The organism is Streptomyces sp. NBC_00328, from assembly GCF_036139655.1.
Taxonomy (GTDB): Bacteria; Actinomycetota; Actinomycetes; order Streptomycetales; family Streptomycetaceae; genus Streptomyces.
This window is the reverse complement of record NZ_CP108013.1, coordinates 7,001,355-7,924,100: the sequence shown is the minus strand read 5'-3', so window position 1 is coordinate 7,924,100 and position 922,746 is coordinate 7,001,355. Positions and strand designations below refer to the sequence as shown.

Annotated in this window: 721 protein-coding genes, 1 tRNA gene, 3 rRNA genes, 23 pseudogenes and 1 riboswitch (2 of these 749 running past the window's edge); of the genes and pseudogenes, 328 read left to right on the top strand and 420 right to left on the bottom strand. The window is 71.0% G+C overall.

Going from position 1 to position 922,746, the window contains the following annotated elements; genetic code table 11:
* On the top strand, nt 1-508 hold the 3' portion of the coding sequence (fdhD, locus tag OG485_RS34560) for a formate dehydrogenase accessory sulfurtransferase FdhD (RefSeq protein WP_328672493.1). Its footprint begins 356 nt before the window's first position; 508 of the gene's 864 nt are visible here — the last part of the coding sequence; its start codon lies off the left edge, out of view; its stop codon occupies nt 506-508.
* A 146-nt stretch (nt 509-654) separates the two neighbouring features.
* Here the strand turns inward: fdhD and OG485_RS34555 are convergent, their stop codons facing one another.
* Nucleotides 655-1,197, bottom strand: a complete 543-nt coding sequence (locus OG485_RS34555; protein ID WP_328446307.1) for an isochorismatase family protein — start codon at nt 1,195-1,197, stop codon at nt 655-657.
* 234 nt (nt 1,198-1,431) lie between these two features.
* Here OG485_RS34555 and OG485_RS34550 point away from each other — a divergent pair, with 234 nt between their 5' ends.
* The gene (locus OG485_RS34550) at nt 1,432-3,459 is read left to right on the top strand and encodes a sialidase family protein (RefSeq protein ID WP_328672492.1); all 2,028 of its coding nucleotides are present in this window, start codon (nt 1,432-1,434) and stop codon (nt 3,457-3,459) included.
* Between the two features lie 43 nt (nt 3,460-3,502).
* Here the strand turns inward: OG485_RS34550 and OG485_RS34545 are convergent, their stop codons facing one another.
* Entirely contained in the window at nt 3,503-4,591 is a 1,089-nt protein-coding gene (locus OG485_RS34545) for a bile acid:sodium symporter family protein (RefSeq protein ID WP_328674766.1), read from the bottom strand.
* 171 nt (nt 4,592-4,762) lie between these two features.
* Between OG485_RS34545 and OG485_RS34540 the strand changes: the two genes are divergently transcribed.
* The 4 genes from OG485_RS34540 to OG485_RS34525 all read left to right on the top strand — a co-directional run bounded on the left by OG485_RS34540 (nt 4,763) and on the right by OG485_RS34525 (nt 9,883).
* Nucleotides 4,763-5,635, top strand: coding sequence for a LysR substrate-binding domain-containing protein (locus OG485_RS34540; RefSeq protein WP_328672491.1), 873 nt, complete (start codon nt 4,763-4,765; stop codon nt 5,633-5,635).
* Nucleotides 5,636-6,134: 499 nt separating this feature from the next.
* Entirely contained in the window at nt 6,135-7,961 is a 1,827-nt protein-coding gene (locus OG485_RS34535; protein WP_328672490.1) for an AMP-dependent synthetase/ligase, read from the top strand.
* 230 nt (nt 7,962-8,191) lie between these two features.
* A complete protein-coding gene (locus OG485_RS34530) occupies nt 8,192-8,983 on the top strand; it encodes an aldo/keto reductase (protein ID WP_328674765.1) in 792 nt (263 codons plus the stop codon).
* 204 nt (nt 8,984-9,187) lie between these two features.
* Nucleotides 9,188-9,883, top strand: a complete 696-nt coding sequence (locus OG485_RS34525) for a glycoside hydrolase family 75 protein (RefSeq protein WP_328672489.1) — start codon at nt 9,188-9,190, stop codon at nt 9,881-9,883.
* Nucleotides 9,884-9,925: 42 nt separating this feature from the next.
* Here OG485_RS34525 and OG485_RS34520 read toward each other — a convergent pair whose 3' ends face one another.
* The 4 genes from OG485_RS34520 to OG485_RS34505 form a co-directional block, all read right to left on the bottom strand.
* The gene (locus OG485_RS34520) at nt 9,926-10,627 is read right to left on the bottom strand and encodes an SDR family oxidoreductase (protein WP_328672488.1); all 702 of its coding nucleotides are present in this window, start codon (nt 10,625-10,627) and stop codon (nt 9,926-9,928) included.
* Between the two features lie 163 nt (nt 10,628-10,790).
* Nucleotides 10,791-11,756, bottom strand: coding sequence for a methyltransferase (locus OG485_RS34515; RefSeq protein ID WP_328672487.1), 966 nt, complete (start codon nt 11,754-11,756; stop codon nt 10,791-10,793).
* Nucleotides 11,757-12,005: 249 nt separating this feature from the next.
* Nucleotides 12,006-13,724, bottom strand: coding sequence for a glycoside hydrolase family 6 protein (locus OG485_RS34510; RefSeq protein ID WP_328672486.1), 1,719 nt, complete (start codon nt 13,722-13,724; stop codon nt 12,006-12,008).
* A gap of 11 nt (nt 13,725-13,735) precedes the next feature.
* Entirely contained in the window at nt 13,736-15,220 is a 1,485-nt protein-coding gene (locus OG485_RS34505) for a cellulase family glycosylhydrolase (RefSeq protein WP_328672485.1), read from the bottom strand.
* A gap of 255 nt (nt 15,221-15,475) precedes the next feature.
* On the opposite strand from OG485_RS34505, the gene OG485_RS34500 reads away from it, so the two are divergent.
* The 4 genes from OG485_RS34500 (at nt 15,476) to OG485_RS34485 (ending at nt 22,525) form a co-directional block, all read left to right on the top strand.
* The gene (locus OG485_RS34500; RefSeq protein ID WP_328672484.1) at nt 15,476-18,400 is read left to right on the top strand and encodes a glycoside hydrolase family 48 protein; all 2,925 of its coding nucleotides are present in this window, start codon (nt 15,476-15,478) and stop codon (nt 18,398-18,400) included.
* Nucleotides 18,401-18,541: 141 nt separating this feature from the next.
* Nucleotides 18,542-21,202, top strand: a complete 2,661-nt coding sequence (locus OG485_RS34495) for a cellulose binding domain-containing protein (protein ID WP_328672483.1) — start codon at nt 18,542-18,544, stop codon at nt 21,200-21,202.
* Nucleotides 21,203-21,383: 181 nt separating this feature from the next.
* Nucleotides 21,384-21,920, top strand: coding sequence for a hypothetical protein (locus OG485_RS34490; RefSeq protein ID WP_328672482.1), 537 nt, complete (start codon nt 21,384-21,386; stop codon nt 21,918-21,920).
* A 386-nt stretch (nt 21,921-22,306) separates the two neighbouring features.
* Nucleotides 22,307-22,525 carry a hypothetical protein gene (locus OG485_RS34485; protein WP_328672481.1) on the top strand — a complete coding sequence of 73 codons (219 nt, stop codon included), beginning with the start codon at nt 22,307-22,309 and terminating at the stop codon, nt 22,523-22,525.
* A 620-nt stretch (nt 22,526-23,145) separates the two neighbouring features.
* On the opposite strand, the pseudogene OG485_RS34480 reads toward OG485_RS34485, so the two are convergent.
* A pseudogene (locus OG485_RS34480) lies at nt 23,146-23,286 on the bottom strand (rhamnogalacturonan lyase family protein); the annotation flags it as partial.
* A gap of 154 nt (nt 23,287-23,440) precedes the next feature.
* Between OG485_RS34480 and OG485_RS34475 the strand changes: the two are divergent.
* From OG485_RS34475 to OG485_RS34465, 3 genes are read left to right on the top strand one after another with little or no spacing between them, the layout of a single operon-like run.
* Nucleotides 23,441-23,602, top strand: coding sequence for a hypothetical protein (locus OG485_RS34475; protein ID WP_328672479.1), 162 nt, complete (start codon nt 23,441-23,443; stop codon nt 23,600-23,602).
* A gap of 33 nt (nt 23,603-23,635) precedes the next feature.
* Nucleotides 23,636-23,830, top strand: a complete 195-nt coding sequence (locus tag OG485_RS34470; RefSeq protein ID WP_328672478.1) for a hypothetical protein — start codon at nt 23,636-23,638, stop codon at nt 23,828-23,830.
* A 9-nt stretch (nt 23,831-23,839) separates the two neighbouring features.
* Nucleotides 23,840-24,037 carry a hypothetical protein gene (locus tag OG485_RS34465; protein ID WP_328672477.1) on the top strand — a complete coding sequence of 66 codons (198 nt, stop codon included), beginning with the start codon at nt 23,840-23,842 and terminating at the stop codon, nt 24,035-24,037.
* Here OG485_RS34465 and OG485_RS34460 read toward each other — a convergent pair.
* From OG485_RS34460 to OG485_RS34420, 9 genes and pseudogenes are all read right to left on the bottom strand, one after another.
* Nucleotides 24,006-24,371, bottom strand: a complete 366-nt coding sequence (locus tag OG485_RS34460; protein WP_328672476.1) for a hypothetical protein — start codon at nt 24,369-24,371, stop codon at nt 24,006-24,008. The genes OG485_RS34465 and OG485_RS34460 overlap by 32 nt on opposite strands.
* 163 nt (nt 24,372-24,534) lie before the next feature.
* Nucleotides 24,535-24,906: a hypothetical protein gene (locus tag OG485_RS34455; RefSeq protein ID WP_328672475.1), complete on the bottom strand. Its 372-nt coding sequence runs from the start codon at nt 24,904-24,906 to the stop codon at nt 24,535-24,537.
* Between the two features lie 258 nt (nt 24,907-25,164).
* A pseudogene (locus tag OG485_RS34450) lies at nt 25,165-26,263 on the bottom strand (IS110 family transposase).
* Nucleotides 26,264-26,449: 186 nt separating this feature from the next.
* Nucleotides 26,450-27,354, bottom strand: a pseudogene (locus OG485_RS34445) (IS5 family transposase).
* A gap of 54 nt (nt 27,355-27,408) precedes the next feature.
* A complete protein-coding gene (locus OG485_RS34440) occupies nt 27,409-27,906 on the bottom strand; it encodes a hypothetical protein (protein ID WP_328672473.1) in 498 nt (165 codons plus the stop codon).
* A 255-nt stretch (nt 27,907-28,161) separates the two neighbouring features.
* Nucleotides 28,162-28,758, bottom strand: coding sequence for an Imm1 family immunity protein (locus OG485_RS34435; RefSeq protein WP_328672472.1), 597 nt, complete (start codon nt 28,756-28,758; stop codon nt 28,162-28,164).
* A gap of 317 nt (nt 28,759-29,075) precedes the next feature.
* Nucleotides 29,076-36,008, bottom strand: a complete 6,933-nt coding sequence (locus OG485_RS34430; RefSeq protein WP_443048808.1) for a polymorphic toxin-type HINT domain-containing protein — start codon at nt 36,006-36,008, stop codon at nt 29,076-29,078.
* 105 nt (nt 36,009-36,113) lie between these two features.
* Complete coding sequence (locus tag OG485_RS34425) at nt 36,114-39,698, bottom strand: LamG domain-containing protein (RefSeq protein ID WP_328672470.1); 3,585 nt, start codon at nt 39,696-39,698, stop codon at nt 36,114-36,116.
* A 958-nt stretch (nt 39,699-40,656) separates the two neighbouring features.
* Nucleotides 40,657-41,526 carry an IS5 family transposase gene (locus OG485_RS34420; RefSeq protein WP_328669629.1) on the bottom strand — a complete coding sequence of 290 codons (870 nt, stop codon included), beginning with the start codon at nt 41,524-41,526 and terminating at the stop codon, nt 40,657-40,659.
* Between the two features lie 460 nt (nt 41,527-41,986).
* Between OG485_RS34420 and OG485_RS34415 the strand changes: the two genes are divergently transcribed.
* Entirely contained in the window at nt 41,987-42,826 is an 840-nt protein-coding gene (locus OG485_RS34415; RefSeq protein ID WP_328668405.1) for an IS5 family transposase, read from the top strand.
* 89 nt (nt 42,827-42,915) lie between these two features.
* Here OG485_RS34415 and OG485_RS34410 read toward each other — a convergent pair.
* Nucleotides 42,916-43,746, bottom strand: a pseudogene (locus OG485_RS34410) (IS5 family transposase); the annotation flags it as partial.
* 436 nt (nt 43,747-44,182) lie between these two features.
* On the opposite strand from OG485_RS34410, the gene OG485_RS34405 reads away from it, so the two are divergent.
* Nucleotides 44,183-44,401, top strand: coding sequence for a hypothetical protein (locus OG485_RS34405; RefSeq protein WP_328672469.1), 219 nt, complete (start codon nt 44,183-44,185; stop codon nt 44,399-44,401).
* A 401-nt stretch (nt 44,402-44,802) separates the two neighbouring features.
* Entirely contained in the window at nt 44,803-46,338 is a 1,536-nt protein-coding gene (locus OG485_RS34400; protein ID WP_443048807.1) for an ISL3 family transposase, read from the top strand.
* A gap of 258 nt (nt 46,339-46,596) precedes the next feature.
* On the opposite strand, the gene OG485_RS34395 is transcribed toward OG485_RS34400, so the two are convergent.
* Both OG485_RS34395 and OG485_RS34390 read right to left on the bottom strand, forming a co-directional pair.
* Complete coding sequence (locus OG485_RS34395) at nt 46,597-48,474, bottom strand: rhamnogalacturonan lyase (RefSeq protein ID WP_443048963.1); 1,878 nt, start codon at nt 48,472-48,474, stop codon at nt 46,597-46,599.
* A gap of 82 nt (nt 48,475-48,556) precedes the next feature.
* Entirely contained in the window at nt 48,557-49,501 is a 945-nt protein-coding gene (locus OG485_RS34390; protein ID WP_328672466.1) for a helix-turn-helix transcriptional regulator, read from the bottom strand.
* A gap of 220 nt (nt 49,502-49,721) precedes the next feature.
* Here OG485_RS34390 and OG485_RS34385 point away from each other — a divergent pair, with 220 nt between their 5' ends.
* Together OG485_RS34385 and OG485_RS34380 are read left to right on the top strand one after the other, a co-directional pair.
* Nucleotides 49,722-50,174, top strand: a complete 453-nt coding sequence (locus OG485_RS34385; protein ID WP_328672465.1) for a hypothetical protein — start codon at nt 49,722-49,724, stop codon at nt 50,172-50,174.
* The gene (locus tag OG485_RS34380; RefSeq protein ID WP_443048806.1) at nt 50,171-50,662 is read left to right on the top strand and encodes a hypothetical protein; all 492 of its coding nucleotides are present in this window, start codon (nt 50,171-50,173) and stop codon (nt 50,660-50,662) included. The genes OG485_RS34385 and OG485_RS34380 overlap by 4 nt, the downstream gene beginning before the upstream one ends.
* Nucleotides 50,663-50,696: 34 nt before the next feature.
* Here the strand turns inward: OG485_RS34380 and OG485_RS34375 are convergent, their stop codons facing one another.
* Nucleotides 50,697-51,413 (bottom strand): class I SAM-dependent methyltransferase, encoded by a 717-nt coding sequence (locus OG485_RS34375; RefSeq protein WP_328672464.1) that lies wholly within the window; start codon nt 51,411-51,413, stop codon nt 50,697-50,699.
* A gap of 5 nt (nt 51,414-51,418) precedes the next feature.
* Nucleotides 51,419-51,724 (bottom strand): 4a-hydroxytetrahydrobiopterin dehydratase, encoded by a 306-nt coding sequence (locus OG485_RS34370; RefSeq protein WP_328672463.1) that lies wholly within the window; start codon nt 51,722-51,724, stop codon nt 51,419-51,421.
* A gap of 237 nt (nt 51,725-51,961) precedes the next feature.
* Here OG485_RS34370 and OG485_RS34365 point away from each other — a divergent pair, with 237 nt between their 5' ends.
* Nucleotides 51,962-52,801: a helix-turn-helix domain-containing protein gene (locus OG485_RS34365; RefSeq protein WP_328672462.1), complete on the top strand. Its 840-nt coding sequence runs from the start codon at nt 51,962-51,964 to the stop codon at nt 52,799-52,801.
* A gap of 173 nt (nt 52,802-52,974) precedes the next feature.
* Nucleotides 52,975-53,838 carry a helix-turn-helix domain-containing protein gene (locus OG485_RS34360; RefSeq protein ID WP_328446345.1) on the top strand — a complete coding sequence of 288 codons (864 nt, stop codon included), beginning with the start codon at nt 52,975-52,977 and terminating at the stop codon, nt 53,836-53,838.
* Here the strand turns inward: OG485_RS34360 and dnaK are convergent.
* From dnaK to OG485_RS34330, 6 genes are all read right to left on the bottom strand, one after another.
* Entirely contained in the window at nt 53,832-55,766 is a 1,935-nt protein-coding gene (dnaK, locus tag OG485_RS34355) for a molecular chaperone DnaK (RefSeq protein WP_328672461.1), read from the bottom strand. The genes OG485_RS34360 and dnaK overlap by 7 nt on opposite strands.
* Before the next feature lie 142 nt (nt 55,767-55,908).
* Nucleotides 55,909-56,334, bottom strand: a complete 426-nt coding sequence (locus OG485_RS34350) for an OsmC family protein (RefSeq protein ID WP_261705012.1) — start codon at nt 56,332-56,334, stop codon at nt 55,909-55,911.
* Nucleotides 56,335-56,497: 163 nt separating this feature from the next.
* Entirely contained in the window at nt 56,498-58,309 is a 1,812-nt protein-coding gene (locus OG485_RS34345; RefSeq protein WP_328672460.1) for a vWA domain-containing protein, read from the bottom strand.
* The gene (locus OG485_RS34340) at nt 58,306-59,367 is read right to left on the bottom strand and encodes an ATP-binding protein (protein WP_328446361.1); all 1,062 of its coding nucleotides are present in this window, start codon (nt 59,365-59,367) and stop codon (nt 58,306-58,308) included. The genes OG485_RS34345 and OG485_RS34340 overlap by 4 nt, the downstream gene beginning before the upstream one ends.
* A gap of 195 nt (nt 59,368-59,562) precedes the next feature.
* Nucleotides 59,563-61,623: an alkaline phosphatase family protein gene (locus OG485_RS34335; RefSeq protein ID WP_443048962.1), complete on the bottom strand. Its 2,061-nt coding sequence runs from the start codon at nt 61,621-61,623 to the stop codon at nt 59,563-59,565.
* A 236-nt stretch (nt 61,624-61,859) separates the two neighbouring features.
* Nucleotides 61,860-62,339: a hypothetical protein gene (locus tag OG485_RS34330; protein WP_328672458.1), complete on the bottom strand. Its 480-nt coding sequence runs from the start codon at nt 62,337-62,339 to the stop codon at nt 61,860-61,862.
* 84 nt (nt 62,340-62,423) lie between these two features.
* Between OG485_RS34330 and OG485_RS34325 the strand changes: the two genes are divergently transcribed.
* A complete protein-coding gene (locus OG485_RS34325) occupies nt 62,424-63,197 on the top strand; it encodes an MBL fold metallo-hydrolase (protein ID WP_328672457.1) in 774 nt (257 codons plus the stop codon).
* A 110-nt stretch (nt 63,198-63,307) separates the two neighbouring features.
* A complete protein-coding gene (locus OG485_RS34320; protein ID WP_328674763.1) occupies nt 63,308-63,934 on the top strand; it encodes a DedA family protein in 627 nt (208 codons plus the stop codon).
* Between the two features lie 15 nt (nt 63,935-63,949).
* Here OG485_RS34320 and OG485_RS34315 read toward each other — a convergent pair whose 3' ends face one another.
* The 7 genes from OG485_RS34315 to OG485_RS34285 all read right to left on the bottom strand — a co-directional run bounded on the left by OG485_RS34315 (nt 63,950) and on the right by OG485_RS34285 (nt 71,743).
* Nucleotides 63,950-65,023 (bottom strand): MBL fold metallo-hydrolase, encoded by a 1,074-nt coding sequence (locus OG485_RS34315; protein WP_328672456.1) that lies wholly within the window; start codon nt 65,021-65,023, stop codon nt 63,950-63,952.
* On the bottom strand, nt 65,020-66,267 hold the full coding sequence (locus OG485_RS34310; protein WP_328672455.1) for an aminotransferase class I/II-fold pyridoxal phosphate-dependent enzyme: 1,248 nt from the start codon (nt 66,265-66,267) through the stop codon (nt 65,020-65,022). Before OG485_RS34310 ends, OG485_RS34315 begins: the two co-directional genes overlap by 4 nt.
* 222 nt (nt 66,268-66,489) lie before the next feature.
* Nucleotides 66,490-67,593: a hypothetical protein gene (locus OG485_RS34305; RefSeq protein ID WP_328672454.1), complete on the bottom strand. Its 1,104-nt coding sequence runs from the start codon at nt 67,591-67,593 to the stop codon at nt 66,490-66,492.
* 375 nt (nt 67,594-67,968) lie between these two features.
* Nucleotides 67,969-68,763 carry an RNA polymerase sigma factor SigF gene (locus OG485_RS34300; protein ID WP_328672453.1) on the bottom strand — a complete coding sequence of 265 codons (795 nt, stop codon included), beginning with the start codon at nt 68,761-68,763 and terminating at the stop codon, nt 67,969-67,971.
* A gap of 253 nt (nt 68,764-69,016) precedes the next feature.
* On the bottom strand, nt 69,017-69,595 hold the full coding sequence (locus tag OG485_RS34295; RefSeq protein WP_328672452.1) for a TIGR03086 family metal-binding protein: 579 nt from the start codon (nt 69,593-69,595) through the stop codon (nt 69,017-69,019).
* Nucleotides 69,592-69,834: a DUF6158 family protein gene (locus tag OG485_RS34290; protein WP_326784617.1), complete on the bottom strand. Its 243-nt coding sequence runs from the start codon at nt 69,832-69,834 to the stop codon at nt 69,592-69,594. Before OG485_RS34290 ends, OG485_RS34295 begins: the two co-directional genes overlap by 4 nt.
* Nucleotides 69,835-70,123: 289 nt before the next feature.
* The gene (locus tag OG485_RS34285; protein ID WP_328672451.1) at nt 70,124-71,743 is read right to left on the bottom strand and encodes an ABC-F family ATP-binding cassette domain-containing protein; all 1,620 of its coding nucleotides are present in this window, start codon (nt 71,741-71,743) and stop codon (nt 70,124-70,126) included.
* A gap of 102 nt (nt 71,744-71,845) precedes the next feature.
* On the opposite strand from OG485_RS34285, the gene OG485_RS34280 reads away from it, so the two are divergent.
* The 3 genes from OG485_RS34280 (at nt 71,846) to OG485_RS34270 (ending at nt 74,605) form a co-directional block, all read left to right on the top strand.
* Nucleotides 71,846-73,351 carry a bifunctional phosphatase PAP2/diacylglycerol kinase family protein gene (locus OG485_RS34280; protein ID WP_328672450.1) on the top strand — a complete coding sequence of 502 codons (1,506 nt, stop codon included), beginning with the start codon at nt 71,846-71,848 and terminating at the stop codon, nt 73,349-73,351.
* Between the two features lie 206 nt (nt 73,352-73,557).
* Entirely contained in the window at nt 73,558-74,391 is an 834-nt protein-coding gene (locus OG485_RS34275; protein WP_328672449.1) for a class I SAM-dependent methyltransferase, read from the top strand.
* 43 nt (nt 74,392-74,434) lie between these two features.
* Nucleotides 74,435-74,605, top strand: a complete 171-nt coding sequence (locus OG485_RS34270; protein WP_326784621.1) for a hydrophobic protein — start codon at nt 74,435-74,437, stop codon at nt 74,603-74,605.
* 93 nt (nt 74,606-74,698) lie between these two features.
* On the opposite strand, the gene OG485_RS34265 is transcribed toward OG485_RS34270, so the two are convergent.
* From OG485_RS34265 to OG485_RS34210, 12 genes are all read right to left on the bottom strand, one after another.
* Complete coding sequence (locus OG485_RS34265; protein ID WP_328672448.1) at nt 74,699-75,391, bottom strand: GvpL/GvpF family gas vesicle protein; 693 nt, start codon at nt 75,389-75,391, stop codon at nt 74,699-74,701.
* A gap of 110 nt (nt 75,392-75,501) precedes the next feature.
* Nucleotides 75,502-77,349, bottom strand: a complete 1,848-nt coding sequence (locus OG485_RS34260; protein WP_328672447.1) for a transketolase — start codon at nt 77,347-77,349, stop codon at nt 75,502-75,504.
* 460 nt (nt 77,350-77,809) lie between these two features.
* Complete coding sequence (locus OG485_RS34255; protein ID WP_328672446.1) at nt 77,810-79,786, bottom strand: DUF5107 domain-containing protein; 1,977 nt, start codon at nt 79,784-79,786, stop codon at nt 77,810-77,812.
* 70 nt (nt 79,787-79,856) lie between these two features.
* A complete protein-coding gene (locus OG485_RS34250) occupies nt 79,857-80,405 on the bottom strand; it encodes a GNAT family N-acetyltransferase (protein ID WP_328672445.1) in 549 nt (182 codons plus the stop codon).
* Between the two features lie 48 nt (nt 80,406-80,453).
* Nucleotides 80,454-81,401, bottom strand: a complete 948-nt coding sequence (locus tag OG485_RS34245) for a S66 peptidase family protein (RefSeq protein WP_328672444.1) — start codon at nt 81,399-81,401, stop codon at nt 80,454-80,456.
* Between the two features lie 163 nt (nt 81,402-81,564).
* On the bottom strand, nt 81,565-83,538 hold the full coding sequence (locus OG485_RS34240) for an LpqB family beta-propeller domain-containing protein (protein WP_328672443.1): 1,974 nt from the start codon (nt 83,536-83,538) through the stop codon (nt 81,565-81,567).
* Between the two features lie 9 nt (nt 83,539-83,547).
* On the bottom strand, nt 83,548-84,852 hold the full coding sequence (locus OG485_RS34235; protein ID WP_328672442.1) for a M20/M25/M40 family metallo-hydrolase: 1,305 nt from the start codon (nt 84,850-84,852) through the stop codon (nt 83,548-83,550).
* The gene (locus tag OG485_RS34230) at nt 84,845-85,678 is read right to left on the bottom strand and encodes a M55 family metallopeptidase (protein WP_328672441.1); all 834 of its coding nucleotides are present in this window, start codon (nt 85,676-85,678) and stop codon (nt 84,845-84,847) included. Before OG485_RS34230 ends, OG485_RS34235 begins: the two co-directional genes overlap by 8 nt.
* Nucleotides 85,679-85,752: 74 nt before the next feature.
* Entirely contained in the window at nt 85,753-86,478 is a 726-nt protein-coding gene (locus tag OG485_RS34225; protein ID WP_328672440.1) for a class I SAM-dependent methyltransferase, read from the bottom strand.
* A 171-nt stretch (nt 86,479-86,649) separates the two neighbouring features.
* Nucleotides 86,650-89,106, bottom strand: coding sequence for a SpoIIE family protein phosphatase (locus OG485_RS34220; protein WP_328672439.1), 2,457 nt, complete (start codon nt 89,104-89,106; stop codon nt 86,650-86,652).
* A 178-nt stretch (nt 89,107-89,284) separates the two neighbouring features.
* On the bottom strand, nt 89,285-91,675 hold the full coding sequence (locus OG485_RS34215; RefSeq protein WP_328672438.1) for an MFS transporter: 2,391 nt from the start codon (nt 91,673-91,675) through the stop codon (nt 89,285-89,287).
* 228 nt (nt 91,676-91,903) lie between these two features.
* Nucleotides 91,904-92,347, bottom strand: coding sequence for an SRPBCC family protein (locus tag OG485_RS34210; RefSeq protein ID WP_326784634.1), 444 nt, complete (start codon nt 92,345-92,347; stop codon nt 91,904-91,906).
* A gap of 182 nt (nt 92,348-92,529) precedes the next feature.
* Between OG485_RS34210 and OG485_RS34205 the strand changes: the two genes are divergently transcribed.
* The 4 genes from OG485_RS34205 to OG485_RS34190 all read left to right on the top strand — a co-directional run bounded on the left by OG485_RS34205 (nt 92,530) and on the right by OG485_RS34190 (nt 96,386).
* On the top strand, nt 92,530-93,594 hold the full coding sequence (locus OG485_RS34205) for an Rv2578c family radical SAM protein (protein ID WP_328672437.1): 1,065 nt from the start codon (nt 92,530-92,532) through the stop codon (nt 93,592-93,594).
* Between the two features lie 216 nt (nt 93,595-93,810).
* A complete protein-coding gene (locus tag OG485_RS34200) occupies nt 93,811-95,394 on the top strand; it encodes an alpha/beta hydrolase (RefSeq protein ID WP_328672436.1) in 1,584 nt (527 codons plus the stop codon).
* A 60-nt stretch (nt 95,395-95,454) separates the two neighbouring features.
* Nucleotides 95,455-95,853, top strand: coding sequence for a RidA family protein (locus OG485_RS34195; protein WP_328672435.1), 399 nt, complete (start codon nt 95,455-95,457; stop codon nt 95,851-95,853).
* Nucleotides 95,850-96,386, top strand: coding sequence for a GNAT family N-acetyltransferase (locus OG485_RS34190; RefSeq protein ID WP_328672434.1), 537 nt, complete (start codon nt 95,850-95,852; stop codon nt 96,384-96,386). The genes OG485_RS34195 and OG485_RS34190 overlap by 4 nt, the downstream gene beginning before the upstream one ends.
* Before the next feature lie 139 nt (nt 96,387-96,525).
* Here the strand turns inward: OG485_RS34190 and OG485_RS34185 are convergent, their stop codons facing one another.
* A complete protein-coding gene (locus OG485_RS34185) occupies nt 96,526-97,110 on the bottom strand; it encodes an adenylosuccinate lyase (protein WP_328672433.1) in 585 nt (194 codons plus the stop codon).
* A 369-nt stretch (nt 97,111-97,479) separates the two neighbouring features.
* Between OG485_RS34185 and OG485_RS34180 the strand changes: the two genes are divergently transcribed.
* From OG485_RS34180 to pssA, 9 genes are all read left to right on the top strand, one after another.
* Nucleotides 97,480-99,285: a 3-hydroxyacyl-CoA dehydrogenase family protein gene (locus OG485_RS34180; RefSeq protein ID WP_328672432.1), complete on the top strand. Its 1,806-nt coding sequence runs from the start codon at nt 97,480-97,482 to the stop codon at nt 99,283-99,285.
* Between the two features lie 136 nt (nt 99,286-99,421).
* A complete protein-coding gene (locus OG485_RS34175; RefSeq protein WP_328672431.1) occupies nt 99,422-100,234 on the top strand; it encodes a TetR family transcriptional regulator in 813 nt (270 codons plus the stop codon).
* 428 nt (nt 100,235-100,662) lie between these two features.
* Nucleotides 100,663-102,000, top strand: a complete 1,338-nt coding sequence (gene ccrA, locus OG485_RS34170) for a crotonyl-CoA carboxylase/reductase (protein ID WP_328672430.1) — start codon at nt 100,663-100,665, stop codon at nt 101,998-102,000.
* 9 nt (nt 102,001-102,009) lie between these two features.
* Nucleotides 102,010-104,058 (top strand): protein meaA, encoded by a 2,049-nt coding sequence (locus OG485_RS34165; protein WP_328672429.1) that lies wholly within the window; start codon nt 102,010-102,012, stop codon nt 104,056-104,058.
* Nucleotides 104,055-105,020, top strand: coding sequence for an HpcH/HpaI aldolase/citrate lyase family protein (locus OG485_RS34160; protein ID WP_326784643.1), 966 nt, complete (start codon nt 104,055-104,057; stop codon nt 105,018-105,020). The genes OG485_RS34165 and OG485_RS34160 overlap by 4 nt, the downstream gene beginning before the upstream one ends.
* Before the next feature lie 5 nt (nt 105,021-105,025).
* On the top strand, nt 105,026-105,553 hold the full coding sequence (locus OG485_RS34155; RefSeq protein WP_261705053.1) for a MaoC family dehydratase: 528 nt from the start codon (nt 105,026-105,028) through the stop codon (nt 105,551-105,553).
* 2 nt (nt 105,554-105,555) lie between these two features.
* Nucleotides 105,556-106,761: an acyl-CoA dehydrogenase family protein gene (locus tag OG485_RS34150; protein ID WP_328672428.1), complete on the top strand. Its 1,206-nt coding sequence runs from the start codon at nt 105,556-105,558 to the stop codon at nt 106,759-106,761.
* A gap of 170 nt (nt 106,762-106,931) precedes the next feature.
* A complete protein-coding gene (locus OG485_RS34145) occupies nt 106,932-107,579 on the top strand; it encodes a phosphatidylserine decarboxylase (protein ID WP_078943298.1) in 648 nt (215 codons plus the stop codon).
* Nucleotides 107,580-107,601: 22 nt separating this feature from the next.
* The gene (gene pssA / locus OG485_RS34140) at nt 107,602-108,420 is read left to right on the top strand and encodes a CDP-diacylglycerol--serine O-phosphatidyltransferase (protein ID WP_328674762.1); all 819 of its coding nucleotides are present in this window, start codon (nt 107,602-107,604) and stop codon (nt 108,418-108,420) included.
* Between the two features lie 128 nt (nt 108,421-108,548).
* On the opposite strand, the gene OG485_RS34135 is transcribed toward pssA, so the two are convergent.
* The 5 genes from OG485_RS34135 to OG485_RS34115 form a co-directional block, all read right to left on the bottom strand.
* Nucleotides 108,549-109,811, bottom strand: coding sequence for an ABC transporter substrate-binding protein (locus tag OG485_RS34135; protein ID WP_328672427.1), 1,263 nt, complete (start codon nt 109,809-109,811; stop codon nt 108,549-108,551).
* A complete protein-coding gene (locus tag OG485_RS34130; protein ID WP_328674761.1) occupies nt 109,808-110,878 on the bottom strand; it encodes a branched-chain amino acid ABC transporter permease in 1,071 nt (356 codons plus the stop codon). Before OG485_RS34130 ends, OG485_RS34135 begins: the two co-directional genes overlap by 4 nt.
* A gap of 55 nt (nt 110,879-110,933) precedes the next feature.
* Nucleotides 110,934-111,824 carry a branched-chain amino acid ABC transporter permease gene (locus tag OG485_RS34125; protein ID WP_266763814.1) on the bottom strand — a complete coding sequence of 297 codons (891 nt, stop codon included), beginning with the start codon at nt 111,822-111,824 and terminating at the stop codon, nt 110,934-110,936.
* Nucleotides 111,821-112,606, bottom strand: a complete 786-nt coding sequence (locus OG485_RS34120; protein WP_328674760.1) for an ABC transporter ATP-binding protein — start codon at nt 112,604-112,606, stop codon at nt 111,821-111,823. Before OG485_RS34120 ends, OG485_RS34125 begins: the two co-directional genes overlap by 4 nt.
* A gap of 127 nt (nt 112,607-112,733) precedes the next feature.
* Nucleotides 112,734-113,540 (bottom strand): ABC transporter ATP-binding protein, encoded by an 807-nt coding sequence (locus OG485_RS34115; RefSeq protein ID WP_326784646.1) that lies wholly within the window; start codon nt 113,538-113,540, stop codon nt 112,734-112,736.
* 180 nt (nt 113,541-113,720) lie between these two features.
* Here OG485_RS34115 and OG485_RS34110 point away from each other — a divergent pair, with 180 nt between their 5' ends.
* Nucleotides 113,721-114,950 (top strand): PucR family transcriptional regulator, encoded by a 1,230-nt coding sequence (locus OG485_RS34110; protein WP_328672426.1) that lies wholly within the window; start codon nt 113,721-113,723, stop codon nt 114,948-114,950.
* A 19-nt stretch (nt 114,951-114,969) separates the two neighbouring features.
* Here the strand turns inward: OG485_RS34110 and OG485_RS34105 are convergent, their stop codons facing one another.
* Nucleotides 114,970-116,088 (bottom strand): glycerate kinase, encoded by a 1,119-nt coding sequence (locus OG485_RS34105; protein WP_328674759.1) that lies wholly within the window; start codon nt 116,086-116,088, stop codon nt 114,970-114,972.
* A gap of 277 nt (nt 116,089-116,365) precedes the next feature.
* Between OG485_RS34105 and OG485_RS34100 the strand changes: the two genes are divergently transcribed.
* Both OG485_RS34100 and OG485_RS34095 read left to right on the top strand, forming a co-directional pair.
* Complete coding sequence (locus OG485_RS34100) at nt 116,366-117,430, top strand: ADP-ribosylglycohydrolase family protein (protein ID WP_328672425.1); 1,065 nt, start codon at nt 116,366-116,368, stop codon at nt 117,428-117,430.
* A gap of 66 nt (nt 117,431-117,496) precedes the next feature.
* A complete protein-coding gene (locus OG485_RS34095; protein WP_328672424.1) occupies nt 117,497-117,988 on the top strand; it encodes an NUDIX hydrolase in 492 nt (163 codons plus the stop codon).
* Nucleotides 117,989-118,024: 36 nt separating this feature from the next.
* Here the strand turns inward: OG485_RS34095 and OG485_RS34090 are convergent, their stop codons facing one another.
* Nucleotides 118,025-118,300: an SHOCT domain-containing protein gene (locus tag OG485_RS34090; RefSeq protein WP_328672423.1), complete on the bottom strand. Its 276-nt coding sequence runs from the start codon at nt 118,298-118,300 to the stop codon at nt 118,025-118,027.
* Nucleotides 118,301-118,553: 253 nt separating this feature from the next.
* Here OG485_RS34090 and OG485_RS34085 point away from each other — a divergent pair, with 253 nt between their 5' ends.
* Nucleotides 118,554-118,982, top strand: a complete 429-nt coding sequence (locus OG485_RS34085; RefSeq protein WP_328672422.1) for a DUF7144 family membrane protein — start codon at nt 118,554-118,556, stop codon at nt 118,980-118,982.
* Between the two features lie 93 nt (nt 118,983-119,075).
* Here OG485_RS34085 and OG485_RS34080 read toward each other — a convergent pair whose 3' ends face one another.
* Together OG485_RS34080 and OG485_RS34075 are read right to left on the bottom strand one after the other, a co-directional pair.
* The gene (locus tag OG485_RS34080; protein WP_328674758.1) at nt 119,076-119,495 is read right to left on the bottom strand and encodes a DUF6325 family protein; all 420 of its coding nucleotides are present in this window, start codon (nt 119,493-119,495) and stop codon (nt 119,076-119,078) included.
* A gap of 161 nt (nt 119,496-119,656) precedes the next feature.
* Complete coding sequence (locus tag OG485_RS34075) at nt 119,657-120,301, bottom strand: GAP family protein (protein ID WP_328674757.1); 645 nt, start codon at nt 120,299-120,301, stop codon at nt 119,657-119,659.
* A 486-nt stretch (nt 120,302-120,787) separates the two neighbouring features.
* Here OG485_RS34075 and OG485_RS34070 point away from each other — a divergent pair, with 486 nt between their 5' ends.
* Both OG485_RS34070 and OG485_RS34065 read left to right on the top strand, forming a co-directional pair.
* Entirely contained in the window at nt 120,788-122,206 is a 1,419-nt protein-coding gene (locus OG485_RS34070; protein WP_328672421.1) for a DUF2252 domain-containing protein, read from the top strand.
* A gap of 22 nt (nt 122,207-122,228) precedes the next feature.
* Nucleotides 122,229-124,046, top strand: a complete 1,818-nt coding sequence (locus tag OG485_RS34065) for a glycoside hydrolase family 15 protein (RefSeq protein ID WP_328672420.1) — start codon at nt 122,229-122,231, stop codon at nt 124,044-124,046.
* On the opposite strand, the gene OG485_RS34060 is transcribed toward OG485_RS34065, so the two are convergent.
* Complete coding sequence (locus OG485_RS34060) at nt 123,997-125,301, bottom strand: chloride channel protein (protein WP_328672419.1); 1,305 nt, start codon at nt 125,299-125,301, stop codon at nt 123,997-123,999. The genes OG485_RS34065 and OG485_RS34060 overlap by 50 nt on opposite strands.
* A gap of 286 nt (nt 125,302-125,587) precedes the next feature.
* Nucleotides 125,588-126,007, bottom strand: a complete 420-nt coding sequence (locus OG485_RS34055; protein ID WP_328672418.1) for an arsenate reductase ArsC — start codon at nt 126,005-126,007, stop codon at nt 125,588-125,590.
* Nucleotides 126,008-126,114: 107 nt separating this feature from the next.
* Between OG485_RS34055 and OG485_RS34050 the strand changes: the two genes are divergently transcribed.
* Together OG485_RS34050 and OG485_RS34045 are read left to right on the top strand one after the other, a co-directional pair.
* On the top strand, nt 126,115-126,429 hold the full coding sequence (locus tag OG485_RS34050; RefSeq protein ID WP_328672417.1) for an ArsR/SmtB family transcription factor: 315 nt from the start codon (nt 126,115-126,117) through the stop codon (nt 126,427-126,429).
* A 41-nt stretch (nt 126,430-126,470) separates the two neighbouring features.
* On the top strand, nt 126,471-127,292 hold the full coding sequence (locus OG485_RS34045) for an MIP/aquaporin family protein (protein ID WP_328672416.1): 822 nt from the start codon (nt 126,471-126,473) through the stop codon (nt 127,290-127,292).
* 63 nt (nt 127,293-127,355) lie between these two features.
* On the opposite strand, the gene OG485_RS34040 is transcribed toward OG485_RS34045, so the two are convergent.
* On the bottom strand, nt 127,356-127,730 hold the full coding sequence (locus OG485_RS34040; protein WP_328672415.1) for an ArsR/SmtB family transcription factor: 375 nt from the start codon (nt 127,728-127,730) through the stop codon (nt 127,356-127,358).
* 170 nt (nt 127,731-127,900) lie between these two features.
* On the opposite strand from OG485_RS34040, the gene OG485_RS34035 reads away from it, so the two are divergent.
* A complete protein-coding gene (locus tag OG485_RS34035; protein ID WP_328672414.1) occupies nt 127,901-129,274 on the top strand; it encodes an NAD(P)-binding domain-containing protein in 1,374 nt (457 codons plus the stop codon).
* A 36-nt stretch (nt 129,275-129,310) separates the two neighbouring features.
* Nucleotides 129,311-129,772 carry an ArsI/CadI family heavy metal resistance metalloenzyme gene (locus OG485_RS34030; RefSeq protein WP_328672413.1) on the top strand — a complete coding sequence of 154 codons (462 nt, stop codon included), beginning with the start codon at nt 129,311-129,313 and terminating at the stop codon, nt 129,770-129,772.
* Nucleotides 129,773-129,827: 55 nt separating this feature from the next.
* Here OG485_RS34030 and OG485_RS34025 read toward each other — a convergent pair whose 3' ends face one another.
* Entirely contained in the window at nt 129,828-130,112 is a 285-nt protein-coding gene (locus OG485_RS34025) for a hypothetical protein (RefSeq protein WP_328672412.1), read from the bottom strand.
* A 518-nt stretch (nt 130,113-130,630) separates the two neighbouring features.
* On the opposite strand from OG485_RS34025, the gene OG485_RS34020 reads away from it, so the two are divergent.
* Together OG485_RS34020 and OG485_RS34015 are read left to right on the top strand one after the other, a co-directional pair.
* A complete protein-coding gene (locus tag OG485_RS34020; protein ID WP_328672411.1) occupies nt 130,631-130,900 on the top strand; it encodes a hypothetical protein in 270 nt (89 codons plus the stop codon).
* A gap of 224 nt (nt 130,901-131,124) precedes the next feature.
* A complete protein-coding gene (locus tag OG485_RS34015) occupies nt 131,125-131,859 on the top strand; it encodes an SIR2 family NAD-dependent protein deacylase (protein ID WP_328672410.1) in 735 nt (244 codons plus the stop codon).
* Between the two features lie 52 nt (nt 131,860-131,911).
* On the opposite strand, the gene OG485_RS34010 is transcribed toward OG485_RS34015, so the two are convergent.
* A complete protein-coding gene (locus OG485_RS34010) occupies nt 131,912-132,547 on the bottom strand; it encodes a TMEM175 family protein (protein WP_328672409.1) in 636 nt (211 codons plus the stop codon).
* Between the two features lie 159 nt (nt 132,548-132,706).
* On the opposite strand from OG485_RS34010, the gene OG485_RS34005 reads away from it, so the two are divergent.
* Entirely contained in the window at nt 132,707-134,149 is a 1,443-nt protein-coding gene (locus tag OG485_RS34005) for an alpha/beta hydrolase family protein (RefSeq protein ID WP_328672408.1), read from the top strand.
* A 52-nt stretch (nt 134,150-134,201) separates the two neighbouring features.
* On the opposite strand, the pseudogene OG485_RS34000 reads toward OG485_RS34005, so the two are convergent.
* The 8 genes and pseudogenes from OG485_RS34000 to OG485_RS33965 all read right to left on the bottom strand — a co-directional run.
* Nucleotides 134,202-134,360, bottom strand: a pseudogene (locus OG485_RS34000) (cytochrome P450); the annotation flags it as partial.
* A gap of 7 nt (nt 134,361-134,367) precedes the next feature.
* The gene (locus tag OG485_RS33995; RefSeq protein ID WP_328672407.1) at nt 134,368-135,000 is read right to left on the bottom strand and encodes a hypothetical protein; all 633 of its coding nucleotides are present in this window, start codon (nt 134,998-135,000) and stop codon (nt 134,368-134,370) included.
* Nucleotides 135,001-135,104: 104 nt separating this feature from the next.
* Nucleotides 135,105-135,926 carry a transferase gene (locus OG485_RS33990; RefSeq protein ID WP_328672406.1) on the bottom strand — a complete coding sequence of 274 codons (822 nt, stop codon included), beginning with the start codon at nt 135,924-135,926 and terminating at the stop codon, nt 135,105-135,107.
* The gene (locus OG485_RS33985; RefSeq protein ID WP_328672405.1) at nt 135,923-137,185 is read right to left on the bottom strand and encodes a glycosyltransferase family 4 protein; all 1,263 of its coding nucleotides are present in this window, start codon (nt 137,183-137,185) and stop codon (nt 135,923-135,925) included. Before OG485_RS33985 ends, OG485_RS33990 begins: the two co-directional genes overlap by 4 nt.
* Before the next feature lie 103 nt (nt 137,186-137,288).
* On the bottom strand, nt 137,289-137,774 hold the full coding sequence (locus OG485_RS33980) for a methylated-DNA--[protein]-cysteine S-methyltransferase (RefSeq protein WP_328672404.1): 486 nt from the start codon (nt 137,772-137,774) through the stop codon (nt 137,289-137,291).
* Nucleotides 137,771-139,303: an AlkA N-terminal domain-containing protein gene (locus tag OG485_RS33975; protein WP_328672403.1), complete on the bottom strand. Its 1,533-nt coding sequence runs from the start codon at nt 139,301-139,303 to the stop codon at nt 137,771-137,773. The genes OG485_RS33980 and OG485_RS33975 overlap by 4 nt, the downstream gene beginning before the upstream one ends.
* A gap of 110 nt (nt 139,304-139,413) precedes the next feature.
* Nucleotides 139,414-140,343 (bottom strand): M48 family metalloprotease, encoded by a 930-nt coding sequence (locus OG485_RS33970; RefSeq protein WP_328672402.1) that lies wholly within the window; start codon nt 140,341-140,343, stop codon nt 139,414-139,416.
* A complete protein-coding gene (locus tag OG485_RS33965; RefSeq protein ID WP_326784669.1) occupies nt 140,340-140,735 on the bottom strand; it encodes a BlaI/MecI/CopY family transcriptional regulator in 396 nt (131 codons plus the stop codon). Before OG485_RS33965 ends, OG485_RS33970 begins: the two co-directional genes overlap by 4 nt.
* Nucleotides 140,736-140,853: 118 nt before the next feature.
* Here OG485_RS33965 and OG485_RS33960 point away from each other — a divergent pair, with 118 nt between their 5' ends.
* The 4 genes from OG485_RS33960 (at nt 140,854) to OG485_RS33945 (ending at nt 144,250) form a co-directional block, all read left to right on the top strand.
* Entirely contained in the window at nt 140,854-141,525 is a 672-nt protein-coding gene (locus tag OG485_RS33960; protein WP_443048961.1) for a DedA family protein, read from the top strand.
* Nucleotides 141,522-142,145, top strand: coding sequence for a phosphatase PAP2 family protein (locus tag OG485_RS33955; RefSeq protein ID WP_328672400.1), 624 nt, complete (start codon nt 141,522-141,524; stop codon nt 142,143-142,145). Before OG485_RS33960 ends, OG485_RS33955 begins: the two co-directional genes overlap by 4 nt.
* Nucleotides 142,146-142,154: 9 nt before the next feature.
* Nucleotides 142,155-142,817: a response regulator transcription factor gene (locus OG485_RS33950; RefSeq protein ID WP_328672399.1), complete on the top strand. Its 663-nt coding sequence runs from the start codon at nt 142,155-142,157 to the stop codon at nt 142,815-142,817.
* Nucleotides 142,818-142,879: 62 nt separating this feature from the next.
* On the top strand, nt 142,880-144,250 hold the full coding sequence (locus tag OG485_RS33945; protein WP_328672398.1) for a sensor histidine kinase: 1,371 nt from the start codon (nt 142,880-142,882) through the stop codon (nt 144,248-144,250).
* Between the two features lie 76 nt (nt 144,251-144,326).
* Here the strand turns inward: OG485_RS33945 and OG485_RS33940 are convergent, their stop codons facing one another.
* The 3 genes from OG485_RS33940 to OG485_RS33930 all read right to left on the bottom strand — a co-directional run bounded on the left by OG485_RS33940 (nt 144,327) and on the right by OG485_RS33930 (nt 147,953).
* Nucleotides 144,327-145,175, bottom strand: coding sequence for a COG4705 family protein (locus OG485_RS33940; RefSeq protein ID WP_328672397.1), 849 nt, complete (start codon nt 145,173-145,175; stop codon nt 144,327-144,329).
* A gap of 70 nt (nt 145,176-145,245) precedes the next feature.
* Complete coding sequence (locus OG485_RS33935) at nt 145,246-146,136, bottom strand: lysylphosphatidylglycerol synthase transmembrane domain-containing protein (RefSeq protein WP_328672396.1); 891 nt, start codon at nt 146,134-146,136, stop codon at nt 145,246-145,248.
* Nucleotides 146,137-146,450: 314 nt separating this feature from the next.
* Complete coding sequence (locus tag OG485_RS33930) at nt 146,451-147,953, bottom strand: hypothetical protein (RefSeq protein WP_328672395.1); 1,503 nt, start codon at nt 147,951-147,953, stop codon at nt 146,451-146,453.
* Nucleotides 147,954-148,182: 229 nt separating this feature from the next.
* Here OG485_RS33930 and OG485_RS33925 point away from each other — a divergent pair, with 229 nt between their 5' ends.
* Entirely contained in the window at nt 148,183-148,566 is a 384-nt protein-coding gene (locus OG485_RS33925) for a BlaI/MecI/CopY family transcriptional regulator (protein ID WP_328672394.1), read from the top strand.
* Nucleotides 148,567-148,805: 239 nt separating this feature from the next.
* Entirely contained in the window at nt 148,806-149,750 is a 945-nt protein-coding gene (locus tag OG485_RS33920; RefSeq protein ID WP_328672393.1) for an endonuclease/exonuclease/phosphatase family protein, read from the top strand.
* Nucleotides 149,751-149,950: 200 nt separating this feature from the next.
* Here the strand turns inward: OG485_RS33920 and OG485_RS33915 are convergent, their stop codons facing one another.
* The 4 genes from OG485_RS33915 to OG485_RS33900 all read right to left on the bottom strand — a co-directional run bounded on the left by OG485_RS33915 (nt 149,951) and on the right by OG485_RS33900 (nt 154,954).
* Entirely contained in the window at nt 149,951-150,460 is a 510-nt protein-coding gene (locus tag OG485_RS33915; protein WP_328672392.1) for an O-acetyl-ADP-ribose deacetylase, read from the bottom strand.
* Nucleotides 150,457-151,866 (bottom strand): phytoene desaturase family protein, encoded by a 1,410-nt coding sequence (locus OG485_RS33910; protein ID WP_328672391.1) that lies wholly within the window; start codon nt 151,864-151,866, stop codon nt 150,457-150,459. Before OG485_RS33910 ends, OG485_RS33915 begins: the two co-directional genes overlap by 4 nt.
* A 165-nt stretch (nt 151,867-152,031) precedes the next feature.
* A complete protein-coding gene (locus OG485_RS33905; RefSeq protein ID WP_328672390.1) occupies nt 152,032-152,898 on the bottom strand; it encodes an inositol monophosphatase family protein in 867 nt (288 codons plus the stop codon).
* A gap of 232 nt (nt 152,899-153,130) precedes the next feature.
* Nucleotides 153,131-154,954, bottom strand: coding sequence for a gamma-glutamyltransferase family protein (locus OG485_RS33900; RefSeq protein WP_328672389.1), 1,824 nt, complete (start codon nt 154,952-154,954; stop codon nt 153,131-153,133).
* A 219-nt stretch (nt 154,955-155,173) separates the two neighbouring features.
* Here OG485_RS33900 and OG485_RS33895 point away from each other — a divergent pair, with 219 nt between their 5' ends.
* From OG485_RS33895 to OG485_RS33885, 3 genes are all read left to right on the top strand, one after another.
* Nucleotides 155,174-156,919, top strand: coding sequence for a hypothetical protein (locus OG485_RS33895; RefSeq protein WP_328672388.1), 1,746 nt, complete (start codon nt 155,174-155,176; stop codon nt 156,917-156,919).
* Nucleotides 156,920-157,411: 492 nt separating this feature from the next.
* Entirely contained in the window at nt 157,412-157,834 is a 423-nt protein-coding gene (locus OG485_RS33890; protein WP_328672387.1) for a hypothetical protein, read from the top strand.
* 333 nt (nt 157,835-158,167) lie between these two features.
* Complete coding sequence (locus tag OG485_RS33885; protein ID WP_328672386.1) at nt 158,168-159,001, top strand: serine hydrolase domain-containing protein; 834 nt, start codon at nt 158,168-158,170, stop codon at nt 158,999-159,001.
* Nucleotides 159,002-159,347: 346 nt separating this feature from the next.
* Here OG485_RS33885 and OG485_RS33880 read toward each other — a convergent pair whose 3' ends face one another.
* Nucleotides 159,348-160,127: a hypothetical protein gene (locus OG485_RS33880; RefSeq protein WP_328672385.1), complete on the bottom strand. Its 780-nt coding sequence runs from the start codon at nt 160,125-160,127 to the stop codon at nt 159,348-159,350.
* Nucleotides 160,128-160,570: 443 nt separating this feature from the next.
* On the bottom strand, nt 160,571-161,215 hold the full coding sequence (locus tag OG485_RS33875) for a GAP family protein (protein ID WP_328672384.1): 645 nt from the start codon (nt 161,213-161,215) through the stop codon (nt 160,571-160,573).
* Nucleotides 161,216-161,327: 112 nt separating this feature from the next.
* Here OG485_RS33875 and OG485_RS33870 point away from each other — a divergent pair, with 112 nt between their 5' ends.
* Both OG485_RS33870 and OG485_RS33865 read left to right on the top strand, forming a co-directional pair.
* Nucleotides 161,328-161,729, top strand: coding sequence for a hypothetical protein (locus OG485_RS33870; protein ID WP_328672383.1), 402 nt, complete (start codon nt 161,328-161,330; stop codon nt 161,727-161,729).
* 10 nt (nt 161,730-161,739) lie between these two features.
* Entirely contained in the window at nt 161,740-162,135 is a 396-nt protein-coding gene (locus OG485_RS33865) for an SCO4402 family protein (RefSeq protein WP_328672382.1), read from the top strand.
* A 655-nt stretch (nt 162,136-162,790) separates the two neighbouring features.
* Here OG485_RS33865 and OG485_RS33860 read toward each other — a convergent pair.
* Nucleotides 162,791-164,227 (bottom strand): MFS transporter, encoded by a 1,437-nt coding sequence (locus OG485_RS33860; RefSeq protein WP_328672381.1) that lies wholly within the window; start codon nt 164,225-164,227, stop codon nt 162,791-162,793.
* Nucleotides 164,228-164,475: 248 nt separating this feature from the next.
* On the opposite strand from OG485_RS33860, the gene OG485_RS33855 reads away from it, so the two are divergent.
* The gene (locus OG485_RS33855; protein ID WP_328672380.1) at nt 164,476-165,354 is read left to right on the top strand and encodes a helix-turn-helix transcriptional regulator; all 879 of its coding nucleotides are present in this window, start codon (nt 164,476-164,478) and stop codon (nt 165,352-165,354) included.
* Nucleotides 165,355-165,521: 167 nt separating this feature from the next.
* Here the strand turns inward: OG485_RS33855 and OG485_RS33850 are convergent, their stop codons facing one another.
* From OG485_RS33850 to OG485_RS33840, 3 genes are read right to left on the bottom strand one after another with little or no spacing between them, the layout of a single operon-like run.
* Complete coding sequence (locus OG485_RS33850) at nt 165,522-166,253, bottom strand: DUF4232 domain-containing protein (RefSeq protein WP_328672379.1); 732 nt, start codon at nt 166,251-166,253, stop codon at nt 165,522-165,524.
* Nucleotides 166,254-166,288: 35 nt separating this feature from the next.
* Nucleotides 166,289-166,993 carry a response regulator transcription factor gene (locus OG485_RS33845; protein WP_328672378.1) on the bottom strand — a complete coding sequence of 235 codons (705 nt, stop codon included), beginning with the start codon at nt 166,991-166,993 and terminating at the stop codon, nt 166,289-166,291.
* On the bottom strand, nt 166,990-168,102 hold the full coding sequence (locus OG485_RS33840; RefSeq protein ID WP_328672377.1) for a sensor histidine kinase: 1,113 nt from the start codon (nt 168,100-168,102) through the stop codon (nt 166,990-166,992). Before OG485_RS33840 ends, OG485_RS33845 begins: the two co-directional genes overlap by 4 nt.
* A gap of 214 nt (nt 168,103-168,316) precedes the next feature.
* Between OG485_RS33840 and OG485_RS33835 the strand changes: the two genes are divergently transcribed.
* Nucleotides 168,317-169,324, top strand: a complete 1,008-nt coding sequence (locus OG485_RS33835) for a carboxymuconolactone decarboxylase family protein (protein WP_328672376.1) — start codon at nt 168,317-168,319, stop codon at nt 169,322-169,324.
* Nucleotides 169,325-169,545: 221 nt separating this feature from the next.
* On the top strand, nt 169,546-170,214 hold the full coding sequence (locus OG485_RS33830; protein ID WP_328672375.1) for a hypothetical protein: 669 nt from the start codon (nt 169,546-169,548) through the stop codon (nt 170,212-170,214).
* Nucleotides 170,215-170,254: 40 nt separating this feature from the next.
* Here the strand turns inward: OG485_RS33830 and OG485_RS33825 are convergent, their stop codons facing one another.
* The 8 genes from OG485_RS33825 to OG485_RS33790 all read right to left on the bottom strand — a co-directional run bounded on the left by OG485_RS33825 (nt 170,255) and on the right by OG485_RS33790 (nt 181,668).
* Nucleotides 170,255-171,781: an NCS1 family nucleobase:cation symporter-1 gene (locus OG485_RS33825; protein ID WP_328672374.1), complete on the bottom strand. Its 1,527-nt coding sequence runs from the start codon at nt 171,779-171,781 to the stop codon at nt 170,255-170,257.
* Between the two features lie 129 nt (nt 171,782-171,910).
* Nucleotides 171,911-172,933, bottom strand: coding sequence for a TIGR03842 family LLM class F420-dependent oxidoreductase (locus OG485_RS33820; protein ID WP_328672373.1), 1,023 nt, complete (start codon nt 172,931-172,933; stop codon nt 171,911-171,913).
* A 19-nt stretch (nt 172,934-172,952) separates the two neighbouring features.
* Nucleotides 172,953-174,353, bottom strand: a complete 1,401-nt coding sequence (gene hydA / locus OG485_RS33815; RefSeq protein ID WP_328672372.1) for a dihydropyrimidinase — start codon at nt 174,351-174,353, stop codon at nt 172,953-172,955.
* A gap of 175 nt (nt 174,354-174,528) precedes the next feature.
* A complete protein-coding gene (locus tag OG485_RS33810; protein ID WP_328672371.1) occupies nt 174,529-175,371 on the bottom strand; it encodes a nitrilase-related carbon-nitrogen hydrolase in 843 nt (280 codons plus the stop codon).
* Between the two features lie 225 nt (nt 175,372-175,596).
* Nucleotides 175,597-177,153: a PucR family transcriptional regulator gene (locus tag OG485_RS33805; RefSeq protein WP_328672370.1), complete on the bottom strand. Its 1,557-nt coding sequence runs from the start codon at nt 177,151-177,153 to the stop codon at nt 175,597-175,599.
* Nucleotides 177,154-177,302: 149 nt separating this feature from the next.
* Nucleotides 177,303-178,586 (bottom strand): aspartate aminotransferase family protein, encoded by a 1,284-nt coding sequence (locus OG485_RS33800; RefSeq protein WP_328672369.1) that lies wholly within the window; start codon nt 178,584-178,586, stop codon nt 177,303-177,305.
* Nucleotides 178,583-179,425 carry a nitrilase-related carbon-nitrogen hydrolase gene (locus OG485_RS33795; protein ID WP_328672368.1) on the bottom strand — a complete coding sequence of 281 codons (843 nt, stop codon included), beginning with the start codon at nt 179,423-179,425 and terminating at the stop codon, nt 178,583-178,585. Before OG485_RS33795 ends, OG485_RS33800 begins: the two co-directional genes overlap by 4 nt.
* A 359-nt stretch (nt 179,426-179,784) precedes the next feature.
* Nucleotides 179,785-181,668 (bottom strand): hypothetical protein, encoded by a 1,884-nt coding sequence (locus OG485_RS33790; protein WP_328672367.1) that lies wholly within the window; start codon nt 181,666-181,668, stop codon nt 179,785-179,787.
* A gap of 751 nt (nt 181,669-182,419) precedes the next feature.
* On the opposite strand from OG485_RS33790, the gene OG485_RS33785 reads away from it, so the two are divergent.
* Both OG485_RS33785 and OG485_RS33780 read left to right on the top strand, forming a co-directional pair.
* Nucleotides 182,420-183,202: an SMI1/KNR4 family protein gene (locus OG485_RS33785; protein WP_328672366.1), complete on the top strand. Its 783-nt coding sequence runs from the start codon at nt 182,420-182,422 to the stop codon at nt 183,200-183,202.
* 44 nt (nt 183,203-183,246) lie between these two features.
* Nucleotides 183,247-183,407 (top strand): annotated as a pseudogene (locus OG485_RS33780) (IS630 family transposase); the annotation flags it as partial.
* A 2-nt stretch (nt 183,408-183,409) separates the two neighbouring features.
* Here OG485_RS33780 and OG485_RS33775 read toward each other — a convergent pair.
* Nucleotides 183,410-184,981, bottom strand: a complete 1,572-nt coding sequence (locus OG485_RS33775; protein WP_328672365.1) for a hypothetical protein — start codon at nt 184,979-184,981, stop codon at nt 183,410-183,412.
* Between the two features lie 181 nt (nt 184,982-185,162).
* Nucleotides 185,163-185,417: a helix-turn-helix domain-containing protein gene (locus OG485_RS33770; RefSeq protein WP_328672364.1), complete on the bottom strand. Its 255-nt coding sequence runs from the start codon at nt 185,415-185,417 to the stop codon at nt 185,163-185,165.
* Nucleotides 185,418-185,449: 32 nt separating this feature from the next.
* Between OG485_RS33770 and map the strand changes: the two genes are divergently transcribed.
* Entirely contained in the window at nt 185,450-186,217 is a 768-nt protein-coding gene (gene map, locus OG485_RS33765) for a type I methionyl aminopeptidase (RefSeq protein ID WP_328672363.1), read from the top strand.
* Nucleotides 186,218-186,369: 152 nt separating this feature from the next.
* Here map and ggt read toward each other — a convergent pair whose 3' ends face one another.
* Nucleotides 186,370-188,187 (bottom strand): gamma-glutamyltransferase, encoded by a 1,818-nt coding sequence (gene ggt / locus OG485_RS33760; protein WP_328672362.1) that lies wholly within the window; start codon nt 188,185-188,187, stop codon nt 186,370-186,372.
* Nucleotides 188,188-188,290: 103 nt separating this feature from the next.
* On the opposite strand from ggt, the gene OG485_RS33755 reads away from it, so the two are divergent.
* A complete protein-coding gene (locus tag OG485_RS33755) occupies nt 188,291-189,115 on the top strand; it encodes a hypothetical protein (protein WP_328672361.1) in 825 nt (274 codons plus the stop codon).
* 197 nt (nt 189,116-189,312) lie between these two features.
* Nucleotides 189,313-190,887, top strand: coding sequence for an alpha/beta fold hydrolase (locus OG485_RS33750; RefSeq protein WP_328672360.1), 1,575 nt, complete (start codon nt 189,313-189,315; stop codon nt 190,885-190,887).
* Nucleotides 190,888-190,934: 47 nt separating this feature from the next.
* On the opposite strand, the pseudogene OG485_RS33745 reads toward OG485_RS33750, so the two are convergent.
* The 11 genes and pseudogenes from OG485_RS33745 to OG485_RS33695 all read right to left on the bottom strand — a co-directional run.
* Nucleotides 190,935-191,177: pseudogene (locus tag OG485_RS33745) on the bottom strand (amino acid ABC transporter permease); the annotation flags it as partial.
* Nucleotides 191,178-191,498: 321 nt separating this feature from the next.
* Nucleotides 191,499-191,939 carry a DUF6278 family protein gene (locus OG485_RS33740; protein WP_328446587.1) on the bottom strand — a complete coding sequence of 147 codons (441 nt, stop codon included), beginning with the start codon at nt 191,937-191,939 and terminating at the stop codon, nt 191,499-191,501.
* A gap of 227 nt (nt 191,940-192,166) precedes the next feature.
* A complete protein-coding gene (locus OG485_RS33735) occupies nt 192,167-192,946 on the bottom strand; it encodes an exodeoxyribonuclease III (protein WP_328672359.1) in 780 nt (259 codons plus the stop codon).
* Between the two features lie 135 nt (nt 192,947-193,081).
* On the bottom strand, nt 193,082-193,717 hold the full coding sequence (locus OG485_RS33730; RefSeq protein WP_328672358.1) for an MBL fold metallo-hydrolase: 636 nt from the start codon (nt 193,715-193,717) through the stop codon (nt 193,082-193,084).
* 59 nt (nt 193,718-193,776) lie between these two features.
* Entirely contained in the window at nt 193,777-195,072 is a 1,296-nt protein-coding gene (gene pcaDC, locus OG485_RS33725) for a bifunctional 3-oxoadipate enol-lactonase/4-carboxymuconolactone decarboxylase PcaDC (protein WP_328672357.1), read from the bottom strand.
* A gap of 382 nt (nt 195,073-195,454) precedes the next feature.
* A complete protein-coding gene (locus OG485_RS33720) occupies nt 195,455-197,905 on the bottom strand; it encodes an SWIM zinc finger family protein (protein WP_328672356.1) in 2,451 nt (816 codons plus the stop codon).
* Nucleotides 197,902-200,886 carry a DEAD/DEAH box helicase gene (locus OG485_RS33715; protein ID WP_328672355.1) on the bottom strand — a complete coding sequence of 995 codons (2,985 nt, stop codon included), beginning with the start codon at nt 200,884-200,886 and terminating at the stop codon, nt 197,902-197,904. Before OG485_RS33715 ends, OG485_RS33720 begins: the two co-directional genes overlap by 4 nt.
* 154 nt (nt 200,887-201,040) lie before the next feature.
* Complete coding sequence (locus OG485_RS33710) at nt 201,041-201,622, bottom strand: sugar kinase (RefSeq protein ID WP_328672354.1); 582 nt, start codon at nt 201,620-201,622, stop codon at nt 201,041-201,043.
* Nucleotides 201,619-202,806: an ROK family glucokinase gene (locus OG485_RS33705; RefSeq protein WP_328446601.1), complete on the bottom strand. Its 1,188-nt coding sequence runs from the start codon at nt 202,804-202,806 to the stop codon at nt 201,619-201,621. The genes OG485_RS33710 and OG485_RS33705 overlap by 4 nt, the downstream gene beginning before the upstream one ends.
* 129 nt (nt 202,807-202,935) lie before the next feature.
* A pseudogene (locus tag OG485_RS33700) lies at nt 202,936-203,271 on the bottom strand (ATP-binding cassette domain-containing protein); the annotation flags it as partial.
* A gap of 74 nt (nt 203,272-203,345) precedes the next feature.
* A complete protein-coding gene (locus tag OG485_RS33695) occupies nt 203,346-204,083 on the bottom strand; it encodes a GntR family transcriptional regulator (protein WP_328674756.1) in 738 nt (245 codons plus the stop codon).
* Between the two features lie 128 nt (nt 204,084-204,211).
* On the opposite strand from OG485_RS33695, the gene OG485_RS33690 reads away from it, so the two are divergent.
* The gene (locus OG485_RS33690) at nt 204,212-205,225 is read left to right on the top strand and encodes a Gfo/Idh/MocA family protein (RefSeq protein ID WP_328672353.1); all 1,014 of its coding nucleotides are present in this window, start codon (nt 204,212-204,214) and stop codon (nt 205,223-205,225) included.
* Nucleotides 205,226-205,316: 91 nt separating this feature from the next.
* Here the strand turns inward: OG485_RS33690 and OG485_RS33685 are convergent, their stop codons facing one another.
* From OG485_RS33685 to OG485_RS33660, 6 genes are all read right to left on the bottom strand, one after another.
* Nucleotides 205,317-205,820 (bottom strand): hypothetical protein, encoded by a 504-nt coding sequence (locus OG485_RS33685; protein ID WP_328672352.1) that lies wholly within the window; start codon nt 205,818-205,820, stop codon nt 205,317-205,319.
* 30 nt (nt 205,821-205,850) lie between these two features.
* Nucleotides 205,851-207,026: a cytochrome P450 family protein gene (locus OG485_RS33680; RefSeq protein WP_328672351.1), complete on the bottom strand. Its 1,176-nt coding sequence runs from the start codon at nt 207,024-207,026 to the stop codon at nt 205,851-205,853.
* A 508-nt stretch (nt 207,027-207,534) separates the two neighbouring features.
* A complete protein-coding gene (locus tag OG485_RS33675) occupies nt 207,535-208,809 on the bottom strand; it encodes a sensor histidine kinase (RefSeq protein WP_328672350.1) in 1,275 nt (424 codons plus the stop codon).
* Nucleotides 208,810-209,123: 314 nt separating this feature from the next.
* Nucleotides 209,124-209,516 carry a ribonuclease domain-containing protein gene (locus tag OG485_RS33670; RefSeq protein ID WP_328672349.1) on the bottom strand — a complete coding sequence of 131 codons (393 nt, stop codon included), beginning with the start codon at nt 209,514-209,516 and terminating at the stop codon, nt 209,124-209,126.
* A 244-nt stretch (nt 209,517-209,760) separates the two neighbouring features.
* Complete coding sequence (locus OG485_RS33665) at nt 209,761-210,369, bottom strand: dihydrofolate reductase family protein (protein WP_328672348.1); 609 nt, start codon at nt 210,367-210,369, stop codon at nt 209,761-209,763.
* 172 nt (nt 210,370-210,541) lie between these two features.
* Nucleotides 210,542-211,357 carry an AIM24 family protein gene (locus tag OG485_RS33660; protein WP_328672347.1) on the bottom strand — a complete coding sequence of 272 codons (816 nt, stop codon included), beginning with the start codon at nt 211,355-211,357 and terminating at the stop codon, nt 210,542-210,544.
* A gap of 270 nt (nt 211,358-211,627) precedes the next feature.
* On the opposite strand from OG485_RS33660, the gene OG485_RS33655 reads away from it, so the two are divergent.
* On the top strand, nt 211,628-212,518 hold the full coding sequence (locus OG485_RS33655) for a prohibitin family protein (protein WP_328672346.1): 891 nt from the start codon (nt 211,628-211,630) through the stop codon (nt 212,516-212,518).
* A 580-nt stretch (nt 212,519-213,098) separates the two neighbouring features.
* Nucleotides 213,099-213,321 (top strand): annotated as a pseudogene (locus tag OG485_RS44085) (GyrI-like domain-containing protein); the annotation flags it as partial.
* A gap of 52 nt (nt 213,322-213,373) precedes the next feature.
* On the opposite strand, the gene OG485_RS33645 reads toward OG485_RS44085, so the two are convergent.
* The 3 genes from OG485_RS33645 to OG485_RS33635 form a co-directional block, all read right to left on the bottom strand.
* Nucleotides 213,374-213,727, bottom strand: a complete 354-nt coding sequence (locus OG485_RS33645; RefSeq protein ID WP_328672345.1) for a LuxR C-terminal-related transcriptional regulator — start codon at nt 213,725-213,727, stop codon at nt 213,374-213,376.
* 453 nt (nt 213,728-214,180) lie between these two features.
* Entirely contained in the window at nt 214,181-214,504 is a 324-nt protein-coding gene (locus OG485_RS33640) for an AzlD domain-containing protein (RefSeq protein ID WP_328672344.1), read from the bottom strand.
* Nucleotides 214,501-215,208, bottom strand: a complete 708-nt coding sequence (locus OG485_RS33635; protein WP_328672343.1) for an AzlC family ABC transporter permease — start codon at nt 215,206-215,208, stop codon at nt 214,501-214,503. The genes OG485_RS33640 and OG485_RS33635 overlap by 4 nt, the downstream gene beginning before the upstream one ends.
* A gap of 68 nt (nt 215,209-215,276) precedes the next feature.
* Here OG485_RS33635 and OG485_RS33630 point away from each other — a divergent pair, with 68 nt between their 5' ends.
* Nucleotides 215,277-215,846 (top strand): helix-turn-helix domain-containing protein, encoded by a 570-nt coding sequence (locus OG485_RS33630; RefSeq protein ID WP_328672342.1) that lies wholly within the window; start codon nt 215,277-215,279, stop codon nt 215,844-215,846.
* 33 nt (nt 215,847-215,879) lie between these two features.
* On the opposite strand, the gene fabG is transcribed toward OG485_RS33630, so the two are convergent.
* Genes fabG through OG485_RS33580 form a run of 10 tightly spaced genes read right to left on the bottom strand, consistent with a single transcriptional unit; the run spans nt 215,880 to nt 225,751 of the window.
* Entirely contained in the window at nt 215,880-216,599 is a 720-nt protein-coding gene (gene fabG, locus OG485_RS33625; RefSeq protein WP_328672341.1) for a 3-oxoacyl-[acyl-carrier-protein] reductase, read from the bottom strand.
* Nucleotides 216,600-216,653: 54 nt separating this feature from the next.
* Nucleotides 216,654-217,736, bottom strand: coding sequence for a branched-chain amino acid aminotransferase (locus OG485_RS33620; protein ID WP_328672340.1), 1,083 nt, complete (start codon nt 217,734-217,736; stop codon nt 216,654-216,656).
* Nucleotides 217,737-217,767: 31 nt separating this feature from the next.
* On the bottom strand, nt 217,768-219,360 hold the full coding sequence (locus tag OG485_RS33615; RefSeq protein WP_328672339.1) for an acyl-CoA carboxylase subunit beta: 1,593 nt from the start codon (nt 219,358-219,360) through the stop codon (nt 217,768-217,770).
* Between the two features lie 3 nt (nt 219,361-219,363).
* Entirely contained in the window at nt 219,364-220,032 is a 669-nt protein-coding gene (locus OG485_RS33610) for a 4'-phosphopantetheinyl transferase family protein (protein WP_328672338.1), read from the bottom strand.
* On the bottom strand, nt 220,029-220,928 hold the full coding sequence (locus OG485_RS33605; protein WP_328672337.1) for a fumarylacetoacetate hydrolase family protein: 900 nt from the start codon (nt 220,926-220,928) through the stop codon (nt 220,029-220,031). Before OG485_RS33605 ends, OG485_RS33610 begins: the two co-directional genes overlap by 4 nt.
* 1 nt (nt 220,929) lies before the next feature.
* Nucleotides 220,930-221,352, bottom strand: a complete 423-nt coding sequence (locus tag OG485_RS33600) for an acyl-CoA thioesterase (protein WP_328672336.1) — start codon at nt 221,350-221,352, stop codon at nt 220,930-220,932.
* Nucleotides 221,353-221,357: 5 nt separating this feature from the next.
* Nucleotides 221,358-223,199, bottom strand: a complete 1,842-nt coding sequence (locus OG485_RS33595; RefSeq protein ID WP_328672335.1) for an acyl-CoA dehydrogenase family protein — start codon at nt 223,197-223,199, stop codon at nt 221,358-221,360.
* 34 nt (nt 223,200-223,233) lie between these two features.
* A complete protein-coding gene (locus OG485_RS33590; protein WP_328672334.1) occupies nt 223,234-224,454 on the bottom strand; it encodes a beta-ketoacyl-[acyl-carrier-protein] synthase family protein in 1,221 nt (406 codons plus the stop codon).
* Nucleotides 224,454-224,693, bottom strand: a complete 240-nt coding sequence (locus OG485_RS33585; protein WP_328672333.1) for an acyl carrier protein — start codon at nt 224,691-224,693, stop codon at nt 224,454-224,456. The genes OG485_RS33590 and OG485_RS33585 overlap by 1 nt, the downstream gene beginning before the upstream one ends.
* Before the next feature lie 38 nt (nt 224,694-224,731).
* On the bottom strand, nt 224,732-225,751 hold the full coding sequence (locus OG485_RS33580; protein ID WP_443048804.1) for a beta-ketoacyl-ACP synthase III: 1,020 nt from the start codon (nt 225,749-225,751) through the stop codon (nt 224,732-224,734).
* Nucleotides 225,752-225,913: 162 nt separating this feature from the next.
* On the opposite strand from OG485_RS33580, the gene OG485_RS33575 reads away from it, so the two are divergent.
* The gene (locus OG485_RS33575) at nt 225,914-227,314 is read left to right on the top strand and encodes an FAD-binding oxidoreductase (RefSeq protein ID WP_328672331.1); all 1,401 of its coding nucleotides are present in this window, start codon (nt 225,914-225,916) and stop codon (nt 227,312-227,314) included.
* Here the strand turns inward: OG485_RS33575 and OG485_RS33570 are convergent.
* Nucleotides 227,308-228,093 carry an IS3 family transposase gene (locus tag OG485_RS33570; RefSeq protein WP_328674755.1) on the bottom strand — a complete coding sequence of 262 codons (786 nt, stop codon included), beginning with the start codon at nt 228,091-228,093 and terminating at the stop codon, nt 227,308-227,310. The two genes, OG485_RS33575 and OG485_RS33570, sit on opposite strands and share 7 nt — an antisense overlap.
* A gap of 7 nt (nt 228,094-228,100) precedes the next feature.
* Nucleotides 228,101-228,400, bottom strand: coding sequence for a transposase (locus OG485_RS33565; RefSeq protein WP_328672330.1), 300 nt, complete (start codon nt 228,398-228,400; stop codon nt 228,101-228,103).
* Between the two features lie 119 nt (nt 228,401-228,519).
* Between OG485_RS33565 and OG485_RS33560 the strand changes: the two genes are divergently transcribed.
* Nucleotides 228,520-229,269 carry a 3-oxoacyl-ACP reductase family protein gene (locus OG485_RS33560; RefSeq protein ID WP_328672329.1) on the top strand — a complete coding sequence of 250 codons (750 nt, stop codon included), beginning with the start codon at nt 228,520-228,522 and terminating at the stop codon, nt 229,267-229,269.
* A 183-nt stretch (nt 229,270-229,452) separates the two neighbouring features.
* Here OG485_RS33560 and alc read toward each other — a convergent pair whose 3' ends face one another.
* Both alc and allB read right to left on the bottom strand, forming a co-directional pair.
* Nucleotides 229,453-230,592, bottom strand: a complete 1,140-nt coding sequence (gene alc, locus OG485_RS33555; protein WP_328672328.1) for an allantoicase — start codon at nt 230,590-230,592, stop codon at nt 229,453-229,455.
* A 37-nt stretch (nt 230,593-230,629) separates the two neighbouring features.
* Nucleotides 230,630-231,970 (bottom strand): allantoinase AllB, encoded by a 1,341-nt coding sequence (gene allB / locus OG485_RS33550; protein ID WP_328672327.1) that lies wholly within the window; start codon nt 231,968-231,970, stop codon nt 230,630-230,632.
* Nucleotides 231,971-232,322: 352 nt separating this feature from the next.
* On the opposite strand from allB, the gene OG485_RS33545 reads away from it, so the two are divergent.
* Nucleotides 232,323-233,126 (top strand): IclR family transcriptional regulator, encoded by an 804-nt coding sequence (locus OG485_RS33545; RefSeq protein WP_328672326.1) that lies wholly within the window; start codon nt 232,323-232,325, stop codon nt 233,124-233,126.
* Between the two features lie 246 nt (nt 233,127-233,372).
* Here OG485_RS33545 and OG485_RS33540 read toward each other — a convergent pair whose 3' ends face one another.
* The gene (locus tag OG485_RS33540; RefSeq protein ID WP_328672325.1) at nt 233,373-234,047 is read right to left on the bottom strand and encodes an ABC transporter ATP-binding protein; all 675 of its coding nucleotides are present in this window, start codon (nt 234,045-234,047) and stop codon (nt 233,373-233,375) included.
* 19 nt (nt 234,048-234,066) lie between these two features.
* Nucleotides 234,067-235,104, bottom strand: a complete 1,038-nt coding sequence (locus OG485_RS33535) for an ABC transporter permease (protein ID WP_328672324.1) — start codon at nt 235,102-235,104, stop codon at nt 234,067-234,069.
* A gap of 223 nt (nt 235,105-235,327) precedes the next feature.
* Here OG485_RS33535 and OG485_RS33530 point away from each other — a divergent pair, with 223 nt between their 5' ends.
* Both OG485_RS33530 and OG485_RS33525 read left to right on the top strand, forming a co-directional pair.
* Nucleotides 235,328-236,698 carry a sensor histidine kinase gene (locus tag OG485_RS33530; protein WP_328672323.1) on the top strand — a complete coding sequence of 457 codons (1,371 nt, stop codon included), beginning with the start codon at nt 235,328-235,330 and terminating at the stop codon, nt 236,696-236,698.
* Entirely contained in the window at nt 236,695-237,327 is a 633-nt protein-coding gene (locus OG485_RS33525) for a response regulator transcription factor (RefSeq protein WP_328672322.1), read from the top strand. The genes OG485_RS33530 and OG485_RS33525 overlap by 4 nt, the downstream gene beginning before the upstream one ends.
* 76 nt (nt 237,328-237,403) lie before the next feature.
* Here OG485_RS33525 and OG485_RS33520 read toward each other — a convergent pair whose 3' ends face one another.
* Nucleotides 237,404-237,727 carry a DUF5955 family protein gene (locus OG485_RS33520; RefSeq protein WP_328672321.1) on the bottom strand — a complete coding sequence of 108 codons (324 nt, stop codon included), beginning with the start codon at nt 237,725-237,727 and terminating at the stop codon, nt 237,404-237,406.
* Between the two features lie 210 nt (nt 237,728-237,937).
* Between OG485_RS33520 and OG485_RS33515 the strand changes: the two genes are divergently transcribed.
* Nucleotides 237,938-238,537, top strand: coding sequence for a nucleotidyltransferase family protein (locus OG485_RS33515; RefSeq protein WP_328672320.1), 600 nt, complete (start codon nt 237,938-237,940; stop codon nt 238,535-238,537).
* A 96-nt stretch (nt 238,538-238,633) separates the two neighbouring features.
* Here the strand turns inward: OG485_RS33515 and OG485_RS33510 are convergent, their stop codons facing one another.
* Entirely contained in the window at nt 238,634-238,822 is a 189-nt protein-coding gene (locus tag OG485_RS33510) for a hypothetical protein (RefSeq protein ID WP_328672319.1), read from the bottom strand.
* Between OG485_RS33510 and aceB the strand changes: the two genes are divergently transcribed.
* Complete coding sequence (aceB, locus tag OG485_RS33505) at nt 238,821-240,455, top strand: malate synthase A (RefSeq protein ID WP_328672318.1); 1,635 nt, start codon at nt 238,821-238,823, stop codon at nt 240,453-240,455. The genes OG485_RS33510 and aceB overlap by 2 nt on opposite strands.
* 6 nt (nt 240,456-240,461) lie before the next feature.
* On the opposite strand, the gene OG485_RS33500 is transcribed toward aceB, so the two are convergent.
* Both OG485_RS33500 and OG485_RS33495 read right to left on the bottom strand, forming a co-directional pair.
* A complete protein-coding gene (locus tag OG485_RS33500; protein WP_326784733.1) occupies nt 240,462-240,764 on the bottom strand; it encodes a SelT/SelW/SelH family protein in 303 nt (100 codons plus the stop codon).
* Complete coding sequence (locus tag OG485_RS33495) at nt 240,761-241,675, bottom strand: HipA family kinase (protein ID WP_328672317.1); 915 nt, start codon at nt 241,673-241,675, stop codon at nt 240,761-240,763. Before OG485_RS33495 ends, OG485_RS33500 begins: the two co-directional genes overlap by 4 nt.
* 447 nt (nt 241,676-242,122) lie before the next feature.
* Between OG485_RS33495 and OG485_RS33490 the strand changes: the two genes are divergently transcribed.
* Nucleotides 242,123-243,793 (top strand): coagulation factor 5/8 type domain-containing protein, encoded by a 1,671-nt coding sequence (locus OG485_RS33490; RefSeq protein WP_328672316.1) that lies wholly within the window; start codon nt 242,123-242,125, stop codon nt 243,791-243,793.
* 111 nt (nt 243,794-243,904) lie between these two features.
* On the opposite strand, the gene OG485_RS33485 is transcribed toward OG485_RS33490, so the two are convergent.
* Complete coding sequence (locus OG485_RS33485; protein WP_328672315.1) at nt 243,905-244,747, bottom strand: type VII secretion system-associated protein; 843 nt, start codon at nt 244,745-244,747, stop codon at nt 243,905-243,907.
* Between the two features lie 576 nt (nt 244,748-245,323).
* Here OG485_RS33485 and OG485_RS33480 point away from each other — a divergent pair.
* The 3 genes from OG485_RS33480 (at nt 245,324) to OG485_RS33470 (ending at nt 263,206) form a co-directional block, all read left to right on the top strand.
* Complete coding sequence (locus tag OG485_RS33480) at nt 245,324-258,133, top strand: lonely Cys domain-containing protein (RefSeq protein ID WP_443048803.1); 12,810 nt, start codon at nt 245,324-245,326, stop codon at nt 258,131-258,133.
* A gap of 638 nt (nt 258,134-258,771) precedes the next feature.
* On the top strand, nt 258,772-261,714 hold the full coding sequence (locus OG485_RS33475) for a hypothetical protein (RefSeq protein WP_328672313.1): 2,943 nt from the start codon (nt 258,772-258,774) through the stop codon (nt 261,712-261,714).
* Nucleotides 261,715-261,871: 157 nt separating this feature from the next.
* Nucleotides 261,872-263,206 carry a ricin-type beta-trefoil lectin domain protein gene (locus OG485_RS33470; RefSeq protein WP_328672312.1) on the top strand — a complete coding sequence of 445 codons (1,335 nt, stop codon included), beginning with the start codon at nt 261,872-261,874 and terminating at the stop codon, nt 263,204-263,206.
* Between the two features lie 1,069 nt (nt 263,207-264,275).
* Here the strand turns inward: OG485_RS33470 and OG485_RS33465 are convergent.
* Nucleotides 264,276-264,857, bottom strand: coding sequence for a sigma-70 family RNA polymerase sigma factor (locus OG485_RS33465; RefSeq protein WP_328672311.1), 582 nt, complete (start codon nt 264,855-264,857; stop codon nt 264,276-264,278).
* A 564-nt stretch (nt 264,858-265,421) separates the two neighbouring features.
* Between OG485_RS33465 and OG485_RS33460 the strand changes: the two genes are divergently transcribed.
* The 4 genes from OG485_RS33460 (at nt 265,422) to OG485_RS33445 (ending at nt 269,679) form a co-directional block, all read left to right on the top strand.
* Nucleotides 265,422-265,754 carry a hypothetical protein gene (locus OG485_RS33460; RefSeq protein ID WP_328672310.1) on the top strand — a complete coding sequence of 111 codons (333 nt, stop codon included), beginning with the start codon at nt 265,422-265,424 and terminating at the stop codon, nt 265,752-265,754.
* 57 nt (nt 265,755-265,811) lie between these two features.
* A complete protein-coding gene (locus OG485_RS33455; RefSeq protein ID WP_328672309.1) occupies nt 265,812-266,135 on the top strand; it encodes a WXG100 family type VII secretion target in 324 nt (107 codons plus the stop codon).
* Between the two features lie 143 nt (nt 266,136-266,278).
* Complete coding sequence (locus tag OG485_RS33450; RefSeq protein WP_328672308.1) at nt 266,279-266,719, top strand: type VII secretion system-associated protein; 441 nt, start codon at nt 266,279-266,281, stop codon at nt 266,717-266,719.
* A gap of 35 nt (nt 266,720-266,754) precedes the next feature.
* Nucleotides 266,755-269,679, top strand: a complete 2,925-nt coding sequence (locus OG485_RS33445) for an AAWKG family protein (protein WP_328672307.1) — start codon at nt 266,755-266,757, stop codon at nt 269,677-269,679.
* A 129-nt stretch (nt 269,680-269,808) separates the two neighbouring features.
* On the opposite strand, the gene OG485_RS33440 is transcribed toward OG485_RS33445, so the two are convergent.
* Nucleotides 269,809-272,865, bottom strand: a complete 3,057-nt coding sequence (locus tag OG485_RS33440) for an AfsR/SARP family transcriptional regulator (RefSeq protein WP_328672306.1) — start codon at nt 272,863-272,865, stop codon at nt 269,809-269,811.
* Between the two features lie 421 nt (nt 272,866-273,286).
* Here OG485_RS33440 and OG485_RS33435 point away from each other — a divergent pair, with 421 nt between their 5' ends.
* The 5 genes from OG485_RS33435 to OG485_RS33415 all read left to right on the top strand — a co-directional run bounded on the left by OG485_RS33435 (nt 273,287) and on the right by OG485_RS33415 (nt 276,507).
* The gene (locus OG485_RS33435) at nt 273,287-273,616 is read left to right on the top strand and encodes a beta/gamma crystallin domain-containing protein (protein WP_328672305.1); all 330 of its coding nucleotides are present in this window, start codon (nt 273,287-273,289) and stop codon (nt 273,614-273,616) included.
* Between the two features lie 331 nt (nt 273,617-273,947).
* On the top strand, nt 273,948-274,310 hold the full coding sequence (locus OG485_RS33430; RefSeq protein WP_328672304.1) for a DUF1304 domain-containing protein: 363 nt from the start codon (nt 273,948-273,950) through the stop codon (nt 274,308-274,310).
* Nucleotides 274,307-274,513 (top strand): hypothetical protein, encoded by a 207-nt coding sequence (locus OG485_RS44080; protein ID WP_443048802.1) that lies wholly within the window; start codon nt 274,307-274,309, stop codon nt 274,511-274,513. The genes OG485_RS33430 and OG485_RS44080 overlap by 4 nt, the downstream gene beginning before the upstream one ends.
* 264 nt (nt 274,514-274,777) lie before the next feature.
* Complete coding sequence (locus tag OG485_RS33420) at nt 274,778-275,617, top strand: alpha/beta fold hydrolase (protein WP_328672303.1); 840 nt, start codon at nt 274,778-274,780, stop codon at nt 275,615-275,617.
* A gap of 56 nt (nt 275,618-275,673) precedes the next feature.
* On the top strand, nt 275,674-276,507 hold the full coding sequence (locus OG485_RS33415; protein WP_328672302.1) for an alpha/beta fold hydrolase: 834 nt from the start codon (nt 275,674-275,676) through the stop codon (nt 276,505-276,507).
* A gap of 123 nt (nt 276,508-276,630) precedes the next feature.
* On the opposite strand, the gene OG485_RS33410 is transcribed toward OG485_RS33415, so the two are convergent.
* The 3 genes from OG485_RS33410 to OG485_RS33400 all read right to left on the bottom strand — a co-directional run bounded on the left by OG485_RS33410 (nt 276,631) and on the right by OG485_RS33400 (nt 282,615).
* Nucleotides 276,631-279,855 carry an AfsR/SARP family transcriptional regulator gene (locus OG485_RS33410; protein WP_328672301.1) on the bottom strand — a complete coding sequence of 1,075 codons (3,225 nt, stop codon included), beginning with the start codon at nt 279,853-279,855 and terminating at the stop codon, nt 276,631-276,633.
* Nucleotides 279,856-280,642: 787 nt separating this feature from the next.
* Nucleotides 280,643-281,092 (bottom strand): DUF5707 domain-containing protein, encoded by a 450-nt coding sequence (locus OG485_RS33405; RefSeq protein ID WP_328672300.1) that lies wholly within the window; start codon nt 281,090-281,092, stop codon nt 280,643-280,645.
* A gap of 665 nt (nt 281,093-281,757) precedes the next feature.
* Nucleotides 281,758-282,615, bottom strand: coding sequence for an SGNH/GDSL hydrolase family protein (locus tag OG485_RS33400; RefSeq protein WP_328672299.1), 858 nt, complete (start codon nt 282,613-282,615; stop codon nt 281,758-281,760).
* A gap of 170 nt (nt 282,616-282,785) precedes the next feature.
* On the opposite strand from OG485_RS33400, the gene OG485_RS33395 reads away from it, so the two are divergent.
* A complete protein-coding gene (locus OG485_RS33395; RefSeq protein ID WP_328672298.1) occupies nt 282,786-282,992 on the top strand; it encodes a hypothetical protein in 207 nt (68 codons plus the stop codon).
* Here OG485_RS33395 and OG485_RS33390 read toward each other — a convergent pair.
* Nucleotides 282,965-283,675 (bottom strand): AAA family ATPase, encoded by a 711-nt coding sequence (locus tag OG485_RS33390; protein WP_328672297.1) that lies wholly within the window; start codon nt 283,673-283,675, stop codon nt 282,965-282,967. The genes OG485_RS33395 and OG485_RS33390 overlap by 28 nt on opposite strands.
* Before the next feature lie 712 nt (nt 283,676-284,387).
* Here OG485_RS33390 and OG485_RS33385 point away from each other — a divergent pair.
* Entirely contained in the window at nt 284,388-285,809 is a 1,422-nt protein-coding gene (locus OG485_RS33385; RefSeq protein WP_328672296.1) for a DMT family transporter, read from the top strand.
* Between the two features lie 238 nt (nt 285,810-286,047).
* Here OG485_RS33385 and OG485_RS33380 read toward each other — a convergent pair whose 3' ends face one another.
* The 6 genes from OG485_RS33380 to eccD (OG485_RS33355) form a co-directional block, all read right to left on the bottom strand.
* Nucleotides 286,048-287,664 (bottom strand): hypothetical protein, encoded by a 1,617-nt coding sequence (locus OG485_RS33380; RefSeq protein WP_328672295.1) that lies wholly within the window; start codon nt 287,662-287,664, stop codon nt 286,048-286,050.
* 419 nt (nt 287,665-288,083) lie between these two features.
* A complete protein-coding gene (locus OG485_RS33375; RefSeq protein ID WP_328672294.1) occupies nt 288,084-289,049 on the bottom strand; it encodes a type VII secretion system-associated protein in 966 nt (321 codons plus the stop codon).
* On the bottom strand, nt 289,046-289,381 hold the full coding sequence (locus OG485_RS33370; protein ID WP_328672293.1) for a hypothetical protein: 336 nt from the start codon (nt 289,379-289,381) through the stop codon (nt 289,046-289,048). The genes OG485_RS33375 and OG485_RS33370 overlap by 4 nt, the downstream gene beginning before the upstream one ends.
* Before the next feature lie 146 nt (nt 289,382-289,527).
* Nucleotides 289,528-289,971, bottom strand: a complete 444-nt coding sequence (locus tag OG485_RS33365) for a YbaB/EbfC family nucleoid-associated protein (RefSeq protein WP_328672292.1) — start codon at nt 289,969-289,971, stop codon at nt 289,528-289,530.
* A 347-nt stretch (nt 289,972-290,318) separates the two neighbouring features.
* Nucleotides 290,319-291,803, bottom strand: a complete 1,485-nt coding sequence (gene eccB / locus OG485_RS33360; protein WP_328672291.1) for a type VII secretion protein EccB — start codon at nt 291,801-291,803, stop codon at nt 290,319-290,321.
* Between the two features lie 16 nt (nt 291,804-291,819).
* Nucleotides 291,820-293,199, bottom strand: a complete 1,380-nt coding sequence (eccD, locus tag OG485_RS33355; protein ID WP_328672290.1) for a type VII secretion integral membrane protein EccD — start codon at nt 293,197-293,199, stop codon at nt 291,820-291,822.
* 503 nt (nt 293,200-293,702) lie between these two features.
* Between eccD (OG485_RS33355) and eccCa (OG485_RS33350) the strand changes: the two genes are divergently transcribed.
* On the top strand, nt 293,703-297,698 hold the full coding sequence (gene eccCa / locus OG485_RS33350) for a type VII secretion protein EccCa (RefSeq protein WP_328672289.1): 3,996 nt from the start codon (nt 293,703-293,705) through the stop codon (nt 297,696-297,698).
* Between the two features lie 287 nt (nt 297,699-297,985).
* Here eccCa (OG485_RS33350) and OG485_RS33345 read toward each other — a convergent pair whose 3' ends face one another.
* Nucleotides 297,986-299,200 carry a S8 family serine peptidase gene (locus OG485_RS33345; protein ID WP_328672288.1) on the bottom strand — a complete coding sequence of 405 codons (1,215 nt, stop codon included), beginning with the start codon at nt 299,198-299,200 and terminating at the stop codon, nt 297,986-297,988.
* A 288-nt stretch (nt 299,201-299,488) separates the two neighbouring features.
* Between OG485_RS33345 and OG485_RS33340 the strand changes: the two genes are divergently transcribed.
* Entirely contained in the window at nt 299,489-302,836 is a 3,348-nt protein-coding gene (locus OG485_RS33340) for a right-handed parallel beta-helix repeat-containing protein (RefSeq protein ID WP_328672287.1), read from the top strand.
* 340 nt (nt 302,837-303,176) lie between these two features.
* Here the strand turns inward: OG485_RS33340 and OG485_RS33335 are convergent, their stop codons facing one another.
* On the bottom strand, nt 303,177-304,409 hold the full coding sequence (locus tag OG485_RS33335) for an amidohydrolase family protein (protein ID WP_328672286.1): 1,233 nt from the start codon (nt 304,407-304,409) through the stop codon (nt 303,177-303,179).
* Nucleotides 304,410-304,856: 447 nt separating this feature from the next.
* On the opposite strand from OG485_RS33335, the gene OG485_RS33330 reads away from it, so the two are divergent.
* Nucleotides 304,857-305,498, top strand: coding sequence for a helix-turn-helix transcriptional regulator (locus OG485_RS33330; protein ID WP_328672285.1), 642 nt, complete (start codon nt 304,857-304,859; stop codon nt 305,496-305,498).
* 107 nt (nt 305,499-305,605) lie between these two features.
* Here OG485_RS33330 and OG485_RS33325 read toward each other — a convergent pair whose 3' ends face one another.
* The 4 genes from OG485_RS33325 to OG485_RS33310 all read right to left on the bottom strand — a co-directional run bounded on the left by OG485_RS33325 (nt 305,606) and on the right by OG485_RS33310 (nt 310,210).
* Nucleotides 305,606-306,553, bottom strand: a complete 948-nt coding sequence (locus tag OG485_RS33325) for a CPBP family intramembrane glutamic endopeptidase (RefSeq protein WP_328672284.1) — start codon at nt 306,551-306,553, stop codon at nt 305,606-305,608.
* An 88-nt stretch (nt 306,554-306,641) separates the two neighbouring features.
* Nucleotides 306,642-309,191, bottom strand: coding sequence for an ABC transporter permease (locus OG485_RS33320; RefSeq protein ID WP_328672283.1), 2,550 nt, complete (start codon nt 309,189-309,191; stop codon nt 306,642-306,644).
* A gap of 3 nt (nt 309,192-309,194) precedes the next feature.
* The gene (locus tag OG485_RS33315; RefSeq protein ID WP_328672282.1) at nt 309,195-309,968 is read right to left on the bottom strand and encodes an ABC transporter ATP-binding protein; all 774 of its coding nucleotides are present in this window, start codon (nt 309,966-309,968) and stop codon (nt 309,195-309,197) included.
* Nucleotides 309,965-310,210 (bottom strand): hypothetical protein, encoded by a 246-nt coding sequence (locus OG485_RS33310; RefSeq protein WP_328672281.1) that lies wholly within the window; start codon nt 310,208-310,210, stop codon nt 309,965-309,967. Before OG485_RS33310 ends, OG485_RS33315 begins: the two co-directional genes overlap by 4 nt.
* A gap of 237 nt (nt 310,211-310,447) precedes the next feature.
* Between OG485_RS33310 and OG485_RS33305 the strand changes: the two genes are divergently transcribed.
* Both OG485_RS33305 and OG485_RS33300 read left to right on the top strand, forming a co-directional pair.
* On the top strand, nt 310,448-311,722 hold the full coding sequence (locus OG485_RS33305) for a sensor histidine kinase (RefSeq protein ID WP_328672280.1): 1,275 nt from the start codon (nt 310,448-310,450) through the stop codon (nt 311,720-311,722).
* 1 nt (nt 311,723) lies between these two features.
* On the top strand, nt 311,724-312,383 hold the full coding sequence (locus OG485_RS33300; protein WP_328674754.1) for a response regulator transcription factor: 660 nt from the start codon (nt 311,724-311,726) through the stop codon (nt 312,381-312,383).
* A gap of 57 nt (nt 312,384-312,440) precedes the next feature.
* Here OG485_RS33300 and OG485_RS33295 read toward each other — a convergent pair whose 3' ends face one another.
* The 3 genes from OG485_RS33295 to OG485_RS33285 are packed head-to-tail and all read right to left on the bottom strand — an operon-like array spanning nt 312,441 to nt 315,806.
* Nucleotides 312,441-312,749 carry an SCO4225 family membrane protein gene (locus tag OG485_RS33295; protein WP_328672279.1) on the bottom strand — a complete coding sequence of 103 codons (309 nt, stop codon included), beginning with the start codon at nt 312,747-312,749 and terminating at the stop codon, nt 312,441-312,443.
* Between the two features lie 37 nt (nt 312,750-312,786).
* Nucleotides 312,787-313,470 carry a response regulator transcription factor gene (locus OG485_RS33290; RefSeq protein ID WP_328672278.1) on the bottom strand — a complete coding sequence of 228 codons (684 nt, stop codon included), beginning with the start codon at nt 313,468-313,470 and terminating at the stop codon, nt 312,787-312,789.
* Nucleotides 313,467-315,806: a sensor histidine kinase gene (locus OG485_RS33285; protein ID WP_328672277.1), complete on the bottom strand. Its 2,340-nt coding sequence runs from the start codon at nt 315,804-315,806 to the stop codon at nt 313,467-313,469. The genes OG485_RS33290 and OG485_RS33285 overlap by 4 nt, the downstream gene beginning before the upstream one ends.
* Before the next feature lie 242 nt (nt 315,807-316,048).
* Here OG485_RS33285 and OG485_RS33280 point away from each other — a divergent pair, with 242 nt between their 5' ends.
* Nucleotides 316,049-316,498, top strand: coding sequence for a DUF5707 domain-containing protein (locus OG485_RS33280; RefSeq protein WP_328672276.1), 450 nt, complete (start codon nt 316,049-316,051; stop codon nt 316,496-316,498).
* A 75-nt stretch (nt 316,499-316,573) separates the two neighbouring features.
* Here OG485_RS33280 and OG485_RS33275 read toward each other — a convergent pair whose 3' ends face one another.
* On the bottom strand, nt 316,574-317,032 hold the full coding sequence (locus OG485_RS33275) for a MarR family winged helix-turn-helix transcriptional regulator (RefSeq protein WP_328672275.1): 459 nt from the start codon (nt 317,030-317,032) through the stop codon (nt 316,574-316,576).
* A gap of 210 nt (nt 317,033-317,242) precedes the next feature.
* Here OG485_RS33275 and OG485_RS33270 point away from each other — a divergent pair, with 210 nt between their 5' ends.
* Nucleotides 317,243-318,496: an FAD-dependent oxidoreductase gene (locus OG485_RS33270; protein WP_328672274.1), complete on the top strand. Its 1,254-nt coding sequence runs from the start codon at nt 317,243-317,245 to the stop codon at nt 318,494-318,496.
* Between the two features lie 6 nt (nt 318,497-318,502).
* Here the strand turns inward: OG485_RS33270 and OG485_RS33265 are convergent, their stop codons facing one another.
* From OG485_RS33265 to OG485_RS33245, 5 genes are read right to left on the bottom strand one after another with little or no spacing between them, the layout of a single operon-like run.
* Complete coding sequence (locus OG485_RS33265; RefSeq protein WP_328672273.1) at nt 318,503-319,078, bottom strand: hypothetical protein; 576 nt, start codon at nt 319,076-319,078, stop codon at nt 318,503-318,505.
* Nucleotides 319,075-320,457 carry a hypothetical protein gene (locus tag OG485_RS33260; protein WP_328674753.1) on the bottom strand — a complete coding sequence of 461 codons (1,383 nt, stop codon included), beginning with the start codon at nt 320,455-320,457 and terminating at the stop codon, nt 319,075-319,077. Before OG485_RS33260 ends, OG485_RS33265 begins: the two co-directional genes overlap by 4 nt.
* On the bottom strand, nt 320,454-321,287 hold the full coding sequence (locus OG485_RS33255) for an ABC transporter ATP-binding protein (RefSeq protein ID WP_328672272.1): 834 nt from the start codon (nt 321,285-321,287) through the stop codon (nt 320,454-320,456). The genes OG485_RS33260 and OG485_RS33255 overlap by 4 nt, the downstream gene beginning before the upstream one ends.
* Nucleotides 321,284-322,102 (bottom strand): zf-HC2 domain-containing protein, encoded by an 819-nt coding sequence (locus OG485_RS33250; protein ID WP_328672271.1) that lies wholly within the window; start codon nt 322,100-322,102, stop codon nt 321,284-321,286. The genes OG485_RS33255 and OG485_RS33250 overlap by 4 nt, the downstream gene beginning before the upstream one ends.
* Nucleotides 322,099-322,647, bottom strand: coding sequence for an RNA polymerase sigma factor (locus tag OG485_RS33245; RefSeq protein WP_328672270.1), 549 nt, complete (start codon nt 322,645-322,647; stop codon nt 322,099-322,101). The genes OG485_RS33250 and OG485_RS33245 overlap by 4 nt, the downstream gene beginning before the upstream one ends.
* Before the next feature lie 232 nt (nt 322,648-322,879).
* Here OG485_RS33245 and OG485_RS33240 point away from each other — a divergent pair, with 232 nt between their 5' ends.
* The 3 genes and pseudogenes from OG485_RS33240 (at nt 322,880) to OG485_RS33230 (ending at nt 325,103) form a co-directional block, all read left to right on the top strand.
* Nucleotides 322,880-324,025 carry a serine hydrolase domain-containing protein gene (locus OG485_RS33240; RefSeq protein WP_328672269.1) on the top strand — a complete coding sequence of 382 codons (1,146 nt, stop codon included), beginning with the start codon at nt 322,880-322,882 and terminating at the stop codon, nt 324,023-324,025.
* A 75-nt stretch (nt 324,026-324,100) separates the two neighbouring features.
* Nucleotides 324,101-324,235: pseudogene (locus OG485_RS33235) on the top strand (IS110 family transposase); the annotation flags it as partial.
* A 94-nt stretch (nt 324,236-324,329) separates the two neighbouring features.
* Nucleotides 324,330-325,103 carry a YqjF family protein gene (locus OG485_RS33230; protein WP_328672268.1) on the top strand — a complete coding sequence of 258 codons (774 nt, stop codon included), beginning with the start codon at nt 324,330-324,332 and terminating at the stop codon, nt 325,101-325,103.
* A gap of 72 nt (nt 325,104-325,175) precedes the next feature.
* Here the strand turns inward: OG485_RS33230 and OG485_RS33225 are convergent, their stop codons facing one another.
* Nucleotides 325,176-325,907 carry an alpha/beta hydrolase gene (locus OG485_RS33225; RefSeq protein ID WP_328672267.1) on the bottom strand — a complete coding sequence of 244 codons (732 nt, stop codon included), beginning with the start codon at nt 325,905-325,907 and terminating at the stop codon, nt 325,176-325,178.
* 157 nt (nt 325,908-326,064) lie between these two features.
* On the opposite strand from OG485_RS33225, the gene OG485_RS33220 reads away from it, so the two are divergent.
* On the top strand, nt 326,065-326,469 hold the full coding sequence (locus OG485_RS33220; protein ID WP_328672266.1) for a winged helix-turn-helix transcriptional regulator: 405 nt from the start codon (nt 326,065-326,067) through the stop codon (nt 326,467-326,469).
* A 12-nt stretch (nt 326,470-326,481) separates the two neighbouring features.
* Here OG485_RS33220 and OG485_RS33215 read toward each other — a convergent pair whose 3' ends face one another.
* Nucleotides 326,482-327,126, bottom strand: coding sequence for a TetR/AcrR family transcriptional regulator (locus OG485_RS33215; protein WP_328672265.1), 645 nt, complete (start codon nt 327,124-327,126; stop codon nt 326,482-326,484).
* Nucleotides 327,127-327,292: 166 nt separating this feature from the next.
* Between OG485_RS33215 and OG485_RS33210 the strand changes: the two genes are divergently transcribed.
* Both OG485_RS33210 and OG485_RS33205 read left to right on the top strand, forming a co-directional pair.
* A complete protein-coding gene (locus OG485_RS33210) occupies nt 327,293-328,255 on the top strand; it encodes a zinc-dependent alcohol dehydrogenase family protein (RefSeq protein WP_328672264.1) in 963 nt (320 codons plus the stop codon).
* A 1,250-nt stretch (nt 328,256-329,505) separates the two neighbouring features.
* A complete protein-coding gene (locus tag OG485_RS33205) occupies nt 329,506-333,717 on the top strand; it encodes a Tat pathway signal protein (protein WP_328672263.1) in 4,212 nt (1,403 codons plus the stop codon).
* Nucleotides 333,718-333,792: 75 nt separating this feature from the next.
* Here the strand turns inward: OG485_RS33205 and OG485_RS33200 are convergent, their stop codons facing one another.
* Nucleotides 333,793-334,488: an SMI1/KNR4 family protein gene (locus tag OG485_RS33200; protein ID WP_328672262.1), complete on the bottom strand. Its 696-nt coding sequence runs from the start codon at nt 334,486-334,488 to the stop codon at nt 333,793-333,795.
* Between the two features lie 163 nt (nt 334,489-334,651).
* Nucleotides 334,652-336,181, bottom strand: coding sequence for an IucA/IucC family protein (locus OG485_RS33195; protein WP_443048960.1), 1,530 nt, complete (start codon nt 336,179-336,181; stop codon nt 334,652-334,654).
* Between the two features lie 93 nt (nt 336,182-336,274).
* Between OG485_RS33195 and OG485_RS33190 the strand changes: the two genes are divergently transcribed.
* The 3 genes from OG485_RS33190 to OG485_RS33180 are packed head-to-tail and all read left to right on the top strand — an operon-like array spanning nt 336,275 to nt 339,945.
* Nucleotides 336,275-337,786: an IucA/IucC family protein gene (locus tag OG485_RS33190; protein WP_328672261.1), complete on the top strand. Its 1,512-nt coding sequence runs from the start codon at nt 336,275-336,277 to the stop codon at nt 337,784-337,786.
* Nucleotides 337,787-337,843: 57 nt separating this feature from the next.
* Nucleotides 337,844-339,106: a VWA domain-containing protein gene (locus OG485_RS33185; protein ID WP_328672260.1), complete on the top strand. Its 1,263-nt coding sequence runs from the start codon at nt 337,844-337,846 to the stop codon at nt 339,104-339,106.
* Nucleotides 339,106-339,945: a hypothetical protein gene (locus OG485_RS33180; RefSeq protein WP_328672259.1), complete on the top strand. Its 840-nt coding sequence runs from the start codon at nt 339,106-339,108 to the stop codon at nt 339,943-339,945. Before OG485_RS33185 ends, OG485_RS33180 begins: the two co-directional genes overlap by 1 nt.
* A 121-nt stretch (nt 339,946-340,066) precedes the next feature.
* Here the strand turns inward: OG485_RS33180 and OG485_RS33175 are convergent, their stop codons facing one another.
* Nucleotides 340,067-340,705, bottom strand: a complete 639-nt coding sequence (locus tag OG485_RS33175; RefSeq protein ID WP_328672258.1) for a winged helix-turn-helix transcriptional regulator — start codon at nt 340,703-340,705, stop codon at nt 340,067-340,069.
* Nucleotides 340,706-340,789: 84 nt separating this feature from the next.
* On the opposite strand from OG485_RS33175, the gene OG485_RS33170 reads away from it, so the two are divergent.
* From OG485_RS33170 to OG485_RS33155, 4 genes are all read left to right on the top strand, one after another.
* On the top strand, nt 340,790-342,007 hold the full coding sequence (locus OG485_RS33170; RefSeq protein WP_328672257.1) for a pyridoxal phosphate-dependent aminotransferase: 1,218 nt from the start codon (nt 340,790-340,792) through the stop codon (nt 342,005-342,007).
* 101 nt (nt 342,008-342,108) lie between these two features.
* Nucleotides 342,109-342,759, top strand: coding sequence for a histidine phosphatase family protein (locus OG485_RS33165; RefSeq protein WP_328672256.1), 651 nt, complete (start codon nt 342,109-342,111; stop codon nt 342,757-342,759).
* Nucleotides 342,760-342,814: 55 nt separating this feature from the next.
* On the top strand, nt 342,815-343,450 hold the full coding sequence (locus tag OG485_RS33160) for a hypothetical protein (RefSeq protein ID WP_328672255.1): 636 nt from the start codon (nt 342,815-342,817) through the stop codon (nt 343,448-343,450).
* Nucleotides 343,451-343,545: 95 nt separating this feature from the next.
* On the top strand, nt 343,546-343,968 hold the full coding sequence (locus tag OG485_RS33155; protein ID WP_328672254.1) for an acyl-CoA thioesterase: 423 nt from the start codon (nt 343,546-343,548) through the stop codon (nt 343,966-343,968).
* A 96-nt stretch (nt 343,969-344,064) separates the two neighbouring features.
* Here the strand turns inward: OG485_RS33155 and OG485_RS33150 are convergent, their stop codons facing one another.
* Nucleotides 344,065-344,466, bottom strand: a complete 402-nt coding sequence (locus tag OG485_RS33150) for a winged helix-turn-helix transcriptional regulator (protein ID WP_328672253.1) — start codon at nt 344,464-344,466, stop codon at nt 344,065-344,067.
* A gap of 211 nt (nt 344,467-344,677) precedes the next feature.
* On the opposite strand from OG485_RS33150, the gene OG485_RS33145 reads away from it, so the two are divergent.
* Nucleotides 344,678-346,177, top strand: coding sequence for an MFS transporter (locus tag OG485_RS33145; protein WP_443048959.1), 1,500 nt, complete (start codon nt 344,678-344,680; stop codon nt 346,175-346,177).
* Nucleotides 346,178-346,466: 289 nt separating this feature from the next.
* Entirely contained in the window at nt 346,467-347,282 is an 816-nt protein-coding gene (locus tag OG485_RS33140; protein WP_328672252.1) for a chitosanase, read from the top strand.
* 212 nt (nt 347,283-347,494) lie between these two features.
* Here OG485_RS33140 and OG485_RS33135 read toward each other — a convergent pair whose 3' ends face one another.
* The 6 genes from OG485_RS33135 to OG485_RS33110 all read right to left on the bottom strand — a co-directional run bounded on the left by OG485_RS33135 (nt 347,495) and on the right by OG485_RS33110 (nt 351,759).
* Complete coding sequence (locus OG485_RS33135; protein WP_328672251.1) at nt 347,495-348,871, bottom strand: 8-oxoguanine deaminase; 1,377 nt, start codon at nt 348,869-348,871, stop codon at nt 347,495-347,497.
* Between the two features lie 184 nt (nt 348,872-349,055).
* Nucleotides 349,056-350,012 (bottom strand): factor-independent urate hydroxylase, encoded by a 957-nt coding sequence (pucL, locus tag OG485_RS33130; protein ID WP_328672250.1) that lies wholly within the window; start codon nt 350,010-350,012, stop codon nt 349,056-349,058.
* Nucleotides 350,013-350,017: 5 nt separating this feature from the next.
* Entirely contained in the window at nt 350,018-350,425 is a 408-nt protein-coding gene (gene uraH / locus OG485_RS33125; RefSeq protein ID WP_328672249.1) for a hydroxyisourate hydrolase, read from the bottom strand.
* Nucleotides 350,422-350,949, bottom strand: coding sequence for a 2-oxo-4-hydroxy-4-carboxy-5-ureidoimidazoline decarboxylase (gene uraD / locus OG485_RS33120; protein WP_328672248.1), 528 nt, complete (start codon nt 350,947-350,949; stop codon nt 350,422-350,424). The genes uraH and uraD overlap by 4 nt, the downstream gene beginning before the upstream one ends.
* A 184-nt stretch (nt 350,950-351,133) precedes the next feature.
* On the bottom strand, nt 351,134-351,502 hold the full coding sequence (locus OG485_RS33115; RefSeq protein ID WP_328672247.1) for a helix-turn-helix domain-containing protein: 369 nt from the start codon (nt 351,500-351,502) through the stop codon (nt 351,134-351,136).
* Nucleotides 351,499-351,759, bottom strand: coding sequence for a hypothetical protein (locus OG485_RS33110; RefSeq protein WP_328672246.1), 261 nt, complete (start codon nt 351,757-351,759; stop codon nt 351,499-351,501). Before OG485_RS33110 ends, OG485_RS33115 begins: the two co-directional genes overlap by 4 nt.
* Before the next feature lie 250 nt (nt 351,760-352,009).
* On the opposite strand from OG485_RS33110, the gene OG485_RS33105 reads away from it, so the two are divergent.
* The 3 genes from OG485_RS33105 to OG485_RS33095 all read left to right on the top strand — a co-directional run bounded on the left by OG485_RS33105 (nt 352,010) and on the right by OG485_RS33095 (nt 354,497).
* Nucleotides 352,010-352,849 carry a TIM barrel protein gene (locus tag OG485_RS33105; RefSeq protein WP_328672245.1) on the top strand — a complete coding sequence of 280 codons (840 nt, stop codon included), beginning with the start codon at nt 352,010-352,012 and terminating at the stop codon, nt 352,847-352,849.
* Between the two features lie 44 nt (nt 352,850-352,893).
* On the top strand, nt 352,894-353,787 hold the full coding sequence (locus tag OG485_RS33100; protein WP_328672244.1) for a 2-hydroxy-3-oxopropionate reductase: 894 nt from the start codon (nt 352,894-352,896) through the stop codon (nt 353,785-353,787).
* A gap of 485 nt (nt 353,788-354,272) precedes the next feature.
* Nucleotides 354,273-354,497, top strand: coding sequence for a hypothetical protein (locus OG485_RS33095; protein WP_328672243.1), 225 nt, complete (start codon nt 354,273-354,275; stop codon nt 354,495-354,497).
* A 402-nt stretch (nt 354,498-354,899) separates the two neighbouring features.
* On the opposite strand, the gene OG485_RS33090 is transcribed toward OG485_RS33095, so the two are convergent.
* Nucleotides 354,900-355,808: an alpha/beta fold hydrolase gene (locus tag OG485_RS33090; RefSeq protein WP_328672242.1), complete on the bottom strand. Its 909-nt coding sequence runs from the start codon at nt 355,806-355,808 to the stop codon at nt 354,900-354,902.
* Nucleotides 355,809-356,084: 276 nt separating this feature from the next.
* Complete coding sequence (gene gcl / locus OG485_RS33085) at nt 356,085-357,869, bottom strand: glyoxylate carboligase (RefSeq protein ID WP_328672241.1); 1,785 nt, start codon at nt 357,867-357,869, stop codon at nt 356,085-356,087.
* Between the two features lie 244 nt (nt 357,870-358,113).
* Between gcl and OG485_RS33080 the strand changes: the two genes are divergently transcribed.
* A complete protein-coding gene (locus OG485_RS33080) occupies nt 358,114-359,061 on the top strand; it encodes a hypothetical protein (protein WP_328672240.1) in 948 nt (315 codons plus the stop codon).
* Nucleotides 359,062-359,125: 64 nt separating this feature from the next.
* Here OG485_RS33080 and OG485_RS33075 read toward each other — a convergent pair whose 3' ends face one another.
* Entirely contained in the window at nt 359,126-360,733 is a 1,608-nt protein-coding gene (locus OG485_RS33075; RefSeq protein WP_328672239.1) for an AMP-binding protein, read from the bottom strand.
* Complete coding sequence (locus OG485_RS33070) at nt 360,730-362,409, bottom strand: AMP-binding protein (protein WP_328672238.1); 1,680 nt, start codon at nt 362,407-362,409, stop codon at nt 360,730-360,732. Before OG485_RS33070 ends, OG485_RS33075 begins: the two co-directional genes overlap by 4 nt.
* A gap of 101 nt (nt 362,410-362,510) precedes the next feature.
* Here OG485_RS33070 and OG485_RS33065 point away from each other — a divergent pair, with 101 nt between their 5' ends.
* The 3 genes from OG485_RS33065 (at nt 362,511) to OG485_RS33055 (ending at nt 367,612) form a co-directional block, all read left to right on the top strand.
* The gene (locus OG485_RS33065; RefSeq protein ID WP_328672237.1) at nt 362,511-363,362 is read left to right on the top strand and encodes a helix-turn-helix transcriptional regulator; all 852 of its coding nucleotides are present in this window, start codon (nt 362,511-362,513) and stop codon (nt 363,360-363,362) included.
* Between the two features lie 151 nt (nt 363,363-363,513).
* The gene (locus OG485_RS33060) at nt 363,514-366,363 is read left to right on the top strand and encodes an ATP-binding protein (RefSeq protein ID WP_328672236.1); all 2,850 of its coding nucleotides are present in this window, start codon (nt 363,514-363,516) and stop codon (nt 366,361-366,363) included.
* Between the two features lie 457 nt (nt 366,364-366,820).
* On the top strand, nt 366,821-367,612 hold the full coding sequence (locus OG485_RS33055) for a S1 family peptidase (RefSeq protein WP_328672235.1): 792 nt from the start codon (nt 366,821-366,823) through the stop codon (nt 367,610-367,612).
* Nucleotides 367,613-367,762: 150 nt separating this feature from the next.
* Here the strand turns inward: OG485_RS33055 and OG485_RS33050 are convergent, their stop codons facing one another.
* Nucleotides 367,763-368,869 (bottom strand): winged helix DNA-binding domain-containing protein, encoded by a 1,107-nt coding sequence (locus OG485_RS33050; protein WP_328672234.1) that lies wholly within the window; start codon nt 368,867-368,869, stop codon nt 367,763-367,765.
* Between the two features lie 239 nt (nt 368,870-369,108).
* Here OG485_RS33050 and OG485_RS33045 point away from each other — a divergent pair, with 239 nt between their 5' ends.
* Nucleotides 369,109-370,359, top strand: a complete 1,251-nt coding sequence (locus OG485_RS33045) for a magnesium and cobalt transport protein CorA (protein ID WP_328672233.1) — start codon at nt 369,109-369,111, stop codon at nt 370,357-370,359.
* A 422-nt stretch (nt 370,360-370,781) separates the two neighbouring features.
* On the opposite strand, the gene OG485_RS33040 is transcribed toward OG485_RS33045, so the two are convergent.
* The 3 genes from OG485_RS33040 to OG485_RS33030 form a co-directional block, all read right to left on the bottom strand.
* Nucleotides 370,782-371,351: a DUF305 domain-containing protein gene (locus tag OG485_RS33040; RefSeq protein WP_328674750.1), complete on the bottom strand. Its 570-nt coding sequence runs from the start codon at nt 371,349-371,351 to the stop codon at nt 370,782-370,784.
* A 26-nt stretch (nt 371,352-371,377) separates the two neighbouring features.
* Complete coding sequence (locus tag OG485_RS33035; protein ID WP_328672232.1) at nt 371,378-372,748, bottom strand: DUF1996 domain-containing protein; 1,371 nt, start codon at nt 372,746-372,748, stop codon at nt 371,378-371,380.
* Between the two features lie 180 nt (nt 372,749-372,928).
* Complete coding sequence (locus OG485_RS33030) at nt 372,929-374,182, bottom strand: family 16 glycosylhydrolase (RefSeq protein WP_328672231.1); 1,254 nt, start codon at nt 374,180-374,182, stop codon at nt 372,929-372,931.
* A gap of 363 nt (nt 374,183-374,545) precedes the next feature.
* Here OG485_RS33030 and OG485_RS33025 point away from each other — a divergent pair, with 363 nt between their 5' ends.
* Both OG485_RS33025 and OG485_RS33020 read left to right on the top strand, forming a co-directional pair.
* The gene (locus tag OG485_RS33025; protein WP_328672230.1) at nt 374,546-375,538 is read left to right on the top strand and encodes a LacI family DNA-binding transcriptional regulator; all 993 of its coding nucleotides are present in this window, start codon (nt 374,546-374,548) and stop codon (nt 375,536-375,538) included.
* 484 nt (nt 375,539-376,022) lie between these two features.
* A pseudogene (locus OG485_RS33020) lies at nt 376,023-376,220 on the top strand (CorA family divalent cation transporter); the annotation flags it as partial.
* Nucleotides 376,221-376,269: 49 nt separating this feature from the next.
* On the opposite strand, the gene OG485_RS33015 reads toward OG485_RS33020, so the two are convergent.
* The gene (locus OG485_RS33015; protein ID WP_328672229.1) at nt 376,270-376,461 is read right to left on the bottom strand and encodes a hypothetical protein; all 192 of its coding nucleotides are present in this window, start codon (nt 376,459-376,461) and stop codon (nt 376,270-376,272) included.
* A 478-nt stretch (nt 376,462-376,939) separates the two neighbouring features.
* Nucleotides 376,940-377,278: a MerR family transcriptional regulator gene (locus tag OG485_RS33010; RefSeq protein WP_328672228.1), complete on the bottom strand. Its 339-nt coding sequence runs from the start codon at nt 377,276-377,278 to the stop codon at nt 376,940-376,942.
* An 815-nt stretch (nt 377,279-378,093) separates the two neighbouring features.
* Between OG485_RS33010 and OG485_RS33005 the strand changes: the two are divergent.
* A pseudogene (locus tag OG485_RS33005) lies at nt 378,094-378,195 on the top strand (hydrophobic protein); the annotation flags it as partial.
* A 612-nt stretch (nt 378,196-378,807) separates the two neighbouring features.
* Nucleotides 378,808-379,647: an RNA polymerase sigma factor SigF gene (locus OG485_RS33000; protein ID WP_328672227.1), complete on the top strand. Its 840-nt coding sequence runs from the start codon at nt 378,808-378,810 to the stop codon at nt 379,645-379,647.
* A 157-nt stretch (nt 379,648-379,804) separates the two neighbouring features.
* On the opposite strand, the gene OG485_RS32995 is transcribed toward OG485_RS33000, so the two are convergent.
* The 5 genes from OG485_RS32995 to OG485_RS32975 all read right to left on the bottom strand — a co-directional run bounded on the left by OG485_RS32995 (nt 379,805) and on the right by OG485_RS32975 (nt 385,164).
* Entirely contained in the window at nt 379,805-380,329 is a 525-nt protein-coding gene (locus OG485_RS32995; RefSeq protein ID WP_328672226.1) for a MarR family winged helix-turn-helix transcriptional regulator, read from the bottom strand.
* Between the two features lie 59 nt (nt 380,330-380,388).
* Nucleotides 380,389-380,862 carry an STAS domain-containing protein gene (locus OG485_RS32990; protein WP_328672225.1) on the bottom strand — a complete coding sequence of 158 codons (474 nt, stop codon included), beginning with the start codon at nt 380,860-380,862 and terminating at the stop codon, nt 380,389-380,391.
* A complete protein-coding gene (locus OG485_RS32985; protein ID WP_328672224.1) occupies nt 380,859-381,944 on the bottom strand; it encodes a cobalamin B12-binding domain-containing protein in 1,086 nt (361 codons plus the stop codon). Before OG485_RS32985 ends, OG485_RS32990 begins: the two co-directional genes overlap by 4 nt.
* On the bottom strand, nt 381,941-383,524 hold the full coding sequence (locus OG485_RS32980) for a PP2C family protein-serine/threonine phosphatase (protein WP_328672223.1): 1,584 nt from the start codon (nt 383,522-383,524) through the stop codon (nt 381,941-381,943). The genes OG485_RS32985 and OG485_RS32980 overlap by 4 nt, the downstream gene beginning before the upstream one ends.
* A gap of 896 nt (nt 383,525-384,420) precedes the next feature.
* Nucleotides 384,421-385,164, bottom strand: coding sequence for an SDR family oxidoreductase (locus OG485_RS32975; protein ID WP_328672222.1), 744 nt, complete (start codon nt 385,162-385,164; stop codon nt 384,421-384,423).
* 104 nt (nt 385,165-385,268) lie between these two features.
* Here OG485_RS32975 and OG485_RS32970 point away from each other — a divergent pair, with 104 nt between their 5' ends.
* Complete coding sequence (locus tag OG485_RS32970; protein WP_328672221.1) at nt 385,269-386,117, top strand: LysR family transcriptional regulator; 849 nt, start codon at nt 385,269-385,271, stop codon at nt 386,115-386,117.
* A 60-nt stretch (nt 386,118-386,177) separates the two neighbouring features.
* Here the strand turns inward: OG485_RS32970 and OG485_RS32965 are convergent, their stop codons facing one another.
* Nucleotides 386,178-386,381 (bottom strand): hypothetical protein, encoded by a 204-nt coding sequence (locus OG485_RS32965; RefSeq protein WP_328672220.1) that lies wholly within the window; start codon nt 386,379-386,381, stop codon nt 386,178-386,180.
* Between the two features lie 614 nt (nt 386,382-386,995).
* On the opposite strand from OG485_RS32965, the gene OG485_RS32960 reads away from it, so the two are divergent.
* From OG485_RS32960 to OG485_RS32860, 21 genes and pseudogenes are all read left to right on the top strand, one after another.
* Nucleotides 386,996-388,474 (top strand): sugar transferase, encoded by a 1,479-nt coding sequence (locus OG485_RS32960; protein WP_443048801.1) that lies wholly within the window; start codon nt 386,996-386,998, stop codon nt 388,472-388,474.
* A 73-nt stretch (nt 388,475-388,547) separates the two neighbouring features.
* Nucleotides 388,548-389,864: a nucleotide sugar dehydrogenase gene (locus tag OG485_RS32955; protein WP_328672219.1), complete on the top strand. Its 1,317-nt coding sequence runs from the start codon at nt 388,548-388,550 to the stop codon at nt 389,862-389,864.
* Nucleotides 389,854-391,115 (top strand): annotated as a pseudogene (locus tag OG485_RS32950) (glycosyltransferase family 4 protein). Before OG485_RS32955 ends, OG485_RS32950 begins: the two are co-directional and overlap by 11 nt.
* Complete coding sequence (locus tag OG485_RS32945; protein ID WP_328672217.1) at nt 391,112-392,479, top strand: Wzz/FepE/Etk N-terminal domain-containing protein; 1,368 nt, start codon at nt 391,112-391,114, stop codon at nt 392,477-392,479. The pseudogene OG485_RS32950 and the gene OG485_RS32945 overlap by 4 nt, the downstream one beginning before the upstream one ends.
* Nucleotides 392,476-393,993, top strand: a complete 1,518-nt coding sequence (locus OG485_RS32940; RefSeq protein ID WP_328672216.1) for a Wzz/FepE/Etk N-terminal domain-containing protein — start codon at nt 392,476-392,478, stop codon at nt 393,991-393,993. The genes OG485_RS32945 and OG485_RS32940 overlap by 4 nt, the downstream gene beginning before the upstream one ends.
* Nucleotides 393,994-393,996: 3 nt before the next feature.
* On the top strand, nt 393,997-395,931 hold the full coding sequence (gene asnB / locus OG485_RS32935; RefSeq protein WP_328672215.1) for an asparagine synthase (glutamine-hydrolyzing): 1,935 nt from the start codon (nt 393,997-393,999) through the stop codon (nt 395,929-395,931).
* A gap of 29 nt (nt 395,932-395,960) precedes the next feature.
* Nucleotides 395,961-398,168: a bi-domain-containing oxidoreductase gene (locus tag OG485_RS32930; protein ID WP_328672214.1), complete on the top strand. Its 2,208-nt coding sequence runs from the start codon at nt 395,961-395,963 to the stop codon at nt 398,166-398,168.
* Nucleotides 398,165-400,132, top strand: coding sequence for a heparinase II/III family protein (locus OG485_RS32925; protein WP_328672213.1), 1,968 nt, complete (start codon nt 398,165-398,167; stop codon nt 400,130-400,132). Before OG485_RS32930 ends, OG485_RS32925 begins: the two co-directional genes overlap by 4 nt.
* 13 nt (nt 400,133-400,145) lie before the next feature.
* Nucleotides 400,146-401,666 (top strand): right-handed parallel beta-helix repeat-containing protein, encoded by a 1,521-nt coding sequence (locus OG485_RS32920; protein ID WP_328672212.1) that lies wholly within the window; start codon nt 400,146-400,148, stop codon nt 401,664-401,666.
* 37 nt (nt 401,667-401,703) lie between these two features.
* Nucleotides 401,704-402,936 carry an O-antigen ligase family protein gene (locus tag OG485_RS32915; RefSeq protein ID WP_328672211.1) on the top strand — a complete coding sequence of 411 codons (1,233 nt, stop codon included), beginning with the start codon at nt 401,704-401,706 and terminating at the stop codon, nt 402,934-402,936.
* A gap of 2 nt (nt 402,937-402,938) precedes the next feature.
* A complete protein-coding gene (locus OG485_RS32910; protein ID WP_328672210.1) occupies nt 402,939-404,180 on the top strand; it encodes a glycosyltransferase in 1,242 nt (413 codons plus the stop codon).
* Nucleotides 404,177-405,412, top strand: a complete 1,236-nt coding sequence (locus tag OG485_RS32905) for a class I SAM-dependent methyltransferase (protein ID WP_328672209.1) — start codon at nt 404,177-404,179, stop codon at nt 405,410-405,412. The genes OG485_RS32910 and OG485_RS32905 overlap by 4 nt, the downstream gene beginning before the upstream one ends.
* Nucleotides 405,409-406,239, top strand: a complete 831-nt coding sequence (locus OG485_RS32900) for a glucose-1-phosphate cytidylyltransferase (protein ID WP_328672208.1) — start codon at nt 405,409-405,411, stop codon at nt 406,237-406,239. The genes OG485_RS32905 and OG485_RS32900 overlap by 4 nt, the downstream gene beginning before the upstream one ends.
* Nucleotides 406,236-406,883: a PIG-L deacetylase family protein gene (locus OG485_RS32895; RefSeq protein ID WP_328672207.1), complete on the top strand. Its 648-nt coding sequence runs from the start codon at nt 406,236-406,238 to the stop codon at nt 406,881-406,883. The genes OG485_RS32900 and OG485_RS32895 overlap by 4 nt, the downstream gene beginning before the upstream one ends.
* Nucleotides 406,884-406,886: 3 nt before the next feature.
* Nucleotides 406,887-407,912: an NAD-dependent epimerase/dehydratase family protein gene (locus tag OG485_RS32890; protein WP_328672206.1), complete on the top strand. Its 1,026-nt coding sequence runs from the start codon at nt 406,887-406,889 to the stop codon at nt 407,910-407,912.
* Entirely contained in the window at nt 407,900-409,183 is a 1,284-nt protein-coding gene (locus OG485_RS32885) for a DUF4910 domain-containing protein (RefSeq protein WP_328672205.1), read from the top strand. Before OG485_RS32890 ends, OG485_RS32885 begins: the two co-directional genes overlap by 13 nt.
* Nucleotides 409,184-409,188: 5 nt before the next feature.
* Nucleotides 409,189-410,487: a hypothetical protein gene (locus OG485_RS32880; protein ID WP_328672204.1), complete on the top strand. Its 1,299-nt coding sequence runs from the start codon at nt 409,189-409,191 to the stop codon at nt 410,485-410,487.
* Entirely contained in the window at nt 410,484-411,431 is a 948-nt protein-coding gene (locus OG485_RS32875) for a glycosyltransferase family 2 protein (protein ID WP_328672203.1), read from the top strand. Before OG485_RS32880 ends, OG485_RS32875 begins: the two co-directional genes overlap by 4 nt.
* Nucleotides 411,428-412,660, top strand: coding sequence for a polysaccharide pyruvyl transferase family protein (locus tag OG485_RS32870; RefSeq protein ID WP_328672202.1), 1,233 nt, complete (start codon nt 411,428-411,430; stop codon nt 412,658-412,660). The genes OG485_RS32875 and OG485_RS32870 overlap by 4 nt, the downstream gene beginning before the upstream one ends.
* Nucleotides 412,657-413,208 carry a dTDP-4-dehydrorhamnose 3,5-epimerase gene (gene rfbC, locus OG485_RS32865; protein WP_328672201.1) on the top strand — a complete coding sequence of 184 codons (552 nt, stop codon included), beginning with the start codon at nt 412,657-412,659 and terminating at the stop codon, nt 413,206-413,208. The genes OG485_RS32870 and rfbC overlap by 4 nt, the downstream gene beginning before the upstream one ends.
* A gap of 7 nt (nt 413,209-413,215) precedes the next feature.
* On the top strand, nt 413,216-414,541 hold the full coding sequence (locus OG485_RS32860) for a glutamate-1-semialdehyde 2,1-aminomutase (RefSeq protein ID WP_328672200.1): 1,326 nt from the start codon (nt 413,216-413,218) through the stop codon (nt 414,539-414,541).
* A 181-nt stretch (nt 414,542-414,722) separates the two neighbouring features.
* Here the strand turns inward: OG485_RS32860 and OG485_RS32855 are convergent.
* Nucleotides 414,723-415,385, bottom strand: a pseudogene (locus OG485_RS32855) (phosphatase PAP2 family protein); the annotation flags it as partial.
* Between the two features lie 117 nt (nt 415,386-415,502).
* Nucleotides 415,503-417,824, bottom strand: coding sequence for an FdhF/YdeP family oxidoreductase (locus OG485_RS32850; RefSeq protein WP_328672199.1), 2,322 nt, complete (start codon nt 417,822-417,824; stop codon nt 415,503-415,505).
* 241 nt (nt 417,825-418,065) lie between these two features.
* Here OG485_RS32850 and OG485_RS32845 point away from each other — a divergent pair, with 241 nt between their 5' ends.
* Both OG485_RS32845 and OG485_RS32840 read left to right on the top strand, forming a co-directional pair.
* Nucleotides 418,066-418,239 (top strand): GreA/GreB family elongation factor, encoded by a 174-nt coding sequence (locus tag OG485_RS32845; protein ID WP_328674748.1) that lies wholly within the window; start codon nt 418,066-418,068, stop codon nt 418,237-418,239.
* Nucleotides 418,205-418,600, top strand: a pseudogene (locus OG485_RS32840) (RNA-guided endonuclease TnpB family protein); the annotation flags it as partial. The gene OG485_RS32845 and the pseudogene OG485_RS32840, both read left to right, overlap by 35 nt.
* A gap of 74 nt (nt 418,601-418,674) precedes the next feature.
* Here the strand turns inward: OG485_RS32840 and OG485_RS32835 are convergent.
* From OG485_RS32835 to OG485_RS32810, 6 genes are all read right to left on the bottom strand, one after another.
* Nucleotides 418,675-418,959, bottom strand: coding sequence for a hypothetical protein (locus tag OG485_RS32835; protein ID WP_328672198.1), 285 nt, complete (start codon nt 418,957-418,959; stop codon nt 418,675-418,677).
* 95 nt (nt 418,960-419,054) lie between these two features.
* Complete coding sequence (locus OG485_RS32830) at nt 419,055-419,876, bottom strand: Clp protease N-terminal domain-containing protein (protein WP_443048958.1); 822 nt, start codon at nt 419,874-419,876, stop codon at nt 419,055-419,057.
* A 236-nt stretch (nt 419,877-420,112) separates the two neighbouring features.
* Nucleotides 420,113-421,060, bottom strand: a complete 948-nt coding sequence (locus OG485_RS32825) for a family 1 encapsulin nanocompartment shell protein (protein ID WP_328672197.1) — start codon at nt 421,058-421,060, stop codon at nt 420,113-420,115.
* Nucleotides 421,057-422,091 (bottom strand): Dyp-type peroxidase, encoded by a 1,035-nt coding sequence (locus tag OG485_RS32820; RefSeq protein ID WP_328672196.1) that lies wholly within the window; start codon nt 422,089-422,091, stop codon nt 421,057-421,059. The genes OG485_RS32825 and OG485_RS32820 overlap by 4 nt, the downstream gene beginning before the upstream one ends.
* Before the next feature lie 142 nt (nt 422,092-422,233).
* Nucleotides 422,234-422,878, bottom strand: coding sequence for a DUF1345 domain-containing protein (locus tag OG485_RS32815; protein WP_328672195.1), 645 nt, complete (start codon nt 422,876-422,878; stop codon nt 422,234-422,236).
* Between the two features lie 82 nt (nt 422,879-422,960).
* On the bottom strand, nt 422,961-423,446 hold the full coding sequence (locus tag OG485_RS32810) for a PaaI family thioesterase (protein ID WP_328672194.1): 486 nt from the start codon (nt 423,444-423,446) through the stop codon (nt 422,961-422,963).
* A 120-nt stretch (nt 423,447-423,566) separates the two neighbouring features.
* On the opposite strand from OG485_RS32810, the pseudogene OG485_RS32805 reads away from it, so the two are divergent.
* Nucleotides 423,567-424,022: pseudogene (locus OG485_RS32805) on the top strand (winged helix-turn-helix transcriptional regulator); the annotation flags it as partial.
* Nucleotides 424,023-424,272: 250 nt separating this feature from the next.
* Nucleotides 424,273-425,649 carry a diacylglycerol/lipid kinase family protein gene (locus tag OG485_RS32800; RefSeq protein ID WP_328672193.1) on the top strand — a complete coding sequence of 459 codons (1,377 nt, stop codon included), beginning with the start codon at nt 424,273-424,275 and terminating at the stop codon, nt 425,647-425,649.
* 667 nt (nt 425,650-426,316) lie between these two features.
* Here OG485_RS32800 and OG485_RS32795 read toward each other — a convergent pair.
* The gene (locus OG485_RS32795; RefSeq protein WP_328672192.1) at nt 426,317-427,192 is read right to left on the bottom strand and encodes a LysR family transcriptional regulator; all 876 of its coding nucleotides are present in this window, start codon (nt 427,190-427,192) and stop codon (nt 426,317-426,319) included.
* 122 nt (nt 427,193-427,314) lie between these two features.
* Between OG485_RS32795 and OG485_RS32790 the strand changes: the two genes are divergently transcribed.
* The 3 genes from OG485_RS32790 to OG485_RS32780 all read left to right on the top strand — a co-directional run bounded on the left by OG485_RS32790 (nt 427,315) and on the right by OG485_RS32780 (nt 429,648).
* Nucleotides 427,315-428,313, top strand: a complete 999-nt coding sequence (locus OG485_RS32790; RefSeq protein WP_328672191.1) for an NADP-dependent oxidoreductase — start codon at nt 427,315-427,317, stop codon at nt 428,311-428,313.
* A 54-nt stretch (nt 428,314-428,367) separates the two neighbouring features.
* A complete protein-coding gene (locus OG485_RS32785; protein ID WP_328672190.1) occupies nt 428,368-428,658 on the top strand; it encodes a nuclear transport factor 2 family protein in 291 nt (96 codons plus the stop codon).
* 549 nt (nt 428,659-429,207) lie between these two features.
* The gene (locus OG485_RS32780; protein ID WP_328672189.1) at nt 429,208-429,648 is read left to right on the top strand and encodes an SRPBCC family protein; all 441 of its coding nucleotides are present in this window, start codon (nt 429,208-429,210) and stop codon (nt 429,646-429,648) included.
* A gap of 1 nt (nt 429,649) precedes the next feature.
* Here OG485_RS32780 and OG485_RS32775 read toward each other — a convergent pair whose 3' ends face one another.
* The 6 genes from OG485_RS32775 to OG485_RS32750 form a co-directional block, all read right to left on the bottom strand.
* On the bottom strand, nt 429,650-430,825 hold the full coding sequence (locus tag OG485_RS32775; RefSeq protein ID WP_328672188.1) for a glycoside hydrolase family 6 protein: 1,176 nt from the start codon (nt 430,823-430,825) through the stop codon (nt 429,650-429,652).
* A gap of 144 nt (nt 430,826-430,969) precedes the next feature.
* The gene (locus OG485_RS32770; RefSeq protein WP_328672187.1) at nt 430,970-432,124 is read right to left on the bottom strand and encodes an XdhC/CoxI family protein; all 1,155 of its coding nucleotides are present in this window, start codon (nt 432,122-432,124) and stop codon (nt 430,970-430,972) included.
* Between the two features lie 43 nt (nt 432,125-432,167).
* Complete coding sequence (locus OG485_RS32765; RefSeq protein ID WP_328672186.1) at nt 432,168-433,625, bottom strand: NCS2 family permease; 1,458 nt, start codon at nt 433,623-433,625, stop codon at nt 432,168-432,170.
* Between the two features lie 283 nt (nt 433,626-433,908).
* Nucleotides 433,909-436,296, bottom strand: coding sequence for a xanthine dehydrogenase family protein molybdopterin-binding subunit (locus tag OG485_RS32760; RefSeq protein WP_328672185.1), 2,388 nt, complete (start codon nt 436,294-436,296; stop codon nt 433,909-433,911).
* Nucleotides 436,297-436,298: 2 nt separating this feature from the next.
* Nucleotides 436,299-436,901 carry a (2Fe-2S)-binding protein gene (locus tag OG485_RS32755; RefSeq protein ID WP_328672184.1) on the bottom strand — a complete coding sequence of 201 codons (603 nt, stop codon included), beginning with the start codon at nt 436,899-436,901 and terminating at the stop codon, nt 436,299-436,301.
* Entirely contained in the window at nt 436,901-437,791 is an 891-nt protein-coding gene (locus tag OG485_RS32750; protein ID WP_328672183.1) for an FAD binding domain-containing protein, read from the bottom strand. Before OG485_RS32750 ends, OG485_RS32755 begins: the two co-directional genes overlap by 1 nt.
* A 461-nt stretch (nt 437,792-438,252) precedes the next feature.
* On the opposite strand from OG485_RS32750, the gene OG485_RS32745 reads away from it, so the two are divergent.
* Nucleotides 438,253-439,926: a PucR family transcriptional regulator gene (locus OG485_RS32745; RefSeq protein WP_328672182.1), complete on the top strand. Its 1,674-nt coding sequence runs from the start codon at nt 438,253-438,255 to the stop codon at nt 439,924-439,926.
* 136 nt (nt 439,927-440,062) lie between these two features.
* Nucleotides 440,063-440,842: a hypothetical protein gene (locus tag OG485_RS32740; RefSeq protein ID WP_328672181.1), complete on the top strand. Its 780-nt coding sequence runs from the start codon at nt 440,063-440,065 to the stop codon at nt 440,840-440,842.
* Between the two features lie 399 nt (nt 440,843-441,241).
* Here OG485_RS32740 and OG485_RS32735 read toward each other — a convergent pair whose 3' ends face one another.
* A complete protein-coding gene (locus tag OG485_RS32735) occupies nt 441,242-442,156 on the bottom strand; it encodes an FCD domain-containing protein (protein WP_443048956.1) in 915 nt (304 codons plus the stop codon).
* A gap of 380 nt (nt 442,157-442,536) precedes the next feature.
* Here OG485_RS32735 and OG485_RS32730 point away from each other — a divergent pair, with 380 nt between their 5' ends.
* Complete coding sequence (locus OG485_RS32730; RefSeq protein ID WP_328672180.1) at nt 442,537-443,448, top strand: (2Fe-2S)-binding protein; 912 nt, start codon at nt 442,537-442,539, stop codon at nt 443,446-443,448.
* 400 nt (nt 443,449-443,848) lie between these two features.
* Nucleotides 443,849-444,877, top strand: coding sequence for a DUF2637 domain-containing protein (locus OG485_RS32725; protein ID WP_328672179.1), 1,029 nt, complete (start codon nt 443,849-443,851; stop codon nt 444,875-444,877).
* Nucleotides 444,878-444,949: 72 nt separating this feature from the next.
* Here the strand turns inward: OG485_RS32725 and OG485_RS32720 are convergent, their stop codons facing one another.
* Nucleotides 444,950-445,348, bottom strand: a complete 399-nt coding sequence (locus OG485_RS32720) for an ATP-binding protein (RefSeq protein WP_328674747.1) — start codon at nt 445,346-445,348, stop codon at nt 444,950-444,952.
* 269 nt (nt 445,349-445,617) lie between these two features.
* Between OG485_RS32720 and OG485_RS32715 the strand changes: the two genes are divergently transcribed.
* On the top strand, nt 445,618-448,683 hold the full coding sequence (locus tag OG485_RS32715) for an alpha-mannosidase (protein WP_328672178.1): 3,066 nt from the start codon (nt 445,618-445,620) through the stop codon (nt 448,681-448,683).
* A gap of 82 nt (nt 448,684-448,765) precedes the next feature.
* A complete protein-coding gene (locus OG485_RS32710) occupies nt 448,766-450,169 on the top strand; it encodes a helix-turn-helix domain-containing protein (protein WP_328672177.1) in 1,404 nt (467 codons plus the stop codon).
* 56 nt (nt 450,170-450,225) lie between these two features.
* On the opposite strand, the gene OG485_RS32705 is transcribed toward OG485_RS32710, so the two are convergent.
* On the bottom strand, nt 450,226-451,968 hold the full coding sequence (locus tag OG485_RS32705; RefSeq protein WP_328672176.1) for a pyruvate dehydrogenase: 1,743 nt from the start codon (nt 451,966-451,968) through the stop codon (nt 450,226-450,228).
* Between the two features lie 100 nt (nt 451,969-452,068).
* Entirely contained in the window at nt 452,069-453,685 is a 1,617-nt protein-coding gene (locus OG485_RS32700; RefSeq protein ID WP_328672175.1) for a protein phosphatase 2C domain-containing protein, read from the bottom strand.
* Nucleotides 453,686-453,800: 115 nt separating this feature from the next.
* On the opposite strand from OG485_RS32700, the gene OG485_RS32695 reads away from it, so the two are divergent.
* The 3 genes from OG485_RS32695 (at nt 453,801) to OG485_RS32685 (ending at nt 456,356) form a co-directional block, all read left to right on the top strand.
* Nucleotides 453,801-454,196 carry a hypothetical protein gene (locus OG485_RS32695; protein ID WP_328672174.1) on the top strand — a complete coding sequence of 132 codons (396 nt, stop codon included), beginning with the start codon at nt 453,801-453,803 and terminating at the stop codon, nt 454,194-454,196.
* A 660-nt stretch (nt 454,197-454,856) separates the two neighbouring features.
* Nucleotides 454,857-455,837 carry a winged helix-turn-helix transcriptional regulator gene (locus OG485_RS32690; RefSeq protein WP_328672173.1) on the top strand — a complete coding sequence of 327 codons (981 nt, stop codon included), beginning with the start codon at nt 454,857-454,859 and terminating at the stop codon, nt 455,835-455,837.
* Between the two features lie 36 nt (nt 455,838-455,873).
* Nucleotides 455,874-456,356, top strand: a complete 483-nt coding sequence (locus OG485_RS32685) for a DUF456 domain-containing protein (RefSeq protein WP_328672172.1) — start codon at nt 455,874-455,876, stop codon at nt 456,354-456,356.
* 286 nt (nt 456,357-456,642) lie between these two features.
* Here the strand turns inward: OG485_RS32685 and OG485_RS32680 are convergent, their stop codons facing one another.
* Complete coding sequence (locus tag OG485_RS32680; protein ID WP_328672171.1) at nt 456,643-457,635, bottom strand: hypothetical protein; 993 nt, start codon at nt 457,633-457,635, stop codon at nt 456,643-456,645.
* A gap of 944 nt (nt 457,636-458,579) precedes the next feature.
* Between OG485_RS32680 and istA the strand changes: the two genes are divergently transcribed.
* Together istA and istB are read left to right on the top strand one after the other, a co-directional pair.
* Nucleotides 458,580-460,214 (top strand): IS21 family transposase, encoded by a 1,635-nt coding sequence (gene istA / locus OG485_RS32675; protein WP_443048800.1) that lies wholly within the window; start codon nt 458,580-458,582, stop codon nt 460,212-460,214.
* Nucleotides 460,211-461,029 (top strand): IS21-like element helper ATPase IstB, encoded by an 819-nt coding sequence (gene istB / locus OG485_RS32670; protein ID WP_328672170.1) that lies wholly within the window; start codon nt 460,211-460,213, stop codon nt 461,027-461,029. Before istA ends, istB begins: the two co-directional genes overlap by 4 nt.
* On the opposite strand, the gene OG485_RS32665 is transcribed toward istB, so the two are convergent.
* The 5 genes from OG485_RS32665 to OG485_RS32645 are packed head-to-tail and all read right to left on the bottom strand — an operon-like array spanning nt 460,945 to nt 464,896.
* A complete protein-coding gene (locus OG485_RS32665; protein ID WP_328672169.1) occupies nt 460,945-461,385 on the bottom strand; it encodes a hypothetical protein in 441 nt (146 codons plus the stop codon). The genes istB and OG485_RS32665 overlap by 85 nt on opposite strands.
* The gene (locus OG485_RS32660; RefSeq protein ID WP_328672168.1) at nt 461,378-461,842 is read right to left on the bottom strand and encodes a DUF6228 family protein; all 465 of its coding nucleotides are present in this window, start codon (nt 461,840-461,842) and stop codon (nt 461,378-461,380) included. The genes OG485_RS32665 and OG485_RS32660 overlap by 8 nt, the downstream gene beginning before the upstream one ends.
* A 33-nt stretch (nt 461,843-461,875) precedes the next feature.
* Entirely contained in the window at nt 461,876-463,507 is a 1,632-nt protein-coding gene (locus tag OG485_RS32655; RefSeq protein WP_328672167.1) for a tyrosine-type recombinase/integrase, read from the bottom strand.
* A 13-nt stretch (nt 463,508-463,520) separates the two neighbouring features.
* Entirely contained in the window at nt 463,521-463,835 is a 315-nt protein-coding gene (locus tag OG485_RS32650) for a helix-turn-helix domain-containing protein (protein WP_328672166.1), read from the bottom strand.
* Nucleotides 463,832-464,896, bottom strand: a complete 1,065-nt coding sequence (locus OG485_RS32645) for a tyrosine-type recombinase/integrase (protein ID WP_328672165.1) — start codon at nt 464,894-464,896, stop codon at nt 463,832-463,834. The genes OG485_RS32650 and OG485_RS32645 overlap by 4 nt, the downstream gene beginning before the upstream one ends.
* A 142-nt stretch (nt 464,897-465,038) precedes the next feature.
* On the opposite strand from OG485_RS32645, the pseudogene OG485_RS32640 reads away from it, so the two are divergent.
* A pseudogene (locus OG485_RS32640) lies at nt 465,039-465,191 on the top strand (ATP-binding protein); the annotation flags it as partial.
* A gap of 26 nt (nt 465,192-465,217) precedes the next feature.
* Entirely contained in the window at nt 465,218-466,012 is a 795-nt protein-coding gene (locus OG485_RS32635) for a class I SAM-dependent methyltransferase (protein ID WP_328672164.1), read from the top strand.
* Between the two features lie 176 nt (nt 466,013-466,188).
* Here OG485_RS32635 and OG485_RS32630 read toward each other — a convergent pair whose 3' ends face one another.
* From OG485_RS32630 to OG485_RS32615, 4 genes and pseudogenes are all read right to left on the bottom strand, one after another.
* On the bottom strand, nt 466,189-466,773 hold the full coding sequence (locus OG485_RS32630; protein WP_328665195.1) for a hypothetical protein: 585 nt from the start codon (nt 466,771-466,773) through the stop codon (nt 466,189-466,191).
* 82 nt (nt 466,774-466,855) lie between these two features.
* Nucleotides 466,856-467,859 (bottom strand): annotated as a pseudogene (locus tag OG485_RS32625) (IS5 family transposase).
* Between the two features lie 456 nt (nt 467,860-468,315).
* Complete coding sequence (locus OG485_RS32620; protein WP_328672163.1) at nt 468,316-468,930, bottom strand: hypothetical protein; 615 nt, start codon at nt 468,928-468,930, stop codon at nt 468,316-468,318.
* Nucleotides 468,931-469,242: 312 nt separating this feature from the next.
* The gene (locus OG485_RS32615) at nt 469,243-470,541 is read right to left on the bottom strand and encodes an SGNH/GDSL hydrolase family protein (protein ID WP_328672162.1); all 1,299 of its coding nucleotides are present in this window, start codon (nt 470,539-470,541) and stop codon (nt 469,243-469,245) included.
* Nucleotides 470,542-470,738: 197 nt separating this feature from the next.
* On the opposite strand from OG485_RS32615, the gene OG485_RS32610 reads away from it, so the two are divergent.
* Complete coding sequence (locus OG485_RS32610) at nt 470,739-471,107, top strand: PPOX class F420-dependent oxidoreductase (RefSeq protein WP_328446820.1); 369 nt, start codon at nt 470,739-470,741, stop codon at nt 471,105-471,107.
* Between the two features lie 49 nt (nt 471,108-471,156).
* Here the strand turns inward: OG485_RS32610 and OG485_RS32605 are convergent, their stop codons facing one another.
* The 4 genes from OG485_RS32605 to OG485_RS32590 form a co-directional block, all read right to left on the bottom strand.
* A complete protein-coding gene (locus OG485_RS32605) occupies nt 471,157-472,626 on the bottom strand; it encodes a DNA-3-methyladenine glycosylase 2 family protein (protein WP_328672161.1) in 1,470 nt (489 codons plus the stop codon).
* A 185-nt stretch (nt 472,627-472,811) separates the two neighbouring features.
* Nucleotides 472,812-473,927, bottom strand: a complete 1,116-nt coding sequence (gene rsgA, locus OG485_RS32600) for a ribosome small subunit-dependent GTPase A (protein WP_328672160.1) — start codon at nt 473,925-473,927, stop codon at nt 472,812-472,814.
* A 355-nt stretch (nt 473,928-474,282) separates the two neighbouring features.
* On the bottom strand, nt 474,283-475,791 hold the full coding sequence (locus OG485_RS32595) for a cellulose-binding domain-containing protein (RefSeq protein ID WP_328672159.1): 1,509 nt from the start codon (nt 475,789-475,791) through the stop codon (nt 474,283-474,285).
* 403 nt (nt 475,792-476,194) lie between these two features.
* Nucleotides 476,195-477,517, bottom strand: a complete 1,323-nt coding sequence (locus OG485_RS32590) for a radical SAM protein (protein WP_328672158.1) — start codon at nt 477,515-477,517, stop codon at nt 476,195-476,197.
* A gap of 139 nt (nt 477,518-477,656) precedes the next feature.
* Between OG485_RS32590 and OG485_RS32585 the strand changes: the two genes are divergently transcribed.
* Nucleotides 477,657-478,505 carry an alpha/beta fold hydrolase gene (locus tag OG485_RS32585; RefSeq protein ID WP_328672157.1) on the top strand — a complete coding sequence of 283 codons (849 nt, stop codon included), beginning with the start codon at nt 477,657-477,659 and terminating at the stop codon, nt 478,503-478,505.
* 72 nt (nt 478,506-478,577) lie between these two features.
* Here the strand turns inward: OG485_RS32585 and OG485_RS32580 are convergent, their stop codons facing one another.
* Nucleotides 478,578-479,555, bottom strand: a complete 978-nt coding sequence (locus tag OG485_RS32580) for a hydroxyacid dehydrogenase (RefSeq protein WP_328672156.1) — start codon at nt 479,553-479,555, stop codon at nt 478,578-478,580.
* Here OG485_RS32580 and OG485_RS32575 point away from each other — a divergent pair.
* The 7 genes from OG485_RS32575 (at nt 479,554) to OG485_RS32545 (ending at nt 488,825) form a co-directional block, all read left to right on the top strand.
* Nucleotides 479,554-479,712 carry a hypothetical protein gene (locus OG485_RS32575; RefSeq protein WP_328672155.1) on the top strand — a complete coding sequence of 53 codons (159 nt, stop codon included), beginning with the start codon at nt 479,554-479,556 and terminating at the stop codon, nt 479,710-479,712. The genes OG485_RS32580 and OG485_RS32575 overlap by 2 nt on opposite strands.
* Nucleotides 479,713-479,833: 121 nt before the next feature.
* On the top strand, nt 479,834-481,078 hold the full coding sequence (locus OG485_RS32570; RefSeq protein WP_328672154.1) for an FAD-binding protein: 1,245 nt from the start codon (nt 479,834-479,836) through the stop codon (nt 481,076-481,078).
* 136 nt (nt 481,079-481,214) lie between these two features.
* Nucleotides 481,215-482,462: an ROK family transcriptional regulator gene (locus OG485_RS32565; RefSeq protein WP_328672153.1), complete on the top strand. Its 1,248-nt coding sequence runs from the start codon at nt 481,215-481,217 to the stop codon at nt 482,460-482,462.
* 281 nt (nt 482,463-482,743) lie between these two features.
* Nucleotides 482,744-484,003 (top strand): ABC transporter substrate-binding protein, encoded by a 1,260-nt coding sequence (locus OG485_RS32560; protein ID WP_328672152.1) that lies wholly within the window; start codon nt 482,744-482,746, stop codon nt 484,001-484,003.
* Between the two features lie 20 nt (nt 484,004-484,023).
* Nucleotides 484,024-484,989 (top strand): carbohydrate ABC transporter permease, encoded by a 966-nt coding sequence (locus OG485_RS32555; RefSeq protein WP_328672151.1) that lies wholly within the window; start codon nt 484,024-484,026, stop codon nt 484,987-484,989.
* Complete coding sequence (locus OG485_RS32550; protein ID WP_328672150.1) at nt 484,986-485,879, top strand: carbohydrate ABC transporter permease; 894 nt, start codon at nt 484,986-484,988, stop codon at nt 485,877-485,879. Before OG485_RS32555 ends, OG485_RS32550 begins: the two co-directional genes overlap by 4 nt.
* 12 nt (nt 485,880-485,891) lie before the next feature.
* Complete coding sequence (locus tag OG485_RS32545; RefSeq protein ID WP_328672149.1) at nt 485,892-488,825, top strand: glycoside hydrolase family 2 TIM barrel-domain containing protein; 2,934 nt, start codon at nt 485,892-485,894, stop codon at nt 488,823-488,825.
* Nucleotides 488,826-488,880: 55 nt separating this feature from the next.
* Here the strand turns inward: OG485_RS32545 and OG485_RS44075 are convergent, their stop codons facing one another.
* Nucleotides 488,881-489,609: a hypothetical protein gene (locus OG485_RS44075; protein WP_443048798.1), complete on the bottom strand. Its 729-nt coding sequence runs from the start codon at nt 489,607-489,609 to the stop codon at nt 488,881-488,883.
* The gene (locus OG485_RS32535; RefSeq protein WP_328672148.1) at nt 489,606-491,315 is read right to left on the bottom strand and encodes a PHP domain-containing protein; all 1,710 of its coding nucleotides are present in this window, start codon (nt 491,313-491,315) and stop codon (nt 489,606-489,608) included. Before OG485_RS32535 ends, OG485_RS44075 begins: the two co-directional genes overlap by 4 nt.
* A 247-nt stretch (nt 491,316-491,562) precedes the next feature.
* On the opposite strand from OG485_RS32535, the gene OG485_RS32530 reads away from it, so the two are divergent.
* The gene (locus tag OG485_RS32530; RefSeq protein ID WP_328672147.1) at nt 491,563-492,156 is read left to right on the top strand and encodes a TetR/AcrR family transcriptional regulator; all 594 of its coding nucleotides are present in this window, start codon (nt 491,563-491,565) and stop codon (nt 492,154-492,156) included.
* A 575-nt stretch (nt 492,157-492,731) separates the two neighbouring features.
* Here the strand turns inward: OG485_RS32530 and OG485_RS32525 are convergent.
* Nucleotides 492,732-493,484, bottom strand: coding sequence for a TetR/AcrR family transcriptional regulator (locus tag OG485_RS32525; RefSeq protein ID WP_328672146.1), 753 nt, complete (start codon nt 493,482-493,484; stop codon nt 492,732-492,734).
* A gap of 104 nt (nt 493,485-493,588) precedes the next feature.
* Here OG485_RS32525 and OG485_RS32520 point away from each other — a divergent pair, with 104 nt between their 5' ends.
* Nucleotides 493,589-495,814, top strand: coding sequence for an MMPL family transporter (locus OG485_RS32520; RefSeq protein ID WP_328672145.1), 2,226 nt, complete (start codon nt 493,589-493,591; stop codon nt 495,812-495,814).
* A gap of 98 nt (nt 495,815-495,912) precedes the next feature.
* Here the strand turns inward: OG485_RS32520 and OG485_RS32515 are convergent, their stop codons facing one another.
* From OG485_RS32515 to OG485_RS32505, 3 genes are all read right to left on the bottom strand, one after another.
* On the bottom strand, nt 495,913-496,650 hold the full coding sequence (locus tag OG485_RS32515; RefSeq protein ID WP_328672144.1) for a rhomboid family intramembrane serine protease: 738 nt from the start codon (nt 496,648-496,650) through the stop codon (nt 495,913-495,915).
* 48 nt (nt 496,651-496,698) lie between these two features.
* Nucleotides 496,699-498,435 carry a DUF2264 domain-containing protein gene (locus OG485_RS32510; RefSeq protein WP_328672143.1) on the bottom strand — a complete coding sequence of 579 codons (1,737 nt, stop codon included), beginning with the start codon at nt 498,433-498,435 and terminating at the stop codon, nt 496,699-496,701.
* Nucleotides 498,436-498,547: 112 nt separating this feature from the next.
* Nucleotides 498,548-499,636, bottom strand: coding sequence for a rhamnogalacturonan acetylesterase (locus OG485_RS32505; protein ID WP_328672142.1), 1,089 nt, complete (start codon nt 499,634-499,636; stop codon nt 498,548-498,550).
* Between the two features lie 267 nt (nt 499,637-499,903).
* On the opposite strand from OG485_RS32505, the gene OG485_RS32500 reads away from it, so the two are divergent.
* From OG485_RS32500 to OG485_RS32490, 3 genes are all read left to right on the top strand, one after another.
* Nucleotides 499,904-501,589: a rhamnogalacturonan lyase B N-terminal domain-containing protein gene (locus OG485_RS32500; protein ID WP_328672141.1), complete on the top strand. Its 1,686-nt coding sequence runs from the start codon at nt 499,904-499,906 to the stop codon at nt 501,587-501,589.
* Nucleotides 501,590-501,749: 160 nt separating this feature from the next.
* Nucleotides 501,750-502,148 (top strand): hypothetical protein, encoded by a 399-nt coding sequence (locus OG485_RS32495; RefSeq protein WP_328672140.1) that lies wholly within the window; start codon nt 501,750-501,752, stop codon nt 502,146-502,148.
* Complete coding sequence (locus OG485_RS32490; RefSeq protein ID WP_328672139.1) at nt 502,141-504,429, top strand: caspase, EACC1-associated type; 2,289 nt, start codon at nt 502,141-502,143, stop codon at nt 504,427-504,429. Before OG485_RS32495 ends, OG485_RS32490 begins: the two co-directional genes overlap by 8 nt.
* 19 nt (nt 504,430-504,448) lie before the next feature.
* On the opposite strand, the gene OG485_RS32485 is transcribed toward OG485_RS32490, so the two are convergent.
* Both OG485_RS32485 and OG485_RS32480 read right to left on the bottom strand, forming a co-directional pair.
* Nucleotides 504,449-505,858, bottom strand: coding sequence for an RICIN domain-containing protein (locus OG485_RS32485; RefSeq protein ID WP_328674745.1), 1,410 nt, complete (start codon nt 505,856-505,858; stop codon nt 504,449-504,451).
* A 136-nt stretch (nt 505,859-505,994) separates the two neighbouring features.
* Complete coding sequence (locus tag OG485_RS32480; RefSeq protein WP_328672138.1) at nt 505,995-506,948, bottom strand: LysR family transcriptional regulator; 954 nt, start codon at nt 506,946-506,948, stop codon at nt 505,995-505,997.
* 106 nt (nt 506,949-507,054) lie between these two features.
* On the opposite strand from OG485_RS32480, the gene OG485_RS32475 reads away from it, so the two are divergent.
* Entirely contained in the window at nt 507,055-507,882 is an 828-nt protein-coding gene (locus tag OG485_RS32475; RefSeq protein WP_328672137.1) for an oxidoreductase, read from the top strand.
* A gap of 162 nt (nt 507,883-508,044) precedes the next feature.
* Nucleotides 508,045-508,971 carry a homocysteine S-methyltransferase gene (gene mmuM / locus OG485_RS32470; RefSeq protein ID WP_328672136.1) on the top strand — a complete coding sequence of 309 codons (927 nt, stop codon included), beginning with the start codon at nt 508,045-508,047 and terminating at the stop codon, nt 508,969-508,971.
* 119 nt (nt 508,972-509,090) lie between these two features.
* Here the strand turns inward: mmuM and OG485_RS32465 are convergent, their stop codons facing one another.
* Together OG485_RS32465 and OG485_RS32460 are read right to left on the bottom strand one after the other, a co-directional pair.
* Nucleotides 509,091-511,001 carry a carboxylesterase/lipase family protein gene (locus OG485_RS32465; protein ID WP_328672135.1) on the bottom strand — a complete coding sequence of 637 codons (1,911 nt, stop codon included), beginning with the start codon at nt 510,999-511,001 and terminating at the stop codon, nt 509,091-509,093.
* Nucleotides 511,002-511,170: 169 nt separating this feature from the next.
* Complete coding sequence (locus OG485_RS32460) at nt 511,171-511,860, bottom strand: ThuA domain-containing protein (protein WP_328672134.1); 690 nt, start codon at nt 511,858-511,860, stop codon at nt 511,171-511,173.
* A gap of 84 nt (nt 511,861-511,944) precedes the next feature.
* Between OG485_RS32460 and OG485_RS32455 the strand changes: the two genes are divergently transcribed.
* Nucleotides 511,945-512,358, top strand: coding sequence for a VOC family protein (locus tag OG485_RS32455; protein ID WP_328672133.1), 414 nt, complete (start codon nt 511,945-511,947; stop codon nt 512,356-512,358).
* Nucleotides 512,359-512,367: 9 nt separating this feature from the next.
* Here the strand turns inward: OG485_RS32455 and OG485_RS32450 are convergent.
* Nucleotides 512,368-513,020: pseudogene (locus OG485_RS32450) on the bottom strand (helix-turn-helix domain-containing protein).
* Between the two features lie 275 nt (nt 513,021-513,295).
* Nucleotides 513,296-514,237 carry an AraC family transcriptional regulator gene (locus OG485_RS32445; RefSeq protein WP_443048954.1) on the bottom strand — a complete coding sequence of 314 codons (942 nt, stop codon included), beginning with the start codon at nt 514,235-514,237 and terminating at the stop codon, nt 513,296-513,298.
* 153 nt (nt 514,238-514,390) lie between these two features.
* Between OG485_RS32445 and OG485_RS32440 the strand changes: the two genes are divergently transcribed.
* On the top strand, nt 514,391-515,224 hold the full coding sequence (locus OG485_RS32440) for an NAD(P)H-binding protein (RefSeq protein ID WP_328672131.1): 834 nt from the start codon (nt 514,391-514,393) through the stop codon (nt 515,222-515,224).
* 16 nt (nt 515,225-515,240) lie between these two features.
* Here OG485_RS32440 and OG485_RS32435 read toward each other — a convergent pair whose 3' ends face one another.
* Nucleotides 515,241-516,419: a YihY/virulence factor BrkB family protein gene (locus tag OG485_RS32435; RefSeq protein ID WP_328672130.1), complete on the bottom strand. Its 1,179-nt coding sequence runs from the start codon at nt 516,417-516,419 to the stop codon at nt 515,241-515,243.
* Nucleotides 516,420-516,436: 17 nt separating this feature from the next.
* Between OG485_RS32435 and OG485_RS32430 the strand changes: the two genes are divergently transcribed.
* The 16 genes from OG485_RS32430 (at nt 516,437) to OG485_RS32355 (ending at nt 531,982) form a co-directional block, all read left to right on the top strand.
* The gene (locus OG485_RS32430; protein WP_328672129.1) at nt 516,437-518,071 is read left to right on the top strand and encodes an acyl-CoA dehydrogenase family protein; all 1,635 of its coding nucleotides are present in this window, start codon (nt 516,437-516,439) and stop codon (nt 518,069-518,071) included.
* 258 nt (nt 518,072-518,329) lie between these two features.
* Nucleotides 518,330-519,625, top strand: coding sequence for a GAF domain-containing protein (locus OG485_RS32425; protein ID WP_328672128.1), 1,296 nt, complete (start codon nt 518,330-518,332; stop codon nt 519,623-519,625).
* Between the two features lie 160 nt (nt 519,626-519,785).
* Entirely contained in the window at nt 519,786-521,132 is a 1,347-nt protein-coding gene (locus OG485_RS32420) for a hypothetical protein (protein WP_328672127.1), read from the top strand.
* A gap of 76 nt (nt 521,133-521,208) precedes the next feature.
* Nucleotides 521,209-521,781, top strand: a complete 573-nt coding sequence (locus tag OG485_RS32415; RefSeq protein WP_328672126.1) for a GNAT family N-acetyltransferase — start codon at nt 521,209-521,211, stop codon at nt 521,779-521,781.
* 163 nt (nt 521,782-521,944) lie between these two features.
* The gene (locus OG485_RS32410; protein ID WP_309486338.1) at nt 521,945-522,028 is read left to right on the top strand and encodes a putative leader peptide; all 84 of its coding nucleotides are present in this window, start codon (nt 521,945-521,947) and stop codon (nt 522,026-522,028) included.
* A gap of 136 nt (nt 522,029-522,164) precedes the next feature.
* On the top strand, nt 522,165-523,859 hold the full coding sequence (locus OG485_RS32405; protein WP_328672125.1) for a nitrite/sulfite reductase: 1,695 nt from the start codon (nt 522,165-522,167) through the stop codon (nt 523,857-523,859).
* Entirely contained in the window at nt 523,856-524,035 is a 180-nt protein-coding gene (locus OG485_RS32400) for a hypothetical protein (RefSeq protein WP_261704338.1), read from the top strand. The genes OG485_RS32405 and OG485_RS32400 overlap by 4 nt, the downstream gene beginning before the upstream one ends.
* Nucleotides 524,032-524,742: a phosphoadenylyl-sulfate reductase gene (locus OG485_RS32395; protein WP_328672124.1), complete on the top strand. Its 711-nt coding sequence runs from the start codon at nt 524,032-524,034 to the stop codon at nt 524,740-524,742. Before OG485_RS32400 ends, OG485_RS32395 begins: the two co-directional genes overlap by 4 nt.
* Nucleotides 524,739-525,338, top strand: coding sequence for an adenylyl-sulfate kinase (gene cysC / locus OG485_RS32390; RefSeq protein WP_328672123.1), 600 nt, complete (start codon nt 524,739-524,741; stop codon nt 525,336-525,338). Before OG485_RS32395 ends, cysC begins: the two co-directional genes overlap by 4 nt.
* The gene (gene cysD, locus OG485_RS32385) at nt 525,335-526,273 is read left to right on the top strand and encodes a sulfate adenylyltransferase subunit CysD (protein ID WP_328446894.1); all 939 of its coding nucleotides are present in this window, start codon (nt 525,335-525,337) and stop codon (nt 526,271-526,273) included. Before cysC ends, cysD begins: the two co-directional genes overlap by 4 nt.
* A gap of 2 nt (nt 526,274-526,275) precedes the next feature.
* Nucleotides 526,276-527,631, top strand: a complete 1,356-nt coding sequence (locus tag OG485_RS32380) for a sulfate adenylyltransferase subunit 1 (RefSeq protein ID WP_328672122.1) — start codon at nt 526,276-526,278, stop codon at nt 527,629-527,631.
* 226 nt (nt 527,632-527,857) lie between these two features.
* Complete coding sequence (locus OG485_RS32375; RefSeq protein WP_328672121.1) at nt 527,858-528,979, top strand: aliphatic sulfonate ABC transporter substrate-binding protein; 1,122 nt, start codon at nt 527,858-527,860, stop codon at nt 528,977-528,979.
* Nucleotides 528,980-529,015: 36 nt separating this feature from the next.
* On the top strand, nt 529,016-529,804 hold the full coding sequence (locus tag OG485_RS32370) for an ABC transporter ATP-binding protein (protein ID WP_328672120.1): 789 nt from the start codon (nt 529,016-529,018) through the stop codon (nt 529,802-529,804).
* Entirely contained in the window at nt 529,791-530,693 is a 903-nt protein-coding gene (locus tag OG485_RS32365; RefSeq protein ID WP_328672119.1) for an ABC transporter permease, read from the top strand. Before OG485_RS32370 ends, OG485_RS32365 begins: the two co-directional genes overlap by 14 nt.
* A gap of 7 nt (nt 530,694-530,700) precedes the next feature.
* The gene (locus OG485_RS32360) at nt 530,701-531,447 is read left to right on the top strand and encodes a sirohydrochlorin chelatase (protein ID WP_328672118.1); all 747 of its coding nucleotides are present in this window, start codon (nt 530,701-530,703) and stop codon (nt 531,445-531,447) included.
* A 169-nt stretch (nt 531,448-531,616) separates the two neighbouring features.
* Nucleotides 531,617-531,982, top strand: a complete 366-nt coding sequence (locus tag OG485_RS32355) for a hypothetical protein (RefSeq protein WP_328672117.1) — start codon at nt 531,617-531,619, stop codon at nt 531,980-531,982.
* 125 nt (nt 531,983-532,107) lie between these two features.
* Here OG485_RS32355 and OG485_RS32350 read toward each other — a convergent pair whose 3' ends face one another.
* Entirely contained in the window at nt 532,108-532,479 is a 372-nt protein-coding gene (locus OG485_RS32350) for a nuclear transport factor 2 family protein (RefSeq protein ID WP_328672116.1), read from the bottom strand.
* Nucleotides 532,472-533,020 carry a DUF1697 domain-containing protein gene (locus OG485_RS32345; protein ID WP_328672115.1) on the bottom strand — a complete coding sequence of 183 codons (549 nt, stop codon included), beginning with the start codon at nt 533,018-533,020 and terminating at the stop codon, nt 532,472-532,474. Before OG485_RS32345 ends, OG485_RS32350 begins: the two co-directional genes overlap by 8 nt.
* 297 nt (nt 533,021-533,317) lie before the next feature.
* On the opposite strand from OG485_RS32345, the gene OG485_RS32340 reads away from it, so the two are divergent.
* Together OG485_RS32340 and OG485_RS32335 are read left to right on the top strand one after the other, a co-directional pair.
* Complete coding sequence (locus OG485_RS32340; protein ID WP_328672114.1) at nt 533,318-535,591, top strand: MMPL family transporter; 2,274 nt, start codon at nt 533,318-533,320, stop codon at nt 535,589-535,591.
* Nucleotides 535,592-535,784: 193 nt separating this feature from the next.
* A complete protein-coding gene (locus OG485_RS32335) occupies nt 535,785-536,648 on the top strand; it encodes a phosphotransferase enzyme family protein (RefSeq protein ID WP_328672113.1) in 864 nt (287 codons plus the stop codon).
* Between the two features lie 142 nt (nt 536,649-536,790).
* On the opposite strand, the gene OG485_RS32330 is transcribed toward OG485_RS32335, so the two are convergent.
* The 4 genes from OG485_RS32330 to OG485_RS32315 all read right to left on the bottom strand — a co-directional run bounded on the left by OG485_RS32330 (nt 536,791) and on the right by OG485_RS32315 (nt 541,169).
* On the bottom strand, nt 536,791-537,513 hold the full coding sequence (locus OG485_RS32330) for a 3'-5' exonuclease (protein WP_328672112.1): 723 nt from the start codon (nt 537,511-537,513) through the stop codon (nt 536,791-536,793).
* A 106-nt stretch (nt 537,514-537,619) separates the two neighbouring features.
* Nucleotides 537,620-538,858, bottom strand: coding sequence for an SAV2148 family HEPN domain-containing protein (locus tag OG485_RS32325; protein WP_328672111.1), 1,239 nt, complete (start codon nt 538,856-538,858; stop codon nt 537,620-537,622).
* A 119-nt stretch (nt 538,859-538,977) separates the two neighbouring features.
* Nucleotides 538,978-540,294 (bottom strand): copper amine oxidase, encoded by a 1,317-nt coding sequence (locus OG485_RS32320; protein ID WP_328672110.1) that lies wholly within the window; start codon nt 540,292-540,294, stop codon nt 538,978-538,980.
* Between the two features lie 56 nt (nt 540,295-540,350).
* Nucleotides 540,351-541,169, bottom strand: coding sequence for a Tat pathway signal sequence domain protein (locus OG485_RS32315; protein ID WP_328672109.1), 819 nt, complete (start codon nt 541,167-541,169; stop codon nt 540,351-540,353).
* Between the two features lie 179 nt (nt 541,170-541,348).
* Here OG485_RS32315 and glgX point away from each other — a divergent pair, with 179 nt between their 5' ends.
* Both glgX and treY read left to right on the top strand, forming a co-directional pair.
* On the top strand, nt 541,349-543,457 hold the full coding sequence (glgX, locus tag OG485_RS32310) for a glycogen debranching protein GlgX (protein WP_328672108.1): 2,109 nt from the start codon (nt 541,349-541,351) through the stop codon (nt 543,455-543,457).
* A 127-nt stretch (nt 543,458-543,584) separates the two neighbouring features.
* Nucleotides 543,585-546,035, top strand: coding sequence for a malto-oligosyltrehalose synthase (gene treY, locus OG485_RS32305; protein WP_443048952.1), 2,451 nt, complete (start codon nt 543,585-543,587; stop codon nt 546,033-546,035).
* Here treY and OG485_RS32300 read toward each other — a convergent pair.
* Nucleotides 545,995-547,086 (bottom strand): cytochrome P450, encoded by a 1,092-nt coding sequence (locus OG485_RS32300; protein WP_328672107.1) that lies wholly within the window; start codon nt 547,084-547,086, stop codon nt 545,995-545,997. The two genes, treY and OG485_RS32300, sit on opposite strands and share 41 nt — an antisense overlap.
* A 645-nt stretch (nt 547,087-547,731) precedes the next feature.
* On the opposite strand from OG485_RS32300, the gene OG485_RS32295 reads away from it, so the two are divergent.
* Nucleotides 547,732-548,982: a M14 family zinc carboxypeptidase gene (locus OG485_RS32295; protein WP_328672106.1), complete on the top strand. Its 1,251-nt coding sequence runs from the start codon at nt 547,732-547,734 to the stop codon at nt 548,980-548,982.
* A gap of 1 nt (nt 548,983) precedes the next feature.
* Here OG485_RS32295 and OG485_RS32290 read toward each other — a convergent pair whose 3' ends face one another.
* The 3 genes from OG485_RS32290 to OG485_RS32280 form a co-directional block, all read right to left on the bottom strand.
* Nucleotides 548,984-549,403, bottom strand: a complete 420-nt coding sequence (locus tag OG485_RS32290; RefSeq protein ID WP_328672105.1) for an SSI family serine proteinase inhibitor — start codon at nt 549,401-549,403, stop codon at nt 548,984-548,986.
* A complete protein-coding gene (locus tag OG485_RS32285) occupies nt 549,400-550,725 on the bottom strand; it encodes a M14 family zinc carboxypeptidase (protein ID WP_328672104.1) in 1,326 nt (441 codons plus the stop codon). The genes OG485_RS32290 and OG485_RS32285 overlap by 4 nt, the downstream gene beginning before the upstream one ends.
* Before the next feature lie 220 nt (nt 550,726-550,945).
* Nucleotides 550,946-551,512 (bottom strand): DUF1707 and FHA domain-containing protein, encoded by a 567-nt coding sequence (locus OG485_RS32280; protein ID WP_328672103.1) that lies wholly within the window; start codon nt 551,510-551,512, stop codon nt 550,946-550,948.
* Between the two features lie 193 nt (nt 551,513-551,705).
* On the opposite strand from OG485_RS32280, the gene treZ reads away from it, so the two are divergent.
* The gene (gene treZ / locus OG485_RS32275) at nt 551,706-553,451 is read left to right on the top strand and encodes a malto-oligosyltrehalose trehalohydrolase (RefSeq protein WP_328672102.1); all 1,746 of its coding nucleotides are present in this window, start codon (nt 551,706-551,708) and stop codon (nt 553,449-553,451) included.
* 94 nt (nt 553,452-553,545) lie between these two features.
* Here the strand turns inward: treZ and OG485_RS32270 are convergent, their stop codons facing one another.
* The 3 genes from OG485_RS32270 to OG485_RS32260 all read right to left on the bottom strand — a co-directional run bounded on the left by OG485_RS32270 (nt 553,546) and on the right by OG485_RS32260 (nt 556,596).
* A complete protein-coding gene (locus tag OG485_RS32270; RefSeq protein ID WP_328672101.1) occupies nt 553,546-554,493 on the bottom strand; it encodes an aminoglycoside phosphotransferase family protein in 948 nt (315 codons plus the stop codon).
* A 63-nt stretch (nt 554,494-554,556) separates the two neighbouring features.
* Entirely contained in the window at nt 554,557-555,681 is a 1,125-nt protein-coding gene (locus OG485_RS32265; RefSeq protein ID WP_328672100.1) for an aminopeptidase P family protein, read from the bottom strand.
* Between the two features lie 225 nt (nt 555,682-555,906).
* Nucleotides 555,907-556,596, bottom strand: coding sequence for a PDZ domain-containing protein (locus OG485_RS32260; protein ID WP_328672099.1), 690 nt, complete (start codon nt 556,594-556,596; stop codon nt 555,907-555,909).
* Between OG485_RS32260 and OG485_RS32255 the strand changes: the two genes are divergently transcribed.
* Nucleotides 556,595-557,050: a hypothetical protein gene (locus OG485_RS32255; RefSeq protein ID WP_328672098.1), complete on the top strand. Its 456-nt coding sequence runs from the start codon at nt 556,595-556,597 to the stop codon at nt 557,048-557,050. The genes OG485_RS32260 and OG485_RS32255 overlap by 2 nt on opposite strands.
* A gap of 20 nt (nt 557,051-557,070) precedes the next feature.
* On the opposite strand, the gene cyc2 is transcribed toward OG485_RS32255, so the two are convergent.
* Together cyc2 and OG485_RS32245 are read right to left on the bottom strand one after the other, a co-directional pair.
* Nucleotides 557,071-559,248 (bottom strand): germacradienol/geosmin synthase Cyc2, encoded by a 2,178-nt coding sequence (gene cyc2, locus OG485_RS32250; protein ID WP_328672097.1) that lies wholly within the window; start codon nt 559,246-559,248, stop codon nt 557,071-557,073.
* A 201-nt stretch (nt 559,249-559,449) separates the two neighbouring features.
* Nucleotides 559,450-560,649 (bottom strand): damage-control phosphatase ARMT1 family protein, encoded by a 1,200-nt coding sequence (locus OG485_RS32245; RefSeq protein ID WP_328672096.1) that lies wholly within the window; start codon nt 560,647-560,649, stop codon nt 559,450-559,452.
* Nucleotides 560,650-561,046: 397 nt separating this feature from the next.
* Between OG485_RS32245 and OG485_RS32240 the strand changes: the two genes are divergently transcribed.
* The gene (locus OG485_RS32240; protein ID WP_328672095.1) at nt 561,047-562,006 is read left to right on the top strand and encodes a lytic polysaccharide monooxygenase auxiliary activity family 9 protein; all 960 of its coding nucleotides are present in this window, start codon (nt 561,047-561,049) and stop codon (nt 562,004-562,006) included.
* A gap of 18 nt (nt 562,007-562,024) precedes the next feature.
* On the opposite strand, the gene OG485_RS32235 is transcribed toward OG485_RS32240, so the two are convergent.
* Nucleotides 562,025-562,690, bottom strand: a complete 666-nt coding sequence (locus tag OG485_RS32235; RefSeq protein WP_326784921.1) for a Tat pathway signal sequence domain protein — start codon at nt 562,688-562,690, stop codon at nt 562,025-562,027.
* A 719-nt stretch (nt 562,691-563,409) separates the two neighbouring features.
* Between OG485_RS32235 and OG485_RS32230 the strand changes: the two genes are divergently transcribed.
* From OG485_RS32230 to OG485_RS32220, 3 genes are all read left to right on the top strand, one after another.
* A complete protein-coding gene (locus OG485_RS32230) occupies nt 563,410-564,081 on the top strand; it encodes a DUF6230 family protein (RefSeq protein WP_326784922.1) in 672 nt (223 codons plus the stop codon).
* Nucleotides 564,081-564,494 carry a DUF6114 domain-containing protein gene (locus OG485_RS32225; RefSeq protein WP_328672094.1) on the top strand — a complete coding sequence of 138 codons (414 nt, stop codon included), beginning with the start codon at nt 564,081-564,083 and terminating at the stop codon, nt 564,492-564,494. The genes OG485_RS32230 and OG485_RS32225 overlap by 1 nt, the downstream gene beginning before the upstream one ends.
* A 189-nt stretch (nt 564,495-564,683) precedes the next feature.
* Nucleotides 564,684-565,928, top strand: a complete 1,245-nt coding sequence (locus tag OG485_RS32220) for a cytochrome P450 family protein (protein WP_328672093.1) — start codon at nt 564,684-564,686, stop codon at nt 565,926-565,928.
* A 123-nt stretch (nt 565,929-566,051) separates the two neighbouring features.
* On the opposite strand, the gene OG485_RS32215 is transcribed toward OG485_RS32220, so the two are convergent.
* Genes OG485_RS32215 through OG485_RS32195 form a run of 5 tightly spaced genes read right to left on the bottom strand, consistent with a single transcriptional unit; the run spans nt 566,052 to nt 570,240 of the window.
* Nucleotides 566,052-567,467, bottom strand: coding sequence for a cytochrome P450 (locus OG485_RS32215; protein WP_328672092.1), 1,416 nt, complete (start codon nt 567,465-567,467; stop codon nt 566,052-566,054).
* Nucleotides 567,464-568,066 (bottom strand): GTP-binding protein, encoded by a 603-nt coding sequence (locus OG485_RS32210; RefSeq protein ID WP_328672091.1) that lies wholly within the window; start codon nt 568,064-568,066, stop codon nt 567,464-567,466. Before OG485_RS32210 ends, OG485_RS32215 begins: the two co-directional genes overlap by 4 nt.
* Entirely contained in the window at nt 568,044-568,409 is a 366-nt protein-coding gene (locus OG485_RS32205; protein ID WP_328672090.1) for a DUF742 domain-containing protein, read from the bottom strand. The genes OG485_RS32210 and OG485_RS32205 overlap by 23 nt, the downstream gene beginning before the upstream one ends.
* Entirely contained in the window at nt 568,406-568,819 is a 414-nt protein-coding gene (locus OG485_RS32200) for a roadblock/LC7 domain-containing protein (RefSeq protein WP_328672089.1), read from the bottom strand. The genes OG485_RS32205 and OG485_RS32200 overlap by 4 nt, the downstream gene beginning before the upstream one ends.
* A complete protein-coding gene (locus tag OG485_RS32195; protein WP_328672088.1) occupies nt 568,816-570,240 on the bottom strand; it encodes an ATP-binding protein in 1,425 nt (474 codons plus the stop codon). The genes OG485_RS32200 and OG485_RS32195 overlap by 4 nt, the downstream gene beginning before the upstream one ends.
* A 206-nt stretch (nt 570,241-570,446) precedes the next feature.
* Here OG485_RS32195 and OG485_RS32190 point away from each other — a divergent pair, with 206 nt between their 5' ends.
* Both OG485_RS32190 and OG485_RS32185 read left to right on the top strand, forming a co-directional pair.
* Nucleotides 570,447-571,418 carry an AraC family transcriptional regulator gene (locus OG485_RS32190; RefSeq protein ID WP_328672087.1) on the top strand — a complete coding sequence of 324 codons (972 nt, stop codon included), beginning with the start codon at nt 570,447-570,449 and terminating at the stop codon, nt 571,416-571,418.
* A gap of 220 nt (nt 571,419-571,638) precedes the next feature.
* Nucleotides 571,639-572,508, top strand: a complete 870-nt coding sequence (locus OG485_RS32185) for a LysR family transcriptional regulator (protein WP_328672086.1) — start codon at nt 571,639-571,641, stop codon at nt 572,506-572,508.
* A 35-nt stretch (nt 572,509-572,543) separates the two neighbouring features.
* Here the strand turns inward: OG485_RS32185 and OG485_RS32180 are convergent, their stop codons facing one another.
* Both OG485_RS32180 and OG485_RS32175 read right to left on the bottom strand, forming a co-directional pair.
* Nucleotides 572,544-573,959 carry a YhgE/Pip domain-containing protein gene (locus OG485_RS32180; RefSeq protein WP_328672085.1) on the bottom strand — a complete coding sequence of 472 codons (1,416 nt, stop codon included), beginning with the start codon at nt 573,957-573,959 and terminating at the stop codon, nt 572,544-572,546.
* Between the two features lie 168 nt (nt 573,960-574,127).
* Nucleotides 574,128-574,547 carry a hypothetical protein gene (locus tag OG485_RS32175; RefSeq protein WP_328672084.1) on the bottom strand — a complete coding sequence of 140 codons (420 nt, stop codon included), beginning with the start codon at nt 574,545-574,547 and terminating at the stop codon, nt 574,128-574,130.
* Nucleotides 574,548-574,793: 246 nt separating this feature from the next.
* Here OG485_RS32175 and OG485_RS32170 point away from each other — a divergent pair, with 246 nt between their 5' ends.
* From OG485_RS32170 to OG485_RS32120, 11 genes are all read left to right on the top strand, one after another.
* Nucleotides 574,794-575,930, top strand: a complete 1,137-nt coding sequence (locus OG485_RS32170) for a lysylphosphatidylglycerol synthase transmembrane domain-containing protein (protein ID WP_328672083.1) — start codon at nt 574,794-574,796, stop codon at nt 575,928-575,930.
* Between the two features lie 258 nt (nt 575,931-576,188).
* On the top strand, nt 576,189-576,521 hold the full coding sequence (locus OG485_RS32165) for a hypothetical protein (protein WP_328672082.1): 333 nt from the start codon (nt 576,189-576,191) through the stop codon (nt 576,519-576,521).
* Nucleotides 576,522-576,544: 23 nt separating this feature from the next.
* Nucleotides 576,545-576,856: a pore-forming ESAT-6 family protein gene (locus tag OG485_RS32160; protein ID WP_326784935.1), complete on the top strand. Its 312-nt coding sequence runs from the start codon at nt 576,545-576,547 to the stop codon at nt 576,854-576,856.
* Between the two features lie 42 nt (nt 576,857-576,898).
* A complete protein-coding gene (locus tag OG485_RS32155; protein WP_328446977.1) occupies nt 576,899-577,294 on the top strand; it encodes a DUF6507 family protein in 396 nt (131 codons plus the stop codon).
* Entirely contained in the window at nt 577,291-579,804 is a 2,514-nt protein-coding gene (locus tag OG485_RS32150) for a hypothetical protein (RefSeq protein WP_328672081.1), read from the top strand. The genes OG485_RS32155 and OG485_RS32150 overlap by 4 nt, the downstream gene beginning before the upstream one ends.
* The gene (locus tag OG485_RS32145) at nt 579,801-580,664 is read left to right on the top strand and encodes an immunity 49 family protein (RefSeq protein ID WP_328672080.1); all 864 of its coding nucleotides are present in this window, start codon (nt 579,801-579,803) and stop codon (nt 580,662-580,664) included. Before OG485_RS32150 ends, OG485_RS32145 begins: the two co-directional genes overlap by 4 nt.
* A 40-nt stretch (nt 580,665-580,704) precedes the next feature.
* Entirely contained in the window at nt 580,705-580,983 is a 279-nt protein-coding gene (locus tag OG485_RS32140; protein WP_326784939.1) for a hypothetical protein, read from the top strand.
* Nucleotides 580,984-581,004: 21 nt separating this feature from the next.
* The gene (gene eccD / locus OG485_RS32135) at nt 581,005-582,384 is read left to right on the top strand and encodes a type VII secretion integral membrane protein EccD (protein WP_328672079.1); all 1,380 of its coding nucleotides are present in this window, start codon (nt 581,005-581,007) and stop codon (nt 582,382-582,384) included.
* Nucleotides 582,385-582,394: 10 nt separating this feature from the next.
* A complete protein-coding gene (locus OG485_RS32130; protein ID WP_328672078.1) occupies nt 582,395-583,558 on the top strand; it encodes a hypothetical protein in 1,164 nt (387 codons plus the stop codon).
* 43 nt (nt 583,559-583,601) lie between these two features.
* Nucleotides 583,602-587,597 carry a type VII secretion protein EccCa gene (gene eccCa / locus OG485_RS32125; RefSeq protein ID WP_328672077.1) on the top strand — a complete coding sequence of 1,332 codons (3,996 nt, stop codon included), beginning with the start codon at nt 583,602-583,604 and terminating at the stop codon, nt 587,595-587,597.
* Nucleotides 587,594-589,015 carry a DUF6177 family protein gene (locus OG485_RS32120; RefSeq protein WP_328672076.1) on the top strand — a complete coding sequence of 474 codons (1,422 nt, stop codon included), beginning with the start codon at nt 587,594-587,596 and terminating at the stop codon, nt 589,013-589,015. Before eccCa (OG485_RS32125) ends, OG485_RS32120 begins: the two co-directional genes overlap by 4 nt.
* A 46-nt stretch (nt 589,016-589,061) precedes the next feature.
* Here the strand turns inward: OG485_RS32120 and msrB are convergent, their stop codons facing one another.
* The 4 genes from msrB to OG485_RS32100 form a co-directional block, all read right to left on the bottom strand.
* The gene (gene msrB, locus OG485_RS32115; RefSeq protein ID WP_328672075.1) at nt 589,062-589,469 is read right to left on the bottom strand and encodes a peptide-methionine (R)-S-oxide reductase MsrB; all 408 of its coding nucleotides are present in this window, start codon (nt 589,467-589,469) and stop codon (nt 589,062-589,064) included.
* A gap of 47 nt (nt 589,470-589,516) precedes the next feature.
* Nucleotides 589,517-590,905, bottom strand: a complete 1,389-nt coding sequence (murC, locus tag OG485_RS32110; protein ID WP_328672074.1) for a UDP-N-acetylmuramate--L-alanine ligase — start codon at nt 590,903-590,905, stop codon at nt 589,517-589,519.
* A gap of 174 nt (nt 590,906-591,079) precedes the next feature.
* Entirely contained in the window at nt 591,080-591,553 is a 474-nt protein-coding gene (locus tag OG485_RS32105) for an indole-3-glycerol phosphate synthase (RefSeq protein WP_328672073.1), read from the bottom strand.
* 116 nt (nt 591,554-591,669) lie between these two features.
* A complete protein-coding gene (locus OG485_RS32100) occupies nt 591,670-592,479 on the bottom strand; it encodes a pyrimidine reductase family protein (RefSeq protein ID WP_328672072.1) in 810 nt (269 codons plus the stop codon).
* Between OG485_RS32100 and zapE the strand changes: the two genes are divergently transcribed.
* From zapE to OG485_RS32080, 4 genes are all read left to right on the top strand, one after another.
* A complete protein-coding gene (zapE, locus tag OG485_RS32095) occupies nt 592,478-593,623 on the top strand; it encodes a cell division protein ZapE (protein WP_443048797.1) in 1,146 nt (381 codons plus the stop codon). The genes OG485_RS32100 and zapE overlap by 2 nt on opposite strands.
* Nucleotides 593,624-593,993: 370 nt before the next feature.
* A complete protein-coding gene (locus tag OG485_RS32090; protein WP_328672070.1) occupies nt 593,994-595,100 on the top strand; it encodes a slipin family protein in 1,107 nt (368 codons plus the stop codon).
* A 74-nt stretch (nt 595,101-595,174) separates the two neighbouring features.
* A complete protein-coding gene (locus OG485_RS32085; protein ID WP_328672069.1) occupies nt 595,175-595,384 on the top strand; it encodes a hypothetical protein in 210 nt (69 codons plus the stop codon).
* An 83-nt stretch (nt 595,385-595,467) separates the two neighbouring features.
* Nucleotides 595,468-596,220: a peptidyl-tRNA hydrolase gene (locus OG485_RS32080; RefSeq protein ID WP_328672068.1), complete on the top strand. Its 753-nt coding sequence runs from the start codon at nt 595,468-595,470 to the stop codon at nt 596,218-596,220.
* Nucleotides 596,221-596,229: 9 nt separating this feature from the next.
* Here OG485_RS32080 and OG485_RS32075 read toward each other — a convergent pair whose 3' ends face one another.
* Nucleotides 596,230-596,703 carry a hypothetical protein gene (locus OG485_RS32075; protein WP_328672067.1) on the bottom strand — a complete coding sequence of 158 codons (474 nt, stop codon included), beginning with the start codon at nt 596,701-596,703 and terminating at the stop codon, nt 596,230-596,232.
* A gap of 291 nt (nt 596,704-596,994) precedes the next feature.
* On the opposite strand from OG485_RS32075, the gene OG485_RS32070 reads away from it, so the two are divergent.
* On the top strand, nt 596,995-597,225 hold the full coding sequence (locus OG485_RS32070) for a DUF397 domain-containing protein (RefSeq protein ID WP_328672066.1): 231 nt from the start codon (nt 596,995-596,997) through the stop codon (nt 597,223-597,225).
* 129 nt (nt 597,226-597,354) lie between these two features.
* On the top strand, nt 597,355-598,278 hold the full coding sequence (locus OG485_RS32065) for a helix-turn-helix domain-containing protein (RefSeq protein ID WP_328672065.1): 924 nt from the start codon (nt 597,355-597,357) through the stop codon (nt 598,276-598,278).
* 129 nt (nt 598,279-598,407) lie between these two features.
* On the opposite strand, the gene OG485_RS32060 is transcribed toward OG485_RS32065, so the two are convergent.
* The gene (locus OG485_RS32060; RefSeq protein WP_328672064.1) at nt 598,408-599,226 is read right to left on the bottom strand and encodes an SAM-dependent methyltransferase; all 819 of its coding nucleotides are present in this window, start codon (nt 599,224-599,226) and stop codon (nt 598,408-598,410) included.
* A gap of 386 nt (nt 599,227-599,612) precedes the next feature.
* Between OG485_RS32060 and OG485_RS32055 the strand changes: the two genes are divergently transcribed.
* The 4 genes from OG485_RS32055 (at nt 599,613) to OG485_RS32040 (ending at nt 604,860) form a co-directional block, all read left to right on the top strand.
* A complete protein-coding gene (locus tag OG485_RS32055) occupies nt 599,613-601,100 on the top strand; it encodes a DUF692 domain-containing protein (RefSeq protein WP_328672063.1) in 1,488 nt (495 codons plus the stop codon).
* 315 nt (nt 601,101-601,415) lie between these two features.
* A complete protein-coding gene (locus tag OG485_RS32050; RefSeq protein WP_328672062.1) occupies nt 601,416-602,183 on the top strand; it encodes a DUF4142 domain-containing protein in 768 nt (255 codons plus the stop codon).
* Between the two features lie 185 nt (nt 602,184-602,368).
* The gene (locus OG485_RS32045) at nt 602,369-603,142 is read left to right on the top strand and encodes a TIGR04222 domain-containing membrane protein (RefSeq protein ID WP_328672061.1); all 774 of its coding nucleotides are present in this window, start codon (nt 602,369-602,371) and stop codon (nt 603,140-603,142) included.
* Nucleotides 603,143-603,270: 128 nt separating this feature from the next.
* Nucleotides 603,271-604,860 (top strand): alpha/beta hydrolase, encoded by a 1,590-nt coding sequence (locus tag OG485_RS32040; protein WP_328672060.1) that lies wholly within the window; start codon nt 603,271-603,273, stop codon nt 604,858-604,860.
* 87 nt (nt 604,861-604,947) lie between these two features.
* On the opposite strand, the gene hemQ is transcribed toward OG485_RS32040, so the two are convergent.
* Both hemQ and hemG read right to left on the bottom strand, forming a co-directional pair.
* Entirely contained in the window at nt 604,948-605,679 is a 732-nt protein-coding gene (hemQ, locus tag OG485_RS32035) for a hydrogen peroxide-dependent heme synthase (protein WP_328672059.1), read from the bottom strand.
* A 4-nt stretch (nt 605,680-605,683) separates the two neighbouring features.
* Nucleotides 605,684-607,168, bottom strand: a complete 1,485-nt coding sequence (gene hemG / locus OG485_RS32030) for a protoporphyrinogen oxidase (RefSeq protein WP_328672058.1) — start codon at nt 607,166-607,168, stop codon at nt 605,684-605,686.
* A gap of 263 nt (nt 607,169-607,431) precedes the next feature.
* On the opposite strand from hemG, the gene OG485_RS32025 reads away from it, so the two are divergent.
* Nucleotides 607,432-608,457 (top strand): DUF4349 domain-containing protein, encoded by a 1,026-nt coding sequence (locus OG485_RS32025; RefSeq protein ID WP_328674742.1) that lies wholly within the window; start codon nt 607,432-607,434, stop codon nt 608,455-608,457.
* Nucleotides 608,458-608,484: 27 nt separating this feature from the next.
* Complete coding sequence (locus OG485_RS32020) at nt 608,485-609,903, top strand: FAD-dependent oxidoreductase (protein ID WP_328672057.1); 1,419 nt, start codon at nt 608,485-608,487, stop codon at nt 609,901-609,903.
* A gap of 90 nt (nt 609,904-609,993) precedes the next feature.
* On the opposite strand, the gene OG485_RS32015 is transcribed toward OG485_RS32020, so the two are convergent.
* On the bottom strand, nt 609,994-610,326 hold the full coding sequence (locus tag OG485_RS32015; protein WP_328672056.1) for a hypothetical protein: 333 nt from the start codon (nt 610,324-610,326) through the stop codon (nt 609,994-609,996).
* Between the two features lie 211 nt (nt 610,327-610,537).
* On the opposite strand from OG485_RS32015, the gene OG485_RS32010 reads away from it, so the two are divergent.
* On the top strand, nt 610,538-611,356 hold the full coding sequence (locus OG485_RS32010) for a rhomboid family intramembrane serine protease (protein ID WP_328672055.1): 819 nt from the start codon (nt 610,538-610,540) through the stop codon (nt 611,354-611,356).
* Nucleotides 611,357-611,431: 75 nt separating this feature from the next.
* Here the strand turns inward: OG485_RS32010 and hemE are convergent, their stop codons facing one another.
* The gene (hemE, locus tag OG485_RS32005; protein WP_328672054.1) at nt 611,432-612,499 is read right to left on the bottom strand and encodes a uroporphyrinogen decarboxylase; all 1,068 of its coding nucleotides are present in this window, start codon (nt 612,497-612,499) and stop codon (nt 611,432-611,434) included.
* Nucleotides 612,500-612,685: 186 nt separating this feature from the next.
* Between hemE and OG485_RS32000 the strand changes: the two genes are divergently transcribed.
* The 5 genes from OG485_RS32000 (at nt 612,686) to OG485_RS31980 (ending at nt 619,869) form a co-directional block, all read left to right on the top strand.
* Nucleotides 612,686-613,363, top strand: a complete 678-nt coding sequence (locus tag OG485_RS32000) for a DUF3000 domain-containing protein (protein ID WP_328672053.1) — start codon at nt 612,686-612,688, stop codon at nt 613,361-613,363.
* Nucleotides 613,364-613,651: 288 nt separating this feature from the next.
* Nucleotides 613,652-614,314, top strand: a complete 663-nt coding sequence (locus OG485_RS31995) for a response regulator transcription factor (protein ID WP_019073943.1) — start codon at nt 613,652-613,654, stop codon at nt 614,312-614,314.
* A gap of 180 nt (nt 614,315-614,494) precedes the next feature.
* Entirely contained in the window at nt 614,495-615,772 is a 1,278-nt protein-coding gene (locus tag OG485_RS31990; RefSeq protein WP_328672052.1) for a ribonuclease D, read from the top strand.
* Between the two features lie 738 nt (nt 615,773-616,510).
* Complete coding sequence (locus OG485_RS31985) at nt 616,511-617,737, top strand: thiolase family protein (RefSeq protein WP_326784967.1); 1,227 nt, start codon at nt 616,511-616,513, stop codon at nt 617,735-617,737.
* The gene (locus OG485_RS31980; RefSeq protein WP_328672051.1) at nt 617,734-619,869 is read left to right on the top strand and encodes a 3-hydroxyacyl-CoA dehydrogenase NAD-binding domain-containing protein; all 2,136 of its coding nucleotides are present in this window, start codon (nt 617,734-617,736) and stop codon (nt 619,867-619,869) included. The genes OG485_RS31985 and OG485_RS31980 overlap by 4 nt, the downstream gene beginning before the upstream one ends.
* A gap of 105 nt (nt 619,870-619,974) precedes the next feature.
* Here OG485_RS31980 and OG485_RS31975 read toward each other — a convergent pair whose 3' ends face one another.
* The 6 genes from OG485_RS31975 to OG485_RS31950 all read right to left on the bottom strand — a co-directional run bounded on the left by OG485_RS31975 (nt 619,975) and on the right by OG485_RS31950 (nt 631,641).
* Complete coding sequence (locus tag OG485_RS31975) at nt 619,975-621,363, bottom strand: GDSL-type esterase/lipase family protein (RefSeq protein WP_328672050.1); 1,389 nt, start codon at nt 621,361-621,363, stop codon at nt 619,975-619,977.
* Between the two features lie 49 nt (nt 621,364-621,412).
* Nucleotides 621,413-623,419: a PIG-L family deacetylase gene (locus tag OG485_RS31970; protein ID WP_328672049.1), complete on the bottom strand. Its 2,007-nt coding sequence runs from the start codon at nt 623,417-623,419 to the stop codon at nt 621,413-621,415.
* Nucleotides 623,420-623,993: 574 nt separating this feature from the next.
* Nucleotides 623,994-626,009 (bottom strand): PIG-L family deacetylase, encoded by a 2,016-nt coding sequence (locus tag OG485_RS31965; protein ID WP_328672048.1) that lies wholly within the window; start codon nt 626,007-626,009, stop codon nt 623,994-623,996.
* Nucleotides 625,997-628,867, bottom strand: coding sequence for a stealth conserved region 3 domain-containing protein (locus OG485_RS31960; protein WP_328672047.1), 2,871 nt, complete (start codon nt 628,865-628,867; stop codon nt 625,997-625,999). The genes OG485_RS31965 and OG485_RS31960 overlap by 13 nt, the downstream gene beginning before the upstream one ends.
* Nucleotides 628,868-628,876: 9 nt before the next feature.
* Nucleotides 628,877-629,743: a hypothetical protein gene (locus OG485_RS31955; protein ID WP_328672046.1), complete on the bottom strand. Its 867-nt coding sequence runs from the start codon at nt 629,741-629,743 to the stop codon at nt 628,877-628,879.
* A 95-nt stretch (nt 629,744-629,838) separates the two neighbouring features.
* Nucleotides 629,839-631,641, bottom strand: a complete 1,803-nt coding sequence (locus OG485_RS31950) for a stealth family protein (RefSeq protein WP_328672045.1) — start codon at nt 631,639-631,641, stop codon at nt 629,839-629,841.
* A gap of 459 nt (nt 631,642-632,100) precedes the next feature.
* On the opposite strand from OG485_RS31950, the gene OG485_RS31945 reads away from it, so the two are divergent.
* Nucleotides 632,101-633,210 carry an LCP family protein gene (locus OG485_RS31945; protein ID WP_328672044.1) on the top strand — a complete coding sequence of 370 codons (1,110 nt, stop codon included), beginning with the start codon at nt 632,101-632,103 and terminating at the stop codon, nt 633,208-633,210.
* A gap of 57 nt (nt 633,211-633,267) precedes the next feature.
* Here the strand turns inward: OG485_RS31945 and OG485_RS31940 are convergent, their stop codons facing one another.
* The 6 genes from OG485_RS31940 to OG485_RS31915 form a co-directional block, all read right to left on the bottom strand.
* Nucleotides 633,268-634,284, bottom strand: coding sequence for a hypothetical protein (locus tag OG485_RS31940; RefSeq protein ID WP_328672043.1), 1,017 nt, complete (start codon nt 634,282-634,284; stop codon nt 633,268-633,270).
* 81 nt (nt 634,285-634,365) lie between these two features.
* Nucleotides 634,366-635,424 carry an NlpC/P60 family protein gene (locus OG485_RS31935; protein WP_328672042.1) on the bottom strand — a complete coding sequence of 353 codons (1,059 nt, stop codon included), beginning with the start codon at nt 635,422-635,424 and terminating at the stop codon, nt 634,366-634,368.
* A gap of 37 nt (nt 635,425-635,461) precedes the next feature.
* Nucleotides 635,462-635,944 carry a poly-gamma-glutamate biosynthesis protein PgsC/CapC gene (locus OG485_RS31930; RefSeq protein WP_037621835.1) on the bottom strand — a complete coding sequence of 161 codons (483 nt, stop codon included), beginning with the start codon at nt 635,942-635,944 and terminating at the stop codon, nt 635,462-635,464.
* Complete coding sequence (gene pgsB / locus OG485_RS31925; RefSeq protein WP_328672041.1) at nt 635,941-637,761, bottom strand: poly-gamma-glutamate synthase PgsB; 1,821 nt, start codon at nt 637,759-637,761, stop codon at nt 635,941-635,943. Before pgsB ends, OG485_RS31930 begins: the two co-directional genes overlap by 4 nt.
* Nucleotides 637,762-637,767: 6 nt before the next feature.
* Complete coding sequence (locus tag OG485_RS31920) at nt 637,768-640,029, bottom strand: HAMP domain-containing protein (RefSeq protein ID WP_328672040.1); 2,262 nt, start codon at nt 640,027-640,029, stop codon at nt 637,768-637,770.
* 376 nt (nt 640,030-640,405) lie between these two features.
* Nucleotides 640,406-641,629 (bottom strand): CapA family protein, encoded by a 1,224-nt coding sequence (locus OG485_RS31915; protein WP_328672039.1) that lies wholly within the window; start codon nt 641,627-641,629, stop codon nt 640,406-640,408.
* A 65-nt stretch (nt 641,630-641,694) separates the two neighbouring features.
* Between OG485_RS31915 and OG485_RS31910 the strand changes: the two genes are divergently transcribed.
* Nucleotides 641,695-642,624 carry a hypothetical protein gene (locus OG485_RS31910; RefSeq protein ID WP_328672038.1) on the top strand — a complete coding sequence of 310 codons (930 nt, stop codon included), beginning with the start codon at nt 641,695-641,697 and terminating at the stop codon, nt 642,622-642,624.
* 22 nt (nt 642,625-642,646) lie between these two features.
* Nucleotides 642,647-643,021 (top strand): NTP pyrophosphohydrolase, encoded by a 375-nt coding sequence (locus OG485_RS31905; RefSeq protein ID WP_328674741.1) that lies wholly within the window; start codon nt 642,647-642,649, stop codon nt 643,019-643,021.
* Between the two features lie 162 nt (nt 643,022-643,183).
* On the opposite strand, the gene OG485_RS31900 is transcribed toward OG485_RS31905, so the two are convergent.
* From OG485_RS31900 to ngcE, 9 genes are all read right to left on the bottom strand, one after another.
* A complete protein-coding gene (locus OG485_RS31900) occupies nt 643,184-644,707 on the bottom strand; it encodes an amino acid permease (protein ID WP_328672037.1) in 1,524 nt (507 codons plus the stop codon).
* Between the two features lie 147 nt (nt 644,708-644,854).
* On the bottom strand, nt 644,855-646,786 hold the full coding sequence (dxs, locus tag OG485_RS31895; RefSeq protein ID WP_328672036.1) for a 1-deoxy-D-xylulose-5-phosphate synthase: 1,932 nt from the start codon (nt 646,784-646,786) through the stop codon (nt 644,855-644,857).
* 230 nt (nt 646,787-647,016) lie between these two features.
* The gene (locus tag OG485_RS31890) at nt 647,017-648,339 is read right to left on the bottom strand and encodes a sugar ABC transporter permease (RefSeq protein ID WP_328672035.1); all 1,323 of its coding nucleotides are present in this window, start codon (nt 648,337-648,339) and stop codon (nt 647,017-647,019) included.
* Nucleotides 648,336-649,127 (bottom strand): ATP-binding cassette domain-containing protein, encoded by a 792-nt coding sequence (locus OG485_RS31885; RefSeq protein ID WP_328552899.1) that lies wholly within the window; start codon nt 649,125-649,127, stop codon nt 648,336-648,338. The genes OG485_RS31890 and OG485_RS31885 overlap by 4 nt, the downstream gene beginning before the upstream one ends.
* A 248-nt stretch (nt 649,128-649,375) precedes the next feature.
* Nucleotides 649,376-650,482 carry a sugar ABC transporter substrate-binding protein gene (locus tag OG485_RS31880; protein WP_328672034.1) on the bottom strand — a complete coding sequence of 369 codons (1,107 nt, stop codon included), beginning with the start codon at nt 650,480-650,482 and terminating at the stop codon, nt 649,376-649,378.
* 121 nt (nt 650,483-650,603) lie between these two features.
* Nucleotides 650,604-651,803 (bottom strand): ROK family transcriptional regulator, encoded by a 1,200-nt coding sequence (locus OG485_RS31875; RefSeq protein WP_328672033.1) that lies wholly within the window; start codon nt 651,801-651,803, stop codon nt 650,604-650,606.
* Nucleotides 651,804-652,045: 242 nt separating this feature from the next.
* Entirely contained in the window at nt 652,046-652,984 is a 939-nt protein-coding gene (locus OG485_RS31870) for a carbohydrate ABC transporter permease (RefSeq protein WP_328672032.1), read from the bottom strand.
* A 15-nt stretch (nt 652,985-652,999) separates the two neighbouring features.
* Nucleotides 653,000-653,932, bottom strand: coding sequence for a carbohydrate ABC transporter permease (locus tag OG485_RS31865; RefSeq protein ID WP_328672031.1), 933 nt, complete (start codon nt 653,930-653,932; stop codon nt 653,000-653,002).
* An 80-nt stretch (nt 653,933-654,012) separates the two neighbouring features.
* A complete protein-coding gene (gene ngcE / locus OG485_RS31860) occupies nt 654,013-655,464 on the bottom strand; it encodes an N-acetylglucosamine/diacetylchitobiose ABC transporter substrate-binding protein (protein WP_328672030.1) in 1,452 nt (483 codons plus the stop codon).
* A 487-nt stretch (nt 655,465-655,951) separates the two neighbouring features.
* Between ngcE and OG485_RS31855 the strand changes: the two genes are divergently transcribed.
* Nucleotides 655,952-659,776, top strand: coding sequence for a GH92 family glycosyl hydrolase (locus OG485_RS31855; protein ID WP_443048795.1), 3,825 nt, complete (start codon nt 655,952-655,954; stop codon nt 659,774-659,776).
* Between the two features lie 96 nt (nt 659,777-659,872).
* Here the strand turns inward: OG485_RS31855 and OG485_RS31850 are convergent, their stop codons facing one another.
* The 3 genes from OG485_RS31850 to acnA all read right to left on the bottom strand — a co-directional run bounded on the left by OG485_RS31850 (nt 659,873) and on the right by acnA (nt 668,015).
* Nucleotides 659,873-663,151 (bottom strand): GH92 family glycosyl hydrolase, encoded by a 3,279-nt coding sequence (locus tag OG485_RS31850; RefSeq protein ID WP_328672029.1) that lies wholly within the window; start codon nt 663,149-663,151, stop codon nt 659,873-659,875.
* Nucleotides 663,152-663,667: 516 nt separating this feature from the next.
* A complete protein-coding gene (locus OG485_RS31845) occupies nt 663,668-664,828 on the bottom strand; it encodes a lytic polysaccharide monooxygenase auxiliary activity family 9 protein (RefSeq protein ID WP_328672028.1) in 1,161 nt (386 codons plus the stop codon).
* Between the two features lie 472 nt (nt 664,829-665,300).
* Nucleotides 665,301-668,015: an aconitate hydratase AcnA gene (gene acnA / locus OG485_RS31840; RefSeq protein WP_326784987.1), complete on the bottom strand. Its 2,715-nt coding sequence runs from the start codon at nt 668,013-668,015 to the stop codon at nt 665,301-665,303.
* 523 nt (nt 668,016-668,538) lie between these two features.
* Here acnA and OG485_RS31835 point away from each other — a divergent pair.
* The 5 genes and pseudogenes from OG485_RS31835 to OG485_RS44070 form a co-directional block, all read left to right on the top strand.
* Nucleotides 668,539-668,733 carry a DUF4236 domain-containing protein gene (locus tag OG485_RS31835; RefSeq protein ID WP_328672027.1) on the top strand — a complete coding sequence of 65 codons (195 nt, stop codon included), beginning with the start codon at nt 668,539-668,541 and terminating at the stop codon, nt 668,731-668,733.
* Between the two features lie 230 nt (nt 668,734-668,963).
* Nucleotides 668,964-670,493 carry a helix-turn-helix domain-containing protein gene (locus tag OG485_RS31830; RefSeq protein WP_328447059.1) on the top strand — a complete coding sequence of 510 codons (1,530 nt, stop codon included), beginning with the start codon at nt 668,964-668,966 and terminating at the stop codon, nt 670,491-670,493.
* Nucleotides 670,494-670,613: 120 nt separating this feature from the next.
* A complete protein-coding gene (locus OG485_RS31825; RefSeq protein WP_328672026.1) occupies nt 670,614-671,006 on the top strand; it encodes a hypothetical protein in 393 nt (130 codons plus the stop codon).
* A gap of 86 nt (nt 671,007-671,092) precedes the next feature.
* Nucleotides 671,093-671,377, top strand: coding sequence for a DUF7336 domain-containing protein (locus OG485_RS31820; protein ID WP_328672025.1), 285 nt, complete (start codon nt 671,093-671,095; stop codon nt 671,375-671,377).
* Nucleotides 671,378-671,549: 172 nt separating this feature from the next.
* Nucleotides 671,550-672,617: pseudogene (locus OG485_RS44070) on the top strand (hypothetical protein); the annotation flags it as partial.
* Nucleotides 672,618-673,329: 712 nt separating this feature from the next.
* Here the strand turns inward: OG485_RS44070 and OG485_RS31810 are convergent.
* Nucleotides 673,330-673,752, bottom strand: a complete 423-nt coding sequence (locus OG485_RS31810) for a DUF6299 family protein (RefSeq protein ID WP_328672023.1) — start codon at nt 673,750-673,752, stop codon at nt 673,330-673,332.
* Between the two features lie 252 nt (nt 673,753-674,004).
* Here OG485_RS31810 and OG485_RS31805 point away from each other — a divergent pair, with 252 nt between their 5' ends.
* Complete coding sequence (locus OG485_RS31805) at nt 674,005-674,199, top strand: DUF5999 family protein (protein ID WP_328672022.1); 195 nt, start codon at nt 674,005-674,007, stop codon at nt 674,197-674,199.
* A gap of 28 nt (nt 674,200-674,227) precedes the next feature.
* Here OG485_RS31805 and OG485_RS31800 read toward each other — a convergent pair whose 3' ends face one another.
* Both OG485_RS31800 and OG485_RS31795 read right to left on the bottom strand, forming a co-directional pair.
* The gene (locus tag OG485_RS31800; protein WP_328672021.1) at nt 674,228-674,626 is read right to left on the bottom strand and encodes a RidA family protein; all 399 of its coding nucleotides are present in this window, start codon (nt 674,624-674,626) and stop codon (nt 674,228-674,230) included.
* 91 nt (nt 674,627-674,717) lie between these two features.
* Entirely contained in the window at nt 674,718-675,863 is a 1,146-nt protein-coding gene (locus OG485_RS31795; protein ID WP_328672020.1) for an acyl-CoA dehydrogenase family protein, read from the bottom strand.
* A gap of 139 nt (nt 675,864-676,002) precedes the next feature.
* On the opposite strand from OG485_RS31795, the gene OG485_RS31790 reads away from it, so the two are divergent.
* Both OG485_RS31790 and OG485_RS31785 read left to right on the top strand, forming a co-directional pair.
* Nucleotides 676,003-677,766 carry an AMP-binding protein gene (locus OG485_RS31790; RefSeq protein WP_328672019.1) on the top strand — a complete coding sequence of 588 codons (1,764 nt, stop codon included), beginning with the start codon at nt 676,003-676,005 and terminating at the stop codon, nt 677,764-677,766.
* A gap of 15 nt (nt 677,767-677,781) precedes the next feature.
* Nucleotides 677,782-678,636, top strand: a complete 855-nt coding sequence (locus tag OG485_RS31785) for a PaaX family transcriptional regulator (protein ID WP_328672018.1) — start codon at nt 677,782-677,784, stop codon at nt 678,634-678,636.
* Here OG485_RS31785 and OG485_RS31780 read toward each other — a convergent pair.
* Together OG485_RS31780 and OG485_RS31775 are read right to left on the bottom strand one after the other, a co-directional pair.
* Nucleotides 678,620-680,908 carry a bifunctional salicylyl-CoA 5-hydroxylase/oxidoreductase gene (locus OG485_RS31780; protein ID WP_328672017.1) on the bottom strand — a complete coding sequence of 763 codons (2,289 nt, stop codon included), beginning with the start codon at nt 680,906-680,908 and terminating at the stop codon, nt 678,620-678,622. The two genes, OG485_RS31785 and OG485_RS31780, sit on opposite strands and share 17 nt — an antisense overlap.
* A gap of 7 nt (nt 680,909-680,915) precedes the next feature.
* Nucleotides 680,916-681,743: an enoyl-CoA hydratase family protein gene (locus OG485_RS31775; RefSeq protein ID WP_328672016.1), complete on the bottom strand. Its 828-nt coding sequence runs from the start codon at nt 681,741-681,743 to the stop codon at nt 680,916-680,918.
* Between the two features lie 417 nt (nt 681,744-682,160).
* On the opposite strand from OG485_RS31775, the gene OG485_RS31770 reads away from it, so the two are divergent.
* Complete coding sequence (locus OG485_RS31770) at nt 682,161-682,601, top strand: ATP-binding protein (protein ID WP_328672015.1); 441 nt, start codon at nt 682,161-682,163, stop codon at nt 682,599-682,601.
* Between the two features lie 111 nt (nt 682,602-682,712).
* Here OG485_RS31770 and argF read toward each other — a convergent pair whose 3' ends face one another.
* Nucleotides 682,713-683,720 (bottom strand): ornithine carbamoyltransferase, encoded by a 1,008-nt coding sequence (gene argF / locus OG485_RS31765; RefSeq protein WP_328672014.1) that lies wholly within the window; start codon nt 683,718-683,720, stop codon nt 682,713-682,715.
* Nucleotides 683,721-683,849: 129 nt separating this feature from the next.
* Nucleotides 683,850-685,073 (bottom strand): arginine deiminase, encoded by a 1,224-nt coding sequence (locus OG485_RS31760; protein ID WP_328672013.1) that lies wholly within the window; start codon nt 685,071-685,073, stop codon nt 683,850-683,852.
* 164 nt (nt 685,074-685,237) lie between these two features.
* Between OG485_RS31760 and OG485_RS31755 the strand changes: the two genes are divergently transcribed.
* Both OG485_RS31755 and OG485_RS31750 read left to right on the top strand, forming a co-directional pair.
* The gene (locus tag OG485_RS31755) at nt 685,238-686,317 is read left to right on the top strand and encodes an SPFH domain-containing protein (RefSeq protein ID WP_328674739.1); all 1,080 of its coding nucleotides are present in this window, start codon (nt 685,238-685,240) and stop codon (nt 686,315-686,317) included.
* Nucleotides 686,314-687,207, top strand: a complete 894-nt coding sequence (locus OG485_RS31750; protein ID WP_328672012.1) for a hypothetical protein — start codon at nt 686,314-686,316, stop codon at nt 687,205-687,207. The genes OG485_RS31755 and OG485_RS31750 overlap by 4 nt, the downstream gene beginning before the upstream one ends.
* A 293-nt stretch (nt 687,208-687,500) precedes the next feature.
* Here the strand turns inward: OG485_RS31750 and OG485_RS31745 are convergent, their stop codons facing one another.
* The 3 genes from OG485_RS31745 to OG485_RS31735 form a co-directional block, all read right to left on the bottom strand.
* Nucleotides 687,501-690,044 (bottom strand): polynucleotide kinase-phosphatase, encoded by a 2,544-nt coding sequence (locus OG485_RS31745; RefSeq protein WP_328672011.1) that lies wholly within the window; start codon nt 690,042-690,044, stop codon nt 687,501-687,503.
* On the bottom strand, nt 690,041-691,534 hold the full coding sequence (locus tag OG485_RS31740) for a 3' terminal RNA ribose 2'-O-methyltransferase Hen1 (RefSeq protein WP_328672010.1): 1,494 nt from the start codon (nt 691,532-691,534) through the stop codon (nt 690,041-690,043). The genes OG485_RS31745 and OG485_RS31740 overlap by 4 nt, the downstream gene beginning before the upstream one ends.
* 279 nt (nt 691,535-691,813) lie before the next feature.
* Entirely contained in the window at nt 691,814-692,437 is a 624-nt protein-coding gene (locus OG485_RS31735) for a TetR/AcrR family transcriptional regulator (protein ID WP_328672009.1), read from the bottom strand.
* A 173-nt stretch (nt 692,438-692,610) separates the two neighbouring features.
* Here OG485_RS31735 and OG485_RS31730 point away from each other — a divergent pair, with 173 nt between their 5' ends.
* Together OG485_RS31730 and OG485_RS31725 are read left to right on the top strand one after the other, a co-directional pair.
* Entirely contained in the window at nt 692,611-693,327 is a 717-nt protein-coding gene (locus OG485_RS31730; RefSeq protein WP_328672008.1) for an SDR family oxidoreductase, read from the top strand.
* Nucleotides 693,328-693,494: 167 nt separating this feature from the next.
* Nucleotides 693,495-694,418 (top strand): LLM class F420-dependent oxidoreductase, encoded by a 924-nt coding sequence (locus tag OG485_RS31725; RefSeq protein WP_328672007.1) that lies wholly within the window; start codon nt 693,495-693,497, stop codon nt 694,416-694,418.
* A gap of 123 nt (nt 694,419-694,541) precedes the next feature.
* Here the strand turns inward: OG485_RS31725 and OG485_RS31720 are convergent, their stop codons facing one another.
* The 4 genes from OG485_RS31720 to OG485_RS31705 all read right to left on the bottom strand — a co-directional run bounded on the left by OG485_RS31720 (nt 694,542) and on the right by OG485_RS31705 (nt 697,326).
* Complete coding sequence (locus OG485_RS31720) at nt 694,542-695,021, bottom strand: DUF6099 family protein (RefSeq protein ID WP_328672006.1); 480 nt, start codon at nt 695,019-695,021, stop codon at nt 694,542-694,544.
* Between the two features lie 193 nt (nt 695,022-695,214).
* Nucleotides 695,215-695,547, bottom strand: coding sequence for a nucleotide pyrophosphohydrolase (locus tag OG485_RS31715; RefSeq protein WP_328672005.1), 333 nt, complete (start codon nt 695,545-695,547; stop codon nt 695,215-695,217).
* 68 nt (nt 695,548-695,615) lie between these two features.
* Complete coding sequence (locus OG485_RS31710; protein WP_328672004.1) at nt 695,616-696,773, bottom strand: AAA family ATPase; 1,158 nt, start codon at nt 696,771-696,773, stop codon at nt 695,616-695,618.
* Between the two features lie 163 nt (nt 696,774-696,936).
* Nucleotides 696,937-697,326: a cell division protein SepF gene (locus tag OG485_RS31705; RefSeq protein ID WP_326785018.1), complete on the bottom strand. Its 390-nt coding sequence runs from the start codon at nt 697,324-697,326 to the stop codon at nt 696,937-696,939.
* A 175-nt stretch (nt 697,327-697,501) separates the two neighbouring features.
* On the opposite strand from OG485_RS31705, the gene OG485_RS31700 reads away from it, so the two are divergent.
* The 3 genes from OG485_RS31700 to OG485_RS31690 all read left to right on the top strand — a co-directional run bounded on the left by OG485_RS31700 (nt 697,502) and on the right by OG485_RS31690 (nt 700,708).
* Nucleotides 697,502-697,921 (top strand): TOBE domain-containing protein, encoded by a 420-nt coding sequence (locus tag OG485_RS31700; protein WP_328672003.1) that lies wholly within the window; start codon nt 697,502-697,504, stop codon nt 697,919-697,921.
* Nucleotides 697,922-698,009: 88 nt separating this feature from the next.
* Nucleotides 698,010-699,752: a hypothetical protein gene (locus OG485_RS31695; protein ID WP_443048793.1), complete on the top strand. Its 1,743-nt coding sequence runs from the start codon at nt 698,010-698,012 to the stop codon at nt 699,750-699,752.
* A 146-nt stretch (nt 699,753-699,898) separates the two neighbouring features.
* Nucleotides 699,899-700,708: an SDR family NAD(P)-dependent oxidoreductase gene (locus OG485_RS31690; protein WP_328672002.1), complete on the top strand. Its 810-nt coding sequence runs from the start codon at nt 699,899-699,901 to the stop codon at nt 700,706-700,708.
* Nucleotides 700,709-700,938: 230 nt separating this feature from the next.
* On the opposite strand, the gene OG485_RS31685 is transcribed toward OG485_RS31690, so the two are convergent.
* The 10 genes and pseudogenes from OG485_RS31685 to OG485_RS31640 all read right to left on the bottom strand — a co-directional run.
* Nucleotides 700,939-702,174, bottom strand: coding sequence for a vWA domain-containing protein (locus OG485_RS31685; RefSeq protein WP_328672001.1), 1,236 nt, complete (start codon nt 702,172-702,174; stop codon nt 700,939-700,941).
* Nucleotides 702,171-703,523: an AAA family ATPase gene (locus OG485_RS31680; RefSeq protein ID WP_328672000.1), complete on the bottom strand. Its 1,353-nt coding sequence runs from the start codon at nt 703,521-703,523 to the stop codon at nt 702,171-702,173. Before OG485_RS31680 ends, OG485_RS31685 begins: the two co-directional genes overlap by 4 nt.
* 119 nt (nt 703,524-703,642) lie before the next feature.
* Nucleotides 703,643-705,082 carry a hypothetical protein gene (locus OG485_RS31675; RefSeq protein WP_328671999.1) on the bottom strand — a complete coding sequence of 480 codons (1,440 nt, stop codon included), beginning with the start codon at nt 705,080-705,082 and terminating at the stop codon, nt 703,643-703,645.
* A 213-nt stretch (nt 705,083-705,295) separates the two neighbouring features.
* Entirely contained in the window at nt 705,296-706,645 is a 1,350-nt protein-coding gene (locus OG485_RS31670; RefSeq protein ID WP_328671998.1) for a hypothetical protein, read from the bottom strand.
* A gap of 181 nt (nt 706,646-706,826) precedes the next feature.
* Nucleotides 706,827-707,279: a DUF7144 family membrane protein gene (locus OG485_RS31665; RefSeq protein ID WP_328671997.1), complete on the bottom strand. Its 453-nt coding sequence runs from the start codon at nt 707,277-707,279 to the stop codon at nt 706,827-706,829.
* A 381-nt stretch (nt 707,280-707,660) separates the two neighbouring features.
* On the bottom strand, nt 707,661-708,722 hold the full coding sequence (locus OG485_RS31660) for an LLM class flavin-dependent oxidoreductase (RefSeq protein WP_328671996.1): 1,062 nt from the start codon (nt 708,720-708,722) through the stop codon (nt 707,661-707,663).
* A complete protein-coding gene (locus tag OG485_RS31655) occupies nt 708,722-709,246 on the bottom strand; it encodes an SRPBCC family protein (protein ID WP_328671995.1) in 525 nt (174 codons plus the stop codon). The genes OG485_RS31660 and OG485_RS31655 overlap by 1 nt, the downstream gene beginning before the upstream one ends.
* A 182-nt stretch (nt 709,247-709,428) precedes the next feature.
* Entirely contained in the window at nt 709,429-709,878 is a 450-nt protein-coding gene (locus OG485_RS31650) for a winged helix-turn-helix transcriptional regulator (protein ID WP_328671994.1), read from the bottom strand.
* A 182-nt stretch (nt 709,879-710,060) separates the two neighbouring features.
* Complete coding sequence (locus OG485_RS31645; RefSeq protein ID WP_328671993.1) at nt 710,061-710,570, bottom strand: DUF2867 domain-containing protein; 510 nt, start codon at nt 710,568-710,570, stop codon at nt 710,061-710,063.
* A gap of 111 nt (nt 710,571-710,681) precedes the next feature.
* A pseudogene (locus OG485_RS31640) lies at nt 710,682-710,957 on the bottom strand (acetyl-CoA carboxylase biotin carboxyl carrier protein subunit); the annotation flags it as partial.
* Nucleotides 710,958-710,975: 18 nt separating this feature from the next.
* Between OG485_RS31640 and OG485_RS31635 the strand changes: the two are divergent.
* The 3 genes from OG485_RS31635 (at nt 710,976) to OG485_RS31625 (ending at nt 713,393) form a co-directional block, all read left to right on the top strand.
* Nucleotides 710,976-711,302 carry a hypothetical protein gene (locus OG485_RS31635; protein WP_328671992.1) on the top strand — a complete coding sequence of 109 codons (327 nt, stop codon included), beginning with the start codon at nt 710,976-710,978 and terminating at the stop codon, nt 711,300-711,302.
* 364 nt (nt 711,303-711,666) lie between these two features.
* Entirely contained in the window at nt 711,667-712,317 is a 651-nt protein-coding gene (locus tag OG485_RS31630; protein ID WP_328671991.1) for a hypothetical protein, read from the top strand.
* Nucleotides 712,317-713,393, top strand: coding sequence for a hypothetical protein (locus OG485_RS31625; protein WP_328671990.1), 1,077 nt, complete (start codon nt 712,317-712,319; stop codon nt 713,391-713,393). The genes OG485_RS31630 and OG485_RS31625 overlap by 1 nt, the downstream gene beginning before the upstream one ends.
* Nucleotides 713,394-714,046: 653 nt before the next feature.
* Here the strand turns inward: OG485_RS31625 and OG485_RS31620 are convergent.
* Both OG485_RS31620 and OG485_RS31615 read right to left on the bottom strand, forming a co-directional pair.
* Nucleotides 714,047-715,270, bottom strand: a complete 1,224-nt coding sequence (locus OG485_RS31620) for a helix-turn-helix domain-containing protein (protein ID WP_328671989.1) — start codon at nt 715,268-715,270, stop codon at nt 714,047-714,049.
* Entirely contained in the window at nt 715,263-715,481 is a 219-nt protein-coding gene (locus OG485_RS31615) for a hypothetical protein (RefSeq protein ID WP_328671988.1), read from the bottom strand. Before OG485_RS31615 ends, OG485_RS31620 begins: the two co-directional genes overlap by 8 nt.
* Nucleotides 715,482-715,984: 503 nt before the next feature.
* Between OG485_RS31615 and OG485_RS31610 the strand changes: the two genes are divergently transcribed.
* The 3 genes and pseudogenes from OG485_RS31610 to OG485_RS44065 all read left to right on the top strand — a co-directional run.
* The gene (locus OG485_RS31610; RefSeq protein ID WP_328671987.1) at nt 715,985-718,234 is read left to right on the top strand and encodes an ATP-binding protein; all 2,250 of its coding nucleotides are present in this window, start codon (nt 715,985-715,987) and stop codon (nt 718,232-718,234) included.
* The gene (locus OG485_RS31605) at nt 718,231-719,364 is read left to right on the top strand and encodes a PD-(D/E)XK nuclease family protein (RefSeq protein ID WP_328671986.1); all 1,134 of its coding nucleotides are present in this window, start codon (nt 718,231-718,233) and stop codon (nt 719,362-719,364) included. The genes OG485_RS31610 and OG485_RS31605 overlap by 4 nt, the downstream gene beginning before the upstream one ends.
* A 71-nt stretch (nt 719,365-719,435) precedes the next feature.
* Nucleotides 719,436-719,639: pseudogene (locus OG485_RS44065) on the top strand (IS630 family transposase); the annotation flags it as partial.
* A 39-nt stretch (nt 719,640-719,678) separates the two neighbouring features.
* On the opposite strand, the gene OG485_RS31595 reads toward OG485_RS44065, so the two are convergent.
* A complete protein-coding gene (locus tag OG485_RS31595; protein WP_328671984.1) occupies nt 719,679-720,650 on the bottom strand; it encodes a serine/threonine-protein kinase in 972 nt (323 codons plus the stop codon).
* Nucleotides 720,651-720,890: 240 nt separating this feature from the next.
* Here OG485_RS31595 and OG485_RS31590 point away from each other — a divergent pair, with 240 nt between their 5' ends.
* The 3 genes from OG485_RS31590 (at nt 720,891) to OG485_RS31580 (ending at nt 733,350) form a co-directional block, all read left to right on the top strand.
* The gene (locus tag OG485_RS31590) at nt 720,891-726,173 is read left to right on the top strand and encodes a DEAD/DEAH box helicase (RefSeq protein WP_328671983.1); all 5,283 of its coding nucleotides are present in this window, start codon (nt 720,891-720,893) and stop codon (nt 726,171-726,173) included.
* Nucleotides 726,174-726,259: 86 nt separating this feature from the next.
* Nucleotides 726,260-729,205 carry a helicase-related protein gene (locus tag OG485_RS31585; protein ID WP_328671982.1) on the top strand — a complete coding sequence of 982 codons (2,946 nt, stop codon included), beginning with the start codon at nt 726,260-726,262 and terminating at the stop codon, nt 729,203-729,205.
* A complete protein-coding gene (locus tag OG485_RS31580; RefSeq protein ID WP_328671981.1) occupies nt 729,202-733,350 on the top strand; it encodes an Eco57I restriction-modification methylase domain-containing protein in 4,149 nt (1,382 codons plus the stop codon). Before OG485_RS31585 ends, OG485_RS31580 begins: the two co-directional genes overlap by 4 nt.
* Nucleotides 733,351-733,374: 24 nt before the next feature.
* On the opposite strand, the gene OG485_RS31575 is transcribed toward OG485_RS31580, so the two are convergent.
* Both OG485_RS31575 and OG485_RS31570 read right to left on the bottom strand, forming a co-directional pair.
* Entirely contained in the window at nt 733,375-733,578 is a 204-nt protein-coding gene (locus OG485_RS31575; protein ID WP_328671980.1) for a DUF397 domain-containing protein, read from the bottom strand.
* Nucleotides 733,575-734,438, bottom strand: a complete 864-nt coding sequence (locus OG485_RS31570) for a helix-turn-helix domain-containing protein (protein WP_328671979.1) — start codon at nt 734,436-734,438, stop codon at nt 733,575-733,577. The genes OG485_RS31575 and OG485_RS31570 overlap by 4 nt, the downstream gene beginning before the upstream one ends.
* 187 nt (nt 734,439-734,625) lie before the next feature.
* Here OG485_RS31570 and OG485_RS31565 point away from each other — a divergent pair, with 187 nt between their 5' ends.
* The gene (locus OG485_RS31565) at nt 734,626-735,066 is read left to right on the top strand and encodes an ATP-binding protein (protein ID WP_328671978.1); all 441 of its coding nucleotides are present in this window, start codon (nt 734,626-734,628) and stop codon (nt 735,064-735,066) included.
* A gap of 19 nt (nt 735,067-735,085) precedes the next feature.
* On the opposite strand, the gene OG485_RS31560 is transcribed toward OG485_RS31565, so the two are convergent.
* Nucleotides 735,086-735,541: a DUF2326 domain-containing protein gene (locus OG485_RS31560; RefSeq protein ID WP_328671977.1), complete on the bottom strand. Its 456-nt coding sequence runs from the start codon at nt 735,539-735,541 to the stop codon at nt 735,086-735,088.
* A gap of 127 nt (nt 735,542-735,668) precedes the next feature.
* Nucleotides 735,669-735,863, bottom strand: a complete 195-nt coding sequence (locus OG485_RS31555; RefSeq protein ID WP_328671976.1) for a hypothetical protein — start codon at nt 735,861-735,863, stop codon at nt 735,669-735,671.
* 160 nt (nt 735,864-736,023) lie between these two features.
* Between OG485_RS31555 and OG485_RS31550 the strand changes: the two genes are divergently transcribed.
* Entirely contained in the window at nt 736,024-738,174 is a 2,151-nt protein-coding gene (locus OG485_RS31550; protein ID WP_328674737.1) for a UvrD-helicase domain-containing protein, read from the top strand.
* Nucleotides 738,175-738,319: 145 nt separating this feature from the next.
* On the top strand, nt 738,320-740,332 hold the full coding sequence (locus OG485_RS31545) for an N-6 DNA methylase (RefSeq protein WP_328671975.1): 2,013 nt from the start codon (nt 738,320-738,322) through the stop codon (nt 740,330-740,332).
* A 364-nt stretch (nt 740,333-740,696) separates the two neighbouring features.
* Here the strand turns inward: OG485_RS31545 and OG485_RS31540 are convergent, their stop codons facing one another.
* Nucleotides 740,697-742,220 (bottom strand): serine/threonine-protein kinase, encoded by a 1,524-nt coding sequence (locus OG485_RS31540; RefSeq protein WP_328671974.1) that lies wholly within the window; start codon nt 742,218-742,220, stop codon nt 740,697-740,699.
* Nucleotides 742,221-742,409: 189 nt separating this feature from the next.
* On the opposite strand from OG485_RS31540, the gene OG485_RS31535 reads away from it, so the two are divergent.
* The 4 genes from OG485_RS31535 to OG485_RS31520 are packed head-to-tail and all read left to right on the top strand — an operon-like array spanning nt 742,410 to nt 752,240.
* Entirely contained in the window at nt 742,410-744,155 is a 1,746-nt protein-coding gene (locus tag OG485_RS31535) for a PD-(D/E)XK nuclease family protein (protein WP_328671973.1), read from the top strand.
* Nucleotides 744,148-745,389: a restriction endonuclease-related protein gene (locus OG485_RS31530; RefSeq protein WP_328671972.1), complete on the top strand. Its 1,242-nt coding sequence runs from the start codon at nt 744,148-744,150 to the stop codon at nt 745,387-745,389. Before OG485_RS31535 ends, OG485_RS31530 begins: the two co-directional genes overlap by 8 nt.
* Nucleotides 745,382-749,113: a hypothetical protein gene (locus OG485_RS31525; RefSeq protein ID WP_328671971.1), complete on the top strand. Its 3,732-nt coding sequence runs from the start codon at nt 745,382-745,384 to the stop codon at nt 749,111-749,113. Before OG485_RS31530 ends, OG485_RS31525 begins: the two co-directional genes overlap by 8 nt.
* A 43-nt stretch (nt 749,114-749,156) precedes the next feature.
* Nucleotides 749,157-752,240 (top strand): pPIWI_RE module domain-containing protein, encoded by a 3,084-nt coding sequence (locus OG485_RS31520; RefSeq protein ID WP_328671970.1) that lies wholly within the window; start codon nt 749,157-749,159, stop codon nt 752,238-752,240.
* 287 nt (nt 752,241-752,527) lie between these two features.
* Here OG485_RS31520 and OG485_RS31515 read toward each other — a convergent pair whose 3' ends face one another.
* Nucleotides 752,528-753,856: a class I SAM-dependent RNA methyltransferase gene (locus OG485_RS31515; RefSeq protein WP_328671969.1), complete on the bottom strand. Its 1,329-nt coding sequence runs from the start codon at nt 753,854-753,856 to the stop codon at nt 752,528-752,530.
* A gap of 115 nt (nt 753,857-753,971) precedes the next feature.
* On the bottom strand, nt 753,972-756,020 hold the full coding sequence (locus tag OG485_RS31510; protein WP_328671968.1) for an APC family permease: 2,049 nt from the start codon (nt 756,018-756,020) through the stop codon (nt 753,972-753,974).
* Nucleotides 756,021-756,471: 451 nt separating this feature from the next.
* Between OG485_RS31510 and OG485_RS31505 the strand changes: the two genes are divergently transcribed.
* Both OG485_RS31505 and OG485_RS31500 read left to right on the top strand, forming a co-directional pair.
* Nucleotides 756,472-757,143, top strand: coding sequence for a potassium channel family protein (locus OG485_RS31505; RefSeq protein ID WP_328671967.1), 672 nt, complete (start codon nt 756,472-756,474; stop codon nt 757,141-757,143).
* Complete coding sequence (locus OG485_RS31500; protein WP_326785033.1) at nt 757,143-757,823, top strand: potassium channel family protein; 681 nt, start codon at nt 757,143-757,145, stop codon at nt 757,821-757,823. The genes OG485_RS31505 and OG485_RS31500 overlap by 1 nt, the downstream gene beginning before the upstream one ends.
* 158 nt (nt 757,824-757,981) lie before the next feature.
* Here OG485_RS31500 and OG485_RS31495 read toward each other — a convergent pair whose 3' ends face one another.
* The 8 genes from OG485_RS31495 to OG485_RS31460 form a co-directional block, all read right to left on the bottom strand.
* Nucleotides 757,982-758,749: a DUF3159 domain-containing protein gene (locus OG485_RS31495; RefSeq protein WP_328671966.1), complete on the bottom strand. Its 768-nt coding sequence runs from the start codon at nt 758,747-758,749 to the stop codon at nt 757,982-757,984.
* A gap of 3 nt (nt 758,750-758,752) precedes the next feature.
* The gene (locus OG485_RS31490; protein ID WP_326785035.1) at nt 758,753-759,151 is read right to left on the bottom strand and encodes an OB-fold nucleic acid binding domain-containing protein; all 399 of its coding nucleotides are present in this window, start codon (nt 759,149-759,151) and stop codon (nt 758,753-758,755) included.
* Nucleotides 759,152-759,278: 127 nt separating this feature from the next.
* Nucleotides 759,279-759,962, bottom strand: coding sequence for a response regulator (locus tag OG485_RS31485; protein WP_328671965.1), 684 nt, complete (start codon nt 759,960-759,962; stop codon nt 759,279-759,281).
* Nucleotides 759,959-762,502, bottom strand: coding sequence for a sensor histidine kinase (locus OG485_RS31480; protein WP_328671964.1), 2,544 nt, complete (start codon nt 762,500-762,502; stop codon nt 759,959-759,961). Before OG485_RS31480 ends, OG485_RS31485 begins: the two co-directional genes overlap by 4 nt.
* A gap of 391 nt (nt 762,503-762,893) precedes the next feature.
* Nucleotides 762,894-764,114: an alginate lyase family protein gene (locus OG485_RS31475; protein WP_328671963.1), complete on the bottom strand. Its 1,221-nt coding sequence runs from the start codon at nt 764,112-764,114 to the stop codon at nt 762,894-762,896.
* A 242-nt stretch (nt 764,115-764,356) separates the two neighbouring features.
* On the bottom strand, nt 764,357-765,121 hold the full coding sequence (locus OG485_RS31470; RefSeq protein ID WP_328671962.1) for a DUF3710 domain-containing protein: 765 nt from the start codon (nt 765,119-765,121) through the stop codon (nt 764,357-764,359).
* Between the two features lies 1 nt (nt 765,122).
* The gene (dut, locus tag OG485_RS31465; RefSeq protein WP_328458050.1) at nt 765,123-765,614 is read right to left on the bottom strand and encodes a dUTP diphosphatase; all 492 of its coding nucleotides are present in this window, start codon (nt 765,612-765,614) and stop codon (nt 765,123-765,125) included.
* 44 nt (nt 765,615-765,658) lie between these two features.
* Nucleotides 765,659-766,243: a PaaI family thioesterase gene (locus OG485_RS31460; RefSeq protein WP_328671961.1), complete on the bottom strand. Its 585-nt coding sequence runs from the start codon at nt 766,241-766,243 to the stop codon at nt 765,659-765,661.
* A gap of 58 nt (nt 766,244-766,301) precedes the next feature.
* On the opposite strand from OG485_RS31460, the gene OG485_RS31455 reads away from it, so the two are divergent.
* Complete coding sequence (locus OG485_RS31455; protein ID WP_328671960.1) at nt 766,302-766,778, top strand: DUF3093 domain-containing protein; 477 nt, start codon at nt 766,302-766,304, stop codon at nt 766,776-766,778.
* Between the two features lie 93 nt (nt 766,779-766,871).
* Here OG485_RS31455 and OG485_RS31450 read toward each other — a convergent pair whose 3' ends face one another.
* The 4 genes from OG485_RS31450 to OG485_RS31435 all read right to left on the bottom strand — a co-directional run bounded on the left by OG485_RS31450 (nt 766,872) and on the right by OG485_RS31435 (nt 770,380).
* Complete coding sequence (locus OG485_RS31450; RefSeq protein ID WP_328671959.1) at nt 766,872-767,783, bottom strand: hypothetical protein; 912 nt, start codon at nt 767,781-767,783, stop codon at nt 766,872-766,874.
* 13 nt (nt 767,784-767,796) lie between these two features.
* A complete protein-coding gene (locus tag OG485_RS31445; protein WP_003997302.1) occupies nt 767,797-768,093 on the bottom strand; it encodes a DUF4193 domain-containing protein in 297 nt (98 codons plus the stop codon).
* 394 nt (nt 768,094-768,487) lie between these two features.
* The gene (locus OG485_RS31440) at nt 768,488-769,720 is read right to left on the bottom strand and encodes a sensor histidine kinase (RefSeq protein ID WP_328447155.1); all 1,233 of its coding nucleotides are present in this window, start codon (nt 769,718-769,720) and stop codon (nt 768,488-768,490) included.
* A 6-nt stretch (nt 769,721-769,726) separates the two neighbouring features.
* Complete coding sequence (locus OG485_RS31435) at nt 769,727-770,380, bottom strand: response regulator transcription factor (RefSeq protein WP_037745430.1); 654 nt, start codon at nt 770,378-770,380, stop codon at nt 769,727-769,729.
* Nucleotides 770,381-770,793: 413 nt separating this feature from the next.
* Here OG485_RS31435 and OG485_RS31430 point away from each other — a divergent pair, with 413 nt between their 5' ends.
* Nucleotides 770,794-770,967: a hypothetical protein gene (locus OG485_RS31430; RefSeq protein ID WP_167455614.1), complete on the top strand. Its 174-nt coding sequence runs from the start codon at nt 770,794-770,796 to the stop codon at nt 770,965-770,967.
* A 129-nt stretch (nt 770,968-771,096) separates the two neighbouring features.
* Here the strand turns inward: OG485_RS31430 and OG485_RS31425 are convergent, their stop codons facing one another.
* Nucleotides 771,097-771,912: an inositol monophosphatase family protein gene (locus OG485_RS31425; protein ID WP_328671958.1), complete on the bottom strand. Its 816-nt coding sequence runs from the start codon at nt 771,910-771,912 to the stop codon at nt 771,097-771,099.
* A gap of 8 nt (nt 771,913-771,920) precedes the next feature.
* Nucleotides 771,921-773,048, bottom strand: coding sequence for a ferrochelatase (locus tag OG485_RS31420; protein ID WP_328671957.1), 1,128 nt, complete (start codon nt 773,046-773,048; stop codon nt 771,921-771,923).
* A 273-nt stretch (nt 773,049-773,321) separates the two neighbouring features.
* On the opposite strand from OG485_RS31420, the gene OG485_RS31415 reads away from it, so the two are divergent.
* Nucleotides 773,322-774,560 carry an MFS transporter gene (locus OG485_RS31415; RefSeq protein WP_328671956.1) on the top strand — a complete coding sequence of 413 codons (1,239 nt, stop codon included), beginning with the start codon at nt 773,322-773,324 and terminating at the stop codon, nt 774,558-774,560.
* A complete protein-coding gene (locus OG485_RS31410) occupies nt 774,520-775,839 on the top strand; it encodes a D-arabinono-1,4-lactone oxidase (protein ID WP_328671955.1) in 1,320 nt (439 codons plus the stop codon). The genes OG485_RS31415 and OG485_RS31410 overlap by 41 nt, the downstream gene beginning before the upstream one ends.
* On the opposite strand, the gene OG485_RS31405 is transcribed toward OG485_RS31410, so the two are convergent.
* Nucleotides 775,763-776,542 (bottom strand): hypothetical protein, encoded by a 780-nt coding sequence (locus tag OG485_RS31405; RefSeq protein WP_328671954.1) that lies wholly within the window; start codon nt 776,540-776,542, stop codon nt 775,763-775,765. The genes OG485_RS31410 and OG485_RS31405 overlap by 77 nt on opposite strands.
* Before the next feature lie 439 nt (nt 776,543-776,981).
* Here OG485_RS31405 and sepH point away from each other — a divergent pair, with 439 nt between their 5' ends.
* Nucleotides 776,982-778,067: a septation protein SepH gene (gene sepH / locus OG485_RS31400; RefSeq protein ID WP_328671953.1), complete on the top strand. Its 1,086-nt coding sequence runs from the start codon at nt 776,982-776,984 to the stop codon at nt 778,065-778,067.
* A 163-nt stretch (nt 778,068-778,230) separates the two neighbouring features.
* On the opposite strand, the gene OG485_RS31395 is transcribed toward sepH, so the two are convergent.
* Nucleotides 778,231-779,058, bottom strand: a complete 828-nt coding sequence (locus OG485_RS31395) for a sulfurtransferase (protein WP_328671952.1) — start codon at nt 779,056-779,058, stop codon at nt 778,231-778,233.
* A gap of 321 nt (nt 779,059-779,379) precedes the next feature.
* Between OG485_RS31395 and OG485_RS31390 the strand changes: the two genes are divergently transcribed.
* On the top strand, nt 779,380-780,183 hold the full coding sequence (locus tag OG485_RS31390; RefSeq protein WP_328671951.1) for a VOC family protein: 804 nt from the start codon (nt 779,380-779,382) through the stop codon (nt 780,181-780,183).
* An 89-nt stretch (nt 780,184-780,272) separates the two neighbouring features.
* On the opposite strand, the gene OG485_RS31385 is transcribed toward OG485_RS31390, so the two are convergent.
* The 4 genes from OG485_RS31385 to OG485_RS31370 all read right to left on the bottom strand — a co-directional run bounded on the left by OG485_RS31385 (nt 780,273) and on the right by OG485_RS31370 (nt 785,780).
* Nucleotides 780,273-780,920 (bottom strand): thymidine kinase, encoded by a 648-nt coding sequence (locus OG485_RS31385; RefSeq protein WP_326785053.1) that lies wholly within the window; start codon nt 780,918-780,920, stop codon nt 780,273-780,275.
* Nucleotides 780,921-780,962: 42 nt separating this feature from the next.
* Nucleotides 780,963-782,150 (bottom strand): alkaline phosphatase family protein, encoded by a 1,188-nt coding sequence (locus OG485_RS31380; protein ID WP_328671950.1) that lies wholly within the window; start codon nt 782,148-782,150, stop codon nt 780,963-780,965.
* The gene (locus tag OG485_RS31375; protein ID WP_261707673.1) at nt 782,150-782,737 is read right to left on the bottom strand and encodes a DUF5998 family protein; all 588 of its coding nucleotides are present in this window, start codon (nt 782,735-782,737) and stop codon (nt 782,150-782,152) included. The genes OG485_RS31380 and OG485_RS31375 overlap by 1 nt, the downstream gene beginning before the upstream one ends.
* Before the next feature lie 214 nt (nt 782,738-782,951).
* Nucleotides 782,952-785,780 (bottom strand): bifunctional acetate--CoA ligase family protein/GNAT family N-acetyltransferase, encoded by a 2,829-nt coding sequence (locus OG485_RS31370; protein ID WP_328671949.1) that lies wholly within the window; start codon nt 785,778-785,780, stop codon nt 782,952-782,954.
* Between the two features lie 175 nt (nt 785,781-785,955).
* Here OG485_RS31370 and OG485_RS31365 point away from each other — a divergent pair, with 175 nt between their 5' ends.
* Complete coding sequence (locus OG485_RS31365; RefSeq protein WP_328671948.1) at nt 785,956-786,237, top strand: HPr family phosphocarrier protein; 282 nt, start codon at nt 785,956-785,958, stop codon at nt 786,235-786,237.
* Between the two features lie 226 nt (nt 786,238-786,463).
* Here the strand turns inward: OG485_RS31365 and OG485_RS31360 are convergent, their stop codons facing one another.
* The 4 genes from OG485_RS31360 to OG485_RS31345 all read right to left on the bottom strand — a co-directional run bounded on the left by OG485_RS31360 (nt 786,464) and on the right by OG485_RS31345 (nt 791,254).
* Complete coding sequence (locus tag OG485_RS31360; RefSeq protein ID WP_326785057.1) at nt 786,464-787,156, bottom strand: GntR family transcriptional regulator; 693 nt, start codon at nt 787,154-787,156, stop codon at nt 786,464-786,466.
* A gap of 196 nt (nt 787,157-787,352) precedes the next feature.
* Nucleotides 787,353-788,120 carry a M23 family metallopeptidase gene (locus OG485_RS31355; protein ID WP_328671947.1) on the bottom strand — a complete coding sequence of 256 codons (768 nt, stop codon included), beginning with the start codon at nt 788,118-788,120 and terminating at the stop codon, nt 787,353-787,355.
* A 12-nt stretch (nt 788,121-788,132) separates the two neighbouring features.
* A riboswitch (cyclic di-AMP (ydaO/yuaA leader) is annotated at nt 788,133-788,292 on the bottom strand.
* A 215-nt stretch (nt 788,293-788,507) separates the two neighbouring features.
* Complete coding sequence (locus OG485_RS31350; RefSeq protein ID WP_328671946.1) at nt 788,508-789,896, bottom strand: M16 family metallopeptidase; 1,389 nt, start codon at nt 789,894-789,896, stop codon at nt 788,508-788,510.
* Nucleotides 789,893-791,254 (bottom strand): M16 family metallopeptidase, encoded by a 1,362-nt coding sequence (locus OG485_RS31345; RefSeq protein ID WP_328671945.1) that lies wholly within the window; start codon nt 791,252-791,254, stop codon nt 789,893-789,895. The genes OG485_RS31350 and OG485_RS31345 overlap by 4 nt, the downstream gene beginning before the upstream one ends.
* Nucleotides 791,255-791,600: 346 nt before the next feature.
* Here OG485_RS31345 and OG485_RS31340 point away from each other — a divergent pair, with 346 nt between their 5' ends.
* Complete coding sequence (locus tag OG485_RS31340) at nt 791,601-794,060, top strand: DNA gyrase/topoisomerase IV subunit A (protein ID WP_328671944.1); 2,460 nt, start codon at nt 791,601-791,603, stop codon at nt 794,058-794,060.
* Nucleotides 794,061-794,067: 7 nt separating this feature from the next.
* Here OG485_RS31340 and OG485_RS31335 read toward each other — a convergent pair whose 3' ends face one another.
* A complete protein-coding gene (locus OG485_RS31335; RefSeq protein WP_328671943.1) occupies nt 794,068-795,153 on the bottom strand; it encodes a CobW family GTP-binding protein in 1,086 nt (361 codons plus the stop codon).
* 323 nt (nt 795,154-795,476) lie between these two features.
* Between OG485_RS31335 and OG485_RS31330 the strand changes: the two genes are divergently transcribed.
* From OG485_RS31330 to OG485_RS31320, 3 genes are all read left to right on the top strand, one after another.
* Nucleotides 795,477-796,034 carry a DUF6082 family protein gene (locus OG485_RS31330; RefSeq protein WP_328671942.1) on the top strand — a complete coding sequence of 186 codons (558 nt, stop codon included), beginning with the start codon at nt 795,477-795,479 and terminating at the stop codon, nt 796,032-796,034.
* A gap of 311 nt (nt 796,035-796,345) precedes the next feature.
* Nucleotides 796,346-796,546 (top strand): hypothetical protein, encoded by a 201-nt coding sequence (locus tag OG485_RS31325; RefSeq protein ID WP_328674736.1) that lies wholly within the window; start codon nt 796,346-796,348, stop codon nt 796,544-796,546.
* Nucleotides 796,547-796,710: 164 nt separating this feature from the next.
* A complete protein-coding gene (locus OG485_RS31320) occupies nt 796,711-796,950 on the top strand; it encodes a hypothetical protein (RefSeq protein ID WP_328671941.1) in 240 nt (79 codons plus the stop codon).
* Between the two features lie 155 nt (nt 796,951-797,105).
* On the opposite strand, the gene OG485_RS31315 is transcribed toward OG485_RS31320, so the two are convergent.
* The gene (locus OG485_RS31315) at nt 797,106-798,284 is read right to left on the bottom strand and encodes a citrate synthase/methylcitrate synthase (protein ID WP_328671940.1); all 1,179 of its coding nucleotides are present in this window, start codon (nt 798,282-798,284) and stop codon (nt 797,106-797,108) included.
* 97 nt (nt 798,285-798,381) lie between these two features.
* On the opposite strand from OG485_RS31315, the gene OG485_RS31310 reads away from it, so the two are divergent.
* From OG485_RS31310 to OG485_RS31295, 4 genes are all read left to right on the top strand, one after another.
* Nucleotides 798,382-799,647: a citrate synthase gene (locus tag OG485_RS31310; RefSeq protein WP_328671939.1), complete on the top strand. Its 1,266-nt coding sequence runs from the start codon at nt 798,382-798,384 to the stop codon at nt 799,645-799,647.
* 163 nt (nt 799,648-799,810) lie between these two features.
* Entirely contained in the window at nt 799,811-800,755 is a 945-nt protein-coding gene (locus OG485_RS31305; RefSeq protein ID WP_328671938.1) for a sucrase ferredoxin, read from the top strand.
* A gap of 184 nt (nt 800,756-800,939) precedes the next feature.
* Nucleotides 800,940-802,652 carry a sensor histidine kinase gene (locus tag OG485_RS31300; RefSeq protein WP_328671937.1) on the top strand — a complete coding sequence of 571 codons (1,713 nt, stop codon included), beginning with the start codon at nt 800,940-800,942 and terminating at the stop codon, nt 802,650-802,652.
* On the top strand, nt 802,652-803,332 hold the full coding sequence (locus OG485_RS31295; protein WP_328671936.1) for a response regulator: 681 nt from the start codon (nt 802,652-802,654) through the stop codon (nt 803,330-803,332). Before OG485_RS31300 ends, OG485_RS31295 begins: the two co-directional genes overlap by 1 nt.
* Nucleotides 803,333-803,444: 112 nt before the next feature.
* Here OG485_RS31295 and OG485_RS31290 read toward each other — a convergent pair whose 3' ends face one another.
* The 3 genes from OG485_RS31290 to OG485_RS31280 all read right to left on the bottom strand — a co-directional run bounded on the left by OG485_RS31290 (nt 803,445) and on the right by OG485_RS31280 (nt 806,311).
* The gene (locus OG485_RS31290; protein WP_328671935.1) at nt 803,445-804,506 is read right to left on the bottom strand and encodes an ABC transporter substrate-binding protein; all 1,062 of its coding nucleotides are present in this window, start codon (nt 804,504-804,506) and stop codon (nt 803,445-803,447) included.
* Between the two features lie 136 nt (nt 804,507-804,642).
* On the bottom strand, nt 804,643-805,506 hold the full coding sequence (locus OG485_RS31285; protein WP_328671934.1) for an ABC transporter permease: 864 nt from the start codon (nt 805,504-805,506) through the stop codon (nt 804,643-804,645).
* Nucleotides 805,496-806,311 carry an ABC transporter ATP-binding protein gene (locus OG485_RS31280; protein WP_328671933.1) on the bottom strand — a complete coding sequence of 272 codons (816 nt, stop codon included), beginning with the start codon at nt 806,309-806,311 and terminating at the stop codon, nt 805,496-805,498. The genes OG485_RS31285 and OG485_RS31280 overlap by 11 nt, the downstream gene beginning before the upstream one ends.
* A gap of 162 nt (nt 806,312-806,473) precedes the next feature.
* On the opposite strand from OG485_RS31280, the gene OG485_RS31275 reads away from it, so the two are divergent.
* Nucleotides 806,474-807,166, top strand: coding sequence for a response regulator (locus OG485_RS31275; RefSeq protein WP_328671932.1), 693 nt, complete (start codon nt 806,474-806,476; stop codon nt 807,164-807,166).
* A 66-nt stretch (nt 807,167-807,232) separates the two neighbouring features.
* Here the strand turns inward: OG485_RS31275 and OG485_RS31270 are convergent, their stop codons facing one another.
* The 6 genes from OG485_RS31270 to OG485_RS31245 all read right to left on the bottom strand — a co-directional run bounded on the left by OG485_RS31270 (nt 807,233) and on the right by OG485_RS31245 (nt 814,540).
* Nucleotides 807,233-808,825, bottom strand: coding sequence for a solute symporter family protein (locus OG485_RS31270; RefSeq protein ID WP_328671931.1), 1,593 nt, complete (start codon nt 808,823-808,825; stop codon nt 807,233-807,235).
* The gene (locus tag OG485_RS31265; RefSeq protein ID WP_328671930.1) at nt 808,822-809,310 is read right to left on the bottom strand and encodes a DUF485 domain-containing protein; all 489 of its coding nucleotides are present in this window, start codon (nt 809,308-809,310) and stop codon (nt 808,822-808,824) included. Before OG485_RS31265 ends, OG485_RS31270 begins: the two co-directional genes overlap by 4 nt.
* 105 nt (nt 809,311-809,415) lie before the next feature.
* On the bottom strand, nt 809,416-810,102 hold the full coding sequence (locus OG485_RS31260) for a response regulator transcription factor (protein ID WP_328671929.1): 687 nt from the start codon (nt 810,100-810,102) through the stop codon (nt 809,416-809,418).
* Nucleotides 810,099-811,250 carry a sensor histidine kinase gene (locus OG485_RS31255; RefSeq protein ID WP_328671928.1) on the bottom strand — a complete coding sequence of 384 codons (1,152 nt, stop codon included), beginning with the start codon at nt 811,248-811,250 and terminating at the stop codon, nt 810,099-810,101. Before OG485_RS31255 ends, OG485_RS31260 begins: the two co-directional genes overlap by 4 nt.
* Nucleotides 811,247-811,774: a DUF1453 domain-containing protein gene (locus OG485_RS31250; RefSeq protein WP_328671927.1), complete on the bottom strand. Its 528-nt coding sequence runs from the start codon at nt 811,772-811,774 to the stop codon at nt 811,247-811,249. Before OG485_RS31250 ends, OG485_RS31255 begins: the two co-directional genes overlap by 4 nt.
* Before the next feature lie 642 nt (nt 811,775-812,416).
* Complete coding sequence (locus tag OG485_RS31245; protein WP_328671926.1) at nt 812,417-814,540, bottom strand: DNA gyrase/topoisomerase IV subunit B; 2,124 nt, start codon at nt 814,538-814,540, stop codon at nt 812,417-812,419.
* Nucleotides 814,541-814,982: 442 nt separating this feature from the next.
* On the opposite strand from OG485_RS31245, the gene OG485_RS31240 reads away from it, so the two are divergent.
* Nucleotides 814,983-815,213, top strand: coding sequence for a DUF7455 domain-containing protein (locus OG485_RS31240; RefSeq protein WP_103549626.1), 231 nt, complete (start codon nt 814,983-814,985; stop codon nt 815,211-815,213).
* A 109-nt stretch (nt 815,214-815,322) separates the two neighbouring features.
* On the opposite strand, the gene OG485_RS31235 is transcribed toward OG485_RS31240, so the two are convergent.
* The 7 genes from OG485_RS31235 to OG485_RS31205 all read right to left on the bottom strand — a co-directional run bounded on the left by OG485_RS31235 (nt 815,323) and on the right by OG485_RS31205 (nt 826,172).
* Nucleotides 815,323-816,141: a S1 family serine peptidase gene (locus OG485_RS31235; RefSeq protein ID WP_328671925.1), complete on the bottom strand. Its 819-nt coding sequence runs from the start codon at nt 816,139-816,141 to the stop codon at nt 815,323-815,325.
* Between the two features lie 132 nt (nt 816,142-816,273).
* Complete coding sequence (locus tag OG485_RS31230) at nt 816,274-817,809, bottom strand: RNA polymerase sigma factor (protein ID WP_328671924.1); 1,536 nt, start codon at nt 817,807-817,809, stop codon at nt 816,274-816,276.
* 408 nt (nt 817,810-818,217) lie between these two features.
* Complete coding sequence (locus OG485_RS31225) at nt 818,218-819,105, bottom strand: FadR/GntR family transcriptional regulator (RefSeq protein ID WP_328671923.1); 888 nt, start codon at nt 819,103-819,105, stop codon at nt 818,218-818,220.
* 162 nt (nt 819,106-819,267) lie between these two features.
* Nucleotides 819,268-821,049: an ABC transporter ATP-binding protein gene (locus OG485_RS31220; RefSeq protein ID WP_328671922.1), complete on the bottom strand. Its 1,782-nt coding sequence runs from the start codon at nt 821,047-821,049 to the stop codon at nt 819,268-819,270.
* Nucleotides 821,050-821,172: 123 nt separating this feature from the next.
* On the bottom strand, nt 821,173-821,931 hold the full coding sequence (locus OG485_RS31215; protein WP_261707644.1) for an NUDIX hydrolase: 759 nt from the start codon (nt 821,929-821,931) through the stop codon (nt 821,173-821,175).
* Between the two features lie 117 nt (nt 821,932-822,048).
* Complete coding sequence (locus OG485_RS31210) at nt 822,049-824,010, bottom strand: glycogen debranching N-terminal domain-containing protein (protein WP_443048790.1); 1,962 nt, start codon at nt 824,008-824,010, stop codon at nt 822,049-822,051.
* A gap of 551 nt (nt 824,011-824,561) precedes the next feature.
* Nucleotides 824,562-826,172, bottom strand: coding sequence for a DUF4192 domain-containing protein (locus OG485_RS31205; protein ID WP_328671921.1), 1,611 nt, complete (start codon nt 826,170-826,172; stop codon nt 824,562-824,564).
* Nucleotides 826,173-826,304: 132 nt separating this feature from the next.
* On the opposite strand from OG485_RS31205, the gene OG485_RS31200 reads away from it, so the two are divergent.
* Together OG485_RS31200 and OG485_RS31195 are read left to right on the top strand one after the other, a co-directional pair.
* On the top strand, nt 826,305-828,512 hold the full coding sequence (locus tag OG485_RS31200; protein WP_328671920.1) for a RecQ family ATP-dependent DNA helicase: 2,208 nt from the start codon (nt 826,305-826,307) through the stop codon (nt 828,510-828,512).
* Between the two features lie 223 nt (nt 828,513-828,735).
* A complete protein-coding gene (locus tag OG485_RS31195; RefSeq protein ID WP_326785087.1) occupies nt 828,736-829,368 on the top strand; it encodes a hypothetical protein in 633 nt (210 codons plus the stop codon).
* Between the two features lie 558 nt (nt 829,369-829,926).
* Here OG485_RS31195 and OG485_RS31190 read toward each other — a convergent pair.
* The 3 genes from OG485_RS31190 to OG485_RS31180 form a co-directional block, all read right to left on the bottom strand.
* A complete protein-coding gene (locus tag OG485_RS31190) occupies nt 829,927-830,553 on the bottom strand; it encodes a hypothetical protein (RefSeq protein WP_328671919.1) in 627 nt (208 codons plus the stop codon).
* A 68-nt stretch (nt 830,554-830,621) separates the two neighbouring features.
* Nucleotides 830,622-831,323, bottom strand: coding sequence for a ribonuclease HII (locus OG485_RS31185; RefSeq protein WP_328671918.1), 702 nt, complete (start codon nt 831,321-831,323; stop codon nt 830,622-830,624).
* A 170-nt stretch (nt 831,324-831,493) separates the two neighbouring features.
* The gene (locus tag OG485_RS31180) at nt 831,494-832,117 is read right to left on the bottom strand and encodes a TetR/AcrR family transcriptional regulator (RefSeq protein WP_328671917.1); all 624 of its coding nucleotides are present in this window, start codon (nt 832,115-832,117) and stop codon (nt 831,494-831,496) included.
* A gap of 185 nt (nt 832,118-832,302) precedes the next feature.
* Between OG485_RS31180 and OG485_RS31175 the strand changes: the two genes are divergently transcribed.
* Complete coding sequence (locus OG485_RS31175) at nt 832,303-833,850, top strand: MFS transporter (protein WP_328671916.1); 1,548 nt, start codon at nt 832,303-832,305, stop codon at nt 833,848-833,850.
* 193 nt (nt 833,851-834,043) lie between these two features.
* On the opposite strand, the gene OG485_RS31170 is transcribed toward OG485_RS31175, so the two are convergent.
* The 4 genes and pseudogenes from OG485_RS31170 to OG485_RS31155 all read right to left on the bottom strand — a co-directional run bounded on the left by OG485_RS31170 (nt 834,044) and on the right by OG485_RS31155 (nt 838,665).
* Nucleotides 834,044-835,891, bottom strand: a complete 1,848-nt coding sequence (locus OG485_RS31170) for a DUF4153 domain-containing protein (protein ID WP_443048951.1) — start codon at nt 835,889-835,891, stop codon at nt 834,044-834,046.
* A gap of 460 nt (nt 835,892-836,351) precedes the next feature.
* Complete coding sequence (locus OG485_RS31165) at nt 836,352-837,281, bottom strand: ADP-ribosylglycohydrolase family protein (protein WP_328671915.1); 930 nt, start codon at nt 837,279-837,281, stop codon at nt 836,352-836,354.
* A gap of 12 nt (nt 837,282-837,293) precedes the next feature.
* Nucleotides 837,294-837,954: pseudogene (locus tag OG485_RS31160) on the bottom strand (histidine phosphatase family protein).
* Between the two features lie 105 nt (nt 837,955-838,059).
* On the bottom strand, nt 838,060-838,665 hold the full coding sequence (locus tag OG485_RS31155; protein WP_326785093.1) for a YdbC family protein: 606 nt from the start codon (nt 838,663-838,665) through the stop codon (nt 838,060-838,062).
* Nucleotides 838,666-838,819: 154 nt separating this feature from the next.
* On the opposite strand from OG485_RS31155, the gene OG485_RS31150 reads away from it, so the two are divergent.
* On the top strand, nt 838,820-839,353 hold the full coding sequence (locus OG485_RS31150; protein ID WP_326785094.1) for a TerD family protein: 534 nt from the start codon (nt 838,820-838,822) through the stop codon (nt 839,351-839,353).
* 81 nt (nt 839,354-839,434) lie between these two features.
* Here the strand turns inward: OG485_RS31150 and OG485_RS31145 are convergent, their stop codons facing one another.
* The 3 genes from OG485_RS31145 to nrdR all read right to left on the bottom strand — a co-directional run bounded on the left by OG485_RS31145 (nt 839,435) and on the right by nrdR (nt 844,055).
* A complete protein-coding gene (locus tag OG485_RS31145; protein WP_328671914.1) occupies nt 839,435-840,115 on the bottom strand; it encodes a DUF6215 domain-containing protein in 681 nt (226 codons plus the stop codon).
* A 318-nt stretch (nt 840,116-840,433) separates the two neighbouring features.
* Nucleotides 840,434-843,340 (bottom strand): vitamin B12-dependent ribonucleotide reductase, encoded by a 2,907-nt coding sequence (locus OG485_RS31140; protein ID WP_328671913.1) that lies wholly within the window; start codon nt 843,338-843,340, stop codon nt 840,434-840,436.
* Nucleotides 843,341-843,503: 163 nt separating this feature from the next.
* Nucleotides 843,504-844,055 carry a transcriptional regulator NrdR gene (nrdR, locus tag OG485_RS31135; protein WP_328671912.1) on the bottom strand — a complete coding sequence of 184 codons (552 nt, stop codon included), beginning with the start codon at nt 844,053-844,055 and terminating at the stop codon, nt 843,504-843,506.
* Between the two features lie 519 nt (nt 844,056-844,574).
* Here nrdR and lexA point away from each other — a divergent pair.
* Nucleotides 844,575-845,351 (top strand): transcriptional repressor LexA, encoded by a 777-nt coding sequence (gene lexA, locus OG485_RS31130; protein ID WP_103549644.1) that lies wholly within the window; start codon nt 844,575-844,577, stop codon nt 845,349-845,351.
* 135 nt (nt 845,352-845,486) lie between these two features.
* On the opposite strand, the gene OG485_RS31125 is transcribed toward lexA, so the two are convergent.
* The 4 genes from OG485_RS31125 to OG485_RS31110 all read right to left on the bottom strand — a co-directional run bounded on the left by OG485_RS31125 (nt 845,487) and on the right by OG485_RS31110 (nt 852,403).
* Nucleotides 845,487-847,529: an ATP-dependent DNA helicase gene (locus tag OG485_RS31125; RefSeq protein ID WP_328671911.1), complete on the bottom strand. Its 2,043-nt coding sequence runs from the start codon at nt 847,527-847,529 to the stop codon at nt 845,487-845,489.
* A 266-nt stretch (nt 847,530-847,795) separates the two neighbouring features.
* Nucleotides 847,796-848,635 (bottom strand): GNAT family N-acetyltransferase, encoded by an 840-nt coding sequence (locus tag OG485_RS31120; RefSeq protein ID WP_328671910.1) that lies wholly within the window; start codon nt 848,633-848,635, stop codon nt 847,796-847,798.
* A 39-nt stretch (nt 848,636-848,674) separates the two neighbouring features.
* Entirely contained in the window at nt 848,675-850,726 is a 2,052-nt protein-coding gene (locus OG485_RS31115) for an IucA/IucC family protein (RefSeq protein WP_443048789.1), read from the bottom strand.
* A gap of 225 nt (nt 850,727-850,951) precedes the next feature.
* Nucleotides 850,952-852,403, bottom strand: coding sequence for a diaminobutyrate--2-oxoglutarate transaminase family protein (locus OG485_RS31110; protein ID WP_443048950.1), 1,452 nt, complete (start codon nt 852,401-852,403; stop codon nt 850,952-850,954).
* Between the two features lie 387 nt (nt 852,404-852,790).
* On the opposite strand from OG485_RS31110, the gene OG485_RS31105 reads away from it, so the two are divergent.
* Nucleotides 852,791-854,020: a trypsin-like serine peptidase gene (locus OG485_RS31105; protein WP_328671909.1), complete on the top strand. Its 1,230-nt coding sequence runs from the start codon at nt 852,791-852,793 to the stop codon at nt 854,018-854,020.
* A 105-nt stretch (nt 854,021-854,125) separates the two neighbouring features.
* Here OG485_RS31105 and hflX read toward each other — a convergent pair whose 3' ends face one another.
* The 6 genes from hflX to miaA all read right to left on the bottom strand — a co-directional run bounded on the left by hflX (nt 854,126) and on the right by miaA (nt 862,579).
* The gene (hflX, locus tag OG485_RS31100; RefSeq protein ID WP_328671908.1) at nt 854,126-855,622 is read right to left on the bottom strand and encodes a GTPase HflX; all 1,497 of its coding nucleotides are present in this window, start codon (nt 855,620-855,622) and stop codon (nt 854,126-854,128) included.
* Nucleotides 855,623-855,906: 284 nt separating this feature from the next.
* The gene (locus OG485_RS31095; protein WP_328671907.1) at nt 855,907-857,403 is read right to left on the bottom strand and encodes a M1 family metallopeptidase; all 1,497 of its coding nucleotides are present in this window, start codon (nt 857,401-857,403) and stop codon (nt 855,907-855,909) included.
* 179 nt (nt 857,404-857,582) lie between these two features.
* Entirely contained in the window at nt 857,583-859,778 is a 2,196-nt protein-coding gene (locus OG485_RS31090; protein ID WP_328671906.1) for a RelA/SpoT family protein, read from the bottom strand.
* 234 nt (nt 859,779-860,012) lie between these two features.
* Complete coding sequence (gene dapF / locus OG485_RS31085) at nt 860,013-860,882, bottom strand: diaminopimelate epimerase (protein WP_328671905.1); 870 nt, start codon at nt 860,880-860,882, stop codon at nt 860,013-860,015.
* A gap of 111 nt (nt 860,883-860,993) precedes the next feature.
* Nucleotides 860,994-861,533: a hypothetical protein gene (locus OG485_RS31080; protein WP_328674731.1), complete on the bottom strand. Its 540-nt coding sequence runs from the start codon at nt 861,531-861,533 to the stop codon at nt 860,994-860,996.
* A gap of 107 nt (nt 861,534-861,640) precedes the next feature.
* A complete protein-coding gene (gene miaA / locus OG485_RS31075) occupies nt 861,641-862,579 on the bottom strand; it encodes a tRNA (adenosine(37)-N6)-dimethylallyltransferase MiaA (protein WP_328671904.1) in 939 nt (312 codons plus the stop codon).
* Nucleotides 862,580-862,761: 182 nt separating this feature from the next.
* On the opposite strand from miaA, the gene OG485_RS31070 reads away from it, so the two are divergent.
* Nucleotides 862,762-862,983, top strand: a complete 222-nt coding sequence (locus OG485_RS31070) for a hypothetical protein (protein ID WP_328671903.1) — start codon at nt 862,762-862,764, stop codon at nt 862,981-862,983.
* Nucleotides 862,984-863,007: 24 nt separating this feature from the next.
* On the top strand, nt 863,008-863,271 hold the full coding sequence (locus OG485_RS31065) for an antitoxin (RefSeq protein WP_328671902.1): 264 nt from the start codon (nt 863,008-863,010) through the stop codon (nt 863,269-863,271).
* 163 nt (nt 863,272-863,434) lie between these two features.
* Here OG485_RS31065 and OG485_RS31060 read toward each other — a convergent pair whose 3' ends face one another.
* From OG485_RS31060 to OG485_RS31045, 4 genes are all read right to left on the bottom strand, one after another.
* Nucleotides 863,435-864,184 (bottom strand): class III extradiol dioxygenase subunit B-like domain-containing protein, encoded by a 750-nt coding sequence (locus tag OG485_RS31060; RefSeq protein WP_328671901.1) that lies wholly within the window; start codon nt 864,182-864,184, stop codon nt 863,435-863,437.
* 97 nt (nt 864,185-864,281) lie between these two features.
* Nucleotides 864,282-865,808, bottom strand: a complete 1,527-nt coding sequence (gene miaB, locus OG485_RS31055) for a tRNA (N6-isopentenyl adenosine(37)-C2)-methylthiotransferase MiaB (protein WP_328671900.1) — start codon at nt 865,806-865,808, stop codon at nt 864,282-864,284.
* A gap of 150 nt (nt 865,809-865,958) precedes the next feature.
* On the bottom strand, nt 865,959-866,837 hold the full coding sequence (locus OG485_RS31050; protein WP_328671899.1) for an alpha/beta hydrolase: 879 nt from the start codon (nt 866,835-866,837) through the stop codon (nt 865,959-865,961).
* Nucleotides 866,838-866,939: 102 nt separating this feature from the next.
* The gene (locus OG485_RS31045) at nt 866,940-867,434 is read right to left on the bottom strand and encodes a MazG nucleotide pyrophosphohydrolase domain-containing protein (protein WP_443048788.1); all 495 of its coding nucleotides are present in this window, start codon (nt 867,432-867,434) and stop codon (nt 866,940-866,942) included.
* An 81-nt stretch (nt 867,435-867,515) separates the two neighbouring features.
* Between OG485_RS31045 and OG485_RS31040 the strand changes: the two genes are divergently transcribed.
* Nucleotides 867,516-868,514 (top strand): TAXI family TRAP transporter solute-binding subunit, encoded by a 999-nt coding sequence (locus OG485_RS31040; protein ID WP_328671897.1) that lies wholly within the window; start codon nt 867,516-867,518, stop codon nt 868,512-868,514.
* Nucleotides 868,515-868,551: 37 nt separating this feature from the next.
* Here OG485_RS31040 and OG485_RS31035 read toward each other — a convergent pair whose 3' ends face one another.
* A complete protein-coding gene (locus OG485_RS31035; RefSeq protein WP_328671896.1) occupies nt 868,552-869,958 on the bottom strand; it encodes a HAMP domain-containing sensor histidine kinase in 1,407 nt (468 codons plus the stop codon).
* An 8-nt stretch (nt 869,959-869,966) separates the two neighbouring features.
* Nucleotides 869,967-870,653 carry a response regulator transcription factor gene (locus OG485_RS31030; RefSeq protein WP_326785114.1) on the bottom strand — a complete coding sequence of 229 codons (687 nt, stop codon included), beginning with the start codon at nt 870,651-870,653 and terminating at the stop codon, nt 869,967-869,969.
* A 324-nt stretch (nt 870,654-870,977) separates the two neighbouring features.
* On the opposite strand from OG485_RS31030, the gene OG485_RS31025 reads away from it, so the two are divergent.
* The 8 genes from OG485_RS31025 to OG485_RS30995 all read left to right on the top strand — a co-directional run bounded on the left by OG485_RS31025 (nt 870,978) and on the right by OG485_RS30995 (nt 877,639).
* Nucleotides 870,978-871,754: an amino acid ABC transporter ATP-binding protein gene (locus OG485_RS31025; protein ID WP_328671895.1), complete on the top strand. Its 777-nt coding sequence runs from the start codon at nt 870,978-870,980 to the stop codon at nt 871,752-871,754.
* A gap of 121 nt (nt 871,755-871,875) precedes the next feature.
* The gene (locus tag OG485_RS31020; RefSeq protein WP_328671894.1) at nt 871,876-872,718 is read left to right on the top strand and encodes a glutamate ABC transporter substrate-binding protein; all 843 of its coding nucleotides are present in this window, start codon (nt 871,876-871,878) and stop codon (nt 872,716-872,718) included.
* Nucleotides 872,719-872,896: 178 nt separating this feature from the next.
* Nucleotides 872,897-873,562 (top strand): amino acid ABC transporter permease, encoded by a 666-nt coding sequence (locus OG485_RS31015; protein WP_328671893.1) that lies wholly within the window; start codon nt 872,897-872,899, stop codon nt 873,560-873,562.
* Nucleotides 873,559-874,452 (top strand): amino acid ABC transporter permease, encoded by an 894-nt coding sequence (locus OG485_RS31010; RefSeq protein WP_328671892.1) that lies wholly within the window; start codon nt 873,559-873,561, stop codon nt 874,450-874,452. Before OG485_RS31015 ends, OG485_RS31010 begins: the two co-directional genes overlap by 4 nt.
* Nucleotides 874,453-874,637: 185 nt before the next feature.
* Nucleotides 874,638-876,389: an FAD-dependent monooxygenase gene (locus tag OG485_RS31005; protein WP_328671891.1), complete on the top strand. Its 1,752-nt coding sequence runs from the start codon at nt 874,638-874,640 to the stop codon at nt 876,387-876,389.
* Between the two features lie 107 nt (nt 876,390-876,496).
* Nucleotides 876,497-876,583: a putative leader peptide gene (locus tag OG485_RS44060; protein ID WP_318722129.1), complete on the top strand. Its 87-nt coding sequence runs from the start codon at nt 876,497-876,499 to the stop codon at nt 876,581-876,583.
* 124 nt (nt 876,584-876,707) lie between these two features.
* Nucleotides 876,708-877,229, top strand: a complete 522-nt coding sequence (locus OG485_RS31000) for a cysteine dioxygenase (protein ID WP_328674730.1) — start codon at nt 876,708-876,710, stop codon at nt 877,227-877,229.
* Nucleotides 877,226-877,639: a rhodanese-like domain-containing protein gene (locus OG485_RS30995; RefSeq protein WP_328671890.1), complete on the top strand. Its 414-nt coding sequence runs from the start codon at nt 877,226-877,228 to the stop codon at nt 877,637-877,639. The genes OG485_RS31000 and OG485_RS30995 overlap by 4 nt, the downstream gene beginning before the upstream one ends.
* Nucleotides 877,640-877,682: 43 nt before the next feature.
* Here the strand turns inward: OG485_RS30995 and recX are convergent, their stop codons facing one another.
* Complete coding sequence (gene recX, locus OG485_RS30990; RefSeq protein ID WP_328671889.1) at nt 877,683-878,615, bottom strand: recombination regulator RecX; 933 nt, start codon at nt 878,613-878,615, stop codon at nt 877,683-877,685.
* Between the two features lie 3 nt (nt 878,616-878,618).
* Nucleotides 878,619-879,743, bottom strand: coding sequence for a recombinase RecA (gene recA, locus OG485_RS30985; protein WP_261708561.1), 1,125 nt, complete (start codon nt 879,741-879,743; stop codon nt 878,619-878,621).
* Between the two features lie 391 nt (nt 879,744-880,134).
* On the opposite strand from recA, the gene OG485_RS30980 reads away from it, so the two are divergent.
* Nucleotides 880,135-880,911, top strand: a complete 777-nt coding sequence (locus OG485_RS30980) for a hypothetical protein (RefSeq protein WP_328671888.1) — start codon at nt 880,135-880,137, stop codon at nt 880,909-880,911.
* Nucleotides 880,912-880,941: 30 nt separating this feature from the next.
* Here the strand turns inward: OG485_RS30980 and OG485_RS30975 are convergent, their stop codons facing one another.
* Nucleotides 880,942-882,153, bottom strand: coding sequence for an AI-2E family transporter (locus OG485_RS30975; RefSeq protein ID WP_328671887.1), 1,212 nt, complete (start codon nt 882,151-882,153; stop codon nt 880,942-880,944).
* Between the two features lie 71 nt (nt 882,154-882,224).
* Nucleotides 882,225-882,419, bottom strand: coding sequence for a DUF3046 domain-containing protein (locus tag OG485_RS30970; protein WP_326785125.1), 195 nt, complete (start codon nt 882,417-882,419; stop codon nt 882,225-882,227).
* A gap of 80 nt (nt 882,420-882,499) precedes the next feature.
* Here OG485_RS30970 and OG485_RS30965 point away from each other — a divergent pair, with 80 nt between their 5' ends.
* A complete protein-coding gene (locus OG485_RS30965) occupies nt 882,500-883,444 on the top strand; it encodes a hypothetical protein (protein WP_328671886.1) in 945 nt (314 codons plus the stop codon).
* 159 nt (nt 883,445-883,603) lie between these two features.
* Here the strand turns inward: OG485_RS30965 and OG485_RS30960 are convergent, their stop codons facing one another.
* The 3 genes from OG485_RS30960 to OG485_RS30950 are packed head-to-tail and all read right to left on the bottom strand — an operon-like array spanning nt 883,604 to nt 885,605.
* Nucleotides 883,604-883,912, bottom strand: coding sequence for an AzlD domain-containing protein (locus OG485_RS30960; protein WP_328671885.1), 309 nt, complete (start codon nt 883,910-883,912; stop codon nt 883,604-883,606).
* A complete protein-coding gene (locus tag OG485_RS30955; protein WP_328674729.1) occupies nt 883,909-884,712 on the bottom strand; it encodes an AzlC family ABC transporter permease in 804 nt (267 codons plus the stop codon). Before OG485_RS30955 ends, OG485_RS30960 begins: the two co-directional genes overlap by 4 nt.
* Entirely contained in the window at nt 884,613-885,605 is a 993-nt protein-coding gene (locus tag OG485_RS30950) for an AraC family transcriptional regulator (RefSeq protein ID WP_328671884.1), read from the bottom strand. Before OG485_RS30950 ends, OG485_RS30955 begins: the two co-directional genes overlap by 100 nt.
* Nucleotides 885,606-885,763: 158 nt before the next feature.
* Here OG485_RS30950 and OG485_RS30945 point away from each other — a divergent pair, with 158 nt between their 5' ends.
* From OG485_RS30945 to OG485_RS30935, 3 genes are read left to right on the top strand one after another with little or no spacing between them, the layout of a single operon-like run.
* Nucleotides 885,764-890,824 carry an ATP-dependent helicase gene (locus OG485_RS30945; RefSeq protein WP_328671883.1) on the top strand — a complete coding sequence of 1,687 codons (5,061 nt, stop codon included), beginning with the start codon at nt 885,764-885,766 and terminating at the stop codon, nt 890,822-890,824.
* 32 nt (nt 890,825-890,856) lie between these two features.
* Nucleotides 890,857-891,690, top strand: a complete 834-nt coding sequence (locus tag OG485_RS30940) for an Fpg/Nei family DNA glycosylase (protein WP_328671882.1) — start codon at nt 890,857-890,859, stop codon at nt 891,688-891,690.
* Nucleotides 891,691-891,722: 32 nt separating this feature from the next.
* Nucleotides 891,723-892,484, top strand: coding sequence for an SDR family NAD(P)-dependent oxidoreductase (locus tag OG485_RS30935; RefSeq protein ID WP_328671881.1), 762 nt, complete (start codon nt 891,723-891,725; stop codon nt 892,482-892,484).
* Nucleotides 892,485-892,837: 353 nt separating this feature from the next.
* Here the strand turns inward: OG485_RS30935 and OG485_RS30925 are convergent, their stop codons facing one another.
* From OG485_RS30925 to OG485_RS30885, 9 genes are all read right to left on the bottom strand, one after another.
* Nucleotides 892,838-893,308, bottom strand: coding sequence for a Dps family protein (locus OG485_RS30925; protein WP_328671879.1), 471 nt, complete (start codon nt 893,306-893,308; stop codon nt 892,838-892,840).
* Nucleotides 893,309-893,554: 246 nt separating this feature from the next.
* A complete protein-coding gene (locus OG485_RS30920) occupies nt 893,555-893,932 on the bottom strand; it encodes a helix-turn-helix domain-containing protein (RefSeq protein ID WP_326785134.1) in 378 nt (125 codons plus the stop codon).
* Between the two features lie 109 nt (nt 893,933-894,041).
* Nucleotides 894,042-894,587 carry a CinA family protein gene (locus tag OG485_RS30915; RefSeq protein ID WP_328671878.1) on the bottom strand — a complete coding sequence of 182 codons (546 nt, stop codon included), beginning with the start codon at nt 894,585-894,587 and terminating at the stop codon, nt 894,042-894,044.
* Complete coding sequence (gene pgsA / locus OG485_RS30910) at nt 894,584-895,396, bottom strand: CDP-diacylglycerol--glycerol-3-phosphate 3-phosphatidyltransferase (RefSeq protein WP_328671877.1); 813 nt, start codon at nt 895,394-895,396, stop codon at nt 894,584-894,586. Before pgsA ends, OG485_RS30915 begins: the two co-directional genes overlap by 4 nt.
* Nucleotides 895,393-896,871, bottom strand: a complete 1,479-nt coding sequence (gene rimO, locus OG485_RS30905) for a 30S ribosomal protein S12 methylthiotransferase RimO (RefSeq protein ID WP_328671876.1) — start codon at nt 896,869-896,871, stop codon at nt 895,393-895,395. The genes pgsA and rimO overlap by 4 nt, the downstream gene beginning before the upstream one ends.
* Nucleotides 896,872-896,963: 92 nt before the next feature.
* Complete coding sequence (locus OG485_RS30900) at nt 896,964-897,821, bottom strand: helix-turn-helix domain-containing protein (RefSeq protein ID WP_328671875.1); 858 nt, start codon at nt 897,819-897,821, stop codon at nt 896,964-896,966.
* Nucleotides 897,822-898,155: 334 nt separating this feature from the next.
* A complete protein-coding gene (locus OG485_RS30895) occupies nt 898,156-900,909 on the bottom strand; it encodes a DNA translocase FtsK (protein WP_328671874.1) in 2,754 nt (917 codons plus the stop codon).
* Between the two features lie 173 nt (nt 900,910-901,082).
* On the bottom strand, nt 901,083-901,766 hold the full coding sequence (locus OG485_RS30890; RefSeq protein ID WP_151468805.1) for a response regulator: 684 nt from the start codon (nt 901,764-901,766) through the stop codon (nt 901,083-901,085).
* A 332-nt stretch (nt 901,767-902,098) separates the two neighbouring features.
* Nucleotides 902,099-907,594 carry a HAMP domain-containing protein gene (locus tag OG485_RS30885; protein WP_328671873.1) on the bottom strand — a complete coding sequence of 1,832 codons (5,496 nt, stop codon included), beginning with the start codon at nt 907,592-907,594 and terminating at the stop codon, nt 902,099-902,101.
* 401 nt (nt 907,595-907,995) lie between these two features.
* Between OG485_RS30885 and OG485_RS30880 the strand changes: the two genes are divergently transcribed.
* Nucleotides 907,996-910,743 (top strand): SpoIIE family protein phosphatase, encoded by a 2,748-nt coding sequence (locus tag OG485_RS30880; RefSeq protein ID WP_328671872.1) that lies wholly within the window; start codon nt 907,996-907,998, stop codon nt 910,741-910,743.
* A gap of 115 nt (nt 910,744-910,858) precedes the next feature.
* Here the strand turns inward: OG485_RS30880 and OG485_RS30875 are convergent.
* From OG485_RS30875 to thyX, 8 genes are all read right to left on the bottom strand, one after another.
* Nucleotides 910,859-910,931 (bottom strand) — tRNA-Thr (locus tag OG485_RS30875).
* 83 nt (nt 910,932-911,014) lie between these two features.
* Nucleotides 911,015-911,677: a DegT/DnrJ/EryC1/StrS family aminotransferase gene (locus OG485_RS30870; RefSeq protein ID WP_328674728.1), complete on the bottom strand. Its 663-nt coding sequence runs from the start codon at nt 911,675-911,677 to the stop codon at nt 911,015-911,017.
* 113 nt (nt 911,678-911,790) lie between these two features.
* Nucleotides 911,791-911,907: ribosomal RNA gene (gene rrf, locus OG485_RS30865) — 5S ribosomal RNA — on the bottom strand.
* Between the two features lie 89 nt (nt 911,908-911,996).
* Nucleotides 911,997-915,117, bottom strand: a 23S ribosomal RNA gene (locus tag OG485_RS30860).
* A 308-nt stretch (nt 915,118-915,425) separates the two neighbouring features.
* Nucleotides 915,426-916,935: ribosomal RNA gene (locus tag OG485_RS30855) — 16S ribosomal RNA — on the bottom strand.
* Together the 16S, 23S and 5S rRNA genes form the textbook arrangement of a ribosomal RNA operon.
* A gap of 602 nt (nt 916,936-917,537) precedes the next feature.
* On the bottom strand, nt 917,538-919,223 hold the full coding sequence (locus OG485_RS30850) for a ribonuclease J (RefSeq protein WP_328671871.1): 1,686 nt from the start codon (nt 919,221-919,223) through the stop codon (nt 917,538-917,540).
* Between the two features lie 131 nt (nt 919,224-919,354).
* Nucleotides 919,355-920,254: a 4-hydroxy-tetrahydrodipicolinate synthase gene (gene dapA, locus OG485_RS30845; RefSeq protein ID WP_326785143.1), complete on the bottom strand. Its 900-nt coding sequence runs from the start codon at nt 920,252-920,254 to the stop codon at nt 919,355-919,357.
* Between the two features lie 211 nt (nt 920,255-920,465).
* Nucleotides 920,466-921,206, bottom strand: coding sequence for an FAD-dependent thymidylate synthase (gene thyX, locus OG485_RS30840; protein WP_328671870.1), 741 nt, complete (start codon nt 921,204-921,206; stop codon nt 920,466-920,468).
* Nucleotides 921,207-921,501: 295 nt separating this feature from the next.
* Here thyX and OG485_RS30835 point away from each other — a divergent pair, with 295 nt between their 5' ends.
* Both OG485_RS30835 and OG485_RS30830 read left to right on the top strand, forming a co-directional pair.
* Nucleotides 921,502-921,714 (top strand): hypothetical protein, encoded by a 213-nt coding sequence (locus tag OG485_RS30835; RefSeq protein ID WP_328671869.1) that lies wholly within the window; start codon nt 921,502-921,504, stop codon nt 921,712-921,714.
* Between the two features lie 89 nt (nt 921,715-921,803).
* The gene (locus tag OG485_RS30830; RefSeq protein WP_328671868.1) at nt 921,804-922,361 is read left to right on the top strand and encodes a hypothetical protein; all 558 of its coding nucleotides are present in this window, start codon (nt 921,804-921,806) and stop codon (nt 922,359-922,361) included.
* Between the two features lie 64 nt (nt 922,362-922,425).
* On the opposite strand, the gene OG485_RS30825 is transcribed toward OG485_RS30830, so the two are convergent.
* On the bottom strand, nt 922,426-922,746 hold the 3' portion of the coding sequence (locus OG485_RS30825) for a hypothetical protein (protein WP_328447417.1). Its footprint extends 132 nt past the window's final position; only the last 321 of its 453 coding nucleotides appear in the window; its start codon lies off the right edge, out of view; the stop codon is at nt 922,426-922,428.

Below are 922,746 nucleotides of genomic sequence, written 5' to 3'. Positions count from 1 at the left end.
CAAGGCGAGCCTGGACGCGGTCCGTACGACAGCCCGCTGGACCATCGACGACACGGCGGGCGGCACGACTCCCCCGGTGCGGCTGGAGCCCGACCTGCTCGCGAGCCTCCCCGACCGGCTGCGCGCGGCCCAGCGGGTCTTCGACCGGACCGGGGGCCTGCACGCGGCGGCGCTGTTCACCGAGGACGGCGAGCTGGTCGACATCCGCGAGGACGTGGGCCGGCACAACGCGGTCGACAAGCTGGTCGGCCGCGCCCTGCAGAACGGCACGCTCCCGCTTACCCGGACGGTCCTGCTGGTCTCCGGCCGGGCGTCCTTCGAGCTGGCGCAGAAGGCGGTGATGGCGGGTATCCCGATGCTGGCGGCCGTCTCCGCTCCGTCGTCCCTGGCCGTCGACCTGGCGGCGGAGACCGGCCTGACGCTGATCGGCTTCCTGCGCGGCGCCAACATGAACGTGTACGCGGGCGAGCACCGCGTCGCCCTGCGGGCCACGGCCGGCCAGGGCTGACCCCGGCTCCCCGCGGCACGGCGGCGGGGTCCCGAACGGCGGGGAGCGCCCCCTGCGCCGGAGGGGCCCCGCCTCGGCCCGGACCACCGCCACCGCCACCGCCACCGCCACCGCCGTACGCGACGGGTTTCACCCGCGCCCGGGGTTCACCGGACCGAGAAGCGCACCTCACCGGCGGTCACGACCGTGCCGAGGCGCGGGAAGTCCAGACGGACGGAGGCGTCGTGTTCGGAGGCGGTGAACGCGGCCATCGCGTCCTCGACGAAGACCAGGTCGTAGCCGAGGTCTCCGGCGGCACGAGCGGTCGACTCGACCCCGAGGTTGGTGGCGATTCCGCCGAACACCAGGGTGGAGACGCCGTGTTCACGCAGACGCTCGTCGAGGCCGGTGCCCTGGAACCCGCCGATGGTCCGCTTCACGATCTCCAGGTCACCCTCCGCGACGAGTCCGGCGACCAGTCCGCTCCCGGGCGGCTGCTCCGCGACTCCGGACCGCTCGACCCGGATGAGCACGACGAGCGCGCCCGCCTTCCGGAAGGTTTCCGCCAACTCCTCGGCGGTGGCGAGAACTTCGGTCCCCTTGTGCGGCTCCAGGGGCAACGCCACGATGCGCTCCATCAGATCGACGAGCACGAGTGCGGTGCGCGCCGGGTCGAGGGCGAGGCGGGGTTCGGTTTCGGGTGCGGTCATGACGGAACGTTAGCCCGCATCAGCCGTCCGTACCGGAAATCCGGGTCGACAAGCCCGTGAACTACTCCTCGCCGAGCGGACGCGCAGGCACGCAAATTCTGGCGCGAACACGACCGGTACCCGCTCCTTGTGGGGTGCGTGAGGGCCCAAGTAGCCTCTGCGGCGCGAACGTTGGACGTGGGATGTCCGGAGAATCCAGATTGCCCAGCCGTCGTACGAAGGGCAGGTCGCACCATGCCGTCACGCCTCGCCACCCGTCTGAGATCCGTCCTCGCAGCCCTCCCCGGACGCCGCTCCCGTACGCGTCCCCGCCCCGCCCCCTCCGCCCGGCCGGGCCCCGGCCCGCGTAGCCGCACCCGCACCCGCACCGGCCCCTCCTTGGGCGCCGGGTCCGGACCCCGTTCCCGGGCCCGCCTCACAGCCGCCCTGACCTCCGCCTTCAGCATCGCCGCACTGGTCGTGCTCCCGGGCACGGCGCGGGCCGAACCAGCCGCCGCCGGAGGCGAGTTCGAGCAGCAGGTGCTGTTCAAGGCCTCCCAGGACCCGGGCTACGCCTGCTTCCGTATCCCCGCGGTCGTCCGGACGACCGCGGGAACGCTGCTGGCGTTCGCCGAGGGACGCATCCTGAACTGCGGGGACGCGGCCGACATCGACATCGTCGTGAAGCGCTCCACCGACGGCGGCCGTACCTGGAGCCCGCTCCAGGTCGTCAACGAAGGGAACGGGGACACCCACGGCAACCCCACACCGATCGTGGACCGCGAGACCGGCCGGATCGTGCTGGCGGAGACCTACAACACGGGCCGTACGGACAGCGCGAGCTGCTCGGTGCCCTGCGACCGCACCCCGCATCTCCAGTACAGCGACGACGACGGTCTGAGCTGGTCGCAGCCGCGCGATCTCAGCTCCGAGATCCTGCCCGCGAACTGGAACTCCTGGTACGCCACCGGTCCGGTGCACGGCGTCCAGCTCACCCGCGGCCGGCACGCGGGACGGCTCGTGTTCGCCGTCAACACGGAGACCTGGGACGGCGGACGGGTCACCGCCAACAACGCCGCCCTCATCACCAGCGACGACGGCGGCGACCACTGGGACATCGGGGCGAGCGACACCTGGCCGATCGCCGCCGACGGCACCTTCCGGCAGAAGCCGTCCGAGATGACCCTCACCGAGCGCACCGACGGTTCGCTCCTGATCAGCGGCCGCGAGCAGGACGGGACCGACCTCGGCCACCGTACCCAGGCGGTCAGCCGGGACGGCGGCGACAGCTTCGTGTCCCCCTTCCGTGACGTCCCCGACCTGTACGCGCCCCAGGTGCAGGGCTCGACGCTGCGCTTCGGGGACCGGATCCTGCTCTCCTGCCCCGCCGACCCGGACCGCCGCCGCACCATGGCGATCCGCTCCTCCTACGACGGCGGACGCACCTGGGACAGCGTGGACCGCGGGACGGTCGTCACCACCGACTGGTCCGGCTACTCCGACCTGGTGGGTATCGACGGCGACACCGTGGGCCTGATGTACGAGGGCGGCGCGGTCGACGCGCGCGACGAGATCCGCTTCGCCCGCTTCACCGAGGACTGGCTCCGGCCGCGCCGGGGCCCCGACCCGACGACGGCCGACCTCGCTCCGCTCACCCGGCGGGCGGCGGTGCTCGGCGGCGCGAGCGAGACCGCCGGCGTGCTCGGGGGCGGGCTGGAGTTCGACGGCACCGACGACGCCGTACGACTGCCGTATCAGGACCGGCTGCCGCTGGGGACGAAGGACTTCACCGCGTCCCTGTGGTTCCGCTACACGGCCACCAGCGGTGAACAGCCCCTGCTGTGGATGGGCGGGATCGGTACGAGCCAGCCCCAGGTGTGGCTGCGCGGGGAGCCCGCGTCCGGCCGGATCACCGGACTCGTCACGACCAGGAACGGCGCGTCGCCCCCGGCCACGGCTTTCGTCCGCACCGCGGGCGCCTTCAACGACGGCGGGTGGCACCATCTGGCGCTGCGCCGCGGCGGGGGACGGCTCAGCCTGTTCATCGACGGGACGACCGTCAGTACGGCGGACGTGCCCGGATCGGTGAGCCGGAACTCGCCGTTCGGCGTGCACATCGGCCAACGGATGGACAGCCGGGCCTACTTCACCGGGGCGATCGACGAGGTGCGGGTCTACGAACGCGTGTTGAGCGATGAGGAACTGTCGGCGCCGCCCTCGCGGAAGGTGACCCTGGACACCGTCCTGTGGCTCCCCCTGGACCGGGTGAGCGGGGACCACTAGGGCCCCTGCCACTCAGCTCCTGCCCACCCGCCGTCGGACGGGCTTAGCGTCCCGTCGTCGCGACCGGGGAGCGCAGGGACCCTGAGGAGCGGGCCGAGCCGGTGGCGCGGCCCGCTCCTCCTGCCGTGCCTCCGGTGCCCGTCGCTCCCCCGGTACCGGACGGCTCGTCCGGGCCGGGCCGGGCGCTCACCTCGGGATCCCGGGCCCGGCGTTTGGCGATCACCGCGCACACCATGAGCTGCATCTGGTGGAAGAGCATCAGCGGGAGCACGGCGAGAGAGGCGTGGGCGCCGAACAGGACGCCGGCCATGGGCAGCCCCGAGGCCAGCGACTTCTTGGACCCGGCGAACTGGATGGCGATCCGGTCCTCCCGGTTGAAACGCAGGGCCTTCGCGCCGTACCAGGTCAGGAGGAGCATGACGCCGAGCATCAGCGCCTCGACGACGAGGAGCCCCGCCAGCCGGGCGGCGCTGACCTGGCTCCAGATGCCCTGCACCATGCCCTCGCTGAACGCGGTGTAGACGACGAGCAGGATCGAGCCGCGGTCGACGTAGCCGAGGACCTTCTTGTGGCGGGTGATGAAGGCGCCGGTCCAGGGGCGCAGCAGTTGTCCGGCCAGGAACGGCACCAGCAGTTGCAGCACGATCCTGACGACCGAGTCCGTGGAGAAGCCGCCGCCGCTGTTGCCGAGGAGGAGGGCGGCGAGCAGCGGGGTGATGACGATGCCCGCGAGCGACGAGAAGGAGCCCGCGCAGATGGCGGCGGGCACGTTGCCGCGGGCGATCGAGGTGAAGGCGATGGAGGACTGGATGGTCGAGGGGACGAGCGTGAGGAAGAGGAGACCGGTGTAGAGGTCGTGCGTCAGGAACACCGGTTCCAGGCCGCGGGCGGCGAGGCCGAGCAGCGGGAACGCCACGAAGGTGCAGATCAGGACCGTACCGTGCAGCCGCCAGTGTTTGAGTCCGTCCAGCGCCTCACGGGTGGACAGGCGTGCGCCGTACAGGAAGAAGAGGAAGGCGATGGCCGCCGTGGACGCGCCCGAGGCGACATCCGCCGCCCGGCCGCTCGCCGGGAACAGGGCGGCGAGACCGACGGTCCCGAGCAGCAGCAGGATGTAGGGGTCGACCGGCATCCAGCTCGGCCACTTCAGGCGTTTCACGGTGCTCCACTGCTCGGTTGCTCGGTTCGGTGCGGGTGATCGTCATCGGCGGATCGTGCCCTCTCCATCGTCCCCTTCCGGGGCGCGATCGGGAATCCGTCATGCCGCTCTGACTGTCATCACGTATCGCGATAACGTGGAACCGTGTACGACCCTTCCCAGCTGCGTACGTTCCTGGCGGTGGCCCAGACGCTGAGCTTCACCCAGGCCGCCAGGCGGCTGGGGGTGCGCCAGTCCACGGTCAGCCAGCACGTGCGCCGCTTGGAGGACGCCGCCGGACGGCAGTTCTTCTCCCGCGACACCCACTCCGTCGAGCTCACCGAGGACGGTGAGGCGATGCTCGGGTTCGCGCGGCGGATCCTGGAGGTGCAGGAACAGGCGACGGCGTTCTTCGCCGGGACCCGGCTGCGGGGCCGGCTGCGCTTCGGCGCGTCCGAGGACTTCGTACTCACCCGGCTTCCGGAGATCCTGGAGGGGTTCAGGACCGACCACCCCGAGGTGGACCTGGAGCTGACGGTCGAGCTGTCCGGCACGCTCCACGAACAGCTCGCCGCCGGGCATCTCGATCTGGTGCTGGCGAAGCGGCGGCCCGAGGACCCGCGCGGCGAGCTCGTCTGGCACGACCGTCTCGTGTGGATCGGCGCCCAGCGGCTCCGGCTCGACCCGGACCGCCCGGTCCCGCTGATCGTCTACCCGCCCCCGGGCATCACCCGGGCGCTCGCCCTCGAAGCGCTGGAGCGCCAGGGCCGGCCGTGGCGCGTCGCCTGCACCAGCGGCAGCCTCAACGGCCTCATCGCGGCGGCCCGCGCGGGCCTCGGCGTGATGGCCCACTCGCGGGGGCTGGTGCCGCCCGGCCTGGTCCGGGTGCCGGAGCGGGCGGGACTCCCGGAGCTCGGCGAGGTCGACTTCGTCCTGGTGCACGGCCGGCGGCGGCCGTCCGCGCAGGACGCCGCGGACGCGCTCGCCACGGCGATCCTCGCGGGCGGGGACCGGCTGCATCGGGGGCGGCGCCACTAGAAGCACGGGTTGCCCGGTCCCGCGCGGCCGGGCGGGCTCCGCCGCCGAGCGGGCACTGGCGCCGGCGTGCGGCGGACGGCGGAACCGCTCGTGCGGCGGGCGGCGGGGCCGAGCGTGCGGCGGGGCCTGTACGTGCCCCGCCCCCGGGAGCCGGATCGCCCGGTCCCGGAGGTCGGATCACCCCGTTCCGACGGCCCGGATCACCCGGTCCCGGCGGCCCCGATCACTCGATCCCGGCGCCCGACAGCCCGGAATCGAACATTCCGAATCGACGCTCCGTGACGTCGGATCCCCGTTCCCGGACGTAGCGATTCCGTGGAGATTACGGACTCGAAACCTACGGAACCGTAAGGGATTCTGTCCGACCCTTCCCCTTGTGCGGCATTTCCGTGGCTGACCTGTGCGGACGCCGTACCCGTCGGCGGTTCGAGCCCCCTCCCGTCCGCTCGCGTGGTGGGGTAGCTTTCACGGCGCTGTGCGGAGGCCACGAGGAGCGGTATTGCGCGAGTTCACCAACCCCCCGTTGGCGTCGGCGCCGCCGGTGGGCGGCCTGGCCGACGCCGTGTTCGAGTATGCCCAGGTGGACCCGCTCCACGTCGCCCTCGGCCGCAAGGACGAGCAGGGACAGTGGCGCGACGTCACCTCGGCCGAGTTCCGGGACGAGGTCCTGGCGCTGGCCAAGGGCATGCTGTCCCAGGGCATCCGCTTCGGCGACCGGGTCGCCATCATGTGCCGCACCCGCTACGAGTGGACCCTCTTCGACTTCGCCCTGTGGACGATCGGCGCCCAGGTCGTGCCCATCTACCCCACCTCCTCGGCCGAGCAGGTCTTCTGGATGCTGCACGACGCGCAGGTGTCGGCGGTCATGGTGGAGCACGAGGACCACGCGATGACCATCGCCACGGTCGTCGACCGGCTGCCCCAGCTGCACAAGCTGTGGCAGCTCGACGTGGGCGCGGTGCACGAGCTGTACGAGGCGGGCGCGCACATCGACGACGAGGTGGTCCACCGGCACCGCCGCGCGGTCACCCCCGAATCCATCGCGACGATCATCTACACCTCCGGCACGACGGGCCGCCCCAAGGGCTGTGTCATCTCGCACGCGAACTTCATGTTCGAGGCGGACACCGTCATCGAGCGCTGGGAACCCGTGTTCCACTCCAAGCGCGGCGACGAGGCGACCACCCTGCTGTTCCTGCCGCTCGCGCACGTCTTCGGGCGGATGGTGCAGATCGCCGCGTTCCGCGGGCGGGTCAAGTTCGGGCACCAGCCCCAGCTCAACGCGTCCGCGCTGCTGCCGGACCTCGCCGCCTTCCGGCCCACCTTCTTCCTGGCCGTGCCGTACATCTTCGAGAAGGTCTTCAACGCCGCGCGCCGCAAGGCCGAGAAGGAGGGCAGGTCCGCTCCCTTCGAGAAGGCCGTGGACATCGCCGTGCGCTACGCCGACGCCGTCGAGTCCAAGGCGTGGGGCACCGGTCCGGGCCCCTCGGCGAGCCTGCGCATGCAGCACCAGGTCTTCGACAAGCTCGTCTACTCCAAGGTGCGGGCCGCGATGGGCGGCCGGGTCAGGCACGCCATGTCGGGCGGTTCGGCGATGGACCGGCGGCTCGGGCTGTTCTTCGCGGGCGCCGGTGTCACCATCTACGAGGGGTACGGGCTCACCGAGTCCACGGCCGCCGCCACCGCCAACCCGCCCGAGCTCACCCGGTTCGGCACCGTCGGGCAGGCGATCCCCGGCACGACCGTGCACATCGCGGACGACGGCGAGATCTGGCTGAACGGCGGCAACGTGTTCCAGGGCTACCTGAACAACGACAAGGCCACCGACGCCACCCTGCACGACGGCTGGCTGGCCACCGGCGATCTCGGGTCCCTGGACGAGGACGGCTACCTCACGATCACCGGCCGCAAGAAGGAGATCCTGGTGACCTCCGGCGGCAAGAGCGTCTCGCCGGGCGTGCTGGAGGAGCGGGTGCGGGACCATCCGCTGGTCGCGCAGTGCATAGTGGTCGGAAACGACCGGCCCTACATCGCCGCGCTCGTCACCCTCGACTCCGAGGCCGTCGAGCACTGGCTCCACATGCGCGGCAAGCCTCCGCTGTCCGCCGGCGATCTGGTGCGCGACCCGGATCTGGAGACCGAGGTGCGGCGCGCCGTGGTCGCCGCCAACACGCTGGTCTCGCAGGCCGAGTCGATCCGCACGTTCCGGATACTGGCCAACCAGTTCACCGAGGAACACGGCCTGCTGACGCCGTCCCTGAAGCTGAAGCGCAAAGCGATCGAGAAGGCGTACACGGCCGAGGTCGAGGCGCTCTACCGGACGTGACCCCGGGTGGACCGCGGGGCGGGCGCGCGGAGACCCGCATCGGTCTCCGGCGCAAGCGTCGGCATGATTGATCGGACTATTTCAGCCAATCTTCGATTCTCCGTGCCCGGAGCCCGGTCAGGAATGCATCACGGCCCGTGATCGTTGACGATACGAACACCACCCGACGACTGAAGGATCGAGAGCTCGTGAGCAAGGTCCCCCCGATCATCCTGAACAACGGCGTCGAGATGCCGCAGCTGGGCTTCGGTGTCTGGCAGGTGCCGGACGACGAGGCGGAGCGGGCGGTCGCCACCGCACTGGAGTCCGGGTACCGCAGCATCGACACTGCGGCGATCTACGGCAACGAAGAGGGCACCGGCAAGGCCGTCAACGCCTCCGGCATCGCCCGCGAGGAGCTCTTCGTCACCACCAAGCTCTGGAACAGCGACCAGGGTTACGACTCCGCCCTGCGCGCCTTCGACACCTCGCTGGACAAGCTCGGCCTGGACTACGTCGACCTGTATCTGATCCACTGGCCGACGCCGTCCAAGGGCAGTTACGTCGACACGTTCAAGGCCTTCGAGAAGATCTACGCCGACGGCCGCGCCAAGGCCATCGGCACCTCGAACTTCCTGCCGGAGCACCTGGCCAAGCTGATCGAGGAGACGTCCGTCATCCCGGCCGTCAACCAGATCGAGCTGCACCCGCACCTCCAGCAGCGCGCGGCCCGCGAGTTCCACGCCGAGCAGGGCATCGCGACCGAGGCCTGGTCGCCGCTCGGCCAGGGCAAGGGCCTCCTGGAGGTCCCGGCGATCGTCGCCATCGCCCAGAAGCACGGCCGCACCCCGGCCCAGATCGTCCTGCGCTGGCACCTCCAGCTCGGCAACGTCGTGATTCCGAAGTCCGTGACGCCGTCCCGGATCAAGGAGAACATCGACGTCTTCGGCTTCTCCCTGGACACCGAGGACATCGCGGCGATCTCGGCCTTGAACGAGGACCGCCGGCTGGGTCCCGACCCGGCCACGTTCGACATCGGCTGACCGGCCCGCCCGCTTCGGAGCCGGCCGGCCGGCCCGACCGGCAGCACGCCGTCGGCCCGGATGCTCACCGCATCCGGGCCGGCGGCTTTTTCGTGCCCTTGGACCGGACCAATCCGGGGACAGGCCTTGACGCGGTCATGCAAGCGGGGCCACTTTGTACGGCAACCCGGTAAGGAAAGTTTCCTAACAGAAGGGTCCCCCACAGTGCGCACTCGAACACTGACCCTGTCCGCGGCCGTCGGAGCGGCGCTGCTCGCCGTCGCCGCGCTCCCGACGAGCGCCTCCGGAACCGCCAACCCCCGCTCGGCGCAGGAGGGTTCGGTCAGCGCGGCCGCTCTCCTCGCCAAGGTGACGTCCTGCTCGCAGATATCGAGCGGCAAGTACAGGACCGACGAGGAGACTTCGGCCACCGTCCCCGTCTGCGGCAAGAACGGCGCCGTGTTCTGGAAGGCCGACATGGACATCGACTGCGACGGCCAGGTCACCGCCAAGTGCAACGGCTCCACCGACCCCTGGTTCCAGGACGACACCGCGTTCCACCAGTCCAACGGCCAGGCGCTGCGCGCCGACTCGCTGCCCTACGTCGTCGTGCCCAGCACCAGCAGCATCTGGAAGTACACGAGTTCGGGCATCAAGGGTGGCGGCGTGGTCGCCGTGATCTACAACGGCAAGGTGGAGTACGCGGTGGTCGGCGACACCGGACCGACGCAGATCATCGGTGAGGCGTCGTACGCCACCGCGAGCGCGCTCGGTATCGACCCCGACCCGGAGACGGGCGGGACCGACTCGGGCGTGACGTACATCCTGTTCAAGAACTCGCAGGTGTCCCCCATCGAGAGCCACAGCGCGGCCGTGTCGCTCGGGGACTCGCTGGCCAGGCAGTTCCTGCAGAACAACTGAGGACCTGCCCGGTGGGGTGCGCGGCACCCCACCGGGCACGGCTCAGACGGGCTGGCCGATCGGGCGGACGACGACCGTGTTCACGTCGACGCCCGCCGGCTGCCCGACCGCCCACACGATCGAGTCGGCGAGCTGCTCCGCCGTCAGCAGCTGCCCCGGCGGCAGGCTGCCGTAGCTGTCCCAGAACGGGGTCTCCACGCGGCCGGGCGAGACCAGCGTCACGCCCACGCCGTACTCGGTGACCTGGCGCCTGGTGTTCTCGGCGAGCCCGGTCACCGCCCACTTGGTCGCGCCGTAGATGTTGCCGGGCGTGTTCACGTGCCCGGCGACACTGCCGATCAGGACGATGCGGCCGCGGGACTCCTTCAGCGCGTCGATGGACGCCCTGATGAGCAGCGCGGGCCCCAGCACATTGGTCAGCACCATCTCGGACCAGCCGGCGGGGTCGCCCTCGGCGACCGTGTCATGGGTGGCGAAACCGGCGTTGGCGACGACCGTGTCGATCCGCCCGAACTCCTTGAGCGTCGTCTCGACCGCGGCCCTCACCTGGTCGTACTCCGCCGCGTGCCCGACGATCGTCAACAGCCCTTCGGGGCGGTCGAGTTCCTCGGCGAAGGCGTTCAGCCGCTCCTCTCCGCGACCGGTGACGGCCACCCGGTGCCCGGCGTCGAGCAGCCGGCGGGCGACCGCGGCTCCGATGCCGCTTCCGCCACCGGTGATGAGCGCGACAGGAGAATCGGTCATGGTGTACCCCCAGGAGTGTCCGGCCCGGCGCGGGCCGACTGTGCGTCGGACTCCGGGAGTTCATCACTTGGAGCGCGCTCGATGTCAAGGTCCGCCGCCGCCCTCACGGCGGACGACGGTCACCGGGACCGCGCCGGCCCGCCCCGACGGACACCGCCGTGGACTACTCCGGCTTGACCCCCACGTACACCGTCATCGCCGTCAGGATGAACACGTCCGAGCGGTGGTGCACGCCCGCCTTGTCGTCCGGGTCGAGGAGCCGGTCGAGCGCCGCGAGGTCCTCGGCGTCGAGCCCCTCGGCGAGACCCTCCCGCCTGCGGGTGAGAGCGGTGACGACGAAGGCGCGGGCCTCGTCCGAGACCGGGGCGGGCAGATCGAGCAGGAAGGTGCGGGTCGCCGTGTGGCGCAGCCCGACGGCGTTGAGCAGGGCGGGCCAGTCCTCCGTCTCCGCCACCGATCCGGGCAGCTCGGCCCGCATACGGGTGAACCACTCGTCGTGCACCGCGTCGATGCGGGCCTCCAGGCCGGGCCGGCCGATGCCGGTGTCGCGCGGGAGGAAACGCGTCGGCAGACCGCCCTCCAGCAGGGCGAGGGTGCCGCCGGGGGCCAGGCTCCGGACGAAGCCGGTGAGGGCGGCCCGCTGGTCGCCGACATGGTGCAGCGACCTGCTGGCCCACAACAGGTCCGCGGGGTACTCCAGGTCACCGACGCCCTCGGAGAGTTCGGCCTCGATCGTGCTGAACCGGTCGGCGAAGCCGAGCCGCCCGGCACGGGCGCGGGCCTCCGCCAGCAGGGTCTCGGCGCCGTCCACGGCGACGACCCGCGCACCGGGGAACTTCTCGGCGAGCAGGCCGGAGATGACCCCGGGGCCGCTGCCCGCGTCCACGATCAGCCGGGGATCGGGCCGCTGCCCACGCAGCCACTCGGCCGCCTGGAGGTACGCCGGGCTGAACAGCTCCGCCTCCTGCACCAGCATGGGCAGCATCTGGGAGAAGTCCATGTGGGTGTGGTCGTGGGAGCCGCCGTGCCCGTGGCTCTGCCCGGAGCCGTGGGACGGGCCGTGATCGTGCGCCCCGCTCTGGTGGTGCGCGGGGCCGTGCCCGCTGTCGTGGTCGTGGTCCTGCGCCATGGGACAAGCCTCTCTCTCGGGATGAGGACAGCCTGCTCCACCACTCCCGGAAACGGCCAGTCGTGTTGCTCTAACGGCAAAAAAAAGGGGGGCGCGCCGACGTCGGACCGGGGCGCGGCCGCCGCCGCTCCCGGCGGTGCCCCATGAGCCGGAGCGGGCCGACGGGGACCGCTCGGCGCCGGGGTTCGCGGTCCGCCAGGGGCTGGGGAAGGGGAACCGGCCCCTGGCGGACCGCACGCGCTCAGCCGCTCACAGTGCCGGGTACGCGTTCTTCATGAGCTCCTGGAACTGCGCGGAGAACCAGTGCCCGGAGAGCGGGGCGTTCGGCAGCGCGCCGGAGAGGCTGTTCCCGTTGCGGGCGTTGCCGGTGTACGTCGGGTCGCACATCCGGTCGAAGCCCTTGCCCTCGTCGTTCGCGATCGCCGAGCTGGAGCCGTCGGACTCGCCCGGAGGCTTCATCCACACGTAGGCGTCGATGCCGGTCGCCGGTGCCGCCTTCGGCCGCTCACCGAGGCCCGCGCCCGACTGGTTGCACCAGTTGCCGATGTGGATACGACGGTCGTAACGCCCTCCGTCGACGTACGTGTCGACGCTGGTCGTCGCGCCGGGGCCGCTGGGGCGCCCGGTTCCGCCCCAGCCGTTCCTGGAGGTGTCGATCAGCATGCCGATGCCGGAGTTGAAGCCGACCGAGACGAGCTGGGTGCGGAAGGCCTGCGCGAAGGACAGCTCGTCGACATAGCGGTTCCAGTCCACCCACTTGGACTGGCGCACCGAGGTGCCGTTCACCGTGTCGTTGATGGTGAAGTTGTTCTCCTTGAGGGCGCTGTAGTTCGCCGTGTTGGTGATGAAGCCCGCCACGTCGTCGACCGTCGCGCCCTCGGCCGTCGCCGCCTGCTTGAAGACGGTGGCGGCGGGGGCGAAGTTGTCGTCCCAGCCGAGCCATCCGTGGTGGCCGGCGTCGAGGTAGTTGTAGACGTTCGGGATCGCGCCGAGCTTGGCGAGCGCGTAACCGACGCCCTTCACGTAGTTGCCGTTGGCGAGCATCGTGTCGCACGCGGGCGTGGCGGTGGCGCGGCTGCCGGTGTTGGTGACGAGGTTCGGCAGCGAGTCGATCTCGATGGTCGTGACGATGCGCAGCGAGGCGTACTTGCTGTCTGCGAGGATCGCCGCGATCGGGTCGATGAACTGTGTCTTGTACTTGTCGATCTCCGTGGCGCCGATTTCGCCGTTGGAGGCGAGGGCGGCGCAGTCACGTCCGGGAAGGTCGTAGACGACGAGCTGGACGACCTCTTCACCGGTGCCCTTCTGGGCGAGTGCCGCGTCGAGGTGGGCGCGCAGGCCCATGCTGGTGGACGAGCCGTTGATCGCGGCGATGCGGTCGAGCCAGACGCCGGTGGGCTGGTTGGAGATCCGGCTGCCGCCGGTCTCGGCGGCGGCCTTCGCCGACCATTCCGGGTTCACGTACACCTTGGCACCGGAGTACGGGTTGTCGACGCGGGTTCCGGTGCCGCCGCCTCCCCCGCCGCCTCCGCCGCCTCCGTCATCGACGTTGCAGGTGACGCCGTCGAGCGTGAAGGCGGTGGGCAGGGCGTTGGTGCCGCTGTAGGAGCCGTTGAAGCCGAAGCTCACCGAACTCCCGGTCGCCAGTGTCCCGTTGTACGTCTCATTGGCCGCGGTGACGGCCGTCCCGCTCTGGGTGATCTTCGCGTTCCAGCCGGAAGTGACCTTCTGGTTCCCGGCGTACGACCACTTGACGGCCCAGGAGGACTTGGCGGCGCCGTTGTTGGTGACGGTGACGGCGGCGGTGAAGCCGGTGTCCCACTGGTTCTGCACCTTGTAGTCGACGGTGCAGGGGACGGCGGCGACGGCGTTGGCGCCGACGTCGGCGGGGACGGCCGCGGCGGCTCCGCCTGCCCCCGCGGCGATCAGGGCGAGCGCCCCGAGAATGGCTGTTCGTGCACGGCTCATGTGCGGGTTCCTTATCCGTTGAGGGCGCGCAGGTGGTCGCGCAGCCCGATGCCGTAGGAGGTCGGAGTTCCGTCGTAGTTCGAGATCAGCGACGGACCCGAGGAACAGTCCCAGGTGTTCCAGGTCCAGCCGAGGTAGGAGAGCCCCCGGTCGTCGAACCACTTCATGACGGTGTCGACGAACGAGTGGGAGCAGGTGTTCTCCCCGATCTCGCCCGCCACCAGGGGTACTTGGGCGGCGACCGGGGCGAGGGTCGAGTTCCAGCAGGTCTCACTCGCGCAGGTGTTGAAGTTGTAGACGTGGTACGCGGCGACGAGATTGCCTGCCGGATCGCTGGGCCTGTACGTCAGCCACTGGCTCAGGTCGTTGGAGTACGCGAGACCGCCGGCCAGGATCAGGTTCTTGGCTCCGGTGCCGCGAACGGCGTCGACCAGGTCCTGCATTCCGGCGACCTCGTAGGAGATGCCGGGGCAGGTTCCGCCGTCGCGCCAGCAGGTCCACGCCTGAGCGGTCGTGGAGGTCGCACGGTCCGGGTAGGGCTCGTTGAACAGGTCGAACGCGACAGCCGGGTCGTCCTTGAAGGTGCTCGCGACCGAGGACCAGAAGGACGGGGTGTACTGCGCGTCGGGCATCGGCTTCTGGCAGGTGGCGTGCACGTCGGAGCAGCCCGCCGAGTTGCCGGTGTACTGGCCGTAGGTCCAGTGCAGTTCGACGAGCGGGGTCATGCCGTGCGCCTCGACCTTGGCCACCAGGTCCTTGACCGCGGCGATGTAGTTGGCGCCGGCGTACTCCGGCTTGATGTTGGAAAGCCCCAGCCAGCACTCCTCGTTCAGCGGGATGCGGACCGTGTTGACCTTCCAGTCGGCGATCGCCTTGACCGAGGCGTCGTCGACGGGACCGTCGAAGAAGCCGTAGCCCTGCACGCACATGAACTCGCCGCCGGAGCGGTTGACGCCGAGCATCCTGCGGGTGGCTCCCGCGGAGTCGACCAGTTTGTTGCCCGAGACGTGCAGCTTCGGCGCCTCACCGCCGGCCGGCGGCGGGTCGGTCGGGGTCGGTGTGGGCGTGGGGGTCGGCTGGGCGTCCACGTTGCAGGTGGTGCCGTTGAGCTTGAAGGCCGTCGGCACCGCGTTGTTTCCCGACCAGGAGGCGAGGAACCCGGCGCTGACGCTCGCGCCGGTGGCCAGCGAGCCGTTCCAGCTCTCGTTGGACGCGGTCACCGTCGCGGCGGACTGGGACCACTTGGCGTTCCAGCCCTGGGTGACCTTCTGACCGGCGGGGAAGTCGAAGCCGAGGCTCCAACTGCTCAGCGCGGCCATGTTGTTGGTGATTTTCACGGCGCCCTGGAAGCCGGTGTCCCACTGGCCGGTGACCGAGTACTCCACCGTGCACGCGGGAGTTGCTCCCGAGGCCGTGACGACCGGAGCGACAGCCGTGCCCACGAGGGCGAAGGCGGCGCCGATCACTAAGAGAGACAAACGCGGGGGGTGACGCATGAAGCGACTCCTTGCAGCTCTGGCGCGCCGTGATCGACGCGTCGACTGGTGGAACCGCTCCCACTGGTGCGGAAGAAGCTAGCGCCAAGTGCCGGAGTTGGACAGAGGAGTCGCACTGTTGATCAATCGAATCATTTCGACTCTTCAAGCACCTTGACCCCTCACACCCCCATCTCCAATATGGGAGCGCTCCCACTGGTTCAAGGCTTGTTGCTCCTCCCCCCATTCTCCGAGCCGCAAGGAGGAACCAGCACCATGGATCCGAGCCCTCGATGGAGACGTCGTCGCAGGTCACGACGGCTTTGGACCGCCGTAGTGGCGGCACTCGCCCTCCCGCTCACGACGCTGGCGACCGGTACGACTCCCGCACACGCGGCCACGGTTCAGTGCAGCGTCGACTACAAGACCAACGACTGGGGCTCCGGCTTCACCGCTGATCTGACGATCACCAACCGGGGCACCGACGCCATCAACGGCTGGACCCTGACCTACGCCTACACGGGCAACCAGACGCTCACCAACGGCTGGAACGGCACCTGGTCCCAGTCCGGCAAGTCGGTCACCGTGAAGAACGCCTCCTGGAACGGGACGATCGGCGCCGGGACCGCCGTGACCACCGGAGCGCAGTTCACCTACGGCGGCACCAACACCGCCCCCGCGTCCTACGCCGTCAACGGCACCACCTGCACCGGCGCGCACCAGCCGCCGATCACCGTGCTGACCAGCCCCGCGGCGGGCGCCGTCTACACCCAGGGCGACGCCGTCCCGATGGCCGCGACCGCGGCGGCGGCCGACGGAGCGACCATCTCCAAGGTCGAGTTCTACGACGACACGACCCTGCTCGGCACCGACACCAGCTCGCCGTACACACTGTCGGCGTCCGGACTGGCCGTCGGCAGTCACTCCGTCCTCGCGAAGGCGTACGACAGCCTCGGCGCCTCGGCGGAGTCCGTACCGGCCGGCATCACGGTCGCCTCGGGACCGGCGATCGTCGCCTCGCCGACGCAACTCGGCGTCCAGCAGGGCAAGTCGGGAACGTTCGCGGTCAAGCTCTCGACCCAGCCGAGCGCCAACGTGACGGTGGCGGTGGCCCGCACGGACGGGAACACCGGGCTGTCCGTCACCGGCGGTTCGAGCCTGACGTTCACTCCGTCCAACTGGAACACCGCCCAGACGGTGACGATCACCGCCGACGCCTCGGGCACCGGGTCCGCGACCTTCACGGCCTCGGCGACCGGTCAGGCCAAGGCCACGGTCACCGTGACGGAACTGGCCGCGTCGAAGGCGTACGACGCGCGCTTCCTGGACCTCTACGGCAAGATCACCAACCCGGCGAACGGCTACTTCTCCCCCGAGGGCATCCCGTACCACTCGGTGGAGACGCTGATCGTCGAGGCCCCGGACCAGGGACACGAGACGACGTCGGAGGCGTACAGCTATCTGATCTGGCTCCAGGCGATGTACGGGAAGGTCACCGGCGACTGGTCGAAGTTCAACGCCGCGTGGACGACCATGGAGACGTACATGATCCCCACGCACGCCGACCAGCCGACGAACTCCTTCTACAACGCCTCCAAGCCGGCCACCTACGCGCCCGAGCTGGACACTCCGAACGAGTACCCGGCCAAGCTCGACACCGGCGTCTCGGTCGGTCCGGACCCGATCGCCTCCGAGCTGAAGAGCGCGTACGGCACGGACGACGTGTACGGCATGCACTGGCTCCAGGACGTGGACAACACCTACGGCTACGGCAACGAGCCCGGCAAGTGCGAGGCCGGTCCGACCGCCACGGGTCCGTCGTACATCAACACCTTCCAGCGCGGCGCGCAGGAGTCGGTGTGGGAGACGGTGCCGCAGCCGACCTGTGACGCCTTCAAGTACGGCGGAACGAACGGCTACCTGGACCTCTTCACCGGGGACTCCTCGTACGCGAAGCAGTGGAAGTACACGGACGCTCCGGACGCCGACGCGCGTGCGGTGCAGGCCGCGTACTGGGCCGACGTGTGGGCCAAGGCCCAGGGCAGGAGCGCCGATGTGTCGGCGACCGTCGGCAAGGCCGCGAAGATGGGCGACTATCTGCGCTACGCCATGTACGACAAGTACTTCAAGAAAATAGGCAACTGCGTCGGCCCGACGGCCTGCGCCGCGGGTACCGGAAAGGACGCCTCGCACTACCTGCTCTCCTGGTACTACGCCTGGGGCGGCGCGAACGACACCTCGGCGGGCTGGGCCTGGCGCATCGGCTCCAGCCACACCCACGGCGGCTACCAGAACCCGCTGGCCGCCTACGCGCTCAGCAGCAACGCCGACCTGAAGCCCAAGTCGGCGACCGGCGCCTCGGACTGGGCCACCTCGCTGACCCGGCAACTGGAGTTCTACCGCTGGCTCCAGTCGAGCGAGGGCGCCATCGCGGGCGGCGCGACCAACAGCTGGGCGGGCCGTTACGCGACGCCTCCCACCGGGACGCCGACCTTCTACGGCATGTACTACGACCAGCAGCCGGTGTACCACGACCCGCCGTCCAACCAGTGGTTCGGCTTCCAGGCGTGGTCCATGGAGCGGGTCGCCGAGTACTACCAGCAGACGGGGAACGCGAGCGCCAAGGCGGTCCTCGACAAGTGGGTCACCTGGGCGCTGTCCAAGACCACGATCAACCCGGACGGCACCTACCAGATCCCCTCCACCCTCCAGTGGTCCGGCGCACCGGACACCTGGAACGCCTCAAGTCCCGGCGCCAACACTGGACTTCACGTCACCGTCGCCGACTACACGAACGACGTGGGGGTGGCCGCCGCGTACGCCAAGACCCTGTCGTACTACGCCGCCAAGTCCGGCAGCACCCAGGCGAAGACGACGGCCAAGGCGCTCCTGGACGGCATGTGGAACAACTACCAGGACGGCCTGGGCATCGCCGTCCCGGAGACCCGCGCCGACTACAACCGTTTCGACGACAGCGTGTACGTGCCGAGCACCTTCACCGGCACGATGCCGAACGGCGACGCGGTCAACTCCTCCTCGACCTTCGCCTCGCTGCGGTCCTTCTACAAGAACGACCCGGCCTGGTCGAAGATCCAGAGCTATCTGGCGGGCGGCGCCGCGCCCTCCTTCACGTACCACCGGTTCTGGGCGCAGGCGGACATCGCCCTCGCCATGGGTTCGTACGCGGAGCTTCTCGAATAGTCCCCGCTGTGGCTCCGGGTACGCGGTCCTGTCCCTGACGGCAGGGCCACCGGCCGGGCGGTCCCTCACCGCACTGAGGGCCGCCCGGCCATCCATCTGCCCCTTCCCGACTCCTCCTGCGCACCGGAGAGGACTCCCCCCGTGCGAAGAACACGCATCCTCACGGCCGTACTCGCCCTCGCCGCCGGGCTCTTGGCCGGCACCCCGCCCGCACTGGCCGCGAGCACCCCCACGACTACGGTCGCGGCCGACACGTACACCTGGAAGAACGCCCGTATCGACGGCGGCGGCTTCGTCCCCGGCATCGTCTTCAACCGCTCCGAGAAGAACCTCGCCTACGCCCGTACGGACATCGGCGGCGCCTACCGGTGGGTGCAGGCGACGAAGAGCTGGACGCCGCTGCTCGACTCGGTCGGCTGGAACGAGTGGGGCCACTCGGGAGTCGTCAGCCTCGCCTCCGACTCCGTCGCCCCGGACAAGGTGTACGCGGCGGTCGGCACGTACACCAACAGCTGGGATCCGACCAACGGGGCCGTACTGCGTTCCGCGGACCGGGGCGCGAGCTGGCAGAAGACCGACCTGCCCTTCAAGCTGGGCGGCAACATGCCCGGCCGTGGCATGGGCGAGCGGCTGGCCGTCGACCCCCGCAGGAACAGCGTGCTGTATCTCGGCGCGCCCAGCGGCAAGGGGCTGTGGCGGTCCACGGACTCCGGGGTGACCTGGTCGCAGGTCACCAGCTTCCCCAACCCCGGCAACTACGTCCAGGACGCGACGGACACCAGCGGCTACGCCTCCGACAACCAGGGCGTCGTCTGGGTCACCTTCGACGAGTCGACCGGCACCGCGGGCAGCGCCACGCAGACGATCTACGTGGGGGTCGCCGACAAGGACAACGCGGTCTACCGCTCGACGGACGGCGGTGCGACCTGGTCCAGGCTCGCCGGCCAGCCGACCGGCTACCTCGCCCACAAGGGTGTCCTCGACGCGGCGAACGGCTATCTCTATCTCGCCTACAGCGACAAGGGCGGCCCGTACGACGGCGGCAAGGGCCAGCTGTGGCGGTACGCGACCAAGACCGGAACGTGGACGGACATCAGCCCGGTGGCGGAGGCCGACACCTATTACGGCTTCGGCGGGCTGAGCGTCGACCGGCAGCACCCGGGCACCGTGATGGCGACGGCGTACAGCTCGTGGTGGCCCGACACCCAGATCTTCCGGTCCACGGACAGCGGCGGCACCTGGACCAAGGCGTGGGACTACACGTCGTACCCGAACCGCTCGAACCGCTACACGATGGACGTCTCGTCCGTGCCCTGGCTCACCTTCGGCGCGAACCCCTCGCCGCCCGAACAGACGCCCAAACTCGGCTGGATGACCGAGGGGCTGGAGATCGACCCGTTCGACTCCGCCCGGATGATGTACGGGACCGGCGCCACGATCTACGGCACCGAGAACCTCACCAACTGGGACACCGGAAGCCAGTTCACCGTCAAGCCCATGGTCCAGGGGCTGGAGGAGACGGCCGTCAACGACCTCGCCTCTCCCCCGTCGGGCGCTCCGCTGCTCAGCGCGCTCGGTGACATCGGCGGTTTCCGGCACACGGATCTCACCAAGGTCCCCTCGATGATGTACACCTCGCCGAACCTCACCAGCACGACCGGCCTCGACTACGCCGAGACGAACCCGAACACGGTGGTCCGCGTCGGCAACCTCGACTCCGGGCCGCACATCGGGTTCTCGACGGACAACGGCGCCAACTGGTTCGCGGGCAGCGACCCTTCGGGCGTCACCGGCGGCGGAACGGTCGCCGCGGCCTCGGACGGCAGCCGCTTCGTGTGGAGCCCGGCGGGCACCGGGGTGCAGTACACCACCGGGTTCGGTACGTCGTGGTCCGCGTCGAGCGGTATCCCCGCGGGCGCGGTCGTCGAGTCGGACCGGGTCGACCCGAAGACCTTCTACGGCTTCAAGTCCGGCAAGTTCTACGTCAGTTCGGACGGCGGCGCGACCTTCACGGCGTCCTCGGCCGCCAATCTGCCCAGCGGGGACAGTGTGCGCTTCAAGGCGCTGCCCGGCGCCAAGGGCGATGTGTGGCTGGCGGGCGGCGCGAGCGACGGGGCGTACGGGCTGTGGCACTCGACGGACGGCGGCGCGACCTTCACCAAACTGTCAGGCGTCGACCAGGCCGACACGATCGGCTTCGGCAAGGCGGCGACCGGGGCCTCGTACCAGACGCTCTACACCAGCGCGAAGATCGGGGGCGTACGCGGGATCTTCCGCTCCACGGACAAGGGCGCGAGCTGGACGCGCATCAACGACGACGCCCACCAGTGGGGTTGGACCGGCGCGGCCATCACCGGGGACCCGCGCGTCTACGGACGCGTGTACGTCGCGACGAACGGGCGCGGGATCGTCTACGGCGACACCTCGGACGCCGGGGGTGGTGACGGGGGCGGCGGTACGGATCCGACACCCCCGTCGACGGGGGCCTGCACGGTGACGTACAGGATCACCAACCAGTGGCAGGGCGGCTTCCAGGCCGACGTGTCCCTCACCAACACCGGCTCCACCGCCTGGAGCGGCTGGAACCTGGGCTGGTCCTTCTCCGACGGCCAGAAGATCACGCAGCTGTGGAACGCCGACTACACCCAGTCGGGCGGGGCGGTGACGGCCAAGAACGTCGGCTGGAACGCGAACGTGGCACCGGGTTCGACGGTCGCCTTCGGCTTCACGGGGAGCTGGACGGGGGCGAACACGAAACCGGCGGCGTTCAGGCTGGGGGATCAGGCCTGCGCGGTGAGTTGAGCCCTTGGCCTGCCTCCGTCGGGGGTGCCTGTCCGCCGGCCCCACCCGGTCGGACGGGTGCCCCCGAGCTGCCCGGACTCCCGCGATGATCACAACTACGTCACCTCCTTCACGTATACATCACACGTTCTTCACATCCCCCGATATCGTCACCCCATCACGAACCGTTCCTGGGGGGACCATGTCGCACAACAAGCCGCCGCACGAGTACGAGCGGCCGCCCGTAGCACCCGGATCCGCGCCGGAGCCGACGAGGGCCCGTAAGGCACGAAGGCGCCACCTGCTGCCGGTGATCGCCGTCGCGCTCCTCCTCGGCGTCGGCGCCTGCGGCAACGACAGCGGCGAGGACAAGAGCGGCACCACGAAGGTCGCGGCCGCCAAGGCGCGGCCCACCGTCACTGTCACCGCGACGGTGACGGCAACGGCGACGGTGACCGCGGAGCCGGAACCTGCTCCGACCGTGACCGCGACGAAGACGGTCAAGGTGAAGGTCACCGTCACCGCGCGCGCCGCCTCGGGCAGCGGCTCCGGCGGCAGCGGAAGCAGCGGCGGCGGAACCAGCGTCAGCACCTGCTCGATCACCTCCAACGCCGGCAACTGCTATTCGGCGGGCCAGTACTGCCGCAACAGCGACCACGGCGCCAGCACGACCACCGCGGGCGGCACCAGGATCACCTGCGCGTACCGCTCCGGCGGATGGCGCTGGACCTACAGCTGACAGCCGCTCGGCCGGACCCCGCGAAGCACCGGAGCCCGGACAGCAGCCGGCCCCGCACCGGGCATCACTCCGGGCGGGGCCTCAGCAGCATCCCCGACTTGCTCGGAACGGATGCCTGTGCGACCAGCGTAACCGGCGGCACCGACAACGGCCCGGCACGCCCGCCGGGCCGCCCGAGCGACGGGGCCCGCCAGGAACCTTCGGCCAACCGGCGTTAGCCGACGGGGTGTTGACCGCTGCCTCGACCGGCAGGTTTGGCATTCGAGAAGGCCGAGTGGGAGGAGTGCGGTGAGTGCTCCACGAAGCCGGGATACCGGGGCGCGCCCGCCGGCATCGCCAACCACGAGCGCAAGTACCACTCCGAGCAGTAGAGGACACGGAGCCCCATGACGCATCAGCAGGTTCTCGCGCAGTCCGTTCGCACACTCGGCGGCACCTGGGACACCCAGCGGGCGGTCACCGCGCTCCGGGACGCCGGGGTCGGCGACGGGGACCGGATCCAGCAGGAGAAGCGGGTCCGGCAGGCACTCCGCGACCTCGCGACGGCCGGCCTCCTCGTGAAGACCGACCCGGACAGCGCCACGTACCGCCTCACCGATCAGTAGACACCCGGCACCAGGGCCCCGCCCTGACGGCCGCCGGGCCGGCTCCGCCGTGCGCGAGACGGCGCGACGGACGGCCCGGGCGGGTCGAGGGCAGCCGCGAAACCTCCCGTGGGGAGCCGGGAGGAGCGGCGGGCCGGTCGGAACCGCGGTTCAGGCAGGACCCGTGCGGAGGCCGACGCCCGGGAGCTGTGGAACCCGCACGCCCAACGATGCACCACAATCGGCCACCCGGATAGACCATGGCCGGAAGTTGCTGCCGACCCGCCGCGAGCAAGAGGGCCATCGGAGGCGACCGGACACGCGGCCCGGCTCAGGGCGGACCGAAGGCAGGGCTCAGGGCGGGTCGAAAGCAGGGCTCAAGCCTGGTCGCGAAGCCGGACACCGGGCCGAGTGCGCCAGCGTACGGGGGTGCGGCGCGCGATACCGGAGACCGGCCCGCGTCACAGTCGGGCCGGGCTCCGGCACATACGAGCCTACAAGGCGCCGCCGCCGAGGACGGGCCCGCACCGGCCGCCGTGGACCCGGCAGGCACGGACCCCCGGCGGATACAGGTCGCGGCGGCTCTCCGACGGGTTCGAAGAGCCGCCGCGACCTGTGTTCGGCCACAGGGACTCAGCGGCTCACGGCGTGTACACCGACGGTCGCGGGGCCGTCGCCATGCCGTTGCCGAGGAAGAAGCTCGGGTGCGGGGGCTGGTTGTACGCGGTGTTCTGCCAGGCCAGGGCTGTGCGGTACTGGGTGTCGTGGAGCAGGGTGGTGATCAGGGCTCCTGAGCAGCACAATTACAGTGCCCGCGATTTCCCGTCAGTTCCCGCGACTTCCCAACCTGACCCTCCCCAGACGCTCCCCGGCAACGTATCGCTCCCCAATTCCTCCCCAGGGAGAGACTCCTCCGGGCGCCAGTAAGCAGGCAGGATGCCCTATCCCGGCGATTCCCCCGACGCGTCCCGGCTCGCCGAGTTCGGGATCGCTCAGGCGACCGCGCAGAAGGTCCACCGCAGGCTGCGGGATGAAGTGCTCATCTACACGGAGCCCGGCCCCGGATCGTTCGTGAGCCGGCGGGCGGCCGAGGGCTGACCGCTGTCAGACCGGAGGGCTAGGCTTTGATCCATGCCCTTCTCTCCCTCGCCTTCGGGTTCCGCGCGGCCTGCTGCCGTGGTGAATGAGGAGATCCGCGCCTTGGTTGTGCGGGCCGGCGGCTGGCTGTACGGGCCCTCGCGGGACCGGTACGAGGTCCTCGTCGCCGAGTGGACGGTAGCGGTCGCGGCGGAGCAGCTGCGCGAGGACATCGTGAAGGCGGCTTAGGATCCTGCGGTGGCAACCGTCGAATTCTCCCCGAGCCTGATCGAGCTGGAACGTTCCGCCTGGGAGGGAATCCAGGCCGGCACACTGACCGTGGAGGCGGCGCGGGCCGTGCAGGAGGCGGTCGTCGCGTTCGCCGAACAGGCCGGGGTCCCGCGGTACGACGTCGGGATGGGGCTCAAAAGGGCCGTGCGGCATACCGCACAGTGATCTGCTCCTCGTCCCACACCAGGGTGTCCCCACGGGTCGCGGCGACTGGCGGTTCGCTGCCGCGTTGCGCCATGACGCTGAAGCTTCCCCAGCTGGAGATGCAGCGGTAACCGTGCCGCTCGCACCACAAGCCCGGCTCGTCGGCCTCCAGTGCCCCGGCAAGAGTGAGTCGACTGGGGTCTGCGATGGCCCGGTTGCCGATCATTCTGCGCAGGAAGTACGCGGACTCCTGGTGCTCCCCGAGTTCAGCCGCGCGACGTTGAGGGTGCGTGAGCGGATTGGCCTGCTGCATGTGCCAGGCCGCGAGCTCTTCGAGCGTCCTGAAATTCACCACGGCACCCTCCTGGCAGCAGTCCGCCCCGGTGCATCACGCCGGGGCGGCCTCAGCTCACGCAGCCAGCATGCGCTGATGGATGAGTCCAAGTTTAGGAGTCGCCGCCGACAACGGGGTCGGGCTAGCAGACGGACACCATCCGGGCCGCCCGCGCGCGACAGCATCAATTCCGTGCCGCGAGCTGATCCTTTGCCGTCTGTGCCTGGGCCCGAACGTCTGCGTCGAAGCAGTCCGGGTTCTGCAGTATCACGTTCGCCATCGTGTTCAGCCGCTTGTCCTTCTCCTCCTGCGTATCGGCCGTGGGCTCCACAGCATCACCCTCCGCCACCAGTCGATCCACGGCGAGTTCGGCGGACGAGCATGTCGCGGCTTCCGTGTCGGAAGTCGGCGCCGTAGCCCTCCCTACAACGAATCCGCACGCAAGCGAGCCTGTGACAAGGACCGCGGCGACAGCGACGAGCACCCCAGTCCGTTCCCTGATCTTCCGCGACGCGGGCGTTGGCGATGCGAGTATCTCGGGTTCTGCTTCTGCCATGGTGTCCCCCTCGGAACAGTCGAGGGCTGGATCATAGATGCGTATGTCGCGGGTGCCGAACCGCGGGCAGTACCCCGGGCAACGAGACGCCCCTCGCCAACGGGGACGGCAACAAGAGGCGGGGCCAGTCTCGCAGGTCTGGTGAGTCGGGGATCGACTAGGACCTGTCCGGTCGATCATGTTCTGAGCCAGATGACGAGGGCTGCTGCGGTGGCGGTGCCGAGGAAGACGTAGCCGCGCTTGATGCCCCTATGGATGTCAAGCTGCGAGGGCCTGGTCGCGGGGCCGAGCGTGGGCTCGGATGATGGTCGTGTAGAGCTCTCGGGCGACATAGCGTTTCAGGCATCGGATGGCTTCGCGTCGGGTTTTGCCTTCGGCGACGCGTCGCTCGACGTAGCTGCGGCTGCGTGTCTCCCAGCGGAGTCGAGCAAGGACGATCGTGTAGAGAGCCGAGTTGGCCTGACGGTCACCGCCTCGGTTGAGCCTTCTGCGCTGTGTCTTGCCGGAGGAGGCTTCGACCGGGTTCACCCCGCAGAGCGAGGCGAACGAAGCCTCGCTGTGGAGTCGTTCGGGATTGTCGCCTGTGGCGATGAGCAATGCTGCGGCGGTATCCGGGCCTACGCCGTAGCAGTCAAGCAGCGGCGGGACGTGCTGCCGAATCATGTCGGTGATCTGCTGCTTGAGAGCGGCGATCTCATCGTCGAGTTCCTCGACTCGACGGGCGAGCAACCGCAGGGTGAAGACCGCGGCAGCCGTGGCCGTGCCGGCCGTAGACCTGTGCAGTGACTTGCAGGCTCGGACCAGTTTGGGAATGGTCAGCCCGTCGAGGGGCTCTCGCAGCTCTGGACTGGCCGTCACGAGTACGGCCCTGAGCTGATTGACAGCCTGGGTACGAGCTTTGACCGCGGAAACCTTGGCCATCTTGAACAGCCGGAGAGCTTCAACGGGACCGTCGGCGAGCTTGGCCGTCGCAGTGGCTCGGCCGGACAGCACGGCGTGGGCTGCAGCTTCGGCATCGATGGTGTCGGTCTTGCCGCGACGGCGGCGTGTTGCCTTGTCCGGCTGGTTCACCTCGATGACGGTCAGCTCGTTGGTGCGCAGAAATCGGCTCAGCGCGGCTCCGTAGGAGCCGGTGCACTCGACGCCGGCGCGGCTGACCAGACCTGATGAACGGGCCCAGTCCAGCAGTTGCTGGTAGCCATCGGCCGTGGCAGGAAAGCTCCGGGAGCCGATCAGCTTGCCCGTTGTCGAGATCACGGCTGCCACGTGGGTTGTCCTTGTGGGTGTCGACACCCAGGACGACCTCACGCTGGCAGTCCTGAAAACGGATCGGCTGGGTCGTGTTGGTACTGGTCATCGGTCTCCTGCCATCGAACCGGAGTTGGTGGCTGTTGCCGGGCCGGCAGGGTGGTCAGGACTGTGACGGTGCCTGTCGCGAAGGCCCCTATCGGGACACACCCGCCGGTCCGACGACAGCGAGTGCCGTCTCGGACAGTGGCCGACAGATCAAGACTCAGGACATGACAGTCAGTCGTATCGCGGGTCAAGCCCCCACCGAGACGGCACCGTTATCCTCACAGTCGTATCTGGTGGCCACGGCCCGATGCTGCTTGAGCCGGTTGATCGCTCGTTCGATTGTGTTGCGCTTCTTGTACCGCTCCTCGTCGAAGCCGGTAGGCCGTCCCCCGCGTGAGCCTTTGCGCCGGCGGGCGGCCCGGCTGTCGGTTTTCTCGGGGATGGTGTGCCGGATGCCCCGGCGCCGCAGGTATTCGCGGATGGGTCCGTTGTTGCTGTAGGCCTTGTCCGCTGCGAGACTGTCGGGTTTCTTGCGAGGTCTGCCCGGTCCGAGCTTGGGGCCCCGGATCTTCTCCAGCACCTGGTTGAACTGGGTGCAGTCCGCCCGCTGCCCCGGTGTGACGATCAGGGACAGCGGGCGGCAGCGGCCGTCCGCACTCAGGTGGATCTTGCTGGTGAACCCGCCCCGCGAGCGGCCCAGGCCCTCACTTCCCGCACCACCTCCGCCAGGCGGACGTGCAGGCTCTGCCATGCGGTTTCGTCCTGGTGTTCTGCGAGTACCGCCCCTTTTGACGCCGGGACCGGCGGTGGGTCAGTGCGAGCGCCAGCCGCATGCTGATGCGCACGGACGATGGTGGAGTCCACCGAGATGTCCCAGTCGATCTCACCCGCGGCATCGGCCGCGGCCTGGACCTGCTGCAGCAGACGCTCCCACGTTCCGTCCGCCGACCACAGCCGGTGCCGTTCATAGACCGTCTTCCACGGCCCGAACCGTTCCGGCAGACCACGCCACTGCACCCCGGTCCGCACCCGGTACAGAATGCCGTCGATCACCTGCCGGTGATTCCGCCATCGGCCACAACGCCTATTGCTGACCGGCAGGAACGGGCGCAGCCGTTCCCACTCTGCGTCGCTTAGATCGCCCCGCCCCATGTCCACATCAACGACCCGAACACGATGCTGTCACGTGATCCGACCCGGCGAGCTCTAGTCGCCCGAGAAGCCGAAGATGCCCAGGTGGGTGGGCCTGTCATCGGAGTAGAGGACGACGTAATAGCCGGTCCACCGCATCCGGCACTCGCCGAGCAGGCTCCGCAGGTGCTCCTCGTGGCTCGCAGCCTCATTGGCAGCGGCGACGAGTTCCTCGTACTGCTCGACCGTGGGGCGGTCGGTAGCGAAGTGGTGAACCACCCGGCTGAGTGCCAGAGGGCGCAGGGTGCCGTAGTCAGAGGCACGAGACCGAACCGGCGGGTCATCTGTGGCAACGATCCTGTCGATGTCGAGGATCGTATGGGTGCCCTCTGTCCCCATGAACTCCTCATCCTCGTACAGGTCCTCGAGGCTGCGGTAGCTCGCACCGTCGCCGTACTCCTCCTGAAACACACTGGCCTGCAAAGTCGCCAAAGCCGCCTCGACGTCCCCGTCGAACCTGGTGACGTAGTCCCACCCACTGGCGCCCATCGAGCCGCCCTCCCTGGAGATCATGAACGGCCAAACGGTAGCGGCGGACGCTGACATCGGGGGCTTCCACGAGGCTCAGCCGACTTCCCGGTTTGCGGTGTCCAAGGGATGGCCGACGGCAACAGAAAGATCGCCAGGACAGGTCCTAAGCGGAGACGGAATTTACCGCACCATGCGGAGCGTGGCACGACTACACAACTGACCCTCGCCAGGTAATCGACATCTCGACCATGGACCAGGCCAGCCGTTCTCAACCCCCTCCTTCAAGACATCACCTAGCTAATGGCGCGGGTGGCTAGTTTCTGAAATTTCACACCATGGGTCGTCGCAGCAGTCTACGACGGAATCCTTTTGATAGTAAACGTCAAGACGCCTACCGCTGAAATCACCCGGCGTCCAATCGATACACGAGGGCCGCATTCCGTTGCCAGCCCGACAGAACTCTTCCGTCGCGGCTCGAACCACAGCAATGGGCAATGTGCTTTGCGGATCGTAATAGCGTGATAGATCCGGTTCCGAGACTACATGCGGATCTACGTCAGGCGGCGTGGAATTGTTGGAAATCCACACATGTTCGGCAATAGCGGCATCAATCGAAACTGTGGAACCTGGAGGGAGAAGCCACTTGAGGGCACCATATCCGGTCTGATTATTTACTGCGACATGCAAGTAGCTGTCAAACCGCCGCAATGCCTCGATCCCGTTCAATCGATAGCTGGAGAGCGTGAAAGAGGCGGTTACTTCCTCATGCGCAACATTAGCGGCCAGATCGTTATTCGCATTCACCGTTCCAAAAATTTCATTGATGATTCGCAGAGCAGTCGGCCATTCCACAGAATAATACGTTTGGCCACTGATGAATATATTGAGGATCAAATCTAACTCCTTGAAGTGGTGTACTCGCAGACAAGAAGGGCACGACCGGCGATTCATAATGGGACTCTCGTGGCGCTATCACAATATCACCTCGCCTGCAGGTCTGCCGGTCGTGGGCACCCAAGGTACTAGCGAGGCCGCCATCCGAACAGAATCTCACACCTGACGACCGATACGACCGGGCTCCCTTCCACGTGGAAGGGAGCCCGGAGTCATGCAAATTCGCTGCTATCCGCATTCTACTGCTTGCGAATTCAGCGAGGGTTGAGCAGAGCGAAAAGAATCTCTATGGATGCACTGGGAGCCCGGCAGTTCACTCATTTGAGTGGGGGTTCGGCGCCCCCCAGTAGCGTAACTCCCTCCATACTCCCTGACTCACCTCGATGCCAAACGGTTAGACTTGAGCCTCGCGGAAGAATCGCTGGCACACCTACATAGCACGTATAGGTGCCATCGCAAACCCCCTTGGGTCTGTTGATCACAACTGTCGCCCTCTCGATTCCTCTATATTGCATGGCCCAAGCAATCTTGGATTCGACGTGAGAGGCGGTCGGGTAGGGAGCCAGATCATGCGGATGTTCCAGCCCTGCCGACTTGAGGTACGCGGCGATATCCGACCAGGAGCCGTCCTCTCCGCTTGATACCGTCGGACCGATCTTCGCGCCTGTAGTGCCATCAATTACCTGGCCCGTAGTGATCTTCTCTGCAGTGAGGCCATCTGCGACTTCCTCAATCGCCCCCGTCGGGACACCGCACGTATTGTGCACCAGGACCGGCGTGTCCCCCGCGAGCACGTAATACGTGTGGAGGTCAGCGACAGTCATGTTGTACATGGCAGCCGAGCCAGGTCGCTCGCGGACGGCAACGAGAACCGTATTGCCGTTTCCGGCTGTTCTCAGTGCATGCCCTGGCTTGAGCTTTCCTGCCGGAACCCAGGTTTTCCTAGTGTCGTCCCAAAAGGGATGCTTTGACGTTGTGTGCAGGGTGACGTTTTTGCCGTTGCGACCTCGAATATTCAGGTCGATCAGGTCGTTGTCACGATTTTTGAAGGTAGCTGTGACGGTGCGGGGGCCGACGTGCTTCCCCGTGCCGGCGTCGCCTGCCTCTACCTTGTCACCCGGTCTGATTCTTTTGATCGGCTTGGTCTTGCCGTGTGCAAGCAAGACAAGGGTCGAGGCAGAAAAGCTGCATCCGCCTCGGAAACCGGCGAATCCGTAGGAGCCTCCGAGCATTCCCGAAATGACGGCCGTTTTGAACAACGAGTTCCGTACACCGCAGAGCCCATCGTCTTTCGCGCACCCAAGATCGGGTATTTGAGAGGTACTCGGGCCATCCTGCTGGGTGGTACCGCAGTTCCCGGCCATTGCGTATACGCAAACCCCATTGATGTAGGGTATGCCGCCCTTGTGCTCGACCGTCGGAGGCTTGGGTCCCTTCTTGAAGGACAATTTGATGGTGACGTGCGAACTGTCTCCGGTGATGGTGGTGGAGAGGGTGCCGTGAATGCCCTGGTAATTCACCTTGGTCGTGTAGTGCCCGGTGTAGTGGTACGTCCAACCTCCCTTACCGTTGGGCGAGAGGTAGTCGCGGTAGGTGCCGCCGTTGCCGTCGCTGCAGCCGTTCTCGCAACCGGTGTAGGGGCGTAGGCCGGTGGGGTCGCTCTTGGTGACGGGGGTGTTGTTGGCGTACGCGTATCCGTTGAGGGATTCGTGGTCGTCCGCAGAGAAGTCAGGGTCGCCCGACAGGAACCGTCCGATGACCGGGTCGTACTCGCGTGCACCGATGTGTGTCAGGCCTGTCTGGGCGTCAGCCGGCTTTCCGAGGAATCCCTTGTCGTCAGGCCATGGGGCGAGTGTGCTGCCGCGGGTCTCGCCGAAGGGCTTGGTGTAGCGGCGTGTGATGGCCTGGGTCGCTGCGTCGACGACCATGGTGGCGGTGCCGTGGTGGTCGTTCACCATCCAGTACAGGCCGGTATTGGTGCGCAGAGCGGTGCCGTCGCCGGCCCCGTAGGTGCGCTGCGCTGTGAATTTCTTGGCTACCGGGTCGTAGTGGAGTTCCTGGCCCTCAAGGTAGAGCACGGTCTCGGTGGACCCTCGGCGCAGCAGGAGTTGGCCGTTGGCGTCGTAGAGGTAGCTGGTGGTTTTGCCGTTCTCGGTGAGGGTGTCGAGTTGGCCCTCGATGTTCCAGGTCAGGTTCTGGTCGCCGGAGGCACCGGGGCGGTGTGTGGTGTTGCCCTGTTCGTCGTACTTGTAGTTTCCGGTGGTGGTTCCGCTGGTGGTCGAGGTCAGAGTGTGTGGCTGGCCGGCGCCCTGGGTGTTGACGGGCGGGTAGGCGTAGGTGGTTTTGGTGTCGCCGGTGGCGGTGTGGGCGGTCTGGGTGTCCCGCATGCCTCCGGTGGTGTAGGTCCAGCTGGTCCAGTACGGGGCGGGCCCTCCCAGGGTGGAGGCCGACGGGCTGGCGGAGCAGTCGCCGGACTGCGGTGTCCAGGCTCCGGTCAGGCGCTGGTGACCGTCATAGGTGAAGCACTGGTTGTCGGTGGCGCCGGCTTTCTGTTTGATCGACAAGACGTTGCCGGCGTCGTCGTAGTTGTAGTCGACGTCACTGGTATAGCCAGTGTTGGTCTGGTCGAGGGTGTGATTGTTCAGCAGTCGACGGGTGCCGTCCTCGTAGCGGTCCGAGACTTGCAGCTGCTTGGCGGTCGAGGAGGTGCCGAGCGTGGTCTGCTGCGGTTCGCCGTACTGGGTGTAGCCGATGCTACGGATGTAGTTGGTGTTTCCGGATACGGTGTCGACGAGCCCGAGGTCGTTGTACGTGTAGGAGACCGTCTCCACTGGCAGTCCGCCTGCGGCGGGCAGGATGGTGTTGTTGACCGTGCCGTCGAGGTTGTAGGCCGCGGTCGTGGTGAAGGTCTGAGGTGCGCCAGCCTGCACCAGCGGGTCAGTGGCGGCGAGGACGGTCTTGGTGGTGGTGGGCTGGTAAAGGTTGTTGTAGGCGGTGACCTGGGTTGCGTAGATACGGCCGGTGGTACCGCCGACATAGCGGATGGCTGCGGACAGCTGGCCCTTGGCGTTGGCGACCGAGTCGTAGGTGAACTTGGTCAGCTGGTGGGCGTCGTCCTTGGTGCCGTCCCACGTGCCGATCTTGCGGCCCAGCACGTCGTAGTCGCTGATGAGCGTGCGGGACGTGCCGTCCTTGGTGACCGTGGCGGTCAGGGGCTGGTCGGCGTCGTCGTAGGTGAGGGTGGTGGAGCCTTTGTCCGGGTCAGTGGTTTGGGTCTCGCGGCCGCGGATGTCGTACGTGTGCCGCCAAACGGCGTTGTCGGGTCCGGTGACAGTGTCGAGCTTGCCGGTCGGGGTGTAGGTGTACTTGGTGCGGGTGTAATCGCTGCCGGTCGGGGCCGGGCCTGCGTATTCGCGCCGCTCGATGACGCGATCGCGGGCGTCCTTGATAGTGAGGGTGCCGGAGCCGCCCTTGGCTGCGGTAACCGCAACCCGGTCGCCTTGATCGTCGGTCTTGGTGCGCCAACGTTCCTGGCCATTGACCCGGAAGATGAGGTCAGTGGGTCGTCCGGCGCCGTCGTAGATGGTCTCCGTGGAAGCTGGCACCGAGCCGGGCAGAGTGTTGGCCAGCGCGCTGGTGGGGCTGATGTTGTCGTAGACCTGATCGTTCGCCAGGTAAGCCAGACCGCGATCGTCGTAAAGGGTCTCAGTGATGACCCGGCCACCGCCATATGCTGGTATCTGCGTCTGGCGTTTCCTCAGCAGGGCGTCGTAGATCTCATACGAGGTGTTATACGTCTTGCCGTCAGCCTTGAGGGTGTCGGTGCGGACCCAGGACGCGTTGTCCTTGGCTGCGGGCATGCCGTACGCGTAGACGATGCTCGCCGCGTCTTCCAGCACGCGGGAGCGGTTCGGCTTCCAGATCGAGGTGACGCGGCCGAGTGCGTCGAGCTGCCATTCGGTGATCTTGCTGTTGCGGTCGGTCTGCTTGATCACCTGCCCCCAGGCCGGGTCGATGTCTGCGATGACCGTGTACAGCTTGGGGTCGGTGACCGTGGTCTGAGTCAGGGGGCCGTAGCTGGTGTCGTCGGGAACATAGCTGGTGCGGGTTGTGCGGTTGTCGGCGTCGGTTTTGGTCTCCGGCCGACCCCAGTCGTCGTAGGTGGAGGTGGAGACCTTCTGGTAGGTGGGCTGGTTCTGCGCGTCGTAGCCGGAGATGCGGTACGACGAAGTCACCTCGCCCTTGGTGGGCGCCACGCCGACTGCCTGGTTGTCGTAACCGGTGGTGTTGTCGGAGATGGTGTTGTCGGGCAGCTTGGGTGTCTTGTCACAGCCGACCGCGTAGCTCTCGATGCGGGAGGGAAATTGCACCAGCCAGTCTGTGGTGTTGCGGACGTAGCTGGTTCGGGTGCAGATCTCGTCGTCGGTCCTGGCTATGTCGCCCTGGTCGTCCACCGTCTGGGGCATGCCGTAGGTGGAGTCGTAGGTAGTGGTGGTTCTGGTGCTGCGGGTGCCAGTGGAGGTCTTGGTTCGGTTGGTGATGGTGGCCGGCTGCATGAAGTACGACTCGGTGGTGCCCCAGTCGTACTTGTGGCTGCCAGTCCGCTGTGACCAGGGGGTGTTGATGGTGCCGTTGACCTCGGTGGCGCCGTCGTAGGCGATGGTCTCTCGGACGAATCCAGCGTACTGGCGGTCGTCGTCGATGCTGGTGCCGGTGGAGTCAGTGACCTTGGCAACGCGAGGGGTGCCGTCCTTCTCCTTCTCGCCATTCAGGCCCCGCATGAACAGGTTGACGACCTTGCCGGTGGGGCCGGTGCCGTCGCCGCTGGTCGTGGTGACCTTGGCGTAGCCGCGCCATTGGTTCCAGGTGCGGTATTTGGCCTTGGTCAGGCCGTCGTCGTCGGAGTAGCCCCAGCCAGCGCCGTCGTCATAGCTGTAGCGCGTCTCCTGGGAGTCGCTGCCATAGAGGTCGTCCTGGAAGACAGAGGTGACGACGTACTTGTGGAACCAGTCGAGTTCGGGGGTTGCGCCGGACTGGGACCAGTACACGGGGAAGCAGCGCAGGGTGTTGTTGTCCTCAGAGGACGGCATCGTGGTGCCGCGGATGCACTGCGGGTCGGAGTAGTTGACCGTGAGAACCCCGCCGGTCTCATTGATGATCTTCCGTACACGCCATTTGATGTAGCGGAGCGTGTCGCCGCCGCCTTCGACGTGGTTGGACAGCTGGATGCCGTCGAAGGTGATCGGAGGCAAAGCGGCGTCGGTGGTGCCAGCTTTGCCGGTGTTCTGAATGGACTTCAGCCACAGGCTGGGCGAGGAGGCGTCCCCGGAGTCGGGGAAGTCCTGCTCCAGGTGCCAGCCGTCGACGCTGCGACGGGTAGTGCCCGAACCGGTCCACACCGACGTGGTGATGTCCTTCAGCCGGTAGCGGGTGAAAAAGGACGGACCGATCTGGCCTGTGCACGTCGCGCCGTCGGCGCAGATCAGGTCGAAGGGGACGTCGGGCCAGTTTTCCTTGGTGTCTTTGGTCAGGCTGGAGCAGTCGCTGGCGATGCAACGCTGCGTGTAGGTGAAGGTGACCTGCTGGGCCGGCGGCTGGGTGAAGATGCTGCTGCTGCGCAGGCCGTAGTCGATGTTCTTCAAGTAGCCGGATCGGACGTAGCTCGTGCCGGGATTGTCGACGCCGTTCTTGGCGTAATTGTTCCGCTCTCGGCCGTACCAGTAGGCCATGGCGTTGTTGTGGGTGTCGACGACGTAGTCGAGGTTCCACTTCCATGCCTGATCGCAGCCGGAGTCGGCGAAGGTACTGCCGTGGCAGGGTTCTCCGGCGTCGTCGCCGAAGACCGGGGCGGCCCAGGTGGAATTGGTGACGGGGTCGTCGTCGGCGGTGCCATGGTCGCTCCACCCGGGGAGGCGGTGCTTGCCGAAGTAGTACTGGGTACCGTCGGTGCTGGTCACCTTCCAGTACTCACCGTTGTCGTCACCATTGCTGGTGTTGCCAGTCAGGTGCTCGACCTTGGTGGCGTCGTCGTTCTTCAGCCGCCAGGTGCCTCCGGAAGCCTGCGATTTCTCAGCACTGTCGCAGGAGGCCGTGTCCGTACAGGCGTTGACGAGTTCGGCGGCCTTGCCGTTCAGAACGAGGGTGGCGTTGGCGTACTTCCAGCAGAGGTCGCCCTTGCCGTCATTGCCATCATCCTTGCAGGACCCGTACTTGCGTTCGATGTAGGACTCGGTGATCCCGAACCCTTCACCGATCACAGAAGTCTGGTTGTTCTCCGAGGAGGTGCGTCCGTCGACCGAGCCGGAGCTGTAGGAGATGGCCAGGTTCGGGGACGGTCCTGCGGTCGCCGGTGGGACACGCAGGGGGTAGTTCCAGTTGAAGTCGCCTGTGCTGCCGCCGGCTTCCCAGGTGGCCGAGGGGCCGAGAGGGCTGGCACCGAAGTCGCCGCTCGGTCCCGAGGACGCCGCGGTGGCTGCCAGCACCATCGGAGCTCCGAGGCTCACAGCTGAGGCGGGCAGGGTTGCGCTGACTTTCTGCGTGGCCGGGTCGTTATGCGGCGAGGACAGGGGGCTCTGCTTGCGGCACTTGGCCAGCTGGGGTGTGGTCAGGGCGCATGCGGGCAGCTGCACGAGGTGCAGGCGTGAGCCGTAGGAGCCGCCGAAGGCGTCGCTGAACGCCGCGTAGTCGAGGCTGAAGCGCCACTTTCCGTGGGTGGTCTTCTCCGGCGTGAGGGCGATGAGCGTTCCGCTCACGCCGGCCTTGTCGGCCGTCGTATGCCCGTATACGCGCACTCCCAGGGAACCGTCGGCCGTCGGCGCTCCGGGTGCCGTCTTGGTCTTCTTGCCGCGCCCAAGGGGGGTGAGAGTGACGGGCAGGGTGCCCGCCTTGGCGGCTGTGGTCTTGGCGGCGGCAAGGTTGATGCGCGTGGTTGCCGCTGCTGGCCAGTTCACGTGTGCCAGTCGCTGCTTGGTCTTCTTGCCCGTGGTGGCGGCCCGGTTCGCCGTGCTCTGCTTCTTGGCCTTGAAGGCCGTGACTTTGTTGATCTTGGGTTTCGGTGGTGCCGGGAAGGCATTGGCTTTTGCGCTCGCCGCCGCTGGCAGGGCTGAGCCTGAGGGAACGGCGAGTTGCGGTATGAGGGCGAGACTCACGGCGAGAGCGCCGCGGGCGACCCAGCGGCGCACTGGCCGTGGGGGTCTGCCGCGTGTTGCAGGATTCACGTGGGTGGCTTCCTTGCCTGATGGCGGGTTCATCCCCTGCGGTCTACCAGGGGTGGCTTGGATGAAGGGAATGGCTGCTATTGCCAGGGCGGCCGGAACGCGACGCGTTCCGGCCGCCCTGGCAATAGGGATCGGCGTCTACTGCTCAGTGGCGTAGAGGTTGCCGATCTGTGTGGCGCTCATCGCTCCGGCCCACACGCGCACGCTGGCGATGTGGCCGGGGAAGTAGCGGGCTGCTGCGCCGTCGATCTTGGCGCGGCCTACTTCGAACTGGCCGCTGCCCTGCCACGGTGCCGTGTAGGGCACTCCCTGGTCGCCGTCAATCTGCTGGGTGTTGACGTACAGGAACAGGGCGCCCCGCTTGGTGTCGTCGGATTCGTCGCCGCTGGACTGCTGGGCGTTGTAGACGACGGTGAGGCGTACCCACGTGTCCGTTGCCGCGACCTCCGACTGGGCGCGGGTCCATGCGGCGCCCGTGGCCTCCTTGTCGGGCCGGCCGAAGTACCACTTGCCGACAGAGGAGCCGGCGGGCTGTTCGTACCACACGCCCCAGGAGGACTGGCTGGTGCCGGGCTGTCCGAGGACCTGAACCTTGTAGGTCTTGGTGTTGTCGGCGAGCTTCGTGCCGTCCAGGCGGACCCAAGCGGTGGTGGTGAACGAACCGGTGTCGTCAACCATGGGTCCCATGGCTGTCGCGTAGTTGGTGCTTCCGTTCAGTGCCATGACCTGACGGGTCGGCAGACCGATGATTTCATTGCCGATCATGTCGGGGTCGGTGTCGAGGGTGGCGCCATTCAACGTCATCGTCCGGCCGTATCCGGACTGGTCGGTGATGGTGGTGCCGGTTGCTGTGGTGGCGTCCCAGTTACCCAGGACCGTCACCATCGGGTCGCCGGCCGTGCCGTCTGAGGCATCCTCGTCCTCGAGGACCGAGTCCTGGATGACCTCGGTGTCGGCCAGGGCCCGCGACCAGACGTGGACCTCATCGATGCGTCCGTCGAAGTACTCGCTGTAGGCGGCGCTGCTGCGCAGTCGGCCCACTTGCAGGGCACCGGTAGCGTTCCACGGGGTCTTGAAGGAAACCGGCTCGCCCTGCGGCTGCCCGTTGACGTACAGCTGGATGGTTTCGCCGGCCGCGTCGTACACCCCCGCCAGGTGTGTCCACACGTTCAGGGTGGGGGGCTTGGCGGAGATCGATCGGGTGATGACCGGGCTGGTCACGTCGCTGCCCTGCCGGTTGAAAATCCAGGCCTTGTAGGTGGAGGAGTAGTACAGCTGGAGGCCGGAAGCGTTGGCGCCGGCTTGGGAGAGCACGGTGTAGTTGCGGGTGTCGTCCTGCAGGCGCACCCAGGCCGAGACCGCGAAGCTCTTGCTGGTGTCCAGTACGGCGCCGGAGGTGGCGGCGTATCCGCTGGTGCCGTCCAGCTTCAGAGAATGCGTGCCGCCCCGCTCGAGAATGGAATACGCGGCGGTGGCGGCGGGAGTGAGTGCGTGGGGCGTGGCTGTGGTGCTGTCGTTGCCGTTGTTGTCGAGGTGCCAGGTGCCCGTGGGGAGTTCGGCACCCTTGACAGCGAAGCTGTAGTACCCGGTCAGCGAGGTGTGGCCAGCGTCGTCGAAGCCCCACACCTGGATCGTGTTTTCACCCGCTTGGTTCGGGGTGATGGTCCGGGCCAGCGAGGCGCCCTTGGTGACCTTGATCGGGTCCGAGACCTTGCCGCTGTTCAGCTTCCATTTGTACGAGGTGACGTCTGACTGCAGGCCGGGCGTGGTCGCGTCCGTGTCGCCGGGGGTGAACTTGAATGCACCGCTCTCCCCCACTCCCCCGGAGGCCGGGTTCTCGTCGGCGGGCAGATACTTGTTGTCCGTGCTCGTCACCACCGGGGGTGGTGGGCTGTCGGTGTCCACGCGGAAGTAGCACCACGAGGACCAGGACGAGGTAATCGTGCCCGTGGTGCCGCGGTCCGTCTTGTAGTACGCCTGCGTACGGGCGTGCATGCGGTAGTCGGTCTGAGCAGCCAGGCTGCTGGTGGTGGCGTCCCGCTTCGCGTTGTCGGCGACCCACTCACTGGTCGGCGAGTCCGCGGACCAGACCTTGGTGGAACCGTCCGCTTTCCAGACCTCGAACTGCGCGCGAAGCTGCGCGTTTCCGCCGTCGGCAGACTGAACGGTGGCATACATCTTCGGCTTGGTGGCGCTGGTCGCGAAGGGTTGTGTGGACGCGTTGCACACTGATCCCGTGGTGCCCTGCTGCACTCCGACGGGTGTCGGGACGCTGGGATTGGAAATGTAGGTGACGGACAGTTTCGCGTCGTCCCGGAAGCGGGCCCAGGAGCCCGTGGAGTCCTCGTCGTGGGCTGTCAGCGAGAACGTGATCTGTGACTTCTGGTCTTCGACGAAGTCCCGCACGGTCGGGGTGAGGTTCTCGTTGGTCTCATCACCGACGTTGTCGCTGAAGCGAACCCAGTCGGCCGGCTGCGAGGGGGTACACAGGCCGCCACGTCCGTAGGCAACATTCCTGTCGCCCATGAGGTCAGTGGCCGCAGGCCGGTGTGCCCAGTCGGTCGATGAGGAAATTCCCTTGTCCACCAGGCTCAGGTCGTACCAGTGCGCATCGCACGTGAACGTCCACGTCTGGTAGGCCTCAAGAGTGACGTCCAGGACCTTCTTCCCGTACAGCGAGGTCAGCGGGTACTCGTAGTACAGGCGCTGGGTGTACGGCGTGTACGAGCACAGGTAACCCGCGTAGTTCGAGCAGTAGCCAGTGCCTTTGTCACCGTCCCATTCCCAGAAACGGTCGCCGTCCGAGGACAGTGCGGTCCAGTCGGTGCGGACAACGCCCTTGACCGGCGGGTCGATATAGACGGGAAAGACTGTGTCCTTGCCACGGAGCAGGTCAAGGTCAGGCGTCAGGGTCAGGGCGTTGGGGGAGACAGAGACACTCACATCGCCGGTTTTGTCATCCGCGTCCGGGCCCCGCCCTGGGTCGTCTTCTTCGCCATCACCGTCCTGCAGCGACGGCTCACTGACGAACGCTGCCGTCCTGGCTTCCACTGGAGAGTCGCCACTTGAGTCCCACATGCGGCCCACGGGGCTTTCGAAAACCAGCTGGCCGTTCTCGTCGACAGCGCTCAGTCCTCCGTCACGACCAGGCTCCACCTGAACACCGCTGCCCTGAACGGACATCTCAAGGCGGTTCAGGTCTGGGTTGGCGGCAGCCTCAGGGGTTTTGACCACGAGGACCTGGCTGAATCCTGTGGCAACGGCTGTCAGCTTGAGGTCGACGCCGGGTAGCACGTCTGCGTAGACGGCGCTGCTGCCGTCCAGTTGCGGCTTGGGCAGTTCACTGGCCCACCCAAGCGACAACGTCCGTCCCTGCTGGGAAAGCGTGACCAGGTTCTTGTTTCCGCCGCCCGACAGCGTTAGCGCCGCTGTCGTCGACTTTGCACGGACGCTGCCGTCGGCACTGCGTTCCAGGTCCGTATCGATGGGAGCCCACAATCCGTCAGGTTGCTGAGCCCGCACCGGAGCGGCGTTCATGTCCTGCGTGAACGTGCCGTCAGGGTTGGCGAACACCTGCGACGTCTCCGTGCGCCGTCCCGCAACTTCCACACGCTGCCCTGACTCGGCGGCCACGGTGGCCGCCTTGGCTTCCGGTGTTGTCGCCTGAGCGGCGGGTGTTGCCGCAACCTGCTCATCGGCAGCTGTGGCGTTGCCCGCGCTCACCAATCCAGCCGCCAACGCCGCCAGAGCGACGAGCGCACCGCATCTGTGCCGCACTCGGCGCCGTCCCGCTCTTTTCACAGCCCCACCCCCGAATTTTCCTAGATCACGCATAGGTTGATCGAATATTCACCCTCTGGATCTTCGCCGTCAACAGTGGGACGCAAATCGCTCAGGCGCGCATTACCGCAGGTCAGATGGGCTGCAGCGTCAAACCGGGAACGCGATCCCCTCTTCCGCTTTGCATTAGAGTTAGAGCAACGCAGATCGCCTGCACTAACAGGACGGGAGCTGCTAGCGAGGTCACGGAGGGGGCCGAGCAGCAATGGCAGGAGCATGCCAAATCGTCTCTAAAGGGCCTCAACTGAGGCCCTCTCCCGTCGCGACACGGGCAGCGGGGAGCTTGCTTCCGGCGCGAGGCCGAAGCGCTCGCGACCCACCCCAGGGACGTCCAGGCGTCGCAGATGCACACCTCATCTCACGGGCAGCAGGACTCCATAGACACCGGACGCGTTCGACTCAGGTTTGCTTCACTGCCAGGCAGTCGCCGCTTGGCCTGATGACTGCGCAGGACGCAATGCAGCAGGCGGAGTTGAGCTTCAGCAACTGGAACCGGTTGCATCAGACTCCCCCGTGACAGCACATCAGCACTACTGAAGACATCTGCCACATTCACGGACGAAACCGATCCATCGTCTGGCATCAGCGACTTCATCCGGCTCACTTCGCATCAGAGATCCCAAGCCAGACAGACACAAGGGGACACGCTCTACCTCTCGTTGCCCTCGCACCGGTCTAGTACCGGTGCGCCTTCAGCGCCACCGACGAATGGGCGGCTGCAGGAAATGTTCTGGCCGCCGTTGACAGAGACACTCTTGCTACACCCTCGGCCTACACATCCCCAGGGAACTGGGCACCACGTGCACGATGCGGTCGTTAGAGGTCGTTTTCTCCCGTTGTTTCATCCCGGAATCTGGTGTTTGGTCTGTGGTGTTGGGTCGCGCCAGGAGATGACGCTCTCACCGGTGAGGCGGCGGGCCATGAGGTCGGTCATGGCGATGTGGATCATGGCTTCGGAGCGGACGGGCAGGGTCTCATAGTCGCGGGCCAGGCGGCGGTGGAGCATGAGCCAGCCGTAGGTCCGCTCGACCGCCCAGCGTTTCGGGATGGGGGTGAATCCCCTTTTCCCGGGCCTGCGTTGAGTGATTTCCATGTCGATGCCGAGGGTGGCGGCGTGCTCGACGAGGTGCTGGCGGTAGCCGCCGTCGACCCATGCTTTGCGGACGCGGGGGTGTTCGGCGGCGACATGGTCCAGGAGTCTGGTGCCGGCGACGGAGTCCTGCACGCTCGCCGCGGTAACCAGCACGGCGAGGAGAAGGCCGATGGTGTCGGTGACGATGCTCCGCTTCCTGCCCACGATCTTCTTGCCGGCATCGATGCCCTGGCTGGAGAGGGGTACGCTGGTGGAGGTCTTGACGCTCTGCGCGTCGATCACGCAGGCCGACGGTTCGGCCTCCCGTCCTTCCTTCTGTCGTAAGAGTTGCCTGAGCAGGCCGTTGAGCTGGGCGAACACGCCTTCCTGCTGCCACCTGGCGAAGTAGCCGTAGACCGTGTTCCAGTGCGGGAAGTCATGCGGGAGGTAGCGCCACTGGACCCCGGTCCGGTCCACATACAAGATCGCATCCATGATGTCGCGCAGGTCATGCTCGGGCGGCCGGCCGAAGTCCAGGGCCCTGCCGCGGCGCTCGAAGCGCCAAGCCGAGAGCACGGGCTCGATCAACTCCCAGCGGGCATCGGACAGATCACTCGGATACGGACGTCGCGTTGTCACACTCGGGGCGTATCGCTGCGAAGCGAGTGCGCCCAGGCGCACCGCAATGCCGACGGAAGCACACGGGCAGCGAAGCGGGCCTTCTGGAATGAGACAGGCACAAGTCGTATCCCGCCCCACCCGTCACCCCATCCGACCTGCATGCCCCAACCACACCGAGGCTCTCTCCCGCACCACATTCCTGCACTTCAAGAAACTATCTATTTACGGGCAAGGCAGATGAAAACGACCTCTTAGAGGGCGTTTAGCGCCTATTTAGGTTGTTATACGGCGGTTTGGATCTCGGCTTGTCTGGGAGTGCTGAGGCTGGCGTGAGTGATGGTGCACGAGTTGCCGTTCCGGCGTCGCGTTGGCCCGGCTTCTCCTGTTTCATCCCAGGACGCCGGGTTGTGCGCCGTGTGCTTCGGGCGCCGATGTGTGCGCCCGGGCCTGCCGGGTCGTGGGTGGGTAGCCCGGAATCGTGCCTGAACGTCGCCGTTATCCCAGTGATCTGTCCGATGCCCGCTGGAAGTTGGTCGAGCCGGTCCTGACCGCCTGGCGGTCCGAGCGTCGCGGCCGCGGCCTGGACATCGGCCGGCCGCCCGATCACGACCTGCGGAGCCTGCTGGACGCGGTCCTCTATGTGAACCGGACCGGGATCCCCTGGCGCTATCTGCCGCACGACTACCCGCACTGGAACACCGTCTACGCCTACTTCGCCCGATGGCAGGAGGAAGGCGTCTTCGACCAGCTCAACAGCCTCCTGCGCCGACAAGTCCGCAGGCAGGAAGGCCGGAGCGAAGAACCGAGCGCGTGCGTCATCGACTCCCAGAGCGTCAAGACCTCTGCCAACGTCCCCGCCTCCGGGCAGGGTATCGACGCCGGGAAGAAGATCGTCGGGCGGAAGCGGAGCATCGTCATCGACACCGTCGGGCTTCTCCTCGGAGCGCTGGTCACCGCTGCGAGCGTGCAGGACTCGGTGGCCGGCCAGATCCTCATCGAACGGGTGGCCGCAGAGCATCCGACCGTCCGCAAGACCTGGGTCGACGGCGGCTACCGCCAGCACCTCGTCGAGCACGCCGCCACCCTCGGCATCGACATGCACATCGTCCGCCGCGACCCGTCCACCAGGGGATTTACCGTCCTGCCCCGCCGCTGGACCGTTGAGCGCACCCTGGGCTGGCTGATGAACCACCGCCGCCTCGCCCGCGACTACGAAGCCCACCCGCACCGCTCCGAAGCCATGATCCACCTCGCGATGATCAACCTCATGACCCGCAGACTCACCGCCGAATCCACCCCCACATGGCGCGGCACATAAAACACACTCAACACGGCAATCCGGGATAAAACAACGGGACGAAACGCCCTCTTAGAGGGCGTCTGAAAAGCCTGCCAGCGGGCTGGACTTGCGAGGCGGCGCACGAGGAGCATGGCCATGGAGAGGTAGATGGCGTTCTCCGAGCAGACACGCAGGTACTCGTAGTCCTTCGACAGGCGGCGGCACCGTCCCAACCAGGCGAATGTCCGCTCTACCACCCAACGCCGCGGCACCACCGCGAAGGGGGGCACTGCCGGAGGCGGCTCTCCCACCCGAGCCCAGGTTGAGCGGAACCCGCCATCGCGGCGCTGCACCACCTCCACGGTGATGCCGGTGGCTTCCCGGGCCCAGGCGCGGAACTCGGCGCCGCGGTAGCCCTGGTCCGCCCACACGTGCCGCAGACGCGGAAAGGCATCGGCAGCCCGCGAGAACAGGACCGCAGCGCCATCACGGTCGCCGACGCTGGCCGGACTCACGCAGGTGACCAGGACAGTACCGCGGGTGTCGACGAGCAGGTGCCGCTTGATGCCGCTGACCTTCTTACCGCCGTCGTAACCGTGCAGACCACCGCGCTCACTGGCCCGCACACTCTGGCTGTCCACGATGGCCGCGCTGGGAGTGGGATCACGGCCGAGCTGCGCCCGCTCGCGTTCACGCAGCGCCGTCAACATCCGCTCCCACACGCCTTCTTGCTGCCACCGTCGCCAGTAGTGGTAGACCGTCTGCCACGGCGGCAGGTCATGCGGCAGCAGTCTCCAGGCGCAACCGGCCCGCAGCCAGTACGCCAGCGCGTTGAGGATCTCCCGCCGCGTGTGTTTCGCCGGCCGGCCACCGGGCCTGACCGCCGGAACCAGTGAACGCAGGATCTCCCACTCCGGATCAGAAAGATCCGTCGAATAACGGGTACGCAGCCCGCACACTCCAGCCCCCGAAAGTGCGACGCCACCCCGCTACCAGGCAACTTGCCCCGCTGACAGGCTTTTCAGACGCCCTCTAGTCTCCTGACTCCCGCGCATCACTACACGCGCCTGAAAACCGCCCAGCAACCATGCGAACCGTGAACCACAGACCAGGCAAACTGGCAGCGGGAAGCGGGAAGCGGGAAGCGGGACAAAAGAGCACGGAAAACGCAAACGGCCATCACGGCTCCCCGCGCCTGGATCCCTCATGTACTGTCGCGTTCCGGTCGTCCGGACAGGCTTGGTTCGACTTGGTTCAACCCTGCCTGATTCGAGAGCGGGTGAGCGGCACAGACTCCAGACAGCAAGTAGCAACCGCGCCTATCGACACCGCGCTGCAAACCCAGCGTCCCGATCACTTCTACATAATTTCATCTACCACGGAAGGAAAGAACGTATGGCCATGGGCCTTGCAGGGTTGCCCGGCAGTGAATGGATGATCAAAGATGCTAAAGGACGGAAATTCAGCTACGACTCACAAGACGAGGCGTTCGAGGAGCTCCACGAATACGGAGAAGGTGCCACCGTCTGGACGCGCGAGGTCTATCGCGTCCTGTTCATGACCAAGTCGATCGACGGTTGGAAGCAGGTAGCAGCCCCACAGACAGACCGATAGGCCAGAGGTTGCGAAGACCCCTGTCCGACCCGCGTGTGGCAATGCCGACCCTTGCACGTCGGCCTTTTGCAGTACTCCCGCAATGAAAGAGCATGCGGCCTTCGCCGTCCCTGAGGACCGTGGACTTCACGGCGTTCTACTTGGTCTTTCCTGAGACGCATTTGTCCCGGTCCTTGCGGCCTGCGGCCGGACGTCGCACTCGAATCTCTGTGCCGTCGATGATCCCGATCCGGCCAGAGGCACCGAGGTACTCGACGACCTCGGCGAGAGTGCGCAGGCAGACGTTCGGTGCGACTGTGCGGCCTCGCCGCACGAGCAGGGGCCGTACCTGGGACTGTCAAACGAGTGGCTCTGTTCCGTAGTCGGTGGTGACGGCAGGTGACGGGCGTCGTTGACGTTGTATGCGAGATGTCAACTGCCTTGTGGCAACGGTGTTTTCAGGGCTTTCGGCGCTGGTCATCAAGGATGTGGCGGACGATGGCGAGGTGATCCGGGTCTTGGCCCGGACCCGGGATGTTCCCTTTCCCTGCCCGATGTGCGGGGTCCCGACGGGGAAGGTGCACGGATATCACGTCCGGACAGTTGCGGATGTGCCGGTCGATGGCCGCCGGGTCGTGGTCAACGTCCGGGTACGACGTCTGGTCTGCCCGGTCCTGGGCTGCCGGAGGCAGACCTTCCGCGAGCAAGTCCCAGGGCTGATCGAGCGCCTTCAGCGCCGCACCACGCGTCTGACCGGCCAGGTCTCGGGGGTGGTCAAGGAGTTATGCGGCCGGGCGGCCGCCCGGCTCACCCGGTTACTGGCCGTGCCCGTATCGTTCGCCACCGCCCTGCGGGTGCTGCGGGGAATCCCCCCGCCAGCGGTCCGGATCCCGAGAGTGATCGGGGTCGACGACTTCGCCCTGCGCCGCCGCCACCGCTACGCCACGATCATCATCGACGCCGAGACCGGGGAACGCATCGACGTCCTGCCCGACCGCGAAGCCGCCACATTGGAGGCATGGCTGCGAGCGAAGAAGGGGATCGAAGTCGTGTGCCGGGACGGCTCCGCGACGTATGCCGAGGCGATCCGCCGGGCCCTGCCCGACGCGGTGCAGGTCAGCGACCGCTGGCATTTGTGGCGGAACCTGTGCGACAAGGTCCTGGCCGAGGTCCGCGCCCACGCCCCCTGCTGGGCCACCGTCAACCCGCCCCGGTCCGGCGGGGTGCGCGAGCAGACCACCCGCGAGCGCTGGCACAAAGTCCACGCCCTCCTCGGCTCCGGCGTCGGCCTGCTCGACTGCTCCCGCAGACTGAACCTCGCCCTGAACACCGTCAAACGTTATGCCCGCATCCCCGAACCGCCCGCAGATCGCATCGCCCCTCGCTACCGGCCCACCCTGGTCGACCCCTACCGCGACCACCTGCGCCGGCGCCGGGCCGACAATCCGGCCGTCCCCGTCACGCACCTCCTGCACGAGATCAGGGAACTGGGCTACACCGGCAGCGCCAACCTGCTGGTCCGCTACCTCAACCAGGGCCGCGCCGAAGGCGACCGCCCCGTGACAACCCCCCGCCGCGTCACCCGGCTCCTGCTCACCCACCCCGAGCACCTGTGGACCAAGGACACCGACCTGCTCGGCCTCCTCACCGCGGCCTGCCCGGAGATGACCGCACTCGCCCGACTCACCAGCGAGTTCGCCGCGCTCTTGACCCCGGCCCCGGCCAACAACGACAAGCTCACCCAATGGATCACCACAGTCCGCACCGCCGACCTGCCCCACCTGCACAGCTTCTGCAACGGCCTCGAACTCGACCGCGCCGCCGTGAACGCCGGCCTCACCCTGCCCCACCACAACGGCCGGACTGAAGGCGTCAACACCCGGACCAAAAAGATCATGCGGCAGATGCACGGCCGAGCAGGATTCGACCTCCTCCGTCACCGCATCCTCCTGCAATAAGGAGAACGCACCGTCACCACCGACTACGGAACAGAGCCGAACGTCTTACAGTCCCGCGGGCCGCGCTCGGGCGGTTCGTCTCAGGTACTGCGGCTGCAGCCGTCGGGTCCCCCGGCGCGGGCGGGGATGCCTCTTGAAAAGGATCTCCCCAGATCCTCCCCAGAGTGCTTGGATCATGGATTTAGCGGCCGTCCAGCCCTCTTTGGATCATCCGGACGGCCGCCTTTTGATCTCGCCTCAAATAGCCGTTTCAGCAGTTCACGGCGTGTACACCGACGGTCGCGGGGCCGTCGCCATGCCGTTGCCGAGGAAGAAGCTCGGGTGCGGGGGCTGGTTGTACGCGGTGTTCTGCCAGGCCAGGGCTGTGCGGTACTGGGTGTCGTGGAGCAGGGTGGTGATCTTCGTGGTGGTCTCGTAGGGGGTGGAGTAGATCCTCAGGGCCGTGTTGTCCGTCGTGGGCCAGACGGCTTCCTCGCGCCAGTCGCCGAGAATGTCGCCGGACAGGGACGGTGTCGCCTTGGTGCCGTTGTCGGAATGGACACCCGAGCCGGTCAGCAGGCGGGTGTCGGCGGACGTGCCGTACTTGTCGATGTGGGTGTCGTCGAGGAGTTCGCGGACGGTGTCCCCGTCCCACCAGGACAGGAAGTTGATGCTGCCCGGCTTGCGGGTGGCCACCACCGTGCCCTGCGGGCTCCGGACCCCGTCGGCGCGGGAGGACCAGGACTCGGCTCCAGCGCTGCCCGCCCAGACATCCCCGGACACGCCCCGGCCGTTGTCGCCGTTGGCGGCCGTCGACCAGAGGATCGCGCCGGTCCTCGCGTCCGCCATCCACGAGGACGGCTTGGTGGAGTCCTCGTCGACCTTGAACTCCTCCAGACCGGCCCGGGACGGGTCGAGATCACCGACGTGCAGGGCGTCGCCGTGGCCATTCCCGGTGGTCCACAGTCCGGCGCCGTTGTCGTCGACGGTCATCGAGCCGTACACGATCTCGTCCTTGCCGTCGCCGTCGACATCGGCCACGGACAGCTGGTGGTTGCCCTGCCCGTCGTACCCCTTGCCGCTGTTGGTCGAGGAGTTGGTGTCGAAGGTCCACCGCCGGGTGAACGCGCCGCCCCGCCAGTCCCAGGCCGCGACGACCGTACGCGTGTAGTAGCCGCGCGCCATGATCAGGGAGGGCCGGGAACCGTCCAAGTAGGCGGTACCCGCGAGGAATCGGTCGACGCGGTTGCCGTAGGAGTCGCCCCAGGAGGAGACCGTGCCGCGCGCCGGGACATAGTCGACGGTGCCCATGGCCGCCCCGGTCAGGCCGTTGAACATGGTCAGGTACTCGGGCCCGGAGAGGACGTATCCGCTGGAGTTGCGGTAGTCGGCGGAGGAACTGCCGATCGCCGTGCCCCGGCCGTCCGTCGTGCCGTCCGCGGTCTTCATGGCGACCTCGGCCTTGCCGTCACCGTCGTAGTCGTACACCTGGAACTGTGTGTAGTGGGCGCCGGAGCGGATGTTCCGGCCCAGGTCGACGCGCCACAGGCGGGTGCCGTCGAGCTTGACGCCGTCGACGATCGTGTTGCCGGTGTAGCCGGACTGGGAGTTGTCCTTGGCGTTCGTCGGCTGCCACTTGAGGACGAGGTCGAGCGCGCCGTCGCCGTCGAGGTCGCCGACGGAGACGTCGTTGGCCTCGTAGGTGTACGCGACACCGTCGGGGGTGGTGCCGCCCGCGGGCGGGGTGATGGGAACGTCCTTGTAGCCCGCCCGGAACTGGACGGCGTGGACGGAGTCCGCCTGCTCCACACCGTTCACGATCGCACGGACCGTGTAGTCGGCCTGCGCGGGCGCTCCCGAGTGGAAGTAGTTCGTGGAGCCGCTGACCGGGGTGGAGTTGACCAGGGTCCCGGCGCGGTAGACGTTGAACGACACGTCGTTCGGATCGGTGCCGAGCCAGCGCCAGGTGACCAGGTTGCCGCTGTCGGTGTGGACGCTGACGACGCCCCGGTCGAGGGCCTCGACCTGTCGCGCCGTGGCCGCCCGGGCCGGAGCGGCGCCGAGGCCGGTGAGTCCGGCGGTGATGAGGGCCGCGGCCGCCAGGGCCGAGCCGATCGCGCGTCTGCGGTGCTGCCGTTGCGGGTGCTGCACGGTGATTACCTCCTGGGAGGACAGACTGCTTCTGCCTTCCCAGTCGCCGCTGCGCGCAGGGGAGTTGCCGCCTCGCAGCAAGCGCTCTCTACGCGTATCTGCGGGCCAGCTCGGCGACCGTCCCGGCGATGCGGGCGCGCAGCTCGGGCGGCTCCAGGACCTCGACGGACGTGCCGAGCCGCAGGAAGTCGTCGTGGGCCTGCTCCAGGGACTCGACGGGTACGGTGGCACACGTCCAACCCTGCTTGTCCGTAAGCCCGTTGACCGCCACCGCCCGGCCAGCGAGACCGCTCAGGCCGGTTCCGGGCGCGATCCGGACGACCACCTCCGCCTGGTGCAGCCGCTCGTGGAAGTCCCGCTGGTAGGCGGTCCAGTACTCCGCCAGACCGAATCCCTCGGGCCGGGTGAACTCCGCTTCCGAGGTGTGCAGTTCGAGAATCTGGTCCACCCGGTAGGTGCGGGGTCCCGGGCCCGCGACGACGTACCAGCGACCCGCCTTCAGGACGAGACCGTACGGTTCCAGGCGGCGGTCCACGTCGGTGGGTTCGCGCCAGCGGCGGTAGCGGATGTCGAGGGCCCGGCCGTTCCAGACGGCGTCGGCGACCGCGGTGAGGTACGGGGTCTCGTCGGCGTCCGCGTACCAGCCCGGCGCGTCCAGGTGGAAGCGGCCGCTCACCCGGTCCGCGTGCTCGCGCAGTTCGTGCGGGAGGGCGGCACGCACCTTGAGCTGGGCCGCGGCGAGCACCGCGCCGAGTCCGAGTTCGGCGGCGGGCCCGGGTATCCCGGCCAGGAACAGGGCCTCGGCCTCCTCGGTGGTGAGACCGGTGAGGCGGGTGCGGTAGCCGTCGAGGAGGCGGTAGCCGCCTTCGTGCCCCGCGTCGCCGTAGAGCGGGACGCCCGCCGCGCTCAGTGCCTCGACGTCCCGGTACACCGTCCGGACCGACACCTCCAGTTCCGCGGCGAGCTGGGCGGCGGTGAGTCTGCCCCGGGTCTGGAGCAGCAGCAGGATCGAGATGAGACGGCTGGACTTCACTGACACATGGTGTCAGTGAAGCGGGCCTAGCGTCCCTGCCATGGCTTCAGCTACCTCCACGCCGTCCACCGCTCCAGCGGTGGTGCCGGCCTCAGTGCCCTCCGGGGCATCCGATATTTCCGTGCCTTCCGTACCTTCCGGGGCTTCCGGCGGCCCCGGGGTTTCCGCGGCCTCGGACGCGCCCCCCGCCCGTGCGGCCTTCAGGGAAAAGTTCCTGACCGTGCCGCCGCCCATCGAGGTGGCGGGACGGCGGATCAAGCGGTACCACGTGACCGCGGACCCCGCCGGTATCGAGCCGGAGGTCGAAAGGGCGGCCTACGCGATCCTGCCGCGGCTGCTTCCCGAGCCGGACGGCACCCCGCCGGCCACGTTCGTCGTCCTGCACCGGGGCGCCGACGACGGTGCCTATCTCAACGCGTACAGCTGGGTGTGGGACAACGTCCTGCACTTCCGGGGCGCCGCCGCGGGCCAGCAGGTGCTGGGCTGCCCCGACCGCGACCCGGCGCACTTCGTCACCACGGACCTCCCGTGGATCGGCTGCGTCTGGGAGCTGCCGCCGGTCCTGCACGAGCGGGACGCCTGGGTGCGGCATCTGCTCGCCTCCGAAGTACCCGACCTGGCCGCCTACTTGACCGACTCCCTGCCTGCAGGAACCACAGGAGACCGCACATGAACGATGTCCGGGACAACGTGTCGGCCCTGAACGGCTTCGACTTCCTCCAGGGCGAATGGGACGTCGTCAACCGCCGTCGTACGGACTTCCTCGACCCGGAGAGCGACTGGGAGGAGTTCTCCGCGGTCAGCCGCTGCTGGAACCTGTTCCGCGGCGCCGCGAACATCGACGAGATCGACGTGCCGAGCCAGGGATGGACGGGCCTGACGCTGCGGCTCTTCGACGCGGAGACCGAGCGGTGGTCGCTGAACTGGTCGTCCAGCCGCAGCGGCCGGCTGTTCCCGCCGGTGCTCGGGCGGTTCGGACCGGACGGACGCGGCGAGTTCCACGGCGACGACACCCATGACGGGAAGGACGTGCGGGTGCGGTTCGTGTGGTCGGGGATCTCGGAGACGACGGCTCGCTGGGAACAGGCCTTCTCCGTGGACGGGGGGAACACCTGGCTGACGAACTGGACCATGGACTTCACCCGGAGGAAGACCCTCTGACCCCGGGCCCGGGCCCGGGCCGGTTCGCACGAGTTCAGTTCCTGCGGAAGGCCCGCAGGGTGAAGTCGGGTTCGCGGCGCGGGACATCGGGCCCCGGCAGGGTCTCGACCCGCTCGGCCAGCCGAGGTCCGCCGGCCGCGTAGAGCCGGCCGCTGCGAATGTACCGGGCCACATCCCGCGGGGTCCGGCCCTGGCCGTGGCCGCGGAAGAGGGCCGTACCGCTCGGGACCAATCCGTGCTCGGCGGCGTACGCCGTGACGCGTCCGGTCCCGTCCTCGGCGTGCCCGGGAGGACAGAGCGCGGTCAACGCGTCGATGTCGCTGCCGACATGGTGGGCCGCCGCCTTGTCGACGGTGGTGACGAACACACCACCGGGGCGCAGGAGGCGCGCGGCCTCCGCGACGACGGGGCCCGCGTCGTCCAGCAGATGGAGCAGCCAGACGGCGCACACCGCGTCGAACGAGCCTTCCGGGAAGGGGAGTCGACGGCCGTCGGCGCGGACGACGGCTCCGGGGAGGCGCTCCGCCGCCCGGCGCGCCATGCCGTGGGCCGCGTCCGCCCCCGTCACCCGGAGCCCCGGCCGCCCGGCGGCGAGCCCGCTCGTCACGATGCCGGTGCCGCAGGCCACGTCGAGCAGGCTGCGGGCATCGTCGGGGACCAGGGCGAGCACGGCGGCCGCGGCGGCGGCGGCCCGAGGTTCGCCGCCGCGCGTCGCGTCGTAGCGGTCCGCTTCCTTGTCGTAGTCCAGCACGGAGGTCAGCTCGCCCCGTGTCCCGGCGCGAGTTCCTCCACCCTGCGGGCGAGATCGAAGTCGAGCACGGTGACGGCGCCGCCGACGCTGTGCGTGTTCACGGTGAGGGCGATCGTGTTGTAGCCGAGGGTGAGGTCGGAGTGGTGGCCGAGCTCCTCCTGCACCTGGGCGATGTGCACGACCATCGCGGTCGCCGCGAAGTGTGTGCCGAGCCGGTAGGTACGGGCGAGCCGGTCGCCGTCCAGCGACCAGCCGGGCAACGCCGACAGCCGCTCCTCGATCTCCTTGGGCTCCAGCGGTTCGACGGCCATGGACGTGATCCCTTCGTACGGCGGGGGAGGCGTGCGGGGCGGTGGGTCCGGGGTGGCGCAGGGGGTCGGACCGGCCCCGAAGGACAGCGGAGCGGGCCCTTCGCCCAGCGTGCCACAGCCGTCACCCCTCGGCAGGGCACACGGGGCGCGGCGGCTCTCCGCGACGGCCGGACGGGTGCCGGCCGGTCACCGCCCCGGGCGATCGTTCACATGCCGCTCCTCGGCTACCGTCCTCACATGAGCCCTGTCCCGTCCGGTCCCCCCGCCGCCCCCCGTACCTCGGCCGACGGCGGTGTCGGGCCGCTGCTGCGCGGCTGGCGGGAGCAGCGCCGGGTGAGCCAACTGGAGCTGGCCCTGCGGGCGGGGTCCTCGGCCCGGCACATCAGTTTCATCGAGACGGGCCGTTCCCGCCCCAGCGAGGACATGGTGCTGCGGCTCGCCGAGCACCTCGATGTGCCGGTCCGCGAGCGCAACGCGCTGCTGCTCGCGGCGGGTTACGCGCCGCGCTACGCGGAGACCCCGATCGACGACCCGTCGATGGACGCGCTGCGCGGGGGCATGGAACGGCTGATCCAGGGCTACGAGCCGTATCCGGCGCTGATCGTCGACGCCAGGTACGACGTTCTGGCCGCGAACCGCGGGGTCGCCCTGCTGCTGGACGGCGTCACGGACCGGCTCCTCGTGCCGCCGCTGAACGCGATGCGGCTGACCCTTCATCCGGAGGGCCTGGCGCCGCGCATCCGCAATCTGCGCACGTGGCGGGATCATCTGCTCGCCCAGATGGACCGGCAGATCGCGCTGCGCCGTTCGGAGCCGCTGCGCGCGCTGTACGAGGAGGTGGCGGCGTATCCGGTGCCGGACCGGGACGCGGAGGTGGACGACGACGAGCCGCTCGGTCCCGCGCCCCACTTCGCGCTCCCGATGCGGATCGAGCACGAGGGGCGGGTGCTGTCGTTCATCTCGTCCATCTCGACGTTCAACACCCCGATGGACGTGACGGTCGCCGAGCTGGCCATCGAGACGTTCCTCCCGGCGGACCCCGCGACGGGGAAGTACCTTCACGCGCTGCATGCGTGATGATCTGTCACCGAAGAGAGAAGAGGCGCCGGTGACGGTGGTGCGGGACGAGCGGCGTGATGCCTACGGTGCGTCAGATCGCGCTGGCTGTGCGCATGTTGAGGCCAATCGATGATGGTTCCGCACGGACATGGCACACTGCACGCATACTTCGGCGCGTGGGGAGGCGTGGCGTGAGTGAGCGGCGGCCGGCACCCACGGTGGGGCAGGTGGTTCTGGGGCGACGGCTCCAGGAGCTGCGCGAGGCCGCGGGCCTGAAACGGGAGGAAGCGGCGCGTGTCCTGCGGGTCGCGCCGGCGACCGTGCGGCGGATGGAGATGGCCGAGGTCGCCCTCAAGATCCCTTATGTGCAGGTTCTGCTGACGACGTACGGTGTCTCCGAGGACGAGACGGACACCTTCGTGGCACTGGCAGAGGAGGCGAACGAACCGGGCTGGTGGCAGCGGTACCACGACGTGCTGCCGGACTGGTTCAGCATGCACGTCAGCCTGGAGGGCGCGGCCCGGCTGATCCGCAGTTACGAACCGCATTTCGTGCCGGGGCTGTTGCAGACCGAGGAGTACGCGCGGGCCGTGCTGGAGGCCGGGACCGTCGGGCAGACGGGCACCGAGGCCATCGACCGGCATGTGGCGCTGCGCATGAAACGGCAGGCGCTGCTCACCCGCGAGAACCCTCCCCACCTCTGGGTGATCATGGACGAGACGGCGTTGCTGCGTCCGGTGAGCATCCGGGGTGAGGTCATGCGCGACCAGATGGACCGGCTCCTCGAATGGGTCGAGCTCGATCACGTCACGCTTCAGGTCGCGGAGTTCGCGGCCGGCCCGCACCCGGGGACGTACACGTCCTTCGCGCTGTTCCGCTTCGCCGAGCGAGAGCTGCCGGACATCGTCTACAGCGAGTACGTGACCGGCGCTCTCTACCTCGACGCGCGCGAGGAGGTGGCCCTGCATCTGGAGGTGCTGGACCACATGTCGGCCCACTCCGCCTCCGCCGAACGCACCAAGGAGATCCTCCGGGAGTTCCGCGAGCGCTACTGAGCGGGCCCCGGCCCCGGGAACCTGTCCCGGCCGCCGCCTGAGTCCTCTCCGTCCCCTGCGTCCCTTGCCCGGTCCTCGTCCACGATCTCCGCGTCCACCACGTCCTCGTCGTCCTGCGCCTGCTCGGTGGGCGCCTGCCCGGTGGGCGGCTGGTCCTGCGGGGCCGGCCTCTGCTGGGCCTGGGCGTACATGGCCTGGCCCATCTGCTGGCTGACGGTGGCCAGCTTCTCGATGGCGCCGCGCAGAGCGGCGGTGTCGGTGGAGGAGTCCTCCAGAAGCTCTTTCAGTTCGGTGGCCGCCGAGGCGACCGCGTCCTTCGTGCCGGCGGGGATGCGTTCGTCGTTCTCGCGGACGAACTTCTCGGTCTGGTAGACGAGTTGCTCGCCGTGGTTGCGGGTCTCGGCCGCCTCCCGGTTGCGCCGGTCCTCCTCGGCGTACTGCTCGGCCTCGCGCACCAGGCGGTCGATGTCGTCCTTGGGCAGCGCGGAACCGCCGGTCACGGTCATCTTCTGCTCGCGCCCGGTGGCCAGGTCCTTCGCGGAGACGTGGGTGATCCCGTTGGCGTCGATGTCGAAGGCGACCTCGATCTGCGGGACACCGCGCGGCGCGGGCGGCAGGCCGGTGAGGTCGAAGACCCCGAGCTTCTTGTTGTAGGCGGCGATCTCGCGCTCGCCCTGGTAGACCTGGATGCCGACCGAGGGCTGGTTGTCGGCGGCCGTCGTGAAGATCTCCGAACGCCGCGTGGGAATCGTGGTGTTGCGCTCGATGAGCGTGGTCATGATGCCGCCCTTGGTCTCGATGCCGAGGGACAGCGGGGTGACGTCGAGGAGCAGGACGTCCTTCACGTCTCCGCGGATCACACCGGCCTGGAGTCCGGCGCCGAGAGCCACGACCTCGTCCGGGTTGACGCCCTTGTGCGGGTCCTTGCCGGTGAGTTCCTTCACCAGGTCGGTGACGGCGGGCATCCGGGTGGAGCCGCCGACCAGGATGACGTGGTCCACGGCGGACAGTTTCACACCGGCGTCCTTGACGGCCTGGTGGAAGGGGGTCTTGCAGCGGTCGAGCAAGTCGGCCGTCAGCTCCTGGAACTGAGCACGCGTCAGTTTCTCGTCGAGGTGTAGAGGGCCTTGGGCGGTGGCGGTGATGTAGGGCAGGTTGACGGTGGTCTCGGTGGACGAGGACAGCTCGATCTTGGCCTTCTCGGCGCCCTCGCGCAGCCGTTGCAGAGCCATCTTGTCGTGTCCGAGATCGATGCCGTGCGCGGCCTTGAAGCGCTGGGCGAGGTGCTCGACGATCCGCTGGTCCCAGTCGTCACCGCCCAGCCGGGTGTCACCGTTGGTCGCCTTGACCTCGATGACCCCGTCACCGATCTCCAGGAGCGAGACGTCGAAGGTGCCGCCGCCCAGGTCGAAGACGAGGACGGTCTGCTCCTCCCCGCGGTCGAGCCCGTACGCCAGGGCCGCGGCGGTCGGCTCGTTGATGATCCGTAAGACCTTCAGCCCCGCGATCTCGCCCGCCTCCTTGGTGGCCTGGCGCTGCGCGTCGTCGAAGTAGGCGGGCACGGTGATCACGGCGTCCGTGACGTCCTGGCCCAGATAGGCCTCGGCGTCCCGCTTCAGTTTCTGCAGCACCCGCGCGGACAGCTCCTGGGCGCGGTAGCGGGTGCCGTCGATGCTGCCCTTCCCGGGAAACCGCCAGTTCACATCGCCCATGTACCGCTTCACGGACCGCGCGGTGCGCTCCACGTTCGTCACCGCCTGCCGTTTGGCGACCTCGCCGACCAGCACCTCGCCGTTCTTGGCGAAGGCCACCACCGAGGGTGTGGTGCGTGCCCCCTCGGCATTGGCGACGACCGTCGCCTCACCGCCCTCCAGGACCGCCACCACCGAGTTCGTCGTCCCCAGATCGATCCCGACCGCACGTGCCATGTCCGTCCCCTTCCGCCACGGCTCTGCCCGCCCCCAAGCACAAAACCTGTGTTCTCGCTTGTCAATGGCGCGGACGGCGTACGCGGGCGGACACGCCGATGCCGCGCCCCCGCGGGGAGGACGCGGCATCGGCGTACGAGCGTCAGGCGAGCTTCGCCGACAGCGTGATCGTCGTACCGGTCAGGGCCTGGCTGACCGGGCAGTTCTTCTTGGCGTCCTCGGCCGCCGCGACGAAGCCGTCGTTGTCGAGGCCCGGCACCGTGCCCTCGACCGTGAGGTGGATGCCGGTGATGCCCTCGCCGGGCTGGAAGGTGACGTCGGCGTTGGTCAGGAGCTTGGTGGGCGGCGTCCCGGCACCCGCGAGGGCGTGCGACAGCGCCATGGAGAAGCAGCTGGAGTGGGCGGCCGCGATCAGTTCCTCGGGGCTGGTCTTGCCGTTGGCGTCCTGGGCCCGCGACGCCCACGTCACCGGCTGCTGGCCGATGCCGGAGGAGTCGAAGGTGACGACGCCGTTGCCCTCGAGCAGGTTGCCTTCCCACACGGTGTGTGCGGTGCGCGTGGTTGCCACGATGATTCCTTTCGGGTGTGGTCCCGTTGCCGGGGTCCGTGTCTCCCATCCGATCACACCTGAGCCCGGCGCACCCCGCGGTTCGGACGGCGACCTGCCGGTGCGTGTCCGGGATTTCGCCGGACGGGGGCCGCGGAGCCCGCCGGAACACCGCGGCGGGGGCTCAGGTCACCCGGAAGACCGGCCCGCGCGCGGTGAAGGGGAGCCGTGCGGCGTGCGGCACCAGATAGGCGTGCTCGCGCCGCACCCGCAGCACGTCGCAGTATCCGTCCGTGATCACCAGGACGGGAGCGCCCGGCGGGAAGTCGTCGGCGCGGTGCAGCAGATCGACGCCCGGTTGCAGCACGGTGCCGCCGCGCCCGTGCACCCGTACGCGTCCGGCGATCTCCGTGACGGGCAGATAGCCCGCGTCGTACGGGGCGGCGTCGCAGAACACGACGCGGGCGGCCGGCACGTCGCGGGACCCGGCGTACGAGGCGATGGCGCCCAGCGCCTTGCCGAGCAGGGTGCGGTCCATGGAGCCGGAGGTGTCGAGCACGACGCCGAAGGTGCAGCGGGCGATCTCCTCGGGCGGGAACCAGCGGCCCGCGCGGGGGATGCCCGGGGTGGCCGCCTGCCGGCGGGAGGGACGCGCGTACGACCGCAGCGGCTCGGGCCGGGGCACGAACTCGTCGAACCAGCGGGCGAGTCGGGCGTCCCAGGGCAGCGGCGGATGGCTGAGCGCGCGGATCTCCTCGACCAGACCACCGGGCAGGAAACCGCGCTCCTGCTGCTGGTGCAGATCGAGGCCCCGGGCCAGGCCACGGCGGTAGAACTCGTCGAGGTCGACGTAGTCGCGCGCCGAGCCGAGCGGTCCGCCCAGGATGTCGCCCGTTCCCCTGCCGCGCAGCGTGGCGAGGCGGCGCATCCGGCGCAGATCGCCGGCGATCCGGTCGTACACCTCCTCGGCCGACAGGTCCTTCAGCTCCGGGTCGTGCAGCAGCCCCTCGGGCATCGTGCCGACCTGCATCTCGCACAGCCAGCCGTTGATCACATAGTCGGCGGCGACGTTGAAGAGGTACGGGTCCCGGGTGCCGCAGCGGTCACCGTGGCGCAGGGCGGCGTGCAGCATCTCGTGGGCGAGGACGAACCGCCATTCCTCGTCGCTGAACGAGCACAGCGGGTTGATGTAGATCTCGGCCGCCTCGGTGTCCACGGCGGCGACGGAGATGTCGTGGGCGCGGGCGAGTTCGGCGTCGGCGACGAGCGTGATGCCCGCCGCGAGGCCGCCGAGCAACGGGTAGGAGGAGACGAACCAGCTCAGCGCCCGCTCCCAGGGCCGGAGCGGGGTGGGGCCTTCGCTCATGGAGGCGCGTCTCCCGCCCGCCACGTCCATCGCGGCGGACATGGTGCCGATCAGCGCGTGCGCGAAGGTCACCTGCCAGTCGGCCGGAGCGCTGCCGAGCCAGGCGTTCCAGGACACGAGGGCCTGGTCCGGGTCGCCGCCCGCCGTGCCGCAGTGTTCGTACCGGGGCGGGATGCCGTCGCGGCGCCAGGCCGCGGCGAGCCGTTCCTCGTCACCGCCGGGGTAGGAGTCCGGGAGGTCCTCGGGCGTCAGGCCCACCGAGAAGCCGAGCAGGAAGCGGTTCACCACCACGCAGCGGGCGGCGAGGTCGAAACGGTCCGGCTGCTCGCGCGTCCCGGCCGCGGCCGGGACATGGCCGAAGCCCAGATGGATGACGGCGTGCGCCATGGCCCAGGCCCAGGTGACGGGTTCGGCGCGACGGGTCGGGTTGACGTGCACGGTCCCGTTGGAGTCGACGACCACCAGCCCGTCCCGGGGAGCCCGCGCGCACGTGTCCTCCCGGCAGACGCGGAAGCCGACGGCGCCCAGCGCCGGATTGGCCCGGACCAGCCGCAGCCCCTCGGCGAACGCCTCGGCGGCGGGATCGGGCTTGGCCTTGGCCTTCGCCCCGGCCTTGCGGGAACGGCTCACCGGCGCGCCTCCACCAGGCGCGGCATGTCCCGGGCCGCCTCCACCAGGAACCACGCGGGCAGGACCGGATTGCCGTCGGCGTCCGAGGCGATGACGCTCTGGGCGACCTCGACGGATATCTCGGCGAGCTGGATGAGCAGGGACTTGGCCCGGTACGCGGTCTGCCGGGCGTTCGCCGAGATGTGGTCCCGGCCAGCCGGGAGTTCCTTGACGAGGCGGCCGCGGAAGGACTCCGCGAGGTAGTAGAGGAGGTCGCGGTCCTCCGTACGGGAGGGCCAGCGGGCGTCACCCTTGAGGATGGCCTCGATGCCGAAGCGACTGCGCACGATCTTGACGTAGCCGCAGAACGCGACGGCGTGCGCGGGCGTCAGCGTGCCGTGGGCGATCACCTTCAGGGTCTCCTCGTCGAGCGCGTCGCCGAAGGAGCCCAGCGCGTCGGAGAGCATGTGCCAGGAGCGCGGGGTGGAGAAGGGCTCCTCGGTCTTCGGCGGCTTGGACCACAGGTGGTCGGGGCGGTCGGTGAGGTGGTCGAGCACCCAGGGGTGGATGTCGTTCTTGGCGGCCCAGACGAGCCAGTCCTTCGGAGAGGCCTCCAGATGGACGTGGGTGAGCCGGTTGATCAGCGCCGAGGCGATCGGGCGGGCCAGCGCGTTGTCCGTCGCCCGGTTGCCCGCGCCGATCACGATGGAGCCCTTCGGCAGCTCGTAGTCACCGATGCGGCGGTCCAGGATGAGCGAGTAGAAGGCCTTCTGCACATCGGGCGTCGCCGCGTTCAGCTCGTCAAGGAACAGGCAGTACGGCTCGTCGCGGGCGATGGCCTGCGGCGGGCAGAAGACGGAACGCCCGTCACGGATCTGCGGCACGCCGATCAGGTCCTCGGGCGCGAGCTGCGTACCCAGCAGGCTCACGCACTCCAGCCCGAGCGATTCGGCGAACTCCCTGACCAGGGAGGACTTTCCGATGCCGGGGGCGCCCCAGAGGAAGACCGGCCGCACGGTGGCGAGACCGAGAAGCAGCTCCGGGACACGGGAGGGCGTGACGGTGACGGCTGCCTGCACAGGCGAGCTCCTTGAAGGTATGAGAAAGGGGGTGAGAGACGAGCGATGTGTGAGGGACGCGCGCGAAAGCGCGGCGTGTGATGCCCACAGTGTGGGCGCGGCGCGATGTCCGCCGCCTCCCATTTTTCCGGTGCCGGCGACCGGGCCGGCCGGTGAACGGGCCGGCTGTTCGCCGCCCCGCGGCCGAGCCGCCGCTCAGGCGGCCTGCTCGTCCGGGTGGGACGGCAGCGGTACTTGGGCGCCGTCGCACTCACGCAGCCAGCGCCGCAGCACGTCGTGCACCCGCTCCGCGCCTACGAGTCCGGCGTCCGGGCCGGCGGGTTCCGTGGCCGTGCCGACGAGTCCGGCGTCCGGGCCTGCGGGGTCCCTGTCCGCGCCGGCCGGTGCGGACAGGGTGAGCGGAGAGAGCAGGAACGGGTGCCCCTGGGCACCGCCGAGCCCGCCGTGCGAGCCGATCTGCTCCTCGAAGGCGAGGACTTCGCCCTCGACGGGGTCGTACCAGGAGTTGACCATGATGTCGGCGGTGTGCGGGAACGTGTGCGTGCGCCGCACCGCGTCGGCGGCGCCGGGACCGAAGTCGGCCAGTGGGCCCGGGTGTTCGTCGTCGAGCCGGCCCACCGGCACCTCGGCGCCGTGCGCCCCGAGCACGAGGCCGCCGTGCTCCTCGCTGCGTACCAGGAGGAAGCCGATGCCCGGGTGGTTGGCGAGCGTGGACAGCAGCGCGGGATGGCGCCGGTCGATCTCCTCCCGGCTCATCCGGTGCGTGACGTCGGGGAAGGAGACCAGGCCGAGGTTGCCCGAGGCCAGGACCAGGGGCTCGGAGCGGCGCCCCGCCGGTCCGCGCCGCTCCTCGCGCTCCTCGACCGGTCTGCGCAGCGCGGCCCGGACGGCGGTCCGGGCCTCGGCACCGCTGTGGGTACTGCGGGCCCTGCGGGGCACGGGCAGCCCGCAGCCGGCCCGGACCAGATTGCCGAGGCTGAGGCCGTATCTGGTCAGGAAGGTCTCGCCGGGGCTCTGGCCGTGGTCGGAGAGCACGACGATCCGGTACGGCCGCGGGGCGTGTTCGGCGACCTTCTCGATGAGCGCGAGCGACCGGTCGAGCCGCTCCAGGATCCTCTCGGCGTCCCGGCTCCGCGGCCCGGAGTGGTGCGCCACCTCGTCGTAGGCCACCAGGTCCGCGTAGACCGCGTTGCGCCCGGCGAGCATGTCGCCGATCACCGCGGCGACCACGACATCCCGCTCGACGACGGTCGCGAAGGCGCGGACGAACGGGTACAGCCCGCCGCGATCGACGCGGGGGCGTCGCCGCTGGAGGCGGGCCCGGGTGGACTGGCCCGTCTCCCTGAAGACCTCGGCCACGAACGACATCGCCGTACGGACGGCGTTGGCCGGGTCGGAGAAGTAGGCGAAATAGCCGGCCCGCGAGCGGTTGTCCCGTCCCCTGCGCGCGGCGACGGACAGCACGAGGGCCAGCTCGTCGGCGCCGCCGCTGAAGAGGTTGCCCCGGCTCGCGCCGCCGGCGGTGAGCAGGCCGCCGTCGCCGGTGTGCGCGACGGCCCGCCGCTGGAGCTCGGCGGCGCTGGTCGGCCGGTTGCAGACCATGACCTCCTGGGTGTCCTTCTCGTACCAGCGGAAGGCGGGGACGTCGTGGTTGCTGCCGTGCAGGATGCCGAGCTGGCTGGCGCCGGTCTGGCTGGACCAGTCGGTTCTCCACGGGGTGAGCCGGTGGGTGGGGCGCTTCCCGCCGAGCCATCGGGCGGCGGTGGGCATCAGACCCTTGCCGATCGCCTCGCGCAGCACGTCGTGTCCGACGCCGTCGAGCTGGAGGAAGACCACGCCGGGAGTCGAGGGGCCGGGCCGCCCGGTGGCGCGTCTGCGGCGCCGGTCGGCGAGCCGGTAGAGGCGGCGACGGTAGGCGTCGTCGTCCCGTACGGCGAGGGCGGCACCGGTGGCCGAGGCGACGGCCGACATGACGGCGGCGACGACCACGGCGGTCTCGGGGGCCGCCTCGCCGTGCCCGGAGGGGTTGAGCCGCAGGGCGATCAGCAGCAGCGAGCCGTTCAGGAAGAAGACGAGCAGGCCCAGCACCAGGGCGGGGACGAGGAGCAGGGCCCGCACGAGCAGGGGCCACACCAGCGCCGACAGGAGACCGAAGACGCCCGCGCCGGCCGCCGCGGTGACGGCGATCCGTGTCGCGCTGTCCCCGCTCTCCGACTGGAGCCGGAAGTCGGGCAGCGCACCGGCGAGGACGAGCATGGTGAGCGTGGACACGGCCCACACCGTGATGCTGCGCCCCGCCGCGCTGGCGAGGCGCCGCCAACGTCCTTTGTCCACGCCCGGTCCACCTCACGTCCCGGCCCGCCCGGTCCGCGCGGCCTGCTCCCACCCTGTCACAACGGCCGGAGATCCCCAGAAGTCCCCAAAAGCCGCGCGAAGTCCCTCACGAGGCTTCCCCAGGTGCCCTTTCGCCGGGACTCACCGCGGGCGGGAGATCAACGGCCGTCGTATCCGGCCGTCGGCATCGACAGACGGCGGTGGACCCTGGCCTTCATCTGGGCGTCGTACGACGGTTCCGCGGTGCCCACGGTCTCGACGCGGACACCGCGGCGCGCGCACTCGGCGGTGAACTCCTCCACCGAGGCGAGCGCGCGCTCCAGCACCCGGCGGCTGGGCGCGACGAACAGGTCCACGAGACCGGCCTCGACATCCGCCCACAGGCTGCGGTGGTCCGGGCGCAGCCCGCGTACGAGAAGTTCCCGGGTGACGACGTAGCCGTGCTCGGCGGCCCAGCGGGCGCACATCGCGTGCTGGCTGCGGGAGTCGACGAGAAAGGGGTCCTCGTCGAGTTCCTCCAGAGGTGTCAGGCTCGCGATCGCCGTGACGCGAAGCGACGGGGAGCGCGGCACGGGGCCGCCGCGCTCGTGCGAGCGTTCGAGGGCGTGCGTGCCGGAGGCACCGCGTGCGTCTCCCATGGTGTCCCCCTCACCTCATGGTTTCGCCGCAGACCCTACTCCTGCCCGTAGGCTCGGGGGGAGTCGTGCGAAGGAGGCAAAGAGGTGCCGGTGGAGATCACCTGGTGGGGGCACGCCACCTGCACGCTGGAGGACTCCGGGACACGCGTGCTCACCGATCCCCTCTTCGCGCGCCGGCTCGCACACCTGCGGCGCAGGCGCGGGGCGCCGCCCCCTCCCCCGGCCGCGGTCGCCGACGTCGCGCTGGTCTCCCATCTGCACGCCGACCATCTGCATCTTCCCTCGCTGGCGCGACTGGCCCCGGGTACCCGGCTGCTCGTGCCGCGCGGTGCGCCGCGTTCGGTGCCCGGACTGCGCAAGCTGGACCATCTGCGGCTCACGGAGGTCGCGCCCGGTGACCGCACCCGCGTCGGTGACCTGGCCGTCCGTACGGTTCCGGCACGGCACGACGGACGCCGGCTGCCGATCGGACCGCACCGCTCCCCCGCCGTGGGGTACGTGATCGAGGGCGAGGCGCGGACGTACTTCGCCGGGGACACGGGGCTGTTCGCGTCGATGGCCGAGGAGGTCGGACCGGTCGACTTGGCCCTGCTGCCGGTGGGCGGCTGGGGCCCGTATCTCGGGGAGGGGCATCTCGACGCGGGACGTGCCGCCGAGGCGCTCGCCGCGTTGCGTCCGCGCAGCGCTGTGCCGGTGCACTACGGCACGTTCTGGCCCATCGGGATGGATGCCGTGCGCCCCCATGAATTCCACGCGCCGGGTGAGGAGTTCGTGCGCCTGGCCGCCGAGCGTGCGCCCCAGGTGGCGGTTCATCTGCTGAGGCAGGGCGAGAGCGTGCGTCCGAAGGCCGCTCGGTGATGTCCTGGTCCGCCGGGGCGGTGGCTCCCCCGGCCCTTCAGTCGGTCAAGGGCGGCGCTCTTCTGTCGCTCAAGGGCACGACCCTCGTGTCGCTCAAGGGCACCGCACCGCTGGTGTTCCTGTCCGCCGCGGCGCCGACCGTCCCGCCGCAGTCCACTCAGCAGGCGATCGGCTATCCGTCGCTGTTCCTGCTGGTGCTGATCGGCGCTCTGGTGCCGGTGGTGCCGACGGGGGCGCTGGTGAGTTCGGCGGCGGTCGTGGCCTTCCACCAGACGTCACCCTTCGCGCTGCTCATGGTGTTCCTGGTCTCCTCGGTCGCCGCGTTCCTCGGTGACGTGTCGCTCTACTGGCTCGGCCGGCGCGGCATGGGCTCGAGGAACGGATCGCGCTGGCTGGAGGCGATCCGGGAACGCGCCCCCGAGGACCGGCTCGCCCGGGCGCAGCAGAAGCTCGCCGACCACGGCATCGCCGTCCTCGTCCTGTCCCGCCTCGTTCCGGCGGGCCGGATTCCGGTGATGCTGGCCTGCCTGATCGCGAAGATGCCGCTGCGCGTCTTCGCCCGCGGGGACATCCCGGCCTGTCTCGCCTGGGCGGCCACCTACCAGATCATCGGCATCCTCGGCGGCTCGCTCTTCCCCGAGCCGTGGCAGGGCGTGGTGGCGGCGGTGGCACTGACCGTGGCGATCAGCCTGGCGCCGGGTGCGTGGCGCAGGTTCCGCGGCACGAAACCCTCGTAGGGCGGGCAGGCACCGTCACTCCAGCACCCGGGAACCTCCCACCGCCAGATCCCACAGGTTCTCCCGGGCCAGGCCCGCCCGCTCCCACGCCGCCCGCACCCGCCGCAGTGGTTCCAGCACCGGTTCGGCCGAGAGCACGAAGGTGCCCCAGTGCATCGGGGCCATCCGCCGCGCGCGCAGGTCGACGGCCGCCTGCACGGCCTCTTCCGGGTCGCAGTGCACGTCGCTCAGCCACCAGCGGGGGTCGTACGCGCCGATGGGCAGGAGGGCGAGGTCGATCCCCGGGTGGCGCTGCCCGATGCGGGTGAACCAGTGGCCGTATCCGGTGTCGCCCGCGAAGTAGACGCTCCGGCCCTCGGGTGCCGTGAGCACCCAGCCGCCCCACAGGGAACGGCAGGTGTCGGTGAGGGTGCGCTTGGACCAGTGGTGGGCGGGGACGAAATCGAAGCGCACACCGTCGAGTTGGGCCGCCTCCCACCAGTCGAGCTCGGTGATCCGGGTGAAACGGCGCCGTCTGAACCAGCGTCCGAGGCCGGCCGGTACGAACACCGGTGTGTCGCGCGGGAGTCGGCGCAGGGTCGGTGCGTCCAGATGGTCGTAGTGGTTGTGGCTGACGACGACCGCGTCGACGCGCGGCAGCGTGTTCCAGGCCACGCCGACCGGGGTGATCCGGGCCGGGGTTCCCACGATGCGGCGGGACCAGACCGGGTCGGTGAGGACGGTGAGCCCGCCGATCCGGATCACCCAGCTCGCGTGCCCCGCCCAGGAGACGGCGACCGTCCGGGCGTCCACGGCGGGCAGCGGTTCCGGCTCGAAGGGCAGCAGCGGGATCTCGGCGAGCCCTTCGGCACGCGGCCGGAGCGCGCCCTCGCGGGCGAGCCGCGTGAAGGCCCGCAGGCCGGGCAGCGGGGCGGTCAGCCGGTTCGCGAAGGACCGGGGCCACAGGCGCCGCTCACCGAGCGGGCGGGGCTCGGCGAGGGGCGCTGGAGGGAGGACGGCGGGGTGCCCGGGCACCGGGGCGGCCGGGGGCGCGGGATCGCCGGTGGCCTGGGTCGTCGTGCTCGTGGTCGACTCGGACTGCTGCGTCATCGAGGAGACTCCCGTCGCTCGGCGTCGTCACGGAGATCGCCGAAGGCCGACCCCAAGAGGGTCAACGCGCGGTGCACATGCGGCAGTTCCAGTGGCGAGGGGGAGATGAGCGCTTCCTCCCGCTCCTCGTCCGTGGAGCCGAGCAGCGGCCCGGTGCCGAGTCGGACCCGGAGGGCGGCGAGGTCGTCGCCGAAGCGGTGTCCGCCCGGCGCGGGCATGCCGAGCCGGGCGGAGAGGTGGTCCTCCAGGTCCTGCGCGTCACCGACGCCGCGCGCGCCGAGGGCGGATCGGAACGCGCCGAGGTCGACGTACAGGTGCCGGCCGGCCTGCGGGGGGCGCGCGACGGCCCCGGCGGCACCCACCGCCCGGTGGACGGCGCCGGCCACGCAGGCGTGCAGGCGTACGGCGGCGGTGAGCCGTTCGGTGATCACGGCGGGCTCGCCGAGCGCGTACGCGGCCGCGGCGGCGACCGGTTCGGCGACGCGCGCGCCGAGCACGGTGAGCACGTCGAGGACGCGGGAACGCAGGGAGGCGCCCGCCGCGTTGTCGGGGAAGCGGGCGACGGCGGCGGGCCAGCCCTGCGGCAGGAAGGCACCCGCGAGGTCGGCGATCACGGAGACGTCGTCGGGGAGCATCTCGGCGGGGCTGAGCAGCACGGTGTCCCGCGGCTCGTGCAGGGTGTCGCGCCAGGTCTCGTCGCTGACGATGTGCAGTCCCTCGCCCGCCGCGGCCTCCACGGCCTCGTGCACCACCTCGGGCGGTGCGACGGTGGCGGTCGGGTCGTCGGCGACGGACAGCAGGAGCAGCCGCGGGTCGCCGCCCTCCGCGCGGACCCTGCGGACGGTCTCCAGGAGGGCGTAGGGATCGGGGACGCCGCCGCACTCCGCGGGCGTCGCCACGTGGAACACGGATCTGCCCAGCAGGCGTGCCTGCGGCGCCCACCAGGCGGCACACGGGCGGGACATGAGGATGTCGCCGCCGAGCGCGCCGGTCAGGGCCAGCAGCAGCGCGGGGGCTCCGGGGGCGGCCGCCACCCGGTCGGGTGCGGCACGCAGTCCGCGCCGGGTCCAGTAGCCGCTGGCGGCGTCGAGGAGCACGGGGCCGCCGCCGCAGGGTTCGACGGCGGAGCGGTTCGCGGCGGCGGCCAGCACGGAGCGGAGTTCCGGGAGCACGGGCAGGCCCTGGTCGGGCAGGGGCGGACCGTACCGGAGCGGTCCGTGGCCTTCGGGGTCCGTCCGCCGCATACCTGCCTCCGCACCGTGGATGCCGCCGTTCCCTGTTCCGGAGCCCGCCCGCCGTACGGTTCCGGGTGTCGTCGTCCGCTCGTACGGCTACCGGGAGCCGCTCGCCGGCCTGCGGGGTGAACCGCTCGGCGCCCGGAGGCACGCCGTCCCGTGTGTCCACTCGGGTGTGTCTGTCACATCGTCAGCCGCCGTGCCGTCCACCGCCACCGTGGCCTCCGCCTGTCACCTCCGCCGTCGGCGCAGTCTGTGCACCCGTTGCGCGGCCGCGCCCAGGGCCCCGGCGATCAGCAGTCCGCCGGCGACCAGGGCCGGCACGGAGTCGGTGAACACCCCGCCCTCGCCGGCGTGTACACCCCGCTGGACCGTGGGCGGACGTTCACCCATGCCGGTGTCGGAGCCGGTCCCGCTGTCGGGAACATGGGTCGCCGTGGCGCCGCGGGCCACGGAGTACGAGGCGGTCCACTGCTTCCCGTGACCGCCCGGGGGCGCGGGACAGACCCCGCCGACGTTCCACCGTCCGTCGGCGCCCCCGGTGTCGGGGCCCGCGATGTCCGGTTCCACCGTGCCGGGAGCCGCGGTGCCGGAACCCACGGCGTCCGGGCTCAGCGGTTCGGGAACCGTGTCGGGCCCCACCGTGTCCGGGCCCAGGTCGTCGGGGGCCGCCGAATCCGGACCGACCGTATCCGGGCCCACCGCATCCGGACCGCCCTGATCCGGACCCACCGTCTCCGGGCCGACCGTGCCCGGGCTGTCGGTGTCGGGGATCAGCGAGTCGGGGACCAGTGAGTCGGGGACCACGGGGTCACCGGCGCCGGGAGCGGGGGCCTGGGCATCGGGCACGACGGTGGCCCAGCCCCCGGGAGCGGAGCTCACCGCTCCCGCCCGGGCTCCCGCGGGCGCGTCGGCGGAGTTCTTCGCGTCGGAGTTCGCCGCCGCGCCGGAACCGTTCGTACCGGGGCTCACCTCGTCGAAGCCGCGCCCCGCGCCGGACCCCTCCGTGGCGGAGCCGGCGGCCGGATCGGGTTCGCCGGACCCGATGTGGGCGGTGCCGCTGTAGGAGGCGGCGCCCGCGGCGCTCGGGTCGGCGCCCTCGACGCGGTGGAGCTGGACCTTGCCCTCCTGGAAACCCTGGGAGCTGGCGTCGATGGAGTCGGGCAGGGTCCCCCCGATCGCGTCGCAGCTGACCGTGACGGTGACGGTGCCACCGGGTTCGACTGAGCCCGGACTGACCTCCGCGGCCGGATCCGCGGCCGCGCCCGACGCGGCGGCGCCGAGAGCGGCGCCGGCCAGGGCGGTGGCGTACAGGACACGGGCGGTACGGCGCATGAGCGGAGCTCCTTCGGAGGGCTGCGGTCCGAGAGCCACGGCCGTCGTGTCCCTCGGGCCCATCAGAGCCCGCCGCACCGCCGGGCGCGAACGGCCGGGCACCATTCGCGGGAAAGCGGGGCCCGAGCGGGTGACATCGCGGACGGGCCGCGACCGGTCCCCCGTACCCACCGTGCGCTGCCGCCCGCACCCCGGCCCGCCCCCACCCGGAGCCCGTACGGCACCCACGGCCGGAACCCCCGCCGCACCCATGACCGGGGGCCCCGACCGGATCGACGCGGGCGGCGGCCATGCGGGGTACGGCCACAAGCCGCCCGGCACGGCATCCGGGCGGCGCGTCACATCACGACAGGGCGAACGTTGCCCGCTACGTCACTAGGCCGCGTCGCGCATGATCTGGTCGCGCAGTCGCGTGCAGCAGCGGCTGATGAGGCGGGAGACATGCATCTGGGAGATGCCCAGTTCGTCGGCGATGCGGCTCTGGGTCATGTCGCTGAAGAACCGCATGTAGAGGATGGCCCGTTCCCGCTCGGACAGGGCCTGGAGCCGGGGTTTGACGGCCTCGCGGTCGATGACGGTGTCGAGGGCCGGATCGGGCGAGCCGAGGGCGTCGCTGAGGGAGTAGCCGTCCTCGCTGCCCGGCAGTTCGGCGTCCAGGGAGAGCGCGGTGAAGCTCTCCAGGGCCTCCAGACCCGTGAGGACGTCCTCCTCGCTCATGCGGGCGTGCTCGGCCAGCTCGGCGACCGTCGGCCGGCGGCCCGGGATGGTCTGCGACAGGTCCTGGGCGGCGAACCGGACCCGGTTGCGCAGGTCCTGGACCCGGCGCGGCACGTGCAGGGTCCACATGTGGTCACGGAAGTGGCGCTTGATCTCGCCGGTGATCGTCGGCACCGCGTAACTCTCGAAGGCGTTGCCGAGTTCGGGGTCGTAACGGTCGACGGCCTTGACCAGTCCGAGTGCCGCGACCTGGCGCAGGTCCTCGGCACTCTCGCCGCGGTTGCGGAAGCGGCCCGCGAGCCGTTCGGCCATCGGCAGCCAGGACTCGACGATCTCGGCACGGAGGGCGTCGCGCTGCTGTCCCGGGGGGAGGGCCGCGAGCCTGCGGAATGCCTCCCCGGTGTCGGGGGCGTCGTCGTGCGGATGGTGCGTCGCGCTCGCTTGAGTTCGCATGGTGCGTCGCAACTCCCTTGATGGTGCCATGTGATGGACAGTCATCGTGGGAACGCACCCGTGCGCCGGACGAGTACACCCATGGCGCGGATAGCCGCTCCCACGGACGTGCCTCCTGTCCGAAGCACTGCAACTGCGTCTGCCCCGCGCCATGCGGAGCAAACACCCTCCGATTCTCCCTGACCCCGGTCCGCCCGTCCTCCCGGGGCCCGGTTACGGCTTCCCCGTGGTGGCACCCGGGGTCAGGGCAGGGTCAGGGCCGACGCCCGACCAGGCAGAGCAGTTTCGTCTGGACGTCGGCGCCGGGCGGCGGCTCCTCCGGGGCCGCGAAGAGCCCGCTCTTCTCCAGCTCCGCCGCGTGCGGGGTGACCTCCCGGACCGCGAAGGACAAGAGGTCCTCGGGAAGTTGTTCCTCGGCGCCGATGGCGCGGGACAGGTCCCAGGTGTGGACCGTCAGGTCGGTGACGAGCTGCGCGCAGTAGTCGTCCGCCGGCATGTCCCCGAAGGAGAGGTGGACCGTGCGGCCGAGCACGCCCGGCTCGGCGAACACCGCGCGGGAGGCATCGGCCACGGCCTCCCAGGCGGCGACCGGGTCGGGACCGAGCAGGTCGCCGGCCAGGCTGTCGCCGACCGCGTCGACGGTGGCGCCGTCACGGACCAGCGCGGGCACCCAGGCCTGCTCGGAGACGAGGTGACCCACGAGATCGCGCACGGTCCAGGCGCTGCAGGGCGTGGGTGCCTCCCACTGGTCGTCGTGGATCGCGTGGACCCGGCGGCCGAAGAGCTCCAGGGCCTCCGCCTGCCGGACCAGGACAGACTGCGGCTCGCTCATGCCGGCGGCACCCCCGCTGCTCCGCGTTCCCGGGCACCGTCGCGGGTGCGGCCCGCCGTGACGGGCCGCCGCGGGTGGCGGCGCAGGTACTCGCCCTCGAGCTGGGCCATACGCACGTTGTGGGTGTGCAGCGCGTCGTTCGAGCCGTGCAACAGCGTGTCGTGGCGGGTGCGGTGGATGGCCTCCAGCTCTTTCATGAGCTGCTGATCGTCCAGCCGGTCCGGGTCGACTCCGGTCATGGTGCTACCCCGCTCGTCGTGGCCGTCGGTGCGGTCCGGACGTCCACCCCGGGCAGACACTGCCCCGAGCGGCCTCCGGGAGGGAGCCGTGGGTCGAGACCCACTCCCTCCACTCTACGAACATCCGGGGTGCCGGGCCTCCCCGGGACGGGCCCGGCGTCCCCACCGGGACCCGCCCGCGCGAGGTCACCGCACCGGCCCGCCCAGGACCTGTCCGGTCGGTCACGGCGCAGACGCGGGGTCCACCAGGGGCCGTCGGCATCCTCCACCGTGACCGACCGGACAGGTCCTACCGCTCGCGCTCCACGCGGCGCTCGTCCCACACGGGCTCCCGTGTCTCCCGTACCCGGCCGTCCGAGCCGAAGACCAGGTAGCGGTCGAAGGAGCGGGCGAACCAGCGGTCGTGGGTGACCGACAGGACCGTCCCCTCGTACGCCTCCAGGCCCTCCTGAAGTGCCTCCGCGGACTCCAGGTCGAGGTTGTCGGTCGGCTCGTCGAGGAGCAGGGCCGTCGAGCCCTCCAGTTCCAGGAGCAGGATCTGGAATCGTGCCTGCTGGCCGCCCGACAGCTTCTCGAAGCGCTGCTCGGCCTGCGCGGTCAGCTCGTAGCGGCGCAGCCGGGACATCGCCGCTCCGCGGTCCTGCGCGTGCTCGGTCCACAGGATGTCCAGGAGCGTGCGGCCCTCCAGTTCCGGATGGGCGTGCGTCTGCGCGAAGTGGCCGGCGACCACGCGGGCGCCGAGCTTCCACTCCCCGGTGTGCGCGACGTCGCCGCCCGCGAGCAGCCGCAGGAAGTGCGACTTCCCCGAGCCGTTGGAGCCGAGGACGGCGACCCGCTCGCCGTAGTAGATCTCCAGGTCGAACGGTTTCATCAGACCGGTGAGTTCGAGTCCCTTGCAGGTCACGGCCCTCACCCCGGTCCGCCCGCCGTGCAGCCGCATCCTGATGTCCTGCTCGCGCGGCGGCTCCGGAGGCGGTCCGGCCTCCTCGAACTTGCGCAGCCGGGTCTGCGCCGCCGCGTAGCGGGACGCCATCTCGTGGCTGACGGCGGCCGCCTGACGGAGGTTCAGAACCAGCTTCTTGAGCTGCGCGTGCTTCTCGTCCCAGCGCCTGCGCAGCTCCTCGAAGCGCGCGAACCGCTCGCGCCTGGCCTCGTGATAGGTCGCGAATCCGGCACCGTGCACCCAGGCGTCCGCGCCGGCCGGGCCGGGCTCGACGCTGACGATCTTCTGGGCGGCGCGGGCGAGGAGTTCGCGGTCGTGGGAGACGAACAGGACGGTCTTGCGGGTCTCCTTGAGCCGCTCCTCCAGCCAGCGCTTGCCGGGCACGTCGAGGTAGTTGTCCGGCTCGTCGAGGAGCAGCACCTCGTCGGTGCCGCGCAGCAGCGCCTCAAGGACCAGGCGCTTCTGCTCGCCTCCGGACAGGGTCCTCACCAGCCGCCACTGCGCCTTCTCGTAGGGGACACCGAGGGCGGCCATCGTGCACATGTCCCAGAGGGTCTCGGACTCGTATCCGCGGACCTCGGCCCAGTCGGAGAGCGCCTGCGCGTAGCGGAGCTGCGCCGCCTCGTCGTCCACGGTCATCATGGCGTGCTCGGCGGCGTCCACGGCCTTCGCCGCCTCGCGGATCCGGGGCGGGGCCACGGAGACGAGCAGCTCGCGCACGGTCGTCTCGTCGCGTACGGACCCCACGAACTGCCGCATCACGCCGAGCCCGCCGCCCACGTTGACGGTTCCTCCGTGGGGCTTGAGCTCTCCCGAGATCAGCCGCAGCAGCGTCGTCTTCCCGGCACCGTTGGGCCCCACCAGGGCCACGACGGCCCCCTCCCCCACCCGGAACGACACATCGCCGAGCAGCGCCCTCCCGTCGGGAAGGTAGTACTCAAGGTGCGCGGCTTCGAGATGTCCCATGGGCAGGCATTCTCCGGGGAGCGGGGGTGCGGGGCAAACGCGTATGCGACGAAGGGCCGGGGCGGGGGCGGGAACCGCCTGATCCGGGGTAGACGGACCCGCATGACCACGACCCCGGATGTCGACCTGACCGCCCTCGTACCGGGCCGCCACGCCCTTCGGGACCGCCTGCTCGGACTGGACTGCCGGCTCTTCGAGGCGGTCGCGGCGCGGCACTGGCCGGGCGGCGACCCCGTGCTGCCGCGGCTGAGCCGGAGCGCGAACCACGGTGTCCTGTGGTTCGCGACGGCCGCCGCCGTGGCGGCGAGCCGCACCCCGCGGGCCCGCCGGGCCGCCGCACGCGGTGTCGCCTCGCTCGCCCTGGCCTCCGCCGCGATCAACACCGTCGGCAAGCGCTCGGTGCGCCGCACCCGCCCCGGTCTCGGCCCTGTCCCCGCCGTCCGGCAGCTCAAGCGCCAGCCGATCACCACGTCGTTCCCGTCGGGGCACGCCGCCTCCGCCGCCGCCTTCGCCACGGGGATGGCACTGGAGTCCCGCGGCTGGGGCGCGGCCGTCGCACCACTGGCCGCGGCGGTGGCACTGTCCCGCGTCTACACCGGCGTCCATTTCCCGAGCGATGTCCTGGCCGGTGCGGCCCTGGGTGTCGGCGCCGCGTACGCCGTGCGCGCGCTGGTGCCCACCCGCGACCAACTGACCCCGCCCGGCCGTCCGAGCGCCGACGCGCCCGCGCTGGCCGACGGTGAGGGCGAGGGCCTGGTCATGGTGGCCAACACGGGCTCGGGCACCTCGGAGCGGGTCGGCGCGCTGGCCGGGGCGCTGCCGGGGGCCGAGATCGTGGAGTGCGAGCCCTGCGACCTGCGGGAGGAGCTGGAGAAGGCGGCGACCCGCGCCCGGGTGCTGGGCGTGTGCGGCGGCGACGGCACGGTGAACGCCGCGGCCGAGGTCGCCCTGCGCCACGGGATCCCCCTCGCCGTGCTGCCGGGCGGCACGCTCAACCACTTCGCCCACGATCTCGGCGTGGAGGGCGAACGCGATCTGGTCCGCGCGCTCCAGGAGGGCGAGGCGGTCCAGGTGGACGTGGGCCGGTTCGCGTCGGGCGGCACGAACGGCATCTTCCTCAACACGTGCAGCCTGGGCATCTATCCGGAGCTGGTGCGCGAGCGGGAGAACTGGTCCCGGGTGATCGGCAGCTGGCCGGCGGGAGTGCTGGGCGCCCTGCGTGTGCTGCGCGCCGACCATCATCCGCTGCGGGCCGAACTCGGCGGCCGTACGCACCCGTTGTGGCTGCTGTTCGCCGGCAACGGCACGTACCACCGGATGGGCCTGGCACCCGCCCGCCGCTTCGACCTCGCGGACGGCCGCCTCGACGTACGGGTCGTGCACGGCGGCCGTCATCCCGCGGTGCGGCTGCTGGCCGCGGCCTTCGCGGGTCCCCTCACCCGCTCGCCCGCGCACGCGGCCGTACGGGTGGGCCGCCTGCGCATCGAGGGCGTGGCTCCCGGCACTCTGCTGGCCTACGACGGTGAGGTCACCGAGGTGAGCGGCGAGGTGACCCTGCGCAAGAGCCGCGAGGCGCTGACCGTCTACCGCCCGTTTCCCGCGCACTGACCCGTTCCCGCGCGTCGCCCCGCCGGCCGGTCCCGTACGCCGTCCCTCGCAACCGTCCGTGCGCGCCCGCGCGGGCTGCCGCCGCCCACACGGTGTCCACATCGCAAGATGCGGGTCTCATCATTCGGCATGACCGCGTACGGTGATGACATCGCCTCAGGGAGTGCGTACACCTCCACGAGGCCCGTACGAGAAGGGGACCGGTCATGTCGCAGCCACAGTCGAAACCGCAGGAGACCGCCGTCTACACCCACGGCCACCACGAGTCGGTGCTGCGCTCCCACACCTGGCGTACAGCCGCCAACTCGGCGGCCTACCTGCTCGACTCGCTGAAGCCGCACATGAAGATCCTCGACATCGGCTGCGGGCCGGGCACCATCACCGCGGACCTGGCCGAACGAGTACCGGACGGCCACGTCACCGGCGTCGACCACGCGCCCGGCATCCTCGACCAGGCACGCCGGACGTCGGCCGAACGCGGCCTGGGAAACGTCGAGTTCGCCGTCGCCGACGTCCACGCGCTGGAGTACCCGGACGACACGTTCTGCGTGGTCCACGCCCACCAGGTGCTCCAGCACGTGGGTGATCCGGTGCAGGCGCTGCGCGAGATGCACCGGGTCACCAGGCCCGGCGGGCTCATCGCGGTCCGCGATGCCGACTTCTCGTCCATGACCTGGTACCCGTCCACCCCGGGCATGGACGCGTGGCTGGACCTGTACCTGCGCGTCGCCCGCGCCAACGGGGGCGAGCCCGACGCCGGCCGCCGTCTCAAGTCCTGGGCGCTGGCAGCCGGGATCCGGGACATCACGGCCACGTCGAGCACCTGGACGTTCGCCACCGAGGACGAGCGGGAGTGGTGGAGCGGGCTGTGGGCCGACCGCACGCTGGCCTCGGCGTACGCGGAGCGGGCGACGGAAGGGGGCCACGCGGACACGGTCGGACTGCGGGCGGTGTCGGACGCCTGGCGGCAGTGGGGACGCCAGGAGGACGGCTGGTTCTCCGTCCTGCACGGAGAAATTCTCTGCCGAAAGGAAGCCTGATTCCGCGATATCCGGAAACCCGGAAAGCAGAAGGTCTCACACTATGGTTCCCATCCTGCTCGTTCTCTTGCTCGCGCTGATTCTCTTCGGTGCCGGATTCGCACTGAAGATTCTGTGGTGGATAGCACTGGTGGTCATTGTCCTGTGGCTGCTCGGATTCCTGGTGCGCGGCACGAGCGCTTCCGGAAGCCGGGGCCGCTGGTACAGGTGGTAGCTCTTCCCCCTTCGGGAAGACCTCGGGGAGAAACAGCTTGGCGCGGCCCGGGGTCCAGGACGGTCCTGGACCCCGGGCCGCGCTCCGCGCCACTCAGTCCGTACAGCCCGTGAGGCCGGCGAACCCGGTGAGGCCCGTGGATCCCGTGAAGGAGTACGCCGCCCACGGCCCCGTCAGCTCCACTCGCGTCCCCGGCTCCTCGCCCACACTTCCGTTCACCCGTTCCAGGAATTCCCCCGAGTCCGCGCGCGGCACCAGATAGGCCGCGTCAAGAATTTGGGAACCCTCTTCCGGATTCCGCGGGGTCAGCAGCCTGTTCTCCTCGGCGCACTCGGAAAGGGTGCCGTGCAGCCGGCGCGTGAATTCCCCGGACTCCCCGGAAACATCGGCCGTTTCGGCATACACCTTCACGTCCCATTCCACGCGTCCGTCGAGCCGGTCGAGCGTCCGCTCGAAATCCTCCCGGCGTTCGTCCATCATCACGCGTACGCCGCTGTCGTCCCGGAGAACGGTGGCGAGCCGGAGCGGCAGCGGGCTGGTGACGGCGGTGAGCGCGTCGATGACGCCCTGGTGGGCGCGGGCCGTCGCCTCCAGCCAGTGGACGTCCTCCAGCCGGCGGCGCAGCGGCTCGGCGTCGAAGTCCCGCTCCGGGACCGAGCCGACCACGGCGATCAGGCCGCCGTGGCGCAGCAGTCTGGGCGGGACGCCCCCGACCCCGGCCAGCTCGGCCGACAACGCCGCCGGGAAGGGGCGGCAGATCGCGTAGACATAGCGCAGAGCGCTCATGAGTCTCCTCCCGCGCTTCCCCTCGCACCCCCGCGGCGTACTGACCATGGTGCCCTCCGGAGTCCGGTCGGCGCATCATGGCGTTTCTCCCGTCCCGGGCCCGGGACCGCTCAGCGCGCCATGGCGGTCTCGACCAGGAGACGGCCCGCCGCCGCGATCGACTCGGCGTCGATGCCCGCGGCGTGGAGCTGCTCCCCGGGACTCGCGGAGCCCGGCATCGTACGAACGGCGAGACGCACCAGACGGGGCACGGGCCGGCCGTCGGTGAAGGCGTCGAGGACCGCGTCCCCGAGGCCACCCTCCTCACGGTGGTCCTCCACCGTGACCAGGCAGCCGGTCTCCTCGGCGGCCTCGCGCAGAGTCGCGCGGTCCACGGGCTTGACCGAGTAGAGGTCGATCACACGGGCCTGGATGCCCTCGCGGTCGAGTGCTTCCGCGGCGGCCAGCGCCTCGTGGACGGTGACACCCGCGGCGACGAGCGTGAGCCGGTCGTCGGCGGAGGCGCGGAGCACCTTGCTGCCGCCGACCGGGAACTCCTCGGTGGCGCTGTAGATGACGGGGCTGTCACCGCGTGAGGTGCGCAGATAGCGGACGCCCTCCAGGCCCGCCATCGTGGCGACGAGCTTCCCCGTCTGGTTGGCGTCACACGGGTACAGCACGGTCGAGCCGTACACGGACCGGAACATCGCCAGGTCCTCGAGACCCATCTGCGAAGGCCCGTCCTGCCCGATGGAGACGCCCGCGTGGGAGCCGACGAGGTTGATGCCGGCACCGCTGATGGAGGCCATGCGGACGAAGTCGTGGGCCCGGGTGAGGAAGGCCGCGAACGTCGAGGCGTACGGCACCCAGCCGCGCGTGGCCATGCCCACGGCGGCGGCGACCAGTTGCTGCTCGGCGATGTAGCACTCGAAGTAGCGCTCGGGGTGGTCCTTGGCGAAGAACTCGGCGCGGGTCGAATCGCCGACCTCGCCGTCCAGGGCGACGACATCGCCGCGGGCGTCGCCGAGCGCGGCGAGTGCCTTTCCGAAGGCGTCGCGGGTGGCGACCTCGTCACCGGTCTCGTACCGCGGCAGGTCGAGGTGTCCGGACCGTACGGCGTGCAGCATCCGGGCGGCGGGCGGCTGCTGGACGGCCACCCGGCGGTCGTGCACTCCGCCGAGTTCGGCGATCGCCGCGTCGGCGTCCGGCAGCGGTTTGCCGTGCAGTCCCTCGCGGTCCTGGACCGATGCCACGCCCTTGCCCTTGAGGGTGCGGGCGAGGATGACGGTCGGCCGTCCACTCGTGGAGTCCGCCTCCGTGAAGGCCCGGTCGATCGCCTCCACGTCGTGTCCGTCGATCTGGACGGTGTGCCAGCCGAAGGCCCCGAAACGGCGCGCGTACGCGTCGAGGTCGTGTCCGTGCCGGGTCGGCCCGCGCTGGCCCAGGCGGTTGACGTCGACGATCACGGTGAGGTTGTCGAGGTGCTCGTACCCCGCGTGCTCGGCGGCCTCCCACACGGAGCCCTCGGCGAGTTCGCTGTCACCGCACAGCACCCGGACGCGGTATCCGGTGCGGTCGAGCCGCTTTCCGGCGAGCGCGATGCCGACTCCGACGGGCAGCCCCTGGCCGAGCGATCCGGTGGCGGTCTCGACCCACGGGAGCCGCCGGGGCGTGGGATGCCCTTCGAGCCGGCTGCCCGCCTTGCGGAAGGTGAGCAGTTCGGCCTCGTTCAGGGCGCCTGCGGCCTTGTACGCGGAGTACAGGAGGGGCGAGGCGTGTCCCTTGGAGAGGACGAAGCGGTCGTTGCCGGGGTGCTGGGGGCGTTCGAAGTCGTAGCGCGTGTGCTCGGCCAGCAGGACCGCCATCAGGTCGGCGGCGGACATGGACGACGTCGGGTGTCCCGAGCCCGCGGCGTCGGCGGCCCGGACGCTGTCGACGCGCAGTTGCTGGGCCAGGTCGATGAGCCGGCGTGTGTTCATGATGATCCTTCCTACGTCTCCCCCGGGGCCGGTGGCCTCTGGACAGCGGCTTCCGGACAGCTCGGTGCACCGGCCCCCAGTGAGCTTGGTGCGGGGCCGGTTTCCGCCCGCCGTACGGGCTTTCCGCGTCCCCCTGAGCCGGGGGCCCAAACGCGGGCACGCCCGGTGTTTCGCGCGACCGGCACCCTGGGCGATTTCCTATCGAGCCCGCTGCAGCCACACCTCGGGGCCGCCGGAGGGACCCGACCCGTGGCCGCGCCGGGGACATCGGGCGTCCCGGACGGGATCGGCGGGGTACATCAGCCCGTGCCGCCGGGCGGGGAGGCGGGCGCGTGGGCACCGATGACCCGGCCGGGCGGAGTGAACGCGTCCAGGCACGCCTCGGGTGCTCCACCCGGCGGTGGAGCACCCGAGGCGTGATCACGGGGCCCTGCTCCCGGAAGCGGTGACCGCGACAGGCTCAGGGCGTGGACGGCGGCCGCATGCGGAAGTCGTAGCGCGCCGGCAGGGGCTCGTCACTGAGCCGGGACCACAGCCGGTCGACGCTCTCCGCCCCCTCGCGCAGGTCGGCCACCTCGAAGCCCGCGTCGAAGACCGCCCGTGCCTCCTCGCGGCGGCCCTCGGCGAGCAGCAGTTCGGCCTCGACGAGGCGGAACCGGCCACGGTCCCGGGTTCCGGGGTGCAGCCGCGCCCAGACGGCACGCGCCTGCGCGGGACGGCGGGCCTTCAGCAGCGCCTCGATGGCCTCGCGGCCGAGCGCGGCCATCGCCGCGGTCCACCGCTGTCCGTCGTCGCGCCGCTCCCGGCACAGGTCGTCGAAGGCCTCGGCATAACGGTCCGCGGCACGCTCGTCGTTGCCCGCCTCCTGGTCCGCGACGGCGAGGCAGCGCAACAACGGCCACTGCGACGGGGCGAGTTCGAGCGCCCGCTCCCAGCTCCGCACGGCCTGCGCCACATCTCCGGCATGCCACTGGGCGACTCCGAGGTGGTACTCGGCGGCCGGAGTGGCGGGTGCCGTCTCCAGCAGGTCGCGCCAGTGCGAGGCCACCAGTGTCTCGCCGGGCGGTCCGACCCGCCGGAGCTCGGGGAACGCGCCGGAGCTCAGCAGTTCCCGCCACGGCTCCTGGTCCTCGCCGAGCGTGCTCTCCTCGAAGGGCGTCCCGGGCAGCTTGTGCGCGGCGCGCAGCACTTCGAGCGCGCCCCAGCCGGAACCGACGGCGAGGACCTCGCCGGGCGCGGTGTCGGCGTGCGGCAGCCAGGCGGCGTACGCGGCCTCGACCGCGTCCCGGGACAGCGCGCTCTCCAGACGGCCCTCGACCTCCGCCCGCGCGGCCTCCCAGTCGGCCCCGTGCGCCGGCTCAGGGCTCACGGACAGCGGCCCGTACGCCTCCAGCCAGGAGACGCCGCTCTCGGCCTCCAGTCTGACGTGTTCGAGCTGGGTGCGGGCGAGTCCGGCCTGGATCTCGCAGTACCCGCCGGTCCCCGGCTCGGTGAGCCACTCCTGCCAGCGCCGCCCGCCGGGCCCCGATCCCCAGACGAAGAGCTTGCGGCCGCGCAGGACGTCGGTGGACGTCTGGACCAGCCCCTCGCCCGCGTCGTCGACCGCGGCGATCCAGCGGCGCCGCCCGTCGGGCACCTCGTAGAAGTAGTCGGCGGGGAAGGTGCTGTTGAGCGGGTACGTCCGGTCGGTCCCGTCGTACGCCGGCACGGGCACCCGGCGCAGCCGTCGCTCGTAGCCGAAGTGCCAGGCCTCCTCGGCCGGGGCGATCACCCTGCGCTCCTCGGGGACCGCGATGTTGGACCACCAGTACAGCGGGGCGGGCTTCTCGTGCGGGTTGCGGACGCGGACGCCGACATACAGGAAGTCCGAGCCGTCCGGCAGCCACAGATCGACCTGGAAGGGGAGGTCGCGCAGGCGTTCCCACTCCCACAGGCGCAGCATCTCGCCGCCGCCCGGGGCGGGGACGCGGGCCGCGTGGACCGGTGAGCACGACAGGGTGGTGTGCCCGGTGGCTCCGATGTTCCACTCGATGCCGCCGGAGAACCAGGCGCCGTTGAGGGCGAAGCAGGCCGGCTGGAGCACCGGGTTGCTGTAGAGCAGTTCCGTCGCGGTGGGCTTGTGGAAGAGCGAGACGATGCGACCCCCGTAACCGGGCAGCACGGTGGCGCGCAGCCGGTCGTTCTCGATCACTATCGTGTCGAGTTCGCGCGGCGCCCGTTCTCGCTCGTACCCGTCCCGTATGCGTTCCGGCAGCACGCTGCGCAGCGGCTCGTACCCGATCTGCCGGGCCATGTCGCCCGGCAGGCCGACACGGTCGCGGTCGTCGATACGGTGCATCTCGTCGAGGGTCCGCAGCGGCGGCAGCGGGTTGCTCGGGCCCAGTTCCGCGGCCGGAAGGGCCAGTACGTCACGTCGGATCGTCGTCACGATGACCATGGAACAGGGTCATCGGCCTGCTGACCAGGGTGTCCGCTCATCAGAATCTGGTCAGGATTCCGCAAAGGCGTCAGCCGGGCTTGACCATCTCCGCGGTGATCGCCCACCGTTCGTGGTCCCGCCAGGCACCGTCGATGTGGATGAAGGCCGGCGAGAAGCCTTCGAGCCGGAAGCCGCAGGTCCGGGCGAGCGCGACCGACCCCGCGTTGCCGGGCTGCGCGTTGATCTCCAGCCGGTGCAGGCCCATCCGCCCGAACGCGTACCGCACGACGAGGCCGAGTGCCTCGGTCATCAGCCCGCGCCCCGCCGCGTGCGCGAAGGCGCCGTAGCCGAGGGCACCGCACAGGAAGCCGCCCCGGACGATGTTGTTGATGTTGATGAACCCGGCGATCCCCCCGCCGTCCCGCTCGCAGACGAGGAACCCGGCCTTGGTCGGATCCTCGATGAGCCGCCCCGCGTAGGCGGCATAGGCGTCGACGTCGGCGGGCGGGAAGAGCCAGGGGCGGTGCAGGCTCCTGCTCTCCCTGGCCCGTGCGGTGAACTCCGCGCCGTCCTCCAGGGTGAAGTGACGGATGCCCACACGGGGGCCCTCGGCAAGACAGCCGGCGTTCTCAGGCATCAGGTCACCCTACGCGAGCCCCGGTTCGGCGGCAGCCTCTCACAGAGGTCAGCGCAGCGCGGGCTCCTCCAGTGTCAGTGTCCCGGCGTCCGCGTCGAGCTCGGCGCGAACGCCGAACGGCATCGTCAGCGTCCCCTCCGCGTGCCCGAACCCGAAGTGCTCGACGACCGGAACGCCGAGTGCGCCGAGCCGGTCGGCGAACACCGCGCGGACGCGTTCGTAGGGTCCGCAGTCCACCCAGGAGCCGAGCGCGACCCCCGCCACTCCGTCGAGCCAGCCGCTGCGCAGCAGTTGCGTCAGGATCCGGTCCAGCCGGTAGGCCTCCTCGCCGATGTCCTCGATCAGGAGCAGCCCGCCCCGGGCACCGGCGCGGGCGTGCGGTGTGCCGAGTTCCGCCGCCAGCAGACTGACGCAGCCGCCGAGCGTGACCCCGCGGGCCTTCCCGGGCACGAGCGCGGCGGCCTCGCCGGAGGCGATGGTGCGCACCGACTCGGGTTCGAGGAGAGTCGTCCGCAGATGTTCCTGCGACCGCGTGTTCTTCAGGAAGTCGGCGGCCGCCACCATCGGCCCGTGCAGGGTCGCGAGCCCCACCCGCGTGGCGAACGCCTCGTGCAGTGCGGTGATGTCGCTGAAGCCGACGAAGACCTTGGGTCCCGCCTCCCGGATGGCGTCCCAGTCGAGCAGGTCGATCATGCGCTGAGCGCCGTAGCCACCGCGGGCGCACAGGACCGCGGCCACGTCCGGGTCGCACCAGGCCGCCTGGAAGTCGGCGGCCCGGTCCGCGTCCGTCCCCGCCAGATAGGCGAACTCGGTGTGCCGGTCCAGGACATGGGGTGCCACCACAGGGTCCAGGCCCCAGCCGCGCAGGATGTCGAGGCCGGCTTCGAGCCGTTCCTCGGGGACGGGCCCGCTGGGCGCGACCACCGCGACCCTGGCCCCGGCGGCGAGCCGCGCGGGCCTGGTCAGTTCGGCTGTCGGTGTGGTCGCTCGGGTCATTCGTGATGCTCCAGTTGCTGAGGGTTCATGTGCGGCGTCCATGTGCGGCGTTCATGTGCTGGTGCTCATGTGCTGGTGCTCATGTGCCGGCGGTCATCTGCCGGTGTTCATGTGCTGTCGGTTCATGTGGTGTCGGTTCATGTGCCGATGACTGCCGGCCGCCTCACTTGGACAGCTCCAGGGTGGGGATGCCGGGCGGGTTCAGTCCGAGGACCTGCGCGTACAGGGAGAGTTCGGACTCCAGGGCGCGCACCATCGTCTCGGCGCGCCGGAACCCGTGTCCCTCTCCCTCGAAGGCGATGTAGGCGTGCGGGACCCGGCGGCCCTGCTCCTCGACGCGGGCCAGGAAGCGTTCGCACTGCACGGGCGGGCAGATGGCGTCGTCGAGCCCCTGGAGCAGCAGGAAGGGCGCGGTGATCCTGTCGGCGTGCGTGGACGGCGACCGCTCCGTGTACCGGGCCGGCACCTCGGCGAGCGGACCGACCAGCGATTCCAGGTACTGCGACTCGAAGTCGTGGGTCTCGCCCGAGGCCCATTCGGTGAGGTCGATCACGGGATAGATGATCGTGCCGCAGGCGTAGACGTCGGTGGTGGCCAGCGAGGCGGCCGTGGTCCAGCCTCCCGCGCTGCCGCCGCGGATCGCGAGCCGCCGCCGGTCGGCGGTGCCCTCGTCGGCGAGCGCGAGCGCGACGGCCGCGCAGTCCTCGACGTCGACGACACCCCACTGCTCCCGCAGCAGGTTGCGGTACTCCCGGCCGTGGCCGGTCGACCCGCCGTAGTTGACCTCGGCCACTCCGATTCCCCGGGAGGTGAAGTAGGCGATCTCCAGGTCGAGCACGAGGGCCGACCTGCCGGTGGGGCCGCCGTGGACCCATACGACGTACGGCGGGAGTTCGTCGGTGCGGCCCACGTGGCCGGGGTGGTGCGGCGGGTAGATGTGCGCGTGGACCTCACGTCCGGCGGGGCCGGCGAAGGTGCGGATCTGGGGTTCCGGGTAGTACGCGGGGTCGACCGGGTCGTCGTGGGCGGCGCCGATCACCCGGGTCCGCCCGGTGCGGGCGTCCAGTTCGACGACCTCATGGGCGCTGCGGGGGCTGGCCCCGACGGCGAGGACCCTGCTGCCGTGCACCGCGAGCGTCGAGGCGAACTCGGTCCAGGGGCCGGCCGTGTCGACGAGTTCGCCGGTCTCGGGGTCCAGTATCCCGAGCGCGGTGGCACCCCGTCCGTGCACGACGGCGACCAGGCCGCTGTCCAGCGGCGCGAACCACCGGAGTCCGACCTTCCACAGAGGGCCGCCGAACTCCTCCTCGCGCGGGCAGAGGGCGATCGCCTCGCCGTCCGCGCCGAGGCGGTGAAGGTTCCACCAGCCGCTGCGGTCACTGGCGTAGAGGAGCGTGCCGTCGGCCGCCCAGTCGGCCTGGACGACGGACTCCTCCGGGCCCCCCGCGACGGACCGCGGGGTGGACAGCGTGCCGTCCGCGGACACGTCCGCGAGGATCACCTCGGTGCCGTCCCACGGCATCCGCGGGTGGTCCCAGGCCAGCCAGACCGCCTGCCGGCCGTCCGGCGAGAGCCGGGGCCCGGTGACGAACCGGTGCCGCCCGTCGGACAGCTCGCGCACGGCGGCACGGTCCTGCGCCGCCGATCCGTCCAGCGGCACCGCGACGACGGCCCGGCGCACGTCGGTGGGTCCGTCGCCGGTGAACTCCTCCATGACGCACCAGACCTCGCCGCGCTCCGGCCGCAACTGCGGATCCACCCAGCGCAGTCCGCCTCCCACCGGCGAGAGGGGGGTCAACGGGCTCGGTTCGCTTCCGGGTTCGCAGCGGTAGAGGCGCTGGTCGGCGAAGTCGACGAAGACGATCAGCGGGCCTTCGGGACGCGTGATCCCGGTCCAGGGGCTGCCGCCGTACTCGATGACGCGGCTGCGCACGTTCCAGGGGGCCGGAAGGACCGTCTCCTCGGTGCCGTCCGCCTTCCGCCGCACCAGCGCGCGCCGCCCGCCCTCGGCAGGCCGGGGCTCGGTCCACCAGGCCTCGTCGCCGACGAAACCGACGAACTCGGGATGGCCGTCGTGCGCGGCGGCGAGCCTCGCGTCGATCGGCGAGGGCCATGAACCGTATGGCGTGGTCTGCATCTCGTCCCCCTAGGCCGTACGCAGAAAGCGGTCGAGAACGCGGACACCGAAGTGGAGCGCCTCGACCGGGACGCGCTCGTCGACTCCGTGGAAAAGCGCCTGGTAGTCGAAGCCCTCCGGGAGCTTGAGCGGCGCGAAGCCGTAGCCGGTGATGCCGAGACGGGAGAACTGCTTGGCGTCCGTGCCGCCCGACATGCAGTACGGCACGACATGGCCCTCGGGTGCGAACTCCTCGACGGCCGCGCGCATCCTCGCGTACGTCGGCGAGTCCAGCGGTGCCTGGAGGGCCACCTCGTGGTGGTGGAACTCCCACTCGACGTCCGGTCCGGTGAGCCGGTCCATGGTCGTGCGGAACTCGTCCTCGCCGCCGGGCAGATAGCGTCCGTCCACGTAGGCGACGGCCTCCCCCGGAATCACGTTGACCTTGTAACCGGCGCTCAGCATCGTCGGGTTGGCGCTGCCCCGGACGGTCGCCTCGACGAGCGCGGCGGCCGGACCGAGCTTGCCGAGGAGGGCGTCCACGTCGTCCAGGCCTTCGTCCAGGCCGTACAGGGCCGCGAGTTCGGTCAGAGCGGCCCGCACGGTCGGGGTGATGCGCAGCGGCCACTCGTGGGCGCCGATGCGCGTGACCGCGGCGGCGAGGCGGGTCACCGCGTTGCTCCGGTTCACCTTGGAGCCGTGTCCCGCCCGTCCTCGCGCGGTGAGTTTGAGCCAGGCGGTGCCGCGCTCCCCGGCGGCGATCGGATACAGCTGCCGTCCGCTGCCGTCGTGGAAGGTGAACGCCCCCGACTCGCTGACGCCCTCGGTACAGCCCTCGAAGAGTCCGGGGTGCTCGTCGGCCAGGAAGCCCGAGCCGTCCTCGGCGCTCGCCTCCTCGTCGGCGGTGAAGGCGATGACCAGGTCACGGCGGGGCCGTACCCCTTCGCGCGCCCAGGACCGGACGACCGAGAGGATCATCGCGTCCATGTTCTTCATGTCGACCGCGCCGCGTCCCCAGACGACACCGTCACGGATCTCGCCGGAGAACGGGTGGACGCTCCAGTCCTCGGCCTCGGCGGGCACCACGTCCAGATGACCGTGGACGAGCAGCGCGTCCGCGGACGGGTCGGTGCCCTCCAGCCGGGCCACGACGTTCGTGCGCCCCTTGGTGCGCTCCAGGAGTGTGGGCTCCAGGCCCGCTTCGGCCAGCCGCGCGGCGGCGTACTCGGCGGCCGGGCGTTCCTGGCAGTCCCCGCCGCCCCGGTTGGTCGTGTCGATCCGGATGAGGTCGGAGGTGAACCGGACGACCTCGTCGAGTGCCAGTTCGTCAGCCATACTGCTCCTCCACCGCTGCCGAGGCGATCGTGGTGACCGCCTTGAAGGTCCGGATCCCCTCGTACATCGTGTCGCTGGTGTACGCGATCTTCCGCTCGCCGACGCGGCCGACGCCCGGTACGACGGTGGCGGCCATGACCAGGTGCTCGGCGTCGAACTCCACGGCGATGGTGAACGGCCCGCCGGCAACCGGCTCGTACCGCACCGCCAGCGCGGCCGCCTCCTTGGCCGCGGCCCGGATGTCCGCGGCGGTCCTGGCCGGTGTGCGGCACACGGCCGCGTACCGCGAGACATGGTCCTTCACGGCGACCTTCAGCGCCTCGGGCGCGTACCCGAGGGCGTCCTCGCAGGCCACGTCGTCCCCGGTGACCAGCACGACCGGCACGCCGTACTCGGCGACGACGCGCGCGTTGAGCAGCCCCTCGCTGGCCCGTACGTCGTCGATCCAGACGCCGGTGATGGAGTTCGCCAGAAAGGTGTGCGCGAGGACGCCCTCCATGCCCGCTCCCGCGTGGTAACCGACGAACGCGATGCCGTCCACGTCCCCGTGCTGCACGCCCTCGACCATGGACAGCGACTTGTGCCGTCCGGTGAGCATCTCCGCTCTCTCGTCGAGCCGCTCGAGCAGCAGGTTCCGCATGGTCCAGTGGGCTTCGTTGATCAGCACCTCGTCGGCACCGCCGTCGAGGAAACCCAGCACCGCGGCGTTCACGTCCGAGGTGAACAGCGCGCGGCACCGCTCCCACTGGGGAGTCCCCGGCAACACGTCGGCCGGCCAGGTCACGCCAGTGGCGCCTTCCATGTCGGCGCTGATGAGGATCTTCATGCCGAAACCGTACGCGCTTCGGCCCGGACCCGGCAGAGCCTGTGGACAACTCTTCCCGGTCCGGGCCACCGGTGTCACCCGGGGCGTCCGGCCACCACCCACCGCGACGGAAGGTCGATGAGGACGCCGTCGGACGTGTGCTCGGTCGTGAAGAGCGGGAGTTCCCCGCTCGCGAGGACGGTGAGGCCGGCCTGGCGCAGGTACGCGGGGACCGCGGCGTCCGCGACCTCGCCCGGGGCGATGCCGTGCCGGAACACCGGGGCCAGCTTGGCCGGAGGGCCGTCGGGGCTCTGCGCCAGGGCGCGCAGGATCGGACCGGCGGCCTGGGCCAGCTCGACCAGGAAGACCCTGCCTCGGTCGCCCGCGAGGGTGGCCAGGCCGTCCGCGAGGGGCTGCCGGTCGTCCGGCTCGGACTGGTGGAGCACACCGCGCATGTAGACGTTGGCGTCGCCGAGCTCCGCGTGCAGCGCCTCGGTCTCGGCCTTGTCCGCGGCGTCGAGCAGGCGGTACCGGGCCCGGCCCGCCGGATCGGCGGCACGGGCGTGGTCGAGCGCCGCGGACACGAGGTCGGTGCCGACGACCTGCGGGAACCGGTCGGACAGGAAGCGGGTCTGGGTGCCGTTGCCGCAACCGAGGTCCACCAGGGGCAGGTCGGGTGCCGTCAGGTACGGCTCGAAGTGGGCGAGGTGGACCGCGGCCGTGAGCGCGGGCTCGGCGTCCCACAGGACCCCGCCCTGTCCGCCGGGGGCCTCGCTCCAGAAGCCCTCCCAAGCCCCTCGGTACCGACTGCTCACGCTCATGCCCGCTCCCGGGGTCGCGACCGCGCCCGCCGGGACCCGGCGGGCCTGATCGGTCTATCGCGCCCGGCCTGCGGCGACAAGCCGCCGGCGCATTCCTTCACCTCTCATTCGAACCCCGTACGCCCTCGCGCGCCGGAGCCGCCCGGGCATGCGGGGCGCCGCACGGACGGATCAGCCGCGGGGAAGCGTCAGTTCGAACCACGCGGTCTTGCCCGTGCCGGTGCGGCTGGCGCCCCACTCGCGGGACAGCGCGCTGACGAGCCTGAGGCCGCGTCCGAACTCGTCTCCGGGCCCCGCGCTGAGCAGGACCGGGAGCGTGTGGTCGTCGTCGTCCACCTCGCAGAGCAGGGTGTCGCCGCGAACGAGCCGCAGCTCGATCCGGCGGCTCTGCGCGTGCCGTACGGCGTTGGTGACGAGCTCGCCGACCATCAGCTCGGCGTTGTCGGCGAGGCCCGCCAGGCCCCACGCGTGAAGCTGTTCGCGGACCACGGCGCGCGCTCTGGCGACCTCCACCGGGTCGAGCGCCAGGCGCCATTCGGCGACGTCCTCGGGCGCGATCCCGTTGAGCCGGGCCATCAGCAGGGCGACGTCGTCCTTGCGCCCGCCGCGGGTGTTGAGCGCGCGGATGATGGTGTCGCAGGCGTGGTCCATGGAGGCGGCCGGGTGGGCGGCGGACTCGCAGAGGGTGGCAAGGCCGACGCCGATGTCCTCGCCGCGGACCTCGACCAGCCCGTCGGTGCACATCACGAGCCGGTCGCCGGGCCGCACCCGCACGCGGACCGCCTCGAAGGGCACTCCGCCGACCCCGATGGGCGCTCCGGTCGGCAGGTCGAGCAGCTCGCTGCGGCCGTCCGCGGCGCGGACCAGGACCGGCGGGATATGGCCGGCGTTGGCGAGGTGCAGCAGGCCGGCGATCGGATCGTAGACGGCGTACAGGCAGGTCGCGAGGTAGGTGTCGCCGAGGCGCTGGGCGAGGTCGTCCAGGTTGCGCAGGAGCTGGGCGGGCGGCAGGTCGAGGGCGGCCATGGTCTGTACGGCGGTGCGCAACTGGCCCATCATCGCGGCGGAGTTGAGACCGTGACCCATGACGTCCCCGACGACCAGGGCGGTGCGCGAGCCGGGCAGCTTCACCGAGTCGAACCAGTCGCCGCCGACGCGTCCGAGGAGCGTTCCCGGCAGATAGCGGGTGGCGATGTCGCAGCCGGCCATGCGGGGTTCGATGGTCGGCAGCATGCTGTCCTGGAGGGTCTCGGCGACGCTCTCCTGGTACGTGTACATGCGGGCGTTGTCCAGCACCAGGCCCGCGCGGGCGGCCAGTTCGGCGCCGGTGACCCGGTCCATGTCGTTGAACTCGACGCGCTCGGGGTGCCGCAGCAGGATCATGAACCCGAGCACCACGTTCCGGGCCTTGAGGGGCACGACCAGCATGGAGCGGTTGGTGATGAGCGGCCTGATGTCGCGCTTCTCGAACTGCGCGGCGATCATGTGCCCCATCTGCTCGCTGATGCGCGGCACCATGACGGGCTCACCGGTGGTCATGCACTGGAAGAACGGGGTGTGCGCCGGGAAGGGCATGGCCTCGCCGACCGGCACGACGTCGTCCCAGCGGCCCGGCTCGTCCGTGTGCTCCAGGGCGACCCGGTGCCACATGGTGGTCGTGTCGGGCACACCGTCGGGGAAGCCCTCACCGGCGACGACCTGCTCACGCAGATAGGTGCCCGCAACGTCGGTGAAGCGCGGCACGACGGCCCGGCTGACCTCCACGATGGTGCGCGACAGGTCGAGGGAGGTTCCGATGCGCCCGCTGACCTCGTTCAGGAATTCCAGCCGCTCCCGGACGGCGACGTACTCGAGGTCCTCTCCCTCGTCGTCCGTGAGGTCCCCCGGCAGGGGCGCTCCGCGGGCCTCGGCCCGGGCCGTCCGCTCGCGGCGCGCCTTGCGTTGCGCGCGCCTGGGCACGCCCCAGTCGGGGGTGACGGGCACCCGGTCGTTCTGGCTGAACTCCAGGACGGGATATCCCAGTTCCAGAACCTGCGAGACGATGCGGGCGCTGTCGCCGACGCTCATGCTGGGCAGGATGTCGGGGAGCCGGCGGGCCAGTTCCTCGGCGCCGGGGAATTCGGTGTGCAGCGCGAAGCCGGGTGCGATGCGCTCGAAGGAGACGTCGTCGTCCTCGTGCCGCATCGCGGCCGCGTCGGCGGCGAGCACGAGCAGCCGCTCCGGACCGGGGCCCACCAGCGGGTAGGCCCACCACAGGACGTCGATCCGCTCGGGACCGGCAGCGGTGAGCCGGGCCCGTCCGGAGGCGGGACAGGGGAGATACCCGTCCAGGGAGGACTCCAGGCCGGGCCCGAGTCCGTCGTACGTGGCACGGCTGCCGAAGGGGGTCGCGCCCGCGTCCTCGGGGAGCGCGCCGGAGACCGGGAGCAGGTCCACCGCCTGGCGGCCCAGAGCTTCTTCCCTGGGGACGCCGAACATGCGCCGCGCGCCGCTGCTCCAGTGCGAGACGAGTCCGTCGCGGTCCACGACCACCACGGCCAGCGGGATGCGACCGGCGTCGGCGTGGTCCGTCGCGCCGTTCCCGGCCCCGGGGCTCGGAGCTGTGCCGGCTTCGGTGCCATGGTCCATGGCCCAGACCCTCTCTCCCCACGGCTCCGCAAGATCTGTGCCGCCTCCACTACCGTACGGCGGCCTTCCGTCGCGATGTGGGGCAATGCGGGAATTGACCCCGGCAGGGGCGGCTCCGGCGCGCGGCGCGCCTCCCCGGGCGCCTGTCGGGCCCGGTCCGCGAGTGCGTGCGTGCGCGTCAGTCCTCGTGGCCCACGTGCAGGTCGCGTTCCGTGCGGCCGCCTCCGGAGACCTGGAGCACGGTGGCCACGGGCGGATAGCCCGCCGCGATGACGGTGTACTCGCCGGACGACAGATCGATGAACCGGAACGTCCCGTCGGGGCCGGTGGTGAGGGTGTCGACCACGTTGCCCGCCGCATCCAGCAGCGTCACGCGCGCGTCCTCCACGGGCCGTCCGCCGCCCGCCCGGACGGTGCCGCGCAGCACGGCGCCACCGGCGAGTTCGACGTCCTGGCGGGTCTCCCGGGCCGCCTGGACGGTCACCGGGAGCGCGGCCGGGCGGAACGCGGGCGCGCCGGCGGCGAGGGTGTACTCGCCGGCCACCAGTTCCGTGATGACGTAGCCGCCCTCGCGTCCGCTGCGCGTGGTGGCGACCACCTCGCCGTGCGCGTTGGTGAGGGTGACGGCGGCCTCCCGCACGGGGGTACCGTCGGCGGTCAGCACGCTGCCGGTGAGCCGTCCCGCGCCGCCCAGCACGACGTCGAGTTCCACCGGCCGTTCGCCGACCGTCACCGAGACGGCCTGCGGCTGGTGGCCCCCGGCGGCGGCGATCAGTACGTACGAGCCCTCCCCGGGTGTGGACAGCGCGTAGCGGCCGTCGTCCCCGCTGGCGCCCCGCCCGATCTGCTGTCCGCCGATGTCGATGAGGGTGAGCGCGGCGCGCGCCACGGCGGTGCCGTCGGGGTGCTGCACCGTGCCGCAGACGGGGATCCCGGCGGCGTACCCCGAACGGGCCCGCGGGATACGGTCGTTCGTCCGCGCGGATTCCGGGTCGGCGGTGGATGCGTTGTGGGTCACCAGCGGTTTCTCCTTGAGGAAGAAGGCGATGAGCAGGCCGAGGACGAGAACCGGCACGAGGTAGAGGAAGATCCGCGGCATGGCGTCCGCGTAGGCGCCGATGTACCGGTCGCGCAGGGCCGCGGGCATCGCGTGGACGAGCTGCGGGGTGATGGACTCGGGGTCCGGGGCCTTCTCGCCCGCGCGCGCGGGAAGGCGGTCGGCGAGCGCGTCGGCGAGCCGGCCGGCGAAGAGGGTGCCGAAGACGGCGGCGCCGACGCTGCCGCCGATCTGGCGGAAGTAGGTGTTGGCGCTGGTCGCGGTGCCGAGGTCGGCGGGGCGTACGGAGTTCTGCACGGCGACCACCAGCACCGGCATCACCATGCCGATACCGACGCCGAGGACCGCCATCCAGACGCTGTAGTGGAGCCGGGGGGTTCCGGCGTCGAGGCGGGAGAGCAGCCACATGCCGGCGGCGGACAGGGCGCAGCCGAGGACCGGGAAGACCTTGTAGCGGCCGGTACGGCTGACGATCTGCCCGGAGACGACGGAGGCGACGACGATGCCCCCCATCATCGGGAGCATCAGGAGTCCGGACTCCGTGGCGCCGGCGCCGTCCGCCATCTGCAAGAAGGTGGGGAGGTAGCCGACGGCCCCGAAGAGCGCGGCCCCGACGACCAGACCGACGAGGGCGGTGACGTTGAAGACGGGATCCCTGAACAGCCGCAGCGGGATGAGGGGGTCGGCCGCGAAGCGCTCGACGACGAGGAAGAGCGCCGTCGTGACGACCGCGCCCGCCGCGAGGGCGAGGACGACCCGTGAGCTCCAGGCGTACTCGGTGCCGCCCCAGCTGGTCAGCAGGACCAGGCAGGTCGAGGCGGTGGCGAGGAGCAGCGCTCCGAGGACGTCGACGCGTCCCCGGACGGCGGGCTTCGGCAGCTTCAGGACGACGGTGACGACGGCCAGGGTGAGCAGTCCGAACGGCACGTTGACGTAGAAGCACCACCGCCAGGACAGATGGTCGGTGAAGTAACCGCCCAGCAGGGGGCCCGCGACCGAGGCGAGGCCGAACGCGGCGCCGATCAGCCCCATGAACCGGCCCCGCTGCCGCGGCGGCACGATGTCCGCGATGATCGCCTGCACGCCGGTCATGAGGCCTCCGGCGCCGGCGCCCTGGACCGCGCGGAAGGCGATCAGCTGGTCCATGGTCCCCGCCCGTCCGGCGAGGGCGGAGCCGATGACGAAGACGGCGATGGCGAACTGGAAGACGCCCTTGCGGCCGTAGAGGTCGCCGAGCTTGCCGTAGACGGGGAGTCCGACGGTGGAGGTGAGCAGGTAGGCGGTGATCGCCCAGGACATCCGGTCGAGGCCGTGCAGTTCTCCGACGATCCTCGGGAGCGCGGTGGCCACGATCATCTGCTCGAGAGCGGCGAGGAGCAGGGCGGGGACCAGTCCGCAGAAGATCAGCCGCACCTGTCGCGGGGTCGGCCCGACGGGTCCGGCGGCCCTCGGAACGGGGTTTCGCGCGGGTGCGACGGCCGGTTCGTCCCGCACCTGAGTGATCCCGCCCACGTATCCGCTCCCCTCGTCACACCCGCCGCACAATTGCCGCCAATCGCGACAACTTCCGGCAAGCATGACGAGTTACGGCATATCGCCGAGCGGGAGGGGACTTCCACCCGAAACGGTGAGGGCACAACACGCTTTCGGGGACGGCCTCTTGACGGCCGCGGCCGTCAAGTCACCGTCCGGCGGCCGTACCTGGGCCTCCGGGAGCCATGCGCGTCCCGGAGGGCGGGGTCACTTCTCGGTCTGCGTCGCCAGGTTGGCGAGCACGGCGTCGTAGATGCGGCCGAGACCCTTGGGCGCGAAGGTCCGCTCGAAGAAGCCGCCGATGCCGCCCGCGCCGTTCCAGACGCTGGTGACCACCACGCGCGACTTCCCCTCACCGGCCGGGGTGACCCGCCAGGTGGTGACCATGGAGGAGTTGCGGTCCTTCTCGACGAGCTCGCCGTCGGTGGGCTCGCTCACCTCGAGCAGGCAGTCACGGACGCGCTTGCTGGTGGCCTGGAGCTTCCAGTGGACGAGGGTGCCCTCGCCGTCGCCGCCCTCGCGCACCTCGTACTCGCTGAAGTGCTCGGGCAGCAGCTTGGGCCGCGTGCCGTTGTAGTCGGCCAGGGCGTCGAACACCGCCTCCGCGTCCGCCGCGATGACCCGCTCCGTCGTCGCCTCGACCTGCGCCATGGCACTTCCTCCAGCACTTCGTTCCTCGGGGGTGTGCGGCCAGCCAACCACCCGGCGCCCCGGCCTCCCAAATCGGGGTGCCCGTGGACGCGGGCGGCGCCGAAGGGGCGACACGGGAATCAGGTCGCACGATCAAGAGAACATGTGTTCTATTCTCTGTCCAGTGCTACCTAGGAGGCGCCATGCGCTGGGAGAACCTGACAGCGGACCCCGCCGGGGGCCCCGCCCGGGACGCCGCCCTGTTCGGCGCGGACGCGGTCACGACAAGGACGTTCGACACGCCCGAGTTCAGAGGGATCACGTTCTACGAGGTCCGGGCGCGCTCGATCGTGAACCGGGTGCCGGGGGCCTCCCGCATGCCGTTCGAGTGGACGGTCAACCCCTATCGCGGCTGCTCGCACGCCTGCGTCTACTGTTTCGCCCGCAAGACGCACAGCTATCTGGACCTCGACACCGGACTCGGGTTCGACTCGCAGATCGTGGTGAAGGTCAACGCGCCGGAGCTGCTGCGCCGACAGCTCGCCTCGCGCCGCTGGCACGGCGAGCACATCGCCATGGGCACCAACGTCGACTGCTATCAGCGCGCGGAGGGCCGCTATCGGCTCATGCCCGGCATCATCGCGGCCCTGCGCGATCACGCGAACCCCTTCTCGATCCTGACGAAGGGCACGCTCATCCTGCGCGACCTCGACCTGCTGAAGCAGGCTTCGGAGGTCACCGACATCGGGATCTCGGTCTCCGTGGGTTTCACCGACACCGAGCTGTGGCGCACCGTGGAGCCGGGCACACCGGCCCCCGAGCGCCGCCTGGACGTCGTCCGCACCCTGACGGACCACGGCATCGGCTGCGGCGTCCTCATGGCCCCCGTGATCCCCTTCCTCGGCGACCACCCCGCCCAGCTGCGCGCCACCGTCCAGGCCGTCGCGGCGTCCGGGGCCACCTCGGTGACCCCGCTGGTGCTGCATCTGCGGCCCGGCGCCCGGGAGTGGTTCACGGCCTGGCTGGAACACCACCACCCGCACCTCGTACGGCGCTACGAGCGGCTGTACGCGGAGGGCGCCTACGCCCCGAAGTGGTATCAGCGCCGGATCACCCGTCAGGTGCACGAGCTGGCACAGGAGTACGGCATCGGCCCCGCGCGCGTGGGCATGCCGCGCCGGATCACCCTTCCCGAGCCCGCGGCCGCCCCGGCGCCCGCCGACCCGGTGCCCACCGCGCCGGGACCGACGCAGCTGACGCTGCTCTGAAGGCCTATGACGACCCGTCACGACGGCTTGTCCCGCGCTTCCGCGAGACCGCCTCCCCGAAGGCCCGGGATACGGCTCGTGACGGCATCCGAGCGCATCCCGCCATCCAATCGGGTCGAGTCTCACCGGAACACGTTCTTCCAGGACCCCTGTCCGGCACGATACGGCGAAGGCCGTGGCGTGCACGGCTCAGAATCCTCCGTCCTGGGAGGCCTTGTGAAAAAACGCGCAGCCGCTCTGTGCGGGGCGGCCGTCGTGCTGGCCGGGATGATCACGTCGATCCCCGCCGAGGCGAGCACCGGCTCCGCCGCCGCACCGCGCACCGCCCGGACCGCGAAACCCGTCTGGAAGAAGTGCGGCACCAGCAGCTATCCGACGCTCCAGTGCGCGTCCGTGAAGGTGCCGCTGGACCATACGAACCCCTACAGCGAGCGGATCACCCTGGCTCTGTCCCGCGTCCCGCACACCGCGAAGACGTACCAGGGACCACTGCTGGTGAACCCGGGCGGCCCCGGCGGCAGCGGACTGACGCTGGCCGGGTTCGTCGCCTCCGCGCTGCCCAAGGCCGTGGCGGCGCAGTACGACGTCATCGGCTTCGACCCGCGCGGTGTCGGCAGGAGCAAGCCCGCGATCGACTGCGAGCCGGGGCACTTCAAGCCCGTCCGCCCCGACAGCGTGCCGAGCACCAAAGCCGTCGAGAAGGCCAACCTCGCCCGCGCCAGGGCCTTCGCCGAGGCGTGCGGCACGAAGTACGCGAAGCTGCTGCCGTACCTCGACACGGTGAGCGCGGTCCGCGACATGGACGCGATCCGCGCGGCCCTGGGCGCCAAGAAGATCAACTACTTCGGCTACTCGTACGGCACCTATCTGGGAGCCGTGTACGCCAAGCTGTATCCGCAGCGGGTCCGCCGGCTGGTCCTCGACTCCATCGTCGACCCCACCGGGGTGTGGTACGACGACAACCTCAGCCAGGACTACGCCTTCAACGACCGCCATCTGGCGTTCCTGGCGTGGGTCGCCAAGAACAACGCGGCCTACAAGCTCGGCACCGATCCGGCCGCGGTCGAGGCCAAGTGGTACGCGATGCGCGCGGCGCTCGCCAAGGACCCCGCGCAGAAGAAGGTGGGCGCCTCCGAACTGGAGGACACCTTCATCCCGGGCGGCTACTACAACGGCTACTGGCCCTACCTCGCCGAGGCGTTCGCGTCCTATGTGAACAGCAAGAACTCGGACGCGCTCGTGGAGGCGTACGAGAACTTCGGGGCCGTGGACACCGCGGGCGACAACGGCTACAGCGTCTACACGGCGGTCCAGTGCCGTGACGCGTCCTGGCCGCGCGACTGGCGTCAGTGGCGCCGGGACAACTGGGCGGTGTACGACAAGGCGCCGTTCATGACCTGGAACAACGCCTGGTACAACGCGCCGTGCGCGTTCTGGCCCACGGACTCGCTCCGGCCGGTGGACATCTCCAACCGCCGTCTGCCGCCGACGCTGCTCTTCCAGGCGACCGACGACGCGGCCACTCCCTACGAGGGAGGGGTGACCGTCCATCACCAGCTGCGCGGCTCCAGCCTGGTGGTCGAGCAGGGCGGAGGCAACCACGGCATCACGCTGAGCGGCAACGCCTGCCTGGACAAGTACCTGTCGGCCTATCTGGCCGACGGCAAGGTGCCGCACGGCAGCGGCGAGGCCGACGCGGTGTGCGAGACGCTGCCCGACCCGAAGCCGCTGACCGCGAAGGCCGCGTCCTCCTCGTCACGGGGCGCGACGCTGCACGGACTCCTCGGCCACCGAGGCTGAACCCCGCCCGCGCGAACGCCCGTCGGGGGCGTTGTCGGACCCATGGTCCATCATGGCCCCATGAGCAAGCCGACGCGCATCCCCGCCCCCGACGGGCTGGCCCCCGCCGCCGCGTACTCCCATGTCGTGACGGGCACGGGCCGCTTCGTCGCGGTGTCGGGCCAGCTCCCCCTGGACGAGGACGGCAAGCTCGTCGGCGAGGGTGACGCCGAGGCGCAGGCCCGCCAGGTGTTCGAGAATCTGCGCCGGTGCCTGGCAGCGGCGGACGCCACCTTCGACGACGTCGTCAAACTCACCTATTTCGTCACGGACATGGCCCACCTGCCGGCGATCCGGGCCGCCCGCGCCGCCCACATACCCGCGGACCGGCTTCCTGCCGCCTCGGCGGTCCAGGTCGCCGCGCTGATCCGTCCCGAGTTCCTGATGGAGATCGAGGCGTACGCGGTGGTCGGCGAGTGAGCGGGCTGCGGGTCCGTGAGATGACGCTCGACGACTGTCCGCGCGTGGCGGAGATCCGGGTGCGCGGCTGGCAGGTCGCGTACAAGGGCCTGATACCGCAGTCGTACCTGGACGGACTCAGTGTGGCCGAGGACGCGGCGCGACGGCGCCAGTACCTCGAACAGGGCGACGGCAGCGTCGTGAACCTGGTCGCGGAGCGCGACGGATCCGTGGTCGGCTGGGCCTGCCACGGACCCCACCGGGACGGCGAAGCGGGGCCCGGTGAAGTCGAGTTGTACGCCATCTACGTACACCCCGATGTGCTGGGCCAGGGGGTCGGCCAAGCCCTGCTGCGGGAGTCCGCGGAGCGCTGCGCGGCGGCCGGGCACGAACGCATGCTGCTGTGGGTCCTCAAGGAGAACACCGCGGCCCGCCGTTTCTACGAAAGAGCCGGCTTCGGCCCCGACGGCGCCGAGGAGCCCTTCGAGGCGGCCGGGGTCGCGGTGCCCGAGGTGCGCTACGCCCGCGTACTGACCGGCGCCGGCCGGGACTGACCGAGGCCGCACCTGACCCGCCCCGGACACGTGCACCGGTACCGGCCCGCCCGAGCACAAAGCCACACCCGCGCCCGAACCCGGCCCACACCGACGCCCAGCCCCACGCCCACCCCACGCACAGGCACAGGCACAAACCCTAGGTCTGTTCCTCGGGCAGCCGGGTCAGCGCGCGTACGGCCGTCTCCGCGAGCGCCGGATGGGCCAGCGCCTCGTTCAGGACCCTTCTGGCGCGGGCGTCGCCCAGGACGCCCAGACCTTCCGCGCACGCGAGGGCGACCTTGCGGTAGGGGTCGTGCGGGCGCAGCCTGCGCTCCAGGGTGGTGATCAGCGCGGGCACGGCCTCGGGCGCGCGCAGTTCGACCAGGAGCCGTACCGGCTGGAGCGCGTACGCGACCCGCAGCTCGTTGGTGGCGAGCGCCGCGGCGGCACGGGCTGTGCGCGGGTCGCCGAGCCGGGCCAGGGCGTGGGCGGCGGACGCGCAGCGTTGCGGATCACGGTGGTTGAGCAGCAGGACGAGCGCTTCGAAGGCCCGCCGGTCCCCTGCCGTGCCGAGCCGGAAGGCGACCAACTCCCGCGCCCAGAGCGGCTGTCCCTGCTCGGTCAGCGCCGCGGCCAGCACATCGGGGTCCGCCGTCCGCGCCAGACGTTCGTAGGCCGCCGAGGCCGAGGCCCCGGCCTCGGCGCGTAGACGCTCCGTGAGTGATCGCAACGCTTCGTCCATGGGCCGAGCTTAGGCAAGCCCATGAGGTGCGGGGACGTACATCACAAAGTCGGGGACTGGCGCGCTCGTTACCGGCGGGTTAAGCTCAGACGAGCGAGTTACCCACTCGTGTCTCACCTCTCGGTGGCCTGGTGACGCAGCCACCGTGAGAGCAGTCGGTTCGGTACTTCAGGTACCTCAGTACGACATGGCTCCGGGACAGGGCCGGTCGGCTTTCACCGCCCATGGGCGCCCGTTCTCCGGCGCTCCGGGACGGCACCGGGCGTGTGCGCTCGTCAGCCCGGAAACACCCGCAACCTCCGCACGGTGTGCGCCTGTCGGCGTACCCGCGTGCGCTCCTCAGTCGTCACCACTTTCTGGAGTCCCGCGATGGCCACTCCCCTGTCCGACACCCCTCTGTCCCCGCTGAAGACCGTCGCCGTCGTCGGCCTCGGCACCATGGGCACCGGCATCGCCGAAGTCCTGGCCCGGGCCGGCCGTGACGTGATCGGCATCGACATCAGCGAGGCCGCGGCCGCCCAGGCCGTGGCCACCCTCGAAGCCTCCACCGCCCGCGCCGTGCGACGCGAGCACATGAGCGACGCGGAGCGCACCGACGCCCTCGCCCGCTTCCGTACCTTCACCGACCTCGCGGCCGCCGCCGACGCCGACCTCGTCATCGAGGTGACCCCGGAGTCGTACGACATCAAGCAGCAGGTCTTCCGGGCGCTCGACGGCATCGTGCGTCGCGAGGCGATCCTCGCGACGGGCACCAACGCCCTGTCCGTGACGCGTCTGGCCGCCGACTCGGCCCACCCCGAGCGCGTGCTCGGCCTGCACTTCTTCAACCCGGCGCCCGCGATGAAGCTCGTCGAGGTCGTCTCCTCGGTGCTGACCGCGCCGACGGCCGTGGCCGCGGTCACCGACCTGGCGCTGGAACTCGGGAAGGAGCCCGTCGCGGTGGGCGACCGCCCCGGTTTCGTCGCCGACGGGCTGCTCTTCGGCTACCTCAACCAGGCGGCCGCGATGTACGAGGCGAAGTACGCCTCCCGCGAGGACATCGACGCGGCGATGAAGCTCGGCTGCGGACTGCCCATGGGCCCGCTCGCGCTGCTCGACCTGATCGGCGTGGACACCGCGCGGACCGTCCTGGAGGCGATGTACTCCGAGTCGCGCGACCGGCTGCACGCCCCCGCGCCCATCCTCAAGCAGCTCAGCGAGGCGGGTCTGACCGGCCGCAAGTCCGGCCGCGGCTTCTACTCCTACGAGGCCCCGGGCAGCGACGCCGTCGTGCGGGACGCGCTGACGCCGCTGGAGGGCGCCGTCCTGGCGGAGGGACGTACGGTCCGCTCGGTGGGTGTGGCCGGCTCCGGCACGATGGCCTCCGGGATCGCCGAGGTCTTCGCCAAGGCCGGGTACGAGGTCGTCCTCGCCGCCCGCACGGAGGAGAAGGCGCAGACCGCGAAGGCCCGTATCGGCAAGTCGCTCAACCGCTCTGTCGACAAGGGCCGGATGACGGCCGAGGCGGCGGCGCGGACCCTGGAGCTGATCACGCCGACCGGCAGCTACGACGACTTCGCCGACGTGGACCTGGCACTGGAGGCGGTCGCCGAGGACCTGGAGGTCAAGCAGCAGCTGTTCGGCACGTTCGACAAGGTCTGCAAGCCCGGCGCGATCCTCGCCACCACCACCTCCTCGCTGCCCGTCGTCGCCTGCGCCCGCGCCACCTCGCGCCCGCAGGACGTCATCGGCATGCACTTCTTCAACCCGGCCCCGGCGATGAAGCTCGTCGAGGTCGTGCGGACCGTGCTGACCGCGGACGACGTGCACGCCACGGTGCGCGAGGTCTGCGCCAAGATCCGCAAGCACCCGGTGGACTGCGGTGACCGGGCCGGCTTCATCGTGAACGCGCTGCTGTTCCCGTACCTGAACAACGCGATCAAGATGGTGCAGGAGCACTACGCCTCGCTGGACGACATCGACGCGGCGATGAAGCTGGGCGGCGGCTACCCGATGGGGCCCTTCGAGCTGCTCGACGTGGTCGGGCTCGATGTCTCGCTGGCCATCGAGAAGGTCCTGCACCGCGAGTTCCGGGACCCCGGACTCGCCCCCGCGCCGCTCCTGGAGCACCTGGTGGCCGCGGGCTGCCTCGGCCGCAAGACGGGCCGCGGCTTCCGCGAATATGCCCGCCGCTGAGCGTCCGGGCGACTGGTTCGCGGACGACGCCGACTGGGGCGGACTATTGGGCCCCGCCGGACACCCCCCGCCCTTCCAGGGCGGGGGGATCCCCGGACATGCGCGCTCTCCTGCGCACATGCAGTACGTTCGGGGCATGCCCCAGCCCGCCAAGTCCTCACGTACACCAGCCACGCCCGACGCGCCGGAGAGCGCCGCGGGCAGTCGCGCGGCGGCCCAACGCCTCAAGATGCGCCGGGAACTGGCGGCCGCGGCCATGGAGCTGTTCGCCGCCAAGGGGTACGAGGCGACCACCGTCGACGAGATCGCGGCCCGGGCCGGAGTGGCCCGCCGGACGTTCTTCCGCCACTTCCGCTCCAAGGAAGAGGCGATCTTCCCCGATCACGACGACACCCTGATCCGGGCCGAGGCGGTGCTGAACGCGGCGCCCCCGCACGAGCATCCGCTCGACACCGTGTGCCGCGGCATCAAGGAAGTCATGAAGATGTACGCGGCCCAGCCGGAGATCTCCGTCTCCCGCTACAAGCTGACGCGCGAGGTGCCGACGCTGCGCGAGGCCGAGATCGCCTCGGTGGCCCGCTACGAGCGGCTCTTCACGCGCTATCTGCTGGGCCATTTCGACGAGCACGCGCACGACGACGACGCCAACGACGATCCGCTGCTCGCCGAGGTCGCCGCGTCGGCCGTGGTCACGGCCCACAACCACGTCCTGCGGCGGTGGCTGCGGGCCGGCGGCCAGGGCGACGTGGAGACGCAGCTGGACCACGCGTTCGCGATCGTCCGCAAGACCTTCGGCACCGGGATCGGCGCGGGACGGGAGACCGCGCCGCGACAGGCGCCGACGTCGTCGTTCACGGAGGGGGACGTCCTGGTGACCGTCGCCCGTGTCGACGCACCGCTGGACCAGGTGATGCGCACCATCGAGCAGGCTCTCAAGGAACGGTCGTAGCGACCCGCCGTCCATCGACGGCCCACTTCTCCGACCACGCGCCGGACACGCTCACTTCGAGCGCGTCCGGCGTTTTTTGTGCCCTGTTTTGAGTTCTTTGCACCTCGATTTGATCGATCATCGCTCACTTGTTACGTAAAGATTTCACCTGAGCGCAACTTCTGGCACTCCGTGCCTTGTCAGGTGACACGGCGTGCCATACGTTGAAGGAGTCCGGGCGGCCGGCGTGCAGAGACCATTCGTACGCCGGCTGTCCCCGCAAGCCCCATGGGCCTGCGCGCCCGGACGCCTGCGTCACAGGCAACCTCCTGCGCCAACCACAGCGCTGCCACAGCACCACCTCCGCCGAACCGACGGCACACCCCTCAGCAGCACCGACGTAACCCTCAGCGTTCCCCCTCAGAACGCGCATCGCCGGAGGCAACACCGTGAAGGAAATCCTGGACGCGATTCAGTCGCAGACGGCCACGGCCGCCGACTTCGCCGCCATTCCGCTCCCCGAGTCCTACCGCGCGATCACCGTGCACAAGGACGAGACGGAGATGTTCGCCGGGCTCAGCAGCCGCGACAAGGACCCCCGCAAGTCGATCCACCTGGACGACGTGCCGGTGCCGGAACTCGGCCCGGGCGAGGCCCTGGTCGCGGTGATGGCCTCCTCCGTGAACTACAACTCGGTCTGGACGTCGATCTTCGAGCCGGTGTCGACCTTCAACTTCCTGGAGCGCTACGGGCGGCTCAGCGAGCTCAGCAAGCGCCACGACCTGCCGTACCACATCATCGGTTCGGACCTCGCGGGCGTCGTCCTGCGCACCGGCCCGGGAGTCAACTCCTGGAAGCCCGGCGACGAGGTCGTCGCGCACTGTCTGTCCGTCGAGCTGGAGTCCTCCGACGGCCACAACGACACGATGCTCGACCCCGAGCAGCGCATCTGGGGCTTCGAGACCAACTTCGGCGGCCTCGCCGAGATCGCGCTCGTCAAGTCCAACCAGCTGATGCCCAAGCCGGACCACCTGAGCTGGGAGGAGGCCGCCGCCCCCGGGCTGGTGAACTCCACCGCCTACCGGCAGCTCGTCTCCCGCAACGGCGCCGGCATGAAGCAGGGCGACAACGTCCTGATCTGGGGCGCGAGCGGTGGACTCGGCAGTTACGCCACGCAGTTCGCGCTCGCCGGCGGTGCCAACCCGATCTGCGTCGTTTCCAGCGAGCAGAAGGCGGACATCTGCCGCTCGATGGGCGCCGAGGCGATCATCGACCGCAACGCCGAGGGCTACAAGTTCTGGAAGGACGAGCACACCCAGGACCCCAAGGAGTGGAAGCGCTTCGGCAAGCGCATCCGCGAGTTCACCGGCGGCGAGGACATCGACATCGTCTTCGAGCACCCCGGCCGCGAGACCTTCGGCGCCTCGGTCTACGTCACCCGCAAGGGCGGCACCATCACCACCTGTGCCTCGACCTCGGGCTACATGCACGAGTACGACAACCGCTACCTGTGGATGTCCCTGAAGCGGATCATCGGCTCGCACTTCGCGAACTACCGCGAGGCCTGGGAGGCCAACCGGCTCGTCGCCAAGGGCAAGATCCACCCGACGCTCTCCAAGGTCTACTCCCTGGAGGACACCGGGCAGGCCGCCTACGACGTGCACCGCAACCTCCACCAGGGCAAGGTCGGCGTGCTCGCGCTGGCGCCCGAGGAGGGCCTGGGCGTGCGCAACCAGGAGAAGCGCGCCCAGCACATCGACGCCATCAACCGCTTCCGGAACGTCTGAGGTCCACCCATGACAGAGCGTCAGACAGCCGACGGGCCGAAGGTCAAGGACCGGCCGTGGCTCATGCGGACGTACGCCGGCCACTCCACGGCCGAGGCGTCCAACGAGTTGTACCGGCGCAACCTCGCCAAGGGGCAGACAGGGCTCTCCGTGGCCTTCGACCTGCCGACACAGACGGGTTACGACCCCGACCACATCCTCGCCCGCGGCGAGGTCGGCCGGGTCGGCGTGCCGGTCTCCCACCTCGGTGACATGCGCCGGCTGTTCCAGGACATCCCCCTGGAGCAGATGAACACCTCGATGACGATCAACGCCACCGCCATGTGGCTGCTGGCGCTCTATCAGGTCGTCGCCGAGGAGCAGGGCGTCGACATCACCAAGCTCCAGGGGACGACCCAGAACGACATCGTGAAGGAGTACCTCTCGCGGGGGACGCACGTCTTCCCGCCGGTGCCCTCCCTCCGTCTCACGACGGACATGATCACGTACACGGTCAACCACATCCCCAAGTGGAACCCGATCAACATCTGCAGCTACCACCTGCAGGAGGCGGGCGCCACGCCGGTCCAGGAGATCGCGTACGCGATGTCCACGGCGATCGCCGTCCTGGACGCGGTGTTCGCGTCCGGGCAGATCGCCGAGGACCGCAAGGGCGAGGTCGTGGCCCGTATCTCCTTCTTCGTGAACGCGGGTGTCCGCTTCATCGAGGAGATGTGCAAGATGCGGGCGTTCGGGCGGATCTGGGACAAGATCACGCGTGAGCGGTACGGCATCGAGGACCCCAAGCAGCGGCGTTTCCGGTACGGCGTCCAGGTCAACTCCCTCGGTCTGACCGAGGCGCAGCCGGAGAACAACGTCCAGCGGATCGTGCTGGAGATGCTGGCCGTCACCCTGTCCAAGGACGCCCGCGCGCGTGCCGTCCAACTGCCCGCCTGGAACGAGGCGCTGGGCCTGCCCCGCCCGTGGGACCAGCAGTGGTCGCTGCGCATCCAGCAGGTGCTGGCGCACGAGAGCGACCTGCTGGAGTACGAGGACATCTTCGAGGGCTCGCACGTCGTCGAGGCCAAGGTGACCGAACTGGTCGAGGAGTCGCTGGCCGAGATCGCGCGGATCGAGGAGATGGGCGGCGCGATGGCCGCCGTCGAGTCCGGCTACCTGAAGTCGCAGCTCGTCTCCTCGCACGCCGAGCGCCGGGGCCGTATCGAGGGCGGCACCGACAAGATCGTCGGCGTCAACATCTTCCAGTCGACCGAGCCGAACCCGCTCACGGCCGACCTGGACGCGGCGATCATGACGGTCGACCCGGCGGTCGAGGCCCGGGTGATCTCCGCGCTGGGGACCTGGCGCGACACGCGCTACCAGCCGCCCTTCAACCACCCGCGCCCGTGCAAGGCGCTGGAGCGGCTGAAGGAGGCCGCGAAGGGCACGGACAACCTCATGGAGGCCACCCTGGAGTGCGCCCGCGCCGGTGTCACCACCGGCGAGTGGGCCGGGGCCCTGCGCGAGGTGTTCGGCGAGTTCCGCGCTCCGACCGGTGTCTCGTCGGCGCCCGTCGCGGTCACCGCCGAGGAGGGCACCGCGCTCGCCGTGGTGCGCCGCAAGGTGGAACTGACCGCCAAGGACATGAACGTCGGCAACCTCCGGTTCCTGGTGGGCAAGCCGGGCCTGGACGGGCACTCCAACGGCGCCGAGCAGATCGCCGTGCGGGCCCGCGACGCCGGGTTCGAGGTGGTCTACCAGGGCATCCGGCTCACCCCGGAGCAGATCGTGGACGCGGCCGTGGCCGAGGACGTGCACGCTGTCGGCCTGTCCATCCTGTCCGGCTCGCACGCCCAGCTGGTGCCGGACGTCCTGGAGAAGATGCGCACGGCCGGCGCGGGCGACATTCCGGTGATCGCGGGCGGGATCATCCCGAACGCCGACGCCGAACAGCTGCGGGCCGCGGGAGTGGCCGCGGTCTTCACACCGAAGGACTTCGACATCACCGGAATCATCGGCCGTATCGTCGACGAGATCCGGAAAGCGAACAAGCTCGACCCCCTGGAGGTCCCCGCATGACCACGCCCGTCAACCGTCTGCGTCCGCGACGTTCCTGCCTGGCGGTGCCGGGCAGCAACCCCCGCTTCCTGGAGAAGGCCCAGGGGCTCCCCGCGGACCAGGTCTTCCTGGACCTGGAGGACGCGTGCGCGCCGCTGGCCAAGCCCGACGCCCGGCACACCATCGTCAAGTTCCTCAACGAGGGTGACTGGACCGGCAAGACTCGGGTCGTGCGCGTCAACGACTGGACCACCGAGTGGACGTACCGCGATGTCGTCACCGTCGTCGAGGGCGCGGGCCAGAACCTCGACTGCATCATGCTGCCGAAGGTCCAGACGGCCCAGCAGGTCGTGGCGCTGGATCTGCTGCTGACGCAGATCGAGAAGACGATGGGCTTTGAGGTCGGCAAGATCGGCATCGAGGCGCAGATCGAGAACGCCCAGGGCCTGAACAACGTCAACGAGATCGCCACGGCCTCGCAGCGCGTGGAGACGATCATCTTCGGCCCGGCCGACTTCATGGCGTCGATCAACATGAAGTCGCTGGTCGTGGGTGAGCAGCCGCCCGGCTACCCGGCGGACGCCTACCACTACATCCTGATGAAGATCCTGATGGCCGCGCGCGCCAACAACCTCCAGGCGATCGACGGTCCCTACCTCCAGATCCGCAACATCGACGGCTACCGCGCGGTCGCCCAGCGCGCCGCCGCCCTCGGCTTCGACGGCAAGTGGGTGCTGCACCCGGGTCAGGTGGAGGCCTCGAACGAGATCTTCTCCCCCTCGCAGGAGGACTTCGACCACGCCGAGCTGATCCTGGACGCGTACGACTACTACACCTCCGAGGCGGGCGGCAAGAAGGGCTCCGCGATGCTCGGCGACGAGATGATCGACGAGGCCAGCCGCAAGATGGCGCTCGTCATCTCGGGCAAGGGCCGGGCCGCCGGCATGCAGCGCACCACCTCGTTCGAAGCCCCGGAGGCCTGAGCACCATGCAGTTCGGACGCACCTACGAAGAGTTCGAGGTCGGGGCGGTCTACAAGCACTGGCCCGGGAAGACGGTCACGGAGTACGACGACCACCTCTTCTGTCTGCTGACCATGAACCACCACCCCCTCCACATGGACAGCAACTATGCGGAGAAGACGACCGATTTCGGCAAGAACGTCGTCGTGGGGAACTACATCTACTCGCTGCTCCTCGGCATGTCCGTGCCGGACGTCTCGGGCAAGGCGATCGCCAACCTGGAGGTCGAGTCGCTGAAGCACGTGGCGCCGACCTTCCACGGCGACACGATCTACGGCGAGACCACGGTCCTCGACAAGACGCCCTCCCGGTCCAAGTCGGACCGCGGGATCGTCTACGTGGAGACCAAGGGCTACAAGCAGGACGGCACGCTGGTCTGCGTGTTCCGCCGCAAGGTGATGGTCCCCACCGAGACGTACATCAAGGAGCGCGGCGGCGAGCAGCCCGGCCGGCCCGAACTCACCGCACCCGCGGAAAAGAAGACGGAGAAGTAGTCATGGCACGACTCGCCCAGACCGCCGGTCTGACCGACGTCCAGCAGGAGATCCTCTCCACCGTCCGCGACTTCGTGGACAAGGAGATCATCCCGGTCGCGACCGAGCTGGAGCACCGAGACGAGTATCCGCAGGCGATCGTCGACGGTCTCAAGGAGCTCGGCCTCTTCGGGCTGATGATCCCCGAGGAGTACGGCGGCCTGGGCGAGTCCCTCCTGACGTACGCGCTGTGCGTCGAGGAGATCGCCCGTGGCTGGATGTCGGTCTCCGGCATCATCAACACCCACTTCATCGTGGCGTACATGATCAAGCAGCACGGGACGCAGGAGCAGAAGGACCACTTCCTGCCCCGCATGGCGCTCGGTGAGACGCGCGGCGCCTTCTCGATGTCGGAGCCGGCGCTCGGCTCGGATGTGTCGGCGATCACATCCAAGGCGGTCAAGGACGGCGACGAGTACGTCCTGAACGGCCAGAAGATGTGGCTGACGAACGGTGGATCATCGAATCTGGTGGCCGTTCTCGTCCGGAGTGACGAAGGACACCCCGAGGGCACGGCGCCCCACAAGTCGATGACGACCTTCCTCGTGGAGAAGGAGCCCGGCTTCGGAGAGGTCCGTCCCGGTCTCACCATCCCCGGGAAGATCGACAAGATGGGTTACAAGGGGGTCGACACCACCGAACTCATCATGGACGGACTGCGCATTCCGGCCAATCGGGTCCTCGGCGGCGCCACCGGCCGAGGGTTTTACCAAATGATGGACGGGGTCGAGGTCGGCCGCGTCAATGTCGCGGCTCGTGGCTGCGGCGTCGCACAGCGTGCATTTGAGCTCGGCGTCTCCTATGCCCAGCAACGTCACACTTTCGGCAAGGCCATCGCTCAGCACCAGGCGATCCAGTTCAAGTTGGCCGAGATGGCTACCAAGGTCGAGGCCGCCCATGCAATGATGGTGAACGCGGCTCGCAAAAAGGACTCCGGGGAACGAAACGACCTCGAAGCAGGGATGGCGAAGTACCTCGCCTCCGAGTACTGCAAAGAGGTCGTGGAAGATGCTTTCCGGATCCACGGCGGCTACGGCTTCTCCAAGGAGTACGAGATCGAACGCCTCTACCGTGAGGCGCCGATGCTGCTGATCGGCGAGGGTACCGCCGAGATCCAGAAAATGATCATCGGGCGCCGACTGCTCGAAGAGTATCGACTCCAGGGCTAGATGTCCGGGTTCGGGGTGTTTTCTTCGCGAAGAAGATCACACCCCGTCAGCTCTCCTCAGCCGTCGACTCCGCATCTTGGCTTGCCCAGTTGCGGTCTGCGACCGGTACGATCGCGTGAAAGCCGCCGTCCCCCGTTCGAGCGCGGCATCATCCGCTACGAAGGTCATCCATGCCCCACAGCCAAACCTCTGCACCTCGCGGCCGGGTCCGCCTCGCGCGCGGAGCATCGCCGTGGCTTCTCCCGACCGTTGCCACCGCAGCACTCAGCCTGGCCCGTTCGCGCCGTTCCGGCGCGGCCAAGGCCGTGGCCGTACCCGCCACCGCGCTCGCGGCCGGGATGCTGTGGTTCTTCCGCGACCCCGAGCGTGAGATCACGCAGGGCCGGGTCATCTCGCCCGCCGACGGAGTGGTGCAGAGCATCATGCCGTGGAAGGACGGGCGCACCCGCGTCGCGATTTTCATGAGCCCGCTCAACGTCCACGTCAACCGAGCGCCACTCTCCGGCACGGTGACGTCGGTCGAGCACATCCCCGGTGGGTTCGTCCCGGCGTTCAACAAGGAGAGCGAGAACAACGAGCGCGTCGTCTGGCACTTCGACACCGAGCTCGGTGACATCGAGATGATCCAGATCGCCGGCGCCGTCGCCCGCCGCATCGTGCCCTACATCCCGCAGGGGACGAAGGTCGAGCAGGGTGACCGGATCGGCCTGATCCGCTTCGGCTCTCGCGTGGACATCTACCTCCCCGAGGGTGTCGAGGTCGACGTGGAGGTCGGTCAGAAGACCGTGGCTGGGGTGACTCGAATTGACCGTGATTGATCCCGAGACACAGGCCGGCTGGGTGCCGGAGGCCGATGAGCTGGACGACGACGAGGAGATGCCTCTCTCGCTCCGCCTCTCGATAGCGGACACGCTCACGCTGGGCAACGCGACCTGCGGCTTCATGGCGGTGTACTACACCACCACCGGCATCCTGATCCCGCACCTCACGGGCAGCGACGAGTCGGGCATGGCCCGTCACTCCGCCGCCACGGCCGTGATCCTCATGCTCTGCGCCGCGGTCTTCGACCTGTTCGACGGCCTGGTGGCCCGCAAGCTGCGCTCCTCCCCCATGGGCGCCGAGCTGGACAACCTGTCCGACCTGATCAGCTTCGGTCTCGCACCGGCGTACTTCGTGCTGGTCTACGGCATGGTCGCGGACGACGCCTACCAGAAGGTGGCGGCGGTCGGGGCGATCGTGGTGCTCCTGGCCGTGGTGCTGAGGCTCGCGAGATTCTCCTGCGTCACGGTGAAGGACGGCACGTTCCAGGGCATGCCGAGCCCGTTCGGCGCGCTGACGGTGGTCTCGATCATCCTGCTGGAGCTGCCCTTCGTCGCCACGCTCATGGCGATCATGGGCACCGCGTGGCTGATGGTGAGCCGGGTCGAGTACCCCAAGCCGCGTGGCCGCCTCGCGGTGGCGATGCTCTCCTGGATCGTGCTCTCGATGGCGCTCCTGGCGGCCTGGGCGTTCGACGCCCCCGGCGGCCAGCTGCTCCTCCAGACCGGTTGCGCGCTCCAGCTGGTCATGGGCGCGGTGATCCCGCTGTTCGCCACGGCCCGCCGGGTGAACAACTTCCGGGGCAACCGACGTGAGGCGCGAGCCGCACAGCTCCCGTAACACCCCGTACGACAGCGGAAGGGCCCCGAACCACACGGTTCGGGGCCCTTCCGCTGTGCGGAGCCACTGCGCTCCCGTGCGCCCCCGCGCGGGAGCGCAGTGGGTCATGCGCCGGGCGCGCGCCGGAGTCAGGCGCCCGGTGTGTACCCCTGGGCGACGGACGAGGCCTCCGCCTCACGGACGACCTTCATCCCGCCCACGGCGTTCTTGTCGGGCTGGAGGATGACGCTCTCCTTCGACGACGCCGACTTCGGGTCGGTGAAGTCCTGCGGGATGCCGAACCCCGTGTCGAGGGCGTCGATGGTCAGCAGGGCCTTGTCGACGCCCTCACGGGTGAGGTCCTTGGCCGCGCAGGCCTTCTTCAGCGCCTCGCCGAACGCCGTCGCGGCCGTCCAGCCGGCCACCACGCCGTTGTCCAGGGAGTCCTTCGGATAGGCGGCCTTGTAGTCCGCGACCAGCTTCTTCGCCTTCGGGGTGTCCGCTCCGACCGGCAGCGAGGGGTTCGCGACGTAGTAGTTCGCCTCCAGCGCCGGGGCCGCCGCGGTGGCCAGGAGCTGCGGGGCGAACGCCGAGTTGTTGCCGATGATCGGAACGTTGAACTTGCCGGCCGCCGCGACCCCGACGAGCGAGGCCGCCTGCCGCGGTCCCGCGCTGATCACGACGGCCTTCACCCCGGCCTTCTTCAGCGCGACGACCTGGCCGGTCATGTCGTTGTCCGTGGGTTTGATCTTCTGCTCGACGACCTTGAGACCCGACTGCTTCGCCATGTACCGGGAGCCCGTCAGAGCGTTCTCTCCGTAGTCGCCCTCGAAGTACACATGGCCGATGCTGTCGCCCTTCTTCAGGCCCTTCTCCTTCATCAGGAAGTCGATCGCGTTGATCGTCTCGATGTCGTACGTGGAGCCGATGGGCCGGATGTACGGGCTGCCCAGGAGGGTGGCCGACCAGGCCTGCGGCAGGACCAGGGCCTTGTCCTGGCCGTCGATGCGCTGCTTGACGGCCGCGACGAACGGCGAGCCGATGAACTGGGTGAAGCCCAGCACCTTCGGTGCCAGCTCCGTGTAGCCGGAGACGGCCTTCTGCGGGTCGTAGCCGTGGTCGCGGACCGTGAGCGCCAGCTTGTAGCCGCAGACGCCGCCGGCGGCGTTGGTCTGCTTCACGTAGAGCTGCTGGGCCTGGGTGACGCTCTTGCCGAGCGTCGCGTAGACACCGCTCATGTCCGTGAGCACGCCGAGGCTGATCGTCTTCCCGGAGATCCCCTTGCCGGTCTTCACCCCGCCGGCCGCCCCCTTGTCGCCGTCGTCGTCCTTGGCCTTGGAGCTGCATCCGGCCAGCACGAGCAGGGCGGCCAGCGCCCCGGCGGCCAGCCTCGCGGTGTGTGTCGTTCTCATTCTTCCTCCCCTGGAGTGGCCCCGGGACGGGGCGTGACGCGAAGCCGGGCGGCCACCCTGACCAGACCGCCCGGAAGGAAAAGCACCACCGCCACGACAGCGGCGCCGTACAGGTACCGGGCCGCCTCACCCGGCGCGATCCCGCCCATGCCCGGGTCCGAGACCAGGGGAAGGGTGTCGCTGTAGCGGGTCAGCAGCTGGGGCAGCAGCGAGACGAACACGGCCCCGGCGACCGCCCCGGCCACCGAGCCGAGCCCGCCGATGACGATCATGGCGAGATAGTCGAGCGAGAGAGTGATCCCGAAGTAGTCGGGCACCGTGCGCTGGAAGACCAGGGCGAGCAGCACCCCGGCCAGGCCCGCGTACATCGAGGACAGGACGAAGACGCCGGCGCGGTACCGGGCGACGGGCACGCCGATCACCCCGGCCGCGATCCGGTGGTCGCGGATCGCGTTCATCGCCCGGCCGGGCCGGCCGCGCAGCACCCCTCGGGCGAACAGCCCGCAGCCGAGGAGCAGCAGCAGACCCACGTACCAGAGCTTCTCGGCCGAGCCGAAGGGCACGTTCGCGACGACCAGCTCGCGGTCGTCGAAGGTGAGCCCGAAGAGGCTGAGCGGCGGTACGTCGCGGCCGTTGAAGCCGCCCGTCAGATCCCGGGCGTTGAACAGGACGTGCTGTCCGATGAAGATCAGGGCGAGCGTGGCGATGCCGAGGTAGGCGCCGCGCAGCCGTCCCGCGATCGGGCTGAACAGGCCCCCGGCGATCCCGGAGACGGCCACGGCGAGCACGGCCGCGAGCCAGGCGGGCAGTCCGAGCCCGGTCAGTCCGTCGCCCCCGTCGGCGGCGAACACGCAGTACCCGTATGCGCCGACCGCGAGGAAGAAGGCGTGCCCCATGGAGAGCTGTCCGGTCGCGCCGGTCAGGAGGTTCAGGCCGATGGCGCCGATCGCGGCGGCCATCGCGAACAGTCCGGCCTGCAGCCAGAAGCGGTCGACGTAGAAGGGCAGCGCGAGCAGCAGGACGGCGCCCACCGTCCCGGCGGCGGTCCGGGCCGCGGGGAGCCGGATCGTGCGCCGGCGGGCGGGGCGGGAGGCACTGCCCGCCTCGTCGTGGATGAGGACCTCAGACACGGGCGAGCTCCTTCGTGCCGAACAGCCCGGCGGGCCGGATGAGCAGGATCGCGACCATGACCACGTAGGGCGCGAGGTCGCCGAGGCCGCGCCCGAGGAAGGTGAGGTCGCTCTGGTAGCCGGTGGCCAGGGACTCGGTGACGCCGACGAGGAGTCCGCCGACCAGCGCGCCGGTCGTCGAGTCGAGGCCTCCGAGGATCGCCGCGGGGAACGCCTTGAGCGCGGCCAGCGAGGTGGCGCGTTCCAGCCCGGGTGTCGGGAAGACGGTCAGGAACAGCGCGGCGACGGCCGCGAGGCCGCCGGCCACCGCCCAGGCCCCCAGCGACACCCGGCCGAGCCGGACCCCCATCAGGGCGGCGGTCTCCGGGCTCTCCGCGGCGGCGCGCATCGCCACGCCCCAGGACGTGTAGCGGAAGGCCAGCAGGAAGGCCGTGATGAGCAGGGCCGCCGCGACGAACGCCGCGATCCGGGTGTGGGCGATGGAGACAGGGCCGACGGTGAGGACGGCGTTGCCCCAGGGGTCGCCCAGCGCCAGCACGTCCGTGCCGATCCGCCGGGTCAGCTCGGTGGTGAGCAGGATGTCGACGCCGATGGTGACGATGGCGAGGACGCTCTGGTCGGAGCCCCGGTAGCGGCGCATCACCAGGAACTCCACGGCGGCCCCCACCAGCGCGGCGCCCGCGACCCCGGCGAGCAGGGCGGGCCAGAAGCCGATGTCGTCGTGGAGGGTCGCGGTGACATAGCCGCCCGCGAGCAGCAGGGAGGCGTGGGCGAAGTTGACGACCTCGGTGGCCCGGAAGATGACGACGAAGCCCAGGGCGATGAGGGCGTAGACGGAGCCCATGGACAGGCCGTTGAGCAGGAGTTCGACGAAGGTGCTCATGACGCGGTCTCCTCTGGCTCGGCGCGCTCGCCCAGATAGGCACGCACCACCGCCGGATCGTTCTGTACGTCTGCGGGGGCGCCGTCGGCGATCCGGCGCCCGAAGTCCAGTACGGTCACCGCGTCCGCGAGCCGCATCACCACCCCCATGTCGTGTTCCACGAGCACGATCGAGATGCCGAGGCTGTCGCGGACCCCGGCGACGACCGCGGCGGTCCGGCGCCGTTCGTCGGCGGTCATGCCGGCGACGGGTTCGTCCAGGAGCAGGACCCGGGGCTCCATGCACAGGGCGCGGGCGAGCTCGGCGAGCTTCTGCTGCCCGTACGGGAGCGAACCGGCCGGCCGGCCGAGCTGTCCCTGAAGGCCCACGAACGCGGCGATCTCGCGGACGCGTTCGCGGTGGCGCCGGTCCTCGCGGGCCGCCGAGGGCAGCCGCAGCCCGGCGGCGAGGAATCCGGCGCGGGTCAGCCGGTGCCGGCCGAGCATCAGACAGTCCTCGACCGTGGCGTGCGCGGGCAGGGCGAGGTTCTGGAAGATCCGGGCCACACCGAGCCCGGCGATCCGGTGGGGCGGCAGGCCGGTGAGCTCCTGCTCCCCGAGGCGGACGCTTCCGGCGGCGGGCCGGCACACACCGGACAGCACGTTGAAGCAAGTGGACTTCCCCGCCCCGTTCGGGCCGATGAGGGCGTGCACGGTGCCCGGCCGCACGGTGAAGCTCACCGCGTCGAGCGCGGTCAGCCCGGCGAAGCGGACGGTCACGTCCCGGACGTCGAGCGACGGGATGCCGGAGGGCACGGCCTCCGGAGCGGCCGGGCGGCCCTTCGCGGCCTCCGGAGCTTCCGGGCGAGCCGGCGCGGTTGCTGGCGCTGCCGTGCGGGCCGCCGCGTTGTCGCGTTCTTCCACGGTGGGTTCACCCCTTCCAGCGGGTCAGGGACGGAAGGCCGTCGGGCGTGGCCGCCCCGTCGGCCGCGGCGTCCTCGTCGACCACGCCGAGATAGCGGCGGCGCACCTCGTCGGAGGCGGCGAGTTCGTCCGCGGGACCGGACAGGGTGACCTCGCCGACCTCCAGGACGTAAGCACGGGACGCGAGGCGCAGGGCGAGGGCGGCGTTCTGTTCGACGAGCAGGACGGAGGTGCCCTGTTCGTTGATCTCCCGCACGGTGTCGGCGATCCGCGCGGCCATCAGCGGCGCGAGCCCGAGGGAGGGCTCGTCGAGCAGCAGCACCCGGGGAGCGCCCATGAGCGCCCGGCCGACCGCGAGCATCTGCTGTTCCCCGCCGGACAGCAGCCCCGCCCGCTGGTCGGCGCGCTCGGCGAGGACGGGGAACAGCTCGTGCACCCGCCGCAGGGCGCGCGCCCTGCCGACGCGGCCGCCGGTGCCGCCGAGGGCTCCGGCGCGCAGATTGTCCGCGACCGTCATCCGGCTGAACACCCGCCGCCCTTCCGGGACCTGGGACACCCCGGCGGCCACCACCCGGTCCGGCGGCAGCCGGTCCAGCGGACGTCCCCCCAGCGTGACCGTGCCACCGGTGACCGCTCCCCCGTGGAAGGAGAGGGTCCGGCACACCGCCCGCAGCAGCGTCGTCTTGCCAGCGCCGTTGCCGCCGAGGACCGTCACCACGGCTGCCTCGGGCACCTCCAACGACACATGACGCAGTGCGCGTACGGGGCCGTATCCGACCGACAGTTCCCGCACGAGCAGAGCGGAACCGCCCATGGCATCTCCCTTGTCCTCGCTCGGTGTGGCGCTCACCTCAGCACCGGCGAAGACCCCCGTCCACGGGCTGCGGCCGAATCGCGGCGGGAGCCCACCGGTGGCGCCCGCCCGTTGTGCACGCGCACAACACCGCGTGTCAGGGGCCTGTGCGACCCCGTGTCCCGGTGGCATCCTCCGGCCATGGGAGGGCGCAGACCGCGGACCGGTCATGACTGGAAGCTGCTCGCGGAGTCGTGTACGGCTCTGCTGGAACGGCTGCCCGAGCTCGTCGACGAGCACGTCAGGCAGCTCACCGAGTACTCCCCCGTCTACGGACAGGTGCTGCCGTACGACCAGCAGTGGCGGGAGGCGGAGACCGCGATGCGCATCGGCATCAAGGCGATCTCCGCACCGCGGGACTCACCACGCCGCGATCTGGAGCACGCCGAGGAGGCGGGACGGCGGCGGGCCCACCAGGGGCTGCCGCTCGAACTCCTGGTGCACGCCTACCGTGCCGCGGGCTATCTGGTGTGGGACGCGCTGGTGGAGAGCGCGGCGAGCCGGGAGCCCGAGCGGCTCGCGGTGCTCATGCGGTGCGCCACGATGGTGTGGTCGGCCGTGGACGCGCAGGCCACGACCGCGTCGGAGTCCTACCTCGCCACGGAACGGGAGCTGCGGCGGCGCACCGACGAGCAACTCCAGGCTCTGCTCGACGCGCTGCTTGAGGGCCAGGAGGCGCCGGGGCTCGCGGCGCGGGCGGCGGCCGGGCTCGATCTGCCCGAGCACGGACCGTATGCCGTCGTCGTGCTGCGGACGGAGCGCCACGACGGACGGGACGTCTGCGTCCGGCCGATGGTGGGCGCGGGACTGCGGTTCATCTGGCGGATGCGGGCCGACTGCGAGATCGCGGTGGTGGCGCTGGACGCCGGACAGGGCCTGGACGGGGTGGCCCGGCTGCTGGACGGACGGCGCTCGGGTCCGGGCGGCATCAGTCCCGTCGTCTCGGGTCTGGGCGAGCTGGGGCGGGCCCGGCGGTGGGCCGAACTGGCGCTGCGCACCTGTCCGCCGGACGCGACCGGTGTCGTACGCCTGGATCAGCGGATGCCGACGGCGCTCGTCGTGAGCCAGCCGGAGCTGGCGGCCCGGCTGGTGTCCGACGTGTTCGGCACGCTGCTCGAACTCGAACCCGGGGACCGGGCCGTGCTGATCGAGACGCTGGACATGTGGCTGGCCTGCGAGGGTTCCGCGGGACGCGCGGCCGGACGTCTGTACTGCCACCGCAACACCGTGTTCAACCGCCTGCGCCGGCTGGAACAGCTCACCTCACGCTCACTGGCCCGCCCGCGCGACCTGATCGAGATGACCCTGGCCCTGGACGCCTACCGGCTGGCGGGCACCACGCCGGTCACGGGGGCGGGGCCGGGACGGTGAGACGACAGCCTCCTGGCCCTCAGAGCAGGAAGTCCCGTCCGATGTTCTCCGCCACCCGCTCCAGGATCGGGCCCGCGTCGGAGAGGCACTTCGCGATGTCGGGCTCGGCCTCGGTGAGGGGGTAGGCCCGCCGGATGCCGGCCCGGCCGAGCGCCTCGGGCCGGAGCGCGAGGCGGCCGCAGACCGCGACGACCTCCTTGCCCCCTGCCCGTGCGGCCGCCGCGACCCCGGCGGGCGCCTTGCCGTGCAGGGTCTGTTCGTCCAGCGACCCCTCACCGGTGATCACCAGCGTGGCGCGCTCCAGCGCGGGCGCGAAGCCGAGCACGTCGAGCATCACCTCGATGCCGGGCCGGAAGCGTGCGCCCAGGACCAGGGCCCCGTATCCGACTCCGCCCGCGGCACCGGCGCCGGGCGCGGTGGCGTACCCGGCGGCGTTCGGTCCGATCTCCTTCTCCAGGACGCCGGCGAAATGGGCGAGGGCGCTGTCCAGCACCGCCACGTCGTCGGGACCGGCGCCCTTCTGGGGGCCGTAGACGGCGGGCGCGCCCGTCGGGCCGGTCAGCGGGTTGTCCACGTCGCTGGCCAGGACGAGGTCGACCGCCGCGAGCCGGTCGTCGAGGCCGGACAGATCGGCGCTCTCCACATCGCCCAGCGCGGCGCCGCCGGGAGCCACCGGCTCACCCTCCGCGTCGAGGAAACGCGCGCCGAGCGCGGAGAGCATGCCCGCCCCGCCGTCCGTCGTCGCGCTGCCGCCCACGCCGAAGACGACGGTGTCGGCACCGGCGTCCAGCGCGGCCCGCAACAGTTCCCCGGTGCCGTACGTCGAGGACGAGAGCGGCGCGAAGACGCCCTTGGGCAGCCGCTGGAGCCCGCTCGCCTCGGCCATCTCCACGACCGCCGTCCGCCCGCGCAGCGCGAACGCGGCCGTCACCTCGTGGCCCAGCGGTCCGGCGACGCGCACCTCGCGGCGCTCGAATCCGGCCGCGACCGCCGCGTCGACGGTGCCGTCGCCGCCGTCGGCCACGGGCAGCGACTCGATCTCGGCGTGCGGCGCGACCCGGCGCAGTCCCGCGGTCACCCGCTCCGCGACCTGTACGGCCGTCAAAGATCCCTTGAACTTGTCCGCCGCGATGAGCACACGCGGGGTCCGATCCACAGCTGCGTCCGCCACCTTGCATTCCCCTTGCTTCCGGGCCTTGCACACGTCAAGGCAGTCGCGCCGCTGCGACCTTAGCCGGAGCGGACCCCCGCCGTCATGCCCCTGCCCAGTCCCCGGGACCGGCCCTGGACCGGCCCGGGACCGGCGGCCGTCGATCCGTCCGGCACGGACGTCTGCGGGCCCGGCGGCTCCCGGAGCACCCGGTTCCCTGCCCTCCCGACGAGCACGCCCGCCCGGAATTGGGTAGACCGGAGCCATGACCCCTGTGGGCACCGACTTCGCCGACCGCGTCCTCGGGGGCTGGCTCGGCCGGATCGCGGGCAACATGCTCGGCAAGCCGGTCGAGCAGGGCGACCACTGGACGCGGGACCGGATCGACCGCTATCTGCGGCAGGCCGCCGCCCTGCCCCTGACCGACTATCTCCCCGGGCCCGCCGACGACGACGGGGGCGAGTTCGAGCTGCGGCCCGAATGGCGCGACTGTGTGCGCGGCCGCATCCACGGCAGCTGCCGTGACGACGACGTGGACTACGCGATCCTCGGACTCGACCTGCTGGAGACGCACGGCTTCTCGTTCAGCACCGAGCAGGTCGGTGACCTGTGGCTGACGCGGCTTCCGTATCTCCAGACGTTCACGGCGGAGCGCGCCGCCTACCGCAACCTCGCCAAGGGTCTGAAACCGCCGGTGACGGCGACGTACGAGAACCCGTACCAGGAATGGATCGGGGCGCTGATCCGCGCGGACGTCTACGGCTGGACGTCGCCGGGGCAGCCGCAGCGCGCCGCCTCCCTGGCCCGCCGTGACGCCGTCCTGTCCCACACGGGCAACGGCGTGTACGGCGCGATGTGGGCGGCGGCGCTGATCTCCGCGGCCTTCACCGCCCCCTCCGTCCGGGACGCGCTGGACACGGCGCTCACCGTGATCCCCGCGAGCAGCCGCCTGTCCCGCACCGTGCGCCGGGTGCTCGCGCTCCACGAGACCCGGATGACCTGGGAGGACACGCTCACCGCCGTGTCCGAGGAGACAGCGGGGATGGGCTGGATCCACACGGTCCCGAACGCGGCGGTGCTGACCGCGGGGCTGCTGTACGGCGACGGGGACTTCACCCGCACCATCACGCTGACGGTCCGCGGCGGCCTGGACACCGACTCGAACGGCGCGACCGCGGGCTCCGTCGCGGGCGTCCTGTGCGGTGCGGAGGCGATCCCCCCGCAGTGGAAGGACCCGCTGGAGGACACCGTCCGCAGCGCGGTGTTCGGCTTCGACGGGGTACGGATCAGCGAGCTCGCGTCACGCACGGTCGCGCTGGCCGAAGCCTGAGCCCCGGGCCGCCGCCCGCCGCCCGCCGCCCGCGAACGTACGGGTGTTCTCGCTACCCTTCGTGGGGTGACCACTCCGGACTTCGCCGCGTATATCGCCGGCCTGCCCCGTGTCCTCGTCGGGGCCGCCGCCCTCCTCCGCGACGCCGAGGGGCGGGTACTGATCGTCGAACCGAACTACCGCGAGGGCTGGACCCTGCCCGGCGGAACGGTGGAATCGGACGCCGGCGAGAGCCCGCGGCGGGGTGCGCGCCGCGAGACGGCCGAGGAGATCGGCCTCGACGTGGAGCTCGGACGGCTGCTGGCGGTCGACTGGGTCCTGGGGCCGGAGCGCCCGCCGATCGTGGCCTATCTGTACGACGGCGGGGTGCTCGGCGAGCGGGAACTCAAGGCGATCCGGCTCCAGGAGGAGGAGCTGCTGTCCTGGCGGCTGGTGCACCGCGAGGAAGTGACCGCTCACCTGTCGGGCGCCTCGGGCCGTCGCGTCCTCGCCGCGCTCGACGTCCTGGCGGAGGGTTCGGGCACGGCGGAACTGGAGAACGGCCACCGGGTGGGCTGACAGCGAGTCCGCCCACCACCCGGCGAAGGACGCTGGTCAGCCGAGGATGCGGGCCTTCTGTGTCTCGAACTCGGCTTCGGTGAGCACGCCCTGGGCCTTGAGGTCCCCGAGTTGCTTGAGCTGATCGATCTTGCTGGTCATCTCGTCGGCCGGCGCGGGGGGCGGAGGCGGAGGCGGCTGCTCCTGGTACTGCTGCTGGGCTTCCTGCTGTGCCCATCGTCCCTGCTGACGACGGGACACACGGCCCGAGACGGCGGTGGCCGTACCGGCCACCACGGCGGTGCGGGCGACCCCGCGGAGGAGACCTGGCACGGTGGTTTCCTTTCCGACACGAGACATACGGAACGAGCCCGATAGGGGTTCGATCCCCTGAGTGCGCCGAATTCGTCCCGGCGCGTCGGGCAGAACCATTGGAGCACCGAACGGATTCCCCCGCACCTCGATCGCTCCCTCATCGGGCGCGATTTCCGACGATCTGCCGGTCCGTCATTCCCATGGCAAGCTGAAATGTGGGCCACCGGCCGTCGCCCGGTCAGTGGTGAGATCTACGCAGGAGGAGCTCGCTATGGCTACGACGGGTATGCACCGGCAGGGAACCGCCGGCAGTTCGGGGGCGTGGGTGTCCGGCTGGATGGCCTTCGCCGGAGTCATGATGATCTTCGGAGGGGCGATGGCGATATTCCAGGGCATCGCCGCCATCGCCCAGGACGACGTGTTCGTCACCACCCGCAACTACGTCTACACCTTCAACCTGACGAGCTGGGGATGGATCCATCTCACCCTGGGCGTCCTGGTCGTCCTCGCCGGCGTCGCCGTGTTCCGCGGCATGCTGTGGGCCCGGATCGTCGGCATCACCCTGGCGGGGCTGTCCATGGTCGCCAACTTCATGTGGCTGCCGTACTCCCCGGTGTGGGCCAGCGTCCTGATCGCCATCGACGCCTTCGTCATCTGGGCACTGTGCGTCGGATCGGACCGGGACGCCCGTACCGCGTAGCCGCCCGCGATCTCCCCGGAGTCTCCGGCCGGCAGCGGCCCCGCACCTCACTCGGTGCGGGGCCGCTGCCGGTCTCGTGCGTGTGCCGGCTGTCTATCCGGCGTCCGTCTCCTCCAGCGCGGCCAGCACGGCCGGCACCGGGATGCGCCCGGAGGCGACCATCTGGGCGCCGCCGCGTCGCAGCGCGGTGGCGAAGGGCGCCGCCCACACGTTCTCGTAGACGAGGATTCCGGCGGCGTTGCCGGGCTCCAGCGCCTTCCCGGCCTCCTCGATGTCGTCCTCGCCCAGCAGACCGGAGGACACGCCCTCGAACACGGCGAGGTCGAGGGCTCCGTCGCCGTCGAAGTCGGCGATCTCCATTCCGGCCACGGATCCGTCGGCGTCCTTTCTCACGAACAAAAGGTCGAGAATCCGAATGAGGCCGCGATCCACCAGATCGACCAGGATCGGAAGTCCCTCACCCGTCATTCGGTTACCGGGAAACTCCACGACGATATAGTCGATCGGTCCCATCTCGACGAATTCATCTTCGCTCACGGCTTCACCCCTGCACGGTCATGGTTTTCCCCTGCCCCTGGTCCATGCCATTGCAGCACCGGACGGAAGCCGCCGCATTTCGGTACGACGTCTTCTCCGGCCGCCGGGAACGGTGCCGTTCGGGCCGTTCGGGTGGTTCACGCGGTCAGCTGGTAGACGCTCTTGCCGACCAGCCACAGCCCCAGGAAGAGGAACAGCGACACCAGCGCCTTGTCCTGGTGCCGCTCCATCCAGGCGCGCAGCTTCCCGAGCCGGACATGGGCCGTTCGCGGGGCGAACGTCGCGTAGAGCTCCATCGTCAGAAGGCTGGAAGTGGCCAGCAGGACGTAGCCCATCAGGGCCGCGTACGACGCGGCGTGACCGAGCTCGGCGTCCACGACGGTGGCGGCGCCGGCCGCGACCATCCCCCACGGCTGGAGCAGCAGCGCGAGCCCGGCCGCCGCCCAGGAGGAGATCTGTTCGGTCCGGGACATGAAGCCGGAGGACTTCGGCCGCTTGCCGATGTTGCGCCGGGTGCGTTCCGCGTAGAGGACGAGTCCGACACCGATGGCCAGCTTGGCGGCCAGCGCCGCCGTGGACGGCGCGGATCTCGGGGGCGGCGGCTCGCCGCCGGTCATGGCCAGCACGGCGGCGATGATGGCGACGAAGGAGGCCAGCCAGGTCAGGATGAAGGCGAGGCCTTTCCAGATCCCCTTGCGCGACGACAGCACCAGCACGAATCCCGTGACCGGCAGCGGGTCCAGGGCGATCGCCAGACCGATGAGCAGCAGGTCAAGGACCATGGCCGACCCCGCGTGGTCTCGCGTGACCCGGAGCCGCGGCAGCGCGCATGCCCTCATGGTCACCTCCCCCGCGCACGTCCACAAATCCGGTGCCCCGCCCGCCACGACGAAGTCCGGCACCCTCCCCGTACGCCCGACGGCACCCTCCCCGTGCGGCGGGGCGGCGCAGTGGCTCTGTGCCCGGCCCGCGCGGCACCCCGTCGCGGCCCTCCGGCCCGGGCTCGCCCGATCGGCCCAACTCGCCGGACACATGGCCCGGAGCTACCTTGGTGACCGGACCGGGCCCCTCCCCACCACGACCCGTAGGCCGGCGACCACCCGTACGCCGCCGAAGCCAGTGGTCGGCGAGCCGCGCGTCGCCGGCCCTCCGCACTTCCTCGACCAGAGCCTTCCTCCCGGGCATCGGCGCGGTGCATCCCCCGCCGAACCGCCACCGCCCGCACCGGCGCCGCGCGTGTCGGTGTACCACCTCGCGGAGCGTCTGCGATGACCCCCAAGCACCCGGCCGGCAGCCATCCCCCGCACCACACCCCGGCGGAGCGCGCCGCGCTCGGCAAGGCCGCCCGGTCCGCCGTGCCGCGCTCCAGCCACTCCGACTTCACCCCGGCGCCGAAGCGGCCCGACCCGGTGGACATCGTGGAGGCGCAGTCCGCGACCCGGGTGCCCGAACTCGTACCGATCCGCTACGGCAGGATGACCGAGTCGCCGTTCCGTTTCTACCGCGGGGCCGCCGCCATCATGGCCGCGGACCTCGCCGGCACGCCCCGGTCCGGGATCAGGGCACAACTGTGCGGTGACGCGCATCTGTTGAACTTCCGGCTGCTGGCCTCCCCGGAGCGCCGCATGATGTTCGACATCAACGACTTCGACGAGACCCTGCCCGGCCCCTGGGAATGGGACGTCAAGCGGCTGTCCGCCAGCTTCGTCATCGCGGGCCGGGCGAACGGCTTCAGCGGCAAGGAGCGTGCCGACATCGTCCGTACGACGGTGCGGTCGTACCGCGAGTGGATGAGACGCTTCGCCGGGCTCGGCAATCTCCCCGTGTGGTACACGCATTTCGACGAGGACTGGGTACGGACCCATATCGCCGGGGAGCTGAGCGCGCGGAGCCGCGACCGCTGGAAGAGGACGACCGACAAGGCGCGCAGCCGGGACAGCCTCCAGGCGTTCAACAAACTCACGCACATGGTCGACGGCCAGGCCCTGATCGCCGCGGACCCGCCGCTCGTCGTGCCGCTGCAGGATCTGCTTCCCGACATGGAACGCGGCGCCCTGGAGAAGCAGCTCCGCGGACTGATCGGGCGCTACGGCCGGAGTCTGAACTCGGACCGGCGGTTCCTGCTGGATCAGTACCGGTTCGCCGACGTGGCCCGCAAGGTGGTCGGGGTCGGCAGCGTGGGCACCCGGTGCTGGATCATCCTCCTGCTCGGCCGGGACGGCTCGGATCCGCTGCTGCTCCAGGCCAAGGAGGCGGGCGAGTCGGTGCTGGCGCCCTACGCCGGCGCGAGCGAGTACCGGACCCAGGGCGAGCGGGTGGTGGCCGGCCAGCGGCTCATGCAGGCCACCAGTGACATCTTTCTGGGCTGGGAGCGGGCCGACGGCATCGACGGCCGCCGACGGGACTTCTACGTACGGCAGTTGAGGGACTGGAAGGGGATCGCCGAACCCGAGCTCATGGTGCCGTCCGGTATGCGCGCCTTCGGCGAGCTGTGCGGTGCCACGCTGGCCCGCGCGCACGCGAGGTCGGGCGACCGGATCGCCATCGCCTCCTATCTGGGCGGGGGCGACGTCTTCGACCGGGCGCTCGTCCCGTTCGCCGAGCGCTACGCCGACCAGAACGAGAAGGACCACCAAACACTCGTCGACGCCGTCAGCTCGGGCCGCGTCAAGGCCGAAGCGGCCTGACGAGCCTGACGAGGAGGCCAGCATGGATCGCTATCCGCCCATCGCCGACCACGGTCTGATCGGGGACCTGCAGACCGCGGCCCTGGTGTCGTCCCAGGGCGTGGTCAACTGGTTCCCGGCACCACGCTTCGACTCCCCCAGTGTCTTCGCCTCGCTGCTGGACCACGACGGCGGCGGCTACTTCCGCCTCGCGCCGGACCACCCCGAGGGAACCTGGCGGCAGCTCTACTACCCGGACACGGCCCTCGTGGTGACCCGTTTCATGTCCCCGGACGGCGTGGGCGAGATCATCGACTACATGCCGGTCCTGCCGGGCCCGACCCCGACCGACCGGCACAGTCTGGTGCGCGTCGTCCGCTCGGTGCGCGGCACCGTGCACTTCGCTCTGGAGTGCCGGCCGCGGTTCGACTACGCGCGGGCCACCCACGAACTCGACCTGACCCCCGGCACGGCGACGTTCCGGTCCCCGGGCGCGACCGCCTACCTCCAGGGCAACATCCCGTTCGAGCGCGACGGGCAGGACGTCCGGGGCGGCATCACCCTCGACAACGGCGAGCAGGCGGCCGTGGTGTTCACGATGTGCGGGCCCGACGGCGAGGCGCCGCCGCCGCCCACGATCGACGGGGTCACCGAGGACCTGTGGAACAACGTCGACTTCTGGCAGAAGTGGGTGCGCACCTCGAACTACCGGGGCCGCTGGACGGAGATGGTGCACCGCTCCGCCATCACCCTCAAGCTCCTCACCTACGCCCCGACAGGCGCGCCGGTCGCCGCCGCCACCATGGGGCTGCCCGAGCAGGTCGGCGGTGAGCGCAACTGGGACTACCGGTACACGTGGGTGCGGGACGGCTCGCTGTCGGTGCGGGCGCTGCTCGACCTCGGCTTCGAAGAGGAGGCGCACCAGTTCACCCGCTGGATCGGCGACCGCCTGGAGGCGCGCGAAGGACCGGACGACGAAGTCCTCCAGATCATGTACCGGGTCGACGGCGACCCGCATCTGACGGAGGAGATCCTGGAGCACTTCGAGGGCTACCGCGGCTCGTCCCCGGTACGCGTCGGCAACGCGGCCTCCGACCAGTTGCAGCTCGACATCTACGGCGAGGCCCTCTACGCCCTGGCCGAGGGCCGCTCGGTCGGTGAGCGGGCCGGATACCACGGCTGGAAGGGGCTGGCCGGCATCCTCGACTGGCTCGCGGGCTCCTGGGACCGGCCCGACGAGGGCATCTGGGAGACCCGCGGCGGGCGCAAGGACTTCACCTACAGCCGGGTGATGTGCTGGGCCGCCTTCGACCGGGGCCTGAAGCTGGCCGCCGAGTTCAGCAGACCGGCCGACACCGTCCGCTGGACCGCGGCCCGGGACGCGATCTTCGAACAGGTGATGGCGCGCGGCTGGAGCGACAAGCAGCAGGCGATCGTCCAGCACTACGACGGCGACGTCCTGGACGCCTCCCTGCTGCTGGCGCCCCGCGTCGGCTTCGTCTCCCCGCAGAGCCCCGGCTGGCTGAGCACCCTGGACGCCATGGACCGCGTCCTCGTCTCCGACAGCCTCGTCTACCGCTACGACCCCGAGGCCTCGCCCGACGGACTGCGCGGCTCCGAAGGGACGTTCAGCCTCTGCACGTTCCTGTACGTCGACGCGCTCGCCCGGGCGGGACGGCTTCCCCAGGCCCGCTACACGTTCGAGAAGATGCAGACGTACGCCAACCATGTCGGTCTGTTCGCCGAGGAGATCGGCCCCAGCGGGGAGCAGCTGGGCAACTTCCCGCAGGCCTTCACCCATCTGTCCCTCATCATGGCCGCGACGACGCTGGACGAGGCGCTCGACCGGCTGCGGCCCTGAACGGCGGGATGTCCGGGCCCTGCGGAAGCAGTTCCACGGTCACGAAGGACACCACGGCGGCGAGCACGACCACCGGGACCGTTCCCGAGTTGCCCACGAGAAGCACGACCAGAACCACGGAGCTGACCGGCAGCCTGAGCGCGGCGGCGGAAGCGGCGGCCATGCCCGCCGCCATGGCCGGCACGACACCGAAGCCCGGGAGCGGTGCCAGCAGGGCGCCCGTCGCGCCGCCGAGGAACAGCGAGGGGAACACGGGACCGCCCCTCAGGCTGCCCAGGCACAGTGCGTACGCGATGGACTTGAGCAGTACCACGGCCACCAGGCTGCCGGCCGACCACGCGTGCGGGTGGGCGGCGAGCTGGGCGAGGGCGGTCTGGCCGGACAGGGCCACCTCGGCGGGCGAGCGCCCGGTGACGGCCGCGTAGAGCGCCGCGCAGCCGCCCGCGCCGAGCGCGCACAGCACCGTGGTCCGCAGCGTGTGCGCGGACACCGAGCGGGCCGCGTACCGGCCGCCCACGATGATCCAGTGGACGCCGACCCCGATGACCAGCGCCATGAGCACCGACCAGACCACGTCCCCGATGTCGAGGGTCGCGGGCGCGGGCAGTCCGATCTCGAGGCTGCCGGTCTGCAGGCCGGTCCAGTCGCCGAAACCGGTGAAGACGATGGCGCCGACGCCGCTGGAGAGCAGCGCGGGCAGCATCACCACGAACAGTTGCGGCCCGCCCACGCCGGCGACCTCCATCAGCAGCACGGCGGCGACCAAGGGGCTGCCGAAGATCGCCGAGATGGCCGCGGCGGCGCCCGCGGCACCGAGCAGCGCCGTGCTCGCCGGGGTCGCGGGGACCCGTACGAGATCCCGGAAGAGCAGGGCCAGACCTCCGCCGAGGGCGATCAGCGGCGACTCCGGGCCGAGTACGGCTCCCAGCGGAAGGCCGGTCAGGGCGGCGAGCGCGACGCCCGGCAGAGCGGAGGCCGCCACCCCGCCGGCGTGCAGGCCCGAGGCCGGAATGTGTCCGCCCCGGCCCGGAAGCCACGCCACGATCAGGCCCACCAGCACCCCTGCCAGGAGCATCGGGGGAAGCGGCCACCACCACGGCGGTTGCGACCACCCGAGATCGTGCGGCCACTGCTCCCACATCAGATGTTCCAGTTCGTGGAGGAGCACCAGGAACCAGAACGCGGCCAGCGAGACCGGGACACCGATCAGGGCGCAGAACACCAGTGCCCGCCGGTAGGCGGGCTGGGCCAGCATGTTTCTCAGCTGCTCGGCCTCCGTGGGCTGCTTGCCCGGCGTGGCCTCGGCCCCGGCGGACCGCTCACCGGGAGCGGGTCCGCTCTCCTCGGACTTCGGCTCGGTGATGGGTCTTCTCCTACGTCCGCTCGGAACACCGCCGTGGGACGGCCGTGGGACGCTGCCGTCGGGGCGCGAGCGTACCCACGGGATCCGCCGTTCCCGCGCCGCCCGCGCGCCCGGCCCCGAAATCCCTCCGGGTGGACGCGCGATCCGCACCCTGGTGGCCCGACGCGGGCCGCGGACGTCACGCCTGCTGCGTCGCGTCGATCTCGGCGATCAGTGCCTCGATACGGGTCCTGATCTCGTCGCGGATGGGGCGGACGGACTCGACGCCCTTGCCGGCCGGGTCTTCGAGGGCCCAGTCGAGGTACTTCTTGCCGGGGAAGACCGGGCAGGCGTCGCCGCAGCCCATGGTGATGACGTAGTCGGACGCCTGGACGGCCTCGGTGGTGAGGATCTTCGGCTCGGCGTCGGCGATGTCGACGCCGACTTCCTTCATGGCCTCGACGGCGGCGGGGTTGACCCGGTCGCCCGGGATCGATCCGGCGGAGCGGACCTCGATCCGGTCGCCCGCGAGGTGGTTCAGGAATCCGGCGGCCATCTGCGAGCGCCCGGCGTTGTGGACACAGACGAAGAGCACGGAGGCGAGCGGGTTGGAGGACATCGTTCTTCCTTCACAAGAAGGCGCGGGTCCCCGCCTGCGCGGGGATACAGGACCCAGGAATCATTCCACGCTGGTATCAGGCTGGAGTGATGTGACAGTATCAGCCCATGATGACGTCGGTCGACATTGATCTGATGCGGGTTCTGGCCGACCCGCTCCGGCTCCGGATCGTCACCCTGCTCGCCGGGGAAACGCTCTGCAGCACGCACCTGATCGAGGAGACGGGAGCCAGTCAGACCAACCTCTCCAACCATCTGAAGGTGCTGCGCGAGGCCGGTGTCGTCGACACGGAGCCGTGCGGCCGGTTCACCTACTACCGGCTCAGGCCCGATGTCATCGCCTCCCTCGCGGGCCAGTTCGCCGGCCTGGCGGAGGCCGCGCGCGCCACCGTCGAGAACAACGTCAAGCGGTCCTGCCCCTGACTCCCGCCCACGCGGGGATCCGTATGCAACGAGGAGTCCTGTTGACCGCCACCGAGGCCACCGAGCGCGACGGCGCCGCGGCATCCGCCCCAACCCCCTCCGCTGCCGCCGCCCCTTCCGCTGCCGCCCCGGAGCCCGCCCCGGGCGCCACTCCACCCCAGGCGCCCCCGCTGATCGCCAAGGCGGCGGCCGAGCTGGTCGGCACCGCGGCCCTGGTCGCGATCGTGGTCGGCTCCGGTATCCAGGCCACCGAACTGACCAGGGACGTCGGCCTGCAACTGCTCGCCAACTCCACCGCCACCGTCTTCGGCCTCGGGGTCCTGATCCTTCTGCTGGGTCCGGTGTCCGGCGCGCACTTCAACCCGGCCGTCACCCTGGCCGAGTGGTGGACCGCCCGTCGCGGCGGCGCCGGAGTCCCTCTGCGTGATGCGGCCGCCTACATCCCCGCCCAGATCGTCGGCGCGATCGCGGGCGCCGTCCTGGCCGACGCCATGTTCGGCGAACCGCTGGTCAAGTGGTCCACGCACGATCGCTCGGCGGGGCATCTGCTGCTGGGCGAGGTCGTCGCGACAGCCGGACTGATCCTGCTGATCTTCGGGCTGGCCCGCACCGACCGGCTGCGCTTCGCCCCCGTCGCGGTCGCCTCGTACATCGGCGCCGCCTACTGGTTCACGTCGTCGACGTCCTTCGCCAACCCGGCGGTGACGATCGGCCGCGCCTTCACCGACACCTTCGCGGGCATCGCGCCCGGCTCGGTTCCGGGGTTCATCGGCATGCAGCTGATCGGCGCCGTGGTGGGGCTGGCGCTGGTGGCGCTCATCTTCACGCCCGGCCGGAACAAGGCCGAGCAGCCCGCCGGATGAGGGTCGCACCCGACTCGACGGCCAGGCCGGGCGCGGTGACGCTCCCCGTCTCCCCGGCCACGGTCAGGCCGCGGCCGGGGCGATGACCAGCAGCCGGCCCATCGAGGCGAGCACGGACGACTCGACCCGGTAGTACACCCAGGTGCCGCGCCGCTCCGAGGTGAGCAGCCCGGCCTCCTTGAGCTTCTTCAGATGGTGGGAGACGGTCGGCTGGGAGACGCCGACGTCGGAGATGTCGCACACGCAGGCCTCGCCGCCCTCGCGCGAGGCCACGGCGGAGAAGAGCCGCAGCCGCACCGGGTCACCGAGGGCCTTGAACATCCGCGCGGCCGTCTCCGCCTCCTCGGCGGTGAACGGCCGCTCGGTGAGCGGTGGGCAGCACGCTTCCACGGCTCGGTCGGCGGGCTCCAGCAGCGGCAACGCCTTCATGTTCGACATGCATCTATGTTGACATACGTCGAACCAGCCTGACGAGAGCCGGAACGGCCACTCGAAGGCCCCCACCATGCGGGTGGATTAGATGACTGTCTATGTTGACGTTTATCGAATCAGGTGCCACGCTGGCCGAGCAAGCCATCGACGGATGTCGAACTACCGAGGAGTCGAGCGTGAACGCGCCAGTCACCACCGAGCTGCCCGTCGTCGTGATCGGAGCCGGCCCCGCCGGACTCGCCGCCGCTGCCCACCTGGTCGACCGTGGTCTCACCCCGCTGGTGCTGGAAGCGGGGTCTGTCGCCGGTGCGGCCGTGCGTGAGTGGGCGCACGTCCGGCTGTTCTCCACCTGGGGAGAGGTCACCGATCCGGCCGCCGAGAAGCTGCTCGCCCCGACGGGATGGGCGAAGCTGGACTCGGCCACGTATCCGTCGGGCGGAGACTGGGCCGAGCAGTACCTCCAGCCGCTCGCCGACGCCCTCGGTGAGCGGGTGCGCTTCGGCGCCACCGTCACCGGCGTGTCCCGTTCGGGCCGGGACCGGATCGTGGACGCCGACCGCGAGGCCCAGCCGTTCGTCGTCCACGTCACCCACGCCGACGGCCGCGAGGAGCGGCTGTTCGCCCGCGCGGTGATCGACGCCTCCGGCACCTGGACCACCCCTGGCCCGGCCGGCGGCAGCGGCCTCCCCGCCCTCGGCGAAAAGGCCGCGTCCGACCGGATCACCTACCGCGTGCCCGACCTCAAGGACCCGGCCGTCCGCGCCCGGTACGCGGGCAGGCGCACCGCGGTCATCGGCTCCGGCGCCTCCGCCTTCACCGCACTCGCCCACCTCGCCGGCCTCGCCAGGTCCGACGACGGCACCGGCACCAAGGGCGTCTGGATCCTGCGCCGCGGCATCTCCGGTTCCACCTTCGGCGGCGGCACCGCCGACCAGCTCCCCGCCCGCGGCGCCCTGGGCCTCGCGGCCAAGGCCGCCGTCGACGAGGGTCACGCCGACGCGGTCACCGGCTTCCGCACCGACGCCGTCGAGCGCGCCACCGACGGCCGCCTGGTCCTCGTCGGCGAGGACGGCCGCCGCCTCGACCCGGTCGACGAGGTCATCGTCCTCACCGGCTTCCGCCCCGACCTGTCCTTCCTGTCCGAGCTCCGCCTCGGCCTCGACGAGCGCCTCCAGGCACCCACCGAACTGGCCCCGCTCATCGACCCCAACCAGCACTCCTGCGGCACCGTCTACCCGCACGGCGTCAACGAGCTGTCCCACCCGGAGAAGGACGTCTACCTCGTCGGCATGAAGTCCTACGGCCGCGCCCCCACGTTCCTGGCGATGACCGGCTACGAGCAGGTCCGCTCCATCGCCGCAGCGATCGCGGGCGACCAGGAGGCCGCCGAGCGGGTCGAGCTGACCCTGCCGGAGACCGGGGTCTGCGGCGGCGCCGGCCTGTTCGACGCCCCCGCCGCCGCGCAGGACAGCGACACCGAAGGCTGCTGCGCGACCCCGGCCACGCTCCGGATCGGCATCGGCGCCCCGGCCTCCTCCGGCGGCTGCTGACCCACCACCCCGCCCATCACCAGCAGGAGGCTCACCATGTCCCGCGTCCAGCTCGCCCTCCGCGTCCCCGACCTCGCCGCGTCCATCGCCTTCTACACCAGGCTCTTCGGCACCGAGCCCGCCAAACTCCGCGACGGCTACGCCAACTTCGCCATCGACCAGCCCCCGCTCAAGCTCGTCCTCGTCGAAGGTCCCGCGGGAGAGGACACGCGCCTGGACCACCTCGGCGTCGAGGTCGAGACGACCGAGGCCGTACACACGGCCACCGCCCGGCTGGCCGAGGCCGGGCTGGCCACCGTCGAGGAGAACGACACCACCTGCTGCTACGCCCTCCAGGACAAGGTCTGGGTCCACGGCCCGGGAGAGGAACCCTGGGAGGTCTACGTCGTGAAGGCCGACGCCGGCTCCCTGGCCAAGCAGCAGGGCAGCACCTGCTGCACAGCCCCGAGCGAGGACGCGCCGGACGAGTCGACCGCCTCATCGGCAAGGTGCTGCTGACGGTCGGCAACCAGCGAGACGGTCCGGGTGGTACGTGCGGACGCGGGAGGCCGTCTCACCCTGAAGCCACTACCTCGCCGGCCATGACCTGGGGAGGATTGGGGAGCAGTGACGCAAGGTTGTCCCGTACGAAGTCCGCGGCCCTCGCGATCGATTCCTCGGCACCGGCCTGGTCCTGGAAGACGCTGGTCGAGACCATCACTCCGCCCCCGGCATCGATCCAGTAGTAGGCGACGAAGCCGGAGACCTGGCGCATGAGCGCCACGAACCCCTCGTTCACGAGACGTGCCGCCTCGGCCGAATCGGTGACCCCTTCGTACCGCCGGACTGCTGCGTACATCGCCAAGCTCCTCACGGCGTTCCGGGTTCGTCCTCTGCCGAGACGTCTTACCCCTGCGCCGGCCTGCCTGTCTCATGAGGCGTCCGGCAATCACCTGAAGGGCCGCCTCGGGTGATCCGAACGGCGGCTGCCCGCAGCACGGAAGAGGCCGTGAACGCGGCTTGACGCCCCATGTCAGAACAGCCATTCCATCGCGGCAGGGCTCTTGCCGGCGCACGCCGGACTCGATCCGGTAGTCGGGCATGTGCGTGACCACGACGCTGCGGACGTCTGCGACGCGGTCGCGGCTGCGACTGGTCATTCACCGACCCTGCCCATCGACCGCATGAGGCCGGCGGTGTTCATCGGGTGGCCGCGGACGGGCCCGTTCGCATGCGCTACGGCTTTCGGGTGCTCTTGCTGCGCGATCATGAGACTCGGCGCGCCAATGCCCGTTTCGGCATATTCCGAACTAATCTCCCGGAATTGTAAAAGTCGATCTTCCCCAGATCGCACCCACTCACTCCATCGGAGATGACATGCGCAAGCTTCGCAACGTTGCCGTCCTGATCGCCGCGATCGGCAGCATCGGACTCGTGGGCGGCACGGCCCACGCCGGTGGCCACGGCGACGGGTTCACCGTCAAGCAGCACGCCTCCTGCAAGTCGCACGACCTGAACCTGGACGTCCTCGGCCAGGTCGGCGTGGCCAACGGCCTGGGCGGCAACCTGCTGGGCGGCGAGGGCAACCCTGGTGCCCAGGTCACCGACATCGGCTCCACCACGGACTGCAGCAACAGCGCCTTCTGAAGTTCTGGCCGACGCGGAATCACTGGCCGTTAAATGGTCCCGGCCCCGGGCATCAAGCCCGGGGCCGGGACCACTTGCGTGCGCCGGCAGGGCTCCGAGGTGAGCTTGTTCCGCTTCGCAAGCGGCGGACAGTGGACGCGGATGTGGATCCGAGCGCAGCGGCAGAACCAGCCGCGCCCAATATCCGGTCGCTCCGGGCAGGCGAGCCCCGTACCTTCATGTCCGTGAACAGGCCACTCGTCGCCATCCTCAGCGGGGCAGGCATCTCCACCGACTCCGGGATCCCGGACTACCGCGGCCCCAACGGGCTCTGGCGGAAGGATCCCGAGGCCGAGAAGCTCGTCACGTACGAGTACTACATGGGCGATCCCGGGATCAGGCGCCGGGCGTGGCTGATGCGGCGGGAGAGCGGTGCGCTGCGGGCCGAGCCCAACACCGCGCACCGGGCCGTCGCCGAGCTGGAGCGTTCCGGGGTGCCTGTGCGGGTCATCACACAGAACGTCGACGGACTGCACCAGCTCGCCGGGATGCCCGCCCGCAAGGTGCTCGAACTGCACGGCACCGCACGGAGTTTCGTGTGCACCGGATGCCACGCACGCGGGCCCATGGACGACGCCCTCGCCCGGGTCGACGCCGGTGAGGACGATCCGGCCTGTCTCAAGTGCGGCGGGATCCTCAAGCCGGCGACCGTCATGTTCGGTGAACGACTCGACCCCGTCGTCCTCGGCCAGGCCGCCGCCATCGCCAAGGCCTGCCAGGTGTTCATCGCCGTCGGCAGCAGCCTCCAGGTCCAGCCGGCAGCGGGCCTCGCGGGCGTCGCCGCCGACCACGGGGCCCGGCTCGTCATCGTCAACGCCGAGCCGACCCCGTACGACGAACTCGCCGACGAGGTGATCCGCGAACCGATCGGCACCGCCCTGCCGGAACTGCTGCGCCGGCTGCACGCGGCGAACCGATAGCCACGAATGCCTTGTCCGGCTGCAATGCGGCAAGGTCGGCTGGTCCGGCTCATCATTGGCCGGCCGCGCGCAGGCGCTTGCCCCGCTTCCCCGTCGCGGCCTTGAGGGGGATCAGCACCACCCACCACAACTTCGCGCCCGTCGGGGACACGAAGGCGAGCGGCACCGCGATGGCGAAGACCGCCACCGTCGACGCCAGTTCGGCCACATCGTTGCGGGCGACGGAGTCGGGCAGTGCCTCGCTGCTGAGCCACGGGCGTTTCCACAACACGACAGCCAGCGCGAGTTGTGCGGCTCCCACGGCCGCGACGGCGCCGGAGTAGGCGGCCACCGACTGCGGCCGGTCCCCGTACCCGGCCAGCAGGGTGGTGGGGAACGGCATCAGGGCGACCAGCCCCAGGCTCAGCAGCCCGAACCGGATGACCGTCCCGTCGACTTCCCGTGTGAACCGGAACATCTGGTGGTGGCCCCGCCAGAACGCCGCGATGACCAGAAAGCTGATGGCGTACGCGAACAGGTTGGGCATCACATCCCCCAGCGCACGCTCGAACCCGGCGGGGTCCAGCCCGGCAGGCAGCGTGATGTCCAGCGCCAGCAGCGTCATCGCAATCGCGAAAACGCCGTCCGACAGCGCCAGGAGTCGCGCCGCGCTCCCCTCGTCGTCCCTCGCTCGCTGATGGCGGTCCACAGCCCCCACCCTAGGATCAAGCATCTGGAAATGCCCGGATTGCCCCTTCTTCTCGGTCGCTGCACGGGAAGCCGTTCCGGCGCTCCCAGGGGTCCGTTCGAAGTACCGTCGGGAGCGGCGGGCCGGCCGGTGGCAAAGCCTGCTCCTACGTTCGATCTCATGACGAACGCGTACACAGACCATGCGCAGACGCTCACCCGACGGGGCGCGCTCGCCGGGCTCGCGGCAGGGGCGGGGACAGTCGCGCTGTCCGCGGCGTCAGCGGCCTCGGCGTCAGCCGCCTCGGCGAGCTCGGCACCGGCGTTCGCGACGGAGCGTGACGCCCGCCCTTCGGCCCCGGCTCCCGCACCCGACGCGTCGCCGACGCCCGGTGCCATGCAATTGTTCACGGACCCGGGGCTCAATTTCAACGCGCTGCTCGCGCTCGGGGGCGCCGGGTTCGGCGCGGCCGAGGTCGGGGAGGTGCTGACCGCCGTCAACGCCATCAACGCCGCCGGGGCGAGCGAGCAGACCTATACCGCGGAGTTCCGCCGCTGGGGCGACCGGCTGGCGACCACCGCCTCGCCTCACAAGCAGACCCACCGCGCTCACTCGCTGCGCGCCGCCCAGTACTACGGGCAGGCGCTGTTCTTCGTGCTCGGCTCGGAGACCCCGGGTGACGAGAAGAAGCTCTATCTGGCGGGGCGCCGGTCCTGGGACACCTTCGCACGGCTGTGCACGCCGGCGGCGATCACCGACCAGGTCCCGTACCGGGGCAGGATCTCGATTCCTGTCTGGTTCTTCCGCCCCGACGACTCGGGAAGGCCCCGGCCGACCGTCATCCTCACGAACGGGAGCGACGGCCCGAACGTCGACATGTGGACCTACGGGGTCTCCGCCGCGCTCGCCCGCGGCTGGAACGCGCTCGTCTACGACGGCCCGGGCCAGGGCCAGTTGCTCTTCGTCGACCAACTCGTCTTCAGCCCACGCTGGGAGCAGGTGGTCTCGCCGCTCGTGGACTGGCTGGAGCGCCGCAGGGACGTCGACGCCCGCCGGATCGCGCTGACCGGCCTCTCCATGGGCGGTGACCTCGCACCACGCACCGCGGCCTTCGAGCACCGGATCGCCGCTCTGGCCGCGCTGCCGGGCTGCCTCGCCCCGTGGCTGGGCTTCCCGGCGGAGCTTCGGGACATCGTGACGCCGGACAAGGCGGAGACCAACCGTATCTGGAACGAGGAGGTCGCCCCCGAACTGACGCCGTCCGAGCAGTTCGTCCTCAAGAAGCGGATCGAGCCCTTCTCGATCCCGGCGATGCTCGCCGCCCGGCAGGGCCGGCTCTTCACCGACTTCTGGACACCGGCCCAGCGGATCATGGCACTCGACATCACCCGGATCGTGGGCCGCATCAAGTGCCCCACACTGGTCCTCGACTACGACGACGAGATCTTCTACCCGGGCCAGCCACGCGAGTTCTTCGAACTGCTGCGCACCCGCAAGGAGTTCCGGCTGATGCGGGCGGCCGCAGGCGCCCAACTGCACTGCTCGCCGATGGCGCCGCAACAGCACTGCGAGGTGGTCTTCGACTGGCTGGAGGACACCCTGGGTCGGGGCGACCGCGGTTAGTCGGCATCAGGCCGGGCCTCCCCGGTACGACCCGCGACCGGCCGGACAGGTCCTAGGGGCGGATTCCGTCGCAGGTGAGGTGCAGGCGCCGCGGGCCGCGCAGTACGGCGTTCTGCCGGTACGGGGGCGGGTCCTCCAGCAGTCGTGGGTTCTCCAGCCTCCTGGCCAGCTCCGCCAGGGCGAACTGCGTCTCCAGCCGGGCGAGCGGGGCGGCCCGGTCAGGCCGGGGCGGCGGGCCGCGCCGCGGCGGGAGGGCGGCCTCGCAGGATGTTCAGGCTGAGGAGCAGCGCCCAGGCCGGGAAGACCAGCTCGGACCAGGGCACGCCCGTTCCCGCCACGAGCAGCGTCAGGCCCGCCAGATAGCCGACGACGACGAGCGGGCGCGGGAGGACGCCGAGCCGGCGGCCGATGGTCGAGGTCGCGATGACGAACACCGCGGCCATCCGCATGGCGTACGTGGTCAGCAGGGCGTAGGCGAAGTGGCTGCCGAAGGAAGGGCTCTGCCCGCTTTCGCCGAGCACGGTCCCGGCGGCCGCGGCGGCGGCGAACAGGGTGGCGACGAAGACCACGCCGCTGCCCAGGAACACGGTGGCGACGAACCGGTCCTCGGCCCGGCCGGCCTGCTCGCGCAGAGCGCCCATGAACCACAGGAACGCGATCCCGGCGAACGGCACCAGTTCCAGCGCCGTCCGGACGCCACCGCGCTGTCCTGCGTCGAGGGTCACCTTGTCCCCGCCGTCGGGCAGGGCGACGCGCACCAGCACGATCGCCGCGGCCATCAGGATCGCGAACGCCACCCCGGCCACCCCGGCGGCCCGGGCTGTCGCGAGGCTCTTGTACTTCCGCTCCATGGTCTCCCGCTCTCCGGCTGCTCTCCCTTCGTACAGACACCAGTGATCGGGCGGCTCACGCCACCTGGGTCACCCGGGAGGAAGACCCCGGTGAGCCATACAGGTCATGGCTTCCCCGTCACCTCCACGGAGAGGTCGTTGTCGACGGTGTAGTAGGGGCGCAGGCCGGTACCGCCGATGTCGGCCGCCGGGTAGACGACGATCTTCTTGCGGTCCGCCAGGTCGTCGAGAAGACGGCCGACGCGCATCGAGGGCGCCTGAGCCGCGGGACGGACGAAGACGTCCCAGACGCCTCCCCCAGGCGGCGCCCCGGCAGCCAGCTCCGCGTAGTCGACGGTGAAGGAGAGGCTCCGTCCGTCGTCCCCGGCACGTGGCTCCACGGTGACAGCGGTGGCGCCGGCACCCCGCAGACGCAGGCTCACGACGGATCCCTCCTGGAGCGAGGCGCCGTGCAGGCGCGCCCTGACCGTCATCGAGCGGGCGCTGACGTCGATGCCCTCGGCCTCCGCGTGGGCGTCGCGCAGCCAGGCGCGCACCGCGAGGTGGCCGTCCTTGGTGACGTACGGGATCCGGACGGCGAGCGGGGACGGCCGAGGGCGACGGTGTCCGTCGACGAGTGCGCGGAGATCGCGCAGGCCGGCGCGCGGACGCTGCCGCTGGGATCCGGGTTCCTGGAGCAGGTAGACGTCCCAGCGGCCCTCCGTGAGAACGGGCCGCGCGTTCAGGACGGCGCAGTGGCGTTCGCCGGCGGGCTCGAAGTCGAGGACGTGGACCGTCTTTTCGGGCTGTCCCTTCTTCGGGCGCAGTCGCAGCAGCAGCTGCTGCCCTTCGGGCGACCCGGGCGGCAGGTCGAAGGTGATCCGGCCGTCGTCACCGATCACGCAGCCGACGTGTGGCTGCGTCTCCGTGTCCGTGTCTGTGCTCATCGCTGCCTCCTCAGGGTGCGCAGCACACCGTCGGCCGTGCCGTGGGCGGTGTCGCGCAGGGCGAAGCCCTGGCTGACCAGGACGCGCTGCACGCCGGAGCGTTCCCGCTGGACCGGCCGGCCCGCTCTTCTCGCCGACACGGCCTCGGCGAACAGGCGTTCCGCCTGTGTGACGACGGGGCCCGGAGCGAATCTCCGCGCGTTCTTCCGGGCCGCACGGCCCGCGCGCAGGCGCCACTCGTCGTCACGGACCAGTCCCCGCAGCGCCTCGCCCAGCGCGTCGCGGTCTCCGACCGGCACGAGTCGGCCGTCGACGCCGTCCTCGATGATTTCGCCCGGTCCGTGGGGACAGTCGGTGCTCACCACCGGCAGACCGAAGCTCATCGCCTCGATGATGGTCATGCCGAACGCCTCGTAGTCGGAGGCCGCCACCGCGATCGAGCCCTTGACCCACTCCGCCTCCATGGGGGTCGCCGCACCCATCAGGAGGACGCTGTCGTACAGGCCGAGGTCCGCGATGAGCCGCCGCAGCCTCTCGTGCTCCTCGCCCCTGCCGTAGATGCGCAGCCGCCAGTCGGGATGTTCGGCGGCGACCGGCGCGAAGGCCTCGATGAGCAGGTCGTACCGTTTGACGGGGACGAGACGGCCGGCCGCGATGATCACCTTGGCGGTGCCGTCGGCAGGCGGCAGCACGGCTTCCGGCACGCTGTTCGGCAGCGCCGCCACCCGGACCCCGGGCAACCGCATCTTGCGCCGGTAGGCGGTGGCGTCCGCCTCGGTCACCGTGGTGAGCGTGTCGAGCCGGCGATAGGCCCGGCGCAGGGCGGAACGCAGCCGGGGCGGATGGCCGTCCAGGGTGAGGTGCTCCTGTCCGATGCGCGCGACGTGCCGCGGAGCCTGGAGCGCCAGATGCACGTTGAGCCCGGGCCTGGTCCCTATCACCACATCGGCGTCGGTCGCCGCGAGGCACTCGCCGATCCGTCGGTCGGTCAACTCGCTGTACTGCCGGTACCGGTACTCGGCGCGAGGAAACACCCGCGCCGGTCTCAGATGCGACGGGTGCTCCTTCTCCTGCCGCAGATCCACCAGCGACCTTAACGAGACTCTGGGATCCAGGGACAGAGTCGGCCGCTCGCGGTGTCGCAGCACGGAGACGATCTCCACTTCGTTCCGTGCGGCAAGCGCGCGGGCCAGATTGAAGGTGGTGGAGATCGTGCCCCCGATCCCGTAGGCGTTGTGGAGCAGAAAGGAGATCTTCATAGAGGTTCAGACAGCGCCAACTCCGGAACGGTTGTCGTCTGTTATCAACCCGTACTGATCAATGGCCGCCGCGCACCGCCGCCCGACGGGGATGTGAGAGCGGTCAGAAGAGCGCCGATCCGCTCTCGAAGTCCAGGAGTTGCCGCTTACGGTCCAGGCCGCCGCCGTAGCCGGTGAGGCCGCCGCTCGCGCCGATCACGCGATGGCAGGGCACGATGATCCCGATCGGGTTCTTGCCGTTGGCGAGGCCGACCGCGCGGGAGGCACCCATGTTGCCCAGCGCTTCGGCTAGTTCGCCGTACGACCGGGTCCCGCCGTAGGGGATCCGCCGGAGCTGGTCCCACACACTGCGCTGGAACGGCGTCCCGTTCATGCGCAGTTCGACGGTGAACTCCTTCAACTCGCCCTCGAAGTAGGCGTTCAGTTGCTCCGTCACCTCGTCGAAGAGGGTGTCGTCGCGGTCGCCGAAGCTCTCCTCCGGCGGACGGTGGCGCTGACCGGCCATGTGGAGACCGCACAGGACGCCGTCGTCGTCGGCGACGAGCGTGAGGGGGTCGTAGGGACTGTCGATGACCGTGTGCCGTTTCACTGGGCGTCCTTGGTGCGTGAGGTGCGTGCCTGTTCCGGCAGGAAGTTGATCGGGTGGCTGTCCGTCGCCCACAGATACTGGACCGCGTAGGCCCGCCAGGGGCGCCAGGCCGCGGCACGGGCCGTCAGGGCGGCAGGGGTGGAGGGGAGCCCCAGCTCCTGTGCGGCGCGCCGGATTCCGAGGTCGGTGGGGAGGAAGGCGTCCGGGTCGCCGAGGGCGCGCATCGCGATCACGTCGGCGGTCCAGGGACCGAAGCCGGGAAGCGCCAGAAGCCTGGCCCGTGCCTGCTCCCAGTCGCTCTCCACTCCCAAGTGCAGGGTTCCTTCGGCGAGTTGACCCACCAGAGTGGTGAACGTGGTGCGCCGGGTGCGGGGCATCGCGAGCGACTCGGGGTCCAGTGCGGCGAGCGCCTCCGGCGTAGGGAAGAGGTGGGTGAGACCGCCTCCGGGGTCGTCGACCGGATCTCCGTACGCGGTGACCAGGCGGGCTGCGTGGGTCCGCGCGGCGGCCGTGGAGACCTGCTGGCCCAGCACCGCCCGTACGGCGAACTCGGCCTCGTCCACCGTACGCGGCACCCGGCGGCCGGGGGCCTTGTCGACCAGCGGCGCCAGCAGCGGATCCGTGCGCAGCTGGTCGTCGACCGCCACCGGATCGGCGTCCAGGTCCAGCATGCGGCGGCAGCGGCTGATCGCGACGGAAAGGTCGCGCAGGTCGCTCAGGGCCAGCCGGCACGCGATGTGGTCCGGCATCGGCGTCAGACCGGCGACGCCGTGCCCGTACGGCAGCCGCAGCGTCCGCCGGTACGCGCCGTCGCGCCACTCCTCCACCCCGGGTACGGCGGTCGCCGCGAGGTGTCCGAAGAGGTTGTCGGGGTTGAGCGGGGCCCGGAAAGGGAGCCGGAGATTCAGCACGCCCGGCATGCCCGGGGTCCCGGCCACGGCCCCGGACCGGTTCCTGGGCAGGCGGGCGCGCAGCTCGCTCGGGGACAGCGCGAAGACCTCTCGGACCGTGTCGTTGAAGGTGCGGATGGAGGAGAAGCCGGCGGCGAAGGCGATCTCGGCCATGGGGAGCGGTGTCGTCTCGATGAGCAGCCGGGCCGTCTGGGCGCGCTGGGCACGGGCGAGCGCGAGGGGTCCCGCGCCCAGCTCGGCCAGGAGCTGCCGCTCGATCTGGCGGGTGCTGTAGCCGAGCCGGGCGGCCAGGCCCGGTACCCCGTCGCGGTCGACGACCCCGTCGCCGATCAGCCGCATCGCCCGGGCGACCAGGTCGGCACGGTGGTTCCATTCGGGAGAGCCGGGGCTGGTGTCCGGGCGGCAGCGCTTGCAGGCCCGGAACCCGGCCTGCTGGCAGGCGGCGGCGCTCGGGTAGAAGGTCATGTTCCGGGGCTTCGGCGGCACGACCGGGCAACTCGGCCGGCAGTAGATCCTCGTCGTCGTCACCGCGGTGAAGAACCATCCGTCGAAACGCGCGTCCTTCGACTGGACGGCACGCACGCAGCGCTCCGTGTCCGTGTGCATCCCGTTCTGCATGCCTCAAGCATCGGGCACCTCGGAGGCCGGGGCTGGCGAGAATCCGACATCGACCTCGCCCGGCCGGTGACCCGCGACCGGCCCCTCGGCCACTCCCGGCGGGGATCGCGTCAGCGAGTCTCCTCGCCCTGCGCGACCTCGACCTCGTGGTGGAAGGCGATGACACCCGCCCCCGACGCTCCGGCCGAGACGGCGGCGCAGGCGGCGAGGAGGACGGCGATCCAGGCGGCGGCGCGAGGGCGGCGCCGGGGGACGGAGAGCAGAGCGGCGACCCGCTGGGGGACGGGACCCGTGGTGGCCGCGGGGGCGAAGTCGGGGCGCCCGGTGCGGGCCTCGCCGACGGCCAGGGCGGCGCGGGCGATGGCCCGTGCGATCAGCCTCCGGTCCCCCACGGTGACGGCCGCGGCCTCGTCCGCGGCGCGCTCCGCCGCGAGCGCGACGGTGGCGCGGACCGTGCGCAGGGCCGGGTGGCAGTGGGCCGCGAGTTCGGCCACGACGAGGAAGCGGTGGTGGCCGCCGGCGTTGTGGGCCCGCTCGTGGGCGAAGAGGGCCTCGCGCTCGTCGGCGCCGAGGCTGCGGAGCATCGCGGTGGTGACGACGATGCGGTGCGGCCGGCCGGGGAGCGCGTAGGCGTCGGGGTGCGGCGACTCGATGACGCACAGGTCGCCGGCGGCGGGACGGCGGTCGGCCTGGCTGCGCGCGGTGCGGAAGGCACGCAGCTGGCGCAGGGCCGAGCGGACGACGGTCCAGGCGCCGACGGTGAGCGCGCCCGTCGCGGCGGCCGCCGCGGGCAGGACGACGAGGTCCGAGGCCGTGCGCAGCGGGTGGACGAGGTCGCCGAGGCCCGCGAACAGGGGCATCTTGAGCAGGCCCGTCAGGACGAGCGCGCCGAGCGAGGCCACGGAGGCCCCGGCCAGCACGACGAGCGCGAGGGTCACCGACCACAGCGCGGCGACCGGGGTGAGCCGGTCCAGGCAGCGGCGGGCCAGCGGTCCCAGCGCGAAGGGGACGAGCAGGGGGACCATCAGGAGAAGGATCATTCGTCGCCCGGTTCCGGGCGCGTGCCGAGATCCGGTTCCAGGAGATCCCGCAGGAGCCGCTCGTCGTCGGGGCTGAGCTGGGCGACGAAGCGGGCCAGCGCGGTCTCCCTGTCGTCGTCACGGTCGAGCTCGGTGTGCATGCGGCGCGCGGTGAGGCCGTGCGGGTCCTGGACGGGGAAGTAGGCGTAGCCCCGGCCCAGCCGCTCACGGCCGACGATGCCCTTCTCGTGCAGCCGGGACAGGATCGTCGTCACTGTCGTGCGGGCCAGACCGGAGTCCAGCTCGGTCTGCACGCGTCCGGGCGTGAGCGGCACCCCCGCGGCCCAGAGAGCCGCCATCACGCTGGCCTCCAGCTCGCCCGCCGGTCGGCGTTCGTCCTTGTCACTGCTCATCGGAACGATCCTCACCCCACCATCGTCTACAGTTCAGTAGACCGTCTACAGAATTGTAGTCAGCCGGGCGCGGGTTTCGACCGCGCCCGCCCCTTCCAGTATGAGAGGGTCCGCGATGATGGCCGCACCGATGTTCACAGCGTCCGACCTCGCCGTGAATATTCTCAGCGCGCAGTCCCTGCTCGCCGCCTTCGGCGTGCTGGGGGTGGGCGTGGTGATGTTCGCGGAGACCGGTCTGCTGGTCGGCTTCTTCCTTCCCGGTGACTCGCTGCTGTTCACAGCGGGACTGCTCTGCACGGGATCGGGGCACAACGGCGTGAAGCTGTCGCTCGCCCCGCTGCTGATCGCCGCGGCCGTGGGCGCGCTCGCCGGAGCCCAGACCGGCTATCTGATCGGACGGAAGGCGGGCGGTGCCCTGCTCGCCCGCGATTCCTCCCCCCGCCTGAAATCGGGCGCGCACCGCGCCGAGGAACTCCTGGAGCGGTACGGCCACGCCAAGGCGATCGTGCTGGCCCGCTTCGTGCCCGTCGTGCGTACGGTGCTGAACCCGATGGCGGGCGCCCTGGGCGTGCCGCTGCGGACCTTCACCGTGTGGCAGGTGGCCGGCGGCCTCGTCTGGAGCGTCGGCCTCACTCTCGGCGGGTACGCGCTGGGTTCCTCCGTCCCGAACGTCGACCGCTATCTGCTCCCGATCATCGGGGTCATCGTCCTCGTGTCCCTGGCCCCGCTCGCCGTCGAGTTGTACCGCTCGCGCCGGCAGGGCGCGGCGGGCGGGGAGGCCCAGGGATGATCCTGGCGCTCGACGGCTCGTCGGTCGACGGCTCCGCCTACCGGTATGTGACCGATCTCGCCGAGGACTCCCCCTCGTGGCTCGACGCTCTGGTGTCCTTCTGGTCCACGTACGGACTCGGACTGTTCGCCGTGCTGATGCTGCTGGGCTGGTGGCGGGCCCGGCGCGAGAGCCCCGGGGCGGCTCTGGCCGCCCTCGCCGTGCCGGTCGTCGTGGTCGTGGCGTACGGCGTGGATCTCGGCCTGAAGCTGCTGGTGCGCGAGGACCGGCCCTGTCGGAGCCTGCGGGTGGCGACCCTGGAGGCGTGCCCGGCTCCCGGTGACTGGTCGTTCCCCAGCAATCACGCGGCCATCGCGGCGGCGGCGGGCGTCGCCCTGTTCTTCGTCTCGCGCCGCCTCGGCACCGTCGCGATCGTGGCCGCCGGGGTCATGGCCGCCTCCCGGGTCTGGGTGGGTGCGCACTATCCGCACGACATCGCGGCCGGTGTGCTCGTCGGCACACTCGTCGCGACGGCGATGACGACGGCTCTGCGCAGACTGCCCGATGTGTCGGGGCACCCGCTCGTCGCGTCGCGGCTCGGAGCCCTGCTCCTCGCGCCCCGGCTCGTGAAGAGCGGGTGAGCGGCCCGTATGCCCCGGCGGATCCTGGTCGTCGAGGACGACCACGCCCTGCGTGACGTTCTGCGGCGCGGGCTGCGGGACGAGGGCTTCGACACCGTGCCTGCGCGGGACGGCGCGACCGCGCTGCGGCTGGCCGGGGGCGGCATCGACGCGGCCGTCCTGGACGTCGGTCTGCCCGACGCCGACGGGCGGGACGTGTGCCAGGCGATCCGGGCCAACGGCTTCCTCGCCCCCGTGATCTTCCTGACGGCCCACCACCACCTCACCGACCGGCTGGCCGGCTTCGCGGCCGGAGGCGACGACTATCTACCCAAGCCGTTCCATCTGACCGAGCTGGCGGCCCGGCTGCGGGCGGCCCTCAAGCGCGCCGGACCGGGTCCGGCGGACACCGTCGGCGACCTGGTGCTGGACCCGGTCGCGCACAGCCTGACCGTACGGGGCCTTCGCGTCGCGCTGACCCCCACGGAGTTCCGCCTGCTGGCGGCGCTGATGGCGGCGTCCGGGGCGATCATCGGCCGACGGGAGCTGATCAGGGCCGGCTGGCCGGAGGGAGCCCAGGTCAGCGACAACACGCTCGACCAGTATCTGACCCGGCTGCGCCGCAAGCTCCGGGACGGCGGCAGCGAGCTGACGGTCACGACCGCGCGGGGGATTGGACACCGCCTCTCATGAGGCCCGCTCCCCCACGCGCGCGGCCGGCCGGCGCGACGGATTCCCCAGCGGGAGGCGTGCCCGTGAGTACTGCGTTCACCACCCGACGGCGGCGTCCTGGAACCCTGCGGGGCCGGCTCTCGCTGGTCGCGCTGACCACCGCCACCCTGCTGATGGTGATCCTCACGGTGGCGTTCAACACCGTCGTACGACAGCACCTGCGGCATCAGGCGGACGACGAACTGCGCACCCGGGGCACCGCGGTCGCCGCGACGGTCGACACCAGCGGCGCCCGGGTGCGTGTTCTGGAGACGCCGGGCGAGGAACTGCTCGACGCGAACGTGTGGATCTACGCGGACGGCCGGCTCCTGGAGAAGCCGCCCGTGGCCTCCGCCGCGGGCCCGCTCACCCGCGCGGCGGGCGCACTCGCCGCCCGGGGCGGGACGCGCTGCGTCACCGCCCGTGCCCACGACCCGGTCCGGCTGTGCGCGCGACCGGTGCCGGGGGGCAGGACCGGCGCGAGCGTAGTCACCGCCCTCGACCTGAACCCGTACCGCGCTTCGGCCGACACCCTGCTGTTCGCGTCGCTCGCGCTCGACGCCGCCATGCTCGCCTGCACCTATGTGCTGACGCGCCTCGCGGTGGGGCGTGCCCTGCGTCCCGTGCGCGCCATGACCGACCAGGCCACGCAATGGGGCGCCGTGGCCTCCGAGGAACGATTCGGCAGCATCGGCCGGCCCGACGAACTCGCCCGGCTGGGCGGGTCGCTGGACGCGCTCCTGGACCGCATCCGGGCCCTGCTGCGCCATGAGCGGCAGCTCACCCGGGAGCTGTCGCACGAGCTGCGCAATCCTCTGGCCCGGATCATCGCCGAGCTCGACTGGTGGCAGTCCCGGCCCCGGTCCGCCGAGGAGACCCGGGCCACGCAGGAGGCTCTGTCGGACGCCGCCCGGTCCATGCGCACGATCTGCGACACGCTGCTCGACGACGCCCGTGACAGCGCGTGCGCCGCACCGGGCACGAGCGAGGTCGTATCCGTACTGCGCCGGCTCGCGGCCCGTGCCGCCACGACCCGGCCGGAGGTGCGGATCACCGTCACCGGCCCTGCGACCGGCCCGGTGGCCGGAGTGCCCGACGCCCTGCTGGAGCGCATCGTCAGTCCCCTGCTCGACAACGCTCTCCGGCACGCCCGCGCCCATGTCGGGATCCGGGCCGGCGCGCGGCCCGGCGGTGTCCGCGTGGAGGTCGTGGACGACGGACCCGGCGTACCCGCGTCGTTCGCGGCGCAGCTCTTCCAGCCGGGCCGCCGGGCCGATCCCGGAGACGGACACGGCGGGGCGGGCCTCGGTCTGCCGCTCGCGCGACGCCTGGCCCGCTCCGCCGGCGGCGAGGTCCACCACGAGGGAGCGGGCGGCGCGGGCGCGACCTTCGTGGTCGGCCTTCCGTCGGGGTGAAGGGGCGGGATGAAGGGGCCGGGATGAAGGGCCCGAAGGCCGCCGCCGGAACGTTCCGGCGGCGGCCCGTGCGTGGTCAGCCCGTCCGAAGGGGGCGCCCGTCGGCGTCGGCGACATCGCGTCGGGTGATCGAGAGATGGACCACCAGACCGAGGATGACCGTCAGGAACAGCACGCTGGTGACGACGGTGCCGAAGCCCAGGCCGCCGTCGCCGGTCGGCTGCGAGAGGTAGTCGCCGATCGACGCGCCCAGCGGGCGGGTCAGGATGTAGGCGATCCAGAAGCTGAGCACGGCGTTCAGGCCGAGCGCGAAGTGCGCGACGGCGACGGCGGCGATCGCGAGGGCGAACAGCACCGCGGAGACCCAGTACCCGAGGGCCATGCGCTCGGCGACCAGGTCACCGGCCGCGGTGCCGAGCGCGAAGGTGAACAGCACCGCCAGCCAGTAGTAGGCCTCGCGGGAGAGCGTGTCGACGCTGTGGATGGACAGCGTCCCCTCACGGCGGTACCAGACGAGGAACGTCACCGCGAGGGCGACGGCGAACACGGCGGTACTGGTCTCCAGCGGCACGCCCAGGTTGTCGGTGAGGTTGTCGCTGATCAGCGTCCCCACGACGCTGATCAGCGCCACCGCGAGCCAGTACACGCCCGCCCGGTAGCTCTTCGTACGGAACTGGACCACCAGGACGGCCGCCAGCAGCCCGCTCATCAGCAGCGAGACACCGGTCAGGCCGAGGCCCAGCTTCTCGTTCAGGAGGTCGGCGACGGTCTCGCCGACGGTCGTGCACAGCACCTTGATGATCCAGAAGTACGCGGTGACTTCGGGCACCTTGTTCCAGCGCGGGCGGTGCCCGGCGGGGTCCGGGGCTCCGGGGCGGCCGTACGCCTCGGGAGTCCCGGAGTTCTCTGTTGTCTCGTAGGTCATGGGGCCCGAGGGTGGCAGCGGAAGTCTGAACGGATCCTGACCGCCGTACGGCCCCGGGCCCACCCCTCGTTCACAGCACCCGGCGGCGGATCAGCACACCCAGTGCCACCAGCCCGGGAATCAGGGGAAGCCACACGGTGAGCAGCCGGTAGCCGAGCACCGTGGACGCCGCAGCCTCGCCGGGCGCCCCCGCGAACGTGAGGGCCAGCGCGAGGGCGGCGTCCAGGGAGCCGAGGCCGCCCGGCGTGGGCAGCAGGACGGCGGCGCTGCTCGCGGCGAGGTAGACGAGGGCCACCCGGGCCGGGGACAGCGACAGGCCGATGGCCTGGGCGACGGCGATGACCACGGTGGCGTGCAGCGCCGCGAAGGCGAGCGAGCCGCCCCACAGCGCGGCGGCCCGCGCGGGGACTTCATGCACGGCGCGGACGTCCAGGAGCACACGGCGCAGCGCGCGCCTCAGCGGTCCGGCGAAGAGCGCCGCGACGACGGCGGCCACGACGACGCCGGCCGTCCAGGCGGCCACGGTCCAGGCGCTCGCCGTCAGCCGGGGAAGGCGAAGCGCGCCGGGACAGGCCAGGGCCAGTCCGCCGATCAGACAGGCGCGTACGACGGTTCCGGCGCAGGCCTTGACCGCGAGGGCGGTCGCGGACCGGGCGAAGGGCAGTCCGCACCGGGTCAGGAAGCGCAGATTGACGGCACCCGCGCCGAGGCCCGAGGGCAGTACGTGGTTGGCGGAGGCGGCCGCGAACTGCACCGCCACCAGTCGTCCGGCGGGCAGCGGCTCCGCCACCGCGCCCTGCTGGGCGAGGGCGGAGCACACCCAGGTCGCCAGGGTGGCGACGGCCGCCACCAGCAGCCAGCCCCGGTCGGCGTGCGCGAGCATGCCCGCTCCCGACTCGATCACCGGCCAGTGGCGGTGGGCGAGGAACCCGGCGGCCACCAGCACCAGCAGCGAGAGCACGGCGTGCCGGACCGTCCGCCCGTCCCGAGCGGAGAGGCACCGCCCGGCGGACGTCCGCCCGCCGTCGGCCGACGGGGGGGAGGACGGTCCGTTCGGGCCGCACACCGGCTCGGGCGGAGAGGTCCCCGGACCGTCGGCTTTCCGCCCGGCCCCGGCGAGGGACACGGGTGCAGCGCCGGGCGCCCCGCTCCCGGCCGGACCCGGCGGCGGGGCGCCCACCGGTTCGCCGCGGGAAGGCAGGCCGGCGCGGGGCGCGCCGCCACCGCGGGCCGCCCGCGCCCTGTCCGCCGGTGAAGGCGTCTTCGGCGGAGGGGTCACGGCGTACGGCTCCCCGCGCCCGGAGAGACGTAGACGTCGACGTCACCCGCGCGGTGGGGTGACCAGGCGCGGGCGTAGCCGGGCGGCTCGCCTCCCGGTGTCGTGACGACGGCGACCGGCAGGTGCCGGACGGAACGCGCGATGGCCGCCGCGGTGGTGTTGGCGTTGTGTCCGCCGGTCGCCACGGAGGAACAGCCGGCGTAGAAGGCGATGGGCACGGACTGACGGCCGGTCAGCGCGCAGGGCGGCCGCACCCCGAGCCTGTGCAGTTCCGCCGCCGTCACCGCCCAGCCGTGGTGGCTGTCGGCGGTGCGCCGCACCGTGGCCTGAAGCACCGCGAACTGCACGGCCAGATGCCCGGCGAGACCGAGGGCCACCAGTGTCACGATCACCGGCCGCCAGCGGCCCCCGGCGGTGACAAGGTGGACGAGGGCGTCGGCGACGGGGATCACGACGAGGGCGTAGAGGGGCAGCAGGAAGCGCGGGGCCGCGTATCCGATCATGAAGAGGTACGGGAACCCCGCTGTCGCGGCACAGGCCAGAAGCAGCAGGGTGGGTGCCGGGCGACGGGCCCTGACGGCGGTCAGCAGGCCGAGGGCGGCGATCAGCGGCAGGACGAACCACCACGCCATCACCGCGGGGTCCGGCATCCCGCCCGTGCAGGGCCGGCACAGCACGCGTCCGCCGAGGCTGCGCATCTGGTCGCCGACCGCGATGTTCCAGCCGAGGCCGCCCTGGATGCGCGAACCGTCGGCGAGCCGTTGCCCCGGGCCGCCGTAGCTCACGTACGCCTCGATGATCCACTCGGCCGCTCCGGCCGACAGGCCCGCGACGAGCGCGAGCAGCGGCCGAACCCGCCGCCACCGAGGGGCCGCGACGGCGAGGAGCAGGAGCGGCAGCGTCACCCAGACCGCGTCGGGGGGCCGCATCCACGCCATCAGCGCCGCGCTCAGCCCGGTCCCCCACAGCACCGCCCGGTCGCGGCCGCCCGCCCGGGCCCGCAGAAAGCAGCCGACGCAGACCAGGGCGCCGATCGCGACCCAGTAGTTGGGCATGGCCTGCGGGCCGTAGAAGAGGGTCACCCACAGCGTCGCGAACAGGGCGCCCGCCAGGGCGAGGACCCGCGCCGGGAACAGCCCGCGCCACACGCGCAGGGCCACGAACAGGCCGAGTCCGGAGAGCAGGGCGAGGTAGATCCGCAGCAGGGTGGTGGAGGACGACCAGGAGGCCACCGGCGCGACGAGCAGTGAGACCCCGCGGGCCCGTGGTGCGCTGAAGAACGCCGCCGGGGCGTGCGGGGAGACCTGGCTGACGTACACGGTCTCGTCCCAGCCGAGTCCCGTCCCGGGGTGCACGAGGATCAGTTGGGCCAGGACGAAGGCGGCCGCGACCAGAGCGAGCGCGCCGGGCTCACCGGGGCGCCGGGACGCCCGGGCCGTCCTGCCCGGTGGTCCGGACCGCCGGGCGCCGATGAGCGGGACGTTCAGGGTCTTGGCCATCGTCCACCCTTCGACCCTACACGCTGTAGGGTTTCCTCACCCTACAAGACGTAGGGTGACACCAAGAACCGGGGAATCATGGACAAACTACCGTTCACCGGAAGAAGGCGCCGTACGGGACAGGCATGCGGGGAGGTGCCCGGGGCGGCATGCGCCCCCGCGCACCCCCGGGCGCACACCCCGGACCGGCCCCGTTACCGGCTTGGCTACGCGCTGTAAGGTGACGGGCATGGCTGGCACAGGTCCCCACGGAAGGGCGGAACGGCGGAGCGCGGGCGAACTGGAGAGCACCGTCCTCGCCGCCCTGTGGGCCACGGACGACGCGATGACGCCGGCCGAGATCCAGGCCGAGATCGGCGGCGGACTCGCCTACAACACGGTGCACACCATCCTCAAACGTCTGTACGACAAGGGTCTTGTGCTCCGGGACGTTGACGGCCGGCGCGGCGCGTACCGCCCCGCCAAGAACGCGGCCCAGCTGACCGCCGAGGCCATGCACGAGGCACTCGACCGCGGGCCCGACCCGATCGCGGCCCTCCGGCAGTTCGTGACCGGGCTCAGCCGCCAGGAGGAGGAAGCCCTGCGCGACCTCCTGGGAGGGAACGGGCCATGAGGTCCGTTGTCCACGTTCCGCGAGTGCCGACGCCGGTCCTCGCCCCCTCCCCCGCGTACGGCACCGCGCGCCGGGGCGGACCGTCCCGTCCATGACACCGCCCGACACCGCCCGCCGGTGACCTCGCCCACCCGGCGACACCACCCCGCCGGCTTCCGGCACCTCCCTGCCTGCCGGAAGACCGGCCGCCACGGAAGACCGGCCCCCGCTTGTCCGTCGCGCCGGGTACGGTCGCGGCCATGACACCTTCCGAGACGGCTCGTCCCGGCTCCTCGCGCTCCGGGCGGGTGCGGTTCGCGACGTTCAACGTGCTGCACGGCCGGACGCTGGTCGACGGCAGACCCGTTTCCGTCCGGCCCGCCGGCGGCCCCGAGGTGCCGCTCGTGCGGGCCGTCGCATCGCTGGACGCCGACGTGGTGGCGCTACAGGAGGTGGACCGGCTGCAGGAACGCTCCGGCGGAGTGGACCAGGCGTTCGCCGCTGCCGTGGGGTCCGGCGCACGGCACTGGCGTTACGCGTCCGCGTTCCACGGCATGGCGAAGACGGGCGGCGGCTGGGTCCCGGAACCGTCCGAACCGGGTCTGCGGGTGTACGGGCCGCGCGAGGCCGAGGCGGGTGACGGTGTCCCCTCGCACGGCATCGCACTGCTGTCCCGGCTGCCCGTACGGCACTGGAGAGCACGTCGGCTGGCCCCGGCGCCGGTCCCCATGCCGCTGCGGACACCCGGACGCCGTGGACTCACGTTGTCCAGGGACCAGCCGCGGGCCGCGCTGGCCGCCGTCCTGGAGGGAAGCCACGGGCCGTTCACCGTGGTGGCCCTGCACCTGTCGTTCGTGCCCGGCTGGAACGTCCGTCAGTTGCTCGCCGTCCGCGCCTGGATCGCCGATCTGCCCGGGCCCCGCGTGCTTCTCGGCGACTTCAACCTGCCCGGCGCGCTTCCGAGGACGGTTCTCGGTCCGGCCGGGACGATCGGCGGCGGCCGGACCCGGTCCGCCGGCACCCCGCCGGTGTCGCGCGGCTGGCGGGATCTGGCCCGTACGCCCACCTACCCCTCGCACCGCCCTCTCGTCCAGCTCGACCATGTGCTGGCCACCGGCATCGAGGCGGGCGCGGCCACCGGCGCGCACGCGCCGAGCACCCCCGTCTCGGACCACCGGCCGCTGGTGGTCGAACTGCCCCTTTGAATCCTCTTCTCCCCCGCGAGCGAGAGGTACCCCCACCCCGGCCCTGCAGGCCGAGGCGTCCTCGGAGGAACCCGGCGTCCGGGCCGTCGGCCCCGTCACTGCGCGGGCATCCGGTCCGCACGGGCCCGGCGCGGCCCCGGGTCTCGACGGCCTCCGGCCGCACCGGCTTGCTCAGCCGGCGCTTTCCCGTGTCCGGCCCGTCATCCCAGCCGCCCGGCGAACGCGTCGTACGCGCGTTCGTCGAAGAGCACGAAACGGATCTCCTCGACATCGGTCTCGGCGGCCCGGACGGTCTCCACCGCGATGCGCGCAGCGTCGTCCATCGGCCAGCCGTAGATGCCCGTGGAGACGGCGGGGAAGGCGACCGTACGGGCTCCGAGCTCGTCGGCGACCCGCAGCGACTCCCGGTAGCAGGAGGCCAGCAGCTCCAACCGGTCGTCCTCCCGGGCGTAGCGGGGACCCACGGTGTGGATCACCCAGCGGGCGTCGAGGTCGCCCGCGGTCGTGGCGATCGCCCGGCCGGTCGGCAGTCCCTTGCCGTAGTGGCCGGCGCGCAGCTTGCGGCAGTCGGCGAGGATGGCCGGGCCGCCCCGGCGGTGAATCGCTCCGTCCACGCCCCCGCCGCCGAGCAGCGAGGAGTTCGCCGCGTTGACGACGGCGTCGACGCTCTGCCGGGTGATGTCGCCCTGCACCAGCGTGATCGTGGTCATGACTCTCGCAGCCTCCTCCAGACGGCCTTCGCCGCGTTGTGCCCCGACATCCCGTGCACTCCGGGACCGGGCGGGGTGGCCGAGGAGCACAGGAAGACGGCGGGGTGCGGGGTGCTGTACGGGGACAGGGACAGTCTGGGGCGGAGCATGAGCTGGAGTCCGGAGGCGGCGCCGCAGGCGATGTCGCCGCCCACGTAGTTGGCGTTGCGGGCCGCGAGCAGGGGCGGTCCGGCGGTCGCGCGGGCCAGGACCCGGTCGCGGAAGCCCGGCGCGAACCGCTCCAGCTGGCGCTCGATCGCGTCCGTGAGGTCTCCGGTCCAGCCGTTCGGGACATGGCCGTAGGCCCAGAAGACCTGTTTGCCCTCGGGAGCGCGCGACGGGTCCACGACGCTCGGCTGCACCGTGATGAGGAACGGCGCGTCGGGTGCCCGGCCCTCGCGCGAGGCCGCCCGCAGCGCGGTGCCGATCTCCGCCCGGCTCGCCCCGACCTGGACGGTCCCGGCGACACGGGCCCGCTCGGCGGTCCAGGGCACGGGCCCGTCCAGCGCGTAGTCGATCTTGAAGGCGCCCGCCCCGTACCGGTAGCCCTCGTAGTACCGCCCGAAACCCGCGATACGGGCCAGCGCCTTGGGCGAGGTGTCGAAGACGTAGGCCCGCGCGGGGGGCAGATCGTCCAGGCGCTTGACCTCGTAGTCGGTGTGGACGGTGCCGCCGAGATCCTCGAGATACGCGGTCAGCGCGTCCGAGATGGACTGGGAGCCGCCGCGTGCGACGGGCCACCCCCGGGCGTGCGCGGCCAGCGCGAAGACCAGGCCGACGGCGCCCGTGGCGATTCCTTCCAGTGGGGCCATGACGTGCGCCACCAGACCGGCGAACAGGGCTCTGGCCCGCTCGTCGCGGAAGCGGCGCATCAGCCAGGTCGACGGCGGCAGCCCGGCCAGACCGAAGCGGGCGAGGGTGACGGGGTCCCGGGGCAGCGCGGTCAGCGGCAGCGACATGAAGTCGTGCGCCAGGGTGTCCCACTTGCTCAGGAACGGCGCGACGAGCCTGCGGTACGCGCCCGCGTCGCGCGGCCCGAAGGAGGCCGCCGTCTCGGCCACGGACCGCGCGAGCACCGCCGCCGAGCCGTCCGGGAACGGGTGCGCCATGGGGAGCTCGGCGTGCAGCCACTCCAGGCCGTAGCGCTCCAGGGGCATCGCACGGAAGGCGGGCGAGTTGACGCCGAGCGGATGCGCCGCCGCGCACGGATCGTGCCGGAAACCGGGCAGGGTCAGCTCTTCGGTGCGCGATCCCCCGCCCACCGTGTCGCGGGCCTCGAACACGGCCACGGAGAAGCCCCGGCGGGCCAGCTCCACGGCAGCCGTCAGTCCGTTCGGCCCCGCACCCACCACGACCGCATCGAGCATCGACGGCACCTTCGGACTCCTTTGTCAGCCGACGGCCACTGAGCATCAGGATATGCCGGAGGACTGACAGCCTTGACGGTACGGGGCGTTGGAGGGAATCGCCCCGTACCGTGCGACGGCCGCCGCACCGGAACCCCGGCCCCGCGCGGGCCGGGGATCTCCCGCTCAGGCGCCGACAGCCACCTGCTCGGACGGTGCCGCCAGCAGGGCGGTCACCCGGCGGGCCGTGGCCTCGTCCCGGGCCGCCGTGAACGGCAGCGCGTTGTCCCCGGTGACACGGAACGGCTCGCCGCCGAGCGTCAGGTGGGCACCGCCCGCCTCCTCGACCAGCAGGAGTCCCGCGGCGTGATCCCAAGCCGCCTCCCAGCTGAACGCGGTGGCGTCCAACTCGCCGCGGGCTATGGCCAGATACTCCAGACCGGCCGACCCGCACGGCCGCGCGACGACGCCCTCGACGCGCAGTCCGAGGAGCGCTCGCTTCTGCTCGTCCGTGGTGTAGTCCGGGTGGGAGGTCGCGATGTCGAGGTCGCGGCCGGGCCCCGGCGAACCGCAGCGCAGCGGCACGCCGTCGAGCACGGCCCCGCGCCCCCGTATCGCGGTGGCGAACTCGTCGCGCGCGGGCGCGTACGTCCATGAGGCCCACACCACGCCGTCCAGCACGAGCGCGACCAGCGTGCAGAACCCGGAGTCGCCGTGCACGAACTGCCTGGTGCCGTCGACGGGGTCGACGATCCAGACGGGGGCCGTGCCCTGGATGGCCTCGTAGGTCGCCGGGTCGGCGTGCACCGCCTCCTCGCCGACGACGACCGAACCGGGCAGCAGCGCGGTGAGGGCCTCGGTGAGGTACCTCTCGGCCAGGCGGTCGGCGTCCGTCACGAGGTCGTGCGGGCCGGACTTCTGGTCGATCTCGTCCGCGGAGAGCTGCCGGAACCGGGGCATGATCTCGGTGGCGGCGGCCTTGCGGATGGCGTGTTCCACGTCGGACGCGCGGTGGGCGAGAAACTCGTCGATGGTTTCGATGTCTTCGATCATGGCTCCATGACAACATGCGCCACTGACAATCCTCACCCCTCCGGGGTACTCCGGGTGGAATCACCATGAATTCCCGGGGCTGGACGATCACCGGCACCGACCCGGGATCCCGGCCTCGGGGGATGCCCGTTACGGGCGCGGGGGATGCCCGTTACGGGCGCGGGTGGCGGGACAGCCGTCGGTGACGAGACAGGTGCCGGCGGCGGGACAGGCGCCGACGGCCCGACGGGCCTCAGCGGCCGACCGCGTACCCCTGCATCCCGCGCGCGTTGGCCCCCGCCGACAGGACGCCGGTCCCGGGATCGCGGGCCACCGCGCACAGCCGCCCCTCGGACCAGGCCTCGGCGACCGTGACGTCGTGGCCCCGGCGGCGCAGTTCCTCGACGACCCCCTCGTCCGTGCGGGACTCGACGGTGAGGCTGCCCGGACGCATACCGCGCGGATAGAAGGAGCCCGGAAAGCTGTCGTTGTGCCAGTTCGGGGCGTCGATCGCGCCCTGGAGGTCGAGTCCGCCGCGCACCTGCGGGCGCAGCGCCACGGACAGGAAGAAGTGCGTCTGCCACTGGTCCTGCTGATCACCGCCGGGGGTGCCGAACGCCATGACGGGCACGCCGTCGCGCAGCGCCACGGAGGGCGTCAGCGTGGTGCGGGGCCGGCGGCCCGGGGTCAGGGAGTTGGGCAGCCCCTCCTCCAGCCAGGCCATCTGGAGCCGCGTGCCGAGCGGGAAGCCCAGTTCGGGGACGACCGGGTTGGACTGGAGCCAGCCGCCGCTGGGCGTGGCGGCCACCATGTTGCCCCAGCGGTCGACGACGTCCAGGTGGCAGGTGTCGCCCCGGGTGCCTCCGTCCGGCGCCACTACGGGGTCCGCGGCCGCGCGGCCCATGGTGGGCTCACCGGCGCCGGGCACCGCGAGCGCGTCGAAGCCGGACTCCTCGGCGGCCACCACGCGCGCGTGCCCGCTCAGCCGGGGCTCCCGGCCGCCCGGACTGCCGGGGCGCAGTTCGTACGACGCCTTGTCTCCGACGAGCGCCCTCCGGGCGGCGTTGTAGGGCTCCGACAGCAGGTCGCCGAGCGGTACCTCGGCCGCGTCGCCGTACCAGGCCTCCCGGTCGGCCATGGCGAGCTTGCAGCCCTCGACGAGCAGGTGGACGTACTCGGCGGAACCGTAGCGGGGCAGTTCGGGCGGGAGCAGCGCCAGTTGCTGGAGGAGGACCGGGCCCTGGCTCCAGGGGCCCGCCTTGCACAGGGTCCAGCCCCGCCAGTCGTACGTCGCCGGGGCCTCGTAGGTCGCGGACCAGCCGGCCAGGTCGGCGGCTGTCAGGGTGCCGGTGTGACGCTCGCCGCTGGTGTCCATGGTGGGCCGCCGGGCCTGCCGGACCAGGGCCTCGGCGATGAAGCCGGAGCGCCACACCTCCCGTGCCGCGTCGATCTCGGCGACCCGGTCCCCGGCGCCGGAGACCTCGTCGAGCAGGCGCCGCCAGGTCGCGGCGAGGGCCGGATTGCGGAACAGCTCGCCGGGGCGCGGCGACCTGCCGCCCGGCAGATACACCTCGGCCGACGAGGTCCACTCCGCCTCGAACAGCGCGCGTACCGCCTCCACCGTCTCGCCGACGCGCTCCACCGGCGCGTGCCCGTCCTCGGCGTATCCGATGGCGTACTTCAGGACGTCGGCGAGCGGTTTGGTGCCGTGGTCTCGCAGCAGCAGCATCCAGGCGTCGAACGCGCCCGGCACGGCGGCCGCGAGCGGGCCCGTACCGGGTACGAGCTCCAGACCGAGGCTCCTGTAGTGGGCGACGGTGGCTCCGGCGGGCGCGACACCCTGCCCGCCGAGCACCCGCACGGGGCCCTCCGCGGGGGCCAGGATGATCGGGACCTCGCCCGCGGGCCCGTTGAGATGGGGTTCCACGACGTGCAGGACGAAACCGGCCGCGACGGCGGCGTCGTAGGCGTTGCCGCCGTCCTCCAGGACGGCCATCGCGGACTGCGAGGCGAGCCAGTGCGTGGAGGACACCATGCCGAAGGTGCCCTGGAGGGTCGGACGAGTCGTGAAAAGCATCTGCAACCTCGGTGTCTGTGTGCGCCGGTCGGCTCATCGGACATCAAAGCGTCTCGACCACTACCGCCGAGAACACTTCACCCGGCGTGGGCAGCTGCCGGGGCAACGGTGTTCGGGCGCGGCCTCGACGTCGCGGGGCCCGCGACCGGTCGGTAAGGTATGCGGCTCGACGAAGATCAACCATGCGCGGCCGGGGGGTCGTCGGGGAAGGAACGGGCCGTGGGCAATCTGCCCGGTATATTCGCGACGCCTCGGATTCTGCGTCATTTCAGGGCCACCGGCGAACACATGCCTCCGGACGGCGCCGTGGAAGTCGACGCGCCGGACTCCGCTCTGCGGGCCGCGCTCGCCGCAGCCCGGTCGGGGGACTGGGAGCCGACGGCGGAACTGATGGCGCGGACGCGCACCACCCGGGACTGGGACCGACGCAACCGGTACAGCGCCGGGCTGGCCGAACTCGCTCTGCACCACACCGGATGGCTCGACGACTGGCACCGGAAGCGGCCCGGCGATCCCGATCTCGCTCTGGTCGCGGCCCAACTGGAGATCAGCCGCGCCTGGGAGATACGCACCGCCGCGCGCGCCCGCCATGTGTCGCAGGAACAGTTCCAGGCTTTTCGCGTGGTCCTGCGCGACGCCGAGCCGGTCCTGCGGACCGCCGCCGACCTGAACCCTGGCGACCCCGTGCCCTGGCGGATCCTCATCGCCCACGCCATGGGGCTCGGCGCTCCCCGCCCCGTGTTCGACGAGTACCTGGCGCGAGGGCGCGAGGCCGACCCGCACCACATGGGGCTGCACAGGAGCGCGGTGCAGTACCTGGCTCAGAAGTGGTACGGCTCCCACGAGGAGATGTTCGGGTTCGCCGAGTCGGCCGCCGCAGCGGCGCCCGAGGGTTCACCGCTTCGCGGACTGCCCCTGCACGCGGTCACCGAGTACGCGGTGGAGCACGAGGCGGGCAGCGGGCGGAGCCCGGTGGACTGGTCCCGGATCGAGGGTCATGTCGAGGCAGGTCTGAACCTGTCCGCCGGGTACGAGCCGGGCGACCGGCGGGCGTCCGACCTCCGCAACCATCTCGCGCTCGGGCTGATCCGCTCCAGGCGCGAGGCGGAGGCCCTGGAGGTCTTCCGGCTCATCGGCACCGACGCGCGAACCTTCCCCTGGGCGTACTTGGGTGACCCGAGGGAGATCTTCCTGCTGATGCGCCGGGGGGTCCGTGTGCATGTCGCCCGCCGGACGCCGTACTTCGGCGGCTCCGTACCGGCGCCGGCTTTCGGCGACGCGACGGGTGCGGCGACCTCGACGGCCTCGGCCGACGGGGCAGCCCGGCCCGCCTCCATGGCCGTCGCGCTCGCTGGCGCGCCGCTACGCGACGTCCGCGAGGCGATCCTGATCACCGGCACGACCATGCGTCTCGCTCCGGCCCGCCGCGGGGGCACATTCGTCGAGATCGCGCCCTCGGCGGATCCACCAGGCCGCCGCAAGGGCGTGCGCGGGACCCTGCTCGGCGAGGGCGGGCTGCCCGGACTGGCGGGCACGTTCAGCCGGGGTGAGACGTGGCCGGTGCTGGTGGCGGTCAAGGAGGGAGCGGACTACACGCTCCACCTGTACTGCGACGGCCGCCTGGTGGCCGCCCACGCCTGGTGGGCCGATCCAGCCGAGATGCCGACCCAGGAGGAGGCCGCGGAGCGGGCGGCCACGCTGGCGGCGGCCTACGGGACGTCGGACCCCCGCCCCCTCACCGCGATTCTGCGGGGCACCGGTGATCCACGGCAGCACCTCGACGAGGCGTTCGTGGCGCTCGGACTTCCCTCGCCGCCGGCTGGCTTCGGGCACCACCCCGAGCCGCTGGCCAAGGTGCCCGGTGCACAGCTGGTCGAGCGGAGGTCCTTCTTCCGCGCGATCAAGGAGACGCTCGCCTCCGAAAGCGACGGGGCCTCCGGAGGAGAACTGCCCCCGTTGTCCTGACCTCGACAGGTCAGTTCAGCTCCCAGCACCCTCCCCCCGACCAGGTCCTCATGTCCCGAACCCGTCCCGAATCCGCCGCTTGGCCAAAGAGGTCCGGCCGCGCCGAGCCGTTGCCCCCGTACTCGAAGGGGTCTCGAACTCGAGCACAGCGGATTCCCCTTCCATCACTCAGGGTTCCGTCCAGGGTTGGCGGAACCGGGGGCGGAGGCACCCACTCGCGCGGCCGCTCCGGGAGACCCCGATCTCGCCGTGTCCGGCGGCTCGGTGGTCGCGGTGGCACAGGCCCTGGTCGAAGTCCGTGGGTTCAGGGCGCGGCGGGCGGACGGTCCAACTGCGGCTCGCGGTCGCGGCATTCCACCAAGAAGAGACAGACAGGCAATGGAAGCGATCCCGCCCCTCCGATCCCACGACGGCGGCACCACGGTGGGACTGTTCTGGGTCTCAGCAGACGGCGTGTACGTGGGTACCCCGGCGACGGCAGCGGCTCCGTGCATGGTGCTCAACACCTCAGGGCCCTGCGTCACCGGTCCGCACGAACGTGACTGGGCGTGGTCCGACGTAGAGGGTCTCGAGGTCACCGAAGTCCCGGTCCGCTCCACTCTGCAACGCTGGGCGACCCACGCCGCGAGCTTCGCCGCGGCAGCCCTGGACGCCTGGGTGCCGAGCAGTCCCACCGAGATGACCGTATCCATCACCGCACCCGCTGGCACAGTCCTGACGCCTGTCCACTCCAGCGCCGCCGTCGCCTACTCCGGGCGCGAGGTCGATCTATCCCGCCAGTTGATCAGCCGCTTCATACGGGGCACCGCCACTCCCACCGTCATGACCGAATGGTGGGAACAGAAACGGCCGACCAGAATTCTCCGGTCGCGGGAGCGGGAGGCTCTCCTCGAACTCTGGCTCGCGTCGGCCTGAGCGGGCGCCCCGCGTGTCCACTCGCCGAGCGGCGGCAGGCGTGATGCCACGCAGGCCGCTGCCCGCATCCGTTCGGTCCTGACCCGCCCGTACTGTCACACCTGATGACACCCACCCACTGGACCTGGCCCACCACCCGGCCAACTCCAGCCGGAACTAGGCTCATTGTGGTCCGCCCCGGTCAACGGACCGTGATCATTGCCCTGTTCCGGCGGGTGGCCGTCATCAGGGAGACGCTCCACTCGTCGATCGCCGGACAGCCACCCACCGGCATCGCACGCCCGTCGGCACGGCGGCACGCGCGGTGCCCCGAACACACGACAGAAGATCATCATGAGCCGAGTCCCCACCTGCATACTCAGCAGTTTTCAGGCACCCCAGATCTCACACGGCCACAACCCCGACCTGTTCGTGCAGATCGGTTCGTTGACCAAGTCGCTCACCGCGACCGTTCTGACCGCCTTGGCCGACGACGGAGTCCTGAGCCTCGACGACCCGCTGGAACTGTTCCTGCCGGTGCCCAGCGGCACGGGAATCACCCTGCGCCGGCTCGCCGAGCACACCTCGGGCCTTCCTCGGCTGCCTCCCGGCATCAGCGGGCGCGATCCTTACGCGGCTTTCGACGCCGACGCCCTGGACTCGGTCGTACGGCACCTCGACACCCTGGTCACGGCTCCCGCGGGGACGGCCGAGGAGTACTCCAACCTCGGATACGCGCTCCTGGGTGCCGCTCTCGTATCGGCCGCCCGAACCCCGTACGAGGAGTTGCTGCACCGTCATCTCCTCGATCCCCTGGGTATCGCCGACGTCGCCACCGATCCGCCGTCCGGCAGTCGGCTGTGCCGCAGGGGCCTGTTCGGCCGGCCTCGGCGGGAATGGACCATGAGCGGTGCGATTCTTCCCGCCGGCGGGCTGTGGGCCACTCCCCGGGCCGCCGCCCGCCTTCTCACCGACCTGCTTGTCGACCGCAGGCTGGGTGAACCGGCACCGGCCTGGCAGACGGCGGGAAGCCTTCTGTGGCACAACGGCGCGACAGGCGGCGCGTCCGTTTTCGCGGGAGCCTCACCGCAGGGCTGGATTCTTGTTCACCGTCTGTCCGGTCGAAGCGCCGTGACGGACAAGCTGGCCCTGGACACGCTCAGGCACTACATCGGGCCCCGAGCTTGACGCTGGGGACGAGCATGGAACGCTCCCGGCCGACCGAGCCGATTTGAGATCCGGCCGCGCCGCCCCCGAAGGACGTCGCGATGAAGGCGCTGTCGAGCGGGGTGCGGGCGGCCGGACCGAGTTGGCGGACGGTGTGCCGGCTGAGGATGAGGACGCATGGCACGACGGCCCGCTGTCCCGCCCGTGACCAGGTGTATCCAGTGGGCATGGTCGGGGCGAAACCGCTCTCGTCGAGGAAGTACAGGTCTCTCACGCCTTGGTGCGCGTCCAGCCGTAAGAGGCCATCTCATTTGGCGAGTCTGCGGTAGCAGATGAGGGTGCAGGCGGCGATGTCGGTCGCACCCGCTCAGCCGGCCGAAGGGTTCCGTGTCGCCTCGCGTGCCTCGGTGAGGGCTCGCTGTCTGAGGTTGCCGCCGGACAACTGAATCGTGGTGGCGGCCAGGATGTCATCCCTGCCGATGATCCGCCCGTCCCCCCTGCCGGCGGACAGGGCCCGGAGAGAATCCTTGAGGAACGGGGGTGGGGCCGGTTCGCCCGACATCACTGGGGTGACCGTACCGAAACGTTTGACCCCGCCCTCGCGGACGACCATGGCCGCGTCCCGGGCGAGGTCCGTCAGGAACACGCTCGCGATTCCGTCCAGGTCGCGGACCATCGCCGGGACGGCCGTCGCCCCCTGGCTCCGCAGCAGCTTCTTGACCCCGGCCTCGAACCTGTGGGCACCGACCACAGCACTCGGTTTGCGCGACCTGCTGCGCTTACGAGAAGGCACGATGACACCCTCGGCGTCGTACAGGACACCGGTCAGGCCTTGAAACGTCGGGCTGTGGTCGTACCACCTGTGCCCCACCTCGAGCTCGGCGTTCCGGTCGATCGCCGAGAGAAGGTCCCCGGGAATCAGCTTCCTCCGGGCCTCCGCCCCCGCCGCTCTCCTCGCGCCGTCGATGATCTCCGTCAGCACTGTCCGCGTCACCGACGCGGCGGCCCACGCGGCTGACCGAGAGACGTGCATCGGGGTCACGCCCCTGAACACCGCTTTGACGAGAGAAGGCTTGAACGGCGAGACATCCATGACCGAGGCGGTCTCGGGACCGCTGCGCTCAAGGCGTGCGGGCTGTGCGGTCATCGAAAGAAGCGCTCCCTGTTGTCGGAGTTGTCGGAGTTGTCAGAGACCCACACTTCACCACGCAGACCACTCTCTTCCCTCATCCTCCGTCGAAGCGGCACCCGGTCAAGGCCTGACGGGCACATCCCGACGGCCGGGCCGATGATCAACCACCTCCGGCACGCCCTCATACCGTGGCACCTGCGTCCCCCATCCGGCTGTACCCCGTTCTCCCCAGCTCCTGCGGCCGAGGAGGAGCGGCCGGTGAAGCGCACGCAGGACGACAAAGTGGGCGGCCAACCTGCGGGACGGCGAAGGCGTTCCACGCCCGTGGGGGGGCACTTGAACGTGCCCCGCAGAGCCTGCGGCAGCAGATGAGAGTGCAGGCGGGCGTCTTCCGGACGGCCGGGCCATGGTGATCCGATCCAAGCGGTACGCGCCGAGCAGCACAATCTCGGCTGCCGTCAGGCGACCAGTTGGTAGATGCTCCGGGCCATCAGGTACAGACCGAGGAGCAGTGAGAGCGTGACGATCAGCTGCTCCTGGTGCTGCTCCAGCCAGCCGCGCAGGGCGTTCAACCGGGCGTTGGCGGCCGTGGGCGCCCAGACCGTGTACATCTCCATGATGATGAGGCTGAGCGTGGCCAGCAGGCAGTAGCCGGTCAGCGCGAGCCAGTCGGTGAGGGTGGAGAGGTCCGCGTCGACGGCGGTCGCGGCTCCGGCGCCGACCATGGCCCAGGGCTGCAGCAGCCATGCCAGGCCGGCTGCCGTGGCCGGGGAGGCGTTGTCGATCCGGGCGGTCCAGCGTGGCGGGCCGTGCGGGTGGGGCGGTCGGCGGTGCCGGTGCGCGCCGTACAGCACCAGCGCGAGGCCGATGGCGAGTTTCGCGGCGATCGTCGCGGTCGAGGGCACGCTGTGACGGGCCGGAGGCTGACCGCCCGTCAGCAGCACCACACAGGCGATCACCGCGATCAGGTTGGCCAGCCACGACAGCAGGAACGCCAGGCCCTGACGAACGCCGCGCCGCGAGGAGAGCAGCAGGATGAAGGCGCTGTTGTGCAAAGGCCCCAGGGTGATGGCCGTACCGATCACGAGCAGGTCGAGGACCATCGGATCAGTCGCTCCTGAAGATCAGGACCGTCTACCGCCCGTGGACGGGCGGGCGGGCGGTCGGCAGAGTCAGGCAGCGCACTCGTGGCGCCGCATCCCGACCCTCCAGGGGGTGACCCGGCCGGTCAAGCAAGCCACGCCCACGTCGTCGTATGCACCAGGCCTGGAACTCGTCGACGGCAAGTCCTTCGGCGCGCTCATCGCGCTGATCGTCACCGTCGTCCGGGCCGTCGTGGCCGTGCTGAACCACGTCCCCTGGCGGTCGAGCCAGTCCGCGAGCTCTGGCGCCATGTCGACCACGGGCGGCGTCGACTACGCCTCCGCCAAGGCCGACTCCTGCCCCCTGGTGCAACGAAACCACGGCATCTGTGACAACAAGGAGCCGGAGGACGCATGGGGGCAGGGCAGCTTCCGGGACATCCTCGGCGGTATCGGCGACGCCATCACCGAGGGCCTCGACGCCGTCGAGTACGCCACCATCACATGGCGTACATCCATCTCGAAGACTCGCTGAAGTGGGAGAAATGGAACAACCCGACTGGATACAGAGCGACGTGGAGTTCCCGAACGTACGGATCAACGTAGTGGCGGCGCTGGAGGCCCTCGCGGACCCGGACCACCAACAGCGGGTCTGGCGGGACCGCATGCCCAGGGCCGACTACGCGGTGAACAACCTCGACCTGGTCGTACATGTGCTCTTCGACGACTCACGGGTCCTGGACGACCCGGAGCCGCCGGTCGGGGAGGTACTGGCGTCCGCGCGCGAGGTGCGCGCCGCCCGGGAACTGGCCGAGGTACTGGGGAGGCTCATCGACGAACTCGGCGACGTGGGCGACGAGGTCTATCTGGCGTCGCCCCGGTGGCCGGCCGTCGTGACGGCGGCGCGAAGCATGATCGAGGCGATGCGCGCCGACCGCTGAGTGAAGTGGTCCCCGAGGGGCCAGGCCGGCGCACACTGTGGCCTGGCCCCTCGGGTCCGGGCCGGCAGGACGGCGGCGAGGCCCCCGGGGCACCGCCCGCGAAACCCGGGGAGCCGTGGTGCTCAGCCGTCCGGTAGCGGACGTACCCCAACTCCTCGGAAGCCTGCCGCAGTTCGACGGATGACTGAAGTGCGTCAGCTGGTGTGAAGCCCGCGCCGACCGGCGATGGGTCCAGCACCGACAACCGCGGCACCATCGCCTCTTCTCCTCTCACTGCCGCGCCCGCGTGATCGCGGGCACGATCCGGTAGTCACGCTGGAAGAACGTCCTCGAGCTGTGCCGGATGCCAATAGCCGGGGGCCGGTCGGTAGCCGGTGCTCACCGCCGTGCACTCCGAGGCTCTCGCGAGATCCATGACGGGCTCGTGCCAGTGCTCGACGGACCCGGCCTGCCGGCTGCCCCCCATGCGCCCAGACGAGCCGGCCGTACGCGTGTGCTCCTGGGCGGTGGATACGTACGGGGATGCGGGTGGGTCCCCGCGTCGAGCCACCGCGGCTCCCAGTGGGCCTCGTCGGGCCGCCGTACGCCGGGGCCCACGCCGGTGTCCTCGCCCGGCACCGCCGCCACATCGCCGCGGGGTTCGTACCGCCGCGAACTACTGCGCACACGACCGCGCACCTCGCAGGAACAGGGCGCTGGTGAGAGCGCCGAAGAGCACGATGGCGGCGTTCACCGCGATCGCGGTCTTCAAGCCGCCGAGGACGGCCGACGCCCCGGTACCGGTCATCGCAGCGGTGGCAATGGCGCTCATGATCGGCGTGCCCATGGTGATGCCGATCTGCTGGGTCATGGTCGCGAGCCCCGTGGCCAGGCCCTGTTCATGGTCGGCCAGACCGGATGTTGCGGTGACCATGAAGCCGACGATGACGAGCATGTTGCCGACCCCTCCGGCGAAGGTGGAGACGAGCAGCAGCCACATCCAGGAGCGATCGTCGCCGAGGCCGAGGAGGGAGGCCGTGGACAAGGCCTGCAGGACGCCGCCGGTGATCAGGGTCTGCTTGGTGCCGATCTTCCCGATGACCTTCGGGGCGACGGAGCCGCCGGCGACCGTCCCCAGGCCCAGCACACCGAAGGACAGACCGGCGGCCAGCGGGGAGAAGCCGAGGACTTCCTGGAGGTACAGGGTCAGCAGGAAGACCAGGGACGTCTCGGTGAGGAATGCGATCAGACCGGCGACGTTTCCCCAGGCCACCGACCGCTTGCCGAGCACGCTGAGCGGCACCAGCGGCGCGGCCACCTTGCGCTCGACAGCCAGGAACACCACCAGCAGCAGCACGCCGGCCCCCAGCGACAACAGTGCGGACGAGGAGCCCCAGCCGTGCTCACCGGCCTGGGTGAGGCCGAAGACGACGGCCAGCAGACCGAGCGTGACACTGATGGCACCGGGAACGTCCAGCTTCGGGCGCTCGTCGGGCCGGGATTCCTTGATGACCGTCGGGGCGATGACGAGGACGGCGAGGGCGACGGGCACGTTGATGAAGAACGCCCAGCGCCAGGACAGCAGGTCGGTCAGCAGACCGCCCAGGACCGCTCCGGTGGTGAACCCGGCGGACATCAGCGCCCCGTTGAGGCCGAGGGCCTTCTCCCGCAGAGGGCCCTCCGGGAACGAGGTCGTCATGAGTGAGAGTCCGGCGGGGGTCACCGCCGCGGTGGCCAGGCCCTGGAAGACCCGCGCCACGATCAATACCTCCGGATTCCGAGCCAGACCACCCACCAGTGAGGCCGCGCCCAGCACCACCAGACCGCCGAGGAAGAGCCGGCGCCGGCCGAAGAGGTCCGCGACCCGGCCGAACATCAGTGTGAAGCCCGCCGCGCACAGGGCGAACGCCGTGCCGATCCACTGCAGGTGCGCCAACGAGAAGCCCAGGCCCTTGCCGATCACCGGCAACGCCACGTTCAGGATGGAGAAGTCCACCGCCAGCATGAACTGGGCCGCGAGCAGCAGCACCAGTACCAGCCGCAGTCGGGGAGTGAGGGCGGCCGGTGCCGCGCCGACGGCCGTGCCGGCCGCCTCCGCATCAGTGACGGACATGAGGTCGAGTCCCTTCTCTGGTGCGCATGCGTCTGTCACGCGCCACTAGGGAAGAGGCTCGCTTCAGTTCGGGACCCCAGCCAGAACCCTGTCTCGGGCAGTCACCGTGAGGGTGGTCATGGCACGACCACCCTCACGGCCCATCGGCAGCGCGGTGGACGGGCATGATGGAGAGAGTGGCCCGCGGCGCGCCAGGCATCAGTGCTCGGCATCCGTGCGGCTGGACGCCCACGACACCGGAGGCATGGATGGAATCCCCGTCCGAGCTGGGAGAATTCCTCAAGTCCCGACGTGCCGCGCTGCGCCCGGAGGACGTCGGCATCTCGCCGCATCCGACCCGCCGCCGGGTCACCGGTCTGCGCCGGGAGGAGCTGGCCACGCTCGCCGGCGTCAGCATCACCCACTACACCCGCCTCGAACAGGGCCGCGCCCTCAGCGCCTCGGACGCCGTGCTCGACGCGATCGCGCGCACCTTGCGCCTCACCGACGACGAAGCCGCGCATCTGAAGGACCTGGCCCGCCCCGCCGCCGCGTCCCGCCCCGCTTCGCCCCGCGTGGAGCATGCCAGTACGTCGGCACGGCAGTTGCTCGCGGCCATGTCGGAGGTACCGGCGCTCGTCCTCGACCGCCGCAATGACGTCCTCGCCTGGAACCGTCTCGGTCACGCGCTGCTCGCCAGCCACCTGCCTGCCACCGGCCCCGATGCGCAGGGCGCCCGCCCCAACGTGACGCGGATGCTCTTCCTGGACGAGGACTACCGGGAGTTGTACACGAACTGGAATGAGGAGGCCCAGCTCAGCGTCGCCTCCCTGCGTCTGGTCGCGGGCCGCCACCCCGACGACCGCCGCCTGGCCGAGCTCGTCGGCCAACTCACCGTGCAGTGCGACGAGTTCGCCTCTCGTTGGGCCCGCCACCCGGTGCGCACCTGCACATCGGGGGTGAGACAACTGCGTCATCCGCTGGTCGGGACCATGGACCTCAGCTTCGAGAATCTCGTCATCCCCGGCTCGTCCGGCCAGCGCCTGATCGCCTACACCGCCGAGCCCGGATCGCCCTCCGAGGCCGCTCTGCGCCTGCTGGGCAGCATTACCGCACCGGAGGCACAGGACGCCGCCGCGACAGCCTGACACCGAGAGCGCCGATCGGCCGGGAGGGGGCCCGCCCCAGCGACCGTCCATGCAGTCAGCCGTGACCGTGGAGCTGACGTAGAGGCGGGTCAGTTCGAGAAGCTCAGGGTGGACAGGATCCGGGCCTGCCGGAGTGCGGGGCTCGGAGCGGGCCGGCCGGCCGGTGTTCAGGACGCGGGCATCCAGGCCGTGGTCCCCAGGGTGTTCTCCGGGCCGATGTCGAGGTAGTCCGGCACTCGCAGGGTGACGGCGTCCTGCCCCTTCTGCGGTGCGACACGCACATACACGCCGTGCTGGGCCGCCATCCGCCAGTAGAGGGCCGCGTGCGCGCTGTCGCCCGGGTTCAGTGTGAAGGGCTCGGGACCGGGGTCGGCGGGCGCCATGGGCACCTTGTCCGTCCCCACCACGCTGTGCACCCCGGTGATCGGGGCGCCCTCCTCGTCGAGGACCTGGGCGATGGCCGGGTAGCCGTTCACCTTGTACGGCCGCTTGCCGCAGTCGGTGAGGGTCAGGGTCGTACCGCGCAGGCCCATGGCCGCGTCGACGGGTCCGATGTCGAGGCGCAGGCCGGACGGCGGACAGCCACGGCCCTGTTGCACCGGTACCGGGTTCGAGGGCTCGGGCACTTCGATGACGAGGGGGTCCGGACTGGAGGCCCGGTCCGGGACGTGTGTCCGCCCGGGGTCGCGCTCACGGTCGAGCTCGGCGGACAGGCCGCACCCACTGGTGGCCGTCGCGACCAGACAGGCGAGGACGACCGGGCGGACCCACTTCGCCCGGATGCCGGCGGCGCGGGAACGGTCACCGCGCGGGGGTACGGCGACGGCGGAGGCACCGGCGCACCTCGGACGCTCGGCGGCGGCTGGCGCGCCGACCCGTTTCGGGCTTGTCGCGATCACGGGCCGATCATGGCACGGAAGTCCGGCGGAGGGCGTCACCGCGCCTGCCCTCGCGCCGTCACCAGGCCCGACTCGTAGGCGAAGACGACGAGTTGGGCCCGGTCGCGGGCGGCCAGTTTCGTCATCGCGCGGCTGATGTGGGTCTTGGCCGTCAGAGGGCTGATGACCATGTGTGCGGCGATCTCCTCGTTGCTCAGGCCACGCGCGGCGAGCGCCGTGACCTCGCGTTCGCGGCGGGTGAGGCCTTCGAGGCCCGGCGCCGTGGCCCGGTCGGGAGGCCTGGCCACGAACTCCCCGATGAGGGTGCGGGTCACCGATGGCGACAGCAACGCCTCACCGTGTGCGACGACTTCGATGGCCTGGAGCAGATCGGCGGGCTCGGTGTCCTTGAGCAGAAATCCGCTCGCCCCGGCCCGCAGCGCCTCGAAGACGTACTCGTCCAGGCCGTAGTTGGTGAGGATGACGACGCGTACCCCGGCGAGCGCCGGGTCGGCGGCGATACGACGGGTGGCCTCGATGCCCGTCATCACGGGCATCTGCACGTCGACCAGGGCGACATCCGGCAGCTCGGCGCGGACCAGGGCGAGCCCCTGTGCCCCGTCGGCCGCCTCGCCGACCACCTCGATGTCCTCCTCAGCGTCCAGCAGAGCGCGGAAACCGGCGCGCATCAGGGCCTGGTCGTCGACCAGGGCGACCCTGATCAGGCGGTCCGCCCCGATCGGCGTGTCCGGGTCGCTCATCGCGCTTCCTCCGGTGTTTCCAGGGGCAGTTCGGCCCGGACCGAGAAGCCGCCTTCCGCGCGCGGGGCGGCCCGCAGGGTGCCGCCGAGGGCGGTGACGCGTTCACGCATGCCGGTGAGGCCGATGCCCGGGGTGGGCGGCCTGGACAGCCGGGCCGCCCCGTCGTCGTGCACACCGATCGTCAACTCGCTTGAGGAATAGGCAATTTCGACCGTCACTTCGGCGGGGCCGGCATGCCGGGCGGCGTTCGTCAGGGCCTCCTGGACGATGCGGTACGCGGCCCGGTCCACGGTCGCCGCGAGGGGGCGCTCCTCTCCGGTCACCCGCAGATCGACGGCGAGCCCCGCGGCGCGGGCCCGCTCGACCAGCAGCGCCGGTGTGCCGGTCGGCTCGTCGGTGCGCAACACCTCCAGTGTGGCGCGCAGTTCACGCATCGCCTCACCGCCGGCCTCCTGGATGGCGAGCAGTGCGGGCGGCACCTCCTCGCCGCGCTTGCGCGCCAGATGGACGGCTACTCCCGCCTGGAGTCTGACGATCGAGATGCTGTGGGTCAGCGAGTCGTGCAACTCCCTTGCGATGCGCAGTCGTTCCTCACCGGCACGGCGCAATGCCGCTTCCTCGCGGGTCCGTTCGGCCTCCAGGGCGCGCTGTTCGGTCTGGCGCAGGTAGGCCCGCCAGTTGCGGTCGGCGAGGCCTGTGACCAGGGCGCACAGGAACCAGCCGGCGAGCAGCAGCGTCCGCTCCACCGCTTCCCTCGTCCCCGGCCCCGTCGCCACGAACCCGGCCAGGAACACGGCGCCCGCGAGCGCCGCGACACCCCGGTGGCCGGCTCTGGCGGCCGTGTGCACCGCGCTCAGGATGGGAAGGGCGGACAGGGTGCCGGGGTGGGCGTGCACGACGTACCCCGTGGTGGTGGCGGTGGTGATCGCCAGTACGGCGCGCGGGGCATCGCGGTAGGCAGCCAGCGTCAGCGAACCGATGCCGATCAGGGTGTAGTCGAGGGGGGTGGCGCCGTCGCCGGACGCGGCCGCGGTCACCACGAGGGCGCCGACCACGACCGCGAGGGCCACGTCGACCGGACGCGTGCGGACGACCTGGTCGAACTGCATGTCCGGCACTCTATGCGGGCGTACCGGCCACCGCGTCAGCCCTTGGGACGGATCTCCGGCTACTCCCGTCGGAGTAGCCGGCACGGGTCACCGCGCCCACGGCGGCAGCCCGGATCACCTTCGGCCGTACGACGCCCGCGGCACCTCCTCCGGGCCATCGTCGACCGTGGTCGCCGGTCACCCGGCGACCGTCCGGTCCACTCAGGAGGCACCCATGGCCATGTCCCGCTCCACTCCCTTCCGTTACACCACCCCGCCGCCACGGAAGTCCGCCACCGGCATGACCGCCGACGTCTACGACCAGCTCGCCTCGGACTTCGGCATGGAGCGTCCGGCCACCTTCGCCGTTCTCTCCTCCGAGCCCGAACTACTCACCGCCACCTGGGCGTTGATGCGGGAGTCGCTGATCGCGGGTGAAGGCGACAGAACCGGGAAGGAACTCGCCGCGCTCGGGGTGTCGTTGGCCAACCGGTGCCCCTTCTGCGTGGACGCGCACACGATGCTGCTGCACGCCACCGGGGACCATTCCCTCGCCGAGGCGATCGCGCGCGGGGAGACCCCCTCGGACGAGGAGCACGCACGCGTGCTGGCCTGGGGCCGGGCGAGCCGGACGCCGGGAGCACCGGAGTTGACGCCGTATCCGTTCGCCGCCGCGCACGCTCCGGCGTACATCGGCACCATGCTCACCTTCCACTTCATCAACCGGATCGCGTCGGCGCTGCTGACCGAGAACCTGCTTCCGGGCAACGCGCAGCGGTTCCGGGCGGTGCGGAGTCTGGGTGGGCGATCGCTGGCCAGGACCGTGCGCCGCCGGCCCGTACCGGGTGCGGGTCTCACGCTGCTCGACGCCCCGGGTCCCGGTCCCGACTGGGCGCGGGGCACCTCCGTCGGCCCCGCCTACGCCGCCCTGCGCGACGCCGCCACCGCGGGCGGAGGCCTGCTCGACGAGGCGGACCGTGCCCTCGTACGGGAGACGCTCCGGGGATGGGACGGCGCGCATCCGTCGCTCGCGTGGGAGGGCCTCCCGGACCGTTCGCGTCCCGGCGCGCGGCTGGCGCTGCTGGCCGCCCTCGCCCCGTACCGCATCACGGACGAGGACGTGACGGCCTGGCGCGAACCCGGTCACTCCGACCGCCACCTGGTGCGCCTCGTGGCCTACGGCGCGTTCGCGGCCGTCGACCGCGTCGAGCAGGCTCTCCCGGTCCGCGCCTCGAAGCGGTAGCCGTGACCGTGATGCGACGGAATGACGGAATGCTCAGCGATCATTGAGGCGAATAAAACAGACATCTTGCTACAGCATCAGTCAATCGCCGCCAAGGTGAGTCGCTGTCATCACACGGGCATGACGCCTGCCAGCCCTTCCGCACCACAGCGTCTCGTGTGACACTGGCGTCCCGTCCGCAGTGCGGACTCCTCCGCACCATCCCCCACGAGAAGTGCGCTTTGGGTTCTCTTCCTCTGCCGCTCGCGCTCGCCGCGCGCCTGTTGCCGGTCGCTCTGCTCGCCTCCGCGGGCTGGGCCCTGGCCGCGGGCCCGTCCGCAGCGACCCCCAACGCCGAGGATAAATCGACGCAAAAACAGACATCCGATGCATCGTCGGCTCCTTCGGCGTCGGCTGCCGTCAAGACGTTCACCGCCTCGCCCGCCCCTTGCGGCGGCATCCAGGTCGCCACGATCAAGTCCCTGGTCCCCGGCGCCAAGACGGCCGGCCAGGAGATCGCGTCGACCGACAAGGCGGTGCGCCGCACCTGCTCGTGGAACGCCCTGAAGGGCTTCGACTACCGCTGGCTCGACGTCTCGTACGAGATCAAGGACTCGGACGCCGCGGCGGAGAAGGCCTACAAGGACCGTGTCGCCGACAAGAGCGGAGGCGGGGCGGTGCCGGGTGTCGGCGACTCCGCCTACTCCGTGGTCAATCTCAGCACCGAGGACAAGCAGGAGACCCGTGAGGGCGTGGTGATCGTCCGGGCGTCCAACGCCGTGGTGGTCGTCACCTACAACGGCAGCGACTTCGAGACCAAGAAGGCGCCCGCCACCGACGAGATCAACAAGGGTGCCATCAAGGCGGCCAAGGACGCGACGGCGGCCCTGAAGGGCGCCCAGAAGAGCTGAAGGACGGCCAGAAGAACTGACCGTCCTCCGGTCGCCGCCGTCAGACCGTGGTTCCGTCCTTTCCGCGAAGCAGCATCAGAACCACGTACAGCGCCATCGACGTGCCGAGGCCGACCGCCCATCCGTAGTCGGCGAGCGGTTCCAGCGCCGGGACGGGCCGCCCGTCGATCAGCGGGTGGAAGTCCGCGCCGCCGACGGCCAGGACGCCGCCGGTGACGAAGGCGGCCACGGCCCGCCAGTTCCAGCCGCCGTCGTACCAGTAGCGGCCGCCCTTGCGATACAGGTCGGCGAGGTCGAGCTTGGTGCGGCGCAGGATCCAGTAGTCGGCGATGAGGATGCCGGCGACCGTCCCCAGCAGACCGCCGACCAGCCCGAGCCAGGTGAAGATGTAGCCCTGGGGGTCCGAGTACAGCTTCCACGGGAAGATCAGCACACCCAGGACACAGGTGGCGAGCGCGCCGGTACGGAAGTTGATCTTCCGGGGTGCGATGTTGGAGAAGTCGAAGGCCGGGGAGACCAGGTTGGCCGCGATGTTCACGGACAGCGTCGCGACCAGCACGGTGACCAGCGCGAAGAGGATGCCGACGACGTTGTCCGTCTTGGCGGCCAGCTGGACCGGGTCCCAGATCGCCTTGCCGTAGACGGCCTGCGAGCCCGAGGTGACCATGACGGACAGGAACGCGAAGAGCGTCATGGTGGTGGGAAGCCCGAGCGCCTGCCCCCAGGTCTGCGCCTTCTGGCTCCTGCCGTACCGGGTGAAGTCCGGGATGTTCAGCGACAGCGTCGACCAGAAGCCGATCATGCCCATCAGCGAGGGCCAGAACAGCTTCCAGAAGTCCCCGCCCCAGCCGAGCTCCGACGGCTGGTCGAGCAGCGGGCCGAAGCCGCCCGCCTTGTCGCTCATCCACCACAGCATCACGCCGGCACCGACGAGCACGAAGGGCGCGGCCCAGTTCTCGAACCGGCGGATCGTCTCCATTCCCCGGTAGATGATGGCGACTTGGAGCGCCCAGAAGATCGCGAACGACAGCCACATGGTCCAGGCGTGGCCGCCGATCTCGGAGGCGTCGGCCCAGCCGTCGCCGAAGAGCTTGCCCGCGAGGAAGTAGATCGCCTCGCCGCCGATCCAGGTCTGGATGCCGAACCAGCCGCACGCCACCAACGCCCGTACGACAGCGGGGAGGTTGGCTCCGCGCACTCCGAAGGAGGCACGGGCGAAGACGGGGAAGGGGATGCCGTACTTCGGTCCCGCGTGCCCGGTGAGCAGCATCGGGACCAGCACGATCAGGTTCGCGAGCGCGATGGTGAGGACGGCCTGCTTCCAGTCCATGCCGACGGCTATCAGACCCGAAGCCAGCGTCCAGGAAGCGGTGTTGTGGGCCATGCCGACCCACAGGGCCGAGAAGTTGTACGTGGTCCAGGTGCGCTTCTCGACCGGAACCGGCAGCAGGTCGTCGTTGGCGTAGGGGCCGGTGGGCGCGGGAGCGTCGGGCGCGATCTCCACCCGGCCGTCGGGGAGCGTGACTTGTCCGGCGGGCGGGCCGCCCGGGGAGACGATTTCTGTCATGAGCAGGCCAATCAATGAGGAGTGACGGGAAAGGCCGTGCGGGGACGAACTCGGGGGGGGTGCGCGGGGAGCGCCCTGATCCCCTTCCCGGGACGGCGGGAAGGGGAGAACGAGGGGGTCGGCCTTCGGTTACTGCCCGTTGACGCCGGGGATGACCCGCGCTCCGTAGGCGTCGATCGTGGCCTCCTGGGCGTCGTGCATGTCGTACACGGCGAACTGGTCGACGCCCAGCTCGCGCAGCGCGTTCAGCTTCTCGATGTGCCGCTCGGCTGTCCCGATCAGACAGAACCGGTCGACGATCTCGTCGGGCACGAACGCGGTGTCGGGGTTGTCGGCCCGTCCGTGGTGCGAGTAGTCGTATCCCTCGCGGGCCTTGATGTACTCGGTGAGTTCGTCGGGAACCGCGGCCGAGTGCTCGCCGTACTTGGAGACCAGGTCGGCCACGTGGTTGCCCACCATGCCGCCGAACCAGCGGCACTGCTCACGTGCGTGGGCGAGCGCCTCGGGCGAGTCGTCCTCGGTGATGTACGCGGGCGCGGCCACGCAGATCTTCACCTCGGCGGGGTCGCGCCCGGCCCCGGCCGCCGCGTCCTTCACGGCCTTGACCATGTACTCGGTGAGGTAGAGGTCGGCGAGCTGGAGGATGAAGCCGTCGGCCTCCTCGCCGGTCATCTTGAGCGCCTTCGGGCCGTACGCGGCCATCCAGACCGGCAGTTCGGCACCCGGCCTGACCCACGGGAACCTGATGACGGTGCCGCCGAGGTCGGCCTCCTCGCCCCGGCCGAGGGCGCGGATGACCTTCATCGCACCGCTTATGCGGGCGAGCGTGTTGGGCTTGCGTCCGGCGACGCGCATCGCCGAGTCGCCGCGCCCGATGCCGCACACCGTGCGGTTGCCGTACATGTCGTTGAGCGTCGCGAACGTGGAGGCGGTGACCTCCCAGGTGCGGGTGCCCGGGTTGGTGACCATCGGGCCGACCGTCAGCTTCTCGGTGTTGGCGAGGATCTGACTGTAGATCACGAAGGGTTCCTGCCACAGCACGGCCGAATCGAAGGTCCAGCCGTACGTGAAGCCGTTGGCCTCGGCCCGCTTCATCAGGTCGATGACACGGGAGGCCGGGGGGTCTGTCTGCAGGACGAGTCCGAAGTCCATTGGCGCCACTCCTGGTCGCTCAGAGAAGGTACTGACAGGTGGAACGGGGGGTGTAGACGCCGTGGCCCGCGCGCCCGGTGAACTCCCGGTCGGTGATGACCATTTCGCCGCGCGACAGCACGGTCTCGACCCGTCCGGTGACGCGCTTGCCCTCGTACGCCGAGTAGTCGACGTTCATGTGGTGGGTCTCGACCGACATGATCTGCTCGGCGTGCGGGTCGTAGATGACGACGTCGGCGTCGGCGCCCGGCGCGATGGTGCCCTTCTTCGGGTACAGGCCGAACATCCGGGCCGGTGTGGCGCAGGCGATCTCGATCCAGCGGCGGCGGGAGATGTGCCCGTCGACGACGGCCTGGTGGAGCAGGTCCATGCGGTTCTCGACGCCGGGGAGGCCGTTGGGGATCTTCGAGAAGTCGCCGCGGCCGAGTTCCTTCTGGCCGGTGAAGCAGAACGGGCAGTGGTCCGTCGACACGACCTGGAGGTCGTTGGTACGCAGGCCCCGCCACAGGGCCGCCTGGTGCTCCTTGGGGCGGAGCGGCGTGCTGCACACGTACTTCGCACCCTCGAAGTCCGGTTCCGCGAGGTTGTCGGTCGACAGGAACAGGTACTGGGGGCAGGTCTCGCCGAAGACGTTCAGGCCCTCGTCGCGGGCGCGGGCGAGTTCGGCCACGGCCTCGGTCGCCGAGACGTGCACGACGTAGAGCGGGGCGCCCGCGACCTGGGCGAGCTTGATGGCGCGGTGGGTGGCCTCGGCCTCCAGCAGTGCCTTGCGCACCTCCCCGTGGAAGCGCGGGTCGGTCTCGCCGCGGGCCAGCGCCTGTTCGACGAGCACGTCGATCGCGATGCCGTTCTCGGCGTGCATCATGATCAGGCCGCCGTTCTCGGCGGAGCGCTGCATGGCGCGCAGGATCTGGCCGTCGTCGCTGTAGAAGACGCCCGGATAGGCCATGAACTGCTTGAAGGAGGTGACGCCCTCCTCGACCAGCAGGTCCATCTCCTTGAGCGTCTCCTGGTTCACGTCGGAGACGATCATGTGGAAGCCGTAGTCGATGGCGCAGTTGCCGTCCGCCTTGGCGTTCCACGCGTCGAGGCCCTCGCGCAGGGAGCGGCCGACGCTCTGGACGGCGAAGTCGATGATGGTGGTGGTGCCGCCCCAGGCGGCGGCCCGGGTGCCGGTCTCGAAGGTGTCGGAGGCGAAGGTGCCGCCGAAGGGCAGTTCCATGTGGGTGTGGGCGTCGACGCCGCCCGGGATCACGTACTTGCCGGTGGCGTCTATGGCGCGCTCGGCCGTCCACGACTCGGCCGCGGGCGTGCCCGACGCGGCGAGGGCGGCGATCCGGCCGTCCTCGATCAGGACGTCGGCGTGGATCTCGTCGGACGCGGTGATGACGAGACCACCCCGGATGACGGTACGGCTCATGCTCCCTCTCCTTCCGGTCGGGCGTGCGCTGAGGGGCTTGTGAGGCTGTCAGGGGCTGAGGTCTGCACTGTTTCCTCGTGCGGAAGCTCATGGGGCGGTTCGCGGGGCGGCCCGTGCGGACCACCGCGCCGCGGGTCCGGCGGCCCGATGTCCGGACCCGCGGCGCGGGGCGGCACTAGGGCGCGGTCAGCGGCCCGTACGTGCCCGGGGCGCGGTCGCGGTAGAACTGCCACCGGTCGCGGACCTCGCGGAGTTTGGCCATGTCCAGGTCGCGGACGACGAGTTCGGTCTCCTTGTCGCTCGCCACCTCCCCGACGAACTGCGCTTCGGGGTCCACGAAGTACGAGGTCCCGTAGAAGTCGTTGTCGCCGTACTCCTCGACGCCCACCCGGTTGATCGCGCCCACGAAGTACTCGTTGGCGACCGCCGAGGCCGGCTGCTCCAGCTGCCACAGGTAGCCGGACAGGCCGCGTGAGGTGGCCGAGGGGTTGAAGACGATCTCGGCGCCCGCGAGTCCGAGAGCCCGCCAGCCTTCCGGGAAGTGCCGGTCGTAGCAGATGTAGACGCCGATCCGGCCCACGGCCGTGTCGAAGACGGGCCAGCCGGAGTTCCCGGGCCGGAAGTAGAACTTCTCCCAGAATCCCGGCACTTGGGGAATGTGGGTCTTGCGGTACTTGCCCAGGTAGGAGCCGTCGGCATCGATCACGGCCGCCGTGTTGTACAGGACGCCGGGCTGCTCCTCCTCGTACATCGGCAGCACGAGGACGAGGCCCAGTTCCTTCGCCAGCGCCTGGAAGCGCCGGACTATCGGGCCCTCGGGGATCTGCTCGGCGTACGCGTAGAACTCCTTGTCCTGCACCTGGCAGAAGTACGGTCCGTAGAACAGCTCCTGGAAGCACAGGACCTGTGCGCCCTGCGCGGCCGCGTCGCGGGCCGCCTGCTCGTGGACCTGGATCATCGATTCCTTGTCGCCGGTCCATGCGGTCTGGAAGACGGCGGCGCGGATCACTCTGCTCATCGGGACCTCCGGTCGCTCGGTGTGCGAGGAGACTAGAAAGCCCGGGCCCCTTCTTTGAGTTGCACCGTGTCACGTCCGAAGTGCTGTGCCGTTCCACGGTGTCACCTCCGCGTTCTCCCGTGTTTCAGCCGAGTGGTCCTGTGTTTCACCGCTGTTGCCCGCCCGATCCGCACCGCTGTCCCGGTCGGGTCCGGGTTCTCGAAGCTGTCGCCGCCGCTCGCGCCCTCACCGTTGCTGTGCGTCGTGCGCGAGCAGGGCGATGTGGACGGACGCGGCCTGTTCGAAGTCGTCGAGGTCGACGCCGAGGCGGGCCTGTATGGCCTCGAGACGGCGGTAGAGCGCGGGCCGGCTGACGTGGTGGAGCTGCGCCGTGCGCGACTTGTTGCGCCCGGTGGCGAGGTAGGTCCGCAGGACGGGCAGCAGCCGGGGATCCGCCTGCGGTCCGCACAACAGCCCGTCGAGTTCGCGTTCCGCGAAGGACTGGACGTGCGGATCGTCCCGGAGCAGCCGGACGAGACCGCGCAGATGCACGTCACGCAGCCGGACCAGCGCGGGCCGGTCCTGGTCGGCGGGTGTGCCGGCGGCGGCCTCGGCGACGTGCAGGGCTTCCCGCAGTCCGACGGGCACGTCGTCCCAGGCGGTACGAGCTCCGGCGGCGGACACGACCGCGGGGACCCCGGTCTCGTCCCGCAGCCGTACGGCGAAGTGTTCGGCCAGCGCCTCCGCGTCCTGGTCGCGCGGGAGGCTGAGCAGCACGGCGGTGGCCCCGTCGGACAGTTCGGCGACGAGGCCAAGCAGTCCCAGCAGCCTGAGCACACGGCCGAGTTGGGCCGGGTCGCCGTCGCGTACGACCAGCGGCACGAAGGTGCGGCGGTTCACGGGCAGTCCGGCGGCCCGCGCGCGCGGCAGGAGCTGGCGGGCCGGTACAACACCGCTCACCAGGTCGGTCAGCAGCCCCTGCGCGGACTCCTCCTCCCAGGAGTGGGCGGGGCCGCCGAGCATGCGGTGCAGGACCAGGGCCTCGGCGGCACGGTCGGCGAGCAGCCGTCCGGTCGCCGCGTCGCCCCGGTGGCCGCACAGCACCAGGCGGCCCCATCTCTCCCCCCGTCCGCCCAGTTCGGCGCGGATCCATCCGTCGCCCTCGATGCCGCCCGCCTGCCGGGCGATACGGTCCCAGTCGCGCAGGACGTCGTCGACGGCGGAGCGTTCACCGGCGGTGGCGAGGACCCGGTGGGCGAGGTTGGTGACGACGACGGGGCAGGCGGCGTGCACGGCGATCTCGTCGAGCATGCGCTGGAGCGGGGCGCCGGTGGTGATCAGCCCGGTCAGCGCGGTGCGTACGGACTCGGAGAGGCTCACGGCCGCGAACTTGTGCCGTACCAGCCGGGACTGGACCTCCTCCGTCAACTCGGCGAAGGGGAACGGGCGGTGGAGCACCACCATCGGCAGCCCGCAGCGTTCGGCGGCCCGGCGCATCACGTCCGGGGGCGCCGGGAAGGCCCGGCCGAGACCGAGGACGACGGCCGCGGCCTCGGCCCGGTGCAGCGAACGGATGTACTCGGCCTGGGCGTCGGGGTCACCCGCGAGCAGCACCCCGGTCGTGAGCACCATTTCGCCGCCGCGGAGCATGACGCCCACATCGGCGGCCTCGGCGACGTGCACCCAGCGGACGGACCGGTCGAGATGACCGGCGCCGGCCACCACCTCGGGCTCCCCGGCGAGGACCCGGTCCAGGGCGAGGACCTGGCGGACCGAAAGAGCGGGTTCCAGGGTGGTGGTCATGGCGGGGTTCCCCTTTGTCCGTGGCTCGGTTCGCCTCCGCAGCGCTGCGGGCGGCCTCGGGGACCCGACGCGTGCCCGGACCCCCGGATCCTCTCGCGCCCGGCCTTCGAGACCGCCGCCCCTTCGGTCCACCCGCCCTTGCTCATCCGTTACTGGGCCCGCCTCAGAGCGCGTTCCAGGATCGACGCGCCCTCCTCCGCCTCCGCGACGGTGAGGGAGAGCGGCGGGGCGATGCGCAGCACGCTGGTGTCGTGACCGCCGCCCTTGCCGATCAACAGGCCTTCCTCGCGGGCTGCTTCGAGTACCGCAGCGGCCCCTTCGGGGTTCGCGCGGTCGGTACCGGGCCGCACCAGTTCGATGCCGATCATCAGTCCGCGCCCGCGCACCTCGCGGACACCGCCGAACTGCGCGGCGACCGCGCGGAGCCGTTCGATCAGCAGGCCGCCGACGCGCCGGGCGTTGCCCTGGAGGTCGTGTTCGAGGAGGTAGGTGAGATTCGCGAGCCCCGCCGCCATCGTGACCGGTGAACCGCCGAAGGTCGAGATGGAGTTGGAGTCCAGGCAGTTCATGATCTCGGCGCGGGCGACGACCCCGCCGACGGACATGCCGTTGCCGATGCCCTTGGCGAAGGTGAGCATGTCGGGCGGGCCGGAGGCCGCGTGGGCCTGCCAGCCCCAGAAGTGCTCGCCGGTGCGGCCCCAGCCCGTCTGCACCTCGTCGGCGATCCAGAGGATGCCGTGCTCCTGGAGCACGTCGCGGAAGGCCGCGTACAGGCCGTCGGGCGGTGCGGTGAAGCCGCCGACGCCCTGGATCGGTTCGGCGATCAGGGCGGCGGGCGGGCGGACATGGCCGAGCAGGTCCCTGAGGTCCTCGACGCAGGCGTCGATGAACGCGGCGTCGTCGAGGTCGGCGTAGGGGCCGCGGGTGCGGACGCCGCCGTGCACGTACAGCGTCTGGAGCGGGGACAGGGAGGTGGGTGACCAGCCCTTGTTGCCGGTGATCCCGACCGCGCTGAACGACCGGCCGTGGTAGCTGTTGCGCATGGCGAGGATCTGGTTGCTCTGCCGGTAGGCGGTGGCGAGCAGCAGGGCCGTGTCGTTCGCCTCGGTCCCGGAGGTGGTGAAGAAGACACGGGCGTCCGGGATCCCGGACAACTGGGCGACGCGCTCGGCGAGTTCGACCATCGGCCGGTTGAGGTAGAGCGTCGAGGAGTGGATGATCCGGCCGGCCTGCTCGCTGACGGCCTTCGTCACCTCGGGCAGGGCGTGCGCGGTCATCGTGGTGAGGATGCCGCCGAAGAAGTCGAGGTACTTGTTGCCGTCGGCGTCCCAGACGTGGCGGCCCTCGCCGTGGGTGATCTCGATCGGGTCCTCGTAGTACAGGGCGAGCCACTCGGGCAGGACGGCCTGGTGGCGGGTGTACAGGTCGGTCATGGCTGCACCAGCCCTTCGTAGGCGTCGGGGCGCCGGTCGCGGTAGAACGCCCACTGCCGGCGTACTTCCTCGATGAGGCCGAAGTCCAGCTCGCGGACGATGAGTTCCTCGGCCTTGTCGCTCGCCCTCTCGCCGACGAACTGTCCCCGCGGGTCGACGAAGTACGAGGTTCCGTAGAAGTCGTTGTCGCCGTACTCCTCCTGCCCGACCCGGTTGATCGCGGCGATGAAGTACTCGTTGGCGACGGCCGCCGCGGGCTGCTCCAGCTGCCAGAGATGGGAGGACAGGCCCCGGGAGGTGGCGGAGGGGTTGTACACGAGCTGGGCGCCGTTCAGACCGAGCTGCCGCCAGCCTTCGGGGAAGTGCCGGTCGTAGCAGATGTAGACGCCGATGCGGCCGACAGCCGTGTCGAAGACGGGCCAGCCGAGGTTGCCGGGCTTGAAGTAGTACTTCTCCCAGAACCCCTTCACCTGCGGGATGTGGTGCTTGCGGTACTTGCCGAGGTAGGTGCCGTCGGAGTCGATCACGGCCGCGGTGTTGTAGTAGAACCCGGACTGCTCGACCTCGAACACGGGCACGACGATCACCATGCCGGTCTCGCGCGCGAGCTCCCGCATACGGGTGACGGTGGGCCCGTCGGGAACCGGCTCCGCCCAGCCGTAGTGCTCCGGCTCCTGGACCTGGCAGAAGTAGGGGGCGTTGAAGACTTCCTGGAACCCGATGACCTTGGCACCCTGCCGGGCCGCCTCGCGGGCGTGCTCCACATGTTTGGCGACCATGGATTCGGTGTCGCCGGTCCAGGTGGCCTGGACCAGGGCGGCACGTACGACGTTGCCCATGAGCTGCTCCTTCGACGGGACGTCAGAGAGCCTCTACGCCCGTAGACAAAGGCTGTAGAGGCTCGAAAGTAAGCCCCCCGGACAGCCTTGCCAAGACCATCGTCGTTAACCCGCCGAGTCGATCACGTTTCTGACCCTCACGGGTGAGTGACGTGGCCGGTGGAACCGGAGGTACGGCCGATCGGAGGACCGGGTGGAGGGCCGGTCGGAGTACCGGTCGGAAGGCCATGCGGGAGGCCATGCGGAGCGAGCCAGTCGGCCGAGTGGTGCGCCCTTGGCGCGCCTGCGGGACGGGGGTGAGGACGTGACGGCCTCCGCCCCGGACGGGCGTGACGGCCGCCGCTCCGGAGCGGCGGCCGTCACGCCGTGAAGCCGGCCACGCGCAGGGCGTGGACCAGGTCCCATTGGCATTCGTCGGACACGCCCCGGGCCGCCCGCAGGAGGAGCGGTACGAGGCGCTGCGGGTCCGTCTCTGCGCTGCGGGCGGCCTCCTCCGGGGTGCGTACGCGGACGTACGCGTCGAGGAGAGCACTGATCTCGCGGCCGCGGCCCTCGTCGGCGAGGCCGAGGACGGCGGCCCCGATCTCCGGCGCGGGCCGGGTGACGCCCTGGCGCAGCATCTGCCTGCCGTCGGCGGTGCGGTCGGCGGCGGTGAGCGCGTCGGCGGCGGCGACCAGCCGGTCGGCGGGCAGCGAGGCCGCCTCCCAGAGCAGGGTGGCCCAGTCCGCGTCGAGGCCGGCGCGGTGCAGTTCGGCGGCGAGCAGGGGGAAGCGTGCGGGAGGCCAGTACGCCGCTTCGACGAGCACGGCGTGCGCCTCGCCACTGCGGCCTTCGCTCCGCAGCCGCGTGAGCGTCGCGACGGCCTCGGCGGTGAGCCGCCACGCGTCCTCGTCCGGCGCCTCCGCCCCGGCCGCCGTCCCGGTGCCCGCCCCCGAACGCGGGGGCGCGGACTCCTCGGCGGCTCCCGCGAAACGCGCGCCGCGGGGCGTACGCCCGCTCTGCGCGGGCGGGGCGGGCAGCACGGGACCCGACTCCGGCACCACCACGGGCGCGTCCGGCTCCGCCATCCCGGCGAAGCGCGCGCCCCCTCTGCGGCGACGCTTGGAGCGCTTCACCGGATACTCGTCAGCGCCGGGCGGGGTCCTGTCATGCGTCGGAGCGGGCACGGCCACCCGGTCGTGGGCCCGCTGACCGCTTGACGGGGGCTCTGCCGCTGGGGACCCGGGCTGCGCGTCGTATCCGAGCGAGTGGTCCGCCGGGGACAGGGGCTGCACATGGTGACCCGGCACGTGGCCGGTGGGCCGGGGCCCGGGCTCGGCGTCGTACCCCGGCGAGTGGTCCGCGGCCGGGGGCCGAGGCTGGGCGTCGCGGCCCTGCGCGTAGTCCGTCGGCGGGGACAGGGGCCGCGCGTCGTGGCCCGGCATGTGCGCCGCGGGCCGGAACCGGGGCTGCCCGTCGTGGGCCGGTGCGTGGTTCGTCACGCGGTTCGTCAGCGGGGACGCGGGTTCCGGCGCGCCGCCCGGCGCGCCCGTCTCCCGGCCGGGCCGGACACCTCCCGCTCCGGACGGATCCCCCGCGGGCGGGTCCCCGTCGAACCGGCTGCCTCCCGCCGGATGCCATTCGGGCAGGTACCCCTCCGACGGGTCCGCGCGGGTCTGCGGCTGCGGCGTCCACACGCCGCCCCCTGCGGCCGGAGCCGGGAAGCCCGGCGTGCTCCGCGCACGGGCCCGCAGGGCGTGGCGGTCGACGTTGTCCATGCGGTGGCGCAGTTCGGCGCAGCGGGCGGTGGCCCGTTCGTGATCGTCCTGAGCCCAGGCGAGGTCCAGGCGGATCGCCTCGGCCTCCCCCCGGGAAACGGCCGAGGGGAGCCGTCCGCTCAGTTCGGCCTGGCGTTCGGCGGCGTAGCGCTGTTCGCGGAGCATGACGTCCAGGCGGTCGCCGAGGGCCCCCCGGGCGCCCGGACGGACGTCGTACGCGGCCAGCGAGGCCTCGTACAGCGCGTGGGCCCGTGCCGTCTCCTGGGCGGCGGCACGCTCGCCGTACTGTGCGAGGACGTCCTGGAGGAGCGCCTCGACGACATCCCAGGGCGGCACCTCCCGGCCTTCGAGGCACGCTCGCATGCCGTCGGGGTCGCGTTGCCAGAAGACTCCGCACCAGCCGCCGCTCCGGTCGAGCCGCTCCACAAGCCCGTTCAGATACCGCGCGAACTCCAGTACCTGTTCCGGGAGTTGTCCTACAGTCATCACTCAACTCCCCGCCCGACGTGAGCACTTCGACCCGACAGCGAACACCAGTCGTGTTACGGATCGACTACGGGGAGTTTTCGGCGGGAACGCAGAGCTTTCCGCGAGGGGCGCACGGGAGTGCCCGGCATACGCACGGGCGCGCCCCGGACGGGCAGATGGACGGGCAGATCGAGGAGCAGATCGACGGGCAACCGGACGAGCATCCGGGCGAACCCAAGGCCGAGATCCCCGGGCCTCTCCCCCGGCCCGCCCGGGCTCGTACGCACGGAGCGCACCGGAGGAGGATCCGCCACGCGCTCCGAAGCACCCCCAAGGACCGGCCACCAGCGCTCCGCAACGCGCCCGAGGACAGTCGTCCGGAACGCGCCCGAGGACCGCACACCGGCGCTCCGGAACGCTCCGGACGACGGTCCACGCACGTCCTACCGGGCCAGCCCCCCGACCGCCCGCCCGGCCACAGGCCGAAACGGCGGACCTCGGCGCGCTCGTGGACCTCGTGATCACCGCACGGTCGCCCAGGACCGAGGCGATCAAGACGGCCGGTTCGCCCACGAGCAGCATCGGATGGGCGGCGAGGATCTTGACGACCGGGTCCTCGTCCACCGGCGCGGACCCGCCGTCCAGCGCCAGGTGTTCGATGGAGCTCGTGGGTGTCGAATCCAACCGGTCCCGCCCACCCGGGACTGGCTGCCGGCGCACGCCAGGCCTGAGCACGGGCGGTGGGCGGCAGCCGATAGGGTCGGGCGCCATGACCGACTGGACCGGGGTACGCGAGCGGGTTCTGGCGCTGGCCGCAGTCCCGGGCAGCGACAAGGTGTTCGGGGCGATGGGGCACGGCTTTGCACTCGATGTACCTCTGACGGCGGCCGAGGTAGCCGATCTCGAGGCGTGGTTGGGTGTTGAGCTGCCCGAGGACTATCGCTCGTTCCTGCTGCACGTCGGAGCTGGCGGGGCCGGCCCGGCTTACGGCGTTTTTCCGGTGCGGCGCGAGGGTTCCGGCGGTTGGCACTGGATTGGAGATGCCCCTGAGGAGGTCGAGCCGGGCGTGGTTGCCGAGGTGTTTCCGGGAGGGGCGGATCCGGAGACAACGGCAGGGATCCTGGCCGAGCAGCCGTTCAGGGAGGAGTTCGACGACCTCGCCGATCTCGAAGCAGCCTTTGAGGCGTGGGAGGAGCGTCTGGCAGATGTGCAGTACGACCCGCGCTTCACTGCCGGGGCGCTTTGCCTGTGTGATGAGGGCTGCGGGCTGACGGCCTGGCTGGTTGTCACGGGCTCGGAGTGCGGCCGAATGTGGCGTGACCCGCGCTCCGACGGCAAGGATCTGCATCCGGTACGTGACGCCGACGGGTCTCTGTCGGACTTCGCTGGTTGGTACCTCGGGTGGCTCACGGCCGCCGAGGCCGCCTGCGGCCTGGACCCCGCCAACCCGACCTCACGCCTGAGCTGCGAAAACCCGCCGAACAAGTTCGGTACGACAACGACTTCTCAGACCTCGGACCTCAGTACAGCTCAGGCAAGAAGGGTGGTGTGACCGGCTCTCGGGGTGCTCATACCGGTCGTTCGAGCCGTCCAAAGGATCCGCAGTTCATCGAGAAGGTCCGCGACGTCGCCGGATGTATCCGGACCCGCCCGAGCGGGCCCTCGTCCTCCGCGTGGACGAGAAGTCGCAGATCCGGGCGCTGGATCGGTCGGCACCTGTGCTGCCGAGGATGCCCGAGCGCCGCACCCACGACTACGGTCAACCCGACGCCAGCTGTTCCGCAATCTCCTTGATCCAACCGGCGGTCTTCGCCGGGTCGTTGAGGGTGTCCGCCCACGTTTCCGGTTCCAGCTTGTGGTTGGTGGGGCCTGATTTGAGAGCGATGAGAAGGGCCCTTGCGGATTCCCTCATCTCGGCCGTCGTGCTGCCGCTGCCCCGGATGTCGGGACCCGCCGCCAAGGCGTAGATCTCGCGCGCCATGGCCTGGCGTTCGCCCTTCGACACCTTCTGCCAGAACTTCAGGGCATGCTTCAGCGAATCATTGCGGGACGCGGCCTCCGCCGGGGTCTCGCCCTCCGGTGCCCAGTGCTCAGGGTGGCGGGCCTCTTCGTAGCGCTTCGTGGCGGCGCGGAGCGCCTTGTACAGGGTGACGCCGAGGACGAGGCCGGCCCCGGCCCCGGCGAGGCCCCATCCGACCGGGTTGCTCGCCAGCCCGGCTGTTCCCGCCGCGACCGCCGTCACGACGCCGGCCGCGGCCTTGGTGGATTCGCCCAACGCGCCACCGACCGTCTCCTTGCCGATCTTGGTGAGCTGCTTCTTCTTCGCGTACTCCTGCACCGTGTTCAGCTTTTCCACGTCTCTCTCTGCGCGCTGGAGGCTCTCGGCGGCGTCACGGGCTTCACCCATCGCCTCCCAGGCGGCGTCGATGGCCTCGGAAACGAGCTCCAGCCGCCCCTCGCCTTCGTGGTCCCAGTAGGCATCCAGCGCGACGTACGCCTCCGCCGCGGCCCAGTCGGCCTGCTCCCGCGACTCGTTCAGCCGGGCCAGTGACCCCGCGTGGACGAGGTGGGGATCTCCGAGCTCCTTCACCTTCTTGTACTTGCGGGCCGCTCCCCCGACGCGGAAGGCTGCCCGTATTCCCTTGATCGCACCGACGGAAGCGCTGGCGATACCGCTCGCCTCGGACGCCACCGCGGCGTCCGCCGCCTTCTGGATCTTGGTCACCTCCTTGGCGATTCCGGCGCTGTAGCTTGCCGAACCGGCGGCTCCGATGACCGTGTCGGTCCCCTTGGTCTTGGCCTTCTTCTTCGCCGCGTGGTGACCGGCCCCGGTCTCGTGCTTCTTGGCGTCCTGCATGTTCTTGTACGCGTCCATGCCATTGACCACGGTGCCGGCGACCTCCGTGAGGAGGTTCCCCGACGCGGCGGAGGTCCCCGAGGCGGCGGCGGAGTGCTTGAGACCCTCGTTGGCCGTGGCGGCGGCCTGCTGGGTGAAGCCCGCGTTGGTGGGAGTCTGGACACCCTTGATGAAGGTGTCGATGGGCTCGAGATTCTTCTTGAACCTGTCCAGGAGCCCGGCGATCTGGTCGCGATAGTTCTTCTTCGCTCCGGCGGACGCGCCGCCGGACTCCGGCGCCTTCCCCTTCCCCTTGTCCGCGCCCCTGGCACGCTGCACCGCCGCGGTCGTGGCCCGGTTGCCGGCGCCGGACTGCATCTGGAGGAAGGCGTGGTCCGCCGAGTTTCCTGACGGACTCCCTCCCCGACGCTGCCGGGCCGACGTCAGGACGGCCGGGGACTGCCGTGTCGGGGTGCGGTGGACCGGGGTGCTCATGGACGTTACCTCTCCTGCTGCCGGAACCAGGCCAGGCGAAGATAGCCAGGCGCGGCCAACAGACGGAGTGCAACGGGGAAATTCTTCGGGGCTGCCGTGAAGCACGTTGCGGGAGAACCGGTCTCGCGGGAGTGACGGCGCCGGGTGCCCCATGTTCCAAGATCGGTTGCGATACGGCTTCTCAGGCCGCCGGAATCAGCGCGCACCGCACGACGATCTCGTCCATCGAGAGCCCGAGGGCCCGCGCCAGCGCGGCGACCGTGAAGAAGGCCGGGGTGGGCGCGCGCCCGGTCTCGATCTTGCGCAGGGTCTCCGCGGAGATTCCCGCCACCCCCGCGATCTCCGCCATGCTGCGGCCGGCGCGGGCTTCGCGCAGCAGCCGCCCGAGCCGCTCGCCGCGTTCGTGCTCTTCTGGGGTCAGTGGGGTTCGCACCATGACACCATTCTAATACCGGTATAGTAATTGGCATGGTGGAACTGAAGACCGACACATCGATCGACGAGATGTACGCGGCCGGCCAGGTCGTGGGCAGGGCACTCACCGCGGTGCGCGAGGCCGCCGACGTGGGCGTCTCCCTGCTGGAGCTGGACGAGGTGGCGCATCAGGTCCTGCGCGACGCGGGCGCGACGTCGCCCTTCCTCGGCTATCGCCCCTCCTTCGCGCCCACGCCCTTCCCCGCGGTCGTCTGCGCCTCCGTGAACGAGGCGATCGTGCACGGCATCCCGACGGGCTACCGGCTGCGCGACGGAGACCTGGTCTCCATCGACTTCGGCGCCGAACTGGGCGGCTGGGTGGGCGACTCGGCGATCAGCTTCATCGTGGGCAAGCCGCGCGCCGCCGACGCCCGGCTCGTGGAGACCGCGGAGCGGGCCCTGGCCGCGGGGATCGAGGCGGCCGTCGTGGGCAACCGCATCGGGGACATCGCGCACGCCATCGGCACGGTGTGCCGGGCGGCCGGGTACGGGATCCCGGACGGGTTCGGCGGCCACGGCATCGGGCGCCGGATGCACGAGGACCCGGGCGTCCCGAACGAGGGCCGCCCGGGACGCGGGCTGCCGCTGCGGCACGGCATGGTCCTCGCCATCGAACCGATGCTCATCGGCGGCGGCACGGACGATTACCACGCGGCCCCCGACGGCTGGACACTGCGCACGAACGACGGCTCCCGCGCGGCACACGCGGAGCACACCGTGGCCATCACGGATTCGGGTCCGCGCATCCTGACGGCGCGCTGACCGCTCGGGCCCCGCCGGCCGCGGGGCAGGGGACGGTTCCTGCCCCGCGGCACGAGTGCCGCGTACCGACGCCGGACCCAGGGTTCAGGACCGCCGAGGCCTGGCGGCCGGACTCCGGGACGCGGGCCACGCGGACCCTGGCCGCACGGACCCTAGGACGCGGGCCGCACGACCATGGCCGAGCCTCCGCCCCGTCGGACCTTCTCCGCCGCGGCCAGCCACGTGCCGTTCGCGAGTCGCTGGACGCCCGTGGCCGCGCCGATCTCCGGGTTGACCTTGAAGGAGTGGCCGATGGCTTCGAGCCCGGCCCTCGACGGACTGTCGTACAGGCCCGGTTCGAGCTCGGTCTGGGCGGCGTTGCGCTGGCTGGCGCGCGGCGCGGCGATCGCGTCGGCCAGCGGGAGTCCGCGGTCGACGAACTCGGTCAGCGTCTGGAGCACGGTCGTGATGATGCTCGCGCCCCCGGGTGAACCGAGCGCCACGACAGGCCTGTTGTGCCGGTCGAGGACGATGGTCGGCGAGATCGACGAGCGCGGCCGCTTGCCGGGACCGGGCAGATTGGGGTCGTGCACGGCCGGGTTGGCCGGTGCGAAGGAGAAGTCCGTCAGCTCGTTGTTGAGGAGGAAGCCGCGTCCCGGGACGGTGATCCCGCTGCCGCCGGTCTGTTCGATGGTCAGGGTGTAGGCGACGACGTTGCCCCACTTGTCGGCCACCGTCAGATGGGTCGTGTTCTCGCCCTCGTACGTCGTCGGGGCGGCCGTACCGGCACTGCCGCAGGCGGCGGGACCGCTCGGGTCGCCCGGCGCGAGCGGGCTCGACAGCACCGCGTCGTCCTTGATGAGGCAGGCCCGGCCGTCCGCGTACTTCTGCGAGAGAAGCCCCTTCGCCGGTACGTCCTCGAACGCCGGGTCGCCCACCCAGCGGCCCCGGTCGGCGAAGGCGATCCTGCTCGCCTCGATGTAGTGGTGCAGGTACTGCGTCTCGCTCGCCTTCGAAAGGTCCGTCCCCTCCAGGATGTTGAGCGCCTCGCCGACGGTGGTGCCGCCGGAGGAGGAGGGAGCGATCGAGTAGACGTTCAGACCGCGGTACGAAGTCCTGGTGGGCGCCTGGCGCTTCGCCCCGTAGGCCGCGAGGTCCCTCAGCGACAGCTTGCCGGGCCGGGCGTCGTAGCCGGACGCCGGGTCCACGGGCGGCTTGTTCACGGTGCCGACGATCTCCCGGCCGAGGTCGCCGGTGTAGAGCTCACGTGTGCCCTTCCTGCCCAACTCCTCGTACGTGCGGGCCAGATCGGGGTTCTTGAAGGTCGATCCGAGGACCGGCAGCGAGCCGCCGGGCAGGAAGAGCCTCGCCGTGTCGGGGAAGTTCGCGAAGCGGGCCCGGTTCGACTCGGTCTGCGCGCGGAAGGTCGAGTCGACGGTGAACCCGGAGCGGGCGATGCGCTCGGCCGGCTCCAGGACGCTGCCCAGGCGCCTGCTGCCCCATGAGTCCAGAGCCGTCTGCCAGGTGGCGGGCGTGCCCGGTGTGCCCACGCTCAGCCCGCTGGTGACGGCGTCCGCGAAGGCGAGCGGCTTGCCGTTCTCCAGGAACAGCCCGGAGTCGGCGGTCAGGGGTGCCGTCTCGCGTCCGTCGATCGTGTGCACCGTACGGGACTTGGCGTCGTAGTAGACGAAGTAGCCGCCTCCGCCGATGCCGGACGAGTAGGGCTCGGTGACGCCGAGGGCCGCCGCCGTGGCGACGGCCGCGTCGACGGCGTTGCCGCCCTTCTTCAGCACCTCGATGCCCGCGGCCGAGGCGTCGGCGTCCACACTCGCCACGGCACCTCCGTACCCGACCGCGACGGGCACCTTCGCGACGGGCGTCCGCGCGGCCTTGCCCGCCGCCGGTGCTCCGGGCGGCGCCGCCGCACCCACTAATACCGTCGCGGCGGAAACCGCCAGGACCGTCAGATTCCGTACAAGAGGGCGTCGCATCAATACCTCCAGTCAACAGCCGTCCGCGCAGCGTAACTTCACCACGGTGACCGCGTCAGGCCCCCTCGAACACGATTCCGTGGGCCCGCTAGCATGCGCGCACATGAATGACGACGTGCGCAACATCGTCCTCGGCCTCCTGGCCGCAGGCATCAGTGCCTCGCTCGGCTGGCTCGCCCGCACCTACCTGTGGAAGCGCAAGCTCCGCCGCAAGCAGGCGTTCTTCGGGCTGCCCGACAACTCCGAGTCGCTGCTCGTGGTGAACCGCGAGGCGGGCGGTCCCGAGCTCACGGTGGTGCGTCACGACGTGTTCGCGCTTCTCGAACTGTCCGCCCTGATCAAGGACTGTGGCGCGCACGCCCAGGTGATCGCGCACGACGCGACCCAGCAGGGCTTCGGCGAACGCACGGAGTTCTGCGTGGGCGGACCGGCGTCGAACCGGCGCATGGCCGCGCATCTGCAGTCCCTGCTGCCCGGCGTACAGGTCAACGTGGACTCCGGACGGGGGCCCGACCGGGGCGCCTTCCAGATCGGCAGCGAGCGCTACCGCCTGGAGTCGGGCCAGGCCGAGTACGTCATCCTCGCCCGGCTGACCGCGGGCCAGAGCCGTGACGTGAGACCGGTCTTCCTCTTCTGCGGCCAGCGCGCGATCACCAACCAGGCCGCGAGCCGCTATCTCGCCCGCAACCACGCACGCCTCGCCCGCAAGCACGGCGGCAACAGCTTCGTCCTGCTCCTGAAGGTCGTGAACTCCCAGGCGTACGGCCCCGATGTCGTCGAGGTCGTCGCGGACGTCACCCGTGCCGCCCAGGCCCCGCTGCCGACCCCGCCGGCCCTGGACCCGGCGCCGGACCCGGCATCCGACCCCGGGCAGGACGGGGAGGCCTCGCCGAAGCCGGCCACGCCTCGGGCACGCCGGCGTACGTGACGCCCGGTCCGCCGCCGCGACCGAGACGTGGGCGCTTTCCGGCCGTTCACGGCGGCCCGCTCCGGCGAGGTTTGAACGGATGGAAATGAACACTTCAACAATCGTTACTCGCACGTAACTTACCGACGGGTTACTTCGAGTAAGCCGTCGCGGTTACCGTCGGGTCACCTTGCACTGACCAAGTGAGGAGTGACCCGTTGGGAAACGGTCGCAACCCCCTGCGCATTTCCGCCGTCGGCGCCGTCTCGGCGACGCTGATCGCCGCCGCGGGCCTGGGCCTGGCACCCGCCGCCCAGGCCGCCGACAGCTCGGGCGGTGTCCGCTTCGTCGACATCTCCGGCGACGGCGGTACCACCCTCAAGGCCAACGTCGTCACCCCCGCGGGAGCGGACGGCACCCGCACCTATCCGCTCATCGTGCTGCCCACGAGCTGGGGCCTGCCGCAGGTCGAGTACCTCGCACAGGCCCAGAAGCTGGCGAACTCCGGCTATGTGGTCGTCAGTTACAACGTCCGCGGCTTCTGGCAGTCGGGCGGCGAGATCGACGTCGCCGGCCCCCGTGACACCGCCGACGTGTCCAAGGTGATCGACTGGGCTCTCGCCAACACGCCGGCCGACGCGAGGAAGGTGGGCGTGGCGGGCGTCTCGTACGGCGCCGGGATCAGCCTGCTGGCCGCCGCGCACGACAAGCGCATCAAGGCGGTCGCCGCCCTGAGCGGCTGGGCCGATCTGACCACGTCGATCTACTCCGGCCGCACCGAACACGTCCAGGCGGCCGCGCTGCTGGACGGCGTCGGGCACATCACGGGCCACCCCAGCGCCGAGACCCAGCAGGTGTTCAAGGACTTCTTCGCCTCGAATCTGTCGAAGGAGCAGGACCTGATCGACTGGGGGAAGAAACGTTCCCCCGAGACGTACGCCGCCCAGCTCGACAAGAACGGCCCCGCCGTCTTCATGGCCAACACCTGGGGCGACACGATCTTCTCGGCCAACCAGTACGCCAAGTTCTACGAGCAACTGGCCGGGCCCAAGCGGCTGGAGTTCCGCCCCGGCGACCACGCCACCGCCGAGATGACCGGCCTGTTCGGGCTTCCCAACGACGTGTGGACCGACACCGGCCGCTGGTTCGACCACTATCTGGCGGGCAAGGACAACGGCATCGACCGCGAACAGCCGGTGCAGCTCAAGTCCCGTTCCACGGGCGGCTACGAGGGCTACCCGGACTGGAAGTCGGTGGGCGCGGCCTCGCGGAAGATCGCCCTGGAGGGCACCACCAGGATCCACACGAACGTCGACTCGGGCGCGGACGGAGGGGTCATCTTCCTGTCCAGCATCCTCGACCAGCTCACCCGGATCCCGCCGATGGCCTCGATCCCGCTGCTGCCCCGCTACTGGACCGCGGTGTGGCAGTCGGGGAAGTCCACGGGCATCCAGCGCGTGCGAGGCACCGTCAAACTCCACACCACGGTCACCGGCACCAAGGAGAGCGGCACGTTCATCGCCTATCTCTACGACGTGGGCCCGCTCGGCATCGGCAAGCTGGTCAGCAACGCGCCGTACACCTTCCACGGGCGGACGCCCGGCGAGCCGTTCGGCGTGGACCTGGACCTGTTCTCGACGGCCTACGACGTCCCGGCCGGACATCGTCTCGCCGTGGTCGTCGACACGGTCGACCCGCTGTACATCGAGCACAACCCGTCCGGCGCGCAGCTGACCTTCTCCTCGCCGGAGCACGACCCGTCCTTCGTGTCGGTACCCCTGCGCGAGCAGTGATCTCCGGCTGGCGCCGGCCGGGCCTGGCCCTGTGAGCTGCTGCTCCCCTACCGTGTCGGGGCTGTGGGGGGTACCCCACCCGGCAGCAGCGTCCCTGGTTCGGCCGGAGCCACGTCCACGGCCTCGGTCTCGGGACTGCGCCGCTCCCGCCCGTACGCCCGTGGGGCGGACCAGGAGAGCGGCACACACATCCCGATGCGGATCGGCGGGCTCGCCGTCACCACGGGGATGAACGGCAAATCGTAGTCGAGGATCGCCGCGATCAGCCTCCCGGGCCCGAGGAAGTCCTCGCGGGCGCGGAGCGCGGTCCTCTGCCGCGTGCCCGCACCGGCGGGATCGCCGCCGGTGCGGGCATCGGCGGCAACTCCCGCACGGTGGCGCCCGGCGCGTCTCCCCCGGACGGCACGTGATCGCCGCACGGCCGGGCCGCCTTGCCTCCGGCGGAGAGGCGCACGGGCTCGCGCACCTACCGACGGGTTGGCGGGCTCGGGTGCGGATTCCTTCGCGTCATGAGGAAGTTGAGGGCCTTTCCGACGGGCAGTTCGAGGCCGGATGAAGAACGGATCACGACACCGCGGGCGGTCACCGGAACGCTCCGCCGGGCCCTCGGGTCAGGCTTCCGTGGCCTCGGCGTACATCTGGGACAGCTCGGGAACGCCCTGTACGGCCCAGTCGAGGCCGGCCTCGACGACCGGGATCTCACGGCCCGAGGGGAGCCGGACGGCCGGACTGCCGCCGGGCCAGACGTGCCAGGAGGCGCCCGGCACCGTGCGCACCACGACGGTGCCGAGATAGAGGCCGGCGTCGTTCCCGAGCCAGGGCAGCGCCTCGGGGTCGTCGCGCCACAGCGGCAGAAGCTGGTCCAGGGCCACCAACGAGTCCGGCGTGTCGTCGAGTTCGAGGCCGACGGCCGCGGCCTGGGAACGGAGCAGTTCGCACTCCGAGAACAGCTCGGCCACACCCACCGGGTCGTCCTCGAAAGCCCTGGCGAGGGGACGGTCCCGCCGCACCGGCTGCCGTTTGAGCAGCTTGTCCAAGAAGGGGATGTTCATGACCGGCCTCTCCGTGGGGTGCGATCGTCGAAGCTCCGTGTTCCCGGTATGTGAACAAAATGTAGCTCGCGGCATTTCATCACGGAATCAGGCAAATCATGACGCCCTGAGGAACACGCCTCGGGTCTCCAGCGGTTTCCCGAGTCGTCCATGGAGAAGGATGCCCGCAATGGCGAGCCTGGATGCCTGTGCCCGCCGCCCGGCCGTCGCCCCGCCGGGACGCTCCCCTAGACGTCCAGGTCCACCACGACCGGCGCGTGGTCCGAGGCGCCCTTGCCCTTGCGCTCCTCGCGGTCGACGTAGGCGTCCTTGACCGCCGTCGAGAACGCCTCGTTGCCGTAGACGAGGTCGATGCGCATGCCGCGGTTCTTCGGGAAGCAGAGCTGGCGGTAGTCCCAGTACGTGTACGGGTGTTCGTACTTGAGGGGGCGCGGGACCACGTCCGTCAGGCCCTCCTCGCGCAGGGCGGCCAGTGCGGCACGCTCGGCCGGGGTGACATGGGTCAGGCCCTCGAACGCGGCCACGTCGTAGACGTCGTCGTCCGTGGGCGCCACGTTGTAGTCGCCCAGCACCGCGAACGGGCGGCCGCCCGCCGCGTCGCCCGCCACCGCCGCTCCCAGTGCCTCGAACCACTGGAGCTTGTACGCGTAGTGAGCGTGGTCCACCTCGCGGCCGTTCGGTACGTACACCGACCAGACGCGGACCGGGCCGCAGGTCGCGGAGACGGCCCGGGGTTCCTCCACGCCCTCGTACACGGGACCGCCGGGCAGGCCCCTGACCACGTCCTCCAGGCCGACTCGGGAGATCACCGCCACGCCGTTCCACCGTCCCGTGGCGTGCACGGCCGCCTCGTATCCCAGCTCACGCAGCTGTTCGGCCGGGAACTGCTCGGCGGCGACCTTGGCCTCCTGGAGGCACAGCACGTCCGTGCCGCTGCTCTCCAGCCAGGCCAGCAGCCTCGGGAGACGGGCGGTGATCGAGTTCACGTTCCAGGTGGCGATGCGCATGCCTCACAACCTACCGGGCGGGTACGACAACGGGTCCGCCGAAGACACTCCGTGCCGTCCGTTCACCACCGGGACAGCGGGGAGCGGCACGAAGCGGCACGGGTTCGGGCGCTGCCCGGTTCGGGCGCTGCCGGATCAGACCTCCGCGGACGCTCCCGGCGTGAGCCGCAGATGCTCGGAGCCGCCGAGGGCGCCGATCTGGCGGTCGTAGATCGGTCGGGCCAGGTCCGTGAGCAGGGCGTCGTGGATGTCGTACGCGCGCTGCGGCTTGACCTCGCGGACGTACTCGATGACCTCGGAGATCTTGTTCCACGGGGCCATCACGGGGAGCATCAGCGTCTCGACCGGCCGGTCGGGGACGGTCAGGGCGTCCCCGGGGTGGAAGACGCGGCCGCCGTCGACGAGATAGCCGACGTTGGTGATGCGCGGGATGTCCGGGTGGATCACGGCGTGCAGTTCGCCGTGCACCTGGACGTCGAAACCGGCGGCGGTGAAGGTGTCGCCGTGACCGACGGTGTGCACCCGGCCGGGGAAGGCGGCGGAGACCTTCTCCGCCACCGACCGCAGCGTCCAGATCTCGGCCGCCGGGTCGGCCTCCATGGCCGCGCGGAGCCGCTCCTCGTCGAAGTGGTCGGGGTGCTCGTGCGTGACGAGGAGGACGTCCGCGCCCAGAGCGGCGTCCTCCTCGCTGAAACCCCCGGGATCGATGACGAGCGTCCGCCCGTCCTTCTCGAGACGGACGCAGGCGTGCGACTTCTTCGTGAGCTTCATGAGTCCATCCTGCCCCCGCACAAGCTCGGGGGCTCAGCCCTGTGGACGACTCCGCCGGCTCACTCCTGGGGGGTCGTCTCCTCATGGATGATCTTCTGGGCCACCCGGAAGGCGCTGTTCGCCGCCGGCACACCGCAGTAGACGGCCGCCTGGAGCAGCACCTCCTTGATCTCCACCGGGGTGAGACCGTTGCGCAGGGCGGCGCGGGTGTGGACGGCCAGCTCGTCGAGATGGCCGCCCGCGACCAGGGCGGTCAGCGTCACGCAGCTGCGCGAACGCCGGTCGAGTCCGGGCCGGTCCCAGATCTCGCCCCACGCGTACCGGGTGACGAACTCCTGGAAGTCCCCGGAGAACTCGTCCGCCGAGGCCAGCGCCCCGTCCACGTGCGCGTCCCCCAGCACCTCGCGGCGGACCTTGATCCCGACGTCGTAGGGATCCTGCCACCCCATGGGCTCGGGCTCGACGGGGGCCGGGGCGATCTCGGCGAAGGGCCCGACCGGTGGCGGGGCCGCCTGCACGGGGTACGCCGGCGCGGCCGGGACCGCCATCTGCCCGGTGGACGACTCGAAGGCGGGCAGCCAGGCGCTGGAGAAGTGCCGTACGAGCAGATCCGTGACGGCGGCGGGCTGCTCCACGGGAACCAGGTGCGAGGCACCGGGGACGACCGCCAGGCGGGCGTCCGGTATTCCGGCGACCAGCGTGCGCGCCTCCGCCGGGCCGGTGACCTGGTCGTCGGAGCCGGCCAGGACGAGGGTGGGAACACCCACCATGCCCAGTTCGCCCCGCACGTCGAAGGCGGCGAGCGCCTCACAGGCCGCGATGTAGCAGCCGGGGTCGGTGGTACGCACCATCTGCACGGCCCACTCGGTGATCGCGGGCTGGGCCGCCGCGAAACCGCTGGTGAACCAGCGTTCGGGCGCGGTGCGGGCGATCGGGTCCAGGCCGTTCGACCTCACGACCACCCCACGCTGACGGAACTCGTCGGCCGTACCGAAACGGGGCGAGGCCGCGATCAGCGCGAGGGAGGCCACGCGCTCGGGGCGGCGCAGCGCCAGTTCGAGCCCGATGGCCCCGCCGAACGCGCAGCCCGCGTACCCGAAATGCTGGATGCCGAGCCGGTCGAGCGTGGCCAGCAGCCGCCCGGCGAGCTCGGCCACCGATCCGGCCGGATACGCGGGCGCTCCGCCGTGTCCCGGCAGGTCGAACCGGAAGATCCGCCAGCTCTTCGCGAGCTCCGGGACCTGCCTGTCCCACATGTGCCAGGTGGTGCCGAGCGAGGGTCCGAGTATGAGGACCGGAGCGTCTTCCGGGCCGTCGAGGCGGTACTGGAGGGCAGGGGTCTTCGTCTCACTCACCGCCCCACGCTAGCTTCCGGGCCCGTTCGGACGGAAATGGGGGCCGCTCGTCCACGGTGCCCCCACCAGGCCGCCACATGTGCACACACCATGGCAGGACCTCCGTCGATGGGCCCGCCGGACCGGAAAGAAGCCGGAAAGGGGCTGGACCGGACCGAACCGGATCACGAAGGAACGAATCGGCTTCGGAAAAGAACAGCCGGGGACTGCTGGCAAACGGCTGACAACGGCTGGGAACGGACCGTCCAGGACCGGCTCGGCGCGCACGGAAACGACTCGGGGCGCACCTGTGCCCGTGGCGGTGTCCGGGGCCCGGCGGCCGTGCCGGGGCCACTGCGGGCCGGTGTCCGGGCCGACCGCCGGTCCGGGGAGTCTCGTGCGGTCAGAGCTCGCCCGGTGCGCCGAGGCCCGTCAGGGCGCCGACCGGGTCGAGGTCCGGGGTGCCGCGGGGCCACCAGTCGTCATGGCCCGGCTCGGACTCGTAGGCGTACCACAGGCCGTTGCGGCCGAGGCGGAGCTGGGCGTGGCCGCGCGGGTGGGTGAGGTGGTTGCGCCAGGGGCGGAAGGCCGGGAAGTCGGCGGCCATCAGCAGCGGCCGGGCCCGGTCGAACCGGCCCGCCGGGGGGTCCCAGGGTTCCTCGAGCACGGCGAGCGCCTCGAACCCGCCCTGGCGCCAGGCGGCGACCGCCCGTGCCAGATCGACCGGCGTACGGCCGGTCGCGGAGGCGAGTGAGGAGTAGAGGGCGCGGGTGGCGGCCGTGAGCCCCGACCCGGGGCGGGCCGCCGCGATGCGCACCGCGTCCTGCCAGAGCGTCAGTTCCGCGACCGGATCGCGGCCCGAGGCCAGCAGCGCGTACGCGCGAGCGGCCGCGTCCGTGGCCAGCTGGTCCAGCGCGAAGGCGTCCGGGCCGCCCGGTACACCCGGGTAGGCCGGCGGCTGCTCGGGATGCGCGGGCGGAGGCAGCGGAGCGGGCAGGGGCGGCAGCACGCGCCGTGCGAGGGCGTCACGGGCGCGTACGCCGGCCGGCTGTGCCGGTTCCCGGTCCTGGGCCGCGCGGGCCGCACGGGTGGCGTTGCGCCGGGACAGCGCGTCGAGCAGCTCGCGCTCGCCGCGGCCGCGCAACAGGAACAGGACGAACGGGTCCTGGTCCAGCAGCCGCGCCGTCTGGTAGCAGAGTGCGGCCGCGTGCTTGCAGGGATGGCCGAAGTCCGGGCAGCTGCAGTGCGGTTCGAGCTCGCCGGGGCCGGGCAGCAGTTCGACACCGCAGTCCGCGAGCGACTTGGGCATCTCCTTGTCGAGCAGCGCCGCGATGTGTCCGGGCCGCTCGGCGGCGGCGTCGAGGAAACGGTCCCAGTCGCCGTCGGTCAGTGTCCGCACCCTGACCTGGACGCGGTACGGCCGCGGCCGGCTCCCGTGCACATAGGCGAGCACCAGACCCGGTGTGACGGTGACGGCGTCGACGTGGCCATGCCCGGCGTACGTCCGCCCGCGCGCCAGCCGTGCCGCGTCGAGCGCCCCTTCCTCCAACGCCGTGACCCACGCGTTGCCCCACCATGTCTCCGCGAACCGGCCGCCCTCCTCCCGGGCCCGCGCGGCGAAGGCGGGGAAGGTCCGGCGCATCTCACCGTCACGGCCCGGGGATGCCATGGACCGAGGGCGCCGCTCGGCGGGGACGGCCTGCTCCGGGTCTCGCGCCCCGGTGCTCGACGACGCGAAGGACTCGGTGAAGGGCTCGGTGAAGGGCTCGGGGGTGGGGGCTTCGGCGAGGAAGGGCTCGATGCCGGAAGACCCGGCGGTGACGGGCTCGGTGGCCGCCCGCGCCTCACTCTCGGGCGCGGGGTTCGCGCCGTGCACGGCGTCCGTGAGGTGCTCGGGACGCACGGCGTCACCCGGGTGTACGGGGTGCTCGATCCGGCCGGGGTTCCGGTCGCGCGTCGCCTCGCCGGTGCCGTCGGCGGGGTGGGACGGGTGTCCGGGCCGTGCGGGGTCCGACGGCTGCTCGCCGGTGTCGGCGGTGACGTCCGGGGGCAGCCGGAAGGCGTTCGCGAGCAGATCGCGAAGGTCACGCTCCTGGGACGCCCGTTCCCTGGAGACGGAGTGCACGCGATGGTGTCGCCCCCGTGCACCGGCGCCGGATGTCCTGTCCGGCCGGCGCCTCGGGCCGGCTCCCTTGCCGTCGGTGCTCCCCTCCCCGCTGCCGTCCGTCCCCTCGGACCGAAGCCGCCTCGCCTCGTCCCGTGCGGCACGCAGCGCCTCGCGCGCGATGTCACCGGGGCGGGCGCCTTCCTGGGGCCGCTCACCGGAACGACCGGTCGTGGCGGGCTCCCCGGACGCCGGATGCCCTGTCGGTGTCCCGTCGGGGCTCTTCCCCGGGCCGGCCTCGGCGGCATCCTCGGACGCCGGAGGCGGCGCGTCGCTCGCCGCCGCCCTCCGCAGAGCCTCGCGCGCCACGTCGCCCGGCCTCGCCCCCGGAGCGGACGGCCTCAGGGGCACCCCGGACGCCTGGGCCGCGGGAGCCTCGGGGGCCGCCGTCGACGTCACGGGTGGCGCGGACGGCGCAGACGGCACCGGCAGATCGGCGGGCGTGGACGACACGGACCCCGTGCCCGCCGCCGCCTCACGGTCAACACCGGCATCAGCCCCGGCACCCGCACCCGCACCCGCACGATCGTCGGCCGCCGCGGCCAGCCGTGCGGCGCGCAATGCCCGGCGGGCCTCGTCGGCGGGGCGGTCTCCGGTGACGGGACGGGGCAGACCCGGTCCGGCGCCCTCGGCCGGTTCTCCGGCCTCGGTCCCGGGCACGCGGGGCTCCTCCGCCTCGGTCCCGCTCATGACGGCCTCCGGAGCGAGACGAGGTCCGACAGCTCGCGGTCGGTGAGCTCCGTCAGGGACGCCTCGCCGGAGCCGAGGATCGCTTCGGCGAGGGCCCGCTTCGCTTCGAGCATCTCGGCGATCCGGTCCTCGACCGTGCCCTCGGTGATGAGCCGGTGCACCTGGACGGGCTGGGTCTGGCCGATGCGGTAGGCGCGGTCGGTGGCCTGCTCCTCGACGGCGGGGTTCCACCAGCGGTCGAAGTGGACGACATGGCCGGCGCGGGTGAGGTTCAGACCGGTGCCGGCGGCCTTGAGCGACAGCACCAGGACGGGGGTCTCCCCGCTCTGGAAGCGGTCCACCATGTGTTCGCGGTCGGCGACCGGCGTACCGCCGTGCAGGAGTTCGACCGGGACGGCGCGGGCGGTCAGATGGGCCGTGATGAGGCGGGCCATGCCGACGTACTGCGTGAAGACGATCGCCGAGCCGTCCTCGGCGAGCAGGGTGTCCAACAGCTCGTCGAGCAGGGCCAGTTTGCCCGAACGGGAGGGGGCTCCCTGTGCGGCCGCCCGCGCGTCCTCCTTCAGGAACAGGGCCGGGTGGTCGCAGATCTGTTTGAGGGAGGTCAGCAGCTTGAGGACCAGTCCCCGGCGGGCGATGCCGTCGGTGGTCTCGATCGCCAGCAGGGATTCGCGGACCACCGCCTCGTACAGGGAGGCCTGTTCGCGGGTGAGCGGGACCGGGTGGTCCGTCTCCGTCTTCGGAGGGAGTTCGGGGACGATGCCGGGGTCGGACTTCTTGCGGCGGAGCAGGAACGGGCGGATCAGCCGGGCGAGCCGGGCCACGGCCTCCTCGTCCTCGCCGTTCTCCACGGCGCGCGCGTGCCGGGCGCGGAACGACTTGAGGGGGCCGAGCAGACCCGGGGTCGTCCAGTCCAGCAGAGCCCACAGTTCGGAGAGGTTGTTCTCCACGGGTGTGCCGGTGAGCGCGACGCGCGCGGGGGCCGGGATCGTGCGCAGGGCCTTCGCCGTCGCCGAGTACGGGTTCTTGACGTGCTGCGCCTCGTCCGCGACGACCATGCCCCAGCGCTGTTCGGCGAGATGGGCGGCGGCCGAACGCATCGTGCCGTACGTGGTGAGGACGAAGCCGCCGTCGAGCCCGTCGAGGGTGCGGTCGGGGCCGTGGAACCGGCGCACGGGGACGCCGGGAGCGAAACGGGTGATCTCCCGCTGCCAGTTGCCGAGGAGCGACGCGGGGCAGACCACCAGCGTCGGTTCGCTGCGGGCCCGCTTCAGGTGGAGCGCGATGAGTGTGACGGTCTTGCCGAGGCCCATGTCGTCGGCGAGGCAGCCGCCGAGGCCGAGGGAGGTCATGAGGTCCAGCCAGGCGAGCCCGCGGAGTTGGTAGTCCCGCAGGCGGGCGTCCAGGCCGGGCGGGGGCTCGACGGGGGTCACGCCCGCCGTGAGGCGGTCGCGCAGAGTGGCGAGGGCCCCGACCGGGACCGCCTCGACGGTCTCCCCGTCGACCTCCGCGGTTCCGGTGAGCGCGACGGACAGGGCGTCCACCGGGTCGAGCAGGCCCAGTTCACGCTTACGGGCCTTGCGGACGAGGGCGGGGTCGACCAGGACCCACTGGTCGCGCAGCCGGACGACCGGCCGGTGGGCCTCGGCCAGCGCGTCCATCTCCGCCTCGCTGAGCGGATCTCCGCCGAGGGCCAACTGCCAGCGGAACTGGAGGAGTTCCTCGCTCTCGAAGAATCCGGTCCCGTCGGTCGCCGAACCGGGCGCGGGACGCACCACCGCGGCGGCGCTCAGGTCGTGCGCCAGGTCCCGGGGCCAGTGCACGGCGACACCGGCCGCGCCGAGCCGGGTCGCCACGACCCCGAGCAGGTCCGACAGCTCGTCCTCGGAGAGGGCGAGCACATCGGGCACGTCCTGTTCGGACAGCCGGTCGAGGGGTGGCCAGACCCGGGCGGCGCGACGGACGGCGAGGGCGGCGTCGACGCGGGCGCGGGGTCCGAACACCGTGTCGGCGTCCCCGGCCCACAGGGCGGCCGCGTCGACGACGAGGGTGGGGTCGGCGAGGCTGTGCACCTGGACGACGGCGGCGCCCGCGCGCCGCGCTCCCTCGCCGTCGTCGAAGAGCTGGTGGGCGGAGAGGTCCAGGCGCAGCGAGATCCGTACGCCCGCGTCCATGCCGGCGGCGACCTCGGCGGCCCAGTCGTGGGCGCCGGTGAGCCGCTGCGGCTCGCGGGCCGCGAAGGGTCTGCCGCAGGTGTAGGGCGCGGCGGGGGTGCGGGGCAGGGTGTCGGCGACCGCGTCCAGGAAGGACCGCACCAGGGCTTCCGGTTCGGGCAGCCGGACCGGTCCCCTGCCGGGCAGGGGGACGGCGTGTCCCTCGTACGGGAGGGCCGCGGCGACGGACCGCAGGTGGGCGATGTCGTCCGGGTTCAGGGGACCCGCGCGCCAGGCGTCGAAGCCGTCGGGGGTGAGTCCCGGCAGCAGCTGGCCGCGGGCGACGAGGCGCAGCGCGTGCAGCGCGGCGGCGCCCCAGCACACCGTGGCGGGATGGGCTCCGGGGTCGCGCCGCGCCCCCGCGAGCACGGGCAGGGCTTCGCCGAGGGAGAGGATCAGGGCGGGGACGGTGCTCCTGCGGACGCCCGTGCCGTGCGGCCGTACGACCGTCAGTTCGGTGTGCTCGCGCGCGGACGTTCGCGTGCCGGGCGACGTCGCTCCGTCGGGGTGCTCCCCCGGCCGCGGGCCGTCCCCGTCGTCCTCGGCGGGCAGGGGTTCGCCCCGCGGGTCCCAGAACGCGACGCGTCCTTCGCGGGGCAGCCGCGCGGGCAGGAAGACGGCGGCGAGCCGCGCGGAGGGCGGCTGGTCGGCCGGCGGCCGCGTGAGGTCCCGCGGCCGGGGATCCGCCGTGGACGCGGAGGGTGCCCATGCCGAAGGCGCGCCCGCGGAAGGCACCCGCGCGGTCACCACTTCCGCCGTGTCCCGCATACGCCCGGTCACCTCCCGCCCGTCGGTCGAATCAGTTGTCTTCGACTCTACGGGCGGGGTCTGACAATCGGCTCCCACGACCGCGGCGGGCGGCGTCGGACCCGTCCGGGCCGGATCGCGCAGAACCGGGGTACGGGATCGTGAGCGGGACGGGCTACGGAATCGTGCGCGAGACGATGTACACCATGGGGTGGTCCGTCCGGGAACCGTTCACGACGATGTCCTGGGTGGGTGCGGGGTCCTTCTGCTTGTGCACGAGTCCCCACCACGGGCCGGGGCCCGTGAAGTCCCACCCGACGACCTTCTGATTGCGGTCGCTGATGGTGATGTGGTCCTTCTTCAGGGCGGAGCGGCTCTTGCCGACACCCTTGAGGAAGGCGTCGAGACCCGCCTGGGTGGTGCCGAACTGGACGTACAGCCGGCTGGTCTTCCAGTTGTTCGTCTCGTAGTACGCGACGTCGGTCGATTTGCCGGGGATGGGCACCTGGTAGAGGCGGCGCTGGACGCGCGAGGGCCAGCCCGAGGTGAGGCCGGTCGCCGAGTACTTCTCCTCCTTGACCTTGCCGCTGTTGCGGCTCTGGTCGGCGGAGATCACCAGGTAACCGGCCGGGACGCCGATGAGCAGCACGATGATCAGCAGGGTCAGCGCGCGGCGGCGGAACTTGTGGCGCGGGTCCTCGGGCGGCCGCTGGGGCTCGTCCGGGGATGTCGCCTGACGGGGGAGCGAGGCGGTCACCGCGACTCCTGCTGCGTCGTACGGCGGGTCTCGGCGTAGCGCTCGTACCGCTCGTAGCGCTCCACGCGGCGCCGCTTGGCGCGCCGGAACCGGCGGGCGACGAGCCGCGCGAGGTCGGCGGCCCCGACCATGCCGGCCTCGGGCCCCAGCTGGGCGCGTGCGATCCGTGCCTCGGGACGGTAGCCGCGGCCCGTGAGGTGCCGGCGGAAGGCGTCGCGGGCGGGTCCGATCAGCAGGTCGTCGGCCGCGCTCACACCGCCGCCGATGACGAAGCAGGAGGGGTCCAGGGCGGCGGCCAGGTTGGCGATGCCGACGCCGAGCCACTGACCGATGTCCTGGAGGAGTTCGACGCACATGGCGTCGCCCTCGCGTGCCAGCTCGGTGATCATCGGGCCGGTGATGTCCCCGATGTTGCCCTTGACGTGCTCGATGATCCCGAAGGCCACCGGGGAGTCGGCCGCGGCGAGTTCACGGGCCTCGCGGACGAGTGCGTTGCCGGAGCTGTACTGCTCCCAGCAGCCGCGATTGCCGCACGGGCAGCGGTGGCCGCCGGGCACGACCTGCATGTGGCCGAACTCTCCGGCGACCCCGAACTTGCCGCGCTTGACCTGGCCGTCCTCCAGGATCGCGCCCCCGATGCCGGTGCCGAGCGTGATCATCACGAGGTGGTCCTCGCCGCGCCCGGCGCCGAAGCGCCACTCGGCCCAGGCGGCGGCGTTGGCGTCGTTGTCGACCAGGACCGGCACCGCGAGCCGCCCGGCGAGGCGGTCGCGCAGCGGTTCGTTGCGCCAGGACAGGTGGGGGGCGAACAGGATGCGGCTGCGCTCGGCGTCGACCCAGCCGGCCGCGCCGATGCCGACGGCGTGCACGTCGTGCCGGTCGGAGAGATCCAGCACCAGCTCGACGATGGTGTCCTCGACGACCTTGGGGCTCTTGGACTTGTCCGGCGTCTCGGCGCGGACCTTCTCCAGGATGTTGCCGTCGGCGTCCACCACACCCGCCATCACCTTCGTGCCGCCGATGTCGATGCCGACGGTGGGGACGCGGGGGGCCGTCAGATGGGAACGGCGCTCGCGTGTGCCCACGGTCCGCAGGACGGTGGCCCGCGCGGAGCCGATGGGGGTGCCCCCCGCGCGAGCGGAGCCGAGAGCTCGGGGCAGCGCGAGGTCGCGGTAGGTGCTCATCGCGCCGATTCTGCCTTACGCCGCACCGGGGCCGCACCGTGGAAGCGCCGTGACACATGTGACGAGTGGGTCGCCTGTGGCCTGTTCCGGCCGGCCCGCGGGGCCGTCCGGGTCACGGTCCCGCGCCCCTCACAGGGCACGGTTCTCCAGCTCGTGCCGCAGGTCGTCCAGCTCGCTTCCGCCCGCCATCTGGCGCGTCAGCTCGTCCGGCGTGATCCCGTCCCGGGCGTAGCTGCCCGACATGGTGCCGCGCTTCAGCAGGACGAAACGATCACCCACGAGATACGCGTGATGCGGATTGTGGGTGATGAACACGACACCCAGTCCTGCGTCTCGTGCGGCGGCCACATATTTGAGGACCACACCGGACTGCTTCACGCCGAGTGCGGCGGTGGGCTCGTCGAGCACGAGGGCCTTGGCGCCGAAATGGACGGCGCGGGCGATGGCCACGCACTGGCGTTCGCCACATCACGGCTCCCGCGCGCGGCGGAACGGGCCTCGACGACACTCGACGGCCGTACGGAAGACGGACCGCCGGGTCAGGGGCGTACGAGGAGCTGGAACTCGAAGGAGTAGCGCGAGGCACGGTAGATGTGGGAGCCGAACTCCACGGCGCGGCCGGTGTCGTCGAAGGTGGTGCGCTGCATGGTGAGCACGGGGGCCCCGGCCGGCTCGTCGAGCCGCTCGCCCTCGTCCGCGCTGGCCGCGCGGGCGCCGACGGACTGACGGGCGCTGTGGAGGGTGATGCCGGCCCCGCGCATCAACCGGTACAGGCCGGTGGCCTCCATGCGCTCGTTGTCGAGTTCCAGCAGCTCGGGAGGCAGGAAGTTGCACAGGTACGCCATCGGCTCACCGTGCGCGAGACGCAGTCGTTCGACACGGTGGACCTCGCTGCCCTCGGTCACCCCGAGGGCGGCCGCGACCTCGGGGGACGCCGGTTCGACGGTGTTGACGACCACCTGGGTCGCGGGGCGCTGGCCGGCCGACTCCAGGTCGTCGTAGAGGCTGCTGAGTTCCAGGGGGCGCTTGACCTGGCTGTGCACGACCTGGGTGCCGACGCCACGGCGCCGTACGAGGAGCCCCTTGTCGACGAGGGACTGGATGGCCTGGCGGACCGTGGGGCGGGACAGCCCGAGCCGCGCGGCGAGCTCGATCTCGTTGCCGAGCAGGCTTCCCGGGGTCAGCACTCCGTGTTCGATGGCGGCCTCGAGCTGCTGCGACAGCTGGAAGTACAGCGGGACCGGACTGGTGCGGTCGACGCTGAGCTGGAGCGACACGGTCGGATCCACAACTGGTTTGGCCACGGATCGAGCGTAGCTCCGGGAGATGTTGACGGGAAGTTGTGAAGTTCGATTGTCCGGACAAACCATTGACAGCGCGACGGGTGGCCCCTCAGTTTGTTCCCATGCGCATCGGACTCATCGGAGCGGGCCGTATCGGTACATTTCATGCGGCCACTCTCAGCCGCCACCGTGAGGTCGGCGGCTCTCTCATCGTCACGGACGCGGATCCCGCACGGGCTCAGCGGCTGGCGGACCGGCTGGGCGCGACGGCGGCGCCCACCGTGAACGAGATCTTCACCTGGGGCGTGGACGCGGTGGTCATCACGGCCGCCACCTCGGCCCACGCCGAACTGATCGGCCGGGCGGCACGCTCCGGGCTCCCGGTCTTCTGCGAGAAGCCCATAGCCCTCGATCTGGTGGGAACACTGGCCGCGCTCGCCGAGGTGGATGCCGCCGGAACGGTTCTGCAGATGGGATTCCAGCGCCGCTTCGACGTGGGCTACACGGCCGCCCGCGAGGCGGTGCGCTCGGGCCGGCTCGGCCGGCTGCACACCGTTCGCGCGATGACGTCGGACCAGTCGCCGCCTCCGGCCGACTACCTCCCGCTCTCCGGAGGGCTCTACCGCGACTGCCTGATCCACGACTTCGACATGCTGCGCTGGGTCAGCGGCCGTGAGGTCGTCCAGGTGTACGCGACCGGCTCCGACGCCGGGCCCCCGATGTTCCGCGAGGCGAACGACATCGACACCGGGGCGGCCGTCCTCACCTTCGACGACGGCATGCTCGCGACGGCGACGGCCACCCGCATGAACGGCGCGGGCTACGACGTCCGCATGGAGCTCTCCGGCGAGCTGGACCAGATCGCCGTCGGCCTGGACGACCGTACGCCGATCGCCTCGACCGAACCTGCCGGACCGCCGCCCGCGGACAAACCGTGGACAGGCTTCCTGGAACGCTTCGGCCCCGCGTACGAGGCGGAGCTCGCCGCTTTCGTGGAGGTGGTCCGCGGCGAGCGCGCCAACCCCTGCGACGGCCGCGAGGCACTGGAGGCGCTGCGCATCGCCGAGGCCTGCGAGCTGTCGCGGCGCGAGCGACGCGCGGTCTCCCCGGCGGAGATCCCGGGCGGCAGGCTCTGAGCCAGGGCGCACACCGCGCCCCCACTGGCCCCCTTTCCTCCGGCTCTCTCCCTCCGCCGAGAGGGGCGGGCAACAACGGGGAGTGAGTGCGTCATCGTCGGCCGTCGAGGAGCCGGACCGCCGGGGTCTCGCGGTCGACCGCGAGCAGCCCGTCGCAGTGCTTGCACCTCAGGTGGTACGGCCGCACCAGGTTGGTCTGGATGCTGCCGGTCCCCGACTCCTCCGCCTCCGGGCAGTGATAGGCGAGGTGCAGCCGGACCCAGGGGTGGCTGGTGGGCGCGGCGGCCTTCCGGTCGTCCCGGGTGTCGGTGAAGGGCGCCCACCAGAAGTCGACCAGGGCGCGGACCGCGAGCCGGTCGCCGCCGCTCGTCGTGTCGAACCCCGCGATCCTGCCCGCGGTGCGGTGGCTCTGGAATCCACTGCGGCTGCCGGAGCACTGGGCCTGCTCGGCGCCGCGCTCGAACACCGTCGTCCGCCCGGTCCGCTCACAGATGAAGCAGTCGAGGGTGAACTCCAGCCGGGATCGCCAGTAGAGCTGATGGTGGGTGTTCGCAAGGCCGGTCAGCTCCGCGGTGATCTCCGCCGTACGCAGCACGGGCAACGCTCCTCCCACGGCACGGGCCGCTCACCAGCGCACCGGCATTCGGCGCACACCTCGCATCAGCATGCCGGGCAGCCAGCCGCTCGGCGGTCCGTCGAGCGCCAGGTCCGGGCACCGCTCCAGCAGCGAGCGGAGAGCCACCTGGGCTTCGAGCCGGGCCAGCGGCGCGCCCAGACAGTAATGGATGCCGTGACCGAAGGCGAGATGTCCGCGGGGCTCGCGCCGGAGGTCGAAGCGGTCGGGCGCCGGATAGCGCGCCGCGTCACGGTCGGCCGCGGTGAGGCCTATCATCACCTCTTCCCCTGCCGCGATCGCCGTGCCGCCGATGTCGAGCGGCTCGGCGGCATAGCGGAAGGTCGCGTTCTCCACCGGCCCGTCGTGGCGCAGGGTCTCTTCGATGGTGCCGTCGAGGAGCGTCATGTCGGCCCGCAGGGCGGCGAGTTGGCCGGGATGTCCGAGCAGCGCCCGGACGGTGCCGGAGATCAGGTTGACCGTCGTCTCGTGTCCGGCCACGAGGAGCAGGAACGCCATACCGCGCAACTCCCGCGCGGAGAGCCGGTCACCGTCCTCGGCGGTGGTCCGGATGAGACCGCTGAGCAGGTCGTCCGTGGGACCCGAGCACCGCTTGTCCTCGATCAGGTCGCCCAGATAGTCGGCGAGTTGGACGAATGCCTTCTGCTCACTCTCGGCGCTGGTGGGAGCCACCGTCTCCGTGGACAGCGCGCGGAACGCCGCCCGGTCCGGCTCGGGCACCCCGAGCAGCTCGCAGATGACCGTCAGCGGCAGCGGATAGGCGAAGGACTCGACGAGGTCGGCCCGCCCGCGCGGAAGCATCGCGTCGAGCAGCTCGTCGGTGATCTCCTGGATCCGCGGGCGCAGTGCCGCGACCCGCCGGCCGGTGAACTCGCCCGCGATCAGTGTCCGGAGCCGGGTGTGCTGCGGCGGGTCGGCGAACAGCATGTGCCGGCCGATCAGTTCCTCTCCGTAGAACACGAACCCCGCCGAGTCCGCGTTCTTGGCCAGCCGCGGGTCGGCGAGCGCGGCGCGCGCCTCCTCGTACCCGACGACGAGCCAGGTCTCATGGGTCTCGTCCGGCGACGGCAGCCGCACCCGGTGCACAGGACCGAGCGCGCGTAACTCGGCGTAGACCGGATGCGGATCCTCGGTGAACCGCGCTCCGTACTCCCCCAGATCGATCACGACTCTCCCTCCCGTCACCCCGCCCAACGCACGAGCGCCCTCACCAGTGCCCGTCCCCGCTCCTCGAACGCCAAAGGGGCTGGATCCCGCCCCACCCCGGTCCAGCAGGCCCTACAACCGGCTCTTCGCCCCCTCCGCCCCTACCCGACCCACCCTGGGGCTTCCGCCCCAGACCCCGCCCCTCAAACGCCGGAGGGGCTGAAAATCACGCCCGTGAGGGCCGACACCCAAGCCACCACACACCCGCAGCGAACGGCCTGAACCACGACGCACCCGCAGCCGGGATCCGGCGGGAGGGGCCGTGCCGGTACATCACATGCCCGTCGCTTACGCCCGGATCGAGCAGCGGCTCCCTCCCGAACCCACGTCTGATCCAACGGCGACGGGCGGATGCACCGGCACGGCCCCGACCCCCCACCGGACCGACACCGCCAAGGGCCAGCTCAACGAACCCACACCGCAAACGCCGGCGCAGCGAACCCGCACGGCAAACGCCCGCCCAAGCCGCCTACGCCCCCCACGGCAACCACGCCCGAACCCGGAACCCCCCACCCCCCAGCACCCCGTGCTCAAGCCGCCCTCCCGCCAGCGTCGCCCGCTCCGTCAGCCCGATCAGCCCCTGCCCGGACCCCGGGACCTTCGGCACCGGACCCGGCGGCGCGGGGTTGGCGACGGTCACGGTCAGCCCGGCGCCGGCCGACCCCCGTACCGTCACCGTGACCTCGGCCCCCGGTGCGTGCTTGCGCGCGTTCGTCAGTCCCTCCTGGGCGATGCGGTACGCGGTGCGGCCCACGGACGCGGGCACGGCGGCGGGGTCGACGACCCGGTTGTCGAGGACGATCTTCGCGCCGGCGGAGCGCGACTCGGCGACCAGCGCGTCGAGCGCCGCCAGCGTCGGCTGCGGCCGCCCCGCCTCGTCGGAGTCCCCGGCCCGCAGCACCCCGATGATCTCGCGCAGGTCCTGAAGGGCCTCGTGCGCGCTCTCCCGGATCACCCCCGCGGCCCGGGCGACCTCCTCCCGCGGCGCGTCGGGCCGGAATTCCAGTGCGCCCGCGTGCACGCTCAGCAGCGTGAGCCGGTGCGCGAGCACGTCGTGCATCTCGCGCGCGATCGCCTCGCGCGCGAGCCGCTGCGCCTGCTCGGCCCGCAGCGCCGCCTCGGTCTCGGCCCGCCGCGCGCGGTCCCGCAGACTCAGCATGAGCTGGCGCTTGGACCGTACGACCATGCCCCAGCCGACCACCGCGGAGGTGAGCAGCGCGGTGACGGCGAGGGCGGCGGGGTACGGCAGCTCGGGGTCGGGCCGCAGCCAGAAGAACGCCGGGAGCAGCACGAGCTGGACGCCCGCGACCCAGGCCACGTACCGGAAGGGCCGGTGCACGGCGAGGGTGAAGAGGGCGACGAGTCCCGCGCCGCCCGCCGTGTTCGAGACCAGGCCGACGGGGATCATGGCGACGGCCAGGCCCAGCGGCCAGCGCCGGCGCAGCCAGACCGCCGCACAGGCGAGCGCGCCGATGAGCTGGTCGGCGACGGCGAGCGCGTGCGGGACGTTCGGGTCGTCGGTGAGGGTGTTCGCGGCCGCGAGGCCGATGGCGACGGCCAGCAGGAAGCAGCCGAAGTCGACGACCCAGTCGCGCACGGTGCGCCGGGGCCGTCCGGAGGGTCCGGCGTGCTGGGCGTCGGGGTCGAGGTCCGCGGCCACGGCCGACGGCAGGAGCCAGCGCCGGGCGGTCAGGACCGGCGCTGGAACGTCACGCGGCTCGGGTGTCGGACTGTCACCACTCACGGTCGACAAATCTACGCAGCCGAACCCGCCGCCACCTCTCCGCGAGCCAAGTCGGCGACCGAAGTCGGCACGCTTCGGACTTTCGTCCGACGGGGAACGGCGCCCTGCGGCTTCGGCCGGACATGCCTCGCCCCGCGGCCGATGCGCATGGGGGGGTCCGCGGGGCGAGGGTCGTCCCATGAAACAGGTGCTGGAGATGCGGTCTCGCCGCCCTCGTTCAGGGCGTCCTCGGTCTGGTCCAGGAGGTCACCGGCCGACTGCACGGTCGGGACCCGAGCCCGGGTGAACAGCGATCAGGCGTCCGGCAGCCTGGATCAGCAACCGAAGTTGATCAGCTTGAACGTGACGTAGTGGTCCGCGGTGTAGTAGTCCTCCAGGGTCTTCTTGCCGGTCACGATGCGACGGGCACCCCGTGTCGAGGAGCCGGGCGTCTTGACCGTGTACTCGTGGTAGTAGCCGGTGGACTGGGCGGGCAGCACGCTCTCCCTGTTCTGGAAGACGGCACCGTCCTGCGAGTACGGGAAGGGGCCGCCCGAGTCGATCAGGTCCAGCGTGTCGTACGCCTGGGACGGCAGCGCGCCGTAACAGATGCTGCCGACGGAGGCCGCCGCCGCGTCGGCCGGAGCCACGGCGGTGCCGCCGATGAGCAGAGCGGACATGAGGGCCACGAGGGCGCCGATACGGGTGGTTCGTGGGGGGAATCTCATGAACCCAGGATGATGCGCGTAGATGACATGTCAATGTCAAGCGCGTTGATTTCTCCGGTGAACTCCGGGGAATTTTCTGGGAGTCGATGTGTCACACAGGGGTCGGCCGGCGGCCTTCACCGAAGGCGGCCCGGCGGTCGACCCTCGGCGGACAGCGGTCGACCCTCGGCGGACAGCGGTCGACCCTCGGCGGCCGACGGTCGGCCCCCGTCCGACGAAGGCCGACCGCGAGCCGCCCGCGCTCCTAGTAACTGCCGTACGTCGGCCGGCCTTCGCTCTCGTACGTGTTGATCGCGACGCCGGCACCGGTGATCGTCCCGCCGGTGCGGCGGAACGCGGTGGGGGCGGCGCCCTCGGCGAAGAGGCGGCGGCCCTCACCGAGGAGCACGGGGAAGGTCATCACGTGCAGGATGTCGATCAGACCGAGCGCGAGGAGGGACTGGGCGAGGACGGCGCTGCCGTGGATCTGGAGCTCGCCCTCGGTGCGCTCCTTGAGGGCGGTGACCTCTTTGCCGAGGTCGCCGGTGATCACGGTCGTGCCCTCCCAGGCGGGCTCGGTGATCGTCGAGGAGACGACGTACTTGGGCAGCGCGTTCAGCTTGGAGGCGATCGGGTCGGCCGGGTCGGTCATCTTCGGCCAGTAGCCCGCGAAGATCTCGTACGTACGCCTGCCCAGCAGGAACGCGTCGACGTGGGAGAAGTTGTCGACGACGAAGCGCAAGAAGTCGTCGTCGCCGAAGGGAACGCTCCAGCCGCCCTGGCCGAAGCCGCCGCTGGGGTCCTCCTCGGGACCGCCCGGCGCCTGGTGCACTCCGTCGATACTGACGAACGCGGTGAGGGTGAGCTTGCCCATGACGGTGCCTGCTTCCTTACGGTGGGGTCTGCTGCCATCAGGACAGACCCCACCGGCGCCCGCAACTCATCGGTCCGCGACGAAAACGCCCTGCATCCTTCCACCGGTCCCGCGCCCCGCACGGGACTCGCACCCCGTTCCGGTCGACGGCGTGCCCCGTGCGGGCCGGGACTCACCCCGCGCCGGTCGAGAACAGTCCGCCCGTCGGGCCCTGCTTGTCGCCACCCTGGGCCTTTCTCAGGGCGTTGGCGAGGCTCTCGATGGTGAGGGACTGAAGGATCACCCGTCCGTTGCCCTCCAGGGTGGCCAGCGACAGGCCCTCGCCGCCGAAGACCGCGTTCATCAGACCCTGCCGGTTGAGTCCGCCGATCCGCTGGACGCCGTACTGGATGCCGTCCTCGAAGGCGACCACGCAGCCCGTGTCGACCTCGATGCGTCCGCCGAAGTCGGCCGGGTTCAGGTCGATGAAGTTGCCCGCGCCCGCGATGATCACCGTGCCCTGGCCGGTGAACTTCTCCAGGACGAATCCCTCGCCGCCGCTGCGCCCGGTCCGCCCGCCCTGGAAGGCGATGCCGAACTGCACGGTCGACTCCGCCGCCACGAACGCGTCCTTCTCGGCGAACCACGCGCGCGTGCCGTCGAGCTCCAGGGCGCGCATCTCGCCTGGCAGCACGCCCGCGAAACCGACGGTGCCCTCGCCGCCCGTCGACGTGAAGTACTGGAACGCCAGCGACTCGCCCGCGAGGGCGCGCTGACCTGTCTGCATGGCCGTGCCCACGGCCTGGCGCAGCAGGCCGCCCCTGCCGCCTCCGCCGCCCTGCTGCCCGCCCCCACCGCCGCCCGACGGTCCGGAGAGCCGCGTCTCCATGGTCACGTTGGTGGTCTTGAACAGGAACTTTCCCGCTTCGCAGTACACGGTCTGGCCGAGGCGCAGGTTGACGACCGCCATCTGCATGGCGCTGCCGACGATTTCTTGCTGAAGAGTCACGCCGTGAGAACGCGGGAAGCGGAGCAAAGAGTTCCGGTCGTCCGGGTGAGGTGGGGGCGTGTGCGCCCACTCCCGTCCCGGCCGGCCCTGAGTTCTCGTCGCTCCGGTTCTCGTCACGGCTTGTCGTCGCCCCTGACTCCGTGGAGGAGACCGGTACCGGAGCCGGCGGTTCTTGCCCGGCTCGGGTCATGTACCCGACACCCGAGATCGCTACGATGCGCCGGTGCCGCGCCCCAGGAGGCGCGGTCACGTTTCCGGAGGGGGATACCTGTGTTCGTGCTGTCCATCCTGCTGCTCATAGTTGCGGTAGTGCTCCTTCTCGTCGGCCGCGGCCGCACTCCCGCGGGCCACTGGAAGCTCGGGGCGGCGCTCAGCGCCCTTGCGGGTGTGCTGGCAGGCGCCTTCGCCTGCATCCATGTCGTGAGCGCCTACGAGGTCGGCGTGCCGGTCACCTTCGGCAAGCTCGGCACACCGCTGACCTCGGGCATGCACTTCAAGTCACCGTTCACCGACGTCACGTCCTTCTCGACCCGCCCGGTGGACCTCGACCTCAAGGACAAGGACGTGGTGGAGGTCCGCTCCTCGCAGGGCGGCGTGCTCTACGCGGACGTCACCATCAAGTGGGCCGTGGTGCCGGCCAAGGCCGTCGCGCTGTACCGGCTGGCGGGCAACGAGGAAGCCGTCGAGGAGCGGCTGGTGCTGCCGGACAGCCGCGAGATCATCCGCAACGTCTTCGCGAAGCACACCAGCGAGGAAGGTTACGCGTCCGCCCGCGAGCAGATCAGCACGGAGATCGCCGATCTCGTCAACGAGCGACTGGCACCGCGCGGCATCGACGTCACTTCCGTCAACCTGCGCAATGTGAGGCCGTCGGAGAAGCTGCAGGACCAGATCGACAAGAAGATCCAGCAGGAGCAGGCCACCGAGCGGGCCACCGAGGCGGCGCGGACGGCCAAGGCGGAGGCGGAGCGCAAGCGGATCGAGGCGGAGGGCATCGCCGGTGCCAACAAGATCATCGAGCGGTCGCTGAGCGACAAGGTGCTGTACAACCAGTGCCTCGAGGCGTACAAGGAAGCCGCGAAGGCCCACCCGGTGTACGCGGTGCCGTGTGGCACGGACTCGAACGGCACTCCGGTGATCGTGGACAACAGCAAGAACTGACGCCGCCCCGGCCAAGGATTGCCGGCTCATGACGTCCGGCGGCCTCGCCCTCTCCAAGCGGGAGAACGAAGCCGCCGAACCTGCCGGTCACGGGGGAAATGCGCCGGACGGCATGTCGGGTGGGGCCGGCCGGACGAGCCGCTCCAGATCTGCCCGGCGCCAAAGCTGTTCCGCTGACATCGACGACCACGGTGAGCCGGGCTGGTCCCGAACCCCGCGCCCGGCGAACTCGGTGTCCTTTGAGGATCTTGGCGACCCTTGCCGATCAACGCTCATCCATGACGTTTCAGCAGGTCAGACGCCATCATCTGTGGTGGTGCTTCTCGGCTCTTGTCAGCCTGTTCCTATCCTTGCGTCCCCAACACGTCCTCAACAAGGCCACAAGGCAGCAGATCGAAGACATGGGAGGCGATCTCGCCAGCGCAGAAAGGGGTCTCGAACTCGCGCGCAGCGGATTCCCCTTCCAACGCGCAAAGACTCCGCCCCGGATGTCGGGGCAGAGCCCCTATGGCCCTGTTCGCAGGCCAAACGTTGTCTTCGTCTTGTCGGGCCGCTGGAACGACAATCCCCAGCGCCGCAGATGACGACCTTGCCCGTCCCGGCCGACACCTGGGCGGTCTTCGCCACCTCCGGTCCGGCGCCGGAGGCCATCCAGCACCTGTGGCGGGACGTGTTCACCCAGTGGTTCCCGTCCAACCCGTACCGCGGCCGGGCAGGGCCCGAGATCCTCAGCGTCCGTCCGGCGGCGGGCAAGGCCGGAGGGGGAGGTCGGCGCCGAGCTGTGGCTTCCGGTGGAGCGGGAGGAGGGCTGGCCCCCGGCCCCGCGTGCGGACCTCCGGACCCGCACGCGGCCGGTCAGGCGGGAAGCAGCAGGTACGGGGAGAGGCAGGCCGAGGTTCCGCCGCCCCGACTGAAGGTCTCCCAGGCGAAGGCGACGATCCCCGCCTGTAACCGGGACTCCACGTCGAGCTTGGCCAGGATCTGCGCAACATGGGCCTTGGCGGTGCGTTCGGTGATGGCGAGCCGTGTCGAGATGGTCCGGTTCGACGCCCCCTTCGCCAGCAGGTGGAACACGTCCAGTTCACGCTCGGAGAGCAGCGGGACCCGGCGCATCACCGTGTCCCAGGCGTGGTCGCGGGTGAGGACTGGGCGGTCCGGAGGGACATGGGTCTTCCGGACGGGTGAGCCGAGGGTGTCGGTAATGCTCATCGTGTTCGGGTACTCCTGCTTTAAGTACGGGGGTGGAATGAGACCGCAGCGGTCGGCCAGTCGAGGCTTGGCGAAATCCGGAGAAAAGTATTTCAGGTTACCCATGGAAACCGGCAGGACTTCTTTTGCCTGCCGACGGCCGAAATTCAGCCGACTGCCTAAGCGTCGGCAAAGCGAAACGTGGGGTATGTTTACCGGAACCGTGCACGAGGTGATCCCGACAGGGGTCATGGCCGCGATGCAGCCCGCCTGAACCGATTCACCTGCGGTGATGAGCGTGGCTCACGGTTTGGATCATGGTTCGTCCGCAGCGTACTGACGGCCGATATTGGCGGACAACCCGTAATCCACCATGTGAGATGAGAGTGGCTTGAATTCGCCGTAAAGATCTGCGGAAAATCGTTTTCCGCGTTGTGGGTTCGGTGCGGAATATTCCGCCTGGACGGCCGCCGGTCAGCGCACTCCGGCGAGCCGGAGCAGGGCGGCCGCACCGGCGGCGGCGAATACGACGAGGAGGAACGGGGCCTTGCGCCAGGCGAGTATGCCGCCCACCGCCACGCCGATCGGGCGGGCCAGGCCCGCGAACCCGTGTCCTTCGGCGAGCGCGGCCGTGGCCGTCAGGGCCGCGAGCAGGACGACGGCGGAGGCCTCCAGCAGTTCCTCCGCCCGCTCCGGGAAGGTGATCCGGGCCCGCAGGGCCGGTCCGGCGAGCCGGAGCAGGAAGGTGCCCCCCGCGAGGGCCAGCATCGCGATGAGCGTCGGGACGGCGTTCTTCATCGGCCGGCTCCTTGGTCGGCTTCCCCCGTCGCCGCGGCGACGGTGAAGAGCGGCAGGGCGGCCAGGGCGACCAGGGCGACCAGCACCGGGAGTCCGGCGGGGAGGAAGGCGGTGGAGGCCAGCGCCAGGACCACTCCGGCCAGGGAGGTCAGCCGCAACTCGCGCTGTTTCAGGGCGGGCAGGATCAGCGCCAGGATCACTGCGGGGAACATGGCGTCCAGGCCGAGGGCGTCGGTGTCGTGGACGACGCCGCCCAGCAGGGCGCCCAGCGCGGCCCCGGTCGGCCAGCAGATCAGGATGCCGAGCCCGCAGGCCCAGTATGCGGCCCGCTTGCGCGGGAGTCCGTCCTGGGCGATGGCGAAGACGACGGTCTCGTCGTTCATCAGGTGTGTGCCGAGCAGGCCCTTCCAGCCGCGGCCGAGGACGTCGGGGACGGCCAGGCCGAACGGCACGTGCCGGGCGTTGACCAGGAGTCCGGCCAGCAGGGCGGCAATCGGACTGCCTCCGGCGGCGATGATCCCGACGAACAGGAACTCGGAGGAGGCGGCGAGGACGAGCGCGCCCATGAGGACCGGGAACCACCAGGCGAAGCCCGAGGTGACCGCGATGGCGCCGTACGACAGGCCGATGACGCCCACCGCGAGGCAGACGAGCGCGATGTCACGCCATTGGGCACGACTGAGAGTTTTCCATAACGAACGCATGGCGTTTATAGTGAACGGTAAGGAAGTGTTCGTCAAGGCGAACGATTGACCATTGGAGCGAACATCTCGTGTCCGAAGCCGACCTCCCGCTCAAGCCGCCGCTCGAAGCGATCGCCGCCTCCCTGCGCGCGGAGCGTGTCCGGGCCGGGCTCTCCCTCACCGAGGTGGCCCGCCGCGCCGGACTGGCCAAGTCCACGCTCTCCCAGCTCGAATCGGGTGCCGGGAACCCCAGCCTGGAGACCCTCTGGGCGCTCTGCGTGGTCCTGGAGATCCCGTTCTCCCGGCTGCTGGCCGCCTCCCGACCCGCGGTCCAGGTGATCCGGGCGGGCCAGGGGCCGGCCGTGGTCTCGGCCGAGGCCGACTACCGGGCCACCCTGCTGGCCGCGTCCCCGCCCGGGGCCCGGCGAGACGTCTACAGCATCGCCGCCGAACCCGGTCCGCAGCGTTCGTCCGCCCCGCACATGCCGGGCGTGGTGGAACACGTGGTGATCGGTACGGGCCGGGCGCTGGTCGGGACCGCGCAGGAACCGGTGGAACTTCTGCCGGGCGACTACATCGGCTACCCGGCCGACGTCCCGCACGTCTTCCAGGCGCTGGAGACCGGCACCACTGCGGTGCTGGTCTCCGAGCACCTCTGACTTCGGCCCTCGGGCCGGGGACACACGACGGGCTCAGTGCCCCATGCCGAGGCCGCCGTCCACAGGGATGACGGCTCCGGTGATGTACCCGGCTTCCTCGGAGGCGAGGAAGCGCACGGCGGCGGCGATCTCCTCCGGCTCCGCGCTGCGCGCCAGCGGCACTTTGCCCAGGAACGCGGCGCGCTGCTTTTCGCTCAGTGCCCTCGTCATGTCGGTCTCGACGAAACCGGGCGCCACCAGATTGCAGGTGATCCCGCGCGAGCCCAGTTCGCGGGCGACCGAGCGGGCGAAGCCGACCAGACCGGCCTTGGAGGCCGCGTAGTTGGCCTGCCCCGCCGCACCGAGCAGGCCCACCACGGAGGAGATCAGGACGATCCGGCCCCGACGGGCCTCCACCATGCCGGTGGCGGCGTGCTTGACGATCCGGAACGCCCCCATCACGTTGGTGTCCAGGACCGCGGCGAAGTCCTCCTCGGCCATACGCAGGACCAGCTGGTCCCGCGTGATACCCGCGTTGGCCACGAGCACCTCGACCGGGCCGTGCGCTTCCTCGACCTCGTGGTAGGCCTTCTCGACCTGCGCGGAGTCGGTGACGTCGCACCGCACGGCGAGGCAGCCGAGCCGGAGCGCGGCCTCCGGCGGCTCGCCGGAGCGGTAGGTCAGCGCGACCTTGTCGCCGGCTTCGGCGAAGGCGAGGGCAACGGCGAGGCCAATGCCCCGGTTTCCTCCGGTGACCAGGACGGAACGGCTCATCGGTTCAGCGCACCTTTGCTCGGATCATCTCTGATGTGTCTGGGGGACCGCGGATCAGGCAATCTTGTGGACCCAGCCGAACGGGTCGGGCCGCTCGCCGGACTGGATCCCGGACAGTTCCGCACGCAGCCGGGCGGTGACCGGGCCGGGCTTGCCGCCGCCGATCGTCCAGCCGCCGTCCTTGCTCTTGACCTCGCCGACCGAGGTGATCATGGAGGAGGTGCCGCAGGAAAACACCTCGGTGAGGCGGCCCGACTCGGCGTCGGCCCGCCAGTCCGCCACGCCGATCCGCCCCTCCTCGGCTGTGTAGCCCAGTTCGGCGGCCAGGGTGAGGACGGAGTCCCGGGTGATGCCGGACAGCAGGGAGCCGGACAGCTCCGGGGTGACCAGCCGGTCGCCGTAGACGAAGAACATGTTGCTGGTGCCCATCTCGTCGACCCAGCGACGCTCGGCGGAGTCCAGCCAGACCACCTGGTCACAGCCCATCTCCTGGGCCTGCGCCTGGGCCACCAGGGTGCCGGCGTAGTTACCGCCGCACTTGGCCTCGCCGGTGCCGCCGGGGGCGGCGCGGGTGTAGTCCTCGGAGAGCCAGACCGTCAGCGGCTTGGCCCCGGCCTTGAAGTACGCAGCGGCCGGGGAGGCGATCACCATGAACCGGTAGGCGCTGGACGGGCCGTAGAAGCCGATCGTGCGCTGCGTGGCGATCATGAAGGGGCGTAGGTAGAGGCTGTGGCCCGGCTGCTCCGGCACCCAGTCCCGGTCGGTGGTGACCAGGAGTTCCAGGGCCTCGACGAAGGTCGCCTCGGGCAGTGGTGGCATGGCCATGCGCTCGCAGGAGCGGTTGAGGCGGGCGGCGTTGGCGTACGGACGGAAGGTGACCACCGATCCGTCGGGGCGGCGATAGGCCTTGAGGCCCTCGAAGACCTCCTGGCCGTAGTGGAACACCTGGGTGGAGGGGTCGAGGATGAGCGGTCCGTACGGCGTGATCCGGGCGTCGTACCAGCCGCGCTCCCGGTCCCAGTCGATGCTGATCATATGGTCGCTGAACACGTCGCCGAACGCGGGTGCCTCAAGCACTCGGGCGCGCTCCGCGATAGAGAGCCGCTCGGCCGGTTCGGTAGTGAAGGTGATGGGCATCAGAACGCTCCGGGACTGTGGAAGTGGCCGGTCACAGGGGTGTGTTGGCGTGCTTGCGGGACGGCTGCTCGGAATTCTTGGTCCGCAGCATCCGGAAGGCGCGGATGAGCGTCGCCCGGGTTCTGGCGGGGTCGATCACGTCGTCGACGAGGCCGCGTTCGGCCGCGTAGTAGGGGTGCATCAGCTCGGCCTTGTAGTCCTTGACCATCGCGGCGCGCGTGGCCTGCGGATCGTCGGCCTCGGCGATCTGCCGCCGGAAGATGACGTTGGCGGCGCCTTCGGCGCCCATCACGGCGATCTCGTTGGTGGGCCAGGCGTAGGAGAGATCGCAGCCGATGGAGCGGGAGTCCATGACGATGTACGCGCCCCCGTAGGCCTTGCGCAGGATCACCTGGACCCGGGGGACCGTGGCCTCGCAGTAGGCGTACAGCAGTTTGGCGCCGTGCCGGATGACCCCGCCGTGCTCCTGGCCCACGCCGGGCAGGAAGCCGGGTACGTCGACCAGTGTCAGCAGCGAGATGTTGAAGGCGTCGCACATCCGGACGAAGCGGGCGGCCTTCTCGCTCGCGTGGATGTCCAGGACACCGGCCAGGGCGATCGGCTGGTTGGCGACGATGCCCACTACCTGCCCTCCGAGCCGGGCCAGCCCGCACTGGATGTTGGGCGCCCAGCGCTCGTGGACCTCCAGGAAATCCCCGTGGTCGACGAGTTCCTCGATCACGTGACGCATGTCGTACGGGAGCTTGCCCTCGGCCGGTACGAGCGTCAGCAGGGCTTCGCTGCGCCGGTCCGTCGGGTCGGACTCCGGGGCGGCGGGCGGCAGTTCGTTGTTGTTGGAAGGGAGCAACGAGATCAGGTAGCGGACCTCGGCCAGGCAGCTCGGCTCGTCGTCGTAGACGAAGTGGGCCACGCCGGACAGTTCCGCGTGGACGTCCGCGCCGCCGAGACCGTCCTGGCTGACCTCTTCGCCGGTGACCGCCCTGACCACGTCCGGGCCTGTGATGAACATCTGGGAGGTGCCCCGGACCATGAACACGAAGTCGGTCAGGGCGGGCGAGTAGGCGGCGCCGCCCGCGCACGGGCCGAGCATCACAGAGATCTGCGGGATGACGCCTGAGGCCCGTACGTTGCGCTGGAAGATCCCGCCGTATCCGGCCAACGCCGAGACGCCTTCCTGGATACGGGCGCCCGCGCCGTCGTTCAGAGAGACCAGCGGGGCACCGGCCGCGATGGCCATGTCCATGATCTTGTGGATCTTGCTGGCGTGGGCCTCGCCGAGCGCCCCGCCGAAGATCCGGAAGTCGTGCGCGTAGACGAAGACGGTGCGGCCCTCGACCGTGCCCCAGCCGGTGATCACCCCGTCCGTGTGCGGCCTGCGGTCCTCCATGCCGAAGCCGACCGACCGGTGCCGGCGCAGCTGCTCGACCTCGTTGAACGAGTCGGGGTCCAGGAGCAGATCGATCCGTTCCCGTGCGGTCAGCTTGCCCTTGGCGCGCTGGGCCGCGGTGGCCCGCTCGCTGGGCCCGCGGCGGGCCAGCTCCTTGGTGGCGTACAGCTCGGCCACCCGCCCGTGGGAGTCGAGGGTCGGGGCCTTCGGCGGGGCGGTCTTCTCTGGGGCGGACATCTTTTATCGCTCCCCTTCCGGAGCCGGTACGGCAATTGCGGTGACGACCAGATCGCCACTGACCCGCCAGCGGCCGGTCAGCTCCTCGGGGAGCCCCGGCCCGGTCCCGCCGGGGTCCGGGATCCGCGCGCTGAAGGTGCCCGCCTCCGGGTCGATGCGGATCCCGGCCTCGTGGAAGCCCAGGAAGCGGCCGGTAACCGGGAACCAGGTCTTGTAGACGCTCTCCTTCGCGCTGAAGAGCAGCCGGTCCCAGCGCAGGCCGGGCCGCTCCGCGAGGAGCCGCCGGACCCGGGCGTGCTCCTCGGGGCGGGCCACGAACTCCAGCACGTCTTCGGGCAGCGGCAGATGAGGTTCGGCGTCGATGCCGAGCGCGCTGATCCGCGTACGGCGGGCGACCACGGCGGCGGTGTAGCCGGGGCAGTGCGTGATGCTGCCGACCACCTGGTCCGGCCACTGCGGCGCGCCCCGGTCACCGGCCGGGATCGCGACGGCGGGGGTGCCCAGGCGGCGCAGCGCCCGATGGGCGCAGTACCGGCCGTTGGCGAACTCCTGGCGCCGGGCCGGGGCCGTGCTGCGCAGCGACGCCGCCTCGGCCGGGTGTGGGGTGAACCGCGGCTGGTCCTCGAAGGAGTCCCAGCCCACGACCCGGCCGGGGACGAGTTCCTGGATCACACCCCCTCCCGGGGGCGGTCGGCAGAGGCACCGGGTCGCACAGCCGGGCGACAGCGCTGGCGGTGCGCGCCCAGACCCGCGACCTCGGCTTCGACCAGGTCGCCGGGGCGCAGGTAGGGCTGGTCGGGGCGGCCGAGCGCGACCCCGCCCGGGGTTCCGGTGAGGATCACGTCCCCGGGGTGCAGCACCATGAACTGGCTGAGGTACCAAACCAGATGGCTCACGTCGAAGACCATGTCGGCGGTGGAGGCTTTCTGCATGACCCGCCCGTTGACCCTGCAGCTCAACCGCAGGTCCTGCGGGTCGGGCACCTCGTCGGGTGTGACCAGGAAGGGGCCCAGCGGGCTGAAGGACTCGAAGGACTTGCCCTTGACCCACTGGCCGCCGCGCTCCAGCAGCCAGCGCCGCTCGGAAACGTCGTTGCCCGTGGCGAAGCCCGCGACATGGGCCGGGGCGGCCGCCCGGTCGGGCAGGTACTGGGCACGCCGTCCGATGACGACCGCCAGTTCGACCTCCCAGTCGGTCTTCTCGCCGCCCGGGGGCAGCAGCAGATCGTCGTGGGGACCGACCAGTGTCATCGGGGCCTTGCTGGAGACGATCGGCTCGTCCGGCAGCGTGAGACCGGCCTCAGCCGCGTGCGCACGGTAGTTGAGGCCGATCGACAGCAGGTGCCCGCCCGGCCGGACGGGCGGGCCGACCCGCTCGGCGGTCGGGTCGGCCACCGGCAGCGTGCCGGCTTCCCGGGCCAGCCGGGCGGCCAGCTCGCGCAGTACGTCCGGGTCCAGGCTCTCGCCCGTCCAGTCCGCGACCCAGGACGACAGGTCGCGGACGACTCCATCGGGGCCGACCGCGCACGGCCGTTCCCCGCTCTGCGGGCCGATCCGAAGCAGGCGCATGTCAGCGGGCCGACGCGGTCTCGTCGAGGTACTTCTCGAAGAAGCCGGTCTCCGCGTCCGTGAGCCGACGAGGGCGGCCCGCCCGGTAGTCGAACGGGGCCATCGTGGTCGAGGCGGTGGCGTAGACGAGGTCGCCGTCCCGGACCTCGTAGTCGACGGTCACCGTCGCCGACTGGAGGTCCGAGACCCACATTTCGATGTCGACCGGCTCATGGCGGTGGACGAGCTGGCGCCGGTAGCGGATCTGGTGGGAGACGACCACCGAGCCGTCCCGGAAGAACGCGTCGCCCTCGGTCGGGGCCATCCGGAAGATGAAGTCGACCCGGGCCTCCTCCAGGTAGCGCACGAAGGAGACGTTGTTGACGATCCCGTAGATGTCCATGTCCGACCAGCGGATCGGGCAGGGATAGGTGTGCCGTGGCATGGTAGTCAGCTTTCGGTGGTGATCTGGGCACCTGCGGGACCGAACGCTCCGGTCCGCCGCTGGAAGGCGGCCACGTAGTCGTCCGCGGCGATCGGGGCGCGCAGCAGCTCCGGCGACAGGTTGAAACCGCTGATCAGGATTTCGGCGTGCGGCTGGATCAGGACGCACAGGGCGTCCAGGGCCTGCGGCAGCTCCTCGACCTGGTCGGCCGTGAACACCCCGCGGGCCAGGTACCAGCCCGCGTCCCGCTGCACCTCGGTGAGCGCGTACAGCGAGGCGAGCAGGCCGAGCGCGGTCCGCGCCGGCTCGGTCTCGGCCTCCTCGGCCGCTTCGGTGAAGCACTCCAGGGCTGTACGCACGCCCCGCACCCGGGCCATGGCCAGCCCGGTGTTCATCGTGTCGTTCCAGGCATCGAGGTAGGTCCGCTCACGGGTCTCGTCCGCCATGGAGGCGCGGGCGGCCCGGAGCAGCTCCTGCTCCCGGTGGCGCAGGGCCGCCAGCAGGAACGCGGTGTCGCGCAGGTCGCGGCCGGTGGGGTCGGGGGCCTCGGACGGTGCCTCCCCCTCGGCCTGGCCCTGGGCGATGATCTGGCCGGCCGTAGTGGCGAGCAGCACCTGGTTGTCGCCCTCCGCGGTCACCAGGCCCTGGAGCAGCGAGCCGTAGTCCGCGATCCGGTTGACGCTGAAGATGCCCTGGGCCCCGCAGCGCTCCCGGCAGGTCGCGATGACCTCGGTCATCTCCCAGGTGGAGAGAGCCTTGGTGATCGAGATCAGGTGGTTCAGTTCGGCCGGTACGGCGTCCGGGGCCGCCACGAACTCCCGCTTGGCGTGGTTGAGCAGCAGGGTCATCGCGTAGACCTTGGACAGTGCGGTGAACAGGGCCAGCTGGTGGCTGCGGTATTCGATGACCGGAAGGTCGTTGCGGCCGGGGGCGTTCGTGAGCCGCTGCGCCGCGAAGCGCAGCGCGATGTACACACTGGCCCGGCCCGCGCCGACCGCCGAGCTGGAGACACACAGGCGCCCGGGCAGGATCCGGCTCATGGCGCGCAGGAACCGCTTGCGCTGGTTGCCGGAGGAGGGGCGGAAGGTGCCGTTCTCGTCGAAGCCGCCCATGTCGCCGTGAAGCAGGTTGCGGCGCGGGACGCGGACGTGGTCGAACCAGGTGACGCCGTTGTCCAGGCCCTGGACCGGCTTCTCCGGGCAAGGGGCCGCGTGGACTCCCTCGTGCAGTCGGGTGCCGTCGCTGATCGGGACGAGGAAAGGGTAGACACCGTGGTCCTTGCCGTCCGCCTTCAGCCGCGCCATGACGACGGCGAGCTTCGGGACGTCCTGGAACCCGCTGTAGGACATGTGCTTCTGGGCCAGTGCGTCCGGGGTGTTCAGGACGAAGGTCTCGGAAGCGGCGTCGTAGACGGCCTCGGTGCGCATAGCGGCCACGTTGTTGCCGTAGCCCAGCTCGGTGGCCATGTACGGGCTGAACGAGTCCAACCGGTCCAACTCGTCGACGAGGTCCTTGAGTTCGGGCCGGTCACCGTGCTCGACGACCGTGCCGAAGCTGAGGTTGTAGTGGACCATCAGCAGCGAGAACGTGGACACGTCGACCAGCGACGGCCACTCGGCCAGGGCGAACAGCCGCCACGGGTCCCGCAGGATCTCCACGGGGCGCTCCAGTCCGGCGTGCACCACCCGGGACCGTTCGTAGGCGAGCTTCCCGGCCTCGTTCATCGTGAGGCCCTCACGGGGATCGAAGATCGGGTCCAGCAACAGCTCGCCGATGTCCTTGTGCGCCTGCTCGTACCTGCCGTCGAAGAGCAGCCTGGCCAGGTCGGCGGTGGCGACCGGGTTCATCTGAGGGGTCCTTTCACGGTTCTGGTGGTGCGGTTCAGGAGGAGATCAGCAGGGCGGCGTTCTGGCCTCCGAACCCGAAGGAGTTGCTCAGGGCGATGTGCACCGGGCCGAGCCGTGGCGCGCCGTGCACGACGTCGACGTCCACCCGCGGGTCGACCTCGGTGAGCGAAGCCGTCGGAGGGATCACGCCGTGGTGCACCGCGAGCGCCGCGTACGCCGCTTCGATGGAACCGGCCGCGCCGAGCGGGTGCCCGGTGACCCCCTTGGTGGAGCTGACCTTGGCATCCGAGCCGATCACCCGGCGGATCACCCCGGCCTCGATCACGTCGTTGAGGGGGGTGGAGGTGCCGTGGGCGTTGACGTAGCCCACGTCGCGGCCGGTCAGGCCCGCGTCGGCGAGCGCCGCCCGGACCGCCAGCTCTGCGCCCTTGCCCTCCGGATGCGGGGAGGTCACGTGGTGGGCGTCGGCTGAAGCGCCGTACCCGATCACGCGGGCCAGGGTCTGGGCGCCGCGGGCCCGGGCGTGCTCATCGGACTCCAGGACCACGATCCCCGCGCCCTCGCCGAGTACGAACCCGTCGCGGGTCGCGTCGAAGGGGCGGGAGGCCGTCGCCGGGTCGTCCAGACGCCGGGAGAGTGCCCGCATCCGGGCGAAGGAGGACACGTACAGCGGGGTGATCGGCGCCTCGGCGCCGCCCGCGATCACGATGTCGGCCAGTCCGGACCGGATCAGCTCCCGGCCGAGGCCGATCGCGCTGGCCCCGGCGGCGCACGCGGTGCACGGCGCCAGGCAGGGGCCGTTGGCCCCGATGTCGATGGCCACCTGCCCGGCCGCCATGTTCAGCAGCCCCATCGGCAGGGTCATCGGGGAGACCTCACCGGGTCCTTCCTCGATCAGGATCCGGTGCTGCTCCTCCAGCGTCGCGGTGCCACCGGCACCCGAACCGATGATGACGGCCACTCGTGCGCTGTCCGCCCACTCCCCGGCCACGAGACCTGCCTGGGCGAGGGCCTCGCGCGTCGCGGCGACGGCGAACTGGGAGTAGCGGTCCCACTGCCAGGCGCCGCGCAGCCCGAGCTGCTGGGGCGAGAAGTCGGGCACCCGGCAGGCCATGGTCACCGGCAGGCCGGCCAGGTCGTCGTGGTGGGCGGCGGTCGACCGTCCGTCGACCACGCGTTCCCAGTTCTCCTTGACCCCGATGCCCGCGGGGGTGATCAGTCCGATGCCGGTGATGGAAGCCGCGAAGCCGCTCATCAGACGGCGGCGGCCTTCTGCTCGATGAGGGCGATAATGTCCGAGACGGCGGCGATCTCGGTCAGCTCGTCGTCGGTGATGACGACGCCGAGGCGCTTCTTCAGCGCGGTCGCCAGCTCGATCTGGGACAGTGAGTCGAGACCGAGGTCGTCGAAGGTCGCTTCCGGGACAACGCTTTCGGCGTCGAGACCGAAGCGGGAGACGAAGACCTCGACGACGGATTCCTGAACGGTGCTCATGGTGTGTCTCCTGGTTCGAATGAGTTGTTGATGATGTGTCAGATCACGTGCTCGGCACGGATGTCGGGCCAGACCAGGGCCGTCGAGCCCCACGAGAGACCGGCTCCGAACGCCGACAGCAGCACCCGGTCGCCGGGCTTGAGGTCGCCACTGGCGGCGATGTCGTTCAGCAGCAGGGGGACCGAGGCCGACAGGGTGTTCCCGACCCGGTCGATGTTGACCGCGACGCGTTCCATGGGGACTTCGAGTTCCTCCGCCACCGCCCGCACGATCCGGACGTTGGCCTGGTGGCCGACGAACCAGTCGACGTCCGCCACGGACCAGGCGGTGCGTTTGAGCACCGCCTGCGCCGACTGCGTCATGCGCTCGACTGCCTGCGTGTAAAGGGGGCGGCCCTCCATCCGCAGGTACCAGTCCTCGGTGGGCACCGAGTCGTGGCCGAGGCCCGCGTCCGCGGACCGCTGGCGCGAACCGCCGGCCGGGATGGCCAGCAGATCGGCGAGCGAGCCGTCACTGCCGAGGTCGAAGGGGCCCAGCGCGCCGGGCTCGTGGTCCTCGCCGCGGCGCAGTACCACCGCGCCCGCTCCGTCGCCGAAGATCGGCGCCGTCCCGCGGTCCCGCTGGTTGACCAGCGTGGTGAAAGCCTCCGAGCCGATGAACAGCACGCTGTCGGCGGTCCCCGAGGCGATCAGCCCGGCGGAGGTGGCGAGTCCGTAGAGGAACCCGCTGCACGCCGAGGTGAGGTCGAAGGCCGCCACCGGGCCCATGCCGAGCCGGGACGCGACCTCCGGCGCCACCGCCGGGCAGAGCCGGTCGGGGGAGGTGGTCGCCACGACCACCGTGTCCACCCCGCTCACTCCGGCGGACCGCAGCGCCCGGGCACCGGCCTCCACGGCCAGGGTGCCGGTCGACAGGCCGTCCGAGACGACCCTGCGTTCACTGATTCCGGTCCGCGTCCTGATCCACTCGTCGTTCGTGTCGAGTGTGGCGGAAAGGTCGTCGTTCGTGACCACCCTGGGAGGGAGAAATCCCCCGATACCCGAAAGCACCACCGCCATGTGAATTTCCCCCCTGATGACCGCCATCCACTGTCTGACCTGGCGTCCAACTACCCTCGCGCAATCTTCCGAGGCGCGGCAATTGGCCTTTCGTACACGTACGGATCTGGCTGTACCAAAGGCCAATTGACCCTTATCGGGGCCAGTGAAAGCGTCGCGAAAATGGGCACCACGACTCCTTCGGCCACCACGACTTCTTCCGAGCTGGTACGGCTCCTCCCCGCAGGGCGGGTGATCGTCGACCGGGACACCCGGGCCTCCTTCGCGCACGACGAGGCGGCGGGCGCCCCCTTCGGCATGCCCGTCGCCGTCGTACGCCCCCACGACACCGCCGAGGTCGCCGCAGTGGTCGCGTACTGCGCCGAGCGGGGTGTCCCGCTGGTCGCGCGCGGCGCGGGCACCGGGCTGTCCGGCGGAGCCAACGCCATCGAGGGCTGCGTGGTCGTCTCGTTCACCGCGATGGACGCGATCGTGCGCATCGACCCCGACGAGCGGCTTGCCGTCGTGCAGCCCGGGGTGGTCAACGACCATCTGCGCGCGGCCTGCGCCGAGAAGGGCCTCTGGTACCCGCCCGACCCGGCCAGCGCCCCGTGGTCCACGATCGGGGGGAACGTGGCCACCAACGCAGGCGGGCTGTGCTGCGTGAAGTACGGGGTGACCCGGGACTATGTCCTCGGGCTGGAGGCCGTCATCGGGCGTGGCGAGACCGTCCGGCTGGGGCGGCAGACCGCCAAGGGCACCGCGGGCTACGAGCTGGCCGGGCTGATGGTGGGCTCGGAGGGCACGCTGGGCCTGGTCACCGAGGTCACCCTGCGGCTGCGGGGCGCCCGGGCGCAGGAGCGGACCGTGGTCGGCTACTTCGACGACCTGCCCAGCGCGGGACGCGCGGTCGCCCGCGTGGTGGCTTCCGGAGTGGTGCCGAGCGCCCTCGAACTCGTCGACGGCTACTGCCTGCGCGCCGTGGACGACTGGACGAACATGGGCCTCGCCGAGGTCGGGAACGTGTTGCTGCTGGCCCGCTGTGACGCTCCCGGAGCCGCCGGAGACCAAGAGGCCGACACCGTCTTGAGCTGCTTCGAGAGCGCGGGCGCGACCTGGAGCGCCCGCTCGACCGATGCCGCCGAGGCGGATGCCCTTTTCGCCGCGCGCCGACTGGTCTATCCGGCGCTGGAGCGGCTGGGCCTGGTGCTCAGCGAGGACATCTGTGTGCCGCGCATGCTCGTACCGGAGATGCTTGCCCACCTGGAGCGGATCGCCCTGGCGCACGACGTGCACATCGCGAGCCTGGCCCACGCGGGGGATGGCAACCTGCACCCGATGATGGTCGTTTCCCGGGGGGACGCGGCAGCCTTGGCCCGGGGGCGCGGGGTGTTCGAGGAGATCGTCGACCAGGCGATCGCGCTGGGCGGCACCGTCACCGGAGAGCACGGGGTGGGGCTACTCAAGATGCGCGGTCTGGCCCAGGAGCTGAGCCCCGCCGTGCTCGACCTGCACCGCGGGATCAAGAAGGTGTTCGACCCGGCCGGGATCTTCAACCCGGGGAAGGTCTTCACCTCCTACTGACCTTTTCGGATTGGCTTCGGGTGGTCCGAGGTGAGGGCCGGTCCGGCCTCGGTGCGGGTGGCGAAGGTGTGCCGGTGAACGTATTCGACCTTGAGGACGCTGTTGAACGCCTCGCTGACGGCATTGTCGAAAGACGAGCCGACACGTCCCATGGACTGGGTCACGCCGAGGCGGCGGCAGGCCCGCTTGAACAGGCGGGAGACGTACTCGCTGCCCCTGTCGCTCTGAAAGATCACGCTCTTGACGTCGCCGCCGCGGGTGGCAGCGGCCATGTGCAGCGAGGCCACGACGAGTTCGGCATCGTGGCGCTCGCCCATCGCGTAGCCGAGCAGGCGGCGCGAGAACAGATCAATCACCGTGGCCAGGTACAGCTTGCCCTCGCTCGTGACGATCTCGGTCATATCTCCAGCCCATACCTGGTCCGGAGCGTCGGCGCTGAAGTCTCGGCGCACGAAGTCCGGGGCCGCGGCCCGCCTGCCCGGGCGAGCGAGCCCGCGGCGTCGCCGGATCTTCCGCCCGGCCAGGCCGAGCTCGGCCATGGTCTTGGCGACGGTATTCACCGAGACGCGCCATCCCTCCCTGGCGAGCGTGATCCACACCTTCGGGGAGCCGTGGGTGCCGTCCGAGGCGTCGGAGACCCGCCTGATGGCTTCGGCCGGCTGTCCGCGCCGCACCTCGCGGGCGGTGACGGGCTTGTCCTTCCACTTGTGGAACCACGACCCGCTCACGCCCAGCACGCGGCAGACACAGTATGCGGAATGTTCTGCTCGGCCTTGCAGTCGCTGATCACCCCGGCCAGCTGGGCCGGGTCCGCCACAGCCACTTCACCCACAAAGCCATGCAGCGTTTGAAGACATCACGTTCCATCTCCAGCTCGCGGATACGCTTGTTCTTCTCGCTCGTCTCCCGGCGCAGCCGCTCCGGCTCAGCACGTTCGCCCTCTCGTAGCCGGCCGCCCGATTCAGCGGGCGCGGGCCGGTCCGACGAGGCCGAACCGTTCCTCCTCCAGCGTGAGACCCGGCTGTGCAGCGTCCCCGGATGCACACCGAGGTCCTCAGCGTCGTACTTCTGTTGCTCGGACCCCATGACCCTCAACTTCCCCTGGTATCACGGACTCCACGTTACGAGGGGACCCTCACCCGCCCGGCGAACTCGGTGTCCGTTCGCCGCCAGCGCCGGGCGTGTGCGACCGCTGGGATGGACGCATGACTTCTCAGGGAACCATGAACGGCAAGGTGGCACTCGTGACCGGTGGCAGCCGGGGCATCGGGGCCGCGACGGCGCTGCGCCTGGCCCAGGAAGGTGCGGACGTGGCCGTCACCTATGTGCGGGGCAAGGAAGCCGCGGAGGGCGTCGTACGGGGCGTCGAGGAGCTCGGACGCAGGGGACTCGCCCTGTGCGCGGACTCCTCGGACGCGGCGGAGGCCGGCGGGGTGGTGGACCGGGTCGTCGCGGAGTTCGGGCGGCTCGACGTACTCGTCAACAACGTGGGGGTGGGCCTTCTGGGACCGTTGGACTCCCTGTCCCCGGCGGAGATCGACCGGGTGCTCGCCGTCAACGTCCGGGGGGTCTTCCTGGCCTCCCAGTCGGCCGCGTCGCACCTCGGGGACGGCGGGCGGATCGTCACGATCGGCAGCTGCATGACACAGCGCGTCCCCGGTCCCGGAGGGACGCTCTACGCGATGAGCAAGTCCGCGCTGATCGGCCTCACCAAGGCGCTGGCGCGGGAACTGGGCGACCGCGGGATCACCGCCAACATCGTCCATCCCGGCCCCATCGACACGGACATGAACCCGGCGGACGGCCCGTACGCACCGGGCCAGGCCGCGATGACCGCCCTCGGCCGCTTCGGCGCCGCCCATGAGGTCGCCTCGATGGTCGCGTATCTGGCGGGAAGCGAGGCGGGGTACGTGACGGGGGCGGAGTTCGCGGTGGACGGAGGCCACGCGGCGTAACGCACCGGGCCGGCCCCCCGGTACCCGGGATGCCCGGACCACCCGGATGATCGCCTGGATCGCCTGGACAGGCGTCGTACCCGGCACGGGCCGGACCATGGCCCGTGGGACGCACCGGCATCGGCACGTCCCACGGAACCATCGGGCCATGGCTCACGGCTCCGGACGATCGAACCGGAAGACTCAGCCGCCCAGTTCCTGGTGCCGTGCCGTCAGCCCTGACGCCCCGTCCTCCGTCAGAGAGCCGAAGAGGCGCAGCCGGGAGATGCCGCCGTCCGGGAAGATGTCCACGCGCGCGTGCGTGGCGACGGCGGGTGCCGCGAGGGTGAAGCGGTGGTTGGTGTCGGGCTGGAGGCGAGTGCGGGGCAGGATCTCCGTCCACTCCCCCGTGTCGCCTTCGTCGCCGTTCCGCACCGACACCGAGGCCCATCCGGCGCTGTTGCCCTTCAGGTACGCCGTGTCGATCTCGACGGCGCGGATCTCGGACCGGGCGACGAGCCGGTAGCGGATCCAGTCGTTGCCGTCGTCGCGTCGCCGGCGGGTCTCCCAGCCGTCGTCCATCTTGCGCGAGCGGCCGGGCTGGATGGTGTTGGTGGCCGGTGAGTAGAAGAGGTCGGAGGCGTCCTCGACCTGTCCGCCGTTCTCCAGGGCGACCACGTCGAACGTGCCGAGGGCGGACAGCCAGCGCGGGTCGGGCACGACCTCGCCGTACACCCGCAGTCGCGCGATGCCCCCGTCGGGGTGCTGGTTGACGCGCAGGTGCGTGAAGCGCTGCTCCACGGAGACGGCGAACCCGTTGGCCGCGTGACCGCCGATCGCGGTGCGCGGTACCAGCGTCGTCCACTTCACCTCGTCCGCGAGAAGTTCCCCGGGCGAGGGTGAACCGGGCACCGAGGCGCCCTCGACCGACACCGCCTGCGGATAGTTGCCGCGGAAGTGGGCCGTGTCGACGACGATCCCGCGGATCACCCCGGGGGCGCCGAGGCGCACCAGGGCCCAGTCGTGGTCCTCGGCGGTCGGCCACGGGTGCTCGGCCGAGACACCGCGGCGCCGCCGGGTCTCCCAGCCGTCCATGATCTTGCCCTTGTGGCCGAAGTGCTCGGGGTCGAACTCGGCGGCCCCGGCCAGGAGGAGGTTCTCGCGCTGGGCGAAGAACTCGTCGTTGGCGGCGACGACCCCCGCGCCGAGCCGCCGGTCCGCCAGGTCGGCGTAACGGGTGAAGGGGAAGTCGGCGGTGCGGTAGTCCGCGTACGGGTCGCCGCCTCGGTAGGGGTTCGCGTCTCCGGTGAAGGTGGCCGGAACGGTCGGGCGCTGCGCCGTCACGATGATCGATCTGCCTTTCGGGGGTCGGGCGTTGCGACTACGGGTGGCGGACGAGGAGTTGTCCGGCGGGCTCGGTGAACCTGCCCTCGGCGACGACGCGTTCGCCGCGCAGCCACGTCGACTTCACGACACCGCTGAGGGTCCTGCCCGCGTAGGCGGTCACCCGGTTGCGGTGCTGGAGCGCGGCGGGGTCGACGGTGAAGGTCTCGTCGGGGGCGAACACCGCGAAGTCGGCGTCGTGGCCGGCCGCGATGGCGCCCTTGCGGTCGCCCAGGCCGGCCAGTCGTGCCGTGCCGGAGGACATCCAGCGGACCACGTCCTCCAGGCCGTGGCCGCGTCTGCGGGCCTCGGTCCACACGGCGGACAGGCTCAACTGGAGGCCGGAGATGCCGCCCCACGCGGTCGCGAAGTCGTCCGTCTTGAGATCGGCGGTCGACGGCGAGTGGTCGGTGACCACACAGTCGATGGTTCCGTCGGCCAGCGCCTGCCACAGCAGGTCCTGGTTGGCGGCCTCACGGATGGGCGGGCAGCACTTGAACTCGCTGGCGCCGTCCGGGACTTCCTCGGCGGTCAGGGTGAGGTAGTGCGGGCAGGTCTCCACGGTGATCCGGACGCCGTCCGCCTTGGCGGCGGCGATCAGCGGGAGCGCGTCGCTCGACGACAGGTGCAGCACATGCACCCGCGCGTCGAGGCGCGCGGCCTGCGCGATGAGGCTCCTGACGGCGCTGTCCTCGGCGTCCCGGGGGCGCGAGGCGAGGAAGTCGGCGTAGCTGCGGCCGCCCTTCTGCGGGGCGGCGGCCAGGTGGAGCGGGTCCTCGGCGTGCACGATCAGCAGGCCGCCGAAGCCGGCGATCTCGGCGAGGGACCGGGCGAGTCGCTCCTGGTCCAGTTCGGGGAACTCCTCGACCCCGGACGGCGACAGGAACGCCTTGAACCCGAAGACACCGGCATCGTGCAGGGGCCGCAGGTCCTCGACGTTGCCGGGCAGCGCGCCGCCCCAGAAGCCGACGTCGACGTGCGCCTTGGAGCGGGCGACGTCCTGCTTCGTACGGAGATGGCCGACCGTCGTGGTCGGCGGGAGGGAGTTGAGCGGCATGTCGATCAGGGTGGTGATGCCGCCGGCGGCCGCGGCGCGGGTCGCGGTCCAGAAACCCTCCCACTCGGTGCGGCCGGGGTCGTTCACATGGACGTGGGTGTCGACGAGGCCGGGCAGTACGACGTCGTCACCGACGTCCTCCGACCGGGCGCCGGGCGGCACCTCGGCGTCGTACGGCAGCACGGCCGTGATCTTTCCCCCGGCGACCGCGACCGAAGCGGCGCGCGTCCCTTCGGGAGTGATGACGCGCGTCGAGCGCAGCACCAGTTCGGCATCGGACACCCGGACCCCTCTCTCCGCCGCCGTTGACTCCCGTTGCCGCCGGGTTGCTTCCGCGTAACGGAATTCAACTTTCTGTTGAAGAAGTCTTCACTCCGGCCCCCGCTCCGTCAAGGGCTCATTTCTCCAGCCTCCCCCGGTCCGGCCACCCGCCCGCCCCCAATGCGCCCGATACGCCCGACCGCACGATCTTCCGCATTGCGGAGTCATATTTCCGGCAAGCAGAATGTAGCCTCACCTTACCCGGCAAGGGATGCGCTGCCGGGTAGGCTGCGTCTCTGCCCTCCCGCCGCCGCCCCCTTCGAGACTCTTCGGGTCACCCCGCTCGATACCGCGCCCCGAAAGGACCGCCGCCGTGCCGCCGTCCAGCGCCAGCACCACCGACGCCAGATCGTCCGCTCCCAGTGGCGGCGTCCAGTCCCTCGAGCGCGCCTTCGATCTGCTGGAGCGCATGGCGGACGCCGGGGGCGAGGTCGGTCTGAGCGAGCTCTCCGCGAGCAGCGGGCTGCCGCTGCCCACCATTCACCGGCTGATGCGCACCCTCGTGGCCTGCGGATACGTACGACAGCAGACCAACCGCCGGTACGCGCTCGGTCCCCGGCTGATCCGCCTCGGCGAGTCCGCCTCCCGGCTGCTCGGCACCTGGGCCCGCCCCTATCTGGCGCGCCTGGTGGAGGAGACCGGCGAGACCGCGAACATGGCGCTGCTCGACGGGGACGAGATCGTGTACGTCGCCCAGGTGCCTTCCAAGCACTCGATGCGCATGTTCACCGAGGTGGGCCGCCGGGTGCTGCCGCACTCCACGGGCGTCGGCAAGGCGCTGCTGGCCCATACTCCGGACGACGAGGTGCGGGCGCTGCTCGCCCGTACGGGAATGCCCGCCGCGACGGAGAAGACGATCACCACGCCGGACGGCTTCCTCGCCGCGCTCGACGAGGTGCGCCGTACCGGCTACGCGGTCGACGACAACGAGCAGGAGATCGGCGTCCGCTGCCTGGCCGTCTCCGTGCCCGGCTCCCCGACCGCCGCCGCGATCTCGATCTCCGGCCCGGCCGGCCGGGTCACCGAGGCCGCCACCGAGAAGATCGTGCCGGTGCTCCAGCAGGTCGCGGCCGAACTGTCGGAGGCTCTGGCCAGCTCGGGACCGGGCGCCGGCTGACCCGGGGTCCGGCTGACCCGGGCTCCGGCCGTGTCCGCGAGGACGGGGCGGGAGGACGCGCGCCGTTCCGGCCCGGCTCGGCCCACCCCTGACACCGCCCACCACTCCCCGCCCGGCCGACCGGCGGTGCCGGGTCTTCCGTACGAACGACGCCGACAGGACCGGGGAACCGCTGACCACGGGACTCCCCTCCGAGGCGCTCGGCTCAGACCACCCCCGGCACCGCACCCCTCTCCCCTGCCCTGCTCAGTCCGCGACGGGCGTCTCCAGGCGCCCGTCCGTCATCTCCCGCACCGCGTCCGCCTCGCCGAGGCGGGCGCGGTCGTGTGTCACGAGGACGGTCGCCGTGGCGCGCTCACGGGTGAGCCGCAGCAGCAGGTCGATCACCGCCGTACCGCGTTCGTGGTCGAGGGCGCTGGTCGGCTCGTCGACCAGGAGCACCGACGGCTCGTTGACCAGCGCTCGGGCGATGTTCACCCGCTGCCGCTGACCGCCGGACAACTGGTGGGGGCGCCGGTGGGCCAGGTCGCCGAGCCCGACCTCGGCGAGCAGCTCCCTCGCCCGCCGCGTCACTCGACGGCGCCCGTCCAGGTGGCCCATCACCTGGAGCTGTTCCAGCGCGGTCAGCGCGGGCAGCAGGTTCGGCTGCTGGAACACGATGCCGATCTCGCGCCGCCGCAGGACGGCCCGCTCGGCGGAGGTCAGCGTCCCTGTCTCCGTACCGCCGACGAGGACACGTCCGCGGTCCGGGGCCACCAGGGTCGCGGCGACCGCGAGGAGGCTGGACTTGCCGGATCCGGAGGGCCCCACGACGGCCGTCGTCGTTCCGGCGGGCACCAGGAGGCCGACGCCGTCCAGAGCGGTCACACGGCCGTCGCCGTCGGGGTAGGTGAGGGTGATGTCGTCGAGGGTCAGGCTCATCGGGCGGTCTCCGGAGTTCTCATCGGGCGCTCGCCAGCGCGGTCAGCGGGTCGACGGCGGTGATCCGCCGGACGGACAGAGCCGCGCCGAGCACCCCGAGAGCGATCGTCACGGCGGCGGGTCCGAGCACGGCCGGTCCGGCCGGTGCGAACGGCACGCCACCGCCCCGCACGAGCGCGCCGGCCCCGGCCGCGAGCCCGGTGCCGAGCAGCGTCCCGGCGGCGAGCAGGAACACCGCCTGGCCCAGCGCGTCGCGCAGCAGATACGGCGTGGAGGCGCCCAGCGCCTTCAGGACCGCGATGTCGGGCGCCCGCTGGATCGTCCAGACCGTGAAGAACGCCCCGGTGACGAGCGCCGAGATCACGAAGAGGAATCCGCGCATGAGCTGGAGCGAGCCGTTCTCGGCCCGGTAGGAGCCGATGGCGGTGAGGGCGTCGCCCTTGGTGAAGGTCTTCGTGCCGGCGGCACGGTCGGCCGCCCGCAGATCGGCTCCGTCGGTACGCAGGGCGATCACGGTCGCCGGACCGGAGAGGTCGGTCCACACGACCGGGGTGTGGCTGTACGAGGCACGGCCGGCCACGGCCGCGACGGTCAGCTCGGTGCCGCCGAGCCCCACCCGGTCCCCGGGCGTCACGCCGAGCGCGGCGGCGGCCTTCTCGGACAGCACGGCACGGCCCGGGGCGACCCCCGGCGGGGCGATGCCCGACCCCGGCCGCACGGCGAACGCGGACACCGCGGCCGTACGGTTCCCGGCGGCCGCGTTCAGGGTGCGGATGCCGATCGGCTCGGCCGAGGTGACGCCGGGTGTGCCGGACCAGGTCTCCCAGGCGCGGGACGGCACTCGCGCCCCGGTGAAGGACACCGGCTGACCCGCGGCCGGCGCGGCGAAGGCCAGGTGGTCGGCGGGCAGCGCGGTGACCGCCGAGGTGTTCTCCTCGGCGAGCCCGGCGGTCAGCCCGGACAGCAGCCCCACGAGCAGGGTGATCAGTACGACGACGGCTCCCATCAGGGCGAACCGCCCCTTGGCGAACCGTAGGTCTCTCCATGCGACGAACATGCCTCGACCCTGCCGCCCGGACCCGGTCCGGGGCATCGCCCCGCGGCACGCTTCCCCCGGTCCGAAGGAGGGGCGCGCGGATCGCCGGGAGACGCACCGCGCGGGACCGGAGGAACGGCGGCCCGCGGACTCGGGAGGAGAACCGCGCAGGCGAAGGGAGCAGCCCGCTTTCAACCTTTCGGTTGACCGGGTCCGGCACTGCCCCGCCTACCCTGGAACGACCATGGATGTCCCCCTCCGCTCCCCCGTCGTCGCCGTCCTGCGGCTGTGCCTGTACGTCCTGCTCGCGGGCCTTCTCCTGCTGGCCGCCGTCCGCAGCGGGGACACCGGGCACCCGGCGGCGGTCGTCGTGTCGGTCCTCGTGACGGGGGTGGTGCTCGCGGCGGGCGCGGTCTCCGCGGCGGTGCACCGCTCACGGCGTACGGCCGCACTGTGGGTGGCCGCCCTCAGCGTGAGCTGGCTGGCTCTCGTCACGCTCTCACCGGACGGGCTGTGGGTGGCCTTCCCTCTCTACTTCCTGCAACTGCACCTGCTGCCGGTGCGCTGGAGCCTGCCCGCGGTGGCCCTGACGGCTGGGGCGGCCGTCGCGAGCTTCGTAGCGCACGGCGCGCCCCTCACGCCCGGCGCGTTCATCGGGCCGCTGCTCGGGGCGGGGGTGGCGGTCGCCACGGTCCTCGGGTACGAGGCGCTGTACCGGGAGAGCGAGCGGCGCCGCGTGCTGATCGAGGAACTCATCGCCGCCCGTGCCGAACTGGCCGAGGCCGAACGCGCCGCGGGCACGCTCGCGGAACGGGAGCGGCTCGCCCGCGAGATCCACGACACGCTCGCCCAGGGCCTGTCCAGCATCCAGCTCCTGATGCGGGCCGCCCAGCGACTGCTGCCCGCGGGCTCCCCCGCCGCACCGCACCTGGAGCAGGCCCGCGCGACCGCGCAGGACAACCTCGCCGAAGCCCGTCGCTTCGTCCGCGCGCTCACCCCTCCGGGTCTGGAACACGGTTCGCTCGCCGCCGCGCTGGAGCGGCTGTGCCGGTCGGCCGCCGTGGACACGCCGAAGGTCCGCTTCTCGGTGAGCGGTCCGCCCGCAGGGCTTCCGACTCCGTACGAGGTGGCCCTGCTGCGGATCGCGCAGTCGGCTCTCGGCAACGCGCTGCGCCACGCGCACGCGGATCGCGTGGAGATCACGCTGAGCTTCATGGACACGTCGGTCGCGCTGGACGTGGTGGACGACGGCGCCGGCTTCACCCCCGGCGGCGTACGGCCGGACGCGGACCGCACGGACCGGGACCACGTCGGTCCGGACGACGCCGTACGAGACCACTCCGGTCGAGACGATGCCGGTCGAGACCACTCCGGTCGCGACCGGGACCGTGAGGACAGGGGCGCCTCGGACGGGGGCTTCGGTCTTCCCGCGATGCGTTCGCGCGCGCGGTCGCTGGGCGGGACGTTCACCGTCGAGTCGGCTCCCGGGCAGGGCACTGCGGTGGCGGTCACGCTGCCGTTGCCCGGCATCGGGGAGCCGCCCGGGACGGCCTCCGGCGGCGCCGCCGGTCCTGAGCCCGCCGAGCCCGCCCGGGACGCGGGGAGCCGGGTATGACGGTCCGCCTGTTGCTCGCGGACGACCACCCCGTCGTCCGTGCCGGACTGCGCGCGGTGCTGTCCGCGGAGCCGGACTTCGAGATCGTCGCGGAGGCGCCGACGGCGGAGGCCGCGGTGGAGCGGGCCGGGGCCGGTGGTGTGGACGTCGTCCTCATGGACCTCCAGTTCGGCGCCGGGATGCACGGGGCGGAGGCCACGGCGGTCATCACGGCACGCCCCGGCGCACCCCGGGTCCTCGTCCTGACCACGTACGACACCGACGCGGACATCCTCGCAGCGGTCGAGGCGGGCGCCTCCGGCTACCTCCTCAAGGACGCTCCGCCCGAGGAGCTCTCCGCCGCCGTGCGCACCGCCGCGTCGGGTCACTCGGCGCTCGCCCCGAAGGTCGCCGACCGGCTCATGGACCGCATGCGTACTCCGGCCGCCGCCCTCAGCCGTCGCGAACTGGAGGTCCTCGAACTGGTCAAGGACGGCCTCTCGAACCAGCGGATCAGCAAGGAGTTGTTCCTGAGCCAGGCGACCGTGAAGTCCCATCTGGTGCACATCTACGCCAAGTTGGGTGTGGACTCCCGTACCTCGGCCGTGGCGGCGGCCACCGAGCGAGGTGTCATCCGCAGGGGACGCTAGGGCCTGTCCGGCACGCCCCAGGAGGTCCCGTCCGGACCGGAGGTCTGCCGCTCCGCGGGTACGGTCCCCGCCGTGGTCACCGCCGGGTTCGGTGCGGGGGTTCCCCGAAGAGTTCGACCGCGCTGCGGACGTCCGCGAGGCGGGTCGCGAGAGCGCTCACCGAGCCGATCGCGCCCGCGACCAGGAGGAGCGAGCGGCGCAGCCGGGGAATCTCCGGGAGGCCTCCGGCGGCCATCGCGGCGAGGGACGCGAGCTCGTCCTCGGCGATGCCCCGGTCGGGGAACTCCACCGGATGCAGGGCGAGTTCACGGCGCAGCCGGGCGACGGCGGTACGCAACTCCGTCACCCTCGGATCCTCGTCGCCGCCCGTCACCGGTCTCTGCCCCAAGCTCCGCAGCACAGCTCTCCCCCTCGCGCGCCGTTATACGTCGGTCCCGCTCATGTCGGCTCCAGTTCCCCGTGGCGGTGGTCGGGCGCCGGGGGACGCGGGCCAGTAAACGCCACCCGGTACGCCGGGCGCCACAGCGCGGACCGAAATTCAGCCGGGGGACACCCCGGTGACGGGCCGGGTTCCGGGGCACGCTCCGGCCCGGTCGGGTATGCAGGGGACATGACGGAGAACAAGGGCGAGGTGGTGGGGCTGGTGCTGGCGGCCGGAGGCGGCCGGCGTCTCGGGGGCCGCCCCAAGGCACTGCTGCCCCACCGGGGGCGGCCCCTCGTCGAACACGCGGTGGGGGAGCTGCGCGCCGGCGGCTGCGCCCGCGTCCATGTCGTCCTCGGCGCGCGGGCCGATGCCGTACGGGATCAGGCCTCGCTGCCCGGGTGCGTCCTCGTGGACAACCCTCGCTGGGAGGAGGGCATGGGTTCCTCGCTGCGGGCCGGGCTCGGCTCGCTGACGGACTCGGGGGCACGGGCCGCGCTGGTGTCGCTGGTCGACCAGCCGGGGATCGGCCGGGAGGCGGTGGCCCGGGTGCTGGCCGCGTACACCGGCCCGCTGACGCTCGCCGCGGCGGCGTACGGCGGTGAACGCGGCCATCCGGTGCTCTTCGGGGCCGGTCACTGGGCCGGGATCGCGGCGGCCGCCACCGGCGACCGGGGGGCGCGCGCCTATCTGAAGGCCCACGAGGAGGCGGTCACCCTCGTGGAGTGCGGGGATGTGGCGCGGGCGTACGACATCGATACGGAGGCCGACCTGGTCCACCTTGAGTGAACGGGGTGGCACCGAGCGCCACCTTCGGTCGACCTGGAGAGTCTCGACATCAACAAACCATTGAACTTCCACCATGAGGAAATTAGTATCCACTGCTCAGAAGCGCCTCGCCGTACCGAGGGCGCCCGGTTTCGTCCGCACGCGCCACGGCACCGGGTGCCAGGCGCGGTGACGCCGTCCATGGTTCGCTCGTTCGACCGGCATGCGGCTCGCCCGCAGGCCCCGTACGCGGATCGTCGTGAACAGCTCGCCCGCACGCAGCTCGCTGAAGGAGTGACAGCTCATGTCCGCACCAGCGCCGTCCCCGCTGGCCATCGTCGACGCCGAGCCCCTGCCCCGGCAGGAGGAGGTCCTCACCGAAGCGGCCCTCGCCTTCGTGGCCGAGCTGCACCGGCTGTTCACGCCCCGGCGTGACGAGCTCCTCGCCCGCCGCGCGGAGCGGCGTGCCGAGATCGCCCGCACGTCCACGCTCGACTTCCTCCCGGAGACCGCCGCGATCCGCGCGGACGACTCCTGGAGGGTGGCCCCCGCTCCGGCCGCGCTGAACGACCGCCGGGTCGAGATCACCGGCCCCACCGACCGCAAGATGACCATCAACGCCCTCAACTCGGGCGCCCGGGTCTGGCTCGCGGACTTCGAGGACGCCTCCGCGCCCACCTGGGAGAACGTGGTCACCGGTCAGCTGAACCTGACCGACGCGTACGCCCGCCGCATCGACTTCACCGACCCGGCGTCCGGAAAGTCGTACGCCCTCAAGCCGGACGCCGAGCTCGCGACCGTGGTGATGCGGCCGCGCGGCTGGCATCTGAACGAGCGTCACCTCGTCGCCGCCGACGGTACGCCCGTGCCCGGCGCGCTGGTCGACTTCGGTCTGTACTTCTTCCACAACGCCCAGCGGCTGCTCGATCTCGGCAAGGGCCCGTACTTCTATCTGCCCAAGACCGAGTCCCACCTCGAAGCCCGCCTGTGGAACGACGTGTTCGTCTTCGCGCAGGACTACGTCGGCGTCCCGCAGGGTACGGTCCGCGCGACCGTCCTGATCGAGACGATCACGGCCGCCTACGAGATGGACGAGATCCTCTACGAACTCCGCGACCACGCCTCCGGGTTGAACGCGGGCCGCTGGGACTACCTGTTCTCCATCGTCAAGAACTTCCGTGACGGCGGGACCAAGTTCGTCCTGCCGGACCGCAACGCGGTGACGATGACGGCCCCGTTCATGCGCGCGTACACCGAACTCCTCGTCCGCACCTGCCACAAGCGCGGCGCGCACGCGATCGGCGGCATGGCCGCGTTCATCCCCTCGCGCCGCGACGAGGAGGTCAACAAGGTCGCCTTCGAGAAGGTCAAGGCCGACAAGGACCGTGAGGCGGGCGACGGCTTCGACGGCTCGTGGGTGGCCCACCCCGACCTCGTCCCGATCGCGATGGCCTCCTTCGACGCCGTGCTCGGCGACCGGCCGAACCAGAAGGACCGGCTGCGCGAGGACGTGTCGGTCGCGGCCGGTGACCTCATCGCCGTCGACTCGCTCGACGCGCGGCCGACGTACGACGGTCTGGTCAACGCCGTTCAGGTCGGCATCCGTTACATCGAGGCCTGGCTGCGCGGCCTGGGCGCGGTCGCCATCTTCAATCTCATGGAGGATGCCGCCACCGCGGAGATCTCGCGCTCGCAGATCTGGCAGTGGATCAACGCGGGTGTCGTCTTCGAACACGACGGCAGGACCGTGGCGGCCACCCCGGAGCTGGCCCGTGAGATCGCCGCGCGGGAACTCGCGGACATCCGCGCCGGGATCGGCGAGGAGGCCTTCGCGGCCGGCCGCTGGCAGCAGGCGCACGACCTGCTCCTGAAGGTCGCGCTGGACGAGGACTACGCGGACTTCCTCACCCTGCCCGCCTACGAGCAGCTCACCGGCTGACCCGGCTCAGTCCGCCGCACCCGCTCCGTCGGCCGTACGGTCCGAGTGGCCCAGGGATCTTTCCGGGGCCACTCGGTCGCGCACCAGGCGCTTGACCGCGGTGGGCTCGGGAAAGCCCTGCTCGCGGCGGTCCCAGATCACCTCGTCGTTGACCCGGACGACGAAGACACCGCCGGTGCCGGGCTTCAGGGACAGTTCGTCGAGCTCCGCCTCGAAGGTGGTGAGCAGTTCCTGGGCCAGCCAGGCCGCGCGGGGCAGCCAGCGGCACTGGGTGCAGTACTCGATCTGGACCCGCTGGACGTCCGTCATCCCAGATGCACCGACCAATCCTGTTCCGCAGACGGTTTGCCGTGCAGGTCCGGGACGCGTTTGAGCCAGTCCGGGCGGCCCCGCTGGGTCCGCTCCGCGCGGTCGGCGTCCTCGGCCGCGAGCTGTTCACGGCTCGGGAAGTCCGTGGGGAGCCAGGCCGCCGAGGCGCGGACACGGGCGAGGAGGTAGCCGACGTACGCCTCGCGGACCGCGTCCGGGCTCGCGAAGCCCGGCTCGTCCATGAGCCAGGCGTCGGGCACCCGCGCCAGGATCGTGCGCAGCAGTTCCTCGGTGACCAGGGGGGCGAGTTCGGCGTCGGCCGCCCGGGTGTCGGGGCCGTGGCCGCCGAGAGCGTGGCTCCTGAAGTCGTACGACTTCTCCGGTGCCGAGGCGTCCCAGCGGTGGTGGAAGACGAGGGCGGCGCCGTGGTCGATCAGCCAGAGGCGGGGCGGCGCGATGCCGAAGGTGGGCCAGATCATCAGGTTCGAACTGTGCACCGTGCGGTCCACGTTGACCGTGAGGGCGTCCAGCCAGATCACCTTGCCCGCCTCCAGCGGGTCGACCGGGAACGTCCGCGCGACCTCCGGGGTGAAGTCCTTCGCGCCCGGCAGGTAGTCCATGCCGAGGTTGAGCCCGGCACTGGCCCGGAGCAGGTCCTGGACCTCCTGATGGGGTTCGTGCGCGCCGGAGACCGGGTCGAAGTGGACGAGGACCAGTTCGGGGAAGCGCAGCCCGAGAGCCCGGGCCAGCTCACCGACGATGATCTCGGCGACCAGCGCCTTGTGGCCCTGGGCGGCCCCCGTGAACTTCACGACGTAGGTCCCCAGGTCGTCGGCCTCGACGAGTCCCGGCAGTGAACCGCCCTCACGCAGGGGCGTGACATAGCGGGTCACAGCGACCTCTTTCAACACTTTTCCAGGCCACCAATCTCTTCGACCTTGCAATACATGACCGGCTCCGTGAAGGCTCAGCAGCGGGAATCACCCGTCAACGGGCCTGGGGACCATCTGGGGAGTTTCGGCCGGCCTGCCGATCTCCCCAACGCCCCGAGCAGTCCGTTCGACGGCGGTGCGCCCCCTGCTGCCGGTCCGGCATGAAGTGAGCATAGAACCGAGGCCGATCGCGGGCGAGGAGTGCCCGAGCCACCGCGCCGAGGTCACCACGGACTCTCCCGTCTCCAGCATGGCAGCTCACCTCCCCCGCCAGGAGGTCGTCGACGGCCTTCTTGATCTCGGACGCGGTCGAGGCCTTGATCCGCACGGCATCGAAGATCACTGACGCGGTTTCGAACCGTGCGCCCCGCACCAGCGTAGTAGCGATGCCCCTTGTAATCGTCAGAAAGGCGGGGATGTTCGATCATGGAACGAAGGAAGAGGGGCGGCAGACGCCTGTCCGTGGGAACGACCCTGGGAGTCGCGCTCGCGACGGCGGCGGCGGTGGCTGCCACCGTTGTCTCGGCCGCGACGTCGAACACGACGGCTTCCGGGACCGAGGTAGCGCCCGCGAAGATCAGCAGCGTGGTGCCCGTGTCCTCGGCGCACAAGGTCTCCACGGTCTACAGCCTCGAAGTCAACGGGAAGTCCATTCCCGTCAACGGCTACGCCGGGTACGACTACGCGCAGTTCTCCATGACGTCCGGCCCGGCCACCGTTGTCGTGACCAAGCTAAACGGCACGCAGGTCGGCAAGGCGCTCATCAGCCCCGTCAAGCAGGGCTACAAGGCGAAGCTGAAGGCCGGCACCGCCACGTTCACGATGCGTGGCAGCGAGTACCTGATCATCAAACTCGATGGGCAGCGACGGCTGGTGCTGTCCGCAGATCCCGCCGAGACCGACCGCCCCGCTTCCTCCGGCACCGGCGTCTTCAATGTGACGCAGTCGCCCTACAGCGCCGACCCCAGCGGCCGTGCCGTCAGCACGGCCGGCGTCCAGAAGGCGATCGACGCGGCCTCCGCCTACGGGTCGGTGGCGGGCCATTCACGCGGCATCGTCTACATCCCCCGTGGCCTGTACCCCGTGGGCAACCTGGAGATCAAGAGCAACACGGCCGTGTACCTCGAGGCCGGGGCGGTTCTCAGGGTCGTCGCGGACAAGTCCCTCTACCGCGTCGACGCGTACAAGGACTCGCAGAAGCGGGACCTGACCTGGTGGATCCGTACCTCTTTCGGGTCCAGGAACATCAAGATGTACGGGCGCGGCACTCTCGACGGCAACGGTATGGCCGCCACCAAGGCGGGCTTCGGCATGAACGTCCTTGTGCCTGTCGCCACCAGCGACTTCACGCTGGACGGCCTCACCATCCGTGAGGGCGCTTCCTGGTCGGTCATCCCCACCCGCTCCGACAACGCGTCCTTCACCAACATGAAGGTCTTCAACCGCTTCGACATGGGTGAGAACGACGCCTTCGACGCCATCGAGTCTCAGCATGTCAGCGTACGTCGGGGCATCGGCATCAGCCTGGACGACTCCTACAGCACCAAGACCTGGCCGAAGCAGGTCGGCATCACCAAGAACTGGCCGGGCGAGCCCGAGAAGATCAGCGACGTGACCTTCGACGGTTTGCTGGCCTGGACGTACTGCTTCGGATACAAGGTCGGCCAGGGCATGGTCGGGGACCATGACCGGGTCACCTTCAAGAACAGCGTCGTGTACGACGCAGCGGTCGGCATCGGCATTCACCACAAGGCGGGCGCCGGTACCGCGCGCAACATCACCTTCTCGAACATCGACATCGAGCAACTGACCTTCAAACTTGAGCGGCGCCAGACCTGGATCGTCTTCCTCGTCGAGGACGCGTACAAGAACGGAGCGGGCCCGGTCACCGGCGTCCGCATCAGTCACGTCAACGTCCGGGCGAAGGGCTCGACACCGGGCGTGCTTGCCGGCTTCAGCGATTCGTCGTCCATCAGCGGCGCAGTATTCGACTCGATCCGGATGCCGGGAACCACCGCCTATGCCAAGACCCTCAAGGACATGAACATCACGGACGTCAGATTCGCGGCCGAACCGGGCATCATGGCAACGCCGTGAACCTTCGAAGGCGGCCCGGTGTGGCGTTGAGAGTGTGCGCTGGGGGCAGGTCCGTCTCCGCACACCCTTCACCGGCAGGCCGGGACGCCCGGGATTCGTGGTGGCCACCGGTTACGGCACGGGCGGCACGGCCGCCGGCTCCGGCGCTCGCAGGGCGTCCAGCGCCTCGCGCACCGCGGCCGGTTCCACCGTCATGCTGACCGGGCCGGAAGGATTGACATACAGCAGGTGGCCGTCCGGGACCTTGTCCAGCAGGTCCTCGTCCACCCGCTGCAACTCGTAGCCGAAACGCCCGCAGGTGTGCAGGTAGACGGGCGAGGTGAAGACCGGGATCACCGGGGTGCCGTCCGGGGTGGTGACGGCGAGCGGTCCGCCGCCGGGACCGGTCAGCACCGCGACCTCGTGGTCGAGCAGGGCCCTGGGCACCGCGTCACCCGGCCCGTAGCCGGTGGCGGCCAGCTGCACCGCCCGGTCGACATCGTCCTCCGGCTCGGGCCAGTCCAGAGCTTGCGGGGACGGCCGGTATTCGGGGTTGTCCTGCCACTCGGCGATCTCACCGTCCTCACCGGACCGCCACCGGCCGACGATCGCCCACTCGGGCGGCTCGCCCTCGCCCAACCATGCGGGATCCACCATGCCGAGCCAGTGGTCCGGCGTCAGGCGGCCGGCCTCCCGGATCTCGTCGGGAACCGGGATGTCCCCGAGATCCGGCCCCTGCGCGGCGCCCGGCGCGCCATCACCCTCCCCGCCCGTGCTCCCGGCCCAGGCAGTGCCGTCCCGCGGGCCGGCGTCCGCGGTGACATCCGCACCGGTGTCCGCCGCGGAAGGCCCCAGGACGCCCTCCTCCGCCCCGGCCGGCCCGCCGGCCCCCGGGGCCGCGCCCGCCGGCAAGACACTCTCGGCCTCGGAGGCGGCCTCGGAGGCCGTGGGCCCGCCGGTGGTGTTCTCGCGCATCGTCGTCCTCAACTCGGTGGATGGTGCACAAAGGATCAGGCTCGGCCGGACGGCGCCGGTACCGGCCGTCACGGGCCGCCCGGCGGCGGGGAAGGGGCCGCGGCTCGGGAAAGACACGAACGCAACGGGCTCCAACGCCTGGTCCCGCTTCCTGCGGGAGCGGGACGGGCAGACCACGGCATCCCCGCGCCCACTTCGTGACGAACCGCCCCGCACGGTTTCCTACGTGCACCGGCGTCATCCGGTTCACCCTCACCCGCGGGCACGGTCGAACCCCATGCGGAGTCGGCCGCGGACGAGCGACACCTGAACGTGCGAACTCACCAGTCCCGAGAGCCAACCTTCAGTCTCCCGACCAGCGTGATCGCCTTGGCACCGGGTTCACCGGGCGAGCCGGGCAGTTGCCGGACACAAGCGGGTGCGGGATGGCGGCCGTGGGTGAACCGGATTCCCGCCGGACGCGTTCATGTAACGAACCCCGCCTATTGGTCGCGGCCCCTTTCCCCTGGTTATTAGCGAAGCACCTTCCTTCCCAGCCCCGTCCGCCCGCTCCCATTTCACTCAAGGATTTCGAGAATGTCTGATTCGCTCGATGCGGTGGATGCTTTTTTTCTGGCTTTGACGGGTGAGCGGTGGCCGAAGGTGAGTGAGGTGGGCGCGTTGGCGTCGCGTGAGGCGGTGCTGGATCTGGCGCGGGGTCTGAGGGAGTTGTCGGGTGAGGTACAGGCCGGGATCGTGCGGGTGAGGACGGGGTTGCCGGCGGATGTGGGGGCGGCCTATGTGTCCGCGTTGCGGGAGCTGGTGGATGACCGGGGGGAGAACCGACTGCGGGATCTCGCGGAGAAACTGGAGGGGATCGCCGGGCGGCGTGTGGATATCTCGATGCAGGTGCGTGAGTCGAAGATCTCTATGTGGCTGGAGGTCAGTCTGCTGCTGGCGCAGATGCAGACGTATCTGGCGTTGTCATTTTTCACGGGTGGGGCGTCGCTGACGGCGATGGCGGCGGTGCGGGCGCGGGCGGTGTTGCGGATTCTGCTGGCGTTGCAGGCGTTGTCCCATTCGGTGGTGCCGTTGGTGGGGGCGCCGTTGGAGGCGTTGGAGGAGGCGTTGCAGTCGATCGCGGCGCGGCTGCTGAATATGGCGTCGGCGCCGGCGGTGGCGCGTCCGTCGGGGGTGGACTGGTCGAAGGTGGGGCAGGACGCGTTGTTCGGGGCGTTCGCGGGGGTGTTCGGTGAGGCGCTGGGGGGTGCCACGCAGGGCGTCGTGAACAAGCTGGAGAAGAAGGTTTTCAAGGACCGGCCGGCTTTCACGGTGCCGTTGCAGTCGGTGCACGCGGGTGTGGTGGAGGGGGGTGCGGAGTCTCTGGGTGAGATGTTCACGGTGGGGGTGCTGCAGGGGCGGTGGGCGTTCAGTGCGCAGACGGCCGGCCAGGCGGGCCTGTCGGGAGTGGTGTCCACACTCGTGCTGGTGGGCGCGGTGGGGGCGGGCAAGGCACTGCACAAGTGGGGGTTCGCTCCGGACGGTGGTGTCTACACTCCCGCCGGCACCGGCGCCGGTGGGGGTGTCGGCGCCGGTACCGGTGCCGGTGCCGGTGGGGTGAACGAGTTGCGGGTGCTGGACTGGCTGCGGGGTGTCGGTGCGGGTCTGGACCCCACGGTGCCGGCCATGTCCCTGCCTCCCGCCACGGCTTTTGTCCCGCCCTCCACCGTGACCTCCACGACGACTCCCGCAGCACCGTCCATGACGGCGACGATCCCGTCGTCGGTGCCCGCCGTACCGCTTTCGGTGCCCGTGCCGGGTCTCGTGCCCCTGCCGGAGCCGGCGACGGACGTGTCGCCGACGCCGCGACCGGACGCCAACGACACCGGCGTACTGCCTGCCGCACGACCGGACGTGACGTCCGGTCAGGCACCCTTTGGCCGGGTGGTGGCGGACACCGGCGCCGCGGCCGGCCGGATGGCCGACACCGTCGGTGACGTACCCACGGCTGACGTGGTACTCACGGAGGACGCCGAGTCGGTCGTCTCGTCGGTGTGGGACGACCGCGACGACAGTGACACGGCGTCGGCCTTCTCCATGAACACCGACTACTCGGACTACTCGTACGCCGAGGAGGACGTGCCCGGTGCCCTCGCCGGGCAGGACGGCAGCACCGCGGACCGGGTGGCCGCAAGCCTCCTCGGGCCGGACGGGGTAGGAACGGACCTCGCCGCCAAGGACTTCACCGACGCGATCGCGGCTCCCGGCCAGGCGGCTCCGGCCGACGTCATGAACCCGTCGGCGCTCACCGACCCGACGGTCGGCACGGCCGCCCCGACGACGGTGCCGTCACCGGCCCAGGCACCGCCGTCGGTGGGTGAGCCGGCGTTCGTGCGGCTGACCGGTGAGGAACCGTCCGGTGGACTGATGTCCTCGCCGCTGCCGGGCGAGGACGGCACCGGACGGGGAGGCGGCCGGGCCTGGCTCACCGGACAGGACATGGAACTCCGTCAGGAGCACTACCGGCACCTGCCCGCCGTACGCCACCGGGTGATCTGGGACCCGGTGGCAGGCAGGGAAGGACCACTCGAGCCACTGGACGGACCGGTCCCGCACTACACCGCCGCCCTGCACATCGGACCGCAGGGCGCACAACTGCCGCTGCCCGACGGCCGCACCGGCCTGACCGACGGACGTGGTCTGGGGCGGATACTCAAACGCCGCCCGAGCATGTCCCGCCTCGCTCCCGGCACCCGGATACGGCTGCTGGCCTGCACCGCCGGCGCCGAGCCCGGCACGGACCCGCTGCGGCACGTCCCCATCGCGCAGGACGTGGCCACCGAAACCGGCATGACCGTCGATGCCGACACCGGCGACATCGCCGTCGCCGGACCCTCCATGGGCAGGCCCGCCCGCATCGGCATCACCGACAGCCTGACCGACTCCCAGCACCACTCGGTCACCTTCCACCCCGAACCGGAACCCGCACAGCTCGAAGCGGACGCCTGGCAGGCCGGTCTGACCCCCGGCACCGGCCAACCCGCCGAACGCGCCCTGCGCTGGCTACGCGCCCTGCGCCGCGAAACCGGCGGCGACCTCGGCTGGAACCCCGACCGCCGGCAGGAGTACGAAACCCTGCTGCGCGCAGCGATGACCCGGGAGAACACCCGCCTGGCCACAGCGGCCCCCACCAGCACCACGGCCGGGCTCCTGACACAGGCGGAACTGACCCGGATGCTGGAGGACCATCGCACCACCCACCCCGGCGCCACCCTCGTCCACGCCCTCACCGGGCCCGCCCCGCGGAACACAGCAACCGTGTCGGCCACCGCGCGGCCCACCTCCGACGAGAACGTCGGCTCCCCTCCCGTGCCCGCCGGAGCCCTTCCCGCCCCGCCCGGCCCCGCCCCGGCCGCGGCGGTCGTCGGGTCCGCCGGTGACCGCGCGGCGGGCGATGTCGTGGTACCGGAAACCCCAACAGGGCCGACGGGGACGACGTTCGCCGATCCGTCGCAGTTCAACACGGGACGTGCGGGACGTGCGGGATATACGGACTTCTCCGATTCGGGTTCGGTGATCTCGCACACGGATACGGGCGAGGCTTCCGATCCCGTGGAGGCTGTCGTCGCCCAACTCATCGACGACGGCCTGGTGGCCGAGGGGGACCGGCCGGAGACGCTGTCCGCGGTACGGGTACTGCGCAGCCTGCTGCCGGACGGCCCGTTCGGCAGGGAGCGGATGGACCACGCTAGCCGGCAGGTCCTGTCCCTGGAGGACGACTCCGATCTGGAGGACGCGGAGTACAAGACCGTTCTGGATGTGGTCCAGGCGGCGGTGAACGCAGACCGCGCCGACAGTCTGCCCGGCATCGCGGCGTACTTCCTCACCCGGGCCGGAGCCCTGTCGGAGCACACCCTGGTACGCGACACCCACGCCCGGATCACCGGGCGAAGCTGGAGCGGGCGGCTGACCGGCGGCACCCGGCTGGACCCGGCCACGGTCTCACGCGGGGTACGCGACGACACCAACGGCGAATGGCGGCAGACACCCGGCAGCCTGGGCCGCGCACCCTGGGCGGACCGGCCGGTGGCGCTGCTGGAGGCCGACGGCGACGAGACCGGCCTCACGGTGGAACTGGCCGGCCGTCACCGCCGGGTGAACGGCGCCGTACTGGCCGAACTCCTCCGCCACGACACCGCTGTCTTTCCCGCAGGCACCGCACTGCTCCTCACCGTCACCGGCGCCGACGGACCGGGTACGAACCTGCCGGGCGCCCTCGCCCAGAAGCTGGACCGGTGGGTGTGGTCACCCACCGCAGGCCTGGACACGGCGGGACACGACAGCTCCGGCGGCCCGGTCCACCTGGCCTTCGCAGGCGACGAGTCCCGCGAGACACTGCCGCGACGCTGGCTGCACACCCCACCGGACCCGCGACGGCAGCTCGAGGAGGATCCCTGGGCGGGCCAGTGGCTGACCGACCCGGCCACATCCGGCCGGGAATGGGTGCCGGACAGCGCCCTGCGCACCTACACCATCGTGCCCGGCGCGGACCACGAACCGCACGGCCATGAATCCGCCGGAAACGCCTCGTTCGACCCGCTGGACTGGGCGGGCCGGGAGCCGGAGATGCGTCAGCTCACCGCCTTCCCGGACTTTCACTTCGTCGATCCCGCCACGTCCGTGCCGGTCGCGAGCCGGCGTGCCCCGTGGGCCGACGCGCTCAAGGACGGCATCCCGCTGTACACCTTGGCCCTGCACGGTGACCCCCACGGCCGCCTCGGCTGGAACCTGCGCGACGGGCGGACGATGCACGGCGACGCGTGGCAGGCCGGTGCCCGGCTGCGATGGTGTCAGAGCCTGGCCGACATGGATGCGCGCGCACCGCAAGGCCGGAAGGCCCAGGTTCTGTTTGCCGCCTGCCACGCCGGTGGTCCACCAGCCGGGACGTTGGATCCCCTGGAGACACCCGGGCCGGGACAGGACTTCGCCAACGGTTCCGGACGCCGGACCTACGCCAGTCCCACGCCGCCGGGAACGAGTGTCGAATCCCCCGCCGACGAGGAAGCGCCGAGTGTGGGCTTCGCTTTCGCCGACGCCGGATTCGACGGGTCCTTGCGGGGCTGGCAGGTATACGACCCCGAACCCGCGGGCGCCGAGCTGGACACCCTCTCGCGAGCGCTGGGTGCGGAGCCGGCGTCCGCTGCCGCAGCGCGCCCCGTGCCGTCGGCATTGCGGCTGGTGCGGGCGTTGCGGCACGAGTTCGGCCCACTCGCGGAACAGGACGCGGAGCTGGTGGCCGGGATCGGCGCGCTGGATCGGTTGCGGCGCGAGGATCCGGTGCTGAGCGGTACGGGCGCCTTCACTCTGGAGTTTCTCGACGAGGCCGCGCGCGCGTATGCCCGACAGCCCGGCCAGACGGCCGACACCGATCCGGTGGCCTTGCGGCGGGCCCTGCTGCACGACGCCGACCGCTGGTGGAAAAAGTCGCAGCAGACAACGGGTCGCCGCCCCTGGCTGACGTCGTATCTGCGGATGCCGGGGGCGCGGGAAACCTCACAGCAGTGGGCCCACGGCAGTGACACGCTCGCCCGGGACATCCTGCCCCCCTCCCCGTCTCCGGACGGGACGGCGGCGCCGCTGAGCGAGGCGGACCGGGGGCGGGCGTTCTGGTCCCTGACCCGCGCCAGGACAGCCGTCGACGAGGCCGCCCAGACCCACGGACTGGACCTTCTCACCCGGCGGGTGCTCCATTCCGGCCCGGACGCGGAAACCGCCCCGGACATACTCCACACCCTGCGGCTGCGGGTGGCGCAGGCATACGCCGGCGGCTACCCGGACACCGACGGTCCGGCCGCGTGGGAGGCCCGGGACCTGGAACACCGCGGCGTGCTCGACGCCGCCCCGGATGTCATTGCCGGGGGGCAGGTCCTGGGACGCTCGCTGGCGGGCACCGTCACAGCGGACCTGGAGATCTCCGGATTCCGTATCGGCGCTCCGGGCACCCCGAACCAGCCCGAGGCCGCGCCGTGGCAGGAGGACGAGGTCACCATCGTGGAGGTGGCCGGCGTCGAGGCCGACACCGTGACCGTCCGCCATCCCGGCGGCGAACTGAAGGCCACCCACGGGGCCCTCGCCCACCTGCTCGCCGCCGACCTGCGACGCGAGGGCGACACCACCACACGTATCGTGCTGGTGGGTCCGGTGAGTGACCGGCCCGGCGCGGAGCGGCTTGCGCAGGCGGTCGCGGACGTCACCGGCCGCAAGACGGACATCGAACCGTCCGGATCGGCACTGCTGCCCGGCCCGGACGGCCGACATGTCATCACCGTCGCCCCCGGAACCACCCCAACCCCCGGAACGGACCCGGCCGCAGTCACGCCCGCTGTCACGGCGGACTGGCTGTTCAAGCTGCCGCACCGCCCGCACTTCGAGTCCCTGCGCACCATCCGCCGCCTCTACCCGCCACGAACCGTCGGCACCGCCCCCGAGACCCGCACCGGATACACCCCCGGCTTCGACATACGCCGCCTGCCCCTGAAGGGGACCGGCGTCGACAAGGCGACCGGCGTCCACGAGGCGACCGTCCTGGTGGAATTCATGCCCGCCGACACCGACCTCCCCGAGGCGGAACAGAATGCCCTGTGGAACAAGGCCGTCGACGGGGTCGAGGAGCTGTTCAACCACTCCCCCCGCCGCTTCCCCGACGGCACCCGGCTGCACGTCACCCTCGAACGCGTCGGACCCGGCCAGGGCGCCCACCTGAAGGTCGAACCGGCCGCCCCACAGGACGGCCGGCCGACCAGCCACCGGACCTGGCACACCGACGCCGCCCCCGACGAACTGGCGGCACGGATCAGCGGGCAACTCGGCCTCGGCGACACCTGGACGCCCGGCCCGGACGGACTCACCCGCGCCGACCTCGACCGCCTCTGGGCGATCGTCAAGGGAACATCCATCGCCGCGGGAACACCCGTCGCCCGCACCGACGACGGCCGGCCCGAAGCCACGGCCGGCACCGCCCAGAACCCGCCCCGATCCCCCGCACTCGTCACAGCGGACACCGGCCACGGACCGGACGCGGCCGCCCCCGACCCGGCCCGCGCCGCGGCCGACGCGGAGGGGACCTCGCCGTTCGCCGACCTGACGCAGTTCAACTCCGGCCGGGCGCCGGCGGCCGGCACGGACCCGGACACCATGGGGGAGCCTGGCAGCGCATCCCCCACCGTCGGCGTCGACGCCCGGCCGGTCGCCGACGACGGCACCGTGGCCGGGACCGTCGGCGAACCCGGCGGCGATCCGGTGGACGACCCCGCCCGGACCACCACGACCGCAGGTCCCGGGCGCGACGTCTGGGCAGCCGAGCGGCACCGTACGGTGAGCGCCCGCCAGGCGGCCGCGGTGCTCGCATCACCGGCACCGGGCTTCTACGTCTCCGAGCCCGGCCGGGGCGGGGAAGACGACGGTCCGGAGCTCGCGGCCTGGCCGCCGGGGAACGCCCGGTTGCTCACGGTCTCCGGCCCGGGGCCGGTCCCGGTGTCCGGTTTCGCCGGGATTCCGGGCGCACCGCCGCCCCCAGAGCCGTCGCCGCCTTCGGTCACCGCGGCCCCCGAGCCGCCACCGGCGCCCGAGGCCCCCTGGTACCTGAACGAGGGCGCGCTGGGCATCGCCTTCGTGGAGCGGGCCGATGCGCCGTCCGAGGTCGAGGCGACCCTCTGGGCCCAGGAGATCACCGGCGCGCTGCGCCCCTCGGACGGCGCCGATGAGGCCCTGCTCGGCGGGCTCCGGCCCGCCCTGCGCGACCTGCTCCTGAACGGTGATCCCAAGGAGTGGAACGAACTGCTCGCCAAGGGCCGGACGCTGGTGGTGGACGGCCGACTGGTGTGGCTGCGTCCCCAACCCGCCCGGCCACGCCCCAGGCCCGCCCTGGAGAAGGCGGAGGTGCGCGAGTACGAGGTGGGCTTCGCCGCCACCTCCACCGGGGGCGAGACGTCCCGCGAGGTCGCGCACGGGCTGGAGGCGACGCTGCTCGGTGCGATCGGGGTCGCCTCCGGCTCCGCCGCCGCCATCCTGCCCGGCCTGCCGGCCGTGAGCGCGGGCGTCTCGGACAAACGGGTCACGAAGTGGGGCCGCAGCGTCATCTCCAGCCGTAAACCGTTCATCGCCACCACCACCGGCTTCGACGCCGATCTCCAGGTCAGGATCTTCATCGACGGCGAGGAGCTCTCGCACGACGTCGTGACCCCCCGGACGCTGGTCCTCGGCCTGCCCGCCGACTACAGCGCGCCCGGCGCGCCGCGCCCGGACGCCGCCGCGTTCCTGCCCAGTGGCCCCGCCACCGGGCCGGATCCCGGCGGCCCCGTCCCGCGTCCCCCACGGGCGCATGTCGTCCTCAACGCCCTGGACACCACGGCGGCGGTCGCCGGGCTGATGCGCGCCCTGCGGGCCGCCCGCCTGCGTGCCGGGACCGTTCAGCAGATCATGACGCAGGTCCAGACCACCCTCAACGAGACATCGGCACTCAACCGGGGGCGCTGGCTGCTGACCTCCGGCGATCTCACCAACACCACGCGCGCCGGGGAGGTCACGGAGAGGTCCTTCCGCGGGCACTTCCGGATCCGGGCGGAGATCGAGGCCGTGCAGTACCTCGGCACGACCGACGGCGTCGGAGTCCGCGACGACCTGGGCGGCGGTTGGTCGGAACAGCGCAAGAAGGAGGGCCACAGCAGCGGCGGCCTGGGCTTCTTCCTCAGCGTCCTGGGTCTGGCCGACGGGGGCGGCCACCCGGCGTCCGGTGACGGCGCATCCGGCCACTCGGAAGGCGGACACACCCGGCAGGGCATCTTCCCGGCATTCGGTCTGCGCGGCATGTCGGAACGTTCCGACGGCCACGCCCTGACCGTAGGGACCTCCTCGCACACCGTACTGACCGCCAGGACCGAACAGGCCCGGTACCGCACCAGGCTGCGGCTGACGGTGAACACCGAGTCGCCCACGCACACCATCGCCCCGGTCGTCGTCACCGTCTCCGGCGAACTCGGGATGCCGCAGCCGCAGGCGGCCGGGTTCGAGCACCACCTGCCGGGCGCGGTGACCCCACCGGGCCCGGCGCATCCGGATCAGGATCAGCCCTCGCCCCCGCAGTCGCCGCCCGGACCGGTGGACGCCCGCCCGTGGGTGCGCGCTCTGCTGCGCGCCTCCGGCACGGACCCGGTACGCGTGACCACCCGCCCGGCGGCGCGGCTGGACGACCGGTTGCCGCCGCACCCCCGCGAACCACTCGCCCTGGCCCTGCGGCGGGGGCAGGGTCTCGGCATGCTCGTCGGCCTGCCGGGCTCCGAACTGGTGCTGGAACAGCTCCGCTGGGCGATCGGCAAGGACCTCGGCCCCCGGACCCGGCGCGCCGACTGGGCCACGACGGACCGGGACCTCGCCCAGTTCTTCGGCACCCCGGCGCTGGAGGGCGATCTGCCGGGCCTGCTCCGCGGCTTCACCCGGGAGATCACCGTGGGCGGCCGCCGCTACCGTGCCGGTGTCCGCGGCTACCTGCGGGAGCGGCACGACGACCCGGCCGGCCTGTCGGCGCCGTACCGGAGGACCATCAACGCGCGGCTGATCAGCGAACGCACGGCCGCCGGGCACCGCAAACACAAGTGGTCCCTGGAACTCGGCGGCGGCGGCGCGGCCCGGCTCGGCTTCCGCCACTGGCTGCGGCTCCAGCTCGGCGCCTTCCGGGTGACGGCGAACGCCGGCCGGGCCGCCAATCACGAACTGTCCGGCACCGCCAAGGTCTACCGCCGCACCGAGACCGACGGCCCGGTGGACACGCACACCTACGACATCGTCTACGAACTGTCGCTGAGCCGGCCCGACAGCGACGGCCCGGGGACGGCGGACGTGTGGTGGATCGACCGCCCCGGTGAACTGGTCGCCCTGGTCGACGTACCGCACGTGCACGTGCCCGCCGTCCCGCTCACCCCGGAGCAACTCGCCGTCGCGGGGTCGCACTCCAGCGACACCGCCACCCCGCCGCGGGCCGACCTGCGGCGAGTGGACTTCGAGCGCGGCGGCACCTCGGGGATCTACCCGGCCTTCCTCGACATCCCCGAACTGCCCCGGCTGGCGGCGAGCCTGCACGCCCTGCTGGGCGGGATGCCGTCGCAGCAGGCCGAGGAGTGGGCCGCCGACTGGCGGAACTGGCCGGACGCGCTGCGCGACGGCACGACGGCCACCAGACTCGCCACCGAGATCGCCGACCTGGCCGACGCGAAGGGCGGCCAGGTGATCGACCTGCCGGAACGCGACGGGTTCAAGCAGGCAATTCGGCTGCGGCTGACCGCCGTACAGCCCCACGACCTCGGGCCGGTCGCCGGCGAGGCGGAGATCGAGCACTACCTCCAGGCCGGCGGCTTCCACCAGACCGACAACGACACCCACTGGGGCGTCGGGCTGTCCGGGATGGCCGGTCCGCAAGTGCGGGTCAGCGCCCAACCGGCCGCTGACGCGTCCGGCGAGGGTTCCAACACCGCCGAACCGCACGGGGGCGGGCACGAGAGCCTGACCGGCCGTCTGGCGGTCTTCTCCCTCTTCGGCTACCGACGCGGCTGGTCCGAGCAGCGTAAGCGAAAACTCGGCAATGTCATGATCACCCGGGCCACCTACGGGGGAACCCCGCACACCGTGCGCGCCACCCCGGTCTTCGAGGTCACCGCCATGCGCTGGCGGGGGCGCAAGCGAGAGCAGGAGACCCGTTACCTGAGGGTCACCGACGCCCTCGACCTGCTGGTACCGGAACGCCGGATGACGGACCTGCTTCCGTCGGCGACCGGCGGCCCGGCGGACACCGGGCCCCGGCCCGGGGCGGAGCCCCCGTCGGCACCGGAGGCGGTGCCCGGGGCCCCGTCCGCCCTCGAGCCGTCGCCCCTCGAGCCGTCCGTCCCGGCCGTGCCCGTCCCCCGACCGCCCGAGCGGCGCACCGTTCCCTACCCGGCCATGCTCCCCGGTATCGCGCATCCCGAACTGCTGCGCGCGGACCAGGTGCTGGACAGGATCCACACCATGCTCCGCACCCGTGGCGTACTGCGGGACGACCCGATGGACGACCGGCCCAACCTGCTGACGCGCACGCTGCGCGACAGCTACGCCTCGCACCAGCTGGAGGCCCAGCATCCCCTGCTGATCACTTCGGGGGTACGGCGCTGGCTTCCGGTACCCAGTTTGTTCGGCTCCACCAGCTACCTGTGGATCAACGTCACCGGTGTCCATCTCCCCCAGACCGGGAACCGGCCGCGCCCCGATGTGACCCTGACCCTGCGCAGCGAGGGCGTGCTCAAGGAGGAGGAGGGGACCTCGTCCGACAGGGAGTGGAGCATCGGTTTCGACCTCCGGGGACAGGCCGGACACGGCCACCGGCACGCCGGTGGCGAAGTGGCCGTGGGGTACCGGAGGAAGTCCGGCCGGGGCGTGGCGGACGAGCACGACGTCAAGAACATCCAGCGCACCTCCACCAAGGGCACCGCCCACGAACTCACCCTGCCGATGCGGTTCCGGATCGAGATGGGCATGAGCAGTGAGCCTCCGGCGCTGGTCGAGGCGCCCGTCCGCTGGACCAAGCGGGCACTGCTGACGGCCGGCCGGATGTTCGGCGCCGACGGCGCCGACGGCGCCGAACGCCTGTGGTACGCGGCCCGCCCCTGGGTCTGGTACGCGGACAGCGGCGGTGACGGCAGTCAGAGCGTCGAGGGCGACGTACGGCTGCTGGTACCCGCCGAACTGACGGTGCCGCAGGACCGCGCCGCCGCGGCGCCGGATCCAGGCCATTCCTACGGCACCCCGCGCTCGTGGCAGCCCGGTAACAGCACCACCCCGGCCGCGGCCCCGGTGCGGACCGTCCCCCAGGCCCTGGTCGACGTCCTGCACCCCTGGGCGGTCCCCGCTGCCACGGCGGCCGCCCACTGGATCCCCCTGACTGCCCGCCACCGCTCCGGGGACACCGCTTCCGGCCTGGACGACCTGCGACCCCCGTCCGGGCCGACCCTCGGCACCCTGCACGAACTGCTGTACCGGCACTACACCAGCGAGGGCATGCTGCGGGGGAACATCGGCGACCTGCTGGCCGGCAGGTACGTGGTTCCGGTCGGGGACGCCACCGTCGTCGTCGGCCTCCACCCCACCGCCGCGCGCCCCCTGATCCCGGGCCGGGAGGGCACGGGGAAGTACAAGGCCCGGCGGTACGGCCAGGACGAGCACGCCCCCAAGGCGGACGAGGACCGCTCCTCCGGCTGGTATTTCGCCGCGGGCCCGGAGGGCGGCGACGCCCACGGCGACGTCCGGGTGACCGAGCGGGTGCCGTTCGAGCTGATCGGTGTGGAGAAGGGGGAGAAGCACGAGAGCAAACTCGGCGAGACCCACGAGAGCAACAAGGAGAGCGTGCGCCACTACCGCCACTACCGCGTCGACGCCCGGCTGGTGATCGCCGGACCCGGCGGCACGCTCAGCGTGGACGTCCCGCACGCGCTGTACGCCAAACTCCCGCTCGCTCCGGACGGGGAGACCCTCGCCGACGGCGTGGCGGACGCGGTGCCCTCGCTGTTCGCCACCGGCGGCGACGCAGGTCCGGCGGTCCTGGCGCCCGGTACGCGGGGCGGGAACACCGGGGAACCCGGGGAACCCGGGGAACCCGGACTGCCCGCGGGAGGGACCGGCGGACCGTACGGCGGAGACGGCGACGCGGCCGGACCGTACGGCGGGGGCCACGGCGAGGGGGCCGACCCGGCGGAGGCGCTGCTGGCGGCGGTGGCCCGCGGCGGACCGGGGCTGCTGACCGCCGAGGTGGGCCGGGAACTCGGCATGGACCCGGCCGCCCCCGTTCCCCCGGCCCCCGGGACGCTGCGGGCATGGGCCGGCGGAGTGATCACCGACGCGGACGTACCGGCCGGGGCGGAGCCGCTTGCGGACGGCAGCCCGGTGACCATCGCCGAACTCCGGGCAGCCGGTGTGCCGTTCGACCAGAGGGTGGAGATGCATGCGACCCTGAGCGGCGGGAACATAAAGATCGGCGATGTCCGGCTGACCACCGCGCAGCGGTACTGGCTGCAGGTGTACCGGCAGAGGCAGGACGGTCCGACCGGTGAGACGGTGGCGGCCCTGCTCGGCCGCAGGCTCGGCTGCCGGGTCGTGCTCGCCGGGCGCGAAGGACCCGGTCCGCGTGTGCTGGGGGCGCCGTCCGGCCTCACGGTGTTGCTGACCCAGGTCGGTGACTGCTGGCGGGCGTCGGTGGTACGGGACGTGGAGGCGGTCGTGCCCGGGCCGCTTCCCGCGCCTGCCGGGATTCCGTTCCCGGGCCGCGCCACGACCCCGGCCGCCGCTCCCGTCGTGCCCCCGGCCCCCGCTCCCGGCGCGACCTCGTAACCGGGTCCCGCCGTGATCCCGGCCCCCATCGGAACGGCGGCCCTCGCGCCGTGATCGCGCGCTCGCGGTGTTTCCCGGGCGTGCGCCCGCCCGGGAAACACCGCGAGCGCCGTGAACCGACCCGGTTCCCTCGTCGTAGACGGGATGGGGGTGGCACTCCGTGAGCGGCGTGGCGCCCCGTCCGATGGCCCGTGCGGGCCGGAGGCGGCGCCGGGCCGCCGTACTCCCCTTGTGTCCGAACCGTTCCCTCCGGCCGGTGCCCGTCCCTTGGCCTCCCGCCCGTTCTTGCCATGGTGCCCGGCGCACCACCGGGGAGCAGGCGACGCTCCGGGGGAAGGACGGCAGAGGCAGGGGATTCCAGGCCGGGGGGATTCCAGGCCGGGTGACCGGGGCGGTTCGGGACCCGTGAAGCGAGTTGAGGTCCGTGAGGAGACGATGAGCGAGCAGACCACCGGCGAGCGGACCGTGGCCGGGCCGGAGCCTGTCCCGGCTCCGGCGGGTCGACGGGCCGCGGGCAGCGCCACCGATTCGACGTGGGGCGGGACGCGCGGCGAGGCCGGGGCCGGGCCCGCGGTGGGGACCGTCCGACGGCGCGGGGCGAGAACGGCGGCCGGTGGCTGCACAGGGGAGAGCGACGCATGAGCCGGTGGGCCACCCTCATCTCCCGGCGCGGCGGCGTCGCGCCGGCACGCGACACCCCGGACGGTCGTGGCGGGCGGCCGTCCGGCACGGCTCCGGTCGAGGAGGTCGACGGCGTGGTGCTCCTGCGCTCGGCCGACGACGACTTTCCGTCCCTGGCCGAGGCGGCGGAGGTGGCCCTGGCCGTCGGCGGCGAGGACACGGTCACCGTCCTGGTCGGCGCGCCCGCCGAAGACGGGAACACCGCCACGCACTGGGCGCGGCTCGGCGGTGTCCTGGACACCCTGCGGGACCGGGGCACCGGCCGGGTGCGGCTGGTGCTCCCCGGCGCCGGCCACGACCGGGCCGACCGGCCCTGCCTGGCCCGGCGGATCGCCGACGCCTGGGAGCTGGAGGTGATCGCCCCGGACGCAGCCGTGCTGATCACCCCCGGCGGCACGCTCTTCGTGCCGCACCCGCCCACGCCCGCCGGCGGCTGGTGGCGTTTCGAACCCGGTGCCGGCCCCCGGCCGCTGGGCCGCCGGGCCCCGGTGCCGGACTGGCAGAACGCGCTGCGCCGGGTGCCTGCCCGCACCTCCGGCGGCTGCGTGGTCCACCAGATTCCCGCCGGGGTGGTGATCCGTCCCGCCGAGGCGCCCACCCCCGGCACCGACGACCTGAGTTTCGCCGCGCCCGTCCACCCCGAGCGCCCCCTGATCCTGGTCGGCGCGCCCGACGCGGAGGACGTGGCCGCCGAGGAGGTCGCCACGGTGCTCGCCGCGCTGCCCGCCGCCCACCGCTCCCGGGCCCGGCTGGCTCCCGGGGGTCGACGCGACCTGCTGCGGCTCGGCCAGTCGGTCGCCGACATGCTCGACGGCGAGGTGGAGGTGCTCACCGGCATCCCGCTGCTCGCCGGTGGCCCCGAGGCCCCGGGCACGGTCCGGCCCAGCCTGATCGGCCGCTTCGGGGAACCCACCTGGCAGCCGTACGTCACCGCCGTGATCTGTGGGCCCGCCGACGCCGACGGCCGCCCGCCGATGCCCCGCCCGACGTCCGTTCGCCCCGCGCTGGTCGGGATGCCCGGCGGGCGGCCGGACTTCACCCGGCTCACCGACGCCTGGGGCGTCGCGGTCACCCGGGCCGGGCTCGCGGTCGTCCCCCTCGACGGCCCCCGGCCACCCGTCGTCACTGTCCCCGTCGACCCGGACACCCTCACCGTCGAACTCGGCGTCCCCGGGCAGCCGCTGGACGACTCGCTGCTGCCTGCCCTGACCCGGCTCATGATCGAGCTCGGCTTCCAGACCCGCACGGCGACCACGCTGCTGGTGCGCGGCCGACTCACCATGAGTGAGCGGGCGTTGCGCGACCTGGCCACCGAGTACGGCGTGGTCGGCATCCGCTACGTCACCCGCCGCGCCGCGTTCGGTCAGCGCACGATCGGCCCGGTGGTGGCACCTGCGGCTCCGGCTGTCCTCGACACACCGGCGCAGGCCCCGCCGTCCGCGTACCCCCCGGACATGCCGACCGTGTCCGGCCCGCCCGCGCGTGGTGGGCGGTCCGCCGTGGCGGCGGCCGGGGAACGGCGGCTCCCCACGGCCGGGGAACGACCGGCTGCGGCGCAGACGGCGGCCGGCCCTTCGAATCCGGCCCCCGCCTCCGCCCCAGCCCCCGTCCCCGTCCCCGCTCCCGCTTCGGCTTCGGCTCCCGCTTCGGCTCCGGCTTCGGCTCCGGCTCCGGCTCCGGCTTCGGCTCCGGCTCCGGCTCCGGCTCCGGCTCCCGCTTCGGCTTCGGCTTCGGCTTCGGCTCCGGCTCCCGCTTCGGCTTCGGCTTCGGCTCCGGCTCCGGCTCCGGCTCCCGCTTCGGCTTCGGCTTCGGCTTCGGCTTCGGCGGATCGCCGACGGTCCGCCGGTCGGCCCGGATCGGAGCGGGGTGCAGCGGAGCAGGTGTCCTCCGACCCGTTCGCGGTAACTCCGCCCGCAGCGGGCGAGCCGCTCGCCGACGGGGCACGGCGGCCGGACGGCCCGCCGCGGCGGCCCCGGCCCGACGGCCCCGGCCAGGGTCAGAGTTCCTCGCTCCGCCCCACGACACCCACGACATCTGCCGCTCACGCCGGGCCCGCCGCTCCTGTCGCCCCCGCCACCGGCACGACCGACCCCTTGGCCGTCCCCGGCCGGACCGCCCCCGCGCCCTCCGCCTCCGTGCCGTATCGGCCCGGTCATGTCAGTACCGTCGCCGAGCGCGCGGGTTTCCGGGATCTCGCGGCATCCGGGTGGGAACGCCACGGCACCGCCGTGCTGCGTCGGCTCACCCGCATGCCCGCGCTGCGCGGCCAGGAACTGGAGGAGGCCCGCGCCGACCTGATCGCGCTGCACGCCTACCTCACCGACGAGGACGGTCCGCTGCACCACGCCGCGCTCGTCCGCGACCTGCGGGCCGGGGACGGACGGCTGCCTGGGTACGCCGCCTGCCTGGCCTCCGCGCTGCGCCGGCTCCCCTCCTACCGAGGGGTGGCCGTCCGGGGCGCCGCACCGGCCGTCGGCGAGGGCGTGCCCGAGCCCGGCACTCTGCTGCTGGACCCGGCTCCGGTGGGGGCGCTGGCGTTGCCCCGGGCCCGCCCGGAGGGCGTCCCGGTGCGCTACGTGATCTGGTCCGTCACCGGCCGCAAGGTGCGGCAGTTGCTGGACAGGCCCGGATCCGCCGGAGCGGCGGACGAGATCTTCTTCGCTCCCGGCAGCGCTTTCCGGGTGTTGGGCACCCGCACAGCGCACGGCGTGCCGGTGGTCCTGCTGCGCGAGCTGTCGGCGACCGCCGCCGTCTACCAGGAGGGCGCGGAGGAGGAACTGAGCGGCCTGGACCGCTCGGCGCTGGACCGGCTGGAGAACGCCCTCGACGGCGCCCTCTCCGACGGCGGGGGACCTGGCTGGCCGGCCCGTTGTACCGGGCCGCTGGGCCACGGCGGATGACACGCCGCGCCGGGCGTGGCTTCCCCGGGGAGCCACCCGTCCCGGTGGGGCAGCACGGCTGAACGGCTGCGGCTCACACCGCCGCACCGGCCGCGTGGCACGGCGAGCGCATGGCCGCCACGTGGCAGACAACCGCGAGACCGAAGGAGAACGAGCGATGTCACGCCAGAACAGGCCAGGCGGCGGAGCGTCCGCCCGCCCGGCCGGCACCGACGGCGGGCCACCGGTCCGTCGCGCGGTGGCACTGCCCTCGGTGGGCGACGACGCGGAGCAGGCCCTGCGGCCCGCCCCGCGTTGCGGCACGGCCACCGCGAGCGCCACCACCGGTACCACCGCTCTCGGCGGCACCGGAACGAGCGGCGAGGCCGGCCTCGACGAGACGGAGACCACCTCCGCCGTTCCGGCCGTCCAGGCCGGGTCCGGGACGGCCTCGGCTCCGGGCGAACCGAAGGCGCGGGCCGGGACCACGGCACCCGGCACGGACCGCCGGGAACGGCCGGAGACGGCGCCGGATGCCGCCGCGCCGACGCGGACCACGTCACGGGGCGGCGCCGGAGGCGCTCTGTCCGGCCTGACCGCCGTCCTCGGCGGTGTCCGCCGGTCCGGCGGTGCCGGAGCCGGGAGCGGAGGCGGCGACGGGGACGGTTCGCCGGGGCGGCCGAAGGCTCCCATGCTGGCCGCCGCCGGGATCGCCGGAGTGATCCTGATCGCGGTCCCGCTGCTGGTCATGGCCGGCACCGAGCGGGACAAGCATTCCGGGGAGAAGGCCACCACCGAGGCCGCCGACTCCCGGACGCTGGGCGATCAGCGGGAGGAACAGCAGCCGCCGGGCGTCTACGTCGCGCAGTCGCCGAAGGACGACTCCTCGGCCGCCTCGTCCAAGGACGAATCCTCGTCCGCCCTGTCCAAGAACGGCGACGACGGAAAGGACGGGAGAACCGCGAAGGATGGCGGCAAGTCGTCGCAGGACGACGACTTCTCCTCCGCCGTCGCCGCCGACGGCGCGAGCCCGCAGAGCGCCTCGCCGAAGAAGGAGAGCGCGGCGAAGGAGCCGGCCCAGTCGGCCAAGAAGACGACGACGGTGGACAAGACGGTCACCGTCGCCTCCGCCCGGATCGTCAGCGCCGACACCGGCAAGTGCCTGACCGCCACCTCCCGTGGAGTCGGCTCGGAACTGGTCGTCCAGCCCTGCGGAGCCTCGGGAGGCGCCCAGGTCTGGGCTTTCCACACCGAGGACCACACCCTGCGTATCGGCCAGGACCTGTGCATGGGGCTGGACGGCGGGTCGGTGAAGAACGGCACGGCGATCCGGCTGCAGCAGTGCAACGGGTCGGCCGGGCAGAATTTCAAGATCAACGCGACCGAGGACCTGGTGTCGCTCAAGGCGGGCAACAAGTGCGCCGACGTGTGGTTGGGCGAGGAGTCCAACGGCACGCCGGTCAAGCTGTGGCCCTGCACCGGTACAGCCAACCAGACCTGGCGGCGCGGCTGATCCCGTGTCCCGGGCCCGGTGGGCCGCCACCTTCCACCGGTGACGGCACGTGCGGATGACAGGGCCCCGGGCGCTCCTCCGCATCGCGGGAGAGCGTCCGGGGCCTTTACCCGTACCCGGGGCCTTACCCGTACCCGGGGCCTTTCCTCGTACGCGGGGCCTTTTCCCGTACGCGGGGACGGCGCACCCCGTACGTGGCGGCGCGCCCGGAGCCGGGCGCCGGACCGCCCCGGGAATGTCCCCGGATACCGCTTGCGCGGCCTCGGCGGGCAAGGAGGACTCCGTCCGGGGCCGCACGCGCGAGGGCGGGAGAGGCCACGCAGGACGGTGCACCGGGGTGGCCCGAGGTGTGACGAGGCAGTCCGTGACCCTCGGCCCCCGGTCGGCCATGCTGTGCTGTGCCGTGCCGGGTGTGTCACGTCCGCGGGCATGTGCAGTCCCGGGCATCGAGGGCTGCCTCGCGGGGCTCCGGTGTTCCTCGCGGAGCGGTCCGGGCATCGGCCGGCCGAAGCCCTTCGAACGCGAGCAGACCAACGCCCGAGAGCACTCGGGTCACTTCGGCGAGCCGCTGCCGTTCGGCCGAACACTCCGCGCAGCGGCCGAGGTGTTCGGCGCTTTCGGCGTCCGGTCCGCCGTGCCGGCTCCCGGTCAGGGCCTGGACGGCCAGCTCTTCCCTGGTCTGCTCGCAGTTCACCATGTCTCCTTCGACCTCGGATCCGGCTGTCACGGCTGGAACGACCCCATTTCTGAAGTGGTTCACCCGATCACGTCCCGGACCGGACCGGAACACCACCCCGGCCCGGGGAGGACGACCCGGTGGGGAGTCCTCGGCGCGCGAAACGCGGCAGGCCGGCGGGATGAGCCTGCGGGTCGACGGGCGGCGGGGCCGGAAGGCAGGGGCCGTCGGCAGAGCCCGGCCCGGACCTGGGCGGGTACCAGGACGACGACAGGGCCCGCCCGGTGGCGGCTGCGGAGCTGTCCGGAACGACCCGTCGAACGTCACGAGCCGACCGGCGGCATGGCGTCGGCGGTGGAGGGGCCCGGTCGGCCCCCACCGTCCGCGCTTCGGCTACTCGCCGAGCGCACCCCGCTTCTCCAACGCCTTGCGCAGGGCCCGCATGGCGTAGAAGGCGCGGCTCTTGACGGTGCCGGGCGGGATGCCGAGGTACTCGGCCGCCTGGGCGACGCTGCACTCCAGGTAGTACATGAGCTGGATGACGGTCCGCTGCTGCTCGTTCAGCTCCCGCAGCGCTTCCAGCACCACGTGGGAGGTGAGCGTGGAGTCCGTGCCGTCCCAGGCCGCGTCCAGCTCCTCGACCGGCATCAGCTCCAACGGCCGGATCCGCCGGGCCCGGTGATGGTCGATGACCAGGTTCCTGACCACGGTGAACAGCCACGGCCGGATCTGCTCGCCGCGGGTGCCCAGGAGCCGGGCGTGCTTCCAGGCACGGGCCGCCGCTTCCTGGAAGATGTCCTCCGCCTTGTGCCAGTCACCGTCCAGCAGCCGCGCGGCGTACCGGACGAGCAAAGGTCCGTACTGCTCGTAGATGTCTTTGATGAAGGCGTCGCAGTCGGCGTTTGGCGCGACGTGCCGGGCATGCACCCGCGCCGGAGCGGGGGTGGCGATCCCCGCCTCCAAGGTCCCGTTCATGGGTAGCGCTCGATCCTGTTCAAGTGTTCCGTGGCGTGCCTCCCGCCCCGTGCGGGAGACTCGCCAACACTCTTCGGATCGCCTTGGCCAAACCTTGTCGTCTTCTTGTCATGCCGGGCCGGCGCTTCTTGTCGCCGTCCTTGTCGCGTCGTCGTGGTGCTGCCGTGTCCGGTGTTCCGAGCCGCCTCTCGGGCGGATCCGGAAGGGATCGGTCGGCCGGTCATGTCCGGCCGTGGGCTGTAACGCGTCGGGGGCGTGAACGGTTCACCGTGGGTCCGTCCGTGCCCGGAAGAACTTCTGTGGGCTGTGAACCGGTCGCCGTCCGGCGTCGTTCTTGGCGGTGGGTGCTCCGCCGCGTACGCGGGGCGCCTGGTCGCGACCGGCCCGAATCCCCCTGACGGCCGGGCGCGGGGCCCGTGCCGCCGCTCCCGGCGGCACGGGCTTTCCATAGGTCCACGGACGAGCGAGAGCCCGATGCGGCCGCGGGCAGGTCATTCCGCCGGGCGATGTGATTCCGGCGTGTGTGTCCGCGGCATTTCGATTTTCCATCAAGAGGAGGCCGACGTGGCCATGCAGAAGTCGTCGCGTGATGCGACGGTCAACGGAATCAAGGCCCTCGATATGGCGCGCAGCGGCGTCAACAGGATCCGCACGGACGTCGACAGCACCGGCGCGAGACTGATGACGGGATACCGGGGCGTCGACGGCGGCGAGTTCCAGAAACTGCTCGCGCAGTGGGACGAGCAGGCGGCCATCATCGCCAAGAACATCAAGGACGTGATGGAGGAACTGAACAACACCCTGGCGAAGCACGGGGAGACGCAGCGCACCATCACCGAGTGGGTCGGCAGCGGCAGCCGGCAGGCGACGGCCGTCTTCGACACCCTCAGCAACTGACCTGAAACTCCCCCGGCCGCCAGGGCCGTTCACCCTCCCGTACCGAGAAGAGGACCGATGAGCGAGGACTTCACCGACGGCATCATCCATGTGGACTACGCCCACATGGACAACGCCGCCGAGGACATGGTCGAGCAGACCAAGGCGGTAGGCAAAACCCTGGAATCACTGGAGATGGAGCTGAACGAACTCCGAAAGTCCTGGGAGGGCGAGGACGCCGACGTCTACCGCGAGAAGCAGCAGGCCTGGGACCACGCCTTCCAGCAGATGGGCAGGATCCTGTCCGAGCACGCCGCGCTGCTCACCGATATCTCCGGGCACTACCGCTACACCGCCGGCAGCCTGGCCCAGCAGTGGTCCGACATCCGCATCGGCCGCTGACCGCCCGCCGGCTCGTGGACCGCTCACCACACCCCGGCACCCACGACCACGGACGGCCACCACACACCACCGCTCACCCCACACCCAGGTGAGCACCGAACGCACTCCGTCCGCCCCCGGGACCCGTCCGCCAGGGAGATGACATGGCCAACACAACCATCCTCAACGTCGCGTGGCTGAAGAAGTTCAAAGACGGCCCGGTGCACGACTTCATCATGGAGATCGACCGGATGTCCAAGCCGGACGGCTCCGTCCAGCCGATCGAGGACATCGCCTCGGGCGTCAAGACCGAGAGCACGATCGACACCACCAAGCCGCTGATCATCGGCGCGCTCGCCAAGGACGATTCGCTGAGCGGCGGAAAGCTCAACTCCGCGGTGCAGAGCACCGCCGAGGCCCTCGCGGTGCTGCTGCGGAACCAGAAGAACCTCTTCGACGACATCGACGACGCCATGGTCGAGACCATCACTCAGCTCACCAAAACCCAGCAGGACAACCTCGCCAAGATGACCGGCCAGGAATTCCTGGACCTGTGGGAGGACGTGGACGGCGATATGTCCGGTGGGCGTCAGAGCTCGTCGTGAGCTGCCCGCGCACCTGATCCCCACGGAGAACCACGATGGCCGACCCCACCAGCAAGACCAACGACGACTACTGGAAGAAGGCGGTGGACGCCCTCACCGGCTACACGCTGGCCGACCGGAAGACGTTGTTCGACGACATGAAGGGCAACGAAGACATCCCGCTCATGCACGTAAAGCTGGAAAGGAACGTCGGTGTGGCCACGGACCACGTCCGCGAATTCCCCAGTTCCGGTGGGTGGCTCCGTGAGGGAGAGCACTTCCTCATGCCCTTCTACACCAGGGCCAAGCACGGCAAGGGCCTGGATCACAACAAGGCCCGCATCACCTTCATCGGGGCGCCCCTCGACGACAACGGCAAGATCATGTACCCGGGTGCCGGGCTGCACACGAGGGCCGCCAAGTGGACGGCCGGTTATCTGACGAAGGCCGACGGCTCCAAATTCACCTGGGACAACTCCAAGCTCGCCCAGTACTCCTACGGGGCCGGCAGCGCCCTGGGACAGATCGCGTACGCGCCGTACAGTACCCGCGGCTTCTCGGACAGCGGGCTGAGCGTGGACGACAGCGTCGCCGTGCATCTGCCCTCCTTCACCGAAGTGGCGCTCTCCTTCGAGCGGGTCAACCAGTTCCTGATCACGCAGGCCAAGGTGCTCGCCGACTGGGAGAAGCGGGACATCGGCGAGGGCAGCGCGGAGTGGGCCGGCAGCGCGGCCAACCTGTTCAAGCACATGGTGCACGGGCTGAACCGGAACTACGAGGGCTACGTCGAGCAGCTCGGGCCGCCCGGCAAGGGCGGCAACACGCCCCTGGCACTCGGCGGCGAGATCTTCACCACCTACCCGGGACGGACGCTCGCCGAGACGCAGCTGGCGTACCGCGATGCCGCCCACCGGCTCCATACCGCGTGGTCGCGGTGGCAGTACCTGATGGGATCCCCCCACCGGTGGCTGCTGGACAGCCTGTGGGATATCTACAGACAGGTTCTCGACAACCAGGTGGCGTTCGTCCGCTTCGAGAAGGACAAGGCCGCTTGGTACACGTTCCAGACCGAGGGCTACAAAGGTTACGTCGAGGTCGGCGGCCAGCAGATGTGGCTCGGCGAGTGGGGCACCTGGAGGGCCATCGGCCAGGAAGCCGTCAACCGGTGGCAGAAGAGCGTCGACGACGCCCTCGGTGAGATCGCCAAAGAGGTGATCCCGAAGATCGACAGGACGCTCGCCGATGCCGTGGACGCCTTCCCCAAGCAGCTCACCGACAAGGACAACAGTTCTCTCAGCGACATCTCGGTCAAGGAGGAGAACAAGAAACTCCTCGACGAGCAGAAGAAGCAACTGAACGGCCTGGGCGGGGACTCCGAACTCACTCAACAGGCGATGGCGCACCAGAAGCAGGTCGAAGAGGACTACAACAAGGACCGCGAAGAGGGGAGGAAGGCCCAGGAAGAGGCGCGCAAGCAGAACGAGGAGGACCGGACCGAAGCGCAGAGGTACCAGGACGAGGCGCGCAAGCAGAGCGAGCTGGACCGGGCCGACGTGCAGAAGGCCCAGGACGAGGCGCAGGCGCAGAGTGAGAAGGACCGGGCCGAGGCCGAGACGTACGCGGAAGAGGTGCGCCGGCAGAACGAGCAGGACCGGGCGGAGGCCCAGGGACTCACCGCCTCGTCGGTCGGCCTCGGTGCTCTGGCGAGCAACCAGGCGCGGGCCGAGCAGAAGAAGGCCCAGGACGAGGCACTCAAGCAGAGCGAACTGGACCGGGCCGAAGCGGACAAGGCCCAGGAGCAGCTCCAGGCGGCGTACGACGGTGACCTCGCGGCGGCCCGTTCCCTCGTCGACGGTTCCGAGCTGTCCGCCCCGAGCAACGCCGACCTCCAGGCCGGTCACCAGCGCGAGACCCTTCAGTCGCAGCTCGCCCACGACACCGCCGAGCACGACATCGACCAGCAGGTGCAGGACGCCAAGGCGGACTACGAGCAAGCCAGGACCGACGCCCAGGACAGCTACGAGCAGGCCAAGCAGCAGGCCGACCAGGCGCGGGCCGATGCCAAGGCCGAGTACGACAACGCCATCGCACAGGGCGAGGATCCGGAGAAGGCCAAGGCGGAGTACGACAAGGCCGTCGCCGCGGCCGATCAGCAGCAGCAGGCCGCCAGGACCGAGGCCGGCCAGGACCTCGCCGGGGCCCGTGAGCGGTACGACCAGGTGATGCAGGACACCGCGGCGGACCGGCAGGAGGCGCAGGAGGAATACGAGCGCCGGATCGCCGACATCGACAAGAAGTACGACGACCTCGGGATGGACAGCCGTACCCCGGAAGAGATCGTCCGGGACAAGCTCGCCACCATGTCCGAGCCGCAGGTCTCCGTCCCCTCCTCCCAGGGCGACAGCGTCTACGCGCCGGGCACCTTCGACTCCGGTACCTACACTCCCGGCGGCTACGACTCGGGCCTGCCGTCCGGCGCCGTGCCGGCCGGCGTGGCCGAAGCCTCCGAGTCCTCCGCCGTATCGGGCGACGACGCGTACGGCGCGCTCGGCCGGAACACCTACGCGACGCAGGACGCCGGCGCCGCCCTCGGCGGTGCGGCCTCGGCCGACGGGGCCGCCGCCGGAGCGGGGGCCATGAGTCCGGGCATGTATCCGCCGATGGGCGGCGGCATGGGCGGTGGTGGGGGCGGCGGCCAGGACCAGTCCGGAAACGGGCGGCAGCGCAACGTGCTGGATTCCCCCATCGTCCGCCGTCCCGCCCGGGCCGGCCGGCCCGGGGAGGCCAGGGAGAGTGCCGTCCCGGCCGCGCGGCGGATCTCCACCAGCGCCGGGGTGCCCTTCTCGCCGCCGATGTCCGGCGGTAACGAGCGCGGACAGCAGACCAGCAGCGACCGGGCCCGTACCACGTGGACCGCTGAGGAGGAGGACGACGTGTGGGGGACCGACGAAGGCGGCGCTCCGCAGGCGCTCGGCCGGTGAGCCGGCGATGACCGCGGCGGGTCGCGTGCCGCGCCGGACCCACGCCCGCGCGGGGAGGGCCACCCCCATGGGCGGACCAGCGGGATGACCGGTCCACCCGCGCCGCCGTACCTGCGACCCGGCGCGTTCTCACACCCTGACCGCGCCGGTCGGCTCCGCGTCCAGGGCGGCGAGCCGGGCCCGTAGGCCCTTCAGTCCCTCGAACGTGTCCTCCTCCGGCCCGTCGGTGTCCTCCAGGGCCCGGGTCCAGGCCGCTCGTGCGGCCTCCCGGTCGCCCATGGCCAGATGGGTGTCGCCGATGTACGTCGACGACCTGATCGCGTGTTTGCGGTCGCGTCCTTCCTCGAACACCGCCAGAGCCCGGCGGTGGGAGGCCAGCGCCTCCCGGTGCCGGCCGACGGCGTGGTAGGCGCGGCCCAGACAGTCCCAGCACATCGCCTCCCGCCACGGCGCGTTCAGCCCCTGGAACACGGAGATGGCCTCCAAGCCGTAGGTGATGCCCTGCTCGGGCCGGCCCAGGAGCGTGTGGTACCTCGCCACCGCGTTCAGGGGGTCGGACATCCACAAGGGGTCCCCCGTCTCCCGGGCCAGCTCCAACGCCCGCTCCGCCCGCGCCAGGGCCTCCTCGTCGCGGCCGAACAGGCCGAGCACGTACGAGGCGGTGTACTGGGTGCGGACCGCCTCGACGAGGGCTTCCGCGTCACCGGACGACTCGAAGAGCGGGGCAGCACGGTCCAGGTGGGTCATGGCCTCGTCCTGGCGGCCCATCTGACCGTGGATGACACCGAGCATGCGCAGACAGCGCCCCTGCTCGTGGCGGTCGCCCCGGCGGCGGGCCGCGTCCAGGGCGGCGGTGAGCACCGCGACGGCCTCGGGCCAGCGTTCGTGGCGGTTCAGGTACTCCTTGAGTATCCGGGCCAGGGTGATGACGTGATGGTCGAGGCGCTGGGCGACGGCGGTCCGGAACAGGCGGTCCAGCACCTGCTGTTCGGCAGTGAACCAGCGCGCCACCTGTTCGAGGTCCCCGAGCTGTTCGGGGACGGCGCCGGGGCTGAGCGGACCGGGGGCCACGGGCTTCGGCTCGTGGTTCAGCAGCCGGTTGCCGGCGTGGCCGGTGAAGACGTAGTGGTCCAGGACGCGTGCGGTGGCGTCGTGGCGTTCGGCGTGGGCGTCCTCGTCGTGGGTGAGTTCGGTGGCGTACTCACGGAGCAGGTCGTGCAGGGTGTAGCGGCCCGGCACGGGTTGCTCGACGAGGCGGAGCTGGGCGAGTTCGGCGAGCAGGCGGCGGGCCCGGGGCAGGGGGAGCGCGGCCAGACTGGCGACGGCGGGAGCGGTGATGTCGGGCCCGGGGTGGAGGGCGAGGAGACGGAAGAGCCGGGCGGACGGCTGGTCCAGGGCGCGGTAGGACCAGGAGAAGACGGCGCGCAGGTCGGTGTCGGCGTCGAAGGTGGTGAGGGAGTCGAGTCGTCCGCCGGTCTCGCTCAGGTCGTCGGCGACGGCGCTCAGGGGGAAGGCCGGGTCGAGGGCGGCGCGGGCGGCGATGACGGCCAGGGCCAGAGGCAGACGTCCGCACAGCCGGACGATGCCTGCGGTGGCGTCCGGTTCGGCGTCGAGACGTTCGGGTCCGAGGCGGCGGGCCAGCATCTCGTGAGCCTCCGTTTCCGAAGGCAGCGCCAGGGGCAGGGGGTGCGCACCGTCACCGGCGACGAGTCCGGCGAGCCGGTTGCGGCTGGTGACCAGCGTCAGACAGCCGGACCCGTTCGGCAGCAGGGGCCGCACCTGCTCCTCGTCGCGGGCGTTGTCCAGCACGACGAGGACGCGCCGCGCGGCCAGCGTGCTGCGGAACAGGGCGGTGCGGGCGGCGGTGTCCTCCGGGATGCGCTGGGCGGGGACGCCCAACGCGATGAGGAAGCCGTGCAGGACGAGGGCGGGATCCAGCGCGGGCGTACGGGGATGGAAACCGCACAGGTTGACGAAGAGCTGACCGTCGGGGAAGAGATGGGCTACCTGGTGGGCGTGGTGAACCACGAAGGTCGTCTTGCCCACTCCGGCGGCACCGCCGATGACCACGACGCGCGCTGCGTCCGGCCCGGGACGGTCCAGCACGCGACCCGCGGTGCCCATCCAGGCGGACTCGGTCTCCCGGCCGGCGAAGACCGCCAGGTCATTGGGCAGTTGCGCCGGGCGAGGCCGGTGCGGCGGACCGCCTCGCGGGTCCGGCACACCGGCCGGCACGGCGCGGTCCGCACTCCCCGTGGTGAGCGGTGCGGACGGTGGAAAGGCGTCGTCACCGGCCGAAGGCACCGGCCGGCCTGACGGCGGTGCGGTGGGCGCGCCCGCCACCGGCCGCGGCAGGGTGAGGGCCGGCAGGTCGTGGCCGAGGATGCCGTGGTGGAGGGCGCGCAGTTCGGGCCCGAGGTCGAGGCCGAGTTCGTCGGCGAGATGCCGGCGCACGTCTTCGTAGCGCCGCAGCGCTTCGGGGTGACGGCCCGCCAGATACAAGGCGCGCAGGAGCAGGGCCCAGCCGGTCTCGCGCAGCGGGTGCCGGGTGGTCAGCTGCTCGGCCGCGGCCACCGCTCGCGGGACCTGTCCGTCCAACAGCAGGGCGGTGGCGTGCAGTTCGGCGGCGCTCTGCCGCATGTCCTCCAGGCGGTCGGCCTCCGGCCGGGCGAACGGGTGGTCGGCGGCGTCGGCCAGGGCGGCTCCGCGCCACATGCCCAGTGCCCGCTCGACGGTCCGCAGCGCGTCCGCGACCCGGGAGGCCGCGAGCTCCTGTCGGGCCCGGGCGACCGCCTCCGTGAAACGCACCGTGTCCCGGCCCTCGGGCGGCACCCGCAGGGCGTACCCGGTCGGCTCGCTCACCAGTGTCTCGAAGCGTCCAGGGCCGCGCCGGCGTTGTTCCAGCACCGCGCGCAGTTTGCTGACGTGCGCGTGCAGCGACGGCGTCGCGGAGGCCGGAGGCTGCCCCTGCCACAGGTCCTCGCACAGCGTCTCCGAGGCCACCGCGTGACCGTCGGCGAGCAGCAGGCGGATCAGCAGCAGCCGTTGCCTGCGCCGCCCGGGATCCACCACCACACCGTCGCGGCGCACGACCAGCGGGCCCAGCACCCCGACCCGTACACCGCGTTCCCCGGCCGTGCCCGCGTCGACGGGCCCCTCGCCCCGGGCACTGTCCAGCCCTGCCATGCCTGCCCGCATGTCCTTTTCCCGTGCTGTCGTTCCCGCGCCGACCGGCGGACCGGCAGGCACCGTAACCCGAACTCCTGCCATTGTGCCGCCTACCAGGCGTGACGTTTCTGCATGTGGACACGACGGGACGTGGGGTGCCGGCTCGGCACATCCGGTTTCCTCCGCACGGTGAACCGAAGATCGTCGCGCCACGTTGAACCGAACGGACGCGCATGCGGCCGGTCGACGGGGCCGGACGACGACTCTTCGTCCCGCCGCCTTTGTTCCTCGGCGCGCGACGGCCGGCCGCGGACCGGGTCGCCCCCCGTTCACCTCACGAGTCGTCCGGCTGTCCCTCTGTGCGCACAGCGAGGGGGATGCCGGTCGTCAACCGCGCTGTTCCGCAGCACAGCACCACTACGGAAGGAAAGTTCCACCCATGAAGCGCTCCATCTCGCGTATCACGCTCGTCGCGGCGGCGGGAGCCATGATGGCTCTTCTGCCCGCCCTCCCGGCCAGCGCGACCAATCAGACCGACTGCGGAGACCGGACCGACTTCGTCAAGGTCTGGTACAACGGCAACCAGACCGCGTGCTTCGCCAACGCGGGTGTCATCGCCCCCCAGCTTCCCAACGTCTCAAGGATCAGGTCCGGCGACAACAACATCGAGATAATGCTGGGCGACTCGGTGAGGGCCATGCCCAAGTGGTCGAGCATCCGCGATGTCGAGGGACTCAGCGGCACGTTGTACATCCTGCAGATCCTCTGACCGTCGCGTCCGGGACGACGTCGTGCACCGGTGACGCCGCCCGCAGCGCGCTCGGCAGCGGCCCGCCCCGCGAACGGTGTACGCCGGTGAGCCGAGCCATGCGGTGCCGCGGCGGTAAGCCGCCCGCCGGGGACGGAGTCGTCCGCCCACGCCATGGCGGCGGCACGCTCGACCGGGCACCGAACCCCTGCGCTTTCGTGCCGGGCGGCAGGGCGGACCTGATCGGACGCCTCGGCTCTCCGCGTTTTCGACACGTGATGAAAGAAGCCCATGTCCGGGCGGCCAAGAAGTGCGGGCTCGTCCAGGACGTTCGAGAGAACGGAGACAGCCGATGGAAACAGCGGCGAAGGTGCTGGTCGGTCTGGTGGCCGCGCTGCACGTGTACATCCTGGTTCTGGAGATGTTCCTCTGGGAGAGGAAGCCGGGCCGTGAACTCTCCGGCCTCGACGCGGCCATGGCCCGTGTCACCGCTCCGCTGGCCGCGAACCAAGGCCTCTACAACGGATTCCTGGCGGCCGGACTGGTCTGGGGGCTGACCGCCGGGGAGCCGACCGGCCCCCGGGTCCAGATCTTCTTCCTCGCGTGCGTGCTCGTCGCCGGCCTGTACGGCGGGCTCACCGCCAACCGGCGCATCCTCATCGCCCAGGCACTGCCCGGAGCGCTGGCGCTCGCCGCCGTCCTGTCGTCCCGGTGACCGTCGCGGCGGCCGGCCCCCGTACGGCCCCGGCCCCGGGCCGAGCCGCCTTCCGCCTCCACGACGCCGGCCTGGAGGCGCTCGCCGTCGACGCCTGCGCCGATGTCGTCCTCGACGCCGTGGACGCCCCGCTCGCCCGGCGCGGCACCCTCGTCGGAGCCAGGTCTCACCGGCCCCTGCACATCGCCGGCCGCGGAACATGACCCGGACAACACGGGTGAACCGGACCTGACTTCCGAACGTAGGGCATGAAGAAGGCACCGTCACCGCGGCAGCCGGACCAGAGCGGGTGTCTTGCCACCGGCGTCAACCGCGACAGACGGTCCGCCCCCTCACGAGGCGACTTGGCGGTCGAAGCCGTTCGGTTGTGAGCAATCACATCGCATACCGCTTCTCTCGGTGGCACCTCACCCACCTCGTCAGTTCCCCCGACGAGGAGCAACATCCCAAGAAGAAGGACGTTCACGATGCACATCACCCGACCGACCCGTCCGAGCCGTCGGCTCGCCCTGCTCGGTGCCACCGCGGCCGTGGGCCTGGCCGTCACGGCTGTGACCCTGCCCGGCGAGGCCGACGCCGCCGCCCGCCACCAGGCCCGTCCGACGATCGTGCTGGAGCACGGGGCGTTCGCCGACGCCGCGAGCTGGGACGGTGTCGTCAAGCGGCTGCAGCTCGCCGGCTATCCGGTGGTGGCCGCCGCCAACCCGCTGCGCGGCCCGGCGTACGACGCCGCCTACCTGCGCAGCGTCGTCGACCGCATCGACGGGCCCGTGGTCCTGGTCGGCCACTCCTACGGCGGCACCGTCATCAGCCAGGCCGCCGCAGGACTGGAGGACAAGGTCAAGGCCCTCGTCTACATCGCGGCGTTCCTGCCCGACGCCGGCGAGAGCTCGCTCGGGCTGACGGGCAAGTTCCCCGGCAGCACCCTCGGCCAGGCGATCGAATCGGTGAACTACACGCTGCCGGACGGCAGTCAGGGCGCCGACGTCTACATCACGACGGACAAGTTCCACCAGCAGTTCGCCGCGGACGTACCGGCGGACAAGGCGAGGCTCATGGCCACCGGGCAGCGCCCGATCGCCGCCGCCGCGCTCGAGGAGAAGTCCACCCAGGCCGCCTGGAAGACCATCCCCTCCTGGTCCCTGGTCACCACCGCGGACCTCAACATCCCCGTGGCCGCCCAGCGCTTCATGTCGCACCGGGCGCACGCGCACACGACCGAGATCGACGCGTCACACGCGGTGTCCGTCTCCCGCCCAGGCGCCGTGACCCGCATCGTGGAACAGGCAGCCCGCACGGTCCGCTGACCGCACCCGGCTCCACCTCCCCGCACCACAACCCACACCGGAAGGCAGCAACCATCATGCCGTTCATCACCGTTGGCCAGGAGAACTCCGCCAGCATCGACCTCTACTACGAGGACCACGGCACCGGACAGCCGGTCGTGCTCATCCACGGCTACCCCCTCGACGGCCACTCCTGGGAGAAGCAGTCCGCCGCCCTGCTGAAGGCCGGCTACCGCGTCATCACCTACGACCGACGCGGCTTCGGCCGCTCCAGCCAGCCCACCACCGGCTACGACTACGACACCTTCACCGCCGACCTCAACACCCTCCTGACCACCCTCGACCTCACCGACACCGTCCTCGTCGGCTTCTCCATGGGCACCGGCGAAGTCGGCCGCTACCTCGGCACCCACGGCTCCGCCCGCATCGCCAAAGCCGCCTTCCTCGCCTCCCTCGAACCCTTCCTCCTCAAGACCGACGACAACCCCGACGGCGTCGACGGCAGCATCTTCAAGGACATCGAGCAGGCCGTCACCGCCGACCGCTACGCCTACTTCACCGCGTTCTACCAGGACTTCTACAACCTCGACGAAAACCTCGGCACCCGCATCAGCGAAGAAGCCCTACGCAACAGCTGGAACACCGCCGCCGGCGCCTCCTGGTACGCGTCCCTGGCCTGCGTCGCCACCTGGAGCACCGACTTCCGCGCCGACATCCCCAAGATCGACATACCCACACTGATCCTGCACGGCACCGCCGACCGCATCCTGCCCATCGAAGCCACCGCCGAGCCGTTCCACAAGGCACTCCCCCACGCCGACTACACCGTCATCGACGGCGCCCCCCACGGCCTGCTCTGGACCCACGCGCAAGAAGTCACCGACGCCCTGCTCACCTTCCTCGCCAAGTGACCCACTCCCGACGGCCGGTCGCTTTTCGCCGGTGACGGATGCGGCGGGCCCGGCGGTGGCCGGGCCCGCGCCTGTCCGGCGAGTGTGCGGCCGGTCGGCGACTCGGCGCAGCCCGAGGATGCGCTAACCCCTCTTTGCGGGACGGAGCTCGCGCGCAGGATCACCACTCGTCGGAGCCGGGATCCGGTGGTTGCCGACGGCCCTCTCCGGCGCGATGGGCGCGGGGTCCGCTTCGGTGTCCAGGGCGGTGAGCCGGTCCCGTACCTGCCGGGCGCTGTGGGACAGCGCCTGCTGTTCGGCGCGGTCGAGCGCGCGGACCCAGTGCGCTCGGGCGGCCTCCCGGTCGCCCATGGCCAGGAGGGTGTCGCCCAGTCGCATCAGCGCGCCGGCGGCGTTCCTCTGGTCCCCCAGTTCCTCGAACCCCTCCAGCGCCCGCCGGTAGGTGGCCACCGACTCCTCGTACCGGCCGAGCTGACGGAGGGTGTAGCCCAGGCCGTCCCAGCCCTGAGCCCGCTGCCACGGGGCGTCCAGACCCTCGAGCAGGCCGACGGCCTCCTCGCTGTGCACGAGGCTCTTCTCGAGCTGCCCCAGGTTGGAGTAGAACCAGGCGAGCTCGATGAGGCACTCGGCCGTCCACAACTCGTCCCCTGTCGCCCGGGACAGGATGAGTCCTCGTTCGGAGGACGCGACGGCCTCCGGGATCCGGCCGAACAGGTACAGCGCGCACGCCGTGCCGTAGTGGGCGCGGGCCTGTTCGGCGACTACGTCGAGTTCCTCGAAGAGCGTGGTGGCGTGTCGCAGGTGACTCAGGGCCTGTTCCTGGTGGCCGAGGTAGCCGTGGATGCTGCCGAGGTGCCGCAGGCAGCGGCCTTCCTCGAGGCGGTCGCCCCGGCGCCGGGCCACTTCCAGGGCGGGGGTCAGTGCGGTGACGGCCTCCGGCCAGTACTCCTGGCGGTTCAGGTGTTCCTTCAGCGACCAGGCCAGTCCGGTGATGTGGCGGTCCAGTCTCTGGCCGACGGCGGTGGTGTGCAGCAGGCGGGCCAGTACCCGGTGTTCGGCGGTGAACCACCGGTTCACCTGCTCCGCGGTGGTGAGATTTTCCGGGGTGACGTCCGGGCTCGGGGAGCCGAGGTCGAGTTCGGGCAGTGAGTCCTGCTTGAGCAGCAGGTTGGCTTCGTAGGCCGTGAACATGTAGTGGTCCAGGACCCGGAGGATGGCACGGTGGCGCTCGTCGGCGTCGTCGTGGGTGTGGGTGAGTTCGGTGGCGTAGACGCGCAGCAGGTCGTGGAGGGCGAACCGGCCGGGCCGGGGCTGTTCGACGAGGCAGGAGCGGGTCAGTTCGGCGAGCAGGCGGCGTGTTCGGGGGAGGGGGAGCCCGGCGAGGCCGGCGGCGGCCGTGGCGGTGATGTCGGGTCCGGGGTGGAGGGCGAGGAGCCGGAAGAGGCGGGCGGAAGGCTCGTCCAGGGCCCGGTAGGACCAGGAGAACACGGTCCGGACGTCGGTGGTGGTGTCGAAGCCGGTGAAGGCGTCCAGGCCGTCGGGGGCATGCCGCAGGTCGTCGGCGATGGCGTGAAGAGGGAAGGCGGGTTCGAGTTTGGCGTGAGCGGCGACCACGGCCAGTGCCAGGGGCAGCCGTCCGCACAGCCGGATGATGTCGGCCGCGGCGGCGGGCTCGGCGGTCAGGCGCTCCGGTCCCAGCCGTCGCGCCAGCGTCTCGTGGGCCTCGGCCGGTGAGGGCAGCGGGAGTGAGAGCGGCCTCGCCCCGTCCGTCGCGATCAGGCCCGGGAGCTGGTTGCGGCTGGTGACCAGGGTGAGGCAGCCGGTGCCCGCGGGCAGCAGGGGACGGACCTGTTGCTCGTCGCGGGCGTTGTCCAGGACGAGCAGGACGCGTCGGTCGGCCAGGAGGCTGCGGAACAGCGTGCTGCGGGCGGTGGTGGCTTCGGGGATGTGCTGGGTGGGCACGCCGAGAGCGGTGAGGAAGCCGTGCAGGGCGTCGCCGGGTTCCGCGGCGGGCGCGTGCGGGTGGTATGCGCACAGATTGACGAAGAGCTGTCCGTCGGGGAAGGAGGACGCGATGCGGTGGGCGTGGTGGACGGCGAAGGTGGTCTTGCCTATACCGGGGGCGCCACTGATGACGACGACGGGAGCACCGGCCGGTCCCGGCCGGCCGGGCGCGCCGCTCGCGGCGGACAGCCACGCGCCTTCGGCCGACCGCCCCGCGAACACCGGCAGATCACCCGGCAGTTGCGCCGGGCGCACCATCCGTGGCGACCCGCTTCCGGCTCCGCCCGCGGCAGGGCCGTCGCTCGCACCGGACGGGTCCGCCGAGCCCGCGGACGCCCCGGCGGTCGTGCCGGACGGCGTCGCGTCGGCGGTCGGTTCGCAGGACGTGGCACCGTGGGCCGCGGCGACAGGACGTGCGTCGGCGGGTGCGGTTTCGTCCTGATCCTCCAGTGCCTCGGATCGGTCTTCCAGTGCCTCGGGCCCTGCCGGTCGGCTCGGATGACGGCTGTCCGCGGCGTCGGCCGCCGAGCCCGCCGAATCGGCCGTGCCCGGCGGGGACAGCGGCGGCAGGTCGTGGCGGAGGATGCCGTCGTGCAGGGCCCGCAGTCCGGGGCCGGGTTCGAGGCCGAGTTCGCCGGCGAGGTGCCGGCGCAGGTCCCCGTAACGCTGCAGTGCTTCGGGGTGCCGGCCGGCCAGGTACAGGGCGCGCAGCAGCAGGGCCCAGCCGGTCTCCCGCAGCGGGTGCCGCTCCGTCAGTTCCTGCGCCGACGCGACGGCTTCCGGTGTCCGCCCGCTCAGGAGCAGGGCGGTGGTGCGGATCTCCCGGGTGGTCTGCCGCAGTTCCTCCAGGCGTGCGCTTTCGTGGGCCGCGAACAGGTGGTGCGTGGCGTCGGCGAGCGCGGCACCGCGCCACATGTCCAGGGCCCGTTCGGCCTCCTGCAGAGCGTGTCCGGGCCGCCCTTGGTCCAGCAGTCGGTGCGCCTGGGTGACGGCCCGCTCGAAGCGCAGGGTGTCCCTGCTCTCGGACGGGACGCGCAGGGCATAGCCGGCGGGTTCCGTGACCAGTACCCCGAACGTCCCCCGCGCGCGCAGGTGCTGGGGTTCCAGGACCGCGCGGACCTTGCTGACGTGGGCGTGCAGGGAAGCCATCGCCCCGCCCTGTGTCCGTCCCGGCTGCTCCGACCACAGCTCCTCGCACAGCGTCTCGGGAGCGACCGTACGACCGTCGGCGAGCAGCAGCCGGATCAACAGCAGACGCTGCTTGCGTCGCCCCGGATCCAGCACCGCGCCCGCCCGCCGCACCACCAGCGGCCCCAGCAACTCGAAGTCGAAGTCATGCCTCACAGCCGTCACCGTTTCCACCGAGCACCCCGTTCAACGGCGTTGCCACCCGCACGCGCACGGCCCGTCGGCGTGTGAGCGCCCCGCTGTGACCGCGGGCCGCCGGTCTGCCCGGGCGCGGACGGTTGTGCCATGGGTGCGGCGACGAACGCGGCGCGTCGCCCTGCCTGGACATCCGCCACCCTTGCGACCACTGTCGCGATGAACTGTTCGCCCAGGACGGGGGGCGGCGCAGGTGATCGGAGCGGCGAGGACCCCGTCGTCCGCTTCCCGCATACCAGGGGGATATTAGCAGGGCGTCACCCAGCGTAACGGCTCCGGGGGCGGCGCGGTCCGCCGTTGCGGCAGGACCGCCTTCTCGGCCGGCCGCAGCGCCCGCAGGCCCACCGGGCCCCGCTCGACCTGGGAGGAGCGCGCTTGCCGGCGGCCAGGTACCGGACGGCCTCCTCGTCCGGTACGGCGGCCCGGCCACAGGAGCGCTTGTGCCGTTCCCGTGGGAGCCGCTCCAGCGACCGGGCGTTCGGGTGAGGATCTCGTCATGGGCCCGCACCGGCCCGGCGCGTCTGGTCCAAGCGTCTTCTTCGTGCGTCCAGCCTGGGCGTACGCCGTCGTGACCGGGCGCGCACCCTGCCCTCACCGAACCGGGCTGGGTTGTCGGCAGCATCGTGGGACCTCGATCCGGGACTCGTGGAGCACCACTCGGTCGGCTGCGGCTGGAGGGCTCCTGGGGTTTCGTCGTCGCCGCGCTGCTGCCCGGGCACCTTGGAAGTGCCCGGGCAGCAGTGACGGGTCAGCCCTTGACGTCGAAGGCGGCGGCGCGGGAAACGAACACCGTGTCACCGTCCTCGGCCACCGCCGACGCCGAGACGTACCAGGTGCCCTGGTCCAGCTCGGCCGCCTCCTTCTTCGTGACCTTCAGCGTGTAGGTGCAGCGAGAGGTGTCGTCCGAGGTGCTGCGGCACGTGGCGTCGTCCGCGTGCCGCAGCTCCGCCTCGGTCGGGTCGAGCTTCGAACTCGCGGGCCACGCGAGGACCTTGAGACCCCGGACGCCCGAGTCGTCCCGCACGTCCGCGGTGAAGGTGAGCGAACCGGTGCTGCCGCCGGACGGCGCGACGTAGCGGGCCGAGCCGTTCTCCAGGGTCGGCTCCGTGGCGGTCGAGGCCATGGCGTAACCGCCGGCGGCCACTCCGCCGACGACGGCGACACCGATGAGCGAGGAGACGAGAACGCGCTTGGACATGGAGGATCCCCCGGATTCTTGTGGGAGCAGGCGTGGTGCGCCTGCGGACTGGAGCGGGGGCGAAGCACGGCACAGAACGGAATAACCGCTGGTGGAACCGTTGACCGGTCGCCTTCCCGATGTGTTCGAGACTATGGCCCGGGGCACGGCGCGGTCCTCGGGCGACCGGATGATTGCCGCGTCTAACCAGAGGTGGAGAACGCCTCCGGACGTCCACCGGCCGGACACCGCCGCCTGTGCAACCCAGGTGAGAGAACGGAGTCCGCCACCGGCCGGAGGCGCGACCGAGGTGAACGGCAGCCCGAGACGCTGCGGACCTGGGTGCGCGGCGCGGACGCGCCGTCGGCCGCCGCTGGTGCGTCGAAGGGCACGAAGGGCGAGGCGGCCCGGCTGTGGGCGGAGAACGTCCGGCTGCCGAAGGGCGAGAGGTGGATCGCCCGCGCCGGAGCGCGGGCCGCACGGCGGGCCGCCGAGATCACGCCGGTCACGGGATCCGTGAGATCCATGTCGAACACCGCGGGAACCACGGCGCATTGCGTTGCACCCGCGCCCACGCGGCGGTGGTACGGACAGCTCCAGCAGCCCCGGGCATCGCCCTGCCGGCCGAGCCCCGCTCCGCCGGGTCGCCCGTACTCGTGCGACCCGGCGGAGCGAGGGAAGGGTGACTACTTGCCGAGCCGCTTGGCCACCTCGGAGGCCATGATCAGGTGTCCGAAGGCGTTGGGGTGGGCGGAGCCGGGCGTCTGCGGCAGCAGCGGGTTGATCCACTGCGCGGACGAGGACTGGCACATGTCCCTGCCCTGGAACACCGAGCTGGTGTCGACGAACTCGGCCTGCTTCGTGAGGGCCGCCAGCTGCAGCATGATGTTCAGCCGGTTCGTCGTCTGGTGGAGCCAGGCGACGTCACCCTTGGTCACGGGCACGGAGGAGCCGCAGGCGCTCCCGTCGGCGGGGAACGGGTTGGGGTACCCGACCACGACGACACGCGCGTTGGGGCTGCGCCGCTTGATGTCGGTGAGCATGTCGGGCAGGCGCGTGTTCAGCTTCGCGAAGCCCGCTTCCACACCACTGGCCGCCTTGTCCCGGCAGGGGGTGCCCTCCCGGGTGGTGAGCCCGGCCAGGACGCACGTGGTGAGGACGTCGGAGAAACCGAGGTCGTTGCCGCCGAGCGTGACGGTCACCAGGTCGGTGTCCGTGGTGAGGGCATTGACCTGAGGTGCGGCCGAGCCCTCCTTGTTCCACAGCGAGCGCGTGGTGGCGCCGCTGCACGTGACGTCCTTGAAGACGGCCGGCTTGTACGTGTCGGCGATCCACGACGGGTAGCTGCCCGAGGCACGCTTGCACTCCGCGTTCGTCTGCGGGGACAGTCCCGTGCCGGCGGCGTAGGAGTCACCGAGGGCGACGTATTCGTTGACGGATCCCTGCTCGGAGGCACCGGCCGCCTCGGCCGAACCGGTCCCGAAGAGCAGCATCGAGGCCGTGGCAGCGGTGAGGGCGGTCTTCACCGTCCTTCTGCGGAGCATGGAGGATTGACGGGAATGAGGCATTGGGTTCCCTTGGGGTAGAAATGAGGAGGCGCACAGACCGTCGGTCCGCTGTGCGATGCACGACGCGAGGGCCTGCCGCTTGCCTCAACGGCATCGGCACGCATCCGGTTCACCGCGCGACAGCGCCTCGCCGTCTCCTGGGCACAGTGGCAGGCCGAGCCGCGACGCCGTACCGGATGCCGCAGGTGGGTGGCGTCATCTCCGCCTCGGCCGTGGGCGGCATCGACCGGGCATCGGTGTCCCTGTTCGCGCCGGCCACCTCGTCGAACGCCCCGGAGCCCCGCAGCCTGGAACAGGTCGACGATCCACAGAGGGGGGAACGCCCCTACGGTTCGACGATGGGCCGCAGATAGACGTGCGGGTCGGCGAGATAGCGGCGCCAGTGATCCACGACGCCGAGCTCCCCCCAGGCGACCCTCCGCATGCCATGCTCGCCGACCTCGACGATGTCCGCGCCCGGCAGGGCGGTCAGCAGGGGTGAGTGCGTGGCACAGATGACCTGGCCGCCCTCCTCGGCCAACCGGTTGATATGCCCGACCAGTTCGAGGCACGAAGAGAAGGAGAGCGCCGCCTCCGGCTCGTCGAGAACATAGAGCCCGGCGTGAAGGAACTTCCCACGGAACGCCGCGAGAAAGCCCTCACCATGGCTGACCGAGTCCGGCGAGAACCCCTCCCTGCCCAGGGCGTCCAGCGCCGTCTCGGCCCGCAGGAAGAAACCCTTGCGGGCCGACCAGCTGGCGGCCATGCGGCGCCCGCGCGGGGCCGCGTCGAACCTCATCCGCTCGCCGAGCGCCGACTTGCCACGCGAGGAGGCGTACCGCCAGTCGTGGGACCCGCCGTACGAGTCCAGACCGAACCCCTCCGCCAGCGCCTCGACCAGGGTCGACTTCCCCGAACCGTTCTCACCGACCAGAAAGGTCACCGGTGCGGTGAAGCGCAGTCCTTCGTCGAGCAACTGCCGGACGCAGGGCACCGACCAGGGCCAGGTGTCCTCGTCGTCCGAGGAGAGATGGGCATACGCGCGTTCGACAATCACTCGACCAGTGTCGCCCAGGACTCGGAAGACCCACGTGCCTCCAGGCAGTCGGCGCCAACACCTCGTGCTCGCTGTTCCCGCGCTTCCATGCGTCGCTGGTAACGGCTGGTAACGGCGGGGTGTGAAGCGGAGCGTTCAAGCCCAAGGGCACCTCGGCCGTCGAAGAGCGACGGGCGAGGGGAAGGCTGGACGGGCGAACGAAAGCGAACCTTCGATGATGCCCCGTGATCCGTAAAGACCGCGCGATGGTATGCGGGCGGCGGTCACACTGATACGGCCCGGCGCACACGGCCACAGCGGACAGCCCGGCACTCGCCGACCGCGGCGGCCGGCCCGGCGCACACGGCCACGGAGCACACCGCCACGGTGCACGGCCCGCCCGCGGCCCCGTCGGGCGCCTCACCCCGGCCGGACGGTGCCGGCCGGACGGCCCCACGCGAGACCGCGCCGCCATCCCGAAAGTGCCATGCGGGGACCGGGAGGGCCGAGGCGCCCGGTGTGCCGAACCCGGGACGCGGCGGATCCGTCTCCTCCAGTGCCGGGCACCCCGGACCCCGGCCGCGACCCCGGCCGCCCGTCATCCGGTGCGTACCGGGTACGGCCGCGGCCGTACCCGAGAGGCAACGCCGAGGACAAGGCCGCAACCGCGCCCGCCCCTCCACCCGGCCCCCTTCCCCCCTGTCACTCCCCCTCCCCAAAGGAACCCGGTTCCGTGCGAAAGCCCCTGGACCTCCTGTCGATCGCCGCGATGGCCGTCACCGTGCTGGCGTTCGCCGCCACCGCGCCCCTGACCGCCGTCGCCACCAGCCCCGCGCTGGTGATGGCCGCCGGGCGCAACGTCCTGGGGTTCCTCACCCTCGGCCCGCTGGTGTTGTGGCGGCGGCGCGCGCAGCTCACCGCGCTGCTCACCCGGCGGTCGATGCGGCGCCCGCTCGCGTACAGCGTCCTGGCCGGGACCTGTCTGGCCGCCCACTTCGCCACCTTCATGCCCAGCACCCGGCTCACCTCGGTCGCCATGGCGACGGCCCTGGTCTCCACCCAGCCGGTCTGGCAGGCGGTGATATCGGCGGCGCAGGGCGAGCGGATCGCGCCCCGGGCCTGGCTCGGGCTGGCGGTCGCGGTCGCGGGGGCGGCGGTGGCCGGCGGCGGCGACTACGGAAACGGCGGCAAAGCCCTCCTCGGCGACCTGCTCGCGCTGCTGGGCGCGATCGCGCTGGCCGCCTACACCGCCTTCAGCGCGCGGGCCCGCACCCACATCGGCACCCCGGTCCACTCGGTGATCTGCTCCCTGGTCTGCTCCCTCGAGCTGATCATCGTCTGTCTGGCGACCGGCACCGGCGGGCCCCGCCTGGACGGCAGGACCGTACTGGCCCTCCTCGGCCTGCTGGTCCTCCCCCAGCTTCTCGGACTGGTCTCGCTCAACTTCTCCCTCGGCCGCGCCCCGGCCACCGTGGTCAGCGTGGCGCTGCTGATGGAGGCACCGCTGGCCGCGTTCATCGCCTGGGCGGCGATGGGCCAGGTCCCGTCCGGTACGGCGTGGCTGGGGCTTGCCATGATCACCGGCGGCGTCACGGTCGTGGTGGTCGGCGACGCCCGGGCCGGACGGGGCGCGGTGGCCGCCCTGCCGGACGAGGCCACCGGCAACCCGGCGGTCGACGCCCTGCCGATCATCACCCTCGACCGCACCGCGATCGACGAACTCCACGGCGCGATCTTCGCCACCGCCCACGCCGGCCGCCACGCCGAAGCCGCCCGGACGGCCCGCGCCCTGCACACCACGGCCGTACGCGGGCACGGCCTCGGCTCCCCCCAGGCCATCCACTGGACCGAGGTCCGGGCGGTCCTCGCCCGGATCGCCGACGACCCCGCCCTCGCCTGCGAACTGTGGCTGTCCGCCGCCCACTTCCGCCTCGGCCTGCGCGGCGCCGACCACAACCCCGCCGAGGTCCGGGCCTGCCTCGACCGTGCCCTGCACGAGTGGAGCCGGGTCAAGGACAACGCCGCCATCAGCGAACTCGCCCGTCCCCTGCTGCTGCTGTACGGCAGCGTCGCCGACCACCGCCCCGAGGCCGCCGAGGCCATCCGCCGTCGGCTGCGCCGCCGCGGCATCAACTCCCCGGCCATCCCGGCCTGATTCTCCGGTGCCCCCGGGCCCTCGCCATCCGCCACGCCGCGGTGGTCTCCGTCCCGCGGGGAGCGGTCGGCCCGGACGCCTGCGTGCCGAGACCGGTGCCCCGGCCACGCGGGCCAGGGGTACGACGGCACGGGCGCGAAGGTGGCGAGGCACTGTCGGCTTGGTCGGGGTCGGCCGGTGGCCGTCGGCGCCAAGCGCCGCCCACCGCACCCTGACACGCCCTCAAGCAACCGTCACATCAACAAGTCGACAACGCCGCGCCGGGTGGCGGCAGGGTGCCGGGGGTGGGCGCGGCGGAACCCGGGACCGGGGCGGGGGCGGGGGCCGCCGGGCGGGGGGTGCGGGCGGCGTGGGTGGCGCGGTAGACCAGTGCGCGGGCATGGTTGACCGAGGCGGTCTCGTACGGGGAGCGGGCCAGGGCGATGCCCAGACCGGGCGGGGCGCACGCCGGGTCGAAGACCGCCCGTTCGGCGAGGTCGTCGCCGGGAACGTCGTCCAGGGTGAGGCCGGCGATGGTGCGGTACGGGAACGCCGTCTCCGGCCAGCCGGCGGAGGCGTCGAGCGCCGCCTGGTTGGCCCGCGGGTCGGTACCGAGCGGGTGAAGCTGGACCTGGAACAGCAGCCCTACTCCGCCGCCCGCTTCCCGTACTCGGGCCAGCAGTTGGTCGCGGAACAGCCGGGGCGAGCGCCGGTCGCCGGGCTCGCGCGGCAGGAACTCCGGCGCGACGGGCGGGAAGAGCCGGTCGCCGGGGTCGTGGCCGCCGGGACCCGACGGGTCTGCCGGGGCACTCGGCTCCCCGCCGGACTCTCCGTCCGGCACCACCCGGTACCGCACCAGCCAGGGCGTGCCGGTGACGTCGGTGTACAGGCGCGGAGCCTGGGAGTGGTAGTGGTGGCCGGCGAGCGGCACCGGCGGTCTGATCTGCTCCCACAGCGCCTCGCGGGCACCCGGCACCTCGCGGGCGACGGCGGCACGGTCGGTGTCGGTGCCGAGCAGATGACGGGCGAAGGTGGCGGCGTCGGGGGCGAAGAGGCGACGCCCGGTGTTGAGGGTGAGGTTGAACGGCGAGCGGGCCGGGTCGGCGGGATCGGCGGGGTGGAGGAAGAGCAGCGACAGCCCGCGTGTGCCGGGGGTCAGGTCGTCCGGGGACTCGCCGTTGCTGAACCGGGCCAGTATGGGGTAGCGCAGGCCCGGCGCGAAGAACGGGTGCAGGGAAACACCGGGAGTGTCCTGCGAGGCGAAGGTGCCGCCGACGGTGACGGCGTGGCTGTGCAGTGGGCGGCGCAGGGTGACGCGGGCGCGCCGGGCCATCCCCTCGAACCGGTCCAGCAGTTCGCGGAAGTCGCCGTCCACGTCGTGCAGTGCCGGGTCGTCGGGGCCGTACGCGCCCCGCACCCCGGGCACGGTGACCGCTCCGGCCGCCCGGGAACCCCTGGAACCGGGGACACCACCGGGCTTCCCCGATCCGGGGCCCTTGTCGCGCCCGCCCGAGCCGGTACGGCGGTCCCGCTCCCCCTCGCCCGGAACGCCGTCGCCCGTCGCCGAGGCCGGGGTGCCGTCCGTGGCACCCCGGTCCGTGCTCGCCGGGCGCCCGTCGGGAGCGGCAGTGCTCCGGTCCTGACCCGGCACGGGCACGTACCGGTCGGAGGTCGCGGCACCCCCGTCGGGCGTAGGCGCCCGGCCGGGAGTGGTCGCACCCGGGTCGGGCGCGGGCTCGTCGCCCGTCGCACGGCCTCCGCGTCGCGCGCGAGGCGAATCCGCTCGCTCGCCGGGAACGCCTTCCGGCAGGCGGTGCGGCGGATCTTCCTGACGTCCGTCCTGGCCACCAGCCCCGGCGCGGGATTCGTCGTCCATCTCTGCTTCTTCCTCGAGCGTCACTTCCGGGCGCCCCCGCCGGGGTCGTGCGGTCGGCGGGCGTCACGACGTGCACACACCGGCGACATGTCCCGCCGCCGCTCGGCGATGAACGCGCTGCGCAGAACGGTCACCGGGGGGCGAGATCCGGCAATCTGCCGACGCCGGGAAAACGGTGTGGACCGAGAGGCGGTTCACGGGCCGGTTTCGATGTGACCCCGATCACATCGCGCGGCGACCTTCTCGGCTCGAGGTCCGGATCGACTCCGGCGAGGCGCGTACTCCGGTCCGGCTGACGGGCCGCCAGAACGCCCACTTCGACGCCGAGTTCCCGTGCCACCGGCTGCGGGACGGTCCGCTCCACCAGCGGCGACCGTCCGTCGTGCCGTGCCGTGCCGTGCTGTGCCGTGTCCGGGCGGCTACCGCTCGGACTGGATGTCCTCCGCTTCGGCCGCGCGCCCGGGATCCCCGCTCTCCGTCTCACCCGGGCGCCCGTAGTCCTGGCTGACCAGGCCGCCACGCAGCTCGAACGGCGCGGGGACGGCCGGTGCGCCGTCCTCAAGAGCCGGGACCCGGACGTCGGCCGGTGGCTGCCCGACCGCGTAGTCCTCACCGGAGACCGTCATCTCCTCCGGTCCCGGCCGTTCCGCCGGTTCGGGTACTTCCCGGCCCTCGGAGATCGCGCGCAACGTTTCGATGTCTATGGTCATCGTCACCGGGGCGGTGGGGCTGAGGTAGAGCAGCGGCGTCTCCCCGGCGATGTCGATCAGCTCGGCCACGGGGGTCACCCGGTGCGGCGGCAGGCCGGGCTCTTCGTCGGCACGGTCGCCGTCCACACCGCCGTTGCCGTCCAAAGGCATGGTGAAGACCGGGATCACCTGGGTACCGTCCGGCGCCGGGCCCACCCGAGGTATCCCGTCGGGTTCGACCACCACCGCGATCCGGGGCTCGCGGGCCAGCGCGCGCGGCACCTCGCTCACCGGTCCGTATCCCGTCACCGCGCGCTGGGCCGCCTCGTCCACCGGGTCGGCGGGCGTACGCCAGCCCAGTGCCTCCGGTGAGGGCCGGTATGCGTCGTTGTCCTCCCAGTCGACGATCTCGCCCCGCGTGTCCGTCCGCCACCGGCCCAGGACGGCCCAGGACGGCGCCGGGCCCTCGCCCACCCAGTTGGGGTCCGCCATGAAGATGAAGTGCTCGGGTGCGAAACGGGCGGCTCGGGCGATCTCCGGCGGCGGTTCGGGGATCTCGTCGGACGGGGTCACCTGTACCCAGCCGTCCTCGGGCAGGGTCTCCCCATCGCCCTCCGCATCCGCATCCGCGGACAGGGTCTCCCCGTACCGGTCGCCGGAGTGCTCGTCACCGGCCGGCGTGATGCGGGTGATCAATGCCGAACCTTCGCGTCAGCGATCATGCCGACGGCGTCACCGACGGGCTTCTCCACGGCGTCGCCCATTTCGGACGCCCGGGAAAGGCCGTCAAGGACCAGCCTGAAACTTTCAAGAGCACTTTTGACGTCGGCGAACTCCCCTTCCAACGCGTAGGTCAACATGTCGGAGAGCGAATCGCCGCAATTCGCGGGCCCCTGCCAGCCAGCGGTCCCCATGTAATCATCGACGTATTTCTCGAGGAGGCCTCCGGCCTTGCTCGCCAGGCTTTCCAACTCCTTGACCCCGCCGTGGACAGCGGATACATCAGCCTGATAGCCGATTTCGCTCATCGTCCCCTCACCTTCACGGTTCGGTGGTTTCTTGCTGATATGCGTAACGGTCGCCGTTCGGCGTCCCGGTTTCCTTCACCGGCCATCCCGCGGCCAGGGCGGCCGTGGCCGCGCGCCGGAGCGGTGCCACCTCCGGACCCCGCGGTCTATTCCTCGTCGATCTCGTCCCGCAGCCGGCTCATCGCGGCCGACTCGCCCGACTCCTCGTACCCTTCGAGAGCCGATCCGAAGATCTTGTTCCAGTCGACTGCGAGGCCTTCCGCTCCCGGCCCGCCGGACAGCATCCCCGTGAGCGGGCCGAAGGCTTCCATGACCTGACGGGCCATCCCGGCGCGGGCGCGGCCGGCGGCGTCGAGTATGGACGCCGACAACTCCGCGCCCGTCATGGACCGATGACCGCTGCCCGGGAACTCGATGGCGGTGAGTTCCCCCTGGGGACCGACCGTCAGTTCCACCTTCCGATCGGCCGACCGAGTGGTGACGGTCGCCTGATGCAGGTTCTGCTCGGCTTGCCGGACGGCCGCCTCGACGGCTTGCAGGTCGTCCCAGGCCTTCTTGACGCGGTCGTCGATGGGCAGATTCTCCGACACCTCGGGCTCCTTGCTTCTCCTCTGTCCGGACATGCGGAAAGCCCGTGCCGCCGGGAGCGGCGGCACGGGCCCCGCGCCCGGCGCTCAGGGGGTTTCGGGCCGGCCGCGACGAGACGCCCCCTGTTCGAAGCGGAGCACTCACCGCCAAGAACGACGCCGGACGGCGACCGGTTCACAGCTCACGGAAGTTCCTCCGGCACGGACCCGCGGTGAACCGTTCACACCCCCGACGCGCTACAGCCCACGGCCCGCCGATCCCTTCCGGATCCGCCCGAGAGGCGGCTCGGCCTTCGACTCCCGCACCCGCATCGAGATCTCGGCGGGGCCCGCCACCGGCGCTCGTCCCGTCACCGCTTGTCCGTTCCGCACCCCGCCGTGGTGCGGGCCCGGCCGGCCTCCGCCGCGGCCCGGTCGAGGTCCGGGCCGGTGGGCAGCATCGTCAGCAGGTGCGCAGGCAGCCGCCGGGTGTCGCCCGTGCCGTAGCCGAGGGCGGCGGCGGCCTCGGCGCTCGCCAGCCGGTACTTCACGCCGGTGTCGGTGACCAGGAAGGTGGTGTCGCCGAGCGTGCCGCCGCCCACCCCGACGGCGCGGACCAGCGCGCCCCCGCCGGGCCGCACGGTGATCGCGTCCACGGTCAGGCAGGCCGGTCCGGCCTCCCGGCCGGGCGGCTGGGCGGGCATGCCGAGGGCCGTCACCGGCAGCAGGGAGACGGCGGTGCGGACGGCGGCACCGGACGATTCGGTCTCGGCGCACACCGCCTGGCCGACGGACGCGTCGAGGATCTTCGGCGGGGTGGCGGGCAGTTCGCCGTCGTCGTCACCGAGAGGACCGGAAGACTTGGCCTGGTGGCCGGTGAGCGCCTCGGCGCCGAGCTGGACGGCCTGCGGGGTGTGCCCGTCGTACGCCGTGGTGCGGGTGCGGGGATCGGCCAGGACCAGGGCGGTGCGGGTGGCGGTGAGCGACGTCAGGCCGTCCTCGGTCAGCAGGTGGTACTGGGCGGCGGAGCCGGGCACGTCGGCCCGGAAGACCTGTCCGACCTCGGTGGCGTGGCCGTCCAGCCGGGGTCCGGCCGTACCCCGGCCGGGGATGTCCGGCGGAGCGAGGTCGGGGCCCTGCGGGAGGGCGTCGAGGAAGGCGGCGGAGACCGGACGGGGCGTCAGGGCGCCGTAGCCGAGGGCGTCGAGCGCGCCGGTGTGGCGGTCCAGCCGCAGCCGGGTGCCCTGCCACAGCAGCCATACGGCGTGATCGGGCCCGGTGACCAGGGCACCCTGCCCCGCGCCCAGGCCTCGGGCACCGTCGATGCCGGCGGCCGGACCGGCGCCGACGGCCAGGGTCGTCGCGGGGACGGTGGTGTTCTCGGCTGTGAGCCGGACAGCGGCACACACCCGCCAGGGACCGGTGTCCAGGTCCGCCGGGTCCGGCAGGGCGTCCGGGGCGCCGGGCAGGCCGACCGGCGCGCCGTGCGGAGCGTGCCGCAGCGAGGCGCTGCCGGCGGAGACCGTCTTCATGCCCTCGCCGGCGATCAGCCGGGCGGAGGCGTAGTTGCGCACCGGGCGCAGCCGTCCGTCGAGGTAGAGGTAGGAGGCGCCGGTGCCCTCGTCGACGACGAAGGCACCGGGGGCGCGCCAGGAGTCGTTGCCGCCGGGCCGCAGCAGCCCGAGGACGAACGCTCCGGCGCACACCAGGACCGCGATGATCACGCCGGTCAGGGCGCCCCGGTTGGTGCGGCCGGTCGGGCTCTCCGGGTCGTCGGGTTCGGCGCGCAGCATGGCCGAGGTCAGCCGGCCCATCACGAACATGTGGGCCTGGACCTGGTCGCGTTTGTTCCGCATCTGAGACCGCCCCCGTTCAGCCGTTGAGCCCACGGAGCAGGCCGTACAGGCCCGCCGTCCAGAGCATCAGCGGGATCAGACCGATCACGGCGAGGGAGTGCAGCAGTTCGGCGGCCCGGCCCCAGTACGGCACCAGCCGGCGGCCCGGCACCGTCCAGGAGGCGATCATCAGGGCGGCGGCCAGGGCGAGCAGCGCGGCGCACAGCAGGAGCCGGGTCCCGGTGGACGGGACTCCGCGCGCCGGGCCGTACAGCAGCAGCGCCGCGCCGAAGGCCCCGGCGGCGGTGAGCGCCAGACGCTGCCAGACATTGCCCAAGCCCCGGCTGTGCAGCAGCAGCAGCGCGGAGAGCGCCACCGCGGTCCACACGCCGGAGGCCGTCGGGTGAGCGAGCAGTCCGGCCAGGCACGGCAGACAGATCAGGCCGATCGCTCCGTAGAAGGCGGTCATCCAGCCGTCGGCCTGCACCGACCGGGCGCGGACCGCGTCGGGCGGGTACGGGTCGATGCCCTCCTGGAGCTGCTGGGCGTTGGTGGGCAGCGGGGGCATCCGCATTCCGGCGAGCCGGAAGGACAGCGAGGGCACGAACCCGCCGAAGAGCACCACGGTCACCGACACCACGCCGGCCGCCTCCCTGACGGTCAGCCCGGACAGCAGCAGCACGGCACCCAGCGCTCCGGCCGCCGCGGTCACGGCGACGCCGAGGAAGAGCGCCGGGTACGTCCCGACCGCCGCGAGCGCGAGCACCGCCGCACCGGCGGTGGCGGCGGAAGCCGCCAGCGGGGCGCTGCCGCCGGCCGCCGCGCCACCCGGCAGCAGCCAGCCGGCCAGTGCGAAGTACCCGGTGGCGGCCAGGCCCAGTACCGAGCCGGCCGCGGCGTCGCCGACCGCGCGGGAGGCCGACCCGGCACCGGCGATGAGCAGCAGACCGGTGGCGGCGGCGGCCACCGCCCGCAGCCGGACGGCCGGGCCGGGCTGGGCCAGCACGATCAGGCCGAGGGCGAGGGTGGTGGCGCCCAGGCCGTACAGCAGCCGGCGGCCGACGGCCGGGCTCCAGCCGTGCGGCCGGTCCCGCATCGCGGTGGAGATGCCGTCCACCAGGTCGTCGAGGTCCACCTCGGGCAGCGCGTCGGCGCGCGGCCGCAGGTACAGGATCTCTCCGTCGCGCAGGCCGAGCACGGCCAGGGTGCTCTCCGGGTCGAGCCGCGGGCCGCCGAGGCGCTGGAGCGTCCAGCCCTCGTGCTCGGTGCCGGCCTCCTCCAGTTCCTCGCCGCCGTATCCGACGAGCGTGGGCAGCAGGTCGGCGACCGGCACGTCGACGGGCACGGCGAGGTCGACGGTCCGGGCGGGGGCACGTACGGTCAGCCGGCACAGGGCGGCCGACGTGGTGTCAGTCATGGGTCGTTCGCGCTTCCTGGCAGACCGCTCGCTCGCGGTGCGGGAATGTCGGTGCGGGAAATGTCTGTACGGGAAATGCCGGTACGGCGCACCGGCCGTCCGCCGACAAGCCGCGGCGTCGCCGTGCGGCCCCCGAGTCTGACGGCTGCCCGAGCCTTTCGGCAACAATCGCACGGCGGGGAAACGGTCCTCATGGAAAGACCGCCGGTGTTCTCCCGGTCCGCTTTCCGGCGGGTTTTCCCGCTGATTTCCTGGATGGCACCGGATTCACGGCCCCGGGTGGTCAGGCTTTCCCCTCAGGGCCATGTCCCTCGTGGTCCCCTCTTTCCGGCACGTTCGTTCCAGGTGTTCGTCCCTTCCGTTCCATGCGCTTGTCCGTCCGTCCCGCCCCGGCTTTCCACGGGTGCCCGTGGCGGCCGTCCGCTGCGGCAGGATCGGGAGCCATCGGGAAAGCACGGCCGCACGGCGGACCGCTCGATCACCGTCGTCAAGGAGGCCCCGCTTTGAGCGTCATCCCGTACCGCAGGCCCGCGCGCCGCCGTGGTCCTGACATGCCCTCCGGGGAGATGACTCTCCAGGAACCGCCCGGCCTGCCCGAGACGCAGCCGGACAGCTCCTCGGTGTGGACGTATCTGCCCATGGCACTGATGTCGGTGTCGATGATGCTGATGTACATGCGCGGCGGCACCGGCCAGTCGGGCTCCAACGGCTTCCTGTACATCGCGCTCGGCATGATGCTGCTCGGCGCCGTGGTGATGATCGTCGGCCAGACCATGCGGAAGGCCGCGGAGCGCAAGCAGACGCTGAAGGGCGAACGCCGCGACTATCTGCGCTATCTGTCCCAGACCCGGCGCAAGGTCCGCTCCACCATCGCCCAGCAGCAGCGGGCGCTGGTCTGGCGGCACCCCCACCCGGACGCGCTGGTTTCCCTGGTGGCCAGCACCCGGCTGTGGGAACGCCGCAGCAACGACGAGGACTTCGCCGAGGTCCGGGCCGGGGTGGGGCAGCAGAGCATGGCGGTCAAGCTGCTCGCGCCCTCCGGTACGCCGGTGGAGGACATGGAACCGCTCACCGCGCACGCGCTGCGCAGTTTCATCCGTGCCTACTCCACCGTCCCCGACCAGCCCATCGCCATCTATCTGCGTGCCTGGTCCAAGGTGCTGCTGCGCGGCGACGACGAGGCGGCGCGCGGCCTGGTGCGGGCCCTGCTCGCCCAGCTCGCCCTCTTCCACTCCCCCGAGGACCTGTGGATCGCGCTGTGCGTCTCCGACGAGCGGCGGGCGGAGTGGGAGTGGGCCAAGTGGCTGCCGCACAGCCTGCACCGGCACGAGACCGACGGAGCCGGTCCGGCCCGGCTGATCGCTTCGGCCTTCGGTGAACTGGAGAACCTGCTGGGCGGGGAGTTCCAGGACCGGCCCGCGGCCGACCCCGAGGCGCCGGTGGGACGGGAGGAGCCGTTCACCGTCGTCGTGGTCGACGGCTGCCCGGTGCCGACGGGGCACCGCTTCGACGGCATGGGCTTCCGCAACGCCGTGGTGATCGACCTGGGCGGCTCGCTGGCCTGGCGGCCCGGACGCACCACACTGCGTCTGGAGACGACCGCGGACGAGCTGTCCCTGGTGCGCACCGACCGGGACCGCCGGGAGCAGACCACACCGCTGGGCGCGCCGGACCGGCTCGGTCCGGTCGGGGCGCTGGCGCTGGCCCGGCTGCTGGCCCCGTACCGGATGAACACCGGCGCGGTCGACACCTCGCAGCCCTTCGCCGAGGTGGAGCTGACCAGCCTGCTGGGCATCGCCGACCTGGAGCGGTACGAGCCGGCGGAGGTGTGGGCCCGGTTCGGCGGCAGCGCCCGGCTGCGGGTGCCGATCGCGGTCAGCGCCGAGGGCCGGCCGGTGGAACTGGACATCAAGGAGTCCGCGCAGGGCGGCACCGGCCCGCACGGCATGCTGATCGGCGCCACCGGCTCCGGCAAGAGCGAACTGCTGCGCACCCTGGTGCTGGCGCTGGCGATGACCAACTCCTCCGAGACGCTCAACTTCGTGCTGGTGGACTTCAAGGGCGGCGCCACCTTCCTCGGCCTGGACGAACTGCCGCACACCTCCGCGGTGATCACCAATCTCGCCGACGAGGTGGCGCTGGTCTCCCGGATGCAGGACGCGCTGCACGGCGAGCTGATCCGCCGCCAGGAGCTGCTGCGGGCGGCGGGCAACTACACCTCGGCCCTGGAGTACGAGAAGGCCCGGGCGGCCGGCACCCCGCTGCAGCCGTTGCCCAGCCTGTTCGTGGTGGTGGACGAGTTCAGCGAACTCCTTTCGACGCACCGGGAGTTCATGGACCTCTTCGTGATGATCGGCCGGCTCGGCCGCAGCCTCGGAGTGCACCTGCTGCTGGCCTCGCAGCGCCTGGACGAGGGCCGCATCCACCAGCTCGAGGGCCATCTGTCGTACCGGATCGGCCTGCGGACCTTCTCCGCGATGGAGAGCCGGGGCGTGCTCGGGGTGCCGGACGCCTACGAGCTGCCCTCCGAGCCGGGCAGCGGCTACCTCAAGAGCGGTGTGGACGCGCTGACCAGGTTCCGCGCGGCGTACGTCTCCGGCCCTCACCTCCGGCGCCGGGGCGCGGTCACGCAGGCCCGGGTGGCCGGCCAGGTGGTGCCCTGGTCGTCGGGGTGGGTGGTGCCGCGCTCCCCGGCGGACGACGGCGCCGCCCCCGAGCCCGGGACGCCGGAGACGGACGGGGAGGAGAGCGGCGCGACCCTGCTGTCGATGGCGCTGGACCGGCTGCGCGACTCCGGCCCGCCGGCCCACCAGGTGTGGCTGCCGCCGCTGGACGTGCCGCCGACGCTGGACCAGGTGCTGCCGCCGCTGACCCCGGACCCCGCGTACGGCCTGACCACCACCGGCTGGGCCGGGCGGGGCCGGCTGACCGTGCCGGTGGGCATCGTCGACCGGCCCTTCGACCAGCTCCACGACCTGCTGACGGTGGACCTGTCGGGCGCGGGCGGCCACGTCGCGATCGCCGGCGGCCCGCAGAGCGGCAAGAGCACCCTGCTGCGGACCCTGATCATCGCGCTGGCGCTCACCCACACCCCGCGCGAGGCGCAGTTCTACTGCCTGGACTTCGGCGGCGGCTCGCTGGCCGGGATCGCCGGGCTGCCCCACGTCGGCGGCGTCGCGGCCCGGGTGGACGCCGAGCGGGTGGGCCGTACCGTCGCCGAGGTCAACGGGGTTCTGAGCAAACGGGAACGGTTCTTCCTGGAGCACGGCATCGACTCGATGGCCACCTACCGCCGACGCCGCGCGGCCGGGGAGTTCGCCGACGAGCCGTACGGCGACGTGTTCCTGGTGGTCGACGGCTGGCAGACCGTACGGCAGGACTTCGACCAGCACATCTCCACCTTCAACGCGCTGGCCTCCCGGGGCCTGAACTACGGCGTGCACCTGATCGTCACCACCGCCCGCTGGATCGAGCTGTCGGCGGCGGTCCGCGACCAGGCCGGCACCCGGCTGGAGCTGCGGATGGGCGATCCGATGGACTCGCAGATCGACTCGCGCAAGTCGGCCTCGTTGCCCCGGGTCCCCGGCCGGGGCCTGACCGCCGAGAAGTTGCACTACCAGGCGGCGTTGCCGCGCATCGACGGCGTCGAGGAGGCCGAGGACCTGGCCGACGGCGTGGAGGGGCTGGTCTCGGCGGTCACCGAGAGCTGGACGGGACCGGTCGCACCGCCGGTGCGGATGCTGCCGGTCACCCTGTCGGCGGCCGAACTGCCCGAGCCGGAGCTGGGCGAGTACAACCTGCGCATCCCGCTGGGCGTGGAGGAGAACGAACTCGCCACGGTCTGGCACGACTTCGCCGAGAACCCGCATCTGCTCGTGGTGGGCGACAGCGAGTGCGGCAAGACCAACCTGCTGCGGCTGATCGCCCAGGGCATCACCGCCCGCTTCACCCCGGCCGAGGCCCGCATCATGACCGTCGACTACCGGCGCGAACTGGTCGAGGCGATACCGGAGGAGTACCGGCTCGGGCACGCCGTCTCGGCGGACGGCCTCAACGAGCTGGTGGAGGGCGCCGCCCGGGCGATCAGGCAACGGGTGCCCGACGGGGACGTCGCGCCGTCCCGGATGCGGCGCTGCGACTGGTGGTCCGGGCCCCGGCTGTTCATCCTGGTCGACGACTACGACATGCTCGGCACCGGTCCGACGGCCCAGCCGTTCTCCCCGTTCCACGACCACTTCGCGCTCGGCCACGAGGTCGGCCTGCACATGATCGTGGCGCGTTCCGCGGCCGGCGCCGGGCGCGGGATCAACGAGTCGATGCTGCGCCGGCTCCAGGAGGTCAACACCCCGGCGCTGCTGATGTCCTGCCCGCCCAGCGAGGGTTACCTCTTCGACAACGTCAAGGGCCGCCCGCTCGTTCCGGGCCGGGCGCTGCGCATCGCCCGCCGCAAGGCGGTGCAGATCCAGACGGCGCTCCTGGACGACGGGGACGCGCGGTGAGCGCGCGCACCCGGCCCGGACGCGTGCCACCGGCGCCGGACCGGCCTCCGGCACACCGGGCGGCGCGGCGGAGGCCCGGGGTGCTAGTGCGGCGTCAGCCGAGGTTCGCCCCGTCGCGGCGCCCGGCACGCCCTCTCGCCGCACCGGCCGAAAGCCCAAGTACGTCCAGTACGAGGACTTCCGGCCGGCACGCCGAGAGCACGCTCCCCCAAGCTCTCGGCTTCGCTCGAGCAGGGGGGACCCCCATGACGCCGCTCCTCGAAGGGTAAACCTTGACTGACGCGGCACTAGCCGACGCCGGGCGGAGTCCAGCGGCGGGCCCGGCCGCGCGGCACCACCAGCGCCATGACCCCGAGCAGCGCGACGAGCGCCAGGCACACCCCGAAGACCGCCAGCGCGGTGTTGCGGGGGCCGGTGTCGGCGGGTTCGGGCGTCCGGGCGGGCAGTTCGGCGCGGGCTGCGGTGCCCTGGTCCGAGCCGGTGCCGGTGCCCAGGGAGAGCGCGGCGTACGGGTCGAGCCGGGGCACGTCGGCCGGGTAGGCGGTGCGCAGCAGCCGTGCGGCGACCTGGGCGGGACTCAGGTCGGGGTGGCGTTCGCGGACCAGCGCGGCGGCCCCCGCGGCGTCGGCGGCGGCCAGCGAGGAGCCGGAGGCGATGTAGTGGCCCTTGCCGCCCGGCCCGGAACCGACCATGGAGTCGCCGGGCGCGGCCAGGTCGGGGCGGTAAGCGGGCGGAGCGCCGGAGGGCCGGGTGCCGGAGGGCCCGAAGTCCACCACCGACAGTGCCTCGGGGGCGGCGGCCGGCCAGTACGGGCCGCTGGGCGGCGGGGTGTCCTGTACGCCGCCGTCCTGCTCGGGCAGTGCGTCCGGGGCCGCCGGGGCGACGACCAGGGCCCCCTTGCCGGTGGCGTAGGAGACCGCGCCGGTCAGCTCGGCGCGGCCGGTGGGCAGGGCGGCGCCGGTGTAGATGACGTCGGCGCCGCGGTCGGCGGCCAGGCGGATACCGGCGGCGACCAGAGCGGCGGAGGGCACCCCCCGGGCGTCGGTGCCGGGCAGTGCCAGGACTGCCGCGCCGGGCGCCACGCCGGTCACACCGCTGTCCGTCCGCGGCGCGGCGGCGATCAGGCTCGCGGCGAAGCTCCCGTGCCCCAGACAGTCCTCGGCGGCGCCGGTGACCCGGCCCGACAATCCGGCGGTACCCGGCGCCACTCCGGAATCGACCACCGCGACGGTCACTCCGGCGCCCCGGGCGAGCCGCTGGGCGCGGGGCAGTCCGAGCGCCGGGGCGACCCAGGTACCACCGGTGGCGGTCCGCTCGGACGGGGCGGTGCACGGCTTGCCTTCGCCGAGCCGGACCGGCAGCGGGGGCAGCACGGTGACGTCCCGTCCGGCGGCCGGTGAGGGTGAGGGTGAGGGTGCCGCAGCGGCCGGGGCGGTGGACGTCGGCGCGAGCGCGGCGACGGCCGCGAGGGCGGTCAGCAGGCACCTCGTGGAGCTTCGCATGGCGTGCATGATAGGCACACGACGACCAGGCTCCGGGCGGCAACAGCCCAGGTGGCGGCCGGTGTTCACGGCCTGACCGCGCTGTCGTGTCCCGCCGCCCCGGCCGCGGTGTCACCCCAGGGGACACCGCATGGCCCGCACGGGACGACCGGTGTCCTTCACGGGCCCGATCGCGGTCCGAACCCGTCGGCCGGGCCCGGGACGGCGTTCCAGCAGTGCGGGTTGTTCGTGCAGTGTCCGCGTCCCGGCACCGGGGTGCGGCGATGATGACCAGGAGGTTCGAGGCGCGTGTCACGGCAGTTGCTCACGGTCTCACCCGACCGGCCGGGTGACGCCCGGACCATCGGCGATGCGCTCGCCCGGGCGCGCACCGGCGCGGTGATCCGGGTGGCGCCCGGACGTTACCCGGAGAACCTGGTGATCAGGACGCGGGTGACCATCGTCGGCGAGGGCGATCCCAGCCAGGTGGAGATCTGCCCGCGCCGGGGCGGCGCGGTCAGCCTGCTGGCCGACGCGGTTCTCCTGACCAACCTCGCCCTGCGCGGGAACGACAAGGACACCGCGGTGGTGGACGTCCCGTCCGGGCAGGCCGCCCTGGACCGTTGCACCGTCACCGGTTCGGGCTGGACGGCCGTGCTGGTGCGCGGCACCGGCTCGCTGGCGGCGCGCGGCTGCCGGGTGACCAACCCGGGGGGCGCCGGCCTCGTCGACACCTCCGAGGCCGGCAGCGTCGTCGAGGACACCGTGTTCGAGAACTTCGGCACGTCGGCGGTGGTGATCGGTGAGACCGGCCGGCCGACCGTGCGCAACTGCCGGATCCGCGGCGCCCGGGGCAACGGCGTGCTGGCCAACGGCGAGGCGCAGGGCACCGTCGAGGACTGCGACGTCTCCGGCTGCGACAAGCCCGCCATCGCGCTGGAGGGGCACAGTTCGACCCGGGTGCTGCGCGCCACCGTGCACGACACGGCCGTCGGGCTGCTGGTCACCAGCGTCTCCCGCCCGGAGATCGACGACTGCCGGTTCGAGGCGATCGGCGAGAACGCCGTCGTCGTCACCGGCGGCGCCGACCCGTATCTGCGGCGCTGTGTCACCCGCCGCACCAAGGGCAGCGGGCTGCTGGTCGTCGACCGCTCCCGGGGCATGCTGGAGGAGTGCTCCTTCGAGGGCGCGGGCGAGCCGGCGATCCGGGTCGCCGGGTACAGCGCCCCGCTGCTGCGGGACACGACGGTGCGCGACTGTACGTACGAGGCCGGGGCGGTGGTGATCGACGACGGCGCCACCGCCGAGTTCGACCGGCTGAGCGTCACCGGCGCGGCCGGGGTGGGAGTGGCCATCTCCTCGGCGGCCGACCCGTTGCTGCTGCGTGCCACGGTCACCGGTTCCGGCGGGCACGGCGTGGAGATCACCGACGGTGGGCGCGGCCGGCTGGAACACTGCCGGATCGAAGCGGCCGGCGACGCGGCGCTGCACCTCGGCGACGGTGCCGAGCCCCGGGTGAGCGATACCGTACTGCGGTCCGCCGCCCGCTCCGGTGTGGTGTTCGGCGAGGGTGCCCTGGGGGCCCTGCGGGACTGCGAGATCACCGGCAGCGGGGACTCCGGCGTCACCGTGCGCGAGCGCGCCGAGGCCCGGCTGGAACACCTGCGGATCGACGGCTCCGGCATCCACGGCGTACATCTGATGGACGGCGGCCGGGCCAGGCTGACCGGCTGCACGGTCACCGGCAGCACCGGCGACGGCATCCGGGTGGACACCGACCGGGAGGTCACCCTGACCTCCTGCTCGGTGCGCGGGAATCAGGGTGCGGGGCTGCGGCAGAGCCGCTTCGGCGACCGGCTGACCGCGGCGAACCTCGCCAGCGCGGACAACGGTGCACCGGACGCCTGGGGCGAGGACGCCGGGAGCGGACCGGCCGGGACGCCCGGCGCGGGCAGCCGGGACGGCACCGAGCAGGCCGGGCCGTTGGAGGAACTGGAGTCCCTCGTCGGCCTGGAGAACGTCAAACACCAGGTGCGCACCCTGGTCAACCTCAACCAGCTCGCCGAGCGCCGCCGCCGGCTGGGCATGCCGGTGCCGTCGATGAGCCGGCACCTGGTCTTCGCCGGCCCGCCGGGCACCGGCAAGACCACGGTCGCGCGGCTGTACGGCGCGATCCTGGCCGACCTGGGGGTCCTGCGCAGCGGCCACCTGGTCGAGGTGGCCCGTGCCGACCTGGTCGCGCAGGTCATCGGCGGTACGGCCATCAAGACCACCGAGGCGTTCACCAGCGCGCTGGGCGGAGTGCTCTTCGTCGACGAGGCGTACACCCTCACCCCCGAGGGAGGCGTCTCCAACGACTTCGGCCGCGAGGCCGTCGACACCCTGCTGAAGCTGATGGAGGACCACCGCGACGACGTGGTGGTCATCGTCGCCGGCTACTCGCAGCAGATGCAGTCGTTCCTCACCACCAACCCGGGCCTGGCCTCCCGGTTCACCCGGACCATCGAGTTCGCCAACTACTCGGTGGAGGACCTGGTCACCATCACCGGGGACATGTGCGCCCGGCACCGCTACGAGCTGGGTCCGGGCACCCCCGAGGCACTGGCCGCGCACTTCGACGGCATGACGCGGGACGCCACCTTCGGCAACGGCCGCGCCGCCCGGGGGGTGTTCGAGGGCATGATCGACCGGCAGTCGTTCCGGCTTGCGGCAATGACCGACATCGGCGAGAAGGACCTGACGCTGCTGCTGCCGCAGGACGTCGGGGACGCGGCGGCTGTCTCCGGCGCGGGCGGAGGAGGCGAAGGCGAACCGAGCCCTCTGGAGCGGCTGGACGCCATGGTGGGCCTGGGCGCGGTCAAGAGCGAGGTCAACGACCTGGTCAGCCTGCTGTCCAACGCCCGGCAGCGCGCGGCTGCCGGGCTGCCCGCCGCGCGCATCAGCCACCACCTGGTGTTCACCGGCCCGCCCGGTACCGGCAAGACCACAGTGGCGCGGCTGTACGCCGAACTGCTGCACTCCCTCGGCGTGCTGCCGCGCGCGAACCTGGTCGAGGTGGCCCGCGCCGACCTGGTGGGCCAGTACGTCGGCCACACCGCGCAGCTCACCAAGGAGGTCTTCACCAGCGCGCTGGGCGGGGTGCTCTTCGTCGACGAGGCGTACACCCTCACCCCCGAGGGAGGCGTCTCCAACGACTTCGGCCGCGAGGCCGTCGACACCCTGCTGAAGCTGATGGAGGACCACCGCGAGGAAGTGGTGGTCATCGTCGCCGGCTACACCGAGGAGATGGAGCGGTTCCTCGCCTCCAATCCGGGACTCGCCTCCCGGTTCTCGCGGACCGTGGAGTTCGAGGACTACGGCACCGACGAACTGGTCACCATCGTCGAACGGCACGCGGCCGCCTCCGGCTACGAGTGCCACTCGGACGCGCTCGCCGCGCTGCGCGCCCATGTGGACGCCCTGCCGCGCGGCCGGTCGTTCGGCAACGCCCGGCTCGCCCGCAAACTGCTGGAGAGCATGGTCACCCGGCAGGCGCGGCGGCTGGCCGGTCTGCAACTGCCCAGCGTCAGCGACCTGCGCACCCTGCTGCCGGAAGACCTGCCGGAGGGGGTGCCCACGGTCGGCGGCCGGGCGGAACGGAGCCGGGCCGTGCTCTGACCCTGGAGCCCAGCCCGGGTCGTGGGGCGGGCCGCCGGGTCGTGGGGCGGGCCGTCGGAGCCCGCCCGGTGACGCCTCGGCCGACGCCGGTCAGGCAGACCGGGCACACCGCCCGGAACCCCGGTGCCGCATCCCTCTTGTTCGACTGCCTCGGGTGTCCGGCGACAACGACGACGCCCCGCCATCGTGGAACGGTGGCGGGGCGTGTGGTTCAACGGGGGGCCGTGGCATCTGCCAGTTTCTCTCAGCGTCTCTCAGCGTCTTTCTGCGTCCCCTCGGAGCCGTCCCGGAACGGGATCGGCGGCGGGGCCGCCGATCCGCGACGGACCGGCGGCGCGGGTCAGTTCGCCGCGAGGCGGGTGCCCCGGCGCCAGACGGCGCGGATGTCGAGGGTGTGGCCGATGTCGGTGGTGGGGTCGCCGTCCACCAGCAGCAGGTCGGCGCGCAGTCCCTCGGCGATGCGTCCGCGGTCGTCCAGGGAGAAGCGGCGCGCCGCGGTCGCGGTCGCGGCCCGCAGCGCGTCGGCCGGCGACAGTCCCGCCCGGACCAGGTACTGCAGTTCGTGGTGGACGCTGGCGCCGTGGGCGACGCCGCCGAGGAACGGTACGGGCACGGAGGCGTCGCTGCCGACCAGGAGGTCGACGCCGGCGTCGTGCAGCGCCTTGACCGTGGCCAGGACATCGTCCAGCCGGCCCTGCGGGTAGTGGCCGAAGCTGCTGCGGAGCGTGGTCAGCCAGCTGTCGTCCAGGCGGGAGGCGACCCGCTCGTCGTCGGCGTGGGTCTCACCGGTGATGCCCATCATGGAGGCGTTCAGGACCACGCAGGGGACCACGAACATGCCGGACTCGGCGATGAGCTGGATGATCTCCTCGGTGTGGGGCCGGTCCATGAAGACATGGACGAGCCCGTCGACCCCGGCCTCGACCGCCATCCGGGTGGCGTCCAGGGTGAGGGCGTGGGCGACGGTGAGCATCCCGTGCCGGTGCGCCTCGGCGACGCCCGCGTTCAGCGTGGCCTGGTCCAGGCAGGGCAGGCCCGGGTGCCCCTCGACCGTGCCGTCGTCGACCATGAACTTGATGTAGTCCGAGCCGGACTCCACGAGCTTCGGGATGAACGCGATCGCCTCCTCGGGCGTGGTGGCGAAGGGCATGACCAGGTCGTCGGAGTCGTCCCGGGCCGGCCCGCCGTCACCCCCCGGGCGCTTGCCCTTGGGGAAGAGCTCACTGGGGTGCCCGCCGGGCGGGGTGATGCCGAAGCCGGCGGACCGGACATCGGCGACCGCGTCGTTCCGCTCTATGTGCGCACGGCGTGCCTTGGTCAGAGCGCCCTGCATCTCCAGCTCGGTCGTCACACCGAACCGCAGCGCGAAAGCCAGGGCCTGCTCGGACGTGTGCGTGTGGGCGTCGAACAGGCCCGGCAGCAGGGTGCCGCCCCGGGCGTCGACGATCTCCGCCCCGGCGGGCGCCTCTCCCCCGACGGCCGCGATGGTCGGGCCGTCGAGCAGGACGGTGGTCTCGTCCCGTACCCGCTCGCCGTCGAAGACGCGCGCGTTGGTGATGGCGGTCATGGTCATCGATATGCCTCGCTTTCGTACACGAAGACGTCGACCGCCTCCGATATGCATGCAGTAAAGCATACATTTGCTGGACTTGAAGCACATTGTTGCCTCACTGCAGTTGCGCCATGACATATGACAGCGAGCACGGCCATATGAGCGACGACGCGGTACCGAACGGCGCCGGACCGGCGTCCTTCCCGCTCAGGCGGCGCTCCCCGGATTCCGGCAAGGACCTCCCGCGACCTGGTCCTCGACGTCGTCCTCGGGCGCACGGGTGAACCGCGCCCCGGCGACCGTCGTACAGGCGGATGGGAAGGCCCGGCGGTATCGGGCCGCACCGGTGTGCCCGGCGGGCGCCGGCGATGCGCCGCGCGGGGAGCACCCGCCGGGAACACCGGCCGATGTCGCGCGGCGCACACCAGCGTCCGCAACGCCACGCATTCACCAGGGAGCTGCTCGACCATGCCTTCCAACGCCCTTGGCGGCACGTCCCCGATTCCGGTCCTGCTGCACGCCGCGGACCCCCTGTCCGAGGCGGGGGCCCGCGCCCAGTTGGGCGACCAGCGGGCGATCGTGCTGGTCGGCAACGGCTCCCGGCCCGAGACGGTGCCCCTGCTGGTGACCAACTCCGCGGACGAGGAGCTGGTGACGGGGTGGTGCGCCGACGCTCCCGCCGATGGCCCTCGCGCGGTGCTGGTGACGGGCCGGCTGCGTCAGTCGGGTCTGCCGAACCTCGTCGCCGGGGGGATCGGTGCGGTGGTGTGGCGGCACGAGGCGACCGGACCGCGGCTGGTACGGGCCGTCACGGCTGTGGCCCGCGGGGAGGCGGACATGCCGGCCGATCTGGTCAGGGCGCTGATGGACCAGGTGGGCGGTCTGCTCCCCCGGACCCCGGGGCGGCCGTCCAGTTCGACGGCACTGACAGCACGGGAGGTGAGCATCCTGCGCAGGGCGGCGGACGGTGACGAGACCGGAGAGATCGCCGACCGGCTCGGCTACTCCGAGCGCACGATCAAGCGGGACCTGCACGAGCTGATGAAACGCCTGGGCCTGCGCAACCGCGCCCACGCCGTGGCCTACGCGCTGCGGGCCGGCTACCTGTGAGGTCGTCGCACGGCTGCTCATCGCCGCGCCGGCCGGCGGCTGGTACACGGTGAAGTCCACAAGGTGAGCGAGTCCGATCCCGCGCACGACGTGGACGACCGCCGCGGTCAGGCCGTCCGGCCCGGCAGCGCGGAGACGTCGTGTGCCGGTGGGCAGCCCAGTCGGCCGCGGGTGGTGACCAGCAGGACGAGGGCCGCGGCGGTGGCGCTGAGCAGGAAGGCGTGTGCGGCGTCTTCGCGGGACAACGTGGGGAACATGCCGGACCAGGCGAGGGACATGTAGTTGTTGACGCCGCAGTGCAGCAGCATGGCCATCGGCAGGCTTTCGCCGGTGCGGTTGAACACCCATGTCATGACGAAGCTGAAGGCGATCGCGGTGGCGATGAACTCCAGCGGCATGGTCCAGGACACGTGCGGCCAGTTGCCCCACTCGGTCAGGAACAGCGGGAGGTGCCAAGCGCCCCACAGCGGACCGACGACGAGGGTGCCGAGCAGCGGGCCGTAGCGGCGCTGCAGGCGGGGCATGGCGAACTCGCGCCAGCCGGGCTCCTCGGCGAGGCCGGTGGTGATCATCTGCACGAGCAGACCGGGCAGGAACGCGGCCAGCACGACGACGGGCGGCATCGCGGGACCGCGGCCGGACAGCGCGACCGAGGTGAGGGTCAGCCCGGCGGGCACCGAGAACAGGACCACGACGTACCAGCGCCAGCCGACCTTGAACTTGGTCATCCGGCCGCGCCAGGCCCGTAGTCCGCGGCGTCCCTCGGTCGCGCCGGTCACCAGGAGTGCCGACAGGATCGGGCCGAGGTAGGCGCCGGGCAGTACGCCGAAGAGCTGGCTGCCGGGGCCGCCTCCGGGGAAGGCGAAGTGCCGGACGCCCAGGCCGTTCTCGGACAGGACGTACGGCGTCCACGCGGTCCAACTCAGCAGGTAGGCCAGCGAGAAGAACCAGGCCAGGGGGCGACGGCGAATGCTGCCCCGCAGGCCGGTGCCGTCCTCGCGGCCCGTGTCGGCCGGTCGGGTTTCGATACTGACGGGGTCGTGGATGCTGCTCACCGCGGTGTCCCTTCGGAAGCGGTCGGAAGCTGTCGGAAGCCGTGTCGGAAGCCGGCTGACGTGACGTGTTCGGCACACCAGTCACGCGTCACTGGGCGCGGACGGCGTCGGCGGGTGGTGTGCGCAGCGCCTGGCGGGTGGGGAGTTCGACGGTGAGGAATGCCGTGACGGTGACGGTGAGCGCGAGGGCGGGCAGCAGCCAGGCGGGGCCCGCCGGCCAGGGGTGGCCGAGGAAGCCCTGGCCCAGGAAGGCGAGGGGCACGGCGGACAGCAGCAGGGCCGTGGTGAGCGCGGTGGCGGCGGTCACCGCCGCCTCGCGCCGCATCATCGCGCGGATCTGACGGGGTGTGGTCCCGATGAGGCGGAGCGCCCCCAGTTCGACCCGGCGCTGGGCGGTGGCGGCGACGAGTTTGTTGGCGATGCTCAGCAGGAGGTAGACGAGCAGGACCACGATGACGGCCAGGTTGATCCACACCTCGGGCGGGGCGTCCCTCAGACCGTCGCCGGACGGGGGATTCGTGTCCTCCAGTGCCAGACCCGGGTGGGACCTGGCGAGGGCTGTCAGCGCCCGGTGGGCGGCCGCCGTGCCGTCCGTGCGGACGAGGATGCTCTGGTCGAGCCCCGTCGTGGTGTGTCCGGCCGCCAGGTCGTGGGACAGCACCACCTGGCCGAAGCCGAGACCACGGGCGTAGACGGCGACGACCTCGGCGTGGACCCGTGCGCCGTCCCCGAGGACGAGGCTCACCCGATGGCCCACTTCCGCGGCGCGCGAGCGGGCGACATCGCTGCTCACGGCGATGGTGGAGCCGGTGAGACGGTCCAGGCTCCCCGCCCGTACATCGAGGTCGAGGACATCCGACGCGTCCGGGGTGAGGATCGTCGCGGAGCCGGACTCGGTCTCCGTGTCGCCGAACATCTTGTACGGCCACACCACCGTGGTCGTGCTCACTGTGGCCGCCGCCCGTACGCCGGTCGTTTCACGTACGGCGGAGAGCGTGCCGTCGGGCAGTCCGCCCAGGCCCGGCGCGCCGAGGCGCTGCTGGGCGAGGGTGCCGACGCGGGTCTCGTCCGCGGTGGCGGCCAGCACGGTGGTCTGGGTGAGGGTGTACGTCAGGACGAACACGACCGCCATGGCCAGGGAGCTGACGATTCCCGCGTTGCGCAGGGCGTACGCGCGGACGTTGGCCATCGCCAGCCAGGTCGGCGCGGAGACGCCGGAGCGGGTGCGCCGGGCCGCCGCGTTCCCGATGCCCCGGACGAGAGCCGGGCCGGCCAGGGCCAGGCCGATCGCGCCGAGGATGCCCGCGATGGAGGTGGCTGTCGCGGCGATGGCCGTGCGGGAGAAGAGGGGCGCGGCCGACATGGTGGTCGCGGCGACGACGACGAGGAGGCCGATGCGCGTCCGGGTCCGCGACGGATCGCGCGGCTCGCTGCGCGACTCGGCGACGGCCTCGGTGGCCGGCATGCGGGAGGTGCGCCAGGCCGAGCCCCGGGCCGAGACCTGTACGACCAGGGCCATGAGGACGATCGTCGCGAGGGCGGGCAACGGGCTGACGGTCAGCGGGAGTTCGGCGGGAACGACCCCGCGGTCCGCCAGCAGTCCGCGGAACTGCCCGGCCAGCAGGTGGCCGAGCGCCACACCGGGGACGAGGGCCACGGCCGCGACGACGGTGGACTGGGCGGCGGCAAGTCGCCGGATCTGCTTCGGAGTCGCGCCGACGGCCCGCATCAGCGCCAGGTCGCGGCGCTGCCCGGCGATCGACACGGCCAGCGCGCTCGCCATGACGAACCCGGTGATCAGCAGGATGATCCCGGCGAGCGAACCGGCGAGGAGGACCAGGAGGGAGCGGCTCGCGCCCGCGCCGGGCGACACGAGGTCCCCGCGACTGGCACCGGTGACCGTCTCCAGCCCCGTGAGCCCCGTGCCCTTCAGCTTCGTACGGACTTCGTCGGCGACCCGCTCCTCGGAGCCGGGTGCGGTGCGCAGACCGATGAGGTCGACGGTCCCGGCGCGCGAGTCGCCGTCCCGCCCGGACAGTCGTACGGCCGTCGTGTCGGCGAAGAAGACACCGGCGCCCGGCGCGTCGACGACCGCCGAGACGCGATATCGGGCGGCGGGCCGGGCGCCCGCGACGGCCTCGATCCGGTCGCCCGCCTTCACTCCCGCCGCGGCGGCGGTGGCGCTGTCCACGGCGATCTCGCCGGAACCGGACGGCGCGCTGCCGTGGACCTGAGCACCGTCCAGCAGCTTCACCGAGGCCCAGCCGTGCCCCGATGCCCGGGGATCCCCGGCCGGTACGACCTGTCCATGGGCGTCGACGAGGGCGGCGGGGAAGCCGATGTCGCCGACCGCCTCGGTGGCACCAGGCAACTCGGCCAGTTCGCCGACCAGTTCGGCCGGGACCGTACGACGTTCCGGGAGCGCGATCGGCAGGTCGCCGCTCGGGTGGAACTCCTGGTCGGCCGCGACGACGACGTCCGCGCCGCCGAGACGGCCGACGGGCAGGTGGGAACGCAGGCCGGACTCGGCCAGTACGCCGGTGCCGGTGATCAGGGCCGCGCCGCCGAGAACCGCGCAGGCCACGGCGATCAGCGCGGTGATCCGGTGTCCGGCCATCCGCAGGGCGAGACGGAACATGACTCAGACCCCTGCCAACGCGACGAGACGGCGGGCCAGTTCGGGGGCGGTCGGCGCTTCGAGGGCCTCGACCACCCGCCCGTCGGCCATCACCAGCACGTGGTGTGCCCGGGCCGCGGCGGCCGGATCATGGGTGACCATCACCACCGTCTGGTGCAGGTCGTCGACGAGGCCGCGCAGCAGGCCGAGGACCTCGTGGGCGCTGCGCAGGTCCAGCGCGCCGGTCGGCTCGTCGGCGAACACGACGGCCGGCCTGGCCACCAACGCCCGTACGACGGCGGCCCGTTGCTGCTGGCCACCGGAGAGTTCGGCCGGGCGGTGGGTGAGCCGGTCGGCAAGACCGACCCGCTCCACCAGCGTCCGCAGCCAGTCGTGGTCCGGGGTACGGCCCGCCAGTCGCAGCGGCAGCAGGATGTTGTCCGCGATACTGAGGGAGGGGATCAGGTTGTACGACTGGAACACGAAACCGACGCGTTCCCGGCGCAGTTCGGTACGGCGGTTCTCGTTCAGGCCGCCGATCTCGTGGCCGTCGATGCGGACACTGCCCGACGTCGGGGAGTCCAGCCCCGCGGCGCAGTGCATCAGCGTGCTCTTGCCGGAGCCCGAGGGGCCCATCACCGCGAGGAACGTGCCGCGTGCCACGGTCAGCGACACCTCGTCGAGGGCGCGTACGCCTCCCGCGTACTCCTTGACCACCCGGTCCAGGGCGATGGCGGGCGTCGACACGTCGTGTGCGGTGGCCGCCGGGCGGCGGGTCCGGGCGAAGGCGGCGTTCATCGACGGCCCCGCAGGTGGCGCACGGCGAGGGTGCCCGCGCCGAAGAGGGTGACGAAGCCGCAGGCCAGGTGCACCCAGGTGTCCGCTTCGGCGTAGGTGGCCACCGTGTTGGCGACCGCGCCGGCCACGACCAGGATCCAGAGCAGCGTACGGACGACCTCCCCGCCGGTGACGGCGGGCGGCGACGCTCCGTGCGTGCCGTCGGCGGGGCTGGTGAGGTGGTAGGGGTCGGTGGTCGCCATGGGGCTTCTCCCGTGGTGCTGAGCGGTGGGTCCGGGGGTTCCGGCTGACGTCACCGAAGCTACGGACCGACACCCCTCCCGGCCGATCCCGCAGCCCGCCCGGTCCGAGGTACAGCAGGCTGTACCCCCGCCCCTCGGCTGACGCCCAACTGGTGAACGCCATAGGGTCGTTCGCGAAGCGGGTGCACCTTCGCGAAACGTGGCGGCCGCGAAACACGGCGGAAGGAGGGAGAACGGATGGCGGTCCAGCAGGACGCGACAGCCGGTGACGGGCGGGTGGGCCTCAGGGACACCGTCGTACGGACCACGAGTGCGGCCGGCGCCGCGATCGCACAACTCGCCTCCGGGCTCGGTACGGCCTTCCTCGCGCTGCTCGTGCTGTTCTGGCTGGCGGTCACCGCCGTGACGAGCCCGGTCGGGGTGGGACTGCTCATGGCGCCCGCGGTCCTGAGCGCGCTGCACGCCCTGGCCGGACGGGAACGCGACCGGCTCGGCCGCCGGGGTCCCGAGGTCATCGCCCCGGAACCTCCGCCGACACGGCTGCGGCTCGCCCTCGTCGACCCCACCACCCGACGGGAGCTGCGCTGGCTGGCCCGGCACGCCACCCTGGGGTTCCTCCTGGGGCTCCTCGGTGTCCTCCTGCCGGTCATCGCCGCGCGCGACAGTCTCTTTCCGCTGTACTGGAAGCTCTTCCCCGAGGACACGACCGCCACGTCCCTGGGTCTCGGGCACGCGCACTCCTGGCCACAGGCGCTCGCCGTCGTCATGCTGGGCGCGGGCTGGATCGCCATCATCCTGGGGCTCGGCCCCGGCATGGCCCGTTCCCAGGCCCGGCCCGGACGCCTGCTCCTCGCGGCCGGACCGGAAACGGATCTGTCGCTCCGCGTCGCCGAACTCACCGCCACCCGTGCCGCCGCCCTGGACGCCCACGCCACCGAACTGCGCCGCATCGAGCGCTCCCTGCACGACGGCACCCAGAACCGGATCGTCTCCGTCACCGTCCTGCTCGGCGCCGCCCGCCGCATGGTGGCCCGCGACCCGGCGGGCGCCGACGAGCTCCTCGAACGCGCCCAGTCCGCCGCCGAGCAGGCCCTCGCGGAGCTGCGCACGGTCTCCCGGAGCATCCTGCCCCCGGTGCTGGACGACCGCGGACTGGCCGGCGCGCTCTCGGGGCTCGCCGCGAACTGCGCGGTGCCCTGCCGGATCGACGTGGCGGTACCCGAACGGTGTGCCGCCTCCGTCGAGGCGACCGCCTACTTCATCGTGGCCGAGGCTCTGACCAACATCGCCAGACACAGCGGCGCCGCGAGCGCCACCGTCACCGCGCGCAGCCGCGGCGGGCGCCTCCACCTGTGCGTCGAGGACGACGGCCGGGGCGGCGCGGACGAGGACGGCGGCTCCGGACTCACCGGCATCCGCCGCCGGATCGCGGCGCACGACGGCACCCTCTCCCTGGCCAGCCCGCCCGGCGGCCCGACAACCCTGAAGGTGGACCTTCCCTGTGGATCGTGACATGCGGATCGTGATCGCCGAGGACGACCCCTTGCTGCGCGAGGGCCTCGCTCTGCTGTTGCGCGCCGAGGGCCTCGACGTGGCAGCCACCGCGGGCACCCCCGACGAGGCGCTGGCCGCCATCGACGAACACAAGCCGGACGTCGCCATCCTCGACGTACGGATGCCGCCGACCCACACCGACGAGGGGATCGTCGCGGCGGTCGAGGCCCGGCGCCGACGGCCCGGCCTGGCCGTCCTCGTGCTGTCCGCGTACGTCGAGCAGTCCTTCGCCACCGAGCTGCTCACCGGCGGGGTGAGCGGCCTCGGCTACCTGCTCAAGGAACGCGTCGGCCGGGTGGAGGAGTTCCTGGACGCGTTGCGGCGCGTGACGGACGGCGGTACCGCCATCGACCCCGAGGTCGTCGCCCAGCTCTTCACCCGCTCCCGCCAGGACACCCGCCTCGACCGGCTCAGCCCCCGCGAGCGGGACGTACTCGCTCTGATGGCCGAGGGGCTCGGCAACACCGCCATCGCCGAACGGCTCGTCGTCACCGAGGGCGCCGTCCACAAACACATCCGCAGCATCTTCGCCAAACTCGACCTGTCGCCGACGGACCGGGTGGACCGGCGGGTCGCCGCGGTCCTGCGGTATCTGGAGGATCCGCGGCGTCCGGCCTGAGCGCAGCGGGCTCCAGCACCGACCGGCCTGACCGGCCGCCCCGAGTGGTTTCTGCCGTCAGGATGCCGGGTCCGGGCTGCTCCCACGGCGCAGTACACGGGCGCACCAGCCGATGACCAGGGCGTTGACCAGTGCTCCGAGAACCATGGAGAGCAGGAGCATTCCGCTGTGTTCGGGCAGGACGAACAGCACGAGACTTGCCGGCATGGTGGCGAGCAACGGGATGACGATCGCCATGGACCCTTCCGAACTGACCACGAGTGCCCATCCGAGCAGCAGGACACAGGCCGTCAGATAGATCCGTGCCGCGAGGGTGCCGAGCGCGCGGCGCATGCCGCGTAGGAGGGAGAGACCTGGGCGGGTCATGGTGACGGGCTCCTGGATCGTGGTGGCCGGTGGGCTGTCAGGCGGGTGAGTGGGGCGGGTTGGGGCGGGCGAGGCCGTGGTCGTAGGCGAGGATCGTCGCCTGGACCCGGTCGCGCAGTCCGAGTTTGCGGAGCAGCGCGTTGACATGGGACTTCACTGTGCCGACGGTGATGCCGAGGTGCTGGGCGATCTCCGTGTTGGTGAGTCCGGCGGCGATCAGGCCGAGGACGCCGCGTTCACGGTCGGTCAGGCTCTTCAGCCCGAGCGGGGTGCTGCTGTCCGGGAGCCCGGTGCCCGGCCTGGACGCGTAGTGGCCGATGAGCCGGCGGGTGGCGGACGGGGCGAGAACGCTCTCGCCGGTGGCCACCACCCGGATGCCGTTCAGCAGTTCGGCGGGGTGTACGTCCTTGAGGAGGAATCCTGAGGCGCCGGCGCGCAGTGCGTCGAACACGTATGCGTCGAGGTCGAAGGTGGTCAGCACCAGGACGCGGGGGGCGTCGGGGCGGCCGGTGATGATCCGGGTGGCGGCGATGCCGTCCACTTCGGGCATGCGGACGTCCATGAGGACCACGTCGGGTGCCAGTTCCTGGGCGAGCCGTACCGCTTCGGCACCGTCGGCGGCCTCGCCGACGACCGTCATGTCCTCCTCGGCGTCGATCACGGCGGCGAACCCCGCCCGCACGATGCCCTGGTCGTCGACGACCAGCACCCTGAGGCTCATCGTTGTTCCTCCTCGTCGTTGCGCGGCACATCCGGCGCCGCGGTCAGCGGCAGCCGGACGCGTACCGGGCCCGGCCGGCCGGCGGTGACCGTCCCGCCGGCCATCGCGGTCCGCGCCGACAGCTGTTGGTACAGGGCGGGACGCACGGTGTCCGGAACGCCGGTCGCCGTGATCGTCAACACGGCGTCGTCCGCGTCGAGTTCCACCGCCATCGGCTCGTCTCCGCCGGCCGCGAGCACCGTTTCGCAGGCATGATAGGCAGCCAGATCCACGGTGGTGGGCAGCCGTCTCGGTATACGGTCGGTCAGCCGTATCTCCACGTCGCGGCCGGTGGCCCGGATCTGATGGCCGAGGAGGTCGAGCGCCTGGAGGGTGGGCTGAGGGCGCAGGGCGGCCGTGGCCTCGCCGTCCCGGACCGTGTCGAGCAGGGCACGCATCGCGGCGAGAGCCTCGCGGGCACGTTCGGCGACCTCGTCGAGCCGGCCCGCCTCCGCCTGCGCGACCATGTCGGCGGTGCGCGCCAGCACGGTCGTCTCCAGCCCGGTGGCGATCCGGCGACGCTCGGCCCAGGCGTCCCGTACCGCCTCCTCGGTCCACGTCGCCAGATGTTCCGTCTGCGCACTGCGGTCGGCTCGGCGGCGACGCCCGCGCAGGGTCCCGCCCCACCATGCCGCGCCGACCACCAGGGCCGCCTGCGCCATCGCCCCCGCGGCGAGCACCCAGGCGGGGAAGGACGCGCCCCGGTGCACCAGGGCGGCGGTCGTGGCCGCCGCGTGCACCACCACGGCCACGACCGGGCCGGCCCACAGCGGCAGCCGTGGGCGGGCTTCGGTGACGGACGGACCGGTGGCGGCCGCGCGGGCCGCGGCGGAGGCGACCACCGCGCAGGTGGCGGCCATGCTGAGCAGGGGCGGCAGGAGCACCCAGCCCGTGTAGTCACCCACGGACATCGCCACCGGCCAGAGCAGAGCCAGCCCCAGTACGACGCCCTGGGCGGCGCGGGGCGCCCGGCGCCGCCACAGCAGCGCGAGCGCCTGCCCCACGGCCAGCAGCGCGAAGAGCACCCCTGCCGACACCCCCGGACCGGTCGGCACGGAGTCCGTCCGGACGGCCAGCAGGGGAAGCAGCGGTTGCACGACGAGACCGATGGCGGCCGTCAGCTGCGCCAGTCGGTACTGCCACGGAACCGACCGCCGCACCGAGGCGGCGGCCAGCCGGCCAGGCAGGACCGCGCTCACCTCCCAACCCCCCTCCGCCGTCGGGCCGCTGGTCAGGGTGCCGCCCGCCTCCCGCGCCCGCGACCGGAGAAAGCCCTGGCCGCGCCCCGAGCCGAGACCGGCGCCGTGCGCCGGCGAACCGGCCGGCGGTGCGGCGCTGGTGACGACGACCTCCGTGCGGGCGTCGCCGTACCGGCACGTCACGGTGGTGAACGCACCGGGCGCGTGCCGCGCCACATTGGTCAGCGCCTCGCGCACGATGCCGTACGCCGCATCCGCGACGGCACCGTCCGGCAGTGCGTCGATCTCGCACTCCACACGCCGGCCCAGTTGGGAGAACCCGGTGACCAGACCCAGCAACCGCTCCCTCGGCGACGGCTGCTGTTCCCGCGAGGGCGCCGGCGCCCGTACCGCGCCGAGCGCGCGGGTGACCTCACGCCCCGTCTCGGCGGCGAACCCGAGGGCTTCGTCGACCAGTTCGGGGCGACGGTCGCGCAGCCCGAGCGCCGCGCCCGCCGTGACGACCACGGCCGTCAGATGGTGGGCGCTGACGTCGTGCAACTCCCTTTCCATCCGCCGCCGTTCGACCGCCGGAAGCCGGTGCCGCTCGAGTTCGGCCCGCTTCAGCCGCTGTTCGGCGGCCTGCCGTGTGCGCCGGCTCCGCCGCACCAGGATTCCGGCGGCGGACGCGGCGGCGTACAGCACGGCCGTCAGGACGACGTCGAGTCCGTCGCGGTCACTGAGCCCGTGCAGGCTGATGCCGTACAGGGACTGCCAGCAGGAGAGCGCCATCACGCACAACAGGGCGGTGAAGGTGTCCCGTTCGCCGGCCACCGTGAACAGGGCCAGGGCCACACCCGCCGTCCCCAGCACGGCCGTGGCCCCGGTGGGCAAGGGGCCGGAGCCCAGCGCACAGGACGCGGCGACCACGACGAGGGCGATCACCGGTTTCGAACGGCGCAGGGAGAGCGCGGCCGTCACCAGCCCGGCGACGAGGGCCGCCACGAAAAGGGCGGATCCCGCCGGAACGCTCCCGCGGATCAGGTCGGCCCCCGGCCACACCGCGGCCTGGGCGCCGAGCAGCACGAGGGGCAGCAGCCGGTCGTCGGTTCTCTTCATAAGAGATCAAGGTTATGACCGCAGGTGAGCGGCTGTCCTCGGACTTGAGGCGGACCGTCTTCTCTTACCTGGGGTGCAGATGCTGCACCCGCGGTTCGACGCGGCAATCGTTCCCCGGCGTGAGGACCGGCCGGTGGTCCCGGCCATAGCCTCGATCACATCGGGAAAGCAGCCGACCGGCCACCGGTTCTTCCGCACTCTCCCGCCCATCGACACTCCACTCGCAAGCAAGGGGATCAACCATGTCCAAGCGCGTTCTCGTCCCGTCCGTCATCGGTGCCGTCGCCCTCGGTGTCGTCGCGGCCGGCGGCTACGCCATGGCCTTCACCGGCACGCAGCCGACCGTGAAGAACAGCTCCGCCCGTTACGTCGCTCCGTCCCGGCAGAGCGCGGGGAAGCTCTCGTACACCGCGGACGTGAGCGACGACTCGGGTGTCCGCGAACTCAGGGTCATCGCGTGGCCGGCAAGCTCCAAGCTCGACCTGACCGAGTCGGAGCTGCAGTACGTGGACAGGGCCAAGTGCCGCAGCATCTCCGAGGAGACGTCCCGTTGCACCTACACCCTGAAGGCGACGCAGCAGGACGTGGCCGACCTCGCGAAAGGCACCTGGAAGGTGTCGGTGCTGGCGACGGCGAAGGACGGCGACACGGAGTTCGTGCCCCTCGCGGCCACGGTCGACGTCACCCGCTGACCCGCCACCAGGGCCGGATCCCTCCCGGAGGGGCCGGCCCTGGTGACGCCGCCCGTGCCTCGTCGTGGCGGTGACTCAGCCCCGCTCGCGTCTGCGCAGGGCGGCGGCCTCCTCCGCGTACTTGACGAGCAGGCGGGCGAGCTGGAGGCGTTCGTCCGCGGGCCAGTCCCGGGTGATGTGCTCGAACGCCTGGCGCTGTTCCGCGGCGAATCGGCCGCGCAGCGCCTCGCCTTCCGGGGTCAGCTTCAGCATGGTGCGCCGGCCGTCCTGCTGGGACGCCTCCCGCCTCAGGTACCCGTGCTGGATGCAGTCGGACACCAGGCGGCTGGCGACCGACTGGTCCGCTCCGAGTTCCTCGGCGACCGCGCCCACCGTCGTCTCGCCCGTGCGCTCGGCGACGACGTTGAGCACCAGGTTGCGGGAGAGGTCCTTGCCGGAGGACGGGGCACGTCGTCTGAGCCGCGAGAACGCCGGCCCGACGCTGTCGAGGACCGCGTCGTCGTCCTGGTGTCCGTACTCACTTCCGTTTGTCATGACACAACTGTAACGGCACAAGAATATGTAGAGCATCCAGCAAATGCGTGCTCTACTGCATGTAATGACTACCTGCCTCTGGGCGACGCGACCCGTGGGGCCGGCCCGGATCCGCGGTGCGGCCGGGACGGGACGGCGGGCAGCCGCCCCTGACCGGCGGACCAGCGCCGTCCGGTCCCGGAAGCGCACACCACCGAACCGGAGATTCCCATGACCAGCAGGCGCACCCCTCGCATCGCCGTCATCGGCGCGGGCCCGGCGGGACTGGTCTGTGCCCGCGTCCTGCAGCGCCACGGCCTCGGGGTCACCGTGTACGAGTCGGACACCGCGGCCGGTGTCCGCGAGCGGGGCGGCATCGTCGACCTGCACGCGGACCTCGGTCAGCGGGCCCTGCGTGAAGCCGGCCTGACGGCCGAGCTCCAGGCCGCCGCAAGTCCCTCGGAACCGGGCAGGCGCATGTTCACCCCGCAGGGCGAACTCGTCGTCGACGACGAGTTCGACGGGCCCGACGAGGACGAGGGCGCTCCCTCCGTGATCGACAGGGCCCGGCTCCACGCACTGCTGGCCGCCTCCCTGGAACCGGGCACCGTCCGCTGGGGCCACAGGCTCCTCTCGGCCACCCCCGGCGGCGACGGCACCCACCGGCTCGCATTCGACGACGGCTCCGCGGCCGAGACCGATCTGGTCATCGGCGCCGACGGAGCCTGGTCCACGGTCCGCCCCCTGGTCAGCGCCGCCACCCCCGTCCATACCGGGGTCACCTTCGTCGAGGCGTGGTTCCACGACGTGGACCGGGCCCATCCGGCGGTGGCCGAACTCGTCGGCTACGGCCAGATGTTCGCCACGGGCGGCGGCAAGGGCCTGATCGGCCGACGCGACGGCGAGCACATCCGTGCCCGCATCGTCCTGTGCGACGAGCCCGGCCGGCGGCGCACCGCCTGCATCGCCCCAGCCGGCACCGCGGCCGTCCGCGCCGAACTGCTCAAGCGGTTCGCCGGCTACCACGAGAGGCTGCGCGTGCTGATCACGGACAACGACGGCCCGTACGTCCACCGGGCCGTGCACGTCCTCCCGCGGCCCCACACCTGGCCGCACACCCCCGGCGTCACCCTGCTCGGCGACGCCGCCCACCTGTGGTCCCCGTTCCGTGCCGACGGCACCGGCCACGCCATGCTCGACGGCGCCGAACTCGCCCTCTTCCTGGCCCGCCCCGACGAACCCGGCCGGGCCGTCGCCGCCTACGAGACCACCATGCGGGCACGGAGGGCGAGGAACCGCGACGGCGGCGCGACGCCCGCCCAGATCTTCCGAAGGACCAGCCGCGACCGCTCCGTCCTGACCGACTTCGACACGGCCGGGTACGAACCCGGCCGCCACGGGGGCGATTTGCGGACGGTCCAGGTGGGACCGCTCCCGGTGCGCGATCGACTCCGTCAGCCTGCTGCACCAAGAAGGTCCTGGTAGCCGCGGCTACGGTCTGGGCCCGGCAACGGCGTAGGTCGCGGTGCCGGCGACCATGAGGACCAGGGCCGTCCAGGTGCCCGTGGCCGTGCCGGGCGGCAGCAGCATCCAGCCGACCACCTGCGTCGGTACGCCTGTCGGGGACGGGGCGAAGAGGGACAGCGCCAGCCAGGTGACGGGCAGCGTCCACGCGTACTGCGCACCGCAGACCGCCGCCCCGATGGCGCAAAGACCCGTCAGGCCCGCGCAGTCGCGGACGACGAACGCGGTGGTGGCCAAGTCCTCGCCCGTCGTCTGCACCGCCGACAGCACCGTGCCCACGACCGCGCCGATGAGCAGCACGTGCACTGCCCTGCGGAGCACCCAGCGGATCGCGGCCGTCCGGTCCAGCGCGAGGTCCTGTCCGCCGAGCCCGATCGAGGCCGCCGTCACCCCCGCGGCGAGGGCGAGCGCGGGCAGCCGCGGATCACCGGGTCCCGCGTTGCCGTCCGGGGCCGCCGCCCACACCGCCATCGCGCTGATCACCACCGCGGCGAACGACGCGGGCACCTGCCGTGAGCGTGCGTACAGCGTCAGCCATCTCACCGGGACGCACCGCCGGCCAGGATGTCGAGAGGGTCGCCCGCGCAGGAGACCGCGGCGGCGTGCATCGCGCTGATCCGCGAGAGCTGTTCGGCCCGCGGCAACGCCTTGAGCTCCTTCCACACCGGGCGGGCCAGTTCGAGCTGGCCGTGCGAGGAGTAGACGCTGCCACCGAGCAGCCTGAGGTCCCCGAGGACCCAGCCCGCCGCGATGCTCTGTGCGGCGACCTCGCGGAGTGTGCCGCTCTCGCCGTCGCTGCGGGGGGAGCAGACCGGGGCCATGCCCTGGGCGAGCAGGACGCGGGTCAGCTCCTCGCCCTCGGCGCCGGCGATCACCCAGTCGTCGAAGTCGACGAGCACGGCGCCGCGGGGCCGTTCCGGCGTGGCGCCGAGAGCCCGTCGGGCGGTGCTCTCACGGATCGAGTCCGGTGCCCGGCTGCCCAGGGCGTCGTGCAGCAGGACCAGCGCCTTCCTGCCGGGGCCCGCGAGCTCGTCGAGTCGTGACTGCCGCACCTTGGTCACGCACACCGGACCGTCGCACACCATCGCTGCGGCGGCCTCGTCGACGACGTACGTCCGGCGCGGGTCGGAGGGGAGGACGAGCAGGGCGACCGCCGCGCCCGCCAGCACGGGCGTCAGGGCGAGCAGCCGGGCGCGCGGGGTCGCCGCGGCCAGCAGCGCGAAGCCCGTCGCGGCCATGCCGAGCAGCCAGAGTGTCTGCCCGAGGTGCACGGAGGCGGCGGGCGTGAGAAGCACGTCGTGCACCTCCGCCACCGCCGGTGACAGCAGCGCGACCCGGTTCGGCACCGCGGCCGTCGGTGTCCCCGCCTCCATCGACTGCTGCAGCAGGTTGATGAACACGAAGGCCCCCACGGCCAGCGCGGGCGGGGTGAGCGGGGACGGCAGGGTCCGTCCGGCCCCCATGCCCAGCGCGGCCCCCGCGACGAGTGCCAGTGCCCCCACCAGCGAGATCGGCAGCCATCCGAGGTGCGTGTACCCGGTGTCCGCGAGCATCACCTGGGCCGCGCCCTGAAGGACGAGGAGCGCGAAGGCCGAGGTCACCGTGATCGCGGTCGTACCCGCCAGCGTGGCCGCGCGGTGCCAGGCGGGCCGCGGCGTGCTCGTCAGCAGCTCGGGCATTCCCGAGCGGTGGTCGCGCAGCCCCTGGAGTGCCCCGAGCCCCACGACCAGCGGCCACAGAAAGACCAGCAGGAAGCGCGTCCACAGGGCCATGGACGTCCACTGGGCCGTCCACAGGGCGGTGCCCTTCCACCACGGACCGCTCAGCAGGTACAGGAACGCCGGCGCGGTCGTCAGGATCACCGCCCCGGCCCACGGGGCGACGGAGCGCCTCGACTCGATGCGCAGGACGCGGACGTTCACCATGTGCCCCTTCCCTGCTCGGTGCTGAGCAGCAGCGCCGAGTAGCCGCGCTCCAGCGGGCTGTCGCCCACGTGCTCCGGGCCGCCCACCGAGGCCAGCTCGTCCGGAGATCCCTGGAAGACCAGCCGGCCCTCGGCGAAGAGCACCACGTCGGTGCACGCGGCGGCGACGTCCTCGACCAGATGGGTCGAGACGACCACGCACGTGTCCTCGCCCAGTTCTTGCAGCAGTCCGCGCAAGCGCACCCGCTGCGCCGGGTCCAGGCCGGCCGTCGGCTCGTCCAGCAGCAGGATCGCCGGGTCGTTGACGATGGCCTGGGCGATGCCGACCCGTCGCACCATGCCGCCCGACAGGGCCTTCATCCTCTCGTCGGCGCGGTCCGCCAGCCCCACCCGCTCCACGGCGCGTTGCACCGCGGCGGGGATGTCCGCCTTGGGCACCTCCTTCAGCCACGCCATGTACTCGATGAACTCGCGCACCGTGAACCGTCTGTAGTAGCCGAACTCCTGCGGCAGATAGCCGATCCGGCGGCGCAGCGCACGCTGCTCGCCCGAGCGGCCCGCGGGCTCGCCGAGCAGTTCGAGGGTGCCCTCGGTGGGGTGCAGTACGGTGGCCAGCGTCCGGATGAGGGTGGTCTTTCCCGCCCCGTTGGGTCCGAGGAGACCGTGTACGCCGGTGCCCAGGGACAGGTCGAGCCCGTCGACGGCCATCCGTTTCCTTCCGACCCTGACCTTCAGCCCGGTGGCCCGGATCTCCCAGGCGTAGGCCGTCGGTGCGATGTCGGCCCCGCTCACGGCGGACGTCATGCGGTGTTCCTTTCCGATGGTCATCGATGGGCTCCCAGCACGGAGTACGCGTCCCTGCGGGCGATCACGACACCGACGCCGAGCGCGAGGACCAAGCCCCACACGGGCAGACCGTCCGTCCGCAGGGCGAAGGCCGTACGGCCGGCGGCCAGGGTCGGTGCCACGATCACGGCGGCCCACAACGCCACGAGCGCGACGGCGGCGCGGGTCACCCCGACGACGCCGCCGAGCGCCAGAGCCGTCGTGGTGAAGGCGAGGCAGGGCAGCAGCCACTGGGCGGCCGTCGTCCCCGTCACCCATCCGCCCGCCAGCAGCGCGGGGACGACCACGACGAGTACGGACGCGGTGCGCCGCAGCAGCAGGTGGAGCCCTGCCCTGGGCGCGGAGGCCGTCAGTTCGTACGCCGGGTCCAGGCCGCGCGACCACGACGCCGCGACGCCGAGCACGGGCAGGACCGGGGCGAGCAGCAGCACCAGCGACACCTCGCCGGTACCGGTGCCGGCCACGTCCAGCAGCAGTGCGAGCAGCGTCACGCTCGCGACCATGGCCAGCCACGGCACCATCACCGGCGTCATCCACACCGACAGCCGCGCCGACCAGCGCCTGCGCGGCGGCATCGTGACGGTCGTGGCCAGCTGGGGCTCCAGGCCGGACCACACGGTGTCGACCAGGGCCGCCACGGCGGGCGCCTCGGCCGTGACCGCGGTCGACAGCCGGTCCCGGCACACCCGGCACGTCTCCAGGTGGGCCTCCAGGGCCCACACCTCGTCGGCGGCGAGGTCCGTGTCACCGCGCGCGTAACCGTCGATGATCCGCATCGCCGCGTGCTCCACACTCATGCCAGCGCCTTCCGCATCACGTTCCGGGCCCGGCGGGCACGGGTCTTGACCGTGCCCTCGGGCAGTCCGAGCAGGACCGCTGTCTCCCGGACGGACAGCCCGTCGAGCACCATGGCCTGCAGTACCTGTCTGAGCTCCGGCGCCAGGCGCCGCAGCGCGTCTCCGACGTCACCGCCGACGGTCGCCGCGAGCACCTCGTCCTCGGCGGCGGGCACCGCGTCGGGGAGAGCGGCGGTCGGCGGCGGCTCGGCGTGGTGTGCCCTGCGCCGGAAGGCGTCGACGAGGCGGCGTGCCGCGATCGTCCACAGCCAGCCGACGGCCGTCCCGCCCACCGAGGACCCCGCGAACGCACCCGCCGCGCGCCACACCGCCAGATACGTCTCCTGCATGACCTCGGCGACGATCTGGTCGTCCGCGCAGCGGCGGCGCAGCCGCACCGCCATCCAGGGCGATGTCCGCCGGTACAGCTCCTCGAACGCGGCACGGTCGCCCCTGGCCACCAGCCGGACGAGACGTTCCTCGTCCGGTTCGCCGGGTGCGTTCATCACTGATCTCACACCTTCCAGACGCCCGGCCCGGACGACAGGTTTTACCCTCGGCGTGATCCCCGTCACACACGAGGGCGGACGCCGGAACGACGGCTGCGTACGGCAGTTCACGGCGAGTCACCCACCGGCGAAGGGACCGTTTCCTCCAAGTCCTGGCGCGGAGCGTGAACCAAGTTGCCGACTCATCGTTTGAACACATGAACGATTGTCGTCCACAGCGGAGAAGATCATGGCTACCGTCGAGGGAAAGACCACTGACCGGTTCGAACCGGTCCGAGCAGCACTGGCAGCGCACATCGAGTCCGGTGACGAGCTGGGGGCGTCGATCGCCGTCGATGTCGACGGAGTCATGGAAGTCGACATCTGGGGTGGGCACGCCGACGAGGCACGGACCGTTCCGTGGAGCGAGGACACGTTGGTCAGCCTGTGGTCGACCACCAAGACCCTCAGCAGTCTGGCCGCCCTCGTGCTCGTCGACCGGGGGGCACTGGATCTTGACCGCCCGGTCGCGGATTACTGGCCCGAGTTCGGCGCCCAGGGCAAGCAGGACATCGAGGTGCGGCACGTCCTGGGGCACACGTCAGGGCTCTCCGGCTGGCAGCAGCCCTTCACCATGGACGACCTCTGCGACTGGCCGACGGCGAGCGGCCGGCTGGCCGAACAGGCGCCCTGGTGGAAGCCGGGGACCGCCTCGGGCTACCACATGCAGACCCAGGGGCAGCTTGTGGGAGAGCTCGTCCGCCGCGTCAGTGGCCGCACTCTGACCGAGTTCGTCGACACCGAGATCGCCGCACGACTGGACGCCGACGTCCAGATCGGTGCGCGGGAGGCCGACTGGCCGCGTATCGCCGGGCTGGTGCCGCCGCAGATCTCCGGAGTACCGGCCGATTTCGATCCTGAGGCGATCTTCGCCAGGACACTGCTCGGAAGCCCCGCCCGGGACGAGCACGTCGACACCCCGCAATGGCGCCACGCCGAACTCGGAGCCCTCAACGGACACAGCAACGCACGAGGCATGGCCCGTGCCCTCTCCGTGATCTCACGACGCGGCGAGGCGGACGGCTTCCGGCTCCTTTCCGCGGACACGGTGGACAAGATCTTCGACGTACAGGCCGACGGGGTCGACTTGGTCCTGGGTGTTCCCGTGCGCTGGGGCATCGGCTATGCGCTCGCCGACCCGAGGACGATGCCGGGCATGCCCACGGGAACGATCTGCTTCTGGGTCGGCCGGGGCGGTTCGATCGTCATGATGGACCTCGACCGGCGCATCACCTTCGCGTACACGATGAACCGGGTGGGCGACGGGATCCTCGGCTCGGAGCGCACCCACAGCTACATCAGACACGTCTACGAGGCTCTCGACGCCACGAACTGAAACCCGCCCCCCGTTGTGCTTCCGGGCCCGGAAGGTGCCGTCGGAGACGCTGACGAGAGGCCGGCCACTGCCCGGTACGACCGCTGCCGGGCCGGCGGAAGGACCCGCGCACAAGCCATCCTCCGCCTTGCCCGGCAGCGGATCAACGTGCTGTTCGCTCCGCGACGGCACCTTCCACGAGGAACCTTCCATGAACCCAGAACCCCACGCCTCGCTCGACGAAGGACATGGAGGCCTCCCGGAAACCACCTGCCCAACGTGCGGACCGATCATGGGTGTCGGTGGCCTCTGTCATTGTGGTGGCGTGCAATCGCCCGCCTCGGTCACGCCCGACGCTCCCGCATCCGTGGACCGTCCGCTCTTCACCCAGCGGTGGCTCGACCTCACGTTCATCCACTGGGCCGTCGATCCCGACGCCGTTGCCGGGCTGCTGCCGAGCGGAACCGTCCCCGACACCCATCACGGGGCTGCTCACGTGGGGCTCGTCGCCTTTCGGATGCACAAGGTCGGGCTGCTGCGCCTGCCCGGGATGCCGTACTTCGGATCCTTCCCGGAGACCAACGTGCGGCTCTACTCGGTCGACGCGCAGGGGCGGCGCGGGGTCGTCTTCCGGTCGATGGACGCGGCGCGGCTGCTCCCGGTGGTGATCGGGCGTCTCGGGTTCCGGCTGCCGTATCTGTGGTCGCGGATGGACATACGGTCCGACGGGGGCACCGTCGCGTACTCGAGCTCCCGTCGCTGGCCCGGCCCTCGAGGGGCGTACAGCCGGATCACCGTGCGCACCGGTGAACGCGTCGAGGAGCCCACCGAGCTGGAGCACTTTCTCACCGCCCGGTGGGGTATGCACAACGCGTTCTTCGGCGGCTCGGAGTATCTTCCCAACGACCACCCGCGCTGGCCCCTGTACCGCGCCGAGCTGATCACGTGCGAGGAGAACCTGCTTGTGGCGGCCGGGATCCCCGCGCCCGATCACGCCCCGGTCAGCGTCCTGTACTCACCCGGTGTCCCTGTGCGCCTCGGGTTCCCGATCCGCTCCGGTGCCGAAGCGCAGCGTCGAACGTCGTCGCCGACTCGGTGAAGAGACCCCGGGTCGCCCCCGGAACAGCTCGACGCGGCCGATCTTCGAGAACCTTCGCAGGTGTTTCAACTGCTACCGAGGGGTGGTTTCCAGCAGCAGTTCGCTCAGAGCCGTCGGCATGGTGATCATGCAGTCGTGTCCGGTCGGCAGTTCCCGTATCCGTGCCGGGGAGCCGTTGGGCTGTGTCGCGGGGACGGGCCGCCGCACGATGCCTTCCGGTTCTGCGCCGACGCAGTGGATGTGCGTGCGCGGAACCGAGTCCACGGCAGGGTTGTCAAATCGGACCCGTTGCTGCAGGCAGCGCACCGGCTGGTCGGAGAGCGTCGCGCGCAGCCAGGCGACGTCCACCGGGTCGGTGACCCCGAACAGACCGAGGGGCGGCGGCATCTCGGGCAGCGGCGGGATGCGCCAGCCGGTGCCGGACCGGGCGGCCAGGTCGATCAGGTTCTGGGTCATGGGCTGCACGTCGACGGCGCTCTCACCGTGCTCCGGGACCATCGCGTCCAGGTACACCAGGTGCGCGATCCGTTCCGGAACCTCGTTGGCCACGGAGGAGACGACCAGCCCCGCGTAGCTGTGGCCCACGAGCACCACCTCGGTCAGGTCCTCCTCGTGGATCAGCTTCACGACGTCCTCGACGTGCGTGTCGAGCCCCACCTCGGGTCCGAGCAGCTGTGCCCTGTCCCCGTAGCCGGTCAGCGAGGGCGCGAACACGCGGTGTCCGGCCGACTCCAGCAGCGGGGCCACCCGCTCCCAGCACCGGCCGCTGTGCCAGGCACCGTGTACCAGCAGAAAAGTTGACATGAGGGGGTTTTCTTCCTCTTCGGGGCGTGGAAGCGCGGGAACATGACAGTTCCTGTCCGTGCCTCGGTACTCTTCAGGAACCGACATCATCGTGCTGCAGCTGCCGCACCCCGATCAATACGGCACATTGAGGTGCCCCGGTTCTGTGGAGGTAACCATGAGCGGCACAGCGGGCGGCGAATCGCGGCCGGCACGGCCGGCACGGCCGGAGGACCCGTGCCAGGCCCGTGAAGTGCTCGGCATCGTCGGCGACAAGTGGTCGCTGCTGATCGTGCGTAACCTCAGCCAGGGGCCGCGCCGCTTCACCGAACTCAAGCGGGCCGTCGACGGGATCAGTCAGCGCATGCTCACCGTCACCCTGCGCGGCCTGGAACGCGACGGGATCCTCACACGGACCGTCCGCAACGTCATGCCGCCGCACGTCAGTTACGAGCTCACTCCGATGGGCAGGACCCTGCGCGAAGCCACCGCACCCCTGCTGGAGTGGAGCATCACGCACCTGACGCACATCGACGCTGCCCGCGCCGTGTACGACGCCCGCCCCGACACACCGCCCGCCTGAGGGTTGCCGGGTTCACGGCGTGCTGGACGAGTGCGCCTGCCGCAGGCGTGATGCCGGCGGCAGGGGGGCGGGCGCTCCCGTCTCCGGTGCGGCGCGGAACGCCTCGATCACGTAGGCGGCGAAGCGCCGGGAGGCCGTGAGCCGGGCCGGGAGGGGCGCGTGCTGGAGGCCCTGGTGGGCCGTGAGCATGAGGATCAGGTCGTCGACGACGAAGCCGGAGCGGAGCTCGCCCGTCTCCTGGGCACGACGGGCCAGTTCGGCGACCGCGCGCACGGTCCGCTCGCGGTCGGCGGCGAAGTCCATGGACTCGGGGAAGGCCGTCATGAAAGCGTCGGCGAATCCGCGGCTGTGCGCGTGGAGTTCGCAGATCCGCTGGATCAGGCTCTGGAATCCGTGCCACGGGTCCGCGTCCGTGAGGGCGTCGCGGACGGCGGCGTGACAGGCTCGGCGCTGCTCGGTGAAGGTCTGCGCGATCAGTGCCTGCTTGGTCGGGAAGTGCCGGTACAGCGTGGCGGGGGCGAGGTCCGCGTGCCGGGCGATGTCGCGCATGGGTGCGCTCAGGCCCTCCTCGCCGAACACCGAGCGGGCGGCGTGCAGGATGCGGGCCCGGTTGTCGCGGGTGTCGGAGCGCACGGTCCGAGGCAAGTGGCCGGTCATCGTCTCTCACTTCAGCCAGACGGACGGGGGCGTCCGTTACGGTCCGACAGCGGTGCCGCCGCCCGGCCCCGGCAATTCGGTGGTGGCCCCGGCGGTGGGGCCGATTCGATGCCCACGGTCGCAGCAGTTGCGTCCGTCCGTCCACCGACCGACCCAAGGAGCAGCGATGAAAGCCGTCGTCATCAGGACGTTCGGAGACCCTGAGGGCCTGGAGGTCATCGACATGCCCGTGCCGGTTCCCGCTCCGGGGCAGGTGCGGATCGTCACGGAGGCGATCGGAGTGGGCGGTGTGGACGCCGTGATCCGCCGGGGAGAGCTCGCCGCCTACGGCTTCCGGGCGGGCCATCTCCTCGGCAGCGAGATCGCGGGAAGCGTCACCGCGGTGGGAGAGGGCGTGGACGCCTCGTGGATCGGGCAGCGAGTATGGGCGTTCACCGGCCTGTCCGGTGGGTATGCCGAGCAAGCCGTCGCTTCGGTCGATGATGTGCTGCCGCTGCCCCACGGCCTGACCGGCACCGACGCGGTCGCTCTCGGCGGCTCCGGCGTGGTCGCCCACTTCGCCCTGGAGCGGGCCCGTTTCGCACCCGGGGAGACGGTGCTCGTGCGCGGTGCGGCGGGCAGCATCGGGATCACGGCGGTCCAGCTCGCAGCCAGGAACGGCGCCGGCGCGGTAGCGGTCACCACCTCATCGGCCGAGCGTGGTGCCCGCCTGAAAGAGCTGGGCGCCACGCACGTCCTGAACCGCTCCGGTGAGGGCGGCCAGGACGCCCCGGCGGGCTTCGACGTGGTGATCGATGTCGTGGGGGGTCCCCAGCTTCCCCTTTTCCTGGACAGGTTGAACTCCAACGGTCGGTACGTGGCCGTCGGCGTGGTCGGTGGGCAGCCGCCGGCGGACTTCGGCATGCGGCTGATGGACGCCTTCCGCAGATCGCTGTCGTTCGCCACCTTCAGCTCCGACACCGTGCCCGGCCCCGACCGGCAGGCCGTACGGTCGTCCCAGTTCGCCGATGCCGCGCTCGGGGACCTGCGCACGGTGGTGCACGAGGTGCTGGCGCTGGACCAGGCGGCGCCGGCCCACCGCAAGATGGACGCGGGAGAGGTGTTCGGGAGGGTCGTGCTGGTGCCCTGAGCGGGGCAGAGCCCGCCGGCCTTTTCACCCCTGCGGGCTGATCCCCCGTCCTTCGAGACCTGGGCACGAGACCACCTTGGGGACACCCGGTGACGCCGATCCCGGCCTGATGGGAGACCTGACCCCGGCCGGTCCTCGCCTCCGCCCGGAGCAGCCGCACAACCCCGGACGACGTCGCCCGGGCGATCTTCCGCGCGCTGGTCGCGGCACGGCCGAGGACCCGCTACACCGTCGGCCGGGACGCGGCCGGCAGCCGCGCGCTGTCCAGGCTGCTGCCCGACCGTGCGCTGGACCGGGTCTTCGGCGGCGCATCCGTACGGACGAACCTCAGGAACCGAACCTGCCGTTCGCGGGACGTGCGACGCGCGCTCGGCGGTGGCCTTTCGCTCGCCGACAATGTGTACACCCGAACTGGACACCCGTACCGGCCGAGCCCGGATCTCCCACTCCCGCAGAGGAACTCGCCGGAACCAACCACCACTTATCTCCGTGGCTGCCCACATTGCCGTCCTATCGCGGCGGTCACGGGGCTCACTGGCCTCTTCCGGGACATCCGAGTCTTCAGCCTCACAGTCCGGGGTGGCCGCGGCAACCGCGTGTCACCGTCCGCCGGGTATGCCGGTCGCCTCATCGATTTCCGGTCACCGCGTCGGCCGTTTCCGCACCATCCCGACCTGCTGCCCGGAGCCGCCGTCGCCATACGGGCAATCAGGGATTGTCTCAATTGTCCTCACCGATAAGTGACGGGAATCGAATCCCGCAGCTGACACACGGGAATCCCGCCGAAATCTTTGTCGCATCTTGGCGATTTCATGGCGTACGGCGGGAATCCGGAAAATACTTCGCGAGCCCATTCCACCCCCTGTTAAGGTCTGCGCCGCACACACCGTCACGGCATCGAATTCGGACATGCTGAACAGGTGACGCCGGCACGGAGAAACGGACGCGGCCTGAATCCGCCCGTACCCCTGCAGGCGCCTACCGACCTGACATAGGGGAGATACGTGAGAACGCCATTCAGACGGCTGCGAATATCGGTGATCGTCGTTTCGGCGACAGCCCTGGCATTACCTTTATCGACGCAAGCCTCCGCAAGTCCGCCGAAAACACCGGAGAACTCGACTCAGGCGCACCTGGAGACGCAGGCCCCGACAGGTTCCGCCGGGAAGAAGCCCGCGTCGTCGGCGATTCGCGAGGCCGACCGAAACGCGGTTCTCGGCAAGGGCTGGAAGGCGTCGGCGGACCGGGCCGTGACCTCTGCCGCCGACAGTGACGGTTTCCATCTCCTGGTCGCCGACAGCGACAGCGGCTACGACTGGAGGACAGCGGCCGTACTGAGTGAGCCGCAGCTTCCGGCCGACACCTGGATCGGCAACAGCTGTGTCATGGACGACCGTCACGCGGCCGTCGTCTACGCTCCCCGCGCCTTCACCAACAAGCCCGACCTGATGATGGGCGGCGCGTTCACGGCGATCGTGAACCTGGACGACGGCAGTGTCACCAAACTGCCGTTCACCGGGTCCCTGGCCTACTTCGACCCCACGTGCAGCCCGGTCACGCACACCGCCGTCTTCACCGCTCTGCACGACGCCAGGACACGTCTGGTCACGGTGAACACCAAGGGCACCACGGTCGCGGACACCACCGCCCAGGGTGAGATCACCTCCGCCGTCCCCACGAAGGACGGTGTGATCGCCGCCGCCGGGAACCGGCTCGTCCACGTCGACCGCAAGGGCAAGGCGGCCTCGCTCGCCGCCACACGGCACGCTCCGTACGACATCCGTGTCACCGGTGACGGCACGGTCCGCTACATCGACCGCACCGGCGACACCTACGCCGACGTCACGACGTACGCACACGGCAGGAAGACGACCGTCGCGAGTGGCAGGCTCACCGCGATGAACCTGCGCCAGGGCACGGACGGCACCGTCTACCTCACCGGAAAGGCGGACCACGACAAGGGCCTGGTGGCCAGCGGCATCAAGCCCCTGGAAGTCCCACCCGACGCGGACCTCTCCACCCGCGGACGCCTGGCGGTCGACCCGGTCCTCTCACCCGCCGTTCAGGCGGGCATCGACAACATCAAGGGCGCCGGCCGCGGCTTCACCAGGACCGCGACCAAGGAACCCGCGGCCGAGACGACTCCGGGCCACTCCAGCCACGCCCTGACCATCACCGGCTCGGTTCCGGGCACGGGCAGGCACACGGACCAGAAGGCCGCCGAGCCCGGCAGCACCGCGGGCGCCAGGCCGTCGCCCGTCCTGACCGGCTCCCCGAAGCCGCAGATATCGACGACGAGCGTGCTGACCGCGGCCGCCGACTCCCGGGCCAACGACCCCGTCGACACCGACCGCTGGTGTTCCGTCGCCCGGAACGACGTCAGCACCCAGGCCCTTCAGCCGACCCCGAACCAGGTCGAGTGGGCCGTGGACATGGCGATCCAGGGCAATCTGCGTTCCGGCTACCTCACGCAGGGCGGCTGGCGCTCGCAGACCGGGATCTCCACGATCGACCCGCAGGGCCTGTTCCCCAGGCCCGCGCTGACCGGCGGCGGACGCATCCCCGCACAGGTCCAACTGGGCATCCTCGCCCAGGAGTCCAACCTGTGGCAGGCCGAATCCGGGGCCATACCCGGCCAGATGGGCAGCCCGCTCGCGGCCGTCGACGGCTTCTACGGCCACCAGACCGGAGGCTCCCTCTCCGACTTCTGGACCATCCGCTGGGACAAGTCCGACTGCGGCTACGGCGTCGGACAGGTCACCGACGGCATGCGCAAGGCCGGATACGAGAAGCCGAACGAAACCTCCCTGCCCGTCAGCACGCAGCGCGCGGTCGCCATCGACTACACCACCAACATCGCCGCGTCGCTCTACATCCTCGCCGACAAGTGGAACGAGGTCCACGAATCCGGCCAGACCATCGCCGTGAACAACGACGACCCCGCCAAGCCCGAGAACTGGTTCACCGCCGTGTGGAACTACAACCTCGGCTTCAACAAGAGAGCGGACGAGGGAACCAACGGCAACTGGGGCCTGGGCTGGTACAACAACCCCGCCAACCCCGTCTATCCCGCGTCCCGGCTCGCCTTCATGAACACCGACCTCGACCCGCTGGCCGCCAAGGACGCCGCCCACCCCCAGAACTGGCCCTACGAGGAGAAGGTGATGGGCTGGGCCGCCTGGTCCATCGACACCGGCCACTCCTACGCCACCTCCGGCCGCCAGGACTGGCCGGGCGAGTCCGGCTTCTCCTCCGCCGGCTTCCGCCCCGCGTACTGGAACGGCACCAACGGATCCCTCATAGACCCGAGCAGCGCGAAATACCGCAGGGCCCACATCGCGCCGCCGCTCGACGCGTTCTGCAACACCAAGAACAACTGCAACACCGCCAGCCCGCCCGACTGCCCCGACGCGGACTGCTACAAGCAATACTGGTGGCACGAGTCCAGCACCGTCTGGAAGTCAGACTGCGCCACCAGCTGCGGCTTCGAGAACATCAAGTACCAGAGCCTGATCAACGAACCCGGCCGCGGCACCCGACTCCAGAACGGCACGCCTGTCTGCTCCGGAGCGCCCTCGGGCGCGAAGGTCGTGGACAACGTGCCCTCGGGCACCAACACCTGGAGCAGTTGCGGCACGACAACCACGGACGGCTCGTTCCAGTTCACCTTCTACCCCGACCCGAACGCCACCGGACCGGGGCTCGGGCAGTACGACGCGAAGGCCGACCTGCACCAGATCGGCGGCGGCTACGGCGGCCACTTCTGGTACGCCCATGACCGCGACGCCGACCATCTCGGCGGCGACGGCGGCCGTATGACCGTCCTCGGCGACTGGAAGCTCAATGCCCCCATCGACGGCGGCCAGGCCAAGGTCTGGGCTCACATCCCCGACACCGGCGCCCAGACAGGCGAAGCCGTCTACTCCGTCATCACCCCGTTCGGAGCGGTCAAGAAGACCATCGACCAGGGCGCCGCTGAAAGCAATTCGTGGGTCTCTCTCGGCGCCTACCGGTTCAACGACGCGATTCCCGAAGTCCAGCTCTCCAACGCCAACAGCGTTGGATCAGCAACGGACGACATCGCCTGGGACGCCATCGCCTTCACGCCCGGCGACTACAGCGGCATGCCACAGGTCAATTTCGCGGCAGAGAATCCGGAGGCCCCGGATATCGACGACGTCTCCGCCCAGGAGCCAGAAGATGCCCCGGCTCCCACACCTGAAGGACTCTCCGCCGGCGCAAGGAGCACTGCAGGGACAACCTCCTCGGACGACGTCGACAAGTGCTCGACAGACGCCAACGGAATCCAGCTGTGCATAGGGTCCTACAAGCCATGGAACGAGCTTCCGAAGATCTCACCCAAGGCAGCCACAAGGAAATCTGTCGCCACTGCCGCGACGGCAGCCGAGCCCGTTCCGTGGTGCAAGACCGCTCCGGGATCGCCGTTCCAGTACACCCGCACACAAGGGTGCCTACGGGGCGGATACGCTCTCTACGCCAGGAACACCGACGGCGTCGTCATCGGCGGCGGCAACGTCAAGATCGTTCAGGAGATCGATCTCGATCCGAACTCTGAGAGATTCACTGCCTGGACAGAATTCTCCTTGCCGGACCTGGTCGGAGTGCCTTCCGCGACATTGGACCAGTACTTCGAGAACTGCTGGGCCATGAGCGACTGCACCGCAAACCCGCCGGGCGCCTGGACCGGCAGCACCACCTGGACGCAAGGAGACCAGCACACCGCCTCACGAACGGACACGTACAGCTGGAACAAGGTCGCCGGAGGGGAGGCGAGGCTCGGTCTGGACTGGAACACGAGCTGGAGCGCTCCCGGGACCTCCGTCACCGCGAACAACCAGTGGAGGGACACGGCATTCGCCATCCGCTGTGACAACAAGGTCGGCGGAAACTACGGCTGCGTATTCCCCAATGCCACCCCGACCATGTTCCTCGAACGCGCCAAGTATCCCGCAGCAGCCGCGTACTACTGGATTCTGATGGAGAAGTTGGCCTCCCATCCAGGGAGCAAGAAGTACCAACAGCCTCTCCACCGCCTCGCAGACAACGCTGTCGCGACGGACAACCGCAATAAGATGTGCAAACTCGCCGTCGCCGAGTGGGATCCCCCCACAACGGCAATCGGGGCAAGCTGTGACGAATACCCCTTCGCGAAGTCCCGGGAAAGTGGTGGCATGACACTTGCCTCTGGCAAGTCGTGCGTTCAGATGTACGCGGTGAGTAACCCCGACGGCACTTTCACGCTCAAGCTCGACAAGAACTACGCCCTCCCGTCGTGGAGCGAGGCTTGTGGACGTGCCGCCATCACAGCCGCACAGAACACGGCCGCAGGCGGGAAGTTGGGCAGATTCACCACCGAGGTGAGGCTGCTGGACCGCGACGCCTACTACGTCAGCACCGGTTACGAGAACTGTCACCTCGACGACGTCTGCGACCTGAGCTGATCCGAGCTCGAGGTCAAGGCATGCGGTCCACTGGACGGGCACTTGTCCAGTGGACCGCACTGTTCCTGGCCGGAATCATCTCTGCACTCCTTGGACATGCCATTCAAGCATCCGCCCTTCGTGCACGTAAGGAATTCGAGGGACGGAGGTTATCGGAGTCCGATTCTCCACCGAGTTGCACAGATCCTCCAGCATGAGGTCCATACGGGGCCACAGCATCCGGTATTCAGGATCACCGAACGACATCTCGCCGATTTCTCCTGCATAGTGATGACGGTGGTCGACGAACAGCAGATCCCCTGTAATATCTTGAGCAAGAGGAACCCATCGCTCGTCGGCAATCCGCCCGACAACCGACTCCTCGTCGCCCTCCTCTCGTGAATTTTCAACCATGGACACGAGATCTCGATGCGAACTTATGATGCCGTCGACGCCCAGAAGACTGTATCCGAGGAGGAATGCGCCAGGCTGCTTACTGGACCTACGTTCGGTGACTCCGTCATGCAGCCTGATCATTCCCTTGACATCTTCACGGAGCGGGAATCCCAGGCCGTCTTCAAGACGCCTGATCTCATCGTCCGAGGCTCCCGGCAACAAGGATGCATAGTCCTCGCCGGCATGTTCGGCCAGCCAATTCTCAAAGCGATACCACAGCTGAATGAGTCCAGGCATTTCAGTTGTCATGCCGCCTTTTATACCATAGAAGCGATCTGGGTTCAGCCGCCTTATGCCACCGACCGTACGTCGGCCAAGAAGACGTAGCGCGATCACGGATTCAATTTTCACAGTGCCTGATTCCCGCACCATGATGGGGTGACGTCCACCTGGAAGCCAACCCCTCATTCACGCATTGCCGCTCAGCGACTCGAGAGGAGGGCTTCCGCTCCAGGCCGCTGTCCTTCACGGAGGAGGTCCGGACTCGCGGCCCCGGACGTCAGGTGCCGGCCAGCGGGTTCGGCAGGGGCACATAGCGGGCGTCGGCGCCGTCCGCCCGGGTCCAGCGGAGCAGCAGGTTGGTCTTGCCCGGGACGGTGGGTGAGGAGAGCAGGGCCGCGATCTCGGGGAGGTGGTGGTCCGCGCCGCAGCGCTGGAGTTCGCGTCGTACGGCGGGCCAGGGGTCCGTGCCCGGGAACCGCTCGGCGAGGAGGGCGGCCAGCTCGGCGAGGTGGTTGACGATCAGGCAGTACACGAGCCGTTCCCAGCCGGCCGCGCGGGTCACCCCCGGCAGCAGTTTCACTCCCTCCGCGTCCCGGAACAGTGCCTGGACGGGCGTGCCGGCGGCGTCCACGGCGACCAGGGTGTTCTGCAGGTGGGCCTCGACGACGACTCCGTGGCGGGCGAACGCCTCCAGCACCGGGGGTACCACCTGGCGGAGGTAGGCGGCCCACCAGGCCGAGGGGTCGGTCAGCCGGTCGAGCGGGTTGCCCTCGAACCCCTCCACCAGGGCGGCGGCGAGCAGCGGGGTCGCGCCGGGGACGAGGTGGTCGCGCAGTCCGTCGCGGACCAGGACGGCGAGTTCCTCGAAGGCGAAGCCGGCGGTGCGGTAGCCGCGGTCGCTCAGCCAGGCGGCGGGATGGTCCTGCGCGGCGAACGCCGCGGCGGTGGCCGCGTCGGTGGCCCGCACCTTCAGCAGGTCGTGCCGCCACAGCCGGCGGATGTCGTTGGTGATGCGGACGTCGAGGCTGAACTTGACGAACAGGTCGGCCTCGGGGGCGTAGAGGGTGCGGACCGCGGCCGTCGGCCGGAACGGGCGGGCGGTGGGTCCGAGGCGCAGGAGCCGGCCGTCCGCGAAGGCGTCCCGGATCGCCCGGCCGGCTCCGGTCAGGGTCAACTGCCAGGGGTGGGCGGGCAGCAGCCGGTATCCGGCGGGGGCCCTGCCCAGGGCGTCGAGGGCCCTCGTGTCGCCCTCCTCGACGACCGTGTCCTCCCGCACGGCGAGCAGTTCCAGCGGGAAGCGGGTGTACGCCTCGGGTGCGTAGGGCAGCCAGCCGGTGACCGGGCCGCCACCGCGGGTCTTGGGTGCCGGGTGGTACGGGTGCCCCGTGATCAGGGACTGTTCGGAACGCAGGTACGGGTCCTCGGGGGGCGTCGCCTCGGCGCGGGCGCGCAGGAGGGCGGCGACCACGTCCCGGCTGTCGGTCATCTCCGCGGGCAGCTCGGAGTTGGCCGCTCCGGTGGACCGGCGCAGTTCCTCGGCGGCGAAGGCGACCAGTTCCCGGTGGGTGAGCCGGTGCCAGGCTCCCCCGGTGTACACCTCGGGCTCGACGGGGCGCCGCGTCCCCCGCACGCGCAGCATCCGGCCATCGGCGCGGAGCCGGTGGACGCCCGGTTCCGGTGTGGGTTCCGCCAGCTCGCGAAGGAGACAATTGAGCAACGGCGCGGCGGCGTACGCGTCGGCGGCCTCCTCCATGTCGCCAGCGGTGAGCTGGGGGAACACGGTCGGCTTGAAGTCCACGCGATCCATCCGGTCCGTTCGATTCATGCGGTGCACTGGTGATCAGTATGTCCGCCGCGGCGGACGATCACGACATAGTCCCCGTACCCGAGGAGCCCGCCTGTGCCCCGTCCCTCCACGCCCGACACCGAGACCGCGTTCGCCGGGGAGCTGAGCGTCGTACGTCCCGGGCTGTCGGCGCCGTACGCAGAGGCTCTGCCCGGTGCCCGGGCGGCCGTGCTGACCCGGCTGTGGCGCGCGCTGGCGTACGAGCCGCTGCCGTGGATCGCCCGCCGTGACACGGACCGTGAGGGTCTCACGCTGAGCCTGACGGACGGCCGGCGGCTGCGCGGGCCGCGCGCCGACCCGTACGCCACCTCCGCGTACGTGACCGAAGTGCGGCTCGCCGGGCGGACGTACGACCGTCCGGAGCTGCTCGTCGACGCTCTCGGCGTACCGCACGGTCCCGCCTTCGCGGCCGAACTCGCGCACAGCGTCGCCTCCATGGCCCTGTCGCGGGCGGACCGGGCGGCGTCCTGGGGCACTCCCGAAGAGCCCGAGGCGAGCTGGGTGTGGGAACAGCGGATCGTCGACGGGCACCCGTACCACCCCAACTGCCGTGCGCGGCCCGGGTTCTCGGTGGCCGAACAGCTCGCGTACGGGCCGGAGCACCGGCCGTCGGTGGAGTTGGGCCTGGTGGCGGTGGACGGCCCTCTCGTCACGGGCGAGTGGCCGAAGTGGCTGCGGGACGGGGAGCGGGTGCTGATCCCGGTGCATCCCTGGCAGACCGCTCATGTGCTGGACGCCCCGGTCCAGGAGGGTTTCGCCGCTCACCCGTTGATGTCGCTGAGGACCCTCGCGGTGCCGGACGGGCCGCATGTGAAGACCGCGCTGAGCGCCCGGCTGACCTCGTCGGTGCGGGACATCTCGGTGTACTCGGTGGAAACGGCGGATACGGTCTCGGCGTTCATGGAGGGGATACTGGCGGTCCTGGACGTTCCGCTGCACATCACCCGTACCCTCGGCGCGGCCTCGGCCGGGTTCCCCGGTCTCGCGGCGGTGGTGCGGGAGTCACCGGACGGCTACGCGGGTACGGGCGAGAGGTGCGTGCCGGTGGCCGCCCTTCCGCTGACGTCTCTGCCCGAAAAGGCTTCCTGGCTGGCCGAGTTCACCCGTCTCGTCCTCACCACGGGGCTGCGGCTGCTGGAGTCGGGGGTGGCGCTGGAGGCGCACGGCCAGAACCTGCTGGTGATCCTCGACCGCGCGGGTTCCCCCGTCCGGCTCGTCTACCGCGACCTGGCCGACATCCGGGTGAGCCCGGCCCGGCTGGCCCGGCACGGCGTCCCGGTCCCGCGGCTGTCCGGGCGCATCGTGACGGACGACGAGACCGCCCTGCGCCGCAAGCTCTTCGGTTCCCTCGTCGGCGGCGCCCTGGGCGCGACGGCGGGTTCGACGGGCGCGCTCCGCGAGGCACTTGACAGCGTCGCCGCGGATCTCCCGCGCACCGCGGACCTTCCCGCGCTCCTCGGTGAGCCGCTCCCCGCCAAAGCGCTCACTTTGATGCGGCTCTCCCCCGAGACCCCCGGTGACCTGTGGACACGGCTTCCTCGGCCACTCGCCGGAGCCGGTATGTGATGTCGCGGGACACCTCTCGTTTTTACGAGCGGCACCTTTGATCAATAGGATCCGCCGATGATCACAAGACAACGGCTGGCGGCGGGCGTCTGCGCCCTGCTCGCCGCCCTGGCCGCCGGGATCGCCTACCCGGCCGGAGCGGTCGCCGACGAAACCACGGCGACCGCGCCCAAGGTCGAACTCCTGCTGGACGTCAGCGGTTCGATGCGGGCCCGGGACATCGACGGCGAGTCGCGGATGTCCGCGGCGAAGCAGGCGTTCAACGAAGTGCTCGACGCTACGCCGCAGGAGGTACAGCTCGGCATCCGCACCCTCGGCGCCAACTACCCCGGGGACGACCGCAAGACCGGCTGCAAGGACACGGCCCAGCTCTACCCCGTGGGGACGCTGGACCGCACCGAGGCCAAGACCGCCGTCGCGACCCTCAGTCCGACCGGCTGGACCCCGATAGGCCCCGCCCTGCTCAAGGCGGCCGACGACCTCGACGGCGGTGAGGGCACCCGTCGCATCGTGCTGATCAGCGACGGCGAGGACACCTGTCAGCCGCTCGACCCGTGCCAGGTGGCCCGCGAGATCGCCGCCAAGGGCATCGGCCTGACGATCGACACCCTGGGGCTGGTCCCCAACGTCAAGGTGAGCAAGCAGCTGAGCTGCATCGCCGAGGCCACCGGAGGCACGTACACCTCGGTGGAGCACAAGGAGCAGCTCAGCGACCGCGTCAACCAGCTGGTGGACCGCGCCGCCGATCCGGTGGTGAAGCCGGTGGCCGTGCAGGGTGCCGACTCGTGCACCGGGGCGCCCGCCGTCAAGTCGGGTCTCTACACCGACCGCGAGGAGTTCGCGCAGCACCGCTGGTACCGCGTGGAGGTCGCGCCGGGCAAGGAACTGCGTGCCTCGGTGAGCATCGCGGCCGACCGTCAGGTCAATCGCGACTACGGGGTGCTGCTGCGTGCCGTCACCGTGCACGGCCGGGAGATCGTGCGCGGCGAGTCGGCCGGGAACGGCCGCACGGACGTCGTCTCGACCGGCCTGCGCTACCCGAAGGCCGAGAGCGACGACGAGGACGCGCCCGCCGAGGTCGTGTGCCTGCAGGTGTCCAACTCCTTCTCGGCCGCGTCCGGCGTGAAGACCACGCCCGGTCTGCCGCTGGAACTGACGGTCGACGTCGTCGACGGTCCCGACCAGGCGGGTGACGTGGCCTCCTTCGGCCTCGGACGCGGCTGGTGGCTGCTCGGCGCCCTGGTGCTGACCGGCTTCATCGCGGGTCTGCTGTGGGGCTGGATCTCTCGCTGGCGGTTCTCGGTCTGGAGGACCAACTGATGCGTATCCGACGTGTACTGAGCACCGCCGCCCTCCTCGCGGGGGTCGCCGCGGCGCCCGCGCTGCTCGGCGCGGCCGCCTCCCCGGCCCTCGCCGACTCCACGCCGTCCGCGAGCCCTTCGGATGACGACTCCGCGCCCACCGAGGCCGGTACGTCCTTCCGCACGGCGACCGAGATCGAGCAGGGCGTGCAGGCCACCGCCGGCGCCTCCGCCGGTGACTACCTGTACTGGCAGTTCGCGGCGGACGCGGGGCAGCGCCCCACCGTGAAGGCGACGGTGAAGCTGCCCGAGGCGTCCAGGCGCGCCGGCACCGAGACCTGGCAGATCGACGTGTACGACGGGCTGCGGCGCCGTCAGGCCTGCCAGTACGGGGCGCAGACCCGGACGGCGGGGGCGGACGCGTCCTCCGTGGAGCTGTCCTGCACCCTGCGCACGGTGCGCGCCTGGTCGGAGACCTGGGCCAACGACCCGCTGCCGGGCACCTATTACGTCCGGCTCACCGCCACCGGTCTCGGCGCGGCCGATCTGGGTCTGCCGATGAGCGCGCAACTCCAGGTGGACTCCAAGGACATCGGCGGTTCGGCGGCGGTCGACGGCTCGCTCGCGAAGCCGTTGGTCCCGGGGATCGCCATCAAGGCGGCGGAGGATCCCGGGGAGGACGGTTCCGGCTCCAAGACGGCGGTGCTGTCCTCGCTCCGGCCCGACGGCTCGGACTGGTGGTCCGACCGCTGGGTGTGGACCGCGATCGGTGGCGTCCTCGCGGCCCTCGCCGGTATCTGGGGGTACTCGCTGACGCGGGGCCGCGGGCGCCCCTCGCGGATTCCGCCGGGCGCCTGACCCGCAGTCCGTCGACCGAGGCCCGCGCCGCTCCCTGACGGGGAGCGGCGCGGGCCTTCCTTCTGCGCTGCGGGACAGGGCGGAGCCGCGAACCGCCGGGACGCGAGCCGGGGCGGCCGCGTCACGCCCGGCGGAGCGCTTCGGCCAGGGGTCCGTCGCCCGCCACGTCGACGCTCCGCTCGCGCAGAGCGTCGAGCAGCGTCAGGGTTCCCCGGTTCATGGCCTCGCACGCGCGCGCGTCCGGAGCCAGACGGGCGTCCGGCTCCCGCGGGGCCGGCCCGTCGCCGTAGAGCGGCCCTTCCCCGGCACCGAGCCACACATGGAACAGGCCTTCGTCCAGGCGGACTTCGACCAGCCCCTCCCCCGCCCCTGCGGCGTCCAGCTGGCGCAGCAGCGGCAGCGCGAACCAGTGGGCCCGTACGGCGTCGGTGGGCCGCGGCTCGCCCAGCGCGGGCGCGCCCCACTCCCCGAGCGCCTGGAGGACGGGCAGCAGATCCCTTCCGCGGGCGGTGAGTTCGTAGACGTAGGCGGCGCCCGGAGGAGGCAGCCGCCGACGGCCGGCCAGCCCGTCGCGCTCCATGTCCTTGAGCCGGGAGGCGAGGACGTCGGTGCTGACGCCCGGCAGATCGGCGTGCAGATCGGTGTACCGGCGCGGTCCGCCGAGCAGTTCGCGGACGATCAGGAGGGTCCACCGGTCCCCGACCGCGTCGAGGGCACGGGCGGCGGAACAGTACTGGTCGTAGCTTCGGCGCACTGGCATGTGAGGCAGTCTAGCTATCTTGTTGGACTTTCCAAGCTCATACTTGGTAAAACCAAGCAACACCACAACCGGAGGGCGCAGCGCATGGAGTTCCGGCAGTCGAGCAAGCTCAGCGAGGTCTGTTACGAGATCCGCGGCCCGGTGATCGAGCACGCCGACGCACTGGAGGCGGCGGGCCACAGCGTGCTGCGGCTGAACACCGGCAATCCCGCCCTCTTCGGTTTCGAGGCGCCGGAGGAGATCCTCCAGGACATGATCCGGATGCTGCCCCGGGCGCACGGCTACACCGACTCGCGCGGCATCCTGTCCGCCCGCCGAGCCGTCGCCCAGCGCTACCAGGACCGGGGCCTGGACGTCGGCGTGGACGACGTCTTCCTCGGCAACGGCGTATCGGAACTGATCTCCATGGCCGTGCAGGCCCTGATCGAGGACGGCGACGAAGTCCTCGTCCCCGCCCCGGACTACCCGCTGTGGACCGCGGTCACAACACTCGCCGGCGGCAAGGCCGTTCACTATCTCTGCGACGAACAGTCCGACTGGTACCCGGACCTGGACGACATGGCGGCGAAGATCACCGACCGGACCCGCGCGGTCGTCATCATCAACCCCAACAACCCGACGGGCGCGGTCTATCCGAAGGAGATCGTCGAGGGCATCCTCGATCTCGCGCGACGCCACGGCCTGATGGTCCTCGCCGACGAGGTCTACGACCAGATCCTGTACGACGACGCCGTGCACCAGTCGGCCGCGGCCCTCGCCCCCGACCTGGTGATCCTCACCTTCTGCGGCCTCTCGAAGACCTACCGCGTCGCCGGATTCCGTTCCGGCTGGCTGGTCGTCACGGGTCCCAAGCAGCACGCGCGCAGCTATCTGGAGGGGCTGACGATGCTGGCCTCGATGCGGCTGTGCGCCAACGCCCCGGCGCAGTACGCCATCCAGGCCGCGCTCGGCGGCCGCCAGTCGATCCACGAGCTGACCGCACCGGGCGGCCGGCTCCGCGAGCAGCGCGACCTCGCCTGGGAGAAGCTCAACGAGATCCCCGGCATCTCGTGCGTCAAACCGAAGGGCGCGCTGTACGCGTTCCCGCGCATCGACCCCGCCGTGTATCCGATCCACGACGACGAGAAGTTCGTCCTCGACCTGCTGCTGCGCGAGAAGATCCAGGTCGTGCAGGGCACCGGCTTCAACTGGTCGCGGCCCGACCACTTCCGCATCCTCACCCTCCCGCACGCCGACGTCCTGGACGCGGCGATCAGCCGGATCGGGCGGTTCCTGAGCGGCTACCGGCAGGAGAAGGGCTGAGGTGCCGGGTGGGCCGACCGGAGGATCCGTGCTGCGGTCCGGCCCGCCCGGTGTCACCGTACGAGGGACAGCAGCTGACGCAGGGACGGAAGGGCACGGCGATGGGTGACCTGCTCCTCGTACGGCACGGTGAGACCGAATGGTCGATGTCCGGGCGGCACACGGGGTCGACCGATGTCCCGCTGACCGACAACGGCCGCGAACAGGCGCGGCGGCTCCGTCCGCTGATCGCCCGGCACCACATCGCGGCCGCGTTCGTCAGCCCGATGCGCCGGGCGCGGGAGACGGCCGAGCTGGCCGGGATCGGCCACGCGCGCGTCGACGCGGACCTGCGCGAGTGGGACTACGGCGGGTACGAGGGGGTCACGACCGTCGAGATCCACCGGGAGCGGCCCGACTGGTTCCTGTTCACCGACGGTGTCTCCCCCGGGCCGCCCGAACACCCGGGGGAGAACGCGGACGAGGTCGGGGCGCGCGCCGAGCGGGTGCTGGCCCGGATCGACGCGGCGCTCTCCGAGTCGGAGGGCAGCGTGGTCGTCGTCTCGCACGGCCACTTCCTGCGGGTGCTGACCGCGCGGCGGCTCGGTCTGAGCGCCCGGTCCGGCGCCCTCTTCCAGCTCGCCACCGGGACGATGAGCCGGCTCAGCACGGAGCACCGCCGGCATGTCGTGGCCGGCTGGAATGTCAGACCCGACGCGTACTGTTCCCATGACTTCCTCTCCTCGGCGGGAGAGGGAGCGGAGGAACACTGAGCCGCGGCCGGGCCGGAGCGCCGTGGCACCACCGGGTGGATGGAGGGAGCGCGCCGTGACACGACCGCCGACCGCCGCGCAGCGGCACGTCATCGAGGCAGCCGACCCCGTCACCGGGCGCCTGAAGGGCACCGAGGCCCAGCTCGCCGCCCTGGTGAAGCGCGGGCTCGCCTTCCGCCATCCCCGCCCCCCGCGCGACCACTTCCTGACCCCGGCCGGGCACCGGCTGCGCGAGACGCCCGGTGCTTCGGACGACGCCGGCGCTCCGGAGCCGTCCGCTCCGGCGGCGTCGGGGGTGTTCGCGGCGCGGATCGGCGGCGAGGAGGGACCCGAGGCGGGTCCCGCGCGGCTGAGAGAGGTGCGCGGCGCCTGGCAGGGGCTCCTGGAACTGCGCCGGATGACCCGTCCGGACGGCGCGACCGACCTTCCGTGCGCCTGGGAGCGTACGCATCTGGTGCAGGCCGCGGCGCTCGCGCTGGAGGCGGCCGGGCACCGGCCCGCCGGAGCGGAGGGCGGGGGCTACCGGGTACGGCCGACACCTCAGCCGGAGGCCGTCGCCGTGCACGAGCCGGACCCCGGGGCGCTGCGGGCCTGCGCGGCTGCCCTGGAGAAGGCGGGCTGGCAGGCCGGTGAGCACACGGAGCCGCGCACGGGCTCCCGGTACGTCCTGGCCTCACCCCGGCGGGTGTGAGACGCGCCGGGGGCACCGTTCAAGCCGTTGACACCGTCAGAGTCATCGCGGTCGTCACAGTCGTCGTAGTGATCGCAGTGATCGAGAGGACAGTCGTGGCAGAACCGTTTTCCGTCCCCGTGACCGTTCGCGGGTACGAGACCGATGTGCAGGGGCATCTCAACCAGAGCGTGTATCTCCAGTACGCCGAGCACGCCCGGTGGTCGCTGCTGCACGCGTCCGGGATCGGTCAGGCCGATCTGGCGGCCCGCGGGGTGGGCCCTGTCGTGCTGGAGACGACCATCCGCTACCGGCGTGAACTGCTCGCGGGCGACGACGTCGAGGTCACGTGCGCCTTCCTCTGGGGTACGGGCAAGAGCTTCCGCGTGGAGCAGACCATCATCAAGGCGGACGGCACGGTGGCCGCCGAGATCACGGCGGTCGGCGGTCTGATGGACCTCACGGAGCGCAGACTGCTGCCCGACGCCCGGAAGCACTTCGCGTCGATGGCCACCGACCCGGCCTTCTACGAGAACTGAGACCCCGCGCCTCTCTCCGGGCCCGGCCCGCGAGCACGGCGGCTCTCCGGTGACCCGACCGGCCTGAACCGACCGGGCTGAACCGGCCGGCCGGACCTAGGCGTCGAGCAACTCCGGCCGGTGTTCGGCGTCGTAGGCCGCGCGGGACTCGGCGATGGTGAGGCGGTTCCGCTCGGCCCAGTCGGTCAGGGAGAGCAGTGTGGCGTGCAACTCCCGTGCCACCGGAGTCAGTTCGTACTCCACCTTCGGCGGCACCGTGGGATGCACGGTGCGGGTGACGAGGCCGTCGCGTTCGAGATTGCGCAGGGTCAGCGTCAGCATCCGGCGGCTGATCCCCTCGATGCTGCGCTCCAGTTCCGTGAAGCGGATCGGACCGTGCGCGGCGGCCACGATGATCAGCACGCTCCATTTTCCCGCGACCCTGTCAAGAACCTCGCGGACCGGGCACGCCTGCGCGAGCACTGCCTGCGAGGTAACACCGGTGTTCCCCTGGGACATCGAAGTGCCTCCTTACGCCGGTCTCCATGGTCACTGACGATGTACCCCGTTACAAGTCGTGCACCAAGGGAGAACGTCCATGGGTCCGACACCGTCCATGGAGAACACGGAGGTCACCGTCATGCTGCCCCGGACCGGACCGGCGAACCCGTCGGCACCCCGAACACCTTCCCGGTGGGCCGCGCTCGCCGTCCTGTGCGCGGGCACGCTGATGACGATCCTGGACGGGAACATCGTCACCGTGGCCATGCCCGCGGTCCAGGGGGACCTCGGCTTCTCCGCGCCCGGGCTCGCCTGGGTCGTGAACGCCTATCTGATCCCGTTCGGCGGACTGCTGCTGCTCGCGGGGAGGCTCGGCGACCTGGTGGGCCGCAGGCGGATGTTCACGGCCGGCCTCGCGGTGTTCACGGCGGCGTCCGTGCTGTGCGGGGTCGCCGACGGGCAGGGCACGCTGATCGCCGCCCGCGCCCTCCAGGGCGTCGGCGGGGCGATGACCTCGGCCGTCGTCCTGGGCATGCTGGTGGCGCTCTTCCCCGAGCCCCGCGAACAGGGCCGCGCCATCGCGGTGTTCAGCGCGGTCGGTGCCGCGGGCGGGGCGCTCGGCACCTTCCTCGGCGGTGCGCTGACGCAGTCCCTCGGCTGGCACTGGATCTTTCTGATCAACCTGCCGATCGGCGTGTCGGCCTGGGTCGCCGCGCTCCGGATCCTCATCCCCGACAAGGGGTCCGGCCTCGGCCGGGGCGCCGACTTCCCCGGCGCCGCCCTGGTCACCGGCGCTCTGATGCTGACCGTGTACACGATCGTCGGCGCCGGCGAGCGGGGCCTCGGCGGCACCCTCGCCCTCGGCGCGCTCGCCCTCGCCCTCTTCGCCGGGTTCACCGTCCGTCAGGCGCGGGCGGCCCGCCCCCTGCTGCGGCTGCGCCTGCTGCGCTCCCGGACCCTGGCGAGCGCGAACGGCGTGCAGATCCTGATGATCGCCGGGATGTACGGCTTCCAGTACATCGGCGCCCTCTACCTCCAACGGGTGCTCGGCTACGGTGAGTTGCTCACCGGCACGGCGTTCCTGCCCGCGCCGGTGGTCATCGGCGCGCTGATGCTGAGTCTGTCGGCGCGCACGGTCGCCCGCTTCGGCCCGTACCGCGTCCTGCTCGCCGGACTCGCCCTCATCACGGCCGGTCTGGCCCTGCTGGGCCGCCTCCCGACCGAGGGGGTGTACCTCACCGACGTGCTGCCCGCGCTCCTCCTGCTCTCCGCGGGGTTCGCGGCCGCGATGCCCGCGGTGACGGGACTCGCGATGTCGGGCGCCCGCGCCGAGGACGCGGGCCTGGCCTCCGGACTCTTCAACACCACACAGGTGGTGGGGGGTTCACTGGGTCTCGCCGTGCTGACGACACTGGCGGCGGGCCGCACCGAGCGCCTGACCGGTGCGGGCGAGGACGCCGTGGCGGCGACGGCGGACGGCTACCGGCTGGCGTTCACCGTGGCCACGGCTGTCGCGGCCACGGCCCTGGTCCTCGCCGCCGCTCTGCTGCGGCCCCGGCGAGACGCCTCGGCCTTCCCGCGGACGGCGGAGGCCGAACCGGCGCGGAGCCCGAAGCCGCGGACCGGGGCCGTCACGGAGGAGACCCCGGCGGAGACCCCGGAGCCAGGCACTCAGGCCACCGAGGACGAGCCACCCATGGGTCGGGGGGCCGCGCCTGCCGCGCGCTAGCCGGCCCGCCGCCAACCCGGCCCGCCCGACGCCAACGCGATCTGGCCCCGCCACCAACCCGGCCCAACCCCGGCACCAACCCAATCCGCCCCCGGCACCGCCCCGATCCCGGCTCCTCCCCGGCCCCGGCGCCAGCCCCATCCGGCCCGCCGTCTCCCGCCCCGACCCCCGCTGTCGAACCCGCGAAGCGTCAACTCCCTTTCCCCCGACGGGTGTACGCCGCCCTCGAACTCTGGTAGGAAACTTTCCTAACAGTACGCGGCAACATCACTCCCCCAACGGAGGTACCGTGCGCACCCCCCACACAGGCACTTCGCGTCGCACCCTGCTCACCCTGATAGGCGCCTCATTGGTGGCGGCCCCGCTCCTGACCGGGCAGTCCGCGACGGCCGCCGCGGCCGGTCTGGACGACCCGGCGAAGAAGGAGATCGCCATGAAGCTGGTCTCCAGCGCGGAGAACTCCTCGCTGGACTGGAAGGCGCAGTACAAGTACATCGAGGACATCGGCGACGGGCGCGGCTACACCGCCGGGATCATCGGCTTCTGCTCCGGCACCCACGACATGCTCGACCTCGTCGAGCTGTACACCCGGCGCAAGCCCGGCAACGTGCTGGCCAAGTACCTGCCCGCACTGCGCGAGGTCGACGGCAGCGACTCCCACGAGGGGCTCGACCCCGGGTTCCCGGCGGACTGGCGCCGGGCCGCCCAGGACTCGGCGTTCCAGCAGGCCCAGAACGACGAGCGCGACCGCGTCTACTTCAACCCGGCCGTCGGGCAGGGCAAGGCCGACGGGATCGGCGCCCTCGGCCAGTTCACGTACTACGACGCCATCGTGATGCACGGCGACGGCGACGACGGCACCAGCTTCGGCAGCATCCGGCGGCGCGCGCTCGCGAAGGCCAAACCACCGGCCCAGGGCGGCGACGAGGTGACGTACCTGAACGCCTTCCTCGACGCGCGGGTGTGGGCCATGAAGCAGGAGGAGGCGCACTCCGACACCAGTCGGGTCGACACCGCGCAACGCGTGTTCCTGCGCAACCGGAACCTGAACCTGAACACACCGCTGGACTGGAAGGTCTACGGCGACAGCTACCACATCGGCTGACCGACGCGGCACGGGCGAAGGGGCGCGGCACCCGGCAGGTGTCGCGCCCTCCTTCAAGTCCCCTCACGTCACTGTGCGTCGGTGTCCGCGCGGCGGAGACCGTTCCGGGGCGCGCACGTCCGCGCGCGCCCCGGAGGCGGCCGCCGTGGACCCCGCTCGGGTCCACGGCCACCGGCCGAGGGCCGTCCCCCTCGGCCGGAGTTCTGCGCCGGTCAGGCCTGTCCGGCGATCCGCGCGAGGCGCCGCGCCTCGTCCCGTGTGGAACGGGCGACGGCGTCCTCGTCGACGTGCAGCAGGTGGCCGTCCTCGACGACCGGGCGGCCGTTCACGAGCGAGAGGGTGACCGGGGCGGCGGCGCCGAGGACGAGCGCCGTCACCGGGTCGGCGATCGAGGCGTGCGCCAGCGTGTCGAGTCTCCACAGCACGAGGTCGGCGAGCTTGCCGGCCTCCAGGGAGCCGATCTGGCTTGCCCGGCCCAGGACTTGGGCCCCTCCGTAGGTGCCGAGGCGCAGTGCCTGACGGGCGTTCAGGGCTGCCTCGCGGTGGGCACCGAGCCGGTTGATGAGCAGGGCGTTGCGCAGCTCGGTGTGGAGTTCGCCCGACTCGTTGGACGCGGTGCCGTCGACACCGAGGCCGACCGGGACGCCGGCCGCCAGCATGTCGGGGACCCGGGCGATGCCCGCGGCCAGGCGGGCGTTGGAGGAGGGGCAGTGGGCCACGCCCGTCTTCGTACGGGCGAAGGCGGCGATGTCGGAGTCGTTCATGTGGACGCAGTGCGCCATCCACACGTCCTCGCCGAGCCAGCCGGTCGACTCGAAGTAGTCGGTCGGGCCCATGCCGAACAGTTCCTTGCAGAACTGCTCCTCCTCCACGGTCTCCGAACCGTGCGTGTGCAGCCGTACCCCCTTGCGGCGGGCCAACTCGGCGCCCTGCCTCATGAGTTCGGTGGAGACGGAGAAGGGCGAGCAGGGCGCGACGGCGATCTGGGTCATGCTGTCGAAGGAGGCGTCGTGGTGCTCGTCGACGGTCGCCTCGGTGGCGGCCAGCGCCCCTTCGAGGGTCTCGACGGCGAAGTCCGGCGGCAGTCCGCCGTCCTTCTCGCTGCGGTCCATGGAGCCGCGGGCGAGGGTGAAGCGGACGCCGGTCTCGCGGGCGGCCCGGATGACGGCGCCGGACAGGTCGCCGGAGCCCTTGGGGAAGACGTAGTGGTGGTCCATGGCGGTGGTGACGCCGCCGCGGGCCATCATGGCGAGGGAGCCCTGGGCGGCCGCGTGGACCATGGGCTCGTCGATGCGGGCCCAGGTCGGGTAGAGCGCGACGAGCCAGTCGAAGAGGTTGTGGTCCGTGGCGAGGCCGCGGGTGATCCACTGATAGAAGTGGTGATGGGTGTTGACCAGGCCGGGGGTGGCCAGATGGCCGGTGCCGTCGACACGGCGGACCACGTTCTCCAGGTTCCCGGGGGCCTTTCCGGAGCCCACCGACTCGATCGTGTTGCCGGCGACGACGATGTGCCCCGAGGCGTACTCGGTGTCGCCCGCGTCCACGGTCGCGATGGCGCAGTTCTCGATGACGATGCGCTGGACTGCCACTGCGGTTCCTCGTTCTTCCCGTCGGCGGACGGACCCGGGGGCCGAGCGGGGTGACGACCGGGTCCGTGGTGCTGTGGTTGCGCAGATGCCCCCGCTCTCCCCTGGGATGTGACGCCGGCGCCCGCGTCGAGGGGTACAGCGGCAGTACCGCGGGGGCGGTCCGGGTGGACCGCCGGGTGCGGTCCTACAGATTGGTGAGGTCCACCGGGATACGCGGCTCGCGGCCGTCGCGCAGGACGGTGGCCTCGATGAGCCCGTACGGACGGTCGGCCGCGAGGTAGACGGCTCCGTCAGGGCTATCGTTCTCGAGGCCGAACGGCGTCAGGTCGACCAGGAAGTGGTGCTTGTTCGGGAGCGAGAAGCGGACCTCGTCGATCTCGTCCCGGTGGTCGATGATCCGCGCGCCCATCTCGTACAGGGTCTGCTGGAGCGAGAGGGAGTAGGTGTCCGCGAAGGCCTGGAGCATGTGCTTCCTGACCTCGTCGTAGGACTTGTCCCAGTCGGGCATCCGCTGCTCGTCGCCGCTCCAGCCGAAGCGCCAGCGGCTGGAGACCTGGGTGGCCAGGATGCGGTCGTGGGCTTCCTGGAGCGTCGTGTACCTGTCCTTGACGTAGCCCCAGAACTCGGAGTTCGTCGAGTTCATCACGACGAGGTCCTTCAGGCCCGAGACGACCTCCCACGCCTCGCCGTCGTAGGTGATCTGGGTGACGCGTGTCTCCTGGCCCTTGCGGACGAAGGAGTGCCGGGCCTCGTCCGCGCCGGGGGCCCGGGACGCGGCGTCCGGGGCCTCGATGCGCTCCCAGGCGTACTCCTCGATCCGGACGCGCGCCCGCTGGATCGGTTCCTGGCTGGTCACGAAGTGCCGGGCGAGATGGATGCCGAACTGCTCGGCGGACTCGATGCCGTGCTCCTTGGCGAAGGCGTACACCGTGTTCTTGGTGGTGTCCGTCGGCAGGACGTTCGCGTTGGAGCCGGAGAGGTGGACCTCGTCCATGTCGCCGCTCAGCGCGACGGACACGTTCAGGTCCTTGATGTGGTGCGTGGCGCCGTCGCGGGTGATCCTGACGACGCGGTTCTCGGCCTTGCCGTACTGGTTCTGTCCCAGAAGCACCGGGCGGCCCTGGCGGGAAGGTTCGGTCATGTCTGCTAGCTCCCTCGGTAAACGGAGTAGCCGAACGGGTTGAGCAGCAGCGGTACGTGGTAGTGCTCGCCCGGCCTGACGGCGAAGGTGATGGTCACCTCGGGGAAGAACGTCTCGCTGTCCCGATTCGCGGGGGCGTCCTGCTGCGCATCGGCTCGCTGTGTCGTTGTCGCCGGATCCTGCTCGAAGTACCGCTCGACCTCGAAGTCGAGCCGTACATGGGTCGTGCCTTCCGGCAGCGCCGGAAGGTCCTTGCACCGGCCGTCCGCGTCGGTCGCGGAACCCCCGAGCGCCCGCCAGTCGCCCTCGCGCCCCGCCCGGGCGGCGAGCCGGACCGCGACGCCCCGCGCGGGGCGGCCCACACTGGTGTCCAGGATGTGGGTGGACACGGAGGCCGTGGTGTCGGTGCTCATGCCTCTTCTTCCTGTACGGGGTCCCTCACGAGACGGCCGAGCCGGATGCGGTTGATCTTTCCCAGTTCGACGCGGACGATCTCACGCTCCCGCCCGGCCGGGTTGCCGGTCCGTTCCTTGAGCGCGTCGCGCATCTGCTCCCCGGTCCGGCCGGTGGCGCAGACGAGGAAGACGTGGCCGAACTTCTCCTGGTAGGCCAGGTTCAGTTCGAGCATCTCCTCCTTGAGCTCCGCGGAGGCTCCGGCCATCCCGCGCTGCTCACGGGAGGAGGCCGGGTCGCCGGGCTTCGGCCGTCCGATGGGCGGGTGCCCCGCCATCGCCTCTGTCAGGTCGGCGATGGTGAGGCCCGCGGTGGCCGCGTCGCTCTCGGCGTACAAGTCCTCGGCGGTGGTGTAGGGACGGGCGGAGAGCAGCCGTTCGGCCCATGCCCGGGAGGCGCACACCTCGTGGAGGACGGCGAAGGCCGCGGACTCCTCAAGGGTGTTGAAGCGGGCGAGGCCGCCGGATGCCGTACTCGACTCCATGGGAAGCCTCCGTGGCCGTGTGCTGGACGGGCTGCGGACAGCTAACGCCCTCGGGCGAACCAACGTCAACACTTTGTTGAAAACTTCGCGTTACGGGAGGTGACGAAAGCCGCCGCCCGGTCGTCCGGACGGCGGCGAGGTGGCGGCCGGTGACACCTGCCGCCCCGAGTCGTGTTCGCGCCGGTCAGACGCCCTTTTCGCGATTCAGGTAGTTGTATACGGTGAACCGGCTCACGCCGAGCGCGCTCGCCACGGTCTCCACACCGTGCCGCACGGAGAAGGCCCCGCGGGCTTCCAGTATGCGCACGATCTCCTGCTTGGCCTTGCGGTCGAGCTCCGCGAGCGGCTTGCCCCGCTTGCGCTCCAGTGCGGCCAGGATGTGGTCGAGCGAGTCGGCGAGCTGCGGCAGGCGCACGGCGACGACGTCCGCGCCCTCCCAGGACAGCACGACGTCGTCGACGCCGGCCAGCTCGGGCGCCAGCATCTCGCCACCCATGGCGTCGACCAGCGGTTTGACCGCCGCGACGAAGGGGTCGTCCCCGATTCCGGTCACTTATCGCCCTCCCCCGTCGCCCCGATGACGTTCACCTGGAGCGAGACCCGGGTGGCGCCCGCGTCCAGGACCTGGCGCAGCAGCGCCTCGACGGCGGTGAGCACGGCGTCCGCCCCGCCCTCCGCCGTGTTGCCGAACGGCCCGACGTCCACGGCGTCCAGCTCGGCCGTCTCGATGACCTCACGGGCGACCAGGGCGTGCCGGGGCGCCTCGTCGAGATCGAAGGGCTCGGTCGTGAACTCCACTCTCAATCGCACGGGCTCAACCTACTGCGCGCCGCGGACACCCCGGCAAGCCCCTTGCGGCGGGAGCGGGTCATGGCCACGGCTTTCCGCCGGGCCCCCCTTGACAACCCTCGCGACCCGACGGCAATCTTCCATTGAGCAGAAACAAGTTTCCGCAATACGGAATCTCAATGACTCGCGATGCGGAAGCACTGCGGAAGAACCCTCGACATCCGGCCGGACCGACACCACGGCCGCCGATACGGAAGGGAGCGCCGACCCCATGGGATTCGCGGACCAGCGCTTCAACGTCAATCTGTCGATCCTCTTCACGGAACTCCCGCTCCTGGAGCGCCCCGCGGCCGCCGCGGCGGCCGGCTTCACCGCGGTCGAGCTGTGGTGGCCCTGGGTCGGCTCCCCCACCCCCGAGCGGTCCGAGCTCGACGCTCTGAAAACGGCGATCGAGGCCGCCGGTGTCCGGCTGACAGGGCTGAACTTCTACGCCGGACGGCTGCCCGGTCCGGACCGGGGCGCCCTCTCCCTCCCCGGGGAGGAGTCCGCGAGGTTCCGGGCCAACATCGACGTGGCCGCCGACTTCGCCGGGTCGCTGGGCTGCACGGCGCTCAACGCCCTGTACGGCAACCGCGTCGACGGCGTGGACCCGGACGAGCAGGACGCGCTCGCGCTGGAGAACCTGGTCCTCGCGGCCCGGGCCGCCGACCGGATCGGCGCGATCCTGCTCGTCGAGACCCTCAACGAGCGGGAGTCGCCGGACTATCCGCTGGTGAGCGCCGCGGCGGGCATCGCCGTCGTCGACAAGGTCAACGCGGCGACCGGCCTCGGCAACACCAGGTTCCTCATGGACCTCTACCACCTCGCCATGAACGGCGAGGACCTGCCGCGGGTGATCGCCGCCTACGCCGACCGGACCGGGCATGTGCAGATCGCCGACAGCCCCGGGCGCGGCGCACCGGGGACCGGCACGCTCCCCCTCGAAGAGCTCCTCGACCAGCTCGCCGAGGCCGGGTACGCCGGCTGGGTCGGCCTGGAGTACAAGCCGGGCGACCGGCCGAGCGCGCAGGCCTTCGACTGGCTGCCCGCCGTGGCCCGGGCCGCCCGCTGAGCGGCACTCCGATGAAGCAGCAGAGACCTCAGAGAGGCACCCTCATGAGCGACAACCTCCCCAAGGTGGCATGGATCGGGCTCGGCATCATGGGCTCGCCCATGTCGGAGAACCTGATCAAGGCCGGGTACGACGTCACCGGTTACACGCTGGAGCGGGACAAGCTGGAGCGCCTGGCCGCCGCGGGCGGCACCGCCGCCGGTTCGATCGCCGAGGCCGTGCGGGACGCCGACGTGGTGATCACGATGGTGCCCGCCTCCCCGCAGGTCGAGGCCATCGCGTACGGTCCCGACGGCATCCTGGAGAACGTGCGGCCCGGCACGCTGCTGATCGACATGTCCTCGATCACCCCGGGGACCTCGGTGGACCTCGCGAAGGCCGGCGCCGCCAAGGGCGTCCGTGTCCTGGACGCCCCGGTGTCCGGCGGCGAGGCCGGGGCGGTCGAGGCCGTGCTGTCGATCATGGTCGGCGGCGAACAGGGCGCCTTCGACGAGGCGGAGCCCCTCTTCGAGGCGCTCGGACGGACCATCGTGCTGTGCGGTCCACACGGCTCGGGCCAGACCGTGAAGGCGGCCAACCAGCTGATCGTCGCCGTGAACATCCAGGCGTGCGCCGAGGCCGTGGTCTTCCTGGAGCGTTCCGGCGTGGACCTGAGGGCGGCGCTCGACGTCCTCGGCGGCGGCCTCGCGGGCTCCACCGTGCTGGCCCGCAAGAAGGACAACTTCCTGAACCGCGACTTCAAGCCCGGCTTCCGCATCGACCTGCACCACAAGGACATGGGCATCGTCACCGACGCCGCCCGTACCGTGGGCGCCGCGCTGCCCGTGGGAACCGTGGTCGCCCAACTCGTCGCCGGCCTGCGCGCGCAGGGCGACGGCGGCCTGGACCACTCCGCGCTGCTGCGCGCTGTCGAACGCCTCTCCGGCGCCCGGGTCTGAGCGGACACCTCGAACTTCCGGGCCGCGGCGGCGCCGACATCTGTCCTGTCGCGCCCAGGCGCCGCCGCGGCCCGGATCCGCGTTCGGAGGGATGAGCTCCCGGACCGCGTCACGAACGGCCCGGATGAGGGGTGGCCGCTTCGGGCACGGTGCGGGCAGGGTGAGGACCGCGGCGGCGTGCGCGCCAGTGCGGTGGTGAAGGATCCGGTTCCCCTTCTCGACCTGAGGGAAGGGTGACGCCGGTCCGTCGCGGCCGCCGCGGTCCCAGCCGCACCTCGGCTCCGGCCGGAGATCGGATCCGGCCACAGCATGGCTTCGGCCAGGCCCCACAGACCCCGTCCGGCGGCGCGAACGTACTGTCGCGCCCAGCCTCGCGCCGTCGGACGGCACCAGCCCCGCGGCCCACCGGGGACCCGGCGCCGGCGCCGGCTCCGGGTGCGGATCGCGGCGGCGGCCAGCAGCCTTGGACCATGGAGGCTGACGGTATGGAATTCCCCAGGATCGTGGTGCACACACCGGCACTGGACGGGTCGCGGCGGGTCACCGAGGGCGACCGGGTGCTCGGCATCGCGTACCACCTCGACGACGTGGTCGAGATCCTGCGCCAGGCGGACGTCGACCTCGACGCGATCGAGGTCGAGGAGAGCGACATCATCGAGTGGCAGGGCGGCGGCCCGGACGACTGGCCCGGCCTCTCTGAGCACACATAACACACGGAACGCGCAGGGCACACAGGTCGCGCGGAGGAATGAGGGCCGCACGTCGTGGGCGCCGAACCACGCGTCGCGGACCCTGACCGGCGCGGTGAAACGGGCGCCGGACGGGCTCCGTCCGTACGCAAGCGGGCGTAGGACGCCTACGGAACCCTCAAATCAACCTCTGAACACTGCCCAGAGGCTTCACCTGCCGCCGGATAAGGCACATCCTCGGCACACGGGGCCCGCCGGCACGGGGGCGGCGGGTCCCGAACGGGGGCACGGGGGTAGCACCATGAGCGGGAGCGCGGCGGTCGGGCCAAGGCCTCGGACCGTCGCGCTGCTGCGTGTCCGAGGGCCGCGGCGGGCGGCAGGAGCGCGGACTGCCCTGGGGCTCCGCCGGGAACGGTTCCGGCTTCAGCGGCTGCGAGGGCGGCTGGGGGGCTTGAGGCGGCGCGCGGTGACCGCCCGCGGATTCTCCAGGAACGGCAGGACATGCCGCAGGAAGAGATCCGGGCGCTCGTTGTACGGCTCGTGGGCCGTGGGCAGCAGGACGCTCAACGTCCTCGCGGGAAGCGCGCGTTGGGCGCGGCGGCCGTCGAGGAACGCGGGGACGACAGGGTCGCGGATCCCCCACAGGAGCAGGATCGGCAGGTCGAGGGCGGCGGGGTCCGCGAGGCCGAAGTCCGGGCCGGCGAGGCCGCGCCAGAGCGCGCAGTGCACCGCCAGTCGCCGCTCGTCGCGCGGCAGCCGGCGCACTCGGGCGTACGTCTCCCGCGCGCTCGGGGTGCCCAGCCGGCCCAGATAGGCGCGGGCCAGCGGGACGACGAGCCGGCGGGCACGGGCGGGGCGGCCCATCACCTCGCGACAGAACCAGCGGGTGAGCGCGCTGTGCCGGGTGAAGCCCGCCGGGTCGACCAGGATCAGCGCGGTGACCGACGCGGCACGGGGGCCCTCGGCCAGACGGCAGGCGACATAGCCGCCGACGCTGTTGCCGAGCACGACGACCTCCCGCACGCCCTGCTCCTCGCGGAGCGCGTCGATCACCCGCTCCGCGACCTCCACCAGGCCTTCGGGGGTGACCCGCCCGGGTTCCGGGGCGGTCGAGGCGCCGTACCCGGGCCAGTCCACGACGAACGTGCGGTACCGGTCGGCTAGGGCGGGCAGCACGGCGTCGAAGTCGCGGCCGTCCCCGGGGTTGGCGTGCAGGAGCAGCAGCGCGGGGGCGCCGGACGGGGCCGGGGCCCCCTCCGGCCGGGAGCCGGGGAGGGGATCGAGCCGGCGTACGGCTATGTCGCCGAGGTGGGTGGGGACGGTCATCCGCATGGGGCGAGCATGCCGGACCCGCCCGCTCCTGGGAACAACGCGCCTGGGCGGCCCGCCACTTGGGACGGGCCGCACCGGTCGGGAGGGGCCGCGCCGGTCGGGGCGGCCGCACCACTCGGGACCGACCGCACCGCTCCCCCGGGCGGGTCGTCCGGCCTGGGACGGGTTGTCCGGCGGGACGGGCCGCACCGCTCCTCCGGACGGATCGTCCGGCCTGCGACGGGCCGGGCGGCAGCGGGCGGGACGGGCAGTCCGGCCCGTGAGCGAACGTCCGCGTCAGACCTTCAGTGTCCTGATCGCGGTGGGCGCGTGGCCCGGCTCGGTCGCGATCTCCTCGAACTCCACGACGTTTCCGATGTCGTTGGTCCTGCTCATGGCGATGTTGGTGACGCGTTCCAGGATCGCCTCGACGACGACGGGGACCTGGAACTCGGCGGCGAGCTTCTTGGCCCGTTCGAAGGCGGCGCCGAGTTCGCCCGGGTCGGTGACCCGGATCGCCTTGCAGCCGAGGCCCTCGACGACCTTGACGTGGTCGACGCCGTAGACGCCGAGCTCCGGGGAGTTGATGTTCTCGAACTCCAGGTTGACCTGGAAGTCGATGTCCAGACCGAGCTGCGCCTGCCGGATCAGGCCCAAGTAGGCGTTGTTCACCAGGACATGGACGTACGGGATCCGGTGCTGGGCGCCGACGGCCAGTTCCTCGATCATGAACTGGAAGTCGTAGTCGCCGGAGAGGGCGACGACCTGCGCGTCGGGGTCGGCCTTGGCCACGCCGAGCGCGGCCGGGATCGTCCAGCCGAGCGGGCCCGCCTGACCGCAGTTGATCCAGTGGCGCGGCCGGTAGACGTGCAGCATCTGGGCGCCGGCGATCTGCGAGAGGCCGATGGTGGTGACGTACCGCGTCTCCGGGCCGAAGGCCTTGTTCATCTCCTCGTAGACGCGCTGCGGCTTGATCGGGATGTCGTCGAAGTGCGTCCGGCGCTGGAGAGTGGCCCGCTTCTCCTGCGCGGCGGCGGCCCACGCCGAGCGGTCGGGCAGCCGGCCGGCCGCCTTCGACTCCCGTGCCACCTCGACGAAGAGCTCCAGGGCGGCCCTGGCGTCGGAGGCGATGCCGAAGTCCGGGGCGAAGATCCGCCCGAGCTGGGTGGGCTCGATGTCGACGTGCACGAACTTCCGTCCGGCCGTGTAGACATCCAGGTCGCCGGTGTGACGGTTGGCCCAGCGGTTGCCGACGCCGAGGACGAAGTCGGACTCCAGGAAGGTCGCGTTGCCGTAGCGGTGCGAGGTCTGGAGGCCCACCATGCCCGCGTTGAGCTCGTGGTCGTCGGGCAGCACGCCCCAGCCCATGAGCGTCGGGACGACCGGAATGCCCGTCAACTCGGCGAATTCGACGAGCAGTTCGGCGGCGTCGGCGTTGATGACCCCGCCGCCGGCCACGATCAGCGGGCGCTCGGAGGCGTTCAGCATCCCGATCGCCTTCTCGATCTGGGCGCGGGTCGCGGCGGGCTTGTACGCCCGGAGCGGCTCGTACGTCCCGGGGTCGAACTCGATCTCGGCGAGCTGGACGTCGATGGGCAGGTCGATCAGGACGGGCCCGGGGCGCCCGGAGCGCATGAGGTGGAAGGCCTGCTGGAAGACGCCGGGAACCTGCGCGGCCTCCAGCACGGTGACCGCCATCTTCGTGACGGGCCCCGCGATCGAGGCGATGTCGACGGCCTGGAAGTCCTCCTTGTGGATCACCGCGGTCGGCGCCTGGCCGGTGATGCACAGGATCGGGACCGAGTCGCCGCTCGCGGAATAGAGACCGGTGACCATGTCCGTTCCCGCGGGGCCCGAAGTGCCGACGCAGACACCGATGTTGCCCGGGTGCGTCCGGGTGTAGCCCTCGGCCATGTGCGAGGCTCCCTCGACATGACGGGCCAGGGTGTGACTGATCCCGCCGGACGCCTCGAGCGCCGCGTAGAAGGGGTTGATCGCCGCGCCCGGAACACCGAACGCGTCGGTCACGCCCTCGCGCTTGAGGATCTCGACTGCCGCGCGGGCAGCGGTCATACGAGCCATGGAGTACTCCTGCTTCGGCTGTCGGACTCGCGCTCCCGTCGCGCCCGCGAAGAGCTCGATATTCCGTATTGCGGAAACTAACTTCTACTATCTGGAAGCAATGTAGGCGTCGGGACAGGGAGTGTCAACGGTGGGCGGGACGCCGCACCGGGCCGGCGCGCGTCGCGGCGTTTCGCTGCCGGACGCCGCCCGGCAGGAGGACGATGGACGCGCCGAAACCCGATGTGAGCTTCTGGAGCGGTCCATGGCCGAGAGCGTGCCGGTGCGGTGTCCGGCCTGCCGCCGCGAGCACCTGTACGCGGCCCCGTCCTACCCCTGTGTGTGCGGATCGCCCGTGACGGCCCCGCTCGACCGCCACGCGGAGCCGGCCCCCGTCACCCACCGCGCGTGGGACGACGAATGGACCACGGTCCGGTGCGACGCCTGCGGCCGCGAGACCCAGTGGCCGCATCCCGAGGTGGGCTGCCCCTGCGGAACGACGCTGCGGATCCCGCTGCGGGCGGCCGGCGCGACGCGACCCACCCGCCCGCCGAACCCCACGGACCCCACCCCGGCCCACCCGGAATCCCGCGGCGAGGGCGAGGATCCCGTCGCCTCCGGGGAACGGGAAGGGAAAGCGGGGATCGGTGCGCCCCGGGCCACCGTCCGGCCCGGGAAGCCCGGCCGGGACGCCGGGGCCGGCACATCCCGGGGCGGCCACCGCGGCGGAGGCCGCTCCGCGGCCGACGCGTCACGGGACACCGCCGGGGGCGCGGACCAGGGCCCCGGGGCGGACGGCGGGCGGGGCTCCGGAGAGGGGGCGCGGGCAGGCCGGCCGGCGTTCCGGCCGGTCACCATTCGCACCGCGCGCGACGCCGTCACCGCCGCCGCGCTGTATCTGGGCTGGCTCGGCTACCGCGACATCCGGCGCGCGGACCAGCGGCCCCCGTCCGGAATCGGGCTCGCCGCGCGCGGCATCCTCGCCCAGGTGGACCCCACCGTGCGGCCGGCCTCGCTGCGCGACGTGGAGTGTCTGTGGCTGACCGCCATGACGGAGTCGGCGGGCTGCGTCTTCTTCTCCCTGGCCGGATACGCCGAGGACGCCCGTGCCCGCGCCGACACCCTCGGCGTCCCCCTCTTCGTCCTGGACCTCACGGGCACACCCCAGCCGGTGAACAGCCCGGCCGACGAACTCATCGCCGTCACGGACTGACCACCGGCCACGGGCGCGAACGGCACGGGCGCGGCCGGGACAAGGACACGAGCGCCCCGGGCGCCTACTCGGCGTACGTCTCCCGCAGTTCGATCTTCCGCACCTTCCCCGAGACCGTCATCGGGAAAGTCTCCAGGATGCGCAGCCGGCTCGGGATCTTGTAGTGCGCCAGCCGCCCCTCGCAGAAGGCACGCAGCTCGTCCAGGGTGAGGGGCTCGGCCGGATCGCGCGGGATGACGCAGGCGAGCACTTCCTCGCCGTAGCGCTCATGGGGAATGCCGACCACCTGGACGTCGGCGATCTTCGGGTGGGCGTACAGGAACTCCTCGATCTCGCGCGGATAGATGTTCTCGCCGCCCCGGATGATCATGTCCTTGATGCGGCCGACGATCTCGACGTACCCGTCCTCGCGCATCACGGCGAGGTCGCCCGTGTGCATCCAGCGCCCCGCGTCGACGGCCTCGGCGGTCTTCTCGGGCTCGTTCCAGTAGCCGAGCATCACGCTGTAGCCGCGGGTGCACAGCTCCCCGGCCCTGCCGCGCGGCCGGGTCACCCCGTCCACGGGGTCGACGACCTTCACCTCCAGGTGCGGCAGGACCCGGCCGACCGTGCCCGTGCGGTGTTCCAGGTCGTCGTCCCGGCGGGTCTGGAGCGAGACGGGCGAGGTCTCCGTCATGCCGTAGCAGATGGACACCTCTTCCATGTGCATCTCGGCGACCACCCGTTTCATCACCTCGACCGGGCAGGGCGAGCCCGCCATGATGCCGGTGCGCAGGGTGGAGAGGTCGTACGACGCGAAGTCGGGGAGGTTCAACTCCGCGATGAACATGGTGGGTACGCCGTAGAGCGAGGTGCACCGCTCCTGCTGCACGGCCTTCAGCGTGGCCGCAGGGTCGAACGACGGCGCGGGGATGACCATGCAGGCGCCGTGCGAGGTGGCGGCCAGGTTTCCCATCACCATGCCGAAGCAGTGGTAGAACGGCACGGGGATGCAGACCCGGTCCTGCTCGGAGTAGGCGATCGACTCACCCACGAAATAGCCGTTGTTGAGAATGTTGTGGTGGGAGAGCGTGGCTCCCTTGGGGAAGCCCGTCGTGCCCGAGGTGTACTGGATGTTGATGGGGTCGTCGCAGGACAGCTCGCTCCCGCGGGCGTGAAAGTCCTCGTACAGGTCGGGGGTCCCGCGCCGCAGCAGCGCGTCCCAGCTCGGGTCGCCGAGGTACACGGTCTCCCTCAACTGCGGGCATCTGCGGCGTACTTCCTCGACCATCGCCCGGTAGTCGCTGCTCTTGTGGCTGAGGGAGGCGAACAGGAGCGAGATCCCGGCCTGGTTCAGGACGTACTCGACCTCGTGGGTGCGGTACGCCGGATTGATGTTCACCATGATCGCGCCGATGCGGGCGGTGGCGTACTGGACGAGCACCCACTCCGGGCAGTTGACCGCCCAGATACCCACCCGGTCGCCCTTGGCGATCCCGGTCGCGAGCAGTGCGTACGCCAGCTTGTCCACGTCGGCGCCGAATTGCGCGTAGGTCCAGCGCCGGCCCGAGGGCACGTCGACCAGCGCCTCCCGGTCCCGCCAGGCCGCGACGGCCCGGTCGAGGTTGGCCCCGATGGTGTCGCCGAGCAGCGCCGTGCCGCCCGTCCCGTGCGCGTACGACGGTTCACTCACCGGAAGTCCTCCTCGCGGTACTCGGCGTCCGAGCCGGCGGCCGTGGCCTCGCGCAGCTCGATCCGGCGGATCTTGCCGGAGACGGTCTTGGGCAGCTCGCCGAACTCCAGGCGGCGGATGCGCTTGTACGGCGAGAGCACCGTGCGCGCGTGCTCGAAGAGGACCTTGGCCGTGTCGGGGCCCGGCTCGTACCCGGCCGCGAGGACGATGTACGCCTTCGGCACGGCCAGGCGCAGTTCGTCGGGGGCCGGAACCACGGCGGCCTCGGCGACCGCCTCGTGCTCCAGGAGCGCGCTCTCCAGCTCGAAGGGCGAGATCTTGTAGTCGGAGGCCTTGAACACGTCGTCCGCGCGGCCGACGTAGGTGATGTAGCCGTCGGCGTCGCGCGAGCCGATGTCCCCGGTGCGGTAGTAGCCGCCCGCCATCGCCTCCGCCGTTCGGTCGGGGTCGCCGTGATAGCCGGTCATCAGGCCGACGGGGTGCCCGGACAGGTCGAGGGAGATCTCGCCCTCCGAGGCGCCGGGCGCGCCCGTGACCGGGTCGAGCAGCTCGACGCGGAAGCCGGGGCTGGGCCGGCCCATGGAGCCGGTCTTGAGCGGCTGGCCGGGGCTGTTGGACACCTGGACGGCGGTCTCGGTCTGCCCGAAGCCGTCCCGGACGGTGACGCCCCAGGCGCGCCTGACCTGCTCGATGACCTCGGGATTCAGCGGCTCGCCCGCGGCGACGACCTCACGCGGCGGGGTCCGCAGCAGGCTCAGATCGGCCTGGATGAGCATGCGCCACACGGTCGGCGGGGCGCAGAAGGTGGTGACGCCGGCCCGGTCCATCTCGGCCATCAGACGGCCCGCGTCGAAGCGCGTGTAGTTGTACAGGAAGACGGTCGCCTCCGCGTTCCACGGTGCGAAGAGATTCGACCAGGCGTGCTTGGCCCATCCGGGTGAGGAGATGTTCAGATGGACGTCCCCGGGCTTCAGCCCGATCCAGTACATGGTGGCCAGATGGCCGATGGGGTACGAGACGTGGGTGTGCTCCACCAGTTTGGGCCGCGCCGTGGTGCCCGAGGTGAAATAGAGCATCAGGGGGTCGTCCGCGTGGGTGGGGCCGTCCGGCTCGAAGGCGGCGCCGGCGGCGGCCGTCTCCTCGTACGCCTGCCAGCCGGGGCGGGTGCCGCCGACCGCGATACGGGTGTAGTCGCCCGGCACCGCGTCGAACTTCGCGGTGTCCTCGGCCCGCGCGACGACGTGGCGCACCCGGCCGCGTCCGACCCGGTCGGCCAGGTCGGCGGGGCCGAGCAGCGGGGTGGCCGGGATGACGACGGCACGCAGTTTCATCGCGGCGAGGGCCGTCTCCCACAGCTCGACCTGGTTGCCGAGCATGACGAGGACGCGGTCCTCGGCCCCTACGCCCCGCTCGCGCAGCCAGTTGGCCACCCGGTTCGAACGTTCGGACATCGTGGCGAAGGAGACCTCGACACGCTCCCCGTCCTCCTCCACGATGTGCAGGGCGGTGCGGTCGTTGTCACGCGCGATGGCGTCGAACCAGTCGAGGGCCCAGTTGAAGCGCTCCGGGCGGGGCCAGCGGAAGCCCTCGTAGGCCCTGATGTAGTCCGCTCGGTGCTCCAGCAGGAAGTCCCGCGCGGCGCGGAACTCGTCCGCCCCGCCTGTCGTCGCCGTCATGTGTCCTCCTCGTTGCCGGACCGCCGCCTACCATCGTGTATTCCGTGATGCAGGTCTCACCACCCCCGAACGGGGGTAGGCCGCGACGAAGGGGAGAGCAGGTGGCAGCAGACACGGCCGAGTCGGTGGAGGTACGCGCCGCGCTGGTGCGGCTGCGCCGTGCCACGGGACTGCCGGTGGCCTTCGGAGGCCTGGTCGACTCCGGCGGGCGGCTGGTGCGCATCAGCGAGCTGAGCGGTACGGCCACGCCCGCGCTGAGCGCGCTCGCGGTCTCGTCGGGCAACGGCCTGGGCGGCAAGGCGGTGGCCCTCGCCCGGCCCTGCGCGGTGAGCGACTATCCGGCCTCGCGGCAGATCAGCCACGAGTACGACACGGCGGTGGCGGCGGAGGGGCTGTGTTCGGTCCTCGCGGTTCCCGTGGTCGTACGGCGCCGGGTGCGCGGTGTGCTGTACGGCGCCCTGAGGACGGCCCAGCCGCTGGGTGACCGGACGCTGGAAGCGGCTGTCGCCGCGGCCCGGGACGTGGAGCAGGCGCTGGTCGTCCGGGACGCGGCACGCGATCTGCTGGATGTCGTCCGCGAGCCCGGCCCGGCGACGGAAGCGACCAAGGACGCGGCCTGGGAGGAGGTGCGCGAGGCGCACGGGACGCTGCGGGCGCTGGCGCCGCGGATCGCCGACCACCGGCTGCGGGCCGAGCTGCTCTCCGTGTGCGGCCGGCTGGCCGACGCGGCGGCTCCGTCCGCGGGGGTGCCGTGGGATACCGGGCTTACTCCGCGCGAGGTGGACGTCCTCGCCTGTGTCGCGGCGGGGGCGACCAACGCGGCCGCCGCGGAACGGCTCGGGCTCCGTCCGGAGACCGTGAAGGGGTACCTGCGTTCGGCGATGCGCAGGCTCGGCGCGCACACTCGTCTGGAGGCGGTCGTCGCCGCGCGCCGGGCCGGGGTGCTGCCTTAGCGCGCCGCCGGCTTCGGCACCGTTCATTCAATCGTCCGGACCGTGAAATGACGTATGCGAACCATCTGTTATTTCCCTCACCACCCGGACTGTCCGAAATTCAAAGAGACGTTGCCTAATATTGGCCAAGACACGACACACGAGGGGAGCGGTGACCGTGCGAGGGGACTTCAGGGAACCTGCCAGACCGCGCCCCGACCTGGTCATCGGGCGGGACGAACTCTTCGCGGTGGCACGCGAGCAGCTCTCCGGCGGTGGCAGTGTCCTCGTGCACGGACCGGCGGGAATAGGAAAATCGACCGTCCTGCGGGCGCTGGCCGCCGAATGCGCCGAATCGGCGCGGACCGTCTTGCGTTGCTCGGCCACCGAGTCCGAATCCCATCTCCCCTTCCTCGCGCTGGCCGACCTCCTCGGTCTGGTCGTCGACGAGATAGCCGACCGGCTGCCCGCCCCGCAGCGCACCGCCCTGGAGTCGGCGCTCACCGGCCGCGGTGAGTCCACCCTCCAGCGCGACGGCCTGGCACTGCGGCTTGCGGTGCTGTCGGCGTTCCGCGCCCTGGCCGCGCGGGGGCCGGTGCTGATCGTCGCCGACGACCTTCAGTGGCTCGACCCGGCCAGCGCCGAACTCCTCGGCTTCGCCGCCCGCAGGCTGGGCGGCACACCGGTCCGCATGCTGTGCGCCGTCCGTACGGAGACCGAGCCGCAGGCGCAGGACCACGACCGCTTTCTACGCGCGTCTGTCCCGGAGACCCTGGCCCTGCGGGTCGCCCCGCTGGCCCGCGCCCAGGTGGCCGAACTCCTCGGGCAGCGCGGCTACACCGGGCTGCCCCGCTCCACCGTGCGCGACATCCACCGCACCAGCGGCGGCAATCCCCTCTTCGCGCTGGAGCTGGGCCGTGCCCTCGCCGAGTCCCCGACCCGGCCGAGTCCCGGCGAGCCGCTCCCCGTACCGACGTCACTGCGCGCGCTCGTCCTCAGCCGCCTGGACATGCTGTCCGCCGAGGCCCGCCGCACCCTGCTGGTGGTGAGCGCGGGTGCCCGTCCGACGCTGGCCCTGCTGCATGCCGCGGGCCGGGAGAACGCGGAGGCGGAGACGGCCTCGGCCGCCGCCCTCGGACTTCTCGCCACCGAACGCGAGACACCGGGCATCCGTTTCGCGCACCCCCTGGTCTCCGCCGCCCTGTACGCGGAGGCCGACGCGCAGGAGCGGCGCGCGGCGCACTCCGCCCTGTCCCGCGCGGCCTCCGATCCCATCGAGCGGGCCCGGCACCTCGCGCTGGCCACCACCGGCACGGACCCCGCGGTCGCCGCCCGGCTCGGCGAGGCCGCGGCCGCCGCCCGTGATCGCGGCGCCCCCTCCGTCGCCGTCGGGCTCGGACTCCTCGCCGCCCGGCACACACCGGCCGGCGCCCGGCCGGGCGCGGACGAACGGCGCCTCCAGGCGGCCGAGGACGCGCTGACCGCCGGGGAGACGGACCTCGCCCGGGACATCGCCCGCCAGGTGCTGTCACGAGCCACCGCCCCCGCCGAACGGGTCCGGGCCTGGATGGTCGTCGTCGACTCCGCCGGACAGGCCATGGCCGAGATCGACGCCGTCTTCCCCCAGGCGCTCGCCGACGCGGGCGACGACCCCGGCCTGGTCGCCCTCGTCCGCTACCAGCTCGCCTGGCGGGCCCTGCTGATGGACGGCGAGATGACCAAGGCCCGTGAGGAGGCCGCCCGGGCCGCACGGCTCGCGGCTCGCGCCGGCGACCGGCGCACCGAACTCCTCGCACTCGGCTTCCAGGCGCAGATGGAGACCCTGATGGGGCACCCGGACGCGCCCTCCACCATCCAGCGGGCTATGCGCGAGCCGCAGGACCCGCGGGTCGCCTGCGACCACAACGGGGCCGGAGCCGCCCGCTTCCGCTGGCTCATCATGGGCGACCGGCTCGCCGAGGCCCGTACGGCCATCACCGCGCTGCTGCGCGAGGTGCAGCGGCGCGGGATGGTCGAGAGCGAACTGCACTTCCTGCGCGGCCTCGCCGAGACCGAACTGCGCTCCGGTCACTGCGGCCGCGCTCTCGACCTGGCACGGGAGAGCCTTCGGCTGGCCCGCGACACCGGCATCGGCGAGGCCGCCACGGCCATGTTCACCTCGCTCGCCGAGGCGGCCGGCGGTGACGTGGACCGGGCGCTCTCGCTCGCCCACGAGGCCGTGGACCGCGCCGAGGAGGACGGCGACCTGGTGTACCTCTCGCGCGCCCTGGGAGCCCTCGGGCACGCCCAGCTCGTCGCCGGGGACGCGTCGGCCGCGGTCCACTCCCTGCGCCGGGTCCGGGAGCTGGAGGAGAGTCTCGGTGTCATCGACCCCGCCCGGGGCCGCTGGCACGGGGACCTGGCCGAGGCCCTGGTCAGGATCGGCGAGACGGCGGAGGCGCAGGACGTCATCGACGTGACCCGCAGGCGCGCGCTGCGGCTGGAACGCGAGAGCGTACTCGCCGTGCTCGACCGCGCCGAGGCGCTGGTACGGGCCGCACGCGGCGAACAGGGGCCCGCGGAGCGCCAGTTGGCCTCCGCGCAGGACCGCCTCGGCAAGCTGGGCTACGGCCTGGAGGAGGCCCGCGCCGCCTACGCCCTGGCCGGACTGCGTACCTTCCCCCACGCTCCCGGATCCGCTCGGGCAGGGGGGACGCCCGGGCCGGGACCCACCTCCTACGACGAGGCGGCCCGCCTGTTCCGCCGGTGCCGTGCGCTGCCCTGGCTCCGGCAGGTCGAGACGGCGACCGCGCATCCCCCGGCCGCGCCGCCCCTCGCCCCCGCCGCCCTCGACACCCTCGCGGCCACCGAGCGTCAGGTCGCCGCCCTGGTCATGGAGGGCGCCACCAACCGCGAGATCGCCGGGCGCCTGTTCATCAGCGTCAAGACCGTGGAGGCCACGCTCACCCGGGTGTACCGGAAGCTCGGGATACGGTCGCGGGTCGACATCGTGCGGCTGGCGGCGGAGCGCAGGCCCGACTGACGCCCCGCCTGATGCCCTGGCTGACGCCCCGACTGACGCTCCCTCGGCCGACGCCCCTGAGGCGTGCGGGCCGAAACGGTGACATGGACCGCGCGGGAAGCGGCCGGACCGGTGAGACTGCGGGCCGGAACGGTGACGCTCCGGCCGACACCGGTAGAGCTCCGGGCCAGGACGGTATGGCTGCTGGGTGACTCCTTCGGGTGAACGTGCGCCGGACGGGCGAGGCCCCCGGGCCGGGACCAACCGGACGGCGCCCCGCGCCAAACACGGCCCGTGCCGTGCAAGGGTTTTCCCTCCCCCATTTCACTAGGGGGTTCCCTCATTGGGAGAGAGCGGTCACACCCCCTAGCGTGTGGCGTGCCGCTCGCTCGGGCCCTACGACACCCCATCCAGAGGCGTCGTGACTCCCCCCACACACACCCGTGCGTCCCCCCACCGGCAACTTTCAAGGAGACCGATGTTCGGGCTCAACCGCGTCAAGAAGAGCGCCGCCCTGTGTGCGGCGACCGCCGCAGCCGCCGCGACCACGCTGCTCGGCGCCCCGTCCGCCGCAGCCGTTCCCCAGCCCATCGTCGGCGGCACGACGACCACGACGACCGCGTACCCGTTCATGATGCAGATCACCGACGCCAGGCAGAACCAGTTCTGCGGCGGCACCCTCGTCGCCGCCGACAAGGTCGTGACCGCCGCCCACTGCATGGCGGGCGAGACCACCGCCAGCATCCGGGTGGTGGGCGGCAGGACGTTCCTCAACGGCACGGACGGCACCGTCAGCAAGGTCAGCGACATCTGGATCAACCCCGGCTACACGGACGCCACCGACGGCGACGACGTGGCCGTACTGACCCTGTCCACGTCGATGCCGTACACCCCGGCACGGTACGTCTCCGGCTCGGACACCGGCCTGTACGCGGCCGGCACCACGGCCCGCATCGTCGGCTGGGGCACCACGTCGGAGAACGGCACCTCCTCCAACCAGCTCCGCACCGCGACCGTCCCGACCGTGTCCGACTCCAGCTGCGCCGCCTCGTACGGCTCCACCTTCGTGGCCTCCGACATGGTCTGCGCCGGCTACGCCGCCGGCGGCGTCGACACCTGTCAGGGCGACAGCGGCGGCCCGCTGCTCATCGGCGGGGTGCTGGCCGGCATCACCTCCTGGGGCGAGGGCTGCGCGGAGCCCGGCTACCCGGGGGTCTACACCCGCCTGACGACGTTCTCCAGCCTGGTGACCGAGCAGGTCAACTCGTAGGAAACGATGATCTCCTGAGTACCCCTCAGGTAAAAGCCGAGGGGCGTTGCGAGCCTCCACGAGCGGTCCGCAACGCCCCTCATCCAAGAGCACGTCCCTCATACCTGCCGGCGGACGGCTTCCCCGCGACGCGCCCCGTCCGCCGGCATCTCACGGCAGCGCGACCGTGCCGAACCGGATGTCGTACCCCTCGCCGCCGTGCATCACGGTGAGCATCCGCTCCCCCTCCGCGGTGACCTCGTCCCGCTGCGCCCCGGTGAGCCGGCCGAAGGGTTCGACAACCAGCGCTCCCTCCTCCAGCTTCCACAGGCCGGACACGAAACCGTCGACGAGCAGGGTGCGGTACGCCTGATTGCCCCGCCAGGTACGCCCCTTGAGGTCCGCGGGGACGACGCGGGAGCGGTCGGCGTGGGACAGCAGCAGATTGTCGAACTCGGGCAGGAAGCGGGGCGGCGCGGGGGTGTCCGGGCCGGGCCGGGGCGCGTCGGGCAGGTCGAAGAGTTCCGCTCCGTTCCCGTCGCGGAACACCGTCAGAGAGGGTCGGAGCCGCTCGAAGACCTCACGGAGCCGGGTCAGGCCGGCCCAGGTCTGCATGTCCTTGACCGAGGCGGGGCCGAAGGCGGCGAGATAGCGCAGCACGGTCGCGTCGGGCGCGGGGGCGGGTTCGGCGGGGCGGCCCAGCCAGTGCTCGGCGGTGGTGAGGGCGACCTGGCCGCTGCGGCCCCACAGACCGCGCGGGGTGACCTGGACGAGGGGCAGGGTGCAGCGGGCCGCGATGGACAGGGCGAACGGGTCGGCGTCCGGCCACTGTGCGAGCAGCGCCTCCCGAAGCTGCTTCATGGTGCGCGGTTCGGCCTCCACCAGCTCACGGCTGATCGCGGCGAGCCGGTCCAGGTCGACGCCGGCGAGCCCCTCGCGGAAGTGGACCAGCTCCCGGTCGCGGGCGGCCTGCACCAGCGGGCGCAGGGTGAGGGCGTCGTCGGCGGTGTGCGTGTGGATGGTGGAGCGCATGGTGACGATCCGGACGACCTCGCGTGTGTCCATGGCCGCCGACAGGTCCCCGGGCCGAAAGCCGTCCAGGCGGGCCGCGAGGGCGTAGTACGGGGGCTTCGTGTTCTGCGCCTGAAGGCCGAGGAGGTGCCCGACGGCGGCCGTCGCGGACATCGGGGTGCGGCGCAGCAGGAGCTGACGGTCGAGGGTCGCGCGGTTGAGGGCGCGGGTGCCGAGCACAGGGGCCGTCGCGGTCGTCTTCGTCATGACCGGCACGCTAACGCCGCTCGCGGACACCTTCTGTCCGCAACTCCGGGACACCCTCTGTCCGCAACTCCCTCCCGTCCCGTCCGGCACCTCGTACCCGGTCCCGTCCGGCACCCTTCACCCGGTGCGTCCGGTAGGACTCACCCGGTCCCGTCCGGACGACGGCACGCGGACCGTTTGCCCCGTATATCCTGCTCGGAGATCGCGTAGACGTACGTTCGACCCTGGAGGCAGCCGCGATGTCCGAGCGACGCGCCCGCCCGGCCTCGGAGAACCGGCGGGGCACCGGGGACACGGACGGCTCCACGGAGGCGAAGGAGCCCGGAGACTCCGGGAGCCCCGGGGGACGGAAGGGCGCGAAGGCCGCACGGAGGCCTCTCTGGCGACGGGCCCTGACCCCGCCGTCCGCGCCGCCACCGCGGCCCGCGGCACCGCACGAAGCGCCTCCCGCGCCCGAGCCCGCCGAGGTCGTCAGCGTCGTCCAGTCCGCGCTGTACCGCGACGGGGTACGGGTGTCGGCGCCCGAGTCGCTGGCCGAGACCTTCCGTGAACTGCGCGAGCAGCCGGACGGCATGGCGTGGATCGGCCTGGCCCGTCCGACTGCGGCCGAACTCCATTCGCTGGCGGCCGAGTTCGACCTGCATCCGCTGGCCGTCGAGGACGCGATGGAGGCGCACCAGCGTCCGAAGCTGGAACGGTACGGGGAGACGCTCTTCGTCGTCCTGAGCGCCGCCCGCTATCTGGACGCGGCCGAGGAGGTCGACTTCGGCGAGCTGCACGTGTTCGTGGGGCCGGACTTCGTGATCACGGTCCGGCACGGCGCGGCACCGGACCTCTCGGCGGTGCGCAGGCGCATGGAGGGCAGCCCGGAACTGCTGAGGCTCGGCCCGGAGGCCGTCCTCTACGCGATCCTCGACTCCGTCGTCGACGGTTACGTCCCGGTGGTCTTCGGCGTCCAGAACGACATCGACGAGATCGAGACCGAGGTCTTCCGCGGCGACCCCGCGGTGTCCCGCCGTATCTACGAACTCTCCCGCGAGATGGTCGAGTTCCAGCGTGCCACCCGCCCGCTCGTCGGCATGCTGCACAGCCTGATGGCCGGATTCGCCAAGTACCGCACGGACGAGGAGCTCCAGCGCTACCTGCGCGACGTCGCCGACCACGTCACGCACACCAGCGAGCGGGTCGACGGATTCCGCCAGGCCCTCACCGACATCCTCACCGTCAACGCGACCCTCGTCACCCAGCAACAGAACGCCGAGATGCGGGCGTTGGCGGAGGCGGGCTTCGAGCAGAACGAGGAGATCAAGAAGATCTCCAGCTGGGCGGCAATTCTGTTTGCTCCGACACTCGTAGGAACTATCTACGGCATGAACTTTGAGAACATGCCGGAACTGGGCTGGCGCTTCGGATACCCCTTCGCGATCGGCTTGATGGGGGTGGTTTGCGCCAGTTTGTACGTAATTTTCAAGCGACGGGACTGGCTCTAGCCCCTCGCGCCACGCTCAGTTCCTGTTCACACTTCGCTCACGCATCTACTGCGGATCGAGCGAGGATCGGCCGTGGGGAGTCCCCGGGGAGAAGTGACGCGGGTGATCTCCTCGCCCTGCCATGACCGAGTCTCTGACCTGGCCTTTTAAGTACTTGTCAACGCTGGGGAGAATCCGGGGAGAATCGAGTGGCGGGCCTTGACCCAAGGCCGGGTAGTTAGCGTTTTCGCAGGTCACGCAAGCTCGTTGAAGGACTTCCGACGCAGAGCAACGGAGCTCGTCGGTACAGGCAGTCGACCAAGACAGCTTGTCCCGAAGAAGCTCCATTGCCCCGCCGTTGTGTCCTCTCGTCTCCGCTGACGGCCATCACCCGAACGGTCACCGTGGCCGGGGGCGTCGCGGCCCGCTTCCGCCTGCTGCTCCTACGGTTGCGTCACCGTGGTCTCGCCGCCGGGCGTCGCAGGCCGTACCGGGTGCAGCCTGTCCAGCCAGGAGGTCTGTTCGGCTGTGCTCTTCGCGATGGCTGCTGCCAGTTCCTTCGCCTTGCCGGCCCGGCCCTGGGTTCGCTCGCTCGCACAGAGCATCCGAGACTGCATGAAGTGGGCGTGCAGCGCGCCGGTGAGAATCTGGTCGAACGCCTGACCGTTCGCGGCGGCCGCCTTCCTGAGGGTGCCGAGGCTGACCATGCCCGGCATGTTGTGCCCCTCGTGGGGGCGGGTATCGGGGACGCCTGAGAGCTGCAGCACAGCGCGCAGGCGGCGCAGGTCGTCGCGCAGTGTCGATTCGGTCTTCGCCGCCAGCACCGTCAGGGCCGGGTCTGACGTGCGGGAAGGAACCAGATCGGTCAGGAGCTGCGCACGCTCGGTCATGGGGATCATCAACAGGATCCAAGCGGTGTCGGTTGCGTTGAAGGCCGATACCTGCGCCGTGTCGGCTGTCGGCGACGTGCCGGTTGTCGACTGCGCGGTGCAGCCGACAACCGGCATCGCCATGGCCACGGCGCATGCCGACCACAGACTCAGAACGTGCCTGCGGAGTTGCATTTGGCCTTCTGGGTGATGCAGTCCTTCACGCGGTGCCCGAGAGCGTCATTGTCCCAGGCGTTGAAGAAATCACCGTGGATGGACGACGCCATGCCCGAGGCCAGCCGGAAACCTGCGGCACTGCCGCTGGTCGGGTAGCTGAAGACGAAGGAGATGTTGGGGATGGCGACCGGATAGGCGCCACTGCACTTGCCGTCGTACGTGAACGCGACGTGTGACTTGTGGTCGGGACTGTCCAGGTTCTTGCCGTCCCAGCAGTCGGGGAAGACGAGTTGGTGGGTGAGGTGGGCCTTCGGAGCACAGAGCGGCCAGTTGCCGTCGGCGCTGCGGCCGATCTCGCCGCCCTCGCCGGAGCACCAGAACTGGCCGGTCGATCCTGCCGGAGTAGGCGTCTGCGCCTTGGCGTTGCCTGCGATCATGCGGAATCCCTGCGGGAAGGGAACGGTTGCCGCAGGCTGGTCGATCCGGGAGCCGTAGTAGACGATCATGCCCTCGGGTTCGACGGCCTTGTCGCCCTCGTAGAGGGTGGGGATCCAGTACGCCGAAAGGTCGTCGGCAGGGGTGCAGCTGGTCGGCGTGTTGGCCAGCAGCGACTGGGTCGTGGAGAACGCGTCGGTGCTCTTGTTGCCGAAGAAGCTGTGCATGTGGGACGCACCGGGAAGGCCCGGTAGGACGATGGGGTCGTCCGGCTTGGAGTGACTGTAGGTGCAGGTGGCGTTGAACTCCGGAACCCGGACCACACCGGCGGGCACCGCGGCCGGCGTCATCGCGCGGAACTGAGTCAGCTGAGCGTTCCACTTGGCCTGGTCGACGGGGACCCATCCAGCCTCTGCGCCACCCCCCTCGCCGACGAAGGAGAACCAGTTGATGTTGACGAAGTCACCGGGTGTCGTGCCGCGCAGCACGGCGAACACCGTCTGTGAACCGGTGGGATGGGTGGTGACTTCGGTGGCCCGGGTCACCCAGCTCTGCCAGCCGCCGGTCGGGGAGGTGGGTACGACGGCGAGCAGCGGGCCGGTCAGGCCGGCGGTGTGCAGCTCCACTGTGCCCGAGCCGACGGCGGAAGCGATCCGGGCCGACACCGTCAGCCGGCCGGCCACGCCGAGGTCGACGTTGTCGAAGCGCATCCAGTCGCCGTCGGCGAGGAACGCGGCGTTCTGCCCGCCTCCGGTGTCCGCGGTCGCCTCCAACACGACACCCGACTGGGCTGCGTAGGACTCGGCCCGGATGGTGACCGTCGCGGCCTGCGCCTGCGGAGCCGAGACGGTCAAGCTCAGGGCAGCGGCCAGCACGACCGCCAGAGCATTCACTAACAGCGTGTACAGATGGACGGGATATCTGCGCATCTCACTTCCTCACGTCACGAGCATGGGGGATGAAGGACTGGCTCCTTGCCGGAGCACAGCGATGGGGAGAGCACGAGCAGGGCAGCGGCGTGCACCCGCGGGGCTATCCGGTTGTCCCGGGCTGCCCCGACCGGGCGGGCGGAGCGGCCCGGGAGCCTCGCGAACGCCGGGGGCCGGGGATTACCGATAGACCCGCACATAGTCGACGAGCATCTTGGAGGGGAAGGGGGTGCCGGCGTCTGTCGGGCCCGGCCAGTCACCTCCGACCGCCAGGTTGAGGATCAGGTAGGAGGGGTGGTCGAAGATCCACGGTCCGCGCGTCCGCTCCACCTGATCCTTGTCGAGGGAGAAGACGGTCCGGCCGTCCAGGCTGTAGGTGATGCCTCTGCTGTTCCAGTCGGCAGCCCAGGTGTGGAAGTCGTCGGAGAAGTCGGCGTTCCCAGGCAGTGTGTACGGCGCGCCGATCCCGCCTCCGCCGTTGTAGGCGGGCGCGTGGACGGTCGAGTACGCGGTCTTCACGTCCTTGCCGAGGACTTCCATGATGTCGACCTCGCCGTTGTACGGCCACGGCCGGCCCGTCAGGAAATCGGCGCCCATCATCCAGAACGCGGGCCACAGGCCGTTGCCCTTGGGCACCTTGATGCGTGCTTCGACGCGCCCGTAGGTGAACTGGAACGTCGCGCCGGAGTTCATCCTCGCCGAGGTGTACTGACAAGTGGTGCTGCCGCTCAGCGGGTCGGGCGGGCACGACGATCCGGCGGTGATCTCCTTGCGCGCTTCCATCACCAGGTGCCCCGCCCCGTCCAGTGCGGCGTTGCGGTGGTCGGTGTAGTACTCCAGCTCGCCGTTCGGCCCGGTGCCCGGATCGGCCCTCCACTTCGAGGAGTCAGGCTTGCCGCCGACGGCACCATCGAAATCGTCGCTCCACACCAGCCGCGGCGGGTTCGCGGGGTCACTCGGCAGGGGCGGAGCCGGTATCGGATCGCCGCCGGTGCCGTACACCTGGAACTCCCACAGCGAGTAGCCGTAAGGGGTGGCACGCTGCGTGCCGTACATCCGTATGTAGCGGCCCGTGCCGGCAACGGCCAGACTCTGGGTGCCGCCTGTGCCTATGGCCGTTCGGTGGACGACGGTCCAGCTCTCCGCGTTGCTCGATACCTCGATCCTGAACGCCGTGCCGTACGCAGCTTCCCAGTTGAGGACGACCCGGCTGATCTCGGCGCTTGCCCCGAGGTCGATCTGAAGCCACTGCGGATCGGCGAAGGCGCTGGACCACCGCGTCCCGGGGTCACCGTCGACGGCGCTCCGAGCGCTGAAGACTCCCTCGGTGCTTGAGGCTGTGGCGGGCTTTCCCTGAGAGAGCAGAACCTCCGCTGCCTGAGCGACGGGAGCGGGGAGAGCGATGAAGGCGAGCAGGGAGGCCCCGAGGGCCAAAACTAAGCCGAAGCGACGCAAGAGCGTTCTCACGGGCGACTCCTCAAGTGGGGGGGAGGTGAGGGAGCGCTCCCTGAAGGGGAGGATGAGGGTGCCGGTAAAGACTGTCAAGAACCTTGTTCACCTTGAAAAAACAGCGACGTAACGTCCACGAAGCGCACAGGGAGCGATTTCTCGCGGCTTCCGCGGCAGGCCGACAGTCACGGAGGTGACGCAAAGGGAGACGCGGCCCTGAGCACGTTCATGCCACCCCGGCCTGCGGATACGCTGTCGGCATCGCCATGACGCAGAGCCGGAGGCCGCCCCGATGAGAAAACGCTCCCCGCGCACGAATCCAGGCGGCGGCACGGGGGACGGACAGGCATGAAACGCCCCACTCTCGAAGTGGTCGCAGCCCGGGCGGGCGTGTCCAAATCGAGCGTCTCCCGCGTCATCAACGGCGAGACCACGGTCGCCCCGCAGATCCGAGACGTCGTCATGCGCGCCGTGGACGAATTGGGCTATGTGCCCAACGGGGCGGCACGCAACCTCGTCACCCGCCGCACGGACACCCTCGCCGTAGTGGTCTCCGACCCACCTCAAGGAGTCGTCTCCGACGACCCCCTCTTCTCCGCCGTGGTCCGCGCCGTCAGCAGAGAACTCGAGACGGCGGGCAAACGGCTCGTGCTCATGCTCGCGGAATCGGACCAGAGCCGCACCAGAGTGGTGCAGTACATCGCCGGCGGACATGTCGACGGCGTGCTCCTGGTCGCCCTGCACGGTACGGATCCGCTGCCGGCCGCACTGGCCCGGCAGGGACTGCCTGTCGTGTCCTTCAACCGCACCTCCGCACAAAACGTCCCGTACGTGGCCCTGGACAACGCCGGCGGAGCGGCACTGGCCGTACGTCACCTTCTGGAGCGCGGCCGGCGTCGGATCGCCACCATCACCGGGCCGCTCGAACTCTACGAAGCGCGTGAGCGTCTCGACGGCTACCGCCAGACGCTGCGTGACACCGGCCGTCGCTCCATCGCGGCGCTGGGCGACTTCACCAGAGCCTCCGGCGACGAAGCCATGCGCCAGCTCCTGGAGGACGACCCGGACCTCGATGCGGTGTTCGCGGCCAACGACCTGATGGCAATCGGAGCCCTGCGCGCCCTCCATAAAGCGGGCCGACGTATCCCCGAAGACGTGGCAGTCATCGGCTTCGACGACATAGAAGCCGCGTCCTACTCCATCCCCGCGCTCACCTCGGTGCGCAGCCCGATGGCCGACCAGGCAACCGCCGCCGTCCACCTGCTCCTCAGCCTGATCGACGGCGGCCCCACAAGCCCGGTGATCATGCCGAACGAACTCGTGGTGCGCGAATCGACCTGACGTGCCGGCAGCAGGAGTTCAGTGGACGCCGCATTCCCTGCGGGCCGGCATCACCTACCGCCTCGGCCGGCGTCCAGCCGTTCTTCCTCTCGACCGGGACGGCCCCGTCTCGATACACCAAACAGGTTCCGCCCTGGCCATTCACCTGCTGCCTTGCCCAACGGTCCGCCAGTAGGCGGCCGGCGCAATCCAGAGCTCATGGAGAGACTCGCGAAAGGTGTAGCAGAGACTGCCGACGACTTCCGGACCAACCGTCGGCAGTAACGGCCCGTGATCAACGGACCCGTGAAAGGGGCTTCCGCAGCACGCCCCACCGACCACGCGCCGGGCCGTTCCCTGGGGAGAATCCGGGGAGTACGAGCGGCTTCGGGGAGTGCGCGGGGAGAATCGACCGCGCAACCGGACGCGACCTTGAAAGACCCAGAAAGACGAATCAGACCAGGCCAGAGGCCCATGCAGTGACATCACCGCAGGTCAGCGCCCCCAGGTAGACAACTTCAAGAAGATCTCCAGCTGGGCGGCAATTCTGTTTGCTCCCACACTCGTAGGAACTATCTACGGCATGAACTTCGAGAACATGCCGGAACTGGGCTGGCGCTTCGGATACCCCTTCGCGATCGGCTTGATGGGGGTGGTTTGCGCCAGTCTGTACGTGATTTTCAAGCGACGGGACTGGCTCTAGGCTCCTCGCACCACGCTCAGCTCTTCATCGCGCTTCGCTCTCGCATCTCTCACGGATCGAGCGAGAAGGGGCCCTGGGGAGTATTCGGGGAGAAACGACCGGCCTGCACCACGCCTACCGGCAGCGCGGCGGCCGTGGAGGCGTCGAGCATGGCGGTCATCGGGTGGCCGGGGTGTTCGGCACGGATCAGCGCAACGCCTTCAGTTGGTGTCGCCGCCGACGCCGTCACCGTCTGGGTCAAGGGTGCAGATTCTCGGGGCCGACCCACACGGGACCGGGAAGGTCCGAGCAATCCACGTCGGGGACGCCGGCGGGAAGCCCGTCGGGCAGATCGGGACGTGCGGGCACGTACGGCGCCGAGGGCTCGATCGTCTCCGGGCAGGCTGACGACGGATGGGCGGGGGGCGTCCCCGGCTCGGGGGATCACCGGCCAGTACTTGTCGCTGGGCGGGAATCAGGACGGCTTCGGTATGGCTGCTGCGGACGAGGGATTCGTTGGCGAAGACCCCCTGCTCGTTCCAGACGTACAGCAGGTAGCGGTCATGGCGATCGTTCACTCGGCATCGCGCTGGATGCGCGCACTGCTGCCCGACGGAAGGAGCCCGGCGGTCCGGGCGGTGGCCGCATCGGAGAAGCAGGCGCCCGCTCCGCTGTGCCAACCTCCAAGAGCCGGGCGCGGCAGCCGCGAAGCTGCTGGGAATTTTTAGGTCTCAACCGTCTCAGGCCGCGGCCGTCGGGTTCGCCGATTCGGCGGCGCGGCGGTATTCGGCGTTGATGCGCTGCGCTTCTTCCAGCTGGTCTTCGAGGATGACGATGCGGCAGGCCGCCTCGATGGGGGTGCCCTCATCGACGAGTTCCCGGGCGCGCGCGGCGATGCGCAGCTGGTAGCGGGAGTAGCGGCGGTGTCCGCCCGCGGAGCGCAGCGGGGTGATGAGGCGGGCTTCGCCGATGGCGCGGAGGAAGCCCTGGGTGGTGCCGAGCATCTCGGCGGCCCGCCCCATGGTGTAGGCGGGGTAGTCGTCGTCATCGAGTCGGCGGTACGAGTCGTCTGCTGTCATTGCACCTCTCTGCGGAACGCGTGGAGGGGCCCTGGCGCCATTGGCGCCAGGGCCCCGAAGGAACTGCTACACCATCTGCCGGCCCTGGTACTGCGCCGGCCTCATGTTTCCGCAGACCCGACCGAGATACTGCCGGGGGTGCGGGGATCGCGGTTGCTCGACCGGAGACCACCTCACTATCGATGTCCTGCGGTACCCGGGCCCACAACGTCCGCCCGGGCGATCCTGATGGCGATCGGCCCCTCCGTTCTTCCCTCGGTGATCAATCCCCCACCAACCAGGGGACTGCATACTGCCGGTACCGCTCTACTGCGCACTGCTGGTGATGCGAACTGCTCAGCTGCGGTCCTGCTCGCGGCGGCCCCTGATCACTGCGGGCCACCCGGTCCGGTCGTCAGTCCCGTCGCCGTCCTGCAACCACCCTGGCTTCGAAAACTCCACCACCGCACCGTCCTGCGCACTGCAACTACGTACCGCTGCCTGGCAGTTCGTCTCTGCCAGGCACTGCTGTCTCTCTGAGCTACGAGAGAAACCATAGCCACGCCACCACCCAATGTCTACTCTGTCCAGCATAGATTTTCGCGTGTCCGGTGGAGAGGTAGTCGGCCTCGAACAGCTACGCCAGGAGGAGAGCCGTCAAGGTCTCGGAGCTCGTCACCAGTGCCCCGCGCCACGGCGCGGAATCTGCGACTCGGACTCGCCGCCTGACGGCCGAGAGAGCACACTCCGGAGGGACGCAGGCGTCTGTCCGCCCTCCACGGAGGGGCGGACAGCACTGATCCCGGCAGCCAGCAAGCTGCCGGGATCAGGGGCGGATCGCCGTCATCGTGCTGGTGGCACGGGTCCTCGGCTTCGTGATCCGACCCGCGGCAAGCGGCGGCAAGCGCGGCCGCTGGTACCGCTGGTACCGCTGGTAAGCGAGCCTGAGCAGCGCACCGACACGGGTGGGGCACGACGCCGTAGCGTCGGGCCCCACCCGTTTGCCGTCTTCCTGCTACCGCAGGGATGAAAGTGGCGATTCCGCCGATTAGGGGTACCTGGAGGCCGTGGCCGGAGATGGCCACGACGCCAGGAACCATGGCCTCCGGCACGGCGCCTCCGGCCGCCATCCGCTCTCGTAAGCGCGCATGCGTGAGTTCAAGAAGTCCAGGAATACGGCTTTCTGAGGATGCGTCACCGAATTCGATGCCACTTGCACGACTCCGCGCTTCGGCTGCGGGAGTGGCAATGGATCTCGGTGAGGAAGCTGTTCTTTATGAGTGACGACATCTGGGGCTACCAGCCGACCACCGGCCACACCGCAGGCACGGCCTGACCTCAACGCGACCCCAGAAGCGGGGCTCACCGGAGACGTTCGGGGTGGACCCCACTTCACGCCGACCAGATGCAGCCCACCAGGCGAAATCTCTGGTGCGCCGGGTCCGCTCTAAAATCGCCTGGCATGCATTTTTCGAACCCGGGTACGCCGTCTGTTGCCAGCGCGCAAGGGGCCGGTGGCTGAAGGCTGGATCACGCAGGAGGGGCCGGACATGACAGTGACGGAGACGGTAGAGGCGCGGACCGTGGCGCTGCCGGAGATCGCGGACCCGTCGCAGGTCGCTCCCAAGGACGCCCGGAAGTTGTCCAGGCTGTTCTTCGACCAGCTCACCGTTCTGGAAGAGGGCACGCCCGAGTACCAGTACGCGCGCAACACCCTCATCGAAATGAACATCACCCTCGTCCGCTTCGCTGCCGCGCGTTTCCGCAGCCGCAGCCAGGACGAGATGGAGGACATCGTCCAGGTCGGCACCATCGGCCTCATCAAGGCCATCGACCGCTTCGAACTCACCCGCGAAGTCGAGTTCACCTCCTTCGCCGTCCCTTACATCGTCGGTGAGATCAAGCGCTTCTTCCGCGACACGAGCTGGGCCGTCCACGTCCCCCGGCGCCTGCAGGAAGCCCGCGTTCAGCTGGCGAAGGCCACCGAGGAGCTCCGCAGCCGGCTCGGGCGCACGCCCACGGTCAAGGAGCTCTCCGCGCTGATGTGCCTCAGCGAGGAGGAGGTCAACGAAGCGCGTCTGGCTTCCAACGGCTACAACTCGTCCTCTCTGGACGCCGCCGTCAACTCCAGCGACGACGGCGAGGCCGCGCTGGCCGACTTCATCGGCGCCGACGACAACGCCCTCGAACTCGTCGAGGACTTCAACGCTCTGGCTCCCATGATCGCCGAACTCGACGACCGTGAACGGCGCATCATCCACATGCGGTTCGTCGAGGAACTCACCCAGGCCCAGATCGGCGAGCACCTCGGCGTCTCCCAGATGCACGTCTCCCGTCTGCTCAACCGCACCTTGGCCAAGCTGCGCGAAGGCATGCTCGCCACCAACTGACCTCGCTCGTTCGCGACTTGCCGGCGGCGCTGCCCGCCTTGCGGGGTAGGGGGCGCCGCTGGTTCATTCATCAGCGGGTGTCGGTGCGTGGGCGTGCTTCGACCGCTGGTGGGGGTCTTTGGCCACAACCGGTCTGCTGCGATGGCGTGTACGAATGTCAGGCGGATCGGGCTGCGTCTCGTGGTAGGGAGACGGGTGGAACGTCCTCTGGAGCAAGGCGGAGCATGGGCTGGTCGACCAGGGCCTGCTGCAATCCGGCGAGGGCTTCGGTCAGTGCGGTGCGCTGCCGGCTCGGCATGCTGTCGAGGGCCTGGACGAGGAGTTGGTCGCGCCGTTCACGGATTCGGGCCAGGTGCTTGCGGCCTACCCCGGTCAGGGAGAGCGTGACTTCGCGGCGGCTGTCCGGGCAGGGCCGGCGTTCGACGAAGCCGAGGGCCTGGAGGCGGTCGACCAGGCGGCAGACCGAGGGCGGCGCAGCGCCCAGGAGCCGGTTGAGGGCTCGCATGCGTATCCCGTTCTCGCGGTCGACGATGTACATCACGCGGAGCTGGGAGACGGGGATGTAGGGGGGTGGGGCGTCGCGGTCCTGTTCCCACATGACGTCGAGGAGTTCGGCGATGCTGCCGGCCTGGCGGGCCGCGGCGCGAATGGGATCGAGGGTGGGGCGGGTGCGCTCGGTCATGCGGGTTCCCATCCGAGGGGCCTGGTCCCTGATGCCGGTGACACACGCAGGGTGGGACGTCAGCCGCTGGAGTCCGATCCGGAGGGCCGGTGCCCCTGGCCGGCGCGGTCGAGGGGGATGCCGTCCTCTGACGTATGACGATATGCCATGCGGTGGGGCTCGGCGTGACCGCTCGTCGTGACAGCGTGGTGGGGGACGAGGTGGTCCAGGGTGCCGGTGATGTCCAGCATCCGGTCGAGAGCCGGGGGCCGGGCGTCCAGGTAGAGGGTGACGTGTGCGGCGGTGGTGCGGCGGTGGAGCATCAGCAGCATGGCCAGGCCCATGGAGTCGAGGCCGTCCAGGTCGCTGCAGTCCAGGTGCAGGGCGTGCAGGCCGGGCGTGCCTTCGAGGTGCTCGGTTGCGGCAGCCAGGAAGCACTCGGCACAGCCGTGGTCGAGGAACCCGTGCGCCTCCAGGATCAGGACGCCCTCGTCCGGGCTGGGTGCGGTGGTCAGGTGGAAATGGGTGGGTTCGAATCCAAAGGGAGGCGTCATGCGGTGTTCCTGGAGTCGGAGGCGATCACGGACCTTGTCCCGATGAGGCAGCCGGTGGCCTGGGTGAGCATGAGAGTGGCCCGGGGGAAGTCCTTGAGCTGCTCGCTCAGGATGTCCAGGGCCGGAGTGAGGGAACGGGCGGGGACGCTGCGGGCGTTGAGGATTCCGGCTGTCCAGGTGAGGAAGTCGGTGAAGAGTTCCGGGTCGCCGGTGTAGAGCGCGGCGGCCAGGAAGTCCACGATGTGCGCGATGTCCTCGGCCGTGTGCTGGCGTTGTCGGGCGGTGTAGTCGCGCATGGCGGGGAAGCGTTCTTCCAGTGCGCCCATGACCGCGCGCACCAGGCGGGTGTGGGTGCGGGCGACCATGGTGTATTCCTGGTCGGCCAGGTGCGGCAGGTCGTCGATCGGCTGGTGCGCCGGTGCGGGGCGGGGCAGCGGTCCCTGGTCGAGCCGGTCCGCAGCGGTCCTCGCGTCCGGTGCCCAGGCGTCGGCGCCGAGCAGGCGGGCGTACTGGCCGTGCCGACCGAAGGCGGCCCCGCCGACCAGGACGGGAGTGCCGGTGGCCTGGACCGCGGTGATCGTGGCGTGTGCGGTCGGCAGGCGGGTGGCGATCGAGCCGGAGAGCGCCACCATTTCGGGCCCGGTCTGGTGGATGTGCGTGATCAGGTGGCTGGTGGGGACCTGAGCACCGAGGTAGTCGACCCTCCAGCCGCGCAGTTTGAGGACTTCGGCCAGGAGGCGGGCGGGCAGGCCGTGCCACTCCCCGTCCACACAGGCCACGATCATCCTGCCCCGGCCGACTGCGGCGTGGGCGGCGTAGTGACACGAGAGTGCGGCGACGGCCCGGTCGTTGATCGCGGTGGCAGCGTGTTCCTGTGCGACGGTGAGGCGGTTGGCGGCCCACTCCTCGCCGACCTTGCGCTGGACGGGCGCGATCACGTCCTGGAGCACGCTTTCCGCCGGCGTGCCGTCCTCCAGCGCGCCGAAGACCGTACGGGTGGCGGCCTGCTCGTCGCCGAGGGAGACCGCCTCCCACAGCTGGTCGATCCGGTGCTCCAGGGAGAGTGTGGCGGTAGGACTCATGCAGTGAACCTGCCCCGAGTATGGCCATCCACCGCGCTGAGGTGGTGGGAACGGGGAGCGGCGATGACCATGACGGCCATGTCGTCGTGCGTCGCGGATCCCACCCACTGGGAGACGAGCATCTGCACGTGTTCCACGATCGCCTCCGCCGGCATCCCCGAGCACTGGGCCAGCGCGTCCTTCAGGCGGTCCTCGCCGAACATCTCGTCGCCGAGCGGGCCACCCTTGGCCTCGGTGATGCCGTCGGTGAACAGCACGCAGAACTCACCAGGAGCCAGCGTCTCCTGAGCGGTCGTCGCGCGGGCCGTGGGGAAGACCCCGACGAGAGTGCCGCGGGAGCTGCCTTCCTCCACGGTGCCGTCGCTTCGCACGATCAGGGCCGGCGGATGTCCGGCGCTGGTCACCTGAAGGCGCACGGAACCGGCCTTGCGCACAGCGGAGGCCATGACGAGGGTGGCGAATCGGGTGTGGTGGGAGTTGATGAGCGCGCCGTTGAGCAGGTCGATCATGCGCTGGTGGTCGTCGGCCATGGGCAGCAGAGCCTGAAGCGTGTTGCGTATCTTCCCGGTCAGGACGGCGGCTTCGAGGCCTTTGCCGCAGACATCGCCCAGGACCGCGAAGGACGCCTCGCCGTCGGTGGCGGCGGGGTGGACGTCGTAGAAGTCGCCGCCGATGCGCTCGCGGTCCTTCGATGGCCGGTAGCCGCCCGCGAAGTCCACTCCCGAGATCTGGCGCAGGACCGGCGGGAGCAGGTCCTGCATCAGGGTCCGGGAGAGAGAGGACTGCTCGGCGTAGAGGCGTGCCGCGGACATCGCGGCGCCGGCGCGGGCGGCGAACAGACGGGCGAAGACCTCCTCCGCCTCACTGAACGCGGTCTCCCCGCTGCGTCGCAGCAGGATCAGGGCTCCGGCGGGCACACCGTGCCCTGGCAGCGGCGTGACGACTATCGAACCGACTGTGCCGAATCCGTCGGGGACGAGCCAGGCCGGGGCCGAGGCGGGGTCGATCCATCGCGACGGCACCGGGGGGAAGCCCTGGAGAGCCTCCCCCAGACCAGGGACTTCCCCGGGGTCGACGTCCCACTGGAAGCGCTGCGGCGCACCGCCGCGCAGGCAGACCACGACCGGCAGCCGGTGGGCGCTGGGGGGCGCGATGACCAGCGCGGCGTCCGCGAGATGCTCGGCGGCCAGTTGGGCGGTCACGTCCATGCACCGCTCCAGATTCAGTGACGAGAGCAAGGTGTTGGAGGCTTCGGTGAGGAAAGCGGTCCGCTCGCGCTCCATCCGCAGTGCTTCACGGGCCAGCCGGTGATCGGTGTCGTCCACGAACCACCACACGACGTCCCCGTCGTCCTGCACGGTGGGATGGGCCTCAAAGGTCCGCTCCCCTACCGGACCCGACACCAGAACGTCGTCGCTCGGGCCGTCTGCCACCTGGCGTGCGTGTGCGTCCGCGAGCCAGGCCGGCACGCTCCCGGCCAGGGCGGCACCGGAGCGGATCCCGGGGAAGAGTCCGCCGGCCTGGGCGTTGACGTGGAGTACCGCACCGGCGGGATCCGCGACAAGGACTGGGCAGGGCACGGACGTCCATGGCACATAAGCCGGAGCATCGGCGCTCACGGCTTGTTCCTGCTGGGTGGAAGTCACAAATACGAAGGCCCGCTACGCGAACCCCTCACCTCATCCGGTCGAAGAAAGTTGCCCTACGGCAACCATCCTCCACCAGGACCATCGCTGGCAACCCACCCCCATTTCGAACTGCCTCCGAACGGGCACTTCACTCGCCTGCAGCTCCGGCGCCTGCGGCAGTGACGTTCTCACCCCCGGCGGAGACAACCGCCTCACCTGACAAAAGACGCAGGTCAGAGCCCAGCGAGGCTTCCGATGCGCCAGAGCGGCGCGTCCCCGCCCGGGGCCCCGACAGGGCGGGTGAAGACTCCGAGGAGAGGATGAAAGGTTCACGGAGACGGGCGACCGGTCAGCTCTCCTCCACTCCCCGGCCTGGACGGCGACGGCTCCCGCATCGCCCAGGCCGCCATCTTGCGACGGCCTTTCCGACAAAGCCGAGAGACGGCTACGGCGTCCCCACCGTGACTGCCACGGTGGAGATCGTCCAGCTGATCGTCAGCGAACTGGTCACCAACGCCCGCGCGTACGCCCCCGGACCGGCCCTTCTGCGCCTGCGGATCACCGGCCCCGTCCTGCGGGTCGAACTCTGGGACAGCAACCCCGCCCTGCCGACCGCCAAGGACCGGATCCGGAACGCACCGGCCGGCACGGCCTGGAGATCGTCACAGCCCTCGCCCAGACCATCACCGTTGAAAAGACAGCCATCGGTAGACGCATCACCGCCGGCATCGCCCTCAGCCCGGCCTCGACCTAGCCGGACCGGGTTCTCGAACCTCGGCGTTCAGGAGGCGCGCACACCGCAGCCTCCGGCTCAGCGCCGAGCCGGGGTGGCGCGAACGGGAAGCGCGTCACCAGGGCACCTCTCCCTCGTCGTCGAAGAAGCGGCCCGTCGGCCCGTCGTCCGATACGGTGGCCAGCCGGATCGCGGCGGCTGCGCCCTGTTGGGGGGTGCGCACTCCCCGGAAGCCGTTGAGGTCGGTCGCCGTGAAGCCGGGGCAGACGGCGTTGATCAGGATGTTGGTGTCGGCCAGTTCCCTGGCGTACTGCACGGTGACGGCGTTGAGGAACGTCTTCGACGGAGCGTAGGCGATGGCGATGGGGCCCGTCAGGGCGCCAGGCGTGGTCTGGAGTGTGAGGGAGCCGACGCTGCTGGAGACGTTCACGATCCGCGGCGACGGCGAGCGGCGCAGCAGAGGGAGCAGGGCGTTGGTGACGCGGATGACGCCGATCACGTTGGTCTCCACGGCCGCCCGTACCCGGTTCACGTCGACCGTGGTGGGCTCCTGCGGTCCGCCGCCGGTGATCCCCGCATTGTTGACGAGCGCGTCGAGCCGCCCGGCCCGCTCCTTCATCAGCCGAGCCGCCGCTGTCACGCCGGCGTCGTCGGTCACATCCAGCGGCACGCCGAACGCGTCGGCTCCGGCCGCGCGCAGTTTGTCCACAGCGGCCTCGCGCCGCTCCTCGTTCCGCGCGCCGATTCCGACGGACCAGCCGAGGGCGCCGAGCCCGGCGGCGATCTCGTACCCGATGCCCTTGTTGGCCCCGGTCACCAGCGCGACCTTGTGGTGGTTCACGGTGTTCGTCTCACTCATGACATCGATACTTCTCCCCCGCCGGGCAGGGCGTCCAAGACCGACTGGGTGGACGGCGATACCGCCCGGGTATCGCTCCTGGCCGTCCCGGTTAGGCTGGCGGGGTGGAGACACGTGAGCTGCGGTACTTCGTCGCGGTCGCCGAAGAGCTGCACTTCGGCCGGGCCGCGCAGCGGCTCGGGATCGCCCAACCCCCGCTGTCGCGGGCGATCGGCGGGCTCGAACGGCGCCTGGGCACCCTCCTGCTGGAGCGCAGCAGCCGGGGTGTCGCCCTGACCGGTGCAGGGGCGGTACTGCTGCGGGAGGCGCGGGCGGCGCTGGACGCCGTCGAGGCCGCCGAACGGCGCACCCGCCGGGCCGCCCTCGCGGCGACCGGACGCCCCGCCGTGGTCCTGGCCGCGAAGGCGGGCGCCTCCGGTGAACTGCTGGCGAAACTCCTCTACGCCTACGCCGCCGAGCCCGGCGCCGTCGCCGTGGACGTCGTGCTGTGCGGGCCGGGCGAGCAGACGCGGCTGCTGCACGACGGCCGGGCCGACGTGGCCCTGCTGCATAGGCCATTCGACGACACGGCCGGCTTCGACACCGAGGACCTGCACTCCGAGGGTCAGGTCGCGATCCTCCCGGCGGGCCACCCTCTCAGCACCCGCCCCCACGTGCGGCTCGCCGAGGTCACCGACCTTCCCGACCTGCCCCTGCCCCGCTGGCCTCGCCCTGACGGCACCTTCCCGGACGGCCCCGGACCGCAGGTGCGCGACCACACGCAACTCACCCAGCTCATCGCCCTCGGCCGCGCCTGCGCGGTCGTACCGGAGTCGGGCCGCACCGGCCTGCGCGAGGACCTCACCGCCGTACCGGTCCCCGACGCCCCCCACGTCACCACGGCCATCGCCTGGCCCCCGCACAGCCGCTCAACGGCGGTCGCGGGGCTGGTCCGCGCCGCCACCGCCCTGTGACCGACGGCGGTGAACGCCGGGACACCGTGCCGGATTTCGGGGACAGCGTCCGGTCTGCCATCAGCTCCCGACACATCGTGCGGCACGAGGCGACTGGCCTGCACCGGCGTTGTAGCGGCTCGTGGTGGTCCCGGTAGTCGACCATGAGGGGGTGCCGCTGCCGTCGGCGCAGTAGGCGAGCGATGTGCCGTCGGCGAGGCCGGTGCCGTCACCGAGCGCGTCGTAGGCGTAGCCGGCCGAGGCGACCTGGTTGCGGTCGACCAACTACGTACCGCAGAAGGCCTGTTGAGGCTTGCCGGGCGGTGCTCGCAGACGCCGGGCCCGGGGGCCGGACGAGCCGCCCAGAGCGGCGCGATGACACCAAAGCGCCCGTAGGCGGACATCCGTCGGCGGATCCGGCCTCAAATCTTGGGCACAAATTCCACACATCCCCCTCTTCAGAACGGCCCTGATGGTCTAGATTGACCGTGCTTCAGCTGTTCGGACATGAGGCGACCAATAATGATCTATAGGTCCGGCGCCGGGAATGCCAGCATTGGCCTCCTCGACGCGGGACTTGGGGGTGGTCGGTTCTTGGAGTCCTGAAGGAGTTCGGGTGCGGGGAGCACCCGGGTCCAGGCGGGTTTCGGGACACCTCGGAAGTCCGGCGGGGGTGCAAGTCTGCTGCCGATAGGGCGGGTTACTCAAGTAGCCCTGCAACAGCGGGAGTTCGTTGGACGGGAGGCGGTGCCTCCCGGGGGGATGATCAGCGCGGCGCGGGAGGCGGGGGCCTCCCGGGGGGAGGAACAGCGCGGCGCGCCGCGGGAGGCGGGGGTGCCTCCCGGAGCGAGGAACAGTGTTAGGCGAACACGTCGAACCACTGGAACCTGGGGGGTTCTGTGCGGCAAGGGGGACTAGTACGCCCGTTTCCGTCTGCGCGCGAGCGTCTGACGAACGGGGCGGCCAATCAGCCTGCGACCGACTGGGAGCAGCGGTACCGCCGTACCGTGATCACCAGCGACATGGTCGCCACCGCCTTCGTGGTGGCGGCGATCGGCAACTTCTTCGGGGCCCGGGACGCGGCCAACTGGCACGAGAAGTGGGGAATCCTCGCGTTCGGCACCGAACTGCTGGTGCTGGGGGCATTAGCGGTGAGCCGGGCGTGGGCTCCGGCCGTGCTCGGCCAGGGCGCGGAGGAATTCCGCCGGTTAGGGCGCTCGCTGTTCGCGGCGACCGTGGTCCTGGCGCTCGGCGGGATCGCGCTCACCTCGCGCAACATCAAACTCTGGATCTTCGTCGCGATCCCCGCGATCGCGCTCGTCACCATGACCGTGCGCTATCTGCTGCGCCTGTGGCTGCACAAACAGCGCAAGGAAGGACGGTGCCTGCGACCGGTGCTCGCCGCCGGGAGCCCGGCGACCCTGCGCGACCTGGTCACCCGGACGCGCAAGTTCCCGCACCTCGGCTGGCGGGTGGAAGCGGTGTGCACGACCGACGGTCACGGGCTCGACGGTGACGAGTTGGACGGAGTGCCCGTCGTCGGGCGGCTGGCGGACGTCGCGGGCCACGTGCACCGCGACGGCTACCGGGTCGTCGCGGTCACCCCGGACCCGCACTGGTCACCGGACCGGCTCCAGCGGCTGGCCTGGAACCTGGAGGGCAGCGACGCCGAGATGATCGTGGCCCCCGTGCTGATGGAGGTGGCCGGTCCGCGGCTGCACGTCGACGCGGTGCTCGGGATCCCGCTGCTGCGGGTCAGCATGCCGACCTTCACCGGCGGCCGCCGCGCGGTCAAGGTGGTCGTCGACCGGCTGGGCGCCACCGTCCTGCTGCTGCTGTTCGCGCCGCTGATGGTGTTCGTCGGGCTGCTCGTGCTCCTCGACAGCCGGGGCGGGGCGTTCTACCGCCAGCGCCGGGTCGGCAAGAACGGCCGCGAGTTCACCATTCTCAAGTTCCGCACCATGGTCTCCGGGGCCCACAAGATACGTGCGGAGCTGGCCGGCCTCGACGAAGGCGCCGGCCTGTTGTTCAAGGTCCGCCGGGACCCGCGGGTGACCCGGGTGGGAGCGGTGCTGCGCCGGTACTCGATCGACGAGCTCCCGCAGCTTTTCAACGTGCTGACCGGATCGATGTCACTCGTCGGTCCGCGGCCTCCGTTACCGGAGGAGTCCGCCGCGTACGGCCCGGACATCCGGCGGCGGCTGCTGGTCAAGCCGGGACTCACCGGCCTGTGGCAGATCAGCGGACGCAGCGACCTGTCGTGGGAGGAGGCGGTGCGGCTGGACCTGCGGTACGTGGAGGACTGGTCGCTCGCCCTGGACACAGTGATCTTGTGGAAGACGCTGCGTGCGGTGCTCTACGGGCAGGGGGCCTACTGATGCGCGCGGGACATCGTCGGGCAGGCGCGTTTACGGCAGGCCGCAAGGGCCTGCCCGGGGGGAGGAACGGGTCATGAAGGTCAGCGTTTTCGGGCTCGGTTACGTGGGCTGTGTGTCGGCCGCGTGCCTGGCCGGCCAGGGCCACCAGGTCATCGGCGTGGACGTCAACCAGGTGAAGGTCGACCTGGTCAACGACGGCAAGGCCCCGGTGGTCGAGGAGGGGATCGGCGAGCTCGTCACCGACGTCGTGGGAAGCGGGGCCTTACGCGCCACCACCGACGTCCGTGAGGCGATCGCGGACAGCGAGGTGTCGCTGATCTGCGTGGGCACGCCCTCGGAACCCAACGGCAGCCTGTGCACCACGTACTTGGAGCGGGTCACCGAGGAGATCGGTGCCGCGCTGGCCGAGCGGGGTGGCCGGCACACCGTGGTGTTCCGCAGCACCATGCTCCCGGGCACCTGCCTGAACCTGCTGGTGCCGATCCTGGAGAAGTACGTCGGCGGAACGGCCGGCGTGGACGTCGGGGTCGCGGTCAACCCGGAGTTCCTGCGCGAGGGCACGAGCGTGCGGGACTTCTTCGACCCGCCGAAGACCGTCATCGGCGAACTCGACGCGGCGAGCGGCGATGTGGTGGCGGCCCTGTACGAGGGACTGCCCGGCGAGGTGTTCCGGGTGCCGATCCCCGTGGCCGAGGCGATCAAGTACGCGGACAACGCCTTCCACGGCCTCAAGATCGGCTTCGCGAACGAGCTGGGCGCGGTGTGCCAGGCCCTCGGGGTGGACTCGCACCAGGTGATCGACGTGTTCCTGGCCGACCGCAAGCTGAACATCAGCCCCGCCTACCTGCGGCCCGGTTTCGCCTTCGGCGGCTCGTGCCTGCCCAAGGACCTGCGCAGCCTGGTCCACGCGGCACAGCGGGCGGACGTCTCGGTGCCCATCCTCTCCCACGTGCTGCCCTCCAACTCCGACCATCTGCAGCGCGCGGTGGAGATGGTCGAGCGCACCGGCAAGCGCCGGGTCGGCCTGTTCGGGCTGTCCTTCAAGCCCGGCACCGACGACCTCCGCGAGAGCCCGCTCGTCGAGCTGGCGGAGAGGCTGTTCGGCAAGGGGTACGACCTGCGGATCCACGACGCCAACGTGAGCCTCTCCCGGCTGCTCGGCGCGAACCGCGAATACATCGAGACCCGGCTGCCGCACCTCGCGCAGCTGCTCGCGGACTCCGTCGACGAGGTGCTGGAACACGCGGAGGTGTGCCTGGTCGGAACCCGGGACCCGGCCGTGCTGTCGGCGCTGCCCCACGGCGACGGCCCGATGATCGTCGATCTCATCCACCTTCCCGACGCCGACGCGCGCCGGACCGAACCGGGATACATGGGCCTTGCTTGGTGACACGACCAGCGGCGACCGGCCTGACCGGCGCGCGCTGATCCTGGTGGAGAACCTGTCGGTGCCCTTCGACCGACGGGTGTGGCAGGAATGCACGACGCTGCGCGACGCGGGCTGGACGGTGCACGTCATCTGTCCCCAGGGCAGCAAGCGGGACACGGAGCCGGAGGCGGTGATCGACGGGGTGCGGATCCACCGCTACCCGTTGCGCGCCGCCACCGGCGGACCGGCCGGCTATCTGCGGGAGTACGGATCGGCGTTGTGGCACACCATGCGACTGGCCCGGAAGATCGGCCCGGTCGACGTGGTGCACGCCTGCAATCCGCCCGACCTCCTGTTCCTGCCCGCGCGGTGGCTGAAGCGGCGCGGAGCGCGGTTCGTCTTCGACCAGCACGACCTGGTGCCCGAGCTGTACCTGTCGCGGTTCGACCGGGGCGAGGACCTGCTCTACCGCGGCGTGTGCGCGCTGGAACGGATGACCTACCGGGCCGCGGACGTCGTGCTCGCCACGAACGAGAGCTACCGGGACGTCGCGGTGCGCCGCGGCGGCCGGCGCCCCGAGGACGTCTTCGTGGTGCGCAGCGCGCCCGACATCGACCGGTTCCACCCCGTACCGCCGGAGCCGGAGCTGAAGCGCGGCAAGCCCCATCTGCTGTGCTACCTCGGGGTCATGGGCCCGCAGGACGGCGTCGACTACGCCTTGCGGGCTCTGGCGAAACTCCGCGACGAGGTCGGGCGGTCCGACTGGCACGCGGTGTTCGTCGGCGGCGGCGACACCTTCGAGGCGATGGTGGAGCTGTCCCGGCAGCTCGGGCTCGCGGATCAGGTGCAGTTCACCGGCCGTATCCCGGACGCGGATCTGGTGCGCTACCTGTCCACCGCGGACGTGTGCCTCTCCCCCGACCCGCACAATCCGCTCAACGACGTCTCGACCATGAACAAGGTCCTGGAGTACATGGTGATGGGCAGGCCGCTCGTCTCCTTCGACCTCCGGGAGGCGCGCGTCTCCGCCGGTGACGCCGCCGTCTACGCGCCCGCCAACGACGAGGCCGAGTTCGCGAGGCTCATCGCGCTGCTGCTGGACGATCCGGAGAAGCGCGCTCTGATGGGCAAGATCGGCCAGGAGCGGATCAGCGGCCCGCTCTCCTGGCGCAACTCCCAGGCGTCCCTGCTCGCCGCGTACGCCGCGGCCTGCGGCGACGACGCTCCGGCGGGCGGCCCGGAACGTGAACAGGGCGGAGGCCGCACCGTTGAACGATGACACGATACGCCTGGTCACGATCGGGCGGATCATCCGTCGGCGCTGGCGGCTCCTCGCCGCGCTCGCCCTGGCGGGCGCGCTCGTCGGATACGGCACCTCGCTGCTCTTCCCGCCGCGCTACACGGCCTCGGCGTCGGTTCTGCTGCCCGGCGCCTGGGAAGAACGCGAACTGCTGACCCAGCAGGAGATCGCGACCAGTTCGGTGGTGGTGGACGCGGCGGCCGACGCGCTCCACTGGACCGGCGTCGGCAAGAGCGAGCTGCGGGACCAGGTCGGCGCGAAGACCGCCGACGGGAACATCATCAAGATCTCGGGCACGGCCGACACCCCGGAACGCGCGCAGCGGCTCGCCGACCAGGTGGCCCGGCAGTTCGTCACGTTCGCCGCGCGGGTCGCGGACAACAACACCGACCCCGACACCGCGGCGCAGCGCGAGGCACTGCAGCAGACGGTGGCGCAGACCAGCAAGCGCATCACCGAGCTGGCCGACGCCGCCGATCCCGGGCAGACCGTGGAGGGTGTGCAGGCCCGCACCGAGCTGGAGAAGCTGCGCACCACGCTGCAGGAGGCCATCAGCAAGCTGGACCAGGCCGACCCCTCCGCCGACAAGGCCAACATGGTCGTCATGGGCTCGGCCCCCCGGCCGACCGGCGAGGCACCGCCGACGCGGATCCAGCTCGTTGTCGCCGGGGCGCTGCTGTTCTTCCTGCTCGGAGTCATCGGCCATCTCACCGCGGCCCGGATGAGCCGCCGGCTGCGCGTCGAGCCGGAGATCGCCGCGGCGCTGAACGCGGAACTGCTGGGTACCGTCGACGTTCCCGCCGAGAGGCCCGGGCACCGGCCGGAAGGCGGTGGCTCGCGTGCGGGGATCCGCCGGCTGCTGGGCGTCGACGTCCGCTGGGACATACCGGCTCCGCAGGCCTCCGGCGACGAGGTCAGCAGGCAGATCCGCTACCGGCGGGTGTGTACCCGTCTCCGGGACCGACTGCCCGCTCCGCGGGGGCTGCTGGTCGTCGTCCCGGAAGGCGACGAGATCGCCCGCCGGGCCGCGGGTCAGCTCGTCGCGGAGGCGGAGGGCGATCCGGTGCTGCGGCTGGTGGGGGTCTCCGTGTCCCGTCCGCTGGTGCCGGACCGCGGCAACGAGTCCGGTGCCCTGGTCGTGCTCAGCCCGGGCAGCTGGACCGCGGGGGAGCTCGCAGGCATCGCCGAGGCCTGTGCGGACGCCAAGCACGAGATCGTCGGCATCGTCCTCGCCGGCATGGTCCGGGCCCTGCCGGCGCGGTCCGCCGGCCGTCCCCGGAATACCTCCACGCCGGTGCTCGCGGTCGGCCACGACGCGAAGGGAAGTCCAGGGTGACGACGAGTACGACTGCGGAGTCGTCGGCCGCCGCTCCGCTGCTGGATCTGCAGGCACTGGTGGTGGCGGTGCGCAGACGGCGCCGCTTCTGGTGCGCCGTGGGGCTGCTGGGGCTGCTCGTGGGCGCGGCGGTGGCGGTCCTGCTGCCGACGCCGCCGACCGCTGAGACCAAGGTGCTGGTCGCGCATCAGGAGGACCAGCCGAACGACCCCGGAACGCTGATCCGCACCGACGTCGCGCTGCTCCAGACCACGCGGATCGCCGACAGGGCCCTGAAGTCCCTCCACTCTCCGGAGAAGCCGGAGGACTTCATGAAGGACTACACGGGGATCGGCCTGACCAACAACCTGCTGCAGATCACGGTGACCGGTGACAGCGACGCGGACGCGGAGGCCCGCGCCAAGGCACTGGCCGACGCGTTCGTCGCGGACCATGTGAAGCGGATCCGGGCGGCCGCGGACGCCGAGGCCAAGGCCCTGCTCGACCAGCGCGACCGCCTGCAGGGCGAACTCACCAAAGTCAACAAGGCGATCGGGGAGGGGTCGGCGCAGACCGGGCCGACGGCGTCGGCGGACCTGGAGTCGCTCTTCGCCCGCCGGGCCGAACTCACCTCGAGGATCTCCGACTTCGGCCAGCGCGCCGCCGAGGCGCGCATCGGCACGCCGAAGCTCATCGCCGGCACACAGATCGTGGACGCCCCGAGCGCGGTGCGGAACTCCCTGCCCAAAACCGCCGCCACCAACGCCGCGGTCGGCCTCGTCCTCGGCCTCGTCCTCGGCCTCGCGGTGGCCGCGGTCGGTTCGGTGGTGGCCGACCGCCCCGTGCTGCGCCGGGAGATCGCGTCGAACCTCGGCGCCTCGGTCGTCGCGGAGCTGCCCCGCCGGTCGGTCCGGCCGTGGCGGCGCCGGCGGATCCGGCTGGCACGCGAACGGCTCACCGCATCCCTGGCGCGCACCGCGCGCGCCTCCGCGGAGCCGGTGTCACTGCTCGAACTGGGCACCGCGCGCAGCACGAGCGTGCTCGCCCTGGACCTCGCCAGGGCGCTGGCGGCGGACGGGCCGGTGGTCGTCGTAGACGGTCTGCCCGGCCTCCGACTCGCCAAGCGCCGCCCCAGGCCGGGAGACCCGACCGTGGTCAGCGGCGAAGGTGCCGCGTCCGTGCCGCATCAGGAACGCCGGGTCGGCGTCGGCTCGGTAGCGCCCGGCACGGCGTGGACCGACCTGCAGTACCTCGGCACGCGGACCGTGCTGGTCGTCCGTGCCGGGCACGGCAGCGCCGCATGGCTGCACACCGTGGCACGGCAGCTCGCGGACCAGCGCATCGCGGTGATCGGCGTGGTGCTGATCGACCCCGATCCGCGTGACCGGACCGACGGCACCCTGTGGGACGGGCTGAACACCGCGCTGCGCGGCCAGGACGAGCGGTCGGCCCGGCAGAGCGGGACGGCCCGGCGGGCGGAGCGGCAGCCGATGTGGGCGGCACGCGTCCCGGACAGCGACCAGGAGGCACGGTAGGACATGTGTGGCATCGCGGGTACTTACCGATGGCCCGACGGGAAGGCCGTGGCCGACCGGCTCACCGAGACCCTCGCGCACCGGGGTCCGGACGGGGCGGGCCGCTACAGCCACCCCGTCGGTGACGGCGAGGTGCACCTCGGGCACCGCCGGCTGGCCATCATCGACCTGTCCGAGACCGGCGCCCAGCCGATGGTCTCGGGCGGCCTCGTCCTGACGTACAACGGCGAGCTGTACAACGCGCCCGAACTGCGTGCCGAGCTGGAGGCCTCCGGGGTGCGCTTTCGCGGTACCTCCGACACCGAGGTGCTGCTGGAGGCCTGGCGGCGCTGGGGCACGGACTGCCTGCCCCGGCTGCGCGGCATGTTCGCGTTCGGGATCTTCGACGAGCGGACCGGTGAACTGGTGCTCGCCCGGGACCAGCTCGGCATCAAGCCGCTGTTCCTGCTCCGGCGCGGCGGGGGCCTGGTGTTCGCCTCCGAGCTCAAGGCGCTGGCCGCCGTGAGCGGCGGGTCGCTGGAGGTGGACCACGCCGCGCTGGTGGCCTCGCTGCTCTACTACTGGGTGCCGGACTCGCGCTGCGCGTTCCGCGAGGCGGAGAAACTGCCGCCGGGGAGCTGGCTGAGGTTCCGGCCCGACGGCCGGGTGGAGCGCGGCCGGTACTGGAATCTGAAGGACGTCGCCGCCGAGGGCCAGGAGCGGGCCAGAAGCGGCGATCTGCCGGACATCGCCGCCGTCGTCGAGGAGTCGACCCGGCGCCATCTGCTCTCCGACGTCCCCGTGGCGACCTTCCTGTCCGGCGGTCTCGACTCCAGCTATCTGACCGCGCTGGCGGCCCGCGACCGGCCCGGGATCTCCGCCTACACGATCGGATTCCGGGCCGAGGACGCCAAGTTCGAGGCGATGCCGGACGACCTGCGCTATGCCCGGCAGGTGGCCGAGCGGTTCGGCGTCGACCTGCACGAGATCGAGATCGCCCCGAACGTGCTCGACCTGCTGCCGCAGATGACGCACCACCTGGACGAGCCGATCGGCGACCCCGCCGCGATCAACACGTTCCTGATCTGCTCGGCCGCACGGGAGGCCGGGGTCAAGGTGATGCTCTCGGGGATGGGTGCCGACGAGCTGTTCGCCGGCTACCGCAAGCACCTGGCCAATCTGATCGCGCTGCGCTACCAGCGGGTCCCGCGGCCCCTGCGGCGCGGTGTGTCCGCGGCGGTGGACCGGCTTCCGGTCGCCTCGGCCCGCCGGGGGTACCGCTCGGTGCGCTTCGCCAAGCGGTTCCTGTCCTTCGCCGATCTGCCGGAGGAGACCGCGTTCCGGCGCAGCTACACCATGTACGACCGGGACGAGCTGCTCGCCCTGATCGATCCGGACCTGGCCGGGACGGTCGAGGACGTGCTGACCGAGCACGCGGACGTCTACCAGGACAACAGCCTCGACGACTTCGTCAACCGCATGTGCCTGGGCGACGCCCGGATGTTCCTGCCGGGCCTGAACCTCGCCTACACGGACCGGTCGAGCATGGCCGCGTCGACGGAGGTACGGGTGCCGTACGTGGACGTCGAGGTGGTCAGGGCGGCGTTCGCCGTGCCCGGCGACCGCAAGATCGTCGGACGGCAGGGGAAGGCGGTCCTCAAGGAGGCGGCCGCCTCGGTCCTGCCCCGGGAGATCGTGTACCGGCCCAAGGGCCTGTTCAGCGCCCCGCTGCGGGCCTGGATGAGCAGGGATCTGGCACCGCTGGTGCGCGAGGTGGTGAACGACGGCGAGCTCGTCCGTTCGGGGCTCCTGCGCCGTGACGCGCTGGCGCGCATGGTCGCCGAGGACGCCGCCGGGCAGCGGGACTTCTCCAAGCATCTGTGGCATGTGCTGACCCTCGAGTACTGGTATCGCGGCGCGGTCTCCGGGTCCGGCCAGGACACTCGCTCGGCGGCCTAGAACACGGCTTAGAAACAAGGGGACTTCGGGTGAAGCAGGTTGTTCAGAACTACAAGAGCGGCGAGCTGGCGGTGCTCGACGTGCCGGTGCCGGAGTGCAAGCGGGGCGGTGTGCTGGTCCGCAGCTCCTACTCGCTGATCTCCACCGGGACCGAGCTGATGAAGGTGTCCGAGGCCGGCATGTCGATGCTGGGCAAGGCCCGCTCCCGGCCGGACCAGGTGGCCAAGGTCATGCAGAGCGTGGCCACCAACGGGGTGCCCGCCACGTACCGCAAGGTGATGGGCAAGCTGGACTCCTACACGCCGCTGGGCTACTCGCTGTGCGGGGTGGTCGAGCAGGTCGGCGCGGGGATCGACGACGTGAAGGTCGGCGACCTCGTGGCCTGCGCGGGCAACGAGCACGCGCTGCACGCCGAGCTGAACTGGGTGCCGAAGAACCTCTACGCCCCGGTACCGGACGGCCTCGCGCCGCGGCACGCGGCCTTCGGCACCGTCGGGTCGATCGCGATGCAGGGCGTACGCCAGGGCGAGCCGCAGCTCGGCGAGGTGGCGCTGGTCATCGGCCTCGGGCTGATCGGGCAGCTGGTGGTGCAGCTCCTCGTCGCCGCGGGGGTCCGCGTCGTCGGGGCGGACCCCGACCCGACGCGCTGCGAGCTCGCCGAGAGCCTGGGTGCCGCGGCCTGCGGCGACCCCGCCTCCGCGGCCGTGGAAGCCGCCGTCGCCGAACTCACCGGCGGCCACGGCGTGGACCAGGTTTACCTGGCCGCCGGCGGCGGCAGCAACCAGCCCGTCGAGCTGGCCGCGCGGCTCTGCCGCGACCGCGGCCGGGTCGTCGACATCGGCAAGTGCCGTCTGGACCTGCCGTGGAACGCGTACTACGAGAAGGAACTCGACGTCCGGTTCTCCCGCAGCTACGGCCCCGGGCGCTACGACCCGGAGTACGAACTCGACGGCCGGGACTACCCGATCGGCTATGTGCGCTGGACCGAGCGCCGCAACCTGGCGTGCTTCCTCGATCTCGTCGCCCGCGGCCGCGTCGACGTGGAGCCCCTGGTCTCCCACGTCGCCGACTTCGACGACGCCGTCGAGACGTACCGGAGCCTGAAGGACGGTGAACTCAAGGCCGTGGCCGTGCTGTTCCGGTACCCCGGGCAGACGGCCGAGACCAGGGCCGAGGCCGAGGCCCCGGTGGTGGACGTGCCCGCGGTGCGACGCGGCGCCGGAGTCACCGGACCGGCCCGGCCGGCCACGGCGCCGGTGCGGCTGGCGTTCGTCGGCGCGGGCAACTACGCGACGTCGATGCTGCTGCCGCACCTGACGCAGCGCGACGGGGTCGAGCTGTCGACGGTCGTCACGACGACGGCGCTGTCCGCGGCCAACGCGCAGCGGAAGTTCGGCTTCGCCGAGGCGACCACCGATCTCGACGCCGTGCTCGGCGACAAGTCCATCGACGCGGTGTTCGTGGTCACCCGGCACAGCTCGCACGCCGAACTGACCCGCAAGGCCCTGCTCGCCGGCAAGACCGTGTTCGTCGAGAAGCCCCTGGCGCTCACCGAGGACGAGCTGGCCGGTGTGCTCGCGGCGGTGGAGGAGTCCGGCAACGACCGGATCCAGGTGGGCTTCAACCGCCGGTTCGCGCCGCTGCTCCAGGAGGCCAGGAACCGGTTCGGCGCCCGGACCGGTCCGGCGAGCCTGCGCTATCTGGTCAACGCGGGCCGGCTGACCCAGGGCAGCTGGTACCTCCAGCAGGGCACCGAGGGCTCCCGGTTCGCGGGCGAGGGCGGACACTTCATCGACACGGCGAGCTGGCTGCTCGACGCCGACCCGGTCTCGGTGTACGCGGTCGCCGCGTCCGGCAACGAGGATCTTCAGGTCGTCCTGCGCTACCCGGACGGGTCCACCGCCACCATCAGCTACGTCACCACCGGCGCGCCCGGCTTCCCCAAGGAGACGCTGGACCTGGTCGCGGACGGCAAGGTGCTGCGGCTCGACGACTTCGTGCGGGCCTCGCTGTATTCGGACGGCAGGGACGGCCGCAAGCGGTGGGTCAGTTCGCGGCTTCCCAAGGCCCGGGACAAGGGCCAGTCCGCCGAACTGGCCGCGTTCGTCAAGGCCGTGCGGACCGGCGGTCCGATGCCGGTGTCCCTGGAGTCGCTCGTCGCCACCACGGCGGCCACCCTCGCCGTGCGGACCGGCCTGGCCGGCGGCGCGCCGGTGACGTTGGCGAGCGCTCGATGACCATGAGCGCGGGCTGGTACCTGCGGCGGCTGTCCCGGATGGGGCCGCGGGAGATCGGCGGCCGGGTGGGCGACACGGTCCGCAGACGGCGGTGGCGGTCGGCGCCGCCGCACTGCCCGGACGTGACCGGCGCCCGGTTCACCGCGTCACTGCCCGCGGGCACGGTCGACGCGGTGGCACCCGACGCCGCGAAGCGTCTCGTCGCCGAGGCGGACCGGCTGATGGCCGGGCACGCCGAGTTCTTCGGCGTCGGGCGCGAGGACCTGGCCGACCCGGACTGGTGGTACGACCCGAAGACGGGACGCCGGGCACCGGAGGGCTACGCCTTCGACGTGCCGTACCGCGACGAGGACCGGGTCGGTGACATCAAGCAGATCTGGGAGCCGTCCCGGCATCAGTACCTGACCGTGCTCGCCGCCGCCTACGCGGTCACCGGGGACGAGCGGTACGCCGAGCGGGTGGCCGGGCACCTGCGGTCGTGGTGGGCGGCCAACCCGCCGCTGCGCGGGGTGCACTGGACCAGCGGAATCGAGCTGGGCATCCGGCTGCTGTCCTGGGTGTGGGTCCGCCGGCTGCTCGACGGCTGGCCGGGCGCGGCCGCCCTGTTCGAGGACAACCCGGTGGCGCTGAACCAGATCTGGCACCACCAGCGCTGGCTGGCCGCGTTCCCCAGTCGCGGGTCCTCGGCGAACAACCACGTCATCGCCGAGACCGCCGGGCAGTTCGCCGCGGCCTGCGCGTTCGGGTGGTTCCCCTCCTCGGCACGCTGGCGGGCCGACGCGCTGCGGTCGCTGGAGCGGCAGTTACGGAGCAACACCTTCCACTCCGGCCTCAACCGCGAGCTGGCCACCGAGTACCACGGACTGGTGCTGGAGCTCGGCCTGGCCGCGGTGGCCGAGGCGGACGCGGCGGGCGTACCGGTCCCCGTGACGGTCCGGCTGGTGCTGCTGCGGATGACCGACGCGCTCGCCGCCGTCGTGGACAGCCGGCTGCGGCCGCCGCGCCAGGGGGACGCGGACGACGGGCACGGTCTGGTCGTGGACGGCGCGGGCACCGGCCGCTGGGGCTCGCTGCTGGCCACCGGGGACGCCGTGTTCGGCCGGCTCGCCTGGTGGCCGGCGGTGACCGGCACCGATGTGCGGACTCCGCTGCTGGCCGCGCTCGTCCAGCCGTACTCGACGGTCGAGAACGCGCCGGCCGTGTCCCGCCCGGCGGAGCGGCCCGCCCATTTCGCCGACGCGGGCATGACCATCCTGCGCGGTCCGGGAGAGATCTGGTGCCGCTGCGACGGCGGTCCGCACGGGTTCCTGTCGATCGCCGCGCACGCTCACGCGGACGCGCTGTCCGTGGAGGTCCGGCACGACGGGGTCGACGTGCTCGCGGACCCGGGGACGTACTGCTACCACGGACAGCCCGAGTGGCGGCGGTACTTCCGGTCGACGCTCGGCCACAACACCCTGGAGCTGGACGGCGGTGACCAGTCCGTCTCCGGCGGCCCGTTCCTGTGGACCCGGCACGCCCGCACCCGTGTCCTGGTCACGGACCCGTCCGGCGCCTCCGACGGCGGGGTGGCCCGCTGGTGCGCCGAGCACGACGGCTACGAGGGCTCCGCGCACCGCCGCCGGGTGGAACTGACGGCCGCGAGCGGGGAGTTGACGCTGGTCGACGAGGTGCGCGGCCCGCGCCGGGACGTGCGTCTGGCCTTCCACCTCGGCCCGGCGATCACGGCGGAGCTGGTGGGGAACCGGGCGCTGCTCAGCTGGACCCGGGACGGCGAGGACCGCTCCGCGGAGCTCGACCTGCCCGGGCGGCTGACCTGGCGGGCCCATCGCGGCGAGAGCGAGCCGCCGCTGGGCTGGTACTCCGCCGGCTTCGGGCGCAAGGAACCCGCCACCACGCTGGTCGGCACAGGCGTCGCCGAGGGCACGCAGGGGTTCACCACCGTACTCAGGTTCCACGGCTAGGGAGGAAGGACGCTTGCGGATCAAGTGGCGGCACTGGGCGTTGCCGGCCGCGCTGCTGGCGCTGGCCGTGCCGGCGGCGACCGGCTGCGACAGCTCGCAGGACGGGCGGCTGAAGCCGACCGCCGGGCCGTCCACGTCCGTGGCCCGGGTGTGCGCCAAGCCCGCGTCCGGACCGGCGAAGGCGCCGGCGGGCGCGGTGACGGTCGACCCCTCGAAGGCCGGTGACCTGGCGGAGAAGACCAAGAACAGCCCGCCGAACACCACGTTCTGGCTCAAGCCGGGCAAGCACAGGCTGGAGGCGGACCGCTACGCCCAGGTCATCCCCAAGAAGGGGGACGTCTACCTCGGCGCGCCGGGCGCGGTGCTCGACGGCCGGAAGACCAACCAGTACGCGTTCGGCGGCACCGCGCGCGACGTCTCCATCCGCTATCTGACCGTGCAGGGTTTCGTCGCCCCGCGCGACGAGGGCGTGGTCAATCACGACTCGGCCGACGGGTGGGTGATCGAGCACGCGACGATCCAGCGCAACTCGGGCGCCGGGCTGATGGCCGGGGCACGCCAACAGGTCCGCGCCAGCTGCCTGCGCGACAACGGCCAGTACGGCGTGAACGCGTACAAGGGCAACGGCCGGATCAGCGGCCTGGTGCTCGAGGGCAACGAGATCGCGGGCAACAACACGGACGACTGGGAGCGCAAGCGGTCGGGCTGCGGCTGCACGGGAGGCGTCAAGTTCTGGGCCGTCGACGGCGCCGACATCCGCGGCAACTGGGTGCACGACAACCGCGGGACCGGGCTCTGGGCGGACACCAACAACAACGACTTCCTCATCGAGGACAACGTGCTCGAGGCCAACGACGGGGCCGCGCTGATCTACGAGACCAGCTACAACGCGGTCATCCGGAAGAACACGATCCGGCGGAACAACTGGGTCGAGGGCCGCAAGTACGCGGACCGCGGGGACAACTTCCCCTTCGCGACCCTCTACTTGTCCGAGTCCGGCGGCGAACCACGGGTCCGCGCCCGCACGGACAGGATCGAGGTCTACCGGAACCTGCTGGAGAACAACTGGTCCGGGATCACCCTGTGGGAGAACGCCGACCGGTTCTGCAACAGCCCGGCCAACACCTCCTCCGGTGACTGCACGCTGCTGGTGAAGGACATCGACCGCTGCGCCCGGCCGGCGATCGCCACCGAACCGCTCTACGCCGACTGCCGGTGGAAGACCCAGCGGGTGGACATCCACAACAACCGCTTCGTGCTGGACACATCCGTCGTCGGCTGCACGGTGAAGTGCGACCGCATGGCGGTGCTGGCCAACTACGGCACCTATCCGGACTGGTCGCCGTACCAGGGCGACCGGGTGGCGGAGGCGATCACCGGCAAGCAGCACAACCGCTGGCACGACAACACCTACGTCGGACCGTGGAAGTTCGTCGCCCACGACCCGAGCCGGGTCCTCGACTCCGGGCAGTGGCAGGGCACGCCGTACCGGCAGGACGCGGGCAGCACCTTCCGCGCCCAGGGCGGTGGTTGAGATGAGCGGGAACCGAACGGTGAGCGGGAACCGAACGATGAGCGGTGACCGCACACCGAAGATCATCGGGACCGTCTGGGGGCTGCTGGTCCTCAACACGCTCGGGTCCGCCGGGGCGAAGACCATCGTCCCGCTGCCCCGCTCCCTCATCCAGATGGTCACCATGGGCGCCCTGGTCGCCGCGTTCGCCCTGGCGCTCGTGGTCAATGTCCGCCTGCGCGTGCGGCCCAGCGCCTTCGTGTTCCTGCTCACCCTGCTGCTGGTGTCGAGCGTGTTCTCCAGCGTGCATCTGGAGTCCGGGTTCGGCGCGCTGTTCCGCTGCGTCCGGCTGGCCCTCTTCGTCGGCACGCTGTGGCTGGTCAGCCGCTGGTGGGACGGCAGTCTGACGTTCGTCCGGCATCACATCCGGATGTACCTGGCGGTGCTCGGGACGGTGGCCGCCGGCGCGGTCCTCTCACCGGGCGCGGCCCTGCCCGACCTCTACGGCGGGCGGCTGGTCGGCGCGCTGTGGCCGCTCACCCCGCCGCAGATCGGACAGTACGCCGCGGTGATCATCGGGCTCACCGTGCTGCTCGTCCTGGGCCGCCGGACCGACCGGACCAGCGCCGTGGTGGTCATCGTGCCCTCGCTCGTCCTGCTCGCCCTGACCCACACCCGCACGGCCACGCTCGGCCTGCTCGTCGGACTGTCGCTGGCGATCGGCTCGCTCGTCCTGAACAGCGGCGCCGCCCGGCGGTTCTTCGCCTGGGCGGTGCTGAGCGCCACGGTGGCCGCGGTGGGATTCGCCTCCGCGCTCCAGACCTGGTTCCTGCGCGGACAGAGCCAGGAGAACTTCTCCAGCCTCACCGGTCGCGCCAAGGTCTGGCACGCGCTGCTGGCAGCCCCCCGGTCGACCACGGAGTACCTGTTCGGCGCGGGTCTGGGCGACAAGTCGTTCGGCGGGCTGCCGATCGACAACAGCTGGCTGGCCGTCTTCAACGAGCAGGGCGTGATCGGCGTCATCCTGGTGGCGGCGGTCATCATCGTGCTGGGCGGTGTGGCGCTGCTGCGGCCGCCGTCGCTGCAGCGGGCCTGCGCGATCTTCCTGATCAGCTACTGCGCGATCGCGTCGTACACCGAGGCCGGGCTGGGCGACGCCTCCCCGTATCTGCTCCACCTGGCCGTGGCCGCCTCGCTGCTGGCCGCGCCCGCCCCGGCCACTCCCCTCCCGACGCCCCGGGTCCCCCGGCGGCACGTCCCTCGATGGGCCCAGAGATCGGAGGTGATCTGAGCATGCACGTCCTCGTGGTGCACAACCGCTACGCCTCGGCGCAGCCGAGCGGGGAGAACAAGGTCGTCGACCAGGAGGTGGCGCTGCTGCGCGAGGCCGGCCACCAGGTCGAGCTGTTCGAGCGGCGCAGTGACGACATCGCCGCCCGGTCGCTGCCGGGCAAGGTGGCGGTACCGCTGCTGGTGCCGTGGAACCCGGCGGTCCGCTCGGAGCTCGCCGCCAGGCTGCGCGCCGACCGGCCGGACGTGGTGCACGTCCACAACGTCTTCCCGCTCCTGTCGCCCGCGGTGCTGGCCGCCTGCGCCGACGCCGGTGTGCCCGCCGTCGCCACGCTGCACAACTACACCCAGGTCTGCCCGCCCGGCACGCTGCAACGGGACGGCCTGCCCTGCACCGAGTGCGTCGGGTCCTCGCCGCTGCCGGCCGTCCGGCACGGCTGCTACCGGGGCTCCCGGCTGGCGACGGTGCCGCTCGCGGTCAGCATGTCGGTCAACCGGCGGCGGTGGTGGACCGGCGTGGAGCGGTTCTTCTGCATCTCGGCGGCCCAGCGCGACGTCCTGGTGGGGGCCGGCATGCCGGCCGGGCGGCTGGCGGTGAAGCACAACTTCGTTCCCGAGCCGGGTGTCCGCCGGGAGGGCGAGGGCGAGCATCTGCTCTATCTCGGCCGGCTCGCGGAGGCCAAGGGCCTACGGCTGCTCATGGCCGCGTGGGACGAGATCGGCGCCGGCGGCGGGGTGGGCGTGCCGCTGGTGGTCGCCGGTACGGGGCCGCTGGAGCGGGAGGTGGCCGCCTGGGCGGCGGACCGGGACGACGTGCGGTACGTCGGCCTGTTGGACCAGGCGGAGTGCCGGAAGGCCATCGCGCGGTCGGTCGCCGTGGTGGCTCCGTCCACCTGGCTGGAGGCGTTCGGCCTGGTGGTCGTGGAGGCGATGGCGGCGGGGGTCCCGGCCGTCGCCGCCGGTCACGGCGCCTTCGTCGAACTCGTCGAGGACGGGGTGACCGGGCTGCTGCACGCGCCGGGCGAGGCCGCCTCGCTCGCGTCCTGCCTGCGCGGGATCGCGGCAGGGACGGCCGCCAACCGGGAGATGGGCCGGGCGGCCCGGCGCCGTTACGAACAGGGCTTCAGCCCGGCCGTCGGGCTGGAGCGCCTGGTGGAGGAGTACCGGACCGCGATCGCGGGACGGTCGGCACATGCTCGCGGCGGGGACACCCGCGCGTTCAAGGGGGATGGGGAAAGTACATGACACGATGCCGACTCTGCGGCTCGCAAGCGACGGCGAGCGTCGTCGATCTGGGGGCGACCCCGCCGTGTGAGAGCTTTCTCGCCGCGGACCAGCTCGACCGGCCGGAGCCCGCGTACCCGCTGCACCTGCGGGTGTGCACCGACTGCTGGCTCGCGCAGATACCTCCGCTGATCGAGCCGGAGGAGACGTTCACGGAGTACGCGTACTTCTCCTCCTACTCGACGTCCTGGGTGGAGCACGCGCGCACGTTCGTCGCCGACGCCGCCCGGCGGGTGGGTCTTCGCCCCGACGCCTTCGTGGTCGAGGTCGCGAGCAACGACGGGTACCTGCTGAAGCACGTGGTGGACCGCGGGATCCGCTGCCTCGGCGTCGAGCCCTCGGTGAACGTCGGCGCCGCGGCCCGGGAGGCGGGTGTGCCCACGCTCACGGCGTTCCTGGACCCGGACACCGGCGCGGCCGTCCGCGCCGAGCACGGCCCGGCGGACCTGGTCGTGGCCAACAACGTGTACGCGCACATCCCCGACGTGGTCGGGTTCACCCGGGGGCTGCGCGCCCTGGTCGCCGACGACGGCTGGGTCTCCATCGAGGTGCAGCACCTGCTGACCCTGATCGAGGAGAACCAGTACGACACGATCTACCACGAGCACTTCCAGTACTACACGGTCGCGTCCGCGATCCGGGCGCTGGCCAGCGGCGGACTCGCGCTCGTGGACGTCGAGTTGCTGCCCACGCACGGCGGCTCCATCCGGCTGTGGGCCCGGCCGGCCGAGGTGGCCGGCGAGCCGAGCGGGAAGGTGGCCGAGGTCCTTGACCGGGAGAAGGCCGCCGGGCTCCAGGACCTGTCCGGCTACACCGAGTTCTCCGGCCGGGTGGCCAAGGTGCGCCGGGATCTGCTGCGGTTCCTCATCGAGGCGGCCGAACGCGGTGAGACGGTCGTCGGCTACGGCGCCCCGGGCAAGGGCAACACCCTGCTCAACCACTGCGGCATCCGGCCCGACCTGCTCGCCTACACGGTCGACCGCAACCCGTACAAGCACGGCAGGTTCACTCCGGGCACCCGCATCCCGATCCTGCCGCCCGAGCGCATCGCCGCCGACAAACCGGACTACGTGCTCGTCCTCCCGTGGAACCTGCGGGACGAGCTCGTCGAGCAGCTGTCCTTCGTCCACGACTGGGGCGGCCGGCTGGTCTTCCCCATTCCGGAACTGAGCATTGTCGAGGTCAAGGCATGAAGGTCGTACTGTTCTGCGGCGGTTACGGGATGCGTATGCGCAACGGGACCTCCGACGACGTGCCCAAGCCGATGGCGATGGTCGGCCCGCGGCCGCTGATCTGGCACGTCATGCGCTACTACGCGCACTTCGGGCACACGGAGTTCATCCTGTGCCTCGGGTACGGGGCGCACCACATCAAGAACTTCTTCCTCAACTACGAGGAGACGACGTCCAACGACTTCGTGCTGCGCGGCGGGCGGACCGAGCTGCTGTCCACCGACATCGCCGACTGGACGATCACCTTCGCGCAGACCGGCATCGAGTCACCGATCGGGGAGCGGCTGCGCCGGGTACGGCACCACCTGGACGGCGACGAGATGTTCCTCGCCAACTACGCCGACGTCCTCACCGACGCCCCGCTGCCGGAGATGATCGACAAGTTCGCCCGGCGTGACGCCGGCGCCTCGATGATGGTGGTGCCGCCGCAGTCCTCGTTCCACTGCGTGGACCTGGGCGACGACGGCCTGGTGGGGGGCATCACCGCGGTGAGCGACATGCCGCTGTGGGAGAACGGCGGCTACTTCGTGCTCCGCCAGGAGGTCTTCGACCACATCCCGGAGAACGGGGACCTGGTCGCCGACGGCTGCGCCCAACTGGCCAAGCGCGGAAGGCTGGTGGCGCACCAGCACCGCGGCTTCTGGAAGCCGACCGACACCGTGAAGGAGCGGGCCGCGCTCGACGACGCCTACACCCGGGGCGAGCGCCCGTGGGCCGTGTGGGAACACGGCGGCATGACGGCGCGGGTACCCGCGGGCCGGGCCGGCGTCACGGCGGGCACCGCGTGATCCGGCTCGGGACCGGGCGCCTGGACCGGATCGTCGCCGTGGGCGCGCACTGCGACGACATCGCCATCGGCGCCGGCGGCACGCTGCTGACGCTGTGCCACGCACGGCCGGGCATCCGCGTCGACGCGCTGGTGCTCACCGGCGGTGGCGGCGAGCGGGAGCAGGAGGAACGGGCCGCGCTCGCCGCCTTCTGCCCCGGCGCCGACCTGCGGCTGACCGTGCACAAGCTGCCGGACGGACGGCTGCCCGCGCACTGGGACGAGGCCAAGCGCGCGGTCGAGGAGCTGCGCGCGGGCACGGAGCCGGACCTCGTCCTCGCCCCGCGCACCGACGACGCGCACCAGGACCACCGCGGTCTGGCGAAGCTGATGACCACCGCGTTCCGCGACCACCTGGTGCTCGGCTACGAGATCGTCAAGTGGGACGGCGATCTCGGCCGGCCGTCGGCGTACCAGCCGCTGTCGCCGGAGATCGCCGAAGAGAAGGTGCGGCTGCTGCAGGAGCACTACCCCTCGCAGCGGCACCGGCCCTGGTACGACCGGGAGGCCTTCCTCGGGCTGGCCCGGATCCGCGGTATCGAAAGCAACGCGCGCTACGCCGAGGCGTTCGCCGTCACCAAACTCACTCTCGACCTGGGGGAATGAACCTTGCGCGTACTGCTGACCGGGCACCAGGGCTACCTGGGCACCGTCATGGCCCCTGTCCTCACGGCCGCCGGGCACGAGGTCGTCGGTCTTGACTCCGGCCTGTTCGCCGACTGCGTGCTGGGCCCGGCGCCCGCCGACCCGCCGGGACCGCGGGTGGATCTGCGCGACGTCACGGCCGACCACGTGGCCGGGGTGGACGCCGTGATCCACCTGGCCGCGCTGTCCAACGACCCGCTGGGGTCGCTGGCGCCGGAACTCACCTACGACATCAACCACCACGCGTCCGTACGCCTGGCCCGGCTGGCCCGCGAGACCGGGGTGCGGCGCTTCCTGTACGCGTCGACGTGCTCGGTCTACGGCGCCGCCGGCGGTGACGACCTGGTGGCCGAGGACGCCCCGCTGCGGCCGGTGACGCCGTACGCGGAGTCCAAGGTGCGGGTGGAGGACGACCTGCACGAGCTGGCCGACGGCGACTTCACCCCGGTGTACATGCGCAACGCCACCGCCTTCGGCTTCTCGCCCCGGCTGCGCGCCGACATCGTGCTGAACAACCTGGTGGGGCACGCCCTCCTGTCCGGCGAGGTGCTCGTGCTCTCCGACGGCACCCCCTGGCGTCCGCTGGTGCACGCCGCCGACATCGCACGGGCCTTCACGGCCGCGCTGACCGCGCCCAGGGAAGCGGTGCACGACCGGGCCTTCAACATCGGCAGCGAGTTCAACAACGTCACGGTCGCCGAGATCGCCGACCAGGTCGCCGAGGCGGTGTCCGGCGCGAAGGTGGTGATCACCGGGGAGAACGGCGCCGATCCGCGGTCGTACCGGGTGGACTTCTCCCGCTTCCGCGCCGCGGTCCCCGGCTTCGACTGCGAGTGGACGGTGAAGCGGGGAGCCCTCGAACTCGCCGACGCCTACCGGGAACACGGGCTGACCCGGGAGAGCTTCGAGCAGCGCTTCACCCGGCTCGCCGTGCTGCGCGCCGCGTCCGACGCCGGCACCGTCGACGACACCCTGCGGTGGCGCCGATGACCGGGCCCGGCGAGGAGATGCACGCGCTGGTGGAGCGGATGTACCCGCTGTGCCGGAGCATCACCGGCGACGGGGTGCGCGCCACCCTGGACATCGTCGGCGAGCACATACCGCTCCAGGTGCACGAGGTGCCGACCGGGACCCAGGTGCTCGACTGGACGGTGCCGCAGGAGTGGAACATCCGGGACGCCTACATCGCCGACAGCTCCGGCAGGCGCGTCGTCGACTTCGCCGCGTCCAGCCTGCACGTGCTCGGCTACAGCATGCCGGTGTCGGCGACCATGCCGCTGTCCGAGCTGCGCGGACACCTGCACACGCTGCCGGACCACCCGGCCTGGGTGCCCTACCGCACCAGCTACTACAAGCCGGAATGGGGGTTCTGCCTGGCCCAGGAGACCCTGGACGCGATGCCGGACGGCGAGTACGAGGTGCGCGTCGACTCCACGCTCGCCGACGGGCACCTCACCTACGCCGAGCACGTGGTCCCCGGGCAGACCGCCGACGAGGTGATCGTCTCCTGCCACGTCTGCCACCCGTCGCTGGCCAACGACAACCTGGCCGGCATCGCCGTGGCGACGTACCTGGCGCGCGCGCTGGCGGAGCAGAACCCGTACTACACCTACCGGTTCATCTTCGCGCCCGGCACCGTCGGGGCGATCACCTGGCTGGCCCGCAACGCGGAGCGGGTGGACCGGGTCAAGCACGGGCTGGTGCTGGCCTGCGCGGGCGACTCGGGCCGACTGACGTACAAGCAGAGCAGGCGCGGCGACGCGGAGATCGACCGGGTGATGCGGCATGTGCTGGCATCCTCCGAACGTCCGCACCAGGTAAAGGAGTTCACCCCGTACGGGTACGACGAGCGGCAGTTCTGCTCGCCCGGGTTCGATCTCGGCGTGGGCTCGCTCAGCCGGACCCCGTACGCCGGCTACCCCGAGTACCACACCTCGGCGGACGACCTGGACTTCGTCTCCCCGGAGGCGATGGCGGACACGCTCGCCGTGTGCCGCGAGGCGTTCGCCGTCCTGGACCGCAACCGGAGCTACGTCAACCTCAGCCCCTACGGCGAGCCGCAGCTCGGCCGGCGCGGGCTGTACGACTCGCTCGGCGGCCGCAGCGACGCCAAGCAGGCCCAGATGGCGATGCTCTGGGTGCTCAGCCTCTCCGACGGCGAGCACACCCTGCTGGACGTCGCGGAGCGCGCCGATCTGCCGTTCGACACCGTCGCCGCCGCGGCCGACGCCCTGCACGGCGCCGAACTGATCAAGGCGTGACGCCGATGACCACCGAGGGGGAGAATCCGCCGGCGACGGCGTCACCGGCCGGGTCCGCCAAGCGGGCCCTGGTCGGCCGGCTGTCCTGGGGGCTGGCCGACCAGGCGGCCTCCAGCGTGAGCAACTTCGCGGTGGGCATCTATGTGGCCCGTTCGCTGGGGGTGACCGCGTTCGGCGTGTTCAGCCTCGCCTGGGTGACGTACGGCGTGGTGCTCAACGTCTCCCGCGGCCTGGCCACCGATCCGCTCACGGTGCGCTTCAGCGGCCCGCCGGGCACGGCCTGGCGCGGGGCGGTGGGCCGCTCGACGGGCACCGCGCTCGGCGTCGGCGGCGCCCTCGGCGTGGTGTGTCTGGTGGCCGGGCTCGGACTCGGCGGCCGGGTCGGGCCCGCGTTCGCCGCCCTCGGTGTCCTGCTGCCGGGGCTGCTGCTCCAGGACGCCTGGCGGTACTCGTTCTTCGCCGCGGGCACCGGGCGGAAGGCGTTCCTCAACGACGTCGTGTGGGGTGTCGCGCTCATCCCCGCCATGGTGGTGGCCGCCCGCGTCGGCACCGTGGCCGCCTTCGTGTTCGCCTGGGGCGCGTCCGCCACGGTGGCCGCGGGCTACGGCTGTGTCCAGTCCGGCATCCGGCCCCGGATGGCCGAGGCGCGCGGGTGGCTGCGCGAACAGCGCGATCTCGGCTACCGGTACCTGGTCGAGAACGTCAGCCTCAGTGGCGCGAGCCAGTTGCGGGCGTACGGGCTCGGCGTGATCGTCGGGGTCGGCGCGGTCGGCGCGGTGCGGGGCGCCGAGCTCCTGCTCGGCCCGTTCCTGGCCGTGCTCATGGGGCTTTCGCTGGTCACCGTCCCGGAGGCGGCGCGGGTACTGCGGCAGGCCCCGCACCGGCTGGGCAGGTTCTGCCTGCTCCTCGGCGGGGGGCAGGCCGTCGGCGCGCTGCTCTGGGGCTCGGCGCTGCTGCTGGTGCCCGGCCGGCTCGGCGAGATGGTGCTCGGCGACGTCTGGCACTCCGCCTCCCAGCTCATCGTGCCGATCAGCCTCGGCGTCGCCGGCGCGGGCCTCGGCACCGGCGCGGCGGCCGGGCTGCGCGCGCTCGGCGCGGCCCGGCGCAGCCTGCGCTGCCAGTTGTTCGCCTCCGCCTGTTACGTCGGCGGCGGGCTCGGCGGCGCGGCCGCCGACGGCGCTGTCGGCTCGGCCTGGGGCGTCGCCGCCGCGACCGTCAGCGGCTCGGCCGTGTGGTGGCTGCAACTACGGTCCGCCCTGCGCGAGCACGCTCAAGAACCGATCCGCGAAGTGAGGACGTCATGACCGCGCAACCCAGGCTGAGCATCGGCCTGCCCGTGTACAACGGCGAGGAGTACCTGGCCGAGTCGTTCGACGCCCTGCTCGGCCAGACCTACGAGGACTTCGAGCTGGTCGTCTCCGACAACGCCTCGACCGACGGGACCGAGGACATCTGCCGCAGGTACGCGGCGAAGGACTCGCGCATCCGGTACCTGCGGCTGCCCCGGAACATCGGCGCCACGCCCAACCACAACCATGTGCTCGCCGAGTCCCGCGGCGAGCTGTTCAAGTGGGCCTCGCACGACGACCTGTACGGCCGGGACCTGCTGCGGGTCTGCGTGGAGGCGCTGGACGAGCGGCCGGAGATGATCCTCGCGCACACCGGCCAGGCGGTCATCGACGGCGACGGCAAGGTGAAGGTCCCCTACGCGTACACGCTCGCCACCGACTCGCCGCACGCGCCGGAGCGCTTCCGCAGCCTGCTCTTCGAGCCCGGCGGCGACGACTTCTACGGGGTGTTCCGGGCCGACAGGCTGCGCCGGGTGAAGCCGATGGACAGCTACCACCACGCGGACCGCACCTACGTCGCCGAGATCACCCTGCACGGGCCCTTCCACCAGGTGCCGGAGCTGCTGTACTTCCGCCGCGACCATCCCACCCGCGCCGAGCGGGCGAACCCGTCCAAGCGCTCGCGGTGCGTCAACCTCGACCCGCGCCGGTCGGGCCCGCTGCACCCGACGCCCCGGCTGCTCGCCGAGTACGTCTGGGGCTTCGTCTCGGCGATCCGGCGGGCGCCGCTGTCCCCGGCCGACCGGCGCGCCTGCTACCGCCACCTGGCCGCGTGGATGACCAGCCGGGTCCGGCCGGGCGCCGGCGAGCGGGTCGAGGACCGCGCCCCGGTCGACCCGGACCGGCTGAGCGTGTCCCTCGACGCCCTGGTCGCCGGCCGTGAGGGGAGGCGGCCGTGACGCCGGCGAAGGGCACTGCGGTGCGCGTCGGCGTGTTCGGCCTGCTCGGCTCCGGCAACCTCGGCAACGACGGGTCGCTGGAGGCCGTGCTCGGGTACCTGCGGGACAGGCACCCGGAGGCGGCCGTGGACGCGCTGTGCGGGGGGCCCGAGGCCGTCACCGCCCGGTACGGGATCCCCGCGACGCGGCTGCACTGGTACCGCGGCGAATACCGGACCGCCTCGCGTGCGGGCGCGATCGTGGGGAAGGGCCTGGGCAAACTCGTCGACGTCTTCCGCACCGCCTCCTGGGTGCGCCGGCACGACGTGGTGATCGTCCCGGGCATGGGCGTCCTGGAGGCCACGCTGCCGCTGCGGCCGTGGGGCTTCCCGTACGCGCTGTTCCTGCTCTGCGCGAGCGGCCGGCTGCTGCGCACCCGGGTCGCGCTCGTCAGCGTCGGGGCCGCCGAGATCCGCAACCGGCCGACCCGGGCCCTGGTGCGCTGGTCGGGGCGGCTGGCCGCGTACCGGTCCTACCGGGACGCCCAGTCCCGTGACGCGATGCGGGCGATGGGCGTGGACACCGCGCGCGACAAGGTCTACCCGGACCTCGCGTTCTCCCTGCCCGCGCCGCGGTCGGGCGAGCCCTCGGGTGCGCCGGGCCCTGTCTGCGTCGGGGTCATGGACTTCCACGGCGGCAACGACGACCGCGCCCGGGCCGAGGAGATCTACCGGCGCTATCTCGACGGGACGACCCGGTTCGTGCGGACGCTGGTCGAGGAGGGCAGGCCGGTCCGGCTCCTCACCGGCGACACCTGCGACGCGTCGGTGGTCGCCGCGATCCTCGACGCGGTGGACTCACCGCTGGTCACCGCCGCCGAACCGGCCTCGCTGGCCGACCTGATGCACGAGATGGCCGCCGCCGACACGGTGGTGGCGGTCCGGTACCACAACCTGATCTGCGCGCTGAAGACCGGCACACCGGCGCTCGCGCTCAGCTACGCGGCGAAGAGCGACGCGCTCATGGAGGGAATGGGTCTCGGCGCGTACTGCCACCCGGCGCGCGAGGTGGACGCCGACCGACTGCTCGAACAGTTCCGGGCGCTGGAGAAGCGATCGGCGGAACTGCGGCGGACCCTCGCCGAGCGCAACCAGGCCGCCGCCCGGCAACTGGACGAGCAGTTCTCCGAGTTGACCGCGACCCTGTTCCCGGCGACCGACCACGCCCACGCCCAGCGGGAGACCCGATGAAAGCGACCGAAGTACCGGCGATCGCCGGCGCTTACCTGTTCGAGCCGACACCGTTCGCCGACGAGCGCGGCTTCTTCAGCCGCACCTTCGACGCCGACGTGGTCCGCTCGGTGGGCCTCGACCCGGACGCCTTCATCCAGGACAGCCTGTCCCGTTCGGTCCGGGGCGTGCTGCGCGGTCTGCACCTGCGCTCCGGCGCGGGCGAGGCCAAGCTGGTGCGGTGCTCGTACGGAAGGATCTTCGACGTCGTCGTGGATCTGCGGACGGACTCGCCGACGTACCGCAACGTGGCCACCTTCGAGCTGTCCGGCGAGACGCAGGTCTCCCTGTACATCCCGGCGGGGTGCGCGCACGGCTTCCAGTCGCTGACCGGGACCGCCGACACCTCCTACCGGATCGACCGCCCGCACGATCCGGCCGAGGACGTGACGATCGCCTTCGACGACCCGGAACTCGCCATTCCCTGGCCGCTGCCGGTCACATCGATGTCCCAACGGGACCGGGAGGCACCGAGCCTCGCCGAGGTCCTGAAGCACGAAGAGAGTTGAGGTCCCCGTGGACACCGAAGAGCTTCACCTGCCCCTGTCGCGGACAGCCAACGAGCGGCTGCACGCCATGATCCCCGGGGGCGCGCACACCTACGCCAAGGGCGACGACCAGTACCCCGACAACCTGGCCCCGGTCATCAGCCACGGCAGCGGTGCCCACGTATGGGACATCGACGGAAACCGTTACATCGAGTACGGCTCCGGCCTGCGGTCGGTCAGCCTCGGTCACGCGCACCCCCGTGTGATCGAGGCGGTACGGCGGGAGCTCGACCGCGGCTGCAACTTCGTCCGGCCGTCCATCGTGGAGGTCGCGGCCGCGGAACGCTTCCTGGCCACGGTGCCGACCGCCGAGATGGTGAAGTTCGCGAAGAACGGCTCCGACGCCACCACCGCCGCGGTGCGCCTCGCCCGGGCCGCCACCGGGCGTACGCGGGTGGCCATCTGCGCCGACCATCCGTTCTTCTCCGTCGACGACTGGTTCATCGGCACCACGCCGATGTCCGCGGGTATTCCGGCGGAGACCAACGAGCTCACCGTGACGTTCCCCTACGGGGACCTGGCCGCCACGGAGGAGCTGCTCAACCGGTACCCGGGGGACGTCGCCTGCCTGATCCTCGAACCCGCCGCCCAGACCGAGCCGCCACCCGGGTACCTCGCCGGTCTGCGCGAACTGGCCGACCGGTACGGCTGCGTCCTGGTCTTCGACGAGATGATCACCGGCCTGCGCTGGTCCGAGGCGGGCGCCCAGGGCCTGTACGGCGTCGTCCCCGACCTCTCCACGTTCGGCAAGGCGCTGGGCAACGGGTTCGCCGTCTCCGCGCTGGCCGGGCGCCGCGAGCTGATGGAGATGGGCGGGCTGCGTCACTCCGGCGAGCGGGTGTTCCTGCTGTCCACCACGCACGGCGCGGAGACACACTCCCTGGCGGCCTCGATGGCCGTGCTCACCACCTATGCCGAAGAGGGCATCACCGCGCGGCTGCACGCCCTCGGCGAGCGGCTCGCCGCCGGGGTCCGGGAGGCCGCGGCCACGATGGGCGTCGGCGACCACGTCGTCGTCCGGGGCCGGGCCAGCAACCTGGTCTTCGCCACCCTCGACGAGAAGGGGCAGCCGTCGCAGGAGTACCGCACCCTGTTCCTGCGCCGGCTCCTCGCGGGCGGGGTGCTGGCCCCGTCGTTCGTGGTGAGCAGCGCGCTCGACGAAGCCGACATCGATCGGACCGTGGACGTGGTGGCCCAGGCATGCGCGGTGTACCGCAAGGCACTGGACGCCGGCGATCCGGGCCCCTGGGTGGCCGGACGGCCGGTGAAGCCCGTGTTCCGCCGCGAGGTGTGACATGAGGTGAGGTGACATGGCCTCAGCGCACCTCCCGGCGACCGGTGCCGGCCGGCGGACCGGTCGTCCGGCCCGCCATCCGGTCGGCCCGCCGGTCCGTTGACGGATCGGCTCTCCGGTCCGCCGTGCGGCCGTCCGGCCGTTCCTTCGTCCCGTCGGTCCGGCGGTCCGCCATCGGGCCGGCCGGCCGGTCGGTCATCCGGTCCGCCGTCCGGTCGACCAGCCACGCGGCCGCCGGGACCACCGCCAGCGCGGTGCACCAGCCGCCGAGGGCGTCGGTCGGGTAGTGCGCGCCGAGTGCGACCTGCGCCCAGCCCATGGCGGCGCCGGCGGTCAGCGCCGCGCCCAGCATCAGTGCGGTGCCGGCGGTCCTGCCGAGGCCGAGCCGGCCGGCCGCCGTCAGCGCCGCCACGAGGGCGAGCGCGGTGGCGAAGGCGGTGTGCCCGCTCGGGTAGGACAGGTTCCCGCCGCCGTGAATGGTGCGTCCCACCAGGGACTTGAGCAGCGTCGCCGCGACCACGGCCGCGGCGGCGCCGGTGGCGACGAGCGCCGCCGCGCGGGGGCGCCGAAGGAGCAGACAGCCCGCCATGAGGGTCACGACCAGTGCCGTCGCCCCCGCGGGCTCCCCCAGGAAGTCCAGCGCCAGGGCTACGTGCCGCCACGGCGAGCCCACGTCGTACGCCGCTGTCCCGATCCGCGCGTCCACCGGGCCGGGCTCGCTGTCGCCGGCGTACAGGACCCCGAGCGCGAGGACCGTCAACGCGGCGAGGACCGCGGTCAGCCCGAGCTGCAATCGGAGCGCCGGGGGCACCACGGCGGCTTCCGCCCGACGCCAACTCCCCACCGACGCACCCCCGTTGTGTCCGGCTCGGCCCGAACGCGAGCCTTTGTCACCCTAACCAACAACGCGGCCGCGGCGCACGGCCGTCGAAGGCTCCGCGAGTCAACACTTGGCGAAGTCTCAAACGCCCCGGCCGGACGGCTCGATGGTGACCTTGACGTGTTTCATCAACGGCTGGTCGCTCTGGACGCTGTAGTCGCCGATCGCGCAGAGCACGTTCATCTCCGGCATGTAGCCGGCCGCGCAGCCGCGGGGGATGTCGTACGGGACGGCCAGATAGCCGTCGAGACTGCGGTGGCTTCCGTCCTTGGCGGTGCTGACGATCTCGACCGGGGTGAATTCGGAGATGCCGCGTTCGCGCATGTCGTCCTCGTTCATGAAGACCAGTGTGCGCAGGTTCTTGATGCCCCGGTAGCGGTCGTTGTCCGAGTAGATCGTGGTGTTCCACTGGTCGTGGGACCGCATCGTGCCGAGCGCCAGGGTGCCGGGCTCGGGGATCACGTCGGGCAGGGGGGCGGCGGAGAACTCGGCCAGGCCCGACGGGGTGAGGAAGACCAGTTCGCGGGCGGGCTGTTTGATCCGGAACCCCAGCGGCAGGCGCACGCGGCGGTTGCAGTCCTCGAACCCGTCCAGGACCTTGGCCATCGTGTCGCGGATGCGGTCGTAGTCCTCGATGTACCACTCCCACGGGGTGGCGCTGTCCGGGAGGGCGGCGCGCGCGATGCCGGCGATGACGGCGGGCTCGGACAGCAGGTGCTTCGAGGCGGGGCGCTTCATGCCGACGGACAGGTGCACCATGCTCATCGAGTCCTCGACCGAGGTGCTCTGGACGCCGCCGCGCTGGTGGTCCTTCTCGGTCCTGCCCAGGCACGGGAGGATGAGCGCCCGGCGGCCGTGCACGAGGTGGCTGCGGTTGAGCTTGGTGCTCACCTGGACGGTGAGGTCGCAGTTGCGCAGGGCCGCGTAGGTGTACGGGGTGTCGGGCGCGGCGAGGGCGAAGTTGCCGCCCATGCCGACGAACACCTTCACGTCGCCGCGGTGCATGGCCCGGATGGTGGCCACGGTGTCCATGCCGTGCTCGCGGGGCGGGTCGATCCCGCAGACCTCGGCGAGCCGGACCAGGAACTCCTCGTCCGGCCGGTGGTCGATGCCGCACGTCCGGTTGCCCTGGACGTTGCTGTGCCCGCGCACCGGTGACGGACCGGCGCCCTCGCGGCCCAGATTGCCGCGCAGCAGAAGGAGGTTGACGATCTCCCGCACGGTGTCGACGCCGTGTTCGTGCTGGCTGACACCGAGGCACCAGCTGATGATGGAGCGGTCGGCGTCTCGGTACACGCGCGCCGCCTTGAGGATGCCGTCCCGGCTGACCCCGGACTGCAGCTCGATGGCGTCCCAGGGGGTGGCCTCGCACACCGCGCGGTACTTGTCGAAGTAGGCCGTATGACGGTCGATGAACTCCTGGTCCAGGGCCTTCGGATCCGTTCCGGACTGCTCCAGGATCGCCTTGGCCATGCCCCGCAGGAGCGCCATGTCCCCGCCGATGCGCGGCTGGAGGTTCAGGGTGCTGGTCCGGGTGGACTTGAGGACGGCCATGTCCGTGAAGTCGTGCGGAACGATGGTCCGGGTGGCGGCCGCCTCGACCAGGGGGTTGATGTGGACGATCTGGGCGCCGCGGTGGTAGGCCTCGGCCAGGGCGGTGAGCATCCTGGGCGCGTTGGAGGCGGCGTTGACGCCCAGGACGAACAGGGCGTCGGTGGTCTCCCAGTCCTTGAGGTCCGCGGTCCCCTTGCCGGTGCCGAGCGAGGCCGTCAGGGCCCGGCCGCTGGCCTCGTGGCACATGTTCGAGCAGTCGGGCAGGTTGTTCGTGCCCAGTTCGCGGGCCAGCAGCTGATAGAGGAACGTGGCCTCGTTGCCGAGGCGCCCCGACGTGTAGAAGGAGGCCTGGCCGGGCTCGTCGAGTTCACGCAGGGTGCGGCCGGCGAGTTCGAACGCCTCGCGCCAGCTCACCGGCACGTAGTGGTCCGACTCCGGGTCGTAGGCCATCGGTTCGGTCAGCCGGCCCTGGTCCTCCAGGTCGTAGTCGCTCCAGCCGGACAGCTCGGTCACCGAGTGCGCGGCGAAGAACTCACGGCCGACCCGCTTGCCCGTCATCTCCCAGGTGACGTGCTTGATGCCGTTCTCGCAGATGTCCAGGTGCAGGCCCTTGGTGTCGTCGGGCCACGCGCATCCGGGACAGTCGAAGCCCGTGTTCTCGTGGTTCATGCGCATGATCGCGCGGGGGCCGTCCACGAGGACGCGTTCGCGCACGAGGAACCGGCTCACGCTCTTGGCCGCACCCCAGCCGGCGGCCGGGTGATGGTACGGATGGAATTCCGGTTCGCCCCGCGGGTCGGGGCCCACATGGGGTACCCGGCCGTCCTGTCCGTTCTGGGATGCGTTCAAGAGTCTCACCGAGCTCAAGGTCTCACCGAGCTAGCACTGGGGTCGCCTTCCGTGGTTCGCGGCGTGCTTGCGGCGGCTCTTCTTCTTCCGGCGTCGCTTCGAGGACATGGGGACCTCCCTCACTCGCTCGCAGGACAGCACGAAGCGTCCTGAACTCCGGTGCCCCACGATTCCACACATCACATAGCGCCGCGATCCGACCCAATAGCTCACAGAAGCACGCAGAAATACTGAAAGCGCCCTGACCGCGGTACTGGACCGCACGCTCGTCACGGCCGGCAGCCCGCTCGGACACGCTCTCCTCGGCCACCGGGCAGGAGACACCGTGGACTTGCAGGCACCCGAAGGGCCCCGGAGCACGGTCGTGGTCTCCCTGGGCCCACATCATCTCCAAGACGATCGTGACCGAGGCTGAACGCACCGGACGCGGCCTGTCCCTCGAAGAACTCAAGGGCATCCGCAACCGGGTACGGCTCCGCAAGCCCCAACGGGTCGCACTCCACTCCTGGGCCTTCGCCCAGCTCGGAGACTTCATCGTCTACAAGGCCGAGCGGGCCGGGGTACCCCTGGTCTTCGTCGATCCCGCGTACACGTCGCAGACGTGCGCCGAGTGCGGCCACGTCGACAAGCGAAACCGTGTCGACCAGGGGCTTTTCATCTGCCGGGGGTGCGGGGTCGTTGCCCACGCCGACCGGAATGCTTCCCACAACATCGCCACCCGTGGCGCTGCTGTGTGGAATGCGGGGCGTGAGTCACGCGTCCCTGCCACCTCATAGGGGTGTCTGAACGGAGGAGTCCACCCCAGCAGCCAGCTGGGCACTACCTCCAAGTCCGGTCCTTCAGGGCCGGGTCAAGTTGACTCCCCGTAACTGGAGGGCGGATAGGGGGCCCTGGTGCGGCGGGTGACATGGCCCGTGGGGATCCGGCCGGAGCCCACCTCCAGGTCGATCTCCACGCGCTCGCGCCGGTATTCGGCTTCGGGATCCTCCATGGGCCCGCCGAGCAGACCGGCTTCGCGCCGCTCACGGACCGTACGTGCGTGGAGTTCGTCGTCGTCGCTCCGCAGGGGCATTCCCCTGTTGTGGGCGTGCTCCGGATCGCCTTCGACAGCCCGGTTGGACTTGTGGTGCGTCATGCGCAGCCTCCTCAAACGACTACCCGGCGTCTCGCACGCCCGGGCACGTCCCTCGGTCTCAGGAGTCCTCCGTCCCGTCCTTCGTCGTGCGTCGGTCAGTCGCCGCCTGTGTCGCCGGCGGGCACCGCGCTCCCCCGCTCCGCCTCCGCTCCGTCACCCGAAGGTCCGCCGTCCGGGGCACTGTTGCCCCCGGCGCCCTTGCGCACGGTGCAGCGCACGGAGCCGTCCCGGTCGTCGGCGACGATCGTGTCGCCGGGTTCGGCCTCGCCGCCGAGCAGCAGCCCCGCGATGCCGTTGTCGAGCTCCGTCCGGATCGTGCGCCTCGGCGGGTGGGCACCGAACTCCGGTTGATGGCCGTGGGCGACCAGCAGCTTCTTGGCCGCCTCGGTCACCTCCGGCTTCATGCCCTGCGCGCGCACCCGGCGTTCGCTCCGGCCGAGGAGATGCTCGACGATCTGCACGAGATCGTCCTCCCCCAGGGCGGCGAGGATGTGCTCGGGGCCGATGCAGTACACCCCGGCCGCCTGCGAGCGGGCGTACGCGGCGGCGAGGGTGCGCTTGGCCGCCGGGGTCAGCCCCGGCTCCGAGGACGGTTCGCCGCTCTCCCGGGGGAGGACCTCGGCCGGCTGCGCGGCGAGCGCGTCGGGGTCCAGCTCCGCGCGGGCCAGCAGGGAGCGGGCGGGTTCCACCTTCGTGGCGGCCCACAGCAGGTGCTCCGTGTCGAGATCCGATGTCCCGTCCTGCTGGGCCTGCTGTGCGGCCAGGTTCAGAAGTTCCTGCGAGGACTCCGTCAGCAGCCGTCCGGTGGGCACACGCTGCACCGCCGGAGGAGACGACGCGGGCGACATCCCGAAGAAGCGGTTCAGCAGTTCACCGAAGGGGTCGGACGAGCCGAAACCGTAGGACGACATCGACATGGACAGCTCCCGGTGCGGAACGAGTCCTTCCACCATTTCGCGGCACCTATTGCTCCGCAACCGGAGCGAGCATCCGTGCCGTTAACGGCCTGGCCTGCGACTTTTCCCCGGAGAAGGGGGAACTCGCCGAGGGGAAGGGGGTGTTGGCGAATGCCGGAAAACGGATACGGTCCGGCCCTCGGACCCCCCGCGCGTAAGGCCGCCCCGCCCGGGGAACGCTCGCGCCCCCGGCGGGATCAGCCCCCGCCCCTGCCCGCGTCTCTGTCCGTGTCCGCGCCCATGTCCATGTCCATGTCCATGTTCGTGTCCAGGTTCGTGTCGGTGTTCGTGTCGGTCCACGGGTCGAGTGCCACGACGGCCTCGTCCGTGTGGACGAGGAACGTCAGGGTCTGCCGGAAGTACAGGTCGATGCCGATGGCGTCGTGGGCGGTGTAGCCGATGGCGAGATCGTCGCCGAGGCGCAGTTCGTAGTCGCCGCCCCGGGTGGTGAGCAGGAAGGCCCCCTCGACGGCGGGGGCCCAGATCAGCCGGCCGTCCAGCAGCCGGCCGAGGTGGGCGGCGACGGGGTAGCCGTGGTCGGAGGTCTCGCTGACCGCCGTGTACGCCTCGGCGCCCAGCAGCAGCGCGTACGGGCCCTGCACACCGGCCAGCCGCAGGGTGCTCAGCGCGTGGCTGACGGCGTCGGGGAAGTCGCGAGGCTCCGCGGGGAGGCGGAGCACCGGGTTGGAGGTACGGGCGCGAAGACCGTCGACACCGGCCGCCGTGTAGCCGTTGAACACGGTCTGGTCCTCGGCGAAGGCCATGGTGCGGGCCGCGTCCTTGACCGGCTGCCAGTCGGAGTCCTTGGCGCCCCGGTCCACGTCGTCGACGGCGTCACGGCTCACCCGGAACGGCACCGTCAGCTCGACCAGGGGCTGAACCCGGCGCAGCCGGGCCGCGACACCGGGTGACGGTCCGTCGATGCGGGACAGGTGGCCGGTCCCCACGGCGGCGAGTGCGGGGCCCTCGGGGCCCGTGACGTCCACGACACGGCGGCCGGCGAGATTGCGCCGGAACGTGCGGCGCGCCTCGTCCTCGATCTCGTTCCACGCGGCGGGCGTGATGGGCGCGAGTTCCCGGTGCAGGTTGCCGGTCCCGGCGGTGGTGGCCCTGTCCGTGGCGGTGGCGTCGGGTGCGGTCGTCATGTTCGGACTCCTTTGAGGCTGCCGATCCCCAGCGAGCCGGCCGCCACCGCGCGCTCGTCGGCGGCGGCCGGGTCAGCCGCGGGCTCGTCCTCCTCCCGCTCGCCGGGGGCGGCGGGGAGGTCGTCGAGAAAGCCGGCGGGCGGCACATGGAAGAGGCATCCGGTGATCGCGGTCGAGAAGTCGAGGATGCGGTCGTGCGAGGCCCGGCCGTCTCCGAGGAACATGTTGCGCAGCATCCGCTCGGTCACCTCGGGGGTGCGGGCGTAGCCGATGAAGAAGGTGCCGAACTCGCCCTCGCCCAGGGTGCCGAACGGCATGTTCTCCCGCACGATCTTGCGTTCGCGGCCGTCCTCGCCGGTGATGGTGTTGAGCGCGACATGGGAGTCGGCCGGTTTGACGTCGTCGGGGAGTTCGGTGTTGGCGAGCTTCGTGCGCCCGATGACCCTCTCCTGCTCGTCCGACGGCAGGGCGTTCCATGTCCGCAGGTCGTGCAGGTACTTCTGGACGATCACGTAACTGCCGCCGGCGAAATCGGGGTCCTCGTCGCCGATGAGCACGGCGTCGGCGGCCGTCGGCCCTTCGGGGTTCTCGCTGCCGTCGACGAAGCCGAGCAGGTCGCGGTCGTCGAAGTACTTGAATCCATGGACCTCGTCGACCACCGTGACGGCGCCGTCCAGCCGTTCCATGATCAGCCGGGCCAGTTCGAAGCAGAGGTCCTCGCGGCGGGCCCGCAGGTGGAACAGGAGGTCTCCCCGCGTGGCCGGGGCCCGGTGGCGTCTGCCCGTCAACTCCACGAACGGGTGCAGCTCTTGGGGGCGGGGCCCGCTGAACAGCCGGTCCCAGGCCGCCGATCCGACGCCGACGACACAGCCGAGTTCGCCGTCCGGTGCCCGGAAGGAGACGGAGCGGCGCAGTCCGGAGACGTCCTCCAGCAGACCGCGGATCGTGTCCTCGTGCCCCGGCGTGACGGTGACCACGAGGAACACGGTGGCCCTGGCCGGTCGGGAGATCACAGCCTGTGGCTCGGCCAAGAGTCGGCCTCCTCGGGGGACGCGGAGGTGTCCGTCGCGATGGACGCTGAGGTGTCCCGTCGCGCACGGACCGGTCGGTACTTCCCCATCCTGCTTCGTCGCGGGACAAACCGCACCAGAACGGATCGCGTCCGCGGTGGTGTCAGCCGCTCACGAGTCCGACGACGACATTGATGGCCGTCGCGAGAATGCTGGTGCCGAACACGTACGACAGGAGGCAGTGCCTCAGCACGATCGAGCGGATCCGCGGGCTGGAGACGCTGGTGTCGGACACCTGGTAGGTCATCCCGAGGTTGTAGCTGAAGTAGAAGAAGTCGCGGTACGCCGGCGGGTCGTCCGTGTTGAAGTCGATGCCGCCGTTCGCCTCGTAGTACACGTAGGCGTAGCGGGTGGCGTACATCAGGTGCAGCGCGGCCCAGGCCAGGAACACTCCGCACAGGGCGGTCACGGCCCCCGCGTGGCCCTGGTCGGACCGGCTGCCGCGCAGGAGCAGCAGCACGATGGCGCACAGCCCGCACAGGGCGACCGCGACCACCACGAGTTCGTCGGCCAGGGGGCGGAAGTCCTCGCGGCGCGCGATGTCGCGGGTGGCCGTGGCCGTCATCGGCCACAGCACCGCCCAGCCCGCCAGGACGAAGGACAGTTCCGTCGCCGCGATCCCGACGAGCGAGCCCAGGAAGACGTCGTTCGAGAGCCCGACGGCCACGCCGACGACGGCACCGAGGATGACCGCGACGATCAGGCGCGGCACGGCGTCCAGGGGCAGTCCGGGCAGGCTGGTCCTCATACGCCGCCACGGTATCCCCGGCGGCACCCGTCGGCCCGGTGGAACCGCGGCGGGCGGCGTCAGGACAGGGAGCAGCCGCGGGTCAGACGGGGAACAGCAGACAGCTGCTGGTGGTGTGGGCGAGCAGCCGGCCGCCCGCGTCGAAGAGCTCCGCCTGGGCGAGGGCCGTACGGCGGCCGCTGTTGAGGACGGTGCCGACCGCGCGGATCCGGCCGGTGTCCACGGTGACCGGCCGCAGGAACTTCACGTTCAGGTCGAGCGAGGTGTAGCCGGTGCCCCGGGGCAGCACGGACTGCACCGCGCAGCCCGCGGCGGAGTCCAGCAGGGTGGCGTAGACGCCTCCGTGGACGCTTCCGATGGGGTTGTAGTGCTCCTCCCCCGCGACCAGGGAGAAGACCACCCGGCCGTGCTCGACCTCGTCGAGGGTCATGCCCACGGTCGCGGAGATCGGCGGCGCGGGGAGCCGGCCGGCCTGCATCTCGCGGAGGAATTCGAGCCCGCTGTACCGGGCGACGGCCGCCGCGCAGACGGCCGGGTCCTCCCAGTCGTACGTACGAGACCTGCCCATGGTTCTCCCACTCTCCCGCTTCGCCCCTCTGACTCTGCTTTTCGAAGCCAGCCGGTACGACAGAAGCTAGTCAGCACCACACCTGGCTGTCAATCTCCTAGTCAGCCTACGATGGGGCGCATGACGTGGCTCGACACCAGTACCGAGAACTGCACGGTCCAGCGGACCCTCGACCTGATCGGCGAGAAGTGGTCGATGCTGGTCCTGCGGGACGCGATGAACGGCGTACGGCGCTTCGACGACTTCCGGCGCCATGTCGGGCTCTCCGAGAGCGTGCTGGCGGACCGGCTGCGGAAGCTGGTCGCGGCCGGGATCCTGGACACCGTGCCGTACAGCGAGCCCGGCAGCCGCACCCGGCACGAGTACCGGCTCACCCGCAAGGGCTGGGAGCTGTGGCCCGCCATGATCGCCCTCAAGCAGTGGGGAGACCGCTACACGGCCGACCCCGAGGGGCCGCCGCTGGAGGTCGTGCACGCGGACTGCGGCGAGCAGGTGCGCGCGGCGGTCGTGTGCGGAGCCGGGCACGGCGAGCTGATCCCGCCGCAGGCGCGTACCCGCCCCGGCCCGTCGGCGCGGCGGGCGGATCCCGCCGCCCTCCCGGCCCCCGGGCGGGGAACGGGAGGAAGCGCGCGCCAGGAAACGGACCGGGACACAGGCCGCCTCGTGGCCCCGGAGCCCGGCTCGTGACAGCGTGACCCTGTGAGGGCTGTCCCGGCGGGTCGGACATGGACGTCCGCAGCCCGGGCATCCGGTTCGCGTGAACGGCGCGGGGGTGCCCTCCCGGACGGCGACCGCGGTGCCGGACGGACCGACCGGTGGAGGAACGATGAGCACGGAGACGGGGCCGCCGGCCAGAGAACGATGGGCGGCGCGAGCTTCCCTGTCGGCGGCGGCGCTCGCCGTGGCGCTGCCGCTCGCCTTCGGGGGCGTACGCGGCTTCCTGCTCCTGCTCGCCGCTGCCGCCGCCATGGCCGTCGCGGCGGCGGCAGTGTGGTGGATGCTGACCCGGCGGGGCCCGCTGCGCTGGATCGCCGGACTGCTCGCGGTCCTCCTCCCGCTCGCCGCCGTCGTGGTCCTCGCGCTGACCCTGCTGTGGACCCTGCTGCTGTCCCCGGTGCTGTGGATCACCGCCGTGTGGTGCGGCCGTTACGCGCTGCGCAGCGCCCGCGGCCGGGTCCGGCCCATGAAGGAGCACCGCACCCCGCCGCCGCAGAAGCCGTTCGTCCTGATGAACCCCCGCTCCGGCGGCGGCAAGGTGGAGCGGTTCGGACTCGTGGAGAAGGCCGAGCGGCTCGGCGCCCGGGTCGTGCTCCTCGACCCGGAACAGCACCAGGACGTCACGGAACTGGCCCGGCAGGCGGTCGCCGACGGAGCGGACCTGCTGGGCGTCGCGGGCGGCGACGGGACGCAGGCGCTCGTCGCGGCCGTGGCCGCCGAACACGGGCTGCCGTTCCTCGTCGTCTCGGCCGGCACCCGCAACCACTTCGCCATGGACCTCGGACTCGACCGCGACGACCCCGCCACCTGCCTGGACGCGCTGACGAACGGGGTCGAACTGCGGGTGGACCTCGGCTTCGCCGGGACGCACCCGTTCGTCAACAACGCCTCGTTCGGCGCGTACGCGGCGGTCGTCCAGGATCCCGCCTACCGGGACGACAAGATCGGCACGATCCTGGAACTCCTTCCGGATCTGCTCACCCGCCAGCGCGGACCCGAGCTGACCGCCCACGCCGCCGGCACGACCCTCGTGGCACCGCAGGCGGTGCTGGTGAGCAACAACCCCTACCGCACCGACGATCCGGCGGGTCTCGGACGGCGCGAGCGGCTGGACACGGGGCAACTCGGCGTTCTCGGCGTCAAGGTGGACAGCGCGGTCGAGGCCGCCGCCCTGCTGCTCTCCCCCGCCCCGCAGGGCCTGTCCGTCCTCACGGCGCGCGAGGTGGTCGTGACCGCCGACAGCGCAGAACTGGAAGCCGGTGTCGACGGCGAGGCCATGGTCCTGTCCACCCCGGTGCGCTGCCGCGTCGAACCGGGCGTGCTGCGCGTCCGGGTCCCGAAGAAGCGTCCGGGCGTGCCCACGGTCCAGCCCGCCCTGGACTGGCGCCGGCTGATGGCCATGGCCCTGCTCGTGAGCCGCACGGCCGGCGTGCACCGCCCCGGCCACGGACCGGGACATCGCCGTCCGGGTCGGCCCGTTCGTTGAGCGCGCACCCGCGACCGGGTGACGACCACGGGCCCGACGTGAACGCCGTCGCCCTGCAACACCCGACGGCTCGTACACGCCCTACGGCGCCCACTATCGGCGGCTGGGCTGGCTGCGCTGCGAGACGGCCGACATCCTCGGTGCGTGGGATCCGGCCTACGAGCCCCTCACCCACGCCGCGGCGGGCCTGGACCTCCCCGACGACGTCGGCATGGCCCCGGCGAACTGCGCGTCCACGTCGAAGCGCGCCGCGGCGATGGCACCGGATACACGGTGCTCCGCCTCGGCCCCTACAACCAGACCTGGCTCGCCGACCACGACGCCGACCGCCTCAACACCGAGCTGGCGGGCAAGGCGGCCACTGTCGTCCCCGGCTTCACGGTCATCGCGAAAGCCGCGCCGTTCGACGTCAGCGACCACGAGAGCTACGACGACCCGCTGAACAGCTCTGGACCCCAGCGCCGACGACGCGGCGGAACTCCCCCGCACCCGCACGCGATACGGCGACGGTTCCTGGCCGATACGACGTGCTTGATCGCAGTTCCATGGGGTCGGCCGCTGAGCCGGCACCACCTGACCCCGAGCGATACCGGCAGATGCGCGACGGACACGGCCCGCGGAGCACCGCTTGGTGCAGTTCAGCGCCAAGCGGTTCGGCTGGTCCCGGTCAGGCTGCCAGGGAGGTCAGGACGGCCTTGGCCGCTAGCCGGAGATTCCTGATCATCGGATTAGGGTCGCCCTTGCGGCTGACCAGGACGACCTGGCTGGGGGGAGCGCCCTCGATCGGGACGGTGACGAGGTCGGGACGCAGTGAGCTACGCCGATCGCCGACCGGTAGCACGGCGATCGCCCTGCCACTCGCGACGAGTTCGAGCTTGTCCTCGTAGCTCTCGATCGGCGGCACACCGGCCCCGAGGATCCGGTAGGAAGTCCAGTCCGCGGTCGCGAACGCGCACGGCGCCGCCTCCTCGCCGGCCAGTTCTTCCGCGGTCACCGACGCGCGGTCGGCCAGGGGATGGCCGCGCGGGACCACGAGCATCCGGGGCTCCTCGTACAGCGGGGTGGTGAACACGTCGTCGGCGGCGAGCGGCAGCGGGGCCCGCGTGATCAGGGCGTCGACGCGCTTGTCGGACAGCGCCCCGACGTCGCGGCAGCTCAGATGCCGGGTGGCGATCTCGGCGTCCGGGTAACGGCGGCGCAGTTCCCGTACGGCGGCAGTGATCACCAGGTCTTCGACGTAGCCGATGGCGATTCGTTCGGTCTCGGCTTGTTCACGCACGGCCAGCTCGGCCTGGCGGGCGGCCTGCAGCAGCGCTTGGGCCTGGGGGAGGAACGTCTGTCCGGCCGGAGTGAGCCGGGTGCCCTGGGGTGTGCGGTCCAGCAGGCGTACGCCGAGATACTTCTCGAGCCGTTGGATCTGGCGGCTCAGCGCCGGCTGGGCCACGTGCAAGTCGGCGGCGGCCCGGCCGAAGTGCTGGTGCACCGCCACCACGGTGAAGTAGCGCACCAGCCGCAGCTCCAGGTCCTGTCCGAGATCGTTCACTCTTCCAGCGTACGCGTCATGCCGTTTCGGAATGATCAGGTTGCCGAACCGGTCTTGGACGGTCATGCCGTCCTGGGCCTTGACTGAAGGAGCAATGTTTCCCCAGGAAAGCGACAGGTGCGATGAAGGCGATCCAGTTCCACGAAGCGGGCGGGCCGGAAGTTCTGCGGTATGACGAGGTGCCGGTTCCCGAGATCGGCCCGGGCGAGGTGCTCGTCCGGGTGCACGCGGCGGGCATCAACCCGCCGGACTGGTACCTGCGTGAGGGGATGAAGGTCATGCCGGCCGAGATGAGGCCGGCGCTGGAGTTCCCCCTGATCCCCGGAACGGACATGTCGGGCGTGGTCCAGGCGGTCGCTCCGGACGTGTCGGGGTTCGCCGTCGGTGACGAGGTCTTCGGCATGCTGCGGTTCCCCGGATTCGACGGCCGGACGTACGCCGAGTACGTGGCCGCGCCGGCTTCGGACCTGGCTCACAAGCCGGCCGGTATTGACCATGTGCAGGCGGCTGGGGCGCCGATGGCCGTGCTTACGGCCTGGCAGTACCTGGTTGAGCTCGGCCACGACGTGCCGTCTCCTTTCACCGGCCAGGTGCACCGGCCGGTGCCGATCACGCCAGGGATGACCGTGCTGGTCAACGGGGCCGCCGGTGGAGTGGGCCACTTCGCGGTGCAGCTGGCGAAATGGAAGGGGGCACACGTCATCGCGGTGGCCTCGGGCCGGCACGAGCAGTTCCTGCGCAAGCTCGGCACCGATGAGTTCATCGACTACACCACGACGCAGGCCGCGGACGTGGTCAGCGGCGTCGACCTGGTGATCGACACCGTCGGTGGCCCGGACAGCTCACGCTTCCTGACCGTGCTCAAGCGCGGCGGCACCATGCTTCCGGTGTTCTTCGCCCAGTACGACCCGGAAGAGACGGCGCGTCTGGGCATCACAGTCTCGAACATTCAGGTGCGTTCCAACGGCCCCCAGCTCGCCGAGATCGGGCACCTGTTCGGCGAGGGCAAGCTCCAGGTCGGGGTGGACAGCACCTACCCGCTGCCCGAGGCGGGCAGCGCACACACGCGAGCCGCGCAGGGCCACCTCCAAGGCAAGATCGTGCTGACGGTGGTCTCGTGATCGCCGAACCCCAGCAGGCGGTGGCGAACTACGCCCACGCCCTGGACGAGCTGAATGCCCGGACAGAGAGTGCTCGGCCCGGTCGCCGGACGCGCGGCGGTGCTCGACGTCATCCGTGACGGGCACACGGCCCAGGCCGGAAGGGTGCTGCACCACCTGGGCAATGTCGTGGTCACGACGACGGACGCCGCTACCGCTGAGGTGCGGGCCTGTCTGGTGCAGACGAGGAACACCGGCGAGAGCATCCAGATGATCTCAACCGGGGTCTGCACGTTCGGCCTGCGCCGGTCCGACGGTGGGTGGCGGATCGCCGAGCTCACCCTGACGCTGGACAACGCCTTTTAGGGCGGGGCCAGGCAGTGTGTCCGGCGGATCATCGGGTGCCGGCCGACGGCGCCCGGGTACCGATTGGGCCGACGACGAACGACACGGCCCTCTGTAGGGAGATGCCCAGCCGGTCGACGCGTTGTTGAACGCCAGCAGGTTCGGCTGCCTTCTGACAGATCGAGCAGGCAGTCGGGGACAGTCAGAGTGGTGATGGCCGTTCCGGCGGCCGCGGGGGTCAGATCCTGGACGTAGAGAGCAAGTACGACGAGTCCCGCCACGTGTGCCGCGGCCTGCGAGGTGCCGACGACCGTTGTGTTCGCCCTATGGTCCCTCGGCTCCGGGATCGTGTGCTTGACCCGGCTTTTTCACAGGGCGGGAACGACCGGAGGAACCGTCCGGCAAGCCGTGAGCACCGGGCGAGGGCGTCCCGCGAACCGGCGGCAGCACGTTCGGACCGTCATCGGCGTGTCCCCCGGACCGTCGTCGGCCTGCTCCACGGATCCTCGGCAGCATGTCCCGCGGTGGGTTCGTCTCCGGTCCCGGCCTTCCGGCGCCTACGATCATGCCGTGGTCCTCTTCGTCCTGGAACGCGTGTCCCGGCACTCCGTCGCCGAGAGCTGGCGGCGGCTGACCGACTGGCCCCGGCACGCGGACGTCGTCCCGCTGACCCGGGTCGCCGTGCGCACCCCGGCGCCGACGCGGGAGGGCACGGTCTTCGTGGCACGGTCGGGGCTCGGGCGGCTCGCGTTCGACGACCCGATGGAGGTCGTCGCGTGGAGCCCGCCGGGCGGCGGGGTCCCGGGAACGTGCCGGCTGGTCAAGCGCGGCACGTTCGTCACGGGCTGGGCCGAGTTCGAGGTGCACCCGGCGGACGGCGGCGGTTCACGGGTGGTCTGGCGGGAGGACCTGAGCGTGCGCGCCCTGCCCGCCCTCGCCGACCGCCCGCTGGGGTGGTCGGCGCGGTGGATGTTCGGGCGGGCGGTGGACGGGTTGCTGGGGCGGGAGTAGTTCAGTCTCCTGGAAGAAGCGGCGGCTCGGCCGACTGGACCAGTTCCAGGGCCTGTTGCGGGAACCAGTCGCCCGCCTTGGGGTCGACCGTGCCGCGCTCGGGGTCCTCGGGCCCCGCGGTTCCGCGCAGGCAGAGGCCGTCCGACTCACCGGGTGTCTTGATCCACAGCCGGGCGTCCTGGAGCGGGTCGCCGGTGCGCAGCGTGGGGCGGGCGCCGAGGCCGCGGTCCGGCGGGTTGCACCAGTCCTGCGCGTCCGTGTACTTGCCTGCCGGCGGGGTCCAGGGGCCGCGGCCGTTGCGGCTGGAGTCCGTGACGAAGTGCTTCATCCGGGACGGCGGGGTCGACACCTGCGCGTCGAGCCAGGTCTGCGCGTCGGCGCGCGGCCACCACTGGTTGGGGCACTGGGCGACGTCACCACCGCTGTCGGCGTAGGCCAGGCAGGACGAGATGAGCTTGCCGTACCAGGAGTCGGCGTCGTCGGTGTGGTAGTTCGAGGCGTTGGTGTAGAAGCCGGAGGCGCGTGCCACCCCGCCCTCGATCAGGCGCGGCACGATGGAGTTGACGGAGTGCCAGCCCGGGTGCCCGGTGTCGAGATAGACCTTCGTCCCGCGCAGTGGTTCCAGGGCGTCGACCGCGTAGTTGACCTCCGCGTAGCGCGCGGTCGTCTTCGTGCCCTGCGCGTCGTCCTGGCCGCAGTCGGAGGGCAGCAGGGCGAGGGCGTCGGGTTCGAGGGTGACGATCGCGTCGCCGCGGCCGATCCCGCGGGCCACCGCGTCGATCCACGCCTGGTACTCGGCGGTGTCCGCGGCGCCGCCCGCCGAGTAGTTGGAGCAGTCCCGGCCGGGAATGTCGTACAGCGCCAGCGCTGGAACCGCGCCGTCACGTCCCGCGTCGCGCACCACCGCGCGGACCTCCTTCTCCACCTCGGCCGGCGTCTGGTCACCGAACCACACGGCCTGCGGGGTGTTCACCATCGCCACGATGCCCGCCGCGTCGCGCAGCCGTCCGGCCCGGGCGAGGCCGAGGGCCTGCCGGTACGCCGCCGGGTTGGCGTCGGGGACGTACAGCGACGGTGTGCGGCCGGCCGCCTCGGCGGCGTGCGCCGGTGGTACGGCGAACAGGGCTGCCAGTCCGACGGACAGAGCGGCGAGCCAGGTGGGGGTGCGTCGTCTCATACGGGTTCACTCCGGGGTCGCAACGGTCACGAGGGACTTGCGGGAGCGCTCCCACAGGAGGTTCGCCGAGAGGCGCGCGTGCGTCAATACAGGGCGCGGAAGAACACGCACGGAAACCGCGGAACGACCCGGAGGCGGGCGCCCTCAGGCCACCGACCCGATACGGCGCACCGGATCCGAGGGGGTGTCGTGGTGGATGGGGGTGTGCGCCCCGGTGAGGGAGACTCCGCTTCCACCGCGCCGGTCGGCCACGATCTCCGCCGCGATCGACAGTGCCGTCTCCTCGGGGGTCCGCGCCCCCAGGTCCAGGCCGATCGGCGACCTGAGGCGGGCCAGCTCGATCTCGGTGACGCCGACCTCGCGCAGCCTCTCGTTGCGGTCCAGGTGAGTGCGGCGCGAGCCCATGGCGCCGACGTACGCCACCGGGAGCCGCAGCGCGAGCCGGAGCAGCGGGACGTCGAACTTGGCGTCGTGGGTGAGGACGCACAGGACGGTGCGGGAGTCGACCTCCGTGCGCTCCAGATAGCGGTGGGGCCATTCCACGACGATCTCGTCCGCCCCGGGGAAGCGGGCCGCCGTCGCGAAGACCGGGCGGGCGTCGCACACCGTCACCCGGTAGCCCAGGAACTTGCCCACGCGGACCAGGGCCGAGGCGAAGTCGATGGCGCCGAAGACGATCATGCGCGGGGGCGGGACCGAGGACTCCACCAGGACCGTGAGCGGCGCTCCGCAACGAGAGCCCTGCTCTCCGATCTCCACGGTGGCGGTGCGGCCGGCGTCCAGCAGGGCCGCCGCCTCGCCCGCCACCGTACGGTCGAGTCCGGGGTGGGCCCCGAAACCGCCCTCGTGGGAGCCGTCGGGACGTACGACGAGGGCGCGGCCCATCAGCTCGGCGGGCCCGCTCACGACGCGGGCGAGCGCCGCCGCCTCGCCGCGCGCCGCTCCGGCCAGGGCCGTCGCGAGCACCGTCCGGCGGGCGGTGTCGTGCGAGCGGACCGGGGTGACCAGGATGTCGATGACGCCGCCGCAGGTCAGGCCGACCGCGAAGGCGTCGTCGTCGCTGTAGCCGAAGCGTTCGAGGACGGTCTCGCCGTCCTCCAGCGCCTGTGTGCACAGGTCGTAGACCGCACCTTCCACGCAACCGCCCGAGACCGAGCCGATCGCCGTGCCGTCGGAGCCGACGGCGAGAGCGGCGCCGGGCCTGCGGGGCGCGCTGCCGCCGACCGCCACCACGGTGGCGACGGCGAAGTCGCGGCCCTGCTCGACCCACCGGTGCAGTTCTTCGGCGATGTCCAGCATGTCTCGGTCTCCTTGGCAGCGGTTGCGTGGAAGGGGCTCGGCGTCAGCGGACGCCCAGCCAGCCCTCGATGGGGTGGAGCGCGAAGTACACGAAGAAGACCGCCGTCAGACCCCACATGAAGGCCCCGATCTCCCGGGCCCGGCCCTGGGCGGTCTTGACGGCGACGTAGCTGATCACACCGGCCGCCACGCCCGCGGTGATCGAATAGGTGAACGGCATGATCACGACCGTCAGGAAGACCGGGACGGCGGTGGCGCGGTCGGCCCAGTCGACGTGGCGCGCGTTCGTCATCATCATGGCGCCGATGACCACCAGGGCCGCCGCCGCGATCTCGCCCGGCACGATCGCCGTGAGCGGGGTGAAGAACAGGCAGGCCGCGAAGAAGAGGCCGGTGACGACGGAGGAGAGGCCGGTACGGGCCCCTTCGCCGACGCCGGTCGCGGACTCGACGAAGACCGTCTGGCCGGACGCTCCGGCCACTCCGCCGACCGCTCCGCCCGCGCCGTCGATGAACAGCGCCTTCGACAGACCGGGCATCCGGCCCCGGTCGTCGGCCAGTCCGGCCTCGGTGCCCACCCCGATGATCGTGGCCATCGCGTCGAAGAACCCGGCGAGCACCAGAGTGAAGACGATCAGGCCGACCGTCATGGCGCCGACGTGGCTCCAGCCGCCGAACTCGACCTTGCCGAAGAGCGAGAAGTCCGGCATCGAGACGGCGCTGCCGTGCAGTTCGGGGGCGCCGCCGGCCCACTGGCCGGGGTCGATGACACCGGTGGCGTCGAGGAGGACGGAGACGGCCGTGCCGGAGACGATGCCGATGAGGATCGCGCCGGGGACACCGCGCGCCTGGAGCGCGAAGATCAGCAGCAGGGTCGCGGCGAAGAGCAGCACCGGCCAGCCCGCGAGTTCGCCGGTGGGGCCGAGAGTGAGCGGGGTCGCCCTGCCCTGGTGCACGAAGCCGGCCTTGACCAGGCCGATCAGCGCGATGAACAGGCCGATCCCCATGGTGATGGCGTGCTTGAGCGCCAGCGGGATCGCGTTCATGATCATCTCGCGCAGCCCGGTGACGACCAGGAGCATGATGACCGCGCCGTACATCACGCACATGCCCATGGCCTGCGGCCAGGTCATCTGCGGGACGACCTGCGAGGAGAGCACCCCGGACACCGAGAGTCCGGCGGCCAGGGCGAGCGGCACCTTGCCGACGAATCCCATGAGAAGGGTGGTGAAGGCCGCCGCGAACGCGGTCGCGGTGATCAGCGCCTTCTGGCCGAGTGCGTCCCCCGCCACGTCCTTGCCGGACAGGATGAGGGGGTTGAGCAGCAGGATGTACGCCATCGCCATGAAGGTGGTGACACCGCCGCGCACCTCACGCGCGATCGAGCTGTCCCGCTGGGAAATGTGGAAGTACCGGTCGAGCCAAGACCGTCCGGCCGGAACGCGGCCGCCCGCGCCCGCGTCCTGCGCGGTGGTCTTCGGCTCCAGTGACTGCTGGGTCATGTGGGCCTGCTCCCAAGGTTCAAAGGGACACCCGGACAGCCGTCCTGACGGCTGGTCAGCCGCGTGCGCGGCTGCGGGATTTGGGAAGGTGCTTCGGCCGCACGACCCGGGGGACGGCCCGAGACGAACGAGAGGAACGAGAGGAACTCTGTTGCTGTACGTGGTTGTTGCTTGCTGCTTTTTTGCGGCTCCCGGTCCCGCGAGCGGTGCGGTGGCCGGGTGCTCCGGGCGGCGCGGTGAAGTGTGACGTTCCCGTCGCCGCCCGGAGAGATGTGTCCGGCGCCTACGCGGTTCCCGTGAGGTGTTCGGGGCGTACCGGCGTCCGGTCGAGCTCCAGACCCGTCGCGTTCCGGATCGCCGCGAGGACGGCCGGGGTGGAGGACAGGGTCGGGGCCTCGCCGACGCCACGGAGCCCGTAGGGGGCGTGGTCGTCGGCGAGTTCGAGCACGTCGACGGGGATGGTCGGCGTGTCGAGGATGGTGGGGATCAGGTAGTCCGTGAAGGAGGGGTTGCGCACCTTCGCGGTCTTCGGGTCGACGATGATCTCTTCCATGACCGCGATGCCCAGGCCCTGGGTGGTACCACCCTGGATCTGGCCGATGACGGACAGCGGGTTGAGCGCCTTGCCGACGTCCTGGGCGCAGGCCAGTTCGATGACCTTGACCAGGCCGAGTTCGGTGTCCACCTCGACGACGGCGCGGTGCGCGGCGAACGAGTACTGGACATGGCCGTTGCCCTGCCCGGTACGCAGGTCGAAGGCCTCGGTCGGCCGGTGCCGCCACTCGGCCTCGACCTCGACGGCCTCCGACTCGAGCACGTCGGCGAGATCGGCGAGGACCTCGCCGCCGTCGGTGACGACCTTGCCTCCCTCCAGCAGGAGTTCGGCCGTGGCCCACGCGGGGTGGTACGTGCCGAACTTGCGGCGGCCGATCTCCAGGACCTTCTCGCGGACCAGCTCGCAGGAGTTCCTGACGGCGCCGCCGGTGACGTACGTCTGACGCGAGGCGGACGTCGAACCGGCGCTGCCCACCCGGGTGTCGGCCGGCTGGATGGTCACCTGCGCGACGCCCAGTTCGGTGCGGGCGATCTGCGCGTGGACGGTGACGCCGCCCTGGCCGACCTCCGCCATCGCGGTGTGCACGGTGGCGACCGGCACGCCGCCGACGACCTCCATGCGGACCCGGGCGGTCGAGTAGTCGTCGAAGCCCTCGGAGAAGCCGACGTTCTTGATGCCGACGGCGTACCCGATCCCGCGGACGACGCTCTCGCCGTGCGTGGTGTTGGACAGACCGCCGGGCAGTTGCCGTACGTCGGCCTCCTCGCCCGCGGAGAGCCACTGCCGCTCCGGCGGCAGGGGCATCGCCTTGACACGGCGCAGGAGTTCGGCGACCGGGGCCGGTGAGTCGACGCGCTGCCCGGTCGGCAGGAGCGAGCCCTGTTCCATCGCGTTGAGCTGACGGAAAGCGACCCGGTCCATGCCCACCTCGTCGGCGAGCTTGTCCATCTGGGCCTCGTACGCGAAGCACGCCTGGACCGCGCCGAAGCCGCGCATGGCTCCGCAGGGCGGGTTGTTGGTGTAGAGCGCGATGGCCTCGATGTCGACGTCGTCGACCACGTACGGGCCGACGCCGAGCGAGGCGGCGTTGCCGACGACCGCCGGGGAGGCCGACGCGTACGCGCCGCCGTCGAGCACGATCCGCGCCTTGACGTGCGTGAGCCTGCCGTCCTTGGTCGCCCCGTGCTCGTAGGTGAGCTTGGCGGGGTGGCGGTGGACGTGTCCGAAGAAGGACTCGAAACGGTTGTAGACGATCTTGACGGGCTTGCCGGTGCGCAGGGCCAGCAGGCAGGCGTGGATCTGCATCGACAGGTCCTCGCGGCCGCCGAACGCGCCGCCGACCCCGGAGAGGGTCATCCGGACCTTGTCCTCGGGCAGGCCGAGCACCGGGGCGATCTGGCGCAGGTCGGAGTGCAGCCACTGGGTGGCGATGTAGAGCTCGACGCCGCCGTCCTCACAGGGCACGGCGAGCCCGGACTCGGGGCCGAGGAAGGCCTGGTCCTGCATGCCGAAGGTGTACTCGCCCCGGACGACGAAGTCGGCCTTCCTCGCGGCCTCTTCGACGTCGCCGCGGACGATCGGCTGGCGGTGCACGATGTTCGGGTGCGGGACGTGGCCGATGTGGTGGTCGTCGCGGCCCTCGTGGACGAGGACCGCGCCGGGCGCGGTCGCGGACGCCTCGTCCGTGATCACCGGCAGCTCGCGGTACTCCACCTTGATCTTGGCGGCGGCGCGGCGCGCGGTCTCCGGGTGGTCGGCGGCGACGATGGCGACCGGCTCGCCGTGGTGGCGTACCTTGCCGTGCGCGAGGACCGGGGTGTCCTGGATCTCCAGGCCGTAGTTCTTCACGTCGGTGGGCAGGTCGTCGTACGTCATGACGGCGTACACGCCGGCCTGTGCGAGGGCCTCGGAGGTGTCGATGGACACGATCTCGGCGTGGGCGACCGTGGAGCGCAGGATCTGGCCCCACAGCATGTCCTCGTGCCACATGTCGGAGGAGTACGCGAACTCGCCGGTGACCTTGAGGGTGCCGTCCGGGCGGAGCGTGGACTCGCCGATGCCGCCCCTGGTCCGGGAGCCCTGCGTGATGTTCGTGGGTGTTCCGGTCGTTCCCATGATCAGACCGCCTCGGACTGCCGGGCGGCCGCGAGGCGGACCGCGTCCATGATCTTCTCGTAGCCGGTGCAGCGGCACAGGTTGCCCGAGAGCGCCTCGCGGATATCCGCGTCGGTCGGGTTCGGGGTGCGCTCCAGCATCTCGTCCGCCGCGATGAGCAGACCCGGGGTGCAGAAGCCGCACTGGACGGCTCCGGCGTCGATGAACGCCTGCTGGACGGGCGAGAGTTCGTCGCCCTCGCCGGTCTGCGAGTCGTGCCCCCTGGCGGCCCAGCTCTGGGCCTCGTCGAGCGAAATACCCGTCGCCTCGGCCGTGTTGCAGGAACCCGTCGCGCAACCGGTGTGCTCCGCCCGCTGCTTGGCGAAGTCGGCCAGCCCTTCGACGGTGACGACCTCGCGGCCCTCCACCTGGCCGGCGGCGACCAGACAGGAACACACCGGCACACCGTCCAGACGGACCGTGCAGGAGCCGCACTCGCCCTGCTCGCAGGCGTTCTTGGAACCGGGCAGGCCGAGACGCTCGCGCAGGACGTACAGGAGGCTCTCGCCCTCCCAGACGTCGTCGGCCTCCTGCCTGCGGCCGTTGACCGTGAAGTTGACACGCATTACGCGACTCCCTCCGTGCGGGCGGCGGTGCCGCGGTAGGACTCCCAGGTCCAGGTCAGCGTGCGACGGGCCATGACACCGACCGCGTGGCGGCGGTAGCTCGCCGTGCCGCGGACGTCGTCGATCGGGTTGCAGGCGGCGGAGCACAGCACGGCGAACTGCTTGGCCACCGAAGGGGTGATGATCTTGCCGTTGTCCCAGAAGCCGCCCTCGTCGAGCGCCGCGTTCAGGAACTCCTCGGCGGTCCTCGCGCGGACCGGGGTCGGCGCGGCCGAGCCGATGCCGGTGCGGACCGTACGGGTCTCGGGGTGCAGGGCCAGACCGAAGGCGCACACCGCGATCACCATGGCGTTGCGGGTGCCGACCTTGGAGAACTGCTGCGGTCCGTCCGCCTTCTTGATGTGGACGGCGCGGATCAGCTCGTCGGGCGCGAGCGCGTTGCGCTTCACGCCGGTGTAGAAGTCGTCGATCGGGATCAGCCGCGAACCGCGAACCGACTGGGCCTCGACCTCGGCACCCGCCGCGAGGAGGGCGGGGTGGGCGTCGCCGGCCGGGGAGGCGGTGCCGAGGTTGCCGCCGACGCCGCCGCGGTTGCGGATCTGCGGGGAGGCCACCGTGTGGGAGGCGAGAGCCAGCCCGGGAAGCTCACGGCGCAGGTTCTCCATGATCCGGGTGTACGGAACGGAGGCGCCCAGGCGCACGCTGCTCTCGCCGGCCTCCCACTCGCTCAGCTCGCCGATGCGGTTCAGGTCGAGGAGGTACTCGGGCCTGCGGTGATCGAAGTTGATCTCGACCATCACATCGGTGCCACCCGCAATCGGCACAGCGGCCGGGTGCTCGGCCTTGGCGGCGAGCGCCTCCTCCCAACTGGCGGGGCGAAGGAAGTCCATGAGTGGCTCTCTTCATTCGTGTCGTGGGTGTGGTGATCAAGCCAGATCGGGTGCGGCGTCCTCGGCTCGGTCATGAGGTCTCAACAGCGGAGTGGGGTCAGTACACAGCGGTGTCCGGCACCGGGGTCAGTCACCGAAACCATGAAGGAGTTCGCTGGCCAGCGCGCGCATCTTGTAGATTCGTATGAACCGAGGCCATCGGCAACCTCCTCGTTTTCCTCCGGAAACAGTCGGCCGGTCCTCTGGAAACAATCGGCCGGTCCTCCGGAAACAGACGGCCCGGCCCTCCGGAAACAGGGACACGCACCGTGGAAACGGGGCACGGCCCTCCGGAACCGAAGGCCCAGGGGCGGTACCGCAGGTTTCCCGGAACCCACGGACAGCTCCGCGGAGCCCGGGAGGCCGACGGGCCCTCCACCGATCCATCGTAGATTTCGAGACAAAGAACGGCGGCGACGAGAATGCGGCTGCGCGCACTGCTGGACACGGACGCGCTGGGCCTGCGGCTGCTCGGCGGCGAGGACGAGCTGGACCGCACCGTACGCGGTGTGATGACCACCGACCTCAAGGACCCGAGCCGCTATCTGTCGGGCGGCGAACTGGTCCTCACCGGCCTCGCCTGGCGGCACGACGCCGAGGACTCCGAGCCGTTCGTCCGCATCCTCGCGAGCGCCGGGGTCGCGGCCCTGGCCGCGGGCGAGGCGGAGCTCGGCGACATCCCCGACGACCTGGTCGTGGCCTGCGCCCGGCACCGGCTGCCGCTGTTCGCCGTGAACGAGTCGGTCGCCTTCGCCACGATCACCGAGCACGTCGTGCGCCAGGTCTCGGGCGAGCGCGCCGGGGATCTGGCCGCCGTGGTCGAGCGGCACCGGCGGATGATGACCTCGGGCCCGGCGGGCGGCGGCCCCGACGTGGTCCTCGACCTCCTCGGCACCGACCTCGACCTGCGCGCCTGGGTCCTCTCGCCCGCCGGACGGCCCATCGCGGGCTCGAAGCTCGCGGGCGGCGCGCTGCCCGCGGGGACCCGCGCCGAGCTGGCCGCTGCGCATCTCACGGCGGTCCGCGGCGGGCGCCGGGGACCGCACCGGGTGACGGTGGGCCCGGCGATGTACTCGCTCTTCCCGGTCCGCTCCGCCGGGCGCGCCCCGGGCGCCCTCCGCGACGTCCGCGAGACGGTGCTCTCCGACTGGCTGCTCGCCGTCGAGGCGGACGCCGGGGACTGGCCCGAGGAGCGGCTCGACCTGCTCCAGGGCGTCACCCAGCTCATCGCGGTGGAGCGGGACCGGCGGGACGCGGCGCGCACGGTGCGCCGACGGCTCGCACAGGAAGTCCTGGAACTCGTCCAGACGGGGGCCGCCCCCGCCGAGATCGCGGCCCGGCTGCGGGTCGCGGCGCCGGTGCTGCTGCCGGGCCTCGGCGCGGCCCCGCACTGGCAGGTCGTGGTGGCGCGCGTCGAGTGGGACGGCGGCGAGATCGAGGGCGGCCCGGTCGCCCAGGTACTGCTGGAGGAGATCCTCGTCGACCCGCTGTCGCCGGGGCCGGAGCACTCCGACCGGATCGCCGTCGCCCATACGGGTGCGGAGGCGGTCGCGCTCGTCCCCCTTCCGGCGGTCTCCTCCGAGGAGGAGGGCCCCGAGCCCGGTCTGCACGCCGACACGCTGCTGACGGCCGTACGGGAGCCGTTGTCGGCCGGGCTGAACGACGACGGCCGGCTCACCATCGGCGTCAGCGCGGCCGTCCACTCGGCCGAGGGGCTGCGCGGCGCCCTGGAGGAGGCACGGCACGCCCGCCGGGTCGCCGCGGCCCGCCCCGGACGGGTCTGCGCCGCCGGGCACCAGGAGCTGGCCTCGCACGTCCTGCTGCTGCCGTTCGTCCCGGACGACGTGCGCCGCGCCTTCACCGCCCGTCTGCTGGACCCGCTGCGCGAGTACGACGGCCGGCACCGCGCGGAGCTGATCCCGACCCTGGAGGCGTTCCTCGACTGCGACGGCTCCTGGACGCGCTGCGCGGCCCGTCTGCACCTCCACGTCAACACGCTGCGCTACCGCGTCGGCCGTATCGAGCAGTTGACGAGTCGTGATCTGTCGCGCCTGGAAGACAAGTTGGACTTCTTCCTGGCACTGCGGATGAGCTGACCCCAGGAGCCCCGTGCGGCCCGGCGCGGGATCGATGACTTTGTGAAATCCTTCACCTACCCCCTTGGCCGGGCCCGGTGATCCGTGCTGAGATGCCACCACTCAACAGCTCAATGGCGTGCTCGGGGAGGGCAACGTGGCGCATACCGCCATGTCTGGTACCGGAACGACTGCAGGGGACGATCCACTCCAGACCGCGGTATGGCGGCTGCGCTCGCGCGCCTGCTGGGCCGACGCGGCCGCGCTGATCCAGCCGCGCGCGGCGGGGCCGGCGCTCCAGAGAGCGTCGCTCCTGGTCGAGCGCTGTCTCTACACCGAGCAGGGCTGGGCCGAGGCGGAGGACGCGCTGCGCACGGCCGAGGCACTCGCACAGAGCGACGACGAGCGGGGCGCGGCCGCCTGCGAGCGGGGCCAACTCGCGTACGCGGCCACCCTGCTGGGCGTGCGCGACCGGGCCGACGAGGCGCGTGCGGCGCTCGGCCGGGCCGCGGCGCTGCTCGCGCCGGGCGCGCCCGGCCGGGCACTGCTGGACTTCCGGCGCGGACTGCTCGCCGAGAACCTCGCGCACGCTCCGCAGGCGGCCCGCGCCGCGTACCGGCGGGCGCATGCGGGCGCTACGGCCCAGAACGACGCGCTGCTGCTGTCCTTCACCTGGCGGCACCTCGCCGGACTCGCCTTGCGTGAAGGGGAGTTGGCGGAGGCCCGGCACGGCTTCGCCGAATCCCTGCGGATCCGGGAGGAGCTCGGTTACCTGGTCGGTACGGCGCCGGCGCTGGCGTCGCTCGCCGACGCCGAGACCGAGCCGGAGGCCTCGCGGCTGCGGGCTGAGGCCGGACGGCTGTTCCGGCTGCTCGGGGGCGTCCCCCTGTGGCTGGCGGACCAGTTGACCCCGGCGCCACCCGCCGCTACGGCCTGACCGTCCGGGCCTGCCTGAGCAAGTGACCCCGTACGAAGGGGCGCCCGACGGACTCCCGGCGGGCGCCCCTTCGACGTGACGGCACCCGACGGGACGAGCACGCGGGGCCCCGGGCTCCGGGCCCGGTGTGCTCGGGCCACTGAAGCCGAACGGAGCCGGACGGCCAAGCGACGGACGGCGTCGGAAAGCGCCGGAGGCGGCGGAAGCGGCAGGGTCGGCGGGGTACCTCGCCCGCGACCGGTCAGTACGCGCCGGGACCGGCGGGGTGCCGTACCCGCGGCCGGTCAGAAGGCGCCGGAGTCGGCAAAGTGACGCGGCCGGACAGGAGGCGCCGGGGCCGGCCGGGTGCCGTACCCGCGGCCGGTCAGGGGCGCCGGGGTCGGCGAGGTGCCGCGGCGGTCAGGGCGCGCCGGTGAAGTGCTCCCGTACCAGCATCTGGACGACCGCCAGGTCCTCGGCGATCAACGCGTCCAGCAGCGCGGCGTGTTCGGCCGCGTCGGCCACCAGGTCGGCGCGGCCCCGGGAGACGGTACCGCCGACGAGCGGCCACTGGGCACGGCGGTGCAGATCGTCGGCGATGCGCACCAACTGCGCGTTGCCCGCGAGGGCGAGGACCGCACGGTGGAAGGAACGGTCGGACTCCGCGTAGGTCACACGGCAGCCCGAGGAGGCGGCCCGCACGGTGGCCTCGGCGAGCGGGCGCAGCTCGGCCCAGCGGGCGGCGGGCACGGTTCGCGCGAGCCGGAGCATCACCGGGACCTCGATCAGGCCCCGGATCTCGGCGAGTTCGGCCAGTTCCCGGGTGCCGCGCTCGATGACGCGGAAGCCCCGGTTGGGGACGACCTCGACGGCACCTTCGAGGGCGAGTTGCTGCATCGCCTCCCGGACGGGCGTCGCCGACACCCCGAAGCGCTCGCCGAGCGCGGGCGCCGAGTACACCTCGCCGGGAGCGAGTTCACCCGCGACGAGCGCGGTACGCAGGGCGTCGACGATCTGCCCCCGGACGGAGGCGCGCTGCACGAGGGGGCGGGCGGCCTCCGCGCGGACGGCGGGGCGGGCCTCCTCGGCGTGCGTGGGGCGGGCGTTCGGCTGACGTACGGCCGGACGGGTCTCCTCGGTGTGCGCGGGCCGCGCGCCCCCGGCGTCCGCTCCCGGCCGGGCCCGGTCCGCGTGCGCGGGACCGGCGCTCTCCGGCCGTCCGGCGGGGCGCGTCTCGTCGGCGGGTGCGGGCCTGCCGTTCCCGGGGTTCGCGCCGGGGCGGGTGTCGTCCGTGCGTACGGCTGCGCGGGTGTCCTCGGTGCGCGGGTGCGGGATCGGGGCCTCGCTGTGCGTGTGCTCACCGCGGGCCGATGCCAGGACCACGGGGCGGGCGCCGGCCGGCCCGGCACCGGGACCGTCGCCCACGACGCCCGCGGGCACTCCCCTGACCCGTCCCGCGTCCGAGGGCCCCGGCTGCCGCGGGACCCGGAAGGCGTCCCCGTGGATGTCCGGGACCCACGCCCCGGTGGAGCCGTGCGCGCCGCGCGGGCCGGTCTGCTCCACGGTTCCTCCTCCGGGTCGTCGGTACTGGGGTCAAGGCGTCGATTGTTACTGGCCCGTCAAGCACGATAGGCGCACACGGCCCCAGTTCAAACACCCGGACGACAGGGTAAGGTAAGGCTTACCTGCTAACGATCGTGAAGCGATGGTTTCGCATGTCCACTCCCACGCTGTCGGCCGACGCCGCCACGACCGCCCCGGCGGCCACGACCGTTGTGGCCGGTTTTGGCACGCCGGCCGCCGCCGTGTCGCCCTTCGCCGACGCCTACGCGCGGCTGGGCGAGGCCTTCCCCGGCCTGGGCGTCACCGAGCTGGGAGCGGGTGAAGCGGCCCCGCGGGGCCCGGGTTGGGCCGCCGCCGCCCGGCTCGCCGAGGGCGGGCCGGACCTCGACGCGTTTCTCGCCTGGGACGAGGCCCAGGTGCTCCGGGACTACGGCGCGCGGGCACGGCCCGACGTGGTGGCCGGTTTCGGACTGCACCGGTACGCCTGGCCGGCCTGCCTGCTGATCACCGTTCCGTGGTTCCTCCGGCGCCGGGTGCCCCGCCTGCCTGTGGAGGACGTCACATTCCAGCGTGAGCAAGGCCGGATGGCCGTCCGGATCACCACGTTCGCCTGCCTGCCGGACGACCCGGCCGCCGCCCTGCCGGGTGCCCGGGTCGTGCCGGACGAGGAGGCGCTGCGCGCGGAGGTGCGCGCCGCGGTGGCCGAGCACCTGGAGCCCGTCCTCGGCGGATTCGGGCCGCGGATGCGACGGCGCGGCCGGGCGCTGTGGGGCATGGCCACGGACGAGATCGTCGAGGGCCTCTGGTACGTCGCCGGCCTGCTCGGCGAGGAGCGGCGCGCGATGCGCGAGCTGGAACTGCTGCTGCCGGACTCGACCCGGCCGTACGTCGGCTCGGCGGCCTTCCGCGAACTGACGGGTCCGGACGGGCAGTCCCTGCCCACCCGCGACCGGGTGAGCTGCTGCCTCTTCTACACCGTGCGCCCCGAGGACACCTGCGGCACCTGTCCGCGCACCTGCGACACGGCCCGCGTCGCCAAGTTGACCACCGCCGACGCGGGTTGAGACGACCGGGGCGAGAGCGCGACCGTACGCCGCCCCGCGATCAGAACCGGTCCCGGTACCCCCGGACCGCCCGAGCGCCCGAGCGCCCGAGCACCCGAGCACCCGAGCACCCGAGCACCCGAGCACCCGAGCACCCGAGCGGCGGACGCGGCCCGTCCGCGGATCACAGGTACTTCACACATTCCTCACTTGTCCCAGGAACTTTCCGCGGAACCATCCGTATGGGTAGTCTTAATTCGTACTCAACTCCCGTCCCTCGTGCGGCAGTTCGAGCAGAAAGTCGCCCTGCGTACCTTCTTGCACTTCCTTGGCGGCCTCTTGCCCCGAAACCCCCTGAGGGCCGATGTGATTGGGCCACTATGGCGGGCGTTACGCCCTATCCCAATGCAAGGGACCCCCGATGAGACTGACCGACATATCGCTGAACTGGCTGCTTCCAGGCGCCGTTCTGCTCCTGGGCCTGCTGGCGGCGGTGGCGGTGCTCGCACGCGGCAAGCGGTCCGGGGACAGCGCGAGCAGCGACGACTCGTGGGAGCGCACCGAGGAGCGCCGCAGGCGTAAGGAGGCCGTCTACGGCACGGCCTCCTATGTCCTGCTGTTCTGCTGTGCCGCCGTCGCGGCGGCACTCTCCTTCCACGGCCTGGTCGGCTTCGGCCAGCAGAACCTCGGCCTCTCCAACGGCTGGGAGTACCTCGTCCCGTTCGGCCTGGACGGGGCGGCGATGTTCTGTTCCGTCCTCGCGGTGCGCGAGGCCAGCCACGGTGACGCGGCGCTCGGCTCCCGCATACTCGTGTGGACCTTCGCGGGTGCCGCGGCCTGGTTCAACTGGGTGCACGCGCCCCGGGGCGTGGACCACGCCGGCGCTCCGCAGTTCTTCGCGGGGATGTCCCTGTCGGCCGCCGTCCTGTTCGACCGGGCCCTGAAGCAGACCCGTCGGGCCGCCCTGCGCGAGCAGGGCCTGGTGCCGCGTCCACTGCCGCAGATCCGTATAGTCCGCTGGCTGCGTGCCCCGCGTGAGACGTACAGCGCGTGGTCACTGATGCTCCTGGAGAACGTCCGGTCCCTGGACGAGGCCGTGGACGAGGTGCGCGAGGACCGGCGCCAGAAGGAGCAGACCCGACTGCGCCGCCGCAACGAGGAGCGGGTCGAGCGAGCGCACCTCAAGGCGCTCAGCCGCGGCTTCCCCGGCCGTGGCGCCGCCCGGGAACTGGAGACCACCGTGGAGCGGGCACCCGCCGGGACCTCCACGGAGCCCGCCATATCCACCGCGGAGCAGCTGCCCGTACGATCGCGGCCCTCCCTCACCCCCGTCCGCAAGAGCGCTGAGCCGATCACCGTCGACCTCACCACGGAGGACGACACGATGGCCCTGCCCCGGCTCGACTCCCTGGAGCGCAAGCTCAAGGACCTTGAACAGCAGTTCGGCTGAGCCGGACGAGGCCCGGGCAGCCTGTCCGGCGCTCCGGACAGGCCCGGCCACGACAACGGCGACGCGGTGTTCCTACACCGCGTCGCCGTTCAGTTCGAACCACACCGCCTTGCCCACCCCGTGCGACCGTACGCCCCACGCGTCCGCCAGGGACTGGACGAGGACGAGACCTCTGCCGTGCGTACCGTCGTCGGCGTTCGGTACGCGCAGTCGGGGCCTGCGTCCCACGAAGTCCCGGACCTCCACGCGCAGTCCGCGCGGTCCGATCGTCGCGGTCAGAACGGCGTCGTCGTCCGTGTGGATCAGCGCGTTGGTGACGAGCTCACTGGTCAGGAGCTCAGCCGTCTCGGCCCTGCCCGGCTTCCCCCAGTGCCGTAAGTGCTCCCTCAGCGCCTTGCGCGCCTCGGGCACCGCCCGCAGATCCGCCTTGCCCAGCCGGCGCCGGAACTGCGCGCCGTCCGGTTCGTCCATCGCCCCGTCGGATGCTTCCTCCACTGGATCGGTGGAGTAGGCCCCCTTGGTCATGGGACCACCTCCTGGTGCCTGCCGCTTCATGACCCCCGCCTGCGTGCCGATGTCGGTTCCCCTCTGCTCGAACACGTTCACGGGATCCATGCCCTCATCGAGAACGTGACAGTCATGTCGAATCATCAACCAGCCCCCGTACGGGCGCGGGTGCGCGAGCCGCGCGCGGGGAAGTGAAGGGGTCGACAGAGCCGTCCGAGCACCGAGGAGCCGCCGTGCACGACGACCGTTCGCTGGTGGAGGCCCGTCTGGAGCGCGCGCTGCGGCAGTTCCTGCGCCCCGCGCAGTACGGGGACCGGGTGCCGCTCACGCTTTCCGCGTGGCACGCGCCGGGCGAGCCGGTGCCCGTCGGGCAGGCGCTCCAGGCCTCCTACGAGCCCTTCACGGCCGGCACGGCCTGGGGAAAGCCCTGGTCGACGAGCTGGTTCCGCATCGAGGGCCGGGTGCCCGAGGAATGGGCGGGCCGCCTCGTGGAAGTAGTGATCGACCCCGGGTTCACCGGGGACGGGCCCGGATTCCAGGCGGAGGGACTGCTGTACGACACCGCCGGCGTCCCCCTCAAGGGCATCCACCCGCGCAACCGCCACCTGACGGTCGGGGCACCGGCGAGGGGAGGCGAGGCGGTGCGCCTGCTGCTGGAGGCGGCGGCGAACCCCGCCGTCCTGCACGGCTTCGAGCCCACCCCTCTGGGAGACGTGCTGACCGCCGGGGATGGGCCGATCTACCGATTCGCGGCTGCCGACCTCGCCGTACTGGACGAGGACGTGTGGCATCTGGTCCTCGACGCCGAGGTCCTCTCGGAGCTGATGTACGAGCTGGACCCGCAGCGGCCACGACGGCACGAGATCCTGCGCGCCCTGGAGAACATGCTCGACGCCCTCGATCTGCACGACGTGTCCGGCACGGCCGCGGCGGCACGGGCCGAGCTGACGGAGGTGCTGTCGCGGCCCGCGTCCGCCAGCGCGCACCGTGTCTCGGCGACCGGACACGCGCACATCGACTCGGCGTGGCTGTGGCCGCTGCGCGAGACGGTCCGCAAGGCTTCCCGGACCTTCGCCAACGTCACCGCGCTGGCCATCGACTACCCGGAGCTGGTCTTCTCCTGCTCCCAGGCACAGCAGTACGCCTGGGTCGAGGAGCACCAGCCGCACATCTGGGAGCGCATCAAGAAGGCGGTGCGGGAGGGCAATTGGGCCCCCGTGGGGTCGATGTGGGTGGAGTCCGACGCCAACATGCCCGGCGGTGAGGCGCTGGCCCGGCAGATCGTGCACGGCAAACGATTCTTCCGGGAGGAACTGGGGGTCGAGACCGAGGAGATCTGGCTGCCGGACTCCTTCGGCTACACGGCCGCCTTCCCGCAACTGGCGAAGCTCGCCGGCGTCCGCTGGTTCCTCACCCAGAAGCTGAGCTGGAACCAGACCAACAAGATGCCCCACCACACCTTCTGGTGGGAGGGCATCGACGGCACCCGGGTCTTCACCCACTTCCCGCCCGTGGACACCTACAACTCGCAGTTCCACGGCAGCGAACTCGCCCACGCGGAGCGCAACTTCGCGGAGAAGGGCCTGGCGTCCCGCTCACTCGTCCCGTTCGGCTGGGGCGACGGCGGGGGCGGCCCGACCCGCGAAATGCTGGAGAAGGCACGCCGGTTGCGGTCCCTGGAGGGCTCGCCCACGGTCCGGATCGAGAAACCGGAGGCGTTCTTCGCCGCCGCCGAGGAAGAGTACGGGGCCCACGCGCCGGTGTGGTCGGGCGAGCTGTACCTGGAACTGCACCGGGCCACCTACACCACGCAGGCCAAGACCAAGCAGGGCAACCGCCGCTCCGAACACGCCCTGCGTGAAGCCGAGTTGTGGTGCGCGACGGCCGCCGTGCGCGATCCGTCGTACACCTACCCGTACGACGCCCTGGACCGGCTCTGGAAGACCGTGCTGCTGCACCAGTTCCACGACATCCTGCCCGGCTCCTCGATCGCCTGGGTGCACCGGGAGGCACGCGAGACGTACGCACGGGTGCTCGCGGAGCTGGAGGAGATCACCGCGGAGGCGGTACGGGCGCTGGGGTCCGGTTCGCCGGCGGTACTGAACGCCTCGCCCTACGAGCGGACCGAGGTGGTCGGGGACGCGCTGGTCACGGTGCCGGGGCTGGGCGGCGCCGCCGTGTCCACCGGGCCGGGGCCCACCGTCCGGGCCGCACACGACGACGGCGTCATCGTGCTGGAGAACGACCGGCTGCGGGTACGGATCGACGCCGACGGGCTGCTGACCTCCGTACGGGACCTCGCGCACGGCCGGGAGGTGCTGTGCGGTCCCGGCAATCTGCTCCAGCTCCACCCCGACCATCCCAACGCCTGGGACGCCTGGGACATCGACCGGCACTACCGGCGCACCCGCACGGACCTGACGTCCGCCGAGTCGGTGGAGCTGGTGGAGAGCGGGCCGCTGCGGGCGGCCGTGCGCGTCACCCGCGTCCTCGGCTCCTCCCGGATCACCCAGGAGATCCGGCTGACGGCAGCGAGCCGCCGGCTGGACATCGTGACCGACGTCGACTGGCAGGAGTCGGAGAAGGTCCTCAAGGCCGCTTTCCCGCTCGACGTCCAGGCCGAACGGTCCGCCGCCGAGATCCAGTTCGGGCACGTCCACCGCCCCACCCACGCCAACACCGGCTGGGACGCGGCCCGTTTCGAGATCTGCGCCCACCGCTGGCTGCGGGTCGCGGAGGAGTCGTACGGCGTCGCGGTGCTCAACGACTCGACGTACGGCCACGACGTGACCCGTACCCCGCATGCCGAGGGCCTCGGCACCACCGTACGGCTGACCCTGCTGCGCGCCCCGCACAGCCCGGACCCTTCGACCGATCTCGGCACGCACCGGTTCACGTACGCGCTGCTGCCGGGGGCCGGCGTCGGGGACGCCGTGGCGGAAGGACTCGCGCTCAATCTGCCACTGCGCCAGGCCGCGGCGACGGCGCCCGAACCGCTGGTGAGCGTCGCCGACCCGGCCGTCACCGTCGAGTCGGTCAAGCTCGCGGAGGACCGCAGCGGCGACGTGGTGGTGCGGCTGTACGAGTCACGGGGCGGGCGGGCCCGCGCGAAGGTGACCGCCGGTTTCCCGGTCTCCCGGACCGAGGTGACCGACCTGCTGGAACGCCCGCTGCGCGAGGCCCCGCCGGAGATCGAGCTGCGGCCGTTCCAGATCCTCACCCTGCGACTGCGGCCCGCCCGCCCGCTGGACCCACCCGCTGGTGCCACGGCACAGGAAGGGGTAAGGACGCTCCCGTGAAGTGGGAACCATCCCAGGCCTTCTGACCTCTCATCATGGGAGTGCCTGGGATGCCGTCCTGGGTCGAGAAGCGGAGGAAACGGTGTCATCGCGGGACGATGTCGAGGAATTCGCGGCGATGCTGCGGCAGTTGAAGGCCCGCTCCGACCGCAGTTACGCCGCGCTGGCCCGTCACCTGAACATGAACGCCTCGACACTGCACCGGTATTGCGCGGGGGAGGCGGTGCCGCAGGGGTTCGCACCCGTGGAGCGGTTCGCCGAGCTGTGCGGGGCGGCTCCGGCCCAGCGGGTCGAACTCCACCGGCTGTGGGTTCTCGCGGTGGCGGCCCGGCAACGGTCCCGGACGACTCCGGGGACCGAGTCCGCCCCACCCGCGCCGTCCGCTCCGTCCGCCACGGAGTCGGCGTCATCGAGCCCGTCGGCTTCGGCGAGCCCGTCGGCGTCGATGTCCCCGTCCGCGAATCCGTCGCTTCCCGAGCCGGAACCGGCGTCGCCCGGTTCCTCGCCGGTCACCACCGAGGCCGCCCGGACGGCCACGGAGACGGGACCCGAGCCCGCCGGAGCGCCGCGAACGCCCTGGTACAGGCGCCGCGTCGCGGTCGCCGCGGCGGTGGTGACGGCGCTGTTCGCCACCCTGGGCAGTCTGTCCGCCCTGCCTTCCGGGCACGCCGCGACGGACGCCGGCGACCGGGTGTCCGGCGCACCGACCGCGAAGGCGGCAGGCGGCGCGCGGCACGGGTCCGCGACACCGTCCGCATCCCCCTCGAAGACGCACAGCCGGCCGTCCGGCTCCCCCTCCCCTAGCCCGTCCGGCAGCGGCGACACCTCGCCGAGCCCGTCCACGAGCCCCTCCCCCAAGGCCGTCTCCGCCGTCCCTCCCCTCACCTGGACCGTGAACTCCCATCGCTGGGCGGTCGGCTGTGGTCACAACTACGTCATCGACAAGACACCCGACCAGGTGCCGCCTCCGCCGGACCCGCAGGACGCCTCCCCGTGGGCGCAGACACAGAACGGGGTGCACGGCGGCCAGACGCTCGTGGACATCACCGTGCAGGGGCGGTCGGACGCGGCCGTCGTCCTGGAGGCGCTGCGGGTCCGGGTCGTCGGACGCTCGGCCCCGCTGAAGAGCCCGTCCTACTTCACGGGCGGGGGTTGCGGCGGCCTTATGGGGCCCGGCTCGTTCGACGTCGATCTGGACAAGGACCGGCCCATCGCCCGCCCGGTCCCGGGCGATGGCGAAGGAGCGGATTCCCGGACTCTGAGCATGCCCTTCCGGGTGTCCGTGAAGGACCCCCAGGTGCTGATGGTCGACGCCCAGACCGAGAACTGCGACTGCCGCTGGTACATGGAGCTCGACTGGTCCTCGCAGGGGCGCACCGGTACGGTCCGGATCGACGACCAAGGTGTCCCGTTCCGCACCAGCGGCATCAAGGGCCTGCCGCAATACTGGTACAAGGAGAACGGCTGGACCCTGGCCTCCGACTGAGCGAGATCCGCGGCACACCCGACCGGTACCGGTACCGACGGCACACCCGACCGGGGCTAGGGACGAGGCACGTTGCGCAGGTTGGAGCGGGCCAACTGCACCATCCGGCCGACACCGCCGTCCAGCACGATCTTCGACGCCGACAGGGCGAAGCCCGTCACCATGTCCGCGCTGATCTTCGGCGGGATGGAGAGCGCGTTCGGGTCGGTGACGATGTCGACCAGGGCCGGGCCCTTGTGGCGGAAGGCGTCCTTGAGGGCACCGGCGAGGTGCTTCGGCTTCTCGACCCTGATGCCGAACGCCCCGCAGGCGCGGGCCACCGCGGCGAAGTCGGGGTTCTTGTTGGTGGTGCCGTAGGAGGGCAGTCCGGCGACCAGCATCTCCAACTCGACCATGCTGAGGGAGGAGTTGTTGAAGAGCACGACCTTCACCGGCAGGTCGTACTGCACGAGGGTGAGGAAGTCGCCCATCAGCATGGAGAATCCGCCGTCGCCGGACATCGACACGACCTGCCGCCGCCGGTCGGTGAACTGGGCGCCGATCGCCATCGGCAGCGCGTTCGCCATCGATCCGTGCGAGAACGAACCGATCACCCGGCGGCTGCCGTTGGGCGAGATGTAACGGGCCGCCCAGACATTGCACATACCGGTGTCGACCGTGAACACCGCGTTCTCGTCGGCGAGTTCGTCGAGCACCGAGGCGACGTACTCGGGGTGGATCGGGACGTGCCGGTCGACCTTGCGGGTGTACGCCTTGACGACCCCCTCAAGGGCGTTCGCGTGTTTCTTCAGCATTTTGTCGAGAAAGCGCCTATTGCCCTTGGGTCGCACCCGCGGGATCAGACAGCGCAGTGTCTCCCGCACATCACCCCACACCGCCAGGTCCAGCTTCGACCGGCGCCCCAGGTTCTCCGGCCGCACGTCGACCTGGACGATCTTGACGTCGTCGGGGAGGAAGGCGTTGTACGGGAAGTCGGTGCCCAGCAGGACGAGGAGGTCGCACTCGTGGGTCGCCTCGTAGGCCGCGCCATAGCCGAGGAGCCCGCTCATGCCGACGTCGAACGGGTTGTCGTACTGGATCCATTCCTTGCCGCGCAGCGCGTGTCCGACCGGCGACTTGATCTTCTCGGCGAACTCCATGACCTCGGCGTGCGCGCCCGCCGTGCCGCTGCCGCAGAACAGGGTGACCTTCTCCGCCTCGTCGATCATCGCGACGAGCTTGTCGATCTCGGCGTCGCCCGGCCGGACGGTGGGCCGGGAGGTCACGAGGGCGGTCTCGACGGGTTTGTCCGGGGCGGGCTCGGACGCGATGTCACCGGGCAGCGAGACCACGCTGACACCGGAGCGGCCCACCGCGTGCTGGATGGCGGTCTGGAGGAGCCGCGGCATCTGCTTCGGGCTGGAGATGAGTTCGCTGTAGTGACTGCACTCGCGGAAGAGCTGGTCCGGATGGGTCTCCTGGAAGTAGCCGAGGCCGATCTCGCTGGAGGGGATCTGCGAGGCCAGGGCCAGAACGGGGGCCATCGAGCGGTGCGCGTCGTACAGGCCGTTGATGAGGTGGAGGTTGCCCGGTCCGCAGGAGCCGGCGCAGGCCGCGAGCCTGCCGGTGATCTGGGCCTCGGCGCCCGCGGCGAAGGCGGCTGTCTCCTCGTGCCGGACCTGGATCCAGTCGATGGCCGCGTTGCGCCGGATCGCGTCCACGACCGGGTTGAGGCTGTCGCCCACGACTCCGTACAGCCGCTCGACGCCCGCGCGGACGAGGATGTCGACGAACTGCTCGGCGACGTTCTGCTTGGCCATGCCGCACACACCTCTTCGTGATCCTCGAACCCTCGGGTCTCCCGGGTCCCCCTCGTTCCCCGGCTCATCCCTCGGATCCATGAATTCACACGCGGCGCGGTTACGCCTCCCACACGGCGGCGGCCGTCCGGTCGTCGGCATACCCCTTGACCCGCGCCGACGCGTCCGCGAGGAACGCGGCGAGGCCGGGTGCCTCTGCCCGCGCCCACCGTGTCGTCAGGTACTCGGCCAGCCCGGGTTCGCCGCGCAGCGGCTCCGCGAGGCCGCCGGTGCACAGCAGCAGCGTGTCACCCGGACGGGCGACGGATGCCCGGAACCGGAAGGCGGCGTGCGGGGGCCGGGGGGCTGGTTCGTACGGGCTCGGTGGCGTCGTGATGCCGAGGTCCATGGTGAGCCGGTCGCCCTCGGGAGTCTCGTGGGGCGGTGATCCGAAGCCGACGACGGCCTCCCCGGTCGTGTCGGCGACCCGCGGTTCGATGTCCTGCCACTCGCCGTCCCGCAGCCGGAACAGACCGCCCGCGCCGACACCGAAGAAGACCCGCGTGCGGCACTCCGGATCGGCAGGCAGCAGCAGACAGCGCAGGCCCGCCGTGTATTCCTCGGGTTCGACGCCCTGCTCCGCCGCGCTCGCCCGCAGCCGGCCGAGGCTGCGGTCGACGAGCCGGTGCAGTCCCGACTTCAGCTCGCCGCGCCGGGCGGCCCTGATGTCGTCGGCGAGCCGTTCGTGGCTGCGCCCGACGGCCTGCCCGATCCACCGGCACGCCTCCGCCGCGGCCCGGTGCGCGCCCGAGGTGGCGCGCGCGCCGGTCGCCATCGCCACCAGGACGAGCGCCTGCTCGCCCGTTCCGAACCGGGCGGTGAGCAGCGCGTCCCGGCGCGGCTCGCCCCGGAAGCGGGCGGAGTCCCCGCGTACGGACACGGCGCGCAGCGTGCTCGTTCCGTACCGTGCGCCGTCCAGCACGGTGTCGGCGACCAGGTCACCGAGTTCGTCGGGCTCGGCGGACGGCAGCGCGGTCGGTTCGGGGTCGTAGGTGGGCGGGCCGGAGCCGACGTGGCCGGCGGGGGGCGGCGGTTCGACGACGGAGAGGACCGCCCCCCGGGGTTCGTCCGCCGCGTCCCCCGGTACCGACTGGGGCGGTGGGGTCCGGAAGCCCCCGGTGGTGCTGGGCAGTGCGCCCGCTCCCGGTCCGGGGGCCGCCGCACCCGGGGGTACGGCGGGAGCCGACCCGGGTTTCGGCGGCACGTCCGACGGCGCTCTCGACGCGGGCACCTGCCCGGCGGGAGGCCCTGCGGACGTGTCGCTCCGGGTGTCCCGCGAGGCGTGCGGGCCGGGTTCCTGCGCGGTGAATCCCGGCGGTTTCGGGCCGGGCGGCAGGGCGGAGGGCGCGGCCGGTGCCGGACCGGAGGGCGGGAGCTCCCAGGACGGGGGTTCCCAGACGGAGGGCTCCCAGGGGGTGGGCTCCCAGGAGGCGGGTTCCGACGGGGGCGCCTGGCGGCCGGGCGGGCCCGTGTCCGCGCCGGGCCCCGGCACCGGGCCCCGCTCCCAGCGGCCCGGCCGGGACGCCGGCTCGTCGGAGGGCGTCCCGTCGGGCGGGCCTCCGCCGCCCGGCCGGTCGGCGGAGGCCGAGGCGTCGTGACGTCGCCCCGGTCCGGCGGGAGGCTGCTGCGGCGGCGGGGGCGGCTGCGTCCCCTGCTCGGGGGACGAGGGCTCCGGCACGGTGGGAGGCCTTTCGGGACGCGGCGGACCGTCGAACCCGGGTGCGCCGGGCCGGCGGTCGGACCCGGGACCCGGAACGGACCTCGGATCCGAGGCGGACCTCGCGTCCGCCGACGTGGGCCTCCGTTCCGGCGCGGGCGGCACGTCCGAGGTGGGCCTCCGCGTCGGCGCGGGCGGCACCTCCGACGTCGGCCACCGTTCCGACCTGGGCGGGACCTCCGAGGCGGGCCTCCGCGTCGGCGCGGGCGGTACCTCCGACGTCGGCCACCGTTCCGACCTGGGCGGCACCTCCGAGGCGGGCCTCCGTGTCGAGGTGGGCCGGACGTCGGAGAGGGGCTTCCGTTCCGGCGCGGGCCGGGCGTCCGGCCCTGTTTCCGGGCCTGCGTCCAGTCCGTCCCCGAGCGTCCCGGACGCCGACGCGAACCGGTCGTCGAGGGAATCGGCCACGGCGGCGGGCCCCGTGTCCTCGGTGGAGTCGTCGTACAACTGCCGCCACCAGTCGTCCTCGTGACCGGTGGGCTTCTCCCCCTGCTGGCTCATGCTCCCGATTGTCCACCGAGACGGCCGGTTGAAAACGGGGCATCCGGAAAAACCGGCCAAGGTGCAGCCCGTCGAACGGCCTGCACGAGTGAACCGTCGAACAGGAATCCGCACCGGAAGATGCGAACACCTGACCGCCGAGCGGCCCCACCCCCCACGGGGGAACCGCCCGGCGGCGCCTGGGTGACCGGGGCCCGCGCACGCCGTGGACCGGCCCGGACCACGGTCCGGACCACCGACCCGCCGACCCGCCGACCCGTCGACCCGCCGACCCGTCGACTCGTCGACGACGCCCGGTTCGGCACCGGGTTCGGCACCGGGTCTTGCATTTGGTCCGGCACCGGATTCGCCCCCGGACACGGACGGAATCCTCAACCCCCGCTTCTCCAGGCCCGGTTCGCGCATGAACGCGAGCCGGGACAGCCCTGGGTCCACAAGTCGGCACGGCCGCTTCCCGCAGGCCGGACCCAACCGGAGGATCACGGACGCCGGTTGGCACCTCGGTGACGTGAGCTTGTCAGAGGGGCGGGGGGTACGGCGATGATGTGCCGGGGCGGGTTTGCGCCGTGGCCGATATCCGCCACGGCTCTGCCGGCCGACCGGAACGCATCCACGGGAAGGGCATCGCCGCATGCTGGGAGCGATAGGTCTGGACGAGACCCACGAATCGGCGTACCGCGCGCTGGTGTCCGTGGGCGCGGCCGAGGTACCCGATCTCGCGCGCCGGCTCACGCTCGGCGAGTACGAGACGGAGCGCGCGCTGCGCCGGCTGGAGCTGCACGGCCTGGCCGCGCAGTCCTCGGCGCGGCCGGGCCGCTGGGTCGCCGCGCCGCCCGGAGTCGCCCTCGGCGCGCTGCTCACCCAGCAGCGCCACGAACTGGAGAAGGCGGAACTGGCGGCCGCGCTGCTGGCCGAGGAGTACCGGGGCGCGGCGGGCGAACCGGCCGTGCACGACCTGGTCGAGGTCGTGATCGGCGCCGCGGCGGTCTCACAGCGCTTCCTCCAGCTCCAGCTGGGCGCCTGCGACGAGGTGTGCGCGCTGGTCACCGGCACCCCGATGGTGGTCTCCGGCACGGACAACGACGCCGAGGAACAGGCCGCGGGCCGGGGTGTCGGCTATCGCGTGGTCGTCGAGCGGTCCGTCCTCGACCAGCCCGGCGGGATCACCGAGCTGTCCGCCGCGCTCGGCCGCGACGAGCAGGTGCGGGTCGTGGACCGGGTTCCGACCAAGCTGGTGATCGCCGACCGGACGCTCGCGATGGTGCCGCTCACCTCGCACACCGCGGAGCCGGCCGCGCTGGTCGTGCACGCGAGCGGACTCCTGGAGCTGCTGTCGGGGCTGTTCCAGTCGGTGTGGCGGGACGCGCTGCCGCTGCGGCTGGGCAGCCGGGGCGTAGTGGAACAGGAACCGGACGGCCCCGACACCACGGACCTGGAGATCCTCTCCCTGCTCCTCGCGGGCCTGACCGACGCGAGCGTGGCCAAACAGCTCGACCTGGGCCTCAGGACGGTACAGCGCCGGGTGAAACGCCTGATGGAGCTGACCGGCGTGACCACCCGGCTGCAACTGGGCTGGCACGCGTACGAGCGCGGCTGGGTGGCCCGGGGCTGACCTGCGCTCTCGCGTCCACTCGGGCAGGCTGGGCAGATGGGAGTGTGGGAACTCCTGCTGGTCGGCGTGGTGATTCTGCTCGGCCTGGTCGGAGTGCTGGTGCCCGGTCTGCCGGGGTCGTGGCTCGTCTGGGCCGCGGTCCTGTGGTGGGCGCTGAGCTACCCGCAGACCCTGTCCTGGGCCGTCCTGGTGGCCTCGACCGCCGTCCTGCTGCTCGCCCAGGCCATCCGCTGGATGCTGCCACCGCGACGGCTGCGCGAGAGCGGCGCCACCACCCGAATGGCGGTGTACGCGGGAGGCGGGTCCTTCCTCGGCTTCTTCCTGGTCCCGGTGGTCGGCGCCGTGGCCGGTTTCATCGGCGGGATCTACCTCAGCGAGCGGCTGCGCCTGGGCGGACACGGCCCGGCGAAGACCTCGCTGCGGACCGCGATGCGGGCGGGCGGCTGGAGCGTGCTGACGGAGCTCCTCGCCTGCCAGCTGATCCTGGGGGCGTGGCTGGGAGCGGTCATCTGGGGCTGAGGGCCTCACCAGGCGGATACCGACGGGTCAAAACCGTCCGCGCCCACCAGCCTCAGGACACGACCGAGGCCCAGGTCGACCGAAGCGAAGCCGGAGACCTGGGCTTTGATCCTTCCCGGCCGCTCGGGGCCGTCGTGCCACTCACGCGCCGGACGGACCGCGCGGGGGCCGCTTCAGCCTCTTGATCCGGCCGTCCACGTGGTGGGCGGTCCGGTGACCCGCCTCCACCTTGCCGGTCCCCTCCCCGGCCGAAGCCGGGAGCGGACCAGACGGAGCGGCCGCCCCGTCAGCGGGCGCTCGTGGTGCGGATGCCGGTGACGTCGCCGAACACCGGCTCCAGCTCCACGACGAGGTCGGTCGTCACCGTCGGCGACTCCCCGCCGCCGAAGGTGTGGGTGACAGCGATCTCACGGCTGTTGGCGCCCTCGCTCACCGTCCACTGCACCGGAACGTTCTGGGCCCGCAGGACACCGTCCGCCTGGTTCGTCTTCTCCCACGCCTTCAGCTGCTTGGCGAAGGCGGGCGTCAGGTAGTGCGCGCGCAGCGCCTTGGCCAGGGCGGCGTCCGGGCCGACGGGGGCGTCCTTCGCGTCGACGTACGCGCCGTAGAAGTCGGCGACCTGGGTCACCGAGTCACCGGTCCTGCCACTGACCGACCGCACCGCGGCGGACGCCTTCGCGGATGCCTTCGCGGACGCCTTCGCGGACGCCTTCGCAGATGCCTTCGCTGCGGCCTTCGCTGCGGCCTTCGCGGGGGCGATGCTCGTGGTGCGGATGTCGGTGATGCGGCCGGTGGGCTCCTGCTTCACGACGAGGTCGGTCGTCGTCGTCGGCGACTCCCCGCCGCCGAAGGTCAGGGTGACGACGACCTCGAGGCCGTTGCCGCCCTCGCTCACCGTCCACTGCACCGGGACGTTCTGGGCCCGCAGCAGACCGTCCGCCTGGTTCGTCTTCTCCCATGCCGCCAGCTGCTTGGCGAAGGCGGGCGTCAGGTAGTGCGCGCGCAGCGCCTTGGCCAGTGCGGTGTCCGGGCCCGCGGCATCGTCCTTCGCGTCGATGTACGCGCCGTAGAAGTCGGCGACCTGGGTCACCACGTCACCGTTGAAGCCACTGACCGTCCGCAGCGCGGCGGCCGCCTTCGCGGAGGCCTTGACCGGGGCGGGGACGGCGGCCTGCGCCGCCACCTGCGTCGACACACCGAGCCCGACGGCCAGGACGAGACCGGCGGCGACAGCCGCGCGGCGGCCCGGACGACGACGTGCGGGGGTGTTCCTGCTCATGTCGTGTCTTCCTTCTTGGTTGGTGGTCCATAGGGGTCGCTCCCGGCCCGCGCCGGATGTCCCCGCTCCGCAGGACGCGGGCTGGGGGGAGCCGCAGGACGCCGAACGGCGTACGCCGGGCACCCGGGCACACAGATGCCCGGTACGCAGGCACAAGCGGGAGTCGTCACCAGGCTGCTGCCGGGGCCCTCGATCCACCCCGGCCGGTGCGACACCCACAGCTTCGAAGACACCGGGGACCCACCACAACCACCACCGCCCAACCCGCAACGACGCAACCATCCCACCCACCCTGAGCTGCGCAAACAAGCACTGCCTGGGATGCCGTCCTGGGACGCGGGGACGACCGGGTGCCGTCTCGGCCGCCCCCTGGGCACCGGCCCCGACGCAGCAACCGCCCGGGCCGGGGACCGCAGGCCGACGGGTGCCGGTCGCGAGCGCCCTCACCTGGGCGTATACGATCCCCGGCCATGTGATCTCGGCGGACTGACATGAGCGTCTGCCGTTCGAAGCCTCCTGGGGGCGCCCGGTGAACACCCTCGTTTCCCTGCTGAGGAGCATGCTGGGCCTGGGCGGCGGTCTGGTGTTCGTGTGGGAGCTGAACCGCCAGGCTTCGGGACCGGGCTGGAGGAAGCCGCGAGTCCTCTCGGCGGCAGCCGCGTTCGGTCGGGAAGCAGCGGGGAGTCACGGTCGTCGGCGGACAAGACGATGCCCACGAGAACGACCCCTGACCGATTACCCGGTCAGGGGTCGTTCACCTGCGGTGGGTGTGGGATGTGAACCCACGGTGACATCGCCTGGCTTTGTCAGTGAGTTCTGACACCGGTTGTCGATCGACGGCGACACCGCCCGGTGTTGGCGGAGAGTGATATCGCTGAGTTTTGACACCACTTGGGTGCTTGCGGTGGGAGGCTGGGAGTGCTCTGCGTGGTGAGGGGGCGCCGGTGCCACCGAAGTCCAAGGTCGATCTGTACGCGGCGATACGCCGTGATGTCCGGGCGGGCATGTCGAACCGGGCCTTGCAGCGCAAGTACGGGGTGGGTTTCCGGACGGTGAAGGCGGCCGCGGAGTCCGTCTGGCCGGAGCCGCGCAAGCAACTGCCGCCCCGCAAGACGCGGCTGGACGTGTTCAAGCCGGTGATCGACCAGATGCTGCGGGCGGATCTGGACGCGCCGCGCAAGCAGCGGCACACCGTCAAGCGGATCTTCGACCGGCTGCTGGACGAGCACGGTGCGGTGGAGGTGACCTATCCGATGGTGCGGGTATATGTCGCTGATCGCCGCCCGCAGATACGGATCGAGGCGGGACGCGGACCGTTGAACGCGTTCATCCCGCAGACCCACTTGCCTGGGGCAGAAGCCGAGGTCGACTTCGGGGACATGACGATCCGTCTGGCCGGCGAGCAGGTCAAGGTGTTCCTGTTCGCGATGCGCCTGTCGTACTCCGGCAAGGCGGTGCACCGCATCTTCGCCTCGTGCGGCCAGGGGGCGTTCTTCGAGGGGCACGTCCACGCTCTCAGCGTGCTGGGCGGCGTCCCTCGCGGCAAGGTGCGCTATGACAACCTGCGGGCCGCGGTCGCCCGGGTGCTGGGCTTGTCGAGAGCGCGGGTGGAGAACGAGCGGTGGACCGCGTTCCGTTCGCACTACGGCATCGAGAGCATGTACTGCCGCCCGGGACTCGAAGGTGCCCACGAGAAGGGCGGGGTGGAAGGCCAGATCGGCTGGTTCAGGCGAAATCACCTGGTCCCCGTCCCAGAAGTCGCCTCCCTCGCCGAACTCAACGCGATGGTCGAGCGGTGGGACGCCGAGGACGACGACCGCCGCATCCGGTCGCGGCCCAGGACGATCGGCGAGTACTTCGCCGTCGAACGCCCGCTGCTGCAGCCGCTGCCGGACGAGCCGTTCGAGACCGGTCGGCTGTTCAGTCTGCGGGTGGACCGATACGCGCAGGTCAGCGTCCGCACGAACCGCTACTCGGTGCCCGTGGGGCTGATCGGCCGCACAATTCGGGTGATGCTGCACGCCTCCGAGGTCGTCGTCTACGACGGCCGCAAGGAAGTCGCCCGGCACGAGCGGCTGATCGCCAAGGGCCAGTCCCGCCTGGACCTTGACCACTACCTGGAGGCCCTGGTCCGCAAGCCCGGCGCTTTCCCCGGCGCGACTGCCCTGGAACAGGCCCGCTCCGCGGGCAAGTTCACCCCGGTCCATGACGCGTGGTGGGCGGCGGCCTGCAAGGCCCACGGCGACCGGGACGGGACCCGGGCGCTGATCGAGGTCCTGCTGCTGGGCAGGCACCTTCACCACGAGTACCTGGTGACCGGGCTCGCCGCCGCCCTGCGGGTCGGCGCTCTGACCGCGGACGCGGTCGCGCTGGAAGCCCGCAAGGCCGCCGAGGCCGACGACTCACCGCCCGCTGCAGCAGATCCGCAGCCGGACCGGGCCAGGGTGACGTTCCTGACCGAACGGCGGCTGGCTCACCTGCCGCCTGACAACCGGCCGCTGCCGTCGGTCGCGGCCTACGACCAGCTGCTGCGACCGCGGCGGCCGGACCGATCCGCCGTCGAGGGAGACAGGCCATGACGACGTTCAAACGCCACCGCGGGTTGACCGAACAGGCCGCCGACGCCGCTGTCGACCAGGCATGCCGCATGCTGCGGCTGCCCACCATCCGGGCCCAGTTCCCAGAGCTCGCCGAAACAGCCACCCGCGACCAGATGTCGTATCGCGGCTTCCTCGCCGAACTGCTGATGGCCGAGTGCGACGACCGGGCCCGCCGCCGCTCGGAACGACGGATCAAGGCTGCCGCCTTCCCCCGCGAGAAGTCGCTGCGGGCCTTCGACTTCGAGGCGAACCCCAGCGTGGACCCGGCGGTCATCCACACGCTGGCGACCTGCGAGTGGGTCAAGAAGGGCCTGCCGCTGTGTCTGATCGGCGACTCGGGCACCGGCAAGTCGCACCTGCTGATCGCGCTGGGCACCGAAGCAGCGATGGCCGGTTACCGGGTCAAGTACACGCTCGCGACCAAGCTGGTCAACGAGCTGGTCGAGGCCGCGGACGAGAAGGTGCTGACCAAGACCATCGCCCGCTACGGTCGCGTCGATCTTTTGTGCATCGACGAGCTGGGCTATATGGAGCTGGACCGCAGGGGCGCTGAGCTGCTGTTCCAGGTTCTGACGGAGCGTGAGGAGAAGAACAGCGTCGCCATCGCCTCGAACGAGAGTTTCAGCAAAGCGCACATGTTCCGGCGAACCCGTGCGAGGTGCTGCCGAACTGCGACAGGTTCGATGAGGCATAGCGGGAGCTCTGGTCGTCAGAGGTCCTGTGGCCATCCGCCCAGGGCCCGCGCCAGATGCTCGCGAAGCTCCGGATCGTCCATCGCCGCGACGAGGCGATAGGCAGTCGGCCCGACGCGCCAACCCGAATCATGATCGAAAAGCGGTCGCTGTCCCGCTGCGTTATGCGCGAGCTTGGCCACCAGTTCCGCCAGCGCAAAGTACAGAGCTTGTTCCTCGGTCAACGGGTCTTCTCTGCTCAGGCTCCGTCGCCGGATTCGGTCGAAGACTTCGCGGCCCCGCGGCCACTGGTCTTCACGTTCTGCCAGGATCAGGGCCTCGTCGATCTCTGGTGACCGCCCCATCTTCCGGGCAGCAGCAGCAAGAACGCTGCCTGCCCAAAGAACGGGTTCCTGCTGTTGCTGGAACAAGTTCCGCCCCCAGATATAGAGACGCTCATTCGTCGGCAGGTCAGCCACGATCACTCCAATTCTCGTGGAGGAAGTGGCGGAGATCGCCGACGAGGGTGGACATCTGCTCACCGGCTTCCAGCCATGTGGTGACGGAACCCTCCCAGCCGCCGACGGCAGTCGGCCAGGGCCGAAGAGTCCAGGTCAACCCGACATGCCCGCCCGACCGGAAGACCGCTCTGAGGGTGAGGTCGTGATCGTTGTTCTGCCAGACGCGCTCTCCGTCCCACCCTCGAAAGTCCCGGGCCAGCTCCTCCAGGAAGGACACCAGGTCCGCGTCCCAGATCCACGCGACTACTTCATCGACACGGGCATTCAGCCCGGGCGCGCATGCCTCGACGGCGTAGTGCACGCAGTCTTCGTCCGGACGGAAACGGTCACAGAACCTCACCATGACCGCCAGGTTGTCCTGGGAGTGGACGACCACCTCGGTCAACTCGTTGAGGCCAACGTCGTGAGTACTCATCCGCTGAACAGTAGGTCAGCCGGTCGCCCGCCGTCACCGTGATTCCGGGCCGGGCAAGCGGCCGGGATCGACGCGGTCGGACAGATAGATCATGGTGGCTTCGGGGTCCATGCCGAAGGCGGTGGCCACAAGTTTGGGGTCCATGGTGTTGACCAGGTCGAGCAGGCGAGTGCAGCGGATCATTCGGGGCGGGAAGCCACAGGCGTCGAGGACGTGGCTGACATAGGCGGTGGACGCCGGTCCCCGGCCGGACTTCGTCTGGCGGGTGACCACCACGTGGGGGTTGTCGGTCTGCTGCGCTTCGCGGTGAGCGAGACAGCGTTCCAGCACTGCCCAGGATGCCGGGTCCAAGGGAACCGGATGCGGGCGGTTGCCGAGCCGGGCGGTCCGGGCATGAGGGTCAAGGTCAGCGGTCTGCAGCATCTTGACCTCGCGGCTTGAGGCGCCGTGCATCAGCGCGAGCATGCCCAGCAGGGCCTCGCGCGGATGGACGTCCGGACCGGTGGTCCAGCGGCGGAACAATACGCGTTGCTGGTCGAGTGTCAGCGTCGCTCCGGTGAAGCCGCTCGGTCCTCGGGAGGTCAGGCCGTGGGAGGGATCGACGAGGACGATCTTTCGGGAACGTGCGAAACGGAAGAACTGCCCGAGTACGACCAGCCGACGTTTTCGAGCCTTGGGTGAACTGGCGAGGAAGGCTTCGACGTCGTGGACGTCGGTCAGGGCCCAGTCCTGCTTGCCGCGTTCGCTGGCGAGGAAGCGGGCGAGGTCACGCATGATGGCCAGCGCCGCCTCGACGGTCGCATCGCTGCGAGGCCGTGTTCCGGCTCGGCGGGCTCTCGCGCGCGAGCGCATCATGAAGTCGGCGAATGCGTCCACCGTTGGCCGCAGGGTCTCGGGGGCGGCGTCGATGCGGCGCTGTCGGCGGCCGGCCGCGAGCCGCTCGGCCTGATCGGTGGCCATGGCCATGCCGTGACCGGTGAAGAAGGTTTCCAGTGCGCGGGCGAGGGATCCCATCGAGCGTCCGGAACGACGAGAGCGTTCGAGCAGAGCCTGCGGGTGGTTGGGCTGCTCATCCAGAAGAAGTCGTCCCAGGGAGGTGATCATCGTGCAGGCGCGGCTGCCGCAGTACTTGGCGGCGAGGTCGGCGGCGAAGTTCCGCAGCCAGTCCGGGGGTTCGGCGAGTTCGGCGATCAGGTTCTCGGCCCGGACGAAGGGCCGGTCGGGGTGACGCTGCCAGCAGGCTGAGCACAGTCCCAGCCCGGCATGCCGTCGCACGCGGCCGCATTCGCGGCAGGGCCGGGGCTGCTGTTTGGTCTGGCGGGGACGCGAGCAGTGCCCGCACCAGCCGGTGTCCTCGCGCAGATAGCCGGGCCGACGGCACCGAGGGCAGGGCGCCTTGGCGGCATCGCGTTCAGTCTTGCGTGCGCAGTCCCGGCACAAAGTCACTGTCTTGTCTCTGACCGGATGGCCGCAGGTGGTGCACACGCGTGAGCAGGTGATGCACCGGCCGGTGTCCTCTTGGAGAACGCGTTGCTGGCCGCAGCGGGGGCAAGCGGCCCTGGCCGCCGCTTCTTTCTGCCGGGCGGTGCAGCGACAGCAGTACTGCCGGTTGATGATGCCGACCGGGGCTCCGCAGCCGATGCAGTCGCTCTGTTTGACGCCCACGATGCCACCCGGGTCACAGCGGCGGCATGGAACGGCCGCGGGCGGAGGCTGTCTTGGGCAGGTCAGCGGCTGGCCGGGGTGGGGCGGCAGGGCGCTCGACGGGGGTGGTGTCGACCTCGAACAGGTCGTTGGGAGTGCATTCCAGCGCGGTGCACAACGCGATCAAGGTGGACATCTTCACCTGAGAGGGCTCCTTGGTGAACAGCGCGGACACCGACGCGGAGGACATCTGCAGGCCGGCACGTTCGGCCAGGAGCCGCTGCAGCTGGGTGCCGGTCCAGACCTCACGCTGGGCGGCGGCCATCCGCAGGCGCCATCGGATCTTCACGCGGGGTTGCCCTCCTCGGTGGTGAGTTCGCTGAGCGTGGTGGTCACCGCGCGGCGATAGGCGTCCTCGATGAACGTCGCGGACGGCCGGACGTATCTCATGGTCGAGCTGACCGTCCAGTGACCGAGAAGCTGCTGGATCGCCACGAGGTCCACGCCGCGTTCGTAGTTGTGAGTCGCGCAGGCCCGCCGCAGGGCATGCGGGCTGAACCGGTCGGCGGCCGGGCGTCCTTCGAGTTCCATCAGATAGCGCAAGCGGTTGCGGATCGTCCCGCGGTGCAGGCTGCCGCCGGACTCGTCCGCGAAGAGCACCGGCGAGTTGGGGAACTTGCCCCGTACGTCGTCGAGGAACCAGTGCAGGACCAGGTCGAGGCCGTCCAGCATGGGCACCCAGCGCGGCCTGGGTCCGGAGGTGCGGGCGCCTTTACCGAATCGCACGTAGAGTTTTCCGAACGGGCCCCGCGAGAAGTGGACGTCGGGACGGTCCAGCAGGGACGCCTCTTCCGAGCGCAGGCCGGCGTGATAGAGGGTCCGGAACATCGCATAGTCCCGGGCCGCGGGTCCGTACTTGCGAGCGGTGGCGATCCGGGCCTTGAGAAAGTCGAAGAACTCCGCCACCCGTTCCGGGGTCGGCGGCGGCAGTTGAGCCGGCGAGTCGTCCCCGACATGCCGTGCGGCGTTGAACTCGTCCACCGGGCAGACCAGACGGACGCCGAACCCCGCTTCAATCTCAACGGCCTTGCGGACCTGCAGGAACCGATGGAAACCCTTGAAGATCTGCACATACTCGCGCCGGGTCGAAGCCGCCCGCCCGGCGAGGGCCAGATCGCCGACGACGCGGTCGATGTCCTCCGGCGTGACGTCCCACGCGGGTCGGCCCAGCGCGTTCAGCGTCCGTTCCAGCAGGCCGATGTCGTTCTCGACCGTCACCGGGCTGAACCCGCGGGCCCGCCATGAGGCGACGAACGCCTCGACACACTCGGCCTGGAACTCCCATGGATCTGCGGTCACCGGCTCCAGCAGGACGGCCCCACCCTCGATCACCCGCAACTGGGATGTCACCGGCACACCTTCCTCGCACCTCACCGATCAAGGCAGCACCTGGAGAATCCGAGCACCACCATGAAGACCAACGAGGACCGCAGGAGATGGATACGGGCCGATGGCAGCGGCGATCCTCGAAAAGGAACATGTGCCAGCCCCAGGTGGCTGGACCAAGACCTTCACCGATCCCCGCCTCTGCGCGGCCATCGTCGACCGGCTCACCTTCGGCGGCAACCTGATCCAGACCGGCACCGACTCTTACCGCCTCGCCATCACTCAGGCCCGGGCAGCAGCACAAGGCAACACCGGCTGAGGACGCCAGGCCGCTATCGTCGCCAGATGCCTGAAGATCTTGAGAAGTTCAACACCGCGATGACCACCTGGCAGGAGTGGCAGGACGCCCCCTGGGGCCGACTGCGCTACTCAATCGCTGAGGCAAACCTGCTCCGTCACCTTGGCGACGTGGGCGGCGAATCGCTGCGGATACTCGACCTCGCCGGCGGCGACGGCGGAGACGCCATCCGCCTCGCGGCCCGCGGGCACCATGTCACCATCGTTGACTACGCCCCCGCCATGCTCGCAGCGGCCACCGAGCGAGCCGTGGCAGGCGGCGTGACGGAGCTGATCAACTGCGTCGAGGCCGACGCGACCGATCTGCCCCGCGACCTCGCCAACGGGCAATTCGATGTCGTGCTCTGCCATAACCTCCTGCAATACATGGACGACGTCCCAGGCACTCTCGCCTCGGCACTCTCCCCGCTGAAGGCCGGGGGCCTGATCTCCGTCATGGCGATCAACCGGCATTCGGCGCCCTTGAACATCGCCGTCCGGGAGATGGACCCCGCAGCCGCACTCGCCGCACTCGACACCGATCAGGCGCGGACGCAGATGTTCAACTCGGCATTGACGCTCCACACAGCCGAAGAGATCATCCGCACCCTGCGGGAGGCCGGATGCCGGGACATCGCCCACTACGGCATCCGCAGCTTCTGCGACTACATCACCGACGACGCACGCAAGCACGAACCGGACTTCTACGAAGCCCTCGAACGCCTCGAACTCGCCACCACCGCCCGGCCGCCCTACATGCACACTGCCCGGCTCTTCCAGCTCACCGCCTGGAAACCGAGCTAGGGCGCGTATCGGGTCGTGATCGCTCTGTGGGATTCGGATTCGAGTCAGGATTTGATTCAGCAGTTACTCGGGAACCGTGGGCTGGTGGCTCTGCTGAAGGATGCCGGGGCCGCCGCGCTGAACAGTGCCTCACCCCGGGCAGGCGCCCTCGATCGTTCGCCGTCGGCATGGTGTGTTCAGGTGTGCAGGCGGTCGAGTTCGTCGGCGCGGCGATGATCCTTCGGCCGTCCGATGGCCCGCCGCATTCGGATCAGGTCGTCAAGCGACGCATAGCGGATCGTGAAACCGGAGGAGTCGTCGGCGCCTTGTGCTCGGGCCAGGCAGTCGGTGACATCAAGGTCGCCCCAGGACAAGGCAGGCGTGCACAGATCCCCGGCGGCGCCGGTCACCTGGTATCCCACCTGGGCTCGGTCGAGGTCGGGGAGATCGGTGCGGCCAGCCGCGGCGAGGGCATCTCGCAAGGCTCGGGCCTGCGCAGGTGTGCCGTCCCACAGCAGGTCGAGGTCCCCGGTCAGCTCGGCGGATCCGTGCATGATGCCAGCGACCTGGCCGATGACCATCGCGTGCGAGCCGGCCTCGTGCAGGGCGCGCAGGAAGGGGATCGGGTCAAAACCGAGTGCCCCGTCCGTGGCGAACGTTCCGGTGAGGTCATCAGCGTCCTCCGGTCGGCACCCTGTGGCGGTACGGTCACGAGTGGCCTCTTCGATACGGCGGATGGCCTGACGAAGTCGCACTGCAGCATGCTCATTCATGCTGCTCATCCAACATGATGACCAGCCCAGCTTCGACCGGGTATCAGTCGGCCACGTGCGGCCAATACAGGCATCGTGACACCTTGCTGGATCAAGGAGCGGTCCGCGTGAGGTCCTTGATCCAGATGATCGAGGCGCGAAGGTGGAGGCCAGCGAGGTAGCTCTCGGGTGTCTTGTCGTAGCGAGTGGCGATACCTCGCCAGGCCTTCAGCTTGTTGATCAGGCGCTCAACGGTGTTGCGCTCTTTGTACAGGTCAGCGTCGTGGGTGACTGGCCGACCGCCCTTGTGGCCCTTCTTCTTCCGATTGGCAGCCTGGTCCTTCTTCTCCGGGATGACAGCCTTGATCTGGCGTTTCCGCAGGTAGGCGCGATTGCCTCGGGACGCGTAGGCCTTGTCCCCGGCAACCGCGTTGGGTCGGGTGCGAGGACGGCCGACGGGCCCCCGGACACGCACCTTCTCGAGCACGGGGATGAACTGCGGGCTGTCCGCGGCCTGTCCTGCAGTCAGGACGAACGCCAGCGGGTGGCACCTGCGGTCGGCGGCAAGGTGAACCTTGCTTGTCTGCCCGCCCCGCGAGCGTCCCAGGAGGGCAGCTTGCAGTCGGAGCTTTCGGCGATGCAGGACGCGTCGTCGCAACTCCCGCTCGGGATCCGCTTCGGCAACCTGCCCGTTTCGCTCCTTGAGGCTGCCCCCTTTGACCTGGCCTTCTTCTCCTCGGCGGCCGCCTCCTCCAGGACAGTGATCACATCTTGGCCCAGGTGCATCCCGGCCGCGTCATGGTGGGCCCGGGCGGTGGTGGAGTCGATGCTGACCAGGGACAGGTCCACCTCACCCCTCTTCGCTGCTTCCGCGATCAGGCCCTCCAACAGGACCTCGAAGACGCCGGCGTCACGCCACTGCCGGAAGCGGTTGGAGACGGTCGACCAGGCACCGAACTCCTGCGGCATCTCCCGCCACTGCCCGCCCGTCTTGAACCGCCAGATCACGCCCTCGAACTGCTGTCGCAGCCGCTCGGGGTACGGGCCGTACTCGCCGATCGGCAGGTACGGCTCGATGAACTCCCAATCTGTGTGTGCCAGTTGCACTCGAGTCACGCAAGAGGATCTATCGGATCAGGCTTCGGAGTGAGGGCGAATCCCAAAGATTGATCACGACTCGATACGCGCCCTAGGGATCGCCCCTTCGCGGTGTCAGTTCTCATCGACATTTCGAGGCTCTGAGATCAACAAGTGGTGTTCAAACTCGCTGACAAGCGGTGTCCGTTCCCACTTACGAAGCCAATCGCCGGTACGGCGATGCGATCTGTATCAGACCGTCAGCAGGAGAGGGAGTCGATGTAGATGTGCTGAGCGCTGTTGATCTTCATCCACATACTGGCCTCGAAGCAGGCGCGGACAGAAGCGCCAGGTTCAGCGCGGACGCGGCGAGGACTGCCGCGACAGCAAGGCTCTTTCTCGCATTCGCTCCCAGGTGACCGAGCAGGAACTCGGTTACACATAAAGGAAGTTGGTCTTCGGCCCCGGACGGTGCCCGGATTCAGCGCTCTCGGTTCAGCCCGCCCACCGGGAGTCGAGCGCGATGGTCTGCAGCCGGTCGAGTGTGAGCGGGGGCTCCGGCCGCGTCACCGGTCCGCCCTCGATGGTGGAGTTCACTTCCTGGACGATGACCCTGCGGCCGTCGGGGTGGAGGGTGTCGACGAGCCACACCACGGCCGAGCCGCCCTTTTCGGACGCCCGCTTGGCCCGCTTCACCAGGGTGCCGTCGGCCAGGGTCAGTGCCTGGCACTCGATGTACTCACCCTCGCAGCCCATGCGCCCGGCGAGGACGTCGCCCATGTCGTTCTGGGCGTTCACCCCGATCATGCTCTTTCCGTGGCCGTCGTCCCAGACCAGTGCGGCGTAGCCTTCCTGGCTCTGCTCGTCGGAGATCTTCCCGCCCTTGGGCAGCAGGGACTTCAGCACCCGGATCATCTGGCGGCCGGACAGCGACGCGCCCGAGTCGGAGAGGGCGGTGGACGGGGCCGAAGCGCTGACCTTGCCGGTGGCCATGGGCGGTTCGGCGGCGGACGCCTGCGCCGCCGCTCCGAGTCCGAGGGCCAGGACGAGGCCGGCGGCGACGGCCACGCGGCGGCCCGGACGACGACGTGCGGGGGTGTTCCTGTTCATGGTGTGGCTTCCTTCTGCGGTCCGAACGCGGGTGTTCTCCGCGTCGCGAGACGGTGGGTGCTGTGGGGTGCCGAACGCCGCCCGGGCACAGAGATGTCCCGGTGCACAGGCGGAAGGCGGAAGGCGGAGGGTGTCGTGGCGTCTGCGGGCGGTCATGCCGCCTCGGCCGGTGCGACACCCACAGCTTCCAGGACGCCGGGGACCCCCGACAACAGCCGCCACGCACATGGGACGGCGGGACCATCCCACCCCTGTCGACCTGCGGAAACAGGGAGCCCTGGGATGCCGTCCTGGGACGGACGGCGCGCACGGCTACCCGTGAGCAGCACGGTTTCCCGTGGCCCTCGCCCGGGGCGGGAGCCCGGTCGGCTTCGGCATCAGGGTCCGCAGGTCGATCGCGTCGGCCAGCGCGCGCATGCCGGCGTCGTTGAAGTGCAGGTGGTCCCCGGGGTCGTAGGCGGGGAGGATCCGGCTCGGGCGGGCCGGGTCGCGCACGGCGGCGTCGAAGTCCGCGACGCCGTCGAAGATCCGGTGGGTGCGGACGGCGGCGTTGACCGCCTGCCGCACGGCTTCCCGGGCCGGGGTGTACGCGCCATGACCGGCGTACGGGGTGATCGTGCCGCCGATGACCCTGATGCCGCGGGCGTGGGCGCGGCGCACGATGAGCCGGTAGGCGTCCTCCAGGACGCGTGGCTCCCTCTGCTCCGGGGTTCCCTTGATGTCGTTGATGCCCTCCAGCACGATCATCGTGCGGACGCCCGCGCGGGAGAGGACGTCGGTGTCCAGGCGGGTCAGGGCACTCGGGCCCGTGCCGTCGAGCAGGAGGCGGTTCCCGGAGATCCCCGCGTTGAGGACGCCGGGTCTGCGGTGCGCGGGAAGTCCGCGCAGCCGGGCGGCGAGCCGGTCGGGCCAGCGGTGGTTGGCGTCGGACGAGGAGCCGGTGCCGTCGGTGATCGAGTCGCCGAGCGCGACGACGCTGCCGGCGGCCGAGGCGCCGAGCACCTCGACGCCGGTCACGTAGTACCAGCTGGAGACGGTGGTGGTGTAGGCCGCGCCGCTCTCCTGGGCGGTCCGATCGGCCCCGGGCGCGACGAAGTTGGCCTGGAGCGCGGAGCGGTGGTAGGTCGCCGGGCCGGAATCGGCCGGGGTGTGCACCGAGACCAGCAGGTTGGCGTCGGCGGGGACGGCCAGGGCGACGGGATCACTGACCAGGTCCCGGCCGGCGGGGACGGTGACCGACCAGGCTCCGGCGAAGGTGACCGCGCGCACGGAACCCGCGGCGGCCCGGGGGCTCCCCGGCTCGCCCGGTCGCTGCAACCCCAGGGTCGCAGAACCGAGTTGGAGCGGTTTGGTGCCGAGCCGGTTGGACAGCCGGACGCGCGCGGTCCGACCGCCGACGCTGGTGTGGACGACGTTGCGGATCGAGGCACCGGGCAGCGCGGGCACCGTACCGGAGGCCGCCGCCTCCCAGGTCCCCGTCCAGGTCGGCGCCGGTCTCGGGGCGCTCCGGCCGGGCGCGGACCGCGCTTCGGCGATCACCCCCGTCGAGGTGAGGACCAGGGCGGTCGCCAGGGGGACGAGGAGACGCCGGAACATGATCGCGCGGGGCATGCCGCGATCGATTCCCCACCCACGCGCCCCTGCATCACATCATCACACTGTCGGACGCACCCGAACGGGACAGGCCGGGACCGGATCTCCCCGCCCGCTCTCCTCACCGACCCTCCTACTTGTCACCGGCCCTCCGACTTGAGCCCTAGGTCCGGAACCCGATGCGCGGGCAGGCCAGGGCGTGTTTGGCTGCTGGCATGACCGAATTCAGTGAGGCCGAGCGCGCGTATCTGAGGTCGCAGCGGCTGGGACGGCTGGCCACCGTCGACCCTCTCGGGCAGCCCCAGGCCAATCCCGTCGGCTTCTTCCCCCAGGAGGACGGGACGATCCTGATCGGCGGCTACTCGATGGGCACCACGAAGAAATGGCGCAACCTCCAGAAGAACCCGAAGGTCGCCCTCGTCGTCGACGACATCGTCAGCCTCAAGCCGTGGAAGGTGCGAGGCATCGACATCCGCGGAGAGGCGGAACTCCTCACCGGTGCGCATGACTTGGGCCCTCATTTCAGCGAGGAGCTGATCCGGATCCATCCGCGGCGGATCCACAGTTGGGGCCTCGACGACTGAACGTCCGCACGGACGTCCCGGGTCGGCGAACCGTCACCGGATCGGGCCGTCAGGCCGCCGGGAACTCGCCCGCCGCCCTCAGATGTCCGACGGCGTACGAGCGCCAGGGCCGCCAGGTGTCCGGGGCGTCCACGCCGGGCGGTGCCACATCCGGGTCGCCGAGGGCCCGGGTGCGGATGACGGCGGCGGTTCCCTCGCCCATTCCGGGCAGGGCGAGCAGCGCCGCCCGTGCCTCTTCCCGGTCCGCGCCCGGGTCGAGCCGCAGAGTACCGTCGGCGAGCGCCGTGGTCAGCGCGCCGAGCGGGCCGCCGGGCTCCGCCTCCGCGAGGACGGCGGCCTCGGGGAAGAGGTGGGTGAGCGTCTCGCACTCGGCGTCCAGCGTCTTGCCGTACCGCAGCACCAGCCGCTCGGCCTCCGCCGCCCCGACCAGCGCCCGTACCGCCAGTTCGTCCGGATCGGCGGCGCCCGGTGAGCGCAGGCCCGGCCGCGCCGCGACCAGCGGACCCAGCCGCGCGTCCGCTCCCAGCCTCCCGTCGACGGCGTAGGGATCGGCGTCGAGGTCGAACAGCCGCCGCAGCCGCTGTACGGCGGTGGTGAGGTCCCGGAGATCGGTGAGGTGCAGCCGGGCGTCGAGCCAGCCGCCGGGGTGCGCGGCGGCGCCGGGGCCGTGGGTTCCCGCGGTCCGGCCCGCCCCGCCGGTACCGGGGCGGCCCGCGGCGGCGCCCGACCGCTCCTCGACGGCCACGATTCCCGTGCCGTACGGCAGCCGCAGCGTCCGGCGGTACGTACGACCGCCCCTGCCCCCGTCGACAGCCTCGACACCCGGCACGGCCTCGGCGGCCAGCAGGTCGAAGACGGCCGTGGCCCGGTAGGGACCCCGGTGGGCGAGCCGGAGCGGGACACCCCCGGCGGGGGTGGCCGCGCTCCGGGCGGTGGGACCCGTGCGCGGCGCCGCCGCGCGCAACTGGCTCGGCGTCGACGCGTAGACCGTGCGGATCGTGTCGTTGAACTGACGGACGCTGGCGAACCCCGCCGCGAAAGCGATGTGTGTGACGGAGAGTTCGGTGGTCTGGAGGAGGATCCTCGCGGTGTGCGCCCGCTGGGCCCTGGCCAGCGCGACCGGACCGGCGCCGACCTCGGCCGTGAGCTGCCGCTGGACCTGGCGGGTGCTGTAGCCGAGCCGTGCGGCGAGACCGGCCACGCCTTCGCGGTCCACCACACCGTCGCCGATCAGGCGCATGGCGCGACCGACGACATCGGCCCGTACGTTCCAGGCCGCGGAGCCCGGCACCGCGTCCGGGCGGCAACGGCGGCAGGCCCGGAAACCCGAACCCTGCGCGGCGGCGGCCGTCGGGTAGAACCGCACGTTGCGCCGCTTCGGCGTCACCGCGGGGCAGCTCGGCCGGCAGTAGATCCCCGTGGTCCGCACGGCGAAGAAGAACTCCCCGTCGAACCGGGCGTCCCGGCTCCGCACGGCCTCGTACCTGGTGTCCTCGTACCTGGTGTCCTCGTCGTTCACTCTTCCAGTGTGGCCCGGCCCGAACGACAGAGCTGGCGGAAATCGGACACGGCACCCCCAGCCGGGCGCCAGCCCGGGCCCGGCGGCGAACCGGGCCCGGCGACGCCCCGGGCCCGGCGGTAAACCGGGCCCGGCGACGCCCCGGGCCCGGCGGTAAACCGGGCCCGGCGGCAACCTCGACCCCGCTACCAAGCTCCGCGCTTGGCCTCCATCGCGGCGCGGCCCTCGGCCCCCTTGCGCTTCCAGTCACGGCGGATCTCGGCACGCACCCGTGCGTCCGTCTTGGCGACGATCCGCTGGTTCTCGCGAAGCAGCTTGCGGTAGCTCTCCAGCCGTCGCTCCGGCAGCTCGCCGGAGTCGACGGCCGCCAGCACCGCGCACCCGGGCTCGGCGACATGGGCGCAGTCCTGGAACCGGCAGTCGGCGGCGAACTCCTCGATCTCGGCGAACACCTGCCCGACCCCGGTCCCGGCGTCCCAGAGCCCGACACCGCGCAGCCCCGGGGTGTCGATGAGGACACCGCCGCCCGGCAGCACGAGCAGGTTGCGGGTCGTCGTGGTGTGGCGCCCCTTTCCGTCCATGTCGCGGGTGGCCCGCACATCCATGACGTCCTCGCCGAGCAACGCGTTGGCCAGCGTCGACTTGCCCGCGCCGGACTGCCCGAGCAGCACTGCCGTACCGCCGGCGAGCACGGCTTCCAGGATGTCGAGCCCGGCCCCCGTCGAGGAGCTGACGGCGAGCACGGGAACCCCGGGCGCGGCGGTCTCCACGTCCTGGACGAGGTGCGCGAGGGTCGCCGCCTCCGGAACCAGGTCCGCCTTGGTGAGGACGACCACGGGCTGTGCGCCGGACTCCCAGGCCAGCGCGAGGAAGCGTTCGACGCGTCCCAGGTCGAGTTCGACGGCGAGCGAGACGGCCACGACGGCGTGGTCGACGTTGGCCGCGAGGATCTGCCCCTCGGACCGCTTGGAGGAGGTGGAACGTACGAAGGCCGTACGGCGGGGCAGATACGCCCGTACGTAGCGCGGGTTGCCGGACGGCTCGACGGCAACCCAGTCGCCGGTGCACACGACGCGCATCGGATCGTGCGGTGTCACGAAGGCGGTGTCGGCGCGGATGACGCCGTCGGCGGTGGCGACGTCGCACTGGCCGCGGTCGACCCGGATCACCCGTCCGGCGACGAGCCCTTCGGAGTCGTAGGGAGCGAACTCGTCCGCCCAGGCGTCGTCCCAGCCGTACGGTACGAGCGGGGAGAGGCCCAGAGAGGCGGACGGGGTCGGGAAAGCGGAGCTGGAAGTCAAGGGAGACCCTTCACAAGGGCGGCCCCGGCGACGCGCACTGCGGCGCGAAGAAGAAGGAAGGTCAGCCGGCGGCCACGGAGGTGGACTTGATGAACTTCGGGATGCGGGCAGCGCCCATCGCAACGACAGCCATCGGTCACACCTCCTGGAACTCTCTCGAAGCCGACGCCTCTGCGCCAGCGTGTGAACTGTATCCGGGGCCCCCTCGGGCCCGTCAATCGAATTAAGACCTCGGCCGGTCGGGCCCTCGGCCAAAGGGATGTGCCGGCGGATTCGAGGGTCCGGCCGGAGGACGGGTCCGGGGTGACCGGCAGCTCGGTGAGCCGTCGTGCGGCGTCCCCCGTTGACCGGCAGCTCAGTGAGCCGTCGTGCAGCGTCCCCCGTTGAGCGTGAACGCGTCCGGGGTCGTGTTCCCGTCGTGCCAGGTGCCGAGGAAGCCGACGGCGAAGGATCCGCCCGCGGCGACCGACTTGTTGTAGTCGGCGGCGGTCGCGGTCACCCGGGAGCCGTCCTGGGCGACCGTGCCGTCCCACATCTGCGTGACCCGCTGCCCGTCGTCGAAGGTCCAGCCGATCTCCCAGGAGTCGAGGGCTTCGACGGACGTGACGGTGACACTGGCCTGGAAGCCGTCCGTCCACTGGTCGACGACGTCGTACTTCACCTGGCAGGACGCGGGGCCCTTCGTGGAGTCCGGGGGTGTCGTGGAGCCCTTGGAGCCCGGGGTTCCCTTGGTGGCGTGGGCCGGGGACGAGGACGTGCCCTGGGGTTCGGGGTCGGGCTTCGAGCTCGCGTCGGCGCTGGAGTCCACGGGTTCGGGCGAGACGAGTGTGCCCTCGCCCCGGGTGGTCGCCGACGGGGACGACACGCCCGAGTCGGCCACCGGCCTGCCTTCGGCCGAGCCTCCGCGCGCGGAGGCGGCGCCACCGTCCCCGGCGCCGAAGGGCATCAGGGAGACGGTGAGGGCGAGGCCGGAGACGATGACGGCGGCGACCAGCAGTCCGGTGCGGCCGATCCGGGGCGCGGCCTCCCCGATCTCGGCGATACCGGTGTCCGCGGCCGCGTCCGTACGACCGCCGGCCAGCCCCGCTTCGGCGGCGCGGCGCCTGCGTTCCAGATAGGCGAGGCCGCCCCAGCCGATCACCCCGCCCGCGAGCGCCGCGGGCAGTCCACCGCCGTGCAGCCGCAGACAGGCCGCGGCCTCGGCGCACTCCACGCACCGGGAGAGGTGCTGCGAGAGGTCCTCGGGCGTCTCTGCGCCCGGCGAACGGGTGACCGCGTCGAGAAGCCGGGCGTAGCTGCGGCAGTTGGCGTCCATCGGTGTGTCGAGGTGGTTGCGATGGCACCGGTCCCTGAACAGCGCCCGCACCTGGCCGAGTTCCTCCGCGGCCGCCACCGGGTCGAGACCGAGCCGCCGGGCCACCGCGGGCAGCGGGAGCGCCTCCACCTCGACCAGCCACAACAGGGCCGCGTCGGGTTCCTGAAGGTCCTTCAGGCCGCGCAGGGCGATCGGGCGGTGCAGCGGAGGGCCGGTATAGCGGGCGGCCTTCTCGGAGTTGAGCCACAGCCTGAGGTCCGGGTCCAGCCGGTGTCCCTGGCCGTGTGCCTCCCAGGCGGCGGCGGTGGTCCGAACCGAGTTCAGCAGCAGGGGAATCCGGGGCAGCCCGGGGTTTCTGCGACCGGTGGTCTTCGTGCGGGCCGTGACCGAGCGCGCCTCTTGGATGCCATGGGTGAACGCCTCGGTGGCCAACTGGCCGGCCGCGGCGGAGCCGGACGTGCAGAGATCGGCGTACGACAGGACCGCGTCCCAGCACTCCGAGAACAGCGCGGCCTCGGCGGCGTCCTGGGGGGTAGGCAGGTCTGGCATGGGGGGCTCCTGCGTCCGCTGCTTCCAAGTACAACGGCACACAACACCCAACTCGCCTGTTTTCAGGTGGAGTTGGTGGCCGTCTCGACAACGGGCCAGAGCCTTTCACGGGTTCGACACAACTGACAAGCGACGTAGTCACATCGTGCGGTCGCGCGATCACAGAGGGACCCTGGGGCTCCGGTCGCCCCGAGTGTCGTACGGAACGGGGACCCGGCGGGACCGAACGCTTCAACTTTCACAGGACCCGCCACTCCACCGCCCTGCTCCACGCCTCACCCCACGGCCCCGACTCCACCGCCGCATGGGCCCCTGACCCGCCGCTCCCCCACCACGTCGCGCGTCGGCCCGGACGTCGGGACGACGTCCGGGCCGGGTGGGTACGGGCCGTGCGGGCCGCGGGTCACGCCTGGGCGGCCGGCTCCTGCGCGGGCAGGCTGTCCATGAAGGAGCTGACGGAGAAGACCGCGCGGCCGGGACCGGGCTCGCCGTATCCGGGCGGCGACTTCAGCCCGAAGTCGTCCATCGTGGCGCGGTAGGCCTCCAGCAGACGGATGTGGTACTCCAGCGGCGCGCCCTGCGGGTTGGCCTTGCCCAGCGGCGTGGTCGGCTCCGGGCACCAGGTGGTGAAGCGGGGCGTGATGCCGTGCGACATGAAGAAGCGCAGGCCCTCGGTCGTGGAGGCGATGGCCTCGTCGACGGTCGTGAAGCCGAACGGCTCCGCCATCTCCACGCCCGCGACGAAGTTCGGGATCACGTTGCGCGCGCCGAAGATCTCGGCGGAGTCGAGGATGCGCCTGTGCCACTCGTCCCGGCCGACGTAGCGCTCCTTGCCGGGGCAGTACAGCTCGAACAGGCGGCGGTCCCACACCTCGTAGTTGGGGTGGTAGATCTGCACGCCGTAGTCCTTGAACCGCTGCACGTCGTCGCGCGGCAGGGCCTGGGCCACCACCTTGCCGATCCACCGCCCGGGGAACCGTTCCTCGATGGCCTTGGCATAGTGCCCGTAGAAGTCGGCCTCGTCCCGTCCGGCGACCGTCTTGGTGATCGCGCCGCCGGTGAGCGTGTAGGCCGTCGACGCCTTCGCGGTGTCGTACCGGTCGATGATCTCCAGGGCTTCGAGGACCTCCTCGACGTCCTTCACCCCGGTGTAGGGGCGGCCCGCCGCCTTGTGCTGGCGCCAGTTGTGGTTGATGTCGCAGTACTGGCACTCCTCCTTGGCGCCGAAGTACTGGCAGACCCGGAAGACGGTGAGGTAGATCAGGTAGCCCCACTGGATCGTCGGGGCCACCTCCATCACGGACTTTCCGTTGGAGAGGGTGTGCCGGTAGTACTCGGGCATCGGCGGCACCCCGACGTCGGAGATCCGCTTCCCGTCCAGGTACAGCCCGAGGACGCCCTCGTCGTCGGCGGCGACGCGGTACGGCGAGGCGGGATTGACGCGCACGGACACGACGGTGCGCCGCAGGTCGTACGGGCCGCCGGTGAGGATGATCTCCTCGGGCGGGCGCCTGAGCGCGGCCTCGCCGAGCTCGGGCAGGGTGCCGTGGTCGAAGGAGAAGATGAAGTACGACTTCGGCTTGACCTCGCCGCTCTCATTGTCGCTGAGGGCGGACGCGTCGAAGGCCACACCCCCGCGGAGCAGGTCCTCCTTGATGACGGCTTCCCGCGGTACGTGAGGGAACCGCTCCATCAGATCCTCGACCAGCGCGGTGCGGCTGCCCATCCCGTTCTCCTCGCTCCCGATCTGCTTCGTCTGTCGTGTTCGACTCCTCACGGTATGCCCCCGCCCGGACATCGGCCGTTCCGGGTCCCCCGCCGGATCTCGTTTGCTCCGTCCGGGCGCCGCTGCGAGAGTCGTCGCCATGCCTGCCTTCGATACGTACGACGGGACCGAGCTGAGGTTCGACACCTTCGGGGACGGCCCACCGGTGGTGTGTCTGCCCGGCGGACCGATGCAGGACTGCGCGTATCTCGGGAACCTGGGCGGGCTGTCCGCGCACCGGCGGCTGATCATGATGGATCCGCGCGGAACCGGCGGGTCGGCGATCCCGGCGGACCCCTCGTCGTACCGCTGCGACCTGCTGGTCGACGACGTCGAGGCCCTGCGCGGGCATCTCGGCCTCGACCGGATGGACCTGCTCGCGCACTCCGGCGGGACGAATCTGGCGGTGCTCTACGCGCAGCGCCACCCGGAGCGCGTCGCGCGCCTCGCGCTGATCACCCCGAGCGTCCACGCCGTCGGGGTCGAGATCACTCCCGAGGTCCGACGGGCGACGGCACTGCTGCGGCGGGACGAGCCGTGGTTCCCCGAGGCGTTCGCGGCGCTGGAGAGGATCGTCGCCGGACACGGGGACGCCGACGCGTTCCGTGCCATCGCGCCCTTCTGGTACAGCCGTTGGGACGCGTCCGCGCGGGCGCACCGGGACGCGGAGGACGAGCACAGGAACCACGAGGCCGCGGCCCGCTACTCCGACGGCGCCTACGCACCGGACGCCACCCGGGCGGCACTCGCCCGCCTGGCCTCCCCGGTGCTGGTGCTCGCCGGGGAGGTCGACCTGAACTCCCCGGCGCCCGCGACGGCCGAGGTCGCCGCCCTGTTCCCGCGTGCCGAGCTGGTCGTCCAGGCCGGGGCCGGGCATTTCCCGTGGCTCGACGATCCGGAGCGGTTCGTGGCGGCGACGGAGGCCTTCCTGGCCGGCCCCGCCCGCTGACCGTCCGACCCGCCCGCCGAGGCCCCGGCCACGCGCCGGCAGCCGGGCCTCTACGGCCGGGGAAGGATGCCGTCAGGCGGTCCGGTGCAGATCCTCCCGGTCGACCCGGAATTCCGGCGCCTTCCCGGACAGCAGGCGTGCGGCCTCCTCCAGCACGGTCAGGCCGAGGCGGGCGACCTCGTTGCCCTGCGAACCGGCCAGGTGGGGCGTGATGAACGCGTTCGGGAGGTCGTACAGCGGGGAGTCGGCGGGCAGCGGCTCGGGATCCGTGACGTCGAGGATCGCGCCGACGTGCTCGGCGCGCAGTGCCTCGATCAGGGCGTCGTGGTCGACCAGGGAGCCGCGCGCGGTGTTGACGAGAACCGACCCGGCGGGCATCAGGGCGAGTTCGCGGCGGCCGATCAGATGCCATGTCTCCGGGGTCTGCGGGGCGTGGACCGTGACGATGTCGCTGCCGGCGAGCAGTTCGTCGAGCGGCAGCAGGGGGACACCGAGCGCGGCCGCCCCGGCCTCGTCGACGTAAGGGTCGGAGAGGCTCACCGACAGGTCGAAGGGGCGGAGCAGTTCGATGAGGCGTCTGCCGATGCGGGAGGCGCCCACGATGCCGACGCGGCGGCCGAAGTTGCCGATGCCGGGGAGGATCTCGCCGTAGGGGAAGGCGCGTTCGGCGCGCAGGCGTTCCCGGTGGGCGAAGACGTCCTTGCCCGCGAGCAGGATCATGGCGAGCGTGTACTCGGCGACGGGCAGCGCGTTCGCGGCGGCGGCCGAGGAGACGACGATGCCGCGCTCCCACACCTCCGGTGTCGCGAAGCTCTTCACGGAGCCGGCGGCGTGCAGTACGGCTCTGAGCTTCGGGGCCGCGTCGAGCGTGTCCGCGTCGAGCACGGGGCACCCCCAGCCGGTGATCAGGATCTCGGTCTCGGCGAGACGGGCCCGTGCCCGTGGGCCGGTGAAGTCGCCCGCGACCGAGGAGAGATCGATGTCCAGCAGCTCGCGCAGCCGTGTGAGCGTGTCCGGAGGGAAGATCCGTGCCACGTTCCCCGGGGTCATGGCGAACATCGCCACAGGCCGTCCCGAGAACAGCTCCGCCGGACGCCCGGAGGGGCTTGCCACTGGACGCTCGGACGGCATCACCACGGGACGCTCGGTCAAGGAAGTGGCCTTCCGGTTCGGTGACGCCGAGGGCAGCAAACGCTTTCTACGGTAGTCCGCGCCACGTGAGCGGGTCAACGGACCGGTCTGCCACCTGGGCGGACCGGCAAGGTACGTTCCCCGGGTGGTCATCGCACGGGCCACGTCCAGCGACTCCCCGGGGAAGGACGACAGGGATGACCCTGACCAACTGGGCCGGCAACATCACGTACGCGGCCAAGGAGCTGCACCGGCCCGCCTCGCTCGACGCGCTGCGCGCGCTGGTCGCGGACAGCTCCCGCGTCCGGGTGCTGGGCAGCGGGCACTCGTTCAACGAGATCGCCGAGCCGGGCGCCGACGGTGTCCTCCTGTCGCTGACCGCGCTGCCGCCCACGGTGGACGTCGACACGACGGCCCGTACGGTACGGGTCTCCGGCGGTGTCCGGTACGCCGAACTCGCCCGCCGGGTGCACGAGCACGGACTCGCGCTGCACAACATGGCCTCGCTTCCGCACATCTCGGTGGCGGGATCCGTCGCCACCGGCACCCATGGGTCCGGGGTCACGAACGGGTCGCTCGCCGCCGCCGTGCGCGAGGTCGAGCTGATCACGGCGGACGGCTCCTCCCTGGTGATCGGCCGTGGCGAGGAGCGGTTCGGCGGCGCCGTCACCTCGCTGGGCGCGCTCGGCGTGGTCACCGCGCTCACCCTCGGCCTGGAGCCGGACTTCGAGGTGAGCCAGCACGTGTTCACCGAACTGCCGCTGGAGGGAATGGACTTCGAGACGGTCGCGGCCTCCGCCTACAGCGTGAGCCTGTTCACCGACTGGGGCCGCCCCGGTTTCCGGCAGGTGTGGCTCAAACGGCGCACGGACCAGCCGTCGCCGGAATTCCCGTGGGCGGCTCCCGCGACCGAGGCCATGCATCCGGTGCCGGGCATGCCCGCCCGCAACTGCACCGAGCAACTGGGGGTCCCGGGGCCCTGGCACGAGCGGCTGCCGCACTTCCGGGCGGAGTTCACCCCGAGCAGCGGGGCGGAGCTGCAGTCGGAGTATCTGCTGGCCCGGTCGGACGCGACGGCGGCGCTGCACGCGCTGGACGCGATCCGCGGGACGATCGCGCCCTTGCTCCAGATCTGCGAGGTGCGGACCGTGGCCGCCGACGACCAGTGGCTGAGTCCGGCCTACGGCCGCGACACCGTGGCGGTGCACTTCACCTGGGTCGAGGACACCGAGGCCGTCCTGCCGGTGGTACGCCTGGTCGAGCGGGCGCTGGAGCCGTTCGGGCCGCGGCCGCACTGGGGCAAGGTCTTCACCGTGCCGTCGGCGGTGCTGCGCGAACGGTCGCCGCGGCTGGCCGAGTTCAGGGCGCTGGCCGAGGAGCTCGACCCGGCGGGCACGTTCACCAACGCCTTCGTGCGGGACTTCCTCCACCCGGCCCTCTGACCTCCCTCGCCCCTTCCCAGCCCTTCCTCCACCCCATTTCCTAACCCCTTGTCGAAAGTCCCCGAGGGGCCATAGCCTGGCGCGGCGCCGGGGCGAGGAGCCGGGCAGCCGGTGCGCGGGAGCGAGGGGGAGCCCCATGAAGCGCGGCACATCACGCGACATCCGCACCGCGAACCGGTACGAGGTGCTGCGCCAGATCATCGCCGAATCCCCGACCTCGCGGCAGGAGTTGGCGGCGGCGACCGGGCTCAGTCTGGCCACGGTCGCCACGCTCGTCGGTGAGCTGCTCGACCTCAGGATGCTGACCGAGGTCGGGTTCGAGGACTCGGCGGGCGGCCGTCCCCGGGGACTGGTGGCGGTCAACGCGGCCGGGGGCGCCCTCATCGGTGTCGACATCGCGGAGACGTACGTCCGTGTCGAGCTGTTCGACCTGGCCCTGAACGTACTGGCCCGCGCCGACGAGGACATGCGCCCCGGCGAGAGCCGCCCGGAGCAGGTGGTCGGGCATGTCGCGGCCGCCGTCGGCTCGGTGGTCGCGCAGGCCGGGGTGGAGGGCGCCCGGGTCCTGGGCGTGGGCGTCAGCGTCCCGGGGCAGGTCGACCGCGACACCGGGATCGCGGAGTACGCGCCCAACTGGGACTGGCACGACGTGCCGCTGCTCGAACTGCTCGCGGAGCACATCGCCTACCCGCTGTACCTCGACAACCCGCTGCGCGCCTGTGCCGTCGCCGAGTTGTGGTTCGGCGCGGCCCGTGGACGCGGTGACGCCGTCGTGGTCAATCTGGGCACGGGCGTGGGCGCCGGTCTCGCCCTCGGCGGCGGGCTGCACCGGGGGGTCAGCAACAGCGCCGGCGAGTGGGGTCACACCACCCTCGTGCTGGACGGCCGGCTGTGCCACTGCGGCAACCACGGCTGCGTGGAGACGTATGTCGGGGCTCCCGGAATCATGCAGAACCTGCGGGAGCTGAGCCCCAGGAGCACCCTGTTGCACCCGGAGGACCAGACCGCCACGATCGACGCCCTGGCGTCGGGTGTCGCCGCGCAGGACCCGGTCGCCCTCAAGGTCGTGCGCGACACCGCCCGTTATCTCGGCGCGGGGATCTCCGACCTGGTCAATCTGCTCAACCCCGAAGTGGTCGTGCTGAGCAGTTGGGTCGCGGCCACGCTCGGGGAACCGCTGCTGCGCGAAGTGCGCGAGGCCGTCGCCCGGCACGCGCTGCGGCGTCCGCTCGCAGCCACGGAGATCGTCCTCTCGCCCATCCCGACGGACCCGGTCTGCCTGGGCGCCGCCACGTTCGCCCTCGAAGGCGCGCTCCAGTCGGTCGGTCAGCGCCCGGCCAGGCGGACGGCCCCCGCCAGGAGCCGTACAGCGCCTCCGGCGTGAGCGCCGGAGGCGGCCCCAACGGTACGACCCGATCGACCCGATCCAAGTACCGCGATATCGCGGCGAGTTGACCGGTATCGGTCCGCCGCCCCGGTGGCACAGGACCCGTGGTGTCCGGTATCCCGAACCCCCGGCAACGCTTCACGCCGACTTCGTCCAACCCCTTGCCGAAGCCTTAGCGGAAGGTTAACGTCCCGCACCGCACGGCCCGTTCGAGCCGCGGTCGCCCGCGGCCGGCATGCACAGCGCACTCAAACCGCCTACAAGACAAGGACGTCACCATGTCGGCATTGAGCAGCAACTGGGACCGTCGATCCGTACTGCGGGCCGCCGCCGGCCTCGCCGCCCTCGGGCCGCTGGCCGCCTGCGGCGGCAACAACGGGCGTTCCGGGGGCGGGGGTTCGCAGGAGCTGGTCCAGTACTTCCACGCCTACGGGGAGGCGGGCACCGAGCAGGCCATCAAGAAGTACGCGAAGGCCTACGACAAGGCGCAGGTGACCACGCAGTGGATCACCGGCAGCGACTTCGAGAGCAAGCTGTTCGCCTCGCTGCTCACCAAGAACGCGCCCGATCTCTTCGAGTTCCACCCGCAGATCCAGCTCGTCAAGAGCGGCCAGGTGGCAGACCTCAGCGGCATCATCGATCCGGTCAAGGACGACTTCAACCCGGCCGACATCGCCTCGCACACGGTCGACGGGAAGATCTACGGCGTCCGCATGATCGACGACCCCCAGTTCTTCTTCTACCGGCCCTCCCTGCTGGAGAAGGCCGGCGTCAAGGTGCCGACCACCCTCGACGAACTCGTCGAGGCCGCCGCCAAGTTGACGACCGGCAAGGTCAAGGGCCTGTTCATCGGCAACGACCTGCACGCGGTCATCAACCCGATGATCTGGTCCGCGGGCGCCGACACCCTCGACGACAAGAACCAGATCGCCTACCACACCGAGGGGGTCAAGGAGGGACTGACGACGATGCGGAAGCTCTTCACCAGCGGCCACCTGCTCCTCGACGCCCCCGCCGACTACTGGGACCCGTCGGCGATCAACCAGGGCCTGTGCGCGATCCAGTTCTGCGGGATGTGGGCGATGCCGCAGATACAGAAGGTGCTCGGCGACGACATCGGGGTCTTCCCCTTCCCCAAGGTCACGGACGCGGGCAAGCCGTCCGTCTACAACGGCGGCTGGTCGATGTTCGTCAACGCCAAGGGCAGGAACGTCGACCTGGCCAAGGAGTACGTGAAGTGGCTCTGGATCGACCAGAAGAAGTACCAGGAGGACTGGTCGCTGTCGTACGGCTTCCACATCCCGCCGCGCTCCTCGCTCGCCGCCTCCGCCACCAAGCTCAAGTCCGGCCTGCCCGCCGAGGGAGTCGAACTCTTCGGCCAGTACGGGCACTTCGACAACATCGGCTGGACCCAGTCCATGATCACCGCGCTTGAGGACGTCTTCGCCAACGCTGTCCGCAAGGACGGCGATCCGGAGGCCGCGCTCGACAAGGCGGACGTGACCGTCAACCGCGAGCTCAAGAAGCTCTTCGGATAGACCGGCGGACGGACCCCGACATGTCGACCACCACCTCGCACCAAGTCCCGCGCTCCGCCCCGGCCGACGCCACAGCGGCCCGGTCCCGGCGGTTCCGGCGGGACGGCAGCACCGTCAACTTCTGGCTCTTCACCGGCCCCTTCCTCATCGGCCTGATCGTCTTCGTGTACGTGCCGATCGGCTGGAGCCTGTGGCTGAGCTTCTTCGAGGCGCGCTTCACGGTCACCCCGGACAAGTTCGTCGGCTTCGACAACTACCGGCAGATGCTGGAGAACAGCAACTTCACCGGCTCGCTGGTGACGTTCACCGTCTTCGCCGCCTTCATCGTGCCGCTGACCTGGGCGCTCTCCCTGGGCCTGGCGCTGATGGTGAACCGGCTGCGGTTCATGCGGGCGTTCTTCCGGTCGGTGTTCTTCCTGCCGACCGCGTGCAGCTACGTCGCCGCCTCGCTGATCTGGAAGATGTCCATCTTCAGCGGGGTCCGCTTCGGTCTGATGAACACCGTGCTCGGCTGGTTCGGGGTCGAGAACATCGCCTGGCTGGCCAACCCCGATCCGCCCTGGTACTGGCTGGTCATCGTGAGCGCGCGGCTCTGGCTCCAGGCCGGCTTCTACATGATCCTCTTCCTGGCCGCCCTGCAGAACATCCCGCCGGAGCTCTACGAGGCCGCCGCGATCGACGGTGCAGGTCCCGGCTGGCAGTCCTTCCGCCACATCACCCTGCCGCAGCTGCGGGCCACCTCGACGGCCGTGATCCTGCTGCTCCTCGTGGCCGCCTACCAGGCCTTCGACGAGTTCTTCAACCTGCTGTCGAAGACCACCTGGGGTCGGCCGCCGCTCGTCGAGCTGTACTACACGGCGCTGGGCCAGGCGCAGGACTACGGAGCGGGCAGCGCGGGCGCGGTCATCCTCACCCTGCTGATCTGCATGGTGACCCTGCTCCAGGGCACGTTCATGGGATTCGGACGCGGGGAGAGGGCCGAATGACCGCCGTCACACCGAACCGCGGAACCCACGCCGCCGCGCCGCGGAAGCGCGGCCGGACCGACCGGGGCGGGACCCTGGGCAGCACCGGCCTGTACATCGCCACCGGGGTCGCCGGTCTGCTCTTCCTGGTCCCCTTCTATCTGCTCGTGCGCAACGCCCTGTCCACCGACGCCGCCATCACCGGCGAGAACTGGCAGTTCTTCCCCACCGACCTCAAGTGGGGCAACATCGGCGAGCTCTTCGACGACCCCACCGTCCCCTTCGCCCGCTCCCTGTGGAACTCCGCCGTCGTCGGAGTGCTGCACACCCTCGGCACCCTGCTGGTCTGCTCGCTCGCCGGCTACGGCCTCGCGCGGATCCCGTACCGGCACGCCGACAAGGTCTTCTACGCGGTGCTGGTGACCCTGATGGTCCCCTCCGCCGTGACCTTCGTACCGAGCTTCGTGCTCGTGTCGTCGCTCGGCTGGGTGGACAGTCTTCGCGGCCTCATCATTCCGGGGCTTTTCAGCGGTTTCACGTGCTTCCTCTTCCGGCAGTACTTCTTGGGGTTCCCGAAGGAGCTGGAGGAGGCGGCGCGCATGGACGGGCTCGGCTACTGGGGCGCGTACTGGCGCGTCGTCGTGCCCAACTCCCTCAACTTCTTCGCCGCGATCGCGACCATCACGTTCATCAGCGGCTGGAACGCCTTCCTGTGGCCGCTGGTCATCGGCCAGGACCCCGACGCCTGGACCGTCCAGGTCGCGCTGTCCTCGTACATGACGAACCAGACCGTCAACTTCCATCTGATCTTCATGGCCACGGCCATTTCCATCCTGCCCCTGGTGTTCGTGTTCCTCTTCCTCCAGCGCTGGCTGGTCCAGGGAATCGCGCAGACCGGCATCAAGGGCTGAACTAGGAGACGCATGTCTTTCCGCACCGCCGAAGGAGCACCCGCCTCTCCCCCGTCACCCACCGATCACGTCGAGGACGTCTCCCCCGGCGACGGCGTCCTTCCGCCCCGCGCCTGGTACGCGGCCTCGGACGCCCGGTCCCTCTCCCTGAACGGCGGCTGGGACTTCCGGCTCTCGCCCACCGCCGACGCCGAGGACGACTCGTTCGCGGCCGAGGGGTACGAGCCCGCGGGCTGGGCCCAGGTGGAGGTCCCCGGCCACTGGGTGCTGCAAGGCCACGGATCGCCGATCTACACCAACCACCTCTACCCGTTCCCCGTCGACCCGCCGCGGGTACCGACCGAGAACCCGACCGGCGACCACCTGCGCCGCTTCGACCTGCCCTCGGACTGGCCCGCGGACGGCGGTACGGTCCTGCGCTTCGACGGGGTCGAGTCCTGTGCCCGGGTCTGGCTGAACGGCACGGACCTCGGCGTGTTCAAGGGCTCGCGGCTGCCGCACGAGTTCGCCGTGGGCCATCTGCTGAAGCCGGGCGGCAACGTGCTCGCGGTCCGGGTGCACCAGTGGTCGGCGGGCTCCTATCTGGAGGATCAGGACCAGTGGTGGCTGCCGGGTGTCTTCCGCGATGTCACCCTGCTGCACCGCCCGCCGGGCAGCGTGCTCGACTTCTTCGTGCACGCCTCCTACGACCATCACCAGGGCCTGGGGACCCTGCGCGTCGACTCCGACGTCGACGGGCGGGTCCTCGTGCCCGCCCTGGACGTCGATGTCGCGACCGGGACACCGGTCACCGTCCCGGTGCTGCCCTGGACGGCCGAGACACCCCGGCTGTACGACGGCGAACTGGTCACCGAGGGCGAGCGTGTCCCCCTGCGCATCGGCTTCCGCACGGTCGAACTCAGCGACGGCCTGATCAAGGTGAACGGCACGGCCGTCCTGTTCAAGGGCGTCAACCGGCACGAATGGCATCCGGAGAAGGGCCGCGCCCTCGACCCGGAGACCATGCTCGCCGACGTGCTGCTGATGAAGCGGCACAACATCAACGCCGTGCGCACCTCGCACTACCCGCCGCACCCCGCTTTCCTCGACCTGTGCGACACCTACGGCCTGTGGGTCATCGACGAGTGCGACCTGGAGACCCACGGGTTCACCGAACAGGCCTGGCGCGACAACCCCGTCGACGACCCCCGCTGGACACCCGCGCTGCTCGACCGGGCCGCGCGCATGGTCGAACGCGACAAGAACCACCCGTCGGTCGTCCTCTGGTCCCTCGGCAACGAGGCCGGTACCGGGCGCGGCCTCACCGCGATGGCCGAGTGGATCCGCGGCCGCGACCGATCACGGCTCATCCACTACGAGGGCGACCACGACTGCCGTGACACGGACGTCTATTCACGCATGTACGCCGATCACGCCGAGGTCGAACGGATCGGCCGGCACCAGGACGGCGGCGGACTGAAGCGACGTCAGCTTCCTTTCGTCCTGTGCGAGTACGGGCACGCGATGGGCAACGGCCCCGGTGGCATCGCCGACTACCAGCGCCTGTTCACCTCGTACGAGCGTCTTCAGGGCGGCTTCATCTGGGAGTGGATCGACCACGGCATCCGGGACGGGCGTCACGGGTTCGCCTACGGAGGGGACTTCGGCGAGGAGCTGCACGACGGGAACTTCGTGTGCGACGGACTCGTCTTCCCGGACCGGACTCCGTCCCCCGGGCTCGTCGAGTACAAGAAGGTGATCGAGCCCGTCCGCGTCGACGGCGGGGACTCCTTCTCCCCGCCCGGTGAGCGCCGGGAAGCCGTCGTGGGCTGGGACGGCACCGTGCGCGTCACCAACGGGTACGACTTCGCGGACCTTTCCGGCCTGGCCTTCGAGTGGTCGTACCAAGTCGACGGCGAGACCGTCGAGTCGGGCCCGCTCGCGGTGCCCGCGCTGACACCGGGCCGGTCGGCCGACGTCAAACTCCCGGCACCGCCCGTGGATCCGCGCGGCGCCGGGGCACAGTGGACGGTCCGGGCCGTACTGGCCGAGGAGACGGCGTGGGGGCCGCGCGGCCATGTCGTCGCCTGGGCCCAACTGCCCGTGGCGGAGCCCGCGTCGCCGGCCGTCGCGCCGTCCGCGGTTCCGGCCCCCGGCGAGGGGGTGATCGTCCTCGGACCGGGCACCTTCGACAGCCGCACCGGTGCGCTGCTGTCCCTCGGCGGGATCGAGGTCACCGGACCCCGGCTCGACGTGTGGCGCGCCCCCACCGACAACGACAACGGCGCGCACTGGCAGCCGGACGCCCGGCACGGCCCGCTCTGGCGCGCGCTGGGCCTGCACCGGATGCGGCACCGTCTGGACGCGGTGGAGGCGGACGACGGCTCCCTGACCGTACGCACCCGGGTGGCGCCCGCGGCCCGGGACGTGGGCCTGCGCACGGTGTACCGCTGGACCTCCGACGGCACACGGCTGCGGCTGACCGTGTCCGTGGCCCCGGAGGGCCGGTGGGCACTGCCGCTGCCCCGACTCGGCGTCCGGCTCGGTCTCCCGGGCTCCGCGGACCGGGTGACCTGGCTCGGCGGTGGCCCCGGAGAGGGATACCCGGACACCAAGTCGGCATCCATGAACGGGCGTTGGGAGTCGACGGTCGACGCGATGCAGACGCCCTACGTGCGCCCGCAGGAGAACGGCGCCCGGCCGGACGTCCGCCGGGCCGAGATCGGCGGACTGCGGATCGAGGGCGACCCGGCGTTCTGGTTCACCGCGCGCCGCTGGACGACCGAGGAACTGGACGCGGCCGGCCATCTGACGGATCTGCGCCCCGGTGACACGGTCTGGGTCAACCTCGATCACGGCCAGCAGGGCATCGGTTCCCAGTCGTGCGGTCCCGGCGCCCTTCCGCACTACCAACTGTGGTCCGCCCCGGCGGAGTTCTCGTTCGTGTTCTCCGCGATCCAGGACTGAGGCCCGGGGCCCGGGCGTGGCCGGACGGCTCTCCCCGGCCGTCCGGCCGCACCCGTCAGTGGTCGGCGCAGCAGGGTGTCGGGTCCGGGACCTCGAAGGGCACCAGGGTGCCGCCGGCGGCCGGCATCGCCGCGAGGACGAGACGGCCGTCGCGCCATTCGGGGCGGACGTGGTCGCGGGTGACCAGCTTCGCCTCCATGGCGGCCCCTTCGGGCGAGCCGAGCACGGCGACCTGGTCCACCGCCGAGACCTCCAGCAGCCGTGCGACGGTCAGGGCACCGGTCAGGGCGTCGACGCCCAGGTACAGGACGGCACGGCCGCCCGTGCGCGCCCTGTGTTCGGCCGCGGCGTGGGCGGCTCCGGCCGCGAGTTCGCCGGGCCCGTGCCGGTCACCACCGAAGGCGACACCCAAGAGCGTGCAGGTCCCGGCGTCAGGACCGGCACCCTGCTCACCGGCTTCTCCGTTCCCGACGCCTTCCTCGTGCCTGTCGCCTTCCTCGTCCCCGACGCCTTCCCCGTCCCCGGCACCGGCGATGGTGCCGGTGCCGGGCCTGCCGGAGCCGTTCTCCGTGAGCCACCGCCAGGCCGCACGGGCGGCCCGCTCCGACGGCACGGCGAAGGACAGCGCCGTGTGCGGCCGCCGCCCGTCCCGTACGTGGTGCGTGCAGCCCAGCACCTCCGCGGGCAGGCCGAGTTCCGCGGCGAGCGAGCGCAGCAGCTGGTCGGCCTCCCGCAGGGCACCCGTATGACCGGTGTCGACTCCGACGACGTACGGCTCGCTCACGAGGGGAGGACCCACACCGGGTTGGAGTAGAACCACAGGTCCTTCCACGGATCGGCGTCACCGAGGACGTCCACGGCCGGGCCCGCCGGGTCGACCGAGGCGCCCCGCAGACCGACGGCGGAGCGGTTGCCGTCGGTGCCGCGCAGCCGGACGTACACCGGGCGGTCGACGGCGCCGAGGTCGTAGGTGAGCCGGACCGTGCCGGCCGACTTGTTCACCTCGTAGGACTTGGCGACCCGCGCGGTGGGGGCGGTGAGCGTGTCCCGGTCGGAGGCCGCGCCCGTGACATCGCCCTGGACGACGTCGACGCGAGCCAACTTGGGCACGAAGCCCGCCCAGTTGGGGCCGCCGGCCAGTCCGATGTCCACGGTCAGGGTGACCCGGGTGCCCTTGCGGACATGCAGGGCGCCGCCGAGGGTGGCCCAGCGGCCGCCGCCGGAGAGGCGCGCGTCGAGACCGCTGATGAGCTGCCCGTGGTCGACCCAGACCCGGCCGGCGCGGATGCCGTCCATCACGGCCGCGTAGGAGAATCCGTCGGAGCCCACGTGCGTACGGCTGTACTGGCCGGGCCAGTAGTCGCCCTGGGTGGTGTCGATCCTGCCGCCGTAGACCGGGTCGGTGTGCCTGCCGTTGGCGGTGAAGTCGCTGTCCGGTCCGCCGCGTACGGCGGTGTCCGTGTAGACCTGGTGGGAGTCGGAGTTGGCGGTGATCCACCAGGGCTTGCCCTCGGCGAGGAGGCTGTCCCACAGACCGCCGACGGTGGCCGTCATCCAGTCGAAGCCGCCCCAGGTGCGGTAGCTCTCCAGCGGGTAACCGGCGAACGAGTTGGCGCTCGGGCTGCTGTCGTACAGACCGCGCGCGAGGCCCATGCCGTACGTCTTCTGGATGCCGCCGGCCTGGTGGCCGGGCGCGCCCTCGAAACCGACGGCGATCTGGTGGGACGCGGGGGTCGCGTCGCGCCAGGCACGGATCTCGTGCGGGGAGTCGAGTCCCTTGCGGGCGGGGTGGTTGGCCAGCATCAGGATGTCCTTGACGCGGCGCCGCTGGACCTGCTCGGCAAGGAAGTTGAGGCCGGCGATGGCGAGCGCCTCGTTGGCGGGCGTCGAGTCGGAGGCACCCTTGACGCTGCCGTCGTAGTCGGTCTCGAACTGCTTGAGGACCGCGACCTCGTTGCGGCCGGGGTGGACGAAGACGGTGCCGTGCTCGGCGGCCGGGATGTTCCATTCGAGGCCCTGGAAGACGAGGGTGTCCCCGTAGGCCTCCCGGGCCTCCTGGATGTCCGGGTTGACCTTGTCCACACCGATCTTGGCGTGGGTCTCGCTTCCGTGGTCGGTGATGACCATCCAGTCCAGGCCGTGCGCGGCGCCCTGCCGGACCTGGTCACGGACGCGGTACTTGCCGTCGCTGCTGTACTGGGTGTGGATGTGGTGGTCTCCGGCGAGCCACAGGAAACCGTTCTTTCTCCGGCCGCCCGTGGAGGCGTACGCGGGGGTGGCGGCCCCCTGCGCGAGGACGCCGGCGGCGGCGAGGCCGGCGCCGAGCAGTCCCGCGCGGCGCAGCAGGGAGCGGCGCGACCGCTGCTCGGGAGTGAGGGCCTCGTCGGGCACGGCGGTGTCGAAGGCGGCGGGCAGCGTGGCGCCCGTGCCCTCGTGGCCGTGCGGGTGGTGATGGTGATGCCCGTGCTCGTGTCCGTGCGTGTGGCCCATGACCGCCTCCTGAATCCCGCCCCGCCCCTGCGGACGCGTCATGAGGAGGTTCGGGGCGGAGCATGAACGGCGGGCGGCCCCCTCGTGTTCGTGGGACGACCTGGAACGGTCAACTGACTTTATCTGTAAGCCAGTTGCTCCACACCCTGTCCGTTGCGTCATGAATTCCGCGGAGTCGGCGGCCGTGCGGGGCTAGGCTTCTGCCTGGGTTCCCCAGGAAATGTTCCGTGGCTAAAAGGTGGTCCTCATGGCTCGTGCCGGACTCACGACCGAGCGGGTCGTGCTGGCGGCGGCCGATCTCGCGGACGAGATCGGCTTCGAGAACGTCACGGTGGCCGCGCTGGCCCGGCAGTTCGGGGTGAAGGACGCCAGCATGTACGCGCATGTGAGGAACGTCCGGGAGCTGCGCGAGCGCATGGCGCTGCTCGCGTCCGGCGAGATGATCGACAGGATCGCCACCGCGGTGGCCGGACGGGCCGGGAAGGACGCCCTCGTCGCCTTCGCCGACGCCTATCGCGCCTACGCGCTGGAGCGGCCCGGCCGCTACCGGGCCACCCACACGCAGCCCGACCCGGCCCTGGTCGCGGAGCGGCCGGAGTACCGCCGCACGGCGGAGGTCACCGCCGAGGTCACCTATGGAATGCTCCGCGCCTACGGGCTGTCCGAGCCCGACCTGACCGACGCCGTGCGCCTGTTGCGCAGCACGTTCCACGGTTACTGCGCCCTTGAGGCCATCGGCGGATTCGGCGCCCCGCGCTCCGTGGAGACGTCCTGGAGACACGCGCTGGACGCACTGCACGTGACCCTGGAGAACTGGCCGCGCGCCGAGGCCGGGGCCTGAGCGGCGCCCCTCGCTCCGGGCCTACGAAACCGGCAGGGGAGACCAACTGTGCGACGACGTCCGCCGGTCGTTCACCGGGCACCCCGTCGGCGTCGTGGCGCCGACCGCCCACCACGGACCGGTCTGCGAGCTCACGGACGAGTGGCGGACCTGTGGACCGCTCATCTGTCATGTCGACGTGCGGGAAGAAGAAGTCGGCGTCGGCACTGTCGAAGATCACCACGCGTGGGGCGGTCGGGCGTGACAGTTCCTCCAGCAGTGCGACCAGGTCCCGCACGACCTCGGGGCCGATGAGATTCATCGGCGGCGCGTCGAACGTGGCGGACAGGACGGTGCAGTCCAGCCTCGTCCTGATGGTTTCGTACGAGGCGGTCATCTCTGTTCCTGTCATCGCTCGGGGCCGTCCCTCTCATGGACGCGGTGCAGGGAGTGATCTTTTCGCACGTTCCGCCACACTATGCCGCCTCTGGCCGATTCTCCTGACGCCCCCGGCTTCGCGGTGGCTTCAGCCACCCGCCGTGGCTACCTGCACGACATCTCCTCGAAGCACGGCACGGGAGCGCAGTCTCCCCGGCTCAGGGGGTGCAGATACGGCGGTGCACATCCTCCAGCAGGTTCAATATCGCCGTCCGGAAGATCTCGTCCCGGTGGTCGCCGAGGAAGTCCGTGTGGCCGAACACCTCCAGGATGACCAGGCCGTGCAGGTGCCCCCACGCGCTCAGGAAGAGAGCGGTCGCGGCGGGCGGCACGGCTGCTTCCGGGCTCTCCGCCGGCATGCGTTCCAGGTGGGCCCGGAGCGAGGGTGAGAGCGGGGGGACGTCGGCCGCGGCGAGCTGCGCAGGGGTGAATCCGCCGAACAACTCGCGCTGGAAGGCCGCGCCCATCCGGCGGACCGCCCGGGTGGTCGGGCCGTCGAGAGGGGCCGCGTAGTACCGCAACGGCGTTCCGTAGAGAAGCTGGAACCGCTCCGGGTTGTCGATCGCCCATCTGCGATAGCCCTCGGCCGCGACCACCGTGCCCGGCAGGACCGAACCGTCCGCCTGGGTCCCGCCGTTGTCGACGGCGGCCCGAACGGCGTCGGCCAAGTCGTCGTACGCCTTGGTGATGAGCGCCGTGACAAGGGCGTCCCGGCTCGGAAAGTAGTGGTAGAGCGCCTGCACGGTCATGCCCAGTCCCCGGGCGACCGCGCGCAGGGACAGCGCGTGCGGCCCGTGCTCGGCGAGGTGGCGCTCGGCGGCGTCCAGGATCTCCTGGACGGCGACCGCACGGCGCCGCTGGCGCAGGGAGGACGGCGGGGGCGGAACCGTCACGGGTTCATGTGCGGGCATGAGGAAAATCTAACACTGCCAAATGTTTTTGCCGCCCGCTAGCTTCGTTCGTGGCGCCAGTTCCCCCCTCCCCTGTCGAACTCCCCTCTCAAAGGAGAACGGTCATGTTTGACCGCTTGGCCGAACTGGCCATCCGCCGGGCCCGGTCGGTCCTCGTCGTCGCCTTCGTTGCCGTGGTCCTCATGGGCGCCCTCGGCGTCGGCGTGTTCGGCAAGCTGAAAGGGGGCGGGTTCGACGACCCGGCCTCGCAGTCCAGCCGGGCCGAGAAGGTCATCGACGGGAAGTTCGGCGGGGAGACGAACCTGGTCCTGATGGTCCGTGCGGAGAAGGGCCGCATCGACACGTCGGCCGCCGAGCGGAGCGGCCGGGCCCTGGCTGCCGGACTCAGGGCGGAGCGGAACCTGCGGAACGTGGTCTCGTACTGGGACTCGGACAGCCTGGCCCTCCGCTCCGGGGACGGCCGCGAAGCCCTGGTGCTCGCCCATGTGAAGGGTGACGACACCCAGCGGGAGAAGAACGCCAGGGCCCTCATCGACAAATACACCGGCCCTTACGCGGGCGGGCTCGGCGTACGGGCCGGAGGCGGCGCCGCGGTGAGCGACGACATGTCGACACAGGTGCCCGAGGACCTCGTGCTGGCCGAGGGAATCGCCGTACCGGTGACTCTCATCCTGCTCCTGTTCGTCTTCGGCAGCGTGGTCGCGGCCCTGTTGCCGCTGGTCGTGGCGATCGTCGCCATCGCGGGTACGTTCGCCGAGCTGACCCTCCTCGGCGGCGCCACCGATGTCTCCGTCAACGCGACCAATCTGACCACGGCCCTGGGCCTCGGCCTCGGCATCGACTACGCCCTGCTGATGATCAGCCGGTTCCGGGAACGGCTCGCGATCGGGGAGGCCGTGGACGACGCCGTACGGCACACCGTGCGCACCGCGGGCCGTACGATCGCGTTCTCCGCCGCGACGGTGGCCGTGGCGCTCGCCGCGCTCCTGGTGTTCCCGCAGTACTTCCTCCGGTCGTTCGGCTACGCGGGGATCGGTGTCGTCGCCATCGCGGCCGTCGCCACCCTGTTCGTGATGCCGGCGCTGTTCGTCACCCTGGGGCACCGGGTCAACAGCGGGCGGCTGCCGTGGGCGAAGCCTGGGCGCGTCGCCACCCGGGCACCCCTGTGGGGACGGCTGGCCCGCACCGTCATGCGGCGGCCCGCGCTCACCGCGCTGCCCGTGCTCGCGGTGCTGCTGCTGGCCGCGAGCCCGCTGCTCGGCATCAGCCTCGGCACGCCCGACGAACGCGTGCTGCCCGAGGACGCTCAGAGCCGCCAGGTCGCCACGGAGCTACGGGACAAGTTCGAGGGAAGTGACGACGCGGCCGTCCACGTCGTCATCGACCAGCCGGTGGACAAGGCCTCGCTGAACTCGTACGCGACCGAACTGTCCGCACTCAAGGGCGTCCTCCGCGTCGAGGCGGGCCCGGGAACCTATGTCGACGGTCGGTCCACCGCGGCCGGCGACGCCGCCCTCAGCCGCCCCGACGCACAGCGGATCAACGTGGTGAGCGACCTGGTACCGAAGTCGGACGCCGCCCAGAGCCTGGTCGAGAACGTGCGGGCGGTCGCACCGCCCGCCGGATCACAGCCCCTGGTCGGCGGAATCGACGCCGCGCTGGTCGACTCCAAGCACTCCGTCGGCAGCCGGATCCCGCTCGCCCTGAGCCTGGTGGCGCTCACCACCTTCGCCCTGCTCTTCCTGTTCACCGGCAGCGTCGTGCAGCCACTGCGCGCGCTGGTCCTCAACGTCATCAGTCTGGGCGCGACCCTCGGCGTCGTGACCTGGATCTTCCAGGACGGCCATCTCGCCTCCCTGTTCGGCGTCACCGCGCAGCCGATGGAGACAGCGATGACCGTGCTGATGGTCTGCATCGCCTTCGGACTCTCCATGGACTACGAGGTGTTCGTCACCAGCCGGATCAAGGAACTCCACGACCAGGGCGAGGATACCGAGACCGCCGTCGGGGACGGCCTCGGCCACACGGGACGCATCGTCACCGCGGCGGCCTGTCTGCTCGCGGTGAGCTTCTTCGCCTTCGTCACCGCCAAGGTCAGCTTCATGCAGATGTTCGGCCTCGGCGCCGGACTGGCCATCCTCATCGACGCCGTCGCCGTACGCGGCGTCCTCGTCCCCGCCGCGATGCGCCTGCTCGGCCGCTCGGCCTGGTACGCGCCCGGCTTCCTGCGCAGCTTCCACGGACGGTTCGGTCTCAGCGAAGGCGGTCCCGCGCGCCGGCCCGCGGCTGCGTCGAAGCCGCCGTACCTGAAGAACTCGACGAAGGTCTGACCACGCGACCGCACCCCGGTGCGTGCCCGCCTCCACCGTCCGGGAGGCGGGCACAGCCGCGCATCGGCATCCGATCGGTCCGGGGGGCCACCGCTCGGCTAGAGCAGCCCCAGATCGCCCAGTTCCTTGTGCAGGTCCGCACGCGGGTCGGTGGGGTCCGGGTTCGGGGTGCGGCGGGCGGGAGATCCGCCGCCGGAGCGGGTGGGCGGCAGGGGGCGGGGGCCGCGGTCGCGGAAGAGCCAGGCGCCGGCCAGGCCGCCGATCAGGCCGCCGAGGTGGCCGAGCCAGCTCACCCCCGGTGTCCCGGGTACCGCGACGGTGAGCATGTAGGCGAAGGATGCCGCCATGACGACACCGATCAGGGTGTCGATCAGGTGCCGGTCGAAGATCCCGCGGACCACGACGTAGCCGAAGTAGCCGAAGATCAGGCCGCTCGCGCCCACCGTTTCCACATGGCCTCGTTCGAAGAACCACACCACGAGCCCGCTGGTCGTCGCCACCAGCAGGCTCAGTCCGAGGAAGCGGGCCACGCCTCGGTAGGCGGCGAGGAAGCCGAAGACGAACAGCGGGCCGGAGTTGCTCTCGATGTGCGCCCAGCTCCAGTGCAGGAAGGGCGCGCTGAGTATGTCGGGCAGCGTGCCGATGTCGCCCGACACCAGACCGTAGTCCCGCGAGAACGCGTAATCGTCGGCGTAGTTGGCCAGTTGCACCAGCCAGACGATCGCCAGGAAACCGAACATCACGAAGAACGCCTTCCGCGCCTCCGCGATCATCCGCTCCGCGTTCACCGGGCCGCTGTCCGCTCTGCCGCCCCGGCCCTCGTCCGGACCACCCATGACACACCCCCCTGCCCCGGCGGACCCGTTTCCGCCTCACTCCGAACTCTAGGGAATGCCGGTGACGTCGCCGCCGTTCAGGGGGACGATTCCGCCGCTGCCGTCGAACCGGAAGCACGCCGTTCCTCCGGCGGCCCAGGTCACCGTCACGTCGTACGCTCCGGGCCCCGTGTCCTCGGGCGTCGTCACCCGCACGGACACCAGGTCCGTGAGCGGGAGCGGGTCCCGGTCGGCCGTGAGGCGGACGAGCGCGACGAAGAGGGACGGGCCGTCCCCGGTGACGCCCTCCCCCGCCCCCGACAGGCCGTGCACGGGCAGGAGTTCGGAGCGCGCGCCGTCCTGCGCGGCCCAGCCCGTGATCCGTACCGGCGTCCCGGGGTCCGTGCCCGACACCAGGTGGGCCCGGACCTCCACGGCCCCCCGCGCGACCACGAGGCAGCCGGCCTCGACGCCCTCCGAGACGGTGTGCCGGGACGCCGCCCAGCCCTCACCTACGCCGAGCGGCACGATCCGCGTCCGGCTCGCGCCGGCACCGACGATCACGCTGTTGTCGTACGACGGTGAGGGCGCCGTCACCGTCGAGTAGGCGAGCCGTGTGTAGTAGGGGTCGTAGCGGACGTCCTCGCTGCCGTGGTTGTGGAGGCGGACCAGTCCGTCCGAACGTGTCGACTGGAGCAGCCAGTTGGGCGGTCCGACCGGGGTGACGGCGTCCGCGCGTTCCGCCGGGCCCGGTTCCTCCGTGGCCGTCCAGACCGCGTGCTCGGGGGGCAGCAGGAGGGCGACGAAGGCCTTGCTCGCCCAGTACGGCGAGGCGGGCCCGGAATAGTGCTGGAGGAGCGCCTCGTCGGGGCCGTGCCAGCCGAGGGTGAGCAGGCCGTTGCCGTCCACCGCGCCCCGGTCGAGGAAGTAGCCGAGAGCGCCGGAGGCGAGGCGCCGGGTCTCGCCCGGGGACAGGGGGGTTCGGCCGGTGAGCGCGCCGAGCCACAGGGGGGCGGTAGCCGCGAAGCGGTAGGTGAGCGAGCGGCCTTGGAGCATCGGCGCGCCGTCACCGCCGAACAGGCGGGCGTAGTCGCCGAGATGGGCCTCCAGGCGGCCGGCGTACAGGTCGAGCAGCCGGGCGTCGTCCGCCAGCCAGGCGTGCAGCACCGGATAGAGGTGCATCGCCCAGCCGTTGTAGTAGTCGAACTTGCGCCCGTGGCCGTCGGTGTACCACCCGTCCCCGAGATACCACTGCTCGATGCGCTCCAGGCCGCGGTCGATCGCGGCGCGCGACGCCTCGGGCTCGTAGCCGATCTCCTGGAGGAAGCCGCCGACCGTCACCGGGAACAACTCCCAGTTGCAGGCCCAGGGTTCGGCCGTCAGCGCGTCACCGAGCCATTCGGCGGCCCGTTGCCGCACGCCGTCGTCCAGGCGGTCCCACAGCAGAGGCCGGGTCAGCCGCAGCGCGAGCGCGATCGAGGCGGCCTCGACGAGCGGCTGGCCGCGGTCCTCGACCCGGGGCCAGACGCCCGCCGTTCCGGCGGCCAGCCCCCGCGCGTACCGCTCCAGGACCTTCTCGTCACGGCGGAAGCCCGCCAGCAGCAGCGTACGGGCGTAGCCCTCCAGGCCGTCGGAGAGTCTGCCCGCGCTGCTCGTGCGGTCCCCGGGGAAGTGGTAGAGGGCCTGGTCGTCGGTGGCGTACGGGGCGACCGCGGCGAGCAGGGCATCGGCGGCCGCCTCCCAATGGGCGCGGGTGCGGCCGGTGTACGGGCTGAGAGAGCGGTCCTCGGCGGGTTCGACGGGCATCTCACGGGCTTCCTGTCCGGGCCGGGCCCGGCGTCTCGCGCGCCGGGGGTCCGGCGGGTGGCCGGGGCGGATACCTGGGGCGCCCCGGTTCCGGTCGGGACGCCCCAGGGGCTCATCCCACCCTCACCAGGGCCCTCGGCACCAGACGCAGGGCGAGGAGTTCGTCGCGGACCAGGGCCGCGTACACCGTGGCGCCGTGCACCGAGGTGTGGGTGTTGTCCCGCTTCTCGTTGTAGAGGTAGACCGCCTTGGAGCCCTCGACGCCCAGCGACTCGACGAGGGCCTTGGTCTTCGCCGTGAGGTCGACGAGCGGCACGTTCTCGGCCGCGGCGACCGAGCGCACGACGGCCGGGTGGTCCACGCCCAGGCCGTTCACCAGCAGCGCGGTGCCGTTGTCCAGGGTGCCGTCCGCGTTGAACCAGCGGCGGACGATCGGTGTGACGAGGACGGGGTCGCCGCCCCGCGCGCGGACCCCGGCGACCAGCGTCTCGAGGTTCGCGCGGTAGGTCGCCTCGTCGGTCGTCTTGTCGTTGTGGGCGAGCTGGATGAGCACCAGGTCGCGTTCGCGGATCAGCGTCCGGACCGTCGGGAAGAGCGCCGGGTCGGCGAGGTAGGTGACCGTACTCTCGCCGGAGTCGGCGTAGTTGGCGACCGAGAGGCCCTTCCTGAAGTACTGCGGCAGTTGCTGGCCCCAGCCGGAGTACGGGTCTCCGGGCTGGTCGCAGACGGTCGAGTCGCCGACCAGGAGGATCTGCCGGGTGCGCGTGCGGCCGTCCTCCCGCCGGTCGGGACCGTGTCCGCCGGGGAGGGCGGGGGTCACCCGGATGCGGGCCAGCGCGGGCGCCGAACCGCCGATGACCAGGTCCAGGCCGGGGGTGCCCGCGGGGCCGGTCGGCTCGCCCTCGGGGGTGCGGACATCGACGGTGAAGGCGCGCGCCACCGGTCGGCCCGCCTCGGTGGCGGTCTCGGGGAGCAGGGAGCGACGGGTCTCGCCGCTGATGGACGTACTGGCCGCGGCGGGTCCGCCGAGCAGCACGCTGACGTCGTACGTGCCGGGCGGGACGTCGAAGTGGCAGGCGGTCGCCGTGCAGTTCTCCGTCCCCGGGCCGGGACGCCCCGCCTGGGCCCGGGCCGGACCGGCCGACAGGGCACCGGCGGCGGCCACCGCCAACAGCGGCACGGCGATGGTGAGGCGTCTCATGGGCGGCTCCTCCGGCAGGACAGCGGGACAGCAGGCGACGGGCGACGGGCGACGGGACAGCGGAGCGTGGAGCGACAAGGCGAGAAAGCAAGAAAGCGACAGGACGGTGCGGCAGGACGGTACCGCTCATGGGCAAGCGCTTTCTAGAGTGCGGCCGAATTTCATACGACTGCCAACTTCCCCTCGACGAAAGCCCTTTCGCGATGACGCTTCGACTGTCACTCTGCGAAACACCCGCACCTCCCCGCTCCCGAAGGAGGCACCCCCATGTCCGGATCCCTGAACAGGCCGGTCCGCCGCCGCGCCTTCGTCCTCGGCGGCGCTGCCGCCGCCGGCACCGCGGCCCTCTCCGGGCCGCTCCCCACCGCCGCGTCCGCAGCGTCCGCCGCGTCCTTCGGCTGGAGCGACGACGGCTCGAACTACGTCGTCGACACCGGCGCGAACCTCGTGTTCAAGGTGAGCAAGACGAACGGAGACCTGACCTCGCTGGCCTACCGGGGCACCGAGTACCAGGGCTACGGCGGCAAGAACTCGCATGTCGAGTCCGGCCTCGGCAGCTCCACCGTGACGATCAAGCAGTCCGGTACGACGATCCTGATCTCCGTGGCCTACGGCACGCTCAAGCACTACTACGCGGCCCGCAGCGGAGAGAACAACATCTATCTGTGGACCAACAAGGCCGACACCTCCGTCAGCGCGACGCGCTACATCGTGCGGGTCAAGGCCGGTCTGTTCCTCAACGACGAGCCCGATTCCTACACTTACGCGCCGACCGTCATCGAGTCCGCGGACGTGTTCGCGAAGTCGGACGGGCAGACCCGCTCGAAGCACTACGCGAAGCGCCGTGTCATCGACTACTCCGCGATCGGCTGGACCACCGGAAGCGTCGGCCTGTACGTCGTCCGCTCCAACCACGAGAAGGCCTCGGGCGGCCCGTTCTACCGTTCCCTGCTGCGCCACCAGAGCACGGACGGCGGCGGCCTGTACGAGATCCTGTACTACGGCGAGAACCAGACCGAGGCCGAACGCTTCGGACTCCAGGGCCCGTACGTCATCGCCTTCACGGACGGCGGCACCCCCTCCTCCGCGCTGTACCCGGGCACGCTGACCACCGCGTGGGCGGACTCGCTCGGCATCTCCGGGTACGTCGCGGCGAGCGGCCGGGGCAAGGTCGCGGGCGTCGGCATCTCGGGCCGCGACACCGCGTACGCGTACACCGTCGGGCTCGCCAACTCGGCCGCGCAGTACTGGGGTTCGGCGCGCTCCTCGGACGGCTGGTTCTCGATCGGGGGCGTTCTGCCGGGGACGTACACGCTCACGGTCTTCAAGGGCGAACTCGCCGTCCACACCACCTCGGTGACGGTCACGGCCGGTGGCACGACCACCCTGAACACCATCGCCATCGCCTCCTCGAACGACCCGGCCAACGCGACGGCGATCTGGCGGATCGGCACGTGGGACGGCACCCCCGCCGGGTTCAAGAACGCCGAGCTGATGACGTACGCGCATCCCTCCGACGTCCGGGCCGCCGCGTGGACCGGGAACGTGGTCATCGGCAGCGGCAGCGAGACCGCGTCCTTCCCGGCGTACATCTGGAAGGACGTCAACAGCGGTCTGCTCGTCTACTTCAAACTGACGGCTGCTCAGGCCGCCGCCGCGCACACCCTGCGGATCGGGGTGACCACCGCCTACGCGAACGGCCGGCCACAGGTCACGGTCAACAGCTGGGTGTCGTCGATCCCTTCGCCGCCCGCCCAGCCGAGCACCCGTTCGCTGACGGTCGGTTCGTACCGCGGCAACAACACCACGTTCACGTACAGCGTGCCCGCCAGTGCCTGGCTCAGCGACACCGGCCAGTACAACGTACTGAAGATCGACGTGGTGAGCGGGTCGGGGACGACGTCGTATCTCAGCGCCGGGACATCGGTCGACGCGCTGGATCTGCTGGCCTGACGCCGGGAACGCGGGCCCCTTCCCAGAGTCGCGGGACGGCACCCTGCAGACCGGGTCGGGTGACGACTCACATTTCCCCCAGAGCCGCCGAAGGGCGGCTCCGAGGTGTCACACTGGCCTCTCCCGGGTGGGGGCCCGGGTGGCCGACGGGGAGGACACCTTGAACAATCCGCGCTGGGACGCCACGCTGGCGTTCACCGACGAGGCGGACCCCGAGGGCGCGGCCGACGCCGTGCTCCTCCTGGCCGAGGAACTGTCCCTGCTGGACCTGGCCTCCGTGCGGCACGCCACGGACGGTCCGGCCCCCGACGGCACCCGGGCCGGGGACACGGTGGTCTGGACGACGCTCCTCGTCGGCGCGACGAGCGCGCCGACTCTGCGGGCGCTCGTCGCGCTGGCCCAGGACTGGCTCGGGCGCCGCAACTCGGGCTCGATCGACCTGACGATCGACGGTGACGAACTGCGTCTGACGTCGGTGTCCCGCGCGGACCAGCGGCGCGCCGTCGAGCTGTTCGTGGCCCGGCACGCTCCCCGAGAGACCGATACGCCCGATGCGTAAAGCCGCACTCCTCGTCGTCAACCAGCACTACGAGGACGGGCGTTTCACCGAGCTGCCGGGTGCCGCCGCGGACGCCGAGCACCTCGCCGCCGTGCTCGGCGACGCGGCCATCGGCGAGTTCGAGGTCACCGTCGTCGAGAACGGCACGGCGCTGGAGATCCGCAAGGCGATCCAGTCCTTCTTCGCCCTCGCGCAGAGCCAGGACCTGCTCCTGCTCCACCTCTCCTGCCACGGCCGGAAGGACTCCCGGGGCCGGCTGCACTTCGTCGCCTCGGACACTGACCTGGACTTGCTGGACGCGACCGCGGTCCCCTCCCAATTCGTCGCGGACCAGCTGGAGGAGAGTCTCTGCCGACGGGCCGTCGTCCTGCTGGACTGCTGCTTCAGCGGGGCGTTCGCCAAAGGGCTGAGGACCCGCGGAGCCGCGCCGACGGTCGATGTGAACGAGCCCTTCTCCGGGCCGGGCCGGGTCGTGATCACCTCCTCGACCGCCCTGCAGTACAGCCACGAGAGCGAGAGGAGCAGCAGGGAGCGGGCCGAACCGTCCATCTTCACCGCCGCCGTGGTGGAAGGACTGCGGGACGGAACGGCCGACCTGGACGGGGACGGGTATGTGTCGGTCGAGGAGCTGTACGCCTTCGTGCACGACCGCGTACGCAGCCGGATGCCCAGCCAGACGCCGACCCGGAGCGTCAACAACTCCGAGGGCACCCTCTATCTGACGCGCAACCCCGGCATCCTCTGCCCGACCGCGCCCGAGGGCCCGGCGCTTCCCGACACGCTCCGCGCCGCGATCCTCACCGGGGCCGGCTGGCAGCGGCTGGGCGCCCTGCACGAGGTGGAACGACTGCTCGGCAGCCGGCAGGGCCCGGTCCGCGAGGCCGCGCTGGAAGCCCTGACCACGCTGGTGCGCGACCGTGACCCGCAGGTCGGCGCCCAGGCCGGGAGACTCTGGCACAGCCGTGGTCTGGGCGAGCTGCCTTCGGGGACTCCGGACACCGCCTCCCGGGCCACCCGGCCGATGGCGGACGGGTCGAAGATCCTCGGCATCGATTTCGGGACGACCAATTCCGCGGTGGCCGTGTTCCTGGACGGTGAGGCGCGGGTCATCCCGAACCGCCACGGAGAGGTCACCACTCCGAGCGTCGTGGCGTTCTCCGAGGACGGGACGCTGCTGGTGGGGAAGGCCGCCAAGGAGCGGGCCTCGCGCGTTCCCGGCGGCGGCATCCACCGGGTCAAACGGGAACTGGGCACGGGATGGACCTACCGGCACGGGGTCCGCCGCTTCTCCGCCGAGGAGGTCGCCTCCTGGATCCTCGCCGACCTGCGGGCGAGCGCGGAAGCCCATCTGGGCGAGACGGTGACCCGGGCGGTCCTCACCGTGCCCACCTACTTCAACCACGTCCAGCGCGCGGCCCTGGCGGACGCGGCGGCTCTCGCGGGCATCGAAACCGTCAGGATGCTGAACGAGCCGACCGCCGCGGCACTTTCGTACGGTTTCGGCCGGGGTGACGAGAACATCGCGGTGTTCGACCTGGGCGGAGGCACCTTGGACGTGTCGCTGCTGGGCATCAGTGACGGAGTCGTCGAGACCCTGGCCACCAGCGGTGACAGCAAGCTCGGGGGAAGCGACTGGGACGCCCGCGTCGTCGATCACCTCGTACGCGAATTCGCCCTCCGCCAGGGTGTCCGGCTCACCGACCGGGCCGCCCTCCAGCGGGTGGCCGAGGCCGCTGAAGCCGCGAAGATCGAGCTGTCCCAGGCCACATCCGCCATCGTCGACCTGCCATACATCGCGACCTCTCCGTCCGGGCCGGTTCACATGGACGTCACGCTGACGCGCGCACAACTGGACGGGCTGACGAGGGATCTGCTGGAGCGCTGCACCCAACTGGCACAGCAGGCACTGAAGTCCGCCTGGCACATCGAGGGGATCGACGACATCGACCACTTCATCCTGGTGGGCGGAGCCACCCGGATGCCGGCGATCGCCACGCTCGTCAAGGAGCTGGCCGGCGGGCGGGAACCGGTCCGCGGCATCATCCCCGATGGGGTGGTCATCGGCGCCGCGCTGCAGAGCGCCGTACTGAGCGGCCGGACGCGCGAGCCACTGCTCCTGGACGTGACCTCGCCGCCTCCCGGTGTCGAGACGGCCGGAACCGGCAACGAGACGTCCGTGCTGCCGGACCGGCGCAGCGCCGCCCACGCCCAGGCGCAGGAATCCGACCCCCGGAAGGCGCTGTCCCAGGTTTCCCCGGAACAGCCGAAGGCCGGCTCCTGACCGCGGTACCGCCCCCGCGTCAAGTCCCGCGCGTCCACTGCTGGTTGGTTCCCCCGTTGCAGGTGTACGTGATGAGCGGGGCGGAGTTGGCGGTGGAGGCGCCGGACACGTCCAGGCACTCGCCGGACGCCCTGGCCTTGAGGAGCACATAGCCGCCCGATGCCGTCACCGACCACTGCTGGGCGGTGGTGCCGGAGCAGTCCTCCTGGCTGACGCCGGTGCCGTTCTCGGTCAGGCACAGGGAACTGGCCCGGCCCATCAGCTCGTAGTAGCCGCTGCCGAGGGACTTGAACCAGAACTTCTGGTTCCCTCCGCCGTTGCAGGTGTACTGGGCGAGCGCGATCCCCTGCCACAGCGACTGGTTCGGGACGTCCGCGCACTTGCCGGAGTGACGGGCCGTCAGGGTCTCGTAGGCGGCGCTCGTCGCGCTGACGGTCCCGGCGGCCGCGTCGACTCCGATCTCCGGCGACCAGGACAGGGACATCGTGGTGGACGTCGGGAAGGTGAGCGGCAGCCAGACGTACCGGGAGTCGTCGACCGTGCCGCCGAACGCGTCGCCCCAGCGGTCGCCCATGTAGAGGTAGGAGGTGCCCGAAGTCCCCTGGACGGGAAGGACGTACGCGGTCTGCGAGCCGTACGCCGTGGAGTCACCGACGTTCGCCATCGCGCTCCAGGGGCCGGCGAGCGAGGTGGCGGTGGCGTACTGCTGCTGGTTGGGACTCCAGCCGGTGGCGGCCGAGGTCAGCATGAAGTAGACGCCGCCCCGCTTGAACAGCGCGGGTGCCTCGCGGTGTCCGCCGTGCCAGGGGTCGGCGACCAGGGCCGCGATGCCGGTGTAGTCGGCGGTGAGCCGGTAGATCTGGAGGTCGTAGTTCTCGCGGGCGGCGGAGACCATGTAGCCGGTTCCGTCGGTGTCGACGAAGGTCGTGATGTCACGGGACATGTACTGGCCGAGCGGCTGGAAGCTGCCCCGATAGGTATAGGCGCCGTCCACGGTGTCCGAGACGGCGACGGCGGCACGCGCCTCGCTGTAGTCGACGCCGTTCTCCTTGTGCATCCACATGACGAACGTGCCGTTGGACGCGTTGTACATGACCTTGGGCCGCTCGATGTAGGCCGTGCCCAGTTCGGCGGCGCTGGACCGGGTCAGGACATGGTTGCGGAACTCCCAGTTCTTCAGGTCGGTGGAGCGGTAGGCGTCGACGTACCGGAAGGTGTTGTCGGCGTCGCGGTTCTCGCCGAACCAGTAGTAGTAGCCGCCCACTTTGAGGACCCCGCCGCCGTGCGCGTGTACCGGGGCGCCCGAAGTGTCCGTGAACTGCGTGCCGTTGGTGACGGTCTGGACAGCCGCCAGGGCGGGAGCGGCGGTGAGAAGTCCCCCGGCGAGGGCGAGACAGAGGGCGACGAGGAGGGCGTACGCACGTCTCAGCGCGTGACGCTTCGTGCGGCTCGTCCGAAGGGGACTGATGGTGCGGCTCATGCGGTGACCGTCCGTCCGGTATGCCGAACAATATCTGCGATTACGAACGTTGCCGCCGAAAAAGTAAGCGCGTGCTACGACGAGGTCAACGGTGCGGACGGGATCGGTCCTGCCGAGTGGGGCCCGTGGGTCGGACGGGCCGGTGCCCCGAGGCGAGGCGGCTCGCTTCGGCGTAGGCCCGGACCAGTGGGCGCCGGTCGTCCGCGCGCCAGGCGAGCGCCAGTCTGCTCGGCGTGATGCCGTACACCGGGCGGGTCACGACACCGCCCCGGGTGAGCAGCGGCGCGTTCCCCGCGGCGAGCAGGCAGACGCCCCGGCCGTCCACGAGGGCCTCGTACGTCTCGTCGGCGTTCGCGGCCTCGGCGCCGATCCTCGCCGGGTGCCCGAGGCGGTCGTCGAGCGCGAGCCAGTACGCGCGCAGCACTCCGGCGGACTCGGGGATGGCGATGAACGGTTCCTCGAGAAGGTCCGCGAAGTCGATCTCCTCACGGTCCGCGAGGAGATGCGTGTCCGGCAGCGCGACATGCCGGGGTTCCTCGGCCACCACCACCCACGCGTAACGTTCCTCCTCCGGCATCGGCAGCCACACGAACGCCACGTCCACCGAACCGTCCGCGAGCCCGGCGCTGGAGTCCGCCCAGCTCACCTGCCGCAGCTCGATCCTGGCGTCCGGACACGCCTCGCCGAACCGGGACCTGATGGCCGGCAGCAGACCGCCCCGCCCCGGGCTGGTACTCATGCCGACGACCAGGGTCGCCCGTTGCTCGGCCTTGGCGCGTTCCACGGCGTCGGCCGCGCCGGCCCACTCGGCGAGGACCCGGCGCGCATGAGGCAGCAGGGCGGCACCCACGGCGGTCAACCGCACGCCCTGGTGGTCCCGTTCGAACAGCTCGGCGCCCAATTGCCGTTCCAGCGCACGGATCTGCTTGCTGAGGGCCGGCTGGGAGACGAAGAGGCGCTCGGCGGCGCGCGTGAAGTGCAGCTCCTCCGCGACGGCGACGAAATAGCGCAGGTCCCGCCCGTGAACGTCCATGGCCATAACCATGGGTTATCACGAAGGGTCTTGGACGGGCGAGCGGGCGCGGGGCCAGGCTCGACTCATCGGAAGCAGGACAGCGGACGAAAAGACGACCAGGGAGTCGGACATGAGCAAGGTGTGGCTGATCACGGGTGCGAGCAGCGGTTTCGGCCGGGCGTTCACCGAGGCGGCCGTCGGCCGGGGCGATGTCGTGGTGGCCACGGCCCGCAGGCCCGAGGCGCTGGCCGGTCTGGTGGCGGCTCACCCCGATCAGGTCGAGGCGCTCGCCCTCGACGTGACGGACCCGGCGGGCATCGACTCCGTCGTGGCCGATGTCGTCGACCGGCACGGGCGGATCGACGTGCTGGTCAACAACGCGGGCCGCACTCATGTGGGCGCCGCGGAGGAGACCACGGACGCGGAGCTGCGGTCCCTCTTCGAACTGCACTTCTTCGGGCCCGCCGCGCTGGTACGGGCCGTGCTGCCGCACATGCGGGAACGGCGCTCGGGGGCGATCGTCCAGATGAGCAGCATGGGCGGGCAGATGACGTACCCCGGGTTCGCGGCGTACTGCGCCACGAAGTTCGGTCTGGAAGGCTTCTCCGACGCGCTGGCGGCCGAGGTGGCGCCGCTCGGCATCAAGGTGCTGATCGTGGAGCCCGGCGCGTTCCGTACGAACCTGATGGGCGCGGCCGGGGCCAGCGAGGAGATCGCCGACTACGCGGACACGGTGGGCCCGACCCGGCAGGCCGTGGCCGCCGGTGACGGGGACCAGCCCGGCGATCCGGCGAAGGGTGTGGCCGCGGTCCTGGCCGCCCTCGCCGACGACGGCACTCCGCTGCGGCTGCCGCTCGGCGGAGACGGGGTGGACGCCGTCCTCGGTCACCTGGACGCGCAGCGCGCGGAGATCACCGCCTGGGAGAAGCTCACGCGGGACACGGCCTTCGAGGCGTGAGACCCCGGCGACGGTCGGAGCCATGGTGACCGGACGACGCTCGGGCCCCGGCCGCCGGACGACGGTGGACCGCCGGTGATCAGGTCCTCGGTCCGGGCCGGTGATCGTGGCGGGGCACGGTCGCGGAGACCGGCTTCCCCTCGCATCGACTAGCGTCGTGACATGAACAGCGACTCCACCCCCGCCTTCGCCGACGCGCTCTCCTCGGGCACGGTCGTGCTCGACGGAGGCATGTCCAACCAGCTCGAAGCGGCCGGGCACGATCTCGGCGACGCCCTGTGGTCGGCGCGGCTGCTCGCGGACCGGCCCGAGGCGATCGTCGAGGCGCATCTCGCCTACTACGAGGCGGGCGCGGACGTGGCGATCACCTCCAGTTACCAGGCGACGTTCGAGGGCTTCGCCCGGCGTGGTGTCCCGCGCGAGCGGGGTGCCGAACTGCTCGGCCTGAGCGTCGAGTCGGCGCGCGAGGCCGCTCGGCGCGCGCACGCGAAGGGCGTCACGCGGCCCCTGTGGGTCGCCGCGTCGGTCGGTCCGTACGGGGCGATGCTCGCGGACGGTTCGGAGTACCGGGGGCGGTACGGGCTGAGCGTCGCGGAACTGGAGCGGTTCCACCTGCCGCGCCTGGAGGTGCTGGCCGCCGCCGCGCCCGACGTGCTGGCGCTGGAGACGGTCCCGGACGCGGACGAGGCGCGGGCACTGCTCCGGGCGGTGCGCGGGCTCGGCGTACCGGCGTGGCTGTCGTACAGCGTGGCCGGTGACCGTACACGGGCCGGACAGCCGCTGGAGGAGGCCTTCGCGCTGGCCGCCGAGGCGGACGAGGTCATCGCGGTCGGGGTCAACTGCTGTGCTCCCGCCGACGTCGACGCGGCCGTCGCCACGGCCGCGCGCGTGACCGGAAAACCGGTCGTGGTCTACCCGAACAGCGGCGAGACCTGGGACGCGACGGCCCGCTCCTGGACCGGGAGCTCCACGTTCACGGCCGCCCAGGTCGGCGGGTGGGAGCGGGCCGGGGCCCGGCTGATCGGCGGCTGCTGCCGGGTGGGCCCGGAGGCGATCACGGGGATCGCGTCGGCGCTGCGAGCCGCCTGAGCCCGCGCGCCGCCCAGGCCCCGCCCCCGGCCCGGAGCGGCTTCGGGCCGGGGGCCCGGGGCCGCACCCCGGCTCGGAGCCACCTCGGCGTACCGGCCGGCGCCAGGGCGGGGGCGGGGTCAGCGCCGTCCCGGGCCGCCCGAGCGGCGGAAGCGTCGTACGGCCGCCAGCGGTGTCGTGATGCGCACGGGCTCGTCGATGCCGGGAGAGGCGGACGCTCCGTCCACCGCCCCGGGCGGGCTGTCCGCGCTCTTGCCGGCGGTCTTGTCGGCAGTCCTGGCGGCGGGACCGCCCGAGGGTCCGTCGGCAGTCCCGGGGATGGGACCGCCCGTACCGGCGCCGGTCCCGGCGACGGTACGGGCGGCGGGGCCGGGGTCCGCGTCGACGGAGGGCTGTACGGCGGTTCCGAGCGGGGACGTGCCGACGGCCCCGACCGTGGATCTGCCGGTCTGCCTGCGGGTGGGGCCGCTCGCGGGCCCGGCCGCGGCTCTGGCCGACTCGGCCTCCCACAGGGCGAGTTCGCGGTCGCGCGGGCCGTGCACGGTGTGCGGGGCACCGGCGCCGAAGACCCGGACCGGGTGCGAGGGGTCCCAGGCGGCCCACCCCGGGTCGCCGTCGGCCGCGAACCGCACCCACGCGCCGTGCATGGCGTCCGCCAGCTCCTGCGGAGCGCCCTCGCCCGCGAGTTTCGCCGCCTCCGGTACGCCGGCGGTGTCGAAGACGAAGCCCAGTTCCAGGGCGTGACAGGCACCGAGGCCGGGCACGTTGGACGGCCAGGCGAACTCGTAGACGTGCGCCGGGGCCCGGCCGCCGGGGACGTCCGCGTCGAGGGACGCGGTCGGCGTGCCGCTCCGCGCGTCGGCGAGGCGGTGCAACGGTACCCGCAGGAGATGGTCGGTGATCATCTGGCCGACGAGATCGGCGGTGCCCGCCTCGGGACGGAGGGCGCGGTAACCGCGGGGCACCTCGTGCCCGCAGTGGCAGCGGGCCATCGCACCGGCCAGGGCGACCGGGCCGAGCCGGTCGACGCGCTCCAGGAGCCCGCCGGGCACGAGCCACAGCCGGTACTCGTCACGGGTCCAGCCGAGCAGGAGGCCGACGTCCGCCGCGGCGCCCTCGACGAGGGCCTGAAGCGGGTCCCGGGGCACGAGGTCGCCGTCCACGACGATGCCGAAGGCGGGACCGCCGAGCACCGGACTGCTGAGCCGGCCCACGTCGGCCTGGGTGCGCAGGAGCAGGTCGCGGTCGACGGCGGCGAACGCCTCCGCCGTCGCGGGGATCTTCAGCCGCGTGGCCATCCTGCGCACCATGCGGCGCACCTTGTCGCGTTCACTCGCCTCGGGCGGCCCGCTCTGGAGGACCGCCCGGTGGAACAGGCCCCGGGCGCGCGGGCTCGCGAGCAGCGCGCCGATGCTGATGGCCCCGGCGGACTCGCCGAAGACGGTCACCCGGCCGGGGTCTCCGCCGAACCGGGCGACGGACTCCCGCACCCATTCCAGCGCGGCGAGCTGGTCGCGCAGCCCGGGGTTCGCGGGCGCGTCCGGGAAGAGGCCGAAGCCCTCCACGCCCAGGCGGTAGTTGACGGACACGAGGACCACGCCGTCACGGGCGAAGGCGTGCCCGTCGTACACCGGTACGGCCGAGGAACCGCGGGTCAGCGCGCCGCCGTGGATCCACACCATGACGGGGAGGCGGGCGGCGGGGTCCGGCGCCGGAGTCCACACGTTGAGACCGAGGCAGTCGTCACCGGGGACGACGGGGTCGGCGAGGAGCCGGGCGAACGCTTCGGAGTACGGCGGCTTCGGCGGGGTCGGTCCGAAGGCTCCCGCGTCCCGGACCCCGTCCCAGGGCTCGGGCGGCTCGGGCGGGCGAAAGCGGCGGGCGCCGAAGGGCGGGGCCGCGTAGGGGATGCCCCGGAAGACCGCGATCCCCTTCTCGTACCGGCCGCGCACCGCTCCGTAAGGGGTGGAGACCACCGGGTCCCTCGTCTCCGCCACCGGATCAACCGAGTCCACCGAGTCCGCCGCCATCCGGGACCAGCTCCTCACCGTCGCGCGCTGTAGAGATCAGAGCACCACATCGCGTCCCGGTATTCCTGCGGAGGTCACCTGTCCGGCCCGTACCGCGGTACGACACGGGCCGGTCCGCCGGCCGCGAGCGGCCCCGCGCCGGGTTCCGGCGCCGGGTTCCGGCGCCGGGTCAGGCTCCCTGGCCCGGAGCAGCCGCCGAGGGCTCCCTTGCCGCCCAGAGGATGCCGCCGAGCAGGTGTCCGAGGAAGTCAGGGTCCTCGTACGCCTCCACGGCGTGGCCGAGCGCGGTGTAGAAGACCCGGCCCGCGCCCTGTTCCCGGCACCACACCAGCGGGTGGTCGCCGCCCATTCCCCCGCCCTCGTAGGACGCTTCGTCTGCGGAGGCGAGCACGCGCACGCCGTACGCGTCGCGCGGGTTGGTCCGGAAGTCGTACCATTCGTCCGTGACATCCCAGACCGGCGGCAGGAGCCGGGTCGCGGGATGTCCGTGGTCCTCGACGACGACCCTGCCCGGCTGGAGGTCCGGGTGCCTCTCGAAGCGGGCGCCGAGCAGTTCTCCGTAGTGGGGCCAGTCGTACTCGGTGCAGGCGGCGGCGTGCACCCCGACGAAGCCGCCACCGCCCTCGACGTGGGCCGCCAGCCGGTCACGGCCCCGCGGCGTCAGCACCTCGCCGCTCGTCGACAGGAAGACGACGGCCGCGTACGGGTCGAGGGGGGCCTCGAAGACCTCGGGGTCCTCGGTGGCGTCGGCCTCGAAGCCGTGCGTGTGGCCGAGGGCCCGCACGGCGCCCACCGCGGCCGGGATCGAGTCGTGCCGGTAGCCGGTCGTACGGGTGTACACGAGAACGCGGAAGACCATCTCCGGAGCCTAAGGGCGCGCGTTCGCCGGGCGCTGTCCGTTTCGTTCAAGACCGGACGCCGGGGACCCTCCTACGGTGGCCGTATGACTCCACGATTCGAAGTGATCGGGCTGGCCGTCTCCGACATGGCCGCCTCCCTCGCCTTCTACGGCCGTCTCGGGCTCGTGTTCCCCGCGGGCGCGGAGAACGAGCCGCACGTCGAGGCCGAACTGCCCGGCGGGCTGCGCCTCGCGCTGGACACGGAGGACACCATCAGGTCGTTCCACACCGGGTGGCGGCCTCCGAGCGGCGGCGGCAGGGTGTCGCTCGCCTTCCGCTGCGAGGACCCCGCCGAGGTCGACTCCGTGTACGAGGGCCTCGTCGGCGCGGGCCACCACGGCGAACTCAAGCCGTGGGACGCCTTCTGGGGCATGCGGTACGCCGTCGTGCACGACCCGGACGGCAACGGCGTCGACCTGTTCGCCCCGCTGCCGGGAGGGCCGACGCCCGCGCAGTAGCCGGGCCCGTCACCGGTGACCGACCAGCTCACCGAGCGGCGCTCCCGCCAACTCCCTTACTTCTCGCGCCAGATGAGCCTGGTCGGCGAACCCGGCGCGCAGCGCGGTCTCCGCGAAGGGCACGCCGTCACGGGCGAGGGCGAGAGCCCGCTGAAGTCGCAGGACCCGGGCCAGGGTTTTGGGTCCGTACCCGAAGGCGGCGAGCGAGCGGCGGTGCAACCGCCGTGCCCCCAGGCCCAGTCGGTCGGCCGTCTCGGCGACCGGGCGTCCCGCGTCCAGGGCGGCCACCACTTCCCTGAGCAGCGGATCGGGGGGATCGGCCTCGGCCGCCCGGAGCAGCGCGAGCTCTTCGAGCGCGTCCACGGGGTCGGCCGCCGCGTCGATCCGCGCGGTGAGGCGGCGCACCTCGGCGGCGGGCCACAGCTCGGTCAGCTCCACGCGCCGGTCCCGGAGTTCGTCGGCGGGCACGCCCAGGTACGCGGGTGCCGTGCCGGGGTAGAAGCGGACGCCCGCCCAGCCGCCGGGCACGCCGTCCGGGAGGTGGGGCCGTGTGTCGGGACCGGCGACGAGCAACCGCCCCCGGGTCCACAGCAGATCCATGCAGCCGTCGGGGAGCACGGCGTCCCGCGCGGTGACGGAAGCGTGCCGGGCGGCCGAAGGATCGTCCCGGATCGAACCCTCGCCCTCGAACCCGCGGACGAACGCGGCCGTCCCCTCCGCACCGGACGCGGACGCACGCTCCACCAAGCCCGCGCTTCCCGCCTCCGCACCCCGCGCGGCCGGCTCGCCGAGGTGGGCGGCCCCCGCCTCCGTGCCCGGCGTCAGGCGCGCGGGTGCCGCCTCGGCCCCGCCGTCGGGCGCGGGACCGTTCAGGACACGGCTCCAGAGCACCGCGCCCGGCAGCCGGGACGCCCGTTCCGCGTACATGCCCGCCAGGCTACGCCGGGCGGGCCCGGTGCTCCTGCGGGCTGACGCCGTAGACCCGCTTGAAGGCGCTGGAGAGCGCGAAGGCGCTGCCGTAGCCGACGTGGCGGGCGATCGTCTCCAGGGTGTCGTCGCTCTCGCGGAGCCGGTCGGCGGCGGCGGCGAGACGCCAGCCGGTCAGGTACGTCATCGGGGGTTCCCCGACGAGTTCGCCGAAGCGTCTGGCCAGCGCGGCGCGGGAGACGCCGGTCTCGGCGGCGAGCCCGCCGACCGTCCAGGGGCGGGCCGGGTCGCCCTGGAGGAGCCGGAGCGCGCGGCCCACGACCGGGTCCGCGAGGGCCTGGTACCAGGCGGGTGCCGCGGCCTCGGGGCGGGAGAACCAGGCCCGCAGGGCGGTGATCATCAGCAGGTCGAGGAGCCGGTCGAGGACGACCTCCTGGCCGGGCTCGTCGCGCGTCATCTCGGCTGCGAGGATCGGGGTCAGCGGGCATTCCCACACGTCGGAGGGGAGCGCGAGCAGCGGCGGCAGGGCGTCGAGCAGCCGGCCGTTGACCTCGCCCCGCATCATGTACGTCCCGATCAGCAGCACCGTGGAGCCGTCGAGCCGGTCGCCCCAGCTGCGGACGCCGAGGTCCCAGTGGCCTTTCAGCGAGCGTCCGTCCGGGTAGGCGCACTCGCCGCCCGGCAGGATCACGGCCTGGGGCGGGGTGCCCGGGTCGTCGGCGCAGACGTACGGGTCGGGGCCGCGCGCGATGGCGAGGTCACCGGCCCGCAGCCGCAGCCCCTCGCCCCGGTCCGGTACGACCCGGACGTCACCGCGGACCACCAGCATGATCGTCAGGGGGGCGCGGTCCTCGACGCGTACGCACCACGGCGGGTCGAAGCACGCTCGGATCATGAAGGCGCCCCGTGCGCGTGGCCCTTCCAGCAGGCTCGCGAGGGGGTCCCCCCGCATGAGCGGGTCCGAGCGCGGCGGAGCGTCCATGCGGCCAGCGTAGACGGGGGCCCGGGCAGCCGTGGAGGACCGTGGAAGACCGTGGACGACCGCTTATGGGAATGAGCTGTTCGCCGATGGTTCCCTGCCGGGGACGGCAGTTGACTGGGCCGCATGACAGAGAACACGCGGGACATGACGGTGCTGGTGACAGGCGCCACCGGGCGGACCGGGAGCCGGGTCGCACAAGCCGCGCGGGCGGCGGGACTGACGGTCCGGGCCGCCTCGCGCGCCACGGGCTTCGACTGGGAGGACGCCTCGACGTGGGCCGGGACGCTGAGCGGCGCCGACGCCGCCTACCTGGCGCATCCCACGGACGTCGGCTCGCCGGCGGCCACGAAGGCGGTCGGGGCCCTGGCCCGGGAGGCGATGGGGCTCGGAGTGCGGCGGCTGGTGCTTCTGTCGGCGCGGGGCGAGGACCGGGCCCGGCCGACCGAGGAGGCGCTGGCGACGTCCGGCGCGGACTGGACGATCGTACGAGCGTCGTGGTTCTCGCAGAACTTCAGCGAGGGCCCGCTGGTCGAGGGGCTGCGCCATGGGGAGCTGGTCTTCCCGGCGGGCGAGGTGCGGGAGCCGTTCATCGACGTCCGGGACATCGCCGACGTCGTGGTGGCCGCGCTGACCGGGGGCGACCGGTACACCGGCCAGGAGCTCGAGATCACGGGGCCCCGGCTGCTGACCTTCCGGGAGGCGGTCGCGGAGATCTCGCGGGCCACGGGCGAGGAGCTGGCGTACACACCCGTGACGGCGCGGCGGTACGGCGACACGCTGGCCGGTTTCGGCGTGCCGGCCGAGGAGGCCGGGTTCCTCGTCGAGCTCTTCGGGAGCCTCCTCGACGGCCGCAACTCCCACCTCTCGGACGGCGTCGGAAAGATCCTCGGCCGCGCGCCGCGGGACTTCACCGACTTCGCGCGGGAGGCCGCGGCGGCCGGGGCGTGGAAGGCCTGACGGTCCCTGCCCGGACTCACTCCTCCGGAGGGTGCTCCGTGCCGTTCTTCGGGGCGCGGTGGGTGTGGTGGGTGTGGTGGGTGTTCTTGGCGTGGGTGCGCAGGCGGGACGTCACGTCCTCCGGGGGCAGGAAGCGCGACCAGCGTTCCGGGAACTCGGAGGGCATGTCGGGGTCGTCCGGATCGGCGTCGTAGGAGCGGTGCGCGGCGGCGCGGGCCACGTACTCGGCGGCCTGGGCCTCGCGCAGCCGTTCGTTGGCGGCGCGGGCCGCGGCGGTGGCGGCGGCCGGCCAGACCCGGTCGATGGCGGCGTTGACGGCCGCGCCGACCAGGACGGCGAAGGCGGCGACGCCGATCCACAGCAGGACGGCCACCGGGGCGGCGAGGGAGCCGTAGATGGTGGGGCCCTCGATGGTGTTGGTCAGGTAGATGCGCAGCAGGAAGCTGCCGAGGACCCACATGGCGAGGGCGACCAGGGCGCCCGGCACGTCCTCGACCCACGGGGACCGGACGGGGACGGACACGTGGTAGAGGGTCGTCAGGAAGGCGACCGACAGGACGATGACGACGGGCCAGTACAGGACCTGGACGACGGTCGTCGACCACGGCACGACGTTCACCACGGCGTCCGGGCCCGCCACCATCAGCGGGAGCAGGACGGAGCCGATCAGCAGGGCCACGATGAACAGCAGGAAGGACATCACCCGGGTCTTCACGATGCCCCGGGTGCCGTCGAGCCCGTACATCACGGTGATGGTGTCGACGAAGACGTTGACCGCGCGCGAGCCCGACCACAGGGCGAACAGAAAGCCGAGGGAGATGATGTCGGGCCGGCCGCCCTTCATCACGTCGTGCAGGATCGGCTCCGCGATCTGGTGCACGCCCTTCTGCGTCAGCACCGTGCGGGACGCGTCCAGGATGTTGGACTCCAGGCTGGCGATGGTGTCGGCGCCGGTCCAGGCGTCCACGTATCCGAGCAGCCCGATCATGCTCAGCAGCAGCGGCGGCACGGACAGGAGCGTGAAGAAGGCGGCCTCGGCCGCCAGCCCCAGGATCCGGTACTCCATGCACGAGTTGACGGTGTCCTTGATCAGCAGCCAGGCGGTCCTGCGTTTGGAGACGTTCCGATAGAGCGCGCGAGCGCGGTGAAAGCGGCCGGAGCGTGGCCGTTCGGAGGTTTCTTTTGCCTGGTGCACGTCCTTACGGTAGCGGTATGCCAGCCAGCACCCACACCGTGACCAACCAGGCTCCGCCCCTGGTGGGATATGACGTATTCGCCGCCGACCGGGCCCTCGGCGAGGCGGTCGTCCGGCACCTCGATCCGGAGCTCCTCGAGGGGGCGCGCGAGGAACTGTCGGCACTCGGCCGGACGACGGGTTCCGCCCAGGTCCAGGAGTGGGGTGCGCTGGCCAACGAGAATCCGCCGAAGCTGCGCACCCACGACCGCTACGGCAACCGGATCGACGAGGTCGACTTCCACCCGTCCTGGCACCGCCTCCTCGGCAAGGGCGTGTCGGCGGGGCTGACGTCGGCCTGGACCCGCCCCGGCGGGCACGTCAGGCGCGCGGCGGGCTTCGTGGTCTGGACGCAGGCCGAGGCGGGCAACGGCTGTCCGCTGTCGATGACCCACGCGGCGGTGCCCGCGCTGCGCACCGACCCGGCGCTCGCCGCCGAGTGGGAGCCGCGGCTGACGGCCACCGTCTACGACCAGGAGCTGCGGCCCGCCGCTCGGAAGGCCGGCGTGCTCTTCGGTATGGGCATGACCGAGAAGCAGGGCGGCAGCGACGTACGCGCCAACACGACCGAGGCCCGGCCGCTCGCCGAGGACGGGACGTACGCGCTGACCGGGCACAAGTGGTTCTGCTCGGCGCCGATGTCGGACGGCTTCCTGGTGCTGGCGCAGGCTCCGGGCGGGCTGACCTGCTTCCTGGTGCCGCGCGTCCTGGAGGACGGCACCAGGAACGTCTTCCGTATCCAGCGGCTCAAGGACAAGCTCGGCAACCGGTCCAACGCGTCGAGCGAGGTCGAGTTCGACGGGACGTGGGCGCGCCGGGTGGGCGAGGAGGGGCGCGGGGTCCGCACCATCATCGGGATGGTCGCGGCGACCCGGCTGGACTGTGTGCTCGGCTCGGCCTCGCTGATGCGGCAGGCGGTCGCGCAGGCGATCCATCACTGCACCTACCGCGAGGCGTTCGGCGGCCGGCTCGTCGACAAGCCGCTGATGCGCAACGTCCTCGCCGATCTGGCGCTGGAGTCGGAGGCCGCGACGACTCTGGCGATGCGGCTCGCGGCGGCGTACGACGACGGGAGCGAGCAGGAGCGGGCGTTCCTGCGGCTCGCGGTGCCCGCCGCCAAGTACTGGGTGACCAAACGGTGTACGCCGGTCGCGGTGGAGGCGCTGGAGTGCCTGGGCGGCAACGGGTACGTCGAGGAGTCGGGAATGCCGCGGCTGTTGCGGGAGTCGCCGCTCAACTCCATCTGGGAGGGCGCGGGCAATGTGCAGGCGCTGGACGTCCTGCGCGCTCTGCAGCGGGAGCCGGGGGCTCTGGACGCGTATCTGCGGGAGGTGGGCCGGGCCCGCGGCGCCGACCACCGGCTGGACGGGGCCATCAAGAACCTGCTGACGGAACTCGCCGATCTGGACGGCATCGAGGCCCGTGCCCGCCGGCTGGTCGAGCGGATCGCGCTGGTGCTCCAGGGGTCGCTGCTCGTCCGGTACGCGCCCCCGGAGGTCGCCGACGTGTTCTGCGCCTCGCGTCTGGGCGGTGACTGGGGCACGGGGTTCGGCACGCTGCCGCACAGTCTGGATCTGGCCACGGTGGTGGAGCGGGCCCGGCCGGTGGCCTGAGGAGAGCACTGACGCGGGGGTGGTGCTGCGCCGACACGGCACCACCCCCGCCGCTCGCCCCGTTCAGGAGCTCGGACACCGCACGGGCGGCATCGCTGTCAGTTTCAAGGAACCTGGTGACCGTGGCGAGAGTTGCAGACCGTTGCATTCCTTTGTGCACCTTGCGCGAAGGCCCGGCGAACGCGGCCGAGAGCAGGCACGATGTGGGATGACGGCGGTGACGCGGCCCGTACGAGGTCCTGGTTTCGGGAGTGCTCTGTGAAGACCACATCGTTCAACCCAGCCCGGTTCGCACCGTCCGACGCGTCCAAGGCCGCGGAGCACCGCCGGCGGACGTGGGCCGCGTCGGTCAAGGGCGAGCCCGGCGTGTTCGCCCCGCGTCCGGTGATCGGCCGGTCCTGGCAAAGAGCGAAACGTTTTGGCATCAACCCCGAACAAGGAACGGACAGTACCCTTCTCCATTCCGACGAACTCGAACACCGGCGGACCTCCACCGCGCTCGCCGATGTGATGCCGACCCTTCACGGCGGCCTCGGGACGGTCGCCGACGCCTCCCTCCAGATCATGGTGGTCACCGACCCCGAGGGCCGGGTGCTGTGGCGCGCGGGGAACCCGGGCGTGCTGCGCCGGGCCGACACCATCTGCCTGGAGGAAGGCGCCGCCTGGAGCGAGGACACCACCGGCACCAACGCCATCGGAACCGCCCTGTCGGCGGACGCCCCCGTCCAGGTGCACTCCGCCGAGCACTTCGTGCGCACCCTGCACGACTGGACGTGCGCCGCCGCGCCCGTCCACGACCCGCGCGACGGACGGCTGCTCGGGATCATCGACGTGAGCGGCCCGGACAGCACCTTTCATCCCGCCACCCTCGCCCTGGTCGACACGGTGTCCAGACTGGCCGAAAGCGAACTGCGCACCGCGCATCTGACGGCCATCGAGCGGCTGCGCGCGGTGGCCGCGCCCCTGCTGTGCCGGCTGGACGGTCCGGCGCTCGTGGTGGACTCCCACGGCTGGCTCGCCGCCGTCACCGGAATGCCGCCCGTGGACCGGGTCCCGCTGCCCGGCTCCTTCGGCGCGGGCCACGTCTGGCTGCCCTCCCTCGGAACATGTGTCGCCGAACCGATGCCCGGCGGCTGGCTGCTGCGCGTCACCGGCGCCGGCGACCTGGGGAGCGCCGGGCGGGTGGTCCTCCACCTCGGCGAACCCCGGCGCCCGCACATCACCGTCTCGGGGACGGCGGGCAGCTGGGCCCAGGACCTGAGCCCGCGCCACGCCGAACTGCTCTACGTCCTCGCCGTGCACCGGCAGGGACGCAGCGCCGCGCAGCTCGCGGTCGACCTCTTCGGCGACCCCACCCGCACGGTCACGGTCCGCGCCGAACTCTCCCGCGTACGCCGCCGGCTCACCGGGCTCCTCGACCACCGGCCGTACCGCTTCCGCGAGGAGGTGGAGGTCGAGGTCCTGCTGCCGGACGACCCCCGGGACCTGCTGCCGCACTCGACCGCGCCCGCGGTGCTCGGAGCACGAGCGACGGCCGGACCGGACCCCTCATGAAGGCGAGAAGGGGTGAAGCGGGCGTATTTCGTGGGCGTCTTCCGCGGTCTTCGACCTGGCCGGGGGGTCTCTGCCGTAGCATCCACTCCACAGGCCACCCCACCCGTCTCTCCGTCAACGCCCTCGGCGGGGGAGGCAGTTGGCCTACCCGGGAGGACGCATGAAGCAGCGCGGCAGACACCGTCGTCGACGAAGAGGACAGGCGCTGCGCGCCACGCTCACCGGAACCGCGCTCGCCCTCACCGCGGCCGCCACCCTGATCAGCACCTCGCAGGCCACCGGCGCCAACAGTCCGGGCGGCCTCACCCCGCTCCGCACCGGCGCCTCCTCGCAGCTGAGCCTGCACGAGAACCTCGCCTCCCGGGACGCGCTCGACACGCTCAGCGGGAACATGGGCGGCAACGTGGGCGTCGACGGCGTCCTGCGCGACGCCGACCGCTCGATGCGGAACACCGCCGACTGCACGGCGGACGAGCGGGCCGCGCTCCCCGTCGAGCCCACGGCCACCCGCGCCTACTGCTGGGGCGACGACGACGCGCGGACATCGGGATGGCAGCCGCGTTCCGTGACGACGTCCGGTGACGCCGACGACGACGGCGCCTGGGGCACGCACCGGGTGATCCTCGCCGGCTGGACACACCGCGACGGCCGGGCGGCCGCACCGGACCGGGACGAGGGACTGGCCCGGATCGCCGTCGTCGACGCGACGGATCCGGACGCCCTCCGCTACCGCTGGGTCCTTCTGGTCGCCCCGCGGGCCGGCGGCAAGGACTTCACGGCGGTGCGCGCCGGCCTCGGCGGCATGGTCTGGTACCAGGACAAGCTGATCGTCACCGCGGACCACGGCGAGGGCCTGCTCGTCTTCGACCTGCACCGGCTGCTGCGGACCGACGTGGACAGTGGCGCCGTGGGCCGGGTGGGCCACGGCTACTCGGCCGCCGGCTACCGGTACGTGCTCCCCGCCATCGGCTCGTACGACCTGGAGGGCGGCTCGTGCACCCGCGACCGTGACCACGCGGTCCCCTGTATCGGCTCGCTCTCCCTCGACCGTACGACCGCACCCGACAGCCTGGTCGCGACGGAGGCCGCGAAGGACCGTCCGGAGCGCACCCGCCTGTGGCGGTACGCGTTCAGCACCGCCGCGTACCGCACCGGACTGCTCGCCGACGCCCAGGGCCATGTGAACGCGGTCGAGGCGTACACGACCAAGGGATCCGGGATCTCCGGCGCCCTCTCGCACCGGTCCGCGGGCGACCGCGAGGCCAAGTGGTACATCGGGCGGCCGTCCGACAGCCGCGCCGGGCACGGGTCCCTGTGGCGTCAGAGCACGGACGGCGCCGAGGCGGCCACGTGCACCGCCGACCAGTCGCACGCCTGCTGGGGCCTCGGCACCGGGTCGCTCTCCTACTGGCAGCAGACCGGCGAGCTGTGGAGTCTCACCGGCGCGGCGGGCCGCAGGGTGCTCTACGCGGTGCCGCTGCCGTCGGTCGACGGCTCGCTCGGATAGCGGAGCCCGCCGCCCGGGGGCGCCGGTCCGCGGACGGCTTTGGAGAGGCGCCCGGTCGCGTGATTCCCTGGCGGTCATGAGCAGCATCAACGTGACCACCTGGTCCCTGGAGCAGACGGCCCCGGCCGACCTGCTCCCCGCGAGCGCGCCCGACGGGGACCTGCGGATCGTCCGCGCCGAGGTCCCCTCGCCCGAGTTCAGCCGCTTCCTGTACGCCTCGGTCGGCGGGGACATCCTCTGGACGGACCGGCTCGCGTGGACGTACGCGCAGTGGCAGGAGGTCCTCGACCGGCCGGGCACGGAGACCTGGGTCGCCTACGACCGGGGGACCCCCGCGGGCTACGTCGAACTCGACGCCCAGGACGACGGGGCCGTGGAGATCGCCTACTTCGGACTCCTGCCCGCGTTCCGCGGCCGCCGGATCGGGGGCCACCTCCTCTCCTTCGGGACCGCACGCGCCTGGGACCTGGCCGAACGCTGGCCGGGGCGGGCCGGTACGAAGCGCGTCTGGCTGCACACGTGCAGCAAGGACGGCGAGCACGCGATGGACAACTACCAGCGCCGCGGCTTCCGGCTCTTCGACACCAAGGTCGAGCAGGAGGAAGAGGCCGCCACACCGGGGCCCTGGCCGGGCGCGCACACCGTCTGACCCGCTTTGTACCGTGGTGACCACGGCTCCCGGCCCTCCTCGCGGCACCGCGGGAGGGCCGGTCATGTGATCGACAACACCCAGGTCTCAAGATCCGGGACATGGATGTCCACATAATGGATGACGGTGGACTGCCCCGAGATCCCCGTGACACGCTTCCGTCATGTCTGGAACTGGAATTGCCTTGGTGAGTCGGCGGCACGTCGACCTCGGCCGCATGTCCAGCGCCATCTGTCCGGCGAGCTGATCAGACCAGCAGCGCCGAGCCCCCTCTTTTTTGCGACCCTTGCGCAGTGCTGCGCCCATTTCTTCCGTATGCACCCGTATGCGCAGGTCAGAGCCGCAGTCAAACCTGCCCCGCAGTCTCGAAGGACGTAACAGCCATGGCCGCCACCCCTCAGGATCCCGTCGTCACGCCCCGCCGCAAGGTGAGCCGTCACCGCGGCGAGGGCCAGTGGGCCGTAGGCCACTTCACCCCGCTCAACGGCAACGAGCAGTTCAAGAAGGACGACGACGGTCTCAATGTGCGGACACGCATTGAGACGGTCTACTCGAAGCGGGGATTCGACTCGATCGACCCCAACGACCTGCGCGGCCGGATGCGTTGGTGGGGTCTGTACACCCAGCGCAAGCCCGGGATCGACGGCGGCAAGACCGCGATCCTGGAGCCGGAGGAGCTGGACGACAAGTTCTTCATGCTGCGGGTGCGGATCGACGGTGGCCGGCTGACCACCGAGCAGCTCCGGGTCATCGGCGAGATCTCGCAGGAGTTCGCGCGCGGCACCGCCGATCTCACCGACCGTCAGAACGTCCAGTACCACTGGATCCGCATCGAGGACGTCCCGGAGATCTGGGAGCGCCTGGAGGCCGTCGGCCTGTCCACGACCGAGGCCTGCGGTGACACGCCCCGCGTCATCCTCGGCTCGCCCGTCGCCGGCATCGCCGAGGACGAGATCATCGACGGCACCCCGGCCATCGAGGAGATCCACCGCCGGGTCATCGGCAACAAGGACTTCTCCAACCTGCCCCGCAAGTTCAAGACCGCGATCTCCGGCTCGCCGCTGCTGGACGTGGCGCACGAGATCAACGACGTCGCCTTCGTCGGCGTGAACCACCCGGAGCACGGCCCCGGCTTCGACCTCTGGGTCGGCGGCGGCCTCTCCACCAACCCGAAGATCGGTCAGCGCCTGGGCGCCTGGGTGCCGCTCGACGAGGTGGCGGACGTCCACATCGGCGTCCTGTCGATCTTCCGTGACTACGGATACCGGCGGCTGCGCAACCGCGCCCGTCTGAAGTTCCTGGTCGCCGACTGGGGCGTGGAGAAGTTCCGCCAGGTCCTGGAGGACGAGTACCTGAAGCGCAAGCTGGTCGACGGTCCCGCCCCCGACCAGCCCGTCGCCCGCTGGCGCGACCACGTCGGAGTGCACCGGCAGCAGGACGGCCGGTACTACGTCGGCTTCGCCCCGCGCGTCGGCCGCGTCGACGGCGCCACCCTGACGAAGATCGCCGAGCTGGCCGAGGCGCACGGCTCGGGCCGGCTGCGCACCACCGTCGAGCAGAAGATGATCGTGCTCGACGTGGAGCAGGCGCAGATCGACTCGCTCGTCGAGGGCCTGGAGGCTCTCGACCTGACCGCCCGCCCCTCCACCTTCCGGCGCGGCACGATGGCCTGCACCGGCATCGAGTACTGCAAGCTCGCGATCGTCGAGACCAAGGCGCGCGGTGCCTCCCTGATCGACGAACTCGAGCGCCGCATCCCCGAGTTCGACGAGCCCATCACCATCAACATCAACGGCTGCCCCAACGCCTGCGCCCGTATCCAGGTCGCGGACATCGGTCTCAAGGGCCAGCTGGTCCTCGCCGAGAACGGTGAGCAGGTCGAGGGTTACCAGGTGCACCTGGGCGGCGCGCTCGGCCTGGAAGCCGGATTCGGCCGCAAGGTCCGTGGCCTGAAGGTCACTTCGGACGAGCTGCCCGACTACATCGAGCGTGTCCTGAAGCGTTTCCAGGCGGAGCGCGAGGACGACGAGCGCTTCGCCGCCTGGGCCGCGCGTGCCTCCGAGGAGGCGCTGTCGTGAGCGAGCGTGCCGCGCCGTTCTACTGCCCCTACTGCGGAGACGAAGACCTGCGACCCAGCGAAGAGGGCCACGGCGCGTGGGAATGCGCGGCGTGCAACCGAGCCTTCCAGCTGAAGTTCCTGGGACTGCTGTCCCGGGGCGTCCAGCGGGAAGAGCGTGGAGGGGCGGAGATATGACGGCCATTCGGCAAGAGCGCGCGGGCGAGGACTTGAAGAGCCTGGCCGAGCGGGCGGGGCGCGACCTGGAGGACGCCTCCGCGCTGGAGATCCTCCGGTGGGCGGTGGACACCTTCGGCGGGAAGTTCTGCGTGACCTCCTCCATGGAGGACGCGGTCGTCGCCCATCTCGCCTCCCGCGCCCGGCCCGGTGTGGACGTGGTGTTCCTCGACACCGGCTACCACTTCCCGGAGACCATCGGCACCCGTGACGCGGTCGAGGCCGTGATGGACGTCAACGTCATCACCCTGACCCCGCGTCGGAGCGTTGCCGAGCAGGACGCCGAGCACGGGCCGAAGCTGCACGACCGCGACCCCGACCTGTGCTGCGCCCTGCGCAAGGTCAAGCCGCTCGAAGAGGGCCTGACCGCGTACGACGCCTGGGCGACGGGGCTGCGCCGCGACGAGTCGGAGACCCGGGCGAACACCCCGGTCGTCGGCTGGGACGAGAAGCGGCGGAAGGTCAAGATCTCACCCATCGCCCGCTGGACGCAGGCGGACGTGGACGCGTACGTCGCCGAGCACGGGGTCCTCACCAACCCGCTGCTGACGGACGGTTACGCCTCCGTCGGCTGCGCGCCGTGCACCCGCCGGGTGCTGGAGGGCGAGGACGCGCGCGCCGGCCGCTGGGCGGGCCGCGCCAAGACCGAGTGCGGGCTGCACGGATGACGACGACCACGACGGACACCGCGCCCGGCGCGGACCCCACGATTTCCCAGGAGCGGCAAGTGACGAGCGGAGCCACTGTCTGGCTCACGGGTCTGCCGAGTGCCGGCAAGACCACCATCGCCTACGAACTGGCGGGCCGGCTCCGCGAGGAGGGCCACCGCGTCGAGGTCCTCGACGGTGACGAGATCCGCGAGTTCATCTCGGCGGGCCTCGGCTTCAGCCGCGAGGACCGGCACACCAACGTGCAGCGCATCGGCTTCCTGGCCGAACTGCTGGCCCGCAACGGCGTGAAGGCGCTCGTCCCTGTCATCGCTCCGTACGCGGACAGCCGCGAGGCGGTGCGCGGGCGCCACCAGGAGAACGGGACGACGTACCTGGAGGTGCACGTGGCGACCCCGGTCGAGGTGTGCTCCGTACGGGATGTGAAGGGTCTGTACGCCAAGCAGGCCGCGGGCGAGCTCACGGGGCTGACCGGGGTCGACGACCCGTACGAGGCGCCCGAGTCGCCCGACCTGCGCATCGAGTCGCACACCCAGACCGTGCAGGAGTCCGCCGCCGCGCTGCACGCGCTGCTCACCGAGAAGGGTCTCGCATGACGACCGTCGCCAGTGTCTCCGAGGAGACCGAGAGCAGCCCCTACGCGCTGTCGCACCTGGACGCGCTGGAGTCGGAGGCCGTCCACATCTTCCGTGAGGTGGCGGGTGAGTTCGAGCGGCCGGTGATCCTGTTCTCCGGTGGCAAGGACTCGATCGTGATGCTGCATCTGGCGCTGAAGGCGTTCGCCCCGGCGGCGGTCCCCTTCACGCTGCTGCACGTGGACACCGGGCACAACTTCCCCGAGGTCCTCGAGTACCGCGACCGGACGGTGGAGCGGCACGGGCTGCGGCTGCACGTCGCCTCGGTGCAGGACTACATCGACCGCGGTGTGCTGCGTGAGCGCCCCGACGGGACGCGTAATCCGCTGCAGACGCTGCCGCTGACGGAGAAGATCCAGTCCGAGCGTTTCGACGCCGTGTTCGGCGGCGGACGCCGTGACGAGGAGAAGGCGCGGGCCAAGGAGCGGGTGTTCTCGCTGCGGGACGAGTTCTCGCAGTGGGATCCGCGCCGCCAGCGCCCCGAACTGTGGAACCTCTACAACGGCCGTCACGCGCCGGGTGAGCACGTGCGGGTCTTCCCGCTGTCGAACTGGACCGAGCTGGACGTGTGGCAGTACATCGCCCGTGAGGGCATCGAGCTGCCCGACATCTACTTCGCCCACGAGCGCGAGGTCTTCCAGCGGTCGAACATGTGGCTGACCGCGGGCGAGTGGGGCGGACCGAAGGACGGCGAGACCGTGGAGAAGCGGCTCGTGCGCTACCGGACGGTGGGTGACATGTCCTGCACCGGCGCCGTCGACTCCGACGCGACCACGCTGGAGCAGGTGATCACCGAGATCGCCGCGTCCCGGCTCACCGAGCGGGGCGCGACCCGCGCCGACGACAAGATGTCCGAGGCCGCGATGGAAGACCGCAAGCGCGAGGGGTACTTCTAGACATGACCAGCACCACCGAACCCGCCGAGCCCCTGTCGGTCGAACAGCTGACGGCGACCACCCTGCTGCGTTTCGCGACCGCGGGCTCCGTCGACGACGGCAAGTCCACCCTGGTCGGACGCCTGCTGCACGACTCCAAGTCGATCCTCACCGACCAGCTGGAGGCCGTCGAGCACGCCTCGCGCAACCGCGGCCAGGACACCCCCGACCTCGCTCTGCTCACCGACGGCCTGCGCGCGGAGCGCGAGCAGGGCATCACCATCGACGTCGCCTACCGCTACTTCGCCACCGCCCGGCGCCGGTTCATCCTGGCCGACACCCCCGGGCACGTGCAGTACACCCGCAACATGGTCACCGGCGCCTCCACCGCCGACCTGGCCGTCGTACTCGTCGACGCCCGCAACGGCGTCATCGAGCAGACCCGCCGCCACGCCGCGGTGGCCGCCCTGCTGCGCGTCCCGCACGTGGTCCTGGCCGTCAACAAGATGGACCTCGTCGAGTACAAGGAGTCGGTGTTCGCGGCGATCGCCGAGGAGTTCACCGCCTACGCCTCCGAGCTGGGCGTCCCCGAGATCACCGCGATCCCGATCTCCGCGCTCGCCGGTGACAACGTGGTGGACGCCTCCGCCAACATGGACTGGTACGGCGGCCCCACCGTCCTAGAGCACCTGGAGACCGTCCCGGTCAGCCACGACCTGGCACACTGCCACGCCCGGCTGCCCGTGCAGTACGTGATCCGCCCGCAGACCGCGGAGCACCCCGACTACCGCGGCTACGCCGGACAGATCGCGGCCGGCTCGTTCCGGGTCGGCGAGAGCGTCACCGTGCTGCCGTCGGGACGCACCACGAAGGTCGCCGGGATCGACCTGCTGGGCAAGCCGGTCGACATCGCCTGGACCCCGCAGTCGGTGACCCTCCTGCTGGAGGACAACATCGACGTCTCGCGCGGTGATCTGCTCGTGCCGAGCAAGGACGCGCCGCCGACCACGCAGGACGTCGAGGCGACCGTCTGCCACGTGGCCGACGAACCGCTCACCGTCGGCCACCGGGTGCTGCTCAAGCACGGCACCCGCACGGTCAAGGCGATCGTCAAGGACATCCCGTCCCGGCTGACCCTGGACGACCTCTCGCTGCACCCGCACCCGGGCCGGCTGGTCGCCAACGACATCGGCCGCGTCAAGATCCGCACCGCCGAACCGCTGCCCCTGGACTCCTACGCCGACTCCCGGCGCACCGGCGCGTTCATCCTCATCGACCCCGCCGACGGCACCACCCTCACCGCGGGCATGGTCGGCGAGTCCTTCGCGGCTCCGCAGCCGGTCAAGGACGAGTCCGACGACGACGGCTGGGACTTCTGACATGAACCCCGTCGACATCTACTCCACGTTCGCGAAGGAGGGCGGCCGCGTCGGCAGCGGCGCCCTCGGCAGCGGGCAGGGCGGAGTGGCGCGATGTGCGCGATGACGTACGCGCACTGCCTGCGCGCCCTCACCCCCCACCGCCTGCACGAACGAAGACCTGCCGACCTCCCGGCCACGACCTGAGAAAGGCGTGACCGCCGGGCCAACGAGAGGAAACCCTCCCGTGCCTGCCATCCGCTCCACGCGCACCAAGCTGCTGGGCCGCGGCATAGCCCTCGTCACCGCTCTCCCCCTGCTCGCGCTCGCCGCGTGCAGCTACGGATCCGAGGCCAAGGACGACAACTCCGCGGCCAAGGTCGCCGTCGGCTCGAAGAAGATCGACGGACTCGACTCCGTGAAGATCGGCTACTTCGGCAACCTGACGCACGCCACCGCGCTGGTCGGCAACCAGAAGGGCTTCTTCCAGAAGGAGCTCGGCGCCACGGCCGCGAAGTACCAGATCTTCAACGCCGGGCCCTCGGAGATCGAGGCGCTCAACTCGGGCTCCATCGACATCGGCTGGATCGGTCCGTCGCCGTCCATCAACGGATTCACCAAGTCCGAGGGCAAGAGCCTCAGGATCATCGGCGGTTCGGCCTCGGGCGGCGTCAAGCTCGTGGTGAACCCCAAGAAGATCACGTCCCTGAAGGACGTCAAGGGCAAGAAGATCGCGACGCCGCAGCTCGGCAACACGCAGGACGTCGCGTTCCTCAACTGGGCCGCGGAGCAGGGCTGGAAGGTCGACGCCCAGAGCGGCAAGGGTGATGTGTCGGTCGTCCGCACCGACAACAAGATCACTCCGGACGCCTACAAGTCCGGCTCCATCGACGGCGCCTGGGTGCCGGAGCCGACCGCGTCCAAGCTGGTCGCCGAGGGCGGCAAGGTACTGCTCGACGAGTCGGACCTGTGGCCCGACAAGAAGTTCGTGATCACGAACATCATCGTGTCGCAGAAGTTCCTCAAGGAGCACCCGAAGGTCGTCGAGGCGGTCCTCAAGGGCTCGGTCGCGACCAACAAGTGGATCAACGCCAACCCGGACGAGGCGAAGGCCTCGGCGAACAAGCAGCTGGAGGCCGACTCCGGCAAGGCGCTGCCGGCCGACGTCCTCGACCCGGCCTGGAAGTCCATCCAGATCACCAACGACCCGCTGGCCTCCACGCTGAACAGCGAGGCGGACCACGCGGTGAAGGCCGGTCTCCTGGACAAGCCGAACCTGACCGGCATCTACGACCTGACGCTCCTGAACAAGGTCCTCGCCGCCGCCGGCGAGAGCACGGTCGACGACGCCGGTCTCGGCGTCAAGTAAGCCCGTATCCCGATGAGTTCCCAGGAGGTGACGACCATGGCAACGACACTCGCCAAGGCCGCCGACGGCGCCGACACGACGGAGTACGCCGCCCGCATCGAGCACGTCTCGAAGTCCTTCGCCGGACCCGCGGGACCCCAGCTCGTCCTCGACGACATCACCCTCGATGTCGCGCCGGGCGAGTTCGTCACCCTCCTGGGGGCCTCGGGGTGCGGCAAGTCCACACTGCTGAACCTGGTGGCGGGGCTGGACAAGCCCTCCGCCGGCACCATCACGACCAACGGGCGCCCGGCTCTGATGTTCCAGGAGCACGCCCTCTTCCCGTGGCTGACCGCGGGCAAGAACATCGAACTCGCCCTGAAACTGCGGGGAGTTGCGAAGGCCGAGCGGCGCGGGCGCGCCGAGGAGCTGCTCGAACTCGTCCGGCTGAAGGGCGCGTACGGCAAGCGGGTGCACGAGCTGTCCGGCGGTATGCGCCAGCGCGTGGCGCTCGCCCGGGCGCTCGCCCAGGACAGCCAGATCCTGCTGATGGACGAGCCGTTCGCGGCGCTGGACGCCATCACCCGGGACGTCCTGCACGACGAACTGACGCGGATCTGGCGGGAGACGGGACTGTCCGTCCTCTTCGTCACCCACAACGTCCGCGAGGCCGTGCGGCTCGCCCAGCGCGTGGTCCTGCTGTCCTCCCGCCCGGGGCGCATCGCCCGCGAGTGGACGGTGGACATCCCGCAGCCGCGCCGCATCGAGGACGCCCCCGTGGCGGAACTGTCCATCGAGATCACCGAAGAACTGCGTGGGGAGATCCGCCGTCATGGCCAGCACTGAGACGAAGTCGGACGCGGCCGTCAAGGACAACGACGGGCTGGGCGGTCTGGAGGCGGGCCTCGACGCGCTGGAGTCCTCCGTGGCCGGCCGCAGCTCCTTCGGCACGACGTTCCGGGAGAAGGTGCTCCCGCCGCTGGTCGCGTTCGTGATCGTCGTGGCGGCCTGGCAGGCGCTGATCACCTTCAGGATCGTCGACGACCCGACCAAGCTGCCCTCGCCGTCCGAGGTCTGGAGCGAGGTCAAGAACGCCTGGCTCCAGGGCACGCTGCTCGACTACATCTGGACCAGCGTCTCGCGCGGTCTGCTCGGCTTCCTGTTCGCCCTGGTGATCGGGACCCCGCTGGGCCTGCTGGTGGCCCGGGTGAAGTTCGTGCGCGCCGCGATCGGCCCGATCCTGTCGGGCCTGCAGTCCCTGCCCTCGGTGGCCTGGGTGCCGCCTGCGGTGATCTGGCTGGGTCTGAACAACTCGATGATGTACGCGGTGATCCTGCTCGGCGCCGTCCCGTCGATCGCCAACGGGCTGGTGTCGGGCGTGGACCAGGTGCCGCCGCTTTTCCTGCGGGCGGGCCGCACGATGGGCGCGACGGGTCTGCGCGGGACCTGGCACATCGTGATGCCGGCCGCGCTGCCCGGCTATCTGGCCGGTCTGAAGCAGGGCTGGGCGTTCTCCTGGCGCTCCCTGATGGCCGCGGAGATCATCGCCTCCTCCCCCGACCTCGGCGTGGGACTCGGCCAACTGCTGGAGAACGGCCGCAACGCCAGCTCCATGCCGATGGTCTTCCTCGCCATCTTCCTCATCCTGTTCGTCGGCATCGCCATCGACCTGATCGTCTTCAGCCCGGTGGAGCGGTGGGTGCTGCGCAGCCGCGGACTCCTGGTGAAGGGCTGACACCGTCATGAGCAGGCCGGAGCGTCCCGTCCTCGTCGTCATCGCCCACGGCAGCCGCGATCCGCGGCACGCCGCGACGGTGCATGCCCTGGTACGAAGGGTGCGCGCCCAGCGCCCCGGCCTGCGCGTGGAGACCGGCTTCCTGGACTTCAACATCCCTTCCGTGCAGGGGGTGCTGAACTCCCTGGCGGCCGAGGGCGTTCGCGATGTGGTGGCCCTGCCGCTGCTGCTGACCCGGGCCTTCCACGCCAAGTCGGACATCCCGGCGGTGCTGCGCCAGGCACCGTCGCGGCTGCGGATCCGGCAGGCGGAGGTGCTCGGCCCGTCCCCGCTGCTGACGGCCGCGCTCGAACGCCGGCTGTACGAGGCCGGGCTGACGCCCGCCGACAAGTCCTCGACCGGGGTCGTACTGGCCTCGGCGGGGTCCACCGACCCGGAGGCGATCGCGGTGATCGCAGAAATCGCGCGGGAGTGGCGGCACACCGGTTGGTGCGCCGTGCGGCCCGCGTTCGCCTCCGCATCCCTTCCCCGCACCGAGGACGCCGTCCGTGAGCTGCGCGCCCTCGGCTGCGAACGCGTCGCCGTCGCGCCGTACGTCCTGGCCCCCGGCTTCCTGCCGGACCGCATCGCCCGGGGCGCCGCCGCGGCGGACGTGCTCGCCGACGTCCTCGGTCCCGCGCCGGAGGTCGCGCGGGTCCTGCTGGACCGGTACGACGAGGCGCGGATGCCGTCCTTGGCGGCGGTCGGCGCCTGACCTCGAAGGCGGGGCCTTCGCGGCGGCCTGCGGATGGCGCACCGGAAACCCGGCTGCCGCCCGACGCCCGTGTGTGGTGCAATTCCCGGAACCGCCAGGCCGGTCCGACGGGCGATCCGGCGGGGCCCGTCACCGTCGGCACCGCAAAACGGGCGAGGAGCGAGAGTTCGTGAAGGTCCTGGTGATCGTCGCCGTCTGCATCGTCGGGTATCTGGTCGCCGGCCAGTGCGCATGGGTTCTTTACGGCTGGATCAAGTACGGGAAGGCACTCTGGCTGACCCCCTGGGGTATGCGGGAGGCCGTGGAGGACCGGATGCCGACGGACGACTCCGGGCTCCCTCTGGCGCTGTTCCTATGGGTCCTCATGTCCGTCGCATGGCCGTTCCCGCTCGGTATGACCGTGTCCGAGGACCTGCGGGAACGGCGGGAGCGCCTGGAGCAGCGGAAGCGGGAGGCGCGGCAGTTGTGGCGGAGCCGGTCTCGTCTGCCGTCCGCGGCTCCCTTCGAGGCGCGGCCGGACGCCCCTGACGACTGAGGCTTTCCCGGCGGAACGATCCGCGTGCGGCGGTTGTGAACCACCCCGCGTCCCGGTCCGTGCAGTGCGAGGGCTCGGACAACCGCTCCGCCGTGACACCGCGACCCATGCGGGCATACGGCGGGTCATTCTTCGGCGGAGTTGAACGGGGTGCCCTGGTGGAAGTACAGGAGCCACTCGGTGCCGGTTCGGCGCCACAGCGAACTCCGATGCGCCCGGCGGCCGTTGTTGTCGGTGTCGAAGGTCAGGTGGACCAGGTCGGGGGCGAGCTGCACCCCTTTCATGCGCGAGGTCGTGATGCGGCCGCCGTCCTCCATCCCGGCGGCCAGCGACGCGACGGTCGAGGCGCGGTCCCAGACGCGGCCGGACGCGCCGAACTCGCGGAAGCCGGGGTGCAGCAGCGCGGCGACGAGGTCGGCCGAGCGGCGGACCGTCGGGTCGAGCAGGCGCAGTTCGCTCTCGATGGCGGCCTCGACGGCGGCATTGCGCTCAAGCACCGGTCAGCTCCTCCAGTTTGACGACCGTGTTCCAGTTGCGTGTGGTGACGAGGACGCCCTTGAGCAGTCTGGGCTTCGCCAGGGCCTCGGCGAGCTTGGAGCGGCCGAGGCCGTCGGGTGCGTAGAGGTAGAGGACGCGGTCGCCGAGGCGGAACTCCTCGGGGAGGAAGGCCGCGGGCTCGACGGAGACGAAGCGCTCGGCGTCGACGGGCCCCGAGAAGTAGGTGACGTGCAGTTGCCTGCCCTCCAGCTCGGCGGCCGGGAACGGGCAGGCCTCCCTGACGGCCCGCAGGTACGCGTGATCGCGGACGAGTACGCCGACGCCGAAGCCGAAGTGCTTCTCGATGGCGCCCGAGAGCTCCTCGGCGAGGGACTCCTCGTCCCCGCCGTCGCTGCTGAACACCGCGTTTCCGCTCTGGAGATAGGTACGGACGTCGCCGTACCCGAGTCCTTCCATCAGGGTGCGCAGCTCGGCCATCGGCACCTTTTTCGCGCCGCCCACGTTGATGCCGCGCAACAGCGCCGCGTACGTCGTCGTCATCCGAACACCATAGGCCGGGTGCCGCGCCCCCGAGGGTGGGCACGACGGCCGTACCCGTGGGGCCGCCCGCCAGGCTTCCCGCAACAGGGCCGGTCCCTGAGCGGCACCCCCGAGAAGTGCCGTTAGGTGTAAGGGGCTTCCGTCCTCCCCAGTGCGGAGAAGGCGGGGTCCGCGGGGAGGAGCGGGAGGTCCGGCAGTTCACCGGACAGTACGAGGAGACGCGCTTATCGGGCCCATACCTTCAATACGAAAGGTGGCGGCAGGGGCTGTCACCGTGCTCAAGGGGGCAGGCCCGTCATGGGGAACGCAGACACACGGGTGCGCGGCATCGCCGCGCGAGCAGGCGGCTGGAGCGCCCGCCACCGATGGGCGGCCGTCGGAATCTGGGTGCTGTTCGTCGTCCTGGCGATGGGCCTCGGCTCCGCGGCGGGCCGCGTCGACGTCAAGGAGAGCGACCAGCTCAAGGGCGAGACACACACCGCGGCCAAGATCATCGAGGACGCCGACATCAAGGAGCCGGCCAGTGAGACGGTCCTGATCCAGGCGAAGGACGCGGGCACGAAGGCCACGGACGCCGAGTTCAGGAGCGCGGTCGCCGCGGTCGTCGAGGCGGTCGGCGCCACCGGCAAGGTCACGGACGTGACCTCCCCGTACGACACGAAGACGATCTCGAAGGACGGGCGCAGCGCGCTCGTCCAGTTCGAGATGCGCGGCGACTCGGAGACGGCGGGCGACCGTGTCGAGCCCGTGCTGAACGCCGTCAAGGGCGTGCAGAAGGACCACGCCGGGCTGCGGATCGAGGAGATCGGCGGCGCGAGCATGATGAAGCAGTACGACGACGCGTTCGGCGACGACTTCCAGAAGGCCGAACTCTCCGCCGTCCCCGTGGCGCTGGGCATCCTGCTGATCGCGTTCGGCGCGCTCGTGGCGGCATTGCTGCCGGTGGCCCTCGCGGTCACCGCGATCATGGCGACGATGGGCCTGATGGGCCTCGTCAGCCATCTGATGCCGATGAGCGACACGGCCAACTCCGTGATGCTGCTGGTGGGTCTGGCCGTCGGCGTCGACTACTGCCTGTTCTATCTGCGGCGTGAGCGCGAGGAGCGCGAGGCCGGACGTGACGCCGGTACGGCCCTGCGGATCGCCGCCGCGACCAGTGGCCGCGCCATCATCGTCTCCGGAGTCACCGTGTGCGTGGCGATGGCGGGCATGCTGTTCACCGGGCTCGCCGAGTTCGAGGCGATGGGCCTGGCCTCCCTGATGGTCGTGGCCGTCGCCATGGTCGGCTCGGTCACCGTGCTGCCCGCGCTGCTCTCCCTGCTCGGCGACCGCGTCGAGAAGGGCCGCCTTCCGTTCCTGCGCCGGGCCAAGCGGCGCGGCGCGAACGACGGCCGCAGCAACCGCCGCCCGGCCGAAGAGGGCAGCCGGTTCTGGAGCGCCGTCCTGCGCGTCGTGCTCGCCAGGCCCGCGATCTCCCTGGTCGTCGCGACGGGCGCCCTGCTCGCCGTGGCCGCTCCGGCGCTCGGCATGAAGACCCAACAGCTCACCCTCGACAAGGAGTTCGGCGACTCGCTGGCGATCGTCGGCACCTACAACCGGGTCAACGAGGCCTTCCCCGGCGGCTCCGAGCCGGCCGAGGTGGTCGTCAAGGCGCGGGACATCGACGCGGCCGATGTGAAGGCGGCGCTCGCCGACTTCCGTGCGGCGGCGGTCAGTTCGGGTGCCTCGCGCGGTCCGGTCGACATCAAGGTGCACGCGGAGCACAACGTCGCCTTCGTCTACGTCCCGCTGGTCGGCGGCTCCGACCAGGACAAGGCGGAGAAGAGCCTGGAGCTGCTGCGCGACAAGGTGCGCCCGCAGACACTCGGCAAGGTCGACGGGCTTCAGGCCCCCATCACCGGTCAGGTGGCGGGATCGCACGACTTCAACGACCAGCTCGTCGGCTCGGTGACCCCGGTGTTCGCCTTCGTGGTCGTGTTCGCCTTCGTCCTGATGCTGCTCTCCTTCCGCTCGCTGACGATCGCGATCACCTCGATCGTGCTCAACCTCCTTTCGGTGGCGGCCGCCTACGGCATCCTGGTCGCCGTCTTCCAGCACGGCTGGGGTGCCTCCCTGGTGGGCGCGGAGGGCGTCGGCGCCATCGTCGCCTGGCTGCCGCTGTTCCTCTTCGTGATCCTCTTCGGGCTCTCGATGGACTACCACGTGTTCGTGGTCTCCCGGATCCGTGAGGCCCGGCTGCGCGGCCGCAGCACCAAGGACGCGATCCGGCACGGGGTGGTCACCACGGCCGGTGTCGTCACCAGCGCCGCCGTCATCATGGTCGCCGTCTTCGCGATCTTCGGAACGCTGTCCATGCAGTCCATGAAGCAGATGGGTGTGGGCCTGGCGGCCGCGGTGCTCATCGACGCGACGATCATCCGGGGTGTCCTGCTCCCCGCGGTGATGGCGCTGCTCGGCGAGCGCAACTGGTACCTGCCGAAGTGGCTGAACCGGATGCCCGACCTCACCCACGACGAGGCCCCCGAGGCGGTCGCGCCGCCGGTGCTCCAGGGCGAGCGGGCCGGGGTCTAGGCCCCGTCCCGGCCGACCGCCGGGAGAACCGCACACCACCAGGGCCTGTCGGTCTCCTCCTCCCGGAGGGGCCGACAGGCCCTTCGCCGTGTCCGGCCTGGGGAAATGCGAGACTGGCCGACGGACGGCGCGCACCCGGAGCCGTCGTACGCGAGGGCCGCGCGGGCGGCATACGAGCACACGGAGGCGAGCGATGGACGAGGCACGGGCGCGGGACGTACTGGCCGCGGCGAAGGTGCTGCCGGGACCGGTACGGGACGCGTCGCTCCTCGCCCTCGGCGAGAACGCGGTGTTCGGCGCCGGTGACCTGGTCGTCAAGGTGGGGCGCGACGCCGAACTCCACGACCGGGCACGCCGGGAACTGGCCGTCGCCGCCTGGCTCGCCGAGTCGGGCGTCCCCGCGGTGCGGGCCGCCGAGCCGGAAGCGCTGCTGGTCGACGGACACCCCGTGACGGTGTGGCACCGGCTGCCCGACGCCGTCCGCCCCGCCGAACCGCGCGATCTGGCCGGGCTGCTGCGGGTGGTGCACGCGCTGCCCTCCCCCTCGTTCGCGCTGCCGCCCCGCGAACTCCTCGGCGGCGTGGAGCGCTGGCTGCGTCTGGCGGGCGACGCGATCGCCCCCGCGGACGCGGCGTATCTGCGGGAGCGGCGCGACGGCTTCGCCGCGGCGGCCGCCGCGCTCACCCCGCAGCTCCCGCCGGGCCCGATCCACGGCGACGCGCTGCCCCGCAACGTCCATGTCGGCCCGCAGGGGCCGGTCCTGGTCGACCTGGAGACCTTCGCCGCGGACCTGCGGGAGCACGACCTGGTGGTCATGGCCCTGTCCCGCGACCGCTACGGGCTTCCCGCCGAGGCCTACGACTCCTTCACCGAGACGTACGGCTGGGACGTCCGGGCGTGGGAGGGCTGCTCGGTGCTCCGGGGTGCCCGCGAGACCGCGAGCTGCGCCTGGGTCGCCCAGCACGCGCCGACGAACCCGAAGGCGCTGGCCGAGTTCGGACGCCGGGTGGCGTCACTGCGGGACGGCGACGAGACGGTGCGCTGGTACCCGTTCTGACCTGCCACCGGGATGCCCGTCCAGGGCCGCCCTGAGGTCAGGTTCCCATCCGGGGCCGCCCGGGATGCCAGGTGCCCGACCGGATGCCGGGTGCCCGCCTGCCCAGGGCGGCACGAGGGGCGCGCCCCGGCCCCCGGTCGGGTCAGACGTGTTCGTCCGCCAGGTCCCGCAGCGGCCAGGTGCCGTCCACCACCGCGTCCGTCTCGCCCTTGCGACGCAGGAAGGACTGGAAGTCCGCCGCCCATTCCGCGTACCACTCGATCTGGCGCCGGTGCAGCTCGACGGGACCGAGGGCCGCGACCTTGGGGTGGCGGCCGGCTATCGCGCAGGCGAGCCGGGCGGCGGCGAGGGCGTCGGCCGAGGCGTCGTGGGCGGAGTCCAGGACCACCCCGTACTCGGTGCAGACCGCCTCCAGGTTGCGCTTGCCCCGGCGGTACCGGTCCACGGAGCGGTCGATCGTGTACGGGTCGATGACCGGTGCCGGGTCCACGCCGCCGAGCCGCTCGCTGAGCGAGGGCAGTCCGTATCTCCGCAGCTCGGCGGAGAGCAGCGTGAGGTCGAAGGCGGCGTTGTACGCGACGACCGGGACGCCGGTGCGCCAGTAGGTGACGAGGACTCCGGCGATGGCGTCGGCGACCTCGTCCGCGGGGCGGCCCTCGGCGGTCGCGCGCTCGTTGGTGATCCCGTGCACGGCCACCGCGTCGACCGGGATCTCCACGCCCGGATCGGCCAGCCATTCGCGGCGGCCCAGCGGCTCTCCGCCCTTGACCTCTATCACGGCGCCCGTGACGATGCGCGACTCGCGCGGATCGGTCCCGGTCGTCTCCAGGTCGAAGCCGATCAGCAGCTCCCGGTGCCAGCCCATGGGTGGCCCCCCTTCTTCGTGGTGCTTTCCCCCAGTGGTCTCCACGATCCCACGGGCCACTGACAATCCGGGGACCGCGTTCCATCAGACCGGACGAAACGGCCTTTCAGGACACAGGCCGCGAATCGGCCCAAGCCACCTCGAACTCCTCGCGATAGGTGGGGAAGAGCCCCTCCTCGCCGATCTCGTCCGGTTTGAGCACCCGGCTTCCGCCGCGCAGCACCAGGACCGGCGCCTCCATGCCCCGCGTTCGGCGCAGATAGGACTGCACGACCGCGATGCCGTCCGAGCCGTCCCCGTCGACGAGGTACGCGGTGAAGCGGGGCGTCTCGTCGTACACCTGGATCTCGAAGGCGTCCGGGTCGCGCAGCCGGGACCGCACCCGGCGCATGTGCAGGATGTTCATCTCGACCGCGCGGCTGAGCTCGCCGCGTCTGATGCCGAGTTCGCGTTCGCGCCGCTTGACCGCGCTGGACGCGGGGTTCAGGAACAGCAGCCGTGTCCGGCAGCCGGACTCGGCGAGGCGGACCAGCCGGCGCCCGGAGAAGTTCTGCACCAGCAGGTTCAGGCCGATGCCGATCGCGTCGAGCCGGCGGGATCCGCCGAAGAGGTCCTCGGCGGGGAACTGGCGCAGCAGCCGCACGCGGTCGGAGTGCACCCCGACGACGTCCGCGTAGCGGTCGCCCACGAGTTCCTCGACGGCGTCCACGGGCAGCCGGCGCGCGGAGGGCACATCGCTCCCGGCGCCCAGGATCTCCAGAAGTTTCGCCGCCGCCCGCTCGGCCTGGCTCAGGACGGCCTCGGACAGCGCCCGGTTGCGCGAGACGACGTTCCGGGTCACTTCCAGCTCGTCCAGGGCGAGTTCGACGTCCCTGCGCTCGTCGAAGTACGGCTCGAAGCACGGCCAGTGCTGCACCATCAGCTCGCGCAGCTGGGGCAACGTGAGGAAACTCAGCACATTGTCGTCCGCCGGGTCGAGCAAGTAGCCCTTGCGGCGGCTGACTTCGCGTACGGCGACGGCGCGCTGCACCCATTCCTGGCCGGCCGGGCCGGCGGCGGCGACCACCCAGTCGTCGCCGTGGACGGGTTCGTAGACGGGCCGGAGAACAGCGGCCACGACCGCGCGCAGCCGCTGTTCGACCAGGTTCAGCCAGATGTAGGCGCGCCCGGCTCGCTGGGCGCGCGTACGCACCTCGCTCCAGGCGTCGGCGCCCCAGTCCAGTTCCGGTCCAATGGATCCCATTTCCATCGGCCGCGCCAGGGACACCGCGCCGGGCGGGACATCCGTGGAGTTCCCCTCGTGACCCTCGTCACCAGGAGGCAGCTCCAGCCCTCCCGAGCCCACCCGCGCACCGCCTTCCGCTCCCCCGAGCACTCCCCAGGGGCCAGGCCCCAATCAACGATCAAGGAAGGGTACTCCGGGAGCGGCGAGCGGTGCAGCCCGATGCACATGTCGTTTCCCAACTACCTTGGTTCGACATGCCCGTTCTGGTTGGCGAGCTCCGGAGGAGTGAGCGGATTCATAGCGGTCACGTCACGCGGGGCGATGGAGAATCCCTGCCAGTGGACCGGCATCGGCTGCTGGTCCTCGTCCCGGGCGACGTGGTGGAAACCCACGTTGACCCAGGCCACGGGGTGGGTGAGCGTCTGCCCGTCGACCCACTTGTCGACGGACTTTCCGTGCCCGGCACCGCAGTTGCGCAGGTTGTCGCTCGCGAACTGCTCACACTTGTTGTACTCGGTGAAGTAGATGTCGTGCTTGGTGAAGGAACGGCCGAGGTACTTGGTGGTCGCGCCCGGGACGAACTCGTACGAGCGTGCGTGGTTGTCCTTGTTCTTGCCGGAGTTGCTGACGATCCGCCACCAGCGCATGTTCTTGGCGTCGCCGGCGAGTTCCTTGCCGACCTTGGTGACCGTGGTCTTGTTGCTGGGGGCCTCCTGGCCCTGCGCGGGCGGGCTGACCACCGAGTCGTACTGCTCGACCTTCGCCTTGGACGAGCCGTCCAGGCCGAAGTTGAGCCGCCAGAAGACGTTGTGGCTGTGGCTCGTGGCGTAGTCCTTGGCGCCCTTGCCCAGCGGCCAGCCGCGGCCGTCGCCCGCGTCGTAGTCGAAGGGCGAGAGGCTGCCGGTGGCGCCGACGTTCATGTTGAGGGTGCCGTCGTCCTGGAAGCGCCACTCGGTGATGTACTCGTACCAGCCGACCTTGTTGACGGTGTAGACGAGCAGGTCCTTGCCCTGCTTCTGGAAGACCTTGTTCCCGGTCTCGGACTCCATCCGGTAGGCGTGGCCGCGTGAACGGGTCGTGGTGCACAGGCCCTTGACGTTCGCGTGCTCGGGGTCCCAGGCGTCGGGGACCTTGACCGTCTTGATGGCGCCGCCGGGGCACTCGGCGGGGACCATGTCGACCAGTCCCTGGCCGAAGCCCGCGCCGGTCAGGTCGCTGTACTCGACCGAGCCGTCGTCGTAGGGGACGTCGATCTGGGCGAGCTTGGCCGTGCTCAGGACCTTGATCGGCTGGGCCTCGCCGGGGGGCTGGTAGGAGATGTTCTCCAGGACGAGCCCCGCCTCGCTCTCGTAGTGCCAGCACATCCGCCAGGTGGTGCCGGTGGCGAGCTTCTGCTCGATCCGGTAGGCGGCGCTGCAGTCGGCGGCCGGGGCGGGAGCGGACCTGGGCTGGGCGACGGCCGGTCCCGCGGCCGTCGTCGCGCCGGCGGCCAGGGCGAGCGCCGAGAGGCCCACGGCGGCCCGGCTGCGGGCATGGCTGTTTCTGTTGACGCGCATGAAGAAACGACTCCTTGCGGAAAGCTGTGAAGGTGGGAAGGAAGGACGGGCGGCGCTCAGCCGAGCTTGCCGACCTTGCGGGCGCTCAGGTCGATCACCAGGTCACGGCTGTCGATCCAGGGCCCGTTCTTGACCTTCGGGAAGAGCCGCACGCACCGGTGCTCGCCACAGGCGCCGAGGGCGGCGGGGGCGCCGGAGGTCGCGCGGTAGACCATGCTGTTGAGCATCAGCTGGTCGGGCGAGGTGAGTTCCTTGCCGGTCGCGTCCTTGAAGTCGGCCTTCAGGCCGGCGCCGAGCGGATCGGCGATCAGCAGCTGGGCGGCCTCGGTCATCTCGTCACGGCTGATCGGCGGCTGCACGCCGTGCTGGACGCCCGTCCGGTCGACCTTCCCGGTGTCGAGGTCGACGGTCTTGGTGACGAGCGTGTCGTCCTTGTAGTCGTAGAACGTGATGTCGGCGCGGCGAGGCGCGTTCGGGTTGTCCAGATCGGCCGTGTCGGGTTCGGCGAGGTCGACTCCGATGCGCTGTGGTCCGCGCGCGCCCTCGACGTTCTCGCTGGAGTCGAAGAGCGCCCGGTTCACCGCGATCCGCTCGGCGCGCCGCATCTCGTCGTCGGTCAGCGGGTCACGGCCCTTGCCCTTGCGGCCCTCGGCCGGCGCCCGCTCGACGACGCCGGGCCGCACGGCTCCGCCCGCCGCGTCCTGCCCCGCCTGCTGCGCGGTCCCGCCGCTTGCGCCGCTCCCGCTCGTCCCGCCCGATTCGTCGGCCCCCGCCGACCCCGGAAGGGTGACTCCGATCATCACGGCCGTCCCGGCCACCGCGATGGCCGCACCCGCCACCACCTTGCCCAGATGGCGGTGCACTATCTTGCGCACATTTCCCCCTACTCCCCCTACGTCCCCAGGAGTCGTTCGAGTCCCACTGGTTCGGCATACGCGATATGCCTGGTCGCGGGGTAAGAGGGATGTAAGTCATGTGAGGTTCCATCACTTTCGGGGAGACTCGGCTCGGACTCGCCCCCCAGGGGCTCGGCACTACTGGAAGAGTCATATCCATGCAGGTCTGGCCTGGTGAGGCGTATCCACTCGGTGCCACGTACGACGGCGCCGGCACCAATTTCGCGGTCTTCTCGGAGGCCGCCGACCGTATTGAGCTGTGCCTTCTGCACGACGACGGCTCGGAGACGGCCGTGGAACTGCGGGAGACCGACGCGTTCGTGCGCCACGCGTACCTGCCCGGTGTCATGCCCGGACAGCGGTACGGCTTCCGGGTGCACGGGCGGTACGCGCCCGAACGCGGGCAGCGCGCCAATTCCGCGAAACTGCTGCTCGACCCGTACGCGCGAGCGATCGCGGGCTCCGTCAGCTGGGGCGAGGAGGTGTACGGCTATCCGTTCGGTTCACCCGACAAGCGCAACGACCTCGACTCGGCGCCGCACACCATGTCGTCGGTCGTGGTCAACCCGTACTTCGACTGGGGCGACGACCGGCGCCCCCGAACGGAGTACCACCACACGGTGATCTACGAGGCCCATGTGAAGGGCCTCACGATGCTGCATCCGGAGCTCCCGGACGAACTGCGCGGCACGTACGCGGCGCTCGCGCACCCGGCGATCATCGGACACCTGACGAAGCTGGGCGTCACGGCACTGGAGCTGATGCCCGTACACCAGTTCGTGAACGACCACCGGCTGGTCGACATGGGTCTCAACAACTACTGGGGCTACAACACGATCGGCTTCTTCGCCCCGCACAACGCCTACGCCTCCTGGGGCGACCGGGGACAGCAGGTCCTGGAGTTCAAGTCGGCCGTCCGGGCGCTGCACGAGGCCGGTATCGAGGTCATTCTCGACGTGGTCTACAACCACACGGCCGAGGGCAACCACCTGGGACCGACGCTTTCCTTCAGGGGCCTCGACAACGCCTCGTACTACCGTCTGGCGGACGACCCCCGCTACTACATGGACACCACGGGCACCGGCAACTCGCTCCTGATGCGCTCCCCGCACGTGCTCCAGCTCATCATGGACTCGCTGCGCTACTGGGTCACCGAGATGCACGTGGACGGCTTCCGCTTCGACCTCGCGGCCACCCTGGCCCGGCAGTTCCACGAGGTGGACCGGCTGTCGTCGTTCTTCGACCTCGTCCAGCAGGACCCGGTGGTCTCCCAGGTGAAACTGATCGCCGAGCCCTGGGACGTCGGCGAGGGCGGCTATCAGGTGGGCAACTTCCCCCCTCTGTGGACGGAGTGGAACGGCAAGTACCGCGACACCGTGCGGGACCTGTGGCGCGGTGAGCCGCGCACGCTGGCCGAGTTCGCGTCCCGGCTGACCGGCTCCTCCGACCTGTACCAGGACGACGGACGCCGTCCGCTGGCCTCCATCAACTTCGTGACCTGTCACGACGGCTTCACCCTGAACGACCTCGTGTCGTACAACAACAAGCAGAACCAGGCCAACGGCGAGGACAACCGGGACGGCGAGAGCCACAACCGCTCCTGGAACTGCGGCGCCGAGGGTGAGACGGACGACCCGGACGTGCTGGCGCTGCGGGCCCGGCAGCGGCGCAACTTCATCGCCACCCTGATGCTCTCCCAGGGTGTGCCGATGCTCAGCCACGGCGACGAGTTCGCGCGCTCCCAGGGCGGCAACAACAACGCGTACTGCCAGGACAGCGAGCTGGCCTGGGTGCCGTGGCCCGAGGAGGACTGCGAGCTCCTCGCCTTCACGCGCGCGATGGTGTGGCTGCGCCGGGACCATCCCGTCTTCCGGCGGCGGCGCTTCTTCCACGGGCGGCCCGTCCAGGGCACCCACGACGAGCTCTCCGACATCGCGTGGTTCACCCCGGAGGGCCAGGAGATGACCCAGCGCGACTGGGGTTCCGCCCAGGCCCGGGCGCTGTCCGTGTTCCTCAACGGCAACGCGATCTCCGAGCCGGGCGCGCGCGGGGAGCGCATCGCCGACGACTCCTTCCTGCTGATGTTCAACGCCTCCCCCGAGCCCCTGGAATTCGTCGTGCCGGTCGACCACGGACGCCAGTGGCAGGTCGTCGTGGACACGTCCCTCCCGGAGGGAGTGGCCCCGGGTACGGGCGCGAAGGTCGCGGCCAGTGACCGGCTGACCCTGGTCGACCGGAGCATGACGGTGCTCCAGCGGCCCGCCTAGGACCGCCTCTTCCCCTCCCCGCGCGCGTGGGTCCGCGTCGTGGGCCCACGACGCGGGGAAGGGGCCGTGCGTGCCCTTCCTCGGGCCGCGCTGACAGAAAGGCGGCCGGAGGGGTACGTAGATGCGCATGACCCCTGAGCGCCCCGAACCGGCGATCGCGGACTCGGTCGTCCCCGGCCCGGTCGTCCCCGTCGTGCCGACCGCCACCTACAGGCTCCAGCTCCAGCCGGAGTTCCCCTTCCGCCGCGCCGAGGCGGCCGTGCCCTATCTGGCCTCGCTCGGCGTCTCCCACCTGCACCTGTCCCCCGTCCTGGAGGCCGTCCCCGGCTCGACACACGGCTACGACGTGGTGGACCACACACGCGTACGGACCGAACTGGGCGGTGAGGAGGGGCTGCGTTCCCTGGCACGCACCGCCCGGGAGCACGGCCTCGGCCTCGTCGTGGACATCGTGCCGAACCACATGGCGATGGCCCCGCGCCACAACCACGCCCTGTGGGAGGTGCTGCGCGAGGGCCCCCGGTCTCCGTACGCCCGCTGGTTCGACATCGACTGGGACGCCCAGGGCGGCCGGCTGCTGCTGCCGGTGCTCGGGGACCGCCTCGGCGCCGAGATCGGCGAGCTGAAGGTCGACGGCGACATACTGCGCTACTACGACCACGTGTTCCCGCTGCGCGAGGGCACCGCGCAGCTGCCGATGCCCCAGCTCCTGGACGCCCAGTGGTACCGCCCCGCGTGGTGGCGGCTGGCCCGCACCGAGCTCAACTACCGGCGCTTCTTCAGCATCTCGGAGCTCATCGGGGTGCGCGTCGAGGACCCGGAGGTGTTCGCGGCGACCCACGTGAAGATCCTTCAGCTCGTCGCCGACGGCGTGATCGACGGACTGCGCGTGGACCACCCGGACGGACTGGCGGACCCGGACGCCTATCTGCGCCGGCTGCACGAGGCGACCGGCGGCCGCTGGACGGTGGTCGAGAAGATCCTCGCGGACGGCGAGCCGCTCCCACCCGCGTGGCCCGTGGCGGGCACCACCGGCTACGACGCGCTGCGGTACGTCGACGGCCTCTTCACGGACGAGGCGGGCGCGAGCCGGATGCTCGGCCGCTACCGGCGGTTCGCGGGCCCGCAGGCCGACCGGGGCGGCCACTGGGAGAGCACGGTGCGCCGGGCGGCGTACAAGGTGATCACGTACGAACTGGCCACGGAGGTCGAGCGCCTCACCCGCGAGGTGAGCGCGCTGTGCGCCGCCGCCCCCGACCCCGCCGCCCGCGACCACGCGCCCTGGGCCCTGGGCGCCGCGCTGCGGGAACTCCTGGTCCGGCTGGAGGTGTACCGGCCCTACCCGTCCACGGACGCGTCCCTGGTGGTCACCGAGCGGGCCGCCGCCGAGGCCAGGTCGGCGTTCCGGGTGCCCGAGGAGGCGCATGCCGTGGATGTCGTACGGGCCCTGCTGCTCGGCCGGGACGGCGACGGGCCCGGGGAGGCCGCCTTCCGGGCCCGGTTCGCGCAGACGTCGTCGGCGCTGCGCGCCAAGTCGGTGGAGGACACGGCGTTCTACCGCTACGTGCCGCTGCTGTCGGCGAACGAGGTGGGCGGCGATCCGGGCCGGCCCGCGGTGTCCCCGGACGACTTCCACGCCTACTGCGCGCGCGTGCAGCGCGACTGGCCCGCCACCGGAACCGTCCTGTCGACCCACGACACGAAACGCAGCGCGGACGTGCGCGCCGCCGTCTCGGTTCTCACCCAGTGCCCGGAGGCCTGGTCCGAGGTCCTGGCGGAAGCGGCCCGGGAGGGGCCGGGGGTCCCCGACCCGCAGGTGGCGTGGGCCGCGTGGCAGACGGTGTTCGGGCTCGGCCCGGCCACCGCCGAGGAGGGGGCCGGGGAGCACACGGAGCGCGTCCGGGACGCCCTGCTGAAGCACATCAGGGAGGCCGGCACCCGCACCGCCTGGACCGAACGCGACCCCGCGTACGAGGACGCGGTGGCGGCGTTCGTCACCGACGGGCCGTGCGGGCCCTCAGGACGGCACGTGGCCGCCCTGCGGACCTCGCTGGGCCCGCATGTGCGGGCGAACGTCCTGGGGGCCGCCCTGGTCCATCTGACGATGCCCGGGGTGCCGGACGTGTACCAGGGCACCGAGGACGAGTACCGGGCGCTGGTGGACCCGGACAACCGGGAGGCGTTCGCGCCGCGCGACCCGGCCGCGGAGAAGCCCGCGCTCACGGCCGCCGCGCTGCGGCTGCGCGCCCGGCGGCCCGACGTCTTCGGCGACGCGGCGACGTACGCGCCGCTGTGGGCCGAGGGGCCGGCCGCCGACCACTGTGTGGCGTTCGTGCGGTCCGGAGAGGTGATCACGGCCGTCACCCGGCTGTCGCTGGGGCTCGCCGAGGCCGGCGGCTGGCGGGACACCGTGCTCGCACTCCCCGACGGGCGGTGGGCCGACGTACTCCCCTCCGGCTCCGCGGAGCGGGAGTTCACGGGGCACGCGCGCGTGGCGGACCTCTTCGGAAGGTCACCCGTCGTGCTGCTGGAGCGCGTCAGCGCGGACACACCGGAAGGGTCCGGGGTGAACGGCTGACCAGACCCTCGGGGCTCGGCCGGGGCCCGGAGGCCCTGCGCAGGCCCGGCAGCACGGTCAGCAGGGCGAGCAGCCCGGCTTCCGCCGTGAGCCGGGCCAGCGGGGCGCCGAGACAGTGCCGCGGTCCCGAGCCGTACGCGAGGTCGCCCGGGTCGGCTCGGAAGATGTCGTAGCGGTCCGGGTCGGCGAACCGCGCCGGGTCGCGGCCCGCGGCGCCGAGCAGACACGCCACGGTGGCGCCCTCGGGGATCGGGCCGATGGGTTCGAGCGCCCGGCGGGCCACGATCTGAAGCGGCGGGTCGCGGCGCAGCGACTCGGCCCAGGCGGCGCCCGCCAGCCCGGGGCGGGCGCGGATCAGGTCGAGTCGGCCCGGATGGTCGAGGAGGTTGGCGAGGAACGACGCGAGGGCGCGCGCGGTCGTCTCGCCGGCTGCGCCCAGCACGGTCACGGCGAGCTCGGTCACGGTCCCGTCCGGGAGCGGCCGTCCGTCGAGGCGGGCCGTGCACAGCGCGGACAGCAGATCGTCACCGGGGTGGGCGCGACGGCGGACCAGGTGGGGGCGCAGGTAGGCGTCGAGTCCGGGGCGGTGACCGCCGAGGTGGTCGAGTCCCGTTCGGCACCACGCGTGTACGCGCATGGTGTCCTCGTACGGCAGTCCGAGCGCGGTGACGGCCGCGGCGGCGGGCAGCCACCGGCAGAACTCGGCGACCAGGTCGGCCTCCTGACGGTCGGCCAGTCGGCTCGCGAGGACGTAGGCGGTGCGCTCGACGCCCGCCCGGAGAGCGGCCGACATCTGGTTCCTCAGCGCCGCGGAGGCGATGGCCCGGTACGCGTCGTGCGTGCGGAGCTCCCCGTGGGCCGGTACCGGGCCGGGTGACGGCGCGACGAGCCGGGGGTCCGCGAGCGCGGCGCGCACATCGGCGTACCTGCTGATCAGCCAGGCGCCGAACGGCTCGTCGTGGACCAGGGGGAAGTTTCCGCGCAGGGTGCGGTAGAGCGGGTGGGGATCACGCTCGGTTCCCGGATCGAGCAGGCTCGCCGGTCCGCCCACGCGCGCGGAGGACCCGCGCGGAGGTGTGTACGGCCCGCACGGCCCGTCCGGCGAGCGCGTGGACGGGGCGAACGGGACCGCCGACGCGTGAGCCGGCGCCGGGGCCTCGACCGGCGGGAAGGTCCCGCCGTCCGACGACGGGAAGGGCTCGGCGCCGAACGGCGGGAACGGTTCGGCGTCGGGCGGTGGAGGGGACGGGATCGGGGCCGGTGGGATCGTGGGGGGCGCCGGCGGAGCGCCTTCGCCGGGAAGGCCGTGTGGACACAGCACCGCGGGCCACCACCTCGGGTCTGCGCGCCGGACCGACCGCGCGCGGTTGGTCCGAGTCGACCACCGCCCGCCCCGGACCGCAGTTCCCGTACACCCGGACGAGTGAATCGTGTACGTCGTCCCGGCCCGCCCGCGCGTAGCGCGCGCGGGCGCCGGCCGTGTCCTCCCGAGCACCCGTTCCGGGGATCCCGTCCGGTACGCCGCAGGCCTGCGGGACGCCGTCCTCTCCGGCCGGGAAAGGCCGCGCACCTTCCACCGCCCGTTGCCGGCGGAAAATGCCACCTGGGCTCCCTCGCGGCCGCGCCGACGCGTCCTTGACAGTTCCCCGAGACCGTGGAGTACTGCCAAAAGCGACGCAGGGCGGACAAGTCGGGGGTGAGTCATCTGCCGGAGTTGCGCTACCCCAGTGTGACCGAAATCGTGTCGTCCGCCTGGGCGCTGACGGCCCGCCGGCCCGACCTGTGCATCCTCAGACAAGTGGGCGCCTCCCGCGCGGGCAGACCCCTCCACCTGCTGTCCGTCGGTCATGCCCGGCACGCGGTGCTCGTCGTGGCGGGGGCCCACGCCAACGAGCCGACGGGCGGGTCGACGCTGCTGTCCCTGGCCGAACGTGTGCTGTACCGGCGGGAGTTGCGCAGGGACACCTCCTGGCACTTTCTGTTGTGCGCGGACCCCGACGGGGCGAGCCTTCATGTGACACCCGCGCCCCGGACGCTCCTCGACTACCACCTGGGCTTCTTCCGCCCGGCCGGACCCGAGCAGCCGGAGTGGTCGCCCTCCGTCCTGCCGCCCGACCGGCTGCCGCCGGAGACGCGGGCGCTGACCCGGGTCATCGACGAGGTGCGGCCCTATCTCCAGGTGACGCTGCACGGGACCGATCTGGGCGGCAGCTGGGTGCAGTTGACCAAGGACATCCCGGGCCTCGCGGAACCGTTCGCCAAGTCGGCGGCGGAGCTGCGCATCCCGGTCGAGACGGCCGCCTCGGACGCCGCGGGCTGGCCCGCCTCCGGGCCCGGGGTGCATGTGATGCCGGCGCCGGGCTCGGACACGGCGTACCCGAGCATGCCGGACGACGCCCGGCACAGCACCTGGTACCACGCCCACCGGTACGGCGGTCTGACGGCCGTCGTGGAGGTGCCGATGTGGGCCAGCGACCTGGTGGACGACCCGGCGCCGCACCCCGCGCCCGCGGCGGCCATGCGACGCCTGGCCCAGCGGCTGGTGACGGACGCCGGCCAGGTGGAGGAGGTGCTCGGGCGGGCCCTGCCCCGGCTGCGGGGTCCCGACGGGCCGCTGCTGCGGGCCGCGAAGTGGGCGCTGGAACTGGTGCCGGGACTGGCGGCGGACTGGTCGCTGCCACCCCCCGTGGACACGACGATGGCGTACGTGGGCAGCGTGGACGCGTTCGGCCGGCGGATCCCGCTGCGGGCGGCGTCGATGCTGCTGCGCGTCCTCCAGGAGGCCGACGACCGCGAGGCACCCCACCTCGGACAGCTGGTCGCCGGCTGGAGCGACGCCTTCGCCGAACGCTTCCGGGCCCGCTGGGTGCCGCTGGAGAACCAGGTCGAGCACCAGGCCCGTACGGTGATGGCGGCCGCCCGCCACGCACGCGACGGCGCCGTCTGACTCAGCCCGACAGGTCGAACACCGCGCCCGTCTCGGCCCCCATCACGCAGGAGTTGGAGAACGCGTGCGTGTAGTCGACCCGGCGGCCGTCCCATGCGCCGTGCGCCGACGCCGTCACCGGCGCGTAGAGCATCGGGCACATGGCACCGGCGCGACTCCGGATGCGGCCGATGTCGCCCCCGGCGGCGGCGAGTTGCCGGCATGCCTGCGCGGCGTGGGCGTGGCCCCGGGGCGGATCGCAGAGCAGCAGGACGCCGGGGGCGTCGCCGACGCGGGCGTCGCCGCGGGTGACGGCGAGGCGGAGCCAGTTGCCGGGCAGGCCGTGCCCGGGTGCCCCATGGGCGGCGGGGGCCGCGCCCGCCAGGAGGAGCGCGAGCGGGACGAGCAGGCCGGCGCGGATCGCTCGAAGGGTTGTCGTCATTCCCGGTGCATCGGCACCGTGGCCTGCGCGGTCCAGCCGGAGTCACCCGAACGGGAACACGTGCCGGTGTGACGCCCGGCGAGTTCGAACGCGGCCAGCACGACCCGGGCCTGGTACTCGACCTGGCGCGCGACCGGGATCCAGCGCGCTCCGCAGCCGTCGCGGTACTCGGCGCACCACGCGTCGATCAGCCGGTCGAGCTCGGGCAGCACGCCGCACGGGTCCTGCCCGGAGGCGGTGACGAGCTGGTGCAGCAGCCCGGCCGTGCGCAGCGCGACCCTGCGCCCGGCCAGGCGCAGGGCGGTGAGCCGGGCGGTGTCGAGCGAGGGCAGGGCGCGCCCGCCGGCGTCGCGCACGTCGGGGTCCCAGGAGTCGGCGAGTCCGGGTCCGACCAGTAAATAGTCGTCGACGGGTGCGAGCAGACGGGTCGCCTCCGGCGAGCTGCCGAGGCCGGGCCGCACCTGGGCCAGGATGTCCTCCAGGACCGCCGTGTCGTGCCGCAGGGTGTGGCTGACGGAGCGCAGCACCGCGTCGGGATCGGCGGGGCGGGCCCGGTCCTCGACGGCGCCGACGCCCCACATGGGTGCCTCGACGATCGCGGTCACCGTGCCGTGCGGCTGGGGGTGGAACCAGGTGGAGTCGACCGCGGCCTCCGTGATGGCGGCGGCCAGGTCTCCCCGGCGCGGCGGCGGGACGCGGTAGACGGCGGGGCCGAGCGTCGGCCAGTACAGGGTGTCGTAGGGGCCGAGTTCGCGCGGGATGCCGAGGCGGGCCGCGCTGTGCGCGACCCGCTGGGAGAGACCGGGCAGATCGCGGGTCAGTTCGACGAAGGCGCCGCCGACGTCGACGCCGTGCAGGGAGCACTGGAGGAACGGCCGCAGCTCGTCCTGGAGGCCGAGCAGGACGCGGGTCTCGGGCAGGGCGGCGGCGTCCGGGCCCTCGGGCAGCCATTCCGGCTGTTCGAGGAAGCCGGGCCGGAAGAAGTGCCGGAAGTAGTGGCCGAGTGTGTAAGGGCCCTGGAGCCAGGCCTCGTTGCGGCGGGAGCCGTCGGGGTCGAGGCAGAGCAGCAGGTTCCAGGTGGCGTCCGCGCCCTCGGTGAGGCGGGGGTCGGCGAGGGCCCGTTCGGCCAGCCGCAGGACGGTCGCGCCGCCGACGGGTTCGTTGGCGTGCGGTCCGGCGACGACGAGAACCTGGCGGCTGCCGTGTCCGACGGACAGGAGCAGCATCGGTGTGCCCGCCCGGGAGGTGCCCACGCGGCGCAGCCGGGCGTCGTCGGGGCGCCGGGCGACGAGGGCGGCGGCGCGGACACCGAGTTCGTCCACGGTCGGGTAGCGGCGGAGTGGCGGCAGGGCACACCTCCACTCGAACGGTGCCGTCGTTCACCTGATGTGCACGGAGTACACACAGTCAGTCACGAGCCCCGGGGGTACGTCAACACCACGGGAGCGAAAGGATGTTGCGGGGGCGGGCGGGTGAACCCGGGTCCGGGCCCGCTCTCCGGGCGCGCCAGGGCTCCTCGGCACTCCCGTGCCGCGCCGCGGTTCAGGCCGAGGCGAGGCGGAACAGCATGCGGCCGAAGCCGATCTGGTCGCCGGCCTTCACGACGGACGCGCCGATGACGCGCCGCCCGTTGACGGTCGTGCCGTTGGTCGAGCCGAGGTCGCGCAGCACCCAGACACCGTCCTGGCGGCGCAGTTCGGCGTGCACGCGGGACACCGTCTCGTGGTTGAGACGCAGTCCGCTGGCCGGGTCGCGGCCGATGCGCAGCGGGTAGGCGTCCCTCGGGTCCGGCAGCTGGAGCTTGGGCAGCCGCTCGGATTGCCAGGCCCGGCGCAGCCGGACCGTGAAGCCGGACACGGCCTCCACGGTGCCGAACACCCGCTTCGACCAGCGCCGCGCGGCGGGCCCGTCGCCGGCGGGCAGGTCGGCGGTGAGCACGGCGAGTTCCTCGGAGCGGCGGGCGGACAGCACCAGCTCCATACGGCGGATGAACGTGTCGTGCGAAAGACGGCCGAGCGCGACACCGTCACGGAGGGACTTGAGCGCCCGGTCGCGCTCCGCGTCGGACAGCCGCGCGGGGTACGTGTGGAACTCGAAGGACGACGTCACGCTCGTGATTGTCGGCCAGTAACGACAGGGTGTCCAGAAGACCCGGAAACGGCTGGTGGGACCGCGTGCGGCCGTTCGCGCGACCAAAGGGCGACGAACACGCGGCAAAAGGGTGGATCCGAAAGCGAATTGATCTCCGGTGGAGGACCATGGACGGGCTGAGTCACTGCGAGCCGACAAGGGGGAAGCGTCCATGCGATTCGAGGTGTGGGCACCACGGGCCGAGCGGATGACGCTCCATTGCGCCGGTGTCACGCGCGCGTTGGACCGTGATCCCGGGCGTGACGGATGGTGGACGGGCGAGGCGGAGGCGGCGGAGGGGACCCGGTACGGGTTCGCGGTGGACGACGGGCCGGTCCTGCCCGATCCCCGCTCGCGCCGTCAGCCGGACGGCCCCGACGGACTGAGCGCCGTGGTCGACCCGGCGGGGTACGCGTGGCGCGCCGACTGGCCCGGACGCCCGCTGCCCGGCGCGGTCCTCTACGAACTGCACGTGGGGACGTACACCCCCGAGGGCACCCTGGACGCGGCGGCGGACCGGCTCGAACACCTCGCGGAACTGGGCGTCACACACGTCGAGTTGATGCCACTGTGCCCGTTCCCCGGCCGGCACGGCTGGGGCTACGAGGGTGTCTCCCTGTGGGCCGTGCACGAGCCGTACGGCGGTCCCGAGGCGCTGAGGCGCTTCGTCGACCGGGCGCACGAACTCGGCCTGGGAGTCGTCCTGGACGTCGTGCACAACCATCTCGGCCCGTCCGGCAACCACCTGCCCGCCTTCGGGCCCTACTTCACGGACACCCACCAGACACCCTGGGGCTCCGCGGTGAACCTCGACGCGCCCGGCTCGGACGAGGTGCGCGCGTATCTCGTGGGCAGTGCGCTGGCCTGGCTGCGCGACTACCGGCTCGACGGGCTGCGTCTCGACGCGGTGCACGCGCTGCGGGACACCCGGGCGGTGCATTTCCTGGAGGAGCTGTCGGCGGCCGTGGACGCGCTCGCCGGCGACCTGGGCCGGCCGCTCTTCCTGATCGCCGAATCGGATCTCAACGACCCGCGGCTCGTCACCTCCCGCGAGGAGGGCGGCCTCGGGCTGCACGCCCAGTGGAACGACGACTTCCATCACGCGCTGCACACCACGCTGACCGGCGAGGCCCAGGGCTACTACGCGGACTTCGCGCACCCCCCGCTCACCGCGCTGTGCAAGACGCTGACGTCGGGCTTCTTCCACAACGGCACCTATTCCAGCTTCCGCGGGCGCCGTCACGGCCGTCCGCTCGACCGCGCGCGGGTCTCGGCGCAGCGGCTGCTCGGCTACACCCAGACCCACGACCAGATCGGCAACCGCGCCCAGGGGGACCGGCTGTCGGCGTCCCTCTCCCCCGGGCTGCTGGCCTGCGCCGCCGCGCTGACGCTCACCGGGCCGTTCACGCCGATGCTCTTCATGGGCGAGGAGTGGGGCGCCACGACCCCGTGGCAGTTCTTCACCGACCACACCGATCCCGAGCTCGCCGAGGCCGTGCGGCGGGGCAGGCGGAGGGAGTTCGCGGCGCACGGCTGGGCCGAGGAGGACGTGCCGGACCCGCAGGACCCGGCGACCCGGGACCGCTCGTGTCTCGACTGGTCGGAACCCCAAAGGGCCCCGCACGCGCGCCTGCTGGCCTGGTACCGCGACCTGATCGCCCTGCGCCGGAGCCAGGCCGATTTGTCGGACCCCGACCTCGCGGCGGTCAGGGTCGCCCACGATCCGGGGGCCCGCTGGGTCGCCGTCCGGCGCGGGGACGTCCGGATCGCCGTGAACCTCGGCAAGGACCCGGCGGCGATTCCCCTCGGTATCCGCCGAGCGCGCGTCCTCGCGGCCTGGGACCCGGTCGAGGCACCGGGCACGGACGGGGTGCTGAACGTGCCGGGCGAGTCGTGCGTGGTGCTGACCCAGGCGTGAGGCCGTTTCGGACGGGCGCCCCTGACGCCGTTTCGCGCGGGCGCCCTGCGGCGTCCGGGGCGGGCGTCCCTACGGCGTCTCGTCCCGCGGGTCCCTACGGCGTCTCGTCCGGAGGGTCCCGCAGGTCCGTGACCCGCTCCAGCAGGATCGGCTCCCAGGCGCGCGCCAACTGGGCTTGTGCGAGCGCAAGTTGTCCGGCGTCGTCGCCGCGGAGGCGGTCGGCGAGCCGGATGACGGTGTCGCAGCGGGCGAGCCACAGGCCGCGCAGACAGGGGCGGGCGCCGTAACCGGCGAGGGTGGCGGCGCGTACGGCCGCGGGGGCGCCGACCGCGAGGGCCAGCCCCGCGATGTCCTCGGCCGGGTCCCCGGTCACCGCCCCGGACCAGTCGAGGACGCCCCGTACCCGGCCGTCGGGGCTGACCACGAGGTGTTCGCCGAGGAGTCCGTGGTGCACGAGGACCGGGGCGCCGGTCTGCGCGCCGAGCTGCACGGCGGCGGGCGCGGCGAGCTGGTCGAAGCGGGCGGGGTCGAACTCCTCCGCGGGAATCCGTTCGGCGGCCCGTACGGCGGCGGCCCGCAGGGCCTCCAGGGAGCGCTGCGGGGTCCGCGGCACCCCCAGCGTCTCGGCCTGCGGTACGGGGACCTCGCGCAGCCCGGTCAGCAGGTCGGCCAGGTCGGCCTCGCCGAGTGCCGAGACGGCCTGTTCCTCGCCCGGGACACCGGGCACCTTGGTGTCCAGGGTGTAGGTCAGTCCGCTCGCCCACTCGCCCTGCGCCACACTCATGGGAACGGTGCCCCCGACGAACGGGCGGACCAGATCGCGCAGCCGCAGTTCACGGCGTTGCCGCAGGGATGCCTCGCGGTCGAGGGCGAGCCGCAGCACATGGCGTCGGCCCACCCACCAGGTGTGTCCGCCCCGCTCGCGGACGGGCCGTACGTCCGGTCCCGGACCGGGCGCGGCGTCGTCGGAGAGCAGGGTGCGGACCAGCCGGCGGACGGTCTCGGGGGTCGGTACGGGGGCCGGTGTCGGTGTCGCGTTCATGGTCGCGCCCTTGTCGTCCGGGGGCGGATGCGAAGGGGTCGCCGCGCGGTGTGCGGGCTCATGTCAGTCGACGATCACCATCTCGCGGGACGTGTTGTTGAGCCGGCGTCCGCCGTCCTCGGTCACCGTGACGATGTCCTCGATACGGACCCCGAAACGGCCGGGCAGATAGATCCCCGGCTCCACGGAGAAGCACATGCCGGGGACCAGGGGCTGTTCCTCGCCCTCGACCATGTACGGCGGTTCGTGGGTGGTGACGCCGATGCCGTGCCCGGTGCGGTGGATGAAGTACTCGCCGTACCCGGCGGCCTCGATGACGGCGCGCGCGGCGCGGTCGATGTCCTGGCAGGCGGCCCCGGGACGCACGGCGCGGAAGCCCGCCTCCTGCGCCTCGCGCACGATGTCGTGGACCTTGCGCTCCTCGTCGTCCGGTTCGCCGACGTGGACCGTGCGGGAGGTGTCGGAGCCGTAGCCGTCCTTGAGTCCGCCGAAGTCCAGGACCACCATGTCGCCGGCCTCGATCACCCGCTCGTCGGCCTCGTGGTGCGGGTTGGCGCCGTTGGGGCCCGAGGCGACGATGGTGAAGTCCACCTGGGAGTGTCCGAACCGGCGCAGCAAATCGGCGAGGTCCTTGGAGACCTCCGACTCCCTGCGGTCCGCGAAGCGCACCTTGCGGATCTCCTCGAACGCCTCGTCCGCGGCGGCTCCGGCGGCCGCGAGCCGCTCCAGTTCGGCCTCGTCCTTGACGGCCCTGAGCATCGGCAGGGCCTCGGTCAGGGCCGCGTAGCGGGTGTCGGGGAGCCGCTTCTGGAGGCCGAGCAGGTGCAGGGCCCAGCCGTTGTCGCTGATGCCGAAGCGGCCCGCGCCGTCCAGGAGGGGCGCGGCGGCCGCGTAGGGGTCCGTGCCGTCGGTCCAGGCGTGCAGGGTCAGTGCGGGGGCGCCGGCCGACTTGGCCGCGTCGGGCGCCTCCAGGGTGGGCACGACGAGGGCCGGGTCGTGTCCCGTCCGCAGCACCAGCAGGGTGAGCCGCTCCGTCTCGACCGGGCGGTAGCCGGTCAGCCACACCAGGTCGGGCCCCGGCGCGACCAGGACGCCGTCGAGCCCGGCGTCGGCCGCGGCCTCGGCGGCGCGCCGCATACGGGCCTCGTAGTCGTCGGCGGTGAAGGGCGCGGGTGTGGCGTCGGTCATCCATGCCTCCGTGTGTGCGGAGTTCCCCAGGGGGCTACGGCAGCATCCTGCCCCTCCGGTGGGGTGTACGCGAGCCGGTCGTGCCCGCGCCCGGTCAGCCCTCCAGGGCGAGGCCGGCTCCCAGGAGCAGCAGGACGCCTCCGGGCCCCCTGGCGGTGAGGGCTGCTCCGGGTCTTCCGGGCGGGGGGCTCCGGATCTCCCGGGCGGCGAGGGCGGCTCCGGGTCTCAGGTCGCGGTGCCCGGGACGGCGGACAGCTGTCCGCGGCTGCCGTTCGCGTGGCGCACGCGCAGGGTGACCTCGACGCCCGGCGCCGCGTCCGCCACCGCGCGCGCCAGGCCGGCGGCCGAGGTGATCGCGGTCCCGTCGAGGGCGAGCAGGGTGTCGCCGCGCACCAGGCCCGCGCTGTAGCCGGGACCGGGGAGGTGCACCCCCACGATGAACGCACCCGCGCCGCCGGGGGCGTCGACCGCCTCGACCCCGAGGGTCCCCCGTACGGAGCGCCGCTCGGACTCCCGCTCGGACTCCCGCTCGGACTCCCCCGGCCGGACCGGGGTACCGCCGGACTCCGTCCTGACCCCACCGGCCCGCGGCACCCCGGAACCGCCCGGCTTCGGCGCTTCGGAGGCGGCGGAGGGCTGCCGTGGCTGCCCGGCCGCGCCGGTCTGCCGCTGAAGGTCCGCCAGCCTGCTCACGCCGATCACGGTCGCGCCCACCGCGCCGAGCCCCACACCGGACAGGACGAGGACCACTCCCGCGGACACCCCGGCCACCACGGTGATCAGACGCCTTCCACGACGCCGCGCCGCGTGCGGACGCCGGGCTCCGCCGGACGGACGGGTGCCGCCGGACGGACGGGTGCCGCCGCCCGGATCCCCGCCGGGCATCGGCTTGGGACGCAGCGCGGTCTGTTCCATGGGTCGCCTCCGGCAGATGTTCTACGGACCGCCTTCGGCTGATGCTCTACCCCGCGCTCCGGCCCGCGACGATCCCCGAACGAGTGAGACTGCCGCCCCCGTCTCCGTCTCCGACCCAGGAAGCGGCCGGGGCAGGGTCTCCGCGCTTCTGACGCTCTCCCGGCCGGAGCGGGAGGCGGGCCGGCCCCGTGAGGCCGCCCGGGCGCTGGCACGGCTGCGGGAGACGCTCACGGCAGGACCGGAGTCCGGCGGGACCGCGCGCTTCCCCACCGACACGCTGAAACACTGGCGCGGCACGAACCTCCGCGCGTTCATCGTCGACGAGCACCACGAGGTCGCCCGCGTGGCCGCCGCTGACCCGGGCCTCGCGGAGGAGGTCCGCGAGGTCACCGGGGCCGCGGCGGTCCTCCTGCCGGAGCTTTCCGAGGCGGCCCGCCGCGGCGTCAGGCGCTGACTCCCGCGCCCCCGGGTCCGTCAGACCGGGACGGGCTGCGCCCGAAGTGCCATCGGCGGCGCGGGAACCTGGTCCGGCACGAAGCCGTGGGCGCGCCGGGCCAGGTCCGCCGCGCCGTAACGGCGGCAGTCCTGGTGCCACTTCAGGATTCCGGCCAGCCAGTTCTCCAGCTCCGCCACATAGCCGCGCATGATCCCACGCGCCTCCTCCGAGAGCTTGAAGTCGTCGTACAGGAGGGGCAGTTCGTGGGCGGCGACGTGCTGGAACTGCTCCATGCGCCGGGTCATCAGGTCATGGACGACGCCGAGCGCGGCCGGGTAGTCGCAGCCGAAGAAGTTCTGCACGACGAGGATGCCGTTGTGGATCTCTCCCTCGTACTCGATCTCCTTCTGGTACGAGAAGACGTCGTTCAGGAGCATCGCGTAGTCCATGGCCGCGTTCTCCAGTGAACGGACGGGGCCGCTGCGGTAGACCTCCGGCGGGACCGTCCGGCCGTGTCCGAGGCGGCACAGGCTCATGGTGAGCTCGGAACCGAACGTCGCCCGGCGCATCTCCAGATAGTCGACCGGGTCCGGGACGCGGTTCTGCATCTGGTTGGACAGCTCCCACAGCCAGCTCTCCGTCATCACGTCCACCGCCGCGCGCAGGGTGCTCCGGGCGTCCGGGGTCATGTCCGCGGTGGTGCGCCGCCACAGGTCGATCAGTCCCCGCTCCATGCCGTTGACCGGGACGGGCACCTCCTCACCCTCGACGGGCATGCAGGCGGACAGGCGCGTCGTGGTCAGCCTGGCGGCGGCCAGGTCGCGGCGATTGCCGAAGAGCAGCGGGTAGTAGTCGTCGCCGTAGGTGCCCCAGGCCAGCCACTGCGAGCTGAGGTCGAGGGCCTCGGGTGTCGCGTCGGGGTGGATGCCCGCCGCGCAGAGCGGCAGGTCGTAGGCGATGAGTTTGTCCTCGTCCCAGACGCCCTCCTGGAGCATGCCCGTGGTGTGCATCCAGGTGACGAGGCGGTCCCGGGCTCCCGCGAGGTGCGGGCTGAGGGTGACCTCGAAGGGCATGTGGAAGTCGGGCAGGACGGAGGGTCCGACCTTCTGGAACGGGACGTGGGTGTACGCGCGCAGCCGCTCCGCCCCGGCCGCGGAGAGCAGCGCCCCGACGTCCGCCGCGGATGTCCCGAACCCGCCCATGCCGAAGGGCCGCGTCTCCTCGACGGCGCCCTTGTTCATGTAGCGGCTGGAGCGCATGTGCCATTCGTGTCCGCCGGACTGCCAGTCCTGGAGGCCCTGCGCGTACGCGGCGACGGCGCCGGTCTCCGCCGCGGTGAGCCCCTTCTCCGCGACCAGTGCGGGCACCTCGGTGAGCGCGGTGTGCTCGAACTGGTGGAGCCGTGAGGTGAGTACGTCGTTGACGGTCTCGGCGGCCTGCTGTGTCGTGCAGCCGAAGAACGTCTCCAGGACGAGGACGCCGTTGCTGAGCTCGCCCTCGTCCTCGACCTCCCGCTGGTAGGAGAAGAGGTCGTTGCGCAGGTGGACTCCGTCGGAGAACGTCTCCATGAGGACGCGCAGCGGCCTCGACTCCGCGACGGACGGGGGCACTTCGGAGGTCGCGTACTCGACGAGCCCCGCCGACCAGGGGGCTCCGCCCACCTTGCGGCGCATCTCGATGTACTCGACGGGGTTGGCGATCCGTCCCTCGTCGATGTTGGACAGCTCCCACATCGACTCGTTGAGCAGATGCTCGGTGGACACGGCGAACCGCCGGCGCCATGCCGTGGACATCGAGGGCACCGTGCGGGCCCACAGGTCGGCGAGTCCCGCCTCGACGGGGTTCTCCGGCTCGGGGACGGGGGCCGACAGGTCGAGCGGCATGAAGAGGGGCAGGCGGTCCAGGTAGGCCCTGCCGCCGTCACGGTCCTGGGTGCGCTTGAAGGTCTCCAGGAAGTGGTCGTCGAAGAAGAACACCCACACGTACCAGTCGGTGATGAGGGAGAGGGCCGGTCCGTCGCAGTCGGGGTGGGTGTAGGCGCACAACAGGCCGTAGTCGTGGGCGTCGAGGTCGGACTGCTCCCAGATGCCCGAGCCTTCGAGCATGCCCATGTCGCGGGCCCACTCGACCGAGTGCGCCCGCGCCTCGTCCAGGTGCGGGTTCAGCCGGGCGGTGTACGGCATGTAGAAGTGGGGGAGTTCGAACGGCTGCGTCATGGCCGGGCCCTACCCAGGGCCCCGCGCGCACATCCGCAGGCCAGGACATGATCACACCATCGCGTGAACCGCGCCGAAAGCCGCACACGACGGCCTCTCCATCAGGTCGGGCCCACCCCACCGCCTCGCCCTTTCCGTCCCTGCCGCCTCAGGTGACGCCGCTTCAGGTGACTCGACGGGCTCCGGGAGCCGGGCGCGTGGTCATCCGCGTCTCGCCTGGATCAGCGCGTGGGTTCCGCCGGTGCGCCAGCGGTCGTCCTCGGCGGCGTCGAGGGCCGCCTCGACGGCGGGGGTGAGCCCGACGACGACATCGGACTTGAGGGTGCGCAGCGCGGCCACCGCACCGGGGAAACGGGCGGTGGCGGTGGCGAACGGGGTGGTCGCGGGGTAGAGCCGGTCACCGATGAGCCGACGGTAGTTCAGGTCGCCCTTCAGAAGGGTCACGTCGGCCGCGGCGAACTCCCGCCGGAGGTCGTCGGGCAGATCGGCGTACGGCAGCGGGCCGCAGGCGAAGGGATGGGTCCGGAGGGTGAGCCGGCCCTCGGACAGGGCCGCCCAGAGACGCTTCCCGGCCTCGCCGGCCGCTCCCTTCGCGGCGGTGAGCCGGCGCAGGGCGTCCAGCACGTCCGCCGTCGTGGCGTCGGAGACGTAGTACGGGTACGGCTTCACATGCAGGGCGGCGCGCCCGATCCGGCCGTGCCGGAGCAGGTGGTCGACGAGGAGGAGGTCGGGGATGAGTTCCCGGCCCGCGTTGTCCGCGACGAGACAGAGGGTGCCGCCGTCGAACAGGGACCGCAGCACGTCCGCGTCGTTCGCCACGAGCTGGGACTCGGCCGCCGTCCCGGCCCCGGCGCCGGCCAGGCTGAACCCGAGGTCGGCGCGGTTGCCCCACAGCGAGCCGTGCAGCAGTGCCTCCTCCTGCTCCCCGGCCGGCCGCCGCGCGAGGTCGTCCAGCGCGGCGAGTTCCTCGTCGGCCTCCGGGGTGTCGAGCTCGGCGAGCTTGAAGGGGCGGAAGGGGTCGATGCCCTGCCAGGGGCCGGGCGCGAAGTAGCCGACGGCTTCGAGGAGCCTGCGGTAGAAGTAGCTCTCGGACCACAGGAACGGCAGGTCGAACCAGGACCGGCCGTAGTACTCCCGGCCACCCCAGGCATCCCACTGGCCGCGGTCCGCCGCCGACGCCATGAGCGGTTCGACGACCCCCTCGGCGCAGCTCCTGAGCAGGTCGTCGAGCGATTGGCGCTGTTCGGGACCGTACGGGAAGGCGTCCCGCACCTTCCGGATGAGCGCCGGATGCCGCTGGGCCAGCACGCTCCAGGGGAACGAGCCCCGCACCGAGCTCACGACCACCGGGGCGTCGTCGGGATCGGCGGCCGAGGGGGCGGGGGCGTCGGGATCGCGCATGCGGCTCACCGTACCGGCAGAACAGAAGGGGCCGTCCGACGCGGTGCGCGCCGAGCGGCCCCTCCCCCCGTAGAGCCCAGCGGTCGACTTCGAACTGTCGGCCGTTGTGGGTGCCGCGCGGTCGTTTCCTTGATCCGGGGTGCGGCGCCCCCGGCGGTCGCGCTGAACGATAGGCAGGGTGCGGAGAGGAGGGATAGCGGGAAAACCCTCGATCCAGGGGGTGTTCGGCCCTCGTCCGTCCCCGGTGCGGCGAGGTGGTCCCGATTCGCGCGGATTGCGGATCCGGCTGAACACTCCGCGCTCCGGATCCGTATCCCCCCGTGCCCCGTGCGAGGAGTGCGTCCCGGCCGCGCGCGGTGGCGCGCCGCTTCGCCCACGCACCGAGGAGACGTTCCGGATGACCGCCTACCGCACCGCCACCGCGGCCGCTGTCGCCCTGGCGGCTCCGCTGCTGCTCACGACGTGGGCGGCGGGGACCGCGTCGGCGCACGGCGCGCCGACGTCCCCGGTCAGCCGGGTGTACGCGTGCTCGCCCGAGGGCGGCAGCCAGAACCGGACGGCGGCCTGCCGGGCGGCGATCGCCGCGAACGGCTCGCCCTTCACGGCGTGGGACAACCTGCGGGTGGGCGGGGTGGGCGGCCGGGACCGCTCGGTGATCCCGGACGGAAAGCTGTGCAGCGGCGGTCTGCCCGCCTACAAGGGCCTCGACCTGGCCCGCTCCGACTTCCCGGCCACGCGTCTGACGCCCGGCGCGGCCATGACCATGAAGTACAGCTCGACGATCGCGCACACGGGGACGTTCAAGCTCTATCTGACCAAGCAGGGCTACAGCCCGACGCGGTCGCTGAAGTGGTCCGACCTGCCGGAAAAGCCGTTCGCCACGGTCACCGATCCCGCCCTGGTCGGCGGCGCCTACCGGATCAACGCGACGCTGCCGTCCGACCGCACCGGCCGCCAGATGCTGTTCACGATCTGGCAGAACTCCAGTACGACGGACACCTATTACTCGTGCTCGGACGTGGTGTTCTCCGGCGGGAGCGGGACGTCGAAGCCGGCCCGAACCGCCGGGACCTCGGGGACCGCCGGGAGTGGTTCCACCGGCAAGAGCGCCAAGGAGTCCCCCAAGGCGACCCGGCCGGCCTCCACCGCACCCAGCCCCACGGCCCCGTCGCCGTCCGCCGACTCGCCTTCTCCTGAGGCCGGTTCGGCGGCCGCGCAGGCGGGCACCGATCGTCTGGCGCCCGCCGCCGAGAGCACCACGGGCGGCGGCCCCGCGCTCCCCCTGGTCGCCGGAGGAGCCGGTGCGGCCCTGCTGCTCACTGCCGGCGTCGCGGTCGTGCTGCGACGCCGACAGTGAACCGGGCTCCCGCGGGGGCTAGTTGACGAACACCGCCGGGCTGTCCGCCTGGCTGGTGTCGGTCACGGGGGCGTACTTCGCGGTGAAGAAGCCGTTCGCGAAGCACAGCGACGAGCCGGAGAACTTGGTGAACTGCTGGCTGGTGAAGCTGAGGCTGTTGTCGGAGTTGTCCGTCGTTCCGGTGAGGCTCGCCGCCCGGTAGACGCAGGTCAGCGTGCCCAGCAGGGAGCGCAGCTTGACCGTGGTCTGGATGGTGGAGCCGGCGGCCGGGGTGACCGTGACGCTTCCGTCGGAGCCCACCGCGGTGCTGTAGGGCAGGTTGTCGACCGTGATGCTGGTGACGCCGAGGACGCCGACGACGTTGCTGCTGCACGAACTGGCGCCGAAGGTGTGGCCGGTGAGGGTTTCGGTGGCCGTGCCGGGGGACGCCGGGTTGTCGGCGGCGGTCGCGGTGAAGGTCGACGCGGAACAGGAGACGCCGCTCGTTCCGGTGCTGCTGGAGTAGAGCGTGGCGTTGGTGCCGCTCGCCAGCGAGGCGGTGAGGACGTCGCCGACGGCGACGGGGGTTCCTCCGGCGCTGCCGGTGGTGAGCACCGCGATGTCGTCCGCGGAGGCGGGGACGACGGCGGACGCCGAGAGGGCCGCGACGGCGCCGGCGAGGGCGAGCAGGGATCGAGTACGCATGGGGGGGGTGCCTCTTCTCCGATGGGGGTGTGGGTGCCTGACCGCGCCGGGGCGCGGGGGTGCGGGTCGAGAAGGTGGCGCGGGTGTGCGGGGTCGAACGGGCCGCGCGCGACGACGGGCCGGAATACCGGGGCCCGCCCGCGGGAGTGGTGCGGTGATGGACCGCCGCCGGTCCGTGACGCCTTCTCCGTGCGTCACGGGCCGGCGGCGACAGCCGGGCGACCGGTACGGCCCTCGGGGGAAGGTGACCGCGCCGGTGCCACGGATTCGGGGATCGGCCGAGGGGCATGCCTTGTTCGGCGTACGCGTCAGGGCCGCTCCGGAACACGCCATGACCGCCCCGCAGAGCGGGGTCCGGGAGGTGACGGGCGCGTCGGCGGACGGATCCGGCGCCACGGATCCGGGAAACAGGGAGAGTTGTAGACCTGATGAAGGGTCAACGTCAAGGCATTGAAAGGAAGTTGGAGGTCAGCGCGGCTCTCCGGCCGACGCGTGTTCACAGGTGAGGCACAACGGGCACGGGTTTCCCACACGTGCCTTGACCGTGCGTGTAACCCCCGGTAACTTCCTCGAAGGCTACTGCCGCGTAACGAGAAAGCCCTTGCAACCGCCGGGAGGCGCGAGGAGGCGTACGCGGCAGCCGCTGTCCGCGCCAGGACAACGCGCCACTGAGCCCAACCCGCATCGATACCAGCATCGAACGTGCCCAGGGAGCAGACATGGCTTCGTCCTCGGACGCCACGGCGTCCAACGGTTCCACGCCCGAGACCCCGGAAAGCGGTTCAGCCGCCGGACAGGACCGACGCGGGCGGGTCCGGCTGCGCCGCGCCGCCGTGATGGCGATACCCGCCACCGCGGTCGCCGCGGGGCTGATGATCGCGACGGCGCAGGGTGCCCTCGGTGTCCAGTTCGCCATCTCCGGCATGCCGTTCACGGTCACCGCGACCGAGCTGAACGGTACCGGCTTCGAGCAGTTCGGCGGCCTCGACAACATGGCCGAGGACAGCCCGAACGCCGGCGACACGGGCGGCCAGGTCCTCATCGTCACCTCGGCGATCAAGAACGCGACCCTGGACCACCTGTGCCAGAGCGTCGACCTGGGGGGCACGAACCTGCTCATCACGGCCGGCAGCGGGGCGGACAAGGTCCAGGCGACCAACCTGACCACCGACTCCACGGAACTGTCCGGCAACGCCTCCTTCAACAACATCGAGATCGGCAACGACGCCAGCACGCTCGACAAGGCCGGGGTCCAGGGCCCCAAGGGCGTGTTCAGCCAGCAGGCCGACACCGTGCGCATCGCGAACCTGCGCCAGACCAACTACGCGACGACGGCGGCGGTGTTCAAGCTCCCGGGCCTCAAGCTCCGCTTCAGCGACCAAGGCTGCTGATGAGCACCGAAGCGCGGACGGACGACTCCCGGGACCTGAGGGGCTCCTTCCGGCGGTGGCGCGCGAACCGCCCCTTCTGGGGCGGGCTGCTGCTCACCCTGGCGGGGGCGGAGATCCTGCTCACCGAGAAGGCGTCGCTGAAGGTCGTCCTGCACATCGGGATGCAGGGCCTCGCGGGCTACCTGCTGCCCACCGTGATGCTGCTGTGCGGCCTGCTGATCCTCTTCAACCCGGCCCAGCGCCTGTTCTACTCCCTGCTGGGCATCCTGATGTCGCTCGGCACCTGGGTCACCTCCAACCTCGGCGGCTTCTTCATCGGCCTGCTCCTCGGGGCCGTCGGAAGCTGCCTCGCCTTCGGCTGGCTCCCCGACCAGAAGCCGCGCAGGCGGCTGCTGCGCCGCGAGCACGCCTGAGGCGGGCGGCCCGGCGGGATCCGGACCCCCACTGGCTTGCCCGCACGCACGGGGAAGACGTAATTGCCTGTACGCGCAGGGAAGTTGACACCGTACGCATCCGGCACCGGCGTATACGGACGGCCCCGCGCCGTCGCGTAGCGTGACGCACCGTATGCGCATCGGGGTTCGACTGCCTGGAGGTTCCTGATGGGAAATCCACGTCCTTTGGTGATCGACGTGACCGGAGGCGACATCCACGAGGAGGCCGCCCGGATCCGCGAGAGCGGGCCACTGGCCAGGGTGGAGCTTCCCGGGGGCGTCGAGGCCTGGGCGGTGAGCGGTCCCGAACTCCTGAAGCGGCTGCTCACCGATCCCCGGGTGTCCAAGGACGCGCGGCGGCACTGGCCCCTGCTGGCGAACGGCACGATCACGCCCGAGTGGCCGCTGTTCGCCTGGGTGGCCGTGCAGAACATGTTCACCGCGTACGGCGGTGACCACCGGCGCCTGCGCACGCTGGTCTCCAAGGCGTTCACCGCCCGCCGGACGGCCGCGCTCCAGCCGCGCGTCGAGGAGATCACCCGGCAGCTTCTGGACCGCGTGGCGCAGGCCGGACACGGCTCCCGGGTCGTCGACCTGCGCGAGGAGTTCTGCTATCCGCTGCCGATCCAGGTGATCAGCGAACTGTTCGGACTGCCCGAGGAGCGGGGCCCCGAGCTGCGCGAGCTGGTGGACCGCATGTTCGACACCTCCGCCGACCCGGGCGAGATGACGGCCGCCTACGGCCGGTTGTTCGTCGTCCTGGGCGAACTCGTCGCCGCCAAACGGGAGTCACCCGGCGACGACCTGACCTCAGGGCTCATCGCGGCCCGCGACGACGAGCACGGCGGTGCGCTCAGCGAACAGGAACTGCTGGACACCCTGATCCTCATGGTCAGCGCCGGTCACGAGACGACGGTCAACCTCATCGACAACGCCGTGCACGCCCTGCTCACCCGTCCCGAGCAGCTCGCGCACGTCCGGGAGGGCCGCGCCGACTGGGACGACGTGGTCGAGGAGACCCTGCGGGCGGACGCGCCGGTCGCGAGTCTGCCGCTGCGGTACGCCGTCGAGGACATCCCCCTGTCCGAACTCGGCGGCCCCGAGGGGACCGTGATCGCCGGGGGCGAGGCGATCCTCGCGGCCTACGCCGCCGCCGGACGTGATCCCGAGCGCCACGGCAAGGACGCCGATCAGTTCGACGTCACCCGCGCCGACAAGGAGCACCTCGCCTTCGGCCACGGTGTGCACCGCTGCCTGGGAGCGCCGCTGGGCCGCCTGGAGGCCCGGATCGCCCTTCCGGCCCTGTTCGGCCGCTTCCCGGACCTCCGGCTCGCCGTCCCGGAGGAGGAGCTGAGGCCGGTCGGCTCCTTCATCTCCAACGGCCACCGCTCACTGCCGGTCCGTCTTTCCTAGGGCGCTTTCCCAGGTCGGTTTCCTGGGTTCCGAGTTCCTGGGGTCGGGTTCCCTCCCGGGGTCGGGTTCCTGGGGTCAGGCCCCAGGGTCCTGCACCTGATGTCCGGCCTCACCGGGACCGGGTCATTCCCCGCGCCACCAGGCCGCCGCCCGCACCCAGGCGCTCCGCGGGCGGCCGGCCTCCGGGGTCCAGGGCTCGAACGCGGGCGGCGGGAAGGGTTCGGTCGACGACCGCTCCGGGCCGTCGACGCGTCCGCCCCCGGGCCGTCCGTATTCGGGCCGTCCGTCCCCGGGCGGTCCGTACTCGGGCCGCCGGTACTCGGAGCGTTCGACGGCCGGGGCGGGCGGGAAGCTCACCGGCAGGGCGGCGAGCGCGCGGTGGAACGGGCCCGGACGCCATCGGAGCTCCTCCACGGGAACCGTCAGCTCGATGTCGGGGATCCGGTCCAGGAGTTTCTCCACCGCGACGGACGCGATCAGTCGCGCCGGCCCCTGCGCGGGACACGTGTGCGGACCGGCGCTCCACGCCAAGTGCGCCCGGTTGCCGGTGCGCTGACGGCTCATCAGCGCAGGGTCGGTGTTCGCGGCCGCGAGGCTCACCACCAGCGGATCGCCCGCGCGCAGGGGCGTGCCCTCGTACACGACGTCGTACCGCGGATAGTGCACGGCGTAGTTCGCGATCGGCGGGTCGGTCCAGAGCACCTCGTCGAGGGCGTCCTCCACCGGCAGGCTCCCGCCGGACAGGTCGCCCGCGAAACGGTCGTCGGACAGCAGCAGGCGCAGGCCGTTCGCGATCAGGTTCTGCTGCGGTTCGGTGCCTGCCCCCATCAGCACGGCGAGGGTGTGGATCAGCTCCTCGTCGGTCAGCGCGGCCGGGTGTTCCATCAGCCAGGAGGTCAGATCAGGGGCCGGTCGGCGCCGCTTGAGCGCGACCAGGTCGAGCAGAGTGGCGATGAGCAGTTCGTACGCCTGCTCGGCGTCCACCCCGTCGAACATCCCGGACATGCCCTCGACGAGCCGGACGCCGTGCCCGGTGGGGCAGCCGAAGAGATGGTTGAAGACGAGCAGGGGCAGGACCTGTGCGTACTCGCCGAGCAGATCCGCCGTGCCGAGCGGCGCGAACCGGTCGATGAGGGTGTCGGCGCTGCGTTCGGCATAGCCGCGCAGCGCCCCGGACTCGACGCGGGCGAGGGTGTCGGTGATGGCGCCCCGCAGCCGGGCGTGCTCCTCGCCGTCGGTGAACAGGGCGCTGGGCCGGTACGTCATCATCGGGAGGACCGGGCTGTCCGCCGGGACGGTGCCGTCGGCGAGGTCCTTCCAGTGCCGCGGGTCCTTGGCGAAGGTCTCCGGGCTGCGCAGGACGTGCAGCGCGGCGTCGTACCCGGTGACAAGGGTGGCCCGGACGCCGGGGGCGAGTTCGACGGGCGCGGTCGGTCCCGACTCCCGCAGCAGTCGGTAGACCGCCGTCGGATCGGCCGCGAACTCCGGCCCGTACAGGGACTGACGGGCCGGGCAGCCGGGGGGAGGTACGGCGTTCACGCGTTCTCCAGTTCGCCGGTGCGGGCCAGCAGATGAGTGACGAGGGCGATCAGGGTCTCGGTGGCGGAGACCCGGTCGCGGGCGTCGCAGCGCAGCAGCGGGGTGGAGGGCAACAGGTCGAGGGCCTCGCGCACCTCGTCGAGACCGTACGCGGGCCTGTTGTCGAAGTCGTTCAGGGCCACGGCGTAAGGGAGCCCCAACTCCTCCAGCAGGCCCATGACTTCGAAGGACCGGTCCAGGTGGCGGGTGTCGGCGAGAACGAGCGCTCCGAGCGCTCCGCGCGTCAGGTCCCGCCAGAGTCCGGTGAAGCGCCGCTGTCCCGGGGCGCCGAACAGGTAGAGAACCAGGGTGTCGTTGAGGGTGACGCGGCCGAAGTCGAGGGCGACCGTGGTGGTGGTCTTGTCCCGTGATCCCGTCAAGTCGTCTACGAGAGAACCTGCTTGGGTCATGACCTCCTCGGTGCGCAGCGGGCGTATTTCGGAGAGCGCGCCGACGAACGTGGTCTTGCCGACCGCGAAGTGGCCCACGACCAGCAGCTTCACGGCGGTCCGCACGCCCTCGGGCAGATACGCGGTCTCAGAGGCGGGAGCGCAGTCCATCGAGCACCTCCTTGAGGATGCGGGTGTCGGACGGCGGCCCGGCGGAGGGGATCGGCGCGCGGGTGACGAGGTGACCGCTGTCCATCAGGTCGGCGACCAGCACTTTGGTGACACTGACGGGCAGCTCCAGATGGCCCGCCACCTCGGCCAGCGACAGGGCCCCGGGCCGGCACAGCTCCATCAGCCGCCGCGCCTCGGGGCTCAGCCCGGTGAGCGGCGGGCCGGCGGCGGCGATCAGCAGCGTGACGAGGTCGAGGGTGTTGCGTGAGGGCTGCGAGCGGCCGCCGGTGACGACGTACGACCGCACCAGCCGTTCCCCGGGACGACGTCCGGGCGGTGTCATGCCGGGCTGCCGGTGTCCCTGCGGGCGGGGCTGGTCAGCTCCTTGCCGAGCCGGTCGACCATCTTGTGCATGCGGTAGCTGACCGCCTCCATGTCGACGTTCTCGGTCGTGGACACCGCGAGGTGGGTGCCCTCGCCCGCGGCTACGAGGAAGACGTATCCGTGCGCGAACTCGATCAGGGTCTGCCGCCAGGGCGTTTCCGGGCTGCCGCAGAACTCGGCGGTGCTGCGGCTGATCGACTGCACGCCGGACAGGCCGGCGGCCAGCCGCTCGGCGTCGTCCCGGCCGATGTCCGCGGAGTGGGCGCGGAGCATGCCGTCGGTGGACAGCAGGATCGCGTGCCGGGCTTCCGGCACCTTCAGGACCTCGTCGAGCATCCACCCCAGCTCGTTGGTCATGGACGCGGTCATCCCTGTGTGCTCCCTTCGATCGAGCGCGGTGTTCCGTACGGGGTCGTCTCGGGGGTCTCGGGGGTCTCGGGGGCGTGCGGCGGTTGCGGGACGGCCGGGGTGCCGGTGGTGTCCTGCTCCGCGCGGCCGAAGCGGGTGCCGCGGGCGAACGCCCCCATGCGCCGGGCGTTCTCCTCGGCCGACCGTGCGCTGACGTCCTCGGCGGGCACGGTGGGCGCGGGGGGCACGGTGGCGGACTGTCCCGCGAGGCCCGGCGGCCCCGGGACCCGGCGCCGCCGTTTCGGCAGGCCACCGGCCGTCGTCGTCTCGACGGGCTCGGCCGCCCGCCGGGTGGGAAGCACCGGCGGCGCGCCCGTCGGCCTTCCGGCCGTCGGTGAGGACCCGGCCCACGGGGGCACCGCCACGGCCGGGGCCGGATGCGTGAGCAGCGTCGTGGGCAGGAAGACCACCGCTCGCACCCCGCCGTACGGGGACCGGGTGTCCACCGAGACGCTGAATCCGTACCGTGCGGCGAGTACGCCGATGACGGCGAAGCCGAACTGCGGAGGGTCGTCGAGCCGGGTCACGTCCACCAGGTCGCGGCCGCTCAGCAGCCCGGCCGCGCGCTCGACCGCCCCGCCGTCCATGCCGACACCGGCGTCGTCGACGACCACGCAGGCGCCGTTGTGCGCCGACTGGACGGTGACCTCGACGGTGGTGTCGGGCTGTGAGTGGCGTGCCGCGTTGTCCAGCAGTTCGGCGACGGCGAGGACGACCGGTTCGACGGCGCGGCTCTCGACGGCGACGTCGACCTGTCCGTTGACGCGGACGCGCCGGTAGTCACGGACGCGGGAGGTCGCGCCCCGCACCACCTCGATCAGCTCGGAGGTACCGCGCTGCCGTCCGGGCCAGGAGCCGCACAGGACGGCGATGGCCTGGGCGCGACGGCCGAACTGGGCGTTGGTGTGGTCGATCTCGAGCAGGTCGCGCAGGACGTCGGGGTGATCGTGCCGGTCCTGCATCTCGGCGATGGACACCTGCTGCTCGTTGGCGAGGGCCTGGATCGAGCGCATCGACGCCTTGAGCGCGGACTTCGCGGACCGGTCGGCCCGCGCCTGTGCGTGTCCCACCGCCTCCGAGAAGCGTTCGAGGACGCCGTCGAGGTGCTTCGCGAAGTCCGTGCCGGCCAGGCGGGCGTCGAGCAGAGCGGTGGGCGGGGCGCCCGGGGTGACGTGCTGGTGCGGGGTGTCCTCCAGCGTGGGCAGGCGGATCTCGGCCAGGTGGCGCAGCTCCTCGTCGCGGGCGCGCAGGTCCTCCGTGAGATCGTCGGTCCGGCGGCGCTGCCGCGAGCTGATCCCGCGCTGGCGCAGCAGCAGCACGGTGACGGCGAGGAGTCCGGCCGCCAGGCACCAGGACGCGGCCTCCGGTATCCGTTCGGTCATGGTCCTCAAGTCCTCTTATGCGGAAACGCATTGCTGGGGCACGAGCTGGAACAGTGAGGGGTGGGGCGCGAGTTGACGGGGCGCATGACGGTAGCCGCGTGTCGGCGTTCACGCTTTCTCCTGCGCGCAGGGAAGTTGCCGCCATGCGCACCGGCTGTGTGCACTAGGCTGACACCGCGTAACTGCCCTCACCCGCACGGGAGTCGATGGTGGCCTTGCCCTCGGGGAACTACCTGGTGGAAACCCGGTCGACGGGTGCGGTGGAATCGTCGGAGCGGACCGACTTCTGGAGCGAGCACATCGGGTCGTACCAGTCCCGGATGGGCTACCGGTACAGCCGCACCGACGACTTCCGCGGCGAGACGGTCCGTCAGCGCACCGAGGCGTATCAGCTCGTCAGGTTCCGGTCGGACGAGATCGAGTACAGCAGGACCGCGGGGCAGATCCGTGAGGATCCCGACGGGGACTACCGGTTACTGCTGCCGCTGACCGGGCAGATCGTCCTGCGCCAGGACGGTCACGAGGCACGGCTGACGCCGGGGACGGGCACCATCGTGTCGTTCGGGTCGCCGTTCCAGTGTGTCCAGGACGCCGCCACGCAGGCGTTCGTCCTCACGATCCCGGCCCGCGAGCTGGACGGCCCGCTGAGCCGCAAGTCGCCGCTGGCCACCGGCCTCGACCTGAGCAGGGGCCTCGGCCGTGTCGTCCGCTCGATGCTCGACGGTCTGTACGCCGAGCGCGACGATCTCACCGAGGCCCAGTTCAACGCCGTGTCCGACCGGGTGGTGGAACTCCTGTGCATGCTCACCACCGGTGACGACCGCCCCGACGGCGCCCGTCACCTGTCCGACGTGGAGACGGTGGTGCGCCGCCACGTCCGCGAGAACGCCGCCGACCCCGCCCTCACCGGTACGTCCATGGCCCGCGCGCTCGGCTGGTCGCTGCGCCAGATCCAGCTCGCCCTTCAGCACGCGGGCACCACCCCCCGCGACCTGATCCGCGAGGAGCGGCTGCGGCTGGTCCGCGAACGGCTCCGGTGCGGCGACTGCGAGCGTCTCACGATCACCGATCTGGCCTACGCCTCGGGATTCTCGTCGGCGAGCGCGCTGAGCACCGCCTTCCGGCAGCGCTTCGGGGTGAGCCCGCGCGAGATGCGCAACGGTGTCCGCGGGACGTGACCGCGCACCCCGGCCCCTCCTCCGTACGCCCCCTCGTATGCGCCCGCCCGTCCCCCCTTCCGCCTCCGCCCTCGACCGCCCGCCGTCGGCTGTCCCGTGGGCATCGGGACGGCACCACGGCCGGCACCTCATCGGCGCGCGCCGCGACCGATCACCGCCTGGGACAATCGGTACCGGACGGGATCTCGGTCGGAGACGGGCTGCTGCCCCGGGAGTGGAGATGGATCTGCGGCAGATGGAGGTCGTGGTCGCGGTGGCCGAGGAGGGCGGTTTCACCGCCGCGGCCCAGCGGCTGCACGTGGTGCAGTCCGCCGTGTCGAGCGCCGTCCTCGCGCTGGAACGGGAGCTGGGCACCCCTCTGTTCGACCGCACCACGCACCGGGTGGTCCTGACCCCGGCGGGCGAGGCCTTCGTCCCGGCGGCGCGCGCCGCTCTGCGGGCGGCGGAACAGGCGCGGGCGACCGTCGACCTGGTCCGGGGGCAGCTGCGGGGACGGGTCACCATCGGCACGGCGCAGGGTGTCTGGGCCGACCTGCACCGGCCGCTGGCCGCGCTGCGGGCCGAGCATCCGGGCGTGGTGGTGCGGTTGCGGCAGGGGTCCATGACCGACATCCGGCACGGGCTGCGCGAGGGCAGCGTCGACCTGGCCGTGGTCGCGCTCGACCGGCAGCGGCAGCGCGGCCTGGTGACCCGGCTGCTGTCGTACGAGGAGATGGTGCTGGTGTCCGCCCCGTCACGCCCGCTCGCCGGAGCCGGCCCGGACGGCACCGTCACCCTCGCCGAGGCGGCCCGGCTGCCACTGGTGGACTTCGCGCCGGGCTCGGCGATCCGCCTCTGCGTGGACCGGGCGTTCCGTGCCGCCGGTGTGGAACGGGAGGCGGTCTTCGAGGTCGACGACATCGTGGCCGCGGCCGAACTCGTCCGCGGCGACCTGGGCGTCTGTGTCATGCCCGCCTCGATCGCGGGACGGTTCCCGGGCCTGGGCACCCACGCGTTCGCCCGGCACGCCCCGCACTGGAAGATCATGATGGTGCACCCCCGTGGCGATCCCCCTCCCGCGGTCCGCGCGCTCCTGCGCCACCTGACCTGAGGACGGGCCCGGCCGCGCGTGAGCCGCCGGCCCGTTCAGGTGGATGCCGCGGGACGGGTGGGCGGCTGGGGGGTCAGCCGGTCCAGGCCCCTGCGGTCGTAGTAGCGGGTCATCGCGAAGCCGAAGACGAGGGCGAGCACGGCGCCGACGGTGATCATGAGCCAGGCGCGGCCGAGCCCGGCGTCGGCCCGCGCGTCGAAGAAGAGGATGGCGCGCACCCCGTCGCTGAGCTGGCGCATGGGTTCGAAGACGGACAGGAACCGGTAGAAGCCGGGAACCGCCTGGAGCGGGACGGTGGCGCCCGAGGACGGCAGGCCCAGCACGATGAACACGAACATGGACACGAGCTGCCCGATCCCGCCGAACGCCGCGTTGATCGCCTGGACGCCCAGTCCGACGGCGAGGCTCGCGCAGTAGGAGTAGATCCACAGCAACGGCAGGTGGGTGGCGTCCATGCCCAGGATCGCGACGGTGGCCAGCATGACCAGGGAGACCGTGAGCACGGTGATCCCGGCGGTCATGGCCATCTTCAGGAGCAGGGTCTGGGTGCGGCTGATCGGCACGGTCGGACGGCGGGTGTGCCAGGGGCCGATCTCGTTGTCGGCGTAGCCGAGGGCCGTGTCGACGCCGGTGCTGATGAGGTTGCCGCCGAGGAAGCCGGCCAGCACCAGGAGCAGGGTGTAGTAGAACGCGCTCAGCCCGAGGCCGCTGTGCGTGCCGATGGGGTGCCCGATGCGGGTGACGACCTGGACGGGGTCGGCGAGGAGCAGCCGTGTCGTGGCGTCCGCCTGCGCGGTCACCGGGGAGGCCGTCAGCTGCTTGCCGATGGCCGTGGAGGTCTGCTGGGCGGCCGCCGTGGTGATCCGGCTCGCGAGGGACGAACCGAGACTGCCCGTACCGGGGTTGGTCAGCACCGTCATCGTGGGCCGGACCGTGGCGTTCGCCGTGGTCAGCGCGGTCAGTGAGTCGGTGAAGTTCCGGGGGACGACGAGAGCGCCGTAGATCTTGCCGGAGGCGAGTTCGTCCTCGGCCTGAGCGCGGGTGAGCCTGCGCCAGCGCGCGGTGCCGGAGGTGTCGCTCGCGACGACGGCCGCGGTGACCTGGGTTCCCACGTTCTGCCGCTGCCCCGGAGGCGGTTTGCCGGTGTCCTCGTTGACCAGGCCGATCGGCAGGTGACGCAGGTGCCCGTTGGGGTTGACGATGCCGCCCATGTACAGCAGCGACAGCAGCAGCGCGAGCAGCCCCGTCAGCACGGTGGGCACCAGCCACAGCTTCGGGTGGCGCAGGAGCGTGGCGGCACGCGCCTGGACGGGGGCGCCTGCGGGGGCGGCCGCGCCGTCGTCCGTACCGTCGCGGCCGCCGGGGCGGGTGACGGCACCGTCGTCCGCGCCCGCGGTGCCCGTGGGGTCCTCGGCGCCGTCGTCCGTGGGGTGATTGCTGTCGGCGTCCATGGTTCTCCGTAGGTTCCGGGGCGGCACGGGAGCGGCGATGGGCGCGCGGCCCCCGGGCCGGGGAGTCCAGGGCCGCGCGTCAGGTCAGGATCGGGGGTGCGCGGGTGCCTCGGACGGCGACTCGCCGACTCCCCGGGCACGGACGTCCGTCACCGGGTTCGGCCGGACTCACGCCACCTGGATCCACCGGGCATCCGGCACCGGGGTCGACACCTCCGCCACCGCGGTCGGCAGAACGCCCGAAACCGACGCCCACCAGGCATCCGTCACCGCGGACGACACCTCGACCACCGGGACCCGCGAGGCATCCGGCACCGGGCACGACGCCTGGACCACCGGGGCCCGCAGGGCATCCGCCACCGGGGTCGACACCTCCGCCACCGCGGTCGGCAGAACGCCCGAAACCAGCGTCCGCCAGGCATCCGTCACCGGAGACGACACCTCGACCACCGGGACCCGCGAGGCATCCGGCACCGGGCACGACGCCTGGACCACCGGGGCCCGCAGGGCATCCGCCACCGGGGTCGACACCTCCGCCACCGCGGTCGGCAGAACGCCCGAAACCAGCGTCCGCCAGGCATCCGTCACCGGAGACGACACCTCGACCGCCAGGGACCGCAGGGCATCCGGCACCGGGGTCGGCGCCTCGGCCGTGGCGCGCTCCCGCGCCGTTCCCCTCCATTGCCGGACGCCGTGTCGCTCACGCGCTGGTCCCCCTTCCACTCCCGGACACCGTGGCTTCACACCGGGCGGGCACGTTTCCCCCGTCCCCGTTGCTTCGCCTCGGATCCGTCCGTCCGTACCCGGGCGTGACGCGGAAGGACGACGTGCGCCGTGTCCCTGCCTCCGCTCGACAGCCTCCCCGCCACCACGCCCACAGCGGCACCTTCGCCCACCCGCACCACCACCCCCGCGGGCGGCGACGTGTCCTGCCCCGCCCACCCCGCATCGGCGCACTCCCCGTCGACGCAGTCGCCTCCGGCCACCTGCCCGCCGACAACCACCTGCTCCCCTCCCGCTGCCGCCCGCCTCACGTCCCTCTCGCGCCTCACCCGCCTGGTGGTGACGCTGTTCCCCCTGCTGTTGATCGGAACGTGGGCGGCGCTGGACCGGAGCGCCGTGCTCGACGGCGTGGCCCGGCTGGGTGACGCCGATCCCTGGTGGCTGCTGGCCGGGTTCCTCTTCACCCTGCTGGGCTGGGTCGTCGCCGCGTGCGTCCGGCAGGGCGCCCTGCCGGAACGGCTGCCGCCCGGCCTGCTGCTGGCGTCGCAGTTGGCCGCCGGCGCCGCCAACCACGTGCTGCCGGCGAGCATCGGCGCCCACGCGGTCACCCTGCGCTTCCTGCGGGGCAGAGGCATACCCCTGGCTCGCGCGACCGCCTCGCTCGCCCTGTATTCGCTGGTCAAGCCGGTGGCGAGGATTCCGGTGCTCATCGTCTTCCTGATCGCCGTCGGAGACACCCTGCGGTTCGGCGCGCTCGCCCCGGACCGCTCGACGCTGCTGGCGGCGGCAGGAAGCGCGGTGCTGGGTCTCACCACCGTCTGCCTGCTCGTGACGACGGTCCGTCCGCTGCGCCGCCCGGCCGTCGACTTCGTTCGCACCGCGCTGACCGATGTACGGATCCTGCACACCCGGCCCAGCCGCGTGCTCGCCCTCTGGGGCGGTTCGGCCGTCGCCCCGGTACTCCAGGGGAGCACGATCGCGGCGGTCGGCTTCGCGCTCGGGCTGCCGCTGTCGTGGGCTCAGGTGGTGTTCGCGCTGCTGATCGCGAGTACCGCCGTCGGCGCCGTACCCGCACCGGGCGGAATCGGCCCCGTGGACGCGGCCATGGTCTTCACGATGGTCTCGCTGGGCGCCCCGACGGGCCTGTCGACGGCCACCGTCATCGGCTACCGCGTCCTGACGGTCTGGATCCCGCTGCTCCCGGGCACGCTGATCCTGTCGGCCCTGGTGCACCGCAAGGTGCTGTGAACGGCGAAGGGACGGCACACGCGCCGGTCCTGACAGGGCAACAGCCGCCGCAGCCCAGTGCGGTGAGACAACTCATGGGCAGAACAAGCCACTTCGCGCCTTACTCGATTGCGCCTGCAACGCGCGAAACGAGAGGATGTTCGACGCACCGAGAGGCGTGCGGGGCACACGGGAACCGTTCCGCACGCACGGACGTCATGACTATCGAACAAGTGAACTGTCATGACATACGCGGATGACCGACACGGGGGCGGGTGGATGAAGTTCGACATGGGGTCGTCGACCCTGGCGGATCTCGGCAAGAGCACGGTCGGTTCGACGGAGGACCTGGGCACGCTGATCCAGTGGCTGGTCCAGGCGGCGGAACCGCTGGAGGGGAAGTTCAACGGGTCGGGCAAGGCCGCGTTCGACTCCTTCAAGGCACACGCGGACGAGATCACGAGCGCGTTGAACGGGTCGCTGGGCGCGATTCTGGGCGGCCAGGGCGGTATGGACACCGCGTTCGGCTCCGGCGATCTGGAGCAGGAGGACAACGCCCGTCAGAACATGGGCCAGTCCAACTTCGACGCCGCCCGCTTCGGCGCTCGCTGAGCAGACACAGGGGGAACGTGACGATGGGTCAGAACCAGGACCGGCGCTCGTACGACACCGGCGCCTCCACCGAGGTGCAGGGGAGCCTGCAGGGCGTCATCGGCCAGCTGGAGCGCGTCCTCGGCGACCGCGACCGCGCGGTGCAGGCCGCGATGGCCGACTTCACCGCCGACGGTGTCGCCGACGAGTACCACGGCAAGGAAATCCGCTGGAACCGCGCCGCGAACGAGGTCCGCGACATCATCCGCCTCGTACGCACCACGCTCGAACAGAACGACGGCACCGCCCAGTCGACCATGGCCAAGGCACGGGCGGCCGTCGACAACATCGGCTGACCGGCGCCGGAGTAAGCAGGAACGTTTCCACGGGGGTTTGGCATGTCGGGGTGGGACATCTCGTCGTCCGGCGTCGAGTTCGTGACCTCGCTGGTCGCGGACGCGATGGACGACGTGACCAAGGACGTCAAGGCGTACGGGACGGATGTGGAGAGCGCGGCCACCTCCGCCGGCACCGTCAGCGGACCGTACTGCGGAGCCGTTCCCACCGGCGCGATCGGCGCGGCGTTGGCCGTCTTCGTCGAGAAGACCGCGGGTGACGTCCTGTTCCTCGGCGCGCGGGCGGCGAAGTCGGTGAACGGGGCACGAGAGGCGACCGCGTACTACCTGGCCGGAGATCTTGAAATGGCCGGCCAGGCCGAGCACAAGGCGCTGGGCGCACCGAGGATCGATCTGCCGGGCCAGGACGGCAAGGGCAAGGACGGCGGCGACAAGTGATCGAGCCCTCGGCCATACCCCAGTTCACCGGCGACTTCGATCAGTTGGACAAGGACACGTCCGGTCTGCGCAGCGACGCCATCGGGATCCGCAACGGTGGCATGGACGTGCACTCCCGCTTCCAGATGCTGGAGGCCTTCTACACCGCGCCGGAGGCCGACGACCTGTTCGCCACCACACGGCCGGTGATGGACAAGGCCGACACCTTCGCCGCCCAGTTGGAGACGGTCGCGGACGCGCTGGACACGTACTCCGTCGAGGCCCGGCCGATCGCCGAGAAGCTCGCTCGGCTCAAGACGGACGCCTTCGCGTTCGTCGAGAGTGTCGAAGGCGACGACGACTGGACGTACGACGGGGACAAGATCCACCGTCACCAGGAGCTCATGGACGGTGTCGCCGCGGCCGAGAGCGCCTTCCGGGAGGCCGAGCGCCGGGCCGCCGGCAAGATCTCGGCCCTTGTCGGCGGCCCGGAGTTCGTGGTCGACGACGGCCACCACACCGTCGACAAGAAGACAGTGATGTACGGCTACGACCTGGACGTCCTCAAACACGCCGAGAAGACGCCCTGGGGCACTCCGGAAAGCGAGTCCCACCACGCGTGGGAGGTGGGCTACTGGGCCAAGAGCTTCGTCTGGGACGGCCTCGTCGTCGACAACATCTGGGGCGGCATCAAGGGACTCGGCACCCTGGTCGGCTGGAACGGCTCGGACGCGGCCGGGGACGCCTGGGGGCATCTGGGGGATGTCGTCAGCGGGATCGGCCAGTACACGGCCACCCCCTACGACGCGCTCATGGACTGGGCGATCGGCCCGGACAAGGAGAGCGCCACCGAGGTCCGGCAGAAGAAGGCCGCCAAGGACTTCGCCAAGTCTCTGGTCGCCTGGGACATGTGGAGCGAGAACCCGGCCCGTGCCGCGGCGACGGTCGTCTTCAACGGTCTCACCCTCGGCTCCGGCCCCCTGGCCGTCGCGTCCAAGGGCGGCGAGGCCGGCGCGGTCGCCAAGAGCGCCGGCGTGGCCGCCAAGGTCGGCCAGTACATCGACCCGGTCGTCATCGGCCTCAAAGCGACGGGCAAGGCGGTCGGCGCACTGCCCAAGCTCTCCGACCTCACCGCCGGAATCCGCGGCGGCATCGGCGCCTCGGTGGACGCCCAGCGGGTCCACAGTGTCATCGAACTCGGTGACGGCTCCAAAGTCGTGATCGAGGACGGCAGGTTCATCCCCGTCGACAGGCACGGCGACGTCATCGGGGACACACCACGCCGGGAAGCGTCCGCGGACGCGCGGTCCACGCCGGAGGAGTCGCCCGCGCAGCCGCGGGAGCCCGCCACGGTCGGCGCATCCTCACACACGCCCGGGACCACGGCTCACGCGGGGGAAGCGTCCGGCGGCCGCGGAGCCACGCATCCCGTCGGTCCCCGGACCTCCGGGTCCGGCACCGGGCCGACCGGCAGCGGCCATGCCGGCACGGGAGCGGGGGCTCACGGAGGCGACGGCCTGGACGACCTGGGGCGGAGCGGCGACGACGCCATGGGCGACGGAACGGACGGTGTGAGCGGGCGGGACAGGGACACCCCCGGTCAGCACACGGACGTCGAACGCCCCGGCTTCATGCGTGAGGGACCCAATCCCTACGGGCCTCGCGGATCACTCTCGCTGGAGCAGATCGAGAAGATCCAGGTCTACCGCGCCAACCACGAGCCCGGTTATCGGGATCAGTACTATCGCAAGGACGGCACCCGCAGGCTCCTGGAGCGTTACGACGAGAGCGGCTACACCCCACCGCAACTCACTCGGCCCTCCGAGAATGTGCCCTGGACGCGCGCCAAGGACGCGCCGGCGCCGCCCGCGCCGCACTTCCTCGACGACGACTTCATCTCCGTGAGGGCCGACTCCGTCACGTCCAAGGCCAGGCGCCATGCTCTGGAAATGGCCGCGCGTACGCGCCATCTCGCCATCAAGTGGGACAACCTCGTCTCGGACTGGAAGGCGGATACGGGCAAGGCTCACGAACTCCACGGCACGATCGATACGGCTGCGCAGTGGGGCGAGGCCCGAGGCGCGTACAAGGAATCCCACACCCTGATGGGAGAAAAGGCTGAGGACTTCGGTGAGGCGGCGGCCAGATATCACTACATGGCCGAGAGCCACCCGGGCTTCACTGATGAGCCCCTCCTCGGCCCGAAGAGTGGGAACGACCAGTTCGACCAGGTCTGGACGCATGAGGACGGCCGTGTGGTCGTCATCGAGGCCAAGAGCAGCCCCACCACCGAACTGGGCAGACGTACCCTTCCGAACGGTCGCCAGGTATCCCAGGGAAGCAGGGAATACTTCTACGACATCATCGATGCCATGGAGAAACGCGGCGAGTTCGATCTGGCGGAAACCCTCGACAAGGCGCTCAGCGAGGGGAAGCTAGAATACGTAGTCGTCAAGGGCGAGAAGAACGCGGGTACATACACCGGATACAAGTATCGCCGTTTCGACATCAGCAAGGGGACCCTTCCGTGACCGTACGAATCGACCGGCACGGACTGCCGTCAGGACCCGAGGCCGAGCAGTACGCGGAACGGCTCAGCCGTCACCTCGGCGGGAAGATCGATCGGCTCGAGGAGTCCGCGTCCACGATCGACGGAACGTTCAACACGTCGATCCTGAACCTGCGAGCCCGCTGTGTCATCGACCCGCGGGCAGCGGCGGTGGAGACATGGGAGGCTGCGGTCGCGGCGATGCAGCTGGGTTCTGCGCTGTTTGTCGTGACCGGTGTGAGCGACGGCACCGTCGAGTGCCGCATCGACCGCAAGATGCGCAGCTTGCGTGCTGTCGGCCCCCTCTCCACCGCTGATGCGGGCACCTGGCTGCAGGCGTTCTGGCTGGCTGTCATCTGCCGCGAACAGGACCGTATGACGCAGCTCTGCGAGATTCCGCTGGAGCGCCTGCGCGCGCCGGAGGGGCAGTACGACGAGTACGTCTACCACTGGGTCGACACACTGCAGACGTACTGGCTGCGGCGACCGGGACTGGTGGAGAAGCTCACCGCCGCGTTCGAGGCGTCGGATCCCGCGGTGGCGCGGATCGCTCCCCGGGATCTGCTGCAGGGAATCCTCTATCCGCCGATCAACCTCTTCTACCACTTCGTCCGCAGGGACGAGGAGGGCTTCGGCCCCGCTCTCGCCGAGGCACTCAAACTGCACCGCGCCTACTGGACCTTGAACGAGGAACGGTCGGCAGACATCGACGGCAGCATCGCCCTGGGGCCGCTGGCCCTTGCGTGCCTGGCCCGCGACGGGGGCATTCCTATCGAGGTCGAGTCCGACTATCTGCCCAAACACCTCCTCCAGCACGGATGGCTCGGCGAGTTCCCCACTTGAGAACCGTCCCCCTGAGAACCGGAACGGACAACGCATACCTGTGACAGCCCAGGACTACGACAGCCAATTGCTGGAGTCGGTGTCGGTTCGGCGTCGGCGGCTGAGGGATGCCGTCCTGTTCGGAACGCAGCGGCAACGGCGTTCGGTGGACGAGCGGTTGGGCAAGGCGTTCGCTGGGATCGTTGTCGCGGCGGTGCTGTGCGCCGGATGCGTGGGCTGGTCGTTCGTTTCGCACCGGGTCATCGGGAAAAGCCCGTACGGCACCTCTGTGCCCTCTTCCTCGCCTTCCGAGGCGCATTCGCCGTCTTCCACCCGATAACTCGATGATAGGTTCGAACGCGTGATATCTGCGGGGTCCCTGAGCCGTACGACGCCGAGCCGGACCGCTTTGAGCCGGGTCACCCTGGTCGGCGAACGCAGGCGGGTCGATCTCGTCCTCCCCTCCAGGGAACCGGTCGGGCTGCTCCTGCCCGACGTGATGCGACTGCTGGACGACCGGCCGTCGGCTCGCCCCGAGTCACGGCATCTGGTCACCCCCGACGGTTCCGCGCTGGCGGACGACAGCACGCTGGAATCGGCCGGGATTCCGGACGGGGCCATCCTGCGGCTCGTGCGCCTGGAGGACGCCCCTGCGGCACCCGTGGTGCACGACGTCACCGACGAGGCCGCCGGCGATCCGCAGGTTCGGGCATGGCGGTGGAGCCCCGCGGCCCGACGCCTCGTCGCCGGAGTCGCGGCGGTCGGCTGGGCCACGGTGGCCGGCGCCCTGGCCCGACGGGAGTTCGCGCCTTTGGCCGTGGGCGGCACTCTGGTGGCCGTCGCCGTGGTGTGCTCACTCGCGGGGAGTCTTCTCGGCCGGGCCGCGCAACGGGGCCTGGCCACCACGCTCCTCGTCGCCGGGGGAACCCTCGGCGCGCTCGGGACATGGACCCTGGCCGACGCCCATGCCTGGTCCGGCGCGGTACGCCTGGCAGGCATGGCCTTCGCCCTCGTGGTGGCGCTGCTCCTACTGGGCTGGTTCGCACCGCTGGGCCGCGCCGGCCTCGTCGGTGCCGTCGCGGTGTTCGGCTGCGCGGTCTGCTGGCAGGCGGCGCTCGCGGTCCAGTCGGGCGCGGGTACAGCGGTGGAGCAGGCCCGTGCGGGCGCGCTGCTGAGCGTCGTCTCGGTCGTCGCCCTCGGCGTGCTGCCGCGACTCGCGCTCACGGCATCCGGTCTGTCCGGGCTGGACGACCGGCGCTCGAGCGGTATGTCCGTCAGCCGCCTGCAGGTTCGCACCGCCCTGACCGCGACTCATCGCGGTCTGGCTCTCGCCACGATCGTCCTGGCCGCCTCAGCCATGACCGCGGGGGTTCTCGTACTGCGGGCGCCTTCGGCATGGACCGTGTGGCTCGCCGTGGTGGCCGCGGCCGTTCTGGCGCTGCGGGCACGTGCCTTCCCGCTCGTCACCGAGGTCGTGGCACTGCTCGGAGCCGGTGCGGTGGTCACCGTTCGGTTCCTCGATGTCTGGCAGGAACACCGCGGTGCCGCGGGACCGATGGCCTCGCTCATCACTTTGGCTCTCGTGCCGCTGCTGGTGCTGACCGTGCAGCCCGCCGAGCATGTGCGGGTGCGGTTGCGGCGCTTCGGCGATGCGCTCGAGTCGGTGGGAGTCATCGCCCTGTTTCCGCTCCTCATCGGGGCGTTCGGTGTGTACGGGCGTCTGCTCGACACCTTCGCGTAGGGGTGGCTTCATGGCTCAGCGAGAGGACTGGCAGCAGGACGTACTACGGCAGTTGGGACAGTACGACGGCTCGGACGAAGCGGCGGGTCCCGCCCCCGAGCCGACCGGGCCCACGGCACGGCCTCGACCGGCGCACTCGGCGCCGACGCCCCCCGAGGCCGCACGATCCACCGCCTCACCGGGTTCCGCCCAGGTCTCCGCGCCGTCGTCGGACCCCGCCGTTCGGACGCCCCGTGATCCCCGTCTTCCGCTGCACACCCCGGAGTCCGTACCGACCGTCGACCCCCGCCTGGCACACGCCCTGGGCCGGCCCCAGCACGGCGATTCCGTGACCCGCCGGACCGGACGCGCACTCCGTGGTCTCGCCGCGTCAGCTTCCCGGGATGTCGCCGAAGAGACCCGTCTCGCACAGGAGTTGCAGCAGCCGGTCACCACCGGCCGAGTCATCGCCGTGACATCCATCCGGGGCGGGGTGGGCAAGTCGACCGTCTCCGCCCTGCTGGGCCGCACCTTCAACCACTACCGACACGACCCCGTCCTCACCCTGGAGGCCGACACCGCACTGGGCACCCTCCCCGTACGGATGGGCGCCGCATCGGTGCGCTGGACGTGCGCCGACATCGCTCGGATCCTCACCCCCGCGATGCAACTCACCGATGTCACGGGCTACTTGGTGCCTGTAGCCGATGGCGGATGGCTGCTCCCCGCAAGCCAGGGCCGCGTCGGCGCGCCGATGGACGTCCGCACATACCGCACGGTCACACTGGCCCTGCGGCGCTACTTCGCGGTGACGGTGGTGGACTGCGAGACGCTGCCGGGTGATGTGGCTCGTACGGCGATGGACACCGCCCATGCCCGGGTGGTGGTCGCCCCGATGACCGCGGAGGGCGTCAACGGCACCCGGCAGGTCCTGGACTGGCTGGCCCAGCTGCCGCACTCCGCCCTGGCCGGAACCGTCGTGGCACTGTCCGCGAACTCCCCCGACACCACTCTCGACGAGAAGACGGCCGCCGCGCACCTGCGAGAGACGGGGGTATCCGTCGTACCGCTCCCCTACGACCGGCATCTGGCGCAGGGAGGCCCCATCCACACCTCCGTGCTGGGCCGGGCCACCCGGGACGCCGCCGTCCGCCTCGCGGCAGAGGCGATGCACCGCGCGGTGAGAGTGCGATGAGCAGACATCAGGCTTCAGGACCTGTTCGAGAAAGGGCCCGTCCGTGACCCAGCACCTCGTCCACCGGCCCGCGCGCTCCACCCGCCCCCTCACCCCGTCCCAGCCGCGGACCATCGAACCGCCGCCCAACCTGCCCGAGGGAAAGATCGGCAACGCGGCGACCGCATTGCTGCCGATGGCCGGCGTCATCAGCTCGGTCGTGATGATGACCGTCATCCGCAACAGCCAGTTCGCCGCGCTCGGGGCGATCGTCCTGGTCTTCGCCCTGGTCGGCGCGGCAGCGCTGTTCCTGTCCCAGAGAGGCAAGGCACAGCGCACCCGACGCACCCAGCGCGAGCGGTATCTCGAATACCTGGAGGAACTGCGCGACGAGCTCGGCTCCCTCGAGCTGGAGCAGCGTGGGCGGGCGCGGTTGCTCAACCCGCCGCACGAGGCCTTGTACGACCTCGTGCGCGATCCGGCCCGGTTGTGGGAGCGGCGCCGCCAGGACACCGACTTCCTGCAGGTACGGGTCGGAACGGGGAACGTGCCGGTACAGGAACTGGTGGTCGGGCAGAACAGCGCGGGCGGGGTCCTGGCTCCTCCGGACCCCTTCATGCTCAACGAGGCCCGCGCCCTGCGGGAGAGGTTCGCCACGGCGACGGACTTCCCGCTCACCGTGCCTTTGGACCGGGCGGGAAACGTCAGCATCGTGGGGGACCGCCAAGGGGTGCTGAGGGTCGCCCACGCCCTGCTGATCCACACCGCGGTCGCACATGCGCCGGACGACGTGGCCCTCGCGCTCGCCGTACCCGCCGAGAGGCTGGCCGAGTGGGAGTGGGCCAAGTGGCTCCCCCACGTCCTGGATCCGTCCGAGCACGACGGTCCGGTCGCCGCCCGCCGGATCTCGCCGGATCTGGCCCAACTGGCCACGCTGTGCCGTCACGATCTGCGTCAGCGTGCCTCCTACGCGGCGGAGGTACGACGCGGGCTGTCGGACCGTGGCGCGCTGCGGATGACAGACCGGCTGCTGGTCGTCAGCGACGTGTACGGCGAGGCGGCAGCCGAACTGCACCGTCCTGACACGGCGGTTGAGCTGTCGGACATGGGCGTGACCGTGCTGCACCTGCTGGAGCAGCGCGTGCACGAGCCGGATCAGGTGACGGTCCGCGTCACCGTCGACGACGGTCGGATCACCGTGGAGGACCTGCGCGACACGTCGCCGGCGGCACAGGGCTCATCGGACGCCATCAGCGTTGCGAGCGCGGCAGGGCTGGCCCGCATGCTGGCCCCGCTCAGGTTGTCGGCGGAGTCCGCGGCCGAGGGCACCCCCGTCTCCGGGCCCGTGGACTTCCCCGGCCTGCTGGGCATCGACGACCCCGCGGCGCTCGACATCGAGCGTCTGTGGGCACCGCGGAGCGAGCGAGCGTTCCTGCGTGTGCCCATCGGCCTGACGGACCGCCATGATCCGGTGCTGCTGGACCTGAAGGAGTCCTCCGAGCTCGGCATGGGCCCACATGGTCTGTGCGTGGGCGCGACCGGCTCCGGCAAGAGCGAGTTGTTGCGCACCCTCGTCCTCGCGCTCACCGCGACCCACTCCCCCGAGGACCTGGCGCTCGTCCTGGTCGATTACAAGGGCGGCGCCACCTTCGCCCCCTTCACCGGCCTCCCGCACGTGGCCGGGGTGATCACGAACCTGGAGAACCAGGCCGGGCTCGTCGAACGTGTCCACAGCAGCCTCGCCGGCGAGGTCAAGCGCCGCCAGCAGGTACTCAAGGACGCCGGCGACATCGCCGACATCGGTCACTACGCCGTTCTGCGTGCCACCCGGCGCCCGGACCTCGAAGCACTGCCGCACCTGTTCGTCGTCATCGACGAGTTCGGCGAGCTGATCACCGCCAAGCCGGACTTCATCGATCTGTTCCTGTCGATCGGCCGCATCGGCCGCTCGATCGGCGTCCATCTGCTGCTGTCCAGCCAGCGCATCGAAGGCGGCAAGCTCAAGGGGCTGGACACGTATCTGTCGTACCGCCTGGGCCTGCGTACCTTCTCCGCCGACGAGTCGCGCACCGTGCTCGACACCACGGACGCCTTCAACCTGCCGCCACTGCCGGGCTTCGGCTATCTGAAGGTCGACACCTCCACCTACGAACGCTTCAAGGCGGGGTACGTCTCCGGCGCTTACCGCAGCCCGAACCCGCACAACGAGAAGGACGACGAGCCGCTCGCGTCGCCGTATCCGACATACAACACGCTCGGCGCATCCCCTGCGGACGCAGCGGAGGAACACGCAGCCACCAGACGAGAGACCGGACCGACGGTGATGTCGGTCATGGTCGGCCAACTCGCCACCGCCGCCCCGCCGGTGCGCCGGATCTGGCTGCCGCCGTTGCCGGACGCCGTCACCCTCGCCACCGCCGTCGGCCCCCTCGAAGCCGGTCCGGAGGGCCTCCGGCTCGCGCACCGCAACGGCGCGATGCGCATTCCGCTGGGTATTCTGGACGACCCGGCCAAGCAGTGGCAACGGCCCTGGCTGCTGGACCTGACCGTCGCCGGCGGCCACACGGCCGTCATCGGCGGCCCGCAGTCCGGCAAGACCACCCTGCTGCGTACCCTCGCCCTCTCACTTGCCCTCACCCACACCCCGTATGACGTCGCCGTCTACGGCCTCGATCTGGTCGGCGGCGGCCTGTCCGCTCTCGCCGGCCTGCCGCAGGTCGGCGGCATCGCGGGGCGCGCCGACCACGAGCGAGCCGCGCGTACCGTCGCCGAGGTACGCGCCATGCTCGCCGAGCGCGAGGAGCTCTTCCGCGCGTACGGTATCGACTCCGTCGACCATCTGCGCCACCTGCGCGCCCAGGGCAGGCTGCCGCAGCTCGGCTCGACCGACGTCGTGCTGCTGATCGACGGATTCGGCACGCTGCGCGACGAGTTCACCCATCTCGATGACGCCGTCGCCGACCTCCTCAAGCGCGGCGGCGGCTACGGCATCCACGTCGTCGCCGGAATGCTGCGCTGGAACGACGTCCGCATCGCCACCCAGTCGATGTTCGGCACGCGCGTCGAACTGCGGCTCAACGACCCGGCCGACTCGTCCATCGACCGCAAGCTGTCAGCGACGCTCGCACCCGATGTGCCGGGCCGAGTGCTGACCGACGGGAAACTGTTCGCGCAGGTCGCGCTGCCCCGCATCGACGACCGCCCCCGCACGGACGACCTCGCGGCCACCCTGGAGCGGACCGCCCGCACGATCCGTGCGGGCTGGCACGGCGACGTCGCCGCCCCCGTCCGGGTGCTTCCGGAGCGGCTTCCCGCGGCGAAACTCCCCTCACCGGCCACCGCGCCGGGGACGATTCCCATCGGCGTGGACCAGGACGCGCTCGCCCCGGTCCTCCTGGACCTGTTCGGGAGCGATCAGCACCTGCTGGTCCTGGGCGACAGCGAGTGCGGCAAGACCAACCTGCTGAAGCTGATCGTCCGGCAACTCGTGGCCCGGTACGGCGACGAGGAGCTGGTATTCGGTGTCTTCGACCCGCGCCGCGGCCTGCGCGGCGTCGTTCCGGAGCCGTACCGCGGCGGTTACGCCCACAACGCGAAGCTCGCCGCCGCCCTGGCCACGGGCATCGCGACCGAGCTGGAGAAGCGTCTGCCGGAGACCGCCGACCCCGACGCGATCGGTGCGGAGCCCTCGTTCACCGGACCGCGGATCGTGATCCTGATCGACGACTACGACGTCCTCACCACCGCCGGTCTGCAACCCCTCGCACCCTTCCTGCCGTACATCTCCTCCGCCCAGGACATCGGCCTCCACTTCGTCATGGCCCGCCGCACCGCCGGATCCTCCCGCGCCCTGTACGAACCGCTGCTGACCACCCTGCGCGAGACCGGCACCACCGCCCTCGTCATGACCGGTGACCGCTCCGAGGGCCAGCTCTTCCCCGGCCTGTACGCCTCCGCCCAGCCGCCCGGCCGCGGCACCCTCGTCCGCCGCGGCCACCACCGGCTCATCCAGACCGCCGTCACGGACGAAGCCGACGAAGATCCGGGATCCGCTCCATGACCAAGGACGTCATCGCCCTCACCCCGAAGATGCCGGACCTGCGCACCCTCCTCGCGGGTCTCTACGCCGGAGGCCCAGACCTCGGTGTGAGCACGCTGGCCGACAGCGCCGTCATCCAGCTCCACGCGCCCGACGGGCGCCCCCTCGTCTCCGTCGAGGCCCCCGTACTCATCCAGGTCCCCGGTGAAACCGCCCGCCTCCTCGGCGCCGGCCCCGGTCTCCCCGACAGCCCGGTGTGGTGGACCGAGGCCCGCGCCTCCACCACCGTCGCGGAAGGCGGCCTGCTGGCGGGCTCCTTCGCCGGACGTCTCGCCACCGTCCTGAACGGCTCGGTCTGGCCTCCGGAAGCCGCCTCGACCGACGTCGTCCCGCTTACCACGGACATCTCCGCCGTCCCCGTCCCCGCCACGGCGGCTCCGGCAGTGGACGTCCTCACCGACAACGCTGCCGTGGTCATCCAGGACCGCCCCTTCGTCACCATGACCAGCTGGCTCTCCGACGCCCTGCGCGGCGCGACGGCCGACGACCGCGCCCTGCAGATCGTCACCCCGTGCACCACCCGCCTGACCCAGCCCACCCGCATCGCGCTGACCGGCCATCCCAACCGCTGGGTCGTCCAAGACGCCGACCACGGCTTCTACGACGGCCTGTCCGGCGCCGTACTCCACTGGAAGGGCGGCATCTTCACCCCCGTTCTCGGGGAGAACGGCACGGCCTCCGTCGCGGAAGCCTTCACGGCCACCGCCGGCACCGGCGAACGCCAGCTCGTCCTCTCCCTGCGTACCCGGCACCCCGCCGACGAGGATCTCGTCCTCGGCCGGGCGCTGGAAGCCGCTTGGCGCGCTCTCACCGGTGCCCCACCTGCCGGATGGAGCACCGCCGAACCCGTCAGCCTTCCCTGGTCGACGCGCCGGCTGACCGACCTCGCGCGCGATCGCGCACCCCGACCGACCTGGCTCATCGCCGTCGGCCATCCGGACCGCCCGGCCATCGCGACCGTCCGCGTCACCCGCACCCCTGCCGGCGTCGAGGAGGACATCATCCTCACTCTCGGCTACGGCGAGGACGAGACCCCGCCCCTGGACAGGATCGGACTTCTCGCCGAGACTCTCTGCGCCGAGCACGCCCTGGCCAGCATGCTGACGTCACTTCGCGCCGCCCGTCGCGATCTGACCGTTCCCCCACACTTCGAAGCCCCGCCCGTACCCCACACATTCACGCTGGGCCCCGGCGAGCTCAGGGCGGTCGGCCTCGCCCACGCCCTCAGCCCGCCCCTCGGCCCCACCCCTGTCCAGCTCGGCCCCGCCGCCGAACCCGCCCTGCACTACCCGATCGGCGACGGGACCTCGCCCGGGGCCTGGACCACCCTTCAGCACCTCACGGCCCACATCGGAGCCGCTCCGGGAACGGCGCACTGACAGGTCCGGGCGACCTGGATCGAAGCCCATCAGGGCCCTGGGAGGGTCAGCCCTCGTCCGGCGTCAGCCGCAACGAGATGCTGTTGATGCAGTACCGCTGGTCCGTCGGCGTCGCATACCCCTCACCTTCGAACACATGGCCGAGGTGCGACCCGCAGCGGGCGCACCGCACCTCCGTCCGCATCATTCCGTGCGAACGGTCCTGGATCAGCTCGACGGCGTCCGAGTCCTTCGGGTCGTAGAAGGACGGCCAGCCGCAGTGCGACTCGAACTTCTCCGTGGAGGTGAAGAGTTCGGCGCCGCAGGCGCGACAGGAGTAGACGCCCGTCTTCTTGGTGTCGGTGTACTCACCGGTGAAGGCGGGTTCGGTGCCCGCCTTGCGCAGCACCGTGTACTCGGCCGGGGTCAGCTCCGCGCGCCACTGCTCGTCCGGCTTTTCGATGTCGTACGACATGAAGCTCAGCCCCTCACATTCAAGGAGGCCCCGCTGAGGGGCCACGGTCACTCGGCCAGGCGGGCGAGGATCTCGGGGCCGAGATCCGTCACGTCGCCGGCGCCCATGGTGAGAACGAGATCACCGGGCTTCGCCATTCCCGCGACGGCGGACGGGACCTCGGCCTTGTCGTGGACCGCCGTCACCTCCGCGCCCGCGGTCCGTGCGGCCTGGATGATCAGCTCGCTGGTGATCCCGGGGATCGGATCCTCGCGGGCCGGGTAGATGTCCAGGACGACCGAGGCGTCCGCCAGCGACAGGGCCTCGCCCATCTCCTTGCCCAGCTCCTGGGTGCGGGAGAACAGGTGCGGCTGGAAGACCACGAGGATGCGGCCCGAGGCGCCGGCGCGCATTGCCTCCAGGTCGGCGGTCATCTCGGTCGGGTGGTGCGCGTAGGAGTCGACGACCTGGACGCCGGCCGCCTCGCCCTTGAGCTGGAGGCGGCGCTTCACGCCGGTGTACGAGGCGAGCGCGGGGGCCAGCTCGGCGGCCGGGATGCCCAGGGCGACCCCCGCGGCCAGCGCCGCCACGGCGTTGTGCGCGTAGTGGCGGCCGGGGACGGAGACCGCGAAGGTCAGCTCGGCGCCGTCCAGCAGGACCGTCACCTCGCTCTTCAGGCCCTGCGGGACCACGGAGAGCACCCGGACGTCCGCGTCGGCGGACTCGCCGTACGTCACGACGCGCACCCCGCGGCCGGTGACCCGGCGGGTCAGCTCGCGGGCGCCCTCGTGGTCCGCCGAGATCACCAGCGTGCCGCCCTCGGTGACGCGGTCCACGAACGTCTCGAAGGACTCGTAGATCTCTTCCATCGACGCGTAGTTGGCGTGGTGGTCGAGTTCGACGTTGAGGATGATCGCGACCTCGGGCGCGTACTTGTGGAAGCTGCGGTCCGACTCGTCGGCCTCGGCGACGAAGATCTCGCCCTCGCCGTGCAGGGCGTTCGAACCGGGGGCGTCGAGGTCGCCGCCGATGGCGTACGACGGGGCGAGGCCGAGCGAGGACAGGGACACGGCCAGCATCGAGGTGGTGGTCGTCTTGCCGTGCGTGCCAGCGACCGCGATCGGGCGCAGGCCGTCCATCAGCCGGGCGAGGGCGTCCGAGCGGTGGACGACCGGGATGCCGAGCTCGGCCGCGCGGGCGAGCTCCGGGTTGTCCGCGCGGATCGCGGAGGAGACCACGACACAGGTGGCGTCGGGGGCGAGGTGGCCGGCGGCGTGCCCGATGTGGACCGTGGCGCCCAGCGCGCGCAGCGCCTCGGCGGTGGCGGACTCCTTCGCGTCGCTGCCCGCCACCTGGGCTCCACGCTGCGCGAGGATCTTCGCGATGCCCGACATCCCGGCGCCGCCGATGCCGATGAAGTGCGGTCGGTCCATCGCGGTAGGAAGGCCGGGTGCCATGCGTGTATCTCCCCAAGATCCGGTACGAAGGTGGGCGCGTTCTCCCGAGGGGAACGCGGGCCCAGCCTATTGGGTGCGGCGGACAGCGCCTCACAAGGGACACCGGCGGACGGACCCGGGCGCCCGGGGACTCGCTCCCGGGCCGCTCTCCGGTCCCCGGAACCGGAAGCCGACTCACGCCTTGCTGTGCGAGAACAGCTTCAGGACCGGCACGCCCACCTTGTGGCGGGCCCGGGAGGCCCAGTCGCGGTGGAAGAACTCCTCCACGTAGTGGGGGTCGGTCAGCACGATGACCTCGTCGGCCTCCACCTGGTCGACCAGGGTCTTCAGCGCGTCGAGGGGGTGGTCCTCGATCAGCCGGCCCTCGGCCGTGCTGCCGGACCCGCGCAGGGCCAGCAGCGACACCTCCAGCGCCCGCTCGCCCTGGCCGACGGCCTCCTCGCCCTCCGGCGTCTCGCCCTCGCGGGTCGCCTCGTCGAGCTCGCCCATCGCGACGTCGTCGATGGCCCGCAGCAGCCGGTCCGCCTGGTCGCCCCGGGGCTGGAGGAGCACGTGGAAGGCGACTGTCTCGTCACCGTGCAAGGTGGTGACGAACTCCACGTCGGCGGACGTCAGGGCCTTCTCGATCATCAATACGCTCGTGAACACGACAGGCGCCCTTCTCGTCCGTGGGCCGTCCCGGCCCCCTGCGGAAACCATCCTGCCCCGTGACAGCACGGGTACTGCGCGAATTAGTGTGCCCGGCCGAAGAGAAACGGAATCTACTATTCCGACTGTCGGCCGGACCGACCGTACCGGCTGTACAGGAACCCGGCCTCTTCCAGCAGGGACACCAGTCCGAACTGCTGGGGAACCGGCACCGAGGGCCCTCCCGCGATCCGCTGGGCGTCACCCGCGGCGAGCATCGGGGCCAGCGTCAGGCACATCTCGTCCAGGACACCGGCCGCGATCAGCTGGCCCAGCAGCCTCGGCCCGCCCTCGGTCAGCAGTCTGGTGTGCCCGAGGTCGCCCAGGGCCCGTACGGCACGCGCGGGATCGATCCCCATGCCGTCCCCGGCGATCACCACCCGCGCACCCGCACGCTCGGCCTCGGCGACCCGGTCCGGGGCCGCCGCGGCACCGGTCAGCACCAGCGTGGGCACCAGGGGCGAGGTGAACAGCGGCAGCGAGAAGTCCAGGTCGAGGCTCGCCGTGACCACCGCGATCGCGGGCGCGGGGCCCTGCCCGGCGGCCTCCCGCAGCGCCGCGAAGGCCTCACGCGCGCGGGCCGGCCGGTAGCCCTCCTGCCGCACCGTCTCCGCCCCGACGACCACGACGTCCGCGAGCCCCCGGAGCACACCGAAGATCCTCATGTCGGTGGCGTTCGAGATGGGCTGCGAGCGCCCGTCGTGCTGGGCGGCGCCGTCGAGCGTGGAGACCATGTTGGCCCGGAGCCAGGGCCACCGGACCTCGGGATAGGCGTACGCCTCCGCCAGTTCCCCGAGCTCCCACTCGCGTTCCGTCACATCCGCCCCCGAGGCCTCGCCGGAGGCCTCGGCTGCTGTTTCATGGGTCACAGGGAACAGGCGTCGCATGCCGTGCAGTCTGGCACGGCGCATAGAGTGGGGAACCGTGTCGTCCACCTCCACCGCCTCCGCGATCGACCCGATAGCCGAAGCGGCCCCGCTGTCCCTGTGCGCCCGCGAGCCGCACGTCCCCGCCGACCGGCTCGTCGCCGAGATGGTGCCGCCGCCGCGCTTCGACTCGGTCCGCTTCGCCACGTACATCCCGGACCCGAACCAGCCCAGCCAGATCGAGGCCGTAGGCATCCTGGAGGCCTTCGCCGGGGGTCTCGGCGGAGCGCACGCCGTGGGTACGCCCAAGCGGAGGCTGTTCGGCCGCGGCAAGGCCCCGAAGACGCCGGCCGGTCCCCGGGGTGTCTACCTGGACGGCGGTTACGGCGTCGGCAAGACCCACCTCCTGGCCTCGCTGTGGCACGCGACCCCGGCGGAGCCCGCGCTCAAGGCGTTCGGCACCTTCGTCGAGCTGACCAACCTGGTCGGCGCGCTCGGCTTCCAGAAGACCGTGCAGACCCTCTCCGGGCACCGCCTCCTGTGCATCGACGAGTTCGAACTCGACGACCCGGGCGACACCGTCCTCGTCTCCACCCTGCTCGGCAAGCTGGTCGACGCGGGCGTGGCGCTCGCCGCCACCTCGAACACGCTTCCGGGCAAACTCGGCGAGGGCCGGTTCGCCTCCGCCGACTTCCTGCGGGAGATCCAGGGCCTCTCCTCCCGCTTCCGCTCCCTGCGCATCGACGGCGAGGACTACCGCCACCGCGGCCTGCCCGAGGCGCCCGCCCCGTTCTCCGAGGAGCAGGTCACCAAGGCCGCGTACGCCACCGACGGCGCGTCCCTCGACGACTTCCCGCACCTGCTCGGCCATCTCGCCCGCGTCCATCCCAGCCGGTACGGCGCCCTGACGGACGGGATCCAGGCGGTCTGCCTCACCGACGTCCAGCCCGTCCCGGACCAGTCGACGGCGCTGCGGCTCGTCGTGCTCGCCGACCGGCTGTACGACCGCGAGGTACCGGTCCTCGCCTCCGGAATGCCCTTCGACCGGCTGTTCAGCGAGGAGATGCTGAACGGCGGCTACCGCAAGAAGTACTTCCGCGCGATCTCCCGCCTGACCGCGCTCGCCCGCGACGCGAAGGGGCTCGTGGAGGGCCCGGGAGCCTAGTGCCGTGTTAGTCAAGGTCCGCCCTTCGAGGAGCGGCGTCATGGGGGTCCCCCCTGCTCGAGCGAAGCCGAGAGCTTGGGGGAGCGTGCTCTCGGCGTGCCGGCCGGAAGTCCTCGTACTGGACGTACTTGGGCTTTCGGCCGGTGCGGCGAGTGGGGGTCCCCCTGCTCGAAGAGCTTGGGGGAGCGTGCCGGGCGCCGCGACGGGGCGAACCTCGGCTGACGCGGCACTAGGGTCCGCCGTTCGGATCATGCGGCGCGACGCGGGGCAGGGCACCAGGAGCCCCTCCTCGCCGGCCCGGCAACAACCGTGCCCCCGCGACGTAGAGTGGAATGGCCAGACTTGTCGGGCGGCTCGGAAGGGGGTCGTCATGGTCCAGGAACTCATCGTGGCGATCACGGCGGCCTGTTCCGCCTCGGTGATCTACGTCGCGGCCGGCGCCCGGGTGGTCAAGCAGTACGAACGCGGAGTCGTCTTCCGCCTCGGGCGGCTCGCGGGAGAGGTCCGTTCCCCCGGCTTCACCATGGTCGTGCCGTTCGTGGACCGGCTGCGCAAGGTCAACATGCAGATCGTGACCCTGCCCATCCCGGCCCAGGAGGGCATCACCCGGGACAACGTCACGGTCCGCGTGGACGCGGTCGTCTACTTCCGGGTGGTGGACGCGGCGAACGCGATCATCCAGGTCGAGGACTACCGCTTCGCGGTCTCCCAGATGGCACAGACCTCCCTCCGGTCGATCATCGGCAAGAGCGACCTGGACGACCTGCTCTCCAACCGCGAAAAGCTCAACCAGGGGCTGGAGTTGATGATCGACAGCCCGGCGATCGGCTGGGGCGTGCAGATCGACCGGGTCGAGATCAAGGACGTGTCGCTGCCCGAGACGATGAAACGGTCCATGGCCCGCCAGGCCGAGGCCGACCGCGAGCGCAGGGCCCGGATCATCAACGCGGACGCGGAACTTCAGGCGTCCAAGAAGCTGGCGCAGGCCGCCGAGGTGATGTCGGAACAGCCGGCCGCGCTCCAACTGCGGCTGCTCCAGACGGTGGTGGCCGTCGCGGCCGAGAAGAACTCCACCCTCGTCCTGCCCTTCCCGGTCGAACTGCTGCGCTTCCTGGAACGGGCCCAGTCGGGACAGCCGCCGGTGGTGACGGAGTCGCAGCGGGAGCGGCGGCCGAAAGCGCCGCCCGCGGAGGAGCGGCAGCCGGCGGTCGAGCCCGTCGAGCCTCCCGCCCCGCCGGAGCGGATCAACGGAGTGCCGGAGGCTCTCGGCCTTCCGGAGGCGTTCGCGGACACGGACGGACTCGGCATCCCGGACACGTTCGGGATCCTGGGTGAGCCCAGGGTGCCCGCGGAACCGGAGGGACCCAAGGATGCGGGGAATCCCGGCGAGTTCGGGACCGTCGACGCGTACGGGAACGACGCGGACCGGTCCACGACCGCGGCAGAACGCGCGGAGCCGGAGGCACCTGCGGGATAGCCCGCGCGGACGAGGGGGAACTCGGCGGCTGAACCGGCCTGGGGCATCGGTGTGCCTCCTCGTAAGGTGGAGGCATGAGCGACGACCACTGCGCGACCGGCGGAGACGGGCCGGACACGAAGTCCCGCGATGCCCTCGTCCCGGCGGCCGAGCAGGCCGGGCCGCCGTACGCGGAGTGCGTGCTGTGCCGTGAACCGACCGAGTATCCGGAGTCGTACAGGGGGATCACGCTGTGCCCCGTCTGCGCCTGGCAGGAGGCACAGCGCACCGCGTGTTCGGGCTGACCGGCGCGGGCACCGGCAGGACGCGCGGCTCCGGAACCGGACCGTCCGTCCGGAACGGATCTTCCGCCTGGCAGACTGGGGGCGTGAGCAGCGACGACCCGACCCCCGCCGACGACAGCCCGTTCCGTGACGAGCCCACCGGGCGCGACGAGGCACGGCAGTTCGTGCTGCCGCTGGTCGTGCACATCGAGAAGGCCGCTCCCCCGGCGCGCACCGACGCGCTGGAGACCGCAGCCCGGGCCGTGCTGACCATCCTGAGCGACGAGCGGTCGCTCGGGGACGGTATCTGGGCGCGGGCGATGCGGGACTGGCAGGACGCCCGGATCCGCAAGGTCGTGCGGCGGGCGCGTGGAGCCGAGTGGCGGCGGGCCGAGGCTCTGCCCGGCATCACCGTGACCGGGCGGTCCGCGGAGGTACGGGTTTTCCCGCCCGTACCGCTGGACGGCTGGCCCAAGGACCTGGCACGGCTCCAGGTGTCCGGCACGGATCTCGACGATCCGGAGCCCCCGGCACCGGCCGATCCGGCGGCGCCCGTGCTGTGGCTGAACCCGGAGCTCGACATGTCGGCCGGCAAGACGATGGCGCAGACGGGCCATGGCGCCCAGCTGGCCTGGTGGGAGCTGTCGGAGAAGGAGCGGACCGCCTGGCGCGAGGCGGGCTTCGCCCTCTCGGTGCGCACGGCCGATCCGGCCCGCTGGAGTGAACTCAGCGCTTCCGAGCTGCCGTTGGTCCGTGACGCGGGGTTCACGGAGATCGCTCCCGGACTGACGGTCGCCGTCGAGGGGCACGACCGCGTCGGCGCCCTGCCGCACAGCGTTCCGGATGCGGCGGTCTGACGGCGGCCCCTACTTCGCCAGCGTGGTGGCGAGTTCCGCCGTGACGCGGACGAGTTCGGTGTCCGGCTCGGCGAGCAGGTGCTGGAGGGTTCCTCTGTGGGCGCGCACGGCCTGGCGGGCTTCGCGCTCCCATCCCACCCAGTTCTCCCGGCGGTTGAGGAGTTTGGGGTAGGCGGCGGCCGTGCGTTCCCACTGCCGTGCGTCCGCGATGTCCCTCAGGAGCTGGATTATCTGAACGCGGCAGGTGACCTGGGGGAGTTCGGCGAGTTCCCAGAGGAAGGGGACGGTGGCGGCCGTCGCCTGCTCCACGACGAATCCGAACTGGCAGATTCGTTCCCTCAGGTCCTGGAGTGCCGCCCTGGCCGTTGCCGCGTCACCCCAGGCGACGGTGTTGAGGAGGAAGGGGATGGCTTCCGCCGACCCCTTGGAATCCTTGATCTCGTCCCACGGCACGCGTGCCAGATTCCCGAGTGGTGTTGCCATTTCCGCTCCCTCCGAAGGCGTCGGACAGTGACAGGTGCGCGGGCGGGCCGAGGGCCCGTCCCGGACGATCACGCTCCCCGGGGGAGCGGCTGAGCCGACGTCACTACACGCCCCTGGTAACGAGGTTGACGCCACGGCTATTATCCACGCTGTCAGCGTCTTCGTGCAATTGCACGAGAAATTGCATGAAGCCGGAGAGAGTTTTGGGCCACGTGAGGTCCGGCCGGAGCCCGCGACCGGGCGGCCGGGCGGACTCACACCTGGTGGAACGTCAGCAAGGAGAGTGCGTTGGTGCCATCAGTGCCGAACGGAGTGCGGGCCAGCTCGCTGGACGCCTCCTGGATCAAGAGCAGGCACAGCAATGCCGAAGGCAACTGCGTCGAGGTGGCCGACCTCGGCGACGGAGGTATCGCGGTACGCAACTCCCGCGACCCCGACGGTCCGGCCCTCGTCTACACCCCCGCGGAAGTGGCCGCGTTCCTGGCCGGCGCGAAGGACGGGGAGTTCGACCACCTGCTCTGATCCAGGCGTCCGATGCTTCGAATTCCGTTGAAACGGAACGATGGTTGTCCACTTCTGTCTCCCCCTGCGGCAGAGTCCGGGGCAGTGCGATAATTTTGACTGTCTTCTGCCGGTCGACTGGGAGTCAGGATGTCCGTCGAGTCACCCCGCGTCTCCCGCCTCGAACCGTATCTGAGCCGGGAGGAGCCCGCCCCTACTCTGCTGAAGATGCTGGTCGGCGTTCAGCTGGCCGGCGCCCGCGAGGACGCGGGGCTGTCCCAGGAACAGGCGGCGCGTTCCCTGGGGTTCAGCGCGGCGAAGCTGTCGCGCATAGAGGCGGGCAAGGGCCGTCGGCCGCCGACGGAGGGCGACGTCCGCGCGCTGCTCGACCTGTACGGGACCGAGGACTACCAAGTGTCGGTCCTGCTCAGACTGCTCAAGCGCGCGGGCGAGCCGGGGTGGTGGCAGCGCTACGACAAGCGGCTGATGCCCGAGTGGTTCGACCGGCTGGTCGGACTCCAGGAGGCGGCCACCACCATCCGCACCTTCGAGATCCAGTACGTTCCGGGCCTGTTGCAGACCCCCGACTACACACGGGCCGTGGTGGAACGCGGGCTCCCGACGGCGCCCGCCGCCGAGGTGCAGCGCCGGGTGGAGTTGCGCATGCGCCGGCGGGAGCTGCTGAACCGGGTGGACGCCCCTCAGCTGTGGGCCGTCGTCGACGAGTCCGTACTGCTGCGCGTTCTGGGCAGCCGTGAGGTGATGCGCGCGCAGCTGCAGCACCTCGTCGAGATGGCCCAGCGGCCCCATGTGGTCGTGCAGATCGTGCCGTTGGACGTCACCAACGCCTCGGCTCCGGCGATCCCCGTCACCTATCTGCGCTTCGGTGGCGTCGAACTGCCCGACATCGTCTATCTGGAGCACATCAGGAGCGCCAACTTCCTGGAGGACCGAGACGAGACGGAGGAGTACCGGGTGGTACTGGACCGGCTCGCCGACGAGGCCCTCAGCCCGCGCGCGTCCCTGGCGCTGCTGCGCAGCACGGTGGAACAGCGGTACAACGCCTCGCACTGACGGACCGTCACACCGGGCCCGGACCGCTGCCGACAGGTCCCGCCGGACATCGCTCCCGCCGTACAGGTCCCGCCGGGCACACGCGAGCGGGTCCCGCCGCAGGCGCCGGGGGCCGGAAGTGGACCGGAGCTAGCGTATCCGGCCGACCCCGCCGAACTCGATCCACTCCTGCGTGAGCTGGCGCGGCACGACGTCGGTGTCCGGACGCCAGGTGGACACCTCGACCAGTCCGGGTTCGAGGATGTCCATGCCGTCGAAGAACTGCTCCACGTCCTTCTCCTGGCGGACCCGGCCCCAGTGCCCCTGCGTCGCGGTGTCCATGAACCCGGTGACGAAGTCGCGGACCTCGGCGTCCTCGCTGACCAGTTGGCACATCACCATGAAGCTGCCGGGCGCCAGCCGGTCGGCGACGCGGCGGATCACGGGGAGGGGCCCGTCGGCCTCGCTGTCCGGGATGCAGTGGAACACCGAGTTGAACAGCACGGCCACCGGCTGCGAGAGATCGATCAGCCGCCGGGTGTCGGGGTGGGAGAAGATCTCCTCCGTCTGCCGCAGGTCGGCGTGTATGACGGCGGTCCGCTCGTTCTGGTCCAGCAGGGCCCGGCCGTGCACCAGCACCATCGGATCGCTGTCCACGTAGACCACCCGGGAGGTCTCGTCGACCGTCTGGGCGACCTGGTGCACGTTGTTCTGGGTGGGCAGGCCGGATCCGTGATCGAGGAACTGCCTGATCCCGTAGCCGTCCGCCAGCGTCCGGACCACGCGCTGGAGGAAGCGCCGGTTGTTCAGAGCGAGCGCGCGCGTGCTGGGCACGACCTTGTCCAGCTCTTCGCAGGCCGCCCGGTCGGCGGCGTAGTTGTCCTTGCCGCCGAGGTAGTGGTCGTACATGCGCGCGGCCGTGGGCACCGTGGCATCGATCGACTTGGTCAGCTGCTCGCCAGGCTGCATCGTTCCCCCAGATCAGTGTCGGCAGGCCTGACCGGCCCGACCGGCAATACATCTTAGGGAAACGGAAGTTGGCGTTACCAGCCCCCGAACGAAGGACGCGGGAGGGCTTTCAGGCCAATTGACGCCCCCTTGTTCACCGTTGTGGCCCGAAATGACCGATCGGCAGGGACCGCCGCCGGTCGTGCCCCGTGCCGGGCGGTCGTCCGCCGCGCATCGGCGTGACGCGGGGCCGCCGGGCGCGAAACCTCAAATGTTGCTCTGAACGTCCGCCCCGGGGGGTTCGGTCCCGGTCCCCGGGGCCATGACCTGGTCACGCCGGTGCACCGGCCGTCGTGGGGAGCGACGTAGGGGCGGGGCGCGGCCGAGGCCGTGACGGAGGAGGGGACATGAGGGAGCCGGGGCGGCTGGGTACGGGCATCGGGTGGAGGCCGGAGATCGCCGAGGCCGTGGAGAACATGGCCGGCGTCGACTGGGTCGAGGCCGTGGCGGAGAACGTGTGCCCCGGTCATCTCCCCGAGTCGCTGCTGCGGCTGCGCGAGCGGGGGATCACGGTGGTGCCGCACGGCGTCTCCCTGGGCCTCGGCGGCGCCGACCGGCCCGACGAGGCGCGGCTCACCGCGCTCGCGGAGCGCGCCGAGGCGCTGGGCTCACCCCTCGTCACGGAACACATCGCGTTCGTCCGGGCGGGCGGCCCGCTCACCGCGTCGCCCCTGCTGGAGGCCGGGCACCTGCTGCCCGTTCCCCGCACCCGGGACGCGCTGCACGTCCTGTGCGAGAACGTCCGCGCCGCTCAGGCCGCGCTGCCCGTCCCGCTCGCCGTCGAGAACATCGCCGCGCTGATCTCCTGGCCCGGCGAGGAGATGACCGAGGGCCAGTTCCTGTACGACCTGGTCGACCGCACCGGCGTCCGGCTGCTCATCGACGTGGCCAACCTCCACACCAACCACGTCAACCGCGGCGAGGACCCCGCCAAGGCGCTCGACGAACTGCCCGTCGAGGCGATCGCCTACGTCCACGTCGCCGGGGGCTTCGAGCGTGACGGCGTATGGCACGACAGCCACGCCCATCCCGTCACGCGGCCCGTGCTCGACATCCTCGCCGACCTCGCGTCCCGGGTGACCCCGCCGGGGGTCCTCCTCGAACGCGACGAGAACTTCCCCGACCCGGCCGAACTGGAGCGGGAGCTGACCGCGATCCGGGGAACGCTGGAGACGGCGAAGGCCGGGACCCGGGCGGCGGAGCGGGGTACGGCGGCCCTGGTGGGCTGCGGGGCCGCCGCCCCGGTGGCCGCCGGGGAGGCGGGGGCGGAAACGGAGCCGACGCGGAGTCCGGACACCTCGCCGACCGCTCCCGCGATCGCCACGCCGGCGTCCCTGACCCCGGGTGACGCCGAGGCCGCACCGGACGGGTCGGCCGGACCGGGCGGGCAGGCCGGACCGGGTTCACGCGCCGGCACCGACGACGCCCGTCGTCAACGGGTGGCACTGGCGCAGGCCGCCCTGCTGTCCGCGCTCGTCGCCGGGACCCCCGCCCCCGAGGGCTTCGACCGCGTCCGCCTCGGGGTGCAGGCGCGCGCCCTCGCCGCCAAGCGGGCGGACGTCGTGGCGAAGGTGGCCCCGGAGCTGCCGGAGATCCTGGCCGACGCCTACCGCCCGGCGTTCCTCGCGTACGCGCAGCGGCGTCCGATGACCGGCGGCTACCGCCGGGACGCCCTGGACTTCGCCGAACACCTGCTGCTCACGGGGCTCCCGGAGGGCGCGGACACGCGGCGGCTGCGCGACTGGTGGCTGGAACGATCGGGTCCGGCCCCGCTGTCCGGGCGGCCCGCGGCCCGGCTGGCCCGGGCCACCCGCCGGGTGCTGCTCCGGCGTTGAGCGGGCGTGCCGGGCGGGTTCCCGCCGGTACGCGGCCGCGCGCCACCGGCCACGGCGCGCCGCCTGGACCGGGCACCCCGACACACCTCACCCGCGGAGTGTGCCCGGAGTAACACCTCCGCTCGTGAAGGTCATGTGTGCGCCCCGTTTCAACCGCTTCAAGGTGTTCCGGCGTACGCGCGAACCACCACAACCGGCACCTTCTCCCCTCAGCCCGATCCCGTCTTCGCGTACGGCAGTTGGCGTAGAGCCCCCACTAGCATGCCAAGCCGCACCCGAAGCGCATTAGCGTGCGGTGCCGCAACAGGAGGCACCATGCGATCCGACAACCGCACCGGACTCGTCAGCGGAACAGGGCTCATCGTCGCCGCGCTGCTGGCGACCCTCGTCGCGCTGGCCTTTCCGATCTGGTCGTACGCGGACCGTGCCGGAACCGGCCTGGACACCCTGAACTCCCAGACCGTGCCGACCACCTACGGTCCGCTGTCGGCCCTGGACCGGGAGTTCGTCACCAGGGTCCGGCTGGCCGGTCTGTGGGAGCTGCCCGCCGGCCAGCAGGCCCAGGAGCGCGGCACCACCCAGGCCGTACGGACGGCCGGACAGCACCTCATCGAGGGGCACACGTTCCTCGACGCCCGTGTCCGCAGCGTCGCCGCGCGGCTCAGCCTGGAACTGCCCAGCCAGCCCAATCCGCAGCAGCGTCAGTGGCTGTCCACGCTCAGCGCGGCGCACGGCACGCGGTACGACCAGGATTTCGCGAACATCCTGCGCGCGGCGCACGGCAAGGTGTTCGCCATGGTCGCCCAGGTCCGCGCGAACACCCGGAACTCGCTCGTACGGGATCTCGCCGACGACGCGAACACCACCGTGCTCGACCACATCAAGGTCCTGGAAGCGACCGGATACGTGGACTTCGACGCGCTCGCCGAGGACGCGGCCACCGCGAGCCCGCCGCCGCTCACCCGCTCCCCCGCACCACCCGGCCCGGTCCCGTCCCCGTCGTCGCCCCTCCCGGTGACCCCGTCCTCGGGCTACCCGCTCCCCCCGGCCGCCACGCGCCCCGATCCCTCCCCGGCCTCCTGAACGACCGGGTCCAGGCCGTCCGCGAGGGGTCTGTCTCAACAGCGGCCCGACTCATACGAGTTGAGCACGTGGGGCGCCGGTCCGCCGAGGTCCGCGACAAACGGAACGTCACATACCGGGAACGGCTCCGTCCCACATCGTGAGTGGAGCATGACGCCACCGGCCACATCGCATAGAAAAACGCCATGTTCTGGGTTCTTCTCCTGTTCCTCGCCTGGCTGGCGGCCGGCGTCTCCTGCACCCGGCTGTGTCTGGCCGCGGTCCACACCGCGTCCCTCGACGCCGACGCCGCGCGCGGGCACGACCTCACGCTGTACGAGGCCGCGTTCCTGTCCGGCGGACCGGCCCGGGTGGCCGACCTGACCCTGGTGTCGATGGCGCGCCAGCGCCGCCTGCTGCTCGCGCACACCGGCTGGGCCACGGTCGTCGACCCGCGCGGGCGCGACGACATGGAGCGCTCGGTCATCAGGGCCATCGGACCCGAGGGCCAGTCCCGGATAGCACCCCTGCGGGCGGCCACCGCCGCCGCCGACTCGGTACGCCGTCTCGCGGACCGCCTGGTCGCGGCCGGCCTCGCCGTCCCCGACGGGGCCCGCACCTCCGTCGCGGCTGCCGTCCGCCAGGTCCGGGCCGCCGCGGCCGCGGTCCTCGCGCTGGGCGTGGTGGCCCTGCTGCTGCCGGGCCAGGCCCCGGGCAGCGACGTCCCGGTGGCCGTCTGGTTCCTGCTCCCGCTCATCCTGACGCTGAGCTGTCTCGCCATAGCCCGGATCGAGGTGCACCCCTGCACCCGCTGGGCCTCCCCGGCCGGACAGCGGCTGCTCGGCACCCTGGCCAGGCACTCCGACGCGTCCGGCGACGACCGTACGTACCTCACCTCCGTCGCCGTACGCGGCATCCGCGCGATCGGCGAGCCGGACCTGCGCGCGGCCCTGACACACCGCGACCGCGAGACCTCCTGACGGGAGGGGGGCGCTCCCGGGGGGCGCATCGGGGTCATTGGCGCCGACACCGGCGGGCGGTGCTTTACTTCGCCGGCCGCCGGCCGAAGCATCCCTTCTGTCGCTGCCGTGCGCCGAAGGGATTCGCGATGAGAGCTGCCGTCCTCCACGGAACCGCGGGGTCCCTGCTGCTGACCGGCCTCGTCGCCGCTCCGGCGGGCGGCGCACCGGCCTGGCCGGGCCCGCTCGTTTCCGCCGAGACGCGCGGCACCGCCGTCGCCGCCCAGCGCGCCGCGGCCGCGGGCATCCGCTTCGGCAAGTGCCCCAAGGAGGAGCATCTGCCGTCCGGCCTCCAGTGCGGCACGGTCACGGTGCCCCTCGACTACGCGCTCCCCGACGGCAAGCGGATCAGACTGACCGTCAGCCGGGTGAAGGCCACCGGCAAGGATCCGCACAACGCGAGGCACAAGGTGCCGCGCCAGGGCGCTCTCGTGTACAACCCCGGCGGTCCCGGCGCCTCCGGCATGTACTTCCCGCTGATCGGCATGTTGCCCGCGTGGAAGCGGATCGGAGGCGCGTACGACCTCGTCGGCTACGCCCCGCGCGGCGTCGACCGGTCGGCGCCGCTGTCCTGCCGGGACCCGAAGCACCCGCCGAAGCCCCTCCTCCAGGCCCCGGCGGTCCCCTCTGAGTCGTTCAAGAAGGCACGGATCGCGGAGGCGAAAGCGTACGCCCGCGGCTGCGCCCGGCGTTCGGGCTCCGCCCTGCGCCACTACACCTCGCTCAACAACGCCCGTGACCTGGATGTGCTGCGGGCCGGGCTCGGCGAGCGGAAGCTGACGTTCATGGGCGCCTCGTACGGGACCTACTTCGGTGCCCTGTACGCGACGCTGTTCCCCTCGCACGTACGCCGTATGGTCTTCGACTCGGCGGTGAACCCCGACCCCGGGAAGGTCTGGTACGGCAACAACCTCGACCAGTCGGCCGCGTTCGAGATCCGCTGGGCCGACTTCCGCGCGTGGATGGCCCGGCACGACAAGGTGTACAAGCTGGGCCGCACGTCCGAGGAGGTGCGGCGCTCCTACGAGAAGGCGCGGGCCCGGCTCGCCGCCTCCCCCGCGGGCGGCACGGTGGGGCCCGCCCAGCTTCAGGGCGCGTTCCTCCAGGCCGGGTACTTCGACGACTACTGGCCGCAGCGCGCGCTGGCGCTGTCCGCCTATCTGAAGGGCGACCCGAAGCCGCTGATCCAGCTGGCGGGACCGCATCCGGAGGCCGCCGCCGAGCAGGAGAACGGCAGCGCGGTCTACACGGCCGTGGAGTGCAACGACGCGCCCTGGCCGACCGACTGGCGCACCTGGGACCGCGACAACACCCGTCTCGCGCGGGTCGCCCCGTTCGAGACCTGGGACAACGTGTGGATGAACCTGCCGTGCGCGTACTGGTCCGCGCCCCGGCAGAAGCCGCTCGACGTACGGACACTGCCCGGGGAGCTGCCGCCTACGCTGATCCTCGCCGCCGAGCGGGACGCGGCGACGCCGTACGAGGGTGCCAAGGAGTTGCAGCGACGGCTGTGGGGCTCGGTGCTGGTGACCGAGAACGGTGCCGGCACCCATGGGATCGCGGGCGGCCCCAACACCTGCGTCAACGGCTATCTGGACGCCTACCTGCTGGAGGGCCGGCTCCCCGGAGGGAACGCGGGGTGCGCACCGCACCGGGAACCGGTGGCCCGGGCACACTGACCGGCTCCGGGAAGACCGAGGGCGGGCGTCCCCCGGAGGGGCGCCCGCCTGCTCGCGGGACCGTCGGGCCGAACCCGGCCGGGACGGTCAGGCGAGGCCCGCAACCAGTTCGGCGACGTCCTTGCGGCGGCCGGTGTAGAACGGGACCTCTTCGCGGACGTGCATCCGGGCCTCGGAGGCGCGCAGGTGGCGCATGAGGTCGACGATGCGGTAGAGCTCGTCCGCCTCGAAGGCGAGGAGCCACTCGTAGTCGCCGAGCGAGAACGAGGCGACCGTGTTCGCGCGGACGTCGGGGTAGCCGCGGGCCATCTTGCCGTGGTCGGCGAGCATCCGGCGGCGGTCCTCGTCGGGCAGCAGGTACCAGTCGTAGGAGCGCACGAAGGGGTAGACGCTGACGTAGTCGCGGGGCGTCTCGTCGGCGAGGAACGCCGGGATGTGCGAGCGGTTGAACTCGGCGGGCCGGTGCAGCGCCATGTTCGACCAGACGGGCTCCAGGGCACGGCCCAGCTTCGTGCGGCGGAAGAGGTTGTACGCCTCCTGGAGCTGGTCACTGGTCTCGGCGTGCCACCAGATCATGACGTCGGCGTCGGCGCGCAGTCCCGAGACGTCGTAGGTGCCGCGGACGGTGACGTCCTTGGCGGCGAGCTGGTCGAACAGCTCCTGGACCTCGTCGGCGTAGCCGGCCCGGTCCTCGGGGAGCACGTCCTTCAGCTTGAAGACCGACCACAGGGTGTAGCGGATGACCTCGTTCAGGTCCTTGGCCAGCTTGCCCTTGTTCGGGATCCTGGCGGTCTCGGTGGTGGGGGCGTCGTCACTCATGAGGCTATTCTCCCGCGCCGCCGTGCAGGCTCTGCACCGGGTCGGCCCGCAGCGCCTCGAGACCGCCGCCGTCGCCGCCGAGCCGGTCGACGGCGGCGTACGCGGACGCGATGCAGGCCGGGATGCCGACCCCGTCGTACGCCGCGCCGCACACCGCGAGGCCCGGAAGCTTCGCGACGTGCTCGCGGACGCGGGCCACGCGCGCGTGGTGGCCGACCGGGTACTGGGGCAGGCCGTCGTCCCAGCGGGTCACCCGGGTCTCCACCGGCTCGGCGTCCAGCCCGGTCGCCTCCCGCAGGTCGTGGCGGGACACCTCGACGAGGTCGGCGTCGGGCCTGCCGAGCACCTCGGTCTCGCCGTACCGCCCGACGGAGGTGCGCAGGACCAGCAGGCCGGGGTCGTGGTCGGCGATCCAGCCCCACTTGCGGGAGGCGAAGGTGGACGCCTTGATGGTGTGCCCGTCGACCGGCGGCACCAGGAAGCCGCTTCCTTCGGGGAGGGTGACGCCCTCGCTGCGGTAGGCGAGGGTGACCAGGGCCATCGACGCGTATTCCACGGCGGCCAGCTCGGCCGCCGCGGCCGGGGCCTCGGCCCGCAGCAGCGCGGCGGCGGCCGGGGCGGGCAGCGCCAGGACGACCGCGTCGGCGTGCAGGACACGGTCCCCGGCGACGACGCGCCAGGCGGCGCGGGCGGGCTCCCCGGCCCCGGCCGGGGAGGTCCTGCGCAGCTCGGTCACCGGCGTCCCGGTGAGGATCTCGCCCCCGCGTGCCGTCACCGACTCGGCGACGGCGAGCGGCAGCCGGCCCACCCCGCCGTCGATGCCCATGAACACGGGGCCGGTCTGCCCGGCGGCGGCCGCCTTGGCCTGGATGTCGCGGACGGCCTCGGTGAGGGAGGTGTGCGTGCGGGCGGCGGCGTAGAGCTGGGGGACGGCCAGGCGCAGCGAGATGCGGTAGGCGTCGCCCGCGTACACGCCGCCGAGGAGGGGTTCCACCAGGCGGTCGACGACCTCGCGGCCGAGGCGCGCCGCCACGTACTCGCCGACGGCGATGTCCTCGCCCACCTCGGTGCGGGGCAGGTCGGCGTCCCGCTCGATGCGGCGCAGTCCCTCTTCGGAGAGGACGTCCGCGACGGCGGACGCGCTGCCGGGGACACCCATGACGTGGCCCTTGGGCATCGGGCGCAGGGTGCCGCGGGTCCACAGGGAGGCCGTCGCGGTGGCGGGCGGCTGGAGGCGGTCGCCCAGTCCCGCCTCGCGGGCGAGGTCCACGGCCTCCGGGCGGCGTGCCAGCATCGACTCGGCACCGAGGTCGACGCGTGCGCCCGCGATCTCGCCGGCCAGCAGCTTGCCGCCCAGGCGGTCGGACGCTTCCAGGACGGTGACGCGCGCGCCCCGCCCGAGCAGGCGGTGGGCGGCTGCCAGCCCCGCGATCCCTCCGCCGACCACCACGACGTGTCCCGAACCCGGAGAAGTGTCCTCTTCGCGCATGGCTCCACCTTCTCAGACACCACCGACGCCTCCGTCGGGGAGCCCGGTGTCCGGTGCGAGTCCGGACCGTGACCGCATCGGGACCGAAGTCGTCCAACGTCCCGGGCCGCTGCGGCGTCGAAGAAGCGTCAGTCGTCACCACCTTGGGGGTAAACCGCATGCTCACACGCAGCTCCGGACGTCCGGACCGACCCGTGCCACCTGTCTCGGTCTCACCCGCCTCACCAGGACGCACCGCCCGCCCGGCCCGGGTGCTCGCCGGGATGTTCCTCGTCACCGCGCTCGCGCTGTCGGGATGCGGCGCCGCCGATGACACGGCCAGCAGCAGCAGCGACAAGGGGTACGCGCAGGACGCCGGAGACGCGAAGGCCGGCCCCGCGGAGCGGGCGGACTCGGGTGCGGCCGGCAGCGGCAGCTCGGGCGGACGCAAGGCCGCCCCGCCCAAGGTGACGGTGAACCGCATCATCCGCACCGCTTCCCTGACCGTCGAGGTCAAGGAGGTGGCCAAGGCCCTGGACGACGCCCGGGCCACGGCCGAGAACGCCGGCGGCTACGTCGGCAACGAGACCACCACGCGTGACGGCAGGGGGCACGAGCGCACCCGCGTCGTCCTGCGGGTGCCCACCGAGCGCTACGACCAGGTGCTCGCCGACCTGGAGGGCGCCGGCAAGGTCGTCGAGCGGACGGCCAAGGCACAGGACGTCACCGATCAGGTCGTGGACGTGGAGAGCCGGGTCAAGTCGCAGCGCGCCAGCGTGGTCCGGGTCCGGGAACTAATGGACAAGGCGACCAAGCTCAGCGATGTCGTCGCCCTGGAAGGGGAGTTGAGCAGCCGGCAGGCCGACCTGGAATCGCTGCTCGCCCAGCAGGCTTCGCTGAAGGACCGCACGAGCCTGGCCACGATCACCCTCTCGCTGTCCGAGACCCCGGTGAAGAAGGCCGGGAAGAAGGACGAGGACCCGGGCTTCGTGGACGCGCTCCAGGGCGGCTGGGACGTGCTGGTCACCATGGTGCGCTGGCTGGCCCTGGCGATCGGGGCGCTGCTCCCCTTCGCGGTGGTCCTCGGCCTGATCGCCCTGGTGTGGATGCGTTTCGTGCGTCCCCGGCTGCCCCGCCGCCCGGCCCCGGCGGTGGTTCCGGGTCCGGCCCCGAGTGCCGCCGCGCGGGCGTCGGCGGTCCCGGTCCCGGCTTCCCGCCCGGCTCCCGGCCCGGCTCCGGCGGGCGAGGCCGCGCCGAAGGCCGCCCCGCCCGCCCGCGGCGGAGCCGCGGAGGGCGGCGAGGAGGACTGAAGTGCCGGGCCCCCGTAGCGTGTTCGTATGAGCATGAGCGATACGAACGGCGCGGGCGGCGGACGTGGCGCCCGGGAACGACTGGTCGTGATCGGAGGTGACGCGGCGGGGATGTCCGCCGCGTCACAGGCGCGCCGGCTGCGCGGTCCGGACGAGCTGGAGATCGTGGCGTTCGAGCGGGGCCACTTCACGTCGTACTCGGCGTGCGGCATCCCGTACTGGGTGGGCGGCGACGTCCCGGACCGCGACCGGCTGATCGCGCGGACCCCCGAGGAACACCGTGCGCGCGACATCGACCTGCGGATGCGTACGGAGGTCACCGGGATCGACGTCGCGGGCGCCCGGGTGCGCTCCCGGGACCTGGGCACCGGCGCCGAGGCGTGGACGTCGTACGACCGGCTCGTCATCGCGACCGGCGCGCGTCCGGTCCGCCCCGACCTGCCGGGAGCCGACGCGCCGGGCGTGCACGGCGTGCAGACCCTGGACGACGGGCAGGCCCTGCTCGACTCGCTGGCGGCCACCGAGGGCCGCCGGGCCGTGGTCGTCGGCGCGGGCTACATCGGCGTGGAGATGGCCGAGGCGCTCATCAACCGCGGGTACGAGGTGACGGTGGTCAACCGCGGCAAGGAGCCCATGTCCACGCTCGACCCGGACATGGGCCGCCTGGTGCACACCGCCATGGAGGGCCTCGGGATCACCATGGTCGACGACGCCGAGGTCACCGCGTTCCTCACCGGGGCCGGAGGGCGGGTGAGCGCGGTCGTCACCAAGGACGCCACGTACCCGGCGGACGTGGTGGTGCTCGGTATCGGCGTGCGCCCCGAGACGACGCTCGCCCGCGCGGCGGGGCTGCCGCTCGGCGACCACGGCGGGCTCCTCACCGACCTGGCGATGCGCGTGCGCGGACACGAGAACATCTGGGCGGGCGGCGACTGCGTCGAGGTGCTCGACCTGGTCTCGGGACGCGAGCGGCACATCGCGCTGGGTACCCACGCGAACAAGCACGGGCAGGTCATCGGCTCCAACGTGGCCGGCGGATACGCCACGTTCCCCGGTGTCGTCGGCACCGCGGTGAGCAAGGTCTGCGATCTGGAGATCGCCCGTACCGGACTGCGCGAGAAGGACGCGCGCCGGGCGGGCCTGCGGTTCGAGGCCGTCACCATCGAGTCGACGAGCCGCGCGGGCTACTACCCGAACGCCGCCCTCATGACGGTGAAGATGCTCGCGGAGCACCGCACGGGACGGCTGCTCGGCGTGCAGATCGTCGGCCGGGAGGGCGCGGCGAAGCGGGTGGACATCGCGGCGGTGGCGCTGACCGCGGGCATGACGGTGGAACAGATGACGATGCTGGACCTCGGCTACGCGCCGCCGTTCTCGCCTGTCTGGGACCCCGTCCTGGTGGCGGCCCGCAAGGCGGTGGCGAAGGTACGGCGGGCAGCCCCGTGACGAGCACGGGGCAGCGTGCCTTCCCCGGTCCGACAGCGTGTCTTCCCCCGGTCCGGACGGTCCGGGGGCGGCCGGTGGCCCGGGTACCGGCTACGCGGACTCGTTCCCGGCCGTGCCGTTGATCCGGTCTATCGCCTGCCGGGCCTGCTCCGCGGGCGGCCGGGGCGGCAGCGAGGAGACCGAGCCGGCCGCGGTGACCGCGGGCGGGGTCTGGGCCGGCTTCGCGTGCGCGGCCGGCCGGGAGGACCGCAGACGATGGCTGACGGCCTCGTCCAGGGTCACGGGCCGCTGCAGCCGGGCCGCGAGCCGTCCGGCCTCCTGGCCGAGCGCGGCGACGTCCTCCCAGGGGAGGTGCAGCACCAGGGCGATTTCCGCCTCGCCGTCGGGCAGGGCGTGCATCGGAGGAGTAACTCGGTCGCTCATGGCCTTGGTCCTCACGTCTTCACGTCGTCGCGTCGTCGTACCCGCGCCACGCCGCCGGAGCGGCGCGGGGGGCTGAGGAGACATACGGCCGCGGGGGCACAAGTGTTCAGTGTGTTCGACGGGAAACCGCACCGGGGGCCGCGCCGGCCGGGGGCCCGGCCGGGCCGATGGAGCGCGGATTCACCGCGCGCTTCGCGGGCAGTAGTCCCTCGTGGTCATTCCCGTCCATGACGTGAACCCGGTGCGGCGCACGCCCTATGTGACGTACGCGCTGATCGCCGCCAATGTGCTCGTGTTCCTCTACACCCCCGGCCTCTCCGGATCGGTGGCGGGCGACAGCGCACTGTCGCAGCTGTGTCATCTGCGCGCGTTCATGGACCACTACGCCGCCGTGCCGCAGGAACTGATCCATCATCGGATCCCGCGACTGGTGCCGACCGGGGAAGTCGGCGGCGGCCCGCACGGACCGGGCTGTCTGCTGGGCCCGCGCGGCTACGACAAGTCGCCGCCGCTGTCGGTGCTCACGGCGATGTTCCTGCACGGGAGCTGGCTGCACCTGCTGGGCAACATGCTCTTCCTGCTGATCTTCGGCAACAACATCGAGGACCGGCTGGGGCATGTGCGCTTCACGCTGTTCTACGTGGCGTGCGGTTTCGCGGCGGCGTACGGCTTCGCGCTGGTCAACGAGGACTCGGGCGATCCGCTGATCGGCGCCTCGGGGGCGATCGCCGGGGTCCTCGGCGCGTATCTGGTGCTGTATCCGAGAGCCAGGGTCTGGGTCCTGGTCCCGTTCCTGGTGTTCCTGCCGCTCCGGCTGCCCGCGTGGCTCGTGCTGGGCTTCTGGTTCGTGCTCCAGGCCGCGTACTCGTCCGGAGCCGCCGTGCCCGCCGCGGGCACCGTGGCGTACGCGGCGCACGTCGTCGGCTTCCTGGCCGGCATGCTCCTGGCCTGGCCACTGCGTCAGGGCACCCCGCCACCGCCCGAACCGCGCCGCCTGCTGTTCGGCAGACAGGCGCGGCACAGTTGGTGAGCCGGGGGTACGGGAGACAGTTGGCGAGCCGGGGGTACGGGAGACAGTTGGCGAGCCGGGGGTACGGGAGCCGGACTAGCGCGCCGTCTGCGTGTGGACGTACTCCACCAGACGGCTCAGCGCGTCCGGGTCCATGCTCGGCATGACACCGTGCCCGAGGTTGAAGACGTGGCCCTCCAGGCCGGCGGCGGCGTCGAGCACCTCGCGGGTCTTCGCCTCGACGGCCTCGGTGGACGCGAACAGGACCGCCGGGTCGAGGTTGCCCTGGAGCGCCTTGCCGGGACCGACGCGGCGGGTGGCCTCGTCGAGCGGGACGCGCCAGTCGACGCCGACGACGTCCGCGCCGGCCTCGCCCATGAGGCCGAGCAGTTCGCCGGTGCCGACGCCGAAGTGGATGCGCGGCACGCCGTACGAGGCGACGGCGTCGAAGACCTTGGCGGAGGCGGGCATCACGGAGCGGCGGTAGTCGGCGGGGGCCAGGGCGCCGACCCAGGAGTCGAAGAGCTGGACGGCGCTCGCCCCGGCCTCGATCTGCACCTTCAGGAAGGCGGAGGTGATCTCGGCGAGACGGTCGAGCAGGTCGGCCCACAGCTGTGGGTCGCTGTACATCAGCGCCTTGGTGTGCTCGTGGTTCTTGGACGGACCGCCCTCCACGAGGTAACTCGCGAGGGTGAAAGGCGCGCCCGCGAAGCCGATGAGGGGGGTCTCGCCGAGTTCGGCCGTCAGGAGCCCGATCGCCTCGGTGACGTACCAGACGTCCTCGGGGGTCAGATCGCGCAGCTGGGCCAGGTCGGCACGGGTGCGGATCGGGTTCTGGACGACCGGGCCGACGCCCGGCTTGATGTCCAGGTCGATGCCGATGGCCTTCAGCGGGACCACGATGTCGCTGAAGTAGATCGCGGCGTCCACCTGGTGCCGGCGGACCGGCTGGAGCGTGATCTCGGCGACCAGCTCGGGCCTCATGCAGGACTCCAGCATGGGGATGCCCTCGCGCACCTTGAGGTACTCGGGCAGTGAGCGACCGGCCTGCCGCATGAACCACACGGGTGTGTGCGGCACGGGCTCGCGCCTGCACGCCTTGAGGAAGGCGGACTCGTACGTGGCTGTCGGCTGCTGCCCGGCGGGGCTGTGGTTGGCGCTCACGACGGAAAGTCTCCCACGGTTCACGGGCACCCCCGTCCCGGGCTCCGGTGTGCCCGCCGCACCCGCTCCGGCCCTGCGGACGGGGCCGTCCGCGGGGTGGTGTCCGCGCGGCGTGATCCGGACAGGGGTCCCACGCACGGGTGTCTCTCCCTGCGCGCGGGCTCCGTTCCCCTTAATCTTCCCGGCATGGCTGCGGCTCAGGGACGACTGTCGGACGGCGCTGGCGGAATGGACGACGCGAAGGGGGAGAAGGAGGGGGACAGGAATGCGGCGGAGACGGCCCCGTTGCCCTTCCGGGCGGCCGTCGACGCGCTGAAGGCCGCGCGGCCGCGGCCGGACATCGAGATCGACCCGACACGACCACCGCAGCGCCTGGCTCCGTACGCGTACGCGCTGGAGGCCGCGGTCGTCGCCGACGACGAGGATCTGGCCGACGGCCGCCTCGTCCTGCTGCACGACCCGGCCGGGCACGACGCCTGGCAGGGCTCCTTCCGTCTGGTGACCCTGGTCCGCGCGGAGCTGGAGCCGGAGATGGCCGCCGACCCGCTGCTCCCCGAGGTCTGCTGGTCATGGCTGACCGGCGCGCTCCAGGCCCGCGGTCTCTCGTACGGCGAGCCGAGCGGCACCGTGACCCGCGCGAGCTCGCACTACTTCGGCGGGCTCGCGGAGCGCCCGGCCGCCTCGCAGATCGAGATCCGCGCGTCCTGGACACCCCGGGAGGGGCTCGGCGGCGTACCGGACACCGCCGCGCACCTCGCCGGCTGGTGCGACCTGCTGTGCCAGGTCGCGGGGCTGCCGCCGGTGACTCCGGGTGACGCCTCGGTGGTCACCCTGCCGCAGCGCCGGGGACCACAGTCCCGCTGACCCCCGCGAGGGCGCGCGCCGACGCGCGCGCCCTTTCCGTTTCCTTACCGGCCGCGTGTCGATACGACCACTTTCGGCCGCGTATCGACGTGGAACGACTCGGAACGACTCGGTTCGATCTTCGGATGATCGATCGTGCGTCCGAATTGCACGGATTGTTACTCACCCCATCGTGATCATTCCCTAAAGGTCGACAGGTTTGATGCCGAAGACGTCTGTGACCTTGAAAGCACGGTTCGTCCTGGCTCGCCCCCAGAGCCGGTCCCGTCCCGCACCCCAGGAGGCCTGGTGTCCGTTCTCCTCGAGCAGCCCGCAAGCCTGGTCGCCTACCGCCCGAACAAGCCGACCGCCATGGTGGTCGTGGCCGACCCCCGGGTCCGTTCCACCGTCACCCGCCATCTGTGGGCGCTCGGAGTGCGCGACGTCATCGAGGCGTCGTCCGTCGCGGAGGCCCGTCCCCGAATCGGCAACCCGCGCGACATCTGCGTCGCCGACGTCCACCTGCCGGACGGTTCCGGCCTCACCCTCCTTTCCGAAACCCGAGCCGCCGGCTGGCCCAACGGCCTCGCCCTTTCCGCCGCCGACGACATCGGCGCCGTACGCAACGCCCTCGCGGGCGGCGTCAAGGGCTACGTCGTCACCGGCACCCGTACGAACGTCGGGCTCCCCACCCGGCCCGGCGCCGCGCCCATCGGCTCGGCCGCCGCCCGTATGCACCGCCGCCCCCCGGGTGCCCCGAGCCACCCGGGCGGCTACCGCGAACTGTCCGGCCGAGAGGTCGAGGTCCTGCGCCTGGTCGCGGAGGGCCAGTCGAACAAGGCCATCGGCGTCTCCATGGGCCTGTCCGCACTGACCGTCAAGAGCCACCTCGCCCGCATCGCCCGCAAGCTCGGCACGGGCGACCGCGCCGGAATGGTCGCGGTGGCACTACGGACCGGAATCATCCACTGACCCCTCCCCACCGCCCTCCTCCCCACTTCACACCCCGACACCGAACGGCCTCCCCACCCCCTGGCCGCCCCGGCGCGTGAACCGCGTCTTGCGCTCACCTGACTGGTTTACGACCATCCGACGCCCGTCGACGGAACGTTCCGTCGACGGGCGTCGTCCATCCACGGATACCCTTGACAGGTGACCGACGCCCAAGAGACCGCAGCAGACAGCTCACTGCGAACCACCGGAGGCGGCCCTCCGGACGACGTCGAATCGGCGCCGACCCCGTTGCTCGAGCCCCGAGAAGGCATTCCGCCGGTGATCACCGACGAGGCCTCGCTCGCCGAGGTGATCGCCGCGTTCGCCGCCGGCTCCGGCCCGGTGGCCGTCGACGCCGAGCGCGCTTCCGGGTACCGGTACGGCCAGCGGGCCTATCTGGTGCAGCTGCGCCGCGAGGGCGCCGGCAGCGCGCTCATCGACCCCGTCGCCTGTCCCGACCTGTCCGGTCTCGGTGAGGCCGTCTCCGGGGCGGAATGGGTCCTGCACGCCGCCACCCAGGACCTGCCCTGCCTCCGCGGGATAGGCATGATCCCCACCACCCTCTTCGACACCGAGCTGGCCGGACGCCTGGCCGGGTTCCCCCGGGTGGGCCTCGGAGCCATGGTGGAGAGCGTCCTCGGCTTCGTCCTGGAGAAGGGGCACTCCGCCGTCGACTGGTCGACCCGCCCACTGCCCGAGCCCTGGCTGCGCTACGCCGCGCTCGACGTGGAACTGCTGGTCGACCTGCGCGACGCCCTGGAGAAGGAGCTCGACCGGCAGGGCAAGCTGGAGTGGGCCCGGCAGGAGTTCGACGCCATCGCCCAGGCCGAGCCCGCGCCCCCGCGCAAGGACCCCTGGCGCCGTACGTCCGGGATGCACAAGGTGCGCCGCCGCCGCCAGATGGCCGTCGTCCGGGAGCTGTGGGAGACCCGCGACCGCATCGCGCAGCGCCGGGACATCTCGCCGGGCAAGGTGCTCGGGGACGCGGCGATCGTCGAAGCCGCGCTGGCCGTGCCCGTCAACCTGCACGCCCTGGCGGCCCTGAACGGCTTCGGGCACCGCATGGGCCGGCGCCAGCTGGAGCAGTGGCAGGCCGCGGTCGACCGCGCGAAGGCGCTGCCGGACGCCGAGCTGCCCCAGCCCGGCCAGCCGGTGACCGGGCCTCCCCCGCCGCGGGCCTGGGCCGACAAGGACCCGGCCGCCGCAGCCCGGCTCTCCGCCGCGCGGGCCGCCGTGTCGGCGCTGGCCGAGCGGCTGAACATGCCGCAGGAGAACCTGATCACCCCGGACACCGTGCGGCGCGTGTGCTGGGAGCCGCCCAGGACACCGGACACGGAGTCGGTGGGCGCGGCGCTCACCGCCTGCGGGGCGCGGCCCTGGCAGGTGGAGCTGGTCACGCCGGAACTGGTGACGGCGCTGTCCGTGAAGACCGCCTAGGACGTCCGGACCCTCGGGACGCCCTGGGCCGCCAGGAGCGCTGTGCCCGGAGCGGACCGGACCTGATCCCGCGACGGACCGGTCCGGCCTCTCCGCGGCGACGGTCTCCCCCGCTCGGCGGCGGGCCCGGCGTACGGGCCACGCCTTGGGCGTATCGGCGTACCCGGCGTACAGCCACCCGTTTGGCGTAGGACCGTGCCGGGCGTAGAACCGTGCCAGGCCGGGCGCATGACGCACACGGGCGCGCCGGACATCCGGCGCGCGCTCCGGTTGCTCCGAATGCCGGAAGCACTCCGCGCGCCCGGCATGTCCGTCGTGCCCCACCGTGGACGCCGCCCGGGGCGTGTGCCGGCCCTCCCGGTGCACGCCGGACGGGTCCTCGAAGGGGAATCGGCCCGTCGAACGGGCGACGAGATCACGCCAAGATCCTGGGGCGTCCGAGTGCGGCCGTTTTCTGAGTGTCCGACCCTGGTGAAGCGGCGTGACGGCAGGCCGGACGCTCGCCGGACGGACCGTCCGGTGCGAGGGTCGGCGGGGCGGACCGCGGGCGGCGGCCCGGCGCCGGCCGCCCGCGCGCGAGTGGCCGGGCCAGAACGCGCAGGCCTTCCGGATGTGACCTTCGCCGCTCCCGCCCGCGGGACTGGGCAGGTTGGTTACTCGTAAGTAGCATGGGTGCTGAGCGCGCGCTCAGGCGTGTGTCGCGCAGCAGTGCCATCCCGCATCTGGAGGAGAGCCATCGTGCCTCGTACCGTCAGGGACGTCGTCTTCGTAGACGGCGTCCGCACCCCGTTCGGCAAGGCGGGCCCGAAGGGCATCTACCACGAGACCCGCGCCGACGACCTCGTCGTGAAGGCCATCCGGGAGCTGCTGCGCCGCAACCCCGGTCTTGACCCCAAGAAGATCGACGAGGTCGCCATCGCCGCGACCACGCAGATCGGTGACCAGGGTCTGACCCTGGGCCGCACGGCCGGCATCCTCGCCGGGCTCCCCCAGTCGGTCCCCGGCTACTCCATCGACCGCATGTGCGCGGGCGCGCTGACCGCCGTCACCGCCACCGCGGGCTCCATCGGCTTCGGCGCGTACGACGTCGTCATCGCCGGCGGTGTCGAGCACATGGGCCGTCACCCCATGGGCGAGGGCGTGGACCCGAACCCGCGGTTCGTCAGCGAGAAGCTGGTCGACGAGTCCGCCCTGTTCATGGGCATGACCGCCGAGAACCTGCACGACCGCTACCCGACCATCACCAAGCAGCGCGCCGACGAGTACGCCGTGCGCTCGCAGGAGAAGGCCGCCAAGGCGTACGCCAACGGCAAGATCCAGCAGGACCTGGTGCCGATCTCGGTGCGCAACACCAACGCGGAGATCGGTGAGACGGGCTGGGGCCTGGTCACCGCCGACGAGCCGATGCGTCCGGGCACCACGCTGGAGAACCTGTCCGGCCTGAAGACCCCGTTCCGCGTCCACGGCCGGGTCACCGCCGGTAACGCCGCCGGTCTGAACGACGGTGCGACCGCGTCGATCCTCGCCTCCGAGGACTTCGCCCGCGAGAACGGCCTGCCGGTCAAGATGCGCCTGGTCTCGTACGCCTTCGCGGGCGTCGAGCCGGAGGTCATGGGCTACGGCCCGATCCCGGCCACCGAGAAGGCCCTCGCCCAGGCCGGTCTGTCGATCGAGGACATCAACCTCTTCGAGATCAACGAGGCCTTCGCCGTCCAGGTGCTCGCCTTCCTGGAGCACTACGGCATCGCCGACGACGACGCGCGCGTCAACCAGTACGGCGGCGCCATCGCGTACGGCCACCCCCTCGCCTCCTCCGGCGTCCGTCTGATGACGCAGCTGGCCCGCCAGTTCGAGGAGCAGCCGGAGGTCCGTTACGGCCTCACCACCATGTGCGTCGGCTTCGGCATGGGCGCCACGGTGATCTGGGAGAACCCGCACCACAAGGACGCCGGAGGCGACAAGTGACCACCGCTGAACTCCTGAAGGGCGCAGCCGAGCTGTTCCCCGACGAGGTAGTGACGTCCGCGAACGTACGCCACCTCGACCTGCCGTTCGGTGCCGGGCGCTTCGCGCTCATCACCCTCGACAACGGCTTCGACCACACCAAGCCGACCACCTTCGGTCCTCAGTCGCTGGCGAACCTGAACGCCGCCATCGACCAGGTCGAGAAGGAGGCCGCGGCCGGCGAGATCGTCGGTATCGGTGTCACCGGCAAGCCGTTCATCTTCGCGGTCGGCGCCGACCTCAAGGGTGTCGAGCTGCTGAAGAAGCACGAGGACGCGCTGGCCATCGGCAAGGGCGGCCACGAGGTCTTCAAGCGTCTGTCGGGCCTCGCGGTCCCGACCTTCGCCTACTACAACGGCGCGGCGATGGGCGGTGGCGTCGAGGTCGGTCTGCACTGCTCCTACCGGACCGTCTCCGCGGCCCTGCCGGCGTTCTCGCTGCCCGAGGTCTTCCTCGGTCTGGTCCCCGGCTGGGGCGGCTGCACGATCCTGCCGAACCTGATCGGCGCGGACAAGGCCGTCTCGGTGATCATCGAGAACTCGCTCAACCAGAACAAGCAGCTCAAGGGCGGTCAGGTCTACGACCTCGGCATCGCCGACGCGCTCTTCGAGGGTGCGGACTTCCTGGAGCAGTCGCTGCTGTGGACGGCCTCCGTCCTCAAGGGCGAGATCGCCGTCGAGCGCCCGGAGATCGACCGCGGCGAGGCCTGGGACCAGGCCGTCGCGCGTGGCCGGTCCATCGCCGACAGCAAGGTGCACGGGGCCGCCCCGGCCGCCTACCGCGCGCTGGACATCATCGCCGCGGCCAAGGACGGCGACCTCCAGAAGGGCTACGACGCCGAGGACGTGGCGCTCGCCGACCTGATCATGGGTGGCGAACTGCGCTCCGGCATCTACGCGTTCAACCTGGTCCAGAAGCGCGGCAAGCGTCCGGCGGGTGCGCCGGACAAGTCGCTCGCGCGTCCGGTCACCAAGGTGGGCGTCGTCGGCGCGGGCCTGATGGCCAGCCAGCTCGCCCTCCTCTTCCTGCGCCGCCTGGAGGTCCCGGTCGTCCTCACGGACATCGACCAGGAGCGCGTCGACAAGGGTGTGGGCTACGTCCACGCCGAGATCGACAAGCTGCTGCTCAAGGGCCGCGTCAACCGGGACAAGGCCAACCGCCTGAAGGCCCTGGTCTCCGGTGTGCTGGACAAGGCCGAGGGCTTCTCCGACGCGGACTTCGTCATCGAGGCCGTCTTCGAGGAGATCGGCGTCAAGCAGCAGGTGTTCGCGGAGGTCGAGGCGGTCGCCCCGGCGCACGCGATCTTCGCCACCAACACCTCCTCGCTGTCGGTCACCGAGATGGCGTCGAAGCTGAAGAACCCCGAGCGGGTCGTGGGCTTCCACTTCTTCAACCCGGTCGCGATCCTCCCGCTCCTGGAGATCGTGCGCGGCGAGCAGACGGACGACGCCTCGCTGGCCACGGCGTTCGCCGTCGCCAAGAAGCTGAAGAAGACCGCGGTCCTCACCAAGGACGCCCCGGCGTTCGTCGTGAACCGCATCCTGACCCGCTTCATGGGCGAGATCCAGAACGTCATCGACGAGGGCACCTCGGTCGAGGTCGCCGAGAAGGCCATCGAGCCGCTCGGCCTGCCGATGTCCCCGCTGGTCCTCCTCGAACTGGTCGGCCCCGCGATCGGCCTGCACGTCTCGGAGACCCTCAACCGGGCCTTCCCGGACCGCTTCACGGTCTCCCCGAACCTCGCGGCCGTCGTCAAGGCGGGCAAGCGCGGCTTCTACGTCTACTCCGCCGAGAACGGCTTCAAGCCGGAGCTGGACCCCGAGGTCGCGGCTCTCCTCAAGCAGGGCGACGTCGTCCTGACCGAGGAGCAGGTGCGGGACCGGGTCCTCGACGCGGTGGCCCAGGAGATCGGGCTCATGCTCGACGAGGGCGTCGTCGCCGAGGCCCAGGACATCGACCTCTGCCTGATCACCGGCGCGGGCTGGCCCTTCCACCTGGGCGGCATCACGCCGTACCTGGACCGCGAGGGCGTCTCGGAGCGCGTGACCGGGAAGCGTTTCCTGGACACGGGCGTGGCGTCGGTTCCGGCGTAACGGCCTTACGGCATACGTAAAGAGGGCCTCCGCTTCGGGCGGAGGCCCTCTTTCGCGTTCACATCAGGAACGTCAGGCGTCGAACTTCAGGCGTCAAACATCAGTTCACCAGGTCGGCATCGCCGGGTAGTGCGCGCACTCGCCCGTGCATGAGTGGCGGGACGCCAGCGACGTGTGCAGCCAACTGTCCTCGGGGATGCCGTGCACGCGCAGCGTCAGCGAGGCGGGCTCGGAGTGGATGGCGCTGAAGATCCCGACGAACTCGACGGTGTAGGTACCCGGGCGCCAGTCGTGGGCGTGGGTGACCTGCCAGGTTCCGTCTGCCTTGACAGGTGCCGCGGCTATGAGTCGGCCCTGCTCCAGAACCATCACCTTGGTCGTGCCGCGGGCAGCCTTGCCGAAGAAGCGTGGGCGTGGGCCACTCAAGACGTCCGGCTTGGGGCCCTCGACCTGCGGCGGTTCGACGTGGTCGAGAACCTCGAATTCGAGCACGGACGTCCAGGAGACGGCATCGCCCTTGACTGCGAGCGCCTCCACGCTGTGCCGGCCCGCGCTCCAGTTGACGGTTCGGCGCCACTGCCACGTCCCCGAGACTGAGACGGCGGTGCCACCGAGGTAACGGCCCTGCTCGTAGAAGAGGACGTAGTCGGTTCCCACGGGTGCGGTGCCCGCCAACTTGCACATGGCACCGACGAGTTGCCCAGGCGCGGGCGAGGTGAAGTCCGCCATACCCAGCAGGCTCGGCGTCAGAGTGAGGGCCATTTCGGGATTGCTCACCATGAACTCGGTGAGCACGGGGGGTGTCTCGCCGGGCGTCACCAGTTGCGGGTCGACCATGTCCGCTGGCAGGCCCGGGGTTTCGAGGAAACGGACGGCCGTGAGCCGCGCCACCTCGCGCGCTCCCTGGGTGTTGAAGTGGGTGGAGTCAACGACCCCGTCGGGGTGGTTCGGGTGTTCGCCCGGGTCCATCCAGCGGAACAGCCGACGCGCTCGCGTGGGCCCGAGTTCCGCGAGCATCGTCGTCGTGTACTCGTTCATGTCGACCAGCAGAGCGCCGGTCTCGGCCGCCGCCTCGCGGGTGAGTTCGGGGTATTCGTCATGAGTATTCAGAATGTTCCCGGCCTCGTCGAAGACACAGCGGGCCTCCGGGGTGAGCAGCACGGGAATGCCACCCTCGGCCCGGATCGCGTCGACGCACAGGCGCAGGTACTCCTTGTACTCGCGCGGTCCGTGGTATCGGCGCGGCTCGTTGATGCGCTGCTCGACGTGGCCGAAGGCGAGGATCACCAGATCGCCGGGCTGCAGGAGGGTGAGGAGTACGGCGAAACGCTCGGCGTAGTAGCCGCGCAACGTCATGGCATCACGGGCGTAGTTGTGCACCTCGTAGCCCTCGTTCAGGAACTCACCGAGGTACTGGCCCCAGCCGGCGAGCGGTGCCTCCCTCTCCACCCGCGAAGCGGCCAGGGAGTTGCCCAAGATGCGGATCTTCCTCATTTTTTCCTCATACCTTCATCATTTCTCTGTACATGGTTCCGGAAGCCGGTCACACGACTGTCGGCGGCCCGAAACCTTCGGCGGCATCTCGCGTGGCCTGCCGCATCACTCTCACCCGCGCGTCGGGGCCCATCACCGCCACCACGACCCGCCCCGCGTGGTCCAGCGCCAGGGCGGGCGGACGCGCGATCAGTACGTCGTGGTCGGTCCACTCCGGTGTCTCCCCCTGCCCCTGGGTGGCGACGACCGCGGTGCTCAGCCGGTTCCGGGCGTTGCGGCGCGCGAGGACGATGGAGTCCTGGCGGGCGTTCTGCTGCCGCAGAGCCGCGATCCTGCCGGTCCCGCCGTGACCGCCGAGCCGTTCGACACGTCCGTTCCATCGGCCGTCAGGTCGCTGCCGCACGCACAGCACCTCTCCGGAGTCCTCCTCGCGGTAGAAGAACACCATGCGCGAGCGTCCGATCTGCACCGGAGTGAGTCCACCGACGGGCCGCCAGGCGTCCGGGTCGGCCGACGTCACACCGTCCTGCAGTTTGTACGGGCCGTACACGGCCTCCTGGTACCAGTGCACACCGCCGCTGCGGTTCGCGGCGAACAGTTCAATCCGCCCGGTGGACTTCAGAACCGCAGTCAGGCAGTCCTGTATGTTGCGGCCGCCCAGGTCCTCCCAGCGCCCCCAGCCCTCGTCGGTCTCACGACGGGCGCTGACACCGGACCCGAAGTTGCGCATGAACACATGCAGTCGTCCCGTGGGCTCTGCAACAGCCTCGGGAACTCCGACCTCCCGGCAGCGCCGCCAGTCCTCCGACCTCTCGTTGGGGTTGCCGACGCTCTCCCAGGGCAGCGCCTCGCCTGTGTGGGCCTGCCGCCACATGCGGACGATCTCCACGTCCACCTGGCCGTCCGGTCCGGGGGTGCGACGCAGGCCGACGAGGTGCACGCCGCCCGTACTGTCCGGTGCCAGGGCCAGCGCCGGGGTCAGCCCGTGGCCGGGAAGGAGATCCGGCCCGTCCCAGGTACCGCTGCCCGGCTTGCTCTCGGTCCAGACTGCGGCCCGACCTCCGAGCACGGCGTACGCGGCGAGCCGGCCGTCGGCCTGGAGATGGAGCCAGTCGGTGCCGCCCTCGTACCGTGCCCGGGTACTCCATCCGTAGCGACGGATGTCGGCGCCGTCGGACAGTTGCCGGTCACCGCAGTAGCGGCGGCTGCAGACGTGTCCGTCGGCGGAGGTGTACACGTTGAGCACGCGCTTCTTCTCGGCCCAGGCATCCTCGGTGAGGTTGCTGGGCCAGTGCTTGTTGCCGTAGCCGACGCAGTTGTCGACGAGGGGCGGCACGCCGCCCTCCCCGATGTAGCGCTCCAGCGCCGCCAGCGCGAACTGTGCCGTCGCGGTGTGGTCATGGTGATCGCTGGACTTCGGCCCCTCTTCCTCGTTCCAGTCCGTGTGCCAGGGGTCGGGGTCCATGGTCCAGAACTGGTCGGGGCGCGCGCGGTGGAGCAGCTCGACCAGCGAGCGCAGCAGCCCGTCCTTGCTGATCTCCTGCGTCCGGCGCAGCGGCGACTCCGCGGCGATCAGGGTGGGCTGCGCGGAGACCTCCCCGTTCCACAGCTCGGTCAGCTGGACGGGCAGTACGTCGTCGTCCGGGAATTCGTTCTCGGGGTCGATCATCCGCAGCCCGAAGAAGACCAGCTGGACGTGAGGCGCGGCCAGCAGCGTGGAGCGGTCCACCGTCACTCCGGTGGAGAACATGTGGACGTCACGCGCCCATTCGCTCTCGCGGTCGCCCGTCAGCATGTCCGCGTACGCCGCGCGCAGCCCCTGCTGGCGCGCCTCGGCGTACCCCTCGCAGTCCGGCGGGCTGTCCATACGGCCGAGGTCACGGGTGTCGATGTTGCGCCCGTCGGCCTCCCCGGCCGTCAGATACACGCTGGTGACCCGGTGCCCCGTCTCCAGCGCTCGTTGCAGGTCGGGGTTGATGAAGTACAGGTCGTCGTCCGGGTGCGCCAGCACCTGGACCAGCGAGGGCCGCGCGGCGGGTTCCCCCGCGGGCTCCACGCCGCCGGGTTCTCCTCGCTCCGGGACAGAAGAGGGACGATTCAGGTCAGGGAGACTAAAACTCATAGCAGCCATCCAGGAAGACGTCCCTTGTGGAACATCTGATTGCGCGGTGGACCCGCCTCGAACTGACTGGGCATCGGAAGGAAGCGGGCGGTACGGCCACCGGCGTCGTGGCAGCCTGCTCGTCCTCCCGGGTCTCCCTCTCATGGAAGTCGTTCAGGAACTCGCCGAAGTACTGGCCCCAGCGGGCGAACGGTGCTTCCTTCTCCGCCGCCGAGGCGGCGACGAAGTTGCCCGGGACGCAGATCCTCCTCACGCTTTCCCTCTTCCTTCCTCGTTTGCTCTGCACATCGGTCCGGGAGCCGGTCACACACCGGCAGCGGAACCGTCCGCGGCACGCCTTGGCGGGCTGCCGCATCACACTCACCCGTGCACGCCCGTCCCATCACCACCGGGCCGACCCGCCCTGCGCCGTGCAGCGCGAAGGCACTCGGAGGAGTGATCAGCACGTCATGGTCGCCTTCCGCGGCGCCGGTTCGAGGCGCCACGCCGGGTCACTCGACGTCAGGCTTCAGCCGAGAACCTGCCAGGCGTCGAACCCGACCGATCCCCGGCCGGCCTGCCGGGCGACGGCCAAACGCCCGTCCACACCCAGCACGGCGATCCACGCACGGCCGAGCGTGTCGAAGGCCGCGGCCGGAGCGTACGCCGGCGGTCCACCGAGGGCATCGGTGGACAGTTCCTGCCAGGGATGACCACCGGGAACGAACCGATAGGCGACGCCGCCCAGATCGCTGAGGGTGGCCACCAGTGTCCCGAGCTCCATGTCCGGGCTCGCGGCACAGGCGACCGCGCCGTAGCCGCCTCGTCCACCGATCGACACAGGCGGCTTGCTCCACCGGCCGCCCGGCGTGTCCTCTTCGGCCATGAGCAGCCGTCCCGTCTCGGGCTGCCGGAACACGGTCATGACCCTGCCGTTCGGCTGAACGACGGCCGTGGCGGGCGAGGCCGGAACCTTGAGCCGGAAACGGGGAGCACGCAGCAACTCCTCCTGATGACGACCCTGGACCCAGTGGAAGACTCCTTCTCTGCTGGCGGCGAAGATCTCTACACGCCCGTTCGGCGCCGTCAGCGCGGAGACCCCTTCCTGCAGTTCATGGCCACGCAGATCGGTCCATTTGCCCCAGGCGCCGTTCGTCTCCTGGATACGGGTGTGCAGTCCCTGTCCCGCGTTGCGGACGAAGAGGTGCAGGCGTCCCAGAGCGTCACGGGTGACAGCCGGCACACCCAGATGGCGATCACGTCCGGGCTGCCCCGCGCTGGGGTTGCCCAGAATGCTCCAGTCGGTGAACACCCCGTCCCGCTCGGCTTGCTCGAGCACGACGATCTCGCGTCGGTGCGCGTGGTCCGGTCCGATGTGGGACATGCGCCGGGCGAAGACCTGCCAACGGCCGTCCGGGGTGAGGCTCGCCGTCAGCCCCGGCGACAGCGGGCCACCCCCCAGGAGGAACGGTCCACGGAACTGGCCGCTGCCCGCCTGCGACTCCAGCCAGAGCGCTGCCTGCTGGTTGACCACGGCGAACGCCGTCAGACGACCACGTGCGTCCAGCCCGAGCCAGGGTCCGTTCGGATGGCGTGGCGTAGTGCTCTGGACCCAGCCCGTGGAGCGTGCGCTGAGGCCGACCGCGTAGTCGCCACTCCCCGCGGGATCGCCGCAGTCGTACCCGTCCGCGGCACCGTAGATGTTGAGGAAGTACTCCTTCAGGGACACCGTCGTGGTACCGAGACCGTGGGGCCAGCGTTCGTTGTAGTAGCCCCGGAAGGCTTCGACGACGAAAGTGCGGCCCTCATCAGGACCTTCGTACTGTTCCAGCGCGAGGGACGCGAAGAGTGCGGCTGCGGTGTGGTCGCAATGGTCCGCATGATCGCCGAAGTCGTAACGCTGCGGGAACCGTTCGTCGTGAACGAGGCGGTCAGGGTCCGGGTCGAGGGTCCTGACCAGCGTCGGTCGGGTGAGGTCGAGGATCTGGACCAAGGTGTCGACCAGACCGGAACGCGTGTACCAGTGCTGTTCGTTCACGATTCCGCCGCTCACCACCAGCGTACGAACGCGCTCTTCCTCCCCCTGCCACAGAACGTGGAGGCTGCGCGGCAGTCCGCCCTCAATCCCGTGCTGGCGGATGTTGAGAAAGATCAGCTTGATCCATGGCGCGTCCGTGAGGCTGTAGACCTCGGCGACGGCCCCGTCCGCCGTGGGCAGCGTGGACGGTGTCCACGCTGCCGTGCGGTCACCGAACACCATGGCACCGTAGGCGGCTCGAATGCCGTTCTGTCGCGCCTTCCCGTATGCCTCCTGGTCCACGACGGGCGCGGTCAACTGCCAAGGGCGGCGGTTTCGGCCGTCCGAGTCCCCGTTGGTCAGATATACGGTCGTGGTGGGTGTACCCGCCTTGACCGTCTGAAAGGTGGCGGGGTTCATGAAGAACAGGTCGTCGTCCGGGTGCGCGACGATCTGCAGGACGGAGGCAGTGCTGGACACGCTCAGATCTCTTTCTTCTACCAGGTCAAAATTGGTCACAGCGGCCATTCCGAAAGATAGCCGGCATGGGCACGCAGATTTCGAGTGGACCCCGTCTCGAACTGACTGGCCACTGGAAAATAACTCGGGAGGAAGGCTGTCAGGATCGCATCCTGCTCCTCTTCCGGCACATCTCCGTCGTGAAAATCGTTCAGGCAGAATACGTCATGGGGACGCGCTGCCAGGATGCGCTGCAATCGTGGCCCGTGCTCGGAAAGACCGACATTGACAAATCCGCAGGAAATACTGCCCGGCACGCTGCGCAGCGTGTGGAATCCGTAGTAGTGATGCAGGGACGATGCCACCGACACATCGCTGTGATCACGCAGTTGGTTACTCGCGGCGACCGCGATCTCCTCCGCGAATTCCCGCTCGATGTCGGCAAGAATGCTGCGCCGCAAGGGATGAGGAGCGTGCAGGAAGGAGTGCACCAGCGTCTGCCCGAAAGAGCGCTCGATCAGGGATCGATTGTTCTTCGCGGCACCGATGTTGAACTCGTCCCCGTTCGACGACGGTGACATCGGCACGGCTGTGGGCGACATGAAATGCCTGGCCTGACCGTTGCCGAGAAAGAACATGCCGGGCTGCACGGTCCGCCCGAGGAAAACGTCGTCGTTGAAGTAGAGGAAATGTTCTGCCAGACCCTCGATATGGTGCAACTGGCTTTCGATGGCATGGGAGTTGTACGTCGGCAGCGCCCCTCTATCGCCGAAGATCTCCGTGTGGTCCACGACCCGTACACGGGGATGCGACAGGTCCAGCCACTTCGGGTCCTGCTTGTCGGTGACGATGTAGATGTTGCGGATCCACGGTGCGTACATGTCGATCGACCGCAAGGAGTAACGCAATTCGTCCCGGTCGCGGAAGCGTGCCGCGCTCGTGGCCGCGTCCTGAGTGTCCATTCCCAGACCGGCCAGGACGGAATTCTTCCGCTCCAGCCAGGCGACATCGGCACCGTTCACCCACGTGTAGACAGCGTCCACGGGAAAGTCGATGTCTCCATGGAGCGTCTGTCCGAAGGGCACGATCGTCGGGTAACGGCGACCACCCAGGCTCATGGGGGTACGGCGCATGGCGCTGAGCGGAACTCGGTCACCGATGAGAGTCCGCGACGGGCTTTTGAGGTACCCGGTTTCGTCGGGTTCGTCGTCCCAGAACGTGATCAGGCAACCGTAGACCGCGCCAAGACGCAGAGTCCGTGACGGCGACACCACACTCTGGTAGACGCTGATGCCGGAGCACGGGTCCTCGGAGTACTGCCCGATCAGAGCCGCGAGAGCCGTTGCCACCGTCTTCTGGGCCTCGTTGAGGACGGACGTGTAGACGGGCTCGTCCTGATACCGCTCGGCCAGCGCCTTGAAAACAGCCTGCTGGTAGGAGCGGTGCACGGCGACCGAATGCCGCACCATGTGGTCACGCATGACCATGTACGGAATGTCCGCGCCTTCCAAGGCGTTGGCCGCGAGCGCGAGATTTGCCTGAACCACGTCCCAGGGCGACTGCCACTCGAGCAGTGCGCACACCTGACCGCCGTCCTGGACCATGCCCCGCTTGTTCAGCAGGCGTTGTTCCAAGGCCCGCTGATCGCTCGAACGGACCGATCCGGGAGGAGGCGGAGGCGCCGCCGGCATGCCTCCCTCAGGGCCGCTCAGGTGGGCGTGGACCGCTTGGCGCTCGGCCTTCACCATCGCCCTGCGCCCACGGTCGCGCTCTGCGATGAGCTCGTGGAACATCTCTTCCCACTGAGCGGTCACCACCGAGGGCGAGAACCGTCTGACGGAGGCCAGCGCCGCGCCGCCCATACGGTGGCGGAGCTCCGAATCCTCGATCAGCCGCAGCAGGGCCGAGGTCAGGGAGTCGATGTCACCGGGGGGTACCAGAATGCCGGTCTCCCCGTCGATCACCACTTCCCGCGGGCCGTTCGGCGCGTCATAGGAGACGACGGGAACACCTGCCGCCTGCGCTTCCGCGAGGACCAGTCCGAATGCCTCGTTCCGAGAGGTGAGCAGGGCGATGCAGGCCTTGGCCCACTCCTCCGCAAGGTTCGGTGAATTGCCGTTGAGCTGAACGCAGTCGTGCAGCCCGAGCATGTCCATCTGGCGGCGCAGGGCACCACTGAGCGGTCCGTCCCCGAACACGCGCAACTGCCAGTCGGGGTGCTGCTGCGTCACCGTCGCCCAAGCGGTGAGGGCATGGTCGATCTGCTTCTCCGCGACGAGCCGGCCTGCGATGACGACCGTTCGGGTCTCAAGGGTCGACCGCGGCCGGAACCCGCTGGGCAGTGCGTTCGGCACGACCGCCAGACGAGGAGCGGCCGCGCCCAGGGTCTCGGCGAACCATTCCCGGGTCCGCTCGCTCAAGACCGCCAGTGCGTCCAGCCGCGCGGCATAGCGGAGCAGCGGTTCACCGCTTGTGCCCCGCAACTCGGAGACACGGTGCTCCTGGTGGACGGTGATCACCCGGGCCGGAGCCAGACGGACTGCCAGCGCCATCAGCGCGGGAGTCGTGGTGATCAGAATGTCGGTGTCCGTCTGCTGCAGGGCGAGTTCGAGCTCGAGGTCGGTGAGACGGTTGAACGCCGACTCCCAGGACCGGTCGACGATTTCACTCGGCCGGGCGGACAGCCCCGCCCACACTTCCTCCTCCACGGTGCTGGAACGCAGCGGCCGCGGAGTCTCCCCGGTGATGTCGACCAGGTAGTCGAGGCGTACACGCTCGCCAGGCGCGAAGAATTGTGTTGATTTGCTCTTGAAGACGCTGAGGACGCGGACCTCGTGCCGGACGGCGAGTTCGGTGGCTTGGTTGAAGACGGCGCGTTCGGTGCCACCGACGGCGTCCGCGGTGGTCAGCAGGAATGTGATCTTCACTTCTGGGGTTCAGCCTGCCTCGGGCATGCGCGTGCAGGTGACTCGAAGATTTCCTGCGGGGGTATAGCGCGGTTGGACGATCAAGGGTGTGCGGCCGACGGGAGTCATGGCCATGCTGCGCATCGCGAAGACACGTCGCGGGTTGCGGACGTCGTGCAGCCGGCGCCCCAGCCTCAAGGGGGGGCCGGCCTCCTGGCACAGCACGACGTCCCAGTGTTCGGGTCTCGAGGAGCGTGGTCTCATCCGGTCCAGTGGGACTTCGGTCCTGAAGAGACCGGGCCCCAACGGTTGGGCAGGCTGGCGGACTTGGCGTCCGGCAGCGACGAACTCCGTCCAGGGGTGCTCGACTTCCGTACCCAGCACCCGGAAGTCCACGGTGACTCCGGCATGCGACATGTGCACCTTGGACACCTCGACAGCCGGCACGGGATCCGAGCTGACGATCCGTGCGGTACCGGTGACGGTGCGCCCGACGCGATAACGCACTCCCGTGATACGGGATGTCGTCATGGGTTTGGTCGGGCCCTCATAAGGTACCGGGGGCTCCAGGAGCAGCAGCGCCACGGACCGGGACCGGCGCCCTGCGTGGATACGAAGCCTGAGCTTCCACTTTCCGGTGCCCATGGGTATCCCGCCGACTTCCGCACCCATCAGAACAGCTGCGTCCACGAGGACCTCGTCGACCGGGCCTTGGTAGACATGCGCCTGCGCATAGTGCCGCCTGCGGCCCCGGCGAAGCATCACTGTCGCGCGCTCGGGCATGGGCAGGCCGGGGGGCAGGACCGCATGCAGATTCACGGTCTGGCCGTCGAGAACGGCCGCGTAGCGCAGTTGTGCGCTGCGTTTTCTCTTCATCGGAACGAAGAGATGCAGCATCAGCCAGAGTCGAAGCGCCACCACGCGGCCACGAAGTCCGCGTCGCCGAATTCCCGCCGCGCCGGACGTGGTCAGAGGCTTCGTCGTTGAGGAGGTCATGCCTGAAAGGCCTCCAGCTCCGTCGGCGCGGCCACCCGCGGAGCGAGGGTGCTGGCGGTGCGCTCATAGGGGCTCGGGACGGGGAAGTACGAGTCGAGGAAACGGCTCACCATCCGCACCTGTGCCTCTCTGTCTTCCGGCACCACTGTGTCGTTGACGCAGAACGTGTCGAAGTCACGCCGGGCAAGCAGCCGGTTCATCCGTTGCTCCGCCTTGCTGTCACCGATGTCGATGTAGACGTAGCGCAGGTCGCCCACCGTGGAGCGGGCGGAGTTGTACGCGTAGTAATGGTGCAGCGACGAGGCGACGGGAACGTCGTACGGGGAACGGAACCGTGCGTGCTGGGTCACCCAGTGGGCCCTCGCGTAGGTCTCCTCGATCTCGGAGAGGACACTGCGCCTGAGGGCGTGCGGGGTGTGCTTCATCTTCTGGGAGATGACCGTGCCGAACTCCTGGGCAATGAGACCGCGGCTGTTCTTTCCCGCGGCGTCCACGGGAAGGTCCTCCGGCTTGATCTGACCGGTCGGGATCAGCGCCTTGGACATGAAGAACTTGGTGAGTCCGTTCGGATGAAAGAAGTGGTCCGGAAGCACCGGCCGCCCGAAGAACACGTCGTCGTTCAAGTAGAGGAAGTGCTCGGCGAGCTCGGGAATGTGGTGCAACTGGCTTTCGATCGCGTGGGAGTTGAAGGTGGGCAGCGCGTCCGGGTCGGAGAAGATCTCCCGGTGATCGACCACCTGCAGGCCCGGGTACTCGGTGTCCAGCCAGCCGGGAACCTGTCCCGCGGTCACCAGGAAGATGTTCCGCACCCAGGGCGCGTACTGATGGACCGATCTCAGGGAGTACCGGAGCTCGTCCCTGCTCGTGAAGCGCGCGTCGTTCGCCGCCTGCTCGTGCACCGAGGTCGGACCTGCGGTCAGGTTCCGCTGTGCCGCTTCTTTGCGCCTGCGCCAGACCGGGTCCGAGTCGTCGACCCAGGTGTAGACGAGGTCGATCGGGTAGAGGTGGTCGCTGATCAGCGGAGCGGTGAACTCGGGAAGCGTACGGGTCCGGCCTGTTCCGTACAGGGACGGAACAGGGCTGAAGAGGCGCTGCTCGACGCGACGACGCTCACCGCGCACCGGCGTGCTCGCGACCACTGCGTTGGGGCGCGGTGCGACCAGTTGCCCGTCGGCCTCCTCCCAGAACTCCAGATCACATCCCGATTCGTGGCCGAAGACGAGGTTCTCCGTCGGGTCGCAAACGCTCCAGCACAGGCGGAGCACCTGCTCCGAGCGGAGCCTGCGCCAGGTCTTCGCCGACCCTCCGTTCCGCGGCTGCCCCCCTGCGCGCGCCCTGACGTAGCCGGGGTTGCGGCCGAAGACGAGCAGGAGAACCTCCTCAACGTCATCACGGAACACGGCGGGAACTGCCACGCAAGGCACGTTCTTGCCGTTGCCGCGTACGGCGAAGTAGTCGATCTCGGCGTCTTCCAGCACCGCCACCAGCAGATGGAGATTCCTGGCCCGAGCGGCCCATTCGGTGGCGCCCGGGACCACCGTGGCCAGGACGTGCCGGCCGGCGGACTGCACGACGCGCATCGGTGCGCGGCCATCGCGCAGTGCCGGACTGTGGCGCCGGCCCAGCGCGGCTTTCGCCAGAGCCGAGCGGATCGAGTCGAGGGCCGAGAGGGTACGTATGACCGCGACTCGCAGCGGGCGCGGCACACGGCGCACGATGCGCCGACGCGCCCGCACCGGCACCAGGGATCGATATGTCGATACCAGGGCACTGTTCTCGGGGCTACCCGGGCTCACCACGGCTCCTCAGCGTCTTCCGGAAAAGGGCTGAGGCCCCCCTCACACCCAAAGTGATCACACAGGCGGACCACCCGGCCCCGAACCGAGAAGATCACGTCACGGAATATTCACATCTCAGCCACTGGCTGTCCACTTTTTGTCCCCGTCAGGCACAAACATGAGACGCGATTCACTGAACTTTCAATCAAGTCGGGAGCAATGCCCGTCTTGTGCCCCCGACCGGACGGTCCTCGGCCTTTCACGCCCGGGATCGCTCGTCCGCCGCCTCCCGAGAGGGTGGCTCCTCCGGTCCTGAGCCGCAGGAACGAGACCGACGCCCCTGGACGCACATACGTCCGAACCCGTGTCTATAGTGCAGGTCAGCCCGGCAATGCACGGACCGGCCACTCCCCCACCCGAGTCCTCGAGCCATCGACATCCGCCCGTATCAGGGCACGAGCAGCTAGGACCCGGACCAGGATGAGCCATGTCCCGACGCCCCAGACCACCGCATCCGAAGCGCCGCCAAAGGGCGGCGGCGGAAGGCGCGGAGCCAAGCGCGAGCGCACCGGCGGCCGTCGCACAGGCAGGAAGATCCTGCTGGGTCTGACCGTCCTCGTCCTCGCGGCCGGCGGCACCGGCTACTGGCTCTACAGCGACCTCGACGGCAACATCAAGGGCGTCGACCTCGACAAGGCCATCGGTGACGACCGGCCGGCGAAGCTGCCCACCTCCGGGCAGAACGTCCTGGTCCTCGGATCCGACTCGCGTGCGGGAGCCAACGCCGCCCTCAAGACGGGCAACGTCTCCGGGGCACGTTCCGACACCGCGCTGGTGATGCACATACCCGAGGGCCGGCAGAAGGCCGTCGCGGTCAGCATCCCGCGTGACACCCTGGTGACCCGCCCCGAGTGCACCAGGGCGGACGGCACCACGGTCCCCTCCGCGCAGCGCGTCATGTTCAACTCCATCTACTCCCAGGTCGGTTCGGCCTGTGTGGTGAAGACGGTGGAGAAGATCTCCGGGATCCGCATGGACCACTACATGGAGATCGACTTCGCCGGCTTCAAGGACCTGGTCGACGCGATAGGCGGCGTGACCGTCACCGTCGGCAAGGACATCCACGACAGCTCCAGCGGCCTCGACCTCACCGCGGGCACGCACCAGCTGAACGGCACGCAGTCCCTGGAGTTCGTACGGACCCGGCACGGCATCGGCGACGGCAGCGACCTCGGACGCATCGGCCTCCAGCAGCAGTTCATGACCGCACTGCTCTCCGAGATCAAGAAGCAGGACCTGCTGGGCAGCCCCGCGAAGACGTACAAGATCGCCGACAGTCTGACCCAGGCGCTCACCACCGACTCCGACCTCGCCTCGCTCTCGGCGCTGGCGGAGTTCGGCCGCAGCATGAACGGCGTCGACCCGTCCACCATGGAGACGATCATGCTCCCGGTGGCGTACGACAAGGTCGACCCGAACCGGGTGGTGGCGGCCGAGCCGCAGGCGTCGACGCTGTGGAAGGCCCTGCGGACCGACTCCGTGATCCCCGAGTCGGCGAAGAAGTCACCCGCCACCGGCGGCAGTTCCTGACACGTCGAGAGCAGCTGCGGCCGGGACCCGGAAAGGTCCCGGCCGCAGCCGTCGGTGTCAGACCGCCCGCCAGGCCTCCAGGGCGATCCCCGGCTCGTCCTTGCGGCGGGTGACGCGGAGTTCTCCGGTTCCCGGGGAGAGCGTCGCGGCGACCACCCGGCCCTCCTCGTCCTCCGTCAGCGACAGCAGGGCGTCGGCGGGGAGTTCGGGCCCCGACTCCGTCCACCACGCGCCCGCCGACTCGTCCTCGGTCGGATAGGCGGCGAAGGCCACCCGGCCGCTCGCCGCGCGCTGGGCGAGCAACGTGCAGTCGTGGCCGTCGAGTTCGCAGCGGATGACACGGACGGGACCCGGGCCGGCCGAGGCCAGCAGGGGCACGGGCCTGGTGCCGGGACGCCAGACACACACATCGCCCGAGTCGTCGGTGAAGAAGAGCGTGGTGGAGCCGGCGGAGGTGGCGAGCGCCTGGAGGGTGTCCGGGCGGACCGGTGCCTCCAGCGCCTCGTCCAGGGCGGGTACCGCACCCGATTCCTCCTGGCTCCAGTGCAGAACGCCGCCCGCCATGGCCGCGTACAGCTCGACCCGGCCGGACATCCCGGTCACGGCCGCCAGGTCACCCCGTACGTCATGCCCCTTGAGGTCGTGCCAGGGCCCCCAGCCGCCCTTCTCCTTCTGGGCGATCATGCTGACCCCGCCGCCCTTGTTGCGCACGAAGACATGGGCGCGCCCCTGAGCGTCGACCGCGACGGCGGGGTTGCCCGTCCGGTCCCCGGTGCGGTCGGGGTGACCGATCGGGTTCCAGTCGAGGGCGGCGAGGTCCGGCCGGAAGTGGGTCGAGTGCACGAGACCCGACTCACCCTTGACCGTGGGGCGCCACGAGACCAGATGGGTGTAGCGGTCGGGTCCCTGCCCCAGGGCCAGTACGGAGTGCAGGCGCTGTTCGCCCCCCACCGTGCGGGCGGAGCCCCAGGGGCCGCCGGGTCCGTGCTCCGCCCGGCAGCGGACGGTGGCCTCCGACAACAGGTACACACTGAGCCTGCCGTCGCGACCGCGTATGAGCCAGTCGACGTTCACCGGTTCACCTTAATCGGGGGCGGCCCGCCCGGTGATCCGGGGGATGCCTCCCGCCGCGTCCCGCCGCTCCCCGTCAGTGGTTCACAGGCGCTTGGCGCTGCGCAGCAGTCCGGCGTAGAAGCCGTTGCCGTCGATGCGCGAGGCGCCGCCCTTGTCGCCCATGGTCGGCCCGTTGACCTCCTTGCGGCTGGAGATGAAGACGCGGTGACCGTCGGTGTCGACTCCCAGGTACAGGGCGACGTGGTCCAGGTGGTTGCCGGTGCGGTGGTCCATCTTGAAGAAGAGGAGATCACCGGGCTGGACGACGTCGATGTTCTTGGGGCGCGTGTACCAGGGGGACGGTCCGGAGAGTTTCAGGATGTCGACGCCGATGTCCGAGCGGGCCATCCCGTCGGCGCTGCGCGGCAGTCCGTCGCCGGAGGAGTTCGTCGCCATCAGCGGATAGCGGGCCCGGTAGCCCCAGACCATGCGCATGAACCCGGAGCAGTCGAGGGCGCGGTAGCGCTCCTTGCGCGCCACCATCGAGGCGCCGTTGCGGAAGGTGTAGTTGATGCCCAGGTAGTCGTAGAAGTCGTTCTGTTCGAGGCGGTCGACGCCGTCCTCCTTGAAGGGGCCGAAGATCGCGTCGCCCGCGTACGGGACACCCTCGTCGTCCTTCTTCACGGGTGCGCCGTCGACGTACTGGAAGGCGATCGCGAAGATGTCGTCGGCCTCGCTGCCGTAGTACTCCTTGAACCAGTCCTTGAACCACTTCTCCTTCTCGGCACCCTTGCGCCAGGCCTCGGGCATCAGGCGCACCCAGTCCTGGGTGACCACGCGGGACTGGGTGTTGGTCGGTTCGGTGAAGGTGCGGGACGGACCCCGGAGGGTCGCGGTGCGGGCGCCGTCGGTGAAGGTGGCGAGGATGTCGCCGTTCTCGCCGCGCAGCACGGAACGCGTCGGGTTGTTCAGGCGCTCCCAGGTCTGCTTCCCGGTGGCCTTGCCCGAGTTCTCGAGGTCGGGCTTGTCGGTGACGGCTTGCACCGCCGGGACCTTCGCCTCCTCGTCCTTGCGGAGTTCGAAGGTGAAGAACGCGCTGCCCGCGAGCAGCGCGATGACCGTGGCAGCGTGGAGGACGGGACGGCCTTTGCGCTTCGGCATGGTGACGGCTCCAGGGATCGCGGGTAGGGCGGGCGGCTCAGGCGGACGGCATGGCGCCGAGGAGGATTCCGGCGGTCAGCACCACGTACGTGGCGAGCGTGACCGTGCCGGTCGACAGCAGCGTGGCCCCCTTGGGCTGACGCACGAGCTGGTAGCCGACGAGACCGGGGACGATGAAGCCGAGGGTCTGGTTGGCGTAGAGCAGCGGGAACTCCATCTGGAGCACGATGATCACGGTGGCCTGGATCAGGACCCCGCTCAGCACGACGGCCGCGAACAGCCGCTTGCCGTAGAGGATCACGAAACGCTGGAGCAGCAGCGTGGTGACGTACGTCAGAACGGTGACGCCGACGACCAGCGCGGCACGCTGAAGGTCCTCGATGAGGGTGAGCGCCAGCCAGCCCGGGGTGATCATGCCGCCGGGCGAGAGGTTGGTCGTGAGGTAGCAGATCAGCGAGAACATCAGGCCCAGGCCGATGCCGATCGCGGCGATCTCGGGGGTGAGGACGGAGGGGATCAACGGGGCTCTCCTGGGCTGTGCCACTGCTGGGGCTCGTCGGTGGGCTGTGCGAGAGGGACGCGGGGTTCGAAGAGGCCTCGGGGCCGGGGCTGTTCACCCGGGCCGGGCGGCGTCGGAAGCGTGGCGGCGGGTTCCTGCGACGGGTCCGGCCACGGCTCACGGGCCTGCTCGGACGGGTATGCCTGCTCAGGCCGGTACTCCAACTCCGGCCTGCCGGTCTGCTCCGGCTGCTGCTGCTGCTGCTGCCGGCCGACCTGCTGACCTGCCTGCTGACCGGTCTGCTGACCTGCCTGCTGACCGGTCTGCTGACCTGCCTGCTGGCGATGCTCGAGACGCGCCCGCCGTCGGCCCTGCTGCGGGTACGGGTCGTCCGCGCTGCGCTGTGCGGGAACCTCGGTCCGGGGCGCGTACCGGGTCTCGTACGCCTCCGAGTACCGCTGGTAGGGGTCGATCCGCGGGGCGTAGAGCTGAACGGTCTCGACGTGCTCGCGCATGGCCGGCGCCGGCCGCGGCACGTCGGCCGCCGTGCCGGCGGCGCGGGTGGCGTCACCGGGCACGTACGCGTCCCGGCTCCCGACCGCGCCGTCGTCGTCGGAGCCTTCGTCGGCGCTGTCGTCCGCGCTGTCGTCCTCGCTCTCGTCCGCGGGGAGTTCGGCGAGGTGTTCGAGCAGGTGCTCGCCCTGGCCGTGGATGTTGCCGATGGCCACGAGCGAGGTGTCCGCGCCGAGCTCTCCGAGCAGCAGGCCCATGAACTCCTCGGGGTCGCGGCGGTCGCCGCCGAGGTCGATCGCGCGGGAGCGGAACTCCGCGGGGATCGCGTCGATGGCGCTCCTGGCCGGGTGGCCGATCACGAAGACCTTGTCGGGGTCCAGCTCGGGGATGATCTCGCCCATCTGGCCGTTGCGCTCGACCCGGTCGGGACGGCAGTTGATGACCACGTTGAGCGGGCGGTGGATCGCGCCGAGGTCGAGGAGCTGGTTGATGTTCATCAGCGTCGACTCGGGGTCGTTGGCCGCGAAGACGTTGGCGAAGCGGACCTTCTTGCCGTCCTCGGTGACGTACCGCTCGACGGAGAGGACACCGGGGTCCGGCGGCGCGTCGTACATGCCCTGGAGGGCCGTCTGCCGCTCCACGCCGAGGAGTTCGGCGACCTTGAGCGCGATCGCCACGTTCTCCTTGAAGGTGAACCAGCTGAAGCCGCGCAGCTCCTCGTCCGTGACGGTCTCGGGGTCGGCGTAGATCAGCTCGCAGTCACGCGAGTCGGCCTCCTCCTTGAGGATCGCGAAGCGCTCCTGCTCGGCGGTGACACAGATGCCGCCCTCCGGCATGGAGCGGGAGAGCGAGCGGGCCACGTCGTCGAGGGTGGGTCCCATCTCGGCGAGGTGGTCCTCACGGACGTTGCACAGGACACCGATCGTGGAGCGGATCAGCTTGGACTGGTTGATCTCCTGGAGGGCCGGCATGACGGCCATGCATTCGATGACCAGGGCGTGCGGGTTGTACGCGGCCGCGCGCCGGACGATACCGATCTGCTCGACGACGTTGGCGATGCCGAACTTGCGGTAGACCGGCTCCTCGGTCGCGTCGGGGTGGATGAACCGGGCCGCGGTACCGGTGGTCTTGGCGACCGTGGTCAGCCCGCCGCCGCGCAGCGCGCCCGCGCAGAGCCGGGTGATGGACGACTTGCCGCGGATGCCATTGACCAGCACCCGGGTCGGGATGTTGTCCAGGTTGGTGAAGTGCCGCCGCTGTTCGACGATGCCCGCCACCAGCAGGATCGCGCAGCACACCATCAGGACGGTGTAGAGGAAGAGCACGGCCGATCAGTTCCTTACGTGCTGCTGGTGAGCGGTGTCCGGTGCGCCGCGGCGCGCGGACGGCTGCTGTCTGCGCTGTTCCTGGAGCTGCTGGCGGACGAGCTCCAGGGAACGGGTGACCGCGCCGACCTCGTCGTGGTTGCGCGGGAACAGGACGGTCTTGCCGTCCCCGTCGGCCAGTGCCTCGGCCTGGCCGGCCAGGGCACGCAGCGGCCGGGCCACGACGATGTACATCCAGCCGAGGCAGGCGGCCGCCGCCGCGGCGCCCAGCAGTCCGGCGAGCACCGTGCGGTGCTGCACGTCGTACTCGGGGATGGCGAGCCGGTCCGCGGGCTGCCAGCTCACGACGGTCCAGCCGAGCTGCTTGGCCGGGCCGCCTCCCACGAAGGGAGCCGCGGCGGCGATCTGCACGCCGTCCTCGCGGTAGAGGACGCCTGCGGCGTGGGCGGACTTGCCGACCTTCTGGCCGGACGCGGAGACCAGGTCCTTCAGGCGCTCGCCGGGCAGCGACTGGAAGGCGAGGTAGCCGGTGTTGCCCGCGATGACCTTGCCGTGGTCGTCGACGAGACGTACGACGCCGAGGCCGGGCCTCTTGAGCACCGAGTTGAGGAAGTCGAGCCGGAACTCGCCCACCAGCGCCGATCCGTCGCGGCCGGGGATCTCGGCGGTGCCGACCACCAGCGGCTTCTTGCCGCCCTGGCCGAGGAGCTGGATGGGATCGGCGGTGGCCGGCTTGGGCCGGGCCACGCGGGGCTTGTCGCCGACCTGGGCGACCACGTCACCGGAGGCGTCGACGACGTAGAGCGCCTGGTACCGCAGGTGCTGGTTGAGCGTGCGGTCCAGCACCGTCGTCATGTCGTCGGGGCTCGTGCGGTCGCCGATCAGCGTGGCCACGGACTGGAGGTCGGCCTCGCCCTCGTTGAGCGCGCGGCGTACCCGGTCGGTGAGCGTGTCGGTCCGTTCACGCTGGTCGTTCACGAGCTGCTGCGGTACGACGACGGTGCCGTCGGCCCGGTTGAGGAGGAGCAGCAGCGGGGCCGACCAGGCGAGCAGCAGGACGGCGCACAGGGCGAGAAGTCCGCGGGTGCCGATGCGGCGCAGGCCGCGCGGTGCCGCGGGGGAATCGCTCCGCTCGGCGGGTTCGCCGAGGAGCTGGCCGCGCAGTCGCTCCAGGGCCGTGCCGATCCTGCGTGCCTCGCCGTAGCCGGGGACGCCGACCGGGCGGGTCAGGTCGCCGCGGGTGAGGCGGCGCGACTCCAGGAAGAGCCGGATGAGGGGCCGCTGGACGGTGCCGAGCAGGACGGCGACGGCGAGGCCGCCGATGAGCAGGAGGGCGCCGGCGGCGATCAGTCCGAAGACGGGCGAGGTGGAACGGGTGGGGTCCTCGGCGACCTTCACCACGGCGACCACGGTGAGGCCGAGGGCGGTCGCGGTGGTGGTCTCGCCGGGCTCGGTCGGGGCGAGATTGGCGTATCCGCCGACGGACCGGTCGCTGAGGAAGGTGCCGCCGATCAGGCTGCCGCTCACGCCCAGGTAGCCGCCGGAGCCGGGCTCCTTGCTGCTGAGCGGGTGTTTCGCGGCCCTGGCCGCCGCGGTCTTCGCGAACGACTTGAGCTGCTTGTTGGAGGCGGCCACCTCATCGCGCTGGAGGTCGGTGAGGACCTGCTCCGGCTCGGGGATGCCGTCGCTGCTGAGGATCGCTCCGGAGCGGTCCACCACCGCGATCGAACGGAACTGGCCGAGGCTGATGCCGGGGAACTTGAGGCTGTTGGAGGCCACGAGGAGGAGCTGGGGCTTGCCCGGCCAGGACAGCAGCGCGAAGGACAGCAGCCGGACCTCGCCGTTCTCCAGACGCACCATGCGGGGCGCGAGACCGCCCTCGTCGCCGAGCGTGGACCGGTCGAGGGAGATCAGCGGGACGGTCTCGCCGCGGGTCGCGACGAGCTTGCCCGACTTGATCTCGATGATGGCCGTACCCATCCACTTCTGGTACGTGTTGCCCAGTTTGTCGAGAACGGTGTCGCCGGACACGGGGGCGCCGGCACTGAACAGGGCGGCCGAGCGGTCGAGGTCGGTCACCGACTCGTCGATGGAGGCCCGCATGGCGATCGCGCCGTCCTCCGCGAAGTGCTGCTGCGAGGTCTGGACGGCCTTGGGCACCCCGGTACCGCCGGCCGGGCCGAGCACGAGCGCCGTGACGGCCGCGAGAGAGAGGAGCAGCGCCGACAGGACTGCTATCGGCGGTCGTATGCCGCCAAGCAGCGACATGTCAGCTCTTCGGCGAACACGGTGCTGCCGCGCCGGGGGCAATGACACCAACGGACTGGTCCTCTCAAGCGGTTGTACGGGCGAAGCGAGCGCGAGGTCGATCCGCTCGCCGACGGGGCGCAGGTTGCGGGTGCGACGCAGCCACACGGACGGGAAACCTGTGTCTCTGCTGGCGTGTCAGACAAGCGGGACCGTCAAGCGGTTGTGCAGATTCAAAGTGATCTGAGCAACAGCCGAATCCAAATGAACGCCTTCGTTCGCTTTCAACGGATTTCGGATCCAGTCGGACACTTCACCCCTCCGGCAAAAGCGGTCGGGACGTCGTCCGGCGCCCGGCCCGAGTCGGGCCGGGCGCCGGACGGGGCGCCGGGTGATCTCAGCCGGGCAGCTCCGTCAGGGGCTTCAGTCCGTCCTTCGCCGCACCGCGGTTGAGCATGGTCCCCTCGGTCCGCTCGAAAGCCAGCCGGAGACGGGACCGCCGCTGGTCGCTCAGGCCGTCCCGCTTGAGCTCGGCCGCAACGTCCACCAACCGGTAGTCCTCGACCTGCCCCTTCGCCGGTTCCGCCGGGGTGCCGTCCGCGCCGACCTCGGGGTCCGGCGGGATCTCCACGAGGGTCGGCTCGTAGCGGGGCTCGACCTCCCAGGTACCGCCGCGCTCGGTGAAGGTGAACCAGCCGATCACACCCTCCTCGGTGAGTCCGGTGGGCACGTCGTGGCGCGCGACCTGGTTGCCGAGGCCGTACGCGATCCAGGTGCCGCCGACCTTCTCCATCGGCTGCACGACGTGCGCGTGGTGCCCGATGATCAGGTCGATGCCGGTCTTGCGGGCGAGCTCCCGGGCGAAGTTGAGCTGCGGGGTCGAGGGGTTGGGGTGGTGCTCACGGCCCCAGTGGATGGAGAGGATGACGACCTCGGCGCCGGCCGCGCGGGCCCGCTTCTCGGCCGCCTGGATCCTGCCCAGGTCGTTCTGGTTGACCAGCCACGGCTTGTCCTTGGGCAGCTCGTGGGCGTTGAAGCCGAAGGCGAAGGAGATCTGCGCGACCTTGACGCCCTTGACGTCCATGACCAGCGGGGTGAGCGAGTCCTTCTTCGTGCGGAAGGAGCCCGTGTGCTTCAGGCCCGCGGCGTCCAGCGTGTCCAGGGTGCGCTTCACCCCCTCGTACCCGTGGTCGATCGAGTGGTTGGAGGCGGTCGAGCAGGTGTCGTAGCCGACGTCCTTGATCGTCCCGGCTATCTGCGGCGGGATGAGGAAGTTCGGGTAGCTCTCGAAGGGGCCCTTCGGCTTGCTGATCACCGGCTCCATGTGGCAGATCGCCAGGTCGGCCTTGCTGATCACCGGCTTGATCCCGGCCATGAGCGGGCCGAAGTCGAGACCGTCGACACCGCGGCCCGTCTCCTTGGCGTCCGCCGTCGCCTGGTCGATGAGCTGAGGATGGATCAAAATGTCGCCCGCCGCGGCCACGGTGAACGAGCGTCCGCCCCCCTTCGACGCCGATCCTGAGTCGTCGCCCCCGACGAGACCACATCCCGCCAGTGCGGCAACGAGGACGAGGGGGGCCAGGAGGATGGGCAAAGTGCGGCGGTTACGGCGTCTGGTCACCGAGATATCTTGATACAACCATGAGAGCAAACGGCTCCAGAACGATAACGATCGCAACACTTCTCTTGATTCTCGCCACCCTTGCGGGATGGGCGGCGGTGGCCGTGCACGGGACTCACGACAGTGGCGGCGACACCTCCGGCCGCCCCGCCGAGGGTCCGCCGACCGTGGACCTGACCCGCACCGTCGCGGCCTACACCGACCGCTTCTCGCCGGACGGCGCCTTCCGGCCACCCTCCCACACCGAACGGCAGACCGTCACCGACGGGGTGGGACTGCTCCTCGACCACCGCCGCAAGCAGGCGGAACTGCGGCTCGCCGAGGTCGACTTCGGTGTGCGCACCCTGGTCGACAGCGTCACCGGCCGTCGATTCGCAGAGGTGTACGACCGGGTCGACCAAGGGCCCTCGCCGCGCGGCTGGGGCCGCGTCTTCATCGATCTCGACCACCCCGTCCGATGGTCCGCACAGGTGCCCCATCCGGTGTCGGACGAGAACACGGAGCTCTTGGGCGTACGGGTTCTGAGGGGCGCCCCCGGCGGCATCCTGATCGTTGCGGGAGCACATCGCGAATCCGGGGAGGGCAACGCGGCGGACGTGGCTCACCGCCGGGACACGGTTTTCAGCGCGATCTGCGCCGAACTCGCCGGGCGGCGGATCCCGGGCATCCAGCTCCACGGGTTCGCCCAGGATTCCGCCCCGCGCTACGACGTGATCGCCTCGGCCGGCGCCGGAACGGCCGGCCGCCCGGCGGGCCGTCTGCTCGCCGACGCGCTCCGGGAGCGGCACTTCGCCGTGTGCCGGGCCTGGGTCCGCTCCTGTCCGCTCGCCGGGCACGAGAACGTACAGGGGCGGAAAGCCGCCGACGCCGGGGTGCCGTTCCTTCATGTGGAGTTCGCGCCGGGGCCGCGGTCGGACGCCCGGCGGGCGGCCCGGGTCGCCGAGGCCGTCTCGGTCGTCACCCGGCGCTGGGCCGACGGCTCTCCGGCAGAGTGAGGACATGACGACTCCGGAGGAAATGGCGACGCTGGTCGTCGTGGACGGCGCCAATGTGGTGGGCTCCGTGCCGGACGGCTGGTGGCGGGACCGCCGCGGTGCCGCCGAGCGGCTCAGGGACGGCCTGGTGGAGGTGGCCCGGCAGGGTCTGCCCGGCCACCCCGGTCCGCTGGAGATCGTCCTGGTGGTGGAGGGCGCGGCGCGCGGGGTGGGCTCCGTCCCCGGGGTCCGGGTCGACGAGGCACCGGGCAGTGGCGACGACCGCATGGTGGAGCTGGTGGCCGAGGCGCGGGACCGCCCGCGTCTCGTGGTCACGGCCGACCGCGAACTGCGCCGACGCGTCACCGACCTGGGCGCCCGGGTCGCGGGCCCGCGCACCGTACGCCCCCACGCCTGACAGCGGCCACCACGAACGCCGGGAAGCCGGGGCGGACGGATGCGGGCTGCGGCGGCCCCGTGACCGACGACGGGGGTGCCAGGAGCAGAGATACGGGTGCGGGCGTACGGCGGCCCCGTGCCGGGCTGTGCGGCGCCGGGCACGGGGCCGGTGAGCGGGTGGTCAGCCGGCCGCGCCGCCGGGCGGGGTCCGGGTGCCGTCCGTACCCGTCTCCGGGCGGCGCTCCAGGAGGCTGTGCCTGCGCCCGTAGAGGAAGTAGACGACGATGCCGATCACCATCCAGATCGCGAACCGCAGCCAGGTCTCCGCGGGCAGGTTCAGCATCAGCCACAGTGTCGCGAGGACCGACAGGATCGGCACCCACGGCACCAGCGGGGTGCGGAAGGAACGGGGCAGGTCGGGGCGGGTGCGGCGGAGCACGACGACGCCGACGGCGACCACGATGAAGGCGAAGAGCGTGCCGATGTTGACCAGCTCCGCCAGCTCGCTGAGGCTGGTGAAGCCCGCGAGGATCGCGATGATGACACCGAGCAGGATGGTCGGCCGGTGCGGGGTGCGGAACCTCGGGTGCACGCGGGAGAAGAAGCGCGGCAGCAGTCCGTCGCGGCTCATCGCGAAGAAGACACGGGTCTGGCCGAGCAGCAGGATCATGCAGACCGTGGTCAGTCCGACGGCGGCGCCGAAGCTGATGAAGCCCGCGTACCAGGGGTGCCCGGTGGCCTTGAACGCGTCGGCGAGCGGGGCGTCGACGGACAGCTTGCTGTAGTGCTGCATGCCCGTGACCACGATCGACACGAGGACGTAGAGCGTGGTGCAGATGATGAGCGAGCCGAGGATGCCGCGCGGCATGTCCCGCTGCGGGTTCTTCGTCTCCTCGGCGGCCGTGGCGACCACGTCGAAGCCGATGAAGGCGAAGAACACGACGGAGGCCGCGGTGAAGATGCCCATCACGCCGAAGTTGGTCGGCGCCCAGCCGAACATGAGCTGGATCAGAGGTGACTTGATGCCACTGCCCGCCTCCACGGCCTGCGCCTTGGGGATGAACGGCTTGTAGTTGTCGCCGTTGATGAAGAAGGCGCCCGCGATGATCACGACCAGGACGACGGTGACCTTGATCGCGACGACCAGCGTGGTGATCCGGGCGGAGAGCTTCACGCCGATGACGAGGATGGCGGTGAGCAGCAGCACCAGCGCGGAGGCGAGGATGTCGAAGCCGAACCCGGTGGCCCCCTCGCGCCCGCTGAGCGATTCGGGCATGTGCCAGCCCGCGTTGTCCATCAGCGAGCGCACGTAGCCCGACCAGCCGACGGCCACCACCGCCGTGCCGAGCGCGAACTCCAGGACCAGGTCCCAGCCGATGATCCAGGCGGGCATCTCACCGAGGGACGCGTAGGCGAACGTGTACGCGGACCCCGCGACCGGGACCGTGGACGCGAACTCCGCGTAGCAGAGGGCGGCCAGCGCGCACGCGACACCCGCGGCGACGAAGGCCAGCGAGACGCCCGGCCCCGCGTTCTCCTTGGCCACCTTGCCGGTGAGGACGAAGATGCCGGTGCCGATGATGACACCGACGCCGAAGACGGTGAGGTCCAGAGCGGACAGCGACTTCTTGAGCGCGTGCTCCGGTTCCTCGGTGTCCAAGATCGATTGTTCGACCCTTTTCGTCCTGAAGAGGGTGTTGCTCACGGACGTACCTCCCACGCTTGTCGTCCTCGACATGATCGAGAGGGCAGGTAGCACGTATGCCACGACGCGGCGCGGATCACGCCGATGGGCCGGTTTCACCACCCGTACAGGGTGCTGAAACCGGCCCATCGGCCGTGTGGGGATGCGTCAGTCGCGCACGGGCTGTACGGCGTCCACGACCTGCGCGGCCCGGCTCTCGAAGCGGCCGTCGAGCTTGGCCACGAGGCCGGTGACCTGCCGGGCGATGTCCGGCGCGGTCAGCCCGATCTCGGCCATGACCTCGGCGCGGGAGGCGTGGTCGAGGAAGCGCGGCGGGATGCCGAAGTCGCGCAGCGGGATGTCGACGCCCGCGTCGCGCAGGGCCTGCGCGATCGCCGAGCCGACACCACCGACCCGGGAGTTGTCCTCGACGGTGACGACCACGCGGTGCTGCTCGGCGAGCGGCGCCATGGCCTCGTCCACCGGCTTGACCCAGCGCGGGTCCACGACGGTGGTGGAGATGCCCTGCCGGTCGAGGAGAGAGGCGATCTCCAGGCACATCGGGGCGAGCGCGCCGACGGAGACCAGCAGCACGTCGGGGGCGTCGGTGCCGGGCTCCCGCAGGACGTCCATGCCGCCGATCCGGCCCACGGCGGGGACGGCCGGGCCGACCGCGCCCTTGGAGAAGCGCACCACGGTGGGCGCGTCCTTCACCTCGACGGCCTCGCGCAGCTGGGCACGCACCTGGTCGGCGTCGCGCGGTGCCGCGAGCCTGAGGCCCGGGACGACCTGGAGGATGGACATGTCCCACATGCCGTTGTGCGAGGCGCCGTCGGTGCCGGTGACACCGGCGCGGTCCAGGACGAAGGTGACACCGCACTTGTGCAGGGCCACGTCCATCAGGACCTGGTCGAAGGCGCGGTTCAGGAAGGTCGCGTAGACGGCGAAGACGGGGTGCAGTCCGCCGGTGGCGAGGCCGGCCGCGGAGACGGCGGCGTGCTGCTCGGCGATACCGACGTCGTAGACCCGCTTGGGGAACGCCTTGGCGAACCGGTCCAGGCCGACCGGCTGGAGCATCGCGGCGGTGATCGCGACGATGTCCTCGCGCTCCTTGCCGAGCGCCACCATCTCCTCGCCGAAGACGGAGGTCCAGTCGGCGCCCGAGGAGGCGATCGGCAGGCCCGTGTCCGGGTGGATCTTGCCGACGGCGTGGAAGCGGTCGGCCTCGTCCTGGAGGGCCGGCTGGTAGCCGCGGCCCTTCTCGGTGAGGCAGTGCACGATGACCGGGCCGCCGAAGCGCTTCGCGCGGGCGAGCGCCGACTCCAGGGCCTCGATGTCGTGGCCGTCGATCGGGCCGACGTACTTCAGGCCGAGGTCCTCGAACATGCCCTGCGGGGCGATGAAGTCCTTCAGGCCCTTCTTCGCGCCGTGCAGGGTCTCGTAGAGCGGCTTGCCGACGACCGGCGTGCGCTCCAGGAGGTCCTTGCCGCGGGCCAGGAAGCGCTCGTAGCCGTCCGTGGTGCGCAGGGTCGCCAGATGGTTCGCGAGGCCGCCGATGGTCGGCGCGTACGAGCGCTCGTTGTCGTTGACGACGATGATCAGCGGGCGGTCCTTGGCGTCGGCGATGTTGTTCAGCGCCTCCCAGGCCATGCCGCCGGTGAGCGCGCCGTCACCGATGACGGCGACCACGTGGTCGTTCCTGCCGAGGACCTCGTTCGCCTTCGCGAGTCCGTCGGCCCAGCCGAGGACCGTGGAGGCGTGCGAGTTCTCGATGACGTCGTGCTCGGACTCGGCCTGCGCGGGGTAGCCGGACAGGCCGCCCTTCATCTTCAGCCGGGAGAAGTCCTGGCGGCCGGTGAGCAGCTTGTGGACGTAGGACTGGTGGCCCGTGTCCCACAGCACTCTGTCCTTCGGTGACTCGAAGACGCGGTGCAGGGCGATGGTCAGCTCCACGACACCGAGGTTGGGGCCGAGGTGGCCGCCGGTCTTGGAGACCGCGTCGACGAGGAAGGTCCGGATCTCCTCGGCCAGCTGGTCGAGCTGCTCCGGGGTCAGCCGGTCCAGATCGCGCGGTCCCGTGATGCGGGTCAGCAGCGCCACCCGTGCCTCCTTGCAGTGATCGAGCTGTTGCCGGGTTCGTCGAGTCTAATGTTCCGCCTTTTCGGGCGCGGGCCGGGTCCGGCGATCTACGCCACACGAACGGCCCAACCGGACGGGAACATGTGTTCCATGTCCGGACGTGACTGTGCCCGGCGCCACCACTGGCGCCGGGCACAGGATGTTTCAACAGGGACGCCGTCGCGTTGTGCTAAGGCGTTCCCCGCGGAGTGTTACGCGCGGCCTGCGGCCTTCTGGCTCTTGCGCGAGACGGAGTCGATGACGACCGCGCCCAGGAGCACCGCACCAGTGATCATGTACTGGATGGAGGTGTTCATGTTGAGCAGGTCGAGACCGGTCTGGATCGACTGGATGACCAGCATGCCCAGGAGGGCCGACCAAACGTTTCCGCGGCCACCGAAGAGGCTCGTACCACCGATGACGGCCGCCGCGATGGCGAGCATCAGGGTGTTGCCGCCACCGGCGTTCAGCGTGGCGCTGGCGGTCTGGCCGGCGAAGAACATACCGCCGACCGCCGCGAAACCGCCGGAGATGGCGAAGACGGTGATGCGGACCATCGACACGCTGATACCGGCACGGCGGGCCGCCTCGATGCCACCGCCGACCGCGAAGATCTTGCGGCCGTACGTGGTGCGGCGCAGCACGAAGTCGACGATCACCAGGGAGGCGAGGAAGATCACCAGGGCGTTGGAGACACCGGAGGCGTTGTTCAGCACGGCAGCGGCGGTGAAGGACGCCACGGCGAGCGCTCCGACGCGCAGCACGATCTCGCTGGTGGGACGGAAGGGCACACCCGCGGCCTTGCGGCGGCGCTGGTCGATGAACGAACCCACGAGCATCGAGACGACACCGAGGCCGGCCAGCAGGTAGGCACCGACGACAGCCTGGTCCATGAAGAACGAGCTCTGGCCGAGCAGGTGGACCGGGCCGCTCTCGGCCGGGATGTTGATGGTGCCGCTCGTACCGAGCAGCCACAGCATCAGGCCGTTCCAGCCCAGGAAGCCGGCCAGCGTCACGACGAAGGCGGGCACGCCGATCCTGGCGAAGAACCAGCCCTGCATCGCGCCGATGACGGCACCGGTCAGGACGGTCAGGAACAGGGCCAGCCAGGCGTTCACGCCGTGGTTGACCACGAACACCGCGAAGACCGTGGAGGCGAGGCCGCTGACCGAGCCGACGGAGAGGTCGATCTCACCGAGCAGCAGGACGAACACCAGGCCGATGGCCAGCATGCCGGTGGCCGACATGAAGTAGCTGATGTTCGACAGGTTGTCGGCGCTCAGGAACCGGTCGTTCTGGAGCTGGAAGATCGTCCAGATGATGATCAGGCCGATGAAGACCGGCAGCGAGCCCAGCTCGCCACCCTTGATCTTGCGCTTGAACTCGGTGACGTAGCCCTTGAGGCCCTCTTCGCGGACCAGCAGACGCGGGTCCACGACCGACACGGGAGCGGCAGTCGGGTCGTCGGAGGGAGCCACCGTGTTCTGGTGCGCCACCTCGGCCTCCGCCTTGGAAACCTTGGACGTGTCGCTCACTTTGCGGCCTCCGTGTTGCGACGCCCGGCACGACGGGTCACGGCATTGTCCGTGGCTCCGGTGATCGCGGCGATGATCTCTTCGTGGCTGGTGTCCTTCACGGAGAAGGAGCCGTTGTTCTTGCCCAGGCGCAGGACGGCGACGGTGTCCGCGACGGCCTTCACGTCAGCCATGTTGTGGCTGATGAGAATGACGCCGAGGTTGCGCTCGCGCAGTCGCTCGACCAGGTCGAGGACCTGCGCGGTCTGCTCGACACCGAGAGCGGCGGTCGGCTCGTCGAGGATGACGACCTTGGGGTCACCGATGAGGGCGCGGGCGATGGCCACGACCTGGCGCTGACCGCCGGAAAGGCTCGCGATCGGGATACGCACGCTCGGGATGCGGATGGAGAGTGTGCTGAGCAGCTCACGCGCCTTCTGCTCCATCGTGACCTCGTCGATGACGCCGCGGTGAAGCAGCTCACGACCGAGGTAGAGGTTGCCGACCACGTCGAGGTTGTCGCACAGGGCGAGGTCCTGGTAGACGGTCGCGACGCCGAGTCCCTGGGCGTCGTGCGGCTTGTTGATGCTGACGGGCTGGCCGTCCCACTCGATGACGCCTTCATCGATGGGGTGGACGCCCGCGATGGTCTTGACCAGGGTGGACTTTCCTGCGCCATTGTCGCCCACCAGGGCGACCACTTCTCCGGGGTGGACCTCCAGCTCGACATCGGTGAGTGCCTGCACAGCACCGAATCGCTTGGAGACTCCGCGCAACGCCAGCACGGGCGTAGCGGACACGTGAACCATCTCCTTCGCCGCCTGACCGGCGGGGATGCCGCGCTCGAACTAAGAGGCGCGGAGGGATGTGCGAAATGCACAAGGTTTACAAGATGAACATGCGCGAATCCGTCACATTTCGCAACGGTTCCATCCGACGCCCGCCCCGCAGCGGGGTTTGAAGGTGGGGCAGGCGTCGGACAGGTTCGCGAGACCGCTGAGCGGTCAAGAATCGGGCGGCCACCCGTTGTGCGAGTGGTCGCCCGAGTCGGTCGTGCTTACTTCAGGCCGGCAGCGGCGCAGGCCTTCACGAAGTCAGCGGTGCAGATGTCGGCGACGGTGTAGAGACCGTCCTTGACAACCGTGTCGTTGATGTTCGCCTTGGTGACCGAGACCGGGACCAGGAGCTGCGAGGGCACCTTGTCGCCGGAGCCGCTGGTGAGCTCCTGCGTGGCCAGGGACTTGATGTCCTTGCCCTCGAGCAGGTTGACCGCGAGCTGGGCAGCGGCGTCCGCCTCCGGCTTGAAGGCCTTGTAGACGGTGGAGGACTGGGTGCCGGCGACGATGCGCTGGATACCCGCGAGCTCCGCGTCCTGACCCGTCAGCGGGATGCCACTGATCTTCGCACCCTTGAGGGTGTTCGCGATACCACCGGCCATGCCGTCGTTGGCGGAGTAGACGCCCGCGATGTTCTTGGCACCGAGCTGCGTGATGGCAGCGGACATCTTCTGGGCGGCGACGGTGTCCTTCCAGAGGCCGGACTGCTCGTAAGCAATCTTGACCTTGCCGTCGAGGGCCTTGTGGGCACCCGCCTTGAACTGGCCGGCGTTCGGGTCGGCGTCGTCACCGTTGATCATGACGATCTTCGACTTCGGGGTCGCCTTGGAGCCGAGCGAGGCGAGCAGCGCCTCACCCTGGAGCTGGCCGACCTTCTGGTTGTCGAAGGAGACGTACGCCGAGACCGGACCCTGGGCGAGACGGTCGTACGCGACGACCTTGATGCCCTTGTCGACCGCGGTCTTGATCGAGGACTTGATGGCGGCCGAGTCCTGCGCGCTGATCACGAGGACCTTGACGCCCTGGGTGATCATGGTGCTGACCTGCTGGGCCTGCTTGGCGGCGTCACCGGCCGCGTTCGCGTACTGGACCTTGCAGTCCGGGCACAGCTCCGTGACCTTCTTCTCGAAGAGCGGGTGGTCGAACTTCTCGTAGCGCGCGGTGACACTGTCGGGGAGCAGGAGACCGATGGTCTTGCTGCCGCCCGAGGAGGAGGAGCTGCTGCTGCTGTCGGAGTCCTTGTCGCCGGCCTTGCCACAGGCGGCCACCGAAAGGGCCATGGAAACAGCGGCGGTACCGATGACGACTCTACGCATCGTGTTGTTCATTGGTGGTGCCTCCCTGACAGGGCCGCAACGCTGCGGCCGAGGTGGTTTGGAGTCAACTCGGCCACCCGTGCGACGTCAAGAAGTAAATACTTAACGGGTTGGCAACGGCGTGTTTCGTTCTCTAAGTGAAGGCAGGCGCAGCGGCAGACAGAGACCCGTCCAAAAGGGTCGAATCACCCATCTCGCTGAGCGCGAGAGCAAGCGCTCCGAGCACCTCCGCACGGCCCCCGAGCGCCCCTGGCAACACCGAGAGCTGACGTGCGGCACTGGGGATCGCGTAGCGGCCGACAGACTCCCTGATGGGCCCGAGAACGAGCTCGCCGGCCTCGGCGAGATCGCCACCGAGGACCACCCGACTCGGGTTCAGCAAATTGCAGAGATTCGCGACTCCACTGCCGATGTGACGGCCGACGTCGGCGATCACGCGACGGCAGCCCGGATCTCCGTCCCGCGCCAGCCTGACCACGCCCTCCATGGTCAGATCGGTCCCGTGACTGGACTGGAGGAGCGGCAGCACATAGCGCGCCGCCGCGAAGGTCTCCAGGCAGCCGCGGTTGCCGCAACGGCAGACGGGGCCGGATTCATCAAGTGTAATATGCCCGATTTCTCCCGCCGTGCCACCCGGACCGCGGTAGATCTTGCCTTCTATCACCAGACCCGCGCCGACACCGCTGGCGACCTTGATGTACGCGAGATCCCGGACCCCTCGCCCGCTGCCCCAGACCATCTCGCCGAGCGCGCCCAGATTGGCGTCGTTGTCCACGTACACGGGCACGCCGAGCCGCCCCCGCAGCTCCTCGGCGGGCCTGGCGCCGGTCCAGCCCGGCAGGATCGAGGTGGACCCCAGGGTCCCCGATTCCACGTCGATGGGGCCCGGTACACCGAGCCCCACGCCCGCGACCTTGGAACGGTCCACGCCGGTTGCCGCGATCAGACGGCTGACCAGCTCCTCGGCCCGGTCGAAGCCCTGCGCGGCGGAGGCGTCGACGTCCAGCGGCTCGGACTCCTCCGCCAGCACCTGATGGGCCAGATTCCCGACCGCGACGCGCAGATGGGTATGCCCGAAGTCGACACCGATGACGATGCCGGCGTCGCCACTCAAGGACACGCTGCGCGCCCTGCGGCCGCCGGCCGAAGTGGGCGTGACCTCGACCGTTCCCGCGTCCTTGAGTTCACGAACGATATTGGAAACGGTCGCGGCCGACAGGCCCGTCGTCCTCGCGATCTCCGCCTGCGTGAGCGAACCGGCGAGGCGCACCGCCCGCACGACGCGCTCCAGATTGGCTCGGTGCAGCGAAGACTGCGACCCCGGAGTCTCCATCGACTCATCCACTCCTGCCCTCAGCCGGGCGGCCCCGATGCCGCCCGTGTGATCCGGGTCACGTCAACGTGACCCGGTCACTTACAAGTTGTGAACTCCAAGCTCCGCTGAACGGGTTACCGGCGTCAAGTCCTTGACGAAAATCAGGTCCACCCAGTCATGTTCGAGTTCCGGCCGCATCCGGACACACGTACGCCACCCCCGGGGCCGGAGGTGGCGTAGGCGGAGAACGGGACGATTCGCTACTTGAGAGTCGCCGAGGTGAGGCCGGCCTGGACCTGACGCTGGAAGGACAGGTAGACGATCAGCATGGGGACCATGGCGATCGTCACGCCGGCGAACAGCACGGGCAGGTCGGTGGCGTACCCCTGCTGCTGCTGGAGCTGGATGAGGCCCTGGGTCAGGACGTAGCGCTCCGGGTCCGAACTGCTCTGCGGCTGCATCAGCACCGAGGGCAGGATGTACTGGTTCCACTGGCCGAGCACGTTGAAGATGCCGACGCTGAGCAGTCCGGGCTTGGCCATGGGCAGCATGACCTGGAAGAACGCCCGGGTGTGCGAGGCCCCGTCGAGCACCGCCGCCTCGAAGACCGCCGTGGGCAGCGTCCTGAAGAAGGCGTGCATGAAGAACACCGTGAACGGCAGCGAGTAGGCCACGTACACCAGGACCAGGCCTTGGTAGCTGTTCAGCATGTCGAGTCGCTTGACCATGAAGAACAGCGGCACCAGGGCCAGGAAGACGGGGAACATGGCCCCGCCGACGAAGAAGAAGTAGATGAGCCGGTTGCCCGGGAACTCGTAGCGGGCCAGGACGTAGGCCGCCATCGCGCCGAGCAGCATGGTCAGCGGGACCGAGAACACCAGGACGATCAGGGTGTTGGCGAAATAGTCGCCGATGCCCTTGTTCCAGGCCCGGCTGAAGACGTCGAACTGCCAGTTCGTGGGCCAGCCGAGGGCCGAACCGCCGATCTGCGCGTCGGTCTTGAAGGAGCTCAGGACCAGCCAGAGCAGCGGCAGGATGATCAGGATCGCCCACAGGGCCAGGAACCCGTGCGAGAAGACGTTGAGGGCCATGCCCTCGGTCCGCTTGTCACCCGGCCGTGGCGGTGCCTTCCTGGCGTTTCGTTGCGGGGGTACTCCGGCGCCGTCGACCTTCGCCGGCTCCGTGATGGGTGCGCTCATAGTCGTGTCTCCCGCTCAGAACTCGATGCGCTCGCGGCGGGTGGCGCGCAGCGTGACCACGGACAGGATCAGGGTGAGAAGGAGCATGACGACGCCCATGGCGCAGGCGTAGCCGCTCTTTCCGAAGTAGAGGAAGTTGCGCATCATGACGTTCGCCATGACCTCGCTGTGGTGGTCGGGCCCGCCTCCGTAGCCGGTGCCCTGGGTCATCGTCGAGACGAGGACGAACATGTCCATCGCGATGATGCCCAGATAGACCCAGGCGGTCTGCACCGTGTCCCAGAGCAGGGGCAGGGTGACCCGGAAGAAGGTGTGGGTGCGGCTCGCGCCGTCCAGCAGCGCGGCCTCGTAGATGTCCTTCGGGATGGACTGCATGGCCGCGGAGAACAGCACCAGATAGAAGCCGACGCCGTGCCAGACGACGACCGCCATCAGGCACCAGAGCACCAGGTTGGGCTCGTTCATCCACTCGACGGGACTGTTCGCGTCGACCAGGCCGAGCTTGATGAGCAGCCCGTTGAGCAGACCGCCGCTGTCACTGCGGTAGAAGGCCCCGAAGAGCACCGCGACGATCGCGAGCGACAGCACCTGCGGGAAGAAGTACACGATCTTGTAGAAGCGCGAGCCGGTGACGCCCTGTACGCCACCGGCGCCGCCCCGCCCGCCCGCGTTCACCATGAAGGCGAAGAAGAGGGCGAGCAGGATGGTGATCACCGGGATGAACACCAGGAACAGGATGTTGTGCCAGATCGCCTGAAGGAATACGTCGTCCTGGAACAACGCCTTGTAATTGTCCAGGCCGACGAAACCGAACGTCTGCGACTGGCCCTTCCAGTCGGTGAAGGAGTAACCGATGGTCTGTAGGTAAGGCCAGATCACGAAGATCAGATACAGCGCCAAAGGTGCGAGGAGAAACCCCGCGACGAACCGGTACTGCCCTTTTCGCATGGCATCCTGCCCTGGTGTTCCGGATGTGCGCGGCCCGGGTGTTCCGGGCGCGTGACCCCGATGTTCCGGGTTTTACGTGATCAGTCGCGGTGGTTCTTCTTGGACTCCGGGTCCTTTGCCGCCTTGTCGACCGCCGCCTGGGCCCGCTTCAGCCATTCCTTCGGCTGGATGCGCTTGGCCATCAGCTCGTTGGACGCGTTCTGGATGGCGACGTCCATCTCGCTGTACCAGTTGATGTACAGGTAGTTGAAGGTGTTGTCACCCGCCGCCTTGGACGCTTCGACGGTGGACTGCGTACCGGGACGCAGCTCCACGCCGTCGGACACGCCGTCCTTGAGGATGGTGAGCGAGTTGGCCTTCTGGGCGAAGAGCGTCGACCACTCCTTGGAGAGCATGGAGCGCATGAACTCCTGTGCCTCGGGCAGATTGGCGGCCTTCGCCGGGATGATGAACGGCTCGCCAGAGCCGGCCCGGATCGCCTCGAACGGCAGCTTGCTGTCCGGCAGGGCAGGCATCGGCATGAACTTCATGTCGAAGTCCGGCGGCGTCTGCTTGAGCTGCTCGTTCTCCAGCCAGGAGCCGCAGGTGATGAACGCGGCCTTGTACTGGTTCCACCGGGTCTGCGACTCGGTGTGGGTCAGGCCGTTGGTGCCGGCCATCAAGTAGCCCTTTTCCACGATCTCGTAGATCGCCTCGACGGCCGCCAGCGCGGCGTCGGACCCGACGAACGCCTTGGGGTCGAGGTTGTCGATCGCCTTCATGGCGTCCAGACCGCCCTTCTTGGCGATCAGGTCCATGATGGCGATGTTGATGTAGTACGGGTACTTGCCCTGGTGCGCGAGGCCGCCGATGCCCTGCGACTTGGCGTCCTTGCAGATGGCGAGGAAGTCGTCCCAGGTCTTGGGCACCTCCCAGCCCTTCTCCTTGAAGAGCTTGCCGGAGTACCACAACCCCCACACCGTGTAGATGTAGTTGAGGGACACGACCTTGCCGCCCTGCAGGCCCGGGTCGAGCGTGCCGGGGATCAGGGTGTCGCGGACCTTCTTGGTCGGGTCGTCGATGGACGGGGCGTCGAGGACCGCCGCCAGGTCGAGGAGTTGGCCGCTCTTGTAGAGCACGTCCAGCTTGATCTGCTGGGCGCCCGAGTCGTCGACGATGTCCGGCGGGTTGCCGCCGTTGAAGCGCGGCTGGAGCTTGCCGGTGATCTCCTGGGTACCGGTGTGGGCGCTCTTGCTGCCCCACTTCTTGTCGAAGGCCGCTTCCCACGCCTTGGCGTACTCGTCGCCGTAGCCGCCCTTGAAGACGACGACGTCGAGCTTGCCGCCGCCCTTCTTCACGCCGAAGGGGTTGTCCTTGCTGGTCTTGCCGGTGCCCTTGTCGCCCGACTTGTCCTCGTCGCCCCCGCCGCTCGCACACGCGGACAGGAAGCTCATCGTCGGGACGGTGATCAGACCGAGTGCGGCCGACCTCTTGATGAGGTCACGGCGGCCGACACCCTCGGGGCTGTTGTTCTCGGCGGAAGTGGATCCCATGCTCAAGTCCTCGCCTTCTCCAGGACTCAGGCGGTGAACCGGATCCTCCCCGGCACCGCGGTTAGGTCAAGCTGGGGTCGTGCATGGGGGATTCACCGGGACGAACCGGCATCACGTGTATGGACCACGCTCCGCCGTCCCGCGAAATTCCCCCCTGGGTCCTGCCTGTCCAGAGCCAGTCGATCGACTGGCCGGACGCGACAGGTATAGTCCACTTCCCGCCAACGGAGCAAGATCGAATGCAGGTTTGGCCGTCGGTCTTTTCCGAGTTGAGACCTCCCGGAAATATGGGGCACCCCAGGACCACCCCGGCGAAGATCCACAGGACGCCGGCCTCCCGCATTGAACGCAATGCACGGTTCGTCACAACACATTCACCCCGGATGCCGCACCCAACACCCTTGACATCACTGTCAACTTGACGCCCAAATGGTCCTTGCGCATCGAATTTGACAACGTTGTCCACGTGCAGGGAGGGTGCTCGCGCATGCAGCACAGCGCTCGGTACAGACAGAGTTCCACGCGGCGGACCGGATGGCGTTCCCCGGCGGCGCTGGGGGTGGCGGCCCTCGCCCTGTTAGCGGCCTCCCAGGGCGTCGCGGTCGCCCTGCCCGCCCAAGCGGCCAAGCCCGACCGGGAGTTCAGCTCGTCGTTCGAATCGGGTGATCGGGCCCCGGACTGGCTCAACACGGTGGACACCGCTCCCGACGGGACGAAGCGGTCCTCCGGGGTCGACGGCGGCTACAGCACTGGCATCCCCGGCAACGTGACCGACCATGTCACCGACGTGCGGGCCAGCGGCGAGAACACCGGCGCGGGCGAGGTCAAGGAGAACCTCGCCGACGGTGAACCGAGCAGCAAGTGGCTGACCTTCGAGCCCACCGGCTGGGCGGAGTTCGACCTGGACGCGCCGGTCAAGGCGGTCACGTACGCGCTCACATCCGCAAACGACCACGACGAACGCGACCCGCGGGACTGGACCCTCCAGGGCTCCGCCGACGGCAAGGACTGGAAGACCCTCGACACCCGCTCCGGCGAATCCTTCGGCGAGCGGTTCCAGACGAAGTCGTACGACATCGAGAGCCCGGTCGAGTACCGGCACTTCCGGCTCGACGTCACGAAGAACAACGGCGGCGACATCCTCCAGATCGCCGACGTCCAGTTCTCGACGGGCCGGAGCGACGACCCGACGCCCAAGGACATGCTCTCGCTCGTGGACCGGGGGCCGAGCGGCTCGCCGACCGCGAAGGCGGGCGCCGGCTTCACGGGCAAGCGGGCCCTGCGCTACGCCGGCACCCACAAGGGCGACGGCCGGGCCTACTCGTACAACAAGGTGTTCGACGTGAACGTCGCCGTCGGGCGTTACACCGAGCTGTCGTACCGGATCTTCCCCTCGATGGCGGACGGCGACCGGGACTACGACGCCACGAACGCGGCCGTGGACCTGGTCTTCACCGACGGCACCTCGCTGAGCGGTCTCGACGCCGTGGACCAGCACGGATTCACGCTGACGCCGCAGGGCCAGGGTGCCGCCAAGGTGCTCTACGTCAACCAGTGGAACAACGTGACCTCGCGGATCGGTTCCGTCGCGGCCGGGAAGACCGTCGACCGGATCGTCCTCGCGTACGACTCCCCCAAGGGTCCCGCGAAGTTCCGCGGCTGGCTGGACGACGTCGCGCTGAGGACGGCCCCTCCGGGGAAACCCGCGGCCCATCTGGCCGACTACGCGCTCACGACCCGCGGCACCAACTCCAGCGGCGGATTCTCGCGCGGGAACAACTTCCCGGCGACCGCCGTACCGCACGGCTTCAACTTCTGGACGCCGGTGACCAACGCGGGCTCCTTGAGCTGGCTGTACGACTACGCCCGCGCCAACAACGCGGACAATCTGCCCACTGTCCAGGCGTTCAGCGCGAGCCACGAGCCGAGCCCCTGGATGGGCGACCGGCAGACCTTCCAGGTGATGCCGTCGGCCGCCTCCGGCACCCCGGACACCGGCCGCACCGCCCGTGAACTGGCCTTCCGGCACGAGAACGAGACCGCGCGGCCGTACTACTACGGTGTGACCTTCGAGAACGGTCTCAAGGCGGAGCTCGCCCCGACCGATCACGCCGCCGCCCTGCGCTTCACCTATCCGGGCGACGACGCGAGCGTGATCTTCGACAACGTCACCGAGCAGGCGGGCCTGACGCTGGACACGTCGGCGGGCGTGGTCACCGGATACTCGGACGTGAAGTCCGGGCTGTCGACCGGTGCCACCCGGCTCTTCGTGTACGGGGTCTTCGACGCGCCCGTGACCGAGGGCTCCTCCAGCGGCGTCAAGGGCTATCTGAAGTTCAAGCCCGGCTCCGACCACACCGTCACCCTGCGGCTCGCCACCTCGCTCATCAGCCTCGACCAGGCCAAGGACAACCTGAGCCAGGAGATCCCGGACGGCACGTCGTTCGACGCGGTCAAGAAGGGGGCCCGCAAGCAGTGGGACCGGCTCCTGGGCAAGATCGAGGTGCAGGGCGCCACACCGGACCAGCTGACCACGCTGTACTCCAGCATGTACCGGCTCTACCTGTACCCGAACTCCGGCTTCGAGAAGGTGGGTACCAAGTACCAGTACGCCTCGCCGTTCTCCCCGATGCCGGGCCCGGACACCCCGACCCACACCGGGGCGAAGATCGTCGACGGCAAGGTGTACGTCAACAACGGCTTCTGGGACACCTACCGGACGACCTGGCCCGCCTACTCGTTCCTGACGCCCGGTCAGGCCGGTGAGATGGTCGACGGGTTCGTGCAGCAGTACAAGGACGGCGGCTGGACCTCGCGCTGGTCCTCGCCCGGCTACGCGGACCTGATGACCGGCACCTCGTCCGACGTGGCGTTCGCGGACGCGTACGTCAAGGGCGTCGGCTTCGACGCCAAGTCCGCGTACGAGGCGGCCCTGAAGAACGCGACGGTCGTCCCGCCGACGTCCGGAGTGGGCCGCAAGGGCATGGCCACCTCACCCTTCCTCGGCTACACGAGCACCTCCACGGGCGAGGGCCTGTCGTGGGCCATGGAGGGCTACGTCAACGACTACGGCATCGCCGAGATGGGCAAGGCGCTCTACAGGAAGACCGGCGAGAAGCGCTACAAGGAGGAGTCCGACTACTTCCTCAACCGCTCCCGGGACTACGTGAACCTCTTCGACTCCAAGGCCGGCTTCTTCCAGGGCCGGGGCGCCAAGGGCGACTGGCGGGTCGACTCCGCGAAGTACGACCCGCGCGTGTGGGGTTACGACTACACGGAGACCGACGGCTGGGGATACGCGTTCACCGCGCCGCAGGACTCGCGCGGTCTCGCCAACCTGTACGGCGGCCGCGGCGCGCTCGGGGACAAGCTCGACACGTACTTCTCCACCCCCGAGACCGCGTCCCCGGACATCGTGGGCTCCTACGGCGGTGTCATCCATGAGATGACCGAGGCCCGGGACGTGCGCATGGGCCAGTACGGGCACTCCAACCAGGTGGCCCACCACGTGAACTACATGTACGACGCGGCCGGGCAGCCCTGGAAGGCCCAGAAGAACATCCGCGAGGTCCTCTCGCGTCTCTACACCGGAAGCGAGATCGGACAGGGCTACCACGGCGACGAGGACAACGGCGAGCAGTCGGCCTGGTTCCTCTTCTCCTCGCTCGGCTTCTACCCGCTGGTGATGGGCAGCGGCGAGTACGCCATCGGCTCCCCGCTGTTCACCAAGGTGACGGTCCACCTGGAGAACGGCCACGACCTGGTGATCAAGGCCCCGCGCAACAGCACGAAGAACGTGTACGTGCAGGGTGTCCGGTTCAACGGCAAGCGCTGGAACTCGACTTCGCTCCCCCACTCACTGATCAGCCGGGGCGGAGTGCTGGAGTTCGACATGGGCGCCGAACCGTCCTCGTGGGGCACCGGCAAGGACGCGGCGCCGGTGTCGGTCACCGAGGACGACAAGGTGCCGTCGCCGCGCGCGGACACGCTCAAGGGGGACGGCGCCCTGTTCGACAACACCTCGGCTACGGACGCCGCCGTCACCTCGGTGGACCTGCCGGCCGGCTCCGGCACCGAGGGAGTCCAGTACACGCTGACCTCCGCGGACCACACGAAGGCGCCGAGCGGGTGGACGCTCCAGGGTTCCTCGGACGGGACGGCATGGACGGACCTCGACAAGCGCTCCGGTGAGTCCTTCCCCTGGGACAGACAGACCCGGGCGTTCACGGTCGCGTCCCCGGGCTCGTACGCCCACTACCGTCTCGTCCTCGACGGCGAGTCGACCCTCGCGGAGGTGGAACTGCTGGCCTGAGCCACACCCGACGGAAAGGGGGCGGGCCCGGAGGAGACTCCGGGCCCGCCCCGCGTTCGTGTACGGGTCAGCTCACTGGGTCACCGGCTCACCGGCTCACCGGCTCACCGCGAGGGTGAAGACGTGCAGGTCCGCGTTGTCCGGGAGTTTGACGCTCTTGATCGTCTTCCCCTCCGGTGCCGTGAACGGCTTGGTGGCGAAGACGTAGGTGGCCACCGGGTCCTTGCCGGCTCCGGCGACGTTGCGGTAGGCGGTCCTCGCGACGGTCTCGTTGCCGTACTGGACGGTTCCGCCCCCGCCGCCGACGGTCCAGTCGGTGAAGGACAGGTCGACGGAGTCGGTGCCGCCGTCGGTGTAGGTGACGGTCGCCGTGGTCCGCTGGTTGCCGTTCACGGCGCTGCCGACGAAAGACAACTTGCTTGCAGGGTCGCTCAGTTCGATGGTCTGCGAGGTGGCCGAGGCGTTGTCGGGACGGCCGGACGGGGACTTCGGCCAGGTGAAGGCGAGACCGTCCACCGTCCCCTGGCCGCCCGGGGTCAGGCCCGCGTCGGCGAGGGCCTGCCGGGAGTAGCTCCAGCCGCCGCCGTCGTAGTCGGCCTCGGCGTGATCACCGGTGTCGTCCGAGACACCGGTGTTGTCGTAGGCGGCGAGGAGGGATCCCGGGGCCGCGACGGTGAGCGCCACCGGCTGCGCGTACGACGTCTCGGCGGAGGTCACGGTCACCTTGACGTCGTAGAACCCCTGCTCGGCGTCGTCGGCGGCGCTGAGGGCGATCCGCTGGGCGCCGTCGCTCACCGTGCCCTCGGCCGGGGTCGCCGTCACTCCCGCGGGCACGTCCACGTGGAAGCGGACCTCGGGCCCGGCGCCGCCGCCGAGGGCCAGGGCGCGGATGTCGAGCGCGGTGCTGCCGCCGGGCGCGAGCGTCGCCGCGGTCGGCCCGACACCGATCTGGTACGGCTGCTCGCCCGTGCGGAAGGAGGGCGGCGCGGCCGCCTCGGCGCTTCCCCAGCCCTTGTCGGGGGTCGCGGACAGCGTGTAGTCGAGCGTGCCGCCCTCGCGGACGAAGGAGGCCGGCAGCCAGGGGCGGTCGCTGCTGCGGCCGTCCACGCGCAGCGACCGGACGTAGGGGGCGTCCGCGGCCGCGCCCCGGGCCCGGATCTCGATGTCGGCGCCGCCCGGACGCTCGATCTCGATCCTCGGGAACAGCGGTGAGGCCAGGGTGAGTTCGGCGCGGGAGGGCACCTGGGGGTACATGCCGAGCGCGGAGAAGACGTACCAGGACGACATCTCACCGAGGTCGTCGTTGCCGGGAATGCCGCCGGGTTGTGTCGACCACAGCTTGCTCATCGCCGCGCGGACGGTCTCCTGCGTCTTGTAGGGCGCGCCCGCGTAGTCGTACAGGTAGGGCACGTTGACCGACGGCTCGTTGTCCAGCTCCGACTTCGCACCGCCGCTGCCGCTGAACGCCCAGCTCCCGTCCGCGTTGTGGAAGAACGTGTCGAGACGGTCGAGGGCCTCGGCGCGCCCGCCCATGGCGGCGAAGAGGCCCGCCGGGTCGTGCTGCACCATCCAGGTGTACTGGGCCGCGGTCCCCTCCACGAAACCGTTGCCGGTCGCCGGGGTGAAGCCGGTGGCCCAACTCCCGTCGGCCTTGCGGTTGGCGATGTAGCCGCCGCCGGGGTCGGCCGCGATGTTGAAGTTGTTCTGCCACCACTGGGAGCGCTCGGCGAAGTCGGCCGCGGTCTTCTTCTCCCCCGCCGCCCTGGCCAGTTGGGAGATCGCGAAGTCCGCGCCGGACATCTCCAGGGTCTCGGCGGCGCCGCCCCAGGCGTTGGACACGGACGGCATGTAGTGGTGTTCGAGGTACTTGTCGAGCGAGGGGCGCTGGCCGGCCGAGAGCACGGGCTTGCCCGCCGGTGAGAGGTCCCCCTCGGTGGGTACGGTCGCCGCCTTCACCAGCGAGGCGAGCGCGCCGCGCAGGTCGAAGTCCGTGCCGCCGAAGGCGCGGATGCCCGCGAGGGCGGGCGCCGACGGATCGCCGTTCATGACGTGCGTGCCGCTCGCGCCGTGCAGCCAGCGGTCCCAGACTCCCCCGTTCTGCCGGGCGAGTTCGAGGAGCGACTGCGCGATGTCGGAGCCGGTGTCCGGGTCGAGCAGGGTCAGGAGCTGGACCTGGGAGCGGTAGACGTCCCAGCCGGAGAAGGTGCCGTACTGCGCCTCGTGGCCCCGGCCCACGGTGTGCACCTTGCCGTCGGAGCCGCGGTATCTGCGGTCGGCGTCACTGATGACGTTCGGGTGCAGGAGGGAGTGGTAGAGCGCGGTGTAGAAGGTGGTGCGGTCGGTGTCGGTGCCGCCACCGACCGCGATCGCGCCGAGCCGTTCGCGCCAGGCGCGGTGGGCGGCACGCTGGACGGAGGCGAAGGAGCGGGACGGCGGGTTCTCGTCGTCCAGGTTGGCGGCGGCGCCCTCCTGACTGACGTAGGAGATACCGACCTTGACGTTCACCGGGTCGGTGCCGGGCTCGAACTCCACATAGCCGCCCGCCCCCTTGCCCGCGAGGGGCCGGCCGCCCTGTGCGAAGCCTCCGGTGCCGCCGCTCGCCTCGGTGGCCCCCGGACTCAGCCGGTCGTCCTGCCAGGTGCCGGTGGTCTTGAAGGCGCGGTCGAAGCGGGCGGTGAAGTACAGGGTGTAGTAGGAGCGTTGGCCCTCGGGATCGAGATAGCCGCAGAAGTTGCCGGAGGTGACGGAGCCCGAGACGGTCCTGGTCGCCGGGTCGATGCGCACGGTCGAATCCGTCGACCCGACCTCGGAGTTGGCGGTGCGGATCAGCATCGAGGCGGGCTTGTCGGCGGGGAAGGTGAAGCGGCCCGAGCCGGTGCGCGCGGTCGCCGCGAGGTCGGCGGTCACGCCGGAGGCGAGCCCCACCTTGTAGTGACCGGGCTCGGCCAGTTCGTCGGAGTGCGCGAACCCCGCGGCGTAGACGGCGTCCTTCGTGTCGGCCGCCGGGGACGAGGTGACCTCACCGGCGTACGGGAAGAACGGGATGTCCCCGCTGCCGCCCGCGCATCCCGTTCCGGACATGTGCGTGAGGCTGAAGCCCCGGACGCGCGTGGCGTCGTACTGGTAGCCGCCGGGCGCGGCGGTGCGGGTGGCGTCCCCGCGGGTGTTCTCCGGGCTCCAGGAGAGCATGCCGAAGGGCGTGACGGCACCGGGGAAGACGTTGCCGCCGTTCCTGGTGCCGATGAGCGGGTCGACGTACGCGGTGGGGTCCTGGACGAGTGCCGGCGGCCCCGACGGGGGCGCGGCGAGGGCCGGGGTGGCGCCGGCCACCGTCAGGGCGACGGCCAGCAGTAACGATGACGGACGGAATCGCATGACGCGGCCCCTCCTCCTTCGGACGGGTCGCGCACCACAGGTCGCACAAGCCGCAGGGACAGTAACGTGCGCCACGGGTACCACGGAAGACCGCCTGCGCCGCCGGAGACGCGCCCGGCACCTCCTCCGATGGCGTCACGGACAGCGCGCCGGACGGGTCGCGCCTTCCGGGCCACCGGTGACCCCCCGGGCCGGTGAGCGGTACTCCGCCTCCCGCCCGTGCGGGGCGGAGTCGAGAAGCGCAGGGTGCGGCGTGTGGCGCGCCGCCTCCCGGCCGCCGACGCGTCCGGCGCCCGCCCCCGAGGGGCGCGAACGCGCCGAGGTGGGCCGTCAACGTGCTTGACATCGTTGTCCGTTGAGGCGATAGAGTCGTGAGCAGACCGTTCGACAACGTTGTCGTGCACTCCGGTCGCCACAAGCCGCACCATCCCGGGCAGGGCCTCCCCCGCCGCGTCCGGGCTCGCGGACCGGGTGGGTCCGAACCCACCCACCCGGTCCGCCCCGAGCGTTGCCTGTTCAGCCGACCCGGCAGGGAAGCGCCGTTGCCGGATCACCACCCGAGCCCTGGACGACATAGCCGAACGTGGTGCTGCCGCCCGGACTGAGCGAACCGTTCCAGTCGGCGTTGTGCACCATCACGTCCTGACCGCTGTAGGTCGCGTTGCCGTTCCACAGACTGGCGACCGACTGCCCGCCCGGCAGCGTCCAGTCGACCATCCAGCCGAGCATCGGGACCGTGCCGGTGTTGGTGACCGTCACCTCGGCCTGGTAACCGCCGGGCCAGCTGCCGGTGGTGCGCCGGGTCGCCGAGCAGGCGCCGGGCGGGGGTTCGGTCGGGTTGCCCGGATCGTGGATGCCGGTGACCTCGCCGTTGCCGCCGTCGAAGACGACGTCGGAGCAGGAGTAGAACGTCTCCGCGCTGTCCGAGCGCTGCCAGACCATGTAGACGATGTGGCGGCCGGTCTTGCCCGCCGGCAGCTTGCCGCTCCAGGAGTAGTTGGCCTCGACCGTGCCCGGGGTTCCGTTGAGCGGCGGGTGGTCGACGGTCAGGAACGGCTGGTCCTCCATGGCGTCCCAGGTGAGGGTCCTGGTCGGGTCGAAGCCGTCCTTGGTGATGTAGACGTAGAACCAGCCTGGGTGAGCGGCCCAGGCGTTGTACGCGAAGTCGACGGTCGCGCCCGCGGTCAGGTGGGTCAACGGCCAGTCGGAGCGCGGCAGATCGAAGCCCGAGAAGTTGGGGTTGCCGCCGCTGCACAGCGAGCCGTCGGGGACGAAGCCGCGGGTGCGTCCCGCCCCGTCCGAGCGCAGCACCGAGAACCAGTTGTAGAACGGCGTGGTCCCGCTGACCTGTTGCGCCGCCTTGCAGGCCGGGTTCACGGGCTTGATCTCACCGGTGTCGGTCAGCCCGTCCTGCCAGCACAGGAAGGTGCGGCTGCCGGGCTTCATGGGGGTGCCGTGCGCCTCCGCCCGGCCGCCGGCCATGACGATCAGGGCGAGGGCCGGGAACACGGCCAGCAGGGCGAGGAGGACCAGGAAGGGGGACGGGCGGCGGCCGGGGAGCAGTGACCGGGAGAGCGGCCGTCGCGTTCCGGCAGAGCGGGGGCCGGGCGAACGCGGGCCGGCAGAACGCGGGCCGGGCGAACGCGGCCTCGCCAGGCGCGAGCTTGTTAAGTGCATGACAATTCATCCCTTCGCGAGTCGTGCGGGACCGGAGCGAGGTGGGAGCGGCCCGGGGGCGGGTTCCGGTCCGCCCCATGGGAGCGCTCCCACCTCACTCGGAAAGTAGCGCGCACAGGGACCCCTGTAAACGCCTGGCGCATCGCGCGCACCCGCCGGGGGCGGCGTCCCGTTTCCGCGGTCGGGCCCACGGGACGCGGACGGCACCGGCCCGTCGTGGACCACCGGAACTCGGCGACCGGGACGGAACGGTCACGGACGTGGGTCACGGACGTGGCCGGCAAGGCCCCCAGACGCAGCGCACTTGGGGCGATCGCGGCCCGGCACCCGGACGCGATCCACTATTCCGTCCGAGCACCACCCCTGTCCTGGACGGGAGTTCGGGGCGACGGCGAAGGGCCGCACCCCCGTCAACCGGGGATGCGGCCCTCGACTCCTGCGGAGCTGCCCTACAACTGCGTCACCCGACCGCTCAGTTGCGGATCAGGTTGCGCAGCACGTACTGCATGATGCCGCCGTTGCGGTAGTAGTCCGCCTCGCCGGGAGTGTCGATACGGACGACCGCGTCGAACTCGACGCCGGTGTCGGTGGTGACCTTCACCGTGCGCGGGGTGGTGCCGTTGTTGAGCTCCTCGACACCGGTGAAGGAGAAGGTCTCCTCGCCGGTCAGACCGAGGGACTCGGCCGTCGCGCCCTCCGGGAACTGGAGCGGCAGGACGCCCATGCCGATGAGGTTCGAGCGGTGGATGCGCTCGTACGACTCGGCGATGACGGCCTTGACGCCGAGGAGCGCGGTGCCCTTGGCGGCCCAGTCGCGGGACGAGCCGGAGCCGTACTCCTTGCCCGCCAGGATGACCAGCGGGATGCCCTGGTCGATGTAGTTGCGCGAGGCGTCGTAGATGAAGGAGACGGGGGCGCCGTCCTGCGTGAAGTCGCGGGTGTAGCCGCCCTCGGTGCCCGGCGCGATCTGGTTGCGCAGGCGGATGTTGGCGAACGTACCGCGGATCATGACCTCGTGGTTGCCGCGGCGCGAGCCGTAGCTGTTGAAGTCACGACGCTCGACACCGTGCTCCGTGAGGTACTTGCCTCCGGGGGTGTCGGCCTTGATCGCACCGGCCGGGGAGATGTGGTCGGTGGTGACCGAGTCGCCGAGCTTGGCGAGGACGCGCGCGCCGGCGATGTCCGAGACCGGGGTGGTCTCCATCGTCATGCCCTCGAAGTAAGGGGGCTTGCGGACGTACGTCGACTGCGGGTCCCACTCGAAGGTGTTGCCCTCGGGGATCGGCAGCGCCTGCCACTGGGCGTCGCCCGCGAAGACGTCCTGGTAGGACTTGTTGAACATGTCCTCGCCGATGGCGTTCGCCACGACGTCGTTGACCTCGGCCTCGGAGGGCCAGATGTCGGCCAGGTAGACCGGCTTGCCCTCGGTGTCGGTGCCGAGCGCGTCGCGGGTGATGTCCACCTTCATGGAACCCGCGAGGGCGTAGGCGACGACCAGCGGCGGGGAGGCCAGGTAGTTCATCTTGACGTCGGGGTTGATACGGCCCTCGAAGTTCCGGTTGCCGGAGAGGACCGAGGTGACGGCGAGGTCGTGGTCGTTGACGGCCTTGGAGACCTCGTCCGGCAGCGGGCCGGAGTTGCCGATGCAGGTGGTGCAGCCGTAGCCGACCAGGTTGAAGCCGACCTTGTCGAGGTAGGGGGTGAGCCCCGCCTTGTCGAAGTAGTCGGTGACGACCTTGGAGCCCGGGGCGAGGGTGGTCTTGACCCACGGCTTGCGGGTCAGGCCCTTCTCCACGGCCTTCTTCGCGACGAGCGCGGCGGCGACCATGACGTACGGGTTCGAGGTGTTGGTGCAGGAGGTGATGGCCGCGACCGTCACCGCACCGTGGTCGATCTCGTAGGTCGAGCCGTCGGGGGCCGTGACCGTGACCGGGTTGGAGGGCACGCCGTTGCTGGCGGCCGGGGAGTCGGAGGCCGGGAAGGACTCCTTGCCCGCCTCGTCGTCGTCGGCGACGTAGTTGCGCACGTCGCTCTTGAACTGCTCGGCGGCGTTCGCGAGGACGATGCGGTCCTGCGGGCGCTTCGGGCCGGCGATCGAGGGGACGACCGTGGAGAGGTCGAGCTCCAGCTTCTCGGAGAAGTCGGGCTCGGCGGCCGGGTCGAGCCAGAGGCCCTGCTCCTTGGCGTACGCCTCGACGAGCGCGAGCTGCTGCTCGGAGCGGCCGGTGAGCTTGAGGTACTTGATGGTCTCGCCGTCGATCGGGAAGATCGCGGCGGTGGAGCCGAACTCCGGCGACATGTTGCCGATGGTGGCGCGGTTGGCCAGCGACGTGGCGGCCACACCCTCGCCGTAGAACTCGACGAACTTGCCGACGACACCGTGCTTGCGCAGCATCTCGGTGATGGTCAGCACGAGGTCGGTGGCGGTCGTGCCGGGGGTGAGCTCACCGGTCAGCTTGAAGCCGACGACACGCGGGATGAGCATGGAGACCGGCTGGCCGAGCATCGCGGCCTCGGCCTCGATGCCGCCGACGCCCCAGCCGAGGACGCCCAGGCCGTTGACCATCGTGGTGTGCGAGTCCGTACCGACCAGGGTGTCGGGGTAGGCCTGCCCGTTGCGGACCATGACGGTGCGCGCGAGGTGCTCGATGTTCACCTGGTGGACGATGCCGGTGCCCGGCGGGACGACCTTGAAGTCGTCGAACGCGGTCTGGCCCCAGCGCAGGAACTGGTAGCGCTCCTTGTTGCGGCCGTACTCCAGCTCGACGTTCTGGCCGAAGGCTTCCTTCGTGCCGAACTTGTCGGCGATGACGGAGTGGTCGATGACCAGCTCGGCCGGGGAGAGCGGGTTGACCTTCGCCGGGTCACCGCCGAGCTCCTTGACGGCCTCACGCATGGTGGCGAGGTCGACGACACAGGGCACGCCGGTGAAGTCCTGCATGATCACGCGGGCGGGCGTGAACTGGATCTCCTGGCTGGGCTGAGCCTGCGAGTCCCAGTCACCGATGGACCGGATGTGGTCGGCGGTGATGTTCGCGCCGTCCTCCGTGCGGAGCAGGTTCTCCAGCAGCACCTTCAGGCTGTACGGAAGGCGAGCCGAGCCTTCCACCTTGTCCAGCCGGAAGATCTCGTACGACTCGTCGCCCACCTGCAGCGTGCTGCGGGCGTCGAAGCTGTTCGCCGACACGACAGTCTCCTTCATTGATGTGCGCGTTCCCACCGCATCCTGCCGCCACGACGTCATGGCCGATCCGCTAAGGTAAGGCTAAGTTAGGTAACCCTTACCGTTGGACCGTTGACGGCGTGCTGCTGCGGTACGCCTCGGCAGATATCTCGATGTCGAGATAACTCTAGTGCATGGGGGCGGACAGGTCATGTCCGCACGCCCGCATGTCCGGGCCGTTCCGCATGTCCCGCCACGGGAGGAATGCCCGCATCTTCCGGCATCACCCGGCATCGGCCGGGCGCGACATCCCGGGCCGGCGGCCCTCCCGGCCCGGCCTCACCCCTGGACGCCGCACACAACCAGCGCATGACGGCCAAGGGGGGCGGCCGGGGACTCGACGGAATGCGAGGACCCGGAGAAGGGCAACGCGGCCCCTCGGGAGGGAAGTTGACGCCCCGAAGCCGAGGGCAGGCACATCGGGGCCGTTTCGGGGTACCCGGTGTGCGCCGGGAACGTCCCGGCGCGACCGACACAGGGGGGCACCATGCCGCTCACCTTCCGCAAGAGCTTCCGCATCCTTCCCGGACTGCGGCTCAACATCAACCGCAAGTCGTGGTCCATCACCTCGGGCGGAAAGAACGGGCCGAGGCGCACACACAGCAGCACCGGACGCCGGACGACGTCGATGGACCTGCCGGGGCCGTTCGGATGGCGCAAGACCACACGCAAGTCAAAGTGACTCAAGAGCGACAAAAAACTCCAAGCCCGACGAACCATCACGGAAGCACTTCCGCACGACGTCCGACGGCGGCGACACGGGCTCGCGGGGCCGGCCGGCACCCCGCGGGCGCCGTCGCCGCGCCGGTGCGGGGCACCCGAACTGCCCCTCGAACACCGCCTGGTGACCCCCGCCACTCGGAAGGCTGCGCTCCACTTTTGTTTATCTCACATCCGATATACGGTCGCGCCATGGCAGACGACTACCTCGTACGTATCGGCAAGCTCATCCGTGACGCCCGGCAACACCGGGGCTGGACACAGTCGCAGCTCGCCGAGGCACTCGGCACGAGTCAGAGCGCCGTCAATCGCATCGAGCGCGGCAACCAGAACATCAGCCTTGAGATGATCGCCCGGATCGGCGAGGCCCTGGACAGTGAGATCGTCTCGCTCGGATATGCGGGTCCGATGCATCTGCGGGTCGTCGGCGGCCGCCGTCTGTCCGGCTCCATCGACGTCAAGACCAGCAAGAACGCCTGTGTCGCCCTGCTGTGCGCGACACTCCTGAACAAGGGGCGCACGGTGCTGCGCCGGGTGGCCCGGATCGAAGAGGTCTACCGCCTGCTGGAGGTCCTCAACTCGATCGGCGTCCGCACCCGGTGGATCAATGGCGGGGTCGATCTGGAGATCGTGCCGCCGAGCGAGCTCGACATGGAGTCGATCGACGCCGAGGCCGCCATTCGCACACGGTCCATCATCATGTTCCTCGGCCCGCTGCTGCACCGCCTGGAAGCCTTCAAACTGCCGTACGCGGGCGGTTGCGACCTCGGCACCCGCACCATCGAGCCGCACATGATCGCGCTGCGCCGGTTCGGTCTGGACATCGCCGCGACCGAGGGGCTCTACCACGCCCGCGTCGACCGGTCCGTGACGCCCGGCCGGCCGATCGTGCTGACCGAGCGCGGGGACACGGTCACCGAGAACGCGCTGCTCGCCGCCGCCCGCCACGACGGTGTCACGGTCATCCGCAACGCCTCCTCCAACTACATGGTCCAGGACCTGTGCTTCTTCCTGGAGGCGCTGGGCGTACGGGTGGAGGGCATCGGCACCACGACGCTCACCGTGCACGGCGTGCCGAACATCGACGTCGACGTGGACTACTCGCCCTCCGAGGACCCGGTCGAGGCGATGAGCCTGCTCGCCGCCGCCGTGGTCACCGAGTCCGAGCTGACGGTGTGCCGGGTGCCGATCGAGTTCCTGGAGATCGAGCTCGCGGTCCTGGAGGAGATGGGCCTCGACCACGACCGTACGCCCGAGTACTTCGCGGACAACGGCCGTACGCGGCTGATCGACCTGACCGTGCGGCCCTCCAAGCTGGAGGCGCCCATCGACAAGATCCACCCGATGCCGTTCCCGGGCCTGAACATCGACAACGTCCCGTTCTTCGCGGCCATCGCGGCCACCGCGCAGGGCCAGACGCTGATCCACGACTGGGTCTACGACAACCGGGCGATCTATCTGACCGACCTCAACCGCCTCGGCGGCCGGCTCCAGTTGCTCGACCCGCACCGGGTGCTCGTCGAGGGCCCGACCCGCTGGCGCGCCGCCGAGATGATGTGCCCGCCCGCGCTGCGGCCCGCCGTGGTCGTCCTGCTCGCGATGATGGCGGCCGACGGCACCTCGGTGCTGCGGAACGTGTACGTCATCAACCGCGGTTACGAGGACCTCGCCGAGCGTCTGAACTCGATCGGCGCGCAGATCGAGATCTTCCGGGACATCTGAGGGTCTTCGGAAACAACACCGCTAAACCCCTCCTGACCTGCATGTATGCGAGCCAGGAGGGGTTCGGCTTCGCCTGTGGGATTTCGCCCCCTGCCGCTCCCCCGCCGTCATAATGGAGGCATGTCCTCCAGCCCACAGCACCCCGCACCCGCTCCGAGCGGCTTCTCGGGCGCGGTCGCCGAGGAGCTCGCGCTGTACCGGGAGAAGTTCTGCCGTCGCCTGCCGGAGTCGCTGGACGAGTTGCACGGCCCGACCCAGGGGGTCGTGGAACTACCGCCGCACATGGCCTGGTCCGGAATGACGTCGTACGACGTGAGCAAGCCTCGCCAGCGCATGGGCCTGTACCGCACCGTCCTGCACGAGGGTCTGCGCGACGATCTGCCCCTCTACCTCGACCAGGACCTGCTCCTCCAGCTGTGGCCGGTGCTGCGCACCCTCGTCGGCCGCACCGTGCGCACCGTCTGGGAAGACGCCTTCTCCCAACTCGCCTCACGCACCCGGGCAGCCGCGTGACGGACATGCCGAAGCTGCACAAGTCCACGCCTGCGGTTCAACGTTGCAGGGCCTCGGCGAACTCGCGCACTGATAGCTTCGCGCCCATGATCGTGTATCCGTTGTGGCATGTCGGCCACCAGAACGAAGCCGGCGACGACGGCTCGACAGTGCACGTCGATGAGAACGGCGTGTTCTGCGACGAGATGGACGGCGACGACGTAAAGCTGCTCGGTATCTACTCAACCCTCGAACGGGCTGAAGAGCGTATGCGTCAGGCTCGGCTGCTACCAGGCTTCCGTGATGAACCGGAGTGCTTCTACTTCGACCCCTGCGAGCTCGATGAGGGCGACTGGACCGAGGGCTTCGTTCGCGTTCCACCGGGCGAGTAGGCCGGTGGGCGGAGTCCCGGCGGAATGCCGTTCCGTGGTCACGTAAGCCCCAGGAGGACGCGACACCTTTGTTGCGGTTGGCGAACTGCCTTGCCCCATACCTGGGCAGGGCAGTTCGGCATGCGCCTGTCCCGTCCGGGGCGTCAGCCGTCCAGGCCCTCGATGCCCTCGGATGCCTTCGATGTCCTCGGGAGAAGCGAGCCGGTCGGCCGACAGCCGGGTGTTCTCCGACAGGGTCGGAAAACCCGGGCGCGGCGGGCCGTCCCGCCATGTGATGATCTTGCCGGTGCACCGGGACCGCCGGTGCGTCAGTCGCGTCATCACACCCTTGGGGGTAGCAATGAGACTGTTCTCTGCTGGACGCCCGTTACGTCTCAGATCCGGCGCCGCCGTGGTGGTGGCAGGCCTGCTGACCGCCGGTCTCGCCGCGCCCGCGTTCGCCGACGCCGACCCGCCGCAGACCGACCAGTTGTGGATCCACGAGCCGTACGAGCAGACGCTGCCGCTCGGCACCGACGGCGGCCTGCCGCAGTCCCGGACCCTCGGCCTCGGCCTCTACCACGACAACGAGAACTTCACGGTGACCGACGGCAGGCTCACCGTCGACATCTCCGGCCTCGCCGGGGTCGCCGAGGTGACCTGGCCTGACAATTGCACGCCGAGCGGCACGAGTGCGGTGTGCGACGTTCCCGTGGTTCCCGCGATCGGGGGCGACTACAAGGACCAGGTGTTCCTGACGGTGCGCGCGGCCGATGGCGCCGCTGTCGGCGCGCAGGGAAGGATCACCTACGAGGCGACGGCCACCGGCGGCCCCAACGGCACGCTCACCGCACCGCACAAGAGCTTCGACACCACGCTCACCGTGGGCTCCGGGCCCGACCTCGCCATAGCTCCCGTCACCGACATCGAGGACGGTCAGCCCGGTGACGAGCGGACGATCCCGTTCAAGGTCACCAACAACGGCAACAAGAGCGCGAACGGGGTCAGCGTCAAGCTGTACGCCTCGTACGGCCTGACGGATCTGACCCGGTACGACGCCTGCACCTACACCACGACGAACGACGGCGACTACGCGCCGTCGAACAAGGCGGTCTGCACGTTCGACCAGGTGCTGGCGCCGGGAGACTCCTTCGAGCTGCCCGAGCCGCTGACGGTGCGACTCGCCCCGCACGCGCTGAACGAGCGGCTCGACATCGATGTCGAGCCGGGTGACGGCGCCCAGGACCTCGACTCCCAGAACGACTACGCGGTCCTCCAGATCGGCGCGGAGAACACGGCGGACTTCTCCGTCACCGGTGACACCGTCTCCGGCGCGGCGGGTACGACGGCCACGGCCAAGCTCACGTTCAAGAACAACGGCCCGGCCTGGTTCGGCAACCTCGGCTCCGGCGACCCGGTCGCCAAGGTCCGGCTGATCGTGCCCGAGGGCACCACGGTCACCGGCGTGCCGTCCGGCTGCGTCCCGCACACCCTCGCCGGCGGCTACTACCCGAAGCAGACGGGCGCCCCTCGCTACGACTGCAACCTGCGGTACTGGGTGCTGGAGAACACCCAGCGCACGTTCGCGTTCTCCGTGCGCATCGACACCGTGGTGCCCGGCGCGACCGGTGCCGTGAGCATCCACCCCGCGTTCGGCGAGTTCGGGACGTACCCGTTCGACTTCGACCCGGATCTCACGAACAACACGGCGGTCCTGGCCGTCAACTGACCGGCCCGGAGGTTCGCAGGACGGCCTGAGCCGGCCTGTGCCTGGCGGGTGGGGTGTTCCGTACCGCTGATAGCGGTACGGAACACCCCGGACGCCACCGGGCGAACGATGCCCCGACCGAACTGGGCGGCGACCTTCGCCGGAACCACCATGCGATACAGGCCTTCGCCGGCAGCGGTCGCCGTGGCCGCCACAGAGCCTGGGTGTCGCACGGGCCCGGTCCCGGGCGTTGGTGAGCGCCCGCTCAGCCCTGTACGACGGTGATGTCCTGCTCCCGGGTCGCGTGGACCGAGGGCAGGGGGAGGCCGGTGGCGCTGATGTCGAACACCGTGGCCTCGACACGCGCCGGTCCCGGGACGAGGATTCTGGGCGCTCTCTTCTCCGAGTTGCTCCAGCGGTGCTCCGCGCCGTCGCAGACCGCCGAGGAGCCGCCGACGGGGCGGCTGACCAGGGGATCGCCCTGGGACACCGTGGAGGACACGAACACGGGCCCGGCGGCGCCCGTGCAGCGGTAGGTGCCGGAGAGGGTGATGGTGCCGTCGGCGGCGACCGTGCCGGTCTCGACGGTCACCTCGTCGGAGGGGGTGGACCGGGCGACGGCGGACGGGGCGAGAAGCAGGAGCAGCGCGGCACCGGCGGCCGCGCCGACGGCCTGGCGGAACAACATGGGATACCTCCGGGAGCAGGAACCTGGACAGGGCGCTCAACAGGTACCGGTCCGAGGCGCCGAGGGCGGTGATCATCACCCCTTTGGTGGCGAGTTGGCACCGTCCGTCCTGGGGACGTCAGAGAGTTGTCCTCGTGTTGTCACGCTTCTCGTCCGGGTGTTCCGATCGGTTCGCCGCGCGCGCATGGTCTGTACATGCGAGGGCGACGACAGCGCCGCCGACACTCTTCGCATCCCACGTGGAGGTGCACCATGTGTTCCCACCGGTCTTCGTGCCCGTCCGCGGACGCCTCCGCCCCGCACATCGTCTCCGCCCATCCCGAGCAGGGCTGGAACCTGCTGTGCAACGGCGCGATCGTCTTCGACGACAGCGGCGAACTGCTCCCCGACGGCAGCGTGATCGCTCCGCACCGGGTGTTCGCCGGCCAACTGGCCGTCGCGGCCTGATCCCCGCTCGCCGCCTCGCCCCGCGGTCCTACGCCAGTACGGCGAAGCCGTCGAGTTCGACCAGCGCCTGCTCGTCCCACAGGCGCACCGCGCCGACGACGGCCATCGCGGGGTAGTCGCGGCCCGCCAACCGGCGCCAGACACGGCCCAGTTCGGCCGCGTGGGCACGGTAGTCGGCGACGTCCGTCGCGTAGACCGTGACCCGGGCGAGGTCCGCGGGAGCGCCGCCCGCCGCGCGCAGCGCGGTCAGCAGATTGGCCAGCGCCCTCTCGAACTGCTGGGGCAGGGTCTCCCCCACCACCTTGCCGTCCACGTCCAGCGCGGTCTGTCCGGCCAGGAAGACCAGCCGGGAGCCGGTGGCGACCACGGCGTGGGAGAAGCCGGCCGCCGGGGAGAGCTCGGGCGGATTCACGCGCTCGGCGGTCACCTGGATGCCTTTCGTTCCGGACGCCTATTCACCCGGATGCCTTTCGCTCCGGCGCCCAGTCGCCTGAACACCTTTCCTTCCGGGCACCGAGTCACCTGGACACCCTTTCTTCGGCACGCTCGGCCGTTCGGTACAACTCCTTGGCGATGATGGTCCGTTGGACCTCACTGGCGCCCTCGTAGATACGCGGCGCGCGCACCTCGCGGTAGAGGTGTTCGAGGAGATGCCCTCGGCGCAGGGCGCGGGCGCCGTGCAGCTGGACGGCCGCGTCGACGACGTACTGGGCCGTCTCCGTCGCGAGCAGTTTCGCCATCGCCGCCCGCCGGGGTACGTCCGTGGCCCCCTCGTCGTACGCCGCCGCGGCCGCGTACACCATCAGGCGGGCGGCCTCGGTGCGCAGCGCCATCTCGGCGACCTGGTGGGCCACGGTCTGGAGGTCCTTCAGCGGGCCGCCGAACGCCTCGCGCCGCGCCGTGTGCGCGAGGGCCGCGTCCAGCGCGGCCTGCGCCATGCCGACGGCGAAGGCGCCCACGCTCGGCCGGAAGAGGTTGAGGGTGTTCATGGCGACCCGGAACCCGTGACCGGGCTCGCCGAGGACGTCGTCGGCCGTGACGGGTACGGCGTCGAAGGCGAGGGCGCCGATGGGGTGCGGGGAGAGCATGTCGAGCGGGGTGCCGGTGAGGCCGGGGCGGCCGGCGGGGACGAGGAAGGCGGTGACACCGCGGGCACCGGCGTCGGGCGTGGTCCGCGCGAAGACGGTGTAGAGGTCGGCCTCGGGGGCGTTGGAGATCCAGCACTTCTCGCCGGTGAGCCGCCAGCCGCCGGTGCCGTCCGCGTCCGCCCGGAGTGCCAGCGCGGCCGCGTCCGAACCCGCGCCGGGCTCGCTCAGGGCGAAGGCCGCCACAGCGGAGCCGTCGGTGACCCGGGGCAGCCAGTGCGCGCGCTGGGCCGCGGTGCCGTACGCGTGGACGGGATGGGCGCCGAGCCCCTGGAGAGCCAGCGCCGTCTCGGCCTCGGTGCAGACCTGGGCCAGGGACTCGCGCATGAGGCAGAGGTCAAGGGCACCGGAGGTGAACAGGCGGGAGAGCAGGCCGAGCCGGCCCAGTTCGGCGACGAGCGGCCGGTTGACGTGGCCCGGTTCCCCCTTGTCGGCCAGGGGGCGCAGTCGCTCCGCGGCCAGCGCGCGCAGCTCGGCACACCAGGCGGTCTGCCCCGGATCGAGCGAGAATGCGGTCATTGCCCGTCCCCTCTCCCCATCGGACGCCACCCACGTTATCGCGAACCGTTGACTGTCGTCACCAACACGATACGCTCCTTGTGCGAGCCCACCACGACGCCCACCGAGGCAGCCCGTCAAGGCAAGGGGGCGAGACGCCATGGACCTTGTGGATCCCCTGGATCCCGCAGACACTCCGGGGCCGGCACGTTCGGCCCACGTCGACACCTTCGCGCGCGACCACCTCCCGCCCCCCGGGCAGTGGCCCGAACTCCGCTTCGGCCTGCCTGAGCTGCGCTACCCCGACCGGCTCAACTGCGCCGTCGAGCTCCTCGCGGACACCGACCCCGGACGCCCGGTGTTCCGTACGCCGTCCGGCGCACCGTGGACCTACGGACAGCTCCGCGCCCGTGTGGACCGGATCGCCCATGTGCTGACCGGCGAGCTGGGTGTCGTGCCGGGCAACCGGGTGCTGCTGCGCGGCCCGACCACACCGTGGCTCGCGGCGTGCTGGCTGGCGGTGCTGAAGGCGGGCGCGGTCGCCGTCACGGTGCTCGCGCAGCAGCGGCCGCACGAACTGAGCACGATGTGCTCGATCGCCCGGGTGACCCACGCCCTGTGCGACGTCCGCTCGGTCGACGACCTGGTCAAGGCGGAGGTTCCCGGACTGCGGGTCACCACGTACGGCGGTGACGCGCCCGGCGATCTGCTGCTGCGGATCACCGGCGCCCCGGGCGAGCCCTTCGACGCGGTGGACACGGCCGCCGACGATGTGGCGCTGATCGCGTTCACCTCGGGCACCACCGGCCGGCCCAAGGGCTGTATGCACTTCCACCGCGATGTGCTGGCGATCGCGGACACGTTCTCGAAGCATGTGCTGCGGCCGCGCGAGGACGATGTCTTCGCGGGCAGTCCTCCGCTGGGTTTCACGTTCGGGCTCGGCGGTCTCGTGGTCTTCCCGCTGCGCGCCGGCGCCTGTTCCCTGCTGCTCGAACAGGCGGGCCCCCGACAGCTGTTGCCCGCGATCGCCGAGCACCGGGTCTCCGTGCTGTTCACCGCGCCGACCGCCTACCGGGCGATGCTGGCGGAACTGGCGGAAGCGGAAGCGGACGGGCACGACATCGGGTCGCTGCGGCGCTGTGTGTCCGCCGGCGAGAACCTTCCCGCCGCGACCTGGCGGGACTGGCAGGAGCGCACCGGGCTCGGCATCATCAACGGCATCGGCGCCACCGAGCTGCTGCACATCTTCATCTCCGCCGCCGACGGCGACATCCGCCCCGGCGCGACGGGCGTACCCGTGCCGGGCTGGCACGCGCGCGTGGTCGACGCCGGCGGGACGCCGGTGCCGGACGGCGAGCCCGGTCTGCTCGCCGTGCGCGGCCCGGTCGGCTGCCGGTATCTCGCCGACCCCCGCCAGCGGGAGTACGTACGCGGCGGCTGGAACATCACCGGTGACACCTATGTCCGCGACCCCGACGGCTACTTCCGCTATGTGGCCCGCGCCGACGACATGATCATCTCGGCGGGGTACAACATCGCGGGCCCCGAGGTCGAGGACGCGCTGCTGCGGCACCCGGACGTCCTGGAGACGGCCGTCGTCGGGCAGTCCGACGAGGCGCGCGGGCAGATCGTGGTGGCCTACGCCGTGCTCAAGGAGGGCGCCCGCCGGGACGCCGAAACGCTGCGCGCCTTCCTCAAGTCCGAGCTGGCTCCGTACAAATGCCCCCGCGAGATCGTCTTCCTGGACGCCCTGCCACGGACCGCCACGGGCAAGCTCCAGCGGTTCAGGCTGCGGGAGGAAAGCCGTTCCGACGGCACGACCGGCATCCCCTCGGTCTCCGTGCCCGGGGAACCTGCCTCCGTGCCCGGGGTGTCGGCCTCCGCTGCCGGGGACGGCTTGTCCGCGGACGGCGATCCCAAGTGATCTTCGCGCACTAGAGTGATCAACGTGTCAGAGCACCACGCCCCCCGGTCCCTCATCGTCACTTTCTACGGCGCCTACGGCCGTTTCACGCCCGGCCCGGTGCCGGTGGCCGAGTTGATCCGGCTCCTCGCCGCGGTCGGCGTGGACGCGCCCTCGGTGCGCTCGTCGGTCTCCCGGCTCAAGCGCCGCGGGCTGCTGGAGCCGGCGCGCACCGCGGCGGGCGCGGCCGGGTACGCGTTGTCGCCGGACGCACGGCAGTTGCTCGACGACGGTGACCGCAGGGTGTACGCGACCGCACCTCCCGAGAACGGCGGCTGGGTGCTCGCCGTGTTCTCCGTGCCCGAGTCGGAGCGGCAGAAACGGCACGTCCTGCGCTCGCGGCTGGCCGGTCTCGGCTTCGGCACGGCGGCCCCCGGTGTGTGGATCGCCCCGGCGCGGCTGTACGAGGAGACCCGGCACACCCTGGAACGGCTGCGGCTCGACGGGTACGTGGAGCTGTTCCGGGGCGAGCATCTGGGGTTCGCCGCGACGGCCGACGCGGTGGCGCGCTGGTGGGACCTGACCGCGATCGCCAAGGAGCACGAGGCGTTCCTCGGCCGGCACGCGCGGGTGCTGCACACCTGGGAGGAGCGGACGGACACCCCGCCCGAGGAGGCGTACCGCGACTACCTGCTCGCTCTCGACTCCTGGCGCCATCTCCCCTACACCGACCCGGGGTTGCCCGCGGCCCTGCTCCCCGAGGGCTGGCCCGGGGCCCGCTCGGCCACCGTCTTCCGGGCACTCCACGAGCGACTGCGGGACGCGGGCGCGGAGTTCGCCGGGGTGCCTCCGTGGCCGGGGCACCCCGACACGCTCACGTACCCAGGGTGAGCCGGGGTCTGGGGGCGTCGGTGCGGCCGGTCTGGGGGCGGCGGCTGCCCGCGCGGTAGGGCATCGGCCAATCGGCGCCCGGTCCTTCGTAGCCTTGCTCGGCCGCCGCGTGCAGCGTCCAGTTCGGGTCGTACAGGTGCGGTCTGGCGAGCGCGCACAGGTCGGTACGACCGGCCAGGATCAGGGAGTTGACGTCGTCCCAGGACGAGATCGCGCCGACGGCGATGACCGGGATCCCCGTCTCGTGACGGATCCGGTCCGCGTACGGCGTCTGGTAGGAGCGGCCGTACTCGGGGCGCTCCTCCGCCACCACCTGGCCGGTCGACACGTCCACCGCGTCGGCGCCGTGCGCGGCGAAGGCCCGTGCGATCGCCACCGCGTCGTCCCCGGTGGTGCCGCCCTCGGCCCAGTCCGTGGCGGAGATGCGTACGGTCATCGGCCGTTCCGCGGGCCACACCGCCCGCACCGCGTCGAACACTTCGAGCGGGAAGCGCAGCCGCTTGTCCAGCGATCCGCCGTACGCGTCGGTCCGCAGGTTGGTCAGCGGGGAGAGGAAGCCGGAGAGCAGGTAGCCGTGGGCGCAGTGCAGTTCGAGGAGGTCGAAACCGCAGCGGGCCGCGCGGCAGGCGGCCGCGGTGAACTGCTCGCGCAGATCGGTGAGCTGGGCGCGCGACAGCTGGCGGGGGGTCTGGCTGTCCGGCTTGTACGGGAGCGGGGAGGCGGCCACGAGCGGCCAGTTGCCGTCCGGCAGGGGTTCGTCGATGCCCTCCCACATCAGCCGCGTGGAGCCCTTGCGTCCGGCGTGGCCGAGCTGGAGGCCGATCGCCGTGCCCGGTGCCTGACGGTGCGTGAAATCCACGATCCGCCGCCATGAGTCGGCCTGCCGGGCGGTGTAGATGCCCGCACAGCCGGGCGTGATGCGGCCCTCCGCGCTGACGCACACCATCTCGGTCATGACCAGTCCCGCGCCGCCCAGGGCCCGCGCGCCGAGGTGGACGAGATGGAAGTCGCCGGGGACGCCGTCCACGGCCGAGTACATGTCCATCGGTGAGACGACGACCCGGTTGCGCAGGGTCAGGCCGCGCAGCCGGAACGGGGTGAACATCGGCGGGGTGCCGGGCGGACAGCGGAACTCACGCTCGACCGCGGCCACGAAGCGCGGATCGCGCAGCCGCAGGTTGTCGTGCGTGACGCGGCGGCTGCGGGTGAGGAGGTTGAACGCGAACTGCCGGGTGGGCTGGCCGAGATAGCGGCCGAGGTTCTCGAACCAGTCGAGGCTGGCGCGGGCGGCCCGCTGGGTGGAGGCGACGACCGGGCGCCGCTCCTCCTCGTAGGCCGCCAACGCCTCTGCCGGCGAGGGCTGTTCCTCCAGACAGGCGGTCAGCGCGAGCGCGTCCTCGACGGCGAGCTTCGTACCGGAGCCGATGGAGAAGTGCGCGGTGTGCGCCGCGTCGCCGAGCAGGACCAGATTACCGTGCGACCAGCGGTCGTTGACGATCGTACGGAAGGTCGTCCACGTCGATTTGTTGGCGCGCAGCGGGCGTCCGCCGAGCGCGTCCGCGAAGATCTTGCCGCACCGCTCGATGGACTCCTGCTCGTCGAGGTCCGCGAACCCGGAGGCGCGCCACACCTCTTCGCGCATCTCGACGATGACGGTGGAGGCGTCGGCCGAGTACGGGTAGCCGTGGAGCTGCATCACGCCGTGCTCGGTCTCGGCGATCTCGAAGCGGAAGGCGTCGAAGGCGAAGTCGGCCGCGAGCCAGATGTAGCGGCAGCGGTGCTCCTCGACGGACGGGCGGAACCACTGCGCGTGGGCCGCGCGCGTGAGGCTGTGCACACCGTCGGCGGCGACGACGAGGTCGTAGGCCGCCATGAGTTCGTCCACGGGCGGGGCCTCGGCCGAGAAGCGCAGGTCGACACCGAGCGAGCGGCAGCGTTCGTGCAGGATCTCCAGGAGCCGGCGCCGTCCGAGCGCCGCGAAGCCGTGGCCGCCGGAGGTGTGCCGCACTCCGCGGTGCACGATGTCGATGTCGTCCCAGCGGACGAACTCGGCCTGGAGCGCCGCGTACACGACCGGGTCGGCGTGTTCGATGCCGCCGAGGGTCTCGTCGGACAGGACGACGCCGAAACCGAAGGTGTCGTCGGGCGCGTTGCGTTCCCAGACGGTGATCTCGCGGTCCGGGTCCAGGCGTTTGAGGAGGGCCGCCGCGTAGAGCCCGCCGGGGCCACCGCCGATCACCGCGACCCGCCTCGCGCCGGCCTTCACGCGCATCCCGGGCTCACCTCCCCTGCCACTTCGGGGCCCGCTTCTCGGTGAAGGCGGCGTGGAACTCGGTGTAGTCCTCGCCGTTCATCAGCAGGGCCTGGGTCGCGGCGTCCAGTTCGACGGCGGCCGCGAGCGGCATGTCCAGCTCGGCGGTGAGCAGCGCCTTCGTCTGGGCGTACGCGAGGGCCGGACCGTCGGCGAGACGGCGGGCCAGCGCCTGGGCGCCCTCGTCGGCGTGCCCCTCGTCGGTGAGTTCGCTGATCAGCCCGATGCGTTCGGCCTCGGGCGCGCGCACCGGGTCGCCGAGCATCAGCAGCCGGGTCGCGTGTCCGAGCCCGACCACCCGGGGCAGCAGATAGGCCGCGCCCATGTCGCCGCCGGACAGCCCGACCCGGGTGAAGAGGAAGGCGAAGCGGGCGCTCGGGTCGGCCACCCGGAAGTCCGCGGCCAGCGCCAGCACGGCTCCGGCGCCCGCCGCCACGCCGTGCACCGCGGCGATCACCGGGAACGGGCATTCCCGTACGGCCCTGACGACCTGCCCGGTCATCCGGTTGAAGTCGAGGAGCTGGGCGGTGTCCATGGAGAGGGTCGCGCCGATGATCTCGTCGACGTCGCCGCCGGAACAGAATCCGCGGCCCTCGCCCGCGAGCACCAGGGCCCGCACGGACCGCTCGCGGGACAGCTCGGCGAGCAGGTCGCGCAGGTCGGCGTAGGCACCGAAGGTGAGCGCGTTGAGTTTCTCGGGGCGGGCCAGGGTGACCGTGGCGACGCCGTCGGTGAGCTCGTACCTCAGATGCTGCCAGTCGGCGGTGCGGCCGGCGGAGCCGGTGAAGGGACTCATGGCGGGCGGCCTCCTAGGGCGGGGGCGACGCGATACGGCTGTCCCACCAATTTATCACTCATTCGTGACTGTCGTCATGAGCGCGCGATAAAGCAGATTGACCACGAGTCGCGAAGGGCGGCCCGCGCGCCGTGACGAAACGGCCACAGGCCGTGAACGGGGGCGCGAGGGGACCGTGGTCCGTCACCGCGTCACGGATTGTCGATAGCCGTGTAACGGCGGGGCCGGAGGCGGGAGGAGGGCCGTTTGTCCGGGTACACAGTCCGTATCGGACCGAACGTCCCGAAAGGAGGCCTTGTCCCCTCCGGAACGCATCGGCCGACGTCCCCGAACAGTCCGCCGAGCGCGTTCACCCGATGGCGCCGTACCATTCCTTAGGTTGTAAGCAGGACAGCCTGCTCCACGAACGGACCCGCCTTGTACGACACCCCAGCACCCGCCTCCTGGCGCATCGCGCTGCCGCACACCGTCGCGGCCGTGCCGGTCGCCCGCGCCCTGGTCCGCACGGCACTCGCGGAACGGAAGCACGCGGCCGACAGCGACACCGCCGAGCTGCTCACCGCGGAGCTGGTCGCCAACGCGGTCGAGCACACCGCGGGCGACGGACCGATAGAGCTGGTCGTGGAACTGATGCCGACCGGCTGCCGGGTCGAGGTGCACGACCCGGACCCGGAGCCGCCCCTCGATCTGACGCTGCCGCACCCGCCCGGCGAGCCGGACCCCTGGCAGGAGCACGGGCGCGGCCTGCTGCTGCTCCGCGCCCTCAGCTCGGCCTGCGGGCACCGCCCCACCGACTCGGGCAAGGCGGTCTGGTTCAGACTGCCCGTGATTCCCGCCCAGCGGCAGCCGGCGCTGTAGCGGCCCGCACGGGAAACACGGGACACGCGCGTCACCCGCAGAGACGTACGGATGTACGGGCCTGCGGGCTACGGGCCTGGGGATCTACGGGCCTGCGGGCCCACGGAAAGATCAGGCCAGCGTGGCGACCATGATCGCCTTGATGGTGTGCAGCCGGTTCTCGGCCTGGTCGAAGACGACGGAATGCGCCGACTCGAAGACCTCGTCGGTGACCTCCAGCGAGTCGAGTCCGTACACCTCGTACAGCTCGCGGCCGACCCGGGTGCCGAGGTCGTGGAAGGCCGGCAGGCAGTGCAGGAACCTGACGTCCGGGTTCCCGGTGGCGCGCAGTACGTCCATGGTCACGGCGTACGGGACCAGGGCACCGATGCGCTCGGCCCACACCTCCTTGGGCTCCCCCATGGAGACCCAGACGTCGGTGGCCACGAAGTCGGCGCCCCGCACGCCCTCGCCCACCTGCTCGGTGAGGGTGACGCTGCCGCCGCTCTTCGCGGCGAGTTCGCGGGCCTTCGCGACGATCTCGTCGTCCGGCCAGTAGGCCTGGGGGGCCACTATCCGCACATCCATGCCGAGCAGCGCGCCGGTGATCACGTACGAGTTGCCCATGTTGAAACGGGCGTCACCCATGTAGGCGAAGACGATCTCATCGACCGGCTTGGCGCAGTGCTCGGTCATGGTGAGGACGTCGGCCAGCATCTGGGTGGGGTGCCATGCGTCGGTGAGACCGTTGTAGACCGGCACTCCGGCGTGGGCGGCCAGCTCCTCCACCGCGGACTGGCTGTCGCCGCGGTACTCGATCGCGTCGAACATGCGGCCAAGCACACGGGCGGTGTCCTTCACGGACTCCTTGTGACCCATCTGCGAGCCGGTCGGGTCCAGATACGTCGTCGAGGCACCCTGGTCCGCGGCCGCGACCTCGAAGGCGCAGCGGGTACGCGTCGAGGTCTTCTCGAAGATCAGCGCGATGTTCCTGCCCTGGAGATACCGGGTCTCCGCCCCGGTCCTCTTGGCCGCCTTGAGCCCGGCGGCCAGCTCGACCAGGCCGAGGAACTCCTCCTCCGTGAAGTCCAGCTCCTTGAGGAAGTGACGGCCGGCGAGGGCGGTCGGGACTGTCGCCATGGGGGAGCTCCAGGGATGACGGGGACGAGGACGGGACCGGACGCCTGAAATTCTATACGACCCTCAGCATTTATATGCGGCCTATCGTTCGAATCCGCGCCGACTTCGTTCGACGACCCGCGCGGGCCCCTACACGGGGTCCCGTACGACGGGGCAGCTCATGCAGCGGGGGCCGCCCCTCCCCCTGCCCAGCTCGCTGCCCGGGATCTCGATCACCTCGATGCCCTGCTTGCGCAGATGGGTGTTGGTGGTGGAGTTGCGCTCGTAGGCGATCACGACTCCCGGCTCGACGGCGAGGACGTTGCAGCCGTCGTCCCACTGCTCCCGTTCGGCCGCGTGCACGTCCTGCGTGGCGGTCAGGACCCGGATCTCATTGAGGCCGAGCGCCGCCGCGATGGCGCGGTGCATGTGCTCCGGGGGGTGGTCGGTGACCTTCAGTTCCTTGTCCCCCACGCCCGGCTCGATGGTGTACGAGCGGAGCATGCCGAGCCCGGCGTACTGCGTGAAGATGTCGCCGTCGACCATCGTCATCACCGTGTCGAGGTGCATGAGCGCACGCCGCTTGGGCATGTCGAGCGCCACGATGGTGCGGGCCGAGCCGGCCGCGAACAGCTTGTGGGCGAGCATCTCGACGGCCTGGGGCGTCGTCCGCTCGCTCATGCCGATGAGCACCGCGCCGCTGCCGATGACGAGGACGTCGCCGCCCTCGATGGTGGACGGGTAGTCCGCCTGCCCCTCCGACCAGAGCTTGAAGTGCTCGCCGCGGAACAGCGGGTGATGCCGGTAGATCGCCTCGAAGTGCACGGTCTCGCGCTGCCGGGCCGGCCAGCGCATGGCGTTGATGGAGACCCCGTCGTAGATCCAGGCGGAGGTGTCACGGGTGAAGAGGTGGTTGGGCAGCGGCCGCAGGAGGAAGTCGTCCAGGTCCATGACGTGGAAGCGCACGGAGGTGGGCTCCGCGTGCGCGTCCAGGAACTCGCGCTTGGTCATGCCGCCGACGAGCACGGACGCCAGTTCCGGGGCGGGCATGGCCTCGAAGGCGGCCCGGAGATGACCGGTGGCGAGCGGACCGTACTCCTTCTCGTCGAAGACCCGGTCCAGGACGAGCGACCTGGCCTCCCCGATGGCCACGGTCTCGGTGAGCAGGTCGCCGAAGAGGTGGACGGTGACCCCACGGTCGCGCAGCACGTCGGCGAACCCGTCGTGTTCCGCGCGCGCCCGGCGCACCCACAGCACGTCGTCGAAGAGGAGCGCGTCCTTGTTGCTGGGGGTGAGCCTTTTGAGCTCGAGATCGGGCCGGTGCAGGATGACGCGGCGCAGCCGCCCGGCCTCGGAGTCGACATGGAATCCCATGCCTCCATCCTGACCATCCGGACGCGTGTTCACCCGTGGATCGCCCGAGCCGCACCGCATTCATTTCGTCCCCTTGACGATAAGCCTGCCCGTTCGTTATCGTCTCAGTGACGACAATGAACGACGTGGAGCCGCCGGGACAGCCCGGCGTCGAGGGGGTACACATGGCCGACATCACGCGACGCCTGGGCTGGCGCCATCTGCGCGGGGCACCCACCGCCCATGTCCGGCACCACCGGTCGGGACAGCTGGTCCACGACGGCCCCGGACTCAGCTTCTGGTACCGCTCGCTGACCGCGGCGCTCTCCGAAGTCCCCGTCGACGACCGCGAGCTGGCGATGACCTTCCATGCCCGTACGTCCGACTTCCAGGATGTCGCGGTGCAGGCGACCGTCACCTACCGGATCAGCGACCCCGCGGTCGCCGCCTCTCGCATCGACTTCTCCATAGACCCCGACTCCGGCGCCTGGCGCGGCGCCCCGCTGGAGCAGCTGGGCTCGCTGCTGACCGAGACGGCCCAGCAGCACGCGCTCGACGTGCTCGCCCGTACGACGCTGGCGTCCGCGCTGGTCGACGGCGTCGCGGCGGTGCGGGAGCGGATCGCGGACGGCCTCGCCGCCGAGCCCCGGCTGCCGGCCACCGGCATCGAGGTGGTCGCGGTGCGGGTCGTCGCGCTGCGCCCGGAGCCCGAGGTGGAACGGGCGCTGCGCACCCCCGCCCGCGAGCAGATCCAGCAGGACGCGGACAAGGCCACGTACGAGCGCCGGGCCGTCGCGGTCGAGCGGGAGCGGGCCATCGCCGAGAACGAGCTCGCCAGCCGGATCGAACTCGCGCGACGCGAGGAGCAGTTGGTCGACCAGCAGGGCACGAACGCCCGCCGTGAGGCGGAGGAACACGCGGCGGCGGACGCGGTGCGCGCCGGGGCGGAGGCGGCCCGCACGGTCCGGCTGGCCGAGGCGGAGGCCACCCGGTCGCTGCGGCTCGCCGAGGCGGAGGCCACGCGCAAGGTGCGGCTCGCGGGGGCCGAGGCGCAGGCGGCGCGCGAGGTCGGCGCGGCCCGGGCCGAGGCTCAGGCGGCCTGGCTGCGGGTCCACGGCGACGTCGACGTCGCCACGCTGCACGCCCTGACCGGGACCCGGCTCGCGGAGAACCTGCCGCGGATCGAGAACCTCACCGTCTCGCCCGACGTCCTCACCGGGCTGCTCGCCAAGCTGGGCAACGGGGCCGCCGGGGAACAGGCGTGAGTCTCGCGCCCCGGGTCGTCCTCGTCCACCGGACCACCGAGTACGAGGAATTGACGGCCCGTCACGGCACGCACGGGCAGGCGGCGTTCTTCCTGTCCTCGCGCGGCCGGGACATCGCGGAGGTCGCCGAACGGCACCGGCGGGCCCGTGAGGCGCTGTCCGCGGTCGTGGCGGCCGTTCCGCTGACCTGGCGTCAGGCACGCGTGGAGCGTTCCGACCTGGACCGGTTCCTGTTCGCGCCGGAGGACGTGGTGGTCGTGGTCGGCCAGGACGGGCTGGTCGCGAACGTCGCCAAGTACCTGGAGGGTCAGCCGGTGGTGGGCATCGACGCCGACCCCGGGCGCAATCCGGGCGTGCTGGTGCGGCACCGGCCGGGGGACGCGGGCGCGCTGCTCGCCTCGGCGCAGGGGGGCAGCGCCGACGAGCTGACCATGGTCGAGGCGGTCGCGGACGACACGCAGCGGCTGGTCGCGCTCAACGAGATCTATCTGGGAGCCGCGGGCCATCAGACGGTCCGCTATCGGCTGGGGCTCGACGAGTACGGGGGTGCCGTCGAGCCCCAGGCGTCCTCCGGGGTGCTGGTGGGGACCGGGACCGGGGCCACCGGCTGGCTCCGGTCGGTGTGGCAGGAGCGGGGCGAGCGGCTTCCTCTGCCGGGGCCGACGGACGAGCGCCTGCTCTGGTTCGTCCGCGAGGCCTGGCCGTCGCCGGCCACGGGCACCTCGCTCGTGGGCGGCGAGCTCACCGGGGCCGGGCGGCTGTCCCTCACGGTGGAGTCGGACCGGCTCATCGTGTTCGGGGACGGGATGGAGGGGGATGCGGTGGAACTGGTCTGGGGCCAGACCGTGCGGGTGGGGGTGGCCGGGGTTCGGCTCCGCCTGGTCGGCTGAGGGTCGCTCCGCTCCCTCGCCGACCGGCTGCGCCGAACCCCGCCGGGCCCCGCCGCCCCGGACCGGGCTCCCCCCGGCGGGGTGTGTCGCGTGTGCCCCGGTGGGGCGGGTTCGGCTGCGGGCCCGGCGGGGGCGGGCCGCGCAGTTCCCCGCGCCCCTTACGGGGCTACCACCGGGGTCGGTGACTACCAACCCCAGCGGGTACACGGTTCGACTGCCGGCCCAGTGGGGGCCGGGCGCGCAGTTCCCCGCGCCCCCAGCCAAGCCCGGCCGGGGGCAAGGGAGTGACCCCGCTACAGGCGGGGGTCCACCGGTTCGGATTCCAGGGAGAGGACTCCGAAGACCGCCTCGTGGACGCGCCACAGGGGCTCGCCCTCGGCCAGGCGGTCCAGCGCTTCGAGGCCGAGTGCGTACTCGCGGATGGCCAGGGACCGCTTGTGGTTGAGGAAGCGGCCGCGCAGCCGGGCCAGGTTCTCCGGGCGGGTGTACTCCGGACCGTAGATGATCCGCAGGTACTCGCGGCCCCGGCACTTGATGCCGGGCTGTACCAGGCGTCCCTGACCGGTGCGCGCCACGGCTCCGACCGGCTTCACGACCATGCCCTCGCCGCCGCGGCCGGTCATCTCCAGCCACCAGTCGACACCGGCCCGCACCGACTCCGGGTCACCGGTGTCGACGAAGAGCCGCCGCGTGGTGTGCAGCAGTCCGCTCCCGTCGTTCTCCACGAGCCGGTCGATCAGGGCGAGTTGCTCGTCGTGCGGCAGCCCGGCGAGGCTCCGGCCCTGGACGGCCAGGATCTGGAACGGTGCGAGGCGGACGCCTTCGAGGCCGTCCGTCGTCCAGCAGTAGCGGCGGTACGCGTCCGTGAACGCCTGCGCGTCCGCGGCCCGTCCACGCTGGCGCGCCAGCAGGTCCGTGACGTCGACGTCTCGCGCCGCCGCCCCTTCGAGCGCGGTCAGCACTCCCGGGAACACCGCCCCGGACGCGGCGCCGACAGCGGCGTACTGACTGCGCAGCAGCCCGGACGCCTTCAGCGACCACGGCATCAACTCGGCGTCCAGCAGCACCCAGTCGGTGCCCAGCTCCTCCCACAGCCCGGCCTCGGTCGCGGCGGCGCGCACCCGGCCGAGGATCTCCTCGGTGACGGAGGCGTCGTCGAAGAAGGGCCGTCCGGTCCGGGTGTACAGCGACCCGGTGGGGCCGTCGACGCCGAACCGCTCGCGGGCCGCGTCCGCGTCCCGGCAGACCAGGGCCACCGCCCGCGACCCCATGTGCTTCTCCTCGCACACGACCCGCTCGACCCCGTCCTCCCGGTACTGGGCGAAGGCCTCGGCGGGGTGCTCCAGATAGCCGTCGAGGTGCGAGGTCGCGGTCGGCGCCATGGTCGGCGGGAGGTACGGGAGCAGCCGCGGGTCCACCGCGAAACGGCTCATGACCTCCAGTGCGGCCGCCGCGTTCTCCTCACGGACGGCCACCCGTCCGGCGTGCCGGGTCTCGACGGCCCTGCGGCCGTGCACGTCCGCGAGGTCCAGCGGACGGCCCTCGTGACCGCCCGGCGCCTCGGTGGCCAGCGGCTTGGCCGGCTCGTACCAGACCCGCTCGGCGGGTACGTCGACGAGCTCGCGCTCCGGCCAGCGCAGGGCGCTGAGCTTGCCGCCGAACACGGCACCGGTGTCCAGGCAGATGGTGTTGTTGAGCCAGGTGGCCGTGGGGACCGGGGTGTGCCCGTACACCACCGCAGCGCGGCCCCGGTAGTCCTCCGCCCACGGATAGCGCACGGGCAGCCCGAACTCGTCGGTCTCCCCGGTCGTGTCGCCGTACAGCGCGTGCGAGCGCACCCGGCCCGAGGTGCGGCCGTGGTACTTCTCCGGCAGGCCGGCGTGGCAGACGACGAGGCGTCCGCCGTCGAGGACGTAGTGACTGACAAGGCCGTCGACGAACTCCCTTACCGTGGACCGGAATTCCTCGCTCTCCGCGTCCAGCTGCTCGATGGTCTCGGCGAGTCCGTGCGTGTGCTGGACCTGGCGGCCCTTGAGATGGCGGCCGAGCTTGTTCTCGTGGTTGCCGGGCACGCACAGGGCGTTGCCCGAACCGACCATGGACATCACGCGGCGCAGCACGCCGGGCGAGTCCGGACCGCGGTCGACGAGGTCGCCCACGAAGACGGCCGTACGGCCCTCGGGGTGCACGCCGTCGACGTAGCCGAGCTTGCCGAGCAGGCTCTCCAGCTCCGAGGCGCAGCCGTGGATGTCGCCCACGATGTCGAAGGGGCCGGTGAGGTGGGTCAGGTCGTTGAACCGCTTCTCGGTCACCACCGACGCGTTCTCGATGTCCGCGACCCCGCGCAGGACGTGCACCTTGCGGAAGCCCTCACGCTCCAAGGAGCGCAGCGAGCGCCGCAGTTCACGGATGTGGCGCTGGATCACGCGGCGCGGCATCCCGGCGCGGTCGGTGCGGGCCGCGTTGCGCTCGGCGCAGACCTCCTCGGGCACGTCGAGCACGATGGCGATGGGCAGCACGTCGTACTTCTTGGCGAGTTCGATGAGCTGGCGGCGGCTGTCCTGCTGGACGCTGGTGGCGTCGACGACGGTCCGGCGGCCGGCCGCGAGCCGCTTGCCCGCGATGTAGTGCAGGACGTCGAAGGCGTCGCCGCTGGCGCTCTGGTCGTTCTCGTCGTCGGCGACCAGGCCCCGGCAGAAGTCGCTGGAGATGACCTCCGTCGGCTTGAAGTGCCGTCGGGCGAAGGTCGACTTGCCGGAACCCGAGGCGCCGATGAGCACCACGAGGGAGAGGTCGGTGACGGGCAGGACACGTCCCTGTGCGGTGTGCTCGCTCATGCGGCCTTCTCCTCCTTCGCGTTCGGGGTTCCGGTCGTGCCGGCCGTACTCGTGGCCAGGGTGAAGACGGCCATCTGGGTGGGCGGGCCGACCTCGGGGTCGTCGAGGCCGACAGGGGTGAACTCCACGTCGTAGCCGTGCCGTCCGGCGACCGCGCGGGCCCAGGAGCGGAACTCCTCGCGGGTCCACTCGAACCGGTGGTCGCCGTGCCGGGAGTGGCCGGCGGGCAGGGTCTCCCAGCGGACGTTGTACTCGACGTTCGGGGTCGTCACGAGGACGGTCCGCGGACGGGCGGAGCCGAACACCGCGTATTCCAGGGCGGGAAGCCGGGGCAGGTCGAGGTGCTCGATCACCTCGCTGAGCACAGCGGCGTCGTAGCCCTTGAGACGGCGGTCGGTGTAGGCGAGCGAACCCTGGAGGAGCTGGACGCGCGCGGCCTGGCGCTCGCCCATGCGGTCCAGCTTGAGGCGGCGCGAGGCGATGGTGAGCGCGCGTATGGACACGTCGACCCCGACGATCTCGGTGAACCGGACGTCCTTGAGCAGGGCGTGCACCAACTGGCCCTGGCCGCAGCCGAGATCGAGGACGCGGCTAGCGCCGGACGCGTGCAGCGCGGCGAGGATCGCGTCCCGGCGCTGCACGGCGAGCGGTACCGGCTTCTCCTCGGTGTCGGTCTCCTCGTCGACGGCGTTGTCGATCTCCTCGACCGCGAGGTCGTCGGTCTCGGCGAGCCGGGCGAGTTCGAGCCGCTCCATGGCCTCCCGGGTCAGCGACCAGCGCCGGGAGAGATAGCGGCTGGTGATCAGCTTCTGCTCCGGGTGGTCCGGCAGCCAGCCCTCGCCGGCCCGCAGCAGCTTGTCGACCTCGTCGGAGGACACCCAGTAGTGCTTGGCGTCGTCGAGGACCGGGAGCAGCACGTACAGGTGCCGCAGGGCCTCGGCGAGCGTCAGCTCCTCCGACGCCAGCTCCAGCCGTACGTAGCGGGAGTCGCCCCACTCCGGGAAGCGCTCGTCGAGCGGCACCGGCTCGGCCGTCACCGTCCAGCCGAGCGGCTCGAAGAGCCCTCGGACGAGGCCGGCGCCACCGCGCGCGGGCAGCGCGGGCACCTCGACGCGCAGCGGTCTGGTCTCGGCCGGCAGCTCGGGCCTGGCGGTGCACTGGCCCTTCATCGCGGTGGAGAACACGGCGCTGAGCGCCACGGCGAGCAGCGAGGACGCGGCGTACGGGCGGTCGTTGACATACTGCGCGAGTGCGGCGTCGGGTGCGCCGCCGCGCCCCTTCCCCTTGCCTCGCCTGACCAGCGCCACCGGGTCGACCTCCAGGAGCAGGGCGGCCGTGCACCGCTCGGCTGTCGCCTCGGGGTACAGCACATGCGCCGTGCCGTACGAGGTCGAGAACTTCTGCGCGTTGTCCGGATGCTTGTGCAGCAGAAAGCCGAGGTCGGTCGCGGGCCGCTCTGGGGTCCCGGTGGTACTGATCGTCAGGAACACGGTGTGTCTGCCTCGAAACGTCTTCTGAGCCGTGGACCCGGCGGGCCGCCCGGCCGGTGCGCGGTGCGCACGTGCCGGACGCCGAGGAACCACGGCGTGGGCGAGCACGCCTCGGCCGTCGCCGCTCCCGGCTCCGCCACGGCCACGGTGGCTCGTGGCCACGCCGCGCCGCGGCCGACCGCAGGGGCGACGCCTGCCCTCGGCGCGCCCCCACAACGTACAGCGGACACCCCAGGTGGACGCGGGGTTTTTCGCCGCGCGCGGACGGCTCGGCCGGGATCAGCCGGACGTTTGCGGCCCGCGGCGCTCGGCATCGTCCCCGCCGTTCACGCCCGCGGCGGCGAGGAGGGCGGCGGCGGTCGCGAGGGCGACTCCGCCGAGGCCCTGGCCCTGCATGACGGCCCGGACGCCCGATCCGTCGAAGGCGACGGTCAGCTGGCGCGCGAGGAGCTCGGGGTCCCCGGCTCCGCCGCGCTCCGCCTCCTGCCGGAAGAACGCGGTCAGCGCGTCCTTGCTGCGGCGGGCCACCAGGCTCGCGGGGTGATCCGGCGCCTTCAGTTCGGCGGTCACGGCCACGAAGGGGCAGCCACGGTAGTCCGGGCGCGCGGCCATCTCCTCCAGGCGTTCGAAGACGTGCAGGACGCGATCACGCGGCGGCCGTTCGTCGTCGGGGGGCAGCAGGAACGCCAGGTACGCGGGCGCGCTGCGCTCCAGGCTCGCCGCCAGCACGCCGTCCTTGCTGTCGAAGAGCTGGTACATCGAGCGCTTGGACACCCCGGCCACCCGGCACAGCGCCTCGACACCGACGCCGACGCCCTCGCGGTAGAAGAGCTCGGCCGCGGCGTCGAGCAGTCGGTCGCGGGTCGGTGAACCGGCGGGCGCGGTCGAGGTCGCCTGTGTCATGAGCCCAGCTTACGTTCTCCGCTTGCCTCGCGGAAACCGATCGGTTTACAGTGCGGGCAACGACGAAAACCGATCGGTTTACGATAGGCGCGGCGCGGTGGACGAAACCGCCGCCACCCTTCGGCCGCTCCGTTTCCCCCGCTTCCGGAAGCGGCCCTCCAGAGGAGAAGCTCATGACCAGCATCGACGGCTCCGTGGCACTCGTGACGGGCGGCAGCCGCGGCATAGGCAAGGCCTTCGTGGACGCTCTCTACGAGCGCGGCGCCAGGAAGGTCTACGCGACGGCCCGCGACCCGCGGACGATCACTCACCCCGACGCGGTGCCGCTCGCCCTGGAGGTCACCGACCCCGCGTCGGTCGCGGCCGCCGCCGCGCGGGCCCAGGACGTCACCCTCCTGATCAACAACGCGGGCTCGACGGCCCCCACGTCCTTCCTGAACTCTCCCGTCGAGGACGTACGGCGCGAGTTCGACATCAACTTCTTCGGGCCGCTCCTCACCACCCGGGCCTTCGTTCCGGTCCTGGAGCGCAACGGCGACGGGCACATCCTCACCGTCCACTCGGTGCTGTCGTGGGTCACGGTGCCCGGCGCCGACGGCTACAGCGCCGCCAAGGCCGCCCTGTGGTCCCAGAGCAACGCCCTGCGGCTGGAGCTCCAGCCGCGCGGCATCAAGGTCACCGGGCTGCACGTCGGCTACGTCGACACGGATCTGACCGCGAGCCTCGACGTACCCAAGGTCACCCCGGGCAGTGTCGCCGGGCAGGCGCTCGACGGGATCGAGTGGAACGCCCACGAGGTCCTCGCGGACGCGCTCACCCGCCAGGTCAAGGCCGGCCTCTCCGGTGAGCTGAGCGCCCTGTACCCCCAGCTCTCCGGGGAGCAGCGGTAGCCCGGCGCGGACTTCGGCTCCGGGGAGCAGCGGTTGGACCGGCGCGGACTTCGCCCCCGGGCCGCCCCGCCCCCGGCGGACCCGGCGGGCGAAGACGCCCGGCGACAGGGAAGATGCGCCAGCGGTTCGGCACGGGACGCCAGTTGCGACCGGTGCATGATGAATGCATGGATCTTCGAGTCTTCACAGAACCGCAGCAAGGCGCGACCTACGAGACGCTGCTCCGCGTCGCCAAGGCCGCCGAAGACCTCCATTACGGAGCCTTCTTCCGCTCTGATCACTATGTGCACATGGGATCCGCCGACGGGCTCCCCGGTCCCACCGACGCGTGGATCACCCTGGCCGGCATCGCCCGCGAGACGAGCCGTATCCGCCTGGGTACGTTGATGACCGCCGGAACCTTTCGCCTCCCCGGGGTCCTGGCCATCCAGGTCGCCCAGGTCGACCAGATGTCGGGCGGCCGGGTCGAACTCGGCCTGGGCGCCGGCTGGTACGAGGCCGAGCACACGGCGTACGGCATTCCGTTCCCGAAGGAGAAGTTCGGCCGGCTGGAGGAGCAACTGGCCGTCGTCACCGGGCTGTGGGGCACGCCGGTCGGCGAGCGGTTCACCTTCGACGGGACGTATTACCAGCTCAAGGACTCGCCCGCGCTGCCCAAGCCCGCGCAGTCGAAGGTGCCCGTCCTGATCGGCGGCCACGGCGCCAGGCGGACCCCCGCCCTCGCGGCACGTTTCGCCGACGAGTTCAACATCCCTTTTGCCTCGGTGTCCGACTCGGAGGCGCAGTTCGGGCGGGTGCGCGCGGCGCTGCGGCAGGCCGGGCGCGAGAGCGACGAACTCGTCTACTCCAACGCCCTGGTGGTGTGCGTCGGCCGCACCGACAGCGAGGTGAGGCGACGGGCGGACGCCATCGGCCGCGATGTCGACGAGCTGAAGGCCAACGGGCTCGCGGGCTCCCCGGCGGAGGTCGTCGAGCGGATCGCCCAGTATCAGGCGGTCGGTTCGCGGCGGATGTACCTCCAGATGCTGGACCTCAACGACCTGGACCATCTGGACCTGATCGCCTCCGCGGTGGCACCTCAGCTCGGCTGACCGGCCGGGCACCGCGAGCGGTTCCGGTCGGGTGACTCACCATGACCGGGGCCGGTCCGGCAGAGGAACAGGGTGGCGCCGGACCGTGCGCCGAAGGACGGCGGCACAGACCTTCCCGATCGCCTACCCCGCGGCCGAATCCGGCTCCACCACACGCTTCTCGTCCCGGACAGCGAGGCGTCTCAGCATTTCCAGGACGCGGTCCCGGGACTCGTCCGCCGCGTCGATCGCCTCCATGCACTGCCAGTACGTTCCCTCGTCGTCCGCCGCGCAGGCGATGCCGACCAGGGATATGCCGACCTCGGCGAGGAGGCCGCCGAGACAGAGCAGGGCCTCGCGCGCGTCGCCCAGCTCCGTCAACTGGGCGGCCCGTAAGGCACCGACCCCGAGGGCGTGGTCGCCGAGCACTCCGCAGCCGCGGCCCGCCAGCTCGGTCAACCCCAGTGCCTCGCCCCGGAGTTCAGGGGGTCCGGACACGGCGAGACGGCTGCCGATCGCCTGTGCCAGGGAATGCGCCTGCCACGCCTCCGCCATGACCTCCGGAGTCTCGCCGCTCTCCGCCAGGGCACGTCTGTTCGCCGCGATGAGCCGCACCGCTTCCATGCGCTGCCCCCGTCTGTCAGACGCGCTCTCGCACGTCAACTCGAACTCCCTTGTTCACTACCCAGAGTGAAGTCCCTTGAGACGAAAAGCCAGAGGAAGCCCGAAATCTGTGGACACGGAATCGCATCGGAAGGGTACGACGACTACAGAGAGTGCCGGATTCCGTTTCACGCGGCAGGTGACGGCCGGCCGGTCAGGGCTTCTCCGGCACCGGGAACCGGCGCTCGTTCCGGTCGATCTTCGCGTCGAGGGCCGCGAGCGGGTCGATGCCCAGCACCTCGCAGAACTGGAGCAGATACGCGAGGACGTCCGCGACCTCGTCGGTGACGCGGTGCGCTGTGTCCGCGTCCTGCATCACGCGGGCCGACTCCTCGGGTGTCAACCACTGGAAGATCTCGAGGAGTTCGGACGCCTCCACGCTCAGGGCGGCGACCAGGTTCTTGGGGGTGTGGTACGGCTGCCAGTCCCGCGCGGCCGCGAACTCGGCCAGTCTGCGCTGCAGCGTCGCTACGTCCAGTTCACTCACGGCGTCAGGTCTATCACTCCGCCCCAGGCCGCCGGGGGGCGTCAGGTCCACCCCTGCCCTCCCTTCCCTCACTCCGTCAGATCCACCACCGTGACCCCGGCCGTTCCGAGCGCGTGAGTCCCGTCGCTCACCGTGCCCAGCAGCCGGATGTGTCCCCGTTCGCACATCCGCGCCGCCAGCCGCACCAGTTCCCCGGCCTGGCGGGCGTCCAGTCCACGGCCGAGGCCGTCGGCCAGAACCGTCAGCGACTGGAAGGCGGCCGGCACCTCGCCCGCCGGGTCGACCTCCAGGACTCCGGGCCCGGTGAGCAGCACGAGGGCGAGCGCGAGATACCTCAGCTCGCCGTCCCCGAGCAGCCCCAGCGGCGTACGGACGCCGTCGCCGCGGTCGAGGAGCGCCCGCACGGTGCCGTCGCCGAGCACCTCGGCCAGGACGTCCGTGACCGGTCCGGCGCATCCGGCGCGGACCGCCGCGACCAGGTGTGCGTAGCGGTGAACGCACTCCGACCTTGTGCGCCACAGCACCTCGGCGAGGTTGCCGCAGCCGCGCAGCAGCCGCCCCGAGCCGATCGGAACGGGGGCCCGCATGGAGTCCGGGTCCGGATCACAGACGTAGACGGACCGCAGCGCGAGCACCACCTGCTCGGCCGCGGCCAGGACGTGGCGCTCCCCGGCGGTACGGCCCGCGACCCGCAGAGGCAGCAGCGCGGTGCCGAGGCGGTCGTCGGGGAGCGGGACCCGGGTCACCGACGAGGACCCACCGGTGTGCCAGGCCGCCTGGACGAACGGGCGGCCCGGGTCGCGCAGCGCTGTCTCCAGCAGGGTCCGCCCGCCCGCCGACAACCGCTCGCCCACGACGCGCAGTCGGGGCTCGGCCTGGACTGCGACGTCGAGCCGGACCGGGCCTTCGGGGCCGTCGACCGTGCAGCCGATACGGAAGCCCCGGCGGTGCTGGGCGTCGGGCCGGGACCGCTCGGGCACACAGGCGACCGGGTCCGGGAACACCTCGGGGAGCCCGGCACCGGCGCCGAGCCGCGCCAGCGCCTCGTAGGCCCTGAGGGCGGCCGTCTTGCCGCTGCCGCTGGGGCCGGCGACAAGGGTGAGCGGTCCGAGCGGGAACCGGACGCGGCGGTGGGCGGCGAAGGCGGCGAGCCGCAGCTCGGTGACGCCGGGACGGACCGGGCGCGGCTCCACCGCCGTGGGGGCTTCCGGCGAGGACAGGGTCATATGCCGACGGTAGGCCGCCACGCGGAGGCGAACCGTTACACCCGGGGGACCTTCCTACGATCGGGGGACGGAACCCCCGGTCCCGCGGCCGGGCCCCCTCGGCCAACCGCCCGCCATGCCCGTCGGACCCGTGACCGGACGACGCCCCCGAGGCGGTGGGCCGTCAGAGACCCGGGACGCCGACCCCCTCCATCAGACCCCGCACCTCGGTCCCCGGGGGCGTCAGCAGGAACACGTTCCGGTCGACCCGGTGCATGCCGCTGGCCAGGCCGAAGACCACGCCCGTACTGAAGTCCAGGACCCTCTTGGCGACCTCGGTCTCCGCGCCGGTCAGGTCGAGGAGCACCGGGACGCCGGACATGAGCGTCTCGGCGACATCCCGGGCGTCCGCGAAGACGTTCACCCGCAGGACCACGAAGCGGCGCCGCGTCTCGGTCTCGGCCTCGGGGATCGACCGGTGCCGCACCGCGGACGGCCAGGCGTCGCGGCCGCGCAGCGGAACGACCTGGGCGAGCCCTTCCCACTGTTCATCGGTGACGTCGTGGCCGGTCATCGATCCACCCCGTCCTGGCTCGCACTCGTTGTCTGCACCGGGCAATTCTTACGCATGGTCACCCGTTCGGCCCAACAGCGACACGGTCCGCGACCCGGACCGGGAGCCGACGCGTGGGGCAAGCTACGCATATACGACCGTATCCATCACGCATCTCAGCAAGTGAGGCCTCCCCATGAGCCTGAGCATCCGCAATCAACTCCCCGGCACCGTCACATCCGTCACCCCCGGTGAGGTGATGGCGACGGTGAAGGTCCGGCTCGACGCCGGACAGGAGATCACCGCGGCCGTCACCCTGGAGGCCGTACAGGAACTCGGCCTGGCGCCGGGCTCCGCCGTGCGGGCTCTGGTCAAGTCCACCGAGGTCTCCCTCGCGACCGGCCCGGTGGACGGGCTGAGCATCCGCAACCAACTGCCGGGCACGGTCACCGACGTCGCCTCCGGCGGCGCCATGGCCCGCGTCAAGGTCCGGGTCGCGGGCGGCGAGCTGACCTCGGCGATCACCGGGGACGCGGTCTCCGACCTGGGCCTCGCGGCCGGCTCCGAGGTCGTCGCGCTCATCAAGTCCACCGAGGTGTCCCTGGCCAACGCCTGACGCGCCCGGCCTGCTCTTACTGGCCTCACACCGGACTCTTCACGTCCCGTCGCACCTCGCTCACCTGGGACAACTAGCTTATGGCGTCGTGTACTCGGCAGAAATCACGCCGGCGCCCGTCCGCCGGCAGGCCCCCTCGAAGGTCTCGCCCGGCGAGGCGGTCGCGCGATGGAACCCGGACGAGGCGCCCGCGCAGTGGCACCGCGTCCTGACCCTCCTGGCCGACATCAGCCTGTTCATCGGCACGCGCCCGCTGTGGGCGCAGGCCGCGAGCCACCGGCTCGTCGTGGCCGCGATCGTCTCGCTCTGCTACGCCTCGATCCTGGCGACGGGCGTACTGGCCCTCGTCGTGCGCCGGAGCCGCTCGCTGGCGCGGCTCGACCTCGTCGTCCTGGTGACCGCGGTGACGCTCGTCGTGTGCGGGCTGGTCATGAACCACCGGGGCAGCGACGAGTCGGTCCTCACCGCCCGGGCCGCCCACGAGTTCCTCGCCGGCCACCAGGTGTACGGCCGCCCCTGGCCCTGGCTCTTCGGCCACGGCGTCGCCCTCACCGCGACGATGAACGGCGGTTACGACTTCACGTACGGCTATCCGCCGCTCGCCCCGATGCTCACCGCGCCGTTGCTGTGGGTGGGCCACGGTTCGGCCGCCGCCACGCTGGTCGGCACCGGGGCCGTGATCGCGGGCGCGGTCGTCATGTGGCGGATGCTGCCGGTGCCGTGGCGGTCCGCCGCGACCCTGACCTGTCTCGGATTCGGTCTGCTGCCGACGTACGCGCGGCTCGGCTACCCGGCCGTCCTCGCCTGCGCCCTGCTCATCCCGGTGGTGGTGGGCTGGACACGGATGGGCGGCGGCGGGCGCGGCGACCTCGCGCGGGCGGCCTGCCTCGGGGCGGCCTGCGCGGCGCAGCAACTCCCCTGGTTCCTCACGCCGTTCCTGCTGGCCGGGGTGTACGCGCTGCGCCGCGGCGACCTGGGCGCGCGGGCGGCGGCGATCGCGGTGGGCCGGATCGCCGGCACCGCCGCCGCCACCTGGCTGCTGATCAACTCGTATTTCATCGTCAGCGAGCCGCGCACCTGGCTCTCCGGGATCGCCCTGCCCCTCACCCAGGACGCGGACATCCACGGACAGGGCCTGGTCGGCATCTCGCTGTACCTCACCGACGGCAGCGACCGCCTCGCCTGGTACGCGCACGCGAGCCTGCTGCTGGCGGCGGGTCTGCTGGTGCTGTTCGTGCTGTTCGTGCGGTGGCTGGGGCCGGCGGCGACGGTGCTGCCCTGGTGCGCGTTCTACGCGGCCACGCGCTCGCAGGACGGCTACTACCTGCTGATGACGCCGTTGTGGGTGGCCGCCGCGATCACCGCGCCCTGGCAGTCCTTCCGGACCGCGTGGCAGCCCCGCCCCGCCTTCCTGCGCGGTCCGCACCGGCGCGGGGCCCGGGTGGCCGCGGTCGCCCTGCTGCTGGCCCCGTCGGCGGCGGCGGTGAGCCTGGCGGCCACCGGGTCACCGCCGCTGCGCATGCGGGTCACCGAGGCGCACCGCGCCGCGCATGGCCTGACCGGACTCACGGTCGGCGTCACCAACCTCGGTGCCGCGGCGCTGAGTCCGCATTTCACGCTGACCACCGGCCAGGGCATGAGCCGCTACTGGTCGGTGACCTCCGGCCCCTCCACCCTGGCCGGCCACGCCTTCGGCCGCTACGAACTCCGGCCGCCCGACGGGACGTTCACGCTTCCGCGAGCCGGCGTACGTATGCGTCTGCGAGCCGTCTCGGCAGCGCCGATGACCCTGTCGAGCACGGACCTCCACCTGCCGGCGACCCGTCCCTGAGCACTCCGTCCGGTTCCCTCCCTCTTCTTCCCCTCCCCCTTCCTCTCCCCCTTCTTCTCTCCCTCGCCCCCGTCCGCCTTCTGGTGCCGACGACGCGGGCGTGCTGAAATGACCCGTCCCCCGCCTTCCCTGGGACGGTGACACCCATGTCGGAACCGTCGGATCACTCACACCGGGCTGACTTCTCGCACCGGAAAGGCGTCGCGTTCGTCACGGGCGGCACCGGAGGCATCGGCGCGGAGGTCGTGCGCATCCTCGCCGAGCGAGGCAGTGACGTGGTGTTCACGTACCGCTCCAGCCGGACCGCAGCCGAGGCGCTCGCCGCCGAGATCGCGCGGGAGTTCGCGGAGCCGGACCGCCGAGTACGGGCCCTGCGGCTCGACTTGGGCGAGGAGGGGGCCGTCGCCGCCGCCGTCTCCGAGACGGCCGCTGAGCTCGGCGGACTGCACACCCTCGTCCACGCGGCGGGCCCGCATGTGCCGATGGTGCATCTGAGCAAGGTCACCCCGAGCGAGTTCCGCACCCAACTCGACGCGGACGCGGGCGCGTTCTTCACTCTGGTGCATCCCGCGCTGCCCCTGCTCAGGGAGAGCCGGGGCAGCATCGTCGCCGTCACCACGGTGGCCACGCGCCGGTTCCCGGTACGCGACGGACTCTCCTCGGGGCCGAAAGGGGCGGTCGAGGCGGTCGCCCGCGCCCTGGCCGCCGAGGAAGGGCGCTACGGCGTCCGGGTGAACTGCGTCGGCCCCGGCATGCTGACCGACGGCAACGCGGCCCGTCTCATCGGTTCCGGCGAACTCGACGACACGGCGCTGGAGATCACGCGCCGCAACACCCCGCTGCGCCGCTTCGGCACAGCGCGGGACGTCGCCGAGGCCGTCGCGTTCCTGGCCTCGGACCGCGCGGGCTTCATCACCGGGCAGGCACTGGGGGTGGACGGGGGGTACAGCGTCTGAGCGTCTGCCCGTCTGCCCGTCTGCCCGTCTGCCCGTCTGCCCGTCTGCCCGTCTGCCCGTCTGCCCGTCTGAGGAAGCATCAGGAGCACTGCCCCTGGGACCTGTCCGGTCGAGCGCGGCGAAGGCGCGGGGCCACCAGGCGGCCTCGGCACCGACGCCCACCAGTCGCCGTCAGCACCGGGCCCACCAGTTGCCTTCGGCATCCTCCACCGTGCTCGACCGGACAGGTCCTAGCCGATCTCGACCACGCGGGCCCAGGCCGGCGGCTCGTCCGGTACGTAGTCGGGATCGTCCTCGTCCCAGGAGCCGTCCCCGCGCGGGAAGAGACCCACGACCGTCCGGCACGGGGGCCTCGATTCCGGCCAGGGCGTCTGTCCGTCGGTCAGGACCACCACGACATCGGGGCATGGCCGTGCCTTGAGCGCCGCGGTGAATCCCGAGCGCAGATCCGTACCGCCGCCGCCCAGCAGCGGAATGCCCTCGGCCCGGCACAGGGGTCGCGCGACCCCGGCCGCCGCGTCGCACGAGACCACGGTGACCAGGTCGCGGCGGCCGCCGACGGCACGGGAGATCGCGGAGACCTCCAGCAGGGCGCTGCCCAGTTCCGCGTCGCTGACCGACCCTGAGGTGTCGATGACCACCGACACCCTCGGCGGCCGGCGGCGCAGGCTCGGCAGGACGACACCGGGTACGGAGGCCGAGCGCCGCGACGGCCGGCCGTAGGTGTAGTCCTCCCCCGCGCCGGACCCCGAGGCCGCGGAGCGGACCGCGGCCCCCAGCAACTCCCGCCACGGCTGCGGCGGATGGAAGGCGTCCTCGGCCCACCGTTCCCATCCCGCCGGGCTCCTCCCGGGGCGGGCCTTGATGCCCTGCGCGACCCGGAACCGGACGGCGTCGCGTTCCTGCGCGCTGAGGCCGTGCGCGCCGTCCGGTCCGAGGTCCCACTCCCGTTCGCGTCCGTCGGCGCCGCTGCCGCAGTCCAGCCAGGCCATGGCCGCCGTACGCGGCCCGAGCCGGAACCGGCGCAGATAGTCCTCCATGAGCTGGCCCGACGGCAGGTCCAGGTGCTGCGGCATGACGGCGCCCTCGGGCCGGACGAGCCCTGTCCCGAACGCGTCGTCGTTGATCTCGCAGTCGGCGGCGATGTTCATCCGCAGCCGCTCCGCGGGGCCGGTGAGTCCGTGTTCGCGGGCGAACCGCTCGCTGCGGCCGTGGTGGTCGCGCAGCAGATGCGACACCTCGTGCACCCAGACACCGGCCAGATCCTCCACGGGCGTGCGGTCCACGAACCCGGGCGAGACGTAGCAGCGCCAGTGCCGGTCGACGGCCATCGTCGGCACCCACCGCGACTCGACGGTGTGCAGGGCGAACAGCGCCGTCGCGAGGTAGGGCCGGGCCCGCGCCGCGTGCAGCCGGGCGGCATAGAGCTTCTCCCGGTCCAGAGCCCCTGGCGCGGTCGCCGTCATCGCCGCGCCCCGGCGGCGACGGCGACGCGGGCCGCCGCGTCGTCCGCGCGCCGCGAGATGGCCACCGCTCCGGCCAGCCGCTCGATGGACTCCGGGACGTCCCAGTCCTCCTGGCGCAGCGTCGCGAGGGTGGTCGCGGGAACGACCACCAGGTCCGGGGCGCCGGTGTCCAGCGCCCGCACGAGCAGCGCCCAGGCGGCGTCCCAGCGCGCCCTGTCGGGCCGCTTGCGGACCGCGGCCACCACGCCGTCGAGGACGGCCTGGCGCAGATCCCCCCGCTCGGGCAGGACGGCGCCCGCCGGGTCGGCGAGCAGGGTCTCGGGGTCGGGCAGGTCCATACGGTCCACGCTCGCCAGCAGTTCCAGTCCCGGGCCGTCGCCCACGGCGCCTCTGACCAGCAGGGAGAGCACTTCCCGTGAGGAACCGGCCGCGTGCGCGAAGGCGACGAGCCGCACGGTCGTCTCCCAGCTCCGGGGCGAGGGCCAGGCGCCGCCCCGGCGGGTCTCGCTGCTGGGCAGCCGGTGGACCAGTCCGGGGCGGGCGGCGAGGAGGCCGCACACCGCGCGGCGGGCGAAGTCCACGGCCTCGGGGAGCCGGTGCGGGTCGAGCCGTGGCAGGGTCGCGCGGGGCCAGGTGCCACCGAGCCCGCGTACGACGACGTCGTGGTCGTGGGCCCACTGGAGATGGACGAACCGGTTGGCGAGCGGCGGGCTCAGTTCCCAGCCGTCGGCCGCCGAGGAGCGCGGGTTCGCCGCGGCCACGATCCTTACCCCGGGGGGCAGTTGAAGGGATCCGATGCGTCGTTCCAGGACGAGACGGAGCAGGGCGGCCTGAACTGCCGGGGGCGCGGTGGACAGTTCGTCCAGGAACAGCAGGCCGCGGCCGGCGCGTACGAGGCGCACCGCCCAGTCCGGCGGGGCCATGGGCACGCCCTGCTCGGCGGGGTCGTCGCCGAGGACGGGCAGCCCCGAGAAGTCGGAGGGCTCGTGAACACTGGCGATCACTGTGGTCAGGGGCAGGTCCAGGGTCTCGGCGAGCTGGGTCAGGGCCGCGGTCTTGCCGATCCCCGGCTCACCCCACAGGAGTACGGGCAGGTCGGCGGCGACGGCGAGGGTCAGTGCCTCCAGCTGGCTGTCGGGACGTGGCTCGGTACCGGTGGCGCGGAGCAGGGCCGACAGGGCGTCGGCCACGTCGAGTTGGGTGACGCCGGAATGATCGACGCGGGCGTCGGCCAGGGCGGGCTCGGTGCCGCCGGCCACGTCGGGACGGGCGTCGGCCATGTCGAGGCGGACGGTGCGGGCCGGGTCGGCGACGGTGGAGGCTTCGGCGAGCGTGCTGTTTGCGGGCATGTCTGATCACCTTTGGGTTCGAGAACGGGCCGCCTGTGCGCGGGGGTTGTCCCCCGGGGCGGTCAACTGGCTTTGGACGGACGGTCGGCGGCCGACGATCGGTCAGCGGCCGGGAACGGTCAGCGGCCGGCCGTTTCACGCGGGTGGGAGCGGTGCCCGCGGGGCCGGGCGGGCCCCGGGAGGAGAGGTTCGGGTCCGGGACCGGTCAGCCCCGCCCTGAACAGTCCGTAGGTGAGGCGCCGCAGCGCGGCGGCCCGGAGTTCGTCACGCAGGGCGCCGCCGCGCAGCACCGCCTCGGGGCCCAGCAGCCCCTCGACTACGGCGAGCGCACCGGCGGTGTCGCCGTGGCGCAGCCGTTCACGGACGCCGGAGAGGTCCTGCGGCTGCCGGTGCGTGTCGTCGATGGCCCGGAGGCAGGGAAGGGGTGTGCCGGTCAGGGCGACCAGCAGCTCTTCCCGGCGGATCTCGGCCGGATCGTGGTCGAGCGGCACGAGGACGCCGTCGACCAGGCCGATCCGGTGCCGGGCTCCCCGGCATTCCACCAGGCGTGGCGCTCCCGCCGGGTCCGTGTTCCCGCGGGACCCGGCGGGCGTGTGGTCCGGTACGAGCGCCGAGGCGACCAGCGGATGCAGCCCCTCGGGCCCGATGACCCCGGCGCGGATCAGTGCCAGGTCGGGCAGCACCCAGGTCGCGGCGTCGGGCAGCACCGGTACCGCGAGGTCGACGCCGCCCCCGCCGACGGGCACGGCGGTGATCCGCAGTGGGGGCGGACCGACGCGTGCCGGGCCCGCGGGCAACTCCAGGAGCAGCCGACGGCGGGCCCCGAGCCACACCGTGACCGTGCCGGCCCCGCGCCCTTCGTCGCGCAGCAGGATCGCCGCCTCGTCCGCCCACCGGCCGACGGCGCAGCCGAGGTCCCCGGGCACCGGCCCCGGTGGATCCGCGCTTCCCCGGCGGGTCTCGTCCGTCGGCAGGTCGGCCCCGGAACGGACCCGCAGCTCATCGGTCCTGCGGGTGTCCCACAGGTGGCGGTGCAGATCCAGGCGGTACCGGCGGCTGGGGTGGGGGTGCGGATGGCGGCGGGCACCGGTGTCGAAGGAGAAGCGGTCGCGGGAGCCGCCGGGAGCTCCGTCCCAGAGCGCGAGGCTGATCCGCTGGCCGCCGTCCGCCCAGGCCGGCGGAGTACGGACCACGAGGTGCACAGGCCGTACGGGACGCACGCCGTCACGCGCGGCACGGTCGTACCGGGCCAGCGTGATGGTGAGGCCGGGACGCAGCAGTCCGTCGGGGGCGACTCTCGGCATGTGCCAGCGCAGCAGGTCTGGAGCCAAATGGCGTAGATCGCGGCGGATCCGGGACGCGAGTTCGCTGCCGTGCGTACGTGCCAGCGAACGCAGATCGAAGTCGGTGTCGACGCCGGCGGCGGCGCAGGCCCCCGCCCAGTCCCCGTGGCGGCGGCGGGCGGTCGCGGTCTCGATCATGGTGGGCGGCACGGCGAAGTCCCGCACGCGCGGCCAGAAGGAGAGGAGGGAATCCTCGTACGCGGTCGAAGTGAGCATCAGCACTCACCTTGCGCGGACGGGTCCCCCCATCTGATTGCGGAGGAAGTCATCATCGCGGGGAGCGTAACCCGGCCCCGACGATCTGTCAGGTGCTTTTCGGCCGCGGCCCACCCGGCGCCCGGCACCCCGCCGGCAGACGCCGGACCGGCCACGAACGCCAGCGGACGGACCGGCCATGGACATGGGCGGACGCCGACGAACACCGGTGGGTCAGGCCGGGCTCTTGGCCGCGGGTCCCGCCGTCGGCTCGCCGCCGGCGTCGATCAGGTGCGGGGTGCCGTCGTCGTCGAGGAACTCGACCACCGCCAGGGCCAGCAGGGCCAGTACCGCGATCCAGACGGTGACCACGGCCGTGGGGTAGTTCCAGACCAGCAGGACGACGGCTGCGACCGCGACCACGGTCCAGTTGAGCCACGTCTTGACCCGGTGGACCCACGCGCCGACCGCGCCGAGTTCGACCCCGGTCGCCGTCCGCACGGCACCGATACCGCCGGTCCAGGCGGCGTGGACCCGCTTGGCCGCCCGGCCGCCGCCGGTCAGCCAGGCCGCCAGGGCCACGATGATGCCGAGGGTGATGATCAGGCGTACCGACGTCCGCAGGTAGCGCACCAGGGTGTCGAAGACCGACCCGGCGGCGGGCTGGGAGACGGCCGCCGGGAGACCGTCGAGATAGATCGCCCGGAAGATCCACAGCGCGAGGCCGAGGACCGCCGCCCCGCCCGCCACCAGGAGCGCCGCCGTGACGAGGGCACGACGTCTGCGTACGGCGAGCAGTACACCACCGGCCGCCAGCAGCAGGGTCAGGACCGGCAGCCAGAACCCGACGAGCTGGAGCAGTCGGTAGATCTTCTTGGCCTTGCCGATGGAGTCGGAGGTCAGCACGGTGAAGTTCGTGTGGATCTGGGGGATCTTCGCGGCGATGGCGAGCCCCTGGTCGACGAGCGACTGCTTGACCTGGTCGATGACGGGGGCGAGGTCGATGACCACGGCGTCGTCGGTGAGCTTCACCGCTCCGCCGCCGCTTCCGGTCAGCGCCTTGTCCACGGCGGCGTGCGCTCTCCGGTTCAGCTCGGTCCACAGGGTGGCGAACGCGTCGCTGCTGACGAACCTCAGCGCCACGGTGTGCACGAAGTCGGTGAGGCCGCTGGTGATCGGACCGCTCAGCGGGCCGATCGCCTTGGTCAGTGCGGGCCGGTCGGCGGGGGCGACGGATTCGAGCAGCGACTGGACGTCGACGTGTTGCATCACCGCGTCGGTCACCCGTTTGGCGACGGCGTCCTGGACGTCCGGGTCGGAGGCGAGCGGCTTCATGGTGGACACGTACCGGTCGGTGTTGCCGATCAGATCGCTCGACCAGGCCGCCACGGCACTCAGGGGGGTGAGCAGGGCGGCGAGGAGGACCAGCACGACAGCGAAGGTCGACCGGACGCGGTGGTGCTCGCGTCTCGGCCCGCGTCGCTCCAGTTCGGCGACCCGGGCCCGCAGTTCGGCGATCTCCTGCCCGTGCGCGCCGCCCTCGCCGGCACCGCTCGCGCCGCCGCTCACGTCTCCGGTGCTCACGTCGTCTCCGGATCGTCGACGGTGCCCGCGGCACCGCGCGCGGGCACGCCCGCTCGCGTCCGGTCGATCACGTCATCCATGGCGTGTCTCGTTCCGCTCGGTCCGGTTCGTGGGTTCGACGGCACTGGGACGGCCCCCTTCTCGGCGGCGTTCGCCCGGCGGCGGGCCGGAGAAGGGCGCGTCAGCGCGGGCGGTCGGGCCGGTACGTGGCCAGCGCCCAGATGATGAAGACGTCGATGGCCAGCAGGATGACCGACCAGATCGGCGCGTACGGCAGGAACATGAACTGGAAGAGCATGCTCAGCGAGGCCAGCACGATGCCGGTGATCCGGGCCCACCCGGCGTCCTTGAGGATCCCCCAGCCGGTGACGACGGCGATCGCGCCGAGGATCAGCAGGATCCAGCCCCAGCCGGTGAGATTGATGCGGTAGACGTAGTCGTTCACGCGCGCGTAGACATCGTCCTTGGCGATCGCGGAGATGCCCTGGAGGATGTTGAGGCCGCCGTTCACCAGCAGGAGGACGCCCGCGAAGGTGACTCCGCCCTCCGCCCAGCCACTGCTGCCCGAGGGCGGCGGCCCCATGCCTCCCGCGGCGGGAGCGGCTCCGGACCACTGGTCTCCCCACAGCGGCATGTCTCCGCCACTGGGCTGGGATCCCGTGCCACCACCGGGCGGGGGGCCCTGAGGTCTCGAAGAATCCTGGCTCATGCTCGACCACCTCGCTGCGCTGTCGACCGCCGGCCGTCCCCGTGCCGGAAGCATCGGGGAGTTCGAGCGTCCGCCCGCCGCTCCCCCGCCGCCACGGGGGCTCCGCCGATCGGGTGACGGTCCCGACGGCCGTCGGAGCCGCGCGGCGCACGACGTGGTCGCCGGGCCGCGCGGCGCACGACGCAGGGCCGGTGCCGCGCGGCGCACGACGCAGGGCCAGTGCCGCGCGGCACCGGCCCTGCGCCAAGACAGAGGCAGAAGCAGAGGTAGAGACAGCGACCGAGACAGAGACAGCGGTCCCCGGAACTACTCGGCGATCACCGCGTTCTCCTCCGCCACGAGGGCCAGCGCGCGCCCCAGCGTCGTGAGCCGCTCGTCCAGGGTTTCGCCCGCGGGGTAGAGGCGGACGGTGTCGACGCCCGCCGCGCGCCAGACGCGGAGCCGTTCGCGGACCATGTCCTCGGTGCCGATCAGGGTGGTTCCGAGGACCATCTCGTCGGTCACGAGCCCGGCGGCGCCGTCCCGGTCCCCGGCCTGCCAGCGCTCATGGATCTCGGCGGCGATCTCCGCCCAGCCCTGCCTGCTGTAGGCGGCGTTGTAGAAGTTGGTGGTGGCGGAGCCCATGCCGCCCAGGCTGAAGGCGAGTTCCTTCTTCCGGCCCGCGACCATGGCACGCAGCGCGTCCTCGTCCTCCGCGAAGGCGACTTCGGCACCCTGGCAGATGTCGAGGTCGGCGCGGCCGCGGCCCGCCGCCGCGAGGCCCGCGTCCAGGTGGTCGAAGTACGCCTCCTTGGCGCCCTCGGGCACGAAACTGGTGCCCAGCCAGCCGTCGGCGATCTCGCCCGTCAGGTGCAGCATCTTCGGCGAGAGCGTGGCGAGATAGATGGGCAGCTCGTGCTCGGCCCGCACGGACATCCGCATGGGCCGCGCCTCCCCGCCCGGCAGCGGAATGGTGAACTCCCGCCCCTCGTACGAGAGTTTCTCCCCGGCGACCGCCTGCCGGACGATCTCCACGGTTTCCCGCATCCGGGACAGCGGGCGCGCGAACGGCACGCCGTGCAGCCCCTCGATCACCTGGGGGCCGGACGGTCCGAGACCGAGGAGGAAGCGTCCGTCGGAGATGTTGGAGAGCGTGATCGCGGCACGGGCGATGGCCGCCGGGGTGCGGGTCCCGAGCTGGATGATCCCGGAGCCGAGCAGCAACCGTTCGGTCCGTGCCGCCAAGTAGCCCAGTGGAGAAGGGGCTTCGGATCCCCAGGCCTCCGCGACCCAGCAGATGTCCATCCCGAGCTTCTCGGCCTCGACCACGAAGTCGACGGTCTCCCGCCAGTCGCCCGCCGACGCTTCGATCGTCGTGGAGGTACGCATCACGCACCCGCCCCTTCCGCGCTCTCGGCCAGCTTCCTGATCGCCTCGACGGTGTCCGTCATGCTCCGCTCGAACTCCCGCAGCCGTACGAACACGATCTTCTGCTCCTTCTCCGGCATCCGGTCGATCGCGAAGGACAGCCCCGAACGGCCCGGCCCCATCCGCATCCACTGGGTCAGCTCCGTGCCGCCGTCCGCCTCCTCCAGTCCGAACCGCCATACGGCGCTGGGGTGTTCGGGGTCCGCCACGGCCCAGGCGAAGGCCCGGAGCGGCTCGCACTCGACCACGTACGAGGTGGTCTCCCACTCCCCCAGCGACTCATGCCGGCTGCGCCCCACGAAACGGGCGCCGACGCACGGCTCCGTCACGTCGTCGAGCCACGCGACCGACTGCAGCTCCGCGCTCAGGTCCGGCATCAGCCGGATGTCGGAGACGAGGTCCCACACCCGCCGCGGTGGAGCCTCGATCCGTGTCCGCACCTCGACGGTCGGCTGGTCCGCATAGCGGGCACCCGTCCACTCCATGAGTCTCCGGCCTTCCTCTCGTCCCCCAGGAAGCTCACCCCTAGGGCTCTGACCTTGAGAGTTGCGTAGATAGACTGACATGTCAAGGAAATCGCTCCCGACACACAGGCCGGGAGCGAAAGCCGAAGCGGAAGCGGGATCCGCAGCGGAACCCGAAGCGGAAGCCGCAGTCGCGCCCGCGCTCAGGCGGTGAAGCGGCTTCGGATGTCCGGGCGCTCGGCGAGGTGGGGCGGGTAACCGGGGCCGAGCCGCGGACGGGTGTCCTCGGCCGTCATCGGCTCACCGCAGTCGGCGCAGACGACCGCGGCCTCGCTCTCGTGCCCACAGCGGTCGTGGTGGAAGACGACAGGGGGCCCCTGCTCACCGCTGAGCCAGCGGTTGCCCCAGCTGTTCATCGCGGCCAGCACCCCGAAGAAGTCGCGGCCCATCTCCGTGAGCACGTAGTCGTACCGCACCGGATCCTGCTGATAGGCCCGCTTCTCCATGAGCCCCTCGTCGACCAGCCGACGGAGCCGGTCGGTCAGCGTGTTGCGCGCGATGCCCAGCTCCTGCTGGAACGCGTCGAACCGCTTGATCCCGTAGAACGCCTCCCGCAGCACCAGGGGCGTCCACCAGTCGCCGAGCAGATCCATCGTTCGCGCGATGGAACAGGGCCAGTTCGCAAAAGAAGTCCGCCTCACACACCCAGCATACGAGGGTCTCGGAAATGGACCCAGCAGCTCGCGCCTGGTGCGTCGCCGGTGAGCGCGGCAAAACCGGACCGGTCGGCGACCTGACCCACGACCTGGACCTCCCCCCGGGGAACTCGTTCGGGCTACGAGCGGGCGCGGGCCACGACCCTCGGGATGATGAGGTTATGGAAGGGCTGGATGGCCTTGAAGTACAGGTATCCGGCCCGCCGGTGGAAGCGCACCACGGTGGTGCAGACGCCTTCCAGGCCTACGGCCCCCTCGCGTACGGCGAAGGAGGTTCGGAAGTCCAGGTGCTTGTCGTTGTCGCCGGCGAGCACCTCGTCGTCGGAGACCGTCAGGACCCGGAAGGGGCCCAGTCGCGCTCCGGGTTCGACCCGGATCTCGTCGGGGGCGACTCGCTGCTGGACGTGCAGCCCGAACGGCGACATCACCTTGTCCCGCACGGTCAGCAGCCCGTGCACCCATTCGGGTGTCCCTGCCAGTACGGTCCGGGCGAAGTCCGCGGCACTGGTCCCCGGGGCCAGGTCCACCGCGACCGCGTCCACGTGATCGCAGCCGCCGAGGCTCGCCACCGCCGCGTCCACGACGGGTGCGGCGCCCCTGCGTACGCGCGTTCCTGTCCTGTGCCCCATGGTTCGTCCCGTCCCTCGTAGGCATGGCCGCGGCTCCCGCGCACGGCCACGACGCGGCTGCGACGCGGTTCGACCGTATCGCTCGTTCCCTGTTCACTCCTTGATCTCGGTTCAGTCCTTGATCTCGCAGATGGGGGCGCCGGAGGTGACGGAGGCGCCGACCTCGGCGCTCAGGCCCTTGACGGTGCCGGAGCGGTGGGCGTTCAGGGGCTGTTCCATCTTCATGGCTTCCAGGACGACGATCAGGTCGCCTTCCTTGACCTCCTGGCCCTCCTCGACGGCCACCTTGACGATGGTGCCCTGCATCGGGGAGGCGAGGGTGTCGCCGGAGGCGGCCGGGCCGGACTTCTTGGCGGCCCGGCGCTTGGGCTCTTCCCCCGCGGAAACTTCGACCGTGATCACCCCATGCTGTGGCGCCACGTACGGGACGCCGACCCGCCCGCCGACGGTCTCCCGAGGCTGCGCTACCGCGTCGAGCTCACCAACATGATCAACGTGACCTCAGACGTCGAAGAGGCATGCTCCCACTGGGTTCCGCCGGGTCTCTGGCACGGCAACAAGTGGCAGCCCAAGGGCTACAAGGGCCGCCCCGACCGCACCGGCCACCGACGCAGACGGCGGGCCCAGACACAGACCCCGGCCCAGCCGACGGATACGACGCCCCCGTCCCCGCGGCACGACGTCATACCGCCACGAGACTCCGCACCGCCCGCCGACCCGGTGGAAGCCTGACAGATCAGGGCCGCACGGGATTGATCACACGCCGGTCGCGGTCACATCCGACAAACAGACCAGCGCGACACGGTGGTTGTACTGGATCGTGTGCATCTGCTCGGCCCGGATGACGACCGGGTCAGCACGGACAAGCACCCCGATGCCTCCCACCGCGCGAGCGCCGAGCCGCACCATCGGGAGTGCGATCGGTCACTTGAAGCATGACAACAGGGCGTGCGGCGGCAAGGGGTTGGAGCGCCCTCAGCACTCCCAAGTGAGTATCAGTTGACCCTTCCTGACGTGATCTCAACTGGTGTCAGCACATGTCACACGGATAGCGTTTGTTTACTTGCGCAACCCCTCACCCCAACAGGAGCCCAAAGTGAACCGCCCCGCCCGGCTCGTCGTAGTCGCGCTCACCGCATCCACGGCTCTGCTGCTGACCGCCTGCGGCTCGGGAGGGGGCGACGACTCGTCCTCGGACAAGATCAAGGGGGCGGACGTCGGTAGCGAGAAGACCTCAGCCAGCCCTTCGGCTCCAGCCTCACAGGACGCAGCCGGGCGACCGAAGATCACGCTCTCCAAGGAGTTCCAGGCGAACTTCGAAGACTGGACGAACAGCGATCCGAAGCTCCAGGCGATCCTGAACGACGGTCGCGAGGAGCTGAGGTCGAAGTACGCGGCCATCATCGAGTCGAACCCGGACTCTGAGGCCGTGGCGTTCTACAACTCGGGGATCTCCCTGACGTCCGCCCGTAAGTGGATCAAAAGCTTCACCGACACCGACGACGGTCTGATCGGCAAAGTCACGGTCTACGACCCACAGGTCCACATCAACGACAGCGGTTCGGGGGTGCTCTTCTACTGCGTCGACGAACGCAAGGCCTCCACGAAGAACCGCAAGACCGGCAAGGTCACCGCCACACCCGACAAGCCCGAATCCGTGCTGCAATACCGCGCGAGGCTGGACAAGACCTCACAGGGCGTCTGGAAGAACGTGTCCCTCACGACCGTCGCCGGGGGCTGCAATTGATGCGGTTCACAGCAAGGGCCTGCGGCCTCGTCGTCGTATCCGTTTCCGCTCTGCTTCTCGCCTCTCCGTCGGCCTTCGCGATCGGCGACAAGAAAGGTCAGGCGCCCACGCCTTCGGGCCCGTCCGGCGATTCGTCCGGCAGCACGCTGACCGCCAAGGCCACCCACACCGGCATCAAGGTCACGCAGTCGAACGGCAGCACCTCGGGCACCTCGCCCAAGGCCCTCGCCCCCGTGGACCCCAACTGGAAACCCCCGGCGTGCTGGTACGAACCGGTGGCCACGCCGCAGGCACTCAAGGCGGCGGTGGACCGCCTCAAGAAGAACCCCAACACGGACCTGGTGCCCGTCACGCCCACGCTCAGTTGGGGCGAGGACCTAATGGTGGACCACTACGAGAAGGGCAAGGCAGAGAACGGCAGCGGGGACGGCTACGAGAACTACAACCTCGGCAAGGACGGCATGTTCTGGCGCGGGGTGATCAATCAGGACAGGGCGAACGACCCGGCATCGTACGACTGCGAGGACACCCTGTTCTGGCAGAACGCCAGGACGCTCCCCGCCAACAAACACGCACCCACCCCTGACGTCCTCGCCGCTTACGCCTACAACAAGATCAAGGTTCCCGAGACCGAGATCGAGCTGAAGCCGGCCACCAAGTCCACGGTCAACGTGCCGACCTGGGTGTGGCTGGACAAGGGCACCTTCAAGCCGGTCAAGGTCCGCGCCGAGCTGGCGGCCGCGGGAGTGTGGGCGGAGACGACGGCGAAGCCGGTCGCCCTCCACCTGAACCCGGGCACGGGCGACGCCCAGGCCTTCCCCGCCTCCGGTGACTGCGCGATCAACGACGACGGGTCCATCGGCACCCCGTACACCAAGGGCGACGCCGGCAGGACCCCGCCGTGCGGCATCACCTACCTGCGTGCCACGGACGGGAAGCCGTACCGGCTGAGCGCGTCCATCACCTGGCAGATCTCCTGGCAGGGCAGCGGCGACGCGGCCGGGAACCTGCCGGACGGCACGTTCGAGACCACCCAGGACATGAACGTCCAGGAGATCCAGCCCATCAACCGCTAGACCGTCCGCGGACGCCGCTGCCGACCACGCACTGGGGTCACCCCACCCACGGGGTCCGCGACGCGCTCGGAGCAGTCGGTCCACGTACAGCGGCAGGCGTGGTGTCCGACACGGAAGCAGCACCACCCCGAGGGGCTGACCGCCCGGCCGACCCCTGCTTCCGCAGCCGCCGGCCCGGAACCCGCGACCTCCGTCGGACTTCTTCACCAGCTCCAGAATCACCACGCACTCCACGTGATGCGTCATCGGAAAGATGTCACGAAGTGGCTCTCGGCAAGAACGACCAGGTCAGAGCCTCATTCCGTGATTCGACGCCCTCCTTGGTCAACGTCGGAGCGTCAATCGGGCGTCACGACCGCTGCCCAGCACAGAGCCGGCAGTGGCCGACCCTGGTGGCACTACGACGGCACATCCGACCTGCACGGGTGAGGCACGGGCGACGGTCGACGTCGACGGACTCGCCAGTGCGGCGCGCCGCAGGTTGTTTGCTGGTTGCGATCGTGCGATTCGGTCACCTGATGCAGTCGGCGAGGTCGATGAGGAGAAGGCGGCCAAGTCGTTGAGGAGCCCGCATGGTTCGGCCAGCAGCAGGCCCCAACAAGGGGCTTGCGGCGCGCTGCAACGAAGTCTGCCCGCCGCAACGACTCCGGGACTCAGACGATCGACTTGATGGTCTTGTCCGCGTACCGCAGCGTCTCGTCGACGGCCTTGTCCATCTCGCGCAAAGCATCGGGCTCTGCTGTGAGGAGAGCAGGGACGTTGATGATGCTCGCGGCGAGGAAACATCCCGCCACGGTGAGAAACTCCTTGTACCGTTCCCGCCCCTCGTGCCCGAGCGACTCCCAGTCCCGAGGCTCCGGCGGCAGACTCGCCTTCCATTTCTCAAGGGCGTGGGTGCCGTGAACTTCGACGTATTCCATGATGACTGTGGCGCGATCCAGTACGTCGATCATCACATCGAAGCCTTGCTGCGACTGATCCAGAGCCGCCTCCGCCGCCTCGACCTCGGCTCGGAGACGCTCCTCCTCCTTCTTGTTCCGGCGCTGCCTCAGGACGTAGAAGCCGGCGGCCGCCAGCGCTGCCGCCGGGGCAGCGACCATGCCTGTGAGCAGAAGAACTCCACCCGCCATGCCCGCACCGCCCGCGGCCAGTGTGCCTCCTCCCAAGAGGGCCAGAGTCGCGTTGGTCGCGGCAGCCCCGGCCAGCGTCGAAATAGTTGCTCCAGTGGAGGCGGTCCCGAACATCGCGGCGGCGGTGAACGCGCCGTAGGCCGCGGCGCCGCCGACTGCCGCCCCGGCCGCACCTCCGGCGGCGGCACCACGGATCGCGTTGGCGATCCCGGCGGACATGGCCTCAACACGTATCGCCGTAGGGAGCTCGCCCGTGCTCTCGGCCTCCTCCTCACTCGGCTTCTCCGGCTCGGGCGCCCCACTGATGCTCTCGGCCAGCTCCACGAACCCCATGAAGAACTCGTCGCGGACGACATCATGGACACGATTGAAGGCTTCCCCGTGTTCTTGGGTGATCTTCGACCGCTGGGCCGTCTTCTCGGTGATCTCCGCGTGACGTCTCTTCGTCTCCGCGACCTGGTCGCGCAACTTCACCGGCCGCTGGCCTCTCTGACGAGCGAGAGACCTGGTTCGATCCTCAGCCTCCTGCTTGATCTGCGCGGGTGTCAGTCGGAGCGCGAGGGCGAGGGCGGCCAGACGATGCTCCCCGGGACTCACGAGACCGCGCTCGATACGGGAGATCGAGACCGCGCCACCCTTCCCGTAATCGGCTCGCTCGGCCAGCTCTTCCTGAGTCATCGAGGGTTTCTGGGCCTGGCGGTACTCGCGGATCACGAGGCCCATCGCCTCTGCACTGAAATCATTCATCGGTTCCGGTCCCTTTGGTCAGCGGGCTGTGGCGACGCCAGGAGGACTGAACCTCACGCACCAGCGACCCACCGGAGCGGAAAGCCCGGGCGCTGTCTTCCTTGAGCTGCTTGGCCGCCTTGACAACGGCCGGGTCACGACGGACTTTGTCGGCGGTCTGGATGTTCTGGGCGGCAACGAGGGCCAGTTGGGCGAGGTCGAGGCGAGACATAACAGTGGACCTTTCGTCGCTGATTACGCCTGCACGCGCACAACATAGCGTCACTTAGTGCTCGGCATCCGCACTATGGCGACACTGACTGCACGGCGACACACTCATTACCGAAGCCGCCGTAGACGATCACCCCGCGCGGCAGGGAAGTGCCGAGCCGGAAGCGAAAGGACGCCATCGTCGAGCTCGAACGGCTGAACCGCTTCCTGAAGTCCATCAGGCACGGGTGAGGACGGCTCTTCCTGACCGACGTCTCGCGCTACGTCCGCCAGGAGATCGACGTTCCTCTCGGCCTTGTCCGGGGACAATGCCTGAAACCGGAGGCATCCCAGACTGGTTGAGTTGAGCAGCGCGCAGCGAACCTTCATGCGGAACAACCTGCTCCGCCCCACCCGGCCCCCTTTCCAGCATCACTGTTCCTGCGTTGTGCCGTTTGACCCTTGTCCGGATCTGTAGGGTCGTGCGCACCATCCTGGTACACCACAGGAACAACAAGGGGAACTGTGAAGCACTACACCGCCAGCAAGAGTCGCAATCAGGGGCGGGAGTCGTGGTCGGTCATCTTCCGGCACCCTGCTCGCCTTGACCTCGCGACCGGCAAGACCGGCCGCCGCGTGCGTCGAGGGCTCGGCACCAGTGACGAGACGGAAGCCACGATGCTCGTCGAGCAGTTGAACACCGTTCTCAGCACTCCGGAGTTGTGGGAGGCGACGGCTCGGCCGAACGCACTGGGCCGCTTCGACGACCGTGTCGTCGACATCTTCTATGAGGGCCTCGAGGCATCCCAGGTCGACTTCGCTCAGTTGCGCCAGGATCTGTTGCCGCTGCCGAGCCAGGACGACGGCTACCGAACGGTCCTGCTGCTCGGCACCACCGGTGCGGGAAAGACCACTGTCGTCCGTCAGATCCTTGGTACCGAACCGACGACCGAGCGCTTCCCCTCGACCTCAACGGCGAAGACCACCGTCGCCGACACCGAGCTGATCACGACCGAGGAGGGACCGTACCGCGCTGTCGTCACCTTCGTTCCCCGAGACGAGGTCATCGACTATCTGACGGAGAACGTGTCCGAAGCGGCCCTTGCCGCCTTTCGCACGCGGTCCGATGCCGAGATCCGTCGTCGGCTGCTCGACCACGCCAACCAGCGATTCCGCTTCAGCTACGTCCTCGGTCGGGAGCTGGCCAAGGACGATGACCAGGATCTGGCCGAGGACGACGAGGAGACGTTCGACGACATCGACCCTGCGGATTACGGTGCCGTCGACCTGACGGCCACGAACGCTGTCGTCACCGCAGCGGTCGAGACGGTGAAGGCGGTCGTCGCCCGATACGCGAGCACCACCACCGAGGCGTTCAAAGACATCGAGGAAGATGAGCGCGTCGTGGAGGAGCTCATCGAGGAGTCCCTCGACAGTGACCTGCGTCAGTCCGACGAGTTTCACGCGGTCGTGGACTCCCTGATCGACGAGATCGAGAAGCGCTTCTCGACGTTGGACGTCGGCGAGTTGCGACGCAATCGTCAGGGCTGGCCGACCACATGGTCGTGGGAGTCCGGCGACCGTGCAGCATTCGTCAAAATGGTGAGCCGTTTCTCGAGCAATTTCGCCCCGCTGTTCGGACGCCTGCTCACGCCGCTGGTCAACGGCATTCGCGTCAGCGGCCCCTTCCAGCCGGGCTGGGCATCGGAGCCGGTCAACTTGGTGCTGGTTGACGGCGAGGGGCTGGGACACACGCCGAAGTCCGTCGCGGCACTCTCGACCCACGTCGCGACCCAGCTGCAGAGTGTCGACGCCATCGTGTTGGTGGACAACGCCGCCCAGCCGATGCAGGCGGCGCCGGTCGCGGCGCTCAAGGGAATCGCGGTTTCCGGCAACGCCGGGAAGCTGCACATTGTTTTCACCCACTTCGACCAGGTCAAGGGCGACAACCTGCCCACGTTCACCGACCGCGAGCAGCATGTTCTCGCGTCCGTCGAGAACGTCCTGAAGTCAATCGGTGACGAGCTCGGCCCTGCCGCCGAGCGGGTTCTGCGTCGACGCATTGATCAGGCTCGCTACTTTGTCGGCGGAATTCAAGATCAGCTCAATACCAAAAGACGGGCCGGTTCACGCACGATCGAGCAGCTCAACGCGTTGCTGACGCTGCTCGCTCATCCCGAGCGCGCCACGCAGGCCGGCCCGAGCCGCCCCGTTTTCAATCGCATGAACCTTTCCTTGGCAGTCGTGGAGGCCGCCAAGGCCTTCCACACACGCTGGCGCGGACTCCTCGGTCTCGAATACAACCCCGAGGCTTCGAAGGAGCACTGGACCCGGGTCAAGGCGCTCACCCGACGTCTGGCCGAGGGCTGGAGCGACGAGTACGACAACCTCAAGCCGGTCGCCGACCTCCGCTACCACCTGCAGATGCAGGTCTATCAGATGCTGCAACGTCCCGAACGCTGGTCCAGCGGTGAACCTGGCGAGGACGAGAAGCAGGCGATCCTGGACGCGTTGTCGAACGCGATCACCAGCCGCCTCGTCGAACTGACCCAGCGCCGGCTCCGGGACGAAGTGCGGCACGGCTGGCAGGACGCATACCTGCAGAAAGGCCCCGGCTCGACGTATGTGCGGGCTCGACTCATCGTGACCGAGGTCTACGACCGCGGCGCCCCGATCCCGACCGTGACCGCCTCGCCCGACCAGAACCGGTTCCTGCACGACGTGGCCGAAGCCGTCGACGAAGTCGTTCGAGAGTTCGATGGCAATCTCGAATGACCACCTTGCCAGACCTTCGCTTCCTGCTCTCCATCAACTCCGAGAACGCCTGGAGCGACCTGCTCGCGACCCTGATGGACGCCGACCATGCGACGACCCGACGCAGCCTGGGCATCCCTGGTGACACCCCGCTGGTCATCCGTCGCGAAGCAGCGAAGTCACGGGCTCGCAGGCTGTCGGACCGGCCCGACCTGGTCGTCGAATCCATGGGCCGGACGGTAGCCGTCGTCGAGGTCAAACTTCTGGCCGGTCTGGGCCACGAACAACTGGAGCGTTACTACCAGTACGTCATGGAACCCGACCGCGACGGGTGCCGGTTCATGACCGTTTCACTGCAACGTGTCCGCCTCGACACAGAGCACGCGACGGTGTGGAACAACCAGACCTGGGAGAAGCTGCTTGCCTCGTTCGTCTCGTCACCGGTTCCCTGGGTGGCGACCACCGCGGCGGCATGGCTGCGCCACATCGCCTCACAGGTACCGCCCGTCTACGGCACGACGATCTGGAACCAGATCGACGGAACCAACCTCTATCTCGCGCTGCGGCTGCGCTCGGCCTACCTCTACGACAACGTAGCCGTCCCGACGGGGTCGTCCAGATCGGTGCAGGAGATCGGCTCGGGCGGTTTGTACGTCGCCATCGTCGACGCACCGATCCCGAAAAGCGGATATACGGTGCGTTGGGAGGCGACCGAGCACCTGCCGACACAAGACGTCGGCAAGTTGACCGACGGGACAGGGCTCCGCGGGATAGAGATCCGGTTCTTCCTCGTGCAACAGAACGTCATCTCATCCCGGGCCTACGACTGGGACCACCTGAATCTCTTGTGGCGTGAATACCTCGAAGCCGAGGACTGGATTCCCTGGCGGCCGCATCCTCCTCGCAAGCGGCTCCAATGGGAGATCGACGGCGTGGCACGGCTGCGGCAACTCGGCAGCCCCGCGTTCCTCGGCTACGGCTTCGGCGAAGGCCAGGCCAAGCTCAGCGGTGAGGTGGAGTTCGGGGCGCGCTTCGTTCTGCCACCATCGACGACATTGGCCGAGGCGACCGACGTACTGAGCCGCGTGGCGGTGATCGGTTCTCGCATGGCCGGGCATCCGATGGCGCCGCGGACGGTCCGCACCGAGTAGTTGTTACGGGGCTTGGTAGCTGGGCAATGCGTCAGCAGGATCTGCTGGATGTCTGCCGATCTTGTGCCTACATCGCGCACGACCTGCGGGTCAGCGTCCGGTCGGTGCAGCGCTCACGCAAGGCCTGGCCACAGGGCAGGCCGAGAGCCCTGGCCTCGAAGGGCCCGGCCTCGCTGTCGCTGCTGAACGACGGGGTGTTCGCCGTGCTGGAGCGGGAGCTGCTCAAGGGCCCGGTGGCGCACGGCTGGCCGGACCAGACCTGGACCCTTACTAGACCGATGCACGCCCCCAGCCAGACCCACACGGCACGTGCGTCACCTCGGACTACCAGGCCGCCGCAGGTTCGCCCACGCGCGCACCGGACGCGCTTCTGGTCCCATCGGATGCCGGAAAGGGCGCAAGGGATCAACCTCAGCCCAGGGAACGAGTGCCGCCGCCGGATCTCCACGTTCAGGGAGCCAGGAGGCGAGGCGCTGCCAGACCTCGCCCGCGTGGGCCGGGCGGCGGTGCGGTTCCTTGGCAAGGAGTTGGAGGACGAGGGCCTCCAACTCACCGGGGGTTTCGGGGCGCAGGTCACGCAGCGGGGTGGGGGGACGGTCGAGGATGAGACCGGGGAGCATCAGCTCCGAGCGGTGTTCGAAGACGGGTTCCCCGGCGAGCATCTTGTGGAGTAGGCAGCCGAGGGCGTACAGGTCGGTACGGTGGTCGACCGGTTTGCTCAGAACCTGTTCGGGAGCCATGCACTCCAGGCTGCCGGGGCGTTCGCCAGTGGTGGTGAGCTTGGCTGTGCCGGGTTCGAGGAAGGCAGCGACACCGAAGTCGAGGACCTTGACGACGCCATCAGTGCGGATGACGACGTTGCGACCCTTGAGGTCACGGTGGACCACGTCACGGGCGTGCACGGAGCCGAGAACCGAAGCAATCTGCACAGCGACCGACGCGGCCTCCCGAACGGTCAGTCGTCCCTGTTCAGCGATCCGGTCGTCGAGGTCGACGCCGGTCACGTACTGCATGACGAGGAAGCGGGTGCCCTTCTCCTCGCCAAGGTCGTAGACAGTTGCGATGCCGATGTGGTCGAGGCGGGCGGCGGCACGGGCCTCACGCTGAAACCGTTCATCGTCGCGGGTGCGCTGGTCCTCGGTAAGACCGGGGGTCACCTTCATCGTCTTCAGCGCCACGTCGCGGCCAAGGTGTTCATCGTGGGCGAGCCAGACGACGCCCATCCCGCCGGATCCGATCTCATGCTTGATCCGGTAGCGCTTCGCGATCACAGGTCCGATGTCCATGTACGGGGCGACTCCGTCCGGGTCCGTGGCCTGACGTGCCCGCAGGGTGGACGCGTCGACGAGGAGAGTGTGGCATGGCCACGGCACAGATGTCCCCGCTGACCACACAAGCGTATATTGACTTAGTTCACAGAATCATGTTGAGATGTGCGACATACGATCAAAGGGAGTGCGGTACGTCGTGCAGGACTGATGGCTACCGTTGGCTCCCGGACCGCTTCCGGAACGAGTGGGGAACACGTGGACGTCTTCGAGGTGCACCGGCGGCTGATCCGGGACTACAAGGAGTACACCTCCGGGTCAGTGGTGATCGACGACCGCCGGATCGACGAGAAGGTGTCGAAGTCCCTCGCCGACGGAGATCAGTGGCCCAACCCCTACCTCTCCCTCAACCCGAGCTTCGCGCCCGGCGGTTCGGTCGACGACCTGGCACGCCCGGCAGGACTCCTGCACCCGGAGTGCGCCAACATTTTCCGTACGGGAAAGGAGGAGCGGGGCGAGCCGGTCCGGCCGATCCGTTTCCACCAGCACCAGCTGGAGGCGATCGAGGCAGCCGCGTCGAAATCCTCGTACGTCCTGACCACCGGCACCGGCTCCGGCAAGAGCCTCGGATACATCGCGCCCATCGTCGACCGGGTGCTGCGTGAGAAGGAGCAAGGGGCCGCGCCCGGCATCAAGGCGATCATCGTCTACCCCATGAACGCCCTGGCCAACAGCCAGGAACGCGAGCTGCGGAAGTTCCTCACCGCCGGCTACGGCAAGGGGAACGAGCCGGTCACCTATGCCCGCTACACCGGCCAGGAACTGCAGCACGAGAAGGACGCTGTCCTCGATTCGAAGCCCGACATCCTGCTCACCAATTACGTGATGCTGGAGCTGATGCTCACCCGCCCCACTGAGCGCAAGGAACTCATCGGGGCGGCCAAGGGGTTGCGTTTCCTCGTCCTCGACGAGCTGCACACCTATCGGGGACGGCAGGGCGCCGACGTCGCCATGCTGGTGCGACGGGTGCGCGAGGCCTGCCAGTCACCCCACCTCCAGTGTGTGGGCACGTCCGCGACGATGGCCACCGGCGGCACCCCCGCCTCCCGCCGCCGCGAGGTCGCCCGGGTCGCCTCGACCCTCTTCGACACGGAGATCTCCCCGGACAGGGTTGTCGGCGAGACCCTCGTACGAGCGACCGGCGACGCTGTACCCACCCCTGCCGAACTCGCTGCCTGCGTAAGGGAGAACGATCCGCAGGCCGCATACGGGCAACTGGCCGCCGATCCGCTGGCCCGGTGGATCGAGACGACCTTCGGCCTGGTCGAAACCGAGGACGAGGACGGCTCCACGCTCTTGGTGCGCGCCGCCCCGGTCACCGTCGAGGACGCGGCCCGGCAACTGCGCGCCGAAGCGTTCGACATCGAGCAGGACGAGCCCGAGGAGCAGTGGTACGCCGCCTGCGCGGAGGCCATCCGGGCCACTCTCCAAAAGGGTTCCCTGGCACGCAACCCCGAGGACAACAGGCCACTGTTCGCCTTCCGGCTGCACCAGTTCCTGTCCAAGGGTGGCTCCGTATACGTCTCTCTGGAGCCCGAGAGCGACCGCTACATCACCCGTACCTACCAGCAGCGCGTCCCGAACTTCCCCGAGAAGCTGCTCCTGCCGCTCTCCTTCTGCCGCGAGTGCGGGCAGGAGTACCTGACGGTGGCCCGTGAGCAGCACGACGACGGCAGCGTGTCCTTCCGTACCCGCGAGGACGAGGACGACGAGCAGGGCTATCTGTACGTCTCGGCCGTCAATCCCTGGCCCGAGTCGGCCGGGGACGCCATCGAGCAGCGGCGCTTCCCCGACAGCTGGCTCACGTTCGACGAACGCAAGGGCACCCCCGTGCTCACCGCCAGTCGCCGCAAGCGGGCTCCGCAGCCGGTGTGGGTGAGTTCGGACGGCACCAGCGGCGGAAAGGCGAGCGGCGGCCTGTACGCGGCCTACGTACCCGCGCCGTTTCTCTTCTGCCTGGAATGCGGGGTGGGCTACGAGCAGGTCAGGGAACGGGACTTCGCCAAGTTGATGACCCTCGACCAGGAGGGGCGCTCGACCGCCACCTCGGTTGTCAGCGCCTCGATCGTGCGGCACCTGAAGAGCCTTCCGGAGTCCGAACTCAAGAAGGATGCACGGAAGTTGCTGACGTTCGTCGACAACCGGCAGGACGCGAGCCTGCAGTCGGGGCACTTCAACGACTTCGTGATGGTTACCCAGTTGCGCGGCGCCCTGTACCGGGCGATGGTCGCGGCCGGTGAGACGGGGCTGCGCTGGAAGCGGCTCGGCGAGGAGGTGGTCGCGGCTATGGGACTCTCCCCGCACGAGTACGCGGCCAACCCCACCGAGATCGAGGATCTGGCCGAGGGCACGCTCGAAGCGCTGGCAGCGATCGCCGAGTACCGCCTCTTCCTGGATCTGGAGCGCGGCTGGCGCGTCACCATGCCCAACCTGGAGCAGACCGGTCTGCTCGGCCTGGAGTACGGGGGCCTGGAGGCGATCGCCCGCGACGAGGAGCGGTGGCGGGCGGCGGCCGGCCCGCTGCGGACCGCCACGCCCGAAGTCCGGGTCAAGGTCGCCGCCGTCCTCATGGACGAGCTGCGCCGCCAACGGGCCGTGGACACCCCTTACTTCACCGAGGCCAAGTTCGCCGAACTGCGCAAGGAGTCGGCCCGGCTCAACGACGCGTGGGGGATCGCCGACACCGAGTCCGCGCCGCCGACGGCCGGGATCGCGGTCGCCCGCCCCGGCCGCCCCGGCCGCACCGGCAAGGGGCGCAGCGAGCTGAACCTCACCGGGCGCGGCGCCTTCGGCCGCCATGTCCGCAAGCCCGCCACCTTCCCTGAATGGAATAATGGTCTTTCGCTGGACGCGGCGCAGGACGTGATCCGTGACCTGCTGGCGGTCCTCGCGGCGGGCGGGGTTCTCGCCGAGGTCTCCCAGGGGCGGGGCGAGGAGCCCGGCTATCGGATCAACCACACGGTCATCCGCTGGCACGCCCGCGACGACGACCATGGCGCGGTGGACCGGCTGCGCCGCACCTATCGAGACGAGCGCGGGCCCCGCGTCAACGCCTTCTTCAAGCGCCTCTACCAGGACATCGCCCAAACCTTCGCCGGTCTGCACGCCGCCGAGCACACCGCACAGGTCCACCCCGAGGTGCGCCAGGAGCGCGAGGACCTGTTCAGTGAGGGCACCCGGCTGCCGCTTCTGTACTGCTCGCCGACGATGGAACTCGGCGTCGATATCGCCAGCCTCAACGCGGTCAACCTGCGCAACGTGCCCCCGACGCCCGCCAACTACGCGCAGCGTTCAGGGCGTGCGGGCCGCAGCGGACAGCCCGCCCTGGTCACCACATACTGCGCGACCGGCAACAGTCACGACCAGTACTACTTCACCCGGCGTCAACAAATGGTGGCCGGAGCCGTCGCCCCGCCCCGCCTGGACCTCGCCAACGAGGACCTGCTCGCTTCCCATGTGCACGCGATATGGCTCGCCGAGACCCGCCTCGAAATCGGCCGCTCCATGACCAATCTGCTCGACTCCGACGGCAAGAACCCTTCACTGACGGTGGTGCCGTCGGTGGCGCAGCAGATCGACAATCCGGATGCGCAACGCCGCGCCCTGGTGCGCGCCCGCACGGTCCTGGACGGCTGCCTCGGCGTGCTGCGTTCCACCTCCTGGTGGCACGAGCAGTGGCTGGAGCAGACCGTGGAGGCCGCCCCGGGCAGCTTCCGCAGGGCCTGCGGGCGCTGGACGACCCTGTTCCGCCGGGCCCTGGAGGAACGGGAGATCCAGCACGACAACATCCTCAACCGCACCGCCACCGGCCGCTCCAAGGACCAGGCCAAGCGCCGCCGCGCCCAGGCCGAGAGCCAGCTGGCGCTCCTCCGCAACGAGCAGGGCGGCGAGCGCACCGTGATGTCCGACTTCTACCCGTACCGCTACTTCGCCTCCGAGGGCTTCCTGCCCGGATATTCCTTCCCCCGGCTGCCGCTCGCCGCCTATATCCCGGGGACCGGCCGCACCAGCCGTGGTGGCTACGACGGGGACTATCTCCAGCGCTCGCGGTTCATCGCGATCCGCGAGTTCGGGCCCGGTGCGCTGATCTACCACGAGGGCAGCCGCTACAAGGTGGACCGGGTGCAGCTGCCGCCGGACACCGCCGGCGAGCTGACCACAGAGAGCGCGAAGGTCTGCGGGCGCTGCGGCTTCTTGTCGCCGGAGGAGCTCCGGGAGGACACCTGCGGGGGCTGCGGCAGCAGTTTCGGCGACGCTCGGACCGGCCTGCTGCACCTGCACACCGTGTTCACGCACCGCCGCGACCGGATCTCCTCGGACGAGGAGGAACGACAGCGCACCGGCTACAAGGTGGAGATCTCCTACCGGTTCAAGAAGCACGAGGACGGCCGGGACGGCTCCCTGCGGGCCACCGCCGAGGCCGCCTCGGGGCGTGCTCTCGCCGAGCTGGCGTACGGGGACAGTGCCACCGTCCGGCTCACCAACCTCGGCTACCGCCGCTCCGTCGCCAAGGGAGAGATCGGCTTCTGGATGGACCCGGTGACGGGCGAGTGGCTCGCGGGCTCCACCAAGAAGAGCTCGGCCGGGACCGGCCGCGAGACGCCCGAGGAGCAGGAGGGACTGGGGGACGCCGAGAAGGCGACTCGCAAGATGCCTGTCATCCCGTACGTGCAGGACACCCGGAACATCCTTGTCGTCAAGCTGGCCGAGCCGGTCGACCGGGACACCGCCGTCACCCTTCAGTACGCGCTTGAGCGGGGTATCGAGGCCGAGTTCCAGCTGGAGGACTCCGAGCTGGACACCGAGGAGCTGCCGCCGTTCGACGGGCCGCGCGAGCGGCTCCTCTTCATCGAGAGCGCCGAGGGCGGCGCGGGCGTACTGCGCCGCCTCCAGGCCGAGCCTGATGCCCTCGCACGCGCCGCCCGCAAGGCTCTGGAGATCGCCCACTTCGATCAGCTGGGCCGCGACCGCGGCGCGGAGAAGCCCAACGGCGACCCGTGCGAGAAGGGCTGCTACGACTGTCTGCTCTCCTTCGGCAACCAGCGCCACCACCGTGTCATCGACCGCAAGCTGGTGCGCGAACTTCTCCAGGCCTTCGCGGGCGGCCACGTCGGCGGCAGTACCCCGGGCCGCTCCCGCGACGAGCACGCGGACGTGCTCAGACAGGGCGCCGACTCCCGTCTGGAGGAACGCTTCGTCGAATATCTGAGGTCGCACGGACACCGGCTCCCCGACCACCAGCAGATCAAGGTGCGCGAGGCCCTGTCCAAGCCGGACTTCGTGTACGACACCGGGTTCGGCCCGATCGCGGTCTTCGTCGACGGCCCGCACCACGACCACTCCGACATCGCGCTGCGTGACGACGAGGCCGAGGAGCGGCTGAAGGACTTCGGCTGGGAGGTGATCCGCGTCCGCTACGACGACGACTGGTCGAAGAAGGTCGCCGAGTACCCTCAGGTGTTCGGCGAGCCCCGCCGCTGACCTGCGGCCGGACCTGCTTTTCGCGGGTCCGGCCCGTATGTTCCTGTACCTGCCCGCACCCCGCAGACCCACCCCGAAAGGCCCGTATGACCACCGCCGTCCCGCCGGCCCCGAAGTACGCCGTCGGCTCCCTCGTCCACGCCCGGGGCCGCGAATGGGTGGTGTTGCCCGACTCCTCCGAGGAGCTCCTCGTGCTGCGCCCGCTGGGCGGGGCCGATGTCGACATTGCGGGAGTGCTGCCCGGCCTGGAGACGGTGGTACCCGCTACGTTCGCCCCGCCCACCCCCTCCGACCTCGGCGACCAGCACACCGCAGGGCTCTTGCGTACCGCGCTGCGGATCGGGTTCCGGGCCGGGGCCGGGCCCTTCCGGTCCCTGGCCTCGATCGCCGTGGATCCGCGCCCGTACCAGCTGGTTCCGCTGATGATGGCCCTGCGGCAGGACACGGTGCGGCTGCTGATCGCGGACGACGTGGGCATCGGCAAGACCGTCGAGTCGGGGCTGATCGCGGCCGAACTGCTCGCGCAGGGTGACGCGCGGGGTCTGGTGGTGCTGTGTTCGCCGGCGCTCGCCGAGCAGTGGCGGGCTGAGCTGCACGGCAAGTTCGGCATCGACGCGCGGCTCGTGCTGCCCGCCACGATCGGCCGTCTGGAGCGGGAGACGCCGTACGGCCAGTCGGTGTTCCGTCCGGACGGGGTGTACGTGGTGTCGACCGACTTCATCAAGTCGCCCCGGCACCGCGAGGACTTCCTGCGCAACTGCCCCGACCTGGTGATCGTCGACGAGGCGCACACCTGTGTCGCGGACTCCACGGCGCAGGTGTCGGCGCGTACGTCTCAGCAGCGGTACGGGCTGCTGCGGGCACTCGCCGACGACGAGAACCGGCACCTGCTGCTGGTCACCGCCACCCCGCACAGCGGCAAGGAGGAGCCGTTCCGCCGGCTGCTCGGGCTGCTCGACCCGCGGCTCGCCTCGGTCGGTTTCGGCAGCCGGGCCGGGCGTGAGCTGCTCGCCCAGTTCTTCGTGCAGCGCCGCCGCGCCGACATCCGCGAGGACTTCCAGGACGGCGCGCACTTCCCGTCCGTCCGGGACTCCGCCGAGGTCTCGTACGCCCTGCACCGCGACTACCGCAAGCTGCTGGCCGAGGTCTTGTCGTACGCCCGGGAGACGGTGCGCTCCGCCGACGGTGCGCTCCAGCAGCGGCAGCGCTGGTGGTCGACGCTGGCGCTGCTTCGTACCCTGTCCTCCTCGCCCGCCGCGGCTGTGCGCTCGCTCAGCACCCGGGCGGGTGTCCAGGAGGCGGACACCCCCGACGAGGCGGACCGTACCGGGCAGTCGACGGTCTCCGACCAGGCCGACAGCGACAGCGACCGGTCCGCCGACGAAGTCCCCGGCAGCCTGCTGCGGCCGCGCACTCCCCGGGAGGAGATCGACGACGAGGAGAAGGCCCGGCTCATGGCGATGGCGGAGGCCGCGAAGAAGCTCGCCGGGCCCGTCCGCGACACCAAGCTGAAGATGCTCGTCGCGACCGTCACCGATCTCCTCGACTCCGGCTACCGGCCGATCGTGTTCTGCCGCTACATCGCGACCTCGGACTATGTGGCCGACCACCTGGACAAGGTCTTCAACAAGAAGGGCACCGAGCATCCGGTGGCGGTCGCCTCCGTCACCGGCGAACTCCCGCCCGACATGCGCCTGAACCGGATCGCGGAGATGACCGGCGCCGACGAGAACGGCGACCCCGCACCCGAGCGGCGCGTCCTGGTGGCCACCGACTGCCTCTCCGAGGGCGTCAACCTCCAGGAGTCCTTCGACGCCGTCGTCCACTACGACCTGGCCTGGAACCCGACCCGCCACGAGCAGCGCGAGGGCCGCGTGGACCGGTTCGGGCAGCGCACCGACACCGTGAAGGCGCTCACCCTGTACGGGGCGGACAACCCGGTCGACGACATCGTCCTGAAGGTGCTGCTGCGCAAGCACGAGCGCATCCGCCGGGCCACCGGCATCTCGGTGCCCGTGCCGCAGCAGGCGGAGAGCGCCATGCAGGCGGTCTTCGAGGAGCTGATCCTGCGCGGTGAGACCCCTGCCTTCGAGCAGGAGGGGCTGTTCGAGCGGGACCAGGTGCCCGCCGCCGAGCAGCTGGAGATCGCCTGGGAGTCCTCCGCCGAACGCGAGAAGGCGTCCCGGTCGCTGTACGCGCAGAACACGATCAAGAAGGAGGAGGTGGCCGCCGAGGTCGCCGAGATCCGTGCCGCGCTCGGCACCGGCGAGGAGGTCAGGGAGTTCACCCGCCGCGCGCTGAACGCTCTGCGCGGGGTGCCCGCCGACCGTAAGCAGGGCGGTTTCACCGCGCACACCGACGCCCTGCCGCAGGGCCTGCGGGACGCCGTGACCGCCGCGCTCGGACCGCGCCATCCGCGCCCTGTCGTCTTCCACGACGCGCCGAGCGCCCCGCGCGGCGAGGTGGCGCTGACCCGTACCGACCCTGTGGTGGCCGCAACCGCCCGCTTCGTCCTGGACACCGCCCTCGACACGAAGTTCCTCGACTGGCAGCGCCCGGCCCGCCGCTGCGGGGTGGTCCGCACCAGCGCCGTCAAGCGACCCACCACGATGCTCCTCGTACGCCATCGCTTCCAGCTGAACCTGCCGACCCGCGACGGCGGAGTGCGCACCCAACTCGCGGAGGACGCACGGGTGGTGGCCTTCACGGGCAAGCCCGAAGCCCCCCTGTGGCTGCCCGAGGAGGAAGCGCTCGCCCTCCTCGCCGCCCGTGCGACCGGCAACTCCGACCCCGGGTTCGCCACCGACCACATCGCGGCGATCCTCGCCGCCCTCGACACCGGTCTGATGGACGAACTGCGGGTCCGCTCCAAGGCTGCCGCGAAGGACCTCGAGGCCTCGCACCACCGGGTGCGCTCCGCCGCCAAGGCCCGTCTCGCCGGACTGAAGGCCGTCCCGCAGGGCGACCCGGACGTCCTCGGCGTCTTCCTCTACCGCCCGGCCGCCACGATCCAGCTGGGAGCGGACGCATGAGCATCGCCAGGACCCTGGTCACCGACACCGTCGCCACCGTGGGCGGTCTGCTGCCGTACGACCTGCTCGTCCGGATCAAGGAGGGCAAGGAGCTGTCGGGCGCCAAGCCCGCCGACTACCGGCTCTTCGCCAAGGGCGAGTCGGTACGGGACGCGGCCGAGCGCTCCTGGGGCTATCTCCACGGCGTCTGGATCGCCTACCAGGAGGCCCTCTCCCGCGACGGTGCCGACGACGACACCGGTGTGCACGCGGTCGGTCTCACCACCGAGCGCTGGCTGCTTCCGCTGTTCGAGCAGCTCGGCTTCGGCGCGCTGACCGAGGTTCCCGAGCCCGGCCTGCCCGCCCACGACGAGGCGAAGGACTTCCCCGTCAGCCACCGGTGGGCGCACGTCCCCGTGCACCTCACCGGCTGGAACGTGTCCCTGGACCGCCGCACCCCCGATGTGGCGCCACAGACCCCGCAGTCGATGGTCCAGGAGTACCTGAACCGCTCCGGCGAGCGCGTGCTGTGGGGTGTGCTGTCGAACGGCCGACAGCTGCGGCTGCTGCGCGAGTCCGCGTCGCTGACCGGCGCCGCGTTCATCGAGTTCGACCTCCAGGCGATCTTCGAGGGCAAGCGGTCCGACGACTTCGTCCTGCTGTGGCGGCTCCTGCACCGCACCCGTTTCGAGGGTGCCCCCACTGCCTCCTGCCCGCTGGAGAAATGGCGCACCGAGGCCATCGACTCCGGCACCCGTGCCCTGAAAGAGCTTCGCAAGGGGGTCGAGAAGGCGCTCACCGTGATCGGCAGCGGCCTCATCGCCCACCCCGACAACACCGCCCTGCGCGAGGCCCTGCGCGCCCGCACCACCACCGTCCGCGACCTGCACCCCGCCCTCCTGCGGCTCGTCTACCGGCTCCTCTTCCTCTTCGTCACCGAGGACCGCGGCCTGCTCCTCGACCCGGACGCCGCCGACGGCCCGCGCGCCACCTACGAGAAGTACTTCTCCACGGCCCGCCTGCGCCGGCTCGCCCGCCGCACCGGCACCCCGCACGGCGACCAGTGGGAGGCCCTCACTCTCGTGATCAAGGGCCTCGGCGAGACCGGCGGACGCCCCGAACTGGGGCTGCCCGCGCTCGGCGGCCTCTTCGAACCGACGGCCGTCGACCGCCGGTTGACCGGCCTCCACCTCAGCAACGAGTCCCTGTACGAGGCGATCCGCGCCCTCGCCGTCATCTTCGACGTCAAGCTCGGCCGGCCCCGCAGGGTCGACTACCGCCACCTGGGCGCGGACGAACTCGGCTCGGTCTACGAATCGCTCCTCGAACTCGAACCCCGCCAGGACGACGACGGCTCGTACGTCCTGAGGAAGCTCGACGGCAACGACCGCAAGACCTCGGGCTCCTACTACACCCCCTCCCCGCTGATCGACTGCCTCCTCGACTCCGCCCTCGACCCCGTCATCGAGCAGGCGGTCCGCTCCGGGACGACGAAGGACGAGCGGGAGGCCGCCCTGCTCGCCCTGACCGTCTGCGACCCGGCCTGCGGCAGCGGCCACTTCCTGGTCGCGGCAGCCCGGCGGATCGCCCGCCGCCTCGCCGAAGTCCGTACCGACGACCCGGAGCCGGGCGCCGAGGACGTACGGCACGCGCTGCGCGACGTCATCTCCCGGTGCGTGTACGGCGTCGACCTGAACCCGATGGCCGTCGAACTCGCCAAGGTGTCGCTCTGGATCGAGGCCATGGAGCCGGGCCGCCCGCTCACCTTCCTCGACGCGCACATCAAGCACGGCAACGGCCTCCTCGGTACGACGCCGAAGCTGCTCGCCGGCGGGCTGCCCGACGAAACGTTCAAGGTCCTCGAAGGCGACGAGGCCAAGTGGGTCAGGAACCTGAAGGCCCGTAACGCGAGCGAGCGGGAACGGTGGCTGGCGGCGGTCCGCAAGGGAGCCAGCCAGGACGCCCTGTTCTCCGAGGAGCACGCCATCGCGGTTTCCAACGCGGCCCTGGCCCAGGCGACTTCGGCGATCACGGATGCTCCGTCGATGGAACTGGAGGACGTCCAGGGCCAGGCCCACGCCTATCACGAGCTGACCACGTCCAAGGACTACGTCAAGGCCCTCAGGCTCGCCGACGCCTGGTGCGCGGCGTTCGTGTGGGAGAAGACCGGGCAGACCTCACCGGCCGCCCTCACGACCGACTCCCTCCTCTCCCTGCACGCGGCCGGGGGTGACACTGACGCCGAGGTCGACGCCGACGCGAACCTGCCCGACGGCACGGTGCGCACGGTGCGACAGTTGCGCGAGGAGTACCGCTTCTTCCACTGGCACCTGGAGTTCCCCGAGGTATTCCGGGCGCCGGCCGACACGGCGGCACCGGGCGTGGACGAACGGACGGGGTGGAAGGGCGGGTTCAGCTGTGTGCTGGGGAATCCGCCGTGGGAACGGGTCAAGCTCCAGGAGCAGGAGTTCTTCGCCACCCGCGACGAGAGGATCGCCACCGCCGCGAACAAGGCGGCCCGTGAGCGTCGGATCGACGCCCTCGCCGAGAGCGAGGAGGAGTCGGACCGTCAGCTGCACGCCGAGTTCATCGCCGCGCGCCGCCAGTCCGAGGGCGTCAGCCATCTGCTGCGCGGCTCGGGCCGCTTCCCGCTCGCCGGGCGCGGCGACGTGAACACGTACGCGGTCTTCGCCGAGACCGCCTCCCTCGGCATCGCCCCTGCCGGGCGTTTCGGCCTGGTCCTGCCGACCGGCATCGCCACCGACGCGACGACAGCGCCGTTCTTCTCCGACCTGGTGCGCAGCTCGCGCCTCGCCTCCTTCCTGGACTTCGAGAACGAGGCGTTCATCCTCAGCCGGGACGTGCACCACTCGGTCCGTTTCTCGCTCCTCACCGTCACCGGCCGGGGCGAGCGGGTCGCGGAGGCGTCCTTCGCGTTCGGCACCCGGCACATGGCGGACCTCGACGAGCGCCGCTTCGCGATGCCGCCGGAGGAGATCCTCCTCGTCAACCCCAACACCGGCACGCTCCCCGTGTTCCGCACCCGCCGCGACGCGGAGATCACCCTCGGCATCTACCGGCGCGTCCCCGTTCTCAAGCGAGAGCCGGACGCGGCGGGGAAGGGCGCCACGGACCCATGGGGCCTCACCTTCATGACCATGTTCCATATGTCCAACGACTCGCATCTGTTCCGCGGAAAGACGGAGCTTGAGAACGAGGGCTGGACGCTGAAGGGGAACATCTTCACGGACCCGTCCGACGGGCGTCGCTACCTGCCGCTGTACGAGGCGAAGATGCTCCACCACTTCGATCACCGGCTCGGCACCTACGAGGGGCAGACGCAGGCGCAGGCGAACGTGGGGACGCTGCCCCGGGTGACGCCGGAGCAGCACGACGACCCGGAGTTCGCGCCGTTGCCGCGGTACTGGGTGCCGGAGTTCGACGTGGACTCGGGGAAGCGGGACAAGAAGCTTAACCCGATCATGTGGCCGGGGGTGGCATCGCGGCTGCGGGAGCGGGAGTGGTGGCACGGGTGGTTGATGGGGTGGCGGGACATCGCGCGGTCTACGGATACTCGGACAACGATGGCTACCGTGCTGCCGCCTTACGGCGTCGGCCACACCAACCCGCTTATGTTCCCAGCAGATGCGGAGTCCGCGGCTCTGTTGCAGGCGTGCCTGTCGTCGTACGTTTTCGACTACGTGATCCGGCAGAAGATCGCGGGCACGCACCTGACCTACGGTTACATCTACCAATTGCCGGTCCCCGCGTTGTCGGACTTCGCTGAGGCGCCCAACGGAACCCGATGGTTCATCGATCGCGTGGCCGAACTGACATGGACCAGCAGGGACATGGCGAGCTTTGCCAAGGATCTCGGCTACACCGGGCAGCCGTTCCAATGGACCGGCAGTCGTCGTGAGCTGCTGCGCGCCGAGTTGGACGCCGCGCTGTTCCACCTATACGGAGTGAGCCGTGACGATGTGGAATACGTCATGGAAACCTTCCCGGTGATCAAGCGAGAGGACGAGGCCGCCCACGGCACCTACCGCACCCGCGACCTCATCCTCGACGTCTACGACCGCATGGAAGAGGCCCGCGTGACCGGCGGCGCGTACCAGACCGCGCTGTACCCGCCGCCGGGCAAGGGGCCCCGACACGACAGCTGAGCGCGAACTCATGGGCAGGGCCGGTCAGTTGGACCGACCCTGCCCGACATTCGCAACGAACCCGGCCCAGACTTCAGGCACGAACGCGAGCTGGGGGCCGCTGCGCTCCTTCGAGTCCCGTACGTGGATGGCAGCGCGGTCGGCGGCGACCTCGACGCATTCGCCGCCCTCGTCCCCGCTGTACGTGCTCTTGATCCAGTGGAGTTCCACGAGCTGTTCGGTGTTCATAGGTCTCCCAGCATCTTCTCGATCAGGCGCAGGGAATCGCGTGTGGTGAGTGCCTGCCCACGGATGCTGCCATATTTCGCTGCGAGAACCCGTACGTCTTCCGGATCGGTGATCAGACGGCTGAAGTGCTGGACCTCAAGGTAGGCCATGCGCGGCTTGCCCTTGATTTCGAGCAGGGTGAACGGGCCACCCATCCCCGCGTGGTCCTCGCTGACCATCGGCATGATCTGGATCTCAACGTGCCGCAAGTTGCTTACCTGCAACAGGCGTTCCAGTTGCTCGCGCTGGACCGCTCGACCGCCGAAGGCCTGCCTGAGTACGACCTCCTGCACGATGGCACTCACCGTCGGTGGCGGCCACTCGGACAGAAGCTCCTGCCGGGCCAGGCGGGCCGTGACACGTTGCTCGATCGTCTCCTCGTCGAAAAACGGCTGCCTGCTGGTAAAAACGGCGCGTGCATAGTTCTCGGTCTGAAACACGCCCGGCACGGCCTGGTTCGCGAAGTAGCAAAGCTCGACGGCTGTCTTCTCCAGCTCCGCATAATCCCTGAACCACTCCGGATGCCGTACCCGCCGCCGCGTCTTCGCCCGCTCCACGTCCTCCGTCAGTAGCGCCAACAGCCCACCGCACTCCAACAGTTCATCCACCGCCATCAGGAACTCCGGCTGCGGCGTCCGCCGCCCCCGCTCGATCGACGAGATCTGCTCCTCGCTGTACCCGACCCGCCGCCCCAGCTCCCGCTGGTTCATCCCGGCCCGTTCCCGCGCGGCCTTGATCATGCGGCCGATGGCTCGGAACAGGTCCGCGACCTCCTCCGAGCCCGCCGGGTCCTCGGCGCTCGCCCCGCCCTGTGCCGCCATCGCGTACCACCCGCCCGTTCTCGAACCTGCCCGCTCGCCTACCGACCGTCACCGGCGGACGTCGCGGGCGGACGCCCGTACAGTCGCGGCCGTCCACCCGGGCAGCCTGCCCGTACGACCGGACAGTCACGCTCCGCACCGCGTCGACCACTCCCCACTGTAGGGCGCTCATGTCACTCTCGGTGAGATGAACCAAGAATCCGCGACTGCGACCGACCAGCCCCTCGCACAGACCGCCCCCTTGCGCTTCCGCACCCTCTTTCCCGCCACCGGACACGGCGCCCACACCGCCCGCCACGGCGCCGAACAGTGGCTCACGCACCACCTGCCGCCCGTCGGCGACCTCGCCGTCACCGCGGCACTCCTCGTCGCCGAACTCGCCGCGAACGCCGCCCTGCACGGCCGGGTCCGCGGCCGGCAGGCCCGCCTCGATCTCCGCCTCACCCCCGCCGAACTGCTCGTCGAGGTCACCGACGCCGGCGGCGACCGGTTGCCGACCGCCCAACACCCCGACGGCGGCGGCGAGTCGGGCCGCAGTCTGCTGCTCGTCGAGAACCTGTCGGACGACTGGGGAGTACGCCCGCACCACCCCGGCGGCAAGACGGTGTGGGCGGTGTACCGCCGGTGAAACCCTGACCTGCTCCCCCTCAGAACTGGAACCCGAACAGCCCGCCTTCGTCGAAGGTGTCGTTGAGCCGGGGCTCGATCACGTAGGGAGCCGGGTCGAAGCCGCCCAGCCGCGCCCGTTCCAGCTTGTCGGAGTTGAACGTCGCGACGTACTGGAGGCCTTCCTCGGCGGCGACTTCCGCCGCCAGTGTCAGCGCTTCGGTGACCTGACGGTCGTCGACCCCGTCGAAGAGATGGCTGTCGTGGACCAGGAAGTCCGGCCCTCGGCCCTGGCGGTGGGCGATCACCGCGGCTGTGAGGTCGAGGCAGAAGATCACCATCTTGTTGATGCCGACGCTGTCCCGGCTGTCCACGTGTGCCGTGATCTCCAGGCTGTTGGTGCCGGCCCTGATGGTCAAGTAGGCCTCGCGGTCCTGGCCGTAGAGGCGGCGGGCGAACCGGGAGAACAGCCCAGGTGGCCTCCCGGGTCTGCTCACCACGCTCTTCGAGATCGAGTTCCAGCGCCTCCTAAAGTTCGACGCGCTTCGCGGTGATCTTCCGCCGGCTCGCCTCCATGAACTGTGCCGTCTCGTGCTGTTTGCGCAGTGCCTCCAGCGCGGCCTGTTACTGCGCGAGCAGCTGCAGGAGTGCCGTCAGGCCGTCGAGCGCGCCTCCCTCGCGGAGCGTGGCCAGCGTCTCGGTGAGCTGCGCGCCGAGACGAGCGCGTTCACGCTCCGCGAGGCGGACCTCGATCGCGCCGATCTCGTCCGCGACATAGCGCCGCCGGTTGCGGACGATGGAGGCATCGAAGCCGCGCACGTCCTCGAAAACCGGGTGGACCCGGCAGGGAAGCGTGATGCCGAGCTCCGGTACACCACGTCCACGTACGCCTCCGTTTCGGTACGCACGATCACTCTTCTCCGGATAGCTGTAAACTCAGTCAACGTACTTACGTGTGATTGAGGGGAAGGGCACGGGCATGCCGCAGATCGCGATCACCAACACCTTCTGGGAGGGCGTGGACCGGCTGGACAAGCCAGCCCGCGCCCGGGTCCACAAGGCGATGGGGAAGTTCCAGCAGATGACCGTCCCGCAACTCCACGCGGACAAGGGGCTGCACCTGGAGTCCGTCGTCAGCTCACGTGACCCACGGATGCGCACGATTCGGGTCGACGACGGGCTGCGCATCGTGCTGCTCGCGCCCGACGACGGCAGCGACCTGTTCGTCCTCGTACACGTCGTCCCCCACGACAAGGCGTACTCGTGGGCCAAGCGGCGCCTCTACACCGTCAACGCGGTGACCCGATGCCTCGAAGTGCGCGACCTCACCGCCATGGAACAGATCACCCCGCTCTTCGCACAGGAGGCCGAGGCCGCGCCCGAGCTCCTCTTCGCCGACTGGTCGGACACCGTGTTGCGGCATCTCGGCGTTGACGAGGTCACGCTGCGCGCCGCCCGCACCATCACCGGCCGGGCACAGCTGGAGGCGTTCGGGTCGCTGATGCCGGAAGACCAGTTCGAGGCGCTGTGGCTGCTCGCCGAGGGCTTCGATGCGGACGACGTCTACCGCGATCTCGTCGCCGCCCGGCAGGGCGCGACCATCGAGGAGACCGCACCGGTGCAAGGCGAGCTGGCGGCCGCCGTCAGTCGTACCCGCAGCCGCATCGCGCTCGTCACCGGACCCGAGGAACTCGCCGACATCCTCGCCAAGCCCTTCGACGCCTGGCGCGTCTTCCTTCATCCCGCTCAGCGCCGTATCGCCTACCGGCCCAGCTATGCGGGCCCTGCCCAGATCACCGGCGGACCCGGCACCGGCAAGACTGTCGTCGCCCTGCACCGCGTCAGACACTTCCTCGGCCGCTCGCCCGACACCCGTGTCCTGCTCACCACGTACACCGGCGCGCTCGCCCGCTCCCTGCGCACAGGGCTCGCCCTCCTCCTCGACCACGACCGAGCGCTTCTGGACCGGGTCACCGTCACCACGGTGGACGCGCTCGCCCATCGCACCGTCAAGGAACTGCGCGGCAACCCCGGCACCGTCCTCGGCGACAAGGAGGAGCGGCGGCGCTGGCAGCGCCTGGCCCGCACCCTCCAGCTGCCGTGGAGCGACGCCTTCCTCGCCCAGGAGTACCGGCACGTACTGCTCGCCCAGGACCTGCGCACCTTCGAGGAGTACGCGATCTCCCGGCGGCGCGGGCGCGGCAGCGCATTGGGCAAGGCGCAGCGCGAGCGCGTCTGGGAGACGACGGTCCGGTTCGAGGACGAACTCGCCCGCGACCGGTCTTGCACCTGGCTCCAGCTGTGCGCCCAGGCCGCCCGGCTCCTGCGCGACAAGCCGGGCGAGGGCCCCCGTTACGACCATGTGGTGGTCGACGAGGCGCAGGACCTGCACCCCGCCCAGTGGCGCCTGCTGCGAGCCCTGGTTCCGGAAGGGCCGGACGACCTGTTCCTGACCGGCGACCCGCACCAGCGGATCTACGACGCCCGGGTCTCCCTGCGCTCCCTCGGCATCTCCGTCGCCGGACGCGGGGCCCGCCTGCGCCTCAACTACCGCTCCACGGAGGAGATCCTGCGGTGGTCGCGGGCGCTCCTCGACGGCGAACCGATGGCCGACCTGACCGGCGACGAGGTGGACTCACTGTCCGGCTACCGATCCCTGCTCCACGGCGAACGGCCCGTGTGCGAAGGGCACCGGACGGAGTCGGCCGAGGCCGACGCTGTCGTGGGGCGCGTGCGCGGCTGGGTGGCGGCCGGAGTCGCGCCCTCGGAGATCGCGGTCTGCGCGCGGTTCCAGACACAGACCGCGCTGCTTGCCGAACGGCTGGCGGCGGCCGGGTTGCCCGTGGTGCGGGTCAAGGATGGGGAGTCCGACGACACGGTCGGCGTACGGGTGTCCAGCCTGCACAGCCTCAAGGGGCTCGAATTCCGCTGCGTGGCCGTAGCCGGAGTGAACGCCTCCGCGTTCCCGTTCCAGGCGGCGGTCACCCCGGCCGAGATCGACCCGCTCCAGCACGCGACGGACCTGACCGCCGAACGGTGCCTGCTCTTCGTGGCGTGCACCAGGGCGAGGGAGGCATTGTGCGTCACGTACAGCGGGCGGCCGAGCACCTTCCTGGACGGGATGAAGTAGAGGTCTGAACACGTTCACCTCCGGACTGTGAACAAAGTCAATGGCCGTAGTAGCCTGACGGCGCGGGAGGGGGCGAGCGTGGCTTGTTCGCGCACCGACAATCGGGGGAAAGTTCCATTCGGTCAAAAATGCCCTGGGAGTACAGATGTCGACGTCGCGTGCCGTGCCGGTCACCTTGGCCGAAATCGCCCGCCTCGCGGGGGTCGGGCGGGCTGCCGTCAGCAACTGGCGGCGCCGGCATCCCACCTTTCCCGAGCGGATCGCCGGCACCGATGTGAACCCGCAGTTCTCCATGACCGACATCGAGGACTGGCTGCGCGCCAACAAGAAACTCAAGAAGGCCACCGAACGGGAGTGGCTCTGGCCCCGCTTCGAAGCACTCGGTGGGCGCGACGAGACGGGGGTTGCCGTCGCTGAAGTGGGACGGACACTTGCCGGACGGAGGGACGAGGGCGATGTGCACCTCCCGGACGGTGCACGGGAGTTGATCACACGGGCCGTGGAACTCGGGCAGCGCGAGGGGGGTGCGGAAACGTTCGCCTTCCTGCTGGGGCGTTGGCTCGACGTGCATGTGCGACAGATCGCCACGACACCGGAGCCGCTGGCCGCGTTGATGGCGGAACTCGCCATGGGGGTGGCCGGCGAGGGCTTCGGCGGCGTCACGGTCATGGATCCGGCCTGCGGCACCGGGCACCTGCTCACTGCTGGGGCCGAGGTGGCGAAGGCGGTCGGGGCGGTCACCCTGCTCGGCGGTGACCGTGACCCGGTGCTCGCTGCGCTGGCGGACGCCAGACTGCGCCTGGCCGAGGGGGGAGGTGAGCAGGGACTCATCGACGTACGAGCGGGGGACTCGCTACGGGACGATCCGTTCGCCGATGATCCCGCCGACATCGTCCTGTGCAACCCGCCCTTCAACGAGCGTGACTGGGGGTACGAGGAGCTGGCCACCGACGTCCGGTGGAGTCATGGTCTGCCCCCGCGTACCGAGCCCGAACTCGCCTGGGTGCAGCACTGCCTGTCCGGGCTGCGTCCCGGTGGGGCCGCCGTGCTGCTGCTGCCGCCCGCCGTCGCCGCCAGGAAGGCGGGGCGGCGGATCCGAGGTTCGCTGCTGCGCACCGGGCAACTACGGGCCGTCGTTGCCCTGCCACCGGGCTGTGCGGCTCCGCACAGCGTGTCCTTGCACCTGTGGGTGCTGCGGGCGCCCATGCCGGGAGAGGAGACACGGATGGGCGGTCGGCTGCTGGTGGCCGATGCCGCGTCACGTTTCCCCAAGAGAGAGAAGGAGGCCGCCCCACCGGACTGGGCCGCGATCGGGGCCTTCGTACGCGAGGCCTTCGCGACGGCCGACGCCGCGCAGGCCCCCGCCTACGTACGGCAGGTACCCGTCATCGAACTCCTCGACGACGAGGTCGACCTCACCCCGGGGCGCCACATCGCCCCGTCCCCGACGGACACCGCACCCCGACTGGCCGAATCCTGGCGGGAGTTCACCTCCCTCGCCGCTGACGTGAACCGATCGGCCGGGCTCCTCGCCGCCCTCGAACTCACCGCCGCCGAGGCGGACACACCGACCGCGACCACGGTTGCCGAACTCGCGCGCGCCGGAGCACTCACCCTGCGCGGCGGCCAGCAACCACCGGAGGAGGAAATCCGCACCGGCCCGCCGTCCGACGGTGACATCCCCCTCCTCACCGTCCCCGACCTACTGGTGGGCGGCGAACCCAGGGGCCGCCTCGCCTCGGACGGCAAAGCGGCAGCCGAGGCGGTGGTGGCCCAACCCGGGGACATCGTGGTGGTGGGCGTTACCCGCGCCTTCTCCGCCTGGGTCCACGAAGGCCCGCCGACCGCCCTCGGCCCACAACTCCACTCCGTACGCGTACAGCCCGGACAGCTCGACCCGTGGTTCCTCGCCGGTTCACTGCGCGCCCCCGCCAACGCCCGCCAGGCCGGCACCCACACGACGAGCTCCTCCCGCATCGACGTCCGCCGCCTCCAGGTCCGCCAAGTACCCCTTGGCGAACAACGCCGCTACGGTGAGGCGTTCCGCGAACTCGCCTCCTTCGAAAGGGAGTTGCGTCGCGCAGCCGACATCGGAGCGGACCTCGTCCGCGACCTCGGCAACGAGCTGGCGGCGGGCCGCCTGGTGGGCGGCGTGTAGAACGGCGGACTCCGGCACTTTGTCAGCCCACACCAAAAGGCCCTCCCCTATCGGACCGTAGACGTCGCACGGTCCGGTCTGTGCGGTGCCCAAGCGCTCCGCTGGACATGCGTTTTCTCTGCCGCGGGACGGTTGAGTGCTGGTCACCAGCTCACCCCGCCCTTTGCGGGGCGCTGTTCCGCACCCGACTCCCCCGAGGCCGCTTGGAGCAGCTTCACCGTCGAGCTGCGGGCATCACGTGTCCCGGCCTGTTCGCCGTCCACCCGGCCTGTTCGCCGTCCATCCGGCCTGTCCCGCGCAGCACCGGGCTGTGATCCGTCACCGGCCGCTCACCGTGGACAGCCACGCAGGTATCGCCTCGTGGTCAGGGCTCCGGGTGTCCCGGGTCGGCGAGGCGGGCCGTGAGCTGGGCAGCGACCTCGACGCGTACGGCCTCGACGTGGACCGCGAGTTCGGGCGACAGGCCCGCGGCGGTGCGGCCTGCCGCGTCGACGGCAATGATGGCCGCGTCCAGTTCACCGAAGGCGAGGTGGCATTCGGCGAGGTGGAGGCGGGTCACCGCGCGTTCGGCACGTTCGACCGGGCCGTCGCCGTGGATGAGGGTGTCGACGATGGTGCGGTAGAGGCCCGCCGCCGAGCCGTGGTCGCCGGTGAGACGGAGTCCGTCCGCAGCCGCCTGCCAGACACGGCGGACCACGGGACGGCGTGCTCCCCAGTCCTGGCGGACCCGATCCGTCAGGCCGCACAGACGGGCGGCGGCGTCTCCCGGTTCACCGGAGGCGACCTCCGACTCGGCCCGCGCGCAGAGATCCTCGACCTCGTGCTGGTCCAGCCACTCCCCCTCGGCCGGTCCGGGCGCGGCAGGCGGGGGGACGGAGCGACGCGGGCGCTGAGCCCGGTCCGGCAACAGGCGCAAGGCGGCAGTGGGGTCGGGATGGGTGCGCGGTCGGGGCTCGGGGTCACCGGCGCGGGGCGCGAACGGGCCGAGGACGGCCAGGACCTCGGCGACGGACGGGCGGTGCTCGGGTTTCTTGGCGAGCATCCGTACCACCAGGTCATCGATCGGGCCGGGGATGCCCGCGGCGTACACACTCGGTGGCAGCGGCTCCTCGTTGAGGTGTTTATCGGCCAGACCGGCGTTCTCGCCGAGCAGGAACGGGGGCCGCCCGGTGAGGAGTTCGTAGAAGATGCATCCGAAACAGTAGACGTCGGTGCGTGCTGTGGGTTCCCGTTCCAGGAGCTGCTCGGGCGCCAGATAGCCGCGGGTACCCAGTGTCGAACCGTGCGCCGTGTACCGGGTGGCGTCGGAGCACAGCGGCTTGGCAATGCCGAAGTCGATCAGGACGACCGCACCCTCGTCGTCGATCATGAGGTTCGCCGGCTTGAGGTCCCTGTGCACGACCGGGAGAGTGTGCGCACAGGCCAGCGCCCCGGCCGCCTGCACCGCGACGGCGACCGCGGTGACCAGGGGCAGCGGGCTGTGCTCGTCGAGGAAGGTCCGCAGACTCACGCCGTTCACCAGCCGCATGGCGATGTACGGCACGGCTTGGTGCGTCCCACTCCCGTACAGCTCGGTGATACCCGGGTGGTCGAGCCTGCCGAGAAGGCCAGCCTCGCGCCGGAACCGGGCGTTCCTGACGGTGAGTTCGGCCTCGCGCTCGTACGGGTCGAGGCGGTACAGGGCCTCGGAGTCGAGACGCAGGAACTTCACCGCCACCTCCCGACCGCCGGGAGCACCCTGGCCGCCGGGTCCGGACGCCTCCAGGGTCCCGGAGACCTCACGGGCTCGCCAGACCTGGGCCATACCACCCTTGCCGAGCGGCTCCACCAACTCGTAGCGCCCGTCGATCAGATCGCCCTCGCCGGGCCTGTACGTGTCCGCGTCCACCGCCGTGCCCCTTCGCACTCCTGCGTCATCCGGCACACCAGGGTAGCTCTTCCGTGAAGGAGTCAACGAACAAGCAATCCATGGACTCAGTTCACAAATCTATGTCATGCTCGGGCAGTGCCTGGATCTCCTCGGAGTTCCGTCGGTTCCGGGTCCCTCCTGCCCATGCAGCCCTCCACGGGGGTCACCATGCAGAATCCACCCGGCGTCGTCGGCCACGACTGGCTGATCAAGGCGAGCCCCCGATCGGCCCGACCTGACGATGCCGCCTGTCCCACCCACCGGCGCGTAGCGATGCGACCCCTGCTCGTCGCCGAACCAGCCGTGCCGTTCCGGCCCTCGCCGCGCGAGGAGTTCGGGTTCGGCCCGCTCTTCACCGCCCTCGACCTCGTGGAACACGACGGCTGGCCGGTCGAGCGGGTGCGCGAGGAACTCCGCAACACCCGTGGCCCGTTCCGGGGGCAGGGCGCGCCGGTCCACCCCGCCCACCTGGCCTGGACCGCCCACGCCCTGGACCGCTACCTGACCGCCCGCGCCACCGAACAAAATGCCGCCGCCTCGGCCGGACTGCCGCCGACCAAGCCGGTGAAGCAGCCGTGGACGTGGCGCACCCGCCGCACGGACGTCCCCGACGCGCGCGGCGTTCGACAGTACGAGCACACCCTCTGGGGCCGGATGTACGCCTCCGTCGACGGAACGGTGCGCGACCTTTGGCTGCCCTCCCTGGGCCGGGCCAAGACCGTCCGCCCCGAAGCCGAACTCGCCGCCGTGGCCCAGGTGATGGCGTACGGCGCACCCACACCACGGCGCCGGGCGCGCGACCTGCCGCCGACCGCTGCTACCGACGACACCCGACTGCCCGGACTGGTCCGCGTCTTCGACATCGGATGCGCCGACGGCTCCGTGGAGCCCCTGCTCGCCGCAGAACCCGCCGAGGCTCGGCAGCGGTTCACCGACCACGCCGTGCCCGCCTTCCTCTCCGCCGCCGCCGGAACCAGCACGCAGCCCGGGGAAAGCTGCGTCGACTGCAAGGCCATCGCCAGCTGCACGGACCTGAAGCGCACCCCGCAGCTGTGGGGCGGGCGCCACCCGGCCCTCGTACGCAAACGCCGCTCCATCTCCGTCTGGGACCTGCGACTGCACGCCAAATGCCCCGCCCAGTACCACTTGGTGCGACACCTGCACCTCAATGACCTGTCCGCCGAGAACCAGGGAGCCCGGCGCGGCCGGGCCGTGGACGCCTGGCTCGACGCCCGGCACGGCGAACGCCCGGCGCGCGGCTGCCGGGACCGCGAGACTCCCGACCCGGCCGCGATGCACTCCCGGAGCGGACTCGACGACGTGTCCGCACGTGAGGCCGCCGCCATGCTGTCCGAGCACCGGCTGCTGTGCCCGCTCAACGGGCTCGACACCGGCGAGCAGGTACTTGTACAGCATCGGGTGACGGCGTACGTGCCCGAGCTCGACGTCGTCGTCCTCGCCGTACCCGACCTGGTGTACACCCATCGCGGCCGGTGGATCTGGCGGGAGACCAAGACGTCGGCCCGCCCGCTGTGGGAACGCGAGTCGCTTCTCCGGACCTTTCCCCAACTCGCCCTCGGTGTCCTGCTGTTCCATGCGGGCGCGCTCGGCACCGATCCGCGTCGCTCCTGGGTCGAACTGGAGCACCTGCGCGAAGGCCACGGCGAGAGCCGCCTCGAACGCGTCGACCCCGGCCGGGCCGAGAACGTGGACGAAGCCCGAGCCGTCATCGCCGAACTCGCCCAACCGCTCCTGGACGACACCACGTACGAACCGAGGACCGGCCGCCACTGCCACGGTTGCCAGGCGCGCACCTGGTGCCGGCCCGGTACCGCTTATGTCACCGACCATCCCCGTACGGAAAGCCCGGCCGCGCAGCTCGCGCCGCGAGGAGAGAACCCTGCCCATGACTGACCAGCGGCTCGTACCAGACTGGCTGTCCAACCCCGACGTCATGCTCCTGCGCGACGTCGCCACAGCCGTCCTGCACCTGGCGGCCGTCGACCACCTCGACTCCTTCGCCCTGCCCTACCCGCCCGCCGCACAGCGAGCCCTGGACGCGCTGGTGCTCCAGTGTCTGCGCAACGGGGCCAAGCCCCCGGCGGGGATACCCGAGATGATGCGATGGGCACGCGCCCGGCCGCTGGGCAGCTGGCCACTCGACGGGCTGCCCGACAGTCTGTTCGACACAACGGACCGGCTCATCGACAAGGACTCAGGGGAGCCCGCGCAGCTCTGCCACGAACTCGCCGTACGGGGATACGGCGACAGCACCGGCCGGCAGTACGACCAGCTGGTGATCGACGAGGCTTTCAGGGCCTGCCGTGCCCTGTCGTCGCCCGAGTCGTACACGGCTTTCCGCCGGCTTCTCGTCACCCGGCCTGTCCTCACCGAGGAGGAGTGGGCCGAGGTCAGCACCGATCTCTACCTCGACCCGGTCCGCCATGTGATCAAGGAGATCTACGCCCCGGTTCCGCCGCACTTTCGCCGAGCCGGCGCGTACCTGTGCTGCCACCGCTGTCTGACCCTGCTGCACCCGGTGTCCGACACGGAGTGGTGGTGCGAGCGAGACCAGTGCCGGCATCAGGGGCCCGCACCGCACGGGCGGGAACTCGTCGTTGCGGTGTCCGGGGAGCTGCGTCAACTACGGAAACCGCTAAGGCAGTTCGTCACCGGACCAGGGCGCGCCGAGGTCTCGCTGGACAGGGAGCTGCGCGCCCTCGGGCTCACCGTCGAGATGTGGCCCGGCTTCGACGCGTACGACCTGCGGATCACCTTCCCCGACGGGCATGTGTGGGCCGTGGACGTCAAGGACTGGGCGCATCCTGCCTTCCTCGGGCGCGCCGCGACCGTGGTCCGCGCCGAGCCGCCGTACGACGAGGCCTGCTGGGTGGTGCCGGGCTTCCGGGTACGGGCCCGCAGGGACTACCTCGACGTGTACGCCAAGGAGCGCGGCGCGGGGGCGGGCGGGCTGCGGCTGCTCACGGACGACCAGCTGATGCGGGCCGCCCGGCTACGGCTGTCCGGCGAGCGCGGGCCGTCGGCATCCATCAGGCCCCTTTTCGTCGCGCACACCACGTCCGCCTCAGCCGACGACCAGGCGGCGCCGAGCGACGGCGCCCGGAAGAACGGAGCGGATCATGCGTGATCGCAGCAGCTGGTACAAGCCGGTCGTCGCCGCCCTCGGCCCCTGGCCCGAGGAGCATGCCCGGACCCGGCCCGCCCTCCTCTGCCAGGTGGAACTCGCCCTGCGACTGCTGGAGACGGTGGCTCCTGGCCACGCCGCCGACGGGGCGTGGACGCTCCTCGGCGGCTATGGACTGCGCTTCGCGCGAGCCGCGAAACTCTCCATCGGTGCCGCCGAGGAGACCGCGCTGAGCACGGCCCGACACCTGCTGTGGCCGATGCGGCGCGGGCGGATGTGGCGGCAGAGCCTGGACGCCTACCTGGAGCTGCCCGAACGGCTGCGCGCATACCGCGTCACAGCGGACGGGGAACCCGCCCACCGGGTCCCCCTCAAGGTGGCGGCCAACCGGTTGGCCGTCTACGACGACGCCCTCGCGAATCTTCCCGGCTTCGCCACGAAGGAACTGCCCCAGGCAGACGCCGGTGAACACCGCTTCATGGACCGCCGCCACCGGCGCACCTCCGTCACCGTCCCTGCCGACCTTGTACAAGACCCCTTCCCCGGCCACCCTCTTGGCGCCGAGCGTCCGGCCACCGCAGGCCCTCTTGACGTCCCGCTCGACGAACTCGCCGACGTGGCACGGTGGATGGATGCCGCGGAACGGCGCCTCGGGCTGAAGGCGGGGAACTGGGCGGAGCGCCTCGACCACCTCGACCTCGACACCCGCACCCCGGACGGGACGGCCTTCGAAGAGGCGGACGCGCTGCCGCTCGCCGGGCTCACCCACCTCGTCGGCATGGTCGGCGCCGGCAAGTCGACCCTGATGACCCTGCTCGCCGTCTGGGCGCACCAGAACAACCTGCGCATCACGCTCGTCGTCGGTGACGTGGCCGAACAGCTCACCCTGACCGAACTGTTCCGTACGCTCGGCCTGAAGGCCGCTGTCGTCCAGGGCGGTACCACCCGGCCCCAGCACGCCCAGCGGCTGCACCGCAGGCTCGCCTCGCGCGGCGAGCACTCCCTGCTCTCCCACACGGGCTCCGTCTTCACCCACCTCAGCACCGCCTGTCCGCTGGACGCCCTGCGCGCCCTCGACACGTCCGAGCCGCTGCGCTACACCGACGCGCCGTGCGGTGCCCTCCACCCTGTGCGCGGCAAGGGCACCGCCGAGCATCCGGTCGGCGAGAACGCCGTACGCGCGCTTGAACGTGCCCGGGGAGCCGACAGGCACGAGGTCCCGGCCGACGACACCGACGAGGACGACCTGGTCACCCCACACGCCTGCCCGCTGTGGAGCGCCTGCCCCCGGCACTCCTCCTCCCGCGACCTCGTGGACGCACTGATCTGGGTGGCCAACCCCGCCAGCCTCGTCCAAACGGGCGTACCGCGCCAGCTCAACGAGGAACGTCTGCGCTACCTCGAACTGGCCTGCCTGCGCAGCGACATCGTGATCGTCGACGAGGCCGACCGCGTACAGATGCAGCTCGACCAGATATTCGCACCATCGGCCACGCTCGCGAAGAACACCGGCGTCTCCGACTCCTGGCTGGACCAGCTGCAGACGCACGAGATCGCCGAACTCGCCCGGCAGGGACGGATCCAGCTCTCCAACCAGGACGTGGAACGATGGTCCGCCGCCCTGGACGTCGTCGGATCCACCGCCGACCGGCTGTACGCCATGCTCATCGACGACGAAGGACTGCGGAAGTGGGCGCAGATCGACTACTTCAGTGCGTGGACACTCCAGGAGAAACTTCTGCATGCCTGGTACCCGCCCACACACGGCCAAGCCGACCGTTCGGACGCGGCCGACGTCGAGGACGAGAGCGCGCTGTACGAGGACGAGGACGGGCTCGACGACGACAGCAACGCCGCTGCCCCGGAAGCCCCCTGGGCGCAGCGCCGCACCGAGATCACCGGATTCTTCGACACGTTCCGCGACGATCCGCTCGGCGGTCGCGGCCCCTACGGAAACCCGGCCGACGCACTGACCACCCTGGCTCTGGACGTCCTGCACACCCTCGACGAGAAGCAGACACGACGCCGGGTCCGCACGCTCCTCGACGCGTTCCTTGACAAATCGCCGGGGCCGGATCAGCGTCCTGCGCCCGTCGTCAAGCACGGCAGAGAACTCGCACCCGGAGACATCCCCCTCACCGAGGAGTGGCGTGAACTTCACGCACGTCGCCTGGAGTTCACCCTCGTTCTCGCCGCCCTGCACCAGCGCCTGGACCGAGTGACGTTCCTGTGGCCCCAGGTCGAGGCAGCGCTACGGCTCGACTCGGCGAGCCATGAACTGACGCGCCGCCCGCCGCTTGACTACGCACCACTGCTGCCCGAATCCCCCATGGGCAACGTGCTCGGCTTCCAGTTCCTGGTGGACGAACGGGCCGCCGCACGTAACAAGGACGGCCAGCGCACCGGCACCCTGCGATTCTTCCGCTGCGCCGGTGTCGGCCGCGAACTGCTCCTCAACCTGCCCCAGCTCGGCGCCGACCCCGGCCGCGGACGGTCGGGACCGCACGTGCTGCTGATGTCAGGGACCAGCTGGGCCGGCACCTCCACCCGGGCCCACGTCCTGGCTCCTGTGCGTGCGGTGCTCAAACCGCAGCCCAAGGCGCTGGACGCCATTCGCCGGACCGTCTTCCGCACCGAGTTCCTGTACGACGCCGCCGGACAGCCGATCCGGCTCTCCGGGCAGGACCCCGACCGGCGCGAGGACGTCCTGCGCCTGATGATCGACCGGCTCGCCCGGCCCCGGGGCGACGGCAACTCCTCCCCGCTGCAGAGCGAACTCGCCCGGATCACCGACCAGCGCCGCAAGCGCGCCCTGCTCCTGGTGGGCAGCTACAAGGAGGCCAGAGCAGCTGCCTCCGCCCTGGACGAGATCCCGCGCTGGCGCGGCCGGGTACGTGTCCTGGCCGCCGACGACGCCGAGTTGGAGACCGCCATCGACGGGGTGGCACCGGCAGGCAGCCGGACGCCGAGCACCGGACCGGGCGCGGGCGCGGTCCGGCGCGGAGACCTCGCCTCCTTCGCCGACGACCCGGACGCCGAACTGCTCGTCGCGCCACTCCTCGCCGTCGAGCGAGGGCACAACATCCTCACCATCCCTCAGCGGCCCGGCGAGGAGCGCGTGGCGGCGTTCGGAACGGTGCTCTTCCTGGTCCGTCCGCATCCTCGCTCCGACGATCTGTCGCTGGCCGTGTTCGCCGTCAACGACTGGGCGACCCGATTCGTACGCGGGCAACTCAGGGGCCCCGAGGGGACCTTCGGCGACCTGGTGGCCGAAGCGGGTGGCCTGGACGCAGCCGGCAGTACCTTCCGTACCGCCGCGCGCGGCGTCTGGCGACACCTGCTGTCCCGGCCATACATCTACTCCTCGCTCTCCGACGACGAGAAGAAGTCCTTCGCCTGGGACCAGCTCGTCACCATCTGGCAGGTCATCGGACGTCTCGTGCGAGGCGGCGTACCCGCCCGTGTCGTCTTCGTCGATGCGGCCTTCGCACCTCAACTCGCCTACACACAGGCGCCCTTCAGCGGACAAGGGCTGCGGCCACGTCACAGCAACGACCCGGGACTGCTCGTACGGCTGCGGGACGTCCTCGCCCCGTACTTCGCAGAGACCGGCGCCTCGCCGGCAGGCACGGACCCCGATCCCGCCGACACCGCACTCGTCAAGCTGCTCTACCGCCCGCTGTACGAGGCGCTCTGCGCCATGGGGGCGCCGCCCGCTTCCGACTGACAGGCATCCCCCGCCCTCGTACGACGTCGCAAGGAGAACCGACATGTACAAGAACATCCGCCGATCCGCTTACCACCTGGCCGAGGACAGCGCCCCCTGGACCGAGGACTTCCGCGCGCTCCCCTTCCCCGAGCACTGGCACACGGGACTCCTCGAACTGCACAACCGGGGGCGGGACGAGGAGAAGCGACAGCTGACCCTGCCTACCCGTCGACTCGACGGCGTGCTGCAAACCCTCGCCCCCGACGTGATCATCCGCCCCCGGCCCCGGACCCCTGTCGAGCCGGGACCGCAGGCCGTCGTCGAACCGGATCCGCAGACCGGCGAGGACTTCTGGATGTACGCCCCTGCCACGGCCCCCGACCCCCTCCCAGGCCGTGCGATGCAGCAGCTCCTCGACGCCTGGCTGCGCACGCTGGGCCCCAAGAACGCCGCACTGGACCCCCGGTTCCGTGCGTTGCTCCTCGCGAGCAGCGCCGACCTGAAGCGGAACCTGCCCTCGTGGCAGTCGGTCACCGGCGTCGAACTACTCACCACCGGGACCACCCCGGGCGGCACCGCCGCCCCCGAACCGCGCCAGTTCCAGCTCGCCACCGACGCGCTGGCCCGCCGCATCCTGACCCTCGACGCCTACCCGTTCGAAGGCGGGGAGCTGCGCTTCCGGGCCCTGCCTCGGGGGCCGCGCGACCAGGGCGCCGAGCTCATGTCCCAGCCCCTGTGCCGGACCATCAAGCGCAAGGAGTGGTGGTTCTCCGTCGTCCTGAACATCTCTCTGCACACCACGCCGTTCGACCCCGGTCCTCGACTCCACCTGCACTGGGGCGTTCGTCGCTGGGCCACTCACCCCCAGGGAGCCGCCAAGCGCCTCAAGCTGCCCTACCGGGAGGCCACCACGGTCCATCTCCGGCCCACCATCCCCTGGCTGCCCGGAGCCCCGTCCACCGAACGCTACGCACTGGCCCGGCTGCGCCGCGACCGTGCTGCCGACGCCTTCGTCTGGGCCGAGAACGACACCGCCGGGATCCTGCGCGGGCTCAGCCTCGCCGGCAACTTCCCCAACCCCGAACATCTCCTGACCGAACCGGTCTCCTGGATCGGCGAAGGCCGGGGCGTGCGCGCCGCCGTGGTCCACAGCACCCGTATGGGAAAGCACGGGATCGGCACCGGCTTCATGCCCAACCAGCGTGCGCAGTTGACCGAATGGGCCGAGCAGGCCCTCCCCGAATCGGTGGTCCGGGTACCCGACCTGGCACGCGGACGTGGCAAGGGCATCGGCGCGCCGGAGAACCGACGGCCCAAGCCGAGGACCGACGAGGCCAAGAAAACCGAGCTGCTGCGCGAGACCCGGGCCCGGCGCGTGGCACTCGCCGCCCAGTCCTGGAACATCGACCACTCCCCCGAACAGGACGCGCCGCCGGTGGTAGAGGCCCGGTTGCTGTGGCAGTCACCCGAAGTATGCAAAGCAGCAGTGGCGCAGTTCGCACAGGCTCTGGGACTTGACGGCGACGGCGGCGCATCCACCTCCCCCCTCACGGACCGGGACTTCGACCAGGCGCTGCCCGGAGCCCCCGTCGTCCTCGAATGGCGGACCCCGGAACTCACTCTCCGGCTGCGCTGCATGCCCCTCGTCGAAGGGCTCGGCGACCGGCTCGTCCCCGACCCTTCGGCCAAGGGCAAGGGCACAGCCCTCGCGACGGCCGTCTCCGGCCGCCGCCGCGCCTTGTGCACCTGGCTCCGCGCGGACGGCGCCAGCCCCTCCCGTCCGGGCCTCGCACTGGTGGAGGTCGCCCACCGCAGCACCTTCCGCCCCGTGACGACGGACCCCAAGTTCGCCGTCCGCCTCGGCTGCGCCGACGCCGGGCTGCTCACCCAGTTCATCGTCACCCCGTCCACCGACCGGCTGATCGACAACGCCGACAGCCTCGACCACCGCACCCACAGCGCCTGGCTCGATGGACTGCGCCAGCTCGGCGTCCGCGTCCTACCCCAACACACACTCGGAGACGACCTCCCCGACGCGCTCCAGTACGCGGCCGTGTGGATGGTCAAGCGCCGTAAGGACGGCCCGACCCGACTCCCCAAGCACCTGCCCGTGGCTGTCCTTGTCACCCCGCTGCCGGGCGTGGAAGGCCTCGCGGCCGTGCGCGGCTGGGACGACAGCACGGGGCAGTGGGTACCGTACCCGCGGTTCCTCCTCCGGCTGGTGAAGCAGGCCGAGATCGACCCCGAGTCGTTCACGGAACCAGAGCCCCCCAGCGGCGGCTCACTCCCCGACGCCCCACGGGTCACCGGCAAACAGTGGCGCACCAATCTCGCCCAGCAGCGCAAGGAGACCGCGGCCTTTCTCCAGCGCGTCCTGCACTCCTTGCGCGGACAGCCCACCGTTCTGATCACTCACGCTCAGAACAGCAGGCTGCACTGGCCCTGGCTCCAGGACGGCCGCATCGAACCTGACCTCATCAAGACTGGTCACGCCCCAGCAGGACGGCTTGATGACGAACTCCGCCTGGTCCGTGTCCGAGGCTGCGGCGGACGTGAGACCGCCCAGTGGTGGGGACTCGCTGAAGCCGGCAAGCCGCACGGACAGCCGGCCGGTTTCTGGACACAGGCCCCGCGCCACCAGGATGGAATGCCTGCCCGTCAAAGGGTCTTCTACAGCTCCACCGAACGCCCCGGAACCCACGCGGTCTCACCCGCCCTCGATCGCCTCGCCACCAGGGTCAATGCTGCGGGCAACCTCACCTCCCAGTCGGGCACCAACGCCTGGAACCCGACCCTGGTGGAGATCGCGGTACTGGGCTGCCACGACGCCCCTGCCTCCCCCGTACCGGGAGGGCCCGATGACGCCGAAGCATTGGCCCTTGCCGTGCACCAACTGCGTCAGGCACCGGACTACGCCGCAGCACTGTCCCTCCCGCTCCCCCTCCATTTGGCGGGACTAGCCCAGGCGTACGTTCTTCCGATGCTCTCCGAGTACGACAGCAGTCCCGCCGAAGAGACGTCGGAGTCCGTCGTCGCGGAACAGAACGAGGACGACCTGGACCCTGATCTGGCCGACGCGGCGGGATTGGCCGCAGAACCCGATGCGAACGAAGACGATGGGGCGGAATCGAGTAACGCATCGTGATCCGGTCGATTGTCTGTGGTTCTCCAGACCTTGCGTTCGTCCCGCGAACGGCACCTCACAGCCCGTTCCCCGGAAATCAATGACACGCAAAGCTGTCTGATGGAGCTGCAGAACGCGCCTCACTTGAGCGTCTGCAATCCGAAAATGCTCTGGTGACACCACTAGCCGGAGCAGCGCTGCCACTGCTGAATCCGCAGGTCAGGTAGTTTCCGCAGCTAGCGCCCGACCTTCACTCGTTGTACGCCCGAAAAGAGGTCGCGCGGGCGACGGCCCCAAGAAACCGCAACTCAGCCGGCCTTCTTCACCGGCTCCAGAATCGCCACGCACTCCACGTGATGCGTCATCGGGAAAAGATCGAACGCCCGCAGCGTCCGCACCTTGTATCCCCCGTCGCGGAAGTACGCGATGTCCCGGGCCAGCGCCGCCGGGTCGCAGGCCACGTAGGCGATCTTTCGCGCGCCCAGCGACGTCAGGTGCTCGACCGTCTTCTTGCCGGCGCCCGCGCGGGGCGGGTCCAGGACAATGAGGTCGACCTCGGAGATGCCGGTGCGCGGGAGGATCGCCTCGACCTTGCCCTGTTCGATGCGGACGCGGTCGAAGTTCGCGAGGTTGTGCCGGGCGTCCTCCACCGCGCGCTTGCCGGACTCGATGCCGAGGACCGCGCCCTGGTCGCCGAGGCGGTCGGCGAGGGCGCCGGCGAAGAGGCCCACACCGCAGTAGAGGTCCAGGGCCATGTCGCCCTTGCGCGGCAGCAGGCCCTGCATGACGGCCTTGACCAGGGTGTCGGCGGCCATCGGGTGGACCTGCCAGAAGCCGCCGCTGCCGACCCGGTGGGTGCGGCCGTCGGCGCGCTCGCGCACGAACGCGCGGCCGTGGACGCGGTGGATGCCGCCGTCCTGTTCGGCGACCCGCATCACGGAGACCGGCTTGTCGAGTTCGACGAGGGGCAGGCGGGCGCCGGGCCGGGGCTCCAGGATCACCATGCGGTCCTGGGAGCCCGTCGCGGCGATCGCCTCGACAGCCTCCATGCCGGACCAGTCGCGCTCCTCGATGCCGAGTTCGGTGACACCCGGGGCGGCGATCATGCAGCGCTCGATCGGCTCGACCTCGTGCGAGCGGTGGCGGCGCAGTCCGGCGTTGCCGTCCGGGTCGACGGCGTACTGCACGCGCGTGCGCCACTGCGGCACCTCGCCCGCGGGCAGCTTGTCGCCCTCGGCGGGCATCACCGTGCCGTCCCAGCCGGCCTCCTCGGGCGTGAGGCCCGCGAGGCGCTGCAGCTGCTCGGCGATGACCTCGCCCTTGAGACGGCGCTGCGCTCCGGGCTTGGCGTGCTGCCAGTCGCAGCCACCGCAGCGGCCTGGGCCCGCGTACGGGCAGGGGGCCTCGACGCGGTCCTTGGAGGCGTCGATGATCCGCACGGCGTCGGCGCGCAGGAACCGCGCCCCTTCCTCGCCCTCGGTCACCCGGGCGACGACCCGCTCACCGGGCAGCGCGTGCCGGACGAACAGGACCTGGCCCTCGTCCGTCCGGGCGATGCAGTGCCCGCCGTGCGCCACGGGGCCGATCTCGACCTCGTACTCGTCCCCCACCAGCGAATTCTTCGGTTCTGCCTGCATGGTGGGGTGACTCCAGATGAGAGGGGGGAAACGGTCGGACAACAGCCGTCCAGTCTACGTGCTCACGGCACCGCCCCGCCCCGTCCGCGAGCTCGCGACGCGCTTCCCGCCCCCGTCAGTTCTTCTGGGTGGGCTCCTTGGGCCGCACCTGGGCCGGACCGCGGCGCACCGCGCCCGGAGCGTTCCAGTCCTGCCGCTTGCGGGCGCGCAGCTTCGCGGCCTCGGACGACTCCAGCTGGTAGGGGACGGAGGTCACCATGACGCCCGGGGTGAACAGCAGGCGGCCCTTGAGACGCAGGGCGCTCTGGTTGTGCAGCAGGTGCTCGTACCAGTGGCCGACCACGTACTCGGGGATGATCACGGAGACCGCGTCGCGCGGCGACTCCTTGCGCAGGCCCTTCACGTACTCGATGACGGGACGGGTGATCTCGCGGTAGGGCGAGTCGAGGACCTTCAGCGGTACGTCGATGCCCCGCCGCTCCCACTCGTCGCGCAGGGTCTTGGTCTCGGCCGGGTCCACATTGACGCTGAGGGCTTCGAGGGTGTCGGAGCGCAGCAGCTTGGCGTAGGCGAGGGCGCGCAGCGCCGGGCGGTGGATCTTGGACACGAGGACGACGGAGTGGACGCGGGAGGGACGGACGCTGTCGTCGGACGGTCCCTCGGGGGCGGCCAGCTCCTCCGCGACGCGGTCGTAGTGCTTACGGATCGCGGTCATCGTCGCGTAGAAGATCACCATGCCGAGCAGGGCGACCCAGGCGCCGTGGGTGAACTTGGTGACGAGGACGACGACCAGGACCAGCCCGGTGAAGAAGGCACCGAAGGCGTTGATCGCGCGGGAGCGGATCATGTGGGTGCGCTTGGCCTGGTCGGTCTCACTGGCCAGATGGCGGTTCCAGTGGCGGACCATGCCGGTCTGGCTGAGCGTGAAGGAGACGAAGACGCCGACGATGTAGAGCTGGATCAGGCGCGTCGAGTCGGCCCCGTAGATGATGACGAGCATGCTCGCGGCGCCGGCCAGCAGCACGATGCCGTTCGAGAAGGCCAGGCGGTCGCCGCGGGTGTGGAGCTGGCGCGGCAGGTAGCGGTCCTGGGCGAGGATCGAGCCGAGCAGCGGGAAGCCGTTGTACGCGGTGTTCGCTGCCAGGAACAGGACGAGGGCGGTCGCGGCGGCCAGCAGGATGAACAGGAAGCTGTCCTTGCCGAACACGGCCTCGGCGACCTGGGAGATCACCGGGTTCTGGACGTAGTCGGCACCGACCGCGACACCGTTGTGGATCAGGTCCGTGGCGGGGTTCTCGGCCATGCGCACGTTGGTGGCCATGGCCAGGGCGATGATGCCGCAGAACATGGTGACGGCGAGCAGGCCCATCGCCGCGAGCGTGCTCGCGGCGTTCTTCGACTTCGGCTTGCGGAACGCGGGGACACCGTTGGAGATCGCCTCGACGCCGGTGAGCGCCGCGCAGCCGGACGAGAAGGCGCGCAGCAGCAGGAAGACGAGGGCGAAGCCCGCGAGCCCCTGGTGCTCGGCCTTGATGTGGTACTCGGCGGTCGGCGCCTGCATGGTGTCGCCGAGCACGAGCCCGCGGAAGGCACCCCAGGCGATCATGATGAAGACACCGGCGACGAAGACATACGTCGGAATGGCGAAGAGCTTTCCGGACTCCTTGACTCCGCGCAGGTTCATCAGCGTGAGCAGCACGATGACGGCGACCGCGCAGAAGACCTTGTGCTCCACCACGAACGGCACCGCGGAGCCGAGGTTCTCGATGCCGGAGGCGATGGAGACGGCGACGGTGAGGACGTAGTCGACGAGCAGCGCGCTGGCGACGGTGAGACCGGCCCGCGGACCCAGGTTGGTGGTGGCGACCTCGTAGTCGCCGCCGCCGCTCGGGTAGGCGTGCACGTTCTGGCGGTAGGAGGCGACCACCGTGAACATCAGCACGACGACCGCGAGCGCGATCCACGGGCTGAAGTGGTAGGCCGACACGCCCGCGATGGAGAGGACCAGCAGCACTTCCCCGGGCGCGTACGCCACGGAAGAGAGCGGGTCGGATGCGAAGACGGGGAGGGCAATGCGCTTCGGCAGAAGCGTTTCCCCCAGCCGGTCGCTGCGCAGTGCACGCCCGATGAGGATCCGCTTGGGCACGTCGGTCAGTTTGGACACAACAGGGAATCGTAAAGGTTCGAACTGGCTGTCGCCCACCCGCCATCCCAATTCGCCACATCATCTGCTCTCCGGGTGAAAACGGGGTGGGCTCCGGCTGCGGATTCCGCAGCACCGGAGATCCACGTGTCTATATGACAAAACGCCACTGCCGACCGCCCTGGAGGACCCATGCATCTGACCGCTGAGCTCGTCGGCGCGGCCGTCGCGCTGGCCGGCCTCGGAATCCTCACCCTCGCGAGTGTCCGCAGCATCACACGGCGCTGAACCGCCGCTCACCGCCGCTCACCGCCGCTCACCGGCGTTCACCGCCGTTCCCCGAACGTTCCGCGAAAAAGGCACGGGCGAACCCGCGCAACGGTGCCCCCGGCCGACCGTGCGTGTGTAGCTTGGGCGGCGGTCTGAGACCCTGTTTAGCCTGAGCCGTAACCATTCATGCGGAAGGACGGTCGTGCACATCGTCATCATGGGCTGCGGAAGAGTGGGTTCCGCTCTTGCCCAGAACCTGGAGCAACAGGGGCACACGGTCGCCGTGATCGACCAGGACCCCACCGCCTTCCGGCGGCTGGGCTCCGGGTTCGGCGGCCGTCGTGTCACCGGAGTCGGCTTCGATCAGGACACCCTGCGCGAGGCGGGCATCGAGGAGGCCGGCGCCTTCGCGGCGGTCTCCAGCGGTGACAACTCGAACATCATCGCTGCCCGGGTGGCCCGCGAGATGTTCGGCATCGAGAACGTCGCCGCCCGCATCTACGACCCGCGCCGCGCCGAGGTCTACCAGCGCCTCGGCATTCCGACCGTCGCCACCGTCCGCTGGACGGCCGACCAGATGCTCCGCCGGCTGCTGCCCTCGGGTGCCGAGCCGCTGTGGCGCGACCCCACGGGCGGTGTGCAGCTCGCCGAGGTGCACACCTCCGTCGCGTGGGTGGGCCACAAGATCAGCCGCCTCCAGGACGAGACGGGCGTACGCGTCGCTTTCCTCACCCGGCTGGGCGAGGCGATTCTGCCCAGCTCGCAGACGGTGCTGCAGGAGGGCGACCTGGTGCACGTGATGATGCGCACCGACGAGGTGGACAAGGTCGAGGCGGCGTTCGCCAAGGGCCCTGAGGAAGAGGCGGGGCACTGATGAGAGTCGCCATTGCCGGTGCCGGTGCCGTGGGCCGCTCGATCGCGGGCGAACTGCTGGAGAACGGCCACGAGATCCTGCTGATCGACAAGGCGCCGACCGCCATCTCGGTCGAGCGCGTCCCGCAGGCGGAGTGGCTGCTCGCCGACGCCTGCGAGATCACCTCCCTGGACGAGGCTGCGTTGCAGCGCTGCAACGTGGTCATCGCGGCCACCGGGGACGACAAGGTCAATCTCGTGGTCTCGCTGCTCGCGAAGACCGAGTACGGGGTTCCTCGCGTCGTCGCCCGCGTGAACAACCCCAAGAACGAGTGGCTGTTCAACGAGTCCTGGGGCGTGGACGTCGCCGTCTCCACCCCGCGTCTGATGTCGGCGCTCGTGGAGGAGGCGGTGAGCGTCGGCGACCTCGTACGGCTGCTGCGCTTCAGCCACGGCGACGCCAACCTCGTCGAGCTGACCCTGCCGCCGGAGTCCGCCCTGGCCGGCACGACCGTCGGCGACGTCGCCTGGCCGGAGGACACCTCGCTGGTGACCATCATCCGCGGCACCCGCGTCCTGACCCCCTCCCGGGAGGACTCCCTGGAGGCGGGCGACGAGCTCCTCTTCGTGGCCGCCCAGGCCCGCGAGGAACAGCTCGAGGACCTGCTGTCGGTCCGCCGCGACACCAGCACGACGAAGTAGCCGTTCCCTTCCCTCGGCGGTACGGCGATACGGCCGTCCGTCGGCGGGAATGAGGATTCGCGCCGTGGTACGACGATGGGGGCGCCCGGAGATTCTCCGGGCGCCCCCATCGTCGTACCACGGTCAGTCGCCCGGAGGCGTCCGCACAAGCACCCTGCTCACGCCTCGCGGCGGTGGCGGGCCGGAGCCGGGGCGTCGCCGCGCTCCTTGGCGAGGGCGGCCTTGCGCTCCTTCTCCGCCTGCTCCTCGGCCTCCATCTCCGCGAACACGTCGATGGGCGGCGGCGCCTTGGCCAGGAAGACCCAGGTGAGCCAGACGGCGAGCAGGAACGGCGGGATCTTCAGGGCGATCAGGACCCAGCCGAACTGGGCGGTGTCGGCCCACCAGTAGAGCGGGAAGAGCACCGCGCACTTGGCGAGCAGGATCAGGCCCCAGGCCCAACTGGCCTTCGCGTACGCCTTCTTGCGGCCGGGGTTGCGCTTGCGCCAGGAGAGGTTCTCCTTGAAGACCGGGCCGAGGATCAGGCCGATCAGGGGAACGCCCACGAGGGTGGTCACGATGTAGGCGATGGCGAGACCGAGCGTGTAGAGCATGCCCGGCAGGTAGAAGTCCTTCGCGTTGCCCGTCATCATCGCGAAGACCACGCCGAAGGCGACGCCGAAGACACCGCTGAAGGCGTGCTTCACGGTGTCGCGCCGCACCAGGCGGACCACGACGAGCAGCAGGGACACGGCGAGGGCGGCGATCGCCGCCCAGTGCAGGTCCTTGTTGATCGTGAAGATGGTGACGAAGAGCAGGCCCGGCACCACGGTCTCAACCATGCCGCGCACGCCGCCGAACGCCTCGAAGAGTGCGGCCTCGGTCACCGCCCGTGCATCCTGCTGGGCGTCCTGGGCGTCTTCGGTCGGCTTGTCGAGCGACGTCACCGGCTACTCCCGTCCGAGGGGTCTGAGTTCGTACTTCGGATTGAACAACACCCTACGGCCCCGGCTCATCGCGATACGGCCCGAGGCGATCAGCTTGCGTCCGGGCTCGATGCCGACGATGGAACGGCGGCCGAGCCAGACCACGTCCAGGGCTGCCGAGCCGTCGAACAGCTCGGCCTCCAGAGCCGGGACGCCGGCTCTCGGCCGCAGAGTGACCGTGCGCAAGGTACCAGTAACCGTGACGATCTGCCGGTCGTGGCAGTCACCGATACGGGTACAGCCCGCGGTCGCCGTGTCCTCCCGCAGCTCCTCGGACTCCAGGTCCTGCTGGGACGAGGAGAGCCGGTCCATCATGCGCCGGAAGCGGCCCGCCGGCTTTTCGGAACGAGGAACAGCACTCATACCGAAAGCGTACCGGGGGGTGCTGACAGCTTCGTACCCGCGGCGCCGCTCCCCGAACCGGCCGCGGGATCCGCTCGATCGGGCGACCGCCGCGGCTCGCACGGACGATCCGCGGGGCGTGGTCGCGTCACCGTTCGAACCTGTATCCCATACCCGGCTCGGTGATGAAGTGCTTCGGGTGCGAGGGGTCCACCTCCAGCTTGCGGCGCAGCTGGGCCATGTAGACCCGCAGATAGTTCGTCTCCGTCCCGTAGGACGGGCCCCAGACCTCCTGGAGCAGCTGTTTCTGGCTGACGAGCCGGCCGGTGTTGCGGACCAGCACGTCCAGCAGATGCCATTCCGTGGGGGTGAGCCGTACGTCCCGCCCGTCGCGGTGCACCTTCTTCGCCGCCAGGTCGACGGTGAACCCCGAGGTCTCCACGATCACGTCGTCCTCACCGCCCCCGGTGGGCTCCGCGCGACGGACGGCGGCGCGCAGCCGGGCGAGCAGTTCGTCCATGCCGAAGGGCTTGGTGACGTAGTCGTCGGCGCCCGCGTCGAGTGCCTCGACCTTCTCGTCCGAGGAGTGCCGGGCGGACAGCACCAGGATCGGCACCCGGGTCCAGCCGCGCAGCCCCTTGATCACCTCGACGCCGTCCATGTCGGGCAGGCCGAGGTCGAGCACGACGACGTCGGGGTGACGCGCGGCGGCGAGCTGGAGCGCGGTGGCTCCGTCTGGGGCCGCGTCGACCTCGTACTTGCGTGCCTTCAGGTTGATGACGAGGGCTCGGGTGATCTGCGGCTCGTCGTCGACCACGAGGACCCGGGTCATGAAGCCTGCCTTTCTGCGACTGCTGATCGGGCGGCCAGGTCGGGCCGACGGTCCACCGCCCGCACCGTGAGCACCATGGTGAGTCCGCCGCCTGGGGTGTCCTCGGCGTTGAGGGTGCCGCCCATCGCCTCGGCGAAGCCTCGGGCGACCGCGAGGCCCAGACCCACTCCGGTGCCGCGCGGGGCGTCTCCGTAGCGCTGGAAGGGCGCGAATATCCGGTCCTTGGCGTCGTCCGGGACACCGGGGCCGCGGTCCACCACGCGGACCTCCACGCGGTCGGCCATGGCGCTCGCGGCGACCAGGACGCGTTCGTCGAGGGGGCTGTACTTGACGGCGTTCTCGACGAGGTTGGCGACGGCACGCTCCAGCAGTCCGGCGTCGACGGCGACCATCGGCAGGCTCTCCGGGATCTCCAGGACCACGCTGTCCTCGGGGACACCGCCGAGTGCCATCGGGACGACCTCGTCCAGGTCGATCTCCCGGATCAGCGGAGCGACCGTGCCGGTCTGGAGCCGGGACATGTCCAGCAGGTTGCCCACCAGGTGGTCGAGGCGGTCGGCGCCGTCCTCGATGCCCGCGAGGAGCTCGGCCCGGTCCTCCTCGGACCAGGCCACGTCGTCGGAGCGCAGGGACGACACCGCCGCCTTGATCCCGGCGAGCGGGGTGCGCAGGTCGTGGCTCACGGCGGCCAGCAGGGCGGTGCGGATGCGGTTCCCCTCGGCCAGCACCTTGGCCTGGTCCGCCTCGTGCTGGAGGCGCTGGCGGTCCAGGACCACCACGGCCTGCGCGGCGAAGGCGGCCAGCACCCGGCGGTCGGAGGCGGGCAGCACCCGTCCGGACAGGGCGAGCGCCATGTGGTCGCCGACCGGCATGTCGACGTCGGCGTCCTCGGGGCGGGTCGCGGGCGCCGGTCCGGTGCTGCCCGCGCACGTCCACGGGTCGACGTCACCGGCGCGCTCCAGCAAGGCGACCGATTCCATCCCGAAGGTCTCCCGGACGCGCTCCAGCAGGGCTTCCAGGCTGGTCTCGCCGCGCAGCACGCTGCCCGCCAGGAAGGAGAGGATCTCCGACTCGGCCCGGAGCCGCGCCGCCTGGTGCGTACGGCGGGCCGCCAGGTCCACCACCGACGCCACGGAGACGGCGACGCCCACGAAGATCACGATGGCGACGATGTTCTTCGGGTCGGCGATGGTCAGCCGGTGCAGGGGCGGTGTGTAGAAGTAGTTCAGGAGCAGCGAGCCGAAGGCTGCCGAGGCGAGGGCCGGGAGCAGTCCGCCGAGCAGGGCGGCCGCGACCGTCACCGCCAGGAACAGCAGCATGTCGTTGGCGAGGCCGAGGTCGATGGTGTTCAGCAGCAGGGCCATGACGACGGGGCCGCCGATGCCGATCGCCCAGCCCCAGATGATCCGGGAGCGCCCGAGCCGTGCCCCGCGGGCCAGCGGCAGACCGCGCCCCTTGGCGACCTCTTCGTGGGTGACGATATGGACGTCCAGGTCGGGGCCGGACTCCCGGGCGACCGTGGCGCCGACGCCCGGACCGAAGACGTACTGCCAGGTCTTGCGCCGGGAGGAGCCGAGCACGATCTGGGTGGCGTTGACCCCGCGCGCGAAGTCCAGCAGGGAGGCGGGGATGTCGTCGCCGACCACGTGGTGGAAGGTGCCGCCGAGGTCCTCGACCAGGGTGCGCTGGACGGCAAGCTCCTTCGGCGATGCGGAGGTGAGGCCGTCGCTGCGGGCGATGTAGACGGCCATGACCTCGCCGCCCGCCCCCTTCTCGGCCAGCCGCGCGGCGCGCCGGATCAGCGTCCGGCCCTCCGGACCGCCGGTCAGCCCGACGACGATCCGCTCCCGGGAGCCCCAGATCTTGGAGACCCGGTGTTCGCTGCGGTACTCGGTCAGGTACTCGTCGGCCCGGTCCGCCACCCACAGCAGCGCGAGCTCGCGCAGGGCCGTGAGATTGCCCGGCCGGAAGTAGTTGGACAGGGCCGCGTCGACCTTGTCGGGCTTGTAGATGTTGCCGTGCGCCATCCGGCGGCGCAGCGCGGGCGGCGACATGTCGACCAGCTCGATCTGGTCCGCCCGCCGCACCACCTCGTCCGGCACGGTCTCGCGCTGCCGCACACCCGTTATCGACTCGACGACGTCGCCCAGTGACTCCAGGTGCTGGATGTTGACGGTGGAGACGACATCGACGCCGGCGGCGAGCAGCGCCTCCACGTCCTGCCAGCGCTTGGCGTTGCGGGAGCCGGGTACGTTGGTGTGGGCGAGTTCGTCCACCAGTGCGACGGCCGGGGCGCGGCGGAGCACGGCGTCGACGTCCATCTCGGTGAAGACCCCGCCCCGGTACTCCAGATCCTTGCGCGGAACCTGCTCCAGGCCGTGCAGCATCACTTCGGTGCGGGGCCGGTGATGGTGCTCGACGAACGCCACCACGCAGTCCGTCCCGCGTTCGACGCGGCGATGCGCCTCGGAGAGCATCGCGTAGGTCTTGCCCACGCCCGGCGCCGCACCGAGGTAGATCCGAAGCTTGCCGCGTCCCATGTGCCTATTGTCTTCCTGTCACCGCTGTGTACGCAGCGTCGACCTTACGGCCAGGATTCCCGGCGAACAGGACGATCGTCCCGCCGGGGAACGTCCTTGACGCAACCCTGATGCCCCGCGCGGCCCTGCACGGTTCCACGTGACCGGTCGGGAGCCGGCACCGGTGACGGTGGCCCTGGTGACAGTGATGCCGACGCTGGTGACAGTGATGCCGGTGCCGGTGACAGCGGTGGTGGCGCAGGTGACAGTGGTGGTGCCGTTGACAGCGACGGTGGTGCTGGTGACGGTCCGGCTCATGTTCTCTCCCCGTGATCCCGGTGGACCGGGCGCCGGTGTCCCGGCCGGACGCCCGGTCCCTCATTGCTTCATCGGACGGGACCCCGGATCCGGTTCACGCGGGATTGTCGCCGTGCGTCAGCGTCTCCCACGCGACGAAGAGGTTGTTGCTGCCGGCCGGACGGTTCTGCTGGGTGAGTGCCTGGGTATTGGTCATCGCGATGCCCAGACGGTTGTGCAGGGCGTTGTAGCCGACCTCGGTGACCGGGCCGAGTCCGAGGTTCAGCGAGCCGCCGCACAGCCAGCTCGGCACGGCCGTACCCAGCTGGTACTTCGCCTGGAAGCCGAGCGCCTGGCGCAGCCGCTCGCCGACGTCGGTGCCGTAGAGGTCCTGCCCCTGGATGCGGCTCGTCTCGGCGATGTGGGAGATGGCCGAGATGCCGTAGCCGGTGTGGGTGAGGTCGCGGCAGGTCTCCTGTGTGAGCCCGGTGACGAACGTGGACTGCCCCTGCCAGTAGCTGACGATCTTCGCGGTGGTGTCGAGGTTCTGGCTCGGCACGGTCTTGGGCACGGCGCCGTCGGCCGAGAGGTAGACGTACGCCGCGGTGCGCGTCCGGAACTTCGCCATGGCCTTGTCGTACGACGTCTTGTCATCCAGGAAGACGGAGATGCCGACCGCCGCCTCCATCATCGACAGCTCCCAGTTCCCGTTGGAGTTGGAACCGTTGATGATCTGGGGCAGGTAGACGTCGCGCAGCATGCTCGCGAAGCGGCCGGAGTTCGCCCAGGAGCCGGTGTACGTGTACTTGATGATCTCTGCGGCCTTGGGCCAGGAGGAGCCCGCCCAGCCGGTCTGGAGGGGTGCGTTGCTGTTGGTGTGGGACTTGATCACCGCGGACCAGGCGTCCATCAGCTCGATGGCCTTCTTGGCGTACCGGTCGTCGCGCGTGATGTACCAGGCGAGGGCGTCGGTGTACGCGGCGATCGCGTCCTCGCGCTCGTCCGTGCAGCCGTAGTTGGGGTTGGAGTACGAGCCGCACTCGACGGTCGCGCGGGGCGTGGGGGTGCGCGTGAGCGAGGCGTACTTGCTCGCCGTCATCTGGTCGTAGGCGCCCTTCCAGGGCTGGGCGCCGGCCAGGACCTCGGTGCGGGCGAAGTCCAGCTGTCCCCTGGAGACGGTGACTCCGGGGTGGACGAAGGCGGCGGGTGCCGCGTCGGCCCGGTGCGCGCCGGGCCAGGACAGGAGGGTGCCGACGAGTGCGGCGGTCGCGGCGGCGACGGTGACGAGGAAGGCCGGGCGCCGTCTGCGGCGATGCCGAGTGGGGGTGTCGGACATGCAGAGCCATCCATTCTTGTATGTGAACTACACACGGGATGCTGAACATGAGGTGCTGGCCGGTGACCATAGGTACGGACCAGACTTCCGTCAAGACTTGAGGAAAGAGCCGCTGCTCAGCCGTCGTTCACGTACAGGAATGCGGCGAGGCGTGCGCCCCGGAGGATCCGCGCACGGGAAAGGGCCGCATCCCTGGGGATGCGGCCCTCCTGTTGCCCACTCTTCGTCTGTCCTTGATCCGTCTAGCGGACCTCGGTGATCTCCGGTCCGCGCTGGAGCTGTCCCATGCCGCCGGAGAAGCGGGAGCCGCTCTGGTCCTCCTGCTGGACACCCTCGGGGACCATCTGCGCGTCGTTGGGCAGCTTCAGGACGATCGGGTCGCGCGGGGCCATCGGGCCCTCACCGCGGACGACGACCGTGTCCCGGAAGATCTGCTCCAGCAGACCCGCGGCCTGCGGCTGCACCGCGCCCTGCCCGGAGATCACTCCGCGCAGGAACCAGCGGGGGCCGTCCACGCCGACGAACCGCACGACCTGGAAACCGCCCGTGCCGTCCGGCAGCTGGACCGGTACCTGCGCCCGCAGCTCCCAGCCGAGCGGGCCCTCGACCTCGTCGATGACACCGCCCTGCTGGGTGATCCCGGAGGCGATCTCCTCGCGCACCTCGCCCCAGATGCCCTCGCGCTTGGGAGCGGCGAAGGCCTGGAGCTGCACGGCGCTGTCGTTGACGACGACGGTCGCCGCGACGATCGCGTCACCCGCGACCTCGACCCGCAGCTCCATGCCGTCGACTCCGGGTACCAAAAGACCGCCCAGGTCCACCCGGCCCTCGGCCGGGTCACGGACCTCTTCACTGTCCCAGGGCCCGTCGGGACGCGGCTCGGGTTCGAGCCTCACGCGCTCGCGCTCCCCGTCCTCGTCCGCCTCAGTGTCGACGCCGTCGACGACCTGCTCGGCCTCGCCCGCCGCGTCCTCGGCGGCACTGCCCTTCTTGCGACGTCCGAACACGTCACTGTCCTTCCCGGTCGGATACGACCGACGCGTATCGATTCCCACCCGTCGTGCTGTCCACGGCGGCATGACCGCCCGTGGACCCGAAGCCCCCTGCGGCCCGCGCAGAATCCGGAAGTTCCGCGACCTCCTGGAAGCGAACCTTCTCGACCTGCTGGACGACCAGTTGAGCAATCCGGTCGAAGCGCTCGAACCGCACCGACTCGCGCGGATCGAGATTCACCACGATCACCTTGATCTCCCCACGGTACCCGGCATCAACCGTCCCCGGGGCATTCACGAGGGCGACGCCGCAGCGGGCGGCCAGGCCGGAGCGCGGGTGCACGAAGGCCGCGTACCCCTCGGGCAGAGCGATGGACACCCCCGTCGGCAGCACGGCCCGTTCACCGGGCTCGAGCTCGCGGCTCTCGGTGGTGCGCAGATCGGCTCCCGCGTCACCGGGGTGCGCGTACTCGGGAAGCGGGACGTCGGGATCGACGCGCCTGATCATCACGGCGACTTCTGGACGGGGCTCACTGGCCCCGGGGCTACGGGTCACGGGTTCACCTCGAAGGCACGGGCTCGCCGGATCTGGTCCGGGTCGTTCATCGCCGCGCGGATCTCCTCCGGGCGGCCGTTGTCGATGAAGTGGTCGACCTTCACCTCGACGAAGAGGGCGTCGGCGCGGACGGCGACGGGCCCCTCGGGGCCACCGATCCGTCCGGTGGCGGTGCAGTAGATCTTCCGGCCGGCCACCGCGGTGACCTCGGCCTCCAGGTACAGCACGGTGTCGACGGGTACAGGACGGCGGAAGTCGGTCTCCAGACGTCCTGTCACGGCGATCGTCCGCAGCAGCCAGTTCAGCGAGCCGAGCGTCTCGTCGAGCGCGGTGGCGAGAACACCGCCGTGCGCGAGTCCCGGGGCACCCTGGTGGACGGGGCGCACGGTGAACTCCGCCGTGATCTTGACACCCTCGCCCGCGCGGGCCTCCAGATGGAGTCCGTGGGGCTGTGCTCCACCGCACCCGAAACAGTGTTCGTAGTGTGCTCCGAGGAGCTCTCCGGGGGCGGGCGCGTCGGGGTGCCGCACCGGCGCGACGGCGTCGGCGGGAGGCGTCAGAGCTGCGGAAGTACCACTCACAGCCGCAGACCTTACCCGCGCGTCCACCGAGTCTTCGCACCGTGCCAAGCTTGACGCCATGCAGCTCTCCGCCTCCCCGTACGAAGAACGCCTCACCGCACCCCGCTCGTGGTGGGTGATCAGCTTTCTGGTCGGGCTCGCGCTGGCCCTGGTGTTCCTCCCGTTCGGCACTCTGCCGATGCTCGGAGCCCTCGTCGGCGGCACCGCGGTCGCGGCGGTCGCGGCCAGCGCGTACGGCTCGATCCGCATCCGCGTGGTCGGTGACGCGCTGATCGCCGGCGACGCCAGGATCCCCGTCTCGGCCCTGGGCGGCACGGAGATCATGGACCCGGAGGAAGCGCGCGCCTGGCGCACCTACAAGGCCGACACCCGCGCCTTCATGCTCCTGCGCTCGTACATCCCCACGGCGCTGCGCGTCCAGGTCACGGACCCGGCGGACCCGACGCCGTACCTGTACCTGTCGACGCGGGAGCCGGAGCGTCTGGCCGCCGCCCTGGAGACGGCACGGGAGTCGGCCCGTCCCGCGGAGAGCTGAGTCAGCCGCGGCCGGCGCCGGGTCGGCACGCCGGCGACGGGCGCGCGGCCGCCGAACGCGGCTGAACGGTCGCGGTCGGCGTGCGGGAGGCCTTCAGTCCCCCAGGTCCGTAGGAATCTCTCCGATCCGCACCGGATCCGTCGGCTTCTCCAGCGGTGGCAGTTGCGGGAGCGCGTCCCACGGCACCTGCATCCTGCGCAGGTCCTTGCGGATGTGGCCCGCCACGCGCTTGGTGTCGCGGCGGTTCATCACCGCGCCCACGGCCGCTCCGACCATGAACGGCATCAGGTTGGGCAGGTCCCGGACCGTTCGCTTCATGATCTGCTGGCGCAGCTCGCGTTTCATCTGGCCGCCCAGCGCGGCGTTGATCGTCATGGGCTTGGCCACGTCGATACCGCGCTCGCCCGACCAGGAGTGCAGATAGGCCGTGCTGCGCTGCTTGAGGTTGCCCTGCGGACGCAGGCCGTAGACCTCGTGGAGTTCGGCGATCAGCTTCAGCTCGATCGCGGCGACGGCGGTGATCTCGGCGGCCAGCTCCGTGGGCATGGCGGGCGGCACCGGCAGCATCGCGGCGGCACCGATGCCGGCGCCGACCGTGGACGTCGCGGCGGCGGCGCCCGCGACGAGTTTGTCCGCGAGCTCCTCGGGGCCGAGGCCCGGGAACTGTCTGCGGAGGGTGGCCAGGTCCCGTACCGGAACCCGTGGGGCGATGTCGATGATGCGGTCGGTGACGAACGCGAGGCCCGCCCTGGCCCGGACGCCGCTCCTCGTGACGCCCCTCTTGACGCCGTCCCGGACAGCCTCCACGCGACGCCTCGCGGCAGGCGAGGGAGTGTCCGTGGGGGCCGTCAGGCCGTCTGTGGCGCCCGCTCGGTCGAGCGAGGCTGATCCCTGTTCGGAAGAGCCCCGCTCGTCGTCACGCACGCCTTCAGGGCCCTTGGAGGGCCCTTCGTCCGCCGCCCTGGAGGGGAGGCGGCGCTTCCAAGGTGGGGTCGAGCCGGTCACGGCCGACCCTGCCTCAGTCGCAGTCGCGGCAGATCGGCTGACCGTTCTTCTCGCGGGCCAGCTGGCTGCGGTGGTGCACCAGGAAGCAGCTCATGCAGGTGAACTCGTCCTGCTGCTTGGGCAGCACCCGGACGGCCAGCTCTTCGTTCGAGAGGTCCGCACCGGGCAGCTCCAGGCCTTCCGCGGCCTCGAACTCATCTACGTCGACGGACGAGGTCGACTTGTCGTTCCGGCGAGCCTTCAGTTCTTCAAGGCTGTCCGAGTCGACGTCGTCGTCGGTCTTGCGCGGGGTGTCGTAATCCGTTGCCATTGTCGCTCTCCCCCTCTGGGTGTCTTCGGTGTCTCCAGCGCACGTAACGCGTGAGAGGCCGGACTTGTGCCCGACCCGAGGCGGAGATTTTGCCTCACATCAAGGTCTGTTACTCAATCGACACCCAGCCGGACTCATCAAGAGTGATCGGCTTGGATGGCGATGCGGACCGTACACGGTCCTGGGGTCGCACTTCAAAGGCGCCCCACCGTGTACTTCCCGTGATCAGGACCCCCGAAAACCCGGATTTTCCCGGCTTTCCGGCAGTCCGCATGATCACGGACAGTAGATGGACAGAAAATCGCCTTTGTGATCGATCACACACGGGTCGCTCGGGTGGGTGACCCGAAAATTCCGCGCAAAGCGAACATCGCCGCGTGTCCGCGACATGGTCTCAGATGGGAAGGGTGACGCGCATCACGAGCCCACCCCCTTCTCGGGGCCGGGCGACGATGTGACCCCCGTGCGCACGGGCCACCGACCGGACGATCGACAGGCCAAGGCCCACGCCCTTGTCGCTGCCCGTGCGCTCCGTGCGCAGCCGCCGGAAGGGTTCGAAAAGATTGTCGACCTCGTACGCGGGAACGACCGGTCCCGTGTTCGATACCTCCAGGACCGCCCGGCCGTGCTCCGTGTCGGTCGTGACCTCGACCCAGCCGTCCTGCGGCACGTTGTACCGGACGGCGTTCTGGACGAGGTTCAGGGCGATCCGCTCCAGGAGGACGCCGTTGCCCTGGACGACCACCGGAGCGCGCAGCCCGCGGATCTCCACGCCCTTGGCCTCCGCCTCGGCGTGCACCTGGTCGACGGCCTGCGAGGCGACCTCGGCGAGGTCCACCGGCTTGCGCTCGATGATCTGGTTGTCGCTGCGGGCGAGCAGCAGCAGGCCCTCGACGAGCTGTTCGCTGCGTTCGTTGGTGGCGAGCAGCGTCTTGCCGAGCTGCTGCATCTCCGTCGGCACCCCGGGGCCGGAGAGGTGCACCTCCAGGAGCGTGCGGTTGATCGCGAGAGGTGTGCGCAGTTCGTGGGAGGCGTTCCCGACGAACCGCTGCTGGGCGGTGAAGGCCCGCTGAAGCCGCTCCAGCATGTCGTCGAAGGTGTCCGCGAGCTCCTTCAGCTCGTCGTCCGGGCCGTCCAGCTCGATCCGCCGGGACAGGTCGGAGCCGGCCACCGCGCGCGCGGTGCGGGTGATGTGGCCGAGCGGCGACAGGACGCGGCCCGCCATCGCGTAGCCGAACGCGAAGGCGATGACCGCGAGGCCGAGCAGGGCCAGCAGGGAGCGGCTGAGCAGGTCGTCGAGGGCGTGCTGGCGCTGCCGGTTCACGCAGTCGGCCATCGCGCTGTTGAGCTCGTCCGCCGAGGGTGCCGACGGGAGGTTGCAGGTGCTGCTGCCGACCTGTCCAGAAATGATCTTGAAGGGGAGTTCGCTGCCGACGTTCAGCGCCTGCGCCGCGAGCAGGTAGATGATCGACAGCAGCATGATGCCGGCGATCAGGAACATGCCGCCGTACAGCAGCGTGAGCCGTATGCGGATCGTGGGGCGCAGCCAGGGGAAGGGCGGTTCCGCTCTTCTCGGGTCCCAGGTGGGCTTCGGAGGCGCCGCGGGCGGCGCGGGGGTGGTGGCCACGGTGGATCAGATCCTGTACCCGGAGCCGGGCACGGTGACGATCACGGCGGGCTCGCCGAGCTTGCGCCGCAGCGTCATGACGGTCACGCGCACCACGTTGGTGAACGGGTCCGTGTTCTCGTCCCACGCCTTCTCCAGGAGCTGTTCCGCGGAGACGACGGCGCCCTCGCTGCGCAGCAGTACCTCCAGGACGGCGAACTCCTTGGGAGCGAGCTGGACCTCCTTGCCGTCGCGGAAGACCTCGCGGCGGTTGGGGTCGAGCTTGATCCCGGCACGCTCCAGGACCGGCGGCAGCGGCAGGCTCGTACGACGCCCGAGGGCACGCACGCGTGCGGTCAGCTCGCTGAACGCGAACGGCTTGGGGAGGTAGTCGTCGGCGCCGATCTCCAGGCCCTCGACACGGTCGCTGACGTCGCCGGAGGCGGTCAGCATCAGCACGCGCGTGGGCATGCCGAGTTCGACGATCTTCCGGCAGACGTCGTCGCCGTGCACGAGCGGGAGGTCTCGGTCGAGGACGACGACGTCGTAGTCGTTGACCCCGATGCGCTCCAGCGCGGCCGCGCCGTCGTACACGACGTCGACGGCCATGGCCTCCCGGCGCAGTCCGGTGGCCACCGCATCGGCGAGCAGCTGCTCGTCCTCGACGACGAGTACGCGCACGTCGCTTGTCCTTCCTCTGTCACCGGCGGGCACGTTTCAGCGCACCACGCGGGCGGGTCCGTCACGGATGAGAGCTCCATCCTGCCCGTTTCGGCCATAAACCGGCTGTAAGGCGGGGGAGGCGCCAGGGAGGCGCGTCCCGGGGGCCGGGAATGCGAGATTTTCTCGTCGGGTTGAGGTTTCCGTGGAAGAGAGCGGGGGGAGGACGGATTTACACCCCGCGATCACGCTCTGCATGTGGCAAGCCACATTGTGGTACGTCCAACCGCTTCCGCAGAGCGGGCGTGGGTGTCCGGCACCGTCGCCGCCCAGAGCGGGCAGCGCTGGGCACCCCATTCGGAGACGTGATCGCCCCTTTCCATCGGCACACCCCCGTGCCACCCGACCCACGACCCAGGACGAGGGGGCGCAGCATGGACGCATTCACCACAGGACTTCTGCAGCGCATAAGGACGACCGAGTCCGACCTGACGCGGGCTCGCGAGACAGGCGACGACTTCCTCGCGGAGGTCGAGCAGGCCGAGCTCGACGACCTGCACCGCCTTGCCGCCGAGCACGGTGTGGAGGTCGGCGCCACACGCGTCTGATCAGCACGTACGAGAGCGGGGCCCCGGTATCGATCCAGTACCGGGGCCCCGCTCTCGTTCTCGTCCGCGCGTTGCGCCGTCCCTCGTCGGCGGCCGACGGGCGCTGACGGGCGTGCCGTCAGGGGTGCGTCAGTCGTGCCAGGCCCCGAAGTCCTCCAGGAGCCGCTGGAGGGGCTCGAAGACGCCCGGGGAGGCCGCCACCGCGAGATCGCCCGTGGGGCCCTCTCCGGGGCGTCCACCGGTCACCGCGCCCGCTTCCCTGGCGATGAGGTCCCCCGCCGCCAGATCCCAGGGGTGCAGACCGCGTTCGTAGTAGCCGTCGAGGCGGCCGGCCGCGACGTCGCACAGGTCGACCGCCGCCGAGCCGGAGCGCCGGATGTCGCGCACCAGCGGGATCAGCCGCTGGGCCACGTCGGCCTGATGGGTCTTGACCTCGGTCACGTAGTTGAAGCCCGTCGAGACGAGGGCCTGGTCGAGCGGCGGCGACGGACGGCAGGCCAGCCGGCGTTCGCCGACCCATGCCCCGGAGGCCCGGGCGCCCCGGCCGCGGACCGCGTGGTACGTCTCGCCGCGCATGGGTGCCGCCACGACGCCGACGACGGTCTCGCCGTCCTGCTGGGCCGCGATGGACACCGCCCAGGTCGGCAGTCCGTACAGGTAGTTGACCGTGCCGTCGAGCGGGTCGACGATCCAGCGGACGCCGCTGGTGCCCTCGGTGGCGGAGCCCTCCTCGCCGAGGAAGCCGTCGCGGGGGCGGTGTTCGGCGATCAGCGAGGTGATCAGCTTCTCGGCGGCGATGTCCATCTCGGTGACGACGTCGATCGGGCTGGACTTCGTGGCGGCGACCGTGAGGTCCGCCGGGCGGCCGTCGCGCAGCAGCTCACCCGCGCGGCGGGCGGCCTCGTGCGCGAGCTGGAGGAGTTCGGTGTGCAGCGGGTCGGTCACGTGGCTCCTCATGCGTAAGGGCTGTCGGCGCCCGCGACGGCGGGCTTGGGCGAACGGGCCGGACAGCAGCCCACCGGGCACAGGTCGTGACTCGCGCCCAGCGCGCCCAGGGCACACCGTGCCACCTGCCGGCCGCTCTCGGCCGCGGCACGCTCCAGCACCAGGTCACGGACCGCCGCGGCGAACCGGGGGTCGGAGCCCACCGTGGCCGAACGGCTCACCGGCAGCCCCAACTCCCGCGCCTTCGCCCGCGCCTCCGTGTCCAGGTCGTACAGGACCTCCATGTGGTCCGACACGAAGCCGATCGGCACCATCACCGCCGCCGGGGCTCCTGCCCCGTGCAGTTCCTCCAGGTGGTCGCAGATGTCCGGCTCCAGCCAGGGGATGTGCGGGGCCCCGGAGCGCGACTGGTACACGAGCTTCCACGGCCGGTCGGTCCCGGTCTCCTCGCGCACCGTTTCCGCGATCAGCCGGGCCACGTCCAGGTGCTGCCGGACATAGGCACCGCCGTCGCCGTGTCCATCGGCCGGGCCGGCGGTGTCCGCCGCGGCGACCGGGATCGAATGCGTGGTGAACACCAGGTGCGCGCCCGGCCGGACCTCCTCGGGCAGCTCGGCGAGCGACCTCAGGACGCCCTCGGTCATCGGCTCGACGAACCCGGGATGGTTGAAGTAGTGCCGCAGCTTGTCGACCTTCGGCGGCTCCAGCCCCTCCGCCTCCAGGACGGCCAGGGATCCCGCCAGATCCTCGCGGTACTGCCGGCAGCCCGAGTACGAGGCGTACGCGCTGGTGGCCAGCACCAGGATCCTGCGCCGTCCGTCGGCGGCCATCTCGCGCAGCGTGTCGGTCAGGTAGGGCGCCCAGTTGCGGTTGCCCCAGTAGACCGGCAGATCCAGACCGTGCTCGGCGAAGTCCTTGCGCAGCGCGTCGAGCAGGGCGCGGTTCTGGTCGTTGATGGGGCTGATTCCGTCGAACAGGAAGTAGTGCTGCCCGACCTCCTTGAGGCGTTCCTTGGGGATGCCTCTGCCCCGTGTCACGTTCTCCAGGAACGGGACCACGTCGTCCGGGCCCTCCGGACCGCCGAACGAGAGCAGGAGCAGGGCGTCGTAGGGGGTGGCATCGAGCACTTCTGGCATGGATCCGATCCTGCCACCCGCCACTGACGGACGATAACCGGCGGGGTGACGAGCGGACGACCACGGTGGGGCGCGCGGCGGGAGCGTGCCCGGCCGGACGGGCACCCTGGACCGCGTGTCGGACGGACGGGACGGGCAGCGTCGTCGGGCAGCCACGAGGGGCTGCGTTAGGGTTACCTAACCAGTAAGCTGTATAGGCCGCCTTCACGCCTTACCCAGGTTCGGGCCGCCCGCGTGACGGGGCGGGGCCGAACGAAGCCGACGGAGACCCTCGTGACCAGCCCGTACCGCGCACTGTTCGCCGCCCCCGGCTCCAAGAGCTTCTCGGCCGCGGGCCTGCTCGGCCGGATGCCGATATCCATGATGGGCATCGGCGTCGTCACGATGATCTCCCAGCTGACCGGGCGCTACGGCCTCGCGGGCGCCCTGTCGGCGACCATCGCGCTGGCGGCCGCGGCGATGGGCCCGCAGGTCTCGCGCCTGGTGGACCTGCACGGTCAGCGGCGGGTCCTGCGCCCGGTGACGGTCTTCGCGCTCGCGGCGGCCGGGATGCTGCTGGTCGCCGCGTACTACGGGTGGCCGGACTGGGTCCTGTTCGTGTGCTCGGCCGGCATCGGCTGCGTCCCGAGCGTCGGCGCGATGATCCGGGCCCGCTGGGCGGCGCTCTACGGAGGCACCCCGCAACTGCACACCGCGTACTCCCTGGAGTCCGTGGTGGACGAGATCTGCTTCATCTTCGGACCGATCATCTCCATCGGCCTGTCCACGGTGTGGTTCCCGGAGGCCGGACCGCTGCTCGCCGCCTGTTTCCTGACGGCCGGGGTCTTCTGGCTGACCTCCCAGCGCGCCACCGAGCCCCAGCCGCATCCGCGCGGACAGCACAACGGCGGCTCGGCGCTCCGCTCGGCGGGACTCCAGGTCCTGGTGGCCACCTTCGTGGCGACGGGGGCGATCTTCGGAGCCGTCGACGTGGTCACCGTGGCCTTCGCCGAGGAGCAGGGTCACAAGGCCGCCGCGAGCATCGTCCTGGCCCTCTACGCGGCGGGCTCCTGCCTCGCGGGAGCGGTCTTCGGACTGCTGCACTTCAAGGGGGCGGCGGAAGGCAGGTGGCTGCTGGGCATATGCGCGATGGCCGTGAGTATGATCCCCCTCCTACTGGTCGGAAACTTGCCGTTCCTGGCCGTGGCGCTGTTCGTTGCGGGCCTGTCCATCGCTCCCACGATGATCACGACGATGTCCCTCATCGAGCAGCACGTACCTCGCGCGAAACTGACCGAAGGCATGACCTGGGTGAGTACAGGGCTCGCCGTCGGGGTCGCGCTCGGCTCCTCCGTGGCCGGCTGGGTGATCGACTCCGCCGGCGCGAAGGCCGGGTACGGGGTTCCGGCGGTGTCCGGGGCCGTCGCAGTCGCGGTCGGTTTCCTCGGCTACCGCCGGCTCAGCAGGCCGGTTCTGCAGCGGGGAGGGTCTCATGAGCACCGCAGTGAGCGAGAAGAGCGGCACGTGGCGTAACTGGGCGGGCAACGTCACCGCCCTTCCCGTACGGGAGGTCACCCCTGCCTCGGTGGACGAACTCTCCGCCGCCGTACGGAAGGCGGCCGAGGACGGTCTGACGGTGAAGGCCGTCGGCACCGGGCACTCCTTCACGGCCGCCGCCGCGACCGACGGCGTATTGATCCGCCCTCAACTGTTGACCGGGATCCGCAAGATCGACCGTGCGGCCATGACGGTCACCGTCGAGGCCGGCACCCCGCTCAAGAGGCTCAACATGGCCCTGGCTCGCGAGGGCCTGTCGCTCACGAACATGGGCGACATCATGGAGCAGACGGTCTCAGGGGCGACCAGCACCGGAACCCACGGCACCGGACGGGACTCGGCCTCGATCGCCGCCCAGATCACGGGACTTGAGCTCGTGACGGCCGACGGCTCGCTGCTCACCTGTTCCGAGAGCGAGAACCCGGAGGTCTTCGCGTCGGCCCGCATAGGCATCGGCGCCCTGGGAATCGTCACCGCGATCACGTTCTCCGTGGAGCCCGTCTTCCTGCTCACGGCCCGCGAGGAGCCGATGACCTTCGACAAGGTCACCGCCGACTTCGAGGAACTCTTCACCGAGAACGAGCACTTCGAGTTCTACTGGTTCCCGCACACCGGCAACTGCAACACCAAGCGCAACAACCGCAGCGCGGGCCCCGAGAACCCGGTCGGCCCCGTCCGCGGCTGGATCGAGGACGAGTTCCTCTCCAACGGCGCCTTCCAGGTGGCCAACCTGCTCGGCCGGGCCGTTCCCGCGGCCATCCCGTCGATCGCCGGATTCTCCAGCCGCGTGCTGTCCGCGCGGACCTACACCGACATCCCGTACAAGGTCTTCACCTCTCCGCGCCGCGTGCGGTTCGTGGAGATGGAGTACGCCGTGCCGCGCGAGGCCCTGGTCGAGACGCTGCGCGAGCTGAAGGCGATGGTCGACAGCTCGACCCTGCGGGTGAGCTTCCCCGTGGAGGTGCGGACGGCGCCCGCCGACGACATCACCCTCTCCACGGCCTCCGGACGGGACAGCGCGTACATCGCCGTCCACATGTTCCGGGGCACCCCCTATCAGGCGTACTTCACCGCGGCCGAGCGGATCTTCACCGCGCACGAGGGCCGGCCGCACTGGGGCAAGGTGCACACCCGCGACGCGGAGTACTTCTCCCGGGCCTATCCGCGCTTCGGCGAGTTCACCGCGCTGCGGGACCGTCTCGATCCGGACCGGCGCTTTGCGAATGACTACTTGCGGAGGGTTCTGGGGTCGTAGCGGTCTCGCTGGGTTCGGGAGCCGGGGTGCCGTCCCCGGCTTCCGGCTCCGATGCCGTGCCGTCCCCCGGGGCCGGTGCGGTGGCCGTGCGGTCACCGCCCGTGTCACCCGAGCCGACGGTGGCGCCGGAAGGCACCGGAGCCTCCTGAGAGGCCGCCGGCGAGGACGGCGAGGACCCGGTCGACGGTGCCGTGTCCGGGTTCCGGTTCCCCGAGCCGGCGCTGTTCCCCTTGAAGGCGTCGCCGACCGTCGTACTGGTGCCGTCGCCGCTGAAACTCCGCCCCGAGACCGCTTCGTACGTGGTGATTCCGGCCATCGTGACGCCGAAGACCAGAGCGGTCGCGACCAGCGGCCTCTTCCAGCTCCTGACCCGCGCGCGGTACACGGTGCCTTCGCCGAACTCCCCGGGCGCACCGGGCAGCTGCCGGGGCTTCGGTCCCGGCTGCACCGTCACGTCACGGAACTGTTCGCCGGTGCGCCTGAAGAAGTGCTGGAACAGCGTTCCTCCGCAGGTCGCGACGACGCTGACCAGCCCGGCGCCCAGGATCGTCCCGTAGACGCCGAAGTACGACGCCAGTTTCGCCGCGACCACCGCGGCGACCGCGCTCCCCGCCACCTGGGGGACGCTCAGGTCCAGCCGCCTCTTCCTCGGTTCCCCGTCGGTACCCGGCTGTTCGCCGCCGACTTCCGGCTTCTCACGCATTCCCGGACCTTGCCTGCCTTTCCCGTACTTGATCGACCGACCACACGAGAAAGGGACGTACGGGCGAAACGATAAGTTCCGTTTCTACCGATTGCGTGAACTGTGCCACAGCCCTCGACCGCCGAAAGCGCGTCCGGATCGGCCAACTAGCACCCCCCGCTAGAAGTTGGGCGGCGTGCCGATCCACGCAAGTGGCCCGAATGGAGTACTGTTGCGAGCCCTGGGTCCGGACTCCCGCCAGGGTGTCCGGGGCCTTGCAGGACCGCCGGGAGGGGGCTCGTTGCACAGGGTGATGGAGTTCGTCACTTAGCGTTGCGAATAGGTAACCGTGCCATAACGGCGACCCCGGGCCCGCGCCCGACACGCCGGGCAACTCGGCAAGGTTGTGGCAGGCTGCACCCGGGCAGGCCACACTCGACTAGCGGAAGCAGCGACGCACGTGACGTCGGCAGGCACCACCCGGGAGGTCCCCATGCCCGAACTGCGTGTCGTGGCCGTCTCTAACGACGGCACACGGCTGGTGCTGAAGGCTGCGGACAGTACGGAATACACGCTTCCGATTGACGAGCGGCTGCGCGCCGCCGTACGCGGCGACCGTCCCCGCCTCGGCCAGATCGAGATCGAGGTGGAGAGCCATCTCCGCCCCCGCGACATCCAGGCGCGTATACGCGCCGGTGCCTCCGCGGAGGAAGTCGCCCAGCTCGCCGGCATCCCCGTCGATCGCGTACGCCGTTTCGAGGGACCCGTGCTGGCCGAGCGCGCCTTCATGGCCGAGCGTGCCAGGAAGACTCCCGTCCGCCGCCCCGGCGAGAACGCCGGCCCCCAGCTCGGTGAGGCCGTCCAGGAACGGCTGCTGATCCGGGGCGCCGAGAAGGACACCGTCCAGTGGGACTCCTGGCGCCGCGACGACGGCACCTGGGAAGTCATGCTGGTCTACCGGGTCGCGGGCGAACCGCACGCGGCGAGCTGGACCTACGACCCGCCCCGGCGGCTCGTCCAGGCCGTCGACGACGAGGCGCGCTCGCTGATCGGCGAGTCCGACGACCTCGCCGCGCCCGAGCCGAGCTTCCCGTTCGTGCCGCGGATCGCCCGGCTGCCCCGTGACCGTCCGCTGGACCGTGCCCTGGACCGCCAGACGGAGCGGCCGAGTCTGCCCCCGGCGTCCCCGGACTCCTCCGAAGAGGCGGAAGACCGGGACTCGCTGACCAGCCTTCTGGAGGCGGTGCCCAGCTTCCGGGGCGACATGGTGGTGCCCGAGCGGCCGGCCCCCGCCGAGCGCCCCACGGCCGAGGAGCCCGTCCCCGAGCCCGAGGAGGAGGAGCCCCCGGCTCCCGCCGCCTCGGCGGGTGCCGGTTCCGCGTACGCGGACGTGCTCATGCCCCGCTCGGTCGGCAGCCACCGCGACCGGCTGGTCGGCGCGACCGACCGCCAGGCCGAGGCCGACGGCGTCCGTCCGGGCCGCAGAGCGGCGGTCCCGAGCTGGGACGAGATCGTCTTCGGCACACGCCGCAAGAAGCAGGATTAGCCGGAAGAAGCAGGATTTGCCAGTTCCATGACGACGGGGCCCGCACCGGATCGGTGCGGGCCCCGTCGTCATGCGCGTGTTCCCGTGGGCGTCCCCGCAGCGTTCCTACGGGTGGCCCTCCCCCGGCGTCCCCGCGCTCGCCACCGCGGGTGTCACGCGGGTGTCACTGCGGGTCGGGGCCCACCGCGACGGGGCGGCCCGCGTCCTGGGACCACTCCGACCACGAACCCACGTACAGCGCCGCGGGAATGCCGGCCACGGCGAGGGCCAGCACCTCATGGGCGCCCGAGACGCCGGAGCCGCAGTAGACGCCGACCTCGGACGCCGGTGTCACCCCGAGCGACTTGAAACGGTCGGCGAGTTCGTCCGCCGGCAGGAACTGTCCGTCCTCCGTGACGTTCTCGTTGGTTGGCGCGGACACGGCACCCGGGATGTGACCGCCGACCGGATCGATCGGCTCGACCTCGCCCCGGTACCGCTCCCCCGCGCGGGCGTCCAGCAGCAGCCCGGTGCGGGCGAGCGCGGCCGCCCCGTCCGCGTCGAGCGACGGCCGGGCGCCGGCCGTCGGTACGAACGTTCCGGGCGCCGGCGAGGGGACCTCCGAAGAGACCGGCCCGCTCCAGGCGGCGAACCCGCCGTCAAGCACGCGTACCGACGGATGACCCGAATGGCCCAGCAGCCACCAGGCGCGCGCGGCCGCCCAGCCCTGCCCGCCGTCGTACACGACGACATCGCGGTTCCGGGACACTCCCGCGGCCCGCATCGCCGCGCCGAAGACCTCGGGGTCGGGGAGCGGATGCCGGCCCGCCGCACCGGCCGGACCAGCGAGTTCGGAATCCAGATCGACGAAGACGGCACCGGGGATGTGCGCGTTCTCGTACTCGGAGCGCAGGTTGGGACCGCCCAACCGCCAGCGGACGTCGAGCAGGACCGGCGGGGTCGGCCCCGCCAGGTCACTGGCGAGTTCGGGTGCCGTGATGATGGCGTTCATGGCCCCATCCTTGCGCACGGGGTGGCCGCTTCGTCCATGTCCGGCTACTCTGCTCCGCCGGGCAGGTCCGATCACCGGGCGTACGGGATCGGGCACATGCTGTACAACCGATGGGCACCGCACGGCAATCGCTCCGCGACGGACGAGAGGCGGCGGATCGGACGTCGTCCGCTCCCCCACCGCTCGACCGCGGCGCGGGAGGGACCTCCGGCATGACCGGTGGTGCGAGCATCGGCACGGGCGCGCACGCACGCGACTGAGTACGCGTGTTCGCAGGCGGAAGGTGACCGGCCACCGCGAGGGGCCGAGAAGAGAGTGACGATGACCGAGGCACGGGAATCGGCCGGCCCGAACGGCACCACGCACGCTCGGCACACGCACGGGACACCCTGCTGGGTGAGCCTGATGGCGCATGACACGGCCGCGACCCAGGAGTTCTACGGAGCGCTGTTCGGCTGGGAGTTCCAGCCCGGCCCCCCGCAGCTCGGCCCCTACGCCCGGGCGCTGCTCGACGGTCGCGAGGTGGCCGGGATCGGCCAGTTGCCGCCCGACCGGCATCTGCCGATCGCCTGGACGCCCTACTTCGCGTCGACCGACGTGGACCGGACCGCCGAGAAGGTGCGGTACAGCGGGGGAACCGTGGGCGTGGGACCGCTGGACGCCGCCGAGGCCGGCCGCCTGGCGATCGCCTCCGATACGTCGGGCGCGGTCTTCGGGATCTGGCAGAGGGTGGCCCACCTGGGCACGGAGCTCACCGGCGTGCCGGGCACCCCGGCGTGGAACGAGCTCGTGACGCGCGACACGGAGAGCGTCGTCAAGTTCTACCAGGCGGTCTTCGGCTACGACCTGGAACCGGCCGTCTCGCCCGGCTTCGACTACGTGACCCTGCACATCGACGGACGGCCGGTGGCCGGCGTCCACGGCGTCGGGAACACCCTGCCGCGCGACCGGGGCCCGCACTGGCTGACGTACTTCGAGGCCGCCGAACTGGACGACACCGTCCGCCTCGTCACGGAGCTCGGCGGACGCCTCCTTCGGGCGGCCCACGACTCCCCGTACGGCCGCGTGGCAACAGTTGCGGATCCGGAGGGCGCCGTCTTCTCCCTGATCCACGCCGTCTCGTGACCCGACAGCTCTCCTGACCCGACAACTCTCCCGGCCCCGCAGCCTTCCGGGGACGGCAGCTTTCCGGAGACGGAGTTCCGGGGCAGGCCTCAGACCGGGGCGATCGGCAGGACGTCCGGGGACAGGGCGCTGGCGCGGGCCGTGGCGGCTGTCATACGGCGCCGGTGGTGCCGACGGCACAGGACCTCGTAGCCGATGCTCTCGTGCTGGTTGACGTCACCGACGACCACCTGGGCGCCCTCGACGACCATCTCACCGCCCACGGTGCGGGCGTTGTGCGTGGCGCGGGCGCCGCACCAGCACAGGGCCTCGACCTGGAGCACCTCGACCCGGTCGGCGAGTTCGACGAGGCGCTGGGAGCCGGGGAAGAGCTTGGACCGGAAGTCGGTGGTGATCCCGAAGGCGAAGACGTCGACGTCCAGGTCGTCCACCACACGGGCCAGCTGGTCGATCTGCGCGGGGGCGAGGAACTGCGCCTCGTCCGCGATCACGTAGTCGGCCCGGCCGCCCTGCGAGAGGTGGTCCACCAGATGGGCGTACAGGTCCTGGTCGTCCCCCACCTCGACCGCGTCGGTGACCAGGCCGAGGCGCGAGGAGAGCTTGCCCTCGCCCGCGCGGTCGTCACGCGTGAAGATCATGCCCTGCAGCCCCCGCGCCGAGCGGTTGTGCTCGATCTGGAGAGCCAGCGTGGACTTCCCGCAGTCCATCGTTCCGGAGAAGAACACCAGCTCGGGCATGGGGAGTTGAGCACCTTTCGGCAACAGGGAAGGGGGAGGGCGTCAGGAGCGTACTTGGAGGAGGGGCACCAGCTGCTCGACCGGGGTCATCGAGCCGTGGTTGCCGACCATCACCGACTCCTTCGGCTCCCGTTCCGACGCGATGATCAGGACGTCGTCCCGGGCGGCGGCGATGACGTCACCCAGCCGGGCGTAGACCCGCTCGTCGACCCGCGGGCCGAACCAGCCCGCGTCGATCGCCTCGTCACGGGAGGCGACCCAGAACTGCTCGCCCAGCACTTCGCGCCAGCAGGTCAGCACGTCCGCCTCGGCGCCCGGGACCGCGTACACGTGACGGGCACGGCCCTCTCCGCCCAGCAGGGCGACACCGGCGCGCAGCTCCCAGTCCTCGTCGAAGTCGATGCGGTGCTGTTCGTCGAACGGGATGTCGATCATGCCGTGGTCGGCGGTGACATACAGGGCCGTGCGGGGCGGCAACTGCTCCGCGAGGCGCTGGACCAGCCGGTCGACGTACATGAGCTGGCCGCGCCAGGGGTCGGAGTCGACGCCGAAGCGGTGGCCCTTGCCGTCCACCTCCGCGTAGTACGTGTAGACCAACGAGCGGTCACCGGCGGACAGTTGCTCGGCGGCGAAGTCCATGCGCTCCTCGCCGGACAGCCGGCCGTGGAACGTCCCGCCGCTCAGCGCGACCTTCGTCAGCGGAGTGTTCTGGAAGGTCGGCGAGGAGACCTGGGCGGTGTGCACACCGGCCGCGTCGGCCAGCTGGAAGATCGTGGGGTAGGGCTGCCAGGCGCGCGGCTCGGTCCACGGGTTCCAGCGGAGCTGGTTCATCAGCTCGCCGGTGGCGGGGTTGCGCGCGGTGTAGCCGGGCAGGCCGTGGGCGCCCGGGGGCAGGCCGGTGCCCACGGAGGCGAGGGAGGTCGCGGTGGTGGCCGGGTATCCGGCGGTGATCGGACGTCCCGTACCGCCGCGCGAGGACGCCAGCAGCGACGTCATGAAGGGGGCCTCGTCCGGGTGAGCCTTGAGCTGCTCCCAGCCGAGACCGTCGATCAGGAACACGCAGTTCCGGTCGGCTGCGGTCAGCTCGGGTATGGCGGCGGTCGCGCCGGGAACGGACATGCCGGCGGCGAGCGTGGGCAGCAGATCGGCCAGCGAACCGGCGCCGTACTCGGGGACGGGCGCGGAGTCGATGGCGAGCGGTTCCGGGTGGTCCCAGGTGGGCAGGGCCATCAGCGGGCGACGTCCGCGGTCGCCTCGGAGAGGGACTGCGCGAAGGCGAGGGCCTGACGGACGGTCTCCGGACCGTCCCCCGCCTCGCTGACCCGCAGGCTCAGGTCGTCCGCCGTCGAGCTGCCGGTGTAGCCGTGATCCGCCTCGCAGTTGGGGTCACCGCAGGCGGCCGGCTCCAGGTCGATGCGGGAGACGGCGCCCCAGCCGATGGTCAGGACCACTTCGCGGGGCAGCGTGCCCGGCGTGTACGACTCCGGGTTCGCGACGACGCGGCTGACGACGACCGAGGAGATCCGGCCGAGCTTGACCGATTCCGTCGAGGTCGTGGCGTACGGCGTCGGGGACGTGGTGTCCGCGTTCTGCTCGTCGGTGTGGCTCACGATGAAACGGTTGCCGGTGAGGACCAGCACGGTCACGTGCCGCCGTACCTCGTTCGCGTCGAACGTCGTCTCCTGGTGGACCAGGTACGACCGGATGGTCTCGCCGCCGATCGCGGCCTCCACCGCCTCGGCCACGAGGGCCGGGTAGTAGCCGCTGCGCTCGATCGCCGCTCGCAGCCCCTGGGTCGTCGTACTGGTCTTGGCCATGCCGTCCATCCTACGGGGGCCCACTGACTGCGAGGCACCGCTCGCTCGGGTCTGTCGTGGACGGAACAGACCGAATCGCGCAGGGTGACCGGTGCGACGCGGGCACGGCAGGCGTCCGGGCGGGGTGCCCGCCGTCACAGTGCCGCCCCCTTCCGGCGCCCCGCACGCCTCGGACGGCCCGCACGGCCCGGACGGCTCAGGCGGATCGGACTGCTCAGACGACAGGCAGTGTCCGGGGGCCGAGGTCGTCCCGGAGCGGGGCGCGGGCCAGCCGTACCGTGGCGCTGAGGACGCTCAGGCCGGCCGGGGCGACCACCACCGGCTCCAGCGAGACCGCGACGACCTCCGGGTGGTCGTCGACCAGCCGGGAGATGCGCAGCATCAGCTCTTCGAGGGCCGCCGTGTCGACCGGCGCGGAGCCCCGCCAGCCGAACAGGAGCGGTGCCGTCCTGATCGACCGGACCAGCGAGGCCGCGTCCCGGTCGGTGACCGGGATCAGCCGGTGGGAGGTGTCCCCGAGCAGTTCGGAGGCGGCTCCGGAGAGCCCGAAGGAGAGGACCGCCCCGGCCGCCGGGTCGATCACCGCGCGGACGACCGTGTCGACACCGCGCGGTGCCATCGCCTGCACGACCGGGCGCAGCACCGTGGGTGGCCCGAACAGCTCGGTCAGCTCCGCGTACGCCCGGCGCAGCTGTTCCTCGTCCGCCACGTCCAGGCGTACGCCGCCGAGGTCCGCGCGGTGCCGCAGGTGCGGGGCGGTGGTCTTGAGGGCCACGGGGTATCCGATGGCCTGCGCGGCCGCCACCGCGTCGTCCGGAGTGGGGGCGGGCAGGGCACTGTGCACGTCGATGCCGTACAGCCCGAGCAGCACCGCCGTCTGCTCGCCTCCCAGGGTCAGACCTTCCCCGCGCGCGAGGAGGTCGTCGATCAGCCGGGCGGCGCCCTTCTCGTCGATGTCCTCGTACTCGGGCACCTTGCCGGGCTCGCCGGCGTCCGTGCGCCACTGGGCGTACTTGACGGCCTCGGCGAGGGCGCGGACGGCACGTTCGGCGGCGGGGTAGGCGGGGATGAGCCGGGAGTCCGGCGCGGGCTCGGCACGGACAGCGGCGGGCGACCGGTCCGAGGGGTGGAAGCGGGCGCCGGGCGCCGCGCCGGGTGCCGTCGCGGGGGCCTGCGGGGCGGTACTCGCGGCGGCGGACAGGGCTTCGGCGAGTCCGCCCAGTTCGACGTGCACCACGAGCACGGGTTTCGCCGGAGCCTCCAGGGCGGAGGAGCGGAGCGCCTCGGCGAGTGCCGCGTCGGCGGCCGAGGTCTCCCCCACCGTCGGTATGGCCGTCACGACGACGGCGTCGCAGCCGTCGTCGGCGAGCGCCTGGGACAGGGCCCGGTGGAAGTCCTCCGCCGAGGCCGCCGTGGTCAGGTCCCGGGGCGGCAGTGGCCTGAGTCCCTCGGCGAGACACGCGTCGTACGTCAGCAGCCCCAGGGACTCGGAGTTCCCGAGGATCGCCACGCGGGGTCCCCGGGGAAGCGGCTGGCGGGCCAGCAGCAGGCCCGCGTCGACGAGTTCGGTGATCGTGTCCACCCGGATCACTCCGGCCTGGCGCAGCAGCGCGGACACAGTGGCGTGCGGGAGTCGTGTGGCCCGTACGGCGTGCCCCTGGGGAGCGGCGCCGCCGTGCCGCGCCCCCTGGACCACGACCAGCGGCTTCGCGGCCGCCGTCCGCCGCGCGAGCCGGGTGAACTTGCGCGGGTTGCCGATGGATTCGAGGTACATCAGGGCGACGTCGGTGTCCGGGTCGTCGTACCAGTACTGCAGTACGTCGTTGCCGGAGACGTCCGCGCGGTTCCCGGAGGAGACGAAGGTCGACACGCCGGTCACACCCGTGACACCTCCGCCGCGCCGGTGCAGCCGGGACAGCAGGGCGATGCCGATGGCTCCGGACTGCGCGAACAGGCCGATGCGTCCGGGGCGGGGCATCTGGGGGGCGAGCGAGGCGTTCAGGCGCACGTCGGGCGATGTGTTGATGACACCGAAGGCGTTGGGCCCGATGATGCGCATCCCGTACGTGCGCGCGTGCCGCACGAGTTCGCGCTGGCGCTCGCGTCCCTCGGGGCCGCTCTCGGCGTAGCCGGCGGAGACCACCACCAGTCCCTGTACGCCGTGTTCGCCGCATTCCGTCACGACCTCGGGGACGTGTTCGGCGGGCACGGCGACGACGGCGAGGTCGACGGGTTCGGTGATGTCCCTGATGGAGCGGTGGGCCGGGACTCCGTCGAGTTCCTTCTCCTGGAGGGCCGCGTTCACGGCGTACAGGCGTCCGGTGAACCCTGCTTCCCGGAGGTTGTCGAGGACGCTGCGGCCGACCCCGCCCGGTGTGCGCCCGGCGCCGATGACGGCGACGGAGCCGGGGGCGAGCAGCCGCTGCACGGAGCGGGCCTCGGCGCGCTGTTCCCGCGCGCGCTGCACGGCCAGGGACCGGTCGGTGGGTTCGAGGTCGAACTCCAGGCGTACGACACCGTCCTCGAAGCTGCGCTTCTGGGTGTATCCGGCGTCCGTGAACACCTTGATCATCTTGTTGTTGGCGGGCAGCACCTCGGCGGCGAAACGGCGGATGTCACGCTCGCGGGCCACTGCGGCGATGTGCTCGAGCATCGCGGAGGCGACACCGCGGCCCTGGTGGGCGTCCTGCACGAGGAAGGCGACCTCGGCCTCGTCGGCGGGCGCGGAGGCGGGCATGCCGTCGGCGTTGATCCGGTCGTAGCGCACGGTGGCGATGAACTCGCCGCCCACCGTGGCCGCGAGGCCCACGCGGTCCACGAAGTCGTGGTGGGTGAAGCGGTGGACGTCCTTGGCGGACAGCCGCGGATAGGGCGCGAAGAAGCGGTAGTACTTCGACTCGTCCGACACCTGCTCGTAGAAGCTGACCAGACGTTCGGCGTCGTCGACGGTGATGGGTCTGATGCGTGCGGTGCCGCCGTCACGCAGCACCACGTCGGCCTCCCAGTGGGCTGGGTACTCGTGCCGATCCGCCGAGGTCTGCATGGGCCCCAGAGTACGGCTCGCGTACGACAACGGCGCGAGGCAGTCTGAGGGTGACGGGCGTCGGAGCGGGTCCTCGGCCGACACCGCGGCGGGCGAGATCCGGGACCGTCCGGGCAAGCCTCGCGATATGAAAGAATGGTCTAGACAACCTTGAACACCCGAAGGGCAGCATCACATGGCTGAGCGCCGCGTCAACGTCGGCTGGACCGAGGGCCTCCACGCCCGCCCCGCCTCCATCTTCGTCCGGGCCGCCACGGCCTCCGGCATCCCCTTGACGATCGCCAAGGCCGACGGGGACCCCGTCAACGCGGCCTCCATGCTCGCGGTCCTCGGCCTGGGCGCCCAGGGCGGCGAGGAGATCGTCCTCACATCGGACTCCGAGGGCGCGGATGCCGCTCTCGACCGTCTGGCGAAGCTGGTCGCCGAGGGGCTCGACGAGCTCCCCGAGACCGTCTGAGCCGCCCACGAGGCACCCGGACACGAGCGGCCGAGCCGCGCCCCCCTTCACCGGGTGGCGCGGCTCGGCTGTTTTTCCGTACCCTCGCTCGGAATTCCCCACATGCCATGTACGACCTCGCACCATGACCACGGGAATGGCGTGCGCCGAAATTCCGGACACACGCATAAAAGGGCATCAGAAATGAGCCCCTGCCGAATATCCCTCTTTGTATACGGCGCCCGTGTTAATGACGCGGGCCCGTCATGTTTACGGGATGTTGCGAACTTCTCACACGGTCCGGCCGGTCGCCGCCGGGAAATCGGAGCCGGTGCGCGGCCGTGGCGCGCTCGGTGTGCAGGGCCGTGATCGCGCGGGCCCGCTCACTGTCCCCGCGGGCGACCGCGTCCACGATGCCGCCGTGCTCCGCCCAGGACTCCGCGGGGTCGGCCGGCGCCTCCACCGAGTACATCCAGGCGATCTTGTGACGCAGCTGGGCGAGCGTCGAGGTGAGCGCGGGGCTGCCGGACGCCTGCGCGAGCGTCTCGTGGAACCAGCCGCCCAACGAGCGCAGATCCTCGCTGTGGCCTCGCCTTGAGCGCTCCTGCCCCAGCCTGACCAGACCTCGCAGCACCTTCAGGTGGGCCTCCGTGCGCCGCTGCGCGGCTCTCGCGGCACCCAGCGGTTCCAGCAGCATGCGCATCTCCAGGAGGTCCGCGGCCTCCAGCTCGGAGGGCTCCGCGACACACGCGCCCGCGTGCCGGCGGGTGACCACGAACCCCTCGGCCTCCAGCGTGCGCAGGGCCTCGCGCACGGGGACGCGCGAGACGCCGTACCGGCGTGCGAGCAGTTCCTCGGTGAGGCGGCCGCCGCGCTCGTAGACACCCGCGACGATGTCGTCACGGATCGCCGTGCACACCGAGTGCGCCGGAATACGCATGACCGACCTCCGCTTTAATCCCCGTGAAACGCCGTCGATTGACGCTTGTTCAGTGACTCTATTGCAGGAAGCCTGAATTTCCGATGGCAGGCCTGAATCCATGGATATTTTTTGGACAGACGGCATCCGGAAACGACGATGCCCCGGCTCGGTGAGCCGGGGCATCGAAAGCGGTGAAGAAGCCGCGAAGCGGTCGTCAGACGTTGACGCCGTGCGAGCGCAGGTACGCGACCGGGTCCATGTCCGATCCGTACTCGGCGGTCGTACGGGCCTCGAAGTGAAGGTGCGGACCGGTGGTGTTGCCCGTGTCCCCCGACAGAGCGATCTGCTGCCCCGGAGTGACCGTCTGCCCCACGGACACACCGATGGACGAGAGGTGGCCGTACATGGTGTACGTGCCGTCGTGCATCTTGATCACGACTTGATTGCCGTAGGCGCCGCCCCAGCCGGCCGTGACCACCGTGCCGGAGCCGACGGCGTGGACCGAGGTGCCGGACGCGGCGTGGAAGTCGACGCCGGTGTGGCTGCCGGAGGACCAGAGGCTGCTGCTGGCCTGGTAGCCGGTGGAGACGTACGAACCGGTGATCGGCATGACGAACGTGTTCAGGCGCTTGCGCTCGGCCTCACGGGCGGCGCGCTCCTTGGTCTCGCGCAGCTTCTGGGCCTGCTCCGCGGCCTGCTTGCGCGCGGTCTGCTCGGCCTGCTTGCGCGCGGCGGCCTCGTCGGCGGCGCGCAGCTGCGCGAAGGCCTGGGCGTCGATCTGGTCGGCGACCGTGTCGTTGAGCGTGACGGTCTGGGTCAGCCCGGTCTGCTCGACGGAGGCTTCCGCGGCGAACGCGGGGCCGGCCAGGGTTCCGATGACACCGGTGGTGGTGAGCGCCGCGACCCCGACGGCGGTCGTGGTGGTCGTGCTGTGCACGCGGCTCGTACGACGGTGCTTGCCGGTGCCACAGGTGAACGCCATGTAGGGGCTGATCCTTTCCTTCCCTCTCGCCTACCGGGTTAGCTGACGGGTTCGGAGCAGGAAGGTCTCCTACGGGCTCCCTCCGGAGAGGGCGTCCGATTCACCCCAGGGACTACGTGTGGGTCCCCGGCTCCCCTGACTCGCGTCATGGGGGACTCGGCGATGACTGTCCGGTGCCGCGGGCGCGGCGCACTGCGTGACGAACAGCCGCACTGACGCTAAGCGGGGCAACTTTCGAACAACAAACGGATCACGATTTTTGTAACGCATCCCACAGGGCAGAACGGTGGCCGTCATACGAATACGGACATCTTGGGAGCGGCTTCCGGAAAAGGGAGGGCCCTGACGGCTCTTCAGCCGTCAGGGCCCTGACGCGTCGCACGGGCTCTACTCGGCTGCCACCACGGTGACTTCACCGATTCCGAGGGCCCTGACCGGCTCCGCGATCTGCGCCGCGTCGCCCACCAGGACGGTCACCAGACGGTCCGTCGGGAAGGCGCTCACGGCCGCCGCGGTGGCCTCCACGGTGCCGGTGGCGGCCAGTTGCCGGTAGAGCGTCGCCTGATAGTCGTCCGGCAGGTGCTGCTCGACCTGGTCCGCGAGCGTGCTCGCGACCGCCGCGGCCGTCTCGAACTTGAGGGGCGCGACGCCCACCAGGTTCTGCACGGCGACGTCGCGCTCCGCGTCGGTCAGGCCCTCCGCCGCGAGGGTGCGCAACACCGTCCACAGGTCGTCGAGCGCAGGACCGGTGTTGGGGGTGTCGACCGAGCCGCTGATGGCGAGCATCGCGGCACCCGTGCCGTCCGGCGCGGAACGCAGGACCTGTCCGAACGCCCGCACTCCGTAGGTGTAGCCCTTCTCCTCGCGCAGGACGCGGTCCAGGCGCGAGGTGAGGGTGCCGCCGAGGCAGTAGGTGCCGAGGACCTGCGCGGGCCACACGCGGTCGTGCCGGTCGGCGCCGACCCGGCCGATGAGCAGCTGCGTCTGGACGGCACCGGGGCGGTCGACGATGATCACACGGCCGGTGTCGTCGGCGCTCACCGGCGGCACGGGGCGCGGCTGGGCGGCCGAGCCGGTCCAGGAGCCGAGCGTGTCGGCGAGCAGTTCGTCGAGATCGACATCGGTCAGGTCGCCGACGACGACGGCGGTGGCCGTGGCGGGGCGCACGTGCCTCTCGTAGAACGCGCGAACGGCCGACGCGTCGATGTTCTGGACGGTCTCCTCGGTGCCCTGCCGCGGGCGTGCCATGCGCACGCTCGCCGGGAACAGCTCCTTGGAGAGCTCCTTGGCGGCACGGCGGGCGGGGTTGGCCGTCTCGTGCGGGATCTCGTCCAGCCGGTTGGTCACCAGCCGCTCGACCTCGCTGTCCGCGAACGCGGGGGCCCGCAGGGCGTCGGCGAGCAGGCCGAGGGCCTTGGCCAGGCGCGAGACGGGCACTTCGAGGGACAGGCGCACACCGGGGTGGTCGGCGTGCGCGTCGAGCGTGGCGCCGCAGCGCTCCAGTTCGGCGGCGAAGTCCTCGGCCGAGTGCTTGTCGGTTCCCTCGGAGAAGGCGCGCGCCATGATCGTGGCGATGCCGTCCAGGCCCGCCGGCTCGGCGTCCAGCGGCGCGTCGAGGTTCACCTCGACGGCCACGACCTGCTGGCCGGGGCGATGACAGCGCAGCACGGTCAGACCGTTGTCCAGGGTGCCCCGCTCGGGGGCGGGGAACGCCCACGGCTTCGGCTGGCCGGCCTGGGGCTGCGGGTGGAAGTCCATGGTGGCGAGCTCGGTCACTTCGCCGCCTCCTCGTCGGTCTCGTCGGCGGAGTCAGCCGCGTCGGCTGCTTCGGCGGTGGTCGGCTCGTAGACGAGCACCGCGCGGTTGTCGGGGCGCAGGCGGGCCTTGGCGGCCTCCCGGACCTCGTCCGCCGTGACGTCGAGAACGCGCTGCACGGCGGTCAGGGCGAGCTGCGGGTCGCCGAACAGGACGGCGTACCGGCACAGTTCGTCGGCGCGGCCCGCCACGGTGCCGAGCCGGTCGAGCCATTCGCGCTCCAACTGGGCCTGGGCGCGCTCCATCTCACCGGCCGTGGGACCCTCCTCGGCGAACCGGGCGAGCTCCTCGTCGACGGCGGCCTCGATGACCGGGACCTCGACGTCGCCGGACGTCTTCACGTCCAGCCACCCCAGGGAGGGCGCTCCGGCGAGCCGCAGCAGGCCGAACCCGGCCGCGACGGCGGTGCGGTCACGGCGTACGAGCCGGTTGTAGAGCCGGGAGGACTCGCCGCCGCCGAGGACGGTGAGCGCCAGGTCGGCCGCGTCGCACGCGCGCGTGCCGTCCTCCGGGAGCCGGTAGGCGGCCATCAGGGCGCGCGCCGGTACGTCCTCCTCGACGACCTCGCGCACCTGCTCGCCGATGATGTCGGGAAGCGAGCCGTCCCGCGGGGCGGGCTTGCCGTCGTGCCCGGGGATGGAGCCGAAGTACTTCTCGACCCAGGCGAGCGTCTGCTCCGGGTCGATGTCGCCGACGACCGACAGGACCGCGTTGTTGGGCGCGTAGTTGGTGCGGAAGAACGCGCGGGCGTCCTCCAGGGTGGCCGCGTCCAGGTCCGTCATCGACCCGATCGGGGTGTGGTGGTACGGGTGGCCCTCGGGGTACGAGAGCGCGGTGAGCTTCTCGAAGGCGGTGCCGTACGGCACGTTGTCGTAACGCTGCCGGCGCTCGTTCTTCACGACGTCGCGCTGGTTCTCCATGGACTCGTCGTCCAGTGCCGCGAGCAGCGAGCCCATGCGGTCGGCCTCCAGCCAGAGGGCGAGCTCCAGCTGGTGGGCGGGCATGGTCTCGAAGTAGTTGGTGCGCTCGAAACTCGTCGTGCCGTTGAGGGAGCCGCCGGCGCCCTGGACGAGTTCGAAGTGACCGTTGCCGTGGACCTGCTTGGAGCCCTGGAACATCAGGTGCTCGAAGAGGTGGGCGAGACCGGTCCGGCCCTTGACCTCGTGGCGCGAGCCGACGTCGTACCAGAGGCACACCGCGGCGACCGGGGTCAGATGGTCCTCGGAGAGCACCACGCGCAGGCCGTTGGCCAGGCGGTGCTCGGTCGCTGTCAGGCCGCCGGAGCCTGCCTCAGCTGTGGCCGTGTGACCCATGGGCATGTACGTCCCTTCGATCGCGGAACTACGTCATTCCTGTCGGTCCTGCCACTGTATGCAAGCGCGCGGACGGCTGGCGAAGTTCCCGCACCTCGTACGCCGAGAGCGAGACTTGTGCGTGTTGCCGCACACCGGGGGAAGCACACCGGGAACCGCCGCGAACGCGCTCGGGGCCGTCTGGCACCGGGCCGGACGGCCGTCCGGGAGCGGTCCCCGCGAGGCCCGCGCAGCGCGCCGCGGGGGCGCTACGGACGGGTCGCGGTCGGCGTTGTCAGTGGGGCGGTCCACAATGGTGCGCGTCAGAACCCGTTCATGCCCCGGCAGAGACTGTGAAGGAGCCGCAGCAGCGATGGCCCGCCGCAGCACGAAGACCCCGCCGCCCGACGACTCGTACGAGGAGAAGATCCTCGACATCGACGTCGTGGACGAGATGCAGGGCTCCTTCCTCGAATACGCGTACTCGGTCATCTACTCGCGAGCCCTGCCGGACGCCCGCGACGGCCTGAAGCCGGTTCACCGTCGCATCGTCTACCAGATGAACGAGATGGGCCTGCGTCCCGACCGCGGCTATGTGAAGTGTGCCCGTGTCGTCGGCGAGGTCATGGGTAAACTCCACCCGCACGGCGACGCGTCGATCTACGACGCCCTGGTGCGTCTGGCGCAGCCCTTCTCCATGCGTCTGCCCCTGGTCGACGGCCACGGGAACTTCGGTTCGCTCGGCAACGACGACCCGCCGGCCGCGATGCGTTACACCGAGGCCCGGATGGCCGACGCGACGTCGTTGATGACCGAGTCGATCGACGAGGACACCGTCGACTTCTCGCCCAACTACGACGGCCAGGAGCGGGAGCCGGTGGCCCTTCCGGCCGCCTTCCCGAATCTGTTGGTCAACGGCGCGTCGGGTATCGCCGTCGGCATGGCCACGAACATGCCGCCGCACAACCTCGGCGAGGTCATCGCCGCCGCCCGGCACCTCATCCGGTACCCGGGCGCCGACCTCGAGACGCTGATGAAGCACGTCCCGGGCCCCGACCTGCCCACCGGCGGCCGGATCGTCGGTCTCTCCGGGATCAGGGACGCGTACGAGTCGGGCCGCGGCACCTTCAAGATCCGCGCCACGGTGTCGGTCGAGGACGTCACGGCGCGCCGCAAGGGCCTCGTCGTCACGGAGCTGCCCTTCACCGTCGGTCCGGAGAAGGTGATCTCCAAGATCAAGGACCTGGTCGGCTCGAAGAAGCTGCAGGGCATCGCCGATGTCAAGGACCTCACCGACCGCTCGCACGGCCTGCGCCTGGTCATCGAGATCAAGAACGGCTTCGTGCCGGAGGCGGTCCTCGAGCAGCTCTACAAGCTGACGCCGATGGAGGAGTCCTTCGGCATCAACAACGTGGCACTGGTGGACGGTCAGCCGCTCACCCTGGGCCTCAAGGAACTGCTGGAGGTCTATCTCGACCACCGCTTCGAGGTCGTACGCCGCCGCAGCGAGTTCCGCCGCACCAAGAAGCGCGACCGGCTGCACCTGGTCGAAGGCCTCCTCGTCGCTCTCCTGGACATCGACGAGGTCATCCGCCTCATCCGCTCCAGCGACAACTCGGCGCAGGCCAAGGAACGCCTGATCGAGCACTTCTCGCTCTCCGAGATCCAGACGCAGTACATCCTGGACACGCCGCTGCGCCGGCTCACCCGGTTCGACCGCATCGAGCTGGAGTCGGAGCGCGACCGCCTCAACGGCGAGATCGACGAACTGACCGGCATCCTGGACTCGGACTCGGAGCTGCGCAAACTGGTCTCCGGCGAACTGGCCGCGGTGGCCAAGAAGTTCGGCACCGACCGGCGCACGGTTCTCCTGGAGTCCGCGGGCACTCCCGCCGCGACCGTCTCGCTCCAGGTCGCCGACGACCCGTGCCGCGTCCTGCTGTCCTCCACGGGGCTGCTGGCGCGTACGGCGACCGGTGACCCCTTCGGGGAGGACCCGGACGGCAAGCGCACCAAGCACGACGTGATCGTCTCCGCGGTGCCCGCGACGGCACGCGGCGAGGTCGGCGTGGTCACGTCCCTGGGCCGTCTTCTGCGCCTGAACGTGATCGACCTGCCGCAGCTGCCCGAGACGGCGTCGGCGCCCAATCTCTCCGGGGGCGCTCCGATCACGGAGTTCCTGCCCTCCCTCGATCCGGGCGAGACGGTGATCTGTCTGACGACGCTCGACGAGGCGTCGCCGGGCCTCGCGGTCGGCACGGAGCAGGGTGTCGTCAAGCGTGTGGTGCCCGACTACCCCTCGAACAAGGAGGAGTTGGAGGTCATCACCCTCAAGGACGGCGACCGGATCGTCGGCGCCATCGAGCTGCGCACCGGCGAGGAGGACCTGGTCTTCATCACGGACGACGCCCAGTTGCTGCGCTACCAGGCCTCGCAGGTACGCCCACAGGGCCGTGCCGCGGGCGGCATGGCGGGCATCAAGCTGACGGACGGCGCGAAGGTGATCTCGTTCACCGCGGTCGACCCGGCAGTCGACGCGGTGGTCTTCACGGTGGCGGGTTCGCGCGGAACGCTGGACGACTCCGTCCAGACCACGGCGAAGCTGACTCCCTTCGACCAGTATCCGCGCAAGGGCCGTGCCACCGGCGGTGTGCGCTGCCAGCGGTTCCTGAAGGGCGAGGACTGCCTGTCGCTGGCCTGGGCCGGCCCGGTGCCGGGACGCGCGGCGCAGAAGACCGGCATGCCCGTCGACCTGCCGGAGATCGACCCGCGCCGTGACGGCTCGGGCATCTCTCTCGGCAAGCCGGTGTCGGTGGTGGCCGGCCCGGTGTAGTGCGCGGTCAGCCCTCCGGACTGGGCTCCTGTACGTAGCGGAGGACGCCCCACATGCTGTGTTCGTCGGCATGCGGGGCGTCCTCTTTGCATGCCTCCAGCTCCTTGGCCAGCGCCGCCGTGTCGATCCCGGAGCCGATGAGGACGAGCTGGGTGAGCCGCTCGTCCGCGTCGGTCCAGGGCTCCGGATAGAAGCGCAGGAACCGCCCGACGGCATGCACGGCGTACCGGTTGCGGATGTCCTGGACGCCGAAGTCGACGTACCCCTTGATCCGGTAGAGCCCCTCGGGCCGGCTGTCGAGGAAAGCCATCAACCGCCGTGGCCCCAGAGGCACTGCGGAGCTGAAGGAGAGGGATTCGTAGGCGGAGTGGAGATGACCGAGGTGGCCGTGATCCTCATGACCGCCCTCTCCCGGACCGTCCGCCCCTCCGTCGCCCTCGTCGTGCCGGTGGAGATCGTCGAAGGACAGCTGTCCGATGCGCTCCTCGCTGGGCCTGCAGTCGAAGAGGAACTCCGGATCGACCCGGCCGTAGGTGGCGGGGACGACCGCGGCACGGTCGGCGAGCTCCCGGACGACACCCAGTACACGTCCGGCGTCCTCGGCCCGGTCGGTCTTGTTGACGACGACGAGATCGGCGAGAGCGAGGTGCCGGTCGATCTCGGGATGCCTCTCGCGCGTACCGGCGAACTCGGCGGCGTCGACAACCTCGACGAGCCCGCCGTACACGATCCCGGGGTGCTCGCTGGCGAGCACCATGCGTACGAGTTCCTGGGGCTCGGCGAGCCCGCTCGCCTCGATGACGATGACGTCGATCCGGGCGGAGGGCTGAGCGAGCCGGTCCAGATATTGATCAAGTTCACTGACATCGACCGCACAGCACAGACACCCGTTGCCGAGCGAGACGGTGGAGTCGCCGAGCGCTCCGGCCACGGCCATCGCGTCGATCTCGATCGCGCCGAAGTCGTTGACGACGGCTCCGATGCGACTGCCACCGCTGCGGTGCAGGAGATGGTTGAGCAGTGTGGTCTTGCCGGAACCCAGGAAGCCGGCGAGAACGACGACCGGGATCTGGCGGGTACTCGACCGACTCACCACGCGCCCTCTCTGAAGCTGTGCGTACACCGGCTCACGGGACCGGCGCTCACACGGGGAATGAATGCCGACCCAGCATACGAGTGGGGGGAATCGCCCCGAAGTGAACGATTGTTAGCGGCGCTCGCGGGGCACACGTTGGACATGGCGCCGGTGGATGAGACCCGCACATCCCTCCGTGCGCCTCCTCTCCGCCTCCCCGCCGATCAGAGCCGCTCGGCAACACTGGGAGACGGCAAGCGCGCCGCCCACCGCTCTCCGGTCCGCTCCCTGTCGCCCCACAACCGACGACCGGCGGACGGTCGCCTGATTCGGGGGTTGACATGGCCACACTGAAATTCAAGGTTCGTGGGTTGCGCTCCGCCGCCGCGGCAGCGGTCGGCCTGCTGACGGGGGCCGCCGTCACCCTCGTCGCGCAGCGATCCACGCTTGACGCGCTGCACGCGCGGATCGAACTGCTGGAGCAGACCGCCCAGACCCAGCGACAGGCCAATCTCGCGCACCAGCAGCGACTCCACTGGGAACTGTTGAGCAAGGCCATGGACGATCCCGAGCTGGCGGAGGTCCTGGACGCGTACGACGGGACCGTGTCCCCGAGGAAACAGCGCCAGTTCCTGTTCAGTAACGCCTTATACACCAACGCGCTCTGCTATTACCGGATGGGCAACATGACCCGGGAGGAATTCTTCGGCTTTGCCCGCGGATGGCTCCAAAACCCGATCTTTCGCGAGTACTGGTATGCAACACGCCCTCATCGGGCAACCCTGATCAGCACATCAGAAGAAGCCCAAATCGGACTCATGGTCGAGGATCTGCTCACACAGCTCGAGGAGGCGGACGCGGACGAGTGGTGGGTGGTGGGTGAACCACCCAGCGAGTAGCGCCTTTCGCTTGTCGCGCTCCGGCGCAAACCTGTTCACCCGCGCCACCCTGCCGAGCGAATCACACGGTCGGGCGATAACGAACCAGTAAACCTGCGCGTTTCCCCAGATGCCAACAGGGTTGACTACTGCGCAATCACGTATCGGGCCGATCCCCACCGAAAGTCGCTCCAGCCGCCGGACCGAGGTCGCGGCCCCACAGGGCCGCATCGCGCCGCGCAGCAACAGCGCGCAGGCCATCCCACCTCGAGACCAAAGGAAGACCGAGAACAGTGAGTCACATCATCCGTCGGATCGGCACTCCCCCCACCATGCGGGGAAGTTCTTCTGGTGCCAATTGCCCGGACATTTTCGAACTGTCCGACGGTACGTTCGCTGTGATCGGAACAGATGTCACCGAGAAGCTAGACGCCGAACTACCCTTCGACGCTTCCCGCGCAGACTACGAGCGAATCGTTGTAGTCTCCCGCGAAACCCTCATTCACGCGAAGGTGGATATTCCCGACACATAGGCGGCTGCCACCACACGCTCACTCGAGCACCGGCACAGCCCACACGTCGTCGTGCGTTCGCTTCGCCCTTGGTAGCCCCGTTCCGCATGCACTCCTGCGTGGTGGGCGGTCACGGGACGATCCACACCTCGACCTCACGATCACCGCACGAAAGGCTCAAGACAATGACTACTGTCATCCGTCGGATTGGTGCCCCTCCCCGTGCACGAGGCAGCGCATCAGGTCAGTCCTGTCCCGACATCTTCGAACTGAGCGACGGCAGTTTCGCCGTCATCGGGCGCGACGCAACCCTGGAGCTCGAGCCAGAACTCCCGTCCGATGCCGCACGAGCCGACTACGAGCGGATCGTGGTCATCACACGCGAGACACTCCTGCGGGCCAAGGACGACATTCCTCCCGCCTAGGGCCTGTCTGAACCATTGGCGTCGTCGCCCGAAGGGCGGGCAGACGGGAATGGTCAGACAGGACCTACGGAAGCGTTTCCGGAGCAGCCTCCACCCGGGCCCGGCAACGGCTTGTTGCCGGGCCCGTTTCGATCTCCGGTCGGCTCGGCCTCAGGTCAGCCGCGAGCAGGCACCGCCACGGGCGGCACCGGACCCACATAGCGAGCCGCCGGGCGGATGATCTTCGAGTCCTCCGACTGCTCCATGATGTTCGCGCTCCAGCCGACCACGCGGGCGGCGGCGAAGGTGGGCGTGAACATCTCTCGGGGCAGCCCGCAGAGTTCCATGACCACACCGGCGTAGAACTCCACGTTGGTGTGCAGCTCCCGGCCCGGCTTGAGTTCGGCCAGGATCGCTTCCACCTGTCGCTCCACCTCGACCGCGAACTCCACGAGCGGGCCACCGAACTCCTGAGCCATTCCTCGGAGCATCCGCGAGCGCGGGTCCTCCGTGCGGTAGACGGGGTGCCCGAAGCCCATGATGCGCTCGCCGGCGAGGACGCGTTCGCGGATCCAGGGGTCGATGCGGTCGGGCGTCCCGATCGCGTCGAGGGTGTCCAGCGCGCGGCTGGGAGCGCCTCCGTGGAGAGGACCGGAGAGAGCCCCGACCGCGCCCACCAGGCAGGCCGCCACATCCGCGCCGGTGGAAGCGATCACCCGCGCCGTGAACGTTGATGCATTGAATCCATGGTCAATGGTTGAGATGAGGTATTGCTCGACCGCTCGAGCGCGGGCTGCGTCCGGCTCCGAACCCATCAGCATGTACAGGTAGTTGGCGGCGTATCCCAGGTCCTCGCGCGGCTCCACCGGGTCCAGTCCCTGCCCGATCCGGTACAGCGCGGTGAGCAGTGTTGGCACGGCGGCCGTCGCCGCGAGGCCGTCGTCGCGGCGCCGCCCGGCGTCGATGTCGTACACCGGCCGGAAGCCCAGGGAGGCCCCGAGCAGCGACAACGCGGTGCGCAGCCCGGCGAGGGGGCCCGACGGTCCGGTCGCCGCCGCGATCGCGGGCAGCGCGTCACGCACGTCGTCCGGCAGTCTGCGCAGCCGCGCGGTCCGCGCGGCGAAGGCGGCACGGCGGGCCTCGTCGGGCAGCTCACCGTGGGCCAGCAGATGCCAGACCTCCTCGAAGCCGCACGCCTGCGCGAGGTCGACGGCCGAGTACTGGCGGTAGTGGTAGAAGCCCTCCAACCCCCTGACGTCACCCAGTTCGGTATCGGTGACGAAGACGCCGGCGAGACCTCGCGGAACATCGACAGGTACGACGGCAGAGGTGGACGCGGCTTGGTTGATCGGCATATTTCCTCCCTGGACTTGATTCGACTGTCCATGCTTGACTACATAACTGTCAACATTGATCCAATCAATATACCGATCCACAGATACGGTGGCGCTCATGAGGGATCGAGAAGCGGCAGTACCTGCGCACGAGGGCCGGCGGCTCAGCACCAAGGAGACCGCCGAACTGCTCGGCGTGAAGCCGGAGACCGTGTACGCGTATGTGAGCCGGGGTCAGCTCAGCAGCAGGCGGGCGCCGGGAGGGCGCGGGAGCACGTTCGACCCCAAGGAGGTCGAGGCCCTCGCGCGGCGCAACAGACGGGAAGGCGGCGGCAGTTCGAGCGGTGGCGGCGAGCTCTCCGTCCGCACCCGCATCACGTTGATCGACAAGGACCGGTACTACTTCCGGGGCGTCGACGCGACGGAACTGGCCGCGCGGTACTCCTACGAGGAGATCGCCGAATGGCTGTGGACCGGCGAACTGCGCCCCGGCGTCACGTTCACGGCCCCGGAGGCAGCCGTGACCGCCGCCCGGCGCTGCGTCGAAGCGCTGCCCGAGCACAGCGGCCCGACCGACCGGCTGCGCGTCGCGGCGATCGCCGCGGCGGCCTCCGACCCGCTGCGCTTCGACCTCTCCGAGAACGCCGTACTCGGCACCGGACGCACCCTCATTCCCACTCTCGTCGCCGCGCTTCCGACCGTGCGGCACGACCACCGCGACGAAGGCCCGCTGGCCCGTCGGCTGTGGGCACGCCTCAGCGGGCGCGAACCCGACGACGCGTCAGTGCGGGCGCTGGACACGGCACTCGGGCTGCTCGTCGACCACGACCTGGCAGCCTCGACGCTGGCGGTCCGGGTCGCGGCATCGGCCCGCGCCCACCCGTACGCGGCCGTGTCGGCGGGCCTCGGCGTCCTCGAAGGGCCCTTGCACGGGGCGGCCAGCGGGCTCGCGCACCGACTGCTGCTGGACGTCCTGGACCAGGGCACCGCCGCTCCCGTGGTCGCCGACGAACTGCGCGCCGGGCGCCGTGTCCCCGGACTCGGCCATCGGCTCTACCCCGGCGAAGACCCACGCGCGCGCGCCCTGTTCGCCCTCCTGGAAGAGGTGCCCGGCGCGGCACCCGCACTGGAGGCGGCCCATGACGTGGTGACCACCACGGCCCGGCACACCCCCCTGCACGCCAATGTCGATCTGGCGCTGGCCGTCTTCACCGTCTCGTCCGGGATGCCGGCCTCTGCGGGAGAGACGATCTTCGCTGTCGCCCGGACGGCCGGCTGGATCGCCCACACCCTGGAGGAGTACGCGGAGCGCCCGTTGCGCATGCGGCCGAGCGGCCACTACGTGGGCGAGCGGCCACCCCAGCCACTCCCCCGCCGGAGCTAGACGGCGCGCGCTCGGCGCACGGAGAGGACCTGTGCGCGCCGTCCAAGCGCCGCCTCTCCGCCCGTGCTTCCATACGCCCCGCCACACGCCCGGACCACCCCTGGCGCGCCCCCTACGGACGGCGGGAAGTCACCCCGGGCGAAGTCAGGTTAGGCTCACCTCTGTGAGTACGTGCACGACCGCGTCGCGGCAGCTCGACGAGCCGATTTCCGGGACCGCGGCCACTGCGAGGACATGGCTGCTCATCGAGCAGCCCGGCCCCTGGGGTGCCAAGGCGCTCACTTCGAGCCACCTGGATCCCACGCTCGGCCGCGCCCTCGAAGCGGCCGCGCAGGACACAGGGGTACGGATCGCCCTGATCCGGCGTCCCGGGCGCCACGCCGACTGCGGCTCTCCCGCCGATCGGCATGTGTACGTGGCCCACACCACGCCCGGAAACGTATGGCTGCACAGCGCCATGACACACGACCCCGGACACCTGCTCGACCTCGACTTCGCCGCGCTCGGCGCGGGCGACCCGCGCTCCTTCGAAGGGGTTCTCCAAGGGCGGCCCCATACCGGCGATCCGCTGGCCCTCGTCTGCACCAACGGCAAGCGCGACCGCTGCTGCGCCCTGCTCGGACGCCCGCTGGCGGCGGAACTGGCCGCCTCCGGCGTCGGCGGTACCTGGGAGGTCACCCATCTGGGAGGTCATCGCTTCTCCCCCACCGTGCTGATCCTGCCGTACGGGTACGCGTACGGCCGTGCCGAGGCCCATGCCGTCAAGGAGATCCTCCAGGGCGTCCGGGAGGGCCGGGTCGTCACCGAGGGGTGTCGCGGGAACTCCGCCTGGGAACGCCCCGGCCAGGCGGCCGAGCTGGCCGTACGGACGGCGTCGGGGGAGCACGCCGCCGATGTCCTGACAGTGATCCGCACGGACGGCACCGCGCCGCGCTGGGAGGTGACCGTCGCCCACTCCGACGGCCGCCTGTGGCGGGTCGTCGTGGCGCGGGGCGCCTCTCTGCCGCCCCGACCGGAGAGCTGCGGCTCGGCACTCGGTTCACCGGCGCGGATGGACGTGGTGGCGGTACGGCAACTGGAGGAGACGGCTGTCGCCGTGGCCTGCTGACGGCCCGGGCCCCGAGTTCGACGGGGCCGGCGTACGACACACGGACCGACCAGAAGTCGTGTCAGGCCCCCCACCACCCGACCCGCGGCGCTGTGCTGAACCGACACCCGCATCATCCATTGATCAAGAGATCCACACCACACTCCCTTCGGAGGGACGCGCACTCCCCCGTACCGTCGTGGCCATGAGCCCCACTCCCCTCGCACGACGACTGCGCCTCGGTCTGCCGCGGCGGGTGTTCGCCCAAGTGCTGCTGATGCAGATCGCGATCGCGGTGGGAGTCGCGGTACTCGCCACCGGGCTGTTCCTGGCCCCGCTGAGCGCACAGCTGGACGACGAGGCCATGCGGCGCGCTCTCGCGATCGCGCAGACCACGGCCGCCCAGCCGCAGATCGCCGTGGACCTCCAGCGGACGGTCCCCTCCAGGACCGGCCCCGTACAGGCCGAGGCCGAGCGGATACGGAAGGCGAGCGGTGCCGAGTACGTCGTCGTGATGGACATGCGAGGCATCCGCTGGTCGCACAAGTCCCCCGCCCAGATCGGCAAACCGGTCTCGACGAGCCCGAAGCAGGCCCTGGCGGGCAGGGATGTCATGGAGATCGACACCGGAACCCTGGGGCGGTCCGCACGGGGCAAGGTGCCGCTGCGCGACGCCGGCGACCGGATCGTCGGCGCGGTGTCGGTGGGTATCAAGTACGACAGTGTGCGGGCCCGGCTGATCGACGCGATCCCGGGACTGTTCGCGTACGCGGGCGGAGCCATGGCCGTCGGCGCGCTGGCCGCGTATCTGATCTCCCGCAGGGTCCAGCGACAGACCCGTGACCTGGCCTTCTCCGATATCGCGGCGCTGCTGGCCGAACGTGAGGCGATGCTGCACGGCATCCGGGAGGGCGTGGTCGCCCTGGACCGCGGCGGTCGCGTACGCCTTCTGAACGACGAGGCGCAGCGGCTCCTCGGGGTCGGCGCCGAGGCCATCGGACGGCCGCTCGACGACGCGCTCGGCCCGGGCCGTACGACGGATGTGCTGGCGGGACGCGTCACCGGGACGGACCTGCTCACCGTCCGCGGCCAGCGCGTCCTGGTCGCGAACAGGATGCCCACCGAGGACGGCGGGGCTGTCGCCACCTTGCGCGACCGGACCGAACTGGAGCAGCTCGGCCGTGAGCTCGACTCCACGCACGGCCTGATCGACGCTTTGCGCGCACAGGACCATGAGCACGCCAACCGAATGCACACGCTCCTGGGACTGCTCGAACTGGAGATGTACGACGACGCCGTGGAGTTCATCGGGGAGGTGGTCGGAGACCACAGGGTCACCTCGGAACAGGTCACCGAGAAGATCCACGATCCACTGCTCGCCGCCCTTCTGGTCGGCAAGGCGACCGTGGCGACCGAGCGTGGAGTGGCACTGTGGGTCTCGGACCGGACGCTGCTGCCGGACCGGCTGGTCGACCCGCGTGGGCTCGTCACCGTCGTCGGCAACCTGGTCGACAACGCGCTCGACGCCGTCGCGGGCACACCGCACGCGCGCGTGGAGGTCGAATTGCGCGCCGAGGGGCGGACCGCCGTGCTGCGGATACGGGACACCGGTCCCGGCATTCCTGAGGAGCGGCGGGAGCTGATCTTCACGGACGGCTGGAGCACCAAGCAGCCACCCGCACACGGCAAGCGTGGAATCGGCCTCTCGCTGGTGCGGCGCCTCGCCGAGCGGCAGGGCGGCAGCGCGAAGGTGGCCGACGCGGACGGCGGCGGCGCGGAGTTCGTCGTCGTCCTGCCGGAAGCGCTGACCGACCCGTCGCTCGCACAGAAGGACGCCACCGAAAGCACCGGGAACACCGGGAGTGCCGAGACCACCGGGACCGACCGGAGCACCGGGTACCCCTACGGGGAGTCGTGATGATCCAGGTCCTGGTCGTGGACGACGACACGCGGGTCGCCCGCGTCAACGCCGCCTACGTGGAGAGGGTGCCGGGATTCCGTGTCGTGGGGCAAGCGCACAGCGCGGCCGAGGCGCTGCGCCGCATGGCGGAAGTTCCGCGCCCGGACCTGGTCCTCATGGACCATCACCTGCCGGACGAGACAGGTCTCGCGGTCGTCCAGGAGATGCGCCGACACGAGCATCAGATCGATGTGATCATGGTGACCGCCGCGCGTGACCTCGCGACCGTCCGGTCGGCGTTGCGGCAGGGCGTACTCCAGTACCTGGTCAAGCCGTTCTCGTTCGCCGGGCTGCGCGCCAAACTGGAGACGTACGCGGATCTGCGACGCACGCTCGACCGCGGCGGCACGGCCGAGCAGTCCGATGTGGACCTGATCTTCGGGGCCCTCTCGTCAGGCGTCGTGCCCGACCTGCCCAAGGGCCACTCCCCGCCGACGGCCGAACTCGTACGGCGCGCCCTGTTGAACGCGGAGGGCTCGCTGTCGGCCCAGGAGGTCGCGGAGGAGACCGGACTGAGCCGGCAGACGGCACAGCGTTATCTGAAGCTCCTGGAGCGTACGGGGAAGGCTCGTCTGACCCTCCGATACGGCGACGCGGGCCGCCCGGAGCACCGCTACGCCTGGGCCACCCACACCTGAGGACACCCCCGACGAAGCGAGGGAACGGCCGCCCCGTCGCCCGTACGACCGGCGGGGGGAGCACGGTCGTACGCGCGGCGGGGCGGCTCGGCGTGTCATCGGCGGCGGGCGGTCAGCCGGCCGCCTTCTTCACGAACTCCGTGGTGTACGTCTTGCTCAGGTCCACATCGGCGTTCCTGATGTTCGGGTTGAACGCCTTGAGGACCTTCTCGACGGTCTCGGGACCGTTCTCGGGCATCACCCCGTCCTCGGTGAACATCGGCAGTGTGCTCTCGATCGCCTCGGCGTACAGCGTCTGGTTGCCCTGCGAGTAGTCGGCGGGCATCTTGGCGGCGATCTCGGAGGCGCTGTGCCCGGCCATCCACCGGAGGGTCTTCACGAAGGCGTTCGCGAGCTTCTGGACCGTCTTCTTGTGACCGTTGACCCAGTCCGTCTGCATGTACAGACTTGACGAGGGGTACGGCCCGCCGAGCGCCTTCTGGGAGCCCTCGGGCGTGCGCATGTCGATGAGCACCTTGCCGAGCTTCTTCTCCATGACCGTGGCGACGGTGGGGTCCGTCGTCATGCCGCCGTCGATGGCGCCCTTCTGGAGGGCGGAGACGAACGTCGGGCCGGCACCGACGGCGACCGGCGTGAACTCGCTGACCTGCACACCGTTCTTGACCGCGAGGTACTTCGTGAGGAAGTCGGTCGAGGAACCGAGTCCGGTGACGCCGAGCTTCCTGCCCTTGAAGTCCTTGGGTGAAGTGATGTCGCCCGCACGCTTGGCGGAGACGATCTCGACCTCACCGGGAGCGTGTGAGAACTGCACGACGGACTCCACCGCCTTGCCCTTGGTCTGCAGGTCGAGCGTGTGGTCGTAGAAGCCGACGGCTCCCTGCACCTGTCCCGACACGAGGGCGGTCTCGGCCTGGACACCGGCCGGCTCGCTGAGGAGCTCGACGTTCAGACCGGCGTCCTCGAAGTAGCCGAGCCTCTGAGTGAGCATCGCCGGCAGGTAGATGACCTTGTCCAGCCCACCGACCATGATCTTGACGTGCTCCCCCTTGCCGCCGCCCCCGCCGCTGCCGGAGTCGGCCGTCGTGCTCGCCGCGTCATTGGCGCAGGCGGTGAGCGAGGAGAGTGCGAGGAGACCGGCGGCTGCCAGCGCGGAGTATCTGGCGGTCTTGCGCATGGTGGTTCACGTCCTTGTGAGTGGCGGGGAGGCCGTACGTACGGCGGGATGGTGCGTACGGGTGGGGCGGGAGCGTGCGTACGGGCGGACTCGTCCGTACGCGAGGAAGAGGTCGTACGTGCTTGCCGGGGTGAAGTCAGCGGTCGGATTCCGACGGCTTCCAGCGGAAGATGCGGCGTTCACCGAACGTCAGCAGTCCTTCGGCGAGGAGGGCGACGACGGCGAGGATGACCATCGCCGCGTACACCCCCGCCGCGTTGAAGGTGCCCTGCGACTGGGCGACGAGCAGGCCGATGCCCTTGGTGGCGCCGATGTACTCGCCGACGATCGCGCCGATCAACGCGAAGCCGAAGCTGACATGGAGGCTGGTGAAGATCCACGAGGTGGCGGACGGTATGACGACCTGCAGCGTCACCCTGCGGTCGCTCGCTCCCAGGATCCGGGCGTTGGCCACCAGGTTCCGGTCGACCTCCCGGGCGCCCTGGAAGGCGTTGAAGAACACCGGGAAGAAGACGAGCACCACGGCCGAGGCGACCTTGGAGGCGGGTCCGAGCCCGAACCAGATCACGAAGATGGGCGCGAGGACGATCCTCGGTATGGAGTTGAGCACCTTGATGTATGGACCAAGAATGTCTGCCAGCAAGGTGATACGCCCCAGGGCGATACCGAAGAGCACACCGGCGACCACACCGATGACCCAGCCGAGCAGCGCCTCGTGAAGCGTGTACCAGATCTGCTCGCCGAGAGAACCGAGCGCGGTCCCGTGCATCACCCAGGTCTGGATCTGTTCCCAGATCTTCGAGGGCATCGAGAAGTTGAACGGGTCAATGACCTCGGCCCGGGAGAGGACCTCCCACAGGCCGAGCACGGCGACCAGGAGCAGCACGCGGGCGGTGCCCACCACGATCCTGCGTCTGCGGGCGGCACGGGCGCGGGTGTGCGCGCGGCCCGGAGTCCTGGCCGTTTCGACGACCGGAGCACTGAGAACGTCAGGCGACATCAGCGGCGCCCCTTTCACGGGTGATGCGGACCTCTTCGCCGAGGGACTCCCAGATCTCGCGGTAGATCTCGATGAACCGCGGCTCCAGGCGCACCGATTCGACCTTGCGCGGCCGCGGCAGATCGATGTCGAAGACCTGCTTCACGGTGGCGGGGCCCGCGGTCATCACGACGACCTTGTCGGCGAGCGCGATGGACTCCTCCAAGTCGTGGGTGACGAAGACGACCGAGGCGCCCGTGCCTGCCCACAGCTCGAGCAGTTCGTCGGACATCAGCGCCCGGGTCTGCACGTCGAGCGCCGAGAACGGCTCGTCCATCAGCAGGATCTCGGGGTCGTTGACGAAGGTGGCGGCGAGGGCGACGCGCTTGCGCTGACCACCGGAGAGCTGGTGCGGATAGCGGTCCTCGAAGGCCGTGAGCCCGACCCGGGCGAGCCACTCCCTGGCACGTTCCCTCGCTTCGGCCTTGGGCGCGCCACGGAACCGGGGCCCGGCCATCACGTTGGACAGCACCGTCCGCCAGGGAAAGGTTGCGTCCTGCTGGAAGACGAAACCGACCTTGTCCCCGACGCCGGAGACCGGCTCCCCGGCGACCAGGACCTCGCCCTCGGTGGGCTCCTCAAGACCGCTGACCAGGGTCAGCGTCGTGGACTTCCCGCAGCCGGTCGGTCCTACCACCGCCACGAACTCGCCGCGGCCGACGGTCAGGTCAAGGTCCCTGACGGCTGTGTGCAAACCCCCCGACGGGGTCTTGAAGATCTTGCTCGCGCCCCGCAGCTCGATGGCGGGGCTGGTGTCTGTGCTCATGGCCCGGGACGGTAGATGTGGTGCGGGCCACAGCATCAGTCTTGTGGGCGCAAGGCGTTCTTCTGCTCGCAAGGGTCTGTTGTGCTCATTTTGCTCGCGCTACAACAGCGGAGCCGAAACACGGGCGCACCATACGCCCAGGCCTTGAGAGAAAGAGGCCCGATGATTGACGTCCTGGTCGTGGACGACGACTTCCGCGTCGCCGAGATCAACGCGAAGTACGTGAGCAAGGTTCCCGGGTTCCGGGTGGCCGCCCGCGCGCACAGTGCCGCCCAGGCTCTGGCCGCGATCGAGCGCACTCCCGTCGATCTGGTGCTGCTCGACCACTATCTGCCGGACAGGACGGGACTCGAACTCGTCCACCGGATGCGGGAGAACGGTCACGGCACCGACGTCATCATGATCACCGCGGCCGGCGATGTGGCCACCGTGCGGGCGGCGATGCGCCTGGGTGCCCTGCACTACCTGATCAAACCGTTCACGTTCACCGCCCTGCGCACACGCCTCGACTCCTACGCCGCCCTGCGCCGTACCGTCGACCGGGTGGGCGGCCGCGGTGTGACGGGCCAGGAGCAGGTCGACCGGATCTTCGGTGCCCTGCGCACCGCACCCGCGCCGTCCTCCCCCGGGCTCCCCAGCGGCCACTCGGAGCCGACCACGGACCTGATCTGCGATGTGCTGCACCAGGCGAACCAGCCGCTGTCGGCCCACGAGGTGGCCGCCGAGACCGGCCTGAGTCGATCCACCGCCCAGCGCTATCTGCGGCACCTGGAACAAGCGGGGCGGCTGCGCCTCTCCCTCAAGTACGGCGACACGGGGCGCCCGGAACACCGCTACGCGTGGGTGGCGCCCTGAGCCGGCACTCCCCGACAGCTGGATGCCGTCTGGATCATGTCGTCTCAGGGCGGTCGCCTGCGGCCCTCAGACGGCCCCGGCGCCCGTGAGCGCGCGGACCTCGATCTCGGCGTGCTTGGCCTCGTCCGGCGGCTCCGCCGAGGTGACGGTGCCGAGCCAGCCGGCGACGAAGCCCAGGGGGATCGAGACGAGCCCCGGGTTCTGAAGCGGGAAGTACTGGAAGTCCACGCCCGGGAAGAGCGATTCGGGACTGCCCGACACCACCGGCGACAGCAGCACGAGCACCACCGCGGGCACCAGGCCGCCGTAGACGGCCCACACGGCGCCACGTGTCGTGAAGGACCGCCAGAACAAGGAGAACAGCAGAACCGGCAGATTCGCGGACGCGGCGACGGCGAAGGCGAGCCCGACCAGGAAGGCCACGTTGAGGTCGCGGGCGAGGAGGCTCAGGCCGATGGCGATCACGCCGATGCCGACCGACGCGGCACGCGCCACCGCGACCTCGCCGTGCGGCTTGGCGCGGCGGCGACGCGACGAGGCGTACAGGTCGTGGGCCACGGCCGCCGACGACGCGAGGGTGACTCCTGCGACGACCGCGAGAATCGTGGCGAAGGCGATGGCGGCGACGATCGCGAACAGGACTGTTCCTCCCGTGGAGTTGGCCCCGCCGCCCAGGTCCAGGGCCAGCAGCGGAACGGCGGTGTTCCCCGCGGCGTTCGATCCGCGCACCGCCTCGGGACCGACGACGGCAGCGGCAGCGAAGCCCAGCACGATCGTCATCAGGTAGAAGCCGCCGATGAGCCCGATCGACCACAGCACCGAGCGCCGGGCGGCCCGCGCGGTCGGCACGGTGTAGAAGCGCGACAGGATGTGCGGCAACCCGGCGGTGCCGAGCACGAGTGCGAGCCCAAGGCTCATGAAGTCGAAGCGTGCCGTCCAGTCACCACCGTATTTCAGCCCGGGTGCGAGAAATGCCTGGCCGTGGCCACTGCGCCCCGCTGCCGTGCTCAGCAGTTCGTTGATGTCCCCGTGGAACCGCACCAGGACCAGCACGGTGAGAACGATCGCCCCGCCGATGAGCAGAACCGCCTTGACGATCTGGATCCAGGTCGTCGCCCGCATCCCTCCCATCGACACATAGATCACCATGAGCGCGCCGACACCGATCACCGTCCAGTTGCGCGCCGCGTCACTCGTGCCTCCCAGCAGCAGCGAGACCAGGCTGCCCGCGCCCACCATCTGCGCCACCAGATACAGAACGGACACCACCACCGAGGACGTTCCGGCCGCGACCCGCACGGGCCGCACGTCCATCCGGGCCGCGACGACGTCCGCGAGCGTGAACCGGCCGCAGTTGCGCACCAGTTCGGCGACGAGGAAAAGAACGACCAGCCAGGCCACCAAGAATCCCACGGCGTACAGCAGACCGTCGTAGCCGTACAGGGAGATGAGTCCCGTGATACCGAGGAACGAAGCAGCCGACATGTAGTCCCCGGAGAGGGCAAATCCATTTTCCATCGGCGAGAACAGCCGCCCGCCCGCGTAGAACTCTTCGGCCGAACCGTGCCGGTGGCGACTCACCCATGTCGTGATCCCTAGTGTCACCGCGACGAACGCGCTGAACAGGAGCAGGGCCAGGGTCTGGTGGTGGCCGCTCACCGCTCACCACTCCCGGCGTTCCGCGTCATCTCCTGGGTGTTCCAGCGCAGTTCCAGCGCGGCCCGGTCACGGCGCAGCCGCGCGTGCCGCGCGTACGCCCAGGCGAGCAGGAATGTCGTGAGGAACTGTCCGAGTCCCGCGAGCAGTGCCACGTTCACGACACCGACGACGGGCCGCGCCATGAACCCCGGCGCGGTGGTCGCGGTCACCACATAACCCACGTACCAGGGGAAAAAGACGGCGACGGCCGGAATCACGAACCTGCGGTACCGGCCGCGTACTTCCTGGAAGGCGGCACTGCGCTGCACCTCCAGGTAGACGAGGGCGGTCCCGCCCGGTCGTCCTTGGTGCTCCGAACGAGCGGCCGGCACGGCGGGAGCGAGCGCGCCCGTACCGTCCAACTCGCCCCAGCCGGAAGCGAGCGCGTCGTACCAGGGGTCGTCGAACCGGACCTCCCCCGTGTCGCCGCCGTCGTGCTTGTCCACCGAACTCTCCTTGTCCGCGACCCGTTGCTGCCGCGTACCCAAGGATGTGCAGATCGGAGGGCTCCCTGACTCCTGTCTCCGCGCTCTTCACCCCATCAGGTGACTTCATCCCGCGGGCGGCCGTACGAGACCTTTCCCATAGGCGTAACGGACTGCTTGAGCACGGTCTTTGAGACCTGCCTTGGCGAAGAGATTATTGATGTGGGTCTTCACGGTGGCCGTGGACACATGGAGCTTACGAGCGATCTCCTGGTTGCTGAGGCCCTCGGCGATGAGCAGGAGCACCTCCGTCTCGCGCGAGGTGAGCCCGTCCGGGGCCTCCGGAGGCGGGCCGGGCTCCGGTTCCGGGTCCGACAGCCGCTCCAGCAGCCGTCGCTGGATGCTCGGCGAGAGCCCCGCGTCCCCGGAGAGCACGCTCTCCACGGCCCGCACGATCTCGTCGCCTCCCGCGTCCTTGGTCAGATAACCGCGGGCTCCGGCGCGCAGCGCGGGGAACAGCGACTCGTCGTCCGCGAACGTCGTGAGCACGACGACCTGGGTCCCGGGATGCTCGGCACGGATGCGCCGGGTCGCCTCGACCCCGTCGCAGCGAGGCATGCGCAGATCCATCAGCACGACGTCCGGGGCGAGTTCGGCCACCAGCTCCACCGCCTCGAACCCGTCACCGGCCGCTCCGACGACCTCGATCCCGGGCAGCAGTCCCAGCAGCATCACAATGCCCTCGCGCACGACCGTCTGATCGTCCGCGACCACGACCCGCGCCGGTGCCCTGCCCTCCGCCCGCTCGGTCATACCGGCACCTTCAGCGTCACCACGAACCCCTCCTCGCCCGGTCCTGCGTCCAGCGAGCCGCCGAGCAGCTCTGCGCGCTCCCGCATCCCCAGCAGACCGTACCCGGCACCCGAGCCGCTGAGTTCGCCCGGTTTTCCACCCGAATCCCGTACATCCAGCGTCACTTCGTGCTCGCCATAGTCCAGCCGGATGTGGATCTCGGCTCCCGGAGCATGTTTGCGTACGTTCGTCAGCGCCTCCTGGGCAACTCGGCGCACCGCCTGGGAGGCTTCCGCCGGCAGCGGCTGACGCTCCCCGGTCACCGTGACACCGGCGCGGTCGGCTGTGGCCACGAGTTCGCCGAGGAAGTCCTCCAGCGGAGACATCTCACCCCGGAGCGCGGAGAGTGCCTGCCGGGTCTCCGAAAGCCCCTCACGGGCCATTCCCCGTGCCGCCACGACCCGTTCGAGGATGATCTCCCGGTCCGCCCCTCTCTCGATGAGCAGTCGTGCCGCCTCCAGATGCACGAGCTGCGCGGACAGGCTGTGGGCCAGGACGTCATGGATCTCCCTGGCTATCCGCGCTCGTTCCGCGAGGGCCGCGGTCTCCGCCTCGGCCGCGCGGGCCACGCGTTCCTGGACCAGCAGCCGCTGGGCACTCGCCCGTGCTTCCGCGTCGAGGCGCAGAACGTATCCCGCGAGCGCCAGGCCCACGGTGGTGGCCGCGGTGGTCAGCCAGACGTCGTTGTCGAACGCCGCGTAAGCGCCCAGCGCCACCGCCATGGCCGGAAGGGCCGCCGCGAGGGGCAGCCGTTCGATGGCGGCGACAGCAGTCCCGCACAGCAGGACGAGCGCCGGAATCGGGAAGCCCATGCCGTGTCCCGCGACCGCGACCGCGAGGAGCAGAGCGAGCAGTACCAGGGACGGCAGCAGACGGTGTTCCAGTGTGGTCCGCCAGAAGCCCCAGGCGAGGAAGCCGCACACCGCGATCCCCGTGATGCCTCCGGCGAGCGCCCAGCCGCTCAGTTCCGGGTTCGTGAGTGTCGTGGCGACGAGCACGCCGAGGACGATGGCGCGCGTGACCCGGGAGAGCACACGGCGGGCCTTGTGCACGCCCATACGCGACAGTGCCTCACGAGAGGGCCAGCGCATCCAGGCGTTGTCCGTCACAGGCGCTCCTTCCTCAGAACGCGGCCGACCTCGTCACCGTACGCCGGGCCCTGCCCGGTCACCGTCGGCCGCAGGGACTGCGCCCGCCAGGTCAGGAGCCCGGAGCGGACCAGCAAGGTGGCCGCCAGGCAGAGCATCAGGGCGGAGGAGTTCTGGTGCACACCCAGCAGGGCACCTATGCCGAACAGACCCAGCCGCAGACAGATGCCTGCGCCCCAGACGGCTCCGGCGGCCTTGGTGCTCCTGCTCCACACGGCGCCGTCCGGCTCGGTCCATATCCGCGTCGTCCACGCCCATCCGGCTCCGATGGCCAGCGCCGTCACCAGTTCCGTGCCGAGCAGGAGGGACGCCTCGAACTGGTGGTGCGGGTCGATCACGCCGGGCTCGCGCATCGCCATGACGGCGAGAACGGCGGGCACGATCCACCAGCGCCGGTCCGAGCTGATCCGGCGTGCGCTGAACTGGCGCACGATCACCACTGCGGCGACAGCGAAGATCACCACGGCATTCATGAGCCCGGACATGCGCGGCCTCCTTGAGCGGGAAACGGGTGTCCGCAGCGAGTGCTGCCGACCCCATCGACGCTACGGAAATCGAGCACCTGGCAGATCGGCGCCCGGGTGGATCGTGGGTGGATCCCCCGCACCCGCGTCTCTCCACCCACGGGTGGATCGCACCCGTACAGTGCCCCGACCAGGCGGCCCGAGCCCGGACCCAGGGGGCCTAAAAGCTTGGTTCGCCCCCTCCGCCCCTACCCGTCCCGTACCTGGGGCTCCGCCCCAGACCCCGCTCCTCAAACGCCGGAGGGGCTGAATGTCCCCCGTACCCGAGAAACGCGCCGGAGCCGATGGGTGCGCCTGAGGGGTTGAAATCTGACCCGCGGCCGAAAGGCCGGCCGAAGCGGATTGGTTTCGCGCACGCGTGGCACCACGTCCAAGCCCCCACGCACCCGTGGTCGGAGCAGCCGGAGGGTCCTCGGGACCCGCGATACACCCGCAGGCGGTGACGCGAGGGAGGGCCGTGCCTGTACATCGCATGCCCGTCGCTCACGTCCGGATCGAGCTGTGGCTCCCTGCGAAGCCCGCATCTGATCCGACGGCGACGGGCGGATGTACCGGCACGGCCCCCATCCACCTGGCGGACCCACCCGGAATACGCCCGGAGGGCTACGCGTCGATACGCGACCGGTCCAGCGTCGCGGCAGAGCTCGAGATGAACTCCTTGCGCGGCGCCACGTCGTTCCCCATCAACAGGTCGAACACCTGCTCGGACGCCTCCAGGTCGGAGATGTTGATCCGGCGCAGCGTCCGGAACCGCGGATCCATCGTCGTCTCGGCCAGCTGATCGGCGTCCATCTCGCCGAGACCCTTGTACCGCTGGATCGAGTCCTTGTAACGCACACCCTTGCGCTGCAGCTCCAGCACGGTCTCCCGCAGCTCGCGGTCCGAGTACGTGTAGACGTACTTGTCCTGCCCCTTCTTGGGCTGGCTGAGCTCGATCCGGTGCAACGGCGGGACCGCCGCGAACACCCGCCCCGCCTCGACCATGGGCCGCATGTAGCGCTGGAACAGCGTCAACAGCAGAATCCGGATGTGCGCGCCGTCGACATCGGCGTCGACGAGGAGAATGATCTTCCCGTAGCGTGCGGCGTCGATGTCGAAGGTCCGCCCGGAGCCGGCCCCTATGACCTGGATGATCGCACCGCACTCGGCGTTCTTCAGCATGTCCGTCACGGACGCCTTCTGAACATTGAGGATCTTGCCCCGGATCGGCAGCAGCGCCTGGAACTCGGAGTTCCGGGCCAGCTTCGCCGTACCCAGCGCGGAGTCGCCCTCGACGATGAACAGTTCGCTGCGCTCGACGTCGTCACTGCGGCAATCGGCGAGCTTGGCGGGCAGCGAGGAGGACTCCAGGGCCGTCTTGCGGCGCTGTGCGTCCTTGTGCTGCCGGGCCGCGATCCTCGTGCGCGCGGCGGCGACGGCCTTCTCCATGACGACCCGCGCCTGCGCGGCCTCGTCCCGCTTGGCGGAGGTCAGGAACGCCTTGAGTTCCTTGGTGACCACGTTCGTCACGATGCGGCGGGCGGCCGAGGTACCGAGGACCTCCTTCGTCTGCCCCTCGAACTGGGGCTCGGCGAGACGCACGGTGACGACGGCCGTGAGGCCCTCCAGCGCGTCGTCCTTGACGATGTCGTCCTCGGCGACCCGCAGCAGCTTCTTGGTCCGCAGGACCTCGTTCATCGTCTTGGCGACGGCCTGCTCGAAGCCGGCGACATGGGTGCCGCCCTTGGGCGTGGCGATGATGTTCACGAACGACTTCAGAGTCGTGTCGTATCCGGTGCCCCAGCGCATCGCGACATCGACGCCCAGCTCACGCGTGACCTCGGTGGGGGTCATCTGCCCGTGCTCGTCGAGGACCGGGACGGTCTCCTTGAAGGTCCCCTGCCCAGAGAAGCGGAGGACGTCGCAGACCGGCTTGTCGGCGGCCAGGAACTCACAGAACTCGCTGATGCCGCCGTCGAAGCGGAACGACTCCTCGCCCTTGCTGCCGCCCTCGCCCAGCCCGAGTTCGTCACGGACGACGATGGTCAGGCCCGGCACCAGGAAAGCCGTCTGGCGGGCGCGCTGGTGGAGGTGCTCCAGGGAGAGCTTGGCGTCCTTGAGGAAGATCTGGCGGTCGGCCCAGTAGCGCACGCGCGTGCCGGTGCGGGTCTTCGGGATCCGCTTGAGCTTGCGCAGCCCGCTCGACGCGTCGAAGGCCGCGTCGGGGCCGTCCGCCTTGAAGGCTCCCGGGGTGCCTCGGCGGAAGCTCACGGCATGGGTGTTCCCACTGCGGTCCACCTCGACGTCCAGACGGGCGGAGAGCGCGTTCACCACGGAGGCGCCCACGCCGTGCAGACCACCGGAGGCCGCGTACGAGCCGCCGCCGAACTTTCCGCCGGCGTGCAGCTTGGTCATGACGACCTCGACGCCGGAGAGGCCAGTCTTGGGCTCCACGTCGACGGGGATGCCGCGGCCGTTGTCCCGCACCTCGACGGAGCCGTCGTCGTGCAGGGTCACATCGATGTGGTCGCAGTAGCCCCCGAGGGCCTCGTCCACCGAGTTGTCGATGATCTCCCACAGGCAGTGCATCAGGCCACGGCTGTCGGTCGACCCGATGTACATGCCCGGGCGCTTCCGCACTGCCTCGAGCCCCTCAAGGACGAGCAGGTGCCGCGCGGTGTAGTTGGAACCGTCACGGTCTGCTCCGGTCAGCAGCGCTGTGGACGGCACGGACGTATCGGCGGTCACGCGGTTCGCTCCTCGCTGAATTTCATGGGAGACCCTTTTGGGTAAGGGCCCGGCTTCGGTTGCCGTTCAGAGGGTACCGAGGCCTGGTAGAGCCGTTGTAGCACCACCCTCGCATGAACTCACCCTAGTCCAGGATCGCATGGGTGTTCGATCCCTCGATGGAGTGAAGTACATATCACGTTCCCTTCGAGGCATGAACCATTTAGGCTCCGGGCACGTCCTCATGAACAAGCCGGCAATCCAGCCGGGAGGACCGACACCCGACAGACAGCGCGAACCCGTACAGACACAAAGACACGCAATACGGCTCATTCGCCGCCACCCGGCAGCAGACAGCCGTCTCGAAAGAAAATTTCGAGGAAAAGCCGCGAGCGGGAACGTTTTCGGCCTGGTTGGATGTTGACCCTGGTACGACAGCTCGTCGAGCTAGAGAAGAGGCGACGTGACTACTGTTCTGACCCCCGCGAGCCCGCTGACGGCCGCTGACCGCTGCGACCGTTGCGGCGCCCAGGCATATCTGCGCGTCGTCCTCCTGAGCGGCGGAGAACTGCTCTTCTGCGCCCACCACGGTCGCAAGTTCGAGCCGGAACTCAAGAAGATCGCCGCTGAGATACAGGACGAGACGGAGCGGCTCACGTCCGTTCCCGAGAGCGTCAACGACGAAGATCGCTGACCCTTCGCATCAACGACGAGCGGGTACCGGCGACAGGCCGGTGAGCGGGCGGTCACACCCTGGACACAGGGTGTGACCGCCCGCACTCGTATCGCATCGCCGAGAGCTGTCAGCGGCTCGCGTTCAGCGCCTGGACGACCTCTGACACCCGCGTGTAGACACCAGGGCTCTCCGCGCGCCCACAGCCGCTCCCCCAGGACACCAGGCCGATGAGACGCCCCTGGGCGACCAGCGGCCCACCGCTGTCCCCCTGGCAGGCATCACGGCCGCCCGCCGGCTCTCCGGCGCAGACCATGGACGCCGCGTCGTAGGTCCCGGACTCGTCGCCGGGGTAGGCCCGCTCGCACGCGGTGTCGGGAAGCACGTGCACGTCGGCGGCACGCAGGCTGCTCGCGTAGTCGCCGCCGCCCGTCAGGTCGCCCCAGCCGTAGACGGCGGCGGCGGTCCCGGGCTCGTACGCCCGGTCCCCCGAGGCGGCCATACGGATCACGGAGGAGGCCGGCAGCGGCTCGGCGAGCGTCAGGACGCCGAAGTCGCCGGCGTTCGTATCACTGTCGTAGTGCGGGTTGACCCAGACGTCTCGTACGGGGATCTCCTCGCCGTCCTCGGACGTCAGGTCCCCGCGTCCGGCGATGACCTTCAGATCGCCCGCGTCGCGCGGTGGCGCCCCCAGCACATCCTCGCCCAGGCAGTGGGCCGCGGTCAGGACCGTAGTCGGGCCGATGACCACTCCTCCGCAGAACTGTCCCGCTCGGGTACCCCCGAACCGGTCACGGCTGGACAGTGCGACCGTCCACGGGCTCTCGGAGATCTGGACCGGACGGCTTCCTATGACAACGCTGTCGGAGGAAGCCAGGGCGGGGGTCGTCAGTGATATCACCGCTGTGGCGGCCGCAAGGGCCAGGGTCGGGGCGTAGGGACGGCGCATGCGCGCTCCTCACACTGGGAGGGTCTTGGAACACCCAGAGTGATCCAGCGAGCGAAGGCACGCACTCCGCGCATACGGCGAGGGCCCGACCCCCCAAAGGAGGTCGGGCCCTCGTCGACGTGCGGCCGAGGCCTAGTCGAGGTAGTCGCGCAGCACCTGGGAACGCGACGGGTGACGCAGCTTCGACATGGTCTTGGACTCGATCTGGCGGATCCGCTCACGGGTCACGCCGTACACCTTGCCGATCTCGTCGAGGGTCTTCGGCTGACCGTCGGTGAGACCGAAGCGCATCGAGACGACACCCGCCTCACGCTCGGACAGGGTGTCGAGTACGGAGTGCAGCTGCTCCTGGAGGAGCGTGAAGCTCACCGCGTCGGCCGGCACGACGGCCTCGGAGTCCTCGATGAGGTCACCGAACTCGCTGTCGCCGTCCTCGCCCAGCGGCGTGTGCAGGGAGATGGGCTCACGGCCGTACTTCTGGACCTCGATGACCTTCTCGGGGGTCATGTCCAGTTCCTTGGCCAGCTCCTCCGGGGTGGGCTCACGGCCCAGGTCCTGGAGCATCTGACGCTGGACGCGCGCGAGCTTGTTGATGACCTCGACCATGTGCACCGGAATACGGATGGTGCGGGCCTGGTCGGCCATGGCGCGGGTGATCGCCTGACGGATCCACCAGGTGGCGTACGTGGAGAACTTGTAGCCCTTGGTGTAGTCGAACTTCTCGACCGCGCGGATCAGACCGAGGTTGCCCTCCTGGATGAGGTCCAGGAAGAGCATGCCGCGACCGGTGTAGCGCTTGGCCAGAGAGACCACCAGACGGAGGTTGGCCTCCAGAAGGTGGTTCTTGGCGCGGCGGCCGTCCTCGGCGATGATCTCGAGCTCACGCTTGAGCTTGGGGGCGAGCTTGTCGGCGTTGGCCAGCTTGTCCTCGGCGAACAGACCGGCCTCGATGCGCTTGGCGAGCTCGACCTCCTGCTCGGCGTTGAGCAGCGGGACCTTGCCGATCTGCTTGAGGTAGTCCTTGACCGGGTCGGCGGTGGCACCGGCGGCGGCGACCTGCTGCGCCGGCGCGTCGTCCTCGTCCTCGTCGGACAGGACGAAGCCCTGGGCGCCGTCCTCGGCGGGCTCCTCCGCACCGGACTTGCCCGGGGTCTCCTCGGCCGTCTCGTCGTCGACGAGCTCGGCGTCGTCCTTCTTGGCGCTCGTCTTCTTGGCCGCCGTCTTCTTGGCGACTGTCTTCTTGGCGACGGCCTTCTTCGCCGTCGTCTTCTTGGCTGCGGCGGGCTTGCCTGCGGAGGCGTCCTCAGCCGAATCGTCGGCGAGGGCAGCCGGAGCCGCCGTGGCGGTGGCCTTCTTGGCGGTCACCGTCTTGGCCGCCACGGTCTTGGTGGCGGTGCGCTTGGCCGGACTCTTCGCTGCGACGCTCTTTCGGGTGCGCTTGGGCTCCGCGGCACTGACCATCAGCGTCACACCCTCTTCCTCGAGGATCTGGTTGAGGCTGCGCAGTACGTTCTTCCACTGAGTGGCCGGAATCTGGTCAGCTTCGAAGGCCCGACGCACGTCATCGCCGGCGATCTGCCCCTCAGCCTTTCCCCGCTCGATGAGCGCCATGACAGAGACGGACTCGGCGATCTCCGGCGGGAGCGTACGGGATGTGCTGGCCGACACGAACAACCTCTCGGAACGTTGAAAAACGGCTTCCGGCCCCGTCCACTGCGGACAGGAACCGACGACCGCCGACTGGGGATGGGCCGACGGCGCGGGCGGGGGCCGGGAAGATGCACAGCGCCACACACGGCGTCTGTATTCCTTCCTCGGCTATCACCTCTTAGGTCATCGCGCTGCTCCGAAGAGCGTTACGCCCAATCTGCGTGGCCCGAGTCACACCCCGTAAGTGCCCAAAAGATGACAGATCCTATCAAGCCAGGTTAGTTCATGATCCGCCGACCGGTCGCACCGTCGGGACCCCACCTCATCCACGAAGGATTTGGCGAGATCCCGACGGGTGATGACTCACGGGTCCGACGCCGCCACGGACGCTGACGCGCCCCGGACCGCGTCACCCTCGGCGCGCGATCAGTGCTCGCGCGGCGCGGGCACGACACGCTCCACCTCGGGGTGGACGGTGATGAGCTGCCGCATGGCCGTCTCGGCCGCCGCGCCGTCGGCCGCCGCGAGGGCGTCGACGATGCGCGCGTGGTGACCCAGCGAGGCCTCGTTCGGCCGGTCACAGCCGGTGACCGGGCCACCGGAGACCTGGAGCGCCGCCGACACGATCCCCGAGAGGTGTTCCAGCATCCTGTTGCCCGCGAGCTGGATAAGCAGCGAGTGGAACTCGGTGTCGGCACGCGCGAAGGTGAGGGCGTCACCCTGCGCCATGGCGTGGCCCATGATCTCGACCATGTCGCCGAGTCGCTGCTGGACCTCCTCACGCCCATGTCCGGCGGCGAGGCGAGCGGCGAGCGGCTCGATGGTCCAGCGGAGCTCGCTCAGCTCGCGCCGCTGGTCGTCCCGCTGCGGCCCGAAGGCCCGCCATTCGATGATGTCCGGGTCGAGGAGGTTCCAGTCGCTGACGGGACGCACGCGCGTGCCGACGTTCGGGCGGGCACTGACCAGCCCCTTGGCCTCCAGTACGCGGAGGGACTCACGGACGACGGTCCGGGAGACCTCGAACCGCTGGCCGATCTCCTCGGGCACGAGCGGACGGTCCGCGCCGAGGTCTCCGGAGACGATCATCTGGCCGAGCTGCTGGACGAGCTGGCCGTGCAGTCCGCGTCCGCGGCTGCCGGTGGCGCGTCGGCCGACACGGCCGAGCTCCGGTTCGGCGCTCTCCCACACAGGAGGGCCGACGCGGTCGCCACCGGACGCGTCGGCATAGGGGTAACGGTCGAGTTCGCCCGGTCCGGCGAGGCCGGAGTCTGAGGAACGGGCGGCGGTCATCATGGTCTGCGCAAGGGTACTCACGGGTCTTTTGTCGGCGCCTACTCCAACTGCCTTGAGGTCTTTGGTGAAAAGCACACGAAAGGGTGATCGCTCACACCGTCGCAATTGACGCCTTATCGGAAAGAAATGGGCGTTCTTCGGGAAGTTGTGCGCACAGGGAGAACGGAAGGGTGCGGACGGTCGTCATCGGACTCGGCTCCGCAGGGTCGTGAGCAGATATGCGCAGAGCAGTGCGGTCAGCGACAACAGCAGTGCTCCGCCCACGGGTTGGGCCAGTACCCGCACACCGGCCGCCAGGTAGCGCTCCCCGCCGAACGGCCACTGCACGAGAACCAGTTCCCGAAGCCGCTCCGGGAATCCGGCCGCCGACCGCACGGACGGCCCCCGCAGGACCTTTTGTACGAGGGGTACGACGACGACCGGCACGGCGAGGACCGCCGCGAGCCCGGCGGCGGTGGACCGGAAGATTCCGGCCGCCAGCACGCCCGCCCACGCGCAGCCCATCACGAGGCCGAACCAACTCGCGCTCAGCGAGAGCCAGTCCGACGGAACTCCGGCGAGCTCCCGTCCGTAGACGAGGTAGAGCATTTCGAGGTCGCATCCCACGGTGAGGAAGGCCAGCATCAAGGCGGTGGCCGAGGCGACGAGGAGCTTGGCGGTGAGCAGTCCCAGCCGGCGCGGGACGGTGCCGCGGTCCGCGGCCAGGGCGGGGTGGCGGAACTCCTCGCCGAAGGCGACGGCGCCCAGCAGCCCGGCGCCGAGCGCGGCGGGCGGAAGCGGGAGTTCGCGCGGCCACGCGGCCAGCAGGCGCGGCTGAGGCGTGTGACCGATTCTGGCCAGGAGGACGGACAGGAGGACCGAGGTGACGAGAACGGCGGCGGCGGTGAGGTAGCCGGTGCTGACACCGGCGGCCCTGCGCAGTTCGTAGCGCAGGGGACGCAGCGGGCTCCGGGCCTGGCGTACGGCGATGGGGGGCGGAAGGGCGGACAGAGCGTCCGCGGCTGGTTCATCGGCGAGGCCCGGCCCATCGGCGGGGCCCGGCTCGTCAGCGGGGTGCTCGCCCTCGTCCGAGGACGCCGCGGCCGGTGCGGGACCCATGTCCCCTGTCTCGTCGGCGAGTTGGTGTACGAGGATGCCGTGCCGGAAGGCCGTCTCGCCGACGTCGGCGCAGGTGCTGCCGTACACCGAGAGCCGGTTGCCCTCCTCACGCACGACTTCCACGGAGCGCCGCGCCGTGCGTGCTTCCTTGGTCAGGAGGGAGCCGAGCCGGACCGCGTGCGGACTGCGGACTGCCACGCGCGGCCGGAGCCGGGTGCGGGCGAACTCCGCGGCCTCCTGATCGGCGACCAGGCGTCCCTGCTCCAGCGTGACGACCCGGTCGGCGGTTCGCGCGGCCTCCTTGGGGTCGTCCGTGGTGAAGAGCACCGTGCCTCCCTGGGTCGCGTGGGCGCGCAGAATCCCGTGCAGCCATCGCCCTTCCCTGGCCGACAGGCCGTCCGCGGGGCCGTCGAGCACGAGCGTGTGAGGGTCGGACAGGAGCGCGCAGGCCAGCCCGAGCCGGCGGTCCATGCCGCGGGACAGCGTGCCCAGGCTCTCGTCCCGCAGGCTGACGAGCCCGACCACTTCGAGGACTTCGTCCGCGCGGCGCACGGGTACCCCGGCGGCGGCGCACAGCATGCGGAGCTGGCCGCGGACCGTACGTGCCGGATGGCCCGGCACCTCGCCCAGGAGTACGCCGACCTCACGCGAGGGATGGGCGATCCGATGCAGCGGCCTGCCTCGGAAGTAGGTGATTCCGCGGCCCTGCTGGAGTTCGAGCATGAGCCTCAGCGCCGTCGTCTTGCCCGCGCCCGGGGTTCCGACGAGCGCGGTGACGTGGCCCGCGCGCGCCTCGAAGGACACGTCGTCGACGGCGGGCGGACGCGCCTTGCGCATGTTGCTGGTCAGTCCGATGGCCTGGATCACTCACAGCAAGATAGCGCGACATTCCGGATTTTCCGGGCACCATGCGGCTCGCCTCCGGCGGGCCTCGCAGGTCCGGCGAGCCCGCCGGGACCCGTGGGCCCGGAACCGTGTTCGCCGCCTCCCTCAGACCTCGGGGCGCAGCATCGGCGGGTTGAGCAGCGTGGCGCCGCCCGCCCGGAACAACTGGGCGGGGCGGCCGCCCTGGCGTGTGGTCGTGCCCCCGGTGGGCACGAGGAAGCCCGGCGTACCGGTCACCTTGCGGTGGAAGTTGCGCGGGTCGAGCACCACGCCCCACACGGCCTCGTAGACGCGGCGCAGCTCGCCGACGGTGAACTCGGTCGGGCAGAAGGCGGTCGCCAGCGACGAGTACTCGATCTTGGACCGGGCACGCTCCACGCCGTCCGAGAGGATCTGCGCGTGATCGAAGGCGAGGGGCGCCGCCTGTTCCCCGTCCCGCCCGTACCCGCCCTGCTGCAGCAGTTCCTCGACCGGTGCCCAGCGCGCGCTGTTCGCGTCGCCGCCCGCGCGGGGAGCGGGGAGGTCGGGGGCGAGGGCCAGATGCGCGACGCTGACCACACGCATCCGGGGGTCACGCTTGGGGTCGCCGTAGGTCGCGAGCTGCTCGAGGTGTGCGCCGTTGTCCTGTGCGGGCACGGAGGGGTCGTGGGCGCACAGGCCCGTCTCCTCGGCCAGCTCGCGTGCCGCGGCCTGGGCCAGGTCCTCGTCGGTGCGTACGAAGCCGCCGGGCAGTGCCCATCGCCCCTGGAACGGCTGCTCGCCCCGCCGTACCGCCAACGCGCACAGGGCATGGCGTCGCACGGTGAGCACGACCAGGTCCACGGTCACGGCGAAGGGCGGAAAGGCTGACGGGTCGTAGGGCATGCCGCGATCATAGTCGTCTTCCTGACGATAAACACCTCCTTCGGGAGCCCGGTCCATGGTTGATCGGCTTCCGTCCCTGACCGGCGGGGCTGCCGGTCAGGGACGCGTACCGCCACGTCACACACCCAACTGCAGTCCGTCGTCCGCTTCCTCGACCATGGCGAGCCCGAGTCTGCTGACGCGCACGGAGAAGGGAGCACCCGAGATCCTCAGGCCCGTCAGCACGATCTCTCCCAGGGGCGCGGCCCGGAACGGGCGCAGGGTCACCGTGCCCGCGGGCGCATCGGGGCGGATGCCGGCCAGGGAGCAGAGCAGCATCACCCCGGCGGCGGCCGAGGTGGCCGCGGGCCGGGAGGCGGCCGGATGGGGAAGCGGTGCACTCCCCCGCGTGCGCTGCTCCCCCGCGTACATCTCGGGCAGTCTGCCGCCGAAGGACTCGGCCGCCGCCAGGATGCCGCGCAGCAGCGAGCCGGCCTCCTTCTCGTGGCCCGCGGCGGCGAGCCCCGTGACGGCGACGGCCGTCTCGTGGACGCGCACCGCCCCGCTGCGATGACCGAACGGGTTGTACGCCGCCTCGTTCGCCCCGAGGCTGCGCAGCCCCCAGCCCGAGTCCATGGCCGGGCTGCCGAGGAGGCGCGCGAGCTGTTCGGTCCGCGCCTTGTCGAGCAGACCGGGAGCCGTCTCTCCCGAACCCGACAAGCCGGTGTCGAGGAGATGGGCGGTGCCCGAACCGAGCTGGGGCACGAGTCGCCCGTCCTGGGTACGGGCGGCGGCCGGTCGGCCACCGGCCGGGTCCTCGACCCAGAAGTCGTCACGGAACGCCGCCCGCATCGCCTGGGCCCACTGCCGCAGCCCCGTGCCACCGGTCCGGCCGTGCGCGTCGAGCAGACCGGCGCCGAGCAGGGCCGCGCGATGCGCGTGTGCCTGCGTCTCGCAGCGGAACGGTCCGCCCGGCTGCGGGTCGGGCAGATACGTGCCGTCGCCAACCGTGGTCCGCAGCCATTCCAGACACCGCTCGGCCGCGGGCAGCAGTTCCTCCACCTCCCGCTCGGCCAGCCCCCAGCGCACGGCCTCCGCGAGCATTACCGGGAACAGCAGGGTCGCCTCGGTCGCCGTGCAGGCCGGCGGCAGGTGCGGCCCGCTGTCCCGGAGCGGTCCCGGAATCAGTCCGGAGTGCGGTCCCGGACCGGCGACCTGGGTGCGGGCGAGGGTGCGCAGCGTGCCCGCGGCAAGACGTGTGCCGAGCGGCAGGGTCATCCGGGCCGCGGCCAGCGCCTCGGCCGGCGCCAGTCCGCAGCGCCAGGGTGCTCCCGCCGCGAGGTGGGTGTCGGCCGGATGCCGGGGGTCGCGCAGCAGCAGGGCCCGCAGGTCATCGGCACAGGTGCTCAGAAGCGCTTCTGCTCCGGGCTCGTCGCTCAGCACCCGGGCCTCGGCGAACGGGCTCGCCGCGCCGCGGCCCACCGCCCTGACCGGCCCCTGACCGCCCGGTCTGACGCGCAGTTCCACGGTGAGGGTGCCGCCCGGTGGCAGTTCGAGTTCCCAGCGCAGCATCCCCGCCGAGGCCAGCGCGTCGGTGGGCGGCGGGTCGGCGGAGACGGTCACGTGGCCGGCGGGGCAGGACCAGCGCAGGCCGGCGGCGTGGACAGTGGCGGGCAGTTCGGGCCCTCCCCGTCCCGAGGCGACGTCGCCCAGTTCCGCGAGGTCCGTCCCGAGGACGACCTCCACGGGCAGGCGCAGGGCCCGCAGGGCCGAGCTGCGCAGGGTGATCCGTTCGATGCCCTCCGCATGGCGGGTTCTCTCGACGACCACGTCCGGATCCGGGCCGGTGTCAGGGGCGGCGCGCAGCGTGCCCACGAAGCGGGCCCGGTCAGCCGCGAGCATCCGGGCCTGCATCGCCAGCGGCTCCCGGCCCGCCACCCGGACCAGGCAGCGGGACAGAGTCCGTCGGCCCGCCATGTAGAAGCCCTCGAGGCCGCGGCCGGTCAGTTGTCCTTCCTCCGTCGAGATCACCAGTCCGGGAAGGGCGGCGCAGATCAGGGTGGTGTGGGCCGGCGGCAGGTCCGCCGGCCGGCCCGGCACGGGAAGGGATGTCCAGGGAGTACCGGGTCCGCGCCCTGCCGGGACGAAGGGCGCTCCCGCGTCGCGGCCCGGTCGTGGGGCCGCCGGAGCGCCCCCGCGTCCGGCGGGCCGTGCGGGCTCGTGCCCGGTCGGACGGCCGCCGTCGGGTGCCGAGGACGGATGAGGCATGGGCATGGGGTGGCTTCCTCCGCGCTCGGTGCGCCTGGAGCGCGCTCCGCTCCGGGTGGGGGCTCCGCGGGGTCGCGGGCGTTGCGGCGGCGCGATCCGGCCAGGGATTCCGCCACTCAGGTGAACGGGACAGCCCTGTCCGGGGTCACGCATGTGCCCAGGAAGCCGACCGAATGGCCGTGGGGCGGCCCACCGGTTGCACGAGCACCGGTCGAGCGGTCGCCAACCGCGCGGAAGGTGACCGGGCCCGGCGGAGAACGCACCGTCCGGCAGCGGTGGGACGCGGCCCGCCCTCGGGGCGTGGGGAACCCCTCCCCGCCTCGGCCGAGCATGTCGGCCGGACTTCTTCCCGGACCTGTCCCGCCGTGCTGTGCCCCAGCCGCTCACGTGTCCTCCCCGGCACCGTGACGCTCACTGTCGCCCCGCCTGCGCGGCCGGCCGTCCGCCCGGTCCGCCGCTCGCCGTGGCCGGTCCCCGGCCGGTGAGGCACCGGCCGCCGGGCGGCACCCTTGGGTGTCCGAGGTCCCGGGGCCGCGACGGCCCGGTCGGCCGCCGCCGGTCGCGACCGTTCGGGGCCTGCGGCGACGCCGAGCGCCGGGTGCCGAGGGCGGGGTGTCCGGCACGTGGGAACCGGGCGTCTTCGGGCCGGCCGGTTCCCGGGCGGAACCCGGCACCGTCAGGCCGTCCTCCGGCAGTGGCCTGCCGGAGCCGATCGGCCGCTCCGTGTCGGTCGGGCCGTGGTCCGTGCGCTCGGCGCGCAGACAGCGCCGGACGGATTCCGGATCCAGTCCTTCATTGCATGCCTGGTGGAGAAGACGGGCGAACAGGTAGTCGGGATCGGCGCCGAGCGCCATGGCGAGCGCTTCCCGTGCCTCCAGTTCGTCGCCCATGGACCAGGCGACCCATCCCGCGAGGGTGAGGGGTGCCGCCGCGTGCTCACGGTAGGGGCCGACGCAGCGACGGGCCAGTGCCCGCCACAGCCGCAGCGCCGGGGCGGCCTCGTCGCCCTCCATCCACTGCGCGGCACGGTCACGGGTCGTGCGGTCCTGCAGGGCGAGAATCAGCGTGGCGGCCTCGTCGTTCTCGAGGAGTCCGTCGTCGCGCAGGTCCGACGGACGTGTGCCCGACACGGGGAAGGCCGCCGCGAACCGGTCCTTGATCCGCCGGGCCAGCGCGAGGGCCTCCTCGGCCACCTCGGCTCGGCTGTCCTCCTCCAGGATCCTCGGTACGAGAGCCATGCTGGCCGTGTCCAGCGCCACCTCCTGGCCCAGCGCGGCGGTGGACTCCCAGGGAAGAAACCTGGCTGTCAGGTCCTTCAGGGATCCTCGCACCTGAAGGCCCGCGTACGTCGCGGCGGCGGCGAGGACGGACGTGCCCGGCAGCCCCATCGAGGTGCCTTCCGCCGGGCAGCATCCCTGACCTGGGCACGTGTAGGTCCAGAAACGGCCGTCGGAGATGCACAGTGCCTCGATCACCGGAACGTCGAGACTTCCGCAGGCAGTCCGCAGCAGCTGTGCGAGCGGGCGAAGACGTTCCATCACGTCCCGTCCCGATTCACCGCTCCCGGGTTCCTGGCACAGGTACGCCACCATGCTCTCGGGGCGGGCGCCTCGGCGCTCGCTCCCTTTCACCAGTCCCTGGGCCAGCTGATCGGAGGCGGACGGCCAGTCCTCGGCATGGGCCGGGATACCGAGTCGGGCCCGGCCGCCGAACCGGCCCCGCCGCTCCCGGTCGTGCAGGGCGACCAGCACGATGCTGTCGTCGGGGCGGTACCCGAGGAGATAGGGCAGCGCGTCGGCCAGCTCTGCCGGGGTACGGAGAGTCACCTGATGCTCCCCGCCCGGGAGGCTCACACCGCCTGCGTGCCGGTTCTCGCGGGCACGGCCCCCGCCGCCTCCGTGGCGCAACCCGCCGGGAATGGCCGTACCGTCGTGGACTTCCGGGCTGATGTTCTTGTCGCCGGACGTACCGGCCGATTCGTCGTGATTCGTCATGCGGCGACCATCTCGCGGATCGCGAGATTCCGGTTGAGCCTGTGGATAACAGTCCGCATGATCACGCCAGAAGTTGTCCACAGCTCGACGGCTCGTTCGCGCTTTGTCGGACCCATCCGGTTGCATGGAGCCATGACCAACGAAGACCCGCGACCCACACCAGTCCCCGACAACGCGCACGACGCCTCCCGCAAAAGCCTCCGCGCCACGGCCGACGCCGTCCTTGCCCGCCTGGTCGGCGCGCGGGCGGGGGAGGCACGGCTGCGCGAGGACCAGTGGCGCGCGATCGAGGCGCTGGTGGCCGACAAGCGCAGAGCGCTGGTCGTGCAGCGCACCGGCTGGGGCAAGTCCGCGGTGTACTTCGTCGCGACCGCGCTGCTGCGCGAGACGGGTGCCGGGCCGACGGTGATCGTCTCGCCGCTTCTCGCCCTGATGCGCAACCAGGTGGAGGCGGCGGCCCGCGCCGGAATCCGCGCACGGACGATCAACTCCTCCAACACGGAGGAGTGGGAGACCATCCAGGCCGAGGTGGCGGCGAGCGAGGTCGATGTCCTCCTGGTGAGCCCGGAAAGGCTGAACAACCCCGACTTCCGCGACCAGGTGCTGCCCAAACTGGCCGCGGCCACCGGTCTGCTGGTGGTCGACGAGGCGCACTGCATCTCCGACTGGGGCCACGATTTCCGGCCGGACTACCGTCGCCTGCGCACCATGCTCGCCGACCTCCCGCCCGACACCCCGGTACTGGCCACGACCGCGACGGCCAACGCGCGCGTGACGGCCGATGTCGCGGAGCAGCTGGGCACCGGTGTGAGCACCGACGCGCTGGTTCTGCGCGGCCCTCTGGACCGGGAGAGCCTGAGTCTCGCCGTGCTGCGGCTGCCGGACGCCGCGCACCGGATGGCCTGGCTCGCCGAGCACCTGAACGACCTGCCGGGCTCGGGAATCATCTACACGCTGACCGTGGCCGCGGCCGAGGAGGTCACCGCGTTCCTGCGCCAGAGCGGGTACACCGTGGCGTCGTACACCGGGAAGACCGAGAACGCCGACCGCCAGCAGGCCGAGGAAGACCTGCTCGCCAATCGCGTCAAGGCGCTGGTCGCCACGTCGGCGCTGGGCATGGGCTTCGACAAACCCGACCTGGGCTTCGTGGTGCACCTGGGCTCCCCCTCCTCCCCGATCGCCTACTACCAGCAGGTGGGACGCGCGGGCCGCGGTGTGGAGCACGCGGAGGTGCTGCTTCTGCCGGGCAAGGAGGACCAGGCGATCTGGGAGTACTTCGCCTCGATCGCCTTCCCCCCGGAGGAGCAGGTGCGACGCACTCTGGACGTACTGGCCCGGGCCGAGCGCCCGCTCTCCCTGCCCGCGCTCGAACCGCTGGTCGAGCTGCGCAGGTCCCGCCTGGAGACCATGCTCAAGGTGCTCGACGTGGACGGGGCCGTGCACCGGGTCAAGGGCGGCTGGATCTCCACGGGCATGCCCTGGACGTACGACACGGAGCGCTACGCCTGGGTAGCCAAACAGCGGGCGACGGAGCAGCAGGCGATGCGGGACTACGTGTCGGCGACCGGCTGCCGCATGGAGTTCCTCCGGCGGCAGCTGGACGACGAGGGCGCCGCGCCATGCGGGCGCTGCGACAACTGTGCCGGCGGGCGGTTCCAGGCATCCGTGTCCGCCGCCGCGCTGGACGCGGCGAACGGCGAGCTGGACCGCGCGGGCGTCGAGGTCGAGCCCCGGAAGATGTGGCCGACCGGGCTGGCCGCGGTCGGCGTCGAGCTGAAGGGCCGCATCCCGGCCGGCGAACAGGCCGCTCCGGGGCGTGCCCTGGGACGGCTCTCGGACATCGGCTGGGGCAACCGGCTGCGGCCGATGCTCACCCCGCAAGCCCCGGACGGGCCCATTCCGGACGATGTCGCCCAAGCCGTGGTCGGTGTCCTGGCCGACTGGGCGAAGGGACCGGGCGGCTGGGCCTCGGGGCAGCCCGACGCACAGCCACGCCCGGTCGGCGTGGTGACCATCGCCTCGCGCTCGCGGCCACAGCTGATCCACTCGCTCGGCGCGCGGATCGCGGAGATCGGCCGACTGCCGCTGCTGGGATCCGTGGAGTACGTCGGCGAGGCGGCCCAGATCTCCCGGAGCAACAGCGCACAGCGGCTGAAGGCGCTGGACGGGGCCCTGACCGTGTCACCGCGGCTGGCCGACGCCCTGAGAGAAGCGCAGGGTCCGGTCCTGCTGGTGGACGATGCCACGGACACGGGCTGGACGCTGGCAGTGGCATCGCGGATGCTACGCAGAGCGGGTGCCCAGGCAGTGTTGCCGCTGGTCCTCGCCGTACAGGCGTGACCCGCGTGTCGCGATCCGAAACACCGGGCAGGTATATAAGCCACTAATCACCTGAAAGCGGTCCGTGGCCCCAATTGCTCGTTGCCGCATTCCAGTTCGACAGGAAGAATTGAGCTCCGCTCCCCGCACGGTTTGCCCGTGGTCCGGTAGGGCTCTGCTGCGGCGTGCCATCCCCCAAGTCCGACCCCGCCCGCTGTATGGGCACGTAGCCGAAGGGAGGACCGTGACCTTCGGATTCGCTCCGTCCTCGGCGGCAACCATGTCGACGTCTCCCGACCTGTCCGCCGCTTCCACCAACCCACTGACCCGCATGCTGGAGCCCGCCGAATGGGCCTCGGCCGGAATTCCGCTTCTGCGCGATCCCCGTGAGGTCGTGAGCGGCCTTCACGCCCGGCACCGGCCCAGACCGTCGACCGCGGTCGTCGCGGTGCTCGACCACGACGAGCGACTGATGGCGAGCGCGTCCTTCACCCGGCGTTCGGCACCCGCCGACGGCTGGATGTTCCGCAACGCGCTGCTCGCACAGTTGCGCCGGGTCATCCCGCACGACCTGCGGCGCCGCACTCCCGCGCGCACGGCCGTACTGCTGTACTGCCGGGACGGAGACGCGCGCTGGACGGAGGAGGACGGGGCCTGGATGTGGGGACTGCGCGATGCCTGCACGCTCCACGGACTGCGGTGCGGCGCGTACATCACGCTGACACGTGACGGCTGGCAGGTTCTGGGCGAGGGCCGCGGCGGACGCCGCCCCAACTCCGACTCGGCGCCGGAGTTCTACGTGGGTGAGGTGATGCCGCCGCTGCCCCGCACCGGAGGCGTCGCTTCCGAGGTGATGCGCCGGGCGGCCGCCCGCTGAGAGGCGGGCGCGCCGTGGGCGGCGGCCCGCCCCGGGGGAAGGCGGACCGCACACGCTCGGCCGGGCGGGCACCAGGGCGAGGCGGTACCGGGTGGTGCTACTCATGCGCCGGTGGGCACGAACGTGTGGCTCGGATCGGGGCGCACCCATGCTCGGCGGCCAGGAGGTCACACAGCGAGCAGGGGCACGCTGCATGATCGTGCGCCTGCGGGACGAAACACGAAACACCCGTGCGCGCAGGCGAGCGATCGGGAAAGGCACGCGGAGAGCGGTAGGCCTCCCGTCCGGTGACACACACACCGGGAGCCGCAGTGGCACACACTGGAAGCCCCTGTCACACCCATCACAGCCCCGGTGACATCCACCGGGAGCAGGAAGGGCCTCAGGCGAGAGGCAGGCGGGCGCCATGCCGCCTCGACATCACACGAACGAGCGGCAGGCGAGCGGCCTGTGGTGCGAACGCATACGGGTACGCCGAGGCGACCGCCGTGCAGGTGCCGCCGTGGCGGCACCCTCAGCGTCCCGCCGGGCGCGTTCCGGACCGGGTCCGGAACGCGCTCAGACGCCTGCGGCCAGGACCGAGTTGATCTGCTGCGGGTCGCCGCAGACGATCAGCAGGGCACCGGCCCGGCCGAGGGCCAGGGGCAGGGCGGTCGCGGCGACCTCGCCGGAACCACCGTTGACCGCGACCACGACCACGGGACGGGAAGCGACGCGACGGGCGGCAGCGGCGTCGGTGTAGAAGACGTCGTCGCCGGCGTCGTGCTGCGCCCAGTAGGCGGCCTCGCCGAACGAGAGTTCGTGCGCGGCCCACGGGTGCGGATCGCCGGTGGTGACCACCAGCACCTCACCGGGAGCGCGGCCCGACTCCAGCAGCAGGTCGACGGCTTCTTCCGCGGCGTCCAGCGCACCGTCGGCCGAGGCCGGGACGAGCTGGATCTGCGGGGCGCCGGCCACGGGTGCGGCCGGCTTGGAGGACGGCCCCGGTGCGGCCACGACCGGCTCGCGCGGGGTGCGTTGGGCCGGCATGGGCCGGACAGGACCCGGACGGCCTGGACGCGGCGGAGCCGCGGGACGGGGACCGGGTACAGGGCGAGGGGTCGGCGCGCTGCGGCCACTGGCCGGAGTGACGCGGGGACCCTGGGCACTCTCGTGAATCTGAGGCTCCTCGGGAATGAGAGGCATGAGCTGATATCTATCAAACGCCGGTGCGACTCGCCCCGGCGGGTGGCACATGAGTGCGAACGGAATCGTCAGAAATCGAAGCCGAGCTGGCCCTCGATCTCCGGAACGCTTCCGTCCGCCAAGCTGCGGGCCTTCTTGAGGTGCCGCCACTGGGGCAGCGCATCAAGATACGCCCACGACAACCGGTGGTACGGGGTGGGGCCCCGCTCCTCCAGCGCGGCTTTGTGGACCGGCGCCGGGTACCCGGCGTTGGCCGCAAAGCCGAAGTCTGCATGGTCGACACCCAGTTCGGCCATCATTTTGTCGCGCCGCACCTTGGCGATCACCGAGGCCGCCGCGACGGCGATGCAGGACTGGTCGCCCTTGATCACCGTACGGACCTTCCAGGGAGCGCCGAGATAGTCGTGCTTCCCGTCGAGAATGACCGCGTCGGGGCGGACCGGCAAGGCATCCAGGGCGCGTACAGCCGCGAGGCGCAGGGCGGCCGTCATGCCCAGCCGGTCGATCTCCTCCGGGGAGGCGTGCCCGAGGGCGTACGCCGTCACCCATTTCTCCAACTCCACGGCGAGCGCGGTCCTGCGCTTGACGGTCAGGAGCTTGGAGTCGGTGAGCCCTTCGGGCGGGCGGCGCAGTCCGGTGACGGCGGCGCAGACGGTGACAGGGCCCGCCCAGGCACCGCGCCCCACCTCGTCGACACCGGCAATGACCTTCGCTCCGGTCGTGGCGCGGAGGGAGCGCTCGACGGTATGAGTGGGGGGTTCGTACGGCATGGCGCCCTCAGACTACGCCGCCCGGGGCGCCTCGCGACACCCAGGCCCCCCGGCCGCCGGAAAGCCCTCCCGGCGTCGGCGGAGCAGACCCGCGCACACCGGCCGACCGGCTCCCGCACACCGGCCGACCGGCCCGCGCAGGGCCGGTCAGCCATACCCGCGCAGGCCGGTCAGCCGACGCGTACACACAGCAGCGGAACCATCATCTGGTCGATCATCTCCTGGAGATCCAGCTCGCTCCATTCGCTCGCGCACACCTTGGAGCGGTACATCATCATCGCCGGGACGGCGTCGAAGACGTACGAGTTCGCCGCGTCGGGACGCACCTCTCCCCGTTCGATCCCGCGCTGGACGACCTCGCGGAGCAGATGCAGGGTGGGCTCGACGACCCCGCCGCGGATGACTCGGTTGAAGCGCTCGGCCTGCCTCACATCGCATTCGTGAAGCACAGAGCGAAGTGCGATTCCCGGCGGTGAGAACATCGCCTCACGTACCCGCCGGCACACCTGCAGCAGGTCCTCCCGGACACTGCCGAGGTCGGGAGCCCGAGTCAGATCCGGCAGTCCGGCCTGGAGCGCGTCCGCGACCAGGTCCACCTTCGAGGGCCAGCGGCGGTAGACCGCGGCCTTGCCGGTCTGCGCACCGGCGGCCACCCCCTCCATGGTGAGGCCGTTCCAGCCGACCGCGCCGAGCTGTTCCAGCGCGGCTTCCAGGATCGCGCGCTCGAGCACGGCGCCGCGCCGGCGCGAGGGTGGCGCCTGAGCGGGGGCGGCCGTCCAACGCGAAGTAGCCATCAGAGTTCTCCGTCGTACAGGGGAGCGGTATTCGGGGGAGCCGGGCTTTCGTGCGGGACGGACGACCGGCCCGTCGCCAGCGGGCAGCGACTTCAGTGAACGCTTGCGTTCACTGACGGGGAGTCACTACCGTTGACGCGCAAGTGAACGCGAGCGTTCACTAACTCACTTGTGGGGGAAGCATAGTGACAACCTCTCAGTTGATTAAGGACAGCAAGCCGGGTGTGGCCCGCCGGGAGGGGCATCCCGGCATCGCGCTCACCGTCATCGCGGCCTGCCAACTCATGGTGGTACTCGACGCGACGATTGTGAACATCGCACTCCCGCACATTCAAGACGCCCTCAATTTCAGCACCACCGACCTGACATGGGTGATCAGCTCCTACACCCTCACCTTCGGAGGCCTGCTGCTTCTCGGCGCACGGGCCGGTGACATCCTCGGCCGACGCCGGGTCTTCATGACCGGCATCCTGCTGTTCACCCTGGCCTCGCTGCTCGGCGGACTCGCCCAGGAGCCCTGGCAGTTGCTGGCGGCACGGGCCCTTCAGGGCATGGGTGGCGCGATCGCCTCACCGACAGCGCTGGCCCTGATCACGACGACCTTCCCCGAAGGCCCGGAGCGGAACCGGGCGTTCGCCGTCTTCGCGACGGTCTCGGCCGGTGGCGGCGCCATCGGCCTGCTCGCCGGAGGCATGCTCACGGAGTGGCTCGACTGGCGGTGGGTCCTGTTCGTCAACGTGCCCATCGGCATCCTGATCGCCGTCCTCGCGCCGATGTACATCAACGAGTCCCAGCGCCACCCGGGACGCTTCGACATCGCGGGCGCGGTCACCTCGACGGCCGGCATGGCGTCCCTGGTCTACGGCTTCATCCGCGCGGCGGAGAACGGCTGGCGGGACAGTCTCACGATCGGGTCGTTCGGCGCGGCCGTGGCCCTGCTGCTGGCCTTCGGGATCATCGAGATGCGCGCGAGGGAACCCATCACCCCGCTGAGGATGTTCGCCGACCGCAACCGTTCGGGCACGTATCTGATCATGCTGAGCCTCGCCGCCGCGATGTTCGGCATGTTCTTCTACATCGTGCTCTTCGTGCAGAACGTGCTGGGGTACACGCCGATCTCGGCCGGTGTGGCCTTCCTCCCGGTGACGGTCGCGATCGCGGTCGGCGCGGGTCTGTCGCAGCGCTTCCTGCCGGTGCTGGGCCCCAAGCCGTTCATGGTCACCGGCTCGTCACTCGTCGCCCTCGGGCTCGGCTGGCTGACCTTCATCAGCCCCGACGACTCGTACGCCGGTGGAGTCCTCGGCCCGATGCTGCTGTTCGGCTTCGGGATGGGCCTGAACTTCGTGACGCTGACGGTCACCGCCGTCTCCGGTGTCGCCCAGCACGAGGCGGGGGCGGCCTCCGGCCTGCTCAACGTCACGCAGCAGGTGGGCGGTTCGCTCGGCCTCTCCATCCTCACCACGGTCTTCGGCACGGCCAGCCGCGACGAGGCGCAGAAGCAGGTACCGAAGTTCCTGGCGGACGGCTCGGCCGAGCAGAAGGCGGCGTTCGCCAAGACCCAGCAGCTGCCCGCCCCTTGGGGTCATGACGTGCTCGCCCACGGCATTTCGACCGCCTTCGTGCCGGCGGTGGGCATGGCCCTGCTGGCCCTGACCACCGCGACACTGGTGATCAAGGTCAGGAAGAGCGACCTGGACGCTCTCGCCGGTACGGCGGGACCGGCCGCGGGCTGAAAGCGGCTCCGGGCGGCCCAGCGGAGGGCTTGGCCGTGGTCCGGGTCAGGGAGACCCGGGGTGACCACGACCCGCCGTCCGCGACACGGAGCCGGTGGCCAGGCCCGTCCACGTCGACCTGGACGTGGACGTGACGTGGACTTGGACGCGGCCGTGACTTGAGCTTGGACTTGGACGCATCGGAAGAACGTGTTCAGCGGTACTCGGGGAACTCCGTCAACGAGTCGCACTGGCTCCCGCTGATGGACTCGGCGGGCGGGTGGTCCCGGAGGATGTCCCGGGCCCGGACCTCACCCCAACTGGTCGCGTACCAGGGCGCGTCATCCTGGTCCAGTTCGTCGGCGATCGGCCTCAGCACGCAGGAACGCATCGGCTCCTTGAGTTCGTCGAGGGCGGGTACGGCGTCGGCCGACAGCTCGCGGGCGTACAGGACGTCGAACTTGCCCGTGTCCTCGTACCGCTGGACGTTCCTCTCGGCGATCAGGCTGTCGGGCGACATCAGCCCGAACGCGAGGACGCCGGCCGCCGCGCTGGCCGCGACGGCGCGGGGCAGCCAGCGGGCGCCCCACACGCCGGCCGCCATGATGAGCACGATGACCAGGCCCAGCCACAGCTCTCCGGCCAGCACCGAGATCCTCAGCCGCGTCAGCCCATAGGCCTCCACATACATGTCCATACGTCGCACAGCGGATGCCACGACAACGAGCGCCAGGCCGCAGAGAGTTCCCAGCACACCGCGCACCAGCTTCCGGTCGCCGGCGCCGTCCCGCGGTGCCCAGCGCAGCGCGAACACCACGACGAGCAGCGTCAGCAGCGTGACGAACAGCAGCTGCCAGAAACCTTGGCGCGCGTATTCGGCGTACGTCTGGTCGGTCTTCTCCAGCACCGCGTCGTAACCGCCGAAGAGCACGACGAGCTGGACCGCGTTGAAGGCCGCGAAGAGCACCGTGAGCACGATCAGCGGGAGGGCCCACTCGACACGGTTGCGCGGGCGGCCGGGTCGCACCACGACCCGGTCCAGTCGCACCGGTGCGGCCGCCGTGTGGGCCACGGACAGCGCCACGACCAGGCCCGACACCAGAAGCACCACGCGCCAGGGTCCACCGGTGACCGAGGTGTCCGGCACCAGGTCGCCGAGCAGATCGGCGAAGGCGGCGTCGGCTCCGGCGAACAACGCCCCGAAGACAAGCAGCAGGACGGCGCTCACCACGAACGCGCGCAGCCCGACACCCACTCCCCGACGGGCTCCGCCGAATCGTTCCCGCAGCCCGCGCCAGCCCCAGGCGACACCGGTGACCACCGAGTTGACCACGCCGACGGGTCCGAGCAGAACCGCGGGCCAGGTGCGGCCGCCGTTCAGCGCGAGCGAGCCGAGCCCGATCGCCGTCACGACGGCCAGGAACGACGGCCAGTCCGCGTCCCGCAGAGCGGGCACGGCCAGCAGACCAATGCCGCCGACGCCCCAGACCACGCTCCACGCGCGCGTGCGGCGCCCCGCGTCCCGGCCCGCGAAGTACGCGGCGAGTGCTGTGGGGATCGCGACCAGCAGAAGGTTGACCGCCAGACCGCCGTCGAGGAGCAGCATGCTCAGCACGCCGGTCGCGAGCACGGCCCACAGCGTGGGCGTACGCACCGGGGCGGGCGACGTGGCCCACAACTCCGGTGACCACAGTTCGGGGGCGGCCGACGGGGCCGTCTTGCCGGTCCTCGCCTGCGGCGATCGGGAGGCCTGGGACCGCGGTCGGCCCTCGGCCCTGGCCACCCGCTCGGACGAGGACCGCGCGCCAGGCGCTTGCCCGCCGCCGGTCACCTCGTCCTCCCGGGAGGCGTCCGAACCCCCGGGCTCGTCCGTACCCCCGGATACATCCCCGCCCTCGGATCCGTCCGCACCCACCGGCTCGGCCGCACTCCCCGGTTCGGCCGAACCCTCAGGCTCGTCGCCACCCCCCGGTTCGGCCACACCCTCAGACTCTTCCGCGCCCCCGGAGGCAGCCTTGCCCCCAGGCCCGTCCGCACCCCCCGGTTCGGCCGACTTCGCCATCGCGCCGGGACCGGTCTCCGGTCGCCGCACCGTGAATCCCGGTTCGGCCGGGCCCCTGGAGTCCGCCGGCTCCGGTGTCCGCGTGGTCCGGGACCCGGCTCCCGGAATCTCCTCGCTCGCTTCTGGGCTGTTCCGCTGCGCCGATGACCCCTCAACGGGCTCGGGCGTGGACGGTATGTCGGACAAGGGATCCCCTCCCAGCCGGTCACCGGGCAGCCCGGATTGCGCCACTGGGGCGGGGAGGCTGTCGGCCGGTGTTTCGTCGGCACACGCCCGTCATGATCAACGGGCGGCGTGGCGCACACGGTATCCGGGGGTAAAGCGGCTCACGACGGCGCTGCGGGGCTGTAGCAAGCCTGTGACACAGCCCAGCGTCCCCTCCACGCCCGCCGCCCGCGCCCCCGCGCGCCGTCCGCACACTCGGTGGCCCAGGAAGCCCGGGAACCCCCTGCCGTACGCCCTACGCGGCGCCTGCGTCACTTCCGGACGGAAGCCCGGGCAGCCATTCCGGCAGCGCCTCCGTGGCGTCCAGCCATGCCCCGGGGGGCGCTCCCGCCTTCCCGGAGGCGACCACGCCGCCCACGATGGAGCACGTCGTGTCCACGTCGCCACCGACCTGGGCGGTGGTCCAGAAGCCCTCTTCGTAGTCACCCAGGGCACGGGCCGCGGACCACAGGGCGAAGGGCACGGTGTCGTGGGCCGACGTACGCCGTCCGCAGCCCAGTACGGCGGCCACGGTCGCGGCGTCCCCGTAGTCGAGCATGTCGCGGGCGCGCCTCAGCCCGGCCCCCACGGCGCTGCGCGGTACGAGCGCGATGACGCCGTCCAGCAGGGCCTCGGCGCTCGGCGGTCCCGCCGGGTCGGCGGACAGCGCGGCGGCCGCGGCGACGGCCATGGCGCCGACCACGGCCTCGCGGTGCTGATGCGTCGGATAGGCGGAGATCTCCGCCTGGTGGGTCGCCTGCTCCGGATCGTCGGCGTACCAGGCGCCCAGCGGGGCGATCCGCATCGCGGCGCCGTTGCCCCAGGAGCCCTGCCCCTTGAAGAGGGCCGACGCGAGCTCGCGCCAGTCTCCCCCCTCCCGGATCAGCCGCAGCAGCCGGTTGACCGCCGGGCCGTAGCCCCGGTCGAAGTCGTGGTGGTGGGCGAAGGAGTGCGCCAGCGCGTCCTGGTCGATGCGGTGGTGCGTGGCCAGGACAGCGACCACGGAGCAGGCCATCTCGGTGTCGTCGGTCCACTGCCAGGGCTGGGGCGGCAGCTCCCGGCGCTTGAGCAGCGGGTAGTTCGCGGGCACGAAGAACTGCGAGCCCAGCGCGTCTCCCACCGCGATTCCGCGCAGGCTGGCGAGGGCGCGCTCGAAGCGCCCGTCGGGAGAGGTGTCAGCGATCATCGCCCTGCCACTCTATCCGGTGGCTCCGTACGATTTCCGGATCACGCCACTGCTCGAAGGGACGGTCGAGGGTGTATCGGCCGTCCTCCCCCAGAACGAGCATCCTCACCTCCGCGTTCCCCGGGTTGGAGAGCGATTCGAACTCGGCGACCGACCAGTGGAACCAGCGCATGCAGAACAGCCGCATGGCCAGGCCATGGGTCACCAGGAGCACGTTCGGCGGGTGGTCGGGGGCCTCGAAGCTCCGGTACAGGCTCTCCAGGAAGCCGCCGACCCGGTCGTACACGTCGGCCCCCGACTCGCCCTGCGCGAACCGGTAGAAGAAGTGCCCGTACGCGTCGCGATACGCCTTCTGAAGACGTACGTCGTCACGGTCCTGCCAGTTGCCCCAGTCCTGCTCGCGCAGTCGCGGTTCCTCGCGCACCCGGACGAGCCCGGGGTCGAGATGGAAGGCCCGGAACGTCTCGTGGGTTCGGCGGTAAGGCGAGACGTAAACGCTTACGCGCTCCGTTCCGAAGAGTTCGCGCAACTGCTTGCCGGTGTTCTCCGCCTGCTGCCACCCCGTCTCCGTGAGCGCCAGAGCGTGGTCGGGCTCGCGTTCGTACACGGTGTCGTCGGCATTGCCCACCGACTCGCCGTGCCGGACAAGGACGATGCGCCGTGGTCGTGCCATGCCGAAACCCTAGATCGTGCCGGCACCGTTCGAGCAGTCGTACGGTCTCATAAGGCGCAGGTCACACCGTTCCCGCACATCAGTTCGCCCGAGGGGAGGGGCCCGTCAGACGATCCAGCCGGGTTCCAGCTGTACGACGTCCCCCGCGAGAGCGGCTATGTCGGCGTCCAGCTGGGCGCGCAGCGCGAGCCTCTCCAGCCGCTCGGCGCGGTATTTGCCGTGCTCGGCGGCCGACCGCCACATGGACAGCACCAGGAACTCGCTGCCGGGCGCCTCGCCGAACATGCCCCGGATCATGCCGGGCGAACCGGCCATCGCGGGGTTCCAGACCTTCTCCTGCATGAGTGCGAAGTGCTCCGCGCGCTCCTCGTGGACACGGCAGTGCGCGACCCGGACCACGTCGGAGTCGGTGAAGCGCGGCTCGAAGCCCGTCTTCACGTCGAAGCGGTAGTCGAACAGCTTGACCTGGGAGTCCTTGAAAGTGCCCGACTGCGATGCGGCGAGCCGGTCATGGGACCGGGCCATGAAGGAGTCGTAGAAGGCGCGGCTCTCCCAGAAGGAGAAGATGTGAGCGACGCCGGACCGCCCCGCGCTCCACCCTCCCCCCTGTCCCCGGAATCCCGGCTCTCCCAGAAGCCCCGCCCACTTTCGCTGCCCCCGTTCGAAACCGCGGCGGTCGACCACGGTGCAGCGAATCCACTTGACCAGCACCGCGCCATCGTAAGGCCCCGGAACGTGGCGCCGGTCACGCTCGGGCGGAGTGGACCCGGGCGAACGCCCCGGTGTGCGTGGCACGATGGACAACCGGCCCTACTCTCAGGGGAGTTGGTTTGACCACTGTTGAGGAACGGGGAGGGGACATCCGGTGAACGGTCTCAACAAGGGAATCCGCAAGGCCGAGTTGGCGATCAAGTGGGATCCCAGTCCCGCGGGTGAGCCCGCGACCGATCTCGACATCGTCGCGGCGACGTATCTGGCGTCCGCTCCGCACGGAAACCCGGACTACGTAGTGTATTTCGGCAGCCGTTCTCCGGACGGCACCATCTATCTGAACCGCGACAGCAAGGACGGCAAGGGCTTCGGCTGGGACGAGGTCATGACCCTGGAACTCGAGCGCCTGGACAGCCGTTACGGGCGCGTGGTCGTCGGTGTCCTCATCCAGCAGCGCACCGAGGCCCGGACCTTCGTCGGTGTCCTCAACCCCGCCTTCCGCCTGCGTGAGGGCTACACCGTCCTGACGCAGGGCGACTTCGGCGACGTCCTGGGCTCGACGGCGGCGACCATCGGGGAGTTCGTGCGCGACCACTCCGGGGAATGGACGTTCCACCCGGGCATCCACGGCTACGACACCGATCCGGCGACCTTCGCGCGGGTCATGGGCAGCCCGCAGGAGGCGTGAGGCGCAGCCCGGTGTCCTCCTGTCCGCGCTGTGCCGGCCGTCGGTCCCGGACCCGCGCAGGGCCTGTCCGACGGCGGGTGTTCAGCCGCTCTTCCAGCCCGGGACCGTCGGCAGCACCAGCTCGGCGACGCGGAACAGCGCCGCGTCGTCGGGCGCCACATCGTCCTGACGCCAGACGGAGATCTCGAACGAACCGCCGCCCCCCTTGGCGTCCCTGGCGACCAGCAGACTGCGGGCGACGCCGCCGGGGCCGCTCTCGACCTTGCCCGAGCCGAAGCTGAGGGCGATCGTCCGGTCCGAGTAGAGGACCGCCGGGTGGCCCAGGATCTGCCTCGGCTCCGCCTTCGGCAGCAGGTCCAGGCCCTGGGCGACGGAGAGCCGGTCGTCCGAGGCCGTCAGCTTCACGGAGTACGTCTTCAGCGTGACGTTCGCTTGAGGGCTGGCGATCTTGGTGCCGCCGTCGAGGGTGATCCAGCTGTCGTCGCCGTCGGCCGTCTGCGCGTGCTCGTCGGGCGTCCCGAGGAGGGCCGGCAGGTCCGCGCGGTTGAGCGCCTGGCACAGCTGCTCACCGGAGACGCGCTTCGGCGGCGGGGTTCCGAGCCGGTCGGAGCACCTGGCCGGGTCGTCGGTGCCGTTGCTGTTCGGAAGCACCCTCGACAGCCCCCATATGCCCCCCGTGACGCCCGCGACCAGCACCACCGCCGCGACGGCCTGAACCCCCGTGTTCAGGCCTCTTCTCGATCCGGTCACCTTGTCAGCCATGTCCCCCGCCTCCCCATCGCGCTCCATGCGCGCGGAGGGAGACTAGCCGTTGATCGTTTCGTATGAAAAGCGAATTCAGTCGGGTCCTGGGCCGTCGCCGCGCGGCGCCCGGGACACCGGAAGGCGGCGCGCACGACGGGCTCGCCGCCGGACGGGTGGGCGCGCACACGACCCGCCCGCCGCCGGGCGCGGTGGCACCCCCGACGGCAACGCCGAGGGCGGTGGAGCCGACTGCCCGCTCCACCGCCCTGATCAGCTGTTCACGCCCGGAGGGCGCTCGGTGTCAGCCGCGACCGCTCGCCGGACCGGCGTCCGGTGTCAGCTGCAACCGCTCGTCGAACCGCAGCCCTCGCAGATGTAGCAGGACCCGGCCCGCTGCATCTTCGTGCCGCAGGAGAAGCAGAGCGGGGCGTCGGCCTGGATGCCCAGCTGCATCTCCACCAGTTCGGCACTGGTGCGGACCTGCTTCGGGGCGGGCTCCGCCACGACGGCCTCGGCCTTGGGGGCGGCGACGGCCTTCAGCTCCTGCGCGCGGGGCGCGGACTGGGCCAGGCCCTCGACGTCGAGCTCGTCGTCGGTGGGCTCGTAGGAACCCGTCTCCAGGTGACGCTGACGCTCCTCGGCGGAGTGGATGCCGAGCGCGGAGCGCGTCTCGAAGGGCAGGAAGTCCAGCGCCAGGCGGCGGAAGATGTAGTCGACGATCGACTGCGCCATCCGCACGTCCGGGTCGTCCGTCATGCCGGCCGGCTCGAAGCGCATGTTGGTGAACTTCGAGACGTACGTCTCCAGCGGCACGCCGTACTGGAGGCCGACCGAGACGGCGATCGAGAAGGCGTCCATCATGCCGGCGAGGGTGGAGCCCTGCTTCGACATCTTCAGGAAGACCTCGCCGAGACCGTCGTCGGGGTAGGAGTTGGCGGTCATGTAGCCCTCGGCGCCGCCGACCGTGAAGGACGTGGTGATGCCGGGACGGCCCTTGGGCAGACGCTTGCGGACCGGGCGGTACTCGACGACCTTCTCGACCGCGGTACGGATGGTGTCCTCGGCCTTGGCCGTGACAGCCTCCGTCGCGGACTTCTCCTTCTCCTTGGTCTTGGCGGAGAGGGGCTGGCCGACCTTGCAGTTGTCGCGGTAGATCGCGAGCGCCTTGACGCCCATCTTCCACGCCTCGAAGTAGACCTCTTCGACGTCCTCGACGGTCGCCGTCTCCGGCAGGTTGACCGTCTTGGAGAGCGCGCCGGAGATCCACGGCTGGATCGCGGCCATCATGCGGACGTGGCCCATCGCGGAGATGGAACGCTCGCCCATGGCGCAGTCGAAGACCTCGTAGTGCTCGTGCTTGAGGCCGGGGGCGTCGATCACATTGCCGTTCTCGGCGATGTGGGCGACGACCGCCTCGATCTGCTCCTCCTGGTATCCCAGGCGGCGCAGGGCCTGCGGCACGGTGCCGTTGACGATCTGCATCGAGCCGCCGCCGACCAGCTTCTTGAACTTGACCAGCGCGAGGTCGGGCTCGAGGCCGGTGGTGTCGCAGGACATCGCGAGACCGATGGTGCCGGTCGGGGCGATGACTGAGGCCTGCGCGTTGCGGAAGCCGTTCTTCTCGCCGAGGCGGATCACGTCCTGCCAGGCCTCCGTGGCGGCGGCCCAGATCGGGGTGTCCAGGTCGTCCACGCGGACGGCCGCGGTGTTGGCGTCGGCGTGCTGCTTCATGACGCGCTGGTGGGGCTGCGCGTTGCGGGCGTAGCCGTCGTACGGGCCGACGACCGCGGCGAGCTCGGCGGAGCGCTTGTACGACCTGCCGGTCATCAGGGAGCTGATGGCGCCGGCGAGCGCGCGGCCGCCGTCGGAGTCGTACGCGTGGCCGGTCGCCATCAGGAGGGCGCCGAGGTTGGCGTAGCCGATGCCGAGCTGACGGAAGGCGCGGGTGTTCTCGCCGATCTTCTCGGTCGGGAAGTCGGCGAAGCAGATGGAGATGTCCATCGCGGTGATGACCAGCTCGACGACCTGGGCGAAGCGCTCGACGTCGAAGGACTGGTGGCCCTTGCCGTCGTCCTTCAGGAACTTCATCAGGTTCAGCGAGGCGAGGTTGCAGGACGTGTTGTCCAGGTGCATGTACTCGCTGCACGGGTTCGAGCCGTTGATACGACCGGACTCCGGGCACGTGTGCCAGTGGTTGATCGTGTCGTCGTACTGGATGCCCGGGTCGGCGCAGGCCCAGGCGGCCTCGGCCATCTTGCGGAAGAGCGACTTGGCGTCGACCTCCTCGATGACCTCGCCGGTCATCCGCGAGGTGAGGCCGAACTTGCCGCCCTCCTCGACCGCCTTCATGAACGTGTCGTTCACGCGGACCGAGTTGTTGGCGTTCTGGTACTGGACGGACGTGATGTCGTCGCCGCCCAGGTCCATGTCGAAGCCCGCGTCACGCAGGGCGCGGATCTTCTCCTCTTCCTTGACCTTGGTCTGGATGAAGTCCTCGATGTCGGGGTGGTCGACGTCGAGGATGACCATCTTGGCCGCACGGCGGGTGGCGCCGCCCGACTTGATCGTTCCTGCGGAGGCGTCGGCACCGCGCATGAAGGAGACGGGACCCGAGGCGTTGCCGCCCGAGGAGAGGAGCTCCTTGGAGGAGCGGATGCGGGAGAGGTTCAGGCCGGCGCCGGAGCCGCCCTTGAAGATCATGCCCTCTTCCTTGTACCAGTCGAGGATCGACTCCATGGAGTCGTCGACGGCCAGGATGAAGCAGGCGGAGACCTGCTGGGGCTGGGGGGTCCCGACGTTGAACCAGACAGGGCTGTTGAAGCTGAAGATCTGGTGCAGGAGGGCGTACGCCAGCTCGTGCTCGAAGATCTCGGCGTCGGCGGGCGAAGCGAAGTACCTGAAGTCCTCGCCGGCCTTCCGGTACGTCTTCACGATGCGGTCGATGAGCTGCCTCAGGCTCACCTCGCGCTGCGGGGTGCCGACGGCACCTCGGAAGTACTTGCTGGTGACGATGTTGACCGCGTTCACCGACCAGAAGCCGGGGAACTCGACGCCACGCTGCTCGAAGTTGACCGAGCCGTCGCGCCAGTTGGTCATGACGACGTCACGGCGCTCCCACTCCACCTCGTCGTACGGGTGCACGCCGGGGGTGGTGTGAATGCGCTCGATGCGCAGTCCCTTGCTGGCCTTGGCTCCGCTCTTCGCGCGGGAACCTCGTGCCGGACCGCTCGCCGTCTCTGTCATTGCCGCCTCCCTGTAACAGGCTAAAACGCGCTGAAGTGCCGCGAACTTCCCGTGGCACGGTCTGTGTCTGATGCCGCGCGCGCCGCTGGTACGGCCGTGCGCTGCAAGTCTGTGGTCGCCGCCCGCGGGCGGGCCCGGACGCCCCGAAGGGTCCGGTCCGCGGTCAGTCGGCGGCGGTGGCGGGCACGGGAACCTCAGCGGTTCCGCCGGACCCGTGATCGGTCTCCTGGCGCACCACGTCCGGGACGTCGTCGTCCGCGGCGGGGCGCTGATTCACCTGCCTGAGTTCCGCGATGGCGGCTTCGAAGTCGTCGAGCGAGTCGAAGGCCCGGTACACGGACGCGAACCTCATGTAGGCCACGAGGTCGAGTTCCTGCAAGGGTCCGAGTATGGCCAGCCCCACGTCGTGGGTGGTCAGCTCGGCGCTTCCGGTGGCTCGCACGGCCTCTTCGACCCGCTGGCCGAGCTGGGCGAGCGCGTCCTCGGTGACGGGCCGTCCCTGGCAGGCCTTGCGCACACCGTTGATGACCTTGGTGCGGCTGAAGGGCTCGGTCACACCGGAGCGCTTCACCACCATCAGCGAGCACGTCTCCACGGTCGTGAAACGACGGGAGCAGTCGGGGCACTGGCGGCGCCTGCGGATCGACGTGCCGTCGTCGGTCGTACGACTGTCGACGACGCGGCTGTCCGGGTGCCTGCAGAAGGGGCAGTGCATGGCTCCAACCCTCCTTCACAGCACGACTCAGGAACCTCGCGGGACCTCACCGGTCCCTCGAAGCAGCCTCAAGCATAGGCGATGCCCGAGGGTCCGGAGACCGGGGGACCACAACTTCTGGGATGCCTCCGCAATCCAACCACTAGATGTGGGGATCGACTCGTAAAATCGCCCACGACCCGCGTGTCGTACACGTAAGGGCACGTGCCGCACAGGCATACCCATCCCGGACACACGGGGATAGCGTGGTCGGCACACGGAAAGAGGGCCGGTTCCCGGCCTGGCGGCCATCGGATGGCAGACTGGACGGCGGCCCAGGTCGGCCGGCGCGGCCGCCGCCTCCGGCGGTGAAGGGTACAGCGATGCACCCGTTCGCCCGCCAGGCGCATCGCCCAGCCATACACCCAGACACATGCTCACGTCAGGCAATTCGCTTTTTTTCACTCGAACGTGTGTTTGGCGCAACCTTTCGAAAGCAACTACCGTTGTCCAGCAGGGAGACCATCGAGAGGGGCCGACGTGACCACCACCGCAGACAGCGCCACCATCACCGCCCAGGACCGCTCCCAGGGCCGACTCGAGCCGGTGCATGTGATGAACGAAGCCGCGAATCATGAGGGGCCAAAGCGCTCCCTGCCTGGCCGACCTCCAGGCATCCGGGCCGACAGCTCGGGACTCACGGACCGGCAGCGCCGGGTGATCGAGGTGATCCGGGACTCCGTGCAGCGGCGCGGCTACCCGCCGTCGATGCGGGAGATCGGGCAGGCCGTCGGCCTCTCCAGCACCTCCTCCGTCGCACACCAGCTGATGGCATTGGAGCGCAAGGGCTTCCTGCGGCGAGACCCGCACCGCCCGCGCGCGTACGAGGTACGGGGGTCCGACCAGTCGTCGGTGCAGCCGACGGACACCGCGGGCAAGCCGGCCGCGTCCTACGTTCCGCTCGTCGGCCGTATCGCCGCCGGTGGCCCGATCCTCGCCGAGGAGTCGGTGGAGGACGTGTTCCCCCTCCCCCGCCAGCTCGTCGGCGACGGGGAGCTGTTCGTCCTGAAGGTCGTCGGTGACTCGATGATCGAGGCCGCCATCTGCGACGGGGACTGGGTGACGGTCCGCCGCCAGCCGGTCGCCGAGAACGGCGACATCGTCGCCGCGATGCTGGACGGCGAAGCCACGGTGAAGCGGTTCAAGCGCGAGGACGGACACGTGTGGCTGCTGCCGCACAACTCGGCGTACCAGCCGATCCCCGGTGACGAGGCGACCATCCTCGGAAAGGTCGTCGCCGTGCTGCGCCGGGTGTGACACCGCGACGGGCGGTCCGCCGCCCCCGCCCCTGACCGGGCCCCGGAACCAACTGCGCCGGTTCCGGGGTCCTGTTCGTTCGCTCGCCGTCCGTCCGGTCGCCCGGCGGCCGGACGGACGGACTCGTGGAGTGCGCTACGCGTCCTCCGCCTCGACCGCCTCGATCTCGTCCGCCTGGCCTGCCGCGCCGTCGGCCTTCGCCGCGGACTCCTCGGTCATCCGGGCTTTCTCGTCGATCGCCGCGAGGGATCTACGGACCTGGTTCGGGTCGGTGGTGTACCAGAAGTCGGGGAGCGAGGCCTTCAGATAGCTGCCGTAGCGGGCCGTGGCCAGACGCTGGTCCAGCACCGCGACCACCCCCCGGTCCCCGGAAGCCCTGACGAGACGCCCGGCGCCCTGGGCCATGAGGAGCGCGGCGTGGGTGGCGGCGACGGCCATGAAACCGTTCCCCCCGTTCTCCTCGACCGCTTTCTGGCGTGCGCTCATGAGCGGGTCGTCGGGGCGGGGGAAGGGGATCTTGTCCATGACGACCAGCTGACAACTGGGGCCCGGCACGTCCACGCCCTGCCAGAGCGAGAGCGTGCCGAACAGACAGGTCTTCGGGTCGGCCGCGAAATTCTTGATCAGCTCGCCGAGCGTCTCCTCGCCCTGGAGCAGGATCGGGTACTCGGGGATGCGGGTCCGCAGTTCCTCCGCCGCGAGCTGGGCCGCGCGCATCGAGGAGAACAGACCGAGCGTGCGACCGCCGGCGGCCTGGATCAGCTCGGTGAGCTCGGTGAGCATGTCCCCGCGATCGGCGTCCCGCGCGGGGCGCGAGAGATGCCGGGCGACGTACAGGATGCCCTGCCGGGGGTAGTCGAAGGGCGAACCGACGTCGATGCCCTTCCACTGAGGGACGTCCTCGCCCTCGGTGCCTTCGGGGGCCAGCCCCATCGACGCTCCCACGCCGTTGAAGTCGCCGCCGAGCTTGAGGGTCGCGGACGTCAGGACGACCGAGCGGTCGGCGAACAGCTTTTCCCTGAGGAGCCCGGACACGTTCATCGGAGCGACCCGGAGGGAGGCTCCGAAGCGGTCATGACGCTCGTACCAGACGACGTCCCATTCGGAGCCGTTGGCGATGCGCTCCGCCACGGCGTGCACGGATTCCACGGACGCCAGGGCCTGCTTGCGTACGGCGTCCTCGTCCTGGACGGACTTGTCGCGGGTGGACCCGAGGGCGGTGATCACCGTGCGTGCGGCGTCGCGCAGCGCCATCAGCGCGTACCCGAGGTCCTCGGGGATCTCCTCCAGGCGGCCCGGCAGGGCCAGCTCCATCAGGCGTTCGAAGCCCTCGGCGGCGGACTGGAGCTGGTCGGCGGCCTTTTCGTTGACGAGCTTCGCGGAGCGGCGCACGGCACGGTTGACCTGTCCCGGTGTGAGCTCGCCGGTGGCGACGCCGGTGACCCGGGAGACCAGCTCGTGGGCCTCGTCGACGATCAGTACCTCGTGCTGCGGCAGGACCGGCGCGCCCTCGATGGCGTCGATCGCGAGCAGCGCGTGGTTGGTGACGACGACCTCGGCGAGCTTGGCCCGCTCGCGGGCCATCTCGGCGAAGCACTCCGCTCCGTAGGCGCACTTCGTGGCGCCGAGGCACTCCCGGGAGGACACCGACACCTGGCCCCAGGCCCGGTCGGAGACACCGGGTGTGAGGTCGTCCCGGTCACCGGTCTCGGTCTCGTCCGACCAGTCGCGCAGGCGCAGCAGGTCCTGTCCCAGCTTGCTGGTGGGCGCGGCCGCCTCGAACGGGTCGAAGAGGCCCTCTTCCTCGTCCTGCGGCACGCCCTCGTGCAGGCGGTGCAGGCACAGGTAGTTCGACCGGCCCTTCAGCATCGCGAAATCGGGGCGGCGCCGCAGCAGCGGGTGCAGCGCGTCGACGGTGCGCGGCAGGTCCCGCTCCACGAGCTGGCGCTGGAGCGCCAGGGTGGCGGTCGCCACGACCACCCGCTCGCCGTGCGCGAGCGCGGGCACCAGGTAGCCGAGCGACTTTCCGGTGCCGGTGCCCGCCTGGATCAGCAGGTGGGAGCTGTCGTCGATGGCGGCGGCGACGGATTCGGCCATGGTCACCTGGCCGGGGCGCTCCGTGCCGCCGACAGCGGTGACGGCAGCATGCAGGAGTTCGGGGAGTGAGGGCTTTGTCATAGCGCTGCCAGCCTACGGGGCGCCACTGACAACCGAGAGATCAAGGCGGGAACCGACGCCGTGATCAAGGCGGGCGTCTCCCTGGCGTCCGGGACGACGGATGGGTGGGGCACGGAGACTCCTCGACGGGGACCGGATCGGGACGAGCGGTCGATGGGCGGTCGGTGGCCCACGAACCACAGCTCCACGGCTCCACAGGGGACGGACCGGCGAACCGAGAGTGACGGCTCTGCTCCGGATCACCCGGTGGGCCGGGAGCGACGGCTCTACAGCAGATCGCGCAAGGACCGGTCCCGGATCATGAGAGCCCCTCTTTTACCGGGCAGATCGACCTCGGCCGAGAACCGGAAGCCCGCGCTCAGAAACGCGGACACGGAGGGGGTGTTGCGGAGGTCGGGTTCCGCGACGACCCGAGCACACGAGGGGCGCCTGTCCAGCACGTGGTCGGCGACGGCTCTGAGCAGGGTGGAGCCGAGTCCTCGCCCTCGGTCGGCGACACCGCCGATGAGGAGGTGGATCCCGGTGTCGTGGGGTCGGGCGGGGTAGTGGCGTGCCAGGGGATCGAGATCCGCGCGGTAGATCTCCCAGTAGCTCATCGGGGTGTTGTCGAGCACCCCGATGCACGGCACGCTGCGTCCGTCGCCGTCGAGCTGGCGGAGCACATGTTCCTCGACCACGGCCTCGGGCCCCGCCAGCTCCCAGAACTCCGCGACGGCGGGGTCGTTCATCCAGCGGTGGACGAGAGCCAGGTCGCGGCCGCCACGCACCGGGACGAGGTGGAGGGCGCCCGCGATCGTCCTGGCCGGCCCCCAGCCGCCGACCCGGTCGAGCAGATCGTCCGCGTCCGGGGTCTCCTCCCGAGATCCGCCCCGAGCCCCGTGGACGGCGCCCGTCGTGGTCCCGTCCACGGTCCCGTCCCGAGAGCCGGTGTCCCCGGCGAACAGTGCGATCAGTTCGTCCGAGAGGCGCAGGTCGAGCGTGTCCTCGCAGTCCGTGCCGGCGCCGGGGTCGAAGCCGGTGCCCGCGCGGGATCCTGGCGCGGATCCCAGGGCGGCTCGGGCGGCGCGGGCGGTGCCGGCGTCGGTGCTCTCGTCGGTGGGAGGCACGACGACGCTCCTCTCGGGAGACGGGGTGGGCCAAGCCCCTCAGGAATGAAGGGGGTTGGTGATGGTGACGTAGACGGACTGGGTGTCGACCGGACCGACGAGCTCGTCGAGGCCGTGCAGCCGGGTGAGCAGGTTGGCCTTGCAGCGCAGGACGGGTGAGTCGAGCAGCAGGGCGGGCAGCGGAGTGCGCAGCCGGGCCGGGCCGGTGGCCACGCCGGCGAGGAAGCGCCGGAACGCGGCGAGCAACAGGCTTTCGTCGGCCAGCCGTTGGGAGCCGAAGGCTCCGATGAGGCCGCACACGTTGTTGATCGCCAGGTAGTAGGCGAAGCGTTCGTCGGTGACCTCGTCGGAGACGAAGGTGTCGCTGCGCTCCCCGATGCCGGGCAGCCGGTGGTCGAGTTCCGCGCGCCGGGACGCGCGGAAGTAGTAGCCCTGGTTGTCGCGGTAGCGGCCGCCGGTGGGCCAGCCGTCCGCGTCCAGCAGGAGCAGGGTGTTCTGCTGGTGCGCCTCCAGCGCGATGCCCGCCTCGCTGTCCAGCCAGAGCACGGGGCGTACGACCTGTTCGAGGTAGCGCAGGAACCATTCGGTGGCGACGGCGCCGCGCGGGCGGCCGGTCCGGCCGGCGAGCCCGGTGACGATCTCGGTGAGCCGGGAGCGCATGAAGGGGCCGCGCTCGGCCGGGTTGTGCGTGCCCGGTCGCGCGTACGGCCGGGGTGAGACCAGCCCCGCGACACAGCCGACGTCGTCCGTGGGCCGGAACGGGTTGTGGCGGATCATCACGTCGAGCCCGGGAAGCGGGTTGCCGTCCCGGTCGTCGACGGCGAGCCAGGACGGGTCGCGGACAATGTCGAAGCCCGGGTGGACGGAGTGCCACTGCTCGAACAGGCCGCCGCGCAGCAGTCGGTGGACCTCCGCCCCGCGGTGGAGTTCCTTGCGGAGGTTCTCCCGACGGGAGTTGGTGATGCGCAGGCCCAGCGACAGTTTCAGCATCGCGGGGGCGCCGGAGCGGTAGACCGTGCGGACGGAGGAGGTGGGGTGCCACGGCGTGCCCCGCGGACCGAGGTCGCGGAGCAGTCCGGCATCCAGCAGGGCCGCGGTCCCGGGGCGGTGCCGGACCTCGCGCATCTGCCAGGGGTGGAGGGGCAGTACGGCGGCGTAGCCCTCGGGGAGCGCCGGTCCGGGCCCGGCCAGCCGCATGGTCAGCTGTTCCGCCGACACGGGGCGGCCGCGTTCCGTCCAGGCCGAGTCGGAGGCCAGTACCGAGGGGGCGACCGCCATCCAGTGCAGGGGGAAGGAGCCCCGCAGCTCGGGTGAGTAGAGCCTGCCCTCCGCGTCGGAGAGGCCGTCGCGGCCCTTCGGTGTCGGGTGCAGGGGGTGACCGAGGAGGAGCGCCTGTTCCGCCGCGAGGAAGAGGTCGGGTGGGTCGGCGGGGTGCTCCCTGCGGTCCCTGATGAACACGGCGGTGCGCCGGACCGAGTCGGCGACACGGCCGACGAGGTCGGCGCCTTCACCGGCCGGGCTGTCGGTGTGCCGGGCGTCGTCTTCGTCCGGCACGGCTGTCGCCGGTTCGCCGCGGGGCGCCGGGGGTACCGGCGGTGCCGGGAGACGCGTCTCCGCGGCCGGTGTCCCGGGAGCCGTCTGCCGTGCGAGGAGGGCCGCCACGGTCACCGCGTCGACGGCCGGTGCCTGTGCGGGAGCTCCGGCGAGGAGGGGGAGCCCGAAGCGGTGCCAGCCGGAGGGGGACCAGTGGTGGACGGGAACGAGCAGGGTCGCTCCGCTGGCCGGCAGAGGGATGCGCAGGGTGCCGTCATGGGGGGCGGCCAGGTTGTTCTCCCGTACCCAGCAGCGCAGCAGGTTCTCGACCGCCGCCGCCTGCGCCGCCGTCCGGATGTCGGGGTGGTCGAGGAGGTCCAGCAGGTCGACGGTGACCCCGCCCGGCCGTACGGGCGCCCTGGCCGCCTCGGTCTGCCGGGGGACGGACTCCGGGCCGGGCACGTACGGGGCCTGTGTGCCGACGGCCGTTCGCTCGCAGGGGACGGGAGGGCCGTCGTACGGGGAGGGAGGGCTGTCGGATGCGGGAGTGGTGTTCACGAGAGGTTCCTTGCGGGTCGTTCGGGCTCGTGCGGCGACGGGACCGGGGCGGAAGCGGCGGGCGTCGCCCGCTCGGCGTTCCGGGTCGGTCGGTGGGGCGGGGAGGGCGGTAGGCGCGGGCTCGTTCCTCACCGACCGGGCCCGCCGGGTCCGTGGTGTCCTCGGGCGGGTGTTCCGACGGGTCGCACCGGAATGCGTACGCCCGGTGCGGAGGAGGCCGGGCCGTCACTCAGGACCGTCGGCACCCCGTGTCCCGTCCCTCCCGGGTCTCCGGTCACGCAGGGCCGTGGCGCTCACCGCGCTCACCGCGTCCGCGAGCCGGTCGAGCACGGCCGACGCCTGTTCGTCGCTGATCGTCAGGGGAGGCAGGAGCCGTACGACGCTGGACCGGCGGCCGCCTAGTTCCACGATCAGGCCCCGGCTCAGGCACTCCCGCTGGACGGCGGCGGCGAGTTCGGGGGCGGCGGGGCGGGGGCCGTCGGGTGTGGGGCCGTCGGGCGTGGGCTGCCGTGGCCCTTCGGGGTCGACGAGTTCGACGCCGATCATCAAACCGCGCCCGCGAACGTCGCCGACACAGGGGAACTCCGTGGCGAGCGCGCGCAGCCGGTCCAGCATGCGGGCCCCGACGGTCGCCGCGCGTTCGGCGAGGCCGTGCTCGCGGACGTACGCCAGGGTGGCCGTGCCGGCGGCCATGGCCAGTTGGTTGCCGCGGAAGGTGCCGGCGTGGGCGCCGGGCTCCCAGACGTCGAGGTCGTCGCGGTAGACGATGACGGCCAGTGGCAGGCTGCCGCCGATGGCCTTGGACAGCACCATCACATCCGGGGTGATCCCGCTGTGTTCCACCGCCCAGAAGGTGCCGGTCCGGCCCACACCCGTCTGGACCTCGTCCACGATCAGCGGGATGTTCCGGGTCCGTGTGATCTCCCGCATCCGCCGTGTCCAGGCGTCCGGCGCGGGAATGACCCCGCCCTCGCCCTGGACGGGCTCGAAGATCATCCCGGCGGGGAGCGGGACGCCCGACTTGGTGTCGTCGAGGAGCGACTCCGTCCAGCGCGCGCCGAGTTCGGCGCCGCGGTCGCCGCCGATGCCGAACGGGCAGCGGTAGTCCTGCGGATAGGGCAGGCGCGCGACGCGTACGTCGGTCGCGCCGCCTGACGCTTCCAGCGCCCCCGCGGTCATCCCGTGGTAGGCGCCGGTGAACGCGAGCATGCCGGTGCGGCCGGTGGCCGCGCGCACCAGTTTGAACGCGGCCTCCACGGCGTCCGTCCCGGCCGGTCCGCAGAACTGGACCCGCGCGCGCTCGGCGAACCGCGGCGGAAGGGTGCGGAACAGCTCGGTGGTGAAGGCGTCCTTGACCGGTGTCGCGAGGTCCAGGACGTGCAAGGGCGCCCCCGAGTCGAGGACCTTTCTGATCGCTTCCAGGACGACGGGGTGGTTGTGTCCGAGGGCCAGGGTCCCGGCTCCGGAGAGGCAGTCGAGATAGCGGCGCCCGTCGGCACCCTCGATCGTCAGCCCGCGGGCCCGTACGGGAACGATCGGAAGGGCGCGCGCGTAGGTGCGAGCCGCCGATTCGCGCGCCGACTGGCGCCGCAGAATGCCTTCGTGCGCGGCGCGCGCCCGCTCGGACGCCTCGGCGCCGGTGTCCCGCGCCCTCTCGGATGCCCCTGGCGCCCCCACCGGCACCACCACTGACTCGGTCACGGCCACGACTGCAGGTCCTCCCGCTGTTCAGAGGCGAGTTGGCAGAAGGGTCCGGACACAGGCGGCAGGCCCCCCGTACATACCAACGACGCCGGCCGCGTTGGGAAGCGGGTGAATTCGAGGTTCCTCGCCGGGTTCTTCGCCGGTTCTCCGCCGGGGTGGATCGGCGGCGCGCGCGATGGCTCCCCGTCAGAGACCGCCGGGTACCGTGGGAGCGCCCCCGTAGCTGAACCGTTGCCGTTCCGTCGGGCGTCCCTCATGGCGACCGCATAGTCTGTGATGCCGTTCGGCCCTGCCGGACGAGCCGCTCAGGCACCCGCAGACGCACCGCACCGTTCCCATGATTCCAGGGGGAGTTACACCATGCGATCCATACGCCCGCCCTTCGCCACCCGTCGAGGCAGGAGCGCGCGCCGCAGAACGTCCCCCGTCCTGGCCGCCGTCGGCCTCGCCGCGGCGCTGACGCTGACGGCCACCGCCTGCGACTCGGGCAGCGACACGGCGAGCGGTGAGCCGAGCGCCTCCGCGTCCCAGGGCGGTGACGGAAAGATCCAGATCCCGGACGACATCAAGAACAAGCTCAAAGAGCACGGCATCGATGTCGACAAGTGGAAGAAAGGCGCCTGGAAGAACTGGGACAGGGACGAATGGCTGCGCCAGGCCGACGACTTCATCAACCCGATCATCAAGGACCTCTGGGACCCGGCCCGCATGCGCGGCGCGGACGACCCGGACAAGAACAAGGGCGTCGACGCCGCCGACCTCACCGGTGACCAGGGCGTCACCGACCCGGAACCGGCCCCGGTGACGGCTCGGGCCGTGAAGGCGTCGTACCACGCCGGCGTGCCCGAGGCGGGCAAGGTGTTCTTCGACGCCCCCGAGGGCACGATGGTCTGCTCGGCGACGGTGGTCGAGGACCCGGCGCACCCGGGCAAGTCCAACCTCGTGTGGACCGCGGGCCACTGTGTGCACGCCGGCAAGAAGGGCGGCTGGTACCGCAACATCGCCTTCGTGCCCTCGTACAACGACGCCGGCAGGACGGAGGCGCAGTTGGAGAGCGCCCCGCGCCAGGAGGTCGCTCCGTACGGGGTCTGGTGGAGCGACTGGGCGCAGACCTCGGACCAGTGGATCGAGCAGGGCGGTTCCACGGGCGGCCAGGGAGCCTCGTACGACTACGCGGTGCTGCATGTGACGCCGGAGAAGGGCGGCAACGGCAAGTCCCTGGAGGAGACGGTGGGTTCGGCGCTGCCGGTGAACTTCAACGCTCCGGCCGTGCCCCAGGTGTCGAGCATCACGGCCACCGGATACCCGGCCGCGGCGCCGTTCGACGGCCAGAAGCTGTACCAGTGCACGGACAAGCCGGGACGGCTGTCGGTCGCGCAGTCCGACCCGACCATGTACCGCATCGGCTGCACGATGACCGGCGGTTCCTCGGGCGGCGGCTGGGTGGCCACGGGTTCGGACGGCAAGCCTGCTCTGGTGTCCAACACCTCGATCGGCCCGGTCAAGTTCGGCTGGCTGGCCGGCCCGCGGCTGGGCGATGTGGCCAAGGGTGTGTACGACTCGGTGAGCGCGAAGTTCGCCGGGCGGTGACCCGCACGACGTGACAGGCCGGCACGGCGAAGGCCCGCCCCCTCGGGAGGGGACGGGCCTTCGTACGTGCTGAGCGGTGGGCCGCCGGGGTGCCGCCCCGGTCGCCTACCGGAGGGCGGGCGCCGCGACGTACGGCGCGAGGTCCGCGGCCAGCTCCTCGTGCACCCGCGCCTTGAGCAGGGTGCCCTCCTCGGTGTGCTCCTCGGAGATCACCTCGCCCTCGGTGTGGGCGCGGGCGACGAGCTTGCCCTGCGTGTACGGAACGAGCGCCTCGACCTCGACCGAGGGGCGCGGCAGCTCGTTGTCGATCAGCGCGAGCAGTTCGTCCATGCCCTGGCCCGTACGCGCCGAGACCGCGATGGAGCGCTTCTCGATCCGCAGCAGGCGCTGGAGCACCAGCGGGTCCGCCGCGTCCGCCTTGTTGATCACGACGATCTCGGGCACCTTGGTCGCGCCGACGTCACCGATGACCTCGCGGACCGCTGCCAGCTGCTCCTCCGGTGCCGGGTGCGAACCGTCCACGACGTGCAGGATCAGGTCGGAGTCGCCGACCTCCTCCATGGTGGAGCGGAACGCCTCGACCAGGTGGTGCGGCAGATGGCGTACGAATCCGACCGTGTCGACCAGCGTGTACAGCCGCCCGCTCGGGGTCTCGGCCCGGCGCACGGTCGGGTCGAGGGTCGCGAACAGCGCGTTCTCGACGAGGACGCCCGCGCCCGTGAGGCGGTTGAGCAGGGACGACTTGCCGGCGTTCGTGTAACCGGCGATGGCGACCGAGGGCACCTTGTTGCGGCGGCGCTCCTGGCGCTTGATCTCGCGGCCGGTCTTCATCTCCGCGATCTCCCGGCGCATCTTCGCCATCTTCTCGCGGATACGGCGCCGGTCCGTCTCGATCTTGGTCTCACCGGGACCACGGGTGGCGAGGCCGCCGCCCTTGCCGCCGCCCATCTGACGGGACAGCGACTGACCCCAGCCTCGCAGCCGCGGCAGCATGTACTGCATCTGCGCGAGCGCCACCTGCGCCTTGCCCTCACGGGACTTGGCGTGCTGGGCGAAGATGTCGAGGATCAGGGCCGTACGGTCGATGACCTTGACCTTGACGACGTCCTCGAGGTGGATCAGCTGGCCGGGGCTCAGTTCACCGTCACAGATCACGGTGTCGGCGCCGGTCTCGATCACGATGTCCCGGAGCTCGTTGGCCTTGCCGGAACCGATGTACGTGGCCGCGTCGGGCTTGTCACGGCGCTGGACGAGGCCGTCGAGCACGAGCGCTCCCGCGGTCTCCGCGAGCGCGGCCAGCTCGGCCAGCGAGTTGTCCGCGTCCTGGATGGTCCCCGAGGTCCAGACACCGACGAGGACGACGCGCTCCAGACGGAGCTGTCGGTACTCGACCTCGGTGACGTCCTCGAGCTCGGTGGAGAGGCCCGCCACACGGCGCAGGGCCGCGCGCTCGGAGCGTTCGAACTGCTCGCCGTCCCGGTCTCCGTCGATCTCGTGGCTCCAGGCGACGTCCTCTTCCATCAGGGCATCGGCCCGAAGACCTTCGGGGTAGTTCTGCGCGGAAGTCTGCGCGTCCTGGGAAGGGGAAGAAGAGGAGGTCATTGGATCCTTACGTAGATGGGCTGAGCCGCGGGCCGACGGACGCCGCCCCGCAAAGGGAACAACGCGCGTGGCCACCGGGAGATTCCCGGTTCCGGCCGGACCAACCCTCCAGGGGGGCCGCGCCGCCGGCTCGAAGATGGTCGCACGGCACCGCCTGGCCCGTCACGCGACTTATCGTGACCCGCCGGACACCCGCGGGCATCGCTGCCCGCGGGATGCCGCGACAGGCCCGGCCCCGGGGTTCCGGGGGCACTCCCGACGCTCCGGGACCCCTTGCGCGGGCCTCACGCGCTCTTGCGTTTCTTCGGTGCGTCGCTCTTCCAGTCCGGGTGCCCCGGCATCGGCGGTGTCTTCGCGGCGTACAGCCACGCCTTGAAGAAGCCGCTCAGATCGCGTGCGGCGACGGCGGAGGCGAGGTCCACGAAGTCGGCCGTCGAGGCCACGCCGTCGCGGTTGAGGCTCACCCACGTGCGCTCCAGGCGCTCGAAGTCGGCGCGCCCGATCTCCTGGCGCAGCGCGTACAGGGCCAGGGCCGCGCCGTCGTAGACGTTCGGCCGGAAGATGCTGATCTTCTGGCCGGGCTTGGGTCCCTTGGGCCTGGCGGGCGGGCCGCCGATGGCGCGCCAGGAGTCGGACAGCCGGTAGGCGGCCTTCATCCGCTTCTCCATGGGCTTGTGCGCCTTCTCCTCGGCGTAGAGGGCTTCGTACCAGGTGGCGTGGCCTTCGTTGAGCCATACGTCGGACCAGGTGCGGGGGGTGACGCTGTCGCCGAACCACTGGTGCGACAGCTCGTGCACCATGATCGAGTCGACGTACCACTTCGGGTAGGCGGGCTGGGTGAAGAGCTCCTTCTCGAAGAGCGAGAGCGTCTGCGTCTCCAGCTCGAAGCCGGTCTGCGCCTGGGCCATCAGCAGCCCGTAGGTCTCGAAGGGGTACCGTCCGACCTTGCTCTCCATCCAGGCGATCTGGCCGGGGGTCTTGCGCAGCCACGGTTCGAGCGCCGCGCGGTCGGCGCTGGGGACGACATCCCGAACGGGCAGGCCGTGCGGCCCCTGCCGGTGCAGCACGGCCGAGCGGCCGATGGACACCTGGGTCAGCTCGGTGGCCATGGGGTGCTCGGTCCGGTACGTCCAGGTCGTGGCGCCGCGGGCCCGGCGGGTGCCTCGGGGCAGTCCGTTGGCGACGACCGTGTACCCGTCGGGGGCCGTGACGCGGATGGTGAACACGGCCTTGTCGGAGGGGTGGTCGTTGCACGGGTAGACCAGGTGCGCGGCGTCGGCCTGACCGGCCATCGCGAGTCCGTCCTTGGTCCGTACCCAGCCGCCGTCCTGGCCCTTCGCGCTCACCGGGTCGCTGGTGTGCCGCACGGTGATGCGCACCGGGCTCCCGGCGGGCAGCCGTTCGGCCGGCGTCACCACCAGGTCCTCGCCGGCCTTGGTGAAGCGGGCGGGAGCTCCGTCGACCTCGACCGACCGGACGCTTCCGTGGGCGAAGTCGAGGTTGACGCGGTCGAGCGACTCAGTGGTCACGGCGTCGATCGTGGTCACGGCGGTGAGCGGCTTGTCGTTGCTGCCGGGATAGACGAAGTCGAGGTCGTACGACTCGACGTCGTACCCGGGGTTGCCGAGAGTCGGAAAGAGGCGGTCACCGACCCCCAGGGGCCCGGCCGGGTCCGGGGCGCTCGCGGCGATCAGGCAGACGGAGACGGCCGAGGCGAGCAGGGCCGCCGTGACGCGGCGGCTTCTCGGGCGTGCGGGCGTGGGGGTGGGGTTGTGCGGCATGGACCACGGCTACCAGCGCGCACCTCCTCCGCGCGGCCGACTCGCACCCGGCCCACCCGAACGAGTAGGTCCCAGGACTCTTTGGGGGCAGCGCGCGGCCGCCGGACCCGGCACCCCGCGCCCGGCCACCCGGGCCGCCGCTTTCGCCCCCGCCGCCGGACGACCGCGTGAAGTCCGGTCTACTGTGCCGCGGTCGCCGGATGCTGGGCGCGGCTCACGTCGTACACGCCCGGCACGTTGCGCATCGCGCGCATCAGGCCCGGAAGGTGGGCCGCGTCCGGGAGTTGGAGCGTGTAGGTGTGGCGTACCCGCTGCTGGCTCGGGGGTTCGACGGTCGCGGAGACGACGGCGACGCCCTCTCCCGCGATGGCTTCGGTGAGGTCGGCGAGCAGATGCGGGCGTCCGAACGACTCGGCGACCAGGGTGACGCGGCACTCGGTGGTATCGCCCCAGCGCACTCCCACCTCCGGGCGCCCCGCGCTCTTCATGCGCGCCGCTCCGGCGCACTCCACGCGGTGCACGGTGACCACTCCCCCGCGGACGGCGAAGCCGGTCACCTCGTCGGGAGGTACGGGCGTACAGCAGCCGGCCATGCGTACGGACGCGCCGGGCGGGTCGGCGACGGCGCTCGCCGGGCGGGCGGTCTGCGTCTCGGCGGGGCGGGGCGGGACCGCGACGGGCGGCCGGGGGCCGGCGGCGGAGGCCCGGGCCGCCTCCTCCTCGCCGGGTGCGGGGTGTGTGGCCATCCAGCGCTGGATGGCGATCCGCGCGGCGGCCGTGTGCGCGTGCTCCAGCCACTCCCTGGAGGGCTCGGAGGCGGGGTCCTGGCCCATGAGCAGTTGAACGGTGTCGCCGTCCTTCAGGACCGTACTCAGCGTCGCCAGGCGGCCGTTGACGCGGGCGCCGATGCAGGCGTGCGCGTCCTCGCCGTACTGCGCGTACGCCGCGTCGACGCAACTGGCGCCCTCCGGCAGGCCGAGCGAGCCTCCGTCGGCGCGGAAGACGGTGATCTCACGGTCCTGGGCGAGGTCTTCGCGCAGCGTCGACCAGAAGGTGTCCGGGTCAGGGGCGCCCTGCTGCCAGTCGAGCAGCCGGGAGAGCCAGCCGGGGCGGGTGGGGTCGGCGCGCTCGCCGTCGAAGGGGCGCTCGCCTCCGCCGTCCGGCTGTTCCTCCGACGGCGGGACGTAGGGATTGCCGAGCGCGATGACTCCGGCCTCGGCGGCCTTGTGCATCTGGTGGGTGCGGATGAGGACTTCGGCGACCTGGCCGTCGCCGCGGGTGACGGCCGTGTGCAGCGACTGGTACAGGTTGAACTTGGGGACGGCGATGAAGTCCTTGAACTCCGAGACCACCGGGGTGAGACAGGTGTGCAGTTCGCCGAGGACGCCGTAGCAGTCGGCGTCCTCGTTCACGAGCACCAGGAGGCGTCCGAAGTCGGCGCCGCGCATCGGGCCGCGCTTGCGCGACACACGGTGCACGGAGACGAAGTGCCTCGGCCTTATGAGGACTTCGGCCTGGATGCCGGCGTCGCGCAGGACGACGCGCACCTCCTCGGCGATCTCCGCGAGCGGGTCGTCCGACCGGCTCGCGTTCTCGACGATGAGCTCCCGGGTGTGCTCGTACTCCTCGGGGTGCAGGATCGCGAAGACGAGGTCTTCCAGTTCGGTCTTGAGCGCCTGCACGCCGAGGCGCTCGGCGAGCGGGATGAGCACGTCCCGGGTCACCTTGGCGATGCGCGCCTGTTTCTCGGGGCGCATGACGCCGAGGGTCCGCATGTTGTGCAGCCGGTCGGCGAGTTTGATCGACATGACCCGGACGTCGTTGCCCGTGGCGACGAGCATCTTGCGGAAGGTCTCCGGTTCGGCGGCGGCGCCGTAGTCGACCTTCTCCAGTTTGGTGACGCCGTCGACCAGGTAGCAGACCTCGTCGCCGAACTCCTCACGGACCTGATCGAGCGTCACTTCCGTGTCCTCGACGGTGTCGTGGAGCAGGGAGGCGGTCAGCGTCGTCGTCTCCGCGCCGAGTTCGGCGAGGATCAGGGTCACGGCGAGCGGGTGGGTGATGTACGGCTCGCCGCTCTTGCGCATCTGGCCGCGGTGCGAGGACTCCGCGAGCACGTACGCCCGGCGCAGGGGCTCCAGCTTGGCGTCGGGGTGGTGGGCGCGGTGGGCCTCGGCCACATGCCCGATCGCGTCCGGCAGCCGGTCGCGGGCCGCGGGCCCGAGCAGCGCGGCCCGCCCGAGCCGGCGCAGGTCGATCCGGGCCCGTGCCTTCTTGCGGTGCGCCGGGGGCACCCCGGGCTCCAGCGACGCCGGGCGCCGGTCGGCGGGCGTGGCAGGGCCTGGCTTCGCGGGATTCGTCGCCTCCGCACTCATGGGCACCTCCGGCTGCGTCAGACCGGCGGACGGGTGCCCCATGGCGTACTCGGCTCAGGGGATGGTGTCGATCCCCCGTCCGGGCCGGTGCTTGATGCTACCGACCCCACCACGCCCGGTTGGCCGCCTCTCGCCGAGCGTGAAACGGATCACCCGATCGAGCGAAGGTTTTGGGGTTTACGGTTTCGATTTTCTGGAAGGGACGGCAAGGGCGTACGACGTCCGTCCCCTGGCTCAGCGCAGCGCGCCGTCCAGCCACTCCGCGTCGATCTCGCCCTCGGCGACGATCACGGCGGGGCCCGTCATCTCGATCTCGCCGTCCGCGTGCTCGGTGATGACCAGGCGTCCGCCGGGCACGTCGACGGTGTACGTCACCGGGGTGCCGGTCACGGCGGGGTCGGCGTTGTCGCGGCGGGCGGTGGCGACGGCCACGGCGCAGGCGCCCGTGCCGCAGGAGCGGGTCTCGCCCGAGCCGCGTTCGTGGACCCGCAGGGCGACATGGCGCGGCCCGCGGTCGACGACGAACTCGACGTTGACCCCGTCCGGGTAGGCGGAGGCCGGGGCGAACGGCGGCGGTGCGAAGAGATCGCCGGCGTGCGCGAGGTCGTCCACGAAGGCGACCGCGTGCGGGTTGCCCATGTTCACGTTGCGCGCGGGCCAGCTGCGCTCGCCGACGCTCACCGTGACCTTGCCCTCGGGGAGGCGCGCCTTGCCCATGCCGACGGTGACGTCTCCGTCCTTGGCGATGTGGACGGGCTTCACGCCGCCGCGCGTGGCGATCGCGGTGTCCCCTTCGGCCACATGTCCGGCGCGGTGGAGATAGTGGGCGAACACACGCACTCCGTTGCCGCACATCTCGGCGACCGAACCGTCGCCGTTGCGGTAGTCCATGAACCACTCCGCCTCGGCCGCCATCTCCTCGGCCTCGGGGTGCGCGGCGGACCGCACGACGTGCAGCAGACCGTCTCCGCCGATGCCCGCGCGGCGGTCGCACAGGGCGGCGACGGCGGCGGGAGGCAGGTCGAGGACATTCTCCGGGTCCGGGATGATCACGAAGTCGTTCTCGGTCCCGTGGCCCTTGAGGAAGGCGATCCGCGTGCTCATTCCTCGATCGTACGGGGTCGCCACGACAGCCCTGCCCGCGCGGTGCGGGTGCCGGGACGGCGCTCACGCCGGCACCGGCCCGCAGTGGTCCGCGTGGAACGGGCCCGCGGGTCAGCGCAGCCGGGCCACGCGTCCTACGGCGAGCACGGCCACCGCGGCGACGATCACGACGTAGGCGAGCACCACCCGCCAGTCGGCGCGTCGGCCGGAGCCGCGCGGCGGCAAGCCGGGCAGCGCGTAGCCGACCCGGCGGGCGGCCATCAGGCCCCAGCCGGCGGCGCACAGGCAGATCAGCAGGCCGAGCATGGCGACCACGGCACCGCCGTCGCCGAACTCGAAGGCGAGCGGGAAGGCGAACATCAGGGAGCCCGTCGCGGCCAGCGCCACGATGGGCGCGAGCTGCCAGATGCGCAGCAGGCGCTGCGGGCGCAGCTCTACCTCGACCTCCGGCTCCGGGGACATCTCGCCGGGGCCGGGGCCGTCGGCGATCACCCCGCCGGGGGCGTCCTCGGGGCCGTCGGAGCTCAGTCGCTCTCCGCCCAGCTCCGGCTCGACGCCGAGGTCGGCGTCCGGATCGATGCTCAGACGAACTCCGTCCCGATCAGCACCGTACTCGGTGCCTCGTGCAGTGTCGCGAGGGCCGGCCTCCATCGCCACGCGCCCTCCCAACTCGGACTTCACTGGTCGATCGAAGCTTGATGATGGCACGGCGCCGGAGGCCCGGATGACGGCCGGAGCGTCCCGATGCCATGACGTGATCAGGCTGTGACCGGTCGTTCGAGCAACGCCAGTGCGAGTTCCGGGAGTTCTGTGAGATCCGCCGCAGCCCCACTGAGCCAATGCACCCTGGGGTCGCGCCGGAACCATGAATCCTGACGGCGCGCGAAGCGCTTGGTGGCGCGAACGGTCTCGGCGCGGGCCTCGTCCTCGGTGCACTCCCCGGCGAGCGCCGCGAGGACCTGCTGGTATCCGAGCGCGCGGGAGGCCGTGCGCCCGGCGCGCAGGCCTTGCGCCTCCAGCGCGCGCACTTCGTCCACGAGCCCGGCCTCCCACATCCGGTCCACCCGCCGCGCGATGCGCTCGTCGAGCTCGGGGCGGGCCACGTCCACACCGATCTGGAGGGTCTCGTAGACGGAGTCGTGGCCGGGCAGATTGGCGGTGAAGGGCTTGCCGGTGATCTCGATGACCTCGAGGGCGCGGACGATCCGGCGGCCGTTGCTGGGCAGGATCGCCTGGGCGGCCCCGGGGTCGGCCATGGCGAGCCGCGCGTGCAGGGCTCCGGAGCCGCGCAGGGTGAGCTCCTCCTCCAGGCGGGCGCGCACGGCGGGGTCGGTCCCCGGGAACTCCATCTTGTCGACGGCTCCGCGGACGTACAGTCCGGAGCCGCCCACCAGGACCGGCCAGCGCCCCTCGGCGAGCAACGCGTCGATCCGGGCTCGGGCGAGCCGCTGGTACTCGGCGACGCTGGCGGCGACCGTCACGTCCCAGATGTCCAGGAGGTGGTGCGGGACGCCGCCGCGCTCGGCGGGCGTCAGCTTGGCGGTGCCGATGTCCATCCCGCGGTACAGCTGCATCGAGTCGGCGTTGATGACCTCGCCGCCGAGACGCCTGGCGAGGAAGACGCCCAGATCGGACTTTCCTGCGGCGGTCGGTCCGACGACGGCGATGACCCGGGGTGCGGGGGGTGTGCTGCTCACGGTCCCAGTCTCGCAAACCCCGGGACCTCTCCGGCAACGAGCAGCGTGACGCCAGGCTTCCGGGTTCGTTCCCTCAAGCGAGGTTCCGGCCGCCGGTTCCGAGGACCGGTGACCCGGTTGACGCAATGGGCCGCACCGGGCGACGCGGAATTTCGCCCTCACGAGTAACGTATGGAGCTGATATGGGCGTTTTTGAACGGCTTCTCCGGAGGTCCAAGGCCACCGAGGAAGCACCGGCCGTCGAGGCGCGGGGAGCGGTGGAGGCCGAGGGTTCGTCCGGGAACGAGGGCGAGGCGACGGCTCGGACCGCCGGGGCCACCGCCGCGGAGGACGCCGGCATCCCCCGGCAGCAGACCCCCGAAGAGGCCGCCGACAACGAGGCCGACAAGGGCTCCCGCACCTGACTGTCCCGCGAGGGAAGGCGAACCATGGGTCTGATGGACAATCTGAAAGCCAAGCTGGAGCCCGCCAAGGACAAGGTCTCCGGGCTCGCGCAACAGCACGGGCACAAGGTCGCTCACGGTCTCGACAAGGCCGCGAAGGCGGTCGACGACAAGACCAAGCACAAGTACAGCGACACGATCCGTACAGGCACGGGCAAGGCGAAGGACGCCATGGACCGCCTCGCGCACAAGGGCGGCGGCGGGGACGCGAATCCGTCGGACATGCCGACCCCGCCCCCGGCTTCCTGAACGACCCGCGCATCGGCGGACGGCCGCGAAGAGCTCAGGCTGCTTCCGGCCGTCCGCCGCGTCCGGTGACGACGTGTCGGCCGGTGCGTCCGAGGAAGCGGCGGGGAGTCCGAGGAGCACGCCCAGGCCGTCCGCCGCGTGCGGCCGGGCATCCGACCCCGGCCTACGACCAGGCCGCCACCAGGTACCCCACCCCGTAGGGAGCGTCGTCGTACAGCAGGGCGCCGCCGAGTCCCGCGCCCTCGGCCGCGCCCGCGAGGACCTGCCAGGGCGCGCGCCCCGCGGCCTTCAGCTCGTACGCCAGATCGATGTCCAGCGCCTTGAGGGCCGCGACGTCGGCCGCCCCGAGCGCCCGCGCGGCCTCCGCGTCGAAGGCCTCCGCGCGCTCGTCGAGATAGCCCGGCGCCTTGAGGGTCCTGCACGCGCTGGCGTCCCCCATCACGAGCAGGGCCACCCTCCCGGCCCGCCCGCCGATCTGCGCCCCGGTCTCGACGCACCGTTCGGCCTCCAGAGGTTCCCCGACTCCGAGCCCCTCCACCGGGGCGTCGGACCAGCCGGTGCGCTCCAGCAGCCAGGCGGCGACGGCGAGCGAGGGCGGCAGCTCACGTTCCGGTGAACCGGAACCCGCGCCGTCCGTGTCGCGGTTCGCGTCGCCGGCGTCCGGACGGCCGAGGCACACGTCGAGGTCGACCCCGAAACCGCTGAAGGAGCCGCGGGTGCCCTCCGGATGGGATCCGCGACCGCTCTTCTCGGCCGGGCCGACGACCACCAGCAGGTCGGGACGGGACGCGGCGAGCACGCCCAGCGCGTCCGTGACCGCGGCGCGCGCGGCGTCCAGCTCGGAGGCTGCTCCCGCGGCGACATCGGGGACGAGCAGCGGAGGGCAGGGGCAGACTGCGGCGGCTACAAGCATGATCCGCAGCGTATCGCCGCACACCGCCGGTCCGCTTCGGTGCGGCGGGCCCGCGCGTGGGCCGGCGCGAACGCGCCGGCCTTCGGGGCGGTCGCGGTCAGTCGCAGCCGCAGCCGCTGCCCGTGGCGACCGGAAGCGGCTCCGGGGCGCCGATCTTCGGCAGGCCCAGCATGACGCCGGCCGGCTTGGCGGTCTCGGCGGCGTTGCGCTTCTCCCAGGCGTCGCCCGCGCGCGTGCGGCGCACGTCCAGGACGGCGCCCTCGGCGAGCAGGTGGTGCGGGGCGGCGTACGTGATCTCGACGGTGATCACGTCACCGGGGCGGACCTCTTCGTCGGGCTTGGTGAAGTGGACCAGCCGGTTGTCGGGGGCACGGCCCGAGAGACGGTGGGTGGCGCCGTCCTTGCGGCCCTCGCCCTCGGCGACCATCAGCTCCAGGACGCGGCCGACCTGCTTCTTGTTCTCGTCCCAGGAGATCTCCTCCTGGAGGGCGACGAGACGCTCGTAGCGCGCCTGGACGACCTCCTTGGGGATCTGCCCCTCCATGGTGGCCGCCGGAGTACCGGGACGCTTGGAGTACTGGAACGTGAACGCCGCCGAGAAGCGGGCCTCGCGGACCGCGTGGAGGGTCTGCTCGAAGTCCTCCTCCGTCTCGCCGGGGAAGCCCACGATGATGTCGGTGGTGATCGCCGCGTGCGGGATGGCGGCCCGGACCTTCTCGATGATCCCGAGGAAGCGCTCCTGGCGGTACGAGCGGCGCATGGCCTTCAGGACGGTGTCCGATCCGGACTGCATCGGCATGTGCAGCTGCGGCATCACGTTCGGCGTCTCCGCCATGGCGGCGATCACGTCGTCGGTGAAGTCGCGCGGGTGCGGCGAGGTGAAGCGCACGCGCTCAAGGCCCTCGATCTTCCCGCAGGCGCGCAGCAGCTTGCTGAATGCCTCGCGGTCGCCGATGTCGCTGCCGTACGCGTTGACGTTCTGGCCGAGGAGGGTGATCTCGGAGACGCCCTCGCCGACCAGTGCCTCGATCTCGGCCAGGATGTCGCCGGTCCTGCGGTCCTTCTCCTTGCCGCGCAGCGCGGGGACGATGCAGAACGTGCAGGTGTTGTTGCAGCCGACGGAGATCGACACCCAGGCCGCGTACGCGCTCTCGCGACGGGTCGGCAGTGTGGAGGGGAAGGCCTCCAGGGACTCGGCGATCTCGATCTGCGCCTCTTCCTGGACGCGGGCGCGCTCCAGGAGGACGGGCAGCTTGCCGATGTTGTGCGTGCCGAAGACGACGTCCACCCAGGGCGCCCGCTTCACGATGGTGTCGCGGTCCTTCTGGGCGAGGCAGCCGCCGACGGCGATCTGCATGCCGGGGCGCTTCGTCTTCATCGGGGCGAGGCGGCCGAGGTTGCCGTAGAGCTTGTTGTCGGCGTTCTCGCGTACGGCGCAGGTGTTGAAGACGACGACGTCCGCGTCCCCGTCCGCGCCCTCGGGCGCCCGCACGTAACCGGCGCCTTCGAGGAGCCCGGAGAGCCGTTCGGAGTCGTGGACGTTCATCTGACACCCGTAGGTGCGCACTTCGTACGTCTTGGATTCCTGAACGTCCACTGCCTGACTCCGGTCGCCGCTGCTCATGGGACAAGGGTAGGCGGTGCCGGGAGTACGTCCGGACGCCGGAGCCGGGGCCACCCGTAGCCCGTCACACGACGTGCGGTTTCCGGCACCCGGCGTGCGGTCGGAGGCCTCCGGCACTCCTCCCCGCGCCCCTCCCCCCGTGTCCCTCCGTCACCCGCCCAGCGCGACGAACCGCTCGGCGACGGTCCTCGCGGCGGTTCCGAGCAGGATCGTGTAGTGGTTGGAGCCCTCGACCAGCTCGGCGGGGAGGTTCACCGGCCCGCCGGTCCAGTGTGCGACGACGGACGCCTGCAGCATCGGCGGCTCCTGGCCCAGCAGTCCGAGGGGCGCGTGCAGCAGCAGGGCCGGGACGCCCAGCCCCGTGAGGCCGGCGGCGAACAGGCCGGCGGACGTCAGCAGATCGCGCCCGTCGTGCCGCACGGCCTCCTCCCGCACCTTCGAGCGCCTGGCACCCCGGGGGCCCGTGACGTCGTAGCGCACGTACGTCTCGATGTCCGCGTTCCAGTGCGGTCCGAGCGCCGGATGGGCGCGGAAGAAGTCGACGTAGGCCGCGTCGGTCTCGTACGTCCGGCCCAGGCGGGTCAGCGCGGGTCCGAGCGTGGTGTCGAGGACGGCGTCGAGGTCCGTGCCGGGCGGGACGGGCAGCGGCAGACCGCCGTCGACGAGCAGCAGCCGGTCGAACAGCGCGGGCCGGAGCGCGGCCGCTCTCAGCGCGGTGTACGCGCCCATCGAGTGCCCGGTCAGGGCGACCGGCCGGCCGCCGCCCACGTCCTGGGCCAGACGGCACAGGTCCATGGCGTGCCGGTCGAGGCCGTACGGGCCGGGGGTGTCCGCGCTTCCGCCGCGTCCGCGCAGGTCGGGCGCGAACAGGCTCCACTCGTCGGGGAGGTGACGGGCCATGGCCTGGAAGGACATCCCGGATCCGGTGATGCCGTGTGCCGCCAGAGCGATTCGCGGCCCCCTGCCGAACCTCAGGACACGGAGGGTTCCGCCCTCCACGGGCAGGTCGAGCTCGGCCGGCTCGTTCATGCGCTCTCCTGGTCGTCGCTGTGCCCGTGCGGCCTCCCCTCAGGGCGGCCCGTTCGGTGGCGGCGGCCCGTACGGCCTCCGCCGTGGGGGGCGCCCCGGGTCCTACGCGTCCGGCGCGCTCCACCCCTGCCGCCGCAGCACCTCCGACACGTCCGGTGCCCGGTAGTGCTCGCCCTTGAGGACCTTGCCGTCGGCTCTGCGGGCGACGTGCCCGTCGGGGCCGAGCTTCGTCATGTTGGCCCGGTGGATCTCGGCGATCACCGCGTCGAGGTCGATCCCGTGGACGAGGGCCGTGCCGTACGCCACGTACACGACATCGGCGAGCTCGTGCGCCAGCCGGTCGAGCGGGCCGCCGACCGAGACCTCGGCGACCTCGGCGGCCTCCTCCGCCAGCAGCTCGCCCCGGTGTGCGGCGAGCTCCGGGGAGACCCCGGTCGGGGTGCCGCGGACATCGAGGCCGAAGGCGAGATGGAACTCACGGACCAGTGAGGCCGGGGAGGGCGGCGGCGGGACCGTGGACACGGGAGAACCGGACGGCGGGACCGAAGGCACGGGAGAGTCGGACGGCGGGACCTGCGACGGCGACGGCGACTGCATTCGGCGAGCCTACCGATCCGCCGCACCCCCTCGCGGGCCCGGCCTGGCCAGGACCGGGCCCGGGCTGGCAGGATCGCGCGCATGTTCCAGGCACTGACCCGCATCGGCCGACGACGCGCGCTGTCCGGCTCGGCGGCCGTCCTCGCGGTCGTCGGGCTGCTGCTGTGGTGGCTGCTGCCGCTGGGCGAGGAATCCCCGAGCGGGACGATCGTCTTCAGCACGGGCACCCGGACCGGGGTCTACCAGATGTACGGCAAGCTCCTCCAGGGCGCCATCGCCAAGGACATGTCACACCTGGACGTGCAGCTGAAGAGCAGCGACGGATCGCAGCAGAACGTCCGGCGCGTGGCCACGGGCGAGGCCGACTTCACCATCGCGGCGGCCGACGCCGTGGAGACGTACATCCTCCAGAACAAGCCGGGCTCGGGCCGGCTGCGCGGCTGCTCGCGGCTCTACGACGACTATGTGCACCTGGTGGTCCCGCGCTCCTCGCCCGTGCAGACCGTGGCGGACCTGAAGGGCATGAAGGTCGCCGTGGGACCGAGCGGATCCGGGGTGCGGCTGATCGCGAACCACGTGCTCGAAGCGGCGGGTCTTGACCCCGACACGGACATCAAGCCCCTCGCCGCCGGCATCGCGGACACGCCCGACCTGCTCAAGCACCACAAGATCGACGCCTTCTTCTGGTCGGGCGGCCTGCCGACGAACGCCGTTCTGGAGCTCTCCAAGACCTACGATGTCCGGCTGGTGCCGATCGGCAGCGACCTCGTCGAGAAGCTGCACGAGCAGGGCGGCGCCTCCCGCTACTACCGGTCCGCGGTGATGCCCGCCGACGCCTATCCCGAGGCGCAGCGCGGCTCCTCCGTGCAGACGCTGGCCGTGGCCAACTTCCTGATCACCCGGGAGGACGCTGACCCGAAGCTCACCGAGGAGCTCACCCGCACGGTGATCGCCAACCGCGACCGCATCGGCGACGTGGTGCACGCGGCCCAGCTCGTGGACCTGCGCACGGCGATCTACACGGACCCGCTGCCGCTGCACGAGGGCGCGCGCCGCTACTACCGGTCGATCAAGCCGTAGCGGCGCCCCCACCGGTGGGGGCGCGCCAGGGGATCTCTCAGGCCACCGGCTCCGACCTGGGCACCGTCACCGTCACCCGCAGGCCGTGCGGTTCGTGACGGCCGTACGCGATGGAGCCGCCGCCCGCGGCGAGCAGGGCCCGGGAGATGGAGAGGCCGAGGCCCGAGCCCTTGATGTTCTGATGGGCCGCGCTGCGCCAGAAGCGGTCGCCTATGCGCGCCAGGTCCTCGTCGCCGAGGCCGGGGCCGCCGTCGGTGACCACGACGGTCGAGGACGCGCCGTTCGACGCGACGGTCACCTCGACGCACTCCCCCTCGGGCGTGAACTTGACCGCGTTGTCGATCACCGCGTCCAGGGCGCTGGACAGCGTGATGGGGTCGGCCCACGCGGTCGTGGGCGGGCAGTTCCCCGCCAGCCGTACGCCCCTGCTGTCGGCGACCGGTTGCCAGGACGCCACGCGCTCGGCGGCCAGCGCGCCGATGTCGGTCAGGCGCGTATCGGCCTCGGCGTGCTCGGCGAGTGCCAGGTCGAGCAGGTCGTCGAGCACCTGGGTGAGGCGCTTGCCCTCGGTTCGGACCGACGCGATCTCCTCGTTGTCCTCGGGGAGTTCGAGGGCGAGCAGCTCGATCCGCAGGAGCAACGCCGAGAGCGGGTTGCGCAGTTGGTGCGAGGCGTCGGCGACAAAGGCACGCTGCTGTTCCAGCACGCTCTCGACGTTGTCGGCCATCTCGTTGAACGACCGTGCCAGACGCTGGAGTTCGGGCGGTCCGCCGGCGGGCGCGACCCGGGACTTCAGACGGCCGGTCGCGATGTCGTGGGTGGTGGCGTCGAGAACGCGTACGGGTCTGAGCACCCAGCCGGTGAGGCGCAGCGCGGCACCGAGCGCGAGGAGCATCGCGGCGATCTCGCCCGCGCCGATGATCAGCCAGCCGTGCAGGGTCTTGGAACGCATCTGCCCGGTGGGCGAGTCGGTGACGACGACGGCGATGACGTCGCCGTCCCTGATGACCGGGGAGGCGACGACGAGACGGTGGTGCTGCCAGGGCCAGACCTGTTCGGGGTCGTGGCTGCGGCGGCTGACGAGCGCCTCCCTGAAGGCGTCGCGGGCCGCTCCGGCCTTGGGCAGGAGCCAGCTCGCCGGCGCGTTGGCCATCGGCTCGTCGTCGCGGTAGAAGACGCCGACCCGGATGCCGTACACCTCGCGGTAGCGGGTGAGTTCGGCGCGCAGGGTCTCGCCGCGCTCGTCCGGGAAGCCGGCCCGGGAACGGCTCGGGTAGTCGGTGACGTACTGGGCGAGGGCCGCGAAGCGCGCGGTGTCGTCGATGCGGTCGACGACCACGCGCTGCTGCTGCGCCGCGGCGACGCTCGCCGCGAGCGGGACGCCGAGCGCGAGCAGCACGGCCGCCATCAGGACGATGAGCAGCGGCAGCAGGCGGGTACGCACCGTGCCCGCTACGCGGCCGGGGCGACGAGCCGGTACCCGACGCCTCGTACGGTCTCGATCAGCGCCGGCATGCGCAGCTTGGAGCGCAGCGACGCCACGTGCACCTCCAGCGTGCGGCCGGTTCCTTCCCAGCTCGTGCGCCACACCTCGCTGATGATCTGCTCCCGGCGGAACACCACCCCGGGGCGCTGGGCCAGCAGCGCGAGCAGGTCGAACTCCTTGCGGGTCAGCTGGACCGTCGAACCGTCCACGGTGACCTGGCGGTTGGGGAGTTCGATGCGTACGGGGCCGAGCAGCACCATGGTCTCGCCGGAAGCCGACACGTCGTCGTGGGCGCTGCGCCGGCTGACGGCGTGGATCCGGGCGAGCAGTTCCCCGGTGTCGTAGGGCTTCACGACGTAGTCGTCGGCGCCGAGGTTGAGGCCGTGGATGCGGGACCGTACGTCCGCGCGCGCGGTGACCATGATCACCGGCGTGGCGGTCCGCTTGCGGATCTTGCCGCAGACCTCGTAGCCGTCCTGGTCGGGCAGTCCCAGGTCGAGCAGGACTACGCCGAAGCCGTCACTCTCCGGGACGAGGGCCTGAAGGGCCTCCTCGCCGCTTCGGGCATGCGTGACCTCGAAGCCGTGCCGTGCCAGCACCGCGGACAGGGCGGCGGCGACATGGTTGTCGTCCTCTACGAGGAGCAGTCTCATTCCGGCCCCCTCCGGTTCATCGGTCGTACCCGTTTCGTCGGTCGTACGGTCTCGGGTCTCATCGGTCGAACGGTCCTTTTCAAGAACGTCGGTGCACGCGCGCGTGCACCAAGGAAGTCACGCCGATGGACAAGGACGGCGTCAAGGGGCTTCGGGTTGCCCGGGGCTTCCGTTACCCAGCCGGTACGCGCGTCCGTACGACTGCTACGACACGTGTCCGATTGCTACCGGATCGTGATGCTCAAGTTCCCCTCAGATGTAATGACGCTGGTCGTGAGGGGTTACTACTGTCCTCCGAAACGAGGAGGACGGAGCCCAAAAGCGATGACCGAAGCATCGGCGGCCGAGGACGCCATGGCCGGGACCGACGAACTGGTCGTCCTGAAGAGCGTCAACAAGCACTTCGGCGCGTTGCACGTGCTCCAGGACATCGACCTGACGATCACGCGTGGCGAGGTCGTCGTGGTCATCGGGCCCTCCGGGTCCGGGAAGTCCACCCTGTGCCGCACCATCAACCGTCTGGAGACGATCGATTCGGGTGACATCTCGATCGACGGCAAGCCGCTGCCCCAGGAGGGCAAGGCGCTCGCCCGGCTCCGCGCCGATGTGGGCATGGTCTTCCAGTCCTTCAACCTCTTCGCGCACAAGACCGTGCTCGAGAACGTGATGCTGGGGCAGATCAAGGTCCGCAGGACCGGCAAGCAGGCGGCGGAGGAGAAGGCGCGCGCCCTGCTCGACCGCGTCGGCGTCAGCACGCAAGCGGACAAGTACCCGGCACAGCTGTCGGGCGGCCAGCAGCAACGCGTCGCCATCGCACGGGCGTTGGCGATGGACCCGAAGGTCATGCTGTTCGACGAGCCGACCTCGGCGCTGGACCCCGAGATGATCAACGAGGTCCTCGAGGTCATGCAGCAGCTCGCCCGGGACGGCATGACCATGATCGTCGTCACCCATGAGATGGGCTTCGCCCGTTCGGCTGCCAACCGGGTCGTCTTCATGGCCGCCGGCCGCATCGTCGAAGAGGCTGTGCCGGACCAGTTCTTCAGCAATCCGCGCAGCGACCGTGCCAAGGACTTCCTCTCGAAGATCCTGCATCACTGATGTCTCCGCGCCGGGAGACCGCCTCCCCCTGCGGGGAGACCACGTCCCGGTCCACGGGGACCCCGCACGTCACCCGCCCGTCGACGGACCGTACTTCGCCCTGACTCAAAGGATGTTCACCATGAAGCTCCGCAAGGCAGCCGCCGCCTCGGCCGCCGTACTCGCGCTCGCCGCGACCGCCACCGCGTGCGGTTCGAGCGACAAGGACGACAGCGGGTCCTCGTCCTCGGGCGGCGGCAAGATCAAGGTCGGCATCAAGTACGACCAGCCCGGTCTCGGCCTGAAGCAGCCCGACGGCTCCTTCGCCGGTTTCGACGTGGACGTCGCGACCTACGTGGCCAAGGAACTCGGCTACAAGCCCAGCCAGATCGAGTTCATCGAGACCAAGAGCGCCGACCGCGAGAACGCGCTCGCCCGCGGCGACGTGAAGTTCATCGCGGCCACCTACTCGATCACCGACGAGCGCAAGCAGAAGGTCGACTTCGCGGGCCCGTACCTGCTGGCCCACCAGGACCTGCTGGTCAAGACCGACTCGAACATCTCCAAGGGCACGGACCTCAACGGCAAGAAGCTCTGCTCCGTGACCGGTTCGACCTCGGCGCAGAACATCCACGACACCATCGCCCCGAAGGCCAACCTGAAGGAGTACAGCGGCTACTCGGAGTGCATCGCCGCCCTGCAGAGCGGTGCCGTGGACGCGGTGACCACCGACGACTCGATCCTCGCGGGCTTCGCCGCGCAGGACAAGTACAAGGGCCAGTTCAAGCTCGCCGGCCTCAAGCTGAGCAACGAGAACTACGGCATCGGCGTCAAGAAGGGCGATGCCGAGCTGGAGAAGAAGATCAACACCGCGCTGGAGAAGATGGTCAGCGACGGCGCCTGGAAGCAGGCGGTCGACAAGAACTTCGGCCCCGCGAAGTACAAGAACGAGCAGGCCCCGAAGATCGGCGTCATCGTCAAGTAGCGCGGACACCGCCCGGTGACACGGGCACCGCGAGAAACGCAGAGACCTCGGACGACGCGGGAATCCGCGGTTCACACGGGGTTGCGCAGGTGTGCCGCCGTCCGTCGCGATCACGGCGGCGGCATGCCGCGCCCGCCCAGTCCGCCACGTACGCCACCACCCGGAAGCGCGGGAGATCGTGTTCGACTTTCTTCAAGGTTATGACGTCCTGGGGGCGTTCTGGACGACGGTGAAGCTCACCGTCCTCTCCGCCATCGGTTCCCTGGTCCTGGGCACCCTGCTGGCCGCGATGCGGGTCAGCCCCGTCCCACTCATGCGCGGTTTCGGCACGGCCTACGTGAACATCGTCCGGAACATCCCCCTGACGGTCATCATCGTGTTCAGTTCGCTCGGCCTCGCGGACATCTTCGGTGTGACGATGGGCACCGACGACTTCAAGGTCCAGGGTTTCCGGCTCGCGGTGCTCAGTCTCGTCGGCTACCACGCGGCCTTCGTCTGCGAGGCGCTGCGCTCCGGCATCAACACCGTGCCGGTCGGACAGGCCGAGGCTGCCCGCGCGATCGGGCTCAGCTTCAGCCAGACCCTGAGGCTCGTCGTGCTGCCGCAGGCGTTCCGTTCCGTCATCATCCCGCTGGCCAACGTGCTGATCGCGCTGACCAAGAACACGACCGTGGCCGCCGCCATCGGCGTGGCCGAGGCCGCGAACCTGATGAAGACGATGATCGAGAACGAGGCCCAGACGGTCCTCATCGCCGCGGTCTTCGCCTTCGGCTTCGTGGTCCTGACCCTCCCCACCGGCCTCTTCCTCGGCTGGCTGGGCAAGCGACTGGCGGTAAAGCGATGACCTCCGTCCTCTACGACGCCCCCGGCCCCCGCGCCAAGCGCCGCAACGTGGTCCTCTCGGTGCTCTTCGTCGTCCTGCTCGGACTGCTCCTGTGGTGGATCTGGCTGGTGATGGACGACAAGGGCCAGCTCAAGTGGGACCTGTGGGAGCCGTTCACCACGGCCGACGCCTGGAACACGTATCTGCTTCCGGGTCTTTGGGCCACGCTGAAGGCCGCCGCGCTCAGCATGGTGATCGCCCTTCCCCTGGGCGCCGCCCTCGGTATCGCGCGTCTGTCCGACCACCGCTGGGTGCGGGTTCCCGTGGGCGCCGTGGTCGAGTTCTTCCGGTCCATCCCGGTCCTGCTGCTCATGCTGTTCGCGAACGAGCTCTACGCCAAGTCCGCGAACGTCGCGAGCGAGGACCGTCCGTTCTACGCGGTCGTCACCGGTCTGGTGCTCTACAACTCCGCGGTCCTCGCCGAGGTCGTACGGGCGGGCATCCTCGCGCTCCCCAGAGGACAGACGGAGGCCGCGTACGCGATCGGGCTGCGCAAGGGCCAGACGATGACGAGCATCCTGCTGCCGCAGTCGGTCACCGTGATGCTCCCGGCGATCGTCAGCCAGCTCGTCGTCATCGTGAAGGACACCGCGCTGGGCGGTGTGATGATCGGCTACGCGGAACTCCTCAACGCACGCAGCACCCTCGCGGCCAACTACGCGAACGTCGTCCCGAGCTTCATCGTGGTCGCCGTCATCTTCATCGTGGTGAACTTCGCGATCACCAGTTTCGCCTCCTGGCTGGAGGGGCGACTGCGCCGCGGCAAGAAGTCGACCGGCGCGGTGCTCTCGCCGAACGACGCGACCATCGCCGGTACGACGGCCACGGGTGCTGGTGAGGGCGCGATCTGACGAATCGTCCGAACATCAGTCGATCAGTGTGACCGAAGGGGTCAGTGACGTGACCGCCACTGACCCCGTCACTTGACGCAAGCAGCGGCAATGGGTTGCATACGTTCTGTGATCGTGCACCCTGCTCCACCTGCCTGTTCCCGTACGTCCCTCAGGACACAGCTCCGTGCAGGGGGCACCGCGCCGTGGACCCGGTGATCATCGTCGGAGCTGGGCCCGTGGGGCTCACGCTGGCCCTTGCGCTGGCTCGCCAGGAAGTCCCCTCCGTGGTCCTCGACGAGGGACCGGGCAAGGACGAACAGCGGCTCGCGCGGACCGTGGTGCTGCGCGAGGACACGGTCGCGCTGGTCGAACGGCTGACAGGACTGCCTCTCGACGACGCCGGTTTCCGTTGGGCCGGATGGCGGTCGATGCGGCGCAGGCAGGTGATGCGCGAGATCGCGTTCGACGGGAAGGTTCCCGGGAGCACGAAGGGCGCCGCCGATCCTCTCGGCGCCGGGACCGCGTGGGGCGACGATCCTCGGGGGATCGGCGCCCCGCGCGGCACCGGCCCGTCCCGGGGTGCGGAAAGCATCGCGGACGGTGAGGAGTTCAGCGCCCCCCTGCACATCGCCCAGCACGCGCTGACCGGCGCCCTGCGCGAGGCCATCATCCACGAGCGGCTCATCAAGGTCGCCGTGAACAGCCGCCTCGACTCCGTCGAACAGGACACCTCCGGCGTCACGGCGCACACCCGGGGATCCAACGGCACCTGGTGGCGCGGCAGTTACCTGGTCGGCTGCGACGGACCGCGCTCGACGGTGCGCAAGCTCCAGGACATCCGCTTCCCCGGGCGCACGGCCGTCGAACGCCACGCCGTGGCGGCCCTGCGCACGGAACTCCCCTGGCCCGGGGAGGCGTTGCTGCACCGGATGACGCCGTGGCGCAGCTCCGGCCCCTCGGCCGGCGAGGTGAGCGCACGTCCGCTCGCCGAGGACGTCTGGCGTCTCGACTGGCTGCTGCCACCGGGCAAGGACCTCGTCACGCCCGACCTGCTGGTGGCCCGCATCCGGGAGACCCTCGGGGGCTGGAGCGGCGGCGCCACACCCGCCTACGAACTGCTCGACACCGGAGTCCACACCGTCCACCACCGGCTGGCCCGCCGCTGGCGCGCCGGCCGGGTCTTCCTCGCCGGGGACGCGGCCCATCTGCTCGGCGCCCTCGGTACCCAGGGCCTGGACGAGGGGCTGCGGGACGCCGACAACCTCGCCTGGAAGCTGGCGCTCACCTGGCACCACGGCCCGCACCCCGCACTCCTCGACAGCTACCAGACGGAACGGCGCGCGGTGGTCGCCGCCCGGCTGCGCGCCGCCGACCAGGCGCTGCCCCTGCTGCGCAGCGGCGGCGGTCTGCGCGCCTACGTCCCCGGGTCCGCCCGCGGCCACGACGCCCTGCTCACGGACGGCCACCTGGGTCGCGGCCCGCTGGGCGCGCCGGGGGCGTACGCCCACTCTCCTCTCATGCCTCCGCCCGCCGAGTCGCACGCCCCTGTCGACACCGAGCCCGGTGCTCCGGTCGTCGATGTCCGGGTGACCGCGGAGGACGGTTCGTTCGTACCGCTGCGGGAACGGCTCGGACGCGGGGTCCTGCTCGTCGTGCTGATCGCTCCGGGTACGGGGGTGTGGGCGCGCAAGCACTGGGTGACGGCCGGCGTCATGCCCCGGCTCGCCGCCGCCGTGACCGCGCTGCCGCACCCCGCCGAACTGCTCGTCGCGGAGAGCTACCCCGGCGCGGCGGCACACACCGTGCTGCTGGTCCGCCCCGACGGACACCTGGTCACCGCGCTCAGCGGGGTCCGGCCGGCCGACCTGTACGAGGCGGCCGAGGCGACCCTCGGGGGACCGGCGGCCCAGGCGGACGCGGAGAGCGCCGCGGAGGCGACCGCGGGCAGGAGATGAACGCCCCGTGACCGTCCGGCCCGGGGTTTCCCCGTTCTTCGGGCCTCCATGGTCCACATAGTGACGGTGAGTTGACCGGCCCCCGCCGCCATGGTCTACTCCGGATCGTGACCGACACCTGTGTGCGCCTGTGGCGGAGGGTCCATATGGACCTCGTCCGCTATGCGGGCTGCGTGTGTCGCCCGTCCTTCTGACTTCGCATCCTCATCTCCCGCGCGCCGCCGCCGTGCCGCCGCGCGCTTCTCGCGAACTCTCAGGACGGTCCGAGTGTCTGTACCACCCCCTGCCTCCACGTCTGCCTCGGCAGCCGCCGCCTCCGTGCCCTCCGCCGTCTCCGGCGCACCCCATACCCCCACGCAGGCCGACCTGCTGGCCTTCGTACGCCGTACGGCAGCCGACGCCGAGCTGATCGCCTCGCTCCCCCTCGACCCCGAGGGCCGTACCTGGGTGCGGCTCGAAGGCCCCGGCGGCAGTGAGGCCTGGCTCATCGGCTGGCCGCCCGGCACCGGAACCGGCTGGCACGACCACGCCGAATCTGTGGGCGCCTTCCTCACCGCGCGGGGCGAACTCAAAGAGAACTCCCTCGCCGCCCGGCTGCCCGCCGACGGCTGGAAGACCCTGGAACTCGCCGAGGACATCGACCGGCAGCGGAAACTGCCGGCGGGCACCGGCCGCGGCTTCGGGCGCCATCACGTGCACGAGGTACTGAACGAGTCCGCCGAGGAGCACGCGATCTCGGTCCACGCCTACTACCCGCCGCTCCCGCAGATCCGCCGCTACAGCCGTACGGGCCCGGTCCTGCGCCTGGAGCATGTCGAACGTCCGGAGGACTGGCAGTGAGTGACACCCGGCAGCCCGTCGGTATCGACACCTTGCTGGAGCAGGTCCGCGCGGGCCTGGACCGGGTGGAGGCCGAGGAGGCCTACGAGGCCGTGCGGAGTGGCGAAGCACTACTGGTCGACACCCGGTACGCCGCCCTGCGGGAACGGGACGGCCTGATCCCCGGCGCCCTCGTCATCGAGCGCAACGAACTGGAGTGGCGGCTCGACCCCACGGGCAGTCACCGCGCCCCGGAGGCCACGAGCCATGACCTGCGGGTCGTGCTGTTCTGCAACGAGGGGTACGCCTCCAGCCTGGCTGCCGAGTCCCTGCGCCGGCTCGGACTGCACAGGGCCACCGATCTGATCGGCGGCTTCCAGGCGTGGAAGAGCGCGGGCCTTCCGGTGACGGCCACCGGCACGGGGAGCTGACAGCGCTCCTCGCGGACGGGCGCCCGTGGGATCAGAAGGGGGATCAGAATCCCTCGTCCCCGAGCCCTTCCGTGTCCTCGCCCTCTTCCTCCAGCGCCTGGCGGACCACGCGCAGGGCCATGCCCTGGGAGTAGCCCTTGCGGGCGAGCATGCCGGCGAGGCGTCTCAGCCGCTTGTCGCGGTCCAGTCCGCGGGTGGAGCGCAGCTTGCGCGCGACCAGCTCGCGCGCGGTCGCCTCCTCCTGCTCGGAGTCGAGCTGTCCGACGGCTTCGTCGATCAGCGTCGATTCCACGCCCTTGGTCCGCAGTTCCTGGACGAGCGCCCGCCGGGCCAGCCCCCGGCCATGGTGCCGGGACTCGACCCAGGCGTCCGCGAAGGCGCTGTCGTTGATCAGCCCGACCTCCTCGAACCGTGACAGCACCTCGTCCGCCACCTCGTCCGGGATCTCGCGCTTGCGCAACGCGTCCGCCAGTTGCTTGCGCGTGCGCGGGGTCCCGGTGAGCAGGCGCAGACAGATCGCTCGCGCCCGCTCAGCCGGGTCCCCCGGGGACTCCCCCTTCTCGGCCCTCGACGAGGTGGGGGTGTCTCCGTCCCGCGGGTCGCCGGCCGGCTCACCGAAACCGCCGCGCCGTCGACGACCCCTTCCACCACGCGGTCCGCCGTCGGCGCGTCCACCGCGCCGGGAGACCGCGTCCGCCGAGCCGTGACCGCGCGGCAGGCCGTCACCGTGCCGTGCGTCACCGCCCGTCGGACCTCCGCCGTCCGGATCCCGTTCGTCCGGAGCGACGCCGTAGAAACCGTCGGCTTCGTGGAACCCGCCGTCGGTGCCGTACGGATGGCCTCCGTACCCCCCAGCACCGCCGTACGGCCTGTCACCGTCTCCGGCCGGACCGCCGTCACCCCCGCCGTACCCCTGCCCCGGCTCTTCGGGGGTGAGGGGATAGGCGTACTCGGCCCAGTCGGTTCGTCGTGTCATGGACTAGCTCTTTGCCGCCGTGGCCCTGGCCTTGGTGGTCTTGGCGGCCGGAGCGGGCACCGTCTTCGCGGCGTCGTCCGGGGCAGCCGAGACCGCCGCGTCCGCGCCCGGCTCGGCGGTGGGCGCCACGGGCTTCACCCCGACGCCCAGCTTCTCCAGGATCTTCTTCTCGATCTCGTTGGCGAGATCGGGGTTGTCCTTCAGGAAGTTGCGCGCGTTCTCCTTGCCCTGGCCGAGCTGGTCGCCCTCGTACGTGTACCAGGCGCCGGCCTTGCGGACGAAGCCGTGCTCGACACCCATGTCGATCAGGCCGCCCTCGCGGCTGATGCCCTGCCCGTAGAGGATGTCGAACTCGGCCTGCTTGAAGGGCGGCGCGACCTTGTTCTTGACGACCTTGACGCGCGTGCGGTTGCCGACCGCGTCCGTGCCGTCCTTCAGCGTCTCGATGCGGCGGATGTCGAGTCGCACCGAGGCGTAGAACTTCAGCGCCCGGCCACCCGTGGTGGTCTCCGGGGAGCCGAACATCACGCCGATCTTCTCGCGGAGCTGGTTGATGAAGATCGCGGTGGTCTGGGACTGGCTCAGCGCGCCGGTGATCTTGCGGAGCGCCTGGCTCATCAGACGGGCCTGCAGACCCACGTGCGAGTCGCCCATCTCGCCCTCGATCTCGGCCCGCGGCACCAGGGCGGCGACGGAGTCGATGACGATGAGGTCGAGCGCACCGGAGCGGACCAGCATGTCCACGATCTCCAGGGCCTGCTCGCCGTTGTCCGGCTGCGACAGGATCAGGTTGTCGATGTCGACGCCGAGCTTCTTCGCGTACTCGGGGTCGAGGGCGTGCTCGGCGTCGATGAACGCCACCTGGCCGCCGGCCTTCTGCGCGTTCGCCACCGCGTGCAGGGTCAGGGTCGTCTTACCGGAGGACTCCGGGCCGTACACCTCCACCACTCGGCCGCGCGGCAGGCCGCCGACACCGAGGGCGACGTCGAGCGCGGTCGACCCGGTGGGGATGACCTCGATGGGCTCATTCGGCCGCTCGCCCAGGCGCATCACTGCACCCTTGCCGAACTGCCGTTCAATCTGCGCGAGCGCGGCGTCGAGCGCCTTCTCGCGGTCGGTTCCTGCCATGGGTTCCACCCGGTTTGCTTGAGTCGATCGCTTCACGTCAAAGACGCTAACGCCTGCCACTGACAATGCGCCCCGACGCCCGTCCAGCCTGTGGATAACTCGGGCACATCCCTGTCGAAACCATGCCGAATCACCCGTCGAAAGCTTCGCCGGAACCTCCATAAGAATGGATGTTCGATTTTCGTGTCAAGCGCATCACGCGACTCTTCCGAGACTACGTTCGCGCTCCGGCAACGACCGAGGATCGCGCGGTTCCGGACCCCGGCACCCGTCCCGGCGCATCTCCGGAACCCGCCTACCCGCCCCGGACCGGCCCTACTCCCCGGGGCGTAGGGCCGGCGCCTTCGGCCGTACGACGACACCGCCGGCCCCGCCCGGCAGGCTGTGGGCCATGCCGACGACGACCCTTGCACCGACACCTCCGAAGCCCTCGCTCCGGCCGGCAGAGCGGCTCTGCCGGGTGACGGGCGCCCTGCTCGTCCTCTCCGGCTTGCTGCATCTGCTGGTCTTCGCCGTCGACGGCGGTCCGTGGGACGGCCCCGTCTCCTGGCGCAAGCCCGTCACCTTCGGGCTCTCCTTCGGCCTGACCCTGATCGCGATCACCTGGGTCACGTCGTACGTGCGGATGGAGGCGAGGCGGCGCACCGCGCTGCTCGTCGTGTTCGCCGCGGACTGCGTGCTGGAGGTCGGCGGGATCACCCTGCAGGCGTGGCGCCGGGTTCCCTCGCATCTCGACATGGAGACCGGCTTCGACACGGCGGTGTCCATGATGCTCGCGGTGGGCGGCGGGATTCTGGTCGTGGTGCTGACCGCGTTCGCGGTCGCCTCGTTCCGTGACCGGCCCACGGGGCCCGCGGGCATGCCGCTCGCCGTGCGCTCGGGGTTCGCGATCCTGCTCGTCGCGCTGGCCTCGGGCGCCGTGATGATCGCGCGTGGGGTCGTCCTCACCAGGACCGGCCACCAGGAGGCCGCGTACCACTCGACGGCTCCGCTCAAGCCGCTGCACGGAGTGAGCCTGCACGCCGTCCTGGTGCTGCCCGCGCTGGCCTGGCTGCTCTCCCGCACCGGCTGGAGCGACGAGGTCCGGCGGCGGACCGTGCGGGGAGCGGTCGCCCTCTACACGGCGGCCGTCGTGGCCGCCGGTGTCCAGGCGGTCCTCACCTGGTGAACGTCACCACCGGCCGGGCCACCGCGAACGTCACCGGCCGAGCCGCCGCCGCACGCCCGCGAGGATGCCTGCCGAGCCGCGGGTGCGGTGCCCGTGCACCCGCGGGTCGTCCGTGACGTCGTAGCGCTTCACGTACGCCCCCAGGAACGCCTGCAGGGTGGCGACGGCGGGGATGGCGATCAGCGCGCCCACGGCCCCGAGGAGCGCGGTGCCCGCGATCACGGACCCGAAGGCGACCGCGGGGTGGATGTCCACCGTCCTGGAGGTCAGCTTGGGCTGGAGCACGTAGTTCTCGAACTGCTGGTAGACCACGACGAAGACGAGCACCCACAGCGCGTACCAGGGGTCGATCGTGAAGGCGATCAGCATCGGCAGGGCGCCCGCGAGATAGGTGCCGATGGTCGGGATGAACTGCGAGACCAGACCGACCCACACACCGAGCACCGGCGCGTAGGGCACGCCCAGCGCCTCCAGCAGGATGTAGTGCGCGACGCCCGAGATCAGCGCCATCAGGCCGCGTGAGTACAGGTAGCCGCCGGTCTTGTCGACGGCTATCTCCCAGGCACGCAGCACCTCGGCCTGCCGGGCCGGCGGCAGCACCGAGCACAGCGCGCGCCGCAGCCGGGGTCCGTCGGCGGCGAAGTAGAACGAGAACAGGGCGACCGTCAGCAGCTGGAAGAGGCCGCCGAGCACCTGTCCGGACACGTCCAGGACGCCGGTGGCGCTGTTCTGCACGTACTTGCGCAGCCAGTCGGAGTGGAGCAGGCCCTCCTGGATGTCGACCCGTCTGAGGTCGGTGTGGAAGTGCGTGTTGATCCAGTTGATGACCGAGTCGAGGTAGTCGGGGAAGCCCTCGATCATCTTGATGATCTGGCCCGCGAGCATCGAGCCGAGCAGGGTGACGAACCCGGCGATCATGATCAACGATCCCAGGAAGACAAGGAAGGTGGCCAGCCCCCTGCGCATGCCCCGTGAGGCCATCCAGCTGACCGCGGGCTCGATCGCGAGCGCGAGGAAGAACGAGATCAGGATGTTGATCAGCAGGTTGGTGAGCTGGTGGAACGCCCAACTGCCGAGCTGGAACACGGCGACGAGCGCGAGGGCGAGCACCATGGCGCGGGGCAGCCAGCGCGGCATGCGCGCGCCCTGCCCGGCGGCGTCGGCGCCCGGCGGACCGGGCGGCGTCGTGCCGAGCGGTGATGACTGCTGATCGACCTGCGTGTTCTCATCTGTCGGGGCCACCCGCCAAGTCTGGCCCACGCCACCGACACCGGATCCACGTCCCCCCGGTCTTTCCCGGTCCTGGGCTCCGTTCAGTGGTTCTCGTGCGGAACGTTCATGTTCGCGCACACCACGCGCCACACGTCCTTGGCCTCCCAGCCCGCGTCCAGCGCCTCGTGGACGGTGCGCCCGCCGAGTTCCGTCATCACATGATCGCGCGCGAACGTCTCGGCGGTGCCCGCGCCGAAGTGATCAGCCATTCGCTGCCAGAAGACCGTCAACCGCATGACTCCAGTATCCCGCCCCTGAGAGTGGGCCCGAGCCGGGACCGCGTGCCGAGACCGCTTTCCGCCCTACGGTCTGACGCATGGCCGAAACCGGAGCATCTCGACTCCCCCAGAAGCCCCCCGCGCACTCCCACCTGGCCCGTGCCGAGCACTTCGTCTGGCTCACCGCGCGCGTGCTGGAGCAGCGCCGCTTCGCCCATCACTTCCTCGGAGGCGATGCCGACGCGGTGGAGACGGCGCTGGCCGCCTACCGCAACGACGACGACGGATACGGCCACGCGCTCGAACCCGATCTGCGCGGCCCGGTCAGCCAGCCGCTGCACACCGCTCACGCGCTGCGCGTCCTCGACTCGATCGGACGCTGCGGCGGGCAGCGGGTGGAGCGGGTGTGCCGCTATCTGACCTCCGTGTCGACGGCGGACGGCGCGCTGCCCGCCGTCCATCCCAGCCAGCGCGGCTATCCGGCGGCCCCTTTCGTGCCCGTCGTCGACGATCCGCCGAGCGAACTCCTCGCCACCGGCCCCGTCGTGGGCCTGCTGCACCGCAACGAGGTGTGGAACGCCTGGCTGTTCCGGGCCACGGACTTCTGCTGGCAGGCGGTGGAGTCCCTGGAGAAGTCCCATCCGTACGAGATCGAGGCGGCGGTCGCCTTCCTGGACTCCGCGACCGACCGCCCGCGCGCGCAGGCGAACGCCGACCGGCTGGGCCGGCTCGTCCGTGAGCAGCGGCTCGCCGTGCTGGATCCCGGGCGACCGGAGGCCTACCCCGTCGCACCCGGGTACGCGCCGGGTGAGCACCACTTCCCGTACGACTACGCGCGGACCCCGGACTCGCTCGCGCGCGCGTGGTTCACCGACGAGGAGATGGCCCGCTCACTGGACCACCTCGCGGACGATCAGCAGCAGGACGGCGGGTGGCCGATCCGCTGGCGTCAGTGGGCACCGGGCACGGCCCTGGAGTGCCGCCCCATGGTGACCATCGAGGCCTTGCGCACGCTCAGTGCGTACGGCCGGACCGTCAGCTGAGGTCACCGGGCCCGGCTGCCGGTCGCTCCGCCGCGCCGAGGTGTCCGGGCCGGCCGGTGCGCCGGGCGTCCAGGCCTGCCGGTGCGCGCCTGACATCAGGGGCTCTCCGGCGTGCCAGGTGCTCCGCGGTGCCCCTGTGCGGAGCACCTGGCCCGGTTCTCAGCCCGTCAGCGCACGGACCCCGGCCGTCACCACCACCGCCGCGGCGACCACCATCAGGAACGGGGCGCGCAGGATCAGCGCGACGGCCGCCGCGGCGAGCCCGGCGGCCTTCGCGTCGAGGACGAGGACACGCCCGTCGGCGAAGGTCTGCTGGGCTGTGAGAGCGGCCAGGAGCGCGACGGGTAGCAGAGCGGCGAGGCGCTGGACGAGCGGCCGCTCCAGGACGCCCGCGGGAATCAGCAGACCGATGAGCTTGACGGCGTAGCAGCCGACGGCGGTGACGCCGATGGCGATCCAGATGTTCACCGCACGTCTCCTGACACGTCCGACCCGTCGTCGTGCGCACCGGCCGGTGACCCGTTCACCGCGCCGCCGGCCGGTGCCTCGTCCGACCCGGCCGCGGAGGCGTCGCGGGCCGCGTCCACACGGCGGCGCCCCGTCGCGCAGAGCACGGCGGGGGCGGCCAGGGCGGCCACCAGCACCGGGACTCCGGCGGGCAGCACGGGCAGCAGCCCGAGCCCCAGAAGGACCGCGATTCCCGCGACGGCACGTTCCGTGGCGGTCTTCAGCATCGGCGCGAGCAGCGCGAGGAACACCGCGGGCCCGGCCGCGTCCAGGCCCCACGCGTCGGTGTCCCCGATGGCCTCGGCCCCGGCCGCGCCGAGGAAGGTGGTGAGGTTCCACAGCAGGTAGAGGGACAGGCCGGTGGCGGTGAAGCCGATCCGGACGCTGCGGCGGGTGGGCTGCGCGAGCGCCACGGCCGTGGTCTCGTCGATCACCCACTGCGCGGCGAACGGGCGTACCGCGCGCGGGAGGGCCAGGAGCTGGGACAGCCGCAGCCCGTAGAACGCGTTCCGGACCCCGAGGAAGAACGCGCCGGCGGCCGCGGTGAGCGGGTTGCCCCCGGCCGCGAGCGCGCCCACGAGCGCGAACTGCGACGCCCCGGTGAACACCAGGAGGCTGAGGGCGCAGGTCTGGAGCAGGCTGAGCCCGCTGCCGGCCGAGGTCACCCCGAAGGCGAAACCGGACAGTCCGACGGCGACCCCGACTCCAAGGGCGTCGCGGACGACGGCCGTGTCGGGTTTTCCGGCTTCTTCACTGCGTATGTCTGGGAGAGCTGTCTGTTGTGCCACGCGTCGGACGGTACGAGGAGTCGCCCCTCGGTGTCTTGTACGTTCTTGCGCTCCCGCTGGTAGGCGCCCGGAGGCACGCCCACGATCCGGCCGAAGTGGCGGTTGAGGTGCGGCTGATCCGTGAAGCCGACGGCGACGGCTGCTTCGGCGGGGGTGGCCCCGGCGTCCAGGAGGTGCCGTGCGCGGCGCACCCGCGCATCGGTCAGCCAGGTGTGGGGCGGCATGCCGTAGGCGTCCCGGAACGCGCGCAGCAGCGCGAACGGGCTGGTGCCGAGATCCGCCGCGAGCCGCTCCAGGGTCGGCGGCTCGGCCATCCGCTCGTCCAGCACTCCACGCGCGCGTGCCGCGAGCCGGGCACCCGCGGTGCGCACGGCCCGCTGCGGCAGCGGCCCTCCGTTCAGGCGCAGCAGCCGGGTCACGGCGACCCTCAGCAAGGTGTCGGCGGCCAGCGCGTTGCCCTCCTCCGCGGCCCTGAGCACCTGGTGGACCAGGCCCGCCGCATACGGGTCGTCGAGTACCGGGCGGCTGAATCCGGGGGTGCCGCGAAGGGCGGTGGTCTCGGCGGCGATCTCGGCCACCATGTCCGGCGAGGGGTACACGGCCCCGTATCTCCAGCCCTCGGGAACGCCCGCGCGCCCGGTGTGCGGGGTGTCGGGGTTGACCAGTGCCAGCGAACCCGGTCCCGCGTACTGGTCGGCGCCGCCGTGGTGGAAGACCTCGACGCCCTCGGTGACGGCGGCGATGACGAAGTTCTCGTGGGTGTGGCGCACGAAGATCTTCTCGACGTAGCGGGCCCGCAGCAGATCGACACCGGGCAGCTCCGCGTACTGCCAGTGCCGTGCCCGCTCCTGCCCCGAACCTGCCACGTCCCCATTGTCCGCCACCGTGCCGGGCCGACCGCCGACGCCTGCCCGCTGTACCCGCTTCTGCCCGGATCCGGCGGCGCACCGCACCCCCGCTCCGCTCAGGCCTGGCGTTCTCGCAGGTCAGCGCGGTTGTCAGTGGGCGGGTGCAGGATGGACGCATGGTCAGCTCCGCACACCGAGCGCTCGACGGCTTCTCCCCCGCGACCCGAGGCTGGTTCACGGGGGCCTTCTCCGCGCCCACCGCGGCCCAGGCCGGGGCGTGGGCGGCCATCGGCGAGGGTTCGGACGTGCTGGTCGTGGCCCCCACCGGTTCGGGCAAGACGCTGGCCGCGTTCCTCGCCGCGCTCGACCAGCTGGCCTCGGCTCCGCCTCCCGCGGACCCGCGGAAGCGCTGCCGGGTTCTCTACGTGTCGCCGCTCAAGGCGCTCGCCGTCGACGTGGAGCGCAATCTGCGCAGCCCGCTGACCGGCATCCGGCAGGAGTCCGTGCGGCTCGGGCTGCCCGAGCCGGAGGTGAAGGTGGGCATCCGTTCCGGCGACACCCCGCCCGCCGAGCGCCGGGCGCTGGCCACCCGTCCGCCGGACATCCTGATCACGACCCCCGAGTCGCTGTTCCTGATGCTGACCTCGGCCACGCGCGACGCGCTGACCGGCATCGAGACGGTGATCCTGGACGAGGTGCACGCGGTCGCGGGCACCAAGCGCGGCGCCCATCTCGCGCTCACGCTGGAGCGCCTCGACGAGCTGCTGCCGAAGCCGGCCCGGCGCATCGGTCTCTCGGCGACGGTGCGTCCCGTGGACGAGGTGGCACGCTATCTCTCGCCCCGCCGCAAGGTGGAGATCGTCCAGCCGCCGTCCGGCAAGGAGTTCGACCTGTCCGTGGTCGTCCCGGTGGAGGACCTGGGCGAGCTGGGCGGGTCCCCGGCCGCCGACGGCAAGGAGGGCGCGGAGAAGCCGTCCATCTGGCCGCACGTCGAGGAGCGGATCGCCGACCTCGTCCAGTCCCACCGCTCGACGATCGTGTTCGCCAACTCGCGCCGCCTGGCCGAGCGTCTGTGCAACCGGCTCAACGAGATCGCGTACGAGAGGGCGACGGGCGAGCCCCTGGAGGAGGCGCACGCGCCGGCCGAGCTGATGGGCGGCTCGGGCGCGGCGCAGGGGGCCCCGCCGGTCATCGCCCGCGCTCACCACGGTTCGGTCTCCAAGGAGCAGCGGGCGCAGGTCGAGGAGGACCTGAAGGCCGGCCGTCTGCCCGCCGTGGTCGCCACCTCCAGTCTCGAACTGGGCATCGACATGGGCGCGGTCGACCTCGTCGTCCAGGTGGAGTCGCCGCCGTCCGTGGCCTCGGGGCTCCAGCGGGTGGGCCGTGCGGGTCACCAGGTCGGCGCGGTGTCCACCGGTGTCGTCTTCCCGAAGTACCGGGGCGACCTGGTGCAGGCGGCGGTGGTCACCGAAAGGATGCGTACCGGCTCCATCGAATCCCTCCGGGTCCCCGCCAATCCTCTGGACGTACTGGCCCAGCAGCTCGTCGCCATGACGGCGCTCGACACCTGGCAGGTCGACGATCTGCTCACCACGGTCCGCCGGGCGGCCCCTTTCGCCTCGCTCCCCGAGTCGGCGTTCACCGCCGTGCTCGACATGCTCGCGGGCCGTTATCCCTCGGACGCCTTCGCCGAGCTGAGGCCGCGGGTGGTGTGGGACCGTGTCGCGGGCACGGTGACCGGCCGCCCCGGCGCCCAGCGTCTCGCCGTCACCTCCGGGGGCACCATCCCCGACCGCGGACTCTTCGGGGTGTTCCTCGCGGGGTCCGACCCCAAGAAGGGCGGCGGCCGGGTCGGCGAACTCGACGAGGAGATGGTCTACGAGTCCCGGGTGGGCGATGTCTTCACCCTCGGCACCAGCTCCTGGCGCATCGAGGACATCACCCGGGACCGCGTCCTGGTCTCCCCGGCGCCCGGCGTCCCCGGCAGGCTGCCCTTCTGGAAGGGCGACCAGCTCGGACGCCCGCTCGAACTGGGCCGCGCGGTGGGCGCGTTCCTCCGCGAGGTCGGCTCGCTCCCCGAGGGCGACGCCCGCCTGCGCCTGCTCGCCGCCGGCCTGGACGCCTGGGCCGCCGACAACGTCATCGCGTACCTCACCGAGCAGCGCGAGGCGTGCGGGCACGTCCCGGACGACCGCACGATCGTCGTCGAGCGCTTCCGCGACGAGCTGGGCGACTGGCGTGTGGTCGTGCACTCCCCCTTCGGCGCCCAGGTCCACGCTCCCTGGGCCCTCGCCCTGGGCGCCAAACTCTCCGAGCGCTACGGCATGGACGCCCAGGTCATGCACGCGGACGACGGCATCGTGCTGCGGCTGCCCGACGCCGACCTGATGAGCCTGGACCTGCTCGACCAGGCACCCCTGAAAGCGGGCACGGAGTACGACGCCGAGCAGGCACCGGTCGGAGCGGCGGACGTCGCCTTCGACAAGGGCGAGGTCAACCAGCTCGTCACGGACCAGGTCGGCAGTTCGGCCCTCTTCGCCGCCCGCTTCCGCGAATGCGCCGCCCGCGCCCTGCTCCTGCCGCGCCGCAGCCCCGGCAAGCGCACCCCGCTGTGGCAGCAGCGCCAGCGCGCCGCCCAACTGCTTCAGGTGGCCAGTGAGTTCGGTTCGTTCCCGATCGTCCTGGAAGCGGTGCGCGAATGCCTCCAGGACGTCTTCGACGTCCCGGGTCTCACGGAGCTGATGGGCGACATCGAGTCCCGCAAGGTCCGCCTCGTCGAGGTCACCACCCCCGAGCCCTCCCCCTTCGCCCGCTCCCTGCTCTTCGGGTACGTCGCCCAGTTCCTGTACGAGGGCGACTCACCGCTCGCCGAGCGGCGGGCCGCCGCGCTGTCGCTGGACTCGCGCCTGCTGGCCGAACTGCTGGGCCAGGCCGAACTGCGCGAGCTCCTGGACGCCGACGTCCTGACCGAGCTGGAGCGCGAGCTCCAGTGGCTCACCGAGGACCGCCGTATCAAGGACGTGGAGGGTGTCGCCGACCTGCTGCGGCTGCTCGGGCCGCTCACGGAGGCCGAGCTGGCCGAGCGGGGCGCGGAGCCGCGGTGGGCGACGGAGCTGGCGGCCGCCCGCCGCGCCATCCGGGTCCGGGTCGCCGGAGCCGACCACTGGGCGGCGATCGAGGACGCGGGCCGGCTGCGCGACGCGCTCGGCACGGCGTTGCCCGTCGGCGTCCCGGAAGCCTTCACCGAGCCGGTCAAGGATCCGCTCGGCGATCTCCTCGCCCGGTACGCGCGCACCCACGGCCCGTTCACCTCGGCGACGGCCGCCACCCGCTTCGGTCTCGGCACGGCCGTCACCGACGGCGCGCTGCATCGCCTGGCGGCGAACGGCCGGGTCGTCCAAGGAGAGTTCCATCCGGCGGGCATCGGCCAGGAGTGGTGCGACGCGGCGGTGCTGCGCAGGCTGCGCCGCCGTTCGCTCGCGGCACTGCGCCATGAACTCGAGCCGGTCCCGCCCGCCGCGCTCGCCCAGTTCCTGCCGCAGTGGCAGCACGTGGGCAGCGGCCACGGGCTGCGCGGCATCGACGGACTGGTGCGTGCCGTCGAACAGTTGCAGGGCGCGTCGGTGCCGGCGTCCGCGCTGGAGAAGCTCGTGCTGCCGTCCCGGGTCGCCGGTTACACGCCCGCGCTGCTCGACGAGCTCACGGCCGCCGGTGAGGTGGTCTGGGCCGGGTCGGGTTCACTGCCGGGCAAGGACGGCTGGGTGTCGTTGTATCTCGCGGACGCCGCTCCCCTGCTCCTTCCGGCCGCGCACCCCCTGGAGCCGACCGCGCTGCACCAGTCGGTCCTCGACACCCTCTCGGGGGGCTACGGCCTGTTCTTCCGTCAGATCGCCGACCAGGTCCGCGCCACCACGCACCCCGACGCGACCGATCCGCAGCTCGCCGACGCGATCTGGGAACTGGCCTGGTCCGGGCGCCTGACGAACGACACGCTCGCGCCGATGCGCTCCCTGCTGGGTTCGGGCCGCACCGCGGGATCGACCGCCCACCGCGCCAAGCGCTCGGTCCCCCGCGGGCGCTACGGCTCCCTGACGGGAGGGGCGCGCCCCCAGTCGCGTACGGGTCCCCCCACCGTGGCGGGCCGCTGGTCGCTGCTCCCAGGGCGTGAGCCCGACGCCACCGTCCGCGCCCACGCCCTGGCCCGCACTCTGCTCGACCGGCACGGGGTGGTGACCCGGGGAGCCGTCGCGGCGGAGGGTGTCGAGGGAGGCTTCTCGGCGGTGTACCGCATCCTGTCGGCCTTCGAGGACAGCGGCCAGGCACGACGGGGCTATGTGGTCGAGGGGCTCGGCGCCGCCCAGTTCGCCATGGACGGCGCCGTGGACCGGCTGCGGGCCGCGGCGAACGCGCGTGACCGGGGCGCCGCTCTCTTCGGCCCCGGCGTCCCGGACAACTCCCCGGCGGCCCACGGCTTCCCGGACACCGCCGCCTTCCCGCCTTCCGGCTCGGACTTCGGCGGCAAGGACCGTGGCGAGTCCTCCGTGGACCGGGACGATGTCTCCGACGGCCCGGACTTCTTGAACGGCCTCACGCGCGACCTCGCCCTCGGCCCCGATTCCCCGCTCGGCCCCGGATCCGCCCTCGACTACGACTTCGGCGACGACCACACCTTCTCCGGCGACTCCGCGTTCACGGCCGGCTCCCCGCACCCCGATGGGTCCCACCCCGGCGCGCCCCACAGCCGGAACGGCCGGTCCGACCGCGGCGGCTCGCCGTACCCGGCGAACGGTTCCGGCTACCCCGGCGGTGCGGGTTTCCCCGGCGCCCGTTCCCCTTCCCGTACCGCCTCCCCAGCCATCGTGCTGGCCGCCGCCGACCCCGCGAACGCCTACGGCGCGGCCCTCCCGTGGCCCGAGTCCCCGACCGAAGCGGGCCACAAGCCGGGCCGCAAGGCAGGTTCCCTGGTCGTCCTGGTCGACGGTGAACTGGCTCTGTACATGGAACGCGGCGGCAAGACACTGCTGGCCTGGCCGGCCGACCCGGACAGCCCCCTCGCGCAGGACACCCGCCTGGGCGCCGCGGCGGAGGCCCTCGCCGCCGCCGCCCGCGCGGGCTCGCTCGGCACGGTCACCGTCGAGCGGGTCAACGGCGCCTCGGCCCTCACCTCACCCCTCGGCACTCTCCTGGAAGGAGCGGGCTTCATCGCCACCCCGCGCGGACTCCGCCTTCGCGCCTGACCGACCGCCCCCGCCCGTGCCACCCTGGAGTCATGCCCGAAGGAGACACGGTCTGGCAGGCCGCGAGGCGCCTGCACGTCGCCCTCGCGGGCAAGGTCCTGACCCGTTCCGACCTGCGGGTGCCCCGGTACGCCACGGCCGACCTCACCGGTCGCGCCGTCCTGGACGTCACCCCGCGCGGCAAGCACCTCCTCACCCGGATCGAGGGCGGTCTGACCCTGCACTCGCATCTGCGGATGGACGGTTCGTGGAAGGTGTACGACACCGGCCGACGCTGGAGCGGAGGCCCCGCACACCAGATCCGGGCCATCCTCGGCACGGCGGACCGAACGGCGGTCGGCTACCGCCTGCCCGTGCTGGAACTGCTCCGCACCACCGACGAGACCCGCGCGGTCGGTCACCTCGGCCCCGACCTCCTGGGCCCCGACTGGGACCCGGACAGAGCCCTGGAGAACCTTCTTCGCGACCCCGACCGCGCCCTCGGCGAGGCACTCCTGGACCAGCGCAATCTCGCCGGCATCGGGAACGTGTACAAGAGCGAGCTGTGTTTCCTGCTCGGCGTCACCCCCTGGCTGTCCGTCGGCGCGCTGCCCGCCGACCGTGCCGCCCAACTGCCGGCCCTCGCCAAGAAGCTGCTGGAGTTCAACCGCGACCGTCCGGTCCGTGTCACCACCGGGCGCCGCGAACAGAACCTGTTCGTGTACGGGCGCACGCCGCGCCCGTGTCTGCGCTGCGGGACACCGGTCCGCTCGGGGAACCAGGGCGACGGATCCCGTGAGCGCCCCACGTACTGGTGCCCCCACTGCCAGACGGGCCCCACCCCGCCGCCCGCCCGTCCGCGCAGCAATGCACGCACGACCAATTGACGACCCGTCAGATTCCTTCGTACCGTCCCTCCATGGGTCTCTCCGCGTACGACCTCACCGGACGCACCGCATTCGTCACCGGCGCGGCCGGCGGCATCGGCCGCGCGGCGGCGGTCCTGCTCGCGGAGGCGGGCGCCACCGTGCACTGCGCGGACGTCGACGAGCCGGGCCTGCACGAGACGGCGACGCTGATCAAGGGCCAGGGCGGCACCGCGCTCAGTCACCCGCTCGACGTCACCGACCGGGCCCGGGTCCAAGAGGCCGTCGCGTCGTGCGGCCGCATCGACGTCATGGCGGCGATCGCCGGGATCATGCACAGCAGCCCGGTCCTGGAGACTCCGGACGAGGATCTGGACCGGGTGCTGAACGTCAACTTCAAGGGGGTCCTGTACGCCTGCCAGGAGGCCGCACGCTCCATGATCGAGAACGGCGTCCGCGGCAGCGTCATCACCATGGCATCGGGCGCCATCGACTCCGGCGGTCCGGGCCTGTTGTGCTACAGCGCGGCCAAGGCGGCCGTCGTACAGCTGACGAAGACGCTGGCGACCGAGGTCGGCCCGCACGGCATACGCGTCAACGCCGTGGCGCCCGGCTGGATCCGCACGCCCATGACCGACCGTCACGGCGAGCGCCAGGCGCACACCGAGGCGTTCATGGCACGCCTGTCACCGCTGGGCCGCGTCGGGGAGCCCGAGGACATCGCCCACGCCGTTCTGTACCTGGCCTCGGACGCCTCGGCATTCACCACCGGCCAGATCCTCCGCCCCAACGGCGGCGTCGCCATGCCCTGGTAGCCCACCCGCCACCACGCCCGTACCCGCGCCGGCTGCCCCGCCGGCGGTCCCGCCACCGGTCCGGTCCCACGGCACCGGCGGCCCGGGACTTCGGGACGCAGTGCACCGGCAGCAGGCTGAGCCCCCACCCGCCCGCGGCGACCGCTCCTTCGAGGACCCCGGCATCGGGCGCCAGCGCGAGCCGGAGCACGCTGAACCACCACAGCGCGCCGAGCGCCAGGCAAGCCCCCCGGCGCACTGTTCGCCCTGCCATGGCACCTCCTCCGGCGCGGCACCGGGCCGCCGATCTCACGCGCGAGCAGGGCACACCGGCGGCACGCGGCACCGGCCGGGGTGAAGCGGCTCCCGGGCGCTCACCCGTTCTCCGCCTGGAACATCCAGTGGTGTTTCTCCAGGTCGGCGGTGATCCCGATGAGGATGTCCTGGCTCACCGGATCCGGGTCCGCGGTGACGGCGACCCGTTCCCGCATCCGCGCGATCACCGCGCCGAGCGCCTCCACGAGGGTCCGTACGGCGTCGGTGTCCTTGATCCAGCCCGCGGGCGTGTCCCCGACGCCGCTGCTCGACGCCACGGTGGCGGCCCGGCCGTCCGGCGGGACACCCAGGGTCGAAGCGCGCTCCGCCACGGTGTCGGAGTGCAGTCGCGCGATGTCCACGACCTCGTCGAGCTGGAGGTGGACGGAACGGAAGCGGGGCCCCACCACGTTCCAGTGGACCTGCTTGGCCACGAGGGAGAGGTCCACCAGATCGACCAGGGCGCCCTGGAGCGCCTCGGCGACGGTCTTCAGGTCCGCGTCGGACAGGGAGCTCTTCACGACGTACATCCGCATCCTCCGATTCACGACGCCTCCGCCGGCCGGCCTCGCGGGCCGCGGCGGTCACGACGGCCGACGTCGGCTTCGCCGGGTCCCTCCACCATGGAGGCCGCGCCGGATACCGGCAAATGGGCCCATGAGGGACCGCGGGGAACACGGAAGCCCCGGCCAGGCTTCTCCGGGTCTCCCCGGGGAAGCCCCGGCCGGGGCTTCGGTGGTACTTCTCTCAGCTCAGGAAACGCAAGCTGGTGAGCGTCAGGCGGCGACGACGTCGACCGCTTCGGCAGGCGCCTTGATCGTGACCCGTTCCGGTGGCACACCGGTCACCGATACGGAATTGAGCATCGGGCGACGCACCGGTGCGGACACCGGTGCGGTGGCCGCAGCCGACTGTGCCAGCTCGGCGAGGGCGAGCTCGTCGCTCACTTCCCGCATGAGCTCGGACATCCGTACGTCCAGCGCGTCGCAGATCGCGGAGAGCAGTTCGGAGGATGCCTCCTTCTGCCCCCGCTCCACCTCGGAGAGATAGCCGAGTGAAACTCGGGCGGACGAGGAGACTTCGCGCAGAGTACGGCCCTGGCGCTGGCGCTGCCGACGCAGCACGTCACCCAGCAGGCGACGGAGCAGAATCATCGGTGGCTCCCTCCTCGGACCGCGTAGCCGCATCCTTCACGCCCCACCGTACCGCCTTGCGCCGCGGCCGTGCGGGGAGCGATGTCGTGTTCACTCAGGGCTGCAAACATCAAAACCCCCCGTTCTGTTCCGTATCCTGTGCCCGCTCATTCCCGGTCTGTTCGCCCGCGAGCTCCTGCAGGAGCAGCGCGAGTACGCTGCGTACACTCTCCATACGGATTTCCGCCCGGTCGCCGTTCAACCGCAGTGGCACCACTTTCCCATCGCGAAGGGTGCCGGAGGGCGCCGCGAAGGGGCCGTCGACGGCCACGTAGACCGTACCGACCGGCTGTCCGTCCTGCGGTTCGGGACCGGCGACGCCGGTGGTCGCGATCCCCCAGTCGGCTCCGAGCGCCTTGCGCACCCCGGCCGCCATCTGTGCCGCGACCTGGGCATCCACCGCACCGCGTTCGGCCAGAAGAGTGACATCGACGCCGAGCAGTCCGTGCTTCAGTTCAGTGGCGTACGCGGTCACCGAGCCCCGGAACGCCTTCGAGGCGCCCGGCACCGCGGTGATCTCCGCGGCCACCAGGCCGCCGGTGAGCGACTCGGCGACGGCGAGCGTCTCGCCCCTCACTGTGAGTAGTCGCACCACTTCGGCGGCCGTGGGACTCACCGCTCGGCCTCCGCGGCGGCCGCCCGCCGCTCGGCGATTCCGCGGCGGCGCAGCACGACGGCCTGCCGCACATAGTCGATGCCGGTGACCACGGTCAGCACGACCGCGACGGCCATCACCCAGAACCTCAGGGTGGCCAGCGCCCCGGTCAGCGGCAGGATGTACATGCCGACCGCCGTGCCCTGGGCCAGCGTCTTCAGCTTGCCGCCGCGGCTCGCCGGGATGACCCCGTAGCGGATCACGACGAAGCGCAGCAGGGTGACGCCGAGCTCACGGGCCAGGATCACGAAGGTGACCCACCAGGGCAGGTCACCGAGGGCGGACAGGCAGACCAGCGCCGCGCCCATGATCGCCTTGTCGGCGATGGGGTCGGCGATCTTCCCGAAGTCGGTGACCAGGTTGTACGTGCGCGCCAGATGACCGTCGAAGATGTCGGTGATCATGGCCACGGCGAAGGCGGCCCAGGCCCAGGCCCTCATGGCGGGGTCGTAGCCGCCGTCGGCCAGCATCAGCGCCACGAAACCCGGCACGAGGACGAGCCGGATCATGGTCAGGATGTTGGCGATGTTCCACAGGCTGGCCTGGTTGACGGCCGCGGCGCCCAGCTTCCCGCCACGAGGCGTCTTCGGGCCTTCCGGGGCGCCGGACGCAGCCGAAGCACCGGAGACGCCGGGAGCGCTCGACGCAGCGGAGGTGCCGGATGCGCCCGAGCCACCGCCCGCGCCCGGAGCACCGGATGCGCCGGGGGCGCCCGTCGCACCTTTGGCGCCCGGGGAGCCGCCTGCCGCGGATGCCGGGGCTCCGGTCATCTGGCCGCCTCCTCAGTACACGCGAGCGAGCCGAGGAGAAGCGGCTCGGCCACCAGGTCGACACCTTCCGTGCCGACCACCTTGGCCTCGACGATACGGCCGACGATCAGACCTTCGCCGCTCGTGAACAGGACCTGGCCGTCCGTCTCCGGCGCCTGGTGCGCGGCGCGGCCGTACGCGCCGTCCTCGTCGTCGATGCTCTCGACCAGCACGTGCACGGTTTCGCCCACGCGTTCCTCCGCGCGCTGGGCGACCAGTTCCTCGGCGAGCCGGGACACCCGCGCGAGGCGCTCGGCGACGACGTCCTCGTCCAGCTTGTTCTCGTACGTCGCCGCTTCGGTGCCCTCCTCGTCGGAGTACCCGAAGACGCCGATCGCGTCGAGGCGGGCTCCGGTGAGGAAACGCTCCAGCTCCGCGAGGTCGGCCTCGCTCTCGCCGGGGAAGCCCACGATGAAGTTGGAGCGCACGCCGGCCTGCGGAGCCTTGGCGCGGATGGTGTCGAGCAGCTCCAGGAACCGGTCGGTGTCACCGAATCGGCGCATCGAGCGCAGCACGTCGGGCGCGGAGTGCTGGAAGGACAGGTCGAAGTAGGGCGCGACGTTCGGCGTCGAGGTCAGGACGTCGATGAGCCCGGGGCGCATCTCGGCGGGCTGGAGGTAGCTGACCCGCACGCGCTCGATGCCGTCGATCTCGGCCAGTTCGGGGAGCATCGTCTCCAGGAGACGGATGTCACCCAGGTCCTTGCCGTACGAGGTGTTGTTCTCCGAGACGAGCATCACCTCCTTGACGCCCTGTTCGGCCAGCCAGCGGGCCTCGTTCAGGACGTCGCTGGGGCGGCGCGAGATGAACGAACCGCGGAAGGACGGGATGGCGCAGAACGTGCAGCGGCGGTCGCAGCCGGAGGCCAGCTTCACCGAGGCGACCGGGGATCCGTCCAGGCGGCGGCGCAGGGGCGCACGGGGGCCGGAGACCGGGGCGACGCCCTCGGGGAGGTCGGAGGGGGTGCCGTGGCCGGGAAGGGCCACTTCCTCGCCGGCGCTCTGCCGCTCGGCCGGGCTGATCGGCAGCAGCTTGCGCCGGTCGCGCGGGGTGTGGGAGGCGTGGATGCCGCCGTTCAGGATGGTCTGGAGGCGGTCGGAGATGTCGGCGTAGTCGTCGAAGCCGAGCACGCCGTCGGCCTCGGGGAGCGCCTCGGCGAGTTCCTTGCCGTAGCGCTCGGCCATGCAGCCCACCGCGACCACGGCCTGGGTTCTGCCGTGGCCCTTGAGGTCATTGGCTTCGAGGAGGGCGTCGACGGAGTCCTTCTTGGCGGCTTCGACGAACCCACAGGTGTTGACGACGGCGACGTCCGCTTGCTCGGCGTCCTCCACGAGTTGCCAGCCGTCCGCCTCCAAGCGGCCTGCGAGCTCCTCCGAGTCCACCTCGTTACGGGCGCAGCCAAGGGTGACGAGTGCGACGGTACGGCGTTCAGGCATGGGCTCAAGACTACTTTGTCTGGCCGACACCCCACGTCGACGGGGTTGGCCGATCTTGGCCAACCCCGTCGACGGTGTGCTACTCGGGACCCCTATCCGACCTGCGGGTCACCCTTCGTGTACGTCAGACGCTCCACAGCGCCCGGCTGGAACTGATCCTCGATCTTCTTGCCGTTGACGAAGAGCTGGATGGCTCCGGCGTCGCCGAGGATGAGGTTGATCTTGGAGCTGTCCTGGAAGGTCTTGGACTCGCCCTGCTTCAGCAGCCCGTCGAAGAGCATCCGCCCGTTGTGGTCCTTGGCGGAGATCCAGCTGCGTCCGTCCGCGGCGCTGACCTGGACGGTCACCTTGTCCTGCGGGGCTGCCGCGATGGCGCTGTCGGACGGTTCGGGCTTCGGGTCGGCCGGCTTGGTGGCGGTCGCGGACGGAGCGGCGGACTTCTTGGTGGTCGGCGTGGACCCCTCGGCGACCTGGGTCTTCGAGTCGTCGCCGTCGCCGCCGCCCTTGACCATGGTGAACCCGACGAAGCCGATCACCGCGACGATCGCGGCGACCATGGCGGCCGTCCAGTTCGGCCCGCGGCGCTCGGGGCGGATGCGTTCCGCCTCGAACAGCGGGGCGGCGGGCGTCGGCGCGGGACGTCCGCCGTGTTCGGCGTCGTACTGCGCGAGCAGCGGAGCCGGGTCGAGCCGGACGGCGCGGGCCAGGGTCCGGATGTGCCCGCGCGCGTAGACGTCGCCACCACAGGGAGCGAAGTCGTTCTGTTCGATGGCGTGGATGATCGTGATGCGGACGCGGGTGGCGTTGCTGACGTCGTCGACGGTCAGATGGGCCTCGATGCGTGCCTTCTGGAGGGCACGTCCGATCGAGAGCCGTTCAGCCGTAGGGTCGTCTTCGAACGGACGCTCGTCTTCGGGGGAGTTGCCGTCAGGTGAGTTGACGATGGACACGGGGGCGCCTTTCGAGCGTGTAGCCACCTGTGCTGGAAGTTCAGTCTAGGGGGGGTACGAAAGGGTGGGGCAACCGGGCGGTGGAACTTTGTACGCCATCAGAATGGCCGGTCATCCTGATATAGGGACATGGTGGCGCCCCTTCGCTCAACTTGACGTGCGACAAGGCGAAACGGTTGCTCACCAACTCCTTACGGGTGAGTCACATTCACATATCAGCCGGGTTCGGAACATGACGTTCCGCCATCCGCCCGACAGCGCGGCCGCTTCCTGAACGTCGGCCACGCGCTCACCTCGCCCTTGCCGGTGGTCCCGTCCCCCCTCGCCGGGGTTCCTACGCTTCTGCTTCCCCGCGCATCACGGCCAACACCCCGTCCAGTTCGTCGGCCTTCACCAGGACGTCACGCGCCTTGGAACCCTCGCTGGGCCCGACGATCCCGCGCGACTCCATGAGGTCCATGAGACGGCCCGCCTTGGCGAAGCCGACGCGCAGCTTGCGCTGGAGCATCGAGGTGGACCCGAACTGCGTGGAGACGACCAGCTCGGCGGCCGCGCACAGCAGGTCGAGGTCGTCGCCGATGTCCTCGTCGATCTCCTTCTTCTGCTTGGTGCCCACGGTGACGTCGTCCCGGAAGACGGGCGCCATCTGATCCTTGCAGTGCTGCACGATCGCCGCGACCTCGTTCTCGGTGACGAAGGCGCCCTGCATACGCGTGGGCTTGTTGGCCCCCATCGGCAGGAAGAGTCCGTCGCCCTTGCCGATCAGCTTCTCGGCACCGGGCTGGTCGAGGATGACCCGCGAGTCCGCGAGCGACGAGGTCGCGAAGGCCAGCCGGGAGGGCACGTTCGCCTTGATCAGACCGGTGACGACGTCGACGGACGGGCGCTGCGTGGCGAGGACCAGATGGATGCCGGCCGCGCGCGCGAGCTGGGTGATGCGCACGATCGAGTCCTCGACGTCGCGTGGCGCGACCATCATCAGGTCGGCGAGCTCGTCGACGATCACCAGGAGATACGGGTACGGGGTCAGCTCCCGCTCACTGCCCTCGGGCAGCTTGACCTTGCCGTTCCTGATGGCCTCGTTGAAGTCGTCGATGTGCCGGAACCCGAACGCCGCGAGGTCGTCGTAGCGCAGGTCCATCTCCCGCACGACCCACTGCAGCGCCTCGGCGGCCCGTTTCGGGTTGGTGATGATCGGCGTGATCAGGTGCGGGATGCCCTCGTACGCGGTCAGCTCGACGCGCTTGGGGTCCACGAGGACCATCCGCACGTCCTCGGGGGTCGCCCGGACCATGACCGAGGTGATCAGGCAGTTGATGCAGGACGACTTGCCGGAACCGGTGGCTCCGGCGACGAGGACGTGCGGCATCTTCGCCAGGTTGGCCATCACATAGCCGCCCTCGACGTCCTTGCCGAGCGCGACCAGCATCGGATGGTCGTCCTCCGCCGCGTCCGCGAGACGCAGCACGTCGCCGAGGTTGACCATCTCGCGGTCGGTGTTGGGGATCTCGATGCCGACCGCGGACTTGCCGGGGATCGGGCTGATGATCCTCACGTCGGGGCTGGCGACCGCGTACGCGATGTTCTTGGTCAGCGCGGTGATCCGCTCGACCTTCACGGCGGGGCCGAGCGTGACCTCGTACCGCGTGACCGTCGGCCCGCGGGTGAAGCCCGTGACGTCGGCGTCGACCTTGAACTCGGCGAAGACCTGGCGCAGGGAGTCGACGACCGTGTCGTTGGCGGCGCTGCGGGTCTTGCCGGGGCCGCCGCGCTCCAGGAGGTCCAGGGAGGGCAGCGCGTAGGTGATGTCCCCGGAGAGCTGGAGCTGTTCCGCGCGCGGGGGCAGCTCGCGCGGGGCGTCGGGCGCGGCCTTGGTGAGGTCGGGCACGACGGACTCGACCGGCAGGGCCTCCTGCTTGGGCCGCTTGGCGCCCGGGACGACCTTGGCGCGGGCGGCCGGCACCGGTGTCGTCTCCTCGTACCCGTCGCGCTCCACGCTGACGCCCTGCGTCAGATCGGCGACCAGCGGCGAGGGCGGCATCCCGTGCAGCACGGCACCGTCCAGCGCCGCGGCGGCGGCCGCCGCGACGTCCACGGCGTCCATCGGCCGGTTCATGTCGGGCTGCTGCGCTCCGGGCCGCCGGGGGCGGCTCCGGCGCCTGGTGAGCGCCTCCTGCTCGACGCTGTCGGGGTCGTACGACTCGGGGGCGCGCGAGCGCCCGCCGGAGCGCCCCGCGATCCCCTCACGCCACTGCTCGTCGTAGCGCTCCTCGTCCTCGCGGAACGCGTCCTCGTCGAAGTCGGCCTGGACGATGCCGAGCTTCTGGCCGAGCAGCCTCAGCCGCTGCGGAATCGCGTTGACCGGGGTCGCCGTGACGACCAGCAGCCCGAAGATCGTGAGCAGCACCAGGAGCGGTACGGCCAGGACGTCACCCATCGTGTACGTCAGCGGGGTGGCCGACCCCCAGCCGATGAGGCCGCCGGCGTCCCTTATCGCCTGCATCCCGTCGCTGCGCGCCGGCGAACCGCACGCGATGTGCACCTGCCCGAGCACGCCGATCGCGAGCGCCGACAGACCGATCACGATCCGGCCGTTCGCGTCGGGCTGCTCGGGGTGCCGGATGAGCCGCGCCGCGATCACGGCGAGAAGTATCGGGACGAGGAGGTCGAGGCGGCCGAAGGCGCCGGTGACGAGCATCTCGACGAGATCGCCGACGGGACCGCGCAGATTGGACCACGTACCCGCCGCGACGATCAGCGCGAGACCGATCAGCAGGAGCGCGAGTCCGTCCTTGCGGTGCGCCGGGTCGAGCCCCTTGGCGCCGCGTCCTATCCCGCGGAAGCCGGCTCCGACGGCATGGGCGATGCCCAGCCACAGGGCGCGTACGAGTCTGTACACGCCCGCGGTCGGGTTGGGCGCCGGCGGGGGGGCGGGCTTCTTCGCGGCGGCCCTCTTGGCGGGCGCCTTGCCGGCGGCCGCCTTCTTCACGGGAGCTTTTTTCGCCGGGGCCTTCTTCGCCGGAGCCTTCGTCGGAGCGGCCGCCTTCTTCGCGGGCGGCTTCTTGGCTGCGGACTGACGTGAGGCCATGCGTGTGAGGTTACCGGTGGAGATGGCGGCGACACGTGTGCCTCCCCCAAGTTCTCGACTTCGCTCGAACAGGGGGGACGCCGAGTTTCACCCGATCGTGTCACCTTCGCCAGAAACGGAACTGACGCTTCCTCAAGGTCTGGCGGGGCCGTCCGGACATGCCCGTACGGACTTCAGCCCTGCGACGGCACCGAGGGCGCCCCGCTCCCCGTGCCCGGCTCCAGCGCGTCCAGCGCCCTGCGCAGCCCGGTGAGTTTGCGCTCGAGATGAGCCGCGGTCGCCACCGCCGCCGCGTCCGCGGAGTCGTCGTCGAGCTGCTTCGACAGCGCCTCCGCCTGCTCCTCGACGGCCGCGAGGCGCGCGGAGAGTTCGGCGAGGAGTCCGGCGGGCTCCTTGGCCTCGCCGAGCGCCGCCTTGCCGCCGCCCTCGAGCTGGAGCCGCAACAGGGCCGCCTGCTCACGGAGTTGGCAGTTCTTCATGTAGAGCTCGACGAACACCGAGACCTTCGCGCGCAGCACCCACGGGTCGAAGGGCTTGGAGATGTAGTCCACCGCGCCGGCCGCGTACCCCCGGAAGGTGTGGTGGGGGCCGTGGTTGATGGCGGTGAGGAAGATGATCGGGATGTCCCGGGTCCGCTCCCGCCGCTTGATGTGCGCGGCGGTCTCGAATCCGTCCATGCCGGGCATCTGAACGTCCAGCAGAATGACCGCGAAGTCGTCCGTGAGCAGCGCTTTGAGCGCTTCCTCCCCGGACGATGCCCGTACCAGTGTCTGATCGAGCGCGGAGAGGATCGCCTCCAGCGCCAACAGATTCTCCGGCCGGTCATCGACCAGGAGGATCTTGGCCTTCTGCACCATGGCCCGCCCTCCTCGCCCCGGCATGGGGCCTCCCCTGTCCGCAGGACTTGGGGAAGCGCCGGGCGCCACCCCTGGGGACGACTCCCTTGCGCCGCCCGTCCTTGTGCCGGTCATGCTAGCCGCACCCCGCCCGTCGCCACACCCTGTCACCGTGATGTCACTGTGCACGTAGCAGAAACGCGGCAGGGGACCAGAAGGTTCCCCGTATCCCGTGCTTCTACACGGCTTCCGCCACAGTCAGTCATCCGACGCCGGGCCGTCCGAACGGCCGTGCCGCACGGTGTGCCGATACCGGTCACACCGTGACGACCCGGGTCGCTCCCCCGAGTGTGTCACCCCTGGCGCATCCACTGGGCCATCACCGACAGCAGGTGATCGGGATCGACCGGCTTGGTCACGTAGTCGGAGGCGCCCGACTCGATCGCCTTCTCCCGGTCGCCCTTCATGGCCTTCGCCGTCAGCGCGATGATCGGCAGCCCCGCGAACTGCGGCATCCGCCGGATCGCCGTGGTCGTGGCATAGCCGTCCATCTCGGGCATCATGATGTCCATCAGAACGACCGTCACATCGTCGTGCTGTTCCAGGACCTCGATGCCCTCACGGCCGTTCTCCGCGTACAGCACCGAAAGTCCGTGCTGCTCAAGGACGCTGGTCAGCGCGAAGACATTGCGGATGTCGTCGTCGACGATCAGCACCTTCTCGCCCTCGAAGCGAATACCCCGGCCCTGCTGCTGCCCCGCGTCCTGCTGCCCCGCGGCCCCCCACGGCTCCTGAGCGGCGCCCGCGGCACCGTCCGGCTGCCCCGGCACGTCCGCGCGCTGCTCGGCCGTGGGCAGCGCCCTGCGGCGCCTCCTGAACAGCGCGGCGGGCCCGTTCTGGGCGTCCTGATACGACTTCACCTCGGCCGGCATCCCGATGCTGTGCAGTTCGCCCTCGGAGGCCAGCAGCTCCCCCGCCTCCAGCGCCGGCGCGAGCTGCCCGTAGCCCTGCGGCGGCAGTTCGCTCGGGTGCAGCGGCAGGTACAGCGTGAAGGTGGAACCGCGCCCCGGCTCGCTCTGGGCGTAGATCTCGCCGCCGAGCAGCCGCGCGATCTCCCGCGAGATGGAGAGCCCGAGCCCCGTACCGCCGTACTTGCGGCTCGTCGTGCCGTCCGCCTGCTTGAAGGCCTCGAAGATCACCCGCATCTTGCTCGCCGCGATCCCGATACCGGTGTCGGTCACGGAGAACGCGATGAGGTCGGCGTCCGCGTCCCGCAGCGACCCCGACTCCAGCAGCTGTTCCCTGATGGCCACCGGCACGTCCGCCCCGGCGGGCCGGATCACCAGCTCGACCGCTCCGGAATCGGTGAACTTCACCGCGTTGGAGAGCAGGTTGCGCAGCACCTGGAGAAGACGCTGCTCGTCGGTGTGCAGGGTGGCGGGCAGCTCCGGCGAGACCCGTACGGAGAAGTCGAGCCCCTTCTCCGCGGTCAGCGGACGGAACGTGGCCTCCACGTAGTCGACGAGCTGGACGAGCGCGATACGGGTCGGCGACACGTCCATCTTGCCCGCCTCGACCTTCGACAGGTCGAGGATGTCGTTGATGAGCTGGAGCAGGTCGGAGCCGGCGCCGTGGATCGTCTCGGCGAACTCGACCTGCTTCGGCGTGAGGTTGGTGTCCGCGTTGTCGGCGAGCAGCTTGGCCAGGATCAGCAGCGAGTTGAGCGGTGTCCGCAGCTCGTGCGACATGTTCGCCAGGAACTCGCTCTTGTAGCGCATGGAGACCGCGAGTTGTTCGGCACGCTCCTCCAGGACCTGGCGCGCCTCCTCGATCTCGGTGTTCTTGACCTCGATGTCGCGGTTCTGCTGGGCCAGCAGCTCGGCCTTGTCCTCCAGTTCCGCGTTCGAGTCCTGGAGCGCCTTCTGCCGGTTCTCCAGCTCAGCCGACCGCTCCCGCAGCTGCTCGGTGAGCTCCTGCGACTGCCGCAGCAGCACCTCCGTCTTGGTGTTGACCGAGATCGTGTTGACGCTCGTCGCGATCATCTCCGCGATCTGGTTCAGGAAGTCCCTCTGGATCTGCGTGAACGGCGTGAACGACGCCAGCTCGATGACACCGAGCACGGTCCCCTCGAAGAGCACCGGAAGCACGATGACCTGGGCCGGAGGTGCCTCGCCGAGCCCGGAGGAGATCTTCAGATAGCCACTCGGCGCGTTCTCCACCAGGATCGTGCGCTTCTCCTGCGCGGCCGTCCCGATCAGCGCCTCGCCGGGCCGGAACGACGTCGGCATGGAGCCCATCGAGTAGCCGTACGACCCGAGCATGCGCAGCTCGTACGCCTCCTCGTCCTCCGTGCCCGCGTCCTTGCCGTCGACCAGCGGCATCGACAGGAAGAACGCGCCGTGCTGGGCCGAGACGACCGGCGTCAGCTCGCTCATGATCAGCGAGGCCACGTCGTCGAGGTCGCGGCGGCCCTGCATCAGGGCGGAGATGCGGGCGAGGTTGCCCTTCAGCCAGTCCTGCTCCTTGTTGGCGATGGTGGTGTCGCGCAGGTTGGCGATCATCTTGTTGATGTAGTCCTGGAGTTCCTGGATCTCGCCGGAGGCGTCCACATCGATCTTCAGGTTCAGGTCGCCGCGGGTCACCGCGGTCGCCACGCGCGCGATGGCACGCACCTGCCGGGTCAGGTTCCCGGCCATCTCGTTCACCGACTCGGTGAGGTCGCGCCAGGTGCCGTCGACGTCACGGACGCGCGCCTGACCGCCCAACTGCCCCTCCGTGCCCACCTCACGGGCGACTCGGGTGACCTCCTCCGCGAAGGACGACAGCTGGTCGACCATCGTGTTGATGGTGGTCTTGAGCTCCAGGATCTCGCCGCGCGCGTCGATGTCGATCTTCTTGGTGAGATCGCCCTTGGCGATGGCCGTGGTGACCATCGCGATGTTGCGCACCTGGCCGGTCAGGTTGGACGCCATCCCGTTCACCGACTCGGTGAGGTCCTTCCACGTACCGGCGACTCCCGGAACGTGCGCCTGACCGCCGAGGATGCCGTCCGTACCCACCTCGCGGGCCACCTTGGTGACCTGCTCGGCGAACGAACTCAGTGTCTTCACCATGGTGTTGAAGGTGTCGGCGAGCTGCGCGACCTCGCCGCGCGCCTCGATCGTCACCATACGGGTCAGATCGCCGTTGGCGACGGCCGCGGCGACCTGGGAGATGTTGCGCACCTGCATGGTCAGGTTGTTGGCCATCAGGTTCACGTTGTTGCTGAGGTCCTTCCAGATGCCCGTGACACCGGGCACATGGGCCTGCCCGCCGAGGATGCCCTCGGTGCCCACCTCGCGGGCCACCCGGGTCACCTGCTCGGCGAACGACGACAGCTGGTCGACCATCGTGTTGACGGTGGTGACCAGTTCGAGGATCTCGCCCTTGGCGTCGACCGTGATCTTCTTTGACAGGTCTCCCATGGCGACCGCGGTCGTGACCTCGGCGATGTTGCGGACCTGGATGGTCAGGTTGTTGGCCATGAAGTTCACGGACTGGGTGAGGTCCTTCCAGGTGCCCGAGACACCCTGCACCTCGGCCTGCCCGCCGAGGATGCCCTCCGTGCCCACCTCGCGGGCCACCCGGGTCACCTGCTCGGCGAAGTTCGAGAGCTGGTCCACCATCGTGTTGAGGGTGTTCTTCAGCTCCAGGATCTCGCCGCGCGCGTCCACGTCGATCTTCTGCGAGAGGTCACCGCGGGCCACCGCGGTGGCGACCTGCGCGATGTTGCGCACCTGCGCGGTGAGGTTGCCGGCCATGCCGTTCACCGAGTCGGTCAGGTCACGCCACACACCGGCGACGCCGGGCACCTGCGCCTGACCGCCGAGCCGGCCCTCCGTACCCACGTCACGGGCCACCCGCGTCACCTGGTCGGCGAACGCGGAGAGCTGGTCGACCATCGTGTTGATGGTGTTCTTCAGCTCCAGGATCTCGCCGCGCGCGTCCACGTCGATCTTCTGGGACAGGTCACCCCGGGCCACCGCCGTGGTCACCTGCGCGATCTGCCGTACCTGCGAAGTCAGGTTCCCCGCCATGAAGTTGACGGAGTCGGTGAGTTCCTTCCAGGTGCCGGACACGCCGTCCACCCGGGCCTGGCCGCCGAGCCGACCCTCCGTACCCACGTCACGGGCCATCCGGGTCACCTGGTCGGCGAAGCTCGACAGCTGGTCCACCATGGTGTTCACGGTGACCTTCAGCTCCAGCATCTCGCCGGCGACCTCGACGGTCACCTTCTGCGACAGATCACCGTTCGCGACCGCCGTGGTCACCTGCGCGATGTTGCGCACCTGGCCGGTCAGGTTCTGGAACGCCGTGTTGACGGAGTCCGTGAGGTCCTTCCAGGTGCCGGCCACTCCCGGAACCTGTGCCTGGCCGCCCAGTTCACCCTCGACGCCGACCTCGCGGGCCACGCGCGTGACCTCGACACCGAACGACGACAGCTGGTCGACCATCGTGTTGACGGTGTTCTTCAGCTCCAGCATCTCGCCGGCGACCTGGACACTGACCTTCTGCGACAGATCGCCGTTGGCCACGGCGGTCGTCACCGCGGCGATGTCACGCACCTGCGTCGTGAGGTTGCGGAAGACCGTGTTGACCGAGTCCGTGAGGTCCTTCCACGTTCCCGCCGCCCCCGGCACGTTCGCCTGACCGCCGAGCCGTCCCTCGCCGCCGACCTCGTTGGCCACACGCGTGACCTCGTCGGCGAACGTCCGCAGCGTCTCGGTCATCTGGTTGATCGTCTCGGCGAGCTGAGCGACCTCACCGCGTGCGGAGACGGTCACCTTCTGCGACAGGTCACCGCTCGCGACCGCCGTGGTCACCTGGGCGATCCCGCGCACCTGGGCCGTCAGGTTGCCGGCCATCAGGTTCACCGAATCGGTGAGGTCCTTCCACACACCGGCCACACCGGGCACCTGCGCCTGGCCGCCCAGCTCACCCTCCGTGCCCACCTCGCGCGCGACGCGGGTCACCTCGGAGGAGAAGGAGGACAGCTGGTCCACCATCGTGTTGACGGTGTTCTTCAGCTCCAGCATCTCGCCGGCCACGTGAACCGTGACCTTCCGCGACAGGTCACCCTTGGCGACCGCCGTCGTCACGAGAGCGATGTCACGCACCTGCGCGGTGAGCCGGTGCGCCATCGTGTTGACCGAGTCCGTGAGGTCCTTCCACGAACCGGACATTCCGCGGACCCGGGCCTGCCCCCCGAGCTTGCCCTCGGTACCCACCTCACTGGCCACCCGGGTGACCTCGTCGGTGAACGTCGAGAGCTGGTCCACCAGGTTGTTGACGGTCCGGCCGACCTTCAGGAACTCACCGCGCAGCGGATGCCCGTTCCCGTCCGCCGCCTGCGCCCGCAGGTCCATGCGCGGCGACAGATCGCCCTCCGCGACGGCGGACAGCACCCGGCCGACCTCGGAGACAGGCCGTACGAGATCGTCCACCAGCGCGTTCGAGGCGTCGATCGCGGCCGCCCAGGCACCCTCGCCGGCGCCGGCCTCCAGCCGCTCCGTGAGCTTGCCCTCACGGCCCACCACACGGCGTACCCGCGACAGCTCGCCCGTCAGGTGCAGATTCCGGTCGGCGACCTCGTTGAAGACCGCCGAGATCTCGGACATCACGCCGTCACCGGAAACAGTGAGCCGCTTACGGAAGTTGCCGTCCCTCATCGCCACCAGGGCCGCCAGCAACCGGTTCAGGGCCGCCGTGTCCACCTCGGTGGTGCCGGTGCGCGGTGTGCGCCCGCTGTTCAGGGACTGTCCGCCTTTCGCGCGCGTCCTACCGCCCCGCGTCGCTGCGCCAGACTCCACTGTGTCCCTCCCGCAAGGGTCGACCAATACTGCTCGGCGTACTCGGGTACTTCTGTCGGGTACTTCTGTTCGTGGTCCGCAGGAGGCACGCGACCTGCCCGGACCTGTTCCTGGAGCCTGCCCAGTGTTTCACCCCGGCCGAACCAGGCCATAACAGTTCGGCAGCTTCGCACATCGTCCGCACACCCACGGGACAGTCCTCCGGCCCCGGCCGCAGGCAATCACACGCACCTGTCCGAACGGAAACAGCGCACTCTTCAGGACGGAAACACCCGTGACCGGCATCCGCAGGGCCCGCGAAGGTAAGTAACCTTGCAAGCGGCTGTCCAGCCGTGCCGGTCCCGTCCGGCCTGGGCGGTGGCACGAGTACGAGCGGGCAGGCATCGGAGGGGCACCGCACCATGACCACCGGACTGCATCCTGGAGGGACACCCCAGGATCCCCGGCCTACAGGGAACCACGCTCTGCCCACGCAGGAGCGGGCCGGCCACGGAACCCCGCATGCCGACGACCGGACGAGGAGTTCTGTGATTACCGCGCGCGCGGCCGCCAGCTTCGAACCCGTGGGACGGTCCGTCGCGACCGCCCGCTCGTTCGTCCGGGACACCCTCCAGGGCTGGGGCTTCGCCGACATCGTCGACGACGCCGTCGTTCTGACCAGCGAGCTGGTCACCAATGCCGTTGTGCACGCGGGCACCTCCGCCGACGTCCTGTGTCTGCGCAGCGACGACGGCGTGCGCATCGAGGTGGCGGACCGCTACCCGGAACGCGAGATCCCACTCCAGGCCACGGCCGTCAACATGGGCAGCCCCGACCGCGAGGGCGGCCGCGGCCTCCAGCTCTGCGCGGCCCTCGCCCGCCGCTGGGGCGTCGACTACACGCCCACCCACAAGCAGGTCTGGTTCCAGCTCGACCTCCCCGAGCGCGCGATCGGCACCCGAACCGCAGGCCCCCCGCTCCCCGCCGACCTCCTCCCCCTGGCCGACGGCCGCGTACGCGTGGCGGTCGTCCAGATCGACCGCACCGGCGCCATCAACGCCTGGAACGAGGACGCCGAGGAGCTCTTCGGGTACGCGGCCGACCAGGTCACCGGCAAACCGCTCACCGACCTCGCGGCCTGGCCGCACACCCCCGGCACCGGCACCGGCATCGTCGAAGCCCTCCAACTCTCGCGCTGGGAAGGCAGTTACGGCGTCCGCTGCGCCGACGGCCGCGTCACTCCGGTGTACGCCTCGCACCTGCGGGTCCGCGACACGAGCGGCGAGCCCTCCACCGTCTGCCTCCTCGTACGCGACCACGAACGTGCCGTCCTGCAGACCCCGTTGCGCGGTCCAGCCTCCGACGCGGGCAGCCACGCGGAGGGTCAGGCCGCGGATCCGTTCGAGGTCTTCATCGGCTCGCCGGCCCCGGACGACCTCGACGGTCTTCTCCAGCGCACGGTGGAACGGGCCCGCGACATGCTGGACGCCGACTCCGCCTTCCTGCTCCTCGCGACCGACGACGAGACGGAGTTGGAGGTACGCGCCTCCACGGGCCTGCCCTCCGCGCGCCAGCGCTTCGCCCGCGTCCCCGTCGAGGCGGGCCCCGGCCGCTACGGCTCGGCCCGGATGCCCGCCGTCCACGAGGACCTGACGGTCGTCCCCGGCGCCGTACCGCTCCTCGCCGGCACCGGCATGCGCTCGGTCGTCACGGTCCCGCTGAAGGTCGAGGGCCGCCTCACCGGCTCCCTCGGCGTCGCGGCCGAATCACCCGGCCGCTACTCCAACGAGGAGGCCCTGCGCCTCCAGTTCGCCGCCGACCGCATCGCCCTCGCGGTGGAGTCGGCCCGCCTCGGCGAGCTGGAACGCCTGCGCCGCGGCTCGCTGTCCTTCCTCGTCGAAGCCTCCGACCTGCTCGCCGGCACGCTGGACCGCGACCAGACGCTCGCCCTCATGGCCCAGATGACGGTCCCGACCCTCGCCACCTGGTGCGCCGTGTACACGATCGCCGACCAGGCTTCCGATCCCTACCTCTCGTACGTCCTGCACGAGGACGAGGAACTCATCGACGGCCTCAAGGCGTTGCTCTCGAAGATCGCCCCACCGGACCCGGTGCCCACCCCGGGTGCCCGCGTCTGGTCGGCTCCCGCCGCGGCCGCTCACGACGCGGCCCTGCGGACCTCGATGCGCAGCCTGGGCCTCGGCGGACAGACGTCGATGAGCTCCAGCATCGGCCCGACCCTGGCGACGGCCGCCGCTGTCGGTGGCGAGACCGTCGTCCTTCCCCTGGTCGCCCGCAACCGTGTCATCGGCATGCTGACCCTCGGCAAGCCGTCGGACGAGCATTTCCGCCAGGAGATCCTGGAGTTGGCCGAGGACCTCTCCCGGCGAGCGGCTCTCGCACTGGACAACGCCCGCCTGTACTCGGAGCGCACGGCGATCAGCCAGTCCCTCCAGCGCAGCCTGCTGCCCCCGGAACTCCCCCAGATCGACGGCGTCGAGGTCGAGGTCATCTACCGTGCGGCCGGAGAGGGCAACGAAGTCGGCGGCGACTTCTACGACCTCTTCCCGATCCGTGACGGCGCGTACGGCTTCGCCATCGGCGACGTCTGCGGTACGGGCCCGGAGGCGGCGGCGGTCACGGGCCTGGCCCGGCACGCACTGCGCCTGCTGGCCCGCGAGGGCTACGGCGGCCCCGCGGTCCTGGAGCGGCTGAACTCCGCGATCCTCGACGAGGGCGCCCGCAGCCGCTTCCTGACGCTTCTCTACGGCGAGTTGTGGCCCCAGGAGGACGGCAGCGCCGTCCTGAAGGTCGTCTGCGCCGGCCATCCGCTCCCGTTGCGTCTGCGCCAGGACGGAACGGTCGAGCCGGCCGCCGAACCGCAGCCGCTCCTCGGTGTCATGGAGGACCTCGAGCTGTACGAGCAGACGGTCACGCTCGATCCGGGCGATGTCCTGCTGTGCGTGACGGACGGGGTCACGGAGCGGCGCGAGGGCACTCGTATGCTCGGCGACGACGGTCTGGCGGATGTCCTCACCACGTGCACGGGGCTGACGGCCGGCGCTGTCGCCGCGCGCATCATGCGCGCGGTCGAACGCTTCGCCTCCGACGCCCCGTCGGACGACATGGCGATCCTGGCGATGCGCGTCCCAGGCCTCCACACGGACTGAGACCCGGCGACCGACGCTCCCGGGACTCCGGTCCCGGGGGCTGAGGTACCGGGGACCCGAGTCCCGGGACATGCGAAAGGCCCCCGCCCACAAGGGCGGAGGCCTTTTCTGTCTGAGCCCCCCAACGGAATCGAACCGTTGACCTTCTCCTTACCATGGAGACGCTCTGCCGACTGAGCTAGGGGGGCCTGTCGCTTTAGAGGTTTCCCTCGCGGCAACAAGAGAGATCATACCCTGAATTGGACCGTGCTCCCAACCTGTCCGGCCCTGATCAGAAGGCCGGTTGCAGCAGTCCGCCGAGCGCGTTGCACGCGGAGACGATCCGCTGCATCTCCCGCTTCGTCAACGTCCCGTCCACCGGCAGCGAGAGGGTCTCGTCGGCGGCCCGCTCGGTCTCGGGAAGCTGTACGTCCCGACGGAACCCGGGCAGCCGGTGCACCGGCGTCTTCACCGGAACCCGGCACTCGACTCCCCTGGCCCGTACGGCCCGTGCGAAGGCGTCGCGGTCCGGACGTCCGTTGCCGGGAACCCGTACGACGTACTGCTGGTAGGTGTGTCCGTCGCCGCTGACGGGTGTGCGTACGCCCCTGAGCCGGCCGTCGAGATAGGCGGCCCGCTCCCTGCGCTGCGCGATCTCGTCGTACGGAGCCTCGGACTCGCCCTGTTCCAGGACCAGCACTTCATGCCGCTGCCCCAGCTCCCGCAGCCGCACCATGTCGGCGGTCCGCCCGAAGCGGTGCACGACAACGAGCGCCGCCGTCCGGGGAGTTATGACCGCCTCCACCGCGTCGGGGTCGAGGCAGTACGTCACGGGGTCTATGTCGGCGAAGACGACGATGGCGCCGGCCTCCGTGACGGCATCGGCGACCTCGACGTTCCCGAAGGCCGGAACGACGACCTCGTCACCGGCTCCGACGCCCGCGGCTGTGAGCATTGCAGCAGTACTCATGATGGGGATATTGGTCGCGCAACGTGAACTTCAAGTGACGCAAAACAAAAAAGAGCTGGTCCCCGAACCGAAGTTCGGGGACCAGCTCTCTAAAATTTGTTCGGCGGCGTCCTACTCTCCCACAGGGTCCCCCCTGCAGTACCATCGGCGCTGTGAGGCTTAGCTTCCGGGTTCGGAATGTAACCGGGCGTTTCCCTCACGCTATGACCACCGAAACACTATGAAACTGTCAACCGCACCACGCTCTGTGACAAACGTGGGGTTGTTCGTGGTTTCAGAACCAACACAGTGGACGCGAGCAACTGAGGACAAGCCCTCGGCCTATTAGTACCAGTCACCTCCACCCGTTGCCGGGCTTCCAGATCTGGCCTATCAACCCAGTCGTCTACTGGGAGCCTTAACCCCTCAAGGGGTGGGAATACTCATCTCGAAGCAGGCTTCCCGCTTAGATGCTTTCAGCGGTTATCCCTCCCGAACGTAGCCAACCAGCCATGCCCTTGGCAGGACAACTGGCACACCAGAGGTTCGTCCGTCCCGGTCCTCTCGTACTAGGGACAGCCCTTCTCAATATTCCTACGCGCACAGCGGATAGGGACCGAACTGTCTCACGACGTTCTAAACCCAGCTCGCGTACCGCTTTAATGGGCGAACAGCCCAACCCTTGGGACCGACTCCAGCCCCAGGATGCGACGAGCCGACATCGAGGTGCCAAACCATCCCGTCGATATGGACTCTTGGGGAAGATCAGCCTGTTATCCCCGGGGTACCTTTTATCCGTTGAGCGACGGCGCTTCCACAAGCCACCGCCGGATCACTAGTCCCGACTTTCGTCCCTGCTCGACCCGTCGGTCTCACAGTCAAGCTCCCTTGTGCACTTACACTCAACACCTGATTGCCAACCAGGCTGAGGGAACCTTTGGGCGCCTCCGTTACTCTTTAGGAGGCAACCGCCCCAGTTAAACTACCCATCAGACACTGTCCCTGATCCGGATCACGGACCCAGGTTAGACATCCAGCACGACCAGACTGGTATTTCAACGACGACTCCACCTGAACTGGCGTCCAAGCTTCACAGTCTCCCAGCTATCCTACACAAGCCGAACCGAACACCAATATCAAACTGTAGTAAAGGTCCCGGGGTCTTTCCGTCCTGCTGCGCGAAACGAGCATCTTTACTCGTAGTGCAATTTCACCGGGCCTATGGTTGAGACAGTCGAGAAGTCGTTACGCCATTCGTGCAGGTCGGAACTTACCCGACAAGGAATTTCGCTACCTTAGGATGGTTATAGTTACCACCGCCGTTTACTGGCGCTTAAGTTCTCAGCTTCGCCACAACGAATTGTGACTAACCGGTCCCCTTAACGTTCCAGCACCGGGCAGGCGTCAGTCCGTATACATCGCCTTACGGCTTCGCACGGACCTGTGTTTTTAGTAAACAGTCGCTTCTCGCTGGTCTCTGCGGCCACCCCCAGCTCACCGAGTAAATCGGATCACCAGTGATGGCCCCCTTCTCCCGAAGTTACGGGGGCATTTTGCCGAGTTCCTTAACCATAGTTCACCCGAACGCCTCGGTATTCTCTACCTGACCACCTGAGTCGGTTTAGGGTACGGGCCGCCATGAAACTCGCTAGAGGCTTTTCTCGACAGCATAGGATCATCCACTTCACCACAATCGGCTCGGCATCAGGTCTCAGCCTTAATGTGTGACGGATTTGCCTATCACACGGCCTACACCCTTACCCCGGGACAACCACCGCCCGGGATGGACTACCTTCCTGCGTCACCCCATCACTCACCTACTACAGGTCTGGTCCGTCGGCTCCACCACTCCCCTTTGCCCGAAGGCTCCGGGGCGGCTTCACGGACTTAGCATCGCCTGGTTCGATGTTTGACGCTTCACAGCGGGTACCGGAATATCAACCGGTTATCCATCGACTACGCCTGTCGGCCTCGCCTTAGGTCCCGACTTACCCTGGGCAGATCAGCTTGACCCAGGAACCCTTAGTCAATCGGCGCACACGTTTCTCACGTGTGTATCGCTACTCATGCCTGCATTCTCACTCGTGAACCGTCCACCACTGCCTTCCGGCGCGGCTTCACCCGGCACACGACGCTCCCCTACCCATCACAGCGGGCGTTGGCCCTATTGCTGCAATGACACGACTTCGGCGGTACGCTTGAGCCCCGCTACATTGTCGGCGCGGAATCACTAGACCAGTGAGCTATTACGCACTCTTTCAAGGGTGGCTGCTTCTAAGCCAACCTCCTGGTTGTCTGTGCGACTCCACATCCTTTCCCACTTAGCGTACGCTTAGGGGCCTTAGTCGATGCTCTGGGCTGTTTCCCTCTCGACCATGGAGCTTATCCCCCACAGTCTCACTGCCGCGCTCTCACTTACCGGCATTCGGAGTTTGGCTAAGGTCAGTAACCCGGTAGGGCCCATCGCCTATCCAGTGCTCTACCTCCGGCAAGAAACACACGACGCTGCACCTAAATGCATTTCGGGGAGAACCAGCTATCACGGAGTTTGATTGGCCTTTCACCCCTAACCACAGGTCATCCCCCAGGTTTTCAACCCTGGTGGGTTCGGTCCTCCACGACCTCTTACAGCCGCTTCAACCTGCCCATGGCTAGATCACTCCGCTTCGGGTCTTGAGCGCGCTACTGAATCGCCCTATTCGGACTCGCTTTCGCTACGGCTTCCCCACACGGGTTAACCTCGCAACGCACCGCAAACTCGCAGGCTCATTCTTCAAAAGGCACGCAGTCACGACGCATTGAGTAAACTCAATGCGCGACGCTCCCACGGCTTGTAGGCACACGGTTTCAGGTACTATTTCACTCCGCTCCCGCGGTACTTTTCACCATTCCCTCACGGTACTATCCGCTATCGGTCACCAGGGAATATTTAGGCTTAGCGGGTGGTCCCGCCAGATTCACACGGGATTTCTCGGGCCCCGTGCTACTTGGGTGTCTCTCAAACGAGCCGTTGATGTTTCGACTACGGGGGTCTTACCCTCTACGCCGGACCTTTCGCATGTCCTTCGCCTACATCAACGGTTTCTGACTCGTCTCACAGCCGGCAGACTGTGAAAGAGAGATCCCACAACCCCCCAAGCGCAACCCCTGCCGGGTCTCACACGCTTGAGGTTTGGCCTCATCCGGTTTCGCTCGCCACTACTCCCGGAATCACGGTTGTTTTCTCTTCCTGCGGGTACTGAGATGTTTCACTTCCCCGCGTTCCCTCCACATACCCTATGTGTTCAGGTATGGGTGACAGCCCATGACGACTGCCGGGTTTCCCCATTCGGAAACCCCCGGATCAAAGCCTGGTTGACGGCTCCCCGGGGACTATCGTGGCCTCCCACGTCCTTCATCGGTTCCTGGTGCCAAGGCATCCACCGTGCGCCCTTAAAAACTTGGCCACAGATGCTCGCGTCCACTGTGCAGTTCTCAAACAACGACCAACCACCCATCACCCCCGGTTTCCACCGGAGTGCACTGGGGCCGGCACTGAAGGCAGCCACACGGGCCGTACCTTCAGACACCCAACAGCGTGCCCGACACTCTTACCGCTTCCCTCATTCTTTCCACGCCCCGAAGGGCAGTACCGGAAGGAGAAGACAGTCAAGAGTGCCGAATAATCAACGTTCCACCCATGAGCAACCAGCATCGGACATTCGCCGATGTACTGGCCTCTGACTCGGCGGACCGAGTAAGAAGTGCTCCTTAGAAAGGAGGTGATCCAGCCGCACCTTCCGGTACGGCTACCTTGTTACGACTTCGTCCCAATCGCCAGTCCCACCTTCGACAGCTCCCTCCCACAAGGGGTTGGGCCACCGGCTTCGGGTGTTACCGACTTTCGTGACGTGACGGGCGGTGTGTACAAGGCCCGGGAACGTATTCACCGCAGCAATGCTGATCTGCGATTACTAGCAACTCCGACTTCATGGGGTCGAGTTGCAGACCCCAATCCGAACTGAGACAGGCTTTTTGAGATTCGCTCCGCCTCACGGCTTCGCAGCTCTTTGTACCTGCCATTGTAGCACGTGTGCAGCCCAAGACATAAGGGGCATGATGACTTGACGTCGTCCCCACCTTCCTCCGAGTTGACCCCGGCAGTCTCCTGTGAGTCCCCATCACCCCGAAGGGCATGCTGGCAACACAGAACAAGGGTTGCGCTCGTTGCGGGACTTAACCCAACATCTCACGACACGAGCTGACGACAGCCATGCACCACCTGTACACCGACCACAAGGGGGGCACTATCTCTAATGCTTTCCGGTGTATGTCAAGCCTTGGTAAGGTTCTTCGCGTTGCGTCGAATTAAGCCACATGCTCCGCTGCTTGTGCGGGCCCCCGTCAATTCCTTTGAGTTTTAGCCTTGCGGCCGTACTCCCCAGGCGGGGAACTTAATGCGTTAGCTGCGGCACCGACGACGTGGAATGTCGCCAACACCTAGTTCCCACCGTTTACGGCGTGGACTACCAGGGTATCTAATCCTGTTCGCTCCCCACGCTTTCGCTCCTCAGCGTCAGTAATGGCCCAGAGATCCGCCTTCGCCACCGGTGTTCCTCCTGATATCTGCGCATTTCACCGCTACACCAGGAATTCCGTCTAGCTAGCCCGTATCGAATGCAGACCCGGGGTTAAGCCCCGGGCTTTCACACCCGACGTGACAAGCCGCCTACGAGCTCTTTACGCCCAATAATTCCGGACAACGCTTGCGCCCTACGTATTACCGCGGCTGCTGGCACGTAGTTAGCCGGCGCTTCTTCTGCAGGTACCGTCACTCTCGCTTCTTCCCTGCTGAAAGAGGTTTACAACCCGAAGGCCGTCATCCCTCACGCGGCGTCGCTGCATCAGGCTTTCGCCCATTGTGCAATATTCCCCACTGCTGCCTCCCGTAGGAGTCTGGGCCGTGTCTCAGTCCCAGTGTGGCCGGTCGCCCTCTCAGGCCGGCTACCCGTCGTCGCCTTGGTGAGCCACTACCTCACCAACAAGCTGATAGGCCGCGGGCTCATCCTTCACCGCCGGAGCTTTTAACCCCCACCCATGCGGGCAGGAGTGTTATCCGGTATTAGACCCCGTTTCCAGGGCTTGTCCCAGAGTGAAGGGCAGATTGCCCACGTGTTACTCACCCGTTCGCCACTAATCCACCCCGAAGGGCTTCATCGTTCGACTTGCATGTGTTAAGCACGCCGCCAGCGTTCGTCCTGAGCCAGGATCAAACTCTCCGTGAATGTTTACCGGTAATCCGGTTTACATCACGAGAGCGGAACAACCGGTCGGAATAGGACCGGCGTTCACAGCGTCCTCGCTGATGCGCCTGCCGGAACAATGCCCGGCAGGACTTTTTCAAAGGAACCTCGTCCCGACCGAACGGCCGGAGACGGGGTATCAACAAATCTGGCGTTGATTTTTGGCACGCTGTTGAGTTCTCAAGGAACGGACGCTTCCTTTGTACTCACCCTCTCGGGCTTTCCTCCGGGCGCTTCCCTTCGGTCTTGCGTTTCCGACTCTATCAGACCGTTTCCGTATCCGATTTCCTCGGCGCTTTCCAGGTTTCCGCTTTCGCGTTTCCCTTTCCGGCGGGTCCGACTCTATCAGAACCTTTCGGGCCCGATTTCCTCGGTGCTTTCAAGGTAATCCGCTTTCGCGTTTCCCTTTTCAGCGACTCCGACTTTATCAGATTCTCTGAGTCGGAATTTCCGTCCCGTTCGGGGAGTGCCTCCGGAGCGTGAAGCTTCGGGGTTCCCGTTCGGGCGGAGACGTAAACGTACTGGAGCGGAGCGCCACGATGCAAATCGAGGTGCTCCGCTCCAGGTTGGGGCGTTGCCGGAGGTCAGACCTCGACGACGACCGGGAGGATCATCGGGCGCCGGCGGTAGGTGTCGGACACCCACTTGCCCAGCGTGCGACGGATGAGCTGCTGGAGCTGATGAGGCTCCACCACACCGTCCTGAGCCGACCGCTCCAGGACCTCCGTGATCTTCGGGATGACGTCCGCGAAGACCGCGTCGTCGATGCCGGAGCCACGTGCCTGCACGTGCGGGCCGGCCGTGAGCTTGCCGGTGCTGGCGTCCATCACCACGAAGACCGAGATGATGCCCTCGTCCCCGAGGATCTTGCGGTCCTTGAGCGCGGGCTCACCGACATCACCGACCGAGAGACCGTCGACGTAGACGTATCCGGCCTGGACCTTGCCGGAGATCTTCGCCTTGCCCTCGACCAGGTCGACGACGACGCCGTCCTCGGCGATCACGATCCGGTCGTGCGGGACACCGGTCAGGGCGCCCAGCTCGGCGTTGGCCCGAAGGTGACGCCATTCGCCGTGGACCGGCATCAGGTTGCGCGGCTTGCAGATGTTGTAGAAGTACAGCAGCTCGCCCGCGGAGGCGTGTCCGGAGACGTGCACCTTGGCGTTGCCCTTGTGGACGACCTTCGCGCCCCAGCGGGTCAGACCGTTGATGACGCGGTAGACCGCGTTCTCGTTGCCCGGGATCAGCGACGAGGCCAGGATCACCGTGTCGCCCTGGACGATCCGGATCTGGTGGTCGCGGTTCGCCATCCGGGAGAGCGCGGCCATCGGCTCGCCCTGGGATCCCGTACAGACGAGGACGACCTCGTGGTCCGGAAGGTCGTCGAGCGTCTTGACGTCGACCACCAGGCCCGGCGGGACCTTCAGATAGCCGAGGTCGCGCGCGATGCCCATGTTGCGGACCATCGAGCGGCCGACGAAGGCGACCCTGCGGCCGTACTCGTGGGCGGTGTCGAGGATCTGCTGGATGCGGTGCACATGGCTGGCGAAGCTCGCCACGATGATCCGCTTGCTGGCGCCGGCGAAGACCTGGCGCAGCACGTTCTGGATGTCGCGCTCGGGCGGGACGAAGCCCGGGACCTCGGCGTTCGTGGAGTCCGAGAGGAGGAGGTCGATGCCTTCCTCGCTCAGGCGGGCGAACGCGTGCAGGTCCGTGAGACGGCCGTCCAGCGGGAGCTGGTCCATCTTGAAGTCGCCGGTGTGGACGACCATGCCCGCGGGGGTGCGGATGGCGACCGCGAGGGCGTCCGGGATGGAGTGGTTGACCGCGACGAACTCGCAGTCGAAGGGGCCGATGCGCTCCCGGTGACCCTCGGTCACTTCGAGCGTGTAGGGCCGGATGCGGTGCTCCTGGAGCTTCGCCTCGATGAGCGCGAGGGTCAGCTTGGAGCCGATCAGCGGGATGTCCGGCTTCTCGCGCAGGAGGAACGGGACGCCGCCGATGTGGTCCTCGTGGCCGTGCGTGAGCACGATGCCCTCGATGTCGTCGAGGCGGTCCCTGATGGACGTGAAGTCCGGCAGGATCAGGTCGATTCCGGGCTGCTCCTCCTCGGGGAAGAGCACTCCGCAGTCGACGATCAGGAGACGGCCTCCGTATTCGAAGACCGTCATGTTCCGGCCGATTTCGCCGAGGCCGCCGAGCGGGGTGACCCGCAGGCCGCCCTTCGGGAGGACCGGCGGTTTGCCGAGTTCAGGATGCGGATGACTCAAAAGACTCTCCTCACCACGCGCGCCACGTACCTGGCAAGGCACGTGGCGCGCGTGACGTTCGTGCAGTAGCTGTTGTGTGGGGTGCAGGCCCGTGGCCTGCGGTCAGGCGTATTCAGTTGTGAAGTCTGTGGTCAGAGCTCTACCCCGCCGGCGCCAAGATCGATCTTGAGCTGGGTGGTCTCCTCGGGCGACAGTTCGACCATCGGGGCGCGGAGCGGACCGGCGGGCAGGCCCTGGAGGGCGAGTGCGGCCTTGGTCGTCATCACGCCCTGAGTGCGGAACATGCCGGTGAAGACGGGGAGCAGCTTCTGGTGGATCTCGGTGGCCTTCTGGACGTCCCCCGAGATGTACGCGTCGAGCATCGCGCGCAGTTCCGGGGTGACGACGTGACCGACGACGGAGACGAAGCCCACCGCGCCGACGGAGAGCAACGGCAGGTTCAGCATGTCGTCGCCGGAGTACCAGGCGAGGCCGGAGCGGGCGATGGCCCAGCTGGCGCGGCCCAGGTCCCCCTTGGCGTCCTTGTTCGCGACGATACGCGGGTGCTCGGCGAGCCGCACCAGGGTTTCGGTGTTGATCGGGACGCCGCTGCGGCCGGGAATGTCGTAGAGCATGACCGGCAGTTCGGTCGCGTCGGCGATGGCCGAGAAGTGCCGGTACAACCCCTCCTGCGGAGGCTTGTTGTAGTACGGCGTCACGGTGAGCAGGCCGTGCGCGCCGGCCTTCTCGGCGTCGCGGGCGAGCTCGATGCTGTGGCGGGTGTCGTTCGTGCCGACGCCTGCGACGATGTGGGCGCGGTCGCCGACCGCCTCCAGCACGGCGCGTACCAGCTCCGATTTCTCCGCGTTGCTGGTGGTCGGGGACTCACCGGTGGTGCCGTTGATGATCAGGCCGTCGTTGCCTGCGTCCACCAGGTGGGTCGCGAGCCGCTGAGCGCCGTCGAGGTCGAGTCCGCCGTCCGCCGTGAAGGGCGTGACCATGGCGGTGAGGACCCGCCCGAAGGGGGTCTGCGGAGTGGAGGTCGGAGCCATGGGTAATACGCTACTCGCTGCTCACCGCCTGGTCTGCCCTCGGGGACCACGACAAAGCATGACAAGGGTGGAACCCGGCACTGCCTGCTCGGGGGTTCAAGCAGTACCGGGTCCGTTTGATCAGGCTAGATGAACTTCACGAAATGCCGCAATACGGACACTTCGCTCGGATGATCCGTACATCTGTGCCGGACCGGTGCCCAGTGGCGTGTTAGGGCGCCACGCGCCCGTTGGCGTTGTACGCCGCGTGCGTGAGCGGCATGAGCCCGGCCCACTCCGCCTCCATCTTCTCGGCGACCATCTCGATCTCCCGCTGCGGGAACGACGGCACCCTGGCGAGCTCGTGCTGGGTGCGCAGTCCGAGGAAGTGCATCAGGGAGCGAGCGTTGCACGTGGCGTACATCGAGGAGAAGAGTCCGACCGGAAGGGTGGCGCGGGCGACCTCGCGGGCGACACCGGCCTTCAGCATCTCCTGGTACGCGGCGTAGGACTGCCGGTACGACTCCTCCATGGCCGTGGTGACGGTCCTGTGCTGTTCGGGGGTGCCCTGGACGAACTCGTACTTGCCGGGGCGCCCCTGCTGGACCAGTTTGCGGTCCTCACCGGGAACGTAGAAGACCGGCTCCAGCTCCCTGTAGCGGCCCGATTCCTCGTTGTACGACCAGCCCACGCGGTGCCGCATGAACTCACGGAAGACGAAGATCGGGGCGCTGACGAAGAAGGTCATCGAGTTGTGCTCGAAGGGGCTGCCGTGCCGGTCCCGCATCAGGTAGTTGATCAGGCCCTTGGAGCGCTCCGGGTCCTTCTGCAGCTCTGCCAGCGACTGCTCCCCCGCGGTGGAGACACGGGCGGCGAACAGCACGTCGGCGTCGGAGGCCGTGTGCTTGATCAGCTCGACGGTGACATCGCTGCGGAAGAAGGGCTTGAGGTCGTCGGCTGGGGTGTCGGTCACGGTGCGCGGGGTCCTTCCCATCACTGGCTCGGGCGGCGACCACTCTACGGCCCGGCGTCCGCCCGGCGTCCGCAACCGGGCGTTCGGTGCCCGCCGCGACATTCATCGGCGAACTTCTGCGAATTCGGCGATTCCGGGCACCTCTTGTAACGTTCGGCCGTCTGTATGAGTGGGAGCGATGCGTTCGAGCTGTTCGAGCCGATAGCACCACTTGCCACCGGATCGCCCAGGTCACCCGGATCACCCGGATCACGTCACTGGGCCCGGCGAAGTCCCCAGAGGAGAAGCACCGCCCATGTTCCGTCGGCGCGAGCCCGACCCGTTCCGCAGCAATGTCGCTCCCCCGCCCCGTGAGCGGTCCTCCGCCGGGCAGATAGCCGGCCGGTGCCTCTTCGGCCTCACCCTGGCCGCCGGGATCGCCGGGGCCCTGATCCTCGGCATGCCCGCCCTGTCCCAGGATCCGTCACCTGCGCAGACGCAGCACTCCGTGGCGTCGGACGGCCGCTGACTCTTCCGGACCCCCGAGGGTGGTGAGCCGGTAACCGGCTCGATAACCTCACCGGGCACAGCCCATCGTGGAGCGAGTGAGGATCAGTCGTGCCCCTGCCCTTTCTGACGGAGGACCGCGCCTTTGACGAGGCGGCGGAGGATGTCGCGCTGCCCTTCGACGACCGCGACCGCTGGCGGCGCCCCTACCGACCCGGCCCCTGGCGGGTGGGCGCGGCCGCGCTCGTCCTGCTGCTCGCCTCGTACGTGCTCGTCGCGGGCGTCATCATCGCCGTCGCCGGGACGCTGCCAGGCGCAGCCGCCTGCATGGCCGGCGCGACGGCCGTCATCCTGTGCGCGCTGCGGCTGCTGCGCATGGGGGTGTGGGTGAGCGCCCGAGGGCTGCGCCGGGTGGGCTTCTTCGTCACGCGGACGACTCCGTGGGATCAGATCGTTGCGGTGCGCACGGTGCAGCAGCCGGTGCGCTGGCTGGGGCTGCCCCGTACGGTCCAGGGCCAGGCACTGACGCTGGTGAGCGCGGACCGCGCGCCCGGGGACGTGCCGCCGCTGATGACCACGCACAACGCCGACTTCCTGGCGCGCACCGAGGCCTTCGACCGGGCGGCGGACGTCATAGAGGTGTGGGCCGACGAGTACCGCCGGGCCTGAGACATCACGGCTAAGGGGCCGGTCCGCACTCTGTGCGGACCGGCCCCTTAGCCGTACGGCTAGGTCAGGCTTCCAGGGTCCTGCCCTCATGGAGGGCGATGGCCCGTTGCATGGCCTTGCGGGCGCGCGGGGTGTCCCGGGCGTCGTGGTAGGCGACGGCGAGGCGGAACCAGCTCCGCCAGTCGTCCGGGGCGTCCTCGGTCTCGGCCTTGCGGCGGGCGAAGACCTCGTCGGCCGAGTCACGGTCGATACGTCCGCCCTCGGTGCGCCGCAGTTCGTCGACGGGCAGTCCGCCCTCGGCGTCGAGCACGGCGGAGAGCCGGTTGGCCTTCCGGACGAACTGGGTGTTCTGCCAGAGGAACCAGATGCCGATGACCGGCAGGAT

Bases quoted from the DNA above. Each gene is read 5' to 3' on its own strand.
- OG485_RS32755 (WP_328672184.1), bottom strand. From the start codon at position 436,901: ATGCGTGTCAACTTCACGGTCAACGGCCGCAGGCAGGAGGCCGACGAC.
- OG485_RS34365 (WP_328672462.1), top strand. From the start codon at position 51,962: ATGAGCCCTGTCCCGTCCGGTCCCCCCGCCGCCCCCCGTACCTCGGCC.
- OG485_RS33860 (WP_328672381.1), bottom strand. From the start codon at position 164,227: ATGTCCGTCACTGATGCGGAGGCGGCCGGCACGGCCGTCGGCGCGGCA.
- OG485_RS31485 (WP_328671965.1), bottom strand. From the start codon at position 759,962: ATGACCCGGGTCCTCGTGGTCGACGACGAGCCGCAGATCACCCGAGCC.
- OG485_RS32185 (WP_328672086.1), top strand. From the start codon at position 571,639: ATGGATCTGCGGCAGATGGAGGTCGTGGTCGCGGTGGCCGAGGAGGGC.
- OG485_RS33585 (WP_328672333.1), bottom strand. From the start codon at position 224,693: ATGAGCACCGTTCAGGAATCCGTCGTCGAGGTCTTCGTCTCCCGCTTC.
- OG485_RS34270 (WP_326784621.1), top strand. From the start codon at position 74,435: ATGGTTCCCATCCTGCTCGTTCTCTTGCTCGCGCTGATTCTCTTCGGT.
- OG485_RS33635 (WP_328672343.1), bottom strand. From the start codon at position 215,208: ATGCGTTCGTTATGGAAAACTCTCAGTCGTGCCCAATGGCGTGACATC.
- OG485_RS33930 (WP_328672395.1), bottom strand. From the start codon at position 147,953: ATGGCCAAGACCCTGAACGTCCCGCTCATCGGCGCCCGGCGGTCCGGA.
- OG485_RS31040 (WP_328671897.1), top strand. From the start codon at position 867,516: ATGTTCCAGGCACTGACCCGCATCGGCCGACGACGCGCGCTGTCCGGC.
- OG485_RS34430 (WP_443048808.1), bottom strand. From the start codon at position 36,008: ATGAACCCGCCATCAGGCAAGGAAGCCACCCACGTGAATCCTGCAACA.
- OG485_RS34050 (WP_328672417.1), top strand. From the start codon at position 126,115: ATGATGACGTCGGTCGACATTGATCTGATGCGGGTTCTGGCCGACCCG.
- OG485_RS32790 (WP_328672191.1), top strand. From the start codon at position 427,315: ATGAAGGCGATCCAGTTCCACGAAGCGGGCGGGCCGGAAGTTCTGCGG.
- OG485_RS33615 (WP_328672339.1), bottom strand. From the start codon at position 219,360: ATGTCCGCCCCAGAGAAGACCGCCCCGCCGAAGGCCCCGACCCTCGAC.
- OG485_RS32090 (WP_328672070.1), top strand. From the start codon at position 593,994: ATGGTCCAGGAACTCATCGTGGCGATCACGGCGGCCTGTTCCGCCTCG.
- OG485_RS33440 (WP_328672306.1), bottom strand. From the start codon at position 272,865: ATGGCAGGGCTGGACAGTGCCCGGGGCGAGGGGCCCGTCGACGCGGGC.
- OG485_RS32985 (WP_328672224.1), bottom strand. From the start codon at position 381,944: ATGAGTCCTACCGCCACACTCTCCCTGGAGCACCGGATCGACCAGCTG.
- OG485_RS32705 (WP_328672176.1), bottom strand. From the start codon at position 451,968: ATGGCCAAGCAGAACGTCGCCGAGCAGTTCGTCGACATCCTCGTCCGC.
- OG485_RS32905 (WP_328672209.1), top strand. From the start codon at position 404,177: ATGACACGATGCCGACTCTGCGGCTCGCAAGCGACGGCGAGCGTCGTC.
- OG485_RS33580 (WP_443048804.1), bottom strand. From the start codon at position 225,751: ATGGCGGTGGTGCTTTCGGGTATCGGGGGATTTCTCCCTCCCAGGGTG.
- eccD (WP_328672290.1), bottom strand. From the start codon at position 293,199: ATGACTGACACCACGTCGGCCGCCCTGTGCCGGCTGACCGTACGTGCC.
- OG485_RS33310 (WP_328672281.1), bottom strand. From the start codon at position 310,210: ATGGCGACCACCGACCCCTACCACCTCACCAGCCCCGCCGACGGCACG.
- OG485_RS34490 (WP_328672482.1), top strand. From the start codon at position 21,384: ATGTCGCACAACAAGCCGCCGCACGAGTACGAGCGGCCGCCCGTAGCA.
- OG485_RS32265 (WP_328672100.1), bottom strand. From the start codon at position 555,681: ATGACCGACGCCACACCCGCGCCCTTCACCGCCGACGACTACGAGGCC.
- OG485_RS32240 (WP_328672095.1), top strand. From the start codon at position 561,047: ATGACCGCCTACCGCACCGCCACCGCGGCCGCTGTCGCCCTGGCGGCT.
- OG485_RS33040 (WP_328674750.1), bottom strand. From the start codon at position 371,351: ATGGCGATGCCGGTTGTCGGCTGCACCGCGCAGTCGACAACCGGCACG.
- nrdR (WP_328671912.1), bottom strand. From the start codon at position 844,055: ATGCACTGCCCCTTCTGCAGGCACCCGGACAGCCGCGTCGTCGACAGT.
- OG485_RS32550 (WP_328672150.1), top strand. From the start codon at position 484,986: ATGACCGCCGTCACACCGAACCGCGGAACCCACGCCGCCGCGCCGCGG.
- OG485_RS31920 (WP_328672040.1), bottom strand. From the start codon at position 640,029: ATGTCGCTGCTTGGCGGCATACGACCGCCGATAGCAGTCCTGTCGGCG.
- OG485_RS33510 (WP_328672319.1), bottom strand. From the start codon at position 238,822: ATGAGCTGTCACTCCTTCAGCGAGCTGCGTGCGGGCGAGCTGTTCACG.
- OG485_RS31530 (WP_328671972.1), top strand. From the start codon at position 744,148: ATGACTGACCAGCGGCTCGTACCAGACTGGCTGTCCAACCCCGACGTC.
- asnB (WP_328672215.1), top strand. From the start codon at position 393,997: ATGTGTGGCATCGCGGGTACTTACCGATGGCCCGACGGGAAGGCCGTG.
- OG485_RS31935 (WP_328672042.1), bottom strand. From the start codon at position 635,424: ATGCCGAAGCGCAAAGGCCGTCCCGTCCTCCACGCTGCCACGGTCATC.
- OG485_RS34245 (WP_328672444.1), bottom strand. From the start codon at position 81,401: ATGACCCGAGCGACCACACCGACAGCCGAACTGACCAGGCCCGCGCGG.
- dut (WP_328458050.1), bottom strand. From the start codon at position 765,614: ATGATCAGGCGCGTCGATCCCGACGTCCCGCTTCCCGAGTACGCGCAC.
- OG485_RS31310 (WP_328671939.1), top strand. From the start codon at position 798,382: ATGAGGGATCGAGAAGCGGCAGTACCTGCGCACGAGGGCCGGCGGCTC.
- OG485_RS31650 (WP_328671994.1), bottom strand. From the start codon at position 709,878: ATGGATCTGCTCGGCGACTGGTGGACGCCCCTGGTGCTGCGGGAGGCG.
- OG485_RS33180 (WP_328672259.1), top strand. From the start codon at position 339,106: ATGCGTATCCGACGTGTACTGAGCACCGCCGCCCTCCTCGCGGGGGTC.
- pgsA (WP_328671877.1), bottom strand. From the start codon at position 895,396: ATGACCGGAGCCCCGGCATCCGCGGCAGGCGGCTCCCCGGGCGCCAAA.
- OG485_RS31070 (WP_328671903.1), top strand. From the start codon at position 862,762: ATGGGCGTTTTTGAACGGCTTCTCCGGAGGTCCAAGGCCACCGAGGAA.
- OG485_RS31285 (WP_328671934.1), bottom strand. From the start codon at position 805,506: ATGTCGCCTGACGTTCTCAGTGCTCCGGTCGTCGAAACGGCCAGGACT.
- OG485_RS31675 (WP_328671999.1), bottom strand. From the start codon at position 705,082: ATGCTCACTTCGACCGCGTACGAGGATTCCCTCCTCTCCTTCTGGCCG.
- map (WP_328672363.1), top strand. From the start codon at position 185,450: ATGGTGGAACTGAAGACCGACACATCGATCGACGAGATGTACGCGGCC.
- OG485_RS34040 (WP_328672415.1), bottom strand. From the start codon at position 127,730: ATGTCGAACATGAAGGCGTTGCCGCTGCTGGAGCCCGCCGACCGAGCC.
- OG485_RS33565 (WP_328672330.1), bottom strand. From the start codon at position 228,400: ATGGGGTCCGAGCAACAGAAGTACGACGCTGAGGACCTCGGTGTGCAT.
- OG485_RS32745 (WP_328672182.1), top strand. From the start codon at position 438,253: ATGCGGCTGCGCGCACTGCTGGACACGGACGCGCTGGGCCTGCGGCTG.
- OG485_RS32520 (WP_328672145.1), top strand. From the start codon at position 493,589: ATGTTTGACCGCTTGGCCGAACTGGCCATCCGCCGGGCCCGGTCGGTC.
- OG485_RS31260 (WP_328671929.1), bottom strand. From the start codon at position 810,102: ATGACCGAGCGGGCGGAGGGCAGGGCACCGGCGCGGGTCGTGGTCGCG.
- OG485_RS31370 (WP_328671949.1), bottom strand. From the start codon at position 785,780: ATGCAGACCTCGGCGGATCGGCACGAGTACCCAGCCCACTGGGAGGCC.
- OG485_RS31690 (WP_328672002.1), top strand. From the start codon at position 699,899: ATGTCGGAACCGTCGGATCACTCACACCGGGCTGACTTCTCGCACCGG.
- argF (WP_328672014.1), bottom strand. From the start codon at position 683,720: ATGGCGACAGTCCCGACCGCCCTCGCCGGCCGTCACTTCCTCAAGGAG.
- OG485_RS31755 (WP_328674739.1), top strand. From the start codon at position 685,238: ATGGCCGACATCACGCGACGCCTGGGCTGGCGCCATCTGCGCGGGGCA.
- OG485_RS32775 (WP_328672188.1), bottom strand. From the start codon at position 430,825: ATGAGACGACGCACCCCCACCTGGCTCGCCGCTCTGTCCGTCGGACTG.
- OG485_RS33950 (WP_328672399.1), top strand. From the start codon at position 142,155: ATGCCCCGGCGGATCCTGGTCGTCGAGGACGACCACGCCCTGCGTGAC.
- OG485_RS30945 (WP_328671883.1), top strand. From the start codon at position 885,764: ATGGTCAGCTCCGCACACCGAGCGCTCGACGGCTTCTCCCCCGCGACC.
- OG485_RS32610 (WP_328446820.1), top strand. From the start codon at position 470,739: ATGACCGAATTCAGTGAGGCCGAGCGCGCGTATCTGAGGTCGCAGCGG.
- uraH (WP_328672249.1), bottom strand. From the start codon at position 350,425: ATGAGCACCGACACCACGGCCTCCGTGTCCACCCACATCCTGGACACC.
- OG485_RS31385 (WP_326785053.1), bottom strand. From the start codon at position 780,920: ATGCCCGAGCTGGTGTTCTTCTCCGGAACGATGGACTGCGGGAAGTCC.
- OG485_RS32045 (WP_328672061.1), top strand. From the start codon at position 602,369: ATGTTCTGGGTTCTTCTCCTGTTCCTCGCCTGGCTGGCGGCCGGCGTC.
- OG485_RS33280 (WP_328672276.1), top strand. From the start codon at position 316,049: ATGTCCAAGCGCGTTCTCGTCCCGTCCGTCATCGGTGCCGTCGCCCTC.
- OG485_RS32760 (WP_328672185.1), bottom strand. From the start codon at position 436,296: ATGGGAACGACCGGAACACCCACGAACATCACGCAGGGCTCCCGGACC.
- OG485_RS33380 (WP_328672295.1), bottom strand. From the start codon at position 287,664: ATGGACGACGAATCCCGCGCCGGGGCTGGTGGCCAGGACGGACGTCAG.
- OG485_RS33405 (WP_328672300.1), bottom strand. From the start codon at position 281,092: ATGTCCAAGCGCGTTCTCGTCTCCTCGCTCATCGGTGTCGCCGTCGTC.
- OG485_RS31710 (WP_328672004.1), bottom strand. From the start codon at position 696,773: ATGACCCTGTCCTCGCCGGAAGCCCCCACGGCGGTGGAGCCGCGCCCG.
- OG485_RS33965 (WP_326784669.1), bottom strand. From the start codon at position 140,735: ATGAGCAGTGACAAGGACGAACGCCGACCGGCGGGCGAGCTGGAGGCC.
- OG485_RS31660 (WP_328671996.1), bottom strand. From the start codon at position 708,722: ATGCGTACCTCCACGACGATCGAAGCGTCGGCGGGCGACTGGCGGGAG.
- OG485_RS34145 (WP_078943298.1), top strand. From the start codon at position 106,932: ATGCCCCACAGCCAAACCTCTGCACCTCGCGGCCGGGTCCGCCTCGCG.
- OG485_RS33000 (WP_328672227.1), top strand. From the start codon at position 378,808: ATGACAGTGACGGAGACGGTAGAGGCGCGGACCGTGGCGCTGCCGGAG.
- OG485_RS31315 (WP_328671940.1), bottom strand. From the start codon at position 798,284: ATGCCGATCAACCAAGCCGCGTCCACCTCTGCCGTCGTACCTGTCGAT.
- OG485_RS33320 (WP_328672283.1), bottom strand. From the start codon at position 309,191: ATGTTCCGTCTCGCCCTGCGGATGGCCGGACACCGGATCACCGCGCTG.
- OG485_RS32955 (WP_328672219.1), top strand. From the start codon at position 388,548: ATGAAGGTCAGCGTTTTCGGGCTCGGTTACGTGGGCTGTGTGTCGGCC.
- OG485_RS32505 (WP_328672142.1), bottom strand. From the start codon at position 499,636: ATGAGACGCCTCACCATCGCCGTGCCGCTGTTGGCGGTGGCCGCCGCC.
- OG485_RS31565 (WP_328671978.1), top strand. From the start codon at position 734,626: ATGAACCAAGAATCCGCGACTGCGACCGACCAGCCCCTCGCACAGACC.
- OG485_RS31525 (WP_328671971.1), top strand. From the start codon at position 745,382: ATGCGTGATCGCAGCAGCTGGTACAAGCCGGTCGTCGCCGCCCTCGGC.
- hflX (WP_328671908.1), bottom strand. From the start codon at position 855,622: ATGACCTCCTCTTCTTCCCCTTCCCAGGACGCGCAGACTTCCGCGCAG.
- OG485_RS34545 (WP_328674766.1), bottom strand. From the start codon at position 4,591: ATGCCGGTCGACCCCTACATCCTGCTGCTGCTCGGGACCGTCGGTCTC.
- OG485_RS33900 (WP_328672389.1), bottom strand. From the start codon at position 154,954: ATGCTTTTCACGACTCGTCCGACCCTCCAGGGCACCTTCGGCATGGTG.
- OG485_RS31760 (WP_328672013.1), bottom strand. From the start codon at position 685,073: ATGGGATTCCATGTCGACTCCGAGGCCGGGCGGCTGCGCCGCGTCATC.
- OG485_RS33645 (WP_328672345.1), bottom strand. From the start codon at position 213,727: ATGAGCATTACCGACACCCTCGGCTCACCCGTCCGGAAGACCCATGTC.
- OG485_RS30935 (WP_328671881.1), top strand. From the start codon at position 891,723: ATGGGTCTCTCCGCGTACGACCTCACCGGACGCACCGCATTCGTCACC.
- OG485_RS32925 (WP_328672213.1), top strand. From the start codon at position 398,165: ATGACCATGAGCGCGGGCTGGTACCTGCGGCGGCTGTCCCGGATGGGG.
- OG485_RS31300 (WP_328671937.1), top strand. From the start codon at position 800,940: ATGAGCCCCACTCCCCTCGCACGACGACTGCGCCTCGGTCTGCCGCGG.
- OG485_RS32445 (WP_443048954.1), bottom strand. From the start codon at position 514,237: ATGCGGGGGGACCCCCTCGCGAGCCTGCTGGAAGGGCCACGCGCACGG.
- ggt (WP_328672362.1), bottom strand. From the start codon at position 188,187: ATGCGACGCCCTCTTGTACGGAATCTGACGGTCCTGGCGGTTTCCGCC.
- OG485_RS34055 (WP_328672418.1), bottom strand. From the start codon at position 126,007: ATGTCCTCCAACCCGCTCGCCTCCGTGCTCTTCGTCTGTGTCCACAAC.
- OG485_RS32055 (WP_328672063.1), top strand. From the start codon at position 599,613: ATGAGGGAGCCGGGGCGGCTGGGTACGGGCATCGGGTGGAGGCCGGAG.
- OG485_RS31580 (WP_328671981.1), top strand. From the start codon at position 729,202: ATGAGCATCGCCAGGACCCTGGTCACCGACACCGTCGCCACCGTGGGC.
- OG485_RS32565 (WP_328672153.1), top strand. From the start codon at position 481,215: ATGAAGCGCGGCACATCACGCGACATCCGCACCGCGAACCGGTACGAG.
- OG485_RS31880 (WP_328672034.1), bottom strand. From the start codon at position 650,482: ATGAACAACACGATGCGTAGAGTCGTCATCGGTACCGCCGCTGTTTCC.
- OG485_RS34085 (WP_328672422.1), top strand. From the start codon at position 118,554: ATGGCTACGACGGGTATGCACCGGCAGGGAACCGCCGGCAGTTCGGGG.
- OG485_RS32580 (WP_328672156.1), bottom strand. From the start codon at position 479,555: ATGACCCCGGGGAACGTGGCACGGATCTTCCCTCCGGACACGCTCACA.
- OG485_RS32915 (WP_328672211.1), top strand. From the start codon at position 401,704: ATGAGCGGTGACCGCACACCGAAGATCATCGGGACCGTCTGGGGGCTG.
- OG485_RS33940 (WP_328672397.1), bottom strand. From the start codon at position 145,175: ATGACCTACGAGACAACAGAGAACTCCGGGACTCCCGAGGCGTACGGC.
- OG485_RS32995 (WP_328672226.1), bottom strand. From the start codon at position 380,329: ATGACCGAGCGCACCCGCCCCACCCTCGATCCCATTCGCGCCGCGGCC.
- OG485_RS32065 (WP_328672065.1), top strand. From the start codon at position 597,355: ATGTCCGTCGAGTCACCCCGCGTCTCCCGCCTCGAACCGTATCTGAGC.
- OG485_RS31355 (WP_328671947.1), bottom strand. From the start codon at position 788,120: ATGGCGTTCACCTGTGGCACCGGCAAGCACCGTCGTACGAGCCGCGTG.
- glgX (WP_328672108.1), top strand. From the start codon at position 541,349: ATGCAGGTCTGGCCTGGTGAGGCGTATCCACTCGGTGCCACGTACGAC.
- OG485_RS34310 (WP_328672455.1), bottom strand. From the start codon at position 66,267: ATGCGGCGGACGGACCCCGAAGGCCACGGACCGCTCCGGTACGGTCCG.
- OG485_RS31575 (WP_328671980.1), bottom strand. From the start codon at position 733,578: ATGAACACCGAACAGCTCGTGGAACTCCACTGGATCAAGAGCACGTAC.
- OG485_RS32430 (WP_328672129.1), top strand. From the start codon at position 516,437: ATGCCAGCCAGCACCCACACCGTGACCAACCAGGCTCCGCCCCTGGTG.
- OG485_RS31475 (WP_328671963.1), bottom strand. From the start codon at position 764,114: ATGTCCGACACCCCCACTCGGCATCGCCGCAGACGGCGCCCGGCCTTC.
- OG485_RS31635 (WP_328671992.1), top strand. From the start codon at position 710,976: ATGCTGTGGCGCCACGTACGGGACGCCGACCCGCCCGCCGACGGTCTC.
- OG485_RS33735 (WP_328672359.1), bottom strand. From the start codon at position 192,946: ATGCGCATCGCCACCTGGAACGTGAACTCGATCACCGCCCGTCTCCCG.
- OG485_RS33875 (WP_328672384.1), bottom strand. From the start codon at position 161,215: ATGGTCCTCGACCTGCTCGTGATCGGTACGGCCATCACCCTGGGGCCT.
- OG485_RS32570 (WP_328672154.1), top strand. From the start codon at position 479,834: ATGACCCTGACCAACTGGGCCGGCAACATCACGTACGCGGCCAAGGAG.
- istB (WP_328672170.1), top strand. From the start codon at position 460,211: ATGACGACGTTCAAACGCCACCGCGGGTTGACCGAACAGGCCGCCGAC.
- OG485_RS31455 (WP_328671960.1), top strand. From the start codon at position 766,302: ATGCAGCTCTCCGCCTCCCCGTACGAAGAACGCCTCACCGCACCCCGC.
- OG485_RS32050 (WP_328672062.1), top strand. From the start codon at position 601,416: ATGCGATCCGACAACCGCACCGGACTCGTCAGCGGAACAGGGCTCATC.
- OG485_RS33620 (WP_328672340.1), bottom strand. From the start codon at position 217,736: ATGCCCATCACCTTCACTACCGAACCGGCCGAGCGGCTCTCTATCGCG.
- OG485_RS31705 (WP_326785018.1), bottom strand. From the start codon at position 697,326: ATGACCGGCCACGACGTCACCGATGAACAGTGGGAAGGGCTCGCCCAG.
- OG485_RS31430 (WP_167455614.1), top strand. From the start codon at position 770,794: ATGGACGCATTCACCACAGGACTTCTGCAGCGCATAAGGACGACCGAG.
- OG485_RS34555 (WP_328446307.1), bottom strand. From the start codon at position 1,197: ATGACCGCACCCGAAACCGAACCCCGCCTCGCCCTCGACCCGGCGCGC.
- OG485_RS33210 (WP_328672264.1), top strand. From the start codon at position 327,293: ATGAAAGCCGTCGTCATCAGGACGTTCGGAGACCCTGAGGGCCTGGAG.
- OG485_RS31520 (WP_328671970.1), top strand. From the start codon at position 749,157: ATGTACAAGAACATCCGCCGATCCGCTTACCACCTGGCCGAGGACAGC.
- OG485_RS33600 (WP_328672336.1), bottom strand. From the start codon at position 221,352: ATGCCACGGCACACCTATCCCTGCCCGATCCGCTGGTCGGACATGGAC.
- OG485_RS31545 (WP_328671975.1), top strand. From the start codon at position 738,320: ATGTCGACGTCGCGTGCCGTGCCGGTCACCTTGGCCGAAATCGCCCGC.
- OG485_RS31360 (WP_326785057.1), bottom strand. From the start codon at position 787,156: ATGCGTATTCCGGCGCACTCGGTGTGCACGGCGATCCGTGACGACATC.
- OG485_RS32245 (WP_328672096.1), bottom strand. From the start codon at position 560,649: ATGCGCGATCCCGACGCCCCCGCCCCCTCGGCCGCCGATCCCGACGAC.
- OG485_RS32420 (WP_328672127.1), top strand. From the start codon at position 519,786: ATGAAGCAGCGCGGCAGACACCGTCGTCGACGAAGAGGACAGGCGCTG.
- OG485_RS32075 (WP_328672067.1), bottom strand. From the start codon at position 596,703: ATGGCAACACCACTCGGGAATCTGGCACGCGTGCCGTGGGACGAGATC.
- OG485_RS33145 (WP_443048959.1), top strand. From the start codon at position 344,678: ATGACGATCCTGGACGGGAACATCGTCACCGTGGCCATGCCCGCGGTC.
- OG485_RS31340 (WP_328671944.1), top strand. From the start codon at position 791,601: ATGGCCCGCCGCAGCACGAAGACCCCGCCGCCCGACGACTCGTACGAG.
- hydA (WP_328672372.1), bottom strand. From the start codon at position 174,353: ATGAGCCGTACCGTCATCCGGGGTGGTCTCGTCATCACCGCGTCCGAC.
- OG485_RS33250 (WP_328672271.1), bottom strand. From the start codon at position 322,102: ATGAGTGTGGAGCACGCGGCGATGCGGATCATCGACGGTTACGCGCGC.
- OG485_RS33835 (WP_328672376.1), top strand. From the start codon at position 168,317: ATGGCCATGTCCCGCTCCACTCCCTTCCGTTACACCACCCCGCCGCCA.
- OG485_RS31405 (WP_328671954.1), bottom strand. From the start codon at position 776,542: ATGCGTGAGAAGCCGGAAGTCGGCGGCGAACAGCCGGGTACCGACGGG.
- OG485_RS31515 (WP_328671969.1), bottom strand. From the start codon at position 753,856: ATGCAGGCAGAACCGAAGAATTCGCTGGTGGGGGACGAGTACGAGGTC.
- eccB (WP_328672291.1), bottom strand. From the start codon at position 291,803: ATGCGGAACAAACGCGACCAGGTCCAGGCCCACATGTTCGTGATGGGC.
- uraD (WP_328672248.1), bottom strand. From the start codon at position 350,949: ATGGAGTCGAGTACGGCATCCGGCGGCCTCGCCCGCTTCAACACCCTT.
- OG485_RS33480 (WP_443048803.1), top strand. From the start codon at position 245,324: ATGTCTGATTCGCTCGATGCGGTGGATGCTTTTTTTCTGGCTTTGACG.
- OG485_RS31665 (WP_328671997.1), bottom strand. From the start codon at position 707,279: ATGCCGCTGTGGGGAGACCAGTGGTCCGGAGCCGCTCCCGCCGCGGGA.
- OG485_RS33450 (WP_328672308.1), top strand. From the start codon at position 266,279: ATGGCCAACACAACCATCCTCAACGTCGCGTGGCTGAAGAAGTTCAAA.
- OG485_RS33575 (WP_328672331.1), top strand. From the start codon at position 225,914: ATGGGCACCACGACTCCTTCGGCCACCACGACTTCTTCCGAGCTGGTA.
- OG485_RS34255 (WP_328672446.1), bottom strand. From the start codon at position 79,786: ATGGTCATCGTGACGACGATCCGACGTGACGTACTGGCCCTTCCGGCC.
- OG485_RS31330 (WP_328671942.1), top strand. From the start codon at position 795,477: ATGGCCACACTGAAATTCAAGGTTCGTGGGTTGCGCTCCGCCGCCGCG.
- OG485_RS33800 (WP_328672369.1), bottom strand. From the start codon at position 178,586: ATGACCGACCTGTACACCCGCCACCAGGCCGTCCTGCCCGAGTGGCTC.
- OG485_RS32500 (WP_328672141.1), top strand. From the start codon at position 499,904: ATGTCCGGATCCCTGAACAGGCCGGTCCGCCGCCGCGCCTTCGTCCTC.
- OG485_RS31615 (WP_328671988.1), bottom strand. From the start codon at position 715,481: ATGTCTCGCCTCGACCTCGCCCAACTGGCCCTCGTTGCCGCCCAGAAC.
- OG485_RS32910 (WP_328672210.1), top strand. From the start codon at position 402,939: ATGCACGTCCTCGTGGTGCACAACCGCTACGCCTCGGCGCAGCCGAGC.
- OG485_RS31850 (WP_328672029.1), bottom strand. From the start codon at position 663,151: ATGCGATTCCGTCCGTCATCGTTACTGCTGGCCGTCGCCCTGACGGTG.
- OG485_RS31125 (WP_328671911.1), bottom strand. From the start codon at position 847,529: ATGACAAAGCCCTCACTCCCCGAACTCCTGCATGCTGCCGTCACCGCT.
- OG485_RS32515 (WP_328672144.1), bottom strand. From the start codon at position 496,650: ATGGGTGGTCCGGACGAGGGCCGGGGCGGCAGAGCGGACAGCGGCCCG.
- OG485_RS32730 (WP_328672180.1), top strand. From the start codon at position 442,537: ATGTCCACTCCCACGCTGTCGGCCGACGCCGCCACGACCGCCCCGGCG.
- ngcE (WP_328672030.1), bottom strand. From the start codon at position 655,464: ATGGGATCCACTTCCGCCGAGAACAACAGCCCCGAGGGTGTCGGCCGC.
- OG485_RS34260 (WP_328672447.1), bottom strand. From the start codon at position 77,349: ATGAACACACGCCGGCTCATCGACCTGGCCCAGCAACTGCGCGTCGAC.
- OG485_RS32975 (WP_328672222.1), bottom strand. From the start codon at position 385,164: ATGAGTGAGACGAACACCGTGAACCACCACAAGGTCGCGCTGGTGACC.
- OG485_RS31810 (WP_328672023.1), bottom strand. From the start codon at position 673,752: ATGTTGTTCCGCCAGGCCGTCGGCGCGGCCGCCGGTGCCGCGCTGCTC.
- OG485_RS32900 (WP_328672208.1), top strand. From the start codon at position 405,409: ATGAAGGTCGTACTGTTCTGCGGCGGTTACGGGATGCGTATGCGCAAC.
- OG485_RS32595 (WP_328672159.1), bottom strand. From the start codon at position 475,791: ATGCCAGACCTGCCTACCCCCCAGGACGCCGCCGAGGCCGCGCTGTTC.
- OG485_RS34125 (WP_266763814.1), bottom strand. From the start codon at position 111,824: ATGAGCACCTTCGTCGAACTCCTGCTCAACGGCCTGTCCATGGGCTCC.
- OG485_RS31795 (WP_328672020.1), bottom strand. From the start codon at position 675,863: ATGACCGCATTCTCGCTCGATCCGGGGCAGACCGCCTGGTGTGCCGAG.
- OG485_RS31050 (WP_328671899.1), bottom strand. From the start codon at position 866,837: ATGAACGAGCCGGCCGAGCTCGACCTGCCCGTGGAGGGCGGAACCCTC.
- OG485_RS32510 (WP_328672143.1), bottom strand. From the start codon at position 498,435: ATGCCCGTCGAACCCGCCGAGGACCGCTCTCTCAGCCCGTACACCGGC.
- OG485_RS34155 (WP_261705053.1), top strand. From the start codon at position 105,026: ATGCAGTTCGGACGCACCTACGAAGAGTTCGAGGTCGGGGCGGTCTAC.
- OG485_RS31535 (WP_328671973.1), top strand. From the start codon at position 742,410: ATGCAGAATCCACCCGGCGTCGTCGGCCACGACTGGCTGATCAAGGCG.
- OG485_RS31805 (WP_328672022.1), top strand. From the start codon at position 674,005: ATGTGTTCCCACCGGTCTTCGTGCCCGTCCGCGGACGCCTCCGCCCCG.
- OG485_RS30965 (WP_328671886.1), top strand. From the start codon at position 882,500: ATGGCCGAAACCGGAGCATCTCGACTCCCCCAGAAGCCCCCCGCGCAC.
- OG485_RS33595 (WP_328672335.1), bottom strand. From the start codon at position 223,199: ATGAACCCGGTCGCCACCGCCGACCTGGCCAGGCTGCTCTTCGACGGC.
- OG485_RS32660 (WP_328672168.1), bottom strand. From the start codon at position 461,842: ATGAGTACTCACGACGTTGGCCTCAACGAGTTGACCGAGGTGGTCGTC.
- OG485_RS32020 (WP_328672057.1), top strand. From the start codon at position 608,485: ATGAGCATGAGCGATACGAACGGCGCGGGCGGCGGACGTGGCGCCCGG.
- OG485_RS34115 (WP_326784646.1), bottom strand. From the start codon at position 113,540: ATGGGCGGTTCCGCTCTGCTCGTGCGGGAACTGTCGGTCGGATACGGC.
- OG485_RS32025 (WP_328674742.1), top strand. From the start codon at position 607,432: ATGTTCCTCGTCACCGCGCTCGCGCTGTCGGGATGCGGCGCCGCCGAT.
- OG485_RS31345 (WP_328671945.1), bottom strand. From the start codon at position 791,254: ATGCCCATGGGTCACACGGCCACAGCTGAGGCAGGCTCCGGCGGCCTG.
- OG485_RS34195 (WP_328672435.1), top strand. From the start codon at position 95,455: ATGAGCAAGCCGACGCGCATCCCCGCCCCCGACGGGCTGGCCCCCGCC.
- OG485_RS33840 (WP_328672377.1), bottom strand. From the start codon at position 168,102: ATGCAGTTCGACCAGGTCGTCCGCACGCGTCCGGTCGACGTGGCCCTC.
- cysD (WP_328446894.1), top strand. From the start codon at position 525,335: ATGACGACCGTCGCCAGTGTCTCCGAGGAGACCGAGAGCAGCCCCTAC.
- OG485_RS31190 (WP_328671919.1), bottom strand. From the start codon at position 830,553: ATGCCTCTCATTCCCGAGGAGCCTCAGATTCACGAGAGTGCCCAGGGT.
- OG485_RS33500 (WP_326784733.1), bottom strand. From the start codon at position 240,764: ATGACGGACGTCCAGCGGGTCCAGATCGAGTACTGCACCCAGTGCCGC.
- OG485_RS33825 (WP_328672374.1), bottom strand. From the start codon at position 171,781: ATGACAGAAATCGTCTCCCCGGGCGGCCCGCCCGCCGGACAAGTCACG.
- OG485_RS34335 (WP_443048962.1), bottom strand. From the start codon at position 61,623: ATGCTCGTCCTCGCCGGTGCGCTGCCCGACTTCCGGCTCCAGTCGGAG.
- OG485_RS32260 (WP_328672099.1), bottom strand. From the start codon at position 556,596: ATGGAACAGACCGCGCTGCGTCCCAAGCCGATGCCCGGCGGGGATCCG.
- OG485_RS31720 (WP_328672006.1), bottom strand. From the start codon at position 695,021: ATGGAAGCGGTGCGGCTCATCGCGGCGAACAGACGTGCCCTGGCGGAG.
- OG485_RS31830 (WP_328447059.1), top strand. From the start codon at position 668,964: ATGGCAGACGACTACCTCGTACGTATCGGCAAGCTCATCCGTGACGCC.
- OG485_RS31730 (WP_328672008.1), top strand. From the start codon at position 692,611: ATGACCAGCATCGACGGCTCCGTGGCACTCGTGACGGGCGGCAGCCGC.
- OG485_RS33990 (WP_328672406.1), bottom strand. From the start codon at position 135,926: ATGAGCACAGACACGGACACGGAGACGCAGCCACACGTCGGCTGCGTG.
- OG485_RS32475 (WP_328672137.1), top strand. From the start codon at position 507,055: ATGAGCAAGGTGTGGCTGATCACGGGTGCGAGCAGCGGTTTCGGCCGG.
- OG485_RS31045 (WP_443048788.1), bottom strand. From the start codon at position 867,434: ATGCAGTCGCCGTCGCCGTCGCAGGTCCCGCCGTCCGACTCTCCCGTG.
- OG485_RS34520 (WP_328672488.1), bottom strand. From the start codon at position 10,627: ATGACCGATTCTCCTGTCGCGCTCATCACCGGTGGCGGAAGCGGCATC.
- OG485_RS31445 (WP_003997302.1), bottom strand. From the start codon at position 768,093: ATGGCAACGGATTACGACACCCCGCGCAAGACCGACGACGACGTCGAC.
- OG485_RS32040 (WP_328672060.1), top strand. From the start codon at position 603,271: ATGAGAGCTGCCGTCCTCCACGGAACCGCGGGGTCCCTGCTGCTGACC.
- OG485_RS31170 (WP_443048951.1), bottom strand. From the start codon at position 835,891: ATGGCGAAGTCGGCCGAACCGGGGGGTGCGGACGGGCCTGGGGGCAAG.
- OG485_RS32455 (WP_328672133.1), top strand. From the start codon at position 511,945: ATGACTCCACGATTCGAAGTGATCGGGCTGGCCGTCTCCGACATGGCC.
- OG485_RS33050 (WP_328672234.1), bottom strand. From the start codon at position 368,869: ATGACGAAGACGACCGCGACGGCCCCTGTGCTCGGCACCCGCGCCCTC.
- OG485_RS34230 (WP_328672441.1), bottom strand. From the start codon at position 85,678: ATGAAGATCCTCATCAGCGCCGACATGGAAGGCGCCACTGGCGTGACC.
- dapF (WP_328671905.1), bottom strand. From the start codon at position 860,882: ATGAGCACGCGGATCGCCTTCCTCAAGGGCCACGGGACCGAGAACGAC.
- OG485_RS33275 (WP_328672275.1), bottom strand. From the start codon at position 317,032: ATGACAAACGGAAGTGAGTACGGACACCAGGACGACGACGCGGTCCTC.
- OG485_RS33665 (WP_328672348.1), bottom strand. From the start codon at position 210,369: ATGGGCAAGCTCACCCTCACCGCGTTCGTCAGTATCGACGGAGTGCAC.
- OG485_RS32545 (WP_328672149.1), top strand. From the start codon at position 485,892: ATGTCTTTCCGCACCGCCGAAGGAGCACCCGCCTCTCCCCCGTCACCC.
- OG485_RS33055 (WP_328672235.1), top strand. From the start codon at position 366,821: ATGTTCGGGCTCAACCGCGTCAAGAAGAGCGCCGCCCTGTGTGCGGCG.
- OG485_RS32060 (WP_328672064.1), bottom strand. From the start codon at position 599,226: ATGCAGCCTGGCGAGCAGCTGACCAAGTCGATCGATGCCACGGTGCCC.
- OG485_RS31280 (WP_328671933.1), bottom strand. From the start codon at position 806,311: ATGAGCACAGACACCAGCCCCGCCATCGAGCTGCGGGGCGCGAGCAAG.
- OG485_RS33795 (WP_328672368.1), bottom strand. From the start codon at position 179,425: ATGGGCAACGTCGTACGTGCCGCCCTGGTCCAGGCCACCTGGACCGGC.
- OG485_RS32330 (WP_328672112.1), bottom strand. From the start codon at position 537,513: ATGGGCTGGCACCGGGAGCTGCTGATCGGCTTCGACCTGGAGACGACC.
- OG485_RS34275 (WP_328672449.1), top strand. From the start codon at position 73,558: ATGTCGCAGCCACAGTCGAAACCGCAGGAGACCGCCGTCTACACCCAC.
- OG485_RS31010 (WP_328671892.1), top strand. From the start codon at position 873,559: ATGACCTCCGTCCTCTACGACGCCCCCGGCCCCCGCGCCAAGCGCCGC.
- OG485_RS34290 (WP_326784617.1), bottom strand. From the start codon at position 69,834: ATGACCGGAGTCGACCCGGACCGGCTGGACGATCAGCAGCTCATGAAA.
- OG485_RS31275 (WP_328671932.1), top strand. From the start codon at position 806,474: ATGATTGACGTCCTGGTCGTGGACGACGACTTCCGCGTCGCCGAGATC.
- recX (WP_328671889.1), bottom strand. From the start codon at position 878,615: ATGACACGACGAACCGACTGGGCCGAGTACGCCTATCCCCTCACCCCC.
- OG485_RS32990 (WP_328672225.1), bottom strand. From the start codon at position 380,862: ATGACGCCTCCCTTTGGATTCGAACCCACCCATTTCCACCTGACCACC.
- OG485_RS31905 (WP_328674741.1), top strand. From the start codon at position 642,647: ATGGCGACGCTGGTCGTCGTGGACGGCGCCAATGTGGTGGGCTCCGTG.
- OG485_RS32195 (WP_328672088.1), bottom strand. From the start codon at position 570,240: ATGACCGAACGGATACCGGAGGCCGCGTCCTGGTGCCTGGCGGCCGGA.
- OG485_RS31235 (WP_328671925.1), bottom strand. From the start codon at position 816,141: ATGCGCCGTCCCTACGCCCCGACCCTGGCCCTTGCGGCCGCCACAGCG.
- OG485_RS31870 (WP_328672032.1), bottom strand. From the start codon at position 652,984: ATGAGCGCACCCATCACGGAGCCGGCGAAGGTCGACGGCGCCGGAGTA.
- rimO (WP_328671876.1), bottom strand. From the start codon at position 896,871: ATGCCTGAACGCCGTACCGTCGCACTCGTCACCCTTGGCTGCGCCCGT.
- OG485_RS32830 (WP_443048958.1), bottom strand. From the start codon at position 419,876: ATGTCGATGTCGTCCTACGGTTTCGGCTCGTCCGACCCCTTCGGTGAA.
- OG485_RS31090 (WP_328671906.1), bottom strand. From the start codon at position 859,778: ATGAGTGCGGAGGCGACGAATCCCGCGAAGCCAGGCCCTGCCACGCCC.
- OG485_RS34180 (WP_328672432.1), top strand. From the start codon at position 97,480: ATGGCCACTCCCCTGTCCGACACCCCTCTGTCCCCGCTGAAGACCGTC.
- OG485_RS33855 (WP_328672380.1), top strand. From the start codon at position 164,476: ATGGAATCCCCGTCCGAGCTGGGAGAATTCCTCAAGTCCCGACGTGCC.
- OG485_RS34240 (WP_328672443.1), bottom strand. From the start codon at position 83,538: ATGCAGACCACGCCATACGGTTCATGGCCCTCGCCGATCGACGCGAGG.
- OG485_RS33345 (WP_328672288.1), bottom strand. From the start codon at position 299,200: ATGCGAAGCTCCACGAGGTGCCTGCTGACCGCCCTCGCGGCCGTCGCC.
- OG485_RS30890 (WP_151468805.1), bottom strand. From the start codon at position 901,766: ATGGTGCAGAAGGCCAAGATCCTCCTGGTCGATGACCGGCCGGAGAAT.
- OG485_RS32290 (WP_328672105.1), bottom strand. From the start codon at position 549,403: ATGACGACAACCCTTCGAGCGATCCGCGCCGGCCTGCTCGTCCCGCTC.
- OG485_RS31105 (WP_328671909.1), top strand. From the start codon at position 852,791: ATGCGATCCATACGCCCGCCCTTCGCCACCCGTCGAGGCAGGAGCGCG.
- OG485_RS32100 (WP_328672072.1), bottom strand. From the start codon at position 592,479: ATGCGACGCCTGTTCCCTGTGACCCATGAAACAGCAGCCGAGGCCTCC.
- OG485_RS31295 (WP_328671936.1), top strand. From the start codon at position 802,652: ATGATCCAGGTCCTGGTCGTGGACGACGACACGCGGGTCGCCCGCGTC.
- OG485_RS34235 (WP_328672442.1), bottom strand. From the start codon at position 84,852: ATGGCTGACGAACTGGCACTCGACGAGGTCGTCCGGTTCACCTCCGAC.
- OG485_RS33070 (WP_328672238.1), bottom strand. From the start codon at position 362,409: ATGACGGCGACGACAGGCGGGGCGGACGAGTTCCGCGCCGCGCGGGAC.
- OG485_RS33270 (WP_328672274.1), top strand. From the start codon at position 317,243: ATGACCAGCAGGCGCACCCCTCGCATCGCCGTCATCGGCGCGGGCCCG.
- OG485_RS32590 (WP_328672158.1), bottom strand. From the start codon at position 477,517: ATGGGCAGCCGCACCGCGCTGGTCGAGGATCTGATGGAGCGGTTCCCT.
- OG485_RS32530 (WP_328672147.1), top strand. From the start codon at position 491,563: ATGGCTCGTGCCGGACTCACGACCGAGCGGGTCGTGCTGGCGGCGGCC.
- OG485_RS31595 (WP_328671984.1), bottom strand. From the start codon at position 720,650: ATGGACATCGGACCTGTGATCGCGAAGCGCTACCGGATCAAGCATGAG.
- OG485_RS33605 (WP_328672337.1), bottom strand. From the start codon at position 220,928: ATGCGCCTGCTTCGGATCGGCCCGCAGAGCGGGGAACGGCCGTGCGCG.
- OG485_RS31620 (WP_328671989.1), bottom strand. From the start codon at position 715,270: ATGAATGATTTCAGTGCAGAGGCGATGGGCCTCGTGATCCGCGAGTAC.
- OG485_RS30835 (WP_328671869.1), top strand. From the start codon at position 921,502: ATGTTCCGTCGGCGCGAGCCCGACCCGTTCCGCAGCAATGTCGCTCCC.
- OG485_RS34205 (WP_328672437.1), top strand. From the start codon at position 92,530: ATGCGCTGGGAGAACCTGACAGCGGACCCCGCCGGGGGCCCCGCCCGG.
- OG485_RS32615 (WP_328672162.1), bottom strand. From the start codon at position 470,541: ATGCCCCGCGCGATCATGTTCCGGCGTCTCCTCGTCCCCCTGGCGACC.
- OG485_RS32085 (WP_328672069.1), top strand. From the start codon at position 595,175: ATGAGCGACGACCACTGCGCGACCGGCGGAGACGGGCCGGACACGAAG.
- OG485_RS31480 (WP_328671964.1), bottom strand. From the start codon at position 762,502: ATGGGACGCGGCAAGCTTCGGATCTACCTCGGTGCGGCGCCGGGCGTG.
- OG485_RS33740 (WP_328446587.1), bottom strand. From the start codon at position 191,939: ATGAACATCCCCTTCTTGGACAAGCTGCTCAAACGGCAGCCGGTGCGG.
- OG485_RS32575 (WP_328672155.1), top strand. From the start codon at position 479,554: ATGGCGAACATCGCCACAGGCCGTCCCGAGAACAGCTCCGCCGGACGC.
- OG485_RS33295 (WP_328672279.1), bottom strand. From the start codon at position 312,749: ATGACCCGCCCAGGTCTCTCCCTCCTACGCGGCATGCGCCGCGCGCTC.
- OG485_RS34165 (WP_328672429.1), top strand. From the start codon at position 102,010: ATGACAGAGCGTCAGACAGCCGACGGGCCGAAGGTCAAGGACCGGCCG.
- OG485_RS33045 (WP_328672233.1), top strand. From the start codon at position 369,109: ATGTCCGAGCGACGCGCCCGCCCGGCCTCGGAGAACCGGCGGGGCACC.
- OG485_RS33515 (WP_328672320.1), top strand. From the start codon at position 237,938: ATGACGGAGAACAAGGGCGAGGTGGTGGGGCTGGTGCTGGCGGCCGGA.
- cyc2 (WP_328672097.1), bottom strand. From the start codon at position 559,248: ATGACGCAGCCGTTCGAACTCCCCCACTTCTACATGCCGTACACCGCC.
- OG485_RS33095 (WP_328672243.1), top strand. From the start codon at position 354,273: ATGGAATTCCCCAGGATCGTGGTGCACACACCGGCACTGGACGGGTCG.
- OG485_RS33730 (WP_328672358.1), bottom strand. From the start codon at position 193,717: ATGAAGCTCACGAAGAAGTCGCACGCCTGCGTCCGTCTCGAGAAGGAC.
- OG485_RS33285 (WP_328672277.1), bottom strand. From the start codon at position 315,806: ATGAAGAGAACCGACGACCGGCTGCTGCCCCTCGTGCTGCTCGGCGCC.
- OG485_RS32690 (WP_328672173.1), top strand. From the start codon at position 454,857: ATGCTGGGAGCGATAGGTCTGGACGAGACCCACGAATCGGCGTACCGC.
- OG485_RS32155 (WP_328446977.1), top strand. From the start codon at position 576,899: ATGTCGGGGTGGGACATCTCGTCGTCCGGCGTCGAGTTCGTGACCTCG.
- OG485_RS34265 (WP_328672448.1), bottom strand. From the start codon at position 75,391: ATGAGCGCTCTGCGCTATGTCTACGCGATCTGCCGCCCCTTCCCGGCG.
- OG485_RS34440 (WP_328672473.1), bottom strand. From the start codon at position 27,906: ATGATCTCCAGGGAGGGCGGCTCGATGGGCGCCAGTGGGTGGGACTAC.
- OG485_RS31205 (WP_328671921.1), bottom strand. From the start codon at position 826,172: ATGACGAATCACGACGAATCGGCCGGTACGTCCGGCGACAAGAACATC.
- OG485_RS33255 (WP_328672272.1), bottom strand. From the start codon at position 321,287: ATGACCATCGGAAAGGAACACCGCATGACGTCCGCCGTGAGCGGGGCC.
- OG485_RS33975 (WP_328672403.1), bottom strand. From the start codon at position 139,303: ATGCAGAACGGGATGCACACGGACACGGAGCGCTGCGTGCGTGCCGTC.
- OG485_RS31375 (WP_261707673.1), bottom strand. From the start codon at position 782,737: ATGGCCAAGACCAGTACGACGACCCAGGGGCTGCGAGCGGCGATCGAG.
- murC (WP_328672074.1), bottom strand. From the start codon at position 590,905: ATGGCACCCGGCCTTCCTACCGCGATGGACCGACCGCACTTCATCGGC.
- OG485_RS34220 (WP_328672439.1), bottom strand. From the start codon at position 89,106: ATGGACCATGGCACCGAAGCCGGCACAGCTCCGAGCCCCGGGGCCGGG.
- OG485_RS33915 (WP_328672392.1), bottom strand. From the start codon at position 150,460: ATGACCACGATCACGCTGGTGCAGGGCGACATCACCCGGCAGAGCGTC.
- OG485_RS32255 (WP_328672098.1), top strand. From the start codon at position 556,595: ATGGGTCGCCTCCGGCAGATGTTCTACGGACCGCCTTCGGCTGATGCT.
- OG485_RS32880 (WP_328672204.1), top strand. From the start codon at position 409,189: ATGACCACCGAGGGGGAGAATCCGCCGGCGACGGCGTCACCGGCCGGG.
- OG485_RS33105 (WP_328672245.1), top strand. From the start codon at position 352,010: ATGGGATTCGCGGACCAGCGCTTCAACGTCAATCTGTCGATCCTCTTC.
- OG485_RS31570 (WP_328671979.1), bottom strand. From the start codon at position 734,438: ATGGCGGCACAGGGCGGGGCGAGCGCCGAGGACCCGGCGGGCTCGGAG.
- OG485_RS32465 (WP_328672135.1), bottom strand. From the start codon at position 511,001: ATGGCGGCGGACTCGGTGGACTCGGTTGATCCGGTGGCGGAGACGAGG.
- OG485_RS34185 (WP_328672433.1), bottom strand. From the start codon at position 97,110: ATGGACGAAGCGTTGCGATCACTCACGGAGCGTCTACGCGCCGAGGCC.
- OG485_RS33470 (WP_328672312.1), top strand. From the start codon at position 261,872: ATGTCACGCCAGAACAGGCCAGGCGGCGGAGCGTCCGCCCGCCCGGCC.
- OG485_RS32160 (WP_326784935.1), top strand. From the start codon at position 576,545: ATGGGTCAGAACCAGGACCGGCGCTCGTACGACACCGGCGCCTCCACC.
- OG485_RS32270 (WP_328672101.1), bottom strand. From the start codon at position 554,493: ATGAACGCGACACCGACACCGGCCCCCGTACCGACCCCCGAGACCGTC.
- OG485_RS32360 (WP_328672118.1), top strand. From the start codon at position 530,701: ATGAGCAGGCCGGAGCGTCCCGTCCTCGTCGTCATCGCCCACGGCAGC.
- OG485_RS32725 (WP_328672179.1), top strand. From the start codon at position 443,849: ATGAGACTGACCGACATATCGCTGAACTGGCTGCTTCCAGGCGCCGTT.
- OG485_RS34530 (WP_328674765.1), top strand. From the start codon at position 8,192: ATGCCGCAGCTGGGCTTCGGTGTCTGGCAGGTGCCGGACGACGAGGCG.
- OG485_RS33475 (WP_328672313.1), top strand. From the start codon at position 258,772: ATGAGCCGGTGGGCCACCCTCATCTCCCGGCGCGGCGGCGTCGCGCCG.
- OG485_RS31820 (WP_328672025.1), top strand. From the start codon at position 671,093: ATGATCGTGTATCCGTTGTGGCATGTCGGCCACCAGAACGAAGCCGGC.
- OG485_RS33240 (WP_328672269.1), top strand. From the start codon at position 322,880: ATGGCTACCGTCGAGGGAAAGACCACTGACCGGTTCGAACCGGTCCGA.
- OG485_RS33170 (WP_328672257.1), top strand. From the start codon at position 340,790: ATGGAGTTCCGGCAGTCGAGCAAGCTCAGCGAGGTCTGTTACGAGATC.
- OG485_RS31185 (WP_328671918.1), bottom strand. From the start codon at position 831,323: ATGCCGTACGAACCCCCCACTCATACCGTCGAGCGCTCCCTCCGCGCC.
- recA (WP_261708561.1), bottom strand. From the start codon at position 879,743: ATGGCAGGAACCGACCGCGAGAAGGCGCTCGACGCCGCGCTCGCGCAG.
- OG485_RS30940 (WP_328671882.1), top strand. From the start codon at position 890,857: ATGCCCGAAGGAGACACGGTCTGGCAGGCCGCGAGGCGCCTGCACGTC.
- OG485_RS34315 (WP_328672456.1), bottom strand. From the start codon at position 65,023: ATGACGCAGCAGTCCGAGTCGACCACGAGCACGACGACCCAGGCCACC.
- OG485_RS31250 (WP_328671927.1), bottom strand. From the start codon at position 811,774: ATGTCCGGGCTCATGAATGCCGTGGTGATCTTCGCTGTCGCCGCAGTG.
- OG485_RS34405 (WP_328672469.1), top strand. From the start codon at position 44,183: ATGGCCATGGGCCTTGCAGGGTTGCCCGGCAGTGAATGGATGATCAAA.
- OG485_RS32225 (WP_328672094.1), top strand. From the start codon at position 564,081: ATGAGCACCGAAGCGCGGACGGACGACTCCCGGGACCTGAGGGGCTCC.
- OG485_RS32320 (WP_328672110.1), bottom strand. From the start codon at position 540,294: ATGCGCGTCAACAGAAACAGCCATGCCCGCAGCCGGGCCGCCGTGGGC.
- OG485_RS33790 (WP_328672367.1), bottom strand. From the start codon at position 181,668: ATGACTGTAGGACAACTCCCGGAACAGGTACTGGAGTTCGCGCGGTAT.
- OG485_RS31655 (WP_328671995.1), bottom strand. From the start codon at position 709,246: ATGGAGTGGACGGGTGCCCGCTATGCGGACCAGCCGACCGTCGAGGTG.
- OG485_RS34225 (WP_328672440.1), bottom strand. From the start codon at position 86,478: ATGAGCGTGAGCAGTCGGTACCGAGGGGCTTGGGAGGGCTTCTGGAGC.
- OG485_RS30895 (WP_328671874.1), bottom strand. From the start codon at position 900,909: ATGGCCTCACGTCAGTCCGCAGCCAAGAAGCCGCCCGCGAAGAAGGCG.
- OG485_RS32680 (WP_328672171.1), bottom strand. From the start codon at position 457,635: ATGAGCAGGAACACCCCCGCACGTCGTCGTCCGGGCCGCCGCGCGGCT.
- OG485_RS34160 (WP_326784643.1), top strand. From the start codon at position 104,055: ATGACCACGCCCGTCAACCGTCTGCGTCCGCGACGTTCCTGCCTGGCG.
- OG485_RS31725 (WP_328672007.1), top strand. From the start codon at position 693,495: ATGGATCTTCGAGTCTTCACAGAACCGCAGCAAGGCGCGACCTACGAG.
- OG485_RS33590 (WP_328672334.1), bottom strand. From the start codon at position 224,454: ATGAGCGGCTTCGCGGCTTCCATCACCGGCATCGGACTGATCACCCCC.
- OG485_RS32335 (WP_328672113.1), top strand. From the start codon at position 535,785: ATGGACGAGGCACGGGCGCGGGACGTACTGGCCGCGGCGAAGGTGCTG.
- OG485_RS34300 (WP_328672453.1), bottom strand. From the start codon at position 68,763: ATGCGAACTCAAGCGAGCGCGACGCACCATCCGCACGACGACGCCCCC.
- OG485_RS31745 (WP_328672011.1), bottom strand. From the start codon at position 690,044: ATGAGCGAGCACACCGCACAGGGACGTGTCCTGCCCGTCACCGACCTC.
- OG485_RS33245 (WP_328672270.1), bottom strand. From the start codon at position 322,647: ATGAACGCACCCGGCGAACCGGACGAGGAACGTCTCGTCCGGCTGGTG.
- OG485_RS33455 (WP_328672309.1), top strand. From the start codon at position 265,812: ATGAGCGAGGACTTCACCGACGGCATCATCCATGTGGACTACGCCCAC.
- OG485_RS32205 (WP_328672090.1), bottom strand. From the start codon at position 568,409: ATGACACCGCCCGGACGTCGTCCCGGGGAACGGCTGGTGCGGTCGTAC.
- OG485_RS34210 (WP_326784634.1), bottom strand. From the start codon at position 92,347: ATGGCGCAGGTCGAGGCGACGACGGAGCGGGTCATCGCGGCGGACGCG.
- OG485_RS31825 (WP_328672026.1), top strand. From the start codon at position 670,614: ATGTCCTCCAGCCCACAGCACCCCGCACCCGCTCCGAGCGGCTTCTCG.
- OG485_RS33955 (WP_328672400.1), top strand. From the start codon at position 141,522: ATGATCCTGGCGCTCGACGGCTCGTCGGTCGACGGCTCCGCCTACCGG.
- OG485_RS34150 (WP_328672428.1), top strand. From the start codon at position 105,556: ATGGCACGACTCGCCCAGACCGCCGGTCTGACCGACGTCCAGCAGGAG.
- OG485_RS32340 (WP_328672114.1), top strand. From the start codon at position 533,318: ATGGGGAACGCAGACACACGGGTGCGCGGCATCGCCGCGCGAGCAGGC.
- OG485_RS32525 (WP_328672146.1), bottom strand. From the start codon at position 493,484: ATGCCCGCACATGAACCCGTGACGGTTCCGCCCCCGCCGTCCTCCCTG.
- OG485_RS31060 (WP_328671901.1), bottom strand. From the start codon at position 864,184: ATGCTTGTAGCCGCCGCAGTCTGCCCCTGCCCTCCGCTGCTCGTCCCC.
- OG485_RS33080 (WP_328672240.1), top strand. From the start codon at position 358,114: ATGGCCGAGAGCGTGCCGGTGCGGTGTCCGGCCTGCCGCCGCGAGCAC.
- OG485_RS34285 (WP_328672451.1), bottom strand. From the start codon at position 71,743: ATGGGACATCTCGAAGCCGCGCACCTTGAGTACTACCTTCCCGACGGG.
- OG485_RS31020 (WP_328671894.1), top strand. From the start codon at position 871,876: ATGAAGCTCCGCAAGGCAGCCGCCGCCTCGGCCGCCGTACTCGCGCTC.
- OG485_RS32165 (WP_328672082.1), top strand. From the start codon at position 576,189: ATGAAGTTCGACATGGGGTCGTCGACCCTGGCGGATCTCGGCAAGAGC.
- OG485_RS31395 (WP_328671952.1), bottom strand. From the start codon at position 779,058: ATGAACGCCATCATCACGGCACCCGAACTCGCCAGTGACCTGGCGGGG.
- OG485_RS31325 (WP_328674736.1), top strand. From the start codon at position 796,346: ATGCGGGGAAGTTCTTCTGGTGCCAATTGCCCGGACATTTTCGAACTG.
- OG485_RS34510 (WP_328672486.1), bottom strand. From the start codon at position 13,724: ATGAGCCGTGCACGAACAGCCATTCTCGGGGCGCTCGCCCTGATCGCC.
- OG485_RS31290 (WP_328671935.1), bottom strand. From the start codon at position 804,506: ATGCGCAAGACCGCCAGATACTCCGCGCTGGCAGCCGCCGGTCTCCTC.
- mmuM (WP_328672136.1), top strand. From the start codon at position 508,045: ATGAACAGCGACTCCACCCCCGCCTTCGCCGACGCGCTCTCCTCGGGC.
- OG485_RS32825 (WP_328672197.1), bottom strand. From the start codon at position 421,060: ATGACGACCGCACCCGACGCCACCGCCACGGACAGGGCCACCACCGCC.
- OG485_RS32800 (WP_328672193.1), top strand. From the start codon at position 424,273: ATGAGCACGGAGACGGGGCCGCCGGCCAGAGAACGATGGGCGGCGCGA.
- OG485_RS31625 (WP_328671990.1), top strand. From the start codon at position 712,317: ATGCGGTTCACAGCAAGGGCCTGCGGCCTCGTCGTCGTATCCGTTTCC.
- OG485_RS33755 (WP_328672361.1), top strand. From the start codon at position 188,291: ATGAATGACGACGTGCGCAACATCGTCCTCGGCCTCCTGGCCGCAGGC.
- OG485_RS32560 (WP_328672152.1), top strand. From the start codon at position 482,744: ATGTCGGCATTGAGCAGCAACTGGGACCGTCGATCCGTACTGCGGGCC.
- OG485_RS31025 (WP_328671895.1), top strand. From the start codon at position 870,978: ATGACCGAAGCATCGGCGGCCGAGGACGCCATGGCCGGGACCGACGAA.
- OG485_RS32785 (WP_328672190.1), top strand. From the start codon at position 428,368: ATGCCCGGACAGAGAGTGCTCGGCCCGGTCGCCGGACGCGCGGCGGTG.
- OG485_RS31945 (WP_328672044.1), top strand. From the start codon at position 632,101: ATGAGCCATGTCCCGACGCCCCAGACCACCGCATCCGAAGCGCCGCCA.
- OG485_RS32750 (WP_328672183.1), bottom strand. From the start codon at position 437,791: ATGGACTTCCTTCGCCCCGCCAGTTGGGAGGAGGCGCTCGCCGCCAAG.
- OG485_RS33490 (WP_328672316.1), top strand. From the start codon at position 242,123: ATGGAACGAAGGAAGAGGGGCGGCAGACGCCTGTCCGTGGGAACGACC.
- OG485_RS31365 (WP_328671948.1), top strand. From the start codon at position 785,956: ATGGCTGAGCGCCGCGTCAACGTCGGCTGGACCGAGGGCCTCCACGCC.
- OG485_RS33485 (WP_328672315.1), bottom strand. From the start codon at position 244,747: ATGCGCGAGAACACCACCGGCGGGCCCACGGCCTCCGAGGCCGCCTCC.
- OG485_RS31865 (WP_328672031.1), bottom strand. From the start codon at position 653,932: ATGCGAAAAGGGCAGTACCGGTTCGTCGCGGGGTTTCTCCTCGCACCT.
- OG485_RS31215 (WP_261707644.1), bottom strand. From the start codon at position 821,931: ATGCCCTACGACCCGTCAGCCTTTCCGCCCTTCGCCGTGACCGTGGAC.
- OG485_RS31410 (WP_328671955.1), top strand. From the start codon at position 774,520: ATGAGCACCGCAGTGAGCGAGAAGAGCGGCACGTGGCGTAACTGGGCG.
- OG485_RS32460 (WP_328672134.1), bottom strand. From the start codon at position 511,860: ATGGTCTTCCGCGTTCTCGTGTACACCCGTACGACCGGCTACCGGCAC.
- OG485_RS31700 (WP_328672003.1), top strand. From the start codon at position 697,502: ATGAGCCTGAGCATCCGCAATCAACTCCCCGGCACCGTCACATCCGTC.
- pucL (WP_328672250.1), bottom strand. From the start codon at position 350,012: ATGACCGAACCTTCCCGCCAGGGCCGCCCGGTGCTTCTGGGACAGAAC.
- OG485_RS34005 (WP_328672408.1), top strand. From the start codon at position 132,707: ATGACGAACGCGTACACAGACCATGCGCAGACGCTCACCCGACGGGGC.
- OG485_RS34550 (WP_328672492.1), top strand. From the start codon at position 1,432: ATGCCGTCACGCCTCGCCACCCGTCTGAGATCCGTCCTCGCAGCCCTC.
- OG485_RS34020 (WP_328672411.1), top strand. From the start codon at position 130,631: ATGCGCAAGCTTCGCAACGTTGCCGTCCTGATCGCCGCGATCGGCAGC.
- OG485_RS32585 (WP_328672157.1), top strand. From the start codon at position 477,657: ATGCCTGCCTTCGATACGTACGACGGGACCGAGCTGAGGTTCGACACC.
- OG485_RS34110 (WP_328672426.1), top strand. From the start codon at position 113,721: ATGGGAGGGCGCAGACCGCGGACCGGTCATGACTGGAAGCTGCTCGCG.
- OG485_RS30920 (WP_326785134.1), bottom strand. From the start codon at position 893,932: ATGATTCTGCTCCGTCGCCTGCTGGGTGACGTGCTGCGTCGGCAGCGC.
- OG485_RS33890 (WP_328672387.1), top strand. From the start codon at position 157,412: ATGGTGCTCAACACCTCAGGGCCCTGCGTCACCGGTCCGCACGAACGT.
- OG485_RS33970 (WP_328672402.1), bottom strand. From the start codon at position 140,343: ATGATCCTTCTCCTGATGGTCCCCCTGCTCGTCCCCTTCGCGCTGGGA.
- OG485_RS32770 (WP_328672187.1), bottom strand. From the start codon at position 432,124: ATGCTGGACATCGCCGAAGAACTGCACCGGTGGGTCGAGCAGGGCCGC.
- OG485_RS33435 (WP_328672305.1), top strand. From the start codon at position 273,287: ATGAAGCGCTCCATCTCGCGTATCACGCTCGTCGCGGCGGCGGGAGCC.
- OG485_RS33540 (WP_328672325.1), bottom strand. From the start codon at position 234,047: ATGAGCCTGACCCTCGACGACATCACCCTCACCTACCCCGACGGCGAC.
- OG485_RS33315 (WP_328672282.1), bottom strand. From the start codon at position 309,968: ATGAACGCCGCCTTCGCCCGGACCCGCCGCCCGGCGGCCACCGCACAC.
- OG485_RS31180 (WP_328671917.1), bottom strand. From the start codon at position 832,117: ATGGCTACTTCGCGTTGGACGGCCGCCCCCGCTCAGGCGCCACCCTCG.
- gcl (WP_328672241.1), bottom strand. From the start codon at position 357,869: ATGGCTCGTATGACCGCTGCCCGCGCGGCAGTCGAGATCCTCAAGCGC.
- OG485_RS34515 (WP_328672487.1), bottom strand. From the start codon at position 11,756: ATGGCGCAGGACCACGACCACGACAGCGGGCACGGCCCCGCGCACCAC.
- OG485_RS32815 (WP_328672195.1), bottom strand. From the start codon at position 422,878: ATGAGGACCAGCCTGCCCGGACTGCCCCTGGACGCCGTGCCGCGCCTG.
- OG485_RS33985 (WP_328672405.1), bottom strand. From the start codon at position 137,185: ATGAAGATCTCCTTTCTGCTCCACAACGCCTACGGGATCGGGGGCACG.
- OG485_RS32835 (WP_328672198.1), bottom strand. From the start codon at position 418,959: ATGACGCACCACAAGTCCAACCGGGCTGTCGAAGGCGATCCGGAGCAC.
- fabG (WP_328672341.1), bottom strand. From the start codon at position 216,599: ATGAGCCGTTCCGTCCTGGTCACCGGAGGAAACCGGGGCATTGGCCTC.
- hemG (WP_328672058.1), bottom strand. From the start codon at position 607,168: ATGCGCGAAGAGGACACTTCTCCGGGTTCGGGACACGTCGTGGTGGTC.
- OG485_RS31165 (WP_328671915.1), bottom strand. From the start codon at position 837,281: ATGATCGCTGACACCTCTCCCGACGGGCGCTTCGAGCGCGCCCTCGCC.
- OG485_RS34065 (WP_328672420.1), top strand. From the start codon at position 122,229: ATGGATCGCTATCCGCCCATCGCCGACCACGGTCTGATCGGGGACCTG.
- OG485_RS33100 (WP_328672244.1), top strand. From the start codon at position 352,894: ATGAGCGACAACCTCCCCAAGGTGGCATGGATCGGGCTCGGCATCATG.
- OG485_RS34060 (WP_328672419.1), bottom strand. From the start codon at position 125,301: ATGCTGGCCCAGCCCGCCTACCGGCGGGCACTGGTGTTCTGCGCCCTG.
- OG485_RS33720 (WP_328672356.1), bottom strand. From the start codon at position 197,905: ATGAGCGGGACCGAGGCGGAGGAGCCCCGCGTGCCCGGGACCGAGGCC.
- OG485_RS34485 (WP_328672481.1), top strand. From the start codon at position 22,307: ATGACGCATCAGCAGGTTCTCGCGCAGTCCGTTCGCACACTCGGCGGC.
- OG485_RS31320 (WP_328671941.1), top strand. From the start codon at position 796,711: ATGACTACTGTCATCCGTCGGATTGGTGCCCCTCCCCGTGCACGAGGC.
- OG485_RS33215 (WP_328672265.1), bottom strand. From the start codon at position 327,126: ATGACCGGCCACTTGCCTCGGACCGTGCGCTCCGACACCCGCGACAAC.
- OG485_RS33705 (WP_328446601.1), bottom strand. From the start codon at position 202,806: ATGAGCACCTACCGCGACCTCGCGCTGCCCCGAGCTCTCGGCTCCGCT.
- OG485_RS33420 (WP_328672303.1), top strand. From the start codon at position 274,778: ATGCACATCACCCGACCGACCCGTCCGAGCCGTCGGCTCGCCCTGCTC.
- OG485_RS34330 (WP_328672458.1), bottom strand. From the start codon at position 62,339: ATGGGAGACGCACGCGGTGCCTCCGGCACGCACGCCCTCGAACGCTCG.
- OG485_RS32620 (WP_328672163.1), bottom strand. From the start codon at position 468,930: ATGAACAGGAACACCCCCGCACGTCGTCGTCCGGGCCGCCGCGTGGCC.
- OG485_RS31605 (WP_328671986.1), top strand. From the start codon at position 718,231: ATGACCACCTTGCCAGACCTTCGCTTCCTGCTCTCCATCAACTCCGAG.
- OG485_RS33670 (WP_328672349.1), bottom strand. From the start codon at position 209,516: ATGAGATTCCCCCCACGAACCACCCGTATCGGCGCCCTCGTGGCCCTC.
- OG485_RS32720 (WP_328674747.1), bottom strand. From the start codon at position 445,348: ATGGACGAACCGGACGGCGCGCAGTTCCGGCGCCGGCTGGGCAAGGCG.
- OG485_RS34505 (WP_328672485.1), bottom strand. From the start codon at position 15,220: ATGCGTCACCCCCCGCGTTTGTCTCTCTTAGTGATCGGCGCCGCCTTC.
- OG485_RS32410 (WP_309486338.1), top strand. From the start codon at position 521,945: ATGTCTGGAACTGGAATTGCCTTGGTGAGTCGGCGGCACGTCGACCTC.
- OG485_RS33525 (WP_328672322.1), top strand. From the start codon at position 236,695: ATGACGGTCCGCCTGTTGCTCGCGGACGACCACCCCGTCGTCCGTGCC.
- OG485_RS34075 (WP_328674757.1), bottom strand. From the start codon at position 120,301: ATGGTCCTTGACCTGCTGCTCATCGGTCTGGCGATCGCCCTGGACCCG.
- OG485_RS30925 (WP_328671879.1), bottom strand. From the start codon at position 893,308: ATGTACGTCGTGAAGAGCTCCCTGTCCGACGCGGACCTGAAGACCGTC.
- OG485_RS33820 (WP_328672373.1), bottom strand. From the start codon at position 172,933: ATGGACTTCGGACTCGTCCTGCAGACAGACCCCCCGGCCTCCCGTGTC.
- OG485_RS33925 (WP_328672394.1), top strand. From the start codon at position 148,183: ATGGCTGGCACAGGTCCCCACGGAAGGGCGGAACGGCGGAGCGCGGGC.
- OG485_RS31845 (WP_328672028.1), bottom strand. From the start codon at position 664,828: ATGCACTTAACAAGCTCGCGCCTGGCGAGGCCGCGTTCGCCCGGCCCG.
- OG485_RS33035 (WP_328672232.1), bottom strand. From the start codon at position 372,748: ATGCGCAGATATCCCGTCCATCTGTACACGCTGTTAGTGAATGCTCTG.
- OG485_RS33995 (WP_328672407.1), bottom strand. From the start codon at position 135,000: ATGGAGCGGAAGTACAAGAGCCTCGCGACAGCCCGGGCCGCCGGGGTG.
- OG485_RS33195 (WP_443048960.1), bottom strand. From the start codon at position 336,181: ATGGATCGCGTGGACTTCAAGCCGACCGTGTTCCCCCAGCTCACCGCT.
- OG485_RS30870 (WP_328674728.1), bottom strand. From the start codon at position 911,677: ATGCTCACAGCCGCGGGCGTCGGAGCCGGTGACGAGGTCGTCGTTCCG.
- dnaK (WP_328672461.1), bottom strand. From the start codon at position 55,766: ATGGCACGTGCGGTCGGGATCGATCTGGGGACGACGAACTCGGTGGTG.
- OG485_RS33010 (WP_328672228.1), bottom strand. From the start codon at position 377,278: ATGACAGCAGACGACTCGTACCGCCGACTCGATGACGACGACTACCCC.
- OG485_RS33845 (WP_328672378.1), bottom strand. From the start codon at position 166,993: ATGAGCGACCCGGACACGCCGATCGGGGCGGACCGCCTGATCAGGGTC.
- OG485_RS31380 (WP_328671950.1), bottom strand. From the start codon at position 782,150: ATGGCCCTGCCCACCTGGGACCACCCGGAACCGCTCGCCATCGACTCC.
- OG485_RS34400 (WP_443048807.1), top strand. From the start codon at position 44,803: ATGCGAGATGTCAACTGCCTTGTGGCAACGGTGTTTTCAGGGCTTTCG.
- OG485_RS32380 (WP_328672122.1), top strand. From the start codon at position 526,276: ATGACCAGCACCACCGAACCCGCCGAGCCCCTGTCGGTCGAACAGCTG.
- OG485_RS32235 (WP_326784921.1), bottom strand. From the start codon at position 562,690: ATGCGTACTCGATCCCTGCTCGCCCTCGCCGGCGCCGTCGCGGCCCTC.
- OG485_RS33530 (WP_328672323.1), top strand. From the start codon at position 235,328: ATGGATGTCCCCCTCCGCTCCCCCGTCGTCGCCGTCCTGCGGCTGTGC.
- treY (WP_443048952.1), top strand. From the start codon at position 543,585: ATGACCCCTGAGCGCCCCGAACCGGCGATCGCGGACTCGGTCGTCCCC.
- OG485_RS32130 (WP_328672078.1), top strand. From the start codon at position 582,395: ATGGCTCAGCGAGAGGACTGGCAGCAGGACGTACTACGGCAGTTGGGA.
- OG485_RS31585 (WP_328671982.1), top strand. From the start codon at position 726,260: ATGACCACCGCCGTCCCGCCGGCCCCGAAGTACGCCGTCGGCTCCCTC.
- OG485_RS31975 (WP_328672050.1), bottom strand. From the start codon at position 621,363: ATGAGGAAGATCCGCATCTTGGGCAACTCCCTGGCCGCTTCGCGGGTG.
- OG485_RS33910 (WP_328672391.1), bottom strand. From the start codon at position 151,866: ATGCTCGATGCGGTCGTGGTGGGTGCGGGGCCGAACGGACTGACGGCT.
- OG485_RS32490 (WP_328672139.1), top strand. From the start codon at position 502,141: ATGCGTAAAGCCGCACTCCTCGTCGTCAACCAGCACTACGAGGACGGG.
- OG485_RS31140 (WP_328671913.1), bottom strand. From the start codon at position 843,340: ATGACAGAGACGGCGAGCGGTCCGGCACGAGGTTCCCGCGCGAAGAGC.
- OG485_RS32810 (WP_328672194.1), bottom strand. From the start codon at position 423,446: ATGGGCAGGTCTCGTACGTACGACTGGGAGGACCCGGCCGTCTGCGCG.
- OG485_RS33335 (WP_328672286.1), bottom strand. From the start codon at position 304,409: ATGACCATGACCGCCATCACCAACGCGCGCGTCTTCGACGGCGAGCGG.
- OG485_RS33960 (WP_443048961.1), top strand. From the start codon at position 140,854: ATGGCCGCACCGATGTTCACAGCGTCCGACCTCGCCGTGAATATTCTC.
- OG485_RS31500 (WP_326785033.1), top strand. From the start codon at position 757,143: ATGAGAGTCGCCATTGCCGGTGCCGGTGCCGTGGGCCGCTCGATCGCG.
- OG485_RS32230 (WP_326784922.1), top strand. From the start codon at position 563,410: ATGGCTTCGTCCTCGGACGCCACGGCGTCCAACGGTTCCACGCCCGAG.
- OG485_RS31420 (WP_328671957.1), bottom strand. From the start codon at position 773,048: ATGCCAGAAGTGCTCGATGCCACCCCCTACGACGCCCTGCTCCTGCTC.
- OG485_RS31685 (WP_328672001.1), bottom strand. From the start codon at position 702,174: ATGACGGCGACCGCGCCAGGGGCTCTGGACCGGGAGAAGCTCTATGCC.
- OG485_RS32405 (WP_328672125.1), top strand. From the start codon at position 522,165: ATGGCCGCCACCCCTCAGGATCCCGTCGTCACGCCCCGCCGCAAGGTG.
- OG485_RS33175 (WP_328672258.1), bottom strand. From the start codon at position 340,705: ATGCCAGTGCGCCGAAGCTACGACCAGTACTGTTCCGCCGCCCGTGCC.
- dapA (WP_326785143.1), bottom strand. From the start codon at position 920,254: ATGGCTCCGACCTCCACTCCGCAGACCCCCTTCGGGCGGGTCCTCACC.
- OG485_RS33715 (WP_328672355.1), bottom strand. From the start codon at position 200,886: ATGCGGGACACGGCGGAAGTGGTGACCGCGCGGGTGCCTTCCGCGGGC.
- OG485_RS32200 (WP_328672089.1), bottom strand. From the start codon at position 568,819: ATGACCGCGTCCATGACCAACGAGCTGGGGTGGATGCTCGACGAGGTC.
- OG485_RS30970 (WP_326785125.1), bottom strand. From the start codon at position 882,419: ATGCGGTTGACGGTCTTCTGGCAGCGAATGGCTGATCACTTCGGCGCG.
- OG485_RS34305 (WP_328672454.1), bottom strand. From the start codon at position 67,593: ATGCGCCGTACCGCCCGTGTCCTGTACGCCACCGCCCTGGCCGGCGCC.
- OG485_RS33090 (WP_328672242.1), bottom strand. From the start codon at position 355,808: ATGCGGATGACCGTCCCCACCCACCTCGGCGACATAGCCGTACGCCGG.
- OG485_RS34070 (WP_328672421.1), top strand. From the start codon at position 120,788: ATGACCCCCAAGCACCCGGCCGGCAGCCATCCCCCGCACCACACCCCG.
- OG485_RS30880 (WP_328671872.1), top strand. From the start codon at position 907,996: ATGACCACCGGACTGCATCCTGGAGGGACACCCCAGGATCCCCGGCCT.
- OG485_RS33865 (WP_328672382.1), top strand. From the start codon at position 161,740: ATGGAACAACCCGACTGGATACAGAGCGACGTGGAGTTCCCGAACGTA.
- OG485_RS33300 (WP_328674754.1), top strand. From the start codon at position 311,724: ATGCGGATCGTGATCGCCGAGGACGACCCCTTGCTGCGCGAGGGCCTC.
- OG485_RS34135 (WP_328672427.1), bottom strand. From the start codon at position 109,811: ATGAGAACGACACACACCGCGAGGCTGGCCGCCGGGGCGCTGGCCGCC.
- OG485_RS34380 (WP_443048806.1), top strand. From the start codon at position 50,171: ATGAACGATGTCCGGGACAACGTGTCGGCCCTGAACGGCTTCGACTTC.
- OG485_RS32415 (WP_328672126.1), top strand. From the start codon at position 521,209: ATGAGCAGCATCAACGTGACCACCTGGTCCCTGGAGCAGACGGCCCCG.
- OG485_RS32120 (WP_328672076.1), top strand. From the start codon at position 587,594: ATGACCAAGGACGTCATCGCCCTCACCCCGAAGATGCCGGACCTGCGC.
- OG485_RS33225 (WP_328672267.1), bottom strand. From the start codon at position 325,907: ATGTCAACTTTTCTGCTGGTACACGGTGCCTGGCACAGCGGCCGGTGC.
- OG485_RS32345 (WP_328672115.1), bottom strand. From the start codon at position 533,020: ATGACGACGACGTACGCGGCGCTGTTGCGCGGCATCAACGTGGGCGGC.
- OG485_RS31095 (WP_328671907.1), bottom strand. From the start codon at position 857,403: ATGCCGCACAACCCCACCCCCACGCCCGCACGCCCGAGAAGCCGCCGC.
- OG485_RS34500 (WP_328672484.1), top strand. From the start codon at position 15,476: ATGGATCCGAGCCCTCGATGGAGACGTCGTCGCAGGTCACGACGGCTT.
- OG485_RS32635 (WP_328672164.1), top strand. From the start codon at position 465,218: ATGCCTGAAGATCTTGAGAAGTTCAACACCGCGATGACCACCTGGCAG.
- OG485_RS31065 (WP_328671902.1), top strand. From the start codon at position 863,008: ATGGGTCTGATGGACAATCTGAAAGCCAAGCTGGAGCCCGCCAAGGAC.
- aceB (WP_328672318.1), top strand. From the start codon at position 238,821: ATGTCCGCACCAGCGCCGTCCCCGCTGGCCATCGTCGACGCCGAGCCC.
- OG485_RS32365 (WP_328672119.1), top strand. From the start codon at position 529,791: ATGGCCAGCACTGAGACGAAGTCGGACGCGGCCGTCAAGGACAACGAC.
- OG485_RS33165 (WP_328672256.1), top strand. From the start codon at position 342,109: ATGGGTGACCTGCTCCTCGTACGGCACGGTGAGACCGAATGGTCGATG.
- OG485_RS34370 (WP_328672463.1), bottom strand. From the start codon at position 51,724: ATGGCCGTCGAACCGCTGGAGCCCAAGGAGATCGAGGAGCGGCTGTCG.
- OG485_RS31550 (WP_328674737.1), top strand. From the start codon at position 736,024: ATGCCGCAGATCGCGATCACCAACACCTTCTGGGAGGGCGTGGACCGG.
- OG485_RS32480 (WP_328672138.1), bottom strand. From the start codon at position 506,948: ATGGCCATGGACGTTCACGGGCGGGACCTGCGCTATTTCGTCGCCGTC.
- OG485_RS33805 (WP_328672370.1), bottom strand. From the start codon at position 177,153: ATGACCACCACCCTGGAACCCGCTCTTTCGGTCCGCCAGGTCCTCGCC.
- OG485_RS34295 (WP_328672452.1), bottom strand. From the start codon at position 69,595: ATGAGCGAGCCGCAGTCTGTCCTGGTCCGGCAGGCGGAGGCCCTGGAG.
- OG485_RS32210 (WP_328672091.1), bottom strand. From the start codon at position 568,066: ATGGACTGCGCTCCCGCCTCTGAGACCGCGTATCTGCCCGAGGGCGTG.
- OG485_RS33400 (WP_328672299.1), bottom strand. From the start codon at position 282,615: ATGCTCCGCAGAAGGACGGTGAAGACCGCCCTCACCGCTGCCACGGCC.
- cysC (WP_328672123.1), top strand. From the start codon at position 524,739: ATGACGACGACCACGACGGACACCGCGCCCGGCGCGGACCCCACGATT.
- OG485_RS31790 (WP_328672019.1), top strand. From the start codon at position 676,003: ATGGACCTTGTGGATCCCCTGGATCCCGCAGACACTCCGGGGCCGGCA.
- hemQ (WP_328672059.1), bottom strand. From the start codon at position 605,679: ATGAGTGACGACGCCCCCACCACCGAGACCGCCAGGATCCCGAACAAG.
- OG485_RS33690 (WP_328672353.1), top strand. From the start codon at position 204,212: ATGCGCATCGGACTCATCGGAGCGGGCCGTATCGGTACATTTCATGCG.
- OG485_RS33220 (WP_328672266.1), top strand. From the start codon at position 326,065: ATGAGCGGCACAGCGGGCGGCGAATCGCGGCCGGCACGGCCGGCACGG.
- OG485_RS32220 (WP_328672093.1), top strand. From the start codon at position 564,684: ATGGGAAATCCACGTCCTTTGGTGATCGACGTGACCGGAGGCGACATC.
- OG485_RS33905 (WP_328672390.1), bottom strand. From the start codon at position 152,898: ATGATCGAAGACATCGAAACCATCGACGAGTTTCTCGCCCACCGCGCG.
- OG485_RS33880 (WP_328672385.1), bottom strand. From the start codon at position 160,127: ATGACCGCACAGCCCGCACGCCTTGAGCGCAGCGGTCCCGAGACCGCC.
- OG485_RS31200 (WP_328671920.1), top strand. From the start codon at position 826,305: ATGACCAACGAAGACCCGCGACCCACACCAGTCCCCGACAACGCGCAC.
- OG485_RS33770 (WP_328672364.1), bottom strand. From the start codon at position 185,417: ATGGTGCGAACCCCACTGACCCCAGAAGAGCACGAACGCGGCGAGCGG.
- OG485_RS31965 (WP_328672048.1), bottom strand. From the start codon at position 626,009: ATGGCCGCTGTGACCAATTTTGACCTGGTAGAAGAAAGAGATCTGAGC.
- OG485_RS32440 (WP_328672131.1), top strand. From the start codon at position 514,391: ATGACAGAGAACACGCGGGACATGACGGTGCTGGTGACAGGCGCCACC.
- OG485_RS34100 (WP_328672425.1), top strand. From the start codon at position 116,366: ATGACCCCTGTGGGCACCGACTTCGCCGACCGCGTCCTCGGGGGCTGG.
- OG485_RS30980 (WP_328671888.1), top strand. From the start codon at position 880,135: ATGCCGACGACGACCCTTGCACCGACACCTCCGAAGCCCTCGCTCCGG.
- OG485_RS34280 (WP_328672450.1), top strand. From the start codon at position 71,846: ATGACCACGACCCCGGATGTCGACCTGACCGCCCTCGTACCGGGCCGC.
- OG485_RS33430 (WP_328672304.1), top strand. From the start codon at position 273,948: ATGGAAACAGCGGCGAAGGTGCTGGTCGGTCTGGTGGCCGCGCTGCAC.
- OG485_RS32765 (WP_328672186.1), bottom strand. From the start codon at position 433,625: ATGACCCAGCAGTCACTGGAGCCGAAGACCACCGCGCAGGACGCGGGC.
- OG485_RS31680 (WP_328672000.1), bottom strand. From the start codon at position 703,523: ATGCCCGCAAACAGCACGCTCGCCGAAGCCTCCACCGTCGCCGACCCG.
- OG485_RS34030 (WP_328672413.1), top strand. From the start codon at position 129,311: ATGTCCCGCGTCCAGCTCGCCCTCCGCGTCCCCGACCTCGCCGCGTCC.
- OG485_RS33025 (WP_328672230.1), top strand. From the start codon at position 374,546: ATGAAACGCCCCACTCTCGAAGTGGTCGCAGCCCGGGCGGGCGTGTCC.
- OG485_RS34455 (WP_328672475.1), bottom strand. From the start codon at position 24,906: ATGGCAGAAGCAGAACCCGAGATACTCGCATCGCCAACGCCCGCGTCG.
- OG485_RS34250 (WP_328672445.1), bottom strand. From the start codon at position 80,405: ATGCCTGAGAACGCCGGCTGTCTTGCCGAGGGCCCCCGTGTGGGCATC.
- OG485_RS33465 (WP_328672311.1), bottom strand. From the start codon at position 264,857: ATGAACGGGACCTTGGAGGCGGGGATCGCCACCCCCGCTCCGGCGCGG.
- OG485_RS33290 (WP_328672278.1), bottom strand. From the start codon at position 313,470: ATGAGCCTCAGGGTGCTGGTCGTCGACGACCAGGGCATCGTGCGGGCG.
- OG485_RS33370 (WP_328672293.1), bottom strand. From the start codon at position 289,381: ATGAGCGAAATCGGCTATCAGGCTGATGTATCCGCTGTCCACGGCGGG.
- OG485_RS32395 (WP_328672124.1), top strand. From the start codon at position 524,032: ATGACGGCCATTCGGCAAGAGCGCGCGGGCGAGGACTTGAAGAGCCTG.
- OG485_RS33920 (WP_328672393.1), top strand. From the start codon at position 148,806: ATGACACCTTCCGAGACGGCTCGTCCCGGCTCCTCGCGCTCCGGGCGG.
- OG485_RS33535 (WP_328672324.1), bottom strand. From the start codon at position 235,104: ATGTTCGTCGCATGGAGAGACCTACGGTTCGCCAAGGGGCGGTTCGCC.
- OG485_RS33415 (WP_328672302.1), top strand. From the start codon at position 275,674: ATGCCGTTCATCACCGTTGGCCAGGAGAACTCCGCCAGCATCGACCTC.
- OG485_RS32015 (WP_328672056.1), bottom strand. From the start codon at position 610,326: ATGAGCGACCGAGTTACTCCTCCGATGCACGCCCTGCCCGACGGCGAG.
- OG485_RS31390 (WP_328671951.1), top strand. From the start codon at position 779,380: ATGACCGAGGCACGGGAATCGGCCGGCCCGAACGGCACCACGCACGCT.
- OG485_RS33885 (WP_328672386.1), top strand. From the start codon at position 158,168: ATGAGCCGAGTCCCCACCTGCATACTCAGCAGTTTTCAGGCACCCCAG.
- msrB (WP_328672075.1), bottom strand. From the start codon at position 589,469: ATGTCGTACGACATCGAAAAGCCGGACGAGCAGTGGCGCGCGGAGCTG.
- OG485_RS32000 (WP_328672053.1), top strand. From the start codon at position 612,686: ATGGCTGCGGCTCAGGGACGACTGTCGGACGGCGCTGGCGGAATGGAC.
- OG485_RS31875 (WP_328672033.1), bottom strand. From the start codon at position 651,803: ATGGAGACTCCGGGGTCGCAGTCTTCGCTGCACCGAGCCAATCTGGAG.
- OG485_RS31735 (WP_328672009.1), bottom strand. From the start codon at position 692,437: ATGACACAGGCGACCTCGACCGCGCCCGCCGGTTCACCGACCCGCGAC.
- OG485_RS31835 (WP_328672027.1), top strand. From the start codon at position 668,539: ATGCCGCTCACCTTCCGCAAGAGCTTCCGCATCCTTCCCGGACTGCGG.
- OG485_RS31885 (WP_328552899.1), bottom strand. From the start codon at position 649,127: ATGGTTCACGTGTCCGCTACGCCCGTGCTGGCGTTGCGCGGAGTCTCC.
- OG485_RS34025 (WP_328672412.1), bottom strand. From the start codon at position 130,112: ATGTACGCAGCAGTCCGGCGGTACGAAGGGGTCACCGATTCGGCCGAG.
- OG485_RS32190 (WP_328672087.1), top strand. From the start codon at position 570,447: ATGGTGGCCTTGCCCTCGGGGAACTACCTGGTGGAAACCCGGTCGACG.
- OG485_RS32555 (WP_328672151.1), top strand. From the start codon at position 484,024: ATGTCGACCACCACCTCGCACCAAGTCCCGCGCTCCGCCCCGGCCGAC.
- OG485_RS33150 (WP_328672253.1), bottom strand. From the start codon at position 344,466: ATGTCCCAGGGGAACACCGGTGTTACCTCGCAGGCAGTGCTCGCGCAG.
- OG485_RS33785 (WP_328672366.1), top strand. From the start codon at position 182,420: ATGACCGACTGGACCGGGGTACGCGAGCGGGTTCTGGCGCTGGCCGCA.
- OG485_RS33305 (WP_328672280.1), top strand. From the start codon at position 310,448: ATGGCGGTCCAGCAGGACGCGACAGCCGGTGACGGGCGGGTGGGCCTC.
- OG485_RS32875 (WP_328672203.1), top strand. From the start codon at position 410,484: ATGACCGCGCAACCCAGGCTGAGCATCGGCCTGCCCGTGTACAACGGC.
- OG485_RS31645 (WP_328671993.1), bottom strand. From the start codon at position 710,570: ATGGGGCACAGGACAGGAACGCGCGTACGCAGGGGCGCCGCACCCGTC.
- OG485_RS34470 (WP_328672478.1), top strand. From the start codon at position 23,636: ATGCCCTTCTCTCCCTCGCCTTCGGGTTCCGCGCGGCCTGCTGCCGTG.
- OG485_RS33640 (WP_328672344.1), bottom strand. From the start codon at position 214,504: ATGAAGAACGCCGTCCCGACGCTCATCGCGATGCTGGCCCTCGCGGGG.
- OG485_RS34175 (WP_328672431.1), top strand. From the start codon at position 99,422: ATGCCCCAGCCCGCCAAGTCCTCACGTACACCAGCCACGCCCGACGCG.
- OG485_RS32370 (WP_328672120.1), top strand. From the start codon at position 529,016: ATGGCAACGACACTCGCCAAGGCCGCCGACGGCGCCGACACGACGGAG.
- OG485_RS31080 (WP_328674731.1), bottom strand. From the start codon at position 861,533: ATGGAGGCCGGCCCTCGCGACACTGCACGAGGCACCGAGTACGGTGCT.
- OG485_RS34080 (WP_328674758.1), bottom strand. From the start codon at position 119,495: ATGGGACCGATCGACTATATCGTCGTGGAGTTTCCCGGTAACCGAATG.
- OG485_RS33330 (WP_328672285.1), top strand. From the start codon at position 304,857: ATGCCTTCCAACGCCCTTGGCGGCACGTCCCCGATTCCGGTCCTGCTG.
- OG485_RS31855 (WP_443048795.1), top strand. From the start codon at position 655,952: ATGCAGCACAGCGCTCGGTACAGACAGAGTTCCACGCGGCGGACCGGA.
- OG485_RS33775 (WP_328672365.1), bottom strand. From the start codon at position 184,981: ATGAGCACCCCGGTCCACCGCACCCCGACACGGCAGTCCCCGGCCGTC.
- OG485_RS31955 (WP_328672046.1), bottom strand. From the start codon at position 629,743: ATGCTGCATCTCTTCGTTCCGATGAAGAGAAAACGCAGCGCACAACTG.
- OG485_RS32685 (WP_328672172.1), top strand. From the start codon at position 455,874: ATGGGAGTGTGGGAACTCCTGCTGGTCGGCGTGGTGATTCTGCTCGGC.
- OG485_RS33185 (WP_328672260.1), top strand. From the start codon at position 337,844: ATGATCACAAGACAACGGCTGGCGGCGGGCGTCTGCGCCCTGCTCGCC.
- OG485_RS33810 (WP_328672371.1), bottom strand. From the start codon at position 175,371: ATGAGCAGAGTGATCCGCGCCGCCGTCTTCCAGACCGCATGGACCGGC.
- OG485_RS32535 (WP_328672148.1), bottom strand. From the start codon at position 491,315: ATGGGCCACACGCACGGACACGAGCACGGGCATCACCATCACCACCCG.
- OG485_RS33445 (WP_328672307.1), top strand. From the start codon at position 266,755: ATGGCCGACCCCACCAGCAAGACCAACGACGACTACTGGAAGAAGGCG.
- OG485_RS31145 (WP_328671914.1), bottom strand. From the start codon at position 840,115: ATGGCTGACAAGGTGACCGGATCGAGAAGAGGCCTGAACACGGGGGTT.
- OG485_RS32630 (WP_328665195.1), bottom strand. From the start codon at position 466,773: ATGAGCAGCATGAATGAGCATGCTGCAGTGCGACTTCGTCAGGCCATC.
- OG485_RS31030 (WP_326785114.1), bottom strand. From the start codon at position 870,653: ATGAGACTGCTCCTCGTAGAGGACGACAACCATGTCGCCGCCGCCCTG.
- OG485_RS31775 (WP_328672016.1), bottom strand. From the start codon at position 681,743: ATGAGTCCCTTCACCGGCTCCGCCGGCCGCACCGCCGACTGGCAGCAT.
- OG485_RS31490 (WP_326785035.1), bottom strand. From the start codon at position 759,151: ATGAGTGCTGTTCCTCGTTCCGAAAAGCCGGCGGGCCGCTTCCGGCGC.
- miaB (WP_328671900.1), bottom strand. From the start codon at position 865,808: ATGAGCAGCGGCGACCGGAGTCAGGCAGTGGACGTTCAGGAATCCAAG.
- OG485_RS34475 (WP_328672479.1), top strand. From the start codon at position 23,441: ATGCCCTATCCCGGCGATTCCCCCGACGCGTCCCGGCTCGCCGAGTTC.
- OG485_RS31780 (WP_328672017.1), bottom strand. From the start codon at position 680,908: ATGCGCGTGAAGGCCGGCGCGAGGCGGGTCGCGGTGATCGGCGGTGGC.
- zapE (WP_443048797.1), top strand. From the start codon at position 592,478: ATGCCGTGCAGTCTGGCACGGCGCATAGAGTGGGGAACCGTGTCGTCC.
- treZ (WP_328672102.1), top strand. From the start codon at position 551,706: ATGCGATTCGAGGTGTGGGCACCACGGGCCGAGCGGATGACGCTCCAT.
- OG485_RS33560 (WP_328672329.1), top strand. From the start codon at position 228,520: ATGACTTCTCAGGGAACCATGAACGGCAAGGTGGCACTCGTGACCGGT.
- rfbC (WP_328672201.1), top strand. From the start codon at position 412,657: ATGAAAGCGACCGAAGTACCGGCGATCGCCGGCGCTTACCTGTTCGAG.
- OG485_RS32180 (WP_328672085.1), bottom strand. From the start codon at position 573,959: ATGGACGCCGACAGCAATCACCCCACGGACGACGGCGCCGAGGACCCC.